Genomic DNA, 922,746 nt, shown 5'->3' on the forward strand with positions numbered 1-922,746 from the left:
CTCTAGGTCATGGCGTTTACCAACTTCGTAGTCATTCTGATCATGTGCAGGTGTAACTTTAACTACACCAGTTCCAAACTCCATATCAACATGAGAATCAGCGATGATAGCAACTTCTCTATCAAGTAATGGAAGTTTTATTTTTTTACCGATTAGGTGAGTGTAACGCGAGTCATCAGGATGAACCATAACTGCAGTATCACCAAAATACGTCTCAGGACGAGTAGTTGCAACTTCAACACTACCACTTCCATCAGCAAAAGGGTAAGTGATATGGTAGAACTTACCATCATGGTCTTCGTGTTCTACTTCGATGTCAGATAATGCACCATCGTGTGTACACCAGTTAACCATGTAGTTTCCACGAACGATTAGTCCTTGGTTATAAAGATGAACAAAAGACTCTTTTACAGATTTTTGGAGTCCCTCATCCATAGTAAAACGCTCTCTCTCCCAAGCTGGAGATACTCCCATCTTACGAAGTTGGTCTGTCATAATCCCAGCAGACTCTTCTTTCCAAGCCCAAGCACGTTCTAAAAATTTCTCACGACCTAACTCTTCTTTAGTCGTTCCCTCAGCTAAAAGTTGCTTCTCAACTACATTTTGAGTAGCGATACCCGCATGGTCCGTTCCTGGTTGCCATAGTGTTTTATATCCGTCCATACGCTTGTAACGAGTGATGATGTCTTGAAGTGTAAACGTAAGTGCATGACCGATGTGTAGACGACCTGTGACGTTTGGCGGTGGCATCATGATAGAGAATTTTTTATCTTCTCTTTGGATGGCTTTGTTTCCATCTACTTCAAAGTACTTTCTATCTTCCCAAATTTTATAATATTTGTTTTCTGTCTCTTGTGGATTGTAAGCTTCTGATGCCATATATAACTGCCTTAAATTATCTAATTAAAATTTCGCGATTATATCTTAAATGATGTGAGAATCAGCTTATGTAGAACTGCCAAATTATAGGTTCACTTAAGGATAAGATGCTTAAATTAATTTTTTTTCATAAAAAAAACTATTTTCCAAGAAAATTGTGATAGAATCTGAATAGTTACAACTTAAAAATAGAAGTATTATAATGAATAAAATAGACTTATATAACGAACTATTATTATCAGGTATCAAAATAAAAGCATATAGCCCTTTAGCTAGGAAACTGATACTTATAAATATGTTACTTTATATTAGTGCTGTATTGCTCTGTTTTTTTACTATCTATAATGTTTTTATCGCTTCTAATCTTTACTTAGGAGTAGTTGATGGAGTCGCATTAGTTGGGATAATATATGCTTATTTTGACATCAGGATTAGTAAAACACTCAAAAGAGCTTCAATAGTTGCAACTGTAAATATGTTTGTTTTTATGTCTATGTTAGTTTATATCTTCCAAGGTAAGGACTTTACGCTTATATGGACTGTGTTTTTACCACTCTTTGCTATTTTTATAAACGGCAGTCGTGCAGGTTTAATCATCTCTACTTTATTTTATATGATCATTTTTACTTTAGCATACACGGGCTTAGGTGAGTGGCAAGATGGAATGTGGAATAAAGAGAGTTTCTCGCGTTTAATAGCCGCGAGCATTGGTTTGACTCTTATAACTTACTTTTTTGAAAAAAGTCTTGAAAATGCTTATGAAGCACTCTCTGAAAATAGAAATATAGAACAACAGTATATGCATAAACTTGAAATTACTGCAGTTACTGACCCCTTAACGAAACTTTTTAATCGCCGCCACCTATTAGAACATTTCGATATAAAGTTTAATCATGCTAAAGAGAATCGTACATATTTTGTTATGTTTATTCTTGATTTGGACCATTTTAAAGAGTATAACGACACTTATGGGCATATTGCTGGGGATGAAGCACTCAAAGCAATTGCGCAAGTACTTCAAAATGGAATGAGGCGCGAAGCCGATAGCACTTTTAGACTTGGTGGTGAAGAGTTTTGTGGGCTGTTTATTACCAATGAGATGAGTAAGGTTAATACTACTATTGAAAATATAAGAGAATCTATTGAATTACTTAATATAGAGCATGAAGAAGCTAAAGAAAATACTTTAACTGCTTCATTTGGGGTCTGTGTTATTAACGAATACAAAACAAAAAGTTTTGACAAGATGTATAAGATAGCTGATGATGCACTCTACAAAGCAAAAGAGTGTGGACGTAATTGTGTTATTGGAGCAGATGTAATTAGCACACTTTAATAGTTAAAAGGTATAATCACACTCTTAAAAATAATGAGGAGTTGTTATGCCACTGTCGCGTTTAAATGAAGAACAGTATGCCGCTGCAACTTCTTCTTTTGCTGAAAACCTCATTATCGCTTCTGCTGGAACTGGTAAAACTTCTACTATAGTTGGTCGTATAGGTCACTTAGTCAACAACGGCGTTAAACCAAACGAGATCCTTTTGCTTACCTTTACAAACAAGGCGGCAGCTGAGATGGTGGCTCGCGTGGCAGAGTACTTTGGAAAAGATGTCGCATCAAAAATAGATGCGGGAACCTTTCACGCGGTGAGTTATAGATGGCTAAAAAAACATGATAAAAAAGTTGTTTTAAAACAGCAACGCGAACTCAAAACTCTCTTTAGATCTGTGTTTGAAAAACGCTCATTTGAACGCATAGACGCAGACGTAACGCCATATGGTGGAAATCATCTATATGATCTTTACTCTTTTTATCAAAATACGGAATTAAACAATAATTTTGAAGATTGGGTAAAAGAGAAGTATGAAGACCATGAAGGTTTCGCGCTCATTTATGCCGACGTGGTTGATGAGTTTGAGAGTCTCAAAAAAGAGTATGGTTTTGTAAATTTTAATGACCTTCTTTTGCACTTTCGTGAGATGTGCCAAACTAATGACTTAGGCTACAAAGAAGTTCTCGTAGATGAATACCAAGATACGAACGCTCTTCAAGGAACCCTTATAGACGCCATGAATCCGCCATCGCTCTTCTGCGTTGGCGATTATGACCAGAGCATCTACGCATTTAATGGTGCGGACATAAGCATCATAGGTTCATACACGAAGAAGTTTCCAAACGCCAAAGTTCATACCCTTACTAAGAACTATCGCTCATCAAGACCTATACTCTCACTTGCAACAAAGGTGATAGAGCATAATGAACGCATCTATCCTAAACAGTTGGAAGTAACTCGCGTTGATTCAGCTCAAGCTCCCAAACTTTTAACATATGATGAGCTTTTTGATCAGTACCACGCAATGGCGGCTCAGATAAGAGACTCTCAAACGCCAAGAGAAGAGATAGCCGTTATCTTTCGAAACAACTCTTCAGCAGATGGCATAGAAGTAGGGCTTAGGGAATTAGATATTCCTTGTAAACGCAAGGGTGGGACTAGCTTTTTTGACTCTAGGGAGATAAAAGCGATTTTAGACCTTTATACTCTGCTTGTAAACGAATCAGACATGATGGCGTTTATACATCTCTTTGAATTTGCGCGTGGGATAGGTTCAGCTATGGCTAAAGAACTTTACTTGGCGTTTAAGGCTCTAGGGCAGGGGAGTATGTTTTATGGTTTATACGCTCCAGACGAGTCTTTGAAAAATCCTTTTGAAAAACGTAAGTTAAACCATCAACTAGGTTTGTTTGATGACTTTATAGAACTAGGTGCTGTAGGAAAGTATGCAAAACTAGGTTTTGAAGATAAGTTTATGCGAAACCCTATTTTAAAGCATCCTAGACTTACAAAAGACTCTGCAACTTTTGTTCATAACTTCTACCTTCTCTTTCGTGATTTAAAGGGAGTCAAAAAGCCTCTTGACGTTGTTAAAAAGATTTCTAATTCTGAGTTATACAAATATATATCTGAAGTTTTAGCGACTAAAAGAGCGACACTTAAAGATGGCTCTATAGATGAGAAACAAAAGGCGGAGTCACTCACTCGCATAGAGAGAAAAAAACTTCTACTTCAAGAGTTGTGCAAACCATACTCAGAACATGAACGCTTTTTAAACGCCATGATACTTGGCTCTTCAGACTTAACTCAAGGCGAGGGCGTAAATCTGCTAAGCGTACACGCCTCTAAGGGTCTAGAGTACAAAGAGGTTTACGTAGTCGACCTAATGGATGGACGTTTTCCAAATCGTAAGTTGATGCAAAGAGGTGGAAGTCTTGATGAAGAGAGACGACTCTTTTACGTAGCCGTAACTCGGGCCAAGGATATTTTGTATTTGAGTTATGCAAAGTATGATAAGATAAAAAAACAGAACTTCTTACCATCGCAGTTTCTGTATGAAGCGGGACTCGTTCCAAAAGACGAGGCTTACGAAGCGATGGTTATGAAAGACGCAGATAAAGATGAAGATTAATTTTAAAGGAGTGAGACAATGGTAAATAGAAGAGTAATGGTTATATCGGTAACGGGAGTGGCTTTTGTACTCTCAGTATTGTTGGCATTTGCATATACAAACGCGACAAAAGCAGAAGAAAAAGTTGTAGTTAAAGAGTCGAAAATTCTAAAAAAAGCTATAAATATGCAGGGTATGACTTGTGATGGTTGTGAAGAACTTATAACAAGTGTAGGCTCAAAGATACCAGGCGTGACAAATATAAGCGCGTCTAGTCCAAAACAGCTTACTATAGTAGAGTATAATAACTCTATTACTGATATAGACACTATCATGACCGCAATAGCAAAAACGGGCTATAAAACTTTGAGTGCTGAGGATTTTAATGAGAATCATCTTCCTAAAGTAAAAGAAGAGATTAAAAAAGAGACTAAAGAGATACCATCTACTGTTGGTGAAATGAAATGTGGTGCTGGAAAATGTGGCTCTTCTATGGAGTAGTAGATACTCTTTGTATAAACAGATAAATGATTAAAAGAGAAAAATGCAAACATTAAAACAGTTACAATCAGGTGAGCTAAAAGGTATTAAAGAACTTAAAGTCTCAGAGGAGCTAACTACTTTTCCCCAAGAGATTTTTGACTTAGCTGATACTCTAGAGATACTTGATTTAAGTCATAACAAATTAAAGAGTATCCCAAAAAATATAAGCAGACTGAAAAAACTAAAAATTGCGTTTTTCTCATTTAACGACTTTACTCATGTTCCCGCAGAATTTAAAGAGTGTGAAAATCTTTATATGCTTGGACTTAAATCCAACAAGATAGAGAAGTTTGATGAGGATATCTTGCCAACAACAATAAGTTGGCTCATACTCACTGATAACAGATTGACGTCTCTTCCAAATTCTATAGGCAAACTCACAAAACTTCAAAAATTCCCTTTAGCCGGCAATAGACTTACGGCTTTACCAGAGAGTATGCAAGCGTGTACGAATTTAGAGCTTATGCGTTTATCTGCAAATAACTTTGGAGAACTTCCCTCTTGGTTATTTAAACTTCCTAAACTCTCATGGTTGGCATTTTCTGGTAATCCATGTTCAGTGAGCCATGAGTTGCAATCAAAAGAGATAGCACTCGAAGATATTCAAGTCAAAGAGCTACTAGGTGAGGGTGCTTCGGGAGAGATATATAAAGCTTACTCAAAAGAGTTAGGTAATGAAGTTGCATTGAAACTCTTTAAGGGTGCCGTGACAAGTGATGGATACGCAAAAGATGAGATGAATGCGTATCTACATGTAAAAGAGCATCCAAATCTCATAAAAGTACTAGCGAAGATAAAAGATGAAGAGAAGTTAGGCGTAGTTCTAGAGTATATCAGTTCTGATTATGTAAATCTTGGCAATCCTCCAAACTTTGATACCTGTTCGCGTGATACTTATGAAGATGGAACTCTCTTTGATATAGAGACTATTCGTTCAGTTGTAAGTTCCATAGCCTCAGTGGCTAAACATATGCATGAACATAACCTTATGCATGGAGACCTTTACGCTCATAATATTTTGCTAAATGCCAATAATAGTTGTTACTTAGGTGATTTTGGAGCCGCTAGTTTTTATGAGAATAAGAATAATATGCATGAAAAGTTAGAAGTAAGAGCCTTTGGCTGCCTTTTAGAAGAGCTGCTTTTAAGAAGTAGCTCTAAAGAGTGCAGCAGTTTTAAAATGCTTGATGATTTAAAAGATAAGTGCATGAGTGAAGACGTAGATAGTAGACCTCTTTTTAAAGAGATGCAGATTTATGAGGAGTATATATTATGAGTGAGTACAAAGATCAGTTTTTAAAGATAGGAGTAGGAATTATTTTTGGGTTGATTGCATATATGCTAGCCTCACTTATATTTAATACTACTCAAGCAATGCTATTAGGTCTTATTACTCTCTTAGTAGTGCTATGGACAAACGAAGCGCTCCCTTTAGGTGTTGTCTCACTACTTCCCATTGTACTCTTTCCAATGTTTGACATTATAGATACAAAAGCAACTGCTATAAATTATGCAAATCCCATTATCTATCTTTTCTTAGGTGGATTTATGCTTGCTATTGGCGTTGAAAAAACAAAGTTGCATATTTATATAGCGGACAAAATGTTAGACATCTTTCCTTCCACACCAAGAGGCATGATATTTTCATTTGCTCTAACTGCGGGACTACTCAGTTCAATCCTCTCAAATACCACAACAACTCTTCTTTTAATCTCCATAGCACTCTTTATAACGGAAGATGTAAAGTTAAAGATGCGATTTGCTTTAGCGGTAGCTTATGGAGCAAGCATAGGGGGAATTTTAACGCCCATAGGAACTGCTCCAAATATGATTCTTTTAGGAATTATGCAAGAGCATAACTTAGAGACTATCGCTTTTTTTCAGTGGATATGGATGACTCTTCCCCTTGTACTTATCATGCTTACTAGTGTGACATTTCTACTCTCTTTGGGGCTTGAGAAAAAACAGATACCAAGAGAGCAGAGTTCACATACTCTAGATAAAAAACAGAAGAAAGTTCTTTTTCTACTTGCATCATTAGGAATATTACTATTGATAAATGCACAGATAAAACCATATTGGAGCGGTCTTGGCCTAAATGAGAGTGGAATTCTTCTTAGTTTTGGACTGCTACTTTTTATGCCACCCTTTAATATTTTAGAGTGGAAGAGCGATAATATTAAAATTCCATATGAGATTATTTTTCTTTTTGGTGCCGGTTTTTCCATTGCAATAGCATTTGAAACTATAGGCTTGGCTGATGAGGTTGCGTCTTATCTTTTAAGTATTACTCATTTGCCACCTATTATTTTGCTCTTTAGCGTGGCATTTCTAATTACTTTTACAACAGAGATAACATCAAATACGGCATTAACATCCATAATGCTTCCTGTAATTTACTCAGTTGCGCAACAAGCGGGGATAAATATGACACTCTTTATGATGGTAGCGGCTATCTGTGCTAGTTACGCATTTATGTTGCCAATAGCCACGCCTCCAAACGCCATTGCTATGAGTAGTGGAGTTGTGCACGTAAAAGATATGATTCGTTATGGGGTTGTACTTAACCTTCTTGGTATCTTTTTTATTGTTATGATAGGAGAGTATTTTTGGAGAATTGTTTTATAGCAAAACTATTATCTTCATATTAGAAAAGTTTTGTTAAAATTTGTAAATTATACAAGGTTGAGAGATGATAGTTCATATAGTAATGTTTAAGTTTCAAAAAGAGGATATGGCGTTAAATATCGCAAAAGTAAAGCATAAGTTAGAAAAGCTTGAGCAGTTAATTCCTGAGTTGAAGTCTATAGAAGTGGGTGTGAATTTTGACGAATCAGATCGTGCGTTTGATCTCTCTTTATACTCAACGTTTGAAACTCAAGAAGATTTGGAAATCTATGCGGGACATGAAGAACACCTTAAAGTTGTAGAACTTATAAAGAGTGTAACATTAGAGTCTAAAGTCGTAGATTATGTTTTAGACTATGCTTCAGAGTAGGGTTATAAAACCCTTCTCATATTAAAACTTTACATTTTCGTATCTATCATAGAGCCACTCCGCTACAGCTTGTTTTTCATCTTCGTTTATTTTACCTTTGAGTGATGGCATTGTTCCAAATTTCTCAATCGCTCCACTGTTACACATGCTATTGTCAAGATTTGGATTGATTATATAATCTTTTACAAAAAGTATAAAAAGATAGCGATTTACATCCTCTTCTTCATCAGTTGTTTGTATGTTCTCTTTTAAGCGATTAGAGACTTCAACCATTGGTGGAGCCACAAGAGTGTTTATATGGGCTAGGGCATACTCAGAAGTCATCATCTCTGCATGACAAGATTGACATTTATTTTTAAAAACCTCATATCCATCAGTTGCAAAAAGTGTTGAACCAAGGAGTAGAGTAGTTAGTAGTATATTTTTCATAATATAGGCTTCCTTTTTTTATATATTAAAGTATACAGATCGTCTGTTAAGAGAGTGTTAATAGTCTCTTTGTGACGAAAAAATAAAATAAAAAAAAGACTTAATCAGAAATATTAGCTCTCAGATAATACAAATAGCTAAATTTTAAATGATATAATCTTATAACAATTATAAATAAGGATAATAAAATGAGTGAGCCTACCTTAGAATCAATGAGTGACTATAATGGACTAAAGGGTGAAAAAAGAAGAGTTGTATGGGCTGTAATAATAGCTGGAGTTATACTCTCTATTGTTTATACTGTTGTTGCTACTATCTATGGTGATGTTGATGATAGTATAAAAACAGAAAATATTACAAAAAACATACCATTTAAGTAATAAAAAAATGATAAGATTAGAACTAAATTTTAACTACTAAAGGTCAAGTCTATGTTGATGACAATTACAGGTATATATACCTTATATCTACTCATTACTTTATATACAAGTGTAATGCAGATTGGGTTTATAAATCACTCAAAAACAAAAGAGGCAGTTTTACTTACTCCAGCAGAGTTTTTAAAAGCTGGTAACTATGGTGTTGCTAAAGAGAAGCTCTCTATCGTAAACGCATTTGTGGACTACTTGATATTTATTGCATGGATAGGTTTTGGGATTAAAGCATTACAAAACAATATCTTATTTGAGAATGACGTAATTTATAATATAGCAATCGTTATGGGATTTGTAGTGATTAACTCTCTTGTATCTCTACCGTTTGCATACTATGAAAAGTTTGTTTTAGATACTCAGTTTGGCTTTAACAAGTCCACAATGGGCCAGTGGATAAAAGATACACTTATATCTTTTGTGATGACATTAGTTTTTGGCTCAGTGGTTGTTTGGGGTGTTTATGAAATTATCTCCAATTTCACACTCTGGTGGTTATGGAGTTTTGTTTTTATATTTGCAGTAGTTATTCTTATAAATATGTTATATCCAGCGTTTAGAGCAATGTTTTTTGACAAATTAACACCACTTCAAGATGAAACTCTTGATGATGAGATAAAGACTCTTATGGATAAAACTGGTTTTGTAAGTTCAGGAGTCTTTGTAAGTGATGCTTCTAAGCGCGATGCAAGACTCAATGCATATTTTGGTGGGTTTGGTAAGGCAAAACGTGTTGTTCTTTTTGATACTTTGATAGAAAAACTGACAACTAAAGAATTACTTGCTGTTTTAGGACATGAACTTGGACACTTTGCTCATGGAGATATATATAAAAATATAGCACTTGTTGGTAGTATGCTCTTAGCAATGTTTGCTATATTTGGCAATCTACCAGATACTCTTTATCTTGAGTTAGGTTTGAGTAGCGAGCCATATGTACTTATGATACTGCTTATGCTTTTTATACCGGTTTTAGGTTTTATAATGATGCCAATAATGGGAATAGTAAGTAGACATAATGAGTATGCCGCAGATAGAATGGGAAGTGAACTTGGAGGAGAAGCAGGTGCAATAGAACTTGCAAATGCTCTTAAAAAACTAGTGACTGAGAATAAAAGTTATCCTTTATCTCATCCAGTGTATATATTTTTTCACTATACACATCCACCAGTATTAGAGCGTTTAAGAGAGTTAGGTGTAGATATTTAACTAACTTTTATTCTGTTGGAGTGCTTTAAGTTGGCGCATTGACTCTAAAGTAGATCTACTTTTGTTTACAGAAGATCTTCTATTTTCAAGGTTTTGAGCATAAATAGTATTTTTTAGTTCAGCTATTTTTAGAGAAGCTGATATATATTCTCTATCAGTTGCATATGCTGAAGCTGAAAAAACAGTAAGAGTAAGTAATATTAATATATTTTTGTTCATTTTGATTCCTTATTGAGGGAATTATATATAAATATCTACTAATTATCTATTATTATTTAACAGGCATGATTTATTCTAAGGTTTTTTTAAGATATTGATGATTTGAAAGTATAGATAGCATATAGATATTTTGTTATAATTTTAAAAAAGTTGTATATATTGAAAAATCCGATAGTCAAAAATATATTAAAAGATATTACCCTCCAATTAACAGAATTTATTCCTAGAGCATCTCGTGAAGCACAACTTTTATTAATGTATTTTTTAGAAGTTGATGAGCTTTGGTTGATAACAAATCAAAATACTCAAGTAAAAAACATAGATAAACTGATAGGGTGGGTTAAACGCCGTACTGAAAATGAGCCTCTAGAGTATATTACAAATCGTGTGAGTTTTTATAGTGAAGAATTTTTTATAAAAGAGGGTGCTTTAATTCCTCGTCCTGAAACAGAGTTACTCCTAGAAGATGTTTTTAAAAATCTTCCAAATAAAGATGAAAAGATAAGCTTCGTTGAAGTCGGAGTTGGAAGCGGGATAATATCTATAATACTTGCAAAGCATTATAAAAATGCTTCTTTTATAGCAGTAGATATATCCCAAGGTGCCTTAGAGATTGCAGCAGTAAACATAAAAAAATTTGCTCTTGAAGATAGAATAGAGTTGCGTTTAGGTTCACTTCTTGATAATGTAGATGAGAAAATTGATTATCTGGTATCTAACCCTCCTTATATTGCCGATGATGAAGAGTTAGAGTCAAATCTCTCTTATGAACCTCAAAATGCTCTTTTTGGGGGAAAAATTGGTGATGAAATCATTCAAGAACTTCTTGATAGAGTCTTAAAACAAAAGATTAAGTTTTTTACTTGTGAGATGGGTTATGATCAAAAAGATAAAATACAACATTATTTAAGAGATAAAAATTATGAGAGTTTAGAGTTCTATAAAGATCTAAGTGATTTTGATAGAGGCTTTACACTAAAGGTATAGATTGAAAAAAAATATTTATGTAGATTTCAGTTATTTGATAATTTTAGCGGCTTCATTTGGTGGAGTTATAGTTCTCGGTGCTTTTGTCGCTCCTGTGGTTTTTAACACTGATAAAATACTTACAGAGATAGCATTAGATAATTATAATGCGGGAATTATTATGGGTGAAATATTTCGTAGATTTTCATATTGGAGCTACTTCTTAGGAGCTTTTGTGGCACTATATGAAGCATATCAATATAAGACTGGAGAGAGAGATGCTATTAGTTTTGGAGCAGCTGTGACAGTTTTGTTTGCATCTCTTATGTTTAGTGCCGTTTATTCACCAAATATACTCTCTATGCAAGCAATGGGTGTAGAAGCAACTCAGAGTGATACTTTTAAGAATATTCATACAGCGAGTGAAATAGACTTTAAAATTCTTGCGGTTGCTTTAATCATTCTTTTTGTAAGAAGACTCATGCTTCTTCGCACAACAAAATAAATAACTGACTAAGCTTTTATCTCTCTCCAAATTTATCATTCCACCATTCAGTTGGTGAGTATGTAGCCTTTTTAATACTCTCTTCATCAAATGGGTACTCATAAGCATTACAGTAAGCTAGTACAGTTTCATAAGCATCATTGATCTGCATACTCATCTGTGTGGCTTTATCTTGATTACCATCATGTTTATCAGGATGCCATTTCTTCATAAGTAGTTTGTACTTGTTTTTGATTTCTTTTAAAGAGGAAGTCTCTCGAAGACCAAGGAGTGATTTGGCCTTCATGAGTTTTTCGTAAGGAGTTGACAATTTTTAGTCTTGTTGTTGTCTCATATATGCTGGAATATCTAAGTAATCTGCATCTAAATCACCACCAACAACTAAACGTGGACGGATTTTAGCACGAGGTGGAGCTACTGGAGTCTCACTTACAAAATCTTCATTATTTGATAAATCTTTTTCAAAACCAGTTGCTACTATAGTTATTTTTACATAGTTTTCAGGGAGAGACTCATCAGTAGATGTTCCCCAGATAACTTCAGCCTCTTCATGAGCACTATCATGAACTACTTCCATCGCTTCTGCCATCTCTGTCATAGGAAATTCAGGATGCATGTTAAAGTGTACTAAAACACCCATAGCACCATTTATCGACATGTTGTCGAGTAGTGGAGACTCTATAGCTGCTTTAATAGCTTCATAGGCTGCATTGTCACCTTCGTGCTCACCAACACCCATAAGTGCCATACCTTTATGGCTCATTACTGTTTGTAAATCGGCGAAGTCAAGATTGATATCATTATCTCCACTTGAGAGAATAACACCAGATGTTCCACTTACAGCTTGAGCTAAAACGCTGTCTACTATTTTGAAACTCTCTTTCATTCCTAATTTTCTATCGATGATTGAAAGAAGTTTATCATTTGGAATGACAACTATAGAGTCACTCTCTTTTTTAAGTTCAGCAAGTCCAGCTTCTGCAAGTTTTAGGCGTTTACGACCTTCAAACATAAATGGTTTTGTTACTATTGAAATTGTAAGTGCACCAACTTCTTTAGCAATTTGTGCAACAACAGGAGCAGCACCAGTTCCTGTACCACCACCAAGACCAGCAGAGATAAATACGATATCAGCACCCTCTAGCGCGGTTCTGATATCGTCATAGTTCTCTAATGCAGAGTCTTTACCGATGTTTGGCTTCATACCAGCACCAAGACCCTTTGTGAGTTTTGCACCAATTTGTATTTTTGATGCTGCAGAGTTTTCATTCAAAACCTGTGCATCAGTATTTACTAGCATCATCTCAATACCAGTAACACCCTCTTTAATCATATGACCAATCATATTACCACCACCGCCACCAACACCGACAGCTATGATTCTTGCACCGCTTAAACTATTTGCTTCTTCAACTATAAATGGTTCCATTATTGCACTCCTTAAAATAACTGGGTAGCCCAGTTCCAAAACTTACTAAAGCCACCAGCTTCATCACTCTTTTTCTCTTTTGAACTATCTAGATTTACCATTTTTATCTCTTGTGCATCCTCTTCCGAAGGTGCAACAGGTATCTGAGCCGATGTAAGATCTATAGATTTATTATCAGTTGGCTTCTCATTTGTATGTCTTACTCTTTTGTTTGCATCTATCTCATATGGAGTATATGCAACTGCTGAGTACATAACAAGGCCAATAGCACTAGAGTATTCAGCCTCTCTTAGATTGTCAAAAAGACCATTCATCTCTACAGGTTTTGCTAAACGCACAGGCATAGAACCAAATGTCGCTATTGCTAAATCTCTGATGCCTTCCATTTTTGAAAAACCACCAGTTAAAACAATTCCAGCACCGATTTGCCCTTTAAGGCCACTGTTATCTATAAACTGAGCTAGTATCATAAGTGTCTCTTCTACTCTTGCGAAGATAACATTATGAACTACATCGAGTGAGACTTCATGTGTTGACTCTTCATCACCTATAACAGGAAGTTCTATCAGATCATTACTTGGCGTTAGTAGTGAACCATAAGTGAGTTTCACCTTGTCTGCTACATTTAATGGTGTGTGAAGTGCCATAGATAAGTCACTTGTTACATGGTTTGAGCCTACACCAAGAAACTCATTGTATCGTATAGAATTTCCTGAGTGAATTGCAATGTTACTTGTGTTTCCACCCATGTCTATCACAGCAACACCAAGCTCTTTTTCATCTTCATTAAGTGTTGCTATAGAAGAAGCATAAGAGTTAAGGACTATGTTTTCAACTTCAACGCCAGCGCCAAGAACTGCTTTTTTTAGATTATTTAGATTTGACTTTTGTGTTGTAATGATGTGTGTTTCAACTTCTAAACGCGAAGCGTTCATACCAAGTGGATCTTCTATGAAATCTTGATCATCTACTTTAAAGTTAAAAGGAAGGGCATGTAGAACTTCATATTCATTAGGTATATTAGCATTGTATAAAGAGGTGTGCATGACGCGCTCTATCTCTTTAAAGCTAATCTCTTTTGTCTGAATATTTACAATACCATTAGAGTTTAAACTTTTTGTATATGCTCCACTAATCGAAACGATAGCACTTTTTACATCACTACCTGCAACACGTTTTGCATCTTCAACAGCAGTCTCTATACTTCTTGAAGCTAGTTCGATATTTGTGATACTACCGCGTTTAAGGCCCTGTGCTTTTGTAGTACCAGCACCAGTGATAGATATACTACCATCATTTTCAATTTGAGCGATGATAGCACATATTTTTGTTGAGCCAATATCAATGGCTAAAACAGTTCTACTCAATTTAGAGTCCTTGGATAAATATCTCAGTCTTGTATCTATTTTTCAAACTTTTAATAAGCGCTTCATTGAAGATACCACTCTTGAGTGAAGCAATCGTATTATCTGTTTCGTTATTAGATTTATCAAGCATTTTTTGTTCCAATATATGGTAAAGAACAATTTTTCCGCTATTTAATTCTATGTAAGATCTTTTCTTATCACTTACAAATAAATTTTGTAAAAATTCACTTGCTTGTGCTACTTCTAAATTAGTTAATTTTGAAGAATCACTTGCTGTTATAAACTCTGTAGTAGTCCCTGAAAATGTCTCTAATGAGTTGTTTGCTAACTCTTGGAGTTTTGTTTTTTTAGTTTGAGATATATAGATTGCTAAAACTTCATTTTTTGCATCTTTAAAAGTCTTTGCTATTGATGGATTAGTTTTTATAAGTTCAAAAGTATAATAAGTTCCGTTTACTAAAATAGGCTTCATGTAAGGAGAACTTATTGACAGCTTAGATATTTTTTCTATAGTATCTTCATTGAAAGGATTGTTTGATTTTGAAATTGTAGCAGTGTTGAAAGCCACACCTGAGTCAAGTTCTCCTTTCTTATATGCTATATATGTTCTTAGTGCTTTATCCTTCGTCGCTTTTTCATTAAGCTCATCTATAATGCTTGATTTTGCTGATTCTAAAGGAAGTATTTTTCCATCCTCACCTTTAAAATGAGTTTTATTGTTAGTGTAATATTGTGAAATTGTAAGATCATCAAACTTCTCTGTAACTTTGTCTTGTTTGATATATTTTACATCATAACTTACTTCACTCATAAAGTTTTGAGATCTACTCTGCCAAAATGGTTTAAGTTTTTCATCTGAAGTGTCAATTGTAATATCTGCTGATGTAAGTACTTTATAATTAATTTTATCAGCTATATTTAAAATAGTAGAGAGTATTTTAGCTTCGTTTTTAGTTTCTTTTACTGGTAGCAGTGATAGAGTTTTTTGGATAAGAAGCTCTTTTGTTAAACTTTGCTCGTACTCTTTTGTACTTAGTCTATTTTGAGATAGAACTTGCTTATATGTCTCTTTATCAAATGAACCATCTTTGAAGAAGTACTCTTGAGTTTTTAGTGAAGCGATAAGATCTTTATCAGATATTTGTAAATCATAAGAGTGTGCTAGATTTACTAAGAGTGATTGTTGAATAAGTTGATCAAGTGCTTGTTTTTGAAGACCAAACTGTTTTGCTTTTTCTTCATCAAAATTACCTTGAAACATCTCATTGTATCTTGCATATAAACGTGAGTAGCTTTTTTGAAGTTCACCCATTGTGATTTCAACTTCTCCAACCTTGGCAACAGCTCCAGCTTTGTCACCATAACTATACTGTCCCCATCCAACAAATCCTGCACCAACAAACGCGATTGTTGAAACCCATATAGTTATTATAAGCCACTTTTTATGTCTTTGCATCCATGTAATCATATATAAAAAACCTTATCTTTGATATTTGTGTAATTCTATGTAAATTCGTATTAAAGCTTGATAAAAAAAAGTTTAATATCTGTGAAGTGGGTAAGAAAGGTACTTTTTACTCGTAATCGTAGTTACTTACCTGACTATCTAGCATAAGTAGTCGGCAGCTTTTTTCTAATACCGCAAGTTTTTTCGCCATCTCATGAATATCTCGGTTATAAGCATAAACGCCATAACCTCTGATAACCATAATATTTGTTTTTTGACTTTGAAAATAGTAGGCTATTTCACTGGCAGCTCTATCATACCAATCTTCAAACTGTTTTGGATCTACAATCTCTATAGAACCGATCTCTTTAAAACCAAAGTAATCTTTTGGCGTAATTACATTATGCTGGAGTGAATAGGCTGTTGTAAATTGAGGCATGCTAAAACAGATGAATTTTGCTTCACTAATTTGTGAGTATATACTATAGTGAATTCCTGCATCTATACTTGCTTGATTCCAACGATAATCTTTTTTATAATAGAGCTCAATCAATGAGTTTTCATGTAGGGCATCAAAGACAGCCTCATTTGTATTTATTAAAAAGCGATTCGTCTCAGTTTTAGCTGATAGTGAACCGTGATAAATACCAAAGAAATCCTTTCTAAACATAGATAGTGCTAAGCTAGAAAGAATCTCTTTGAGGTGTGGTTTATTCATGACTTATTTAAACCAACTCTTCATCTTTTCAATAGCTGAGTCAAGTACGCCTTCATGCGGTTTTGATTCTATGCCAAAAGAGTCTTGAAGCTTACTAAGAAGTTCAAATTGCTCATCATTGAGTGTCTTTGGATATTGTAGGTTAATAATTGCGATTAAATTTCCTTTACCATGACCATGTACATCATCTATACCCTCATCTCTAAAAGTAAAACGCTGTTTGTCTCTTGTTCCAACATTAAGTTTGAGCTCTAACTCACCTGTTAGTGATGGAATGGTTAGTGTTTCACCAGTGATAGCTTGAGTGAAAAATACAGGAATTTCAATATAAACATCATTGTCATCTCTAATAAAGTGCTTATCTTGTTCAACTTCAAAAGTAACATATAAATCGCCTCTTTGACCTTTTTTGCCAATATTTCCTTTTCCTGAGACACGAAGTCTATTTCCACTGTCGATACCTTTAGGTACTTTAATGCTAACGCTTTCTTTAACCTCTTCATAACCACTTCCACGACAGCTTTTACATGTATCTGTTGCCGCACTTCCTGTTCCTTGACAGACTGGACAAGTTTGAGAAAAAGTCATAAAACCTTGTTTCATATAAACTTGGCCTTGTCCTTTACACTGTTTACAAGTAGAAAGTTTTCCATCTTTGGCACCAGTTCCGCTACAATCTTTACAAGATTTTTTGTATGAATAATCGACTTCTTTTTCACATCCAAATATAGCTTCACTAAAACTAATTCTCATGTCAATATTCATATCTAGCGGGTACTTATCCATATCTGCTGGATTTTGACGACGGCGAGAACCTCCTCCGCCAAAGCCACTAAACATATCTTCAAACATAGAACCTAAATCATCAAAACCACCAGATGAACGGCCTCCGCCACCCATACCTTGTAGGCCCTCTTTACCGTAACGGTCATAGATACTTCTCTGTTTGTCATCGCTAAGACATTGATACGCTTCATTACAGAGTTTGAACTTATGTTCAGCTTCTTTATCATCAGGATTCTTGTCAGGATGGTACTTCTTAGCCATTGATCTATAGGCCTTTTTAATAGTTGTCTTATCTGCACTTTGTGTGACTTCTAATATTTCGTAGTAACTTAAATCTTCCATTTTCTTCCATCTAATTGTAATATTTTTGGAATTATACCGTTTTTGTAGTTTACTTCAAACCTCTATAAATAATTTAGATGGTATAATCACTCTTATGAAAATAGCTATCTATATTTTTTCCATTGTAATGCTCTTTTTAGGCTGTTCTAAAGAGCAAAATGAATTGATTAATAAATTTATCGATATTACTTTTTTTGAAAAATCTATAGACTCAAATACATCAATACCCATGGTGAGTACTTCAGAAATAAATGCCACTCTCAAACCGAAAATTTTATCAAAAAAGCTTCCTAAAACTTACCTTATTGAGAGTAGTTATGATGAGTTGCCAAATTTTCATAATGAAAATTATGAGGAGGCTCTGAAGCAGTTTAAAAATAATTGTAGAACTAAAAAAAGCAAAAAACTTTACGGAGAACTTTGCTTACTTGCTGAAAATGTAAATGATTCAAAAGAGTTCATAACTAATTCATTTAAACCCTATTTTATTACAACTAAAAATGCTAAAGAGGAGGGACTATTAACAGGGTATTATGAACCAGAACTTCGTGCATCTCTAAAGAAAAGTAAAAAATATAAGTACCCCATATATACAACACCAAATGATTTAATCACAGTTGATTTAAGCTCTATCTACCCTAAGTTAAAAAACTATAGACTTCGTGGAAAAGTAGAGGGAAATAAGCTTATTCCATATGATACTAGAGCTCAGAGTAAAACAAAGGGTATTGATGCTGAAGTACTCTGTTACTGTGACTCTAAAATAGATAGATTTTTTTTAGAGATACAAGGTTCAGGTCGTGTAAAACTTGAAGATAATAGAACTATGTATATAGGTTACGATAATCAAAATGGACATAGGTACAGAGCGATAGGAAGATACTTAGTACAAAAGAATGAGTTGCGTTTAAAAGATGTATCTCTTCAAAGCATAAAAGAGTGGTTAGTAGAAAATCCAAGTAGACTTGATGAAGTTTTAAATTATAATAAATCAATGGTTTATTTCAAACAAAGAGATCAAGCAGCCACTGGTTCTTTAGGTTTAGAGTTGACACCGGAGCGTTCAGTTGCAGTTGATAGAAGGTATATACCACTAGGGAGTATGCTCTACTTAAACGCCGACTTAAAAGAGAAAAAGATTTCTAAACTAGTTTTTGCTCAAGATACCGGTGGAGCTATTAAGGGTTCTATTAGAGCAGACCTCTTTTTAGGTGCAGGTGAAAAAGCATTAGAAGTAGCGGGAAGATTAAAAGCACCCCTAAAACTTTGGATATTACTTCCAAAAGATGAGAAAAAGAGTATATGAACAGTTCATTAGAAAAATTTAATCGCTTAGTCGATGCACTTCAAGAGTTACCAACAGTTGGGAAAAAGTCAGCAACAAGGCTTGCTTATCATATGATTATGAATGATACATTTGTAGGTATGCGTATATCACATGCTATTGAAGATGCTCTTGGTAGTCTAAAAAAGTGTAGTGAGTGTGGAGGGATGAGTGAAGATGAACTCTGCTATATCTGCTGTGATGAATCACGCGACTCAACACTTTTATGTATGGTTGAAAATGCTAAAGATATACTTCTACTTGAAGAGAATGGTCTTTTTGATGGAAAATATTTTGTTCTTGACTCGCTTGAGGAGTTAAGTATTGCTCACTTAGAAGAGCTTGTTAAACGCGGGGTTGATGAGATACTATTTGCTATCACACCATCTATATCAAATGACGCGGTAATTCTTTATATAGAAGATAAGTTAAGTGCATATAATGTCAATTTTTCTAAAATTGCTCAAGGTGTTCCTACTGGAGTGAGCTTAGAAAATATTGATCTATTATCTCTTACTCGTGCGTTGGAAGACAGAGTGAGGGTATAGATGAAGTTAATAATAGCCTTTTTTCTGACACTGTCACTTTATGCTGCAGAGATGCAAAATGATAAAAATTTAGATTTAGATGTTTTAAAACCTAAACACGATAGAGCAAAAGTTGCAATGAATAACTGGCTAGATGGTAATTTCGGCCTTAAGCCTTATAAAACAAACTATATTTTGCCATATGGGATTCAAGAAAATAAATATGATTCTTTTACAAGCGATGACTATATTAATGTTGAGGCAGAACTACAGGTAAGTTTTAAACTCCAAGTAGCAAAAGATTTTTTTAATTTAGATGAGAGATATTTTTTCTCATATACACATAGGGCATTTTGGCAAATATATACAGAATCATCACCTTTTCGTGAAACAAATTATTCTCCTGAAGTCTTTGTTGTGATTCCAATCAATGACGAGTCTATTTTTAAGTTAAGAAGCGTTCAGTTGGCTTATGCACATACTTCAAATGGTCAAGGTGAATCTCATGACAAAACGCTCTATACCTACCATTATCAAGATCCTTTAAATCAATCACGTAGTCTAAATATGCTTTACGCAAAGCTTACTTTTCAGCATGATACTCTTGTAACCGACCTTGAAGTTATTCATAGAATGAAAGAAAATATAGAGAATGATGACAATCCAAGTATATTGTATTATATAGGTTTTGCTGAACTAAAACTCAATTATTTTTTAGGCGATCACATGATGACACTAAAAGGACGATTAAGTCCATACTCTGAAAAAGGCTCTGTTGAATACACTCATTCTTATCCTGCAATTAATGACACTTACTTCTATCTTAAGGTTTTTTCTGGTTATGGAGAGAGCTTGATAGATTATGATAAACATATTTCTAAAGCTTCATTTGGATTTAGTTTCTCGAGATGATTTAAATTTACCTTTTTTATAGCTAGATATACTAGTAAAAAGTAATATAATAATATAAACTATTGAACATAGAGGTATTATTATGCAACATATCATGGGAAAAAGCTGGCACAGCTTAGAAGTTGATAAAATTGTAGAGCTACTAGAGAGTGATTTAAATGATGGTTTAGGGCCACTTAGCATAAAACATAGAGAAGAGCAGTTTGGAAAAAACCAATTAAAAGCTAAAAAAAGAGATTCAAAACTCAAAAAATTCTTTATGCAATTTCATAACGCGCTTATTTACATACTTCTATCCGCTTCACTAATTACAGCATTACTACATGAGTGGATAGATAGTGGAGTAATATTTGGCGTTGTTATCGTAAATGTAATCATTGGCTATGTTCAAGAGGTAAAAGCGGAAGAGGCAATTAACTCATTAAAAGAGATGATGAATACCCCAGCAGTTGTCTTAAGGGATGGGGTGAAAATTGCCGTCTCATCTGTTGACATAGTTCCAGGCGATATAGTGCTTTTAGAGTCTGGCTCAAAGGTTCCTGCAGATTTGAGGCTTATTGAATGTAATGACTTAAAAGTTGATGAGTCTATGCTTACGGGTGAGTCAATGAGCGTTATGAAAAACATAAGTTTACATAATCAGGACATCACGATAAACGATAGAAAAAATATGGCCTATTCTGGGACATATGTTACTTATGGTAGAGCAAAAGGAATTGTTGTCGCTACTTCAAGTCATACAGAGCTCGGTAAAATTGCTCATCTTATTGAGGAAACTACTTCTATGCAAACGCCACTGACTAAGAAAATATCTGCGTTTAGTAAAGTTTTACTCTATATAATTTTAGCACTAGCTACTTTTACTTTTTTTGTTGGAATGTGGCATGGAAACTCTGCGGTAGAGACATTTATGGCATCTGTAGCTTTAGCTGTTGGTGCTATACCTGAGGGCTTGCCGGCTGCTGTGACCATTACACTGGCTATTGGTGTGAGTCGTATGGCTACAAAAAATGCCATTATAAGAAAGTTGCCTGCAGTGGAGACTCTAGGGAGTGTTACTACAATATGTTCCGATAAGACAGGTACACTTACTCAAAATAAGATGAGTGTAACAAATCTATATGCATCGGGAGTATCTTATAGTGTAACAGGCAATGGTTATGAGCCAAGAGGAGAGTTTTTTAAAGATAACAAAAAGATTGATAGTTTAGATGATAGTTTAAAAGAGGTTTTAAGAGCAGGTTATCTCTGTAATGAATCTTATCTTGTTAAAAAAGATACTGAGTATAGTATACATGGAGATCCAACAGAGGGCTCTTTGGTAGTCTGTGCATTAAAAGCTGGCTTTGAGGAGCATCTTCTTAATACAAAGTTTCCTAGGGTTGATATACTCCCTTTTGAGTCAGACAGACAATATATGGTTACACTGAATAGAGATGTTGAAAATAGTGAAAATATTTTATATCTTAAAGGCTCAATAGAAAAAACTCTACAAATATGTGATTTTGAAGTGAAAGATTCAGAGATAGTGGAGATTAATAAAGAGCTTATTCTAAAGAGGGTGGATGAATATGCGTCAAAAGGTTTAAGGGTTTTAGCTATTGCTAAAAAAGTTGTCTCAGGCGATAAAATAGATAATAGATTACTTGATAATAAGTTTATATTTTTAGGCCTTCAAGCAATGATGGATCCTCCACGACAAGAAGCTATCGATGCAGTAAAAGAGTCTATAGGTGCCGGTATTAAAATTATTATGATCACTGGAGATCATGCACTTACCGCGTTTAGTATTGCAAAAATGATGTCTATCATACCTAAAGAAACACCTTTTGAGGGTTCCGTAATTACCGGTAAAGAACTTTTTAACTTAACAGATACGGAGTTAATAGAAAAAGTTGCTTATGTGAGAGTCTTTGCGAGAGTAGAGCCAGAACAAAAACTTCGTATAGTCGACGCGCTTCAAGAAAGAGGTGAAATAGTAGCAATGACTGGTGATGGTGTGAATGACGCACCAGCACTCAAACAAGCCGATATCGGCATAGCTATGGGTATGGGTGGAACTGAGGTTGCAAAAGAGGCCGCTGATATGATTTTAAGTGATGATAATTTTAGCTCAATAGCTCATGCCGTAAAAGAAGGAAGAAATGTATTTGATAACTTAGTGAAATTTATCACATGGACACTGCCTACAAATTTAGGGGAGGGGCTGGTGATACTTTTTGCCATTATGCTCGGAATAACACTCCCTATACTTCCAGTTCAGATTTTATGGATAAATATGTCTACAGCAATACTCTTGGGTCTTATGCTTGTTTTTGAGCCAAAAGAAGCAAATATTATGCAGAGAAAACCAAGAGATCCTAAAAAACCGATACTTACAAAAAGTATCATAATACAGATGTTGGTTGTAGGGTTTTATATGTTGATAGCATCTTATTTTATGTTTAACATAGCATTGAAAAATGGACACAGCGTTGAATATGCTAGAACTATCGCTGTAAATATATTTGTATTTGTTGAACTCTTTTATCTTTTTTCTTGTAAAGAACTAGAGAGATCCGTCTTTAAAACTAATATTTTTAATAATAAATTATTGCTTTTAGGCGTTGCAATGATGATATTTGTTCAAATACTATATACACATACCAACTTTATGAACATTACATTTAAGAGTGAGGCATTAGATATCCTAACATGGAGTCAGATTATAATTATATCTGTTGGTGTTTTATTTGTTGTAGAGATTAAAAGAACGATTGAAGCGAAACTACTAAATGCGTAAGAAAGGCATTATACTTTATAGTTGAAAACTATGAAGCATATGCTTTTTAATATCCTCTTTTTTTAGCACAGCATTTACAAAAAGCTCATTTGCTAAAATACCTTGACCTAAAAGCATATCTGCACCATCTTTATAAATAATATTTTTACTCTTTGCCATTTTTAAGAATGGCGTTAACTTACCATAAATGGCATCTGCTACATACCTTGTGTTGTTTAGCAGTATTTCTACTAGCTCTTTTGGTGCTGGGAGTTCTTCATCTTTTAATCCAGCACTAGTAGTGTTGACAATTAAGTCATATTTACTACTTTCATAATTACTCCAATGAAAACATTCACATCCAAGTTCTTTAAAGTAAGAGAGTCTTCCTTCACTTCTATTCATTATGCTAACTGAAAAGTTTTCTTGTAAAAATCTCGCCGCTAATGCCTTGGCCGTACCACCGGCTCCAAGAATAAGGATGTTTTTAATATTTTTAAACTCTTCAATAGAGTAGATAAAACCATCAGCATCTGTGTTATAGCCAATAAGCTTACCATTTTCATTTACAAGAGTGTTTACAACGCCCACTGTTTTTGCAAAGCCTCGTATCTCATCACAAGCTTCAAACGCAGCTTCTTTATGTGGGACAGTAACATTAGCACCACTAAGCCCCAGTGAGAAAAAAGTCTCTTTGAGTTTAGAACCATCAAGTAGATGGGTTCTAGTGTAACAAGCAGGATAGTTTAGATTTTTAAAAACAGTGTTATGCATAAGAGGAGAGCGAGAGTGTGACACGGGGTCACCAAATATAGAGAAGAGTTTTTGCATTAGTCTTTATCTAAATCTTCAAGAGAATGGATAAGCGCTCCGAGTTTATTCTCTACCTCTTGGTATTCTGACTCTTTTTGTGAATCAGCTACGATTCCTGCTCCAGCTTGAAGAATTACACAATCTTCTTTAACCATAGCTGTTCTTATTGTGATAGTACTATCCATATTACCATCAAAACCAAAGTAGCCTATGCTACCACTATAAAAACCGCGTTTAAGACCTTCATACTCAGCTATAAGCTCCATAGCGCGTATCTTTGGAGCACCCGTCATAGTTCCTGCTGTAAACGTAGCCATAAATAAATCAAACATATCTTTGTCATCATCAAGCTGGGCAACAACATCTGAAACTATGTGCATAACATGAGAGAAGCGTTCTATATGCATCATGTCTTCAACTTTTACAGTGCCCGTCTTTGCAACGCGGCTTACGTCATTTCTACCCAAGTCTATTAGCATAAGATGTTCAGATAACTCTTTAGGATCAGCTAATAGTTCAAGTTCTAGCTCTTTATCTAACTCTTTTGTTTTTCCGCGTTTGCGAGTTCCTGCAATTGGACGAAGAAGAAGTTCCCCATCTTGAAGGCGAACCATTACTTCAGGGGATGAGCCAACAATGCTAAAATCTTCATATTCCATCAAAAACATATAAGGAGAGGGGTTTTTACCTCGTAAAATTCTATAAAAGCTAAAAGGGTCAACTTTAATGTTTCGTGTAAATCTATTAGTCATGAGTATCTGAAATACATCACCACTTTTTATCATCTCTTTTGACTTGTCAATCATTTCAAAGAACTTTTCTTTTGAATGAGCAAAAGTTCCTTTGTCTTTACCAATATTATGAACTCTATGCTTATATGTATAGGTCCCTTTTAAGTCATCATGAATAGCTTCAAATTTTTCACTATACTCTTTTAACGTGCTTACAAGAGTTATTTTATGGTTTTTATGTGAGTAGACAAGTATCATCTTTGGTAGGATTAAATCAAGATCAGGAGTATTTAGATCATCTCTAAGATTATCCATACTTGAGGAGAGTTTTGGCTCAAAAACTTTAACCATATCGTAACCAATATAACCTATAAAGCCATCTACATAGCCAACTTTCAATTCTGCTATTGCATTTTTATAGGGAGTAGTATCTATAGATTTATAGTAATTTTTTAAAAAATCAAAAGGATTTTCTTCTTTTACTTCTTTAGTGCCATTACTCTTTGTATAGACTGTTTTATTATCTATATATTGAAGGCGTTCTCTTGCTCCAATACAGATGAAACTGTAGTTCCCATCACTCTGATCCGCACTCTCAAAGAGATAGGTAATCTCCTCTGAAAACATCTCTTTGAGTTTTGAGTAAACGGCAATAGGTGCAAATTGGTCTAGAGTAAATTGTTTAGAATATATCAATACTGAACCTTCTAAACTACATTTTTACTAAAAATGCACCTGGCTCAACTTTTGAGCGAAGAACTTTTCTAGCATCTTTTGCTTCTTTTGATGTATTAAATGGTCCTACAAGAACTTTGTTTAAAATACCAACTTTGTGATATTCATAATTAAAGCCTAAGTTACTTATAGAACTTAAGAATTTTTTGTTTGGTGCATATTTTGAGAATGATCCAACTTGAATGTAGTAAGTTTTATCGCTTGCACTGCTACTTTTAGCAATGGCTTTTGACGGCTGAACATGTTTTACACTTTTCTTAGCTATCTCTTTTTTTACTACAGCTTTTTTTACTACCACTGGTTCTACTATCTCTTGTGTCTCTTCAGCGATCAAATCTTCTTCTAAACTCTCTTGTTTAAGCTTTTTAGCAATCATATCTAAATCAGCATCTGAACTACTCTCTTGAACTACATCAACCTCTTCAAAAAGTGGTTCTTGTGTAGCTGTTGAGGGAAGTTGTTTTGTTGGCTCAGGAGGAAGTACAGCTTGAGGTAAGTTACTTGTTCCACTTGAGCTTAATGAGTTCATTAACATAACGACAATGATTAAGATAACACCAAGTGTAGCAACTGCTAAGATGATTTTCTTGTTAGAGTTGGCTGTTGTGCCTTTATTCAATATTATGTCGTTTAATTCATTTTTATCATTCATGGTCTTGCCTTAAGAATTTTATTTGATTTATAATAGCAAAAATAGTCTAAATAGTACATTTTTTTCTAAAAACTTATTGGAGTTCTTAGAAAAAATTTACTACATATGTTTAGACCAAGCTGCTCCGCGTTCTTTTGCATATACTTCATATGGGAGAGTGAGAATATTATACTCATCAGGCATGTCAGAATTTGGAAACATTCTCCACTGTTTTGGTTGCTTACTCGCTAGTTTCATACTTATCATCTTTCCAAGCTGTATAGCTTCAGCTAATGTAGTATGCCCTTTATGAATATAGACATGAAGATGCCCCTCTGTCTTTGTTTTGTATGCGGTGAAGTTAATATAACCCTCTTCGCGAAGAAGAAGTTGTGCTTTATGATAAAAACGTTCAGGGTCTCTACCATTATAGTCAATCACAATGTTTTCAACTTTACCGCGGGAGTTTACAATAGAGTGAGCTACTGTAATGTCACCCTTTATATGTTTGTTAATGACAGTTTGATTTAACGGAGCGCTTATTTTTTCAAACTTGTTGTAAAATGTACGTCCTTTAAAAGATATTTTATCCACTACGGACTCTTTTTTTTCCCAGTAGTGATCGCTTACCATTTTAATAAGTTTTAAATCCATTGCTGTCATTATTTATCCTTTAGTATGTTGCTTGGTTATAAATTACAAAGTTTTGTGCTAAAGCCTTTAACTCTTCTTTGATAGTTGCTTGAAGGTCTGTATTTGTAATGTCATCTAAAACATCAGCCATTTTATTAGCAATGATTTCAAACTCTTTTTCTTTCATACCACGAGATGTAAGTGCAGGTGAACCAACACGAATACCTGAAGTTACAAATGGACTTCTAGTCTCACCTGGAACAGTATTTTTATTAATAGTGATACCAGCATTGCCTAAGGCTGCATCAGCATCTTTTCCAGAGATCTCTTTACCTACAAAAGATACTAAGATAAGATGGTTGTCAGTTCCACCAGATACTACATCATAACCACGTTTCATCATAACTTCACCAAGTACTTTAGCATTTGCTTTTACTTGTTTAGCATACTCTTTCCATGCAGGAGAGAGATTATGTTTGAAGCCAACTGCTTTTGCAGCGATAACATGAACTAATGGTCCACCTTGGAGCGCAGGGAAGATTGCTGAGTTCATTTTCTTAGCTATATCTTCATCATTTGTCATAATCATACCACCACGAGGGCCAGCAAGCGTTTTATGGGTAGTTGTAGTTACAACGTCTGCATAAGGAAATGGTGAAGGATGCTCACCAGCAGCTACAAGACCTGCGATGTGTGCAATGTCTGCAAATAAAATTGCTCCAACATCATCAGCTATTTCACGGAATTTTTTAAAATCGATTTCACGAGCATATGCTGAAGCACCACAAACAATTATTTTTGGCTGAACAATTCTAGCAATATCTAAAACTCTTTCATAGTTAATACGACCATCAAGTTCAACACCATAAGTAAAACTAGAGTAGTTTTTACCTGAAAAACTAGGCTTTGAACCATGTGTTAAGTGACCACCATGACTTAAGTCCATTCCTAAAAGTTTATCACCAGCTTTTAGTAGTCCAGCATATACTGCACCATTTGCTTGGCTTCCTGAGTGTGGTTGCACATTTGCATAAGAACATCCAAATAGTTCACATGCTCTATCTATAGCTAATTGCTCAACGCCATCAGCATACTCACATCCACCATAGTAGCGTTTAGCTGGATAACCCTCAGCATACTTGTTTGTAAACACTGAACCCATTGCTTCCATAACTGCTGGAAGCGTGAAGTTTTCAGATGCAATCATCTCCAAGTGATCAGTTTGTCTCTCTAACTCTTGCTCACATAGATTAAATATCTCTTCATCAAATTCTTTTAAAAAACTCATTTATTATTTCTCCTCTTCTTGTGTGTTATGTTCTTCATGTATTGGTTTCATTGCTGGAAATAGTAGCACATCTCTGATTGAATGTTCATTAGTTAGAAGCATAACAAGTCTATCTATACCTATTCCTTGCCCAGCTGTTGGTGCCATACCGTAACTGAGTGCTTCAACAAAATCACTATCCATCTCATGTGCTTCATCATCACCACTATCTTTAGCCGCCATCTGCCCTTCAAAACGTGAAAGTTGATCTATTGGGTCATTTAGCTCGCTAAATGCATTTGCTATCTCACGACCAGCAATAAAGAGCTCAAAACGCTCTGTAATATCTGGGTTTTCATCACTTCTACGAGCAAGTGGAGATATTTCCACTGGATACTCAGTAATGAAAGTAGGGTCTATGAGTTTCTCTTCAACAAACTCATCAAACAGCTCACCTTGAAGTTGACCTAAATTCATGCCAGGTTTAACACTGATATTTTTAGATTTTAGATACTCTACAATTTTATTTTTATCGCCTGTTACTTCAGCTGGAACACCGCCAATAGTAGTTAAAGACTCAATAAGTGGAATCTCTACAAAGTTGTCAAAGTTTACTTCTATATCTCCATAAGGTAGACGAGTTGGTAGGTCTAAATGCTCAAATAAGTATTGGAAGTACTCTTTTGTAATCTCTATGAGGTCTTTATATGTCTTGTATGCCCAATAAAATTCTATAGAAGTAAATTCAGGGTTATGAGTAGCATCCATTCCTTCATTTCTAAAGTTACGATTTATTTCAAATACAGCTTCAAAACCACCAACAATTAAACGCTTAAGGTAAAGTTCTGGTGCGATTCTTAAAAATCTATCTATGCCCAGTGCATTGTGATGAGTAACAAACGGTTTTGCATTTGCCCCGCCAGCAATTGGATGCATCATTGGAGTTTCAACTTCTAAGAAACCCTTGTCTTCAAAAAATCTTCTTGTTAAAGATATAACTTTTGAGCGTGTTTGAAATGTTTTTCTTACATCAGCATTCATAATAAGGTCAAGATAGCGTTTACGGTACCTTATCTCTTTATCTGTGACACCATGGAATTTTTCAGGAAGTGGACTAATAGCCTTTGTAAGAATTTTCAACTCATTTACATGTAAAGAGAGTTCACCTTTTCCTGTTACAAAAGGGTAACCTGCTACTTCTATTATGTCACCAACTTCGATATTTTTTTTGAACATATCGTTATAAAAACCTTCTGGTAAGTTATCGCGGGTAACGTAAACCTGAAGCATTCCACTCTCATCTTCAATCTTTACAAAACTTGCTTTACCCATAACTCTTAAAAGTTTAATCCTACCACTCACTATATAGTGGCGTTTTTCATCGCGTTTATCTTCTTTATCTTCTATGTCAGAGTTTACATTTAAGTATTTTTCTATAGTTGTATTTCTTTTAGAATGATTAGAATATGGATTATAGCCCGCTTCTTTTAAAAGATTTGCTTTTTCAATTCTCTGTTGTATAAATTTATTTTCAAAAATCAATAATTTTCCTTCGTTTATTTTTATATTGTTTATATCTTTAAAGTGAAACTCAATAAGAGTTCTTTGTAGTTCTTATTGACAATCTTTACAAATACCATATATTTGCATTGAGTGGTCTACCATTTTAAAGCCGAGCTCTTTGGTAATCATATGTTGACGAGATTCAATCTCTTTATCAACAAACTCGGTAATATTTCCACACTCTGTACAAATGAGATGGTCATGATGCTCTTTAGCACCGAGTTCATATTTTTTCCCTTGTGCACCAAATGAAAGTGATGTCACAACACTAGACTCTTCAAGTAGGGCTAATGTTCGGTAGACTGTAGCTATGCCTGTTTTAAGTTCAGGCTGCTTTTCTTGTATGAGATGATGAAGTGCTTCTGGTGTTAAGTGTTCATCTGAGCTATAAAGAGTCTCAAGTATAACTTCTCTTTGAATAGTGAATTTTAAATTATTCTTTTTCAGAAGCTCTTTAAAATTATTCAGAAGTTGTTCATATTCAACTGTTCTATCTTGGAAGTTTGTTGTTACCTTACTCATATTAATTCTCTTTTAACTCTTGTTTTATTTCTTCAATTTTTTTAACTGCTTCTTCTTCTACAAGTTTTTTTGTTTTTTCTTCAATAGCTTGTGTGCTATTTGAAATACTCTTATTAATATCATCACTCATATTTACTGGGTCCATTTTCATGATAAATGAGCCTGTTTCAACCATAATAGGAAAGAGTATACTATTTTCAAGTGCACTATCAATACTAGACTTCACAGCTTGGACACTATATGCAGCATGAGCTATGACTGCTGCAATTAAAAAGAATTTACTCGCACCAAAGACAAAACCAAGGATTTTATCTACAGGACCAAGTCCACTCATAGCACTGAGTTTTTTAAATATAAAACCAATGAGGACCATTAGTAACCAAAATATAGCTAGTGTAGTCAAAAATCCCATAAAGCTAATAGCAGAGGTACTTTCAAAGTTAAAGATTAAGTTATTTAAATACTCTCCAACTTCATCACCAGCTCTAGAGGCAACAAAAATACCACCTATAATTCCTACAAGTCCGAAGACCTCTTTAAAAAATCCGTTTATAATTCCCTTTAATCCTAGTAAAAGGATTATAGAAGCTGCGACAATATCAAAGTAGTTTATATCCATATTATTTTAATTCCGTTGTGATTTGATTTTTACCATTTTTTTTTGATTTATAGAGTGCTTTGTCTGCTCTATTTAATATACTATCAGGCGTATCATCTTGATAGTATATTGTTTTACCAATGCTCATAGTTACATTAAGTGATTCACCCTTATATATAAACTTATTTGAACTTATAAGAGCAAGAATTCTATCTGTTACATCTACTGATGTTTTCATGTCTATTCGGTTAAGAATAATAACAAACTCTTCTCCACCAAATCTAAAGACTTTATCTCCATCACGTAAAGTTTTTCTTAATAAGTTTGCTATAAATATTAAAATCTTATCTCCTGCAATATGCCCATAGGTATCGTTTATCTGTTTAAAGTCATCTACATCTAATATAAGGAGATGTAAGTCATACTTATTTGTTTCTTTTAAACATAAATCATCTAAAAATGTCGAGAGAGCTCTTCTATTGAAAATCTTTGTTAAAGAGTCTAAGTTTGAATTTTGTTCAAGCTCTTTAATCTTATTCATAAGATTATTGATTACATCATTGGCTTGTTGAACTTCACTCATCATATGTTCTTGAATGTCCTTAAACTTTTCGCTTATCTTTGGAATATCAATCTGCAAATAAGAACTATTTTCTATGGTCTGTTTATGTAGTTGGGCTAACTCTTGAAATTTATTGTTTGTATTTTTATAACTTAAAAGACTCTCTTTAGCTATATCTTCATAAATACTTTTAAATTCAAGATCAGCATGAATTTCTGAAGTAGTACCTTTGCAGTCTGCATCAAGAATACTTTTAGATGAAGCACATAAATATGAGGAAATATCTCTAGCACTTGTACCATCTTGTGAGTCAATTTTATCAGTCAACTCATAGTACATTTTATTTATTAGAGATTTAAGTTCATCTTTTTGCATAGCTGTCCCAGATCAAAATATTTCATTATTATACACTTATAATCATAAATAGAGCTTTTATCAAATTATTTCAGCTTAAAAAATCGTATAACCAAGAATTTAGCTATTTTTAGATAAAATTGCCAAAAATTATTATATATAAGGTCTAATATGAGTACTTGGAGCCCATCTAGTTGGAGAGAAAAACCGATTTTACAACAGCCAACTTACCCAAATAAAGCAGAACTGGATAGAGTTTTAGAAGAACTTAAAAACTATCCACCATTAGTTTTTGCAGGTGAAGCTCGTTCACTTAAAAGCCAATTAGCTGGTGTAGCTAATGGAGAAGGATTTTTACTTCAAGGTGGCGATTGTGCTGAGAGTTTTTCAGAGTTCAAAGCACAAAATATCCGTGATAGCTTTAAAGCAATGTTACAGATGGCTGTTGTGATGACTTATGCGGGTGGATTACCAGTTGTAAAAGTTGGCCGTATTGCTGGTCAGTTTGCAAAACCACGTTCAAGTAATACAGAAACATTTGATGGTGTAACTCTTGACTCTTACCGTGGTGATATTATTAACGGTTCTGATTTTACACCTGAAGCTCGTACTCCAGATCCCCAGAGAATGATAAAAGCATATAATCAGTCTGCTGCTACACAAAACTTACTCCGTGCTTTTGCATCAGGTGGGTTAGCAGACTTACATCAAGTTCATAAGTGGACACTTGACTTTGCACATCAAGGTGGTGCAACTCAAAAGTATGAAGCACTTGCAGATGAGATTGGAAAATCTTTAAAGTTTATGGAAGCTTGTGGTATCACATCTAAAACATATAGAACACTTAGAGAGACTGACTTTTACACTTCTCATGAAGCACTTTTACTTCCTTATGAAGAGGCATTTACACGAAAAGATTCCACAACTGGTGACTGGTATGATACATCGGCACATATGTTATGGATAGGAGATAGAACACGTCAACTTGATGGTGCTCATGTTGAATACTTAAGTGGCGTTCACAACCCAATAGGACTTAAAGCTGGTCCATCAATGGATCCAGAAGATCTAGTAAAACTATGTGCAAAACTTAACCCTAATAATGAAGCGGGTCGTTTAAATGTTATCGTGAGAATGGGTGCTGGAAAAGTTGGGGATGGGCTTCCTGCACTTATCCGTGCTGTTGAGAGAGAAGGGCAAAAAGTAGTATGGTCATGTGATCCAATGCATGGAAATACTATAAAGTCTTCTAACAACTATAAAACACGTCCTGTTGATGCCGTACTTACTGAGATGAAAGAGTTTTTCCAGGTACATAAGTCCGAGGGTACTTTTGGTGGTGGCGTTCACTTAGAGATGACGGGTAAAAACGTTACTGAGTGTATCGGTGGTAGTTTTACTGTAACTGAAGAGGATTTAAGCTCTCGTTATCATACACATTGTGACCCGCGTTTAAACGCAGACCAATCTTTAGAGTTGGCGTTTTTGATTGCAGATAGTCTAAAAGATGCACAAAAGTAGAGTTTAAAAACTCTACTTATTTTAAGAGTTTATCTCTTCTTCTTTCTCTTGTATAGTTAAAAGCTCTTCAACTTTTAGCTCATAGAGCTCTTCAAGCTCAGCAAGCTCTTTTGCTATGCTAGTTATACCTTTTTCTTCATAACATTTTGGATCGGCTAGACACTCATTTGTATTTTCTATCTTCTCTTCTAGCTCTTCAATCTCAAGAGGTAGTTTTTCTAGGGCAATTTTCTCTTTAAACGTAAGCTTTAATTGTTTTACTTTCTCTTTGATTATCTCTTTTGGCTTTACTATCTCGTTTAAAGCACCCTCCATATCGTCAAGCTCTTTTAACTCTTTTTCTAACTCAAGGTACTGAGTATACTCTTGATGTGACTCTTCTATCGTTTTGTCAGCTTTAAATATAAATAGTTTTTTTGCAATCTTATCTACGAAGTATCTATCATGAGAAACTATGATGACTGCACCTGCAAAGTTTGTGAGTTGCTCTTCAAGAATGTTAATAGTAGGTATGTCTAAATCATTTGTGGGCTCATCAAGTATGAGTATGTCTACGTCTTTAGTAAAGAGTAGGGCAAGGGCAACGCGGTTTTTTTCACCACCACTAAGAACTCCTACTTTTTTATCTAAAAACTCTCTAGGAAATAAAAAGTTTTTAAGATACCCATAAACATGTAGGTCACTCCCTCTTACGCTGACTCTATCTCCACCATGAGGACAAAATGTCTCAATGAGGTTTTTATCATCATCAAGTAGTTCACGATGCTGGTCAAAATAACCTACTGTGAACTCTCCGCGTTTAATAGTCCCAGTAGTAGGTTCCAAGCGTCCTAGAAGAGCTTTAAGTAGCGTTGATTTTCCACTGCCATTAGGTCCTACGATAGCTATAACGTCTTTTTGAAGTACGCGAGTCGTAAAGTTTTTAAGTAGCTCTTTGTCACCAAGCGTAAGACCAAGGTTCTCTATTTCAAAGAGCATCTTTTGTTTGTTTATACTTTTATCACGATTAAAGTGTTTTGCCTCGCGTTGTAGCTCGACTGACATTTTACGAATTTTTGCAGGGTTTGTTTTTGCGTCCTCACGAAGATTCATCAATCGCTCTTTTCTTCCTTCGTTGCGTTTAAGACGAGCGCGAACGCCACGGGCAAACCATTCGTTCTCGCGTTTAAGAACTCCAAGTAGGTTGTCATGCTGTTTTTGTAGAGTCCGTATATACTCTGCTTTTTGCGTAAGATAGTTTGAATAGCCACCGCTGTACTCTTTTAAAACGCAATCATCCACTTCAACGCTCTTTGTCGCAATCCTATCTATGAAGTATCTATCATGAGAAATAAAAACGAGAGTGAATTTCTCTTTTAAAAGAAGCTCTTCTAAAAACTCCACCATATATACGTCAAGATGATTGGTAGGCTCATCCAGTAAAAGTATGTCTGGCTTTTGAAGTAAGAGTGAGGCGAGGGCGACACGGCGTTGCTCGCCTCCACTTAAAAGAGAGATAGGCTTGTCTTCGTAGCGTTTAAGGTCAAAATGCTGGATAATGCGTTCTATCTTATCATCCAAGTTCCATGCATTATGGTGTTCGATATAACGCGAGAGTTTTTCATGCTCATCAATCAGTAGTTTATTTTCAAAATCATCTGCGAGTTTTAAAGAGAGTTCATTGTACCTCTCTTTTGCCGCGTTTAACTCTTTAAGTCCATGCTCTACAGCTTGGCGAACGTTATGACCTTCGACAAAATTAGGACGTTGGTCGAGCATTTTTACTTCAAGATCATTCTTAGTGATTCGTCTCCCGCCATCTTGGGCGAGTGAACCATTGATAATTTTCATTAGAGTAGATTTTCCACTTCCATTTTTACCAATGATGACTATGCGTTCGCCCTCATCTACATGAAAGTTTACTTCAGTAAGAATTTTTTGAGCAGAGTAGTGTTTTGAAATGTTTTGTAGGTCTATTAATGCCATTAAATAATCTTCATATATTTTTTTGAATGATACCTAAAGAGCCCTTAATAATACTCAATTATAATTAGAGTATTAAAGATAGCCTTAATGGAGATAGTATGAAGTCAATTATGTTTGTATGTTTAGGAAATATTTGCCGCTCACCAATTGCAGAGGGGTGTGCCAAGAAAATTGTAAAAGAGAACTCCTTAGATATAAAAATAGACTCATCTGGGACTAGTAACTGGCATACAGGTGAAGCTCCTTGTGATAACTCTATAAAAGTGTGTCAAATGAATGGAGTAAACATTTCAGGTCAAAGAGCTTCTCAATTTAAAAAAAGTGATATAGAGAAGTATGACTTAATAGTAGCTCTTGATGATAAAAATGTTACGTCGCTAAAAGAGCTTGGGGCTTTAAATGTTGTAAAACTAGGTGCTTATGGGTATGAGTCAGAGGATGTTCCTGACCCTTACTTCTTTGATGGATTTGAGGGCTTTGATAAAGTTTATAAAATGATAAATGAGTGTGTCACAAACTTGTTAAAAGAAGAGATATAGCCTTGGCATTAAAAACAAAAGAAAAAATTATTATAATCGGCGCGGGAATAAGTGGCGTTTATCTTGCATACTTACTTCAAGAAAAATATGAGGTAATTATTTTAGAAGCAAGAGATAGGGTAGGGGGAAGAATTTTTAGTATTGATGGACATGATATGGGCCCCTCTTGGGTCTGGCCACATCAAAAAAATATTTTAAAATTAATGGATGAACTGGGTTTGGAGCTTTTTAGACAAAACTCTAAAGGTTATGCCATTTATGATACTGAGGCAAAGGTGGAAGTTTTTTCCGCTCCACAATCTACTCCATCTTTTAGAGTTAAAGGCTCCTTAACAAAGTTAATAGACGCATTAAAAGATCAACTTGAAAATGTGGAAATATATCTAAATAAAGAGGTTCTATCTGTTAAAATAAAAGAGGGATTTGTGAGTGTATTTACGACTAATAAAGAGTATATTGCTAATTATGTTATTTCTACGCTGCCTCCAAGAGTTACCAATAGGATCAACTTTGAGCCAAAACTACCAGATGAGTTAGAGAAGAAAATGTTAGCTACTCAAACATGGATGGGAAATAGTGCTAAATGTGTAGTGGAGTTTAAAAAGAATATTTGGCAAGAGAAAGGTTTAAGTGGTTTTATGTTTTCACATGTGGGACCATTAGGAGAGATTCATGACGCTTCTTGTGAAGGAAAACATGCTCTATTTGGTTTTGTAAATGCTAACGCAAATATGGAAGATTTTGATTTACAAGTAACAGAGCAGATGATAAGGGTTCTTCAGATAAAGAGTGATGATATTTTGAAAATATACTTAATAAATTGGAAAAGTGAGAAATTTTCGTCTACTAAAGAGGACTCAAAGCCATTAAAAGCTCACCCAATATATGGGATTGATACAAGTGCATATAGCCAAAGAGCACTCTTTAGCTCAACTGAGTTTTCTTATGAAGAGGGTGGTTATATAGAAGGTGCCATAATTAACGCTAAAAAAATATATAACAAACTAGTTAACTAAAGATAAAAACATAAAATTTTTGCCGTATACCAGTCTGCAATGCCTTGGTCGTTATATGGGTACTCTCTTTGTTCAAATGGAATTACGCTATTTCTAAGTTTAGAGCGTATAATCCCAACAACGATAAAAGAGAGTAAAAGTACACCAATCGCAATAAAGTAATCATACATAAACCACACCACTAAGCCTGTAAGATAGGGGGAGAACTGTAAAAAAATCCTTAAAGTAAAAGAGATAAGCTTACACTTCTTTGAAGTTAGTTTAGGAGTTGGTTCAATTTGGTTGATAAAATCTGTTTTCATAGAGTTATTGTAGCTAATATTTTATTATTTATACTAAAATCAGATATAGACTAAATAAACTTTAGTCACATAGACTAAATAAACTTGATTCAAACTACTGTTGTTAACTTTTTTTTGTTAGACTTGCGAAAATATAAATAAAAGGAATTAATTATGGCAAAACATCAGTTTCAAACAGAAGCAAATCAAATACTAAACTTAATGATCCACTCACTCTACTCAAATAAAGAGATATTCATTCGTGAGCTAGTTTCAAATGCGTCTGACGCATTAGATAAATTAAATATGTTAGTTTTAACAGATGATAAATATAAAGATGTAGCGTTTAATCCTCGTATTGACATTGTTGCAAATAAAGAAGCAAAAACTTTAACAATTAAAGATTCTGGTATCGGTATGAACGAGGAAGATTTAATGAATAACCTTGGTACTATCGCAAAATCTGGTACTAAAGCATTCTTAGAAAACCTTTCTGGTGATCAAAAAGAGGATTCTAATCTTATTGGTCAGTTCGGGGTTGGTTTTTACGCTTGTTTTATGGTTGCGCATAAAGTTGAAGTTACAACTAAAAAAGCTGGAGAGGATCAAGCATTTTTATGGACAAGTGAAGGTACGGGAGAATTTGAGTTAGAAAATACAACTCAAGATGGACATGGTACTACAATTGTAATGCATTTAAATGATGATGAAGATGAATTTTTAGAAACTTATAGAGTTGAATCAATTATTAAAAAATACTCTAACCATATTCCATTCCCAATTTTTATGGATAAAGAGAAGCATATCCCTGCGGTTATGGATGATGAAGGCAAAGAAGAGTTAGAACCATCAAGAACAGAGATGGAAAATGAACAGATTAACCGTGCAAACGCACTATGGACTATCGCTAAAAAAGACGTGACTGATGATGAGTATAAAGATTTTTACAGCTCAATAGCACACTCTTCTGAAGAGCCATTAACATGGATGCACAACAAAGCTGAGGGTGCAGTTGAATATACTACGCTTTTTTATATTCCAAGTAAAGCTCCTATGGATATGTATAGAGTTGATTATCAAACTGGTATCAAGCTTTATATCAATCGTGTTTTCATTACTGATGATGAAAAAGAACTTATGCCTACATACCTACGTTTCTTACGCGGAGTAATTGATTCTAAAGATTTACCACTTAATGTATCTCGTGAGATTTTACAATCAAACGCAGTAATGAATAAGATACAAAAATCTTCTGTAAAAAAAGTTCTCTCTGAGCTGGCTAAGATGTCTAAAAAAGATTCTGCTAAATATGATGAGTTTTATAAAGAGTTTGGAAATGTTTTAAAAGAGGGTCTATATAGCGATTTTGAAAACCGTGAGAAAATTTTAGAACTTATGAAGTTTAACACTATCAACTCTGATGAAACAGTAATGATAGAAGATTTTGTTAAAAACATAGATGAAGAGAAGAAAGAGATTTACTATATTACAGGTAAGACATCTTTAGCAATGCTTAAAAATTCACCTGCGTTAGAGCGTTTTAAAGCACGTAATATCGACGTACTGGTTCTTAACGAAGAAGTAGACACTATCATCTTCCCAATGGTTACAGACTACAAAGAGTATAAACTCGTTCCTGTTGCTGATGCAAAGTTTGAAGAGAGTGAAGAAGAGAAAAAAGCTGAAGAAGAAGTTGCTAAAACTTATGAAGGACTAGCAAAAGAGTTTAAAGAAGCTCTTGGTGATGCTGTTAAGTCTGTTGAGACTACATCTGAGCTAACTGATTCTCCAGTTGCTATTAAGATAGACAAAGAAGATCCAACTTATATGATGGCTCAAATGATGAAACAGATGGGACAGGGTGGTGACACACCTCCACCCGCTCCAATCTTTATGATTAATCCTAATCATGAGCTTATTAAAAAGTTAAATGATTCATCTGATACAAACCTTGTAAATGATGCAGCACATGTACTTTTAGACCAAGCAAAACTGTTTGATGGGCAGGAGTTAAGTGATACAGCAGACTTTATATCTAGACTTAATCGAATCATTACTAAAGCAATATAATAAAAATTAATGAGTGCTTTTGTAGCACTCATTATAAGTATTAATCCTTTTTCTTAAACAAATCCTTTAATTTATATAAATAATGTTATTTTATAAGCATGAATGAATCTACAATATCTGATAAAAAAAATAAGAGACAAAAGGGTATAGCATCACTAGTTGCTAGATCTAAAAAAGTTTGTAACTCTTTTTTAAAAAATGAATATACTTATTCTGATGCTGAAGCTGTAAGAGAGTTGGGTTTAGACTCAGAACTTATAGCTAGACTCATTGAAGATTATATACAACAGATAATGAGAGCGATAGTGAGTTTTGAAGAGCTTCTGTATGAGCTTCAAAGTGCTAAAGATGCAAAAAAAGAGCTAGATTACACTGAATTTCGTGACTTGGCTCATAAAAACTTAGGAGTGGCACGTAATCTTCGTATTAAAGATGCTGAGATGTTACTTGAAGAGTTAATGAAGAAAGATGACTTAGAGTATCTATTTAGCTGTACTGAGGCACTCTATGCATGCACAATTGTACTAAATCCTGAATGTGCATATGATGCTCTTGCACTCATAGAAGTAAAGAGTTCATTTTAACGATTTTGTAAAGATTGTGAGATAATCTCTAGTTTACCTTTTGCTTTTTTTATAACTACATGTTCTTTCTGTTGAATAGGAAGTGCAAAGGTAAGTAAAATAAAGATAAATGAAAAAACAATTCCACCAAGTATACTAAGTGTCATTTTTAATTTAAAGTCATTCATCTTCAAACCCTCATTTAATTAGAATTTCTTTCGTTGGTCATGTAAACCCAAAACTCTTTATGTGAGAGACCTTTATTTAAAAAGTATAACTGAAGAATTGTTACTCTATAGAGTGTAATTACCATTTTTGCATAGGGTATTAAAAAACTTATTCTAATCATCATAGACTGTTCTTTATCACCTTTTGTCTCTATCATCTCTTTTATACCAATGTTATTACTTAGATAAATACCAAATAACAGAGAAAATAAAAAGTTTAAGATAAGACCAAAAACTATATATGCTACTAAATCTTGTTCAAACATTCCGCCAATCATTATTTTATAATCCTTATATGTAAAAATATTATTATAGCAAACTTATTCATAACTTTTGATTCTATTTTTTGTAAAGAGAGTTCCAAAAGGGATAAGCGAAGCTATAAAAAAGATTATATTTTCTTTAAACGCCCATTTAGTTGTATACCATGCCTGCAGTAGTAATATGCAAAAAAGTACAAACAGTATTCCATGAATCATACCTGCTACTTTTACTGCTTCATTAATGCCAAGTAGATATTTCAAAGGCATGGCAACAAAAACTAGAATTAGATAAGAGTAACCCTCAATACTGTTAATAAGACCAAACTTTTTTACACTCTCTTTTATCATAACTACTCACTTTTTATGGTTTATTTTTAATTTTTGGAAGTATATAATCAAAAAGTAACAATTAGGCCAATTTATAAAAATTATAAATGAGTACAAAACTTTATTTAAACATCTTTATACTATACTAAGACAACAAATTATTGAAAAAGGTGATTTTATGGAAACAAACCTGATATTGGAGGGTTTTAAATTTATGGGGTTAGGAATGGGAACAGTGTTCGTATTTTTAATTATTATGATAATAAGTATGAACATTATGTCAACTATTATCCATAAATTTTTCCCAGAAGTACAACCAAAGCCGGTAGCACCTGCTACACAAAATAAAAATAAAAATGCTAAAGTTATTGCAGCTATCTCTGCAGCAATTTCTCATCATAGACAAGGGTAAGGATTATAATGGCTAAAAAGTTTATAGATGTAATGGATACAACTTTTAGAGATGGATTCCAGTCAGTTTTTGGTGGTCGTGTACTTATGGATGATTTTTTTCCAGCAGTAGAAGCAGCTAAAAAAGCAGGAATAAATCACTTTGAGTTTGGTGGTGGTGCTAGATTTCAATCTCTCTATTTTTACTTAAGAGAAGATGCTTTTGAAATGATGGATAAATTCCGTGCTATTGTTGGACCAGATGCAAACCTTCAAACACTTGCTCGTGGTGTAAATACGGTTATGCTAGATACTGGTTCAAAAGAACTAATAGATCTGCATGCAAAAATGTTTAAAAAACATGGTACAACTACTATTCGTAACTTCGATGCACTTAATGATGTAGAAAATTTAAAATACTCAGGTGAGAGAATCTCTCACCATGGACTAAAGCATGAAGTAGTTGTGACAATGATGGATTTACCACCGGGATGTCATGGAGCTCATGATGTTACTTTTTATGAAAAAACTCTACGTGAGATTTTAGATGCGGGTATTCCATATGATAGTATCTGTTTTAAAGATGCATCTGGTACTTCAAATCCTCAAAAAGTTTTTGAAACTATTAAAATGGCTAGAGGTTTAGTTCCTGAGGGAACACACTTACGTTTACACACTCATGAAACTGCAGGTGTTTCTGTTTCTGCATATATGGCGGCTCTTGAAGCGGGTATTGATGGTATTGATATGGCTGCTGCTCCTGTAAGTGGTGGAACATCACAGCCAGATATTTTAACTATGCTTCATGCAACTAAGGGCATGGATTTTGACCTTGGTGGTTTAGAGATTGGTAAAATATTGACTTATGAAAAAGAGTTACAGCACTGTCTAAGTGATTATTTCATGCCACCAGAAGCAACTATGGTTTCTCCAGTGATTCCATTTTCTCCAATGCCAGGTGGTGCACTTACTGCAAACACTCAAATGATGCGTGATAATGGTATATTAGATAGATTTCCAGAAGTTATTGCAGCTATGCAAGAAGTTGTTGAAAAGGGAGGTTATGGTACTTCTGTAACACCAGTTTCTCAGTTTTATTTCCAGCAGGCACTTAACAATGTAATGCAGGGTCCTTGGAATGCAATAGCACCTGGATATGGAAAAATGGTCCTCGGATATTTTGGTAAAACACCAGTTGCTCCGGATCCAGAAGTTGTAAAAATTGCTGCAGAAAAGTTAGGATTAGAACCTACAACTGAAAAAGCACTTGATTTAGCAGATGCTGATCCAGCTAAATCTCTTCAACATGCTATAGATGAGCTTAAAGCTGCAGATCTTGAAATAACAGAAGAAAATATCTTCATTGCAGCTGCATGTCAAGAAAAAGGTATCGCTTTCCTACAAGGGAAAGGTGAGTTAAATGTTCGTAAAATATCTCAAATGAAAAATGATTGTGAAGGAAGTTCAATGGGTAATGGTAATTATACAGTAGTAGTAAATGGTGAAAAGTTCAGTGTTCAAGTTGCAGAGGGTGATGCAGATATTCAGGTTACAGCGGTAAATGGTGAAATTGCTAAACCTTCTGTTCCAACTGAATCAGCAGCTGGTGACTTAGATGTTAAAGCTCTTCTTCCAGGTAGCGTTTGGAAAATTATTCTTAATCCAGGTGATCAAGTGAATGACGGTGATGTTATTATGATTCTTGAATCAATGAAAATGGAAATTGATGTTGTAGCAACTCAAGCTGGAACTCTTAGATCTATAAATGTGGCTACAAACGACAAGGTTGTAGAAGGCCAAGTAGTAGCAGTAATAGGATAATTATATGAAATTATTTGTATTAAAGTTACTTGCTCTTTTTATGCTTTTTTCTTTCACTAGTGCTTTTGCTAGTGGACATCCGGAAGTAAGCGATGCTACTTCGGCACATAAAGAAGAAAACTACCAAACTAAACCATTCTCAGAAATGATTACTGGTTTTTTAAAGTCGACTGGTGTTGTTGCTATCCTAAGCCCAGATCCAGATGAATTAAGTTCTGATGGTAAACCTATGAGCAACTTTCATAAGGGCTGGGGTCGTGTTTTAATGATTCTGGTTACATTCTTCCTATTTTGGCTAGCAATTAGAAAAGGTTTTGAGCCACTTCTACTTTTACCAATAGCATTTGGTGGGTTGTTAGCAAATATTCCAGTAGCTAATATTGCTGGTGCACATGGATTCCTTGGTGTTATTTATAATATGGGTCTATCAAATGAGATGTTTCCAATCCTTATCTTTATGGGTGTTGGTGCTATGACAGACTTTGGTCCACTTTTATCAAATCCTAAAACAGCACTACTTGGTGGAGCTGCTCAGTTTGGTATATTTGGAACACTTGTTGGTGCAGTTGCACTTTCTCAAGCTGGATTTGTTGATTTTACACTACAACAGGCATCAGCTATTTCAATTATTGGAGGAGCGGATGGTCCGACATCTATCTTTATCGCGACAAAACTTGCTCCTGAACTTTTAGGTGCTATTGCGGTTGCTTCATATAGTTATATGGCTATGGTTCCAATTATTCAACCTCCGATTATGAAAGCACTAACAAGTGATTCTGAGCGTCGTATAAAAATGACTACACTTCGTCATGTGTCGCGTTTAGAGAAGTTAATTTTTCCAGTAATGGTTTTAACTCTTGCTATTATGGTTTTACCAGAGTCAACACCACTTATCGGTGCATTTATGTTTGGTAACTTCTTAAAAGAGTCTAGTGTTGTTGAGCGTTTAAATGATACTCTTCAAAATGCGCTTATAAATACTGTTACTATTTTCTTAGGTCTTGGTGTTGGTTCTAAGCTTGCAGCTGATCAGTTCTTAGTTCCAGATACTATGTTTATCATGGCTCTTGGTATTGTTGCATTCTCAGTTGGTACTGCTTCAGGTGTTATTATGGCTAAGATTATGAACCTATTCCCAGGTAATAAGATTAATCCATTAATTGGTTCAGCAGGTGTATCTGCAGTTCCAATGGCAGCTCGTGTATCAAATAAAGTTGGTATGGAGTATGACCGTACAAATATGCTTCTAATGCATGCAATGGGTCCAAATGTTGCGGGTGTTATTGGTTCAGCCGTAGCAGCCGGTGTACTTATCTCTCTCTTCCAGTAGTTTGGATAGAGTTAGTTGCTAAAATTCAAATAGCGGCGCATCTTCTGCGGCGCTACACTCGTCATGCACATGTGTGCACTTCCTCGTTATGCTACTTGAATCTACACCACTCTTTAAATTTATTCGATTAATTAGTTGTATATAATTTTTTTGAACTGATATGTATATATAAATGAAGTGAGTAAAAGAAAAGAGGGTGTTAACTATTTCATAGTTGAAATAATTAACGGTATTACATTATGACTTTTTGTTTTATCAATAAAGGCATCTGCACCAAGAACTTCTGCTTCGCGTTTATTATTTGCACCTGTCATTGATGAGTTTACTATAATTGGAATATCTTTTGTATGTGGATTTGTTTTTAATCTTTTTATTACAGTAAAACCTGACATCTCAGGCATCTCTATATCTGTAATGATAGCTGGAATATTTTGTGTGTTTTCACCAAGCGCGTCTATATAGTCGATAAGCTTTTGACCATTATTAAATAGTTGCATATTTATATTTGCATTCTTGAAAATCTGAATTAAATGTCTTTGTGCAGTTTTTGAATCTTCTGCTATAAGGACTGTGCCAGTTTTGAGCTTGTCTGGAATATTTAACTCTAAGAGCTCAGTAGTATCTGCTGCTACATCAACCATAGCATGAGGGATAACTTCTGAGAGAAATTTTTCATAATCTAAGATAAGACACAATGATCCATCTTCGAGTCTGGTATCATTCATTACAACGCCATCTTCTTTTAATCTATAACTGTCAGGCGCGTGCATCTCATTCCAGTTTTTCTTGATAACCCTAAACGCAGACATTATTCTAAGACCTATAATTACACCGTTAAAATCACATATGAGAATATTTGATCTATGCACATCTTGTTTATTTAAAACTGTTCCTAGCCATAAGGGAAGGTTGAGTATAGGGATTTGAAGACCACGAAGAAGAATTGTTCCTTCTAGTAGTGGATTTGATGATGGAAGTTGTGTTAGATAGTGGTTCTTAGATTCAACGACTTCACGTGTTTTAAAAACGTTTATTGCATAATATGCAGAATCTTCTTTATCATTTATTCTAAAGACGAGGAGTTGTAGTTCATTGTTTTTTGCTAAGTTAGTAGCAGCATCGACATTATCTAGTACAGACATTACACACCCTTTAATTGTATATCTTGTGATAATACCTGAAATAGAATGAAATATTCTTGAATATTAATAATGTAATGTTAAAATAGTCATATCTATTTTAAAGGTAAAACCACTCTTATGAAATTATTTATACTTATCTTATTAACTACGTCAGCTCTTTTTAGTAATGTTTATTATTCAAAAGTTGAGCCTTATGAGATACGAAATATCTCTTCAAACGTTACGGGAGTGGTTAGATCAGTAAAAGAGCATTTACTTGGTAAAAAGCTCTCAAGTAGAACTTATATAGAGATTGATTCTGAATTAGATACAGAAGAATTAAATGCTATAAAAAATAAGATTGGCTACTTAAAGAGTACCTTAAACTCAAACGAAAGTATTTTGAAAAACTTAGATGAGTCTCTTGTAAGAAAACGAGACAATTATGCCAAAGTCAAAGAGTTGAAAATAAAGTCTAGCGTTGAAAAAGATAGAGAGTTTTATGATCTAATTAACAGTGAAAACTCTTATCTTTCTACGCTAAAAGAGATAAACTCTTTGAAGATTCAAATATCTGATCTTGAACTGCGAAGAGCTCAACTACAAAGAAGCATAAAAGATAAAAACTTAGTTGCACAGGGTTATACTCTCTACTCACTAAATGTAAAAGTTGGACAAGTTGTAACTCCTTCTACTCCACTAGCAACAGTTGTAGATACGTCAAAGGCCATACTTACAATATATCTTAATCAAGAAGATGTTTTAAGTGCGAGAAAAACTACTATTTACATTGATGGAGAAAAAACAGATTATAAAATTGATAGACTTTTGAGTATTGCAGATAGTAAAAACATATCCAAATATATGGCTCAAATAGTTGTTAAATCACCAAGGTTGTTCTCAAAGTTGGTAAAAGTAGAACTCAAGTCAAAGTAGATGCAAGATAATCTTACTGCTTGTCCACTAGATTGCTATGATGCTTGTGGTATTGAGTATGATAAGGGCAGATTAAAAGGAGTCCGTAGTGGCCTTACACATGGCTTTTTATGCCAACATTTAAATCATTACTCAAAATTTTCTAGAATTTTATCACCGCGTTATAGAGGTGAGAGTATCAGTATGGATGAGGCACTTTTTAAGTTAAAAGGGATGCTGCTAGATACTCCTAAAAAAGAGATACTTCACTATAGGAGTAGTGGAAATTTTGGTTTAATGCAAGAGGTGAGCGATCATTTTTTTGCTTCTTTAGGAGCTACTTTAACAAATGGTTCTCTATGTGATGGCGCAGGAGAAGCTGGTATAGTTAAAGGTCGTGGAAGTAATAAAAATATGCCAATAGATGAGATGAGTAAATCTGATGTAGTAATTGTCTGGGGAAGAAATCCACATGTTACATCTTCACATCTTTTACCTATAATAAAAAATAAAAAACTTATTGTCATTGATCCCATTAAAACAACTATAGCAACACAGGCTGATATATTTATACAGATAAAACCTCACTGTGATAGCTACTTGGCAATGATATTAACAAAGTTTTCATTTCTCAACAAGTTATTTGATGAAGAGTATTTAAACAAGTATGCTAGTAAATATAAAGAGTATTATCAGCAACTTGAAAATATAGATCTACTTAGTACACTTGATTATATTGGAGTTACTTTAGAGCAGATTGAGAATATTTACACTTTAATACAGAGTAAAAAAGTAGCTATTGTGACAGGTGTTGGTATTCAAAAGTATAAAGATGGTGCAGATACTACTCACTCTATTGATGCATTGGCGACAGTTCTTGGGCTTTTTGGTAGAGAAGGATGTGGCGTGAGTTATCTTGGCAACTCCAAAGAGGCTATAAACTCTCCATTTATGACTCAATCTCGAAGAGTCTCAAAGGTAAATACTCCTTTTAATGAGTTTAAAACAGTTTTTATTCAAGCTGCAAATCCCCTTTGTCAAATGCCAGATACTCATAGAGTAAAGAGCACACTTTCATCTACTCAAAACATTATCTATTTTGGACTTTATGAAAACGAGACAAGTGATGTAGCTGACCTAGTTATTCCCGCTAAAAACTTTCTAGAAAAAAGTGATATAAGAACTTCTTACTCTCATAATAATATGATGATGATGCAAAAACAATATGAAAGCGAAATAGGCATAAGTGAATATGACTTAGTAAGCTATCTATGTCATGCATTTAAGATAGATTTTAAGGACGAGGCAGAATATATAAAGCATTTTATGAATTTTAGCAAGATTAACGGGGATACTTTAAAGGTATCAAATAGAGAAGAGATACCATACACTAATGGATTTGATACCGATGATAGGGAGTTTAATTTTCCAGAAAAACTAGAGATAGCTAAAGAGTCTAAAGACGGTTTTTATCTTATATCTTGTAAAAGTCCAAAAAGTCTAAACTCACAGTTTAAACGCGAAGAGTTTGTCTATCTTCATAGCTCACATGATTTCCTTGAAAATGAGCAAGTGAAACTCTCCTCAAAACAAGGCAGCGTAACTCTTAAAGTCAAGCATAACGACAACTTAAGAAGAGACTCTATATTAGTCTATAGCGGGACGATGGGAGTGAATAATTTAACATGCTCTGAACATTCTTCTGAGGGTAAAAATGCAATTTATCAAGAAAACAGAGTTCAGATAAGTAAATGCTAGTATTAATGTTATAATTTAAAAAATAAAAGGTGTAATCATGAAAAAAATCGTTTTAATAGTCTCTATGTTTTTCGCTATAAGTTTGTCGGCTAATATGTTAAGTAGTTATACTCAACATGAGTGTCGCAAAGCAGTTAATGACTATTCTAAAGAGTGTATGGCTGGAAATATGGACGCATGTTACAACCTTGGATACATGCATAGTAAAGGAAGATGTGTAAACTTTGATTATGATTTAGCAAATAAATTATACACAGATGCTTGTAATAATAAACATGCACAATCATGTACAAACTTGGGAATTATGTATGAGTATTCTCAAGGTGCTCATAAAGATGACTATCACTCTGCTGTTTTGTATAACAGAGCATGTCAACTTGGAGATACTTCAGGTTGCTACAATCTCGCAGTTATGAATTATAATGGTCGGGGTATACGAAAAGATAGAGCTCAAGCCTCTCGTTTATATGACAAGGCGTGTAGAGCAAATAACTACCAGGCTTGTTATAATTTAGCTGAGATGTATAGAAAAGGTAGAGGTGTAGTTGAAGATAAGAAGTATGCTAAAACACTCTATGAAAGATCATGCAATATAGGATATAAAAGTGCTTGTAGCAAGGTTAGAAGACTTGTTGACGAAGGTATAAAATAGACCTAAAATATAATTTTAAAATAATGGAAAGAGAATGAATACGAAAGAGCTAGATAAAAAGTATGTTTTACAGACTTATGGTCGTGTGGACGTTGAGTTTGTTAGCGCTAAAAACGCAACTTTAAAAGATATAAATGATAAACAATATATCGATTTTACATCAGGTATAGGCGTTGTAAGTGTTGGCCATGCAAATGAGAGAGTAAATAGTGCAATCTCAAAGCAACTCTCAAACATAACACATATCTCAAATCTATACTACATAGAACCACAAGCTCGAGCAGCTCAAAAGGTGGTAGAGGCTAGTGGTTATGATATGGCGTGTTTTTTTGGAAACAGTGGTGCTGAAGCAAATGAGGGAGCTATTAAGATAGCAAGAAAACATGGTGAACGCGATGGAAAGATTAAACGCTATAAAATTATTACACTACAGCACTCATTTCATGGGCGTACTATCACAACTGTAAAAGCTACGGGACAAGAAGCTATGCATAACTATTTTGGGCCATTTCCCGATGGTTTTGTTTATGCAAATGGAATAGATGAGATAGAAGCTCTACTTGATGACCATACTGCTGGCGTTATGATAGAACTTATTCAAGGCGAAGGTGGCGTTGAGCCTCAAGATAAACAAAAAGTGCAAGCTCTAGCAAAACTTTTAAAAGAGAAACATATACCACTAATAGTAGATGAAGTTCAAACCGGAGCATATAGAACTGGAGAGTTTACGGCTTCTCAAGTTTATGAAATTGAACCCGAAATCATTACTTTGGCAAAAGGCGTTGGAGGGGGTATCCCAGTAGGCATCGTTATGACGAGTTTGAAAGAGGTTTTATGTCCTGGCGACCATGGTTCTACCTTTGGTGGAAACTATTTAAGTTCAACCGCGGTTTGTGAGGTTGTAGATATTTTAAATGAGAAAAAGGCGAGTGGAGAACTTGAGAAAACTTCACAATACTTTAATCAAGAGCTAGAGAAATTTTATGTTTCAAATAAAGCTATTTTCACTCAAAAAGTAGGCATAGGAATGATGTGTGGGCTTCGTGTTAAGGATGCTGATACTTTGAGTAAGGTTATAAATACAGCAAGAGAAAATGGAGTTATGCTTCTTAAAGCGGGAAGAAATACTCTACGTTTTTTACCACCACTTACAATTACAAAAGAGGAAATTGATGAAGGTTTTAAATCTCTCGTTAGCACTATGGCTTCTATCTAGTTCACTCCTACTCTCTAGAGAAAAAAGTAGTAATTTAGATGAATATATATCAGAATATAAAAAAGAGCAGTTTAAGTATGACTATCAAAAAAATGAAGCGGAGGCATCTAAACTTCATGATTCTTGGATAGCTCCACTTCAAGTGACTTATACTAACTCGAGAAGTAAACCGGGAGATAAAGAACTTTCTAATGAAAATGCGGCTATTAAAATGGATCAGCCTATTTTTCAAAGTGGTGGAATTTACTACGGAATAAAGTTTGCAAATGCAAGTAAACTATACTCTAATTACTCTATAGATGTTGCAAAGAAAAAGATGATTAAAGAGACCGTAGCGACTTTAATGCAAATCAAACAGAGTAAGCTAAGAGAAGAAGCACAAAAACTAAAAATTAAAAATTCGCAAATGAACTTAGAACAGAAAAAAGAGCAGTACTTAAGTGGACAACTTGATTCTGGATTTTTAGATGATGCTATCATTCAAAGAAACATTGTTGTACAAGCACTTTATGATATTCAGACAACAAAAGAGAAACTAATAAATAAGTTTAACTCTTTGAGTGATTTAGATTATAAAAATACTTCCATACCGCATCTTGAGCTTTTAGATAAAGAAAATTTTCTCAAATACAATATCGTTCTTAAACAAAATGAAGCAGAGATTGAAAAAACTAAGTATTACAAAGATGTAACTGTTGCAAAGTATCTACCAAGAGTTAATTTTACTGCAGGATATACTTGGTCAAACAATGAGCAATTTATATCAAATACTTTTGTTGTTAAAAATGAACTTTCATATTATAACTACGGAGTAAGAGCTTCTATGGCTTTAGATATTAATGCTTTTAGAGATGTAGAATCAGTTAAAGTCGATTATCTAAAAGCACAAGTGGTAAAAAAAGATAAACAACGCGAACTCAATGAACTTTTTAAACAAGTTATGCATAACATAGAAAATTTTGATAAAAAAATTGCCTTGAGTAATGATAATAAAAATCTCTACTCAAAACTTTTAGAAGATACTAATGAACTCTATAAGGCTGGATATAAAACAGAGTATGATGTAAAAACACTTGAAAACTCTTTAGATATGCAAGCCATAGATACTAAAATATATGAGATAGATAAGCAGTTAGAACTACTAACTCTTTATGAGATGTATGTTAATGAAATTTAGTAAATATATGACTGAGTGGTTGTATGGTAACGATGGTTACTATGCAAGTTATAAAAGCATAGGTAAAAGTGGTGATTTCTACACGGCTGTAAGTACAAGTAAATTCTTTGGTGGAACAATTGCAAAGCATATCATCTCCTTAGTTGATGAAGGTTTTTTACTTCCTAACGCAACTATCTGTGAGATAGGTGCGCATCATGGCTACTTTCTTGCGGATGTTTGTGAGTTTATCTATACCTTAAGACCAGTACTACTTTCAAGCTTTAATTTTGTAATCATTGAGCGTTTTGATGATCTGCAAAACCATCAAAAAGAGTACTTTAAAGACTCTTTTGGAGATGTTGTAAAGTTGACTCATTATAAATCACTAAGTGAACTACAGTGTGAGAATGCTTTTTTTATAGCAAATGAGATTTTTGATGCTTTTCCTTGTGAACTCTACTACAAAGGTAAATCGGCTAGAGTTGATGGACATAATGTAGAGTTTGATGTAGAAGATGAGTGGGTAGAAAGTAAGGCTAAGAAGTATCACAAAGATAGAGGTGAGATAGCCATAGGGTATGAAGAGTTCGCATTAGAGATGGCTGCTGCTGCTAAAAAGTTTGAGTTTATGAGTTTTGATTATGGTGAGATGCAGGCTCGTCCCGATTTTTCTCTGCGTGTATATACAAAACATAAAGTGATTCCCTTCTTTTTAGAAGAAGATAAAGAGGACTTTGTTAAACGCGAAGAGCTATTTGCTAAAAGTGATATTACCTATGATGTTACATTTGCACATGTAAAAGATGCCTATGCAGAAGCAGGAATAGAGTTCCTTGAGTTAAAGGCTCAGATGGTTGCCTTGGTCGATATGGGAATTTTAGAGCTCTTAGAGATTTTAAAAGAGAATGTCGATGAAAAAATTTATAAACAAGAACTCGAGAAGGCAAAGATGCTTATAATGCCTAACTTTTTGGGTGAGAGATTTAAAATGATTCGATTTAGAAAACTATAGTGTGTACAATAATAGTAATATATAAAGTTTAAACTATATCTTTTGCTTTATGAAGATATTTAATCTATAATGTATAAATAGATAAAAAAGGTAATTAATGAAGATACTTATACTTGATGCAAGTGAATTGTCTCGAGATAGAACAGAAAAGCTTTTATGTAGCATGGGTGTTTTATGTAGCGATATATACACATTTGATAATGGTGAAGATGCACTTGAATTTATTGATGACTATAGTGTAGATTTACTTTTTTCTTCATTGGAATTATCAAAAATGGACGGTGTCTCTTTTGCCGATATATTTCTTCATAAGTTTCCAAATATGGTTTCAAGGCTTTTTATTACTTCATCATCTCAAGGGGGTGAAAGCTTTCAAGAGGTAAAAGAGGTTGGTGCTAAAAGATTTATAAAAAAGCCAATTGATGAGAAGTATTTTCAACATTTTATTTCAAAAGAGATAGATAAAATAAGAATTAAAAATAAAGTGAAAGTTTAGAGTTACGAAAAACTTATAATACTAGATGCTCTAAAGGGCACCTAGCATTGAAATAAGTTCTTCTGGTCTATTTGAATTTTTAATAGCATTCTCTTTAGAAATAATATTTTTCTGAAGTAGATCTATAAGTATCTGTGTTTGAGTAGACATATGTGTTTCTGTTTGGTTAAGTTGCATTTGTGAGTAGAGCTGGTGAACTTTATCTTCTCTAATCTGATTTTGAATAGCTGGATTTGTGATGAGAATTTCCTGTGTTGCTACCTTTCCCCCACCAACTTTTGGTATAAGTGTTTGAGAAATTACAGCTATCAGTGAGGATGCAAGTTGTGCTCTAACTTGAGCTTGAGCATCTCCATCAAAAACATCGATAATACGGTTAATGGTTCCAGGAGCCGAGTTTGTATGCAGCGTACCAAAAACTAAGTGACCAGTCTCTGCAGCGGTTAGTGCAGCACCAATAGTCTCAGCATCCCTCATTTCTCCAATAAGTATGATATCAGGATCTTGTCTCAAAGAGTATTTAAGAGCCGCGGCAAATGACTTAGTGGTACTTCCAACGTCACGTTGTGAAAAAAGAGATTTTATGTTCTTATGAACAAATTCCACCGGATCTTCTACAGTGATAATATGACGGCGTTCTGTTAAGTTTATCTCGTGAAGCATAGATGCAAGTGTTGTTGATTTACCACTTCCTGTTGGTCCTGTAACAAGTATGAGACCTTTTTCTTTTTTAATAAGTTCTTTAAAAATAGGGGGATTTCCATACTCATCAAGTGTTGGAATATCTATTGGAATCATACGAAATGCACAAGCTATACCATGAATAGTTCGGTAGTAGTTTGCACGAAAACGTCCAATGTCTTTTAATTCAAATGAGAAGTCAAGTTCATTCTCTTCTTCAAATATCTTCTTCTGTTTATCTTCAATAAGAGAGTATGCCATAGTCTCAATATCATTTGCATCCATTACAGGAAGGTTAAGGGCACGAAGCTCTTTATCTATTCTGATTTGGGGTTCACTTCCAACAACGAGGTGCAGGTCAGATGAGTCAAACGCTAAAACACTCTTTAGTAGTTTTTGGATGTCTAAACGCTTCTTTGTCCCAGCTTCTGGTATCTCTTCACTCATAGAAAACTCCTTTGGTAAATATCATCTTTATAGCCTACTAATAGGCTTCCATTAAACTCGACTACTGGTCTTTTAATTAACAAGTTTTCTTTACAAAGCCAACCTTTTTGCTCATCTTCATTAAGATTCATCTCTTTAAGTTTTAAGTTTCTGTATGTAGTACTTCTAGAGTTAAAGAGTGTCTTCATATCTGTCTTCTCTAACCACTCAGAAATTTTTTCACAAGGAAGCGGTTCTGACTTAAAATCGAAAAGTTCATACTCTAAGTTATTTTTTTTGAAAAATGAGAGAGCTTTTTTTACACTATCACAATTTTTTATGCCGTAAACTTTTATCATATCTTTTGTTACTCTATTATTTTTGGAACTATAAAGAAGTGGTCTGCGCTATTTGGAGCATTATTTAAAATGTCGTCATTTATCTGTGTGCTTGAAGAGACTTTATCCGCGCGTAGTGGAGTTGCATTATCATTCATTGCAAACTTTTCATCTACTCCATCAGTATCTAACTCACTTAAGTTATCTACAAAGTTAACTATCTCAGTAAGTTCTGAAATAATCTCTTCGCGTTTATCTTCACTAACTTTTAAAAAAGATAATTTTTCTAATCTTGATAGTAGTGCATCATCAACTTGCATGTTAATATCCTATAGTAATTTGGTTTATTTTAATAAATTTTATCATATAAAACTTAGTATAAGAGAGGTATTTGATAAAACTTTAACAAAATATGCGATAATATTGTGAACTTTTTATAATATGACAAAACAAGGATAATTTTTGAGTTTAAAAAATGATATTGAGATGGTAAAAGAAGAACTGACTTCAGAAGAGAAGTTTTTTGAAAAAGCTGTAGTTACTGAAAAGTTTGTAAAAAAATATAAAAACTTAATGATAGGTTCCGTTGTTGTTATTGTCCTTCTTGTTGCTGGAAACATAACTTATACTATAAACAAACAAAATACTATAGATGCGGCTAATGAAACATTAGAAGAGCTACAAAAAGATACTACTAATCAGACTACGTTAGCAAGACTAAACTCTTTAAGTCCAGCGCTTCATGACGTATGGGTTTACTCTCAAGCAGTTGCTAGTGAAGATTTAAACACTTTAGATACTCTTAAAGATTCAAAAGCAGCTTTAGTTGCAGATTTGGCATCTTACACTCTTGCTCAAAGTTCAAACGATCTTTCAAAACTAGAAGCTTATTCTTTAAAAGAGAATGCGATATATAAAGATTTAGCTCGTGTTCAAGCGGCAGTTTTACTTTTAAATAGTGGAAAAATAGATGAAGCTCATAGTAAACTAAGTATGATTAGTATCGATTCTGCTCTTTCAAAAACTGCTACTGCTCTAATGCACTACGGAGTTAAGTAGTATTGAAATACTTATATTTTATCGCTCTTGTACCTGTAGTTTTTTTCTCTGCATGTAGCACTAAAGAGGTCTATGAACCTAAGCAAGTAGCATCAGAGTGGAAAAGTCATAACAGATATAAAAATCAGATAATAGACACATCGGCAAATGTGGCACTTTTAGAAGATATGAGTGTTTTAACTGCGAGTGGCAATTTAAAAGTAGATATTAATGCTTCACATAGATTGATATCTCAGAGTGATGGGTGGATTATAACAGCTTCTATAGATGGTGATTTGCTTCTTACTTCTAAGGATGATTCATCTAAAGTTAAGAGCTTTAACCTTAAAAAAACCGTTGCTGGTGCGAGTGTAAACGCAGATGATTTAGCAGTGATTTTTGCTGATAATGAAATTGCAATTTATGATATACCTACAAAAGAACTCCTCTTTAAAGAGCAAGGCGCAAAGTATTTAGCGGCTGATTCAAGAATTGTAAATCCCCATTTTATGAAAGAGTTAGTACTTTTTTCAACCCTTGATGGTAAGGTTATCATCGTAAACAATACCCTCAAAAAGAGACTAAGAACTGTCATAGTATCTTCAGAAGACAGCTTTAACAATGTTATTGCATTAGCAATAGTAGATAATAAAATCATAGCGAGTACTGGCTATAAGCTTCTTTCCATGAGTCAAAAAGAAATCCGTGCAAAGTACGAGATACGAAACGTCACTAATGATGAAAATAGCATTTTTATAGCAACAAAGCAGGGCGAAATTATCTCTTTAACTCCTGACTTACAAGTAAACTCAAAAGTAAAACTTCCATTTGCACATTTCTATGGAATCATATCAAGCGGAGATAAACTCTATGTACTTGAAAAAGAGGGTTATCTAATAGTTGTTGATAAAAAGAGTTTTGAGTACACTGTACATGAAGTAGATTTTGATGATGGTCTGGTCTTCACTGCAGATAGTGCTTTTTATGTAAATGATAAGAAGATTTCTATAGAGTAATGTCTAACGAGCTTGAGGCATTTTTAGAGTATATAAGTGTAACAAAGGCTCTTAGTAAAAAAAGTGTAGAGGCATATAAAAGTGACTTGAGCCAAATAGAAGAAACTTTAGCTAAGCCACTCATAACATTAGAATCACATACTCTCCTTTCAACTCTTTCTATCTACAAAAATAAACGCACACTCAACAGAAAACTCTCATCAGTAAATGCCTTTTTTGAATTTTGCTATAAACAACACTTCTCCTCACAAGTAACAAAACTAAAGTTTGCAAAGATACCTAAACTTCTTCCAAAGTTTCTCTCTTATAAAAAGATACAAGAGGGCTTATCTCTCATCGATAGGTCTACATGGATAGGACAACGCGACTATGCATTAATCCTTTTTTTGTATGCAAGTGGAGCGAGGATAACAGAGTGTTTAGAGTTGAGTCGTGGTGATATAGAGGGAGAGTGGTTACATATCAGACATGCTAAGGGTGATAAAGAACGCATCGTCCCCCTAGCAAAACTTGCAAAAAAAGAGATAGATATTTACTTAAATATGTCAGGATTTGATAAAGAATTTATCTGGTGCAATTACAAGGGTAGTAAACTAAGTCGTATTTCAGCATATAAGATAACACAGAAGTATTTGGGAGTATCTCCTCATATTCTTCGTCACTCTTATGCAACCTCACTCATTACAGGTGGGGCTGATTTAAGGGTTGTTCAAGAACTTTTAGGGCACTCTTCGCTTTTAACAACCCAGATATATACACACATACAAAAACAAGATTTAAAAGAGACTGTAGAGGTTTGTCACCCTATGGCCAAGGAGAGATTATGAATGAAGTAAAAAACAAAATATTTTCATACCCTTTTTTAAGTTCTCTTTTTTATATGCAAAATAAATGGCATCAGCATGGTGTACTTATACATACACTCCGCGTTACTTATTACACTCTCAAAGCTGGCGATTTTAAGTTTTTAGCAGCTGGCTTACTTCATGACGTTGGCAAGCCATTTACCGCGTTTAAAAAAGATAAAGAGGATCACGAGTTTCATGAGTGGAGTTTTACCGACCATGAAGAGAGAAGTTACCAAATAATAAAAAATTGGCCTTTTGTAAGTGAATATACTAAAGATATAGTGCGTTATCACTATCTTATAAGAGATATTAAAAAGTCTAAAAAAGAGAACCTCAAAAGATATGCACAAAAGCAAGAGATTTGGGATACGCTCGAAGAAGAGATAAAAAATGATTTAGCACAGTTTTTAGTTTATGATGACATGGGCAAAGGTAAAAAACGTAGAGAATAGTATGAACTTACTTACTTTTACAAATTATGAAGTTTATGAGTATATAATTACTACTAAGAATGGATTACTTAAATAGGTAATTTTTTAATAGAGTTACATTGTAGGAAGATTTATGAAAAGTTCAATGATAGATAGTATAAAGTCCCTCCCTCCACTTTCTAAAACAATTATGGATATCAATAGAGTATATGCAAATGAAGATGCGAGCATAAATGATTTAGTTAAAGTGCTAGAGCATGACCCAATGATAGTTGCCAATCTCTTAAAAACAGCAAACTCTCCTCTTTACTCGTTTGGAAAAGAGATTAAAAATGTGGCTCATGCAGTCTCTCTTTTTGGGATGAGCATGACTCGCTCTATAGCTCTTGGAAACTCTGTAAGAAAACTTTTAAATGTAGATATGCAACCTTATGGCATTACAAGTGACGACTTTGCTAACATAGCATCAAAACAGGCGGCACTTATCTTTAGCTGGTATAAGAAGGTTGATAAGTCTAAAGCTGATGAGCTCTACTTGGCAGCTTTTTTACAAGAGACTGGAAAGATCATCATCTCAAGTGATGTTATACAAGAGGATGAGGCTACAAGCTTTGAATCTGAAATAGAGTTTGCTAATAATATAGCAGATGTTGAACGCGCTTATGTTGAAGTGAGTAGTGCCGAAGTTACTGCTGAAGTTTTTCAACACTGGAACTTTTCAAATCATTTTGTTGAGATGATACGCTATGCAGATAAACCAGAAGATGCTCCCCAAGAGATTAGAGAGTACTCTATGGCACTCCATATTGTAAAGACTGCTGTCTCTATAAATAAGCCTCTTGATGAGCAATCAATCAACTTTGCACTTAGAAAGGCACGAGATGCTGGATACGACCATGAGCTACTTGAAGACTCTATAGATGAAATGTTAGATAATATACAAGGATAGTAATGAGTAAAACAGTTACCATAATAGACACCTTTGGCTTTTTCTTTAGAAGCTTTTATGCCCTTCCACAACACCTAAAAAATAAAGATGGTTTTCCAACAGGACTTTTAACTGGTTTTACAAACTTTATCTCGACTCTTCAAAAAGAGCATGACAGTGATTACATCATCTTTGCTATTGACACGAAGGGAAATACTTTTAGAAATGAGATAGACCCTAACTATAAGGCAAATAGAAGTGCACCGCCACCGGAGCTCTCTATGCAACTCCCTGTAGCTATAGAGTGGATAGATAAGATGGGTTATAAAACTCTTGGTATGAGTGGGTATGAAGCGGATGATATGATAGCAACTGTGACATACCTAGCAAAAGAGCAGGGACATAAAGTAAGAGTAGTATCTCACGATAAAGATCTTTATCAGCTCATAGATGATGATAGAGTGACTATAGTCGATGCCATTAAACGCAAAAGCGTAAATGAAGCAGCTTGTTATGAGAAGTATGGTGTTACGCCGAGCCAATTTATAGATTATCAGTCAATACTAGGGGATAGTGCGGATAACGTTCCTGGCGTTAAGGGAATAGGTAAGGTTGGAGCTGAAAAACTTTTAAAAGAGTTTGAAACGCTTGATAAGATTTATGAAAACCTTGAAAGCATAAAGGGTGCTAACCAGAAAAAACTCATAGAGTCTAAAGAGCAAGCTTATATGTCCAAAGAGCTCGTAACTCTTAAGCACGATGTATTTGACACTATAGACTTTGAAGAGTATAAAATGGATATTGAAAATCCATTTTTAAATATCTATGACGAGCTGGTTCAGTATGAGCAAAACGCGGTTCTTCGCGTTCTTCACGCTAAAAATATGGTGAGTGATGAAGATCAAAAAAGCGCCATTGCCAATGTGATGCCAGATGAGATGCAAATGCCACAGTTGGACTTTAAAGCTACACTAATTACCGATGTTACAATTTTAAATAAAATACTAGATAAACTCACACCAGATACAGTGGTGGCGTTTGATACAGAGACGACAGGTTTAGAGTATGACAAAGATAAGCTCGTTGGTTTTAGTTTTTGTACGGATGAGAAAGAGGCATTTTATGTTCCCTTTGCTCACTTTTATCTTGGAGTGCCTGAGCAAATTAGTGAAGAAGATATAAAAGTCGCTATTAGAAAAATCTTCAACTCAAAAGTAGTTGGGCATAACATCAAGTTTGATATGCACTTTGTAAGTAGGTTTTTAGAAGATGACACTCTTGAAGTTTATGCCGATAGTATGATTTTAGCTTGGCTGATAAACTCTGAGTCTGCACTCTCTCTTGATAAACTCAGCGATAAGCTCTTAGGCCATGAGATGGTGGCGTTTAAAGATACTGTCAAAAAGGGTGAAACATTTGCTGGAGTAGAACTTGAAGACGCTTGTAAGTATGCTGCTGAAGATGCTTTTATAACTGCAAAACTTTATAATCTTTTTCTACAGAAGTTAGAACTTCAAGACGCTATGCATCTTATTGAAGAAGCAAGGGATGTTGAGTTTCCTTTTATTAAAACACTCCTTACAATGGAGAAAGAGGGGATAGAAGTAGATAGTGCATTTTTAGAAGAGTTTTTGGTTGAGGTCAAGGCTACTCTATCATCTCTTACTAGCTCTATCTATGAGCTTGCAGGAACTGAGTTTAACATCAACTCGACAAAACAACTCGGCGTTATACTTTTTGAAACGCTAGAGTTACCTGTTGGAAAGAAAACAAAAACAGGTTACTCAACAGACGAGAAGGTTTTAAGTGGTCTTAAAGACGCTCATAAAATCATTCCTAAACTTTTAGAGTATCGCGAGGTTTATAAACTTTTCTCAACTTACATTGAGCCACTACTAAAGCTTAGTCGTGAGAGTAGTAGAAGTCGTATTCACACCTCTTTTGTTCAAACGGGAACTGCAACGGGGCGTTTAAGCTCTAAAAATCCAAATCTGCAAAACATTCCAACGCGAACACCACTTGGCGCAAAAATCCGTCAGGCGTTTGTAGCGGGTAAGGGCAAGAAACTTATAGGGATAGATTATTCTCAGATAGAGTTGCGTTTACTTGCACACTTCTCAGAAGATAGCGTTTTAGTGGATGCCTTTAAAAACGACAAAGACATTCACCTCCAAACCGCCATAGTGCTTTTTGGTGAAGAAGACGCTCCTAGCAAGCGCTCAGTGGCAAAAACTGTAAACTTTGGACTTCTGTATGGAATGGGACAAAAAAAGCTTTCAGACACTCTTAAAATCACTACTAAAGAGGCAAAAGAGATAATAGAGAAGTATTTCGAATCTTTTCCTACGGTAAAGACATATTTTCGCTCTATAGTTGACCGTTCTAAAGAGTATGGCTACATCGAGACGCTCCTTAAACGCCGTCGTTATTTTGACTATGAAAATGCAACACCAATGTTTAGAGCGGCATATGAGAGAGAGTCTGTAAACTCTGTTTTTCAAGGAAGTGCGTCTGACCTTATAAAGCTAAGCATGAACAAAATTCATCAAGTGATAGAAGAGGAAGAACTTAACGCGACTATGCTTTTACAAATTCATGATGAACTTATCTTTGAAGTAAATGCTGAGGAAGCTGATATGTTGGGAGATAAGTTCCGTGCTATCATGGAAGGCATTATGGAGTTAAACATTCCACTTAAAGCGAGTCTCAACATTGGCGATAACTGGAGTGAGTTGAAGTAGTTTTACTTCTTCGTCATGTTGTAGATAAAACTAAAAACTTCGGCAATAGCCTTATACATCTCAGCTGGGACTTCTCTATCTAAGTCAACTTTAGAGAGAAGTTCCACTAAATCTTCATCTTTTTTTATCGGTATGTCATTCTCTTTTGCAATTTTTATGATTGTCTGCGCAGTGTGACCTTCACCTTTAGCAGTTACTTTTGGAGCTGAGCTTACAGAGGCGTCATATTTTAACGCGACCGCTTTTTCTTTTATCTCTTTAACTTCAATATCTTTCACGCTTTTACCTCAAATCCAAGAGCTATGCTTGAGTGTGCGTCTTCATATGCAGGTGCTTCATCCTCAACAAAACGAATGGAAGAGGGGTTGATTCCTACATCAAGTAGTTGGCGTTTAAGTTGCGGCAAGTTTTCTTGCAATAGTTTTTTAAGAGCGCTATTTTGCGTGTTGATATTCATACTGAGTTGATTTGTCTCAAACATTCCTAAACGCAGTTTAATCTCTCCGTATTCTTTTAGTTTTAGCTCTATATCGCAGAAGAATTTATCCTCTTTAGCCGTTTTTATATTGATGCTTCCCTCTTCTAATGCATCCCAAGAGTATGGAAGATACAAAGATGAAGAGTCGTTTAAATGCGATAGGAGTTGATGATAGTCTATCTGCAGAGTTAGCTTATCTATCTGTTTTAAAAGTTCCTGTTTGTTTGGGTGCGTAGAGCTACTTAACTCCTCTTGTGTTTTAAGAAGTACCGCTTTTAAATCATGTGAGAGAAGCTCTTTTATTTGAACTCCTGAGAGTGTTTTATCTAGGTGTTTTATCTTAGACTCTAAGAAAACCCCAGAGTTTTCAATCTTTGACTTAAGACCTTTTTCATCTATATTTTTTATGTCGCTGAGCATTGTTTGGAGCAGTTTTTCTAGTGGCAGTGGATTTTTATCTTGCTTTAGTAGTGCGAGCAGCTCTTTTAAGTTATTTGCTCCATTGCCTATCTCTTTAAGAGTAGGGTTGTTTTTGACTAAGGAGAGCAGTAACTTATTTTGTGATTCATCATTTGCGCTATCTTTTAGTATGCTTGAGAGTAGTGATTTTAACTCTTTTCCCTCAGAGAGTTTTGCAAGTTCTTTTGGCGAAGCGTCTTTTATGACTTCACTCAGCGCCTTGTTTGTATTTGGCAAGAGGATGTTAAGCGTCTGCTTTGTATCTATACCTACCATAAAGCCCTCTTTGTAAATTTTAAATCACCTTCATTTTATAGCAAATATTCAAAAAATTTCCTTATAATGTTAGAAAAATTTAAAAGTAGAAGATATGCATAAAGAACTACAACTCAAACACTACTTTATTAGCTCTGACATTACAACTCTTAAAGAGAAAATGAGTAAGTACTACCCAGAGTATATACTCTACAGAGACAAAACAAATCCAGATTACGCTTTAAACGCAAAAAAGTTTATAGAGATTTGTAGTGACTTTAAAGAGAGTAATGCCTTTTTACATCAAGAGTATGAGCTGGCGTTTAAGTTAAATGCCACTGGCGTTCATCTCACTTCTACACAGTTTGAAGATATAAAAAAAGCAAAAGAGTTAGGACTAAAAGTCATAGTAAGTACGCATACTCATGAAGAGGTTTTAGAAGCTGAAGCTCTTGGAGCTGATTACGTTACATATAGTCCTATTTTCGCTTCTCCTGGAAAAGGTGAGCCAAAGGGGATAGAAGACTTGAAGTCATTACTAAAAAAATGCAATGTAAAAGTTTTTGCTCTTGGTGGAATTATAAATGAAGTGGAAGTAGAGCAGATAGCTAAAACCAAAAGTTATGGTTTTGCTTCTATAAGGTATTTCGATTAGAAAGTGTAAGTGTAGTTTATATGGTAGTTCCTTCCTTCTCTAAGTATCCCACCGTTTGTACGATAGTAATAACTTGGAAGTCTAACCTCTTCATCAAGTAGATTTTTCACACTGAGTCTGATTTTTGATGAGTCTGAGAATCTATAAGTGATAGTTTCATCTAAAATTTGATAATAATCTACTGTGGTACTCTTGGTTTCAAATGCATCATTTTGAAGTGTTTGTGAGTAGTACTGCCAAGTTGTACCAAAGGAGAGTTTACTAAAAGGAGTGTATACGTACATCGCTTTAAACATAAAGTTTGATATATCTGGCATATCTTGGTTAAATTCTGGAGTTATTACAATAACCTCTTGTCCATTTATTGTTTCTATATTGTCATCTATTGGATTAATATATTTTGCATCTATATATGAAGCATTAAGGTAGAGATTATGTGCTTTTTTTGTTCTAAAGAAGTACTCGAACTCAACTCCTTTGTTTGTTCGTGAATTCATATTTTGGTAACCCTCTGGAGTACTAAACGTAAGTTCATCAATATCGATAACATTGTAAAGCTCTGAATAGTATAGATTTAGAGAGAACTTATGGTTTAAGTTTGGAATGTAGGTCAAAGAAGCTTCATAGGTATTTGTCTCTTCTGGCTTTAAGTTTTCATCTCCAGCGCGGTAGCCTAAGTGACCATTTGTATAGGCCTCTGTGAAGGTCGGTGCTCTAAAAGCTGAGCCATAAAGTAGTTTTGCTATAAGTTTGTCGTTTGCTCTATAGACTAAACCTGCTCGTGAACTTAGTCTTGTATCTAAGTCTGAGTAGTCATCTACTCTAGCGCCAAGAACAAGATCAACACTGTCACTTAGAGCTATGAGGTCTTGAATATGAGCGTACAAAATAGTTCTCTGCGTTTTGCTAAAGATTTTTTTATTTGTAGGGTCTGTGCTTAGTGTTTGATAGTATGCAGGCTCCGGCCCTTTAAAATAGTTCAGTAAGGCATCAAAAGCATTGATACTTTTAAAGTAGTCTATGTTATCGATAATTTTATTTTCAATGCTACTAGAAAAGTCATTGGCAATTAAGTCAGTTTGTCTAGCACCGATACCAAAAGAGATACTGTTTGAAGCTACTTTAGGGAGTGTTAGTATCACATCCGCTTTAAGGTTTTGCTCCTCTTGGTAGTCAAAAACATAAAAAGCTTCGTTCATCGTTAATCCAAAACTGGCAAATTGTGCGGCAAAATTAGTAGGGTCAGGGTCTAGATAGCCTTTGATATCTGATACTCTATTTGAGTAACCAAATTTTGTCTCAAGTTTGTAATTTTGAATATTTGTCTTGTATGAGAGTTGTGAAAGAAGGTAGGTATCTTTATGTCCTCTGTCTTGATTAGGGTATATATCACCTTTTAGAGAGTAGAAGTTACCATAGTGACTACTTTTATATCTTGTTAAAAACTCAAAACCACCATTTTTTGCCTTAAAACCAAGGGAAAGGTTTTCCATAGTCTCATCAGTTGTGTCTCCATCGGGATCGCTCAGAGTTTTATCGTTTTGTGCATAGTAAGCATCACTCATTATGCTCCAATCTCCAACTTGAGTGTTGAGATTTCCACCTGTATTCATGTTTTTATAACTTCCGCCACCCCAATAGAACTTATTGGTATTGCTATTTTTACCTAGCTTTGTGATGATATTTACTGCACCATAAAATGCACCAGCACCATAAACAGTCGAAGCAGGTCCACGGAGTATCTCTATCTTCTCTACAAGATCAAGTGGAAAGTCCATGTAAAAGCCACTTGTTCCAGAGGCTTCGTTATTTATAGCTACTCCATCTATAAGTACTTTTATCTTGTCAGATATAAATGAGTTTGGATTTTTAAAACCACGGATATTTGTTATTGGTTTTCCCAGTTGAGCCATTTGCATCTGGATTCCAGGGAGCATGCCAAGAGCTTCGCCAATATTTAAAACACCACCATCTACAAAGGTCTGTGCATCTATAACCGTTACAACAGAAGGTAAATAGTCAACATTTAGTGATTTTTTCGTGGCAATATTACTTGCTTCATTTAACAAAGATTCAAAATCTTCCATCATTGCAGAATCTCCACTAGCAAAGAGTAGTGGGGAAGTCAGAATAGATGTTATAAATAGTTTTTTCATATATTAAGTCCGTGTTTAAATTTAGTTAGTATATATATGATACAATTTATAGGGTTATATTAACTTTAATCTTATAATTTTAACTTATGAAGAGATATTGAAATGCTGAGTTTTTTACGCTGTATATTACTTTTTTCATTGTTAATGGGTGCACCTGTAAGGGCCTCTTATTATGATGAAGATATATTAGATATATATGCAAAAATTTTACCCCGTTTTGTATTAATGACTAAGCAAGAAAATATAGAACAGAAAAAGATTACAATCTGTTTAGTACATGAAAAACTTGACCGAACAAATGCTAAAGCTTTTGTGAAAAAAGTTAACAATATCTATCCTGATGGAATAAAAAAATACCCAATAGAATTTAACTACACATTTTACTCTCATATTCAAGGTTGTGAAAATACAAACCTAATTTTTTTATTTTCTACTAGAGGTGAAAACCTTGAAGAGGTGGTAGAGTTCGCTAAAAAGAAAAAAATATTAACTGCATCATATGATGAAGAAATGATTAAATATGCTGCTGACTTTTCTCTATTTTTAGGAAGAAAAATAGTCCCTTATATAAATATGGACTCCATTATGGAAAAAGAGATTAAGCTCAACAATGTCTTACTCCAAATATCAAAAATATACTCAAAGAGGCATGACTAATGTTTAAGTTTGAGTATAAAATTATTATTAGTATTATTGTCTTTACACTATTTATAGTTGGGGCTCAGCGTTACCAGACTTCTCAAAGTATCATGAGTCAGTTTATGCAGGCAAAAAAAGAGAAAAATGAACTTTTAATTACTACTGTAGTGCCAATAGTCAGTTTAAATCTTTCCCTTGGTTTGGATGATGCCTATAAAGAGTATCTAAAGAAAATCACCACTCAAAATAGCTATATAGAATCTATTCGACTTGTAGATATGAATGAGAGGCTTATCTATCTCTACGAGAGAAATGCGGAGACTCTTTGGAATAAAGATGGTATGAGTTACGCTCATGCAAATGTGATTGATAATCTTACAGGCGATAAACTTGCAAAGATAGAATTTTTATTTTCTAGTAAAGATTATGAAGAGATAGTGGAGAAAAACACAAGTGTAAGTATTGAGATTTTACTAGCTACTCTAGTTCTCTTGGGTACTTTTATATTTTTAGTTAAACGCGAGTTTAGGCATCTCAAAAAGTTATTGAAAAATGTTTTAAAATACAGTCCTAAGGAAAATAACTTTCCACTGCAAAAATCTAATCATTCTGATGAGTTTGGATTAATACAAAATGCAATTATCTCCATGGTATTAAAAATAAATAGCTACTCTCAAGAGCTAGACATGTTAAACAGATCCTTAGAAGAGAAGGTGGAAACTAGAACTAAAGAGTTAGAAAAAGAGAAAGATAGAGTAGATGAATTACTCAAAATCAAATCAAAATTTATAGCAAATATCTCGCATGAGATTAGAACTCCGATAAACGCCATTATAGGCATGACGCATCTTGTAAGCGAGACTGATTTAGATAATAAACAGAGAAGTTTTGTAGACAAAATAGAATCAGCATCTAAGAGTCTCCTTAGCATTATCAATGATATATTAGACATCTCTAAGATTGAAGCTCAAAAGTTACATATAGAGAGTATTGATTTTGATATGAATGAACTTCTCTTAAGTGTGAGAGATATCATAGAGTACAAGGCTCAAGAAAAAGAGCTGGCGTTTGATATAGTTTATGAATCGCAAGAGTCTTACTATAGTGGAGATGCATTGAGAATCTCACAAGTCCTTTTAAATCTTTTAAATAACGCCATAAAATTTACACAGAGTGGCTCAGTGAGTTTAAGGGTTGAAGAGTTAGAAGACTCTATAGTAAGTTTTCGCATCAAAGATAGTGGCATAGGTTTAAATCAAGAAGATATAGAGACTCTGTTTAAGCCCTTTACTCAAGCAGATGATAGTACTACAAGAAAGTATGGTGGAACGGGACTTGGACTTAGTATATCAAAAGAGCTAGTAGAGTTGATGGGTGGTAAAATGGATGTTGTAAGTAAGGTAGATGAGGGAAGTGAGTTTAGCTTTGTCATAAAACTACAAAAAGTTAAAAAGCCTTCAGTGCAAAAGAGAAGAGTTGCAAAAAAAGAGCACTTAGAGTTGAGTGCTAAAGAGAAGTTGTCTTCAAGTAAAAGGGATGAACTTTTTACTCAGTTATACGAAGCCGCTAAGAGCATGTTTCCAAAAGCATGTGAACCACTCATAAATGAGATAGAAAAGTATAAACTCTCTGAGGATGATGAAGAGTTCTATAAAAAAATAAAGGGACTTTTTAGGAGATATAAACTTAAAGAGATAGTAGTACTAATGGAGGGATATCTATGAAGAAAAAGATACTGGTTGTAGATGACACGGCTGAGAATGTTGATATTTTAGTAGAATTGCTCTCTAAGAAATATGATGTGATGGCTACATTGGAGTCTACGATGGCTATAGAGATGGTAAAAGAGAATAAACCGGACCTTATACTACTAGATATTATGATGCCAGAAATAGATGGCTATGAGGTCTGTAGAAGATTAAAGCTTGATAAGAAAACAAAAAAAATACCTATTATATTTATTACGGCTAAAGCAGATGAAGAGAGTATTGAAAAAGCCTTTGATGCTGGTGGGTCTGACTATGTAACGAAACCATTTAAACCAAAAGAGTTACTTGCAAGAGTGAGCAAAGAGTTAAAGGCTCAAAAGCTTATCAACCAGTTAGAAGCTTCAAAAAAAGAGTTAGAGCTACTCTCATCGACTGACTATATGACAAAACTTTACAATAGAAGGTATTTTATTGAAACAGCAAATAGTTGCTTTGATTTGGCCAAGAGAAACAGTACGCCTTTATCTCTAGTTATGCTAGATATTGATAATTTTAAACAGATAAATGATACCTATGGACATAAAGTAGGGGATGATGTTATTATTACTTTAGCATCGATTATGATAGATGTAACACGAAAAAGTGACATCGTCTGTAGATGGGGTGGTGAAGAGTTCCTTATACTATTTCCCCAAACAAGTATAGAAGGCACACTAGAAATATCTAATAAGATTAGGCAAAGTGTAGAAGCTTTTGCACTAAGAGTTAGTAAGAGGAAAAAGATATACTTTACTATAAGTCTAGGTGTATGTGGTGTTGATTTTAATTGGGATAGGGATATTGAGTCTTGTATCTCAAAAGCAGATGATGCTCTTTATGCAGCAAAAAGAAATGGGAAAAATTGTGTTATTTCTTGTAAGGACTCTAACTTAACTTGCCAGCTAGATAACCACTAGCAAAGCTCCACTGGAGGTTATACCCACCACATGGCCCATCAAGGTTCATTACCTCTCCACAAAAGTAGAGACCATTTACTAGCTTACTCTGCATAGTCTTTGGGTTTATATCTTTAAGACTTACTCCACCTCGCGTTATCATTGCCATTTTAAAACCATCATGTCCTGTAACACTCAGTGGTGTCCATGCCAAAAGAGATATGAGTTTTGCTTTTTTTGCACCATCTATTTTTTTATACGTTAACTCCAAGTCAATATCGGCTAACTTACATATTTCACTTGAGAGCGCGGTTGGAAGAAGCGTAGAGACAAGTTCAACTATGCTTTGAGCTGGATTTTTTTGGTACTCGTTTTGTAGTTCGGTTTTTATCTGCTCCTCATTTCTTCCTTTAGTGAGGTTGAGTAGAAGTGGAACTTCCTCATACTTTTTAAGTAGTGGCGTTACCTCTCTAGCAAAATCAAGAACAACGGGCCCACGGATGCCGTTTTTTGTAAAGATAAGGTCGCCATTTGCTCTAAGTTTTTTATGCTTTTTAAGATTAACTCTGAGCTCAACCTTTGCAATAGTATCAGCTCTACAATTAGCAACCCAATCTTCTTTTGTTTGTAGGGGCATCATGGCGGGACTTAAGTCAGTTATCTTGTGACCGAGTTCACCCGCAAGGGTATAGCCATCACCCTCTGCTCCTAGAGTTGGATAACCAAGTCCTCCGGTTGCCACTATCACATTTTTTGCGTAAAATGTGTCCGTAGTTGTTTTTACACCACTTATATGCTCCCCATCGATGAGTAGTCTTGTAACTTTTTGCTCACATAAAATCTCAATGCCTAATCTTTTCATCTCATCATCAAATCCTGAAATGATAGTAGCGGAGGAGTGTGAAGTGGGAAAGACTCTAAAGCCATCTGGAGCATGCGTTTCAACGCCAATCTCTCCTAGAAACTTTATGAGTTCCTTGTGATCAAATGCCAAAAGTGCGTCTTGCATAAAACGACCATCTCTACCAAAACGAGCCATAAACTCTTCGTTACTAAGAGTATTGGTAAGGTTACATCTTCCTCCACCAGTCGCTTTTAACTTTGAGGCTATTTTAGGCAACTTTTCAAGGAGTAAAACTCGTTTAGAGTTTCTAGCGGCAACTATGGCAGCTATAATTCCCGCTCCACCAGATCCTATAACTATGAGGTCGTATTGGTTCTCTTTCATGATGATATTGTAGTATAATTCGCCTAAAAAAATATAGGTAAATGATGAGTCAAACATTTTATGGTGATAGAGAGAAGTGTTACAAGTGCTATAGGCCCAAAAGCTCATGTATGTGTAAGCACTTTGAAAACATAAAGACTCAGACAAAGTTTGTCGTGCTCATGCACCCTAAAGAGTTTAAAAAAGTCAAAAACAACACTGGGCACTTTACCCATCAAACGCTAGAAAATTCCGAACTATTTATAGGCATAGATTTTAGCGATAACGCAAGAATAAATGAGATAATTAAGAGTCATGATAGTTACATACTTTTTCCATCAGACAATGCGCTTAATCTAAGTGAGACAAATCCAAAAAAAAGTGATAAAGAGTTAGCTATCTTCATCATTGACTCAACTTGGGCATGTACTACGAAGATGTTTACCTTGAGTAAAAACTTACAAGCACTTAAGCATATGAGTTTTACAACTTCTAAAAGCTCTCAGTATAAGATAAAGGTGCAACCAGAAGATTATTGTCTCTCTACCATTGAGTCTACCTTAGTAGTGCTAGAAGAGTTGAACAGGTGGAGTGTAGAGTCTGTAAAAGAGTCTCAGATAGATGGTTTTTTAAAACCATTTGAGGAGATGATAGCATATCAGCAAAAGCTGATAGAAAACCCTCTCTCAAACGCAGTAAGGTTTAAAAGAGGTCGATAGTGTTTTGTCATTGACTACTTATTAAACATTATAGAGCCTAGTCTTACCATATTCGATCCACACTCGATTGCAAGTTCAAAGTCATTACTCATACCCATAGAACATATAGTGGCGCTTGGAAGTTGTTTGTAGATCTCATAGGTAGTTTCAAAACTTTTTTTGATGAGCTCTTTATCTTCTGAGTGCGCTCCGATGCTCATAACGCCTTTTAGTTTTATATTTGGACACTCTTTCGTTATCTTCTTATACATAGACAAAGCTTCTTCGGGCATAAAACCATGCTTAGAGTCCTCTTTAGCTGAGTTTATCTGCATGAGACAACTAAGAGTCATACCTTTTGCTAGAAGTTTTTTTTGAAGTTCCTCAGCTAACTCAAGAGAGTCAAGAGCTTGAAATAGAGTAGGGCGAATGTCTAAAAGGTTATTTATCTTATTTTTTTGAAGGTTACCTATGAAGTGCCACTCAAGAGGTAACTCCTCTAGTGCTTCACTCTTTGCTTTTAAGTCTTGAACCTTGTTCTCGCCATAAGCACGTTGACCTATCTCATAAAGAGTTTCTATCTCTTGAGCTGTTGAGTACTTACTTACCGCGATGATTTTTACTATGTGATGTCCACTTACTCTTAGTCTAGCAGTTTCAACTCTTCTTATTACACTATCTATATATATTTTATGTTCTATCTCTGTCATATTTATTACCCGATTTACCTATTTATATTGTATAAAAGATCTAAAATAATACCTAATGCTATAAGGATTATATAGATTAAAAAAAGAATTATATCGGATTGTTTTTAATATCAGTAATGAAGATGAGACATATTAATATAAAATTATATACTTAGAAGATAGTGTGAAAATTTCTCGGGGCATGAGTTGCCCTGAGAGTTTAAAATTAAGCTCTTTCTAAAAAGAGTCTATATCCATTTGTTTCGTGTGAAGGAACAACTTGCGTTAATCTCCACCCATCTTTATATAAAGATGTAAGAGTCGTTTTTGAATCTTGCATTTTAGCCACTACGTCTATGGCACCGTCATTTTTTGCTTGCTTTTTAATATCTGAGATTTGGATTAGTTCAGAGTCTTCATTGTATAGAACGGCGCAAAAGTATATTTTAATTTCCATTTTGTAAATCCTTAGTTTTTTTTAAACAATTTAGTACTGTTTAGTGGGATGATTATATCCAAGATTTTAAGATAATATCTTTAATAAATTATATTAAATTTAGCCCATCAAACGATTTACGTCATTAAAGAGTCCAAGGCCCATAAGCCCGAATAAAATCACCCATCCAGCTATAGTAAGTTTTATGATAATAGCTTCACTCGCTTCTCGTCTAAATATGAGTTCATAAACGTTAAACATAATATGCCCACCATCAAGCGCTGGAATGGGAAGCAGGTTTAAAACGCCAAGGTTTACAGATATGAGCGCTGCAAAAAACAAAACGCTCATCCATCCAGAGTCTGTAGCGTCTGAGGTAAGCTTGACTATGCTTATAACGCCACCTAACTCTTTAGCGGGAACTTCGCCAAATAGAAGTTTTTTAACACCCGTAAATATCATAGTCGAAGCAAATATAGTCTGCTCGGTCGCATAAGAGAATGTCTCGCTGACGCTTAACTCTAGTGGGTGTGTAACGCCAGCTGAGCCTATTCCTATCATTTTCTTATAAATAGTCTCACCAAACATATTTTTAGATTCACGTAGTTTTGGCGTTAGGAGTTTATACTCTATAAAACCATCTCTGATGATCTCAAGGTTAAGAGTTCCCTCAGATGAAGCAATCATATCTGCCATCTCTTTCCACTCGGTTATCTTAACGCCATCTATAGAGCTTATAGTGTCGTTTGTCTCTAGTCCCGCTATAAATGCGGGAGAGTCTTTAAGAACTTGCCCTATAACGGGTGAGAGAACGTTTGGCGAGCCAAGAGCTATGAAGAAGTAGAGTATAAACGCGAGAATGAAGTTAGCACCAGGACCAGCCAGAAGTATAAATATCTTCTGTAGTGGTGTTTTAGTGTTGTAGCTATCTTCATCATAACTTTTTTTCGTTGGATCGCTGTCATCTTGGCCTTTCATCCTAACATAACCACCAAGGGGAATGGCAGAGATACTCCACTCTGTATCAAACTTTCTAAATGAGAAGAGTTTTTTTCCAAACCCTATACTAAAGACCTCTACGTAAACACCCATATATCGAGCAGCAAGATAGTGGCCAAGTTCGTGAAAAAATATAAGTCCGCTTAGGACTAAAAGAGAGACAATCATTCCCATTAGTTTTTCTCCTTTAAAAGAGCGTTTTTAAAGCCCCAAAGATACTCAAATCCAGAGTAAAGCGTAAGAAATACTGCAAACCATAAAAGCTCAGTGCCTAAAGGCCAGTGCATAAGTAAAAAGCCTATGGCTATCATCTGTGCCACAGTTTTTACTTTTCCAGCCCATGAGGCTTTTACGCTTAAGCCTTCACTCACGGCAACTGTACGAATGCCAGTGATGAAAAGCTCACGAACAATGATGATGTAGATAGCCCAAGCCGAAGCTTCTCCTATCATCATAAGACCAAGAAATGCGGCTAGTGTAAGCATCTTGTCAGCTAATGGGTCTAAGATGGCTCCAAGCATTGTCATCTGGTTCCACTCTCTTGCGATATAGCCATCAAAAAAATCAGTAGCAGAAGCCAAAACAAAAAGCAGCGAAGCAAAGTAGTAGTTCCATGTTATGTGAAATCCATTATCTGTAAAAAGCTGCGGATTTAAGATAATCCAGAACATTAATGGAGCTAGTAAAATTCTAAGTGAAGCCAAAAAATTTGGTAAGTTTAGCAAAAAATATCCTTGCGTTTATAGTTAGGGAATTTTAGCTTTTTGGCTCTTAATATAGGCTTGGTCTATTAGAATAATAGTGTATAATTGTTCTATGAAAAAAAGGCTGGAAATTTTCTTTATCCTTGTTATTGTTGTCGCTTTAGCCATTTTAATAAATAACTTTTACAAGAGTTATAGTTTTAAAAATAGTGATATCCCACAAAGCTATAAAGAGAGAATAAAAGATAAAGAACAAGAAGTACTAAGGAATATGCAAAGTGCTTATGGTTTTACAGTACGGTTTCCTCTTGAAGTGACTGATAAGTTTAGGGGAAGACTCTATGGAGTTACCTCATATGATAAAGGGGATATAAAAATCTATCTTAACAAAAAGGTTATGCAAGAGAGTATGGACTATAGAGATACACCTGTAAGTTTTTTATTATTGTACTTCATAGATTCCTAGGATTATATATGGTTGTGTAGTTTAATATGGGTTTGTTTATCATTGATGAAAATGTAGCAGATTCTAGGTATAATATTTCATGTTTATAAAGAAATTAGAGTTTATATTTGCGAGTGTTATTCTTCTTGCAATGTCTGTTCTTGGATTGAATTACTATAAGAGTTATGCATTTAAAAATAATGATTTACCCGAAAGTTATAAAAAACATATAGAAATGAAAGAAAAAGAAGTCCTTTCCAATATGCAAAAGCATTACGGATTTACCTTAGATATTCCGTTGATTGTTACAGATAAGTTTCAAGGAAGACTTTACGGTCTTACTTCGTATAAAAATGGTCAGATAAAAATTTACCTTAATAAAAAAGTGATGAAAGAAAGTATGGAATATATTTTGGGGACTGTAATAGCACATGAATATGCTCATGCTATGATGTTTCAGCAAGGTTATATGCATACGAAAGACGATGGACACTCATCGCTTTGGCAAAAGACTTGTGTAAAACTAGGTGGTGAAGATTGTCAACAATATGTTGATCAACAAGAGATTATAATGTCCAAAATGCCGTTTTAAAATGGCACAGAAAAATTATAAAACAATCTTCTATTAAAGTCATAGGGTTTTAGGGTTTAAGTATGAACAAAATGGTTCAATTAATTTAATACACTTCATCGTGTGAACCTATTTCTATTGGAATAATTTCTTTTTCTGTGATAATGAGTTCAAGAGTGATGCGGTAGCTGATATTAATCGAGATCGAATGAAGATCTGAAAGTTTTCCAGTAAGTTTGTGCAACCTTAAGGATGGGTGGTGAGGATTTGCTTCGAGAAGTCTAATTGTCTTTTCATACTGAGAAAGTAGCTCAGGATGCTTCTTGATAAATTTTCGTATACGCTTTTCATATTGCTCTGTAAAGATTAACTTATAAGTCATCGTGAAGTGCCTTGATGTGCTCATCGGCAGTTAATATTTTTGCTTTTCCCTCTTTTATCTCTTTATGTGTCTCCATCAATGCAGCTTCAAGTTCACATTCTCTAAGATAATTATAGTGTTCTAAATTCATTACGACATATTTAGATTTCCCACGTACACTAATAATCGCTTCATCATCTTGCTTAAGTGCCTCATCTAGAAGTGTGACACCTCTTGTTTTAAGGTCATTTGCCATAATAGTCATAAAATAGTCCTTTTAATAGTATTGTTAAAAGTATTATAACACATATTGTTAATTCTTTACAATTCTTCATGTATATGTCATAAATAGTAACTCTAACAAAAAGGATTTATTATGTATGTAGGATATGCAAGAGTTTCAACTTCAAGCCAAAATCTTGAGAATCAAATTGATCAACTTAAAGATGCTGGCTGTGTAAAGATTTTCTCTGAAAAAAAATCTGGTAAAAATAAAGCTGATCGTCAAGAGTTTAATATAATGATGGATTTCGTTCGAGAAGGAGATATACTTTTTATCACAAAGCTTGATAGATTAGCAAGGTCTGTAATAGACCTTCAGAATATTGCAGAGTTTGAGAGAGATCTTATTAACGAGCGAGTTAGAGAAGGAATTGAAGCTGCAAAGAAAAAAGGAGTTCAATTTGGAAGAAAAGCTATTCTAGATAGCAAAGAGAAAAATGTCATATATAAAGAACATGAAAAAGGAAAGTCTGTAGCATGGCTATCAAAATTCTTCCATGTTGCTCGTAATACAATCTATAGAGCTATTAAAGATGTAGCTAAAAAGAAATAGTCAATTTGAATGCTTCATAATGTTCCAAAATTCAATGCTATTTGGAACAATACTCCCGTTACTGATAATTGTTCCAAATATAAGAGTTTTATTCTGTAGCTAAAATATAACTATAAAATCACAATTACATCATATTGATTTGATATACTTATACAAACTAAATAAACCACTAAGTTTGTCACAAGGATTATTCATGGGCTATGCAGAGTACTTTAAGTTGCAATCTCTAGTTGAGATTCAGACAATAACGAATGTCTACAAATAGTATTTATAATCCCAAGGGCATCGTAATCGAATCTGAATACATACTTTTACAAAAACAACTAGAACACGAGATTCAAAAACGCGAAGAGGCTCAAAAGCTTTTAGAAGAAAAGAATCTTGAGTTGCAAAGAGTAAACGAAGAGTTGTCAAGTTGCCGATATTCCGCCTCGCAAGAGTTTCTAGATAACCTTCAACTACTTAACGAATACAAAAAAGCGATAGATTACAGTACCCTAGTCTCAATAACGGATAAAAAAGGTATTATTACTTACGCTAACGATGCCTTCGTCAAGCTCTCAGGTTATTCTAAAGAGGAACTTCTGGGTAGTCCGCATAATATAATCCGTCATCCTTCTAGTCCTCCAGAACAATTCAAGTCCATGTGGGAGACTCTATTTCAGAAGCGAGCATGGCATGGCGTTCTTAAGAATCTTTCTAAAGATAAGGAAACATATTATGTCGACACCACGATAACCCCCATTCTCGATAAAACGGGAGAGATTGAAAAGTTCATGGCGATTCGTCAGGATGTCACAGAGCTAGTTGAAGCTACACAAATTATAGAAGATGAAAGAAATCGGACAACTGCCATTATGAATGAGCAGGAAGGAATCGTCCTTTTAAGTTCAAACGAAAAAGACGTCACTTTTATAAATCAGACTTTTTTTGACACTTTTCCTTTTGACGACCTTAATGATTTCAAAACAAAGCACTCTTCCATCAGCGAGCTCTTTTTGAAGGATAATGGATGCCTTTTTAATAGTGATATTCATGATGATTGGACTAATCCGATGTTTGACTTTCCAAATGGACTGCATATAGTATGTATGATGGACCGAAAGAATGAGAAAAAGTTTTTTTCAGTACAAGCCAAAAAAGTCCTCCTTGACAAAAGTCACTTCTTCCTCTTTAGTTTTACGGATATTACCAAGATAAAGTTGATGGAACAAGAGCTTGAAACTTTAAATTCATCGTTAAAAGAACGGGTGATTAAAGAGGTAGCTAAAAACAAAGAAAAGACTAATCACATGCTACAACAGTCTCGATTGGCCCAGATTGGAGAGATGCTCTCCATGATAGCCCATCAGTGGAGACAGCCGCTCGCTTCTATCTCTTCCATTACTGGAACTTTAAGCTTAGATATAATGATGGATAACTATAAAAAAGAGTTCTTTGAAGAGCGCCTCGAGTCCATTAATAGCCTCACCCAGCACCTTTCTTCAACTATTGATGATTTTCGTGACTTTTTTAAAGCCAAGAAGGAAACTGAAGAAACTACCTTAGATAACATTCTCAATTCTAGTCTTGCTATCATAAGTCCCGTATTTGAATCGAAGAATATAACTGTTGAGCATACATCATCACATCCTGAGATTATATTGAATACCTATGTGAACGAGCTCAGACAAATTATTTTAAATATTATGAAAAATGCCGAAGATGTGTTACTAGAACGGAAGGTTCCAAATGCGAAAATATGGATATACTGCTATAAGGATGACAATTATGCGACTTTTAGTATCGAAGATAATGCTGGAGGAATTCCCGAAGAACATATTCCAAAGATATTCGATCCCTATTTTAGTACTAAACACGAAAAAGATGGTACGGGCTTAGGGCTTTATATGTCTAAGACCATCATAGAAGAGCATTGTAAAGGTAAATTATCTGTTAGCAATACTGAAAATGGAGCGAAATTTATTATTCAGCTGCCAATCTAAGGTATTAATACACTTATCATATTGAATGAGTAATTTCAATCCAGCTAGGCGAATAACCAATCCAAAGACTTACTGGGGACCGTTCAAAAATCTGTGTCAATCGGGTAAAATAAAACTTACTCTATACCGAACCTGTATGTTTTGGAACTTTCTCTAAGTTTAAAACTCAATTGTTGAACTATGATATCCTTTTCATGACTATCTGTTGCTGACACAAAAATCTGAATGCAATCTAGTAACACCCTTTATAGTCTTTAAACGACTTCTTCCCAGCAGTTCTTTAGATTCTCTAAAAAAGCTTCTACCTCTTCATCACTTGATTGATACTTATCTATCTCATCTTTTGTAATTTTTACAGCTTCTATACAAGTTGCTATTATCTCTTCATACTCTTTTTGAGATAGGCCACAACTCTGTTTAGCAAAAGTTTTATATGTTTTTTCCTTCCACCAAAGTTTTCCACCACTGAGTTTCAAAGCAGGTATGTCATTTTTAATATATACGGTTGTAGTTATTACATCATATATAGGTGCTAGTCTTGCATCCTGATAATCATCTTCATACAATACACCGTAGTTCTTTAAGTGTCCGTCTCCATTTCTTAAAAGATGATTCATTATAAGTGCTGTAAAAAAGTCTTTTAATGCTTTTTTTCTTGTTTGTGGACTAACTACATCTTTTATAACTCTTACTACCTCTTCATAACTACCATTATATTTCTCATCAGTCCCTCTAGCAGTAAGTACACACATATCTTCAAAGCCTAAATATGATTCATCATCTTTTATGTCAAACCGTTTCATTATAAACATTGAAAGATCTTCACTTAGATAAAAATCTGGTGTATCAAGACCAGCATTTACAACCGCTCTCATACAAAAGTACTCGTTAAGTGCAAGTTGTGGATATGTTTTCTCCCATGACTTAACTATGTAATGCTCAAACTTCATTGTATTTTTGTTTTGGGCTGTGAGAAGTAGCTTTGGCTGAACACCTGATACTCCTGAGCGAATTGCATATTTTTGCATTAACTCTTCAAAGAGGTCTGTTTTAGTATTTTTTAATATATCATCTAACTTTAATCTCTCGCTTTCTTCACTTAAAAAGTTAAACTTTACACGACCAAGCATATAGGGACCGATTAACTTTAAAAAATTAATATCATCCATCTCTTGGATTTTTGCAAAGTGGTTTTTTATTGCCTCTTTTAAAGAACCCTCTGGCATATTCATCTCAAAAATTGGATGGAGTTTTTTTGAGTTCCAGCTTGATTTGCGTATAGGCATCGTTAAAGATACCACAGAGGTAGAATTATCTAGATAATTAAAAACATATTGCTCATCTTCATAAGCTAAGTTACCAGAGAGTTCTTTATTGATATAGACTTTTAAGCTGCTATCTTTCATCTTGCAACTCTTCTAATGTTTTTGGTCTACCTTTCATTCTTATATTAAGCTCATAGCCGAGAAGATCTAAAATAGTCTCAACTTTTTTGATACCAACTTCATCTACAAAACCATTTTCTATCTTGCTTATAGTCCTTTTAGTGATACCAGAGTAGTTCTCTAAATCATCTTGGGACCATTTTTTACTCTTTCTTAAAGATTTTATCTCTAAACCTAACTCATTAAGTGTCATAGTAAGTCCTAATTTCAGAAGTATATTTCTTATAGTATCAGTAAAATACTTAATAATGTATTATACTTCCTATATTGTTCACTGGAACTATCGAGTATAAATCAGAGATGCATCACTCACTATTAGCTACATAGTTTGTACAATTTAGGAGCTTTATATTAATGCACTATAAGCAATAATCGCCATCTAAGAATTAGAAAAATAAATTTAAAGGAATTGCATATCTCTGATGCTCCTAATCCCCAAAAGAAAGTATATCCTTACCCAAATAGAGTATAATTCCAACAACATTTAAGGATGACTTCTTTTGAAAATTAACAATATGTTAAAGGCATCTATTTTTATACTTTGTGAAGATTTAACTACTATAGCAAAAATCTTACTCCCTTTTTCAAGTATTAAATCTATCTCTTTTTTGTCATTTGTTCTGTAGTAATATATCTTAGTTTGAGTTGTACTCTAACTGATGTGCTTTAGCAGCTCACTATAGACAAATGTCTCTACTGCATCTCCTTTGTGAACTGAATTTATAAGTTCATCAGCACTGCTAATATCAAGTAGGTGAGAGAATACTCCACTATTTGTCATGAAAAGCTTTTGTGACTTTATAAATTGTGTTGAGATATTTGAGCTATACGGTTGAAAAAGCGATATCTGATAAATCATTTCCAATATCTCTTATGTCTCGTTCTACATATGTACTAATATAAGAGTTATACCATAATGATTTCCCTCTTATGGAGTCTATCTTTAAAATCTCAGGGTATTCCCCATTGATTATTGCAGTTAAAATTTCTTCATACGATATTGCTATACTCTTTAATCCATCCACCCCTTTGCTAAAGAAAATATCTATTAGCCTCTCTAAAAAACAGATTATTATAGAAGCAAACTTTTTTGAATTTGAAATAACATTTTAAATATTTTCCAGTTCAAATACAATATCAGGGTAGTCTTACAGTGTGAATAGTAGAGAAAAGTGCAATAAATTAGATAAATATAGATTCTATAAATAGGAAAAATTTATAAAAAAATATGAAAAATGAAATTATTATAAATAATATATATGGAAAATCAGTTTTCAACAGTATGGGTAATTTAGAACCTAAAAGTAGATCTATTTTTATTGTTCATATAATATTTTAGTATAAATAGTTGTGATAAAATGAGTTGTAAACTTTTTAAAACTATTTGAAAAATACCACTAATTGCTGCTCATCGTGGAGCTTTCTCTTTAGTATGGGTGTGAATAGTGATATCTACTAGGAGTATGAAATGTCAAGTTTAGCATGGCTTAGCAAAAAGTTAGAGAGTGAAAAAGTACTCTGTCAAGCCTGTTCTCACTCTTGTGTTCTAAAAGAGGGAGAGTATGGTATTTGTGGCGTTAGAAAAGTTGAAAATGGTGAACTACAACTCTTGGTCTATGGTTTAGCTGCAGCTATAAACGTAGATCCAGTTGAGAAGAAGCCGATGTTTCACTTTCTACCAAATACTAAGGCCTTTTCTTTAGGTACGGTTGGGTGTAATCTCTCATGTACTTTTTGTCAAAATTATTCGATTTCTCAGTATCCAAAAGAGAATGCTCATCAGATAGCGGGACGAGAACTCTCACCCCAACAAATAGTTGATTTAGCAATACAAAATGGGTGTGATTCTATAGCATACACCTATAATGAGCCAATAGTCTTTTTTGAATATACCTATGACACTGCAAAGCTAGCACATGCAAGAGGGCTTAAAAACATCTATGTTACTAGTGGCTACGAAACGAAAAAAGCGATTGATCTACTTGCTCCCTACATTGATGGGATGAACATAGATATAAAGTCCTTTTCAAATGAGTTTTATAAAGAGATTTGTGGAGCAAAACTCAAACCTGTTCTAGAGAGCGTAAAATATGCTAAAGAGAATGGGATATGGGTTGAGATAACGACTTTAATCATCCCTGATAAAAATGATTCTATGGAGGAGCTTCGCTCCATAGCAAACTTTATTGCTAGCGTTGATAACTCAATCCCTTGGCATATCTCAGCTTTTCATCCTATGTACAAGATGTTAGACGCTCCTAGAACGCCTTTTAGCACTCTTAAAAAAGCTTATGATATTGGCAAAGAAGAGGGTTTAAAATATATATACCTTGGAAATGTGGATGATGAAAAGCGTGAATCTACCTACTGTCCAAAGTGCAATAATGGCGTTATAAGAAGAAATGGAAGGATAGGGGAGCATGTTACTAACCATCTAGATGAGAATGGCGTTTGTCCCCACTGTTCTTATGAGTTAGAGGGAGTCTGGAAATAATAATCTTTAGAGTTCATTTTTCTCACCATATGAGACAATATGAGTATCTATATGTAATTTTTCTGTTATCATCTCTTTAAAAGTTTGTTGGGCTATCTTTTCTCCATGAATAATAAATACTTTTTTAAGATTTTTAATCTTTGAAATCCAGTGAATCATACCCTCTTGGTCAGCATGCGCTGAAAAGCCATTTATAGTATGTATGGAAGCTTTTACAATAATGTCTTCATTGTAAATATTTATCCACTCAGCACCCTCAATAATCTCTCTGCCTAAAGTTCCCATTGCTTGGTACCCAACAAAAACTATGGCGTTTTTACTCTCCCAGATTTTGTGTTTAAAGTGACGGGTGATTCTTCCACCATTGCACATACCGCTACCGGCTATTATGATTGCTCTTGAGTCTATGTCGTTGATGGCTTTTGACTCTTCTGGCTCTTCAGTGTAAGTAAGCCATTCAAAGTCAAATACAGAACCATTCTCTTTGATGTTTTCTTGGCAGTTTTCATTTAACTCTTCAGAGTACTTATGATAAACGTCTGTAGCTTTTGTAGCCATAGGACTATCTAGAAACACTTGGCACTTTGGCAGCTCTTTTTTCTGATGCATATCGCGTAAAATGTAGAGCAACTCTTGTGTTCTCTCAACCGCAAAAGAGGGGATTAAAACATTTCCACCTGCATTTATTGTTTTGATGATCACTTCTTTAAATTCGGCTATGGTTGATTCTATTGGTTGATGGTTTCTATCGCCATAAGTAGACTCAACATATAAAAAATCCGCTTTTTTACACTTTTGCAAATTTGGAAGCACAATGTTGTTGTCATTTCCAATATCGCCTGAGAAAACTACCGTATGAGAAACGCCATCTTGCATGTAAGAAATCTCTAAAAAAGCTGCACCGAGGATATGCCCAGCGTTACGGTAAGCAACACTAACTCCCTCGCAAATTTCATAATACTCATCGTACTCTGTCTCTACCCACTCTTTGTTGAATGTGCTTTGAACGTCGAGAGGGCCATAGAGTGGTTTTTGTAGTTTTTTCTCTGTGGCTTTTCGAGCCGCTTTTTTATACTTTGTTTCAAAGTCTTCATTCATGATTTTTGCGCTATCCATAAGAATGATATAGGCTAAGTCTTTGGTTGCGGGGGTGGCGTATATCTTGCCTTTAAAGCCCTCTTTTACAAGTTTTGGAATACGACCTATATGGTCAAGGTGAGCATGTGTGACTAAGAGGTAATCTATCTTTGAGGGATCAAAAGCAAAAGGTCTTTGATTTTGATCCTCTTCTTCGCCTTGAAACATACCACAATCTATCATGATGGAGATACCATCAACTTCTAAAATATGGCAAGATCCAGTGACCTCTTGTGTAGCTCCGTAGGATGTAACTGTTGGCATAATAGACTCCTATAGTAATGATTATTATCTATACTATAGCGTCTATTAAATAATTTTATAGTTTATTTGATATAAATATCTGTAAAATATTCTCTTAAACTTTTAAAGAGCTACTCCAGATACCGTGTAGGTTACATCCAGCTTTAGCACTAAGAGTTTTAACGCCATCTAGTTTAACACTAAATGATGCAGTTCCACGAGAGATTTCAGCTTCTAGTGTAGAAGTTCCTACTTTTTTCCCATCAGCGGATAAAGAGATAAAGTCAATCCAGTGCGCTGGAGTACTTGGGTGAATAATTCCACCTTGTCCAACTGTGATTTCTACTAAAGTATAACCCTTAGAATCTTTTGTGCCTAGAGTTATCTGTGGCGTATGTTTAAGTTCACCAGGCGCTAGTTTTTTTGGATCTTTTGGAGTCATTTCCATACGGTTCATATATGGAGCCTCTTTAGCACTAGCTGTTACTGCAACACCAAGTGCAGCGATTGTAGATAATTTTATAGCTTCTCTTCTGTTCATTTTTTATTCCTTATTATTTGGTTGGTTATCTGTAATTTTATCATCTTTATATTAACTCTTTATCACTTGGTAATTAAAACGAAAATTATTAAAGTTAAAATAAATGAGATACTTTTCCATAAGAGAAGAGGATTCCTCTCTAATAGTGGTGGACGGCTATTTTTTAAAAACTCAGAGTTAGGATGACGTAAATCATAAATAAATTCTGAGAGTTCATTATAACGATAATATGGATTGACTTGAAGCGCTTTTTTAAGAGTCTCTTCTATCCATATCGGTATGTTCTTCTCATCAGAGTAAAGATGAGTGTACTTTAGTTTTCGTTGCTCTTTTTTTGTTTTATATCTGGCTACTTCCACTCCATAGGGAAGTTTACCGCTTATCATCTGGTAAACTATAACGCCAAGTGAGAAGACATCGCTAGATGCAGTGCCACTCTCTCCTATAAAATACTCAGGAGCTGAGTACTGTGCTGTTCCTTGAAGGTTTTCTTGTTCTATAAAAGAGTTTATATCAGAGATCCCTTCAACTCTTGTTGAGCCAAAGTCTATGATTTTAACAGCACCATTTTTATCTATGAGAACATTTTCTGGACGTAAGTCTTGATGGATCATCTCGAGTCTATGAAAGGCTTGAATGCCTCTAGCGATTTGTTCAGCCATTAAACGCACACTCTCCATATCTGGATTCGGATTATCAATCATCCATTGCGTTAGCGTTTGTCCTTCTATATACTCTGTGACAATATAGATATAGTTACGCTGTCGAGAAGCGAGATATGATTTGGCCACATTTGTATTATTTATACGAATGGCGATCCACTCCTCCATCATAAATCTCTCTAGATAAGCCTTGTCATCTTGAAACTCTAAAGATGGTGTTTTTATAACGACTTGCTCGTTTGTATCATCATCAATGGCCAAGTAGACATGACTTCTGCTTGTACCACTAAGTTCACGTACAATTGTGTAACCATCAAAGGACTCTCTTTCACTCAGTATCGGAGCAAATGGTTTGTTGGTAAGCTCTTGCGTTATTTCATTTATCTCTCTATCGGGTAAAGAATCAACTCTAACAAGTTGTACCGTTATGTTGTCGTCACTCTTATTTGCATAGGCATGCTTACCTAGGATATCTGCTATTTTTTCAAAACTATCACTGTTGTCTATTACTGAACTTATTATAAATTTTTCTTCAAGAAACTCGTAAACGCCATCGGTCATAAAGAGATATACATCATTTTCTTGAACTTGAAAACTCTTATAATCAAGATAGATATGTGAATCAATTCCTAAAGCGCGAGAGAGATAACTTTTCTCACTTGAAACCCAAATGCGATGATCGTCCGTGAGTAGTTCAAGCTCCGCGTCTCTAAGACGATATATTCGTGAGTCCCCAATATGAAATATATGTGCTGTAGTCGAGCGAAGAACCATCGCACTTAAAGTACAGACATAACCTCTGTTCTTATCATAATGGTATTGGCCCTGCTTGCTTTGTGAGTACAGCCAAGAGTTTGTAGCGTTAATGACTCTTTGGGCTGATTTATTTACACTCCATGTCTCTGGTGTTGAGAAATAATCGCTCAAAAATGACGTAACGGCGGTTTTACTAGCGACTTGGCTCACAGCACTACTACTTATGCCATCAGCTAAGGCGATTGCAATGCCTTTACTTGTAAGTTGGGGTTCTTTTGGGATTAAAACATCATGAAAATCTTGATTTATCTCTTTTACTCCCTTGTCGGAGTACTCGCTAACTGATACTGCAAGTTTTTTTTTCATATTTTAAGACCCTTTGAGCTTTAGATAAAAAGAGTGTAAGAAAAACCATTATATTTTGGTTTCTCTTACATTTTTCAAGTAGATATTATAACTTCTACCAAGATTTATATGGTAAAAACTTTCCATTCATAGTAATAACAACTCTATCGCCTTTTGGATCTTCTTCTTTGTCGATGTCAAGTGAAAAGTCTATCGCGCTCATTATTCCATCTCCAAATTTCTCTTGAACGATCTCTTTCATAGTCTCACCATATACTCCGGTAATCTCATAAAAACGATATACAAAAGGATCTTGTGGAATACCAAAATCCCAAGTCTTCATTGGATACTCTTGAATTGTAGCTAAGACATCGCCGCTTAATCCCAAGACCTTACACAGCTTTGTAGCTGCTTTAGGTTTAAGAGAGTTCGTACCTAAACAAGCAGACGTTAAAAAGACTGGAGAAAGTCCAACCTTGCCTGCTATGTCTTCCCAGCTAAGACCTTTTGATTTCTTAGCTAAAATTATCTCTTCCGTCATTTCAATTTTTGTCATCTTAATTATCCTTTATTTTTTTGCTTAACGATTAACCTAAGTTTCTTTTTGGGCTCTCTTTAACATGTGTAAAGTAAAGAGTTAAACCAGTAAACAGTAGACCACCAACTAAGTTACCCATAGCAACTGGAACTTCATTCCATAAAAGGTAGTCAAGAATTGTAAAGTCACCACCCATGATTAAAGAGAATGGGAATAAAAACATGTTAACGATTGAGTGTTCAAAACCCATAAAGAAGAACAGCATAATTGGCATCCACATTGCAATCGCTTTACCACTTACTGTAGTAGAAACCATAGCACCAACAACACCCATAGCAACCATCCAGTTACATAACATACCACGAATAAATACCGTTATCCATCCTGTAACACCATGTGCTTGGTAACCTAAAGTACGAGCTTCACCAATACCAGCAACCTTTGTAGCTATTTTTCCACCAAAACCAGCTATATTTGGATCAAAAGTACCATAAGTGAAAATGAAAGCCATCAAAAATGCAACAGTAAGTGCACCACCTAAGTTACCTAAAGCAACAAGACCCCAGTTACGTAGTATTTGAGGGATAGTAACGCCTGGGCGTTTATCTAGCCAAGCTAATGGAACTAACATGAAAACACCAGTTAATAGATCAAACTTCATTAAGTAAAGCATTATAAACCCAACAGGGAATAATACTGAAGCTAATATAAATGAGCCTGATTTCATTGCTACAGTAATAGCAAAAACAGCTGCAAGCGCTAGAATCGCTCCTGCCATGAAAGCTCTTATTAGTGTGTCACTTGTGGACATATAAACCTTAGACTCACCGGAGTCAACCATTTTTGTAACGAATTCAGTTGGTACTATATACGACATTTTAATTCCTTAATTTTTTTACAATCTAATTGTATTAGTAAAAGTATACATTCTAGTGATATAAAAATGTGATATAGATTGTATGATTTTTATACAAGAAAAGCTTAATTTTACATTAATTAATAAATGGGATTTAATAATATTATATGTAAAATGATTGATATGTGAAAATATAGAAATGGAAAAAGTGAAGTATATAAAAATAGACTTTTTACTCAAAAAAACTAAATTGAGTGTGTGTAAAAAGTCTAATTTATCAGAGGGTTAAATATTCAATGATTATATTATGAAAGTACCTCATACATAGAAGTTCTTCCAAATTTTTGGGCTAGCATAGGAGCTGTAGCACCTCTTAAGTTTGCTATTGACTTGTCGGCACCTTTTTCTACAAGAAGCTTGCATAACTCTGGCATATCATCCATAATAGACTCCATTAGAGGAGTCCAGCCAACACCATCGAGTATGTTTATATCTGCACCTTTATCTAGTAAAAGTTGCACCATCTCTCTACGGTCTCTTCTAATGGTTATATGTAGCAGTGACCATCCATAATTATTTTGAATATTAAGATCTTCTAATTCATTAACAATAGATGTAAAAAGTCCAATGTCATTTTTATATACTACTTTTTCTATAGCTTCAAATATATCTTTGAAGTCCTCGCCATAAGAGTTGATCTTACCTTGTGTTTCTTGTGATAAAGAATTGATTGTTTGCATATTGTTTCCTTCTCATATTATTATACTAAAGTATAGCTCTTTAAGTTTAATAAACAGAAACTTCCTCTTAACATATAATTAACATTTAATTATATATAATATTCGTATACAATATAAAAGGACAGAAGAATGAAAAAAATACTAATAGTAGCAGCAGTTTTCTTAATGACACAATTGAGTGTTTCGGCAAATATGATGCAAAACATGCGTCATGCGAATCCTTTACCGAATTTAGTGAGTTTGAGTCTTAATAATGCCTCGACTTTAAAGTTGAGTGAAGCGCAGATAAAAGATTTGAAGACATGGTCAAGAGATAATAAGCCAAACATGATCAAGTTGATACAACTAGTGATAAGTGAAGAAAAAGCACTTATGATGGAAGCTCTCACTACTGACAAAGATGTAATCAAAAAAGCTGAAACTATGCTAGATGCACGTAGAGAGATAATAAAAATCAAAACTCTTTGTAGAGAAAATTTACGAAAAATCTTAACAAAAGATCAGTATGCTCAAGTAATCGCGATGTTTATTGAGAATAGAAAAGGCAATAAAGGTCAAAAGGGAATGAAAGGTATGCAAAAAGGTATGAGGTAGTTTATCTACCTCTACTGAAAAGATGTACCACCATCGATGACTATAGCTTGACCAGTTAACCAAGAAGCTGCGTCAGAACAAAGGAATGAACAAGCACCTGTTAAGTCAGTTGCATCACCCATACGGCTTAGTGGAGAGCGTTTAACAACTTCCGCTTTTACCTCTTCATAATTAGGGAAAGCTTTAAGTGCATCTGTATCTATTGGGCCACCGCTTACTGCGTTTACTCTAATGTTTTTCTCACCAAGCTCAGCCGCAGCATAACGAACCATAGTCTCAACTGCCGCCTTGTTTGTACCATGACCTGAATAGTTTGGAGTGTATACAAGGTTACCAGTAGAACTCATAGAGATGATAGAACCACCACCAACTTTCTCCATTCTCTTAGCTGCTTCTTGCGCACCAACAACAAATGCTTCAACAGTTGCAGTATAAATGTTCCCAAGACCTTTTGGCTTAAGTCTCATGAATGGAGCAAATCCACCAACAACAGCACGACCAGAGATAATAGCGTTTGATATGAAAAAATCTAATCTATCAAAATCTTCATCAAACTCTTTATAAACATCTTTATAAGTTAATGGCTCTAAAATATCTAGTTTATAAGCACGAGATTTAACACCATATTTAGCTTCGATATCAGCAATGATTTCATTTGCCGTATCTGCACTTGAAGCATAAGTAAACGCTACATCACACCCTTTTGATGCAAATTCGTAAACTATTGCTTTACCAATACCACGAGTTCCACCAGATATAAATAGTGTCTTTCCAGTCATAGTTTTTTCGCTCATTCTTATAATCCTTTTATCTCGTAATTTTTCATTACTTGTTCAATTTTTTTCATATTTTCTACACTTGGAGCAAGAAGAGGAAGTCTATACTCTAGAGTGTCTATAAGTCCAGCTATATACATTGCCGCTTTGATAGGAATAGGGTTGGCCTCACAAAACATTACAGAGTTTAGTGGATAGAGTTTGTCATTGATAGCTTTTGCCGCAGTAAAATTACCAGCAAGAGTTAGTCTTACTATCTCTGATTTTAAGTCAGGCATTAAGTTTGATGTTACGGAAGTGATTCCAGCTCCACCATTTGCAAGCATAGGAAAGTCAATAGCGTCATCCCCAGAAAATACTTTAAGGTCAGGTCTAGCAGATAGAAGTGCAATAGCACGCTCTAGTGAACCCGTAGCCTCTTTGATACCGTAAATATTTGGTATATCATCAAAAAGTCTGATAACTGTCTCGGCTTCTATGTCAACTACAGTACGTCCTGGAACATTGTAAAGCATAAAAGGAAGATCAGGAACTGACTCGGCAATAGCCTTATAGTGCTGATATAATCCTTCTTGTGAAGGTTTAACATAGTAAGGTGCAACTGAAAATATAGCATCGACTCCACACTCTTGCGCATTTTTTGCAGCAAGAATTGCTTCTGAAGTAGAGTTACTTCCAGCGCCTGCAAGTACTTTTGTAGTAGTGCCTTTACAAACTTCAACTGCAATTTCCATACATCTTCTGTCTTCATCAGATGATAAAGTTGCACTCTCACCAGTTGTTCCAACTGGGCATACAGCATCCATGCCATTGTTTATTTGGCGTTTAATCAAAGCGGCATATGACTGCTCATCTAGTTTTCCATTTTTAAAAGGAGTTATTAGAGCTGTTGAAGAACCTGTTACTATATTCATTATAATTTTCCTCTATATTAATAATGGGCAATTATAGCTAAATATATTTAAAGTTACTTATTTTGAGGTGAAAAAAACTCTCTTTTTAAGAGCCTTTTGAAGTTTTTACAGAGCTGGGGATACTCTGTAGAATGACTCTAAAATTGTCTTTTAAGTATATTTTTTTATATACTCAAAAGATGAAGACACTCTTTAGTTATTTCTTTAAAATAAGAGTAGTGGACTTTTTAAAGTCAAAGTATTTATTTGCTACTTTTTGTACTTTTTTAGCAGTAACTTTTTGAATATCATCTTCATAAGTCATAAGTGGCGTTATATCACCACGCACTAGATAACTTCCATAAAGATTTGCAACTGAAGTTGAACTCTCTAAAGAGTAGATAAAGTCTGATTTTGTATTGATTTTCACTTTTTCAAGTTCAGCTTTTGTAACCTCTGTGTTTTTCATAAGTTCTATTTGCTTAATCAGCTCTTTTTCAACCTCTTCAGCTTTAACGCCAGGGTTACACGTCGCCATAAATATAAAAAGAGCTGGATCTATATTTTCCATATTGTAAGCATAAACACTATTTACAAGATGTTTTTTATTTACAAGTTCTTTATATAAACGCGAGCTTTTTCCAGAGTAGAGGATTTCTGAGATTACACTCAATGTTACTTGGTCTTTGTGCTTAAAGTCAGGAATATGAAAAGTAATAGCGAGCATTTCAACTTCACTATCTTTATGAACTGTTACGCGTTTAGCACCATCTTGTTCTGGTTCAACAAATTTGAACTCAGGTATAGCAGCACTATTTTTTATCTTGCCAAAGGCTTTTTTAGCGCGTTTAAAGACGTCTCTAGGATCTACATCACCTGTTACCATTAAGATGGCATTACTTGGCTGGTAGTAAGTCTTATGGAAATCTTGAATATCTTTTAACTCCCAAGTTCTTATATCATTCATAAAACCAATAGGAGTCCAGTGGTATGGATGGTAAAGGTAAGCATTGTTAAAGAGTCTAAAGTAAAGGTAACCAAGTGGAGAGTTATCTGTTCTCCAACGTCTCTCTTCAGTTACAACATCGCGTTCAGGTTGAAACTCTTCATCTTTAAGGTTAAGGTTTTGCATAAGTTCAGCATATAAATCTATAGATTTGTTAAGATTTTTTGTACTTGATTTTATATAGTAGTGAGTATAGTCAAAGCTAGTTGATGCATTGTTAACTCCACCAACACTCTTTACCTCTTTGTCAAACTCTCCAGATTGAAGGTTCTTAGTTGATTTAAAATTCATATGTTCAAGCATATGTGCTATACCAGTTTTTCCCATTACTTCGTTACGACTTCCGACCTTATAAAAGATATCAGTAGAGATAACATTTGTATTGTTATGAAGTGGAATAACTACTATTTGTAGTCCATTTTTTAGAGTTTGAGTCTCGTATTTTGGTAGTGAAGATGCCATTAGTGTTCCTAAAGTTAGTATTAGTGTTAAAAATATTTTTGTTATTTTCATTATTTTCTATCGATTCCGATTGCCTCAGTGATATTTGTGTATCCGTCCGCTTTTAGTAGTTCAACTAAACCTTTGTTTATGTTCATAATCATATCAGGACCATGAAAAACAAGACCGCTATATATCTGAACAAGTGAAGCTCCCGCTTTTATTCGCTTGTACGCTTCTTCTGCAGAATCTATACCGCCAACAGAAATTAGTGTAGTTTTACCATAAAGCTCTTTTGCTATAGCTTCAAAGATTTTAAAACTTTGCTTCTTTAAGACTGCGCCGCTGAGTCCACCTATCTCTTTAGGCTCTTTTACAAGTGAGTAGTCTATAGTGGTGTTTGTTGCGATGATACCATCAGCGCCTTTTTCTACCGCCATTTTTGTAAGTGTAACAGCGTCTTCTATCTCCATGTCAGGAGCGATTTTTAAAAGAATTGGCATTTTTGTAAGCACTTTGGCTTGTTTGAAAAGTTCACCAATAAACTCTTCATTTTGCAAGTCGCGAAGACCTGGAGTGTTTGGAGAAGATATGTTGATAACAAAGTAGTCACCAAGACCATCAAACGCTTTTATAAGATGTGTATAGTCGTTTATGGCATCTTTCTCAGCTGTTACTTTGTTTTTTCCTATATTTACACCTATTGGCGTTGAAAATGGAAATCTCTTTTTGAGTCTTTTGATGACTTTTAGGGCACCTTCATTGTTAAAGCCCATAGCATTTTGAAGAGTCTCTTCTTCTATATGGCGAAACATTCTAGGTTTTGGGTTTCCATCTTGTGGCTTTGGCGTTACGGTGCCTATTTCAGTAAAACCAAATCCAAGAGTTTGAATCCCTCTAATCATCGTAGCATTTTTATCAAATCCTGCACCAAGTCCTACTGGATTTAAAAAAGTACGACCAAAAAGCTCTTGGTTTAAAATCTCATCATTTATAAAGTGAGACTCTAAAAAAGAATTAAATGGAATCTGGCATATATTTGGAAGTCTTAGCACAGATGCAGCTAAGTGGTGGGCATTTTCTGGTTCTAGTTTAAAAAGGAGTGGTTTTATAGATTGATAGTTTATCATTGTGTGATTATACCTACTAGTAAATTTGGAGAGATTGTACTAAAAATTTGCTAAGTAACTAATAAAACTAAGACTCTGTATACTCAGTTCTAATTTCAAGAAATTTATCTAAATTTTCAAAGAAAAGATCTACAAGTTGTGGGTCAAAATGTTTACCCCTCTCTTTTTTGAAGTACTCAAGTATATCATCTAATGGCCATGCCTTTTTGTAATATCTATCACTTCCAAGTGCGTCAAAAACATCTGCTATAGCTGTAATGCGACCATATATATGAATTTTATCCTCAGACAAGGCATCAGGATAACCTGTTCCATCCCACTGTTCATGATGCTCTTTTGCAACTATAGCGGCTGCCTTAAGAATAGGGCGTCTAGAATCTTTTAAAATACCATAACCTATATCCGCATGGGTCATCATTATTTTCCATTCATCTATCTCAAGTTTCCCTGGTTTTTTCAAAATAGAGTCTGGTATACCTACTTTTCCAATATCATGCATAGGTGAGGCTGAATAGAGAATCTCACACTCCTCTTCACTCAGTCCAACTAGACTAGCAAGAAGTTTAGAGTAGAGTGCTACACGTTTTACGTGGTAGCCGGTCTCTTCTGATCTACTCTCTCCTATCTCTCCCATTTTATAGATAACCTCTTTTTGGGTCTCTTCTATCTCTTGGTGAAACTCGACAATTTTTGTTACATCATGCCTAATGGCTAAGTACTCAAGAATATTTTCATTATCATCAAATATTGGAACAATTGTAGTGTCTAAATAGTAAATGTCTCCATTTTTGGATCTATTACGTAACTGACTATTCCAAATTTTACCTGATGTGATGGTACTCCATAACTCTTTGTACTTTTTAATAGGAGTAGATGGGTCTTTGACAACTCTATGGGTATTTCCTATGAGTTCAGACTCAGTATAGCCAGAGATTTCACAAAATGCTCTATTTACGTAAGTAATATTTCCATTTATATCAGTACGTGAGAGTATGTTACTTTCATCTATCGCTCTTTCGTACTCTTTAGCGTTTTTCATTGCTTGTGAAAAATTTTGATTTGAGATACTTAAATCAGTTGCAAGTGAATTTTTTTCATTTTCTATATTAGTGATATCAACCATTATAGACATATACTCGATTATATTGCCACTATAGTCTAGTATAGGGTTTATAACACTATCTAGGGCATAGGTATTGCCATCTTTACTTATGTTTTTTATGATTCCGTACCATGTTTTTTTGCTTTGTACAGTTTGCCATAGATCTTTAAAGAGAGTGTCAGGCATATCTTTATGTCTATAGATTGAGTGTTTTTGCCCGATAAGTTCAGCCTTTGTATAGCCAGATAAGCGGGTAAAGTTTTCATTTACATAAGTAATAACACCTTTTGTGTTAGTCCGAGTTATGATACAACTTTTCTCAAGTGCATTGTTATAGTGGTTTAACATATTTCTTTGCATAAGTATGTTTCTATTTTTTCTATCTGCTTCGATAGCGAGGTCTACTTTTAAGACTAACTCTTCAATATGAAAAGGTTTTTTTATGAAATCAAAAGATCCTGCTTTAAAACTATCTCTAACTAATTCTGGCGTTTGATATCCTGAGAGAATCATTATAGGAATATGAGAGAGCTTTTTATTTTTTTTGATTCGTCTAAGTAGGTCTAGTCCATGTATATCTGGTAGTTCCATATCTAGGATTATTATACTTGTCTGTGTTGAAGAGATTTTATCTAACCCATCTTTAGAAGTGAGAGCTGAGATAGTATTATAGTTTCTAATGCGGAGGACACTGTTTATATGGTCTTGTAAAAACTCAGAGTCATCTATAATCAAAATAGTCGATTGTTTATTTTTTTCTAGCTTTTGGATAGTTGTGTGTATCTCAGATACTGCATCATTAAAGTACTTATCTTTTACTATGTAATCAAGTATTCCATCTCTAAAAAGAGACTCTCGTTGCTCTATGTCAGTTTCTGATGTAAGTATGATGATTTTAGCATCTGTAAGAGAAGTTATTTTGTTTACAAGTTCATATCCTGAACCATCAGGGAGGTTTAAATCTAGGAGAACATAATCATAAGTCGATTCATTTAAAAAAGCTGATGCTTCATGAAGTGTATGTGCTTGATCGCAGTTATATTCAAATCTATCTAAAGTCTTTTTTATGGAGTTATTTATAAATTCACTATCTTCAACTATTAATATTTTATAATCTCGAATAGTTTCATTAGAACTGAATAGATTAGAATCTAACATCGATACCTCTTGTGAATAAAATTCATATTTATAAATGTTAACATAAATTTGTTGCATTAAGACTTTATTTTAAAGAACTTCTTTTAAATATGAGGTTTTTTAAACTTTTTTCTTCATCGTCACTTGCAAACTCTTCTAGATTTTCTAGTTTTTTTATAAACTTAAAACTTGGTGACCATTCACTTATTAAATCGATGATGAAACTACTCTCTAGGTTGGGTGAATTTAAACATGAAAGCAGTATACAATCTTCGCTTGCTATTTGTGGTAGTTTTTTTATAATCTTTTCATAATCTTTAGTTGCTTCAAAGCTTCCTCTTTGAAAGGTGGGAGGATCGATGATGATTAAATCAAATGGACCCTTGCGTTTAAGTGAAGAGAATGATTTTAAAATGTTATAAGGAAGGTAACTCACGCCACGAGGGTCTAACTCATTTAAGGAGTGGTTTGCCATTCCTGCTTTTAAAGCTCCCTTACTCATGTCAACATTAACTACTTCATATGCCCCGCCAAACTTTGCAGCTAAAGAAAATGCACAAGTGTAAGAGAAGAGATTGAGTACTTTTTTATCTTTAGTATTTTCACGAACAAACTCTCGACCATTTTTCATATCTGGAAAGTAGCCACTATTTTTATTTGAGAGGAGGTTGAGTTTTATTTTCATACCATTTTCAACTACATAGATATCATCCGAGAGTTCACCGACCAAAACTTCACTAGGAGAACCTGGAAGATAACGCAGCTGCACCACTAAGGTTTCATATCTTGACGCATTGGTAAACTCTACAAGCATATTTAAAAGTTCGCTTTCACTCTCTTCTTTAAAATAAAGTGCGACGCTTAAGATAGTGTCAATAGAATCAATAGTAAGGTGCTTCCAACCATCATATAAGCCACCACGACCATGAAAAAGTCTTTTAAACTCCTCATTAGTAGCTTGTGATTTTTCTACAAGGTGATTTTTTATATCTTCTACTCTCATTAGACCTTTTCCCAGAAGCTACCTTGTGGTGTATCCATTAAGTTAACGCCAAATGAGAGTATCTCATCACGTAGAGTGTCTGAGAGCTCAAAGTTTTTCTCTTTTTTTGCTTCGTCGCGTTTGGCAATAAGTGAAGTTAATTTCTCTTTTGTATCTTCATCCATACCAAATTGAAAATACTCAAATGGATTTTTAACACCAAATCCTAAAATAGTCTCTATATATTTTAGATTTGAAATAGTCTCTTTTTTTAGCAGTTTATGTTTTCCCGGAGTGTCAAGGGTTTCATTGGCATTAGATATCATCTCTTCAATGAGCGCTAAAGCAGTAGAGACATTCATGTCATCACTTAAAGCAGCTAAAATCTCCACTTGAAACTTACTGCTCTCCGTGTTGTCGGCAAGACCAAAGAGACGCTTTTTAAGTCGATAGATCTTATCTAGACGTTTTTTTGCTGTGCTCAGATCTTCTGAGTTAAAGTTAAAGTTACTTCTGTAGTGAGTACTAAGAAGATAAAAACGCAGAACCTCTCCGTCGTACTCTTTTAGAGCGTCTTTAAGAAAAAAACTATTTCCTAAAGACTTTGACATCTTCTCTCCATCTATATTTACAAAACCATTATGCATCCAGTAGTTTGCAAGTTTGTGGTTTGAACTACATCTTGTTTGAGCTGCTTCATTTTCATGGTGAGGAAAAAGTAGATCCGCTCCACCACCATGAATATCTACTGCCGCACTTGTACCTTCTTGAGCAAGATGTTTTTCTATCATAGCCGAGCACTCCAAATGCCATCCAGGACGGCCAGGACCAAAAGGAGAAGGGTAGGTTATAGTATCATCTTTTACAGATTTCCACATCGCAAAGTCGGCGCTATTGCGTTTGAGTCCGGAGCTTTCAACTCTCTCTTGCTTATCCTCTTCATCTTGAATGCGTTTTGAAAGAGTTAAATACTCACTATCACTTGCAGTATCAAAATAGACATCGCCCTCAGAAGTTACATAAGCATGGTTGTTATCTATAAGCTTTTGTATCATCTCTATCATTGCTTCTATATTTTGTGTCGCTTTAGGCTCTATGTCTGGTTTATTCACACCAATAGCTTCCATCTCTTTATGAAATGATGCTGTATAAAAATCTGTAATTTCTTCTATGCTTTTGTTTTGCTCTATCGCTTTTTTGATGATTTTATCGTCAATGTCCGTGATATTTCTTGCATAGGTAACGTCATAGTCATTAGCGCGAAGAACTCGCGTTAAAAGGTCAAAAACCAGTGCAGATTTTGCATGTCCTAGGTGAGCATCATCGTATACTGTTGGGCCACAAACATATAGAGATACTTTTCCCTCTTGTAGTGGATTAAACGCTAACTTTGTTTTTTGTACTGAATCATATATTTTCATTTAGGTTTTCTCTAATCTCTTTTATTAAATTTATATTTTCAACCCACTCCGTAGGGATTTTCATATCGTCTTTTGTTGCTAAAATCATTGCTACAACCATGCCCCTTGCTGAACTATCGCCACCCGCTTTTGCATTTTTTTGCATGATGTTTTTAAAACTATCATCTTGAGCTAAAAGGTGAATAACGCCAGCGAATCCACCATCTATGCCACAAGCAGGCCCAAAACTTCTAATGCTTTTTACGCTATCTACATCTTTACTAGCAAGCGCTTCTTCTATCCACTTTTTTAAACTTGGATAACTCTCTTTTAACTTTTGTATATTTTCAATGATGTTAGGATTTTGCATAGAGTCCCAGAGTAGTTGGGCAAAAAATCTTGTTGATGTTTTAGCGAGTTCACTATTATGCGTTATCTCTACAAACTCATTTACAGAGTTTAAAAACTCCTCTTTTGTTTTTGAACAAATAAGTAGGGGAGCTATACGACCACATATGCTTAAGTCACTTGATTCACCACCCATATTTTCAAGCGCATTACGAGTAGCACCATCTATATAACCATCATAATCTGACATTTTTTTCGACCAGTATGCATGAAAATCTTCTTTATTGAAAGAGCCATGCTTACTTACATACTCTAAAAGATAATGTGTTTGGTCACCGTAATGAGTAAAGTCACCTTTTACTTTACCTTTATGCCACATAGCTTGTGCATCGTTAAGCGTTTCCCAATCTATATTTAAAGCATTGAGTTGTGCTTCATCATATACCCAATGAGCACCCAGTGAGTAAGCATCAGCTGCAAGAGAAGCTAAAATAGAGTTTGTGATTTGTTTGTTCATGATAAGCCTTTAAATTATAAATTGATTTATGTACTTTTGAATGTAGAGTAGTACTATTGTAAATATAATAGCGCAAACTATAAGATAGATACTGTTTTTTGAGCGAAGTATATCAAAAAAGTTTTTCATTCCAAACACTCTCAGTGTAAAGAAAAAACTTACAAAACCACCTAAAGTACTAGCTAACGCCAAACCTGAGACTCCAAGAGGAGAAATAAATGCTAAGGCTAAAACTATATATGAGAGCAGTGAAATAGTAGCAATTTTAGCAGCTCTTCTTTGCATCTCTTTTGCATAGAGCCATAGAACAAATAGCTTCTGCAGTCCAAAAGGCAAAAGTCCTATCATATACATCTGTAAAACGGCAGTGGTGTTTTGTGTATCGTTAGAGCTAAAAGCACCTCTTTGAAAAAGCAACCATGTAATCTCATGTGAGAGAACAATTCCTCCTATAGTACTAGCAGTAAGTAAAAACATTAAAAACCAAAAAGCTTTTTTTAGATTTTCTTTTGCTTTTTCTTCATCACTGTTTTTTAGATAGCGAGCAATTCTAGGAAAGAGAGCTATAGAAGTGGCAATGGCAAAAAGAGCAAGAGGAAGCTGAAAAATTCTGTTTGCATAGTAGAGATAAGAGATAGAACCAGTTACTAAAAAAGAGGCTAAAAATGTGTCTAAAAATGCACTTACTTGTGCAGTTGAATTCCCCCACATTGCTGGAAAAAAGTTATTTCTAAATTTTTTAGTATCTTTTTTTATAAGAATAGACTTCACTTTAAGGTATTTAAAACCACCTAGAAGAAGTTTTGCTAGACCCATCTGCTGCACGGCAATGATATGTGCTATAAGTTGTAGCACTCCACCTACTACAACGCCATAACTAAGGTAGTAAACTATTTCACTCTGCGTTTTGTCTTCTGAGAGATATATCGCTACTATCAAGGAGAGGTTTAAGAGCGCCGTAGAAAATGCAGAGGTTGCAAAATGGTTTTTATACTGAAGCATCCCACTTAAAAATGTCATAGAAAATATAAGAGGTAAGTACCAAAAATTTATAGCTACATAAGGGGATGCTATCTCAATAGTCTGTGCATCAAAACCAACAGCAATGGCTTTTGTAAAGAGTTCGGGAATGATATTTACTAAAAGAGTTATCAGTAGGATGATAGAGAGAAAAACAAAAAAAATATTTACAGAAAAAACTGCTTTATGTCTTGATCTTGCAAAAGCAGGTATAAATACTTGGGTAAAAGCACCCTCAGCAAAGATTCTACGAAAAAGGTTAGGTAGTTTAAACGCGATAAAGAAGATATCACTGTAAATATTCGCACCAAGAGCCGAAGCTGTAAGTAAATCTCTGATAAATCCTAAAACTCTTGAGAACAAAATCCCAAAACTATTGGTAAAAATGGCTTTAAACATAGGCTTCTTTGTAGATATATATTATATTTACATCATATTAACAAATATTTCGTTAAAATTAACACTAAAATAAAACTAAATCAGGTTTGGTGGATAAAGTATGGCACTATTTGGCTCTAAAGATAAAGCTACAAAATCAAAAATCGTTCAGCCTACAGTTATAAGAACTCAAAATGTTGCCAGAGAGATAGTCTCTTTAGCCAAGAGTTATAATGTCAAACCAGAGAGTTTAGATTTTAATATCTTAGAAGTTCATACATATACTAGAGTAAATGATGCTACAAAAGAGTCAGAGTGGGAAAGTGTACAAGAGGGTAACCTGTATGAACTTGATGATGAGACAGCACTTTTAAATAAATTTTTCCAAATTAAACAGACTTATGAGATAGAGATATATTCTATAAATACAGAAGAAGAGAACCCATACAGTAATTTTAAAATTGCTGTTGGCGCTAACGCTAGTAAATGTAAAGTTTATCTCAGCATTGCTGCTGGTTCATCACTTACATATAGTAAAAGACTCGATCAAGAGTTAAGAATCCTTATAAATAAGAAAAAAATTAGAGCTGGAATACTTATAAATATTTTTGATGAGATGTTAGATGATTCTATTGCTAAAATTTCAGCTATAGTTAGAGTACAAGATAGTTTGGTTTTTAAAGAGTCAAAGACTATACTCATTGCAGAGGGTTTTGAGCCCACTGAAACTACAAATGATACACTTATTTTACATTATGAAGATAAAGAAGATATAGATGAAGATACGAAAGTTGACTATGCATCTCGAGGTTTTATTCAAAGTGTACGTGAGGGCGAGGTTCTAATAGAATATATAAAGCCAAAACTTGGACTTCCTGGTAGAAATTGTAGGGGTGAGTTTATGCAACCAAGTGAACCTACTATTTCAAATGAAGTTACTTTTAGTATTGGCGATAGTATAAAAGAAGTAGAAACTCAAAACTCCGTACAGTATATATCTAAGGAAAATGGCTATATAGCGTTTGATGATAATACATACTATATTAAAACAGATATGGATATTGGTGAAGTGAGTTTTAAAACAACTGGAAATATCATAAGCGGACTTGACTCTGATGTAAATTTAAGCGTAAAAGAGACGGATGCAGTAAAAGATGCCATAGGTGCTGGTATGGAAGTTGAGGTAACTGAGATTGACATTGATGGAAATGTTGGCTCAAACGCCAAGGTAACAGCAATGAAGGCTACCATTGGCGGTCAAACTCATGGCAGTTCTATTGTCAGGGCCGATAAGCTCGATATAAACGTACACAAAGGTACGGCTTTTGGAAAGAGTGTTAAAGTTACTAGGCTTGAGCATGGTGAAGTTAACGGTACAAAGGTTAATATCTCACAGGCAGTAGGTGGAAAAATACGTGCTAAAGAGATTTACATAGAGATATGTGCCTCACATGTAGATGCTATTGCGTCTCATCTTATAGAGATAAAAAAACTTCAGGGTAGTGAAAATACATTTACTATTGATCCTATGATTAAAAAGTCAAAGCAAGAGGGCCTTAATGAAAACAAAGGGATTATTGAAAAACTAGAAATAGAGATCAAAGAGATATCAAAGGAAGTAGAAAAATATACCCAACTGGTAAAAGATGGAGCGGCTGCGTTTAACGACATAAAAAAAAGACTTGTTAGTTATAAAAAGAGTGGAGTAAAAATGCCATCTTCATTTGTGAAAAAGTATAAGCAATTTACTGAAGTACAAGAGCAACTAAAAGAGAAGCAAACGACTTACGGTGTAAAAGTGGACCAACTGAAGCTTCAAAAAAGTAAAACTTCATCTTTTCAGGATGATATCTGTGAAGCAAGAATTATAAATAGGGATCACTGGGTAGGATACAATGAGATTGTATTTCAGCTTGTTAAACCACCTGTAAGACTTGTGCATAAACCAGCACAGGGTTCACCAGATAAGATTTTTGGAGTTGTTGAGATTGAACCGGGTCAGTATGAGATACAGGCTATGACTGAATGATAGTGGGCTTAAATGGTAGGGTAAAGTATAAAGAGCCAAGTTTTGTTCACATAGATGTACATGGTGTTATTTATGAAGTTTTCATATCTTTGCAATCATTTTCAGCACTTCCTAAAGATAATATAGAAATATTTATAACACATATAATTAGAGAAGATGCACAACTTCTTTTTGGTTTCTTGGACATAAGTGAAAAAAAGATGTTTGCAAGACTAATAAAAATAAATGGTGTTGGTCCTAAAGTAGCTATGGCGATATGCTCAACATACACACCCTCTCAATTTGCAACCGTTATCAATAACAAAGATATAAATGGCGTGAAAAAAGTTCCAGGCATAGGACCAAAGAGTGCAGGGCGAATTTTAGTGGAACTTAATGGTTTCGATGCTGAAATTCTCTCATCTGAGAATAGTAATCCATCCTCTTTAGCGTTTAGCGAGGCAAGCGAAGCACTTGAAGCACTTGGATTTAAAAAAGACAAAATAAGTAAAGCACTATCTGCATGTGAAGGTGATGATACTGCCTTACTTGTAAAAGGTGCACTAAAATTATTACAAACACTTTAAAAGGAAAAATATATTGAGATTAACGATTTTATTTGGTGGAGCGAGTTTTGAGCATGAGATAAGTGTGGTAAGTGCTATCACATTAAAAGAAAAATTATCTAGTTTTGAGTTAAGCTTTATCTTTTGTGATGAAAAACATAACTTCTATCTAATTAACCCACTTAAAATGAAAGCTACAACGTTTAGTCATGGCGATTATAAAAAAATGCCACAACTAGTACTAACAAGAGGTGGCTTTTTACAAAAGAGTTTGATGAGCAAAAAAAAGCATACAAACGTTGTTCTTAACCTTATTCATGGTGCAGATGGTGAAGATGGTACTATAGCTTCTGTTTTAGACTTCTTTTGCATTAAGTATATTGGGCCAAGAAATGATGCTTGTACATTCTCTTATGATAAAAGATATACGAAATACCTTTGTGAGTCAAAAGGTATAAAAACTGTTAACTATGAAGTACTAAGTTCGAATGAACATAAAAATATGACTTTAGATTATCCTCTTATAGTAAAACCAGCAACTCTAGGAAGCTCTATTGGCGTTAGTATAGTTAAAGAAGAGAGTCAGCTTGATTATGCACTTGATAGCGCTTTTGAGTATGATAATAATGTTTTAGTTGAGAATTTTATAGAAGGTGTTAAGGAGTATAACTTAGCTGGTTATATGTTTAATGATGAGATTTACTTCTCTATAGTTGAAGAGCCTCAAAAAGAAGAGTTTTTGGACTTTGAGAAAAAGTATATGGACTTCTCTAGAAGTGAAAGTGTTTTAAAAGCAGATATTAGTGATGAGCTTACTGTAAAGTTAAAAGCAACGTTTGAAAAAGTCTATAGAGAACTTTTTGAAGGGGCTTTGATACGATGCGACTTCTTTGTTGTAAATGGAGAAGTTTTACTCAATGAAATAAATCCGATTCCAGGCTCAATGGCAAACTATCTCTTTAAAGACTTTAGTAAATGTATAGAAAATATTTCTAGTGAGTTAAAAACACCAAAATCAATAAAAGTCTCATATGATTATATTCATTCAATTTCTAAGGCAAAAGGGAAGTAGATGGCTCTAAAATCTATCCAATATAATCAGCACACTTTTGATATAAGCTATGAGATTATCAACCCTGATGCAAAGGTAGATATTATCATCCTCCATGGTTGGGGAAGTAACAAAACTATAATGAAAAATGCTTTTTCACCTTACATGAGCGCTTTTCGTCATATATATATTGATTTGCCTGGTTTTGGAAAATCAACATGTAGCGTAGCTTTAAAGACGCCAGATGTTGCAAGAATAGTTGAGCTTTTGATGGTACATATAAACGCGTCAAAAAGTATTGTACTTGGTCACTCGTTTGGTGGAAAAGTGGCAACTCTACTTAATCCAAAAGTATTGATTTTAGTGGCTAGTGCAGGTATATATAGAACAAAATCACTTAAGGTGCAAACAAAAATCGCTCTGTTTAAAACGCTTAAAGTCTTCGGGTTTGCAAAACTACGGTCACTTTTTGTAGCTGATGATGCTAAAAGTTTGAGTGAACCAATGTATGAGACATTTAAGAACGTAGTGGATGAAGATTTTAGCCATGAATTTTCCTCTTATGATGGAAAAGCACTGTTATGTTGGGGCAAAGAAGACACAGCGACACCTCTCTCATCAGGTGAAAAAATTAATCAGCTCATTAAAGACTCAAAATTGGAAGTTTATGATGGCGATCACTTCTTTTTTGGTAAAAATTCTAAAGATATTTCAGAAAAAGTAGAAAAAACTTTTTTGCAAACACTGGAGCACTAGATGCAAGAGTATGAAATACTAATAGCATTTGCAACTAACGCTCTCTTTGTTACTCTTTTAGGCTGGTATCTTATAACAAACCTACAATGGTATAACTACAGCCTTTCTCGCGTTATATTAAAACATCATAAAGCTCATTGGCATATTATCTATTTTATTATCCCTTTTATAGCTTACTATACTACGGGTAAATTTTTTACTATCTTTTTTCTCTTTGCTGTTTTACCCTCTATGATTATTTGGCATAAAAGTTTAGACAAAAAACTAGTACTTACTTGGCGTGTAAAGCGTTTCTTGATTTTACTTATATCACTTACTCTATTTCAAGATGTACTATGTACTTTAAAAGACGCTTGTGAGACATATGGCGTATTTATGCCTTTAGCATTGGCTTACATAGGTAGTCATTTAATTGAAAAGTTTCTTTTTATGACCTATAAAAAAGAGGCTAAACGCAAGTTACAGTCTATGGAAAAACTTCAAACTATCTGCATAACTGGTAGTTATGGAAAAACAAGTATTAAAAACTTTGTAGCGCAGATGTTAAGCGTAAAGTATAGAGTTTACGCAACTCCAAGAAGTGTAAATACTCTGGGTGGCATTATGGGAGATATAAATAACTCTCTACCTGAAGATACACAAGTTTACGTATGTGAAGCTGGCGCGCGTGAGAGTGGCGACATATATGCTATAGCAACATTTATAGAGCCACAAACCGTTGTAGTTGGACGCGTAGGCGAAGCTCATATAGAGTACTTTAAATCTCTTAAAAACATTATAGCTACAAAGCTTGAGCTTATGAAGTCGCCGCGTTTAGAAAAAGCTTTTATCCATACTAGCGTTACGGATGAGCCACATGACAAAGTTACCTTTTTTGGAGACGAACTCTCTGATATAAACGCAAACCTAGATGGAATTGACTTTAAAATAGACCTTGATGATACAGTCCTAGAACTTCACACTGATATACTAGGCGAGTTTCAAACTATGAATATTGCCGTTGCCGTGAGAATAGCAAAGTACTTTGGTTTGAGTGATGAAGAGATAGTTAAGGGCGTTAAAAAACTAGAACCAGTTGAGCATAGACTCCAGATGATAAAAGCGGGTGGAAAACTCATCTTAGATGATGGCTATAATGGAAACATAGATGGGATGCTAGAAGGCGTAAGGTTATGCTCACTTCATAGTGGAGATAAAGTAATAGTAACACCAGGACTTGTTGAGAGTACTAAAGAATTAAATCTAAGACTCATAGAAGCTATAAATGAGGTTTTTGATACGGTCATAGTAACAGGTTCTTTAAACGCTGAACTATTTGATAAAAACTTAAAAGTTAAAAACAAAGTTATGCTGCCAGATAAGTCTAAACTAACAACTATACTTGCAAATCAGACAAAAGAGGGTGATATAATCCTTTTTGCAAATGATGCCCCTAATTTTATTTAATATATAGAAACTATTAAGCTTATATGGCCTAGAATAGTTTATCTTAAATTAAAGGCTTAGAATGAAAAAAATTATAGTAAGTATTGCAGCGGTTGTTGCTCTTAGTAGTGTTGCATTTGCAGGTGTTAATAATCAAACAGGTTGTGGACTTGGAGCAATTATTATTAAAGATGATTCTACTGCAATTATGTTAGCATTACAGGGAACAACAAATGCAATGGCCAGTCAGTCTATTGCCATTACACTAGGAACGATGGGTTGTAAGAAAACTAAATTTGTTATGAATGAAAGAGCATCTGAATTTGTTGCTTCAAACATGGATATTTTAGCAAAAGAGATTTCTGTAGGTCATGGTGAGAGTTTAGATACTTTAGCTGAACTTTTAGAAGTTGAAGACAAGGCTATGTTTAGCGCGTCTCTTCAAACAAACTATAACAAGATTTATAGTAGCAAGTCAGTTAAAATGGCTGATGTTTTAGATAATATTTCTACAACGGCTATATAGTCACTTTAACTAAAGCAGTTCCAATCTGCTTTAGTTTACTTCTTTAAACAGGGTTTTTCATCTTCACTACTAAAATTATATTTCTCACACTTTTTATTACAACTTTTTTATACTCATCAACTCTAGAAAGTTATCATAATAGAGCTATTAAACTTGAACTCTATAATCAACGATATTGGCATACACTTTTGCATATGGAAAATAATGAGAGTGAGATAGATGATGAAAACTTCTTTTTATCAATAAATGGAAAAGAGGACCCTAAAGCAGAACTTTTAGCTACGTTAAGCGCTTTTTTTAGTAATGAAAAAGCTGATGATAACTCAAGCATATGTAGATTTCCAGCAAGATATGTATGGTTGCAAGAGAAATTAAAGGCTAAAGATTTTCCAACTGCAGTATGTAGTGAGTATGAAAAAACTTATAAGAGAGTAGACCCTAAATCAGTAACACTCGTTTTTCCATCTGCACATATAAACTCTCCTGCTTCGATGTTTGGACATACGTTTTTACGAATAAATTCGTCTTACAACTCTAAACTTTTATCTTATGCTGTAAATTATGCTGCTAGTGTAAATAGTGAGACAGAAAACGGTGTATTCTTTGCCATTAAGGGACTCTTTGGAGGTTATTATGGACGCTATTCACTTTTACCATATTATGAAAAGCTCAAAGAGTATAGAGATAGTGAGCAAAGAGATATTTGGGAATATGATTTAAATCTTAACGAAGATGAAATAGAGAGAATGTTTATGCATATCTGGGAATTAAATGGAGTATATTCAGATTATTTTTTTCTTACAGAAAATTGTTCATACAATATGCTATGGTTACTTGAAGTAGCTAGAGAAGAGCTAAAGCTTCGAGATTCTTTTTTGTATCAAGTTATCCCCCTTGAGAGCGTCCAAATAGTAAAAGAGAATAATATACTTACAAAAAGTAGCTATAGACCATCCAAAAGAACTATACTCTTAAAATATGAAGAGTTGATAGATGAAAGATATTTAGCAATTCCTCTGAATTTAATCGGTTCTGAGTATAAGTTAGAAGAACTTATAGATAATAATGAAATAAATGTGACCCAAAAAAGTTATCTACTAGAAGCTACAGTTGAAAATTTAGAATATCTTTTTAGTAAGGGGAAGATAACTAAAGATGAGTATTTAGAGAAGTTTCATAAATTTACAAGAGCTCGAGCAAAATTAGGTCTAAGTAATAAAATAGATATTAAAACACCACCAAATCCAATTGATAGCCATAGAGCTGTAAGACTGCAAGCTGGTGTTGGAAGCGACAATGGCGAGATGAAATCATATCTTGGAATGAGACCAGCTTATCATGACTTAGAAGATAGCAACTATGGATTTTTAAGAGGCACTCAAATAGAATTTATGGATATACTACTCTCTAGCTCAAAAAACGGAGTTGAAGTTGAAAATGCGACCATACTCTCTATAGTGTCTTTAGCGCAAAGAAGCGAGTTTTTTAAAAGTCTCTCTTGGAGAACTAAGATAGGCTGGAATCGTGAATATCTTAAAGATGACGCAATATTTAATCTAAGCATTGGCACTGGTTATAGCTGGGGAAATGAACTTGCATTTGTTTATACATTAGTAGATCCAATCTTTTACTTAAAAGATGATTTTACTTCTGGTTTAGGAGTAAGCGTAGGTTTGAATTTTGATAAGTATAAATTAGTCAATACAAATATAGAACTTACAAAAAGAGTTTATGACAATGGGCGTAATCAGACGATCATTAAAGCGTCACAAGGTTTTAACTTAACGCAAAACTCTAAAATAGTGCTAAAATACGACTATATTGATAAATATGTAGATAAACTGAAAAAAACTGAGCATTCATTTCTTGGCATATTGCGGTATTATTATTAAATTATTTTTTAACTAGGGTGTTTTTATTGAAAATTATAGAGAATATAGTAAAGTCTACATCGTATGTAACGGCATTAGTATTAGTATTACTAGTAGTTTTAATCCTTTTTGACGCTCTAAGCCGTTATCTGTTTTCAATGGGTTCAACTTCACTTCAAGAGTTAGAGTGGCACTTTTTTGACGTTGTGATTCTACTTAGCATCGCATATACGTTGAAGTATAATGCTCATGTTCGCGTTGATATTTTTTACGCTAAATTTTCTCCAAAGTTACAGGCAATTATAAATATACTCACTACTCTTTTTTTTATTTTTCCTTTGTCGTTTCTTATTATTTACGTAGGCGTTGGGTTTGTAGAGATGAGTTTTGTACAAAATGAAGCTTCATCAGACCCAGGTGGTTTGAGTAATAGATGGATAGTGAAATCACTTATGCCGCTTTCATTTATTATATTATTACTTCAGTCACTCGAAGAGTTGATAAACAGCTATAAAGAGTGGAAAGTATTATGATAGCGTTTATAATGTTTCTTGTAGCTCTTGTTTTTTTACTTCTTGGCATTCCAGTCGCATTTGCATTTGGTGGGGTAGCGATGATGTTCGCGTTTGTTATGCCCGAACTTGGTTTTGAAGTCTTTAACATTTTGCCATTTAGAATTTATGGGATTATGAATAACACGACGCTTATGGCGGTTCCTCTGTTTATAATGATGGGACTCATCCTTGAAAAGTCAGGTATGGCAGAGCGATTGCTTCTTTCAATGAGTTCACTCTTTAAAAGCGTAAGAGGAGGGCTGGGAGTAAGCGTAGTACTCGTAGGTGCCATACTTGCTGCGTCTACTGGAATAGTATCGGCTTCTGTTGTGATGATGAGCGTCATAGCTCTTCCTCTAATGATAAACGCAGGATACAACAAATCTCTTGCAAGTGGCACTATCGCTTCGAGTGGTACTCTAGGTCAGATTATTCCACCTTCCATCATTCTTATCATTTTAGGCGACGTTATGAGCGTAAGCGTAGGTGATCTTTTTAAGGGCGCAGTACTTCCTGGGCTAGCCTTAGTAGGGCTTTACGTCGCTTACATACTTATAAGAGCTTTTGTAAACAAAGATGACGCGCCCGCGATAGTTACTCATGAGAAAATCTCCTTTTATGAAGTTTTTAAGTCTATAGTCCCACCGCTACTTCTAATGGTCTCTGTATTAGGTAGTATATTTGCGGGTATAGCGTCTCCAACAGAGTCTGCCGCGTTTGGCGTACTTGGTGGCGTTATATTATCAGCTATAAATAAAACGCTGAATGCTCAGATGTTAAAGTATGCCTTGTCAGAGACTATGAAGCTTAGTGGGATGATATTTATGATTCTTATTGGAGCCACTACATTTAGTTTAGTATTTAACGAGCTTGGTGGTAGTGACCTTATATTGGAGTTCTTTAGTGAAGACGTAGGGGATGTATGGGTATTTATTACCGTTGCGATGATAAGTATCTTTATTTTAGGTTTTTTTATAGACTTTATTGAGATAAGCTTTATAATTGTCCCTATTTTGGTACCTGTTATGGCAGCATTTGGAATTGATCCTATCTGGTTTGCGGTTTTAATAGCGATGAATCTACAAGCCTCTTTTTTAACGCCACCCTTTGGACTCTCTCTCTTCTTTTTAAAAGGAGCAGCTGGAGATAGCGTTTCAACTTTAGAAATATACAAAGGAATTATTCCTTTTATTCTCTTGCAGTTAATGGGCTTAGGCCTCGTTTTATTATTTCCAAATCTTGTTTTTGCTTTTTTATAAAATATAAATAATAGTAATACTAGTATCTTATTTTAATTTAAAATTAATAATTATTTGCCTACAATTGGATACATACATATTTAAAGTGCCAAACTTGTTGTGAAGCAAGGACGGAAAGCTATGGGTCTTTTGAGTAAAGATCGCCAGGTTACAAATATACTTCATTACTTTTGTCAAACCTACATTTTACTCGCAGATTATTTTAAACTTCATTAAGGATACATCATGAAAAGCTTACTCTTACATAGCTTGATCATTTCTACAATTATATTTACAGGTTGTAATACGCAATCAACAGACGATGACTCAGGGGGTGCTAATGCAAACACTCAAGTATCAAACGATACCCAGACAAATGATTCAGCAGCATGTACTCAAGACTATTTTGATTCTACCATATCTATCTCTTTAAATAGTTGCGTATCTTGTCACTCATCAGGTGGGGATGCAAAAAATACAGACTTAGTTCTACTGAGTCCCGTTGCAGATAATAAACTAGGAAACTACAATATTTTAAAAACATATATAGAGTCTCCTAACTCAGAGCTTGTTGAAAAAGGATCAGGTGAAGTCTCTCATGCTGGTGGAACTCAACTAGCCGGCACTGCAAAAGAGAATATGAAACAATTTGTCAACTATGTAAAAGGTAGTGAGACATGCGTCAGTCAATCACAGAGCGATAGTTTAATAAATGCAGCAGTAGCACTACTTTCTCCGGCAAAAACACTCAGAAGTGCATCATATAAGATACAAGGAAAATCTCCTAGTAGTGACGATGTAGATAGCGTAAGTAAAATAGAGGACATTGACGCAAAACTAGATGCTTATATGCAAACAGACGCGTTTTATGACTGGTTAAGACTTAGTTTTAACGATTTTTTGCTTACAGACTTTTACACACCAGGTAGAAATGCTGAAGACCTCTTAAGTAGCAATGATTTTCCTAGCAGAAGGTGGTATGATGATTTTGACGACGGTGAATACAGTAGACTACGATATTATACGAACTATGCAATATCCCGTGAGCCAATAGAGTTGATGCTTCATGTAATAAAAGAAGATCGACCCTTTAGTGAGATTTTGACAGCTGACTATGTGATGGTAAATCCATTCTCAGCAAGAACCTATAACATTGATATTGATGGCTTTACTTATGTGCATGAGTTAAATGTAACAAGAGAGTATATAGAAGAGAAGTATCCTCAAGATTGGCTCAAAGAAGCTAAAATTGATGGGATTCCACATGCTGGAATATTTACAACCATTACATTCTTAAATAGATTTCCCTCTACTGATACAAATTTAGATCGCCACAGATCATCTAAAACACAACTCTTCTTTTTAGATACAGACATTTTAGGTTTAGCTAACCGTCCTATTAACTCGAATGAAGTTCTGAGTGATACTGCAACATGGACAAACCCTAACTGTACAGTTTGTCATAATGTGATGGAGCCTATCTCAAGCGCTTTTAAAAACTGGGATAATCGTGGTAGATATATGCCAGGTTTTAGAGGTGATGCAACTCAAGCAGCAGGCATCAGTTTAGAAAAGAAAGCGCCTGCAGACGCGTCAAATAATTTACTTCAGTGGTTATCAGGTGAGATTGTTAAGGATGATCGTTTTGCAAAGTCAAGCGTAAAAATATTTTACAAGGCGATACTGGGTAGAGAGGCTATAAAAAAACCACTGGTTGATGATATGGAGTATGTTGAGAAACTTCAGGTGTACAACTATGAAAACGCTATTTTAGATGGGATAAAAGAGAAGTTTATAGCGAGTGGCATGAATGCTAAGGTTATAATTAAAGAGCTAATAAAATCACCTCTCTTTCGTGCAACCTCTACAACTAGCTCTAACACAGTTCTATCAGAGACTTTAGGACAAGCAAAGTTGATAACTCCTGAGAATTTAAATAGAAAAATTTATGATGTGATGGGCTACTACTGGAATAGATATATGGGACAACAAGATAGTGATAATAATAACACAGCAAATCATAGATTACTGAGAGATGATAATTATAAAATACTTTATGGAGGGATTAACTCTGGTTCTATATCAACGCGTATAGATGAGTTAAATGGCGTTATGGCTAATGTACAAATGAGAATGGCTCTACAGATGTCTTGTTATCCTGTAGCAAGAGATTTCTTTTTTCCTGCAGATAAACGCAAACTATTTCCTTATGTATCAACAACATTAGAACCAGAAAATGAATTCTTTATAGCTGCTATAAAGAAAAATATACAGTATTTGCATAAGCATATTTTAGGTGAAGAGTTAGCTGATAGTGATGAAGAACTTGAGAAAACATACCAACTTTTCTTAGATACCTATAATGATGGAAAACTTCGTATACTTAACTCTAGTGAATCTAAGCAATTAATGGATGAATGTGATGTACATTACGACCCAGTTACAAGAGAAGGACTATGGACGGATAGACCTGATGAGAGAGTATATAGAGATCCAAACTATATTATTCGCTCATGGCAAGTAGTTGTCGCTTATCTATTAAGCGATTTTAAATTTGTATATGAAAATAGTGCAGAGTAAGGAGTATATTATGTTACGTAGAGATTTTTTAAAATACACATCAGTTTTCGCAGCAATGGCTCTTTTTCCAAATACGCTCAAAGCAGCTACGTATACAGGCCCACTATGGGTTTTTGTTCAAGCTTCAGGTGGCTGGGACCCAACTTCATTGTGTGATCCTAAGGGTTATCTAGATGAAGATTTAGACTCAAACTTAAATCCAACATCAACTGCAATGAATAAAAGTTTTGCGAATGCAGATATAGCAGCTTCAACTTCTGCACCTGCAATTAAATATGCACCAATTCGTGGACGTGATGATAATAATGTCGACTATGATTTTGCAACTTTTTTTGATAAATATGGCTCAGAGCTTTTAGTTGTTAATGGAATAGACACTCAAACTAATGGACATGATGCAGGCCGTAGATATATGATGAGTGGAAAACTTTCAGAAGGCTATCCCGCTATATCTGCACTCATTGCAGGTATAAGTATGCCATCTTCGCCATTGGCGTTTATAACGGGTGGTGGTTATGATGAGACGTTTGGAGTAGTGGCTGGGACGAGACTAAGTAATATGAATGCAATTAATGAGTTAGCCTTTGTCAATAAACGCAACGAGACTACCACATATGTTAGTGAGAGTGATTTTGACAGACTTACTCAAGCAAGGGCATCACGAACAAAACGTACTATAGAAAAACAAAAATTAGAGTCCATTAAAAAATTGGCTCAGCAGTATGGCTTAGCTCATAGTGGCTCAAACGAACTAGAAAAACTAGTAGAGTTTTTACCTACAGACGTTACCACTCATCCAGATAGAAACAACACTGTCTTTTCACAAGGGCGTTTTGCTATGGCTGGATACAAAGCAGGACTTACATCAAGCGTAAATATACAAATAGGTGGGTTTGATACTCATGGTAATCACGATGCCTCACATATACCAAGACTAGCTAGACTCTTAAAAGGGGTAGACCTTTTAAAACAAGAAGCAGAGAATCAAGGAATATCTAATGACGTAATCTTTGTTATAGGCTCAGAATTTGGCCGTACACCAGGATATAACGGTGGAAATGGAAAAGATCACTGGAGTGTAAGCTCTATGATGTTTATGGGTAAAGGTATTCAAGGTGGTAGAGTGATAGGCTCTTCAACTCATAGACATGATGCAAATAAATTAAATGCGACTACTCTAGTCGAAGATGAAAACGGCATAAATATCACATATGCTCATATAAATAAAGCGATGAGAAAACTCGCTTCGATTGAAAATAATGAGTTAATAACGCAATACTATCCGCTTTCAGGAGCAATTGAGGACTTAAATTTATTTACATAAATACTATTTAATAAGCTCTTTAGTATGATTAGATACAATCCTTTTTATATAAATATATAAGGAATTAATTATGTTATCAGTATTAGTAGAGTTTAGTATGTTCCCAACGTCAGCTGATGGAAGAGATGGCGCGTCTGTATCAAAAAGCGTTTCAAAGATTATAGACGCTATAGACAAGTCAGGAGTTCCGTATCAACTTACGCCAATGGGAACCGTTATAGAAGCTAAAAGCATGAAAGAAGCTCTCTCTGTGATAGAACTAGCATATGAGCAGGTGAGTGATTTAGAGAGAGTTTACTCATCTCTAAAGTTTGATATTCGTAAAAATACTGAAAATAGATTAAAAACTAAAATTGCTTCAGTTGAAAAAGTTTTAAATAGAGAAATAAACCACTAGTTTTTGGAGTAGATGATGGAAGATATACTATATGCGCCATGGCGTGATGAATATATTGGAGGTCAGAAGATAGAGGGGTGTGTTTTTTGTCATATTAGCTCTCACGTGCAAGATGATGAGAACTTACATGTACTCTATAGAGATGAACGCTGTTTTATCGTGATGAACAAGTACCCATACACTCCTGGTCATTTTATGATTATTCCTCATTTTCATACTGATAAATTAGAGGAGTTAAGTTCTGATACTTGGCTTCATATGTCAGCTCTTGCACAAAAAGGAGTAAGACTGCTAAAAGAGGGTTTTGGCGCTCATGGGGTGAACATAGGCATGAACCTCGGAAAGGCTGGTGGAGCTGGTATTGCTGAGCATATTCATATGCATTTAGTGCCGCGTTTTAACAGAGATACGAACTTCATAACTTCTATTGGTCAGAGTCGCGTTTACTCAACCGATTTTGAAAAAATTTATCTAAAAATTAAAAGTTTAATTCCTGAGTATATAAGTGATAATTAGGTTTATACTTTTTTTTTCTTTTTCACTTTTATATTCACTTGAATACCCTTCATCTTATGCTCATTTAGGTACACCACTCTATAAATCACAAAAGATACTTCAAAATATAGAAACTTTTTCGAGTTTAGATTCTGTCAAAAACTTCTGTGTTGATATTAATACGACACGAGAAAATGGTTTCAAACTTGATACCTCAAAAGATAAAAGTGAGCTCAAAAGCTACTTAAAAAACCTTCGAAAACTTCGAAAAAAGTATGAATACATTGTTTATGAACTTCATAGAGAACTTGAGTCTGCCATAGAAAAAGATGATTATGAAAAGTTTTGTTTAATTGTAAATAGTGGGCTTGATGGAATACTACAAAGGCCGAGTCTACAAGAAAAGGCGTTTATTTACTATGCTAAAAATAAAACTTTAAAGAAAAGTCCATTCTTAGAAAAGAAGATAGAACGTAATGAGTTGTTGTTAAATACTCTAAAAGAGCAGGATGATGAAATTATAAACTCATCATATAATTCAACTAATATTAAAGATGAGGATATTGGCATAACTACAAAAAGAGTCCACAACAAGATAGAAGTCTCTTTTTACAATAAACATATATATGACATTACGTTAAAAGTAAAACCTTACTATGAAAGTATTCTTCATAGACAAACGCCAAAGAGTGAAATTATCATTCAAGCAAATTCTACATACCTCTATGAGACTTTAGAAATTACTGGAGATAACAACGCTTTCAATTATAATTTTATTTGGAGCATAGGTTCTAAAGACGCAAAGCATGATGATGAGTATGAGTATAGACTGCCTTATGAAACTACAACTAAACATAGAGTATCTCAAGGGTATAACACAAATCAGACTCATAAAGGAAGGTCAAAGTACTCTGTGGACTTTGCTATGCCTATTGGTACCAAAGTTCTTGCATCTAGAGAAGGTACTATCATCAGCGTTAAATCAAGTTCAGATAGAGGTGGCTACTCAAAAGAGTTTAGGGGTCAAGGAAACTATGTTAGAGTACTGCATTCTGATGGAACTATCGCTATATATTATCATCTTAAAAAAGATGGGGCAGTAGTAAACATAGGAGATAAAGTAAAAAAAGGAGAGCTTATAGGGTACTCTGGAAACACGGGTTACTCTAGCGGACCACATCTTCATATGGCTGTATATAAAGCAATAAGCGCAGTGCAAACCAAGACTATTAAAGTCAAATATATTTCAGCTGAAGGCTTAGTAAAAGAGATGAAAACTGCAGAGACATATCAGGCAATATAAAATGTTAATTCTTAACATTTAACTCTTATTTAAATATAAGTAGATATAATTACGAATATAATAAATAAATTTTATAAGGATAACTTATGCAAAGAAGAGACTTCTTAAAAACTTCAGTTGTCGCATCAGCAGCAATAGTAGGCACTAACCTTTCAGCAGGCGTCACGGGACAGCCACTTGATGGACAAACAGTATCTAAGATGGCATTTCCAGAAAAACGCCCACTTATTACATACTCTGATAGACCGCCGCTTTTAGAGTCGCCTAGAAGTACTTTTACTAAGGGAATCACTCCAAATGATGAGTTTTTTGTTAGATGGCATATGCCAGATATCCCAACTAAAATTGATTTAGATTCATATACTATTAAAATTGATGGACTTGTTAACAAAGAGTTAAACATTACTCTTAAAGAACTTAAAAATGATTTTGAACAAGTTGAAGTTACCGCTGTTCTTCAGTGTGGTGGAAATAGCCGTTCAGCATTTACTCCAATCGCTGGTGGTATTCAGTGGGGAAGTGGAGCTATGGGTTGTGCTAAATGGAAAGGTGTTAGACTAAGTGACCTTTTAAATAAAGCCGGACTTAAAAAAGATGCACACTGGATAGGTTTTAATGGTAAAGATAATGCAGCATACTATGCAACTCCAAACTTTGTAAGAGAGATGGAACTTGAAGAGTTAGATGATCACGTTATCGTTGCTTATGAGATGAATGGTGAAGATTTACCATATTTAAATGGTTTTCCTCTGCGTTTAGTTATTCCAGGTTACTACTCTGATAGTTGGGTTAAAATGCTAAGTAACATTACTGTTACAAATGAATATAAATCACTTTTCTTTATGGATGTGGCTTATAGAATTCCAGATAATGAAACAGAGAGTGAAACTCCAGAAAACAGATTTAAAGTTACGAAGCCAATTACACATATGAACGTAAAGTCGATTATAGGTTATCCTGAGAATGATATGAAGATTTATCATAACTCACATATAGTTGTACGTGGTGTGGCATTTGATGATGGTCATGGAATCAAAGATGTGCTAATCTCTACTGATGGTGGAAAAACTTGGGATGATGCACTGCTTAAACAAGAAGATGGACGTTATGCATATACTGAATTTAGATATTCGTATAAACCAACTAAATATGGAAAAGTAAGCATTATGGCTAAGGCCGTGAATCGTTTAGGTGATGAGCAACCTCTTGCAAAAGATGTACTCTGGAATCATGGTGGGTACAAGTTTAACGGTATCGACGAAGTTATTGTAGAAGTGGTTTAGGGAGTATGAAAATGAGTAAAATAGTATTATTAGTTATGTTGGCGTTTGGTTCACTTTTTGCACAAGTTGATAGTGAAATAGAAGTTCCATATATCTCTTATGAGATTAAAATGGGTGAAGGATTTGATACAGTTCAGGCACAATGCCTTATGTGTCACTCTTTTGGATATATAATAAACCAGGGTCCACAATCAAAAGACTTTTGGGCTAAGAAAACAAAGAAGATGATCACTCACTTTAAAATGCCTTTAGAAGAGGGAAGTGAAGATTTTAATACAATTGTGAAGTATTTATATAAGCACTATGGAAATGGAAAGTTAAAATAGTCTCATTAAAAAAGATTAAATAAAAAATTATTTAATCTTTTTTTGCTTTTAACACAAGAAAAAAAACTCCCGCAATAACCACAAAAATCAAAATTCTTATGCTTAATGTTGTTAAGTCTGTTGTATCATTCATATAATTTACCTTCATATATTTTAACTCTAAAATCATAACATAATAAAGGATACTTCAAAGATTTCTTGCCTATAATTACTCACTATACATAACAATATATGAAATAAGGTAAGTAGATGTTTCAGACAATCAAAGCAAAATTTATAATCAATTTAATTTTATCAATAGTATCTCTATTGGTTATTTTAGTAGTTTCTTACTTTATAGCTATTAGTAATATTAAAAGTATCATGATTAGTGATGTCTCAACAGTCGCTCAAACACTTTCAAATGGAATCAAATATGTATCTAAGTACAATAAAAATGCCTATAAAGAAAAAGAGTTTAAAGATACTATTAAAAATATGAAAGTCGGTAAAAGTGGTTATATCTATCTTATATCTAGTGATGGTACACTCCTAATTCATCCAAAGAAAGAGGGAAAAAACTTAAAAAATACCTCTTATGGAGAGTATATTACTTCGCATAAAGAGGGAGGCACATACTCCTACACATCAAAAACAACTGGACAAGATAAGTTTGCTGCATTTGAATATATTCCTGCATGGGATGCTTGGATAGTTCCAGGCGTAAATAAAGCAGACTATTTTGATGAAGTAAATAAGCACTTTATATTATATTTTTCTTACCTAATGATAGGCTGTATAGGCATTCTTACATTTTTTAATTATATGACTGCTAAGACAGTATTAAAAAATGCAAGTATTATTAAATCAGTGGCGATTGACTTAAGTCAAGGGGAAGGAGATCTGCAAAAAGAGTTACCGGTTCCCCAAACAAAAGATGAGTTTCGTGCCATTAGTATAGGTATCAATGGTTTTTTGATTAAGATGCACAATGCAATAGTAAATATAAAAACAAGTAGTCATTATCAAATAATATTAGCAAATGAGTTGATCTCATTAACGCAACAACTAAGAAGTAAGACAAATGAATCAGGTAGTACTGCTAAATCTACTGTGGAAGATTTAAATGAGATACGAGTACTTTTAGAAAAGAATGTAAATGGTTCAAAAGAGATACTAAGTGTAAATCAAAAGAGTTCTTTAGTTTTAGATGAGACTACCTCTAAGATTGACAGTATCATTGGGAGTATCTCTACAACACAAGAGAGTGCTGAAACAATAAGTGAAGAGTTTACAAAGCTTATACGTGATATTGAAGCTCTCAAAGAGATAACTACCGTTATTAGAGATATATCTGAACAGACAAATCTTTTAGCACTAAACGCTGCCATAGAAGCTGCGCGAGCGGGAGTACATGGAAGAGGCTTTGCCGTTGTTGCTGAAGAGGTAAGAAAACTATCCGAGAGGACAAATAAGGCTATTAATGAAGTTGATGTTTCTATTTCAGTTTTAGTGCAGTCTGTTGGAGACGCAACCGAGCAGATAGATAACAATAAAGACGTTGTAAATACTTTAGTAGCCTATGGAGAAGAAGTTAAAGTAGACTTTTTAAATATGGGAGAGAGTATAAATACCAGTCTAAACGTTGCAGATGAATCCCAATCAAATATGGATAAGATGCAGAGTCAAATTATCTCTATTATTAAAAAAATTCACTTTATGTCAGAACTCTCATTGGAAAATGGAGAGTTCGTGGATGAAGTGGACCATATAGCTAATGAAGTAAGGTCTGTAGATATGGAGATAGATGATAATCTTAGTTTTTTTAAGACTAAAAAGCCAGACAGAAGTAGAAAATATGAAAAAATACATACTCTTTGATAATGATGGCGTTTTAGTTGAAACGGAAAAGTACTATTATGAAGCGAATGTAAGGGCTTTAAACGAATTTGATTTAGAACTAAACTTTGATACCTATATGGAGATCATGGCTCGTGGTGGAAATGCTTGGGAAGTAGCTATAAAGGCTGGAGTTCCCAAAGAAGAGATAAATATAAAACGAGAGCGACGCGATATATATTATCAAGAGCTCATTAGAGAAAAAAACATAGAGATTGATGGTGTTGTAGAAACCTTAGAAAAACTTTCTCATAGTTATAAAATGGGCATAGTGACTACGTCGAGAAGAGTTGATTTTGACTTAGTGCATAATAATAGAGATATAGTGAAATATATGGACTTTACTCTCTGCGTTGAAGAGTACCCAAGGTCTAAGCCATATCCAGATCCATACTTAGCTGGCATGAAAAAGTTCAATGCGAGTAAAGCTGAATGTATTATCGTAGAAGATTCTCAAAGAGGCTTAACATCGGCTGTAAACGCAGGGATAGAGTGTGTAACGGTCTATAATGAGTTTACAAAAACTCATGACCTCTCCAAAGCCAGTTATAAAATCAACTCCATTAAAGAGCTAACAAGTCTCCTAAAAAATTTATAGAATCATTATCTCATTAAACTTTTATAATTAATCTAGTATTCTTTAACAAAGAACTATATGTTTTTAAGGAAATATTATGAAAATTGGCGTACCAAAAGAGATTAAAAAAGATGAATATCGCGTATCTATAACCCCTTCAGGGGTGCAAGAACTCTGTAGTCTATCTCATAGCGTTTATGTAGAGAGTAGCGCAGGTGATGGAAGTGGATTTAGTGATGCCGAGTATGAAAAAGCTGGGGCGACAATAGTCAAAAGCGCTAAAGAAGTTTTTGACATATCAGAGATGATTGTAAAAGTCAAAGAGCCAATAGCGGTTGAGTATAAACTCTTTAAAAAAAATCAAACGCTATTTACATACTTGCACTTAGCGGCAGATAAAACTCAAGCAGAGTTCCTACTTGAAAGGGGTATAAGAGCCTTTTCATACGAAACGCTGGAGGTAAACCACTCTTTGCCACTTTTAGAGCCAATGAGCGAGGTTGCTGGAAAGATGGCGGCACTTATGGGTAGTGTTCACCTAGGAAAGTTTAATGGTGGAAGTGGAATCTTAGCCGGTGGTGTAGTTGGGACTCAAAGAGCTAAAGTTATGGTTTTAGGTGGTGGTGTAGCCGGAAAAGCAGCGGCAGAAATAGCTGCTGGTTTAGGAGCCGATGTAACTATCTTAGATATAAATAGACAAAGATTGCACTACTTAAATGACGTAACTCCAGCTAACGTAGCTACTCTTTACTCTACGTCACAAACTATCCACTCGCTACTCCCTGAGTGTGACGTTGTAATTGGAACAGTTCTCATCCCTGGCGCAAAAGCGCCTAAGTTAGTGACAAAAGAGATGCTTAGTACTATGAAAAAAGGTAGCGTTTTAGTGGATGTCTCTATTGATCAAGGCGGATGTTTTGAGACCTCTTACGCAACGACTCACTCTGAGCCAACTTTTATAAAAGAGGGTATAGTTCACTATTGCGTTGCAAATATGCCTGGAGCATATCCTAGAACGTCAACTTACGCTCTTACAAATGCGACACTTTCATATGTAAAAGATTTGGCAAAGTATGGTGCAGAAGATATTTGTAAGGAGAAACCACATATGATAAGTTCACTTAACACATATGATGGTAAGTTATATAATAAAGCAGTAGCTGAAGCTTTAGATATTCCAAGTAGCATATTTGAAATTTAATATAAGTATGACTATTTGTCATGCTTATTTGTCTACATCTAATTTATCTCTATAATAATAAAAGAAATCTAATTATTGTAATGCAAGGTATATAAAAAAGTGAATAAAAAATCTTTAAGTCTCATCTTCTCCCTCAAAAAAATGCTTAAATTATGAAGATACATATAGATATAGATTGCTTCTTTGTAAGTGCAGCTAGAATAAAAGATCCATCGCTCGCAGATAAGCCTGTGGCAATAGGTGGAAGAAGCGATACGAAGATATTTAACAAAGAAGCAAAAAAACAGACTGTTAACTTTGAAAACAGTGGTTCGTTTGTTCCTACGTTTTATAAGGCGTATGAAGAGAGTGATGATGATTTGGATGCCTTTAAAGATAAAGATGGGCGAGTAAGAGGCATACTGACTACATCTTCTTATGAAGCGAGAGCTTATGGCATTAAAACGGCTATGAGTATCAAGCAAGCTTTAGAGTTATGTCCGCAGCTCATTATCAAAGCACCAAATATGTCACTCTATCAAGAACTCTCACACAGACTCCATGAATTTTTATCTCTTAGAATACCTCTTGTTGAGCAAGCTAGCATTGATGAGTTTTATGGAGATCTCAGCGGATGGGTGGAAGATGAAGAGATACCAGCATTTATAGAAGAGCTTAAAGAAGAGATAAAGAAGGTCTTAAAACTTCCAGTCTCCATTGGCGGGGCAGATACAAGATACATTGCTAAAATGGCTACGACTTATGCCAAACCTTTTGGCTGTAAGGTTATAAAAAAAGATGAGTTAGATAAGTTTATAAATCCTATAAAAGTAGAAAACTTTGCCGGTATCGGTAGGAGTATGAACGAAAAGCTAAAATCTGCACAGATTCATACACTTGGAGAGTTAAGAAGTAGACGCGGAACTCTTGAGTCATGGGGACCTTACGCCACTGAACTTTATAAACGAGTAAATGGTGAAACCGACTCTCCCATAGTGACTAAAAACAGAAGAAAGTCCATAGGTATATCCAGAACGTTTGATCCTCTGCATGATAGGGGAGAGTTAAAACGCAGAGTACACGTTTTGGCAAGACATTTAAGTTTCGCCATACTTAAACTTGATGTTATACCGACTATATTTCACCTAAGTATTGCCTATGAGATGAATCAAAAAGCACACAAAAATATCTCTGTGGCAGAAGTCTTTACAGAGAAAAAGTTTGACTCTATCTGTTTAGCACTTTTTGAAGACGCAGATACCCAAAAAAGGTTACAGGTTATAAGACTGAGCATTAACTGCTCAAGTTTTACAAGAGACTCAAAAAAAGAGTTGTCTCTCATAGGATTTGAGGATGAGCAGAGAATGAAAAGACTTACAAAGAGTACTCAAATACTAAGAGAAAAGTATGGAATAGACGTCTTTAAATGGGGTAGTGAATATTTTTAAGCTGATAAGTTTTATCCAAACCTACGAATAAAAACAACTTTGAGATAGTCACTCTCTTTACACTCATTTAAGACTTTGAAGTCCTTTGGCAAAGAGAAACTCTCCTCTACTTTATACTTTACTCTCAACTCTTTAAACGCCGTTTTAATAAAATCTCGAAACGTCATCATGCTAAAGTTTGCGGAGTTTGTTGAAGCTACTATGAGACCATTTTTAGATGTTATGGTAATCACCTCTTTTAGGAGTTTGACATAGTCTTTGTTAGCGCTAAATGTCCGTTTCTTACTTCTTGCAAAACTTGGTGGGTCCACTATGACGATATCAAAGCTTAACTTTTTTCGTACGGCGTACTTAAAGTAGTCGAACACGTCTTCGACAATGATACTTTGTTTGTCTAAGTCTATAGAGTTTATAGTGAACTGCTCTTGTGTTTTTGGACGACTGCGTTTGGCTAGGTCTACGCTTGTAGTTTGTGTCGCTCCACCAAGAGCGGCAAAAACAGAAAACACTCCCGTATATGAAAAGGTATTAAGTGCAGATTTTCCTTTTGCATATTTATCTCGTATAGTTTTTCTTACCTCGCGTTGGTCTAGAAAAACGCCAACCATAGCTCCATCATCTAGGTAGATTGCGAAGTTCGCACCATTCTCTTTGACGATAAGAGGCTCAGGAGCTTTTTGGCCATAAAGAAAGTCATCATTTTCATTGAGGTACATACCTTTACTGTCAAAGCGTTTCTTTTGGTAGATGCCTTTGTACTCTACCGTGAGTTTAAGAGCTTCTAAAATCTCTTCTCTAAACTCATAAATCCCAATGCTATACCAAGTGAGCAGGTAGTAACCATCAAAATAGTCGATAGTTAAGCCACCAACTCCATCGCCTTCACCATTAAAGACTCTAAACGCGGTCGTCTTATCATCTTGATAAAAATCTTCTCTATACTTTATCGCTGAAGAGATCTTGTTTTTAAAGAGCGTTATATCGATAATTTCATCTTCTTTCGTAGAAAGCACCCATCCATAGCCTTTGTTTTGAATGCCATGGTAGCCCTTGGCTATAAAGTTTTTTTTCTCGTCAAAAAGCTTGAGTATTGAACCTTCTGAAGGGACTCTACTCCAGTCGCTAATTGACTCTTTTGAGATTAGAGGATAACCATTTTTAAACTTCTCTGCGAAGTCTGTTTTTAGCGTTAGAACTATTTCATTAGACATTTTTTCTTCTCGAGTTTATCATATAAATTTAACATGTTATTATAGTCTTGATGGAGCGTTACATTTATGAAAGTCTCATCGCCATCTAAAATTTTAAGAGCTTTGAGAACTTTTTCTTTAGTGAAAACATGGTATAAGGCCTCTTCATACTCAGTAAAATCTAACTCCAACTCTTCAATGCGAGCTAACTCAACGATAAGACGGCCTAGTCTGTTCTCAGAGTACTCAAAAATCTCAAGAGCTTCGTCTATTTCTCCAAGTTCTAAGTAAATCTGCGCCTTAAACTCTAAAAGATTGAAGTTTTGCTCAAATATAACGCCAATGTATTTTTCCATATTGAGAGAATCTTCTAGCTGTTCTATCTCTATCATAATATCTTGGGGGTTATAATCCTTGAAGTTAAGCACCATATCACGTATGAGTTTTCCATTGTTTTTATTGTTATAAATCAAATCATCAATAGGATAGACTTCAGAGATACTAGGAACTATCATTTGACATGAGTAAAAGCCGAGGTACTCATACTCTCTAAGGTACGTCTCTTTATTCATATCTTTTAAAATACTAAGAAGATAGGTATGCTCATCTTTTGTACTACCTCCATTATATGCCCATGGAGCAAGTTCAAAGCTCTTTTTAGAACTTAAAAAACTAAAACCAAGTTTACCATTGGAATCTACAAAGTGTGACTCTAGGTTGAAACTATCCGAGACTATACTCATATCAAATGTTGGTGTTTCAAAGCTGTCGAGGTTTTCAAGCGAGCGACCTTGCATAAGTTCCGTCATTGTACGTTCTAAAGAGACTTCTAAGATGGGGTGCGCTCCAAAAGAGACAAATAAGGTAGATGCGTTAGGGTTAATAAAAGAGATGGCGGTTACTGGAAACTTACCGCCTAAAGAAGCGTCTAAAACTTCGACTATATAACCAAGCGCTCTCAGTGCTTCAACGTCTTTATGGACCCGGGGAAAGCTCTCAATGACTTCTTGTGTAAATGATGGAAGTGCATAACCATTTTTGATAATCTCTATCTTTACATAGCGTTCAAATATCTCACTAAGAGCTTGAACCTGCGCTTCAAGAGCAGAATTGCCCGTTGCTAAACCATTGCTTACATAGAGATTACTTAAAATATTTATAGGTATATATATTTTTTCTTGTGTAGAGTTTTTTATAAAAGGAAGAGAGACTATTTTATCCGAATAGTCACTGTTATAATCAACTAAGTCTTCATCAGTGAGTTCACCAGTTGGGTTGTAAATATCTTTGAGTTCAGCGTTTAAATAATCCCCGCCAAAGTCAAAGGCAACTTCATCTGGATAGTACTTTCTTTGGGGTAAGTGAAAATCTATAAAAAAGTTGTTAGTTTGGAGTCTCTCGATATACTCACCTAATGCACTAGCCATAGAAGCATCGTTAATTATCCCTTTGCCATTTGAGTAGATATGTCTAGGTGCTTCTTGTGAGCTAAGATTTACTGAAAAACAGTTCTCTAAGGGATGCTTGCTTTGTGAAAAATTTGTTTGGCAACCAACGTCAGCTAAGACATTTTTCATTTTACTAAGAGACTCTCCTAGAGTTGCGTCTTTAGATAAAAGTCTTATAGGTGTTTGAGTTTCTTCTGACATTTGATTTATTCCTTGAATATTTGAGGGAATTATACCTAAGTAAGAGAGTTAATAAAATTTAAAAGTAAATAATTTGAAGTGATAAAAAAAATTGTAAGGATAGAAAGTTTAAAAGAACAATTAAGAGCTAAGAGCTCTTAATTAGGAAGTTAGAAATTACTGAGCTACAGCTACTTCTACAGGAGTACCTTCCCAGATACCGTGTTTAGTACAGTAACCGTGAGCTACAAGGTTAAGTTTTTTACCAGTTGGAATAATAGTAAAAGTTGTAGTGTTGTGAGCTTTAGTATTACCTAGAGTTCCTGGAACATAAGAAGCTTTTGCTAACTGAGTGTCACCATTGAATAAAGTTACAGACTCGATGTAGTGATCAAAATCATCTGGGTGAGTATACTCGTTACCCATTTTAACAGTTACTTCAAATGGCTCTCCAGCTTTTGCAGTGTCTGCACAGTGAATGAACGGTGAGTGACGGTCAATTAAGTCTTTTTTAGCTTCTCTTTCTACAGTGTCTATATCAACATACTTGTTAATCTTTGGCATATTAAATTCCTTGTTTTGTTTTATTTATCGGTATTGTAGCTAGTAAAACTTTTAGCTAAACATAAATAAGAGTATATTTGTCTTATTTAAGTTTTTTTTTATATTACTTACTAAAAGTTGCTTCTTGAATGATTACAGGATAAAAGTATCCATAACCAAAATCTTTGTCTTTAATTACTTTTCCTTTGGCATAAATAATTTCCCCATTTGAAGGAAGTTCTTGTGTTGACGTAAAAACTAAATCATCCATATTTTCAAAGTTACTTCCATCTTGAAGGTGCAGCCAGTTTAGTTTCATAATGCCTTTTGAAGTTTTTGTAACTTTGCCTTTGAGTGTTACGATTTTGCCTACATATTTGTCACGGTTAGCAAAAAGTTCAGCGATTGAGATACTATTTTTATTTTGATATGAAGATTTCATTACAGATTTTTTTGGTATCTGCTCTCTTAGAGTTTTTTTCTTCTCTACATCTGCCGCAAAAAGAATCTTATCAAATGTACGGTTTAGAGTTTTAGAGTGAAAGTTTTGCATCCAGCCCTGTTCTGAATAAGATATAGAGTCTCCAACCTTTACAGCTCTTTGGGTCATAGCTATCCAGTAGCTTTTATCTTTATCTTGCACTTTCATATATGTATAGCCACCACTAGAGAGCGTCTCTTTTACAGTTGAAGTGTGTTGTACTGAAGCTAGTAAGCTTAGACTTAGTCCAATGAGGAGGAGCAGTTTTTTCATAAAAATCCTTTTAGTGTGTTGATAAGTTAAGTATAGCAAAGAAAAGTAACCCAGATTGAAAATGATATTAAGCTTGTTGTAGTACAATTTATATAAAAATTTAGGCTATGAAATGAAAATATATTTTGTGAGTTCTCTATTATTAATGTGTCTCTCTTTAACTGCATCAATAGTCCCGGTTACGCTTCCTACAGGTACGGCAGTCGTTCCAAATGATAAAGACTACTATACAGACACAACCAATAATGTTGAGATAATATACACAAAAGATAATATCCCTTTTGCAAAACATACCTCTAGCGTTGAGACGCCACTTAATGAGAGTTATAAAAAGTTTTTTAACTGGGAACTCGATGAGACTCTTTATGTTGGTCTAATCTCAGACTATAATCAAATAGCAAATGGCTTTTCAACGCAGTGGCCAAACAACAGACAGATAAACTATGTGGGTGGTTCACAAATGGTGGACTATTTTACTACCACATCATGGCTAGATACACTGCTTTACCATGAAACTGCACACAACTATCAGCTTAACATAAAAGGAAGTGTCGTCTCTCGCGTTATGCACTCTATTTTTGGTAATGGGACGGTTTTTATTCCTTTTCCTTTTGGCGTTCCAAATGTTTTAGAGAACTCTTTTATGTTAGAAGGAAATGCAGTGCTAAATGAGTCTTGGCATGGGAATGGCGGGCGACTTTATAGTGGAAGGTTTAAAGCTCAAACTCTACTCCAAGCAAAAGCCGGCAAGATAAAACCAGAGTACGTTTACAACTCCAAACTAGAATTTCCTTATGGAGAAAGGGCATACATTCAAGGGGGTTTTTTTAACCTCTACTTGGCGCAGAAGTATGGCATAGAGAGAGTAAATAGCTACTTCAAGTTCCACTCAGAAGATTGGTGGTTTCCGGCATGGACCGATGCGAGTATGAGAGACGCTATTGGAGTTAGTTTTACACAAGCACTTAGTGATTTTGAAAGTGCTTATGCGTCTGCCGCTGATTATATGCAGCTAGCTAATGGTAAAAAAATTGCATCATCGCAGTTTTTCTCTTCACTTGGAAATGATTCTGAAGAGATATTTTTTATAACAAACGAGAGTGGATATAGAGCTCCCGAGCTTGTAGTAGTAGATAAAAAAGAGCAGAGCGTTAAAAAGAGAAGAGACTCTTGGATGAATGGCAAAGTTGTCAAACAAAATGGTGAGTACTTCACTCAAGGAAGTCGTAATACTTCACCTACAAGGATTTATCAAGGGCTCTTTAACAGTAACGCATTTATAAAAGAGGGTAGCGAGTCTAAAATGGTGCAGGGTTATTTGAGTGATGGCAGAGAGGTTTATTTTGACGTTCCAACTTCTTACTCTGAGCCACAGCTTTATGTAGGAGCAGAGTTCTATGCAAAGGTGAACTCATCAGTCATCATTGACAAGTATGACAATCTCTACTACTTTAAACAAAACGGCAAAAAAAGAACTCTTTATAAAAATAAAAAAGCACTCTATACATATGAGGGATTTTATGGGATGGTGAGCGACGTTGATAGTCGTGGAATCATCTACTTTGTTGCAAACTCTAGGTTTGGCTCAAGTCTCTTTACTTACTATAAAGGAATGATAAGAAGAGCGACTGAGGCTGATAACGTAGTTGAAGCAAGACTCATAAATGATAATGAGGTTCTAATAGCGGCTATGAGTGATAAAGATTACTATTATGTCATCAATGATATAAATAGAATTAAAGAGACACCCTATGAGACAAAACTTTTTTTTGAAGAGAAAGAGTACTATGAAAGCGTAGCAAAGCAGAGTAATGAAAATACAAGAACTGATGCTATAGAACTCGCTTCAGACTCTTACTACTCAGTTCTTGAGATGAACTATAGCGGCGCAGACTTTGCCTTTGGATATGGAAGTGTAACCGGTCCCATAGGAAGCTTGGATATAAAGTTTGGCGATCCTCTTTCTCAAAGCTCCGCCACTGCGTTTGTAAGACGAGATGAGTTAAATGTCACTATAGCGGGAGTGGAGTTTTCTAGCTCCGAGTACCTTTTAAACTACAGGCTTTTAGCTTATAAGGTTTTAGATGAGGGAGTGCTTGCAAACGCAAGAGATGTTGGTTTTGTAGGTGGGCTAACTTTACCATTTTATAATGCAGGGTACTACAATGCAGATATCGGTGTGAGTTACTATCAAGATTATAGTGAGGGACTACGTGAGCCTTTGAGTCTTTCGCTGAGAGCAGGTAGAAGTGAAGGGTACGGTGTAAGCATGTATGCAAACTATGAAAATATGCTTCAGCTCTATGGCGTAAGTGAGCGAAAAAGTAAACTTTTAGGTGGGCAGTACCGTTTTTCTCATGATTTACCTTATCAGTTTTATCTTGGTCTTGGAGCAAAATACTCTCATACTCAAGAAGAGAGTGTTGAGCCAGGAAGTGGCGTTAAGATATCAAACCTATCATTTGCAGTTGATTTAGATCCCTCGACTATCAGTATGCCAAATTTAGATGGTAGTTTTTATGCCAAGAGTGTGGGCTATGGCGAAGTTAGTTTGAGTAAAGTTTTTAATTTTTCAGCTTACTTTTTTACTTTTCCAGTTTCGCTTCAAAGAGAGTCCTTCTATGCAAAGTATCGCTACTATGATGTGCAGTATTTACATGGTGGAGGAGATGATGTAAACGAGTATACGGCAGGGCTTATGCTAGGAACTGTTTTTCTCAACTCTTTTGTAGCACCACTTAGTTTTGAGTATGTTCATAATGATACGGTAGTTCAAAAAGATCTCTTTAGATTTCTATTAGGCGTTAGTTTTTAGATTCATTGAGTGGAAACTTGATGTTAAAACATGCACCATCATCTTTGTTAAGTGCCTCAATTTGACCTAGCATATTCTCTTCGATGATGAGTTTAGAGATATAAAGTCCTAGCCCAGTTCCTTGTGTTTTATGTTTTGTCGTAAAATAGGGTTCAAATATTTTATCCATAAGCTCTTCATCAATACCACCCGCATTATCACACACTTTTATCATGTAGTATTTATCATCATTAGTGATATAGATACTGATAGTAGGATTTGGAATGTTACGATTTATAAGTACGTCTTTTGCATTGTTAAGTAAAATGATGAGAACTTGTTGTAGCTCATCCTCAAGTCCATAGTATCTGTATTTTCCATTTATACTTATTTTTACATCTATATCATTTGTGGGAGTAGAACTATTACTTATAAGCAGGGCATTTTCAATAATATCTTTTAAATCAAAGTGTGTATGTTTCTTATTTGGATCAAAAAAGTTCCTAAAGCTATCTATAGTCGTTGATAGGTATGTTGTTAGGCTCTCTATGTCTGAGAGCTCTTTTTCTACAGTGGCGTTTTGGAGTGAGTGCTGATAGAGGTAGTCATCTATAAGGAGGACAGATGAGTTTATCTGAGAAAGCGGTTGTCTCCACTGATGGGCTATATTTTCTATCATCTCTCCCATACTTACCATCTTGTTTTGTTGAAAGAGTAGCTTATCTTTTTCTCTAGATGTTTGTATCTGTGAGATTAACTCTTGAGACTTCTCTAACTCACTTTTTTGCAAAAGTTTAATTCTGTATGAGAGTATAAATGCCAAAAGTATGGACTCTATAAGTACTCCAATGCTCGCGGCGTTAAACACAAAACTGCTGTACTCTAAAACTCCCATGTAAAAAAGGTCAGTTAGAAGAGCAAAAGATGAAAAGAAACTATTTGCTATTAAAAAAGTAAAAGCTAAGGGCTCGTTTTTTAAAAACATTGAAAGCGCAACTATAAAAAGAGATAAAAACATATATATTATAAAGAGCGTAGCTAAGTACATCGATAATATAACATCATATAAACCTATAAGAAATGAGAGTGAAAAGAGTAAAATTACAGAATTTAAAAGAGTATTTTCAATTTTGTAATTTTGTGGCATATTAAATATTTTCTTTGTAAATAGAGAGATGAAAATAGGAACAAACATAAGAAAAAGAAGATAGTACTCATGCTCTCTAGTATAATAAAATTCAAACTCAGTTGCTAATAATCCAGAAATCTGAGACATCCAAAGTACTGAACTACCTAGATAGAGCGTATAGTAAAGGTATTCCCTATATCTAGTAGAGAGATAGAGAATAAGGTGATAGATAGCAAGGGCTAAAAGCATACCAACGCTTAAAATTATATAGATATTTTTTTTACTAAGTCTTTGTTTGGAGTTATACTCATCATAGAGTGTGTAGTTCATCACTTGAACAGTTCTCATGTAGTTTTTTATATAGATTGTTTTAGTCTCATTTTTTTTAAGAGAGATCTTAAATAGAGCATCTGTAGCGTATACGAAGTTTGAGTCGTAGTCACTATTTATAAAGTCTATGATTTTTGTGTGTAAAAGCTTTTTATTTTTAAGCTCATAAAATTCGATTTTATTTGTGAGGTAAGCGAGCTCTGAATGTAAATAGATAGTTTTATTTTTTGCCGTTGTGTTTTTGAGTTTAAAACGCAGCCATGTTGAGTTTTCATGGTTTCCAAGTGAGAGACCGCTTACACCTTGTTTAAACTCTTGATTTGTAATCTCTTTGAGTGTTTGATTATTACTCTTATCTACGTAGTACTCTAAGGAAAAGTTTTTTAGCTTAAGCTCATCGCTATTTATTTGCACAAGTGGCGTGGCATTTAGAGATAAAAAAATGGATACAAGAAGTAAAAAAATCTGTTTAAACATGCCTAACCTATTAAGTAAAAAGTATATTTTAACCAAAAAATAGGTAAAATCGCGACAATTATAATACAAAGAGTCTACTTATGTTAAAACCACTATTAATCGAAATCGGCGTTGAAGAATTACCAGCAGTTCCCCTTTTAAAAGAACTTAAAAATATTGAAAAAAAATATGCTGATATTCTGGAGGGTCACTCTCTTTTAGGTGAGTTTGAATTTTACTATACGCCTAGGCGTTTAGTTATTTGGCATAGAGAGTTTAAAGTTGCGCAAGAAGATAGCGTAGAGGAGTTTTTTGGCGCTCCACTTTCAGTAGCGTACAAAGATGGCGTGGCAACTCCCGCGGCAAATGGTTTTGCAAAAAAGTGTGGCGTTACGCTTGAAGAACTTTCAACTGCAGATAAAGGTGGTAAGGAAGTTCTTTACTACAAAAAAGACGTTCCAGGACGTGCTTCGGTAGAGCTACTCCCTGAGATAATCGAGACTTGGATAAAATCTTTAGAGTTTGGAAAGACTATGAGATGGGGAAGTTTAAGTGAGAGTTTTATCCGTCCTATTAGATGGGTAAACGTGATGCTTAACGATGAACTCGTACCCTTTACTCTCTTTGGCGTAAACTCTTCTAAGGTGACATTTTTACACCGCATAGCTAAGTTTGGCGAGTTAGAAGTAAGTGGGGCTAAAGAGTACTTTGACGCATTAGAGAAGGGTGGCGTTACGCTTTTTCCTGAACTTCGCGCACAAAAGATCTCAGCTGACTTTAAAAAGATAGAAGAAGAGAATGACGTTACCATTGAGATAGACGAAGAGCTTTTTAAAGAAGTAGTTGCCATTACTGAAAATCCTACAGCGCTTTTGGGTTCGTTTGATGAGACTTTTTTAAGACTTCCTCCTGAAGTTATCGTTACTTCTATGAAAGAGCACCAACGCTACTTTCCAGTCTTTAAAGATGGGAAGCTTTTAAATAAGTTTGTCGTTGTTTCAAACGCACTTACAGACGACTTTTCTGAAGTGGTTGCTGGAAACGAGACAGTACTGCGTCCGCGTTTAGCAGATGGACTCTTTTTCTGGGACAATGATCTAAAAACTGGACTCACTACAAAAGGTCTTGAAAAAATTACATTTTTCAAAGGTCTTGGAAGCGTTGGCGATAAGATAACTAGAGAGGGTGAAATCGCATCAGCTCTTTTTGATAAGTATGCACCAGATGCTAACAAAGCAGATTTAACACGAGCCGTAGCACTTGCAAAAGCTGACCTTATGAGTGAAATGGTATATGAGTTTACAGAACTTCAAGGCCTTATGGGTGGATACTATGCATTAGAGCAGGGTGAGAGTAAGGCAGTAGCTACTGCAATAACCGAGCAGTACTTACCAGACGGTGAAGATAGTGAACTCCCATCAACGCCACTAAGCGCTATAGTTGCTATGAGTATAAAGCTAGATACTCTTTTAGCTCTTTTTAGCGTAAATCAGATACCAACGGGCTCACGAGATCCATTTGCTCTTCGTCGCGCGGTAAATGGTCTAGTTCGAATTGTTAACGAGTTTGAATTTGAGTTTGACATAGTTGAAACTATGAAAGAGTTGTCATCTAACTATGCACAGATGGATTTAGAAAAACTTGAGATATTTATACTAGAGCGCATTAAACGCTACTATGACGTTAACCCATCTATCATTGAAGCAGTTCTTGCTTCAGGTGAGAGAGAACTTTTAGCGCTTGGTCGCAAGATAGAAGCGCTCAATAGCCTTGTAAACTCTGAAGGTTTTGATGAAGTAAGCTCAACTTTTAAACGCGTTGCAAACATTACAAAAGATATGGACTTAAACGCTGAACTTACTTTAGACGTAGAGTTGCTTAGCGAAGAGGCTGAAAAAACGCTTATGGCAAAGTATAAAGCGGTAAGTGGCGTCACTTATGAGAGTTATGAGTCTGAACTTGACGCCCTTTTAGGACTCAAGCCAGAGCTTGATAGTTTCTTTACAAACGTAATGGTAAACGCGGAAGACGAGTCTATCAAAAACAATAGAAAATCTTTGGTAGCGTCAATCTACAAAAGCATACTTAAAATAGCGGACATTAAAGAGGTAAGTATTTAATTTTGTAATTTTATATTTTTTGTAGTACTATGGTAGAAGATAAAAATTCTACCAAGGATAAAAATATGAAACCCCTTCTCTTAACTTCTCTAGCAGCTTCATTTTTAACAACTTCTCTTTTAGCGGGAATCACTCAAACGAGTGAGGGTACGTTCATTGACATCTATTCTGACTCAAACCTTCAGTCTGAAATAACGGCGACAGTAGCAACAAATAAGGGTCACCTCATAAAAAAACGCTGCTCAAATAATCGTCAGTCACAGTCATGGTGTAAGGTAAAGTATGTCTACAAAGATATGACTCTTTATGGATACGTAGATCAAACGTCACTAGAGAGTACTTATAACAGAGTAAATACAAAACCGACGTTTGAGATGACTTATGGTGGAAGATACGATGATGTGGGAAATGACATTATAGCTGTAAGTGATGGTTTTGTAGCGGTAGGAAAAACCTCAAGTTTTGGAAGAGGACAAGATGACGTTTACTTCATTAAATTTGACAAGTTTGGTAACAAAGTATACTCTTTGGCGTTAGGTGGTAGCTCAATAGATGAAGCAAACTCCATAGTTGAGATGGATGACGCTTATATGATAGCAGGCTCTACTCGTAGCTTTGGAAATGGCGTTGAGAGTTTCTATATGGCTAAAGTATCAAAAGATGGTCAGCTTATCTGGCAAAATGGTTACTTCTCTGATGAGGATGATTACTATAGAGCTAAAGATATGATAAAAATTAGTGATGATAATCTACTGCTCATTGGGTATGAAAACCATGTGAAATTTTTTAACTCAGAGGTAAACATATATATAAACGCCATAAATAGCGATGGCGTAAGAAATGGAATCAAACGCTTTGGCGGCGATAAGGTAGAAGAGGGCAACTCTATCATAAGCGTAAACGATGGATATGTTTTTGCGGGTATGACTAAAACATGGGGTCATGGCGGTGAAGACGCATATGTGGTTAAAACGGATAAAGATGGAAATAGAATCTGGCACAACGCTTTTGGTTTTAACTATGATGAAGTGATAAATAAGATTATTCAGACACAAGATGGCGGCTACTTAGGAGTAGGTACGACAGATAGTGATATTAGAAATCAGCAAGACGTCTATGTAGTAAAGATAAATGCTAGAGGAGACAAAGAGTGGCAGGCTCACTATGGCTCAAAAGAAGATGAAGAGGGCTTTGGAGTGGTCGAAGCTGAAGATGGATATGTAATCGCGGGGTACACTAAAGATACTAAGAGTTATAACTCTGACGCTTATATACTTAAAATCAATAAACGCGGTCGCGTTATCTGGAACAGAAAGTATGGACTAGATAAAGATGATGAGGCAAAAGCTATAGTAAAAGTAGAAGATGGATATGTTATGACTGGGTTTATGACATCTGAAGAGAACTACTCAAAAGATTTATATATACTTAAAGTGGATAAAAATGGACAGATACAATAGATGAAGTATATACTAGCTCTTCTTCTATTGTCGGTTGGATTAAATGCAAGCGTTAAAGACTCCATAGTAAAGATATACACAGTCTCTAAAATCCCCAACTACTCAATCCCATGGAACTCAAGTATCAGACGCTCTAATGGCTCTGGTAGCATAGTAATGGGAGATAGAATACTTACAAACGCTCATGTGGTTGCCAATGAGACCTTTTTAGAGGTTAAACGCCATGGTGACACTAAACGCTATGAAGCTGAAGTAGAGTACATCTCTCATCAAGCCGACTTAGCCCTTCTTAAAGTAAAGGATAAAGAGTTTTTTGTAGATACTCAGAGTCTAGAGTTAGGAGAGCTTCCTAAGATACTTCAAGAGATTACGGTATATGGTTTTCCTATGGGTGGAAACTCTTTGAGCGTAAGTACGGGTATAGTATCACGAATAGAGCATAATAGATACGCACACTCAAGAGAGATATTTCTCTCTATTCAGGTTGATGCTGCAGTAAACCCTGGAAGTAGTGGCGGACCGGCCATTAGTGATGGTAAGATTGTAGGTGTTGTGATGCAGCAGATTTCAAAATCACAAAATATTGGTTATCTTGTGCCTTCTGAAGTAATAAAGCATTTTTTTGAAGATATAGAAGATGAGAAGTATGATGGTTATGCTCATCTAGGTATGTCTACACAGAAGATGGAAAATGAAGCGTTAAGAAGTATCTATAAGATGAAAAAAGGCACTACCGGCGTTATGGTAATGGATATAGCACAGACGTCTTCAGTTCATGGAATTCTCAAAGATGGAGATATACTCACTGCTGTTGAGGGGCATAAGATAGAGAATGATGGAACGGTAGAGTTTATGCCAGAACAGTTTACCTCATATATGTACTATGTAGATAAGAAGCAGTTAGGGGAGAGTGTAGAGTTTACATTGCTTCGTGATGGTAAAGAGGAGCTACTAAGTATAGAGTTAAAGCATATAGCAGATAATGACTTACTAGTAGATACGCTAGAGCATGATGTTATGCCTAGGTACTATATATATGGCGGGTATGTATTTACTCCACTAAGTAGAAACTTACTTGTAAGTAGTCGCTCTACACTTCTTGATCTAAGAGTCGCTTCTCGTGAATGGGCAACACAAGAGAGAGACGAGGTAGTCATACTACAAAAAGTACTAGCAGATAAAACAAACAGAGGAGACCATAACTTTGCTCTTTGGATGATAGACAAAGTAAACTCCAAAAAGTTTAAAAATTTCAGTGAATTTGTAAGCCTTATAAAAGAGTCAAAAGGCGAATTTATAGTGCTAGAGAATAGTGACGGCGTTAAGGTTGCCATAGATAAGATAAAAGCGGAGGCTATAGAAGAAGAGATTCTTAAACGCTACAGTATCAAAAGTTCAAGTAGTGAGTAGCAATGTATGACATAGCCATAGTAGGTGCGGGTATAAATGGGTGTAGTATGGCTTATGAACTTCATAAAGAGGGGAAAAAGGTAATCCTATTTGATATGGATGGCATAGCAAGTGGGGGAAGTGGTGCTGCTGGTGCATTTATATCTCCAAAGTTTTCCAAATCAGGAGAACTTAAAGAGATACTTGGCGAGGCTTTTACCTACTCAATGACCTTTTATGAAAAGAATTTTCCAGAGTGTTTTAAAAAATCTCCACTCCTTCATATAGCAAAAGATGAAGCCGAAGCTCAGACACTAAAAGAGTACAAAGAAAAAACCTCTCTAGAGTTGCTCTCTCTTAGTAGTGAGTTAAACGAAAGTGTGAGTATAAACGCAGGTATAGTAGATGCTAAATCTATGTGTGAAGCTATGGTCAAGGGTGTAAAGCTTGTAAAACAAAAAGTAGAGAGTCTCGTATATGATGATACTGTTTGGGTTATAAATGAATCCTATAGTGTAAAAGAGGTTGTTTTAGCTACTGGGGCATATGAGGGTGTTATAAAAGAGCCTTATTTAGAACTTCGTGGTGTTTGGGGACACCGTATCGACATTAAGACTACAACTAACAATCCTCACTCGATTCATCAGTTTGTCTCTATCTCTCCAAGTGAACATGGTGAGTTGGCAATAGGTGCTACGCATAACGTACACTACCATCCGCAAAAAAATGCAGATGCTTATGATATAAACTCGGGAAGAGAGGAGTTACTTGAGAAGGCTTCGCGGAGTATAGAGCTTGAAAATGTTGAGGTGATTAGGGATTATATGGGGCTTCGTTCTGGCTCATTTGATTATATGCCTCTTATTGGAAGAGTGGTACTCTCAAGTGAAACTCTTTTAAATAAAACTTTGAACTTTAAGGTGAAAAAAGCAGACTATAGCGAGTATGAGTACTATCCAAATCTCTACATGATAAATGGGAGTGGTGGATATGGATTTGTTCTTGCTCCATATTTGGCAAATATTTTAAAAAGTTATATTACTGGTAGTGACAAAATAAGCGATAGAGTAAGCCCTGCAAGGTTTTTTGCTAGATGGGCTAAAAAAAATGATAACATTCTGATATAATAACTGCTATGAAGATTAAAACAAATATATTTTACCTATTTTACATGGTTTTATCCCTCAGTGTTATTGTTTTCTTAATTTTACTGAATATGAAGTATAACTCTATTAAAGAGTCTTTGTATCTAGAAAAACAGAACGATACACAACGTATTGCAAATAACACTCATGTACAACTTCTACACTATGAATCTATACTAGCACTTCTTGGAGAACAACTCCTATACAAAAATACATACAAAAGATCTAAAATAAGTAAAAAAATATTTAAATCAGTACTGGATTTAAATACTGAAATAATGGGTTTTGCATTACTTGATATTAATGCTAACTATCTATCAGTCAGCGATAATTTAGATCTTAAAGATGTACCAAATATTCGCATAAAAGATGAAATAAGACTCTCCTTCTTAGAGACACTAGAATCAGAGCATATGGTTATTGGTCGAAGTTATTATCTTGAAAATGCAAAAAGCTGGGTGATCCCCATCCGTAAAGCTATCCGTAATGATAAGGGAAATGTAGTTGCTGTTATGGCAAGTGGTTTGAAAATACATGATGATAATACATTTTTAAGTAAGATAAATTTTTTAGACAATAGCTCTTTGCTTATAGCTAAAGACTTTGATAGTAATGATGATAGCTATAGTATATACGACAGTGCCATAAAAAATAAAGATCAAGATAAATACATTCGTTACAACACACCAATATCAAAAAGCATCTTTCAAAATATAGAGTATAAAAAACTAAAAGAAATTGAAAAAGATATATCGGCTCCCCATCTCTTAGAGTATGTTAATAATAAAAATCAAAGTATTTATGGGGCTATGTCGCATGATAAGAGATTTAAGATATTTATTATCACTCAAAACAATAGTGATATTATAAAAAATCAATTTATAAACTCTATATTAATCTATGCAGTACTTTTTGTTCTTAGTATACTTTTTTTATATACACTGACTAGATTTATTGAAAAATTAGATAAGAGTCAAAAGAGTGTATTAAAGTATCAAGCAACACATGATAATTTAACGACTCTACCTAATAGACAGCATATGTATAACAATTATAATACTTTTAAAAAAGAGGCTAAGGAGTTTGAACTTCTTTATGTAGATTTAGATAATTTTAAAAATATAAATGATCACTTTGGACATGATTTTGGTGATGAAATTTTAAAAGAGGTTGCCTCACGACTTAAAAAGAGTGTTTTTAAGGGAGATATGTTGATTCGTCATGGTGGTGACGAATTTATAATAATGAAAAAAACTCATATAAAAAATGACACTAATTATTATGAAAAAATTATTGAAGTTTTAGGAAAGACTTATACGGTCAACTCTATGGAGTTTATACTAGGTGCAAGTATAGGAGTCTCTAACTATCCAAAAGATTCTAAAAATTTGACTAAGCTTTTAAGTATGTCAGATATGGCTATGTACGAGGCTAAAAAGCAGAAAAATACTTTTTGTATCTACTCTGAAGATTTAAAAAACTCTCAAACTGAGTATCTAGAGATAGAGCATGAACTTCATAACGCATTAGCAAAAAATGAGATATATATGGTCTATCAACCACAGATAAATGCTGATGGAACACTTCATGGTGTTGAAGCACTTGTGAGATGGAATAATAAAAAGCTAGGCATGGTACATCCAGATAAATTTATACCTATTGCAGAAGAGAATGGCATGATAGTAGAACTTAGTCGTTTTATCATCTCTAAATCTGCAGAAGATATCTATGAAGTACAAAGACTTCTAGATATAGACTTTCAACTCTCTATAAATCTCTCTGTTAGACATCTTTTTAGTGAAAACTTTTTAGAAAATACATTAAAAGATATAAAAGTTTTTGATGGTGAGTATGGTCTGATTACTTTTGAGATTACTGAGAGGTTATTTATTAAAGATATAAACCATGTTTTACCCCTGCTAAATATCCTTAAAGAGAAGGGTTTTCAGATATCGCTTGATGATTTTGGAACAGGTTACTCATCTTTAGGAATTTTAAGAACCCTTCCAATCAATGAGATTAAAATAGATAAAAGTTTTGTTGATGAGATGATACACGAACACGATGCAAGAGTGCTCTCTAAGTCGATCATCAAAATTGGACAAGATTTATCTATGAAAATACTTGCTGAAGGTGTTGAAACTGCAGAACAGCTTGAACTTTTAAAGTTCCAAAACTGTGAAATATTTCAAGGCTACTATTTCTCTAAACCTTTGGATCATATGTCGCTTATAGCATTTCTACAAAAGGGAATCTCTAGTGCCATACCTTTTTATAGGTTTGGCTAAAAGAGAGGGTTAGATTATTTTCATAACCTTGTGAGGTGTAACACTAAATACCTCTTTAAAGCCATTTGCACGTTTTGCTTTTGCTTTACCTGTCGCTTCAGGTAGTAAAAAATAAGCCATATCTAGTGCTTCGTCCGCATCGTAGTTGTTGTCATGCATGAAGAGTATCTGTTTATCTAACTTTTGCACTTGAGCAGAGAGAGCTCTTGTATATGCGATGATTGCTTTATGGTGTCTATCATACTTATGACCCATCCCAAAAAAGACAAACTTTCCACTTAGGCGAATATTTGGAATATCTATATAGTTGAGTGTTTTGTCATAACGAGTTAGTTGTGTAGAGTTTAACTTGTCTAAGTCGGCGTCAAACTCTTCGATAATAGGAGTAGGAGCGATATCTGCTCTGTTATATGAAAATAGATAACGAATCTCTATTAGCTTACCTGGGTATACATTTTTAAGTCCTGCGTTTATTACGTAACTCATTGGATTTTCATTTAGTGTGACAAATTCGTCATACTGATCAAACCCCTCTTCTTGTAAAAATCTACTAAGCTTATATCCTACAGGACTAAGTTCAGGATTATATAAAAAAATAGTTCCAGCTACTGTTTTTCTCTTTTTCTTTAACATATTTTCTAAACTTTTAGTATCTATAATGTCATCTTCACCATCATTTAAATAGATATAGTGCTCACTAATATAGTCCATATCAAAGTTTGTAGAAAATTTTCCAAATATTTGCATTTTTATTCCTATGATTGAAAGCTCTAGAGCTTCAAATATTGATGGAAGTATACTATAATTCGCACTATGATATATATAGCATTCTTATTCTTCACTTTTATGATTTTACTTTTTGTCTTTTATCAGTGGCAGTTTTATGTAGTTTTTTCACCAACGCACCACCGTGAAAATGAGTTAGGCAATGGGTGCCAACTTTTAAGTATGAAAACAGATGATGGAGTAGAGCTAGAAGGTGCAATATACGAAGCGCAAGACGCTACAAATACACTTTTGGTTTTTGTGGGGCGTTCACATGATGGCGTTGGGCTCATAAACAAACTCGCACTGACTTATCCAAAAAGTAGAATCATAGTTTTTAACTATAGATCCTATGGAAAGAGTAAGGGTGTCTTAAATGAGAGAAATATCTTAAGCGATGGAGTTAAGATAGCCCAGCTTGTGGAGAAAAACTATGGTGAATATTATATCTTGGGTTTTTCCATAGGCTCAAGTGTAGCAGCTTATGTGGCTACAAAACTCAAGTGCAAGGGACTATTTTTAGTTGGAGCTTTTGATTCTATATCTGGCTTGGCAAAAGAGAAGTACCTCTCTCATAAAAGCTTTAAAAGAGTAGATATATCAAAACTTTTAAGATATAAGTTTCATACAAAAGAGTTTGTCAAAAGCATTGAAGTAGATACCTACCTTTTTGTGAGTAAGAGTGATGAGATTACATACTTAAACAACTCTAGAGAGCTCAAGCAACATGTTAAAAATCTGAAATACTATAGTGAACTTGAAAACTTAACACACAAAGAGTTGTTATGGGATAGTGGCGTTGTAGATATTATAAAAGAGGTGATTGAGTGATGGAGTTAGGATTTTTACTTAAGAAGTTCATATCTTTTTTTATTGAACCATTTGGGATTGTACTGTTAGCATTAATGATAGGCTTATTTTTTTTATACAAAAATAATACTAGGTTTTCAAAAATATTCTTTTCATTAGGTGTTATACTCTTAATACTTTTTTCTTATCAACCATTTTCAAATACCTTGTTAATAAGTCTAGAATCCAAGTATAAAAAATATTCTTATAATGAGAATATCAAATATATCCATGTCTTAGGCAATGGACACACTATTGATAGCGAACAACCAATCTCTTCACAGTTAAGTGATGGAAGTGTAAAAAGAGTCCTAGAAGGTGTGATAATGTATAAAAATATACCAGGTTCCAAATTAATATTTACCGGCTACAAAGGCGATACAAATACTTCAAACGCTCAAATGAATGCTAACTTAGCATATGCTCTTGGTGTCACAAAGAGTGATGTGATAATAGGAAACAATCCAGTGGATACTGAAGAAGAAGCCCTCTTTACTCAGAAGATAGTAGGTAATAAGCCTTTTGCTTTAGTTACGTCAGCAACTCATATGCCTCGGGCTATGACGCTTTTTAAGAGTTATGGGATGAATCCCATTGCGGCACCTACTAACTTTTATAAAGAAGAAGTAAATTGGCTAAGAGAGCCAGATATTCATTCATTCAAAAACTCAAAATTAGCATTGCATGAATTTTATGGAATACTTTTTATGAAAATTAAAAGTATATTTTCTTAGATGCAGCAGTTCTTTAAAGTAGCGCTATTTATATGTTTAATCGCCATTGAGTATTTAGCTACAACTACAGTTCATATAGAAGTAGTTGAGAATTTGTGGGATAAGGCAAATCACTTTATTGCTTTTTTTACTCTGTATATATTGCTTACATTAGCATATAAAAATTTATCATTAATAATAAAAGTCTTTTATCTTTTACTATTTGGCGTTCAGATAGAAATAGTTCAGTATTTTATACCTGAAAGGTATTTTTCATTTTTGGATGTAGTAGCGGACTCTATTGGTATCTTGATAGGAGTAATGGTGATGTTGTTTTATAAGAAAGTATTTTCTAAAATAAATGAATAATTACTTAGTGTTATCATACTGATATACAACCCCATCTTCATACTCTTTGACGATTACGTCAAAACATCCAGCTATCTCTTTCATTGTTTTTATATTTGGCTCGATATATATTCTATTTTTACTTTTAGTCATAGTTATTATGTTGGCGTCTTTGAGTTCTTTTAGATGACGTGAAATAGTAGGCAGGGCGAAGTCAAAATGCTCCGCTATGGTTGTAACGCAAGTAGCCTGAGCGATGATATCGTCTTTTGGTTGACTCTCATCAATCGAGCATGCGTATCCACCTGTGAAAATGTTTTTAAATATCTTAAATCTTGTTTCATTTCCAAGAGCTTTGAAAATTTTTATCTTATCTTCCATATCTAACATATATAACCTTCAGCTTGCATTTTTAGAATTATATCTAAAAACTTATTTAGCAATTTAAACAATTAACTTTACATTAAGTTTACTCCTAATATACTTCCCAAAGCAATTTAGCATATTAGCTAAATAGAAGGAATGTAATGAAATTGAAAATACTTAGAATCATAACCATATTAACATTGAGCGCAGTTAGTTATCTTAATGCAGGTTTTGCAAATACGGACAAACTTTTAGAAGAAGCTAAAAAGGAAGCTGGAGAAATCACACCTAGTGTATTAAAGTCGATGATAGATAAAGAAGTACCTGTAATTATTCTTGATATAAGAGAGAGTGAGCAAAGGTCTGAAGGGGAAATATACTCTGATGAAAGTTACAGTATTACTCGTGGAAACCTAGAGTTTGAAATAGGAAACAAAATAAAAAACAAAGATAGCGTCATAGTTACTTATTGTAGAGGTGGTAGTCGTGGAGCGCTTGCTGCACAAACACTGAGACGATTGGGATATAAAAACGCTACAAACCTTAAAGGCGGACTTAAAGCTTGGGCAAAAGCAGGGTATCCAGTAGAAACAGGCTTAGGCAGTGTGACTATAAAAAGTATTGAGGAGTAAAGTAGATGGAAAATAGGAATGTTTTATCAGTAATTGTAGCTACGTTAGCTGCCTCACTATGTTGTGTAACGCCAGTTTTAGCAGTTCTTGCAGGCTCATCCACTTTTGCATCAAGTTTTTCATGCTTAGAGCCTTATCATAACTATTTAGTGGCGTTTACAATACTAGTACTTATATATGCATGGTATGACAAACTAAAACCTTCTAAAGATATAGATTGTGCTTGTGATGAAAAAAGTGGGTTTTTCTCAAGTAAACTATTTTTAGCGATTGTTACTGTTTTTTCAGCTCTTATGCTTACGTTTCCTTTGTGGGGTTATGACTTAGCCAAAGGAAATAATACAGAGTTAAATCAAAAAATAGATGAAGTTGCTTGTGATACATGTACAGATACAGATGAGAATAAAACTGTTACAAAAGTGGACGTACCATCACTTCCAAATGCAGAGAATAAACCAGCATGCAATACGGGCTCGTGTCCTACACAAAGAGAAAACAAAACAGCTAATGCAACAGTAACATCAGATTTACCAGTACTTCACTATATGGATGATGAGAAAAACAATCCAACTGAGTGTGGACAAGTAGCTTGTAGTGGAACGGGATATAAAGAACTTGATGATTTAATGGCCCAAGCTCGTCGTGAAATAGAGGAGATGTCACCCGCGGTACTTAAAAAAATGATAGACGATGAAGTTGAATTCACGCTTTTAGATGTTCGACCTGCTATACAAAGGGCAGAAGGGGAGATTTATGCTGACTCTATGCTCGCTATTCCTCGCACTAACTTAGAATTTGAGGTATTAAATATACTCAAAGATAAAGGGGCAACTATTGTCGTATATAGTCGTATGGGAGCAAGAAGTTTATTTGCAGCTCAGTCACTGAAAAAACTTGGTTATACAAATGTTTATAATCTCTCAGCGGGTCTCAAAGGTTGGGTAAGAGCTGGGTATCCATATGATAATGGTCTTGGAACTGTTTTAAAAGTGGTGGATGCGCAGTAATGGCTGATAATAAGCAAATAATTGAACTCTATACTGACTTAGCTCAAAACCCAAACAAAGATTTTGGATGGGATAAAGGACTGAGCAACGCCAAAGCACATGGTTACAAGGATGAGTGGATAGAAAAGATTCCCGCTCAGGTTTGGGAGTTTTGCGCAGCGGTTGGAAACCCTTTTGAATCAGTTGAGATTAAAAAAGGCGATACTGTTTTAGATTTAGGGTGTGGAGCCGGAGTGGACATTTTAGTTGCGTCGATTTTAACTGGTGAGAGTGGAAAAGTCATTGGTGTAGACATTACTCCTAAGATGGTCGAAATAGCTCAAAAGCATGCCAGCTTAGCTGGCTGTAAAAATGTGACTGTTTTAGAGAGTAGTTTTGATAAAATCGATATAGAAGATGAGTCGGTCGACATCGTGATATCTAACGGTGCTATAAACCTGACTTCATGTAAAGAGTCCGTTTTTGCTGAAGTTTATCGCGTTTTAAAACCAAATGGAAAAATCTCTTTTGCGGATATGATAGATATAAGTGAACCAAGTAGCGAATGCTGTTCTATAGAACAGAATGCTTGTTGTGAAAGTGATGGCCAAGAAGATTGGGGGAACTGCGTTGCTGGAACTATGAGGGAGAGTGAACTCTTAGAGCTAATGCAAAAAGCTGGATTTAGAGACGTTGAGTGTCATGGACATACTCACTATACTACGGCAGAGACTACAAGAGGCGCTACGTTTACAGCGACGAAGATACCCTCAAGTGAACTCAGAGAGGCTCATTGGAATAATTTATTTCAAAATGTTGATTACACTCAGGTGTTTTGGCATCAAAACTCACCACGAAAATCTGTTGAGCTTATTAAAAAGTATGTAAAAGAGAATGCAAACATAGTTGACGTAGGTTGTGGTGCGTCCTATTTAGTAGATAGTTTACTAAGCGATGGATATGAAAAGATTACTTTAGTCGATACGGCAAAAAGTTCACTTGATATAGTAGACTCAAGAATAAAGAGTGATAAAGTAAAATATGTTTGTAGTGATATTTTAAACTTTAAAAGTGAACAAAAGTATGATCTTTGGCATGATAGAGCAGTATTTCATTTTTTACTTTCTAAAAAAGAGAGAGAACAATATTTTGAAGTATTAAAAAATTCACTTAACTCCAATGGCATAGCGATTATTAGCACCTTTAGAGTGGATGGTCCTATTCAGTGTGCAGGTCTTGACATAGTTCAATACGATGTAGAGAAAATGAACAAAGAGCTTCCTCGTGGACTAGAGATAGTTCAAAGTGAAGAGTTTACGCATATAACGCCAAAAGAGACGCAGCAAAAATATATCTATTTTGTCATTAAAAAGGTTTAGTATTTAATCTTTGCAAGATAGAGACCATTTGCGGGAGCTGGCTTTAGTTTATGATTTACTCTGCGCTCTAGCTTCTCTTTTATCTCTTCCATACTTAGGCTTAGTAGCGCTCCAACCATCATCCTGATTTGGCTTCTTAAAAACCCATTTGCTTCAAAATTTAGAATAATATAACCATTATGCTTATATGCAAAAGCTCTGTAGATAACTCGAGTGGTACTGCTAATGTCGCTTCCCGTTTTCATAAAGTAAGCAAAATCAAACTCTCCCACAAAGAGCTTAATATTTTTCTCCATCTCATTGAACTCCACACCCTTCAAAAACGTAACAAAGTCAGCTTCAAAGGGATTTGAATCTCCCTCTTTAATGATATATCTATAGACACGTTTTTTGGCACTATAACGTGCGTGAAATTCATCATCGACAAGCTTAGTAGCTCTAACGCGAATACTAGAGGGAAGCATCTCATTAAGTACTCTTTTAAGTCTTTTAATATCAGACCAAAAATCTGGAACGTCTATATGGCAGACTTGACCCGTTGCATGCACGCCTTTGTCCGTTCTTCCACTTGCCACGACTTTAAACTCTATGCCCATTTTTTTGAGCACTTTTTCAAGATTTCCAAGTATGGTATGGGGAGTTTCAGTCTGGGTTTGAGAGCCAAAAAAATGCGTACCGTTGTAGGCTAGAGTAAGTGCAACTCTCATTAGAACCTATTTACGATTGTTTTTCTATAGATGAAGTAGCTAAGAAGCGTCCATGAAATAGCGATAGTGGGAATTGTATAATAAACCAATATATCCTGAAGACCAAGGGTAAGTCCATAGTAAAGTATGATGGTTGCAAATATAAAAAGATAAACGCCAGATTTTTGATGTCTTGCATGCACTATGCCTATGGAAGCTACTAAAAAGAGGCTAATAATGGGAAAAAGGCTCAATAGAGTATCTGTAATAAACATATGGCGTTTACTATCCGCTCTATCATCTGAGAGCCAATAATCAAGAGGCGCTCTATAGGTTGTTAGACTTGTCTTCATGGTGTCATTTATAAGCATAGTGGTGAAGTTCATTTGAGTGAAACTCTCCGTAGAGTATCCATAGCCCTCGCCATCACTGAGTTTAAGTCTTAATATTCCTGAGTCATTTATAATCTCCGCCTTTTGAGCGGAAATCAAAATCTCCTCTTTTTTCTTTTTGTTAAAAAGAAATACTTGCGAGTAGGTGCCATCAAGATTTTTTTTACCTAGATATAAAAGCCAATCGCCAAAGCTATTTCCAAATTCACTAGCAGCAAGGTTGAACTTAGCTTCACTTTTTTTATAAGAGACAAAATTACTTGAGAGTACCGTAGCGTGAGGAAAAAGAATGAAAAAATCGATACTTAGTACAAGTGATAGTAAAATAGCCGGTCTTAAAAGAGTTTTTAGAATAAACGCAGGCTTAATTCCAAGTGAAAAGAGAACAACTATTTCATTGTCATTTGAGAGTTTAAAGAGTGTGAGCGTTGAGGCTATGAAAAAAGTAACGGGCAGAGTATAAAAAAGAATCTCTGGAAGAACAAAAAAGTAAAGTTTTGCCATCTCCCAGATACTTAGTTGAATGACTGCCGTATAAGTAGCAAGTTTTATCAAAAATATAACAGACGCTATGGTAAATAGCGGCATAAATATAGATAAAAATAGAGATGATAAATTTGATATTATATAGCTTCTAAGTCTATTCATCCTTAATAGTTTGCCTCGATATAGCTATATATTGGCGAATCAAAGATATAAACTATAAAAGTAGCAAGAGCTAAAAATGGCACGAAGGGAACGCGTTTATCTTCACTTGATCCTTTTTGAACCATTAGCATCACCGGAAGTGCTAAAAGGGCTGATAAAAAGATAGCGACAAGAGTGAGTTCGACTCCAAGAAGTGCTCCCATGGTTGCCGCCACCATTATGTCGCCTTCTCCCATAGCTTCGATAAGTGGCGTTCTATCAAAGTGTTTGTTCCATGGCGTTTTTGTTTTAAGACCCGCTCTATATACAGATGAAGTGAGGTAGTAAGACAGAGCAAAACGCAGGAGTGTAAAGCCACCAGCAAAAAGTAGAGCATTTTTGAAGTTTTCTACTACTCCGCCAAGACTCCAAGCTCCTAAAATTGCAAAGAAAATTGCAAGAAGATTAAGCGAATCAGGAACCATTTTATACTTAAAGTCTATCATTGAAAGAGCCAGTAGCGTTAAAAAACTAAACGCGACTAGTAAGCTAGGCAATGAGATGCCATACTTACTAGCTATGGTTAAAAATATTATGCCTGAGAGTAACTCTATAATAGGATATTGTATAGAAATAGGCGCGCTACAAAAAGAACACTTTCCTCTTAAAAATATCCAAGAAAATAGAGGGATATTGTGCCAAGGTTTTAAAGAACTTTTACATGAGTAGCAATGAGAAGGTACAAATACAACACTCTCTTCTTTTGGTATGCGAAGAATAACGACATTTAAAAATGAGCCAAACAAAAGACCAAATATAAGGGCAATAATTAGCTCCATTATTTTAATCCTCCAAATCTACGTTCCACTTTTGTAAATTTTTTTATGATTTTTTCAAGCTCTTTAATGTTAAAGTCTGGCCAAAGAGTGTCTGTAAAGAAAAGTTCAGCATAGGCTGATTGCCAAAGTAGATAGTTTGAGAGTCTGTGGTCGCCACCTGTTCGAATAAGTAGATCAACGCTCTCTTTGCAATCAAGCTGATTCGAGAGCATATCGTGAGTTATGTCACCATCACAGTTTTTAAGCGCGTTTACAGCACGGAGTATCTCATCTTGAGCGCCATAATTGAGCGCAAGCGACTGGACAAGTCCATCACAATGCGCAGTTTTTTCTTCTACCATTTTTATAGTCGCTTGAAGGCTCTTTGAAAATGCTCTCATATCGCCGATAGGCTCAAAGCGGACATTATTTTGCAGATAAACACTTAACTCGTTTTTGAGGTACGTGTTGAGTAGTTTCATTAGAAACTCAACTTCTAAACGTGGTCGTTTCCAGTTTTCCGTAGAAAAAGCGTAGAGCGTTAAACGCTCGATCTCAGGGGAGTTAGAACAGTAAGTAGTTATTCTCTTTACAACCTCGGCTCCCGCTTCATGACCTTTGACTCTCTTCTTGCCTTGAAGCTCGGCCCATCTTCCATTTCCATCCATAATTATGGCTATATGTTTTGCTTGATTCATGTCTGCTCTTGAAGTTTTTTTGCATTTTTAAGTATCTCAAACGCTATAGTGAGTTTGTCTGCTCTTGGTATTGAGGTAGTTTGACTAGCCGTTATAAAGTCAACGGCGTTAGAGTCAGTTCCAAAACTTGAAGAGTCTTTGAGAACGTTTAAACATACAGCATCAAGACGCTTTGTGTTTAGCATATTTGTCGCATTTTTCGTAGCGTTTAAAGCGTCCATCTCAGCCTTAAAACCAATAACGCTGATTCCTTCTTTATCAATACTATTTAAAATATCGATATTTTTCTTGAGAGGCAATTGCCATGCGTCTCCAAGTTTATCTTTTTTGAGTTTTCCACTCTCTACAGACTCGGGTACGTAGTCGCTTACTGCAGCCGCCATAAAAAGGTAGGGTTTCTTATGGATAGGTTTTACCGTGTCACTACAAGAAAGAGTCGCTTTAGAGATTATGATAGAGTCACTTAAGCACTCTAGCATCTCCTGCGTATCTTCAACGTCAAATGTATTTATCTCTAGTGGGAGGTTACTTTGAGGTTTAGTAGAGATAAGGCTTACTTCTGCGCCTTTTAAATAAAGCGCCGTTGCCATAGAAGCTGCCATCTTTCCACTTGAAAAGTTGGAGAGGTAACGCACGTCATCTATCTTTTCACGCGTACCTCCACCAGTAACCGTAACTCTTCGGCCAAGCCAAAAGCTATCTTTTAGAAGCTCACGCGCAGTAGCGTGAAATATACTCATATAATCTGCCATAGCGCCATTTCCTACTGTTTTACAAGCAAGTTCTTTTACTTGAGTATTTACAATAGTGTAGTTTGTATTTGTAAGTCTTTTAAGATTTTCTTGCGTTATAGGGTTTTCTAACATATTTGTATTTGCCGAGGGTGCGATAATCTTTATGCCACTAAACGCCAAGGTGGCTTGAAGAAGTATGTTGTCAGCAATGGCATTTGAAAGTTTTGCTATAGTATTTGCAGTGGCTGGAGCTATAACCAAAACATCAGCCCATTCAGATATTTTGATGTGATTGTGATCACTGACCCAAGACTCATTCGTATCATCTAAAACTCTGTTTGAAGTAAGCGTTTCAAACGTTAAAGGAGTTACAAATTTTTTCGCAGATTCACTCATTATAACACGGACATCGGCACCTGCTTTAACAAACTCACGTACAAGTTCAAGCGACTTATAGACTGCGATAGAGCCACTAAGCGCTAAAAGTATTTTTTTATTTTCTAATAAATTTGTCGGTATATTCATAATGTTTAATCTTTATATTTTTAGTAAGTATATTTTATCTAAAAATACTTAGATTAAAAGGTAATGACTTTCACATCATCACTTTGAAGCGCCTCGGTTAGCATTTCACCAGTGTGAATGAGTTCTATACCCATATTCTCAAGCTCTTTTGAAACCCTGTAATCATCGGTACAAACTACACAAGCGTTAAATTTTACACCCGTTGCTTGGACTACTTTTACTCTCTCTTGAAGATCAGAATTCTCAGCTAAAACCTGAGCAGAGGGACCCCATATCATTATAGTTGCCTCATCCCAGTATTTGCGCTGAAGCATAACAGATCCATAAAGTAAGATGAGTTTTTTTGCTACCTCTATCTCACCACTTGACCAGACTATTAAAAGTCTGTTTTTTTTCGAACTCATATGACTATTCCTTAATCAATTTGTAGATTATCCAATATATTTATAAATTATTTCTTCAATATCCGCTTCGGAGTAGGGCTTGCTGATATAGTCATCCATCCCTGCACTAATAAAACGCTGTCTGTCACCGCTAAGTGCATTCGCCGTAACTGCAACAATAATGGTAGGGTATAGCTCTTGACTTCTTTCTAAGGCTCTAATGGCTTTAGTTGCATCGACTCCATTCATATTTGGCATATTTTCATCCATTAAAATAAGGTCATAACTGTTTTTTTTGAACTGCTTTAGTGCCTCAAAACCATCTGCAGCTACGTCATATTTTAGGCCTATCTCATCGATATATAGACTAAGTAACATCTGGTTTGTTATATTGTCTTCTACTATTAAAATTTTTGCATTCTGTATAGAATTTTTATTCCTTTTAGAACTTGTGTCTTTTTTGTCACTATTTATAAAATCATTGCCACTCTTTGCTTTAATAAAAAATGAGAAGTGACTCCCTTCATTTAGTCTACTGCTAACGGTTAGTTTACCACCGAGCATCTCTGTAAGACTTGAGCATATGGCTAGGCCTAAACCAGTTCCACCATATTTTCTAGTTGTACTAGCATCTTCTTGCTCAAATGCTTTAAAGATTTTATTAATATTTTTAGAATCAATCCCAACCCCATTATCTATAACGCTACAAGAGAGAGTTTCGTTATCCGCGTTATATGAAATATTAAAAGATATCTCTCCATTTTTTGGAGTGAATTTTACCGCATTACTTAGTAGGTTAAACATTATTTGCTTTACTCTGACTATATCTGTCATTACCTTGGTTGGAAGATTATTTGCAATACTGTATTTGAACGTTATCTCCTTGTCGTGACAAATATTTTGATAAGTCTCTATAACGCTTTCAAAAAGCTCTTTTGAATCAACTGCCGAGAGTTCTATAAGGAGTTTTCCACTCTCAAGCTTGGAGAAGTCTAATATATCGTTAATAATGCTAAGTAAGAGTTGAGAAGAGCTTTGAATATGCTTGAAATAGTTTTGACGCTTTTCATCCATTTCTTCTTTTTCCAATACATCAATAAAGCCTAAAATTCCATTCATTGGAGTACGAATTTCATGTGACATATTTGCCAAAAATCTACTTTTTGCTTCATTTGCAAACTCGGCTTTCTCTTTTTCAGCTGTCAATCTTTTGTTTAGCTCTTCGAGCTTCTTGCGAGCAGCTTTATTCTCAGCTATATCGCGCCAAAAACCTAAAATATATGCATCGTCATCACTTTGTATATAACTTACATTAACTTCAACTTCCAAGAAGCTACCATCACCTTTAAGGTGCTGCCATTCAAATACTTGTGGCTTACCTTCTATCACACTTTGGATCAATAAGGCGGCTTTTTCATCGGAGTTTATACCGTCTGGCTGTATTTCTGGAGAGATGAAACTTGGAGATTTACCGATTAGCTCAGAGCGTTTCATACCAATCATCTCTAAAAGCTTTGGATTACACATACTGAAAACGCCATCTTTGATGATGAAAATCCCACTGTTCGCTTTTTCAAAAAGAGTCTGAAATTGTCTACTGTTTTTTTTAGCTTTTTCATTAGCTTGGGTAAGTTCGGTAATATCTTGTATTAATGACCAGATATATTGATTGCCACTAGAATCTGTAGTCACAATACCATTTAAAAGTACATTGATATAATGACCATCTTTATGAATATACTCTTTTTTATAAGGACCATATCTCCCTTTTGTCTTTATATGGTAGAGCTGCTTTTCTTCTTCTTCTAAGTAACTTATAGGGGTGATATCCCAATATGAAAGTTTTACAAACTCGTCATGAGAATAACCACACATATTATGAAGTGCAGAGTTTATTTGAACAAATTCACCACTTATTTTATTTAAAGATATTCCAACAGGGGAGATTTCAAAAAGATTTTTAAACCAGGCTTCTTTTTCTTCTAACAAGTTTTGCGTGTTAACATATTGAGTTATGTCGGTAAGGTAACCAACATAGTGTGTAATATTGCCATTTTCATCTCTGAGTATAGTAGTAGTATCGCTTACCCAACGGTATGTACCATCACTAGTCTGATAACGGTATGGTTTATGTGAAAAAGAGTTTTGAGTATCACTTGAGGCTATGGTTACTTCACTAAAGACTTGAGATAAGTCATCTGGATGAATTTGATTGGCAAAAGCAATCCTTCCAGAGACGTACTTTTCAGGCGCGTACCCGTAAAGGCGTTTAATATTTGGCGAAACTTCTACAACCGGCCAGCCGTCACTATTTTCCCAAATGAAAACAACTATGGGACCATCGGTAAATAGAGGAGAGTTAACCATTTCTATATAGGAGTTTACAGCATCCATCATAGTAAGTCCCCTTTATAGAAAAGTTAGATTTTATATGATATCAAAATTTTACTGTTTTTTGAAAAACTTATAATAAAAATCTTTTATTAAACGCATTTTAGTTCTACTAAGAACAAGGTTGCCACTCTCTATAACACCACTAGTTACCGTTGTTCCAGCAGCTATCATAACATCATCTTTTATAGTTACGGGGGCTACAAGTTGAGTGTCGCTTCCTATAAAAACATTTTTACCTATGATGGTTTTGTACTTCTTAATGCCATCATAGTTACATGTGATAGTGCCTGCTCCAATGTTTGTTCCCTCATCAACCTGAGCGTCTCCAATGTAGCTGAGATGTCCCGCTTTTACACCCTTTAGAGATGATTTTTTAACCTCTACAAAGTTTCCTATGTGCGTATCTTCAATGAATGTAGCGGGACGAAGGTGCGCTAATGGCCCAACGTCGGAGTTTTTGACAATAGAGTCTTCAACAACCGAGCTAGATTTTATATGAGAGTTGTGAATGAGCGTCTCACCGGTTATTCTACAGCCATTCTCAACGATACACTCACCCTCAAACGCAACCGATTCTTCGATGTAGATAGTAGAAGGAAGTTGCATAATGACACCCGCTTCCATCCACTTTGTTTTGATTCTATCTTGCATAATTATTTCAGAGTCACTCAAGTCTTTTTTAGAGTTTACACCCTTAAAATACTCTTCATCAACTAAAAGGGGAGCTATATGGAGATTATCAGCTTTTGCCATTGCCACAACGTCCGTTAGGTAGTACTCAGACTGTGCATTGTCGTTGCTAAGTTGTGGAATGTACTTCTCTATAACCGCTTTACTAAATGCATATATGCCTGCGTTTACAGTTGTTGTTTTTAATTCTGCTTCATTTGCATCTTTTTGCTCTACGATGTACTGAACTTCATCCTCTTGAATTATAACGCGACCATAACCACTAGGGTTTTCTAAGTCAAATATACTCATAATGACATCAGCATTTGTATCTAAAAAACCTTGAAGAGCGTTTGGTGTGATAAGAGGCATATCTCCATTTAAAACAAGAACTTTCTCATTTTTAGGATTTACTCCCATCATCGCTCCACCAGTTCCTGGAAAGTTCTCCGCATCTTGAACTACAAAGTTAATATCATCAAAAAAAGCACTCATCTGCTCTATAACGGCCTCTTTTTGATGTGCAACTACTACTGAAATATCGTTTGATAACTCTTTAGAAGCTTTGATAATATGATAAAGCATTGGTTTACCGCTGATACTATGGAGGACTTTTGCCTTAGGTGATTTCATACGGCTACCTTTTCCAGCAGCTAAAATTACTATACTTATATCTTCTTTTTTCATTAGTTCTCTTTTGTTATTTTAAATTCATCTGCAATTTTACCATCAATAGTTAAAAATTTAGATGTGAGCGTTGTTGGTGTTAGTTCTAAAATGAGTGAACCCATTACTCCAAAACTATATGGAAGTGCGGGGTGGTTATAAGTCGCACCATCAAGTTTTGAAGAGGAACCCGCTACTACATAGATAGTTCCGCTGTTTTTTTTATCTGTAAGCGACTTTGTATAGTCTGTTTTTTTATCTTGAAGGATGTTAGTTTTTGAAAACATCTCACTTTTACCAGTATGGTTGAGTATTAGTTTTGAACGCTCATAGCCATGTGAATGCCCATTTAAAACTAAATCAACTCCAAACTCATCAAAGATGGGAACAAAGTTCTCTCTCATCTCTTGCATATTTCCTAGACTGTCAAATAGACTATCAGACTTATGTCCACCATCCGTATAGGGAGGTGAATGAAAGGCTACTACAACCCAAGGTTTTGTATTTGCGGCCAAATCTTTTCGTAGCCAGTTAGCCATATCTGAATCTTTTGATAAACTAACTGTTTCGCTATCAAGCATAACAAGGTGAAGATTGCCGTTGTCAACTGAGTAAAACTCTTCATTCCCACTTGCCATGCCACCTGATTCTCCTCTTGTTGGAAAATCAAATATATCATAAAAAGCCCAGCGACGTGCGTCATGGTTTCCTATAACTGCCCAAGGAACATATCGTTTAACAAGTTCTATGTAGGGTTTAAAAAGTGTTTTATTAAACTGTTTTTGAGTTCCACTTGAGTAAGCGTTATCTCCTAAAAGAACCCACATATCTAGTTTTCTGAGGTCATAGTTGATGTATTCTAGCATAGAGTGATAGACTCGTTTTTGTCTTTTTCCCTTTTCTCCACTATCTCCGATTACCCACAGTCTCTGTTTCTCTTGAGTCTCGCAAAGAGTTTTAAAGCTTCTACCGAGGTTGTCAATTTTAAGAGATTTTGACGTAACACTATAAAAGTACTTAGTACACTCTTTGAGTCTTGGGATGGTAATAGTATGTTTATCAGAAGGAGTCTGCTCAAACAAGACATTTGTAAGTGAGTCTTTAGATAAGCCATAGGCGACGTTTCCAATTTCAACTTCTGGCGTTTGCCATTTAATCCTTACCGAATTTTTTGTCTGCATGTTGAGATAGGGTTGACGATCTACAAAGAGAAAACTTCCATAACTTACGTCAATAAGTCTACCAACACCATAAAGTGATACTAACGCGACAATAGTGATCGTTGTAATTTTGATTATTTTTTTAAAGTTCATAGTTTTATTTTTCTACCTTTGATTTCATTTTTGAGTAGATATAGAGAGTTGATAGTAGACCAACAATAGTGCCAGCTAAAAGATCACTAACAAAATGATCATTAGCAAGGAGTCTACTAACAATACCAAGTAGGGTGATAGGGAGCCAGATATAAACATATCTTGGAAAAAGAAGCATTAAAACCGTAAAAACGGTGATGCTTGTCGTTGTGTGGCCCGAAGGAAAAGAGCTATAGTGAGTTGAATTTTCTATGAGCATATCTATTTGATATTTTATATTTTGCATGAGTGTATAGTCGGGATTTTGAGATATAAGAAAACCAAAACCATCTCCACCATTTTCTAACTTCCAAGGACGAAGTCTTCCAAAAAACATCTTACTCACTAAACTAACTAGACCTGAGAAGATATTTGCATAGAGCAAGAAGAGAAATCTTTGAGTATAAAGACTATTTTTTTTAACGTAACCGAAGTAGAGTGCTCCTAATATTGCACTACCAATATACCAGTGAGACTCTCCAAGAGTGCTTACAGTTTTTCCAAAGACTTTGTAAGTGTCCGCATTTTCAATAAAATATAAAGAGACAGCTCTATCAAGTGTAAAGTATGACAAAACTATGAGCAGACTCATAATAAGCGTAAAAATTAATAGCTGTTTTTTAGAAAATATCATCGTAAACCTTGGTAGTTAGTACATCTATAGAGTGTAACAGCTGGCTCTTTTTCATTTTTTACTAGTTTAAACGCATCAAGCTTTTGTACACTATCACATTTCATATAGTTTTTAATCTCTTTATGCGCAAAAGGTGTATCTATGACGACCATATCCTTACCCAGGGGTGCTTCTTTTTGCCATATGTCAAACTGATCATGGCGTTTATCAAGTAGATAGACATCTGAAGGATATTTTGAGTTATAGACAATAGCCCGTGAGGCTAGAGTCCAGATGGTAACGCCAATAGCCTCTTTTTGTGGCTCTTTTATATGTTTGTTCGCCTCAGACATAATCTTCTCAAATCCATAAATATCTATATGCAAAGAGTTTTCATCTGGAAGAGGAATGAGTTTAGTCGCTACTTCTAAATATATAAGAGATGAGAGTAGTATGCCTAAGCCTATAGAGAACTTTATGTACTTCGTATACTTATCATAAAGAAAATAAACACCAATAGGGATAAAAAGCATATAAAAAAGAGCACTCCAATGTGGAAGGGCTGTTTTATATAAAGAGTTATAGGTAAAAAAGATAAAGAGCGTAATTCCAAATAAAGCTGATAAAAAGAGCAGGTCGTTTTTTGACTTTATGGAGCGATACAGACCATAAAAACTCAGAGGAACTAAAAAAGGATTATATGTAAAAAATTGAGCAGAGAGTGAGGCTAAAAATCCTTTGAAGTTTACAGTACTACTTCCTACCACATGATTGCTTTGATAGATGAAACTCTCCCAGCCTGTTAGCATATTCCAATATATAACAGGTGAAACTATGACCACCGCAGTAGAAGCTGAGAGTAGTATTTTAGGGTTTATAAAAATATCATATCTCTTTTTGAGAACAAAATACAGAACAATTGGAACTATAAATAAAATGGCTGTATACTTTGAAAGACCTGCAAGACCAAGTAAAAGACCAAGAAAAAGCCAGTTTTTTAGAGAGTCTTCATGTTCAAGTTTAACTACACTAAAGATAATGGGAATGATAAACAAAAAAAGTAGAGTATCCGGCATAAGCATCAAAAAGAGCGCATTAAATATAAACGCACCGTGAAGTGCTAAAACCCCTATAAAAGCTTTTTTAGGGCTATAGTCTATTTGATATATAAGTTTATAGAGAAATAGTGAGCTAAAAAAACCGATAGAAATAGCTGAAATACGTGAACCAAACTCATCCACACCAAAAATAGAAGTGAAAATATACTGTGTCCAACCAACTAAGGGAGGATGGTCATAATAGCTCCAGTCAAGATTTAAGGCATAAATGAGATAATGAGCTTCATCAGCTCCAAGACCAAGGTGAGGAGCTACTAGTAGCCTAAAAATGGCTACTAGTGTTATGAAGTAGAAAAAAGGGGTGTGTTCTTTACTTAGTAAGTTCATCAAGTTTGAATTTAAGAGTGTCAAATACCCACTCTGGAGTAATTATTTTAATACACTGGTTGTCGCTACATGGCGTTTTTCTATGGTTAGAAGCGCTTACGCATGGAGAACAACTCATTCCAGCATAGATAGGAGTAGTTGGGCCGAGTGAGCCATAAAGAGCTGGCGTTTCAGGTCCAAAGATAACAAATGTATGCATCTCAGTTATAGAAGCAAAATGTGCCGGTCCTGAGTCGTTTGTAAGCATAAACGCACAAACGCTATATAGAGCCGGAAGTTGTAAAAATTTCACAGCGCCTGCAAAGTTAATACAGCGTTTATCATCTACGTAATCAGCGAGGAGCTGCGCACCATCTTTTTCAGCTGGAGCACCTGTAAGTAAAACTATTGCATTTTCGTTATATGCGAGTATCTTTTTAATAACCTCACCATAATTTTCTCTGTCCCATCTACGCTGTGGAAGAAGGTCTGAAGCATTTGAGTTTACTAAAATAACAGGGTTTTTCTCTTTATCAAAACCTTCATACATATCAGAGATGACGGCTCTGATAGCATCTTGTTCTTCATCAGCTATAACTGCTTTTGCAATTTGAATCTCAGAGTCTGGAATAACGCGCTTTAGAAATGGAAGCTCTTGTTCTTCACTTAAAAGCGCGTCAACAAGCGCTATAAAGTTTTTAGCGATATGTTGGTGAGGATTATAGGACACTTTATGCGTTAAAAAATCTCCTCTATAAAGACCTTCATTATGAAATGAATGAAATCCAACGCGATTTACTGCTCCACTTGAAGCAGTAAGAAGGGCTGTGAAACGCGAAAATAGCTCTAAATCTATAACAGAGTCTATCTCCTTTTCTCTACACCATTTTAAAAAGTCAAGTGAACTTTTAGCGAGGTTCATTATACTACTCTCATCAATTGAGTATATATTTTCCTCTTTAACAGTCTCCAGTAGCTGAAGAGATACTTTGTTTTTTGAAAAAATTACAAAAAATAACTCACCTTCAATGTTAGCTTTGAGTTTTCTCATAGCAGGGTCAACAATAATAGCACTTCCCATCTCTGAGAGTTCTATAAGAAGAACGTTTTTAGGCTTTATTTTCTTCGGTGGAATAAAAAAGTCAGCTGTTTTTTTGATGATAGTTCCAGCACAAGCGAGAGGCACTCCAGCATAATGGTCAATATTTCTCATAGTATCTACGTTCATTTTTATAATTCCTTATTCGTTTCTTATTAATAGTTTACTGTCTTGTTTTTAATTATATCGTGAAGCTCAGACCAACGGGAGGATTTGTCTTCTAAGAGATAATTAAAAACAAGACTCTGACTATGTCGCCTTTTTACTTTTTATCCAAAAGTATGAGCCTGGCAGGGCACTTATAATCAAAAGTAGACCATAGAGTATACTCATGGCTAGTACTTTAGTCTGATCTGCTCCAACGAGCATAAATACACCTATCATAGCACCCTCACGAATTCCCCATCCAGCTAGAGAAAGAGGAACGATAGTAAGAAGAAATACCGGTGGAACAGCTATGAGAAGTGTTTGAAAAGATAAGTCCAATCCTAAACTCAAAGAGAGCCCGTACATTGTCAGTACTGAGAAAAGATGGACTATAACAGATATACTAATATGTTTGATTAGCAGCATTCTTGAAGCGTACAGTGTGTTTAAACGTTTTGCTAGTCTATTGAAAAGATTTAAAAATTTGTATTTTTCTAAAAACTTGAGTCTGTGAAAATGAAATAGTGAAGCAAAACCGATAATGCCTGAGAGCGCTATGAAAATAATAAGTTGAGAGAACTCTTGCTCAAATGTGCCATAAAATAGAATTGAAGCAATAAGGTTTAAAACTAAAAGCCCAACAAGTCCAACGACTCTATCTACAAAAACGCCATAAAAAGCATCTTTTTTATCATAATTTTCTCTTGTTAAGTCAATAATACGAACGGCGTCGCCACCAATGCTTGAAGGAAGGACTTGGTTAAAGAAAGTTCCTTTAAAATAGCTCTGAACGTAAAATGAGAGTTTCTCTTTAAAGACTAAAAGTTGAGAGATTTTAAACCATCTGTATGCCGCTAGGTAAGTTGAAGTGAGTTGCATAAGAAGCGCTACAAATATCCAACCGCCATGACTGTTTGAGAGTCTTTGCCAAAGAGTGTCAAAATCAATATGTTGAAACAGATAGTAAAAAATGGCAATTGTAATAATTAACTTGATTATATTTTTCATGAATGTCTATTTTATCTAAAATTTTATTAAAATCACAAAGATTAACTTAAACTTTTATGCTTTTATCGGCAATAGAGAGCATCTGTGTATCTCCACTACTATCTCCATACGCATATATCTCTTCATAATCATCTAAATTGAGATGTTTTTGTATACGATTTAACTTCTCTTGTCCATGGCAGTTAAGCGTAGAAAAACGCCCACTAAATTCTCCGTCTTTAAACTCTAGCTCTGTTGATAAAAGCTCAACGCTCTCTAGCTTTGTCCAAGGCTCCAACCAACACCTCATAGAAGCGGAAACAACTATAACTCTATCCCCATTAAGCTTGTGCTCTTGAAACTTTTTGTAAATATCTTCTCTTAAAATAGCGTTGAGAATTTCTGCTGAGAAAGAGCTTGCCAAAGCCTTAAAGTCGCTCTCTTTTATCTTATGAAAAAAGAGTCTAAAGAGAAGCTCTTTGGCATAGGAGTTGTGCATTATTTTTAGTTTATAAAGCAAAAAGATTGGAGAAAAAAAGATAAGCTTAAAATAGTAGTGGCGTTTACCAACCGCAAAAATAATGAACTCCTCTAGGGAGTCCTTTGTAGTAAGCGTTCCATCAAAATCAAAAAGAGCTAACTTCATTTACTCTTGCTCTTTAAAGTATCTGTCATTAAAGTAACACTTTCCAACTGGCAGCCACTCTGGAATCTCGTAAAATCTTTCTCTTTGTAGGTGAAGATGCTCTTTTTTATACTTTTCATAATCAAAGCCAATACATTTTGCTGTATAAAAAGGAGTGTTCTCTATGTTGAAACTCTCAACTGAGAATGCTTTACAAACATCGCCAACATTACGTTGTGTAATCTCTCTATTGTCAAAGAGATAGAGATCTTTTTGATTTAACTCTCTGAGATCTATAAGTTTGTCGTCAAACCTTCCAAATACAGAGTCGTTAAAGAGCATGTTAACGTCTTTTTTACAAAAGTATGAGAGGAGTGAGGCATTTGTGTAACCTAGTGCAAAGAGCTCTTTATCTTCATATTTATCAAGCTGCCTGCATACGCTCTCACTCTCAGCGGAGAGAATAACGTCAGGGTAGAAGTAACTCTTAGAGAGGTAAGAGTAAGGAGTGACTTTAAGAGCCATTAGAAGTCCTAAAATAAGGGCGATATGTACGTATGTAAAAATAGAATTGTATTTAAAAAGTTTTTGCAGGTACTTGTCATCTAAAAAACTAAAGAGTAAAAATATATAAGGTATAAAAAGAACAAACCAATGTATTCCCATAAGATTTTTTAATGAAACAAGAAAAAAGATACCAAACATAAGCCCTAATATAAGAACTAGGAGTTTAAAAAGTTCGTTGTTTACAAAGTTCTTTTTTGATTTGTATAAAAAATAAAGCGCCCACGGCGTTACAACATAGGTAAAGTTTAATAGAAAATTTGAAAATGTCTCAAAGTTATACTCACTCTCGGTTCTGGCAAAAAAGTTGAACATTATGTTGTTCCAACAGCAGTTGTAGTTAAAATAGAGATTTTGAGCAATGGCTAAAAAGATTATGGACGCTGTTATAAGTACGCTCTTGATGGCTCTTGTTCTGTAAACGCTAAATACAAACACTAAAAGAGATATAAGTAAGAAAGCTGAGAAGTACTTACTTAAAAACGCTCCTCCTAGAAACACTCCGGCTAAAATCGCATACTTTATAGTAGCTTCTTTATGGAGTGAGTAGAGTAAGAACTGAGTTCCAAGCGTTCCAAAAAGTACGAGTGGTATATCATTTGTAAAGAGCGACATCAAAATATCAACAGGCGAAGCTAAAAAGAGTAGACCTAAAAATATAGCTTTTTTCTTCTCTATATAAAGTTCGGCAATTTTGACTATGCTAAACGCTACGATAAGCGCGGAAAAAAATGAAAAAAGTCTAAAAAAGATATGGCTCTCATTTATAAAACTCATTAGGTATATCAGCCACCCAACCATAGGAGGGTGATCGTAATAACCACTGCTAAGGTGTGTCGCCCATTTTATAAAATAGGCTTCATCGCCAGTAAGTGGCACTAACGCGATGATTAGGAGTTTAAAAAAAAGTATGAAACCAACTATTTTGGTCTCTTTGGCGTACTCTTTTAAAATCTCCCTCATATACTCATCTTTTTAAACATAAACTCTGGAATATGTTTAATGATAAGCATCACGTAACGCCAGATCCATTTTGTGTAGAGTATGTCCTTGCCGGATTGTTGCGCTTTAAAGACGTCTTGCGCCACTTCACTTGGCTGTGCAGTAAGTTTTTCAGGTAAGTCTAGATTTTCAGTCATCTTTGTAGCTACAAAACCTGGTTTTACCGTTAAAACGCTAACGCCACTCTCAAAGAGTCTATTTCTAAGACCACTCAAATAAGTGCTAAACGCGGCTTTGGCGCTTCCATAAATATAGTTCGCTTTACGACCACGATCACCCGCAACTGAACTTACTCCAACGATAAAACCTCGTTTTTCCTGCTCAAAATCATTTGCGATTATGTTTAAAAGTGAAACGGCACCCGTATAGTTTACGTTTATGGTGTTGAGGCTTTCACTCCAATCCTTTTCTACAACATGTTGTTCATTCATGTATCCAGAGACTACTATAACGCCAAGTGGTCTCTCTTTAAGAGAGCTATAAATACTCTGGTGTGAATCAAACTGAGTAATATCAAGTTCAACTAGCTCTACATTCATATTTGATCGAACTTCAAGGTCGGTTTTAAACTCTTCAAGTTCATTTACGTCTCTTGCAGCCAAGTATAGGTCATAGCCATTTTTTGAATAAACGCGAGATAACTCTTTGGCAATGTCACTTTTTGCTCCAACTATTAAAACATAACTCATAAATTCAACCTTTTACTTTGTAGTGAATGAAATTTTTTACTCATCTGATTTTTCTCTCGAAACTCTCTAAATTTTTCTATTTTTGGGTAACCTTTCTCAAACGTCTCTTGAGAAACTCTTACGTCTTTTGTAAGATAGATTCGTCCACCATACTCAACAACTATCTCATCAAGCTCGTCTAAAAGCTCAAAAAGTCCTTTTTCTATCTTAAAATCAAGTGCAAGGGAGTAGCCTTCTATTGGGAAAGAGAGATAGTTTTCATTCTCTTTGCCATAAAGTTTAAGCACCGCTAAAAATGAGCCTTTTCCACTCTTGGATATTTTGGTTAAAATCTTTTCAAGACCCTCAAAACTACTCTCTTTTGGAAGAATGAACTGGTACTGAGTAAACCCATTTTTACCATAAATACGGTTCCAGTTTCTAATAGAGTCAAGTGGATAAAAAAACGAGTCAAAATGAACTCTCTGCTTTGAAACGCCATTTGGAGCTTTGTTATAATAGAGCCAGTTAAAAGCTTTTACACTCCAATTATTTAGAGCAAAAGATGGAAAGTTAAATGGAATGTTGAGTTTTGATTTTGCCTTGTATCTAAGATCGCCATCATCTGCAAAATCTCCAACCATTAGGAGACATTTTCCAATCTCTTCATTAGTAGCAAGGCAGTCTATCCAAGCTACAGAGTAGGGGAGATGTTTATACTCTTCAAAAGCGTCGAACGTCTCTTTGAGATTTTTAGTTTTGATGGTTGTTTGTCTAATAAATTGAGAGTTGATTCTCTTTAGAGATATTTTAGCGTCTAAAATAACTCCAGTGAGGCCCATTCCTCCACAGGTTGCCAAAAAGAGTTCATCTCCTTTTTTCGCTGTTTGTATTTCACCATTTGCTAGCATTATTCTAAACTCTACAACACATTCGCTAAAACACCCTTCAATGTGGTGATTTTTTCCATGTATGTCTGAGGCTATGGCTCCGCCTACAGTGATAAGTTTTGTTCCTGGCGTTACTTTTAAAAACCATCCGCGAGATACGTAAGCATCAAGTATGTCGCTAAGTAGCGCTCCGGCTTGAACGTGTAGAATTCCTTGATTTTCATCAAAAGCTAAAAAGTACTCATAAGGTTTTACATGGATAATATTTTCGTTTATTGCGCTATCGCCATAGCTTCTTCCATTTCCAAATGCGATGAACTCATTATCTGCGTTTAAAGTTTCTTTAAGAACAGCGGTAGTTGTTAGTTTATGAACTTCATTGTCAATTTTAGGGTACATTCCCCAGCTAATTAAACTCAAAACTAATCCTTAAAAACAAATTTTTTATCTAGATTGTATTTTACTATATAACCTATGCTTAGGCCTATAATGGCACCTAAGTATTTCGCGTTTTCATCTATAAAGAAGAGATCAAACACTATCTCAAAAGCCCAAAATATGAAAGTCGTAAAAACTCCCATAAGCGAGTAGAGCATAAACTTTTTTCCATCATCTTTTTTATTTTTGGGTGTGTGAAAAAAGATATACTTTTTATCTAAAACGTACTTGAGAACTAAACCTGCTAAAGTCCCCACAAACATTGCTAAATAGAGAGCCAAAAAGCCACTGTAAAGCTCAAAGCTCAGATATTGAAAAAGTAGGTTTACTATCGTTGAAATGATAGCAAAAAGAACATAACGAAAAGCTATCATAAAAACTTCGCAATAGCTATAAAACTAACAAGCCATAGAAGAAGCGTCACTTTGATAAAGGCATCTTTTATAACTATTTTGGTTGGGCTACCACTTGCTTGCTCTACAAATGTTATTTGCATATAACGTAGTATTGCAAGGACTACAAAAACAGTAGTGACGTAGAGATACTCACTTCCTATTCTTGCTATTACGTCTTGCGAGACCGTGTACTGAAGATAGCTTAGTATTACAACGCCACTCATTAAAACCATAGCCGCGTTTACAAACTCTAGATTGTATCCATCTATGTTTTTTCTAGTCTCTTTTCCTGAGAGTGAAAGTAGTACGTCGTCTCTGCGTTTAGCAAGCGCTAAAAAGATTGCGAGTAAAAACGTGATGATGATTATCCACATGGAAAGAGGCGTATTTGTCACTTGTGAACCTGCAAAAAGTCTCAAAACAAAACCCGTAGCGATTATGAAAATATCTACTATGGCAATATGTTTCAATTTAAGCGTATAAGCGATGTTTAAAGCGAAGTAAGTCAGAAGTACATAAAAGAGATTGGGTGAAAAGATAAACGCCATAACTAAAGTGAGTGTAGATAAAATAAAAAAGAGAGTAAGCGCGCTCTTTTTTGAAATAGCTCCACTAGCAAGAGGACGATTCATCTTTGTTGGATGTTTTTTATCCTCTTCTATGTCTATATAATCATTAATGACATAGACGCTACTAGCAATTAAAGAAAAAAGAGCAAACGCTACAAATGAGCTGTATATAGAATCTTCAGTAAAGTTAAACGCGAAAATAAGAGGCGCAAAAATAAATATGTTTTTGACGTACTGATGGGGTCTTAGTAGGGTTAAAATATCTTTCATTTAGTACTCTTCTTTATAGGCTCAGAGACTCTGTAAGTATAAAAGACGCGTTTATCTGGAATTACGACATACGTATCTATAAGCTCTACGTTTTTAAAGTTTTGCTTGAGTAGTTTATCTCGTTTGTTATTTCTACAAAGTACTAAACCATCTTGGAGATAATCATCTCCTCTAACCATGTCATAGTACGAATATCTTGATGGAATCCCTACATCGGTATCTGGATGATTTGGAAGATAAAACTTCAGATATGCCGCAGTTGTAAGGTGTGCGCCATAGATTTTATCTCCCTCTCTCATATGAGTGGAAAACTGCTTTACAACTTCTTGCGTTTTATACATAAAACGCTGGAGTTCATCAAGATGCGTTATCATCGCAATCCGTACTAAAATAGTAAAGAAGAGCGCAATGATAAGACCGACTTTAAAACTCTTTTTGAGTTCATACTTTGAAAATATTATCGCTAAAAGTACGGTTCCACCTATATAAGCGGGCGCACCATAGTTTGGAGCCATACTGACATAAAAACTTTTGTAAAGAAAAAACAGTAATATAACGCTAACGCTAAGAGCGACAAAATAGAGCTTCTCATCCCTGAAATAGAGTCTATCTTTAATGAGATAGAAAAATAGTATCCATGCAAAAACGGGAGTGTAAACGCCAAATTGCGCCGAGATAAACTCCAATATAAGCCATGGTTGAATATGAAAATCATCGCTAGAGCCATGGTCTATTTGAAAAAGAAAACTTATCCAATCGTTTTGATAGTTCCAATATAACATAGGCGTTATCATAACTAAGGAGATAGCTATTGAGAGATACATTTTTGGCTCTAAAAATAGTTCTCGTCTTTTTGTAAGCATAAAAATTACAATTGCGGCTACTAGCAAGATGGAAGAGTACTTACTTATCATCATAAGACCTAAGAACAGTCCCGTTAAAATATAGTCTTGAAGTTTTCCCTCAAATATTGCCTTGTAAGAGTAGTAGAGCGAAAGCGTCCAAAAAAGATTAAGTGGCGTGTCCGGCGTTGCAAATATATAACCAGCGTGTGTAAGCAAAACTGATGAGAAAATTATAACGGCGTTGAGCGCTGTTTTTTCATCACTCAGTAGTTTTGTTAGCTTAAATATGTAAAAAGACGTAATGCTCATTGAAAAGATATTTACAAGCCTAACACCCCATACGTCTTCTGATATGAAGTTAGTAAAGTAAATCATATAGGCTATCATAGGTGGATGATCATAGTAGCCAGTATGGAGGTCATGACTCCACATCCAGTAGTAAGCTTCATCACCATGAATTGATAGATATGCATTGTATATGGTAGATGTAAAGGCTAAAAAGAGAATAATCAGGTACGCACTTTTACTTGGGTTTTTATATAGAATATCTGTCATATTTGGTAAGCGTCCTGAAATTTTAGTTTTATATTATACACATATATGATTTAAAAATACATTTTATATTATAATGGCGTTTATAATATTAGGGGTTTTCGAGCTCTACTTTAGAGGTTTTACGTATGAGAAATAGTTTTAAAAATGAAATAACGGCTTCACTTTGGTTGTTACTGAAGCATTTTTTTGTTTTTTTGTTTTTTATAGAAGTTTTTAGAACTGTCTTTATAGTTTACTATTGGGATAAACTTCAAGTGGCGTCTGAACCATTGAGAGAGTCACTTCTCATTTACTATAATGCCATAAGTCTGGATATCGCTACAGCATCTATTTTAATAGTTATCCCTTGGTTATTTATAACACTCAACTCACTTTTTAAGTTTTCATTTTTACAGCCTCTTTTATATCTTTACACAACATTAGTTATAACGCTTTCAAGTTTTATTTATATCGCTGAGCTGGGGATTTATAATGAGTGGGAAGAGAAGCCTACTTTTAAAATCTTTACATACCTCAAGCATCCAGATGAGATAATAGCTTCAAATCCAATTATATATACTGTTATTTTAACACTCATACTTATGGTAGTTTTAGCATTCTTTTTTAAAATAATTAAAAAGATCTATGTTAAAGAGAGACCATACATAAGAAAAGGAAATTTTAAAGCCTTTTTAGTAATGTTTTTGTTTATGCCTTGGATTATTTTTCTAGGCGCTCGTGGAGGTTACAAAGAAATTCCAATCTCGCAAAGTAGCGTTTACTTCTCAACTCATAAAGTCTACAATGATGCTGCGATTAGTACGGTTTATAACTTTATTCATAGCATTACGGAAAATCAGTCCATTATTGATGGCATTAACAAATACAAATTTGAATATGACGAAGATACTAAGCAAAAAATATTAAAAGAACTAATGGCTATGAACTCTGAGTGCGTGAGTAAACGCATACTCAATACAAACAAGCCAAATGTAGTGTTAGTAATGTGGGAGAGTTTAGCAGGAGACTTTATAAGAGAAAAAGAGTACCAAAAAGTGGTGCCAAACTTGATGGAGATGTCAAAAGAAGGCATTTTATTTACCAATGCTTACTCGAGCGCAACCTTGTCTCATGAAGGGCTTCCCTCGGTACTTTCAGGGTGGCCAGCAATAGCAGGAACTTATGTGACAAATCTTCCTGCTAAATTTTATAAGTTTCCATTTTTAACCCAGAGTCTAAAAGCGAATGGCTATGAGACTATGTTTCTTTTTGGTGGACAGCTGCGTTATGGAAATTTAACCTCATATATGTATGGAAATGGTTTCGACATAATAGAGGAGAATAGTGATATAGAAATGTCTTCAGATAAAGAAGGAGTACTTGGTTACCATGATGGATATATGCTTGAGTACTTAAAAGAGAAGACTTCTAAATTAAAAGAGCCATTTTTTAGCTCAACTTTTACTCTAAGCTCGCATTCTCCCTATGATCAGCCTATGGAAGATGTCTTTGAATGGGGTGGCTCAGATAGAGGCTATATAAACTCGGTTCATTACACTGACAAGTCTGTTGGAGAGTTTATAAAGAGTGCTAAAAAAGAGTCGTGGTATAAAAATACTCTTTTTATATTTGTAGCAGACCATTCTCACCATACACCAAAAGCATGGAGCAGGTCGGACAGAAAGTGGCACAATGTCCCAATGTTCTTCTTTGGTGATGTTATTAAAGAAGAGTATAGAGGTAAAAATATCGATACCATAGTCTCTCAAAGAGATATAGCAGCCACGCTTTTATCTCAGCTAAATATCTCACATGAAAAGTTTGATTGGAGTAGAGATCTGTTTTGTGAGGAATACAAAGAGAGTGCGTATATAATGGTGAAAAATGGCTTTGGACTTGTCACAAAAGAGGGAAGCCTCTCATACGACCTGATGGATAATAGAGTTTTGTATGAAGAGGGTAACGTTACTGGTTTGAAGCTCAAAGGCCATATTTATATGGAAAAACTTCTCCAAACATATTTGGATTACTAATATACTAATAATTATTGTGGTATTATAAGCCAATTATAAATTTCTATAAGGTTTTTGAATGGATTTAGGTACGGTCATTGGTATAGTTTTAATCATGGTTCTCCTTCTTGGGGCTATGACGATGGGTGTTGGTGTCGGTGCTTATATTGATATTCCATCAGTTTTAATTGTTGTTGGTGGTAGTATCGGGGCATTGATGATCTCGTTTAAGCCTGTGCATATGAAGGCTTTTACTAAAGTTTTTATGAAGGCTATTAAACCTGGCGAAGAGGATATTGGCGAACTCATCAAAAAACTTGTAGAATTTGCCACAAAAGCTAGAAAAGATGGAATCTTAGCCTTAGAGGGTGATGTCAACGATGAAGAGAACGCTTTTTTAAAAAAAGGCCTCTCTATGGCAATAGATGGAAGTGAGCCAGATACTATTCGTGAGCTTCTTGAGATTGATATGGAGCAGACCAGTACACGTCATAAACTTCATGGCGCCATCTTTAATCAGTGGGCAGGACTAGCCGGTGCGATGGGTATGGTTGGTACGCTTATTGGTCTAGTTGCAATGCTTCTAAACATGGCCGATCCATCAGCGATTGGTCCATCAATGGCAGTTGCACTCCTTACTACAATGTATGGTGCAATGATTGGTAATATTTTTGGTACACCAATTTATAATATTTTATCAATTAGAAATGATGAAGAGACTATGGTTAAAGAGATGATTGTCTCAGGAATTATGTCAATTCAGTCAGGTGATGCTCCAAGGGTTTTAGAGGCAAAACTACTTGCTTATTTAGCTCCAAGTGAGCGTATTAGTCAGTTTGACTAGACGAGTAGATAATGGCAAAAAATAAATGTCCTGAGTGTGAAGAGTGTCTACCAGCTTGGCTAGCCGCGTTTGGAGACTTGATGTCTCTTCTTCTATGTTTCTTCGTTTTACTCCTTTCTATGAGTAGCATGGATGCAAAAAAAGTTTCTGAAGCTATAGGTTCTCTCTCAGGTGCGATGAGTGTTTTAGAGGGTGGAACAAAGACAGAGATTTCTAAACAACGTATTCAAGAGTCAACACCTATAGAGTCTCAAGAAGAGACAAGTGAAACTGTAAATAGAGTAGAACAAGCTGCTGCTGATGCAAATGAGATGATGGAAGAGTCTCAAGGACCTACAATTACAGTTGAAGAAGCACAAGAAGGTTTTGTTATAGAACTCCCGGCTGCACTCCTATTTAAGCCAGGCAGTGCAACGATTGAAAATCAAGATGCACTTCTGTTTTTAAAACGAATTGCGCTAATAATTGAAGAGTTGCCAAATGATATGGATGTAAGTGTTCAAGGTCATACAGATGATTCGGGACCAAGTAAGAGTAGTCCATTTAAAGATAACTGGGAACTCTCAACTGCACGCGCAATATCTGTTTTACATGAGCTACTTCTTGATGGCGTTGAACCAAAGCGTATAAGCGCTTCTGGATTTGCCGAGTTTAAACCTGTGGCAACAAATGCTACAGAGGGTGGACGAGAAAAAAATCGCCGTGTTGAGTTACACTTTTTTGGTAAGAAAAATGAGAAGCAGACCAAAGCTGACTCATCGGTTTTAGATAAGGCATTTAAGAAGTAATGCTGAAGATTGCACTCTTTTTTCTATCTTTCTCATCACTTCTAATAGGTGCTGAGAGTGTAACTATCCCAACCATGAACTTTGAGCTCTCAGCTCCAGATACTCCAGGCCAATTAGTATCTTCACTAAATGTATTAGTAGTGCTAACACTTCTTTTTTTAGCGCCTTCAATGGTTCTTGTAATGACTACTTTTACAAGGTTTGTAATTGTATTTGGTTTTTTACGCCAGGCTCTTGGAACCCAGCAAGTCCCTCCAACGCAGCTTCTTGTTATGCTCGCAATGATACTTACCTTTTTTGTTATGGAACCTGTTGGCGTGAAGGCATATGAAGCTGGTATTAAGCCCTATATAGCCGAAGAGATAGGCTATGAAGAGGCGTTTACAAAAACAACACTCCCTTTTAAAAGTTTTATGATTAGAAACACTAGAGAGAAAGATTTAGCACTCTTTTTTAGAATAAGAAAGATGCAAAACCCTCAAAGTGTAGCAGAAGTGCCTCTTTCTATTGTAATCCCAGCATTTGTTATAAGTGAGCTTAAAACAGCGTTTGAGATAGGTTTTTTAATATTTTTACCATTTCTTGTTATAGATATGGTTGTAGCTTCTATCTTAATGTCTATGGGTATGATGATGCTCCCTCCAGTTATGATATCTCTACCATTTAAGATATTAGTATTTGTTCTTATAGATGGGTGGAACCTTTTAATAGGCAACTTAATAGCTTCTATAAAATAAAAATTTAGGAAAAAAATTGGATTGTAAATATTTTGGTGAATGTGGAGCATGTCGCATCTACGATAGTAGTTATGAAATGCAACTAAAGGATAAGTTAGAACTCAACAAAGAAAGGTTTTCAAGCTTTTATAGTGGAGAGATAACTACATTTAAATCACCTGAGTCACACTACCGTTCACGTAGCGAATTCAAGCTTTGGCACAAAGATGATGATATATTTTATGGAATGAATCATATAGAGCAAAAGGGTGTTGTCCTAGTTGATGAGTGTCCTCAGGTAAATACTCACATATCAGCTTTAATGCCAAAATTATTAAAAAGTATAAAAGAGAGAGAAATAGGTTTTAAACTTTTTGGGGTAGACTTTTTAAGTTCTAGTGATGGAGAGATAGTAGTCTCGCTTTTGTATCACAGACGACTAGATGAAGAGTGGCAGATTATTGCTACAGAGATGGCAAAAGAGTTAAATATCTTTATTATAGGGCGTTCTCGCAAGCAAAAGGTTGTAATAGGACAGGATTATATAAGAGAGAAACTAGTTATTGGTGAGAAAGAGTACCTGTTTAACCATATAGAAAATAGCTTTACACAACCAAATCCACGAGTTAATGAACAGATGATAGCATGGGCACTAGATAAGTTTTCATCAGCTAGTGGTGATTTATTAGAGCTTTACTGCGGTGCGGGAAATTTCACTATTCCATTTAGTAAGAAATTTGATAAGGTTTTAGCTACAGAGATATCAAAATCATCTATAAACGCAGCTAAAGAGAATATGAAACTAAATGCAGTAGAAAATATAGAGTTTGTGAGAATGAGTGTTGAAGAGTTTGTAGGGGCACTTGATGGTGTTCGTGAGTTTAGACGTATGAAAGAGATAGATATAAATAGTTACAATATAAATAGTATATTTGTTGATCCACCAAGAAGTGGAATGGATGAGTATTCATGCCAGTTTGCATCGCGATATGAGCATATTCTTTATATATCGTGTAATCCGGAGACTTTAGTTCGAGATTTAGAGATATTAAATAAAACACACGATATAGTTGACATGGCGATTTTTGATCAGTTTCCATATACTCATCATGTCGAGATGGGTGTTAAATTACTTAAAAAGGTTTAGAATGAAATATATAGCAATATTATTAATAATGGCATTTAGTACTATAAACGCAGATGAGATACAGAGAATAGAATCAATTGTAAAAGATATTTCTAAACTAAGAAGTGATTATGTGAAGTGTCAAGATGAGCTAGACTTATGTAGTCTGAAACTAAAAGATGAAACACAAAAAAATATTATACTCCAAGATGAGCTTAAACTTTACAGTAATTTTTCTAAAAAAGAGAAAGAATTTAGAAATGAGATAGATAGTTTGAAAAAAAGGCTAAAAGAAGCCACAAAAGCATTAAAAACCAAAGAGATTGAAAATAAAAATCTACTTTTATCAATGAATGAAAATAATATTAGTAGTGAAAATAGTAATAATTGTTTTAAAATCCAAACAAATGAGGATGAAAATAAATTTCCAGATTTAGAGATGAAAGAGAAATATAAGCAAGAAAAACAAAAAAATGTAAAGATGCAAACAGCTCAAAAAAAAGATGCTAAAATAATTGTTTTTACTCCAAGTGCTTTTCGCTTAAATAAAGATGCTGATATCTATGATGCAATAGATGGAAATAAAATTGGTAAATGGGAAAAGAGAACATCTTTTACATCAAATCAAAAAACAGACTCTTGGGTAAAAGTAACAGGCTACTTTATAGATAAAGTTTGGGGACCATCTAAAAAAGAGATCTGGGTCAAGGCATCTGATGTGATGCAAAGAGATAAGTAGAAACTTTTTATGAAAAAAATATTAATTATAAGTGATGGAGCTATTGGTGATCATTTTATTAAAAGAGTAAATGAGACATATACTAGTGAAAATATATATTATGTAGTTCAAACAAAACAAAAAGAGCCTGAAAATATTAATCCTGCTCGTTTTAAATTTTATGAATTTGATCCCACTAGTCTTTATAAACTATCCAACCTTCTTAAGATGGAATTTATTCAAGTTTTTATCATTATGAACCATCAAATTGACGTTGAAAATACTATAAAAAATATTAGAACTATAAAAAAACAATTACGCTTAATAGTTTTAAACCAATGGAAAATGCAAAATGAAGATGCAAATATAGTGCTCATAAGTGCTAATGAGCTTTTAGCATCGCGTTTTTTAGATTATCTTCCTAATGTACCTGTTATCGCTCAAAATGTCGGCCTAGGCGAGGGTGAAATTATGGAAGTTTTAGTTCCATTTGGCAGCTCTTTCGTTTATCGTCATATAGGAGTTATTGAGCAAAAAAATTGGCGAATTGTGGCTATATATAGAAATAGAAAACTCATTATGCCCTCATATAGAAGAATGATACAGCCAAATGATTTGCTTGTGCTTATTGGCGCACCAGCAGTTTTAAAATCAGTATATCGCTCTATTAAACGCGAACTTGGACAGTTTCCAGAACCATTTGGAACAAACTTATTACTCTATATAGATATGAATATAGAGAAACACTCCAATGTTAAAGATTTAGTACGTAGTTCAGTGTATACTCATAAAATGTTTAAGCACGATTTAGTGATAAAAGTTGTTAATCCATCCAACATAGAGATTTTACAATTTATAAAAAGCTTTCGAAGTGTTAATGTTGTTGTAGATATAGACTATGCAAGTATAGATTTAAAAAATGGTTTTTTAAATGATGTTAAATCACACCATGTAGGTTTAGTTATTGTATCAAAGAATATGTTTAAAGATTTTTATGTAAGAAATGCTTTGTATGAGGCACATGTCCCCGTTTTGAAATTTGCTAATAAGAAGTTCTCAAGTGTCAAAGATTCAGCACTAATTTTATCAGATAATAGAGACCTAGAGAAGATATCAGCTACAATTTTTGATATCTCTGAGCAGATGACATTTAACATAGATATCTATAACTATATGGATGAACATCAAGGTGAAAAAGAACAGACTATAGAGCACTACAATAACCTTGCAAAAATTTTCTCAAAAAGCATTAAGGTAATAGAAGAGAGCGAGAACCCATTAAAAGTACTTAGGAAACGTGAAGATTTTGTACATATTCTTCCCTTTACTAGAAAAACAACCATGAGACAACTCTTCTCACTCTTTTCTACAGATAGTGAAAAACTTTACTATAAACTTGATGATTATCACCAAATATTTATACCGGTACAACTCTAATTTAGCGTTATTTTAGTAAAAACAAAGTATTATCTAATACATCATAATTTGGATAAATAATGCAGGTACACATCCCTTTAAAACAAGTAGTAGACAACTCATACAGTATCACAATCGACTCTTTGAAACCAGTTCATTTTGACACAAAGGTAGCCATAGTTACCAATCCTAAAGTGGCTGGCCTACATCTAGCATACTTACTCTCTAAGATAACAGCCAAAGAGCTTTATATTATTACTGTACCTGATGGAGAAGAGTATAAAAACCAAGATTCAATAAATATCATCCTAGAGTCCCTTTTTAATCATAAGTTTAATAGAAACTCCTTACTTATAGCATTTGGTGGTGGTGTAATCGGTGATATGACAGGCTATGCTTCTAGCATATACCAGCGCGGTATAGATTTTGTCCAAATTCCTACTACCCTTCTTTCTCAAACAGATGCAAGCGTTGGTGGTAAAACAGGGATGAATAATAGTTATGGGAAGAACCTTATAGGAGCTTTTCATCAGCCAAAATCTGTTTATATCGACTCACATTTTTTGAGTACACTTCCTGAGCGTGAATTTGGGGCTGGAGTTGCTGAAATTGTGAAGATGGCCGTGACTTTTAATAAAACTTTTTTTAATTTTTTACAAACTGCTGATTTGAAAGATCCAATAATTTTACAAGAAGCAATAAAACAAGCGGTACAAACAAAGGCTGACGTTGTTGCACAAGATGAAAAAGAAAAAGGTCTAAGGGCTGCGCTTAACTATGGCCACACTTTTGGTCATGTGATAGAAAATGAAACAAAATATAAAAAATACCTTCACGGAGAAGCTGTTGCCATAGGTATGGTTATGGCAAACAATACCTCAGTTAAAATGGGGCTTATGAGTGAAGATGAAGCAAAGAGCATAAAAGATTTATTACAAAAGTACTCACTCCCTGTATCTTATGAGATTGAAGATATAAATAGTTTTTATGAGACATTTTTTCTTGATAAAAAGAGTTCAGACTCTACGATTACATTTATTTTACCTCTTTCTATCGGTGGTGTGAAAATTACCGATGAGTGTGATAAAGAGCTAGTTCTATCTGTTCTTAAGGATTTTGGTATCGATTCATGAAAATAATACAACTATTTCTTTTTTTACTTTTAAGTACATCGCTTTTTGCACAAAATGATTTAAATGTAACACTAACTCCAGAACAATTAATAGAGCAAAATAGAGTAGCTGAAGAAGAGAGATTAAAAGAAGAAAAAGAGAAGCTAGCAGAGCAAAAAAGATTTGAAATAGCTGCCTATGAGAGTGAACTTCAAGCTTTAGAACAAGAGATACCTACTGAGAACGTATGGATTAAGAGTTATGCTTCGTACTTAACATCACTGGATGTGAAAAATAATCTAGAGAAAATAAAAGAGCGAATAAACTATCTTGTTAAAAATGCTAAAACAATAAGCGATGGAGAAGAGTTAAGTGTTTTAATAGAAAAAGAGACACTACTTAGCTCTCAAGTGGATAAACTAAAAGGAAGGAGCGCCGCGCCATTTTCAAACCTATTAGTTCCTCCTGTTATAGGAGAGGTAGAGAAGATTAGTAATCCTTTTGATATTTTTACAGGTTTGTCAGCTATAAAAACTATAAGAACTGATCTTGATGAGTATAAGTTGAAAAAAGAGAGTCTTGAAGGGCTTATAGTACTTCTGAGAAAAGAGAATAAGATATATGAGATACTCCAAAACCTTGATAGTAAAGAAAAATATGAGAAAATAAAACGCTATAAATCATTGCAATTAGAGAGATTTGAGACAGCGCTTGATACTATCGTGGTGACATTGGAAGTTTATCAAAAACGTTTAGAAATAGTTCAAGTGGATATAAATAAAGGGATAGAAAAGCAGATATATTCCCTTATGAAGATAGCCATGATTATTTTAGTCGTTTTTATTATATTTTTTCTTCTAAAGCTTGTAGTGAAGAGATATATCACAGATAACGAACGCTTTTATATGGCAAATAAAATGATAACTTTTGCTAACTTTAGTGTAATCATTTTAATTCTCTTTTTAAATTATATAGAAAATGTAAGCCACCTTGTAACTATACTAGGTTTTGCATCTGCGGGTATCGCAATTGCAATGAAAGATTGGTTTATGAGTATTTTAGGTTGGCTTGTAATTGTAATTGGTGGTAGTATAAGCGTTGGCGATAGAATACGGGTAATTATGGATGGAGCAGAGTATGTAGGGGATGTTATGGATGTCTCGCTACTTCGTATGACAGTTTTAGAAGAAATTACATTAACCTCAGTTACGAAAAATAGACGAGCTGGTAGAATTATTTTTGTGCCCAACAATTATGTATTTACTAGAATGATAGCCAACTATACGCACTCTTCACTTAAGACGGTATGGGATGGTGTCCATATTACAATCACATTTGATTCAAACCATAAAAAAGCAATGCATATAGCAAAAGAGGCTGCAAAGAAATTTTCTAAAGGATATACCGATATCACAAGAAAGCAGCTAAATAAATTGAGACAACATTACAGTCTTAAAAATACAAACGTTGAGCCTAGAATATATTCTTTTATAGAACCCAATGGGATTGTGATTGATGCATGGTATTTAACAAATGCATATGCAACCCTCACTCTTAGAAGCGTCATATCTTTAGAAATTGTTGAAGCTTTTAATGCTGCTGATGATATTACCATTGCGTATCCTACTCAAAATCTTCATATTCAGAACCACGAGAGGACTACTCCTCCTGAAGTAAATGACGGAGAAGTTATATAATGTCCTCTAAAATAGATACTCCTACAAATAAGAAAAAAGTTTTTTTTAAAACTTTTGGTTGTCGTACAAATATTTATGATTCTCAAGTGATGATGAGTTCGATGCAAGATTATGAAATAACACAAAATGAAGATGAAGCGGACGCCATAGTTATTAACTCTTGTACGGTTACTAATGGCGCGGATACGCATGTTCGTTCATATATCTCACAGATTGAAAAAAACTCTAATGATGCAAAACTTTTTCTTACTGGCTGTGGTGCGCACACTAAAGGCGAGTCGCTTCTTAAAGAGAAGAGAATCCATGGTGTCTTTGGACAGAGTGAAAAACAGAAAATCGATACGTTACTTTCACAAGAAAAGCCTTTTTACGAGCCCGGAGACTTAAACCATATCGATGATATGGTAGTTGATGAGTTTGTAGGAAAGAGTAGGGCGTTTATAAAGATACAAGAGGGGTGTGACTTTAGATGCTCATACTGTATCATACCTTTTGTGCGTGGCGACGCTAGAAGTATGAAAGAAGAACGTATATTAGAACAGATATCGCGTTTAGCTCTTAACGGTTTTGGAGAATTTATTTTAACGGGCACCAATGTTGGAAGCTACGGTAAGGACACTAAGACGTCACTTGCAAAACTGATGAAAAAAATATCTCAGATTCGTGGAGTTAGAAGAATTAGACTAGGAAGTGTTGAACCTATACAGATAACTGATGAGTTTAAAGAGATATTGGATGAGCCATGGCTTGAACGCCATATGCATATAGCCCTACAACATACGTCACCTGAAATGTTGAAACTAATGAACAGAAGAAACGTATATAAAAAAGATAGGGAACTTTTTGAATTTTTACAAGAGAAGGGTTTTGCCATTGGAACTGACTTCATAACAGGTCACCCAGGTGAGAGTCAAGAGTTATGGATGGAAGCTATGAGAAACGCGGAGCAGTTGCCACTGACTCATCTTCATGCGTTTACTTACTCTAAACGCGATGGAACTCCTTCAGCCACAATGAAGCCCGAAGTGAATGGAAAGGTTGCTAAAGAGAGACTTCATGAGATAGAAGAACTTATAAAGAGAAAAAACTTCGCATTTAGAAAGGCTGTAAAAGGTGAACTAGACGTTTTAATCGAGTCGCAAAAAGATGGTCTATATCATGGTTTAGATCAACATTTCAATAAAATAATTGTAGATTCAAAAGAGGACCTTCTTGGTAACTGGATAAGTATTAAAGATTATGATGTTAAAGAGGATGCAAACTATGCTAACGTCTAAAAATAATCGTCTTGCTCTTTATGTATCAGCGGGAGTTATTATTGTATTGATACTATTTGCTTTTCTTAGAGATAATTCAGAAGCTATCACTCTTAGTGAGGCAACAATGATACTTAAAGAAAAGAGTGTAAAAAAAGTTGTTGTATCTAAGGAGTACGTCTATCTTAAAACAGATGATGGTTACTTTAAAATAGCAAGCTCTCAAGTTACTCCAAAAATGTTTGTAGATTATAAAGTAGAAGTAGGGAACGATTCAAACATTCTTGTATATATTCTTTTTATTGTCGTTATTTTAGGCTTGGGATCATTGTTATTGCGTATATGGCAAAAAAAAGAGGGTATTACTTTAAGTACAAAAGGCATCTCAGGAGATATTCCACTGGGAAGTTCTCAAGAAGGAATATCTTCTATTAAAAGTACAAATAGCGATGTGAGTTTTGATGACATTGGCGGTATAAGCGACGTTAAAATTGAACTTGAAGAGATAATTGACTTTATGAAAAATCCAAAACGCTATAAAAGTTTTGGCGCGAGAATGCCTCGTGGCGTTTTACTCGTTGGTCCTCCGGGAGTTGGAAAAACCATGATTGCAAAAGCGGTTGCTCATGCCGCAGAAGTTCCATTTTATTATCAAAGTGGAGCTTCATTTGTTCAGATATACGTAGGAATGGGCGCAAAAAGAGTGCATGACCTTTTTTCTGCAGCAAAGAAAAATGCTCCAAGTATTATATTTATAGATGAAATAGACGCCGTTGGTAAAAAACGTGGTGGTGAGAGAAATGATGAAAGAGAGGCAACGCTAAATCAACTTCTTACAGAGATGGATGGATTTGAAGGTTCAAGTGGCGTTATAGTCGTAGCGGCTACAAATAAGATAGAGGTTTTAGACTCAGCGTTACTACGCGCTGGAAGATTTGATAGAAGAGTCTTTGTTGAACTTCCAACTAAACGCGAACGTGAATCGATTTTGATGAAGTACTTGGCTAAAATACCTCACGAACTAGATGTGAAAGTGGTGGCAAACATGACTGTTGGTTTTAATGGTGCGTCGCTTGCCGCTCTTGTAAACGAAGCCGCGCTTTTATCTTTAAGACAGAATGATTTTCACATGACTATAGAGCATTTTCACCAAGTAAGAGATAAAGTGATGTATGGAAAGAAAAAGTTAAAAATGCTCAATGATAAGCAAAAAGCTTATCGTATCACATATCAAGCGGCAAAGGTGAGCATCGCTACGTATTTTGACCTTCCTTTTGAAAAGTTAATGCTCTCAAATGAGAAGTTGACGCCTAGTAGTGATGAGCCTTTTATCAAAGAAGAGCTAGAGTTTCGTCTTAAAATGTTACTTGCAGGAATGGCAGCATGTGATATAAAGTATGGCGAGCATTCAAGTAGTGCAGTTAATGATTTGAGTGATGCAAAAGAGATAGTTTCTAAAATGTGTAGAGATTATGGAATGGGCTCATCTTTAATACCAAGCAGTGATGAAGAGCGAACTATTTTAGAAAGACAATATAATGAAGCTAAAGAGCTACTAGTAGCTATGTCTGGTGTTATTAAAGCAGTGGAAGAGATACTTCTTGAGAGAGAAAGCATCACAAAAGAGAGCGTTAAGAAGTTGATTGATGAAATTTTATAGTGGTTTTTCTCTTAAAAATGAAGAGTATCTTTTTAAAGAGTATATTCTAAAAAGTGAATATACGATAGTAGGTTTTAGCTATGGTGCCATTAAAGCTTTTAACAAGGCTCAAAAAGACTTGAGAGAGGGAATAAGGATTGACACCCTTCAACTATTTTCTCCCGCTTTTTTTCAAACTAAAGATGAAAAGTTTAAGCGTTTACAACTAATGTCCTACAAGAAAAATAAAAATGCATATCTCAACCAGTTTATAAATAGCTGTTTTGCTCCTCATAAAAATAAAATCATAGAGAATAGAGAAACGTCGATAGAAGAACTAAAAGATCTACTTGAGTATGAATGGCCTATTGAGCATTTAAGAGCCTTAGAAGATAGAGGTGTAAAGATAGAAGTTTATCTAGGCTCGGAAGATAAGATTATTGACGTTGAATCAGCAAGAGAGTTTTTTTTAGAACTTTCAACTGTGACTTACATTAAGGGTGCTAATCATTTTTTACAGTTAAGTTGAAGAGTGCCGTCTTTATAATTTGAGTATTTTGAGATCAGACCAAATGGAGGATTCGCTCTCAAATACTCAAATTATAAAGACTATTGTAAAAGAAAATAAGTAAGGAAAATAAATGAACGAAATAAAAATAGGTGTAATAACGGCAAGTGACAGAGCTAGTAAAGGTATATATGAAGATATCTCCGGAGTAGCTATTCAGGATACTATGAAAGATTATTTAACAAGTGAGTTTGAAATAGTTTATAGATGTATACCGGATGAGCAAGATATCCTTGAAAATACTATGAAAGAGCTTTGTGATGAAGAAGGGTGCTGTTTAGTTGTTACAACTGGTGGAACTGGCCCAGCTCTTCGTGACGTAACGCCAGAAGCAACTGAGAACGTATGTCAAAAGATGATGCCAGGTTTTGGTGAGCTTATGCGCCAAGTAAGTCTACAGTATGTTCCAACGGCTATACTTTCGCGTCAAACTGCAGGAATAAGAGGTAAATCACTTATCATAAATCTTCCTGGAAAGCCAAAGTCTATTCGTGAGTGTTTAGATGCCGTATTTCCAGCTGTTCCATATTGTATAGATTTAATAGAAGGGCCCTTTATTGAGACAAATGAAGAGGTAATTAAGGCTTTTCGTCCTAAGGCAAAATAAGCTATGCCTACAGTTGAACAAGTTCCTACAATAAGTCTTACTGAGACTTTGGGACTTATGGGTATTTCGTTGATTGTTGGGATTATTTTTGTAATTGGCTTTTTAAAGTTAATAAAAAAAGATTAGACTTAATCTCTATATTGAGAGTCTAATTCCAACAGGACAGTGATCTGAACCAGTAATATAATCCAAAATAAATGCATCTTCAAGGTTTTCACACAAGTCTTCACTTATAAAGAAGTAGTCTATTCTCCATCCAACATTATTAAGTCTAGCGTTTGAGCGATATGACCACCAGCTATATCTATCCTCTTCATCACCATTTACATATCTAAACGTATCAATATAGCCATGGTCTAATAGTTTATCTATCCATTCGCGTTCAATTGGTAAAAAACCCGATGTTTTAGAGTTGGCTTTTGGATTTTTCAGGTCTATCTCTTTATGAGCGGTATTTACATCTCCACATATAACGATACTTTTTCCATCTTCTCTTAATTGTTCGCAGTGTTCTAAGAGATCATCATAAAATTTCATTTTGTAGGCAAGTCTGTCATCATCTTTTTGTCCATTTGGAAAGTAGATGTTAAAAAGGACTATATCGTCATAGTGTGTTTCAACTATACGACCCTCATTCATAGTGTCGATGTGATTTGATGTTGAGTTGTAATCGCTTTTAAGTGTGCTAAAAGTCGCTGTACCACTGTAACCTTTTTTCTCAGCAGAGTTGATGTGTCTCTCTTCATACTCTTTTTCAAATAATCCTTCTGGTATCTGTTCAGGAAGAGCTTTTATCTCTTGAAGGCATAGAATGTCAGTTTGTCTCTCATCTATCCATTTAAGTGCTTCTTTTGTAGCAACAGCGCGGATTCCATTTACATTCCAAGATATTATTTCAATTGAGTCTGACATTATTAGCCTTTTAAGTTAGAAGTTTAATTTTTTAAAGAGATATTCTCGAGATAATCTCGAGAATGAAAGAGGGTGCTATAAAGTAAAATCTATACGAAGTCTACTTTTGTAAGGTGATGCTTAAGTCCAAGCTCTTCTGAAGTACAACCAAGAGCAAGTCCTATCATCTGTTGCATATGAAGAACGGGAAGCGCTACGTCACGTCCAATTGCCGTAGACGCATGAGCCGTTTGAGTATCAAGCTTTAAGTGACATAATGGACATGGTGTTACCATCCAGTCAGCGTTACCATCCATTGCACCGGCAATTGCATTACCAGTTAAAACAGCAGCAGTATGAGGTGCTTGTAGTTCAGCATGGAATCCACAACATTTGTTTTTTTCTTCATAATCAACATTTTGACCACCACATGCAATGATTAAATCATCTAATGAAGTTGGATTATATGGGTTTTCAGGAGTCTTGTGAGTCTCATTTTGAAGCTCAGAAGGACGAATGTTATGACAACCATAAAAAGGAGCAATATTGAACTGACTGAGTGGTGTAACAACCATTTCTTTGATCTTATCAAGACCAAAATCATCAATAATAGCATAGAGAAAATGAGTTACAAGAGAAGTCCCTTTATACTCAAGTCCAACTTCACCTAGTTTTTCATTTACTCTAGCCTTGAGGTCAGCATTGTTATCAAGTCTATGTTTAGTCATTGCAGTGTTTAATTGACAAGTATTACAGATAGTAACCATTGTAAGACCATGTTTTTCAGCATAAGCAATATTTCTAGCATTTAAAACTAAAGATAAAAAGTCATCATAATCCTGAAGGTGAGAAGCACCACAGCATGAAGCCTCCGTTAACTCAACTAATTCAATTCCAAGTTTATCTGCAACTGCCATTGTCGACAACATTTGCTCAGGAGTACTTTGTTTAGCTGTACATCCTGTAAATAGTGCGTATTTTAATTTTTCCATTTAGTTACTCCTAAAACTTCGCAGTAGACGAAGACGCTACAAGCTTTTTAATTTCATCAAGGTTATCAGACTTAGTGATACCCCATGGTGGAACAATTTTGCCCTTACTAAACATCTTCAGTGCTACTGGTACATGTTTTACTATTCCAGCCATTTCAGAGTAAAGAACTAAACCACCCTCATCAAGTACACCATTTCTAGCAATTGAGTGTTTAAACCCTACTGCATGACGAGTTGCTACATTTGAAGTAGCAACACCTTCTTTAAACAACATATTATGAAGTGAAGTGATTTTACTAATTGGATCTACATCTTTTGGACACACTTCAGCACATTCCATACACTTAACACAGTCCCAAAGACCCTGTTTTTCAGCATGTAATTCTTGAAGTCTTTCATCATGCGCATCATCACGTACGTCTGCTTCAAAGCGATAAGCTTTAGCAAATGCAGCTGGACCAAAGAAATCATCATTTATCTCAACAACTGGACATGCATAGTGGCAAGCTCCACACTGAATACATAAATCTGCTTCATTTAACTCTTCCGCTTCTGCAGGAGTTACTAAATGTTCATGTTCAGGATGCTCTTCTACATCTGAAATAAGATAAGGCTTAATAGCATCATGCTTCTCCCAGAAGTCACCTTTATCGATAATCATATCTTTAACGGCTCTTTTTTTACTTTGAGGCTCAATCGTAAGCTCATTTCCAAATAGTTCTACCATATCTGACATACTCTCTTTACAAGCAAGAGTTTGACGACCATTTACTTGTATAGCACATGCTCCACAGATACCATGACGGCATGATCTTCTATAAGAAAAGCTTCCGTCGTGGTCCCATTTAATTCTATTTAAAATATCTAAAACAACTTCTTCTGAAGTTACTTCCATTTCGTACTTTTCGTAGTATGGAAGATAATCAACGTCAGAATTAAAACGAAATACGTTGAAGTTTACTTTTTGTGTAGTAATTGCATTTGTACTCATAATTCATTCTTCCTTTAGTATGTTCTAGCTTTTAGTTCATGTTTGCCAAGAATAACATCCATGTAGTCAAGAGAAACGGCACCATTTTCATCCATATAAGCCATAGTGTGCTTTAAGAATTCTTCATCATTTCTAGTATCAAAATCTTCTCTAAAGTGAGCACCACGGCTCTCATTTCTAGCAATAGCACTCTCAACGATAAATGCAGAGTAGTCAAGCATATGACCGAACTCCATCGCTTCTTGAAGCTCTGTGTTAAAGATTTTTGATTTATCTTGGATACGTATATTTTGATATCTTTTACGGATAGATTTAATCGTATCTATAGCTATTTGAAGAGTCTCTTTACTTCTAAACGCACCTGCATTTGCTGTCATGCACTGTTGAAGCTCTTCACGAAGAGCAGGAACTCTTTCGTCTCCATTATTTCCAATTATGAAGTCAATCTCTGCTAATGCAGTAGATGCATCATCTTGTGTTGCTGGACGAAGTTCAATATTGTCTATCTCACTTACCATTGTCTTACCAACAAAACGACCAAATAGAAGTGCTTCAAGAACTGAGTTTGCTCCAAGGCGATTTGCTCCATGAACAGATACACATGAACACTCACCAGCAGCATAAAAACCTTCAACTAATTCGTCATTGTTTTTACGAACATTACCAGCAATATTAACTGGAATTCCACCCATAGAGTAGTGTGCAGTTGCAGAAATTAATATAGGCTCTTTAATCATATCTAGACCAAGGAATGTAATAGCTAGTTCACGAAGTTCTGGAAGCTTATTCATAATAAGCTCTTTACCTAAGTGCGTTACGTCTAAGTAAACAGCATCTTTTCTTGGTCCAACACCGCGACCTTCTCTGATCTCATTAAGTATAGCACGAGCTACAACGTCACGAGAAGCAAGTTCTAGCGCATTTGGAGCATATTTCTCCATAAATCTTTCACCCTCAGAGTTAAAAAGTCTTCCACCTTCACCACGCGCAGCTTCTGAAATTAAAACACCATTTCCAGATAACCCAGATGGGTGAAACTGTACAAACTCCATATCTTCAAGAGGAAGACCATGACGTGCAACTATTGAAAGTCCATCACCAGTATTTGCATGTGCGTTTGAGTTGATTTTATAAGCACGAGCATAACCACCCGTTGCAAACATTACTGATTTAGCATTAAAAATAACTGTTTGCATGTCACGAATATTGAATGCTACAACACCAGAAACTTTTCCATCTTTATAGATGATGTCTGCTGCATACCACTCATCCCAAAACTTAACACCTGCACGATGTGCTTGTTCATAAATAGTTTGTAAAAGAGTAAGACCCGTTCTATCTTTAGCAAAACATGCACGAGGGGAAGATTGGCCACCAAAAGGGCGTTGTGCAATTTTTCCATCTGGAGTTCTACTAAACGCAGCACCCATTCTTTCAGCCCAACGTATCGTTTGAGGAGCTTTTTGACACATAAATTCAACCGCATCTTGGTCTGCTAAATAGTCAGAACCTTTTACTGTGTCAAACTCATGTAGCTCAACACTATCTTCATCACTAAATGCAGCATTTATACCACCTTGTGCTGCTCCAGAATGACTTCTAAGAGGGTGTAGCTTAGTAATAACGGCAACTTTTTTTCCTGCGTTTTGTAACTCTCTAGCTGCTGCACAACCTGCAAGGCCTGCACCAACAACAATCGCATCGTAAGTATAAATAGGAATACTCATTAACTTTCCTTCAATTAAAGAACTAAAATAATGCTGATTATATCGTTCCTACCCTTAGTAAAGTCTAAATGTGGGCTTTGAAATTTATAACTTGTAGTTTGTTACTATTTGAGACATTTATGATTCTTTTTCTGAAATGTCCCTTTTTTGCATGATTTTATTAACACCTTTTGATTGAGCATATTGAAGAATTTTTTTGGCTTCTTTTATAGCTTCTTCCAGGTTTGTATTATTTGGTTTAATTACATAACCACCACTTACTGTGATGTTTTTTGAAACTTTATTTGGTATGTTAAACTTTAACTGCTCGATTCCCTGTCTAATTATATCTACATCTTTAAACGCTTGATCTCTTGATGCACGTGAAAGCACTAGAGTGAACTGGTTGTAGTCAGTTCTTGCAATTGTATCGATTGGTTGTTCATGTAATGAAATAGTATATGCAACTTTTTTAAGCATAGTCTGTGTGAGCTCTTGTGCAAATGCACGTTTAGATTTTGAAAAGTCATCTATCTCTAAAACCGTTACAGATGTAAAGTTACTGTCTTGCAAATCTTTTTTGTTTGAATATGAATGTATTAAACCTTTATAGTTGTTGATACTTGTTACTGGGTCTGTCATAGCTGGATTGTCAGTTAGAACTACTTTTCTATTCATTCTAAGTGCTATGGCATCTGCTTCTCTAGTGTAGATTTCATGGTTTAGTCTATTTTTATCCGTTTGGTATAAAAACTCAATATCTTTGTATATTGAAAAAAGTTTTCTTCTGTACCAAATTGTAGCCATCAAAACAGAGAAAAATACAAAGATTGATATGTATTTTATGTATTCAAATTTTTCTTGATTGTAGAGTTGATTTTGAAAAAGTATCTCATCTATCTGGCTTGTTAGTTTTAAAGATGCATTTTCTAAATCCATTTCAGCATCTAAGTTGGAATTTTTACCTGATGTGCTAGAGTAGAACTCTTGTGCCTTTGCATTAAACTCTTCTGTCAATTCTCGTAAGTTTTCAAGAGAAGTTAAATATTCATCAGAATGGTTAAAAATATATTTGTCGCTGATATTATAATTGTAAAGACTTACTAGTTTATCTATATTTTGAAGTAACTGTGTACTCTTGCCTGTAAACTGAATTAGTGCAATTTCAAATTCATCTCTTTCTATCGTTCTCAGATTGGAGATTATATTTTTTTGTTTATTTAAATTTTTAACTTTTTCAAATGATAGTTGCTGTTCTAGCGTTGTAACCATGACTAGAAAAGAGATGAAAAGTACATAAAATAGATATGTATTTAGGTTTAGAAATATTTTTTTTATAGAGTGTTTCATAGAGTGTTTTTCCTAAAAGATGGTATAATTGCCTATATTTTATATTCGTAGAAGTTAATTTACGCTTAAAGAAGTTTATTTGAATTTAGAAAATTATTTTATATCTCAACTTAAAAGTAATAAAATCGAAGACAATGGTGCTGTGGTCGGTGATTTGATCTATTTAAAAGATATTTTTTTGAGAATATTCACTATAAAAAGAATTGCTTAAGTTATTACAACGAGCTATACTTAATTAATGTCTCAGATACTATTGTTAGGAATATTGCTCCTAAGTATTCAACCCTAAATTTTAAGGAAAAGAAAAATGGATAGATTTTATTCGCTTGCACATGCAAGCATCGATTTTCACTTTAAACAATCTCCTCGTGATTTTGTTGTTGAGGAGTTGCCACTTTATGAGTTTTCAGGTGAGGGTGAGCACTTAATTCTTTTAGTGAGAAAAAAGAACCTCTCAACCAGTGAGATGGTGGGCCAAATTGCTAGATATTTAGGTATAAAAAATAAAGAGATAGGATATGCAGGTCTAAAAGATAAACATGCAATGACTAAACAGTATATCTCTATACATAAAAAACATGAAGAAGCTATGGATAAGTTTGATTTTGAGGGGATAAAGATCATCTCAAAAGCATATCATAATAATAAAATTAGAATAGGACACTTAAAAGGGAATCGTTTTTATATAAAAGTGAAAAAAGTGAATCCTACTTCCGCAACAAAAATCGATGAAGCTCTCAAAAATATATCTAAATTTGGTATACCAAACTACTTTGGTTATCAGCGTTTTGGAAATGATGGAGATAACCATGTCTTGGGTGAAAAACTTGCCAAAGGTGAAGCTAAAGAGAGAAACCCAAGAGTGAAAAAACTACTTATAAATGCATACCAGAGTCATCTATTTAACCTTTGGCTCTCTCGACGTTTAGAGATAAATACTCTTGTTAATAGTTTTGATGCAAAAGAGATAGAAACACTTCTTAATATGCCAAATGATGAAGTACAAAAGATGAAAGCTCAATCACATCCATTTAAATTAATTGATGGGGATATTATGGAACATTATCCCTATGGAAGACTTTTTGACTTTAATGGCGATGAAGAGGATATTAAAAGATTTAATGAAAGAAATGTAAGCGTAACGGGTATGCTATGTGGCAAAAAAGTGAAACATGCTACATCTTTGGCAGGTGAGATTGAAAAAGATTTTGATGATGAGATAAACGCTGACGGCGCAAGAAGATATGCATGGGTTTATCCAACAGAGGTAGAAGGGCGTTTTAACCCTGTAGAAGCACAGTATGAGATGAACTTTACACTGCCAAAAGGCTCATATGCTACAGTCTTAATAGAAGAGATTGCAAAAAGAAAAATTAGATAGTTAGGAATATAATAAATGAATAAAAGACATATCACATCGTTGATATCACAAAATTTTGGAAAATTTGCTTCAAAAGAGTTTCCATCTTGGTTTCAAAAAATAGTAAATAGTAGTTATGTAGGTTTAATGGGACTTGATATGAGTGAGTTTCATGATGCTAGCACATATAAAAGCTTAAATGCTCTTTTTACAAGGAGCTTTAAAGAAGAGAGAAAATTTTCTATAGATGGGAGTGACTTTATATCTCCTTGTGACTCATTAATATCTGATTGTGGGGATATAAAAGAAGATTATGCTCTGCAGATTAAAGGTATGCGTTATAAAGCTAGCGAACTTCTTGGAGAGAACTTTAGTGATGAAGAAAAAGTTTTAGTAAAAGATGGAAAGTTTATTAACTTTTATCTTTCTCCAAAAGATTATCATAGATATCATATTCCTACAAATCTTAAAGTTTTAAAAGCAGTGCATATACCTGGAAAGTTTTATCCTGTAAATATGCCATCACTGAAAAAACGTTTAAATCTTTTTATTGAAAATGAAAGAGTAGTAATTTTATGCGAGACGCCAGAAGGTAAGAAATTTTATATGGTGTTAGTTAGTGCTCTAAACGTTGGCGTTATGCAGGTGAGTTTTGAGCCAAAAATACAAACTAACGCTACGGCAACAACAGAACAAGTTTATGAGTTTACTGATCTATATCTCAATAAAGGTGATGATTTTGGATGTTTTGAAATGGGCTCAACGATAGTTATTTTGGCTGAGAAAGATATGTTGGAAATTGATGTGAGCGCAGCGGATAACGTGAAATATTCTCAGAATATCGCAAAAATTAAGTAGTTAGTTATTTCTTAAAATAACACAGACATAAAAGTCTGTGTTTAAATTTTTATACGTTAAATCTAAAGTGCATAACGTCACCATCTTGGACTATGTACTCTTTTCCTTCCAAACGCATCTTTCCAGCTTCTTTAGCTTTTGCTTCTCCACCACATTCAATATAATCATTATAGGCTATAACTTCTGCTCTAATGAAACCTTTTTCAAAGTCATTATGAATAGCGGCAGCGGCGCGTGGCGCCGTAGAATTTTTCTTGATTGTCCAAGCGCGAACCTCTTGAACGCCAGCAGTAAAGTAACTCATAAGACCAAGTTTATCAAAGCCTTTATGAATAATCTGCTCTAATCCTGATTCAGTAACGCCAAGGTCTGTTAAAAACTCTTGCGCTTCTTCATCATCAAGACCTATAAGTTCCTCTTCGACTTTTGCACAAAGTTTGACAAGCTCACAGTTGTTCTTAGCTGCATGCTCTTTTAATAATTTAACATACTCATTGTCTTCAAGAAGACCATCTTCATCTGTGTTGGCACCATACATTATCTCTTTATCAGTTAAAAATCTTACTTCTTGACTTAGTTGTCTGTACTCGTCAGAGTCAACTTTGTCATAATTTCTTGCTAAATTACCATCAGCTAAGAACTCTATAATTTCTTCTGCCATTTCTAAAGTGGCTTTTGCACTTTTATCCGCCTTAGCTTGTTTTTTCAATCTTTCTATTCTGTTTGAGAGTACTTCTATATCTGCAAGAATTAGTTCACCTTCAATAATTTCAACGTCACGAAGAGGATCGATGCTTCCTTCATTATGTACAATGTTTTCATCATCAAAACATCTTACGATTTGCAATATAACTTCTGTTTCACGAATAGTTGAGAGAAACTTATTACCAAGTCCTTCACCCTTGCTAGCACCTTTGACAAGCCCTGCAATGTCAACAAAATCCAAAGTAGAATATTGAATTTTCTGGGGGTTTACTATCTTTGCTAACTCCGCTAAACGCTTATCTGGAACAGGAACTATCGCTTTATTTGGCTCTATAGTACAAAATGGATAGTTTGCAGCCTCTGCGTTTTGTGCCTTAGTTAGTGCATTAAAAGTTGTTGATTTACCTACGTTTGGAAGTCCCACTAGACCGATTGATAGACCCATTTTTTCTCCGATATATTTTAATATTTTTGTTTTAAGCCTTTAGATTAAGGCCTCTATATTTATTTTTATAAATGAAATTATACTCAAGAAACCTTATAAGTCTGACAGTAAATAAGTGATAAATTTTAATGCTACCTACAAAGAGTTACTTTGAATGTCTTAATAGTATCACTTACTATCATAGGCATCGAGTATGAACCAATTTTTAGCATTGGTAGAAGTTTTTTCTTTTTTACTTCTTGCATCAATGAGTTTTTTTATCGCAGTAGCGTTTTTTATCATTTTATCTGCGGGTTTTATTTGAGAAAGATTGATATCTAAGTTTGGAGTTGGTTTTGGTGCTTCACTTTTGTGTGGTGACTTTATTTTGATCCACTTGTCATTTGCATTTAAGCTTATGGATATAAACGCGACTATCATTAGCACTATTTTCATTATGACACTATCTCGATGTTAGAATGATATTTTTTAAGATAATCTTTTAGTATATCACTATGATCAAACACAAGTTTATTAAATTCTAAATTCTCTAGTTTAACTATACTTGCTTCTTTTGCATCATCCGCGCCAAAAGGAGTTCCATAAGCCTTACACACATATACAACGGAAACGGTGTGAAATCTTTTATCGCGAAGAGGATCTGAGTAGACGCCAAGAAGCTCTTTAATCTCAATATCAAGAGAGATTTCTTCTTTCATCTCCCTTATCACTGCGTCTTCAACACTCTCACCTATATCTACAAAGCCTCCAGGAAGAGCCAATCCAAGAGGAGTATTTTTTCTTTGTATGAGAACGACTCCTAAGAGCTGCTCAGTAGCATCATATATCTCAACTATGCCATCAATTGTAAGATAGGGTGTTCTTGGTTTCCAACTCAATTATATATTTCTTAAAAATTGACTCATAAATCGCACGCCAGCGCCAGTACCACCATAAACGTTACAGTCCCATGGAGTTTCAGTATATGCAGAGCCCGCTATATCAAAATGCAACCACTTCTCTTTATTCTCTTCTTTAATGAAATTATCTAAAAAAAGGCCAGCTGTGATAGCTCCGCCAAAAGGTTTTGAAGATACGTTTGAGATGTCTGCTATACCACTTTTAAGGAGTTTCTTGAGATGCTTGTTAAATGGAAGAGAACCTACTAATTCACCTGAACTATTTGCAGCTTTATCAAAGTCATCTTTTAGCTTATTTGAGTGACCCATTACCCCGGTTGTGTATTGGCCAAGGGCTACCATACACGCTCCAGTAAGTGTTGCAAAGTCAAACATATAGTCTGCGTTTACTTTTTCTTGAGCATAATCAAGAACGTCACAAAGTACTAAGCGCCCCTCTGCATCGGTATTTCTTACTTCAACGGTTTTTCCACTGCGAGTTACAAGAACATCATCAGGTTTATAAGCGTCTCCACCTATCATGTTTTCAACTGCTCCAACAAATGCATGTATCTCTATGTCAAGTTTTAACTCACTTGCGGCTTTTATCATACCTAGAACGGCACAGCCACCAGCCTTGTCCATTTTCATAGTAACCATAGACGCAGCAGGTTTTAGACTTAATCCACCACTATCATAAGTAAGGCCTTTTCCAATAAGTGAGATTACTTTTTTTGGATTTTTTGGTTTATAAGTTAAGTGTATTAATTTACTATCGTGACGAGAAGCGCGGCCAACTGCTAGCATAGACTCCATTTTTTCTTTTCTAAGTTCTTTCTCTCCTAAAATTACGCACTCTAAAGAGTTCTCTTTAGCAAGTTTTTTTGCCAAGTCTGCAAAAGAGGGTGGATTTAAATCTTCAGGAGTTGTGTTGACAATATCTCGAGTGTAGCAAGTCGCTTCTGCAATAATAATAGCTTCTTCAAACTGCTTTTGTAGTTTTGATATATTTTTACACGTTAAATAGATATTTTTTAATTTGCTTTTTTCTGGCTTTGATTTATAGTCGTTAAACTCATAACCACCAAGTATAACTCCCTCTATTATAGCCTGAATATTCTCTGCGTTTACGTCAAAAGAGGCTGACTTATAGTTTGAAGATTTTAGAGACTTTATGGCGTTAGAACAAGAGCTTCTGATACTGTCGGGAGTAGCGTCTTCAATGCCACATGCAAGAATCTTTTTCTCATGTAAAAAGCAAAGAGTCTCTTGTTTAGCTTCAAAACCCGCTTTTTTTAATATTTTATATCTTTTATGCTCTTTTAATTCACTTTCTTGAATAAACTCTACTTTGACATCACTTTTTATTTCGCTTATTAAATCAATATTCATCTTAATTCCATTATTTTAAATTCTATTTAATAGTATCAAAAAGAGTATAAAAAATAGTTGATTTATGAGTTTAGTTATTAGAAGGAGGATAGTTTAAAGAAGAGCTCTAAAAAGTAGCTCCTCTTAGAGTTAGTCAAACTTTAGCAGATCTTTGGCTTGAATCATGTCTTTATCACCGCGACCAGAGAGGTTAACTATAATAAGTTTATCTTTTATATTTTTCATTTTCTTTAAGTGAGCTACTGCGTGAGAGCTTTCAAACGCAGGTATTATTCCCTCTTTTTGAGAGAGCCATACAAAGGCGTCAAGTGCTTCTTGATCAGTCGCATTATCATATGTTACGGAAGCATTGTCATTATGAAAAGAGTGCTCAGGCCCAATTCCAGGATAATCAAGTCCAGCAGATATAGAGTGAGCTTCTAAAATCTGTCCATCTTCATCTTGAAGCGTATAAGACATTTGACCATGCAGAACACCTGGACGACCTTTTTTCAAAGAACAGCCATGCTTATCCGTCTCTATTCCAAGTCCACCCGCTTCTATGCCTATGCACTCAACTTCTTCATCTTCAAGAAAGTGTTGAAACATTCCTATGGCGTTTGATCCACCGCCAATACACGCTATAACATGATCTGGTAGACGATCTTCTTTCTCTAGTATCTGTGCTCTTGCTTCATAACCTATAATGGCTTGAAAGTCCCTAACCATCATAGGGTAGGGATGAGGACCAGCCACTGTTCCTATGATGTAAAAAGTATCACGCGCGTTTGTCACCCAATGACGAATCGCGTCGTTCATGGCGTCTTTAAGAGTTCGGCTTCCACTCTCAACGGCGTTTACTTTAGCACCAAGGAGTTTCATTCGAAAAACGTTAAGTTCTTGGCGTTCAACGTCTTTGGCACCCATAAAAATCTCACACTCTAAGTCTAATAACGCACAGATGGTAGCAGTCGCTACGCCGTGTTGACCAGCGCCAGTTTCAGCTATGATTTTTTTATACCCTAAACGTTTAGCCATAAGGCCTTGAGCGATTACATTGTTAACTTTATGCGCTCCGGTATGGTTTAAATCTTCGCGTTTTAAGTAGATTTTTGCGCCAAGTTCTTTAGAGATGTTTGCCGCATAGTAAAGTGGGGAAGGGCGACCAACGTAGTCTTTTAAATAGTAGTGGACTTCAGCCCAGAAATCTTTGTCAAAACGTATGCTCTCATACTCTTCTTTTAGTTGAAGTAGCGCTGGCATAAGAGTTTCAGGGACATAACGTCCACCAAAAATTCCAAAGTGTCCATTCTCATCTGGATCGAATTTTGAAGCTGATGGGATATACATTAGTTAACCTCTATAAGTGAATATACTTTTGTTTTTTCTTCTAGTTTTTTAATACCGTCTAAAAACGCAAGACCAATAATAAAACAACACTCAACGCACTCCGCGCCAGTTTGTTTTACAAGCGTTGCCGCAGCGTTTGCAGTTCCGCCAGTAGCGATAAGGTCATCTATAACAAGAACCTTTGCTCCCTTTTTTTCTCCAAATGCGTCTATATGTACTTCTATCTCATCTACGCCATACTCTAAGACGTATTTCTCACTTATGGTAGTATAAGGAAGCTTACCTTTTTTACGAATAGGAACAAAGCCAAGACCAAGCATCTGTGCTAATGCAGCGCCAAAAATAAAACCACGTGCGTCAATACCAGCAATGTAGTCCAGGTTATAATCTTTATATCTATTATGAAGATGATTCATTAAAACGCCATAAGCTTCTTTGTTATTTAAAAGCGTAGTGATGTCTTTAAAGACTATTCCCTCTTTTGGAAAATCTTTTATATCTCTTATAGAGTTTTCTATTATTTCTCTTTCTTTTTGAGTTAGTGTCATGAAGTTATCCTTTATAAAAGTGCGTCAATACGACTCTCAAGAGCTTTTATTTTTCCATTGAGTCTATCTGTTTCTTGTCTATGTTTTGAGTTACGTTGTTTTAGTACTTTAAGTTCATTTCTGAGTTTTGTTAGCTCTTCACTTAGTATGTCTACATTTCCAAGAGCACGCTGGAGTTGAATTTGATACTTACGTATTAAAATTTCAGCCTCAGTAAGTGTAAGTTTCATTAAGTCGTTACTTCTTTGTTCTTTGTTTGTTATACTTTTAAAGTAAAACATTTTTACAAAGAGATAGACTGAAACAATAGAGAGTATTGTTAAAAGTGACCATTCCCAAAACATAGCTTATTTCCTTAAGTTTATTGTATTTCTATTTTCTCAATACGTCCACAGTGTCTACCACCATCAAAAGAACCAGCTATCCAAGCGTCAAGTATTGACTCTGCAACACCTTTTCCAACTATACGCTCACCAAAACATAAAATATTTGCATCATTATGACCACGTGCAACTGTCGCTGTATAAGCATCATGACAGAGGGCTGCACGAATTCCCGCATGACGATTTGCCGCCATGCTCATACCAATGCCTGAACCACAGATTAAGATACCTTGAGCAGATGACTCTTTTAAAACGTTGAGCGCTACTTCATGCGCGTAATCGGGGTAGTCGACTCTATCTTTAGAAAATGGACCTAAATCAACTACCTCGTGACCTTTCTCTTTTAAAAGTTCAACCGTATAATCTTTTAACTCAATTCCAGCATGGTCTGTCGCTATATAAAACTTCATTTCTCTTCCTTGTGTTTATAATAATAAGCCTAAAATCGTTCTAACAGGTAAAAAAAGTACATAATCTTTTATTGGAGTCATTAAGATAACTAAGACTATTATGATGCCATATCTCTCATTTTTGTAAAAGAACTCCGCTACGGCGTTTATCTTATACTTCAGTGCTAAGTGCATTAGAAAGTGCGCTCCATCAAATTGTGGCACAGGGAGTAAGTTGAAAACGCCAAGTACAACGTTTATGATTAAAAGTTGATAGATAAATATATATGCAAAAACATAAACCAAAGAGTCACTTGTAACAGGTGAATTCATAGCAACGATAGCTATAGAGGCAAAAACCGCTAAAGTGAAGTTGTAGACTATTCCCGCTAAGTCAACTTGCATCGCTGCGTTATAGCCTCCGCTACGTATAACAGTAGCCGTATTTATGGGAACGGGCTTTGCCCAACCGAAGAGGAGGCCACTCTCTGCACCAAACAGCATTGGTAAAAAGTACATACTTACAGGAACAAGAATAGTTCCAACCATATCAACATGTGATATAGGATTAATAGTAAGTCTTCCCGCATTTTTTGCAGTAGTATCACCATATATAAACGCGATCCACCCATGCATAATTTCATGACCGATTATTGCAATAGCCAGTGCAAGTACTGCAGCGGCTATTTTGAGTATATCAAGTGATTCCATGATAATCTTTATCTACTATTAGTCTCTCTTGTATAGCCTTGTCAAGATAAGGAGACTCCTCTAGGTCAGTTGGCGTTTTCCCAACTCTATCCCATCTAATTTCCCAGTTGTCATCTATGGAAAAGTAGATGAACCAAGGTGTTCCTTCTACGTTATCATATGGAACAGAACCCCAAAAACGGCTATCATTTGAATGGTCACGATTATCACCCATCATAAAGTAACTATCTTCTTCCACTTTTAAAGGGTTCAGATAAAAAAGAGGCATAGGATAGTTACCATTATTAATGATTTTTTCATCATGATGAATTCCTGGGTGTTCTTTCATATAAGGATTTTTAACCCATAGTTTATTCTCATATGATGCAATTTCAAAATCAGTGAAGTTTTCTTTTATCCACTCATCACCTTCATTATAATGAATAAAAAGGTCTTTATTTGCTACAAATAACTCATCTCCCGGAAGTGCAACACAGCGTTTTACAAAGTGCTGCTTTATATTTCCTGGATATCTGAAGATAACAATATCCCCACGTTCAGGTCTGTCACCATCTGCTAAACGCAGCTTATCACTCCATGGCATAATTGACATTTCAAGGAATGGAATATGTGGCATGGAAACGCCATAAGCAAATTTTTTAGCAAAAAGGTGGTCTCCGATAAGAAGAGAATCTTTCATACTTCCACTAGGTATTCTAAAGGCTTGAGCGATAAAAAAGATAACAAACAGAACTATTATAATAGTTCCTGGCCATGAGTTTGAAAATTTATATGCTTTATTAAAAACTTTTTTCATTTAGCTGTTCTTTTTTTGTGCATTTATTTTCGCTGCTTTAAGAGTATTTTGTAGAAGCATTGCTATGGTCATTGGACCAACTCCTCCAGGACTTGGTGTTATGTATGAGCTTTTTTTACTAACATTTTCAAAGTCAACGTCACCAACAAGTTTTCCCTCTTTAGTTCTACTAACGCCAATGTCAATAATCACAACGTCATCTTTAACCATGTCTTCAGTGATAAGATTTATAACGCCAACACCAACGAGAATAACGTCTGCGTTTAAAGTGTGACGTTTTAAATCATCTGTAAATATATGGCAGATTTCTACTGTAGCGTCAGCGTTTAAAAGGAGTGATGCCATAGGTTTTCCAACTATATTTGAAGCACCAATCACTACGCAGTTTTTACCCTTTACATCTATGTCATACTCTTTTAAAAGCTCCATAACACCAAGTGGCGTACAAGGAACAAAACCATCAAGGTTTGTAACAAGACGGCCAACATTGTAAGGGTGAAATCCATCTACATCTTTTTCTGGGGCAACAAGCTCTAAAAGTTTTGTAGTATCTATCTGGCTTGGAAGAGGAAGCTGAATTAAAATTCCATCAATGCTATCATTTTCATTCATACTAATTATAGTTCTCTCTATCGCTTCTTGAGAGATATTTTCAGGCATATCATGAGTTATAGAGTAAAAACCTACACGGTCACAAGCTTTCTTCTTCATATTTACATATGCTGCACTTGCTTGGTCTTGTCCGACAAGAACAACTGCTAAACCAGGGGTGCAACCACAAGTTTCCTTTAGCTTTTTTACATCTTGTGCAACTTGTGTTTCTATTTTTTTTGAAAGTGTTCTGCCATCTAATAACTGCATTTAAACCTCGTAAATAATATTTTTGTTATTATACCCTTTTAAAATTACATTAGGCTAATAATGAAATATATACTAATTTTACTTACACCACTTTTTTTATATGGAGCTGGTAGCTTTATATCACCCATAGAGTATGCTTCGCAACTGTATAAAAACCCACGCGGCATAGGATGTCAAAAGTGTCATGGTGAAAATGGTGAAGGTAAAGTAATAGCTACTTATAAACATAAAGGGGAACAAAAATCTTTTGATGGTCCTGCGATAAATAAGCTCGAATATAGATATTTTTATAAGGAACTCAATAAAAGAAAAAAGGGAATGCCTCGATACTTTTTAACAGATAAAGAGGTTCAAGCACTCTATCTCTACTTACATCATGATGAGAGAGCTAAAATGAAGGAGAAACCGATTGCTAAGTAAAATAATCCAAGCATATGAATCAAGAGATTTAGAATTACTTGACTCAATGGCAGTTCCCTGTTTTCGAGAGATAAACAGAACTAATGATTTCAGATCAGTCTTAATGCTCTCATGTAATAACATTAAGCATCTCTCTAAAATAGAAGAACTTGAAGCTGATTGTATTATGCTTAATCTTGAAGATGGAGTAAGTAAGCAAGAGAAACCTTTTGCTCTTGTTCTATGTGCTATTTTTCTAAGTAAAATGAAAAAAAGTTCTAAAAAAATAGTAGTGAGGGTTAACTCATTAGATGAGAGTGGATATGAAGAGATAGCTTACTTAAACCAGTTTATGCCAGACGCTATTAGGGTTCCTAAAATAAAAAATCAAAATGAAGTAAGAAGTGTTTTGGCACTACTTAACGAAGATATAGATTTGCATCTCTCTATAGAAACTGCTGAATCTTGGCATAATCTTTCTACTTTAGCGGTAAATAAAAGAGTTACAACTTTCTACTTAGGCATACTTGATCTCTTCGCAGATATGGGATTAGCTCAAAGTTTAATTGAGCTACAAAACCCAACCATAAAGTATATGCTTTCGCACTTTTTGATTACATCTAAGTCTATGAAAGTCAAGCCTGTATCTTTTGTGTTTCAGGAGTTTAAAGATTTAGATACATTTGGCAAATGGATAGAGTTGGAAAAAAGTATGGGATATGATTCAAAAGGCTGCATTTCGCCATCGCAAGTTTCTTTGGTAAATAAACTATTTGTAAATAAAGAAAAAGAGATTAATCGTGCCATGATAATAGTCAAACTTTTTGAAATGCATAGAGATGAAGGTATTTCCGGTTTTGTAGATGAAGAGTATGGTTTTATAGATGAACCCATCTATAAAGGGGCATTGTCCCTACTAGAAAATAAAATAAAACCTTAAAAAACACATATATTTGAAATTGAAATATTTTGACTCACATTAGAATATTTTATATATGTAGTTAGTTTGTTTTAAGCTTTTATATATAAAGTGATGATATAATCAAGCACATTTAGATAGATAGTTCAAGGAGAGAGTTAATGAATTTTAAGAGTATTAAATTTAGGCTTGTTGCATTAAGCACAGTTGGTTTGCTATTACTAGGTATAGCCATATCTATAGTTGCGATAGATAAGTCATCAGATGCCTTACTAAAAGCAAGGATGGATCAGCTAAACAGTATATCAGAGGCTAAGGCGGCTGGTCTTAAAGAGTTCACGGGATTTTTATCAGGTCTTATTCGTTCTACATCAAGTGATATTAATACAGTTGAGACTCTTTGGTACTTAAGTGATGGTTTTGACGCTCTTGAGGATGAGGCTGAAGTTGATATTGATTCCGCTGTAACGCATTTAACTGAGCATTATGAAAAGAAGTACCTGAATAAGATTAACTTTAACTATCCGGGAACTAAGCAAAGAAAAGCTACAGAAAAATACCTTCCAAAAAGTAACAATGGTAAAATAGCTCAAGAGTTATATATCATAGAGAATGAGTATAAAATTGGTGAGAAAAATAAACTCAAAATGAATATGTTGCATAAAGATGATTACTCAAAGCAACACTCTCTATATCATAGAAAATTTAAAGCATTATCTGATCAATTTGGCCTTTATGATGTATTTCTAGTAAATGTGGAAGGTAATGTTGTCTATAGTACATATAAAGAAAAAGATTTTGGAACAAATTTAATAGATGGCGTTTATAAAGATAGTGGATTGGCAAGTGTATTTAAAAAAGCGATGAAGGCAAAATTAGGTGAAGTTGTATTTGATGACTTTGCTCCGTATATGCCAAGTTATAACAAGGCAGCGTCATTTATAGCGTCGCCTCTTTATTTCCATGAGGATATTGAAGGTGTTATAATTTTTAAACTTCCAATTGCGACTTTCAATAATACAATGAACTTTCACGGTAAATTTAAAGAGGCCGGGCTTGGAGAAACTGGTGAGGCTTTTTTAATCGCTCAAGATAAAAAGATGAGAACCGATAGTCGTTTTGTAAATACAATTGAAGATAGTTTAGTTCAAGAGTTTAAGACAACAATTGGGTTATTTAGCGTTGATACAGAACCTGCAAGAAAAGTTTTAAATGGTGAATCTGGCGCTATGATGGCAAATGATTATCGAGGTAATGAAATTCTTAACTCATACACTCCTGTAAATTTCTTTGGAGATAAATGGGGTGTGATTGTTAAGATGGATAGAGATGAAGCTCTTGAGAGCGTGATTGAAACTAGAAATATGATTTTAATTATTGCTTTGATTATTATTGTTATATTGACTGCGGTTATTATTCTCTCTATTCAAAAACTTATAGTAATTAAGCTTACACTTCTTCAAAGTGCTGCGTATGATTTAGCCAAAGGGGAGGGTGATTTAACAAAAAATATTCACCTCTCAAAAGGTGATGAGATGCACGAGGTTGGAAATAACATTAATGGATTTATAGAGAAAGTTCGTATCACTGTTGATGAAGCAAAACAGATGAGTCAGAAAAATGCAGCTATTGCAGATAACTTATCTACTACATCACAAGAGATAGAGCAAAAAGCTCTTGAAGAAGCAGATATTGTAAGAGATGTAACAAGAGAGGGATCAGATCTTCAAGAGATTCTTCAAATTGCAATAAATGACGCTCAAACTGTTAAACAAGAGATATCAGACACGGGTGAGCAACTTCTTAATGCTAACAATAGTATTAAAGAGTTAGCAGCAGAGGTTTATAACCGTTCTCAAGTTGAGAGTGAAATGGCTGATAAACTACAACAACTTTCTCAAGATACACAACAAGTAAAAGATGTTTTAACTGTAATAGCTGATATCGCCGATCAAACAAACCTTCTTGCTTTAAACGCAGCTATTGAGGCTGCTCGTGCAGGTGAGCATGGACGTGGATTTGCTGTTGTTGCTGATGAAGTAAGAAAACTTGCAGAGCGTACGCAAAAATCACTCTCAGAAATAAATGCAACAATTAGTGTTATTGTTCAGTCTGTTCAAGATACAAGCGAGCAGATATCTGATAATGCACAAAAAATTGAAGAGTTGTCCACTAATGCACAAAGTGTTGAAGAGGAGATTGGTAGTAGTGTTGAGTCTATGGAAGCATCACTAATTAAAGTAGATAAAACAGTTGATGGATACATAGATAACTCTAAAACTATTGACCATATGATTCAGCAAGTTGAGCGTATTAACAAGCTCTCTTCTGAAAATGCAAAAAGTGTTGAGGGAATTGCATCTGCGTCTGATAATCTTTCAGAGATGACATCACAACTTAACGCACTTCTAAATGAGTATAAAACTTAATAGGTTTTATACTTCATTTCCTCTCTTATTTATCCCTCTTTTTTAATATCTTGCTAAGTTATAATAAACATTGTAACGCACTAATGTTTTTTCTGTAGGTCTTGGATACCTGCTATAAGCATATTCTATAGTCTCTTTTGTTGTGTCATCTAACACATAATGTCCACTTTTTGAGAGGAACTTAAAGTCTGTCATATCACCATTTGGATGAATATAAAACTCTACTACATTGCTACTGTTTACACTAAGATTATGAGCTATATTAACACGAGCTACACGAGTGAGAACCTCTTGAGTTATTCTTCGCATTATCTCTTGATTATCTATAATATACTCTTGTTGCCCTGGAGAGAGCTTTCCAAACTCATCACCGTAAAGTTCTTTTATATTTTGAGAGAGGTTTCCTCCCTTATGAGAGGCTACTGTTTTTGTTTTTTTCTCTTCTTTAGATTTATCTTCATACATCCAAGCCATTGGATCTTCTTCTACCTTTTGTTGCTTCGGCTTTTCATCTATAGGCTCCTCTTCACTAAAAGGTATTAATAATTCTGCGCTAGGTAAGTTCGTTAAAATCTCTTCTTTTGGCAAGGTTGGTTTAGGTTCGGGATCTACATTTAAGTGAGGCTCCTCTGGTTTTTTAGAAGGGTTATATTTGAGAGGTTCCTGCTTTATTATTTTTTCAAGTTGCTTACCCTTTGGCATAGGTGGAGCGATTTCTTTTGGTTTAGGAACTTTTTTATCTAAGCCACTCTCTTTATGCTTTTGAGGTAACTCTTTAAGGGATATTTTTATTTTCTTTTCTTGCTCATTTGGGACCTTCATGGAAATTGAATTATTTGCCACTATCCAAAAAAGCAGCATAAAGATTATATGGATTAAAAGTGCTACAAAAAGCGCAAATGTGGATCTGTTCAAATAAAGTCCCAAAAAATTAGTTGAGAGATTATAGCAAATCAATATTAATACAAGTTAGCTATAATTGTAAAAAATATTAAGGTTAAAATTTATGAGCACGCAGAAATCTCAAAAAGCATTTGAAGAAGCACAAAGTTTAATTCCAGGTGGAGTAAATTCCCCGGTTAGAGCATTTAAAAGTGTAGGAGGAACTCCGATATTTATAACTGAGGGCCAAGGTGCGTATTTAAGTGATGTTGATGGTAATAAGTATGTAGATTTTGTTCAAAGTTGGGGACCTCTGATTTTTGGTCATAGAGACGAAAGTATAGAAGCAGCGGTGATAGAAGCAGTAAAACATGGCCTAAGTTTTGGCGCGCCCACTGAAGCAGAAACTGAACTTGCAAAACTTGTGGTTTCATTTTTTGACTCAATTGACAAGGTTCGTTTCGTAAGTAGTGGTACAGAAGCTGTTATGAGTGCTATCCGTTTAGCCCGTGGATTTACTCATAGAGATGACATTGTGAAGTTTACAGGCTGTTATCATGGTCATAGTGATGCTCTTTTAGTTGAAGCAGGAAGTGGTGCGGCAACATTTGGTAACCCTTCAAGTCCTGGTGTCCCAGCTGATTTTACAAAGCACACACTACTTGCAGAATACAATAATATAGAAAGCGTAAAAAAATGTTTCGCTGATTCTAGCGATATAGCTTGTGTGATTATAGAACCAATTGCTGGAAATATGGGACTTGTTCCTGCTGATAAAGTTTTTTTAGCCGAGCTTAGAAAGCTTTGTGATGAAAATGGAGCACTACTTATTTTTGACGAAGTAATGAGTGGATTCCGTGCTTCCATTAATGGTGCAGAGTCTATCACTGGAACTTCACCTGATATTGTAACGCTAGGGAAGGTTATAGGTGGTGGAATGCCAGTTGGTGCGTTTGGTGCACGTGCAGAGATAATGGCCGAGCTTTCACCTGATGGACCAGTCTATCAAGCAGGTACACTTAGTGGTAATCCAGTTGCAATGGCAGCCGGTCTTGCAGCGCTTAGTAAACTTAAAAAAAGTGCAAGAGTTATGAAAGTACTTGAAGAAAGAGGACAAAGACTTGTTCAAGGGATGCAAAGTGGCGCTAAAGAGCTCGGTATTACTATGCAGGTTGATACGAGAGGAAGTATGTTCGGCTTTTTCTTTAATGACAAGCCTGTGAAAAATTTTGCTGATGCTTGCAACTCAGATGCCGAACTTTTTGCAAAGTTTCATGCAGGTATGCTAGAAGAGGGCTTTTATTTTGCTTGTTCACTTTATGAAACCGGCTTTATATCTACAGCAATTACTGATGAGATGATAGAAAATGCCATTAAAGCAAGTGTAAAAGTGCTAACAAGAATTAAAAATGGATAACAAAGAAAAAGCTCCTCGCATTAAGCCAATTATAGAAGCAGCCGATAGCTTATCTTTAGGGATATCTATGGTTGTTGCTATTTTAATGGGTGTTGGTATAGGATGGCAACTGCGTAGACTTACTGACATCGGCTGGTTATTTTGGGTTGGTGTAGCTATAGGTATCGCTGCTGCGATTTTAAATGTTTATAAGGCTTACTCCAAGCAGTACAAAGTATTTGAAGAGTTAGCTAAAGAACCAAGGTATGCTATTAAGAAGCAGTTGGATGATGATGACGATGAGGATTATGGTGAAAAAAATTATTAGTACTCTGCTTATAGCAGAACTATTAGTTTTAGCTGTATGCTTTTTTTCATCTGCTGCGTTTGCAAGTACTCAGGTCGCATTTTTGAGCTCATTACTCGTTATAATAGGCTCTTCCCTTGCTTATAAGAAGATGGTTGTCTCTAACATAGAGTCTGATTCATTTGAGGATAAGCGAGACTTGTTAGATGATATAGAAGACCCTCATGAACTTTACGATGGTGAAGAAATCAATTATCAACCAGTAGAAGAGTTAAATTTAAAAGAGATTGTAAAAGAGGAAAAAGCTAAGATAAAAACATTCAGTTTTAAAAGTATAAAGCATGGAGCTAGAGGAAGCGTTTCTTTATTTAGAATTCTTCCTTATATATTTTTAATTTTGGGTTTTATAGCATTAAAAAATAATGAATTACTTGAGCTTAGATTTTATCTTCCAGCACTGCTTTTAGGCATAGTAGTTGGTTCTATAGTCTCAAAAGAGGCTATAAAAAACTAGTCTGTTATCATAGGGATATTTAGCGTTAAACTTTGACCGACTTCTATGTGAAACTCATTTGCCTCTGCAAAGTTCTTTAGTTCAGAACTTTTTGTTTTATCAATATTGTTTGCATCTACTGAAATTGAGAATATACTATATTTTTTATCTTCAAACTTAATATGTTCACCAATTCTGTAAAATACTTTTGTATCTATAGTCTCATTTTCTTGTACGCAAGCATACATTTTATTTAAGACTTTAATGAACTTATTTGAGTTTATTATAATGTCTGGGATAGTAGGGTCGTAATTTTTTGTATATTTAACAGGAGAGCTGATTGAGTTTGTAGAGATACAAAGATCAGTAAGCGTAAATATATTTGTTAATTCACCCTCTGGTTTAACAGTGTTAAGTTTAAAAGATGGTGACTGATAAAGTTTGATACCAATCTGGTTTTCATCTTCATAGCCAACAGTAAGGGCAAAAAACTTGTACCTACCATACTCCAAATCAAGGAAACTTGTCTTAAAGCCAAAGCTTATGCTCGCATAGGCCTGCGCTAGCTCGAATAGTTCTGCTGGGTTAATAGAACCTAGTAGAAATTGAGCTTCAGAGTTTAAAGAGATTATTTTTCCATTTGAGTTGAAAACTACAAAAGGATTGTAGTCATACTCCAACCATTGCTGCTCAAAAGTCATAATTATCTTTACTCTTCTATATAGTTTTTAAGTCTACGTCCAACTTTTGGATGTTTAAGCTTTTTAATTGCACTAGATTCTATTTGACGTACACGTTCACGAGTTACGCTTAACTCTTTACCAATTTCCTCAAGAGTTCTATCACTCTCATCATCCATAATTCCAAAACGAAGTTTGATAACTGCTTTTTCTCTCTCATTAAGTTGATCAAGTACAGTTTCAATTTGAACTCTTAAATCATCTTTTAGTATTGCGTCAGATGGAGATAGTGATGTTTTATCTTCTATAAAGTCACCAAAACGTCCATCATCTTCACTACCAATTGGTGCTTCAAGAGATATTGGCTCTTTTGTAATTTTGATAACGTTTTTTACTTTTTCAACTGAAAGACCTACCTCTTCAGCGATTGTTTCAACATCCGGCTCTTTACCATTTTCTTGAAGGTGCTTACGCATGATTTTATTAATACGGTTAATAGTTTCAATCATATGAATAGGAATACGTATAGTTCTAGCTTGATCAGCAATAGCGCGAGAGATAGCTTGACGAATCCACCATGTAGCATAAGTTGAAAACTTGTAACCTTTTTGATACTCAAATTTGTCAACAGCTTTCATCAGACCGATATTTCCCTCTTGAATTAAGTCAAGGAATGGAAGACCACGGTTTGTATAGCGTTTAGCTATAGAGACCACTAGTCTAAGGTTTGATTTTGCCATTTTAGTTTTTGAAATTTCAGAGATGTTTTTACCACGTTTAATCTGCTCTAAAATATCAGCTAATTTTTCTGGTTCCATGTCAAAAGAGTTCTTAGACGCCTCTTTTGTTTGTACAAGTTTTTTGATTTCCATATATGTAGAGACCATTGTAGCTTCTGGAACCATATTTGCGATATCTTCTTTATTAAGCTCTTGAATCTTATTTACTAAAACTCTATGATTTGCTTTAAGTGTATCATTAAATAGTGGAAGCTTATACTCAAGACGTTTAAGCTCTTTATCATATCCTTCATCACTCTTTAGTGCAGTCTCCATAGCTTTTACAAGTTCGTTTATAAGTTTAGACGTTGGTCCTAAATCAAGAAGCTTTTCTTTAAGCACTGATTTTTTAAAACTAACTGCTAAAAAGTAGTAAACGATATCTTCTGTAATCTCTCCACTATCAATACCCTCAGGTAATTTTTCAGATAGTTTAGTCCACTCTTTTTTAGCTTTTTCAAGCGCTTTAAAGCTTGTAGAAACTTTTTCAACTCTTGTTTTATCTTTAGCAGTAAGATTTTTTTCTTCAGAAGCTCCATCTGTATCATCAGAAGAGTCATTATCATCATCTTCTTTTTCATCTTCGAAACTTTTAAAGAGCTCTTTAACGCGTCTCTCACGATTTATAAGTGGCTCTTTGTAGTCCAAGATAAACTCTATAAGATAAGGTACAGAACAGATAGCGTCAATAATAATACTCTCTCCACCCTCTATCTTTTTAGATATTTCTATCTCTTCTTCTTTTGTAAGAAGTGGAATTTGTCCCATTTCACGAAGATACATACGAACAGGAGAATCAGAACGTGACCACTCAAGAAGCTCATGCTCTTTTAGAATGTCAAATTTGTCTGATTCATTATCTTCAAGCATTTTTCTTTGAGCACTTCTTCTTGCTTCTGCTTCTTGGTCATTAAGTTTTTTTGCATGCTCACTTGACGTATAGATACATTTTTTGTGTTTCGTTAAAAGTTTTAAAATATTTTTAGCTTGTGAGGCTGAGGGTTGTTTTTCAAAAAGCTCGATAAGAGATTCGTAGGTTACACAATCTTTTGATTTATGCTCTTCGAAAAAGGTCTCTATGGCTTTGTTGAGTTCTTTTGCTGTCATATGGGAGGATACTCCGAAAGTTAAGGATTTTAAAAGGTGGATTATACCCAAATCAAATTAAGTAGTGCTGAAAATATTTTTGGAACACTCCTTGCTTTTTAACTTTTAATAATGCAACTCAAGGATGATAAATGCAAACAGGATACTATAGTTCTGCTGCTGGAATGGTTACGCAGTTTAACAGGCTAGACGCTATTTCTAATAATTTAGCAAATGTCAATACGGCAGGTTTCAAAGAGGATAATTTAATCGTTGGTGATTTCATGCGTATCTATAAAGAGGCTCGAGATAAACTACCAAATGAAAACAACACTCAAAGTGGAGCTGAATTCATCAATAGAACTATGACTAGAGCACCTCAAGTTTCAGATGAATATACAAATCACTCTGTAGGTCAACTACAAAAAACTTCAAATACTCTAGACTTCGCTCTTTCTCGTGAAGGACTCTTTTTTGCAGTAAAGACACCTCAGGGAGTAAGACTTACTCGAGATGGCTCTTTTAGTGTTAATGATGAAGGAAAACTTGTAACAAAGCAGGGTTATGAAGTTTTAGCTAGTGATTATGATAGTGGAGATGATGCTAGCATTGAATTTGCAACGCAAGATAGCACCATTGCTGTAGATAAAAATGGACAGATATCTACAAATGTTCCAGGAAGTGTACAGTTCACTCAAACTAAAAAGCTATTTATTGCACAACCTGAAGAGATGTCACTTTTAAAAAAAGAGGGCAACAACCTTTATGTAATGGAAGATATGAAGAGAATGACTCATATTGATACAAGTGGCGCAGTATCTCAAGGCTTTGTTGAAAAGAGTAATGTAAACGCAGTGAAGATGATGACACAAATGATAGAAACAAATCGTCTTGTTGGCATGTATCAAAAAGCTATGAGTACACAGATGGATGACATGAACAGAGACGCAATTGAAAAACTTGCAAAGAAAGCTTAACTAAAAGGATTTAAATTATGATGCAATCACTATATACTGCTTCAACGGGAATGTTGGGTATGCAGACGCAAATTGACACTACGGCAAATAATATTGCAAATGTTAATACTATAGGTTTTAAAAAGTCACGTGCAGAGTTTGCTGATCTTATGTATCAAGTAATGGAGTATGCAGGAACATCAACTAGTGATGTTACAAAAAGTCCTACAGGTATTGAAGTAGGACTAGGTGTTAGAGCCACTGCTATAAATAAAGTATTTTCAGAAGGCTCTTTAAAGCAGACTGATAATCAGCTTGATATTGCTGTAACAGGAAGAGGTTTTTTTAAACTAGAACTTCCAGATGGTACAGAAGTGTACTCAAGAAATGGTGCTTTTAAAGTAGATGAAAATGGTTCAATTGTTAATAGTGATGGCTACAAACTTGTTCCAGAAGTTGTAATTCCGCCTGACGCTACAAACCTTAACATTGGTACAGATGGAACGGTGACGGTAGTGCAGCCTGGTCAAACGCAAGCAACGCAAATAGGTCAAATAACTACAACAAACTTTATAAATCCGGCAGGTCTTCACTCTATGGGTGATAACCTTTATATAGAAACAGATAGTTCTGGCCAGCCAGTAGAAGGCACTCCTGGAGTAGATGGTTTAGGAGTTCTCAGACAAGGTTTTGTTGAGCTGAGTAATGTTGAACTTGTCGTAGAATTAACAGACCTTATTACAGGTCAACGCGCATATGACTCTAACTCAAAAGTTATCACAACAAGTGATGAAATGCTACAAACTACTAATAATCTTAAAAGATAGTAAGTCCCTAAAAACAGCTTGATACTTTTTAATATTAAGTCCTCTTTAGGGCTAATATTCTGCTTTAATATAACTCCAATTACATTTTAGATATAATCACGAAATTATTTAAACAAGGTAGCTTATTTTAGCACCTTAATATATAGGATTTATAATGGAAAACGCAAATATAAATGGTAAAGTATGGAAATTTGGTAAAGATGTTGATACAGATTTAATAATAGCGGCGCGCTATTTAAATACTTCGGTTCCATCAGAGCTTGCTAAGCATGTTATGGAAGATGCCGACCCTGAATTTGTAGGTAAAATGAGTGTTGGAGATATTATAGTTGCAGGTGATAATTTTGGTTGTGGAAGTTCTCGCGAACATGCACCAATAGCACTTAAAGCTGCTGGTATTGCCGCAATTATAGCGCCTACGTTTGCTAGAATATTTTACAGAAACTCATTTAATATGGGTCTTCCTATATTTGAACTTGAAGAGAGCACTGAAATAAATGAAGGTGATGAAGTAAGTGTTGATATGGACGCTGGAACAATTACAAACAAAACAACGAGTAAAACATATAACTTTGTTCCAATTCCTGCATTTATGCAAGAGTTAATTGATGCGGGTGGTTTAATGAACTTCGCAGCTAATGAAGTAAAAGGTAAATAATGAAAAACTATAAAATAACACTTATTAAAGGTGATGGAATTGGCCCAGAAATAATTGATGAAGCGGTAAAAGTTTTAGATGCAGTTTCATCTTGCTGTGGGTTTAATTTAACATACGATGAAGCTCTTATGGGTGGAATTGCTTACGATATAACTGGTGACCCACTTCCTCAAGAGACTATCACTAAATCACTTAACTCCGATGCAGTGCTTTTTGGAGCTATTGGTGGAGAAAAATGGGACGCGCTTCCTCGTGAGAAACGTCCGGAAAGTGGCCTTTTAAGATTTAGAAAAGAACTTGGCGTTTATGCTAACCTTCGTCCAGCTGTTGTATATGATGAATTAATTAATGCATCCTCTCTTAAACCAGAGATTATTAAAGGCGTAGATATCATGGTTGTTCGCGAATTGATTGGCGGTATTTATTTTGGTGAACCAAAAGGGCGTACTGCAGATAAGGGCTGGAACACTATGGTTTACACTCGCGAAGAGATAGTTCGCATTGCTCACCAGGCGTTTAGAATTGCTCAAAAAAGAGAAAAAAGAGTATGCTCGATTGATAAGGCAAACGTATTAGACGTATCTCAACTTTGGAGAGACGTAGTAACTGAAGTTTCTGCAGAGTATCCAGATGTTGAGTTAACGCATATGTATGTTGATAATGCGGCAATGCAACTTGTTTTAAACCCTAAACAATTTGACGTAATGCTTACTGGAAATATTTTTGGTGATATCCTAAGTGATGAAGCATCTATGTTATGTGGTTCTATCGGACTTTTACCATCTGCGTCAGTTGGTGAAAAAATCGGTGTTTATGAGCCTATTCATGGTAGTGCTCCAGATATTGCAGGTCAAGGTATTGCTAACCCTATTGCTACTATTGCATCTGCATCTATGATGCTAAGATATGCACTTGGAGAGATCGAAGCTGCTGATAAGATTGATTATGCAATTAAAAAAGTACTTAGTGAGGGTTACAGAACAGGTGATTTAGCTCAATTTGATGCTAAAGAAGTATGTTCAACTAGTGAAATAGGTTCGATTATCGCAAATTATATTCAAAGATAGGGCCAATACAGAGCATGCAGACTTTAACACTCGCAAATATATATGAACTTCAGGGGCTTAAAGAAGAGGCTCTGGAAATATATAAAGAGATTTTAAAAAAAGATCCTCATAATAGTGATGCTAAAATTGCTATTAGAAGATTGTCTGGAATGCGTAAAAAATTTTTAAAAGTAAATTCTCAGATGAAGGATTTCTTTTTGAAAATGGATACCGATGTAGAGTTTAACGAGTTTGAAAGGTGGTTATTAAAAGCATGGAACTAAAAGATGTAATACTCTCAACATTAGCTGAGATGGAAAATGACAGCTCAAGCATAGAAGAAACTCCAACTAAAGTTAAGCATGAACAAAGAACTTCTCAAATTGAGACTGAAGAGGTTATTCATGAAGAAGAGTCTTTAGAATTTAAAAAACATGATGTTGATAGTGAACTTATGTACCTTAACTCTATACGAGAGAGACTTCTTGTCCTTTTTGAAGGTTTTCAAGCACCAAACAATACAAACATTGAAGCTAAACTGGATATGACACTTAATTTTCTTGAATATACACTTGCAACTATAGACTTAAGGGTAGACAAGTTAGAAAAAGGGAGTATTTCATGAGTCAATTTAGAGTTTTAATAGACGCTAATGATGAAAAAGGCCTAGTTCATAAAGTTTCTACTGTTTTTTATAATCTTAATCTCAATATTTTGTCTAATAGTGAGTTTGTAGATAAAGAGAGCAACAAATTCTTTATGAGAAGCCTTGTTGATGGTGATGTAGATAAGAGGGCGTTGAGCAGTGCCATTAAAGAAGTCTTGCCTCTTGATACCACTGTAAAAGTTATAGAACCTAAAAAGAAAAATATAATTATTATGGCAACAAAAGAGTTACACGCCCTTGGTGATATTCTCATTAGACATGAAGCTGGCGAGCTTGAAGCGAATATATTGGCAGTTATATCAAACTATGATAAACTAGAATCACTTGTAAATAAGTTTGATATTCCCTATGTAACTGTATCTCATGAAGGAGTTGATCGCGAAACTCATGAGCAAAAAATTATTGATTCTATTAATAGCTATGGCGATTTTGACTATATAGTATTAGCTAAATATATGCGTATTTTAACACCGCAGTTTGTAGAGACTTATGAAGATAAAATTATTAATATTCATCACTCATTTTTACCTGCATTTATTGGTGCAAACCCTTATAAGCAAGCCTACGAGAGAGGTGTTAAAATAATTGGTGCAACTGCACACTTCGTAAATAATAATCTTGATGAAGGGCCAATTATCGCTCAAGAGGTTATTCATGTTGATCATGCATATAGCTGGAAGGACATGCAAAAATCTGGAAAAGATGTTGAAAAAGTTGTACTCTCTCGTGCATTAAAGCTAGCACTTGAAGATAGAATTTTTGTATATGAAAATAAAACAGTCATATTTTAATGAAATTAATTTTTAAGAGGTTTACAAATGGCGTTTAATTTAGTACTCGTACATCCACAAATACCAAATAATACAGGTGCCATAGGTAGACTATGCGTAAATGCGGGAGCGTCACTACATCTTATAAAACCAATTGGTTTTGATATTGATGAAAAAGCTGTACGTCGTGCAGGTTTAGATTATTGGGATAAACTTGATTTACATGTATGGGAAAATATTGATGAGTTTTTTGAAAAAAATGATATTACTGATAACGCCCATTTTGCAACTACAAAAACTGATAGACCATATTTTGAATCTAAATTTAAGGATAGTGATTTTATCTTTTTTGGAAGTGAAACAGCAGGAATACCTGAAGATGTACTTAATAAGTATAAATCACAAAATATTACTATACCTATGACAGCTAATGGTCGTAGTCTTAACTTGGCTATAAGTACTGGTATAATTCTTTATGATGCTATTAGGCAAACATACTCTTCATTTAACAAAGCATAAGAACTAAAAAATTGATTGATATTATCGTATTAGCTCTTTTTGTACTCTTTATGCTCTTTATCTTTGGCGGCTATCATAAAGACAAAGCTTTTAAAAGAGAACAAGACAGAGAAAAAGATAAGTGTAAAAATTAAAAAATTTTTTCAGCCCATGTCTCTAGGCGAGATTCAAACTTTTCAAATAAACTTTCAGCATTTTTTATAATTAGTGACATTTTTATTCCTTTTATTGCTTTTTGTATGGATATTATATGCAGTTTTATGACTAAATATAATTTATATGTCATAATGTCATTAATATTTTGACTTTTACTAAAAATAACTGTACAATTTGGCATATTTTAGAAAAAAGGGAGATAGAATGAATAGTTTTGTAAATATTGTTGAAGAGATAAAAAGCATAATCTCTAATGACTATAAACCAAAGAAAGTTTTTGATAAAGATGTGGCTGAAGTATTAGGTATTACTCAAATGAATTTTGCAACAATGAAAAAACGCAACAAGATACCCTTTAACGAACTTTTAGATTTTTGTGCAAAAAAAACAATCTCTATCAACTGGTTACTTTATGGACAGTCTCCAGAAAGTTTGATTGAAGCAACAAATAAATTTTACATGGTTAAGTATTTTAGTGATGTAAACGCAAGCGCAGGTGGTGGTGGCGACGCTGAATGTGAAGAGATCCAGGAACTTGAAATTCCTGAACAATTTGTATTTATGCTTGGTGGAGAGAGAGAACTCTCAAATATTGAAGCTATTAATGTCTCTGGTGATTCTATGGAGCCTACTTTTAGTTATAATGATATTGTATTTATAAACAGAAACAAGAGAGATTTAAATCGTGGTGGAATATTTACAATAAGAACAGAAGCAGGGCTTTTTATCAAGAGAGTACAGACTAGACTTGATGGCAATGTTGACGTTATCTCTGATAACTCTGTTTATTCAACTCAAACTCTTTCTCCAAATGAGATAGAAGTGATTGGTAGAGTTGTAAGTAGATTCGGTGATGTGGACTAATTAGGAGAACTATTGAGAAAACTATTTTTGATTTTTACTACTTTATTTACTCTTGTTGGTTGCTCATTAAAAGATGATGCAAAGCCAACAATTGCTGATTCTTTAGATATTATTGAAGTATCTCAAAATGTATCTCGATATACAAGTCTAATTGATGATAAAAATATATCAACATTAGAGCAATTTGAAAACAACTATTTTAGAGTTTGGAATATCAAAAAGATATCAACATCCCTAGAAGATGCGAGATGGGCATATACTATATATACTCCTTTGAATAGTTATGGAGAAAATCTTCAAACAATAAAGCAAGATTTTTTTGATATTATAGAAGATAACTCAAACTTTAGTGAGTATGCAACATATAATAAAAGAGCTGTGAGTTTAAAAGAACTAAACATAAGAACATTTCCAACAAATCGGCCACTTTTTTTAGATCCTGATATAGCAGGGGAGGGCTTTCCTTTTGACTACCTACAAAATAGTACTATCTCTGCAAATAAACCACTCTTTATTTCTCACTATTCTAAAGATAAAGAGTGGGCTTTTGTAGAGTGTAGTTTTACATTTGGATGGGTTGAAACACGAGATATAGCTCTTTTATCAAAAAAATATACAGATAGGTGGCAAAAAGCAAAACAAGTGTTTATAACAAAAGATGGGTATGCCATTAGGGATAAAAGAGACAATTTTCTTTTTAACTCTAAAATTGGCATGATGCTTCCTTTGATTAGTGAAGATGAAAATAGTTACAGTGTACTAGCTATATCCAACTATAAAGGGAGTGAAGCACTCTATAGAGAAGTAAATCTACCTAAATCAGTGGCACATGAAGATATCTTAGATTTTAATTCTCAAAATATCAATAATATAATTAGCCAACTATTAAAATCTAACTATGGATGGGGTGGGATGTATTCACAAAGAGATTGCTCTTCGACTATAAGAGATTTTTTTGCTCCCTTTGGTATTTGGTTACCTAGAAACTCTTCAAAGCAGGCTGAATTTGGAGAGATAATCTCTTTAGATGCAATGAATAATGAAGAAAAAATAAATATTATTAAAAAGCATGCCAAGCCATTTAGGACGCTACTTTATAAACAAGGGCATATAGTGCTTTATGTAGGTGAAGTCGATGGTGAAATTATTGTATTTCATAATACATGGGGCATAAAAACAAAAGAAAAACTTGAAGAGGGACGATTTATAATTGGTAGAACACTCTTTAGTACGCTCTTTTTAGGTAAAAAACATGCTAAACATGATCCTGACGCACTTATAATAGAGAAGCTAAAAAGTCTTTCTAAGCTTTAATATCTAAAAGAGTTCCCATCATCTGATCTTGTGTTTTAATCGCTGAAACATTAACTTCCGAACTGTTTTGTGAAACTATTTGATTTGTTATATTTTTACTCAAATTCATTGAGTTACCTGAAGCTTGTGCACTATCTTGCTTGGAAATACTACTATTCATATTAGCAGTGCTGTTAAGATTTGTATTTAAAAAAGATTGATTAGCCTGTAGGGAAGCTATATTGTTAGATATATTCATGAAGTTTCTCCTTCTTATTACTTTATTATATTCTTCAAAGAATAAAAAAGAGATTAGAACTTAGAAATAACTCTAAGTTCTAATGAGAAGTAGTTTAGTGTAAGTCCGCGTTTAGCTTTATTTCCCTAGTTGAACGAGAAGCAGTAATCTCTCCAGTCATTGAGTTTTGTCTAAAGTGTATCCCACTAAAGTTTGCCAACTGTCCAGCTTTGAATATTTCACCCTGCATTTTTGCATTTGTGTTAACTTCCATAATTTTTTTAAGTTCTTCTGGATATATACCAACTTTAGTACCCTCTAAGATAGCAAGGCCAGCATCAATAATACATGCATCACCTAGTGGTATACCACATGTTGAGTTAGCTCCAAGTAGAGTGTTTTTACCTATAGAGATAGGATTTCCATCTGTGCCACTAAGAACACCAAGAATAGAAGCTCCCCCACCAACATCACTACCTGCACCAACTATAGCAGATGACGAGATACGTCCCTCAACCATAACTGGACCAGTTGTTCCTGCATTAAAGTTGATATAAGAAGCGCCAGGCATTACAGTTGTCCCAGCAGCTAGTTGTGCACCAAAACGAACTTTTGACGTATCTAATATTCTTGTATTGTCAGCTGGGATTATATGCTGTAAAAATCTTGGAAATTTATCAACAAAATCAATATGAGGATATTCGCCAGATAGTTTTAATTCGATTTCAAACTCTCTAAGATAGTCTAATTCTATTGGCTGACCATTTGACCAAGCAACATTTGGAAGAGATCCAAATGCACCATTCAAATTAAGCTCTCTTAAGTGAACTTTAGCAGTTGAAAGAGCGTAAAGTTTAAGATAAGTTGCCTCAACGCTTTCACATGCTCCATCCTCAAATAGAAAAGTTACTTTAAACTCTCCATCAAAAGAACCATTATTGATAATTTGTGAGTATAAAGAGGATACAACTTGAATATTTTTGTGTGCGTCGCCATGAGCTTCATCTGAGTAAGGAGTAAAGGCGTTAAGACAGTTTCTTAAAAATTCTAGATTTATATCGCATACAACTTCATTTTTAGAAAAATCAACATTAATACCTTGTTCTGCAAGTGCTTTAATAAAAATAGCGGCACTACCAAAGTTCTCATCCCAGTTAATTATTGGATATGTTGCTTGGAGTGATTTATCTACATTTAATTGACCTAAGTCTACTCTACATATACCAAAGGCAAGAGGGTCTTTGTAATTAGGTGTTGAAGTTTTTATTTCGTCTATAAGTGCTTTAAAAGCATCAGTTGTTTCGATTATATTCATTGAATTCTCGCTTAATTTAATTTTATTAATGGAATTATACTGAAAAACAACTAATGAAAATTGATATATGCTATTAGTTCTAACTTTTAATAAGGTTATTAAAAAACTATAAAGTTAGTCGAAAAATTTACCTTGGTTTGAGTTGTCTAAAGGCTTGCGCTTTTCTTTTGCGAGCCACTCTTGAAGAAGAGACTCAATTACCTTACTTAGACTCATTTTATATCTATCTCTTGAGTATTTCATTGAGTCGTCCCATGTTTGTCTGTCTATAAGAAGGCTTCTTGTTACTTCATCTTTTGGCTTCAATTAAAATAACCTCTCATGATGCTTCAAGAAGATTTTTAAAACTTCTGTAACTATCAACAATTTTTTGATTTCTTACATTGAGTATATAAAATTCTATTGCTTTTTTACCAAGTCTAGGAATTTCATTTTTTACAGCCCAACTACTAACAGTTCCCTCTGGAACTTCAAGAATTTCAGCAAGGTTTTTTTGAGTAATATTTAATTCTTTACATACATCTTTTACAACATTACTTTTTTGTTTCTTTGGTTTCTTAACAGCTTTTTTTAGAGGCTCTAGTTTTTGCATTACTTGTTTTTCACAATTAGTATCAATCCATTTTAGTACCTCAGAGGCAGATAAAATCCAATCTCTGCTATTGAGATTTTTAACAATGTCTGCAGTGAACTTTTCTGCATATTTCTCTGCCAACTCTGGGTTTGAAACTTGAAAAAGAATCGAAAATGCAAGCTGAACTGAAGCTTTTCCACCATTTCCCCAGTCAAAGCCATGTTGCGACTTTGCAAATAGTTCGTACCTTGTCGGAAGTTCTAATTCACCATAGGTAACATATTTACTACCTAGGAGTGCTCGGTGTCCTTTAAAAACATGATTATTCATTGAAATTGCCATTTTTAATACTCTCTTATATTTTAAAAGTGTAATGATGCTTTTCGTGTATATCTAACTCACTCTTTGAATGATTAAGGTTTACTCTAAAAACAACATATATAAAACTAAAAAGCAATAAAAGTACCAATAACCAAACTAACATGAGTTTTTTCCTTGATTTATGATATTTTATAGATCGACAGATGTAAATATTAAATTAATTTATAGACAATCTTTTGATTTTCTAATAGTTCTATAAAAGTGTTAAAATATGCTTTTACTTCGCTCTCATTCTCTCCTTCTAAGGATAACTCTACATTAGGCTTAGAGTCTATAAAAATTGGCAATGAAGATAGACTAAGACTGCTTGGAACTTTTTGCATAAGTGGTATTAGCGTATTTTCACTTGTCTTTGCTAGAAGCGTATGTCGAAACTTTTTGACAGAGTCGGAAAAATACTTTTTAATTACATCTATGATCATGGGGTGAGCCATGGATGGAAATCCTGGAACAAAAAAATAACGACTACTTAAAGAGAAGCCTGACATATTGTTTATTGGATTAAACAGAAGATCAGCACTTGGTGGTAAGTCAGCCATATGTACTCTATAAGGATATGCTTCATCTTTAAATCTATCAAGTATGTCTTGAAGAAACTTTTCATGTGTTATTACATTGTTCCCTGTAAATACTTTTGAAGCTATTTCTCGGGTTAAATCGTCTGGTGTTGAACCAATACCTCCAAATGAGAACATAATGCCATCTTTATCATCTTTAACCATATTAAATATATTTGTTATAAGCTCTTCATTATCCTCTATAACAAATGATGCATACAATGTGTGGCCAAATTTTGTGAGTTCTTTTTTTAAGAACTCAAAATGTTTATCTTCTCGCCTACCGTTTAAAATCTCTGTTCCTATTATTACTGCATAAAAATTCATATAACCACTTTTTTTAAATATTATAGTATCATTTCAAAAATAAAACCATAAAGGTATAATAATGTCATATGCACAAGAGCTAGAAGAGTTAATCACAAAAACAGTAATTCCTGATATAGATGAGTCGTTAGACGCAATATTTGAAGAGATAGCTGATAATAAAGAAGCAACTGAAGACGCAAAAGAAGAGATTGAAGAACTTAGAGAGTTTAAAGCTGACCTTCAAGATGTTTTAGATGATATTCAAAGCGGTGATATAGACGAAGATGAGTGTAAAGAACTTATTGATGATATTAAAGAAGCACAAAAGAATGGAGAAGAAGCAGAAGAAGATTTTGGTTTTTCTGAAGAGGATTAAACCCTCTTCAGAGATAAACTAATAAGATTTTTATTTAATCTCTATAGTCTTTGATTTTGGCTTTTCTAGCTCTTTTTTATAAATCACTACGCTAAGGATTCCATTTTTATGTTTTGTGTCAACTCTGTTTTGATCTGCATTTTCTGGAAGTTGTAGGACTCTTTTAAACTTTCCATATGAAACCTCTTCTCGAATAAGTGAACCTGATTCCTCTTTTAGAGTAGAGTTTTTCTCACCCTCGAGCGTTAGTAAATTGTTTTGATCTATTGAAAGTTTAATCTCTTTTTTTTCAAATCCAGCAACATCAAACTCTAAAATATATTTATCATCTTTATCGTACATGTTGAGTTTAGGGCGTTGTGCGTTAAATCGAGGATTATTTTTGAAATGTGCATTTATCATGGAGTTTATATATTTATCTACTTTACTAAACTCATCATTAAAATCTTGGTTCATAGTCCAACTTGAAGCATTTAGACTAGCTCCTAGCATAGATATTAGTAAAATGGACTTGAGACTTTTATTCATACTTTTTTCCTTTGAATTAGTTCTTTATAAGAAAATTTTAGTGAACTTCAACAAATGGAGAGTAAATGCCTTTGAGCCTAAATATGTGAGTTTATAAAATTTTTCATCTCTAATACTATCTCTTCTATAGTACCTTCACCAGATATGACTTTTAAGATATTTTTTGCAGAATAAAAAGCCTGTATTTGGAGCAGGGGCTCAGTGTATACTCTCATACGATTATTAAAGACATCATTGTTATCATCAGCACCACGAGCACGACCTAAAACTCTATCTCTAGCAGTCTCTTCACTCACTTTAACTTCAATCACGCTAGTAAGTATTATATCTCTATCAGTTTTTAAAAAATCTTCTAAGGAGTCCATTTGCTCTATACTTCTTGGATATCCATCAAGTATAACTATATCAGTTGGAGCATTTTTAATGGCGTTAGTAATAGTTTCAATTGCTATTTTAATGGGGACGATAAGACCTTTTGAGATGTAGTTGTCTATCTCTTTTCCTAAATCGCTTCCTGAAGCCACTTCCGCTCGTAACATATCGCCTGTTGAGTAGTGAGATATACTCTCATTTTCTTGCGCAATTATCTCAGCATCAGTCGTTTTACCAGAGCCGGGAGCTCCAATAATTAAAAAAAGTTTTTTCAAGACTATTTACTCTTCTCGCGAAGACGGATATGAAGGTCGCGAAGTTGAGTATTATCTACTGGGCTAGGCGCTTTTGTGAGTACACAAGACGCTTTTTGTGTTTTAGGGAAAGCAATAACGTCACGGATACTTGCTTTTTTACTGATTAGCATCATAAGTCTGTCAAAACCAAGAGCAAACCCACCATGTGGAGGAGCACCAAATTTAAGAGCATCTAGTAAGAAGCCAAACTTCTCTTGCGCTTCTTCTTCTTCTATACCAAGAAGTTTAAATACCTCTTCTTGAACTTCTTCTTTGTGAATACGGATGGACCCTCCACCAAGCTCAGTACCATTAAGTACAATATCATAAGCGATAGACTCTATCTCTTCTACATCGTCTTTATCAGTATCTTTTGGCATAGTAAATGGATGGTGAAGTGCTTTAACACGACCATCTTCAACTTCAAACATAGGGAAGTCTACTACCCATACAAACTCAAAAGCATCTCTATCTAAGATATTCATTTTTTCATGTTCAGCTAAAAATATTCTTAGTCTACCCATATAGTCCCATACAGTTTTTTTGTCTCCAGCACCAAAGAACACAACATCGCCGACTTCCATTTCAAGTCTATCAACTAAAAGTGCAATGTCCTTTTCGCTAAAGAACTTGATAAGTGGACCTTTTAGTCCATCTTCTTTCATCTGGAAGTATCCAAGACCATGAGCACCAAACTTACGTACATAGTCTTCAAAAGTTTTCATTTCGCGTTTAGAAAAGATTAAATCTGCTCCAGGAACTTTAAGAGCTTTAATACGGTTTTTATGTGGTTGCTTTGCTATATTTGTAAAGATTTCATTATCACATCTCTCAAAAATATCAATAACGTCTACCATTTTAAGGTCATATCTTAGGTCTGGTTTATCCGAACCATACCATTCCATAGCATTGTTGTAAGTGATACGGTTAAATGGAGGTTTAACTTCAACTCCACAAGCGCTAAACATTGCCACAAGTAAGTCTTCCGCTACTTCAATAACGTCTTCTTGGTTACAAAAACTCATCTCGACGTCTATTTGAGTAAATTCTGGTTGACGATCAGCACGTAAATCTTCATCACGGAAACATTTCGCTATTTGGAAGTATCTATCAAATCCACCAACCATTAAAAGTTGTTTGAAAAGTTGTGGTGATTGAGGAAGTGCATAAAACTCGCCATCATGAACACGAGAGGGAACTAGATAATCTCTTGCTCCCTCTGGAGTTGATTTTGTAAGAATTGGCGTTTCAACTTCTAAGAAACCATTTGCATCAAGAATATTTCTCGCAGCAATAGCAGCTTTAGAACGTAGACGAAATACTTCATAAAGGTCAGGGTCGCGAAGTTCAAGGTAGCGATACTTAAGAGTTGTCTCTTCACCAACTTTTTTGTCACCTATTACAAATGGAAGTGCCGCTGATTTGTTTTCTATAATTAACTCAGTAACAACTATCTCAATTGAACCTGTTTTTAAACGCGGATTAGTAAGACCTTCACCACGTAAGCGAACAGTGCCTTTAGCTATAAGAACATACTCATCGCGTACGCTATTCGCAATCTTATGTGCTTCAGCACTATCTTCTGGGTCGCAAGTAAGCTGGATAAGACCAGTCTTGTCACGTAAATCTATGAATATAATTCCACCATGATCACGGTGATTATTTGCCCAACCTGTTAGAACAACATCTTGTCCTACATTCTCTTCGTTTAAATCTGTACAGTAATGAGTTCTCAAAATATAGAGTCCTAATATTAAATAATTTTCGCGATTATACCTAAATATAGTATAATTGACAAAACGATAAACTAAAAGAGTCCACTTGAAAGAAATAAATATTAGAAAAATCGGTGTTATTTTAAGACCCTCTACTCCCGAGCTTAAAGAGAGCTATTACAGGCTTGAGAAGGTATTTCAAAAGTATAATATAGAAGTTTTAATAGATAGTATTAGTGGTGGAATGATAGGAATTATGGGAATGGAGTTTGATATTTTATGTCAAAACTCTGATATTTTAGTGACCCTTGGTGGAGATGGAACACTTATCTCTACTGTAAGGCGTTCATTTAAATATGATATTCCAATCCTTGGTGTTTATGCTGGTAACTTAGGTTTTTTAGCAGATGTTCAACTTGATGAACTCGATGATTTTGTTGAGAAATTAAGTATAGGTAACTATAGAGTTGATGAGAGAGCCATACTTGAAGCTAGGTTTACTCAAAATGCTAATGAAATAAAGAGATACGCCTTTAATGACATAGTTATAACACGACACTCTGTTTCAAACATGATTCACGTTGAGACTCTTGTGGACTCAAAAGCTTTTAATACTTACCATGGCGATGGCGTTATAGTCTCAACACCAACTGGCTCAACGGCTTATAACCTCTCAGCGGGTGGACCAGTTCTTTTTCCTTTGACTAATGTTTTTGCACTTACTCCTATCTGTCCACACTCTCTAACGCAAAGGCCAGTTGTGCTACCAGGTGAGTTTTCTATAGAGATGAAAACGCCTATGGAAAAAGCTCTAGTCATCATAGATGGACAAGATAAACATGAGCTTGATGAGGGGCAGAGCATACATATAAAACTTGCAAGCTCTAAGGTAAGACTTATTCATAAAAATGAGTTTAACTATTTTGACGTACTTAAAGAGAAGTTAGGGTGGGGTGCATAAATAAATATACAAGGTAAATTCCTATATAATTCCATCAACAAAATACTTAGGACAAAATATGAGAATCATTCTTTTAGGAGCTCCTGGTGCTGGAAAAGGTACTCAGGCTCAATTTTTAACAAAAAAATTTAACATTCCTCAAATCTCTACAGGCGATATGCTAAGAGCGGCTATAAAAGCTGGGACAGAAATGGGAAAAATGGCAAAAGCCGCTATGGACGCAGGTCAGCTTGTAACTGATGAGATTATCATAGGTCTTGTAAAAGATAGAATTGCTGAAGACGATTGTAAAAATGGTTACCTATTAGATGGTTTCCCTCGTACTCTTCCTCAAGCTGACGCTGTTACAAATGCAGGTATACAAATTGATGCAGTAATAGAGATTGATGTTGCTGATGAAGTGATAGTGAAGCGTATGTCAGGTCGTCGTGCTCACCTTGCTAGTGGTAGAACTTATCATTTAGAGTATAACCCACCAAAAGTTGCGGGTAAAGATGATGAGACTGGCGAAGAGTTGGTACAACGTCCAGATGATAAAGAAGAGGTTGTTTTAGACCGTCTTAAAGTTTACCATGAACTTACTCAACCACTTATAGGTTATTATAAAGAACAAGCTTCTAAGGTATCTAGCTTGACTTACATTACAGTTGATGGCACTGCTGATATTAGCGATGTTGAAACTGCAATAACTTCTCAATTAGGATAAATCTACATAACGTAGATTTATTTTAATTCCTCTTTTTTAAACCCAACAAACTTATCTATATATACTGCAAAAGGTATCTGAATAATGTACGCAAACATTATTGGAAGTATCATTGAAACGCCAAACGTACCTGTAGAAAAGGTAGAGATAACTAGCGCTAGTGTAATATAGCGTGTAATAGTATGCCAAAAAGCAGCTTTTTCTTGTTTTGAATCAAGTTTGTAAACAAATTTCGCAACCAAGAAAATAGCAATATAAAAAACTACAATAGCAATGAAAGAAATATAAATAAGTTCACGTTCAAAGTCATAAAGTTCAAATAAAGCCTGAGAACTTTGAAGACCAAACAGATAAAATACGATCAAAAATATACTGATATTACTTATATAGCTACGCTTGTCTAGTATAAACTCTTTAAGAGGCTTTATAAATATAACAACTCTACTTACAACAAATGGGATAATAATTAATAATATGATTACCGCTCTAGCAAAATTACTTATATTTGGTCCATCGATATATGATTCATCAAAATAACTAGCTGTGTAAATACCAAATGTATGAAGCATAAGTAGAGACAATGAAATAAAAACTAGATTTATAAAGAGTATGATAAAACCCACAGAAGTATCTCCATCTGACTTGTTAATCCAGTGCATTACCATTCCACCTCCGCTAAGAACTGAGAGTAGGAAAATTCCTGCAGCAATACCAAAATTATCTGTTAATAGACCTATGGACAAGGCAATGGCAGGTATAATAGTATAGTTAACGATTATGCTTTTTAAAATAACACCTCTATGGGTATAGGCAAGCTTTATATCAGATAGTTGTACCTTGAATAGTGATGGCATAATAAGCGTAATACCTGCAAATAAGCATATTTTTTGACTAAATATAAAGCCGAAGTAATATTGCCCATACGTTAAGCCTAAAATTGCAGCCATTATAATGGAAAGTAGTTTCATTGGTTACCTTTTTTTATTTTTGTATAATCATTATACACACCAACTCTAAAGCAAGCGTAAATTAGAGTGGTCGATAAACTCTTACGTTTTTGCATTTATATTCATCTTGTAAATACTGAGCATGCAGTTGACTCATAATACCTTTTTCACAGTAGAGTAGATACTCTTTATCTTTTGGAAGTTTTGGAAACTCTGATTTGAGTCTATGAAAAGGTATCTTTAGTGTCTCGCAAGTGAGCTCTATGGACTCATCTTCCGCTCGAATATCTATGACTACATAATCTTTTTCACTTAAATCCTCTACAACTTCTACAGCGGCTAAGTTGGCTACGTCATCGACAATGTCATGTACATAGATACTCTTAGCATCTTCAACCGCTTTATCTAGTACGTCATAGTTAAACTTTTGCGCTATTTTTTCCATGCGTTTAAAAGAGCCGTGGGTTATGGGGTTTTGTGATATAACGCCACAGTACTCAGGCATAGCTTCTGCAAAAAGACGCGTGCCGATGTCGTTGGCGATAGACATAATCTCAGGCTTGTTCATAGTCGAGAGTGGGCGAAGTATAAGCATGTCGCTAGCTTTATCTATAAGTGCAAGGTTACGTAGTGTTTGACTGGAGACTTGCGCTACGCTCTCTCCTGTTAAAAGCGCGTCTATCTCCATCTCATTGGCAATCTTCTCAGACGCTTTGAGCATAAGTCGCTTAAGCGTTACTCCCATATAAGTAGGTGGCGTTGAGCGAAATATCTCTTCTAAAACATCATCAAAAGGAACGGATATAAATTTTACTTTATGAGAAGAACCAAATTTATTCCATAGATAAAGAGCGACTTGTTTTACACCTATTTCGTGGGCGTTTCCTCCAAGGTTGAAAAACACAAAGTGAGTCTTTATCCCGCGTTTCATTGTAAGATACGAAGCTACGGTTGAGTCAAATCCTCCAGACATTAAAGAGAGAATGTCTCCTTGTGTTCCTATGGGAAAACCACTTAGACCTTTGTAGTTTGTAGTGATGATGTTGAGTTGCTTCTCTAGAAGTTCTAAACGTACTGTAACTTCAGGGTTTCTAAGATCAACACTCTTGGCGTTTGAGTGTGCAAGAAGGTAGCCACCAACAGTCTGCTCTAACTCTATGGATCCAAACTCATGATTACCTGTGCGTTTAGCACGTACAACAAATGTTTTATCTCTCAAAGAGTCAATAACAAGTTCGCCAACCTTGACTTTTATCTTATCAAGAGTGTCCATATCATCAAACTGAAGAGCTTCAAGTATCTGCTCTATTCCTGACGTATCCAAAAGTCTCTGTCTTACTTCTGGAAGTACTTCTATTGGAGCTACGACTTCTATTTTGTCAGAAAACTTTTTTACTGTAATATTTGGATCAATTCGCTCTAAAATACCCATAAGGTTTGTGTAGAGTTGACCAACCATCTGCCGTTTAGCAGAGGAGCCTTTTATCATTATTTCTGGAAAAAGTTTTAGTATAAATTTTTGTGTTTTTGGGAGTATGTTTTGCACGCGCGTAGCCTTAGTCTTTTATAGGTGAAATTATAGCATAAGAGGTTCTTACTTTAAAGAATCCTCTACAGGTACGTATGGGTTGGGTTTTTGTTTCTTTTTTTTATGGCGAGGTTTCTTTTTCTTTTTCTGGATCTTTGGTAGAGCTGTATGAGTAAAGGCTTCTATCTCCTCTTTTGGCATCTCATACTTCATCATGAGCTCTATCGTCTCAAGCATTTTTTCATCATCTATGCTTACAAAAGAGATAGACTCTCCTGTCTCATCAACCGCTCTAAGTGTCTTGAAGTAACTCTCAGGTTCTAATGGGAGGTCATAGTTAATGATTCTTTTGATGTCTGAGAGCTCAAGAAACTCATAGATTTTACTTGTAGTAATTAAAAGACCTTCATTATCAGCACTAAACTTACCTTTAGCCTCTTCGATTTGAGACGCTCTATGGTTACCGTGAATTACTATGGCGTTTATAGCTTTTTCCTTAAGATAAAGACCTAACGCGTCAGCTGTTTTCTTACTTTTTACGATGAGAGCGGTTTTTGTAGTTGGATTTTCTTTTAGAAATAGCTCAAGGTGCACAGGTTTATCATGCTGTTCTACGAAGTAGGCTACTTGCTTTGTGCGGTTTCCCACACTTATATAATCATAATATTTTTTTTTCGGTTTTGCAGTCTCTTCGCTCATAAATCATCCATGTATTGTTTAATCGAATTATAGCAGAGTTTATTTCTATACATTGTTTTGAGTATCTTTTCCGTGAATCATGCTTGAGACTAAACCATTCTCTTGGGTTGCATCTGCAAAAAAGACACCGCCAAGATGCAGAGGAATAAAAATAGCAATGTAGTAATAAACAAGCTCATGAATCTCTTTTATATCATGTGCAAGATCTTTACTTACACCTAAGTCTTTATAGAAGTAGATAAAAAAACCAGTTGCAACCATAACAAAAAAGCTAGTATATAGAACATAATAAGAAGCATGGACAACTTTGTGGTGCATATCTAAATCTTTAAAGGCAACTTTTTTACTTGAGTCTTTAAAATAGAGATAGACTCTAAATATCACAAGAGCCAAAAAGGCATAACCTAGGATGATATGCCACTCCCATAATTCTACTCGAAGTGCCTTAGCTAAAAGTACACTCTGCTCAGAAGTTATAGATATGTCAAAGCTTAAAAGTTTTTTGGTTAATATATCAGCATTTACACTCTTAGAGAGAAACGTCCATCTAAGAAGTACTGTCGCAACAAGTCCTAGCACTACAATGGCATTTAGCCAGTGCCAGATTCTAAATTTAAGTGTGTATTTCATCTTTTATCCTTTCGTTTGTCTATGTAATGAGTTATTATACAAATAATAGCTTAGTTTTTTAAATACTCTTATCGTTCTATTATTATGCTAAAATCCGCCTAAATAGATATATAAAGAGGTTTTATGCATTTTAACCGTGTACATATAGAAGTAACGAACATATGCGGTTTAGCATGTAGCTTTTGCCCACCAAAACTACAACCCACTAAAACCATGTCATTAGAGTTCTTTGAAAAAGTACTCTTAGAGTTAAAGCCTTACACTAAGTCTCTCGCATTTCATATTATGGGTGACCCTCTGATACTTTCTAATCTTTTTGAGTACTTGGAGTTGGCGTTTAAGCATGGCTTTGAAGTAGAACTTACTACAAGCGGATACTATCTTAGTAAAACTCCCATAGCAGTAATGTTTCACCCAGCGGTGAGACAGCTCAACATATCCCTTAACAGCTATAATAAAAATAGTTTAAATCTTAGTTTTGAAGAGTATATGGATGGAGTATTTAGTACGTGCAAGAGTAAGCTTGAGAGTTATCCAAAACCATTTATCAATCTAAGAGTTTGGAACCTTGATGACATTCTATGTGAGACGGAGTTTAACGCCATGCTATTTGATTCTATAGAGAAGTTCTTTGACGTGAAACTAAATCTAGATGAAATATATACTAATGGCGTTAAGTCTCTGCGTATTGCTTCTAAGGTACTGTTAAACTTTGACAACTACTTTGAGTGGCCTTCGCTTAAAAGCATGCATGACACTCAAGGGACTTGTTATGGCATAAAGTCTCATATAGGCATACTTGCCGATGGTAGTGTAGTTCCATGTTGTTTAGATGGAGAGGGAGTGATAAACTTAGGCAACTTACATGAGACGCACCTAAGTGAAGTACTTGGCTCAAAAAGAACGCAAGATATGATACAAGGCTTCGCTCAAGGTAGGGCAGTAGAGGAGTTATGTAGAAAGTGTAGTTATAAAGACCGCTTTGAAGTGTCGTAAACCAACTCATAGTAGTGGTTATTATTATATTCAAACTCTTGTATTACTTCAAGTCCTAGTTTTCTTTTGTGTGCTTCGTATGACCTAGGGTTTATCTTATTGACAAACGTAACGAGTATCGGAAATCTTTTTGACATACGCTCTCTAGAAAAATCAAATATTTTCTCTAAAACGCCACTACCTCTAACGCTCTTGTCTATACAGATGGGACCATACTGGTATGAGTTCTCTACGTTTAGCGTTTGGTTTAAGTAAGTAAGATTCTTTAAGTCCTTTATCATATGCTCAAACATTGGCCATATAGACCAAAACCGCCACGATGCAGCCATTACATATGCTAAGACCTTCTCACCTTCTAGTGCGATAAAAAGACCTTGCTCTTTAGTGATGAGCTCTGTAAGTTGCTCTTTTGTAAAAGGGGTTGTTACAAAACCATCTTTTTTATCTTCCTCTGCTATAGAGTCGACTTGATACTTATAGTGAAGTTCTAGAACTTTGTCTATGTCTGAGAGCTCTGCTACTTTAAACGTCATACTATGGATTCCTTTACTCTTTAGATTACTACATGCTCAAACATGTTTAAAACTTTTTTGAGTTTATGCTCTTTATCATCACCTGATTCTGGACAAAAGTCTAGGTGAGCTTTAATGTTACGCTTTTTGCACTCATTTGCAAAAGAGACTATTTCATTATTTTTAGAATCCTCATCGCAGAGATAAAAAATAGGAAAAGAGTCTGTCGCGTTTAAGAAGTTGTTGAGGTTATGCTCTTTTGTGTCCGTATTTGAAAGTTTGATGAGTGGAGCATGAGCAAAGACGGCGTTTGCTTTAGATAAAAGAGCATGTAAAATAGCGCCATATCCACCCATGGAAGAGCCGTACATATAAATGTCATCCTCACACTCAAGTTCATCCGCTTTTTGCTCTATGAGCTCTTGTAGGAGCTCTTTTATGAAGTGATCATCATTCTCGCCTAACCAGCAAGTGTGTTTTTCATTATCTGAGTAAGTGTCTATGGGCGTGAGTACATTCCACATCTTATACTCAAAATGTAGCATGTCTTCTCTATCTTCGTTATGAAGTACAACGATGAGCGGAACAAAATTTGAAGCAAACGCAGCGGGAGTAAAATGGTAGTGGAGTCTTCGTCCTTTGTCATCTTCAATGTATAAAAGCTCTTGTGCGTCTGTCATGTTATTGTCGTTCTAGTTCTCTAGCGGTACGTATATTTGGTACATTTCCCACCACTGCGCGAGGTCTCGCGCTACGTCTGAGTCTTTGTTTACGATATTCTCAAACATATCACTGTCAAAGTTTTTAAGTATGTCGGCTAACTCTTTTGTGCACTCGACTGGGTACTCATATGAGTCCGCACACTCTTCTATGTGATATGGTACCTCTTCGCCTAATGACTCTAGTACGTAAGCATAAAGTTGGCATGTTTTACGTAGTTGTATTTCTCTGTTTGAGTTACTCATTATTCATTATCCTTTTAAAATTATTATTTAAGGAGGCCTTCGGCCCATAAGCTAAGCTGTACTTGAGACATTTGAGCACTAACTCGGCTAACTTCTTGTCCATTTTTAAACGCGATAAGCGTAGGAAGACCACCAACGCCATACTCTTTAGCAACTTTTTGATGTTTATCGGCATTAACCTTTAAAAATCGCACCTTCATTGGAAAGCCAAGAGCAGCGTCTTCATAGTCGTCATACATCGCCATGCATGGTCCACAGCCCGGTGAATAAAAATCAACTATTATAGGAATCTCATTTTCTTTTATATGAGTAGAGCACTGCTCATCAGATACGTCTAAAGGAAAAGGATCAGATAGATCTCCTTGACACTGTGAACAAGTGACTTGCGCATCTTTCATTGCGGTAGAGATAGCGTTAACGCTATGACACTCTGGGCATACGACTTTTTGAGTTTCCATGATTGACCTTTAAATAAAAATATTTTCGCAGTATACACTTTTGTTTAAAAATAAAGATTAGATAATTTAGTACTTTTCATCATTAAAGATTAATTGAAACTAGTTAAACAAAAAAGTCTAAATAGCTATTTATTTAAACTAGTATGCAAATCAAGCATAATGTTTTGGTTAACCTGAATAATGCCACGTTTTGGTCTGTCTAAGTCAATTATTATGAAAACTATTAGCGTAATGAGTACCGATACCAATACAATTGGAGCAAAAATACGCTTTCCACTTAAGCCAGCGGAATAGCCCATTATCCCTCCTGATGAGATAAAAACGACAAATAGCAACATCAACACCACTTCTGGGACTTGCATATGCAGTAACGCGTTTCTTTTACCTTGGCTGTCTATGACGTCGTTAAGTGACTTTACAAACGCGCCTACCGTTACTGGACTAGGGTCGACATGAGTTGCCGATACAGCTAATGACCATAGTTCATTTTGTATGTTGGATATTTTTTTATTGTAGGATTTTCGCTCTTTCATCATAGTTAGGTTTAACTGACCAATTTCTATACGTAGACTGATATACTCTTGAAAAAGAGTATTTGCTTGATCTCTAAAATTTTCTGGAAGTAATTCAACGCGAAGAATAGCCGTCCCAATAGCGTTTGCTTCATCTATCAAAGCCATGCTTCTGTTGTCGTATCGCTGCATAGACATACTAAACGTAAATCCAAGTAGTAAGGCAAGTAAACCTAGTATACTAGCCTGAATAGAGCCTGTAAGAGATTTTACTTCCATATTTGTACGCGCTTGTATAAATCGACCGATTCTAAAACCAAATTCATTAAATAAAATCATTGCTATAAAGAGCGCTACGACTATCGCAACGCTACTATAATTGTAGAGTATTTCTTGTTCGTTCATATTTATTCCTTGAGTGATAAAACAGTTGAGTACTTTTCATCTTTAAAGTTTTCTTGAAACCATAGAGGCATCGCTTGCATAACAAATGGATATGTTTTTAAGAGGTGGACTGTGACGTCATAAACTATACACGCATCCTCTGCGGCATATTTGATTTGACTTTGTGACAATGTTGGGGTTTCCCAGTTTGAAGTAGACATGCTTTTTGATTTTTGTAAATTTTGATTTAAAAATATTCTAGCCGCTTTTTTCGCGCCTATACTATTTCGTGACGTCAGCTTACTTAGAACGCGATCTATGTCAATCGTCCCTCTCATCTTGATGCCAAACTCACTGTAGAGAGCTTCTCTATCTCCGACTAAATTTATTCCAACTTTAACGATATTATCATTCTCTATTAGAGCTATTAATGAACTTATGTCCTTGATTTTTTTTATTTGAATGACATAGCATAGATTGGGAGTGGCAAGCTGGATTACAGCGACTCCATTTGGCGTTTCGCCTTTTTTAAACGTCGGTTTTTGCTCACTGTCAAAGCCAATAAGTCTGGTGTACTTAAGTGACTCTATGGCCAAGTCTAACTCCTCTTTGTTTTGAATAACGCTTATCTCTCGACCTTGAGTAGAATAAGCTGGCATAGTTGTAGTAATATCTGGTCTAGGAGAGTCCAGTAGAGCAAAAAACTCTGTTAATTGGCTAAGAGACTCCGACGCACTAGGGAGTGCTTCTAAAAGGGCTTTATCTAACTGTTGAAGCGCTTCTTCTCCAGCAAAGTCACGCATTAGTTTGAGTCTATGTTTATCTGATATTGTATGAATGATTTTGATTATATTTTCCTAGTTAATTTTAAAAGTATAAGTATAGCAAAGTACTTTTAATCCTAATAAGCGACTCGAATGAGATGCAGACCTCGCGACTTTGCTCGTGAACTTATCTTTTTTTCTTTGTGGTTTTTTAGTGCTTCGTTTATATCAGTTAAACTAAGTTGCTCTCTGCCAAGAGAAAATAGCGAGCCCGCAATATAGCGAACCATATATCTTAAAAAACCCTCGCCAACGATTTTAAGACAATAAAGCTCATTTGCAAATAGAGAGTGCTCAACTCTCACTATTTCGCAGCTAATAATGGTACGGATGGTGGAATCCATACTCGCGTCTCTTTTTGCAAAGCTATAAAAATCATGTTCACCAATGAAGAGTTTACAAGCCTCTTGCATAAGTTTTATGTTGAGTGGGTTTGTATTTGAAGAGGGGATATGCGCGGTTATATCATTAGTGAGTGGATTATACACGCCGTCTGTGCAAAAGTAGTAGTGGTATTCTTTGCTTTTGGCGTCCTTATTAGGATTAAACGCCGCTTGAGAATGCTCACACCTTAAGATACGGATATCATCAGGTAGTAGGGAGTTCATACCAAGCAAAAGTTTTTCTGACGCTATTTCTAGAGGTATGGAGATTTTTATAACTTGTCCTTGCGCGTGAACTCCAGCGTCTGTCCGACTTGCTACGGAGATATTACAGCTTTGATATTTACATATCTTTTGTAACGCATGATGAATTGTTGCCTGAACTGTTTGTTTTTCTTGATTTTCTCCGAGATCTTGCCAGCCATAGTAACTACTGCCTTTGTATGAAATTATAAGACGATGGTGATACTCTAGTGATGTTTGCTGACTTATTTTGATTTTAGTTTTCCTAGTTGATATTACTGTATGATTAAAAGTCTAAGTTTACCTTTCTTTTATAAAACAAAGAGAGATATATTCCAAAAGCGATTAGCATAGCGCCTAGCAGATGGTAGGTTTCTAGAGTTTCCCCTAAAAATATAGAAGCTAAAATAATCCCAAATATTGGCATAAGGTGCGTAAACTGCGCTGTTTTTGAAGCCCCAATCTTTTCTATTCCGTAGTGCCAGAAGTAATATGAAGCTATTGATGGAAAAATTGATACGTATAAGAAGATAGGGTAATTGTTCTTGAGTACTTCTAACTCTTTTTCAATGGAGTAACCTTGATATAAATAAAATGGCGACAATACTAAAAGTCCCATGGCAACGATGGTGGCAAAATACTCATAGTCATTTAAATCTTTTGGTTTGTACTTTATCAAAACAGAGTACAGAGCCCATGCGGTTGAAGAGATGATTATGAGGATGTCTCCTTGGTTAAACTTTAGGGAAAATATGTTCGAAACATCAGCTCTTAGGATTAAAAAAATCACACCTAAAGTAGATAGGATTATTCCTATGGTTTGGTATGAATTTATTTTCTGTTTTAAGATAAAAAAAGACATCAAAAGTACTAAAATTGGCACAGTAGAGTTTATTATCAGAGCGTTTGTGGAAGTAGTAGTCGTTAGCCCAAAGTATAAGAGGGTGTTAAATGCTGTAATTCCAAGAATAGATAGAATAGCTAAGATTTTAAAATTTTGTTTTAGAGAATTTAGTATGTTTTTACGTCTTTTGATTAAAATAGGAGATATTATCAAAAAAACAAACAACCATCTAAAAAAAGCTAATTCTAAAGGCGTGACATCATCTTTTATATATCTACCTATGATAAAGTTTACAGACCAAAATAGTACACATAGCGTTATCAAAAAATAAGTTTTTATCATAATGTCTCCTCAATCGTATAGCGATGCTTTTTGCTCTTGTTAAATATCCACCGTTTTGTACTGATGTTTTCTAAAAAAGCCTTGTCATGAGTAATGAATAGTAGCGCGCCTTCATACTCTCTCAAAGAGGCTTCAAGTAGTTGTATGGACTCTAAGTCCATATGATTGGTCGGTTCGTCAAGTATGATTAAAGAGGGCTGTTTTAACAGCCCTTGTGCGATTAGAAGCTTTCTCATCTCACCCGGACTTGGTATGGCACTGTTTAGTAGCGCTTTGGCATCTGAACCTAATCTCTGAACTAGGGTAAAAAGCTCGCCCTTAACTTCAGCGTCTAAACTGCTGACCTCTTCAAACAATAGCTCTGCTTGTTTATCGGTAATCTCTTGAGGAATGTAGAGAAAATCCTGTTCAAAGTTTATTTTTTCAATAAAGTAGCCAATAAAGGTGCTTTTTCCAGCACCATTTTCTCCACTCATGCCAACTTTGTCACCAACATCTACAGATAATCTAGGAAAACATAACTCTGTTGACTCAAAAAGTGTTATGCACTCTTTCTCAACTGCTATAGGAAAGTTATGTTTGGCAATTTCTCCTTCAAACTTTATTCCCGTTGCATACTCTTTTGAGAGTTTATCCATATTTTCACTTAAGTGGCGTTGTTTAGTGAGCGTTCTCTGGAGCACTTGTCCGTCATTTTTGTCTTTGCCAGTGAGTATGGCACCGTTTATCTTCTCTTTAAGTGAGCTATCGTGTCTGCCTACATTTTTCTTTGAAAAGCGTTTTTTTGCTAGAGAGACCTTTTCTCTTTGAACTTGAACGCTCTTGCTAAGTTTTTTTAGTTCATGCTCTTGTTCTTCAAGTACCTTTTTCTTGTGAGAGAGTGTCTCGTTATAAGCTTGTTCGGCTAAAGAAAACTTTGACTTGTACGTTAAAACTTCACCCGCTTTTATCATTAGAGTATGTTGTGAGAGCTCATCGAGTAGGGCTCTATCGTGACTCACTAGAATACCTACACCCTTATAACTACGAAGTGCCTCAACGACTATGGCTTGCGACTTGCTATCGAGATGATTTGTTGGTTCATCGACCATAAGCACGTCACTATCACTTGAGAGTGCTACTGCTAGTTGTAAGCGTTTGCGTTCACCATGGCTGAGCACTTTCCAAGAACCTAACCACTCATCTTTGACCTGCAAAAGGTCTCTGAGTTTATACGCTTCTTTTGTGTAGGTCATCATAAACTCCTCAAGCTCAAGAGGGGGCAATTCAGTGTTTTGAGCGCAGTAAACTACTAGCTCATTCCCGATAATCATCCCTTTTTCACTATACAGCTCTTTGAGTATCAGTTTCAAGAGCGTACTTTTACCAGAACCGTTTATCCCAGTTATAGCACTCCACCCCTTTTCAAAGTCCAAGTTTATGGCATTAAAAATGGGTTCTGCCGCACTTGGGTACTTGTAGTATAGGTCTCTAATCTTTAAGCTATTTATCACTCGCTATGTTCTTTGAGTAATTTTAAAAGGCCCTCTGCGGCTTGCTTGCCTTGAGCCATCACGCCAGTAAGTAGATAACCCCCAGTAGGCGCTTCCCAGTCTAGCATTTCGCCAACGCAAAATACTCTAGGAAAATCTTTGAGCATCAAATGTTCATCAAGGTTTTCAAATGCTAAACCACCAGCGGTACTGATAGCCTCTTGAAGAGGTCTATGAGAGTCTAGTGTTAGGGGAAACTTTTTGAGTCTCTTTGCAACTAACTCTGGCTCGCTTAACATCTCTTTAGTCAAAACTTCTCTTAGTAAAGAGGCCTTAACGCCATCTAAGCCAATGCGTTTCCAAAAAGCGCTCAAACTCTGCTTACCACGAGGGGCGCTTAGTTGCTCTTTGAGCTTACTTTCACTACGATGTGGAAATAGGTCCAGATAGACCGTTAGTGGAGATTTCCGCTCTATAAGCTCTCTTAAATATTTTGAATGTGTATAGATTAAACTTCCCTCAACGCCATACTCACTTACTAGAAGTTCGCCTAGTTTGGAGTGAAGATTTCCGTTTATGTCTCTGAAACTAAGTTCTACGTTTTTAAGAGGAGTTCCGGAAAATTTCTCTTTAAATATCTTTGTAAAAGTCATGTTAAAGCCCATATTTGCAGGCTTGAGTGGCGTTATACTCAAAGCTTTTTCTTGGAGTATTTTAGTCCAAGCACCAGTTGAGCCTAGTTGTGGCCATGAAGCGCCACCTAACGCCAGTATAACCGCGTCAAAGGAGTACTCTTTAAGACCATCTGGCGTTTGGAACCGCCAGATATCCTTAGACCAACTCACTAGCTGATGTTTCATCTTAAACTCTGTCTTATTTGCTTTTAGTTGATGTAGCCAAGCGCGAAGTAGGGGTGCTGCTTTTTTATCTAGGGGATAGACTTTACCTGAAGAGCCAACATACGTCTCAAAGCCAAAGCTCTCTGCCCATAAACGCATCTCATTAGCGTTAAATAGCTCTAACGCAGGTTTTAAATAATCTTCTGCTTCAAAGTAATGACTTGAAAAGGGGATAGAATCCTCAGCATGTGTAAGGTTTAAGCCTCCACGACCCGCTTGTAAAAACTTTCGTCCAACGGAGGGCTTTGCGTCAAATACCATAGGGGTGTAACCTGTGTTAGATAAAACTTCTGCCGCCATGAGACCAGCGGGACCAGCGCCGATTATTGCAATCTTGTACGGTAGCGAGTCTAGCGACATGTATGGAGTCCTTTGATAGTTTAAATATTGGGTTGTTTGCTAAAAATTTATTTTAAAAGTATAGCTAAGCTAAGCTTTTAGTATTTATAGATTTTTAGCAGTGGAAGCATCTTTTGCATCTCTTCAAAACTAGGAGACTCTAAAGGATTATCTGAAATATCAAGGTATACAAAAAGAGGAAAGTGACTCAAATCTGGGAGCGATGAGAGTTTGTTTGTGTGGATAACTAGCTTTTTTAGCCTCGCTTGACTCTTTAGCATGCTGATATCAGATATAAAATTGTTTGCTAAAAAAATGAATCGTAGTTTTGGCAACTGCTCTAGGACTGAAATATCATCTATTTTGTTCCCAGTCAGAGCTAGTTTATGCAGGTTACTCATATGTGATAAGAGACTAATGTCGCTGATGTTGTTTTGTGAAAGTGAAAGAGCCCCAATCCAAGAGACTTCAAGTATCTCTTTTGGAATCTCGTCAAGCTCTAAACCTTTAAGGTCTAGATAGTGCAGGTTCTCTTTTTTAGTCACTTCTATTCGTCTTAGCGCTTCTTCTAGCATTAACTATCCTTTTACTTTTTAGGTAAACAGTTATATGATGTTTTGACCCATGAGTCAAACTTGTTTTTCTTTTCATACTCCATAACGTCATACATTTCAGGATTTTGTTTTTTTAAGGCAATTTTGAAAGTAAGTAAACATAACTTATCCATCTCTTTGTCATTTTTTACCTTCAAAAACTCCTTTATAAAGTCCTCTAGCTTGTAGCCAATATTCTTTTTTCCTAGCGTTATGGGTTTGCCATTTTTTTGTATGCCAAGTGTTTTTGCAGCTTTAAACGCCAGTTCTTTAACTTTGTAGACCTTGTCGTGTAAAGCTAACCTTAGGATTACCTCTCGTGACTCTAGGCAGTCATACATTTTTAACTCGTTGAGCGCTTCGAGACGCGCTTTGTAGTCAGATTTTAAACCAGCTTGTTTTATCAGTTGCTCTATATTTCCAGGTGTTTCTTTTAGTAATGCCACGTAAATTTTCCTTGCGTTATTCGCTGTGTATTTTCTATACTAATTATACATTTAATGACGCAGTATAGCGTATACCTGGGATAACATAGTTAAGATAGGTGCTTATTTTGGGGTATAAACCCAGAGAATAGTAGTTGAATTTTTTTACTAGACATTGATTTTGAATGAGAATGATTAGATGTGTATTCATTTAATAACAAGAAGTAGTATAAAAAACTTATCGAATGTACAGCTATATCTGTTATAAATCCATATTAATTTACATTCTATCATGGAGAAAACAATGACAAACAATGAAACAGCGCCTCAAACAGAAGAAAAAGGGTATGAGGTTATATCTTTTGAGCAAGTGGTAGGATTTAACTATACATTGCCTGATGAAGACGAGCCAAGAACTATTGAGCGTGAAATAACTTTTGTTTGGGAAGAGAGCATTGAAAAGTTCAAAGAAGAGCATGGTAGCGATAAGCCTTACAAAGTAAATAGCTTTAAACGCGAGAGAGAACAAAAGGCGTTTATAGAAAGACTAGAAGATCTAACTGACGACGCCATAGAAGAAGTTCAAGAAGAGATAGCTAACAAAATGAAGTTCGGTTTTGAGTTTAGCGGACAACTACATAACGACGACTAAATAACCGAGAAATTAGTAAGTAAAACAATGGAATATGAATTTATAGAGTTTAAAGTAGGGCAGCGATGGAAAACTCGCATGGGCCGTACATTTATAATTAAAGAGATTCGCGAAGAAGAGTACGCTCTTGTATGCATTAGCATGGATACTGGCAGAAAACACTTTTTTGATGAAGATGGTTATGAAGTCCCAGGTTATCCTACTGATGGTGATTTAGTAGAACATATCTCTTAGTGGCTATTTAAAAACCTAAAAAAGTGTTCCTTGTCTGGGTTTTACCTCTAAGTCCTCTATAATACACTCTATAGAGTTGTTTTTGACGCTATTTACCAACTCACTCACAGGGAAGTACCTTATCTTATCACTTGGAAGTGCAATTAAGAGGCTATTTAGCTCGCTGTAGCTACTTCTAGGGTTAAGCCACAACTCCCACTGGTTAGACTCTAAGATGACAGGCATACGGTCATGAAGTTTCGCTATCTTTTCATTTGGCTCCGTTGTGAGTAGCGCGCATGTAAGTATGCTCTTTTGTAGTGCATTGTCATACCACGATTCATAAATACCCGCAAATGTAAAATAATCTCCACTAGTAGATACTATAAAGTGAGCTTTGCTTGTTTTACTCACTGCGTCTTTTTTCCACTCAAAGTAACCATTAAGAGGGATAAGACATCTTCTTTGCTTGTAGGCTTCTTTGAAACTACTCTTTTCAAATACTGTTTCACTTCGCGCGTTTATCTGCATACTCGAACGCTGAGAAGCCCAAGAAGGGATGAGTCCAAAGTGTGCATAAGCGTAAACTTTGGCGTTTGTATATATGGGTATGTTTAATGTGGGGGCTATGTTGTAGCGTTTGTTTAAGAGACCGACAGTGTCTCTAAAGGGCCCAAACTTCTTTGCAATATCTTGCTTAAAAGCAAGGTCGTCAAATATACTTAGTCGTCCAGGCATCTGTATTTTTTTAAAGAGTTAGTTTGTAAAGCTAGCTATTATGCTCTCTATCGTTTGTTTTTCAGCTTTTTCATCAGATGTAAATCCCTTATCTTCTAGTGATTTTACAAGCATTGCTACATATGCCTCAAATGTCTTAATAAGAGCGTCGCTTAAACCAATTTTTGGTTCAATAGTCTCTGGAATAATTGCAAGAAGACTAACTTTAGGTAGTGCATTTCCTTGGTGTTCGATTAAGTTTAGGCATCCAAGTACGCTTGTCTCGTTGTCATCTTCATCCGTACTAAAACCACGAAACGTATCCATAGGAAACTGATATATCGCTCCTGGAGAATCTTCCATCCCAATGACGTCAAGGACAATTATCTCCTCATACTCCATAAAAATATTGAGCAAGCTCATTCCTTCAACACCACCATGGATGATATCCACACTTGGGTGAAAACTGTAATTAGACTCTAGATATTTACTAGCATATAAAGCTATACCTTCATCTTTATGTAATATATTTCCGACGCTTAAAATAGCAATTTGTTTTTTATTCATGCCGCATTTTAACTAAAGTATCCAATAAAAAAATAAAGGGGGTAGGTGAGCTAACGAGGTTTAGATTTATCAAAGTTTTGTATAATGCTTACTCGTGGATGGAATAATTAATGCTACAAAACTGTAGATTTAGATATGCAAAGGTGCTCAAATGTACAAAATGTTATCGCTAAAGATGAAAGTGTTTATTCCTGTGGGAATAGCTTCTATTATAAGCATATTGCTAGTGGGTTATATAGTTAAAGAATCTACTAAGAACAATGTTCTAGAATTAGTAAAAGAGTATGAAAATATCGACAAAGATGCTGTTTTGGCAGCTTCTTCAAATGTAATGCAAGAGACGTTAATATGGATAATCTGTTTAGACTTTATAGTTTTTTTTATGTTGTTCTATGTACTAAATAAGTATATTATTAAAGAACTCAATGTCTTTTCAAATGGACTCAATGATTTTTTTAGTTTTTTATCAAAAAAGAAAAATGACATCACTCCTTTAGAAGTTAATAGTAGTGACGAGATAGGCAAGATGTGTATTTCTATCAACGAAAGTATACAAAACGCTAAAAAAAGCATTGAAGATGACAATGAACTCGTCGCGAACGTGACTGAAATCACTAAAGCTATAGACTTGGGTGATATCAGTAAAAGAATAAATATACACTCTAACAATCCCTCACTTATGAACTTAAAAGACGTCTTCAACGAAATGCTTGAAAATCTTCAAAGAAACGTCGGCGAAGATATGAATAGTATAGAAAAAAGTTTAACTGCCTACACAAATATGGACTTTACAGCAGGATGTCCTGATTGTGACTCAAAGTTAGACGACATGATTTACAACCTAGGTGAAGACATATCTAAAATGTTAGTGAAAAATTCAGATGACGCCCAAGAGTTGCAAGAGAGATCACAGCATCTAAACGAGTTTGTAGAGGAGCTTATTAAAGCCTCTCATGAGCAGTATGAACATACAAAAGAGTCCCAAGTCGCCACAGCTGAGATAACGTCGAGCATCACAGACATGGTGCACCAAGCCAGTGAAGTTGGTTCACAGTCTCAAGAGATAAAAAGTGTAATAAGTATCATCGGAGATATCGCAGAGCAGACAAATCTTTTGGCGTTAAATGCCGCTATAGAAGCAGCAAGGGCAGGTGAACATGGACGTGGTTTTGCCGTGGTCGCTGACGAGGTCAGACAACTCGCCGAAAGAACGAAAAAATCACTCTCTGAAATCAGCATAAGTATAAACACTTTAGTACAGTCCATCGCTACGATAGTGCAAAACCTAGAAGTTCAAGGCAAGAAGCTTGATAGTTTTAATGACATCATAGAGTCGATGAATGAAAACACTAATAACTCGTACACAATCGTGACAAAAACCAGCGAACTAGCAAAATCCTTGGATTTAAGCGCGGTAAAAATTCTAGAGGATATTAACTCAAAAAAGTTTAAGAGATAACTTTTTTGATTACATCCACTTCTTTCGTTTAAAAAACCATATCTGTCCAGTGGCTATTGCAATTAAAATGAAGCAGAAAATGACAAACGCCCATTTACTTTCTGTACCAGGGATACCACCCACATTAATACCAAGTAGACCTGTTAAAAGGCCAAGAGGAAGGAAAATACCTGCCACGATGGACAATACGTACATTGTCTTGTTCATTTGCTCAGCTAAACGGTTGTTGAGTTCTTCTTGCGTAACGGTTGCTCGATCTCGTACAGAATCAAGATCTTCAACATAGCGCATAGTACGGTCGGCAATTTCTCTTAAACGCATACGTTCCATCTCGCTTAGCCAATCAACTTTCTCGCTATGTAGCCTAACCATCACATCTCGCTGGGGAGCGAGATAGCGGCGTAAAGAGATTGCTGAGCGACGAATGTCTGCGATTTTTCGTCTAAGATCATAACTCTGTTCCATGAGCACTTCATCTTGGAGTTCATCAACGGAGTCATCAATATCGGAGATGATAGTGCCCATACGCATGATCAGACGGTCGGACAGGTCTTCTAGGAATGCACCTGGTCCTGAAGGAGCATCTCCTGATTTTACAGCTTGATAAAGATCGTCAATTGCCATAACTCGGCGATGTCGCAACGTCACAATGCGATTGGTGTCTATCCAAAGCCTGATTGACACCATATCTTCTGGGTCTGCACCCGGATTAAGATTGACGCCACGCAAAATCAATAGCATTCCCCCTTTGTGTACGAAAGATCTTGGACGGGTCTCCTCAGTCGTCAATGATTCGGCAATAACAGGGTCAATCAAACTGTCATTTTTAATCCACTCCTGAGCGTCGTCTTCAGTATAATCCAGATGAATCCAAAGTTTACCCTCGCTAGGATTCCATTTCTTTACACCATCAAAATCAATGCTCTTTCCACCACCTTTCCCATCTAATATGAAAGCAAATACAAGCCCGCTACTGTTGTCCATCTGATTGTCCTTATATATTTTAGTTTTTTTTGCTTATTAAATAATTTAATAAAAGTACTATTGGCAATATATCTATTTCTACTTTAAAATTAACAACTCTGATAATACTCATATAATATTTACTCCATGTTTATTCAATAAAATATTACAAAACTGAGTAAAGCCTATTAAGTCTATTATCGTATATGCGTAAATGTGGAGATATTAACTCAAGGGTTGTATTTTGGGTGTACTTTCAACTTAAAAAGCATTGCTTTAAGTTAATAAGTTATATAAGTTCATATATAATTTTCCAAATGAGGTGAAAAAATGTCTCCTAAATTTAATGTTTCAATTACAGAGTTTCAAAAAATCAATAAAATAGAAAACGCTTGGGGTGCTGATGACTATATCGCGCTTCTAGATAGTATGGATCTTGGCGATGATGAACTTAGTTCAATGAATGAGGCGGACCTTAAAGAGATGTGTAAAATGTCTTTAGCCGACTTTGAACCAGAAGAAGCAGCGAACTATGTTATTACGTATCTTATGCAAGATGAACTTACTGAAGGTAAACTTGAGCAGATATCCAACGAAATGATGGATGATAAGCTATGGGAACAATTTGCGGACCTTTCTTTCCACGAAAGATTTTTTAATTCTTACGAGCTGTTAAGAGAATCTTTTAATGGTAGATTTCCAAAGCCAACGGGTGTAAAAATGGCCATCAAGATATCTTCTAAAAACAAAGAGAGCTTTAACGTTTTTGCAAATTCACTTAAACCTGCAATTGTGAGATTACTGGCAGCAGGTGTGGATGAGCACGCTATATTTAACCGTCTTTATGATGAAAAAATCGCTAGTAATAATTTTAGTGAAGCACAAAGTATTTTATGGAAAATAAAAGAGATGTCAAAATCAGACCTTGAAGTCACCTATGAGATAATTAGTTCTGAATTTTGGCTTGGTGATTTAGAAAATAGAGAACCTTATGAAGCACAAACCCATGCTGATAAAATGGAAGATGAGGAATAAACGATACTAGAGTGCTTGAACAAACCAAATGAAAGATGCTTGAGAAGTCAGCACACCATTTATATCTTTGACTTCAACATCAATCTGAAGCGAGCCTCTACCTTTTTTCTCAAACTGCGCTTTGAACTTTTCAACGGCTTCTTCATTTGTGGATGAAATGGCAACTATCTTCTCATGAGCAGGTTTTTTGTACTTTATCTGAGCATCTCTTAAGAGAGGTAAAACTTTTCCTTCAAGGCTAGGAAAAAGCTTCTGAAGGTGAAGACCGCTTTGTGTCTCTGCTAGTGTGAACTGAGCACTTGCATGAATCGTTTTTATGTGGTTTAGTACATTATCCTTGTACTCTAATGAAAGCTCATCGTTTTCATCTTTAATACCAATGTGATTTACGAATGGGATATCTGTTGCTTTCATCTGAGTATTTTTTTCCATACTGTTTTTGCTGTAGCACAAGTTCTCTCTTCACCCTCAACATGGATGGCGTGCACAAAAGAGTTCTCATCCTCGCCTTTGTTTGTTAATGAAACGATGACATCGCCATACTCCGCTTCTTTTAGAAAACGCCCATCTATGGAGTGTAGATAGTAGTTGTCTGTGATTTCTTCAGGGACTGATTCGACTAGCCATTGTAAATATCGAATATTGTTAACGTGTTTGTTTGTGTCTGTGTCGTATATGTTCACTTTGAATTTTTTCATATAGTTTGCAGAGCTAATCGCATCTATCTTAGACGATATGTCATGCTCTATAGATACTTCTTCACAAAATGACCACTGTTCTTTAAAGTCATTTAGTATCTTTGTAGGTCTTCTCTTTTCTATGTCAAAAAAGAGCCATAAACCTTTTGCTCTGCCGATAACATTGTAATCTGCATCGTATATGACGTTTTCTCTAATGCCTCTAATGGATTGATACTTGGATAACCATGTCCTTATGACAATCTTTTCTTTGTACTTAGGGTATCTATCCATCTTCATAATGCCAGAGAGCAGTACCCAACCAAGGTTTTGAGACATAAGAGAAAAGAGGTCATGTCCTATACTCGCACAATGATCAGCCGCTGTTTCTTGGAGTAGCGTTAGCATGGTAATAGATGAAGCACAACCTGACTTATCCATTTCAAAATACCTTAGTTCAAACTCTTTGTCAAAGTAATTTTTCATTTAATGATTTCCTTTGTTTTTGCATAACGGTTAACTTTAGTGGTTACGAGGCTTTGTTGGCATTTAAATAACCCAAGTATGGTCGACTAAAAATCTTCCATTTTGATGAACTATTATCATTTGTGCTAAATATTCACCACTAACTTTTGTAAATTTTTGCTTCCATATAACCATTGCAGAGTTTGGTCTACGTAGTACGGTAATTAGATTTCTTTCAGCAAAGAATCCTTTTTCTTTTTGGTATTCTTCACAAACTTTAATTAAATACTCTTTTGTAACGATGTTTTTTAATCTGTCAGTAAAGTCTTTTACATGACGCTCATAATCTATGGATGTTGATGCATCCATTAAGTTATCCATCATTTCATTTGCCATGGAAGATAATTTACTTTCAGGTATTTCTTCAAAATTCATTTTAATTATCCTGTATACTATTGCACTCCTTATGCTCGTTAGGAGTGTTATTTTAACCAACGTCCTGCATCTAGTCTTATAGTGGTATTAACATCTTTCAGACCTAAGCTGTTTTGTTTCTCTAGAAAAGTTATTTTAGCTAAATATTCACCTTTTAGTAATGGAACACTTGCAATTGTTCGTGTACTAATATTTTGTTTAAATGAAGTTCTACACAATGATTCAACTATTTTTTCAAAAACAATAGAACCATCTTTTTCTTGAATAATTACTTTAAATTTTAAAGGCTGTCCAAGCCCTTTTCTATCATCATCAGGTATCTCATCATAGTTTATATCACCTTGGCAATATTGATTATATCTACTACCAATAAACTTGTCTTCTAGTCGAGCCTTAGTCGTTGGAAATATAAAGTTCATTTTTAAAAAATAGCTTTTTTCAACAGGTGCTTCAAAAGGAATGGAAATTGATGAGTTTTCTTTTTTAATTGAAAATGGTTCATCTTCAATAAGAGGTGGAAATGTACATAGAGATGTTATCCACATCATTAATCCAATTACCGGTTTTTGACATAAGGAATAAGTAACGGGTCCCATTAATCTTTGCCTCCTAACGGTTGACTTTATCCAATAAATGACTACTAGGGTATTTATTGGTTACAAAGTTTTGTTATATATTTTTATGTTTCTAGATCCCTAAAGTGGAGATGTATCCCCTAGAACATAATTTAAATTTCGTCATACTTACTTTGCTTAAATGCACCTATAACCTTACTTAAATAAAGTGATATTGTACTCCCATAATAAAATCCAATTATGATATATGCCATTTTGTCTATTTTAAAAGTTTCCATAATTTCTATTAATACTGAATAATCTTTTCCTAAAAATAAAAATATAACTAATGCAATAATTGTAAAAAAAAAGGGATTAGTATCGCATATGCTAATACTTTTCTCATTCCATCATCTGGGTCTACAAAATGTACTTTCTTAACTTTATTATTCATTGTTTTCCTTCATATAACAGTCAAGTAGAAAAATATGTTACTTACTTTCGTTCTTTTTAAAGTTTTTAAATAATAGCTAAATTTCTGAAGTTATGAAAGCTAAAAATCGGTAGAGGTAACATATTTTTCTTGCTATGTTTTGTTATGTGTCTTTTTCAGTTTTTATAAGGTCTTCTGCATGAAGAAATGTGAAGCCTTTATGCTCATATATTTGAATAAATAAGTTTTCAAAAGTCAAATTATATCGACCACCAGTAATTCGTATTTCTAAATTTTTATTAGTAAAATATCTAACTGCACTTCGAATGTCGCATCCAATCATTACAGTATTTTCTTTTCTGCTTACTAGTAAATTAATTGCATTATTTAAATCTGTTTTACATTTAAAGTAACTCCAGAGTAACCATAAAACTATTGCACCAATTATTCCAATAATATATTCCATTGCCACCCTTTTAAAACATAATTATTTAACAGTGAATATTATATACATAAAAACCTTGAATAACATAAATAATTATATACTGAAAGAATCTTGCGTTTAATTAAAAATAAAACCCATTACAACATATTGCATTTTGTCATATTAACACTCTGTTTGAAAAAATTACACTAATATACCGACAATGAAATAAAGTTCCACCTAAAGGCAAGAAGATGATAGAGAGATTTTACTTAAAAGATTACCTTAGTTTTAAAGAGAGTGAGTTAGAACTTAACTCTGGTCTCGTTGTGTTTACTGGGCCTAGTGGTAGTGGTAAGTCCATACTTATGAACTCCATACTTTCTTCTTTGGGTGGGGCTTCTTGCGAGGCCGCTCTATGTGAGTCTAGCGTTACTTGGAACATAAACGCGGATGACATAGGCATAGAAAACGAAGAGATTAACGTCTTCAAGCACATAAAAAAAGGAAACTCGCGTTACTTTGTAAACAACCAAAGCCTCTCTAAAAAGTCTATAGGCATAGTCGCGGCTGATTATCTTCGTCATTTGAGCCTTAAGGACTTTAGCGACTTTGAGAATGAAAACTTACTCTCTATACTTGATGATAGAGTAGGGGTGAAAAACAAAAAGGTGCTAAAACTCAAAGAGAGCTACCAGAAGAGCTTTTTAGAGTACCAAGACGTTAAACGCGAACTACAAGTAATAGAAGAAGAAGAGAAAAAGATAGTAGAGCTCAAAGAGTTCGCGGCGTTTGAGATAAAAAAGATAGATGACATAAACCCAACTACCGGAGAAGACGAAGAACTATCAGTGATAAAAAAAGAGCTTTCAAAAAAAGAGAAAGTGCTGGAGAGTTTAGAGTCCGCTATGGAGATTTTTAACCATGAGCACCTTGTTTCTAGCGCGTTAGATACTTTGGACGCTGAGAGTGCGTTCTTTGATGACGCTATGAATGAGCTTCGAGCGGTGTTTGATAGTGCGACTGAGAGATTTTCAGCTCTTGAGGACTTAGACATAGAAGAGATTTTAAACCGCATAGAAGAGATAAGCGGACTTAAACGCAGATATGGAAGCATAGAAGAGGCTCTGGAGTATAAAGAGCAGAAAAAACTAGAGTTAGAGAAATATGAGAACATAGAGATAGCTAGAAACGACTTAGAAGAGAGATACACTAAGTTGTCAAAAGAGATAGAAACGCTAGCAAATGAGCTAAGCGACCTGCGTTTAAAGGCACTACCAGATTTTGAGAGCTCTTTAAACTCTTATTTAAGTCATCTCTATCTAAGAGACGCGGACGTAACGCTACAAAAAAGAGAGTACAAGCTCCACGGACAAGATGAACTAAGCATAAAACTAAACTCGACTGAACTTGCAAAGATAAGTACGGGAGAGTTTAACCGTCTACGTTTAGCGATTCTCGCATTAAAGTCGGAGCTTATGAGTCAAAATGGTGGTGTTTTAATGCTTGATGAGATAGATGCTAACCTTAGTGGTGAAGAGTCTATGAGTGTCGCAAAAGTACTTCGTCAGCTCTCTAAGCACTTTCAGATATTTGTAATTTCTCATCAGCCACAACTTACTTCTATGGGAGATCAGCACTTTTTGGTCTATAAAGATGGTAATATTTCAAAAACAAAAGAGTTAAACTTCCAAGAGAGAGTTGATGAGATAGCCAGAATCATAAGTGGCGAAAATATCTCAAACGAAGCTAAAAAGTTTGCTCGTGAACTACTAGAGGCAAATAATGATAATTGATACGCATATACACTTAGATGACGAACGCTACGAAGAGGACCTAGATGAAGTACTTTCTCGTGCTAGAGAGGGTGGGGTAGAGAGATTTATAATTCCTGGTGCAGATAAGAACACTCTTCCTCGCGCCATAGAGATAGCTGAGAAGTATGATGATGTTTACTTTGCAGTTGGGATTCATCCATATGACATGGAGCAGTTTGACTTACTTGATTTTGATAAGTATGTCCACCATGAGAAGTGCGTAGCTGTGGGTGAGTGTGGGCTTGACTACTTTCGCCTAGAAGGGAGTGATGAGGAAAAATCGGCTGAAAAGAAAGAGCAAAAAAGAGTTTTTGCCGCGCAAATAGAGCTTGCAAAAAAGTATAAGAAACCTTTGATAGTGCATGTTCGTGACGCCTCTCGCGACTCAAAAGCTCTTATGTTAGAAAATGGTGCCGGAGAAGTCGGTGGAGTGCTTCACTGTTATAACGCGGATGAAGAGCTTTTAAGTCTTGCAAATGAAGGTTTTTACTTTGGCATAGGCGGAGTGTTGACGTTTAAAAACGCCAAGAAGCTCATAAATGTCCTACCAAAGATACCGCAAGAGAAACTAATCATAGAGACAGATGGACCATATCTAACGCCAATGCCGTATCGTGGAAAAAGAAACGAGCCGCTCTATACAACTTTTGTAGCTCAGAAAATGTCAGAACTTTTAGAAATAGATCTCGAAAACATAAAACAAACTACTACAAGCAATGCCCTAAAACTCTTTAATATTTTATAATATCAAAGAGTTTTTTTTCGCTTTATCTTCTTTAAACATTTTATTAATCATTTTTTAGATAAAATCATATAAATTTAAAATAAAAAGTTATATATGTTCAAATATTTTTTAATCATTTTCTTTCCACTTTTTCTCTTTGCAAACCTAACATATGAGTCAAACTACAACAAAGAACTCTCAGTTCTAGACTCTTTTAATATAGAGTCGGCATTTTTGTATGATCCTATTATGAATGATATGAGAACAAGAAACAGCTCTAAGGGGAGAAAAAAACTCTTCTTTAGAGCAATGAAAGATGCATATACTTTTATCCCTATGATAAAGAGTACACTCACAAAGTATGACGTTCCTCAAGAGTTCTTATACCTAGCGATGGCTGAGTCAAACTTTAGTACTAAAGCATACTCAAACAAAAGAGCAGCCGGACTTTGGCAGTTTATGCCTGCTACTGGTAGAAGATTTGATTTGAAAATTGATGAGTATGTTGATGAAAGAAGAGACTTAGTCAAGTCAACACATGCCGCTGCAAAATACCTCACAAGACTTCATAAAAGATTTGGAAAATGGTATCTAGCCGCTATCGCTTACAACTGTGGTGGTGGGCGTTTAAATCAGGCTATAAGAAAAGCAGGAAGTGATGAGCTATCTGTTTTACTTGATGAAGACAAAAAATACATTCCACGTGAGAGCCGTTACTATATCCGTAAAATAGTCGCGTTAGCACTTATTGGTACTGATGAAAAGCATCTTCTCTCTAGCGAGTACGAATACCTTTTAAATCGTGCAAATGCTTACTCTATCACTCCTATTAAACTCTCTAGCGGAGAATCTTTAGAGAGAGTCTCTAAGCTGATAGAAATGCCTCTTAAAGATTTGAAAAAGCTAAATAGACACTTGAAATATGACTTTGTGCCTCCTTATGCCGAAGATTACGAGGTTTATATCCCATATATCAAATTAGCAGAGTTTAAACAAAACTATTATGAGTCACCTATGAAAAATATTTATAAACTTCATGTTGTTTCTAGAGGCGATAACCTATCTTACATTGGAAAAAAATATGGAATTTCTTACAAGGTTATAAAAGATTTTAACAATCTAAAAAGTAATAGATTAAGATTGAAACAGAAGCTTGTCATTCCCATCTCAAAACATAACAAAAGTAATAAATTTGATTCAAAGCACTACTACATGGTCAAAAGTGGAGATTCATTAATCTCAATATCTAAGGCGACAAAAGTGAGCGTTCAAAATATAATGCTTCAAAATCATCTTAAAAATTCAAATATTAGAATTGGTGAAAGGTTAAAAATTTATGAATAAGTTTTATATATTTGCACTTGTTCTGATTGTTCTTTTTAGTAGTGGATGTAGCACTAGAGGTAAAAAAACATACAGAAACTATCAGCACTCTAAAACAAAAGTATATAGAGATAGTTCAGGCGCATACAGTAGCAGTATAGATAGAAAAAAATACTCTCACCCTACGATGAGACCATATACCATCCGAGGGATTAAGTACTATCCTACTGTAGTTAGCGTTGGAGATGAGTATACAGGAAACGCTAGCTGGTACGGACCCGATTTTCATGGAAAGCTTACCTCAAATGGTGAGACATATAATATGTACGATATGACAGCCGCACATAAAACACTGCCAATGAATACTATTGTTAAAGTAACCAATCTAAGAAATGGACTCAGTACCGTAGTGAGGATTAACGATAGAGGTCCTTTTGTTGAGACAAGAATCATTGACCTCTCTAACACCGCAGCCAAAAAAATAAAAATGGTAGGAGCAGGGACTGCACCGGTCAGACTAGAAATACTTGGGTTTGAGACTAAAGGCAAACGCACCATACCAACTAAAAAAGAGTTGAAAACGTCACCACAAGAGCAATCTACGGGAGAGTATGCACTTCAAATAGCATCTTTTTCAAGAATAGAGGGTGCAATAATAACTCAAGAGAAGTATGATAATACAGATGGGTATAGAACTGTTATCAAAGATGTTGAAGTTGAGAGTGGTAGAGTATTTAAAGTTGTGTTAAAAGGCTTTAAAAGTGAAGACGAAGCTAGAGACTACAAAGCATCTGGAATATTTAAAAATGCATTTATAATAAGAGAGGATTAAATGATTACAAAAACAAGAACAACAAAAGAGACAGATATAACTGTATCATTAGAGTTAAATGGAAGTGGGAAAAGTAAGGTATCTACTGGTGTTGGCTTTTTAGACCATATGCTTGAGAGCTTTTCAAAGCACTCGCTTATCGATCTAGAAGTATCTTGCAAGGGTGATACTCACATAGACGACCACCATAGCGTTGAAGATGTTGGAATCGTACTTGGTTCACTTCTAGCACAAGCTATATATCCAGTTAAAAATATGGAGCGCTTTGGTAGTGCAAATATAGTTATGGATGAGGCTTGTGTATCGTGTGATTTAGATCTAAGCAATAGACCATTTTTAGTTTATGAGCTTGAGGTAAGCGGTAAAGTTGGCAATTTTGATACGGAACTAGTAGAAGAGTTTTATAGAGCGTTTGTTTTAAACGCAAAGATAAGTACGCACATCATACAGCTTCGTGGTAAAAATAAACACCATATCATTGAAGCATCATTTAAGTCTCTTGCGGTTGCGATAAGAAGAGCCACTACAAGAAATGATAGAGTTGGCATTCCTAGTACAAAAGACGTTTTATGATAAAGCTGATTGTTTTAGACGTTGACGGCTGTCTGAGTGATGGCTCACTTATCTATTCAAACGATTCTATAGAGAGCAAAAGCTTTAATGTTAAAGATGGACTTGGAATCACTACCTGGATAAAAATGGGTAATGAAGTAGCAATCATAACTGGTCGAAAATCAGAAATAGTGAAAAAAAGAGCGACCGAACTTGGCATAAAGCATCTCTATCAAGGTGTACGGGACAAAGATAGAGTACTAAAAGAGCTTGTAGAGTCACTTGGTTTAAAGTTTTATGAACTTGGAGCAATTGGAGATGATTTAAATGACTACAATATGCTATCTCTTGTTGGTAGAAGCTTTACTCCTAAAAATGGCGTTAAAGAGATTCGAGAGTTAGTAGATACAGTCTTAAACTATAATGGTGGAGATGGCGCGGTGAGAGAGATGATAGATACTTTAGTTGATGAAAATGATCAAAGAGAAGAGTTTCTATCAGTTTGGATTTAAGAGGAGTCTGTTATCAATATAAACATTTTTTTTCTCTTTATACTAAGTAGTTTGATGATGATTTTTTATTTTTTCAAGCCACTTGATATAAAGCAGCAACTCTTTGTAGATATACCTCTTTTTGAAATCAGGGACTTCTCTCTTTACGAGCTCAACCAAGAGAAAATAAAAACTTTTATGTCTGGAGATGTTGCTACAAGATATGCTGATAGATATACTGTTAAAAGTATGGATTTTACAGATAACTCAAAAACTTACATCGCCAATATGAAGGCTGATAGTGGCTTGTACGAAGGTGATATTATCACTCTTATTGGAAAGGTATCATACTTTAGAGAAGATGGGCTAACGTTTGATTCGCAAGAAGTTGTTTACAATAAAAAAACTTCAGTCGCTAAAACACAGAGTGAGTATGTTGCATATATGGGTGATAATAAGATTACAGGAGTCTCTTTGGAGTATAATAGCTTACTAAATAAAATAGAGTCAAAACAGGTAGTCGCAAAATATATCTTAGATGAGGAACAATTATGAGAATAATTTTTATACTTTTTTTTACAACTTTACTTTTTTCTCAAGAACTGAAGATTAAAGCAAACTCATTTAAAGCAGATGAGAGTCAAGGTATATCCGTATTTGATGGAGACGTTAACATTGTCAAAGGTAATGATGAGATAAACGCATCTAACTTGACAATATATGTAGATAAAGAGAATAAGCCAACGAAGTTTGTCGCTATTGGCAATGTCTCTTTTAAGATACAGACAAAACAGAATGCAAAATATAGAGGAAGTTCAAATAAGATAATCTATTTGCCACTTAAAAAGGAGTATCACTTTTTTGAAAATGTTCATTTAGTACAAATAAATGAGAAAAAAGAGATACATGGCGATAAAGTGATTTTAAGTATAGTTGATGGAAAAGCATATGCTCAGGGCCTCAAAAAAGAGCCTGTGATAATGATTTTTGATATAGCTGAAGAGAAGGAATAGTTTTGGTTGATATAGATATAGTAGATGCAAAGTTTATGACATCGGCTCCAAATGTTGGAGCAGCACCAGAGTCGGATGAACAAAATGAAATAGTATTCATGGCAAGATCAAACGTAGGCAAGAGCTCACTTTTAAATGCTTTGACAAATCATAAAGGTCTTGCAAAAGTATCTTCAACACCAGGTAAAACCAGACTTATCAACTATTTTGATGTGACACTTTTAAACAGAGAAGAAGATAAAAAGGTTAATGCAAAGTTTGTTGACCTGCCAGGTTTTGGATATGCAAAGGTCTCTAAATCTATGAAGCATGATTGGGAGAAAAACTTAACTGACTACATATCAACTAGAGAACAGATTAAAGTTTTTATACATCTTGTTGATTGTAGACATCCTCATCTTGACATAGATACATCCGTGAGTCAATTTTTGTTTGACAACGTACGTGAAAATCAGTACATAATTCAAATCTTTACTAAGATAGATAAACTCAATCAAAAAGAGCAAAACGCTCTTAGACGTGAGTTTCCAAATGCGATGACTGTATCAAGCTCTAAAAAAAGAGGTACTAAGAAAATTATCAATGTTATTTACGATCTTTTAGAGGAAAAAGAAAAAAATGAAGATTGAGTATAAAAAAGCTAAACTCAGTGATATAGTGATGATGAGGGAGTTGATTCTTCCAGAAATAGAAAATGGAATCATTTTAGATAGAAGTGAAGATGAGATAGCAACAAATATTCGCTCTTACACACTTGTACTTGGAGATGAACAACTTTTAGGGTTCTGTGCTTTACATGTACATACATCAGAACTGGCTGAGATCAGATCGCTTGTTGTAAAAGATGGTTTTAGAGGCAATAAAATAGGTGAATCTATAATTAACGAGGTGCTCAAGGAAGCTACTTCTCTTGGTTTAAAAAGAGTCCTAAGTCTAACGTATAAGCAAGCTTTCTTTGAAAGACTAGGCTTTGTTGAGATTCCAAAAGAGTCATTACCAGAACATAAAATATGGGCCGACTGTATAAAATGTAAACATTTTCCAATATGCAACGAAGTATCCCTGATAAAAGACCTTTAGAACTATTTATATACATATTTTTATTTGTATTATATAGTGGGCTAAGCAGTATCTATCCATTTCTACCACCTTTATTTGCTGTATTATTTACATATTTTGTTAAATCTCTAGATGAGAAAAATCTTTTATACATAGTCGCGATTTCATTTATGCTTGTTATTTTTGAAGCTAATGCGGGCTATATGCTATTTACATCTATTATATATTTATATATAGTTTATAAGTTTATACTTCCAAAAATAATGCAGAGTTTTAACTGTCAAAAATGTATTAGAGCCTCTTATGTAGTGTTGGCTTATTTCGGATATTTTTTATTTTTAACGCTGTTGTCGAATATTTTTCTTTTAGAGCAGCCGGTAATTGATTACTATATAGTATACTATATAGTAATAGAGTTTTTTATAGTGAGTATATTATGAAAATTAAGATCATACTACTAGTATTTGCATCAATCTGGTTAGGGCTATTAGTTAGAGTCTTTATTTTAAGTGTTGAGTCAAATCATATCTATTCAAAACTCTCTTTAAAAAATACTATAAGGCTAGAACATATTGCTCCTGTTCGTGGGGAGATAGTAGACATAAAAAATAGAGCGGTTGCTATAAATAAACTAGGATTTAAGATACAGCTAGCCCCACACCTCACAAGTAGAAAATCATCTCATAATCTAGATGAAGAGATAGATAAACTTTGCGCACTTCTTCCTTCCTTAGACAAAAAGAAAATAAAAAAGAGATATGCGAAGAAAGAGTCTTACTATAATCATAACTTTATCGACGTTGTCCATTTTATTGCATATGAGGAGATAATGCCTGTCTACTCAACGCTAAACTTGAGAGAAAATGTTAAGATCATTCCTGCACCAAAACGCCACTATCCATATAAAAACATTGCTGCACACATGATAGGGTATGTATCGCGTGCGAATAAAAAAGATATTGATGGAGATGCTCTGCTGGAGCTGTTAGGTAACACTGGTAAAACAGGTATTGAGAAATACTATAATAAATACCTTCAAGGTACAGCTGGTAAACGCCAAATAAAAGTTAATGCTAATAACGAAGAGATTAAGCAGCTTATGTATGAAAGTGCTGATGAGGATAAGAAACTCACTCTTAGTTTGGATATGGAACTTCAAACATATATAGCTGAACTATTCGGAGATAGGGTAGGTGCAGTTATAGTTATGGATGTTAATGGATCTGTTTTATCTGCAGGTAGTTTTCCTAACTATGATTTAAATATCTTTGTTTCGGGTATGTCGCATGCTATGTATAATAAATTGTCATCAAGTTTGGATCACCCATTTACAAATAAGTTGATAAATGGTCTTTACCCTCCAGGCTCCACGATCAAACCAATGCTTGGACTGCTTTATATATCAACGGACTTAAGTAGTAAGTGGACAGTTGAGTGTAAGTCATCCCTTCCTTTAGGTGGAAGAATATTCAGATGTTGGAAAAAGCAGGGGCATGAGCATACCGATATCACAAAGGCTATAAGAGAGAGTTGCGATGATTATTTTTACAAGGGTAGCTTGATCTTAGGGAATCAAAAGATGAGTATGGGACTTAAACGTTACGGACTTTCTAAAAAAACGGGCATTGATTTACCTAATGAGTTTATTGGTGTTGTTCCTTCAAAAGAGTGGAAAAGAGAGAAATACAATAGATCATGGAATATTGGGGAAACGGTAAACATGTCTATAGGGCAGGGTGATTTTTTAGTAACGCCACTTCAAATAGCACAGCAGACTGCGCTTATGGCAACAGGTAAGCTTCCAACTCCTCATATTGCTAAAAAAATAGGTGATGAAGTTATCAAGCATGAGTTGCAAGATGTTTTAACAAAAGAAGAACTTAAAAATCTGCCTAAAATACAAAATGCTATGTACCATGTATGTAACAGAGCAAAAGGTACTGCAACTAACTACCTACACTCTAAAGTAAAGATCGCTGGAAAAACGGGAACGGCTCAGGTAATTGCCATTAAGCAAGATATAGAAAAAAGAAAATTAGAAAGAGAACTCTCCTACTACAATCGTTCGCATGCATGGTTTACAACATATGGACCATATAAAAATCCGCAGTACGTTGTCATGGCTATGATAGAACATGGTGGACATGGTGGGCATGCTGCTGGTTCGATTATATCGGATATATATAACAAGCTCTTAGAGCTTGGTTATATAAAAAAGTAATTTTTATGCGAAAGAGTTTTGAATAAAAAGAGCAAGAATTATTAGTAAAAATATACCGCCAGCTCTATTGTAGAGCTTGTTTGCTAGAATAAATAGCAGAGCTAATGATGCTGACACCATAATCAAAATATCAAACTTCGTACTAGCAAGATCTACTAAAAGTGGATTAATCAATGAAGACGCACCTAAAACCATTGAAAAGTTTGCTACGTTTGAGCCAATTATATTTCCAATACCCATCTCGGCGTTTCCCTTTTTTACTGCTACTAACGAAACTACAAGCTCTGGAAGTGAAGTTCCAAGTGAGATTAAAAACAGACCTATAACCCATTCACTCACTTCAAGGCTACGCGCGATGTTTGTTCCGCTCTCGACAACAAAATTTGCCCCACCTATAGTCAATATAAATCCAACACTAAGTAAAGCTACTGTTTTGAGCCAGTTGAATTGTTTTGCTAAAGAAGTATCTATCTCTCCTTCTAGGTCTTCACGAGAACTTTTAAATAAAAAGATAAGGTATGAAGTCATTAAGAGTAAAAATATCACACCATCTACTCGGCCAATAACTCCATCTTGAATCATAATGTAAAAAATTAATACGGGAACAATAACCCAAGCACTATCTTTTGAAAAGAGGTCTCTGTTTGGATTCATAGATTTAGCAAACATAAAAACTATACCAAGAACCATGGTTATGTTAAAAATAACGCTTCCAACTACATTCGCAACCGCCATATCGCTTTTACCATGTGATGAAGCCATCATTGAAGCTGCCATTTCAGGTAAAGAAGTACCAAAGGCAACTAAGGTGGCTCCAATGACAAAATGAGATATATTAAAATGTAACGCTATTCTTTCTGATTCTTTAATAATGAAATCAGCCCCATATATAAGTGCCGCCATTGCAACTAAAAATATTATATAATCCATCTATATTTACCCTTGTGTTCTAATAATTAAACTACTAGGAAGATTAAACTTCTCTATAAGTCTTCTCTCTTCTTCTCTCATCTCGCCATTGTCAACTTCATGATCGTACCCAAGCAGATGTAAAAGACCATGTATATAGAGTAATGTAAACTCGCTTATATTGTCGTGAGCGAAATTTTTGGCACTCTCTTCTACAAAGTCTTTTGATATTACTATGCTTCCAAGCGGACTCATAGGCATCTCTTCGTATGGAAAGCTTAATACATCGGTTGGTTTGTTGATATTTCTGTTGGTTAAGTTTATCTCTTGAATCTCTTCATTTGTCGTTACGATGAGTTCAATGTCTTTATCTGTTAAAGAGTCTGTAATTTGAGAAAGAAGTATTTCATTCAGCTCAAGATTAGTTCTGTTGTCTAGTTCAATCATGAGAGAAATTATATCGAATGAGGCTTATGATTTGTAAGGGTAGATAAAATCTACCCAGTAATATTAATACTGTTGCCGATTCCCGTCTTTTGAGCTGTAACTTGTTTAGATTGCGTATCCACGCTCTCTAGGACTTTAAGTACTTGTTGCGCTTGAACGTCTTGTGCTTTCTTTTGTACTTCTACTCCGATTGCTGAAGTGTTGGTTGATGATGAAACATCCATAATAAACTCCTCGTTTCTTATATAGGAATATTTTAGTCTTTATTTCTTTTAATGTAGATTAAAAAAATATGTTAAAATCATATTATGAAAAAAGAAAATATGAATAAAAAAGCGGTTTGTATAATGAGTGGCGGCATGGACTCAACTCTTAGCGCCTATATGATGCAAGAAGAAGGGTATGAAATAGTTGCCGTACACTTTAATTATAATCAAAGAACGCAACAAAAAGAGCTTAGCTGTTTTGAGGCTGTTTGTGAAAAGTTAAACGTGAAAGAGAAGTACGTTCTTGATATGAGCTTTTTTAAAGATCTCGGAGCCTCGGCGTTAACTGACTCTACTATTGACGTTCCAACAACTGGAGTGGAAGATGGCGTTCCCGTAACCTATGTACCTTTTCGAAATGGAATTTTTTTAAGTATGGCGGCCGCTATTGCTGAAAAAGAGTCGGCGTCAGTTATTAGCATAGGCGTAGTGGAAGAGGATAGCAGCGGTTATCCAGACTGTAGAGAATCATATATACTCTCTATGCAAAACGCGATAAACCTTGGAACAAAAGATGAGACTAATATAGAGATTACAATGCCATTAGTTCGTTTAAAAAAATCACAAATAGTTCAAAAGTCTTTAGAGTTGTCCGTTCCACTAGAGTTAACATGGAGTTGCTATAAAAATGAGGAAAAAGCTTGCGGTGTTTGTGATAGCTGTAGGCTTCGACTAAATGGCTTTAAACTTGCTGGAGTTATAGACCCCATATCATATGAGTAAAATAGAGTATAAAGAGTTTAATATTGAGTATGTTTACAATAAAAAACTCAAAAATAGTTATATAAGCGTTGAAGCAGATAAAAAAATAAGAGTAAAGAGTCCCATAAAGTCTCATCAATATGTATTAGAGCTTTTAAAAGAGAGAGAAGAGTGGATAAGAAAGCAGTTTCATAAGATTGAGCAACAGATATCTTTAAAGGTGAACTTAGAAGATGAAGTGGCTTTTTTTGGCGAGATATATAGCATTGACAGCGCAGAGACTAAATATTTAAGAGATAAACTAGAAAAAGTTAAACTTGATGATGAGAAAAAAACGCTCAAGTGTTATGATGATTTTTATAAGTATGTAGCTAAAGAGTACCTTAAAAGTAGGGCGGAGTATTTTAGTAAAGAGATGAACTTAGAGTATAGTGAACTTAAATATCGAAAGATGAAAAGTAGGTGGGGAAGCTGTAGCTCAAAAAAAGTCATTACGTTTAATAGTGAACTTATAAAAATTGATAAGCGCTTAATCGACTATGTTGTAGTGCATGAGCTAGCACACCTAAGACATATGAATCATTCTAAAGAGTTTCATAACTTGGTGGATTTACATCTTGAGGGCTCATCCCAGCTTCGTAAAAAATTAAAAAACATAAGACTATTTGTTTAGATACTTGACATGATATTTGCTAGATGGCGACCACATCATCCATCCATTAGCGTCGATATTATCAGATGCACGAATCTGCTCTTGAATCTCAAACTTTTCATAAGGTCTACGTTTTCTCTTATAGTCCTTAAAGTACTGTAACCAAGGTCTTACCCGTTTTGTATCAATTCTCTCTTTAATGTTGCTAATACTTCTGTATATAACTTCATAAGGGTGATCGGCTGGATATTTAAAGTAAAAAGAACCATTTGAAAACCCTGAAGGATAAAGCATAGGCGCTAAGTAGTCTGCATGATCAGATAGTGACTCTACCGTTTGACCAATGTTGTTGTCATCATCGCTCCAGCAGATATTTCCATAGGTGTTCACTGATATGAAAACACCATATTTTTTTAGTTTTAAAGATGCTGAGTCTAAAAAAGTCTCAAGTGCTTTAATACGATTTTCTTGCGTATTCTCTTTAGAATACTTTAAACCACTTTTTGCAGGAAAGCGGATATAGTCAAAGTTGATCTCATCAAAACCAACCTTTGCCGCTTCTTCAGCGATCCGAATAGTGTAGGCGTGTGAACGCTCGTCAAATGGGTCGACCCATGCCATATTGTCATGATTTCTCCATATACTATTATTGTCTTCGCGTTTAATTGCATAGTCGGGGTTGTTTGATGCTTGGATTTCATCTTTGAAAACTACCACCCTTGCTATTGTATAGATATTTCTTTCTTTCATTGTTTTTATAAACTTTTGGATATTTCTATTTGTTCTATTCTTTTGGGCACCATAGGAGTTGGCTTCTTCAAAACTTGTTAAAAAAAGAGTTGAACCATACTCGTTTTTGACATCAGCTACAACGGCATTGGCTTCTGTCTTTTTTATAGCCTTAAGAAGATTTTTTAGTGTCTGCGAATTATTGCTAGCTCCCCAAAAAGTTAAGTAAAGAGCTTTGACATTTATCGGCTCTAGAAAAATTTTAGTTTTATACGCAGCAGTAGAAATTTTGAGGGGTTTATAACCACACGCTTTTATATTTAAAAAAGGCTCGCTGGTGTCTATTTTAAAATAACCATCCTTATTACTCTTGGAGCTCTTTACTGAGTCGTTAATGGTAGCGCTTGGTATAGGAAGCGAGCTATTTTTATCTACTATGTAAGCATCATAAAAAGCGAAAGAGAGCGAGTGCACAAAAATAAAAAAGTATAAAAAATTATTCAAACAAAATCCATAATAGCAATATGCTATAAAGCAAGCAAAAAGTATACCTTACAACTAAAATTAGCGTTTATCTAGAAAGCTTCCTAAGCTAACATCGCTCCACTCTTTTGAGAGCTTTAGGTACTTTGATGCAGATTCGTAAACTTCTGCAAAATCTTTACTCTTCGCACTTTGCTCAAGGATAACGTCTTGAAGAGCCTTCTTGCCTGCAGTATAGATATCATCAGGAAACTTTTGTATAGTAACGCCAAGTTCTTTTAGCTGACTTAGGGCAAAAATATTTTCTTTATGAAACTCAGAAGTCATGTTGGCGTTTAGTTCGTTTGAGCATACTTCTATGATAGATTGATGCTCAAGTGCTAGTTTATTCCATGAGTGTTTATTAAAAGTAAGCTCTAAAACTGATCCAGGCTCATGCCATCCAGAGTAATAGTAAGGTGCAACTTTATAGAATCCCATTTTAATGTCAAGTGCAGGGCCTACCCATTCAGTTGCATCAATAACTCCGCGTTCAAGTGAAGTGTATATCTCACCTGCTGGTAGAAGGATAGGGTTTACTCCCATTTTAGAAAAAACTTCGCCACCAAGACCAGGGATTCTCATCTTAAGTCCTTGCATATCCTCAAGGGAGTTAATGGGCTTTCTAAACCATCCTCCCATCTGTATGTTTGTGTTTCCACCTAAGAAAGGATGGAGATTATACTTCGCATATTTCTCTCGCCATAACTCCATTCCTCCACCAAAACTCATCCATGAATTTATCTCTTCAGATGTGAGACCAAAAGGCATACCGCTAAAAAGAGAGAAGGAAGCATTCTTTCCTTTCCAGTAGTATGGTCCAGAGTGAAAAGCGTCAATCTGTCCGCTGCTTGTAGCATCAAAAACAGCTAGGGCAGGTACTAAAACATTTTTAGGGTAGATTTTAATTTCCAAAGTTCCACCACTGACATCCTTAACTCTTTGAGCGAACCTTTCAACACCTGTACCCATAATAGGGAAATGAGCAGGCCAGCTTGTTGCAAGAGTAATTATAGTTTTTTTATTTCTATTGATATTAATTCTTTTTGTGTCTGTGCTTTTGGTTGGATGTTTAGAGTAATCTATTGCTTGGCGATTACTTTCGTTACAGCTATTTAACACTAAAACTGCAGAAGTTGAAACTGTTGTTGTTAAAAATGTTCTTCTATTCATATTCTCTTCTTTAAAGTTTAGTCAGTAGCACTATAAATCAAATAGTGAAACTTCTGTTTGATTACTAATAGGTTTAGTAATCATTGCTTTGTCTACACCAAGGATTAAGGCAAAGTGAAAGTGACTACTCTTAAGTATTCTTAGTATGTCACTCTCGTTTTTATAGACTATTATAGTATTGATTTCATTTAGATTAACCCTCAAATTTGCATGTGAGTTAGGTATAAGGTAGATTATTTTGGCCCATGTCGCATTTCTTTGTAAAAAATTTATCTCTTGTTCAATGAAAGAGGTGTTTTTTTCAAAAATAAGAACTTTATCACTTGTTCCAAACTCTTTAACTTCAAGCTTTTTATTTGTAAAAACTGCTTCGAAATGATCTATTTGGGAGAATTTTTTTAAACGGTAATGTATAGCCTCTTTTTTAAAAAGATGCAGAAGTATCTCAAGATATGGCATAAAAAATGGAGATATTAGTTGTCTCTCATAAAATATATTGTTATAGATAAAAGATGTTTCAAAAAGTGTTTGTTCTATAATATCAACATGTTGATAAGGATTTTGGGAAAGTTCTATAGTTCTAGCAAAGATATTTTTATCTATTAAAGTTGGACAAAAAAGTATTATAGAATCTTGTTCTATATTCCATAAACTTTTTACAATAGTTTTAATATTTCCAATAAGAGCAATAAAATTTGATTCCGTAATCACTTGCTGTGCAAGTTTAATTACAATCTCATTGCTTTCATAAACGGTAACATTCTTGTCTATTAATCTAAAACGCAGAAGCCTTTTTAATGCTTTTTCTAAGTTGTCAACTTTAATCCAAGCGATTTCATTGTCACTAATCTGTGTTGGTTTGTCAAAAATAATTCCATAAGCACCATTAAGTATAGCATCTGAAATCTCTTCTTCGTTAAAAGCGACAAAAAGGTCACCTCTTTTTATGTTTTTAGAATCAAATACTATATTTTCAAAATTATTTACAAATGGATTGTTAACAAGTTTTCCAAGTGTAAGTGCAAGAATATTCTCAAGTCTCATCCAATAGGAGTACCCGCTTTTTTAGGCTTTTCTGGACGCACTAAACAAAGACCATCTTCATCTTTTGCAGCAAGAAGCATGCCTTCACTCATCATTCCCATTAGCTTTGCAGGTTTGAGGTTTGCAACTACACAAACTTGAGTATTAATTAAGTCTTCAGCAGAATAAAACTCTTTTATTCCTGCAACAACTTGTCTAACATCGCTTTCTCCAAGACTTACTTGTAGTTTTAAAAGTTTTTTACTTTTTGGAACTTCTTTAGCTTCAAGAACTATTCCTACTTTTAAAGATGTTTCAAAAAACTGTCCAATCTCTATAAGGTTATCAACTTCTTTTGTTGTTGTCTCTTTTGCTTGTTCTTTCTTCTGTTTAGGTGGGTTTGGTTCAGCTTTTGGAGCTTCCTCCATTAAAGGCTCTTCAACACGAGGGAAGAGGGGAGGAACACTTTTAATATTAAATAATTTCAATAGCTTATTCTCTACTATAAGGTCTTTGTAGCTTGCATTATTTATTTCAAAGTTAAGTGCGTCTGCTACGATATTAGTAGTTTTGGGCATAACAGGATGAAGCATTATGGACGCTTTTGCTAAAATATTTGCTACAAGCGCAACTGTTGCAAGCGCTTCATCTTTTTTATCTTCTTTCATTTTTGTCCAAGGAGCATACTCCTCAATAGCTTTGTTTCCAATAGAAAAAAGTTTCCATAACTCTTCAAGATATCTATGTGTTTGCAGATTTTCCATAAATGGATCAAGGTTTGCTATGACCTCTTGCATGCTTTGAAGCTCTTTTGAGTGATATTTCTCAACATCAACACTGTCAATTTCAAAGTCAGAGTATTTACCACTCATTCCAATAATACGGTTGAGTAAATTTCCAAGATCATTACTAAGCTCAGAGTTTATTCTATCTATGAAAGCTCTTTGAGAAAAGTCTCCATCTTGACCAAAAGGAACTTCTCTAAGCATGAAATATCTTAAATTTTCTTCTCCATAAGCATCAGCGACAACTTTTGGTGCAACAACATTGCCTTTAGACTTAGACATTTTCTCACCATCTCTCGTCCACCATCCATGAGCGCCTATATGTTGAGGAAGTGGTAGGTCTAAACTCATTAGGAATGCAGGCCAGTAAATAGCATGAAAACGTAGTATGTCTTTACCAACAAACTGTGTGGATGCTGGCCAGTAGTTCATGTTTTCTTCATCTTTTCCATAACCAAGTGCTGTTATATAGTTTAAAAGTGCGTCGAGCCAAACATACATAACATGATTATCATCATTAAATGATGCGGGCATTTTGACACCCCAGCTAAAAGATGTACGTGTAACAGATAGGTCTCTTAAGCCACCTTTTACAAAGTTTATTACCTCATTTGCACGTGAACGAGGCAGAATAAAGTCTGGGTTATCTTCGTAGTGCTTTAGAAGTTTATCTTCGTATTTAGATAACTTGAAAAAGTAACTCTCTTCTTTAATAATATTTGTACTTCTTCCGCAGTCTGGACAAAATTCACCATCTTCTAGCTGCGTTTCAGGGAAAAAAGTTTCACAACTTACACAGTAGTGACCCTCATAAAAGTCTTTATATATATCACCTTTTGCATACATCGTCTCAAAGGCTTTTTGTACTCCAATTTTATGGTCTTCATCAGTAGTACGTATAAACTTATCATAACTAATACCAAAGTCATCCCAAAGGTTTTTAAATGTTGCACTTATTTCATCTGCAAACTCTTGTGTTGGCTTATTGTTCTTTTGAGCTGACTCTTCTATCTTTTGTCCATGCTCATCTGTTCCAGTGAGAAAAAATGTATCTTCACCTTTTAATCTCTCATACCTAGCTACAGTATCAGCTATAAAAGTAGTGTATGCATGCCCAATATGAGCCTCTCCATTTACATAATATATAGGTGTTGTAATATATTTACTCAAATTATTTCCTTTAATCGTTTATGTTTAAAATTCAAATCCACCAGTATCGCCTTTTGACATGCTACCGTATACAGCTTTTACATACTCACTACGAAGTTCACATGTAAAATAGAGGTCACAGGCACTACAACTTTTGTGGTTTTTATCTTTCTGACAAGATTGTAGTTTAACTACCATTTGATCGAGATAGACTTCAAATCTATCTTTCTCTTTACTATCTATTTCTTGCATAAACTTCTTTTACTACAGATATTTCATATTTTGAACCAAAAAAACATGGAGATGTTCCGTGTATATGATCATGATCTAGAGACATGATATCTTCATTTATACCATCTATTGCGTCGCCACCAGCAATCTTAAAGATGAATGCAAAAGGGTAAACTTCAAAAAGTTTGCGAAGCTTTCCATCAGGTCTATCAGATGTAGCTGGATAGCTAAAAAGACCACCACCTTTAAGCAGTATTTGGTGTAAATCTGGAACCATTCCGCCTGAGTATCTTAGTCTATAACCTTCATTAAAAAAGCTATCAACCATCTCTTTATGGTATGGCGCCCAGTTTTGTTGTGTGCCACCTGGAGCGTTAAGGTTACCTTTTTCATTTAGACGAATCTCTTTAACAAACTCAAACTCATTATTTTGAAGTAGAAATAGTTTCGCTTTTGTCTGTGCAAAAATCATCTCAACGCGAGGTCCATAAACTACATAACATGAAGCGACCATGTTTTGAGCACCCCAGTCACCTTCATAAATACCAAAGATAGAACCAACGCTAAGATTAACGTCAACCAAAGACGATCCATCAAGTGGATCATACGCTACATAATACTTTCCACTTTCGTTAATGAGCATTTCATGTTCTTTTTCTTCACTCGCGATAGTATGAATGGAAGTTATTTTAGATAATTCCTCTTCAATAATCAAGTCACATTGAATATCTAACTGTAGTTGTGTCTCACCTGAACTGTTTTCTTGTTGTGAATAACCTATATCCTTTACGTCAATAGCATCTTTAATTCTTATTGCTATTGTTTGTATCGTCTCTAAAAATATATCTTTCATCTTTTATCCTTTTTTATTTTTTTTGCATTTTTAAATATCCATGATATAACACTGTCTGGAGAATTTAAATCCAAAATATCAACGTCTGCTAAATCATAAGCATCTTTATCTATACTACTATCAATCGCTAAAGCATTCATGTATGGAAAATAGTCCATATCAATACTGTTTCTAAAGACGCTTATTCTAGGAAGTGGTAAATTTTTCAATCCTTCCACGAGGAGTACGTCAAAATCATCAAATAGTCTAATCATATCTTCAAGTTCTGAATGTTTTTGGGAAAAATAAGTTGTGCGGTTAGGGGAGGTTACAATTACGTCTGCACCAGTATCACTAAACTTATAACTATCTTTGCCTTCAACATCAAAATTAGCCTTATCTTTAGGGTCATGTTTAATGATAGAAACTTTTAGTTTATGTTCATGGATTAGTTTTCTAGCAACCTTTAATATTAGGGTTGTTTTTCCACTATTAGATGGACCAGTAAACGCCACTGCTAATCTTTTGCTCAATTTTCAGACTTTAGTTTAAATTTTATAGATTATACAAAATAAGACTTTAATAAGATATAATTCCTTATAAATAAGAGGATAAAAATGAAAACTTTCTTAGTGATTTTGATTTTTTCGATCATATTTTCTGCCTGCTCAAAAAACAATGCTTTTTATCGTTTTAATATTACGAAAACCCAAGAGATTAGTGAAGATAATATATTAAGTGTAAAAATTAAAAAAAATGGCATTGGGGATGGTATAGCAACTGTTATATATCTAAACAAGGTATTTCCGCAAACTTATAATGATGATGAATATTTTTATATATCAATGTATACAAAAAGCAATAGAGACAATTTTGATTTTTTCATCAACGATAATAGAGCATATAAGATAGAAAGACTTGACTCTAAAAATGAGTTCTCTACTCTTGTCTCAGTTGATACCCAGTGGAGACAAAACTATCTCATTAGATTTACTACTCAAGAGAGAGTAATGAATTTTTATCTCAAGAGTAGTGAACACTCTTCAGATAAGTTGATCTTTGAAAAAGATGAGGACTAAATAGCGTTTAGCAGGGCCCTTAGTACAACTATTATAACTTGCAAAGCTATTATTATGACTAATGGAGCAAGATCTAAGCCATTGAAGTCAGTTCTAATGTATCTTCTTACTAACTTGTATGCAGGATTGGTAATTCTGTATAAAAGTTGAACGACTTGGTTGTTTGGATCTGGGTTTACAAAGCTCAGTAGTGCTGCAATGATGAAAACCCAAATATAAACTCCAATTAGAGCAATCGCAAGGGAACCTAATCCCTGAATAATCTCATATATTAAACTCATTTCACAATCTCCCCAATATAGTTTTTAAGATATTTGTATATTTCAGATATATCTGGACCATTTACTGCACCAGTTAAGAGTAAGCGCAATGGTACTGAAAAGTTTTCTTCTTTGAGTCCAGACTCTTTTAAAATGTAGTTTTTAAAATCCTGATACTTGTCAAAGTAGGGTGCACTCTTAATAGCTTCGGCCATTATATTGGCTTTACTAACAAACTCTTTTGGAATTTCTTTGTCGGCAAATATAGGCTCTATCTTACTTCTAAGCTCTTTTGTCGTTGCAGCTTCTTCTAAGTAAACACGAGCGAGCTCACCAATCTCTTCATCGGCAAAACCGACATAGCGAGAAAGTTCTTTAGCTTCGAGATTTTTCAAGTGCTCTTTATTTATTTTCTTTAAAGCTTCCATATCAAACTCAATAGGGCTGTTAGATATACTTTTTAAATCAAACCATTCAATTGAGTCTTTTATTTCAAATATTTTTTGAGGAACAATAGTTCCCATTGATATTAAATAATTTGATATAGCAGAAGGTAAGTATCCCTCAGTGAATAGTGATTTAACACTAATTGAATCACCATCAACAATTAGCGGTAGCTCTGCATACTCAACTTTTTTATCATACTTTAAAGAGGCTCTGATATGATCTTGTTTTAGAATATTATCCATATTTTCTTCGCAGTGTAGCACCAAGGATATATCACCAAGCATATCATCAATTGCACAGGCAAAGTTATAGGTAGGAATTTTTTGTTGGTCCATAATAACAAAGCTATCCAGAGTATCAGAAGGAAATTTTAGTTCACCTTTGATGTAATCTTTTATAACAAGATTTTCTTCAGGTTTAGTCACTCTAATAGTAAAGGGGCTCATGTTGTCTATAACTAGCTCTGCTGGAAGGTTTCTACAAGCGTCGTCATACTTATACGCTTTTTTAGCATCTTGCGCTTCTTGGCGTTTTTTCTCTAGCCATACTTGAGAGCAAAAGCACGAAAATGCTTTTTTTTCGTGCATCAACTGTAGTGCCATGGCAGAATGGAAACGTACATTTTCACTTTGGTAGACGACATGAGAGTACTCAACCCCAAAAAGAGCTAATGTGTCAAGAATCTCCTGATCTTTCCCCTCTATATTTTTCTCTTTATTGCTGTCTTCAATACGAACAAGGAGGCCTTCTTCTCTCTGTTTTGAGATGATATAGTTAAATATTGCTATACGAAGGTCGCTTATACTCATATCATCAGTTGGACTAGAGGCAAATCTTAGCATTAAAAATCCTATAAATAATTTACGGAATTTTAACAGATTAATGTTAATAGTTAGCTGTTAGTTTTAACTATTGTAATTCTCTATAAAAGAAATGACTAGCTTATTCTTTTAAGCTCTGCGCAACAAGTTTATTTACCACTTGAGGGTTTGCTTTGCCTCCTGTATTTTTTAGTACTTGACCTACAAAGAAGCCTAGTAGTTTTGTGTTGCCAGCTCTAAACTTCGCAACATTGTCTGGATTTTTAGCGATAATCTCATCAATGATAGGTGTGATTTTAGCAGGGTCACTTATCTGCAGAAGACCCTTGTCTTCAACTATCTTAGTTGGGTTGTCTCCAGATTTTGTCATCTCCTCAAACACTTGCTTGGCAATCTTATTTGAGATGGTCTCATCGTCTATCATTTTAACAAGTTCGGATATCTGTTCTGCGTTAAATTTTAGCTCATCTGAATGTTTCTCTTTTAGTTCTCTTGCTACTTCGTTTGTTACGATATTTGCGATGGCAACAGGAGAGTTAAGAGATAAAAGAGCTTCTTCGTAAAATGATGAGAGTTGCTCATCGCGCGCTAGAGTGTTTGCTACTTCAGCGTTTAACCCAAGTTGGCTTGTATATTTATCAAATAGTACTTGCTCTTTTTCGCTCATAGCCGCTACTTCGCCATCCACTTGCACTTGTTTAGCTTGTGGCTTAGGCACATTCTCTTTTGGTTTTGTCTTTTTACCCCAAGAGTCTTTGAGACCAACTATTTTGTTAAATACAGGAAGTTCATCTGTGTAATCGATTGGATCGGCATAAAAATACCCTTGTCTTTCAAACTGGAATCTCTCATCAGGTCTATTAGTTATAACAGCAGGTTCAATAAGAGCATTTTTTATAATGCGAAGAGAGTCCGGATTTACATCTTCTAGCCCTTCTGGAGCTTCGTCTTTAAAGAGCCTATCGTAAACTCTTACTTCAACTTTCTTAGCTTCTGCAGCACTCACCCACTGAATAGCACTTTTTACTTTGATACCACTAGTATCTTCTGCACCGCTTTTAGATTCAGGGTAATACTCTGCTTTTATCTCTATAATTTCACCATTACTGTCTTTGACAACTTCTTTACATGTGATGATGTATGCATGTCTAAGGCGTACTCCTTGATCAGGTGTTAAGCGGAAATAGCCTTTTAGAGGAGTCTCCATAAAGTCGTCGCGTTCAATGTAAATCTCTTTGGAAAAAGGTAACTTTCTCATACCATCTTTAGGTACGTCGTGAGGATAATAAGGAGCGTCAATCTCTTCACTGCCATCATAGTTCTCAATCGTTACTTTAAGTGGGTTAAGCACAGATAATACACGAGGTACTTTTGTGTTCAAATCATCTCGTATACAAAACTCAAGTTGTGCAACGTCAACCATTGAGTTCGCTTTTGCTATACCTACTGAATCACAGAAGTTTAAAATAGACTCAGGAGTGTATCCTCTTCTTTTGTATCCAGCGATAGTAGGTAAACGAGGGTCGTCCCAACCACTCACCAGTCCACCTTCCACCAACTCTAGAAGCTTTCTTTTACTCATGACGGTGTAGTTAATGCCAAGTCTTGCAAACTCATGTTGGTACGGTCGATTTACTTTTAGACCTAATGTGTCTAGTACCCAGTTATATACATCACGATTGTTTTCAAATTCTAGCGTACAGATAGAGTGAGAAACACCTTCGATGTAGTCAGAGAGACAATGAGCGAAGTCGTACATAGGGTAAATAGACCACTCGTTACCAGCTCTAAAATGGTGTGAATGTCTTATTCGATACAGAAGAGGATCTCGCATTTTCATATTTGCAGCGGACATGTCTATTTTCGCGCGAAGGACATGCTCACCATCTTTAAACTCACCATTTTTCATTCTCTTAAAAAGGTCTAGGTTTTCTTCAATACTACGCTGGGCATACTTACTGCGTTTTCCCGCTTGAGTAACAGTTCCTCTAAACTCTCTCATCTCTTCTTCGTTTATGCTGTCAATGTAAGCTTTGTCCATTTTTATAAGTTGTATCGCATAGTCGTATATTTTATGAAAGTAGTCAGAAGTAAAACGAACATTACCATTCCATTCAAAACCAAGCCACTCTACGGCACCCTTTAGCGCTTCAACATACTTTGTATCTTCTGTTGTCGGGTTAGTATCGTCCATTCTAAGGTTACAGTGACCATTATAGTCGCTTGCAATGCCAAAGTTTATAGCGATAGATTTAGCATGTCCAATGTGTGGAAAGCCATTTGGCTCGGGAGGGAATCTTGTAACAATCTCCTTGTACTTACCTGACTTTAAGTCCTTTTCAACTATTGTGCGTAAAAAATCTTTATGCTCACTCATTATTATTAAACCTTTTGATTTTGAAACTTTTATAAGAGTAGTATTTTATCAGATTTGAGCTTATAGCAGCTTACATGAAGTATTATTATCAGAGGGAATCTGTTTAGTTTATGATTATAGGTAAAAACAATATGTAGTTGTAAAAAAATAAAAGAGTAGGGGATGTTTAAATTAGTTTTGTAAGTGGTGACCCCGAGGAGAATTGAACTCCTGTAACATGGATGAAAACCATGGATCCTAACCGCTAGACGACGGGGCCACTCTAAATCTCAACTGTTTTGTTGAGCCGAAATTATATAGATTTTATTCTTAAGAAATAATAAAATCTATATGGAATATTGAATTAATCGTAAAAACTACGTAAAGCTCTAATAATTACAGCATTCTTGGAGATGCTTTCAGCTTTTGCATTTGCATTAACCGTGTCGTAAATATCCAATGGTAGAGAAATTGAAAAAGTTTTAGTCTCTATTTTCTTTTTCTTAGCTATCATTGATGTAACGCCAGAAAGTAGCTCTATTATCTTTTTAGTATCAATAGGTTTTTGAATAAAACTATTTACACCTACCTCGATTGATTCAGAGATTTTTTCAATATCATTACTTGCAGATATAACAATAATGATTTGAGTTGGATTAATTTCACGAATCTTACGTGCAAGTTCAATACCATCCATACCAGGCATGATGATATCTACAAATATAACATCAGGTTTAATCTCTTTATATTTTGCCAAAGCAGATTCGCCATCAAAGCAAGAATCAACACTATTGAAGAAATTTTTAAATGTAGAACTAAGTAACTCATTTGTTACTTTTTCATCTTCTACGACCATCGCTGAAAGCATTTTTGTTTGTTCTGTTAACTGAATTAAGTCTATATTACCCATTTTGAAATTCCTTATCTATTTTAATTATTTGTATTATACAGAAAATAAAGTAAATAAATATAACATTTTGCAACAGCACACTAAATTTGTCGAATTATTACATTTTTAATATAAATATGTTAATTATTATTTTTCGCTTTTAAACTGTTCAAGCCATTCAGTATCAGATTTTTTTGATTCTTCTTTTTGATCCAATAGGGAACCGATAATATTTTTAAGAGTCTCTTCGTCCATAAACTCCAATATTGCAGGATCGATAGATGTATTATTTACATTATCATATCCATTAAGCAGAGTCTGTATATCTGATATTAATTGTAGTTTCTTATCCATAGTCTATAAATCATCCTTACTGGTTAACATAATGTAAATTCTCTTGAAAATACTCTTTCGCTCTTCTGAGGTTAAGCTGTGCAAATTATATCAAATAATATTAATATTGAGAACTATTGAATTGATATTTATTAATATCATATTGTGGCTTGCTAAAGAAGAAGTTACTGAGTGTATTGATATTTGAATAGAAGTAATATGTAGAAGGTACAAGATAAGCCGAGTTTTGTTTTTATAGCATTAATCTACTGCACAATTTACATAGTGCATCCAGCGAAACAAAAGCATTGTAAGACGCTAACCATCTGTTTCTTGCTGCCATGTTGGGTTTACAAGCTCTCTATATTGCTATAGAAACTGGTGGTCTCTTACACGCACCTTTTCACCTTTACTACGAATAAACGCAGAAGTCTAATCTCTGTTGCACTTTCCCTCGCATTACTACGGCCATTCGTTAAATGGAACACTGTCTTACAGCAGCTCGGACTTTCCTCTTGAGCTAGTCAAGTAACTATCTCTTGTACCTGTGAAATAATACTCAAATATTTCTTTATTATACTTATTTTACTTCATGAACGATTGTTAACTTAGTGTACTATGTTAGTGAACACTTGTTCATTTTATATAAGCATAAATTAACAAGTGTTCATATATAATACATTTTATAAGAACACTTGTTCATAATCTAAAATTAGGGGCTATAATGTCTACTACATCGATATTTGTTAAGAATACAGGAACTAAAGAGAAAATACTAAAAGCATCAACTGCCCTCTTCTCTGAGCTGGGATATAAGGGCGCAAGTGTAAGAAAAATAGCAGCTCAAGTTGGGATAAGAGAGAGTGCTTTGTATAATCATTTTAAGAATAAAGAGGAAATATTTTTAGAGGTAGCAAAGGGTATTTTTTCATCACCCTTCTCTATTGATAGCTCTCAAATTAAAGAATTAGCTGAGCGTGGAAAACCATTTATACAGAAATTTACTATGCAGTACAAGATGCTTACCTTTGACAAAAATAACGAAAAAATGTTTAGGTTGCTCATGATTGAGCTTTTACAGAATAAAGAGCTTAGAGAGCAGTTTATGAGCGAGTTTCATGAGAAAAATATTAAGGTACTTTCTGAGGGCTTCTTTATCATGATGCAGAACTCTCTCATACGCTCACACGACCCGATGATGCTCTCTTATGAATTCCTATCCACCCTATTCTATATGAGACTTCAGGTTACTCTGCTGCGTTTTGATTCACTTTCTGCTGATTCTTTATCAACACAATTTGAAAAGCATGTAGATTTCTTTTGGGAAAGTATTAAGATGTAAACAGTATCATATTATATAATATGATACCTAAGTATAAAAAAAGACAACCCATTAAGGATTGCCTTTAAAAATTTATAATTAATTTTTATGCGTAATTAATCTTTGACATATCGGGCTCTATCACTTCATCTTCTATTAGAGGATATCCATGATCTCTCAAAACTTTTTTAAAAAGCTCTAATCTCTCATCGTTTTCTATCTCAGCACTTACAGTATGAGGAGTACTGAGAATATTTACTTTAACAGAAGTGAACCCTGCATTACCAAGTCCCGTTCTTATTGTGGATGCACAGGCGCCACAACTAAGATTGTGTACTTCTAAAGTTTGTATCATTACTTTTTAGCCATTGCCTTAGTAACGGCTTTTCCAATTTCAGCTGGAGAAACAACAACAGTAACACCTGCTGCTTCAAGGGCTGCCATTTTTTCAGCTGCAGTTCCAGCAGAACCAGATACGATAGCACCAGCATGACCCATAGTTTTACCTTTAGGTGCAGTTTGACCTGCGATAAATGCAACAACTGGTTTAGTGATTTGCTCTTTAATTAGTTTAGCAGCTTGAATCTCAAGATCTCCACCAATTTCACCGATCATAACGATACATTCAGTCTCTGGATCAGCCTCAAACATTGGTAAAAGCTGGTTGTATGAAAGACCAATAATTGGGTCCCCACCAATACCAACAGCAGTCGTAATACCATAACCAGCTTTAACAACTTGATTAGTACCTTCATAAGTTAATGTACCACTCTTAGAGATAAGACCAACATTACCTTTTTTGAAGATCATACCTGGCATGATTCCAATCTTACACTCTTCAGCAGTGATAATACCAGGACAGTTTGGCCCAAGTGTTTTCATGCCATGCTTAGTAGCATGAGCTTTAGCAGCTTGCATATCTTTAACCGGTGCACCCTCTGTAATAATTACAGCAAGTTCAATCCCAGCTTCAGCAGCTTCCATTACAGCATCACCAACAAATGCAGGTGGAACGAAAATCATAGAAACAGTAGCACCTGTTCCTTTTACAGCATCTGCAACAGTATTAAATACTGGTTGACCTAAATGCTCTTGACCACCCTTGTTTGGTGTAACACCACCAACAATCTTAGTTCCATATGCTAAACACTGTTCAGCATGGAAAGTACCCTCTTTACCTGTAAAACCTTGAACAATTACTTTTGTATCTTTATTTATTAAAATTGACATCTATATTACTCTCCTTTCGCTGCAGCAACTGCTTTTGCAGCACCGTCACCTAAGTCATCACCAACAATCAAGTTTGGAATATTTGCATTTTTTAGAATTTCTGATGCTTCAGGAGCATTTGTACCATCAAGACGAACAATAACTGGAACATTTACATCAGTTATCTTTGTAGCTTCGATAATACCATTCGCAATACGATCACAACGAACAATACCACCAAAAATATTTACGAAAATTGCTTTAACATTTGGGTTTTTAAGAATGATCTCAAAACCTTTTGCAACAGTCTCAGCGTTTGCACTACCACCAACATCAAGAAAGTTGGCTGGAGTTCCACCCATATGGTTAATTGTATCCATAGTACCCATCGCAAGACCAGCACCATTTACCATACAACCTATTTCACCATCAAGAGCAACATAAGAAAGACCATATTTAGCAGCTTCTACTTCATCAGCGTCTTCTTCACTTAAATCTCTCATTCTAGCTATATCAGGATTACGTTTAAGAGCAGAGTTATCAAATCCCATTTTTCCATCAAGTGCTAAAAAGTCGCCTGAACCAGTTCTTACAAGAGGATTGATCTCAATCATCTCTGCATCATTTTCCATATATAACTTGAAAAGCTTTTGTGCAAAATCTATAATATTTTTTTGTTCATTTTTATCTGTAATACCTAAACCAAAAGCAAGTTCTCTACCGTGAAATCCTTGAAAACCAATAGCAGGATCTACAGGAACAGTAATGATTTTTTCTGGAGTATTTTCAGCAACATCTTCAATATTCATTCCACCTTCAGTAGATGCCATAATTAAAGGCATTTCTAGTTTTCTGTCTAAAACAACAGAAAGGTAAAACTCATCTTTGATATCTGCACCATCTTCTATATAAAGTTTTTGAACTAACTTACCTTCAGGACCTGTCTGGTGAGTCACTAATGTCATTCCAAGAATCTCATTAGATAGTGCCTCTACTTCTTCAAGAGATTTAGCTAGCTTAACACCACCACCTAAACCACGACCACCTGCATGTATTTGAGCCTTAACTACCCATACTGGACCACCAAGTACTTCAGCCGCATCAACAGCAGCTTTAACACTTTCAGCCATAATTCCTTTTGGTGTTGGCACACCATATTTAGCAAAAATTTGTTTTGCTTGATATTCATGTATATTCATTTATTCTCCTTGATTTAAAATGTATTTATTGTGCTTCATTGACTCTTAAGCCTTTACAGAAAATGATTTAGTCATTTTCTGCACTAGCCTTTAGGCCTTGGGTGCAATCATATCTTCTGGTACTACATACTTGTCAAACTCTTCAGCCGTTAAAAGACCAAGCTCAATAGCTGTCTCTTTTAAAGTTGAGTTATTAGCATGTGCAGTTTTAGCTATTTTAGCTGCGTTGTCATAACCTACATATGGGTTAAGAGCAGTTACTAACATAAGTGAATCATGTAAAAAATGATCTATCTTATCTGCAACAGGCTCAATACCAACTGCACAGTGGTCATTAAATGATGTGATTGAATCAGCTAATAAACGCACAGATTGTAGGTAGTTTAGAGCGATAACCGGCTTAAACACATTAAGCTCAAAATTACCTTGAGACGCGCCCATAGATATAGAAACATCATTACCAAACACTTGACACGTAACCATAGTTACAGCCTCAGCTTGAGTAGGATTAACTTTACCTGGCATAATAGAAGAACCTGGCTCATTCGCAGGAATTTCCAACTCACCAAGACCACATCGAGGCCCAGATGCTAACCATCTAACGTCATTTGCTATCTTCATCATGTCAGCTGCAAGAGCTTTTAGAGCACCATGAGAATAAACTAAAGCATCATGTGAAGTTAAAGAGTGAAACTTGTTAGGTGCAGTGATAAAATCATGACCTGTTAGCTCTGAAAGCTTTTTAGCAACTCTCTCACCAAGTTCTGGGTGAGCATTAAGACCTGTTCCAACAGCTGTACCACCTAGAGCAAGTTCACGAACTGGCTCTAGAGAGTCTTTTGCCATTTTTTCACACTTGTTAAGCATTTCTACCCAACCACTAATCTCCTGACCTAAAGTCAATGGAGTAGCATCTTGAAGGTGTGTACGACCTATTTTTACAACAGATTCAAATTTAGCAGATTTATCAGCTAAAGTTGCTTTTAATTTTGCAATAGCCGGTAGAAGACGAGTCTCTACGGAAATAACAGCTGCAACATGAAGTGCAGTTGGATAAGTGTCATTTGAAGATTGAGATTTATTAACGTCATCATTTGGATGAACTAGCTTCTCAGTTCTAAAATCTCCACCAAGAATCTCAGTAGCTCGATTTGCAAGAACTTCATTATTGTTCATATTTGATTGCGTACCTGAGCCTGTTTGCCATACAACTAATGGGTAATTTCCATCAAGTTTACCTGCAAGCATATCATCAGCTGCTGCAGCAATAGCATCAGCTTTTTTAGCATCAAGTTTACCAAGGTCTTTGTTTACAAGTGCAACTGCTTTTTTAAGATATGAAAATCCCCTTGTGATTTCATATGGCATTGTCTCTTCGCCAATAGCAAAGTTTTGTATAGATCTTTGAGTTTGAGCAGCCCAGTATGCATCTACTGGAACTTCCATATCACCCATTGTGTCTTTTTCAATTCTTGTACTCATAAGATTACTCTCCTTCAAAAAAATTATTTGTATTTAATGTGTCAATAAGTTCCTGAACAGATGCACAAGAGTTTTTAAACATCTCTTTTTCTGTATCATTTAAAGTTACTTCAATGATTTTTTCTGCACCATTAGCACCTAGCATAACTGGAACACCTGAAACTACATCACTATAACCATACTCTCCATCCAGGCAAACTGCACATGGATGAATCTGTTTTGTGTCTTTGAGTATTGCATCTACCATGATAGCTGCAGATTTTGCTGGAGCATAGTAAGCTGAACCAGTTTTTAAATGACCAACAATTTCAGCACCACCATGACGAGTACGAGTAACAACCTCTTCTATTTGCTCATCACTTAATACATCTGTAAGTGGAACACCAGCTACAGTTGAGTAACGTGGAAGAGGTACCATGTCATCACCATGGCCTCCCATTACAGATGCACGAATTTGTCCACCACCATAACCGAGTTTCTCTTGGATAAACGCAGCCATACGAGAGCTGTCAAGTATTCCAGCCATTCCTATAACACGACTTCTATCAAAACCACTCTCTTTTAGTGCTACATAAGTCATTGCATCTAAAGGGTTTGATACCATGATAATGATTGCATTTGGAGAATATTTTGCAACACCTTGAATAACTTCTTTTGTAATCTTTGCGTTTATCATAAGTAGGTCATCACGACTCATACCTGGAAGCCTTGGGCTACCTGCTGTAATTACAACTACATCACAGTTAACTAAATCAGACATATCTTCAGCAACTTTTACAACCGTATGACTACGAACAGCAGATGCTGCTTGAGACATATCAAGTGCCTTTCCTCTTGCTACATCCATTTTATTATCGCGTAAAATTATTTCATGACATGCTCCAAGCATTGCCAGAGAATAAGCTACCGTTGCACCAACATTGCCGGCACCAACAATACCTACTCTTTTTCCTTGACTCATACATACTCCTTGATGTTAATTACTATGACATACATCAACAATATACTTAAAAAAGATGTGCTAACACATAAAACTTAAGTATAACCGCATGCCATATGAAAGATTTTCATCTTTTATATATGCCATATTACCATTATTTATATAAAAAATAAATATTATTTACATAGGATATAAGGTATTGTTACCAACTTACTTGTCATTAATTTTTGCATTTAGAGTAGTAGATGGAAATATAGCAGTGATGGTATATATAAAAAATGAATACTATACGCAGATAGCGTATAGTAATTTAACTACTTATATAGCGTCGATAATAGCGTTTAAAGTAGCAGATGGACGCATTGCTTTTTCAGCTTTAGCATCATCTGGACGGAAGTAACCACCGATATCTTGAGCTTTACCTTCAACAGCTAATAACTCTTCAATGATTTTTGCTTCATTTTCAGTAAGTGCTTTTGCTACAGGAGCAAACTTAGCTGCTAATTCTGCATCAGCACCTTCAGCAAGTGCTTTAGCCCAATACTGAGCTAAGAAAAAGTGAGAAGCTTTGTTGTCTGGTTGACCAACTTTACGACCTGGCTCTTTATTGTTATCTAGATAACCTTCATTTGCAGCATCAAGACCTAAAGTTAAAGCAGTAAGTTTTGCATCACCATGTTTTTGACCTAAGAAACGTAAAGACTCAGCAAGTGCTAAGAACTCACCAAGTGAATCCCAACGTAAGTGACCCTCTTTAACGAATTGCTCAACGTGTTTAGGAGCAGATCCACCAGCACCAGTCTCATATAGACCACCACCAGCAATTAAAGGAACGATAGAAAGCATTTTTGCAGATGTTCCAAGCTCTAAAATTGGGTACATGTCAGTTAAGTGGTCACGTAAAACGTTACCAGTTACAGCGATAGTAACTTTACCTTCACGAACACGAGCATTAGTAAAACGAGTAGCGTTTGTTACATTCATAAATTGAATATCTAGACCAGTAGTATCGTGATCTTTAAGATATGCATTAACTTTTTTGATAAGTTCAGCATCGTGGGCACGAGTTTCATCTAACCAGAATACAGCAGGAACATTTTCTAGGCGAGTTCTCTCTACAGTTAAACGAACCCAGTCACGAATTGGAATATCTTTAGTACGAGCAAGTCTCCAGATATCACCAGCTTCACACTCAAAAGACATAAGAACACCAGCAGCACCAGTTACAGTAACTGTACCAGCTTCAGCAAGTTCGAATGTTGTTGGGTGAGAACCATACTCTTCAGCTTTTTGTGCCATAAGACCGATATTTTGCATTGTACCCATTGTTGCTACATCGTACTGACCATTTTTAACACAATCAGCTACCATTTCAGCATGGAACATACCATAAGTAGAATCAGGAATAACAGCAACAGTCTCTAGTGCAGCACCAGTTCTGTCCCACTGCTTACCACCTTCACGTACAACAACTGGCATAGAAGCATCAATAATTACATCATTAGAAGCATTAAAGTTAGTTTGACCTTTATCAGAATCAACCATAGCAATTTTTGGAGAATCACCTTCAACTACTGCTAAGAAAGCCGCTTTAATTTCAGCTTCTTTCGCATGACCAGCGATTTTTTTCTCTAAATCTGACATACCTTGGTTAGGATTAACATTTAACTCTTTAAATGTATCAGCATATTTAGCAAATACTTCTTCGAAGAAGATTTCAAAACCGTGACCAAACATAATTGGATCAGAGATTTTCATCATTGTAGCTTTAAGGTGTAAAGACCAGATTAGGCCTTTTTCTCTAGCTTCAACTATTGTTTTCTTATAAAAAGCACGTAATGCAGAAACTGACATAAATGTACCATCAAGTACTTCAGAAGCAACACCATCAATAGTAGTCAACTCTTTACCGTTAAGTGCGATAGTTACTTTTTGATCTTTATCTATTGTTACAGATTTCTCATTTGAAAAGAAATCTCCATTTCCACCCATGTGCGCTACATATGCAGCTGAATTTTCAGCAAATGGACGTAGCTTGTGTGGATTATTTTGAGCAAACTTCTTAACAGCTACTGCAGCACGTCTGTCTGAGTTACCTTCACGAAGTACTGGATTAACAGCAGAACCTAAACAAGTAGCATACTTAGCCTGGATAGCTTCCTCTTCAGCATTCGCTGGATTTTCAGGATAATCAGGGATTTTATGACCTTGAGACTGAAGTTCAGCGATACAATCTTTAAGTTGACCAACAGATGCAGAAATATTTGGAAGTTTAATAATGTTTCCATCTGGTTGTTGAACAACTTCACCTAATTTAGAAAGTTCATCTTCTGCAAGACCCATTGCTGCAAGAACACGACCTGAAAGTGAAATATCACTTGTAACTACTTCAACGCCTGCTGCTTGAGTAAACGCGTTTACGATTGGTAATAGCGAGTAAGTCGCTAGAGCTGGTGCTTCGTCAATAACTGACCAAATGATTTTTGACATATGTTGTCCTTAGGTTAATATTTTTTTTCATGGCAGACTTGCTACAATGAATTTACACTTGAATAATAACATCTAGATAGAAAATATCTACAAGAAGAGTTAAAATATCTTCTTATTTTTATTATTTGTTTCGTTTCGTATCACTTATATTTTTAAGATGTGTAGAATAGTTACATGAGAATTCATGTGTATTGCTTTTTGATTTGACAAAATATAGATAATTACTCTTTGTGGGAAATATAGCAGCTCTAATAGCATCAAAGCTTACATTGCAAACTGGTATTTTCGGAATTCCTTTGTGTAAGTATGTATTATATTGGGATGTGTCTGTTTTGATTCTTTTAGCTGTTATCTTAACATGAGAATATTTGCCATAGTTAAGTGAACCATCCATCTGTAGCTTCATGCCTTTGTTTAATCTATTATGTATAACAGAGCTCACCAAAGGCATCTCTTCTATATTAGCAGACTCCTTTTGAATAATAGAAGCTAGAGCAACATAGTTAAACCATTTAACTTGATTGTATGTTCCGAATACTTTATTTGAAAACTCTTGCATTTTTTCATTTGATACTTTAAGTAACAATGTAATTAACTCTACCTCTGTGATTCCGATTGGAACACGGTATGTGTCAGGGACCAAAGCACCCTCCTCTATCGGAGAGAGAGTTTTGAAAACTTCTTGTAATTTTTTTACATTGAGATTTAATTTATCTGCAAGTTGATGCAAAAATACATATGTAGTCTCCCCTGGGATAAGTGTTACATTTTGTAGTGCAGCTTTAGCAGTTGTCAGTTTATATAAAAAGTCTGCTTTTGTGTTTATATTGTTTGTTAAATCTATCCAACCACTTTGTGGTAGTCCTATAGCTCTTAAAACAAATGTATCAAGTTTATTAACATCATATTTATTTTCTTTCATTTGCGTTATAATATTATTTATAGAGCCTTTGTGTATATATAGTACTTTTGGGGTTTCAATTGGCTTATTTAGGTAATATATGAATGATAAAATAATAATTAGTGCTATTTCAAATACATATTCTATTATTAGTAATTTCTTTATTTTCATTTTTTTACTATTCTCCATCGTGTTTATCACTCTATCAAATGGCATTCTTTTAGAAAACCTTTCTATTGATAATGTAAATATGCAGAAATTATACATAAAATGGAATAAGAGAATAGATATTTCCATTAAAACAATAACTGTTACTTCAAAGAACACTAAAGCAAATAAGCTTGAAGAAACTATTGATAATCTTGAAGTCATCTTAACAAACAATACTTTTATTGATTCTATCTCTATTGAGAACATATATATAGATGATTTTGAAGCTTCTCTTAACTATGCTAGAGAGCAAAAAAGTCAGCTGATTGTAAAAAGTAATGAACTTCATATTAACTCTCTTTTTTATTTAACAGAAAATTATTTAACAATAGAATTAGAAAGCTTGGTCAATGAAGCTAAGAAAATAGAAGCCAATGGTAGTTTTTATATAGATATTAATAAAAAAAATATTTATTCAAAACTAAACATTACTCTCAATAAAGATTCAAACTTTCATCTTTTATCTAAAGCGGATTTACAAAGATTTGATTACAAAATTAAAAATACAAAAATTTCTAATATTAATCCCTTACTTAATCTTGTAGATTTGCCACAAGAGGTTAAATACTGGGTTTATGATGCAATTTCTATGTCGAATCTATCCCTAAACTCAACAAGGGGACACTTCTTGTATAGTAATATGCAAGATGCATACAAAAATATCTATATAGATGCCACTGTAAATAAACTCCACTACAAGTATAATAGAGACCTTGATGCTATACATACTCAGAGCACAAAACTAAAGTTTGAGAATGGAATTTTTTACATCTACCCAATGGGAGCACACTCATACGGAATGGATCTAGCTAAAAGTTGGATAAAAATTGATTTTACAAAAAAAATAGAACTTCTTACACTTAAATTACTTTTTGATGGAAAAGTAAATAAAGACATTTTAAAAATACTTAGCACTTACAAAATAAAACTACCATTTATTCAAAAAAAAGGAACAGTTAAAACAGATCTTACACTAGAAGTTAAACTCAGAGGAGTAGAAGTAGATGTAAAAGGATCATTCTTTACAAAAAGAGCAAATTTTGATTATCTTGGATTAAATCTAGATATCGAAGATACTTTTGTAGAACTTGATAAGTATGATATCACTATAAACAAAATGAAAGCTTCGTATAAAGATATTGCAAAGGCAGATGTGAAAGTAAAATATAATGCGAAAAAAGAGAGTGGTAAGATTGACTTTTTACTAAAGAGTTTAAATGTTGATCATATTCAGATGGCTAACAAAACTCCGCTTTCGATTACATATAATATATCTCCCAAACAAGATAGTGTGTATGTTAATAAATCAATATGGAATGTTAAAGGTAAAAACTTAACAATTGACGCACTTCTAATGCCTTTTAATCTGAAAGATTTAAAACTAAGCATTCCTACCGTATATTTTGAATATCAAGACATTTTAAGTGGTTTTATGGCTGGAAAAGTAAATCTTGATACACGAGTGGTTACTCTTAATACTGATATTTTAGCATTGAACTATAATGGAATTACTCTTACTCAATCCAATACGCCTCTAAAAATAAAATACAATAAAGAAGTTGAAATATCTTCAAAAAATACAATTCACTTTAATGTAGGTAGTACTCAATATAGTGTAGATAATCTTCTTGTTGAATCAAAAGACGAGAGTTTCTACTTAAAACATGCAGATATTAAAATGGGTAATTATATAGAGACACAGATCTATGCCAACTATAATTTGAATACAAAAAAAGCACATTTAAGTCTTAATAAGTTTGTTACAAAAGACCCAAACACAAATAAGATTATTTACTCAAATAATAAAATACTCCTCTCAGCACATATAATGGATGATATGTTAAAAGTTCAATCTAAAGAGCTTAATTCTTTTTTCATCTTTCAAAATGGTGAATGGAGCCTAAGGCTTAATTCATTAGATAAGATTGCCAAACATTCTGAGCTGCTCAAAAAGTTTCACCTTATTGATGGGGATATACTTTTTTACAAAAACAAAGATGAGAAATCAACGCGATTTAAGGCACAAATAAATTATCCTTACAGGCTTTTTCTTACAGACAATAAACTACAGAAGAATTACAGCGTGATTGGGAAAATAAATAAAGAAAAGCTTTTTATAAATATTGATAAAAAAATAAATGTGAAAATAAAAGAGGATATGAAAGTTACTTTGAATGATGTTGCTATATATATGCCTGAACTCAAAAGACTACTTGGTGACGTAAATAACACAGGCTCTAAAAATAAGATCTTTAACATTTCAGTAAATGCTAAAAACACATCCCTTCAACTTAGTGAAAATAGAAAGATACTATCTGATTCGATTGATATGCAATATTACAAAAATAGGCTCAGTGCACAACTTGTACATGGCAAGGCAAACGCTGGGCTAAATTATAAAGATGGAGATTTTACTCTTTATGGACACAACTTTAATGATAAGTTTATGGAAAATTTATTTGGTATATCAAAGTTTAATTCAGGAAAATTTGACTTCTCAATAAATGGAAAGCTTGACAACTATAGCGGTGTCGCCTATATGAGTGGAGCAACAATTAAAGATTATAAGACTCTAAACAATATCTTAGCATTTGTAAACACTGTTCCATCCTTAATAACTTTTTCTATTCCTGGCTATAACAATAATGGTTTATTTGTCTCCCAGGCTTATACAAAATTTCACTCTAATAACAGTACCCTTAACCTTACAGATATATATCTAGACTCGAAGGAGATTGATATACTAGGAAATGGTGTTGTTGATTTAGAGAGTAAAAGTGTTGATATCGTTTTAAATCTTAAAACAGATCTTGGAAGTGATTTATCAAAAGTTCCAGTTGTTGGTTACATACTCTTGGGAGAGGATAGTATATCAACTACACTAGATATTAAAGGTCAACTTGCAAATCCAAAGGTAAAATCACTTCTAGCAAAAGAGATAATTGTAGCACCTTTAAATATTATAAAGAGAACCCTTACTCTTCCTTACAAATTAATAGAAGGTTTACTTCCAGATAACAATATCACAAGATAGGTACAAGTTTATTCATTTCTTAAAACAGTAAGTATATCTACTTCACTTGCTTTTTTTGCTGGGTAGTATGATGAAAGAAGAACAATGAAAAATGCACCACTTACAATAAAGATAAAATCAAGTAAACGCAGATCTAAAGGTAAAGTTGATGTTGGATAAACATCTTTAGGTAGAGAGATAATATCAAAAGATCCTAAAATCCATATTCCACTAAAACCTAATACAATGCCACTTGCAATTCCTCCAATTCCTATGATTACACCAAGATAAAGAAATATCTTTTTAATTTCAAGAGTAGTAGCACCGAGTGAGAGAAGCAGTGCTATTTCACCTCTTCTATTCATAACCGTCATTAAAAGAGAAGATATTATATTGATAGCAGCTATTAAGATAATGAGCATTAAGACTATAAAAAGTGATGTCTTTTCCATCTCTAGTGCAGCAAAAAAATTAAGATTATCTTCCCACCACCCTTTAATAGCAACACTTACTGGTAGTTCTTTTCTAAGTATCTCTATATCTTTTTTTGGATTTGTTGAATATATGTGTATACCATCATAGATATTACTTGGCATATGTAGCACTGATCTTAGAGCAGATAGTGATGTGTAGCTATATGCCTTGTCATAAGCAGAGAGACCAGAATCAAAGAAGGACTTTACAGTTAAACGCTTTAGCTTAGGAGTTATCGACAATCCTCCTGGCTCTACATTTGTAAAAATATATGTTAATTTATCGCCCTTAAACAAAGAGAACTCTTGCATGAGACTTTTACCCACTAAAGCATCAAATTTATTAAAACCTACATTCTCTATGGACTTTTTCAAAACGCTATTTACTTCCGCTTCTTTTTTAAAGTTTACACCAAAGAGGTAGCCACCTTCTAGTTTTGAACCACTTCTTACCATAACTGATGATTGAATATAGGGGCTAAAATTTAAATTTTCAAACTTTGTTTCTAAGTCTATGAGTAACTTTTCATCAACGGATCCATAAAATTTTGGCAAAATTGTTAAGGGATAGTTCATAATAGTGAGTTGCTTTTTGAATTCCTTGTCAAAGCCATTCATTAAAGCCATGGCGATAAGTAAAACCATGACTCCTAATGTAATTCCTAAAAATGCTAAAATTGCTGATAAGAAAATAAATGGTTGATCTCTATCAAAACGAAGAAATCTTTTGACTAGATATGATACTATTGACTTATTCAAGAAGCAAATGCACCTTTTTTAGGTCCACTTTTCCCACAACATTGTTTGTATTTTTTTCCACTACCACATGGACAAGGGTCATTTCTAGCAACTTTTTTTTCTATAGAAATATCGCTAGAAATATTAAAATTCATTCTAGCTTCTTGTTCTCTTTGTTGCTGAGCTAATTTTTCAGCTATAGCGGCAGCCTCTTCTTCAGCTGATTCTTGTCTGAATTGTATTATCTGCAGTGTTCTGATGGTGTTGAACTTGATGTCACCAATAAGATCTGTAAAGAGGTTAAAACTCTCTTTTTTATACTCTACTAATGGATCTTTTTGATTGTATGCGCGAAGTCTTATACCAGTCTTCATGCTATCCATTTCGTAAAGATGATCCCTCCATGCACTATCCAACTCTTTAAGATAGAACTCTTTTTCTATGTCGTGCTTAACTTTTTCATCAAGAACACTCATCTTCTCATCATATGCTACTTTTAAGCTATTTACTACATATTCAGATAACTCTTCATACTCTAAGCCCTCAAGATCATTCTCTTCAATTTTATGGTTCATTTTTTCTTGAATGAGTTCGCATAGTTTGTTGATATTAAAATCGTCCTTAATGCCACCCTCATATATATCACAAGTTTGAAGCAGATTTGCAACATACTCTTCTCTTATATCATTTACCTTAGTGGATATATCATACTCTTCATCTAAAAGTTGATTTCTAAATTTATAAATTATTTTTCTCTGCTCATTTGCAACATCATCATACTCAACAATCTGCTTTCTTCCTTCGTAATGAAGGTTTTCTACTTTTTTCTGAGCCTTTTCAACTGCGCGAGTAACCATTTTAGACTCAATGTATTCACCATCCTCTACACCAAGTTTTTCCATAATTGATTTAATCTTATCAGAACCAAAAATACGCAGTAAACTATCTTCTAGAGAGAGATAGAACTGAGTAGTTCCAGCATCACCTTGACGCCCACTACGTCCACGAAGTTGATTGTCAATTCTTCTGTTTTCATGCCTCTCTGTACCGATAATGTATAGGCCGCCAAGCGCTCTTACTTCATCATTAACTTTAATGTCGACACCACGACCAGCCATGTTTGTTGCAATCGTTACGGCACCTTTGGCTCCAGCAGACTTGATAATTTCACCCTCTTGAGCATGGTTTTTAGCGTTTAAAACAGTATGTGCGATTTTCTCTTTTTTTAATACACTATGAAGTAGCTCAGACTTCTCTATAGAAGCAGTACCAATAAGAACTGGTTGTCCTGTTTCACTTAATTTTTTAATTGTATCAATTACTGCGTCAAACTTTTCTGCTTCTGTTTTATATATAAGGTCGTTAAGATCTTTTCTTTTAATTGGAATATTGGTAGGAATTGAAACAACGTCAAGATTATATATTTGAGCAAACTCTGTTGCTTCAGTCTCTGCTGTACCTGTCATACCTGCGAGCTTATCATACATTCTAAAATAGTTTTGAAATGTGATATCTGCAAGAGTTTGCGTCTCTTCTTTTATATCAACGCCCTCTTTTGCTTCTAACGCCTGATGTAGTCCTTCTGAAAAACGTCTACCTTCACTAAGTCTTCCTGTAAACTCATCAACGATGACTACTTCATTATCGTTTACAACATAGTCTACATCTTTTTCAAACAGATAATTTGATTTAAGTGCTTGGTCTAAAATATGAGAAAGTGAAGAGTTTTCAGCGCTATAAAGGTTTTCTACACCAAAAAGTTCTTCAGCTTTTGTTATTCCCTCTTCGGTGATTAGCACAACTTTATCTTTTTCATCAACTGTAAAGTGTGTCTCTTTTTCGAGTTTTAACGCAACGCTATTTGCATTTTGATAATCCTGCATATTTCTATTGGTCGGACCAGAGATTATAAGTGGTGTTCTTGCTTCATCAATTAAAATTGAATCGACTTCATCAACAATTACAAAGTTGTGCTTTTTTTGAGCCATTTGATCTGCTGAATAGCTCATATTGTCACGTAAGTAGTCAAATCCAAATTCATTGTTTGTTCCATAAGTGATATCAGCGGCATATGCAGCAATTTTTTCAGCCGGGTCATGAGAGTCTTCTAGTATCGTTCCAACGCTATATCCAAGAAATTCATATAATGGAGCCATCTCTGCAGCATCACGAGAGGCTAAGTAATCATTTACCGTTACAAGGTGAACGCCATTGCCACTCATGGCATTGAGAGTAATTGCCAAAGTTGCAACAAGCGTCTTTCCTTCACCAGTTTTCATTTCAGCAATTCTACCTTCGTGTAGGGCCATTCCTCCAACAAGCTGCACATCAAAGTGTCTCATTCCTAAGACTCTTTTTCCAGCTTCTCTAGTAATAGCAAAAGAGTCTGGCAAAACTTCTTCTAAAGTTGCATTATCTTGTAAGACTCTTTTCTTTAATTCTTCAAACGCAGCTTGTAATGAACTGTCATCTAGAGACTCATATTTACTCTCTAGCTCGTTTATTTTTTTAACTCTTTTTAAATATTTTTTTAATTCGCGGTCATTTGAAGTTCCAAATACCTTACCCATGAATGCTTGTAGCATCTTCAACCTTATATAGACTACTATATAGTAAATTATATAGTAGTTTGAAATTGCTCTTATTTTATCACATTAATGCTAATAAAAAGTAGAAATGCAAATTTAGATATAATTCAATTTAAAATAATAAAAAGGATTTTTTTGAAATACATACTCCTGTTACAATTACTCTTTAGTGTCAACTATGCTAACATTAGCGATATAAACGATTTTGAAGCTGATTTTGAACAATCTATCAAAGATGAAAAAAACACAGAATTAAAATATAGAGGGCACATTCAGGCTTCGAAGCCTCAGTTTGCTTTTTGGAACTACACTAGCCCAATATCTAAAAAAATCTATATTACATCTAATGAAATTATTATTATTGAGCCAGAAATAGAGCAAGTAATTATTAAAAAAATAAATAGTGATTTTGATTTTTTTAGTATGATTAAAAATGCAAAACAAATTAGTGAGAACGAATATGTAACCCTCTATAAAGAATCTATTTTTAAAATTAGCACTAAAGAATCATTTATTGAGTCTATTTCGTATAAAGATGAATTTGACAATGATGTAAAAATTGTATTTTCCAAGCAGCTTCAAAATAAAAAGATAGATTTAAGCGTGTTTAATCCAGCCATACCGAGTGAATATGATGTTATTAGAGATCAAGAGATGGCTTACTAATAAAGAATCCCTGAGAGTACTCAACATCTAGGCTTTTAACTGAGTTTAGTACTTCTTGGCTCTCTATATGTCTTGCAATAGTTTTGATCCCATTTTGCTTTGCGAATGCAACTATTCCACTTACTGCGCTTTTGTAAGACTCGATATCAGATAATTTTTTTATAAAAAGACCCTCGATCTTTATATATTCAGCCTCATATATTAGGGCACTTTCATAAGAAGCTATGCTTGAGCCAAAATCATCTATAACGATATGAAAACCTTTGCTTTTTAGTTTTGCAACTTCTCTCTTGATCTGCTCACTATTCATATTATGTGCATCTTCTAAAATTTCTAAGTAGACTCTAGATGTGACGATATCACTTTTTTCACATTTGTAAATTAGTAGATCAATTAAGTACTCATCATATAAATCAGCCGCACCTATATTTATAGAAAAACAATGCTGAGTATCCTCAAAACGAGTAAATGCTTTATCAATTACAATTTTAGTTATTTCTACTCCAAGTCCACTATTTTTAGCACTTCTCATAAACTTTTTAGCATCCACTAGAGTATTACTATCATCAAGTAGTCTACAGAGAACTTCATAGTAAAGTGTAGATTCATCTCCATTGGATATAACAGGTTGATAATATGTAAAAATACGTTTTTTATCAAAAGCTTTTTTTACCACATCTCTCCAGTAGTACTCATCTTGCTTCTCTTTAATAAAATTTGAATCAGGGTTGTATATAACATTTTTATTCCCACCAAAGTATTTAGCTTCCAAGGATGCTGACTGTGCCTTTAGAAAAAGTACTTCCCCTCGCTCATGTGCTGTTCCCATAGAGAAATGGATATATTCTGAGTAATCTCTAATTTTAATCGGCATATCTTTAAAAAGTGAGTTTATCTTTTTGCTTAACAGCACAGTTTCATTAATTGAGTTTGCACTAGATAGTAAGCAAAAATCACTGTAATCAATATGATACAGACTGAAGTTGCTAGGAATATATTGCAATAACTTTTCAACTATCATTTTTATAAATTCAGCAGTAGTAGCAGCATCAAAATTTCTTCTAAAAAAATCAAAATTATCAATGCTAAGATAAAGCATCGAGTATGCCCTCTCGTCCAAGACATTGTCTAATGATAGCTTGTTTGACAAAGATGTTAATTGATTTAGAGTTAAGTCAATTGGTTTACTTTGCTGATTTTCGCTAAGTTTAGCCTTTAGACTCTTTTCGTTTAGCATAAATTTACCGATACGCTTTCTTTCATACAAAACATCTTGTTGTAGTTTCTCTATCTCTTTTGTGAGGTAATTTCGATTAAACTTTAATTTTAAAATTACATCTAGCACGCAGTCTAAAAAATCTATACTTTTGAATGGCTTTTTTATTATGCTTGAGAGCTGAAGAGTGGAGTATTCTAAAATTTCTTCGCTAGAACTATTTGTACAAGTGAGAATAATTTCTTGATATTTATTTATACTTCTAATGTTTTTTACTAAATTTTGCACACTCATTATGGATGAACTAGAGTCAATGATGATTAAATCGTAACTATTTACCTTTAAGTAGCCCGCTCCAAGAGTTGCATTATCCGCATCATCAACTCGAAGAAAAACTTTCTTCAGTGCATTTGTCATACCCATTAAATATTCTTGATTTTCATCTATATAAAGTAGCGTTAAATTTTTGGTAACAGGAAGTAAGTCTTTTAACTCTGCCATGATGTTTCCTAGAATATAGTCTGATTAAATTGTAGCAGTTTATAATTAATAAAATTTCAAAATGAAAAAGAGCTCTTAATTAATATTTATGTAAACTACCATAAAAAGGATAGACATGAATATGAACCCATACTTAGAGACAATAAATTTAGTTAAGTCGTTAAATGGTAGGTATAAGCAAGAAGATAAAGAGATGGTAGTAAAGATAATTGATGAGTACAAGAAAAAGCATAACTGTAGTTATAAATACGCATATGAGATGAATGTAGAAGGAAATCCCTCATACTCTGCATACAGTTCATGGAGACATAAATTAAAAACTAAATAGTATTAAAAAAATAACGAAGCTAATGCTTCGTTATTTAGGCTGTAAATGATTAAACTGGTTTAACAGTTACGCCATATTTATTTTCAGCAGTAGTACGTGGCTCAAGTGCATAGTTGTTGATTTCGTTGAAGTTCAAATATTTATATATTTTGTCTTCTTTACCAGCAATTTTTGCAGGAACGAAATCCATATACTCTTCAACTGTAGGAATTTTACCAAGTTTAGCACATAGTGCCGCAAGTTCTGCAGAACCAAGGAAAACTTGAGTACCTTTACCTAAACGGTTGTTAAAGTTACGAGTTGATGTTGAAAATACAGTTGAATTTTCACGAGCAGACGCTTGATTACCCATACATAAAGAACAACCTGGAACTTCTGTAGTTGCTTCGATTGCATTGTATACGTCGTAGTAACCTTCGTTGATTAGTTGTTGCTCATCCATTTTTGTTGGTGGAACAATCCAGAACTTCTCAACATTGTGCTTACCTTCACCACGCATAATCTCACCAGCTGCACGGTAATGACCAACATTAGTCATACAAGAACCTAAGAATACTTCATCAAGATGAGTTCCCGCAACCTCAGACAATAATTTAACATTATCTGGATCATTTGGACATGCAAGAATTGGTTCAGTAATTGTATTAAGGTCTATATCGATTACTGCTGCGTATTCCGCATCAGCATCTGGTTGCATAAGTGTAGGATTAGCTAACCAATCTTTCATTTTACCAATACGGCGATTAATAGTTGTTGCATCTTCATAACCATCCGCAACCATTGCTTCAAGTAAAGCAACATTTGATTTTAGGTATTCAATTACAGGAGCATTATCTAAAAGAACAGTACATGCAGCAGCAGAACGCTCAGCAGATGCATCAGAAAGTTCAAATGCTTGCTCAGCTTTAAGATTAGGTAATCCTTCAATCTCTAGAATTCTACCAGCGAATACATTGATTTTTCCTTCTTTAGGTACTGTTAAGTGACCTTGTTGAATTGCAACGTAAGGAATAGCGTTTACAAGGTCACGTAGAGTGATACCTGGTTGCATTTCACCTGAAAAACGTACTAGAACAGACTCTGGCATACTTAAAGGCATAGAACCAGTAACACCAGCAAACGCAACAGCACCAGATCCGGCAGGGAAAGAGATACCAATTGGGAAACGTGTATGTGAATCCGCACCAGTACCAACTGTATCTGGAAGAACCATTCTATTTAACCATGAGTGGATAATTCCATCACCTGGACGAAGTGCGATACCAGAACGGTTAGAGATAAACGCAGGTAAGTTAGCATGCATGTCAGCATCAGACGGCTTTGGATATGCAGCAGTATGACAGAATGTTTGAAGTACTAAGTCAGCATTGAAACCAAGTGCTGCAAGTTCTTTAATCTCATCACGTGTCATTGGACCAGTTGTATCTTGACTCCCAACAGTATTCATCTCTGGCTCACAATACATACCTGGACGAACACCAGCAAGACCAGAAGCTTTACCAACCATTTTCTGAGCTAAAGTATAACCTTTACCAGTATCAGCAGGTTGCTCAGCAGTTAAGAATGCTTCGCTAGCTCCAAGACCTAAAACACCACGAGCTTTAGAAGTAAGACCACGACCAACTATAAGTGGAACACGACCTCCAGCTTGTACTTCATCAGTAATAGTATTAGGGTTTAGTTTAAATGTAGCAACAACTTTACCGTTGATGATTGCTTCACCTTTGTATGGTAAAAGCGTTAAAACATCACCAGTTTCCATTTTAGAAACATCTAGTTCTATTGGAAGAGCACCTGAGTCTTCACAAGTTGCAAAGAAAATAGGAGCAATAGTGTTACCAAGAACAACACCACCTGTACGCTTGTTAGGAACACCTGGAATATCTACACCCATGTGCCATTGAACAGAGTTAACACCTGACTTTCTTGAAGAACCAGTACCAACAACATCACCAACATAAGCAACTGGATGACCTTTTTTCTTAAGTTCCGCAAGAGTTTCTAATGGTTTTTCCATTCTGCTTTGAAGAAGAGAGTTAGCATGTAAAGGAATGTCAGAACGAGTAAAAGCCTCAGACGCTGGAGATAAATCATCAGTATTTGTTTCACCTGGAACTTTATAAACAGTAACAGTAATCTCTTCAGCTATCGCTGGCTTTGCAGTAAACCACTCAGCATTTGCCCATGAAGTTAAAACTTTAGTTGCAGCTGCATTTCCTTCTTTATGAAGTTTTTCAACATCATTAAACGCATCATAAACTAAAAGAGTTTTACTTAGTGCTTCTACAGCAGCATTAACAACTTCTGTATTTGAAGAAGCAAGTGCATGAACCATAGGAAGAACATTGAATCCACCAAGCATCATACCAAGCATCTCAACAGCTCTAACTGGAGATATAGCATCAACTTTAATGTTTTCAGCTGCTATCTCATTTAAAAATGCAGCTTTTACTTGTGCTGCATCATCAACACCAGGTGCTACACGGTTTGTAAGTAAGTCAAGTAACTCATCTGTACAATTTGCTTTGATTAATTCTATTAAGTCAGCCGTTTGCTTAGCTGAAAGTGCTAATGCAGGTACACCAAGTGCTTCACGTTCAGCTACGTGAGCTTTATATTCTTCTAAAAATGCCATATTTATTCCTGTGTAGTTTAAATTTTAGAAATTATATCTAAAGATAAGTAGTCAACTGAGGATATGTTACGATTCTATACATTAATATTTTGTTTTATTTCAAATACGTGTGAAAATGTAGCACTTAAAGTTTTCTTTTTGTCAATTCTTTGTAGATATTCTCTTTGTCTTTACCCATATAGTTCGTTTTTAGCCATAAAAGGTATGAATCAGGAATGTCACTATAGTTCACACCTTTATATTTACCAAATTGCATCCTACCACTTGATTCTAAGACAAGAGGCTTATCTATACAGTTTGCAACAATAGAACTCTCTTTTAATAGCTTTTCAAACTCAAATAGATCTATCTTCTTTTGTATGGAAAAAATATAAGTATTAAAATCAAATATACCTTTTCTATTTTGAACAAATAACTCAATCTCTTGAATTTGAGCAACGCTCAAGCTTTCTAAGTTTGGAATAAAGACCCTAAAAGAATTGTGGTAAGAGGTACATTCAAAGATAGGGGTACTCATTAGAGTATCTCTCTAATGCCTTTAGAGTTTGGAGTAGATAAAACGCCTTCATTTTCAAGTTGTTCTATCACTCTAGCGGAGCGGTTATATCCTATTTGCAGTTTACGTTGAAGGTAAGATATGGAAGTCTTTCTATCAGATAAAACTACATTTCTTGCTTCATCATAAAGATCATCCAGTTCTTCATATGATTCGCTTGATGAACTAGTCGTGCTACTCTCCTCTAGTAAAAAGCTTTTATCATAGTTAGGAGCACGCTGTGACTTTATAAATTCTACTATGTTTTCAATTTCATCTTCGGTAGCCCAAGGAGCATGTAAACGCACAAGTCCGGTTGAGCCCGGGGGAGTAAATAACATATCGCCACGGCCAAGAAGCGACTCAGCACCCATTTGGTCCAAGATAATTTTACTATCTACTTTTTGCCCTACTCTGTATGATATACGTGAAGGAAGGTTTGCTTTAATAAGACCTGTTACTACGTCAACTGATGGACGCTGCGTTGCAACTATAAGGTGAATGCCACAAGCGCGCGATTTTTGAGCAAGCCTAGCGATAGAGACTTCAACGTCCTTACCGCTTGTCATCATTAAATCTGCTAACTCGTCAATAACAACGACAATATATGGAAAATGCTCACCACCCTCTTTTTTTATCTTTTCATTATAGTTTTCTATGTTTTTTGTTCTTGCGTCAGCCATTAATTCGTAACGGCGTTCCATCTCTGCTACCATATTGTTAAGAGCGGCTATAGCCTGTTTTGGTTTTGTTATGACAGGAGTCAAGAGATGCGGTATGTCATTATACGTAGAGAACTCAAGCATCTTAGGGTCTATCATAAGTAAACGCAGCTGATCTGGAGAATTTTTGTAAAGCAGTGATAGTATCATCGCGTTTATTCCAACGCTCTTACCACTTCCTGTTGTTCCAGCTATTAATAGATGAGGAAGCTTTTTCAAGTCAGTCACAAAGGGCTTACCAACTATATCTTTACCTAACGCTAGTGTTAATGGAGATGAAGAGTCTTTAAATAGCTTATCGTCTAAAATTTCACGTAAGTATATAGTGTCAACGCTCTCGTTTGGAATTTCTATACCAACCACGTCTTTACCTGGAATAGGAGCTTGAATACGAATAGTTTCAGCAGAGAGCGCCATTGCTAAGTCATCTTGTAGACGAAGTATCTTACTTACCTGTACATTTGGTGCTGGCTTAAACTCAAATGTAGAGACAACGGGGCCCGCATAAGTACGTACAACATCGCCATCGATTTTAAAGTGTGCTAGTTTTTCAATTAAGTGGCGTATTTTACCATCAAGCTCGCTCTCGTCTACACTTTTTGTGACTGTAGATTTTTTTTGTAAAAAGTCCACTGATGGAAGTTTGAAGTTTTTAGGTTTTTCTACTTTACCTTTATCTATTGTAGCAAGTAGTTTTGCATTCTCTTCTAGTTCATCGACAACAACTGCACTCTTATGCTCCTTAACCTCTTCGGCTAAATCTAAAATATTTTTAGGAGCTTCAGTTGATGCTTCATTCTTTAAATCAACTTTTGATTCACTCACGACTTTAACTTGTTCTTTTCTTCTCATATATGCAGGTTTATCAATCTCTTCTATCTCTTTTATATCTTCAGTTGCTACCGTCTCGGTTACTGAAGTACTTTTTACTTCCTCTACATCTATCTTATCTTCAAAAGAGTGTTGATTTGCAGAGGCTGTAGTTTTTTTGATGCTTTCTTTATTTGTAGGTAAATCTACTTTTTTCGGTGTAATCTCATTTTTTTTAAATGTAGGAACTGTAGGGAACGACTTTGCTAATAGTCCATATACGTAACCTAGAATTTCAGAAGCATTTTTATCTAATATAATAACAACTGAAACAAGAGTAATAATAAGCCAAAAAACCCATAAGCCAAAAACACCAATGAATGGAGATAAGAAATCAACAAAGTCAGCTCCAAACTTTCCTCGAAACTCATTTTCAACAAGTAAACTCTGAGCAATTAAAAAAGAAAATAAAATTAAAAAAGAAGCTAAGAGTAATTCGCTCTTTCTCATGTCAAATCTTAAGTCTTTATAGAGAAAATAGAGAGGAATTAAAGTTGCAAAAAGATATATAAAAGAGATATAACCAAAATAGAGTTGATTATAAAGAGCAAACGTAGCACCATAACTACCCATAAGAGTGCTACTTCCAAGAATTGTAGAAAATCCTAAATAGATTAAAACGCCAAACAGTATAATAAAAAAAGTATCTTTCAAATCAAAATATCCATAACAATTAATTTTAAAGGAAGTATAGCCAAAAATGTTCCATAAAGACTTTTTTTGACATTTTGAAAAGTTTAATAGAAAAGTTAAATATAGTTTATTAGACTTATCTGAGAAACTTTTCCTACAGTTGAGAGCATCGCTTGATAGTTTAGAGTTAACTGTTGAAGTGTTAATGCGGCTTCGGCTAAGTCTGTATCTAAAACTTCTGATCTTAGGGTTATGGTACTTACTTCCAGTAGCTCACTTCTCTCTAGAGAATTAGTAAGTCTATTTGATTGTGCACCAGCTATTGATTGAGTTCTAAACATATGATCTTGCAAGTCATCCATCATAGATATTGCTTCTTGCATTCCTACACTTCTTTTCTCACCCGTAGAACTGTCAGGATTTAGTTTATAATTTTCCACAGACTTAATAATATCATCCATGGTTTTAAAAAAATCTGTTTTAGGGTCTCTAACTGTTATGGCATTATTAGCATTAAAAGACATAACTGAAGCTGGTGTCGTAAAGTCTCCACTATTGCTATCATATAAAGAGAGTTCAACCTTAGTGGTAATGAAGTTCAAATCACCAAAAACAATTTTACCATCATGAGTAAGCGATGTGTACCCTTCAAATTTTGAGCTTTCAACAGCCTCATCATAATCTGTATCTATATTTGTTGTTGATGGAAGGTTGTCTGTTACAACCATATTTATAACATCCATAAGCTGCTGATAGGTCATTTCGTCAGCATCGACGGCTACTCGAGGCTCATCTGCATTAAAAATATCATAGGTTGATCCACCAATGGTAAAAGTTGTACCACTATTTGCAAAATCTATCTGTGCGTTAAAAGCTATGCCTGCAACATTTTTACCAGCTATATTGAATTGCTTGCCATCTAAGGTATCACCAGATGCTACATCAACTAGTTTTGTCGAAGGAGTTGCGAAAGAGTTGTCGCTGTTTTTAATCTGAGATATGTTTGAAAAAGCGCTATTTCCACTTACTGAAAACTGCGTTCTATCATAAAGAAGTCCGTCGTTACTCAAAGGTGTAGCACTTGCATCTGCATAATCGGACTTTATGAACTCTTTGATATAAAGACCTGGTCCTCCTGCAGCTGTTAAATAGTCGCTACTACCAGTATCTAAGCTGTCTAAATTGCTTACATCAGCTGGACCACCAATTCCACCTCCAGCATAATCTACGGCACCAACCATATGAAAATCTAGTTTACTCGAACCTTTAATCTTGTCCTCTATAACTATTTGACCACTTTGGTTCATCGAAACATTAACAACTTTTTTACTTGCTGTATTACCGTATGCATTTCCTATATGTGTTAAAAGATCATCTATTTTTTCATCATCTTTCATCTTGATTTGTTCATTAAATGTTGTTCCATCATGCTGCGTACCACTTACATAAAAAAAGTGTTTTTGAGATGAATCAGGCACATTATTAACATCACCCATCAGTTCACGAATAGTATTATTTACATTGATGGGCCCTGATGATGGAGTGTAGCCAGCTTGTTGAAGTGAAGGATTATCTCTAATTATATTACTTGGTATAACGTTAGTAGTAATCTCTCTCTTGACATTTATCTCCTCACCTAAGAAAAGATCTGCACCACTAATATTATAGGTTTGCTGATTTTTTGATCCTAAAAATGCCTGAAGCTCTGAGTCATTACCGTTATATAGCCCATCATCTGATATAGGTTTTGTGTCTACAGCTGAACCTGAAAAAAGATACTTTCCATTTATTGATGTATTAGCCAAAGATCTTAAGTTTTGCTCTATCCCTCTAAGTTCTGATGAAATAGCATCCATAGAATTTTCATCATTTACTCCATTTGAAGCCTGAAGGAGCAATGTGCGCATTCTATTCATATCATCCGTAAACTCATTTAAAACGACATCAGTTTGATTTGAAAATTTATACCCACTCTCTGTACTTTTTTTCACTTGAGCTATAGTTGTAAGCTCATTATCAAGCCTCATAGTCTCAGTAAAGACACCTATGTCGTCACTAGCATATTGAATTTTTAATCCTGAAGCGATCTGCTTGTTAACATCAAATAGTTCTTTATTTAACTTTAGATTGTTGTTGCCATATAGATTATTTGCATACATACTAGATGTAACTCGCATAACACACCTCCAAGAGATTTTTTATCATTTTAACTTTTTATTACTAATATTCTAGCAATAAAAGTTCCATGCTTTATAATCGGCTAAAAGTTATTTACTTTTAAGTTACATATTACTATCATTGCGACTTCAATACATATGTGCCAGAGTGATGGAATGGTATACATAGCGGATTCAAAATCCGCCGCCTTCGGGCTTAGGGGTTCAAATCCCCTCTCTGGTACCACCCACTGTATTGAAAATCTTAACTAGTTGGGTAAAATGCACTCACTATTTTTATTTCTTTTTTTTACTTTATCATTTAATCTTTTTGCAACAACAAATCTACAAAATAACTATTTTATTCAAAATGACTATATTTTACTCTCAGACATCGTAAAAGGCGTAAAAAATGACAAGAAGCTTTTTAGGCTAGAAAGTAACAAGCACATCAAACGAATCAAATCAAAAGAGCTATTCTCTCTCCTAGTAGAAAATGGTATTACGGATGTTAAATACAAAAACAGTTATGTACAGTTTACAAAACAGAGTCCAATAGATACTTCGTCTATAAAAAATGCCATTAGGGCTCTTTATGAAGAGAAGTACCCTAGTATAGTAATTGGAAAAATATCTGTTACACCAAGAAGATATTTAGATAGCTTACCTAGCGACTACACTGTAAACCTACCTAGAAACGCGCACCTCTCAAGCAGAGGCACTCTTTATATTAAAACGCTAGATAGAAAGAAAATATTTTTTGATTATTTTATATCTGCTAAAATAGATGCTTATGTTTCTAAAAAAATGATTGAACGCTCAGAGGAACTCTCTGTAATAAATACTCTAAAAAAAAGAGTTCGACTCGATAGATTCAGAGCAATGCCAATAGATGAGATAGCATCACTGCAGGCAAAAAATAGAATTAAAGAGTCTAAAATACTTACATCAAGAGATGTAACGGGACTTTTTTTAATTAAAAGAGGTGCTACTATAAGTGTGAGCATCAAAAACTCAAATATGGCTATCTCTTTTTTGGCTATAGCTGAGCGAAGCGCAAGACTTGGAGATGAGATATACGTTAAGAACAAAAAAGGCAACAAAATTAGAGTAGTTGCCACAGGGCACAATAGAGCGGAGGCAAGATAAGATGAAAATAATCATAGCGACAAGCGGGGCAAGCGGAGTAAATTTAGGTTTGAAAACCTTGAGTTTGCTACCTGAAAATATAGAGAAGCATTTCATCATGTCAAATAACTCTAAAGTTGTTCTTGATAAAGAGATGAGTAAACTTACCATTCATGATAATGATGATATATCAGCCAGTATAGCTTCTGGTTCTTTTGGGATAGATGCGATGCTCATTGCACCCTGTTCTATGAACACTCTTGCTAAAATAGCTTGTGGTATCTCCGATAATCTTGTTACAAGAAGTGCAGCAGTAATGTTAAAAGAGAGAAAACTTCTCATACTGGCTCCAAGAGAGATGCCATTTTCGGCTATTGCTTTAGAAAATATGCATAAACTAGCAACACTTGGCGTTATAATTGCACCACCAGTTATGGCTTACTACTCAGAACAACAAACACTAGATGATATGGAAAACTTTGTTATAGGTAAATGGTTTGATTTACTTAAGATAGAGCATAATCTTTATAAAAGATGGGAATAATTATGAATAAAAAAATAGCGCTTTATCCGGGAACCTTTGATCCGGTTACATATGGGCATTACGACATTATCGAGCGAGCTTTAAATCTTTTTGATGAAGTGATCGTAGCAGTGGCAATTTCTCAAGACAAAAAACCGATGTTTAGTCTCAAAGAACGTATAATGATGACTGAAGAGGCCGTAAAACACCTAAAAAATGTAAGAGTAGTCGGTTTTGATATTCTAACAATCGACCTTGCTCATCAATACGATGCCGCTGTTTTAATTCGTGGACTTCGCGCAGTAAGTGATTTTGAGTATGAACTCCAGCTAGGATACCTTAACAACTCACTTGATGACACTATAGAGACAGTTTATCTTATGCCAAAACTAAAACACGCGTTTATTAGCTCATCCATTGTACGTAATCTACTAAAATTTAATGGCAAGACTGAGCACCTACTACCAAAGCCTGTTCAGAAAATCATTGGGAGTATGACTTCATGTACATTGCCATAGAAGGTATAGATACAGCGGGAAAAAGTACGCAAATCAATGCAGTGTCCCAAAATTTCCCAAACGCCATAGTTACAAAAGAGCCAGGAGCTACAGATATAGGTAAAGAGATAAGAGAGATGGTACTCTCCGCACGTGCGCAAAGTAAAAAAGCTGAATTTTTACTTTTTTTAGCAGACCGCGCTGAACATATAAAAGAGGTAATTGAGCCAAATATTCAAAATAAAATGATTATTTCAGATAGAAGCGCCGTAAGTGGGGTGGCTTATGCCTTGATTCAAGGAGAGATTGATAAAAAAGATTTAATTGAACTTAATCATTTTGCAACAAACAGAGTTTATCCTCAAAAAGTTTTTCTCCTGCGTTTAACAAAAGAGGCGCTTGAGTTTAGGCTCTCAAAGAAAAAGCTTGATGGCATAGAACTTCGTGGTTCAGAGTATCTTTTAAAAATTCAAGACGCCATCGTAGAAGCGACTAAGCTCCTTGGCTTAGAGCTTATAGAGATTGACGCTACGCTTACAAGAGATGAAATAACAAGTAAAATATTAGATAATATCAACCGTGAGTCTACAAATTAATTTAGAATCACTAGAGTATGTTAATGAAAAAGAGAGAGAATTAGTAGACTCTTTTATTAACAACAATTCAATCAAAAAATATATACTTGGAATTAACAAACTTACAAAGAGTGTTTTGAAATTTGTAGAGGTAGATGGCATCATAGACGACTTTACAAGAGTTCAAAAGTCTCGTAAAAAAGAGATTCTCTCCATAGATGAAATTCAAAAAGAGTCTATCATACTTTGGGTCTCAACGGGAAGTCCTCTTGAAGTTAAAAATAGACTTGATGAGATGGGTTTTAAAAACATTAGTTATCTTGCGTTTTGTAGATACTCAAAGTTTGACTTAGAGCCCCACCCTTTCATAGAGGATTTTGCAGAAGACTTTAAGCATAACAGTGAAAGATATCAATTTACGTTTAACTTGCTCAATGACGCAAAATCAAAAGAGACCTTCCAAAAAGTACTGAATTTTAAAATCACCTCTAATTATGACTTTATGCAAGGTTTTACAAACAATCACACTGGGCAGTATTTTGATAAAGAGATAATCCCAAAGATACAAAAGATTCGCTTTGTTGATGGCGGTGGATACGTAGGCGACACTGCGACTGAAGTTATAAAAAACTACCCTGATTTTGAGAAAATATATCTCATAGAACCGATTCCTGAAAATATTCGCATAGCTAAACGCGAACTTGGAGAGTATGAAAACATAAAGTTTTTAACCTGTGGCGTTAGTGATAAAAAAGAGACGCTTTACTTTAATGAAGAGAAATCATTCTCTAGCATATATGGCAAGGGAACGCAGAGTGTTGAAGTTGACACTATCGATAATATCGTCAAAGAGAGAGTCGACTATATAAAGCTTGACATTGAAGGTGCTGAGCAAGATGCAATCGATGGTGCTTCCCAGACAATTAAACGCTACAAACCAATCCTTGCTATTTGTATTTACCACAAAGCTGAGGATTGGTATAAGATACCTCAAAAGGTTCTAGCAATAGAAAAAGATTACAATGTCTACCTTCGCCACTATATGGAAGGAATATTTGAGTCTGTAATGTATTTTATACCTAAACGCAAAAGTACTTAGGGCATATACTTTTTTAACCTTCAGGCATCTCTATAAAGAGAAAATGACTATTTTGTAAGGCTTTTATACCTAAGCTTGACTCCTGTGTGATTTCCATTGCGTCGCCATCATCTAAAATCACACCATTTACAGTTGAGCAACCTTGTATCTGTACAAAATAGACTTGCCTTTTAGCTCCAATGGAAAACTCTAAATTTTTCCCCTTTTGAAGTTCACTGACAAACATGTTTATGTCTTGATAAATTTTTACCGCTGCGTCGCCATCTATTGAAGATACTATATTTAAAAGTTTATTCTCTCTTTGCTTTTTTGTATACATATGAGAGCCGTATAGTACTTCAAGGTTTTTCTCTGGCGGGACTATCCAGATTTGCAGTAGTCGCAAGTCTTCGCTACTGCTTTCATTATGTTCTGCGTGAACTATGCCACTCCCCGCGCTCATATACTGCACTTCTCCGCGTTTAAGCGTTTCACTGTTTCCCATAGAGTCTTGATGAGTAATCTCTCCATCAACAATATAAGATATTATCTCCATATCATGATGAGGGTGCATGTTAAAACCACTACTGGGATGTATGATATCGTCATTAAGAACCCTTAAAACGCCAAAGTTCATGTTGTCATAGTTTCTGTAATCTGCAAAAGAGAAGTGAAAGCGACTCTCTAGCCAACCTAAATTTGAGCTACCCATGTTTTCTTTTGGTAATTTTTTAAGCATTCTTTTTCTCCTTTATATTTCGAATATATATAAATTATTAGCCATCATAGCCTAAAAACTCCTTTGTTTAGATATAAATAAAAAGAGTAATTACACTATAATTTTATTATAAGAAAAGAAGATATTTTAGAAGATATTTAAAACAAATGGAGAGATAAATGCAAGAACACAACAAAGCTAGTGCATGGTTTGATGATTTATATAAAAGACATGAAAACGACCACAACAACATTCCATGGGCAAGACAAGACGTAAACCCATTGCTACAAACATACTTGGATGAAGAAAAAGAGCATAAGGGAAAAGCACTCGTTATTGGCTGTGGATTGGGAGATGATGCTTACGCTCTTGACAAAGCGGGTTACGAAGTTGTCGCAATAGACGTCTCACAGACTGCGCTAAACTTAGCTAAAAAAAGGTTCAGTGATTCTAACATTCTTTTTGAAAAACAAGACATCTTTGACATGCCCGAGATGTACTATGAAAATTTCGATTTTGTATTTGAAGCTTTAACAATCCAGTCTTTGCCTGTGGCGTTTAGAGAAAAAATGATAAACGCAGTAGTGGATACGGTAGCTAAGGATGGTAATCTACTAATCGTAGCGCATCAGCATCGTGGTAATAATGACGGTCCGCCCTGGCCTCTTACTCATGATGACATATCCCTCTTTCTAACGCACGGTATGCAAGAATTAAGTTTTGAATTGATTAATGAAGCGTCGGGAATATCAAACACTAAATTTAGAGTTTTATATAAAAAAGTGTAAGTTACTTCTTAAGTAAAACTTTTTTGATGAGAGCGTCGCGTTTAATCACCATCTCGATACTCTCTTCATGCTCGTAAGTCTTAGCGTCTGAACTAAGCAACAAAAAGAGTTTACAGTACTCTTGCTCTGTATAATCATATAAATCTTTTCCGTTAATTGCAAGTACTCTGTCGCTTATCTTTAGGTTTAAATCTGAAGCAGGTGAATCTTCTGTAATGGCGGAGATGTAGAGCTTTTCATTCTGATTCCAGTAAAGAGAAAATCCAAAGCTTTTACGAAACTCTTGAGTAATGTTTTTTTCTTTGAGCTGCTTAAAATAGATATTTTTCTTTTGAAAATCTAAGATTATGTCAAAATTTCTTAAGAAACTATTGCCTGCTAGAAGCTCTTCACTATTATCTGTGTCAATAGGGTAAGAGTCTATAGAGATTTTTTTTGCTATCTTAAAATTCTTTGCTAGGAATGTCTCTTTCATAGAGTCTTCATTTGCACCATTGATGCTACTTGAGAAGAGTCCTACTATTTTTCTAGACTCTAAACCCTTCTCTTTAAATATATTGGCTAGCTTTTTCTCGCCAATTAGTATTCCTTCGTTTTTTCCACTATCTAGCGTTATCCATACGTTTTCAAATCCAAAGTCCATATTAAACTGTGGTCCTGAGTTACCCTCAAACTTCATCTCACTCTTGAGAAACTTTTTACGTTCCATCAGTTTATCACTCAATACAATTTTGCTGTTCACATAGTCAAGTTTAACAATAAGCTCTCTAAATAAGTTATACCCAAGCACCCCATCAAAGCATATGCAAGAAAGGGGAAAGTTTTGAGAGAAATCTTCCGCGATGAAATAATAATCACTAAATAAAATATCTCCTACTTCTAGAAAGGGAAGCTTATAAAGCTTAACCATGCTCTCTTTGCCATAAGAGTCGATAGTGATTATCGACTCCTCAAGTTTTTTTAGATTTAACTCATCAACTAACCTTGTAGGGATAATGCTAAAAGAACCCGTATCTAGCATAAATTTATAAGCTTTCTGGCCAATACAAATGTCTATGATTGGTATATCGCTAGAAAAGCTGATATCAACGCTAGCGCTAAAGTTTCTGTTTTGAACCCTACCCTGCTCTAGTGGGTTAAGTGTAGAATTTTTATGAGTCTGCTCTTTTGAAGATGTTAAAAATGACAAATTATTAAAAAAACTTCTGAGCGTCACTGGTCATTATTCCTATTTATCAGACCAAACTGCATACTCGTTATCACAAGGGTCACTAAAATGAAACCTTCTTCCACCAGGAAACGAATATATCTCTTTAAGCACTTTGCCATTAGAATTTTTAATTTTAGAAAAAGTCTCTTCTAGGTTGCTAGAATAGAACACTATCAAAACCGCACCATTGTGAGTTGATGAAGATTGCTCAGACTTGAAAAAACCACCGTCTATACCCTCATCGCTAAAGGCTGTGTACTCAGGTCCATAATCTGTAAACTTCCATCCAAAATTAGAGCTAAAAAAACCTTTCACCTTCTCCAAGTTATTAGCTGGCAATTCTAAGTAATTTATCTTTTCATGTTTATTCATCTTAATTTTCCTTTTTGAGTCTGGCTAGAATTAATATTAAACAATATCTCCCTATTATAGCCACTCTAATCTAAACAACTAAACAAGGTTTAAAAGTGCCTGCTTCTCTTTTTTAGTCAAATTATTAACTACCAAATCATAAGAGTCGTTTATCATCTCTATCAAGACTTCATCTTTCATCTCGCCATTTATGATGACAGTGTTCCAGTGCTTTTTATTCATATGATAACCAGGAATCACGCACTCATATATATCTCTATAACCAAGGGCGTCATCAGGTAAACATTTTAAATTTATATTTAGATAAGATTCTTTAGTGCCTACAAGAGCAAACATTTTATTCATCACTTTGTAAACTGCGGTTACTTCGTCAAATGGAAACTCTTTTATTGCCCCACTTTTTGATAAAAGCATTTTTTCTAAACTATCAGAAGTCATAATTAACTACAAAAGTCTGCTAAAACACCAGATTTTATCCCTTCATAGCTCTCTTGACCTTTTAATTTTTTAACTATAGCCAATGCGAAACAGATAGCAGTCGCAGGTCCGCGAGAGGTCATAATATTTTCATCTTCTACAACCATACTCAAATCACCCTGATAACCATCTCTTTTTATTTCATCTTCAACTGAAGGATAACATGTGTATTTAGATTTTAAAACGCCAGCTTTGTTAAGCGCGAAAGGAGCAGCGCAAATTGCCGCGATGTTTTGCCCTTTGCCATCCATCTCTTTTAAAAGGTTTTGTACATTTATGTCATCCGCTAAAGCGTAAGTGCCATCCCATCCACCAGGCAGCACGATCATATCTAGTTCTTTCGCGCTTACTTCTTTTATGTGAAGGTCTGTTTGAATCACTATGGAGTTGGCTCCTCTTACAAGGCTATTCTCATTCAAAGAAGCTACCAAAACTTCAATCTCCGCACGTCTTAGTATGTCTATGATGCTCACAGCCTCTATCTCTTCAAACCCTTGCGCTAACGGCACTAATACTTTCATCCCTTCTCCTTCAAGTTTTTTTATTCTCTATGCTTCTTTTTGTAAATTAATTTTATCATTAATTTACTAATCCATATTATATTCCACTCTTTATTTTTATATTATACAAACAATCAAATTAATGATATTATTCAACTCTTAAAATGTCTGTTGTATAAAGAACTCTGAGGTTAAGCGATGAAAAACATAAACATCAGTTACTATAATAAATGCGGAGTCAACTATCGCTTAGGCTCGTACGATGAGAAACTCTGTCTTCTTGAGTCTATCCATAGCAAGAACAGAGTTAAAACAAAAAACAGACTACAAAAAGGCTTAGACGCCGACTATGTCGAAAGTGAAGACGCTGTTTTAAAACAAACCGCAAAAGAGCTTAACGAGTACTTTGAGGGAAAACGAAAAAACTTTGACGTTCCATTAGTTATGGTGGGAAGCGAGTTTCAAAAGTCGGTATGGGAAGCTCTTTTAAAAATCCCCTACTCTGAGACTTCCACTTATAAAGACCAAGCTAAAAGCATAGGCAATGAAAAAGCGGTCCGAGCAGTGGCAAACGCTAACGGAGCAAATGCAATTAGTATCATTATACCTTGTCATCGCATCATAGGAAGCGATGGATCGCTTACTGGTTACGCTGGTGGGCTAGAACTAAAACAGAGGCTTCTTGAGATTGAAAAAAACTAAAATTTATGAGACTAAACTTGTTAGATAAAAATAAAAACCGCAATATTCTCCTCGCGGGGATTCTCTCCATAATCATAGGCGTTGGCGTTGCCCGCTTCGCATTCACCTCGCTTTTACCATCAATGCTCGATGATTTTTTAAGTATTAAAAATGCGGGACTTTTTGCCTCTTTTAACTTTATGGGATATTTAAGTGGGGCAATTTTTAGTATGTTCATAAAAGATATTAACGCTAAGGTTAAATTCTTTAGGGTTGGAATTGCTCTTAGTATTGTAACCACTCTGCTGCTTGCCACAACGACAAATGAATACATATGGTTTGCTTCTAGAGTAATCGCGGGTTTTGGAAGCGCTATGGTTCTTATAGTCGGAGGCGCTATCGTCATGCTCAAACTTAATCATGAAGACAAAACAAAGGCTATGGGCATACACTTTAGCGGAATAGGCTTTGCCATAGTGATAAGCGAGCTTATAAGCCAGTATACGCTCAAATATGGAACTTGGGAAGACGCTTGGATGGTTTTAAGCGTCTTAGCCTTTTTAATATCGTTTTATAGCGTTTACATTCTCTCATTTGATAAAGAACTCAGACGTGACGCGCCAAGACATAAGATTTCAAAATCAATGTTTACTCCCTATGTCATACTTCTTATACTGGCTTACTTTGCAGCTGGTGTTGGTTTTGTCGTGCAGGCGACATTTTTTCCAGACATTATCAATTCCCTTAATGGACTCGATGGTTATGGAAATATCGGCTGGTTAGTCGTCGGTTTGGCGGGAATTCCCTCAGCCATAATATGGATGAGGCTCGCGCAAAAGTACGGTAGCGTCAACATAATAATAATCGCGTTTATACTTCAAATAGTGGGCATACTAATACCAACCATGACAAATGCCATAAGTTTGAATCTCTTAAGCGGCGCGCTTTATGGAAGTACTTTTATAGGTCACGTAGCACTATTTATGCACTATGGAGGAAAGTTGGCTGGGAAAAACCCTGTCATCTTTATGGGTGCGATGACTGCAGCTTACGGCATAGGTCAAGTATCCGCTCCACTTTATAGCGTGGCTCTGCTTGAAAGATACGGGAACTATAACGCGACACTTTATGTCACGGCGTTTATAGTTTCTTTTGGAATTTTGTTTTTACTTAGAGCGAAGGGTTTAAAACCTATAAGTTAGACCAAACAAAGTCAGCCTACTTAGCCTTTATTCAAGTTTTTTTCTCGTAGTTTGTCTTTTTTACTTTTGCCCTTGCCTTTAACAGGCGCTGGGCCCTTTGTTTTAGGATGAGCTTTGCCTTCAAGCTCAAAGCCTTCAATTTTTTCTCTTACAAGTTTAATCTCACTCCGTTTTTCTATGAGTCTGAAATGATTCATATTTTCATAGTCTATAAAAGAGATAGCCTCTCCGGACTTTCCTTCTCTTGCCGTTCTTCCTATTCTATGTATGTAGTCGGCGGGAGAGCGTGGTAAGTCGTAGTTTATCACGCAATCAATATCTTTGATGTCTAAACCACGCGCAGCGATATCTGTTGCAAAAAGTATGTTTATCTTTTCTTCTTTAAACGCCTGAAGCGTTTCATTTCTTGAGTCTTGTTCTAGGTCGCCATTAAAAGAGGCGGCCTTAAAACCATACTTTCTAAATTTTTCGGCTATATTGTCAGTAGAGCGCTTGTTTGCCATAAATACCAAAACAAGATTCCATCTGTTTTCTTTAAGTAAGTAGCGCAGAAGCGGTCCTCGCTTTTCTCTCTCTACCTCAATAACTCTTTGGTTTATCTTCTTAACTACGGGAGCTTCATCTTTCATCTTCACTTCAACCGCGTTAGGAGTAATTTTAGAAGCTATCTTTTGCATTTTTGGAGGATACGTAGCGGAAAACATTAGATTTTGGCGTTTAGCGGGAATGGCTTCGAGTATGGCTTCAAGTTCTTCTTCAAAACCTAAATCAAGCATCTTATCCGCTTCGTCCAATATAAAAAACTCTAAATGAGAAAGATTCATCTGTTTTTTACTCAAAAGGTCTAAAAAACGTCCACTCGTTGCAACAAGAACGTCACAGCCCTGCTGTATCTCATAGAGTTGCTCACCAATCTTTTGGCCACCCACGACGCCAATTACCTGAGGCTTCGTCTCTAAATACTTGCCAAAATCATTAAACGCCGAAGCAATTTGTAGGGTTAACTCTCGCGTTGGGCTTAATACAATTACTTTAATCTTTCCCTTTTTCGCACTGTCTCTCATCCCTTGCCAGAGTTGTAAAACTGGCAAGATAAAAGACGCGCTTTTCCCACTTCCCGTTTGTGATTGAGCGATGACGTCCATTTGTTTTAAAACTAACGGAATAACTTCTTCTTGAATCTCAGTGGGTCTTATATATGATTGATCTCGTATAGAACGGCAGATGTTCTCGTTAAGTCCAAGAGCTGAAAATGGCATTAAATATCCTAATAATCTTGAAATATTTCTCTTAACGAATCTTATTATTTATTTGCTTTAAATGAGGTTTATATAAAATTATCGTAATATCTCTTTAAATAGCCCAACAAAGGAAGATGTCATGAAGCAGAATTTCGAAGTCTTAAACGTAAAGTGTGGCGGATGCGCCAACACTCTCAAAAGCTCCCTAAAAGAGAACTTTGGAGAGGTAGAGGTGAACTTAGAAGTTGAACCTAGGATTATAACGCTAGACGTGAGTGAGGATAAGATTCCAGAGCTTAGAGTGAGTTTGAAAAAACTTGGATATCCAATGAGCGATGAAGATTTAACAAAATTTGAAGATATAAGCACTACCGCCAAAAGCTTTGTATCATGCGCCATTGGTAAAATCAATCAAGAATAGAGTATTTTAAAAGTAAGAAAAAGCTAAAAAATGGTATCCTTACAGACTTATAAAAGCCACCCAATTTCACAATTTAAAAAGGATACAAATGATTCAGTCACTACGAGGTATGAACGATATTTTAAGTGAGGATTATAAACGTTTCACTTACTTCATAAATACAGCGACGGACGTAGCTCAAAAATATGGTTTTCATTTCATAGAGACGCCTCTTCTAGAAGAGACTGCACTGTTTAAACGCAGCGTTGGAGAATCAAGCGACATTGTTGGAAAAGAGATGTATCAGTTTATTGATAAGGGTGAAAATGACGTTTGCCTTCGTCCCGAGGGAACGGCAGGCGTTGTTCGCGCGTTTATTCAAAAAAAGCTTGATAAAGCGGGTGGAACGCAGCGTTATTTTTACCACGGATCTATGTTTCGTTATGAGAGACCGCAAAAGGGACGTCTAAGACAGTTTCACCAGTTTGGCGTTGAGAGCTTCGGCGTAGATAGCGTTTATGAAGACGCTACCATGATTATGATGGTAAGCGACATTCTCAAACGCTGTGGCATTGGCTACAGACTACAACTCAACTCCCTTGGCGATCAAAACTGTATGCCTCAGTACCGTGACTCTCTAGTCACTTTTATAGAGTCTTGTGAAGATGAGATATGCGAAGATTGTAAACGCCGTAAAGATACCAATCCTATTCGTGTACTTGATTGTAAAAACGCTAAATGTCAATCTCTTTATGAAAACGCGCCAAAACTTTTAAACTCTCTTTGTGAATCTTGTGAGAGTGACTTTAGTAAACTTAAAAAAATCCTTGATGACAATGCAATCAAATATGAAATAGACACAAATTTAGTTCGTGGGCTTGATTACTACTCCAAAACGGCATTTGAGTTTGTAAGTGACAACATAGGGAGTCAGAGTGCCATAGCGGGCGGTGGACGTTATGACAGACTTGTAGAGTTTCTTGATGGTCGTCCTACTCCTGCTGTTGGTTTTGCTATGGGCATAGAGCGTTTAATGGAGCTCATAGTAATGCCAGAGAGTAAACGCGAAGGTTACTACCTTGGTGCTATGGATGAGGAAGCTCTCGATATGATAGTAGGACTCACTCACAAAAAACGAAGCAGTCATAAAGCAACATGTGACTTTAAAGCAAAAAATTTAAAAAACCACCTAAAAGGCGCGGATAAAGTCAATGCAAAATTTTGTTGCGTTATTGGCACAAACGAAATAAAAGATGGTACCATATGGGTCAAAGATTTAGAAGCTAAATCAGAAAAGGTTATATTACTTAAGGACTTTTAATATGGAAATACTTCAACCTACATGGGAATTTTTTGTATACTCTTTTGAGTTTATCGTTCTAATTGCCATATTTGGACTCATCGTACTTTTTATATATGATAAATACGTACAACGAAAACAATCATTACTTATTAACTATCCAGTAATAGGAAGAATGCGATACCTTTTTGAAGCACTTCGTGAACCACTTAGACAATATTTTGCTGATGAAAATTTTTATGAATCAAAAGATAAGGTTGATTGGGTCTACAAGGCTGCTAAAAATCTTCCAAACTATCAATCATTTTCGGTAAATCAGCCATTTGATGGAGATAGATTTATTATTAAACACTCATCTAGTGTTTTAAATGAAGATCAAGTTGATGAGGATACTGAAGTTGTTTTTGGTAAAGATAGAAAATACCCTTTTGTTTCGAAAACTCCTATTATTCGCTCTGCTATGAGTGATGGATCATTAAGTCCAGAAGCAATTCGCGCCTTTAGTATAGCTGGGGCGAATTCTGATTTAACAGTAAATACTGGCGAGGGATCACTAACTTCAAATCATCTTTTTACACTAAAGCCAGATCAAAAAAATATAGAATACTTAGAGGTTGTAGAGAGTACTCCTTTTGCAGAGTTTGCTTTTGCAATTGGAGACACTATTTTCAATAGAAAAATTGCATTAAAATGGTATAGAAACATACTACTTAACAAAAAAACTCAAAACACTTACATATATGACTCAGAGTCACATGCTCTGTATCGTGTTAATTGGGATGCAAAAATTGAAGATTTTCCAGAAGAAGTACCTGATAGTATAGGAAATATAATATTTCAAATGAGTTCTGGTCTCTATGGCGTTAGAGATAAGAATGGTAAATTTGATGAACTTAAATATCAAAAAGTAATGAAGTTTTGTCGAATGACAGAGATAAAAATTGCTCAAGGTGCAAAACAAACAGGTGGAAAGTTAGCAGGTGCTAAAGTTACGGCAGATATTGCCTACTATAGAGGTGTTCCCGAAGGAGAAAATGTTTTTTCACCAAATCGTTTCCCTTATGCTGACACAACAGAAGATCTTCTTGATTTTGTTGAAAAATTACAAAAACTCTCAGATAAACCAGTTGGATTTAAAATAGTTATATCTGATGTAGTTGCTGTAGAAGAGTTGGCTGAAGCCATGGTTAAACGCAAGAAAGAAGGAAAAAGCATTCCAGATTTCATTAGTGTGGATAGTGGTGAAGGCGGAAGTGCTACAGCACCACTTGAACTTATGGAGTCTGTAGGTCTCAGTACAAATAACGCTTTATACATACTTGACACAGTATTAAAACAGTATGAAATTCGTCAGGATATAAAAATAATCGCAAGTGGAAAGATTTTAACGCCTGATGATGTAATAATTACTCTCTGTATGGGAGCAGATGCCGTTGGTATGGCACGTGGATTTATGATGAGTGGTGGTTGTATTCGCGCTCGTATGTGCTCTGGGTTTGGCTCTCATGTTTGTCCAGTTGGTTTTGCTACGCAAGACGAAAAAAAGCGCGCGTCGTACCTAGTTGTAAAACAGGGAGAAAAAATTGGAAACTATCACAACAACTTAATTAAGAGCATGAAGGTAGTTTTAGCTGTTATGGGTAAAAAAAGTATTAAAGACTTAGACAAAAGTTGTCTAACATTTAAAAATAGAAATGGCGAAGTATTTTTTGATATAGATTTATACTTCCGTCAAAAACTTCATTTATAGGATTACATTATTGAAAAAATATGGTATTGACATTTGGTCAAATAATAACTTTAAAATAAAAGGAGGAGAAGTTGTACTTAACTATAAGTCAGAGCCTTCTCTTTTAGAAATAACAGAATCAATCCGAGCAGAAGACATTCGAGGCCCTATTCTTCTCAGGTTTCCACACTTAATAAAAAAACAGATTAATAACTTATATACTTGCTTTGGAAATGCCATTAAAGACAATAACTATGAGGGTTCTTTTAATGCTGTTTTTCCACTTAAGGTAAATCAATTTCCATCAACTCTTGATGCAATAGTCTCAGAAGGTAAAGAGTTCAACTACGGTTTAGAGGCTGGTAGCAAGGCGGAACTTATCCTTGCAATGAGTAAAAGTAGCATTGGCTCAAACATTACAGTAAATGGTTTTAAAGATAAAGAGATGATTACATTAAGTTTCATATCTGCGCAAATTGGACATAACATCACAATTACCATTGAAGGATTAGGCGAATTAGAGACTATTATAGAAGTTGCCCAAGAGTCTAAGTTAAAAATTCCAAATATTGGAATTAGGGTAAGACTTCATAGCACTGGATCGGGTACATGGGCTAAAAGTGGCGGGATGGATGCTAAATTTGGTCTTACGTCTACAGAAATTCTTGAAGCAACGCGACTACTTAAAGAGGCGAATCTTTTAGAAAACTTCACTATGATTCACTTCCACATAGGCTCTCAGATAGGTGATATCGCGCCTCTAAAAAAAGCGCTACGAGAAGCTGGTAACATATATGCGGAACTAAAAGTACTTGGATCGTCCGCTCTTAAAAATATAAATATTGGCGGTGGCTTAGCGGTAAAGTATGACCAAGATTCCAGCTCAAAGATGCATAACTACTCAATAGAAGAGTTCTCAAACAGTGTGGTTTTCCTAATCAAAGAGGTCATGAATGCAAAGAGTGTTGAGCACCCAAATATTTATACAGAATCTGGAAGATATATAGTCGCATCCCATACCGTACTTATCACTCCCGTACTAGAACTATTTTCTCAAGACTATCAAGAAAAACTACTTAACTTTAAGCAGGTTAACCCTCCTCTAGTCCAAGAGTTAAGAGAATTGCATAGACTTATAAATCCAACAAACTGTGTTGAGTACCTTCATGATGCTCTTGATCATATTGAATCACTTTTAACGCTGTTTGGATTAGGATATATTGACCTTCAAGATAGATCAAACGCTGAAATACTTGTTCATAATATCATCAAAAAATCACTCTATATGAACTCGACTCTAAACATACATGAGTTTGAACAGCTTCAAGTTAATCTACAAGAGAGATATCTTATAAATGCTTCTATTTTTCAAAGTTTACCTGATTACTGGGGCTTAAAGCAGCACTTTCCAGTTATGCCTTTACATAACCTAGATAAGGAGGCCATCCGTGCAGCTTCTCTTTGGGACATTACTTGTGATAGTGATGGTGAGATAGGTTTTAATCCAGATAAACCACTCTATCTTCACGATATTGATCTTGATGAAGAGGATTACTTTTTAGGTTTTTTTAATGTAGGAGCATATCAAGAAGCATTAGGAATGGAACATAACCTATTTACAAGACCAAGTGAGTATACTATTGACATAAATGACAATGGCTATGAAATACTCAGATCTAAAGAGTCAAAAGATATCTTAGAGATTCTTAATGCTATTGGATATGATGAAAATGAAATTTTAAACAAACTTAAGCATGATCTCTCAAGCAGTGACTTTATCACAGAAAAAGAAAAAAGTGATACACTTCTAAAACTAGAAACTTTAATAAAACAAAATGGTTATCTAAGAACCACTAACTAAGGTTATTTATGGGTATATATTCAGAAATAAAAGAAGATTTTTCCAACGCATACAAAAATGATCCTGCCCTCAACTCTAAAATAGATTTTTTATTCAATTATCCTGGAGTCTGGGCTATTGCATGGTATAGATTAGCAAATAGACTCCATACTTCTAATTTTAAAAGACTTGCCAGAATGATAATGGGGCTAACTCAGATTTTTACTCACATTGATATTCACCCAGCAGCAACTATAGGTAGACGTGTTTTTATCGACCATGGAATAGGTGTAGTTATAGGTGAAACATCAATAATAGAAGATGATGTCGTTATCTACCAGGGTGTTACACTCGGTGGTGTATCACTTGACTCTGGTAAACGCCATCCAACGATTAAAAGAGGTGCTGTCATTGGTGCTGGAGCAAAAATACTTGGTAATATTATAATTGGTGAAAATGCAAAGATAGGTGCTAATTCTGTAGTTGTAAAAGCAGTACCTGACTGCTCTACTGCAATAGGTATTCCTGCTCATGTTATTGAAAAAGGAAGATGTCAAGATCCACTTATGCATAATATGCTTCCAGATATCAATAAAGAGATGTTCGAGTACCTTCTTAAACGTGTTGCTATTTTAGAACATGTTCTTGTTGAAGATAATAAAAATGTACTTGAAGAGGATCTCGAACTCGAAAATATCTACGAATCTTTCATAAAAGCAATGAAAAACTAGTAGATATTTCTAAACTTAACTTATATATATTATTATTTTAGTATAATAGTCTCCAAAATATTTATACATAACTACTAACTGCGTTTATCTTATGTTAAAGCAGTTTATTTAGTTTTATTAAGGAAAATACTTATGCTAACTGATCGTATTAATACACTCTCTGAGTCAATAACAATCGCTATAACAACGCTTGCTCAAGAGCTAAAGGCTGAGGGAAAAGATATTCTTAGCTTCTCAGCGGGTGAGCCCGATTTTGGTACTCCTAGAGTTATTAAAGATGCCGCAATTGACGCTATAAATAACGACTTCACAAAATATACAGCAGTTGATGGTATCCCTGCATTAAAAGAAGCAGTAGCAAATAAACTACTACGTGACAATGGTCTAACTTACGCTCCTAATCAAATCATCGTAAATAATGGTGCAAAACACTCTCTTTTTAATCTGTTCTCAGCGACTATTCAAAGCGGTGATGAAGTTATCATTCCTGCGCCATACTGGGTAACCTACCCTGAACTTGTAAAGTACTGCGGTGGAACTGTAGTAGAGATAGAGACTCACGATGCAAGTGCATTTAAAATAACGCCAGAACAGCTTAAAAATGCTCTAACGCCTAAAACTAAAATGCTTGTACTAACAACTCCATCAAATCCAACAGGCTCAGTTTACACAAAAGATGAGATTACAGCCTTAGGTAAAGTTTTAGAAGGTACTGACGTAATAGTTGCAAGTGACGAAATGTATGAGAAGCTTATATATGATGGAGAGTTTACATCTGCAGCCTCTGTTAGTGATGATATGTATCAAAGAACAGTAACTATAAATGGTTTAAGTAAGTCAGTGGCAATGACAGGTTGGCGTTTTGGATATATGGCAGCAGCAAATACTGAACTGATAAAAGCAACTAAAAAGCTTCAATCTCAAAGTACTTCAAATATCAACTCTATAACACAGATGGCAGCTATAGCTGGTCTAGATGGAAAAGCTGATGCAGATATAGAGATGATGAGAAAAGAGTTTATGATAAGACGTGATGAAGCGGTAGAGCTCTTTAATGCTATAGATGGATTAAGTGTTTTAAAGCCAGATGGTGCTTTTTATCTCTTTGTCAATATCAAAGAAGTTAGTAATGATTCTCTTAAATTTGCTAAAGATTTATTAGCACAACAAGAGGTAGCTGTAGTCCCAGGCATTGGTTTTGGAAGTGAAGGTTATTTTAGATTTAGCTTTGCAACTGATATCAAGAGTATAAGAACAGGTATTAAAAGAATAGAAGAGTTTGTTAAGAGTCTAAAGTCAGCATAGTAAAAAACTAAGTTTTTTACTATTGCTTAAAGATTAAAGAGATTGGAGTTCTTTAATTACTTCTTCTAGATTATCTAAAGGAATATGAACTTTCCACTCCGGACTCTCTGCGTTACCTGCTAAAGATATACCTATACTAGCAACCGTTGCGCTTCCCTCTCCATAGGGCTCTTCAATTTTACTAATTGAGATAACACCTTTTTTTGTTCCACTTAATGCGATTGTACTTGACATTTTAAATTCCTTATATAATTTTATTTGATTAGTCTAGCTAATTTAGCCTGAATTTTAAGCCATGCTTTATGATCCATAAAAGGAAATCCTGCAAAAACTTTTCCACTCTCTTTAATACTCTTTGTAACGCCTGATCTTGCTGCGAATGTGTTAAAAGGAGCAATTTCTAAGTGACCCGCTACTCCAGACTGTGCACCAAAAACACTACTTCTTCCTAGTTTTGATGAACCTGCAAGTCCTGTTTGACCAGCAAGAACGCTATATTCACCTACAACGCAGTTGTGCGCTATATGAATCAAATTATCTAATCTTGAACCTCTTGAAATAAGTGTTGTTCCAAATACGGCTCTATCTATAGAGGTATTTGAGCCTATTTCAACATCGTCTTCTATTACAACGTTTCCATTGTGATAGATTTTTTTATGCTCGCCAAGCTTATTTGAAGCAAAGCCGAAACCATCACTTCCTATAACCGTACCTGCATGAATAATACATTCATTCCCAATCTTACAGTCTCTATAGATAGTGACATTAGGATAAAGTATTGTATTATCACCAACAGTGACATTAGAGCCAACATAAACGCCAGCAAGGATTTGACAGTTCTTACCAATAGATGCACCGTTTGCTATTTCAGCTTTTAAAGAAACTCTGCTTCCTTCACCTATCGTTGCTTTAGGTGAGTCAATCTCTTCAAGCAAGGGAGCAAACTTAGCTGAAACTACAGCCATCTGCCAGTAGGGAGACTCTACAACTAAGGCACTGCATCCATCAGGAACAAACTCCTTGGTTTTTTCATCAACAATGATGGCTCCTGCATTAGAAGTAGAGATATCTTTTATATACTTAGCATTGGCTACAAATGATAACTCATCAGATGAGGCGTCAATAAGAGTATTCATACCCTTAACTTCAAAATCCTCACCACTAAAGTCAGCGCCAATAAGTGTAGCAATCTCACTGAGTTTCATTAAGTTCTATCTCTCCAGTGCTACAGCACCACTTCTTACTATCTCTTTTGGGTTATAACGTCTAATAGTCTCTAGGAAATGGTCAACGCGCTTAGGCTCGTCTGCAACCATAGTGATTATCATGTCGTTCCCCACATTGACTATCTTGCCATTGTAAGCATCGCAAAGAGCAGAGATATCACTTAAATTTTCAGTAATAGGAAATTTAACTAACGCCATCTCTTTTTCAACTAAATCTGCATGCTCATACACCTTAAGAACAGGTATAAGCTTGTGAAGTTGCTTTGTTATTTGTTCTATCACACGCACTGAACCAGATGTTACGATAGTTAAACGAGAGTACTTACTATCTGGGATCGGAGCAACCGTTAAAGATGTGATATTATAACCACGTCCAGAGAAAAGGTTTGTGATACGAGATAAAACACTCGCCTCATTAACAACGATAACTGAAACTACTCTTCTTTCACTACTTTCAGTCATTATTTTGTCTCCTTTTTCTCTAATAACATCATATTAAATAGACTACCACCAGATGGTACCATCGGCATAACATTTTCAAATCTCTCAACGATAACTTCTATGAAAGCAACAATATTCTTCTCAACTGCATCTTTAAGAGCAGCATCAAACTCTTCTTTAGTCTTAACTCTATAACCTATCCCGCCAAAAGCTTCAGAAAGCTTTACAAAATCTGGTTGAACACTCAAGTCTGTCTCTGAGTGGCGTTTATCATAAAACAGTGTTTGCCACTGACGAACCATACCAAGAAAGTTATTATTTAAAATAATATTAATAACAGGTATTTTTTTCTCAACTGCCGTCATCAACTCTTGAACATTCATAAGGATTGAACCATCACCAGTAAAGTTGATACTAACCTTGTCTGGGCAAGCTGCTTTCACACCAATAGCTGCTGGAAAACCAAAACCCATAGTACCAAGTCCACCAGAAGTTATCCATTGATTAGGGCGTGAAAATGGATAAAACTGAGCAGCCCACATCTGATGTTGACCTACATCTGTAGAGATATTTGCATCATCGCCAAGTAGTTGCCCTACTCTCTCAATTACCCACTGAGGTTTAATTCTCTCAGTGTCTTCATGATATGTTAAAGGATGCAATTCAGCAAAATTATTTATGGTCTCTCTCCAAGACTCATACTTTTGGCTATCAATTTTATCCACCTGCGCCAACATATCGTTTACAACATTTTTCAAGTCGCCAACAATAGGATAATCAGCATTTACTAGTTTAGAAATAGATGCGGGGTCAATATCAACATGAATTACGCCTGCATTTTTAGCAAACTCAGAAAGCTTACCAGTAACACGGTCGTCAAATCTAGCTCCAAGACCTATAACTAAATCCGTCTCACTCATAGCCATATTTGCAGAGTATGAACCATGCATACCAAGCATGCCAACAAGAAGCTCATCATCATGGCTTAAAACACCACGAGCCATCAAAGTTTCAACTGCTGGTATACCAGTTTTTTTGACAAATTCTCTAACTTCATAAGACGCGTTAGAGTTAATAACACCACCACCAAGATAAAAAATAGGACGCTTGGCATTAGCAATAGCTTCCATAGCTTTTTTAATCTGACGAGGACTTCCTTTTGTATGTGGCTTATAAGTCTCTAATTGAAGAGGAGTACTATAGTCAAATTCAGCAATCTGTGCTGTAACATCTTTAGGTATATCAACATGAACTGGACCAGGACGTCCAGAACGTGCAATATAAAATGCTTCTTTAAGAATACGAGGTAAATCAGCAGCATCAGTTACAAGGTAGTTGTGCTTTGTACAAGGACGAGAAATACCAATAGCATCTATCTCTTGAAAACCATCAGTACCTATGAGACTCATTGGAACTTGACCAGAGACAACTACTAAGGGAACAGAATCCATATAGGCATCAGCTAAACCAGTTACAGCATTTGTAAATCCTGGTCCTGATGTAATCATCGCGACACCAACTTTTCCACTAGCTTTAGCATAACCTTCAGCAGCATGTATTGAAGCCTGCTCATGACGGTTTAAAATGTGTTTAAATCCATCTTGTTTGTATATCTCATCGTATACATTCATTATCGCTCCACCAGGGTAGCCAAAAACTGTATCAACACCCTCTGCAATAAATGCTTCTATGACCATCTGTGCACCACTAATTTGCATGATAAGTCTCCTCTAATAATAGTTAAATTTAAAATTCGTTTATTATAAGTAAAAGTAGCTATATTAGAGGTTAAAGGGGAAGATAATTTCTATCTTAAATACTAATCTAAGATTGAGGGTGCAATCATAGATGGTCTCCACATAGAAAGAGAACCTTGCGTTAAAAGTTCAATACTAAGTTTTGATTCTGGATACTTTTCCTTAAAAACATCAAAAAATCCCTCTATATGTTCTTGAAATCCAAAGTTCAGCATGTAGTTTTTAATACCATTTTCAATCTCTTGTCTGGAGACTCCACTCTCCATTGCATTCTCTAGTTGTACAATATAACACCATGCAAATACAGTTGCTAATGCCATGTGTTTAGATGTCATATTCATATATTTTTTTAAACTCTCTTCGACACCTTTTTCATCACCCTGAACAGCATAAAAGTGTGCATTTTGCAAATCTTCATTCCACTGTTTTTGAAGTTTTTCTCCCTCAGGAGTATCCAGCAACTCTTCTGCTATAGCAAGCATATTGTAAGCTGTGACCATATCTTCAGCTTCTATAGCTTTTATAAATTTATTTTTAGACTCTATGATAAGCATGAGCTCTTTTACATCATCTTTAAAATCATTAAAATCAGAGAGTATTCTGAGTGTTTTTAATGCCCTGTTTATTTCACCTGCTGATATATACTGTTCGGATTTAATGTATAGAGAGTCTCCATACTGATTTAAGATATCATACTCTGGAAACTCTTTTAAGAAAGAGTGTTGCTTTAGAAGTTCAAAACAAAGTTTGAAATCTTTTTGCCCTATAGCTGTTCTAAATCTATTATAAACATCTGCTTGAGATAGTAATTCTTGAATAATTTTTGTTTTTGAACTTAAACCTCTATATGGAGCAAGTTTTTCACGAGCCATATCCATACCACCTCTTGGTTGAAGGGAAAGTTTTTGTGCTTCTATCAATGCTTTTTGCCATCTTTTTTCTAATGCTTTATAGATGCTTGATTCTTTATAGTCAGGAAAAGAGTTTGCCAGACTATATGCAAGAGCGAGTTTACCTTGTTTTGCAAAATTTGAGAACTTTTCAAACTCAGCATACTCTTTGATCGTTTTTTGAATTATGCTATTTTTTGAGGGTATGTTTTTAAAGTGATCAAAAAGAAGTAATGCAGTTTTTTTATCACCCTTTTGAAGAGATATTTTAGCTTTTTCAAGAGTCTTGCCCCATAAATCATTTACTAAATTATAGACCTTAGTGTATGCTAAGATAGGGTTTACTTCAGCAGCTTTTTGAATTGAGTCAAAATCCTTTGTAGCAAGTAGCTCTTTTAAGTTCTTTTCACCTTCATAGATATCATAGGTCATAATTACACCATCACCTGTACCAATCAAGAGATGATTTAGCTCTGAATCAAATTCTAGTGCCGTTATTGGTGAAGATATTTTGATATAACGCTCTGAAAGCTGTTCATAAGTATCTAAGTCATAAAGCAGTACATAACCCAATGTGGTACCTAAAAACAGAAATTTACCATCAGCACTAACGGTTACTTGAAGTACTTCATCGTGAATCCCTTGAAGCCTCTCAATAATTTTGCCACTGTATATATTCCAAATAATGACAGATGAGTTCTTGTCGACACTTAAGAGTCTGTTTTTAGTTAAAAATTTTAACTTCATTACAGCTGCTGCATGGGCCTTCAGTTTCTCTTTTGGAGCCATCGTCACAAGGTTAAAAAGTGAAATCTTCTTGTCATAACTGGCAGTTGCTACCCAATTAGCATTTGCACTAAACGCTATGTCGTTTACTGTGTCAACATGCACGGGAAGAGTAAAGACAAGTTTTCCACTTTTCATATCTAAAGCAAAAGTTTTTCCATCATCACCACACGAAAACATATAACGATTAAGTGGATCTATACCAACACAAGATGCTTCTCCATGGTGTCTATCTACTCTTGTAATTATTTTCTTAGTCTGTGTATTATAAAGTCTAGACTCTTTACAATCTGAGGTTAATGTAGAAAAATAAACTCCATCATTACTAAATTCAACAACAGAGTTTTTATATCTTTCATGTTTTATATTTACCTTAAAACCATCTAGCACTTTGAAATTATCTTTATTTAAAAATCGTATCGTTGTATCAGAATCTACAACAAGTAGTCTCTTATCTTCAAGAATTTTTAACAATACAATCGGCTTGCCTATACCCTTGTTTTTAAGTACTTCCATCTCTAATGCTCCCTTAAATAGCCCTCTTTTTTAAGTTCTCTCTTTATCTCTTCTTGATGAGCTTCACCTTTTGTTTCCATATGAACAGTAACATCAGCATCTCCATAATCTAGAGATACGGAAGTTCTATCAAAGGAGATATGTACAATATTTGCATTTAACTCCTGAAGTATTTTTGTAAAATTCATTAATGAACCAGGTTTGTCGATTAAAGTTACAGTTAGTTTCATTTTACGACCTGACTTAAGCAGACCTTTTTCTATAATTACAGAAAGTAGTGTAACATCCATATTTCCACCACTTAAAATGACAGCTATTTTTTTATTTTTTACATCTGCTATTTTTTTATGGAGTAGTGCTGCTACTCCAACTGCACCGGCCCCTTCAACTACAAGCTTTTGCTTTTCAAGTAGATATAATATACTACTTGCAATCTCTGCATCATCTACACTAATAATCTCATCAACATACTTAAGTGCATATTCGAGTGTAATCTCTGATGTGTCACGTACAGCTATCCCATCCGCTATGGTTCTAACGCTTACACTATCAACAGCGCGTTTAAGATCAAAAGACTGCTTAAATGCAGGTGCTCCAGCAGCGCTCACGCCAATAACTTTAATCTTAGGATTGATTGCTTTAATCGCTGTTGCAACGCCAGCAATAAGTCCACCGCCACCAACTGGAATAACTACGATGTCAAGGTCTTTACATTTGTTTAGGATTTCAAGACCTATTGTACCTTGTCCCGCAATAACCTCTTTATCTTCAAAAGGGTGAATAAAAGTAAGTGAATGCTTTTGAGAATATGATGTTGCATAAGCGTAAGCTTCATCATAATTACTACCATGAAGTATAACCTCTGCTCCATAATGCTTAACGCCATCGGTTTTAGTCAGAGGCGTAGACTCAGGCATAACGATGACAGCCTTTATGCCAAACTTTGAAGCAGAAAGTGCAACTCCTTGAGCATGGTTTCCAGCACTAGCGGCAATAACGCCACACTCTTTTTGTTCTGTAGACAATGACGCTATTTTATTATAAGCACCACGAATTTTAAAAGCGCCGGTAACTTGCAGGTTCTCTTTTTTTAGATAGATTTCACACTCTGCTATTTCGCTTAAATATGGAGCGTAAGCTAATGGTGTATCTACGACAACATGAGCTATTTGCTTTTTAGCTTTTTGAATTTCTTCTATACTTATCAACTGCTTTCACCTAGCCTATAAATGCTTATGTTCGACCATCGTACAATGGTTTTGTACAACAGTCATGCCAGCTGCTTTTGCTTTATCTGCCGCTTCATTGTTCACTATGCCTTCTTGGGCCCAAAACACCTTCACGTCGCCACGCTCAATTGCAGCTTGCGCTACGGCCATAAGAGCGTCAGGTTTTCTAAATATGTCAACCATGTCAACGTCACCAGGAATTTCCGCTAAAGAACGATATACCTTTTGTCCTAAGATGAGTTCTTCTTTTGGATAAACTGGAATTATTGTATATCCCTGTTCTTGTAAATATTTTGCTACTCTATGGCTTGGTTTTTGAGGATCTGGAGAGAGTCCCAATACTGCTATCGTTTTTACACTACTAAATATTTTTCTAATCTCTTCTTTATTTGAATTAACAGTTGGAAATTGACACTCCATAATGGTACCTTTAAAAATTAAATTTATTTATTATATCGAAGTATATGTTTTTTTTCTACAAGAGGGATAAATATCACTATCATTTGCATGTAAAGTAATAAATATTTACAAAACTCTTACTCCTAAAAAACTTTTTCTTGTCCTAATCGATAAAGAGCAAAATCATATTTTAGAGGATCGTCTTTATCGAAATTTTTAAGACTCTGCGTTAGTTCTATGGCAGCTTCTAAATCATAACTCTTTCTTTTTAAAAGTCCTAACTTTTTTGAAACGTGAAAAGTGTGTGTATCTAAGGGCATAATCAAGTCAGCTTTATTTACCCCATTCCATAGTCCCATATCAATATTGTCATCCCTAACCATCCAACGCAGATACATCATCCAGCGTTTAAGTGCACCAGCGCCTTTTGTTTTTGTAGTGACTTTTCCTACCAAAAAACCATACCCTTTAGATGAGTATGGGTTAAGAGAGTAAAGTTCATTTATGAGTTCATTGATACCATCTATTACGTTTTTTTTACTCTCATACCCTCTTTTGAAGACATTCTCCAAAGAGTTATGCTCGTTAAGTCTTTTTAGGGCTATAAAAAATGCAATGATATCTTCTGAAGTTTGAAATCTATAGTAGTGTTTAGACAGTCTTTGTTTTATTTTCTCATCACTCTCTTGAAGTAGAGAAAAATCAAGTGAATCTAAAAATTTAACAATTTGTTTTACATTCCCATAAGCAAAGAGAGCGCAAACAAGAGCTATTGACGCATCATTGTATCTATAGGCGACTATTATTGGGTCAAGTCTATCTAAGTTTATTTCATCTTTTGAGTTGCGTTTGTCTACCTCAAGATCAAGTCTAGCTTTTATGTCCAAATTAATGAGTGCCTAAGTGATAGAGTTTTTTACGCTCACTCGAACCCGCTATATTGAGCTGTTTTCTATATTTTGCGATAGTGCGACGAACCATCTTGACTTTAAACTTCTCTTGAATTAAATCAAGTAATTTCATGTCGCTCAATGGCTTAGAACGGTTCTCTTGTTTTACCAAGCCAATCAAGAACTCTTTAATGGCTGCATTTGAGACGTCTTCATCTATTGCAGTTGTAAAAAACTCTTTCATAGCGAGTACTCCTCTATCGCAGGCTATATATTTATTAGCGATTGCTCTTGATATTGTTGATGGATTATGTCCAAACTCATCGGCTAAAGTTTTAAGAGTAAGAGGCATAATCTGACCACCAGTAAAAAACTCGTATTGATATTCAACTATCATCAATCCAACTTTATACAATGTTGCCTTACGCATATCTAAAGCATCTACTAATGATTTTGCTTCTTTAATCTTTTGTGAAATAAATTCATGCTCAACAGCATAATTTGTATCTATATTTATGGTTGGATAATATGCATCATTAAGTTTAACTTCTATATTTTCATCATCATTAAAAAAAATCATTAAATCTGGAATGACTTGAGAAGACTCCTCTTGATACTCTATATTTGGTGGGTTTTTAAAAGAGGAAATCACATGCATAGCCTCACTGAAGTATGTCTCAGATGAGTAACTATGAATCTCTTGGAGATTATTAATAAGTATGCAAGCTAAAGAATAAGCTCCATCACTAATTTCCGTGCCTTCTAGTTGAAATAAAAAAGACTCAGATAAATCAACTGCACCAATCCCTATGGGTTCAATATGAGCAAAACGCGCTCTTACTTTTTCAAAAACATCAAGTGTAACACTATGCTCTTGACAAAATTTTTCACTATCCCCTTCATAGTATCCACTATCATCAAGGTTGGCAACAACATGCTCAGCTATCTCTTGAGATATTGGCGTTGGAAAAAGTGGTGCACCGAGTTGCTCATCTAAAACATCATAAAGTGATTTACTTTGAATTGTGAGGGCTTCTATCTGCTCAGTTCTTGAGTTACTAACTGCTCGAGATATTACTTTTCTAGGTATTTTAGATTCAAAATTCTCTTCATAGCCTGATTCGACTTCCACTACTGGATTTGATTCAACAAACGGGGACATCGCCTCGCCTAAATCTGAGAGACTCGAGTGTAAAATAGGCAGCCAATTTCGTAGTGTGTTAGATAGTTTATGCTTACTCTCAACACTCTGCGTTTGTCTTAATCCTGCCATTTTTTTCTTTTAACCCCTAAAGCTTAAAGTCTTCACCAAGATAGTGAGTACGGACATCTTCATTTTGTCCTATTTCATCACTTGTGCCACTTGCTAGAAGCTCACCTGACTTGATAACATAAGCTCTATCACATACCTCAAGTGTTTCACGCACATTATGGTCTGTAATCAAAACACCAATATCATAAGAGACTAGTTGCTTAATAACATTTTGAATATCCATCACAGCTATTGGATCAACCCCTGCAAATGGCTCATCCAAAAGTAAAAACTTTGGCTGATTTACAAGTGCACGCGCTATCTCAACGCGACGACGTTCTCCACCACTGAGACTAATTCCTTTACGGTAGCGAATTGGTTCGATGTTAAACATATCAAGTAGTTCTAAAATTCTCGCTTCTTGCATCTTTTTATCTTTAATACCAACTTGGGCCGCCACCATAAGATTATCTTCCACACTCAAGTCTTTAAATATAGAAGCTTCTTGTGGAAGATAACCTATGCCTTTAAGAGCGCGCTGATGCAGAGGCATAGTTGAGATATTTTCTCCATCAAAAAAAACCTCTCCTCCACTCGCTTCAACAAGTCCGCATATCATATAAAACGTAGTAGTTTTTCCTGCGCCATTTGGTCCAAGAAGACCAACAACTTCTCCGCTAGAGACGTCAAGGCTCATTCCCTTTACTATCTCTAAGCTTTTAATTTTTTTCTTTAAACTAACTGCTTTAAGCGTGTGCATAATCCACCCTATACTCTCTCTCATCATTAGATATTTTTTCTATATCAATAGTAACAGTTGGTATCTCTGCTAAGGTTAATATTTTAAGCAGTTCATCATCGCCCCACTCTACAAAATGCAAGCCTTCTTTATCTAGCTCTTCCATCATCCCTAGAGATAAAAAATGCTCTAAACCATGGTTATACATATCATAATGATATATGCGGCTGCCATAAACTTGCTGTAGAGAAAACGTTGGCGAAGTAACCATATCTTCAATTTCCATAGCTTTAACCACCTCTTTGACAAGCGTGGTTTTTCCAGCCGCTAAATCCCCTCGAAGAATCACAACGCCATCCGTTATCTCATTTTTAAATTTAGCCACTAAAGGAGATAAATCCTCTAATCCTAGTCTATAAATCATCATAATTTTTGAGAAACCTCAATGATTTGGCGAAGTTTTTTCTTAGCTCTAAGGTTTAAAATAGCCTCTCGCGCCATTTCCATTCCATCTTGCATATCACGGGCCAAACCATCAACCATAAGAGCCGCCGCTGCGTTTATAAGCACTATGTCTCTTTGTGCATCCGTAGCACTTGAGGCAAAAATCTTCATTAATATTTCTGCATTGTGCATAGCATCACCACCCATAATCGCCTTTAGGGGCATCTTTTTTATACCAAACTCCTCTGGGTCTATCTCAAACTCATGAATAATGCCATCTTTAAGCCGAGAGGCATAAGTCACATCACTGATGCTTATCTCATCCATCCCCTCTTTTGAACTAACAACCATTGCTGATGTTGCACCATTCATCTTAAGAGCTTCAAGCATTTTTGGAACAAAAGAGTTGTCAAAAACACCTAACATTGATTTTTTAACACCTGCTGGATTTGTTAGCGGTCCTAGAATATTAAATATTGTCTTATCAGGAATACTTTTTCTTATAGGCATTATAAATTTCATCGCCGGGTGATGATTTGCGGCAAACATAAATGTAAAACCTGTTGCTTGGAGCAGTTTTGCACTCTGTTCTATACTTAAGTCAAGTCTCACACCTAGTTTTTCAAACATATCTGCACTACCACTTTGTGAAGTAACAGAACGGCTTCCATGCTTTGCTACAGTCGCTCCACATGATGCCACTAAAAGAGCAACTGTGGAAGATATATTAAAAGAGCCTATTTTATCTCCACCCGTTCCAACTATATCAATGGCATTGGCTCTTAACTCCTCAGAGATTGGCAAAGGAGAGGCAAAACTTCTCATCACCTCTGCTGCTGCTGCAATAGAGTCTATGCTTGTATTTTCGTCAAGAGTTAAAGAAAGAAGAAACTCTCTCATTCGCTCGTCACTCATCTCATGCTTAAAAAGAGATGTAAATGCTACTTTTGCTTCATGGTGTGTCATTTAAAGTTCCTTTATATATTCATCTTGAAGTGATTTTGGTGTCGATTTTGTTGTTGGAATTTTTAATACTTTATATTTTTTAGTGCTCTCTAAGTAGTTAATAGAGATAACACTACCAACTTCAACATTCTTACTAGCCTTTACAATAACATCGTTTATAAGAACAACTTTGTTACTTATCATATCTTGGGCAACAGAACGCCGTTTTGTAATATTTACTGAATTTAAAAATTTATCTATTCTCATTCTTTGACTTTTCTAATTAATTTTTATTTATTGTAGAGTAATCAAACTGAAAGATATGTAAGAGGATGAAGAAAATAAAAAAGTTGGAACAATTTTTGCCTTACTTACGACAAAAATTCTCAAACTCCTCTTTTTTTATTGGTTTTGAGTAGAGATAACCTTGATATAAGTCACAATCTAGCTCTTGAAGATACTCTCTTTGATACTCCTCTTCAACACCTTCGGCAACTATAGTTAAGTTTAGATTTTTAGCAATATCTACAATTGTTTTTACAAGTGAAGCTTGCTGTACATCTGCTAGCTGAGATATAAAAGATTTATCTATCTTAAGCTCTTCAATAGGTAGCTCTCTTAAATAACTAAGAGATGAATACCCAGTTCCAAAATCATCCATAGAGAAAGTAATGCCATATCTTTTTAGAATATTCATTACTCTCACAAGGCTTCTATAGTCATCAGATGCGCTTGTCTCTGTTATTTCAAATATAATGTTGATTTCACAACCATATCTAAAATATTTTTTCATTGCTCTTTGAATAGTATTTAAAAAGTCTTGATGCATAAGTTGTCTCATACTTATATTGATTGAGACCTGTTTGATACCTAAGTCAGATGTGTCCCACTCTTTAATCGTTTGAAATGCCTCATAAAGTATATACTCGCCAAGTTCTATTATAAAGCCTGTGTTTTCAGCTATAGGTATAAAAATATCAGGAGGAACAAAGCCTAGTTTTTCATTGTGCCATCTTACTAAAACTTCACAACCTACTACTAAGTTTTTCTCATCTATTTGGGGCTGGTAAACTAGACTAATTTCATCTTTTTCCAATGCAAAATGCAGAAGTCTCTCTATGTCTAGTTTTCTCTGCACAAGTTCGCATAGCTCTTCATTGAAGACAATAATTCCATCTCTACCATTATGTTTTGCTTCATACATAGCCATATCGGCTTCTTTTAAGTACTCTGCTGCTGCAATGTTCGTTGTATTGACAACGCTAACCCCAATACTTGCACTGATGTAGAGATGGTTACCATTGAGGTTATAATTATTTTTTATCTCTTTAAGTAGCTCTGTAGAAAATGTTTTTGCGCCATCCAAACAAGACTCTTGAGTATTAAAATCAGAACTTAAAATACAAAACTCATCTCCACCCAATCTTGCAACTTTATTGTCATGCTTATCGGAGAGGTTTACCATTCTTTTAGCAACTTCTTTTAATAGTTCATCACCAACATCATGCCCAAGTGTGTCATTTATGGTTTTAAAGTAATCAAGGTCTATGAGAAGTAGATATGTGTACTTATCATTATTCTCCCTAACTGAACTCTCTAAAATTTCTAAAAAGTATCTTCTATTTCCAATATTTGTTAGATGGTCATGATATGCTTGATAATTACTTTTGAGTATATAGTCATTCGTGTTTTTTGCCGCATAGAGTAAAACTACTCCCAAAACAAATGTAAAAAAGGAGAGGATATAAGAGAAAGCTTCTCCAACAAATAAAAAGTAAAGAATAAGAGGCATCATTAAAAAAGAGACTGTAAACACAACAAGTTTTCTTTGTGAGGCAAGAAGTGTTGCTGCTACTACTGAAGTACCTAATTGAGTTGAAATAGCTATATAATGCATCTCTATATTTTCATTCATAACATAATAATAAAACATAATCGACCATGTTGAGGAGTAAGTAAACATAAAGTAGCGAACTTTATTTAACCATCTATCTTTGGCACCGAGTGTCATTTTTATATTAAATTCTTTATATAGATAATAGCCATATATTGCAACAACAAATGTCATCAGCATCCATAAGAATTCATAAAGCATAGATGTATAAATATAACCCATTAAAAGATAACCAGGAGCAGTTAATACATTTAAGACAATAATTACAAGTATCTGCTTATGCATAAATTTATAAAAGCTTAGATTTTCATTCATTCGCATAAATATCTCTATCCTCAGACTAAATTCTACTGAGTATATCATATTTCTTGTAATAACTGTACAATTTTATTATGAAAAGTTTTACAACACAAAAGATGATTGAAATCATGGATTTATTAAAAAAAGAGCTTATAAATTTAGAGGTAAAAAGTATTATAGAATTTAAAGTTTTAAATCCTGATTACTGCTCTTCGACTTATGCTGGCAATAGAGTTTATGTAAATAATCAAGCATTTATCTATAGAGAATATAAAGCCTGGTTGGATTTAGCACACATCCTAAACTGTAGGATGCTTACACCAAAGAGTGACTCAGGGTCTCAAGTGATAATAAGATATGAAAAACTAAACAGTGATGAGAGTTTTCATAAGAGTGAGATGGACAAAGAGAAAAAGTATGGAACTGAGTCTATATTTTCACAAATATATAAAAACGAAGAACCATCTTTCATCCACTACTACCTCCAAGCACTTAAAAATGTAAACTTTAACAAACGCACAAGAGTTTTAAACTTAGGTGTCAATAGTGCTGATGAATTTGTTGTTATAAAAGAAATCTCACAAGATTTTTCAACTCTAGAGTTAGTAGGCATTGACTTTTGTGACTCTGCTATTGAGTTAGCACGAAAGAAGTTTATAAATGATAAAAACATAACTTTTTACACACATCATATTAACGACCTGGCCTCTTTAAACCTTGGAGAATTTGATTTGATCATATCGATTGGTACACTTCAGAGCTCAAATTTAGAATTTAACAAACTTTTTATGTCAATAGTGCAAAACCAACTTAAACGCGATGGAGCTATGATTTTAGGATTTCCAAATTGTAGGTGGGTAGATGGTGAAATGGTCTATGGAGCTAAGGTCAAAAACTATCCCTTTTCAGAAATGGGTCTACTTTATAAAGATGTAGTTTTTTGTAAAAAGTACCTACAACAAAAAAAGTTTAGAGTTACAGTTACAGGAAAAGATTATATTTTTTTAACCGCAAGCTCCATTAGAAAATAATTTTTTGTTTTTCCTCTTCCCTTAAAGTAAAGTGCATTTTTAAAATTCTAAATATTATATTAAGAGTACTTATCCTAAAATATTGAACAATTACAGAAATAGAAGGAAATATATGAGTACAAATAACAAACTCATTGTGCTAGTTTTAGCTGGTTTTATGATACCGCCAATCGTGTGGATATTTATGGTTTATTATTCTGAAGTTTTTAATTTAGATGAGTTAGTTAGTGTTGTTTTTTCTGCCGCGATGATCTTGTATATAATAGCTGCTACTGCCATAGGAGTCTTTTTCTTTAAATCTCAACTAAACACCATTGAGTCAGCTGTTGAAAATAAAAAAAGTACTCAAGAGAGTGACAGAGTACTCTCAAGACTTCCAATACTATTTTTACTTGCACAGTTTTTTTATACTTCATTTGGTCCACTCATTGTTCTTACCAGCTTAGACTTTATTTCAACGACTCAGTTTTGGTTAGCACAACTCTTTAGTATTCCTCTGTTTTTACTCTTTATTATTCCTGTTTTTATACTCTTTGTTACAACTATAGAGAACTGGACGAAGGGACTGACAATGTCTCAAGAGTATCCATTCCTCTCTTTTAGTAAAAAAATTATTTTTGTTATTTTTAATACTCTACTTGGAAATGTTTTCCTTTTAGTCCTTTTTAACATAACACTTTATATAACACAACATAGTCTTACACTTAATGATATGATCTCTAAAAACACACTTGTTATTATCATCGCACTTACTATATCTATACTTAATATATATCTTCTAGTTAGACAGATAAAACTCTCTGTACTAGGTATAACTAAGGCTGTTGAATCTGAACATAACAATCTTAATAAAGTTATCTCCATAGATGCAAGAGATGAGACAGGAACTATGGCAAGATCTATAAATATCTTTATAGCTAATTTAAACTCAACCATATCAGATGCTAAAAACTCTTCTCATATTAACCAAAACCATGCTTCGAATATGAAAGAGATTACAACAAAAACTCAACTTAAAGTTCATCAAGAGTTTAAAATAGCACAAGAGACAATTACACAAGCGAACTCTATTCAAGAGCTAGTTGAAACTTCTAACCAAAATTTTCACGATACTAAGCTTAATATGAATAAAGCAAACACTCTACTTAATGATGCAAAAAATGAGATATTTAGACTCACAGAGAGTGTACATCATAGCGTTGAGCTTGAGCATGAAATGAATTCTAAACTTGAGCAACTCTCGGGGGAGACGCAGCAGATAAAGAGTGTTTTAGATGTTATTAGTGATATTGCAGAACAAACAAATCTTCTCGCACTTAACGCAGCCATAGAAGCAGCTCGTGCAGGTGAGCATGGCCGTGGATTTGCCGTAGTTGCTGATGAAGTTAGACAACTGGCTGAGAGAACACAAAAAAGTCTTACAGAGATAAATGCCACTATAAATATTATAATACAATCGGTCACAGATGCTAGTGAGCAGATGAAAAATAATGCTGATAATATTGAATCACTTTCAGATATTTCAAGAAATGTTGAAGAGAATATTAATACAACAGTTGAGACTATGGATAAAACTAATGAACTAACTCAAGAGAGTGCAAAAGGTTCACAAGAGATATCTACACATACGGCAGATATGCTTACTAAGATACAAAGTATCAGTACTATTTCACATGAAAATGATGAGAGTATGCAAGAACTTGCAGAGATAGCAGATAAGCTTTATAACTCTTCGGGAGAGCTCAATTCTAAGCTAGAGTATTTTGAGACTTAAAAAGTCTCTTAAGAAGCAAATCCACTAGCAAAATTATCTTTTGCAACAACTATCTGTTTCTGTTTTTCTTTGCGTTTAGTATCTTTTTCTACAAATATTTTTCTTCTTGTTTTAGGATCCATTTCAGTATAGTACATCACAGCAGAGTAAGTTCCTGGCGTTGGTGTAAAAACCTGAGCCTGCTCCGGATTCATCTGTAGTTCATCTCTTGTAAAGCGTTTTAACTCATGCATATCTTTTTCTTCACACCCTGGATGTGCCGCGATAAGATAGTAGGTTAAAAACTGATTCTTCCCCTCTTCCTTATTTAACTTATCATAGAGCTTTTTAAAATCTATGAGTGTTTGCTTTCCTGGTTTTCCCATTAGCTCTAGTACATGCTGCTGAGTATGTTCAGGAGCTACTTTCATCTGGCCAGATATATGATGTTTCACCATCTCTTTTAGATACTCATACCCATGCTTCTTATCTTCTGTTATAAGGTCATAACGTACACCACTTGCTACAAAAGCCTTTCTCACACCTGGCACTTCTCTTACTTGTCTAAGTAAATTAATATTTCGAGAATGGTCTGGCTTCATAGATTGACAAAGATGGTTTGCATCAACACAGCGTTGGTGGTCACAAGTACCAAGTTTCAACTTTTTATTGCACTCGTATCCGTACATATTGGCTGTTGGCCCACCAACATCAGAAATAATCCCTTTATAGTCTTTATACTTGTTAAAATCATTCGCTTCTTTTAAGATATTTTCTTCAGAGCGTGTCCTAATCGTACGCCCTTGATGCACGCCAATAGCACAGAAATTACACTCGCCCCAACATCCATGGTGCGTCATAATTGAGAATTTTATTGTCTCCAAACATTTCACTTTTCCATCTTTTGCATAATAAGGATGCAGTTCTCTAGTAAAAGGAAGGTTGGAGTGCGCATCCATTTCTTCTTCACTCAAGTGATCACATGGTGGATTTTGGATTAAAAAACGAGTGTCAACAGGCTGACAAAGTCCATTTGCTGCTATTGGGTCATTGTTATCATAAAACAGATCAAAGAGGTCTATATACTTCTCTTTATCATCTAAACACTCTTGATGAGATGGCATTTGATGATACTTTTCCACTGGTTCTTTAGATATGTAACAAACACCACGAATATCTCTATAGTCTTGTTTTTCATCTATTGCTTTTGTAAGTTGCTCCAGTGCTATTTCACCCATTCCATAAATAAGCACATCCGCTTTTGAATCAAACAAAATTGGTTTTTTAAGCTTATCTGACCAGTAGTCATAATGACTCACACGTCTTAAACTCGCTTCGATTCCACCTAAAACTAGAGGAACAGTGTTTTTAAAATGACGACGGATAAGGTTACAGTAGACACTTATGGCACGATCAGGGCGTTTGTTATTCTTGCCACCTGGAGTATAATCATCTGAGTTTCTAAACTTCTTTGTTGCAGTATAGTTACTCACCATACTATCAACACTTCCACCACTCACACCCCAATATAAACGCGGCTCACCTAAACGCATAATATCATCACCCGACTTAATATCAGGCTGACCTATCATTCCTACTCTGTAGCCTAACTTCTCAAGCATACGACCTACCATGGCTACACCAATAAAAGGTGAGTCTATATAGGCATCACCACTAACAAGAATTACATCACAGTAGTCCCACCCTCTAGCATCCATGTCTGCACGGGTTGTAGGTAAAAAATCTTGTTCTCTAAAGTTATGAGTATCTCTATTTTTATTATCGTGGGTGTTTTTGTTTCTTCTACTCAATGTTTAGCCTTATTTATAAGAAAAATATACTATTTCTAGCATTTATATGTATAATAATACTAAATAGATTCAAAAGAAGAGATTAGTTATGAATTACCCTTATGAAAACTTAGAAAACTTTACACTAGCAAGTCTTATCAACCGTTCAGCAGAGATATATGTGGATGAACCAGTTCTCTCAAAACTTGATCAAGAACCCACAACTTACGGTGAACTTCATCAATCCATATTAGCAATGTCGAAACTTCTGCTTGAAAATGGAATCAAAAAAGGTGACAAGGTAGCATTGCTTAGTGAAAATATGCCAAACTGGGCTGTGGCTTACTTTGCAACCACATACTTTGGTGCTGTTATAGTTCCAATACTTCCAGATTTTCATAAAGCTGATGTTCACCATATTATCAGACACTCTGATGCTAAAGCAATTTTTGTTTCACAAAAGCACATTGATACTGTAGAAGAGTTAGATGAAGAGGATTTAACTTTTGTCATAAAACTTGATGATTTAACTATAGTAGATGAGCTTACAAATCATAGATATTTGTCCAAAATTAAACAAAAAAATGTAAACATAAAAGAGTTAGCTAAGCCAGATGAAAATGATATGGCAGCAATACTCTACACGTCAGGGACAACGGGTAACTCAAAGGGAGTGATGCTCTCACACAAAAACCTTGTAACAAATGCTTTATCTACATATGAAAAAGTCACAATACTTCCGAGTGATGTTTTTCTATCTATCCTACCCCTGGCTCATACACTAGAGTGCACAGTTGGACTTTTAGTGCCAATATTACATGGGGCAAGTGTTGTTTACATAGATAAAGTTCCAACGCCAAGTGTTTTATTAAAAGCATTTAGCATAGTTAAACCTACCATGATGCTTAGTGTACCTTTGATTATCGAGAAGATATATAAAAATAAGGTTCTTCCTAAATTTACAAACTCGCTTGCTATGAAAACACTCTATTCAGTACCTCTATTTAGAAAACAACTTAACAAAATAGCAGGAAAGAAACTCATAGAGACATTTGGAGGCAGGTTGAGATTTTTTGGAATTGGCGGAGCTGGACTCTCTCCCTTTGTAGAAAAATTTTTAATAGAAGCCCAGTTTCCATATATAATTGGCTATGGATTGACAGAGACCGCACCACTTATAGCAGGTTCTATTCTTGGTGACACTATTAAAATCACGTCAACTGGAACGGCGTTTCCCGGGGTAGAAATTAAAATAATAAATGAAGATCCTAAAACAGGTAGTGGAGAGATTATCTCTAGATCACCAAGCGTTATGCTTGGTTATTATAAAGATGAAAAACAGACAGCAGAAGTCATTAAAGATGGTTGGTTTTATACAGGCGATCTTGGACATATCGATGAAGATGGATTTTTATTTATTAACGGTAGAAGTAAGAATGTAATTATTGGCTCAGGTGGAGAAAATATTTTTCCTGAACAGATTGAGGCCGTTATAAATCAAAATAGTGTTGTATTAGACTCTCTAGTCTTGATGCAGGATAATAGACTTATAGCAAAGGTCCACCTAGATTATGAGATGATAGATGAGATGTTTAAAGCAAACCATACTCCAGACTCTGAAGTAAAAGAGAAGATTACAAACCTTCTTGAAGAGATGAGAGTAGAAGTAAATACAAAAGTTTCAAACTACTGTAAAATGGTTAAATTTTCTGAGCAGATAGAACCATTTGTTAAGACACCAACTAAAAAAATAAAACGCTTTTTATATGTAGATTAAAGGCTCTCTTATAAAAAATATAAAAAAAGTTATTCATAAAGATGAGTCGGTTCTAGTTCAAGCTGAGATATCAAAAACATTTTATATTCCAATGATAAAGTTATATCTCTTGGGCTCTTTACTTCTATTTATTGGATTTGAGTATCATATAGGAGTAATTGGGATAGTATTAGTACTAAGAACACTTTACGTACATTATTATGAGATAAAAGAAAAATCCTCTTATCATTGCCTACTTACTAAAAAAAGATTGATTATATTAAAAGGTCATAAATCTAGAGAGGTTTTTCCGATCAACCTTGAAGAGATACGAACTATATATATAAAGCCAATTGGTGGAATATTTGAAAAAATAATTGATGTTGGAACACTTGAGGTACTAACTACAGATGGTGGACGCTATGTAATTAGTAATATAAAAGAGCCCTATTTATATCATAGAGCGATTATTGGAGATGTTGTGAGTGCTACTCACTACTCCAATAAGAAAAAAAGTGTTTAGAACTGAGGTTGAACAAAAGGTATAACTTGTTTTTTTCTACTTAAAACACCATCAAGCCATACTTTTGAGTTTTCTAGTTTTACGCCAAACGCAGCTTCTATCCTAGAGTCATCATCGCTTACTACTAGAAGTTTTGATCCCTCTTTCATTATGTCTGTTAAAAGAACTAAAATAGTATGGAGTCCCTCTTCTTCTTTCATAACTTTCATATCTGCCATTATCTCATCTTCGCGAGACTCTAGTACGGAGATATCAACCATCTCAAGCTGATTAACGCCAACCTTAACGCCATTCATGTCAAAAGCTTTGTAATCTCTTGTATTTAGATTTCTAGCTGTTGCACCATCTACAGCTGATTTTGCAATAAACATATCCATCGCTATAGATTTATAATCTTCAACACCTGCAATTTTTGCAAGTTCTTTTACTGCTTTTGTATCAACTTTTGTACATGTTGGTGACTTAAAGATAACAGTATCGCTTAAGATAGCAAGCATCATCATTCCAGCTATATCTTTTGGAATCTCTACATCATAGGCTCTATACATTTCATAAACAACTGTGTTAGAGCAGCCAATAGGTCTTATCCAGCACTCTAAAGGCGTAGATGTTGTTAAATCACCAAGTTTATGATGATCAACTATACCAAGAATAGTAGCTTCCATAATGTCTGCAGGAGCCTGTGCTTTATCTGAAAAATCTATAATGTAAACATTTTCTCCAGCTACTGAAGTTTTAAGTTCAGGCACCTTTGATTCATATCCAAACTGTTTTAAAATAAATTTTGTTTCGGCAGATATTTCTCCCTGGCGAGTCGGTATACAATCTTCACCAAGTTGATTTTTTAAGTATGAAAGAGAAATAGATCCTACTATAGAATCACTATCGGGACTTGTGTGTCCAAAAACATATGTTGACATTTGATGGCCTTTATAATTTTTTGAAATTATACTACAGTTTTATAAACTTTCTAACTTTTTTATCATACCACTATAACTCTCCATCATAGTGTTAATAGAATCGATGTCAAACCTCTCAGTATGCTCTAAAAGTTCTTTTGCAAAATCCGAGAAAATCTTGATTTTGTACTTAAACGCCAACTTTAAAAGGGTTTCGCTAAAAAGTTGTATAACACTTAAGTCATTAGTTGAACGAGCTTCTTGGTATATTGCTTCAAGCTCACTGTAGTGAACACTTAGAAACTCTTTTGACTTTTTAATATCAACACTCTCAAGATCACTCTGTTTTATATTAATATTTACAGGAGTAGACATAAGATGCATCAGATTTAAAGTTTTAATAGAAATCTTAAAGAGTTCCATCTTCGAAATTGGACGTTGTAAATGTCCTACAACATTAACTCCCGAATCTATAAACTCTACATTTTTCAAACTTCTAGACGTAATAGTAACAACGGGTGCCTTACTCATTTTTGCTATTACTTTAGAGACAGCACTATCATCTCCAACTAATACTTCAAGATCTATAAAGACTATATCAAACTTATTCTCTTTAAATGCTACTATAGCTTCACGAGGATGCTCATAGGCAAATACTTTTACAGCAGTTTGTATGAAACTCTGCTCAATTGTATTTCTGTCCTCAAGGGACTCATCAATGACCATTATCTTTCCACCCTCAGGCTTTATGAATGAAAAGTTAACATTTTCCTCATCAATCTTATCTTTTGCACTATAAAGGACTATCTCTACACCTTTTAGTAAAAGTTTAAATGTTGAACCTTTTGAGAGTTCACTTCTAAAAGTGATATCTCCATTCATAAGTTTTGCTATTTTTTTATTCAAACACAGACCTAGACCCGAAGTTCTGTTCTCTGCTACATGTGCATTCTCTTTTGCATCAAAAATTTCAAAAATTTTATTCTGATTTTCCCTTGCTATTCCAACACCAGAATCTTCAACACTCACAAGTATATCTACTTCATTTTTTCTTGTGTCAAGATTGTTAACCATTAATTTAACTTTGACATATCCCTCAGGTGTGAATTTTATTGCATTTTCTATCAAGTTGTTCAAAATATCTTTTACTTTTTGATCATCCATAATTAATGAATTTGGCATATTTTCATCAATCTCTAAAGAAAAATCAAGGTTTTTAGCATCAGCACTGGGTTGATGCTCTTCAATAAGCGTGTAAAACAGGTTTTGTATATCCACAACTCTGTTTTGAACCTCCACCGAACCCAACTCAAGTTTTGCTATCTCTATTGTGTTATCCATAAAAAGAAGGATTTTTTGAGATGATCTTGCTATACTTTTTAAGTAGTGTAGTAAATTCATCTCTTTTATATCGACAGATAAAAGATCTACAAAGGTCAATATTGGTTCAACATTGGATTTAACTTCTTCTCTTACGTCTGACATGAAATCATACTGTTTCATTTTTGCTTCTTGAGATTTAATCTTCTCTTCTTCAAGATAAGTTTTATATTTTTCTAACTCAGACGTTAGGTTCTCAATTTTACTAATTTGACTACTTGCATAACTTGTGTTTGATTTTAAACGAAGCTCTGAAATCTCTTTTTCATTAGATTGAATCTCACTGCTTAATCTTTGAACCTTTTCATCAAAGGCTTTAATCTCTATTTTTTGTTTTTTGTTTTTAATGCCTAGTAGAAGTACACCAAGTAAAAGAAAAACGATTAGAACTATTAAAAAAATAGATAAAGTATTTAAAATCATGTACTCTCTTCTTCTGTAATTTCTTTAAACATTTCAAGATGAGTACTAAAAATATCTACTAAACGCGGATCAAATTTTGTACCACTTGATTCTATAATATACTTTGAAGCCTCTTCAAAACTCCAAGCTTTCCTAAATGGACTCGCATGAGTTAAGGACTCTAAAACATCACAGATAGAAACAATTCTGGCAAAAATATGGATTTCATCTCCACTTAAAGCTTGTGGGTAGCCAGTACCATCATAGTTTTCATGATGCTGGTGAGCGATCACTCGCACAGCCTGTATAGACTCAATCTGTGATTTTCTTAAAATTCCATCAGCTAATGTTGTATGCCCCTTCATAATCTCAATCTCTTCATCACTTAATTTGTCATGTTTATTTAAGATTTTTTTATCAATAAGTATCTTGCCGATGTCATAAAGAGGTGCACAAATATATAAAATATCAATCTCTTGTTGTGTCAAATTACCTTCAAGTGATGCCAATTTTCTTGCCATAAGAGCAACACGATGGTTATGACTTGCATTATTTTCTGCATCTGACTGAATAAGTTCTGTTAAGATAGACATTATCTCTTTTTGAGCAAAAAGTAGATCTGAAGAGTATTTATCTTTTACTACTTTAATTTCACCTGCAAGATAATCGCTCTTTTTATTTAACTCTTTTTTATGCTTATAGAGCTCAATATGACTCTTTACTCGAGATTGAAGTTCTACGGGATGAAAAGGTTTTTTTATATAATCAACGGCTCCAACTTCGAAACCATGTTCAACTGACTCAATGTCAATCTTATCTGTAAAAAATATAACTGGAGTTTCTCTTATGGATGGGGAGTTTTTGATAATTTTACATAATGCAAAGCCATCAATATCAGGCATCACAACATCTAAGATTATTAAATCAAATCTTTTAGACTTAAGGATTTCTATAGCCTGCTTTGAACTAAGTGCATAAGAGAAGTTATAAGAACTGCTTTTTAGTATGTTGATAGCTATCTTAATATTTTCACTAACTTCATTGACTATTAAAATTTCGTTTTTACTCTTCATGCCCTGCTCTTGTCTGTATAAATAAGAATTATTATACTGTTTTTAGTTTTTTTTTACTAGCAATACTATTAAATTAGCACTATTATTAATAATTTATAGCAAGAGTGGTAATTTATTTAGTAGATTTTCACAGTATTCCCACTCATCAAGGCTCTCTTTCCATTCTTTTGGAATAGCATTCACACCCTTGTAAGCACCCAAAACCATTCCTATAGCGATAGCACGTGAAGCATTGTCTCCACCAACCATTGCATTTGCCTGAAGCGCTAACTTTAGCCCATCTTCTTGCTCAGCATACTTAAGTATAAAATAGACAGCCCCTGGAAGCGTACCTTCAGTCGGGCTTGCTTTTCCAACTTTTATGGGCTCACTGCGACCAACGTCCCAAAGTCGAGCCATACTTGTGATGGCTAAATCATCACTAAACTTTTCTTTATGAAGTGCTGAGTTTTCATCTGCTTCTTCTTGGTACTTTAGTATGGCTTGAGAAACCTTTTGAGCAAAAAAGCCACCCATCTGAACTCCAACCATCTCTATGGCGTCTGCTGGTTTTTCACCATTTATAACCCTGTGTGTAACGCGTGCAAAAAACTCTCCACCACCAAGTGCTTCTGCATTCTTATGAGTAAACATAACTTTACGAGCAACGTCAACAAGTTCTTCTTCAGTCTCATAATAAGCATGCGCTGCAATATGACGAATAGCCATGGCGTTTGATATTCCACCAAGACGCTCAACAGGTACACCCTGCTTTATCTGTGCATAAGTCTCTTTTGTCATTGTACATATCCAAGATCCCCAACCATTTTCTAGTCTATTCATCCAGTGAGGTATCATATTAGCCACGTTAAAAGGTATTGGTTTTTCTGAAATTGCCGCTAAATGCTCTAAAACTAAGATATTGTAATCACCATAGTCTGTAGTTCCACCAGCTTTTTTTCCAGGGTGATAGTTTCTTTGTCCCCATCCTATTCCATGAGTTTGGCCACCCATCATCTCACCCGGAGACATGAACCTCTCAATTGGCTTATTTCCATATGCCTCGTATATTTTTTTTGCGTCATACTCATAATGAGAGCCTAAGCAAAGTGCATCACCCACTATGGCACCAAAAAATGCACCCTTTATTGACTCTTTCTTAGATATTTCATTCATTTAAATATTCCTAGATTTTTCTCAGATTTTAACAAAATTCTATTTAGTTGAGCTATATTTATTTTAGTTTCATATTTATTTATCTTCCTTTCAGAATATAAACAAAATTTTTAATTTGTAGAGAAAATGTCCCAAGTAAGGTGTGAAAAAAGCTTAGGTATGAAGATTTTAACGAAAAATAAAATATAAATCGTTATAGAAAGAAAAAAAGTAATGCTATTGGGCATTACTTCTTATGTAGCGCCAACTCTTTTTTAAGATACTCACCTGTAAATGAGCCAGTTGTTTCGTATGTACTAGCCAGCTCTTCCGGTGTTCCTTCTGCAATGATAAGTCCACCACCGGAGCCACCTTCTGGCCCCATATCTAAAATATAATCAGCATTTTTAATCATATCTAAGTTATGTTCTATAATTAGCATAGAGTTTCCAAGTTCAACAAACTTATGAAGAACGCCAGTAAGTCTATCTACATCTGCAAAGTGAAGACCTGTAGTTGGCTCATCTAGTATATAGAGAGTCTGACCCGTATCTTTACGACTTAACTCTTTAGAGAGCTTTATACGTTGTGCTTCACCACCAGAGAGTGTAACGGCATTTTGTCCTAGCGTTATATATCCAAGACCAACGTCTACAAGGGTTTTCATCTTCAAGTTTATTTTTGGAATGGGAGCAAAAAACTCAAAAGCTTCATCAACACTCATATTTAAGACATCAGAAATAGTCTTGCCCTTGTAAAATACTTCCAAAGTTTGCGGATTGTATCTTGTTCCACTACAAGAGTCACATTTAACCATGATATCTGGTAAGAAATGCATCTCTATTTTATTTTGCCCTTCACCCTGACACTTCTCACATCTTCCACCTTTTACGTTAAAACTAAAACGCGAAGCTGTATATCCTCTAATTTGTGACTCTTTAGTTTGAGAAAAAAGATTTCTTATCTCATCCATAACGCCAGTATAGGTTGCAGGATTTGAGCGAGGCGTTCTACCTATTGGGCTTTGATCAAGGTAAATTACCTTATCGACATGTTCAAGACCAGTTATTTCAACGCCGGCTACTTTATTTACTTTTCTAGCATGGTTTAAAAGTTCACGCGCCGTTGGAAGAAGAGTTTGTAACATAAGTGAACTCTTACCACTTCCACTTACACCCGTAATACAAACAAAGTTATTTAAAGGGATTTTTGCCGATAAGTTATTTATATTGTTAAGAGTTACATTTTTAATCTCTATAAACTTATCTTGCTTGCGTCTATAAAAGTACTCTATTTTTTTTCTTCCATAAAGGTAGTCAGCAGTTAATGTTTTTGCTTTTTTAAGCTTGTCTAGAGTGCCACTAAAAACAACTTCACCACCAAACTTCCCTGCTCCACTTCCTATGTCAACAATAAAATCTGCATTTTCAATAGTCTCTTTATCATGTTCAACAACTATAACGCTATTACCTTTTTCTTGAAGGTTTCGAAGCGTTCTTATAAGCTTGAGAGTATCTCGTTCATGAAGACCTATGCTTGGCTCATCAAGTACATACATTACGCCAGTTAAGCCAGAACCAATTTGTGAGGCTATACGAATTCTCTGAGCCTCTCCACCACTAATAGTTCTAGCGTCACGCCCTAAAGTAATATAACTTAGGCCAACATCATATAGGAAGTATAAACGCTCTCGTATCTCATTTAGAATTGGTGCTGCTATCTGCTCAGACTGCTCATCAAAATTGGAGAAATTATCCTCTGCCGCAAACCACTCGTAAGTTTTTCCAATTGGCATATCAAGAAGTTCCGCTATACCTTTGTTTCCAACTCTAACAGCAAGAGACTCGCGTTTAAGTCTATGAGAATCACATATATTACATATCTTCTCACTCATATAATCACCTAGCTCTTTTTCATCCTTAAACATGTCATACGCTATGCGAATAATTCCAGGGAAAAGTCGTTTGACTTCATGGTTTTTCCATAAAAAACTTACCTCTTCTATATTTCCATGTAGAATTGCTTTTTTCTGATGCTCTTCTAGTTCCGAATATGGAACCGTTATATCAATATTATTATGGGCACAAAAGCCTTTTAAAAATGTAAAGTAGTAGCCCTTGTTAAAACCATAAACAATTTTAACGGCGCCCTTTTCTATACTTAAGTCTCTATCTATAATTTTCTCTTGATCAAGAGCATAACGCAAACCTAGACCATCACACTCACTACAAGCACCCTTAGGAGAATTAAATGAAAATGAGAGAGGTTCTAATGGGTCAAAACTTATTTTACAGTCAAAACAAGCATTATGTTCAGAATAGTGAATGCTTGACTCTTTTATACCTAACTCATCATGGTTAAGTATGTCTATTTCAAGTTCGCCATAACTCTCTTTAAGTGCTTTTTCAACATCAGCAGCTATTCTTTCTTTGTTTTCTTCTTTTACTACAACTCTATCAATAACCACTTTAATAGTATGTTTTTTAGTTTTAGAGAGCTCTATCTCTTCATCTAAACGCACCATAACTCCATCTATCATCGCACGAACATAACCCTTATGCACAAGGGATTCTAGCATGTCGGCATATGCGCCTTTTTTTTCACGTACAAGTGGAGCCAAAAGTACAAGTTTTGCGCCCTCAGGAAGTTTTGCAACCTCACCAATTATGTCCGAAGCTGACATTTGTGAGATAACTTTTTGACACTTATGACAGTGCTGCACGCCAACTCGAGCATACAAGAGTCTAAAGTAATCATATATTTCCGTAATTGTTCCAACAGTCGAACGTGGATTTTTTGAAGTAGTTTTTTGATCGATAGCTATGGCTGGAGTAAGACCTTCAATCTTATCAACGTCTGGTTTTCCAACCCTATCAAGAAACTGTCTTGCATAAGAGGAGAGTGACTCCATGTATCGGCGTTGTCCTTCTGCATAGAGAGTATCGAACGCGAGTGTAGATTTTCCACTTCCACTTAGACCTGTCATAACTATTAGTTCATTTTTAGGAATGGTTAAGTTGATATTTTTTAAATTGTTTTCTCTAGCACCAGTAATTACAATTTCATCTTTTTTCTTCATTTATACTCCAAAAATTCTATATATTAAATATGTGACTATCATTATGTAAAAAAGCATTAACAATCTTTTTTGTATATTAGGACTTACAATGTGTTTAAAATGTATCCCAATATAGACTCCCAATAAAGAAGCAAGACCTATACTCACACCAGTTTGATAATCAATATGATCATGCAAAGAGTGTGAAATCAATCCAGCTATTGAAGAAAATACCACAAAAAAGAGGCCCGCTGAAGTAGCCTTAGCAATAGGTACATGTAAAAACCCCACAAGTATTGGAACAAGTAGTAAGCTTCCACCAACTCCAATAGTCATACTTATAGTACCAATAAAAAAACCAATAACAAGCAGTAAAGGCTTATTATTTAAAGTTTTTTCTTCAAGACCTTCCTCTCTTTTTACAAAAAGTCTAATAAGAGCAAATATTGTAAAAGCTAAAAACAGTATCTCTAAAGTCTCACTAGAAAACATAAATGTAATCGATCCACTAAAGAGTGCTCCAATAAATCCACCTAAGCCAATAGTGGTGATCATAACTAGATCAAGCGTACCTTTTTTGTTGTTTAAATAACTTCCATAAAGTGAGCCAAATACCATCTGAACAACTGAGATTCCTATAGCAACTTTTGTATCAAATCCAAGGATAAGGAGCATAGGAACTAAAATAGTTCCTCCACCAATACCAAAAAAACCAGACATTGAACCAACAATAATTCCAAGTATAATTAATTCAAACATTGGGTTCCCTAAACATATATGGAATTATAACTCATTAAGTCTTTAGGATAGCTCTAAAAATTACTAATTATGCATAGAGTATTTAATTTTGCTTTGTGTTTTAATAAAGTATAATAATTCATAATAAGCTAAAAGGTATAAAATGTTCAAAACTATCGAGGATGCTTCCATAAACTTTTGTATACATCAACTTCGTGAGAACCATCTACTAAAAGATGGTATAAGTGATAAGAGAACACTTATTGCTTACATAGATATAAACATAGAAGATGATACAAAACATAGAGTCTATATAGCTTCCGATGAGAGCTTTATGCAAAAGGTCTCTAAAATATTTTTAGAAGAAGATGAAAGTGATGAAGAGACACTTATTGATATGAGTTTAGAGACTGCAAACTTAATTATCGGCAGTGCTAAAGTTCTAGCTGAAGATAGTGATACTTTGTCTTATGCAATAAGCACACCGCATTTTGAAAAGATTGGTGTTTTTGACTTTGCATATGATCATGCCAAAACAATTGTAGTAGAAGATTCAGAATTAACTATAGCCATTAAGGAATTAAATGTCTAATCAAGATAAGCATAATGCGACTCACAAAGAACACCCTTACAATAGAGAAGAAGAACTTGCATGGATGGACTACTCTGGAATATTAGACATGGAAGTAGAGTTTGTCTCAGATTTAGGTGAAACTGAGCTACCTGTAAGAGAAATTCTTAAACTTGAAAAAGGCTCTATTATAGATCTAAAAAAACCTGCTGGAGAGAGTGTTGAGTCCTATGTAAATGGGCGTATACTTGGTAAAGGTGAGGTTATGGTATATGAAAAAAATCTTGCCATTAGAATAAATGAAGTACTTGATTCAAGTGCGGTACTATACCACCTATCTAAAGAGAGACTATGATTAAATTCCTACTTTTTATTATCCTTCCTTTTTCACTTTATGCTTCAAAAATTTTAAGTTACAATATTTATGAGAGAACTGATAGAGCGGATGTAATGATCACATTTGACACTCCGTACAATGGAATTATTAAGCAGAGTAAAAGTCAATCACAACTAATAATTAAGTTAGAAAACGCATCTATAGAATCTGCAAGGAACAAGCGAGTATCTTCTGATTTTCTTCACTCTATAGCTATTACACCAATGAAAAACCTAACACAAATAGTTGCTTTAGTTACTCCTTCCACAAAATTAATAGTTTCTAAAACTGCCGATGCTTACGGCCTAAGACTTAGGTTTACGAACAAGGTTGTTAATGAAAAAAATCCCACAACTGAAGAGAAGCCTACTTCTTTATCAGGACTTCCAACAAAGCCAGAAACTGAAATCTCAACAAGCTACTACTTAGTGATTGGCTTATTGATCATAGGAATTATTTTTCTTTTAGTTATTAAGAAGAAGGTACAAAACGCAGGAAATGTAAAACCCCAAGATTCATGGTTATTTAAATCAACGCAAAACACTGCAGAGACTACAACTCCTCAAGATAGTTCAAATAGCAGTGAGCAAAATGTATCTATTAGATTTCAAAAAACTATTAATAGCACAAATAGTGTTGTAATGCTAGACTTTGGAATTGAGAGTTATTTGGTTCTTATGGGAAATAGTAATATTTTACTAGATAAATTTCATGATAATAAACCAACAAATCAAGAGGAGTTTGAGTCTATCTTGCAAAATAGACATCAGGAGTTAGAAGATTTTCTAGGTACAGGAGACTCTGACTCTTTTACAAATAATAAAAAAGAGCCTCTACAAGCATACAAAGAGAGAGCAGCCTCACTAATCTATAGCGAAGAAAACTAAAAGTTTATTTTCTTTAGCTATTAATCGGTAGAGTTTCTCTCGTATCTTTCTTTTAAAAGTTTTCCAATTGTCTCCAAATTAGCTAAACTAAGCTCATAAGAGTTATCCATCTGTTTATTTGTATGAAAGACTTCTGTCACTGTAATTCCATAAGGATCTTTCTTCTCTTTAGTAATTTTTTCATCATCAAAAGTATATAAAAATAGAACTTTTCTAGCAGTTTGAATATAGTATGTCAGTACAATTTCGTCAGAGTGCTTTTTCTCTAGTGCAACAACAACTCTTTGATCCTCTTTATAATCACCAGTTAAGTTAAGGAGTTTTTTTCCATTTTCAATATTTAAATATCCTATATAGAATTTATTATAAAGGTCTTGATATCTTTGAATTTTAAAACTCATTAAAAAATTCATATCTATAATAAATTTTTTATTTGCTCTAATAGTTTTTGTAATCCATGACATAGTGTTATAATATCTAAAAGGGTGAAGCTTTAAAGTATGTGCTTCTATCATATTTGGTGCTTTTATCTTCACCTTTGGAAGAAGTTCTCGTTTTTCTTTGGCTCTAATATATGCAAGTACATCAGCCGCTGAAAACTCATTTGTGAACCACACCTTACAATACGATGGAAATTGCTTAGCGCCCGTAGCACCATCATTTAAAATAATAAGTGCTTTTATCTCATAATTTGGAAAAATAATTTCCAGGAGTGCTTTTTTCTTTCTTAGTCGACGACGCAACTTTAAGACTGACTTAACAAGTGTCATCTCCACAAAATAGAGTTCATTCTTTGTAGTCACAAACATTGCGTCAAACTCACTAATTTCTCTACTTTTTGTTCTATAAACTATCTGCTCTTTTTCGCTTATGGAGAGAGTATTTGCATATGCTTTATGTTTATTTTGATGAAAACCTTTAAGAACAAACTTCTCTATATAGTCATTTTCTTTTGCATAACGCAGAAGTTTTTCATATACAAAATTTTCAAACACTTCACCTTCAAAGGAGCGGTAAGAACTAAGAAACGCTGGATCCTCTTCATCAATTCCTTTACGGATTAATGATAAAAGATGCTTTGTATTGTAGTCATAATGGAAAAGATTATCAGCTATATCAAAGTTATCAAGTTTTCTTATTGACTTAGACATTTCTAACATTATGTAGCCATTTCGTTGTTTTTGAAGAAACTATCTATAGTCTCTCTGTATTCGTTAATATCATTGATGTTGTTCACCTCATTTCTAAGTACAGAAGCACCTTTATAGCCCTTTGAGTACGTATGTGTATGTTTTCTAAACATCGGTACACCAAAGTCTCCATAAAACTCTATCATCTTATCGAAATGCTCCATTATTATTTCATGCTTTAATGCAGCATCAATATGTTCTTTACCCGTACGAAGTTGATGAAATATCCAAGGAGAACCAACTGCACCACGACCAATCATAACACCATCAGCACCAGTATGTTCAAGTACCCACTTAGCCTTTTCATATGAATCAATATCTCCATTGGCAATAACTGGTATAGAGACAGCTGCTTTAATCTCTCTAATAGCATCATAATCAACAGCTGCTTTAAACTTGCCAACACGAGTACGTCCATGAACTGCTAAAAAATCAGCCCCACTCCCTTCCACTACTTTTGCTATTTCAACATGATTTTTTTCTTCAAATCCAAGTCTAATTTTGACACTTGTTAGCTCTTTATTTGAAGTCTCTTTCATAGTTCTAATAATATCACTCATAAGAGGTAAGTTATTGAGTAAAGAACTCCCACTACCATGTCCAACAACCTTTGGTACAGGGCATCCACAGTTTAGATCTAAGATATCTATTCCATCATGTTCATTGAGTATCTCAACAGCCTGTCTTACTATATCTATATCTGAACCAGATATCTGAACTGAATAGGGATCCTCTAAGGAACTTTTTTCAAGCATATGCAATGTTTTTTTAGACCCATGAGCTAAAGCATTTGAGCTAAGCATTTCACTAACTGTTAAATCTGCACCAAATTTTTTCACAACACTTCTAAAAGGGAGATCTGTAAAGCCCGCAAGAGGGGCTAATACATAAATAGGATTATTAAAGGAGAGGTTTTTCAAACTTATATACTAAAGAAGAGTTCTATGTTAAAGTGATGTCCACACTCTTTAAGAGCCCTATATGCCTTAAAGTCTAGATATTCATCAGGTTGTGATATTTGTAGTAGAGAGTCAATGGCCTCCATCATCTCTAAATCAAAAAGTGTGTAAAGGTATGCATCCATAACTATCTCTTTTTTATCACTTAAACGCTCAAAAAGTTTAATTCTTTGATCTGGCAACATTCCACCATGTGATAGTGTTTCTGAGAGTTTAATATAATCTTCTCTTGTCAATTCTAGCTTTTCAAAAAGTGATAAAAGTTCATCTGTTGAGATAGCTAAAGTAAACTCATCTGCATTAACACGTGCTAAAAGAGGGTATAGAGACTCTTTAGTTAAAAGTGCTTTGTACTTTTCAACAGATGAGAGTGGAGCAGTTTTTACAAAATCCACAAAAACATCTTTTCTCAAGGTTTCACTATATTTTGATGAATGAGAAAGTATAGTATCTGCTGATACTTCACCAGCTTTATATCTATTTCTCTCATTTTGAATCACCATCTCGTTTTCAATCGATAAATTATACTCTTTAAGATCTACAACCTTAGAGTTTTTTATATCTTCTATCGCTTGTAACACAGTGTCTATTTTAGTGTTATTTGTTTTCCCTACTATATTGCTATTTGGAAATATAGTAGTATTTTCTAAAAGTGTTCCAAGAATCTTATATTTTTCTGTTTTAAAGTTATAACTTCTGCTTTTTTTACCAAGATAAGTATCTGAAATAGCATCAATTATTTTCTCATGGTCTTTCTCATACTTGCGAAGGTTTAGTGTTCCCATAATAGAGTAAAAGGTCATATGTAATACACTCGCAATATAGAGCACAAAAATAGGTAAAACAACCCATATCGCAATGGACAATGATGGCATTGGAATGCCAAAGAAATCAATACTAACTGTCTCTTGTGTAATATATGTATGTACGAATGCACCTACTAAAGTCATTAGCAATAAAGCAGCTATTGTATACCTTTTAATCTGCATGTTTAACCTTTTATTTAGTTTTTTCCACTATTTCTCTACAATCGATACAGTATATCGCATGTGGCTTAACTTTAAGTCTCTGAAACCCAATATCATCTTCACACATCTGACAAATTCCATAATCATTATGAGAGATTTTACTTAAAACTACTTCTATTTCTTGAAGTTCTTTCATCTGTTGTCGAACTATTGCACTCTCAATCATAGAGTTATTATTTACAGCAGCATAATCACCTTCATCATTTAACTCTAATGAATTAAGTTGATTTAACTCATCATTCACACCATTAATATTTTTATTAATTTGATCTTTACGACCTTCTAGTATCTCTTTAAAATAGTTTAACTCACTTGCTTGCACTTATGTTTCCCTTTTACTTATGATATGGATGATTACTCAGAATAGAGAAACCTCTATAGATCTGTTCGAGTAAAACAGCCTTTGCAATCTTATGACTCATAGTGATATTTCCTAAACTTATAACAGAATCACTTTTGTTTAAAAATTCATCCTCAAAGCCATAGGCTCCACCTATGAAAAATTTAATCGACATTTTATCATTTAATAGCTTACTAAACTCAAAACTATCGATTAATTTTCCATCAGGATGCAATGTGACACTATATCCACTATTAATATGTGACTCTAATGCCTTTGTATATGCCCTTTGTGAGGCATCTGGGGAAATAGTGTGTGCTTTTGTTACATCTTTAGAAAATATTTCAGTATCTGTCACTTTTGCAAAGCGAGAAATCATTTTTATAAGATCTTTATAGAGAGGGTCATAGATACTCTTCTCTTTTTTTGCAATAGAGACTATTTCTATATTCATTTTAAGAGACCACTTCCTATAACATTATAAGTGATATTTTCTAAATTATCATCTAAATTAACACCACCAATAGCTCCAACAAGGTGTTTTGAAAATGAAGCAATTTTTTCTATATCTGAACCTAATACACCACTGATATCTTTTTTTGTTGATGTGTTTCTATATGCGCCTAGACCTATATAATTTAAATCCATATCATTTGCCATAAGGACTTCTTCTTTGTTGTGAGTAGATATGCCAAGGATTTTTTCAGACTTTATAACGCTACGAAGAATTTTCACAGCCTTAAATATATCTTCATCTATTTTCAATAAATCTTCTTGACCAACATGAACGCCATCGCAAAATTCAATAAGTTCATATGCATCATTAATAATCAAAAATCCGTCATAAATTTTACGAATGTTAATAAGTTGCTGTTTTATATATGCAATGTCGGCATTTTTATTTCTATATTGTATTATCTCTGCATTATGTTCTTTAGCGATATTTACGAAATATTCTACAGAGAGACCTCTGCTATCAAGCATTTCTTGATCACATAAGGCATAAAGTTTCATTTTAAACTTTTAATAAAGTTAGTAAATCTGATAGAGTTTTTTTAAGCTCATTTCTATTTACAATCATATCTATAGAACCCTTTTCAAGTAAGAACTCCGCACGTTGAAATCCATCTGGTAATGCAGAGCCAATAGTCTGCTCTATAACACGCTGTCCTGCAAAACCAATAAGAGAGCCCGGCTCTGCTATGATTATGTCTCCAAGGGTAGCAAATGAAGCGCTAACACCTCCCATAGTAGGGTCCGTCAGTACAGATATATATGGAAGATTATGACTAGCAAGTTTTGCCAATGCTGCTGATGTTTTGCTCATTTGTAAAAGTGAAAACGTTGACTCTTGCATTCTAGCGCCGCCAGAAGCACTTAAGATTATTAATCCCTCACGGTTTTCAATTGCGCGAGATACTGCACGAACAATTTTTTCACCTTCAACTGAGCCTAAAGAGCCACCCATAAATGCAAAATCAAAAATAACTAATTGTGCTGAAACACCATTCATTTTACATGAACCACTTACTACTGATGATTTTCTACCAGTTTTAGCAAAAGCTTCTTCTACTCTTTTTGTATATGGTTTAGAATCAACAAACTTAAGTGGATCAACAGGTTCTAGCGATGCATCATACTCTACAAATGTATCTTCATCAGCTAAAAGTGCTAATCTCTCTTTAACGCCAATACGAATATGAAAACCACACTTAGGACAAACATAGTTCTGATTTTCAACCTCTTTGTAATACATAGTTGACTGACATGACTTACATGTAATCCATTGTGCAGATGCTTCTGCTTTAACAGGCTGTTTGTTATCAAAAGTTTTATGAAAAAGGTCAAGTAGGTTCAAAAAAAATCCTTAAATTATATAAATAACATTTATTATAGCTAATATATACTTGTTTTATAGAATTTTGATTTTATTTTTAAGAAGGAAGTAACCTCTATACTCACAATATATGAGTATAGATTTGTAGTTTATTTAAGTAGAGAGTTACTTAGTATAGCATGCTGTATTTGACCGATTAAGAACAGTAATTACAACTAAGTTGGTAGCTCTTAAACAGATACTGCTAGTATATACATTAGCAGTTAAAGTTTCATAAGTCTCTTCATTTATAATAATCCCACCCCATGCATTTGTCTTTATATCATTCTGTATAAAAGTGATATAAAAGAATCAAATCCAGGTAACATTATAACAATAGAGGTATTTACTATTCCCCTCTTTTACTAGCTTCTAAGGTAGGTCTAGCACCTCTTGGAATTATCATCCATATTTTTCTAACTTCACTTCTGAAGCTATGTAGAATATCTTGTGCTTTTTGACTTCCTGTTTTGGCAACAAAGTCTTTAAGAAGATTTTTAAGCTCAAACATATCTGCGTCAAACTCATCATTATCAATTCTAATTGCTTCTACAAGCTCTGTATTGATCTTTTCGTAGAATGTTCTATCTTCATCATAAACAAATGCTTTACCACCAGTCATACCAGCACCAAAATTATTACCAGTTTTACCGAGTATTACAACTGTTCCACCTGTCATGTATTCACATGGATGATCTCCAGTACCTTCAACTATAGTAGTAGCCCCAGAGTTTCTTACTGCAAACCTTTCACCGACTTGACCATTGATATAAAGAGAACCACCCGTTGCACCATAAAGACAAGTATTTCCACCAAGTGCAAACTCTTGACCACTATTTTCTGCTGTAATAACAATGTTTCCGCCGTTCATACCTTTACCAATATAGTCATTACCAGCACCATATATGTTGATGTTGATTCCCTTAGTCATAAACGCACCAAGTGATTGCCCTGCTACACCTTTCATGTTTAACGTAATAGTATTGTCAGGTAATCCATCATTTCCATATCTTGAAGCGATCTCACCTGAAATTCTTGTAGCAAAACTTCTATTTAAGTTAGAGATCTCTTTTTCTAATACTATTGGTTTTACTGGATTTTCAATTGTAGGAAGTAACTCTTGAATAATCTCTTTTTCATACTCATTCTGATCATAAGGCTCATTAAATGGAACCTGACAAGTGTTTACACCCTCAATTCTATAAATCAATGATTCAAAGTCGAATTTCTTAGCAAACTCATCATCAATAACTTTAAGAAGATGATCTTGACCCACAATCTCTTCTAAAGATTTATATCCAAGTGATGCGAGAATTTCTCTAATATCCTCAGCCAAAAGAGTAAAGTAGTTAATAACCTTCTCTACGTTACCTTTAAATTTTGCTCTTAGTTTTTCATCTTGAGTGGCAACACCAACAGCACATGTATTCATATGACAGACTCTAAGCATTATACATCCAACGATTACAAGCGCACCTGTACCAAATGCATACTGTTCAGCACCAAAAATAGCAGCTTTAACAACATCTAAACCGGTTTTTAAACCACCATCAGTTTCTAGTGTCACTTGTCCTCTTAAGTTATTTACCTTAAGAGAGTTATGTGCTTCAGAGAGACCAAGCTCCCATGGATTACCTGCAAACTTAGCAGATCCAATAGGTGCAGCACCTGTACCACCGTCTCCACCTGAGATAATGATCTTATCAGCATATGCCTTAGCAACGCCAGAAGCAATTGTCCCTACACCTGCGGAAGAAACAAGCTTAACCGCAACTTTTGCTCTAGGGTTAGCTTGCTTGAGATCATAAATCAGCTGAGCTAAATCTTCAATTGAGTAAATATCATGGTGTGGTGGAGGTGAAATTAATGTAACACCAGGTTTTGTAAATCTAAGTGTTGCAATAAGTGGAGATACCTTTGATCCAGGTAACTGTCCACCTTCACCAGGTTTTGCACCTTGAGCAACCTTGATTTGTAACTCCTCGGCAGATTGTAAATATTCTGGAGTAACTCCAAATCTACCAGAAGCGACTTGCTTAATTTTAGAGTTTCTATTGCTTTTAAGTCTCTCTTTTGCTTCACCACCCTCACCTGAGTTTGATTTTCCACCGATTGTGTTCATAGCTTCCGCTAAAGTTTGATGAGCTTCTTGTGAAATAGAACCCATAGACATAGCTGCAGTAGAAAATCTTTTAAAGATTTCAGATATCGGCTCAACTTCATCAACTGAAATCGCTTTTCTATCGCTTTTAAGTTCAAAGAAATCTCTAATAAACTTTTTATCTCTTCCATTAACTAGTTCTTTTAGTTTATTCCAATCTTCTTTCTTAGCTGATATCGCAGCATCTTGAATTGCAGCGATTGTTGCTTTAGAATAATCATGAAATTCTTCACCTTTTCTATATTTATAATACCCGCCTTTATACAAGCCTTTGGCTTTACCTTCAAATTCACCTGTAAATGCTCTTTTATGATTAGCGTTTAATCTCTCATCAATATCTTCATAACCTAGTCCTGCTAAGAGTGAGATGCTTCCATCAAAACAATCACCTACAACTTCATTGCTTAAGCCAATGACATCAAAAAGGCGAGAGTTTTTATATGATGAAAGAGTTGAAATTCCCATTTTAGACATAATCTTTGAAAGACCAGCACCCATAGCACGTCTGAATCTTCTTAGGTTAAAAGAAATATCATCTGCATACTCTGTACCTTGCGCTATTTGCTCAACTGTGTAGTAAAGCAAGTAAGGGAATATAGCTGAAGCTCCATATGCAATCATACAAGCAGCTGAATGTGGATCAAAAACTTCTCCAGTAGCTGCAACGATACTTACTAAGTGTCTCAGTTTCGCATCTAATAGTCTTTGGCTCATGCATCCAATTAACATTAACATAGGGATTACTTTATTCTCGGGACTTAAATCTCTATCGTCTAAAATAATAGTTCTAACACCATTGTCTCTTACATCCACTATAATTTTTTCGATTAAAGCGTCAAGAGAGCCTTTAAGGTCATTAGTGTATATTGTTGAATATTTACCAACCTTATATGCTGGATCATATTTTGAACAAGTTTCATCACCAAACTCTTGCAGAATCATAAACTTTTCTTTAGACATAATTGGAAGTACTGTTTTAAGTCTCTTTCCATGTTCTGCGTCATCTATAAGAATATTTCTTTTTTCTCCAAAGCCGGTATTTAAACTCATTACAGTTTTTTCACGAATAGAATCAATTGGTGGATTTGTAACTTGAGCAAATTTCTGCTTGAAAAAGTCTGTAAAATTTCTTTGCTCAGTTGAGAAGGCTGCAATTGGAGTATCGTCACCCATTGAACCTGTTGTCTCTTTACCCTCTTTTAGCATTGGCCCAATTACTTGTTTATTTAACTCTTGAGTATAGTTGAAATAGCGCTGTTTTGCTTCCATCTCACTCTCTTCAAACTCACAATCTTCAAAATCAGCTGTAATTGCATGCTCTTGAAGATAAGACATATTATCAGAGAGCCATTTGTCATAGTTATGCATACTTTTAAGGTGTTCGTTAATGTCTTCATTTTTAAGTACTTTTCCGTACTTAAGGTCGATTCCGATCATCTCTCCTGATTGAAGTCTTCCTCTCTCTGCAACATCCTCTTCTGGTAACTCTAGTACGCCATATTCAGATGAGATTAGCATTCTATTATCAGTTGTACGGATATATTTAGCCGGTCTTAAACCATTTCTATCGATAACACATCCGACATATCTTCCATTTGTCAAACTTACTGCAGCTGGCCCATCCCATGGCTCAAAACAAGCACTTGCATACTCATAAAAAGCTCTAAGCTTTGAATCCATAGCATGATCATTATGCCAAGGTGCAGGAATAAGAGAGCGAGCCGCTTTAAAAAAGTCTACTCCATTTACCTGTAAAAATTCCATAAAGTTATCTAAACTAGCGGAATCGCTCATACCGTCTTGAATAACATCCGTAAGTTTACTCATCTCTTCATCTGTAAATATTCCAGACTCAACGGCTGCCATCTTCATTTTTACATTAAATCTATTTGCCGTGACTGAGTTAATCTCACCATTATGTGCAATAGTTCTAAAGGGTTGCGCAAGTTTCCATTGTGGTAGAGTGTTTGTTGAGAATCTTTGGTGAAACAGACAAAAAGAGATTTTAAAATCTTCCGATGCCAAATCTGTGTAAAACTCCTTGATATGCGTTGGCATAACAAGACCTTTATATGATACTACTACCGTTGAGAATGATGGGATATAAAATGTTTTGTCATCTTGTAATTTTGCCTCAATCTCTTTTCTTGAAAGATATACGAGTGCGTCTAGTCTTTCAGTAGCAACTGGAGAGTCTGGTACAACAAAAAGCTGTTTGATAGTTGGTAGCATCTTTAATGCTTGAGCCCCTAGTGCATCAGTATTAATAGGTACTTCTCTTGTGTAGATAACTTTAAGATCGTTATTTTTACATACAGACTCTATAACGTCAAAATCACTTTCGTTGTTTGAAAACACCATTGCTACGGCATACTCTTCAGGAACGTTTATACCATTTTTTAAAAGTTCTTTTTCAAAAAATGATTTTGGCATAGAAAGCAATAAGCCAGACCCATCTCCTGTTTTACCATCTGCCGCTACCGCACCTCTGTGCATCATTCTTGATAATGAAGTTACTGCATCTTCTAAGTTTCTATGAGTAGGCGTGTTGTCTATTGAAGCTAATAGTCCAAATCCACAGTTGTCTTTAAAAGAAGTTAATAAATCTAAATTGCATCCCATTTGTATTCCTTCTTGATTATATGTAGGTAATTATTTTTATATTCTATAGTGATATTAAGATATAATAAGTAGAGAAGGATAACTTAAAAAGCATTAAAACAAGGTTAACTTGGTATACTATCTATATGCAAGGTTTTATAATTAATCTTAACAAAGTTAAAGATGAAGATCTAATAGTTACAGTTTTATCTAAGGGAAACTTAGAGACCCTTTATAGATTCTATGGAGCTCGTCATGGAACTATCAACATAGGTTTTAAAATAGATTATGAGATAGAACCCTCTTCAAAATCTACAATTGGAAGACTCAAAGATGTCATTCATATTGGTTTTAAGTGGATAAATGACTATAAACTCCTGCGTTTATGGCAAGACTTCATCTCTCTTTTTCACAAACATTTAAAAGATGCTGAGGACATTGGTTCATTTTACTTTGAACTTATAGATAACGCCTCAAATGAATGGAATAAACAAAACCCTAAACGTGTCGCAGTGGAAGCCTATGTTAAACTGCTTGAACATGAGGGTAGACTACATACAGAAGCATATTGCTTTTTATGCTCAAAAGAGATTACTGGAGACATATCTCTTATAAGAGCTTTTTTACCCACTCATCACAACTGTACACACACATTGGGAATGAATCAAAAAGCCCTTAAAGAGTTATACGAAAATAAATCTTCGCTATTTTTAAACGATAAAGAAGTTGATAGACTTTGGAGTGTTTTGATGGAAGGGCTTTAATGGCTGAGTTATTAAAGAATTTATACAATAAAGAGTATATGACACTTTTAGCAAATACCATAGAAACTGAATTTATTTCATTTGACTCAGATAATTTTCTGCAGAGTATTTTTTTTGATAATTGGCAAAACCTAGAACTGAAACAGAGGATGAGACACATTTCGACTACTTTGGGAGAGTATTTACCAAAGGACTATAGTAAAGCGATAAATATTCTTCAAAATGTATTTAAAAAAATGAACAATGCTTATGCACTTGAAAACATGATATTTCAAGATTTTGTTGAAGTCTATGGGTTAGAGAAGTTTGATATCTCCATAAACGCTCTTGGAGTTTTCACAGTTGGATCTTCGTCTGAATTTGCCATTCGTACTTTTATACTAAAGTATCCCCAAGAAGCCATGGAGAAAATGCTCCTTTATGCTAAGTCTGATAATGAACATCTACGTAGATTAGCAAGTGAGGGTTCCCGCCCTCGCCTACCTTGGGCAATATCACTTCCTTTATTTAAAAAAGAGCCTCAAAGAGTTTTAGAAATCCTTGAAATATTAAAGGATGATGAGAGTGCCTATGTCAGGAAGAGTATTGCAAATAACTTAAACGACATCTCTAAAGATAATCCAGAGCTTGTTAAAGAGATAGCGTCTTCATGGATTGGAGAGAGTAAAAATAGAGATATGCTTTTAAAACATGGGTGTAGAACACTTTTAAAACAGAGCGACAGAGAAACTCTAGAGCTTTTTGGATATTCTAAACCAGACTTTATAAATATTCTAAACTTTCAATATAGTACGGAAGTAGAAATGGGAGAGGCGTTAAACTTCTCATTTAATATCGTAAGTGAGAAGAAATTAGGAAAATTGAGAGTTGAATATGCTATATATTTTTTAAGAAAAAATCAACAACGCAATAAAAAAGTATTCAAAATTTCTGAATTTGACTCACAAGAAAAAGAGAAACGTTTTCTTAAAAGCTACTCTTTTAAACCTATAAGTACTCGCGTTTATTACAGAGGTTTACAAAAACTATCCATCATAATCAATGGAATAGTCTTTAAAGAGGTTGAGTTTACGCTTTTCTAGCCACAAGTGAGGCTACACGAGTCTTTTCACCTCTTAAGTTAACATCGTCATGCTCTTCATAGTAAATAATATCAAGACCTATAAAGGCATGAAGCAATTCATTTTTACGGAGTAAGTACTCTGGATTAGATGGCTGTTGAAAGTCACCGTGAGCAACTATAAAAGTTTCAAATATAAGTAGCCCTCCACTTTTTAACGTCTCTTTAATCTGTGGTAAAAGTCTTCTATTTAAGTAGTTAATATTAATGATTAAATCATATTTATTATACTCTAAATTATACTCATCTAAATCCGCTTCTATCTTAGTAATCGTAGCTAGATTTTTAATCTCACTCAAGGCATAATCACTAAAGTCCACAGCGTCTACTAAAAAGCCTTTTTCAGCCATAAAGTGAGTATTTCTACCTATGCCACAAGCGATATCAAGTGCATTGCCAACCGTCGCTCTATCTATATACTTCTCAACTATTGGCTCTATACTATGTCTCATAGGTTGTTCTACGTGGCGTTTATTCCAGCGTTCTTTATCTTCGTACATCTATTGTCCTTTTTTAACTAAGTCTATTTTTATACTCTTCATACCCGAACTCTTTTATAATATCTAAAGTTCCGTCTTTGCGTTTAATAGCCAAAGATGGTAGCTTTATACCATTAAAAGTTGTATTTTTTACAAACGTATAGTGAATTTGATCTTCAAAAATAATTTTATCGCCAATTTGCAATGGTTTATCAAAAGAGTACGAGCCCATTATGTCACCCGCTAAACAAGTATTTCCACCTAGTCTATAAGTATGTTTTTTCTCTTGCGCTTGACCACTCTCTCTTACGTCAGCACGGTATGGCATTGCTAAAGTATCTGGCATGTGAGCTTCTGCTGAAGTGTCAAGAATTGCAACTGCCATCTTATTCTCAAAAACATCAAGTACGGATGAAACAAGAAATCCTGTCTGCCATCCCACCGCTTCCCCAGGTTCTAAATAGACTTTTACGTTATATTTTGAAGAAAACTCTTTGATTAACCAAATAAGTTTCTCTATGTCATAGCCTTTTTTTGTTATGTGATGCCCACCACCAAAGTTAATATACTCTAGTTTATCAAAGTATTTTGAGAAATTACTTTCAAAAGCCAAAAGAACCTCTTCTAGCTCATCTGCACCCTGCTCACACAGGGCATGAAAGTTGAGTCCATCGATGTATTCTAATACGCTTTCATCAAAGTTGTCTATGGTCGTACCTAGTCGTGAGTAGAGTCCACATGGATTATAAATATCAACGGGAGATGAAGATACTTCTGGATTTATCCTAAGAGAGAGACTTATATTTTGATTTATACTTTTTACTCTATCTTTAAATCTCAAAAGTTGCGATGGCGTATTAAAAACTATATGATCAGATATTTTAGCTATCTCATCGATATCTTCATCTTTAAACGCAGGAGAATAAGTATGTACCTCTTTTTGAAACTTTTCTTTTGCAAGTAGCGCTTCATGAAGTCCACTAGCGGTACAGCCATGAAGATATTTACTTATAAGAGGAAATGTTGCGTGCATCGCAAAACCTTTGAGAGCTAAGATAATCTTAGCCCCACTCTTCTTTTGTACGTAATCAAGCAGCTGAAGGTTCTTTTCTAAAAGTTCCTCTTCACATACATAGCATGGTGTTTTAATATCTTCTAAATTCACCCTGTACTCTTATAGTTCTTTAATTTTCCAAGGAAGCCCTTGAACGTTCAACTCATCCATAAATACGTCAGGGTCAAACTCTTCCATATTGTAAACGCCAACCCCACTCCATTTACCCTCTAGCATGAGCTTAGCACCTATCATTGCCGGAACTCCCGTAGTATAAGAGACTGCTTGAGAGTTTACCTCTTTAAAGCACTCTTCATGATCACTTACTTGATAGATGTAAATTTTTTTACTCTTACCATCTTTGATACCCTCTGCCACTATTCCTATGTTTGTCTTGCCTTTTGTTCGAGGCCCAAGTGAAGCGGGATCTGGAAGTAGCGTTTTTAAGAACTCTATAGGAACTATCTTTTGTCCCTTATGCTCTACCTCTTTGATACCAAGCATTCCAACGTTTTCTAAGCACTTCATATGCGTAAGGTAACTCTCTCCGAACGTCATAAAAAATCTTATGCGCTTAAGCCCTTTAATATGCTTTACTAAAGACTCCATCTCTTCGTGGTAGAGAAGATAACTCTCTTTTACGCCAACTTCAGGATAATCCCATGGCATGTGTATCTGCATTGGGTCAGTCTCTATCCATTTGCCATTTTCCCAGTAACGTCCATTAGCAGAAACTTCACGAAGATTTATCTCAGGGTTAAAGTTTGTAGCAAATGGATATCCATGGTCTCCCGCGTTACAATCTAAAATATCTATAGTATGTATCTCATCAAAATAATGCTTTTGAGCGTATGCGCAAAACACGTTTGTAACGCCAGGGTCAAAACCACTCCCAAGGAGTCCCATAATCCCAGCTTCTTTAAACTTCTCATCTCTCTCCCACTGGAGTTTATACTCAAACTTTGCCTCATCTGGGTGTTCATAGTTAGCCGTATCTAAGTATGGTGTTTTAGTCGCTATACATGCATCCATAATAGTTAAGTCTTGATAAGGAAGAGCCACGTTTATAACTATGTCTGGATTTACCTCTTTAATAAGAGCGATAATTTCCTCAGTTTTATCCGCGTCTAAAGCTTTTGTAACTATATCCGCGTTTGGAAGTTCTCTTCTTATCTCTTCACATCTCTCTTGCGTTCTACTTGCTAAAACAATTTTTCCAAAAGTTTTTACATTCTGTACACACTTATGTACAACTACGCGACTAACCCCACCAGCACCTATTATCAACGTTGTTTTCATTATTTTTCTCTTGTAAGTTTCTCTAGGGTATTCCCCTATTAGTAATTATATTATATCAAATAATATCTACGTTTCTTAAAAGATTTTTAAATAATGATAATAATTATCATAACTATTCACATTTTAAAAAAATATTTGTAAAATTCGCTCAACAATTGATTTTGATAGTAAATATCATAATCATAAAATATAAAATTAGGAATTAAAAAATGAAAAACACTACACTTTCTTTACTCGCTTGTGCCCTTATGGCGTCATCTTCTCTTATGGCTTCAAATGAGACTGACATAAAAGCGTTAAAACAAGAGATTAATGATTTAAAAGAGATTACTCAGAGCCTTATTGATGAGACGAGCGATTTAAAAACTGGTTTTAACTACACTACAGTAGATCCAACAAAGTCTCATAGTGGTCTTGGAGCTGCCGCTTCTAAGGTTTACTACTCAAAGTCTCCACTTAGTATTGGTGGTTATGGAAAAATGGACTACTCATTCTCTTCAAATGAAGGCGCCGCTGATACGGATTTAATCGACGTGTATAGATTTATACCTTACATTGGTTATAAATTTACAGATAACATCATTATGAATACTGAAATTGAGTTTGAACATGGAGGAAGTAAAGATGGAGCCGCTGGTGATGGTTATGTAATCATCGAGTTTATGTATCTTGACTTTTTAAGAAATGCAAACTTTAACGTTAGACTTGGTAACCAATTAATGCCAATGGGTCTAATCAATGAAAAACATGAGCCAACTCTTTTTACAACTGTTCAAAGACCAAATACGTCTAAAAAACTCATCCCTTCAACATGGCATGAAAATGGAGTTATGGCATATGGACAAATAACTGATAACGTACTCTATAAAATAGGTGCTTTTTCCGCTCTTGATTTAACTATGGGTGCGGGTGAAGGAAATGACTGGTTAAGAGATAGTCGTATAGGCTCATTTAGAAATCAAAACAGACTTGGCTTGGCTATTGTTGGTCGCTTAGACTATACGGGCATTGACGGTTTATTTATTGGAGCGTCTGCATACAATGACACTGACGTAACTATGATAGATGCGCATTTTGATTATAATAATAATGACTTTAGAGCCTATGGCGTTATAACGCAGACAACTCGTGAAGATGCGCCTACGGGAGAGCCACAAAAGGCTAAAGGTGGTTTTGTAAACATAGGATATGATTTACGTTCACTCTTCGCCTCTAACAATAAAATGCCAGTTTTTGCTCAGTTAGAGAGTGTCTCAGCTCAAGATGAGTTAGCTGGTGGTGGCTCAGTTGAGTCAACTGATACCTTAACTATAGGTATAAATTACTTTCCTCATGAGCAAGTAGTCCTAAAAGCCGACTATGCGATGAATAAAGACAACTCTAAAGCGAGTAATATTGATGAAAAAGACATCTTTAGTCTCTCTATGGGATTCATATTCTAAGGATTTTTAATGAAAAATATATATGTTTTTTTACTTTTATCCTTAGCGCTTCCACTGAGCGCTAAGGTACTCATCTCTCCTTTAGACGCTATGAAAGATGTTTACGGGCAAGACTCAAAAGTAGTTAAAAAAAATATTATGCTCTCAAAAAGTAAGTTTGAGAGCATACAAAAGAGTGCCGAAGTAAAGCTCTCCACTAAAATATATAGAATATTCACTGCAACCAAAGATGACAAAGTCCTAGGTTATGGCGTTCTTGTAAATAATAAAGTACGTTCTAAAAATGCAGTTGTACTTTACTTTATATCTGAAGATATTTTAAAAAGTATAGAGGTTATCGCATTTAATGAGCCTCAAGAGTATATCCCTACAAAAACATGGAATGATCAGTTTAGAAATATAGATACTGACAATATGCTTCTTTTAAATCGTGACATACCTACTATTACTGGAGCAACTTTGAGCGCTAGAAGCATTACCGATAGCTCAAGGGTGGCATTTAGTATATATAATGAACTTCTAAAGGATAAGTAAGTGCGCTTTACTCTCATAAAAGATTTAAGAGAAGATAACACGATGAAGCCTGTCCTAGGTGGGCTTCTTTTTTTTATACTACTTTATCTTATTTTTGATATTTTTGTTAAAGAGAGTAGTATGGGCTTAACTTTTACTACTCTCATGAATACCTTAGTGGGAAATGAAGAGGAGTTTATTGACCCTATGAGTAAATCTTCATTTTTAGAGTACATTCACATGGAAGTATTTTTTTCTATGATGATACTTCTCACGCTGAGTAGCGCCTTTATACGCTTATCATCAAAAGGTAGACACACTCTTCTAGTTTTAAATATTGTAATGATATGTGCCCTCTTCTCTTTGCTAGCATTAGTTCTATCTTACTTCATAAGTAGTGATTTTATCTACCCTTATATAGTTAGCTTTTTGTCTTGGCATATACTTGGCGTCTATATGAGCTTGTACTCACTCTTTAGGTTATACTCTTGCAACTAATTTACAAATACGCCATTTTATATTTTTTACTTTTCTCCTTAGCGCTACTAGTAAGCGGTTTGGTAATCTTTGATGATAAGATAGGACTCTCCTATCAATCCGTACTCGATTATTACTTGGGGAACGAAGAGAAGTTTATAGTTGCTAAATCGCCACAAGGGCTACTCAAAATAATCCTACCGCATATATTTTCTTTTGGACTATTTGTAATGGTAATACTCCATTTTCTGGCGTTTACTAAGCATGCTAAAAATAAAAACGTATCGATACTGATTTATGCAACGTTTTTTGTATCTTTTTTAGAGTTAGCTAGTCCATTTTTAATTCTACAAGGAGTTGAGTTTTTTGCATATGTAAAAATTATCTCTTTTGTGACGTTCGAGTTTTTAATTCTCTATGCGCTTTGGCTTGTTTTTGATAGCATCATTAATGACTAAGTCTTTAACATACTCTTTTATATTTTCACTCACCACAAGCTTTCTATCTCTCTCAAGTATTATATACGCGATATTTAAGCCATCTAAGAACTTATAAGCTTGCTTCCTTGGCATAACGCTTACGGCGGTGGCATAAGCGTCTAAATCACTACTTTTTAGCTCAGAGATAAGAGTAATGGATATAAAGTTATCTTGAGACTCTTTTGTTTTAGGATTAATGAGATGGTTGTTTTTCATCTGCTTTACATAACGGTTATAGTTTCCACTCGTACTTACTCCCATCTCCTCTTTTAAAGTCTCAAACTCTGCAAATGGTTCATCTGAAAATGGGTTTTGTACATTTATAGTGCATGAGCCTAAACAACGAATGTCTCCACTTAGCGCGATAACCGCATAGCTAACTGATTTTTCTTTTAAATAGTCACTCACCTTATCTACTCCAAAACCTTTTCCCATGCCACCTAAGTCTATCTTAACCCTCGCATCTATATGAGCCTCTTTTTTATTAAACGCCAAACTATTTAAAGAAGTGTCACTCCTTCTTAACTCATCCCTTGATGGAACTCTCTCATCTTCTCCAAATCTATACAAATCCTTTGTAATAGAGCCTATTGCAACGTTAAAGTAACCATCTGTAATTTTTGCATACTCTAGACCCAAACAGAGCGCCTCATAAGAGTAACTGTCCAATGTGGCTCTTTTGTTTTTGTTTAGAAGTGAGATTTGTGAGGATTTTTTATATGAAGAGAGTGAGTTTTCTACTTCATTTAGTATTTCAAACGCAGGCTTAAAATGCCTTTTGTTATTTTCTTCAAGTGAGAGTGTGACTATAGTTCCCATAAGTACTTTTGACTTGCTCACTACGTCTGCGTTTACATCTAAAAAAAGAAAGAACGTAGCCAGAAAAAGAGCTTGAGTTTGACGTCTGTAACTCATAAAGTCTACTCTAAACTAGTTCAAACGCCACACATAAAACAGCCACCCAGATAAGTCCAGTGAGTATGAGACTTAAAAGTACCATAGTCGCTGAGACGTCCTTAGCCTGCTTGGCAAGTATATGGTAATCCATCGTCACTAAATCCACAACTCTCTCAATAGCGGAGTTTGCAGCCTCAGCGATAAGAAGAATAAAAAGTGATAGAAAAAGTATGCTAGAGTGCACAAAACTTATAGGAAGTTGCCAAGCGACTACTCCCATCACAACAAAAAGTAAAAGCTGAAGTTTAAATGAACTCTCATTTTTCACCATGTCCACAAAACCTTCAAGCGCATACATTCCATTTTTAAAAAGCGAATATTTTGGTTTATTTAGTTTCATATTTTTCCTTCATCTTATTAATAATTTCTCTCATCTCATCCGCTTTTGTCTCTTTACTGACTGACTTTCCAAAGTAAACATTAACTATGCGGCGTTTAAGAAAAACCTTTTTTAAATCTTGCTCTTTGTACTTTGAAAAGCTACTCCCAAACATTCCATCTATAAAGACGGGGACGATTACGCCATCATAGCTCTTATCTATAAGCTCATACCCAGAATAAAACTTCCCCAACTCAGCTGATTTGCTTATTTGTCCCTCAGGGAAGATACAAACAACTTTTTTATCTTGAAGTCTTTGGCTTGCCTCTTTAAACGCGTCTTTTGAAGCACGAGGAGAGAGAGGTATCACATCTCCTTTTTTAAAGAAATAGTTAAAGCCTCTCCATTCATATATATCTTTATCCATCATAAAGTTTATATGTCTAGCAATTGAGAGCTGTATGATAATCCAATCAAGCCAACTAACGTGATTACTTATGAGTAGAACTGCGCCCTTTGAGGGAATGTTTTCAAGCCCTATGTAGTTATATCTATGGCGAAGAATTGAGACAGATCTCATTACACTCCAAAAAGTATCTACAAAGTAGAGTATTACTAACTTATAACTCAAGTAAACGCCAACCATACCCATAAGATAAAAAAGAACCTCGGAGTTCATCCCGTAGTAGGCAAAGATAGTTGTAAGAATTAAAAATGAAACCATAAAAATATTTTGTATAAAATTATTACCGGCTAGCACCGTTCCTAAATGGATACGAGATGACAGTATCTGAATGCGAGCATTAAGTGGCACCATCAAAAAACCTGAAAAAACTCCAAACAGAGTAAACATAAAGGCCATGATAGGCATCGACTTTACAAAGGGAATGAAGAACACAAGGAGAGTTATACCGACTGAACCAACAGCAGTAAGGCCCATGTTTATACTCTCTTTTGATAACTTTGCCGCCAAAATTGAGCCTATGACTATACCTACGCCTGCAAGAGCCATAACGCCTTGGACAAATATAGTGTTTGTAATTCCAAGTTCGCTCTTAGCGTACTCTCCAAAAATAGCAAGTACCACTTGAGAGATAGACCAAAAAAGACTCAGAGCGATGATGGCTTCAAATACCTCGCTTTTTCGCGTTACAGCTTTGAGGTTTTTAAGTAAATACTCGCCTCGTAAGTATTTGTTTGCCTGAAATCTCTTAGCGCTTGGTTTAAGCATCTTGTTTGGAAGTTTAGAAGCGAGATACCACTCTATTATGGAGCTTATAACAAGTAACCATCCTATAGGTGCTATGGCTTTTAAGATCTCTGATTCATTTACAAGCTCCGGAGAATACATCCCCTCAAATAAAACAGTATAAAAAATGATTCCACCTAAAATAGCTACGGTTGTTGTCGCTTGAATTGCCGCGTTTCCACTGCTAATGTATTTTGTACCTACCAACTCTTTTATATATCCATATTTCGCAGGTCCATATATAGCGCTTTGAAGTGCCAGTAAAAAGGTCATACTAAATGCGAGTAAAAAGTAGCCATTATAGTAAGAGTACGTTATACCTAGCGTTATAAATACGGCAAATGCGGAAGAGTGTTTTAAGATACTGTTTTTAGCAAACTTATCCGCTAAAAAACCAGAGGGAGAAAATACTAATATAAAAGGGAGAAGCACAAGAGCGTTAACGATGGCCGTCAGTACTATCTGCATATCTCCATCGTAGACTTTAAAGATGGTGTTTTGGATGATGATTTTATGACCAAGATCAGTAAAAGCATTTAAAAAGATAACTACGATGTAGTTAATAACCCCTACTAGTTTAAACATCTTCTTCTTTTGCTAGAGTAGTGTTCCAGCCCTTCATGTTTACTTTAGGTCTTTTATTAACTATAATCCACATACTATCCATTAAATACCTTTTCTTTTTGACATTATACCAACAGAACCTCAAAAGTAGGATTACTAATTATCACAGTAATTTTTATTTTGCCATGCCTCGTAAATAGTCTAACAAATAAATTATAATTCTTTTTCGTGCAACAACAATTTCTGCATGAAGAGTTTGACCAATAATTAAAGGTTTATTCTTTATTTTTATATCATTTTTATCAAGCTTAACCGTTGTCTCATAAACAAACTCACCTAAAGAGTTTAACTTACTTGTTGCACTCACATAAGTTAGTTTTCCTTTCCATACGCCAAACTGCTTGTACGGATATGCATCTATCTTTAGCCTTACATCCTGCCCCAGGATTACATTCGTCATTTTTGATGTAGGAATCTCTACATTAGCTATCATATCCTCATTTTTAGGTACTATGACAAAAACGGGTAGATTATTTTTAATGCTCATATTTTCTCCCCAACTCTGAGCCAACGCCACAATTCCATCTACTGGCGAATATATTGCATCATTTTTATCCTGATGCATTCCTATATTCCCTCGTTTAGCATTTGAAAGTGTTATGTTATTTCTGCTCATTTTATTATCAGCTTCTATAGTTAAAATTTTAGATTTAATCTCATTTAATTTAATAAGATATTTATTCTTTACAATAACTAAATTTGCACTAGCACTCGCAAGTTCATCCTTAGCTTTTAAGTATTTAATTTTTGTAATAAAACCTTCGCTAAAAAGGTTTTCTGAGAGTTTTTTTTGTTCTTTAGCACGGATGAGTGTTTGCTCAGCTGAAAATATCTCAATTTCACTAGATTTTTCAATACTTCGATACTCACTTTGTAAGAGATTGTATAAGACTTTAGAGTTTTCTAAATTAGTGTTTATTTCTGCAATTTCGTTAGTACTTATGGTTGCTAATATTTGACCTTTTTTAACTTCCTCACCTTTTTTGATAAATATTTCAAGTAAAACTCCATTTGAATCAACATATATATCTTTTTGTCCATTGACCGTACTTATTACCCCTGTACCTTTAGCTACAATATTAATGGTTGTAAACCATGATAGACTTAAAGCAAATATCATTAAGAATAAAAACGAATAGAATGCTCCACGGGCTAATATATGGGGTCTATTTAATAAAAACTGTTGTGTTTGGCTCATTATATTTTACCTTTATGACAATTCGATCTGTTTTGCGCTTAAATAAAAATAATAGCCTCTATCCGCTATTAAGTCTAAATGTTTTCCACTCTCAACTACAGTTCCTTCATCCATAACTACAATTTTGTCTGCATCTCTAATTAAAGATGATTTGTGCGTTATGATAAACATAGTTCTACCAAAACCAATGGTTTTTAGATTATCTTTGAAGGTCTGCTCAGTCTCACTATCAAGATCATTTGTTGGCTCATCCATAATAAGTATTGGAGGGTTTGAAACTAAGGCTCTTGCAATTGCGATCAACCTCTTTTCACCACCTGATAGACCCATACCTTTTTCACCAACTTGACTGTCATATCCTTTTGGCATATTAATGATAAAATCATGCGCTCCAGCTAGTGTTGCAGCTTCAACAACCTGAGCAAGAGTCGCATTTTGCATTCCTATACTAATATTACTGCGAATTGTTCCCATAAATAAGTTTGTATCTTGAAAAACGACACCAATGTGCGACCTTAGAGAGGCTAACTTTACTTGTGATATATCTTTATTATCAAGAAAGATTGTTCCTTTATCTGGATTAAAACTTCTTGTTAGAAGATTAATTAGCGTCGACTTTCCACTTCCTATTCTTCCCAATATTGCTACATACTCACCATGTTCTACCTGCAAGTTAAAATTAGAAATAATTTTTTTACTATCTTTTTCATATGAAAAAGATACATTTTTAAATTCAACATCAGCCTTGCTTAGATATAGATCAGGTTTCTTTTTATCATTTAATCCTGATTCTGATTCGACGGAATAAATTTTATTTAAGCCTGATGAGAGATCATCTGCTGCATATATTTCGTTATAAATTTGTATGATGTTTCCCAGTGGCGTTAGTGCCAACATTGCTATCATATTAAACGCCAGTGCCTCACCTATACTAATCTCGTTAGAGAGAGCCAACATAGAAGCATAGCCTAGCACAACTGCAATTGTTAGTGTTTTCATAGCAGTAATTGCCGAGTTTGAAACTGAGTTTATTGTTATAGATTTGTTAAGGTTTCTCAGTTTATTGATAAACATCTCTTCCCAAATCTTTTTATTAAAATTTGCCGCATTAAATGTTTTAATAACTGAGATATTATTGATAGATTCAATAGTATGAGGGTCAGTGGAAGCATTCCTAGATAGTGTTTTTGGTAAATACTGCCTAGCATAATATGTGGCCGTAAATACCGCGCCACCAAATATCAAAACAAAACCACTAAATATAAGAAAGAGTTTAATATTTCCTATCGCAAGTGCAAAAGTAAATGCTAATGCCGTTATTCCATCTATGAGAACAATAAAAATAACCTGAGATAAGTGCCTCTCAACAACCCTACCATCTTCTAAACTTGACATTATTTGACCAGTATTTCTATTGTGAAAATAGGAGAGTGGTAAGGATATAAGATGAGAGTAGGCCCTTCCTAAAATCTCTACTTGTAGTTTACTTGAGAGAAAAAACTGAAGATAACTACGTAGTGCGTTCAATAGTCCTGTAAATATAGCCACAACAATTAAAGAGACCATAATAACTATGAGCATATTCTCATTATTTTGTACAAGTACGTCATCTATTAAAATTCTAATAAAAATTGGTGGTAAAAGACTTAATATAGATATAAATAAACTAATTGTTAAAATCTCAGCTAATATCTTTTTATATGGAAGTAGTGTCTCTAAAAATGAATGTAATGTAATCTTTTTATTCTCATTGCTATTTTTTGATGGTTTATCAACTAACATTACCTCCCCATCATAAAACTTTTTAAATACATTCTTATGAAGATTTAAAAAACCTTTTGAGGGGTCAATAACTTTATATATATTTTTTTCAAAACCATACACAATAATGGATATATCGTTTAGCTTGGTAATAAAAGGCTCTTTTATCTTTTTTAATGCAGAGTACTTTAAATTAATTGCCGTTGCATTCATAAACGCTACATCATTAAAAATATCTTCTAAAAGTGAATAATCAATTCGGTTTATATAGTCATGTACATAGTCTCTATCAACCTTAACGCCATAGTATGACATCAACATTAAGGCACATGCGCTCATTGATGATAGTGGAGTGTTTGCTGTTATTAAATTGAATCCATCAAGACCTTCATTAATCTCTTCTTCTTGGATATTTCCTACCCTGCTCTTTTCTAAGCTTTTTTGTAAAAAAGCGTCTTTGGGAACTCCTGAGGCCTTATACATTTCAATAATATTGTTAATTTTCGAGGATAGTGCGGGATTTGAATTAATCATGTGTTTAAAATGATCTTTATCAATTGAAACTAATTGCGTATCACCTAAACATTTAATTGTCGCTGCACGAGGAGTATCTGATATTAAAGCCATTTCCCCAAAAAATTTGCCGGCAACGAGTGTTGTCAACACAACGTCATTTCCATTGATATTTTTTGATACTTCTACAGCTCCAGCAGCTATTATATAAAACTTATCCCCTTCCTCACCTTCTGAAAATACAATCTCTCCATCACTACGGATATTTTCATAATTAAGTTCAAAAAGCCAGTTCGAAGTCTCTTTGGCAGTCAGTGATCCAAATGATCCAAAGTTTTTAAAAAATGCCTGTAGTGCTTGGTTGCCCGAATAGACTTGCAAAAAATTCTCAAACTCTTGATTTTGAATACACAAGGTTTTAAAATCATCATAACTTAGTTTTGCCAGAACTACATCGCCTATTGCAACAATATCATGAGTTTTAACCTCTTTTTCTAAGATGGCATTTTCACCAAAGTAATTACCACGTCGATAAGTAGCTATAGTCTTCGTTCGTGCTCCATCACGCATGACTACGTTTGCTTTACCACTATAGACTACATATAAATCTTTGTTTGTCTCTTCTTCATGTAAAATAGGTTCTCCATGTGAGAAAAATTCAAGACTAAACTTCTCAGAGAGTGATACCAGTATTTCTTCATCTAAGAAACCAAATATTTGACTATTTTTAAGAAGTTCTATCAATCCTGCATTATTCATCTAAGTTCACTTATATCAATATTTAAAAACTCTGGTGTACTTGCAACTGCATTATAGTAAGTAGCAAAGTAGCGCATCATACTTGCTTCATATTCCAATAGTTTAATTTGGCGTTTAGTTAACTCTTTCATATTATCTAAGTAGTTTTTCATCGTAGTCAAACCTAGCTCTAATTTTTTATCTTCATTTTTTATAATGCTCTTTTGGATATCCACACTCTGCTTCGCTACAAAAAGCAGTTCTTTTATATATTTGATATTAGCTATTGCTTTTGTAATTTCACTTTTTAAATAAAATTTAATTCTATTTTCATTCGCTTTATATTCTAATTCCGAAAGTCTACCTTTACCTAAATCTGATTTAATCACAGAGTTATCAATAGACATAGAAAACTGTAAGCCTACTCCAAATACATTGTGATTATCTTTATATGGGCTCAAAGAGTTATCACTTATGCTAGGATTATGTGTTTCAAAACCAACATCTAAACTCAAAGAGGGCAACATCTGATTTTCATAAAAACTGTTCATTTGCTTTAAGCTCTCCACATTGATATTATTGATCAATACCATCGGATGATTGTCAATATATCTCTCTTTATCTTCTGAATATTTAACATCATATTCAAAAGGCCTATCAGACAACTCAATATCAATATTTTGCAAACCAATTACTTCTAGGAACTCTAACTTTGCCACTTCTAGACTACGCTTACTATCCGCTACAAGCGTAAATGAATCAGCTCTAGAAGCCTTAATGTCAAGAAGCAATGCCTTAGCAAATCCACCTAATTCTACCATTCTCTCTTTTTGCTTTAGTAACTCCTCAATCAAAGAAAGAGAAAATAGTTCAAGAGTATACTTCTGCTGTGCTTCAAAGAGATTCCAATATGCAATTTGTACTTTATATAAAATAAGTAGTGTAGCCTCTAATAGCTTATACTTTTCACTTTGTAACATTTTTTTTGAAATACTGATGTGAGTATTATTTACAGTCGTACCAAAGTTTCTTAATAAGTTTTGCGAAAGAGACAGCCCAAGGGAAGAGTCAAACCTTGGAGTTGAAGAGCTAAGAGTAAAGGGAGGATTACTATCTATAATATCTTTTTGATACTGTATGCTTATGTCTGTTCCAAATGAGTTATACTTTGATAGTTCAATATTATAATTAGTGCTATCTGAAGTAAATTGTATTGCGGATTTGTCTTGAGTAAAGTTTACAGAAGATTCTAAAGATAGGTCAAACCGGCCCTCTTCTTTTAAAATATTAAATGAAGACTTTTTTGGACCATACGAAGAAACGATTAAATCTCTATTTTTACTTAAAGCGCTTTTTATAGCCTGTTCTAGTGAGAGAGTTTGTCCATAGCTGTATAAAAAAATAACCAAGAAAGAAATTAATCTCATTTATTTTATAATTTCCTTCTTAATTAATCTTATCAGCTAAAGTAGTACTCCAACCCTCATAATAACCTTGACACTCTTTTACTTTTTCAAACAGTGCTTCTACTACAACTTTAACGTCTTCGCTTCTAACGCCATGCTCTTTTACAAGTGCAACACCATTTTCAAACTCTTCACTACTAATGTCGTCTTTAAATGTAAAACCTTCTAAATCAAGAGTGTTAATAAATCTGTTTTTTTGAGTAGGCACGTCAAACGATACGTAATGCTCAACAATGCGAGGTACTTCAAGTTCATCACCCTCTTCTTCTAAAAGAAAGATAATCTTTTCACTTTGAATATGGCACTCTTCAAGTTCAGTTGGCGTTAGGTTTTTATGATGAAAGTCCCATCTACCATCTTTTACAACGCTACTCTCATAAACATAATTACTTGGCGTTAAAACGCTTGAGACTTGCGCGTCTAAAGATTTGGAGTCCTTTGCATAGAAGTAAAGTTCACTCCATCCATCAACAACTCTACTACCAACGTATTTGGCTTTTTCTTCATGCTCTAGAAGAATGATTAGACTCTCTTTTGTCTCTAAAAACTCTTCAAACTGAGGTGCGTTTTCATCGCTTGCGTCAAACTTTATAAAAACGCTAAAAAGCCAAGGGTAACTCTTGGAGTAGCCAAAAGCGTTCATATCAACTTCTATACTTACTAAACTACCATCTTCTAATCTTTGGAAAAATTCTCTCATATGCTCTCTATTATTTATATATCTATTACTTCATTAACTTCTAAACCAAAACCACTAAGTCCGACAAAGTCCGTATGCTTAAGCGAAGTAATCAGATTCATTTTTGATATACCAAATGATTTTATTATCTGCGCTCCAATTCCAAACTCTTTAGGCGCAGAGTTGTCTTGATGGTTTGTCTTATTTATAAAGACCAATATTCCACTGTTTATCTTTAAGTACTCTATGGATTTTACTAGATTATTATACTTGTCTTGATTTAAGAGAAGCTCTATATCTGGTATAACATTGTGTACTCTTACGTTTGCAAGTTCTCCAGCGGAGTAAAACTCTATAGCGGTATGTTCTATCTTGTCATGATCTTCAAACACGTGGCGTTTAACTTTTACTCCAAAAAACTCTATTTCCTCAACGCTCTTTTCATTTACAAGTCTCTCATTTGCTAAACGATACTCAACAATATCGGAGATAAAAACAGTTTTAAGATTATGCTCTTCACCAAAGATGTCTAAGTCGTCTCTGCGAGCCATTGTTCCGTCTTCTTTAATGATTTCACATATAACGCCAGCTTCGCTCAGACCCGCTAAACGACAAATATCTACAGAGCCTTCAGTATGTCCCGTTCGAACAAGTGTACCACCGTCTTTAGCTATAAGTGGGAAAATATGCCCAGGTTTTACAAGGTCGTCTGCGTGAGAGATGGGATTTGCAAGTATTTTTATCGTATCGTCTCTCTCGCCTGCCGAGATGCCAGTTAAAGCGTTTTTCGCATCTACTGAAACTGTAAACGCTGTCTCATATGAAGACGTATTTGAGCTAACCATTGGATTAAGCTCAAGTCTAGAAGATATGCTTTTTCCTATTGCTACACAGATAAGACCTCGCGCATGCATAGCCATAAAGTTAACATGAGCGGGAGAACTAAATGCCGCAGCATATACAAGGTCTCCCTCATTTTCTCTATCCTCATCATCTACCATGATGATCATATTGCCCTTTTTAATCTCTTCAATCGCTTCTAATACTCTTTGTATAGGTGTCATAACTACTCTTCTTAAATATTTTGTTTTTATTATATATAAATTATGATTAAAAAGAGGTCAAAGGATTTTTTTAAAATTTAGGACTGAAACTCTTGACAATAAAAAACATTTTGTCTATAATTTCGGCTCACAAACACACAGCGGTTTGTTTAAATAACGCGGAATAGAGCAGTTCGGTAGCTCGTCGGGCTCATAACCCGAAGGTCACAGGTTCAAATCCTGTTTCCGCAACCAATTTTCAAAACTTAATCTACAATAATGTTGGGGTATCGCCAAGCGGTAAGGCACCAGTTTTTGGTACTGGCATTCGGGGGTTCGAATCCCTCTACCCCATCCACCCAACAATCTCAAAAAATATTTAATTTTTACACAATTTAACAATTATGTCATAAAGAAACTACCCTACTTATTTCTCAAGCCTACTATTAACTACAGCTAAAATAGTTTTTTTTAATAACATTTAAGCAACTAGTATATAAAATAATATAATTTAAATTTATATTATAAAGGTCTGTTTTGAATTTAATAAAGCCAAAGCCGAATCAAAGATATGTTAATATCATGATTGTCACATATGGTGTAGCATTTTTTTCACTAATGTACATTTTTTCATATGCATTTATTTTTAATGATGTTAGCAATGGTTCAAGCCGTGCTATGAAAAAAAAATTTTGTCAAGAAAATCCTGATAAGTGCAGAGTAAAACCTAAAAGAAATGAGCTAAATATCCGTCCACTCAACCAATAAATACATTTTTCAACTTGCTATCTTTTTAAGGGGTTTTCAAGCCTTATATCTATAAACTCATCAGACTAAAAGTTAATTATGATTTACAGACATAAAAACGAGGGTAGAGATTGAGATTTATTGGTTTTATATTTTTTATATTTATAGCTTTTTATTTTCAAGGATGTAGTGCTAAAAACACTCTACACCCTAGTGAAATGTTTAACCAGCAAGAAGAACCATTAAGCTCAGATGAAATAGAAAGTAATCTTGAAGACGAAGAACTATTTGAAGAATTTGCAGATGAAACTGATATAGAAGAGATTTACGATCCATTTATGAGATACAACGAGGTAATGACTACTTTTAATGATGTCGTTTTCGAGAACTTTTTCAACCCTCTAGCAAAAGGTTATAAATATGTCATACACCAAGAGATAAGGGAAAGTGTAAATAACTTTTTTCATAATATACTTTTTCTACCAAGGTTTGCAAACAACATACTTCAGGCTAAATTTAAAAATGCTACTGAGGAAACTGGCAGATTTGTCATAAATTCTACAATCGGTGTTCTAGGATTATTTGACGTAGCAAAGAGTCAATTTAACCTAGAAAAGCATGAAGAGGACTTTGGTCAAACTCTTGGCTTCTATGGCGTGGGAAGTGGACCACACATAGTACTCCCGATTTTAGGACCATCTAATCTAAGGGATATGCTCAGTCTCTTTCCAGATGCACTACTAAGCCCTATCAACTATGATAAAAGTGTTTGTTATACTATAACAGATACTTGGCCAGAGTATATAGCGGTGAGTGCATATAATGAAATAAATAGTTTATCACTAAATCTTGGTGAGTATGAAAAATTAAAAAAAGACGCTATAACTTTATACCCTTTCTTAAGAGATGTGTATGAACAACATAGGGTTAAACAGATAGAGGAATAAAAATGTTAAAAAGACTTTTACTAATATGCACTGTTTTGTTATTTACACAGAACTTGGCAGCGAATGATCAAACTGATTTAAAAAATCATTTTTTAAAGATGATAGATGAAGTTACTCTTATTATTGGAGATAACTCTTTAAATAAGAGCATAAGAAACAAGAAAATCATTGACGTCTTAACACCGACATTTGACTTTGAGTTAATGGCTAAGCTTAGTTTGGGTAAATCTTGGAAAAAGTTAAACTCTCAAGATAAACAACAGTTTGTTGAACTATATGTAAAACGAATGGAGAAGTCATACTCTTCAAAAATCGATGTATATAGCGGTGAAAAAGTAGAAATAAAAAAGATAGAGCAGGCAAAAAGAAACAGAATAGCATTAGTAACAGACCTTATAAGTAACGATGAGAATCTGGAAATAGTATATAAGTTTCATAAACCAAAAGAAAAAATAAAAGGTAAAGATAAATGGCTTATCTACGATGTAGAGATTTTGGGCGTAAGCATACTTAAAACAGACAAGGCCCAATTTAGAGAGTATTTAAAAGAACATGGCATATCTGGACTATTGACTAAGTTAGAGCAAACCCTCTAAATCATATGCTAAAAAATCTATACCATAGATATCTACTAAAATATCCAATATTTTTTCTATCTATAGTTGGTATATTCTTCTTAGTAATGATTACGTTTGCACTCAAGCTCGAGATAGATGCTAGTGCAGAGACTTTACTACTTCAAGATGATAAAGATTTACAATACTCTAGAGAAGTTTCTAAGCGATTTGAAGCACCAGACTTTCTTGTTGTAACATACACTATTGAAGATGATCTGTTAAGCCAAGAAAACATTGCAAATATAAAAAGTTTGAGCCAAGAGATTCAAACACTTGAAATCGTAGAGTCTATAAACTCTATAATTAACGTACCACTACTACAAAGCCCGCCCAGACCAATTAAAGAGCTACTTAAAAACATACCAACGCTGCAATCGCAAAACATTGATAAACAATTAGCAAAACATGAGTTCTTAAACAGCACCATATATAAAGAGAATCTAGTTAGTCCAGACTTTAAAACAACCGCCCTATCCCTAAATCTAAAAAGAGATGATAAGTATTTTACTCTTATGCAAAATAGAGATAAGTTTATAGAACTACAAAAGCAAAAAATTTTAAGTGAAGAAGAAAAAGAGAGTTTTAAAGATGCTTCACTAAAGCTAAAAAAATATAGAGACTTCATAAGAGAAAAAAACCATAACTCAATAGTAAAAATCAGATCCATATTGGAGAATTTTCAACTTCAACATAATGAGGTCAAACTTCACTTAGGTGGAGTGGATATGATTGCTGATGACATGGTCAGCTTTGTAAAGTATGATTTAAGAACTTTTGGATTTGTAATTGTCCTATTGCTCGTAGTGGTTTTATATATACTTCTTAAAAAAATGCGATGGGTGGCGATAGCACTTTCTATATGTGTCGTTTCTCTTATCGTAACAAGTGGTTTTTTAGGTCTTTTTGGATGGGAAATTACTATCGTATCCTCTAACTTCATCTCACTGCAGTTAATAATGAACATGTCACTAGTAGTTCATCTCATTGTCAAATATAAAGAACTATATTTTAAACATCCTAGTGAGTCACAAAAAAATCTAATAATAAACTCAACTACCTCAATGCTTAAACCATCATTTTTTGTCGTGATTACTACTATGGCTGGTTTTAGTTCTTTAGTATTTAGCAATATATTACCAATTATAAACTTTGGATGGATGATGAGCGTCGGGATAGTTGTATCGCTAATCACGACTTTTATATTGTTTCCAATACTACTAATATTTTTCAAGAAACATGAAGTTGGAGACTCTACTAAGAATGACGCTCTATTTACCTCTAAAATAGCCCATATTGCTTACAACTATAAAAAGAGCATACTAGGAATGACTGTAGCTGTAGTTCTATTTTCACTAACGGGTGCATATCAACTAAAGGTTGAAAATAGTTTTATAGACTACTTCAAGCAAGATACGCAAATATATCAGGGCATGGCAGTTATAGATAGAAAACTTGGCGGTACAACACCACTTGATATTATATTAACTTTTAAAGAAGATAGTGAAACTCTAGAGCCTAAGGCAGATACAGAAGAGGAGTCATATGATGAACTAGATGAGTTTCTTGATGAATTTGAAGAGAGTGAAAGTGATAAAGAACGCTATTGGTTTACGCAGACGAAGATGCAAAAAATAAAAGAAGTTCATGAGTACTTAGATTCACTAGAGCCTATAGGAAAAGTGTTGTCTTTAGCTACCGTTAGTGAAACCTTAAAAACACTAAATGATGGTAAAGAAGCGGATGGTTTAACATTAGCGCTTTTATATAAAGAGTTGCCTCAGGAGTTTAAAAAGATAATACTATCGCCTTATGTAGATATTCAAAACAATCAGGTAAGAATAAGCACAAGATTAATTGATTCAATGCCAGATTTACAAAGAGATCAACTACTCAAAAAAATTGATAAAGATCTTCAAGAGATACTCAATCCAAAGTACGTAGAGTACAAGATGTCAAATATTTTAGTTATGTATAACAATATGCTTCAATCACTTTTTGATTCGCAAATAAAGACTATTGGCATCGTTCTCATACTACTCTTTGTAATGTTCCTAATCCTCTTTAGAAGCCTAAAAGTAGCCACTATCGCGATAATAGTAAACAGCATCCCAGTAAGCGTTATTTTTGGATTTATGGGATGGATTAATATCCCGCTAGATATGATGACTATTACAATTGCGGCTATTAGCATAGGGATTGCAGTTGATGACACCATACACTATATTCATAGATTTACTTTAGAGTATAAACAAAGCAATAATATTAAAACGTCTATTTTTAATTCGCATGCGAGTATAGGAACGGCGATGTTTTATACCTCGAGCATCATTATGATTGGATTTTCCATTCTTGTGCTATCGAACTTTATCCCAACTATCTATTTTGGCTTACTAACTATGCTAGCAATGTTTATGGCAATTGCGTCAGACCTTTTGCTTCTGCCTGTTTTACTTCTCTTATTCGGCATTTAACTCACCAAAAGATATCTCTTCAAAGTCCAGGCTTGAGCATATCAATTACATAAACACTCATATTGACTGTTAAGTACTTCCTTGCCATTGAAGGCTACAGAACAAGATTTATCGCTATCGGGTGCTAAGTTAAACCCCGCTCTGTTTCCTTCATAGTTCTCGTTTGAACGGCAGATAGATAAAGCGTTTCCATTTTTATGCACTCCCGATATCACTGGCGACTTATTGGCGTCTGAACAAGCTTTAGCACAACTTTTTCCATACGAAGAGACCCACTCTAACGCAGATGCCGAGCTTACTATAAACATAGATAGGACAATAGTAGATATGATTTTCATAAAACACTCCTCTGTATTTGTATTATTATTACTTATAAATCATACATATTTTATCTGAGTATAATTAAATTAAACCTTTTTAAGTGTTTTAAATATAAGTTTGCAATTTATCATAATCTTCTTGTGACAAATTTTCAACACTCTCTTTATCTATAATTTGAACACCTGTAATATCCTTGTTATCAGCATTTTCACGTAAGTACTTTACTGCAAGTTTTCCTTTAGCAAAAACTTCATGCTTTATAATTTGACCAAATGCGTTATAAGTTAGGTTTTCCCCATGTAACTTGCCATTATCGTACATCTTACTGCTTTTCACAGTCGCGTTAGCTTTTGATATGAAGTACTTTATCTCTTCACCTTGTCTCTTATCGTCTACAAAATGTTCTATCTTTGACATAACGCCTTGAGGTGTAGTATGCTTAACTTTTTTAATCCCATCTTTTAAATAAATAAGTTCTCTAACATAAGCGTCTTTTGCGTCATAAAAGTGCTTTGTAACAAATGTGTCACCATCATCATAAGTTTCAGTTTGTATGTTTCTGCTTGGGTATTTTGTAATCTTGTGGTTTTCTTTCATGCTCTTCCTTATATGAGAGAATTGTAGCGCAATGCAGGGACTAAGAGCTTAAAACAGAATAATATAAAGTATAATACCTCATATGAAAAATCTACCAATACATGAAGTCTTAGAAGATCTAAAAAGCTCCCTTAACACCAACAGTACTCTTATCTTACAGGCCCCTCCTGGAGCGGGAAAAAGTACTGCTGTACCCATATCTTTACTAAAAGAGGCTTGGCTTGGCGATAAAATAATCATCATGCTGGAACCAAGACGAGTGGCCGCTCGTATGGTTGCCACTCAAATGGCAAGACTTTTAGGAGAAGATGTTGGACAGAGCATAGGTTATCAAGTAAAGATGGATAGCTCTTACACCAAGCAGACTAAGATTTTAGTTGTTACAGAAGGCATCTTAGTCCGTAAACTCCAAAGTAATCAAACTCTAGATGATGTTGCCATGATTATCTTTGATGAGTTTCATGAGAGAAGCATTCATACTGATTTGTCTTTAGCTCTCTCCTTACAAGTTCAAGAACTTCTTCGTGATGATTTAAAAATCTTAATCATGTCTGCAACGCTAAACGCAGACGCAATTTCTTCTTTACTTGGAAGCGTTCCCATTATCACTTCAAAAGGAAAAATGTATGACATAGAGAATATCTACTTAGATATCAAGACTAAGCAGCCTGATTCTAGGTCTTTAAACAGTTTACTCTTAAACACGACACTTAAAGCCCTAAAAGAGAACGATGGAGATATTTTAGTTTTTCTAGCTGGCGTTAAAGAGATAAAAAACTTACAGGGTGCGCTTTTGAGCTCTTCGCTAGATAAAGATATATTAGTACTGCCCCTCTACTCTTCTCTTTCAAAGAGCGAGCAAGACAAGGCCATAAACAAATCCTCTAAACGCAAGATAATCCTTAGCACAAACATCGCTCAAACTTCCCTTACGATAGAAGGCGTAAAAGTTGTTATAGACTCTGGTTTAGAGAAACAATCACGATATAACTACTCAAGCGCGATGGATCATTTAGACTTGGCATTTATCTCAAAAGATGCGGCTACTCAAAGAGCTGGTCGAGCTGGTCGTTTATCAGAAGGAAGATGTTACAGACTTTGGCATGAAGCGAAAATACTCCAACAATCTACAAAACCTGAAATACTCAGAGCAGACTTAACTTCACTCATCTTGGATTTGGCATTATGGGGAGTGGATGATTTTTCAGAGTTAAAGTTCTTAGATATTCCAAATCACAATGTCATCCAAGAGTCTAAAGAAGTATTAAAAGAACTTGCCATGCTAAATGACTCCCTTAAAATAACGAGCTTTGGAAAAGACGCGCTAAGTCTTGGTCTACATCCTCGCTTTGCTTACATGATTTTAAAAGCTAATGATTTAGGCTTTGCATATGAAGCCTGCCTTTTAGCGTCTCTATTAGGTGAAAAAGACATTTTCAAAAACTCTCAAAAAGATAGCGACATATACTCAAGGTTTATACATCTTTTAGAAAAAGATTTTGATAGTGAGTATATAAACAGATTCAAGGCCAAAGAGGTTATAACTGGCGCGGAGTTTTTTTACAAGAAACTAAAGAGCGTTAAAAGCGTAGCGAAAAAGAGCAGCTCATTTAATGAAGATATACTGAGCGTTTTACTTCTTTTTGCATATCCAGATAGACTGGCTCGACAGCGCTTGAAAAACGACAACAAGTACATACTCAGTAATGGCAAAGGCGCGATACTTCACGTTGAAGATTCATTGTTTAATCAAGAGTTATTGGTTGTAGCAAACCTAAATGCGCACGATAGAGACTCTGTTATAAATCTAGCACTTAGTATATCAATGGCGGAGATAGAAAAGTATTTTTCTGATTTTCTTGTTAAAAAAGAGTCTATCAGTTATAACAAAGAAGCTAAAAAATTTGACGTTAGAGAGAGTACTTACTTTTTACAACTGCCACTTCATTCAAAACCAAGTCAGCCTTCAAAAAAACAAGACTTTAAAAAACTGCTTTTAGCACTTGTTAAAAAAGAGGGTTTAGAGATTTTGACTTGGAGTAAAAAGGCCACAAGCTTAAGAGATAGAGTAAACTTTTTAAATCATCATCAAGAGTTTGTAGACTTTAGCGATGAGAGACTACTTAAGAGACTCGATACTTGGCTAGAGCCTTATCTCTCAGGCATAACGACTATAAAAGCGTTAGAAGCCTTAGACACACACGCTATGCTGTTATCTCTTCTATCATGGGAAGAACAAAAGCTTTTAGAGACTATGGCTCCCTTAAGTATCAAAGTCCCTAGTGGCTCCAACATACACATAGATTATTCTGATTATGAAAAACCATCCATGAGCGTAAAAATACAAGAAGTTTTTGGACTTCATGAAACGCCAAAAGTACTTAACAACACTTTAGCATTACAAATTCATCTCTTAACGCCAGCTATGACGCCCATGCAGATAACATACGATTTAAAAAGCTTTTGGGAAAACTCATATGCCGAAGTTAGAAAAGAAGTAAGAGGGAAATATAAACGCCACTACTGGCCAGAGGACCCTTTTGAGGCGATAGCCACCAGTAAGACTAAAAAACATATGATGAGAGAGTTAAAAGAGTAAGCTTATCTAATTAGGTGTTTTAGTATATCAACAACTTGTGGTTCAGACTCTACAACTGCAGATGCGGCACCGTCAATCTCTTTAAGCGCGTGTATAAACTCTTGGGGATGAATAACGATTAACTTCTTATCTAGAGCAGCTGCATAACCAGCGTCAAACGCGGCATTCCACTGTTTGTACTTCTCACCAAACTTTACAACTACTATATCAGCATGTTTAATGTAAGTATGACTTCGCATAGAGTTTATTTTTGCGCTTACATGGTCATTGTAGAAGTTATTCTCTTGGTCTCCAACTACATTTTTACCTATGTCATCGCTACTTGCATGGTCATGTTCTGGCGTTAAAAACTCTATATCATAACCTTCACAACCTCTTATGATTGATTCTCTCCAGTTAGAATGAATTTCCCCTGCTAAATATACTGTATACACATTTTTTCCTTTTTATATTTTTGTTTATGAAATTATATAATCTAGCTCGCGTTTGGAGTTATTAATAGAAGGCTTATCTATATAAAAACCCTGAGAGTAGTCTATCCCCAACTCTTTGACTTTATCCATCACTACGCTTGAGTGGACAAACTCAGCAACAGTTTTAATACCGAGTTTTTTCGCAAAACTCACTATTGTCTCGACTACTAAAAGCGCTGATTTATCGACATCTATGTCTTTTATGAGTGAGCCATCTATTTTAATATACTGAGCTTTTATCTGAATGAGATACGAGAAGTTAGAGTACCCACTACCAAAGTCATCTATAGCCACCTTAGCGCCATAGCGTTTAAGTTCTGTGATAAAACGCTCAACTCTTTGAAAATCTTCAACCGACTCAGATTCAAGCAGTTCAAAGGTAACGCGAGATGCTGCTTTGAAGTTTTTTACTTTTTCAAGTATAAAGTTAAAAATTTCACTACTCATAATGTCTTCTATTGAGAGGTTAATGTTAAACTCCATATCACTATCTTTAAATGCTTCAAATGACTTGTCTATCATCTGTTTTGTTATTTCATTATAGATTTTTATTTTCTTAGCAATAGGGATAAAAAGAACGGGAGAGAGAACTTTCTCATCTTTATCGATGAGACGGGCTAAACACTCATACTTAACTATTTTAGATGTTTTGTTATCTATTATCGCTTGAAAATAGGGAACAATTCTAGACTCCTTTACTGCTTCTCTTACAATTTCTGAGAGTTCAATGTTTCGTTCGTAGTCATTTTCAAAGTTCATTCTATCTTCATATATCCAAAAAGGCACACCAATTTGTTTTGCATAGTTTAATGCCATTGAGACTTTTGAGAATATTTTTTCGTTATCTATGCTTGAAGAGGATGCCATAGTAAAATCAACAAATATCTTACTTTTTTGATGCATAACAAAAAAAGAGTTTATCTTCTTGTACAGTTCATTTAGGTAGAGTTTCAACTCATAAAAACTCATCTTTTTATCTAAGATAAATCCAAACTCAGCGCCAGAGAGTCTGTAAATTTTATACTCTGTTATAGTTTTACTTAGGTATTTTGAAATCTCTTCTATTACATAGTCACCTATAACAAAGCCATAGAAGTTGTTTATAGTTGCAAAATTATCTATCTTTATTAGGACAAGTCCATACTCATCATCTACTTGCATATCTTTTCTGAGTTGGTAAACGTTTGGAAGAGACGTTAGCTGATCTGTAAAGAACTTGCCAAAAAGTTGCGTTCTACACTTATTTGCTATCTCATCTTTATTTATATACTCAAGATACATCTCATTTAGAACAACATCTATGGTTGCAGTCTCATCACAAACACTGTTGCTAGAAAACATCGTTAAAGAGGTATTTACTTTGTCATCATGTTTCATTAGTGTGATATATATATCAGAAGGTAAACGCGAAAGTTCTTTTTTGAGGGTTTGCACTAAAACTGTATTATGAATATAGGAAGATATATGGATAACATTACTACTCTTTATCAATTTTTCAACTTCACGAACTACAGAAAATACCTCACTTGAAGATGAGAGTGAAAAGTTATTTATTTTAAATCCATCAATCTCTTCACTCATACTTTTCTCCATAAATTAAAATAGTATTTAAGTATAGTAGCATAATTCCAAATTGTAAAGTATAGTTTAACCACACTTTCAATATACTCTCATATATTTTTTATTGTGGTGGTAGAAGTTGAAATCTTTCCAAAATCTTATTCTTCTTCAAAACCTTTATAGGCTCAAGGCTATAGGTTTTGAGTATATAGACCATTTTAATATTAATGAAAAAAGAAACTATGAAACGCCACATAGCATTAGTGAGTTGGCATCAAATATTTCATCGTGTCATCTTTGTGATTTAAGTAAATCAAGAACGCAGAGCATGAGTGGTTTTGGAAATGAAAACGCGGACTTAATGATAATAGACTTTAGTGTTTCACAGTCGCAGGATTCTACAAATTCATATTATGCTGCAAGATCAGGAGAGACTTTAAAAAACATGATTGAGAATGTACTCAAACTTAGCATAGATGATGTTTTTTTAACACATGAGGTAAAATGCAAGCCATTAAATGCAAATGTACCCTCACCTTCTGAGTATAATTCTTGTAAGAACTATCTATTTTCACAGATTAAATTTATTCAACCAAAAGTCATTGTTACTCTTGGCGAAGACGCTTACTCAAACCTGACTGGTGATAACAGTAGTTTTGACAACGCAAGAGGACACGTGATAGATTTTGGGGAGTCAAAACTCATCCCAATATATCATCCTCAATATCTACTGAGAAACCCAGACTTAAAAAAAACGACCTTAAATGATCTAAAAACCATCAAGAGCTGCTTATGAAAAAACTATTATTTTTACTTCTCCCTGTTTTTATGTTTGCTCAGAGTTTTATGCTCTCAAACATTCCACTTCCAAAGACCTATATACAAAATCTAGACCCATACGAGTGTGATCAACTCTGTCTACAAGATTTTTTAGATAACGATATGATATTTTCTTTTCTCGCTCATGCTAAAGAGAAACTCCAAGACGAAAAGCAAAATGAGACGAGAGTTATGCTTGTCTCTATCTTAAACTTAGGCTCTTTTAGAACTGGAAAAACATTTAAAGTTGCTATCTTACTTCCTTATAAAAAGATAGGAAAGTATGCCTCTTCAACTACTAATGCAACCTTTGCTTACCTTATCACTAAAAGCCATCCTTTTATGTTAAAAAGCTACAAGATAGAGAGTGAAGAGAGTTTGGACATTCAAAAAGCCTTAGAGCAGATTCAAGCTGATGGATTTGAGTATATTATCGCCCCGCTAACGATGCAAGGAGCAGAGAATATAGCTGAAATAGATCCGCAAATAAATATTTACTTTCCAACCATCAATAAAAATGATATGAATACATCATCACCTTTTCTCTCATTTGGTGCTATTGATTATATGGCACAAAGCAAGGCTCTTTTAAAAGAGTCTGTTTCACCTCTTGTAATATTTTCTGACAAGTCGTCTGTTGGTAAAAAACTCTCTACCTATCAATATAAACAATTTTTTACAGAAGATGAAGTTGACTTGAATGATACAGATCAATCTCTATATATAGATGTAACTGAAGATGAAAATTTAGAAGAAGAGATAGAAAAAAAAGCTATACAATACTACATATCTAAACGCACAACAAATATAGAGTCCCATCTTAAAGAGAATGAAAAAATCGTAAACGGTTCATTTTTTATAAACACGCCTATCATCAAAACAGGGATGATAATGTCACAGCTGACACTTTATGATGTAAACGCGACAAATGTTCTCTCTACTCAGATAAACTACGACCCTCTACTACTATCTATGACCCAGTATAATGACCGTAAAAATATGATAGTGGCAAACTCCATTACAGAGCATAATAACGTTCTTATTGAGACAAACTCACTTCTTGGCAACAACATTGTTTATGACTGGATAAATTATAGCACTACTGTTGGAATTGATTACTTTTATAGTTTATCAACGAATGAGCAAAGAGCATATAGTATCAGAGTAGAAGACAATCAGATGCAGTATACGACTGAACTACTCAAGCCAAAAGCGTCAAAGTTTGTAAAGTACTCTCAATAGATAATTACATACCTATTTAAAAAGAGTTTGAATAAGGGTTTTAACTTCTGTATTCATCTTTTGAGCTTTTCCTTCAAAAGATATAAATGCCAAAAGAATACTTAGCTCAAAAATCTTCTCTTCACCTCTAAAGATACTCTGTTTAAGAGAAAATGAAGCAGCTCTCATCTCAACAAGTTCACTTTTAATCTCAAGTAAATCACCGAGCTGAGCGCTACTATAAAAGTCCCCCACAACTCTACGAGCGACAAAATGACCACTCTCTAAAAATGGCGTTATATTTTTAGTAAAAAACACTTCACTTCTAGCTCTCTCACAAAAGTTCAGATAGTTTGAGTGATATACAACTCCACCTGTATCTGTATCTTCGTAGTAAACCCGTATCTTCATGCTAAACCCCTATATATCCGTCACTATAGAGCTTTTTCAAATTCACCGGACACTAAACTGGCCCCTAAATTATCTTAAACTCAAAGCGATTCTTAAATTATATTTTCCGTATTGTACAGAAAAACAATACTATCTACTATTAGAATAATTCTAAGCATCTTCCATATACCCAGAAAAACCCTCCCTAACAAATCTATATGATAAAGAAACGCCAATTCAAATAGTAAGTGCAACACTTATTAAATCTGATTCTTCAGGAATCATAAGTATTGCCGTTCCTCTGTGATTTGTCACAGAAAACCTTTCCTTTTTTATAAGTTGATCTCCCCGAATATCACAATTAACCATGAAAACAGGATTTTTCTTTTGGGAAAATAGTTGTTTATAATCTTTTATATGTATTACTTCAACATCAGTTACTGTAACTAAAGTACCAAAAGTATCTATAATGGGTAAGAGTTTCTCTTTCATTTTTTCTAAATCATCTTTTGTTGGCAACTCAGGTTTGTCATAAATACTACTAAATTTTTTACCAACAACTTTTGCTGGCCACCAATCATCACATGTCAAATATAACTGCGCAGCATCTTTCCTTTTGATTGTTAACAATATGAATGGAGTGTAACTGCCCATAACCATATCCGCAATCTCAACTGGAAGTTTTTTTAAGCATTCTACTGAGTTATTTGTCCATCTTGAGTGTCCAAACCATAATGAACTTGGTGGAATCTCTAAAGGATTTTTTTTATGGTCATATTCAAAATCTTCACATAAATTTAATGGCCTAAATATCTTTGCTAAAGCCTCAACGACTGAAAACCTAAATTCTCTATCGGACAGATCTTTTTTGGTATTTAAAATAAAGCTCTTAACATCATCTGATTGAGGAGCTTCTATCTCTTTGATACATTTTTGCAAAAATTTTAGAGGCTTAGATTGTTTTTTCATAGAGACAACCCACACATTATCCAATTCGGAACTCTGAAACTTTTCTGTAAACTCTTTAATACTCTGAAATTCTGAGAGCAAAGAGTCACTAATATGTTTTTTTGCGAAAGAAGAATCAGTTATCTCATTCCTATAGAAAAGCTCACTTTTTTTATAAATTTCAAAAGCAAGAGCCTTGTTGTACCTAGTCCCACCATTGTAGGTGAATGAATAGTTATATTTTATTTTAATTCTATTTGGAAAATCGTTTTCATTTTCTTTTGCTTGAATCTCAACCGTTTTAAAAGATTCGTAGCCTTCACTGCCATAATCAGAACCTGAGTAATCTGCTTCCATCCATATATCTTCACTCGTAATAATTAAAACTGATGATTCTTTACTTGTTGTCGGTAATCCCATTTATTTTACTCCTCTTTTTACTTGTTCTTCATCAGCTGATTGACCAATTCTGAACTTGTTACGATAAAAAGAATTATATTTAATATGGATGACAAGATGTGTCACACCATAACCTATAGATTTTAGTATATTCTATTTTTAATGATATGCCCAAACTGTGCCTAAAAAATAAAATTGAATGAATTGAAGAAGAGTAGAGTTGTAAAGTTCGTGTTTATCTCTTTAATAGTTTTTGTTATGTAGTTTTAGAATTTCCGTATCCGAAAAATAAATCTTCGCTTAAGATAACAAATGAACTTTTATTTTCAAGATATTAAACAGTACTAGAACCGGTCACTAAACTATCTGAAACTGAAAGTGATTCTTCAATTATATTTTCCGTATTGTACAGAAAAACAACACTATTTATCATGATAAAAATATATGTATATTTTTGTGTCCGCAAAGACTCTCACCTAACAAATCTATATGATAAAGAGATATTGGCTCGTTTAACGTATTCTTTCATTTCAAATCAAATACAATAGAGGCCAATGTGAATCTACTACTAGAATTGGTGTAGAACAATCAAATAGTTTAACAACATATAATGATGTTTCAAAGTTCTTAGGGAAGGAAAGTTCGCAGAGGATAAGCACTACTATAAAAATGACATAGGGCATCCAATATTTATTCGATCAGAAATTATGACTTAACAGTAAATATGGGTGCTTGCTTTTCAACTTTGTTCTTTTATAGAACAAGATAATATTGTTTTATCAATTTAATTATTCATCTAATCAAGCAGACGAATAACTATTTATTTTAAGTTTTTTTAATAAGCTCTCTCATCGCCCACTGTGCAAATTCACTCCGAGGACAGCTATCAATTCGTCCGTAGTTTTTTCCTTCTGAACACCGATAAATAATTAAATCATTTTTGGGATTTGGATTGGATGCTTCATCTATTACTTGACGTACAGACCATTCATGACCGTGTTTTCCATTGGTATAAAAATGACCCAGTTGAATTTCACTAGCACTGAGCTTATCATTATCTGCATGTTCTAAAGTGAGTGTAAAGAGATTCTTCAGATCTTCTATGGTGATATCAATCACTAAATCCATATCTTTAACTGCTTGCTCGATATTCTTACTTTGGATAGAAGAATACGAGGTATCCTGAGGGTTTGTTTGTTTTTCCATAAAACGCATCATGCGAACAGGATAACGTCGCCAAGCGAAGAAACTATTAAAAATTATTGCAACAATAAAAATACTTAAGACATTAATAAAGACAGGAGTCAAGATGTACATAAATCCTAAATCATGTATAACAGGACCTCCTACTACAGCAACAAGAGCTGTAGCACCCCCAGGAGGATGGATACAATTTAACAGATGCATAGCTCCAATGGACAGACCAACTGCGAGCCCTGCTGCAATAAAGATGTTAGGAACGAGCATATAACAAGCGACACCTATAAAGGCGGAGATAATATTTCCCATAAAAAGTGCCCAAGGCTGCGATAAAGAACCATGAGGAATAGCGAAGAGTAAAACAGCAGCTGCCCCCATTGAGGGAACTAAGAAAAATGCAGCTTCAACTCCTATGATAAGATAGCTGATATAAAAGCTAATAGATATACCTAGGATACTTCCTATCGTAGCTACTATTTTTTCGCTGTTACTTGTTCTGGAATGTTCAATAAAAAAGAATTGTTTAAATATTAGAAGCATATTATTCATATTTAATCATAGCATATAAAAATTTATAATACACCAAAATATAAGGCCATAATATGAAATATTTATTTACATTCATAGTGATACTAACATTATTTTCAGTAATAGAAAGATTGACACCTAAAGATTGAGATCTCCCCTTATAAACCGGTCACTAAACTATCTGAAACTGAAAGCTATTTTTTAATTTTATAACTGTAATTGTACAGAAATCAAGCAGTGTATTTTTAGTACCCAGATAGGTCTGTTCCAAAACCTAAAGTCTTTTGCAGCACCTTGATTGGCTCCCAATATTATCACTACTTACCTTAGGTAATTTAAGCATAAAACAAGCACCATCATCACTATTTTTAACTTGTAAAGTACCTTTGAGGTGTTTAGTTGTCAACCGCGGAGTTAAAGCTCATAAACTAGAAAAGAAGCCACTACCAGCAACGCACAAAAAAGTGGGAAAATATGTATTTTTAGGTTTAACTATCACTGCAGATATAGGAGTAATCATTTATTATTTTACTTATTAACTTGAGTATTGTGGATAAGATGGTTTTTAAATGCTTATTGAGTAGTTCAAAAGACGATAATTGATTATATGCTCACTTAATATACAATATTTTTGTACTTTCAAAAATATTATTGAGTATAATTGGTTGTATGGAAACATTACTGTTAGCAATTTTTACAACTATTTTTATTGCCACACTACTAAATATTTTTTTTAAAAAATATAATATTTCACATATACTTGGATACATTTTTACTGGTACGATTATCAGTTATCTTTTTGATTTCAATACACTAAAAATTGACTCTCTAGATTTGGTTGGAGAGTTTGGTATCGTTTTTTTAATGTTTACTATCGGGTTAGAGCTAAGTTTTAAAAAAATGAAAAAGATGAAAGAGATTCTACTTTTAAATGGAGCTCTGCAACTTCTTCTAAGTGTACTAATATTTTTTCCTCTAGCTTTTTATATGTTTAAGTTGGATATTACAAGCTCGATCATCATCGCTTTGGCATTTTCCTTGTCATCAACTGCAATCGTTTTGCCATACTTGAAACAATCTAAAGATAGCTATACACCATATGGTAAGAGATCAATTGGTATTTTAATTTTTCAAGATATATCGGTAATCCCGATTTTATTACTAATAACTTTTTTATCTTATGGAGTGGCAGGTGCTAATGTATCACTTTTGGAAGTGATTGTAAAAACTGTGTTGGCACTTGTATTTATAGTATTGTTCATTCTTTTCATCGGGGATAAGGTTGTAGATTTCTTACTAGAATTTGCAGCAAAAACACAAATAGAAGAGATTTTTCTAGGTGCAATTTTTGCCATTGTTCTTGGTATGGCAGTGCTAATGCATACAATAGGGTTTACTTACTCTTTAGGTGCTTTTATAGCCGGAGTTTTAATTGCTGATACAAAATTTGCAATGAAAGTGGAATCTGACATCTTAAGCTATAAAGATCTACTTTTAAGTATCTTCTTTTTTAGTGTCGGTACAAAAATTGACATAGTTTATCTGTTTTCAAATCTTCATACAGTTTTATCTATTTTTATATTAGTTACTCTCGTTAAAATAGTTATTATTTACTTCATTATAAAAAGAAAGTCCGATACAAATACAGCAATGAAAACAGCATTAGCTTTAGCACAAGTCGGAGCCTTCTCTTTTGTAATTTTTGATCTAGCTGCATCGAATCAGCTGATTACTCATGATATTGCCAACTTTTTATTTTTAGTTACATTTGTATCAATGATTGTGACACCCTTTGTACTTAACAATATCTATAAACTTTCATCTTATTTTCAAAAAGAGTTTTTTGAATCAGATGTTATTACTCCAATTGACAATAAAAATCATGTGATTATAGTTGGGTTTGGTACGTTAGGAAAGGCTGTTGCTAAAGAACTGCATAAAAAAAAGATTGACTTTATCATTATTTCTGATAACTTACAACATGTTTTATTGGCGAGAAGGATTAACTTTCTCGCATATTTTGGACATCTTAATAAACGTCCAGTTATGGAGTCACTAAAAGTTGAAGAGTGTTCTAGTGTGATTATAACCACTCAAAATGAGTATAAGAAAAACATTATTGCTCAGTCTGTAAAGAATTACTATAAGAAGGTAAATATCATCATAAAGATTGATACGGATGAGGAGGGACAACATTTCAAAAATATGAAAAATATTGATTTTATCAACTCAAACCATGAGTTGTCGTCACGATTGGTTGAACTTTCATTAAAGTATCTAAAATAGATTAATATGTTAATTAAATAAAATCTTTTTATGCTAGAGGAGAGAGTATCCTACATTCATAATAAATCCTTTTATATGTAAGTTCTTTTTGTTTAAGTTGAAAAACTATTCAACTTTATAGCCTAATTTTTATACAATTGCTAGGCTTTATCCTTTACAATAATGCTAAACTTATAGTATGAATGAGATAAGCAACATAGACTTACTTTGGATAGTTGTTAGTGCTTTTTTAGTTTTTCTAATGCAACTTGGTTTTTCGATGGTAGAGACTGGAATAGTTAGAGCTAAAAACACCATTAATGTTGCAATGAAGAACCTTATAGATACTATCTTTGGAATTATATTTTTCTGGCTATTTGGCTATGGAATCATGTTTGGATATGACTTCAATAGTCTTATTGGGACAGATAGTTTTGCAATTGATGGAAAGAATTTTAGTGAAAATGGATTTTTCTTTTTTCAGGCAATGTTTGCAGCTACAGCAGTAACAATTATTTCTGGTGCTGTAGCTGAAAGAATGAAATTTAACGGTTATATTATTGTAGCCATTGTCGTCACTGCATTAATCTATCCTCTATTTGGTCACTGGGCGTGGTCTGACTATGGCTGGCTAAAACAACTTGGTTTTGTTGATTTTGCTGGTTCAACTGTGGTACATTCTATAGGTGCATGGATAGGATTAGCAGGAGCTATCGTCTTAGGACCACGTCTTGGAAAATTCAAAAATGGAAAAATTAAATACTTCTCTCCAAGTAATCACAACTTTGTAGTATTTGGTGTTTTTATTCTCTTCTTTGCCTGGTTTGGTTTTAATGCAGGTAGTCTTCTAAAATTTGATCCACTTGTCACTTCAATCCTCTTAAACACTACAATAGCTGCTTCATTTGGTGGTCTTGCTGGTTGGTTACTTACTTTTATTAATAAAGAAAAAGTCAGTGTAGAGGTTTTTGCTTTTGGAGTGATAGCAGGCCTTGTTGGTGTTACTGCCGGATGTGATCAGTTTGATGCACACACATCTGCATTTGTTGGTTTTGTTTCTACATTGATTATGCACTTTTTTGACACCCTTATACTTAAAAAGTTTAAAATAGATGATCCACTTAGTGTAGTTGGAGTTCATGGTTTTACCGGTGCCTGGGGAACTATCGCTGTTGGTATTTTTGCTGTACTACCAGAAAACACTACTCGTTTTGAATTTATATCTATACAAATGATTGGAGTGTTTACAGCCTTTGTTTTTGCATTTAGTTTAGGATTAATTCTCTTTTTTATTTTAGCAAAACTAAACCTTTTAAGAGTACGTAAACGTCATGAAGTAATTGGTCTCAATGTGAGTGAGCATAATGCTAAACTTCCTTGGGTAGAGACAATTGAAAGTATTATTAAAATCATGAAAACTGGAGATATAAAACATAAAATACATGAAGAAAGAGGTACAGAAGTTGGTCTTGTAGCAAAGTTTTTTAACTATCTTTTGGATGTATTAAGGCAAAAGCAGATTAATCTTCAAAATTCAAATATAAAACTCCGTTCAAAAGCGGATATTGATCCTCTAACTCAAATATTCAATAGACGGGCCTTATTAGAAAAACTCAAAGGTAAAAATCTTTATGGAGCAAACTACTCTATAATTATGATTGATATTGATAAATTTAAAATGGTTAATGATACTTATGGGCATAGTGTTGGCGATAGTGTTTTAAAAGAGTTATCCATTATTGTCAAGAATATAGTAAGAGATAAAGATATATTTGCAAGATGGGGTGGCGAAGAGTTTCTTATTTTAGCAAATTCTAAAAATTTACAAGAAGTTGAAATTATTGCAGAAAAAATACGACAAAAAGTAGAAGCTTATAATTTTACAACTGTTGGAAAAATTACAGCTTCTTTTGGACTTAGCAGCCCAAAAAATGAAGAACAAACATTTGAAAATATTTTAGAATATGCTGATAAAGCACTCTATCAAGCTAAAGAGTTAGGTCGTAATAGAGTTTGCAGTTGGTAAGGGTTTACCTAAAAAGAAGCCTTGAGATTCATCAACTCCTTAGATTTGAAACATAGGTTGTCATTACTACTTTTGCGTGTTCCACAAAGTGTTCAAAAAGTAAAAATTCATAGTACCAAAATGTTTGAAACAAAAAGCACATTTTTTTATTTATTGGGGTAATTCTACTATACGAAAGTCTTAGCTTTCTAATACTTTCGCATCTTTTATGATTCCGACTATACAAAGTACCCAGCCTATTATCATGATAGAACCTCCAATAGGCGTGATGGCTCCTAATAATTTGATATCCGTAAGTGCAAGAGTGTAAAGTGAGCAAGAAAATATAAGTGTACCTGTAAGTACAAAATAAAATCCTTTTACTATTTTTGATGAAGCAGGTACTAAGTGTGCCATTAACGCTATGCCAAATAGACCTAAAGAGTTATAGAACCAGTAGTCAACTCCCTTATTGTAGATAGTGTTTCCATACTCACTAAGGTAAGGCTGTAAGCCATGAGCACCAAAGGCTCCTATACTTATGCCTAAAGCCATCATAAAAGATGCAATTATCAAAAAAGATTTTGTGTTTGCTGTAATGTTCAAGTTAATATCCTTAATTATATTTTTTAAAGTTGACACCCTGCGTTGTTTGTTCCAAAATAATAACCTTTCTCATTCATACAACTCATTGCGACTTCATACTTCAATGTATGATCTGTATTACTATTAAATTCAAAAGTTTCAACAAAGCCTTTTATTGAATAGCCATCTTGCAATTTTACACTATTAATATCAGTTCCATGTTTTACTATAACCCACAGGGGTATGCCCGATTGTGCCAAAACATCATATTTATCTACTTTCATTTTTCACCTTTTTTATTTATAATAATCACTTAGGGGTCTAATCCTAAGTGATTATTATATCTTTGTTTCTATCATCTTTTCTTTCATACTCAAAAAAATGTTCTTTTAATTGTTTTGTCCTACTCTTTTGTCTCTCAAACACGGAGTTAAAATAGGCACTATCTACTCCTGTTATTAAGAAGTTTCCAAAACCTACAACTTATTAAACTTTTTATAAAACTAAGCTATCATATTCATCACATGACCCACTAAGTATATGTTAGGACATGTAGATGACTTTTAAAATATTTTAAACTTTATGTTTTGCTTAAAAAATGAGAAGTGATATAATCAGGACTTGAATACTATGCTTAAGAAATACTTTAACAATAAGAGTATATTAACACTTAACTATCATGATGCCCTAGAAGAAATTGCATATAGAGGGTATATAAACAATTTTAAATTTCAACAGATGCGATATACAGCATTAATGACAGCTTTTTTTTATGCAACCTTTGTCGTGTTTGACCCTTACCTAACTGATAATGTGGATTTTTCATTTACAGCACGGATATACAACTTCTCCATGGTCATAATATTTCTTTTAGCTTTTGGAGCTTCTTGGATCAAGAGGTATGACAAAGTGTTCTATACCTTATTGCTCTATGCACCGATTCACGCTGCTGCTGGAGATCTTTATTTAATATATCATGGTTATGATATATATATGGCCGCATACTATTTTTTTATGATATGGGCCTTTGTGGTTGCCGGTATCTATTTTTTTCAAGCACTGCTGATCAATCTCTTGCTAGTCCTTTTTTCTTTTTTCTTTTTTGCATTGATTCCGATACCTATAATTAGTTTACCTGAAATTATTGTGCATCAACTTTTGGTCTTATGCGCTATCTTGATGAGTGGCTTTGCAGCCTATTTGATTGAGTTTAACAGTCGCCAAAGTTATGAGATGAGACAAGAACTACTTGAAGCAAATATACTAGCGCAAAGTTCTCTTAAAGCAAAATCTGAGTTTTTAGCCAATATGAGTCATGAGATACGTACTCCTATGAATGTTATTCTTGGCTTTGTTGAACAGCTTTCAAAAGAGAAAAAAGATTCTAAACATGTTGAATTATTTAATATCATTAAAAAATCAGGTGCTACCTTATTAAGTATAATAAATGATATTTTGGATTTTTCTAAAATAGAAAGTGGAAAGTTAGAATTTGATAAACAGCCGTGTTCACCTAAGGTTTTTATCAATGAAACCTCAATGCTTATGAGTGATACTTTATTAGAAAAAGATATTACATTAGAGGTTGAAATAAAAAATCCTCTTCCTAAATGCATAGAAATTGATGAAGTGCGAACTAAACAAGTCTTAATTAATTTATTGGGTAATGCCAAAAAGTTTACAGACAATGGTGGAAGAGTGATAATTACTGTTGTATATAATAACGAAACGCTAATAATCGGCGTTAAAGATACTGGAATAGGTATAGCAGAAGATCGTTTAGATGCCATTTTTAAACCCTTTGAGCAAGAAGATAGCTCTGTAACTCGTCGGTTTGAGGGTACAGGATTGGGCCTTGCCATTAGTGCTAAACTGGTTAACATGATGGGTGGAAGCATTAAAGTAGATAGTCGAGTGGGCATTGGAAGTCATTTTACATTTAGTATTAAGGCTCCGGTATGTGAATCAACTGCGAAGGTGCTACAAGAGAGTTCTTATGAAGTTAATATACCTAAAACTTATTCTAATTGTCATGTATTAATCGTTGAAGACAATAAAACAAATCAGATGCTACTAAGTATGATTTTAGATCAATACAATGTAAGTTATGACATAGCCAATAATGGCCAAGAAGCGATAGAACAATTTCAAAAAAACAGTTATCAGATGATTTTTATGGATGAAAATATGCCAGTTATGAGTGGGATTGAAGCAACAAAGGAGATACGAGAATTAGAGAAAATTTCGAAAACTAAGATTCCTGTCATTGCACTAACAGCTAATGCATTAGTCTCAGATAAACAACGCTTTCTCAATGCTGGACTCACAGATTACATCAGCAAACCATATGAAGAGAAGCATATAGCAGAAGCTTTAAATAAATATGCTCAAAGCTAATCTATTGCTATAGATTTTTTATCTTTTTACTTAAGATTTATTAAATGAAAAACACTATTTTATAATATTTCCATTTAGGTAAATATTCGATACAATCTCTGTCTCATTTTTAAAGGCCTCTCCTGCAAAACACATTTGTAAAGATGTATTGAAAAAAGTTTTTAAATCTTCTTTTGAAGCCTTGCTATTAACCACAATTTTCGTAATAACTTTGTCGACAAAACCAGTTGTTTTGAGTGAAGCTATCTCTTCTTGTCTATAATTAATCTGTTGTTCTACGCGATAATCATCAATATCAAATTTTTCAAACCTACGGTTTATAAATCTGAAAAACTCCTGATTTATATCAAGTTGTGACATCAAACAAAGAGCCGTTCCTGCAGTTACATAATCTAGCGATGTAGGTGCTTTATCTAAACCTTCATATCCATAACTGTCATCGGCATAAAGAGTCCATGCGGCATAATTATCCTGAATAGCTCTGACTTTTATTTTCTGAAGATAAGGTCTTTGTGTATCTCTAGCCGATTGAGCTATCGCAACTACAGCAAACTCAATTTTATTACTAAACAGTATCCTAGGAGTAATACCCACATCCTCACCAACTTCAAAAGTTGTTGGTTTTGGCACAGAGGTTTTAGATGTTATCGTCATATTGTTATCTACTGAAATAGGATTGGGCACACTACCACCACTTGAAGCTATTCCATCCCAGTGCTCTGCGTTTACTACCAACTCAGTTTCTATATCAGTCTTATTAGCCAAACCTTCTCCTACACTCCAAGCTTTTAAAGCAACTTGCTTTAGTTGAGATATTTTCCCAGGAGATTCTTTACTTTGAATTAAAATATTAGCTATTACTTTGTCAGTATATCCAGCCCATGTATTTGACATAAGATCATTAAATCTAAAGAGCACTTTGGCTTCTATTTTTATATTCTCAAGCTCTAAGTTCATTATTTTTGCACTATGTTGTACCTGCGTTAGCAGACTTGAGTCGATACCCGTTGTTAGATAACTCAAAGGATTGGGTGATGACTGTTCATAATACATGCCACCTTCATCACAGAGTAGTTGCCATGTACTAAATCCATCATCTCCTACTGGCTTTACAAGCGCCTTTTTTAACATGAAAGAGTCTTTATTGAAGACTCTTTGTGTGACAACCACGACATTCTCGCTGAATGATCCTTCTGCATAGCGTGCTTTTTAAGGTAAAAACGAACTTGGATTTGGATTTTTGTCAATTCTGCTTTGTACCTTATACTCAATCAAAGGCAATTTCTGCTCATTTGTATTTGTACTACATCCTGTCGCCATAAAGCTTATTAGTGCAATCACAGCACCCTTATTAGCATTTATTTTTTTTCATACTTAACTCCTTGTTCATTTTCAACTCTCCATAGTACTTAATATTTTTTCTATCTGCTGTACTTTCTCTTTATCTATGGGTTTAGCCATTCCCACAGCATACAAAGTAATCATTAGAAATGTCATAACCATAGCAAAAAGCATCATTTTTCTTTTACTAAGATACTTTCTTATTGCACTAAAGTTATAGTAAAGATGATATGCTCCTGAAAGTGTGAGTAAAACACCAAATATTTTATGCACAGGATGCATCTGCAGTTGAAACTCAAAGCTACCTAAGACTATCATCAATATACCCGAGCTACTTAATGCTACTAGAGAAACGAGTAGTGTTAATGAAACAAATTGTCTAAACATTTTAAAGTCCTTCTTTTTTTATCTTATCTTATAAAAAGATAACTAGTCTAAAAACTAGGTAGAAAAGATAGTATTTATGGTAAATAATGGAAATCTATTGATATTTGATTGAATATTTAAACTCTAAAGGAGTCATCTGTTCAGGGCATTAAAAAGCCCTCTATCATAAAATGTCACAAAAATATCCCCTAAAATTTTGAAATTTAAAGTGATTAATTAATTTATATTTTTGCGTATTTTACAGAAGTTAATTCTATTTTATCTCATCCGCAGGATCAACATAGTTAATAGTTGGCAAAAAGTATGCTGTTACTAAAAGTACAGTGCTTAATACAAGTACTATTATAAGGTCGTAGCCTCCAAATAGGTCACTTAGTCTTATCTTTCCTAAATCTGGGCCTATTAGCTTCTCTATAAATGGGTAAGCTATAGTAAAAACTGCCCCGCCTACCATACCACCAAGAACACCTACTAAAGCATCTACTCTGCCTTCTGATACAGAGACAAAAAATGCAGATGGACATTTTCCAAGTATAACTAATCCTATGCCAAACAAAACACCACCGACAATTAGACCACCTAAAATAGTAGGCTTAACACTGTAACTTGCATAACCAGCATCAACTAAGAAGTAAAACCCAAGACTAGATAGTGCAACCGTTGTCATTGCCATTCTAGGTACTAGTGTGTCTTCAAAAATCATAAAACCAGCCATCTTTTCAAACTTATCTAAACGCGAATAGAGAATAATAGCTCCAAAACAAAAGCCTATGAAAAGCACAAGCCATACTGAACCATTGTTAGCATTTGAAACTGTTGTAAACATTTTTATAATACTTTCCATTATACTTTGCACCCTTTTTTCTTGTAGAAGAACCTACCAGTTATTACCCCTGTTCCTAATGCAACTACGGCAAATATAATGCCACTTACCGCAACCTGAGAACCACCGGACAAGATATGTCCTGCATTACAGCCACCAGCCAAACGTGCACCAAAAACAAGTAAAAAACCTGCTATAAAACTCCAAATCATACGAGATTTTATAGATTTGTTTTTTCTCTCTTTCCAGAGTGTAGGTATGTAGCTTATGTGAAATGATTTTGTTACAAAAAGAGACATAAAAAGCCCACCAAAGAAAACACCAATAAGCATCACACCTTCCCAAGCACCACTATTCTCGACCATTGCAGCATATTTATACTCCTCTGGTGAAAGCCCAAAGAGCATATTTGATAAGTAGCTCATTCCTGTAGATGCACCTATGGGACGGTCTGCTCCCCAAACTGAAAACGAAAGGTAAAAGAGTAAACTCATTCCTATTCCACCAACCCACCACGGTATACTTTTTGGCATAAAAACTCCTTTGCTAAAAACGTTAAGTACGACTTGTCGTTTTGAAAGTATAGAGGCTAAAGCTTATGTAGAGATTAACAAAAAAATGAATAGACTCGAATTTTATTCCTATAGCCCTTTAAATATGAACTTTTGAAAATTCGCCTAAGACAAATACTGTGTCAATATTTTTACGATATCATCTTCACTGTAAGGTTTAGAGATATAGCCATTCATACCTGCGTTTAAAAACTTCTCTTTATCTCCCATCAATGCATTTGCCGTTACAGCTATTATAGGGGTGCTTACATAATGCTCGAGTTTTCTAATAAGTTTCGTTGCTCCAATGCCATTTAAAACTGGCATATTTTCATCCATTAAAACCATATCGTATTTTTGACTCTTGCACTTAAGTACAGCTTCTTCTCCATCATTAGCAATATCATAAGAAATATCAAAATCGTCAAGTATCATTCCCATTAGCAGTTGATTTGTTTTATTATCTTCAACAACTAAAACATGCCCTTTAAAAGAGATATCTTCACCTATATCTTTTGTTGAATGATCTTCAATTTCACCAGAAGAAATTTCAATAGGAATTTCAAAATAAAACTTACTGCCATTATTTTGTTCACTTTCTAGCTTAAGTTCTCCACCCATAAGTTCTATTAGTCTAGAGGATATTGTCAAGCCTAAACCAGTACCACCAAATTTTCTAGTAGTAGAGACGTCTTCTTGAGAAAAGGCATCAAATACTTTTATTTGATTCTCTTTTGCTATACCAATACCAGTATCGAGAACAGATACATATAAAAGTCTATCTTTCTCATTAAAGGAAACTTCCAAGATCACGTTTCCTCCAGAACTTGTAAACTTAATAGCATTGCTAATTAAGTTAAAAAGAATTTGTTTGAGTCTATTTTTATCCCCTAAAATATACTCAGGTAAGTTTTTGCTAATGTTGTTTAATAAATTTATATTTTTCTCACTTGCTAACTCTTTAAAAATACTTGGTAAATCATTAAAAAAACTATAAAGCGATATAGGGGCTTTTTCAATTTCCATCTTTCCAGACTCTATCTTAGAAAAATCTAAAATGTCATTAATGAGATTAAGCAGGGTCTCTCCAGAATTTTGAACAATTTGAAACTGTTCTATTCTCTGAGTATCTTTTTCTTCTTTTTGCAACCTTTGAATAAAACCTAACAGACCAGTCATTGGCGTTCTAATTTCATGTGACATATTTGCTAAGAATCTAGATTTTGCCTCACTAGCCGACTCTGCTTCATCTTTTGCACGAGACAATTCTAAAGCTTTTTGCATCTCCACAGTTATATCTCTTACAGAGGCATAAACATACTCGTTACCCTCCATTTTTATCTTTACAACAACAATAGAAGCATCGTAGATAGAGCCATCTTTTCTTTTATGTTTAGTTTGGAACTTAAATGGTTTATAGGGTGTATTTTTCACATGTTCGAGTGATTCTTCTTTTGAATGAAGCACATCCCAATCATATATATGAAGCTCTTTCATCTCTTCAATGGAGTATCCTAACAGCTCAGAGGCAATATTACTGCACTCTATTATCTTACCGTTCATATCCAATATAAAAATGCCATCAGATGCATACTTCATTAAAGCTTTATAGCGTTGCTTCTCCTCACGAAGCGAAGTTTGATACTCTTTTAATTTAGTGATATCTGAAAAGATACCTAACACTCCATAAACTATTCCGTCTTCACTCCTTAGTGGAACTTTTGAAATGGAAACCCATCGTTTTTCACCATTTTTTAAAAGAATTGGCTTTTCTACTTCTATCGCAGAGACACCTGTTTTTAACATACGGATGTCGTTTTCCCTATATTTATCAGCTGAAGCACTCCATGGCATCTCATAATCACTTTTACCGACGATATCATTTTCATCTTCTAAATTTGCATAATTAGCAAAGAGTTTATTGCATCCTAAATAGTTTAAGTTTTTATCTTTCCAAAAAATTCTAACTGGAGCCGTGTTTATAATGTTTTGTATCGTAGCTGTTTGTTTGGCGACCTCTCTCTCAAGGTTTTCGTTGAGCCCGTTAAGTTCTTTTATACCTTTTAAAAGCTCTTTAGTCATAATCTCAAGGGCTTTTTGTAAGTCATCGTACTCCTGAATTGGAGATGAAAAAAACTCAACATTTTCACTTTCAAAAATACTTTTAGAAATTTTTTGACTCTTATGCGCGATTTCATGAATAGAACGAGACATCCATCTACTAACAAAAAATGAAAATATAATTCCAAAGAACATCATGATGTTCAATGAGATAAAAGGCTTCAATCTACCAGACTCAAGATCTTTTACCAACTCTTTAGAAGGGTATTCAAGCGTAAGAACATACTCTTTGTCATCAAGTATTGATACGGTAGAAATATAATAAATTCCACTTTTCCAAAGCTTCATTATCTGCAGGTCGCTATCTGGCAACCAAATATAAAGTCCCTCCACATCTGTCGACAAACTTTTTCCTGTTTTTACATCGCTTGCCATATTGCCATTCATATAGACTATATTTTCATCTTTTCTTTCTAGTTTAAAGTTTCTTTTCTTAAAATGAAAATAATCAAATTCAGGTTTTTTTTGAAGATTAGAATATTGTTCTAAATATTTAAAATACTCCATTGCTTCATTGTGTAGTAGTTTATATAATGCTTCTTCTTTTTCAGATTTCTGGCTGTACCCTTCATATATTATAGGCGCACCTGCAGTAACTGTTATAACTGAGAAAAACACATAAAAAAGTATATTTTTTATACTGACTTTTTTCTCTATTCTATTAATCAATAGTTTAGAATTTAGTTGGAGCAATAAGATTGTTATACCGGCTATTAAAGTATTAAAAACCCCATTGAGAGTTTGCTTTAATGCTATGAAACTAGCTGTGTCAAAATTCATACCTAATTGTTGAGTATAAAAAAACAGTACTAAAGGAGCACCAATGAAGAGCCAATACGCAAAATCAATTAAAACTAGGTTACTTGATACTTTTCGATACAAATAACCTACAAAAATAGCTTCAGCCGTAAAGACTATAAGGGCATATGAGTGCCCCCACAAAAAGGTAGTATACAGCCCACCGATAATTGCTACTATCACACCAGGAACAAAACCAAAAAAAGCAATGCTAAGCATTACAAAAATAGAACCAAATATAAAGTCTACTCCAAAAAAGAAAGGTAGACTAAAATAATTTCCAAAATAAGCGAGAAATGAAAATAAAATAATAAAAGAAATCCTAGGCAAGTATTTAGAATATGGAAACATTAATATCCTTTTTTATTTAGAAGATAATAATTTTGATTTATTATACTCTAAAAAATTAATTTGCTTCAAATATATTTAAACCTCAATATTAATCTTCCAACAACTCTTCTTTGATAATATGTATTTTATTTAGAATAAAATAAATCATGTTACAATAAATAAGTATTTATATTTTTAAGTTTTAAAGGTTTTTTGTATATGAAACACAATATTACCGTATCAATATACATTGCCATAGTAATTGGCCTAATGCTTTCTTTTACAACCTTTTACTTTATATCTAATGCTGAACAAGTAAAAATTCAAAACCAACTTGAGTTCAAAGCAAAAAATCGTTTAAATGCGCTTGCAATGAATGTAGAACGCCATATTGACACTCTTAACTCACTTGCTTCATTTTTTAATAGTTCTGAGTTTATATCTAGAGAAGAATTTAAAAACTTCACACAATTAACCTTAGAGCGAAATCCTTCAATCTCTGCACTTTCATGGAATCCTTTAGTTTTAGATTCTAAAAAGCAAAACTATATTGATAGGGCACTTAAAGATGATATTGATGATTTTAAAATAACTGGATTAAGCGAGTATGGAAAAAGAGTTTCAAGTCTTAAAAAAGATAGTTATACGCCTATATATTATATAGAACCACATACTCAGAACAAACTAGCGATGGGATTTGACATATCTTCGCATAAAGATCTAACAGAGGCAATCACTCTCGCGCGTGAAAGTAAAAAAACAGTACTTACTCACAAAGTAAAGCTTGATCAAAAAAAAGAAAATTCTTATTCTTACTTGATACTTAAGGCTGTTTATGAACAAGGCGCACCAACTCAAACCATCACACAAAGAAATAAGTACTATAAAGGCTTAGTTATAGGTGTCTTTGATTTTGATCTATTAATGAAAATGAGTATATCAAATATAGAACCTGCAGGAATACATGTTTTACTGTCAGAACTAAATTCTGATTCTGATAAGCAGCTTTTAGATTACCATATCTCTAGAACTGCTGATGCATCCAAGGAGTTCATTCCAAAAAATAGAGAAGGGATGCTCAAAGGCTTATTTTGGGAGAGAACGATAGATATACTTGAACATCAATGGACTATTACAGTTGTTCCATCTAATTTTTTTATACAAAAATACAAATCATTAGACTCAATTATATTTTTAATAATAGGTCTAGCCATGACTTTGTTATTTGTTTTATATCTCTTAAGTATCAAAAAAAATTACTCCATAATTGAAGATTATAATAGTAACCTTGAAGAAAAAGTGAGAGTAAGAACAGGTGAACTTGAAATTGCCTCTCGTGCAAAATCAGACTTTTTAGCAAATATGTCTCATGAGATACGCACGCCTTTAAACGCTATAGTTGGATTTATAGACATGCTATATAAAAGTGAAACAGATATTTCAAAACAAAAAAAATTCCAAACTATTAAAGAGTCTAGTAATACACTACTTGGAATCATTAACGACATACTCGACTTTTCAAAAATAGAGATCCATAAACTTGTGATTGAAAGTGTTTCATTCAATATTAAAAACATTCTCAATCAAACAGTAGAACTCTATTTTGATGTTGCTAAGAATAAAAACATTTCCATACATTTTGAACTCGATGAAAACTTACCGACTTATATATTGGGAGATGCGACACGTATAAAACAAGTTTTATCTAACCTTTTAAGCAATGCCATAAAATTTGCAAATGAAGATACTATTGTAATTGTTAATGTAAGCTATTTAGAGGCTTCTAAAGAACTTTATTGCGAAATTATTGATGAAGGCATAGGTATCGAAGAGGAGTTGCTAAAAAATATATTTAATTCATTTGAACAGGCTGATAGTAGCACAACAAGAAAATATGGTGGTACCGGATTGGGACTTTCAATAAGTAAAGCGTTGATAGAATTAATGGGCGGTAAAATTAATGTTGAAAGTAGGATTAATATTGGTAGTAAATTTTATTTTGCAATTCCACTGGTTGCCTCGGCTGAAATATGTAATGAAGTAGATGTAAGCACTCATGAGCCTCTTCAATTAAAGGGACGAATCCTCATCGCAGAAGATAATAAAACAAATCAATTGCTTTTATCAGTGATACTTGATGATTTAAACCTTCAATACGATATCGTAGAAGATGGCTTACAAGCTGTAGAAGCCATTAAACATCAAGTATATGATCTAATACTTATGGATGAAAATATGCCTGTACTCAATGGAACTGATGCTACTAAAATAATAAGAAACCAAGAAACTCAAAATGATATACCAATTATTGCCGTTACTGCAAATGCGCTAAAAGGTGATAAAGAGAAATTTTTATCTGTTGGCATGAATGCATATCTTTCAAAACCTATTGATATTACAAAACTAGAATTACTACTAAGAAAATATTTAAGTTAGTTTTTCTAAGTAATGCTCACTCCAAAAAATTTGAGATTTAAAGCAACTGACTTATTTGTAAATCTCAATTATATATCCTTCTTTAGTAAGTTATATAGGCATAGCTATATATCTAATACTTCAAAATTACTTCTAATATTAAATTAATCTTAAATATAGACTATTAATTATAATTCTTAAAGCAGAATAAAGATATCTAGAATGCTTTAAAGAATTCTAAGAGAAACTAGATTTATAACATTGTTATTCTGCTATACACTCCTAGTAGTAAGCTTGACATACTTTCAGAATTTGTATTTATTCATTTAAGCGGATTATACATTCATATTATTTACGTTTTAAACGTACTAAAAGGACAAATCAAGTGAAAACATTCAAACAATATTCAAGTTTAACGATTTTTTCTATGCTCTTTATTCTAAGTATCTTTGCAGTGGGGTGTAGTGAAGACACTACTGATACTGAAACTACTATAGACTCTGTACCTGCAACAGTAAGTTCCATATATCCAAGTGCTAATACAACCGATGTGCCGATTGATAGAAGTATTAGTGTTCTATTTAATGAAGCTCTTGAGCCTTTATCCGTGAGTGATGCTACATTTACATTGGCTACGACTGGTCCTACATCTGTTGCTGGTGTAGTAACTTATTCTGGTAAAAGTATAGTTTTTAGTCCAGATGCCAATCTTTCTCCAAATACTCAATATATTGTCACAATTACTACTGGTGTGAAGGACTTAGCTGGTAATGCTATGGCAAATGAATATGTATGGCGTTTTACAACAGGAGCGGGTTTAGCATCAGTTTTAGTACCAGTAAATCTCGGTACTTCAGTAAATTATGTGATTCTAGCTAAAACGGCGGTATCCACTACCGGCACTACAGCAATTACAGGGGATGTAGGAGTAAGTCCGGCTGCAAGGTCTTACATAACTGGATTTTCTGATACACTCTTTAGCGATGGAACATATGCAACATCACCTTTAGTTACAGGAAAGATTTATGCATCTAATATGACAGTACCCACTCCAACCAACCTCACAACAGCAATAAGCGATATGGAAACTGCATATACAGATGCAGCTGGACGTACGTTACCTGATTATACTGAGCTCCATGCTGGTAATATAAGTGGTAAAATTCTTTCTCCAGGCCTTTATAAATGGGGAACAGGTGTTTTAATAACAGATGTAGGCGTAACTATTTCAGGTAGCGCGACTGATGTCTGGATTTTTCAGATATCAGAGAATCTTACCGTGAACAATGGTGCCATCCTGACTCTCGCCGGTGGCGCATTGGCGAAAAATATTTTCTGGCAAGTTGCAGGAGGAGTAGGCGTTTCTCTTGGAACAACGGCAGATTTTAAAGGTATAGTGTTAGCACAAAAAGGCATAGTAGTAAAAACTGGAGCAAAAGTTAATGGTAGACTTTTAGCACAGACAGCAGTTACTCTTGATGCAAACACTCTCACACAGCCTTAATAAAGCTGCACACTCTATAAAAAAATTAAAGGAAAGTATATGAAAATTTCTAAACTTATTTTATCATTTATTTTAAGTATATCTCTATTTGCTGGTGTTTTATCAGCACAAATGGCTTCGACTGAAGCAGTTGTTGCAAACACCGTCTCTGTATCTTCAAAAGAGAAACTAGCGCAGATTATCTCTCGTGAGGATGTTACAAAAAGATTTGAGGAGTTAGGTGTAGATCCACAAATGATTGAAGCTAGAGTTGCTTCGATGACTAATGAAGAAGCGTCAAAAGTAGCATTTCAAATAGATACGTTACCAGCTGGTGCAGATGCAGGTATGTCTCTAGTAGGTGCCGTAGTTTTTATTTTTATAGTTTTACTGGTTACTGATATTCTTGGAGTAACAAAAGTTTTTAACTTTACTAAACCTATAACAAATAACTAAGTACTAAAGTGAGTATCAACAAGAAGCTCTCTTTATTTTTTACACTAGTCACCTTGATTTTTTCAAGTGGCTGTGTACCTAAGAATCCTCTACCTTTAGAGAGCAACTACACATCCTCAAATATCAATGTCCCCTATATTTCACCGCGATCAGAGCTTTGTGCTTCAACATCAATTGAAATGGTTTCTTCTTACTGGCAATCAATTATTTCTTATGAACCACATCTAACACTCAAAGAATTGGATAAGAGAACATTAATACCTAGTAAAGGTGGCACTTTACAAATAGAACTAATCTCTGCAGCAAGAGCTAATGGCTTCATTGTTTATCCTTTAGAGCCAACATTTGACGCGCTTCTCAGTGAACTTTTAGCATATCATCCTGTGATTGTATTGGTAAACCGTAGTTACTCATGGTATCCACTTTGGCATTATGCCCCAATTACGGGATATGATTCCAAGACAGAGACTATATTGACGCATTTTGCGGATAAACCAAATGAAGCAGTGAGTATTGGTACTTTTGCAGCCTTATGGCAAAGAAGTGAAAATTGGGGAGTTGTTCTTTTACCTCCAGGAGAACTACCTGCAACTGCTTCAGCAAAAAAGTTTCTGCATGCTACTTACGATCTTGAAAAAATGGGAATGATGGATGAAGCTATTATGTCTTATAAAAGTGCCCTTGTTCGTTGGCCAGAAGATACAGATATATTATTTGCACTGGGAAATGCTTATTATAGCTCTAATCAGATAAGTAATGCAGAAGAGATATATCGTAGAATTTTATCAATAGATTTTACATATTCTCTTGCCATTAATAATTTGGCAGACCTACTATGCCACACTGATAGACCTGCTGAGGCATTAAAATTAATCAACATGGCTGTGACAGATGACTTAGAAATAGATTCAATTATACAAAGCACTCGTAAAGAGATAAGCAGAGGCTGTATTTATACTAGACCCTAGCTCTCATATTAAAGTACTTTTTATTATTTTCTTCACACTTCTTGCCACTATCGACGTTTTCCCGAGAGCATAAATAGACTACCTAGAAAACTTCGTCTTGGCAGTAAATCGGGACCTTCATAAACACTCTTTAGATCAGATATAGAATAGACTGCACTCTTATCAAGCTCTTTAATCAACTCAATAAGAGCAGGAACGTTACGTCTCTTTTCAATAATAAGTAATAATTCCACAGGATGGGTCTCTCCCATATCACCATCAAAAGCAACAACTTTGAAATTGCGCTTTCGTAATTCGTCTGCAAGTACGTCACGGTTAAATGATATGCAACGAATAAGTTCATCACCAATAGCGAAACTACTTTCAATCAATATGCCCACATAATTACCCACGGCAAAACCACTAGCATACGCTAATGCGAGATACCACTGATCAAGATTAGTCAAAACTTGAGATGCCGCAAGCAACCAAATCATAATTTCAAAAAAACCAATAAACGAGGCTAAGATTTTTTGACCACGAAACACAACTATCGTTCGAAAGGTTCCTAGTGAAACGTCGGCAACTCTTGCAAGAAAGATAAGTGGCGCTAATAAATAGGGATATTCAATTAATAATTCTGACATTAAAATTCCTTGTATATAAAGAGTGTACCATAACTACTTAATATCTTACATTCAGGTAATTAAATCAACTTTAGCAATAAAACTTCACCATATATAGAATGTAAAAAACAATGCTATATTTAAAAATTTATCTATTATAAAGCTAGTTGAGATATAAGTTATTATATTTCTAAATAAGGCAGATATATGCAAGAAGTTAAACAAAATTCTCAGACAATAAACAGACTTGAAGATTTAGCAGAGTTAGCTGACTACTCCCTAATGGAGACCCTAAGCTCTGATCCAGAATCTACAGAAGATGGAGTTGATCATTCACCAAGGCAAGTATTTAGTGGGCACTATGTCCCAGTAAACCCAACACCGATTGAAGCTCCTATCTATATTGCACATAGTAAGACATTTTTTAAAGAGCTTGGTTTTTCTGATAGTTTGGCAACATCAGATGACTTTATACGAATGTTTTCTGGTGATTCCTCACAATTACCTAGTCCACTTCGTCGCAGTGGTTGGGCGACAGGATATGCACTCTCAATCTATGGAACAGAGTACTATGATCAATGTCCTTTTAAAACAGGAAATGGCTATGGTGACGGTCGTGCCGTATCTATCCTTGAGGCTTCTATAAATGGTAAACGCTGGGAGATGCAGTTAAAAGGTGGTGGAAGAACTCCATATTGTCGTGGAGCTGATGGCCGGGCAGTACTGCGTTCAAGTATAAGAGAGTTTTTAGCGCAGGAGCACATGCATGCTCTTGGAGTTCCAACATCACGTTCATTGAGTCTGTATGTATCTCAAACAGAAAAAGTTAGACGTCCATGGTTTCGAAATGGTTCATACTCTAGAGACCCTGAAGTGATGATAGAAGAGCCTGCTGCTATAACAACACGGGTTGCACCCTCATTTCTTCGCGTGGGTCAACTAGAACTCTTCGGTCGTCGTGCTCGTAAAAATGAACATCCAAAGGCAATGCAAGAGCTTGAGATGATAGTACTACACTTAATTGAACGCGAGTATAGTGACGAAATAGATTCAAATCTGACTATGCAAGAAAAAATAGTCTTATTAGCTCGTGAATTTCGTTCGCGTTTAACTTCACTCGTAGCAAACTGGATTCGCGTTGGCTACTGCCAAGGTAACTTTAACGGTGACAACTGTGCGGCAGGTGGTTTTACCCTAGACTATGGTCCATTTGGTTTTATGGATAACTTTGACCCTAAGTACCAGCCATGGACGGGTGGTGGCGTTCACTTCTCATTTTTGAACCAACCACAAGCGGCTGAACGTAACTTTAAAATGTTTTGTAAAGCACTCCAGCCCTTACTTGGAGATAATGAAAACAAACTAAAAGAACTTGCAGAGATAAAAGATGATTTTTCAAATGTAATGCAAGTTGAGATGATACAGATGTGGACGTCTAAACTAGGACTACAAAACTTTAACCCTACTCTGTTTAATCAACTCATAAAACTAATGATAGAAACTTCTGTTGATTACACTATCTTTTTTCGTGAGCTCTCAAATATACCTGATGATATTGGTTTGCTTGCAAAAAGCTTTTATGGTGACTCAGTATATGATAAGAAGATTATTAAAAGTTGGACTGAGTGGTTTGAAACATGGAAAACGCTTATAGATGCATCTACTCTTGAGTCTAAAGAGAAACTCTCTAAGAAGATGAAACGAGTAAACCCTAAATACACTCTACGAGAGTGGTTCCTTGTTCCTGCTTATAAAGAGGCTCAAAAAGGTGACTACACGCTCATACATGAGTTACAAGAAGTTATGATAAACCCATATGCAGAGCAATCTTCTGAGATGCAAGAGAAGTACTATAGGGAAAAACCTTCTGAGTTCTTTGAAATCGCTGGTATATCACATATTACCTGCTCATCATAAACAAAATACAAACTTATCTTTGTTTAAAACAAGAGATGAGTTTGTACTCCTTCGCTTAAAACTCCATTTGCACTTCTTTGGATTTTTGGATATAAAGCAGAACGTTTGTAACGCAAAATTGATCCATAACGTCCATGCCTTCGCTTTCATACTCCATTAAATACTCAAACCCGTCTAACTCAATTTCTTTAACTTTGTTTAAGTGAACAACGTATAACAATAAATCTGCTAAATCACTAACTGGAATTATTTTTCTAAAATCTTTATCAAATTCACGTATATATTTCCAACATACCATTTCATTCGACATAAGAAGTATCCAAAGAATTATGTTGTCTACTTTTTGAGGTGCTTTAACTTGCTTTAACAGAGCGTTATATATCTCCGTGTTTTGAGATATTTCATCAATCTGCTCATTTGCTTGCGTTATTAAAAAGTTGATTCTCTCTTCACTGATTCTATCATTTTTGTAGTTCTCTAGTACTGCGTTTGCGATTTGAAATGTATCCATTAATTCTCTCTTTATTTGATATGTAATTATGACAAAATATTCTGAAGTCTCTATTAGTGAAACTAAACATAGGAAGTTTACTCTATTATCTTTAAAGGTATATTTTTGGCTGTTTTTCTAAGTAAATCTTGAATCACTCAAGCATTTTCCATCAAATCCATATAGCTATTTGGAGATATATCTCTCAGATCAAAGTGTCTAAATTCACAATATAAATTATTAGATACTAATAGTTCATTGGAGTTAATTTTATCAATATCAATCTCTTTATGTTCACTCTTTAAAAGAACAAAATCATCACCAAATATACGAAAAACTTGACTGTCTGGAAATTCAGACCGAAGATAAGTGGCAAAAGATTTTAATAATAAATCTCCTTTCCCCCATCCATGTTCTTTATTGTAAGCGGTAAAATTTCTAAGATATATTACGTTCATACAGATAAGGTTTTTATCCTCTTTATTTTTATAAAAAATAAAATCAAGATAGTAATGGTTGTAGGCATCCGTTAATGAATCTTTATAAAAATAAGCAAAACGTTCGTCATCTACATGTGTACATGGATCCTGATTAATATTACTGTCAATATTTACAGATTTTAAAATATCTTCTGCAAATTTGATTACCGTTGGGTCATACCAAGAACCACTAAAATGCTTAAGTTCTTCAACTGCTTCGTTGACACTTTTCCTCGATTTATAAATTCGACTGGTTGTCATAGCATCAAATGCATCTGAAACGGCCATAATACGTCCAGCCATAGGAATCTCTTCGCCTTTAATAGCTCGAGGATAACCGCTTCCATCATAATGTTCATGGTGTGTATAGACGATATCTGCCAACTCATGATACATAGGAACTTCGCAGAGGATTTCATATCCACTGGTTACATGTTCTTTGATGAGGGCATACTCTTGATCTGTTAGTTTTCCGGGTTTGAGTAAAATAGCATCGGGAGTGATAAGCTTTCCAATATCATGCAATATTCCAGCTTCATAAATCAATGCACACTGCTCTTTCGTAAACCCCATTGCTTTAGCAATCTCTTTTGAGTAGTTTGCTACCCGTTCACTGTGTCCAGCAGTATAGGTGTCTCGTCCATCTATCATACTAATCATAGAATGAATCATATGCTGATAGTTGTCGATAGATTGATTTTGAAGGGCTAATATTTTTTCAGTTCGCTCCTCCACCATCTCTTCAAGTTTGCTTTTATACATTGCATTTTCACGAAAAGCCGACAGTTTAAGAGTAGATCGTTTAATAACTTTTAAAGCTTGTATGATGTCTACAGGTTTAATCATGTATCCTGTGACACCTAGTTCAATGGAGTCAAGTAGGTATGAAGCATCAGTATAAGCTGAGAGTATAATAATCTCTTGATTATCGTTAATCTCTCGAAGTTTTCCTATCAACTCTAGACCATCCATTTTTGGCATCTGGATATCAGTTATTACTATGTCGTGCAGATTATTGAGATATAACTGAAGTCCCTCTTCTCCATTTGAAGCACTATCTACATGATCAAAAATCTTTTTTAAAAAAGTTACAAATTTTTCGCGTAACCCATCTTCATCCTCTATGTAAAGAATTGAGAATGTTTTTGCTTTTTCTTTAAGGAAAGCTATTTCACTTTTTAATTCATTGCTCATTGACCTAGCTCCTTATAAGAATATCTATTCACTAAATATATCATAATTTACTTATTTTTCAACAACCTTACTCTAAAACAGGCACCTTCTTCTTTATTGTGAGCATCGATCATACCTTCAAGATGATCCTCAATAATCATCTTACTCATATACAAACCTAAACCTGTTCCGTTCTTTTCATCCTTGGTTGTAAAATAGGGATCAAATATTTTTGATAAAATCTTCATATCAATGCCATTACCATTATCACAAATGTCAATATTGACATAGGTTTCATCATCATAAATTTTTACTTCTATATAGCCATCTTTGATATTATTTTCGACTAAAGCATCTTTGGCATTGTTGATAATATTAACAAAAACCTGCATTAACTCTCTTGGATAGACATTAACTTCGGATGTAGATTCAGAAATTATTTTAAACTCTATGTTGTTATTTTTTAGGCTCTCTTTGACGATTCTAAATGTTTCACTCATAACCTCTTGTATACTCACGTCTGAGGTTACTTTATCAGGTTTAAAAAAGTTTCTAAAGTCATCTATTGTTTTTGAGAGATGCTGACTTAGTTCAAGAATATCATTTGCGTATTTTTCCGCATCATCGTTCTTAAAGTTATCTAGAGCAATATCCACCAGTATATTGTTTGCATCCATAGAAATACCTGCAATGGGTTGGCGCCACTGATGGGCAATCATGCCTATCATCTCTCCCATCGCTGCAAAACGCGACTGAGACATTAGCATCTTGTCTTTGTTCTTTAACTCCGTTATATCCATTGCCGATGAGATAACTGTACGTTTATCATCCATAACTCCTAATGGTGCGGAGCTAAATTGCCAAATGATAGAATTGCCATCTTTTGTAAAAATAGAGTACTCACCCTCATCCACCCTATGTTTTATAGAGTAGAGATTGTCAATATATTTTTTGATATCTGACATTTTTTCACGATAAGCTTTTTGTGTCCATTTCTCAATTGTATTAATCTCGCTATGAGAATAGCCTGTAAGGTTTTCCCAGACTTTGTTAACCATAAGTACTTCACCTGCTTCATTATGTAGCATAATAGGGTTTGGTGCTTCTTGAATAATAGTGTATAACTCTTGTGATTTCTTCTCTAATGCAGCATGTGAATTTTGAAGACTCTGCTTTATATCTATCTCCTCAGTAATATCTCTGCTTTGAGGGATAAGGTACTGTGACTTTCCATTTTCATCAAGAACGGGTTTAAGTGAAAAATCAAAATAATGTAGCCTTCGAGTTTTAGAGTAGTGCGTTACCTCTTTTTTAATAATTTCACCTTGAGCTGCTTTAGAGATGCTTTCTTGTAGCCATATTTGTAACTCTTGGCTATGCTGCCACCATGGTGTTTCCCAAAACAGCTTTCCAATAACATCAATCTCTTTAACACCGATAAACTCAAGTGATGTTGGGTTTACAGAGAGTACTCTACCTTCAAGAGTAAGAACACCCGCAAATTGAAATGTCTGGTTAAAGATGCTTCGAAATAACACCTCACTTTCTCTTAACATCTTTTGTGCTTCTCTTTGGTGTGTAACATCTTGAATAAACCCTATAACTCTTTGAGCAGTACCCTCGGTATTGAACTCTACTTCAGCTATGGATGTGATTATTTTTGAGGAGCTACCATCTGCAGGGTTTATCCTAAACTCTAGTTTATACTCGCTCCCTTTTTCTATAAGGTCAATTAATGCTTGATGGACATATTCCCTCTCTGGAATACATGCTTCTACACTCTGCTCACTAAAAAGTATAGAATCAGATTTAAGCCCATACATTCGATGTGACTCAGCTGAACCCCAAAACTCTTTTGTATCTATTTTATACTCCCAGCTTCCTACTTTACCAATCATCTCTGCTACTTCATAACGCTTTTTACTCAGTACTAAAGCATCTTCAGTGCTTTTTTGCTCGGTTATATCAACCGAATTTCCCACAAGACCTATCAAGGTTCCATCTGAGCTCAGTAGAGGAGACTTTACTGTAAGTAGGTAGACCTTTTTGCCATCAGGATAGCTAACCCACTCGAAGTTTGTTTTTGATTCTCTTAAATTAATCATTATCTCATCATGCTGTCTAAATTGGTCTGCAAGCTCTTTTGAAAAAAGATCGTAATCATTTTTTCCAACTATCTCTTCCTTAGGTCTTCCCACGAACTTTTCAAAAGCTTCATTACAAGCTATGTAGATGAACTCGGTGTCTTTAACAAAGATAAGGTTTTCTACACTATTTATAGTGTTATCATAGAGCTCTTTTAAGTGGTCTATATTATCAATGTATTTTGAGATTCTTTTAATAATGTAGTAAGTAATTAAGATGTAAAAAATTAGTAGAAAAATAGATAAGAGTGTGTTTGCGGTTTCTAACTTTTCAAACCATTGATGAGACTCTTTTTTAATGCTCTGCGATGCTTCTTGAGTGTAATTGTAGAGATTCGACGCGTTACCTTTCAACATTGACATATGCTTTAGAACTTGAGATTCTATAAGAAAAGTTGCTTCAGACAACTCTCCCTTTTGCACAAGCGATATTATATTACGATGCATCTCCACAAGCTGATTAAAAAGAGTTTTAGTTTCTTCTTGTAACGCCAAGCCCTCTTTTTCAAAGAGATTTTCTTTAATGATTCTCAGGTTATTATATATCTGTTTCTCGTCTATATAAATCTCTTCAATAAGTCTCTTTTGCTCTATTTTAGATTCTGAGGAGATAATCATTTTCATATCTTTATCAATTTTATAAAGCCCTAGTTTCAATCTCAGAGCGGTGCGAGATACTTTCAAGGGGTGCTTGTGTATATTCATAGTTAAGGTATGCATAACATCGACATGGTATGAGGAGAAAAGTTTAGAGGCTGTGGCTAATAGTGCAAGAGTTATTAACGCTAAAATTAGAAGACGAATCTCCTTTTTTCTTTGTAGGGTGTTTTTCATAAAACATACTCCTTTACAAATAGTAAGGTCAGTCTATAGTAGAAAATATAATTAACAGCTGAAATATATAGCAACAAAATATAATTTTTTATTTTATAGGAGAGTATTCCAGTTTAAACTTAATAATTAACTTTTTAATGAATCGACTTATTTAATTGAAAGTGTGTAGGATTTGAAAAAAATATAAAGGGTCTCTCTGTATGGAACAATTTAATGTCGCTCAAGCTATAGAAGAGTTCATGCATCCAACCGTATATACAGGTGTTAAACCCATTTTTATTGTTGCTGAAGCATTACCAACAGAACTAAGTGTTGGTCAAGTTGTTGAAGCAGTTTGGATTAGTGTCAACTCCAACAAAGAGTTTAGCTATATATCCAAGTTCGCAGTTTCGGGAAAAATAACTTTGGGAAAGTACTATAAACAGGATGAAATGGAGCCATTTCATGGAAGAGTCGCACTTATAAATAATGAGAACTTAGAAAATGTAGCGTTACATCGAAATAGTATAAAACAGATAGAAGAGTTAGAGAATAAAAGATTTAAATTACTCGGTGAAATAAACAAAGAGTTTGATAATCTCTTAAACCTGCATTTACAAAACGAAGAGTTATATCTCTTTGAAAAAAAAGATGCGAAATGGTTAGACTTAGATTTACAAGACAAAGAGCTTAACCTCTTTGAGAGTAAGAATGTAAAATGGGATGAGGAACTCTTTAGCGATTTAGATATTAACACTCCCTACAGAGTTATAAGTGTTCAAAAAATCTCTACAGAGCTTCATCTATCTCTTGAAAATTTAAAAACAGGAAAAATAAAAGAGTACTCAAACCCAGATAAATTTTACGGATACTTTATTGGGTCTCAAGCCGACATAGCAGGTCTTAAACTAAAGAGTCAAAGTTATTTAGCCAGTATCGTATCCTTACAAAACGATGCCAGAGCTCTTATGAAAAAAATACAGTGGTTGGACTTAGATGATTTGCAGGTAAAAGAGATTACTCAAAATCTACCTAAATATCCATTTGAGGATTATTTTCTTTATGTCAAAAAAGAGAATGTTCGAAAATTAGATGTATCGGATGAGCTAGTTAAAACTCTTAAAGAAATCATACTAAAACATATGCCCGAAAATGACACACCTTTAGGCATGGTTTACATTCCTATAGATAAACTTATTTATCTATTTCATATGATAATTTCTAGAGATGAGGCACTCTCAGCTTTAGAGATGTGTGATATAGTTTATGAGCCTCCCGGAGTATTACTAGGATATAGTGGTGAACGTAAAACGCCACCTAAGTATTTAGTGCCTATTGCTCATGTGGCGTATGCATATAAAAGTCTTCCTAGCTTTATGAGTGTATGTAGGAGTTTTAAAGATGAAAACAAATAATACAAAAACAGAAGTTCAAAATAAAAAGTTAAAAAACTATCAAGAGTTTGTAGAGACTATCAAAAGAACTCCAGAAGATGAGAGACAACTGGGCATAAAGGCAGCTGCTAAATATATAGAGTATATAAAACTGCATGATAAAGAAGCATACAAAAACTATTTGAGCTATTCTACATATCTAAAGACATGCATTTAAAACAAGGACATTGATGATCGAAACATATTTTTTAGGCCTTATAGCGCAGTTGATTCTCGCTATATCTATACTTCCATATACTATAAGTATTTTTCGTGGCACTGTAAAACCAAACCGAATCTCTTGGTTTATCTGGAGTATTATCGGTTTTGCTTTTTGGTTGATTACTCCCTCAACAGCAGACGAAGTCACAAAAATGCTAACGGTGATTTTCATGGTAAACCCAAGTATAATTTTTATATTGACAATTTTTAAAGGAGAAAATATAAAGCCAGATAATCTGGAAAAATTCTCCTTAATCATAGGTATAACGGCAATCTTAATTTGGTATATTTTTAAGGATGATTCAGGATTACTTCCAATCATCATTGCAATAATTGCCGACTTTTGCGCGCTTATACCTACATTGCGTTTTGTATTTAACTCTCCTCATGAAGAGAGACCACTTGCATGGATACTCTTTTTTCTAGGTTCTTTAATCGCTCTTTTTGCGATAGAGGCTCATACTCTTGAGAGTATGATGTTACCTGCATATATGACAGTCGGTTCATTTTTCGTTGTATTTCCATTAGTACTTTACAGGGTGAAAATGAAGATTCCTCTTAAAAACTGGATTATTTGAGCTAAGTCAATAGATTTATAACAAATCTACAATATAATGTCTGCACATTTAAATATACTTTTTATAAAGGATTACTATGGGTATGATTTATGCCGAACAAGTTGAATATATGAGTGTTGAGACTATGCAGCAGACACACGAAAGTGAGATTAAAATTCTTAATGACATCGATAAGTTGGCTATAGGTCTAGATAGAGGAACTGTCGAGCTAAGCGAATTAGAAGCGAAAATCGATGAATACATTGAACATGTAACTGAGCATTTTGCAAGTGAAGAGCGATTGATGCTAGAGTATAACTTTCCATCTTATGACATGCATAAAACGGCACATGATATGTTTTTAGCTGACCTACAGTATGCTACGGTACAGTGGAAAGAGTATGGACAGATTAAAAAAATCATCAACTTCGTACGTAAAACTCCAGAATGGATAGTCATGCACGTCAACTCAGTCGACGCACCAACTGCAGACTATATTGCGAGAAAACTGCAGCAGAGTGAAGCTTAGGTACTACTCTTTAGATTATACTTTTTAACAGCGCTTATAACTTTAATAGCTGCAGGAAGTAAAGACTCGCTCAACGCGGGATGTATATAAATCATATCTTTTAGATGGCGAATGTCATTATCTATATGCATCACGGCAAGAACTTGATGCATCATCGTAGCAGACTCTGGTCCTATCATATGACATCCCAATATCTCATATGTGTCGGGATTGATTAAAAACTTTGTTCTTGGATACTTAAGTCTTGTCGACTGTGCTTTTGCACTAGCTAACCAATCTGTCGTATTGGCTACATACTTTATATTTGCTTCTTGAAGTTTTTTCTCACTCATACCCACACTGGCAATTTCTGGATCGGTAAATACTCCGTGAGGCATATACTTAAAACGAACCTTACTCTTTTCTCCTTCTAAAAGCACCTTAGAGAGATGATTTACCTCATATGCCGCAGCATGCTGTAGCATATATTTTCCGTTAGCATCTCCAACCACATAAACGCCATCTACCGTTGTTTGTAGGTCTTCATCACTTACTATGTAGCCTCTCTCGTTTACTTTTATATCTGTATTTTCAAGTTTTAAACTTCCCGCATTAGACTCTCTTCCCGTAGCGTAGAGTAGTCTGTGCGTTAGATGCTCTTGTTTTTGCCCATTTGAATTTAGCAAAGTGAGTTTAAAGCTATCCTCTTGATAGTCTATATCTTCTATTGTCGTGTTAAATGCCACATCAACATTTTTTGTAAACTCTTCTTTAAATATATTAGAGATATCTTCATCTTCGTTACCCAGAAGCGTTTCATTTCTCACTAACATTTTCGTCTCTATGTCTATAGCATCAAAAAAGTTTGCCAACTCACAGGCGATAAAGCCTGAACCTACTATAGTTATAGACTTAGGGATATCTCCAAGTAAAGGAAAAACATTGTCACTAGTCCATGCTTTTTCATGTGCAGGTGCAATTGGTTTTGTACCAGTTGCTATGACTATTTTATCTGCTTGGAGTTTTCTACCGTTTACTTCAACTACATAGTTTGAGAGAAAACTTCCCTCTCCATATATCACTTCTACATTTTCATTGAGCCTTCGTGCATATGCCCCATCTATAGAGTCTATATATCTGTTTGTTTTTTCAAATATCTTTTTTTTATCTATATTTTCTATTTTTGAGTCTATAAAGTGTCTAGCAGACTCTTTAATCCCTCGAGCGACATTGGCATAACCAATGAGTAGTTTTGAAGGAACACAGCCTCTACTTGGACAAGTTCCACCTAATGTAGACTTCTCTATCAATGCAACTTTTCTACCTGCCTTACCAGCATTTACAGCGAGTCCACTCGCTCTACCTGCCCCAATAATTATTAAATCAAATTTTTCCATTTTATTTCCTATCTTGTAGTGAATACTATTTTTATTATAACACTTTTACTTACTTTGCATCAAAAAATATAAAAAAGATACTTAAGCACTATTTTGATTATTAAATAAACAACTATTTTATTTAAATAAGCTAATATATAGCTATAATAGTATTGAAAGAAATATATTAGATTGGAGTCATTAAATGTTAGAAAAGTCAACTGAGCTTCACACAGAGTTTTGGAAAATTTTCGATGAGCAAGATAGAGGAAAAATAAATGAATTCAAAGAGTATATGGATAAGTTTGCAGTAAATTACAATCTTTACAAAGATGGTAATTTTATAGAGCAATCTCTACCTTTTGATATCGTACCTCGCATTATTTCCAAGAAAGAGTTTGCAAAAATAGAAAAAGGGCTTATTCAAAGAGTTACAGCACTTAACCTTTTTTTAGAAGATTTATACACAGATTCCAGGATAGTAAAAGATGGTGTAATTCCTCAAGCCTTTATAGATAGCGCTAGTGGTTACTTAAAAGAGTTTGTTGGTTTTTCACCATCTAAAAAGTTAAGAACGCATATCAGTGGAATAGATCTTGTAAAAGATTCAAAAAGTGATGAATGGATAATTCTAGAAGATAACTTGAGAGTGCCTAGTGGTTCTAGTTACCCTCTTTCCATTAGAAACACTTACAGAAAGATTTACCCAGACTTTTTTGAAAAACTAAAAATTCAACCAATTAAAGACTTTCCTAAAATTATTGGAAGTGCAATGGACTACTCAAACACTGGTGGCATAAATGTTTTACTAACGCCAGGTAGATTTAATTCTGCTTACTATGAGCACAGTTATCTTGCAGAAAAAAGTGGTGCGTTACTTGCACGTCCACATGAACTTGTAGTGATTGATAAAAAAGTATATTTTAAAAACTATAACGGTAAAAAGATATTGGTTGGCGCAATATACAGAAGACTTGATGACGATTTTTTAGATCCTAAGTTTTTCAATCCTGAGAGTCTCATAGGTGTTCCTGGTCTTATTGATGCATACTTAGCTGGAAATGTTGCACTTATGAATGCAATAGGAAATGGTGTTGCCGATGATAAAGGAATCTATTATTTTGTACCTAAAATGATAAAGTACTATTTAAATGAAGAGCCTATATTACAAAACGCACCAACATACCTTCCATACTTCAAAGAAGATATGGATTATGTCATGAACAATATGAATAAACTAGTTATCAAAGATGTAGCTGAAGCTGGAGGTTACGGCGTTTTATTTGGACACTCTATGACAGAACTTCAAATAGAAGATCTAAAGGTTACTATAAAAAACAACCCTAGAAGATTTATAGCGCAAGAACTTGTAGAATTTTATGATGAGAAATGCTTTATCAACAATGAACTAGTAGATAGAAAAGCGGACTTTAGAGCTTACGTGGTCATGGGTGAGGATGTAAAAGTTTGGCAATGTGGACTTACTAGATATGCACTTGAAGAAGGAAACTATCTTGTTAACTCTTCTCAAGGTGGCGGTTTTAAAGATACTTGGGTAATGGAGTTATAATATGAATCACTTAATAACGGCAAACGTAGCTACAAACTTATACTGGTTAGGCAGATACTTAGAGAGAATGGTTGTAACGCTAGATGAAATTTTAGTTGCATATGACAAAATTATAGATGTTGATAAAAATGCGGGAAAAGAGCTTTATAAGAAATTTGATATTGAGCTTGAATATACAGACGCAATCGACTTCTTACAAAAAGCAATATTTGGAGAGCATAGTGCGAACTTACTCTCTGCAGTTCAAAATGCGAGAGAGAGTGCTATCATCAGTCGTAATCATCTTCATAACAATGCTTTTGGCGAGACAATAGAACTCCATGCACTATTTCAAAGTGCATCTAATTCTCCCGTACTTGTCGATTATAAACTACTCGATACCGCACACTCGCTTATTCGCGAGATTTGGGGTAGTGTATCAAAAAGAGAGTATAGATCAGGACGTCTTCTGTTTTTTAGATTAGGTAAACTCGTTGAAGAGGCAGATTATCGCATAAGATTTAATTTACCAGATGACATGACGGTTAGTGTAATCAAAGATATTGATCATATTCTTAAAAGTTTAAATGAAGATTATATACCTGAAGAAATTGACACTACGGATATGGTTAAACTTTTAAATCAAGTTAATGAAAGAATAGACAAAGTAATTGTCGATTAAAAATAGTAGTACAGCTATGTACTATTACTATACTTCTAAGTAGAGGCCTGTGTTATAGTCTCTACTTTTCTAACATCTACCATAACTGAAAGCTTACTGTTACCACTACTAAATACAACGCCCTTTAGAGGTGAAATATCATTATAGTCTCTACCTGAACCAAGAACAATATGTTGCTCTTTTGGAATAATATTGTTTGTTGGATCAAACTCAGCCCACCCTGCATTTGGAATATAAAGTGCAAACCATGCATGTGAAGCGTCCGCTCCAAAAAGTTTTTCTTCTCCCTCTTTAGGAAGTGTCTCTATATACCCACTCATATATTTAGCAGGTAGGCCTATGCTTCTAAGTGCAGAAATTGCAAATTGTGCAAAATCTTGACATACACCTTTTTTTGCTTCAAAAATTGTTTCTACATTTGTAGTTATATTACTAAAGCCAGAGACAAACTTAAAATCATTAAAAATTCTCTGCATAAACTCATTTGCAGCCTCAAACATATCTCTATCTTTTCTAAAAGACTCAAGTACATAATCTTTGATTGCTTGTGAGGCATATGGAATTAGGTCAGATTCAAATAAATACTGCTTAGCCAATACATCGTCAACATGAAATTTAGAGAGCCTCTTAAGTGCTTCTTCATAAGTGATACTATGTATCTTTAAACTTGCTAGATGCTCTTCTACTAAAGATGTAGATATCTCTACTGTTGATTTTCCAATAACACTAAATGATTTATGAGGTTTACGTATGAGCATATGAATATTTGTATTCTCATACATATCTATAAACTCTGAAGATTCATATGCGGGGGGAGAAACTTCCATCTCAAAAGATAAAAGTTTTTGAGCATAAGTATCTTTTGGTTTGAGTCTTGTTAAATTATGACTAAAGGTTACATCATTTTGGTATGAAAATTCTGTTTTATGGTAAATGTTATATATCATAGTTACTCATCATTGTGTGAAAAATAGGTATTTGAAAACTCATCGGAGCACTTAAGTGTAAGGTCGGACAGTTCAGATAAAATATCATCCAATTCCGTATATACACCATCTTCTTCTTTTATATTAATCAGGGCTTGTAGGTTTATCGTATTGAGTATTTTTTGTACTTTAATGATAGTATTTTCGTATGAAGTTAAACTCTCTTTTGCTTTTGGCAATAGCTTAAAGTCATCTAAGAGTGCTTGCATAATGTATGAGAGTGATTTTGGAAACTGTGGATTTAAAATTAAAAAATCTAAAACATTTTCTAGAGTTAAAGAGCTTTTATAGTGTGCTCTATATGCATTAAACCCTTCTACGGAGTTAAGCATTCCTGTAAGTACATCACTGCTTATTGATTTGTCAACTTTTATACAGAGTATTGATTTAGCTTTGGAGATAAGTAGAAGTGCATCTTCTATTTTAAAACCTATTTCAAATAAGATAAGACCTTGTTCTTTAAAAATACTCTCATATACAAGCTGTTTGTAGGCCATTTGATAGATAAGAAACTTATCTAATTCTCCAGCAATAACTAAGGTAGAATCATTTTTTCTGTTGGCAAAGGCATACCACTCTTTATTTGCTTTGTCAAATAATTTCCAAGACTCTAATGTTAAAAGATCCTTGAGATTTATATTTGCATTTGAGAGCATTGATATCGTCATAGACAAAGAACCTGAACGATTTATATCTTTAATTACAGAGCTTATCTCTACCATAGGAAAAATCTCTAAGTTCTCTTTGTTTTCTAAATCAAAAAAGCCTGGATATGTCATTGTCATATGTGTAAGTGCATTTTGTAAAATCACTTGTGACTCCTTAGATGTCACAATTTCATATCTATAAAAGTTTGTAATTTTTTTGATTACATGAAGTATTAGCCTAGTCGTAGCTATAGATCTTGAGAGATATCGTCCAAGCCAGAAGAGATTTTCCGCTTTTTGCGTAGAGATATTTTCAATGGATGTTTCAACAAAAGGCACATATTTGATTGGTGCCATTGGAATATTTTCTTCTTCCTCTTCACCTAGTATCCATAAATCTTTACTTATACCACTATTTTTTGATGAAACTAAGAGACTATCTTTATGTGCAGCAATTCGGACCAGTCCACCATTCATTACAGTGTAGTCATCACCTTTTTTTATTGAGAATGCTCTAATTACGGCGTTTCTAGGTTCGATTTTATTTTTATTAAAATATGGAACGGTAGAGAAGCCAATCTCTTCTTGTGCAACATATTGATGAGGATTTTGAATTAACTTAGAGATAAGTTGCTCTTTTTGTTCCACTGAGAGGTTTTTACCAAAGTAAATCTGTATCTCTTCTGTCCTATCAATTTTTTTAACGATAAGAGTATCTAAGTTTTTTATAACGAAATCAAGCTCTTTTTTTTGCCCACACCACCATGTAGCAATTTGAGGAAGAATCAAATCCTCTTTTAGAAAAAATTGAGATATTTTTTTCATAAAAGGGTTTAGTCCAATGTTCTCTAATATCGCACTACCTATTGGATTAATCATATTTAGATTATTATTTCGCATTGCGTCTAAAAGTCCAGCAACACCTAGCTGAGATTCACTTTTAAGCTCAAGAGGATCACAAAACCTGTCATCTACTCGTCGCAGTAATGTATTGATTTTTTTAAGGCCACCAAGACTTTTTGCCCAAATAAACCCATCTTTAGCGAGTAAATCAGCTCCTTGTACCATATTTATCTCTAGATAAGAGCTAAGATATGCTTGTTCAAAGTAAGTCTCATTATAAGCACCTGGAGTAAGTAAAGCGGCTGTTGATGTATCTCCACCAGTCAATTCTCTAAGAAGTGCTTTGTAGTCTTGAATAAATGAGTAGAGTTTTTTGGTTGAGATATTAGGATAAAGCTCGTTTGCAACAGAGTTCATTGTAAGTCTATTCTCTATAGCATATCCAAGACCGGAAGGTGCCTGAGCCTTATCGCTAACAACCCACATTTTTCCATCTGGACCACGTGCTATATCTGTCGCATAAAAGTAGAGATTAAAATCTTCCTTCTTACCAAAGTTGAAAACTTCTGTAAGAAAACCTTTATGAGCAAAGATAACTTCAGCGGGAACGATATTCTCTTTTATAAGCTTTTGCTCTGAATACAAATCTTTGAGGATGAGATTAAATAATTTTGCTCTTTGTTTGAGACCTTTTTTTATCTCGCTCCACTCCTCTTCTTTAACAACAAAAGGGATAGGATCAAGACTCCAAGATCTACTTGTAGGTTTTTCGTTACTATCAAAAACATTATATGCTACGCCATTATCTTCAAGGTGCCAATCTATTTCGTCTTGCTTCTCTTTTAAAAGTTCTAGTCCTGACTCTTCTATCCCTTTTACTACTTCACTCCAAGACTCTTTAACGTTTCCCTCACTATCAAATACTTCATCTAGTGAAGACTCTCTAGAATAACCCTCAAATATACTCATTTACTGTTTGGCCCACTTTCTTCTTAAGTCTAATGTATGAGGGTACTCTATACTCTGAGTAACCTCTTGGAAAAGAAATACTTCACTATCTGGTTTATCTTTTAGAAGTACGGCTCTTTTTGTGCCACTCAAATCAGTCATGTTTTGTTTGACTACTGTTGAACTTACATATTCAACAGGACCTTGGGTATGGTTAAACTCAAAAAATCTATTACCTCTGCGAGATTCGGCTTCATTTGAATTTACAGGAAATGTCTCATACGTTCTACCACCAGGATGAGAAACGTGATAAGTCATCCCTCCAATAGATCTTTGGTTCCATTTGTCCACAATATCAAAAGTTAATGGAGTATCGACTCCAATAGTAGGATGAAGTGCAGACCATGGTTGCCATGCTTTATACTTAATGCCAGCCACAAATTCACCTTCAATGCCACTAGGACTCAGTGGAATAACGACTGAATTACAAGTCAGCACATAGCGTTCAGGTATAAAGTTATTTACTTTTACTTGCACTCTCTCAAGTGAAGAATCAACATATCTTGATGTACCTTGAGAGCTACTCTCTTCGCCTAAAACATTCCATGGCTCAATTGCTCCACGAAGTTCCATATGGACATTTTCAACTGTCGCCATTCCATAAAGAGGAAATCTAAACTCAAAGAATGGATCAAACCAGTCTAGTTTAAAATCATAACCTTCATTATTTAAATACTCAACAATGTCTTTCATATCTTCTTTAACATAATGCTCAAGTAAAAACTGATCGTGTAGTTGAGTACCCCAACGAACAAGTTTATGCTTGTATGGTTTTCTCCAAAAGAGTGATACTAAAGTTCTAATCAAAAGATTTTGCAAGAGTGCCATTCTAGGATGTGGTGGCATATCAAAACCACGAAGTTCTAAAATACCAAGTCGACCAGAACTAGAGTCGGGCGAGTAAAGTTTGTCTATACAAAACTCTGAACGGTGAGTGTTTCCAGTTATATCTGTTAGCATATGACGGAAGAGTCTATCTGTCAACCAAAATGGAACTTCTTCATCTTGTGGAATCTGAGAAAATGCAATCTCAAGTTCATACAAGTTATCAAGTCTTCCCTCATCCACACGAGGTGCCTGAGAAGTTGGACCAATAAAAGCACCTGAAAATAGATACGAAAGACCTGGATGGTGTTGCCAAAAAGTTATAAAACTTCTAAGAACTTCAGGACGACGAAGAAGTGGACTGTCTTCTGGTTTCATACCACCAATAGTGACATGGTTACCTCCACCCGTTCCGGTGTGTTTTCCATCAAGCATGAACTTTTCAGTTCCTAAACGCGACTCTTTAGCGTCTTTATAAAGCGTAAATAGATTATCGCTTAGATCTTTCCAAGAAGTAGTCGGATGAATATTCACCTCAATAACGCCAGGATCCGGGGTTACTTTAATAGTCTCTAGTCTTAAGTCGTGAGCTGGTTCATACCCTTCTATTACTACTTTGATATTAAGTGATTTTGCAACCGCTTCAATAGAAGCGATAAGTTCTAAGAAGGCTTCAGTATGATTTAATGGTGGTAAAAATATATAGAGTTTTCCCTTACGGATTTCAATATTTAGTGCCGTTCTTACAAAAACTGCATCTGGGTCATTTTCTATAGTAATAGTGTCAGCTTTTTTACATCTTTTTTTTGCATCTTTTCTAAACTTATCTAACTTACCGACTTCTGCAAATAGATCAGGCTCTGGATGTGTTGCTAATTCATTTTCTGGGTTTTCTATAAGGGAAGACATAGGTAGTCTTAAACCTAAAGGAGAATCTCCTGGAATTAAAAACAGGTGAGCTCTTCTAAAGGCCCATCCAGAACTCATCCACTCTTTCTCACCATAATTTAAAGGCAGAACAAACCCTACTGGTTTACTCAGTCCCTGTGAGAGAACTCTCGCTATGTTTTTTCTCTCTATAGAATCATCTATGTCACATTTTAAAGGGTCTACGTCTAAAGGAAATTCAGCCTCTTTCATTATATAGTGCATTGGGTCTTCATAAGCGCTAATTACGTTTTCTTTACTTACTTTAAGAGTGAGTGCTAATTTTTCTATGAAATTTTGAGCATCTTCATTTGTATACTCATAACTCTCATTCATATTTGCAAAAAGAGATGGGTCTTTCCATATTTTTTTCTTATCTTTTCTCCAGATTATGGAAGTTTGCCATCTTGGAATAGGCTCACCAGGATACCACTTTCCTTGAGCATAATGAAGCATTCCTCCCTTACCAAACGAATCTAAAAGTTTTCTAGAGAGTGTGTCGGCAAGTGCTCTTTTTTCTGGGCCATCAGCTCCAGTATTCCACTGTTCTGACTCCATATCATCAATAGAAACAAACGTAGGCTCTCCACCCATAGACAATCTAACGTCATTTTCTTCGAGTTCTTTGTCTACGTCAAATCCAAGTTGATAAATTGCGTCCCATTGATCATCTCTATAAGGTTTTGTAACGCGAGGCGACTCAAAGATTCTAGTTACTGTGTTTGAAAATTCAAACTCTGTTTCACATTTGTCACTTAAGCCTTCTATGGCATGAGCAGCATCATAGTGTGCAGTACAAGCTAGAGGAATATGACCCTCCCCAGCAAAAAGTCCACTTGTTGAATCAAGTCCAACCCAACCAGCACCTGGAAGATAAACTTCCGTCCAAGCGTGAAGGTCGGTAAAGTCTTCTTCAGGACCACTAGGACCATCAAGAGATTTCTCATCCGCTTTAAGTTGCACTAGATATCCTGAAACAAAACGTGCTGCAAGACCTAAAGAACGTAGTACTTGAACAAATAACCATGCATAGTCTCTACAGCTACCTAGTTTTTTATCAAGCGTGACTTCACAAGCTTGAACGCCAGCTTCAAGACGTACAGTATATTTTAAAAATTTATAAATTTCTATGTTCAAGTAAACCAACATATCATTTATTTTTCTTTTTTTAAGATCAAGTTTTTTGAGAAACTTTTTAAGTAATTTTCCTTTTTCTGTTATCTCGAAATAAGGCTCTAACTCTTTTTTGAGCTCTTTTTTATAAGTAAAAGGAAACTCTTCAGCATACTCTTCAACAAAAAAATCAAAAGGATTGATAGAGACTAAATCAGCGATTACCTCTACATCTATGCCAAACTCTTTTACTTTTTCTGGAAAAACTATTCTCGCGAGATAGTTACCATAAGGATCTTGCTGCCAGTTTATAAAGTGATTTTCTGGAGTAATTTTTAAAGAATAAGCGTCAATTGGCGTTCTACTGTGTGGTGCAGGACGTAATCTTATTGTATGAGGAGAAAGTGATATGTACTTATCATACTTGTAGTGTGTTTTATGAGAGAGGACAACTTTTAATGACATGATATTTCCTTTGATATTTCAGATATTGTATCATTTAACATTTTGCATAATTATCATAAACTGCTTAAAAATTAAGAAATCCGTTTAATCATGAAATAATACTATATAAAGCTTATAAAATGCCACTAAACAATACTCTTTTTTAACACTTAGTTACCCAGACTCCTACGTCAAGAGTAGATTTGGCCACACCTGAGAATGAACCCGATATTGGGGGAACAGACTCGGCTAGTCTAGCTACCGCAACAGGAATATGGTCTTTACCAACGATATCCCCTATAGTAGGGTCAAATCCTTTCCATCCTCCGCCGGGTATATAGACTTCAGCCCAAGCATGAGTTGATCCTATCTGGTCTAACATTAGCGGTGCATGAAGATATCCACTTACAAAACGCGATGCTAAACCTAAACACTTAACGCACTCCATAAAAAAGAGCGCAAAATCACGGCATGAACCTGAACCAAGAGAGAGAGTATCCTTAACAGTTTGAACGCCGGGTTCTTCTCTGACCGTATAAGACATAGTATTATAGATATTAGCCGCTATTCTTTGTAATAATGAATAGGTCTCAATATTTTCGCCATATTTATATAGACTAAAAATCCAGTTGTTTAGGAGTGTTCTATCTTCTATGTCTGGAAGAGTCATATAGGGTGAGAGTAAAAACTGCTCATCAGCTTTGTACTCAAAAGGATAATTAATGGCATAATCCGCGACAATAAAATTTAGAGGTGATTCATTATACTGCTGAATAATCACCTCACTCTCGATTATGCACTGTTGAGTAGACTCTTTAAAGTTAGCTATAGCTACGGAATTATCTTCAACATCTCTATGCCACAATATTTCTGCTTTGGGTACGCAGTTCAAACTAAATGACTCTATACGAAGCTCGTGACCTTCTCTTGGACGTAAGAGTAAATTATGCAAGCCAAGAGTTACGTTAGCAGAGTAGTTGTAGTAAGTACGGTGAATAATTTTATAACGCTGCATATTTTATCCTCTATGCTTTAATTTCTTCTACGTGAACATGTTGCGTTGCAGGATGTAAGCTAGGCCCAAACTGATTATAAATAGCTACATCCGCTGCGTCGCGACCATATCCTATAGCTACATATCCACCTTTCATTTGTGCTTGAGTGGCATCAAATGTGTACCAACGATTTCCTACATATGCTTCAAACCAAGCATGTAAATCCATGGGTTCTAATCCATGCAGGTATCCAACTACCATACGAGTGGGTATACTAAGGCTACGACACATGGCAATTGCGAGATGAGAAAAATCTCTACATACTCCATATTTTCTCTCTTTAACTTCTATTGCTGAAACAAGAGTATCACTAATATTAGGCTCAAAACTAATTGTATTTCTCATCCAATTTACTATTGCTAAGACTTGATTGTATCCCAAAAGTTCACCACTTGTAATTTCTGCAGCCATTTGAGAAAATCTATCAGATTCGCAGTATCTACTTGGCAGTAAATATATTAGTACCTCTTCTGGTAGATTTTGTATAGCAACAAATTCAGCGCCTGGATACTCATCTACATAATCAGACGTAATAACTTTTGTAGAGGTATAAATTGCAAATTTACCTGGCGGGGCGACAAGTCTCTGACATAAGTTTCCATAAATATCAGTAAATTCAGTTACTGAAGTAGTTGGAAAGATCTCATAAGTTTGAGAAGATATCCATTGATTTGCGCCACTTTGTGGGCGTAACATTAATACAAAGGGAGTAGGTTCTGTGATATCAAATGTAAAATCACAACTTGTTTGTAATAGCATCTCTTTAATCCTTGAAAGATTGAGTCAAATTACTTTATCGATAGGAGTATATTTTATACCTATTAAGCTTAATATGTACTATGATATTACTCATTGTACTTTAATTAATAAGTTTAGTTAATATATAACTCCTAAAAAATGCTATAATCACATTAATATAAAAGTGAGGTTCCCATCATGCAAAAGCTTACATCAGAAGGTCAAAATTTAGTAAACGATCTCTCCAATAGATATAATTTAAGTCCAAACGCCATCATCTATATGATAGGTGCTGTAAATAATGGCGGTGGGACTATGGCTCAGTTTAGTTCCCCTGAACTTGGTGGTTCGGGTCAGTGGATGAAAGGTGGTATGACTATGGTTGGCGATATGTTCAACAATGGCCTTAAAAACACTGTAGATAACTTGTGTACTGAAATCTCAAATGCTCTGCTTAATATGCAAATTTTTCCACAAGCACCTGCAGGAACAAGAGAGAGTAATCAATGGTGGCCGACTAATCTAGGCCTAGGCTCTCCATTTAGTAGTGGTGGCCAAAATAACATACGCTATGCAGTATTTCCAAATAGACTCGCCGTTGAAGTAAATGGGAATGTTAGCGTTTATGATACACTAGATAATAATATAGGTGGAGTTTCACAACAACAAGGTGGAGACACATCCCTAACTTTCAGTAGTCAATATGGAACTATATCAGTTTCCACACTGCCTATTATCTATGGTCAGGGTAATATTCCTCCAGTAGCTCAGAATAATTTTGCATCGCCTACTGAGAATAACTTTTCACAAACTCCTCAAAACAATGCTACAAATCAAACGCCAATTACTACAAAACAGCCTGAGGCTAATATAAAACCAAATGTATCATCAGACACAATAATAGAACTAATAGAAAAATTATCTAGTCTGTATGATGCTGGTGCACTTACAAGTGATGAATTTAACACTAAAAAAACTGAACTTCTTAGTCGTCTTTAAATTATCATTATGCGTTTAGGATTAATTTTCTAGAAATCTATCCATCGCAAAATGAGCCGCACCTAGAAGTGCGGTTTCTTGATTTAAAGAGATTTTAATAGCCATGCTTCGTAACATCTCTTCAAAACGCCCTTTACTAACAAAAGCATTTAAAAAACTCTCATGTTTAAGTATAGGTAATATCTTGGGTGCGATACCCCCACCAATATAGACACCTCCAAGAGACATACTTTTTAAAGCAAGGTTTCCAGCTTCAGCTCCATATATCTCACTAAAAAGAAGTAGTGTTTCTACACATAATGGATCATTATCTTCTAATGCACATTCACTTATCATCGCACTTTTATCTCTACCCTCTTCTATATTTAGCATTTTAGCTGGCTGCGGTGCATATCCACTCTCTAGTAAGAACTCATAAAGAGCAAAAATACCAGCTCCTGAGAGTATTCGCTCATAGCTCACATGTTTTGGATAATGATTTCTCAGCCATTTTAAAAGCTCATCTTGTTGCTCTGTTAAGGGAGCAAAGTCAGTATGTCCACCTTCAGATCCAATAGGGTGGTATTTATTACCATTAAAATAGAGTATCGCTTCTCCTAGTCCCGTTCCTGCTGCTATAACGCAACGATTAGCATTTACTACGCTACCCTCAGGGTTTAAATCAACAAACTCATCATCTTTAAGATACAACATACCATATGCTGTCGCTTCTACATCATTAAGTAAGTTTACATTTTGCGTTTTAAGATGATTTTGAAGCTCTAAAGTTTTTATATCCCAGGGTAAATTAGTAGTTTTACAACGACCGTCTATTACTGGACCAGCGACGCCAAAACAAGCTGATTTAATAAGAGGCATTGAATTTTCTTTCATAAAAACGCTAATTATTTCAATAAATGTCGAATAATCTTTGCTAGAGTATTGAGATTGAGCCTGTAATTCTAAAACGCCATCAATAACTTTATATATTCCCAGGTTAGTTTTTGTACCACCGATATCACCTGCTATTATCATATTTTGCCTTCTATATATTTTTATTGTATATGCTCATTTTCAAGCTTATCAGGTGTGAGTAGATGCATAAAAGCGTCGATAAACGCTTTATCTGTCTCTTGTGGAGAGTACATATACATTGCTTCCCAAGCTTGTCCTCTTTGTTCATCATAATTATCCGAGGTATTATATTTTTTCCAAGATATTCTCACAGCATGACCAATTAATACATCCAATACTAAGTCATCTTCTACAAATAGTTGTGGACTTTGACTAAAAAGTCTTGCAAGACTCTCTATTGCTTCTATATTTAATTGACGATAGTCTGGAGCAGGAATACTTTGAAGTAGTCCATCTATTCTTAATTCAAAACTACGTTCACCAATAGTTGATTCAAGAGTCAACTCTGAGCCTATGCGATTTTGAATACTATACTTATCACCAATTACTAATCCATTACATTTTTGAAGTAGGCTCCAGACATCTTCATAAAAGCTTGAGGGCAAACCACCTATAATGCCTTTATTTTGTCTCCAGTGTGCCCAATCTTTTGTCGTAGAGTTCTCTTCAATAGAGGATGGTAGTTTAGTGGACTCTAAAGTTGATATTCCTGAGACATGTAAATTTTCAAGCTCATGCAACTCATTTATTTCTCGGCTAAATGATTGAATAATGGTACGAAGATTATCATAAATATCATGTGGAGCTAAACCTAGTAAATATTCGTAAGCATCACCAAATGAGAGACTCTTTAAACGGCTAATTTGTCCAACTAAAAGTTGTACAAATGACCAAGTACGAAGTGTTATCATATTTTCAAAGAGTTTTGGCTCTGTACGTATTAAATGCCCTAGATGTAAAATAATTTCTTGTGTTAAAACACTCTCAGCAGGATTGTTACCACAGAACTCTTTAATTATTTTCAGGATTGCTAGACTCTCATGTGGTTTGCTAAAAGTCGCTTTTTCACTATAAGCGCGTCCAACGGCAAGGCGTTTATGTCGTATGATAATATCAAGTAGTACATCTTCAAGTCTATCATCATATATTTGTGTTATTTCTGCTATTCGCCTTACAACTGCCCAATTGTGATGTAGAGTAGCAGATTCGTATAACTCTTGCGCTACGACTGATAATTGTCTCTCTTGGTTATCAAATATAAATTTAAAATCTTTTCCATGTCTTTTATTTAAAATAGAAAGTGCATATACTTGTATACGACAATCCTCTTTATCAAGCAAAGATATTATTAAAGAGGAGTCATCTTCACTATTAAGTTTTTTAAACACTTCCATAATGGATGAATCGTAAGTTTTACTTAGGGGTGATAGCATCTCATTTGATTGGCTATTTGCTACAAGTTCAAGAGTATTTAATTTAAAATCATGAATATAATCAATTCTTTCAATAGCTGCTTTATCTAATAATTCTCTTAATGGTTTTATTTCTACTTCTCCTACTCTACATCTATTATTTCGAATATTATCCAAGAGTTCAAATAGAACTTTTTTTCCACTACCAAGAAGCATATCTTCTCGAACTAAAAATGGAATGATAGGTTTTTTTGTCTGATCCCATTGATCAAGAAGAAACTTTAATGATGATCTAAAGTGCTCAACAAGTAGTTTATTGTCATAACTAAAATAAAATCCCTTTGGATTAAAATAGTAAGGTAAAAAGAGAACTTGCTCTCCTCCAAGTAGGTGTATTTGAGATGTTGTAATCGTTCGCGTTACTAGATTTGGTCTCCCGCTTAATCCTAGTTTTTTATTTTTACCTAAAAATGTATGTACCTCAGAGAGTTCAGAGGCATAAAGCACCTTTACTGGTTGAATCTCTTGAAGTGTTTCAGATTTAAAGCCCTCTTCTTCTAGTTGCTTTTTGATAATCTCATTTTCTGCAAGTATAAATACCAATGGCTCTGCACCTAGTTCATGTCCTATGCGTTTACGACGGTTTAAAGGATCAATATCTTCAGGCGATAAAACGCCATCCATTATCATTTCACTAAGCATATAGAGACTTTGCGCCCAGACTAAGGGTAGGTTCTCATTCGGAACGCGCAGTTGACTTTTTGGCTCTTGCTTCTCAGCCTCAATACTCTCTTTTGGCACAATATATAGCTCAGGGAGCAGCATTTGCCCCTCTTCTTCGACAAAAAGTGGTTCTAGTTTTTGTTGCCATTTTTGAATCTCATCACTATCATTATGCATTAAAGCATCAAGAAGAAGGTAGGTAAAAAATAGTGGCCATTCAGACTCTATATCTTCAAACTCACGTAGTTCTGAGGGCTCATAATGTAGTCTTGAAGCATCCTCTATACTACTTTGATGCCCATCAAGTAAGAAACGCTTACACCCATAATTACCAGCTAGTTTTGTGATAATCTTTTCACGGGTGAGTTCCACTAACTCTTTATCTTCTATCGCATATCCAGGATAACCGATAATACTAAGCAGAGCGGCATCAGTCTCTTTTGAATTTGACTCGCGTGGTAAGAGTCCATAAAGAGTAGAACGCGACCGTGCGATATCACTTGCTATTACATGTATAACCGCTTCATTGCTATTAACATCACCAAATAGATTAAATCCATTTATCGCTTCTAATGCCGCTTTTGCCATACCTACTGAGCTTCCATTTATCTCAGTAGTTCCATGGTTAATCTTGTTTCCTCTTTCCCAAATACCATAATCTGGCGTACAGTATGTACGACTAATATAATGCACCATATTTTGTATAAAATTCACTTCATCAATAGTATAGATAATCTGAAGTCCTGAAGCTGTCATCTGGGAGAGCATAAGTAAGTATAAAGAGCTCGCATCAAGTTGTAAGTGTCCCCACTCATCATCTCCTACTACAGCTAAACCTGTAGTAGTTCCATACTTTGCATGTAGAGCATCTGTAGGATTAAGGGTATGTTTAAACTTTTCAATACGATCAGATTGTCGCATCATGGCACTAAGGAGTCCTCTCATTAACTTAACCACACTTTGGCTTAGAGTGTAACTCCTCTCATGCTTAGCGTCATATTTTTTATAAGAAAGAGCAAGTCCCCATACACTCAAAATACTATAAACATTATCTCTCACCCATGCATCAGTATAATCTCCATGTGCGTTAACCGCTGTACTAGCAGGAAGAAGTCCGGTAATGGGATCTTGACGTAACAGTATTATCTTCTCTATAGAGCAGAAATGTTTATCAAGGATAGAAAGTTGTTTATCTGAGTTCATATTTCAACACTTTACTCTAGCGTCTCTGGAGACATTCAAATCCAGGTAAAATCTTACCTTCTAAGAGTTCTAAGCTTGCTCCTCCACCAGTAGATATAAAGCTAAAGTTATCTTTTTCACCTGCCTTTTCTACAGCATCAGCAGTGTCTCCACCCCCAACAATAGTATAAGCATAGCAGTCACCTATGGCGCTTGCAAGCTTATAAGTTCCTTTTGAAAATCTTTCTATTTCATAAATTCCCATTGGGCCGTTCCATATTATTGTGTTAGAAAGCTCTATAGCTTCAGAAAAAAGCTTCAGTGTAGCAGGTCCAATATCAACTGCATGAAAACCCTCTAAAACATCTTGAGATGGCACAACTCTTACATCCACAGGATGCTCAATTGAGTCTGTTATTACAGCATCAACAGGGAGGTAGACCTTAACGCCATTTACTTTTGCATCTTCTAGCACTTTTTTTGCAGTTTTAACAAACTCCTCTTCAAAGAGTGAAGCTTGCATATCATAACCTTGTGCACTAAGAAAAGTATTACTCATAGCGCCACCTATGATTAACTTATCTATTTTTGGCATTACAGAGCTTAAAAGGGTAATCTTCGATGATATCTTCGCACCTCCAACAACTAAAGCGATGGGTCGTATAGGTTTTTCAAGTGCCTTATTAAAAGCGGCTATCTCTTTCATCATTAAAAAACCTGCAACGCTATTCTCAACATATTTAGCTATTCCATATGTAGATGCATGCTTTCTATGCGACGTTCCAAAAGCATCATTTACATAAACGTCACATATATCAGCAAGTTTTTTTGAGAGTTCAGCATCATTCTTCTTCTCTCCATCGTGAAAACGTATATTTTCAAGTAAAAAGACGCGTTCAAGCGAACAAGTAGATATCTCTGCTTTAGAAGCTTCAAAGTCATCAATAAACTCTACTTTTTTTTCTAATAAACGCTCGAGTCTTTTTTGAATGTGTCTTAGTGTAAAAGAGTCTTCGTATCCATTTTTTGGATTACCAAGGTGTGATACAAGAGTAATAGAGCATGCGTTATGGTCTATACAATAATTAATCGTTGGTAAGGCTTCTTTAATACGACGATCATCTGAAATATTAAAATGATTATCCATAGGAACATTAAAATCCACACGAATCAATACCCTTTTACCTGTAACATCTATCTCTTTAAGACTTTTAACGCCACTCATATATGCAATATTACTTGTCATTTTATATCCTATTTAGATGTCATACATTTTGACATAATACTCATGAGCCATACGCCCTGAGTCAAAGGCAGGAATAACGTCTTCCATAGCTTTTTTCATCATCTGCGTCCACTGCTCGGGTCTTTGATAATATCTAGGAATTATCTCATTTTCAAGCATATCCATTAAATTCTTATTATCTTCATAGTCTTGCTCTTCGGGTGGTTTGTTGTGATCAATCGGCGGAATGGTAAAAGAGTTACAACCATCTTTAGAAAACTCAGGGTGCCAACCATCATTTGTAGAGAGATGAATAGAGCCATTCATACTTGCTGTCATTCCACTTGTACCGCTTGCTTCTCTAGATACGCGAGGAGTATTTAACCATAAATCACTCCCTTTTTTCAAAACGCCAGAGAGCTCAAGCTCATAACCAATCAAAACAGCCATATTTTTCATATCTTTACTGATATGAATCAACTCGTTAAAAGTATTAACTGCATTTGTATCAAAAGGGTAAGGTTTACCTGCCCAAATAATCTGAACAGGATATTTTTCACTCTCTAACATCGCTTTAAAACGCAGTAAATCTTGCTTGATAAGCCCTGGTCGTTTATACTCTGCAAAACGTCTTGCCCAGACTATAGTAAGTATGTCTGGATTAAACATTTTTCCAGTCTGATCAGCTACCTCATCAAATAAGATGCGTTTGAGATGTTTTTTACGTGATATGAGAGCATAGTCTTCATGTTCATCCAAGGCTCCAAGCATTCCCTTATCTGTCCAAAAACGTCTATTTTGTGCATTTGTTATATAAGTGATTTCTGAACGCCCCTCACACTCTTTCCACATACGGTTAGCCACTTCTCCATGAAACTTAGAAACGGCATTTGTCATTTTAACCGCTCTTAAAGCACCTACAGTAAGATTAAAAGTGTCTGTCTTTTTCATCAAACTTATTTCACGAACTTTTTCAAGACTCAGACCATTAAAAAAACCAAACTTATGTAGTAAGTTAATGTTATGCTCTTCATTTCCAGCCGCTTCAGGAGTGTGTGTTGTAAAGACAACCTTTTTTTTAACTTCTTGCATATCTTTTAGCTCAGAGTATAACTCATATACTAAAGGTACAGCATGCCCTTCATTCATATGATATATATCCACTTGGTGTTGTAAGGATTTTAAAACTTTTACTCCACCAATCCCTAAAACAATCTCTTGTGATATACGTGTCTCTGTATTCATGTCATAAAGTTTATGGGTAATGGTTCTTGCAAGAAAGTCATTTTCAGGTATATCCGTAGTAAGCAGTATCAAAGGTGCAGAATTAAAAACGCCAGCAGCTAAATAGAAGGCCTTTACATGTACGTCTTGGGAGTGAATGTTAACAGTAGCCTGTATACCAAGATCTTCAAGAAAATAGTAATGTTTTCTTATAAAGTCAGCTTGTAGGCTACCATTCTCATTACGTCCTTGATCATAGTATCCATAACTCCATAAGATACCAATTCCTACTACATTTTGTTTAAGGTCATAAGCACTACGCATATGTGAGCCTGAGAGAAACCCAAGTCCACCTGAATATATTTTCAGTGCTTGATGTATAGCAAATTCCATGGAGAAGTAAGCAACACTTGTCTTATACTTTGAATCGAATTGATAATCATGTAATACCATTAGTAACCTTTAATTGGTTTATTTTCCAAATTTTTTATATAAAATATCTTTACCTAACTCAACTCCAGGTTGATCGTACGTATTTACATGTAACATAGCTCCAACCAAAGAAGTTAGTAGTTCATAATATATTATCATTGTACCAATATTACCCTCACATATTCTTTGAAAAACGATACTATCTACGGATACACCACTTTGAATGAGACTTTCGCGCGTTGCGTCACACTGTGCATTTATAAGAGTATTAAAACTATTACTATTTACAAAATTAGTTTTTTCTATATGTTTTAGTGTCACATCGGGTATGCTCAAGTCATTTTCAAAATCTTCTATACTTACAAAAGTAACTGTCTTATCTTTTGGACCTTCTATTAAGAGTTGTAAAAATGAGTGTTGATCTATGGAGCCAATTAATCCAATTGGCGTCAATCCAACATTTTTCTCCTGTGTATTTATCTTACCTAAGGATTCTCCCCATAGCTGTACATACCACTTACAGAGATTTTCAAGGTCATTTGCATAAGCAAAGAGTACGTTTATACTCTGCATAGGACTATGTTCATAAAAGTGACAAGCCTTCTCTAAAATATGATCCTCTTCATGATTAAAAAAGCGGGTTAAAAAGCCTTCAGCACTATCTAAAAGTGTTTTTGTATCATAACCTGCTAGAGTTAAGGGAACTATACCTACAGCACTTAAAACTGAAAAGCGTCCACCTACGTTATCAGAGATATTAAACTGTTTTACTCCATAGTGCTTAGCAAACAGTGATAAGGATGAACCCTTATCCGTTATGACGATAACTCTTTGAGAATCAACAGATTCAAGTTCCAAGTCAAAGTAAGAGATTATGGTCTTAAAGATAGATGTAGTCTCTATGGTTGAGCCGGACTTGGATATAACTATAAATAGCGTATTTTCCTTTCTAAGCTTTGCCATAGTTCTTGAGATATCAATAGGGTCTGAATTTTCAAAAAAATGTAATCTACGCGTATTTAGATTTTTTGATAGCATAAGAGAGTTAACTGCTTTAATACCTAGTGATGAACCACCAATACCAATGACAGCAATATCTTTTATCTGCCCTGAATTTAACAGTATGTTTCCCTGTATTAACTCTTGTACCTCATCTAAAAGAGCATGTGAGTCATGAGGAAGGTTATAGTAACCAACCTCCCCACTCTTATACTCCTCTGATATACTTGCAAAAGCATCATCCATCATATTTTGATGTGCAGCAGTGTTCTCAAAACTAAAGTCACGACTGAAATGTAGCATTACTTGTTACCTATAAAAGCACACATATCAACTAAACGCGAGCTATATCCCCATTCATTATCATACCAAGCTAAAACCTTAACTGTTTTACCATCTACGACGCTAGTCATATCTGGAATGTAAGTTGAACTGTAAGTTGAGCCTATGAAGTCACTCGATACGCGTTTATCGGTATCAACTTCTATTAGACCTTTAAACTCACCCTCTGAAGCCTCGACAAATGCAGCGTTAATCTCTTCAACACTAACGTTTTTTTTCAGGTTAACAGTCAAATCAACTACAGAGACATCTGGTGTGGGAACACGCATAGCATATCCGTTTAGTTTTCCTTTTAAAGAGGGCATAACAAGGGCAATAGCTTTTGCCGCACCTGTGGTTGTAGGTATCATATTTACTGCTGCCGCACGAGCACGGCGTTTATCAGAGCTATGTTTAACGTCTAGTATATTTTGATCATTTGTATAGGAGTGAATAGTAGTCATCAGACCATTTTCAATTCCAAAACTATCATCGAGAACCTTACAAATTGGAGCAAGACAATTTGTAGTACAGCTTGCATTAGAGATTATTGCTTCGCCTTTATACTCATCTGTATTAATGTTTAACACATAAGTCGGCGTATCGTCTTTTGCCGGAGCCGACATTACAACTTTTTTAACGCCATTTTTCAAGTATGCTTGTGCTTTTTCCGTTGTTAAAAAAACACCTGTACACTCAATAACTAACTCTGCACCAGCTGAACCAAAGTCAAGTTCATTGAGATCACGAGTGCTAAACATCTTTACTGTTTTTCCACCGAGTAAAATAGTGCTATCATCTATAACCTTAGCATCTATTCCACGATGTATGCTATCATATTTGAATAGATACTCGAGCATATCAGGCTTAGCGGTTGTATTAATCGCCACTAACTCTACATCATCGCGTTGCATAATAATCTTTGCGACTATCATTCCTATTCTACCAGTTCCGTTTATTGCTACTTTTAGAGACATATGAATCCTTTAACACTATTATATTAGAAAATGAAAATAAAATAATCAATTTTATGTTTATTTTTTAATCACTCGTTTGAGGTATATTACACCTAAAGGAGGAAGTGTTAAACTTAAAGAGTACTCCCTTCCATGCATTTGCTCTTTTTTTGCAGTTATAGGGCCCGTGTTACCTATATTCCAACCCTCATAATAAGTTGACTGTGAGTTAAATATCTCTTCATACTCACCCTCAAATGGCACGCCAACCTTATAAGAGTCTCGCGTTTCATCTGCAAGGTTGCATAAGATATAGACTGTTTCATCTGCATCATCAGACTTGCGCATAAAACTGATACAGTTATGCTGGTAGTCCCCATCATCTATCCATTCAAAACCAATCTTTTTTTCATCATACAGATATAAGGCTCTCTCTCTACGATATATCATATTCAAATCACTTACCATCTTTTGTAGTTTAGAGTGTAGAGGATTTTCAAGCAAATGCCAATCAAGACTCTTCTCAAAGTTCCACTCTGAAAACTGAGCAATATCTCCACCCATAAAAAGTAGTTTTTTACCAGGGTGTGCCATCATATAAGCATACATTGCGCGTAAGTTTGCAAATTTTTGATTATTGTCTCCGGGCATTTTATTTATGAGTGAGCCTTTCATGTGCACAACCTCATCATGACTCAGAGGTAGCATAAAGTGCTCATCAAACGCATACCAAAGACTAAAGGTGAGTTGATGATGGTGGTGTTGTCTATGAATCGGATCATAACTCATATATTTTAATGAATCATGCATCCATCCCATATTCCATTTAAAGCCAAAACCTAAACCGCCTATGCTTGTCGGCCTTGTTACCATTGGCCAAGCAGTAGACTCTTCTGCAATCATCATGATGTCTGAGAACTCTGAATATACGCTCTCATTTAACTTTCTCAAAAACGACACTGCTTCTAAGTTTTCATTTCCACCATGCTCATTTGGAATCCACTCCCCCTCTTCTCTAGCATAGTTAAGATAGAGCATAGAGGCAACTGCATCTACACGAATGCCATCAATATGATACTTATCAAGCCAAAACATCGCTGATGAGATAAGAAAAGATTTGACTTCGTTACGGCCATAGTTAAATATAATACTACCCCATTCAGGATGATATCCTTGTCTTGGGTCCTCATGCTCATATAGAGCCGTTCCATCAAAGTTAATCAGTCCATGCATATCAACGGCAAAGTGAGAAGGTACCCAATCCATAATTACTCCAATACCATTGTTATGGAGTGTATCGATTAAATACATAAGATCTTCAGGCTCTCCAAAGCGTGCAGTTGCAGAAAAGTAACCAACAACCTGATAGCCCCATGAACCAAAGTAAGGGTATTCAGTTAAAGGCATAAACTCAACATGAGTATAGTTCATCTGCTTCAAGTACTTCAATAGCTCCACACTAAGTTCTCTATAACTTAGATAACGATTTTCCTCTTCTACTTTACGCATCCATGAACCAAGGTGCATCTCATAGACTGATACTGGTGCGTCATGAGCATTATGCTTAAAACGCTCCTTCATCCAAGCCTTATCATTCCACTCATAACTCTCAAGGCTCCATACGCGAGAAGCTGATTTTGAAGGTTTTTCACTGTAAAAAGCAAATGGATCACTCTTCTCATGTACGATATTATGAAATTTTGAAACAATGTGGTACTTGTATGTTAAGCCCTCTTCAACACCTTCTATAAAGCCTTCCCAAATACCAGAGTCATCTTCACGAAGTTTAAGAGGGTGAGTATCTTCTACATAGTCATTAAAATCACCTCGAACACTAACATTTTGTGCATTTGGTGCCCATACACTAAAGTGTACACCACTTTTGCCATTATGCGTCATCATATGAGAGCCAAATTTCTCATAAAGTTTTGTATGGCTACCCTGTTTAAAAAGATAAATATCTAACTCAGTTAAAGTAGATAAGTCATAGTGGATAGAGTGTTTCATTATTTTTCCTATTGGGCAGCGCTATTGAGGCGGCCCTTTATTATATGAGAGTAAAGTTCTTCATAACCTTTAGCCGCTTCACTCCAGTCAAAACGTTTCTTCATAGCGTTACGTCTTAACTGATCAAAGCCTATCTCATCATTGTACCAGACATCTACCGCCCATTTCACTGTGCCATTTAAAGCCTCGGGTGTTGCATCATAAAACTTAAAACCCGTACCGCTCTTACTTTTGCTTTCATAGTTTTCAATAGTGTCATCTAACCCACCTGTTGCGCGTACTATTGGTAGGGTTCCATAACGCAGACTATATATCTGGTTGAGGCCACATGGCTCAAACAGTGAAGGCATTAAAAAGAGATCACTTCCAGCTTCTATTTTGTGTGCCAAATCATTTTGATACCCTATATAGCAAGCAAATTTCTGAGGATATTTCAAAGCAACATCAGCAAAGAAATGCTCAGCCCACTTCTCACCGGCACCTAAAAGTACTATTTGAATATCAAGCTCCATCAAGTTTGAAATTGCTCCAGCGAGTAGATCTATACCTTTTTGTTCTGCCAAACGTCCAACTAAACCGATTACTGGGACATCACTTCGAACAGGAAGCTTAAACTCTTTTTGCAAAGTTTTTTTACATTTAGCCTTGCCGGAAAGATCATCGATATCAAAGTTTGCTGGTATGAGTTTATCTACCGCCGGGCTCCACTCTTCATAATCAACACCATTTAAAATGCCATAAAGCTTATACGCTTTGTCATTTATCAAACCTTCTAGTCCCCATCCAAACTCAGATGTACGAATCTCCTCCGCATATTTTTTACTTACCGCGTTTATAGCGTCTGCATGAACTATTCCACCTTTAAGGAGGTTAATGCCATCATACTCTTCAAGCTCATTGGCGTTAAAATGCTCCCATCCTACCCCTAAGACATCCATTGCGCCTTTGTAAAACTTACCTTGATGCTGAAGGTTGTGAATGCTCAGTAGCGTCCCCGTATGTTCAAAGTCTGAATCATTTGAATAAGTTGTATTAAGCAAAATGGGAATAGCCGCAGTATGCCAATCATTTGCATGGATGACGTCAGGTTTAAAGCGGAGTTTTTTTGCTAGTTGCATCACTGCTTTTGAGAAGAAAATAAAACGATTATCATTATCTCCATACCCTTGTCCATCTTCATCATATAAACCTTTACGACCAAAGAACTCTTCATGCTCAATAAAATAGATAGGAATATCACTTCCTGGAAGAACTCCTTCAAAAACACCAGCCCAAACTTCACCCATACTTCCCATCGGCACGCCTAATGAGCCATCAAGTGTCTTAAGATTATATTTCTCTTTATCGACAATGTAATAACGCGGCATTACAATGCGTACGTCGTGTCCTAATTTACGAAGAGCTTTAGGTAGAGCACCAACAACGTCAGCTAGGCCACCACTCTTAGCAAAGGGAACAACTTCAGAAGCTGCAATTAATATATTTAGTTTATTCATAAGTTCTCTTTTTTAGATATTTTTTCATACAAGTTAAGATATGACATAGCACTCTCTTGCCAAGAAAAATCACAAGCCATATTATGCTTTGCTATTTTATTATAGATACTTTTATTTTCATATAGTTTCATAGCTTCATCGATGGCTTTAAGAAATGCGTCTACGCTAGGTTTATCAAAAGTTATACCAAATCCCTTGGCTTTTTTTGCATCAAAATCATTATAATCCTTAACGGTATCAGACAAACCACCAACACGATGTACTATAGGTACTTCGCCATATGCCATAGCAATAATTTGACTTAATCCACACGGTTCAAAGAGTGAAGGCATAAGTAAAAAGTCTGCACTAGCATACATACGGTGAGAGAGAGACTCATCATAAGCAAAACTCAAGTGTACATTAGAGTTCTCCTTTGCTATCTCTCTAAGAGCCATATGATACTTCTCTTCTCCATCACCTAAAATTGCGATATTACACTCATATGAAGCGATTATAGGGAGAGCTTCAATGAGTAAGTCCATTCCTTTTTGCCAAGCAAAACGGCCAATAAAAACAAATAGGGGTTTTCTTACGCCTTTAAGCTTCGTCGCCTTAATATAAGCACTCTTATTTGTCGCTTTGGCTTTTAAATCACTATATGGTTTTTCAAGTCTTTTATCTTTTGAGGGAGAAAAATGTTCTGTATCTATGCCATTAATAATACCGACAAGTTTTTCTTGATGATGGCTCAAAAAACCCTCTAATCCGCACCCAAACTCTGGAGTAAGTATCTCTTTTGCATAGGATGGACTCACAGTAGTAACCATATCTGCATCTGCAATTGCCGCTTTGATGAAGTTTACTCGTCCATAAAACTCTAAGCACTCCATAGTGAAGTATTTTGAATCAATGCCTAGAGTTTGTAAAACTTCATAATCAAACACGCCTTGGTAAGAGAGGTTATGAATGGTAAAAAGCGTCTTTGTATTTATACTCTTATCTTCTTTTATCAGCAAAGGCACTAATCCACACTGCCAATCATTCAAATGGACAACATCATAGGAGTTTTCTTTTAATACTCTAATTATTACACGACTAAAAAGCGCAAAACGCAGAGCATTGTCTTCATAACCACTATCAGGAGGACCGTATAAAAAATCTCTATCGCACAAAAGCGATGAGTATATAAACCGATAGCTCATACCTTCAAAGAGGCACTTGTATAACTCTACAGGGTAGACTATGCCATTCATTGATATATTAAAACTTTCATTAGCAGGTACAATATTGTATGTTTTTCTATTAACAAAGCTATACAGAGGCATAATAACTTCAATATTACAATCTTTACTTAAAGCTCTAGGAAGGCTATGCGCTATATCTGCCAAACCACCGCTTTTTGCAAAAGGGTAGACCTCACTTGAGACAAAAAGTACAGAAGGCTTAAGCATCTTTTTCCTCTCTTAATAGTTTTGCGGCTAGTTCTGGCGTTACGGGATTTATAACTACTCCCGTACTCTGCTCAAAGCCGCCATATTTATATATCCGAGGCATGATACGAATGGAGAATCTGCAAGCCTCGTCCACAGATGAGAGTAACTCATGTTCTATGCTTCCTTCTTGTAAAGGTGGAGTTGATATGCAAAGGTTAAAATCAAAGGAGTCTAACTGAATCTTCATCTTTTTAAGTACCCCTAAGAGTAAAGGTGCCAACTCTTTGATACTCTCATCACTAATAGTATCTATCTGACCCAGAGCAGCTTTAGAACTAATCATTACCTCAAAAGGATAAGTACTAGCGTAAGGACAGTAAGCTGTAAAATCGCTAGAGTTAGCAATGATGCGCCGAGAATCCTCTTCTTCATGCATCAAGACCGACTCTACTAAAGAGTGCTCATTACTTTTATAGTACTCATAACTTCTAGCATAAGCCTCTTTTTGTATCTTAGGAATGATGGGTAATCCAATAACTTGAGTGTGCGAATGAGCTTGTGTTGATCCAGCTTGTGTTCCCTCATTTTTAAACAGAGATATGTACGCTATACGATGATCACGACGTAGGTCAGAAACGCGTTGACGCAAAGTTTGTAACCACTCCTCAACATTTTCTTGGCTCCACTGTACCATCGAAGTGTGATGCTTAGGGGTGTCGATGACAATTTCATGAGCACCAAAACCCTCCAAGTATTCAAACGGACCATAGTGGTGTTTGTATGGCATTTCAATCTGTACAGCCTTAAAAAGGTTAGGTACAACGCGAGTATGCCACCCCTCTTCATTGGCAAAAGTACCTTTGCCACGTATTGCAAATATTTCTGGCGGAGTCAACTTTTCATTTCCTTCGCAAAAAGGACAGTTTTTGTGTTCAATATTCACTTCATCACGCTTAACGCTATAGTCAGTTCTATGTAAGCGTTCTGGTGCAATAATGACATGAGTATCATGCAGTCTGTCGTATCTAATCTCAGACATCAAAAACCTCCAAAGAGCCCTTTAGGTCTAAAGAGTCACTAAATGGAATCACCATCGCAAAGCTAATACCCTGCACGCTTAAGTCAAAACCATGTTCACTCTGTGAAAGTGTCTTCAATTGAAAATAGTAAATATCGCAAATCTGCTCAAGCTTAATATAAATAGTTTGTTGAAGCAGAGCGTCATATATCTTAAGTTCATTTACGCCAGAAAGCTTTCCTTCATCTTCTAAAGCGACGTCGTTTATCATTATCGTTTCATAGCCTGCAAAGTGAAGATTATGCTCAAGTACGTACTTGAAACTCCCTTTAGCTTCAGTGGAGAGTTTTATCTCAAAGTCAAAGCCATTCTTTTTAGGAGTATATGTTTTTTCTAACGACGTCTTGTAGCTCTCGGGAAAGAACATTCCTCCGTCTCTAAAAAACTTGGCGCTTGTTTTTGTATATGAAACTTCAAAGGGCTGATTTGAGAAGTCTCCAAACTCACGAAAGTCGCAATAACGAAAGTTGTCGCCATTGAAGTTAGCATCACTTATATGGTCCACAAAAGAGTTTTTAAGATACCAGTCGTAAATTATTGCGTCTTTGAGTGTATCATTCACTTCCACATTGGCATGATGAATGGTATCGATTCCATCTTGAACTATAGGAGTCTCTTCATTTTGATTAGGTTCAAATATTTTCTGATGATACGCCTCTTTTCTACGAGTCAGAGTATTTTGCCAATTAAAACAGCCCTTACGCATATCAAACTCTACCAACTGGCCACCATGAGCCCCATCAAAACGGAAGATATAACTTGGAGTAACCATCTTTATCTTATCATGTCCATCAAGCTCATTTTGATCACATGCTAAAAGAGTTTTTTTACCATAACGCACATTTTCAGCTTCGATTATATAACGGTAGGCGTTATCTCTTAGATTTGGTAGATAGAGTCCGCCAAATACGCCATGCCAAAGTGAGTCGTTTGTCTGGGCCTTATATAACGCCATATCAAAAGAGGATTTTTTAACGCTCTTTCTAGCCTTTGAGAGTTCAAGAGTGCGTTTATGTATTCTGTTACTCTCTTCATACTTTACAAGAAAGTTTTTCCAGATGCCACCTTTTAAAAACTTAACACCCTCTCTCTCATAGCGCTTGCTACCCATCTCTTTTTTAAACGTCTCAAGTTTAAGAGTATCGTCGGCGCGAAGACTCCACTCTCCCATCTCATAATATGAAACATTAGGAAGATAAGCGATTCCTCGCGTTTTCTCCTGCTCGTAGTACTCGCTATAGAGCATAGTTTCTATACTATCATCCGCTATAACAGCTTTTACAAAACTCTCTAGCCAACCTTTTTCATATACCCATTCATGAGTTCCAGGCCACATACCGAACTTCTCCGCGTCGTCAAAAATAATAGCGGCAGAATTCTCTTCTCTTTTATAGGACTTTATAGCTTTAATCGCAGAATCAACACTTAAAAAAGGAATGGCGTAACGCAGCTTTTTACTGATTGGAAAAAGAGCTATCTCCTCTCCTCCCTCTTCACTCATATAGTAACCATCGAGTATCTCTTCATCAAATCCCGCACACTGAAAATGGTAATCATCCATCACCGTATACTTTATCCCCGCTTTTTTCAAATCGGGAATCAAAGAGGATTCCCAAACACGTTCTGTCAGCCAAAGTCCTTGTGGAGTCTGTTTAAACTCCGATTTTATACTTTTGTTGAGCATCTCTATCTGTGTTACACGATCTTTTGAAGGAATAACACTGAGTATTGGCTCATAATAACCCGCACTAAAAAACTCTATACTTCCTCTTTTAGCTAACGTCATAATCTGTTTATAGAGTTTTGGGTGTAACTCTTTTATCTGCTCCATTAGCCAGCCACTACAATGCACTGAAAAACGAAACTCTGGATACTTACTCATCACTTCAAAAAATGGACCGTAGCAAACTTCAACGCCATGCTTTATAACCCAGTCAAAATTATCAACTGGCTGATGCATATGAATTCCAAAAAGCAATTTTGTGTTATTAGACATATAAATTTCCTCTAAATATTTCTATAGATAATTTTTTAAATACTCTTCTCATCTAAACAAACCAATTCTCAGCATAAGACTCATCCAAGTCGATAAAAAGTGCTCCATAACCGGGCATAGTCTGTATGATATTATTTTCATTTAAAATCTCAAAACGCAGATGCACACTGCTCTGGTTTTTAAAGTGTTTTCGTGAAATTGCTAACTCTATACGTTCATCTATCGCCAACTTCACTTCCTTATCTTCATATACCCTATCCATATTAAAAAGAAGATGCTCACTCGTCTCTTCAAAAATAATCTCTAGCTGTAAGTGTGACATCTCTAGAGAAGACATATCACCTTCAAAAGCTAAGAATAGTGTCTCTTCATTATGTCCATAGTGTATCTTCTCTATTGGTCCGCGTACCCTATCCATAGTTGAGTAGAGTTTACTCTCGTTAACACATCCACTTCCAAGCCATTCAAAAAAAGAGCTATATTTCCCATCAATGAGAGGAGAGATAGACTTCTGTGGTTTTAGTAAAAAAGACTCACTGCTCTTATGCGATATAATTGGCTCAAAAAGATCCCTAGGAGCTTCTATTTTAAGTAAGCTGTAAATACTAATAAGATGGTTTCTAAAAAGGGTATCAAACTCTAGAGCAAACTCTGTAACATGGTCATCTCCATACCACCAGAACCAATCACTACACTCTGAAGCTAAGAAGTGAAACTGAATCTTTTGCGCAACTTCTGAAGATATATCTTTAGTATAATTATTTACGTCCCTTCGAGTCTGATAGATTAATTCCCAGGCACGATTTTTTTCACTATGTCCCGACCAAGTGTCAAAGTTACCGTGTATCCAACTTCCTGGAGAAAGTTTTTCAAGAGTAGCTTGATTTTTAAGTTTTGAGACTTCATCCATAGTAACCGTATTACACCATGGTGTAATTGAAAAACGATGGTAGAGTTCATTAAAAAAATCATATGCATTATTTTCAAAGAACTCCCAAGCATTTTCTCCATCTAAAATTACAAATAGTGTAGCGTTATCATTCTCTTTGGCAATTGGTTCAACCACTTGCATAAAATGCTCACTCGCATCATCTCCTGATTTAAAACGGTAGTTGAAACCTATAAGGTCACTAAGACCATGGTCTCTAAAACCTATTGTAACGCCATTGTAACTGTATGGTTTATAGAGACTCTTTCTATTTTCATCCTCTAAGGAACGAAATAGTATCGCCTCATCCGTAGCAATCCAACTAATTCCTCTCTCTTTGTATATCGCTACACTCTCTTCATCTACAGCACCCTCAGCAGGCCAAAAACCTGTTGGTTTTTTTCCAAAAGTCTCTTTATATAAAGCGATTGAACGTTCCACTTGCTCAATTGCATCTACTCTCATTGACATAGGGTTGTCTGGAAGAGTAGTATGCTCATTTGCCCTCTTTGCATTGTTCATATCAAGTAAAAGAGGCAAAATGGGGTGGTTATAAGGTGTAGTTGAGAGTGATATAACACCCTCCTCTTGTAGCTGTGCATAAAAGGGAAGGATAGTCTGCACAAAAGAAGATAAAATTTTTAGTAGATTAGTTTTATCTTCTTGTGTAAACCCTTTTTCTTTTGCAAAAAGCTCTTTAACTAGGGTATTTTCCTGACGCAGGTAGTTACCACACCATGCTAACATAAAAACCACTTCAAAATCGATAAGTTCCGCATCACTAAGTATCTCTTGATGATAAAGCATACTAAAGTGAGCAATGGGCCTGACCATAGTCTCATACTGAGTAGATTTACATGTCTTTATGAGCCAAGTTCTAGCGTTATCGTCAAGCTCTGATGGGTGCATATGCCACAGAGATAAAAAATAATCATTTTTCAAAGGCTCTTTGTAAAGATTTAACTGCTCAATAAGTGGAGCTGTTATGTTAAACGTTGCTTTTAATCCCTTGTGCCTACTAAGTAGCCAGGGCATCTCATAATAGTCTTTTATGGCATGTAGAAAAACCCAAGGCATACTCATCACTCCATCACTACCCCTATAGTCAGGCTGATGCATGTGCCAAAAAAAGCAGAGGTTAAGTGATGATTGTGACATAATTACTTAGACCATTGCTCTATTTTAGCCATGTACGTCGCTAAAATCTCTTGCCCTTTTGTATCGTTCTTAGCTTGAATGTACAGGTTAAGATAATTATTATACTGATCAGGAATCATTAAGATCCAGTCATGTTTATCTAACCATATTTTCACTCCATCAAGAGTTGAAGACTCTTTTCCTTTAGCATCTTCTAAGAACATACGCATCATTTTCCCTTTAAGAGCTTGAGAGCATTCTGCCTTAGATATGTTGTAATAAAAACTTGGTAAAGTAGCTATCAAATCAGAAAGTTTTACTTCTAGGGTTAACATCATCTCAAGAATCTTTAAAGATGCATACATAGAGTCTCTATGCGTTGCAAACTCTGTAAACGCGAAGTTACCCTCACCTGTCGCTACAAGGTCGTATTTTTTCATCTGTGCTATTGTAAAGTTTGAATATTGACCGCGTTCAATTTCTAAGTGCTCAAAATAGACTATATCTGCTGCCCATGTTGGTAAAAATACACGTTTTTTGACACCTTCAGCTTTAGCTTGCATATTTAACAATAAAAGCACTACATAAAGTGTTGTCTGCTTAGTGAGTTTTGTCCCCTCATCACAAATAATATCAAGTCGCTGTCCATAAGGATATATTACAAAACCAACATCAAGTTTAAGCGCTTTAATAACAGCACTCATATCTGCAGTTGATTGTTTTTTCAAGGCATTGATGTTGGCTAAACGGTGCTCGTCTGGATGGGCGTTAAACATGATATTTTCTACACCCAAATCATTTAAAATATCAGGAAAAACCTCCGCAGCCATACCATGCATCATATCTACAGCAATACGACAATCTACACACTTAAACATATGAGACTTCAAGAGAGTCTTTATTCCATCTTTGTAGACTTCATACTCTTTTTCATGGTCTGACTCATGAATTTCACCGATTTTAGAGTAATCAACGCGGCGGAAAGTCTCTTTAAAAAATGCTTTTTCTACCTTTTTTGATACATCATTGTTAAGACGTAGTGCTTCATGATTGTAAAAAGTAATAACGGTAGATGTTGGATCGTCTATTTTTTGGCGAAAATGCACACCTGCAGTGTACTCTTCATGAGATGAGAGATTACATCTCAAAACTGCCGAAGGTATACCACTGTAATCAATTACATTGATACCAGCTGAGAGCATTCCCCCAAGAAAGGCACGTTTTAGCATACGAGAGTTTTTATGATAATCACGTGAGACAAGAATAGTTGAACCAACTGGGAGTTGCGCACCAAAGGCTTCAGCTAACTTAGTTGCCATCTCACATGAGAGCTCAACATTTGACTGACCAACAACCATACCATGCTCAAAAATAGAGTTTTTATACTTACTTCCAAGAATAAGACTATGACTGATAATAGAAGCATCTTCAATTACCTTATCAGACCAGATTGTTACATCTTGCTCTACACTAACTAGTTGGCCTATTTCACACCCTTCTGCTAGTATCATCCCTGCTTTTGCTGTAACATTTTTACCTATTTCGTTGTTGTTACAGATAACACAGCCATCAAGCATTGCCTTTGCACCTATGTTTACATCATTCCAAATAACAGTGTTGCGTATTTTACTATCTCTACCTATATTAACGTTATCACCTATAACGACATTGTTGAGCTTTACACCCTTTGCAAGTGTTACATTCTTACCTAAAACAACCTTACCAATAAACTCTATGCTTTTATCAAAAACATACTCTTCATCACTATATAGCACTCCATCGGGAAAGCTTGTTTGTTGCCCACTAATTTTAAGCTTCACTTTATCTGTCAAAATATCATCATACACATCACGATAACTCTCAGGGTTACCTACATCGCGCCAATAACCTTCAGCATAACCCGCCATAAGTTCTATTCCCTCTCTCATTAAACGCGGAAAAAGGTCCTTCGCAAAATCAAAATTCTCACCTCTAGGAATATACTCTAAAATCTCTGGTTCAATAATATAAATACCAGTGTTTATAGTATCACTAAAGACCTCACCCCAGCTTGGCTTTTCAAGGAACTTTTCTATTTTTCCTTCATCATTTGCAATCACTACGCCAAACTCAAGAGGGTTGTCAACTGAAGTTAAAGTAATAGTTAGTTTTGAATCTTTTTGTGCATGGTAATCAAATATCTTCTTAAAATCAAAGTCAGTTACTAAGTCACCGCTGATAATAATAAAGTTATCATTCCCAATATACTCCTGTGCTAATTTAACAGCACCTGCAGTACCATAGTCATCATCAGGAACTACATAAGTAATTTTAATACCAAAATCACTTCCATCTTTAAAGTAATTTTTAATAATCTCAGGTTTGAAATAAAGTAAGACTATAAATTCTGTAATCCCTAAATCTTTTAGGGTCATCATAGTGTGTTCCATCATTGGCTTGTTTACAATTGGCAACATTGGTTTAGGGCGAGAGTTAGTAAGTGGTTGGATTCGAGTTCCAAAACCACCTGCCATTACAACTGCTTTCATTCATTCTCCTCTGGATTATAATATGTATAAATAGTTATAAACAGTTCTATACTGTCTAAGGATACTCTTTTTTTCATAAAAAACTATAGTTTGAGTAAAGAGTTTTGACTCAAAAAAGGCGAATCTATACTATCGCACTCTTCATCAATTATCCAGTTATTACCATTGACTTTATAACCAAATTGAAAAGATTCGCCAGACCTAAGAACTTTAGTGACATAAAAATCACCACTCTTTTTACGTTTCATCGGCTCATCCTTCCATCCGTTCCATTCACCAGAAATAACAACATCATTTATATCCTCTATTGAAGAGAGTGTAAATGTAACCCAAGCCTTTTGTCCATTTTTTTTAATCTTAAGCATGTTTTATCCTTATATGAAAAATTATACAATGTAATAGAAATATTATTTACAATAAATTGATTGTTAATTAATCAATTTATAATATTTACTCATAAAAATAGAATATTTTATCTTCTTAGCGTTGCTACTAATCTTTTTGTATGTAAGAGTAAGTTAAGAGCCTCACTAATAGACTTACAACTAAGGTCTGAGTTTATTAGTGCATCTTTAGCACATCCCTCATCACCTAAGATAGAGATACCAATAGCAGCTTCTAAAAGCATCTCTTTATCGTTATTACCATTACCTAATGCAACACAGCTATCTGCGTTTAGACTCTTTATGTATTGTGCTTTTTCTTTTGTGTGATTATCGCTTGAGAGTACTTTAATCTCTGTATTATACTTTTGCAGTTGAGAGTGAACACTGCCAAAGGTATCTGCAGTGATTACATGTAGTGTGTAAACTTTTGACAACTCTTCAAAAAGCTTTTTTATCTCAGGTAAGACTACCCCATCCTTGGCAATAGTCCCGTTATAATCACAGACAATATGAGTAATGTGAAGCGTTTTAAAATTTGGTATCTCTATCATTAACTACCTTAGTGCTATAATTGATTCAAAGTATAACCAAACAAGGTATAAAATGAAATCAATTAAATTAACCGAATATAGTCACGGGGCGGGATGTGGATGTAAAATTTCTCCTATGCTGCTAGACGAGATTTTACAAACTTCCATGGAAATATCTCATTTTCCCAACCTCTTAGTTGGAAATTCAGACAAAGACGATGCCGCTGCGTTTGATCTTGGTAATGGAACTTCAGTTCTCTCAACTACAGACTTTTTTATGCCTATAGTAGATGATGCGTTTATCTTTGGACAAATTGCAGCTACAAATGCATTAAGTGATATATATGCCATGGGTGGAAAACCTTTAATGGCTATCTCTATTTTTGGATGGCCAATTGAGAAGCTCTCAGCAGATGTAGCAAGAGAAGTTATTGATGGAGGACGATCAATTTGTGAAGAAGCGGGTATTCCACTTGCAGGTGGTCACTCTATTGACTCGCCTGAGCCTATATTTGGCCTTGCTGTTACTGGACTTGTAGAGAATGCACATCTTATGCAAAACTCAAACGCCAAAGAGGGTTGTCATATATTTTTAACAAAACCTCTTGGAATCGGGATTCTCTCAACTGCACAAAAACAGAAAAAAATTAAAGACGGAGATATCGACCCTGCCATTGATGCTATGACGACACTTAACAAAATCGGCACGGACTTAGCAAAACTCGATGGCATTTTATCTATGACAGATGTAACAGGTTTTGGTCTTTTGGGACACCTAGTAGAGATCTGTGAAGCGAGTGATATAAGTGCAGAAATTCACTTTGATAAAGTACCCCTACTACCTAAAGTGGAAAAATACAGACAGCTAGGTTGCGTTCCTGGCGGAGCTAAAAAGAACTTTATAAGTTATGGCTCACAAATCAGCCAAATGACACAGCAGCAGAGGGAAATTCTTTGTGATGCACAAACTTCAGGTGGCCTACTCGTTATAGTGGAACCAAGTGGATTAGAGAGTTTTATGGAACTAACTAAGCAAAATGACTTAGATCTAAATCCCATAGGTAAAACAACTATAAAAGGCAAAAATGTAGTTGAGATATTATAAATGCAAGAGCTTCCTCAAAGTGATGATTTTAAATCCATAGTTTTAAATAATACACCGCTTATAGATGTGAGAGCACCTATTGAGTTTAATAAAGGTGCATTTAAAAACTGTGTTAATTTACCACTTATGAATGATGAAGAACGCCATCTTGTAGGTATAAAGTATAAAGAACACGGAAATGTTGAAGCTATAAAACTAGGTCACAAGCTAGTAAAAGATGAAATAAAAGAGAGTCGTGTAAAAGCCTGGTGTGATTATAAAATGCAACATCCTAATGCTCTACTTTACTGTTTTAGAGGTGGTCAGCGTTCTAAAATATCACAAGAGTGGATGAGAGAGTCTAAAATAGATATCACTCGATTAAGAGGTGGTTACAAAGCATTTAGAAGCTACTTGATGAGAGAGATAGAAGAGTCTCCAAAACATTTTAAACCTATCATTATAGGTGGTCGTACGGGCTCTGGAAAAACTATACTCTTAAAAGATATAAAAAACTCTATAGATTTAGAGGGTTTAGCAAACCATAGAGGTTCCTCTTTTGGTAGAAAAATCACGCCCCAACCAACACAGATTAATTTTGAAAACGCTCTTGCATATGATTTAATTCAAAAGCTTGATTATGGTTTTAAAGAACTCTATTTTGAAGATGAGGGAAAATACGTCGGTGGTGTTTGTATTCCCAAAGAGTTTGCCGAGTACCTCTCATCAGCTCCTCTCATCATACTTGAAACACCAGAGAGTCAACGCATAGAGATCACCTTTGATGAGTATGTCGTTCAAGCACAAACGAGCTATAAGTCACACTTTGAAAAAAACGCTTTACAAGAGTGGGCTAAAGATATTGGGGAGGCTATGAAACGCATAAATAGAAGACTCGGACTTGAGAGATATAAGGTAGTTTGTGAACTGTTTGAAGATGCCCTCAATGAACAGATGAAAAACAACTCTCTAAATCTATATAAAACATGGGTTAAGTACCTTCTCAACGAATATTACGACCCAATGTACGATTATCAGATAGAAAAAAATGCTTCTAGAATAGTTTTTCGAGGAAATAGTGAAGAGATTCTTTCTTATGTGAAAGAGAAAAGTAGTGGTATATAAAATTATGTTCTTCAAACAATCCTAAGCAAAGCTTAGGATTATAAGGGACTAAGGAGTTAAGGTGCGATAGCAGCGTCAATTTTAGTTTTAGCAGCACCTTCGATAGCAGTCTTTTGAGTACCCATCCATGTGTCAACGCCAGCAACTAAACCAACACCAACAACAACCAATAATAATGCTATAAGAACACCACTCATACCCTTTGTAGATTTAACGCGTTTAAGAAAATTTTTCAATTCTTCTCCCTTTATAAATATTTGATTTATTATACCTTTTTATATACATCAAATCAAATAAGATTTACTATGTACAATTATATAAAAAACTTATAACTCTTCCGTATACTTTTTAGAGATCCACAACTCTTCTTTAGCATCTCTACAGCCATCTTTACAATCTTGTTTAACCTTAACCCAAGTAAGACCATCTTGAGTCACTTCTTGCTCTACAGTAAAGGGATGTCCCTGAGCCCAAACCTCTGCTGTATAGCCATCTGTAGGCTTTGATCGAACATAGATATTTTGGGCTGTGACCTTATACTGTTTGTCTATCTTTGGAGTAGTTTTCTTCTGAGTATTTACTTCTTCATTGATGATTAACTCTTCTTCATTAGATATAAATTCAGGAGCTAAAGCGGTCTCTATTTTTTCAACTTTTTTTGCTCTCTCAACAGTTGGAAATATAGTTTTTTTAGCTTCAACTTCTGCTGTGTTTAACACTAACTCTTCTTCTAAGTTTTCTTCTTCAACGAGAGTGCTTATTGCTTGTGGCGTTATATTTTGAGTAAGAGGTTTTTCTTGAACTTTCTTTTGTACTATTTTTTCTTTAGGACTAGGTGTATCTTCTACTTCAGCTAACTCTTTTTTGATAAGAACAAGTGAGTCTGCTCTACCCTCATTTGAACTATTCATATCCATAAGTATATTATTAAATGTTTCACTTTCAAGTTTTAGGTCACGATAGTAGTTACTATCATTTATATCTTCATTCGCGTCTATAATCTCAGGCACTATAAAAAAGAGTAAATCATTGTTTTTATTACTTGTAACAGTATGTTTAAACAGCTCACCAATCAAAGGGATATCGCCTAAAAATGGAATCTTCTCTTCTGCTTCAACCTCTTCAGAGTGAAGACGACCACCAAGAGCGATAACATTCTTAGATTTTGCCACTACATCTGTGCTTATCTCTTTACTCACAAAAGAGGGAATAACAATGGGTTCAGAACCAAATCCACCGGTACCTAGTTGAATATTATGCTCTTCATTTGGATCAAACTGACTGTCCACTATATGCACATCTACATGCATAAAATTTTCTTTTTCTAAAAAGTCAGTATTTAAAGTTAAACGCAGACCATACTCTTTTTCTTCGAGCTGTATAGTTGGAAAACCACCACCAGTTTGTGTAACGCCAACTGGTATGTAAACCTTGCCACCAACGTGAAAACTTGCGTTTCTATCTTCTGTTGTTATTAAAACCGTGTCATCAAGAATCTTTGCAATCCCTTTTGATTCTAAAAAATTCAGTGAGCCAACAAGGCTACTTTTTCCAGAGCTAAAAAAAGCACCAGTATTGTCAAGTAACCATCCACTAAATGTAGCACTATTCATTGCACTTGGATTAAGTGACACATTAGTGTATTCATCAAAATATCCAAGACCAGTAACGCCACCAAGGTCCTTTGCCTTATTGTTATTTATTTCAACAAGATAAAGTTTTGTACGAATCATTTTATTTATTTTATCTGTCTGCGTTATATCCATAAGTGTAGTAAGGTCGATTCCTGCACTCTCTAAGAGTTCATATATGCGCTTTTTCTCATGAGGATCTTTAAACTTACCAGAGATTACCGTTGAACCATCCCCTACTTTACTTAGTTGAAGCTCAGGTTCAATAGTATTAATCATTTTTTGAATAAAACCGAGATTTTGATTTACATATACATGATAGTTTTCAATACTATTATCACTATAGGTAATCAATATAGAAGTGTTACCACTCTTTTTACCAAATAGTTTTAGGTTAGTTCCAAATCTAGAAGCCGAACCTAAAATCGATATATTCATAATCATCTTATTTCCAACAACTAGGCTTTTCACTTTTTTCTCTAGTTGAAGTACTTTATACTCATTTTCAAAGACTACAATGTCTTCTCCAAATAAAGCGATACAAAAAGCCAGTAGCAGTATTATTTTTTTCATTCTTATTCCTTAGTTATCAGGGCAAACAATCGTAATTGTTGCGTTTTGTTCATGATATGAGTATGTTGTCATTTGAGAACTCAGTTTTTTATTACTCAGATAGCTTCCATCATAAGTATATTTGGCTATTACTTCTATCTGTCCGCTTGCGGGACCATCAACTCTTGAGTATGTTGGAATTGATCCCTGCGGACAATATGAAGCAAGTTTTGTTTTAAGCTCGCTCACACCATCTGCACTATCAATCACACTCCATACAGAGAGGTCGGTAACGCCGTTTAACTTGCTAGTTGCTAAATGTGTCATCAATTTTAAATTATTATCAATTCGCATTACTGCCCAATACTCCATTAAAAACATCATGATAAACGCCATTGTAGGAAGGAGTAAAAGCAAAAATGCCATAATCTCCGCAATGGCTAAACCACTACGCATTCTAGTCTTCATAAGAGATGCTTACCTTATCAAGATTTTTAACACGTTTAAGGGTTCGTTTGTGTTTAACTTTTGGAGCAGCAGTGTTTAGTAACATCTTAGACTTCTCTTTTTGAACTATCTCATTAATCTCAGTTGCTGCTTTTACCATCCATAAGTGACCACGATTCTCTTTTGAGCCATATACGCGTTTAGAGTTCAAATCTTGCGTTTTATAGTACATAGGTAAAAGGTTTTTAATATTATTTGGAGTTATTTTTAAGACTACGCTATCGGCTATAGATATTTTATTTTGATCTTCATACTTTATATCGCTTAGAGCGTCAAGAACTACTGACTTGTGGATAAAAGAGTCTATGGGTACATGTAAAGCTATATATTTTGTACTAAATTTATACTCTTGATTTTTACTTTTGCTAGGGTAAACTGAGACAATATCAATAAAGTCGCCTTTTTTCAAAGAGTTATCAACATTTTGAAAAATACTTAAAGGAATTGTTATCGTATCACTCTGTAAATCTTGAGTTACTTCTTCAACAACTTCTAGAGTTTCTACAACAATACTCTCATCATCTTCAGGCTTTAGCAGACTTAATTTTTCAGGACGAAGAGGTTCACTTGCTAAGATTTTAACCTTTGCATAACGCCCAACAATCTCAGCTTTTGTGAGCGGAGTATAGTTTATATAACTCTTAGGTAAACGACTCATTTGAATGTCAGCAGCTGTTATCACATCACCCTTTTCAAGTCCTCTACTTGCGATAACAACTTCAATGTGAGCTTCAATATATCTGTTTAACTCACTATGCTTAGAATACATAAGTAGTGCAATCGAGGATGCAAATATTACCAGAGCGAGTAGTGCTCCAACTAATATTTTTGTCTTTTTTTCTCTCATTTATATCCTTTTTTAAGTTTTGTTTTTTATTAGAATTTAGGCATTAAAGCATCAGCTGCCATTGGAAAAGCAATCATTGCAATAACAGCAGGCAAGATAAAGATAAACATCGTAAACGTGAGACTTATATTCATAGTAGCTGCACGTTTTTCGACATTTAACATATCCATATCTTTAATCTCTTGTGCTTGGTTTTCAAAAATACTTTTAACACCAATTCCGGTCTCTTCAGACAACTTCATAAAGCCCACTATTGTTTTCACAGCGGGAGAGCCTGTTCTTTGAGAAAGGTTTTCATATGCTATTTCACTCGAGTATGTAATAAACTCATACTTAAAACGTTCTGACTCCGCTAATAGATCATTTCCAATTACGGACTTACCCTCAACTGTAACAACATCGATGGCGTTATTAAGACCACCCCCACCTTCTAAGATGATAATTAAAAGGTCAAGAAATATTGCTAAGTCATTTTCTATTCGTTTAATACGAGCCTTGCGTTGTTCATCTAAATATAAAAAAGGAGTTAAAGTAGCTATAGCCAAACTAATAAAAATAATCATAAAATTTATCATAGGTTTTAAGTCTAATATCAGAGTTAAAGAAGCTAATGCAAAACCTGCTACTACACCTGCTAATACTACTTCATTAAAATTACTGCGTTTTAATCCAGCTTGTAGTAACTTTAATTTGAATTCTGCTTTTTTTGTACTTTCAGATTGTTCAAGTAGGGCTGCGTCATTCATATAAAAGACTTTATTTAGCCAACTTTTATGCTTATAGCCTATAAAAAAATACCACCCTAATAGTCCAGACATTACTAAAAAAGAGAGAATCATAAGTAGTGTTGCAAAAGTTATCATTATCTATGTATCTTTGTAATCATTTTATTAACCATTAGTCCTAGTACAACCCATAGCGCAATACCTAAAATCTGAAAACGGCCATACTCGGATGTCATAAAGTATTCATGCAATCTACCATCGAAGTTACTATTTAGGGAAAAATACAAAAACACAGCGATACCAGCAACTACATAAGAACCTATCGAGCCCTCTCTTGTTACTACGTCTACTTTCTCTTGCATCTTTTTTCTATAACGCACAGTTGATTCAATCTTCTCTAGAGTCGCTGAAAAACGCCCTCCACTTGCACGTCCAATTTTAACAGCAAGAGCAAAGATACGAAGCTCTTTTGAATCAACATACTGATTAAGATTAGCAAAGGCTTCCTCTTCGCCAATAGTATTTTTCTCCTGGAAAAAATTTGCAAATATTTTTTTAAACATCTTTGATCCAGAGACATTGATTGACTTACTCATTGCTTGCTCAAAACCAATACCATTTTGCATCATTTTCACCAAAACAGCGATAGCAATAGCTAAGGCAGTGTTAAACTCGTTCTTACGTTTTTCAATTATTGCTTTAAGTATAGTGTGGAATATGAAGGCTCCTAGTGGTAAGCCAATAACAAATCCACTCCAGTGTTGTAAAAACCATGTAAACAAAACTCCAATACTCGCAGAAAAAGTCAAAAATAGCATTAAAAAAAGATAGCTAGAAAACTCAAAACCTGCCAAAAGCATACCTACGCTTACTCTTGACAAGAAAGATTGTGATTGTAACTTTCTTTTGGCTTCTACTAACGCAATTGAACTCTCTTCATTATGAGAAATCATTTTTTTAATATATTTTAAATGCTTTGAACGTTTATACTCCATATAAAGCATATAAAATAGTATGGTTACACTCACACTAAGTAGTAGTAATAATAGTATCTGTATCTGTAAATCTGTCATTATTGTAAGTTTGGCCATCGCTCTACGATATTTTTTCCATCTGAATATGAAGACTGAATAATCTCAGTCATATAATGCTCTTGCCATCCACACATACGACTTGGATGGAAGTTTCTCAACTCCTCCATTAACATATCTCGCGTTACAACAAACTCATCATCAAAAATGCGTTTATCCATCTTAATACCATTTTGCATCATCTTCGCAGTAGCACGAGAAGACGCTGAAATAGCACGGAAAGTTCCACTTGAATCCATTGGATTATCAACATCTTGTGATCGTTTAAATTCAAAGAGATCAAGCATGGAGACAACTCCACCCTCTTCGACACGTTTTTCTGGCTCAGACATCTTTACCAATCGACGGCTACCATCTGGAAAACGTACTAACTGTACTATTAAGTCAACTGCAGAGATAATTTGAGAACGTACAAAGGTCATATTTGCAGTTGGACGTGCTTCTAAAAACATGTTCTCAATACGCACTATTGCTTCTTTGGTATCATCAGCATGTATTGTAGTCATTGAGCCTGGATGCCCTGTATTCATAGCATTAAGCATTGTAACTATCTCAGGACCACGACACTCACCTACTATGATTCGTCTTGGACTTGAACGCAGAGCAGTTCGAAGTAGACTCTCTATAGTAATCTCACCTGCACCCTCTTCATTTGGTGGACGTGCTTCAAATGAGCGTATACTATGACATGGAAGTTGTGGCTTCATCTCTTTAGTATCTTCAATAGTAAGGAGTTGATCCCCCTCATCAATAAAACGAGTTATAGAGTTTAAAAAGGTTGTTTTTCCACTAGACGTACCGCCTGAAACAACGATATTCAGCTTTCCTCTAATGGCACAGACTAAAAAGTACGCCATTTTCATGTCAATCATTTGAGAGTCAACTAAAGACTCAAAAAGTAGAGGGATTTCTCTAAACTTACGAATCGTGATGTATGAACCTGGTTTGCCATCTCTATCAAGGTTTGCTGCGATTGGCGGGATCTGTACTTCAACACGAGAGCCATCACGAAGTTTTGAAGATGCTATAGGCTTTGACTCATCCACTTTTCTATTTGATTCTGCAAGCATTCTGTTGATAATTCTACGTAACTCCTCTTCACTTCTAAAGCGAAATGGCGTTGCTACAGTCTGTCCTGCATAGATAACATCAATATAATCTTTTGTATTGATGAGCACATCATTTAAATCAATCCCTGCTAAACGCATAAGCGTTGAAATAGGTCCAAAATAAAGAAGATTATCTATAATAAAATCAGTTATTTCAATTTTTAGTTGATTTTTTGGAAGTGAGTACTCTGAGATATGTTTTGTAACAACATCACGAACCATGCGCTCTGTGAGTTCACTTTTAATATTCAATTTTTCAACAAAATCATCATAAATTTTATATGCAAGATTAAAGTACTCATTGCTACGGTACAAGATTGGAAAACATAGTTCACTACATGAACCCTCTTGTGTATTTAACTCTTTAGTTTCGACTTTAGAGACTTCTTCTGGGGCTCTTTGTGAGCCTTTCATTTTATCTTTTAAAGCCATTTTTTGATTTTTTCCATAATAGAGTTTGATTTAGTAATCTTATGTATGTTATTAACATGGAGCGCACTATCGTGAATGAAAAATTTTGTTATCATATCTTCAATTCCCAACATAAATGGCGAAGTAGGATAGACGTCATGAACAAGTTTTGCTTCATTCCAACACTCTCTTAGATGCATGGCATCATTTGGTAGGGAGTAGTGCACTTCAAACTGGTGCTTAAGCCCTTTTGAGAGAATCTTTTTAGCTTCTTCTTCTGTTACCGTTCCAAAGGAGTCTGAACGATTTGCAATGATATGCGTCTTAGAGTACCAACCACTTTTATCTATGATGTCAATGTATGTTTTAAGAATAGACATTGATGGGATACTAAACTCTGTAACCACATAGATACTATCAGCTAACTCTTGAATATCAATCTCAAGTTCAACATCTTCAAACATTCCTACATCTATAAGAATAAAGTCAAATTTATCTTTTATAAAGTTAATAAAATTTAAAAATCTTTGAATATTTTCTGGTTTTTCCAAATCTTCTCTATCCGTATGCTTTTGAATACCCGGAACAAAGTAGAAGTTATTGCTATAACGCTCTAGTCCATTATCGAAAAGGTCTTCCATCTCAAGGTTTTGAAGCATAGCGATATCTATGATTGTTTTATTTGGCTGAACATGTTCAAAGAAGAGATTTGAAACTGATTTTGTGTATGCAAAATCTAAAAAGAGAACATTTTTATCTGGGTAATTCTCTGCTATGTTTTTTGCTATATTCATCGTGATGGTAGTCGTACCAACGCCACCGCTTATACCTGTAAATACAGAAATATTACTCTTACCACGGCGCTTTTTGATGATAGACTGTGACTTAAAGATAAGCTCTTTTACACTGTTTGGATTTGATTGCTCTTCATTTAGGTATGCGTCAACTCCTATCTTGCCAGCTAGTAGAGAGTACTCTATATCATCCTTACCAACTACTATCATATAGATATTATTAGAAAAATGAAGATCAGCTAACTGCTCTATATCTGAGAGTTGTTCAACTCGGTATATTAAAACAATATCACGGTTTTTACTTCGTGCGTAAAAGTTTATAAAATCATCAATTGAGTTTAAACTATGGACTGCCTCAAATTCGTCTTTCAACTCAGTATAACACTCTTGATCTCTGTTTGAAACATATGCTATTATCATCTATTTAATCCCTTTAATCATTCGTTGTACTCATGAGTTTGTAACGTTTTTTCACTGCTTTATCATGTGGAGTAAGTTGAATGCGTTTTAAGTCCAATATTAGACCGCGTCCTGAAGCGTTTGTATAACTTAATATTTCGTAGCCATCCTCTTTTATATCAACGGGAACTTCCTTACATGCTCTAAATGGCCAAATTCCTGTGCATGACGTCGTTACATCGTCTTTATATTTATCAACCATATAATCACACCATGTTAACCACTCATCAGATGTCAACTTATCGTCATCATCGCTGTCTATTCCTAGATTGCTCTGCACCGTCTCTGACATCTTTTTTGCCGTTTCAGTAACGAGAACGGTTGTTGTCGTCGTAGTTGTTTCGCCAAAGCACATTCCAAATACTAAAGTACCATCACAAGTAGTAGTTGTGACCTCTCCTGTTTCATTTCCTACAAAGGTATGAGGGTCACTACTCCAATGATCAGAAATAGTTTTTTCTTCAACCTGACACATATGATCATTTCCAGACAATGAGTGAATACCTCTGAGACTAAAAGTCTCAAAACCATCAATCGCGCTCCCATCATTTGTTACAGCCATAGTTAAATTTACAGCCGTATTATCATCATAAGCATAGTAACTATCCATTGGCTCTTTGACGTCATTTACCTTAGCACATCCAAAAAACATACATTTCATCATCTTCATCATGCCTCTGATTAAACCTGTAGAGTTTGTCTGTTTTTCATACACAATGCCATCTTGATAATCAGTAATATCTTTTTTGCTATAAGCACTTGCAAATGTAATCAAGGAGTTTTCAGTATCTGCTTGGATTGTATCTACAGTATAGTTACTCGCAGGTCTTGTACTACTAAACATAGAGATAAAAGGCATTCCTCCCATAAAGTTACAAAAAGTACTATTTTCTGGGAACTTAAAAAAGAACAGGTTACAAGATCCAGAAGAGGAGATATTTTCTGTATAGTCAATCAAAGAGACTGGATTATTTAACTCATCTGTTTTTAATGATGAAGAAGTTTTCATCATATGGTCTTGATCAACACCTGAAACAATATTTGCAATATAACGCTCACGTATATCTTCAACAGGATTATCATCTTTATCTACTACGTTATGAGTAAAAAAACTACTAAAAAATCCACCATCTCCAAAAAATGTATTAAACATTGTTGTAAAAAAACCAAAAAAAGACTTTGAATTATCTACTTGACTTTTATAATACTTTTGAGCTCTATTGATATCTAAAGGGTAAAAAACTGTAGGATTTGTATTATCATAAAGAATAGTTGAGTTGGAGTAGTTATAATCTTTTTGAAAAAGCAAGGTAATTGTATCGCCAACTCCAGTTCCACTAAGCGCTTCATTATTGATCAAAAATGGTTTTTGTCCTGAACATCCAGCTTCATCTAGTTCTGAATAAAGAGTGCAGATAGAAGTTGACTCTACACTAATTTTAACTTTACCAGTTTTAGAAACATTAGTGTATGAGCTACTATCTTGAGATTCTCCCTTATTGGAAAAATTTCCCCAAAAGCTATCTACCTTAAAGTTCTTTGTCTCTATTTTTACTTCTCTTTGATATACAGCATTACCAAATTCATCATTGGGCATAAGCACTTCTGGAGTGAAGGTAGTATCCGTTGTTGTTGTAGAAGCAAATAACACTGCACCCAATATTGTAAATAATAGTAGTTGTTTAATCATTCCAAATTCTCTCTTATTCTTGTATTTTGTTTAAAACCATCACCTGGTCTATGTAGTCATCAACTAGTCTATCAAGCTCTGCATCTGTTAAACTTGGATCAGCCTCAGCTAATGCATAGCGGCGTTTGACTGCAGCAACTAAAAGATTCTCTTGCAAGTGTTGTAAATTTTCATGCTCACTAATACTTTGAAGCTGTTCACTCTCTCCACCTAAAAACCAGATGAACCAGAACATAACTAGTATTGATAACATTATTGGAACAATTGCAATAGAACCTTTACGCATAACTTTTTTCATATATTTCCTATAAGGTAAGCACCAAGTGCGGCTAGACTCATCGCCGGTGCAAAACCAAAGCTCTTTTTCTTTAGTAGCGTTAAAAGTAGTAGATGCAAAGCACCAGCTAACATTACAAACCACCCTATCTGTTCTAGTCCTACAAAAAGTGCACAAAAGGCACCAAATCTAAGGTCACCACCACCAAATGCCATATTTAGGGCAATAGGAACTAAAAAAATAATCAGAATTATTATTATTGCAATAAATTCATTCCATCCTAAGCTATTTTCAAACTGCTTCATTATTAAAAGTAGAACTATTGCCGGGAGCATAATTCGATCTGGAATAATCTCTGTTTTCCAATCTATTACTGAGATAACAACTGCAATAGTTATAAAAAAAACTAATATAATGATTATGATTACCTTATAAGAAATTCTGATAGAACTATCGTATTTGAATATCTCTTGTTTATAACTAAAAAGTATATTATTCACAATTTCTTCACATTGGAGTGTGTAAATAATACACAGTCTGAGTAAAATAGATTTAGATCCACTTATAACAAAATATAATTATTTAATCTCACATACTTTTGCTAATGTAAAATTATTAATTTAATTACTAATATATATTTAAAATAAAGTTACTTTAAGTGATTTAGGGATAGCATTGGTAATAGCTATCATATTGATATCACAAATTGTAATCTTTCGGTGATACTTTTATGGTAAATAATCAAGATTAGGAGAGTCGTTATGGATGGTTTTAATGCAATGTTTGAAAAGGCTAAAGAGCGTATCGAGATTCTATCTTCTTTAGAGTCAACTAAAGAAGAGTCAATTGAGAGTATGCTTGATAAAAAAGGTTACGATAGACGTGACTTTATGAAATGGGCAGCCAGCATAACGGCTATGCTATCTCTTCCCTCACAATTTACTCCACTTTTTGCCGAAGCTGCAAAACTAGCCGATAGGCTACCTCTAATATGGCTTCATATGGCAGAATGTACAGGATGTAGTGAAGCATTTATACGCTCAGATGCACCTACTGTTGACTCTCTTATTTTTGATCATATATCACTTGAATATCATGAAACGCTTATGGCAGCTTCAGGATGGCAGGCTGAAGAAAACCTAGAGCATGCTATGAAAAAGTATGAGGGTAAATATATTCTTTTAGTTGAAGGTGGCGTTCCAACTGCAATGAATGGAATGTACCTTACTTTAGGAGCCCAAGCAAAAACGGGACTAAGTCTTGTTCAAGAAGCAGCAGATAAAGCAGCTGCTATATTCTCTATAGGTACATGTGCTAGTTTTGGAGGAATCCAGGCTGCTGCACCGAATCCTACGGGAGCAAAAGGTGTTGACAAAGTTGTTAATAAGCCTGTTATAAATGTACCTGGTTGTCCTCCAAGCGCGGCAAATATAGTGGGAACATTGATGCACTTTTTGCTTTTTGGAACACTTCCGGCACTTGATAGATACAGTCGTCCAAAATGGGCATATGGAAATCGTATTCACGACCTTTGTGAACGCCGAGGACATTTTGATGCGGGAGAGTTTGTTGAGAGTTTTGGTGATGATGGAGCAAAAGATGGTTGGTGTTTATATAAACAAGGCTGTAAAGGTCCATATACGTTTAACAACTGCTCGACTGAGCGTTTTAATCAACATGTAAACTGGCCAATTGGAGCAGGACATGGATGTATGGGATGTAGTGAACCAAACTTTTGGGATACTATGGGTCCGCTTGAGAAGCCTTTAGAGTCTCACTTAGTCGGTGGCCTAAATAAAACTGTTGACAACATAGGAACAACACTACTTAGTGCTACGGTTCTTGGTATTGGTGCACATGCAGTTGCAAGTATGTTTGTAAAAAACAGTGATGAGCAGGAGGGAGAATAAGATGGCAAATAAAAGAGTAGTAATAGATCCTATAACAAGAATAGAAGGTCACCTACGTATAGAAGTAGAAGTAGATGAAAACAATGTAGTTCAAAAGGCATACTCATCATCAACTCTCTGGAGAGGAATAGAGTTAATCTTAAAAAACAGAGACCCTAGAGATGCTGGTCTAATGGCACAGCGTATTTGTGGCGTTTGTACGTACTCTCACTATAAAGCGGGCGTTGAGTCTGTTGAGAATGCCTTAGGAGTTGTTCCTCCATACAATGCACAGCTAGTGCGTAGTATCTTAAATGAATCACTATATATGCATGATCACGTAGTTCACTTCTATCATTTACATGGTCTTGACTGGGTTGATGTAGTATCAGCACTAAGTGCAGATCCAAAAAAAGCTTCAGAGTTGGCGTTTAAATACTCTGACTCTCCTATTGCAACGGGAACGGATGAGCTTACTGCAGTTCAAAAAAAAGTAGCAGGCTTTGTAGAAAAAGGTCAACTTGGGCCCTTTGCCAATGCATACTGGGGAAATAAGAGTTATAAACTATCTCCAGAACAGAACCTCATAGCACTTTCTCACTACTTAAAAGCGCTTGAAGTACAACGTACTGCAGCTCAAATGTTTGCAATCTTTGGGGCAAAGCAACCTCATGGACAGACTCTAGTAGTTGGTGGCGTTACAAGCGTAAGAGACATATTAAGTCCTGCAAGACTTGCAGAGTGGAAATCTAAGTATGAGATAGTTAAAGATTTTATTGACCGTGCTTACTATGCAGATGTTGTTATGGCTGCGGAAGCCTACTCAACTGAGCCAAGTGTTCTAGGTGGACTTGGCGTTAAAAACTTTATGGCAGCCGATGGCATGATGTTAAACCGTACTGAGAACCTTTTTGAGAGTGGTTTTATAAAAGATGGCGACCTTAGTAAGGTTTATGACATTGATGAGATGAAGATAAAAGAGGATGTTACCCATGCTTGGTATGAGGGAGACGAACCTCTACAGCCTTATGATGGAGAGACGCTTCAGAAGTATACAGGCTTCATAGATGGTGATACAGTAAATGGTGCTGCAAAAGTTATTGATCCAAATGACAAATACAGTTGGGTAAAAGCGCCTAGATATGATGGCCAAGCCGTCGAGGTAGGTCCCCTTTCTTGTTTACTAGTAAATTATGCTCGTGGCAATGAAAAAGTTAAAAAAGAAGTTGGTGATTTTCTTGCCAAAACCGGTCTGCCAGTAGGAGCACTTTTTACAACGCTAGGTCGAACTGCGGCTAGAATGCTTCAAACAAAGCTAATTTCAGATAATGCGATCACTACGTTTAACTCTCTTATAGAGAACCTTAAAACTGATGACAGCACATATACAAAATTTGAGATTGATCCAACTAAAGAGTACATGGGTCGCTTCATTGGCGAAGTGCCTCGTGGAGTGCTTAGTCACTGGGTTAGAATCAAAAATGGTCTCATAGATAACTATCAAGCGGTAGTTCCAACGACGTGGAACGCAGGCCCAATGGATAAAAATGGTCAAATAGGACCCTATGAAGCATCTTTAGTAGGCTTGAAACTCGAAGATCCTAAAAAACCACTTGAAGTGATTAGAGTTATTCACTCCTTTGATCCATGTATGGCATGTTCTGTACATGTTATGGATATTAAAGGACAAGAGCTCAGTCAATATAAAGTTAATCCGCTTGGTAGCGGAGCAGCTTGTTAGAGAGGAGAAAAAATGAATAATGAAGAAATAGAAGCAGTCGAACATGTCTCCTTTGTATATACAAGTCTAAATAGGTTACTTCACTGGATAAGGGCATCAGTTATTACAGGCTTAGCAATTACCGGTTTTTACATTGCTAGTCCTTTTCTCTCTCCTGGAGAATCGAGTGATCAACTCGTATATGCTGAGTGGGTATTCTGGCATGTACTACTTGGGTTTATTTTACTCTCTTCGGGATTATTAAGAATATTTCTATTTTTCTTTGGTAAAGATTCTAAAAGTGAGTTACGTTCATTTAAAGATATCTCGAGTGTTAAATCATGGATTATTCAATTAAAATCTTACTTTTTCATTGGGGAGTTAAAGAAAAAAGGGATGTATGGTCCCCTACAATTTTTCTCGTACATGATGGTAATGCTTATGATTGTTTTAGCATCTCTTACTGGACTTATTCTTTATGTGCATGTATACCATTCAGGATTTGCTGGAATGATATATGAGCCTATGAGATTTTTTGAAGAGATGATGGGCGGACTTGCTACAGTGCGTTTAATACATCACATAACTATGTGGGGATTTTTAATTTTTATTCCTATTCATGTGTATATGGTTGTTTGGTCTGCCATTAGATTCAAGCATGGTGGAGTGGACGTAATGTTTACAGGGTATGACTATCACCTTATTAAAAACAAGAAGAAAGACGATAATAAATGAAAATACTTCTTCTTGGCATAGGAAATCTTCTCTTTGGAGATGAAGGCGTTGGCGTTCACTTCGTAAACTATATGAAGCAAAAATATAGTTTTCAAGGAGAGCATCAACTTGACTTTGTTGATGGGGGGACTTTAGCACAGAGACTCATCCCAATTATGGTTGAGTACGACCGCGTTATTATCATAGATACTATAAACGCTCCAGGTGTTAAAGCTGGGGAGCTCTATTTTTTTAATTTTAATGCCGTTCCAGATGCTGTAAATTGGCAAGGAAGTGCTCATGAAGTTGAAATGCTTCAAACATTGACTATGATGGATTTAGCAGGAGATCGTCCTGATACCATGATTATGGGAATTGTTCCTACAATCATAGAGATAACTGACTTTTCACTCTCTGAGTCTGTCTCTGCTAGCATCCCTTTAATGGAAGAGACTTTGTTAAAACATCTAGAGTCTTTAGGATTAACGTCAAGTAAAAAAAGTGATGTGCCAATCTCCTCTATCATTTCAACTTCATATAAATTAGAACAATGCAGATAGCTTTTAAATTTAAATATATTCATAATAATGGACTATTTACTCGTCTATTAGAGTCTATCTGTAACTCATCTTCTGTTTGTCACAACCACTATGTAGATAAAGATATCTTTATTTTAGAAGCGTCAGGGAATCAACAAGAGTTAGAAGAACTTGCCGAGAAAGTATCTGCGACTATACCACAGTCGCTCTTTTTACTTAGCTCTTCTCTTGAGGAGATAAATGAGTTCTCAAGTATTTCTAAAAATGAACTAAACTCATCATACTATGAAGTCCCCTTTTGCCTAAAGTGTCAAGAAAAAGTTCTCACAACACTCAACCCATTTGAGGAGTGCTCTGTATGTGGGTTTAGTGATACTAAACTAAATTATGAAGAGGCAATTCCTTTAAGGTTTCAAAATGAGAGTAAGAATTTAGAAGAATCATTTATGAATATGGCTGAGGAGTTACTTGAAAATGGGGAGTTAGAACTACTCACATTCAATGGAAAAAGACATTTTTCACTTCTCTCAAGTGATGAAAAGAAAAACTCTTCAATATTAATATGCGACCCTTCTAATATCTCTAAATATTTCTCAATTACTCAGGGCGAACTTAATGCTCTGATGTTAGTTGAAAAACCATCTGTGCGATTAAAGCCTAAGGTGATGTTTTACCATGAAAACAGCCTACAAAAACCTATGTACCCAGTTTTTTTCTCAGATGACAAGATAACCTTGGCTCTTAGCACTGCGCTTTCAAAAAAAGGAGTCTTCGCACTCTACTGTGACAATACTTCTTCACTAAGAGTTTCATCTTCTTTAGAGGAGAACTTTATCATCTCTAGTGGACGAGATATGCTCCCTTGGCAACATGAAATTACTAGCCAACACAAGATATGTTCTACTCTTAACAACGTAACGGCTTGTTTAGATAAAGATGGATTGATTCTTGGTAAAAACAAAGATGTTAAGAATCTAAATTCAGTAGAGTTTACCTTAAAAAACACTCCAAATAAAAATAGTAATGCAATTACTTTTAAAGCTTCCCATGGTGTTCTACGTTCAATAGTTCTTGAAAATGACTTAGATGAAAAATCTATATGTAACATATATCTAAGTAAAGAGCATGACTCCGATATCTGTAGTTACTCTTCTAAAATTGGCTATATCTCAATGGCAGAGTTTGTTGATGAGCATTTGAGTTCTCCAAAAGAGATGATAGAAGCGATACGAAGTATGGATGAAGAGGGAGCAAGACTAATGAAGAATTTTGAAAATGCTCATCCAGAACTTTATGCAACTCTTCTAACTATTACTCCACAAGAGAGTAACGCCAACTCCTCTATATCTAAACTTTGGGCAATGGCGGCATACTTTATCGGCCTTACAACTACTAAAGAGACAGCTATCGCATGTGAACACTTAGAAGCGGCGGCACTGGAATTTCAAGGAAAATCAGGTCCTAGAATTGATTATAAAATTATGAAACAAAATAGTGATGGTTATAGAGTAGACCCAAGACTCGCGATTCGCTCATGTATTAGTTTTAAACTCGCTGGAGTGGATGAGTACCTACTTAGTTTTGGTTTTATCGACTCTTTAGCAGACTTTATAGCTGAACAAGCGGAATTTGCCGATGGGAATATTGCAATAGAAGGAGTTTTACTAAGTGGTTCTCTTTTTGAAAACCATCAACTTCTTATGCGAACATACAACTCTATTACTCCAAACTACAAGATTTATAGAAATAAAAGATTGAGCCTTGATGGCGATAATATTGCAGCAGGTGCGGTGACACTTGGGAGTGAATAGAGAACTATCCATAAAAGGTATTGTTCAAGGGGTTGGTTTTCGCCCATTTATATATACCTTAGCCTTAGAGCATGAACTTCATGGTTATGTACTAAATAATTGTAATGGCGTTTATGTTGAAGTAGAAGGCAGACCCTTAGATATAGATAACTTCACTCAAAAGATAAAAACAAAACTTCCTATCCTAGCCCGTATTGACTCTCTTAAAATTAAAAATGGAACATTTAAAGAGTATAAAGACTTTAAGATACTTCAGAGTAACCACTCAGATACAAAAAGAGCCATAGTCTCGCCTGACATAGCCATCTGTGACAAGTGCCTAAATGAGATGAATTCAAAAGAGAATCGGCGTTACAAATATCCTCTTATAAACTGTACGGAGTGTGGACCGCGTTACACTATTATAAACACCCTACCCTATGATAGAAAAAACACCTCTATGTATAAGTTTATTATGTGTAAAAACTGTCAAGCTGAATATGATAATCCATTAGACAGAAGATACCATGCACAGCCTATTAGCTGTTATGATTGTGGACCATCCATTAGACTTTATGACAATAAAGAGACTCTTCTTTGTGAAAAAAACGAGGCTATAGAAGAAATATCTAGATTTTTAAAACAAGGTAAAATTGTCGCTATCAAAGGGATTGGTGGATTTCATATAGTCTGTGACGCAACAAATGATGAAGCTGTAAAAGACTTACGAATGCGAAAAAAACGCAGTAAAAAACCTTTTGCCGTAATGTTCTCAGATCTTAATAGTGTAAAAGAGCATACTATCTGTAATGAAAAAGAGAGAGAACTTATAAACTCAAAAGAGAGACCAATAGTTATAGTTGAAAAAAATAGTTCAACTTCTCTCTCAAATGAGATCGCACCAGATATAAAAAGATTAGGAGTCATGATTGCCTATACTCCACTGCATCACCTGTTATTTGAACATATCAACTTCCCAATAGTAGCCACGAGCGCTAACAGAAGTAATGAGCCAATATATCGCACATTCGAGCAGATAAGAGATAATCTTGGGAGTGTAGTTGACGCTATTTTAGATTTTGATAGAGAGATTATAAACGCAGTCGATGATTCGGTTGTTCAAGTTGTAGAAGGCGAAATGCAGACTCTGCGTTTAGGGCGTGGTTACGCTCCACTGAGTATCCCTCTACAGAACTCCAACTCTCAAAAAATTCTCGCTGTCGGAGCGCAACAAAAAAGCGCGATTGCACTATCAAATAGCGATGCCGCAATACTTTCTCCTCATATTGGTGACTTAGAGTCAATTGAATCATTTGAATACTTTGAGAGGACTATAGAAACATTCAAACATTTTTATGATTTTGAGAGTGAAAAAATTATTTGCGATAAACATCCCGACTATATGAGCTCTAAATGGGCTAAATCTAAAAATGTAATACATTCAGAAGTACAGCATCACTATGCGCATATCTTAGCCTGTATGATGGAGCATGATTTAAAGGAAAAAGTCTTGGCGTTTAGTTTTGATGGAACTGGATATGGAGAGGACAAGATGAATGGCGAAGCCAAAGAGGGTGCCCTGGGGTACAAGAGTCTCTGGGGTTCAGAGATAATGATATGTGATAGAAACACTACCAAGAGAGTTGGACATATGATGCCCTTACCTCTTTTAGGTTCAAGTTTGTCCATTAAAGAGCCTCGTCGTATGGCGCTCTCTATGCTGTTTGAGTGTTATGGCTCAGATATAGAAGATAAACTAAACTTAGAACTATTTTCAGATTTTAGCTCAAACGAGATAAAGACACTCCATAAAGTTTGGGAGAAAAGACTCAATAGCCCTTTAACTTCATCTATGGGAAGACTCTTTGACATTGTAGCTTCGCTTACTGGACTTTTACAAATCACTGATTATGAGGGACAGAGTGGTCTCTTACTAGAATCTTTATGTTTTGATGAAAAAGCTCTGCCATTTAACTATGCCATCTCTAATGGTCTGATTGATATCAAGCCTATGATAAAGGAAATTATCACACTCAGTTTAAATGCGACTAAACAAGATATTCCAGATCGTTTTATAAATACTTTAGTAGCTATTATTAGTGATTTCTCAGACCTTTATCCTAATCTTCCGGTTTTGTTTAGCGGTGGAGTATTTCAAAACAGGACCTTGTTCCAAAGAGTACTCAAACAACTAAAGAAGAGATCTCGGGTTTGTTATATGCAAGAAAAGAGCCCAATTAACGATGGTGGGATTGCATTAGGACAGCTTTGTTATGCGCTTTACAACTAATATTGATTAATCAGAGATTATTTAGCTTAGTTTTAAAAAAAGAATCTATAATAGTAATAGATTAATAATTTAAGAAATCAGGAAAATATTTTATGGAATTAGGTTTAATGATTATATTTTGGTACGGAGTCTTACATGCGTTTGCTCCTGATCACCTTAGTGTTATTGCCGATTTTTCTATTGGTAAAAGTATGAGAAAAACCTTTTTAATTACTATCGCATTTGCCATAGGCCATGGATTGATGCTTTTTCTATTTGCTAAACTATTTAGCATTATAGAAATTCCCGCTCAACTTACAGAGTATGGAGACATTATCTCTTCTATGGTTATCATCAGTATTGGTTTATACCTAATCTATATGGCCCTCTCTAACCGCATTCACCTCAAAATACATGAGCATAATGGCGAAAAACATACGCATATTTGGTTTGGATCAGAACACTCTCATGATAAAAAAGAGACCCTCTCCGTATTAAGCATTGGAGCGCTTATGGGTATTGGTGGAGTGCGTGGCATGCTTGTTACTTTAGGGATGATAGAATCAAGTAGTATCGACTTGAGCGTGATAGGGGTTTTTGTTTTAGGAGTTTCTTCTATCTTTTTACTCTTTGGAATGGTAATTTTATATGTCAATAAGAGATTTTTAACTTCAATAAAAAACGTAAGACGAGTTTTCGCCACAGCTGGTCTTATTTCACTCGCTGCTGGTAGCAGTATGATTTTAGGATAAAGGAAAAACTATGTGTAAAGATTGCGGATGTAGCATAACGGAGCATACACACGCTCACGAACATAACCACTCACACAAACACCATGAGGCTCATGAAATGCTTCATCATAACCCTCAGTTAAATGATAAAAAAACTATAGAGGTCATCACAAAGATACTAGATAAAAATGACCATGAAGCGGGACATAATCGTGCCCACTTTGATTCACATGGAGTCCTTGCCATAAACCTGATGAGTTCACCTGGTAGTGGGAAAACGACTCTACTAGAGAAGATGCATGACATAGCAGGTTTTAAATATGGCGTTATAGAGGGTGACTTAGAGACGTCGCGAGATGCAGATAGACTAAAAGCAAAGGGGATAGACGCTTACCAGATTCAAACGGGAAGCGCATGTCATCTTGATGCGTTTATGGTTCACAAAGGCCTTCACGCGATGGACCTAGAGAAGATAGACGTATGTTTCATTGAGAACGTTGGAAACCTTGTGTGTCCCGCAAGTTATGACGTTGGGAGTCACTTAAACATAGTGCTTGTCTCAATTCCTGAGGGAGAAGACAAAATAGCAAAGTACCCGGTAATGTTTAGACAAGCGGATTTGATTCTCTTTACAAAAACGGACCTTCTTCCTCATTTTGAGTATGATATACAAAGAGAAAAAGAAGAAGCTAGAAAAATAAAACCTAACGTAGACATACTAGAGGTCAATATAAAAGACGAAGCTTCAATTAAAAAAGTTGCTGATTGGATTAAATTTAAAGTGGAGATGCGTTAATGTGCTTGTCAATTCCCTCTAAAATCATTGAAATAGATGAAGACAATAACGCCACAGTCGACACTATGGGAGTTAAACGCCAAGTAAGTTTAGACCTGATGGGTGATGATGTCGGTGTTGGAGATTACATCTTAATTCACGTAGGTTTTGCTATGAATAAGATTGATGAAAAAGACGCCCTTGATAGTCTCGAACTCTATGCTGAGATAGTTGAAAAAATGGAAGAAGAAGAGAAGAGACAGCTTATTGAAGATGAGAAGGTAAATGGCGAAGCCAGAGAGGCTCCCCTGGGGGATGACAACTGTTCAAATCGAGGGCAATCTTGAACCTTAAACTCAAAGACCTTTATAGTGCTTTTAGAGATCCAAAAACTATAAGAGCTTTAGCGGGTGAGATCAATAAAGAGGCACTCAAGTTAAAAGAGCCTTTATATATCATGGAAGTTTGTGGCGGTCACACTCATACCATTATGAAGTATGGTCTTAAACAGCTTTTACCTCGTAGTATAGAGTTTATCCATGGACCGGGTTGTCCCGTTTGTATCATGCCAAAAGAGAGGATTGATCATGCCATAGCGTTGGCTAACGTAGAAAACGCAATACTCCTTACATTGGGAGATATGATCAGAGTCCCGGGCTCAAAAACTTCTCTAGCAGAGGAGCGCTCACATGGCTGTGATATAAGAGCACTCTACTCTCCCGTTGACGCGATTAAAGTTGCAGAGGAGAATCCTGATAAAAAAGTTATATTTTTTGCCATAGGATTTGAGACTACTACACCAATGACGGCCGCTCTACTCCAAATGGTAGAAAAGAAAAAATTAACAAACCTCTACTTTCACATAAATCACGTACTTGTTCCACCAGCTATTGAAGCGATTATGCAAGATGGTCAAGCAAAAATAAACGCATTCATAGGTCCATCTCACGTTAGCGTGATTAGTGGAGCAAAAATATACCTTCCTCTGCCAGAAAAATACAATACTCCCGTGAGCGTAAGCGGTTTTGAACCTGTTGATGTAATGCAAGCAATTTTGATGATTGTAAAACAAAAAAATGAGAATCGTGCCGAAGTAGAGATTCAATACTCTCGTGCTGTAAGCTTAGAGGGAAATACTAAAGCTCAAAAGCTCATAGAACACTATATGCAGCCAAGAGGTCACTTTAGATGGCGAGGCATTGGCGATATAGCTGATAGCGCCTTAGAGCTAAGAGAGCAGTACTCTAAGTATGATGCAGAAAAAGTGTTTGCAGACATACTCCCAACTGAGCCTATAGACGACCATAAACTATGCATCTGTGGAACCATTTTAAAAGGTCTTGCTAAACCTAACGACTGTAAAGTATTTGGAACCGCTTGTACGCCTAAAACACCACTTGGAAGCTGCATGGTTAGTAGTGAAGGCGCATGTAACGCTTATTATAGATTTGGAGAGATTTAAATGAAAACTATTCAACTATCTCATGGTGGCGGTGGAGAAGAGACAAATGATCTCATAAGTGACCTATTCTACAAGCACTTTAGTAATGAGATACTTCTAAAGGCTGAAGATGCGGCTATTTTACATATAAATGAGACTATCGCGTTTACAACGGATAGCTTTACGGTGAGTCCCATATTCTTTAAAGGTGGCGACATCGGTAAACTTGCAATTGCGGGAACTGTAAACGACCTCGCCATGATGGGAGCAAAACCACTCTACCTTAGCTCTTCGTTTATTATCGAAGAGGGTTTTTCATTTAAAGAGCTTGAGAGAATCGTTATAACAATGAAAAATGAACTTGCTAAGAGTGGAGCTAAAATAGTCTGTGGTGATACAAAAGTTGTTCCAAAAGGCTCACTCGATAAAATCTTCATAAATACCGCAGGCATAGGAGCACTTAAAACAGATGGCATCTCCGCTCACAATATACAAGAGGGAGACGCCATCATCGTCTCTAGAGATTTTGGAAGACATGGAGCTACGATATTAGCGGCACGTGAAGGAATAGAGTTAGATAGTGATTTAGAGAGTGACTGTGAGACTCTATGGCCTGCCGTTGAAGCTCTTATAAACTCTGGCATTAAAGTAAACGCTCTAAGAGACGCAACCCGCGGTGGTTTAGCAGCTGTTTTAAATGAGTGGGCTCTTAGTTCAAACGTCTGTATAGAAGTAGAGGAAGAAAAACTTCCCGTATGTGATGAAGTTCAGGGAATATGCGAAATGCTTGGTTTTGAAGCGTATGACTTTGCAAATGAGGGAACTTTTATTTTATCTGTAAGTAAAGATGACGTAGAGAAGGTCTTAGATGTTTTAAAAGAGTTTGACTTTAGTTCAAACGCGACATATATAGGTAGCGTTACCAATGAAAAACCAAAAAAAGTCATACTCCATTCAGCATGGGGAAGTCGTCGTTACCTAGAGTTACCAAAAGGCGAACTACTCCCGAGGATTTGTTAAATGCATGAGTACTCTATAGTTCAAGCTCTCATAGAACAGTGTGAGGATCATGTTAGAGAAAATGATGCTATCAAAGTCACTAAGGTTGTCATTAAAATTGGAAAAATGAGCGGAGTTGAGCCCCATCTTTTAGAGACGGCGTTTGAGACCTTTAAAGAAAATGGCGTTTGTGATGGCGCTGCGTTTATTATGAATATACAGCCACTAACAATAGAATGTAATAAGTGCAGTCTTACAACAGAACTTACAGATATTTACTACCGTTGTCCAGAGTGTGAGAGTCTCGATGTAAAAGTTATAGATGGCGAAGATATGTATTTAATGCAATTAGAGTTAGAATAAAAAAGTAGGAGAATACTAGCAGATGGAAGTTCATGATTTTTTCTTAACACTTTTTTTAATTTTAATAGTAGCAAGATTTTTAGGTGAGTTATTTGCGAGGATTGGTATACCTTCAGTTCTTGGAGAGCTCTTTGCAGGAATACTATTAGGCTCATCAATTTTAGGCATAGTACAACCTACTGAAGTTTTAAAAATATTAGCTGAAATAGGTATCATTCTGCTTCTCTTTGAAGTAGGTATAGAAACAGACTATACTAGGCTCAAAAATGCCGGTAAAAAATCTTTTGTTGTAGCTATTCTTGGTGTTATTCTGCCTTTTGTATTTGGATTTTTAACTTCTTATTATATTTTTGAATTATCCTTTGACATATCTTTATTTATAAGTGGTACCTTAACGGCCACTAGTATTGGAATCACCGTTAGAGTACTCAAAGACATTAAAATGGAAAATACAAATATAGCCCATATTGTCATTGGTGCAGCAGTTATAGATGATATTATAGGAATTATACTATTAGTATTTATTTATGATTTTTCCATCTCACATGAAACTAGCTACCAACATACCCTCTCAGTAACGTTTATGGTTCTTGCCTTTTTAGTACTAGCTCCGATTTTAGCAAGAATATTATCTTATATTATCGAAAGATTTCATGGAAAAGATTTAGTGCCAGGCTATATTCCAACTATCATCATATCTCTTATATTACTCTTTTCATACTTTTCACATTTAGTGGGAGCCCCTGCTATCTTAGGTTCATTTGCAGCTGGAATAGCGCTTTCACGTAGATTTTTCTTACCTTTTGGTGCTTTTTTAAGTACTAGCGACGGATTACTGAGCGAAGTCAAAAAAAGTATGACACCAATCATTCAAATATTTACACCTATATTTTTCGTTATGGTTGGATTGTCCGTTGATTTGAGCACCATAGATTTCACATCATCCTATTTTTGGACTATGGCTATTTCTTTCATTTTTATAGCTTTTATAAGTAAGTTCCTCGGAGCTTTTTTTATTTTTCAAAAGTCTATAAGAAATAATACTATCATTGGTATATCAATGATACCAAGAGGTGAAGTTGGCCTCATCTTTGCTGAGATGGGAAGAGTAAATGGGATATTAGCAAATGACATTTATGCAATTCTTATTTTTGTAATTATAGTTACCACTGTAATACCTCCATTTTTATTAAAAAAATACTTCAAAGTTGAATGTGTTTAATAAAATTCTTTAGAGGGTGTTTACCCTATGAGAGCTAAGTTCTACTCCGTTTGTATCTATAACATGTACAGCACAGGCCAGACAAGGGTCAAAAGAGTGGATTACTCTTAGTACCTCTAAGGGTGCCTCTCTATCTTGGAGTTTCAAACCAACTAACGCCTCTTCATAAGCGCCTCTAACGCCATCAAAGTTCTTTGGAGTAGCATTCCACGTTGTAGGGGCGATGACAGAGAAGTTTTCTATTTTAGCCTCTTTTATATTTACAAAATGAGAGAGTATCCCACGTGGGACTTCAAAAAAAGCTCTCCCTTTTACATTTTTTTCTAAAGTGTCAAAATCAAACTTCACCCAAGTATCAGTATCGTAATACTTAATGTTTTGTATAAGGTTTGAGACTAATTTAAAAATGTATTCGCATATATAACTACTCTCTATCGCTCTTGCCGCGTTTCTTCCTATGGCTGTCGAGAGGTCCATTAACTCCAGGTCACTATCTTTTAAAAACTCATCCACAAAGGGTTTTATCAGTCCATTTTCTTTTTTATAACTAATGAGCACTCTTGCTAAAGGGCCGGTTTCCATAACCTTACCATCATACCTAGGCGCTTTTATCCAGGAGTATTTATCATCATTTTTTGCAGTTTTTAAAGAGCCGTCTTCATTTAAATCCGTATAGCAAATCTCATTATCAAGTGGATTGTCTTTGTACCATGCACGGTCTATCTCTTCTGTGATTTTACTCTCGTCAAAATCTTCAATGTTTTGAAAATCGTGATTGTATATAACGCCATCGCTAAATAGTTTTCTATCTTCAAACGCATAACCACCAACAGAGATAAAGTTACCATTGGCTCGACCAAGGCCGGCTTTTATATCATCGCGATATGCGATAGCCAGTAACTTCATGTCTGGAAGATAAGCTCTATCTATAAACTCTTTAGCCTCTTTAATGATAAATATATAATCATTAAGCCTTTGAGGATTTAGCATATCCGCTACGCTTGTAACGCCACCAACTACAATGCTTTGAGGGTGTGGCGTTTTACCGCCAAAGATAGCTACGGCCTTGCTAATGTTTGTTTGGAACTTCAGAGCTTCAAGATAGTGAGAAAGGAGTATAAGATTTTGCTCAGAGCTAAGTTTATACTCGCTGTGTCCCCAGTAACCATTTGCAAACGGTCCTAACTTTCCTGATTTAACAAAGTTTGCAAGTTTTTCTAAAACAGATTCATAGTGAGAGTGGGAGTTTCTATATGGCTGTTTATGATACTTATGAGCTTCTTTAGATGTGAGTTTTGCATCAGCGTTTAACGCGCTTACAACGTCTACAAAGTCTAAAGAGTGAAGATGATAAAAATGCACTACATGATCTTGAATAAAAAGTGCCATGGCCATCAAGTCTCTTATAATCTCAGCATTTTTAGGAAGTGTTAGACTGTATGCGTCTTCAACGGACGTAACCGCTGCTCGAAAATGAGAGTTGGTACAAACGCCACAGATTCTTCCAGCTAAAAGTCCCGCATCTCTTGGGTCTCTATCTTTAAGAATAATCTCTATTCCTCGAAAAAGCTGTCCACTTACAAAGGCGTCTTGAATTACATTATCTTCATCTACTTCTACTTCAACTCTAAGGTGCCCCTCTATTCTTGTAATGGGATCAATAACAATTTTTTTAGTGGTCATTACTTCTTCTCCTCATCTTCATACTTGCGTTCATTTGCAAACTTATCCACAAATCCAAGTTCGGTACAGCCCATGCATCCATGTCCAGCTTGAACAGGCCAACTAGTGCCACCATTAAATTTCATAGTAGGACAATTTACGTTAGCATATGGACCCTTACAACCCATCTCAAAAAGACAGTATCCCTTTTTAGCGCCATCGTCTCCCCACTCTTGTACAAACTCTCCTAGCTCATAGTGACCACGTCTCTCACAGTTATCATGAACCCTACCCTCATAAGCCCATAAAGGACGATTAAACTTATCTAGAGCTGGTAACTCTTCAAACATGACATATGATAGAAGCGTACCAACTATATTTGTAGGATTAGTCGGACAGCCTGGAAGATTAATAATATCATCTCTATTTAGAGCTTCACTTACGCCTACCGCTCCTGTTGGATTTGGCTCAGCCGCTACTATCCCTCCATCTAAAGCACATGAACCAACCGCTATAACAAGAGCTGCGTCTTTAGCACACTTTTGAAGTAGAGCTATACCAGTTTCGCCTTTTGGACCAATGCGAAGAAACTTTCCATCCATTGCCATAGGGATAGCACCTTCAACTATTAAAATATACTCACCCTTTTGAGTATTTATAATATCTTCTAAAATAGTCTCACTTCTATCACCACTCGCACTCATCAAGAGTTCATGGTAATCAAGTGATATATAGTCAAATATGAGATCTTCTATAGCGGGATTTGTAGATTTTATAAAGGCTTCAGAGTTTCCACTACAGTCAGCCAACTCCAACCAAATGATAGGTACTTTATTGAGATTACAAAGAGCGCCTTCAACGACTTGCTCAAAACTTGGATGGAGTTGCATATTTGCAGTTACCATCGATATCCAACTATTGACCTCTGACTTAGCAATGTCTAATGAGTCCATTGCGGCATCAAGGTTTTCTACACTTAATTCATTTCTAGGATTGATGGAATTAAACTTCTCTATTCTACGACGGACTGTTTCTATCTCTTTTTCTCTTTTTATATCGTCTGGAGTTTTTCGAACTATGCTTTTATCTATAAGGCCTTGAGAATCTTTTATGATATCTTGAACCATAACCTTACATCTACCACACACTCTTCCCGCTTGTGAGAAGCCTGAGAGTTCACTAAATGAGCTTACACCACTCTGGGCGACTATATCAACTATATCTTGTTGGTAAGTATGTTCACAACTACAAACCAATCTACCTCTTTCGCCTATGAGTCTATTTTGATATAGATAATTTATATCTACCTCTTCTTGCGTCTCCATAAGTTTTTGTATATATCCAACGTCAACATTAGAGTTAATCCCTATAAATCGCGTTAGTTTGTCATTGTTTAAAAAGTACTCATCTATTCGATTGTCTTTCTTTGAAGCAATAACTATTTTCTCAAAACCTTGTGCAAAGTTTGGCGAGTTAACGTCAACTAAATCAAACTCTCCAACTTTCAACATGTCAATACTAACCTCTCGTTTAAACTCTTGTAGTTTACTACCCAAAATATGAGAAATGGCGCAATCAGCTTGGAGCGTACAATCTTTAACATGACCAGCTACAAAATTATTCGATTGAACTTCTGCACACTCTCCAACTGCATATACACTTTCATCATCTGTTTGCATATAGTCATTCGTTAATATCCCCTTATTACATTTAAATGTATCTTTAAAGGACTCTATATTTGGCTTTATCCCAGTCCCAAATAATAAAAAAGGATTTTTAAAACTTAGTTTTTTAGTTTTAAGTAGTGTTATTTTTTCATTCTCAATAGTCGTGTCTACTATTTCATCGTTATAAGATATCTCAATTTTTCCACCACTTGTATAACACTTTTCTATAGTTTTTATTGAATCACTTGATAGGTTTTTATCATAAAGATGCTCACCACGGACTATAAGAGTGATCTTCTTTACATTTTCAACGCTGTTTAGAGTTTCAAGGAGCTCAAGACTAATAGGACCACTACCTATCATTACAAAGTTGCTAGTTGAATCTGCTTGTTTGATTATTTGACAATCATCAGCACTTCTAAATACTGCTGCATTTGTAATATTGTCGATATTAAAGAGGGATATTGGAAGGGAACCGGTCGCGATAATTAATTTATCGTAACTAAACATTGAAGTGCTTGAAAAAACTCTTTTAGCTTTTTTATCAACTCTATCAATTTTTTGATTAAGTTCAAGATTAACGGTAGGGTCAAGATAAAGAGCAATCTCATCATTTAAATTGTCATCATCAACCAAACGACATAGATGAATTCTATCATAAGGAGGGAACTTTTCATCACTCAGAATCATTACCTCTAAAGAGGAGTCTTTCTTTTTAAGAGTGTTAGCTAAATATACAGCGGCAATACCACCACCTACGATTACTACTCTCATAAATAACCTTTTTATCTAAATATTTCTCTTGCTATATATATTATATAACTTTAAAATAAAAAATCAATATAATCTATACTAGAGTAAACTATTTAGTATCTAATTCAGTATAACCCTTTTGTAGCTGTGCCTTTTTTGCAAGGACTTGTACGCTTTTTGTAATATCATCACCTGTTATACGATAATGCTCATGAAGTTTTGCCAATGATTCATCTATCTTACTTGAGAGAGAGTCACTTAAGTCATCTATTCTCCCCTTCATTGCTATAATCTGTTCTTCTTTAGAGATTGCTAACTCGTGTGAGATACTTGTAAGCTGTGCTTGAGACTTAACATAGTCAGATCGGATATGTTCAACGTCTTTTACGATATCCTGAAGCATTGTATATACATCATGTAGCCCACTATTTTTCTTCTCTAACTCATCCATATTTTTAGATGAAAGAAGCATCTGCTTCATTATGAGTTCACTTTGCTTTCTAATGCCATCGAGTGTATTATCAGTTTCAGAGAGTGATGTCTTTATACCTTCAGTATGAGACTTTAAAGAGGTAAGTTGACCTTCAAAGGCTTTTGTAACACCAGATAGCTTTGATGTAGTCTGCTCAATTATTGAGCGAGAAATATCATTGGATAATCTTTTCATCTCACTTAGAGTAGCTTTAAGATCATCTATATCTTCAGAGATATCTCCTCTACTCTTCACTGCAGTTTGTAAAAAGTTTGTCAGTTTATTGTAGTGGTCTTGTTCTGCTACTCTTAAAATATCTATATGCTTATGGACTACATCATCAAGCTCTGGCATCTGAACTTCTCTAAAGTGTGTAAATCCTTTGCTTACCTCTTTATGCCATGACTCCATATCATCAAAACGCTCAAAGAAGTCAGTTTGGTTGGATTGTATACTTCCTAAAACTTTAATGTCATCTTGAATTTTTGTACGAATATCTTCTTGAACGAGTAGATCTTCTTTATGTGAGTCCGACATCCTCTCTTCAAGCTCTGCTATAAAGGTTTTGAGTAGTGATATCTCATTTACTAAAACCTTTGTAAACTCATCCTGCGTTCGTGAGTTTTCCGACTGTTGCGTTTGATGTAAAATATTCATAACGATATAGAGTAAAAGAGCTACAAGAAGAGGAAAGAGTGATTCACGAAGGAGTAAAACGACATTGCTAATATCTGGGTGGATAATGAAATGCACAACACTGCTTATTGCGCCAATACCAAGCATAATTGGAGCATAGTTTATCTTGTTTGGTTGCTTTAGTATTGAAACTTGTCTTAAAAAAAGGACTGCCATAAATGCAAAGGTTAAGAGCAAATCATTATCTAACATCTATATCTCCACTATTAATATAATTTATTTTATCATAATTATTTATAAAACAATGCTCAATATCTCATGTGGTGTTTGTACAATTTTTTCATGCTCAGTCTCTGGAGAAAATCCCCATGTAGCAAAGAGTGCATCTATGTTTGCATTTTGAGCACTCTGGATATCCTTGGAGTTATCGCCAACCATCCAAGCTAAGTCTCTAGACTTATCGTATCTATAATGATTTAAAATCTCATGTATCATCTCTGGACTTGGCTTAGAAGCACTCACCTTATCTGCTCCGATGATTACATCAAAAAGATGGTCAACCTCTAAATGAGAAAGCATAGTCTGAGCAAAAATAGTAGGTGCATTTGTGGCTACAGAGAGCTTAACATCTGCTTCTTTTAACTTGTGCAAAGTCTCATGAACACCATCGTAAAGGTATGGATTTTTTGTGCATTGCTCTTTATAATGAACTTCAAAAACAGCGCGATCAGACTCTTCATAAACTTCTGTCTCATAAAAAAGCTTTGGAAGGTTTCGTACACCCTGATTGATTGCCTCCACTACAAAAGACTCTTCAAGAGGAGGTAGATTATAATGAAGATTTCGTATATGGTTTATAGAGAGTGTTATATCTTTTTTAGAATCTATTAGGGTACCATCCATGTCAAATATAACTATTTTCATTTTAATACTCCTATTTTATTTTATTGTAAATTTCACTAAGAGCTTCAACAAAAAGATCACTATCATTTGGACATTTACAGACTCGGTAGTCTTCAAAGCCCAACTCTTCTGCTATCTCTCTATACTCAACTTCAAGCTCATAATCTGTCTCGGAGTTATCTATAGTAAACGCAATAGGAAAAATAACCACTCCCCTATTTCTAACGGTTTTTAGTTTTTCATCTAGTGATGGCTTAAGCCATGCTAAAGGACCTACTTTTGACTGGTATGCAAGATGTGTATTATAAAAGTTCATATTCTCTTTTATCATCATATCTTTTAAAATTTCCACATGGCGTTTCACATGTTTTTCATATACATCTCCAGCGTCAACTATCTTTTGTGGAAGCCCATGAGCTGAAAATATTATGTCAAAATCTCTATAGTTATCACTTCCAACACTCTCTTTAATTCGCTCTATAATCGATCTATTATAGCTCTCATTTTCAAAATAGTGTTTTATCTCTACTAAAAGAGCATTTCCATCTGTTTTATGATAGTACTCTTCAAAATCTTCTAATGAGGACTTAGTAGTGGTTGTAGAGTATTGTGGATACATAGGGATAAGGTATATTTTCTCAATATCCTCTTTATTTAGCCTGTCAATTACTTCATTTGCAAATGGAGGAGTGTAACGCATAGCAAAATCCACTATAACATTCTCACCAAGTTTCTCTTGAAGTTTAGTAACAAGGTTTTTTGTATGTCCAACTATAGGTGACTTACCACCTAACTCTCTATATATCTCTTGAGAACTTTCAGCACGATTAAAAACTATCAAGCCACCTATGAACTTTCGAAGTAAATCACTCTTCATTGTTAAAATATTTTTATCAGCAAACATATTTTTTAAAAAAACTTCTACTTCGTTTAGGTTATTTGGTCCACCCATATTGAGTAGTACTACTGCTTCTTTGCTCACTTTTAGTCCTCTTTTATTCTTAAACTTACTTCATACATTATCTCTTGTAGTGGAAGCATATCTTCATATATCTTATAAAGAGTATCGATTAACTTATCACCATTGGTAATTAAGTTGGGATCCAACCTCTTAAAAGTTGCCATGCCTTTATATAGACTCAAATCAGCACTTGGCATATCTGCGTTAAAACCTCTAGGATAGCGTTTATACCCTTTTTCTAGATATGTATACTCTCTATCTTTAGCAACAATACTTTTAAGTGTCTTATCAAGACGCACACGTCTATCTTCATCACTAATATATTCGCGAAAAGCGTCAAGCATAGGCTTTTCAAACCATCTTACACCTACTGCAACCATAAGTTCATCTGGAGAAAAGTGCATATAAAAAGATGAACTCTGCATACGTTTAGTATTGCCTTGCCAAAATATAACGCCAATTCTATGCTTTATAGGCTCTTTATTTGCACCCATTCTTCTTGTGTCTCTGTAGATTCTATAGAGGGATTTGTTGATTTTTGGCTCTGCGTTTATAGTGGGTACAAGCGCTTGAAGGTGTTCTCCCATCTCTACAACAAAGGTACGAGATGGATTTAAGATAAGTTCTTCATACTCACTGCGGTGAGCTTCGAACCACTCTTTATTGTTATTTTTTTTGATGGAGCTTAAAAAAGCCAGTGTATTTTTGGAAAAGCCTTTAAACTCCATAACTCTTTTACCTAAACTATCTTTCTATTTCTAAACGCCAGCGCTATAACGATAAATACTATCGCATATGTCACTGGAACGAAATCTGGAATAGGAACAGGGTCGCCTTTTGCATAAGAGTGCATTCCCGCAAGGTAGTAGTTTACTCCAAAGTAAGTCATAAGCACCGTTGTAAATGACAACAGAGACACAACTGCAAAGTTAAACTCACTATAAAGTGTTTTAATAAATCTCAAGTGAATCACAACTGCGTATACTAAAATAGTTACAAGCGCCCATGTCTCTTTTGGATCCCATCCCCAGTAGCGTCCCCATGACTCATTTGCCCAAACGCCACCTAAGAAGTTTCCAACAGTAAGAAGTACAAGACCAATGATAATACTCATCTCATTAATAGCATTTAACTCTTTTATAGAAAGACTAATCTGATTTTCATTTTTCTTTGTTTTTACTATGAAAAGAATGATTACTATAAAACCTAGAAGTGCTCCAAGCGCTAAGAAACCATAACTCGCGGTAATCATAGAAACATGTATACTTAACCAGTATGAGTTAAGAACGGGAACAAGGTTTGTAATCTGTGGATTCATCCAGCTAAGGTGTGCTACAAATAGAATAAGACCTGCTAAGATAGATGTTGAAGCAAGAGTTATAGGTGAATGTCTAGAGAAGATAAAACCTGCTAAAACAGTCGCCCAAGCGATATAAGTCATAGACTCAAATCCATTACTCCACGGAGCGTGACCTGAGATATACCATCTAAGAGCAAGACCCATTGTATGCGCTACAAAAAAGAGGATTAATAATCCTAGTGACGCTTTTGTTACAGTAGACATTCCCATCTTAGGATAAAGAATTTTTGTAAAACTCAAAATAAGAAGAATAAAACCCACTATAAAGTAAAGTGGCCAGAGAGCTTCAAAAACATTAGTTTTGTTGTAAAAAACTTCTGCGTTTATTTTATTTTCACTTGGGTACACAGCTGCACCAACATCTTTTTGATAAGCTATTATCTCCTCTGCCGCTTTATCGCTTTCACTCCAGTTCCCACTGCTTAGCGCAGTGTCCACTGCGTTAAAATAAGCAACTGCGATATTTCTAACTTTCATACCTTCTTCAGCTTGAAATGTTTGAAGTGCTTCTATAGTTGCAAACCATTTGTTGTTAGCATCATCCGTTTTTGGCCAAATCTTTAAAAGGGAACCTGTGAATACCATGTATGCAACATTGAGTTTTTCATCAACTTTTAGAGCTGCTTTATCAAGCTTGTTTCTATGTTTTGGCTCTTTTCTAGAAGCTGCTTCAACTATCTCTGCAAGCTTATAACCTCTCATATTTTCAGCGTCCATAAAAAACTGTGAAAAAGAGACGTACTTAGCGTCTAGTTTTGCGCCAAGAGCTCTGTTTATCTCCTCATCTTTAGTTTTAATAAGTTTCACATCTCTATAGATATCAGGACGAATCATCATTCCTAAAACTACTTGAGTAGGTATGAGTTTAACACCCGCTACTTTAAGAGATGAGCTACTATATACTTTTGCTAAAATCTCTGTAGCAAGAGTATCCATAGGCTTCATACGCCCTTTTGTATCTTGAACTATAAGTTGTCCAAACTTCTTAGAGTGTTCTTTATCAAACGCCAAGATAGTTTTGATAGATGGATCTAATTCAGCCGCCTCAGTAGGTGTTACACCTACAACTAATCCTAAAGCTAAAAGAGCTGGAACTACCTTAGATGCAGCAGCTTTTTTAGCCTTATTAGATAATTTTGAAAACCTTCCACTACCAGTAAAAAGCGTCCAAAACATTCCAAGTGCTAAAAGTGTATAACCTATGTAAGTTGGAAGTGTTCCTGGGTCATTATTTACTGAGAGGACAGTGCCTTTTTCATCTTGATCATATGAAGCTTGAAAAAATCTAAAGTTTTGATAATCTAAAATATGATTCATATAAATTCTAAAAGGCATACGTACTCCTTCTGCAGTGTCAATAAGCTCAACTTCACTCGCATAAGATGCAGGACTCATAGAACCTGGGTAACGGTCAAGTTGAAAATCAAGTAGTTTAATTTTAAATGGTATAGGAATCTCTTTGGCACCATAAGCTATATGAACATCAACGCCATTCACTATAAGGTGTTGCTCTTGTCCTATAGCTTTTGCACGTCCGTAAACTAAACTCTCATCGCTCTTACCATCTACAGTAACTTTAAAACGTAGAGCGTCAACACCCATAGAGTTCATTTTAGAATCTGGATTGCTTACAATAGTTTTAGAAGCCTTGGGCATAAAATCACGAAGTACAAAACTACCTAAATCAGTACTATACAAAACTCTTGTATGAAATGCCTCTTTTACATTTGCTACTAAATCACCCTGTGCACGGTCAGCCATTCTGAAGAATGAGAGTTTCATATCATGCTTCATAAAAAGCTCATCGCCCTCCATATACATAGAGATTACTGGCTTATCAAAACTCTCACCTGAGTTAAAGTCTAGTATAAAGTTCCCTGCATCATAGTACATACCTATGTCTAAAGCAACAGGTTTTCCTTTGCCAGAGTTCGTAATCATAAGTTTTGCTATAGGGTGACCATTTGCATCCTCTTCAAGAGACTCCATAGCATCAGGAATATACTCTAACAACTCTATATCAACATTTTTTCCATCAACTTCTAGAGATGTAGAAACATCATTTTTTCTTCTTTTTGAGAGATAAAGTGCTTCCTCGTAGTGAGCTTTTTTACCATTTACACTTGCATTTACTAAGTAGAATGTTTCTGCACTTGTAATCGTAGAAGAGGTTGAGCCCTCACGGATATGCATATTTCCCTCATAGCCTGCGTACCTTGTAATGGCAGCACCAATAAGTATCACTAAAAAAGCAAGGTGAAATATGAAAATAGGAGCTTTTTTTAGAGTGTACATTTTAAAATGTACTATATTTAGAGAAAGATTCACTGCTAGTAAACCCAAAAGTATTTCAAACCATCTTGCATTATATATTTCAGCTTTTGCAGTCATAGTACCAAAGTCATTTTCAACTATAGTTGCATAGCCAACAGATATTGCAAAAATTAGCATTAAAATTGCCATGGTTTTCATGGACCTAAAGAGGGATATAAGTTGTTTCATACTATTCCTTTATATTAAAAAGTTATTGTAGTGGGATTAGGATAATGAAGAGTATATAATTACTTATTATATACCCTTATTCTACCTTCTGAGGGGAAAAATCTATGCTCTTAATTAACACATTTGGCTCATCTTTTTTTGATTGAACTTTTTTCATAATATCTACAGGTCTATCATTTTTGTAAAGTGTTGTTTTTATAACTTTTCCATTAGAATCAAACCACTTTTGTGTTCCCTCTTTATAGTTGTTTTTATAATTTACTTCACTATAGAGCTTACCATCAACTGTGTACTCTTTTTGAAGTCCAGTTTTTTTATTCTTCTCATACTTTACAACAAGTGCTAGTTGTCCATTTTCAAAAAACTCTTTTTGTAAGCCCTCTTTATTATCATCTATATACTCAACACTATGCTTTATTAATCCATTTAAAAAGTATGACTGCTCGACTCCATGGATTTTCCCATTTTTATAGTAAGTATCAGAGAGCTTATTGCCTTGCTTATCAAACCAAGTTAGTTTTCCTTCTCTTTTTCCCTTTACATACATTACACTATAAGCCATCTGACCCATTTCATAGTAGACTTTTTCAAGACCATGTTTTATGCCCTCTTGAATATCACTGTTAGTTCCATCAAGATAATTTGTTTCAGCCTTTAACTCGCCATGTTCAAAATATGTTTTATAGAGTTCTGCTGATGCCGGTATACTAAGCATGGATATAGTTAAAAGAGATTTTAGATAGATGTTCATAAAAATTCCTTGGTTATTTTGTATTGCTGAGGCTTATTTTAGTACAAATTCATCAATATGCACTTGTATTAAAATAATACTCCTCAAAAGAGGAGTAAAAAGGAGGAAGTTTACTTCCAACCTTTAGTTACGATATTTGCAGATTTAGAGTATGGATACTTTTCAACTAGTCCTTTAACACCTAGTTTTTGATCTCCACCTCTCATAAAGTGTGCTAATGTTACTGAAGCCCAGTAATCATTTTCATACTCAGTACCTTTAAGTTGTAAAGGAACACCTTTGTCATTTACAGTGTGACAAGCAGAACATGTAACTGGACCAGCATATTCACCATCTGGAGAGTACTGAAGTGCTTGTTCATGTGATGTTACATCAACTGAACGCTCTTTACCATCATATCGTGTAGAGTATAATCCATGAGTAGACTCGTGACATGATTGACAAGCGATATCTCCGTGTGCTTTTGAGTATCTATATAAAGAGTACTTGTTTGGTAAATCTATTGGGAAGTATTTACCACCAGTTTCACTCTCAACAAATGGAGCTAAGTGACAATCCGCACAGTGAGGCTCAGCAGCAGATAACCACCAGTCATTACCACCAGATGCAGCTGCATAAGGAACATCTCCACCAGTTGGGTGATTCCATGGTTTAAGATCAAGTGCTCCATCTTTACCATCATTTTTAACTAAAGTAGCTGACTTGTGGTCTGCATAAAAGCTAAGTACTTCATTGTTGCCCGTTGTTTTAGGGTCAGCAATTGCTGCAAATGCTGCAGCATCTCCACCAGAAATCTCTTTAATCATCTCTTTAAGAGTTTTGTTTCTTAAAGTTTTACCCTCTTGAGTACTATCATGTTTGATATCATCAAAATTTTGCATAGCTTGAGCTACTTTAGTGTGACAGTTAGTACAATAAAGTCCTCTCATCTCACCAGCATCTTTTCCATGCTCGTCTTTCATAGAAACTTCATTAAGTTGCCATTTACCATAATCATTTAAGAAAAATGGTGGTTTAGCATCTGGGTTAGAGTGAGCATCACGTCTTACATAACATCCACCACCAGATTTTCTGATGTCCCCTTTAGTAAATCTTCCTTCACCATATCTATCTGTTACACGGAATGGATTTGAATCATCATTCATGTTAGGATTTTGAAAGTGTGTTGGGTGACAAGATTGACAAGCTTGTGAACGTCCTGCACCATCAGGCATTGGAACCATTGCAAGGTGAAAATTATGTATAGCTTCACTTAAAGGCTTAGACTTTACAGCTTTATAACCTGAAGCAGTAGGACGTGGAGTCTCTAAGTTTCCAGAAACATTATCACCATGACAATCTGAACAGTTAACCATACCAGTTTTACCTAGTCTGTTTCCAGATGCATTATCTCTATAGTCACTTAAAAAAGTAGTTCCATGGTGCTTATCGTGAAGACCAAGAATGTTAATAGAAGACTCTGAAAGTCTTGCCATATACTCACTCTCATCTGGATAAGTTTTCCAGTAGTTATACTCTCTATCACTCTCTGTGATACCCTCATCTCTTGCCATCTGTGCAGCTTTACCATTTCTAGAGTGACAAGCGTAACAGTTAGGAATATCTACTGGATTTGTACCAAAGTAAGAAACAGTATTTCCATTTTTCTCTTTTACAGCTTGACCTGTACGAGAGTGCATCTCAACTGTAGAGTATTGAAAAGGTTGAAAATCTTTTTCAGTAACTGAACGGATTGTCCCTTTTCTAGTAGAATCATTAAATGCAGTTAATGGAAGACCAAGTGCATCCCAAAGATGTGAAGCTGTTAAAACAAGCTTAACGTTCTTAACTGGAGGAACAAGAGTATCTGTCATAACAATGTTACCACCATCTTTTCCAACATAATCAAGATATCCACCAGCCATAGGTTTACCAGAAGGACCACTATCGATTTTTACAGGAACTTCACGACCAATACGTAGACGATCTTTATCTGTAGCCCCATTAGGTATAGTACCTTCTAAGTCAGCATAAATAAAGAGGTGATTCCATACATAGTTCGCAGCATTATCACCCGGAGAGTCAAAGTGACCATCACCATCTGTATCTTTTGGAACACCCCAGTATTTCATCTTATTACCTTCACTATAAGCATTATCTTTAGTGTAGTAGTAAAGTTTAATATCATCATTTGGAGTTAAAAGTTTTGGAAGCTTTCCACTTTTACCACCAGAGACTGCTTGCGCTTGAATAGAGTTATATGGAGGAATTACACAACAGTAACTCATTTCAAAACCAACACAGTGCATACCAAGTTCATAATTTATGAACACATTGTAGTCTGATTTTGGCTCGTAACCATTTGTTTTTTTACCATTAGCATCAATCTCAGTATACTTTTTGAGTTTGTTGAGCTTGAATGGTGGGTTCTTATCATAAGCCATTGCAGTAGTAGCACTCATAGACATAAATGCGACAGATGCAGCCAGAGAAACTAAAAGATTTTTCTTTTTCATAGTCTCTTTCTCCCTTTATTTTAAAATTCGATTTTAGTATTACATTTAGAATTTTAATTAAAGGTTAAATGAATAGTAAACAGAGAATAGAATGTGATATTCTCACTCAAGTTGATAAAAATGTGATAATTATGAGTTAGAGTAGATAAACTTTTTCTTTTTATTATTCCAAATAAAATGTGGTGAGACTTTCAAAAATGCCTTAATAATAATGCTTTCATGATCTTCGTCTGAATAGATAGTAATTGGTCTATTATGATAACTCTCATAAGATTTAAAAGGGTGTAAAAGCATCTCTAACCAGCTTAATTCCACTCTTGCTCTACATGGCTCAAAAGGAACGATAGAGACTATGCTCTTATTTGAATGTTCACATTTAAAGTGGCATGTAACATTAAATCTATCTATATCTACATACTCTAAAAGGGAGACTACGTTTTTATGATTGACTTGCATCTCATTAAGTCCTTAAACATATATTTAAACTAAAAATAGCAAATTACATACCAATTAAAAAAGTTTTACGAGATTATTTAGATAATTTAATCTCAAAACATTTTTTATCACCATCGAGGAGTCTTACATCTCCTCCATGAGCCTCTGCTATCTGTCTTGAGAGGACAAGTCCAAGTCCATTACCCTTAACTTTTGTACTCTTAAACGCTTCAAAGAGATCTTTTTTATCTTCAATATCTACACCCGTATCGTAAACATAAAATATATGATACTTTTTATTTTCATCATAGGTAATCTCAATTGTACCTTCATCACTCTCATCAAGTTCAATTGCGTCTATGGCGTTTACTATAAAGTTAGAAAAAAGCATATCAAGTAGGTCTTTATCCGCGTTTAGCGTAAAGTTTTTTGATGGATATATAAACTCGATATCTTTTGAGTATGCGTAATATTCAACGGACATATCAATAGATTCTCTGAGTTCATTCCAAGTAAACTTTTTTTTGTTCGCTTCTACACCTTTTGAAAACATAAGAGTGGCTTTAATGATACGTTCTATTCTGCATACTGACTTTTGTATCTCATCGACTATAGGAATATTTTCAGGAATCACGCGTTTTTTAAGAGTTGAGCTAAGTAGCGCTATGGAACCTATTGGATTTCTAATTTCATGAGAGAGATGCGCCGCCATTTGTCCCATAGTAGCAAGGTTCTCTTTGCGTTTTTGCTCTGTAATGTCTGTAGCGCTAAGCATAATTTTGTCTTTGTAAGATGAGCTTCGAATAAGATAAGAATTAGTGTTAAACTTTATCTCATAGTTATCACTTCTAAACTCTAAAAGTTTTAAAAGTTCCCATAACTCTCTTGCTTTTGAATTTTGTAAAAAAACCGTATCATCGCTGTTAACTATCCAGACGGCATTTGGTAGAAACTCAACTACTTTTTCTACAGTGTCTTGAAGGTGCGCATAAGATGACTTGAGCTCATTAAACTCCTTTTCAACCTTATAGGTCTGCTCTATAAGAAGGTTTAACTCTTCATGCGTAAGAGATGACATTAGTTTTTAAACGCCACGAGTATCTTATAAAGTGAGTGTGCGTCATCTCTTCCACACAACTCACGAATAGAGTGCATTCCAAGTGTAGGAAGACCAACGTCTATAGTTTCTATTCCTAATCTTGTCGCAGTAATCGGTCCAATTGTAGATCCACAACCCATATCGCTTCTTGTTACAAAGTTTTGAAGTTTTTCATCTAAAAGTGATGCAGAGTTCATAAAGCGTGATATCGTTGTAGAGTTTGAAGCATATCTTTGGTTTGCGTTTATTTTAATAACGACGCCTGCGTTTATCTTTGGAGCATGTTCTTTATCATGCTTGCTTGGATAGTTTGGATGGATTGCGTGAGCGTTATCCGCACTGATTAAAATAGATGTACGAATCATGTTCATATACTCGTCATAATCACTGAACATGCGTTTGAGAGTGTTTTCTAAAAAGCTTCCACCTGCGCCACTGCTTGAATCGCTTCCTACTTCTTCATGATCGCTTGCTATAAAAAGCATTGGCTTATCTGCTTCTACGCTACATATACTAAGCATCCCAACATAACAACTAAGAAGATTGTCAAGTCTAGCGCTTGCTATAAAGTCATCATGTAGACCAACAAACGAAGCATCTTGCGTGTCATAAAAACTAAGTTCAGAGGCATAGAGAGCTTTTACGTCCAAGATGTCAAGCTTACTTAACTGCCATTTTATAAACTCATCAAACTCAAAGTCGTCATCAGTTGTCAATACTGGTGATATATCTGTCTGCTTATTTACCGTTCTCTCTTTATTTGCCATTTCATCAAGGTGAATAGCCAAAGAAGGAATGGTGGCTATAGATTTTTTTACGTCTATAAGAGTCTCTTGAATTTCATCATTTGCATCTAAGTAGGAAACTTTTCCAGCAAGAGAGAGATCTCTATCAAACCATGGATTTAAAAGAAGTCCGCCATAAGGCTCAACTCCAAACTTTACAACTCCATGCTCTTTAATGATTGGATTTGGCTTTAGTTTAAGATTAGGCGAATCAGTATGAGCGCCAACCATCACGTAGTTTTTCTCTTTTTTAGGATAAGTAAACGCGATAACCGAAGAGTCATTTCGAGTCACATAGTACTTTTGACCCTCTTGCAACTCCCATTTTTCTTTCTCTATCAGTCTTTTAAAACCAGCGTTTTCAAACATCATACTCATATTTTTTGTTGCGTGAAATGGCGTTGGCGAGGCATTTAAAAAGCCTATTAGTCCTTCGTTGAAATCTTCTTTATTCATATTTACATTCCTATAATATCTACAGACTCATTTCCATCAAGCGCTGCAATAATTTTACTATCTACTCTAATGGCAGAATCAAGCACTACGTTATGTAGTTTTGAGATAATGGTAATGCTAAGAGGTCGATTACCTGGATTTTGTCTGATAAGAGCATAGAGTTTTTCTAAAACTTCTATATCAGAGTCTAAACGCACAGAGAGACTAATTGGTTCAGGTGGTTTTTCTTGTACCTCTTTTTTAACTTTTTTTGTCTCTTTTTTCGCCTCTTTAAGCGTCATAATCTTACTCACGTTAATTCTTGGACCAAAGTCCGTATGAGTTATCCTACCTTTAAACGCGATAGGTTCCTCTTTATCCATCTGTGATAGTTTTTCTAGTTTATCTGAGAAAAGCATAATTTCCATATTTCCATGGAAGTCCATCAAGTCTATTATTCCAAACTGATGTCCTTTTTTAGAGATTTTAGTAACGACACCTTCAACTTTTCCTATAAAAATAGCTTGAGAGCCATCTTTAACGCTCTCTAACTCTGAACTCATTGTGTAGTTCAACTCATCCATTTCTGAGCGAAAATTATCCATAGGGTGACCTGAAACGTAAAAACCTAAGGTATCTTTTTCAAATTCCAAAATCTCTTTAAGTTCATACTCATCCGAGTTTTTAAGAACTAGTTTAACGTTTGTAATCTCTTCATCGTCTCCAAATAAAGATCCAACAGCGTTTTTTCTTGCGTCAGATGCTTTTTTAGCAGTCTCTACTATAAGGTCAATCTGATCAAGCAAGGCTTTTCTAGAGTAGCCAAATCTATCAAATCCACCTGACTTTATACTTGACTCTACGAAGCGTTTATTTACTTTTGAAGGGTCTATTCTATTTACAAAGTTCTCTATCGATGTAAACTCACCATCCTCTTCTCGCGTTTCTATAATAGAAATAACAGCTGATTTTCCAACGCCTTTAATAGCACCCAAACCAAATAGAATGATGTCTCTATCTTCTTTAGTAGTTGCTGAGAACTCTAGGTATGAGTCGTTAACGTCAGGTGGTGAGAGCTCTATTCCCATTCTTTTAACTTCATCTATGTAACGCACGACTTTTTCGGTGTTGTCTTTATCTGACGTTAAAAGCGCCGCCATAAACTCATTTGGATAGTAAGTCTTGAGCCATGCCGTTTGAAACGTAACCATTGCGTAAGCCGCTGAGTGAGATTTATTAAAACCATACCCTGCAAACTTTTCAATCAAGTCAAATAATTTACTTGCCTCTTGATAAGGATGTCCCTGCTTCGCTGCACCCTCACTAAACTCCGCATTATAAGTTGCCATATCTTTTTTCTTACCCATGGCACGACGAATAATGTCTGAGTAACCAAGAGAGAAACCGCCAACGTGCTGAACAATCTGCATAACTTGCTCTTGGTAAACGATGACTCCATAGGTATTTTCAAGGATTGGCTTCATTACGTCAAACGTGTATTCAATAGCTTCACGACCATGCTTACGTTCGATGAAACTATCAAGCATTCCAGACTCCATCGGTCCTGGTCTATAGAGTGCCAAGACCGCAATCAAGTCCTCAAAATTATCTGGTTTAAGACGACGATTTAGATCTTGCATACCCGAGGACTCTATCTGAAACATTCCAACAGTCTCACCGGTACGTATAACCTCATAAACGCGAGGGTCGTTCTCATCTATCTCATGCCATACCACGTCTTTGTCGTAACGGCGTTTGATAAGCTTTATGGCGTTATCGATTACGTCAAGAGTCTTCAGCCCTAGGAAGTCAAACTTGATAAGATCAACATCTTCGAGATAGTTTAGGGAGTACTGCGTTACAAAAGTCGTCTCACCCGATGGTTTATAGATTGGCGTTTTATACCATAGCTCTTCATTGGATATTACAACGCCAGCGGCATGAATACCAGAGTTGCGTTTAAGACCTTCTAGTTTTTTTGCAAACTCCCAAACCCTTTTAGCGTTTGCGTCTTCACTTATTAACTCTTGTATCTTTGGCTCTTTTTGAAAAGCTCCATCAATAAACTCACCTTTTTTCTCTTTGCCATTTAAAGTGATTCCCAGTTCATCAGGAATAAGCTTTGCCATCTTATCTGCTTGAGAGAGCGGCATGTCTAAAACGCGAGCAACATCACGGATAACTCCCTTAGCTAGGAGTGATCCAAAGGTTATGATTTGAGCAACTTGATTACGGCCATATTTTTCAACAACATAGTCTATAACTTCCCCACGACGAGCTTGCATAAAGTCCATATCGATATCGGGCATACTTACACGTTCAGGATTTAAAAAACGCTCAAAGAGCAGATCATACTTCATCGGGTCAATATCGGTGATATCGAGTGAAAAAGCAACAAGACTACCAGCTGCGGAGCCACGTCCCGGCCCAACAGCTATGCCCATCTCTTTTGCGACCTTAACAAAATCCCAAACGATAAGCATATAGCCAGGGAACTTCATAGAGTTGATGATATCCATCTCAAACTCTAAACGCTCACGATACTCCTGATGGCGCTCTTGGGGAACTATTTTAAGACGGTTTTCAAGTCCGCGTTTACAGCAAAACGTAAAGTACTCCGCATCATTTTTATCTATAGCGGAAAACCATGTTTTTTTATCTTTTTCAGTTGCGTCCGCTGGCAGAGGAGCGTCATCGGCATGGTCTATTATTAAACCATCTTTTGCGGCATATTCTGGAGTAAATTTAAAGTTAGGCGGAATTGGCTCTTTTACCGTAAGGGCAAAATCTTCTACTTTATTTACAATCTCTTGAGTATGTTCTATCGCCTCAGGAATATCAGCGAAGATTCTAGCCATCTGCTCTGGAGACTTGAGATAAAACTCATGTACGGAGTGACGCATGCGATTTGGATCGTCATAGAGTTTATTCATCCCAATACACATAAACGCCTCATGATACTGCGCGTCGTTTGGAAAGGTATAGTGAGTGTCATTTGTTGCGACAACTTTTATGCCAGTCTCGCGTGATATTTTCAAAATCTGATCATCTATAAAAAGTTGATCCCCTATTCCATGACGCATCAGTTCAAGATAAAAATCATCTCCAAATATATCTTGATACTCTCGCGCCACTGCAAGCGCTCCATCATAACCCAAGGCGCCATTTTTGACGTTTCGCTCATTTTGAAGATTTAAGTGCCAGTTCACTTCCCCTTGAAGACAAGCAGAGGTACAGATAAGTCCTTCACTATGTTCTCGAAGCTCTTTTTTATTGATACGTGGGAAGTAGTAAAATCCCTCGATAAACGCTTTAGAAGAGAGATACATAAGGTTCTCGTAGCCCTTCTTATTTTTAGCATACAAACAGATATGAAAACGCTGTTTTGTGCTCTTATCGCCTAAGGTGTCACCATTATGAATATATCCTTCCATCCCTATAATAGGCTTAATTCCAGCAGCACTCATCTGCTGATAAAAGTCTATGGCGCCGAACATATTTCCATGGTCAGTCATAGCGACAGAAGTCATTCCAAGCTCTTTAACTCTTGTAACAAGGTTAGTTAGTTTGTTGGCTCCATCGAGGAGTGAATATTCGGTATGAAGATGTAAATGGGTGAAGGGTTGTGCACTCAAAATAATGACCTTATATATATAATATTATAAAAGTGATTATAGTGGATTTGTCTTAAAAAAAAGTATACTCACTTTGGGTTTCATGAGATATTCATAAAGAGTTCAAAGGGAGTAACTAAAAAGTCGCTCCCTTTATCATTGTTCTATTTCTATAAAAAAATTAAAAATCTACTTATTTAACTTTTCCTAAAAACTCACAATCTGCGGTATTTACTTTTATGAGATCACCCTCTAAAACATGGTAAGGTACTTGTACAACAGCACCAGTCTCAAGCGTAGCTGGTTTTTTACTTCCACTTGAAGTATCACCTTTAAAGTTTGGTGGTGTTTCAGTAATGATAAGTTCCATAGTCTCTGGCGGTTGTACTGAGATAGCTTGATCTCTAAAGAAGATCATCTCTACGTTTGTTCCGTCTTTTAACCATTTAGCCGCATCATCGCATGCATCATACTCAAGACCTAACTGGTCGTATGTTTCATTATCCATGAATTGGTACATTTCACCATCATCGTAAAGATACTGCATAGTTTTAAAGTCAATTATAGGCACTTCAAACTTATCTCCAGCATGAACAGTTTTTTCAACCACTTTACCGTTTAAAAAACTCTTCATTTTCATACGTACAAATGCTGCACCTTTACCTGGTTTTACATGTTGAAATTCTACGATTTTGTATGGTACTTCGCCTACGATTAAACGTACACCTTTTTTGATATCACTCATTCCGATAGTTGCCATTAGGTCACCTTGATAAAATATTTACCCCGATTTTACTATAAAGGTACTTAGAATGATATAATTGCGTACTATTTACAAACTAGGATATTAACAATTATGCAATTCACTCTAGAAGCTAGATCAAAAAATGCTCGTGCAGCAACTATTAAAACAGCACACTCAACTATAAAAACGCCAGTCTTTATGCCTGTTGGCACTATTGGTAGCGTTAAGTCACTTGACGCTGAAGACGTGTTAAATCTTTTAGGGGCGGAGATAATATTAGCAAACACTTATCATATGTATCTTCGTCCTGGCGATAAAGTAGTTGCTAAGATGGGCAAACTTCATAACTTCACAAAGTACCCAAAAAGTTTTTTAACAGATAGTGGTGGTTTTCAAGCATTTTCTCTCTCTGACATATCTAAGCCGATGGAAAATGGTATAGAGTTTCGCTCGCACATTGATGGAAGTAAACACTTTTTTACGCCAAAAAAAGTTATAGATATTCAGACAAATCTAGGTTCCGACATCATGATGATTTTGGATGACTTAGTAGCACTTCCTGCAACACAAGAACGCATTAAAGTATCTATTGAACGTACAACTGCTTGGGCGCAAGAGTCTATTGATTATTTTCGTTCTCAACAAGCAAAAGGTATATGTGTAGATCAAAATATATTTGCCATCATTCAAGGTGGAACTGACAAGGCCTTTCGTAAAAAAAGTGCTACAGAGTTATGTGCTATGGATTATGATGGTTTTGCCATTGGTGGACTATCAGTTGGAGAGTTAAACAAGGAAATGTACGACACAGTTGAGCATACCGTACAGTACATGCCAGAAGATAAACCGCGTTATTTAATGGGCGTAGGAACGCCTGAAGATTTGATAGAAAATATTGAACGCGGAGTAGATATGTTTGACTGCGTTATGCCAACTAGAAACGCAAGAAATGGGACTCTGTTTACTTCATTTGGTCGTATCAACATTAAAGGTGCTAAATTTAAAGAAGACACTTCACCAATTGATGAGGAGTGTCAATGTCTTACATGTAAAACATACTCACGTGCATACATAAGCCATCTCTTTCGCTCAAAAGAGTTGACATACTTCAGACTTGCAACTATTCATAATTTACACTATTACTTAAATCTCATGAGAGAAGTTAGAGCTGCTATTTTAGAAGATAAGTTTGCTGAGTTTAAAGAGGAATTTTATAGAAAAAGAAGCTAGTTTTGAGACTCTTTTTCTGCGGCTTTACGTTTTAATATTTCCGGTTTCATGAAGTGTTCAAAGTGTTCCGCGTTTATTGGTTTTTTTAAAAACCTGTGAATACCTATCTCTTTCATTTTCATATAGCTTTCTTTATTTTCATCACCACTAATGGCAAACATCGCATTTTTTAATCTTGGAAAACGAATATAGAGCATCTGTGCAAATTCATAACCATTTAAGCCTGGCATATTAATGTCAGTAAAGACTATATCAGCACCATTCATGTAGATAAATTCTAAAGCTTTGAAGCCATTTTCAAATGAAAATATCTCATTTTCATTAACACCTAAATCTTCAAGGTGTGCCTCGATTATCATTCTAATAGTAGCGGAATCATCTAGTATTATTATCTTCATTTCATAAGTATAATTAAGTCTGCCTAAAATATAACTTCATCTTATTTCATAATTTTTTATATAGTTACATTAACTCTAGAGACAAGACCACTTAACTCTTGATTGTTATAGAGTGAACCTATATCTTTTAGGACTTCACTTACTTTTGTATCAAAAAGAATTAAATCAGCTTTTTGGCCCACTTCAATACTTCCCGCAAGAAGTTTTATGCTCTGAGCAGGATTTCTAGAAGTCATCTGAAGTAATTCACTCATACTAATTAGTCCCGATTTTACAAGTTTCGTATAATAGAGTGGAAGAGCATAAGCTAAGCCGGTACAACCATATGCCGCATCATAAAACGCCACTTCTTTATTTACTGGAGAAGATGGTTGATGCAGTGTTGTCAAAATATCTATATCTCCATTTTTAAGAGCTTCTTGAAGTTTTAGCATATCTTCATGACAAGCAAGTGGTGGGTCAAGTTTTGCCATTGTGTTAAATCCCTCACAAGCCTCATCAGAGTTTATAATATGATGAATAGAGACTTCACAGCTTACTTTTACACCCTCTTTTTTAGCCTTTGCGATTAGCTCAACTGAACGCGGAGACGCTATAGCTTTAAAGAGTATCTTAATATCAAAATATTTAGCTATCTCTATCATACGAGAGACATGAAGTACTTCGCTAAGCTCAGGTATGCCTGCTAGCCCTAGCTTTGAGCTAACGTCTCCATCGAGCATAACTCCTGCGTTTATTAAAGAGTTGTCTTCAGCCTTACAAAAAATAGTCACATCGTACATCTTTGCATACTCCGCAATTTTAATGGCGATGTTATTTTTTGCAATGGTGCTCATAAAAGGAGCGACTACACCTTTTTTAAGAAGTATCGCGATGTTAGAGAGCGTCATATCCTCTTTTAAGGCATTTAGCATGAGGTCTATTTTCACGCCGTCTACACCACTAATACCATGTTGCGCAAACTCTAAAACTACTTCATTATCAATAGCGGGAGTTGAATCTGCGTTTAATATGATATGCCCTACTCCACCATGCTTAGCTTCCTCAGATATTGCTAGTATATTTTTGGCGTTTAATTGAGAGTCGAGAACTCTTACATTTGTATCTACAAGTGATGGAAGAAGATAAGCACCCTTAGCGTCTAAAATCTCATCCGATTCTAAATTGTGACCTATCTTTGTTATAAGACCATTTTCTATGAGAACGTCAACTTCTTTTTCCCCGTTAACATCACATACAACTGCATTTGATATAACCATTTTAAGACCACCTTCGATATAATGTTGTAATTATAGCATAGGATTTTCATGAAGATTTTAGTATCTGCACTTGAGCACTCGGCAAACGTTCACCTTAAATCTTTAAAACAAGAACTCAGTAGTGATGTCGAGTTTATCGGTATATTTGACTCTGAACTTGGCGACTCCATCATTGACTTAAGAGCTTTAGCCATAATGGGTTTTGTAGATGCAATGAAAAAGCTTCGTTTCTTTTTTAAACTCAATACTCAGATGCTAGAACTTGCAAAAGACGTAGATAAGATTTTGCTCATAGACTCATCTGGTTTCAACCTTCCACTTGCAAAAAAAATAAAAAAGAAATACCCACATAAAGAGATAATCTACTACATTCTACCTCAAGCTTGGGCATGGAAGAAAAAACGCATACCTATACTTGAGAGGACTATAGACCATTTAGCTTCCATCTTACCTTTTGAGTCTGACTACTACTCTAAAGATGCTCATATAGAGTATGTAGGGCATCCTCTACTTGACCAAATAAAAGAGTTTAAACAATCAATCAATAAAGATGTAAAAGAAGTCGCGTTTATGCCAGGGAGTAGAAAGGGCGAGATAAAAAAACTGATGCCAATCTTTTTAGAACTTATAGATATTCTTGACATAAACGCCACTATCATCATTCCAAAGCATTTCAGCAGCCAAGATATAAAAGAGTTATATGGAGATATTGATGGGATTAAAATCTCCAATGAGCCACATAAAACACTTCTAGAGTCTGACTTTGCTTTTATATGCAGTGGTACAGCTACTCTTGAAGCAGCGCTTATTGGAGTGCCTTTTATTTTAAGCTATGTTGCTAAACCGCTAGATTATTTTATAGCTTCGCGTTTAGTAAAGATAGAGTACATAGGCCTAAGTAACATTATGTTTAATCAGTTTAAAAACAGTACCCTTCATCCTGAGTTTATACAAGAAGATGTAACTGTAAATAATTTGATTCAATCTTTTAATGAGTATGATCGAGAAGAGTTTTTTGAAAAGTCTAAGGAGCTTAGAGCCTATCTAAAACATGGTAGTTCTAAAAGAGTAGCTCAGATTATAGAGGATTAAGAGTCTGAAGGTTCAGAACTCTCTTCTTTTGGTTTTCTCGCTTTAATACTTATCTTTTTACCTACTTTTGTTGGAGCGGTGTATCTCTCTTTAGGTTTACCATCATAGCCATGATTTCTCTCTCCACTTTTTCCAGAAAATATCGCTTTTCCATTTTCATCTTTACCTAAAAACTTATTTGGATCTTTTTTCTTCTTCGCCCATTTATCGTCACCCTCACGTTTAGGTTTGTCAGATTTTGGTTTTTTCTCAACAGTCGCATCTTCATGGCGTTTTTTAGCTATCTCTGTTATCTCTTCTTTAGAGAGTTTTTTAACATGTGGTCTTTCAACTTTTTCTACAACAGGATACTCATAACCCTCAACAACCTCTTGCTTAATCGCACGTCCAAGAAGCATCTCTATCTGATGGAGGTCTCTTTGCTCACTTTGGTCAAGTAAGATATTTGCTTGCTGTGTAGCCTTAGAAATACGAGCCATATAGACAATGGCTTTTATAGGTAAATCATAGCTGATAAGATACTGACAACTGAGCTCTTTATCTTTTACTAAATCCTTATCCTCCATAACTTTTATCTCTTTGTTATCTAGTTTATCGATAATATCTTGAGCATTTCCAGAGGTTACAACTAAAATGTCAAGTTTTTTATCTTGAGCAATAATGTCATTTAAAAGATCCATCTTTTTGTCATTTGGACATTGATATACACGATGGTTGTTAGGTTTGATAGCGATTTGATTTGATGACATTAAAGTTCCTCTAAAATATTTGTAAAATTATATCCATAATAAGCATAAATTATGCTATTATGAAGACAAATATAAATCAGACTTCCAAAGAGAAGTTTATAATTAAAATTAGGAATAATATGACATTCAAAGATTTGGGGCTAAGTGCTCCTTTACTAAAAGCAATAAGTGAGCAAGGGTATGAAACTCCTACACCTATTCAAGAACAAGCAATACCGGTAATACTCGCTAAAAAAGATATTTTAGCTGGAGCACAAACGGGAACTGGAAAAACTGCTGGTTTTACTCTTCCAATACTAGAACTACTTACAAGATCAAAGCATCAAGATAAAAAACATCAGATAAAAGTACTTATACTTACTCCAACACGCGAACTTGCAGCTCAAGTGGGAGAGAGCGTAGAACTTTACTCAAAGCATCTTCCATATAAGTCTACCATCATTTTTGGTGGTGTTAAGATAAACCCACAACTTGTAGCACTTAGAAAAGGCGTTGATATCGTTATAGCAACGCCAGGGCGTCTGCTTGATCATATCTCTCAAAAGAGTATAGACCTAAGCCATGTTGATTATCTTATCCTAGATGAAGCGGATAGAATGCTTGATATGGGTTTTATTAACGACATAAAAAAAGTTATAGCAGTTATACCTCCACAAAGACAAACGCTACTATTTTCAGCAACGTATTCTGAAGAGATCAAGAAGCTTTCTAACAAACTTTTAAAGGCTCCTACTCTTATTGAGGTAGCTCGTGCAAACACTTCAAGTGAAATAGTAAAGCAAGCTGTTTACCCAGTAGATAAAACTCGTAAACGCGAACTACTTACTCACCTTATCAATGAAGGACAGTGGAAACAAGTTCTAGTTTTCACACGTACTAAACATGGTGCAAATCGTCTAAGTGGTCAACTTGAAACAGATGGCATAACATCAGCGGCTATTCATGGAAACAAGAGTCAAAACGCAAGAACAAAAGCACTTGCTGACTTTAAAGCTGGAAAAGTAAGAGTTCTTGTTGCAACAGATATAGCTGCACGTGGAATAGACATCGATCATCTACCTCATGTTGTAAATTATGAGCTTCCAAATGTAAGTGAGGATTATGTTCACCGTATAGGTAGAACAGGTCGTGCTGGTAATGAGGGTGAAGCTATCTCCCTTGTATGTGTTGATGAAGATGAGTTTTTAGCGGGCATTGAAAAACTTATTAAAAAAGATATACAAAAAGTGTGGCTTAAAGGTTTTAAACCAGATCCAAGTATAAAAGCGGAACCTATAAATATGGGTGGAAATCGTGGAGCGAGAAATAAGCCTCGTGGTGGAAATGGTGGAAACCGCAACGGTGGTGGTTCTCAAAGAGGTAGAAGATAAACTCTTCTACTACCGATTAGTAATCTCTTACTGGAAGGTAAGCAAAACCTTCATTTTGTCTTTCAATTAGAGCCATAGTAGAGTTTGGAACTATCTTCACAAAACTCATAATATTTTTTGGATCTAGTTTATGCTTTTTTACTCCAACTCCACACATATAAAACTTCACTCCGTATGTGTCAGCCATAGAAGCAATTCTCTTTTTTAACTCAGAATGAACTTTAACTAATTCAGTATCATCTTTGTACTTAGTACTTTGAAGATCATTTACAAAAAACCTATAAGAGCCACCATGAATAACCACAGCAACTTCAAAATCTTTAAATTGACTCTCAAAATTAGCTTTATTAACTGCTACACCTTTTAAAATATGTTTTTCAAATGTTTCAACTTTTGCAGTTGTCAAATCGAAAACCACCTTAGCAGACTCATCATCTCCAAACAAAAAACTAATCAATGCGAACAGAACTAGTAAAGCTTTCATATCTTACTCCGTTATATCTTTTAAAATAGATTCAAAGTCTTTTTGTGCTTTCATGAGTACATCATGAGCATTTTTATCTTCGATTCTTGCACTACTTAACCAGTTGTAAACAGCTGGAAAACCTACTACTATCTTATCTTCATCTTTCTTCTTATACACCATTGTCGTACATGGTGCGAAAGCTGATGCTTCTGGTCTTGTCTTAGCAACATTATATATTACTTTTAATTTACAAATAGAGTAAGTATCATAAAAGTCATATGGACTATCTACACTACCCTCTTGAGTAAGCTCTTCATTGTAGTCCATAAAACTCGGCATTACAAATCCAAAAGGCTCAAAACCAGCTTCAAGATTCATCTCAAACTCTTCTCTCATATCAGCCCAATCTTCACCATCTAAATCCATTTCATATTGTGTCACTAAGTTACGTGACTCTTTTAAACTATCTTTACTAATATTATGCTTTGCATTAGGTAGTAAATTATTCACTACTTTAAGTGCCGCTTTTTCTATTTTTTTAAGTATTACTGTATCACTTCCAAGTATTTTTGCCTGTGTTTCAGCAGTTAGCATGGATATGTGAAGTGTATCTTCATTTGCACCTTGATATATACCAACACCCATTGGAATAAAAACACCTGCTTGTGGATATTTATTTACTAAATCTTTTGAGAACTCTGTATGATATACAGTTAAAAGTGTGAAGACCTTAAAGTCTGTCTGTTGAAACTGCTTTGTAAAAGGGCCATTCATCTCAGAGTTTATCCCTAAAGAGAAACCATTTTTAGTAAACGCCTCTTCTATTATTAGGGGTGTTATCTTCCCTGACTTATTATTAACTTCAAAAAGGTGTAGATCACCTTGTGCTTGTAAAGACACTACACTCATAAGTGCAACTACAAATAAAACTATTTTTTTCATATATTTTTCCTTATATTTTTATATTGGTTAAGGAATTATATTCACCCAACCATCTTGTATTCTCTCTACCATTTCAGCCACACCAGCTGTAACGATATCACTCCCATCAATAAGCTCATCCTCTGTTATTTTTTTTGTTTTCATTGTATTGCCACAGGCAACAAACTCAACATCAAGAAGCATTAAAGCTTCTACTCTTAGAGCTATATCTTTATATTTTTTCTCTAAAGCTTTTATGCCATGATAGTATGCGATGATTTTCATCTCTACATTTTCAGGTCCATAAAACTTCAAAACATTGTTTGCAGTACTAAGTACATGATGAATCGCTTCATCATCTGCACTTTTGATGCTAAACATAATCTGTCTAGGATTATCTATTGCAGGCTTAGGCTCTGCAAACTCTGTTTCTGCAGATACCATAATACACAAGCTGAGTAAAATCAACGTAAACTTTTGAATCATTTTATTCCTTTTGTTAAATCTTTAAAGTCCTCTATAGACCATGAACCAGGAACCTTTTTTAAAACTTTTTGATTCTTATCTAAAAAGAAAAAAGTAGGTGTAAAATAGACTTTAAGTTCTAATGGTATCTCATCATGATCAAGATTAATCTCTACAGGTATAAATCTCTGGTTTATCCACTCAAGCATCTCTTTATCTTGAAAAACATTCTTCTTCATATCTTCACAGTAGTGACAACCATCTCTAACTACATCAAGCATAATAACTTTGTTACTCTTTTTTTGTATTTCTAATGCTTCTTCATAAGTATAAAAATCTTTTGCAAAAATAGAGACACAAGCTAATGCTAATAATATAACAACAAGTCTCAAATTCCCCACTCCAACATTCTGTATGCTGTCTCAACATTATTTCTATGCATAGAGTCATAAAGGTTAATATTTTTATACTCTTTCATCTCTAATGCATTTACTACATCAGCTATCTCTTCACCATCTTCTAACATTTGCGTAACGCCATCTCGTAAATCTTTTATATAGTTATATGTCATCTCAATAGAGTCATTTCTAATCATCTTACCGTGGCCACCAATAATATACTTGGTATCTAAAGACTTAATCTCATCTAAAGCATCAAGCCAACCATTCAATTCTCCATCCCTTATAGAGGGAATTCTATCATTAAAAACTAAGTCTCCTACGAAAACTATTTTCATCTGTGGAATGTAAACGTAAAGATCACTATTAGTATGCGCTTTTTGATTTACACTTTTAATTTTTACTTCTTTTTTATTTATTCTTAAAGTTATTTGATTCTCAACAAATATAGTTGGTTTAATTTGTTTAGTCTGAGTGTATGACTCTGCCGTAACTCTTTTTTGCATTCTAGTTATATCTTCAATTGCTAACTCTTCAAACGCTAATGAACCGATAATTTTAGCACCTACTGTTACATAATAACTATTACCAAGCCAATGGTCATCGTGAACATGTGTATTTGCAACATAAGAGATTGGAAGATTTTTTATTTTTTTGATTTCTTCATACGCCTGTGAGGCATATGAAAATGTAGAACCACTATCTATCACAAGATAGCTAGCTCCCATATTAACAAAGCAGGAATTAGAAATATTCCCATTGTTATGCTCGTCCATCACTTCTGAGTGTCCAAAAAAGCAGTGAGTATACTCACCAACTTTTTGGGGGTGAAGTTTGTAGTCAAAGGAGAGGAGAGAATTGACAAATAATAAACTCAGTAATAGTGACTTCAAAGCATAACTCCTTTTGTAAATATGTAAAACTATTAAACTACTCTCTAGAAGAGGTAGTTTATCTCAAAACGATATTCGTTGTATGATTGAGTATCTACATCATTATCTCTCATACCAAGACGGAATTTTGCATACAGATCAGGTGTGAATTTTTCAATTACATCGATGTGTAACATATTACTATCAGACTGAAGGTTTGTTTTCACTTCATCAAAGTCTTGTATTGCGTAACGAACCATTGCACTTAAACCTGAAACTATTTTCGCTTTTCCAAAGTCATAGTGTACTTCAGCAGCAGTTGTTTTTGTGTTTGCGTACCAGTTATACTGTGCCATAGCACGAGTATAGCCACCGGTTGGGAATCCACGCCATGGAGCTACGATATCTGCTTCATCAGCAACTGTAGAGTAAGCAATCTGAGCTTTTAGAGGACCCTGTTTTAAAACTAAACGTGCCATTGTTAAAGATGAATCAAGCGAGTTGGCACTTTTATATCCGTTATTTGTATAAGTAGCTGTATTACCTGTCCAAGTAACATTTTTTCCATCTAGACTTGAACCACCAACTTCACCACCACCATTGTCAAATTGTTGCATATGACGTACACCTGGAGTTAAAGAAAAACCACTAGGAAGAGCAATTTTGTAGTTTAATTCACCTGTAAGTGATGAAACAACACCTGGTACTGAACCGAATGTCACATCAACTTTTAAGTTCTCAATGGATTTATTTTGTAGGTCAGCAACAATTAACTTATTCTCGGTATCTTTCCCTGCTGCTTTAAAATTCGCCCAAGTTAATCCACCATGTTTTGCAGAATCATCATTACCTGCATATTTATCCCAAGAGTCTGTGGCATTTTCACTCGTACCAACAGTGATTACATCATGAGATGTAGTATGACTACGAAGTTTTTGTGTTGTAAAGTATGCACCACGAACTCTTGTTTGTGGGAGGTCTTTGTTCTCAACCACTAAACCAGTAAAAGTATTTGGCATCATTTTTGTGTCATTTGATTTAGTTAAAAATGATTCAAAAATTTGATCACCAAGCTTAACTGTTGTTTTCCCTGCACTATATTGTAAATAGGCTTGACCAAGTACAGCCATAGTCCAGTCATCTGTTGTTAGGACATTATAACGACTGAATAGATCATTTCCCATTTTAGCACTAGGAGCTTCACTTCGCTCTAAAGTTGTATATGGTACAGTTGAAAAGTATCCAGCAGCAGTTGCACTGAAACCTTTGAACGATGCAGTTTTGTAAATCATAGAACCACCGAGACCAAGTACTTTGTGATCTAGAGCAGCCGGATTTGCAGAATCATACATAAATGAGTTCATACGTAAACGACCGTAAAAAGTACCATCTGTAAAAGCCTCAGTAATACTATTGGCTTTTCCTGGAAGTGTATTATACACCTCCATCATATTTCCTTTAAGCTCGCGTTTTGGTTTCTCATCTGCATTAACTGATGTAGCTAGTAAACATACGGCAGCAGTAACTGCACTGATTTTTAATAATTTCATATATATTCCCTTTTTTATTTAATAAATAATGTATTTATATGATGGCCATAATTACCATCATATATTAAACTAACAACTAGTGGAGCCCTTAACTGGACAACCACAATCGTAATCTAGTAAAGTAACATTCCCTTCATTACTTACATCAACTACTTTTTCTCTTTTAATATAATCTCTTGTTACATCATACACAGGTCTAATCTTCTCTTTTTGAAGATTAGTTCCTGCATTTTGTAAGTTTCCGCCCCAAGATGATACCACATATGTTTTTGTCAAATCAATTGGTTTACCACCAATTTTCAGATCAGAAATACGTTCTCCAGCTTTATTTGCAACGGCGATACTATAAGTAACGCCACCAAGGCGACTCATATCTCCACCTTGTTGATAAAGTGGGTTTGCATTAAAAACATTATCTGCTATATCTTCTAAAAGAGTAGCAATCTGTTTTCCACTTAAATCAAATGTATAAACATTAGGGTAAGTGATACCACACATCTCATATACATTGTCCATTAAGATGTCTTCACCAGCTAGAACTGTTGTTCCCCATCTATATCCTGGAGTAAACGCCATATCACACTTCATCTCATCCATGATAGCATCATTTATGAGCTGATCAAAAGTCGAGAAAAATGTATCGCGTTTATAGAGTATATTTTTAGTTTTACCTAAAACCTCATTCATCTCAGCATCATAAGGAGCATATAACTCATTTACAAGTTTTACACCCTCAGGGTCTGCTGGAATAATGTTTGAAGCAATTGGCACTAGTTTATAACTATAATCTAAAACTTTTCCATCTTTAGCATCTATATCTAAACGCCCTACATATTTACCATGACTACCTGCGATTACAATCACAGTTCCATCAATAGTAATAGGTTGAGGAGAAGGATCATGTGTATGTCCACTAAGTATAAAGTCAATACCGTGAACCTTACGAGCAACCTCTTGATCAACACTAAATCCATCATGAGAAAGAACAACCACACAATCAACTTTATGCTCATCTCTTAACTCATTTACATACTCTTGAAGAGTTTCAAGTCTAAGACCAAAACTCCAACCCTCTGTAAACTCTTTAGGGTTTGCAGTTGAAGTAAATGGAAAAGATTGACCAATAATACCGATCTTCGCTCCACCCTTCTCTTGAATTGTATATGGTTCAAAAATAAGTTCTTCATACTCATCTGCAAATGGATCATTTCCAATTACGTTTTGAGTAACAAACTTAGCATCTAACATCTCAATCAGTTCAAGAACTCTCTCTTTACCATAAGTGTATTCCCAGTGACCAACCATCACATCAACACCAAGATAATTTTGAGCTTTAACTATAGCTTCACCACGAGTCTTAAGAGCTACACCAGTTCCTTGCCAAGTATCACCAGAATCTAAAAATAGTACATTATCTGCACCACGTTCCATTCTTACATGATCAAGGTAAGTTTTCATATGAGCTATACCACCCATTTTTCCAAACTTCTTCGCTAACTCTTCAAAATCAATATGTGTATCAAAATAAGCATCTAATGAACTAGGTTCTAATCCATAATGCTTAGCAAATGCTTCACCACATAAAAATCCAGGTGTTCCCACAAGGTTAGGAGCAGAGATCAAAGTAGATGGCTCTCTCCAATAGAGTGGCTTTATATGCGCATGAATATCACACATATGTAAAAGTGTAAAGTTACCAGTTGCTTTAAAGTCATATATATCTTTTAGAGATATTTGAGCAGGTACTTTTGGAGAGATACAGCCAGCTGTGGCTGCACCAAGTCCAAAGATTGCTGCGATATGCATAAAGTCACGTCTTGAAATATCCATCTAAACCACCCTATCTTTTAAGGCCGGGAATAGCAATTTCCGCACCCTTAGCTTGATGTGTTAAGTATACTTCTAGTGCTACCATTTCAGGTGATCCAAGAGGAATAACCGCTAATAGTGCATTATTCATACAGCCTTGAAAACGACGAGGCAGTGTACGTAGAGATGACTTTGTCATTCTATATCCTGGCCATGTTGCAGCTACTGCAACACCTTTTGCACTTAAGTCAGGTAGTGGCTGTGTTCTTAAAACTGTTCCAATAACATCAGAAGAGTGACAAGAGTTACAAGATAGTCCACGTCCACCACGAGGTGTCATATAAGTTTTTTCACCAAGAGCATAAGCCTCTTTCATATGCTTGTTAGCATTAATGTCGATGTTACTTTTTTCACCATTTGCAAGAGTTTTTACATATGCACTCATATCAAACATATCTGAACTTTTAAGTTTAAATGGTTTATGTCCATTTTTACTCATTAGTCCTTGAAGTACTTGATCAACTCCAACAACTTGCTTGAACTCTTTAATGTAACGAGGAAAACCTGCTATATACTTTGGTAAGTCATCTTCACTTACACCTAAAAACTTTGCAAGTCCAGCATCGCCACCACAATACTCACCTAAGAGTTCTTCACCATTTGCTACCATCATGTCAGCAGGGTTATTCTCTAACATCTCCGCATACATTGCACGGTCAGCATCACTCATTGCAAACTGTTCACCACCAAAAGATAGTGATGAAAGAAGAGCAATAGAAAGAGCTATTTTAATTCCTGTTTTCATTGATTATCCTTTTGGTTTAATCTTCTTAGATGTTTCATGTACTTCACCAGTGCTATCAGTGAAAGTAACTTTTAACTCACCTTTTCCATCAACTTTCATGTATGTAGTAAAAACTGGATTAGTTGAAAGTGATTCCCAAACAGTCATGTTTGTAATCTCTTTACCTTTATAGTTAAACTTTACACTATTGATATATTTTGCAGGTATAAGCTCTTTAGTTTTTTTATCTTTTTGAGTACCTGTATCCATTGGGTGCATAACCATAAAACTTACTTTTACAATTTCACCATCTTTAAATTTTTTTGGTTTGATTTTTATCAGTGATTTTCTTTTAGCCATTTTAATTTCCTATATTTTTATTTTCTATCTTAAATATCTAGCTCTTAGAGCTTTTACTCATTCTTTTCAAAAATGGTTAGAATCAACCACAACCACCGATAGTAACTTTTACATTTTGTGAAGCCATTAAGAACTCACCACTACTTAACTCTACTAAAGCGATAACATCTTGAGTTCCACCAAGTTTAATACGAGTTGAAAACATTGCTTTACCGTTTGCAGGTGTAAGATTAACATCTATAGAGCGTGCATTGAAATTTTTTGAAGCTAAAATATGAATAGCTTTTACATAGTTGTCTGAAGTCATTGGAGAATCAACATTTACAGTTACTGGAACAACTGCACCATTTTCAGCAATCTCTGGAGTTTTAAGCTTAACTTTTGAAGAAACTTTAGCAGTTTTTCCACCTGTTATTGCATCTAGTGCTGTTTTATATGTCATTGCGTTTTTACTTTTTGCTCCACTTGCGAAACTTATCGTTGGAGTAAGTGCAGTAGCAGCTGCAACAACACCTAATTTTTTAAAAAAATCTCTTCTTTGCATAATTTAATTTCCTTTTATTTTTTTGATACTATATATGATGTTAAGTCACATATCTCTTTTTCATTAAACAACTTAGTAGCTAAGTTAACTGTCATGTGAGTATTTGGGTTTTCAACACGAGGATCGGCAATTTTTTGATAAACAAACTGATTGTCTCTAGCTCCACTTTCTATGAACATTGACTTGTATCCTGTTAAATCAGGACCAATGTTTCCAGCACCAATAGCACCCTCAATGTTATGACAAGCCACACAGTTTCCATACTGCTTGTTCTTCCCATTCTGTTTACGAGAAAGTCCTTTTGGAGGATTTTTCTTAGCTTTTTTTCCATTTAAATTATGGAACATAAAAGCACCCCTAGCTATAGAGTCTTTATCGTCCGTAACACAGTTAGCTGGCATTTTATATGTCGTTGCACCTGGAAACAGATCTTTTTCTATCATCTTACTTGCATTTGGTTTCTCAATTACACTACTATAATCAGCAGCGAATAGTGAAGCAGTTACAAGTAGTGATATCATTACAGTTTTTTTCACTTATTCTTCCTCCATTTGTTATTTCAGAGGCAGTATAACTTTGAAGTGTAAAATAAGTGTAAAATTAAATTTATTTGCAGTTATTGTGAATAAGTTGTGGGAAATATGTATAAAAATCGACTTCCATGATCTAGAGTAGAGTCAATTTTGACTTCAATCTTTTCTTGTTTTATAATAGAGTTTACGATATTTAATCCAATACCAAACCCACCCTTACTTGTATCTTCTCTGTAGTATCTATTGAAAATCTCATCTGTATTTTCAATTCCAACACCATAATCTTTAAAGCTTAGATGACATTGTGAGTCTTTCATATAGAGTTTAATCTCTATTTTTGAGTTTTCATGAGAATATTTAATGGCGTTTGATAAATTGTTATCAATTAAACGCTGGAGTTGCTTCTCATTCATATTTACAAAGCCACACTCATCAATAGTAGATTCAATCACTATCTCTTTCATCTGTGCAACTTCTTCAAAGTATTCTACTCTTTCTTTTAGGAATGTACCGAGATTGATATCGATTTTTTCATGTTTTAGTCTCTCATTTTTAATCAAATAATCCATATCATTATATATATTTGAGAGTACTTTTACAGCAGCTTTCATTCTCTGCATATATTTATTCTGCTCATGCTTACGATTGTATAGATCTATATTTACACTTATAATGGACAGGGGTGTATTTATCTCATGCATAGAATCTTTAATAAAAGTATCGAGTTGATTATTTATCTTTTTAAATGGCTTAGCAAAACTTTGCAGGAAAAAAACACTCAGTATAAAAATCAGAACGACTATACTAAAAAGTATGAGTAAAACTCTTTCATATACTGGTGCAAATGAGAGTACATTATGCACTATTAGATAACTTGAGCTAAAATATTTTTCTTTTGGTAGTTTTACAATGAGGTAAGCATCATTATCATCTAAATGATAACCATTTTTAAAATATTTTATTTTTGACTTAATCAAAGAGAAGATTGGTTTAAAACTTTCATCATATAATCCTGAATCAAATGTTTTAAATCTCGGGTATTCAAAATACTCTTCATTTTGATTGTACTCCTGCATCGCTTTTACTATAAGAAGTGATTTCTCCTTTAGTAGAAGCTCATTTTGCAAAGAGTGTATACTTTTCATATATATTAAATAATAAAAAAGTGGTGCCAAAAGTATAATAGATACTAAACTAGTATATATTAGTGCATATTTGGCAGAGTATTGACTATCTTTCAATTATATAACCTAATCCTCGTCTATTTTGGATTATAGACTCTGGTAGTTTTTTACGAAGATTATTAAGCTGTACTCTAATAGTTGCAGGTTCTACATACTCACCCCATACTTCATCTTGAAACATCTGCGTTGAGACTAAAGAGTTTTTATTTTTAATGAGTACCTCTAGGAGCTCTTTTTCTGTTTTACGTAGTACAATTTCATCTTCTCCCATAGTGAGTTTAGACTTCTTTAAATCATAAAATACATTATCCGCAAGTGTAACAATACTTCCATCATTTTTAAGTGTACTTGCAAGTGCCTGATCGATTCTAAGTTCTAACTCCGCTAAATCAAAAGGCTTTCTTATATAGTCACAGCATCCGCGTTTATACCCCTCTTTTAAATCATCTACATCTGTCATAGATGTTAAAAATATTGCAGGTGTTTTAATTCCATCTTCTCTAAGTTTTTTAAGAAGTTCAAAACCAGTTAATGAAGGTACATTTACATCAAGCAGAAGCAGGTCATATGATTTATCATATACTCCATCGTATGCCTTAAGCCCATCAGTAAAACCATCTACATTGTAGCCTAGGTCACTCAAAAATTCTTCTATACTTATACGTAGCGAATATTCATCTTCTAAAAGTAAGATTCTCATTTAATTTTCCCATCTATTTTTTTAACTACCTGTCTATCTAGCATCATCTGAATTAGTTCATCTTTTGTATAACTATCTAGTTTATTATACACTTCATCAAAAAACATCTCTCTATCCTCTTTATCAATTACATCTTGAAGATAAACAAAAGAGTTGGCATCATATGAAGTATATATATTTTCATTATATTTCTCATCTTTGACTATCTCATAAAGATCACTTCTCGTGATATTTACTAAAAAGGATATATCATCATTAGGGTTTCTAAAGTACTCTAAATAAACTTCAGGTAGAACAAAAACAAACCCACCAATATTTTGCATATTTCCATCATACATATTTTCATAAAATATATACTTACTATCCTTGTATATTACTCTATTTAGTTTTAACTCTTTAAAATCAATCTTTTTAAGTGTCTGAATATGATTGTAGTTATAGTTTCTATTTGCCACAACATAATCATCAACAGTTAGGTTTTGCATCATAAGTACGGCACTCTCAAGATGATCAACATCTAGGAGTACATAAAGTTCAACACCCATACTCGCAAAGAACTCTGTTATAGATTTAAAAAAAGATATAACCTCGATGTAACCTAAGAAAATACCATCTTTATAGATAGGGACTGTCGACTTGTTACCTAAACGCCTACCAATCTCTACAGATGCTCGTGGCGTTTTGTTTGTTTTAAAATAATCTAAATCTTTTCTAAAGTCACCAATTGGCATTCCTGCATATATATCATCCCAACTTCTAGCAAAAATGTTAAGTTCATTAGTAATCACCTGTGCTCTAATATGCATTTTTGTATTTTCTTCTATAGACTTTGTCATATCTGAAAGTATTTCATAGCCGAGGTCTTCATCATCATTTTCTAGTGCATCTATAAGAGCTCTGTTTTTTGAAAGAAGCAGAGCAACTTTTAAGTCATCCATCTGATGCTTTTTTAGTTCTCTATTTATGTTTAAAGAGAGTTGATCTAAAATATTATCAATTTTTTCCTCTTTAAGCTCTTGCTTCATGATAATTGTGAAAAAAGAGATTAAGACGATAAGAGCGAAAAAGAGTATATATATTTTTTTCACGGAGTAGCTTTTAGATACTATTTAAATGTTTTAAAAAAGTATCTGCGTCTACAAAACCAATAACGGTTTTCGAGCTTATTAGCTTTGAATCTTTATCAAAAAAGAGGATAGCTGGAGGTCCAAAAACACCATATTTTTTACTAAGTGCTTTTTCTTCATCTGTATTTTTTGTAACATCTGCACGGATTAGGACAAACTCATTCATCTTATTTTTTACTTTTTCATCTCCAAATGTAAGATGATCAAGCTCTTTACATGAGGTACACCAATCAGCTGCGAAATCTAGTAAGATTTTTTTACCTCTGTTTTTTTCTAAGAGCGTATCAAGCTCGCCAACAGATCGCACTATTTCAAATGCAAGCTCTTCTTTTTTACTACCTACGGATGTAATAACCTCTTTTTGTTTTAAAAATCCTAATGGCTCTGTCATACTAGAGTAGCCCGCTAAAAATCCTACAAAAAGCGATACAGAGTAAATAAATATAACCATAGCAACACTATGTCTAAAGAAGTGGCCCTTATTATCAAATACACCTAAAAAGAAAGAAAAACCTATACCTAAAAGGCTATAGAGTATCATTGTAATAGAAGGTGCTACAACTTTTTCTAGCATCCAGATAGCCACTGCAAGCATCATCACACCAAAGATAGCTGTAACCATAGTCATCCAAGCACCAGGTTTTGGCATAAACTTACCAGCACTTACTCCAACTACGATTAATGGTATACCCATTCCTATACTCATAAAAAAGAGTGCCAATCCACCAAGAAGTGCGTCACCAGTTTGGCCTATGTATACAAGTGCACCTGCAAGTGGCGCGGCAACGCATGGTCCAACAATAAGTGCAGATAAAAATCCCATAATGGCTACGCCCACAAAACCAGATCTTTTACCTGGTGAGCTTACTTTTGCCACTAAAGAATCCGGAAGCTTAAGCTCATAAAAACCAAACATGCTAAACGCCAAGGCTACAAAAACAAAAGAAAAAGAGTAAACTACCCATGGCGTTTGAAGCGCCGCTTGAAGGTTTGCGCCAAATAGACCCGCTAATACGCCAGCTATGGTATACGCAACGGCCATAGCTAAAACATATGTCACTGAAAGTGCAAATGCTTTTTTAGTAGTAATCCCTTCACCCTGAGAGATAATCAATCCAGAAATAATGGGAATCATAGGAAATACACAAGGTGTCATTGCCAAAAGTAATCCAAAACCAAAAAACGTTAAGAGAATAGCAAGAACACTTCCTGATTTTATAGTATCTGCAATTTGGTCCATTTGAGATTTTTCTTGCGTTGCACTGTTTGTAGACTTTAAAGGTTCTACTATTTTCTCTTGTAGTCCATCAAGTGCAGCAGTATCTATACTGAGTTTATACTCTATTTTAGCTGGCTCGTAACACAAACCAAGTTCTGAGCATCCTTGATATGAAAGTACAAAAGTAATATCTTGCAGACCTGTAACTCCAGCATCATTTTTAAGTTTAATCGTAAACTCTGGAGAAGTTAAATAAACCTCTTCATCATGATGATTTGTTGTTTTAGGAGCATCTATTTTTGAAATAGAGACTCCACTGGAATCTTTTAGCTCAAGCTTCAGTGCATGCTCATAAAGATATATATCATCTCCAAGTTCTACACCTGCTACTATATTCATTTGCGAATTTACTTTAGCATAAGGCTTGAAGGCTTCTTCTGGCATTAAAAAATCACCACCATGTAGTGAAGTAAAACTAAATAACATAACTAAAACTAAATACAAACTTTTAAATAATCTCATGTAGACCCTTTTTAACTTATGCGAAAGTATAACATTCACATGTGTACTTTTTGTGTAGCGATAGTTTACTATTATATTTTAAACAAAGGGACTTAGTTCAAACTCTTTTATTCTTAATTAAACAAGATTTGATACACTTTCAAAAATTATGTTTTACAACTAAAAAATAAGGAAACACCTTGGATATAAAAACTGAAATCTGTGCATGTAACTCACTAACGATAGAAGATATCGCAACATGCATAAAAGAGAATAACTTCACTACTATGGAAGAACTATTAGAGAACCAAATTTGTCCTATGGGTGATAAGTGTGAATCTTGTCGAGATGAGGGAATAAATAACGATGGTCTAAATATCCCTATGGTACTCGCAATGGTTAAACGCGGAGTACTTTAAGTACATCCTCAAAATCACCAGACACTACCTGCTCAACTGAGCAAGCTATCATAAGATTTATAGGGTGATCAAAATCCTCTATAAATCTTCCTTCATTATCAAAGAAGAACTCTCCCTCTTGAACTTTTTCATTCTCACTAAACTGATCTACATAAGAGCAACTCTCTTTCATATACCCATAAACTCTCTTACCTAGTCCATATGCATACCCACACTCCCAAATAGTACCACTATCTGCTTCTTTGCCTCGAAAACTATTGAGGTTTGCTATGACTATATCTGCCTCATTTATCATCTTTACATTTGCTATAAATATATCCGAAGCAATTTTATGTTTTTCTTGGTCAAAATCTGCTTCATTATCAAGAGGATAAAGGCCTATATACCCATACTTCTTACAGAGGGCTACAAGTTTTTTTCCTATTTCTTTAGAATTTTTTTCAAAAACATCTGGTCCAGCAATATATATTTTTTTCATATTTTCTCTATTTTTAATATGATGATAACATATAATTTTGCTTTTAACTTCTATGATGATATAATCTACAGATGTATAAGGCTGTATAGATGGATGATTTAAAAAAACTCAAACAACAAGCACAGGGCTTCAAACTTCTTTATGTAGAAGATAATGACTCACTTAGAGAAAATGCTTCAAAATTACTTCGAAAGCTTTTCGATGGTGTTGAAGTAGCAGAAGATGGTGCTGTAGCATTTGAACTCTTTAAAAAACATCACTTTGACATTGTTATTACTGATATTAAAATGCCAAATATGAATGGTATAAGCCTCGCCCAACATATAAAAAAAATAAAACCAAACACACTTATAATAATAATGTCAGCATTTGATGACAAAGAGTACCTCTTAGACTCTATTGAGGTTGGTATTTTTCGCTTTATTAAAAAACCAGTCAAAATATCCGAGTTATCTGATGTTTTAGAAGAAGCACTTCATCACCTCAGACAAGAGATAAACTCTAAACTTTTCACCAAACATCTAGAAAATATTTTTAATTATCAGAGTTCTATGGTTATGATGATTAATGACACAAAACCTATTATTGCAAATGATATGTTTTTAGATTTTTTTGATTGTGAAACAATTAATGAGTTTAAAAAAAAGCATGATAACTTTGGAAGTGAATTTTTACCTCATGATGGCTTTTTATATAATCATGATGAAATTGAGTGGCTAGATAAGCTAAAAACAAATGAAAGAAAACTTTTCCATATTAAAATTAGAAACTTAGAAAATAAACTAAGACACTTTATACTCAAGTATCAAAGTGTTCCTGAAAAAAATGGCTATGGTGTTTTATCATTTGAGGATGTAACAGAGCTAAACCTTCTCAAACTCTTTGATCAAAAACAGACAAGTAGTGATGACTTGAAATTAAATACAGAGGCTATGATTGACCTTCTTGAAGTTATTCAAAGAAATAGTGCAAAAATAAGTATGCATAACTATTATAAAGGTCTAAGTATTACAAATAGTGCAATTATCTCTGAGATGAGTAATGAAGAGATAACTATTAAAACAACTTACCTTCAACAAAAAGCCATACAAAATGAGCAAAGAACACTTATAGTTTCAGAAGCACTACCTAGTGCTATACAGTGTACTGATATTGGTGATATTAGTTTTGAAAATCAGAGTGTGGTATTGAAATCACTCAGTTTTGCCCACACTTCACCTATTCAAAGAAAAACTATACGGGTCGGGATAGAGGGAAAACAAAATGTTTCTCTTTTTTTAGCTGAGGGGAAATTTCATGGTGATATCGAGATAGAAGATATATCTTTAGATGCTGTAAAACTGAGATTAAAAGCTCTTCCTGCAGGTTTAGAAAAGGGAAGTGTAGTACGACTAGATATTGTACTAGAACTCGACAAACATCCACTTATCATAAACACTGAAGCAACACTTCTTAGAAAAAGTGAATCTAGACTTAATTATAGTGTTGTTTTTATATTTAAAGAGACAAAAAAAAGTGAGCTTGTAAAATATATTACTAAACGCCAAATGGCAATAATTAGAGAATTTAAAGGATTACAAAATGGCTGAGAAAGAAAAAATACTTTATGATGATGGTAAACATAAGTGTGTAATGTTTAGTTTTGATGATGAATCCCACGAAGACTCTTTTTTATCAGTAAACCAATACCTCATAGTTCAAAATGGCTCTGGAGTTTTAGTAGACCCTGGAAGTGAGGTCATCTTCGAAGAGCTTTATGATGCAGTCTCTAAACATGTAGAGATAGAGAACATCAAGTTTATTTTTTTCTCTCATCAAGATCCTGATGTATCAGGCTCAATTTCTCAATGGGCTATCAGCACAAAGGCAAAATTTGTCATGTCAGCTTTATGGGTACGCTTTATGAGTCACTATGGTTTTATGGAGATGGATAGAGTACTTTCACTTGCTGATCATGGTGCAAAGATAAACTTTGGAGATGACTATCTAAAGTTTATTCCAGCACACTTTTTACACTCTCCTGGCAACTTCTCACTCTATGATTCTAGGTCAAAGATTGTTTTTTCTGGAGATATTGGTGCAGCTATACTCGATGCTCCTGAGACTTACAAATGTGTAGATGAGTTTGAAAAACACCTGGAGTATTTACTCCCTTTTCATAAACGCTATATGGGCTCAAACAAGCTTACTCGCGCATGGGTTAAAAGCATACAAACAAACGATGTGAAGATGATAGCACCGCAACACGGTTTTATCTTCGAAGATGAAAATGTAGGAAAATTTCTTGAGTGGTTTGAGGAGCTTCAGTGTGGGAGTGACTTTATAGATGAGCTTTATTAAAATATAGATTTATAAAATTTTTACTACCACTAGAAATAGTGGCAGTAAGTGAAAAATTCTGAGGAGGAATTTTTATTTTATTCTAGTTACCGTAGTATGCAAGTATATTCGCATTTCCAGATGTTCCAACTTGGTTTGCATAGTCAGCTTCTGAACATGAGCGAGAGTTTAAACCATCAATAATAGTATAAACCTTTACATTTGCAGTAACTGTTGGATTAGTAAAACCAAAATCTGTACAACTTGCTGTTGTATTTTCCGATTTAAACCCACTGTTATTTGAGAATCCTGAGAGTAAACTATCTGCTATTGGTTGGCTAATATTTTTATAGATAATAATACTGCTATATCCACTTAAGTTTACAGAAGTGTTCGTGCTAGCATCCGGAGTTACAACTGTAGGAGTAGTTAGAGCTATTGTTGTAGAGCCGTAATCTTGCATGGTATCACCATAGTACCCAACATGAGTGACACTACTACCATTTGTAGGTGTTTGAGAATCAAAAGTAAATACTTCTTTGTCACCATCCATCATCTCTACAGTCAAAACATTTCCTACAACACTCCAATTATATACATTTGGAGTTCCTCCAGGTTGAAAAATCACATCAACAGTATAATCATCTTTAAAAACTGAATTATCAAATATATTATCTATACCAGTAATATTGTTTTGAAGAATAGCTGTTTCTAGTGTAGAAACAAGACCTAATATATCTTTATTAAAAAGAGCTATTTCGCTATTATTAACTGCAAATACATTCTTATTTGTAACTAAATCACCAATTACTTTTACTTCAAAATCTTTAGCTGTTGCATCTGCACCCAAAGAGGAGTCAATAGTTCCAAACTGAGTAAGAACAGCATTCTCATCCGGTAGGGCATTTGAATTTTCTTTCATATCTTTATATATAGCATTCGCCACAACAAAAACATCTCTTGGTGCTTTTGAAGGAACTTTGAGTAAATCTTCTGCTGTTACACTTCCAGCCTCTCCAACACCATTAGCATTTAGTCTCGCAACTAAATCATTTAACTTACTATCTCTTATAGTCTCATTTGCATCTGCAATAAAAGTAGTAACAGGTGTAACCGTAGTTGTATATGATCTCATCTCTATGTCTAGCTTCACATCATTTAGATCCATAACACCATCATCATTAACATCAATCCATCCACCATTTACTAGAACAGGGTATACAGGTTCATTAGTAAATGTATAAACATTTTGTCTTGACTTTTGTGTTGCTACTTGAGCAGGAGATGATGAATCAGTTACATTTGCACCAAAAACTTTCCCACGCTCTACCACTACATCTGTTCCTGGAGCTGAATCATTAGAATCACTAGTACAACCAGTTACTCCTAAAGAGAGTACAGTTACTAGTGCTAAACTCATGCCTATCTTCATGTTTTTTTCTATTTTCATTTTTGTCCTTTATTTTTTGTACATTTTAACTATGCTTACTACTTCTTGTTACACCTCTATTGAGGTATAACAAGCACAATTATTTTTGTTTTGCTTCCCATCTTATGATGTCTTCTTCACCAAACATAACTGTACGAATTTTTGTAACTTCTGCACCTGGTTTATCTATAACTTTCTGGTTTCTAGCATTGGCATATTTTTTCATACACTCTTCTTCTGTTTTAACATAGAAAGTCTCTTGATCCCATGTTTTGTATTGCTTATCTAAAGGCATTCCAATACGAAATTTTTTGTTTTTCCCATTTCCAACTTCACGCTCACAAGTAAACTCAAGTGTTTTATATGTGGCGTCAATTACTAACTTTGTACCTTTTTGTCCCATAACTTCTATAGACTCATCACTTTTAATATCAAAGCTTACAAGCTCTAATTTATCTGTTTTTAGTGTATCTTTTAAAAACTCTTCGTTATAAGAAGAACACCCACTAAGCGCTATCATTGACACAAGACCTAAGCCTACTACTACTTTTTTTATCATTTCTGATCCTTTGTTTTTTTGCACATTTAAATTATGCTTTACTTTAGTGACAGCATGTGTCACAATCTATTTTACAAACCAATTTTTTGACCACAAGGTCTTATAATCGATCTCTTATAATCCCTTTTATGCAGCATCTTTATCTTTTTGTGTTGGATTTCTAAATAATGCTATATCTTTAAAGGCATGTTTAAATTAGTCGTGACAAGCTGGACACTTGTATGTTCCAAATACACTCATATCTTTAAACATTTCACCGCACTTACTACATTTAACCCAATCACCTCTTGCTGACACTTTGAATGATAAGATTTTTGTATTAATCATTTTATTTCCTAAATTTTAATTTACCAATTCACTTTCATAAATAGGTATATTCAAGTTTCCAAACGATGTGGCTTTTTGAATATCCCTACTACTTCTTGTTACACCTCTAGTGAGGTATAACAAGCACAATTATTTTTGTTTTGCTTCCCATCTTATGATGTCTTCTTCACCAAACATAACTGTACGAATTTTTGTAACTTCCGCACCTGGTTTATCTATAACTTTCTGGTTTCTAGCATTGGCATATTTTTTCATACACTCTTCTTCTGTTTTAACATAGAAAGTCTCTTGATCCCATGTTTTGTATTGCTTATCTAAAGGCATTCCAATACGAAATTTTTTGTTTTTCCCATTTCCAACTTCACGCTCACAAGTAAACTCAAGTGTTTTATATGTGGCGTCAATTACTAACTTTGTACCTTTTTGTCCCATAACTTCTATAGACTCATCACTTTTAATATCAAAGCTTACAAGCTCTAATTTATCTGTTTTTAGTGTATCTTTTAAAAACTCTTCGTTATAAGAAGAACACCCACTAAACGCTATCATTGACACAAGACCTAAGCCTACTACTACTTTTTTTATCATTTCTGATTCCTTTTTGTTTATTTCAACATTATTTCTAAATATAATGACAAGATATGTCATAAATTTAGTGATGTTGTAAATTATTTTAAAATAGTACTATTGAAATGGGTACTAATTGTGAATTTATGCTATTATTCCGACAAAAATTCACTGATAGAGAGGTTTGCTATTGAGTAATGCAAGATTATTCAGTTTACTAATGTTAGCTTTTCTATTTATAGTATCTACAAATTTAGTCGCAGATACTATAAATATAAACAGTAATACAGAAAGTATCAATATATTTAAAAAATCTAAAATATATTTTGATAAGGACAGTCAAAAGAGCGTTGCTGATCTTAGAGATATAGAAAAAGAGTTTATTTCTGTATTAAATGATTTTGTCAATTATGGCTACATGTTTAAAGATACACTTTGGGTAAAATTTAGAGTTAAAAATAGTTCAGATAAGGATATATTGAAATATCTTGTTCTTGACTCTCCAAACATAGATATCATAAACCTTTATTTTTATAAAGACAATAAAGAGTATCAATATGAAGATGGTATTTTTAATAGACAATCATTTGAAAGTGAACTCTCTTTTAAATTTCCATTAGCTTTACAAGCCCATGAAACTATTACTTACTATTTGGAACTAAAACCAATTACTCATTCACTACATTTTAGTTTAAAAATTAAAGATTATAAAACCTTCAAAAATGATGACTTACATCATCAGCTTATCCTAACTATTTTCTTTAGTATATTATTTATAATAATTATGTCTAATGTTGTCATCTATATGAATACCAAAGATACAATTTATATATATTATTCTTTTTTCATATTTAGTATTTTTATCCACCATCTTTATATTAGAGGTATGATTGCTTACTTTTTACCTTCAAATCCTGAAATAATCACAATGCAGGCTTATATGCCAGTCTATAATCTATCACTTGCTGTCATTGCTATATTTATGTTTGCAAGAAAGTTCTTAAACCTTTATAGATATAAAAAAATATACTTTGTACTAAAATTATTCATTTTAGCTGTTTTTTACATATGTATTTTTCACTCAAAAGAGAACTATATTTTAAACTATCTAACACCTGTCGCTCTCCTCTTCGCTATTTACATAGGCTTAATAGGCTTATACTTATTTGTTGAAAAAAAAGAAAAGAATGCCAAATATTTTTTCTTTATTTGGAGTCTTTCACTTATAGGGATGATTGGTACGATCTTGTACTATATAGGTGTTATACCTAGTGCAATTCCTTACCTTTTTGAAATAACGATAATAATTGAAGTTCTTCTTTTTTCACTTGTTTTATCAAGCCAGATTAAAGATTTACAAAAAGAAAAGATAGAAAAAAATAAAATTATGCTTGAACAATCAAAATTAGCATCTATGGGTGAGATGCTACAAAACATCTCTCATCAATGGAGACAGCCACTCTCTGAGATAAACGCCGTTGCCATGAAGTTAGATGCCGATTTTTACAAAAAAAGGTTAACGCAAACAACTCTTGAAGCAGATATAGAGCGAATCGAAAATATCACCTCCCATATGTCAGACACTATAGAGAGCTTTAACTCCTACTTTAAAAAGAGTAAACAAATCGATGAAACTTCACTAGAAATAGTAATCAATAAAGCACTTAATCTTGTTCATAGTAAACTGCAAGGTGTTGAGATAAACCTATCTTATCAAGAGAATTCAAAGATAAGTATCAATACAAGCGAACTAATTCAAGTTCTTCTAATAATACTAAATAATGCATTTGACGCACTTAGCTTAAACAATATACAAAACAAAACTATTACAATCACAACAAGTAAGTTAGAGAATAAACATATAATTCAAATAGAAGATAACGCAGGTGGAATAAAAAAAGAGAATTTGAGTAAAATTTTTGAACCATACTTTAGTACAAAGTTTCAATCAAATGGTATAGGTATAGGTCTTTATATGGCAAATATGTTAGCAGAAGAGAGCCTAATGGGGTCACTCAGTGTATCAAACACCCAAAATGGAGCGAGGTTCAAAATCGTATTATGAAGAGATTAAAATTACTATATGCAGAAGATGAAAAAAAAACACGTCGTGATCAAGTTATATATATTGAGAGTCGATATGATTTTGATATTTATGAAGCTGATGATGGTGTTCAAGCACTAGCACTTTACAAAAAGTATAAACCAGACATTGTTCTCACTGATATCACAATGCCAAATATGAGTGGACTAGAATTAGCCAAAGAGATACGAAAAATCTCTCAGCAAACTAAAATCATTATAGCAACAGCGCATTCAGAGCAAAAAAAACTTTTAGAAGCATTTAGTTCGGATGTGATAAATTACCTTTTAAAACCTATCAATAGAGAAAAACTAAGAAGCAGTATAGATACGGCAATAGAGACTTTACCAAAAAATCCTAATTTAAATACAAATGAAATAGTGTTAAATGAATCTTCGAAATTTAATTTGATTAGCCATGAGTACTTTATTGATAGTGAAATTATAAAACTCTCTAAGTCAGAGAGCAAATTACTACAACTACTGTGTGAATACAAAAACCAGGATATAACTGCTTATGATATATTTGTTCATGTATGGGATGATCTTGATAAAGAGTTTAGTACAGATTCTGTTAGAACATTAGTTAAAAAACTTAGGAAAAAACTACCTGAGGGGATTTTGAAAAATATCTATGGTGGTTTTTATAAGTTAAGTGTCAAATAAGAGTTAGGACTGTAAATCTTATACAGCCCTAAAAGCCAAGAGAAAATGTTTTATTTTCCTGCATCCGATTTACATTTTGCTGAGCAATATGAACCATGTTGATGACCAAATGGATTTGCGAATGTTCTACCACACCATTTACACACTTTTGACGCTGAAAACTCTCCAAGAGTTTTTACTATGTTGTTATTTTTCATTTTCTTTCCTTTATTTTTTTGTTAAATTTACAAAGTAGATTACTTTTAGATTATAACTATAAAAAATAGATATAATTTTTTTAACATAAAAATGATACTTGACAAATGTGTACCAATTGTGAAGAATTTTCAATTCAATTATCTTAATTAAATAAAAGTGACAGATTCTGTCTCAAGAAATGTATATCATTATGTAGAAAAGGATTTAAAATGAAAGTATCAGAAATGGAAGGATTAATGCCGATGATGCCAAGCGAATTAGCAATGAGGAAAGATTTTTTTATATATTTTGAGGGTGTATCGGAAGAGACCTTACGGTTAGATTTTATAGAAAAAGATTTTTTATCTTATTACTTTTTAATAGGAATAAAATATTCAACTAGATATTGGTTTCCTGTATGTGACAAAACGAGCCCTTTTATGGAAAAACTTTTCATAAAACTTTATGGTAGTGAAGAAAAACTTTTACTTAAAAGAGCACCCTTGTTAGAAAAAACTCGAATGGCACTTAATTCTATTAATGATATAAGGGAATATCAAAATCGAGGCATAGATACTGAGAAAGATGTTATGGAGCTAATTACTACTCAAAAACAATACCTACTTGCTATTTATGAGATGCTTGAATTTGAGTTTGGATTAGGCACATTTTCTCCAAAAATTGATTATTTAGGAGAATTCGAAGAATGGAAAAAGGATGTGAAATTAAATGGTTTAAAGTAGTTCTTTACTGAAGAAATTTTAACTCTTATGATATTTTTGTTCAAGTATAGGATGATTTTGACAAAGAGTTTAGTTCGGATTCTGTTATGACATTAGTTAAAAAGCTTAGAAAGAAACTACCTGATGGAGTTCTACAAAACATTTATGGTGGTTTTTATAAGCTTTGTCTAGCATAAAGCAGTAAACTTTTTTGATATAATTGTTTTATCTAATGTAGAAACCATAACTATAAAAAGGATTTTACAATGAACAAAACACTTCTTTCACTTCTATTCTCCTTTACTCTTCTTTTTTCTAACGAAGCACTAGAGATCATGAAAAAAGTAGATAACAATATGCGTGGAGAAAACGTCTATATGAAGTTGAACCTCAGCATAACCTCCATGGGTCACACTAGAGTTATGAAGATGGAGAGTTGGTCTCAGGGAAGTGATAAGAGTTTTGTAAAAACGCTCTACCCTCCAAAAGATAGAGGCATAACCTTTTTAAGTTTAGATAATCAGATGTGGCAGTACATTCCTAAGATAGAGCGAGTTATAAAAATCCCACCCTCTATGATGTTACAAAACTGGATGGGTACCGACATTACAAATGATGACATAGTCAAGCAGAGTTCACTCATAGAAGATTACACCGCAAAACTACTTAAACGCGAATCTAACATTGCAACCATAGAGTTAGTCCCACGAGAAGATGCCGCAGTTGTATGGGGTAAGATAGTCTCTAAAATAGATACAGATACATACACTAGCACACAAGATACTTTTTATGATGAAGATGGTTTAGAAGTACGAGTTTTTACGTATAAAGACGTAAAAAAGATAGGCAAATACTTTATACCAACTATCTGGAGGATTACACCTCTTGATAAACAAGGTAACTTCACAGAGATTAAGATAGAAGACGTAGCGTTTGACACAGAGATATCCGATACCTACTTTAACAAGTCGGCTCTTAAGAGGTTCTCACGTTAATGTTCTCTCTAGCGATTAAGAACATCCTCTTTTATAGAAGTCGCTCGATCACTACGATTATACTAACCTTTATCTCTGCCCTACTCTTTATAGTCTATGTCTCTATGATGGATGGCTCACACGACTCTATGCTTAAAAACGCTCTTAAAGTCTATACTGGCCCTATAGAGATATATAAAAAGGGTTACCGCGACATAGGAGGAAATGAGTATCTTATTCGTGACGTCAACGCCATTACTCAAAAGCTCTCTCGCATAGAGGGTATAAAGTCCTACACTTCGCGTTATGAGACCTATGCTCTGCTCTCGTCCAAAGAGTATTCAACAGCTTCTATGATAGCGGGCGTAACGCCAGAAGATGAAAAATCTATGAGTCAGTTAGAAGTCGCTCTCACAGAGGGTAAGTTTTTAACGGAAGATGATGCTAACTGCATATATGCTGGAGAGGGAGTGGTAAAAAAGCTTCATATTAAACTAGGAGATGAAGTAAGCTTTATAGGCTCTGCAAGTGACAACTCTTTTGCCGCGGATATTTTCAGACTCTGTGGCATTTTTAAAACAGGCTCCTTTGAGTTTGACGCTTCAAGCGCCTTTGTAAGTAGAAGCTACTTTGACACCCTTACTTACTCGATGAATACCGCTTCATATATAAACATACATGTTGAGAACTTAGAAAATGTAGACCTCATCAAAGAGGAAATATCCAAACTTCTTGATGACGACTTAGAGATACTTACATGGAAAGAGTTGATGAAGCCTATGGTTGAGGCCATGAAGGTAGATAGCATCTTTGGCTATATCTCCATCAGTCTCTTTTTTGTGGTTATCTTTTTCGTTATCATGATATTTTCATTTATAAACGTCAGTTCGCGAGTTAAGGAGTTTGGAGTGCTTCGCTCCATAGGACTAAGCAAGTCAAACGTCACACGACTACTCACTTATGAGATGTTTATACTCTCCACTCTAGCCATTCTTATCGCCACTCCCATTGGAGCGTATATAGCTTACTACTTTAGTCTCTACCCTATTATTATAGAGGGAATGAGTGAGACATATAAGGAGTATGGCGTTATTTCAGACGAACTACCATTTAACTTTGACGTTTTTACCATAACTTGGAATGTTTTACTTATATACTCTCTTAACTTCCTTAGTATTCTCTACCCAATACTCTATATAAACGCGTTTAACCCAATTGAGGCTACAAAACATGTATAGTCTTATATTTAAACTAGCGTTTAGCAATGCCTTTTTGCGTTTAAACAGAACCATCTTGCTTATTCTTATGATTAGTGTGAGTATGAGTATGATGATAAGCATTCAGGGTTTATATGACGGGATGACTCTCTCACTCATAGATAAGAGCAAACGAAGCGACTCTGGGGAAATAAGCGTCTATGGCAATGGTTATAGACTCGATAAAAGTCTAAGTAATAATATCCATGGGTATCAGCAGTTAAAAAACGAACTTCAAGATATGGAAGACATAAAACGTCTTGCGTTTAGACTCAAAGCGGATGGACTTATATCTACTGCTAGAAAATCCTCTTTTGCCACTATGATAGGCATAGACTTAAAAGAAGAGGAGAAGTTTGGCAAGTTTAGTGAGTTTTTAGTTGAGGGGGAACTCTCACTTGGTAAACGCGACATATTGCTTTCAAAAGAAGTAGCTAAAAACCTCAAAGTAAAAGTCGGCTCAAAGATAATATTTTCCACACAAGACAGCAGTGGTGAGATTAACGCCATGGCTCTTAAAGTCAAAGCTCTCATTACTACAAACAACATTGCACTAGATAGTTCAGCCATATACATAAATAGAGAGAGGCTGAGAAAGTTTCTCTCTCTTAGTAATGACATCATAACACAAGTAGCAATTCGAAGTGATTCAGAGACTCTAAAAGAACTCCTTACTCAAAAATACAACAAACTTGACGTAAAAAGCTTTTTAGAGCTCTATCCTATGATACAACAGATGCAAGATATGATGCTTATCTTTAACTCTATCACATTTGTTATAGTTATGAGTGTAGTTTTCATAGGCATCATGGGAGTCATGTATGTCTCCATACTTGATAGAATACGAGAGTTTGGCATCATGAGAAGTATAGGTCTCTCATACAGACTCATTCGTCTGCAAATATTTTCAGAAGCCATTTTCTTAGGTTTGGCGGGTTATCTCTTTGGAGCGCTGTTTGGATTTGGAGCTCTTTATTACCTTCATAGTTTTGGTCTTGATTTGAGTGAGTTCTCTGATGGAATGGAGAGCTTTGGAATGAGTAGCGTTATATACGCTCAGATTAAAATAGACTATTTCAGTTCTACATTTATTGCGATACTTTTAGCATCACTCATAAGTGTTCTTCCAGCACGTAAAAAGATAAAAACTATGAATAGCATCGAAGTTACAAAGGTTGAGACATGATAAGAGTGGAAAATTTAAACAAATACTTTTTCAAAGGCGAAGAGCGTGAACTACATGCCCTTAAAGATATAAACCTCACAATCGCCAAAGGAGAGTACTCTCTCTTTACAGGACCTTCAGGGTGTGGAAAGACAACTCTTTTAAACGCCATTGGGGGCCTTGATAGCATTGACTCGGGAAAAGTTTATTTGAACGACATTGAGATAAGTCAGCTAAGCGAAGATGAGAGAACTAAAATACGACTTGAAAAGATTGGCTTTGTTTTTCAAGCCTACAACCTCATTCCTGTTTTAAGCGTAGAAGAAAATATAGGGTTTATCATGAAACTTAGAGGCTTTAGTAACAAAGAGATAAACGCGAGGGTAAAAGAAGTAGCCTCTCTTTTAGAGATTGATACCAAACTTAAGTCCCTTCCAAACACTCTAAGTGGTGGACAACAACAGCGCGTGGCAGTCGCTCGTGCAGTCGCAGCTAAGCCCGAACTCATTTTGGCAGATGAGCCAACAGCAAACCTAGACTCTAAAAACTCCGAGTCTTTGATGAATATGATGCGTTCACTCAATGAAAAAGAGGGTGTTAGCATTATATTTGCCTCACATGATGAGTACGTACTTAGTAGCGTTGATAGAGTTATAAAACTAAACGATGGTGAAATTATTGAAAGTTAAACTATTTATATCGCTTCTTTTACTTCTTCTTGGGACTTCTTTTTTAAACGCAGATACTCAAACAAGATTTGAAAACTCTAACTTCACTCTAAGCGACACTCAAGAACACTATAACTACAATAGATCGCGTTTGAGAGTAGACTATCAACAAGAGAACTATTTTGCCACGCTCATTGGCGACGTACTAAACTACTACGGTATTGATAGCCCACTCATAGCTGTAGCAGATACTCCTCTTGCTATAAAGAGTAGACAAAAAGAGTATGAAAATGGCTCTTTATATGCCAAAGTTCACCGTCTTTATGGTGGTTATGAAGATGAAGACAACCGTATAGTTTTAGGTCTACAAAACATTACTATGGGAGTAGGCAGACTCTGGAATCCTACAAATATATTTAACCCAAGATACACTTACGCTCTTGAGCCAGATGAAACTCTTCCCGTATTAGCCCTAAGCTATACAAGACACCTCTCTTCTACATCTGACATAAGCCTAATTGCGAGTCAAAAAAATGATTTAACATACAAATATGCACTGCGTTATAAATCTTTTACCGAGTATGGAGACATAGCGTTTAACACCATTCTATCCGAACAGACTACAATGCTAGGCTACGAGCTAGAGTCAAACTTAGCAGACACCGGCATAGAGGTTAGAAGTGAAGGCGCTTACGTAAACGCGAAAATCAAACAGATTAGTTCTTCAGAAGAAAGAGAGCTCTATCAAGCCATACTTGGAGCTGACTATGGCTTTGTTAATGGTCTTAACCTTACCCTAGAAGCACTCTACTCATCTAATGCATTTAACCAAAGAGAGATACTTCTAAACAGTGACTCAGAGATTTTTAGCAACTTAAGCGACTCGCAGTTATATGTTGGTGGTGTGCTCTCTTATCCGCTAAATATCTTTTTAAATCTCTCTGTGAGTTATATAGAGAGTTTTATAACGCATAAGTCTCACTTCGTCTCACCTAACGTCACTTATACACTCAACGACTTCAACTCTTTTTCTCTTGGAGCGCTAATTCAAGATGGAGATGCTAAAAATATTTTATACTTTAACTACACTCTCTCATTTTAAGATATAAGTTTAAGTTAGTTAGTTAGTTTTTAGTTTTGTGCAAAATCCTCAAGATTTCTTAAAATCTTACTTAACTCTAGTATACTTGAAGCATGATCCTCTCCATTGTCATTATGCACTCTCTCTTGAATATCTGTTGCAATCTTTGTTATCTCATCAAAACACATCGAACTACTAGCACCCTTTAATTTATGAGCTAAAAGGAGTAGTGTTGTATTATTATTCTCACTCTGTGCTTTAAACATATCTTTTATAACTTGAGCCATGGTACTTAAAAACTTCTCAAACAGCTTCATTATAATGTCATCAGATAACTCTAAGACCACACTAGCTTTATCAAGACATTTTTGTATCTCATCATGTTCATTATACTTCGCATCTCTCTCTATAGTGTTTTGTATATCTTCTACATCTACATTAAACAGTTCATTAAGTAGAGTAAGAATATCTCTCGCATGAAATGGCTTTCCAATATGTGAGTGCATGCCTATCTCTTTGTAGATAGCTATGTCATTTTCAAGTACGTTTGAAGTCATTGCAACAATAGGCGTACTGATATTTAATGAATCTTCTAAGATTTTTTTTGTAGCTTTTATTCCATCCATCTCAGGCATATTAATATCCATAAAGATAAGATCATATTTTCTCACTTTAGCCTCATTAAATACTTTCTCTCCATTATCTACAATAGTAGTTTGGATATCTACTTTATTTAATATTTCATAGAGTAACATTTGATTGACTTCATTATCCTCAGCTATTAAAACATTAATACCTGTAAATCTCATCAGCTCGTTTGATAGACTTTCTTCTACTTTAATGTGTTCAAAAATAATATTATAAAGAGTACTAGGACACTCTTGAAATGAGTTTATATACTTTAAATTTGAGTAATTAGATAGATTTTCATAGTAAGCATCAATACATATAATAAAATAACTCTCATCATTTAATGATTTATAGAGTGCGTTAGCTTCTTGAGCATTAAAAAGTATAATAATTCGAGACTCTTTATTCAAGTCGTTCTTATCTTTTAGTGTATGTGTATGAACATTAAACTTACTTAAGTATGTAGTAACCATATCACTATATTCACTATCATAAATTACTTGAATGAAACTATCTTGTAAGCTCGTTTGTAATGTGGGTTGTTTTCCTATAGACTTATTTGCCCTAAGAACAAATGAAAACTCGCTTCCAAGATATTTTTCACTCTTAAGCTCTATCTTAGCACCCATAAGTTTTACAAGTGAAGCGCTAATGCTCAGACCTAAACCTGTACCACCAAACTTACGTGTTGTGGAGTTATCTTCTTGAGAAAATGCTTCAAATATCTTCTCTTGGCGCTCTTTAGAGATACCAACTCCATTATCTTTTACTGAAAACCGGATTGTCTGAACTCTATTACTTGATTTCATCAAGCTAGCTTTTATTGTTATTTTACCGCCCTCTTGAGTAAACTTTATGGCGTTATTGACAAGGTTTGATATTACCTGTTTTAGGTGATATCCATCCATAACTAAGTACTCATATATCTCTAAATCTATATCTAATATAAATGAGATATTTTTCTTTTTAGTCACTGGAGTAAAGTTCATATAAAGATGTTGCATCTCTTGAAATAGATTTACATCCGTAAGTTCTATCTCTAACTTTTTATTTTCAATTTTTGAGAAATCTAATATTTTATTAACAACGTCCAAAAGCATCTCAGCAGATTTTTTGATAATATCTACATAACCATGCTGCTTAGAGTTAAGTTTACACCCTTCAAGTAACTCAGTAAAGCCTATTATCCCATTCATTGGTGTTCTAATTTCATGCGACATATTTGCTATAAAATTTGACTTAGCTACTATCGCCTCTTCAGCAACTATTCTCGCCTTTTCAAAATTTGTAATATCTGTTAGTGTTGAAATATATAGACCTTGAGTGCTATCTACAGACATCTTTTTTGTGTTTACATTAAAGGTTAAAACTTCACTCTTTTTATCTAGCATATATACTTGCTGTGTAAGATTCTCACTCCCTACAAAAAAATCATCTAAGTGACACTCATCATCACAGCCTATACTTTTTCCACTACTATCTACATACATATCACATATGCAATCATACTTAGATAAGAACTCTTCCATATCTCTAAAATCAAAAGTCTCAAAGAATTTTTTATTTAGATATTCTACCTGTCCATTTTTTTGGATTAAAGCAACGATGCTCTCTAAATTATCAAGTATATTGTACAAATACTCAGCCATAGCTGTTGGGTCTTTTGTATCTATTTGTATATGAGCATTATTCTTTTCATCTGCATTATATGTATCAGTTACATTTTTCATGCTAAAGATTACTCCGTAATATTATTTTTTAACAAATTTCATACTTTATTGTCTATAATATTATCCTTGTTAATATAAAATGATGCTTTGATGAGTAGTAATACTTTTATAAAGATTAGTTATATATGCTTGAATCTATTGCAGGAAAGGTAGAGAGGGGGATAAAGATGTAGAGAGCTTTAATGACATATGTGATTATTATGAGATATTATCCTCACTCATCTCATTTTTATTCTCTCCACAGCAGACTACTCTATTACGACCTTCGTTTTTAGCTATGTAGAGTGCATTGTCCGCACACTTTATAACCTCATGAGCTTCTTTAAAATCACTTGAACACTCAGCAACCCCGATACTCACAGTAATATGCAAGTCAGAAACATTGCTATGCTTTTGAGAGTCTACAATATTCATTTTCTCTATAAATTGACGTAAACGCTCTGCTAAGTTAGTAGAAGCCTCTTCGCTAGTTGATGGACAGACAACAACAAGTTCCTCTCCACCATAACGTGCAACACAGTCACCATCTCTTACATAGTTCTTTATACCTTGACCTAACGTTCTTAAAACCTCATCACCAATGTCGTGACCATAATTATCATTTATCTTTTTAAAGTGGTCCACATCAATCATAAGTACAGAAAATGGTACTCCAAAGTGTTCAAACTTTGCAAACTCCTCTTTTACTCTCTCGTCCAAATGGCGACGATTTCGGATATTCATCAGTGAATCTGTACTATTTTCATACTCAAGTACATCTATGCGTCTTATGTCTCTTGTTGTCTCAAGAGAGAGCATTGATATCATCAGAACAAAGATAGCTCCACCAAGCAGTAAGGTTGAAACAACTGTCTCACTAGCAAAGCCATCACCAAATCTATGTTGATATATTACATGAAGATAACCACCAATAAACAAGATGATAACTAGGCTTAAAATCTTCCACTTTCTTAAAACTTGACCCTCAGGTAGTTCTAAAATAATTTTTCTCACAGATATAAGAGCTGTCATAATAAGGAGTAGTCCTATAATGTCAAAGTTTTGCACTAGCATCTGGAGTGTTTCTTGCATATCTATTCCAATAATTTATTTAGTATAGATATTATAGCCCTTCCCTCTCTAAATGTAAATAGGGGATTTTTAAGGGGATTTTCACTAAAATCACTACTAAAGTTTAAATACTAGGCTTAAAAAAAAGTCTATTATATGGAAAAAAATGCTCAAAAAAATACTTATTTTATCTCTACTCTTACCTGTTTATCTTTTGAGTTCTACTATCAATATAGCCGTTGCTACAAACGTTAGCTATGCTATGGATGAGTTAAAAAAAGAGTTTCATAACTTATACCCAGATATCAATGTTAGAGTAACGCTAGGAAGCAGTGGAAAACTAACGCCACAGATAAAAAATGGAGCTCCTTATGATGTTTTTATGTCCGCAAATATGTCATATCCTAAATCACTTTACAAAGATAAGATTGCTATCACAAAACCTCGTATCTATGCTCAAGGTAGTCTCTCTTACCTAAGTGCAAAAAAACAAGACTTCTTTAAAGGAGTGCAACTCTTAAAAGATAAAAAAATAAAAAAAATAGCAATAGCAAATCCAAAAACAGCCCCTTATGGAAAAGCGGCACTAGAAGCGTTAAAAAAGAGTGGCGTTTACAATCAGATAAAAAACAAACTCGTTTATGCCGAATCGGCTTCGCAGAGTCTTGCATACTCTATAAGTGCGGCAGATATTGGTTTTGTAGCTTCATCAGCACTCTATAGCCCCAAAATGAAAAAGTATAAAGAGGGTATTCACTGGAGTGATGTAAACGCTACTCTCTACACACCTATAAACCAAGGCATAGTTTTACTCAAACATGCTAAAAGCAACAGAGAAGCTAAAATATTTTATGATTTTATTTTAAGCCCTACTGCAAAAAAGATCCTACTTAAATTTGGATATAAAGTTTTATGAACCAGCTTATAGCTAGAGTCTCAGAGATACTTCACTGTGATACTCTGCATATAGTAAAGTTTAGCTACAACTCACAAACGCTTACAATGATGAGTCTAGAGTTAAACGCCAAAGTAAAAGTGGGCACAAAGGTAAAACTAGCCCTTAAACCTTTTAATATCGCACTAGCTAAAGAGTTGAGTGGGGATTTGAGTTTTTCAAACCAGTTAAACGCCACTATAAAGCAGTGTGAAAATGGAGTACTCCTTTGTAGCGTTATGTTAGACTTTTTTGGTTCTACACTAGAAGCCATCACTACGCTTTCAGCTTCAAAGAGTATGAATCTTCAAGTGGGTGACACTTTAAAGGTGCTTATTCATGCTAGTGATCTCTCTATAAGTGAGATTTTAGATGATTGATACGCTTTTAGCATTGGAGTTTGAGCCTTTTTTACTCTCTTTTAAATTAGCAGCACTTACAACACTCATACTTTTTACTATAAGTTTACCCCTAGCTTGGTACCTCTCGCAGACTACTTCAAAAGTTAAACCCATACTAGAGGCACTTACCGCACTGCCAATAGTCTTACCTCCATCAGTATTAGGTTTTTATATACTTGTAGCACTTTCGCAAAACTCTCCTCTTGGTGCTTTTTTTGAAGAAGTTTTTGGCGTTAGACTTGTTTTTAACTTTACAGGTCTAGTCATTGCGAGTTGTTTTTATAGTCTGCCTTTTATGGTCCAACCGCTTCAGAGTGGATTTGAGTCTATAAACAAGAATATCTTAGAGGCGAGTTATATCGCTAAAAAAAGCCAACTTCAAACTATTTTTAGAGTAGCCCTGCCAAATATTAAACCTTCGATAATGACTGCGTTTATAATTACATTTGCTCATACCGTTGGAGAGTTTGGCGTAGTTCTCATGGTAGGTGGAAGCATTCCAGGAGAGACAAAGGTTGCTTCAGTTGCCATCTATGAGATGGTCGAGATGATGGACTACAGTAGTGCCCATATATATAGTGCACTTATGGTGCTCATGAGCTTTTTAGTACTACTAAGTGTATATATATTTAATGCTAAACAAAAAAAGAACTTTTTATAATGATAAATATAGACATAACTAAACAACTCCATGGCTCAGATGGTTTTATGGATCTTGACATCAAACTAAACATCAACGAGGGTGACTTTATAGCACTTGGAGGTGAGAGTGGAAGTGGCAAAACAACACTTTTAAGAGTGCTTGCAGGTCTTGAAGATGCAAAGGGAAGCATAACCGTAGGTGATAAAACTTGGTTAAACGCTAAAGAGTCTCTATCAGTGCAAGAGAGAGATATAGGCTTTGTTTTTCAAGACTATGCCCTCTTTCCAAACATGAGTGTAAAGCAAAATCTTCTTTTTGTGAGTAAGGACAAAGAGTTAGCTGAGCATCTTTTAGAAGTAACGCAGCTGAGTTCACTCAAAGATAGAATGCCAAATAGACTCAGTGGTGGACAGAAACAAAGAGTAAGCCTCTGTCGTGCTCTTATGGCAAAACCAAAACTCCTACTTATGGATGAGCCTCTCTCAGCACTCGACCCCGCTATGAGAAGTAAACTCCAGCAGGAGATACTCTCATTACATAAAGAGTTTGGTACCACTACTATCATGGTTAGTCATGATCCAAGTGAGATGTACAGACTGAGTGAGCGGGTTATAGTTCTGGACAAAGGCAAAATTATAAATGATGGAAATGCCAAAGACGTTCTACTTAAAACGCAGGGCTCAGCAAAATTCTCTTTTGAAGGAGAGCTTCTAGACATCATCAAAGTTGATGTTATCTTCATTGCTATCATCTCTATTGGGAAACAGATTGTTGAAGTAGTTATTACAAAAGAAGAAGCACAAAACTTCACTATAGGACAAATTATAAACGTCAGTACAAAAGCCTTTTCTCCAAATGTCACTTAAATTAGTATAAAAACCGTCAAATATCATTTTTTACAAATAAGTTTAAGCTTATTTATCCTATAGTAGTTCAATAATTTTTCTTAGGTTGCTAACTATGTCTTCGCTAAATATTCTAGATGTTTTAATGAACTCAACAAGTATCAATGTTGTTATATATAAGGCTATTGAAGATAATAGCGACTTTGAATTTGTAGCGTTTAATAAAGGTGCTGAGATAACAGAGGGCATTAGTAGTAAAGCTCTCATTGGGAAGAGACTCACAGAGGCATTTCCAGGAGTTGAAGAGTTTGGTTTACTAAAAGTTCTTCAAAGAGTACATGAGAGTGGAGTAAAAGAGATTTATGATGATGGACTATATAGCGATGATAGAGTCTCTACTTGGAGATTTAATGAGGTCCAAAAACTAGAAGATGGTAACTTACTCGTCATATATCATGACAAAACAGAGAAAATAACTAATCAAGAGTCCCAAAAACTACTTAGAAGTTTCATTGAGCATAGTGCTGATGAAATCTATATGTTTGAACAAGATAGCCTACTCTTTACATATGCAAACCCTGTTGCTTTGAAAAATATCAGATATTCGCTCAAAGAGCTACAAAAAATGACTCCTCTTGATATAAAACCATATTTTGATGAAGAAAAATTTAGAGATCAAATCAAACCTCTTCTGAAAAATCAGCTAAACAGGATTGTATTTAACACAGCACACCAACGCAAAGACAGTTCAATATATGAGATAGAGGTTGCTCTACAATCTATAATTTATAATGGAGTCAAACAGATAGTCGTTATAGCGCTAGACCTGACTGAGCGTAAATTAAAAGAGAGTTTAGCGAAGCTTCAAAGAGCGGAAGAGATAGCCAACTTAGGTTTATGGGAATGGAATATTGAAACAGGTCAGACATATTGGTCAGATCAAATATATAGCATATTTGGCGAATCGCCACAAAATTTTGAAGTAACAAGAGAGACATTTTTTCACTATATTCCTAAAGAGGATAGGCGAATACTTATGGATGCATTAGAAAATGCCATTCAAACAGGTCAGGTTTACAATGTTGAGCATAAGATTAGACTAAGAGATGGAAGAATAAAGTACGTTAAGGGCTGTGGTGAAGTGATATATGACTCTTTAGGAGTTGCCAAAAAAGTAATGGGTTCAGTACTAGATGTAACAGAAAAAGAGACTCTTCTTGAAGAGTTAAGAGACCTTACACATAATCTCCAAGAAAAAGTTGAAATGGAAGTTAAAAAAAATAATCAGCAAACTATGCATATATTTCAACAATCCAGACTTGCTCAAATGGGAGAGATGATAAGCATGATAGCGCATCAGTGGAGACAACCTCTCTCTTCACTCTCAGCAATATCTTCTACACTTACCCTTGATATACTTACAGAAAATTACAACAGAGAATTTTTCACTCAAAGACTTGAAGATATATCAAACTTAGCACAACACCTCTCCTCTACTATAGATGATTTTAGAGGCTTCTTTAAAGAAGATAAAGAGAAAAACTCCACATCTTTTGAGCAAATGTGCTCTGAGTGTCTAAGTATTTTAGGCCCTGTTTTACAAAACGAAAATATTAAAATAACTAAAGAGTTTAGTGACAAATCATTGCTTTTCACTTACCACAATGAAGTGAAACAGGTAATTTTAAACATCATTAAAAATGCACAAGATGCCATCAAGGGGAACAACATAAAAAATGGAGAGATTCATATAAAAATAATTAAAGAAGATGATTACTCCATCATCCATGTAGAGGATAATGCCGGAGGTATTGCTGAAGATATTTTAAAAGAGATATTTAACCCCTACTTCAGTACAAAAAAAGAAAAAGATGGAACGGGACTAGGTCTTTATATGTCAAAAGTCATTATAGAGGAGCATTGTGAGGGAGAGATAAGAGCCCAAAATATAAACAGTGGTGCAAGATTTAGCATAAAGCTACCGATTCATTAAACGACTTATCCATACACTATAATATATTCAAATAACTCACCCTTGTTATTATGTATAAGTGTAATGTTTAGGTTAATATTTTCAGTATTGCCATCTTTCTTTTTGATGTTCATATTGATTTTTTTCTTTTTATCTCTACTACTCTGAAGTTTATTTAAAAAAGTGCTAAAAGTCTCTGCATCATTATGTAAAACATCACAAGACTCTCCTATAAGCTCATGTTTATTATAAGCAAAAAAGTCACAAAAGTTTTTATTTGCTTCTTTGATTACTCCATACTTATCTATCTTCATTACCATGTTTCTATCATTGAGTATACTTTTATACTGAGTTAAAAGTTGTTCTAAGCAGTGTACCTCATTTTTTTTGTTTGAGAGTTGTGTCCATAAGTTTATTTTTAGAGTAAACTCTTCAATATTAAATGGCTTATGTACAAAGTCAGATGCTCCACCTTTTAAAACACTACTTATAAGATCAGGATCATTAGTTCCTGATAAAATCATTACAGGTAAGGCACAGTGTTCAGGGTTATTTTTTATTCTCTGGAGTACTTTTAAGCCAGGTATATCTGGTAGTTCTAAATCGAGTATGACTAAGTCTATCTCACTATTTTCCAACATATCTAAGCCATCTTGAGCAGTTTGAGCTAAATAAAGCTGATAGTTTCTCACTTTTAAAATCATCTCTATCTGTTTTCTCACAAGAGAAGAGTCATCGATAACAAGTATGCTAAACTCCTTGTTAGCTTCAATACTGTTAATCATATCATCAATTTTATGTATAGATTTAATAAAGTTTTTATCTTTTAAGACATAATCTAATGCTCCAAATTTAAAAAGGGAGTTACGTATATCTACATCTTGTTCTGAGGTCAAGATTATTACTTTGGCGTCACTATGTGTTGTAACAGCCAAAAAAAGCTTTTCACCATATGCATCTGGTAGATGTAAGTCAAGGACTATAAACTCATATACGTTCTCTTTAAGTAGTTGCATAGCCTCTTCTAAACTCAGTGCTTGCATACAATCATATCCAAGTCCATCGAGCTCTTTTTTTATAGCGTTGTTTACAAATTCAGAGTCTTCAACTAAAAGAACATTTGATTTTTTTGTACTTTTAGAATTATATTTATTGTTACAATTCACAGATGTATTTGAAGACATAATATACCTTTAAAGAATTTTTAATATTCTATACCTTTACTCCTAAATAATTCATTAAGTTAATTTTATCTTATAAGTGTGCTATAATAATTTCATGAAAGAAATGATAGAAAACATCAAAGAATTGACCACTGGCATGACACTCTTGTATGTTGAAGATAATGCTGGTCTTCGTGAAAATATGTCTAAACTACTCACAAAGATATTTGCAAACGTTATTTTAGCCCAAGATGGCGAAGAGGGTTATAAAAGCTTTTTCAAACATAGACCAAACATCATTATAACCGATATCAACATGCCCAATATGAATGGTTTTAAGATGATTCGTAAGATTCGAGAGGCTGAGCCTGAAGCCAAAGTTATTATCCTCTCCGCTCATGATGAGAAAAAGCATCTGCATATTGCCATAGAGCTTGGAGTATTTCGCTACTTACATAAGCCAGCTAAACTCCCTGAGCTAGTTAAAACTATTCATAGAGCAGTGACTTCCATACATAAAGAGGAGCAGAGACGCATTTTTTTAAGTCAAATGCAGAGTATATTTAACTATCAGAACAATATAGTTGTCATGATGAATAAAGAGAAATTTACACTCACAAATCAACGATTTTTAGAATTTTTTGACGTAGATGATTTAGAAGATTTTAATAAAAAATATAAAGATATGGACTCTTTGCTTCTAAAACATGATGAATTTTTATATACAAATGAAAAGCTAAACTGGCAGCAGTCTGCTATGAGTAACCCTGGAACACTATTTCATACAAAAATAAAAAACTCCAAAAATGAGATGCGTCATCTAATCTTAAAGTCTAGAGAAGTGCCTAACAAAACTGGTTTTTATGTTCTCTCTTTTGACGACGTTACTGAGTTAAACCTTATGGGACTTTTTGATAAGAACTCTACTATGGATGACAAGGCGCTCCAAGATAAGAACTCTATTTTATCCTTTATGAAGTTAGTTAAAGACAACTCTTCAGAGGTAAAGATACACAACTTCTATAAGGGCTTAACTATTATTAATCCTGCAGTTATATCTAAACTAACAGAGGATGAGATAAGCTTTAAAACAGCGTATTCTCAACTAAAGATTGTTCAGTTAACAAAGTTTATGACTATAAGTTCTGAAGCATTTCCTAAGAGCATCATCTGTAAATCTATAAAGAGTGTAGATGCGGATAAACAGACAATAGTTATAAATGATTTTCAATTTACACACCGAAGCTCAGCAGATAGAGAGCACATTAGACTCGAAGCAGGTAAAAAAGAGCGATGTACTCTCTTTTATAAAGATATAAAATTTATTGGTGATGTGAAAATTGTTGATTTATCTGAGGTTTCTGCAAAAATATCTGTTGATGCACTTGTTCCAGGCTTAGGTCTGGAGAGTAAGCTTAAATTATCTATGAATTTGCCAGTATCAAGATCACAAATCTCTATAACAACCGATACAACTGTTTACAGAATAGATGAGAATGTTCGTACATTTTATCTCGTTCTCCTGTTTGATTTAAACACAAAAGAGAAAGATAATATGAAAGCTTATATAGCAAACCGTCAAATGGAGCTCATTCGAGAGTTTAAACAGCTTAATATTTTATAGATACCGTAGGGGAAGATATAATGAAACTCAAGTCGCTGCCAATATCCTTTAAACTTGCTCTTGGTTTTACGCTAATCACTTTTATGACAATTGGAATTGCCATATATAGCATTGTTGCGTTAAAAAATCAAAGAGAGTTTTTGGGGAAAATGTTTCATCACCCCTATACCGTTAGCAATACACTCAAAGGTCTGCAGATTGATATACAAGAGATGTCCCTAACTGCTCACAATATGTTAAATATTCAAGACAAAGCTAAACTCAAGATGATACAAGAGAAAGTTTATTCCTATGATGATGGCATATATAAAAAATTCGAAATTATTAAAGATAAATATCTCGGTCCCAAAGAAGAGATAAATCAACTAATCTATCAATACCAACAGCTTAAAATTATACGAGCCGAATTCATCAGACTCATAAATGATGACAAACCTATAGAAGCACGAACATTTATGTTAGAAGTAGGCGTAGTATATAAAGCACAATTAAATAAGGCAGTTAAAGTTCTCAGTAATTTTGCTGACAATAAAGCTAATGAATTTTTTCATAACGCAGAAGATACTGAGAAGTCTACAATATTCTACTTGAGTGTCTCACTTGTTATAGCGACTATTTTAAGTCTAGTTATTGGCGTTTACACTATTAGAAGAGTAGTCTCCCCTATCACAGAGCTTGTTGATACCACAAATAAAATTATTGATGGTGAGATAGCTTTTGAAACTAGTGCAAGAGTCAAGCACCTATTAAGAAGAGATGATGAGATAGGTAAACTCTTCAACTCTTTTGACAAACTCATGAAGTACCTACTACTCCCTTATCAAAATATTATCAGTAACAAAAGACCTTTAGTAGAAAAAACTCTTGAAGTGCAAAGACTACTAAACTCTTTTGACAAGTACATTATCGCTTCTAAAACCGATGTACGCGGTAATATCATCTATGTAAGTAGAGCTTTTATAAAAAACTCTGGTTACTCTAAAGAGGAGTTAATTACTCATAGTCATAACGTAACCAGGCACCCTGACATGTCTAAAGAGTTCTATAGAGAACTATGGAAAACCATCAAAAAAGGAAAAGTTTGGACAGGAGAGATAAAAAACAAAAAAAAAGATGGAACATTTTTTTGGACACGCACTGTTATATCTCCTGATTATGATACAAACCGAGTTATCATCGGCTATAACGCCATAAGTGAAAACTTAACTATTTCAAAGGCCTATGAAGAGCTCTCCCTAACTTTAGAGGAGCGAGTCAAAAGTGAAATAGAAAAAAATGAGAAAAAAACTGCCTTTATCATCCAGCAATCTCGACTTGCTCAAATGGGTGAGATGATAAGTATGATAGCACATCAATGGAGACAACCTTTAGCCTCTATATCAGCTATATCTAGTACTTTAATGCTCGACGTAATTATGCAAAACTATAAAGAAGAGTTTTTTCAAGAACGCCTAGAAGCTATTGGTGAACTATCCCAACACCTCTCAAGTACCATTGATGACTTTAGAAACTTCTTTAAAGAAGACAAGCAAAAAGAGAATATCTTACTTGATACTATCATCAACTCATGCATTCATGTAATTGATACAAGTTTAAAAAATAAAGGCATAAAATTAATACTAGAGACAGACGAAAGTATCGTTCTTAGTACATTTTCAAATGAGCTTAAACAGGTAATTTTAAATATTTTAAAAAATGCAGAGGATGCTTTGGTAGAAAAAAACATAAGTGATGGTATAATTATAATTAAAACAATCAAAGAAGCTTCAAACGCCATAATCACTATAGAAGATAATGCAGGTGGATTACCTGATGAAATAGTAGATAAGGTGTTTGATCCTTACTTTAGTACAAAAACACAAAAAGATGGAACGGGGTTAGGTTTATATATGTCTAAAACAATTATAGAAGATCATTGCGAGGGTGAAATAAGCTTACAAAACAGTACTATTGGTGCCTCTTTTGTCATAAAATTACCATTGAGCGATACAAAGGAGTTATCATGAGTACTCCAATGCAAGAACTTCTAGAGTATACTAAATCTACAAGATTGTTATATGTAGAAGATAACGAAGAGGCTCGTCGTTTTACACTTGAGCTCTTAAGTCGTTTTTTTGATGATATTATTATCGCACAAAATGGCCAAGAGGGTTTGGATTTATTTAAAAATGAAAAATTTAATTTAGTTATTACAGATATAAATATGCCTATAGTCGATGGTCTTACTATGTCTGCTATCATTAAAGAGATAGACAATCAAATGCCTATTATAGCTCTCTCTGCACATAATGAGAAAAACTTCATCGCCTCAGCTGATGAAATAGATATTGATGAATATTTAACAAAACCGCTAGAACTTTCTAAACTCATAACAACTCTTACTCTCGTCTCAAAAAAGCATAAAGATAAAACACAATGATAGAGATATCTAAGAGTGCCCTACTTGTTGAAGATAGTAAAACTATCCAAGTTTACTTAGCTCAACTATTTTCTACATTAGACTACAAACTTAAAAGCTCTTCAACACTTCTAGAGGTTAAAAAGGTTATACAATCTACAGAGGGTATTGATATCGCATTAGTGGCGTTAGATTTGAGTTCTAAAGAGTCTGAAGCTATTGTACAATTTCTTATTAAGCAAGATATCTCTGTTATTTTGTTAAGTGGTTTAGAGGATGAGTCTCTAAAACAAAAACTTCTTAAACAGGATATTGTTGACTATATAGAAAAGGAGTCCCTCTCTAACCTAGCTATGCTTAAAGAGTTACTGGTACGATTAGAGATTAACAAAAAAGAGACTATTCTCGTAGTTGATGACTCCTCTTTGTATAGAGCTTTGATCTCCAAACTCCTTAAACGCCACAATTTTAAAACTCTTGAGGCTGAGGATGGAGATGAAGCTCTACTTGTTTTAAAACAAAACCCAGATATTAACTTAGTGGTTACGGATTATGAGATGCCTAACCTAAATGGCTTAGGACTTATAAAAGAGATTAGAAAAGAGCATAGTATCAACGTACTCCCTATTATAGTTATCTCTTCACTTGATACAGCTACAACTATAGTAGATTGTCTTAAGAATGGTGCGAATGATTATCTACATAAACCTTTTAGTAATCAAGAGTTTTACTCTAGACTATACCTTACACTCTCATATAAAGAGAATCTACAAAATGCTAAAGAGCAAAAAGATATATATGAAACTCTTTTTCATGAATCTTCAAATGGCATACTTTTAATGAAAGGGGAGAAGTTTATTGACTGTAATGAGGCTGTACTTAAAATCTTAAAACTTGATACAAAAGAGCAACTCATAGGCCATACTACCTATGACTTTTCACCAGAGTTTCAACCAGATGGAGAAACGTCAAAGTATAAGTGTGAGCAGATATATAAAACAGAGCTTGAGCGTTTTGAGTGGCAATACTTACAATCTGATGGAACTCCAATATGGATAGATGTAATACGTACAACGCTAATCATAAAAGGTGAAAATATCGTACATGTTGTTTGGCATGAAATATCTCACATGAAAAAGTTAGAAAATGAGCTTGCACTTTTGAATAAATCACTAGAAAAACGGGTACAAGAGGAGATACAGAAAAACTCTTTACAAGCATCACATATGATTGAGCAGTCTCGTCTAGCTCAGATGGGAGAGATGATTAGTATGATAGCACACCAGTGGAGACAGCCTCTATCATCTATATCTGCCATTTCAAGCACATTAAATCTAGATATCATAATGGATAACTACAATAGTAACTTTTTTCAAGAGAGACTAGAGTCCATAAATGATTTATCCCAACACCTCTCCTCTACGATTGATGATTTTAGAGGTTTTTTTAAAGAGAACAAGGAGATGGAGGAGTCTACTCTTAGTACAATAGTCGAGAGTACTCTTCAAATCATAGGTTCTACGTTAACAACCTACTCTATAGAACTTACACAAGATAAAATAAGTAATCAAAAAGTTACTACATATGTTAATGAGCTAAAACAAGTAATCTTAAACATTATAAAAAATGCTGAAGATGCTCTAATGGAGAGTGACACTACAGATAAACGTATATCTATAAATAGCTATACACAAGAGTCATATGCTTACATAGAGATAGAGGATAACGCTGGTGGAATTGCTGAAGATATTATTAAAAATATTTTTGATCCTTACTTTAGTACTAAAACAGAAAAAGATGGCACAGGCTTAGGACTATATATGTCTAAAACTATCGTAGAAGAGCACTGTCAAGGTAAGCTCTCAGTACTTAATACTCAAGATGGTGCAAAATTTTGCATCAAAATACCAATAAAACCAACAATATGAGGATACCACAATGAATCAATCAATACAAGAGTGTATTTTGTACTCTAAAGACCTCAGGTTACTCTATGTTGAGGATAACAAAGATGCAAGGACCTTTACTCTTGAGTTACTCAATCGTTTTTTTACTGATATAGCTATTGCCATAGATGGAGAAGATGGGCTAAAGCAGTTTAAAGCTTCAGAATTTGATCTTGTAATTACTGATTTAAACATGCCAAATATGGATGGCATTGAGATGTCAAAAGAGATGAAACGCATAAACGAATCAATATCAATCATCATCTTATCTGCACATAATGAAACAGACTTCTTTATTTCAAGTATACAGTTAGGGGTCGATGGGTTTTTACTCAAACCATTAGAGTTGTCTCAATTTGCACAAACTATGAGCAAGGTTGTAGAAAAGATTCACTTAAAAAAAGAGGTAAAGCTCTATCAGACTGAGCTAGAAGACTCAAATAAAAACCTTGAACAAAAAGTGCAAGAGAGAACTAATGAGTTAGAGTATAAAGTTTATCATGATGATTTAACAGGCTTGAAAAATCATACTGCTATGATGAAAAAAATAAATAACTTTACCTTTGAAACACTTGTTTTAGTAGACATAGCTGGTTTTCAAAAGTTTAATGACCTCTATGGGCTCAGTGCTGGTAATACTATTTTAATAAAATTTGCAGACTCTCTCAATGAGTTCAATGCTCAAAAAACATATACTCTATTTCGCGTATATAGTGATGTTTTTGCAATCTTATATGCATCTCAAGAGATAGAAAACGATCATAGCGACATAGATATACAGAGACTCATCGACTCTTTTAAAAAGTTTAAAGTTTACATAGAGGAGATTGAGGCTGAAGTTGATATTGAGACCACTATTGGAATCGCTATAAATCAAGATAACCTTTTTGTAAAAGCTGACATGGCCCTAAAACATGCGAAAAAACTCAAAAAGCAAGCAATCATATACTCAGAAGAGATTGACACATCTAAGCAACTACTAAAAGATATGCACTGGAAAAATGAGATTCAAAACGCAATATCAACTGATAATATCATTCCAGTATTTCAAGGCATTGTCGACATAGATGGTAATGTAATAAAATATGAAACATTAATGAGACTCACACAGTTTAGTAATAATGAAGAGAAGCTAATCTCTCCATATTTCTTTTTAGAAGCCTCTGTAAAAACTAGACAGTATGACAAACTAACGCGGATAATCGTTGAAAAAAGCTTTGAGTTTATGAGTGGAAAAGGTATTGATTTTTCCATTAACCTCTCATTTGAAGACCTATCAGATCCGCTTCGTGTTCAATTTTTACATGACCAAATAGCAAAATACGAGATTGGAAACAATCTAATAATGGAAGTTCTAGAGAGTGAGGTAGTTAGTGATTATAAGATGGTAGCAGATATATTAAACAGTTTTAGAGAGAGTGGCGTTAGAATTGCCATTGATGACTTTGGTTCAGGTTACTCAAATTTTGAGCATATACTCAGACTAAATCCAGACTATCTAAAAATAGACGCATCCCTCATCAAAGAGGTGGTAACTGATGAAAAATCTTTTACTCTTGTAAAAGCAATCGCAGAGTTTTCAAAAGAACTTGGCATAAAAGTTATAGCGGAGTATGTAAGTTCTAAAGAGATATTTGACATACTCAAAGAGTTGTCGATAGACGAATACCAAGGTTTTTACTTCTCAATGCCTTCAAAAGGATTGGAACTCATAAGAGATGTATAACATAGACGACATCAAGCATTTTAAAAAAATGTGTAGCGATATATCCATACTAATGCTAGATGATGAAGTCATTATAACTGATGCTTACAGCGATGTTGCAAGTCGTTTTTTCAACTCCATAGATATTTCTAACAATCCTGCAGAAGTATTGAAAGCTTATACATCTACTAAATATGACATTATATATACAGATATCAATATGCCAGGGATAAATGGCGTTGAACTCATAAAAGAGATAAAAAAGATAAACCCAAAACAGAAATTTATAGTTATCTCTGCAAGTGATGAGTCGGATAAACTTCTTGATCTCTTAGCTCTAAATGTATCAGGCTTTATTGTCAAACCATTTAATCTACAAAAGTTTATAGACATAAGTATGGACCAGGTCTCCATTATATTACAAAGTCGTATAATGAAAAAAGAACTACTCACAGTTACTAAAGAGAAAGAAGAGCAGCAAAAAATGCTTATCCAGCAATCTAAACTAGCCCAAACAGGTGAGATGATTTCTATGATTTCTCATCAATGGCGTCAACCACTTTCATCGATAACTACGGTTATTGCAGGACTAAAAACCAGACTTCAGTTAGGTCTATATGAGCAAAAAGAGAATCCTCTAGAAGCGATGACAAACGACTTCACAAAAGCTTTTGACAAAATAGAAACTTCGGCCAAATTTTTGTCTAAAACGATTAATGATTTTAGAAACTTTTATCGTCCCAATAAAGAGAAAAGTTTTTTTAATGTTTGTAGTGCGATAGAAAATGTATTTGAGATGATTCAAGTTACTAGCCATGACATCACAACTAATATAGAGTGTATAGATATTGATGGAGCGAGCATTACTAGCTATGAAGGAGAATTGAAGCAAGTCTTTATGAGTATCATTAATAATGCTATTGATGCATTAAAAGAAAAAAGTATTAAAAATAAAAAAATATCCATCTTTATAGTAGTTAAAGAGAATAATATTGATGTTTCTATTATTGATAATGCTGGTGGAATTCCCAATGAAATTATGGAAAATATATTTTTACCATACTTCTCAACAAAAAATGAAAAAAATGGAACGGGACTTGGCCTACACATGGCTAAGACCATAATTGAACAACACCTACAGGGCTCTTTAAGTGCAAGGAATTCTCAAGAGTTTCAAGGTGCCGAATTTTTAATAACTATACCAAAGAACTTAACTCAAGGATAGACTATGCCAAATATCAAAGATTTACTAAAATATACATCTCACTTATCAATACTCTATGTTGAAGATGACGACACTCTACGAGAAGAGACTGTTTTTTTGTTTGAGCCATTTTTCAAATCCATTGATACTGCAGTTGATGGAGTTGATGGGTTAAAAAAGTACAATGACAACTATTACGACCTTGTGCTCACTGACATTAATATGCCAAACATGAATGGTATAGATATGATAAATAACATCAAAGAGATAAACCCTGAACAAAAAATCATGGCTATCTCCGCACACAACGAATCTGAGATACTTATTGAGCTTATTAAGGCTGGAACAAATAGTTTTATCTTAAAACCAATCATTCAAAATGAGGTTATCAATGCTCTTTACCCAGTATGTAGAGATGCTTATACTCAGGTTTTAAACTTGGAGCTTATAGATGAGATTACAGATAAAAATAGTGAACTTGAAAAGCAGATCAAATTACTAAACTCTAGAAATAGTATCATTGATGTCAAACATAAACAGGTTGAAAGTCTTCTAAAAACAAGTACTCAACCAAAAGATATAGAAGTTAAACAAGAGAGTGCTTCACTCTCAGCATATTTTGCACAAGACGAATGTGAAGGTGAAGAGAACGTACTCTTTTTACAAGATCATGTTCATGATATTCTAGAGTACTTTGAAGAGATAGAACAGATACTATCTACCATTGTGATGTTTTCCGACGAAACCGATGTTTTAAAAATCAGTGAAAAACTATTTAAAATTTCTACTATTCTCTTACATTACTCTCCATACCTAAACTCACTCTCTACCGCTTTTAGTGAGTTGGCCACTGCTATGCAAGAGCATAAAGATGACTTTTTAAATCTTTTAAGAACTGATGGCGATAGTCTTTTAGTCTTATTTGATGCAGTATATTTAGATATGGATAGATATACAAAACGCTTTAGTGTAGAGAGCCTAGCTATGAGAAACTCACACCATATACATGAACCTACAGTCTTAAGTATAAAGCAGATAGTTTCACTCTTTGTCATAGATCATTTTGAAGATGGTGAAATAGAGTTTTTCTAGTTTATTTTAAAATAGGACCATAAATGTTTTCATTAAATAAAATTCGCCTTTTAATAGCTCTATTTTTTGCTACTGCATATTTTCTTATCTACTTTGCTACTAGTTACAAAGAAAAAGAAGAGATTAACCTTATACTTGAGCAGCAGGTAAAAGACCTTAAAAACAGTTACTACATGACCCAACGTGTTTTTGGGGACTTAAGTGACTGTTTATATAGCATAGTATTAAACGAAGAAGAGATTACTGAACTTTTATATAAGGCAAAACACTCCAAGACAGAAGATGAACGTGCTAAAGTACGTAAAGCCTTATACAATAAAATGCAACCCTACTTCAAACATTTTTCTAATTCTGGTTTAAAAATCATGGTCTTCTCTTTTGAAGACAATATAGCATTTTTGAGGGTACATAAACCAGAAAAATATGATGATAGTCTTTCGCCTGTGCGTTATAGCTTTGAATATGCCAACAAAAACAAAAAACAAGTTCGTGGGTTTGAGCAGGGAAAAATTTCTCATGCTTTTAGAAATCTGTTTCCAATCTACCGTGGCGATGAGTACTTAGGGAGTGTAGATTTTGGTTTTTCATCTGAAATAATGCAAGAGAATATGACATCAGTTCATAAAATAGACACTCACTTCATTTTAAATAAGGCACTTTTCGAAGCCAATGTCTGGAAAGACAAAAACCAAGTCAACTATATCCAAAGCATTGAACATAAAGATTTTCTTTTTGCTCTAACACCATCTCAAAAAAACAGTAAATTTAAAAAAGAGAAGATAGAACTTAACAAATACCTAAAAGATCAAATAGCTAAAAATATAGACCATCAAGGTCCATTTTCACTCTATCACGATTTTAATGATAAGGTTATGATTATCTCCTTTATACCGATTAAAAATATAAAAGAGAAAAAAACAGTGGCCTATATGGTCTCATACACTACTGATGCATATCTAAAAAACCTAATTGATGGAAACTATTATATAAAAATTATATTTTTTGTTGCTCTTTTTATAGTCTCATATTTAATTTTACATATATCTTTAGAACGTTTCAACTTGCAAGTACGTGTCAATAAAGAGGTTGAGAAAAATAAAAAACAGCAAGACAAACTACTTATAAAGTCTCGTATGGCCCAACTTGGAGAGATGATAAGTATGATAGCACATCAATGGAGGCAACCCTTATCATCTATTTCTGCAATCTCATCTACACTAAGTCTCGATTCTATGATGGATAACTATAAAAAAGATTTTTTTATTAAAAGATTAGATGATATTAGTGAGCTTGCTCAACATCTCTCTTCTACAATAGATGACTTTAGAAACTTTTATGAACCAGATAAAAAATCTGTTGATGTCTCTTTAAATAGTGTGATTGAAAAGGCTCTAAACATTATAAAAGATTCATTAGCTGCTGATAAAATAGAAATAATAAGAGTGACTGATGGTGATATAACAATAAGAGTTTATGAAAATGAACTTATACAAGTAGTCTTAAATATTTTAAAAAATGCACAGGACAACTTTAGAGAAAAAGGTACTACTAATCCTAAAATAACAATAACTATAAAAGGTAATACTATAGATATTTGCGATAACGGTGGAGGCATCCCTGAAGATATTATCCCAAATATATTTGATCCCTACTTTTCAACAAAATCTGAACTCAATGGTACCGGTTTAGGTCTTTATATGTCAAAAATAATTGTTGAGGAACATCATGAAGGTAATCTCTTTGTAAAAAATCAAGATACTGGTGTATGCTTTATAATTAAACTAAATCTAGTAAATTAATTTTAAAACAATTATTTATTAAAGAAAAATATGTTAGAGTCCTTGCATATATGCTAAATAATTATATTCTGCAAAGGAATCTCAGTTATGATAAATAGACTCTCCTTATCAATAATAACTACTATGCTACTTTCAATAGGAGCTGGTGCTACCGACATAGATGAGTTGTTAGACTTAGATCTTGAAGAGTTGTCAAATATAGAAATAACTACAGTATTTGGTCCATCTAAGACCACGCAAAAGATAACTGATGCTCCAGCAAATATAACTGTAATTACAAGCCAAGAGATTAAAACTCGCAATTATCGCTCATTAGCTGAAGCACTCTCTACTCAGAGTGGTTTTTATACCTCCTATGATAGGGACTATACATACCTTGGCGTTAGAGGATTTAGCTCGCCAGGAGACTACAATAGTAAGATACTTACGCTCATTGATGGTCAACGTGTAAATGAAAATATCTATTCATCTTCAATGGTTGGTCCTGTAACGCATATTGATATGGACTTGATTGACTATATAGAAGTTATTCGTGGACCTGGTTCAGCCATTTATGGTTCTAGTGCTCTTTTTGCAGTTATAAATATAGTAACTAAAAGTGCTCAAAAGTTTCAAAATGGTGAAGCTTCTCTCATGGTTGGTAACTATGGTACTGATCAAGAGAGAGTGACTCTCTCGCATCTATTTGATAGTGGCAATGGCCTTTTACTCTCTGCTACTCGTTTTCATTCAGATGGTGATAACGACCTTTACTTCAAAGAGTTTGATGACCCTACTACAAACGGTGGACATGCAAAAAATATTGATAGTACTGATGGATATACACTCTTTTTAAAGTCAAATATTAGTGATTTTAAAATTGAAGCTCTTATGTACTCCCGTGAAAAAACTGTTCCAACTGCAGCATGGGAATCAATCTTCAATGAAGCCATAATAAGTAAAGATAGACATGGCTATGTAAACTTAGCATATAAGCACTCTTTCTCAGATGAATTGAAAATTAGCACATCCTTAGCTTATAACTATTATGACTTTATAGGAGATTACATCTATGAAGATGGTGGTCTAACACTTTCAAGAGATGAAGCGCGAGCACAATGGATAGATGGTAATGTTGATGTAAACTATAAACAGAGTGATAGTTTAGATTGGCTACTCGGTCTCTATCTTATGGAATCTTTAGAAGAAAAACAAGTCTATCTCTATGATAATGTAACAGATATAGATACAGATAACCCTATTAATTATTATGCATTTTATCTACAAAACATTTATAAACCAACCGAAGATCTATCTTTTACTCTTGGTCTTAGATATGACAACTATGAAACAATAGGTTCTCAGATCTCTCCAAAAGCATCTCTTATATACTCATTTTCACCAGTTTCTTCACTCAAACTAATTTATGGAGAAGCCTTTAGAGCACCAAACTCTTATGAGCTCTACTACAACGATGGTGATTTTACAAGTAAGGCAAACCCAAATTTAAAAGAAGAAAATATAAAAAATTATGAAATAGTTCTTGAGCACTACTTCTCCACAAATCACTCATTTATAGTAAATGGTTTTTATTATGAAATGCAAAATTTAATCCAACAAACTACTGACGCTTCTGGTATTTTATTTTTTGATAACCTTGATAAGACAGAGTCTAAGGGTTTAGAGTTAAGTCATAAGTTTATGTTTACAAATGGCATAAAGAGTTCACTTAACTATACATACCAAGAGACTACAAATAAAGAAACAGGTGTTGTCCTAGTAAACTCTCCAAAAGATCTTGCAAATGCAGTTGTAACGATTCCGTTTCTAAGTAACTACTCTACATTTTTTGCACTCCAATATGTCGGTGAAAAGAAAAATCCAAATGGTGATATACTTGATGATTACACTCTTATGAACTTGGGTTTAAATGCATATGATGTAGTAAAAGGACTAGACTTCTCAGGAACTCTCTATAACCTTTTTGATACAAGCTACTCAAGTAGTGGTGGAGAAGAACATGCCCAAAAAGAGATTATTCAAGATGGCATCACTTTTCGAGTAAAAGCAACATATAAATTTTAGGTATAAACAACAAAATGATAACAAAAATATTTTTACTTTTTATCACTAGCAGCTTATTTTTAACACCATTAAGTATGGCTGATGGAGCAAATGTAAAAGATATTAAAGTTGCCTATATTTATAATTTTATTAGATATATTAACTGGCCAGATTCACATTATCATGATGATTTATTTCATATATGTGTACATGAAAAATCAGACTTAATAACAAACCTTGAAGTCCTTGAAAAAAAGTCTGTAAAAAGTAAACCAATTAAACTGATCTTAATTTCAAATAAAACAGAGAAACTCGCTAGATGTGAAGTCCTAGTTTTACCAAAACTCAATCAGCAAGAGTTAAAAATGTACACAGACTATGCAGCCCCATCAAATATACTTACCATTTCAGATACACAAGGGTATGCAAAATTAAATGTTATGATAAACTTAATTGTTTTAAATAATAAAATTAAATTTGAGGTTAACCTTCATGAGGTTGATACAACACAACTTACTATTAGCTCAAGTCTTTTAAAACTTGCTAAAATAGTTAAAAACGAAGAGTAAAGTAATGATATGTTAGATAATCTATTTCACTATTACAGTAACCTCTCTATAGCAAAAAAGTTAAGATTTACTGGAATTATCACAGCTTTTTTTGCTGGTTCTTTTTCTATTGTTCTAATCTTTTTTTATCAGTATAGCAATCAAAAAGAGTTCTTAAAAATAGAGACTGAGGTCCTAGGTAAAATTGTAGCTCAAAATATTTCATCGGCAGTTCTATTTAATGACCAGGAGTTCATGTCAACTTCCTTAAAATCTTTGATATATCAAAAGAGAGTGAAACATGCTTATGTCACTGATAGTAAATTTAATACTATGACTTCTTACCACCATTCTAAAGAAGCCGTAAAAGAAGAACTGCTTCAACGTCTTAGTAAATCTAACAACTCTTTATGGGACTCTCAAAATCTATATATAAAAATACCTATCAGTGTTGATGAAAATATAATTGGCTTTTTGATTCTTGTCTCTTCTTTAAATGAGTTTATAGAGTCTATGATTCAAGAGATGCTTGTAATTATTTTCATTGTAATTCTTGCTATGATAGTATCTTTTAAGTTAAGAGTGAGACTGATTGACTCAATACTAATACCTATAGCAAGGTTAAATGAAAGTACCCATAAAATAATTCAAACAAAAAACTTAACAACTAATGTTGAAATCTATAATAACGATGAGATTGGAGAGCTAGCAACTAACTTTAACCATATGATTAACACTATACAAATCTCCAACGAAAAGCTAATTGCTAATAATGAAGAGTTAGAATCTAGAGTTAATGAGAGGACATCTGAACTACAAGAGTTAAACCTAGAACTAGACCAAAGAGTAAAAAATGAACTACATAAACGCCTAGAACAAGAGCAGATACTCATTCAGCAGTCTCGCTTTGCTGCAATGGGTGAGATGATTGGAAATATTGCTCATCAATGGAGACAGCCTCTGAATGCTCTAGGACTACTTCTACAAAACTTAGAAAACGCATATGAGATGGAGATGCTTGATAAAGAGTATATAGACCGTACTATTGAAAAGGGAAATCGCCTTACAGGGACTATGTCTCAAACTATTGACGACTTTAGAAACTTTTTTAAACCAAACAAGGACTCTGTGACATTTACTATCTCTTCAAGTTTAAAAAGTACTTTAGAGATGCTTCGTTCAAGTTTTGACAATAGTATAATTAGTGTTCATCAAGATATTGATGAGTCTGTAAATATCATGGGTGTTCCAAGTGAGTTTTCACAAGTTATTCTAAATATTTTAAATAATGCCAAAGATGCTTTAGTCGAAAATAGGCTTGATGATAGGCAACTATATATAAGAGTATTTGATGATGAAAATAGTGCCTATCTAGAGATTGAGGATAATGCTGGTGGCATACCATCAGAGTTACTTGAGAAAATATTTGACCCTTACTTTACAACAAAAGATGAAGGTAAGGGAACGGGAATCGGCTTATATATGTCTAAGACAATTATAGAAAACAATATGCATGGTACACTAAAAGTTAAGAATAATAAAAATGGTGCTATTTTTAGCATACAGATAAAAAAGAGTATTTAATGAGTATAGATAATTTAAAAGATTTCACTATTTTATATGTTGAGGATAATAGAGACATATCTGAAGAAGTAGCATATATGCTACAAAGGTATGTTAAAAAACTCTATGTAGCATACGATGGTAAAGAGGGGTTAGAAGCCTTTTTAAAAAATAAACCAGATATTATCATAACAGATATACAAATGCCAATAATGAATGGCTTAGATATGATAGAGATCATTAGAAAAACTAACACTGAAGTCCCCATTATAGTCACAACCGCATTTAATGAATCTGATTATCTTTTAAAAGCTATTGAACTACATGTTGATGCTTACCAGGTTAAGCCTATTAAAATGAAAATGTTAATAAAAAGTTTAAATAAAGTAATTGAGCCTATAGTTCTTCGTGAGCAGGTCAAGCAAAAAAATGAGCAAATATCTGAAAATAACCACTATTTAGAACAGTTTAAAAATATAGTTTATGAGGCATCGATTTTCTCCTCTTCAGATAAAAATGGAATAATTACAGACATTAACAAGAATTATGAACTCATTTCAGGTTATACACGCGAAGAGATGATAGGTAATCCTCATACTATACATATGGACGATAGTGTAGAAGCAGAAATATATCAAGATTTACGTGACACTATACAAAGTGGTAAGATTTGGAGTGGAATGATAAAAAACAAGAGTAAATCTGGTAAACCTTACTATGTAATTACTGAGATTGGTCCTATCTATAACAGAGATGGCTCTTTTAAAGAGTACATAGGTATCAGAAATGACGTAAGTGAACTAGAAGAGTATAAACTTCTTCTAAAAAATGAACTTGCTAAAACAAGTAACAATCTTGAAGAGACCATAAACTATACAAATCAATATGAAAACGCCATTAATACAAAAACAGCTATTCTCAAAACAGATACTATGAATATTATCACATATGCAAATGATAGTTTTTGTGAACTAAGTGGCTATAAAAGAGAAGAGATATTGGGACATAACTGTCTAGAGATGCGTCATAAAAAGCATCAAGAAACTCTAAATTGCGAGCTAAGAAGAGAGCAACTCTCTAAAAAGAAACTAGTAGAAGAAATTTTAACCAATATCAAGAAAAATGGGGATGAATATATTGTCGACAACCTCTTTTATCCTATTGTTAACTTAGAGGGAGAAGTTGTAGAGCACCTACAAATCATGTATGATATAACAGAGTTAATGCAACTCAATCAAGAGATAATTGACACACAAAAAGAGGTAGTACTCACAATGGGTGCTATTGGCGAAACAAGAAGTAAAGAGACAGGTCTACATGTTAAGAGAGTAGCAGAGTACTCCTACTTACTTGCAAGACTTAGTGGACTGAGTGAAAAAGAGGCATCCTTACTAAAACAAGCTTCTCCAATGCATGATATAGGAAAAGTTGGAATTCCCGATAATATTTTAAATAAGCCCGGCAAACTCACTGATGAAGAGTTTGAAATTATGAAGACACATGCTGAGATAGGTTATGAAATGCTAAAGTACTCTAAGAGAGCTATTTTAAAAGCTTCAGCAACTGTAGCCTATACACATCATGAAAAGTATAATGGAACAGGCTATCCAAATAAAACCATAGGCAAAGATATCCATATATATGGTCGTATTACAGCTATAGCAGATGTATTTGATGCTTTAGGACATGATAGAGTTTATAAAAAAGCATGGCCACTTGAGGATATCTTAGAGTTGTTTACCAAAGAGAGAGGCAAGCATTTTGACCCTGATTTAATAGATCTATTTTTTGAAAATTTAGAGAAGTTTCTTTCCATCAAAGAGAGGATGAATGAAAATATATCACTTGCCACTATTGATTAGAAAATTGGTGTTAAGTAAAATGGATAAATGATTAAAAATAATAAGCTAAAATCAAAATCCTACTTTATTCTTTAAGCAAAACATCATCAATATTCCCCTACCCTACAGAAATTGAAAAAAATAATATTAAAGAACTTAAAATGTCAAATAGATTAGAAAAAGAAGATAGCCCTTACCTCCAACAACATAAAGAAAGTCTCGTTGATTGGTGGCCTTGGTGCGATGAAGCGTTTGAAAAAGCGGAAGCTGAGAATAAAGCGGTTTTTATATCAATAGGTTATAGTTCATCTCAACTGTGTCATGTAATGAAAGAAAAAGTTTTTAATAACCAAGAGTGTGCAGATATTTTAAATGAAAACTTTATCTGCGTTAAGGTTGACCGCGAAGAGAGACCCGACATAGACAAGTACTATCAAGAGGTACATCAACTTCTAAACAGGCGTCCAGGTGGTTGGCCAACTTCTATCTTTTGTACACCAGAAAATAAACCATTTTTTGCAGGTACTTACATTCCAGCTGAGTCTAGTGAAACTAGTATTGAGGGAATGGGCTTTAAAGCACTCTCTTCACTCATAGCTACTAAAATAGCCCAAAATGATAAAGAACTTTTTGAAAACGCTGATGAAATAGAAGACTTTATAAATAAAGTAAATCATCCAACAGAGGCGACCAAACTTAAAGAGGAGTTCTATAAGAACTTCATGCTTCAAGCAAAAAATAATTATGAGCCAAAAAATGGCGGTTTTTCTCTTTCTCCGAAATTTCCACACGCCTCAACTCTCAATACTTTAATGACAATAGATAGACTCTACAATGATAAAAGTGCAGCTTCAATGGTAAAGCATACACTTGATTCAATGATGAAGGGTGGAATATATGACAGGGTTGATGGTGGTTTTTGTCGCTATAGCACGGATGAGAAATGGCTTGTACCTCACTTTGAAAAAATGCTCTATGATAATGCCCTACTTTGTGGCGTTTACACAGATGCCTATCTTACATACAATGATGAGAGGTACCTACAAATTTCAAAAGAGTGTGCAGACTTTTGGCATAACTATATGAGTGAAGATGATCTTTTTTACTCAGCAAGCGATGCGGATATCAAAGCAAAAAAGGGATCTTACTTTGTCTATACGTATGATGAAGTTCATTCACTTCTAACTAATAACAACTATGATGATATAGAGAGTAAGCTAGAGACTATGGGCGTTACTAAAGAGGGAAACTTTGAAGGAAAAAATATAATCCGTTTTGAAACAGATAACACTCCCGTATGGTATGTAGACGTAAAAGCCGACTTACAAAGAGTCCGTGCAAAACGCGACTACCCTTTTATAGATAAAAAAATTCAAACTTCTTGGTCCTCTATGATGATTAACTCTCTCTTTAAACTAGGTAGCATAGACTCAAGTTATATGCAAAGAGCTGTAAAAAGTCTAGACAAACTACTTGAGACTATGTATATAGATGGCGCTTTATACCATACAACGCTTATTCATAAACAGCCAAAAGTAGAGGCTTTTTTAGAGGACTACGCTTATCTTGCGCAAGCACTTATAACCGCGTTTAAACATACCGGTGATGAGCTTTATCTCATAAACGCCCAAAGATTTGCAAATAAAGCACTAGAAGAGTTTTACGACAAAGGAACTTGGAACTTTAGTAGAGGTGATTTCATAACTAAGGCTGAGACGTCCGATAACACTTACATAAGTTCAATAAGTATCATTATAGATGTTCTTATATCTTTAGGAACACTTCTTGATGATGAGAAATATACTCATTTTGCATTTAAAACTATGGAGTATAACTCTTATGAGTTAGGGCGTAAACCTATCTATTTTCCATATATGCTCACTCAAGTTATCAGGTACCTAAAGGGTGATAGAATTATTAAATCTAATCAGGACAACTTAAAGAACAATACTTACGAGTTAGCAAAGCTCAGATACCCTTTTGTACATTATCGCGCTTCTGAGGATAAAGACTTTATGATATGTGGTGATAAAAGCTGTTTTTCATTTACGCAAGATATAAATGAGATTAACAGACTCATTACAAACTCTTTTTAATAATTCATGCTTTATAATAGTTACAGATAATTACAGGGAGTCACAATGGGTTCAAAAAGAAATATGATTGATGATGAGTTAAGTGAAGATTCTAAACTTGAAGAGATTGTTCATGAAGATAGAAGAAAAGATAAAGATGCCAATAAAAAAGAGTCTGAAAAACGTAACAAAAAAGGTACTAAGAAACGGGTAGCTGTCTGGGTAAAAGATGAAGTTTTACAGTATGAAAGTGAACTTAAAAAACTTCAAATTGAACTACTAAAGATGCAAAACCATATCAAAGAGACGGGACAGAAAGTTTTAATGATATTTGAAGGACGTGACGCTGCTGGAAAAGGTGGTACTATAAAACGTATAACTGAGCATCTTAATCCTCGTGGAGCAAGAGTAGTAGCCCTTGACAAGCCTAGTGATGTTGAAAAAACACAGTGGTACTTTCAGCGTTATTCTCACTATCTACCATCTGCAGGAGAGATAGTCCTTTTTGATAGAAGTTGGTATAACCGTGGTGGTGTTGAACCTGTTATGGAATTTTGTACGCAAGAAGAGCATAAAGAGTTTTTACATGAAGTTCCAGAGTTTGAAAAGATGCTTATAAACTCAGATATTATTATATTTAAGTTTTATTTTTCTGTTTCAAAAAGTGAACAGAAAAAACGTTTTGACAAAAGACGAACAGATCCACTCAAACAGTATAAACTTTCACCTGTAGATGAAAAATCTCAAGGTCTTTGGGACAAATACACTATAGCAAAGTACTCTATGCTTCTTGCATCACATACTGATCATGCGCCTTGGACAATAATCCGTTCAGACAATAAGAAAAAAGCTCGTATAAACTGTATAAAACATATACTTGACAATATTGAGTACCCTACAAAACTCAAGAAAAATGAGTTTATAGCGGATGATGAGATTAGAATTTATGGTAATGATGAGATAAAAATTATGGAGACTGAAATGTCTTTAAAAAAAAACTAAAGGAGTAAAATATGAAATCAATAATATTCTTAACACTCCTAGTATTAGGTGCTATCACGGCATTTACTGCATGTGAACGTAATGATTACCAGCACCCTATGCATAGAAGTAAATAATTTATAAATAGCATGAATATAAAAATTACTATATTTTAGTTATAATCTTTGTTTTAAAATTAGAAGGTAACATATGCTAAAAAATATTGGTAAATTTATATTTATGATTGAACTCGGACTTAGATATGTCTCAATCTTCAAAAAGACATTTTTCCACCCATTTATAACACTAAAGCCAGCGTATCAAAACCTCTCAAAAGAGAGACAGAACTACTCACTTAAAGTATTAGAGTACTTAAATATCGGAGTAAATGTATCGGGTAAACTTCTAAAAGAAGATAAGGTCCTATATGCAATCAACCACCGATCTCTACTTGACATCATCGTTATTGAAAGTATTCTAGCATCATCATCAAAAAATGGTGCATGGATAGCTAAACAGGAACTTTTTGATTCTGTTATTTATGGAAAATTTTTCGAATATAGTGGCTGCATAAGCGTTGACTTGGAGAGTAAAAAGGGACTTCTTAGTTTCTTTAAAAAAATCAAAAAGACATTTGCTAAAGTTGATAATATGAACCTTTACATGTTTCCAGAAGGTGAGCGTTTTAAAGGTGAAGGTATTCATAAGTTTCAAAGTGGTGCAGCAAAGATAGCAAAAGCAAATAATCTTAAAATAGTCCCTATTTACATAGATGGAAAGATGGAAGAAGTTTTTGAAGCTGCCCCATATAAAGAAAAAGTAAACGTGAATGTATACATAGGAGATGTTATCTCGCATGAAACGCTAGAAGCGGACTACTTAAAATTTTATGATAGCGTAAAAGGTTAGAGATAGATGTCAAAGATGAGACTAGGCGTAAATATAGACCACGTAGCCGTACTGCGTGAAGCGAGGCAAGTAAACGATCCTGACATTATTCAAGCTCTTTATGTCGCTTGTGCGAGTGGAGCTGATCAGATAACCATTCACCTTCGTGAAGATAGACGCCATATACAAGATGCAGATGTAAAGTCTATCATGGCATTATCAAAGCTTCCGGTCAACCTTGAGTGTTCTATAAACCGTGATATTTTAAATATAGTAAGTAGGGTTAAACCTCACCGTGCGACGCTTGTTCCTGAAAAACGCCAGGAGGTAACAACTGAGGGTGGACTTGACGTCTTTACTTATGAAGACGATGTTGCTTATGCTATAGAACAACTTCACGATAGTATCATTCCGGTTTCACTTTTTGTTGATCCAACCATAGAAGCTATGGATAAGTCAAAAGAGTTAGGCGCAGAGATGGTTGAACTTCATACTGGACTTTTTGCAAATCTATTTGCAATGCTTAATACGTCCCTACCACATTCAAATCACTCAGTAAAAGAGCTAGAACATCCAAGATATATGCTTTCTAGTATGTTAGAAAACTCAATAGAGCAGATAAAACTCTCAGCAATTCATGCAGATAAGATAGGTCTAGAAGTAGCGGCAGGTCATGGACTTAACTATCATAATGTTCATGAGATGATGAAAATAAAAGAGATAATAGAGTTAAACATAGGTCAAAGCATCATCGCTAGAAGTGTTTTTAGTGGTCTGAGCGATGCTATAAAAGAGATGAAAAGGCTCACAACAAGAATATGAAACCAAAAATAGCAATAAGCATAGGCGACTTAAGTGGAGTTGGGATAGAAATAGCTCTAAAGTCACATGAAGAGATCTCTAAACTTTGTGATCCACTCTACTGCATAAATGAAGAGCTACTTGCTCAAGCCTCAAAACTTTTGAATAAAAATATCCCTAAAGACTTTAAACTCCATAGCGTTCCTGGCTCGTTTGAGATAGAAGTTGCAACAGTAAATGCCAATAGTGGAAAATACTCATATGACTCATTTATAGAAGCTATAAAGTTATGTGAGACCAAAGAAGCGGATGCAGTTGTTACTATGCCAATCCATAAAGAGGCTTGGATGATGGCTGGAGTTGAGTACAAAGGGCATACTGACCTTCTTCGGGACTACTTTGATAAAGACGCCATTATGATGCTTGGTTGTCCCGAGATGTATGTAGCCCTTTTTACAGAGCATATCCCTCTCAAAGAGGTTGCTTCATCTATAAAATATAAAAGATTAAAACAATTTCTTGTGGACTTGCATAGAGATGTTAAAGATAAAAAAGTAGCAGTACTCGGACTTAATCCTCATGCTGGAGATAATGGTGTTCTTGGGCAAGAAGAACTTATAATCATGAAAGCAGTGAAGAGTGCTAACAAAAAAATAGGTGCTGAACAGTTTGTTGGTCCAGTGGTTCCAGACATCGCGTTTACTCCTCACTTTCGTGAGAACTTCAACTACTTCGTAGCAATGTATCACGACCAAGGGCTAGCACCACTTAAAGCTCTTCATTTTGATGAGAGTGTAAATATCTCTTTAAACCTTCCAATAGTAAGAACTTCAGTAGATCATGGAACTGCATTTGACATCGCTTATAAAGGTCAGGCAAAAAACCTTAGTTATATAAACGCTATCAAGAGTGCAATAAGTTTTTTATAACACTTTAAAATATTATTTTTCATTTAAGTCTTTTTGGGTTATAATGTGAGGAAATAAAGATTATAAATCTTTAACTAAAATCACTAAGGACATTTAATGAAAAAATTTATATCACTTACACTTGCTTGTACATCACTTATCATGGCTTCTTCACTTACTAAAGAAGCAGTAAATGCCGGTTTAGCTCCTATTCCAGCAACTAAGTCTGCTCTTATGAAGTTAATCGATCCTCAAAATATCATCACTGATGCTAAGGTTGAACTTGGTAAAAAACTTTACTTTGATCCTAGACTTTCTAAAAGTGGTTTTATCAGCTGTAACTCATGTCATAACCTAAGTGAAGGTGGAGATGATGGGATAGAGGCTGCTGTTGGTCATAAATGGACGGTTAATCCACACCATTTAAACTCTCCAACTGTATTTAACGCAGTATTTAATGACAAGCAGTTTTGGGATGGTAGAAGTCCACACTTAGAAGACCAAGCACAAGGGCCTATTCAAGCAGGACCTGAAATGGCAGCTACAAAAGAGCACGTATCTTCTACTGTAACTTCTATACCAGCTTATGTAGATGAGTTTAAAAATGCTTATGGTAAAAATGTAAATATTACATTTGAAAAAATCACAGATACTATTGGCCTTTTTGAGAGAACTCTTGTAACGCCATCTGCATTTGATGACTATATGAATGGTAATAACCAAGCACTTAGTACAAAGCAAAAAGATGGCTTAAAGACTTTCATCCAAGTTGGTTGTGCATCATGTCATAATGGTGTTGGTATTGGTGGGTCTATGAATGTTATAAATCTTTTTGGCACATACAAGTATATGGATGTAGGTGACTTTAAAGGTGATGCAAATGGTATGGTAAAAGTTCCTACTCTGAGAAACATTACTCAGACTGCTCCATACTTTCATAATGGTAAAGTAGCTACTCTTAAAGAGGCTATTGTTGAGATGGGACGTATTCAACTTGGTAAGAATATAACAGATACTCAGGCTGATTCAATCGAAGAGTTCTTAAAAGCTTTAGAGGGTAAAAAATCAAACATGGTGCTACCATTACTACCAGCATCAACTGAAAATACTCCAAAACCAGACTTAAATTAAGACTATAAGATGTATAATTTGTAAATCCACATATAAGGTTTACAAATGAAACTACATCTTATAGCAGCAACATTACTTTTATTTTCTACTCTAAATGCAAGAGATGTAGTATTAGATACTAGCACATCTCTTCTTTGGCAAGACGCCCCTGACAATGCGGACCTCTCAATAACATACTATGAAGCAGAGGAATACTGTGCAAAACTTAAAATAGATCAATATCAAAATTTCAGAATCCCAACACTAAATGAACTGCAAAGTTTAGTTGATTATACAAAATACAAACCTGCAATAATTTCAGGTTTTAACTATACTGAAGATGGAACATACTGGACTACAACGCCATTTGCAGATGACAGCTCTGAGACATGGACTATTAGCTTTTCAAAGGGTGAACGTAATGTAAAGGGAAAACACTACAGTAGATATGTCAGATGCGTTCAAAAAGTAAAATAAGATTTTTATTTTTACTCTTGGTGCTTATGATGAATAATTTACATGCTAACAGAGAACCTGCAGTATCGGGTTCATTTTATCCCTCTAATCCTACTGAACTTTTATCTCAAATAAACCTTGCGTTTAAAGAAACAAAAAAGTTTGAGCAAAAAGAGATAAATGCCATTATAGTTCCACATGCTGGCTATGTATTTTCTGGAAGCATTGCAGCTACTGCTTACAATACACTCACTAAAAAATATAAAAACATCTTTTTAATTGGCTCAAGTCACCACATAAATATAGATGGCGTTTCAATCTATAATAGAGGAAACTACCAAACGCCACTTGGTGAAGTTCAAGTAAATAAAACCATAGTAAATGAGCTTATGAAAAACAACTCTTTTATAAGCTATGAAGAAGATGCCCATAAAAAAGAGCATACACTTGAAGTACAACTCCCATTTTTACAAGCTATATATAAAAGTGATATGCAGATAGTTCCTATTATTATGGCAACGTCTGAAATCGATACAATAATGAAAATGTCAAAAGCGCTAGAGCCCTACTTTAACGATGAAAACCTTTTTGTTATAAGTACAGACCTCTCTCACTATCCAAACTATGAAGACGCTCAAAAAGTAGATATGAATATACTAAATGCACTAACGAAAAACTCTCCCTTTAAGCTTATTGATGCCATAGTAGAAAATGAATCATCAAAAAAAGAGAACTTACAAACCTCTGCCTGTGGTTGGAGTTCACTTTTAACTCTTTTATACTTAACGCAAGAAAAAGATTATAAGTATGAAATTCTTGAGTATAAAAACTCTGGAGATACTAAGTATGGTGAAAAAGATAGAGTAGTAGGATATGGAGCTATGAGAGTTTTTAAAAACAGTGAAGAGTTTTTTTTAGAACAAAACGAAAAAGATCAGCTTAAAGAAATAGCAAAACTCTCTTTATACGAAGCAGTTATAAACAATAAAAAAGTAGCCGTTGATACAGAAAAACTCTCTAATAAATCAAAACTCCCACTCGGTGCTTTTGTAACTCTATATAAAGATAAAAAGCTCAAAGGTTGTATAGGTCGTTTTGAGCCAAAAGAGCCTCTCTATGATGTCATAACTGATATGGCTATATCAGCATCAAGACATGATACAAGATTTACTCCTGTGCAAAAAGATGAGCTTAAAGATATAGAGATTGAAATCTCTGTTCTAACACCAAGAAGAAAAGTAAACTCTATAGATGAAGTCATTATAGGTAAACATGGTATATATGTAAGCTATGGTGCGAAAAATGGAACCTACTTACCAAAAGTAGCAACAGATATGAACTGGAGTGCAGAGGAGTTTGTAAAAAGTTGCTGCGAACAAAAAGCGGGTATAGCAAAAGAAGATTGTAAAAATGCAGAGCTTTATGTTTATGAAGCGATAGTTTTTTAATAGTTATTTTAATAAAAGGAAAAAAAATGATAAAAACAGCTCTAATAATAACACTCAGTGCCTCACTAGCATCCGCTTGGTTTGTGCCAACATTTAGTTGGGGTGGAGATAATGATGATTTTACAAATGTAGATAAAAACTTTGTTCGTGATAATAATAGAAGTGTTGTAATCAACGAAAAAACTTCTAAAATGTACTATGATGGCCCCTCTTCGAACAATATGCACTTTTTTGCAGCTTGGGACTATTGTCAAAAGATGGACTTTGCAGGCTATAGTGACTGGCGTGTAATTAGTAAAAATGAAGCAAGGGACCTGCTAGAAAACTCTAGAAGAACAATTACTGTTAAACATGCTTTTAAAAATGTACAAGAGGCTATTTACTGGACTTCTACTGAGGACAATTTTGAACAGGCTTGGTATATTGATTTTGATTTGGGTAGATATAGTACAAAAAAACAGACTTACAAGTACAAAGCTATTTGTGTAAGAGATATGAAGTAATTAAGAACGCCTAGATAAGCTTATAACTTATCTGGTGACATACCTACCTCTTCTAAAAAGTGACGAAGTTTTACTACAGCGTCTTTAGAGAGCTCATTTCTATGTGAAAGAGCTATGGAGTGTTCCTTCTCATTTATATGTATAATTGCACGATGTTGCTTATTCATATCAACAACTGCACCATAATGTTCAAGTGCATGAATAAGTTTAGTTGTATCTATATTTCCTGAAATAGGATGTTCAAATATTTTCTCAATTTTTACTTTATGTTTACTCATCTTCAACTCCTTAAAGTCTACAACTTCATTATCGTCTTTTAAAGATTAAAAGTGTCTTATCTTCTGTATCATAAAGTGAAAAAGTCTGTTTCTCGATAAGCTTTAAACTGCTGAGTTTTTGAAATCTGTTTATCTTGTGAAAGTATTGCACTATAGTGTCTTGATACTTTGTATAAGTGTCATCCTCATTTTTTTCAAAAAGTGTAAACTTAGTATGAAGTTCATCATTTGCAAACTCGGCGTCTACGGATAAAAATTCATCATCCCTGTCACTACTCATTGTTCCCTCTGCCACATCACTAAAACCATAACGAGTGTTTATGTCAGCTATAAAAACTCCATTATCATTTAACTTATCAGCCACTGCATCTAAAAAAGAGACTAATGCTTCTTTATCTAAAAAGTTAAGCACGTCAAAGATACTAACAACTGCATCATACTTCCCAGCCACCTCTGCTACGTCTATGCACTCAGCATCAAGACCAACATTGACACACTCTTTCACCATTAAAGAGCTTAAATCTACTCCCTTACACTCTACTCCATCACTTATCATGCGTTGCATAAAGCCACCACGACCACAACCAACGTCTAAAAGCGTTTTTACCTTATACTCATCAAGTTCAGAGCGATAAAGGTCATAAAGTGCTTCAGTTGCATCCTCTATGCCTAATAGATGCTCTGCTTTTGCATAAAGGTCGAGATTTGTCATTATTTCTTTTGCTCTGCTTTGATTACTTCATTTATTTTTTCATAAATATCAAGTACTTCATCTTTTTTAGCGATGTAACTATTTTTGTTTGCTATGAGATACGTAGAACTTGTCATCATATCCTGAACGACTTCAAGACCATTTTGCTTCATTGTAGCACCAGTCTCTACGATATCTACTATCATATCAGCAAGACCAATAAGAGGAGCAAGTTCTATTGAACCATAAAGCTTGATGATTTCAACACTTACGGCTCTCTCTTCAAAGTAGCGTTTAGTAATGTTTACCATTTTAGTTGCTACTTTTAACTCAGGCTTACTAAGGTCAAGCTTTTCACCTTTTCTCATACCTATAGCTACCTTACATACACCACGTCTTAAATCAAGTAAACGCACTACATCAAGACCCTGCTCATCTAGTGTGTCAAGTCCGACAACACCAATGTCAGCTGCTTGGTGATAAACATAAGTTGCAACATCTTGGTTACGAACAAGTAAAAAACGAAACTTTGGAGTCTCTAAAATTAGTTTTCTATCATCAAATTTAAAAGTGTCTCCAAATATTGTCTCAAATATCTCTAGTGTCTCTTTAGCAATACGACCTTTTGGAAGTGCAACTGTTAGCATATATTAGCCTTTTTCATTATCTTTTTCATTCCGCGAAAAATCAACTCTTCATCGATTTTAGCATCTTTAAATATCTTCTTTAACTCTTGTGAATCCCCACCTGTTAACACTATAGGCATATCATGTGAAATAACTTCGCTATAAAGAGTTTTCAAAAAACCATAACTTATGGCATCTTGAGAATTTTTCGGCATTATATCTAACTCACACTCAAAGTTAAATGAATATGACAGAGCGGGAGATATATTTGCATAAGTTTTCTCCATGGCGTTTACTCCAGGATATATAAATCCACCTCGAAAAACTCCTTCTTTAACAACATCTACAGTTATTGCACTTCCTGCGTCAACAATGACGGCGTCACTAAGTGCTTCGACTGCAAATATCCTATCAATACCCATAGTTTCATAGTAGTTTTTCATATCTATGAATTCTGAGAGGTCTATCCAATTTGTCAATCCATCTAATATTGTTTTTACTTTAGCATTAACAGATATATAATAAACTTTTTCATCCACAGTACTGGGATCAAAAGAGTTTACACTCTCTTTATAGCTTTTAAAATCATCCAGAAAATGATAAGATGTGTTGCCAATGTCACAAAGAAGCATTACTGAATCTTCCAGCCTGCTTCTTTAAATGCCTTTTGTGCTTTAGAGCAAAGTGGTGCATCTATAAAGATAATCTTATGCTTGAAATTATGATCAAAATAGAGCGTTAATTTATTATATATCTCTTCAAATTTATGGACATCTTTCATAAGAAGTCTACTTTTTTGACTCACAGCAAATATAGCCCAAAAATAACCACTTACATCTGTCGCTTTGTATATTTTTATTTTATTTCTTATTCCCAACTCTTTTGGAGATACTTCTAACATTTTTTTATATATTTTTCCCTTTTGTCTGAGGGAGTCAACTACCATTTGCATATCTATGACTTAGCCTTTAAATAAATTTCACACTCATGTTCAGGAATTGGTCTTGAAAAATAATATCCCTGAAGAACATTACAGCCAGATTTTTTCAAAAACTCTGCCTGCTCTTTTGTCTCAACACCCTCTGCTATCACCTTTAAATGAAGACTTCTTGCTAAAGCAATAATAGTTTGCACTAAAGACATGTCATCCTTGTTTTTTGGTATATCTCGTACAAAACTGCGGTCTATTTTCAAGTTATCAATTGGAAGCTTTTTAAGATAAGTAAGCGATGAGTAACCTGTTCCAAAATCATCTATTGACATAGTTGTACCTAGTCCCTTTAAGGATCTCAAAATCTCAGCAACTCTATTTTTATTTTCAATATTTTGCCCCTCTAATATCTCTATATCTAAGTCTTTAGCATCAAATCCTGTATTTTTTAGACACTCTTCTACATCTTCTACATAACTATAATCACCTAACTGTTCACTTGATACATTTACAGAGAGCATTCCACATTTAAGACCCTTTGCTTTGAATCTTTTAAAAATTATCATACTCTCTTGCATCATGAATTTATTAATATCCACAATAATCCCTATCTCCTCTGCAAAAGGTATAAAATCATCTGGTGGAATAATCCCTTTTGTCGGATGAATCCATCTAATAAGAGCTTCAAATCCTACAACGCTCTTATCTTGGGCATCAACTTTCACTTGGAAGTATGGTTTAAATTGTTTGAGTTTCAGGGCATCACTTATAGATTTTTCAAGTTCTATTCTAGCAAAAGCTAATTCTGTCATTTGTGAGTTATAAAACTGGTAACCATTTTTTCCAGCTTCTTTAGCCTTATACATAGCAGTATCAGCATTTCGTATAAGAAGCTCAGAGGTTATTCCATCTTTTGGAAACACACTTATACCAATACTAAATGTTGTACTTAACTCTATGCCATCAATTACAAATTTTTCTTGCATTTTTCTTTGAATCTTATTTGCAACTTTAATCATATCTTCATTGTCTGTATTATGCAAAATAATAGTAAACTCATCTCCACCTAGTCTTGAGATTGTATCTTCATCTCTTACTGAGTCTATCAATCTAACAGCCACATGTTTTAAAAGAGCATCACCCATATTATGGCCGTAAGTATCATTTACCTCTTTAAAACGGTCTAAATCTAAAAAGAGTATGCTTACGCTCTCCTCATCTCTAGTTGCATGCTTTAAATGCTGCTTTAGCCTGTCTAAAAATAGTAATCTATTTGGTAGACCTGTTAAAGCATCATAGTTTGCTAAACGCTGTAGCTCTTTAGTTTTTACATTTACACTCTCTTCAAGTTTTTCATTTTGCTTTTGAATAAATTTCTTGTAATTTCTTGTATAAAAGTAGTAAACTAGAAGTACCAATATTACAAATACAATAGCTAAGACTGTAATTATTTTTTCTACTGAGAGTTCTATCTGTCTCATGTCTATATTTGAGAGTTTTTTTGACATTAATAAATGAGCCATAACTTCATTGTTCATATCTTTTAACTCATAAACAGTTAATATAATATTTTTCTCTTTATCAACTATAAGGCCCTCTATATTTATATAATCTTTCACTCTAGCACTTTTAAGCATACCTAGTAACTCTTTATTTGGTTCTTGATTGGCTATATAATAGTTCTCAACAAATCGCTTTTTTTCAACTTCTGTCAACTGGTCCTTATACTTATCATTTACTATGATCAATGTCTCGACATCTCTCTTTTTCATCTTTGTAGCTACAGAGTCAAACTTTGCTATAGTCTCAATCACACCCAAAAAGTTATTATTATCATATATTGGCACCATAGACTTAAAAGTTATATCAAACTTCCCAGCACTTATACCTGATATAACATGTGGATTTTTAATCATCTGTGCTACGTCAATGCGAGCGTCAAGAAGAGAGTCTCCAGTTTTATCTGTCCAACTTCTATAAAAACTATTTCCTTTTGCATCAAGAATCTGAAACCATATACTTTTTAAAGAGGTTTCTTGCTTTAATTTTAGAGACAAACTACTATAATCAAAATTATTTTCATGCTTCTTTAGTAGTACATGTTGTATATTTTCACTTGTTGCAAGGGCAAGACTCACTAAAGTAATAGCCTCTTGTTTTTCATGAATAAGTGTTTCCACATTAGTTTTCATCTCATGTGATATTTCTTTAAATTTTTGATTTGTTAAACTGCTATAGAGTTGATGAACATAAATATAAGAAGTAGCTAGATAAAGAAATGCCAGTATTACACTGCTATACACTAATTTAAAATTCATAGATTAAAGTCCTTTATTAAAAAACCATTGTAAGCTGAATACTAAATAAATTGCCAACAGACGATTTAAGAAGATCATCTGCAGCAGAATTATCTACTGCTTTAATGCTATTAATTGCATAATTAAAATCTATTCTATCATAATTTTTAAAACGATACGAAAATCCACTTGTGAATGATTCAAATTTTCTATACTCTGAGTCACTATTAATCATCCTATTATATACATCATATCTTGCAACTGCTTCAAAGGGCTCAAAAATAGCATAGGTAGATGCAATATGATATCCATCTGCCCTATTTTCAAATTCGGGATTCATTGCATAAACCCAAAACTCATTTACTGCACTACTGTCAATATCTTTTGCACCATTAAAAATCATTCCCCTACCAGCAACATATTCTGATTCAATATGTAATCCATGATTAAAATATGTTAGTCCTACTCCATAACGTAGCCTATCATAAAGTTCATCCTTGTTGTTTATGTTTAATTTGCGTTTTCCATCTTGTAACCAAGTATAAAATTTTAGACTCTCTTGTCTATAAGCTTTACCCTTACCTAAAATATTTTCATAGGCTATATAGCCATAGTGTGTAAAGTTATTAGCATTTATATTATAGTTTTGCATACCAGAACCATTTCCAATCATATAAGATAGAGACAAAGTCGAATGCTCAGTTATCTCTAAAGTTTTAAAAAGTTGAATTCCACTATCTCTATATGCTCCTACACCTTGTGTAGGGGCTGAGAGTCTGTTATCTACAAAACGCTCAAGCAGTAACTGGTCGCTTGACGTAGTGAAGTTGATAAAAGGCGACACAAAGCGGGCCATAAAGCCCTCTTCACTTCCAGCATATTTAAATTTTCCAACTCTTATAAAAATAGGAAGATGTTTAAAAGTAATTGATGCATCGGTGAGGTAAGTATCTCTATGATGCCCCAGAGGATTATTTACACCATTTTCGGCAAACTCTGTAAGTATAAAGTAGTTTATTTTGTTCTCTTCATCAAGTGAGCCCCGAAGTCCAACTCTAGCACGGGCTATTTGAACTTCAGTTTGCTGCTCGAGGTTTGGTTTTATGAAAGAAAATGGTGTTTTATTTATCCCATTTTTAATTACTTCTTTTCCCGTATTATGCTCACCCCGAATCTGCACAAAACCCCATGGAGTATGCCCAAGTCTCTTTTGTGTACCTTGTAGCATCAGCCAGTCTGCTGCATTTACATAGCATGTAAGTAAAATAGCAATAAAAAAAGTTCTATTCATCATATAAATATTATACAATGATAATTAAAAAATTAAACCTTTACTCAAGTACATATAGCTGATCATCGCTCAAAATTGCTCTTGTATCAAAAATACAATTTAGATGTACCATGGTTGCTGCTGCTCTTAAAGAGGCTAGTTTACTTACTCTATCTTTTAGTGATGCGGGTGTTGCACCATCATTACTCGCTTTGACTATTTCTGCTTCTAGTGCGTTTACCTCTTTACCCAAGGCTTGAGCATTTTTTAGAGTATTTTTTCTTACTACCATTAGCTTCTCTTTTTGAGCGACACTCAATGCTAAATCCTCATCATCCCACATTATTTTCACCATACCAGTTAAATGTGGCAACTGCCCCTGAATTAGAAATGGTTTTGGTTTAGCTGCTGATTGAGCTATTAGTGAGGTAGTTGCAAAGCTACTTAGAATTGCTAAGGCTGTAAGTATTGAAGTTAGTTTTGTTTTCATAAGTTTATCCTTTTATATTTATATTCAAATAGTAGTATTTCTGTATTAACACAACATTAAAACATCACTCAATATTTTCATATCTCTTGTTAATAGCGTCAATCACATTCTCAAGTCTCTTATCTACTACAAAGCACTCTCTCATACTACAGGCTAAATACTCATCATACTCATGTACCTTACTTAGCATATATGGATATTTTATCTCTTTTATTTGTTTGGCATTTAACTCTAAGTTTGGCTTTGAGCTTTTGAGTGTTACTATATTTAACTCTCTCATTAAGTATGCCTGTGCGAGGGCGGGAGCATTTGATTGTTTTTTTACCAAGTCCGATTTTAAAGACTTAAGCGTTTCATCTAAAATAGTTTCATATTTAAAAGAAGATTTTAGAGATGCCATTTTTGCTAAATTTTGAGTCATTTTTGCTAAAGCGGAAGTATAATATTTATCTTTTATATCGGCTTCTATTTTTAAGCCATCGTCAGAGAGGTACCAAACGCCACTCTTGTAAAACTTATATATAGCCTGAGCAAGAAGATACTCCGCAAAGTCTAGTTTTTCTTTTTTATAGTCAACTTCATAGCCAGCTATAAGCGCTGATATGAAAAAACTATAATCTTCTAGCAAAGCTTTTTGCGTAGGAGTTACTCCTAAAACGCTCTGATGATAGAGTTCGCTGCGTTTAAACATAAACTCTTTTAAGGCGTTGAGAGTTCTTTGTGCTTTTTTAGCGTACTTTTTATCTATAAAGCTAGCTGTGCATAAAGCTTCTATCATCATAGCGTTCCATGCAGTATTTATCTTTTTATCTATAAATGGATACTCTTTTTTAGCTCTTACTTTTAGTAATTCATTTTTAATTTTCATAAAGTCATCGGGACGTTTGTTTTCATAAAAATTTATATGTACTCTGTCTTCAAAGTTTTCATAATACTCAAACTTTAAGTTTTTTAAATCCTCAGTAGTAAATGTGAAGTAAACTCCCTCTTCATGATTTGTATCTGCGTCGCTTGCGCTATAGTAGAGATTATCTTTTAAAAATCTACTCTCTAACATCCCAATAGTTTCCTCTACGATTTCTTTATAAACCTCTTTTTTACTCTTTTTGTATGCTCTCACATAAAGAGGTATCAATTCTGCTTGATTATAAAGCATCTTCTCAAAGTGAGGAATCTCCCATGCAGCGTCTACGCTATAACGAAAGAAGCCACCTTCAATGTGATCATACAAACCTCTAAACGCCATCGCGTCTAGCATCTCATATAGATAAGTTTGGAGTTCACTATCTTGGGTAATCTCTGCAATATCCATCATTAAAGAGAGTTTTGCGGCCTCTGGGAACTTTCTACCCTGTCCAAAACCTGCATAGATATCATCATAACTCTCTTTAAGTGAATTTGACAGAGTTGTGATAGATAAGCTTCTCTTTGTTTGAGTCTTACTCTTCTTACCCACTTCTTGTAGTAAGTTAAAGTCACCTTTTTTGTATGAGGAACCTACTTTTTCAAGCAAGCTGTCTAAACCTTCAGAATAGGATTTTCTAGTTGCTGGGATGTAAGTATTTATATCTATTATCTCTTTATCTGCTGTCATAAAAATAGATAGAGGCCATCCTCCAGAGTGATTTTTGAGCCTAATGTGTTCGCGTTGATAAAATGAGTCAATATGCGGCATCTCTTCACGGTCAATCTTGATAGAGATAAAGTATTTGTTAAAAAGCTTAGCTATTTGCTTATCACTAAACGACTCCTCTTCCATTACATGACACCAGTGACAGGTTGAATAACCTATGGAAAGAAATATTGCTCTATTCTCTTTTTTTGCTTTTGCAAATGCTTTATTTCCCCAAGGATACCACTCTACAGGGTTATTGGCATGCTGTAATAGATAAGGAGAGGTTTCATGCCTTAGCTCATTAGAAGATGCTTTATCATTTAATAAAATAAAAATAAATAACATAATTAAAAGAAAATTTTTCATATACTATTATACATTATTATAAGACTTTGCATCAATATAGATAAAAATAATAAAAGATTGATAAGCATATGAAATATATGTTATAATACAAACTTAAAATTATAATAGGAAAAACAAATATGAAAAGATTACTTCTCTTAGTTTCATTTTCACTTTTACTCAATGCTTCAGAGAATCTCTCACTACATCAAGCACTAGAAATCTTAAAAACTCAAAACCTAGAAATCGAATCTGCTAAAATAGATGAAAGTATTGCTAAAGAGGATGAAAAAAGCGTCTCTGGCATAGAGTATGGTACGCTTAACTTTATTCAAGACTTTGCGCACTCTAACGATGCTGGAAATGTTTTTGGATTTACACTTAGCTCTCGTGAAGCTAGTTTTGGAAACTTTGGATTTTCAGAGTTTGATGGTACAAATCCAAATATTTTAAACGTTCAACCTAAGGACTTAAACTACCCAGATGATAGAAGCTATTTCCAAAGTAAATTAAAATATGAAGTCCCTCTTTTTACAGGCTTTGCGCTTAGCAACTACAAAGACATTATGAGTTCTATGCGTAGAATAAAAGGCTTAGAAAAAGAGCAAGTCATAAATGCAAAAAGCTATGAGCTTAGAAAAAGCTACTATGATATGGCGCTTTTAGATGATTCAATTTATAACTTAAACACTATCATTGAAAATATAAACACATTAGAAGATATGACAAAGAGTATGATTGAAGTTGGATATGCAAAACATATAGACCTCTTGGAAGTAAAAGCTAAAAAGGGTAACGTCAAAAGACTTCTTTTACAAATGAACGCAAATAAAAAACTTCTATATCACTATGTCAGTTTTCTACTCAATCAAAAAGTAACAGCTATAGTCACTCCAAGCTCAGAGATTGAAATGCCTATATTAAGTGATGAAGAGATACTAAAAAACAATCTTGATATGCAAAAAGCGTCAATAGCGCTGGAAATACGAAAAGATATGCTTGAGCTTTCAAACGCAGCTTACTACCCTACCCTTGGAGCATTTGGGGAGCTCTCTACTGCTGATGATAGCTTTTTAGGCGACGCGGATGATCATAAAGCATATACTGTTGGTGCAAGACTCACATGGAATATCTTTAATGGTGGCGTAGATAGCGCAAAGATAGAGAAGTCAAAACTAGAACATATAAAAATGAAATCGCAACTTGAACTTGCTCGTAAAGGTATCGCTTTAAAGCTTGCAAAAATAAGAACAGAGATTATAAGTGCTGATGAAGAGATAGACTCACTTAAAAAAGAGCTTGAGTTTGCAGAGGCAATATATAAAAATTATGAGGGAAGATATAAAGAGAAACTCTCCTCAATGAGTGACGTTATCATTAAACAATCGGCTCAAATAGAAAAAGTGCTACAACTTCAAATAGCAAAAAATAGACGTAACGCAAAGATATTTCAACTAGAAAAACTAGCAAATGGAGAAAAATAATATGATAAAAAAAATAATAACAATCACAGCCTTAACCGTTTCACTTGTAGCGGAAACGCTAACTCTCTCAGGAAGCGTAATCTCAGATAACCAAAAGATGATAACAAGCCGTTTTATGGGCTTTGTTACTTCTGTAAACGTAAGTGAAGGTGAAAAAGTCCAAAAAGACCAGATTTTATATAGCATAGACTCTCGTGAAATTGACTCTGCTAAAAGTCAGGCTGAACTAAGCCTTGAGATGTATCAAAATCAGTACTCTAACGTTCAGATAAATCTTCAACGCCACCGTCGACTTTTAGAAAAAGATATGGTTTCAAAGTATGAGGTTGAAAATCTAGAACTCGCCGCAAGAAACCTTGAAAATATGACTTCAATAGCAAAGGCAAGACTTAAAGAGGTACAAAATCAGTATAGGTATTTAAATATTAAAGCTCCAAACAGTGGTGTTGTCGTAGCTAAAAATATTAAAGTTGGAGAGATGGCGATGCCTGGGATGCCTGCAATTATTCTCTCAGACCTTAGCAACCTTAAAATATCAGCAGAAATTGCCGAGAGTAACTTAAAGCTTGTATCTCATGGAAAAAAAGTTATGGTAGAGATTCCATCCCTAAAGATTAAAACTATTGGCAAGGTTACGGCAATCATTCCAAACTCAAATCCAATGACGCATACCTTTAAGATCAAAGTATCATTTAAAACTCTTAGCAAATCGGTTTATCCTGGTATGTATGCGACTGTAGCAATCAACTAAAGGAATTCTCTATGAAACATCACAAACCTTATGTACCTAAAGACTATGCAGGAAAATTAGCAGCGGCTTTCATCCGTAGTCCTCTTACTATTGTACTTGGTATTTTTTTACTCTCTATAGGTTACCTTTCACTTATGATAATGCCAAGAGAAGAGAATCCCCAAATGGTAGTAAGTGGATCTACCGTTATAGTTGCCCTTCCTGGTGCGAGTGCTAAAGAGGTTGAAAAGATGATAGTCCAACCACTAGAGCGTAAACTCAAAGAGGTAAAAGGAGTAGAACATATCTATGGTATGGCTATGGACAATGTAGGCATAGTAAACGCCGCGTTTTTTATAGGTGAAGAGAAAGAGGGATCAAACTTAAAGATTTACGACAAGATTATGCAAAACGCAAATATGTTTCCCGCTGGCGCTATGGATCCTATTATTAAACCTCTTGATATTGACGTTGACATTCCTATTGTCTCCGTAGCGTTTTATTCCGATGCCAAAAGTATGGATAAAACAGAACTCTATGACAAAGTCAAGGAGTTACAGCACCATATAAATGGCCTTGAAAACGTTGCCGTCACAGAGTTAAAAGGAGGTTCTCGCCATCAGTTTAACGTTAGCGTAGACCTAAACAAACTCTCTGGATACAACCTCTCTATGGGACAGATTAGTAGTGCCATAGAGTCATTAGCTTATAATGTTCCCGCAACAAAAAATACTACTAAAGACAATGAAATAGTTCTTCTTGGTGTTAAAAACGCCATTGAGAGTGCAAAAGACATTGGAAACATTATCATAGCGCAATACATGGGCTCACCAATCTATCTTCATCAAGTGGCAGATGTCGAAAACTCCTATGATATACAGAACTTTAAATCGGCAACTATTGCTAAACGCAAAAGCGATGGAGAGTTTTCAAAGTTTCAAGACCAGGTAACGCTTACTGTTTCCAAACTACAAGGCACAAATGCCGTTATAATCGCTGATGAAGTGAAAAAAGAGTTAGAAAAGTATAAAGAGTATCTTAAAAAAGATGGCATTAATTATGTCATTACTAGAAATGATGGCGAACGTGCAGATGAAGCTGTAAACGAGCTTGTTTATCACCTTGTGCTCTCTATTGTTATTATTGCTATTTTACTTATCTTTGTTCTAGGTTGGAGAGAATCTCTTATAGTTACTTTTACTGTTCCTGCTATTTTAGCTATTACTCTTTTTGTAGCGTACTTAACAGGCCAGACTATAAACCGTATTACGCTGTTTGCATTTTTACTCTCGCTTGGTCTACTTGTTGACGCTGCTATTATCGTTATTGAAAATATACATAGACACTATCACTCCGTTGAGTCTGCTCATGAAACGCCAGATGAGTTGATGATAAAAGCAACCGATGAGATTGGTCCTCCTACAAATATAGCAACGCTTGCAATCATTATGACAATGGTTCCAATGGCGTTTGTCGGTCAAATGATGGGTCAGTTTATGAAACCCATTCCAGCAAACGTTCCAGTATCTCTAATTGCGTCTTTATTTGTTGCATATATTTTCACCCCTTACCTCGCAGTTAGAATGCTAAAACGTCCCGATCATTCAAAAGGAGAGCATTAATGTTTAATAAATTTGAAAAATTTATACTCAGCAGTATAAAGAGCGTAACTTCAAGACGAATTATCTTAACGCTCACTCTCATAGCGTTTATACTTTCAGTGCTTATGATTGCGCCGAGTAAATTAGTTCTAGCAAAGATGCTACCGGGAAAAGATAATGACACCTTTAATATCTATGTATCTCTTGCTAGTGGAAGCTCAATAGAACAAACAAATAGAGTCACACAGTGCGTAAGCTCTTATGTGGTCAAAGAGAAAAATGTTCTTGATACCGAAGTCTTCTTAGGTATGGGATCACCGCTAGATTTTGCAGGACTTATTAAAGGCTCTCATTTTAAAAACTCCGAAAATGTCGCTGAGATTGTACTTAATCTGACAAAAAAACATCACAGGGATGAGCCTTCATATATGATGGTGCAACGCATTAGGCCACTCATTCAGTCAAACTGCGAAAAACTTTATCCTAACACAAAGATATCTTTTGTAGAGCCACCGGCAGGACCTCCCACTATGGCAGCTATAGTTGCTGAAGTATATGGAAACAACCCTGATGGCATAAGAAAAATAACAAAAGACATAGAGAGTATATTTCATAAAACTGATGGATTAGTTGATATAGACATCATGCAAGATGAAGTTTATGAGACATTTGAGATAATTGTAAACAGTACAAAAATAGCAAAATCCGGCGTAGATATAAAACAGCTCAATAACATTATATACCTTGCATTTGAAGGTATGCAAATAGCCGTAAAAAATTCTGAAATATATAATGACCAGATTCCCATCTTCCTATCACTTTCAAGAGAGTCAAAAAGATTTACTTCAAAAGATTTAAATGCCATAGAGATGAAACTTAGCTCACTCAAACTTATGAATGCAATGGGAATGATGATTCCTCTTACGGAGTTGGTTACTATAACTCCTAAGAGATCTAATCCAATGATAATGACAAAAGATTTACATCAAATGAGTAACGTTGTCGCTGAAACAGATATGGTATCGCAAGTATATCCATTGATTGATGCAAGAGATCAGATGATAGAACTACTTTCAAATGAGTATGAAGTCACAAAAATTGGTCTTTTTAACCTTGAACTTAAAGATAAAAAAACAAGTGAACTATATAAAATAATCTGGGATGGAGAGATGGAAGTCACCCTTGATACCTTCGTTGAACTTGGTGCTGCGTTTATTGCGGCTCTTATACTCATATTTTTACTAATGGTGATTTATTATAAGAGTTATACTCTGAGCGCGATTATTCTATTAGGATCATTTCTATCAATTATAGGCGTAATTGTTGGTCACTATATTATGGATCTCTTCACAGCTGATACTTTCTTTTTAACAGCAACCTCTCTCATTGGATTTATCGCTTTAATAGGTATTAGTTCAAGAAACTCTCTACTACTCATTGATTTCACAAAATCTCTAATGCTAGATAAGGGAATGCATCAAGCTGAAGCCATAGCGTATGCTAGTGCAACTAGATCAAAACCAATATTTTTAACTGCGGTCGCTATCATTTTAGCATCGACTCTTCTAGCTCGTGACGCCGTATTTGGTGGACTTGGAGTATCTCTTATATTTGGTACGGTAGCAGCCGTTATAGCTTCGCTTGTTGTTGTTCCAGTACTATTAAATATGTCAAATTTAGAAGCGCATTTTGGATTTAGAGAGAAAAAAGCGGTATCAATAAACGATCCACTCTAAAAAAGAATTTTTGATTTCCCATCTAAAAGATGGGAAAGAAAGAGAAGTAATTAAAAAAATTATATACGTGCGTAGTTAACACCTAGGCAAGGTTTTAGGCTTGATAACTCAAGAAGCGTCTCTTCATTTACAATATCATCTACTAAAATAACCGCTAATGCTTGAGACTGATCATTTCTAGCTAAAGAGAAATCAGATATATTGATATTATGATTTGCTAAAACAGTACCCACACTTCCAATAACACCTGGAACGTCTGTATTTTTAAACATAACCATATCGCCACGAAGTGCTACTTCAATATCAAAACCATCAATAGCAACAATACGTTGAACGTTATCATCAAAAATAGTAGCAGAGATAGTTGTAGTACCTTCACTTGTTGTAAGCTTAATAGTAATAAGGTTTTTAAATACCTTTGAATCACCACAAGACTCAGATTCAATTTCGATACCCTTCTCTTTTGCAACAAAGTCAGCGTTTACATAGTTTATAGTGTCACCTGAGTTTTGACTCATTGCGCCAACTGCTACAAATGTAGAAAGAGAATCAACATACTCAGAAATTTCTCCATATCCAGAAACTTTGATAGATATGATTTGGCTCTTATTCATTTGAGATTCTAAGAATCCAATTTTTTGTCCCATTTCTAAGAATGGTTTAACAAATGCAGGTATTTTACTCTCATCAATTGGTAAATTCATAGCATTTGGATATGCAATTCCCTTAGCAGCCTCTATAGCGTTTTTAGCAGCTTGTGTACCAATATTATACTGAGACTCAAAAGTATTTGCACCTAAGTGAGGTGAAACAGTTACATTATCTAGGTCAAGAAGTGGATGATCAGTTGCAGGTTCTTTATTAAATACGTCTATACCAGCAAAACGAACCTTACCTGATTTGAGATTATTAAACAGTGCCTCTTCATTGTAAAGACCGCCACGAGCACAGTTAATAACTACAACTCCGTCTTTCATCTTAGCAAATTCAGCTTCATCAATCATTCCAATAGTCTCTTGATTTTTGGGTGTATGAATTGTAATAATGTCACATGCTAAAATATCTTCAAAATTTTTCGTATATGTCATATCTAAATCTGTAACTTTAGACGGGTGAATATATGGATCATATGCAACAATATCCATCTCAAACGCGGCAGCACGTTTTGCAACGCGAGAACCAATGTTACCAAAACCAATTACACCAAGTTTTTTCCCTTTCATCTCATGACCATACCACTTTTCACGCTTCCAAACTCTATCGATTTTTAAGTGATTATGTGAGTATGGAAACATTCTCATACATGAAAGCATATGTGCCATAGTAAGTTCAACCGCGGCAATAGTGTTTGCAGTTGGTACATTCATAACAATGATACCCTCTTTTGAACAGCCAGGGATATCAACATTATCAACACCAACGCCAGCACGAACAATTGCCTTCATATTTGTAGCATTTTTAATAAAAAATTCATCTACATCTGTAGAACTTCTAGTTATTGCTACATCAGCCGTTGGAATAATAGTCTCTATAAGTTCTTTCTTATCAACATCTGCAGCCATTATAAAGTTGATGTTTTCATCACTTTCAAGCATTTTAAGACCGGCTTCATGAATATGGTCGCATACTACTACTGTATATTTTTTCATTTAATAATCCTCTTTATACGGCTTAATATTTGCCGAAATTTCATAGTTCTTTAGTTCTTTTACTAAGTTTTGTAATTTATCAACATTTTGTGAATAAATAAATAAATCTACATTTATCTTATCTTTTTTAAGATAATATTTAAGTTTATGTCTTTTTAGTTCCTCTTTCAAACAAAAAAGCTGATAAGGATCCAATATTTTTGCAGACAACTGGTATGTAATAGTTTTAGTTATTTTTTCTTTTAAATCAACTTTTACATAAACTTCATTTACAGGATAAAAGTAGCCAAGTCTTTGAGACTTTGAAAATTTATCTAACCAATTTTTTTCTGGTATTTTTTCATCTGTTTTATGTTCAAGTACTAATGGTTCACTCTCTAAAAAAACATCTTGTGAGTTTATAGATATAAGAAAGAAGATTATAAAAACAGCAACTCCTAAAGCGATAATAGGAGTAAGCCATTTTAAAATCTTTTGCATTCAGGAATGCTTATTGAAATTTATCTTTTATTAAATCACCTAAAGAGTGTGATTCATTATCATTAATTTCTTCAAGCATTTCTTGATTTTTAATGTAATCTAATTTTTTAACAGATAGACGGATACGATCACGTTGTGTATCTATGTTAGCGATTGCTGCTTCAATTTCTTGACCAGCTTCTAGCTCTTCTTTTACAAGTGGAGCTAAATCTTCATCACGAATAAGCGCGTCAACGCCATCTTCTAAAGATACAAAAACACCGAAGTCTTTGATATCACGGATAGTACCAGTTACAACAGTGTTAACTTTGTTATTTGTTGCAAACTTATCTATTGGTGACTCTAAAAGAGTTTTACGATTTAAAGATATTTTTTGATCTTCAGAGTTGATTTTAGCAATTTTAACTTCAACTTCATCACCTGATTTTAAAACATCTTTTGCTTTTGTATTTTTATCCCATGAGATATCTTGGTTATGTAAAAGACCTTCAACACCATCAATACGAACAAATGCACCAAAGTCAGTAAGTGAAGTTACAGTACCAGTAACTATGTCACCTTCATTGTAGTTCTTTAAGAACTCATCAAATGGTTTTGGTAATAATCTCTTAAGTGAAACACGAAGCTTATGTGTTTTAGAGTTAATTTCAATAACTTCAACATCAATTTCTTCACCTACAGTTAAATAATCATTTGGATTTTTAACATTTTTGTTCCAAGTAATCTCTGATATATGTAAGAAACCTTCAATATCATTTCCAAGATCAACAAATACACCGTATGCTTCTATATTTGAAACAGTTACAGTAATAGTATCGCCTTCATCTAATTCAGACTCAACTTCAGCCCATGGATCTGGTTGAACTGCTTTGATTGAAAGTGAAAGATGGCGCTTATCTTTATCGTAAGATATTGCCTTAACAGTTACTATATCACCCTCTTTGTAAAGTTTAGATGGATTAACTGGACCTTTATAGCTTATTTCATTATAGTGAACAAGACCATCAACACCACCAACATCTACAAACATACCGTAGCTAGTGATTTTTTTAATAGCACCTTCAACAACAACATCATCTGCCATAAGTTGATCGATGATCTCTTTTTTCTTTTTACGCTCTTCATTGAAAAGTTTTCTACGAGAAACTATTATAGAGTTTTCAGCTGGATCAATCTTCACAACTTGTGCTTTGATTTTACGACCAACAACTTCATCAGTATCTTTAAATGCTGCTAGAGAACGTGGCATAAAGAAAGAAACTGTATCAGCTTCGACTACATAACCACCACGGTTCTTTTTAGTAATAATACCTTCAATAATTAACTCTTCAAAATCATCTTTATTAGCATCAATAAACTCAATAGTTTTTTCTTGCTCTAAAACTTTTTTGTAAGATATTTTAGGACGCTCATTATAGTATCCCATAACCATTACTTTAATCTTATCACCATTAGCAAATATTAATTCACCATCTTCACCACGGATCTCATCAAGACTTAAAATACCTTCAAGCTTATCACCAACACCTACTAAAGCTCTGTTGTCTTCCATCTGGATTTCAACTATCTCGCCTTCTACAATACGACTTGTTTCTTGTTGCTTTTCACTAGCAGCAAACATCTCCGCAAAATTTTCTTCTTCTTCAAATGATTCGTTATCGAACGCCATTACCTATCCTCTGTTACATAAAAATTGTCGTGATTATATCTAAATAATGATTATATAACTATTAAAAAAAGATTAAAACTTATATATAAGATAAGAGGTATAAAAAGAAGTGTTATATATTAACACTTCTTTTTATAGAATTTATAACATTTTGTATAATCCAATCAGGTGTAGAGGCACCTGCCGTTATACCGCAGTACTCTTTATTATTAAACCATGAAGCTTCAATTTCGTTCTCATCTTCAATATGATAACTATCACTACAGTTATCATGCGAGATACTAAAGAGTTGTTTTGTATTTGATGAGTTTTTACCGCCTATAATTATCATAACATCCGCTTTTTTAGAGATATCGTCGACCGCTTCTTGATTTTCAAACGTAGCGTTACAAATAGTATTAAAGACTCTTACTTCTTTATGGCGAGGAATAAGGTAGTTAGCTATACTCATATACTCTTCGACTTTTCTAGTTGTTTGAGCTACAAGAGCAATTCTATCATTGAATTTTAGATCTTTCACTTCATCCAAAGATGTTACAACCTGAGCCCCATGAGTAGCATAAGACTTTACGCCTTTAATCTCAGGATGCGATTCATCTCCAAAGATCAAAACATCATAGCCAGCTTCACTCATCTCTTGACAAATTTGTTGTGGTTTTGTCACATATGGGCAAGTCGCGTCAACTACGTCCACACCATTTTCGTGAAGTGCTTCAAGTTCTTTTTTGGGTATACCATGAGTTCTAACAATAGCTTTATCACCACTCTTAAACTCACGAAAATCTTCAATAAGTCCAACTTTAAAGTCTTTATCTAGTCGTGCTATCTCTTTTGAATTGTGTATTAAAGGACCATATGTAGATGAGTCGCGATTTTCTTCTGCTATTTTAATTGCTCGTTTTACACCAAAGCAAAAACCATAATTTTCAGCTAGTTCAATTTTCATAATGTCTATATCCTTCGAGAAAACTAGGTCTTTAACCTAGATTTTTTACTATTTATCTTTGTAAGTCAACTTTTGTTATTTTTTGTAATAGTTCAAAAAAGTTTGGAAAAGACGTATTAATACAATCTAAATCAGTAACTTCCATCCCGCATTTAAGACCTGCAATAATAAAACTCATAGCAATTCTATGATCACCATCACTATCTACTAAAGACTTTTGCAGTTCACCGCCAACAATTTTATATCCATCTTTATATTCATGTACTTCTATAGAACAAGAGCGAAGGCCTTCAACAACTGTTGAAATTCTATCTGACTCTTTTACTCTTAACTCTTCAGCATTTTTAACAATACTTTCACCCTCTGCACATGCCATGGCAATAGATAGAACTGGTAGTTCGTCTATAAGCCAAGAGATATTATCTTCTACAGTTATAGCTTTTAAAGGAGCATATTTAATCTGTATATTACCTATTGGTTCATATTTATTATCTGTAATTTCATAATTAATGTTAGCACCCATTTTTTCTAAAGCTTTAAAGGCTTCAATACGAGTAGGATTGAGAGTCACTCCTTCAAGAGTAATATCTGAGTTTGGCGTAATAGCAGCCGCTACGGCAAAGAAAAAAGCGCTTGATGGGTCAGCGGGCACTCTAATGTTAAGTGGTGAGAGTAGTTTTTTCATTGGCGTTATAGTACTTTTCAGACCATCTACCGCTATATCTGCACCCATGCCTTTTAACATCCGTTCTGTATGATCACGGGAAAGTTCAGGCTCAATATATGTACATACGCCATCAGCTCTTAGCGCCGCTAAAATCATACATGACTTCACTTGAGCCGATGCAATTTTACTCTCATAATTGAATGCTTTAAGTGACGCTCCACGAATACTAATAGGTGCTAAATCGCCATCAGCTCTTCCATCAAGCTTTGCACCAATATTTTTAAGAGGGAGAGTTACTCTCTTCATAGGACGGGATCTAAGATATTTATCGCCTGTTAGGACAAAGTGACCATCAGCAGAACTTAAAAGTCCACAAAACAGTCTCATTCCAGTTCCTGAATTTCCGCAGTCGAGAACTTCAGAACTCTCTTTGATACCCTCAGATGATATTTTTATTATCTTACCATCATCAACTACAGTCGCCCCTAGGTTTTTCACAATCGCTAAAGAGTTAAGTGTATCTTCTGCTCTTAAAAAGTTTTCAATTACACTCGTTCCATCTGCAAGCATCGCAAACATTACACTACGATGAGATATTGACTTATCAGGTGCTATTTCACTAATTTTTAAAGAAAAAGAGTTTGATGAAGATACAACTACTCTACTCATCTTAATCCTATCCCAAGCTCACTATTAAGTGCTTCCAATATAGTGTCCATTGATAAGCTTATATCTTCTTCTTCTAATGTTTTTTCATCTGACTGAAGTACAAAACGCAGAGATAGACTCATGTTCTCTCCTAAACTCTCATCACTGTATTTATCTACAGGGTAAAAACGAACAAGCTCTTTTGTAGCATTTTTTTCTATGACGGATTTTACTTTATCATAACTCATACTTTTTGGCATAATAACGCTCAGGTCTCTAAACGATGCCTGATATTTAGAAGTTTTCACTGCCGACTTAAGTCCATTATCAAGTTTAGAAAAGTCTATTTCACACATAAAGGTAGTATCTAAATCATACTCTTTTTCAACATTTGGATGAACTCTAAATAGCTCACCAACAACTTCTTCTTCGATTAGAATCTGTGCTGACTGATATGGATGAGAAAGGGAGTGTGAAGTTTCATATTGAACTAATGTAATATTGCCAATAATATCAGAAATTTTTTGTGTAAAATATGCAAAATCAACCTTACTTGGTTTACCAGCATTTGATAAAGATTCATCTTCTCTATCTCCGCAAAATAACATTGACAACTTTAAAGACTCATCTCTAGAAGGTGTAAATACAGAACCTAATTCAAAAAGCCTTACAGATGAATATCCATTTTTAACATTTGTAGATGCAGCTTTTAAAAGTCCTGTAAGTAATGTTGGTCTTAAAGTATCTAATGTTTGAACTATAGGGTTAAGTAGCTCAAGTTCATCTACCGTAGTCTCAAATCCAAAAGAGTTGAGAACTTTTTTCTCATCAAATACAAAGTGAATTGATTCAAAAAAACCACTTTGAGCGGCACGGTGTCTATAAGTAGAACGTTTTTTATATTCAAAATAATTATCTTCTAATCTATTCTCTTCAGTAAATACAAATGGCTTTGATGGAATATTGTCAATCCCAACCATTCTCACTATCTCTTCAACAATATCCTGTTTGTTTACAATATCATGACGGAATTGAGGAACTGAAATCACAAAATTATCAGTTGACGATTTAGATGTATTAAATCCTAAATTTTTAAGAATTTTTGAAACTACAACCTTATCAATTTTAGCACCAATAATCTCATCTATCTCCTGTTTAGTAACTATAACCACCTTCTCTTTATAAGAGTTTATAAGTTCAATGTTACCACTAAACGTAGTTGAAGAGGAGTACTTTTCGATCATATCTATACAGTATGCTAAACCACGGTCAAGTTCTGGTTCACTTCCTCTTGAAGTTTTATAAAACATTGGTCCAGAGTCTATTTTTGTTTCAGACATTTTTTTAGAGATGATATCTGGTGGGATGTAACTTGCTTCTAAAATCACAGTACCCTCAGGTTCTATAACTTTTGACTCATCATTTTGTCTAATTCCTACAACAGAAGCCACCCCGCCCATACCATTAATATTGGCATAGCCTTTATCATCTACACTCAGAGCTATTTTTGCACTTTTTTCATCTTTTTCAACAAAATAGCTATGGTTGTATGCTCTTAATATAACACCTGTACTCTGCGTTATATAAAGCAGAAGTGTTTCTACATCACAATTTCTTACTTCTTCAATCTGAGCTAGTCTTATATTTACTAATAATGGTACTTTAAAGTCTATTAAATCAATCGCTTTATAGTGTAAATTAACATCTAAGTCATTTTCATGTGACAAAGAGATAATTCTACCAATACCCCTACGTTCATCATTATCGGTTGGAGTATAGTCTTGAAGCGGTCGATCAAATGCCGCGCTTAAATCACGTGAAACACCTCTGATACTTAAACAATCACCTCTGTTTGCTGTCAGTTCTATCTCAATGAGGTCGTCATTAAAAATAGCGTTTTCATTGAGTTCCTGTCCAAGTTTATACTCACCAATACTACTATCTATTTCAAGTATACCCTTGCCTAAATCAGGAAAGCCAATTTCACTTGCAGAGCATATCATACCCTCAGAGTCTACACCACGAAGTTGAACAGGCTTTATGACCAATCCACTTGGCATTTGAGCACCTATTACAGCAACCACAACATCAAGTCCAGCTCTTACATTTGACGCGCCACATACAATTTGGCGAATACTTGAACCTATATCTACTTGACAAATATTAAGTTTATCAGCGTCAGGATGTTTTTCACACTCTAAAACTTTACCAAAAACAATTTTACTTGGAACTCTATACTCATGAATTCTATCAACTTCTAAACCGATTGAGTTTAAAGTTTTTGCAATATCATCAGTTGATAATCCACTAAGGTCTATCCATTCGCTTAACCAAGACTTTGTAACTATCATTGAAACTGCTCCAGTAACTTCATATCACCCTCAAAAAGAGAACGTAAATCTCCAATTTGGTGTATTAACATTGCAAAGCGTTCCACACCCAAACCAAATGCGTATCCACTTACATTCTCATACTTTACAGCCTCAAATACATTTGGATCAACTATTCCACAACCTAGCACTTCTAACCAGCCAGTATGCGAACATACTCGACATCCATTGCCTTTACAAAAAACGCATGAGATATCTGCTTCAGCCGAAGGCTCAGTAAAAGGGAAAAAAGAGGGGCGAAAACGAACCTTTACGTCACCAAACATATATCTTAAAAAATCTTCTAATATATATTTTAAATTTGCAAAAGAAACACTTCCTTCTTTGTCAACTAGAAGACCTTCAACTTGATGAAACATTGGCGTGTGAGTAATATCATAATCTCTACGAAAAACAGCACCAGGAGCAATCATTCTAATTGGTGGCTTATGAGACATCATAGTTCTAATTTGTACAGGTGATGTATGCGTACGAAGCATCATCTCATCTTTAAAGTAGAATGTATCTTGCATATCGCGAGCAGGATGGTACTTAGGGAGATTAAGTGCTTCAAAGTTGTTAAAATCATCTTCAACCATTTGACCAGTTTTAACTGAGAAATTCATTGATGAAAAATACTCAACTATTCTATCCATAGTTTCCATAACAGGGTGAAGTGCTCCAGCTTGACTTGAAGTACTAAACATTGAAACATCTATCGCTTCGGCTTTCATTGCTTCTTGCAGTGCTTGAGTTTGAAGAGTAATTTTTTTAGCAGTAAACTCATTCATTAGTGCTGATTTATGTGTATTTAAATCTTTTGCAATTTGAGATTTTTGCTCATTCGGAGCAGATTTCATTTTTACAAATTCGGCAGCTAAAATGCCTTTTTTTCCAAATACAGCTATGCGAATCTCTTCTAAAGTTTCTACATCTACTGCTTGATTAATTTTATCGTACCACTCTTTCAAATAGAGTCTCCATAATTGTATAAATTTGAAATATATTATAGTCAAAATTAATTTATATATAGCTTCATTAAGCTTGTACTATGATATAATTAACTAAAAATAAGGAAAACAGTATGTGTCTATTTTGTAAAATCGTAAATAAAGAAATCCCATCAAATGTAATTCTCGAAAATGACAACTTTCTAGCTTTTCATGATATTAATCCAAAAGCTCCTGTTCATATTTTAGCTATTCCTAAAATACATGTTGACAGTTTTAATGAACTAAACCCTGAGTTAATGTCTAGTATGACAGAGTTTATACAAGATATTGCTAAAGAGGTAAAAATAGATAAAAGTGGTTATAGAGTTATCACTAATGTTGGTGATAATGGTGGTCAAGAAGTTAAACACCTACACTTTCATGTTCTGGGTGGGGCTAGACTAAAATGGGGACATTTTAGTGATGCAGACCCTAAAAACAACCTCTAAACTTGAAGTAAAAAAATCGAATTTGAATGGTTAGAAAAAACTCTTTGAGTTTTCGCCCCATTCTCTTCTTTTTAAAATATTAGAGAGTTCATATGCGATAAGCATTAAAACTCCACTTGAAGATAAAACAATTGCCATTTCATACATCTACAATCCTTTATGATTATTTGAGGTATTGTAGACTCTTTTTTAGATTGCTTTAAAAAGAATGACATTTTGTCATGAAATATTATTAACTTGGACAAGCCTCAATTTCACCCATGTCAATCTTACTTCCACCACCACTTATCATTTTTTCATTTTCACGAATAAGTTTGCCATTATGTGTTATTGAGTAAGATATTGCAGTTGTATCACGGATAGTGTTTATAGTTGAGCAGTATGTCTCAAGAGATGCCATAACCCATCTTGCGGCTGTTGTATCATCTCCATCAGAATTAAAATTGTAAGTTAGATGTAAAGTATCAAATTTAGCAGGATGTGGTTCTGCACGATTCACTTCTCCATCCACAACTAAATCTGTTACAGTTTTGCCTTGATTTTTAGGTATTAAGATTATATCTGTCGCACTACATGTAATTATTCCAGATAAAAAATACTCAATAGGCGATATAGTTGGACAATCAATTATAAAACTACTCTTTGAAGTTGTAGCTTCAAACTTCATAGCCTCTTTATGTGATACTGATATTTTCATTACTTTGCTCCTTGTAAATATTTTTTAAAGTACTCTAGCTGCTCTTTTGTTCTAATTGATGCTGTTCCACCCTCTGAAGTTCTAGCATTCATTGAGTGACGGAGTCCTAAAAACTCCATTACATCTTCATTAATTCTCTCATCAATCTCTTTAAGGTATTTATATTCCATTTTAGAGAGGTCAACATTTAACTCTTCACCTTTAGCTACTGCACGCCCTGTAATAAAGTGAGCTTCACGAAATGGAATAGCACACTTCTCAACTAAATAATCAGCTAAGTCAGTAGCACTTAAGTGTCCTATAGCACATGCAGATTCCATATTTTTAGCTTTAACTTCCATAGTTTTTATAGCTTCTTTTAAGATCTCTAAAGATATTTCAGCAGTCTCAACTGCATCAAATACACCCTCTTTATCTTCTTGAGTATCTTTGTTATATGCGAGAGGCAAGCCTTTCATAACAGTTAGTAATCCCATAAGTGATCCATAAACACGACCAGTCTTTCCACGAAGAAGTTCTGGAACATCTGGATTTTTCTTTTGAGGCATGATAGAACTACCCGTAGAGTACTCATCACTTAACTCAACAAATCCAAATTCATATGATGACCACATTACTAGCTCTTCACTTAAACGCGAGATATGCATCATCATAGTTGAAATATTAAATAAAATCTCAAGTGCAAAATCTCTATCACTTACCGTATCTAAACAGTTCACACTTACACTATCAAAGCCTAAAATATCAGCTGTCATCTCTCTATCTACGTTATGTGGAGTTCCTGCAAGTGCAGCACATCCAAGTGGAGATATATTGTTTCGTTTGTATGAATCTTCAAAACGTGCAATATCGCGTTTAAACATTGAGAGGTAAGCACCTAGATGAAAAGCAAAGTTGATAGGTTGTGCATGTTGTAAGTGAGTCATTCCTGGTATAAGTGTTTCAGTATGTAAATCTGCTACTACTACTACTTCATTCATTAAGAGTTTAAGTGCATCAACTATCTCTAAATTTTTACGAAGAACATAACGTCTAAAATCCACTGCTACTTGATCATTTCTACTTCTAGCAGTATGAAGTTTCTTACCAGTATCACCGATAATAGCAGTTAAACGCTTTTCGATACCCATATGAAGATCTTCATCAGATATTTTCCACTCGAATTCACCAGATTCTATCTCATTTCTAACTTGATTTAATCCATCTACAATCTCTCGAAGTTCTTCAGTTGTTAATATGCCTTGCTTAGCAAGCATAGAAGCATGTGCTAAAGATCCTTCAATATCTTCACGATATAGTTTTCTATCATACATTATTGAAGCATTAAATTGATCTAACAAGTTTGATGCACCCGCACTAAAGCGACCTGACCACATTTTATCCATAAGGAATCTCCGATTTTAAAAAGTTTTGTATTTTAGCGAAAATAGATGATTTAACAAAGGGGTGTAGCAAATAAAGCATAATATGTAATGCTTTATTTAATAATTTAGAAAGTGATAGAGTTAGTTACAAGCAGGAACATTCCCACTATCTTTAGCATATTCAATAAGAAATTGCTTTAGATGTTTTGTCTTTTTAAAATATTTTTTACTTTTGAAATACTTATGTGACTTTTTAGCTTTTGGATTTTTTAGGTGAAGCTGAGAAAGTGGCTTGCCTTTCTTTTTCATAAGCTTTTTCCATTTTCTCATCTTATACTTGGCAACAAAATTTTGTCCAGCATCATGACACTTGATACACTGCTTTACAAAAACCCTTTGGCCCTTATATATCGCAGCATTAGAAGATGTTAAAGTAAAAACTGTTAGAGCTAAAAAAATCAATACAAGTTTTCTCATATCTATCCTTTAAAATTGATATTCTATATTACATTAGAAATTATTATAAATTCCTTATACAAGTTAAATTTAATTTGAAAATAGAAAAATAGCTATAATTGAAACTTATTATTAAGTCTTTCTTCTAAATCCCAAAGTTTTTTTGACTTTAATACTTCTACTATATGTTCTGTACAATCAACATCATCGGGCCATTCGCGCTTATATCCATCAAAAGAGTTTTTATTTGTTCCATCTATGCCAACCATTAAACCTGACACATATATATCACGTAGGGCGTCTATATTATTTGTTACACGCCATATAAGCATATAAGAGTTTAATACATCATTTTTCTTTACATCTACAAAAACTACAATTCTTAGATTTGGACTCAATGTAATTAAAGCATCAAAACATTCACGAATATTTCTTGTTTTGTTTACTGTGATAACTGTGATAGGATTTTTTGTTCTTCTCATATACTGATGAAGAGCAACAGCTTCTGGTATCAACTCTTTTATCTTTAAAAGTAACTCTGCATCTCCGAGTAAATTTGGAGCTTCAACTACATTTGCAGCAGTTGCATCTATACCTAATTTTCCCCCAACTAATGTTTCAGGTGATGAGTGGTCAAGTGCATCCAAAATTCCCTCTGTTATAAACATAGATTTTGGGGCAAACCTATTTAAAACATAAGTAGCAAATGACTCATAGTTATCAAGTTTAGGTGCATTTTCATCCACAAATATTGCATGTTTTACAAAACTCATCTGCCCTGCACCCCAAAAAGCATGCATAAACTGTTTTGCATGACCCTTATATAGAGGCTGCATTTTTGCAAGTATAAGATTATGAAAACCCGCATTTTCTGGCATATGATAGTCTAGCAAATCAGGTGTAGTAGTTTTTAAAAGAGGAAAAAATATCTTTCCAGTAGCCCAACCCATATACTTATCTTCAAGCGGTGGCTTACCTACAACTGTTGCTAGAAAAGTTCTATCTTTTTTCATACTAATTGCACTTACATTCATTACAGGGTACTGTTCTTCTAGAGTATAGTAACCTGTATGATCTCCAAATGGACCTTCCACTCTTAACTGTTCAGTATCCACCCAACCTTCAATTACATAATCAACATCATTAGGAATATAGAGGGGTGTAGTTAAGGACTTAACAAGCTTTGCAGGTGTTTTTGTAATAAGGCCATACATTAGTAACTCATTAACACCATAAGGTAGAGGAGCAGTTGCACACCAAGTATATAGTGGATTACCTCCAATAGCAACACTCACCGGCATTTTTTTTCCAGCTTTTTGGTATTGGTCAAAAAAATGTGAACTATCTTTATGAATCTGCCAGTGCATTCCAAGATGATTCTTATCATAGACTTGAAGTCTATACATACCAAGATTTACCATTTCACCATCAAGACTTTGAGTATATACTTGACCCATGGTAATAAAGGGACCACCATCTTGCTCCCAAGTTGTGAGGACAGGTATTTTTGTTAGATCTACTTCGTCATCTAGGTATTTAATCTCTTGACAAGCACCTTCTCCTTTAAGCTTTTTAGGGAAAATATTTTTTAAAGAGAAAAGTTCACCCGCCATTGATATCTTATTCATAAAACCTGAAGGTGGTTTCATATGAAGTAATTTAGTAATCTCATCAGCAACTGATTCTATAGAACGACCAAAAAGCAACTCGCAGCGTTTATAAGATCCAAAGATATTCATTAAAACAGGTTCTTCAAACTTTTTATCATTTTTTTTATCTACTACATTTGTAAAAAGAAGTGCTTTACCTCCATCTTTTTTCTTTACTTCTGCATAAGCTAGGTGAGGAATTTCTAGATATATATCTAATTCATCTTCTATTATTCTTATTTCATCATTTTCTTTTAAAAGGTTTATAGTTTTTTTCATGCATCCAACTCAATAATTTTCGCGATTGTAGCATATAATGACTAAGTCTATAAAAAATCTAACTTTATTTTTTGTTCATAAAGTACATCAATAAAAGAATCAAGAGCATAATTACAAATCCAAATAGAGATGACAACATTATAGTATTTTTGTCATTCTCAATAAGTTCATTAACTTTTTTACTCGGTATAGCTAATAAATGCATTCCTACAATATTATTATTAACATCAATAATATCTTTATATACAAACATATACATGTTGCTAAAATAGAATTTGTTACTTCTAAGTATATTAAAATCTATTTTCCTTGACTCTTCTAAAAAGTCCTTATTAAAATATTTTGATGAAACTTTATAATTTTCCATATCTGGTGACGTAGTAAGATACTTTGCAATATTAAGATATGACTTATCCATCAATAACAAGTATTGATTTCCATGCTTTTCAAACTGTGCAGGCACCTGATTAAATTGTTGAATAAACTCTATTGATCCAAGATATACACCATCATCTTCAATCGGGAGTAATGTTCTCAAAGTAAGCCCAATACGTCCAATTTCAAATGCAAAAACAGATTCTTTTGTATCATGTACTTTTACAACTGTTTTCCTAAAGCCACTTAAATCATCTCCATACTTATTAAGTTTCCAGTGTCTAATAAAAGATTTCATATCAGCAGTGTGAATATGGATCTTTAAGTTTTTTATGTTAGTTTTAGCTTTATATTCAGCTACTATTTTATTCAACTCTTTTATGGCGATGCTTCTATCATGCTTTTTTAATGAGTTTATGATTTTAGGATTTTCAGAGATAGTGGTTAAAACTACAAAACCTATATCTTGTGCATACCTCTCTTCAATTTGAAGATCATTTAATAAGTTAGATGAAAACTTTGATATAGCATTGTCATAAGCACTAGTAATACTCTTTTGTGCAAAAAAAACTATGACGATACTTAAGAGTATAAAGGTGATGAGTATGAGGATATTTCTCAGTAGCATGGGATTCCAAATATTAAATTTTGAGAATCTTAGCTTAAGAGTGTAAAGAAAGTATAAATTATAATCTTTGTGGCATTTCTTCTTTAAAGGCAGTTTTTTCTGCATTTATCAGTAGTTCTAAAGCTCCATTATCTATCATTTTTTTTGCAAGTTCATTACCTAAATCTTGACTCTCATCTATAGCTCTAATGACTTTTTCTTGCATAATATTTGTACCATTAGGAAAACCTAACATGGTTCTAAAAACTATATTATTACCATCAATTACTGCGTTACATGCAACAGGAGCAGAACATCCAGCTCCTATCTTAGAGATAAAGTCGCGTTCAATTTGTGTGCATATAAATGTATTTTCATCTTTTAAACTATTCGCAATCTCACGAATCTTTTCATTACCAGTTACTATTTCTATTCCAAGAGCTGCTTGTCCCATAGGAGGGATCATCATATCTAGGGAGAGCTTATCTGTGTATGGAATATCTTTTAAAAGGTCAAGGCGATTAAGACCTATCCAAGCTAAAATAATTGCATCATATTGGCCTTCACTCAACTTTCGAAGTCTCGTATTTACATTACCTCTTAAATCTTTAACCTTTAAATCAGGTCTTTTTTTTAGAAGTTGCATACGACGTCTTAGACTTGTTGTTCCAACTACTGCATCCTGTGGCAACTCATCTAAAGATGCATATTTATGAGATAAAAAGACATCGCTTTGATCTTGTCTTTTTGTTACTGCAACAAGTTCTAACCCTTCAGGTATATATGTAGGAACATCTTTTAAACTATGTACTGCAATATCAGCGTTTCCAGCTAACATCTCATCTTCAAGTTCTTTAGTAAAGTGACCTTTACCACCAATTAATGCCAGTGGTTTATCTAAAACTTTATCACCATTACTTACTATCTTATTTAACTCGACACTAACCTCAGGATAACTCGTTTCTATTCTATCTTTTATATGATAAGCTTGCCAAAGTGCTAGTTGTGATGTTCTTGTTGCTATTGTTAATTTTGTCATTAATTATATTCTTTATTTTACAGTTTGGTATTTTTTCTTTGTTTTATCTACTTTGTCATCAAAGTAAACTGTTGGCGTTCCAGCAACCATTACACTATTAGCAACATCTAAATCAAACTTTACCTGTTCTTCTATCTCTTTAGGAAGTAAATCTTCAGGTTTAATATTACTTCCAACTGCTTTGTTAAAAGCTGCTAAAACTTTTTTAATGTCTTTTTCGTTGGAATCAATCTTGATGTTGTACATCTTAAGTACTACATCTTTAAAACCTTTATGTTCAGCTGCTACTGCTGCTCTAACTATAGGCACTGCTGCTGGGTGTAAACGCGGGAGAGGAAAGTGATAGTAGTATATAGCAAACTTTTCAGGTCTTTTTTTCATCTCTTCTATCGCTTTTGGAACAAAACTTCTGCAAAATGGGCATAAAGGGTCTGAAAAAATTGCAACTCTATGCTCAGCATCTACATTTCCATAGATAAGATTTTCTTTTGAATAGTATGCTGGCTTAAAATTTGGTTTTACAAGGTCAGCTAAATTTTCACCTGAGTTCATACTTGTAAGTTCTTTTGTGATGATATCACCATTTGAAAACCAGATCATTTTTTGCTTTATGAGGTTCTTTGGATCTTTTTTTATAACTGCTTCAACATCAACTATATAAGCATTCCATCCTTTTAAATTCTCAAGTGCTTTTACTTCATCAACTGCAACTTTAACAGATTTTAGATTTGGATTATCTCCAAATTCATCACTTAAGTAATCTTCAACTTTTTTACTTGTTGTAGTCGCGTTTGCAAAACTACTTAATAGAAGGGTTATCGCTAATAATTTCAACATCAATGACATCTGAATCCTTTTTTATATTATATTGTTCTTTATAAGAACTGTTACACTTTCCTGATTTTACATTATATCGGTTAACAATTAGACTTGTAAAAGTACTCAACTGCATTAAAAGACCTAAAATATCCGTTAAAAAACCAGGTACGATTAAAAGTATAGCTCCAAATAGAGTAAAGAGGTTTAACCTTTGAAATTGCTCAAGATCAATACAGTTATAAGAGACTGCCGTCATATTTTCAACTAATGTTTTTCTAAAATTGATAAGTATGGAGATACCAATAAATGCACTCAGAAGTATCTCAGCAAATGTCAGTACTCCACCTAGATAGGAGGAAATTTCTACAGATATGACTACTTCTAAGAAAAAATATACTAAAAAGTATATCATCTATATCATCTCCATCACTTTAGCAAAAACTTCATCTATGTTTGCAGCAGTTTTTTCAGTTGTTTTTCTATCGTAAATTTGAACTTGTCCATTTGCCAACTCTTTTCCAACGATAACAGTGTATGGAAAACCTATAAGCTCAGCATCTTTCATCTTAAATCCAAATCTATCTTTTCTATCATCTATCATCACTTCAACACCAGACTCTTGTAGTTTAGAGTACAGCTCTTCTCCTACTCTCATCTGCTCTTCATCTTTTATATTTGAAACCATGACGTTAACCATATATGGAGCTGTCGCTTTACTCCAGATACAACCATTCTCATCATGATGTTGCTCTACAACGGAAGCCACTAAACGCGAGACTCCCATTCCATAAGTTCCCATGATAAAAGGCTGTGCTTTTCCATTTTCATCTAAGTACTCCGCTTTTAAAGCCTTAGAGTAAGTAGTCCCGAGTTTAAAGATATGTCCAACTTCAATTCCCTTAGTAAAAGAGAGTTTTCCATCACAACAAGGACATCCGTCACCCTCATTCACTTCAGCGATATCAAAATAGTACGCAACTTCATCAATAACGCTTAAATCAACTCCAACAAAGTGATAATCAAGCTCATTAGCTCCACATATCATATTTTTTGCAGCTTTTAAGTCACTATCAATCACATGCTTTGCTTTTAGCTGATCAAGTGGACCAATAAAACCTGGAGTTAAACCTATAGATTTTAGCTCCTCTTCACTTGCATCTGTTATATCAAGAGCTTCAGTTGCGTTAAGAGCCTTAACCTCTTGGAGATTATCACATCCACGTAAGAAAAAAAGTACTATCTCCTCTGAGTCTTCATATATAAGTTTTTTAGCAACACATTTTATAGTGTAATAAGAGTCTATTTTAAAAAACTCACTAAGTTCGTCTATACTTTTAATATTTGGCGTTTGAAATTTGTTAAATTCCGCCTCAGGAGCTTCAGGAATATTAGTTCTTGATGAACGACTTGCCGCTTCTATATTTGCACCATATTCACACTCTGAACAAATTGCGATTGTATCTTCGCCACTATCAGCTATAACCATTAACTCTTTACTGCCACTTCCACCAATAGCTCCACTATCCGCTTCAACTACTCTATAATCAAGTCCTAAACGTGTAAGTATCTTTTTATAAGCCGCCTCAATAGTCTCAAATTCTCTATTTAAGTCTTCGTCTGAAGAGTGAAAAGAGTAGCCATCTTTCATAGTAAATTCACGTCCACGCATAAGACCAAAACGCGGTCTTGCTTCATCACGGAACTTTGTTTTAATCTGATAAAGATTAAGTGGTAAGTTTTTATACGAAGTAACGCGATTGCGTACCATGTCTACCATCATCTCTTCATGCGTTGGTCCAAGTAAAAAAAGATTCTCTTTTCTATCTTTAAAACGCAGAAGTTCTTTACCAAACTTCTCTATACGTCCTGACTCTTCCCAAAGTGCTGCAGGCGTAACAAAACTAAGTTCAACTTCTTGTGCCCCTACTTTATGCATCTCTTCATGTATAATGTTTTCTATTTTTTTCATAACTCGCTTAGCTAAAGGCATGTAGTTATAAAGCCCGCTTGCGTTTTGTGATATAAAGCCACCACGAGATAAAAATATATGACTAGCTAGTTGTGCATCAGATGGTGCTTCTTTAGATGTTGGTATAAATGCCTTACTTCTTCTCATTATAGTCCTTAATTATTTTCTTTTATTATTGCTGACATCGCACCGCTTAAGAGCTCAGTTTGTGCATCTTGGGATGAGTTTCTCATACTTGCTGTCATATTGTGTAAAAATCTTTTTAATGTCTGTTCACATAGTTTAAGTGCTTCTTCTTCATACTCTTTTGGAATATATCCATTTTTTATAGCCCGAGTACTCTCTTCTTTAGCTGCAATATTTGCACGTTGGTATATCTCTTTTATTATTTGCTCTGTGTCTTGAGTATTTAACCACTCAAAAAACTCTACAATTCCTCGACCAATAATTCCATGAGCCACTCTAGAAGCATGCTCCCGTGAACTCATATTTTCATCAACAATTATTTTTAAATCATCAATAACATAAAGATGAATTCTCTCACCTTTATTATAGTTAATATCACGAGGTAGTGCTAAATCAAACCAGTATCTATCAAAGTCTCTTGCATTTATAATCGAATCAGTGATAATGGGTTCACTAGAAGACGTTGCTGTAAAAAGTATTTCAAAATCATTTACCGCACTTGCTAATTCTTCAAAATTTATAACCTTACATTTACACTCTAACGCGAGAGCTTCTGCCTTATGTTTTGTTCTATTCATTATGTAAACATCTGCACCAGCATTTACTAAATGTTTTGCTGTAATTTCAGACATTTCGCCTGTCCCAATTACAAGAGCTTTTTTACCACTTATATCATCAACTAATGACTTCAACTTTGCAACAGCTACACTCGCCATTGAAACAGGTTTGGAAGATATGTCTGTAGAGTTTCTGACCTTTGCAGCACATTTAAACGCTGATTTCATTGCACGAGCAAGTTTTTTAGAACAAAACTGATTATCATAAGAGAGTCTAAAAGCATCTTTTAGCTGTCCAACTATCTGTGTTTCACCTATAACCATAGAATCAAGTGACGCAGCCACGCTAAAAAGATGGTGAATTGCGCTACTATCATCAAAAACATCTGCACGCCCTTCTAGCTCTTCTATACTTATGCCCGATCGATTACTTAGCATGTTAAATATATGTTCGGTAGCTCCTGGAATATCACTACAATTACATAACACTTCCATTCTATTACAAGTTGAGATTAGTATTGCTTCACTGATATGAGTAGATGATAAAAGACGCTCAAGGCACTTTTTTTTATCATCATCATCTTTGTGTGAGAGTTTTTCTCTTATCTGCATAGTTGAGTTTTTATGTGTGAAACTTATATTTAGATAGTGCATTAATAACTTCTCTTAATCATAGTTTCTAAAATACCTACTAACTCTTTATCATCACTTACTGCAACTTGTGCTTCATTCGATAATTGTTGTGCTAATTCAAAAGATTTTTCTATCGTTTTATTCTCTTGCATCTTTGTTTTTATCCACTCCATTTCTGAAGCAGATATATTTTTTGCATGTGACGATTTAAGTCTTTGTGACTCCTCACGATTTAGCACCTTGTCTAAGTAGATATATGGCAGAGTACATTTACCTTCTACAAAGTCATTCATTGCAGGTTTTCCTAAAGTTTTCTCATCTGAAGTGATATCTAAGATATCATCTATTATCTGAAAAGATAGACCTAGATTTTTTCCATAAAGTGCATGTTTTTGGACGTCTTTATCTACAAGTATTGCACTTGCTTTTGCCGCCGCTTCGATTAGCGTTGCAGTTTTTAAATAGAGCATATTGAGATATTTTTCTTCGTCAGTGTTAAATGACTCTGCCATCTTCACATCCATCATTTCACCTTTTGAAAGTGCGGTAACTGAAGATGATATAACTCTAGCGATCTCTTTATCAAACGCCACAAGTTCGGTAAATGCTTTTGAGTAAAGAACATCCCCAAGCATAATAGACATTTTACTTCCTTCAGTCGCGTTTACTGAGGCTACACCACGTCTTGTCATTGCATCATCTATAACATCGTCATGTAAAAGCGACGCACCATGAATCAACTCAACTATAGCTGCTAAAAGTGGCGCGTCTTTATGTTCACCCGCAATTTTTAAAATTAATTTTGCACGTAAGCGTTTGCCACCACTAAGCATACTAAAGAGTTTAGTAACCTCATCGTAATCTATCTCTTTTATTAACCTTGTTAACTCTTCTTCTACTCTTTGCATTGTCTCACTTTAATTATTTTTCAAATCTTGTAAATTTATCTGAGACTCTCTATCAGATAAAAAAAGCTCAAAAGTTGCACTATCTTTTTGTATATCAAACTCTTTAAACTTTACCAGCAGGTATGGAGTCTCATAAGAGTGTGCTCCTTTTGCTTTGAGGTAAACTTTAAAACTTTGATTTGTATTATTTAAATAAAGGATATTTTGTGCAACTCTTTTATTATAAGAGCGAAGCACTACTAGGCCTTCATTAGTGTAGAGCGTCCATCGGAATTTAAACTCTTTTGTATAATTGGCATATTTTACAAGAATTTTCTTTTGCTCATCCTTTTGCAAGGATATTTCTCGCCTCTCTTGGTAGTCATTTGAGAGTAAAGGAGTAAAACAGACAAACAAAAGAGTTAAAAATTGTAAAATATATTTCAAGAATTATATCACTTATTACTTAACGATTTGCGTTCCAACACCCTCGGACGTGAAAAGTTCGAGAAGCATTGAGTGTTCTAGCCTTCCATCAATGATATGTGCTTTTTGAACCCCACCGTCGATAGCTTCAAGACAAGCGTCCACTTTTGGAACCATACCACCATGGATTGTTCCATCAGCTTTTAGTGCCTCTACCTCACCTTTAGTAAGCGTTGAGTAAAGTACTTTGTCTTTATTTAAAACGCCCTCTGTATCCGTTAAGAAGATTATCTTGTTTGCCCCTATGGCTTTTGCAACATATGAAGCACACAAGTCTGCGTTTATATTAAACCCTGGATGGCCCATCTCCTCACCCGCTGCAATTGGTGCAATAACGGGGATAAAACTCTCATGAATAAGATTATTTACCACATCTGCTTTAACATTTGTAATATTTCCAGTAAGACCCCATCTTGAGAAATCTTTTGCCTCTGCCGTAATAAAATGAGCGTCTTTGCCACTTATACCTATAGCCTTCGCTCCATGAGAGTTAAGCAGTGAGACTATCTCTTTATTTATCTCTCCACTTAAAATCATCTCAGCTATTCTCATAACCTCTTTGGTTGTTACGCGCTGACCATCTATAAACTTTGTATCTATCTTTAAAGCGTCAAGCATATCTGTAATTTTTTGACCACCACCATGAATGATAACTGGTTTAATGCCCACAAGGTACATCAGCAAAATATCTTCAGCGAACTTCTCTTTTAACTCAGGAGAAGTTTGTGCTGAACCACCATACTTTATAACTACTATCTCTTTTCTAAACTCTTTTATAAATGGAAGAGCGTCAAGAAGTGTCTTTACCGTTTCAATTTTAGCTTTCAATATACGTTCCTATAATTTCAAATACTTTTTTATCTACTTCCATATGCATATCTAGTAGCGATAGAGGAAGTCCAAATGATTCAACTTTTACAAAATCTTTATAAGTTACCAAAAGAGAGTCTGAATTATCTCTTTGTAGTATCTCTTCTAATTCATTTTTTTTAAATGAGTGATGATCTTCAAAGTAGTTTTTACTCACAACATTAGGTAGATAGCTATCCAAACGCCGTGGTCTTGCTATAGCTGTTAAAAGCGACATTTTATCACATCTATCTTTAAGCTCGACTACCCTTTTAAAATCAACGCCATCTTTGAGGATTATCGCTCTTTTTTCTTTCCATAACCTCTCTCTATAAGGACCTGAGGGTAGGCATCTTCTATTTTTAGACTCTACTTCTATTAGGAAGTCTAATTTATTTATATCATGCTTAGAGTATGCATCATCTAAAAAGAGAATCTTTGCACCCATCTCTTTAGCTTTTTGTATGGCAATCTTTCTATCTTCACTCACTATAACAATAGCATTTGATACTTTTTTAGCGTATATCATCGCTTCATCGCCACTTACATTTACATCACACAAAATGTTTGAGCCATCACTTACGATATGTAGACCTTTTGAGTCTCGTCCATACCCACGAAGTACAATTGCACTCTTTTCGTATCTTTGGGCCAATGCACTCACTAGCGGTGTTTTTCCACTACCACCTACATTTAAGTTCCCTACACTAATAACCTTGAGACCAAAATCTTCAGCATTTTTACTCTTAAAACGCAAGTACATTAAAAAACAGTAGAGATAACTCAGTGGTAAAAAAAGAAGGGAGAGAAGTTTTTGCAAAAAGCTTGGGCTGTAGAAATACTCTTCAACCCAAAAAACAAAAGATTTTTTCAATATCTTATTAGACTCTTGTTTTAGCTATTTTTTTAATTTTATCAATAACACTTTTTACTTCAGCATCACTCATCGTTGGATAGATTGGAAGTGAGAGTATCTGCTGATATGAGCGAAGCGCTACTGGAAAGTCATTTACACGCAGTGAATACTTTGTCTTGTAGTAAGAGAGTAAATGTAGTGGTATATAATGAAGACCAGTTCCAACGCCAGCATCACGTAAGCCAACTGCAAAAGAGTCACGATTTTTGTCTATCTTGATGATATACAGAGAAAATGGGTTCTCTTCATTATCCATATCTGGAGTAGTTACATGATCAACGTTTTCTAGACCTTTAGTATAGGCCTTAGCTATCTCTTGGTGTCTTTTTATAGTCTCATCTTGCTCGACTATTAATGCACGGATATACGCTGCGTTTAATTCACTTAAAGAGTAATCATTTCCAATATCTACAACGTCGTAAATATACTCTAAAGCATCATCATCTCTTACGATTGCATGATTAGATAAAAGCTTAGCTCTCTCTATGATTACGTCATCATTTGTAACAAGCATACCCCCATTACAGATATTTTTCTTCAGATGTGGAGAGAAGTTAAAACATACTATATCAGCACCTGTAGAGCCTATGCGTTTACCTTTATATGTAGCACCAAGTGCATCACTTGCATCTTCAACTATTCTTACATTATAGATACTAGCCATAGAGTAAACACGATCTAGGTCTACTGTTACACCACCTAAATGGGTAATGATTACCGCTTTTAGTTTTTTTGTTTTATTATCTTCAAGATAGCTTTCTAACTTATCTAAGTTTATGTTGTAGCTTCCCTCTTGAATATCTATAAAAACAGGTTCTGCATCAAAATGACGTACTACTTCAGGAACGCTAGGGTGAGAGTTTACACAACAAACCACTTTGTCCCCGCGTTTCAGATCAAGTGCGATCATTGCAAGATGAAGTGCTGATGTACCATGAGAGGTTGCAAGTGTATAGTCAGCACCAACATACTCTGCAAACTCACGCTCTAACTCTTCAACTTGACTTATCTCTTCTCCATCTAGTGAATCACTCACATTTGAGTGCGCATCACGAGAACTTTCATATCTATTAAATGGTATATTCATAATAATTCCTTATAAAGTTATATCCCTAGGATAATTAAAATCATGGTTTAGGGTTCTAGATGTTAGTTTCGCTATTACTGGCATTTTTCTTTTAAAATGGTTGCGAAATATTCTACTTATAATCATATCTAACATTTTTGCTTCTACACCCTTTGCTACTATCTCATCACGAGACAACCTATCTTCAACGTAGAGCTTCATTGCGCTATCAAGCTGTGCATATGTATACCCTAAATCTGCTTCATCACTTTGACCATCCCATAAATCAGCAGATGGTGGCTTTTTAATAATACTCTTACTCACTCCAAGGTAGCGTGCGAGTTCAAAAACTTCACTTTTATAAAGATCACCTATAGGGTTGAGTGCACTAGAGAGATCCCCATAAAGAGTTCCGTATCCAAGCATAAGTTCACTTTTGTTACTTGTACCCAAAACTAAAGCATTCTCACGAGCGGAGATGTCAAACAGAGTAGACATTCTCATACGAGATGAAAAATTCCCTTTTCTAAGGTTATCTAAGTCTGGATTCATCTCTTCATAAACTTTTAACATTGGCTCAATAGAAGCTGTCTCAGATTTCATCTTAAAATCTCTACACAACTCATCCGCATCATCAATTGAACTCTGTGAAGAGTAATGAGATGGCATTTTTACACATAAAAGGTCATCACCAAAAACTCTATGAGCTAACACAGCAACAACAGCAGAATCAAGTCCACCACTAAGTCCAACTACAACTTTTTTAATACCAGTCTTTTTGACTTCATTGTCTAAAAAATACTCTAAGTAGCTAGAAATTTGCGAATATTTACTCATAAAAAACTTGAACCTTTAAAATTTATTAACAAAAATGATTATATCTAAATTTGGCAACAAATAAGACTTTAAGTAAATTAGGACAATAATTTAATTATTACTTTATAATAGATAATTTCAGGAAACCATTATGTCTTTACATCATTTAACTTTTTTAATTATTTTACTTTTTATCACACTAAACTTATCTGCTAATTCTCCTGAGGCCAAAGAGCTATTTAACAAGGCTGAATGTATGTCTTGCCATGAGAGTATAGACTTTTCGCATAAAAAAGATAAGGTAAATAGTTTTAAAAAACTTCACACAAGTGTAGAAGCTTGTGTTATTAACAACGAAGTAGAGTGGTTTGATGATGAGACACTTGATGTTACAGAGTATCTAAATAAAAAGTATTACTTTTTTAAAAGTAAAGAGTAATACTCTTACTTTAACAGACCTCTTTTTTAGCCATAAAATTTAGCTCTTTACAACTAAATCCCGCTTCTTTTCTTGCTTGCATATTTAAATTTTTTGCTCTTAGAAATCCTTGTGGGTAGTACTTGTCAATAATCTCAAAATAGACATCACTCTGTACACCCTCTTGTTGGCAAGCATAGTTAAACCAATCATCCCCTTTTTTTACATGATCAACCTCTTCATCTAAAATCGTGTTTAAAACTCTCATCATTTTTTCTATCATCTCACTTTTAGGAAGCTTCTTTAACTTTGTCAGTATCATGGGTGTTGCATCTAAGCCATTGGCTTCAAGGTAACGCGGAACTACTGCCATACGTTCCAAAAGTGTCTGTGTTCTTTGACTCGCTTCAAAAAGAGCATCATGTACTTCTATATCACCATAGCTACTATCTAACTCATGCAGAAGCTCTTCTAACATCAAAAAGTGCCTTATCTCATCTGCAGCAACTTTTAACCAGTCATCATAGTACTTTTTAGGAAGTCCAAAAAATCTATATGCCCCATCGATTGCCAAATCTATTGCAGAGTACTCAATATGTGCTATAGCATGAATGAGAACTACTTGACCTTCTCTAACAGTAAGATTACTTCGTTTAGGTACGTCTTGAGGAGGAACGACTCTACAAATGCCACTATATGATGGTGTGCTAAACTCTTTAGCAGTGAAGCTGCTTTCAAACGCAACACTACCCTCATTATAAGCTGTGTAAAAATTATCAAACATTTCTATTTTTTTATTTGGGCTTTTTTCTTCCAATATTAATTCTAATTCTTTATAAAAATTCATAAGCTAATAATGCTATAATCGCACTAAAAAAGAGATTATATGCAGATAAAAGTTCAACCTATGGGGATTTATCAAACTAACTGTTACATTGCTACCATTGATGGTAAAGATTTTATCATTGATCCTGGTGTAGATGCCACAGAGTGGGTAAAACAAAATGTTACAAATCCAGTAGCTATTTTAAATACACATGGTCACTTTGATCATGTATGGTCAAATGATGAACTTCAAAATCAACTTGGCATAAAACTATACACTCCAAAAGGGGATGTGCCCTTACTTGTTGATAGCTCTTGGATGCCAGACCTTCCACCATCTGTTCCAGATGTGATTGTAGTTGGTGATGAAGAGTTAGATTTTGATGGTGTAAAGGTCAAGTACCGTCATTTTCCAGGACATTGCCCAGGATGTTCTACTATAGAGATAGGTGATGCGATGTTTAGTGGAGATTTTATATTTGAGCGAAGCATAGGTAGAACTGACTTTCCACTGTCATCTCCACAAGACATGAAAAAATCTCTTGAGAAGTTTAAACTGCTTGATTTTGACAAGACAATTTACCCTGGTCATGGAAACACTACAACTATAAAGCAAGAACAAAAACATGCAGATTATTGGATTAATAGTCTATAAAGAAGGAAATTTATGAAAGATCATTTTGAAGAAAAATCAAAGACTTGGGATAAAGGCGACGTTCAAGTAAATGGTGCAAAAAAAATTGCAAACGCCATTAGAGAGAACATTAATCTCACAACTGAAATGGATATTTTAGATTTTGGCGTTGGAACGGGTCTACTTGGATTTGAAATAGCAAAATCTGTCAAGAAAGTTTACGGTGTAGATATGTCTCTTAGTATGCTAAAAAAACTAGAAGAGAAAAATACTCCAGAGCTTAGCATTGAAGCTGTATGTCAAGACATAGTAAAAGAGCCTCTAGATCAGACTTTTCATGGAATAGTTAGCTCTATGACTCTTCATCATGTAGAAAACCTTGAAGGATTTTTTAAATCTATCTATAATAATATAGAAGAGAATGGCTTTATTGCCATCGCTGATTTAGAAAAAGAGGATGGAACTTTTCACTCAGATAATACAGGAGTATTTCACTTTGGTTTTCATGAAAAAGAACTTTGTCAAGCCGTAGAAACTGCTGGCTTTAAAAATATAGCCTTTAAAAATATAAACACTATCAACAAACCTCACAGAGATTTTGGAGTTTTTTTAATAACAGCACAGAAGTAAAAAGAGATAAATACTCTCTACTTCTTCTCGCCCTCTTCATCTAAAAGTTTTAACCTTAGCACGTGCCTCTCTGTGACAACAGTTTTAAACTCTCCCTCAAACACTTTAATATCTAAAACAAAAGCTTCTACGTGAACGTTTCGTTTTTTTCCCTCTTTATGACGAACGCGAGCAATAAACTTCACTTCATCATGAAGCTTTACAGGAGAGAGAAACTGACACTCACTTCCGACTAAAACAACATTTCTCTCATTTACAGCAAGCATAGCAGCATAATCTGCACCAGAAAAGATAAAACCTCCATGAATAAGCCCTACATCATCAGCAACCATCTCATAAGTAGTACTCAGTCTTGTCTCTACATACCCTTTTTCCATAAGCAGTACTTCACCACTGAGATTCTGTTCTATCTTCTCATGTGTTCGTATACTAACTTCATTTTCATTCTCTTCACTCTCAAAATCTAATGCATCATTTTCGTTTTGTTCTTCTTCTATCAACTTTTATCCTTTATTAATCTTACATATACTCTCGCAGGAGCTGGGTAGCCCTCTACAGTTTTACTACTATCATTTGGATCTAAAAAATCCTCTAAGGACTGTCCTTCTATCCAAGAAGTCTTTCTTTGCTCATTTGCTTGTGTAACTGAAGTCTCAAGTACTTCAAACTCACAAAATCCAGCACGTAGACACCAGTTTTTCAGAGCTTTTATAGTTGGAACAAAGTAGATGTTTGGTATTTTAGAGTAACTTGACTCTGGACACAGACACATCTCATCATCACCTTCAATATAAAAAGTATCAAGTATTACTTCACCTTTTTTATCAAGACCCTTAAACAACTGTTTAAGCATTGCAACAGGGTCACTTCTGTGATACAAAACACCAAGACAGAAGATAGTATCAAACTTCTCTTCATAAAACTCAAGATGTTCAACACCAAGAAGCTCATAAACTATATTGCTTTTTACAAAATGATTTATAAAATCAAACTGTGTTTTATATAAAGGAGATGGATCAAAGCCCACTAAGGACTTTGGAGAATCCTCTTGCATACGAAACATATAGTAACCATTGTTACATCCTATATCGGCCACTCGTTTATCTTTTAAATTAAAGTGTGGTCTAAGAAGATTATATTTTATATTACTCTGCCACTCTGTATCAATGAAGGTCTCACCAATTAGAAACGGCCCTTTTCTCCAAGGCATAAGAAGTTTTGCACTCTCATATATAGCATTATCATCAAAATTTGCACTTATTTTTACAATATCTGAGAGTTCAACTTTACACTCTAACTCAGGTAAAGCATCTACTACCTCGCGCAGTGGAGCGATGTTTTTCCATCTCATCCATTTTTCTCTATCTTTTCTTAGTTCGTCTAGGTTCATTTTAATCACTATGATATATTTATTTTAATATAATTGTATCCAAATAGACAGAGGATAAATAAATGCGATTAGAGAAAAAAGCGACTGCTGTTTCGACAAGTGTAGCTGGCTTACTTGTTTTGATGAAAATGACAGTTGGAATTTTAAGTGGTTCTATCGCTGTTTTTGCATCTGCAATAGATAGTTTCTTAGACTTAACTGTCTCTATGTTTAACTACTTTGCCCTTCATAATGCTGAAAAAGACCCAGATGATAAGTTTCACTTTGGACGCAGTAAAATAGAACCTTTAGCAGCAGTTATAGAGGGTACTGTTATCAGTATGTCAGCCATTTTTATACTCTATGAAGCACTCTCAAAAATTATCCATCCTAAAGAGATGACACATATGAGTGAGAGTATCGCTGTTATGATTATCTCTTTTATCATTACGGCTCTACTTGTTGCATTTTTAACATATGTAGCTAAGAAAACGAATAACATGGTTATAAAAGCGGATGCTCTTCACTATAAAACTGACCTCTTCTCAAATGGTGCTGTTTTATTTGCTCTTGGTGCTATTCACTATACCGGTGAATATTTAATCGACCCTATCTTGGGTATTGCCATAGCAATCTACATGATTTACTCCGCATTTCCTATCATAAAAGAGGGTATTTTGATGCTGCTTGATGCAGCTCTTAAAGAGGATGACATCAAAGCTATTGAGGAGATTTTAGACTCACAAGAAGGCATTAAAACTTATCATTACCTTCAAACAAGGGAATCAGGTTCTCATATTTTTATTTCTGTTCATACTGTGTTTAATGTAAGCATAACTCTTTATGATGCACACTTAATCTCTGACTCCCTTGAAGCGAAGATGAAAGCACTTTTTAAAGATAAAAAAACACATGTCTTAATTCATATGGACCCGTATGATGATTCAGACATTAATGATGAAGAGGAAGATTGGTAGAGAGTAGAGCTTTTTAAAAAGCTCTACTTTTTAGGTTTTTTAACCTTTTTGGCCTTAAACTCTTTACTTGCTATATTTTCTAAAAATACAGTTGCATAAGAGCCTTTTGGAAGAGTAAACGCTATGTTCATCTTATCAAAATCATTTGTATACTTCATCTCTATGTCTTTTGGAAAGATTATCGCTTCGCGACGAAGCCCCTTATCATAAAGAAACCCATCATCATACTTTGCTTCTATCTCTGCTGCAGCACCAGTTGAGCGGTAAACTCCACGACCACATAAGAGTCCAGTTGGAACTACTTTTTTAGCCTCAAAATCTTTTTGTTGTGGTTGTTTTGGAGTAAAAAGCTTCCCCTTGGAGTCAATATACAGGTCACCCTCAAGAAGTAAAAATTTACCACCATTTTGCTCACGGCTCATCTTAACACGCTCAGCTAGCCACTCATTAAAATAAACACTTTGGTAAATAGATATCAGAAACTTTTTTAGCTTTGCGTCTTCAATGTGTAGGTCACCAGCTATCATTTTCTTTGCTTGTTCTATAGAGTCTCCATCACGACCAAAGCGCTGGTAACCAAAGTAGTTTGGAAGTCCAAGCTTTTCACTTTTTCTGGCCAATTTTTCTATCTGTCCAGCTTGAATTTGATTTACTTCAAAGAGGTTAATTGTGAAGCGATTCCCAACTAGATCACCCATTCTTATAGCATGTGAGTGTCTTTTTGAGCTTAGTATCTTTATCTGAGGATGCTTAAATCTCTTCAACTCTTTTTCATATCTAGCTTCTATAGAGATATACTGAGTTGTAGTTGCATGCTTATCTTTTAAACCTGCATAACCTATTTTCTCCGCATTTAAATTTAAATATTTTGCAAACTCGGCTATCATATCCCAAGTAGTCATCTCTACTTTTTTTATATGCAAGATTGTATAGTTTCCACTACCCTTCCAGTCCAGTCCTATCTCATCAACTATAAAGTCATCTTCATTTTGCTCAAACTTAAAGTGTATTGGCTCTTTTTCTTCTAAGTATATTCGTTGCAATTGTGCATCCTTGTTTCTTATCTGTTATTCTTGTTTTATAAGCATAGAAGCGTATTTTATAGGCTCAGACCAAAGGGAGGATTTGTCCTATAAAATACTCTTCTATGCGATTAGCTTATAACTGTAAAAACTTCAACTCTTTTGAGGCTTTTGCTATATCTTTTTGTATCATTTTTTTCAACTCTTCTAGTGAATCAAACTTTTCGTTGCCTCTTATGTATGCAACAAAACTTATCTCAACTCTCTCTTTACATGTCACTTCGCCATCTAAAATGTGCGTCTCTATGGCAAAACTGCCATCGGTTGTAACACGATGACCTACAAATGAGACAGATGGGTGAAAATGCTCTTCATCGTTTATACGAGTGAGAGTAGCATAAACACCCTCTTTTGGCATTAAGAACTCTGTTGCTTGAACATTTATAGTTGCTACAAGCTCTTTTGCTCCTATGCCCTGCCCTCTAATATGCTTGCCAATTATAGTATAGTTATGACCTAAAAACTCATTGGCACTTTTAATATCGCCTATTTGAAGTTTCGCTCTAATCTTATGAGAGTGAACAGAGTCATTTTTGTGTGTCACTTCATCTACGACAACAACTTCACCATCAAATAGCTCAGTTAAGTCCACATAAGAGTATCTTCTATCTTTTCCAAAATGAAAGTCATATCCAACTACTATTTTTTCTAAATCTACAAACTTCTCATTTAAAAGCTTCATAAATCCCACTCCATCTAAATGACGAATAGACTCAAGCTCTAAATATATGATGTTTTTATTAGTAAATTTTTCTCTACACCTCTTTGGCGTTAGGTTAGCATAGCCAGTCTCTATGACTACTATCGTACCATTTTCTCCTAACTCATTAAAAAGTGCTTGATGCCCTATGTGCATACCATCAAAACCACCTATGGCTATGGTAGTACTATTTTTTATAGTAGTAACAGTATTCAAGATTACCATCCTTTCCAGTTAGTTGTGATGGAGACTTCTTCACTAAATCCCACTTTAAAAGCAGACATGCGTCTTCAAATCTCTGCATAGCATTTGCTATGGCTCTTTTATCTACTACAACACCATTTTTGTCGCGTTTAGCTTCTCGTCCCACTTCAAACTGTGGTTTAAATAGTAAGATGATATTTTCTTGTGAAAGTCTATGAACGTCATCAAGTATATAGAAAAGCGATATAAACGCCACATCACTCACAACTATCTCAAATAGTTTATCAGACTCAAAAGCTCTTATGTCACAACTCTCATATGAGTGCACACGGCTATCATCTTTAAGTGATTTGTGAAGCTGGTCGGTTCCAACATCTACAGCAGTTACTTCGCTAGCTCCATACTCTAAAAGAACCTGCGTAAAGCCACCTGTAGATGAGCCTATATCTAACGCGACACTATTTTGGATATCTAAATCGATTTCTTTTAAAAACTCATCGAGTTTATGAGCTGAACGCGAGACATACTGTTTATGTTCTTTGATAGTTACTCTATCATTCTCTGGCTCTACCTTAAAAGAGCTCTTAGTGATAAGTTCACCATTTACACTCACAAATGAGTTTTTTATCATCATTTGTGCTTTAGTTCTACTATCTGCTAATTTTTCATCAACTAAATAGTTGTCTAGTCTCACCAAAATAAGGCCCTTAAATATAAAGATTTATCTTATTTTACAATAATCTTGTTAAAAACTAGCCTTTTACCTTTACTAAGAACTTTGTCCCACGAATCCCGACAACACCCTCTGGAGTTTTTAATTGAAAGTTTTCTGGTGCCACTTCACCTATCTTTCCAGACTCAAAAGATACAGAACCCTTCGTTAATGATAAATCAAATGCATACTCTTTTTCTATTGGTTTAAATATATACTTGTCTATGCTAAAAATACTATTAGAACCCAAAACCAGGCTTGAGTTATCATTAAAAATCACTACGACTTTTGAATCATTTTCCGTCATAATCACATCTTTACTAGAGAGTTTAGCCCCTTTTGTTAAAGAGACTACTTTTGCATTACTTTTAAGCGTAGCAACTCCCTCAACACTTTTTACTATTGCGACTTCTTCTGCATTAAGAGCTAATGCTAAAAACAGAACCATTAAAAATAACTTCATCTAAACTCCTCTTATTTTATGAGTACATATTGTCTTTATAATTCTCAGCAATACTTTTAAACTCATCTTGAATCTCTAAAAATGCTTCAACCATTACAGGGTCGAAGTGCTTGCCCTTGCCATCAACTATGATGTCTATAGTTCTCTCGTAACTAAATGGCTCTTTGTAGACTCTTTTACTTACAAGTGCATCATAAACATCTGAGAGTGCCATAAAACGAGCTTCTAACGGTATGTCATGACCTGAAAGTCCCTCAGGATAACCGCTTCCATCCCACTTTTCATGATGATAGTGTGCGATATTTCTTGCCATCACAAAAAAGTCATTTGCCTTATAACTAGAGATGGCGTTATTAATTATATGCTTGCCCAAATCAGCATGCGTTTTCATTACCTCATATTCTAGGGCAGTTAGTCTACCATTCTTCTTTAAAATGGCATCTTCAATCCCAACCTTACCCAAATCATGCAGTGGTGCTGTCCTATACATCATCTCTATAGTCTCATAAGAGAGTTCATCTTTATACATGCCTTTTTCATACATATATGTAGCAAGGTGTTTAATATACTTTTTTGTTCTAATGATATGCGCGCCTGTTTCGATGTCATGTACTTCAGCGACATGAACCATACTATCAAGAAGCGCTACGTGAGAGCGGTTAAGCTCTTCACTAAAAGCCTTTCGCTCATAAGTATCTATGACAATATATGCCAAACCTATGATGAAGAAGTGTATATGATATGGAAATAAAAAATAACCTATAGAGATATTAACGCCATTAATCAACTGATACATATACAGTGTCATTGAGGAGATGAGAGCACCTACGAAGAGTACTAATATCATCTTATTATATTTTTTAACAAGTAAAAAGAAAAACAGGAGACTTAAAAAGAGTGAAATTAAAACATTTACATAAGCATAAGAGTCTGGCTGATAGAGTAAAGAGCCACCAAGTAGGTTGTCAATAAGAGTAGCATGGATACTAACACCCACTACCCTCTTCCCACCAGATATAGTCACCTGATCATGTAGACCAACTGCAGAAGAGCCTATAAGGACTATTTTACCCATAAGCATATCTTGTGGGATATTTCCACTTATAACATCGATGAGAGAAACTTTTTTATACCACTCATCAGAGTAGTAGTTAAGAAGTACATCTGCATGTTTATCAGTTTTAACTTTATGCCCTAAAATTTCAAAACTCTTCTCTTTTGTCAACTCTAAATCAGGGTCTATACTTAGCAGAGTAGCTAGTGAAAATGTTGGAATATACTGAGTGTTGTAAGATCGAAAGAGAGGCATACGACGTAAAATCCCATCCTCATCTATTGTCGCGTTTAAAAAACCAAAATTATCGGTTGCATTTCTAATGACTTCTGTATTAAGAGTCATATATTTTGACTCTCGTATATCAAACTTCGCTAGGTCAATATCTATACTTTTAAAAATATTACTATTGTTGTTTGATATATGCTCACTGCTCAGATATATGCCAAGTGTACTCTGCGTCTCTTTTAGGGATGATGCAAAGATCTTGTCATTATCTTGAAGGTTTAGATTTATACCAGTTATACTACTTACTATGTTGAAAAAGTCTTTATAAAAAGAGATGATTTGCGAAGGAGAAGTACGATCTTTTTCTGGAAATATCAAGTCAAGTCCAATAGCACTTGGTGAATAAGAGTCTATCTTATCTACTGCTTCTGCTAAAACTATTCTTGGCCAAGGCCATTGTCCTAAAGCATTGATACTCTTCTCATCAATGTCAACTATAACAACATGGGACTCACCCTTTTCTTCTTCAAAACTACCGATAATTTGCTGTGCAATATCATAAATCTTATAATCTACTATCTTGGTAGTACCACTCACATAAAGGATATAGTGAGTTAAAACAGTAAACGCGACAATGACAAGATATGTAATAGTTACTTTTATTTTTAACGAATTAATATTTCAACCCTTCTGTTAAGTTCTTCGTACACACCAGGATCAGTTTGAACTGCTAAATTTGCATCTCCGTACCATTCAACACTCAAGTTTTCATAGACCAATCCAGCCTTAATTAAAAGCTTGGAAATATTTTCTGCTCTTTGCCTTGATATACTTTCTTTATACTCCAAACTACCTTTAGTATCCGAATGTCCAATTATCTTTATGTATAAATCTTTTTTGTTTTTAGAATACTCTACTATTTCATTTATCTTTTCATTTGACTCTAAAGTTGAAGAGTTTATTTTAAAATATATAAGATACTTGAGGGATTTTGCATATATGTGTTTAGAGAGTTGTGTAAATATTTTTTCAAACTCTTCTTTTGAGATATCTCTTGGTTGTGTAGGTGCTTTTTTTGCAGAGAGTATGTTGACGACTTGATTTGCTTTGTCCACAACAACCGAGCTCATACTGTTTTTAACTGTAATAGAGCTATCTTTCTTTTCGCCCTCCGCTAAGACTATTATAGTTTTTGGTGATTCCCTTTTTACCACGTCAGTATAAGGATAGTACTCATCATCAAGATTATACTTAAAGTCAGCAGATAAGCTCAATCCAAAAAACAATATAAAATAGTAAAAAAATATTTTCATTATTATTCCTTCATTATATTCTAGCTTATTTGGCTTAATTATATCCTTAGTGTGTAAATTAAAAGAACCTCTGAGGCTTTGAGGTTCTTTTCTTAGCTATATGATATTGTCATTTATATCTGTGTCGATTTTTACTGTCACTGAAGCATCACCACTATTAGTATAGGTATCATATGTGTTTGCACCTTCAGTTACTGGTCCTCCTTTAGTCCAAGTGTTTCCACCTTCATCTAAAACATTTACAGTATCTCCTGAGTCACCATCTATTTTTAGTTCATTATTGACATCTGTCAGACCAACAACATCAGCTAATGAGAGATTAGTTAATGTATGTGCATCATTTCCACTATCTGCATCACTATTTAAGTCAATAACTTCAAAGTTTTTAACTTTATCGTTTGCAATTGTTGAGAAGTCAATTCCTTCATTTAAAGTTGCTCCGCTAAATACTAAAGTGTCATCAGTAGCAGTTATACCTGTTTGCTCGTCTCCCGCATCAATTGAAGTTTTAGTAGAGTCATATACAACCACTTCATCTCCATCAAGACTAATAGTCACAGAACCAATGTCACTATCGCCATCTGCATCAGTAATCGCATAAGCTAAAGTCATATCAAAGTCAGTGTTATAATCTATTGCACTGATACCCTGAATACCTAGCTTAAACGAACTCTCATTTCCAGCTAAGAACTCAACACTAGTAATAGCATGACTGTTAGCACTTTTAACTGTGTACTCTAACTCTGTTGTATAATCAGAATCTTGTGTTAAAAGAATAGTTTCAGTTGTAGTTGCTGTTTTAACAGTTATATAAAGCTCATCGCCAGATTTTTCAGACCCAAAGTTAAAGAGTTTAATATCCATTGATGAGACTTCATTTGCTGTTGAAGAATTACCAGAGCCATCAGATCCAACTGTTGCAAAATCAAATATAAGTTGCTGTCCTGCATTCATATTATTACTATCAACACCTATATAAAAATTATTTGTATTTACTGTATGCTCAGGAGTTGGACTTGATATCTCAGCTGCTGTATCTTCTATCAGATCATGTGCAACTACAATTGCATTTACACCGGAATCACTTCCATCGGTATTATTGAAACCTAAGATAATCGTATCGTTATTTCCACCACCTGGGAGTACTATACCACCATCTATTTTCACTTCAACCCCTAGTAGTGCACTTGGCTGATTGTACGTTACTGTTGAACCACCGGTTGCAATATCATTATCCCCATCAGCTGGAGCTATTGTAACAGTATATACAGTTCCACTGGTAGTTGTTGAACCTGTAACAGTTCCTGCAACACTATTGTAAGTATTTACCACAAGTTCACCACCTACATATAGGTCAGGGATATTTGATTTAGCTGTATCCCATGTAAATGTGTTTCCACCATCAGTAGAGAAGTAAGTATCTATACTCTCTGATATAGTTCCACTAAAACCTACTTCGTTTGCCATAATTAGAGTGTTGTCACCTATGATAGGTGTATCATTACTACTAATAATATCCAGAGTTACCGTTGCGCTTGCCGTATCACTATTACTCAGCTCTTGTGATGTTGCAGTAGACACAAGTTTAAATCCATTTGAAGCGAGTGTATTAGTAACTGTAATAGTCAGTCCAACTAGCTGAGTTTGTATAAATGTCCATGTATCAGTAGTAGTATTGTAACTACCTTGATTAAAGAAGTCAGTCGAATCAATTTTTGTACCTGTATTATCCTGAACAACTAAAGTAACATCTTGTAACTCTTCGTTTTGAGCACTTTGAGTATCTGTATCTGCTAAATAATTAGTGATATTTACATCGTACATTGTATTTGTAGCACCAACTGTCTCCTGAGCTGCAAAAGAGGTAATATTTGCTGCACTACTATTAACATTTGAAACTAATATTGTATCAAATCCTGTCATGTCAACTGACTCAGCAACTCCTGAAGTAAGTTGTCCTACCGATATCTGACTAATACTTACAATATCTGTTCCAGAGAGTGTCCCTCCGTATATCGTCAAGCCCCCATTTGTATAGCTTATATCAATATCAAAGAACCCACTTAGCACTGTATCAAAAGACTGATAAACAAAATCCCCTTTTCCAATATCAAAAGATATACTTGTATCAACAAGTACACCAGCTGATACATCTTCTGTAGTACCAACACTCCCATTCGTATCTATTAAGTTCCATGCATTTGAATCAATAATATTTTCAATAATAGCTTCATTAAAACTAATCGTAATATCCGGTGTGTCGGCAACCGCTGTCACAGTTACGTTTGCAGTCGCGCCTGTTCTCTCTCCAGTAACTTTATCAACTTTAACATACGAGAAAGTATCTGTTCCAGAAAAGTCTGTATTTGCAGTATATGTAAGAGTGCCATCTCCATTATCTGTTACACTTCCATTAGCTCCCTCTCCCGATTTTATATAGTTGTAATTTGCATCAGCTGCTGTTGTCACTGTAGTTGTATTTGCTATTGCAACACCATCTTTTTCTTCACTTATACTCAATGTCAATGCATCTACTATAACTGTGTCACCACTAACACTATTACCAGCTGGAGAAATTGCTGCATCTGTTGTTGTAGCAGTTAAAACTAGAGATTCATTTCCTTCAGTTAGTGCATCTGTAGAAGTAGTGACCCTTACTAAAAATGAAGGGATAATAGTCGCCGATGCAGCCATTGTAACAGCTCCAGATACATTTACCCAAGTAGCTCCCTCATCTAAAGAGTACTCATATGTTGCAAGATAATCTGTTCCAGATATAGCCTCTCCACTGAGAGCTAAAGTAACATCCGTAGTCGTAGCCTTTGTATTTGTTAATGCAACTTCAAAGATTGCACTACTTCCTTCGGTTACCGAATTTGGAGCACTCACAGTTAATGATGGAAACTCAGTAATCGTTGTTCCAGCAGATGCAACTGTATTTGCCAAACTAGTAAGTGTTCCTGAACCAGCAGCATCTATAGTTGCAGTTAAAGTAAGACTCTCCCCGTCATCTGAAGTTGGACTATCATCTATGGTTTTCACTTTAATATCTGCACGAGTTTCACCATTTGGTATAACAACATACTCTCCACTACCATCACTCAGTACGTTTGTCCAAACACCAGGTGAACTTTCATACATAAGTTGCGTTTCGTAGTCGCTTCCACTTGTTGCTACTCCACCTGTAGTTAAGTATATTTTTGCACCTGAACCATCGATAGTTGTTTTAAGTTCAACTATAAATATAGCAGATTTGCCCTCTTCCACTACTTCTGGAGCTCTTACACTTAATGCATTCGTAGCTACATCTATAGTTGTAGTTGCCGTATTTGAGTTATCCGTTCCATCATTTACAACAACTGTTACAGTTCTAGCAGTTGTATCTGCCCCTGTATTTGAGTTATAAAACTTTATAGCTTCTATAGCCGTTTCATACTCTGCAAGTGTCGCCGAACCACTTAATGTCATAATACCCGTAGTTGCATTGTATGCACTTGCTGTTATTCCTGTAGGTAGATTCCCATCAAATAAAATATCACCAACTTGTTTGTTTGTAAGAGTAATAGTCGCACTTTCAATGTTTGTATCATCAACATCACTAATAGCCACATCAACATCACCAATACTCACACCAACTTCACCTAGAGCATACGAAGTTGTAAAATCTTTACTATTTGCTGCTGTTGTTGAGTCGTTACTATCTAAGTCTAAAATAGCTGCATCATTTACTGGATTTACTGTGATATCTAAAGTACTATTTGAGCCAGTATTTGTTGTGTAAGTAGCTGTAGGAACAGCTCCATTATAATCAGCTACTGGAGTAAATACATAACCACCATCAGTATTTATCTGCAGTGTACCTTTTCCAACTATAGTAGCTATTTGTCCCGCAGTGAAACTCTCTTGCGTTGCATTTCCATCAGTATCTACCGTAAATGAAGCTACGGTTAATGTATCATCAACATCGCTATCATTACTTAGAACACCACCAGCTGCATTTACCGTTAAAGTCGTATCTTCATCAGTGCTATCTGTATCTACATTTACAACTGTTGGACTATTTGTTGCACTTACACTTATAGTCGTAGCTGCAACATTAGAATCTACATCTCCATCATTAACTTTAACTGTTATAACTCTATCTGTAGTATCAGGATTTGCATTTGTATTGTTAAATGTAATAGCTTCTATAGCCGTTTGATAGTTTGCCAGGGTATCTGAACCAGTAAGCGTAACTGTAATAACACCCGATACAAAAGTATCTATATTTGTTGTAAGTCCTACAACTGCAGCTACACTAAGAGCATCATCAGTTTTTGCATTTGTAAGAACTATTGTTGCACTCTCTATGTTTGTATCATCTATGTCTGCGATTAAACTATCCACATCAGATATACTTATTGCACCCGCTCCCTCTGTAAATGTTGTTTGAAAGTTTACAGTGCTACCAGTGTCATTGTCATCATTTGCATCAAGGTCTAAGGTAGGTGCATCGTTTACTCCAGCTACACTAATAGTCGATGTTGCTAAAGCTGAGTCATTTGAGCCATCATTTACTTTAACTGTAATGATTCTATCCGTTGTATTTGGATTATCTGATGAGTTACTAAATGTTATCGCTTCTATAGCAGTCTCATAATTTGCTAAAGTATCTGAGCCGGTAAGAATAACTGTAATAACGCCAGGTGTCGCAGTGTCAACTGCAGTAGTCAATCCAGCAACACTAGATACGTCAAGAGTATCTCCAGTTTCTGCGTTGGTAAGGACTATAGTTGCACTTGCCATATTAATGCTATCTGCATCTGTAACAGAACTATCAGTGTCAGCGATACTTACAGCACTTCCACCTTCGGTAAATGTAGTCTGGAAATTCACTGTATTACCAGTGTCATTATCATTACTTAAATCAAGGTCTATAACTGGTAATCCCGAAGATGTATTTACATCAAATGTTAATGTCTTGGTAATAGGATCCCCATCATTATCAACAACTACAATACTTAAAACTTCACTATAAGCTGCATTACCAAGAGTAGAGTTGATAGTATATGAGTATGAACCATCAGAAAAATCAACTTTTATTGAAGAACCAATTGGATCTGTTCCATTTGTCAACGTCGTAGCTACATCCATTACAGAGCCTGCAATAACAGTTGCATCCACATTATTTGTAATTGAATTTCCACTATAAGTATATGTTTTACTGCCTATTACTATAGACTGAACATATGCACCATCAGCACCTTCATCAATTAATATAGTTGCACCGTTAGAAATGATATTTCCAACTTCAACTACAGTTGTAGAGTCAACTAGTTTAGCTTGCATTTCTGCTTCACTAGTTACCGTATATACTGAACCTTCTTTAGTAAAATTAGCATCACCTACCCCAGCAACATCATTGAGTGTTGCTGTTGCAACACTGGCAGTAATCCCAACAACATCAAGAGCATCAACACCATTTATAAATGTAGCCCAATCTGCTAACTCATCGGTAGGTTCATGAGTAGGTGTAGGTTCACCATCTGAGAGAAAATAAACATAAGTATAGTCCGCTGTAGGAACATCACCATTTGCTAAATCAGTAATATATGCATTATAGGTTGTCGATAAAGCTGTATCATACCATGTCCCAGCATCAGGACTTAAAGCACTAATTTCTGTTTTGGCTGTAGAAGCACTTAACCAATTACTTCCAGCACTTTGAATAACTAGTGCATAATCTGTAAATTTAGTAACCATCACATTTACTTCACCAAGTTCATTATAAGCATCAATCATCGCATTTGCAGAGTTTATAGCAGCATTCATACGTTCATCACCTGATGTATTACCTCCGCCATCGGGATAAGTAAAATCCCATGCCATACTTCCAGAAATATCCATAATAATTACAACATTAAAAGTTGATGGCCCAATATTTAAAGTATCCACAGCATTATTTAAAAGTGGAATATCATCAGTAATAGATACACTAAAAGTACTAGTCGCATTATCGGTATTATTATCTTCTTGAACTTTAAAACCAAAGTCTATAGTTTCTACATTCTCACCATTTGCTGTTACATGATCAATTGCATCCGTAAGTTCAAATGTATATCCAGCTGTTGCAGCATCCGTAGTATTTGTAAGTCCAACTGTAAAGATTGTATTACCAGTAGCTATTCCGCCTGCAGTTGTAGATGTAGAAGCCGTTAGGTTTTGAGATGAAGTATCTAAATAGTAATAAACTATGGCACTATTAGATGTAAGCCCACTATTCTGACCATCAGTGATACCGTTAAATACAGTATCAAATGTATCTGTTCCAGCAGTGATGTCTAAATCGCCACTTTTTATAAGTGTCTCTTTAGTATCGTCATTTCCATCAGCTAAATCATCTTCATCAACAGCTACATCAGTAGGTGTACCAATAGAAGCACTTGTGTAGTTATCTAAAATAGTAGCTGTACCACTTGCACTTACATTTGTAGTTGTACCGGCTGTAACAGTAGCTACTAAATCAAAGGTTTCACTTCCTTCGTTTAATACATCTGCATTAGTAGGCACTCTAACCAAAATAGAAGTAGAACCAGCTGCTATAGTTGCTGAAGTAGCAGAGTTCCAAATAGTTCCACCATCAGTAGAAACTTCAAATGAATTTGTATAATCTGGTTGAGCTACTAAAGCTGTTCCATCTGAAGTTGAAAGATCAAATACAACATCTTCTACAGAGAGATTACTTATACTAACACTAAATTCAGCCTTAGAAGCTTCATTTACATTCACACTATTTATACTCAGTGTTGGTCTATCATTATCTGCGTTTGGTCCTGGGTTAAATGGTCCATCACCTGTTCCATCATCTTTAATGGTACCAGTTGCTACTCCATCTGTTATAGTTGAGCCTACTGAGTTATTGCTAAGAGTTGCTGTAAATGTTTCACTTCCCTCATATGGTACGTCTTGAGTAGTTTGTACTGTAAATGTTTGGCTTGTAACGCCAGTTGCAAACGTAAGAGTTCCAGAGTTTCCTGTAAAGTCTATTGCTTCTGCATTATCACCTGCTTCTATGCTTGTAGCGAAGTCTATAGTTTGAGAAGCTTCTGCATCACCAACTCTAGTAACTGTGAAAGTCATAAGACCACCCTCAGATATAGAGACATCTCCTATACTAAATGATGTTGTGTCATTATCTGCGTTTGGTCCTGGGTTAAATGGTCCATCACCTGTTCCATCATCTTTAATAGTACCAGTTGCTACTCCATCTGTTATAGTTGAGCCTACTGAGTTATTGCTAAGTGTTGCTGTAAATGTTTCACTTCCCTCATATGGTACGTCTTGAGTAGTTTGTACTGTAAATGTTTGGCTTGTAACGCCAGTTGCAAACGTAAGAGTTCCAGAGTTTCCTGTAAAGTCTATTGCTTCTGCATTATCACCTGCTTCTATGCTTGTAGCGAAGTCTATAGTTTGAGAAGCTTCTGCATCACCAACTCTAGTAACTGTGAAAGTCATAAGACCACCCTCAGATATAGAGACATCTCCTATACTAAATGATGTTGTGTCATTATCTGCGTTTGGTCCTGGGTTAAATGGTCCATCACCTGTTCCATCATCTTTAATAGTACCAGTTGCTACTCCATCTGTTATAGTTGAGCCTACTGAGTTATTGCTAAGTGTTGCTGTAAATGTTTCACTTCCCTCATATGGTACATCTTGAGTAGTTTGAACTGTAAATGTTTGGCTTGTAACGCCAGTTGCAAACGTAAGAGTTCCAGTATTAGCTGTAAAGTCTATTGCTTCTGCATTATCACCTGCTTCTATGCTTGTAGCGAAGTCTATAGTTTGATCAGCTTCTGCGTCTCCAACTCTAGTAACTGTGAAAGTCATAAGACCACCCTCAGATATAGAGACATCTCCTATACTAAATGATGTTGTGTCATTATCTGCGTTTGGTCCTGGGTTAAATGGTCCATCACCTGTTCCATCATCTTTAATGGTACCAGTTGCTACTCCATCTGTTATAGTTGAGCCTACTGAGTTATTGCTAAGTGTTGCTGTAAATGTTTCACTTCCCTCATATGGTACATCTTGAGTAGTTTGCACTGTAAATGTTTGGCTTGTAACGCCGCTAGCAAATGTAAGAGTTCCAGTATTAGCTGTAAAGTCTATTGCTTCTGCATTATCACCTGCTTCTATGCTTGTAGCGAAGTCTATAGTTTGAGAAGCTTCTGCATCTCCAACTCTAGTAACTGTGAAAGTCATAAGACCACCCTCAGATATAGAAACATCTCCTATACTAAATGATGTTGTGTCATTATCTGCGTTTGGTCCTGGGTTAAATGGTCCATCACCTGTTCCATCATCTTTAATAGTACCAGTTGCTACTGCATCTGTTATAGTTGAGCCTGTTGAGTTATTGCTAAGTGTTGCTGTAAATGTTTCACTTCCCTCATATGGTACGTCTTGAGTAGTTTGTACTGTAAATGTTTGGCTTGTAACGCCAGTTGCAAACGTAAGAGTTCCAGAGTTTCCTGTAAAGTCTATTGCTTCTGCATTATCACCTGCTTCTATGCTTGTAGCGAAGTCTATAGTTTGAGAAGCTTCTGCATCACCAACTCTAGTAACTGTGAAAGTCATAAGACCACCCTCAGATATAGAGACATCTCCTATACTAAATGATGTTGTGTCATTATCTGCGTTTGGTCCTGGGTTAAATGGTCCATCACCTGTTCCATCATCTTTAATAGTACCAGTTGCTACTCCATCTGTTATAGTTGAGCCTACTGAGTTATTGCTAAGTGTTGCTGTAAATGTTTCACTTCCCTCATATGGTACGTCTTGAGTAGTTTGTACTGTAAATGTTTGGCTTGTAACGCCAGTTGCAAACGTAAGAGTTCCAGAGTTTCCTGTAAAGTCTATTGCTTCTGCATTATCACCTGCTTCTATGCTTGTAGCGAAGTCTATAGTTTGAGAAGCTTCTGCATCACCAACTCTAGTAACTGTGAAAGTCATAAGACCACCCTCAGATATAGAGACATCTCCTATACTAAATGATGTTGTGTCATTATCTGCGTTTGGTCCTGGGTTAAATGGTCCATCACCTGTTCCATCATCTTTAATAGTACCAGTTGCTACTCCATCTGTTATAGTTGAGCCTACTGAGTTATTGCTAAGTGTTGCTGTAAATGTTTCACTTCCCTCATATGGTACGTCTTGAGTAGTTTGTACTGTAAATGTTTGGCTTGTAACGCCAGTTGCAAACGTAAGAGTTCCAGAGTTTCCTGTAAAGTCTATTGCTTCTGCATTATCACCTGCTTCTATGCTTGTAGCGAAGTCTATAGTTTGAGAAGCTTCTGCATCACCAACTCTAGTAACTGTGAAAGTCATAAGACCACCCTCAGATATAGAGACATCTCCTATACTAAATGATGTTGTGTCATTATCTGCGTTTGGTCCTGGGTTAAATGGTCCATCACCTGTTCCATCATCTTTAATAGTACCAGTTGCTACTGCATCTGTTATAGTTGAGCCTGTTGAGTTATTGCTAAGTGTTGCTGTAAATGTTTCACTTCCCTCATATGGTACATCTTGAGTAGTTTGTACTGTAAATGTTTGGCTTGTAACGCCGCTAGCAAATGTAAGAGTTCCAGAGTTTCCTGTAAAGTCTATTGATTCTGCATTATCACCTGCTTCTATGCTTGTAGCGAAGTCTATAGTTTGAGAAGCTTCTGCATCTCCAACTCTGGTTACTGTGAATGTCATAAGACCACCCTCAGATATAGAAACATCTCCTATACTAAATGATGTTGTGTCATTATCTGCGTTTGGTCCTGGGTTAAATGGTCCATCACCTGTTCCATCATCTTTAATAGTACCAGTTGCTACTGCATCTGTTATAGTTGAGCCTGTTGAGTTATTGCTAAGTGTTGCAGTAAATGTTTCACTTCCCTCATATGGTACATCTTGAGTAGTTTGTACTGTAAATGTTTGGCTTGTAACGCCGCTAGCAAATGTAAGAGTTCCAGAGTTTCCTGTAAAGTCTATTGCTTCTGCATTATCACCTGCTTCAATGCTTGTAGCGAAGTCTATAGTTTGAGAAGCTTCTGCATCTCCAACTCTGGTTACTGTGAATGTCATAAGACCACCCTCAGATATAGAAACATCTCCTATACTAAATGATGTTGTGTCATTATCTGCGTTTGGTCCTGGGTTAAATGGTCCATCACCTGTTCCATCATCTTTAATAGTACCAGTTGCTACTGCATCTGTTATAGTTGAGCCTGTTGAGTTATTGCTAAGTGTTGCAGTAAATGTTTCACTTCCCTCATATGGTACATCTTGAGTAGTTTGTACTGTAAATGTTTGGCTAGTTACACCTGTTGCGAAAGTAAGAGTTCCAGAGTTTCCTGTAAAGTCTATTGCTTCTGCATTATCACCTGCTTCTATGCTTGTAGCGAAGTCTATAGTTTGAGAAGCTTCTGCATCTCCAACTCTAGTAACTGTGAATGTCATAAGACCACCCTCAGATATAGAAACATCTCCTATACTAAATGATGTTGTGTCATTATCTGCGTTTGGTCCTGGGTTAAATGGTCCATCACCTGTTCCATCATCTTTAATAGTACCAGTTGCTACTCCATCTGTTATAGTTGAGCCTACTGAGTTATTGCTAAGTGTTGCTGTAAATGTTTCACTTCCCTCATATGGTACGTCTTGAGTAGTTTGTACTGTAAATGTTTGGCTTGTAACGCCAGTTGCAAACGTAAGAGTTCCAGAGTTTCCTGTAAAGTCTATTGCTTCTGCATTATCACCTGCTTCTATGCTTGTAGCGAAGTCTATAGTTTGAGAAGCTTCTGCATCACCAACTCTAGTAACTGTGAAAGTCATAAGACCACCCTCAGATATAGAGACATCTCCTATACTAAATGATGTTGTGTCATTATCTGCGTTTGGTCCTGGGTTAAATGGTCCATCACCTGTTCCATCATCTTTAATAGTACCAGTTGCTACTGCATCTGTTATAGTTGAGCCTGTTGAGTTATTGCTAAGTGTTGCTGTAAATGTTTCACTTCCCTCATATGGTACATCTTGAGTAGTTTGTACTGTAAATGTTTGGCTTGTAACGCCGCTAGCAAATGTAAGAGTTCCAGAGTTTCCTGTAAAGTCTATTGATTCTGCATTATCACCTGCTTCTATGCTTGTAGCGAAGTCTATAGTTTGAGAAGCTTCTGCATCTCCAACTCTGGTTACTGTGAATGTCATAAGACCACCCTCAGATATAGAAACATCTCCTATACTAAATGATGTTGTGTCATTATCTGCGTTTGGTCCTGGGTTAAATGGTCCATCACCTGTTCCATCATCTTTAATAGTACCAGTTGCTACTGCATCTGTTATAGTTGAGCCTGTTGAGTTATTGCTAAGTGTTGCAGTAAATGTTTCACTTCCCTCATATGGTACATCTTGAGTAGTTTGTACTGTAAATGTTTGGCTTGTAACGCCGCTAGCAAATGTAAGAGTTCCAGAGTTTCCTGTAAAGTCTATTGCTTCTGCATTATCACCTGCTTCAATGCTTGTAGCGAAGTCTATAGTTTGAGAAGCTTCTGCATCTCCAACTCTGGTTACTGTGAATGTCATAAGACCACCCTCAGATATAGAAACATCTCCTATACTAAATGATGTTGTGTCATTATCTGCGTTTGGTCCTGGGTTAAATGGTCCATCACCTGTTCCATCATCTTTAATAGTACCAGTTGCTACTGCATCTGTTATAGTTGAGCCTGTTGAGTTATTGCTAAGTGTTGCTGTAAATGTTTCACTTCCCTCATATGGTACATCTTGAGTAGTTTGTACTGTAAATGTTTGGCTTGTAACGCCAGTTGCAAACGTAAGAGTTCCAGAGTTTCCTGTAAAGTCTATTGCTTCTGCATTATCACCTGCTTCTATGCTTGTAGCGAAGTCTATAGTTTGATCAGCTTCTGCGTCTCCAACTCTAGTAACTGTGAAAGTCATAAGACCACCCTCAGATATAGAGACATCTCCTATACTAAATGATGTTGTGTCATTATCTGCGTTTGGTCCTGGGTTAAATGGTCCATCACCTGTTCCATCATCTTTAATAGTACCAGTTGCTACTCCATCTGTTATAGTTGAGCCTACTGAGTTATTGCTAAGAGTTGCTGTAAATGTTTCACTTCCCTCATATGGTACGTCTTGAGTAGTTTGTACTGTAAATGTTTGGCTAGTTACACCTGTTGCGAAAGTAAGAGTTCCAGAGTTTCCTGTAAAGTCTATTGCTTCTGCATTATCACCTGCTTCTATGCTTGTAGCGAAGTCTATAGTTTGAGAAGCTTCTGCATCTCCAACTCTAGTAACTGTGAATGTCATAAGACCACCCTCAGATATAGAAACATCTCCTATACTAAATGATGTTGTGTCATTATCTGCGTTTGGTCCTGGGTTAAATGGTCCATCACCTGTTCCATCATCTTTAATAGTACCAGTTGCTACTGCATCTGTTATAGTTGAGCCTGTTGAGTTATTGCTAAGTGTTGCAGTAAATGTTTCACTTCCCTCATATGGTACATCTTGAGTAGTTTGTACTGTAAATGTTTGGCTTGTAACGCCGCTAGCAAATGTAAGAGTTCCAGTATTAGCTGTAAAGTCTATTGCTTCTGCATTATCACCTGCTTCTATGCTTGTAGCGAAGTCTATAGTTTGATCAGCTTCTGCATCTCCAACTCTAGTAACTGTGAAAGTCATAAGACCACCCTCAGATATAGAGACATCTCCTATACTAAATGATGTTGTGTCATTATCTGCGTTTGGTCCTGGGTTAAATGGTCCATCACCTGTTCCATCATCTTTAATGGTACCAGTTGCTACTCCATCTGTTATAGTTGAGCCTACTGAGTTATTGCTAAGTGTTGCTGTAAATGTTTCACTTCCCTCATATGGTACATCTTGAGTAGTTTGAACTGTAAATGTTTGGCTTGTAACGCCAGTTGCAAACGTAAGAGTTCCAGTATTAGCTGTAAAGTCTATTGCTTCTGCATTATCACCTGCTTCTATGCTTGTAGCGAAGTCTATAGTTTGATCAGCTTCTGCGTCTCCAACTCTAGTAACTGTGAAAGTCATAAGACCACCCTCAGATATAGAGACATCTCCTATACTAAATGATGTTGTGTCATTATCTGCGTTTGGTCCTGGGTTAAATGGTCCATCACCTGTTCCATCATCTTTAATGGTACCAGTTGCTACTCCATCTGTTATAGTTGAGCCTACTGAGTTATTGCTAAGTGTTGCTGTAAATGTTTCACTTCCCTCATATGGTACATCTTGAGTAGTTTGCACTGTAAATGTTTGGCTTGTAACGCCGCTAGCAAATGTAAGAGTTCCAGTATTAGCTGTAAAGTCTATTGCTTCTGCATTATCACCTGCTTCTATGCTTGTAGCGAAGTCTATAGTTTGAGAAGCTTCTGCATCACCAACTCTAGTAACTGTGAAAGTCATAAGACCACCCTCAGATATAGAGACATCTCCTATACTAAATGATGTTGTGTCATTATCTGCGTTTGGTCCTGGGTTAAATGGTCCATCACCTGTTCCATCATCTTTAATAGTACCAGTTGCTACTCCATCTGTTATAGTTGAGCCTACTGAGTTATTGCTAAGTGTTGCTGTAAATGTTTCACTTCCCTCATATGGTACGTCTTGAGTAGTTTGTACTGTAAATGTTTGGCTTGTAACGCCGCTAGCAAATGTAAGAGTTCCAGAGTTTCCTGTAAAGTCTATTGATTCTGCATTATCACCTGCTTCTATGCTTGTAGCGAAGTCTATAGTTTGAGAAGCTTCTGCATCTCCAACTCTGGTTACTGTGAATGTCATAAGACCACCCTCAGATATAGAGACATCTCCTATACTAAATGATGTTGTGTCATTATCTGCGTTTGGTCCTGGGTTAAATGGTCCATCACCTGTTCCATCATCTTTAATAGTACCAGTTGCTACTCCATCTGTTATAGTTGAGCCTACTGAGTTATTGCTAAGTGTTGCTGTAAATGTTTCACTTCCCTCATATGGTACGTCTTGAGTAGTTTGTACTGTAAATGTTTGGCTTGTAACGCCAGTTGCAAACGTAAGAGTTCCAGAGTTTCCTGTAAAGTCTATTGCTTCTGCATTATCACCTGCTTCTATGCTTGTAGCGAAGTCTATAGTTTGAGAAGCTTCTGCATCACCAACTCTAGTAACTGTGAAAGTCATAAGACCACCCTCAGATATAGAGACATCTCCTATACTAAATGATGTTGTGTCATTATCTGCGTTTGGTCCTGGGTTAAATGGTCCATCACCTGTTCCATCATCTTTAATAGTACCAGTTGCTACTGCATCTGTTATAGTTGAGCCTGTTGAGTTATTGCTAAGTGTTGCTGTAAATGTTTCACTTCCCTCATATGGTACATCTTGAGTAGTTTGTACTGTAAATGTTTGGCTTGTAACGCCGCTAGCAAATGTAAGAGTTCCAGAGTTTCCTGTAAAGTCTATTGATTCTGCATTATCACCTGCTTCTATGCTTGTAGCGAAGTCTATAGTTTGAGAAGCTTCTGCATCTCCAACTCTGGTTACTGTGAATGTCATAAGACCACCCTCAGATATAGAAACATCTCCTATACTAAATGATGTTGTGTCATTATCTGCGTTTGGTCCTGGGTTAAATGGTCCATCACCTGTTCCATCATCTTTAATAGTACCAGTTGCTACTGCATCTGTTATAGTTGAGCCTGTTGAGTTATTGCTAAGTGTTGCAGTAAATGTTTCACTTCCCTCATATGGTACATCTTGAGTAGTTTGTACTGTAAATGTTTGGCTTGTAACGCCGCTAGCAAATGTAAGAGTTCCAGAGTTTCCTGTAAAGTCTATTGCTTCTGCATTATCACCTGCTTCAATGCTTGTAGCGAAGTCTATAGTTTGAGAAGCTTCTGCATCTCCAACTCTGGTTACTGTGAATGTCATAAGACCACCCTCAGATATAGAAACATCTCCTATACTAAATGATGTTGTGTCATTATCTGCGTTTGGTCCTGGGTTAAATGGTCCATCACCTGTTCCATCATCTTTAATAGTACCAGTTGCTACTGCATCTGTTATAGTTGAGCCTGTTGAGTTATTGCTAAGTGTTGCTGTAAATGTTTCACTTCCCTCATATGGTACATCTTGAGTAGTTTGTACTGTAAATGTTTGGCTTGTAACGCCGCTAGCAAATGTAAGAGTTCCAGAGTTTCCTGTAAAGTCTATTGATTCTGCATTATCACCTGCTTCTATGCTTGTAGCGAAGTCTATAGTTTGAGAAGCTTCTGCATCTCCAACTCTGGTTACTGTGAATGTCATAAGACCACCCTCAGATATAGAAACATCTCCTATACTAAATGATGTTGTGTCATTATCTGCGTTTGGTCCTGGGTTAAATGGTCCATCACCTGTTCCATCATCTTTAATAGTACCAGTTGCTACTCCATCTGTTATAGTTGAGCCTGTTGAGCTGTTGCTAAGTGTTGCTGTAAATGTTTCACTTCCCTCATATGGTACATCTTGAGTAGTTTGTACTGTAAATGTTTGGCTTGTAACGCCGCTAGCAAATGTAAGAGTTCCAGAGTTTCCTGTAAAGTCTATTGCTTCTGCATTATCACCTGCTTCTATGCTTGTAGCGAAGTCTATAGTTTGAGAAGCTTCTGCATCTCCAACTCTGGTTACTGTGAATGTCATAAGACCACCCTCAGATATAGAAACATCTCCTATACTAAATGATGTTGTGTCATTATCTGCGTTTGGTCCTGGGTTAAATGGTCCATCACCTGTTCCATCATCTTTAATAGTACCAGTTGCTACTGCATCTGTTATAGTTGAGCCTGTTGAGTTATTGCTAAGTGTTGCAGTAAATGTTTCACTTCCCTCATATGGTACATCTTGAGTAGTTTGTACTGTAAATGTTTGGCTAGTTACACCTGTTGCGAAAGTAAGAGTTCCAGAGTTTCCTGTAAAGTCTATTGCTTCTGCATTATCACCTGCTTCTATGCTTGTAGCGAAGTCTATAGTTTGAGAAGCTTCTGCATCTCCAACTCTAGTAACTGTGAATGTCATAAGACCACCCTCAGATATAGAAACATCTCCTATACTAAATGATGTTGTGTCATTATCTGCGTTTGGTCCTGGGTTAAATGGTCCATCACCTGTTCCATCATCTTTAATAGTACCAGTTGCTACTCCATCTGTTATAGTTGAGCCTACTGAGTTATTGCTAAGTGTTGCTGTAAATGTTTCACTTCCCTCATATGGTACGTCTTGAGTAGTTTGTACTGTAAATGTTTGGCTTGTAACGCCAGTTGCAAACGTAAGAGTTCCAGAGTTTCCTGTAAAGTCTATTGCTTCTGCATTATCACCTGCTTCTATGCTTGTAGCGAAGTCTATAGTTTGAGAAGCTTCTGCATCTCCAACTCTGGTTACTGTGAATGTCATAAGACCACCCTCAGATATAGAAACATCTCCTATACTAAATGATGTTGTGTCATTATCTGGAGTTCCTGGATCAAACACTGGTCCTACATCATTCTCATCTCCGCCATCTGGTCCAGTTCCATTATCTGTAATAGTTCCTGTTCCTGATGTATCAGATGTCATAAACTCTGTTTTACCATTTAGCTCAAATGTCTCAGAACCTTCATAGATATTATCATCTGTTGTTGGTACTTCTACATTAAATGATGTTGTTCCTGCTGTTACAGTATAACTATAAACACCAGCTACTGCATTTACAGTTGTGCCATTTATAATTATTGGTGTTGTTATATCTGTAGCTTCTGCGGTGCCATTTGTAGTTGTATTAAAAGTAACAGTATAGTTATCTTCTGCTTCACCAACTGTTACTGCAAATACTGCATTTGAACCCTCTTCGATTGTTACATCTGAGATTACCATTTGAGGTTTATCGTTATCTACACTTGGAGGTGTATTTGGATCTTCTGGATCATCTCCATCATCACCTGTTCCATTATCTGTGATTGTTCCGACTGCTGTAGTCTCGCTTGGCATAAACTCCGTTTTACCACCAAGTACAAATGTCTCTTCATTTTCATAAACGCCATCAGTTGTTGTTGGTACTTCTACTGTTAGCTTTGTTTCACCCGCTGGTACTGTATAGCTTCCATCTGTATTTTGAGGAATAACATTTCCATTTGAGTCTTTAACAACTATCACTGGATTTATATCTGTTGATTCCGCTGAACCTGTTGCAGTTGTTGGTGTAAACGTAACGTTATATGGATCTTCCGCTTGTCCAACTGTTACTGCGAAAGTTGCAGTTGAACCCTCTTCCACCGTTACTGGAGTGATTACCATTTGAGGTTTATCGTTATCTACACTTGGAGGAGTATTTGGATCTTCTGGATCATCTCCATCATCACCTGTTCCATTATCTGTGATTGTTCCTTCACCACTTACTGTAACATCTGGAGTTAATTCTGAAGTAGCAAAAAGAGAGAATGTCTCATCACCTTCATAAATATTGTCCGCGGTAGTAGGAACAGATATTTTCAGTGATGTTGCTCCAACAGGAACTGCATATGTTCCATCAGAGTTTTGAGAAATAACTTTTCCTGTTGAAGTAGTTACTATCATATCCGAAGAGATATCTATAGGTTCGGCAGTTCCATTATCTGTAGTTAATTGTAACTTAACATTAAACACACTATTTGGCTTCTCTGAAAATGCAAGCACAAAGTTAGCAGATGAACCCTCTTCAACTACAACATTATTTATACTTAAGTCAGGAGAAACTATTGTAGGTACGAATGGTATAACATCTGGTACATCCTCTACAGGAGGTGTAATAACTGGAGGCAATACACTTACAATATCCAAAGGTATATTACCTGCTGTTTCTGTTTCAATATCTTCTGGTGCTTTTTCTTTATAGTCAGGAACATCACTATAAGATTGGGACTTTACAAGTACAGGTGAATCTACTGGTTCTAGATCATCATCAAACTTTATTTCATCTTGCTTAAACTTTGCATTACCTAAAGCTGTATTTGCATCAGTCTCTTTACCATCACGTGCTTTAAAGTCTAGGTTTAGCTCACCTTCAGGTGTAGTACTACTCTCCTCACCAGATGCAGTCTCTACTTCATCCATCTGATCTATATCACCCATAAGATCATCAAAGTACTCATCATCTTCAAACGCTACTTCTTCATCTAAAAATGCTGCTTCAAAAAGAGAAGTGTCAAAAAGTAATGGTTCGTTTCCAGCTAAAACAATCTCACCCGAATTTTCTTCTAGAGCTACGACAATAGAGCTATTAACATTACCATCACCAACAACTTTTTCACCTTCAAAAATCGCATCGCCGATAAGAAGTACTCTCTCTACTCCATCAGCATTGATAGCTTTAAACTCACCCTCTATTTTTGTAACATATCCAATAATTTTTGACATAAGAACTCCTGAGACTTTTTTAATTGTCTCATATTACAACTATTTTAGGAACATAACAATAATACTTTGGTATTATATTTGACTAAATATTGAAGGTAAATAGGTAAAACAGAGTGCAAATACATAAGTTATTTTTATTTATTATTTTTATACTTATGCTTAAGCAAAACCTTTTTGCAGAGCTTATAACTCCAGAGCTTATCACTGATGCTGAGAAAAAATACAATAAATTTGCTAAAAACCGATTTATCTCCATAGACGAAAAACTCCTTAAAAAATTAAAAGATGAAGATGACATCAAAAAGCTAAACTTTGTTAACACTTGGGTCAATTACATAAAGTACAAAAGTGATAAAAAGCTTTATGGGGTTAATGACTACTGGGCTACTCTTTATGAATTCGTTGGAAAAAATGAAGGTGATTGTGAAGATTATACTATTGCAAAATATTACATACTTAAAGAGTTAGGGGTCAATCCAAAAAGGATGAAGTTCACCTATGTTATATATAAAGACAGAAAAGGCAAAAAAATATCTCACATGGTTTTATCCTATCTCAAAAAACCAAAACCAAAATCTAAAAAAGATATTTTAATTTTAGATAACAATAATAAAATGGTTTTACCAGCTTCAAAAAGACCCGACTTAGTAAAGGTTGTCAAAATGATGAATGGTGACACTGGAGCAAAATCTAAAAAATGGAAAAAACTCGAACTTGACATGAAAAGGAAAAAACTATGACACTCTATAAACAGATAGCGCTTATCACCTCGATGATTATTATTATATTGCTCTCTTCGGTAATGGTGATAAATTATCAATCAGCAAAGGATGATATGCTACAAAGCTTGTATGAGACAACTGTAAATAATATATCAACACTCACAAGTAAACTAGCAGAAGCTAGTGATGAGAGAGCACTTCTAGTGACAACAATAGACTCCGAGTTTGATAGTGGATACTATAAAATGATTCACTTTGAGTCCAATGATGGGAAAAGTGATTATAAACAGATAGACAATCATCCAATCGAGGGAGTTCCTTTATGGTTTATCAATTTTGCAAATATTGAACTTCAAACAGTTTCAGCAGATGTCTCCTCAGGATGGAGTATGATAGGTAGAGTACATGTTCAAGGCGATGTAGCTATTGTATATAAAGCACTTTATGAAACATTTACAAAACTATTTTATCTCTTTATAGTCTTCTTATCTGTGACATTAACTATACTAAGCTTTCTTCTGCGTTTAGTTCTAAAACCACTATATAGAATACAAAAACAGGCAGAAGCTATACTGAAAAATGAGTTTATCATTCAAGAAGAGATGCCATATACTACAGAGTTTAAAGATGTCGTTATGGGCATGAATGCTATGGTAAGAAAAGTTGAAGATATTTTTCACAAAGGAAATCAGGCGGCTCAAAGAAACAAAGAACTACTCTATAACGATCCAACTACAAAACTTTTCAATAGACGATACCTAATGCTCAAGCTTCCAGACTTAATCAAAGAAGAAAATAAGACCTATGGTGGAACCATCATCTTTATTGCTCTTAGTGGTGCTGAAGTTATCAACCAAGTTTTAGGTCGTCAAAAAGCGGATGAGATGTTTTTAGAGATAGCAAAAGACTTTAACGAAGTATATAAAATGTTTGACAGTAGAGTCGTAGCTCGTGTAAATGGCACTGAATTTACCCTTATGTTACCTGACTGTGAAGCGGACGAAGCATCTCAAAATGCTCAAAGAATCAATGAACACTTTAATAAGTTAATTGAGATAAATGCACTTGATCCTAAGAGTGTATATATTAACATAGGTCTCTATAGATACAAACCAACAGTTAATATAGGAGACTTACTTACAAGAGCAGATAACGCACTCTCTCGTGCTAAAGCATTTGAGGAGGACAATATCTGCCTTTATGAGGAAAAAGATGAAACAAATGCACTCGGAAAAGAGCAATGGAGAAGCATTATAGAAGAGTCAATCGAGAAAAATCACTTTAGTCTAAAATTTTGGCCAACACTCAATGCCAAAACTAAAAAAATCGACCATAAAGTAATGACTTTCACTATAGATGGAGGTGAAAATAAAAAGTACTTTTATGGTGACTTTATAGCGCCTGCGATTAATCTTGGACTTGTTTCTAAAATGTATATAGTAGCACTTCGTGATCTCATTACAACCAAACATGAAGAGATAGATGACTGTTTATGCTCAATTCGTCTCTCAAAAGAGTTTATCAATGATCCTAGCTCATATAATGAGTTGTCATCACTTTTTTCTCAGTATGCAAGAACTCTTAACTTTAAACTCTCATTTGAAGTCACAGATACATTTGCGATCAAAAATACAGAAGCCGTTGAAGCATTTGTAAGGCTTTTTGCTAAGTATGGTTTTGGTTTTGGAATAAACTCTTTTACTGGAGAGTCTAATGATTTTACATATCTAAAACAGCTCAACCCTGCATTTTTAAAAGCAGATACAGCTTTTTTACTTGACCAGTCACATGATTCTATGAGTGCGATTCAAATTATGACAGACTCCTTGGGTATAGAAATCATAGCGACGTTTGTTAGAACAAACGAGGAGTTAGAAGCTCTTCAAAAAATGCATATAAATAGTGTTCAAGGACCAGTTACAGATATGCTTCTGTAACTATTCTCTACCAATCATCTAAGACGAAACCTTTTGGTTCTTCGTCTGCTTCTTGGACATCAACATTTTCATTTATCTCTGGCTCTATCACTTTTTTCTCTTTAGGCTTACTCATCTGTTCTTCAAACTGAAGCTCTAGCCCTTTAGAAGTCATGATAAAACCATCAACTCTTATCTTTCCATCATGTATTAAGTGGTGATGCTCTTTACATAAAGGAACTAAATTATGCTTATTATCTTGATGGAAATGTCCAATAAAGCCAGCACCATCGGCAAGTGAACGCTGAGAGATATGGTGAACATCTTCTGCAATAGCACCACAGATAATACATTTTGTAACATAGAGGTCTTTGTTATACTTACTTGTCTTTTTCTTCACAAGCAGTTCTAACTCATCAAAATCATTTGATAAACGCTTACGGATTTTATTTGCCTCTTCTAAGAACTCATCATCCATATGAAGCGACTTTGCAAACTCTAAACCATATATGCTACTTCCACTGCCTTGTTGGAGCTTACGGTTAAAAATAAGTGCGTCTTTTTCTTCATCATACTCTACGCTTAGGTGCAGGTCCACTACGTTTTTAAGAGTCGTTATCTCTTTCATAGTTGAGAGTTGGTGCAGGTGCGTTGCAAAAAGAAAAAGACACCTAGTTTTTGCCAACTTTTTAATAGCGCTTGCGACTATCGCCACGCCTGATAGTGTTTCCGTTCCATGACTTATCTCATCTCCCAAGACTAAAGAGCGAACGGTTGAACGGTTAAAAATATTTTTAAGTTCAAGCATCTCAACAGCAAAGGTTGAAAGACCTTTAGCAAGGTTGTCTTTAGAGACAATACGAGTAAAGAGTGAATCAAAGATACTAAACTTCATAACAGCAGCGGAGACAAAAAATCCACTCTGAGCCATAAGTGTAGCTATCCCTATACTTTTCATAAGTGAAGATTTACCACTAGAGTTTATGCCATAGAGTAAAACACCATTTATCTCATGTCCATCATGAACGCTCACTTCAAGCATTACAGTATCTGGATGAGGCAGGTCCATATAGTCACGATTACCCATAACTATGTCATTGGGAACGTAAAGGCCACCTCTCTCTTGTATCTCAATGAGAGGATGACGAAGTTGCATTATCTGTATAAAGTTTTCATCACCTTTTGGCTCTACTATCATTGGACGGGAGTGTTTATAGAGTTGAGCCACCTTAGATGAGCTAACGCCAACGTCAAGGTCTGAGACATATGAGATAACTCTATCAAAAAGAAGTGCGTAACGGCGTTCATAAACACCCTGAAGCTGTATAAACCTATCTTTAACTAGCGTTACTATCTTTCTTCTGTTTTTCATTATCTTATCAGAGAGATCATCTGTAAAAGTAGAAGTTATTTTGACAGAGTTGGTAAGCTTTTTTACATTGTACTTTGAGAACTCTTCATCACTTTTAAATTCAGCTTCTATAAGTGAGTATCTATTTTTACTCAAAGAGATATAATAACCCTCTTTTTCCAAAAGTCCAAGAGTAACCAAACGACTAGAACTTCCCGCGTTTTGTGAGAGTAAAATACTTTCTATGCGTTTGATGATGTCCTCAAATGCTATGAGCATTACCGCGTTCTCTTTAACAAGAGTATCTATGGACTCATCAACGCCATTCATTAAGAAGTTCTCATCTACGGTCGCATTGGTAAAACGTCGTGATACGTCTAGATCTATGCTTTTGTTAATATCTCTTAAAAACTCTTCAACCTCACTCTCATGAAAAGGAGTCTTTTGAATCTTATGTTTTTTGACATACATCATCAATTCTTTAACGCTACTCATAGAGTCGTAAATGTGATTCATTTCAAATGGATGCAGGCGACCAAGATTCAACCTACGAGATAAACGCTCTAAATCATAAACGCCACGCATCATCTCATCTAAGTATCTCGTGTGCGAAGAGACTCTCTCTATGAGGTTATATCGGCGTTCAAGTTCCGCTTTTTCCATGATGGGATTAAGTAGACGCTCTTTTAGTAAACGCCGACCAATTGCAGTTGCACTTCTATCCATCATCTTTAGAAGCGTAAACTCTTGCCTATCTTTAGAGATGATACCCATCTGCTCTAACGCATTGTTTCCAAGATACATAAAACGGCGATTATCTATTAAACGCGGCATAGACATCTTTTGAACTATGTGATAATCATGCTCTATTACAAAATGAATTAAGATTGCAAGAGACTCTGTAATCATAGGGGAGCGTTCAAGGTCTAAATGCTCTATTGGCGAGAGAAGAGATTGTATCTGATAGACCTCTTTAAATAGCTCATTTTGAAAATCTATGCGAGGTCTTTGGTTATTGACAGAGTAGTGATAATGCTCAGGAATTTCGAGGTACTGCATCACATGGCGTTGCTCTTCTACCCCATCTAAAAACGTAATAACTATCTCACTTGTTTTATATACGTTTAAAAGGTTAAAAACTTCATCAAGTGCATATGATGGGTCTTCGCTTGTAGAGTGTGTCTCATAGAGCCAAGTCTTTCCAGTCGTTACGTCTATTGCCGAGTAGCCAACACTATAAACATCTCTATATTTATCTACAAGAATTGAGACTATGTAGTTATCATCATTATCTACTATATGGTCAAAATTTGTTCCTGGTGAGACTATTTGAGCGATATATCTACTTATCTTTGGTGGATTGCCTTTTTGTTTTACAACTATGATAGTATATTTTTGCTCTGAAATAAGGCGGCTTAAATAACGTTCAAATGAAACTGCAGGTACGCCCGCAAGAAGTGGATTTTTATCTGAGTTTTCAATGATGTTTTTATTTTTTTTAGTGAGTTGGATATTAAGTAGTTCAGCCATCTCTTTGGCTTTACCAATCTGCTCTTCATCGTTATTTACTTCATATACTTCAAAAAATGTGCCTATTTCCATAAACACTACAGTATCATTTCCGTATTTTTCTTCGAAATGTCTTTGTAAATCAAAATAAGTTTGCGTGAGAAGTTTGTCTTTGTTGTTTAAAATTTCACTTACGTCTGATGAGAGCATAGATATCCACTTATATTAATATATCGCGATTATAACATAACTAGATGTTTGTATATACTTTAGGACTAAGACCTAGCTGCTTTTATAGCACTATATGCTTCGTTGAGGCTTTTTGTTTTCTCTTCTGCTAGCTTAATCATGTGCTCAGGTAAATCTTTACTTGCTATAGAGTCATAATGATATGCTTTCATAAGTCGTCTGTAATTCTTTTTGATTACATCCATGCCATCTGTTTTACTTGACTCTAGGATTTCATAATATTTATCAAAATTATTTACACTTTGAGTGTATCCTCTGTTTGAGTGAGAACTTCCACCTTGTGAGTAACTTCCATATTTAAAACTTCTAGTACCACTAAAAGCCTGTTTCCCCATAACACTAAGACCAACAACTAAAAAGAAATTAAATGGGAAGAAGAGTATTCTAGGTGCAAAAACAAGAAGAAGTATACCTATGATGATACTTCCAAAACAAAATCCCAGCCACATCACTTCAAGAAAAATACCTAAAGCTATCAGCAAAAAGCCTACAAATTTTTTCATATACCCTCGTACTCTTTATTTTTACTAGTATAGCAAAAGATATTAACTACAAAGAATACGAGTTTAAAAATCTACTTTTTATGTCTTAAAACTTTTTCTTCACTAAGCATCGAATTGAGAGTTTGTACAACTTGTTTTGAAGCATCTTCTGCCGCATCAAAGTAAGTCATAACATTTTGAGACTCTTGAGTACATGTCCCATTATTTACACAATCTATCGCTTTTTTGATGTTATCATGTACAGCTTTATGTGGTAAAGCCATCTTAGCATAGCTAGCACACTTACTAAATGCATCTTTTCCATTACCTTCAAAGTACCACTTACCGAGTCTGCACTCATTATCTGTTACGAATTCATCAGTTGATTTTCCTGAGAAAACAGTTTTGTACCCATTTGCTTTAAATAAAAGATGATCTAGCTTAACTAAAACCATAAACACTGCATTTGTAACATCCTTAGTCTCTTGAGAAATCATTATAGAGTTTTGAGAAAGAATCACCATTTTTTCTTCAAATATATCCATTTGTTCATTGGAACTTTGAGAGAGTCTCTCCATAGCTTGAGAGTGTTCATGTACCTCTTGAGTGTTTTGCTTTAATGAAGAGACTGATATTTCAACTTCACTAGTTGCTTTTTGTGTTCTCTCAGCAAGCTTTCTTACTTCATCAGCAACAACAGCAAATCCACGTCCATGCTCACCTGCACGTGCCGCTTCTATAGCTGCATTTAATGCTAGTAAATTTGTCTGGTCAGATATATCTTTAATAAGCATAATAACATCAGAAATACTATCTACATTTGTATTTAAAGTATTAACCTGCTCATAAGTACTTGATATATGTTCAAGTAGCAAGCTCATAGTTTCAGAAAGTTCACTTATACCTGATGAAAAGTCATGAGTATGTTCATCATTTTCATGATTTCTATCTTCTATTTCATTTAAAGAGTTTAAGTTACTTTCTAAATCATCTTTAATGATATTAAGGTCCCTACCACAACCAGTTGTTAAGCCTTTGGTAAGTGAACGAATAAGATTATTCATAACTTCGCTATTCTCTTTAGTAAGAAGTTCTTCTTGAAGTTGCATATTTTTTTCTTTTAGTGCATCTATTTCAAGCCTTAGAATTGCATTGTCTTTTGTAACTAGATTTAACTCATCTTCAATTTTTTTACTTTTAGAAAAAAACATCTTATTTATCCTTATATATCAATGTGATAATAATATAATAACATAATTCAATATATAGACAGCAATATAACATATAAAATTTAATAGGTATTTTGTGATAAAATTTACTCATTAAAGGAGTTGCAATGGCAAAAGTAATCATATTTTCAGGTGCTGGTATAAGTGCTGAGAGTGGAATATCTACATTTAGAGATAGTGATGGGCTCTGGGAGAACTACAAGATAGAAGATATTTGTAGTGCAGGATGTTTAGATTTCAACTATCAGGAGACCATAGACTTTTATGATAAACGCAGAGAAGATATTTCAGATAAAAAACCAAATAGAGCTCATTTAGAGATAAAAAAACTGTATGATAAGTACCCTACTAAGATAAAACTAATCACACAAAATGTTGATGACATGTTTGAGAAAGCTGGATGTAAAAATGTACTTCATCTCCATGGGTTTGTTAGAGAAGTATGGTGTGAAAAGTGTGGGTTTCTCGATGACATAGGCTATGATAAACTTAAGGATACTTATGACTCATGCCCCGAGTGCCATAACAAACTCCGTCCTAATGTCGTATTTTTTGGAGAAGCAGCTCCAAAATATCAAGATCTCTATGATGAGTTAAATGATTGTGAAGCATTTATAGTTATAGGAACAAGTGGTAATGTCATTAACACAGATATGTTTCTATCTAATGCTATAAAGCTATCAATACTAAACAACCTTGAAGAGAGTGCCGCAATAAATGACAATCTCTATTCAAAAGTACTCTATAAAAAAGCTACTGAGGCTATTGATGAGATAGTTATTGATATTGAGAATTTTTTGAATTAAAAATCTTATTTCACAGAAGCTTGAAGAAATCTATTGGACGAGATTTTTCATCTTCTGAGTTGTCTTCATTTTTCTTCAAGATGGGAATATTTCTTGAGCAATGTATATATGCTTCTTCCACAAAGACAAGCGTCCAAAATGATACTTTTTGTTTTAAGGTAGGTAACTTTACATTTGATTTTATTTTATCTATAAAAGACAAAACTTCTTCTTCATTTAGCTGCTTTGCTTTTCCATTAACATGCAAACCTACTTTATTTTCAAAAAAATCTATAAACAGCATACCTATATGTGGGTTTTCCGATATATTTCCTAAAGAGGCCAAGACACCATTGCCTTTGAAGTCTGGATAGATAATATGTTTTTCATCAAGGACAATAACAAAGCCAGCTTCGCCAGAGCGAAAAGAGCTATCACACTCACCATTTTTGTCTGAAGTGGCAAGAAAAACCATCTCTTGTTTAGAAATAAACTCTTTCATGTGGGGTGCGATATAGTCTAGCATTTGTCTATTGTAAAAATCTTCTGCTTTATCTTGTGTATTAAATTTTTCTTGCATCATATGTTCGCCAGCCGAACCAGGTAGTTTATTCTTATCCATTCTATTCCTTACTCTAATATATAAATTGGAAGAGAATAGTAATATGTTTATCTTAATATACTAGAAAATTAATCTTTTAGATAGTTTAATTAACTTGAAAGTAAATCTCTTAAAGACTCTTGAGGATTTTTACCTTCAAGCATTGCATAAACTTCTTTTGCTATAGGAAGGTACAAATCTTTATTTTGAGCTATTCTATGAAGGGCATAAGAGGTTCCAATACCTTCTGCTACTTCTCCTAACTCTTTCATTATTTCATCTTGCGTTTTACCTTTAGCAAGCCCAAGTCCAACACGGAAGTTTCTACTCATAGTGGAAGATGCTGTTAAAAATAAATCTCCCGCACCGCTAAGACCTACAAAACTATCATCTTTAGCCCCATATACTTTACCAAAACGCTGCATCTCTACAAGACCGCGAGATATTAACGCAGCTGCTGCATTTTTACCAAGTCCTAAACCTTCACATATCCCAGCAGCAATCGCAATAACATTTTTATATGCACCTGAGACCTCTGCACCAATAACGTCTTTTGAAGTATAAGCTTTTATAAAAGGAGGAAAAAGTGCTGCAAATTCTGAACTTAAAGTCTCATTTAAAGAGTTAACAACAAGTGCTGTTGGAAGAGACTGAATCACTTCAGCTGCAAATGATGGACCTGAGAGAAAGGCTATATTTTCATCTGGAATATGCTTTTTATATATATCATTTAAAAATCTACCACTTGATGCCTCTATACCTTTTGAAGCAACTAAAACTTTTTGTCCACTAAAGATAAAGTTCTCTTCTAACCACCGTGCAACTTCCTGTGCAGGAACGGTAATAATGAGATACTCACACTTTAAAATCTCTTCTAAAGGTAAAAAATTATCCACATCTCTTGGTGTTCTAGATGTAATGTATACTTCATTATTAATCCCAAATGCATAAGCTAGAGCACTTCCCCATTTCCCAGCTCCTATAACGCCTACTTTCATTCTCTATTCCTTATGTACTTTCTAAATTCTTGAATATCATTTTTATAGCCAACTACAACAAGAGTGTCACCACTTGTTAATATATGGTTTTTAGCCTTGGAAGAATAAATAAACTCGCTCTTCATATCCTCATGCATTAGAGATAAGACTATTATCCCCTTATATCTACTCCAGTCAATACTTAAAATCTCTTCATCTTTTATATTACAATGCTCATCAATTTTAATCTGTGCTATTTTTAAATCATTCTCCTCAAAGAGGATACTATGTAAAACTTTATTTGAAATAGGTAATTGTAAAATATTGGTAATAATATCAGCTGTAGTCTCAACAACTGGAATAACTTTATTAGCACCCGCTAGACTTAATTTAGTTGCATTTTCTTTATTTGATGCAATAGCGATGATGCTCAATTTTGGAAAATACTCTCTCAAAGAGATTGTTAAAAAAATATTTTCTGCACTATCCGCTAAAACACAAAAGACTACCGAACTTTCCGTGTCTATACTATTTTCAATGCTCGACCAATCGTCACTTAAGTCAAAATACTCCGCGTCATATGTTTCATCTTCCAAATCATTTTTATTATTTGAATAAAGAAATACTTCTTGATATGTATCTTTTACATTTTGAACTATCTCAAATGCATACTTGTTAAATCCAAAAATAAGTGCTGATTTTTTATCCATTTTTGGCCTTTGTATCAAGATGATTTTCAAACTCTTTGATAAAAACATCGTAACCAATAGCTATAATATAATCACCAACTTCTAAAAATGTGCTATCTATTGGGTTGAATAAAAACCTATCACTAGTGTGTTTATATACTCCTAGAATAATAACTCTAAAGTTTTTATTGCCAAACTCTCCAACAATAGGATAATTCTCTACAATTCTTTCTGTAACTGCTATTTCAGCTATATTTACATTGTTACTTTCACTTCTAAGTTCATGAATCACTTCAAATGCAACAGGTTTACCTATAAACTCCTTAGTCATTAGACCTACAAGTTCTTGAGGATATACTAAGTTGTTTATTCCTGCAAAGAGTAGCTTTTTACGATTTACATCATTTATAAGCAGCGAGAGTATAAAGATATCTTTATCTAAAGAGCGTACAGTTAATGCCGTATAAACATTTTGAACATCATCTTCTCGTAAACATAAAATCGCTTTTACTTGCTTCTTAATATCTATGTTTAACTTTTTATAACTTTCAATACTTCCTGGGTCATAAGGTAGAACCGTTAAACCATCATTTCTTGCATTTTCAATCCTTAGAGGATCTATATCTAGGACTATAATATCACTATCTTGTAGCAATAGCTTACGTGTCACTTCTTTAGCAACGCTCTCATACCCACATACAAGATAAAATCTTTTTAATTTATTAATATCCTCTATTGTTTTCACTTCTTTAATTTCATCAAGCTTTTCCGTAAATGCCGAAACAACTAAAGAGGTCGTAAATGCCAATACTGCTATACCTGCAGTAATTACAAGCATAGCTACTACTCTACCCTCAGTCGTTACAGGAGTAACATCTCCATACCCAACAGTAGATATAGTAACGATAGACCAATAGACAGCTTCAAATAGTGTATTTATTGCCGAAGACGTATTGTTGGCTTCCATAACATAGATTAAAATAGAAGAGACAAATATAACAATGGAAGCAAAAACCCCTAATGTAATAAATTCAAATTTTTTACTCTGCAATACACCAATAAGCATTTGAAAACTTCTAGCATAACGAAAGAGTTTAAAAATACGAAAAAGTATAAAAACGCGAAGTAGTCTTAACTCATGGAAAAATGGAAGGACAGCAAGTAAATCAATAATGGCTCTAATAGAAAAAATATATTTTAATTTTACATATAAGATTTTTTTTAAGACTTTAAAAAGGCTTAAATCTTGAGATAGAAAAGAGTTATGATCAGCTTGTTGTACTATTATACTTGTTACACTACTGTTAATCCAAAGTCTCAAGATATACTCAATAAAAAATATAATCGAAACGACATAACTACTAAAAAATCTAAGGTAATCAGGCACTTCATGCTTCACTTCTCTTATTAGCACAGCTACGCTAATAAAAATAAGTGTAACCATAAATATGTCTACATATTTTTTATATTTATATTGATTGTTTTCAAGAAGATTATAGAAAAAAACTTTCTTTGCCTGATAAGCTTTAGATGTTTGTAAGTAGTATGCTCCATCTATAATCAGGCGTTTTATCATAAGTGTTTAACCTAGTTTTGCTTTTAAAAGCTCATTTACTGCTTGAGGATTTGCACTTCCCTGACTTGCTTTCATTACTTGTCCAACAAAAAAGCCAAAGAGTTTATCTTTACCACCCTTATATTGCTCAACTTTTTCAGGATTCGCCGCGATTATTTCATCACAGATAGCTTCAATAGCACCCGTGTCAGTCACTTGCTTTAATCCTAAAGTATCGATAGCACTATCTACATCTATATCATGTTCCATTAAGTAGTCAAGTACTTCTTTTGCCGCTTTACCACTCACTGTTTGATCTTCTATGCGAGAGACTAAAGTCCCTAGTTTCTCCGCATCTACAGGAGAGTTACTAATAGTCAACTCTCCCTTTAAGCGTGCAAGTAGCTCAACTGTTAGCCATGTAGTAGCATTTTTACCACTAATACCTTTAGCCATCATAGTTTCAAAAAAGTGTGCCATTTCAACAGAAGACGTAATTACCCCTGCGTTATACTCGTTAAGTCCAAACTCTTCTACAAATCTATCACGTTTTGCATCTGGAAGTTCAGGAATTTGTGAATACTTTTCAAACATTTCATCTGTCACGACAGCTTTTAGAAGATCTGGCTCTGGAAAATATCTATAATCAGCAGCTTCTTCTTTACCACGCATTGAACGAGTCTCATTTTTTTCTTGGTCATATAGACGAGTCTCTTGAGAGATCTCTTCATCATAAACGCCATCTTCCCAAGCTTCGCTCTGACGAGCCACTTCAACTGCAATAGCTTTTTCAATGAACTTAAATGAGTTAATGTTTTTAACTTCAACACGAGTATAAAGCTTCTCATCTCCCTTAGGACGGATAGAAACATTTACATCTACACGAAAAGAACCCTCTTGCATATTAGCATCACCAATATCCAAATAGCGAATAATTGAGTGAAGTTTTTTAAGATATAAAACAGCTTCTTCGGCACTTCTCATATCTGGTTGAGTTACTATCTCAAGAAGAGGCGTTCCTGCACGGTTCAAATCAACTTTAGAGATATCTCCCTCGTGAATATTTTTTCCAGCATCAGCTTCTATATGAGCAAACCCAACGCGAATAGTTTTTTTTGAACCATCTTCAAAGTTTATATCTAAAGTACCATTTTGTATTACTGGAGTATAAAACTGTGTGATTTGATATGCAGTAGGACTATCTGGATAAAAGTATGATTTACGATCAAAGTAAGAGGTACGATTTACAGTAGCGCCTAGAGCGGTACCAAGCATAACAGCTTTTTGTAAAACCTCTTGATTTAAAACTGGAAGTGCTCCCGGCAGAGCTAAACAAGTTGGACATGTATTTGTATTTTGCTTATGATTAAAACTCGTAGCACACGAGCAAAAAAGTTTAGTTTTTGTATTTAATTGAACATGGACTTCAAGACCGATAACTACTTCAAACATAGATTTCCTTATAATTAAAAAATATTAATTATCTATTTTATCTAAAGAAAGCTTTAAAATCTGTTATTTAGTATGCTTAGAGTAAATCTTTTGAAGAAGTTCTGTCTGTTTTTTTGACTCTGCTAATCTTTGTTTGTTTACAGAAAAAGCATCAAGTGCGAGAATAAGAAAGAGTGAGATGATAATAAAAAATATAGTAAAGAAAATCGCACTAGAGAGACCAAATAAAATAGAAACTTGAAATGTGAGAAGAGCACCAAAAAGGACAATAGCCCACGATGCTCCTTGCAAAAAGCTTATGATTCTATCATAAATATCTTTTCGCAAAACTACTAAGCCTAGTGGTCGTCAACAGCTACTGCACCACCAAGGTAAACATATGTAAGCATCATGAAAATGAAAGCTTGCAGGAATGCCATGAATGTTAAAAGTGCAAATGGAATCATTGGTAATAACCAAGGAGCTAGCATAAGAATTACCATTAAGAACATATCATCACCCTTTACATTTCCAAATAAACGGAAAGATAAAGATACTAAACGTGAGAAGTGAGAAACGATTTCAATTGGAAACATTAACCAGTATAACCACCAAACTGGACCTAAAAAGTGCTTGAAGTACTTAACTACACCTTGACGACGGATACCTTCAAAATTATAGTAAACAAATACAACAAGAGCAAGAGTTAAAGGCATCTCTAAAAATGCAGTTGGAGCTTCAAAACCCGGAACAACACCAATTAAGTTAGCGATTCCTACAAATAGACCAATAGTTGCTACAAGGGGAAGGTAACGGCTAGCAGCCTCTTTTCCCATAACATCTGTTCCCATTTGTAAAACACCACCAATATATGCTTCCATTACATTTTGTGTTCCCTTAGGAACAATCTGTAGGTTAGACATAGCCATTCTTACTATAAGTAACGCGATACCTGCTGATAGCAACATGTGAGTGATGTAGATAAAAGTCTTGTCATGTGTAACAAGTCCGAAAAATGTAAACAATTCTGGCATAGAATAGCTCCCTGTCTGAAAATAAATTACGAGATTATAGTCAAAGTTGCATTAAATTATTCTAAGTTTTGTATAATTGCAAATGAAGATTTATAAATTAGACTTTTAAAACAACTCAAAATAGGAACGAAAATGAAAATTATAAAATATATCACATCTATAAGCTTAACAGCAAGTATACTTTTAGCAGCACCAGTAAACAAACAAGAAGAAGAGATGAAGAGTGTAATTGAACTGGGAGATAAAGGTTCAATGATGCTTGCAAGCACTCTAATGAAAAAAATGAAAAAGAAGATAAAAGGCGATAAAGTGATGCAAGCTTTTGAGTTTTGCTCAAACGAAGCATATACTCTTACAGAAAGTGTAAATAAAAAACTTCCAAATGGAGTGAAAGTAAAAAGAGTTAGCAGTAAGTTTAGAAGTCCCGCAAACGCTCCCTTAGAAAATGAGCAAAAGATACTCGATGCAATAGAGAATTTAAAAGAAGCTAATCTTATTTTACCAGAGTACTTTATAGAAAAGATAGATAATCATACTTACAACTACTATAAACCTTTACTTATCAATAATAAAGCCTGTTTAAAATGTCATGGAACACTTAAGGACATAGAGGTCAAGCGTGCTATTAGTCAGAGATACCCTATTGATAATGCTGTAGGCTATGAGATGGGTGACTTAAGAGGGGCAATAATAGTTACTATAGATAAATCTGTAAAATAAAAAAGTATAGAGTTGCTATTTAGCAAACTCTATAGCTCTACTCTCACGGATTACATTAACTTTTATTTCGCCAGGGTACTGAACTTTTTCTTCTATCTCTTTAGCTATCTCTTTAGCCATTAAAACAGATTCATCATCATTTACAAGAGTTGCGTTTACGATAACTCTTACTTCACGCCCTGCGTTTATCGCATAAGATTGTTTAACGCCACTGTGAGAAGACGCTATATCTTCTATCTCAGTAACACGCTTTAAAAAACTCTCTAGTACTTCGCGTCTTGCACCTGGACGAGCTGCAGAGAGAGCATCTGCCGCACATACAGCACCACACTCTATTGAGTTTATCTCTTGTTGCCCGTGGTGTGCATATATTGCGTTAATAACTACTTCATCCTCATTATATCGATTACATATATCTGCACCTAAATCAACATGATTTCCATCATGGTCATGAGTGAGTGCTTTACCGATATCGTGTAGTAATCCTGCACGTTTTGCCAACTTTGCATTTCCACCCATTTCAGATGCCATAATACCAGCTAAATGAGCTACTTCTAAGGTATGTGCAAGTGCATTTTGACCATAACTAGCACGATAACGTAGTCTACCAATAAGTCTCATCAGGTCAGGATGCATCGAGCCAACTTCCATCTGAGCTACTAGTTCTTCACCTTCTGAGAGTATCTTTGACTCAAACTCGGTAGAAACTTTGTTATATATCTCTTCTATGCGAGCAGGTTGAATCCTTCCATCTTCGATTAGTAGTTGTAAAGTTTTAGTTGCGATTGCTCGTCTATAGAGGTTAAAACTACTCACCAAAATTGCATTTGGCGTATCATCAATAATGATATCAACACCCATTAAAACTTCTAAGGCTTTGATATTTCGTCCCTCTTTTCCAATGATTCTGCCTTTAAGCTCATCATTATCCAAGTGTACTAAATTTGTTAAACGCTCAGATGCAAACTCACCAGCAAAACGACTTGTAGCCTGAGCTAAAATATAGTTTGCCTTTTTTTCTGCTTCTTCTTTTGCTTGACTCTCACACTTTCTAACTATGTGGGCAATATCACCGCGGGCTTTCTCTTCTACCTTCTCTAAAAGTAGAGTTTTTCCCTCTTCTTGTGTCATACCTGCAACATGTTCTATTACATGAAGTGCTTCATCTATCTTTTTTTCATATCTCTCTTTAAGTTGGGAGAGGGATTTTTCATTTCTCTTTAAATTAATCTCTTTTGCATTTATCACATTTTGCGCGGCTTGAATCTTTTCATCTTCACTCTGCTTATACCGGCTGAAACTCTGCTCTTTTTTTATAAGCTCATCTTCTCTTTGACTCAGATCAGCTTTAGCTCTCTCTTTGGCACTATCAAACTCTTTTTGTGCTTCAAGCTCAATTCCACGTGATTTTAAGTGAGCACGTTCAAGTAGAGTCTGTGACTCATTGTCTATAGCTTTTGCTTTAGCCTTTGCCTGTTCTAGATAGATATCAAAATTTGCACTAGTGATTTTTTTAGAGATGAAAAAACCGATAACCCCACTCACTGTAGCTATTGAGCCACCAAGTAGTATTTCGTTAAACATCTTTTATTTCCTATTTTTTTCTCTTATAACTTTAGTAATAGTTTTACTTGGCGTTAGAAGTAAATCACAAGCAACATCATAGTCGTCGCAAATATGTTCTTTTGTGTAACAAAATTCTAGTTGTGTAAAAATTATATATGGTCTCTTTTTCAATTTATCAAAGAAACGGTCATACATCCCTTTTCCAAAACCAACTCTTTGTAAATTACCATCAACACCAACCGTTGGAACTATAGCTATATCAATTTTATTTATATTTCTATTTGTATTACCAGCTTCAAAAATGTTAAATTTCTTTTTTTTAAGTGGTAATCTAAATGGTACCATCTTAAAACTTTCGCCTTCCATAAACGGAATATAAATCTCATTTCTTTTTCTTAGGTAGTTTAAAATCTTCAAAATATTGACCTCAAATGCCAGTGGATAATAAAAAAGAATCTTCCTGTTTCTCTTTGTTTTAAGAGCTTTTAATAATTTTTTATTCATTAAAGAGGTTTTATATAGTTTATTATGTTTAGAAGAATTTCTAATTTTTTTTAAAGATATTTCTCTAAATTTACTCTTGGTCATACTCATGTTAAATCTTTATGGATATAATTTCAGCGATATTTACAAACTATCTGTTTTTTGTTTGACGTACACTGACTTTTCTCATTTTACACAAATAAAATAAAATAATTAACACAAAGGTCTCAACTTATGTCAAAAATTTCAATTTTATCCGCTCTCATATCTCTCTCATTACTCTTTAGTTCATGTACAAAAGAAAAAGAAGTTGTTGAAGAAGAAGCAAATACGATACTATCAACTAATGAGTATGTACTTACAGGTCTTGATAACAAGCAGTACGTTGTCAAAAAAGAAGCAAATGGTTATGTAGTTGATGGAGCAAAAGGTAAGGTTATCATCTTAGATATATTTGCAACATGGTGTCCACCGTGTAAAGCAGAAGCGTCTCATCTTACTTCATTACAAAATAAATATAAAGATAATCTTTTAATATTAGGCCTAACCATAGAAGATGGCATTCCAAATGAAAAATTGCAAGAGTTTAGAAAGAATTATGATGCTAATTATGTACTTGTAAACTCCTCTGAGAACCGTCGTCTAATTGAAAGTGTAGCAACAGAGTTGAAAGTTGGTAGAAGTTTTGGAATCCCTCTTATGGCTATGTATAAAGATGCAAAACTCGTAAACTATTATCAAGGAGCTACAGAAGAGGAGTTCATTGAGAGTGATATTAAAAAAGCTCTGGGAAAATAGATGTTTGGTTTTATAAAGAAATCCCTTAATAAAACCGTTGAAGCTATCAAAACGGTAGCTCCAAAGAAAAAAGTCACATTTACAAAAGATGAATTAGAAAATATTTTACTAGAAGCTGATGTAGAGTACGATTTAGTTGAAATTATCATCAATGAAATATATCAAGATAAAGTAACAAGAGAAATACTACGTTCTAAACTTCTTGCGACACTTGCCTACACTACTTACAAAGAGCCAGAATTTACAGCCCCTTTTGTTGAACTGATAGTAGGAGTTAACGGTGCAGGAAAAACGACTACCATTTCAAAACTTGCAAACAAGTACAAAAGTGAAGGTAAGTCCGTTGTTTTGGGAGCCGGAGACACTTTTCGCGCTGCAGCGATTGAGCAACTTACCCTTTGGGCAAAAATACTTGACATCCCCATCATAGCTTCTAAACAAGGTCATGATAGTTCAGCCGTTGCATATGACACGATAGACTCTGCAAAAAGCAAAGGGTATGATAATGTAATCATTGATACTGCTGGAAGACTTCACACACAAACAAACCTTGCAAACGAACTCATTAAAATCAATCGCATCTGTGATAAAGCACATCCTGGCTCACCTCATAGAACTGTATTAATTATAGACGGGACACAAGGTAACTCCGCTATTGCTCAAGCAAAAGCCTTTAATGAGATGATAGGTATAGATGGCATAATCATTACAAAACTTGATGGAACTGCAAAAGGTGGAAGTATTTTTAGTATCGCGTATGCACTTGAACTCCCCATCATATATGTAGGAACGGGAGAGCAACCAGAAGACTTAACGCCATTTGACAAGTATGAGTTTGTTGATGGCTTACTTGACGCAATCTTTGTAGAAGAAGAATCAGACTAATATCTTTCAAATATGACGCTTTGTCATATTTAAACTCCTCAAACTCTTTTTACACTAAAATACTCTAGAATTTAAATAAGGCAATATTTATGGCTAAGAAAAAAATACTATTTGAGTGTCAGCATTGTGGACTTACAACACCAAAATGGATGGGGAAATGTACAAACTGTGGTGCTTGGGACTCATTTGTTGAACTGAGTGAGCATCAACAAGAGGTAGTAAAACAGACTAAATCCTCTGCATCAGCTGGTTCAAAAGCCTTAAGTATAAATGAGATTCATGAAGAAGAGGTTTATAGGTTTACATCACTAGACCCTGAACTTGATAGCGTTTTAGGTGGTGGAGTAGTTCCAGGCTCACTTACTCTCATAGGTGGAAGTCCCGGCGTAGGAAAGTCTACCCTACTCTTAAAGGTTGGCTCAAACATAGCCTCTTTAGGCAAAAATGTGCTCTATGTCACAGGGGAAGAGTCAGCTGGGCAGATAAAACTTCGCGCTAACAGACTAAAATCAAATGAAGATAAACTATACCTCTTAAGTGAGATTCGTCTTGAGCAAATTCTCGTTGAACTTGAACATAGAGAGTATGAATTCATTATCATTGACTCTATTCAAACAATCTACTCAGAAAACATAGCCTCAGCCCCTGGATCGGTAACGCAGGTCAGACAGATAACTTTTGAACTTATGCGCATAGCTAAAGAGAAAGATATCGCTATATTTATCATTGGTCATATCACTAAAGAGGGCTCTATTGCTGGGCCTAGAGTACTTGAACACATGGTTGACACTGTGCTCTATTTTGAAGGTGATTCATCTCAAGAGTTAAGAATACTAAGAGGGTTTAAAAATCGCTTTGGGACGACAAGCGAAATAGGTGTTTTTGAGATGAGAGCTGAAGGCTTAGTCTCTGCCACAGACATCGCATCGCGCTTCTTTAACCGTGACTCGCAACAGAGTGGCTCAGCTCTTACTGTAGTCATGGAAGGTTCTCGTCCTATCATCCTTGAAGTCCAAGCACTTGTCTCAGAATCGCATACGAGTAACTCTAAACGCCAAGCTACGGGATTTGACAACAATAGACTAAATATGCTCTTAGCTCTACTAGAGCGTAAACTCGAGATACCTCTTTCTGGTTATGACGTATTTATAAACATAACAGGTGGAATAAAAATCACTGAAACAGCTGCAGACCTAGCAATACTTGCAGCTATCATTAGTAGTTTTAGAGATAGAGCAATCTCCAAAGAGACGATATTTATAGGTGAAGTTTCACTTGTCGGTGATGTAAGAGAGGTTTATGCACTTGATACAAGATTAAAAGAAGCCTCTATGCAAAATATAACTAAAGCTTTAGTCGCAAAAAAACCATTAGAAAAAAGTACAATAAAGACTTTTGTTGTGGATGAAGTAACAAAACTTTTAGAATGGTATTAATTTTACGACTTAAAGAGTTAACAAACTAAATTACAATTTATTATTTTCATAAATTTTGATATACTAACAAAAATACAACTTCAAGGAAGTACAAAAATGGCTGAAGAAGAGACAACAGAAGAGAGTGCTGCACCAGCAGAGAAAAAATCAAACATGCTGATGATAATAATCATCGTTGTTTTATTTCTAATAATTATTATTGGTGCAGTAGTTGGATTCTTACTCATGGGTGATGATGCAGAGCCTGTAGATAACACTCCCCAAAAGAAAGAGAGAAGTGCTCCTAAAAAAAGAGTTATGAACAGTTCAACTGATTCTTATGATGATATGAGACAACTCAGTGACATAGGAATTCTTTATCCACTAGATACTTTTACTGTAAACCTTAAAAGTGATGCGGGTAGAAGATACCTAAAAGTCACTCTTTCACTTGAGCTTGAAGGTGAAGAGTTAAGTCTTGAGTTAGACGCAAAATCACCAGTTCTTAGAGACAGAATTATTAGAATATTAACTTCAAAAACTCTTGAAGAGATATCATCTAAAAAAGGAAAACAAAAAGTTTCTCAACAAATCATGGACACACTTAACGCTATGATTAAAGATGGAACTATACAAGGTATCTATTTTACTGAGTTTGTTATTCAGTAAATATGATAGGCATTGACCTCATAAAAACTTCTCGTATGAATCGCTTAATGGAGCGATTTGGTGAGAAGGGACTTCTTAAATTTTTATCTTCCGATGAAATCTCACTTGTAAAAAACTATAAAACTGCTGCTGGATTTTGGGCTATAAAAGAGGCTCTTTCAAAAGCTATTGGGACTGGAATCGGGAGAGATTGCTCATTTCATGACATTCGTATCTATAAAACGGACTTGGGAGCGCCTAAACTTGCTCTATCATCAAAAGTAATTGAGAAGTTTGGCATTGTAGACGTAAGCATATCAATCACTCACGATGGAGAGTATGCCATAGGTGTGGTAGCTCTAGAGACTATAAAATCATCCGCCACCAACAAAATCAAGCAGTTCTAACTTATCACCATCATTAAGCTCATGCTTAGACCAAGTATCTTGCTTAACAATATCCATATTTACAGCTGCAGCCATCACCTTTCCCTCTAATGACAATGCTTGAAGTAGTTGAAGGATTGTAGTTCCTAGTGGAAAATCTTTATCTTGACCATTTACTATTATATTCATATTCTCTCTTTTAGTATTACATTTATTCTTCTAATTGTATCTTGATAAGTTAAAAAATATATCAAATCTTCAGATTGATATATAAAATCAAAGAAAAGTATAAACTACTTTAACTCTGAAATATACTTAGATATTGCTTCTACTTCTTCTTCATTTAAAGCTGATGCATATGATTTCATGACACCTTTCATAGCTCCGCCATAACTTCCGTCTTTATAGCCATTAATAGCTAATTTTAACTTTTCACTACTCCAACCTTGAATAACTTGAGATTTTCCTAGTGCTTTTTTCTGTGCATTTAAGCCATGACATGAAGTACATTTTGAAAATAGTTTTGAGCCATCGACAGTGCTCTTATTTACTATTCTTATCTCTTCTTTGACTACTTCTACTTGAACTTTTTCAACTTCAACTGCAGGTTTTTTAAGTTTTTCAGGAGCCTTTTCTATTACTTTTAGAGTTGTTTCCTTAGTTACTTCATCTAGATTTTCCTTCACTTTTTCACTTATATTTTCTACTACGTCTTTAGTAACTTCTTTTGTTTGTTCTATCAGTTCTTTTGGCTTTTCATTCAGAACTTTAGATATTTGAGTACTCGTATTAACTACTTCTTTTTCTAGTGAAGTCGATTTTTCTTCACTACATCCAAGTATAAAAATTGATATCACTACCGACAATACTAATTTCATTTTAAATCCTAATATTATAATTTGGATAATTATACTGTAGTTTTAAAATTTCTCACATTAAATATAAGACTAGTAAATACTAAAATAAGTATTTTTAGGTATAATTCCATTAATTTAACTTAACGGTAAAACTCATGAACTTTGAACCATATCCATTTGAAAAACTAAACAATTTACTTAAAAATATCACACCAAATAAAAATTATGAACCATCAGTTTTAACTATTGGTGAGCCTCAATTTGAAACGCCAGAATTCATTCAAAATTCTTTAGCCAAAAATGCATCCCTTCTTAAAAAGTACCCAAAAACAACTGGGGAAGAGTACTTAAGAGAAGCTATTCTTTCTTTCATTGCTAAAAGATTTAATACTAACTTGAGTGATGAGCAGATTATCCCTACATTTGGAACAAGAGAAGTACTGTTTAACTTTCCTCAATTTTTACTTTTTGACAAAAAAAATCCAGTAATGGCATATCCAAATCCTTTTTATCAAATCTACGAAGGTGCTGCTATTGCAACTCGTTCAAAAGTTATACATCTAAACCTTACTCAAGAGAACAATTTTAAACCTCTAATAGATGAAGATGAATTAAGCAGTTGTGATTTAGTAATATTAAATTCTCCAAATAATCCAACGTCATCAACACTCTCTATTGAGGAGCTTGGAGAATGGGTGAAACTTGCACTTAAGTATGACTTTGTACTTTTAAATGATGAGTGCTACAGTGAAATCTATACAAATGAGCCTATTCCTTCACTCTTAGAAGCTGCTACTTATGTTGGCAACACTACTTTTAAAAATACTATAGTTATAAACTCTATCTCTAAGCGTTCTTCCGCTCCAGGTCTACGTTCAGGATTTATTGCAGGGGATGAAGAGATACTTGCTGAGTATATGAAATATAGGACCTATGTTGGTTGTGCATCTCCTCTGCCGCTCCAAAGTGCAGCAGCTGAAGCTTGGAGTGATGAAGCTCACGTTGCAGCTTCAAGAGAGGTCTATAAAAGAAACTTCCAACTTGCTAAAGAGATATTAGGCACAGAGATACCAAATGCTACTTTTTATCTTTGGTTAAAAGTGAATGATGCGTTAGAGTTTACAAAAAAACTCTATGAACTTTACAATGTTAAAGTACTTCCTGGTGAGTTTTTAGCACGCCAAAGTGCATCTCAAGAAAATCCGGGTGTAGGATTTGTAAGAATTGCTTTAGTCGAAAGTGAACTCAAAACAAAAGATGCGTTAACAAGAATCAAGGAGTGTTTAAATGGCTAGAAGTGAAGAAGAGCTAAAAACAGCAGTACTAGAGGCTCAGACAGCTTCAGACATAGCATCCCTATATGTTTTAGAACAAGAAGTGTATGAAGTATTTGATGAAGATACACTTAATGGTTTTTATGCATATATCTTAGATTTAGCACTTGAAAAATTAACTGATACTCTGGAGTCACACCGTAAAATGGATATGAAAGAGGTTCAAGACTTTGCAACAACTAGAGCACTATATGAGTATGCGATGGAGCACTACAGTGCTGGTGATGACAAAGACGCAGCTGCACTTTTTGAAGTCCTCAGTGGTCTAACAAATGATGCCAAGTTCTCTTCATCACTTAAATTACATTGGGCGGCAGCTACAGAAAATCTTAGTCTAGACAACTTTCTCTCTAAAATAGCAGACCTAGATGAGACAGAAAAAATGGGCACTTTTTATATTTCAGAATTTCAAAAAGAGGCACAGGAATTGCTAGATAATTCCCAAACAAAGGGAGAATAGCTTAATGAAAATACACTTTATTGGAATTGGTGGGATTGGGATTTCTGGTCTTGCACAATATATGCATTTTAAAGGTCATGAAGTAAGTGGATCGGATATTAAAGATACCATTATCACACAAAAGCTTCGTCTATTAGGTATTAAAGTCACTGTTCCTCACTCAAGTGATGCTATTACTAACCATGACCTAGTAGTCCATTCTGCTATTATCTCTCCTACAAATCCAGAAATCGTAGCGGCAAAAGCAAAAGGAATTGAAGTTCTTGCTCGTCGTGAAGCACTACTAAAAATTCTAGACGATAAAAAAGTTTACTCAGTTGCAGGTGCTCATGGTAAAAGTACTACCACGGCTATTTTAACTTCTATAATGAATGGCTCAGCAATCATAGGAGCTGAATCAAAAGCATTCGGTTCAAACGTCCGCTATGATGAAACTACGGATGTTATGCTTTTTGAAGCAGATGAGAGTGATGGAAGCTTTGTTAACTCAAACCCTTACTGTGCTCTTGTTATAAATGCGGAACCTGAGCATATGGAGTACTATGATTATAATCATGAGAGATTTTATGACTCATACAAAACATTTATAAAATCAGCAAAGTTAAAAGTTTTAAACGCGGAAGATCCATTTTTAGCAACCCTTAAAGATGAAGTAAATGCCGAGTGGCTTTACCCTTCAGTAGATATAACTGAGCTAGAGTACGTACTTATCAATAATGAACCACACACAAGATTTAGATTTCGCGAGTATGGCACATTTGCTGTTTGGGGTTTTGGTAAACATATCGCTCTTGACGCGGCTCTAGCTATACTTGCTGCAAAAGAGTCTATGGATATTGAAGATATAAGAGAGAATCTATTATCATTTAAAGGCATCAAAAAGCGCTTTGACATTGTAGGCTTTGAAAAAGATAGTGTTATTATCGATGATTATGGACATCATCCTACAGAGATAAAAGCAACATTTGAATCTGTCAAAGAGTATGCAATGCTTAAAGGTTTTGATAAAATCACAGCAATTTGGCAACCGCATAAGTACTCTCGTACCATTGATAACCTTGATGCGTTTATACAGTGCTTCGAAGGTGCTGGCGAACTTATCATACTTCCTGTATGGGCTGCAGGCGAAGCTGTGCGTGACATTAACTTTGAAGACAAGTTTAAACAATACAATCTTACTATGGCGGATAAAATTACAAGAGCCAATAATACCATCACTGTAGTAAAAGATGAAAAAAATCTTGAAACACTTGACCGTGGCCTTATCATAGGCTTTGGTGCAGGTGACATTACATATCAAATAAGAGGTACCGCTTAATGACTTATATCGCAGGTCTTGTAGTTATAGCACTTTTCTTTTTAGCGCTACACTATTTTACAGAACTTAATCATATGGAAAAGATAAATGTAACTATAATTGTTCTCTCTATATTAGCTATTATAGTCATGTATAATGAGTATAGTCAAAGTCAAAATGAAAAAATGATGGATGCTACACTTAGATTTGATCAAAACAAAACTATACAATGTGATGGCGTTGACATAAATAAAACAAACTATACACTCAGTGTAGGTACATACACATTTATCGGTAAAGAAAACACTCCAAATTACAATAAAATGATCAGCGCTTCAACTTGCGAGTAGATACAAACAGATCAAAAATCGAGTTACTAATAAATCAACTCGATCTAAACGAACACATAGAACAGTTTCAAAGTTTCTTCTCTCGTGAACACTCTCTCTATATAGAGGGTGATCAAGAGCTTCACTTCAAGTATATTAAATCATTAGACAAACTAGAGTTTAAAGCCCCTCCTAAAGTATCGGACTTTACAAATATTAAAAATCATCTCAAGAAGCATGGTGTTTTGAATTTTGAGCAGATTTTTGAAATAGTTAAAGTTGTAAGATATTTTAGGTACTTTAAAAATCGTGAATTAGATGGCATTATTGGTGAATGGATGAGTAAGTTTATCATTGATGTTAAATTTACTGAAGTTGAGAAGTATTTTACCAATGATGGAAAATTTGAAGAGAATCTAGATGAAACTCTCTTTGGTTTGAGTGCAAGAATCCAAGAACATAGAAATAATATGTCTGGTGCACTTAAACGCATGATGAGTAGTTCAAAACTTGCTGGCTACCTTGTAGATACACAAGTGCATTTCATAAATAATGAAGATTGTCTTTTAGTTCGTGGTGGCTTTAACCATGTTCTAAAAGGTGCGGTAGTTGGGCGTTCTACTGGTGGTTTTTTCTATGTTTCACCCGATAGTATTTTAAAATCAAAAGAGCAGATTCGCTTTATAGAACAAGAGAGAGAGGCCATCTTTTATGAGTATGCCAAAGAGTTCTCAGCGAAACTCGCCGAACTTCAACCTTTTATAAACTTCATAGACAAAGAGTTTACAAAGTTTGATAATTATCAAGCGAGGGTTCTCTTTGCTAAAAGCAAAAACATGCAGCTTGTTAAGAGTAAAAATGACTCAAGAATAGTTTTGAGTGGATTTGTGCACCCTGCCCTGCATAATGCCAAACCCATAACAGTAGATTTTACTAAAAACATCTTAATGATTACGGGTGTAAACGCCGGTGGTAAAACCATGTTACTGAAGTCTATACTCGCTTCTGCATTTATGGCAAAGTATATCATACCGATGAAACTTGACGAGCATAAATCTCATATTGGCTCTTTTAAAAGTGTTCTTGCTATCATAGACGACCCACAAAATGTTAAAAATGACATCTCAACCTTTGCTGGACGTATGCAGGAGTTTTCTCGTATATTTTCAGAAAGTAAAGCTCTTGTAGGTGTTGATGAGATAGAACTAGGAACCGACAGTGATGAGGCAGCAGCTCTATTTAAAGTTATACTTGATGATTTAATTAAACGCGGGCAAAAAGTAGTTGTTACCACACACCATAAACGCCTAGCCGCATTAATGGCAGATCGTGACGACGTTGAGCTTATGGCTGCCATCTATGATGAAGAACAACGTAAGCCTACTTATGAGTTTATGCAAGGCATCATTGGTAAGAGTTATGCATTTGAGACTGCTAGTCGTTATGGCATAAACAACGCCATCGTTAAAGAGGCTAAAGCGGTTTATGGAGACAACTCGGAAAAGCTCTCTCTACTGATAGAGCGCGGTTCTCAGCTTGAACGTGAGCTCAAGCAAAAACATAAAAAAGTGGATGACAAGTTAGAAGAGCTAAGACTCAAAGAGCTTCATATAAAAGAGACAAGAGAAAAGAATCTTAAAGAGCTTGAAGAGCAAAAAGCGGCACTTAAACGCAGCTACGATGTAGCTATTAGTGAAGCCAAATCTGCTGCAAAAGCTGGTGACACCAAAGCTATTCATCGCGCTATGGACAAGGCAAATAAAAAACTTCCTCCTCAAAAAGAAGAGCTTATTAAACGCCATGAAAAGTTTAAAGTTGGAGACAGTGTCAAGTACCACTCGCAAAGCGGTCTTATCATCTCGATGAAGGGCGAAAAAGACGCGACTATAGAAGTCGACGGTATGCGTGTACGCGTAAAGACTAAACATCTCAAACATACTCAGATTCAAAAGATAAAACCAAAAACAGACGTAAAAGTTCAGGTAGAGAAAAAAGCTGGTCTCAAGTGTGATTTACACGGTATGAGAGCGGATGAGGCTTGTGATGAGCTTGATAAGTTCATCAGTAACGCACTTATAAATGGATGGGATGAGATTATCATCTATCATGGTATAGGAACAGGAAAGCTCTCTTTTGCAGTTAAAAACTTCCTCATTGCTCATCCAAGCGTGAAAAAGTTTGAAGATGCACCACAGCACTTAGGTGGTTTTGGAGCGAAGATAGTCACTTTATGAAAAACATAGCTATCATCGGTGCTGGAGCATCTGGTCTTCTTTGTGCAATTCTCTGTGCAAAAGCATCTTGCAAAGTTACAATATATGAGCAAAACTCAAAACCTGCAAAAAAAATTCTTGTCTCAGGGAATGGCCGCTGTAATATTACAAATAGAAACTTAGGCATAAACGACTACTTTAGCGATAATCCATCTTTTGTAGAGTATGCGTTAAAAGAGTTTGGATTTAAAGAATTTTCTAAACTGATGAGCGAACTTGGACTCTTACTAGACGTAAAAGAAGATGGTAGAGCCTATCCACTTAGTAACGAAGCAAAATCAGTGGCTAAACTCTTAGAAGATTATGCAAAAACTCTAGGAGTCACTATTTTACTTGACACTAAAGTAGATGATATTAATAAACTACTAAACAAATATGATTCTGTTGTTGTTGCAACTGGTTCACGAGCGGCTTCTCACCTTGGTGGTAACAATGATGGAGAAGAGTTTGCCAAAGAGTTTGGGCATAACGTTATTAAAGCATACCCATCGCTTGTTCAACTTCACATAGACTCTAACTGTGCTCATAAAATGAGTGGAGCAAAGATAAACGCAGAAGTAACCCTACTTATAAATCATAAAAAAGATATCAGCTCTACGGGCGACCTTCTCTTTACCAACTATGGTGTTTCAGGATTTTCCATACTTGACATATCTCAGCGCGCAAGTCAATCTCTATTAAATTATGAAGTGGTAGATATATCAGTCAACCTGCTTCCATCTTTTAATATGCAAAAACTCTCTACTCACATACTTAACGTAGCCTCTTTAATGCCCGAGTTTACCATTTTAGACATTTTAGTGGGACTTATTCCCATAAAAATAGCAAATGGCTTACTAGAAGAGCTAAAAATATCTAACGCCACTAAAGCAGATACTATCCATACAAAGATGGCTAAAAGAGTAGCAAACGCCATGCTAAACTGGCGCTTTACTATCAGTGATACACATGGATTTCGTCATGCAGAAGTAAGTGGAGGAGGAGTTGACACACTAGAGGTCAATCCAAAAACAATGGAATCGCAAAAGAGAAAAAACCTCTACTTTTGTGGAGAAGTTTTAGATGTAGTTGGTCGGCGTGGAGGCTTTAACTTTGCCTTTGCATGGGCAAGTGCATATGTTGCTGCAAATGCCATAAGTGCAAAAAATCACTCTAAATAAAACTTAAACCTTTAAATGTAAGTTTTGTATATGGAGTCTCTTTGTCAGCCATAACTGACACATCCCCTAAGACAGAGCCATTAATAAGTGTAACTGAACTAGAAAATGATTCTGCTAAATGAACAAAAGCCAAAGAGTACGGCATACAGATCTCTGATATCTGCTTTTTCATAATTATCTCTACACTAATATTTACTAGCTCTTCATAAATTATCTTATTTGTCGCCCTTTGAAGTCTATACTTTTTCATATAGCTTATGTTTTTTTCAAGTACGTCTTTTTCAATATCATTTAGATGTTGCTGATCATCTACATCATCAAGTTCATCTTCTATTTTCTTTTTGTAAGCATCAATTTTTTTGTCATAAACTTTTTCAAAATCTGGTCGAAGTCTTTTAAGTAAAGCAAATGTCTCCTGCTCATCAAGCTCTTTATTTGTAGTAATGGTAGCACTCGTATCTGACTCTATTTTTTCTAAAAAAGCCAAAATATGTGTTGCGGCTTGAATATATACATATTTATCTTCCTTGCCTATACTAAAGTCAACTCCTCTCACACTTATAACTGGTTTGTTTCCAACATATTCTAAATGCAAAATAATTCCTTTTTATTTATTATAACTGTTTTATTACTTAAGTAGTGAAAAAAACTGCTTAATAAACTACTATTAAAAAATAAAAAGATAAACTATCTAAGATTGAAAAAAGGACAAGATATGTCAACACCACTCATTATACTCATCGTATTAGCTATTATATTGGTACTTATGTACAACTCGCTTGTAGCCAAGAAAAACCAAGTCGATAACATTTTTGCTAGTGTAGATACACAGCTTAAAAAACGCTATGACCTTATACCAAACCTTGTTGCTTCAGTAAGTAAGTATATGGAACATGAAAAATCTATTTTACAAGAGGTTACAAAACTTCGCGCAGATGCAAATAAACCAAATATTAGTGATAAACAAAAAATTGCTCTTGATGCACAGGTCACTTCAGCTCTTGGCTCCATTATGATTGCAGTTGAAAACTACCCTGAACTCAAAGCAAATGAAAATGTCATGCATCTTCAAAGCTCTTTAAATGAAGTAGAAGAGCAGATCTCTGCAGCAAGAAGAGCTTACAATCAGGCAGTAACGGATTACAATAACGCTATTGAGATGATACCTACAAACTTTATGGCGAACATTATGAACTACAGAGAAAAAGAGGTCTTTGTAATTAGTGAAGGTGAGAGAACAAATGTAGATGTAAAAGAGCTCTTTAACTAGCTTATGAAAACAACAAGTGAGCTTACTGATTTTTACTATAAAACACTTTTTCCTACACTTGAGACACTAGAAGAAGATAGAAAAAAACTTCGTCAAAAAATCATTAAAGTTGGAGTTTTTTATACCTTCATTGTAGTTCTTCTTAGTTTAGTATTTCTAAGCTCTCACATCAACTTTGACATCATTGTCTTTTTACTTTTTGCCTACATCGGTATTGGTCTGTTTATATATAAAATGCTGATAAAAGATTATACAAAAGATTTTAAACATAGTGTAATCGAACCTCTTATAAAAGAGATAGATAGGAACCTCTCTTATACACCAGAACTTTGCGTAAGAGAACATACCTTCACTCGATCAAAACTCTATAAAAAGCATATTGATAGGTTTAGGGGAAATGATTATGTTCGAGGGACTATAGATGGTATAGACATAGAGTTTTCTGACATTCATGCTGAATACAGAAGTAAAAACTCTAAAAATAAGAGCTGGCATACCATCTTTCAAGGTCTTTTTATTGTGAGTGATTTTCATAAGCATTTTAAAGGTGAGACAATTGTCCTTCCAGATAATGCACAGAGTACTTTTGGAGACCTTATCGGTAACTGGTTACAGTCAAATAATTTTGCAAGAGACGAGCTCGTGAAAATGGATAACCCCGAGTTTGAAAAAGAGTTTGTTGTTTACTCTAACGATCAAGTAGAAGCAAGATATGTATTAACCCACACTCTTATGCAGAGACTTCTTATATTTAAAAAACGCTCTGGTCATCCACTTGGAGTATCTTTCATAGGTGGAAACATCTACATAGCTATAGAGTATAACAAAGATCTATTTGAGCCGTCTATATTTCATTCACTATTAAAGTATAAAATAGCGATGGAGTATGTCTCAACTTTACACCTTGCCATAGGCATCATCGAAGAGTTAAAACTCAACCAAAAAATATGGAGCAAACAATGAAACTAAACAAAGTACTTACAGGACTTCTACTAGGGAGTCTCATCTCACTCAATCTAAATGCCGTCACCATAGGTCAAACGCCAAAGTTAGTATCGATATCTGATGATAACGGTGGTCTTGTAGAAGATGGTAGTGTATGGTCATCAAGCATCATTACTGATAAAGTATATGTTATGTTTTATGTTGATCCAGATGAAAAAGACGTAAATGAGCACTTTTCACAAGCACTTAAAGCAAAAGAGTATGACAAGAGTCGTTTTGGGAGTATGGCAATTATAAATCTTGCCGCAACGTGGAAACCAAACTTTGTTATAGAAAAAATTCTAAAAGGAAAACAAGAGGAGTTTCCAAGAACGATTTATGTAAAAGACAAGAGTAGCGTTTTAGTAAAAGAGTGGGAACTGGCTGATGACGCGTCAAACATACTTCTTTTTGCTAGTGATGGAAAGCTTCTTTTTTACAAATCTGGAAAGATGCAAGAAGACGACATGAATAAAGTATTTAAACTAATAGAAGACAATATATAGATGAATAGCGAAAACAGTACACTCGCTCTTAGTTTAAGAGACCTCTTTACAGGTAAGATGATAAAGTACTCTCTCATGCCATTTATCTTAAGCATGCTTGTTATGTATCTGCTCTTTTTTGTAGTTGCTGGAGTTGGTCTTGACCAACTTGGTTCTATGGATGTTCAAAGTTCTCAAACTACCATAGAAAATGGCATACCTCATACTGATAGTTTTACAGCGTCGCTTGAGGGAACTGCACTTATAAAGTTTTTGATGAGTAATGCCATCACTTCTTGGATAGCAACCTTTTTAGTCTATACGATAGGGAGTTTTTTAACTCTTTATCTTTCTATCTTTGTAGCACTTATTATCATAGGATTCTTAACGCCAATAATCCTTAAAGAGTTGCACTTTAGACACTACCAAGACGTAGAGATGATTGGTCACTCAAACGTAATAGAGTCTATCTTTTTGATAATTCGCTGGGTAGCTGTAATGCTCATAATGTTTATAGTTTTTATTCCTCTATACTTCATTCCATTAGTCAACGTTATCGCGTTTAACTTTCCTCTTTATTACCTTTTTCATAAAGTAATGACTTATGATGTCTCATCAACTATCTGTACAAAAGAGGAAGCTATGCAGATTAAGTTTTTTCATGCTACTACATTGAGGCTTAAAACACTAGGTCTTTATCTTATATCTCTCATCCCTTTTGTAGTCTTTTTTGCTACTGTTTTTTATGTCATCTATTTAGGGCATAGCTACTTTTTAGAAACAAGAAAAATAAGATCAGAAGCTTAAACAGCTAATTTTAACTGTATAACTTTTGGCAAAGCATAAAGATAAATAGATGCAAGAACAGATATATAAAATAACTCCTGAGGTGATTGATGATGACATCTCTTTTATTCATCTCATTGCAAGCCTACCCGATCACTCATACTATTGGAGTGATGAGTGGTCTGCTGATTTTTATATATCTTTAGCAAAACGAGGCTTTATTTGTGTCTCGCATGATTATGAGGGTTCTCTTGTTCTGTTGCCTTAGTTACAATTAGAGTATGGTGTACTTGAGTTTGAAAACCTTCATATTTCCAAAAAAGTTAAAACTCTTATAAATAAACAACACTACTCCCTTAGAATCAACACAAGATTTAATGATGTACTAGATCAATTATCCTTGCATCATGAACATAATTGGCTAAGAGGTAGCTATATTACTCTGCTCAAGAGTTTAGACAGAGATAGAACAAGTAGAGATGACTTTATCATTAACTCCATAGAGTTGATTGATAATGAAACAAATCAACTAGTCGCTGGTGAGGTTGGATACTCCATAGGGAGTGTCTACACTAGTTTAAGTGGCTTTAGTTCTAAAGAGAAAAAACACAATAATTCGGGAACACTGCAGATGGTTCTTTTAGCCCAATATTTAGATGAAAAAGGTTTCTCTTTTTGGAATATGGGACATCCATATATGGAGTATAAAAAGAAGTTAGGCTCTATAACTTACGATAGAGAAGCATTTCTACAAAAATACTTAATAGCCATAAGTAAAAGTACGATTCATCTTAAAGAGACTTAAATGGAATATGAATTTGAAGAAGATGCAGAACCTACTTGGCTAGTTAAACAGCGAGAAGATGCTTTACTTGCTGAGAATGCTTATGCAATAAATGAGAAGATTATCTATAAAAAAGGTGATCAAGTTGGAAACTTCTTATTTGTGCAATACAATAAGGCAAAAAACAGGGCTACATTCGAGTGTCAAGAGTGTGGCAGAAAGTTTACTTATAATATTTATGCCATAAAAAATAAAAAGAGATGTAAGTGGTATAAATTTCATGATAAAAAATTTTCTCAAAAAACTTAAAAAATTATTCTACCAATATATAGAGCTAAATTGTTAATAATTAAATGGTTAAAATTACTTTGAAATAATATTTACAAAAATTTTAAGGAATAAAGATGCCACTCTCAAAAGAAGAAAAAAACAAAGAAGAGATTAACAAGTTTTTAAAGCATAACGACATAGATCCTACTGACCCGATGAGTTATAAAAATCTATATGGAACAGCATACTATGTGGGTGAGAGTAGAAAGTTTGCAGAACCTACAAGAATCAACTTCAATATTCTTAGCAGTAGTGATATCAATGTTTCTCTATATGAGATAAACGATATTGAATTTGTAAATGCCTTTAAAAGTAAAGAGCAAACATTTATATTTGACGAAGAGCATGAGACTCTTACCATTACCGGAAATGATACTCAAAAACATAATGAAGATTATAAGGTAGTTATAAACAGTCTCTTTCCAGATCTTTAAAATTTAAATAACTAAACTATTTAAAAGAGACACAGTTTTTACCTTTTGATTTTGCATCATACATCGCTAAATCCGCTCTCTTTATCAATGATTCTACAGAGTCATTGATGCTATCAAACTCACTTACACCAAAACTACAGCTTAGTTTTATGCCATGCTTACAATTAATAGATTCAACAGTAGCTCTTAACTTCTCAGCAGTTAAAGCGCACTCTTTTATATCTGTCATTGGAGTTACTATGAGAAACTCTTCTCCACCCCATCTTGCTATGCTATCTGTATCGCGTAGTTGATCTTTTACTGTCTGTGACAATTTTTTAAGGACATTATCTCCACTCTCGTGTCCTAACCAGTCATTTATCTTTTTAAAATCATCAATATCAAATAAAATTAATGAGAGTTTTGTTTTGTATCTCTTAGCTTTGTAGATCTCTTTATCAAGGATCTCATTTATTTTTCGTCGATTATATAACTTCGTAAGTGGATCTATATTTGATAAAACCTCTAATTTTTTATTTGAATTTTCAAGTGCAATTTCAAGAGTTGCGATCATGATAAACAGTACAATAGATGATATTGCCAATCTCCAAAATGAGACACTACTCCATTCACCATGTTCCCATATACCTATACCCTTATATGCAAGAGTAAACATTAAAACGAAATAAAGAGTACTCACTATAGCACCCCTCTTAACGCCAAGTAAAATTATACTTACAACAGGAAAGAAGTGAGCCCAGACAAGCCCAAACTGCTCATTTTTGTTTAAGTAAATAAAAGAGAGAAAAAATATAAAAAGAATGAGAACTAGTATGTTAACACTTCTATGTATAGCTCTATTTAATCGTAAATCAAGAAGAAGAAAAAACATTAAAACTGCAGTTATTATATTTAGCAGAGAAACATTAAACTTCTCAAGGATAAAATAGTTAAAACTAGAAAAAAATGCAAATATAACTGAACCGAAAATTAGAAAAACATTCACAATGATGTAAATTCTATTGAGACGATTATCATCTGACTTAAAGTCAGGCATAAACAAATTATTTATCAATTCAAACCTTTTATTAGTGTTTCTATCATATTACTTTATTATAATAACAGGAGTCTTAGATTCTGCTTTTAGCCAAGTAATTATTTTAAAGGAAGCAGTATAGAAAATCTAGTACCAGTATCTCCATCAAGTGAGACATTTATTTCGCCCTTTAAGCGAGTAATGATTTTTTTAACTATATAAAGACCAATCCCTGTTCCATTTGCACCTTTAGAAGAGACATTATTCTCAAAAATCTTCTCGATTGGAAACATTTTTATTCCTCCTGCATTATCAATAATATCAATATTGATAAATGAGTCCTTCACCTTTAGTTCTATATCTATTTTTCTCTTGATAGATTTATTTTGCATAAGAAATGCATCTCTAGCATTTGAGAGTATATTAAGTATAACTTGCTTAAACTCATTTTCACTGCCATTTACTTCTAAGCTATCTTCTACAGATGAAAACTCAACAGAGATGCTCTTACCCATTAACTCATCTTGCATTAAGATTAAGGTCTCTTCTATAGACTTGTTGATATCAAATGAATTATAAATATCAATGGGACGAAGAAAGTTTTGAAATGAACTAATTGTCTCATTCATAAAAGTAGTCTGTTCTACTATTGTCTCAAGAGTAGTTTGTAAATCTTCTACCCTAAAATCTTTATCAATTTTTCTTAGTAACCTATGAGAAAGTGCATGAATAACACTAAGTGGCTGCTTCCACTGATGAGCCATAGCATTCATAAGCTCACCTACGGTAGCAAGTTTACTCTGCTGTAAAAGTAGTTCTTCATTTTTTTGAGTAAGTTTTACTTTAGAAGTTATGTCTGTTTGAAAAGAGATAAAATAATTTAGCTCACCCTTGTCATCAAAAATAGGAGAGATATTCCACTCAACATAATATTCAGAGCCATCTTTTTTATAGTTAACCGTAGTTCCTTCAAAAAAAGTTCTCTCTTGAAGTGCTTTTTTAAGTCTATCTATTACTGCCCTATCAGTATTTTCACCCTGAAGCATTTTAGGGTTTCTTCCTATTACTTCTTCATATGAGTAGCCAGTCTGCTTTATAAATGCAGGGTTTACATATATAACAAGAGGATTGTCTACATCTGCACTTGTTATTACAACTGAACTATAACTCTGCTCAAACGCCATGAGAGAAATATTTTTTAATGAATCTTCTAAAATATTTTTAAAGTTGTTTTGCATCTGTAAATCCTTATATCTTAAACTGTTCTCGGAATGCTTTAGCCCCATCTTTACTTGACTCGATAGTTTCAGAGCAGTTTGCAAAACTAAAGCGGAGTTTACTCTGCTCTATTGTCTCTATCTCTTTTATCTCATCTATATTTATAAGATAAGAACGGTGAATTCTTACAAAGTTATATGCCTCAAGTTTTTTTTGCAAGTCTGAAATTTTTTGGGCATAGTAAGAAAAACCCTTAGCACTTCGTATCATTACTTCTGAAAGGTCTGCTTTTACATAAAAGATCTCTTGAGGTTTGAGAAAAAGATAACTCTCACCAGTTTTACTTAAGATACGTAACTCCTCTTTTTCTTGAGACTTTACACTACTTTTAACCCTGCTTACACTCTCTTTAACCTGCTCTAGACTATAAGGCTTAACCAAATACCCAACAGCACCAATATCAAAAGCTTTAAGGGCATGTTCTTCATATGCTGTTTGAAAGATTATAGATATATTTTCATCCAAGTACTTCAACTCATAGGCAAGTTCTAGTCCACTCACTTGTGGCATGTTTATATCTAAAAAAACAAGGTCATACGAGCTATCTTTAAATGCGCTTATCGCTTCATCTGCACTACTTGCTTCTTCAACCTCATTAAACTCTAAAGTATTGAGCATACGCTTAAGCCTTGCTCTTGCTAACTCTTCATCATCAACTATTAGTATTTTCACAGCACTCTCCCAAATCTATATAAAACAAAGACCTCTCTAAACTCTCAACACTTAAAGAGCCTTTACATAAAAGTTCTAAACGCTGGTTAAGATTACTTAACCCTACTCCAAAACTCTTTTTTTGCATAGCTAAGCCATCATTTTCTATCTTGATAATTTTATGTCTCATATCAAAAGAGAGTTTTATGTTTAAACTCTCTTTATTACTTACAAAGCTGTGCTTAATGGCATTTTCCACTATGAGTTGCAGAGAAAACTTAGGAACACTCCAGCGAGGGATCTCTCCTGTTATCTCTAAATGAATCTTATCTGAAAAACGTATATTTTCAAGTTCTATATACTCACCAACATTTTTAATCTCATCTTTTAAAGTTAAAAGGGCCTGCTCATTCATCGTATTTCTCAAAAAAGAGGAAACTTTTAAAATAGCCATCTCCGCCTTATCTTTGTCATGATGGATAAGCTCGGCAATAGAGTTAAGTGCATTAAACAAAAAGTGAGGATTGAGTTGCGTTTCAAGTGAACGCAAACGACTCTGAATATATTCATTATCAATAACATCTTTTTGATTTCTCATCTTGACAAACCTATAAAGAAGTGCTCCAACAATATAAGTCAAAATACCGATAAGTATAGAGATAATTACAATTTGCTCACGAAATGCTGGTATGAGTTCTATGCTAATGAACTCAGCAATGTAAATACCAACCATTGTTCCCAAAAAACCAGAGAGAAAAGAGAAAACTATAGATAGAGGTAGCCAGTAAACTTCTTTGAGTCTTGGTAGGATATTTTTGTTCATATAAGAGATAAAAACAAGAGAAAAAGTAGTGATACTAAAACCCAAAATCACTCCAAAAAAAGCCCCATCTAACCAAGGATACTCTAAAAGTATATAACCTAAAGAGGACATAAACATTCCAAAAAATACGCCTATGATGAGTATGTAGATCCAATCACGGGACTTTATGTGTAGCGCTATGTTATACATTTAAAAGACTCTTTAAGTTTTTTACGCCAAGCATAACTCCTGGCCAACCCTGTGCCGCATAAACACTATCACCTACATTATAAACGCCTTTAATAGGAGAGTCATTTGATGGTAAAAATGGAAGAAAGTTTTTCATAGTGATAGCATTTCCTCCGAGTTGAGTTCTGTTTATGTAGCGTTTAAACGTTAAAGGAGTAGCACAAAAACTATGGACTATCTCATCTTCTTCAATATCTAAACTCGTTAAAACTGTCTGCATAAGTATATCTTGAAGTACTTTTTTTTGAGCTTTATAGCTCTCTTTATTTTGCCAAAACCTTACATCCGTATGCAAAGATATAGTTAGGCTATAGTACCCCTCAGCTACAATGCTATTGTCACTTGCATCAGAAAAAGAGACAAAGAGAGCTTTTGAAAGGGAGTGTGGAAATAGCTCCTCTTTTATAATCTGGTAATGATGTTCAAACTTTTTTTTACTTTTTATAGTCATATAGAGCATAAAAGAGCTCTGATGATTATTGAGTTTTTCATACTTTTTATAGTAGTCTTTTATATCACTATCTTCAAATAATTTCGCACTATCATAAACGGTTGAGTTGAGTATAATCTTTTTTGCTTCATAAATCTTACTCTTAGTATGAAGTTCAAAATGAGTTTCTAATCTTTTTATCTCTTTTATTTCACAATTTTTATACAGATGTTCTATATCTTTTGTCAAACCATCAAAAATGGCACCAAGTCCACCTACTGCATAATGGTTATCATTAAACGTATATCCAAGTGAGAGCGCGCCTGTAAAAAAGTTTATCTCTTTAGTTGGAGCTTGCGCGACTATAAGGATTTGGGACTCTAAAAACTGTAAATACTCTGCGTCTATACCATCAAAAATCTTATCTATAAAGTCATAAGCATTGATGCGTAGATACTTTTGAAACTTAAGAAAAAGTGGTATAAAACTTAGCAGGGATTTTGCTTTTTTAAAAATATTTGAGTTTGAGTAGTAGTGCCCACTCATTTTATAAAACTCACTATTTATCTCATACACAAGTTCCCAAAACTCTCTATTTTGAGAGTTTGGATAGTTAGTGTTTAGTGTATGAAAAAACTGCTCAAAGTTACTATAACGCGGGGTAACCTTATCATTTTGAATGATGACTATAGAGGGGTCTGTTGTTATAAGATTTGGCTTAAAACCTATCTCGTCAAATATCTCTTTGACGATAAAACCCTCTTCGTATCCAGCGAGGGTAGTCGCTCCAGTGTTGTAAGAGTAGCCCTTATTAGAAAACGTAGAACTACACCCTCCAAGATAAGGCTCCTTCTCAAACAGCGCTACGCTATGACCTTTGGCGTTTAAAAGCGCAGCTATGGAGCTACCGCCAACGCCAGAACCAACTACGCCATATTCAAACATTAACTTGCCTTCATATCTTCATAGATATTTGTTAAACACTTTACAAACTCAGGATGATCATTTGGAGCTTTTGCAACTCTATACTCTTCTAAACCCAACTCTTCGGCTATCTCTCTATACTCTATTTCAAGCTCAAACTCCGTCTCTGAGTTATCTACGGTAAACGCGATAGGAAACAGAATAACTTTTTTCTTCTTTAGGGACTTTAGTTTGTCGTCTAAGTATGGTGTTATCCACTCAAGTGGACCCAAACGCGACTGATAAGCTAAGTGAGTATTATAAAAATCCACCCCTGCATTCATAAGCGCTTTTCTTGCATGATAGACATTATAGCGAATTTGTTTTTGATACACATCCCCTTTTTCTATAACCTTTTTAGGAAGTCCATGTGCTGAAAATATCAACTCATACTCCTCTGGGTCTTCTCCACTGAGTGCCTCTTTTATTCTCTCAACTATAGAGTTATTGTAGTACTTGTCATTGTAGTAGTCATATATTGTTTGCACTCTTGCTTTAATTTTGAGTTTATCAAAACTCTCATAAAGATCTTCATAGCTTGAGAGGGTCGTCGTAGATGAGTAGTGAGGATAAAGAGGAATGGCATAAAACTCATCTACATCACGAAGGTTTTCTAAAACGTCCTCAGCAAATGGAGGGGTATAACGCATCACCATATGAATACTCGCGTCTTTAATATTTTCTTCAAGCTTTTTAATTAACTCTTGTGTGTATCCAATAATAGGAGATTTTCCACCTATGAGAGCGTAATTATTTTGAGCGAATTCCGTACGAGAAAAAGTTATAAATTTTGCTATCATCGCTCGTATAGGTTTTGGCGCGCCAATGATGTTTTTATCATTAAACATATTTGTTAAAAAAACTTCTACTTCATTTAAATTATTTGGCCCACCCATATTCATTAGTAAGATTGCTCTTTTCATAAATACTCCTCAATTTTTATTTTATTTTATAAGATAAATGAGGTTTTTAGTAGGAGTAATTTGTCTGTTAATAATTTTTATTAAAAATGATGTGCCTTACATCTGTTTGTATATCTACTTCTTGATGCTGAGCCAAAAATTGTTATTTGTGTTCTTGTTTGTGCAGCTCTTCTAAAGATTGTTTTTTTGTCTCGCATATCAAACGCCACAAGCATTTCATACTCCTCTCCGCTACAAGCAAGAGATTTTTTTATCTTCGCGTTAAACTTTACGCCTATCTTATTTGCTTGTGTAATTTTGCTCAAGTCGCTAAAAAGGCCATCTGAGATATCCATTCCGGCTTTTAAAAATCTTTGAGATTTATATACAAAATCACTTCGAAGTTTAATATCTATAAACTTCGATTTTTTATGAATAGTGCCTAAATTAAAAAGTTTTTTTAACTCTTTTTGAGACTTTCCAAGCTCCCCCGTATATGCAAGAGCATATCCACTACGGACTTTAGTTCTAAGGAGTGGTTTATCAGTTTTAGATATCACCGTTATAGTAATATCAAGTTTTGTATTACTAATAGTATCACCACCTATAATCTCTAAATTATACTTTTTCGCCATATCTTTAAAGCCATTTGCCAAATCTCTCATATCCTCTTTAGACATTGTTTTTGGCATCGCTATACTTAGAAGAACATATTTTGGTATGGCATTCATAGCGATTGCGTCAGAGATATTTACTAGCATCGCTCTTTGTGCTACTTGGTAGTAACTCAGCCACTTTTTTTTGTAATGTACGTCCTCAAAAAAAGCATCTTTTGAGTAAACAAAGCCATCAATAACAGCCCCGTCATCTCCAATATGTCTGTTATCAAACTGTGATATAAAATAATTTTCTAAATTCAACTCTACCTCTTTAAATATATATGATGTGATTTTACAAAAAAACTAACTGTTTTAGTATAAATTATTTGTCTCTTTATAACTTTAGCCCAAAAGGTGTGATAATGAGGAGTCTATCTCTTCATACTTAAATTTAAATCCACTCTCGAGAAGTCGTTTTGGATAAACCTCTTTTGAAGCTGTTAAAACAGTAGAACCCTCACCAAAGAGAAGTTTTAACACAAACTCAGGAAGAGGCAGTATAGTCACTCTCTTAAGTTGTTTGCCTAAGGCTTTTGTAAAAGCATAGTTTGTCACTGGCTTTGGTGCCGTTGCGTTTATAATGCCAGTAATCTTTGACTCTAAGATATACTCATAAATTCTTACGAGATCCTCTATATCTATCCAAGAGGTCATCATTTTACCATTACCTATGACACCGCCAAGGCCCAGCTTAAAAGGAGTAAGCATTTGAGCTAGTGCTCCTCCTTCACTTCCTAGTATAACTCCAAAACGCACAATCGTAGTGGGCTTAGAGCATTTTCTAGCTTCACTTTCCCACTGAGATGTTAAAGAACCTAAAAAGTCATCCGCATAAGCTTCATAACTCTCATCAAACGCAGAGTCATTAGGGTAAGCACCTATAGCGGACGTAGAGATAAAGTGTTTTACTTCACTCCTGTTTATGGCGTTTACTATTTTTCTTGTTGTATCTACACGACTACTAAGTAAAAGTTCTTTATAAGAGTCGCTCCAGCGTTTAATGATTGGAGCACCTGCAAGGTTAAATACAGCATCAACACCTTCTAGTTTTCTAAGTATCTCATCTTCATCATCATCTCTCTCTATAATGACGTAATCTCTAAAGCTTTTTTTTAAGTAAGAGGCAACAAAACCATTGGCTCCACTGAGTGCTACTTTCATATCAAACCTCCATTATTTAAGAAGTATAGCTATTTATTTATACTTTTTGTAGTAATTGAGCATCACTTCATCATGGCATGGAGTTTATAGCTTTAGAAGAACCATCTCTATAGTGCGAAAAGCATAAGTGCTAAAATTTTCATGAATCTATTTTATGAAATATGTAAGTTTGTTAGTAGAAGATATATGTCAGTTCATCTATTTTTTATACGAACTTGAGTAAAGTTCGTGCAACGGATGTTAACTTAAGGCTAAATAGTGAATAAAATAGTATTAATTTTACTTATCTTCATATCATCACTGTTTGGAGAGAGTAACTTAGATATAAAAACAAGTTACTATCTAACAAAAGATGATCTAACGCTAGCTCAAATCAAACAAGTAAAAAACTTCATCCCTTCAAAAGGCGACAACTTTGGTCTTTTGAAGCAAAACTGTTGGCTAAAACTAGAACTCAAAAACCATTTAGATGAGATACAAACAAGAGTCTTCAAGTTTCGGTTTGCCTATATGGATGACATAACCCTCTATGAGGACGGTAAAACACCTCAAAAATATGGACGAACTAACAATTACAACAAGCAGATAAACTCCATTGACAACAACATCTTTAAAATCACCCTCACTCCTTTTGAGAAAAAAGTGGTATTTATAAAAATATCCTCTTCATACACCATAAAGACTTTTTTACAAGACTCTAGCCAAGAGGAGCACTTAAGCACTATATTTTTTCATAAAATGCTATTTTCTTTTTCTTATGGGATTCTTTTTGCACTTATTCTTTATAACTTTTTTGTTTGGTATAGTATAAAAATAAAGGTCTACTTATACTATGTACTTTTTCATTTTGTATTTTTACTTGGTATCATCTCTTGGACAGGTTTTGGATTTGAGTTTATCTGGCCAAATTATCCTCTTTTTAACTACTATAGCTATGGAATATTGGGAAATCTACTCTATGGCTTTCATATTTTATTTATAATCACCTATCTAAACGCCGAAGCCTATCTGCCTAAAACCACGTCTTTTTTAAAATCAATCGCATATCTATTTTTCTTTTTTAGTCTCACTTCTCTTTTGTACCAAGGAACTCTTTTATATGAACTTTTATCTATATTCTCAATGGTATTAACTCTAGTACTTATACTCTATATCTTTTTTATCAAAAAAGTACAGTTGGCGCTTTATATACTCATCTCAAACATTATTATCATAATTGGCAGTATTTTTATGGTTCTCTCCGATATGGGTCTAACAAATGGCTCGTTAATTATGGATTACTTTTTCGTGTGGGGTGCTTGTGTTGAAGTCATACTCATGTCCTTTGCATTGGCTTACAAATACAAAGACTTAGAAGATGAAAAAGAGAGTGAGAAACTCATACGAATACAAACACAAGAGATGCTTATAAGTAAACATAAGCTCTCAACTCTTGGCCAGATGATGAATAACTTAGTCCATCAATGGAGACAACCCCTATCTCAAATAAACTCTATCGTACTTAACATCGAAGATGACTTTTTCAATAAAAAGTTAGATGAGGTAAGACTCAATGATAAGTTAAACGACATCGAGGCAACCACAACATATCTATCACAAACTCTTAACGATTTTAGGAACTTCTCCATAAATGAAAAAAACCAAAGTAAGTTTTTGATTAAACCACTCATAGAAGAGGTACTCTCAATTATAAACTTTACAATAAATATAAATGATATAGAGATAGATGTAAGCTACTCTAGCTCAGATATTTACATAGTATCAAATAAAAATGAGCTTTTACAAATCCTTATGGTCATTCTCTCTAATGCTAAAGACGCACTCATAGAAAATAAAACTAAAAACCCAAAAATAAAGATAGAGGTAATACAAGAGCAAGAGAGCATCACCATTGAAATATCAAACAACGCCGGAGCAATTCCTGATGAGATAATAAACGAAATATTTGAGCCATACTTCTCTACAAAAAAGTTCGAAGATGGAACTGGTTTAGGTCTACATATCGCTACATTAATTGCCGACAAATTAGACATCTCTATCAGCGTTAAAACCTTAAAAGAGTGGACTCTCTTTAGTATAAAAATTTAAGCTTAAAACTTCTAACTTGCCCTTAGGCATTTATCTTTCTTTTTATAAAACATATTATAAAACCAAGAACTGGGGTTTTCTCATATATGTTTGAGCCTACATCTCAAGAGTCTATATGCTCTTTTGCTCTAAAAGCTCCATTGCTTGCACCATGTCTTTATCTCCGCGACCTGAGAGACTCACTATAACCGTTTTACCCTCAATCTGCTCTTTTGACATCTTTTTGAGATAAGCGATTGCGTGAGCGCTTTCAAACGCAGGGACTATTCCCTCCGCCTTAGAGAGCCATACAAATGCGTCCATCGCTTCTTTATCCGTTATGGAGTCATATTTCACTTTACCCTGCTCCATCAAGTAGGAGTGTTCAGGCCCTATTCCAGGGTAGTCAAGTCCTGCACTTATAGAGTGTGCTTCGTTTATCTGTCCATCATCAGTTTGCAGAAGATAACTCAACTGTCCATGGAGTATTCCCGGTTTTCCAAGAGCTAGACTCGCGCCGTGTTCTCCACTCTCTAATCCATGACCACCAGCTTCAATACCTATACACTGAGTATCTTCTTCGTTGATAAAGTGAGCAAACATTCAAAGAGCGTTACTCCCACCACCGATGCAAGCTATGACGTAATCAGGAAGTCTAGAAGTTTTCTCTAAAATCTGCTTTTTAGCCTCATCGCTAATGACCGCTTGGAAATCTCTCACCATAAGGGGATAGGGATGTGGACCCGCGGCGGTTCCTATGATATAAAAAGTATCTCTAGCGTTTGTAACCCAGTGACGAATGGCGTCGTTCATAGCATCTTTAAGCGTTCTACTTCCAGATGTAACGGGATTTATCTTAGCTCCTAAAAGTTTCATACGAAAAACGTTTAACTCTTGGCGTTCAACGTCTTTTTCGCCCATAAACACTTCACACTCCAGTCCCATCAGAGCGGCTATGGTTGCAGTGGCAACGCCATGCTGCCCCGCCCCTGTTTCTGCTATAACCTTTGTTTTGCCCATGCGTTTGGCAAGTAAACCTTGAACGATGGTATTGTTAACTTTATGAGCTCCCGTATGGTTTAGGTCCTCGCGTTTAAGATAGATTTCGGCGTTTAACTCTTTTGAGAGTGAGTCCGCTCTATATAAAGGCGAGGGACGACCTACGTACTCTCTAAAGTAGTGATTTACCTCTGCCCAGAACTCTTTGTCAAAACGCACTTTTTTGTACTCTTGCTCTAGTTCAAGAAGCGATGGCATTAGCGTCTCGGGAACGTACCTCCCGCCAAATATGCCAAAGTGCCCTCTCTCGTCAGGGTCAAAGTCAAACGCCGTTGGAATATAATCAGCCATCTTCTCTTCTTGGTACTCTTTGTGGATTTTGTGACGTAGTTTCATAGTAGCCCTCGCCTGTAAAAAGGATTGGTTTTACGTCTTTTACGTCTTTGTTATGAATCATAGTAACTTCAGATATAAAAACGTCATGATCCCCATAGTTTAAAATGTCTATAACCCTACACTCATATATCATATAAGCCTCTTCAATGAGTGTCGCGTTTATAGTTTGCGCTTTTTTAGGCGTCAATCCCGTAGACTTGAACTTATCTCCACCATGCTCACTCCCACTCTTCTCAAAAGCTTCTATATATGAAAAGTCTAAAAAGTTTAAAGCAAACTGCTCATTTATATGCAGTAAGTCATATGACTTGTTCTCATCACGAACGCAAATGGCATAACATAGTGGAGATTTTGAGACAGGCATATGCCATGATAGTGGCATGATATTATTTGCAACACTTAGAAGTGCTGTTGGTCTTGGTTGTTTGTGACATGAAGAATCAAGTTTTGTTGTTGTGCTAAACATAAAAATATCCTTTAAATTAATAAAAGTATTTTACTAAGTATCAAAGTTTTTTCGTACGACTAATATGTCATTTCATACTTATTTTTTTAAAATTTCTCCTAATAAGTATATCTGCTACCTAGGGGGCAGAAGAGTTTTTATTTTTTATTTATACTTGAAGAGTAAAAAAATTTAGATGCCTCTAAAGGTGTTAAAAGGAGTTTATTATGAAAAAGAGTATGCTTTATATGTGTACTGCAGGTCTATTATTAGGTACGTCGCTCGAAGCGTTTTCTCTCTTTAGTATTGATACTACTCAAAGAGTTGAAAACAATAATCATATGATTAAAAAGTATGAAAAAGCCATTGAAAAGCTCAAGGCTGAAAACAAATACATACTAGAAGAAAAAAAGAAAAATCCTCAGCTTTACGAAAAGAAAAAGCTTTTTGAGGACTTAGACGACAGATATGTCTACAGAGTCAAACTAAATGGCTCCAAAGCGGAGGCCCTAAACTTTATGGTTAAAGATAGTGTCGTTTCTCTTAGTATGAATATGAAGCGTGAGGAGAAAAATGATAATGGCTACTTCTATAGCTCACAAAACTTTTCAAGCTCTTATAAGATTCCCTCGGACGTAGTCCAAGAGAAGATTGAACATAAAGTCGAAGGGGACTATTTTACAATTGTAATGCCTAAGAAAAAGATGTAAATTTGCAGTTTATAAAAAAAGATAAGGAGAATATGAGTTTATAAAAATAGTGTACAATTATATATGGACACAATCGAAACTAAAAATCAATCTCTAGTTCTTCATGAACTACAACAACTTCCTCAAAAGTTAAAAAACCAAAAAAACGTTTTTTTTAAAAAAGGGGAAGACCCGCTTAATAGTGTCGATACGTCAAAATATTTTTACTTTGTTTTAAGTGGAAAGATTAAAATTTTTCAAATTGATTTTAAAAGTTCAAAAGAGCAGATACTATATCTGCTCTCACGTGGAGATATGTTTGACGTTGTAAGCTTGCTTGATGGAACACATAGAGAGCAGATCTCCGAAGTCTTAGAAGACACGGAGTTAATTCAGATACCGCTTGAAGATGTCAAAGATATGATTCTTCTAGATAATAACTTTAGACAACTCTTTTACTCTTACCTTGCTATGCAGTTGAAGTCTATGGAAAACCTCGCAATAAGTCTCTCATTTTACGATGTTTATCAAAGGGTGCTACAACTCTTTACAAGATTTACCTATATGAAAGACGATAAAGCCGAGTTAAAAATAATTGACAACTTAAAACATGAAGATATAGCTTCAATGGTTGGAACCGTGCGAAAAGTAGTCAACAGAAGTCTACAGAAGCTAAAACAAGATGGAATAATTGAACTCTCTAGAAAAAAGATTCATATTAAAAAGTTTCAAGAGATTTTAGATCGTTTAAATACCTAGGCGAGCTTTTCAAATTCAACTACGCGATTTTTTCCCGTTCTCTTGGCCTCATAAAGCGCTTTGTCCGCCCTACTAATAAACTCATCCGTATTTTTGATATCTGAAGAAGAGTGGCATACTCCGATGCTAACAGTTACGGAAAAACCAGAGAACTCAATCTTAGATATTTTTTCTCTTATTCTCTGCGCAAAGAGCAGTGTTTCTTTTGGCAGTGACTGAGGAACTATTATGGAGAGTTCTTCTCCGCCATAACGTGCGGCAATGTCCATACTTCGAATATTTTCATTTATCAACGCGCCTATGGTGCTCAGTACTTCATCCCCCACTATATGCCCATAGTTGTCATTTACTAGTTTAAAATCGTCAATGTCAATCATAAGCAAAGAGAGCTTTTCATCCCCTCGAAAACTCTTTTGCAACTCTTTTTCCAATGCAAAATCAAAGACGCTTCTTAGGTACAGTTGCGTTAAACCATCTCGCGTGGTTGTTTCAGATATGAAGTCGCTTTTGTCCTCTTGAATCAGAATGGCGGATGATAACGAGTTGTGAAAATTTGAAAGGTAATCAAGCGTTGCAACAGCGATACCAGGGTTTCTTCCGAGTCGCTTCGTTAAATTATCAAGATGTGAAATAATTTTACTCCACAACTCTTTAGCTTTCGCAGGTTCATACCTTTCATGCGTTAATGCAAGCAGTATTTCCGAGTAGAGTTTTTCACCATATTTCTTTTCAAAACTCTTACGAACATTTTGATCACGAATGATAGATTCTATATCTTCCAATGCTAAAGTCGACTCTTCGGTTTCAATTAAATCTTCATACTGTTTTTGATCATCATTCAAATAATGTCCTTTTTATAACGCCAGATTATTAAAATGATTATAACACATCTGTAACTATTATAATATATAAGTTCTAATTGACAAATAACCACTATCAATCTATATAAATTTAAAGTAGAATACGATAAATATAATTAGGAAATATAAGAGATGACAAAAACAATTCAGCAACATTTTTACTCATCTATAGGAATTGGTCTCTTTTCAGTTGCTATGGGTTTTTCTCTAAAGATATATCTAGCGACAATAATTGCAAAGAACGACTTAGCTCTATACTACACCGCTATAGACATTTTCTCCTTTTCTCTTCTCGTGCTTATTGGCTTTCGCTCCTCTATGGTTGTAACGTACAACAAGCTTAAAGAAGACAAGGCGATTCTAAAAATATTTCGTTACTTTATCTTGGGCGCCATGCTTATCTCATGGGCTTTTGTACTTCCCTATGTTAAACACAACTTTAACCTTGAGATAGACTACTGGTACTTAGTCGCTACCATTTTTTCTATGAGCCTCTATCTTTACTTGAGTAATCAGTTAGCCATGTATAGACTCTATGGCGTTATGAATAAGACGAGCTTTCTTGAACCAATCTTTTCACTTTTCTGGTTTGCTTTGGCCTTTTACGTATCTGGCGTTCATGGCCTTCAAGCCCTCTTTATCATGAGTTCCATGAGTTCGCTCTCACTCTCTTTATATATCTATGTCTACAAAAGAAACAGAGCTAATGAGCCCATTATAAAAAGAGTCATACAAAATCAAGAGATGAAGGAGTTTATAAAAAAGTCTCTCATATCAACCTTGGAGTTTAGTTCGGGAATGATACTTATCTATCTCTCTATTTTCTTTTTTAACCACTACTACTCTCTTGATGAAGTGGGTGATTTTCAAGTGGTAACAAAGCCTATACTTATGTATATGATTACGCTTTTTGTTTTTCCAGTCTTTAGGTTTTTGCTTCCTGAGCTGAGTAAGCTCTACTTTGGAAAAGAAAAAGAGGGCATTTTAAAAATCAAAAAGTGGTTTTATTCTTTTACGTTTTTGGTAAGCGCTAGCTTTGTAGCCGCTATCTACTTTTTTGGCGAGAGTATTATCTCTATTTTATTTTTGCCCCAGTACGAAGGTGCTTATCTCTACCTCTCTCATCTAAGTTTCTTTTTTATCTTCATCATGTTAAACGCGTATCAGATAGCGTTTATAAAAGCTAGCGGCGCTTTTAACTTAGCTCTTTACATACGTTTGAGCGGCTTAGCATTTTTTGTTCTCTCTTTTTATCTTACAAAGCTATACTCTGAGAGTTCCATCGCCGTTGTTTTTGGTCTTGACATCGCATACCTTGGTATGTTTTTGTTTTCATGGATAGTTGAGAGACATATATATAAGAAAGATTTGGAGCTCTAGATGAAACTAGAAAATATTAATAACACCTTTGTAATCGGCGATGTTCATGGTGCCTACCACTCACTCTTAAAACTTATAAAACAGCTTCCTCAAGATGCCAAAATCATCTTTGTAGGAGATCTGTGTGATAAAGGAAAATACTCTAAAGACGTTATAGAGTATGTCATAAATAATAACTATCCATGCGTCAAAGGAAATCATGAACATCTTTTTGAGAAGTACATTTTAGACGCAGTCGAGAGAGACGTACACAGTCCATGGAGCAGTGATAAACGCTATGGCGGACTTGCTTGCATAGAGAGTTATAACAAGGACATTCCTCTTATAAAAAAACATCTGGAGTGGATAAAAAAGCTACCAGTTTACATAGAAATCGAACGCTATTTCATAACGCATGGTTTCGCCCTTGAGTACTATGAACATAGAGATAACGAAGAGTACTACAACGAGTTTCTACTCAACAGATATTACCATGGAGACGAGGTGCCAGAGAGTGAGGTTATAAACGTCTTTGGTCACTGTACTTTTGACGAGGTAGTTTCAGGTGAAAACTTCTTTTGTATAGATACGAGTTGCGCTTATGGGAAAAAGCTCACAGCGTTTGAGTTGGGAACGCATAAACTCTATGAAGTGCCAATGGATCCAAGAGACTCAGACTTTAAAGCAGACGCCATAACGATGAATGAATATAACGTATATGAAGAGAATTTTGAGTCCATCGCTTCTCTTGTGATAGATGGCGACTCAAAATATGGAGAGTATGACATAGTGGCAAATGAAGTCCTCATCGCCATAGTAGATAAGTATGGAGAACTAGGAAAAAAGGAGCTCCTTCGTATGCATGAGAGAGCTCAAATCTTTCCAAAACAGATCAAAAAAGTTTTGGGCGATGAGTATGTTAAACATATTAAGTTTTAAAACCTATTATAGTTTTTTTGCCTTTTTCATGATAGAGCGAATCATGTCTTTAAATACAAAGTAGTGAATTGGTATAAGCAGATACCAGTAGAGTCTTCCAAGTAATCCTCTAGGGTAGAAGTAAGCCGTTTGTATAAACTCATCCCCTTTAATTCTAAACTCAAGCCAAGCCTTTCCCGGTACTTTCATTTGTGCTCGAAGCAGGAGTCTCTCATTCTCTTTTAAATCCTCAACTCTCCAAAAGTCTACGCTCTCGCCAACTCTAAGTTTATAAGTATCTCTTCGACCACGGTTTAGCCCCGCTCCGCCTATCATCTTATCCATAACGCCACGAATCTCCCAGAGCCAGTTATATCCAAACCACCCCTCGTCTCCTCCTATGGAGCAAAATGCGCCATAGAGAGCCTCTTTTGAAACACCATCAAGTGGGAGTGTTTGACGGTCTAAAAAAAGAGCTGCGGAGGTATCGTTTTTAAACTCTTTTTCCCAAACGTCTTTGCCTCCCCCCGCATCACTCCAGCGACTAAAGACTTGATTCTCTTCCATCTCTTGTATAGCTTGTTTTACAGCATGCTCAAAGCTCACCGGTCTTATATGTGGAAAATACTTCGTAGCGTTTTCATTTTGAATGATTACCTCACTTGAGAGTCCCTCAATAAGTGAGCGAGCGACATTGTAAGGAACTGGCGTAAAAAAGTTTAGCCAGTAAGATGAGAGCTTTATAGTAAGGATTGGTAGGGGAAATATCCACCGTTTAAGTCCCAGCGCATGCGCACAACCAAGCATCATCTCTTTATATGTCATCATTTTACTGCCAATATCAACAGTCACATTCCCCTCTAGAGGCACGTCTTTAGATGCTTCAAGATAAGAGACAACATCATCAACCCCGATAGGCTGTGCTAGAGTTTTTACCCATTTTGGCGTTACCATTACCGGTAGTTTCTCGGTTAAGTGCCTAATTATCTCAAAACTTGCACTCCCCGAGCCGATGATTACACCTGCACGTATCCATAGAGTCTCTATCTCGGTAGGCCTACTTGAGAGTATTTCACCCGTTTCTATGCGACTTAAAAGGTGTGTGCTTGCATGCTCTTTTACCCCAAGACCACCGAGATACACTATGCGTTTAACACCTTGCTTTATAGCTGCGTTTAAAAAGTTGTGAGCGCTGAGTTTATCTAACTCTCTATAGTTTTCTTCTTGAAGTGAGTGTATAAGATAGTAAGCAACATCAATGCCCTCTAAGGCTCTCTCAAGCGAATCCACGTCAAACGAGTCCCCTTGGACAACTTCAACCTTAACGTCTGGAGTCATACTCTTTGGATTTCGAGCTAGTAAACGTAAGCTTACGTCTTCTCCTAAAAGCTTCTCTTTAAGTCTTCTTCCTATGTAACCATTTGCGCCCGTTAGTAGAACTTTCATCTTTGTTTTCCTTTTACCAGGGTCCTTGGAAACGGTCTGGTTTGTGGTAGAGTTTTGAGGTATGTTTAGTTGCTCTTCCTTGGACTCTTTTTCTCCAGCGTTTATACGCCTTATGTGAGATAAGAGAACGCATTTTCTTCTTTAGTTGGTTTTCACTCAGACCATACTGTTTTTGTATAATCTCAAAAGGAACTCTATCTTGCCATGCCATCTCGATAAGACGATTGAGATCACTCTCATGCATTGCCACTTTATCAAGTGGCTCTCTATATATTACTGGAAGTTTATTATTTGTTAGCAGGGAGCGATAAAACTCCTGCTCTTTATAGGGAATAAAAATCATACATAAATTATATGACTTTAGAAGAGTTATTCGTAGGAGATTTTTGTCTGTTTATTCTTCTTCTACTTTATTTGCAGTAACTGTCTTTTGAAAATAAGCCAGACCAACAAACATGATAGTCGTTCCTATAAGTAAGTAAAATGCTGAGAGCATATTTGTGTAGTCATCTAGAACTATTTTGAAAACAACCATCAGTGTCTCTATAGAGAGTGCGATAATAATAGAGACTAGAAATTTTCCTAAAATCTTAAACTCTCTGTTTTTCTCTTTATGAAAAGTCTTAAAAAGTACCTCTTGCTCTATAATCTGACGAGAGAGATCAAACATAGCAAGACCAATGGTCACAGCAACTATAGACTTAAAAACATCATGTAAGAAGTCACTTTCAGCTAAAGAGAACATTAAGGCAGCTAAAACATAAGCACCATAGCCAATAAGGGAGAGTGATATAAACCCTAAAATACTCGCTCCAAATATATAAACAAACTTAATTGTTTTTTCATGAATGCTATTGTATTCAATAAGCTTAAGCTCTTCAAAAAGAAGTATCATATTTATATCGATTACATAATAAATATCTCCCATTCTCTGAACAACTGAAATACTTGGGTTTCCCGATGTGTGATGCACATAAGGACTTGAGATAAATACATCGTTATCTTTTAAATCAATATTGCTAAAATATTGACTTTTATCGCTGTTCATAGCTTCTGAGATGCTCTTATTTTTATATACCGATGGACTGTTTTGTTTAAAATTACCATCTACTGAGTACATTAGCTCTATATACTTATACTTTTTAAAAATACTTTTAGAGTTTTCTAAAAGCTCTTTAGGCAAAGAGCTCATGATTCCTCTTATATGACTAACTATATATGTATGATCTTTTTTGTAAATTTGTATGATTTTTTTCATCTTATACTTCCTGCTTTGTACTTGGTATAAATATTGTTGTGTATCATAACATTATTGCAGTAAACTTTAAGGTAGAGCTCTTAAACTCTTTTACTTATTTGTAAAGCACTCGAGCAATGCCAAAAACAAAAACTCCTAAAGCAAACTCTTTTAACTCTCTATCATAGAGTAGTATAAAAATTCCACTTAAGAGAAATACAGAGGAAAGTGCATAGGACTTCACCTCTTTTTTAAGGTCCTTTTTCATCCACTCTAACTGATCGTTGGAGAGTTCAACCTCTAGTTCATTAGAAGCTACTTTTTTAATAGCCAACTTCAAATCTTTAGCCATAAAAGGGATATCTTGCAACTCGTCTATCAATGTTTCTAAAACACTCTCTTTTGCGCCCAAGGCTTTTGGTATGTTTTTTTGTAAGATTGGCAAGATATCTTTAACGCCATTAAAGTTTTCTATATAAGTAGTCCCAAGTCCTTCTATGATGGCACTAACACGTAAGATATAGATAGCATCACTAGGAAGTTTAAAGGGTAAGTTTCGTGTTGATTCAAGTACGTCAAACGCCAACTGCTGCATAGATTCACTATCAAGATTGTCGTTTGAGAAAATCTCAAACATTTTAGAAGTAAACTCTGCAAGTTCGGCAACTGGAGCTTCATAAGCAATGGTGCCAAGTTTTTTATTCGCTGCAATGTAACGTTCATAATCTTGCTCATTTGCCGCTTTTATAAGCTCTATGATGGCTACTCTTGAGTTATTTGGCACTGACTTCACCATGCCAAAATCAAGTAAAATCAACTCTCCCTCTTTAGAGACTAAAAGATTTCCCGGATGCGGATCCGCATGAAAGTACCCATTTATAAGCATCTGTGTTGTGTAAAAATCTACAAGAGTGGCTATGATGGCTCTAAAGTCGATGTTGTTCTTAAAGATAGACTCTTTATCATCAAACCTAAAGCCCTCTTCATAACTCATAACAAGAGCATCGTCACAAGAAAGAGAAGCAAAGGCGCGAGGAAACCTCACTCCCGCGTCTTTGTATACAGAAGAAAATTTTGTGAGGTTGTTTAACTCCTGAGTAAGACTCACCTCCTCTTTTATCATCTTAGAAAACTCAACGACTACCGCTTCTATGGAGTTTTTTGTGTAGTGTGAAAAGAGTGGACGGAAGATGGCGTTAAAGAAGTTGATTATTTTAATATCTGCCATTACTTGTGCATAGATACCCTTACGACGAAGCTTTACTGCGACCTTTTCATTTTCATGCGTATAGGCTACGTGTACTTGACCGATGGAAGCCGAAGCTATTGGCGTTTGCTCAAAAATTTTAAAACTTTCTTCGCTAAATGCTTTGTTATATATCTCTTTAAAATCTTTGTCGCTCATAGGGGGAAGCGAGTCGTGAAGCTCTTTAAGCTCCTCTAAGTACTCTTTGTCAAAAAAGTCCGAGCGCGTAGCGAGTACTTGAGCGAGTTTTATGAAACTAGCACCTAAAAAAATGATACTATTTTTGAGCTCTATTGGTGCTAATGGTTTTAAGCCTAAAAAGCTTTCTTTCTTTTTTATGACTAAATAGATAGTCATTAGAAAAGTAAAAACTTTATATACTCTCAAAGGTGAGTAGTACTTGAGGCTATTTAAAAAAGTGTCTATTTTAGATTCTCTTTTAGTTTTTCAATGTCCTCTTTAGTAGCGAGTCCAAGTTCATCTATGACCTCTTTTAAAGCTGACTTAATCTGCTCTTTTATCTTGAGCTCTTCGTCTTTGCCTTTTTGTTCGATGGACTCTAAAAAGCTTTTAGCATCATCAGTCTTTAACTTACCCTCTTTTTCAAGTTTTTTAACTTCTAACTCAACCTTTTCTTTTAAAACTGCCGCTACTCCGACACCTGTATAGAGTAAATCTTTTAACATCATTTCTCCTCTAATATTTGTTTAGTTATTAAATGTCGAAACTCAAACATCGACCTTAGTTCATATTGTACAAAAAAATTAAATAAAGAGCCTACAAATCCAAACGGAAGTGTGTATTCGACTAAATCTTTAAGCTCGCAAAGATTTTCATCTATTTGAGTAAAGATATGCGAATGCTTCCAGGATTTAAAGGGTGACTTCATAGCGACATCTACAAGTAAGTTTGGTGCATCCATCTTTTCAATACGAACTTCCCAAATGATGGGAATAAAGTTCTTAATTGTTTTAAGACGGAGTATAGCACCCTCTTTTGGCACAAAGCCTTCATTCAAAAGAGTTACTTTTATTCCCTTAGGGCTTATCGCTTTTAGATTCTCCATCTCAAGATGAAAATTATACAATGCTTCAAGCGAACACTCCACAAGGGAAGTTTTCTCATAGATACTCATCCTTAAGCTCCTTATTCTATTGAGTATTTTATAGCAATTATAAATCTTTTAGTATGGCTTTTATGTCACTTCATTCTTTTACTCTAAAAAATATTGAGCCTAAATTCTCTAGTAGCATTGTTTAGACTTATGTCACAGTAATCGCCTGCATTGCCACTAAGAGTAAAACTAATGGTGTTTGAGTCATAAAATGTATACTCCATACTTGTTGGTGTTGTCGTAGATGATGCACAGCTATATGAAAACTGAGTAATTGTATCGCTATTAGAGAGTGGCTCAAAGTAAATATTATATGTTGTATCTGAAGATATTGTCATGTTATTATCGGCATATTTTATCAAGTTGTCTAAACTCTTTGTTGTAAAATTCCACTTTATCTCTTGCGTACTACTGTTATAGTCATATGCAAAAGTTACATCATAGCTACTATTGTAATCGAGTCTTTTCTCTGGAAATATCGCAAACTGATACTCTGAAAACACACTATTTGGATCATTTGTTTTTGACATAATAGTTGATGAATCAGAGTGACTAGCTAAATCAACATTAGTTCCATTACTACTAGCAAGTGTAAACTGGTTTAATGTAAACAGGCTCATATTAAAATCATTTGCATTAAACTCTATACTTATCGGGTAACCGCTCACACTATGGGATGGAAGAGGGTCTGGAGACTCTTCATAAAACACTGGTGTTACATCTACTTGATTGGTGTATGGATATATTACGTAAGATGGATTGGCGTTATTTACAACTGTTAAAGTATTTTCATAAACGCTTTTTTCCACTCTAAATGATTCATCTGCACATACTCCTGGGTAATACTCACCATTGCCTGTAAAATTATTATCATTGCACATACTATTTAAGTTACTATTTCCCATGTTATAGACATAAGATTGTTCTTCTATCCCAAATCCTATCTCATTAATATTAAAATGTAAAAAAGTAAACCTATGATATATCGCACTCATTAATCCATCTAAAGAGCTATTTATATCTATTTGTCCAGTAGATACGTTTTCCGATACAGCACGACTATCATACCCTTGATATATTGTCCTATCTAATGGAGCAAATCCTGTAAAAAACATTGCATTACTATTAGCTTCATCATGAGTAGAAACATTATTTTCCACTAAGTATTTTGCATGAGTGAGTGCCGATGCGTTTAACTCACTATTTGTCACTAAGGAGTTTAGACCACTATTTACTCTAAAGAGATTTATAGATGCTAGTATAGATGCTTCTGTAGACTCATTACTATCTTGTGTAGAACCTGTCTCCTTCGTATCGACTGCTACTTCTACTTCAGGACTCGAACTCTCAGAGCCACCACCACAGCCCATTAAAAACATAAATGATAGTAAAATAATATAATCTTTGATTTTGTACTCCTTATAAAAATAGTTTATTTAAAACTCTTAATTATATCTTTTTTAAAACTACTTTTATGAACTATGATTTAATAGAAATATGAATAAAGGCTCTAAATACCCATAAAAGGCTCAGAAAATATTTGTACAAACCCTATTTCTTCCACTATTTTTTGCCATATACAAAAGAGCATCTGCCTCTTTGTAAATCATATATTCATTTTCAACATCATTTACATTCTTACAGACTAAACCCATTGAAGCACTTATATATTTGCTTGCACTATTATTTGCATGAACTATTTTAAGGGATTCTATAGCATCTTTTATTTTAGTACTAAATGCAAATGCATCCTTATTAGTTTCAGTTTTAAATATAATGCCAAACTCCTCGCCGCCAAGTCTAAAACAGTAATCGTCTGCCCTTTTCAATAGCGATTTAACGGCTTGGGCAACTCTCTTTAAAGCAAGGTCTCCCATATGGTGCCCATAGGTATCGTTATACTGTTTGAAGTAATCTATATCCATAATTATAAATGAGACTAATTCATTTTTTCTTTTAGCACTTGAAATTATTTTTGGAAACACTTCATTAAAATGTCTACGATTATATATGTTTGTCAATGCATCCGTTATCGCTATCTCTTCTAAAATTTTCAAACTTGTAATGTCAAGTCTAACAGCTGTATAGCCCATTTTTTCACCCAAGTCGTTATATGTCGGATAGATAGTTACTTTTACCCAAAAGTGACTTCCATCTTTTTTAAGGTTTTTAAGTTCTCCACTCCATACTTTACCTTCAGTGATAGTTTCCCAAAGTATCTTAAATACCTCGTCATCTGCTTCTGGATCTTTTATGACTCTATGATTCATACCGATAAGCTCTTCTTTAGAATAACCTGATATCTTACAAAAGGCTTCTGAAACGCCTACTATATTTCCATCTAAATCAGTACTTGACGTAATGATATTGTCCTCGATAATTTCAACATAATTTTCTATGCTTTTTTGTGCGATAACGGTATCTGTACTATCATAAATACTTCCAAGCGAACGCATGTGTTTTCCATTTGCATTGTAGTAGTGGGTTGCTCTTTCTTGTAGGTACCTGAGTTCGTTCTTATTTACTTGAATTCTATGGACTATATAGTACTCGCGCCTCTCTTTTATAGAGTCTCTAAATTCACGAGTGAGACTCTCTCTATCATCTTTATGAACATAAGATAAAAGTAGTTCATAACTAGGTTCAACTACGTTTTTATCTAGGCGTAAAATATCATAAACCCCTTCGCTCCAAAAGAGTTGATGCGTTTTAACATTAAACTCCCAAAAACCCATTTTAGTAACTCGCTGTGCTTCATTTAGTGAGTTGCTTAGTTCTTTAAGTTTGTCATTTACGTGTGATGATTCGTCTAAATCGCCTCTTCTTCTAGTGAAATATTTTGATGCGATGATGTAAAGTAATAGTAAAATTATTATGATGCAAGATGTAAAAGACGACTCTTTGCCCTCTTTTGAAAAAATTCCACTTTCATATAGTAAAAAAGTGGCAATCAAAAATAAGAAAATTATAATATTTATTTTATATTTTTTCAACTTGAGACAACCCCATTTTTCTTTTTTGAAATTGTATAGGTTAAGTGTAAAGTAAATGAAAAGATTTAAGTGAGACGATTATTATCGTCTCACTGATGTTGAAGGAATTATATCAATAGTAGTTATTTATTAACCTGGCTTTTACTCTCTTCTTCCTCGTCATAAATGGTAAAAACTGGTGCAAATCCCATCAGTTGGAGTTTTTTATCGACTGCTTTAGCGTCAAATCCGCTTCTTTTTATAGACGACAATAGTTTTATCTGCTGCTCTCTACTAAGTCCCGCTAGTTCTAATTCAAATTCTATCTCTGCTAAATCCACGATATGCTTCTCCTATTAATTCCAGATTTTACTATACTGCTCATCGCTCAACTTCACTATGTCCAACTCTTCTAAAAAGTTAGCTAGCTCTTTCCATCTCATGTTGTCGCTTTTTATATTAGTGTCAAATCTTGGAATAGTGTCTAAAATGATAGTATCCATCAATGCAGATCTCTCTTCTTTTGCATAATCATAGTAGATGCTCTGAGCTTCTAACTCATTTGATTGTATGTAGGCAACCATATCGTTTGTCACTTCAATAAACTTCTTTATAGCTTCGCCCTTTTCATCCATAGTGCTCTGCGTAGTCATAAACTCTAACGCTGAGAAGTTTGGATAAGGTGATTCAAACTGGTCTATGAAAAGATTCTCAAAACCTTCTAACTCAGCTTCGATACCCTCAAAGTTATAAAAACATAACCATGCGCCATCAAAGCTTTCATCGTTTTTCATATTATTGATATGCCAGAAGTCAGTCTCTATAAACTCTACATTTTCTCTATCTATTTTGAATCCATGTTTTTGGGCATAGCGTTTGATGATTTCAAAACCGATTTTATTTGTTACTGGATTTGAAGCGGGAGTTGTTATTTTTATTTTACCATTTGCTTTTAACTTTTCAACTCTATCGGCTCTTATCATAACGCCGCCACGAGTCTCAAAGAAACAACCAAGAGACTTTAGTCCGTCAAAATAGTGCTCATACAGGTGTAGAGGCTCATTACAGTGAATGTCAATTTTACCTGTTTTTAAGTCTTCAAAACCATCATAATGCTCAGTAGGCTGAATTATCTCAACATCAAGTCCAGCTTCTTTATACTTGCCACTAACCACTCCAGCCACCATTGGTAAATGATCTGGATTTAAAAACCACTCTAATGCTATTTTAATATTCATTGTAAATCTCCATAAGTTTTATTGTAGGGAGATTTTAACCTGAATCTGAATCCATTCGTAGAGTTTATTTGTCAGTTTATATTTTTTTATAAACTTATAACTCTCCGTTTTGTTCTGTCCAAAGAAGTTTATCTTGCGTATAGCCAAATTCAGGGAGTTTACTTAATATGCTGCTCTTTAACTCTTGGCTTATTTTATTTTCACGAGAGAGTATCCATAGGTATTCGCGAGATGGATCGCCAATGAGAGCGTACTCATACTCATCTCCAAGCATCAAAATCCAATAGTTTCCATAAAAAGGTCTAAAAAAACTTACCTTTAGTTTTGAGTTGCTCTCATCAGTGGCATATGCAACGCCATTGGCTTGAGAGAGTTTTCCCTCTTTTATACACTCGTTAAGTACGTTTATATCGCCATCATCTTTAAGCGAATAAGTCGCCCTTGCGTTAGTGCATCCTTTTTCAAAAAAGTGCTCATACCTAGCTATCTCATACCAAGTTCCAAGATAGGAGTCGATATTTACCTTTTCAACTGTTTGAAGAGGCGCATAATGAGTAGAACACCCAAAGAAAAATAGTGGTAGCAATAGTAAAGTCAATAAACGCATAAGAGAATCCTTTTGTTTTAAAATCTATAGGTTAAGTCAAACCATGGCAGTAGAGGCAACTGCTTAGTAGAACCAGTAACATTATAGTTATCATCATAGATGATATCAGAGATATTGTCGTTATTTGTAATGTTCATAATCTCAAATGACCACTCAAAAGAACGTCCTTGTGCTAGTTTCATCTCTTGAGCTATTTTCACATTTAAAGAGAAGTAGTCAGGTAGCCTTGAGCTGTAAGGGTTTTCATAAATAGGTTTAACTCGAGTGCCGTCCGTGTAAGTTCCTATTACTTTTGTATATGGCGTTCCACTATGATAATTCATTCTTGTTGAGAGCGCCCAGTTATCCCAAAACTTCTTCCCCGCTATAAGTTGTAGAGTATGAGGAACTTCCCCATAAAATCTATGTAACTCTTGTACGTTTGCGTTTAGCTCACGTTCGGTTTTCATGTAAGTATAGGCAGCAAATGCATAGTAGTTACCCCGTCTTACTTTCAAGTTGGTATCTATACCATAAGCATACCCCTCCCCCACACTCTCATAGTTTGTTACATTATGATCTATAGCTAAATCATGATAGTTCTTATAAAACCCATCTATGTTAAACGTAATGCCATCAAAACCAGAGTTGTCATAATGAAGTATGTAGTGATCGGCTCTTTCATATTTTAAGTTCTGGTTTCCTATATCTTTTATCGTTCTTATAGTTTGTGGAAGTTGCGTATATATTCCTGTTGAAAAAGATATATTGTTAGCATCGTCAACTCTATAAAGTAGTGATGCTCTAGGGTCAAGATAAGCACCAAATGAGTTGTAGTCTGTATAACTATATCTAAGTCCATATCGTAAAAGCCAAGAGTCACTATATGAGTATATATCTTCTACAAAGAGTGTTCCTAAAGAAGTACTTATGTTATCCTTGATTGCATACTTATTTGCATCTGTAAAGTCAAAGTCTACATCATCAGCAGTTGGAATTTTTGAGGTATTAAAATCAATAGGAGATATAATGTTTTCTAACTCTACACCAGCCACTAACTTGTGGGAGTTATAACGGTAAGTACTCTGATGAAAGAGTCCAAAATCATGTGAATCGGAATTAGCGAAATAACCATCAAACAGAGCAGCTCTTTGATGCTGATATTTGTAGTAAAGCAGACTGTTTGACTCATAGTTTAGATAGTTACTCTGATGTCTAGCACCAATAGTAGTAAAGCCGTACTTCGCTTTTATAGTACCAACTGCTTCTGGGTCTTTGACCTCATTTTTAAAACTTGATATTTCAAGTGAATCCTCAGCAGAGATAAGCTCTAGGGAGAAAATATTGTGAGTATTTGGAGTGTACTGACCTAAAAATGTGATGTCATAATAGTTTGGAAACTCTGTATAAGTAGTATTCGTATCTTCATCAAGTGTTCCCGTTGCCTTTCCAACAGCAGATAAAAGAAGGTCAAAGTAACTTCTTCTAACACCAAGATAAAAGCTCACATCTTTACTAACCGGTACATTTATCCCAGCAGATGAGTCATATAGACCCATATGTCCATAACCGGAGAGTTCATCATCAGGGTATGAGGGTGTAACATTTATAACACCACCCATGGCATTTCCATATGTAACATCAAATCCAGCGAGATAAGCATCTATCTGCTCGATAGCATCTGGTGCTATGACAGAGTGTAAGCCACCCATGTGAAAAAGGTAACCGATAGGCAAATGATTTACAGTAGTGATAGACTCTTCAGGTTTTGAGCCGTAGATAAAAAGTTCCCCATTGTTATCGCCTACAGATGTTACACCGCTGAGGCTCTGTACTGCTTTTATAGGGTCACCTTGGATTCCGGGTATGAACATAGCTTCATCTTTAGTGATTCGTTTTTGTGAGGGCATAGCCTCAACAAACTCAGAGTAATCTTGGTACTCAGGCTCTTCAAAAACTCCTTCAAAGGCACTTTGCTCTATGAACCGACTCTCCTCTTTGGCGTTTACGTCTATGCTTCCTAAATCTACTGCGTAAGCCCAAGTACTTAGCATTACTAAAAAAATAAGACTCTTATACATTTTTATCTCCTCTGTTTTGTAAGTATGGCTATGTTTTGGATGTTGTTCTCTTTAAAAACGTCTAGTACGTCGACAAAACATCTGTGTGGTGTCTCGGCGTCTGCTGCTATCTGAAATATAGACTCTTTGTCCGCTCTGTTTTTTTCTACAATGAGCTTACTTAGAGTCTCACTCGTCACGCTCTCTTTGTCAAAGAAAGTTTTACAGTCCTCTTTTATGCTCACTACAAAAGTAAGGTTTTTCTTATACTTTACGTCTGTGCTATCTGATAGGGGAAGATTAAGTTCTATAACCTTTAACTGTAAAAAAGTCGTAGTAGTGATGAAAAAGATAAGCAGCACCAAAAGTAAATCTATAAGATTTACGGGAGCTATATCTAAATGAAACTGCTGTTTTTTACGATTTCTTCGCATCTTTTTCTCTTATAAGTCTATAGATTTTCTCTTCAAACGCCGAAACATTTTTCGTACTTACATACTCAAAACCTTTATAAAAAATCATACTGATAACCGCGACTATAAGTCCGCTCATAGTATCTATTAGCACCTCTTTAATTCCCTTTGCTATCACAGAAGGATCACTCAGACTAATGTCGCTTATACCCTCAAAAACATGCCAAACGCCAATAAACGTACCAATAAGTCCAAGCATGGGGGAGAGAACCGCAATGAGTCCTATAGTTGTAATGTACTTCATTGCGTACTGCTCATACATATCTATCTTGACGTTTACAAAGGAGTGAAAAAGCGTCTCAGAGTTTGAGTCAAAATCTCTTATCTCTTGGAGCGTCTTTCTTACATGAGCGTCTTTGATTGAGTCTATCTCATCGAGACTCTTTATCTCATCTAACTTTTTAAGCGTTTTATAAAGAGAGAAGTAACTATATAGTTTCTCAAAAACCATTACCATAACGATGCCTAAAGCTATAATGAGGATTTTTACAACCCAATCATTTTCCATCCATATCTGTGCTATATTCATCTTTTTTACCTCTGTAGTTTAAAGTTAATATCTATGTTAATCTCTAATGGCACTTTCGCTCCACTAGGTGGTTTTTCAAACTGTTTCATCTTTTTAAACATCTTTTTTACCGCCTTATTGAGTTCTTTATACTTTGAACTCTTAAGAATTTTAAACCCTGATACGTAACCATCTTTATCTATGATAAAAGAGACCGGTATGACGTCTTCTTGACCAAATCTTCGAGACTTTTTAGGGTAGTATTTATTTTTGTTTATCGTATCATATACCTCAGAGTAGTAATCTTCAACTTCTGAAGTAGTGGAAGTTGATGCCACCTCTTGTATGACTGGCTCCTCTTCAACAACCCCAACTTCTTCAATTATTTTTTCTTTAATCGCCTTCTCTTCAACTATAGGTTCTACTTTTTTTACTATAGGCTCTTTTTTAGGTAGAGGCTTTGGTAAAATCTTTTTCTTTTTCTTCTTCTTTGGTTTTTTGATAATTTTCTTTTTTATTACTTTCTTCTTGATTACTTTTTTCTTAATAACTTTCTTTGGTTCAACAACCTTTGCGACTTTCACCTCTTGAACTGGAGGCTTTGGTTGCACTATCTTTATCATTATGCTTTTAGTAGCTTTTTTATAACTCTTTATTTGACTCTGCTGATTAAAATTAAATGGGATAAAAACAATAGCCGTAAGTATAATTATATATAACAGACTTCGTATCACTCATGCTCCCTAATTTAAGTATCTATTTATTTATACTTATTATAACGAAGTAAAGTATCCATTCATAGTGTTGAAATGTCGATTAATCTCACTTAAGGCTTAAACGCCTCTATGGCTTTTTTAGCGGCCTCTTTATGATTTAGCATCGGTTTTGGATAGTTTAAAATATCATGTTCTAACAAGTACTCTTCTTTGTGAAGGTTTTTTACTTCCACATCCTTGAGCTCTTTCACGTACTTTTTTATATAAACGCCATCTTTATCAAACTTTTTACTCTGCAAGTAGGGATTAAAAACGCGAAAATAAGGTTGCGGATCAACTCCCGTTCCCGCACTCCACTGCCAAGACAAAACATTACTCGCTTTGTCATAATCCAGAAGACGTTGCGCAAAAAAAGCTTCTCCCCACTGCCAAGGCAGGAGCAAGTCTTTTGTAAAAAATGAAGCAACCACCATGCGAACTCGGTTATGCATACTTCCAGTTTGAATCAACTCTCTAACCCCTGCATCGACTATAGGAAATCCAGTTTTACCCTCACAAAAAGTTCTATACTTCTCTTCATTTTCAATACCATTAAAAGAGTACTTATAGTTTTCATTCTCAATTTGAGGAAAATGAAATAGCAGATAAGCGTAAAAGTCTCTAAAGATAAGCTGTCTTATAAAGGGCTCAATGTCTAAGTGAGAATTCTCAAATAAAAATCGTAAGACTTCTCTTACGCCGATAGTCCCAAAACGAAAATCAACGCTAAGTCTCGAACCAATGTCACTCTCTAAAAAGTCTCTTTTTTCTTTATAACTACTGATATTTTTCATAAAGATTTGAAGTTTCTCGTAAGGCTCAACTATATCTAGCGCCACCTCTTTAAAACCCATGCTTTGAAGCTCTAAAGAACTACTAAGAAGTTCTTCATTTTCATTTATGATTGTTAGATTTATATACTCTTCTTCTACTAAAGCATGCTCTTTTAAAGGGTATTCGTCTATGTTTTTAGAGTCTAAAATCTTTCTAGCTTTTTTATAAAAAGGAGTGAAAACGAGATAAGGAGAGCCGTCATCTTTAAGGACTTCATTGTGTCTGAATATATAGGTATCTTGGATATAACGAAAATGTATCTTATGAGATATCTCTAAATCTCTTTGTTTAGCGTAAGCGTCATAATCTCCAGACGCCACAACCTCATCAAAACCTTTTTTTAAGAAATATTCAAAGACGTCAGTTGGTTTAGCATAGAAAACTTTTAAATCCAAACCTATCTCTTTAAGTTGTTTTTTTAGTTTTTCTACATAAAAAAATATAAACGCGACTCTTTTATCATCTCTAGGGAGTGAAGATAAAATATTTTCATCAAAGATAAATATGGGAAGAACTTCGCCACCTAAAGATAAAAGAGGATTGTCTTTGACCCTTAAGTCTCTTCTAAACCAGAGTATTCGTCTCATTTTACGCTTTTTATATCTGAACGCAGTGCCAACTCTTTTGGATAGGGATGGATAAACTTCTGCCCTAGCAGATACTCTACGTCATATTTTTTCGCATAGATATAGAGCGTACTTAGAGGAACTATAACCGGAAGAATCTTACCTGCATAGTCATCAATCTGCTCATGGAGTATTTTCTTCTCATCCGAGTCTAAAAAGTTCTTTAAAAAACCCGCCATATGCTCTAAAACGTTTCTTGTTTTTCCCACGCTACTTTTTTTGGAGATTGCTATTTTAAAAAGCTTCTCATACTCTTTAAAAGTTGACTCGAAATCTTTTCCATCGTGACTGCCGACAATTTTGCCAAGCTCTCTATAAGATTTCTCATCCTTAGACTGGAGCAAGAACTTATATGACTGATGAAACAGTACTAAACTCTTCATCTGAGCGCCCTCTTTAAAGTTTTCAAACGCGTCATAAGCAAAGAGTTGCATCACAAAGTTTTCTCTAAGCCACGGGTCACACAGACGCCCCTCTTCTTCCATTGGAAGATAAGGAAACGCTTCTTTACACAGACCTGCAAAAACGCCATCGTCTTTTCCCTCGGCAAAACCATTTGGAAGATATACTTTTGAACTACTCATTCCACATGTTGGAGATTTTGACTTAAAGATGATGGCTCGAAGATCTTTTGTATTTATCTTCTCCAGCTCCTGATTAGACTTCTCTAGAAGTTCATCTGTAAGATTGTCACCAGTTTTGTTTGAGATGATATTTAACTTCTCATCCTCTTTTACCATTCTAATAGATGGTCGTGGAGAGCCAAAAGCAAGATTCTCGGGACAAAACGAGATATACTCCGCATAAGCGCTCAGCTCATCCATAACAAAGTCATCGCGTTTATGACCCTTATCAAATCGAATTTTTTCTCCTAAGAGACATCCCGAGACTGCTATTTTCATTATTTTACCTTTTCTCCAGCTGCTTTATGGTTTATAGGTCCAGGCCCATTTCCAATGTTTGGAGCAGACTCTATTGCTAGGTTGATAAACTCTTTTGCTCTTTTTATGGAAACTTCAAGAGAATGACCCAACGCTATGTTTGCAGTGATGGCGCTTGAGTAGGAGCATCCAGTTCCATGAAGATTTGTAGTCTCTAAATATGGCGTTTGAATGGCTACTTTCTTTTTACCCATAAAAAGCTGATCTAGACTTACCTTTCCCTCTGGAGTATCTACGACGTGGTTTTTAACTAAAACAGCCGTAGGAGCGTTTGTTATGCTCTCTAAAGAGCTATCGTTTCCATACTCATATCCAAAGAGGGCCTCGGCTTCATATCTGTTTGGCGTTAGAACCCTTGCATACTCAAACAACTCTTTCATAGCCTCAACGGCGTCCTCTTTTAAAAGAGGCGAACTTGCTTTTGAGATAAATACGGGGTCTAATACTATTGGTGTTTTTAAATCTTTGATAGACTCTTTTACAACCTCTATAATCTCTTTTGAGTAAAGCATTCCTATCTTTATGGCAGCCACGTCAAAATCTTTAAGCACTGCGTTAATCTGCTCTTTAACAAATGATGGACTTACCTCTTGGATGTCCGTTACACCCGTAGTGTTTTGAGCGGTCAGAACCGTTAACGCCGAAGTTCCAAAAAGTCCAAACGCCTCAAACGTTTTCAAATCAGCTTGTATGCCCGCTCCGCCACTAGAGTCTGAACCCGCTATTGTTAGTACTACTTTCATTTCTATTCCTCGTAAAATTTAGTATAAAATTTTGACTTCTCTTTTATATCTTCACACTTCCAAATGTCACTTACTAATGATATCATATCTGGTTTATGTTCCATAACTTCATCTATGTTATCTTTAGAAATTCCACCGATAGCACATACTGGAATATTAAGTTCAGCTCTTGCTTTGCTTAAAATATTTAAATCCACAATGTTCGCGTTAGGTTTGGTAGGCGAAGTATAAAATGAACCAAACGCCACATAGTCAACTCCAACTTCTTGCATACTTTTAGCAAGAGAAATGTCTCCATAACAAGAAACACCCAAGTAACCAGAAAAGTTTTTTCTAATCTCTTTGACTCTATGATGATCGCTCTTGCCAATGTGAAGAGCGCTAAGACCTAGCTCTATAGCTAGTTCTACCTTGTCGTTTAAAACAAATATTGCGTCGTACTCTTGACATAAACTCTCTAGCTCTATAGCTTTTTGTTTTATTTCATCTAACGAGCTTACTTTATCACGAAGTTGTACGATTTTAGCTCCACCCTTTAGTGACTCCGTTACTTGCTCCAATAGTGTTGCATTGGGAGTTAAAAGATCGTCTGTAATAACATACAATCCTCTTAATTTATCTAAGTTCATCATAAATCCTCATATATTTTGTTTATGTGAATTTTATCTTAGCTTAGCAAGCGTTTGTATGCTAATTATGTCGTTTGATTATAGAATTGTTTGTGTATAATGCGAATACAAATAAATCAAAGTGACTATGTTTGCTTATATTTAGGATTAACGTGAAGAAAATATTTTTTATACTATTGTTTATGCTTTGTACAGTCTCTAGCGCGACTACGCCAACAAAATACGATGCTATGATAGAGTCTCAGTGTCACTACATTGTCAATGGCACCGGAGTGGATAATGACTTCACTCATGTTTATATGGCGGGTTTGGTTACTAAACGAGTCTATACGACAGATTTTAAGTACTTAACAAAAATAGCCAAAACGTCTACAAGACAAAACACTATAAAGATTGCATGTGAAGAAGCACTTTTAAATACTAGTAATTTAAAGTTTGACGTAAAGTTTAAAAATGGATTGTCAATAACGCTAGATACTAGATATGCAAAACACTCAAAAAGAAAATAATTTATCTATGGCGTTAAAGAAACTATTTCATACTAAACTATTAGCCCTAGAAGATGGAAGCTATGATGTTTTTTACTATAAAAAACGCTACTTATTGTCCAAACAAACTGAGCTTAATGGAAAGCTTATAAAGCTATACGCAGAGGAGCTTGGAGATACTGATTTTATCAGTTTAAACTACTACCCACTCATTGGTGATGGACTATTAAGACCCTGTGAGATGCCAGAAAAAAAAGTTATTGACTTTGTTTTAAGTCTTAAAAAGAGTTAATTATTAAAAGAAGCGACAGCTATTCTCAACCGTTACTAAAGTTTATAGGTTCTTTTCTTCTAAATAGTCAAAAAGTCTAAAATGCAGTATATCATTTATGCCCTATACTCTTAGAGGCAAAGTTCCCCTCTTTATCCATCTTGTAAGCTGCACCAAATCCTAAGACTAAACTTTTTTCCTGTGGCACTAATCTAATTACTCTGAAGTCTTTCATATCTCTCAAAAAAGAGAGTTTGTCACCATATCTTTCATCAAATAGTTTAAATATTTTTTCACTATCACTCTCCGGACTACACTCTGCACTAAAATAGAGTCTATTTCTTGCATAGATATGATTTGCAGTTGCCTCATCTTCTATGATTAGAATATGCGCTTTTTTTGTTTCAATCATATTTGTATAATGAGGTAAGTTTGAACTCACGCAAATATAGTAATCACCCTCTAGTTTCACAAAAGGAGAGTAGTTTGTTAGGGGGTTTGCATCTTTATCTGCGCTTGAGACTATAAGACTGTACTTATCTTTATCAAAGCTATCAAATTGTTCTATTATCTCTGCATCGCTTAATTCATTCATTAAAATTTATCCTATTATTTTTTTATTTTTTACTATAGCCAATATTGTTTAAGACGGCTCTTATAACTTACTTTTATTAAAAGCAATGTTATACTTTTTAAAAGTAGGAGGTGTACTATGTCATCAGTTGCGTTTATATATGACCCCATATTCTTAGAGCATGATACAGGATTGTCCCATCCTGAAAACGCCAATAGACTTCGCTCAATCTTAAGAGCGATAGAACCACTTCGTGAGAAGTTACTCTTTCTAGAGCCTAAACCTGTGCCTTTAGATCTTGTTATGCAGGTCCATCCTAGTTATCATGTCGAATTTATTGAAGAGAAAAGTTTAAGCGGAGAAGCTATAGATAGTGATACACAAGTCTCAAGTGAATCTTACGAAGCGGCTTTGATGGCGGTTGGTGCTGGTAAAGAAGCTATAGATAAAATAGTTTCCCAAGAGATAAGAAGTGCATTTTGCGCCGTGAGACCTCCAGGACACCATGCAACCACTACTCAAGCTATGGGTTTTTGTTTGTTTAACAACATCGCGATTACAGCTCGCTATGCTCAGTCCATGGGGTATGAGAAAGTGATGATAATTGATTTTGACGTACATCATGGTAATGGAACTCAAGAGATATTTTATGACGATTCTAGCGTGTTTTACTTTAGCACTCATGAGTATCCAGCCTACCCTGGCACTGGTTCAATAGATGAGTGTGGGAGTGGTGAAGGAGAAGGATTTACTCATAATTTTCCAATGCGCTCATATAGTACAGATGATGACATCCTCCCTATTTATGAAGAGGATCTTTTAGACGATGTTGAGAGTTTTCAACCTGATATCATTCTAGTCTCTGCTGGCTATGATCTACATGCTGCAGATCCTTTAGCTCAACTACAAGTGAGTACGGAGGGCATCAAAAAGATTGTCGAGTCAATTATGCACTGCAGCAACGTTCCAAAAGTTTTTATGCTTGAGGGTGGTTACAATCTTAATGCGCTTGGAGAGAGTGTTTTTGAGACTATTGATGCGATGATATCTTCGTAGCTAGATCTATTTTTAAAGACGCTCCACCCTACTTCTTAGGCTCATCTGGTTTCTTTTGAAATGAGCTTGGTCTAAACTTGTGAGATATTTTTAGTAAAAAAGCGCTTGCCACTCCGCCTGCCGGAAGTATCCATAGACATGCTATAAATATCATTTTGCCTATGTCACCCATCTGCTCTGCAGCTTCTCTATACTCTCTGTTTTTTAACTGTTTGGGGATTTGTTTGGTTTCATGAAACTCTTGTTTCATTCCTTTAGATAACTTTTTGCTAAAGTGCTTTATCTTTTTTCTCATACTAAGTATCCATTACCCTATTGGCCATAAATGGTTATTATAAGGTTTCTTCCACTTGCACAATCTCTATGTTCGCCTAAATATATTCCCTGCCAAGTTCCAAGGTTTAATTTTCCATTTGTTATAGGTATTGTGAGAGATTGTCCTAGAAGTGAACTTTTAATATGTGCAGGCATATCATCATCACCCTCATAGGTATGAATATAATATGGTTTGTCATCTACGCTATCGCTAAAAAAGTTTTCCATATCATCTCTAACGCTTGGATCTACATTTTCATTTATGGCAAGTGAGGCACTGGTATGCTGTATAAATATATTTATCATGCCGGTGGATATATTGTAATTAGAGAGTAGTATGTTAATTTGATTTGTAATAATATGAAACCCGCGTTTGTAAGGCTTAAGAAGTAGTTCAGTTTGATATATTTTCATTTCTTATGGATTATCTCCCATTAAACGTATTTGTTTACATAGGGATTGTCCCCTATATAGTCTATTAATATAAAATCTTTAAATGATATATGTCATTGTTCCATAATTTTATATTACAAATGCAAACAGCTTTGTAGGATTGTATTATAAATAGTATGAATTTAAGTTATCACTCAGTGTAAAAGATATTTATATGACACAACCTGTCCCAAACTAGTTCTATAATTTTTATACTTAAAATATGGAGGTTCCAAATGGAATTTGTAAAAGCTAAACCAAATGAGTATCTAGTAGTAGCTAAAGCTGGGAATATTCAAAGTCTTGGAGTTGCTGGAAGTAAGTTTATATGGCCAGGTCAATCTTCTATTATGATACCAAGCACACAAATAGAAGCAGAGTTTGCTATGACGCAAGAGTCAAAAGACGGGATAGCTCTACGCTTTAAAGGTATAGTGGTTTATCATATTGACAAACCTGAAGTAGCAGCACAAAGGTTTGATTTTTCAAATGATGGACGGGCTGAAATAAATCATCTTCTAGCCAATGTTTCTCTTGGCGAATTACGAGATAAAGTATCTCATATGAATATGCAAGACTGTATAAACGAGAGAAAAACAACACTTAAAGACGCAATAGTTCAGGAGCTTGAAACAATCACAGATACTTGTGGCATAGCGATAAATGTTGTTCAAGTAGCACAGGTCTTTATCGTAGAAGAAGATGTAAGACAACAGCTTGAAGCAGAGGTTAGAAATAAACTTCGTGCAAATAGTGAACTATCAAACATTAAAACTTTAGAAGCTATAGAGCAAGAAGATGCCGCTTCTAAGCTTAGATTAAAACGTGATGAGTTTGAACATCAAAAAGAACGTATGAAAATTGACGGAGAAAGACAAGAACTTGCATTAAAAAATAAAAGAAAAGAGATGGAGGATACTCTTCCTTTTAAACTTTTTGAATCAGAACAGAAAATGACGCTGATGCAAAAAAAGTTGGAAGTTTATGAGTTTAAAGAAAAACTCAACCTAGTTAAAGCCAAAGCAAACCTTGTTGAAGAAATCGAAAGAAATAAAGTGAGAAAAGACATTTTACCGCTAGAACAGATTCCTGAAATTGCAGGAGCGGTTTCAAAAATGTTTAATGGAGCAAATTTGAGTTTTTATAATGATCAATCACAACTAATGTCTACAATTTCACCCATAATAGATAGGGTTTCAGAAGCTTTAAATAAAAATAAATAAATTTTATGTTTAACTGTGTCACTAAGTTTAAAGGGATATAAAAGTGAAAAATAAAATCTTACTTGTAGAAGATAATAGTGAGTTGTTACAACAACATATAGACCAAGTCTCTGTTCTTGGATATGAGTCAATTGGAGTGAGTAATTTTAAAGAGTTAAAAAATATATTAGATCTTGAAAAAGAAAATATTTTTATAGTATTACACGATCATATACTTGCTAATGATCTTGAGTCAAATGCTCTTGATCTGTTGATGCAAAATGATATACCTACAATAGTTTTTTCAGAAGTTTATAATGAAAACATAGCTGAAGAAACTGTCTTTAACGGTGCTTTAGATTATGTTGTAAATAATGAAGGCATTGATTATACATATATATTGCAGATGATTGAAAGAACATATAAAAACCAAGTTGTAAAAGCAATAGTAGCCGATGGAAATAAAACTGCTAGAGCGACACAGGTCAATCTTCTTAAAAAATTTAATATTGATTCATTTGAAGCAAAAAACACTCTAGAAATAGAGAGATTACTTCAAAAGAATAAAGATATTGGTTTAGTGATTGTAGATCAGTCTCTTGATGGTGAAACAGGTACGGACGTTATTTTAAAATTGAGAAAAATACACTCAAAAGACAACTTAGCAATTATTGGGGTAACGGAACATGGGCACTCTAGTCGTCTAGCGATAGAGTTTTTAAAAAAAGGTGCCAATGACTTTATAACAAAGCCCTTTATAAGTGAAGAGTTTAACTTACGCGTAATGCAATCATTAGATACTTTGGAGTTTATACATGTAAATAAACAAAGTGCTATGACAGACCACCTTACTCAAATGTATAACAAAAGAGCTTTTGAGTCACTTGGCGGTGAAATTTGTATTTTAGCTAAAAAAGAAGACTCAAATGTTGCATGTGCAATGTTAGACATAGACTTTTTTAAAAAAATAAATGATACATATGGGCATCATATAGGTGATAAAGTTTTAGTAAGTGTTTCTGAAATATTTAAAGAACACTTTAGAAAAAGCGACCTTGTAGCAAGAGTCGGTGGTGAAGAGTTTACTGTACTCTTAAGTAATATCAAAACTGAAAAAGTAGTTGAAATATTTGAAGAGTTCAGAAAAAAGATTGAAAGTAAGGTTATATCTACTGATAATGGAGATATAACTGTCACTATCTCCATTGGACTTTATTTAAGCAAAGAATACATACTCCATAACATTGTAGAAAAAGCTGATGGATTACTTTATGATGCAAAGAACAGCGGAAGAAATAAAATAAAGTTTTTAGAAAAGTAGTTATTTCATATATATATTAGGAAAGTAGAATGGTTGATAATAAGAGCGGGCATATAAAGATTCAAGAAATCAGTCATGGCACAGCCAAAATCGCAATAGCAAAATTGTTTTATTTTTGTGATTATGATGCACTAGGTTTTGAGTTCAAACTTAATCATAAAATTTTATATGATCATATAGAAAAATCTCTTGACCCAAGGTTTATAAAATTACTGCACAAATCTTTTCAAGAATATACAGAACAAAAACAACTGTTTATAGAATATTTAGAGTATAGAGTAATTAATCTAGAATATGATGAAAACAGTAAAAAAGATTTTGAAAATGCAGTTTATTATTTTAGAAATATATATTTTCCAAGGATTGAGAATAACATTTAAATGTATTTTAAAATTCCAATTTTCACCAAGAAAACAGTAAAACAATTTTTTATAGGCTACTGCAACACCTTGAACAGCACAGAAACGAATAGCTAATCGTGACTATGCGCTTAACTGACGAGGTGTGTAAGCCTCCGGCCGATAATAATCATAGTACGAAACAAAGTACTCGACATGATTGTTTGGGAAGAGTTGACTAAACTCAGAATATAATTGAGCTGCTAGAGTTTTGTTATGAGTCATAACTATAGTAGGCATTTTTACATTCTCTATAACTCTTGCCATAGTGTGTGTTTTACCGCTACCTGTTACACCTTCGAGTGTTTGGTAACGATTACCTTTTAGTATAGACTCACTTAGTACTTTTATAGCTTCAGTCTAGTCACCCGCTGGTTTTGAAGTATTTTTAGATGTGTGGCTGTTATATTGCTGCCGAGAAATTGTTACATATAAATCAATAAATAAGACATACCCTGTCTTATTAAAGATATAAGATTATCACTTAAGTAGTAAATGATAAAATATTTTGTTCAATATATTGATTGAACATCTTTAATAAAAGGGTATATAAATGAAAGTATTTTTCTCATATGGACAAATAAAACAAAAAATATACCAAAAAAAAATTTGAGAGGCAATTAATGATAAAAAAAACTATATTTATATCTTACGGACGTGATGTGAAAAACCCTCAGCACGTAGAACTTGTTAAGAAAGTAAAGTCAACCCTAGAGAAGGAAGGCTTTAATGTTTTAATGGACATTGAACAACTCCAAACTGGAGTAGATTGGGAGCTTCAACTAGAAAAAAATATTTCCCAGTCAGATTGGATACTTTTTTTTATAACACCTTATTCAGCAAGAAGACCTGATGGATACTGTTTAAATGAATTGTCTTTTGGACTTAGTTTGCGAAAGCCTATAGCTCCTATTATGGTTGATTTTGAAGTTGCCCCTCTTTCTATTTCTCGTATTCAGTATCTTGACCTTCAGCATGTTATTGATTATGATACGAAAATTAAAGAGATTCTTTCCGTGCTTAATGAGAGAAAAAAGCTTGGATTTGAAGGGGGTCATACAGCATTATTGAGTGTTCTTGATCCACTTAAATCAGATACAATTATAGCTAAGCATATTCATGGGTTTGTAGGACGTGAATGGATTTATATTGAAGTTGATCGTTGGCTCAAAGAAGAGAAAAATTCAAGAGTTTTATGGATTACCGCTGAAGCTGGCTATGGTAAGAGTGCCTTGTCAACTTTTTTAAGCGAGAAGCATCCTTCTTCTACAAGTGTTCACTTCTGTCAGCATGACTATAGAGAATCAAGAGACCCTATTCATATGCTTAAAGTACTTATTTATGAACTTAGTACACAGATTCCAGAGTATTATGAAATGCTATTAGGTATAAATTTTAAAGAAAAAATACAAGGCAGTGCAGAAAATATTTTTAAACAGATTTTACTGGAACCATTAGATAAAATTAAGAGACCAGAAAAAGATAGATTTTTTATTATCGATGCCTTGGATGAAGCAAAGGACGGCGACGAAAAAAACCCTATTATGGAACTTATCTCTAACCACTTTTCTGCTTTACCAGAGTGGCTAAATATAATTGTTACAAGTAGGCCTGAACCGGAATTAATGCGTAAATTAAAAAAGTTTAATCCAATTGAACTTAAAGCCAATAATCGAGAGAATTTTGATGACCTTGAAAAGTTTATCTTTCAAACTCTTCCAGAACTAGAAGCTTCTAAAGTGCAAGCATTGTTGAACAAAAGTGAAGGAAATATACTTTTTCTTAAAAAGATGCTAGAGCTGGAAAATATAAAAGATGATGATTTTAGGATTGAAGATATTGAAAAATTACCTATAGGTATGGAAGGCTTTTATCAGCAGTTCTTTGAGCGGAAATTTGATGATATTGAGCTGTATGAAGAGGTCTTTCTTGACTTAGTGAGCATAATTGTTTCTTCCCAAGAAGGACTACCTTCATTTTTAATCACTTATATTTTAGAGATGGGTGAGCGTGAGTATAATAAAAAAAGAGCAAGCTTTGGTTCTTTATTAGAAGAGCATAACTCACTTATCACTTTTTATCATAAATCTTTATTTGATTGGCTGAGTGATTATAGTATTAGTGGTGACTACTCCGCTGACATTAATAAGGGAAATCAGCTTCTTGCTAATAAGCTTTGGCAACTATACCAAGAAGATCAAAAAAAATTTCTAACTCATTATGAACATTACCTGTTACAGGCACTTTACGAAATAAAAGCATATGATAAACTTGAGATAATATTGCAAGATATTTGTTTTATAAAAGAAATGTTTTCCAATAATAAAGAGCTTGTGTATAAAGATATTTTGGATTTTTTAATGAAATCCAACTCGATCAAGATGGATTCAAAATATCAAAATATTAGTTTTATCGAATCGTGGCCAAATGGGAGTATTCTTTCTTCAGATAGAAGAAATATATTTATATGGAGCAAGAAAGGGGAGTTACAAAGTATTATCGAAGGACATACGGGCTTGATTAATGGTATTCAAATCTTGGATGACGGTAGAATTCTTTCATATTCAAATGATGCGACCATGCGCATATATAGCCCAGATGGAATACTTTTGGTTATTATGCAAGGTCATACCGATAGGGTCAATGGGATAGAAATATTAAATGATAATAGAATTCTTTCATATTCATGGGATACTACATTACGACTATGGAGTCCTGATGGAATGGCTGTAGCTATTATGTGCGGCCATAGTGATTGTGTCAATGGTGTAGAGATATTAAACGATGGAAGAATCCTTTCATATTCATATGATAATACATTACGACTATGGTCGTCAAGCGGAAAGCCTTTAGTTGTTATGGAGGGCCATACTAGCCCAATTAATATCGTTGAGATATTGGCTGATGGTAGGATTATTTCATCGTCAGTAGATAATATATCATTTATTTGGAGTTCAAAAGGTGAATTACTTGAAAAGCACTAAAACTATAGTGAATTTTATGCATTGGTAAAATCATTCTTATAGGCTAGAGTTCAACTAGTGAAATAATCTCAATAAATTTCCTCTACTACAGAGATCTTTTTCACCTTGATCAGCTTCATGTAGCGAAGTGCTTAATGAAGGCTATATAACTCAAAATAAAGCTCAGTACAGCTCTTTAACTACAGTTTCCTCACTCTTTTGTCTAGGTAAGAGTTAAAACTGCTGTAACGATAAGTATTCAAAATATAGCTTGTACTACTTCCTGTCGAGCATCTGGAGAGATTTTTGAATATCTCATGAGTTGTTTTAAATATTTATGGCCTGAAAGTTTAGCTGTGAGTACAGCTAGAAGGCTTAAGCGAATCTCATCTTCCCATCTTTACTCTTTCGCTGATTTTTTTATCATAGAGTCACTTACAGATTCCCATAAAAGCTTATTGGAATGTTCCCTATAAACTAGACAAAGTAAAAGCTTTGCAGGCTACTATATTTTAATAATTTTATTAAATTTACTTGCCATTATATGATCTATTACCATTTTACTAGAAAGTATGTCTTCTTTACTGGTTATCTCTATCTCTCCAAGATCATGCTTCATATGTGAGATAAGGCCGCCAATCCCAACAAATTTTTCACAGGATTCACCATCTTTGCTTATTAAACATGTTTCACCATATTGTTCTTTATACCATGCAACAAAATCTTTTTTTTCATCGATTGTAAACTGTTTAAATGAAACTTTACGAAAAATATGGGACTGTAAAAAGAATTTGTCAATTGTGTCAGAAACTTCTTTCCCACAAATTAATGAAACTTTCATTACCCATTCTCTAAAGAGCTTTTCTTCATTGTCATCTAATTTTCCATCATCTATAAATTTAATAGTTAAAAATTCTATAAACCCTTCGTAGTATTTCAATTTTGCATTAAAGACGGCAACATTCTTTTCCTTTAAAATTTCATTTGATGACTGCTGTCTTAAGAGCATAGCTGTAATCACTACAGTAATTATTGCACCCATGAAGCCTGCTATAATTTCTTGTGCATATGTAGTTGATACTTGATTGTAAAAAAACAAGCTAAAAGTTATGAAGCCTATCGTAACCAAGACTACTATACTTAGTAAATTAACTAGGTGATTTTTCATATAAATAATCCTTTTTTTACTGTATCATTTTGTAAGATGATATCATAATTATTCTATCTAATTATAATAAGTTATTCTCTTTAAAAATATTAAAAATAATTTTATCATCAATATTTTCTAATTCACTTTTTGCGTACATACTCATAAGATATAAGTTGTTGTCTTCATCTATGTAGTAATAAATAACTCTAAATCCACCACTTTTACCTGTAGGATTTGAACTATTGGCTAGTCTTATTTTATAGCATTCATGGCCAAGTTCTATTCCAGATTTAGGATTTTCTAATAGTTCTTTATTTAATACTTTTAAATCACTTGGTAGCTGTTTGTATTTTTTATAAAGCCTCTTAACATCTTTTTGAAAACAACTAAGAGTTTTAATGTTCAAGTTCATTAGTTAACTCATCAAGTGACTTCTTTAATTCCTTCGATGCTGCATCAAAATAACTATAAAACATAATTGGCTTTTTGCTCACTAATATACGATGTAATTGCTTCGGTAATTACATCTGATCTGTTGATAGAAAATTGATTTGTATAAGCATCGATTTCTTCTACAACAATCTTGAATAGGATTCTTAAACACTCTAAACACCTCAGAAACAAACAGTTCTAAGTAATATTAAGCAGCTAACTCTTTTGCATGTAAGCCTCCGGCAGATAATAATCATAATTTAAGTAAATTACTTAATTGAATTTAATCTAGGTTATAGGGAATATTCCTATCTTAACCATCTTATAAATTGTAAACCTTATTATGCAGGTATCCCCTAGCAATCACATTGAATTTATTTAAGAGAAAAGTTTATATCAAGAGACGATAGATAGTAAATCCTATGAAGTAGCTTTGATAGTAGTTGGATTAATAGAAGATAGAACAAGCACTTTTTGACCTAAAAGTCCTGATTAAAGAGATATAATTAGAAATAATCTATTAATTTGAACTTTCACCTAACAGCTATAACTAAATCAACTAACCATTTTTTGAGTCATTATTTTATCTAGTTGCTCTTCATGAATAACCTCTTGACTCAGTAGAACATTCGCAACCCTTGTAATGCTTTTCCAATTCTGATCAATCAAGGCTTGTGTTACACCTTTTAACCTCTCTAAAAGTAGTACAACCTTTGAATCTATAACACTTTTTTGAATGTCAGAAAGTGTAACTGACTGTAAACTGATGAAACCTAACTCTTTATCCATTCCATAGTAAGCAATCATTTTATATGCAAGTTTAGTTGCCATATCGAGGTCTGAAATCGCTCCTGTATCACATGCATCATCTCCATACTTCTTCATCTGAGCCATTCTCCCAGCAAAAGCTATGCATATTTGAGATTCCATATCTTTTTTTGACATGTTTGCATTTGCATTTTCCAGATTAAAAGAGACAAAGCCCAAAGCATTTTCTCTTGGAGTTATAGTCACCTGTTCAATCTTAAGTTTAGACATCAATGCATTAGAGATTACAGCATGCCCCGCTTCATGAAAAGCTGTTGAAGAAAGACTATTTTTTTGACTTTCACTTAAAACTTTTTTACCATATTTTTCTATGTTTATCTGTTCGATAACTATCTCTTGAGTTAATTGCTTCAGATTATTTCGTATGGCATATAAAGAACTTTCATTAACAGCTTTTTCAAGTTCTGCACCTGTCATTCCAGATGTATACATAACAAGTTTTTCAATGTCTATGTCATTTGAAGTTGGTCTTTTTAATATTTTTTTCATAAAAGCTTTGCGCCCTACTTTGTCTAAAACAGGAACCTCTACTTGAAGTTCAATTCGACCAGCACGTAAAATTGCTTCGTCTATCTTCTCTTTGTAGTTTGTTGCAGCTATTATGAACACATTATCTTCAGTTTCATCCGAGAATCCATTGATCTGTGTTAATAATTCATTAATTGCAGCTGGTGACTTCGTATCATTTCGATTTCCAAAAGTATCTATTTCATCTATAAATATAATAGAAGGCGCATAATCCTTAGCTCTTTGAAATACTTTTTTCATCATTGAGTAATCATTGTTTGCAAAGTCCATTAAATCATTTGCCGTAGTTTCTATAAAGGGCAAGTCTGCATAATTCGCAAAAGCTTTCGCCATCATTGTTTTTCCTGTTCCGGGTTTCCCATAAAGTAACATTCCTTTTGGAATTTTTGCATCAAAAAGTTTAAGTTGATCTGGGTTTTTCAAAAGGTTTGCTATCTCTTTTAATCTCTCTATCTGTTCAATATGACCATCTATGTCTCCAAACGAAGTCTTCGGGACTTCAAAAGATATGGAACCATCACCAACTGTATCAACAACTTTTTCGACTTTTTTAAACTCAATATTGTCGATAAAATATATTAAACTATCTCCCTTTTTTTCTACATGATCGGTAAGTTTCAGAGTCATATTTTTTCTAAAGAGGTACTTCAAAAGAGAGCCATCGTGCATCCCAGAAGCTATGTTCTTTTTAGAGTAATCCATTACATTTTTACTGACTATAATTTCAATCTTGCTTACATCTTTCCATGACAAGTTGTATTTTAAAAGATAATTTGTCAACTTATCTGCAAACTGTTCATAAATTTTGGCTTTTACTCTTCTAGCATCTATCTCTGGAGCGAAACATAGAAGTTGAGATTGAATAAAAGGTATACTTTTGGAGTTGTATGTGAATTTTAAATCGTATTTTGACGTCAGTTCTCTCAACTGTTTTGTAAATGCATCGGCCGCTATTTCTCTTAAGGATTTCATACTATGTTTGTTAAACAACACTATTTTCCCTTGTGACAAACGCGAAAGCATCTCTGGCACTATTGCCGGTATTTCTACATTTGCTTCTCTTTTCTTCTCGTGAGCTAACTCTTGAAGAATCATGGATTCTGCTTGATACTTGTCAGTGTCTATTGAGTTTAAAAAATCTTGATTGTTGTAAAGAGACGAGCCAAGATTAGAAGTAAATACTACTATAGTTTGTGTAAAATCAACTTTTGTTATTCGCTCAGTGACCCTTCTCTTATGATCCTCATCATTTGAATTGAATATGTCAAATTCGTCTTCGTCAAGTGATGCGGGAATCCATCCAAGAGCATCTATCAAGTATCCAGCGCTCAACATAGGTAAAAATTTTCTCTGAACTATTGTATGTGCCTTTTCAAACTCGTCTATTAAAATCACGGTTTTTGGATTCTCACGAACGAACCCTGTTAAATCTCCGATGCTTTCGGTACCATAACCTTTATCGGTTCCAAATAGGTTCTGTCCGTCGTTGTGAGTTTGATAGTCACTCATACTCGTTTCATAAAAGCTATAGCCTTCGAAATTTTGAGCCATTACCTGTGACATATAAGTTTTACCAGTTGCTGGAGGTCCAAGAAAAAAATAAATATGCTTTGGAGTCTCTTTTGGATCGACTATTCTGTTTTTTACACTATCGACCACTGCATCAATCGCAAGATTCTGTCCATATATTTGGCACTGTAATGCTTTTTTTAATTTTACTGCTTCTTCTAGTGGATCTAACTTCATAGTTTCAACCTTTAAGTTTTGTTATGATGTAGTTTATTCAAACAATATGACAAGTAGTGTCACACAATAGGATTTGATGTATTTATTCGCACTTATATAGAGTATTTTAGATGGTTCCAGATGAAAGGAGAAGATAATAAATAATTCAACTCGTTAAAGAGCTGAATCCCTTACTTTAAAATTTCAATGAAAAGAGATACTTCTCTTTTGAGTCAACTGAATATTCACCTTTTAGCTGCGATGTGGATAAATTTTGAATTAGTAGACTCCCTAGAGATTTATTGTGTTTGTCATACCCAACACCATTGTCTGCATATATGAATGAATAGGTATTTTCTTTTTTTAGAGTAATGGAGACTTTTGGATCTTCAATGTTTAAAAAAGCATGTTTTATAGAGTTTGTTATTAGTTCGTTGATTATAAGAGCCAATGGAGTAAGTTTTTCAACACTTAAAAACAGATCTTCTTTGCAACTCAGTGTAAATGTTATCTCTTTGTTTAACACCTTGTATGGTTCAAGCATGGCATCTAGATACTCGCTCATGTTTACTGCCCCAACATGTTTCGAATTTTGAAGGTTTTCATGCATAAGGGAGATGCTACGAATTCTGCTTATTGTGTCTTGTAGATACTCTTTAACATCAATCTCTTTAACTCTACTTTGTTGTAGTGTGAGGATACTTATGATAGACTGTAGATTATTTTGAACTCTATGAGACAGCTCTTTAAACAGAAGTTCGTTCTGTCTTAGTTTTAATATCCCATCTTTGTGTTTGTAAGAAATTGCAAATGAGAATATAATCGATTCTAAAAGAAGAGAAAATTCAATAATATAAGTCATTTTTGGACTTAAGTCGAGAACATCGAAGTAACTTAAAAAAGCGATGATAACCGAGATAAGTAGACCCATTAAACCAACAAGATAAAAATAAGCATAAACTTCTTTTTTCGCTAAACTAAGATAAGATGAAATTCCCACAAGTAAAAAAGCGAGTAAGATGATATATACAATAGCGATGTTCACGATTATGCTGATGGTATTTGTTATAGGAAAAACAGAGAGTGCAAACAAGACTAAAAGAGGGTATTGTAAATATATAATATACTTATCTGCATTAGAGTTAATTTTTTGCAAATTTAAAAAGTTTCTACTAAATGATAAGAGTGCCAAAACCGCTAACAAAAAGAACCCGACGGGAACACCCTTCATGCTAAACTCAAGTAGTCCATCGTCAAACACACCGGTATAAAAAAGCATAATGACAAATACTAACACATGAAATAAAAAATAATCTGCATAAGCTTTGTCTTTTATTACAAGATAATAGGCTAGATTGTAAAGCACAATCATGCCAAATGCACCTAAGAACAATAAGTTTAACTGCTCATACAGCTCAAAAGAAGCTGCATTTGCATAAACGGATAGCAGGAGTAAACCTGAAAATATTTTTAACATTACTTTGCCTTTTTGGAGCTACAATTGTAGCTAAAGTGTTCCTAATTTGAATTTTACAAGTGTAAAATAAAATTGTGACAAAATTTGTTACGTTTATTTATATAAATTGAGTAAGATGCAGTATGAAAATTTTGATAGTAGAAGACGACTTCTTGATAGTCGCACAGATACAAGAGTGCTTAGAGAGACTTGGACATGAAGTTTTGGCTACATTTGACGATGCCAGTTTAGCCTTGACTTTTGTAAAAAACAATAAACCAGACTTTGTATTTATGGACATCGAGTTAAATGGTCCACTAGATGGTATACAGTGTGCAAATGCTCTAAAGAATAGATACTCCATTCCATCTATATTTGTAACTTCACACCACGAAACCGATATTTTAAAAGAGTCTATGGCTGCTACTCCTTTAAACTTTCTGCCAAAACCATTTGAAGATAGTAATATCGAAGCCGTTGTTGCACTTGCAGAGATAACTCTTAAACTAAACCCAGTTAATAGCACTCCAAGTATTATTCAACTACAAGATTATGAATTTAATTTTGAGTACAAGCTATTAAAGAAAAATGATCAGGTTGTTAAGCTTACAGATAAAGAACTGCTCTTAGTATCGATTTTATTCAAAAATATTGGAAATATAGTAAGTAAAGAAGAGATAGGTAAATATGTTTACGAAGGTAATCTAACTACGGATAGTTCTCTAAGAAGACTTGTAAGTAGAACAAGAGATAAGCTTCCTGGACTCAATATTCAATCTGAATCAAAACAAGGTTATTTTTTAACTGAAGAAAAAACAAACAATTTAAACCGTTAACATAAAAGAAGTTTAAAATTATCCATTAGTCTTGTCTGCTAGGGGATACAGTTCCAAGGGATGAGACAGAGAAAGAGAAAGATCTCTTACATTAAATCTAGTGCATATACTTCGTTAAACCATTTAATTTCACATCCTTTTTCCATTCTTCGAATTCTGCTAAATAGTCAATTTCTAGAAGATACCCGCCTGTCCCAAATTCAAATTCAAGCATTTTATACATAGCAAGTATGTATTGTTTTTTAAGACTAATTAGTTTCATATCATTCTTATCTGTCTCAAACCCTCGATTCTGAAGCTTTTTTATGTCAAGACTAGAGGTAACTGCAGCTTGAATTTTTTCTAACAATGATTTTCTTTTAATTAAAAGTTTTTCTTCACTACCATAAATTTTCTGAATTAAATGGTTCTGCCTATCGTATTTCTTAGATGAATATTTTATCCATATTAAAAAGTAATATGATATAAAATCTAATCCTATAAAATCTAACCGCAAGGTCTCTTCTGATACACCCTCAGAATATATAAATAATTTTTTCCTTATTGCTAATTCTCTTCGCTGCATTTCAAATAATTCCATGTTAAATCCTTCTACAAAATGATATACATTTTTTGAGACGGGATTTGTCACTTTTATCTAATTAAGTTGATAACACCTTTGAGTCTATAAACTCTTTCATATTATCTATATAGCCATTGAGTGAGTGTATTTCACCATCATTGGATGGAAGTTCGATACTGTTTCCTAGATGCACTAACTTAAATTTATTTGACCACTGAAGTAATCTGTACGAGGGAGGAACTATATCTAAGGTATTAACGAAACGAAATATATTTAGTAATTTTTCGTATTTTAAGTTAAACTCTGGTGAGCTAAATGCTGGGATAAATTTAAAATATTTTAATATAAAAAAGGTTAAAGTCTAATATCAATAGATCTTAAGAAATAAAAATCATATTTTTAATTTCAAAATTTCCCTTTTCCATATCTCATTAAGCGGCTCATCTGGAAGTTTTAGTGCTATTTCACATTCTTTGTGAAATTCATCCATTCTGTTAAGCTCTTTAAGAGCTTTTAAGTAGTCGAAGTACTCTTTTGCCATAAATTCTATATTTACTCTATCAGAGTCGCTCATATAGTCGTATATGTAGCGTTTAAACATATCTACTGCTTCTTCGTAGTTTCCTTCGAGTATGTTTATTCTCGCTTCGTATGGTGTAAAACCGGTACACCCAGAGCTCTCATAAACTGACTTATCTTGTGGTATGTAGCATATGCTTTTGTACACCGATGTTTCATCATTTTTAAACTTCTCTAAGTAGAGTTTAGCTTTTTCTACATCTTCCATAGCATAGTAAAGGTCAAAGTATAGAGCGTATAAGTTCTTCACAAACCTTCTGGCACTTAAGTTCTCTAGCCTACTCTTCCAAAAGACTTCAAACGCAGTACCTAGTGTAGTTTCAAACAGCTCATAGTCTCTATAGTAAACAAACCTTACTTGTCCATACTTTATGAGACTCATCTGTCTACTTACTTCACCATCACCAGCTGCGTTTATACTCTCTTGTAAAAACTTTAATGCTTTTTCAGGCTCTCCTCTTAGGTAAGCTATGGTTCCTACATCGTAAAGTATAGTCGACTGCTCTAGATTGTGCAGTTTTTTTATGCCGTCGTTAGCGATTATCTCTTCATAGAGTTCATTTGCTTCTTTGAGCTTCGCCTCGCGTCTAAGCACGTTTCCTTTTCTCGCTTTAAATGCCACCATATATGAGTCTATAACATTCGAGTTATACTCACTTTGAGTCTCCTTCGCGGCTACCAACACCTCTAGTATCTTCAAGTACAACTTCGCGTTGTTTTTAAAAACATAAGTGGCATGAAGGTCTTCAACACTTATGAGCTGACTCGTCGGATCTTTTACTTTCTCTATGAAAAAAGAGAACAATGTATGCACTACTTTTTCGATGAGTTCGTCTTTATACTCTACATTTAGTTCTTCGTTGTTTAAAAGACTCTCTACAAATTCGTAGAGCTCGTGAAGCATATTCTCCTTTTGTCCGGCGTTCACCTTTTTACTCATAAAGTCGACTTGGTACAACTCTATGAACTTCGAGTATGAGTTGCTTTTTAGACAGTGAAAAGGAAGTTCCGACAATTTTCTAAAGTTTAGCACGCTACTTTTTTCATGAACGAGCGGTTGGTTCCAAAAGTACTCCAACAAGTTCGTGTGGTAAAACTCTTTACTCGTTCTATAGTAGTAGTCTCTACTGCACTCTTTAATCTTTCTATGGTAAAAGCTTATGAGCGAAACACCGTCAAACTCGACAAATGTGAAGTACTTGAGTAGGTCATAGTATAGTCTTGACCATACTGCAGCCGGTAGTTTGTCTACTCCCGAAGTGGAGATGAGTTTGTGGTAAGGGTTGGAGATGTCGTCCATAACTATGTAGTCAGACGAGAGTATACTAACAAGTTCATGCTCGCTCAGACCATTTTTAGAAGCACTTAGATAACCAAGAGTATGTTCAACTAACATCTTTGAGTGGTGGTGTTTCACTTCCAACTCTTTAAAGTACGTTCGTATGGCCTCTACTAGGGTTTCGTCGTTTAGCGTTTTATAGTCGTTGTCATACGACTTCCAACTCAAAGCTTGGTCAAATATGATCTTCAAGTATAGCGGCAGCGCGTTCTTTTCAAAGAGAGCTAGTAAATGCTCCATCTGCTTCTGAGTCAATTTTTTCTTGTTTATCTTCAGCCATTCGTCCACTATAGCTCTAGTCTCAACGACATTTAGTTTTTCAACTTTGTAGATGTTCTTTTTTGAGACTTTAGTCTTAAGTATCCCGTAGTAGTCTCCATACTCAGACGGGAGTGTCGAGAGTATGATCTTTATGTTTTTAGGTAGTTGCGACTCTATCCACTCCAAGCTACTTTTCGTCTCAAACTGATCTAGAGCGTCTATAACGATTACGAGTTTTTCCGATGAGAGCTCCGAAAACCTATTTAGCGTTCTGATGAAAAGGTTAATGCTCTGGGAGTAGTCTTTCGGCGTTACACTTTTTTCATCTCCCATATAAGACTCTATTGTATATATCATGTTATCTATCAACTGTTTTGGCTGAGAAGAGAGTTCGCTGATGCCTACAAACCTATAGAGAACTCTTGTGCTACCTAGTGTCTCTTCCATAGTCGCTATGATCTTCGCCATAAGAGCAGACTTCCCTACTCCCGATTCTCCGTATATTGTAAAGGGACTTTGCTCTTCACTCTCTACATAGTTCTGTATCTTCTCGAGGATATCTTCTCTACCTATGAAAACTTTTGCTCTTTCAGACTTGAACTTTTCATGTATCTTATCTTCTAACATTTCTGTTTGCGAAGACACTTGTCCTATCTCATTGTCGATTTTCTCTTTTAAAAATCTTTTAACGGCGATTGCATAGTCTTCTAAGTACTCTTTGTCAGGCTTGAACTGCTCTTCTTTTTTTACAAGCTTGGCGTTTAACTCGCAGTACTCTACCTTTGGTTCTTGGCATACTTGCAGTCTACTTTTCAAGTCGTTAAGTTTCTCTCTGTTGTCTTCTAAAAAAACAGCATCGTCTACCTCACCTATGTTACTGATGTTTCGTACCATACATAAAACGCTGTCGTCGCTAGTTTGTATGATATGAGCGGAGTTTAAAACTCCCTTGATTATCTCTTGCTCGGTTGCGGACTTACCTATGTGAAGATGCGAAGGAAATATATGTTTATGTTCTAAGATACTTGAGACTATCTTTTTCTCTACTTCGCTCCAGGTACTCACATAGTCTTGAGTCTCGTCCAGTACACTGTTTATGGCTTGTAGGACATACTCTTGGGGAATGCTGTTCTCATCTTTTATATACCACTTGGAGAGCAGTTCTTTTTCGTGAGCTTCTACAACCTCTAATAATTTCTCAAAGTAAAGTGCTTCGATGTTCGTAGGAGCTGGAATCCAGCCGTATCTGCTTCCGAGCATTATCAAAAAGTTTGGTTTTGGATAGTTTACGAGCTTTTCAACTTCGTTTATACATATCTGCATAGCTTTATGGTCAAGCCCAGCCTCACTGCTAACACCCCAACGCAAATCTATAGGCTCAAAACTGTATCCGTAAGACTGACAGTAAGCTTTTATCTCAGGGAAGACTTCACCTTGGAGTATGTTTCTCTCTTCTTGTAAGTCGTTAAATGTCGAGCTTATAAAGAGTCTAAATGTTTTTGAACTTGTCACTTTTTGCCTTTATTGAACAAATATATGGATATGAACTACTATTAACTTCATTAGTATTTGGACTAATCCAGATAATTCTTTTTCTTTTTGATATAGCATATTCTATAATTTTAGCTGTGCCACCTTCTCCTTTAGCTTTTTTACCGTCCCATATAGCAAATATAATATCAGACTTATTTACTACTTCTTGTCGAGATTTTTTATACTGATTAGTATCAAATTTATTTTGAGCATTAGATAATAGTCCTATTTCTACCTTATTAAGTAACACTTCATTATTCCAAAACAGTTTTCCAATAGCTCTAAGTATCTTCTCGCAAAGTCCAGTTTTATAAATGCTTTTTTGCTTTCTCTCACTTCCATTAGTAAGTGAATAGTCATTGCAAATATCATTTCTCAAATGGTGATTAAAATCAATTTTAGATGACATTTGTAAAAAATCTTGCATATAATCTTCTTTTTCAAATGGCATTGGTACTATTAATTGCTTAATTTTTTGTGTATCAACTTGGAATGCTACATTGACAAACAAACGATCTGCACCTTCAGCAAGTGGAGATATTAGCTTTATATTTCCATAACTATTGATTACTTTTTTCAGCTCTTTAGTTAAGGTTTGTTGTAACTCTACATCTTGCATATTTATATTTTTATCCCCAGTTATACCGATTGAAATCTCCTCTATTGGAACGATTCTATAACCAGTACTTGCTAAATAATTTGGAAGGTACAAAATAGAATATAAATCATATATAACAGTTTGTTGAATACCAATATCTGCAAACTCTTTCATAGGTAATAAACAATTATGCTCTTTGATTTGACTTTTTCCACTACCATTCTCATCATATGTCCAACCATTCAAATAATGAAATGCATTCCATCGTTCATGTTCAGATATTGCTAATTTTGAGTAGTTACTACTACTTTTTATTATATATTCAAAAAAAACTTTTAAATCTAGTTGGTCTTCACTATATAGTTTAGAAGACAAACACTTAATTTCCTTATTTATGTCAAAGTATATTTTTATATAGTTATACTCAACTGGTTTGGATTTTTTCCACTGTACTATTTTGAATATTCTCCACCTTTGAGCAAAGTCATCTTTATGTATTCTGAGAATTTTTTGATTATGATTTATTAGTTCTTCAGCAGATTCTGTAGAAGTTACTTTTTTCAATCCCAAAGACATCAGTTTTGTATTAATATGAAGTGCTTGCGAACGATTAGACTCACGTTTATTTAGAGTTGTACTGTCATGCCACTTTTCACTAATCTGCTCCTTTTTATCTTTGTCGTTTACACGAAGAAGCATATCTTTTTTATATTCTTCTGCATAACCAAAATGAATTAGCTTAGCAATTTCCTCATATTTTTCATCTATTAAGAAATCTCTACTTGTTATCTTTTTAGCATCACCAAAGGTGTAATATTCGCTAAATTCCTCATTATTATCATTGATTGCTTGGCCTAGTTCTAAATTATTATACATTGCGAAGAGTATTTTTGTTCTCATTGTTTTTTGAATAGATTCTTTCAAATAAATTTTATCATGTAAATTAACAACACATTCTAGGTTTAGATTTTCATCATCATCACATATTATTACATTTGCTAAATTATCTTTCTTCCATATAGGGTTTTCATAAAACTCCATTTTAGCCATTGATGTTTTATGAGCTATAAATGAAATTGTTTCTATTTTTGGTAGCTGCATGAAAATTGAATGTAGTTTTTGAATAAACTTTTCAGAATTTTCTCCAATACAGTGTATGGAAAGATGATTGTCATTTGGTAAACTTGACAATAGACATAAGTGATACACTATCCTTTCGGCTAAATTCCCATCTCCCACAAGCACTATGTGATAAGGAGTACTCTCACTGGCTAAATTATGGTAGTTGCCTAAAATAGTATGTGTTTCAAATAAATCTCTAACCGCATTCTCATAAAATGAGTAGACCTTAAACTCTAATGGAAGGTTTCTATTAACACTTAATATCTTTTGTTGAAAAAGTGCTTTATATTGTTGATTATTTAAGTGGATATGAACCACTGTCGTATTTCCAAACTTTTCTTTAGACATATCTTTTGGAATTTTATGTATTATTGTTCCAGCTATTTCAATATTCATTCTATCGTTACCTGTTGATACCACAATATGCTCTAATGTTACATAGTTTATTTTATACATATCTAAAGTACCAATAAATACAACAAAGCCTTTGTCTTTATAATCATGAATGTATATGTTATTTTTATCAGGTTCGATGATAATTATTCTATTTTCATTGCCACACTTAAGTTCACTATCTAAATATTTACGATTATTTTCTCCCAAACCTATTACAATGCTATGCTTTGTATCTGCAATAATTTTAATTCGTAGAGAGTGTAGAACATTTTTAAACAATTTAAATAAAATAGCTGATACAACTACACCATAAGCAATAAAGTTTGCATGAATAGAATATTGATTAACAAGTTCACCAGGTAAAGCGACAAAAAGGTTTTCAAAAGCTAACACCCCTATAAAACCATAATCATCTACATCAATCTCGGTCAATGGGCATATAGACTTCTGCCAAACTCCATAATAACTTAAAAAATATGCAAATAGTAAAATCGCGAATACAGCTTTGTTGCTAGAAGACAAATAATGTATTCCTTTAAATAGATAATATAGTAATACATAAAAATAAGTCATCAATATTTACCTTCAACTATCTCATACCCAGCATTAGCCAAATAGTTAGGGATATATAAGATTGCATACATGTCATATAAAATAGTTAGTTGAAGTTCTTTCTTTTTAAACTCTTTTAGTGGCAGGAGACAGTCATGTTCTTTTTTTGGTTTTGATTTCACTTCTTTATACTTCCATCCGTTTAAGTAATGAAATGCATTCCAACGGTTGTGTTCAGCTCGTATGAGTTTTTCAAACATTGTTTTATACTCTTGTGGAAAGTACATTATATCAATGCTATTTTTATCCTCCTCACTTCCCCATAACTTAGGTAATTGATGAGAGTAGTTTTGAAGTCGCTCATTATCCAAGTTTAGACTATTTCTATCTTGCTTCAATGTAGCATCGAGAATAGCTCTATTTATCATAAGCAATTCATTCTGACTCTTTTGGGATTTAACTTGTTGTAGCCCCAAAGCTTTTAACTTCATAGGTATGTGTTTACTTTGTGCTTTACTAGAGAGTTTGTCGCTTAATTTTGAGGAGTCATACCATTTGTCATGAATCTTTTTTAGAACTTCTATATCGTTTAGGTCATGAATATCCATAGGCTTGTAATTATCCGCATATGCATTATGAACTAGCTTTGAGAGTAAGTCATTTTTCTCATCTAACAAGTTTTCTCTAGTACATATCTCTTTAACATTCCCAAATGTGAAAAACTGCTTGAAAGCCTCTTTGTTAACATTAATTTTATTACTCATCTTATATGCGTTAAATATTGCAAAGCTAACGCGAGTTTTCATATCATGAGCATCTGCTATATATGTTTTGTTAAAAAGATCTATAGCTATCTGAATATTTTTCTCTTCATCGTCATAACAGACTACGGCATGAGTCAAGTTGTTCGTAAACCACAGATCTTCGTTATCGTAGAACTCTATCGTCTCACTACTTTTAGCAACTACTTCAAGTGCTAACACGTGCTCGATACCGCTGTATCTTTTAATGACTTTCTTTCTAAATACATCCGCATTTTTATCCACGAGGTGTATAGTCAATTTGTTTTCATTAGGTAAGTGAGCCAGTTTCGCTATTTGATAAATCATGTTTAGCGCTAACTCACCATCACCGACTATTGCAATATTATAACCTTCACTACTTTCTATGATTTCATTTGTTTGTCCATCTACATAATTTTCACTAAAAAATGTATCAGCAGCTGCTTCATAAAATGAAAATGTTTGTATGTCTATTTGACTCTCTTTATTTGAAGTGGCAACTATATTTTGATGAAACACTGCGTTTAAGTCTTGGTTAATAATATGCACGACAAGCTTTATAGGGCTTTTTATTTCTTTAGTCGCATAATAATCCATAATCAAGGTAGCTAACTCTACATTAAGCCTGTCATTGCCTAACGCAATGACTGCATAGTCCATAGTATCAAAGTTTAGTTTTGAGAGCTGCTCTTCATCAAATACATCGCCTTCTACAACACCCATGCCAGACTTTCTGAAATGTTCAATTTTTTCATTTTGCATATTCTTTTCAAAAATGATGTATTTATTCTCTTGTGAATGCATATCATTTTCTAAAAGAGCAGTGCTAAACTCCCCTAGCCCAAATACTACAGTATGTTTCGTTACAGATATACTCGTTATAAGCTGCTTATTTATAAAATCTTTAAAGTAGATAAGAATAGCAATAAATGATGCAGATATTATCGATGCAAACTCTAAGGCAGAAGAAAGCGAGTCCAAAAGGTCTTTAGTCTGAAAAGAAAGAAAAAACCTTAATGTAAATGCTAACAGTGCAATAATTCCAATAGCTATAGGTTTATTTTCAAGTAAAAAATACACAACACTTGGTGAAGCTTTATACTCATTTACAATTTGTTTTAGTTTATTCATTTGTTCCCTTCGTATTTTAGTCTCTATTTTAATCCCATCTATCTATCATATGCGAATACTCTATATTTAGAAGGGTATTTCGTCTTCATCAAACTCAACTTTATTTCCTAAGTGTTCCTCTAGCTGATTAAATGACTTTTGCAATATTTTATTCTCAAATAAGAAACTATCAGGTAACTTGGTTTTTAAGTGTTCGAGGCCTGCAATTGCCTGAGCATAGTCATTTTCATTAATATGAGCAATAATAGAATTACAAAAATTCATAAAAAAGTTATGAAGAATCTTTTTTTGTTTATAGTCATATTTAGAAGCAGTTTCTATTTGATCAGAACTATATGCAAGCAACTTCTGAAAAATATCTCTAAATTCATAAGATTCCATCGCAGTATATTCAAATTGTTCATTCATTTCTGTTTCAATAACATTTTCTCTTATAAATAACATTAGTCTGTCTTCGCTTAATACAAACTCATTATTGATAATAGAGTTTGTATGATAAGTAGAATTACTAATTACTGTTGCTAAATTAGAAAAATGATTTTTAATTTGATTAATCCGATGTAAATCTTTATTAGATTTAAGACCATTACTTATCGTGTTTACAATATCAATCGCTTTCTTTGCAAATATTCTAGACTCTTTATATTGATTTGAATCTAAGAAATATGAAAAATTAATAAAAAAAGTAATATAAGAATCCCACCAAAGGTCTCTATTATTTGGGTATATCTCTGATACCAGTAAATAATATTTCACATAATTTTGTATAGAACTATTTTCCAGCTTCTGATACTCAAGAATTTTTTCAATCTTAGTATTATAAGTTATCAGCTCTCTAAGATAGCCAGCCATCTGTGTATACATCTCTTCATTTTCTATAAACTTATTAGGTAGTAATCTTATTACATATAAGCTTGCTTGAATAGATTCAGTTATCTGATTATCTAATATAAGTTCTCTAATCTCTTTTTGTACTGTACTAAACTCTTCATCTATAATTTTACGGTTATAAGGAATATTAACCAACTTAAATATTTCGTCTGATGTCATATCCTCAAGTATATTAAATACACCTATTTTAGGTAAGAAGATTTCATCTGTTCCATAACTTAACAATAATACTTCAACCTCAGGTTCAAATGTATAATCACTTGCTAACATACCTGCATCTGAATAAATTGTTTTATCCGCACCATTTTCAAGTAGATATTTAACTTTTGAATAGTTTGATTGCCCCTGCATAATTAGTTTATGATCAAGTTTTGCCGCCATAATTAAGGCTGTCATACCACCTTTACTTCTCATGTTTATATTTTTAACTTTTGGTAACAAGAGTTCAAGAAACTTTAGCTCATTTTTTGCAGCAGCATATACAAAAGGAGTCGTTCCTGAGGCGACAGGTAAATCTGGGTTTGCTTCATGTTCTACCAAGAGAGTACATACATCATATAAATCTTTACTTAATGCCCAAAAGAGTGCTGTATATCCATTTTGTCCTTGAATATTAGGATTGGCCCCTAAGTTTAATGCCTTTGATATAACTTTATAAGCAGCAGCTTCTTGTGTAGCGTTTAACCCGGGATTACTTGTGATATGTGTTAATATTGTCTGGCTAGCTTTATCTTGATCATTAACATCTAATCCTACTTCAGTAATTAAAAAATCAAGACATCTTACTGCTTTGTGATCTATAGCTACAAATAGTAAATTTCTACCTTGTATATTTCGTTCATTTAATACAACTTCTTCTGCATGTAACCTATGGAAATAAGCTAAGTTGTCGTAAGCTAACGCTATATCTAAATATTTATCTTTTTCATTTATATTTATAGACAGAGGAATATCCCCTCTATCAAATAGATAATTTATAATCTTTTCATTATTGTTTCTAAAATAATAAAAAATTGTATCTTTATCATTCTTATCTATCTCAAAGAGGTCAGCCCCTTTATCAAGTAACATTTTCAAGATCTTTACATTATCATTGTTACACAAATATTTTAAAGGTGTATCTCCTAGTTTATTTTGATGATTTACATCTGCCCCATATTCTAATAAAATCTTAACAAGTTCTACATTCTCAAACAGTACGGCATAAGACAAAGAAGAACTATGCATACTTTCAATATTTGCCAAATCATAGTCTGAATCATCTTCTTCAATCAAGATTGATTTAATTAATGAAAACTCGTCTATATCATTGATTGCTAATTTTTTTGATTCTATCTCTTCAACACTATCATGATCTTTTTCTACTGCATTTACATCTGCCCCATTTTCAAGTAAAATCTTACATGTCTCATAAGCAGCACTTTTATTCTGATTTTGGGCTGCTTTGAGTAAAGGAGTGTACCCATTGTTGATAATATTAACATCTATTCCTTCTTCAAGAAACCTTTTGACTAATATTGTATTTCCATTTTCTGCTGCAAGTATCAAAGGTGACCAATTCTTTGGATTATTCATATTAACTTTAGCACCCGCATCAATAAGGTATTCAACAACAGATGTTTGGTTTAAGTGTGTTGCATGCACTATTGGATAAGTATTTGCCATATTAGTAACATTAAATGTCTCAATCGACTCTCCAATATACTGTATAACTTTCATTGATGCACAAACAACAGCATGAGTTAAGATGTCTGCATTAAACCAGTGCACTTTTGTTAAACTTTCACTTGATTCTGAAAAATATTTAATATAATTAACAGCATCTAATCGAGCAGCGACTATGAGTGAAAATGACATAAAACTCACTTTATTAATCTTTTCTAATTCACTTTTCAACTCTCCATATTTTTTATTATATTTAGAGAACAAGCCTTCACTATTTAAAGATTCAAAAATTGACACATATACCTCCATCATTTCAAATTGATCAATACTTTTTAATATATTATCTGTGAAAAATAAAAAAAGCTTCTCATATTGTTTTGACCCAAGCAACGCATACAGATATACTAGATATCCTCTCTGTGTTTTAGAGGATGAAAAAAGATTTGCAATATCACCGTTCAAGCTAACAGCATCTAATCTATAGTAGTCAAAAATATATCTCTTAAACTGTTCATCTTTAATGAAATATATAATTAACCCATTATTCTCTGTCTTTGATACAAAAGGAGATACTGCATTCAATAGCATTGTCCATACAGATGACGGTATTTGTTCATCTGCGAGTTCATGGAATTCATTTTTAATAGATAAATACACCTCTTTATTTTTTCGTAAAAGAGTGTTTAATTCCAATTCACTAAGACCATTATTACTGCTGCTTATATATCCTATAAAATTAGCAATGAGCTCTTGAGAGAAGTATTTCAGATAATGTTCATCATAATAGCTATGAACCTCTTCAAGTGTAGTAAAAAATCTATCTGTTTGAAGTACATGATCAAAAGGGGTAGTTCTATGTAAAAAAATCAAAGAGTTAAAGATAGTTAAGTTTTGGAAATCAACTTGAGAGACAAGAGCATCAGCCTGTTCTCTTTGAAGCACTCTATTTTCACTAGAGAGTGTCAGATTAATATATTGGACTGGATCAAACTGTTCCTCTAATGAAATATTATCAACAAATATATCTGCCCACGGTTTAATCGTAATTAACTGCTTATATTGCACAAATGAATTTGTTGAAATAATAAACCTTATATTATTATATTTTGTATTTATATTATCTACCAGTAAAAAAACTTCTTGAAAACCATCTACATAATTTAATCCATCAATAATAACTGTTTTATTATCATTTTCATTTAGGCAATCAAGTTCATACATAACAAATTTTTCAAGGTAAGAAAGATTAGCTAATAGAGGGCTACTCTCAATACTTGCAATTATTATATTTTGGGTATTGCTATAAAAATTGTAAAGGATTGAAGATTTACCAACTCCTTTTTTTCCATATAAAATAAATGGTGTACTATTTTTTTCTGTATGAGAGTGAATTTTTTCAAGAAAATCTAATTCATGTTTTCTTGCCATAAAGAATTTATATCTATTTTGAAAATAGTAATTTTGCTCATGCTTAATACGTTCAAATTCTGGCATCTCTGCTTGTCCAATCTGTTCTTTAATTGCATTTAGAAAATGTTCTGTTATGTCTTTTGAGAAAGTAGCTAAATAGTTTTGATCAAGTGTATCGTTTTTACAATATGTTGTCTTAAGTTCTATAATATTTTCATCATCAATACTCCTGCGTAAAGCATCTTTGAAAGTATCGCTATTCAAATGATTTTCATCTACATAGCTTTTACTTGAATCATCAAAGTTTGAAATAGTACGTATAAAAGCATATACATGTTTTTTATCGACAATTTGTTGATTCTGACATAATTCTGAAACTAAACGCTCCCCTTCTTTATAACTACATATCCCTTCTCTAACCTCATGTTCTGTTGCTGAAAGAAAATACTTCTCATCTTTATTTAGAATTTTAAGTGTTGTCACAGCCTTTTGTAATATTTCTCGTAAGGCTATCTCTTCAGCTTCCCAATTCTCATAAATAGTATACTCACCTACCCTTTTTGTAAGTATATAAGCACCGATAGAAGATTCTTTTTTACTATCAACTATCTGATTTGCATCAAATGAATACCATTGTGTAAGAAGTTGAAGCTCTGATATTTTACGACTTTCTTTTTGCTCTTCATGAAATGATGTAGGTGTACTCACATCAGCATAAACTTTATAGCTTCTATAATTTAATTCCACAGAGTCTTGATTAGATTCAATATATGTTATTATACTTTCATACTCTTCTTTTGCTATAGCATATGGTAAAGGAATCCAACCATATCTATCTCCTTGCATAATTAAAAAATTTGGATGAGGAAAAGCTTTACATTCTTTGACTTCATGAAGACATATATCTAAAGCTTTTTGATCAAGTTGGGCTTCGTTATTTACCCCCCAACGTAAATCAATAGGCTGAAACTGATAGCCATTGTCTAAACAATGTTTGTTTAAAACTGGGAATACAGTTTCATGTAGAATATGTCGTTCTTCTTGAAAGTCGCTAAATGTTGATGATATAAATAATCTAAATGTTTTTGATTTGTTCACAGTATGTAATCCTTTTATTCTTGTTTCTCATATTCTTATTCAAGATAGTTCTTGATATCCGTATTGTTTCTTTCTACCTCAAAGCTTCTGGAACATTTTCTTCATAGTATGCATCGATAATCTCTAACCTATCCTGTGCATTTGCAGTTTGAAACCATATTTCTGTAAGTGTGTCATTTCCATTTAAATCTGGATTTATTTGCACTAGTTTGCTTATAGACTCAAAGATGTCTAATGTTTCTTTAAACAATGGTTTAGACCTTATGATGTTCATTCTCTCTGCTAAAAACATTATAGGAGGTTCAAAACTAAATGAATCTATCTTTAAGGCATGAGAATATGCTTCATATTGTGTTTGCAATGCAAAAACCATTTTAGCCATACTTGCAAGATGACTTAATATTTCATCTTCCGTACTTTCAGCAGTCAAATTATCTATCTCTTTTAATATAGCTGCAGGTTCCGTATGTAACATGTCATAATCAAATTCCGTTGGCTGTGATTTAGCTAGTTCAGATTCAACATGTTCTACCCAATCCGGAGCCATATCATTTAATTTTTTCAACATCTCTTCTTCGAGAGTTCCAGCTTTATATTTATGGTAAAACTCTTCTAAGAATCCAAATAGTTCTTGTTCCATCATTTTTTCTTCCTTGTGTTTAGTTGCTTAGTATGCTGTGTAAGATTTATTATTTATAACAATATTTCAAAAGCCTAATGAGTCCTTCTCCACATTATAGTCATACTTTAATTCCAGTGTGTCTAGGGAAACTTGGACTTGTTCTAATGTTATTGCCATTTTTATTTTATAAATCTTAATTTACACACTTAAGTTATTGATGTTAATTAAATAATGTAAAATAACATAATTTGTATTTAATTTGTTACTAAATGTCTCTTATTGAATAGCATTTCTGATATTAAAGAAAATTATTATATATTAGATTTATGACAGGGTATGTCATTTTTAGTCTTTAAAGTACTTTACACAAAAGATATTATATTTTTTACTAGGATGTTTCTGATATTGATTTAATTCACCATAATCATTTTGATATGTCCAAAATAGCCCTGGCCTATAATAAGCTTCATAGTTAGTCCAGTATCGCTTTTTTGAAGATGGTATTCGCTGAGCTTTAACAAGTATTTCGGCTGTTGAAAAGTCTGGGAGCTTCATACCGATGCTTTTACATTTTTTAGTAGCATCAGTTAAGATGTACTTCCCATCGATTTGTTTTAGTTTAATTTTTTTTGCAGCTTCTCGTATATCTTTATATTTTTCTTCAACTAAAACTTTATCTATCAATATATCTTTGTCTTGCATACTTATCCAAAACTTTTCGCTTAAATAGCCTTTTTTAGATAACTCTATTTGATACATTCCTGGATAAAGTAATATTCCATCATGATATTTTGGTTTTATATTCATTATTTTAATTTTTGCGTTATCTTGTTTTACATTGATTTTCAAAGCATGGCTTTTTTTATCTAAGTATATTGGATCATCTGGCAAAAATTCGCTCCTAAGTACCCATTTCTCACCATGATAATTAACTGTATACTTTGAACCTGTATTTTGCCAAAAATATTTGCGATTAAACATATACTCCGGATGATATTGTGGTAGTGACTTGGCTAGTGGCAAGTGCGACCATTTATTTTTTTGAGTAGCCTCTAAAATATACTCTTTATTTTTTTCATATAAGACAACCCATGCATGCCCATCCTCTTTTTTACCTACTGGCGTTATCGTTCCAATAACAACTCGAGCATTATAACCCTGCCCTATAAGCCAATCTGCCAATAATATGGCATGATCTTCACAGTCTCCCCTTAAATTTCTACTAGCCTCTCGAGATGTTTGCCACACTTCCCTTTTACCATTATATGCATCTGTATCAAGTTGATACTTTATTCGAGTTCGCAAAAGTGACAGTGGTTCCCATACAGATTTTATATTTTTTGGATTATAGCCCACTAAATAGGCATTTGAATAATACAACCTTGCTGTACTTGATGGTGCAGCAATATTAAAATATTCTTCTCTAAAAGGTAGTATTTGTTCTATGTAAGTATTTTGTTGTTCTTGTTTTACGGAGAGTAATTTACCAATATTTAAAAGACTTCTGCTTTTTAGAACTTTTGTTTTACCACTCTTGGCTTTTTCATTATAGTTTCTATCTACGGACTCTTTATCTTTTGAAGATTTACCTTTAAACATAGGTTTCAAATTTTCTTTGTTTATTTCTTCATATTTGGTTTTTTCAAGAAGACTTTTATTAGATTCTTTTTTATTTTCATTCGCATCTTCTGCAGAGTTGCCATCATACCTATAGACTATAAAAATATACATAATGCTAAATATAATCAAGTTTAGAAATAAAATCCATGTACTCATTGCTTTGCCAGCATACTTATAGATACTTATAAGCAATAATAAACTTGCTATAAACATAACTGGAATCAGTTTAGCTAGTACTGGGTATTGATTATATAACTCAACAACTACATTATAAAGCATTAATATTTATCGTATTCCCATTCCAACAATTATGGCAATAAAAATCATAATGCTAGAAGCAAATATTGCAGCGGCGATATTACCTTTTTGAATCTCTGATTGTAAATCTATATTTTTCAATAAAACCTTATCAATTACTAGTAAAAAAATAACACTCGCGACCAATGTAACAAATGTTACACCTAAATTCATCCCTATAGCAAAGTATGTAGCCTCTATAAAATCTGTTTCCATTTTCTTCTCCTAATTTTTATGCTATCCATGAGTTATCATTAAGCACTAAACCTTTTTCAAGGCACTTTTCTTCCAGAGTTTGCATTGTACCCTTTTGAGGAATTCCTATAAACCATACATTGCCGTTAGACACTGCAACCTGAATTTTTTTACTATTTTGATTCTGATATAAAGCATCTTCGTCATAACGCTTAAGCCCTAACTTGCTTAAACATACAATATTTTGATTTGTTGAACCTTTAAGGTATGCTGTTTCTAAGTTTTGATTATAAGGTTCACAGACTACCGCATCTAATAGCTTCAATATAGAAGGAAATTCTTTTTGTAAGTAATCGTAAGAAAAGCCAGAATACACTAATATGTCAAAATCTTTTTCAAGAGTTTCTCTCCACTTAATTATCTTTTTGAGAAAGTCTTCAAGTGCTTTTGGTTGTTCAAAAGGTTCTCCACCAGATATGGTAATGCCATCTAAGTTTTCATTTTCAAACTTCTTACACCAACTTAGTAACTCTTTTATTGGCATTAGTGAATCCAACTTATCTTCCCAGGTGTCTTTAGATATACATCCACTACATCCTATGGAACAACCCTGTGTCCAGATGCCAAGTCTAGTTCCATATCCTAAAACCGTTACTGGAAAGTGAGCTTTATTTATGGCTATCATGAAACACTTATTTTAATACTATAAACATTATCACTCATGGTAATAGCATCAACTATTATTGTTTGGTCTTTAAAAGACTCTAACTCAAATAGTTTCCTTGCCAGAGGATTTACCAATGAACTTTCTAATTTACTTCCGATACCTCTACCACCATTTTTTAAATCACTAGTTGAGATAGCTATTAAAGTATTTCGAGCTCCTTCAGACAACTCTAGTTTAGCTCTATGCTCATCTTTTACTCTTCTTTTAATATTGTTAACCATTATCTCGAAGATTTCAATTGCAACATCTTTTTGAATAAAATTAAAAACTACAATATTATCACCCAATCGGTTAAGAATCTCAGGACGGCGTAGTTCATTCGTGAAATGCTCTTCAATTCCCTTAAGTACATTTTCTCTCACTTCTTCATATGTGTTCTGTGGATGAACCAACTGCTCAGTCGTGCCATCTCTATGACGTTTTGATATCCCCAAGTTAGAGGTAAAAACTATAATACTTTCAGAGAAAAACACAGTATCTCCAAGCCCATCTGTAATCCTTCCATCTTCTAAAATTTGAAGGAACTTATCTAAAATCTTGGGATGTGCTTTTTCAATCTCATCAAATAATATAAGACTAAAAGGCTTAGAACGAACAGCTTTAGTTAGTTCACCTCCACTCTCATAACCAACATAACCAGGAGGTGCGCCTATTAGTCTTGCCTCTGAGTGCTCAGATGCAAATTCACTCATATCAAAACGAATGTATGCATCCTGCGAACCAAATATACTTTGTGTAAGAGATTTTGCTAACTCAGTTTTACCTACTCCAGTTGGCCCAGCAAGGAATAAAACACCCCTTGGGCGTGATCCAGATGAAGATGTTTGCGCTCCAGTTAGACCCATTATAGATCTTTTTAATATATCTAATGAAAGTTCAATAGCGGCGGGCTGTCCTTTAACTCTAGATGAGATTCTTTCTTTGGCGTTATCGACTCTTTCTTTTAAGCCATTAGCTCTCCATGGACTATTTACATCTTGATTCCCAGTTTTATATCCACGAGCAGCATCATCTAAATCATCCATCCCTATTTTTTGATCCCTAACAAGAGTCATGATATCAATCATGTCCTGGAGTTTAAGGCCCTCACTTAGGCCTGCAAATATATTTACATACTGCGAGTGATTATCTTTATAATTTTCATAATTATGTATATGTTTGATATATAAGTCTGCAACAATACTTCTAGATTCATGGGATGGCTTTTCTACTTCCTGAAAAACTATACGATTATTTCCTGCACCATACCATACAGGTATATCAAATCTATTTTGAACACACCAAATAACTGGGTTGTAAAGTTTGTTAGCGAGCTCCTCATTTTTTATTCTTCGAGCATCTCTAGCTAGTTGATCACAGCTACGAAAAAAGTTATACTCTTCTTCACTTAGTGAGTCTACACTTCTTGAGATTCTTGAAGCATATTCAATTAAAATAGCAACTCTATGTTTTGTATATGTACCATACCCATCGTCTTCTTGCAATACGATTTGTTTTATATAACTTGCAAACTCTTGTAAAGAGGGTTTACTACCTGATGTTAGCTCAAGTCCATCTGCAACTTCTAACTTCTCGTCTTTTTTTAAATATTTACCATCGATTAAAATTGATATGCCATTAACTGGGTTATACTTAACTATGCACTCGTACTTTTCATTTTCCAACATATTCCATAGGATAGCATCCATGTGTAGTACTTTTGCTACATTATCTTCTTCATATATATGTTGATCGTCTACATTTCCACTCAAAATAAACTGTTGACGAATTGGTAAAAGTCTTTTTATTTCTTTAGCATACTTTACAGTCCTACTCATCATCAATCCTTTTTTCTTTTCTCTTTTTTCTTTCTATCGTTGTCTCAGCATCAGATTTTTGAGTTCTTTCTATTATTACTCTGTCTTTTGTGACTGTGTGCACCGGTATCTCACCTGCTCTAAGATGATTAGTTACTTCTATCGATATTCCTTTAGAGCCTAAACTATGCTGTAGATGTGTAAAATCTCCGCACCAATCATCTTCAGTCTTTTGATCATCAGAACGACTGTGCATAGTATCACCAGTGTAGACCATATGAAAGTTCATGCTTTCATCTTTAGGCTCTATACGCATCTCGACATAATAGTTATCAGCCCATGTTGAATCTCTAAAATGTGTCACCCCACCCTCTACAAATAGTGTTTCAGAAATAGTTCCAACTTCATAATCCATCTCTTTTAATGATTCGGTTATTATACTTGCAACTTTTGCTTCATCAACTTTTTTTCTTTGTATTTCTTCTTGTTTTATCTGCTCTTTTATTTCTTTAGCCTCTTGAGCTATTCTAGAGTGAACTTGAGTAGCAATTTCCTCCATACTATCGAGAGAAAATGCCTGATTAAACTCATTTAACAGGGATTCCATGGATTCACTTATAGTTCCATGTTCATTTATATGTTGAGTTATATCACTTAGAAGTTTTTCACGATATTCCCGTAACTCCTGAAAATTATCGCTAATAGCTAAATCACTCTCTGACTTATCCTCTTCTAAGTATTCTTCAGGAATTTTTTCAATCTCTCCTTTTACAAAACCTTGTTCCATCTTTGTTTTTCTATCAGTAGCTTTTTGTTCTCTCTCTTTTAATTTCTTAGCTCTTTGTTCTAGATATAAATCTTCTTGTTTTTTTAATTCTAATAAGTACTGTTGCTCATTCCCTTTTAAAGTTTCTATCTGCTCTTCAACCTGCTTATCTCTTTTCCTGTCTTCCACTAAAGCTTCAACAGCAATATAGTAGTTTGCACTTTTTGGTCCACTCATAATTCAACACCCTTTAAACTAATTTCTATTACTAAATCTTTTGCTAGTTTTAATGTGCTCTCTTGAGTTAATTCTACTTTTTGATTTGGTATTATTCTTTGGGAATTCACAAAAGTTCCGTTTGTGGACTCTAAATCTACTATGTATAACTTACCATCGTCCACACTGATTTGTGCATGATTTCTAGATATGTTTTTAAAGTTTTTTTCCAACTCTTTTGTCATATCTTGTGGAGCAGGTTTAATTCTTCCTATCCATAGATAATCGGCTATTTTATACTCCCCCCAAGGAAATTGTAAACTCCACTCCCCAGTTGAAATCTCATTTATCTTAACATACTCTCTACAGTCTAAACAGTAGTTACCATGAAGATTACTGTGTGCACACTCCTCTTGAATAACGTCCACTGGCTCTTGTGGTTGCTCTTGAGTTACTTCCACTTCACTTTCTTCTATTGGGTCAACCCCGACTAGATCTGTGCCACACTCGTCACATTCTGCATAGCTCTCAGGATTAATATGTAAACAGGTAGGGCATTCCTTTACCATTTTCATATTTATGCCTTCTTCTCGTAGATTTTGTTATGAGAATCTTCAAGAATGTCTTCAAAAATATCTGTAATCTCAGTCCTACTTAATTCTATCCTTAGTCTTTCTAAATCTTCGATTGAATTATTTCCTTCTGCCATCTCTATCTCTTTTTGAATAATATCATTTGCTTTATTGCTAATTCCAACTATTTTATTAATATTTAATTTTCTTCTTGCATCTAGGTAAGCATTATATTCTGAATATGGAAGAAACATTTTTGTAACAACGGGAAAAACTTCAAACATTATAAAAAATAGCATTAAAAACATTCCAAAGGTAGCAGCCTCTTCATGCTCTTTTTTGATCTCTTCAAGAGCTATAAACTGTGTGAGTAAATCATTTGATTTTTTATTAGTTGCTATCTCTTTTGCTAAAGTCTCAAGTCTACCTAGTTCTGTTTTCATCTCTTCTCTAATACTCTTTTCTATGCCAACTTTTTTAGCTTCAAGTTCTTTAACTTTCATTTCTATCTTTTCATCTAAGGCAATTCTTTTAAGCTCAATTTTAATTGCTTTAGGACCACACTCTCCACGACCACACTCTTTTATATACTCTTGTTGATAGCCTTTAGATGTTTTTCTATCTGCTTCAATATCTATTAATAACAAATTTATTGCATTATTTCTTTTAGTGTCAAGTTTTTTTTCTGTTTCTCTGATCTCTCTGATTTTATGCGCGTTTTCTTGTTCACTCATTTTACTAATTCTTGATTTTATCTGATCTTCTTGAACTTTCAATTCTAAAGGAAAAGCTATAATGATACCGATGATGACTGAAAACACCAACCTAGGAATATATGGTCCTTTACTCTTTATTTTCTCCCACACTTTTCCTAATGCTGTAGTCGCCTTACTTGTACTTGGTGCGACTACAACAGAAACAACTTCACGGTCAAAGACCACAATTGCAAAAGCGTAAAAAAAGCTCAAAGCACCTGCTATAAATAGTTCTTGAGTAGTTGCGTTTTCAAAAAATACGCTCTGTAGTGCAAAAAACATTGATATCATCGCCATAATACCTGTGATCAATACAATAACGCCAATACTCGATTGCACTGACCTTGTTTCAGCAGTACAAAATTGAAGAGCATGTGTGTCAGTTTTTGACAAAAAGTAGAAAAACCTACTTACTAAATTACCGTTTTTATTTTTTTCATTCATTTTTATTTCCTTTTTTTATTTTTATTTTTTAGCTTATTACTACTAATCACCATGTCATACACTTTTCTCCCAAGTAATTTTTTTAAAATCATCTCAAAAAAATCCGCTTTAGGAATAGAATCTATAGTTAAAGATTTAATAGTGTCTTTCCTATTTCCGAAACTATCTAGTTTCTTAATAGTTGAGTTGCTCTTTTTAAATGGCTCTAAGTCACCTATGGAACTATCGCACTCTTTAAACATATCAATACCATCGTTTATAGAAGATAATGAAAAAAGATTCTTAACGCCATCTTTTTTCATATTAAACTTAATTGTCGGGTCAAGTGTAAATTCTGGTGCTTGGACAAAAACTTCACATCTTTGATAATTTCCTCTTGCATCAAAACTATACAGGGTATATACCTTTGATGCTGATATAGTCAGCTCATATTCTCCTGAGTTGTCTACAAAACCTACTTCTGTTATATAGTTCATAACGCTGTTCTTTATATTCCACGAAAGCTTGACTCGATTAGCGATATAAAGTTCTTTATTACAAAGTTTGTATTTAACAGGTATTTCTGAGACACGTAAGACAGCCGTAGATATTACTCTCATATCTGGTGTAATTAAATTTCTTCGAGCCCTTCTAAATCTTCGAATATTATGGATAACTCTCCATATACTTAGGATTATAGATTGACCTGTATCTTGTTGTGTTCTAATCTCTGAAACATCAGTAAATGTATGAAGATTATCTTCGAGTAAAGATGCATAATGGTTTGTAATTAGTGAAGCTACAAGTCCATAACCATTTCCCTTGTCTGCTTTAGCAACAAGATAGTTAACCCATATATAACATAAACTTTCAGACTTACTCCACCTAAGTTCGTAGTCAAATTTAGCTTCTCTATTTATATAGAGTTCAGCATAGTCTCTTGCCCTGTTAAATAGACTATCCTCGCCTTTTTTTGATTTAACAAAAACTGTCGCTTCTACATAGTCATCTATTTGCTTTATCCATTTTTCAGATATTATATTTAATTCATTTATACCAGTCAGTTCATATAACTCACCAATTATATTGTTGTCGTATATCTCTTTTATCGAAATTTTAGTATTAAGATCCCCCTCAATAACTTTTTGTGCAATTTGCAATAAATTGTTTTCATTGATCTTATACTCTTTATACTGAGGTGGAAAATTTGGATCGAGGACATAAATTAATTTTAAAAGATATATATCGTTATTTTCAGATTTTGATTTTTTTATTATTTCATCTGAAAGGTTTAGTTCGATTAACCTCTCTCTAATCCAATCCTCAAAAATACCCTGAGACATTTTTGAAGTCATCTCTCGCCATGTAATTGCTAACTTATGAGCTAGTTGTTTAGCATTTTTAAAGTTTCCTGTACTTGTTTCTTTTTTATTTTCGTGAGAATCTATCCATAGTTGAATATCTTTTTCATTCCATCTTTTTTCAATGCTCTCTTCTAGTAATCCGACAAAAAGTTCTTTCCATCTCATTTTAGCTTCATCAAAACCAGACCATGACTTCCAATCACTAAGATCTTCTAATGATGTTAATGCCACTAGTATACTTACGCCTAAAGAATAAAAATCTGACTTAAGAACAATAGACCCAGCTTCAACCTCTGGAGCACTAAAGAATGGTGTTCGGCCTTGTCTAGGTAAGTGAGGGTCAATGCCAACTTTGGCAGATAAGCCATAGTCACATAATCTCCAAACTTTTTTCTCTCCATCATATATGATGTTTTCTGGTTTAACATCCGCATGAATAATCGACTCGCTGTGTAAACGACTCAAGCCTTCAGATACATCTTTAAGTATCTTTTTTAAACTTAGCTCTCTTGAGTAACCCAAATCTATTGACTCTTGAAAAGTCCAACCATCTACTCCATCTAAAATCTCATAAGATCTATTGTTGCAAACTCCCCACTCTCTCAAAGGAACTAAGCTATCATGTTTAATGCTTACGAGTGAATCTAGGACATCCGTATTGGAATTTATTGCCTCTCTATAAATCTTTAAAACTAAAAACTCGCTATTTTCTTCTACCTTCCATAAGCAACCTTCTGAACCACTGCCTAAAGGTTCTATATTATGAAATCTAGTACGAAATTCGCTGGGAAGAAATATTAATGGAGTAGTATCAGGATGACAATCTCTGAGTGTTTTAAAATATAGACCACCAACAGAGTTGGTAAGTCCATCTCTAAGAGTTACTAAGGCAGCATCTCTTTCATCAACATCTATTAATGTATTTGTCTCTAGAGAACATGGAGTATGTATCCCAGAGTATAGATCATCACGCATAGTCAATGTATTCACAGCCGATTGATCCTTAACTCTTTTTCTCTTTAATTATATTTTAGGATAACATAATTTTAATTATAAAAAACTATTTTTGTTTAGAATTTATTCTATGATTCTTAAATGTAATAAATATACACATTTACTATTACTAATGCCAAATCAAATTAGCGTACTTATATAGATCAGTAACGCTTTTGTCATCCAACCAAAAGAAATCCGTGTTTTTTTGTATATTTGGCGGGCTCTTTACTTTGCCCTTACTCACTTCGCCGACGTTAAGTATGTATACTTCGGTTCTCTTCTCATCTCTAAAATGGGCAAACAAAAAGAGATAGACTTCATCCCAGTTTACATGATACTTCTTAGCGTGTTTATAGAGATCTTGGTTTTTAGTGAGACTTTCGTTAAACTCCTCTTCAGACGAAAAGTTTCTGTACTTCACGTCAAAAAAGAATGAGTTTATCATCTGGTTTTGCTCATTAAGTTTTAGTATAAGCAGATCAGGCGAACTCATAAACCTACTCATAACCTTTTTAGACTCTTGGTTTTCTACATCATTTGTTTTCTCGATAAAATTAAGAGCGTTTCCTACTATATGCTCAACTCCAAAACTTTGAACCACAAGGTTGTTTTTGTTGAAAAAAACTTCCGCTAACGTCTCTGCTAGACGCCCGTTGTAATGGTTATACTGCTGTGCACTTGAAACTATCTTTTGAAACTTCTCCGTATACAGCAGTTCTTTATATGCATCTGTAAAGCCTTTATAGTAGTTTCCTCTAATATCTTCAAGCCTATCTTTTGTGGCACCCCACCAATTTGGAAACATCGAAAAGTTTAAAAAAAGATTTGGGAGTTTCTCCCCATCTTTATACTCCCCTGTAAATGGGAGAGCATATTTTGCTTCTTTGTATTTTGGTGGGTGTTTTACATACTGATAAAAGAGAATAGGCAGCAATGACTTTTTTATCAACTCCTTGTACTCTAGTTGTCTAAAGCTATCAACGATAAGCGACCTTTTTTTAAAGTCGATGTTGTCATCTTTCATGTCTAGATGGAATTTCTCTTGCGTCGACTCTAAAAATGAACTACTATATATAACTTCCCTCGCATCGTAAAAGTAACTTGCCTCTATCGCTTTATAGTAAGTGGTAGTCGCCTTTTGCAAATACTTTGGAATGATGATCAACGACTTTTTCTCTTTATAAGCGTATATGGCATTATGCTCTTCAAGGTAGTTAAGTATCTGTGATTCTTTTTTTGGCTCTTTTTTTATAGCGCTTTTAACGGAGCCAACACTCTTCCAGTTCTCTCTGTTGTAAAGGGCGAGCTTGTAGCCCATAAGTTTAAAGTGTTGCACGCAAAACTCATCTATGTTATCCTCGTCGATGTATTTTCTGTTATCGTAAACGAGTCCGAGCTGTTTTAACGTGTTTGTTACAAAGGTCTCTACTTTTTCTTCACTATCATCAAACGCATTAAACCACTGCACGGTAGATAAAAAGTACTCCATTCCCTCCTCTGGCTCACAATCTTCTATACGTACAGGGAAAATCTTTTTTTGATACTTCGTAGCCAAGTCCAACTCTCTTGGAATATGCTGTGAGCCGTTTGCGTTTTGTGAAAAAACCAAAACAATGCAAGAGGCTTCTTTTATGGCGGAAGTTATCGCCGCTGAGTAGTTCTCGCTCGTCTTTATGTTCTCATCAGCAAACCAAGTCTTTGTGTTTTGACTCAAAAATCCATCATTGATCTTCTGAGCTACCCTTAAGTCTTTAGTCGAGTACGATATAAATATCATCTATTATCTTCTAAAAATATTTTCACAAAAATACCGTACTTCTCTCTGTCAAAATTCTCCTCAGAATCCTTCAAAGAACTATAAGCATCATGCAGTTCATCTATAACACTTGAGTATTCTATCCCAAGTTTCTCCCTATAAAGCTCTATCAGCTTTATGGCAAGCAGATTTAATTTATCTAACTTTTCCTGATTCTTCAAGTAAATTTCACACTGATACCATTTCACAAAGTCATATATAAACCAAGTGATATCGTCTTGACTTTTAAAATCTAAAACTTCAAAATATATTTCAAAAAGTTCACTAGCTGCTAGAAACTCTTTATTTTTAGATTTTGAGCTTGCGAAACCACTTAAAGAAATGGTGTAATCCTCCGCCCACCTCTGAGGATTCTCTTCATAAAGCTTCTCTAGTATCTCAAGAGACTGCTCTAGTAACGTTATCGCTTTGTTTAGGCAGTTTTGATTTTTATACGAAAATGCGAGATGTTTTAAAGATGTTGTGTAAAACTCCGCCCATCTCTGGGGGTTCTCTTCATAAAGCTTCTCTCGTATCTTAAGAGACTGCTCCTCTAACACTATCGCTTCGTTTATGCGGTGTTGCTTTTTATATAAAGATCCTAGGTTGTTTAAAGATGCGGTGTAATACTCCGCCCATCTCTGGGGGTTCTCTTCATAAAGCTTCTCTAGTATCTTTAGAGATTTCTCTTGTAACACTATCGCTTCATTTAGACGGTTTTGATTAGAGTATGAAGTTGCAAGGCTAGTTAAAGATGTTGTGTAAAACTCCGCCCATCTCTGAGGATTCTCTTCATAAAGCTTCTCTAGTATCTTTAGAGACTGCTCCTCTAACACTATCGCTTCGCTTATGCGGTTTTGCTTTTTATATGAAGATCCTAGGTTGTTTAAAGATGCGGTGTAATACTCCGCCCATCTCTGGGGGTTCTCTTCATAAAGCTTCTCTCGTATCTTAAGAGACTGCTCCCCTAATGCTATCGCTTCGCTTATGCGGTTTTGCTTTTTATATAAAGATTCTAGGTTGTTTAAAGATGCGGTGTAACTCTTCACCCATCTCTGGGGATTCTTCCTGTAGAAACCCTCTGCCACATGATAATAACTCTCTTGATAAGCTATTGCCTTATACATTCTGTTATGCTCACCATGTGCAAACCCAACACTATTAAATTTAGAGAGATATTTTCGAATCCACTTTTCATTTTTTAGGCTTACTACAAACCTAGCGAACTCTATCTGTTTTTGCTTATCTTTATATCTTAACTCATACTCAGTAATGAGTGTGGCATAGAGTCTTCCCCATCTGTTTTCATCAAAGGGTTTGCCTTGATTTTCTTTTATGAGCTTTTGAGTAGCGATTATAACAGCTTCATGCTCTTCTCTTTGAGTTGACAGCTCTTTTATGGCATCTTCAAACTCTCTATGGAAGAAGTACATGAGCTCTTTAGCATCTTGAGTTTTTGAGCTAAGGAATGGTTTGAGTTGGGTATGGAGCCTGCTCCAGTGAACCATTGGAAGCTCTTTTGTAGGGTTTTCATGCCAAGTCTCTGGTGCCATCATCTCCACAAAGATTTCATCACTAGAGATAAGTGCTAAAAGTTCAGCTTCGCTCAAACCATCTCTTGAGGCATATATGTATCCAAGTACTTTGTGTACAAACTTTTCATTGTGATGGTAAGTTTGACTTAGGTTAGATATAAACTCTTGAATGATTCCTGTCTGACCTAGTTTCAAGTCTTGTTCCACTCCATCTTCTTTAGGAGTGTCTCCTTGCATAAAGTCACTGCTCTTCCAGTTCTTTATCTCTTGAGAGGCTATGCTTACATAAAGGGGTGAAGGAGATGACTTAAACTGTTGTAGAAAATACTCTTCTTGATCTTCTTGGAGAGTTCTATCATCTTCTTTGAGTAAGGCTTTTAGAAGCTCGCTTGGTTGATTAAACTCTGGTATCAGATGGAGTAAACTTATTCTACTTCTAAGAGCTTTTAGGTACTTGGAATCTTGCTTATAGTTGTCATCCTCCAAGGCCGATAAAACTATTTTTACATTTTTGGGTAAGTTGTTTGGTAACCATAGAAACTGATCGTCATTTTGCAGTTGGTCTAGTGCATCTATGAAGATCACCACCTCTTCTTTTATATTTCTAATCTCCGAGTATATTCTCTGGCTGAAGTCCTCGAAAGACTCTGTATCTTCATTACTTCCTAAAGAAAGAGTCTCTTCTTCTTCAGTCTGCTTTTCTTTTTCACTTCTGACATCTATGCTGAGTTCTTCAAATATACTAGTTAGTATCTCTTTAGATGAAGAGGAGTTCGGAGTGGCGCTTACGAACCTATAAAGTACTTTTGATTTTGCTAAAGTTTGAGCCTCTTCTATAGCCTTGGACATAAGAGCTGATTTTCCTCTTCCTGATTTTCCATAAATTACCAAAGCTTGTTCTTCATCGCTTTGAAGATAAGAAGCTATGCTTTTTCTCATTTGTTCTTGCGAGAGGAAGTTTTTGCGTTTATTTATCGCGAAGTAGTTTTGGGCTTGAAGCTCTATCTCCAACGGTGTAAGTTTTAACTCTTTTTCTCTTTGTGTCTGAGAGTCTACTTGTGACTCTAAAAACTCTATCATCCTTACTTCAAATTTTTCTAGGTATGTCTCATCTAGTCTATCTTTATCTATTTGTTTAGTATGAGCTTTTAGTATGTTTTCACTTTGGAGAACTTCTTTTACTTCTTTTTTAAACGCTTGAGCTTTATCATATGCTGGACCTATAAACTTCTCTTCTACCTGTGTATCTTTATCTACGTATCTTTGAAATGAAAAAACATGCTGAGAGTCTACTTCATTCAAAGCTGTGTTTTGATTTAGAAGTTGACTTTGGTATCTCGCATGAGACTTATAAGGAAGAATCCCCTCTTCTACTTCTGCTTCGGTTGCAGAAAGAAAATACTTTCTTTTTTTATCTTCATTTAGGTTTGAGCTATCTACTGTCGCTTGAAGGATATCTCTTAGTCTAGTTTCTATACTCGACCATCTCTCAAAGTCTTCATACTCATCTTTTCTTTCTTTGAGTATGTAAGAAACTGGCAATTGGTTTAGGTCAAGTTTATACCACTCTTTTAGTAAGTTTAACTCTGTACTATCTCTTACTAATGAGAGTAAGTCTTCAAACTCTTTTGTTTCTATCGCATAAGGTAAGGGAATCCATCCATATCTATCACCTATCATGATAAGGAAGTTTGGATGCATATGGGTTTTACATGCTCTTACTTCGCTTAGACATAACTCTAGAGTCTTTTGGTCAAGTTGGGCTTCGTTACTTACTCCCCACCTCAGGTCTATGGGTTGAAAGGTATAGCCTTGTTTAGAAGCATACTCTTTTATATGAGGAAAGACTTTTGTTTGTAAGACCTCGCGTTCTCTTCTGAAGTCGTTGAATGTTGAACTTATGAAGAGTCTAAAAGTTTTATTGTTTGTCAAATTTTTTACCTTAATATTGTTATTTTATTATTTGAGATTGAGTTTGAAAAAATGAAAACTATCAGTAGCACTCTAAAACAAGAGTGGCGGAGGCTTCTGATGAGCTTTCAACAACAAGTCTATACTCATCCCATTCATTGATGATAAACTCCCAGTATGCAGAGCCAAAGTAATTATTATCTTCAATGATTTCTCTTTTATCATCAACAATACGATCAAGTTCTACAGACTGAGTATATACAGTGTCATAGACTCTTAGAGAACATGCATCGTCTATATAATCATCCCAGTAAGTTAGACCATCTCTCAAGAATACTTCTCTTGAACCTTCACTATATGTATAAGGACACTCATAACTGCCATCTCGAGAGTCACATTCTGAGTACTCATCAGATCCACATCCTGATAAAAACATAACTATAGATAATAGTGTCGCATTTATGAGATGTCTCATTATATTTTTACTTTAATATTTTCACTCAGCCAAGAACCATCAAGCATCTCGGACTCTTCTAACTTAGTAGCAAGTTTTACAATGTTTTCCCAGTTGTTATCAATAGTTACTCTACACAACTCTTTAATCTCTTCTTGCCATCTTAAAACCGTCTCATCTATCTTTTGTTTTGTAGACTCACTTAGATCACCCTCATAGTTTATGAGTCCAAGTTTTTCATCCATACCAAGCTCAAGTACCGCTCTTCTGATAGTTTTAGTTGCTTGTTCTATGTCTCCACTTGCACCAGCGGAGATACCATGTTCTATATCTTGATCATTTTTTACAAAGTATGCCTCTTCCGCTACCCGACCTGCATAAGCACTTGCTATCCTACCTATAAAGAACTTCTTGTCATATCTATGTACATCTTCAGGGTTATAAGAGACAAAACCACCAAAGTCCGCTCTGGAGATTATAGTCACTTGATTAATAGTTAGGGATGGATTTAGTGCAAGCGAAACTATCGCATGACCCGCTTCATGATAAGCCGTTAACATATTTTCGAACTTGGCGTCAGCTCTAGTCTCGTTTACCGCACCGTATCTCACTTCATTTACAACCTCTATGAGCATTTCTAAGTCAATTAGTATGCTACTATCTTCTTTTTCTTCTCTTATGATCTCTATGTTGTATCTCGCTTTTTTAAAGACCTGCTCTAGGTCTGCCCCGCTCATTCCAAGTGTATACTTCAAAAACTTTTCTACATCTATATCTTTTGAAAAGCTATCATCGTTTTCAAACATGTAAGCTATAAACGCAGCACGAGCATCTTTATCTAGAGGGCCTATCTCTATGTGTTCTTCTATTCTTCCACCCCTGATGATTGCCGGGTCTATAGTGTCTTTTCTATTTGTAGCGGCAATGATAAAGACAGGCTTATACTCATCTTTACTAAAGCCATCTAGCTCTTCAAGAAGAGTGTTTATATTTTTGTTATTCTCTTGTGCGTTTTCTGAGTTACTGCGTGTACCAATGGCATCTATCTCATCTATAAACAGGACAGATGGAGCAAAGTCTCTTGCCTTTTGAAAGATCTCTTTTATCTTCTTTATCCCTGTTCCTACATACTGATCTGTAGTCATATCCTTTCCCGAAGCAACGATGATAGGACACTCTACTTGGGCCGCAAACGCTCTTGCTATTTTTGTCTTACCTGTACCTGGAGGTCCATAAAGCAGTATTCCTTTTGGAATGTTTTTAAGCACTTCGCTAGCTTCTGGATTGTTTTGACGTCTAAGGTCTTGAAACTTTTGGATTTTGCTAGATATACGAACAAGCATTTTTTTAGCATTGTCATGGCCAAATATATTGGCGTTTGGTTCGCCTTCTATTTTTCCAGAAGGTATATCAAGCTCTACTTTTACGTCTCCATCAAAGTCTTGTATATTTTTTACTTTTTGAATATCTGGTTTCGTTAGTATATACTTTATTGTATCTCCAACTATTTCAAAACTTGGAACTATAAAGAGAGTCTCTTTTTTATCTATAAGCTCTTGAAATCTTGCATCGTTAAACTCTAGTTTATTTATGTCTTCTATAAAGTTCTGATCAAGCAGCTCTTGTAATTCTGAACTTACTTCAATGCTTATCTTATTATATTTTGAGATATCGATGCTATTGTGTTGTATATAGTCACGAAGAGAATCAAAAAGGTCATCACCAATTTTACCTTTAATCCTTCTTGGATCAAAAAATGGTAGGTAGGTTAAAAGAGAGGCTATTATCGCTTCATTTTTACACTCTAAAGAGATACCAAACTTGTTTTTTATAACGCCAAAGTATCTCTCTATCTCTTGTTTAGACATATTAAAATACGCTTTCATTCCCACTTTGTTAAAAAGGACTATTTTAGAAGCGCTCAACCTTGAAGTAAGTGGTGGTGTTATAGCCAAGATATCTTTGTTGTACTCACTTTTTTCTTTTGCTATAGATTCTAAGAGTAGTGTTTCTGTCTCTTTTTGATTTCGTATCATACTTGTGTAATCGCTTCTGTCATATATATTTTTACCAAGGTTAGACGTAAAAATCAAAATACAATCATTTGCTTTTACGATGGAGTTGTCATACTTATCCTCTATGTAACCACGATCTAACAATCTAAAAAGGTTTCTTTGCTGTTTTTGGTGACACTTTTCTATCTCATCAAAGATTATTAATGACTTTGGATTCTCTTCTATGTACTTTGTCAAATCACCTTTACCTGCACCCTGCCAAGATTGAGCTAAGCCAGTAAGGTTTGAGGAGTCATCAGAATACATAGTCATGTTAAAGACTTTAGTTTTATATCCGAACTCTTCAAGTATTTTTCCCGTCTCTTCGCTTAAAAATGTTTTACCAGTGGCTGGTGGTCCGACAAAAAAGAGTATAGCTTTTACAGCATCTTCTCTCTCTTCAAATATAGCACGTGAGACTGTATCTTTAACTGCTTCTATAGCGATCTCTTGGTCAAATATGATTGAGTTTAATTTCTCTTTTATAGATCCTAAAGATATAAGTTGTTTAGCATGATGATCATAAAGTTCTTCCGTTGTTTCAATAATAACCGGAACGCCCTCCCTACTATCTCTAGTCTCTATTTTAGTCTCTTTAGTAGAGTAACCTTTTTCTTTCATTGAAGTTATAAACTTCTTTAAAGAGTCTGAAAATTTCATTTTTCCATGACTCGAAGCTTCTTCAATATATTTTGTATCTATGTAACTTTGAGTGTTTGTTCCGCCCTTAGTAGCTAAAAGTTCTTCTATAGTCTTTCTCATATCTTGATCGTCAACATGTGAATCAACAAATGCTTGTTTTAAATGCTCTTCAGTAATAGTTTCTTTTTTTTCTTGGATTGCAAAATACTTTGCATAAAGTAGTAAGTTTTTCATGTAGTTTCCATTTTATTATTTATGATTGAGGATAATCATTAAGAGTAGTATTAAAGTATTTGTAATACCACTCTTAAAGAGTATAAACTAAGAGAAAAATCTCTTAGATTACATCGTCACTATCATCTGATGAGCCATCTTTAAGTGTTGCAAGCATAGCTTCAAGCTTAGCAATCATCGCTGCAGCATCTGGTTCTTCAGTTTTAGGAATTTCTCCATTATTTAAAATATGTAAAATCTCTGTTGCTCCATTGTGTGCATCTCTTCTCATATACCCATAAATTCTTTTAAATTGTTTTTGTGTCATAAGAGCGTCTTCTAAAGGTATTTCTACGCATAATCGCATGTCTCCATCACTTGGATCAAACTCCCATGTACCAAATTTTGTAGTATAATTTAGATAAAGCATATGTGAAATTACTTTACCTGCATATTTATGCTCTTTGATATCAATCATATCTGAGTTATCGTCAAGTAGCTGTACAGTCCACTTAAACATTTCTCCATTTTCTGGTGCTCTAAGGATGTGAGCGAGTTTACTGTCTTCATCGCTACTCATTGATACAATTCTTTCATCTGATAAATCATGCTTAAACTCTTCAAGATCCATCCACTTACTAATTTGTTCTAACGTTACTGCCATTATTATTCCTTTTTATTTTTATAAATATTAATTTACATAGTTAATTCATTGATTTTGATTAAATAATGTAAAATAACATAATTTGTGATTAACTTGTTACTAAATGTGCCGTATAAAATATTACTCCTTTATATTAATTAAAAATTATTATATATAGTATTAATGACAGGGAGTGTCACCTTAATACTATTTCTGCATAAATTTCTTAGATTAAAAACTTACCGCTATATCCAGTTCATCTTCGTCATACTCATCTGTGTTTATAAAATCTTTATAATCTTGTTCAGCCTGATTTATCTCTTGAATACTCTCTTCAATCAACTTTTCTACTTTCCATCCAGTAGATACAATTGATCTTAAACTTGAGGAGTTCACTACTTGTTCTTTTAGTGTATTTGTATTTATAAGAATGAGTTTTTTATCTCTATAGAGTCTAGGTACGTATTCTAAAACGCAAGGTTTTTTGTCATACTCATAAGCAAACTTTTTTACTATCTCATGCTTTTTTTGATACTTCAGCTCTGCTTTTATTTTCTCTTTTAACTCTATAAAGAGTGGTGTTGAGGAGGATATAGACTCGTATTTATTCGTACTGCTCAGATGCTCAAAGCTTTCAAGCTCATCCAAAAGGTATGTGCTATTTAACTCTTCATCAACAGATGACTGAAAATAATACTTATGTACTAGGTTACCCATTAACGCTTCAAACTTTTCAGATTCAAGTTTATTTTTTAGGAGTGCACTATTTTGAGTAGAGAGAAATATATCTACTTTCGCTTCTCTTAATACATCTATTGGCAAGTCGGTCGACTCACTAAGTATCCTTTGTGCTTCATCCATAAATACGGATATGGGTTGAAGTTTTAAACTTCTTGTTCTCTGCGTTAGTTCATTTAATATACTGTTATTTAAACTCTCTAAAACAGAATCAGAAAGTGCTTGGGTGTTAACAACTACTATCTGACCTCTATTTAACGCCGATACAATGTCAAAAGAGTTTGCGTTAAAAAAACTATTTTGAGAAAGACTAATGAGAGGAGAGACTAATGAACCTATAATGTTTTGAGTAAGATTCTCATTTGAGTTTTCACCAAAACTACTTAATGAGTCATAACTTTCATCTATTATCTCACAAAGATTTTCTCGAGTTCGGACTAACTCTGTGATCAAAAGTTTTATCTCTGTCAACTCTTCATCATGGGCACTTGCAACCAACTCTTTTACATTCTCTTTTATCATCACTTGAGTCCTACTCCTAAGATCGCTTAATCCTTTAATAAAACTACTTAATGTCTCAAACGTACTGCATACTGCGACAAGAGAAGTGAGTGTTCTTTTTGTTGGGTACTTGTACGAATATTTTGATGAACTCCTTCCAATTTGTATATAGGACTCTCCTTGCTCAAAATCTTTATCGACCTTGCTCATCACAAGAGAAAAAGACTCTATAGCCTTTAAAATCTTTAACACAGCCTGTCCTAAAGACTTCGCGCTATTTTCCCAGTACTTACCATCTTTACCATGACTTAATATATTTGAGAAGAACTTGTCTAGCTCCTCTTCGTCCATGTTTTGAATAAGGTTGATGTTTTCTCCCCATGGTTTACCTATCTCAACAACATCATTAAGTCTGCCTGTACTTTGAGCTAAGTACTTTACGCTTAGATGTTCTTTACCCTTGTAGTCATATAGTAAAACCCCATGACCAAGTTCAAGTCTTTTTTTCAAGTTTGGATAGATAAAGCTAGTAGTTTTTCCACAACCCGTTTGACCAAACGCGATAGAGTGAGTAAATGTTTCAGGAACGATGATAGATGAAGTAGGTACTTCGCAAGTTGTTGATTGTATAAAACCCATAGTTGCCATAGACAGTCCTTCTTTAGTTAGATAAAAGAAGTATATTTTATTAGTGTGACAGCTTGTGTCATTTTTAGATATAAAAACAAAAAACATCTCTTTATGTTTATAAATAAGTCTTAAATAATTTACTGTATACTTTCGAATAAAATATTATAAGGGTAGCAATGTCTATATTTATATCTTATTCTTCAAAAGATGTCATTTATGCACAGAAAATAGTCGATCTTCTTAGAGCCAATGGAGAGGATGTCTGGTTTGCAGTTGACTCAATTGGCATAGGAGAGAACTATGCTGAATCAATTGTCAAAGCTATGGAAAAGTCAGATAAAATGATAATGCTTTTGTCTAAACATTCAATAGAATCAAAACATGTAAAAATCGAGCTAAACTTAGCGTTAGACAATAATGTCACTATTTACCCTATTCGACTAGAAGATATACTTCCAGATTCTAATATGAAATACTATTTTATAACCTCTCAATGGTCCGACTTGTTTTACGATGACTTTCATCGCTTAGTTGATGGCTTTGTTGAAAAGATATTCCCAAATAAAAATACCGAAATTAAAACTAAAAAAGCGCTCCATTCAGTCAAGGTAGAGTCTGATGAAGCAAAAATGGACATAGTTTCTACGTTTACTGTAGAGGATTTTATACCTGAAGAGTATGGAGAAAAATCATTTTTTGAGACAGATGAGGAATTTATAAAAAGAAACCTTGACTATAACTATGTTGCAGTTTCGAAATTTGATTTAATAGGTAACAACTATGATATTCAAGAAAATGTATTTACTTTACACTTGGATGATGCGATACCTTTTGATAGTATAAACATTAAACCCGAAGAAGCCAAAGCACTTTTTAAAGATACGAACAATAGACAAGTTTATCAGAAGTTTTTTCTTGAAAACAATGTCTTAGTAAAAAAATACTATGTTATTTTGGGTGAAAGCACTTATGAACTTACAGTTTCTAAAGAGGCTCAAAGAAAGATAGACTTTCAAGTACTTTTTGAATGGGCAAATAAATTTGATATTTCTGAGTCGGTATTTCCTCGAAACATAGCTGATTTAACCAATATCACACATCTAGACTTATTTGGCAACAAGATAACAGAAGTGCCATCTGAACTGGCACTATTAACTAACTTAACAACGCTAAACTTAGGCAATAATCACATAGAGAAAATGCCAAAAGAACTTACTACTCTAAAAGAGCTAACAATTATAGATCAACGTATTATAGAAAAAAAAGATGAATCAGCAAAATTTTTCGATGAAATAACATTAGATGAACTAACTGATAGAGTTAGTAAAAAAATGAATTTTACTGTAATTATAGAAGAGACAAGAGGCAGTGTTTTTGATATAGTTGAAGACCCTAAATTAATAATTGGACATCTAGTTAAAAGAATAAGTACTTTTGATCTCGTAGAAGGGGATATAGTCTCTTTTATAAATACTAATAAACTGAGTGCTAAGATAGAGTTGGGTTTAGTAACAAAAGATAAACCTCAAATTATGTATTGGGAAGATGGAAAACCTAAATTTTCTTTTTATGTAGATGATGCTTTAGAGATATTCAAATAAGATTTTATATTACTTTATCAATGTAAAAAGTTCTCTACATAAGTCGATAACATTCTTCTCACAAACAACATAATCAAATGATTTATTCATCTTAGTTTTATATAGAGTATTACCTATATACATTCCATGTGTCCTTATATTGTGAACATGAAAGAACTCCTTTTTTAGTGGCTTATCATCTATCATACCATCTGTTAATATCCAAGTATAGTCACTAGAAGAGAGGAGCTGTATATTTGCTTTCATTGTGCTCGCTAGTCCTTCTCCGCCATAAGATGGGACAAGTCTTTCAATCACGTCCTTTTCTAAAGGCATGTTCAAGATTTCATAAATCGAGCCACTACCACTAGCAGCGGTTAAGATTAATGTAGCATCTATAATGTTTTTTTGAACCATCTTATCCATTACGTCTATTATGAGTCTCATATTTTCTATCGTCGCACCCATAGACCCAGACATATCTAAGATGATGGTTATCTTTTTTTTAACCTGCTTTGGTTGCTCTTTTTTCTTAAACAACTTTTTACTTCCTGATGCAAGTCTTTTTAGATTCAGCCTCTTAGCTGGTAATTCCGATGAATAAAACTTATCTGGAGCTAAAAATAGTTTTTCCATCTCATGAAGTAGTAAATCCCTCTCTCTTGTTGGATAGGCAATGCTTACAGGTTGTCTACTGAGTAAACAGCTTTGAATTGAGTTTCCATCTTTCAACTTCTCAGAGGAGTGTTTAATCTCTTCAGGGGGGACTGGTGATAATACATTTAACGCATCTTTAATTAGCTCATCAAACTTTTCATCATCAATCAAGTATTTTGATTCTTCACAAAACAGATAGCCAATATACTCTATACGTTCTATATATTCATAAGTCTCAGGAAACTCTTTACACCACTCCTCTACAATTTTCACGACATCTAAACTAGAAGTACATGCCACTACTCTTTTGTAGTAATCAAAGGCTCTTGTAAGAGCTGGCATTAGTTCTTCTCCTAAGTCTAGTTTCATAACCCGCATATCTTTTTTATTGTGTTCTGACTGGAGTATATAAAAAAATATGTCTAACACATTTTGAGGTGTTATCATCTCTTCATACTCAAACCATTTAAACGCTTTTTTTGTATAGTTTCTCATACTCTCTTCTATGCGTGCATCCTCAAACAGGTTAAATAACTGAAATGGAATCTTTTTTTCTCTGAGCATAGTAGATATGTATATTAAATTTTTATCAGTCCATATACTATGTGCTAACTCATGCTTTAAATACGAATCTAAATATTTATGTTTATGCTCAACATTGAATATATCTATCATATTAACAAATATATCCGTACCTATAACAATTTGATGTTTTCCATTATAAAAACGCCATGAAGCAGTATTAAAATATTTTTTTATATATATTTCATATTCCTCTTGTGGTAACATACCGCTGATCTGCATTAGTACATAGTTTTTTTTTGCAACTCTAGCCATTTCTCTAGCAGTCATAAACCTGTCCTATAACAGCCTCAACAGCACTAAGTTGTTCTACGTTTGGATACCCATTATAGTCACGTTCAACCCATATCAGTTTAGAGTCAATGATAATTTCTCTAATCTCTTTAGGATTTTTAGCTAGCTCTATAGCTTCACTTAAATGACGGATGTTTACTATTTTACTAATAACTTTACTAGTTTCTAATCGTTTCATTTTTGAGTAAAAATCCATAAGTTTACTTACATGTTCACTAGGAAAGTTTCTCTTTGTTGCTTTAAGCATAAGTATCTTTTGTAACTCCATTTGAGTAGTATCTTTACGAATTGGCTTAAACCTATCTATAAGTGCTTCATCCATAGCTTCAACGGCATAGTTTGCACCAATGTTCGTTGTTCCTATCACCCAAAGATTTTCCACTGGCGTTTTAATAACTTCTTCCATAGCAATGTCGTTTTTAGAGTCTAGTGCCCTGCCCGTTCTAAGTACATACTTTTCATCTATAGGTGAGAGAGCTGAAATAAGAATATTTAACTCGCGTTTAGGAATTCTCAGTATCTCATCGATTATAAGTAGTACTTTTTCTCCGCGTTTAGATTTTCTAAAAGCTTCACTGAGAGGACCATCTTTCCAAGCTAAGTCACCACTTTTTTTCTGTATATAGTGGCCTAAAAAGTCTATAGACTCAAACTGTTCATGCCCACCTATAAAAAGTTCTGTGACTTTTTTATCTTTTCCCCAAGAAGTTGCCGCATATGTTTTTCCACTTCCTTTGTCTCCCTCAAGCAAAATATGTTTTTTAAATGCATATCTATCGAATTTTACTTGCAGGTCATAAGACAATCCATTTGTAGATTCTCCATGTAAGGTTTCTGTATATTTTGTATATAGATTATCAAGTACTTCATTTGGCAAGTCACTTAAAAAGTTTGATATATGCTCACACAAATCATTAGACTGTTCATAATTTTTTTGATTAAAACTGCATGAAGAGCTTCTAGGAGTAGTTTTAAAACTAGCTCGCAGGATAGAAGGCAGTTTTTTATTTTTACTCTCTGCTTTTTCTAGAGTTTGATTTACTAAGTTCTCCACAGTCTCATCAGTTAACATACCTGCTAAATAAGGATCACCGCATTTAAGTATATACTTCTTATCATAATAAGAAAGTACTGTCACAAAATGGACATCAGGGTTTGCCACTAATGAGTACATAGCATAATAGGAACTGTTAAACTCATGTTTTTTTACAGGAGCAAACTGTGAGATAAATGGACTATGCACATATCCGCTCTTTACAAATGTCAACTTGTTTAATTTACTTTTAGACACTTTAATATGCCATGAAATTTCTTCTCTAGTCATTATAATTCTCCTATATATTTGAAAAAATTGTAACAACTACTTGTGACAGCTTGTGTCATAAACATAAATGACGCAAGCTGTCATTTTATCTGAGTATACTTTTTATAGTTCAAATAAAGGGAGAAGAAATGAATATATTATTTACCATATATATTGTTTCATATGTTCTAGTTGAAATGGATTCTGTTAAACGCCATAAAATGTTTTATTTTCATAGAGCTTGGAAAAGGTATGATCATAGTAGTTTAATTTTTTATTTTCGTATGCTTATATTAATATTACTTTTCCCATTATTTGCATTATTGGTTATTTTCGACATATAAAAAATGTTTAAAGATTTAGCATCTTAGATATGACATAAGCTGTCACTTTTATCTACTATAATTCATATATAAATACTAAAGGAGAAGGAATGCTTGATATCAGAGCAATAGTATATTTTGATAAACAGATGAATCCTAATGGAGGCTGGGGTAATGAAGACAATTGCTTATATTTAAATTTGAAATCCTTTGGAAGAGATTGGGGAGAGTTTAACAATTCATATGATTTTATAGAACATAGTCCATGTATGCTTGACAATCGATGTGATATACCTGTAGATGAGTTTTTATCCATGGTTGGCTCTACACATGAAGAGGCTTATCAAAAACTTTTACAGATTATGCCGCATCTAAAAAGCAGACAACCTCTCCAGCAGAGTGTTGTTCTAAAGTTTTACGAAGAGTTAAAAATAAATACTATTAAAAAAGTAACCTTACAATTATGGGAAACTTAGTCATAAAAATTCGATTATACACAAGGAGAAGTTATGGGACATGGTTGTTGCAATGAGATACTAACGCATAGTGATAGAGTTTATGCTCTCAAAGAAGCGAACGAACTCGCTATTAGGATTGCTGATGAGATGACACAAGAGAATTATCATATATTTGTAACACGGGACTACTATAACAGAAAAGTGCATTGGAGGATGGCCGAAGGTGCTAACTTGGATAATAACTGGATAACTTACATAGCCATTAAAAAGAACTATGGTCTTGATGTTTTCATACATAGTAGCGATGAAAAGATTAGAGCTGCAGTTGGAGCACAAGGTTACCAATCTTCTGTACTTATTAATGATAAAAGTGCCTTAGTTCGTGCTGGAGTGGCACAGTCTGGATATGATCTAAAAAAACTTATAAATGATGAAGAACCGGTAGTGCGTTGTGCAGTGGCGAAACAAGGTTACGGTCTTGATATATTGATAAGCGATGAAAACGATAGAGTACGTCGTACGGTGGCCGAACAAGGATATAAAACTGAGATTTTAGTAAATGATAAAAGTCCAAGTGTCCGAACTGGTTTGGCAAAATCAGGATACGAGCTCAAAACCCTCATGCTAGATGGTGATTCTAATGTTAGTCGTGCAGCAAGAGAGGAGTCTCTTAAAAAGATAGTCCATTGTGAGAACGATGAGGAAGCACTAAAAGCACTTACATATATTGTGAATTTACCGCCTATCTCAGATGTTAACATTCCAGGACTTTGGCTAAACAATATGGTTATAGATGAAGATATAGCCATTGACATTATAAATAAAGGGTACTGTTTGTCGTACTTTATCAATAGTAATAGCTCAAAAATAAGAGCTACTGTTGCCAAACAAGGGTATTGTTTAGATGTATTGATAAATGATAAAGATCCAAAAGTACGTAGCGAGGTCGCTAAGCAAGGGTATGGACTTGATATACTTATTCATGATGAAGATTATTGGGTGCGTGTTGATGTTGTAAAACAAGGCTATGGTCTAGACATTTTAGTAAAAGACACATCCTCTCAAGTTCGTGAGTGTATCGCCGATCAAGGTTATGGACTAGACATTCTACTCTACGACAAAGACTATGATGTTCGTAAAGCAGTCGCACGACAAGGATATGGGCTTGATACATTGGTATACGACGAAAATGAATATGTACGTGATGAAGTAGCTAGACAAGGATATCGCCTTGATATACTAGTAAAAGATAAAGATAGCTATGTAAAAAAAGCTGTGATTTCTCAAGGATATTGCTTGGAGAATCTTCTTTACGACAAGGGATATGGTGTTTCCAGTGATGCTTTAGAAGTAATTGCAGAGCAAGCCTCTAATATGAACGAAGTAGTAAAAATAGTTGACTCCGTTATGCAGACCATTCCTGATTTTATTGAAAAACTTCATGAAACAACTTGCATAAATCTGATGAATATGGGATTTCCCTTGAGCTATTTCATGAAACACAAACATCGATATGTCATTAATGCACTTGTTGATAGAGGATATGAACTAAAGACCTTTATACACGATGATAATTATCAAACTAAACAGTTTGCAATTCGTAAATTATTAGACAGTTGTAAAGATGCAGATGAAGTTACAGTAATTGTTAAAGAAGCTTTAAAAGTTGATTCTAATTATATGAATAAAATTGGCCTGGATGATTGCACCAAATTCATAGACAAAGGATGTCCTTTGAAGTACTTTTCAAACAGCCGCTATATAACTATTCAAGATCTAATAAGAGCTCAACTGTGACACAACCCGTCACTTTTCTCCATTATAATTTACATATAAACACTTAAGGATTACAGACCAGTAAGCTCAAATGAGCCCACAACAAATAACTTAGAAAAAATGTGTCGCTAAGTTATATAACTTCAAGGACAATGATATGACATTACAAGAACAGATAATAAACACGCTACTACAATCAAAAAGGGATTTTTATATTCATGAGGCATATATAGGTTATGGTAACTTTGGACAGACGGGTAAACTTTACCATGTAGATTGCAATAAACAAAAAAATTACAATGGAAACCAACTGCTAGCTGAGCCAAATGAAGATTATAGACCATCAATGAGCCTTGTTGCTAATGATGACATTTATGGTCATCTGTTTGGGAAAACAAGTTTTTCATCAGAAGAGGAAAAAAATTCTGAAATAAAGCGGATATTGGAAGCGAGTGGATTTAAAAACCGAATGAATAATAGAGTCAAGATGGAGGAAGAGATAGGAGACTACCTTGATAAACTAGAGAGTAAAAAACAAGCAGAGATAATTTTAAAAGCCAATGGAGGATTAGTAGAGATTCCTTTAGAAAAAATATATCATATTGGTATAAGTATAGAAAATGAACTACACACTATATGGCATCAAAGGGATGACGAAGATCGTTTGTCCATAGAAAGATTTAAACTTACATGTTCTGATGATGATTTCATACAAAGATATAGCCTTGATAATCCAGCTACATTGGAGGAACATATAAAAAACACTATTGCAGCTGTAGGAAAAGATGTTTTTCTAAATAATATTATCGATGATAATGACTATAGAGTATCTCTTATTGAAAAGTTTTTAGAAGATGAAGACATATACAGCTTACTACAAAGTATCTATACTCATGTCAACTCTCAATTAGTAAAGGGACTAGAAAGAGACTTATTAGGTGAACATAGAACTATTTCTTTTTTAAACCAGTTTAGCGTTCCATACGACAAGATTAAAAATATACATGCTAGAGCTCGAAGTGGCTATCCATGCATAAAGGCTCAAACTCGTAAACATCCAAATGGAATAATTAACGTTAATAGTTGGGCTGCTGCAATGATGAACACTGGTTTAAAAGTTCATGTAAATGCTCAAAGTGTATATAGAAAATCTAAAGAAGAGGTATTGGAAATAGTTAAACCAATGGCCATAGAGCATTTTAATAAACGTAAAATCTTGACGGATGGGATTATCTCTTATAGGTTCTATGATTTGTTTGAGCACTACTTTGAAATATCACTAGACGAGTTGGGCTTAGAAGTGCTAGCTACGACTAAGGAAAACTCAGATGACTAGGCTAGGCAACATAATGAAAGCGCAACAAGAATTAAAAATGATACTTGAAGATTTGTCTCCAGATAACATAGGTGAGACTACAGCCAATAATCTCAATGAATTGTTTAGTGTGTTTAACGATGCTTACATTTTAAGAAGTAAAAATGGAAAATATGAACTTAAAGAGATAGAAGAGATATATGAAAAATGTTTTGTAATTCTCAAGAGAGAGTACAGTCGAAAGTTTATCTCTTGTATGGCTACTACGATGATGTTCCAAGAGAAAGAAGAATAGTTTATACTATTTTCGGTAGTATTTCACTACAAGAATCAATTATAAAAAACAAATAATAAGAAAATATCAATGAATGAAGTGGCTATAAAGCTTAATGAGGAATCCAGTGAACAATACAAAAACATTTAGACTATTTATATCATCAACTTTCAGTGACTTCCAACTTGAACGTCGAGTCTTACATGAGAAGGTCTTTCCAGAGATAGACAAGCATTGTACGGAACAAGGATATCAGTTCCAACCCGTTGACCTGCGCTGGGGTGTTAACAATGAAGCACAACTTGATCAAAAAACTCTAGAGTTATGTCTCAACGAAGTTCGTGCTTGTAAGCACTTCCCTCATCCAAACTTTCTTATAATGCTCGGAAACCGTTATGGATGGGTATCTCTTCCTTATGCTATTAAAAAGAGTGAGTTTGAGAGTATCCTAGACTTTTATACAAATAACTCTAGTGCTCTTCAACTATTAAATGAATGGTACATCGAAGATAGCAATCATCTCATAGAAGATTTACATGCCTATGTACTAAAGCCGAGAGAACCTAAAGGAGCATATGCAGACTGGCAAGATTGGGAAAAGCTAGAGAATGAACTTCGTGCACTTCTTCAAGATGCCGCCAATGCACTTTTCAAAGGAACACCACAATATACCAAATACTTTCTCTCAGCCACAGAAGCAGAAGTCCAAGAGGGGATATTCAAGTATCTTCAACCTACCAAGTTTCAACTAGAAATGCAAGAAGAATATACTGAAATCTCTGAAATCGATCAGGACTATGTCTATGGATTTGTCCGTAGCATCAACGATCATGAAACAGCAGACCTTTCAAACGAACCTGCAAAGTCATTCATCGACAAAGACCAAACAAATGTCACTAACTTTAAAAAAGAACTTATTGAAAATACCCTAAATAAATCTAACCTTCTTCCAGCAGATGTTACCCTCAGTGGGGATATAAATAACCCATTCACAGATAAGAGCTATCTTTTAGAGTTTGAGACCTTTATGATAGATAAGCTCAAGCTTGCAGTAAATAAACAGATAGCAGAAGCACAAGAAATCTCACAGCTTACTCAAGAGAGAAGTGAGCAGCAAAGATTTCAGAGTTTAAAGACAAAGGTCTTCTTTGGAAGAGAAGAAGAATTAGAAGTAATTCAAAAGTATATAGATAGTGACAATACTCAACCTTTCATTGTCCATGGTGTCTCAGGCATAGGTAAGTCATCATTTATGGCTAAAGTAATTGAGCAGACAGAAGAGGCACTAATATATACAATTGCTGATCGCTTTATTGGTGTTACTTCATCCTCATCAAACACGAGAGCATTACTAGAGTCTCTAATCAATGACCTTGCGGCACAAAAAGTTCTAGTACTACCAGAGACTTTAAAACAAGATAATAATCAATTCAACCAACAAGTAAAAGAACTTCTACTAACAATAGAAAAGCCTACAGTGATAATACTAGATGCTCTAGATCAACTTCAAAACAAAGACTACTTACAGTGGCTACCACTTGAGTTACCCTCAAACCTAAAGATCATTCTCTCTATGTTAGATCAAAAAGGGTATGAACATTACTATGACCTTTTAAAGAATAAACTTGATAAAAAAAACCAACTAAATATCGAAGCACTAAATGATGCTGCTGCAACACAGACACTCAAAAGCTTACTTAAAAAAGAAAAGCATTCACTAACACCACAGCAGTTTGAGTATACACTTGAGAAATTTAGAGAAAGTAAGAGTTCTCCACTTTACCTCAAGATAGCATTTGAAGAGGTAAAGACATGGAAGAGTACGGATACAAATGAAGAACTTAGAGTTGGTATACAAGAGGTTATAAAAGAGTTTATTGACAACCTCACTGAAAAATACCACCATTCCCCAAAAATAGTACATAAACTTTTAGGACTTATATACGCATCCAAAAATGGTCTGAGTGAAAAGGAAATACTTGACCTTCTAAGCCGTGATGAATCAATACTTACTGATCTTGAGGAGTTTAATAAACTTGACCTCACTATAGATGGTGAGACAGTACGACGATTTCCCATCTCAATATGGGCAAGACTGCATGAACAGTTAAAACCTTTTATCAATGAGAGAACAATTGATAATCAAAATCTCATATCATTTTTCCACAGACAAATAGATGAAGCAGTACATAACTGTATATATAAAGAGAATTCTCAGCTGTTACATAAAGAACTAGCCGATTACTTCTTGACACTGCAAGATAAAGATAAACTTTGGGATAAACGCTATTACAATCTTCACATGTTGGAAGAGACTCCATACCAACTCTTTCATGCAAAAGATGGCAAAAGACTAAAAGAGATTCTGATTGATCTTGAATTTTCTGGAAGTGTTTATAATAACCATAAGGAAGAGACCTTTACAGAGGTACTCGAAAAAGCTGTAGAAATTGATGGTATTACTGATGATGAGATTGACTCATGGAAAAAGTTTTTTCTTGAAAAAGCACACCTTATTACTGGGGTGGATGGAATTAACTGGAGGGCTAGTCAATCTTTGTTTCAGTTAGCTTATGAAGATGGAGACAACTCTCCTCTAAGCCATAATGCAGAACAGCTACTTGAGAAAGATAGAGTAGATTTTTTATGGTTAAAAAAGAGGAATAGACCTAAAAAGTTTAAAAGAACTGGATTGTTAAAGGTTTTAGAGGGGCATTCTGATACTATATTTGGTACAGAAATATTCAAAGATGGAAGGATACTCTCTTATTCAGTAGATAATACCTTAAGACTATGGGATTCTGAAGGTGAGCCTTTAAGAATTTTAGAAGGGCATACCAGTGCTGTAAAGGGTGCAAAGATTCTAGAAGACGGAAAGATACTCTCTTATTCACGAAATGAGACTCTGAGACTATGGAGTTCTGAAGGTGAGGCTTTGAGAATTTTAGAAGGGCATACTTATATTGTAAGCGGAGTAGAGATTCTAGAAGATGGAAGAATACTCTCTTATTCTGCTGATAATACTTTAAGACTCTGGAGTTCTGAAGGTGAGGCTTTGAGAATTTTAGAGGGGCATACCAGTGCTGTAAAGGGTGCAAAGATTCTAGAAGACGGAAAGATACTCTCTTATTCAGAGGATAATACTTTAAGACTATGGAGTTCTGAAGGTGAGCCTTTAAGAATTTTAGAGGGGCATACTGATTATGTAAGTGGTGTAAAGATTCTAGAAGACGGAAGAATACTCTCTTATTCTGCTGATAATACTTTAAGACTCTGGAGTTCTGAAGGTGAGCCTTTGAGAATTTTAGAGGGGCATACTGGTTTTGTAAATGGTGTAGCGGTTCTAGAAGATGGAAGAATACTTTCTTATTCAGGTGTAGCGGTTCTAGAAGATGGAAGAATACCCTCTTATTCAAAGGATAAAACTTTAAGACTATGGAGTTCTGAAGGTGAGCCTTTAAGAATTTTAGAAGGGCATACCAGCACTGTAAAGGGTGCAAAGATTCTAGAAGATGGAAGAATACTCTCTTATTCTGCTGATAATACTTTAAGACTATGGAGTAATGAGGGAAAAGCTTTAGCTGTTTTAGAGGGGCATACTAGTTATGTAAATGGCATAGAGATTCTAGAAGATGGAAGAATACTCTCTTATTCTGCTGATAATACCTTAAGACTCTGGAGTTCTGAAGGTGAGCCTTTGAGAATTTTAGAGGGGCATACTGGTTTTGTAAATGGTGTAGCGGTTCTAGAAGATCGAAGAATACTTTCTTATTCTGCTGATAATACTTTAAGACTCTGGAGTAATGAAGAAAAAGCTTTAGCTGTTTTAGAGGGACATACTGATCATGTAAGTGGTGCAGAGATCTTAGAAGATGAAAAGATACTTTCTTACTCATGGGATAAAACTTTAAGACTCTGGAGTTCTGAAGGTGAGCCTTTAAGAATTTTAGAAGGGCATACTAGTTTTGTAAATGGTGCAAAGGTTCTAGAAGATGGAAGAATACTCTCTTATTCAGAGGATAATACTTTAAGACTATGGAGTTCTGAAGGTGAGCCTTTAAGAATTTTAGAAGGGCATACCAGTGCTGTAAAGGGTGCAAAGATTCTAGAAGACGGAAAGATACTCTCTTATTCAAAGGATAAAACTTTAAGACTATGGAGTAATGAAGGAAAAGCTTTAGCTATTTTAGAGGGGCATACTAGTTATATAAGTGGTGCAAAGATTCTAGAAGATGGAAGAATACTCTCTTATTCTGTTGATAAGACTTTAAGACTATGGAGTTCTGAAGGTGAGCCTTTGAGAATTTTAGAGGGACATACTGATAATGTAAGTGGTGCAAAGATTCTAGAAGATGGAAGGATACTCTCTTACTCATGGGATGATACTTTAAGACTATGGAGTTCTGAAGGTGAGCCTTTAAGAATTTTAGAAGGGCATACCCGTGCTGTAATTGGTGCAAAAATTCTAGTTGACGGAAGAATACTCTCTTACTCAAGTGATGTGACTTTAAGACTATGGAGTAATCAAGGAAAAGCTTTAGCTGTTTTAGAGGGGCATACTGGTTTTATAGATGGTGCAAAGATTCTAGAAAATGGAAGGATACTCTCTTGTTCATATGATAAGACTCTAAGACTCTGGAGCAATGAAGGTGAAAAACTGTGTCTATGGAATATTGCAGTTGAAAGTATATCCTTTAATAAGGTTACTGAAAAATCATTTCTAGCCCTCTCAGATAAATATTTACTTATCTATGATTTTTATGATGGTAATGAAGCAATATCTATAAATGTACTTGCCAAAGAACTTGAAAACTCTTTATATGAAGATGGGATATAGTTATTTAAATAAATGTAATCACTTTAGGAAAAATAAATAGAAAACCTAGTCAGCACTCCATGCATACTTTGATATGGAAGCACCCATTGCTTCAATTGCGGCTGCCATTTACATTTTAGCTTTTTGAGATAAGATGGGTGGAACAACCGAAGAGGATAAAGAGCTTTGGAGTGAGTCCACTCAAAACTGCTGAAGATAGAGATTTATTAGAAATAGTTGAAGATAGAATTTCAAGGAAACACCGATTCGCAACACAAAAAAATGCTAAAGAGGCAATGAAATAGTAAAAAGCATTCTTCCACTCTCTCTCAATTATGCTACAATTTAAAAGCTTTTTATAAAAATATAATTAGTCAAGTATATTTTTATTAGGATTAGAGAATGAAAGATATTATAGAAATCAATTTGAAGAAATATGAAGATGCATTTAATGAATTTGAATATTTTAAGACCAGTGAAGTACGAAGATTAAATCCAGATTTAATTGAATATATAGATGATATACTAAGTGAAAATGGACTAAATAATAAATTAAAGATCATAGTATATATAGATGAAAAATACGACAAGTCACAAGTTGAAAAAATCAAATCTTCCCTAAGTAGAATTTATAATAAAAAAGAAGCTGAACTTAAAAAAGAGAGAGATGAGAACTTAAAAAAAGGAATTATCTATTTAATAATTGGATCTACGATGTTAATCGCATCAAACTTAATCAATAAAGAAACAGAATTACTAAAAGAAATATTTTTAATTGGAGGTTGGGTATTTGTTTGGGAAAGTTTTTATTCAGTTATATTCGAATCAATGAAGATATCAAATATAATTAAGAAATATAAAAAAAGAGATGATATCTTAGATAATAATATTGATATAAAAACTGAAATGTCTAAAGATATAAATTAATAATTAGCATTTCAAATGGCCATTGTTAAGAGCTTTTATTATTTTAAGTATAGTCGGTAGTGTTCAATAATCTGTGTCAGTATCGAGTAATTCCTAAAATTGTATCATAAATTAAGAGCTTTATCTAATCTCCCCTCAAAGTGAATTGAGAGTTGAGAGATAGTTAAGCTCCAGTTTCTAACTGGCATAGTCCATTTTTTTGAGGCATTCTGGATGCCCATATAGAGTAATTTTAATAAGCTATTATCATTAGGGAAAGCACCTTTAGTCTTAGTCAGTGTTCTGAACTGTCGATGCACAGACTCAATGATATTGGTGGTATAGATTACTTTTCTAATATCAGCTGGATATTTAAAATATACAGACAGATTATCCCATTTATTTCTCCAAGAAGTAAAAACGATTGGATATTTTTTACCCCATTTTTCTTCAAGCTTATCGAGTTCAATTTCAGCTTCTTCTTTCGTAAAGGCTTGATAGACTTTCTTCAACTCTTTTGCGAACTGCTTTTGATTAGCGGAACCTACATATTTAAGTGAATTTCGGATTTGATGAACAATACAGAGTTGTACTTCTGTGTCAGGATAGACTGAGTTTATGGCTTCAGGAAAGCCTTTTAAACCATCAACGGAAGCGATGAGTATATCTTTAACACCACGATGAGATAAATCAGTAAGTACCTGTAGCCAGAACTTAGCACCTTCACTCTCATTGAGATAGAGACCAAGTATCTCTTTCTTCCCATCAATGCCGACACCGAGAACGGTATAAAATGCTTTTGAGATATATCTTCCATCCTCTTTTACTTTATAGTGAATCGCATCTAAAAATATAAAAGGATATACTTCTTCAAGAGGACGAACTTTCCACTCTTGAAGCATAGGTATTATTTTATCTGTTACTGTACTGATTGCACCCTTAGAAAAGCCTACACCGTAAATATCTTCGATAAGCTTTGCTATTTGAGAGTAGCTGTTACCATGAGAGTAAAGAGCAAGTATTTTATCTTCTATCTCACCTGACATAGTTCGTTGATTTTTCTTTACAATCTCAGGCTCAAAACTACCACTACGGTCTCTTGGAACATCAAGTTCAAATTCACCATGTTCACTTTTCATAGTTTTAGTGGCATAGCCATTTTTACGGTTCTTTGAGATATCTTGTGTTAAATGGGAATCTATTTCTGCGGAGAGAGCAGCTTCTGTAAGTTGCTTTATTAAAGAGCTTAATGCTCCATCTTTACCACTGATACTCTTACCAGCCTTTATATCACGAGCAAATTGCTCTGCATCTATTTCTATCTTCATCTGTGTGTCCTTGAGTAATTGTTATTTTACCCGATTGACACAGATTTTTAAACGGTCCCGTATAGTCTTATAGAAAATGACAGAACATGTCATCTATCTAATTTATACTTTATGTATTAAAAATAAAAGGTATATATACTATGAAAAAACTTTTTTTACTTTTTTTACTATCATTAAATATTTTCGCTCTAGAAAAGCTAAATATTAATGACTCAAGCTTATCAGATGACTCCCAAGCTCTGTTAGAATCTATATCTAACTATGCCATTAAAGTTGGCAATGGATCTTTTTGTAAAACTTATATCTTTATAGATCCAATGTGCCCATATTCTCAAAAATATATCCAGCAAATCACTAAAAACAAAAAGGCTCAAGAAGTAAACAGCTATTATATATTTTTATATAAACTACCGAAGTTTAATTCAAATAAGTTATTGCAACATATCTACCAATCATCTAATCCAGTTGAAACGCTTAAAAAGGTAATGATTAAGCATCAAGATGTCAACTTAGATGAAGTAGTAATAGATGCTGATATACAAACTAAGATTAATAGCATCGCCAGTGTCGCTTCTAGTCTCAAGATCACTGTACGTCCATATGTCATGGCGTTTCAAAAGGGATCAAAATACTGCACAGTCTCCTCTGGCCCTGCTCCTTGCTTAGAAGAGAATGACTTCTAATAATAAAGCGGAATAATATTTTAAATTTAAAAGGTTGAGAGTAAGATTCATAATATTGCTCTTCTATCAAATAAAATAAAAGTGTTTCTTTTGGAAAACACATCGGTCGAGAAAGAAATGAAGTTTTATGAAAGTTGAAAAATTACTTCTCTAATAAAATTAATATCCTTCTTATTTAACTTCTTTGTATCTATAGTTAAAACTCCATGTGCTAAAAAGCCTCCATACTCTTCTTCATAAGTTCTATAGCCATTAACTTCTAGTTTTACTTGTGGGATTTTCTGTCTTAGAATTGGGTAGACACTATCAACTAATTCACCAACTTCCCATGGCTCCATATCCATATTGATGTGCAAAATAGTATCTCCCACATCGTAATTAAGCTCTTCTAAAAAAGACTCTATACTTATGATTAAACTAGCCATGTTCTTGTCTTTTCTTTCATATCTAATCCTTTACATTATTTGTTTTAACTCAAAGAGCAACTTCTAATTTAGAGTATAAAATATAGAGATGACAGGTTATGTCACTTTACAAATTTGCAATGAACTATATAAGTCTATATAGTTCTCAAAATGACACAAGCTGTCACAACATCTAAATATACTCTTTTCATGAACCAACAAAAAGGATAAACAATGGCTAACATGGGTTTTATACAAACAAGAGAACCAGAGACTTGTTTAGAAGATCTAATAATGGTTCCAGAAACATTTACTCACTCTATCGCGTTTGGACAAACAGGTTGTGGAAAAACATCTAGCTTTATCTACCCAAATCTTAAAAATAGACTTGAGCTTGGACATGGGATTTTAGTTTATGACTACAAAGGAAAAGAGCACTTTAGTGTTAAAGTTTTAGCAGAGTCTCTTGGTAGACTTGATGATGTAGTTGAGATAGGAAAACCATGGGGTAAAAGTATAAATATAATTCAAAATATGGATGAGGACGAACTAGACAAATTCTTTTCAAATATATTAAGTCATGGTAAGGATGGTAAGTACTGGGAAAACAGTGCTAAATCACTTGGACAAAGTGTACTAAAGGTTTTAAAGTCTGTAGAGGACTTTTGTATAGAGTACGAATCAATTGAAACTGATGAAAAAGAAAGATCTGCACTGAAGTCAAAAATATCGGTTCCAACAAAAAAAACTATTGCTTCTTTAGTAGAAATTTGTTCTACTTTTGAAAATCTATGTGACTTTATAAATAAACTCGAAAAAACTCAGCGACATATGGAAAACCTGATAGAGGAGAGCTTACAAAAGAATTTAAAAGAGACCCAAGATATTAAGTTGTTAAAACAAAAATACACAAGACTAATACGAGAAAAAGAGAAGTTTAAAACTGTACTAGAGGATACTCAAGTTTCCTTAGATAGCTTTGGTAAGGACTCAAATGAAAATCTCACTCAAAATATCATGGGTTCGTTAATCTCTCCATTAGTGAGTCTTTCACAAAATATTATGTTTAATACTAATTCATTCGACATTGCATCAGCTTTAAACCAAGGTAAGATCATCGTTGTAAATGTAGAGTCTATGTCTGATGTTGTAGTGGAAAGTTTAAACAACACCATACTTTATGAACTAAGCAAACGCACAAATAAGATGAACCTGCATCCCATCTCTATATTTATAGACGAGATTCAAAGAGTAGTAAGTAAAAACTCTGACTTGCCTATAGATGTTTTTAGAGAGGCAAAAGTCGACTTAATACTTGCTACTCAAAACTCTGCTCTACTTAAAGATAAACTTGAAGATGAAAAGTTTGAAGCTCTAATGGGAAATCTAACCCAAAAATATTACTTTAAAAGTTCTAGTGATGAAGAGATAAACTCTATAAACGAATTAAGAGTCCTAGAAGGTTTCGAGTATCTTTGCTCAAGTGATGACTATTCTAAAGTTCAGTGCTCTACTCCAATATTTATAACAGAATCTGAAAAACTGAAAATAGAGTATAAATATCAAAAAGAACTTAAAGTACTATTTCATTTTTTATATGTGCAACAAGATAAACCTTATGTACTAAATTATGACGCGAGACTTTTTAAAAGTAAGAAAGTGATTGCAATAAACATCAAAACATTCAAAGAAAGTATAGAGGATTCAATGTCCCACTATGATTATTCAGATCTCTCTTGTGAAGTCGATTTTTTATTTAAGAAAACAATGAAACTTATGGATAAATATCCTTCTGTTGAGATTGATAAGAGCAGTTTACTTTTAGACTCTATGGATTTTGAAGAGGAACTTCGCATAGTATAAATATTTTCAAGTATTTAGAAGTAAAATTTAACTATCCTACTATTAAAAAAATGGAGATGAGATGGAAGGAAGTGACCACGATAAATATTTATCAAGAATAAGCTTAATGATGGACTATTTAGCTATAAATGGACCTACTCATATGAAGGTTTTAGCCGAAGAGTATGGAACTTCTGAACGTACAATTAGAAGAGACATTGATGAAAGGCTTCACTTTTTTCCAATAGAGATAAAAAGAGGGATTGTTACTCTAGAAGAAGGCTTTAACTTAGATGACAAATCCCTTAGAGAAAATGAGCTTCTTATTACAGAATTAGCGTTAAATAGTATAAAGGGCATTGACGAGGTAGTGGACAAAACTCTTCACACTGTTAGAGCAAAGCTTTCATACCCACTTTTTTTTAGCCCGTATAATCTTAAAGCCGAACTCTATGAACCTATAAATATGAACTCCGAACTATTAAACAAAATAGAAGACGCTATCACTAATCGTAATGTCTCTAGTATCAAAAGTAATGATTTAACATCATCTATAGACCCTTATAAGGTAGTTGCCTTTGATGGTATCTGGTACCTATTTGCAAAAGATAGAAATGACATGAAAATAAAAACCTATTTAATTTCAAATATACAAGAATTTCGAGCGTCAACAAAAGTATACTCAACTACACATGTTAATACAGATGAACTTTTAGAAAACGTACATACAGCTTGGTTTGAAGATGGCAATAGTTTTGATGTAACTGTTAAAGTTAAAAAAGAGATTGCTCACTACTTTGAACTAAAAAAACACCTTTCATCTCAGGAAATTATAAAAAAGAATGTTGATAGTTCCATCATCGTTAAGTTTAGTGTTAGCTGTGATGAAGATGTGGACAACCTCATTAAAGCATGGCTACCACACATAGAAGTAATCAAGCCTGAAAGATTTAGAAAAAAACTTATCAGTGAACTTGAATTATATGTAAAAGAGTTAAAAAACTATACTCTTTAATCTAATAGCTGAAGTTTTATCTGGGACCGTTTAAAAATCTGTGTCAATCGGGTAAAATAACAATTACTCAAGGACACACAGATGAAGATAGAAATAGATGCAGAGCAATTTGCTCGTGATATAAAGGCTGGTAAGAGTATCAGTGGTAAAGATGGAGCATTAAGCTCTTTAATAAAGCAACTTACAGAAGCTGCTCTCTCCGCAGAAATAGATTCCCATTTAACACAAGATATCTCAAAGAACCGTAAAAATGGCTATGCCACTAAAACTATGAAAAGTGAACATGGTGAATTTGAACTTGATGTTCCAAGAGACCGTAGTGGTAGTTTTGAGCCTGAGATTGTAAAGAAAAATCAACGAACTATGTCAGGTGAGATAGAAGATAAAATACTTGCTCTTTACTCTCATGGTAACAGCTACTCTCAAATAGCAAAGCTTATCGAAGATATTTACGGTGTAGGCTTTTCTAAGGGTGCAATCAGTACAGTAACAGATAAAATAATACCTATGCTTCAAGAGTGGAAAGTTCGTCCTCTTGAAGAAGTATATCCTTTTATATTTTTAGATGCGATTCACTATAAAGTAAAAGAGGATGGAAGATATATCTCAAAAGCATTTTATACCGTTCTCGGTGTCGGCATTGATGGGAAGAAAGAGATACTTGGTCTCTATCTCAATGAGAGTGAAGGTGCTAAGTTCTGGCTACAGGTACTTACTGATTTATCTCATCGTGGTGTTAAAGATATACTCATCGCTTCCGTTGATGGTTTAAAAGGCTTTCCTGAAGCCATAAACTCAGTCTATCCTGACACAGAAGTACAACTCTGTATTGTTCATCAAATCCGAAATTCACTTAAATATGTAGGTTCCGCTAATCAAAAGCAGTTCGCAAAAGAGTTGAAGAAAGTCTATCAAGCCTTTACGAAAGAAGAAGCTGAAATTGAACTCGATAAGCTTGAAGAAAAATGGGGTAAAAAATATCCAATCGTTTTTACTTCTTGGAGAAATAAATGGGATAATCTGTCTGTATATTTTAAATATCCAGCTGATATTAGAAAAGTAATCTATACCACCAATATCATTGAGTCTGTGCATCGACAGTTCAGAACACTGACTAAGACTAAAGGTGCTTTCCCTAATGATAATAGCTTATTAAAATTACTCTATATGGGCATCCAGAATGCCTCAAAAAAATGGACTATGCCAGTTAGAAACTGGAGCTTAACTATCTCTCAACTCTCAATTCACTTTGAGGGGAGATTAGATAAAGCTCTTAATTTATGATACAATTTTAGGAATTACTCGATACTGACACAGATTATTGAACACTACCTTTTATCTCTTCAAATATGGCATATTCTTTATCGACTATGCCGTCGCAAACAATAACACTATTTATATAATGAAGTATTTTACTTTTAACTTCATGATCTTGTTCAAATATACTATCTAGTTTTTGTAATTCTAAATCAAACTCTCTATTGTCATTTTTTACTTCTATAAATAATTTAACGACTTCATCTACACTCATCTGAAAATTCTGTTGATAAAATTCTAAAAGCTTTTTCTCTTCTTCAATACTCTTTTTTTCGTCAGCTAGAATCACTTTTATTAGTAATACAGCCAGCATATTTTTAATTGCATCTATATTTTTATAGTCATCAAACACATCTACTGTACTTAAATAAGGCAACATAATTATCCTTTATATTTATCTGTTTGTAATATTAGCAAAAATATATAAACTCACACTTTTATGAACGAATTTCATTGCTATTATTTGACATATGCTGTCACAAACTAAAAGTAATATCTTATATATAAAACAAAGGTATTACATGATTTTACATATTCCACACTCCTCTACAGATACATTAGATTATAAGTTTTTACATAAAGAGCGAGAACTGCTTCGCATGACAGATCACTATACTGATGATCTATATGGATGTGCTGATGCTAAACGAGTTGTCTTTGAGTTAAGTCGTCTTGTATGTGATGTTGAGCGATTTCAGGATGATGAACAAGAGCCAATGAGCCGTTTTGGTATGGGTGTTTGCTATACCAAAAACAGTGAGGGGAATAAACTGCGTGTCGTCACTGATGCAAATAAAGAGTACATAATTTCAAACTACTATATTCCCCATCATCATGAGTTAAGTAGTGCAGTAGACGATGAGTTAGCTCATAGCACAAAAGCCTTGATAATCGATTGTCATAGCTTTCCAGACAAGGCATATCGTTTCAATAATGACTTTAATCAAAAAAGACCAGACATATGCATAGGAACAGATAGCTACCACACGCCTAAAGGACTACTAGAGGAGACAAAAAAATATTTTCTCTCAAAAGGATATGTAGTCCAAGTCAACAAGCCCTACTCCGGTTCAATCGTTCCAATGAAGCATTATAAAAAAGACAAAAGAGTTTTATCTATTATGATTGAGATTAACCGTAAACTTTATATGGATGAGCATGGATTTAAAACTGAACATTATGAAGACTTAAAAGAAGAAATACATGAGCTTCTAATCCATTTAAATCATTTATATTAAAGAGTTAAATATATGTTGATAGAGTTCAAGATTAGGATAATTAACACCTACAATCTAGCTAATACCAACTTCAGTCACGATAACTCAAATATTAGTACTTACAGAATGAAAAATTAAACGATAAATTGATTTTTAAAATTGTTTGGAAGTTCGGTATTTATGAGGTTTACAAGTGGTGGGTCCTATGTGACTCGAACACATGACCACTCCGTTATGAGCGGAGGGCTCTAACCAACTGAGCTAAAGACCCACTATGTAGTACAAGCAAATGCTTTGTAGGCCGAAATTATACAAGTGGGTAGCTTAGTTTTTGCTTACTATTGGAAGTTTATTGAGTATTTACCATCCAAATAGAAAAGATGTTTATATATCCCCAAAATGACTCAAGTGATTTCTCTGTAACACCCTGCTCTTTTAGATCTAAAATGATTTCTCTATATAGTTCTAACCAAGTCTCTCTAGCTTTTGCATCTATACGAAATGGAGCATGACGACCTACCATCTGTGGTGCACCTCTGTTTTGGTTAAAGTATGCAGGTCCTCCACATATCTGTATCATAAAGTCAGCTGAGTGCTGTTTTGCTTCTTCAAACTCTTTCTCATCTAATGGAAAGAGATGTTTTATGTCACTTACTTTTAAAGCGTCATAGTGTTTTGAGACCATATCTCTCATACCTTGTTCTGTCATCTCTATTAAAAACTCTGGGATTGGTTTAGTTACCCCTGGTCTTACTCCAAATTGTGCATGCGATATTTCTAAGTTCATTCATTTTCCTTGTTTTGTTTTAAAGTTATAACTGGTGGTTTTATTTTATAAGCCACTGCAAACAGAAGTGGTACATATATCAGGTTTAAAACTGTTGCCCATGCTATACCAAAGCCTAAAGATACTGCCATTGGCTGAAGTATGACAGCTTGTCCTGAAGCAAAAAATATCAATGTAAGTAGCCCTAAAACCGTAGTGAGTGATGTAAGCAATATAGGTCTAAGTCTTGTTTTAGCTCTACTCATCAACTCTTCAGTGTCTTTTGATTTTTTAATAAAATCAACCATAATTAGTCCATCATTCACTACAACGCCAGCAAGTCCCACCACACCGATCAAACCAGGCATAGTTAAGTTAAGGTTCATAATCCAGTGACCAACATAAACGCCAAGTAATACAAGAGGAATCGTACTAATGACTATTAGAGATTTCTTTATAGAGTCAAATAACCATACAAGCGTTATGAATATCAAAAATATTGCCATGATAGCAGACTGCATCATCTCTTTTTTATTTTTATTATTCTCTTTTTCTTCACCTTTGATATCTACTTTATAGCCACTGTTTTTTAACTCTTCAAGAGTTGCTTCTAATTTTTGGATAACCTCGGAAGATGTCATTTTAGTTTTATCTAATGATGCAAAAACACTTCTTATTCGCGTGCCATCCTCTTTTTTTAGTGTCACAAAACTCTGTATATATACAAACTCGCATATATCCTTTAGTGAAACGAATTGCTCTTGTTGAGGGATCTGTAGCTCTATCTGATTTATTGAGTCTATCTCTTTTGTCATGTCGCTTTGGAGTTTGATTCTTACGAGTCCATTTGAGTTAAAAAGTTTTCCATACTCGCCTTTTAGATAGTAAGCTCTTAGTGCGCTTGAAACTACCTCTTCATTAAATCCCAACTCCTGTCCATATCTATTTACTCGAAGTTTTAGTTCCTTCTCTCCAATATCTGCATCATCTGCTATGTTAAATACACCCTCTATTTTAGAGAGTTCATCTTGAAGCTTTTTGAGTCCTTGTAAGATATTTCCACTATCATCGCTACTAAGACTTATCTCAATATCATTTGCCACAACGCCAGCGCCAGGAACTTTTACAACAAGCTCCTCATAAATGCCATCAGTATCATTTTGTAACTTTATCTCATCTTTTAGAAGCTCTTTTATAACTTCTGCTATCTCTTGAGCATCACGGACTCTCTTCTTTACCTCAGCGTTATATTCTAAAGAGAGATAAGGGCTTATATACTTATCAAAAATATTTACTGGAGCTCTCTCATGCAAGTCAACAAAAATATGAAACATATTCTCACCAATTTCTGGTCTATTTTTAGCATCCATTTTAAAGCCGACTACAGAAGTCACCGATGCGACATTTTCCTTATCAAGATTCTTTAGTAATATTTTCTCAAGTTTTGTAACAATCACTTCCGTATCTGTAAGTTCATTATTTATATCTACTTTTCCATACACATATACCTGCGTGTTATCAAAATCTGGAAAGAGCTGAAACTTAGAGTTTTTCATCATTACGTATGTCAGTGAGAGTATACTCAGCACAATAATAAAAAGCGAAATAAACTTTCTTCTAAAGAAAAAGTGCAATAGTCTGCTATAACTACTATACATCTTCTCCCAAAACCTTTTAGTAAAACTTCCCTCGTTGGAGACTCTTAAAAACTGATGTGCATGCAGAGGAAGAAAGTAAAATGCCTCAAATAGCGAAGAGAGTAGGAGCACTGTAATCATAATGGGAATAATCTTTATAAACATCCCCATTTCCCCTGTCATAAGAAGCATCGGTAAAAATGCGAAAACTGTAGTAAGAGTGGCTGTTAATACTGCTGGAAACATCTCAGTAGCTCCAACTATAACAGCCTCCTTTCTCTCCATTCCCTCTTCTAAATGTCTATAGATGTTTTCAGCTACAACAATTGCCTCATCCACAAGCATACCTAACGCTATAAGAGCTCCTAGTAGTGAGAGCATATTTAGACTATTTCCAAGTATTTCAGTTGCAATTAGTCCAATCATAAAACTTACCGGTATTCCTAACGCCACTACAAACGCGATACCTCGGTTAATAAAAATCAGCATTGCTATAAACACAAGCATAAGTCCAAATGCAATATTTGAAAAAACTACATTTAGACGATTTTTAATCCACACTGAGGTATCTGTGTAGATACTATAAGTGATTTTAGGATTTTTTAATGTTTGCTTTTTAAGAAGTTCTCGTATATCTTTTACAAGTGCTATGGAGTTTCCATCTTTACTCTTGGTAACGTTTATAGAAATATTTCTAGCGCCATTGTAGTGAGAAAGCTCGATGGCATCAGCTAACTTAAATGAAACATCGGCAATATCCCCTATACGAAGTTTTACATTACCAATACCGATAATAGTATCTTCAATATCTTTAACTTTTTTCTCTCCGTTATAGGTAGAGATGTAAAGATGCTGTGCTTTTTGTTTTATAGTCCCTACGGGGAATATGGAGCTTATGTTTGATATAGCTGAAACGACTAATGTGGGTTTTAATCCATATGCTTTTATCTTCTCACTATTGAGTTTTATTTCTAACTCTTCATCAGCATCACCACGAATAGCTATCTCGCTTAAGTCTTTAAACTTAGTTAGTTCGCTCTTTAACTCATCTGCATACTCTAAAAGTTCAGAGGTAGAAAAATCTCCCGCTATTGCAATAAGTACAAGAGGAAAAGCATGTGCTTTAATCTTTGCAATTGGCTCGCTCATATCTGATGGTAAGTCTTTTTTTACAGCAGCTACAACATCCTTTACTTCATTTAAAACGCTAACATTATCTGAGCCAGTTTTTATATCCGCGTTTATACTAAATGAACCATTTTTTATAGTTGTAAGTATCTCTTCAAGTTCATCTATGTTCTGTAAATCGTCTTCTATGGTTTGAACAACCATTTTGTCGAGTATGTCAGCAGACGTACCGGCATATCCGCCAGATATGTTTATCTTGTCCATATTCATAGGAGGGAAAATCTCTTTTGGAATATTTAGATATGCAAAGGCTGAGAGCATAAATATAAAGATAAGGAGTATATGATTTAAAAGTGGTTTTTCTATGGAAAACTCTATAAATTTGCGAATCATTTGTCTTCCTAAAAAAGTGTATCTAAGATTTGGTTTTTAAATTTAATAGACTCTACGGAAGCGCTTATTATTCTATTTTCTTCTTTTAACGTTTCATAAGCAATCTTCTGTTTTGCTATATCTCTACTTTGAAAATAAATCTGCTGAGAGATATAAACTTTAGGAAATGCGAACATAGCAATAAACGTAAGGGTAAGAAGAATGTAAACATAGTAACCAACGTCAAGATTTCTCTTTGCTAAAAGAACTACGTCTATCTCGTCTAAGAGCTCTTCTTTATCACTCATCTCAAGTCCATTTTAAAAATTCTCATTTTTGCGCTTCTGCTTCTTACATTCTCTTTAAGCTCGTCATCTGCCGCCATTAAAGGTTTTTTTGTTACTACCTTTCCTAGTTCATGGTTATTGCCACATGTACATCGAAAAGCTTCACTAGGGCAGATACATGACTTACTCCAGGCAGAAAAGGCCTGCTTTACTATTCTATCTTCTAAAGAATGAAATGATATTATAGCTATTTTCGCTTCACTTAGTTTTGCTTCTTCAATACTCTTTAAAAGTGATTTTAACTCACCAAGTTCGTCATTTACCTCTATGCGAATAGCCTGCATTAAAAGTGTAGCTGGATGTATCTTTTTTCCTCTAGGCATATCATTTTTCAAAGTGTCGCTTAACTCTTTTGCAGAAGAAAATGGTCGGTTTCTCACTATCTCAGAGGCTAGTTTTTTATAGTTGCGAAGTTCGCCATACTCTAATAGTATTTTTTCTAACTCACTAGATGAGTACTCATTTATAACTGTAGCAGCACTTAGTGGAGCATTAACATCCATACGCATGTCAAGGTTTTCGCTCTCATAAGAAAAACCTCTATCCTTTTGGTCTAACTGTAAAGATGAAACGCCAATATCCGCTAAAACACCCTTGATATCTTCCGCGTTATACTCTTTAAGTATCTCTTTTATTACAGCGGAGAAACGCCCTTTTCTTATAGATACTCTATCACCAAATTTACTGAGTCTTTTGGTTGAAAAATCTATGGCTGTTTGGTCTTGGTCTATTGCTATCAGTTTGATATTTTGGTTTGACTCTAAAATCATTGAAGAGTGCCCACCATATCCCATAGTGCAGTCAATAATAATACCCTCTTGAATATCTTCAAAAGTTGCTATTACTTCACGATAAAGTACTGGAATATGGGGAATATTTTGCACAAAAGACCTTAAATTATGAATTTATCGAATTATACACTCTTTTGTATAACAAAACTAATATAAATAATTTAGCTTTAAATCTTTATACAGTATGATAAATAAAAAAATAGGTTGCTCAATGTTCCTTGAATACCAATACGAGATAATAACTGTAATTGTCCTTGTTACTGGATTAATAATCTATTTCTTAACAAAAAAAAAGAGCTCTCCTACTAAAGCATCTCAAAAAGATTTAGAAGAAATAATAATTGATCCCACTGATGAGCCTATCAAAAATGAAGTAACAAACAGTTCAACTTCAGAGCAAGAAGTAGAAGAGCAAAAGAGTGCTCCAGAAAATGAAATTCAAGAAGATTTAAATGGAAGTGAAGAGGGAGATTTTGATCTACAAAAGACTCCAAATAAAGAAGAAAATAAAGAGATAATTCAACAAAAAACTATTCATAAACGTAAAATAATTCCACATGGCAAAATCACAAAACACAGTTTTAAAGAGTTTGCAGGTAAGAGAATACTCGTTGCAGAAGATAATCTCATTAACCAAAAAGTTATTACTGGTCTTCTTGCAGGTAGTGATATAGAAATTATAATTGCCAATGATGGTCAAGAGGCTCTAGACATATTAGAAAATGATTCTGATTTTTCAATGATCTTAATGGATGCGCATATGCCAAGAATGAATGGTTTTGATGCAACAAGAGCAATCCGAGCAAATCCAAACTATGATCACATAGTCGTTGTAGCCCTAAGTGGCGATATAGCTTTAGATGACATTAGAAAAATGCAAGAAGCTGGTATGCAGGAGCAACTACAAAAACCTTTAAGAATGGAATCACTCTATGAGATATTTTATGCTTACTGCACTAAAGAGAAGCACCAATACGGTGACTATGTAGAGGTCATTATGACTAAAGAGCTCAACGGTGACAAAGGTTTAGAGGTGTGTGGTGGAGATGAAGATTTTTATAGAGAAATTTTAAAAGAGTTTATAGACACATATGATAACTCAACGCAAGAGTTAGGAGAACTTCTCCAAAGTGAGAATCTAAAAGCCGCTGATAAACTACTCTTAGATATTATTGGTCTGACTGCAAACATAGGTGCGGAAAATCTACATAAAATTGCAAACTATATTAAAAGCGCTCTTAGCGATACTGAGGAGAAGAGTTATCTAACTCTTGTAGACCAATATAAAATAAGCTTAGACAACCTTATAAAAGATATTAAAGAGTACCTTTAAGTACTCTCTGTTTTATCTCGTCTGTCCACTTCCATAAATCTTAAACTTGTAAGTAGTTAAACCTTCTATTCCCATCGGTCCACGAGCATGAAGCTTGTTTGTACTAATACCAACTTCTGCACCAAAACCAAAAGCACCACCATCCGTAAAACGTGTACTCGCGTTAACGTATACAGCTGCTGCATCTATGGCGTTTAAAAAAGTCTCAGCCGTAGTTATATCTTCAGTTATTATAGCCTCAGAGTGTCCTGATGTAAATCTTACTATATGTTCTATCGCGCCCTCGACTCCATCAACTACTTTAATATTTAGTATGTTAGCTAGATACTCAGTGTCATAATCTTCATCAGTAGCGTTTGCTACTTCGATGATACTTTGAGTGTTTAGACACCCTTTTAGCTCTGTATGAGCTTTATCAAACTCAGCCTTTAGGAGTGGGAGTGCTTTTTTTGCTATAGCACTATCTACAAGTAGTGTCTCCATTGCGTTACAAACGCCAGGGCGCTGTACTTTAGCGTTTATCGCTATGGCAATGGCATTATCTAGCTTTGCATCTCTGTCAATATATGTATGACACTGCCCCTTGTCATGTTTTACCACGCTTACGGTTGCATTGTCACATACATGTTTTATAAGCCCCGCCCCACCACGAGGAATAATCAGATCTACATATTTATCCATTTTAATAAGTTTGTTTACTCCCTCTCTTGATGAGTCGGGAATAAGTGAAACTAACTCTTTTGGCAAAGAGTTTCTCTCTAGTACGGCCTGTAAGACTTTAGCAATAGCTTTGTTAGAGTTTTCTGCCTCTTTTCCACCTTTTAGTACACATACGTTTGAGCTTTTAAAACATAATGCCGCTGTATCGCTTGTAACGTTTGGGCGAGACTCATAGATGATTCCTATAACACCAATAGGGATACTTGTCTTTTCAATTTTAAGTCCATCTTCTGTTATCCAGCCCTCGAGTACTCTTCCAACAGGTTCTTTAAGGCCAGCAATCTCTTCTACTGCTACAGCCATTCCTTCTACTCTACTCTCATCTAGAAAAAGTCTATCCATAAGTGCAGATGTTAAGCTATTTTTTTTACCATCAGCCATATCTAAAGCATTTGCTTCTAAAAGATCCATAGTGTTTGCTCGAAGAGCCTCTGCCATCTCTTTTAATATTCTATTTTTAGCACTACCGCTTAGGGTATTAAAAACCCTACTTGCAGTTTTTGCTTTACTTAAAAATTCTTCCATTTTATTCCCTTGTACTCTAATGATGATATACTATCATAAAAAAATTAAGGCACTTTAATGAAAACTATCACTTTTATCGGAAATGGCAACATGGCACTAAGTATTGCACAAGGTTTAAAAAAGAATTACAAAATAGAAGTAGTTGGAAGAAGCTTAGAAAAACTCAAAAAATTTGAAGAAAAATTAGGGGTAGAAATAGAAAAGCATATAATGGATGGATTTCATATGCAGGATAAAACAGTCCTACTCTGCGTTAAGCCTGCAAACGTTCAAGAGGTATCTAAACTCCTTCAAGGCCAAGCAAGAGTAATCTTTTCAGTACTTGCCGGAACTTCTCTAGAAAAGCTCCGTACAAACTTTAACACTCAAGCAGTTGTACGAACTATGCCAAACCTTGCAGCAAGCGTTAACAGGTCAATGACTACGCTCACTGGCGATATAAACTTTCAAGAAGAAGCAAAGGAGCTATTAGGTGCGATAGGAAGTACAAGATGGTTATCTTCAGAAAAAGAGATAGACATAGCAACGGGACTTGCTGGGAGTGGTCCTGCTTATTTAGCTCTTATTGCTGAAGCGCTTACAGATGGAGCGGTAAAACAAGGTCTTAAACGCGATGACGCCATGGCTATTATGAGAGGTCTTTTTGGTGGCTTTGGTGAGCTAATACAAGATATTCACCCTGCGCTACTAAAAGATGGCGTTATGAGTCCAGGAGGAACAACTGCGGCTGGTTATGGCGCGTTAGAAGATGGAAATGTAAGAAGTGCATGTATGGATGCTATCGAGCAAGCATACAAAAGAGCAAAAGAACTTTAAACCTTCCTACTCCAAAGCTTGCATTTAACGCAAGCTTTACTCTTATAAAAACTTCAATATCTCTTTTTCAATATCTTCTTTTTCTATAATCGTATCTTGTGCTATCTCTTTTGTGAAGAGACCTTTTACCATAGCTGGTATTTCAAGATTAGCGGTTTTAGAGATAGACTCTAACGCGTCTATGTCGTGAGCGTCAACTTCACCCGTCAGTGCGTTTGCTATAACAGGTGAAAACTTCGTCCACTCAGCAGTAGAGTAAGCAATAGTTTTAATATCTGGATTTGAGCAAGTCTCATATGATTTTAAACATGTAGCAGTATGAGGATCCATTAAGTAGCCATCATTTTCAAATGTCTCTTTAATATATTTTTTACCCTCGTCTCCATTACAAAAATCAGCGTCAAAACATTCACGAAGAGTTGAGAGTTCATCTTTGGTAAGCTCATAAGCGTTTTTAGACTCTAAGTCATTCATCAACTCTCTTGTTCTCTTATAACCAAAAAGATCAAAAAGAATTCTCTCTACATTTGATGATTTTAAGATATCCATTGCCGGAGATGTTGTACCAACGACTTCACAATTTCTTAAGTCATATTTTCCATCTTTAATAAGAGTCGTTAAAACATTATTCTCATTTGAAGAGATTATAATTTTTTCAACTGGAAGACCCATTTTCCAAGCATAGTAACCACCAAGCGCGTTTCCGAAGTTTCCACTTGGAACATTTAAGTAAACTTTTTCACCCATAGCAGTCGCGCCTTGACGAACAAGCTCAAGGTAACTGTGAATATGATAGATTATTTGAAATATAATACGACCGAAGTTTACAGAGTTAGCAGCTGAGAGAGAAACATCTTTTTCTTTGAGTGCTGCTTTAAAACTATCTGATGCAAGCAGATGTTTAAGTGCATTTTGAGCATCATCAAAAACACCGTTAATACCTATAACTTTTAAGTTTTTCGCATCCTCTGTTACCATTTGTAAACGCTGAACATCACTTGTTCCACCATCAGGATAAAGGCAAGCAACTTGGACATTAGCACGGTTTTTAAATGTTTCTAACGCAGCGGGACCAGTATCTCCACTAGTAGCTGCCAATATAAGATAATTTTCGTTGCGTTTTTGAGCGATAGAAGAGAGAACAATCCCAAAAGGCTGAAGCGCCATATCTTTAAACGCACGAGTTGGACCGTGATAAAGTTCACTTATATAAAGGTTCTCTTTCACTTTAACAACTGGAACAGGATTACTCTTATCGTCAAACTCATCATAAAGGCTTAATGCTTCATCTATAACATCTGTATCAATATCTATCTCAAAACGAGAGAGCATATCTTTTGCAAGTTCTTTATAAGATGAGTTTAAATGTTTAGTTAAAAACTCTTCACCTAACTCGGGAAGAGTCTCTGGGACATAAAGACCACCAAAAGAAGCTATAGGTGCTAAGATAGCTTGAGAAAAAGTTACACTTTGAGGTCTGTTTTCGTCTATACCGCGAGTCTGAATGAAGTTCATAATTATCTCTATTTTTTATTTTTGAAATTATATCGCTTAAAAATAAATATTCTACTTAAAAAGCCGTATAGGATTTATGTGGTAAGACTTCTGCGTTACTTCAAAAACAAGCTCATCCGCCACTCTTCCTATTGTAAAACCTTTTTTTATCTTAATTCCATTTTTTATATTTGGAGAGATTTGAGAGAGATTTGCATAGATAGTATGAAGACCATTGTTATGTTCGACAATAACTATATTGTTGAGTACTGCAGTTTTATCTGCATATATCACCTTACCATTAAAGACTGTTTTTACTTTTGCATCAGATATCTTTGGTTTCAGGGATATTGACTCATTAAATATTTTGATACCATAAATTGGATCTGTATAAGTGCCATATCCTTTGGTTATCGTATACTCATCCAATGGTGCTATAGTTTTTACACCTCTGTATTTTTTAGTTTTAACGGCTTGATAGCTATTACCATGTTTTTTAACTTTTGGAAGTATTTCCTCTGGGACTTCTTCTATCTTTTTAGCCTCAAATGCTTTTTTTCTTTCTGCTTCTTCTTTGGCTTTATTAATCTCATCTATTTTAACAATATTGAGTTTTGCCAGCGTACTCTTAAGAGTATTTTGTCTACTAAGTAGTACTTTTAACTCTTTTTTATAAGACTCTTTATCTTTTTCAAGCTTTTTTAACGCCTTTTTATTTTCACTCTGTGTCTTAAGTAATTTCTTTCTTTTAGCGTCTATATTTGCTATTGCAACTTCTAAATAGCTAGTTTTTTCATTAAGCGAATCTATATTTTTAGAATTACTAAAAAATGTATCACTTAATTTTTCAGCCTTATTTTTTGACTCTTCAAGCATATTTTTAAGTATTTCAACCTCAATCAAAGAGTTTTCGTTTTCAGTATAATTCTCTTCCAATATAATAGAAAGTGAAACACTTTTTGCAATTACAAATACAAGATCTTCTTCTATCTTCGCTTGCTGTGTTTTTAATTTTGACTGAGATTTTTTCATATCAGAGAGCTGTGAAGTATTAGTTTTATAAGTTTTCTCTTTTAGTGCTAGTTCTTCTTTTAACTTTTTTAAATACTTATTTTGTTTTTTTAGTTGACGTTTTTGTTTTAAAATTGCCTTAGCAGTCTTTGACATTTTCTTGTTTATACGAGAGTAGTTTTTACTATAAGAGCTAAGCTTAGATGCAGTTTTTTTTATTTTTTTATCTGTATCTTCTTTGGCAGCTGAAAAAGTAAAAAGTAAAAAAAGTATAACAACTAAATGCATCATACCTCTTCTTTATGACTCAAAACAATAAAACTCGCTAATATAGTTGATAAAATCATAGCAATACCTAACATAATAATTAAATCCGTCACTGGATCAAATACAATAATTTCTATACCAATATTAGTAAACTGCTCTTTGACCCAATCGTTAGTTGAAATGTATGTGAAAAGAGCAAATGAAAAAGCAGTAGCTATAAAAGCATCAACTATTGCCAGTCTAAAGAGTACAGCTGAACGCAGCCAAGTAGGAGCACCAAATAGGGCCATAATACTCATGCGTTCATTATGTTTGAACTGCCAAATTTTTAGCTCTTTAGAGATAAGTAAAACTGTTACAACTCCAACTAAAAATGCAAATACTGTAATTACTGTTTTGAAAAGCAGTAGTAATTTGTATGTAGTGTCATGACTTCTAGAAAATGTCTCAACTTTAATGATGGATTTATTACGTTGGAGCTCTTTAGTGAGACTATTTATCTCATCAGGGCTTGGATAGTATGAAAGTTTCAACTTGTAAAACTTAGGAAGTGAGAGTTTTAAAAGTTCTATATTTTTTTCTGCTATTCCTGTGTTTAACTTTTTTATAACACTATCGGGACTCAACATTGTAAGGTCGGATATTAGACTGTTTTGGGCAGTTAAGGTAGCTTTATCTAAATTTTTTTGACTTACAACTACTAGGGAGTAGTTATTCGCAAGATTTTCTTTATACGCAGTTATAGACCTATCTACTATTATAAAAGTTTGTAAAGAAAACAGTATACTCAACAGTGCTATAACTAGGGAGAGATGGTTCTTAAGTGACTTCATTTATTCTCCCATACTCTATATGAAAATGCTGATAATCAACTTTCATAGTCTCTGGTATATGGTGGGTTACAACGATAACAGTAGACTTTAGTTGCTCATTTGCACCTTCAAGAAGATTCCAAATAAGTTGTGAAGAGTAATCATCTAGATTTCCGGTAGGCTCATCTGCAAGTATGAGAACTGGATTATGAGAAAGTGCTCTAGCCATTGCTACGCGTTGCTGCTCTCCACCACTTAACTCTTTTGGGTACTTACCTGCTTGATGCTTTAGTCTTACATGCTTTAAGAGTGAGTCTACTTGATTTTGTGTGACACTTTTATCATACCCGCTGATAATGAGAGGAAGCATTATGTTTTTCTCAATTGTCCACTCTTTTACAAGTTTATAATCTTGAAAAACTATTCCCGTATGTTTACGCAAAAGATTGAGTTTAGACTTAGTAACGCCTTTTAGTTCAACACCAGCAACGACTAAACTTCCCTCTACGGGTTTTAGTGCTCCATAAAGAGATTTTAAAAGAGTAGACTTCCCACTACCACTAGCACCTGTAATAAAAACAAAACTTCCAGAGTTAATAGAGAAACTTACTTTGTTGATAATGGTCTCCTCTTTTGAGTAAGAGAGTGATAAATTATCAGCAATAATTACTTTATCCATTTAAAATTCCATCTAAAATTTTATGTGCTTCAAGATTACTTTTTGACTTTAAAGGTAATTCAGGATAGTAAGATACACTGTTTTCTTTAATAATCAAATAAAGATGTTCAGGTCTATCATAGCTACCCATAGATAAACGCAGCATAATACCATCATCCATTTTAAAAGCTCTCTCAAAATGTATAAAACCACCTTCAAATCTATTTGTAGTTTTATGAAGTTTTAATATCTCTTCGAACGAAGATTTTCCTTTAGAAAACTCAAAATTTCCTTCAATATAAAGTGCCTCTGAATCTTCTTCATTTATCATAGTCACATCATAAATATTTTTTTCCATTTTACGCCATCTATCTTCATACTTTGAGACTATGGCAATATCTTTGTTTTTATTAATATGTAAAACCGTTTTGTTAAATGCTATAAAAGTCTCATAGGAGTAAGCATAATAGTTTTCACTGTCTGTACGAAGTTCTAACTGTCCATCTACTTTTAAAGCACGTCTGCACTCTTCTATAAAAGAAGTCGATATCACTCTTCTATGTGGCTTTTTATCCCAAGGAACTGGAAAGTGCACATAAACTTTTCCTACAAGATTAGAAGGTACTAGTTCCATAAAAAGCCTAGCATCATAATCTAAAACTAGGAGATTATCTAAGTTCTGAATACTAACTTGCTTTAAAACTTGCTCAATAGAAGGACGATGAATCTCAATCCCAATAAAAAGTATATCTTTATTATTAGCAGCTTGATGCAGTAGATGACGACCGGAACCAAATCCAACTTCTATACGAACTTCTCTACCAGTAGGAAAATCATTTGCAAAATACTCTATTTTTTTTAGAGCGGTCACCTCTTCTAAATGTATGTTTTTTTGGCCACTTAAAACATTCGAAGCTAAAACATTTAACTCAGCTAAGTTTGCATAAGCGCTAAGTGCACGATGAACATTATGTATTGAGGCTGGACGAGTCAATTTATCTGTCTTGAGTAGGTTTCTATTCTCCTCCTCTTTAACTAAAAGAAAAAAATCTTCCTCTTCAAAACTTACAGCTATTAGTTTCTCTTTATCATTATTTACATTTGTTGCAATAAAGTTAAAAGAGACCCCATTATGCTCGGATGGAAAACTAATCTCATTAAATTTTTCAATGTGTAAATGAGGCATTAAAGTCCACTCAAGTCTAATTCTTCAGGAACAGATATAATATCTTTTGCTTCTTCTTTACTAGCTGCAACTGGCTCAGGGATATACTCAGAAACAACTTCATCTTTTACTTTTTTGATTGGAGCTTTTTGAATCTCAGTAGATTCAGGAGTCACAATTTTAACCTCAACGCTAGCCTCTGATTTTATTTTATTTTCATCTAAGCTATAGACCATATATCGGTACGTACTATCTGGAAGAATGTTTGTATCGATAAAAGTGTTCCCAACTATACCTTCAAACTCTTCTTGCGTTTCATCAAACCAGCCTTTTTTATGCTTTTTTCTAATCACAAACGTTTTTGAACGCGAATCCGTCTTACTCCATTTTAGTTCGATTTTCGAACCTAGAAGTTGAGCTTCTACAATTGCTGGTGCCAAAGGTTTTGGAAGTGTCATACCTGCAATAGAGTTTTTCTCATGCTCACTCTCTAAGTCGTCTTTATCTACAGCACTTACTCTGTAAAAATAACTCCTTCCATCCTCTTCAATTTTATCTATAAAAATATTATTATGGAGTGTAGCAATTAATTCATAACTTCCATCTACTGATTCGCTTCTGTAAAGATAATAAAGTTTAAAATCTTTTGTAGTAGATTCATCCCAATTTATCTGAATTCTCTTTGGAAGGTTAATAGTAGTTTTAATATTTTCTATACTTTTTGGGAGTGCCTTAGTTATCACTTTTACAATTTGACTTGGAGTTGAAATGATTCCATCAAATGTTACAGCACGAAGGCGATACATATAGACATAATTATCGTTAAGTTCATCATCAATAAACTCGGCGTTAAGTCTACCTTTTACAACTGACAACTTACTCCAGGTCTCTTCTTCAAGAGTTTTTCTCTCAACAATATACTCTTTTACTTTTTCATTGATATGTGGTCGCCATATCAGCTTTGCTGTTCTTGGCATACCTGTAATACTGTGAATCCAAGCCACAGATTGCAGAACCGGTAGGGAATTAACAGAGACAATTTGACTCTGCTCACTTTGAGAGTCTTGTGTAAATGTTTTAAACATATAGCTATATTTTGTATCTGGCTCTACATTAGAGTCTACATAATGAGTTTTAAATCTACCCTCAATAGTGTCAGTATGAACTAAACTACTTTGGCCTTCATAAGAAGGTGATTTTTTATAGACATATATACCATTTACTCTAGGGTCTTGAATATTTTTCCATTCAAAAGCTATTGCATTCATATCAGTAATAATACCATTCTGCGTTAACTCTACTATTGGAAGAGTAGTATCTATAACTACTATATCTTCTGGTTTAGGTGAAGTGCCACATCCACTAAGGATCAGCAGTGAAGCTGTCAATAATGTACTTGGTATCCATAACTTCATTTAAACTCTCCATATTAAATTTTTTCTCTAATGCACTCTGCATAATATCATCAAATCCAGCTTGAAAAAACATCTTCTCTTTTGTCGTTGGATGTATGAAGTAAATCATATAAGCATGTAGCAAAATTCGTTCCGACTTATCTACTTTAGGGCTTAACCCATAAATATGATCACCAAGTATATGACGATTAATCGTCTCTAAATGTACACGAATTTGATGAGTACGCCCAGTAAATAGTTTACATGCAATTAGTTGATTTTTTTCATCCTTGCTTAGTGCAAGATTTTTAAACATTGTTTTAGCACTTTTAGAGTGTTCTAATCCACATGACATCTTCAAGCGATTATTTGCACTTCGTCCAATATTACCTTCAATAACGGTAATATCATCTTTAAGTGGAGGAGTCACTACTGCAATGTAATATCTTCCCATACTTTTATCCTGAAGCTGTGCAGATAAAAACTCATGTGCTTCGTTATTTTTGGCCACAACCATAGTTCCACTAGTACCTTTATCAAGTCTGTGAACTATACCGTGGCGTTCTTCTCCACTAATCGTTGAGAGTCGAATACCTTTATGCTTTAGCCAATCAACCAATGTTGCATCTTTTACACTTGGTGCTGGGTGAACTGTCACTCCACTTGGCTTGTTTATAACTAAAATATCCTCATCTTCATAAAGTACTTCCACATCAAAATCGACATCAAGAGCTTTTTGCTGTTTAGCTTCTGGAAACTCTACTCTTACATTTTGATTTGTTTTTAACTTCACGCCTGGACGAGAGACTTTTTTATTATCTACCCAAACACATTCGTGTTTTATTAAAGCTGCTACTTGTGAACGAGTTTGCCCAATTTGAGCAGCAAGAAAAACATCTAAACGCTCTGCATTTTCACAAATATACTCTTTTACATCTCTCATTTATCTACCTTTATGTTACAATCATACAATTTTATTTTGGAGTTACAAACTTGTGGAGATTTGATAAGGGTATTTTATCACAATTTGACTTCTTTTCTATCATTCTTATAATTCCCCTAATTATTACTTCAAACTGGCTAATTGGTGAAGTTGTGCCTGCTCTTGCACAAAAGCAAGTTGCCTATGTTGGTATCGCGTTTATTGCATTTTTGGTCGTCTTTTTTTTGCCCATTAGAAGGATGAGTTGGCTTATACCTTTGATATATTGGGGAAATATTGGACTACTCTTAGCTGTAGAATTTTTCGGTCATGCTCGCCTTGGTGCACAAAGGTGGATAAATATCCCTTTTATAAACGCCACTATACAGCCCTCAGAATTCGTAAAACCAGCACTTATTTTAATGCTTGCTTATCTTATCCATAAGAACCCTCCACCACTCCAAGGCTATAGGATTAAAGAGTTTGCAAAAATAAGTTTTTATATATTACTTCCCTTTATCCTTATAGCAAAAGAACCCGATTTAGGTACTGCTCTTGTTTTACTACTTATCGGCTATGGAACTCTCTTTTTTATAGGAGTACATTGGAAGATAGTCGCGAGTATTGCTACCATAGCTATTCTTTTAATTCCAATATCATACAAGTTTATACTTCATGATTATCAAAAGGTTAGAATACAAGACTTTTTAAGTGAAAAGCCCTCTTATCATGTACAACAATCAATCATTGCAATAGGTTCAGGCGGATGGAGTGGAAAAGACAAAGAGAATGCAACGCAGACTCAAATGCGTTTTTTGCCTATTGCAACAAGTGATTTTATCTTTGCCTTTGTAGTTGAGAGGACTGGTTTTTTAGGAGCTCTTGCACTAATATCTCTTTATGCGGTGCTCATTCTACATCTTTTAAGTTTAGCGATCTTTAACAAAGATTATTACATCAAGGTAGTAAGTGTCTCCATCTCATTTATGATTTTTATATATATGGGAGTAAATATATCAATGACTATTGGGTATGCACCAGTAGTGGGTGTCCCTTTACCAATGTTTAGCTATGGAGGAAGTAGTTTTTTTAACTTTATGATACTCTTTGCCATCATGCAAAACCTTATTACCTTTCGATATAAAGATATGTATGACAATCGAGGAACAAAAAGTTTTATGTAGCCTGTGACTCTATAAGTGACTGAACATTTTGTGCAACAAGTCTAGGGGATGCTCCCCCTGGTATTAATTTACTTATTGAGACTATGTTTAATGCAGGTTTATTACCTATGAGTATAATGTTAGGAATAGATAAAATATTTTTTTGATAGATATTTAAAAACTTTTCAACTCTTACTTTTTGAAGGACCTCTTCTACTACTAAAATTTTAACACTATTAGTCATAGCCCATTTAATTGCGGCTTTTTCATCTATAAACGATTTTATGTCAAGAGATTTATCCATTGTCTTAATAGCACTTTCATACTCCATCGCTTCTTGAGCAGATGCGGTAACTACCATTATATAATCTTTATGCACTGAGACTAAGTAGTCATAAAGTTCAAAGAGTTTTTGAGTATCTCCTGTTGCCTTATACTCATCTTGTGTACTCAAAAAATATTTGAGATAAGTTTTCGTATTGAGCTCACCATGAATTGAAGAGTCTCTAAAGTGTGCTTTAACAGCTTTAGATGTTTTTGCTTGCATCCACTGCTGTGCATCAAAGAAATAAGCTTGAGCGTTTAAGATATCCACTAAATCATCTTGGTGTTTTTGGGCTTCAACAGAGAAAAGAGCATAAAAGTCTTCCCTATATTCTGCTTCAAAATCTTTTAACAGTATTAAGTCTTGTTTATACCTCTCATCAAGCTCTGCCATCATATGTACAACATCAACATAGGCACCATTTAGTGATTTGAGTTCCTCTTTTAAAAGTGTAAATTGTTCAGTTTTTATAACTTTTTCAAGCTCTTGCTTTTTAACATTACGAACGCCACCAATAACTTTCTCACTATTTTTCAACTGCTTTAACTTAGTTATCAGTGCTTCTGCACCATCTTTTATCTTTTGATACTCTGCTTGAGATGATAAAAAAACCTCTTCATATGCTAAATGAGGGTATTTAACTTTTCTTTTAAAACCATCATATACTTTACCCATAGTTTTTAAATCATCACTCAACATTCTAATTTTAGGTGTAATAATATTAATGTCTATATCTATCAAATTGTTATATGTTGTCCAAAGAAATCTTCTTGCAATAACATAATCAAGTCGTCCACTCACTTTTTTATAATTTTTTCTTATATCTATATTATGTTGTATTGTGTCAAAATAGTTTTTTACAGCTGTATTAATATTTAAAGTATTGGTAATACTTTCTGGTCTCTCTTTTTCTAACTCTTCGTTTATTTCATCAATAATCTCCACAGAGGGTTCTAATTCAAAGTGCTCTTCTTTATTTTCCTCTTCGTTTGTGAGTTTATCCTCATCAGGTAGAGTTTCACTCCTATCATCATCCGCTTCTTCTAAAAACTCTTCTTCGTATTCATCTTCTTCTGATTCAGTTGAAAGAGCTTCTTGATTTTCACTTGTATGTTCACCATCATGATTAAGAGCATTGGTCGTTTCTATTGTCTGAGTTGTATGATTTTCGTCTATTTCACTTTTATCTTCTGTCTCTTGTTGATCAACTTCTACTTGGTCTGAACTATCAGACTCTGCTTGTTCTTGCAATATTTCGGCACTCTCTTTAGAGATAATGTTGAAAGCTTCACCCTCAATATAATCAAAAACAACTTCTAAACCCGTAGTAGGCATTACATCAAAATCATCCCAGTTTTGGACACTAAATACTATTTTTTTTCTTTCTTGTGTGATGATAATTCCATTGCCATCAGATGTGTTAAAAAAGAGAGTTTTACCATTCATATTCATGCACTGAGTATATCTAAAATAATTTATATTAGTGATAAAAAGAGGCTATTGTTACAGTTAAAATAAAAAAATATAATAAAATTAATGATAAAAGAAGTTATAATATCTTTATAAAAGAGGAATAATCATGAATGCAAATATTCGCAATAGACTAAATATAGAGATTAAAAAAGCCTACTATGTTTTTACAAGATATAAATCACCATGTACTTTTGCTATTTTATATCATGAAGAGGAGTTGCATGTAGCAAAGCTTGGAGAATTTGTAAGAATTTCAGATCATTTACTAAAAGTAGATGATAATCATTATTTTATAAACTTTGCATTTACTGAACAAAATGGTGCATTTAAAGCATCTCAAAATTTAATTTTATACCTTGATAAACATTTCAACAATAGAACATCTTGTATTGCTGTAGACACATTCGATTCAACACACTCATCAACAATTGTAATAAATAGACTTATGCAAATTCTTCAGGAGATTAAAAAAGATCCTTATTCAAGAATAGAAGATGAAAATATTTTAAATGGACTTGTATAATTAAATTGGGTGGAGCGGGTGAAGGGATTCGAACCCTCGACAGCCTGCTTGGAAGGCAGGAACTCTAGCCACTGAGTTACACCCGCATGTTTTTTTAATGGTGCTGACACGAGGATTCGAACCCCGGGCCTGTTGATTACAAATCAACTGCTCTAGCCAACTGAGCTATGTCAGCAAAAATGACTCATTTAATTGTAACTTTGAATATATTTATAGATATCTTATTTTTGAATTTGTTGTGCTTAAAAATAAGGCGAAGCATAGTGCACTATATGAGTCTAATTTTTAAGTGCAAATAATTAAAAAGAAGTGGCGCGGTGGACGAGACTCGAACTCGCGACCCCCTGCGTGACAGGCAGGTATTCTAACCAACTGAACTACCACCGCGCATATAATAAAAAGTACTTTAAAATGGTGGGCATTACTGGACTCGAACCAGTGACATCTACCTTGTAAGGGTAGCGCTCTACCAACTGAGCTAAACGCCCATTTTAAAATCTGTAACACCAAATTTTGGCGACCCCTAAAGGATTTGAACCTCTGTTCCTACCATGAAGTGATAGTGTCCTTGGCCACTAGACGAAAGGGTCACTGTACTTTCACAAACGAAAGGTTTGTTAACAATGGTGGGCATTACTGGACTCGAACCAGTGACATCTACCTTGTAAGGGTAGCGCTCTACCAACTGAGCTAAACGCCCAAAGATAAACTAAAACATATGGCGCGGTGGACGAGACTCGAACTCGCGACCCCCTGCGTGACAGGCAGGTATTCTAACCAACTGAACTACCACCGCATATATAGTGTTTTAATTTAAAAATGGTGTCCTGTGATGGATTCGAACCATCGGCCACATCATTAAAAGTGACGTGCTCTACCAGCTGAGCTAACAAGACATTTTGTCTCTTAATCTTAAGAGGTCGAAATTATAGACAAATAGGTCTTAGATGTCAAGATAATTAATGCTAAATTTAGAAAAAAGTCTCTTTGTCTATGAGAAGAAGCATTTTTACAGCATATAGAACTGTTTGACTCTGCACATAATTTCTATCTCCATGAAAATGGAGATGTTCTTCTTCATGTACTTCTTTACTTCTAACACCTATATATACAGTGCCTACAGGTTTTTCAGTAGTACCTCCGGTATCTCCAGCAATTCCACTTACAGAAAGTGCATAGTCAGCCCCACTTACACTTATGCAGCCTTCACTCATTTCTCTAACAACTTCCTTACTTACCGCTCCATTTTCTTCTATTACACTATGTGAAACTGCAAGCCAATTCTCTTTTAAAGAGTTTGAGTAAGTAACTAAAGAGCCATCAAGAATTTTTGAAGCACCATTTTCTTTTGTAAAATAATAACTAAGTAAGCCTCCCGTACAACTTTCAGAAAAAGTAATTTTTTTTGAGGATGCTGAGAGTTTTTCAATGATATACAAGACGATATTTGAAGATGGAATTAACTTTTTAGGAAGTAACTTTTTTGCACCATGAATGAACTTAGAGATATCTCCATATTTTTTGCTAAATATGTCCACCCTAAGCCAACCTTCCACTTGAAGCGTTACGTCAAATTGCACTTCATATGTTTGCGCTATTGGATTAAGTATAGTTATAAGATCTTCTTCTGCTTCTTCAAATACGTGTATAGTCGCTTTAGTGCTAGTCGCTTGAAGTAACAGTTGAGGAAGACTTTCACCTTCATCTATTTGCAGTACGTTTACTATTGAATTGTTATATTCGAGCAAGTAACTTCTATCTTCAAACAGAGAGGCTTTTTGAGGTATGAGCATTCCCTCTCTTAGTATTTGACTATCACTTGTAGCTGTACATATAAGTTTGCCTACTGTAGAGAAGTTTTTCTTTGTTGATATTATAATTATTTGATCACTTGAATTAAGCTCTTCTTCTAGATATAAAAAAAGTGAACTATCACTTGCTTTAAAATACGTTATTGAGTTTATAAATTCACTCTCATTCTCAATTTTACGGAGTATATACTCTCGCAGTGATCTGTTATAAATAAACTTATTCCCGATAAATATTAGATGTAACTTCATAGTTATTTTCAGCCTTGTACATAGTCTTTTCTTGGCTTATTATATCACTTTTATAAGCTTTTAAACACATAAGAGATATAATCCAAAAATTTTATACACTTTTGAGGCACAGATGGATTACAAAGATACACTACTTTTACCTACTACTAGTTTTGAGATGAGAGGCAATCTTCCAAACAAAGAACCTTTGAAATATGCTTCTTGGGATGAAAAGAAAATTTACGAAAAAATGAAAAAAAATCGTAAAGACGCGCCTAGTTTCACCCTTCATGATGGACCTCCATATGCAAATGGACATATTCATATTGGTCATGCACTCAACAAAGTACTTAAAGACATTATCATTAAGCATAACTATTTTAATGGTAAATCAGTTCGTTTTACTCCAGGTTGGGATTGTCATGGTCTACCAATAGAGCAACAAGTTGAAAAAAAACTTGGTGGTAAGCAAAAAAAAGAGCAACTTGAAACTGCTCAAATTAGAAAACTATGTCGTGAGCATGCTGCAAAATTTGTAGATATCCAAAGAGACGAGTTTAAACAACTGGGAATAATCGCTGATTGGAAAAACCCTTATGTAACGATGGACTTCAAATTTGAAGCAAATATCTATAGAACTCTTTGTGGAGTAGCAAAAAAGGGACTTTTGATAGAGCGTTCAAAACCTGTTTTTTGGTCTTGGGCTGAAAGAACCGCTCTTGCTGAAGCTGAAGTAGAGTATGAAGACAAAGAGTCTCACTCAATCTACATCGCGTTTGAACTGAGTGATGAAGCTAAAGCTAAACTAGGAATAGAGGGAAAAGCCGCTCCTATTATCTGGACAACAACGCCATGGACTATCCCTGCCAATACTGGTATCTCGCTAAACCCAGATGAAGAGTATATTCTTACAACTGACGGATTTATAGTTGCTAAAGAGCTTTTTGAAGCTTCAAAAGAAGAGGGATTATTTACAGGTAGTATCTCTAAAACGTTTAAAGCGACAGAGTTTGAAAACCTAGAAGCGATCAATCCACTCAATGGTAGAACTTCACGTATAATTCTTGGTGAACATGTTTTAGTAGACAATGGTACAGGCTGTGTTCATACTGCACCTGGTCATGGTGAAGATGATTACCGTATTGGCCTTGTGTATGATTTAGAAGTTGTTATGCCAGTTGATGAAACAGGATGTTATGACAACACTATCGTTCGTGAAAAACTCATTCCAAACGCCGAAGATTTTGTGGGCCGTCATATCTTTAAATCGAATGATGATTTAATCGAACTAATGGGAGACGCAGTAGTAAAAGTTGGCAAATTTACTCACTCATACCCACACTGTTGGCGTTCACATACTCCACTTATCTTTAGAGCTACAAAACAGTGGTTTATATCCGTTGATGAAAAACCTGCAGAGCAAGACAATACGCTAAGAGACATCGCGTTAAGCGAGATAGAAAAAACTCTTTTCGTTCCCGAGACTGGAAGAAATAGACTCAAATCTATGGTAGAAAACCGTCCTGACTGGTGTATATCTCGTCAACGTGATTGGGGTGTGCCAATAGCGTTCTTTAGAGTTAAAGCTACTGACGAAGTTATACTTGATGAGAAAGTTTTAAACTACGTCGCTATGATATTTGAGATGCAAGGAAGTGACGCCTGGTACTCAATGCCTACAGAAATGCTTCTCTATCCTGGAGCTGGTTACAAAGCTGATGAAGTTGAAAAAGTAACAGACATCTTAGACGTATGGTTTGACTCTGGTTCAACTTGGAATAGCGTTTTAAAATCTCGTAACTATGATGCTGGTAAATACCAAGCCGACTTATACGTAGAGGGAAGTGATCAACATCGTGGTTGGTTCCAATCTTCACTCTTTCTATCTGCCGCAGTTGAGCATAAAGCGCCATATAAAGGCGTTTTAACTCACGGTTTTACTGTTGATGACAAGGGCGAGAAAATGTCCAAGTCAAAAGGCAATGTTATAGCGCCTGATAAAGTACTCAAAGAGTACGGAAGTGAAATCCTGCGTTTATGGGTTGCTTCATCTGATTATCAAGGTGATTTAAAAATCTCTCAAGGAATTTTAAAACAGATATCTGAGAACTATAGAAAACTTAGAAATACTTTTAGAATTATGCTTGCAAATATAAATGACCTTGAAACACTTACTCCCTACGAAGAGATGGGTGAACTTGATAAGTGGATTTTAAATGTTTCTAAAAATACGTTTAATGAAGCTCATAAATCATTTTCAGAGTATAACTTTGTTCATGGAATGAGTACACTTAACAACTTTATAGCAAATGAGCTGAGTGGTATGTATATAGATATGACAAAAGATTCTCTTTACTGTAATGAGAAAAATGGCTCACGTCGTAAAGCAAGTCAAAGTGCAATGGCAATCATCACAAAATCTTTACTTCTTTTAATGGCTCCTATTTTAACTTATACGGCTGATGAGATAGTTGAAAATGCTCCAGCTATCATTAAAGGTGATGCTGAAGATATCTTTGACATGGTTTATTCAGAGATTGAAGTGGGTGAGACAGACTTCGACGCTGAGTATATGGTCAAAGCTCGTGAAGGCTTTGGCTCAGTCGTAGATGGACTTAAAAAAGAAAAAGTCATCAAAAGCACTCTTGAATTAGTTATATATACTGAATCTAAAGTAACCCTATCGCTTGACCCGGCCGATGCTGAAGATTGGTTTGTGGTATCTGGCATCATTGAGGATAAATCTGACATAGAAGCTCTTGGAAGTTTTAAAGTCGATGACGAAACATTTATAGTAGCTAAAGCTAGTGATTTTAAATGTCCAAGATGTTGGAAGTTCCAGGCTAAAAAGGAAGAGTGTACATGTGCAAGATGTGAAGAGGTTGTGAGTGCCTAACGTCTCAGAACCTGTAACGATAGAATTTATTGGAGCTTCGATAGCTCTAATATTTATTATGGTTGGCGTGGGAATATTCTTAGTTAAAAAATTTAAAAACTAACAACCTCCTTTGCATAAAAAATTATTATACAAACAAAGGTTTTAAAATGCAAACTATTATTCAAGATCTTAAAAATGCTCTTAAATCTAATCAACCACTTGAAGAGTACTTAAACAAAAATTCCAAATACACTTGGCAGAAAAACTATCCTATAGCGATAGTACATGAATATACTCGAGTAAAAGAACCTGACACCTTAGCAAAAATGAATGAGTTGTACTTTTTTGGCGATGATGGTTTTTCTCAGGATATGTACACACCAAAAATGATTGAATTTTTAAATATGCAAGCTCCACAATACATAAAAAATGCTTCTTTACTTTGTTATGATGGACCATTAGAACATGCTTGTACTTTTAAAGAAAAATTTCCACATGATAAATGGAAAAAAGTCCTTAATAATCATAACTTCAAAGCTACAGTTGAGATTTCAAACTTTGATTCTAATGCATCTATTATGGAGATAGAGACTGAGCTACGTGATTTTATGCGCAGCAGAAAAGAGATTCCGTCTTTGAAAAAAATCGCTTTTGTATGGATAGTTACTCTGCCAAATACAACTGATATTACACAAATTATGGAACATTACTTTTTAGATAATTATGCGAGTATTACAGATGAAAATACTACAACTTATATTGGCTGGAATGAAATTTTGAACAATATAAACTTACGTTATTTTGTCGTAACGCCAAAATAATGTAAGTTAAGATGTAAAAGGCAAAATATATGAAAAAAATCATATCTGACATACATAATGCTGAGCAGAACAGTAGAAAAACAATTGAATTTTTAATTCAAAACAGTTCATGGAGTTGGATTGGAGAGTATCCTATTTCAATTGTAAATGAAATCAGTAGAATTACAAATGAAGAAGATCTAAAAAATTTAGAAAAAATAAACTTTTTTGATGCGGAGGGATTTTCTAAAAATAGTTATTCACCAAAAGAGATAGAGTACCTAATTCAGGATGTTCCCTCTGCAATCAAAACGGCTTACTGCCTTTGCTTAAAAAAGAAACCTGCTGGTAATTACATCTTTAAAGAAAAATCACAAAACGATCATTGGAAAAAAGTCACCGATGAGCAAAACTTTGAAGCTTTAGTTGAGTCTACAAAATTTAAAGACTCAGATAGCGTTAAGGTTATTGAGAACGCATTGCGAGACATCATGCAAGGCGCAAAAGATATACCTTCACTAAAGAACATAGGTTTTGCATGGATTGTCACAGTTCCTAAAACTACAAATGTAGAAGCTATATTAAATCATTATTTTTTAGATAATCATATATTTATAGAAAAGGGAAGAAAAATTACCTATATTGGATGGGCTGATAAACTCGTAGATATTAATATGAGAACCTTCGCTAATAATCCTTAAATTTAAAATAAAAGTCCTATAAAGAAATATCAAATATATAAATGATACAATATTTCATACATACTATTTAGGTTGCATTATGAAACAACAAGAGCTCGTGTTTGATTTTATTAATACTCTATCTTACCCTGTTGTACTAGTTACTCAAGAACAAGAAGATGCAGAGTATATAGTTTCATATTCTAATCAAAAAATGAAAAATATTTTAAATCATAAAGAGTCTTTAGAACCTCAACTTCCGAGTAGTTTTCTTGAGATTTTAGACTCTCATAAAGAAGAAATTGATGCAAATGGTATCATGGTCAATAATATTGAGTTCTCAGATAAATTTTACAATATTAATATTATTAAAAATTTAAATCATATTTTAATAACTTTTATAGAAATTGAAATGGAGAACCTATTTGAGAGCATTACTTTTAAAGATATAGGAAGTGCATGTAGTGCAATGATTGTTGTTCTTAATGATAAAGGAGAACTTGTAGATGCAAATGAATGCTTTTTAGCTTTTGTTGGAATAAAAAAAGAGGAAGTACTCTTTAAGAATTTTTTTCAATCTTTCATTCCAGGTAGTGTTGAGCAGTTAAATCAGCATTTTTCAAAACTATTGGAAAATGATACTAACAATAACCATTTTGTTACACCTCTTAAAGATATAAATGGAGATGGATATAGAATTAATTGGCAAGTATCTAAAATGGTAAGACAAAATCAAAACTTTATCATAGCAGTTGGAAGTGATATTAGCTCACTCATAGAACAGAGTAATAATTTTAAAGAGAAGCTAGATAGTATAAAAGTTGGTTTTGAGTACTTTCCTTTTGCTGTAGGGTATATGAACTCAACTGGTACATTTACTACAATAAATAAAAAATTCATGAAAATGTTTCATATAAAAGATGAAAATGCTCATATAGATTTTAATCAGATACCTTTTTTCAAAAAAAATATCGACTTTGATCAAATGAGTGAAAATATTAAACTTATAAAAGAACTTAGTTATAAAGTAAAATATCCAACTAAAAATAAAGTTCTAAATATTAGTGTTGACATAAGGATGTTAAGTGGCAAAAAAGAGTCATCAAAGCTCTATATTGTAGTAGCTCATAAAATTAAGTCTTAAGTAAAAAGACATACATTTGGATATAATATATTTATAATTTTAAAAGATAGGAAATTTAGTGATTACATTAAAAGAAGCACTACAACTAAGTAAAGAAGAGTTAAACAAATTTAAAGATGAACTAAAAGCTAAAATAGAAGCTAATCCCGACCTTAATGCATATATTGATGTAAATAATGTAGGTGATGGTATTCCAATCGCTATAAAAGATAATATACAAGTTAAAGATTGGTCAATTACGTCTGGATCAAATATACTCCAAGGCTATATCGCTCCATATAATGCAACTGTAATTGAAAAAATGATTCAAGCAGGCCTAAGCCCTTTTGGTAGAACAAATATGGATGAGTTCGCTATGGGCTCAACTACTGAGACTAGTTTTTATGGTAAAACACTAAACCCTATAAATAAAGAGCATGTACCTGGTGGAAGTTCTGGAGGAAGTGCGGCTGCAGTTGGTGCTGGACTTGCCATTGCTGCACTTGGAAGCGATACGGGAGGATCTATCCGTCAGCCTGCTGCTTATTGTGGAATAGTTGGGATGAAACCAACTTATGGAAGAGTATCGCGTTACGGACTTGGTGCCTATGCATCATCACTAGATCAGATTGGCCCAATGACTCAAAATGTTGAAGATGCTGCAATTTTATATGACATCATTAGCGGTAGTGATGAAAAAGACTCTACAAATGCAATGAAAGACGATAAGGTTTGTGAAAATCTAAATGCACAGAGGAAACTTACTATCGCCGTACTTCCAAAGTATCTCGAAAAAGCTTCCGATGATGTTAAAGAGGCATATGCTAAAGCAATAGAAGCTCTCAAATCTCAGGGTCATACCATAATAGAACGCGAGATGATGGATGCTAAGTTTGATATCTCAGCTTACTATATCACTGCGACGGCTGAAGCTACAACTAACCTTGCTCGTTATGATGGTATCCGCTATGGTAACCGTGTTGAAGGAAAAAATCTTGAAGATACTTTCATACAAACACGAAGTAATGGTTTTGGGGATGAAGTTAAACGCCGTATTTTATTAGGTAACTTTGTATTAAGTAGTGGTTACTACGAAGCTTACTATGTAAAAGCACAAAAAACAAGACACATCATCAAAGATGCTTATGCGAAAATATTTGAAGATGTAGACTTAATTCTCTCACCTATTGCACCAGGTGTTGCACCAAAATTTGGCGAACTAGCGACACCAATGGATATGTATTTAAGTGACATTTATTCAATTTCAGTGAATCTTGCCGGTCTCCCTGCCCTTTCACTTCCAATAAGTAAAAATGCAGATGGAATGCCTGTTGGATTGCAACTCATCGCTGCACCATATAATGAACAAACGCTTTTTGATGGCTCACTCAGTTTAGAAAAAGCAATCAACTCTTAAATACTTTACTCTCAAAGCTATTTGGGAGTTATTAAAAAGGATTTCAAATTCTTTATACTTTCATTCATACTATTCATATCTTTTCAGTTTTTATTTACGGTGGCTTTTTATTTGTAGATATTCTATTTTTATCTAAAATGAATCAAACGCTTGATGCAGATGAGCATAAAAAAGCTCGTGAGTCAATTATGATTCATGTAAGAAAAGTTGTTCCCTATGCTTTAATGGTTGCTGTTGCAAGTGGTATGTATCTATTTTTTCAAGTCTTTGGAGAGATAGTAGACAATCAACTTAGCAGTTTTCAAATCATGCTAGGTATTAAAGCATTTTTAGGATTATGGCTTGGCTTTCGTGGTATAAATCAAAAGCTATTTGGTATAAACCCTTGGATCTTTAAAAGTCATCTATTTCCATTCTCACTAGTTGTACTTATAATTCTTTTATCACAGTTTATGTACCTCTAGCCCATAGGGTACATAATCTCTTCTTGAATCGTTTTTATCTCTGCCATAACCTCTTCACTAAGCTTAATGTCAAACGCAGCAAAAGAGTTGTCTAGTTGCTCTGGCGTTCTTGCTCCAATTATAGTTGATGCAACAAAGTCAAATTGTTTAGAGTACGCTACAGCTAAAGTAACAGGTGAAATATTTAATTGTGAGGCAATTTCCATGTATTTTGATGTACTTTTAAGGGACTTATCATTGACAAACCGTGTTCCTTGAGCTCTTATTCGTGGATTAGAATTTTTTAGATATTCTGAAAATCTTGCATTCTCAGGATAAAACTTAGCGTTGTACTTCCCACTCAGCACACCTCCACCAATAGGCGAATATGGCAAAAGTGAAATCTTTTCTTGTTTGCAAACATGAGCTAACTCATCAAGAAAACGCGGGTTATTTAAAGAGAAGTTATTTTGTATAGATTCAAATCTACTGATACCTAGATTTTTAGAAGTCTCATTTGCTTTTGTGAGTCCATAAGCGCTATCATTTGAAGTTCCAAGATACCTGACCTTTCCCTCTTTTACTAACTCATCAAACGCCAATAAAGACTCTTCTATAGGTATAACGGTGTCTGGCCAATGCATTTGATAAAGGTCAATATAATCAGTTCCTAATCTCTTTAAACTCCCTTCTATCGCTCTTTTAATATGGAACTTATCTATTGCTGTCATTCCATTTCTTATCGGTGGGACAAACCATCCATTTGCCGCTCCTGCAACTTTTGAAGCGATGATGAGGTTTTCTCTATTTTTTCCTTTTAACCATCGTCCTATTATACTCTCAGTTTCTCCAGAGTATTCAGATTTAGGAGGAACTGGATAGAGTTCGGCTGTGTCAAAAAAGTTTACTCCTCTATCGACTGCTTTATCCATTATACGAAAAGATTCATTCTCATCACTCCATGATCCAAAACTCATAGTTCCCAAACATATAGGCGTAACTCGAAGTCCTGTTTTTCCAATATATCGATATTCCATAAAAAGCCTTTAGTAGTAAAAAAAATTTATATATTATTATAGCTAACTACTTATTTTACCTCCTTTTAACAACAAAAAAGATATAATCCAAAAATTTTAAAGCAGTAAGCATAATTACTTTTAGCACAAAAGGATAACCATGAGAATTCGTAAAAGAGCACTAACGTTTGAAGACGTACTATTAGTCCCACAGTATTCTGAAGTATTACCAAAAGAGGTATCTTTAGAGAGTAAATTAACTCGTAACATTACTCTTAAAATTCCAATGGTTTCTGCAGCAATGGATACTGTTACAGAGTACCGTGCTGCAATAGCGATGGCAAGACTTGGTGGTATTGGTATTATCCATAAAAACATGGATATTAAAGCACAATGTAAACAAATTACAAAAGTGAAAAAAAGTGAAAGTGGCATTATTATTGATCCTATTTTTGTTCACCCTGATGCTACACTAGCAGAAGCAGATGCACTTATGGGTGAGTACAAGATATCAGGTGTACCAGTTATTGATGAACACAATAAACTTCTTGGTATTCTTACAAATCGTGATATGCGTTTTGAAAAAGATATGAAGAAGCTTGCATCTGAAACTATGACAAAAATGCCTCTTGTAACTGCAACAAAAGGAATATCTCTGGATGATGCTGCAGATATTATGCATCAACATAAGATAGAAAAACTTCCTATCATTGATGAAGATGGTTATTTAAAAGGTTTAGTGACTATTAAAGATATTAAAAAACGCATAGAATATCCAAACTCAAATAAAGATGCATTTGGTCGTCTTGTCGTTGGTGCTGCTATTGGTGTTGGTCAATTTGACCGTGCAAAAGCTCTTGTGGATGCTGGTGTAGATGTTTTAGTTCTTGACTCTGCACATGGACATTCCAAAGGTATTCTTGATACTGTAAGAAAAATAAAAGAGACTATGGAAGTAGATGTTATCGCTGGTAATATTGCCACAGCTGAAGCTGTTGAGGCACTTATCGAAGCTGGGGCAGACGCTGTAAAAGTTGGTATAGGACCTGGTAGTATATGTACTACTCGTATCGTAGCAGGTGTTGGTGTACCACAAATCTCTGCAATCGATGAGTGTGCACAGGCTGCTCGTAAACATGGCGTTCCCGTTATTGCTGATGGTGGTATAAAATACTCAGGAGACATCTCTAAAGCTCTAGCTGTTGGTGCTTCTTGTATTATGGCTGGTTCACTTCTTGCAGGTACTGAAGAGTCTCCAGGCGAAACAATTATGTTTCAAGGGCGCCAATATAAATCATACCGTGGTATGGGATCTATTGGAGCAATGCAAAAAGGTTCAAATGATAGATACTTTCAAGAGGGGACGGCTGCTGATAAGTTAGTTCCTGAAGGAATTGAAGGTCGTGTTCCATTTCGTGGGAGCATCGCTGGAATCGTTCATCAAATGATGGGTGGACTACGTGCGTCTATGGGTTACTGTGGAAGTGAAACTATTGAGATGTTTTGGGACAAAGCAGAATTTGTTGAGATTACATCTGCTGGACTTAAAGAGTCTCATGTTCATGACGTTATCATTACTCAAGAAGCTCCTAACTATCATGTATAAACTCTTTATAGCTCTTTAAGAGTTATAAAAACCTCCAAATATACAAAGTGTAAAAATATTACACTTTGTATAACTTATATTTATCTCTAAAAATTAATCCACTTTAAACTATAATTATATATAATGAGTACATAAAATCAGTTTATTAGGAATATTAATGAATAGTATGGATAAGGTAGATGTTGATGCACAAAAATTAAAACTTCTATATATTAATACTTCCTCTGCACAATTACAAGATTCACCCCTACCCTTAAATGACATTTTTCAAACTGTAACAATACTCTCATCTATAGATCAAACATTTGAACTATATAAAAAGAATTTTAATACCCCAGAACATTTTGACATTATTATAATGGATATTGATACATTAGATAGTGACACCATAATGATTTGTAAAAATCTAAAAGAGTTTAAACAGAACCAAATTATAGTTATAATAAGTCAAGATAAAGACTCAGACTACTTAGTAGAAGCATTAAATATAGGTGTGAACAAGTATATTGCAAAACCTTTCGATAGAGACTCTGTGGTCTCTTTGCTAACTGAGCTCTCTACTATTACCACAATAAATACTCAACAAGAAGATAAAGAGTTTTTACTTAGACAACAGAACAAAATAATTGATGAAAATGTCTACATTACTACTTCTGACTTAAATGGGAAAATTTTAGAGATATCTCAAGCTTATTTAGATTTTACAGGATATGCAAAAGAAGATATTATAGGACAAAATCATCGCATATTTAGAAATCATGATATTGATACAAATGTTATTAAACATCTTTGGGAAACTATTTCTAATGGTAAAGAGTGGAAAGGTGAGCTAAAAAATAACAAACTAAGTGGTGAAGAGTACTGGATAAGTACAACAATTAGACCACTCTATGATAAAAACAATGTCATGACAGGTTACACCGCTGTTAAAAGAGATATAACTAATCAGAAACGATTAGAGGAACTTTCGATCCAAGACCCTCTTACTTTAATACATAATCGTAGATATTTTGACACATACTTTAAACGTGAACTTAAACGTTCAGCATGGAAAAAAGAGAGATTTTCGCTTTTACTTTTAGGTGTAGACTACTATGAAGATTACAGGGATAAAGTAGGAAGGCTGAAATCTGACAAAGTAATTTTACAAATATCAGATGGAATATCCGAATGCTTAAGCTCCAAAATTTATGAAATATTTAAAGTGACTGAAACAGAGTTTGCCATAATTTTACTAAATTATGATGACGAACATGTCAAAGATTTTTCCACTCAAATAATATCTTGTGTAGAATCTCTAAAAATAGAAAATCCACATAGTAAAGTCTCACAATATTTTACACTCTCCATTGGTGTAGCAAATATTCAAACAGATAAGCATACTCTATACTGTAACGATATATACAATATAGCCGATGCTAACCTTACTAAAGCAAAAGAGTTAGGTAGAAATAGATTTGTGATGGAAGTTGATGAGAGTTATCTACAAGAGTTAAAAGATATAGATGTGATTACTAAACTTCCAAATAGAGGAGTTTTAGTACACGATATCTCTTTACTACAAGAAGATGCAATGCTAATGATACTTCACATAAAACAGATTAACTCACTTAAAAATCTTTATGGGTTTGATTTTACAAGTGAGGTTGTAGGTAAAAAAGCTCAGCAACTTAAGGATATATTGCGAGATGAAGAGACGTCTCTATATAGCCTAAATTTACAAGAGTTTGCTATTTTGGTTACAAATAAAAACTTATTTGACAAATATTTTTTACTTTTGAAGCACTCAATACTACTTAATAATGACTTTTATATAAATAACTTAGATCAATATATTACTGCTGATTTTACTGTTGGTATTGCTTATGGTATAGGCGGCATATTTAACCATGCTGACTTAGTACTCCAAGAAGCCATACTGTCTAAAATAAGTTACAAAGTATATAAAAGCAATCAAACAGCAAGACAACTAGAAGAGGACACTCTTAAACGTCTGCGTGTATACAAACAAGCACTCCATGAAGGAAATATTATCCCTTATTTTCAACCTATTGTCGATACATATACAGGTAAACTTATAAAATATGAAGCTCTGGCACGTTTACAAACAGAAGATGGGAGTATAGTAAGTCCATACTTCTTTTTAGATTCTGCAAAAGAGGATAAATCATTTGAATACTTTACAAGACAGATGATGCAAAAAGTTTTTATCATATACTCTAAAAATAGTGCTGACATCTCCATCAATCTAAGTTATGAAAATATCAACTCTGAGAGTATGATTCAGTACATAAAAAATAGACTAAATAAATATGGTGGAGAAGGTATAACATTTGAAATTGTAGAGTCAGAGGATATTAGAGATTATAAAGTACTTGAAGAGTTTATAGGGATGGTTAAAAACTATGGATGTAAAATTTCTGTTGATGATTTTGGCTCAGGTTATTCAAACTTTAAACATGTAACACAATTAGATATAGACTTTATAAAACTTGATGGATCTTTAATAGAGAACCTTAATAAAGATGAAAATATCAAACATATGATTAAAGGACTTTTAGTCTATGCTAAAAATGCCAATATTAAAACTATCGCAGAGTTTGTGAGTTCTAAAGAGCTTGCAGACACAGTAAAAGAGCTCGGGATAGACTATATTCAAGGCTATTACCATGGTGAACCTAAGAGCCCTGAAGAGTATGGTCTAAAAAACTAGTTATATGCCGCGCTATAAGCTGGCATTCTTTTTCGAACTCGCTTTAGATAGTGCTTAGGCTCATCAAAACGCAGGTTTGCCTGTAAATGATTATAGACCTCTTCTGGTGTCATGGCATTTATCTTCCCTACTGCTTTATTTACATTATACTTTCTTGTAAATGCCCATGCGATATTTCCCGCACCCGTGTTATATGCCGCAATACTACAGTATAGTCTACTTTGTGGATTTTTTATTTTTTTAAGATATCTGTAGTACAAAATATGCAAGTAAGTACTACCCATCTCTATATTATTTTTTCCAGAGTACAGATATGTTGCACTTGGCATCCCTTTTTTCTTATAAAGGAACTTGTATATGTCACGACCTGCAGATGTCGGAACAACTTGCATAAGCCCAAATGCTGGAATATGAGATTTTGCAAAAGGGTTAAAATCGCTCTCTGTTTGAATAATTGCAAAGATAAGAGGAACGGGAATTTCAAACCTTTTAGCATTTTTTCTTACATCTGCTTCATAAGCTTTTGATTTTTTCAAAGTACTGTTCTTAGGGAGGGCTACTCTTATTCTATAAACTTTTTCGTCTTTCAACTTGGATTTTTTTACTTCAATTTTAGACTTTTCAAGAGTTTTAGAGACATACTTTTTCACATCTTTTTTTGTTGGTTTTTTATCAAAAACTATATTTGATAGTATTGGTTTATCATCTTTCTTTGTTTTAAACTTATCTATTTTTTTAGATATCTCAGCTACTTTTTTTTGCAGTGGATCTGTTTTTATAACTTCCTCTGTGCTTTTACTAACAGCATAGTTAAGTCTCTTCTGAAGTTGTTTCTGTGCTATTTCTTTACTAGGTGCGATAGTCTCTATAACTATCTCATTCTTTTCAAAGTCAACTTCAGAGCGACTCTTTTTATCTTCAGAGTAACTTACCCACTCTTTTTTTGAAGATAATTTAGGGTCCTTCCAAAATTTTCCCAATTCACCTTTATAAGCCTTATACTCTTCATCTAGCTCTTTTTTATATTTATCAAATTCATTTTCTTGAGTCATCTTGTACGAGCTAAATTCAGCCTGCATCTGAGCCATTTCTTCTTCCATAGTAAGTGCTTGAGTTGATATAACTAATAGAGTAGATAAAAAAAGAGTCTTAAGTATTTTCATTTATTTTCCTAATATAATTTAATAAATATACTACCTATATTTTAATTAAAAAGTAATAATGATACACAGATTAAATTAGCTAAATTTTCAAATAATATTTTATATAAAACAGTGATATAATCAAGACATGAAAAATATAAATATAAAATATGCAGGTTTCTGGATACGATTTATGGCCTCGCTTGCAGATACAATCTTTTTAGCCTTACCTTTGGGTATAGTTATTTACTTTTTGAGTGATGGAACGTGGTTTGATTTTTCACAATATCAGCAGAATATGCAGATGGCAATGAGTGGAAATACTCATGCACTAGACAAGCAACCAAACACATCATTAAAGTGGGAACTTCTATTTGAAGTTTCAGTTTTGATAACTACTATGTTATTTTGGAGAAGATGGAGAGGCGCTACGCCAGGAAAGAAATTTGTTCATATCAAAGTTGTAGACGCTCTCACCTTTGAAGATATAGATAATAAACAAGCTATAACTCGCTCACTGGGTTATATCGTTTCAACATTTGTTTTTTTACTAGGTTTTATAATGGTAGCATTTAGAAAAGATAAACGCTCACTGCATGATTTACTTGCAGGAACTAGCGTTATATATGAAGGTGAAAATGAAGATGAAAATATCGATTAGTGCACAAAATATTGAGAATATAGAACTATTAAAAGAGTTACTAAAAACAGATGAAAGTTCTATAATTAATCAAGCTCTTGAAGAGTTTTTCGCAAATGAGCAAAAAAAACTTTTAGAAAAAGATATAGATGATGAAAATAGACTTACAAACCTAGATTATGATGAGTTTTGGGATGGAGTTGATATATAGCTTTGTTTAATCTTCAGTTATAAAAAAGCTATCTACAGATATATTTTTAAATGCTGCGTTTAGCGAAGTGAAGAGGTCTGGAAACTCTTTTTCCATCTTTGCCAACATTACCTTCATTTTTGCTCTTGCATGGGGCATTTTGACATCAAAACGCATAGCAGGACAAGCTTCATCGCCTATAGCTTCTATTTCATTATCTTGAACAAAAGCAAGAAGTTGGCGTTCACGCATCTGAATAAGTGGACGAATGACTATAAGGCCATTTTCCGCAGTATACTTTGGAGCTAAAGAGCGCATCTGACCGTTATAAATAAAGTTCATGAAAAAGCTCTCAGCAGCATCATCCATGTGGTGACCAAGAGCTACTTTATTACAACCTAGCTCTTGTGCAACGCTATAGAGGTAACCTCTTCTCATACGAGAGAAAAAACTACAAAAAGAGGAGTTCTTACGAATCTTTTCTTTTGCGAGTTCATATGTTTGAGTATCCCTAATGACATGTTCTATGCCATTGGCTTTACAATGAGCTGATAATTTATCAAAATTTTCACCCATGCCATACCCAACTGTTACAGCAACAAATTCAAACTTAAAAGGAGCACGACGTTGTTGTTCTCTCATAGCGTGTATCATAGTAAGCGAATCTTTTCCACCACTTAAACCAACAAGGATTTTATCACCCTCTTCTATTAGTTTAAACTCAGCGTTAGTTTTGCCAAGTTTTGACATAACCTTCTTCGAAGGAACTATACCTCTCACTTTAAGCCTCCCATTGAGGGAAACATAGCGTTAGCATAGTTAAATGGACTTTGTTCATTTTGCGTCATATGATGGACTAACTATTTTATCTACCATTTTCATAACGAATTCTGCAGAGATGATTGCACTTGATTCCATAAACTCGTCAAATGAAAAAGACGCATCCGTATCAGCAGTGTCACTAATTGCACGCAGTATAAAAAAAGGCACGTTTAAGGCATTGCATACAACACCAACGCTTCCACCTTCCATTTCAAGAGCATCTGCATTAAAGTTATCTACTATTTTCTTTTTTATAGCCTCATCATGTACAAACTGATCACCAGTGGCAATAATCCCTTCTTGAACTGTTTTCCCTAACTCTACTGCCACGTCTTTAGCTATTTTTATGAGTTCTTTATCTGTCTCAACAAATACAGACCCACCAGGAACAAAGCCTATAGGGTGTCCAAAAGCAGTAATATCTAAATCATGCTGAGAAAGTTTTGTAGCTACTATTAAATCTCCGATTTTCAGACTAGGATTTATTCCACCTGCAACACCAGAAAATAGAAGTATAGAACATCCAAAGTGCTCAATCATAGTAGTTGCAGTCAAGGTTGAAAATACTTTTCCAATTTTAGAGTAAGCAATAACTAACTCACTACCCTTATATGTAGCCTCGTAATAAGTATTGTCTGCATACTCGGTAGTTTTGTAATCACCCACTATCTTTAGTATTGGAGCTATCTCCTCAGGCATTGCACCCATAATTGCTATCTTCATAATGTAAAATTCCTATATTTCAAATGTTTTAATAACTACTTCATAATGAGGTAATTTATGCTCAATTTCAGCGTTTGCATTGACTATACAACTTCCACCCCAAAACCCAAGGCCATCTTCAAATCCAACACGGTTTACAAAGATAAGCATAGCACTACACTCTTTTGCCACTGTTTGAATGATTTCATACCATTTACTTTGTATATCTAAACCATTATTGCTGAAACCACGTGCGGGTGAAGCGACTAACGCTATTATTAAATCTGGATTTTGTTCTATTAAATCATGGTGAACGTTTTTATGCCAAAGATCTTCACAAACAACCATGGAGACTCTTTTTTCTTCAACTAAGAAACTTTCAAATAGATCTCCAGCACTAAAGTATCGTGCTTCTTCAAACATACCATAGTTTGGCAGGTGAACTTTATTGTGTCTGCTTAAAAGTTCACCCTGACTAAAATATAGAGCTGTGTTTCTAAAGCTGTTTTTTTCTCTTAACGCCACACCAACAACAATATCTATATCTTTACTCAACTCTCTAAGTTCATTTAATTCATCTAAGCGCCAAGCATCTTCTGTAAGTTTGTCTTGGAGCATATACCCACTTAGTGAAAGTTCAGGAAAAACGATGATATCACTCTGATTTTTAACACTGTTTATAGTTTTAATGATTTCACCTAAGTTAGAACGATTTAACTTAGGTGATGTTTGGGCAAGAGTTATTCTCATACTTAAGAGCAGATTTCTTCTTTAACAGCTTCAAGTGAAGCCATATCTGAGATATTTAACGTTTTTAAATCTTTAGCGATTCTACGGTTAAGGCCTTTAAGAGTGATACCATTACCAAACTCTATAGCCATATCTAAATCATTAGCTACTGCTAAAATTGATTGTTTATATTTAACTGGCTTAACAAGTTGATCCTTAAGTAGAGCAACTGCATCAGCTTTTGTACTGTATGGCGCTGTAGTTACATTAGATATAACAGGTGCACTAAAGTTATTACTAATCATCTTCTCCATCAATTCAGCTAGTGGTGCTTGTGCTGGCTCTAAGATAGCACAGTGAGACGCAACTGACATATCTAAAAGCAGTGCACGTTTTGCACCTGCATCTTTAAATGTTTGCTCTAAAGAAATTAAATCTGACTTCATACCAGCAACTACAAGTTGACCATCTTGATTGTAATTTGCAGGCCATACTTTCTTACCTTCAGCCTGTGCATCAGCACAAACTTTTTCAACAGAAGCATCATCAAGACCAACAAGAACCATCATTCCAGCTTCAACGCTGTCACATGCAGACTGCATAAATGCACCACGGTTATGCACCAACTCAATAGCATCTACATAGTCAATAGCACCTGAAGCGCAGAGTGCAGAAAATTCACCAAGGGAGTGTCCTAAGAAAAGTTCTGCTTTTACATCTGGGCAAGCGTCACTAAAAAGTTTGTAAGCTATCATCTGCACTAATAAAATTGCAGGTTGAGTATAAGCAGTTTGACCTAACTTCTCATTTTCTTCAAAAATGAGTGCTTTAAAGTCAACTCCAATTCGCTCACCAGCTTTTGCAAACATCTCACGTGCCACTTCGCTATTATCGTAAAAGTCTTTTCCCATTCCAACCGCTTGACTACCTTGTCCAGCAAATATCATCGCAATTCTACTCATCTATTCTCCTTGTAAATACTCTTTGTTATCTGATATTTTTTTTCTTAATGTATTTCTATTAAGCCCTAGCTTATCTGCTAATTGTAGTTGTGACTTAAACTTACTTAACCCTGCTTTAATTAAAGGTACCTCATACAGGTATAGGTAATTTCTATAGTCACTATTGGAACCCATTTTTTCAAAAAGATAATTTTGCATTATTTCCATCAACTCATTATCTTTAATATCTTGTAATAAATAATTTACCATAACTTGTCGCTTCAATGATTTTGCATTGTTACTTAAGTCAGCTTTAAAATTTGTAATATTAAAATCTTCGCTGCCACCGAATAACTTCGATGCTTCTTTAGTAAACTGTTTTACTAAAATCGAAACATCTTCAGCTCTCTCTTTTAAGGGTGGAATATCAAACTTAACACTAAAAATATCTTCAATAAATTCATTTGTAAAAGATTGCTTTGATGTCGCTATAACACGAATATTATTTTCATTTATAGAATCAACTAAGCGTTTAAGATTTGGAGAGGTTTCTATATTTGTAATGATGATTTCTCTACTACTCTCGAGTGTAACAAGTAGCTCATCAAAATTCGATGCATCTACAATAGATGCATCTGGAAGTATAAAAGAAGCTAAAGTCTTTTTTCCAACACCAACCTCACCCATAATTAGGGCATTCACAGTTAGTGTTTTTAAAAGTGTAGCAGTTTTAAAAGCTTCAGTTGAAGCTTCAGATGCAGTTATAAAACTAGTGACATCCACAGCCTGTACCACAACTTTCACCTTCAGCTGGTTTATTCTCAGCAGGTATACCTGTCATAGCTTCTTCAGCAGATGCATCTCTAACGCTGTTTAATGCAACACTAAACATTAATTCTTTACCTGCAAGAGGATGATTAAAATCGATCACTACCGTATCAGCACCAATCTCTTTTACAATAACTTGTACAGTACCGCCATCTTCACCTTGACCATAAAGAGTCATACCAATATCTAAATCAATACCAGCAAATTGGTCAGCAGGAACTTCTTGAGTTGCATCAGCGTTATACTCTCCATAAGCATCTTGAGGCTTAACAAGAAGATCAGCTTTTTCACCAACTTCCATATTTACTATTCCGCTTTCTAAACCAGGAATAATTTGACCTTTACCAAACATAAATACAAGTGGAGCTCCACCGATGTTACTATCTACTACTTTGTCGCCATCACGTACTTCGTACTCTATTGATACAATTTGATTTGCTTCTATTGCCATATTATCTACCTTTAATTTATTTTTGCGATTTTATCATAATAATCTATATTATGGCTGAAGATATTCATTTGCTTCTTTAGCTTCAATAGAATTAGGATATTTTGCAACTATTGCTTTAAAAAAGTTTTTAGCATTGTCTTTATCACCAGTTTTCCTCATAGATATAGCTGTATGCAGCATTAATTTAGGCATATATGATGCTTTAGAATACAAAGAAGAACTCTTTTTAAAATAAGAAATTGCATTTGCATAATTTTTTCTTTTATAGTTCATTTCACCAATCATATAGTGTGAAAATGCAGGCTTATAATTCTTCTTAATTAAATGCTCATAATTCTCAATTGCATTGGTATAATATCTTTTCTTATAATATGCTTGTGCTTCTTTATATACATCAGAACTACTCATTGAATCAAGTTTTGATTTAGAAGAGCTTTTTGTATTACTTTTCAACTCTTTTACTATAAGCTCTTTAAACTCATTTACATTTGTAACGAGAGTATTAAACTCGTCTTTTGAAACATAGTGAGTGTTTATTGTATCAAGAAGTAAAGACATTTCTGTAATTACAATTTTTTGCTGCTCTATGCTTGTTGTATTAGATTGAACGACTTCGCTAAGTCTCTTCTCATACAGATCTACACTTTCTCTATTTGCTAAGTTCTTCTCATTCTGCTTTTGTATATTTATTTTGTTATTATGTGCTTTTCTACTTAAACTCTCAATAATACTTTGCAAACCATCAATTCTTTCTCTTAGTGAGTCTAATTCATTTGCTTGATTATTACTTTTAACAGAAACTTTATTGAGTTTTTTCTTAGTGTCTAAAATAACTTTTTCATTGGAAGTAAGTCCATAAGGGTTTGGACTGTCGAGATTACCAGCACCAAACGCAGATGGTTCAGCACTGATAAGAAGTATAGGATATACAGCAGAGAGTAAGAAAACTAACTTACTTATCTTCATCTATATAATTATGGTAATAGTTTAAAATCTACACGACGGTTTTTAGACCAACATGACTGAGTTTTATCAGAACATACTGGGTTACTTTCGCCATAACTTACCATAGAGATACGAGATCCATCAATCCCTTCTGCTACGAATGCTTTTTTGACTGCATCAGCACGCTTTAGACCAAGTGCGAAGTTATACTCATCGCTTCCCCACTCGTCACAATTACCTTCAAGTTTAACTTTATAATCCATTGCACCAGTTTTACCCAGTTCTGCAGCAGAAGTAATTCTCTCTTGCATATCTGGAGTGATATCAAATTTATCAAATGCAAAATATATAGTTGGTAGCTGAGATTCAATATCAGACATACTTAAAGTAGTAGAATCATTTGATGATGAGTCAACCATACTATCTTCATTAGACACTACTTCAGTCTCAACTTCTTTAACTTTTTCCACTACTACAGGCTTAACAACTTCTTCTTTTGTATCTACTGCAGGCTCTTTTGTACTACATCCACTAAGAACTAATAGTGCTGTAACAACGCTAGAAAGTACTATACTCTTCATATTAAATATCCTCTATTTTAAAAATTGAGATATTATACCAAAAAAAATAGATAATAAAATAAATATATTGATTATTTTATATATTTATTTATATAATCTTTTTTCTACCAATCCATAGATTGAACTCTTCCATATTTTAATGGAAAAAGATAGTTTTTATTGTGATTTAGTCTTATAATTCCTATAGAACTCTGCTCTTTATAGTTTTTAATAAAAAGTATCGCATCCCCATCTTTTGAAAATCTTGGGAACTCATTAATACCTGTAGCAGTAAGCCTTCTAATAAAATCTGTCTTCATTGAAATAAGATGAAGATTGAAAGTATTTTTTGAAAAGGCATTTGAACTTTCTCTAGCTTTATAAACTATATACTCACCATTAGAGCTACATGCAGAGTTACTCTTACCATAAAAAACCAATTGCTCTACTGCATTTGTTTTTAGATCTTTTGAGAAGACATTTGGATAACCTAATCTTGATGAAATAAATATAATTTTGTTTTTATCCATAAACTGTGCATTAACATCTATCCCCCCATAACTAGTCTCGCGTTTGTATTTCTTTGTTGTCAAATTATATGTATACACATCGGGCTGTCCATTCTTGGCCATCGTTAACAATAAAGTATTACTATCTGCACTTACATCTGAACAAACCATCATTCCATCAGAGGAGATGATCTTTTTAACTTTCACAGTTTTAAGATCAAGATGCTTAAGAGTAGGTACATTAGAATCTAAAGATGTGTAATAAAAAGCATTTTGTGCATTATTAGCCCATTTTGGAAAGACATTAAAACCACCACTTACAACAACTTGCTGATATGATAGAGAATAATCTGAAATAACGATTTCACTCTCTTTAGGTCCAACTATTCGTGAGAAAATCACTTTTCTTTTCATCCACTCAACTGATGGCTCACCCATAAATTTATTAATATCGTAAGCTATAGCATGTGCTATAAACATATATATATTACGTCTACTAACTTTATAGTTTTTAGAAAATACGTCTTTGCCTTCCACTAACATTTTCATTTCAACGTTTAACGCGCCATTGTCATCTTCAAACATTTTATATCGCAATACGTATGCCATATCTATATTTTCAACTAAAACATCTGTAGCATTATAGTGTGTCACTCTATGAAATCTTTCAACATTAAAAATAGAAATTACATTTAAATCTGCAATAAGGGCTTTAAAAAACTGTAGCTTGAAGGTATCATCATAACTAATAGAAGCATCTTCAACCGCCAAAGATGGTAAAGAGTCTGCCTTTTTAATCACTTCAATCGTTGCATCATTAGCATGAGATAATCCAAACAACATTAATAATATAAGTATAATTTTCAACTTTACTCCTTAGATGTAAGTATTACAACTGTTTTTGTAGGGATATTTTGTGGATGAATAGGAAATATGACATCCATAATTCTAGCTTTAATATTGTCTACTTCTTCATTTAAAGCAGGATTATTTGAATAACTAAGTATCCTAAAGTCTATGACTTTTCCAAGTGCATTTAACTCAATAACACTCTTTACACTGTTGCCCTGTGTATTAGCAGGAACTCTAAAATACCTATAAACAATTGCTTGAATTTTAGCTAAATATTCGTTAACTTGCTCAGCAGTAGAGCTTTCTTCACTCTCATTGTGTGTATCAATTTCATTAAGATTATTAACAACTTCAGAAATTGAATTTACACTATTTTTTTCTTTTTTTTGAATTTTTTTCTGAATATCGAGCAATCGTTTTGTATCTTCTTTTTTAATTACTTTTTTCTTAGGCGTGATTTTTTTTGTCCAAACATCGCTAAATAGATTGTTTACATCTATGTTATCTCCTGTATCTTCAACAACACTAGATACGGGCGAACTTTTTTTAATTTTTTTTGGCTTAGTAGTTGCAATTTTTGGAACATCTAATGAAATAGAAATATAATTATTTTTAGTAAGTGCATAGGATTTTATATCAACTGAACGGAACATCATTAATGAAAAAAATATAAATATTAGAAAAAAAAGTGAGAAAGAGATAAATCCACTTAAATAAAAAAATTTATTAGAGTTATCCATTTGTTGCGAGTGAAACTTCAGTAAAACCAGCTTGCTTAACAGCTGCTAACACAGACATCACAACTCCATAATCTAAACTTTTATCTGCACTAATTAATACAGTTGCTTTTTTATCTAATTTATTTGCATATAGAAAAAAATTATCCATAAAAGCATTTAGTAAATAGTTATCTTTGTTTATCTTTACATTTTTATTTTTATCAATCGAAATATGAACTGGAGGGATTTTAGAAAGTTGCTTTGTTGTAGAACCTTGAGGTAGTTTTATCTCTTCTTCATATATAATATTAGGTGCAATCACCATTAAAATAGCTAATAAAACTAACATTACATCGACAAGCGGAGTAATATTTAGCTCAGGTTTATCATCCCAATCATATATCATATATTACTTCTTACGAGCTAAGATAGCGTCACTTTGCATTTGAAGAAAACTAATAAGTTCAAATGACTTTCGTTTTAATATCTGATGGTATGTATAAGCGAAGATTGCAACAAAGATACCTGCAGCTGTAGCTATTAGTGCATCTGACACACCGCTAGATATAATGTTCATACTCCCTGATGTTTTACCAATATGAGTAAATGTATCAAGGATTGAGACCACAGTACCAAAAAGACCAATAAAAGGTGTAGTAGATGCAAAGATAGAGAGGATAGAGAGACCTTTAGTTGCCTCTTTAGTTGCAGCAAGCATACCGAGTGCTAAAACTTCTTTTGAAATAACATTACTTGTTCTAATAAAGTTATTTAAAAAAGAGTTTTCATTAACAGTAGAAGCACCCATGAGTAGTGCTTCTAAAGAAGTACTTTCACGAGAGACCCAACTATTAATAGAAAAATAGCGATAGAAAAAAACCCAATTTAATATAATAAAGTAGATTGATAATAGAGCCAAAACACCAATAGTCACAGGATGACTTTTAAGATAAAAATCGACTAAATTATTAATCATAAATTATATTAATCTTTGAGCTGCTGATTCTATTCTAGCAGATACTGTAGCAATAGCAGCACTAGAGTCTGCAATATCACTAATTAGTTTCTTAGCTTCATCAAGAGCTTTTGCAATTTCAGTTTCATCAGCACCACGAATTGGCGCAGCACCTTCAACTAAAACAACAACTTTTCCTTCATCAACATGAACGACACCCCAGTTAATAACTATAGCTTCAACTGATTTGTCTGTTTTTTCAACATCAATAACTCCACCAGTAAGAAGAGTAGTTAATGATGAGTGACCAGCAAGCACACCAAACTCTCCTTCTTCACCAGGAAGAACTACACTAACAGCTTCACCATTAAAGATTTCACCATTAGGTGTTAGGATTTCAAGGTTAAAATTATCCATTATAGTCCTTTAATAGACATAGAGTCTATTTATTTTTCTCGTGTTTAGCGATAGCTTCGTCCATACCACCAACCATATAGAATGAATTCTCAGACATATGATCGTAATCGCCATTGATAATACCTTTGAAACCAGCGATAGTATCTTCAAGCTTAACATATTTACCAGGAGAACCTGTAAACACTTCAGCAACAAAGAATGGCTGAGAAAGGAACTTCTCAATTTTACGAGCACGTTCAACAACATTTTTGTCATCTTCAGAAAGCTCATCCATACCAAGAATCGCGATGATATCTTGAAGATCTTTATACTTTTGAAGAGTTTGCTGAACACCACGAGCAACACCATAATGCTCCTCACCTAAAATTTGTGGATCAAGTAATCTTGAAGTTGAATCTAGTGGATCAACTGCAGGATAGATACCTTTTTCAGCAATTTTACGGTTAAGAACTGTAGTCGCATCTAAGTGAGCAAATACAGAAGCTGGAGCCGGGTCAGTTAAATCATCTGCCGGTACATATACCGCTTGAACTGAAGTAATTGAACCATCTTTAGTAGATGTAATTCTATCTTGAAGAGCACCCATTTCACGAGCTAAAGTTGGTTGGTAACCAACAGCTGAAGGGATACGTCCAAGAAGTGCAGACATCTCTGAACCTGATTGTGCAAAACGGAAAATATTATCAACAAACATTAGTACATCAAGTTTTTTCTCATCACGGAAATACTCAGCCATTGTAAGACCAGTAAGAGCGATACGGTTACGTGCTCCTGGAGGCTCTGACATTTGACCGTAGCACAGTGCAACTTTGTCAAGTACATTTGAATCTTTCATCTCATAGTAAAGGTCATTTCCTTCACGAGTTCTTTCACCAACACCAGCAAATACTGATAAACCATCATGACCATGAGCAACATTATGAATAAGTTCCATGATAATAACAGTTTTACCAACACCAGCACCACCAAATAGTCCAACTTTACCACCCTTAGCATATGGAGCAAGTAAATCAACAACTTTGATACCTGTTTCAAACATTTCAGTAGTAGTAGACTGATCTACTAGTGGTGGTGGAGTACGGTGAATTGACCAAGTTTCAGAGTCAGTAATCTGCTCTCCACCATCAATTGTTTCACCAATAACATTAAAAATACGTCCAAGTACTTTTTCACCAACAGGAACTTTAATTGGAGCACCTGTAGCAGTTGCATCCATACCACGTACTAAACCTTCGCTCATATCCATTGCAATCGTTCTAACACGACCATCACCTAAGTGAGCAGCAACTTCAAGTACTAAACGGTGTTCATTACCTTCTAAACTTACTTTAACTTCAATTGCTTCGTTAATTACTGGAAGGTAACCATCGAAATCAACATCAACAACCGGGCCCATTACCTGGCTAATTTTTCCAATCATATTATTCTCCATTATTTCATAGACTCCACACCACTTATTATCTCAATAAGCTCTGTAGTAATAGCAGCTTGACGTGCTTTATTAAATTTCACATTTAGTGATTTAACCATATCTTTAGCGTTATTAGTAGCAGTATCCATAGCTTGCATACGAGCAGAATGCTCAGCTGCAACTGAATCAATCAGTGCATAATACATGTTATATTCAACATATTTACTAACTAAAGCATCAAGCATATCTTCTTCTTTTTCTGCCTCAACTTCTAACATCGAACTCTGTTCAATCTTGTCACAATTAAAACTATTAGTATCAACAGGCAGTACAGTATTGACATGTAACTCTTGAGTTATCATGTTTTTATAGCCGTTGTAAACTAAGTGAAGACCATCAATCTTTCCATCTTTATAATCTTCTATAGAAGTTTTAATAAACTCATCAGATCTTGTTTTGTCAGGTTTAGAACTCAATGCAACAACTGTATCAAATAGTTCAATTTCATTATATTTAAAAAATTCTATACCTTTTTTACCGATTCCACGTAAACGTACTTTGACATTTTTTTCTTTATACTCTTTTAAAAGTTTTTTAACGGCTTTAATAGTTTGAATATTAAAACCACCACATAAACCTTTGTCAGCAGTAACAAAAATAATATCTACAACTTGTGGATTTTCAATCTTGTTAAAACAACGATTTTCAATTCCACCTATCTTACTACACTCAATACGTCCAGCTATTTCGGCAATTACCTGATTCATTTTTTGAGCATAAAGACGAGAGCGTTTAGCAAGCTCTTCTGCACGACGAAGTTTTGCAGTAGATACAAGCTTCATTGCACGTGTCGTCTTTTGAGTATTAGAAACACTCTTTATCTGTCTTTGAATATCTTTCAAGTTTGCCATTAAGTAATCCTTATGATTCTACAACAAAGCTAGCTTTAAACTCTTCAAGTGCTTTCATCAATAGTGCTTTAGTATCATCATCAACTTTAGAAGTACTTCTGATGTTTTCAAAAATCTGAGGATAAGAAGCTTCTAAGAATGGATACATTTCAGCTTCAAAACGAACTACATTTGATGGATCGAAATCATCTAAGAAACCTTCATTACCAGCAAAAATAATTACAACTTGCTTTTCAGCAGAAAGTGGTGAGAATGGTCCTTGTTTAAGAACTTCTACCATTCTTTGCCCACGCTCAAGTTGATTACGAGAAACTTCATCAAGATCAGATGCAAATTGAGCAAATGCTTGAAGTTCACGGTATTGAGCAAGATCAAGTCTTAATGTACCAGCAACTTGCTTAGTAGCTTTAATCTGAGCAGCACCACCAACACGAGAAACTGAAAGACCAACATTAATCGCTGGACGAACACCAGAATTAAATAGATCTGTTTCAAGGAAAATTTGTCCATCAGTAATTGAAATAACATTTGTTGGAATGTATGCAGCAACATCACCCGCTTGAGTTTCAATAATTGGAAGGGCTGTAAGTGAACCAGCTCCATTTTCATCTGACATTTTAGCAGCACGCTCAAGTAAACGAGAGTGTACATAGAAAACATCACCTGGATATGCTTCACGACCCGGAGGACGACGAAGGATTAGTGACATTTCACGGTATGCAACTGCATGCTTAGATAAATCATCATATACAATAAGACCATGTCTAGCATTATCACGGAAGTACTCACCCATAGTAACACCAGTATATGGAGCTAAAAATTGAAGTGCAGCAGCTTCAGCAGCAGTAGCAGATACAATAATAGTATATTCAAGAGCACCATGTTCTTCTAAACGACGAACAATTTGTGCTATCGTTGATTCTTTTTGACCGATAGCAACATAAATACAAACAACACCATTACCTTTTTGGTTAATGATAGCATCTAATGCAACCGTTGTTTTACCAGTCTGTCTGTCACCAATAATAAGCTCACGTTGACCACGGCCGATTGGAACTAGAGCATCAATTGCTTTAATACCAGTAGCTAAAGGCTCATGCACTGATTTACGGTCCATGATTCCAGGAGCTTTTTCTTCTACGAAACGAGTTTCAGTAGTCTCAATTGGACCTTTACCATCTATTGGTTCACCAAGTGCATTTACAACACGACCAAGTAGTGCATCGCCAACTGGAACACGTAAAAGTCTTCCAAGACGCTTAACACTCATACCTTCACGAAGTTCAGTACCAGCACCAAGTATAACAACACCTACTTTGCTCTCTTCAAGGTTCATTACAAGACCTTGAGTACCATCTTCGAACTCTACCATTTCACCAGCCATAACATTGCTAAGTCCGTAAACTTGTGCAACACCATCAGCATATGAAACAATTTTACCTGTTTCATTTATATCAACACTTAGTTCAAAGTTGTCAATACGTTCTTTAATTATTGAACTGATTTCATCAGCTTGTATTTTTGCTACCACTATTGTTCTCCTCTTATGAAGTTAAATTGCTTTAATTATATGATCTATAATTTGACTATCTATTCTATCTTTAGAAAAATTAATTTCAATTCCAAGACCTTCTACTTCTACTTTTATACCATTAAAGTCATTTTTCTTAAATGCTAAAGATATAGTAGAATCGAATTTCTTGCTTAAACCACTACTAAGTTCATCCAAAACTTTCGTTTCAATGTCACTATCACTATAGATAATACCACTGTAAACTTTCGTTGAGTTAGCTATATCTTTTTGTAATTCTTTTGCTATTGCAGGAATTATATTAATACGCTTATTTTCTACAAGTAGTTTAATAAAATTATTCACTTTATCAGATTGTGCAGATTTAACCGCTTCTAATAATATTTCAGATTTATCTTTACGACTAACATGTGGGTTAACAATAACGCTAACAAACTTGTCATTAGAAAATGAATCTGATAAACAGGAAAATATATCTGATATGTTTTGCATTGATGCTAAGTCAGAATCATTTTTTAAAGCTTTTATATATCTTTTTGCTATTAATTCTTCCATACTATGCCACCTTCTTCAAAATAACATTTGCCATAGATTCTCTATCAAAACTCTCAGAACTCTGGTCTAATGTTTCTTGAAGAATACCTTCTACAACACTACGAACCATTTTTCTTTGTTCAAACTCTTTTGATGATGAACTCTGCTTAATCAATATTTCTAAATCAAGACTACATTGAGTCATTATTTTATCATTTATGATTTTATTCTCTTTTTTAGAAGTTACAGCTAACTCTTCAGCAAACTTTTCTGCATCAGAAATTTTAGCTAGTGCTTCTTTTTTTAGAGCAACAGACTCATCAAGCTTATCTTGAACTTTTTTCAACTCATCAGCGATACTCTCACTTCTTGAAGAAAAATAGCTCTTGATTGGCTCTCCTACTAGATACCAAACAAGCCCAGCAAAAAGTAAAAAGTTCACAGTTCTTTGAACTATATCTGTTTCTCCATGCTCAGCTGTAGATGCTAATGCATAAGTTGATATCATTAGTATTAGTACTAAAATTCTACTCACATTACATCCTTAAATTTGATTAAATTTAGCTTTTACAGCTTCTTTAAATACTGGAACTTGTGACATTAAGTCATTAGTCAACTCATTTTTAGCATCTGAAAGAGATTTTTCAAACTCTAAATATTCATGTGCAAGCTCAGCACGTTTTGCTTCTAACTTACTTTCTGCTAATTCCTTAGCATCCATGATAACTTTTTCTCTTAGGGCCGCAGCTTCTAGTTTAGCATTCATAACAATTGATTCAGCTTTTGCATTAAGCGTGTTGATTTCTTCATCATTCGAGCCCAGTTTTTCTAGGTCTCTTTTAATGTCACCATCACGTTTATTCATAAAGTTAAATAAAGGATTATAAAGCCAACTATTTAGAACGGCTATAAGCGAAACAAATACAACAAATGTAGCCAAGAGTAGTATTGGATTTATATCTAACATAGCACCTCCTAAAAGTTGCGAGATTATACTATGATAAAATTGAAAGGATAGTTAAATGCGGAATAAAATTTAAAATTTATAAATCTAATCTCTAATTCGTGAAATAAATTCCATTATTTCGTCTTGAGAATTAAACTCTAGTGTGATGCTTTTCTTAGAAGTTTTAATATTTATACCTAAATCATCAAATTTTTTATTTAATGACGTAAAGTCAAAGAGTGGTTCTTGCGTTGATTTTTTGATTGGAGTAGATTCACTTTTAATTTTTTTGATCATCCCCTCAACTTCTCTAACACTGAGTTTTTGACCTACAATAGAGTTAACCATTAATTGCTGTTCTTTTTCATCAAGTCCAACTAACACTTTAGCATGTCCTGCACTGATTTTTTTCTCTAAGAGAGCTTTTTGAGTTTTAACTGAGAGTTGCAAGAGTCTTAATGTGTTTGTTATGTGCGTTCTACTTTTATGAATCATGTGAGCTAACTCATCATGTGTCATATCATGTAACTTAAGAAGCTCGCCATATGCTTCTGCTAACTCTACAGAATTCAACTCTTCTCGTTGAATATTTTCAATAAGTGCAAATTGACGCATCTTCTGTTCATCAGAGTTTAATACTATTGCACGAATTACTTTTAATTTAGCAAGTTTTGAAGCACGAAATCTTCTCTCTCCAGCGATTAAAACATATCCATCTATATCTTCAGTTACTACTATAGGTTGAATTAGTCCATCATTTTTAATAGATTCTGAGAGTTCATGTAAAGACTCTTCGTTAAAAGTTTTTCTTGGCTGAAATGGATTTGGTCTAATATCTTTAATAGATATTTCTAAAATCTCATCACGAGAGGAGCCCTCATTTTCATAAGCTTCATCCATTTCACCTAAAAGAGCGTCTAACCCTCTACCTAACTTTTGACTTTTCACAAATAACTCTCCCTTAGAACTATAAGAAATCTATAATTTTAATTAATAATAGCATGCGCTAAACTTTGATATGAAATGGCACCACTTGATTTTACATCATAAAGAATTACAGGCTTACCAAATGATGGAGACTCTGCAAGTTTCACATTTCTAGGAACAACAATGTACTTTCCCTTTTCATCTTTAAAAAGTTTAGCGTGAAAATGTTGACGAAGATCAGCGAATACTTGTTTAGAAAGATTATTTTGTGAACTAAACATGGTTGGTAAAAAACCTTTAATAGCCAACTTAGGATTAATAGACTTTCTCACAAGTTTTACTGTATTTAAAAGTTGTGCTAAACCTTCTAGTGCAAAAAATTCACACTGAATAGGAATAATAACAGAGTTTGAAGCTGAAAGAGCGTTAATAGTCATAGGACCTAATGCTGGTGGCGAGTCTATTATAATATAGTCATAATCTTTTTTAACATTAGCAATTGCTTTTTTAAGAACTAATTCTCTACCCTTCGCTTTGTCTGCGTCATAATACTCTTTCTCAATTCCTACGAGACCAATATTAGATGGAGCGAGGTGAAGAGTTGGTAAATCTGACTTTAAAATTATATCTTTTAACTTTTTAGTTCCAATTAGTACATGGTAGATATTAAACTCATAGTCATTTCTATGGAAGCCAAGAGATGTTGTTGCGTTAGCCTGTGGATCAGAATCTATTAAGAGTACCTTTTTTTCTGCTACGGCTAAGGATGCAGCAAGATTTACAGCAGTAGTTGTCTTACCTACTCCACCCTTTTGATTTGCAATTACTATTACTTCACTCATCTTAAACTATATACCTTTTCGCCATTTATGTTCAGACTTCCGTCGTCTTGTAAACTTGCTTCACTTAATGATATTCTCAAACCATTTACATGTGTAAAATACTTTCTATTTCTGTAAAATTGTAGCTCATACTTACTAAAAACTTGCTTCCATAATTGTTTTTTTTCTAAATTCTGAAAATACTCTTCAAGCAATTTATTTTTATCAATTTCTATATCAAGTTTTGAGAAGCCATCTGGTTTATTTATTATATTTAAACCAACGCCACAGATGATTATGTCATTTACTACATTAGTAATCATTCCGCCAATTTTCTTATCATCAATATAAAAATCATTAGGCCACTTTAACCAAACATTAGATCCAAACTTTTCTAACGTCTCTTTTAAAATATAAGAAAAATATATAGAAGCCGATTCAAGTTTTAAATCTTTTGCTAGCTCATCTATGCTAATAGCAAAAGATAAAAACAGATTACCCTCTTGAGAAGACCAGCTATTATCTCTGCTTCCTATACCAGCTGTTTGCATCTCTGCGACTACAGCAATTGGCAATGAACTATTTCTCTCTTTGAGTAACTCTTTGAGATATGTTTGAGTTGAAGGAAGGGTCTTAAAGAAAAGTGTCTTCAAGAGCTAGTCTTTTCCCATTGATATATGAATGAATATCCATCTCTTTTTTTGACTGAGGTTGGACTGTATATATCTTTATACTTCCTTTCTCGCAGGCCACTACAATATTGTCCTTATTAATCTCTAATATTGTACCAGCTTTATGAATTGCACACTTATCTTCGAGTTGTATTTTTTTTAACTTAAGTCCATTCTTTAAATATATACCGGGCCAAGGAGTAAATGCGCGGTATTTGTTATAAATTTCATGTGCGTCGCTAAACGTAACTTCACCATCTTGTTTAGTGATTTTTTTACAGTGCGTTGACTCATCATCATTCTGTTTTACTGGAGTGTACTTTGTAAAGTTTTCAAGTACGTCTATAGTTAAATTTACTGCTACTTCCGTTAATCTATCAAAAAGTGTCTCAACCATCATATCTTTTGGTACGTCTACTCTATCTATTTTTAAGATATCACCTGTATCTAATCCCTCTTCCATAAGCATTGCAGTCACGCCAGTACTTTTATCATCGTTAAGTAGCGTCTGCTGTATAGGACTGGCACCTCGGTATTGAGGAAGTATGGATGCATGAAGATTTATACAAGGGGCATGATCTAAAATTTCCCGAGGGAGTATTTGCCCATAAGCTGCTACAACTATATAGTCACACTCTATTCTTAGAAGTTGCGCCACTGTATCTTCATCACGAAGTCTCGTTGGCTGATAAACTTTAATAGAGTTTTGTTCTGCTAAAACTTTAACGGTAGGTGGCGTCATAACTTTTTTACGACCTACTGGTTTATCAGGTTGAGTATAAACGCCAACTATATTTATATTTGACTCATCTATTAGTCTTTTTAAAATTTTTTCTGCATAATCAGGCGTACCCATAAAAATTACATTCATTTCTTTAAGCCTTTGTAAAAAGTGTTCCACCATTATGAGTGGCATTGAGCGCAAATGATCTTACGTCACCCAAATCAAAACCACTTGCTAAAAACATTTGTTTATCGTGTGCAAGAAGATAATTTGCTGCTTTTAGCTTTGTAACAATTCCCCCTGTTGCAAAAACGTCATTTGGAGTGGCATCCTTACTTAACTCTTCATCTGAAATTTTATTAACAATCTTTAATGCTTTTGCTGATTCATTTGTACGCGGGTCATGATCATAATAAGCGTCAATATCTGAAAGAATAATCAGTAAGTCAGAATCTGTTTGCTGCGTTACAAATGCAGATAGCTGATCATTATCCCCAACTTCCAACTCTTCAGTTGAAGTTGCGTCATTCTCATTTACTATGGGAACAACGCCATTTACAAGTAAAGTATCAATTGTGTTTTTTATACGTGCGGTATCATCTGATTTATTTAAATTAGCGGCAGTTACTAAAACTTGAGAGCATAATATATTATACTTTGAAAACTTATGGGTATATTTACTCATCAGAACAGGTTGTCCTAATGAAGCTAAGGCTTGCTTATTCTGGAGGACTGACCTATCAAGGTTCAAGAGCGTATAACCAGCGGAAACTGCTCCCGAAGAGACAAGTATTACATCATTCTCTTTTTTCAAGTCAGCCAAAAAGTCTACTAAAGCTTGCATTCGCTCAAGTGCAATAGCGCCATTTTGAGTTAAAACCGCACTTCCAACTTTAACTACTATTCTCATTTTATTATCTGTCTGTTTGAACTAGGTTAAAAAGTGCATGCTTAAGAGCGTCTATATTTTTATGAGTAGCAGAAGATATAGGAGCGATTAAATATGGTTTTGTTCTATCAAAACCTAATTCATCCGATGCGCTCTCTTGAATATAAAAAGGTATATTTGAATCAAAGTTAAATTCATTATCATATGTAACTTTCAAACCAAGCATTTCAATAAAATCATTTACAAGCGTGTTAAGTTCTTCAGGAGCAATAACGTCAGAGCGAGTAAGTGCTATGGCAAACTTAGACTCGCCAAGTATTTCAGAAAATGAAGCAATCTCATCTTTAAGAACTTCTATCTGCTCTTTAAGATCTCTATAGTTTCCTAAATCAACCATATAAAGAAGAATCTTTGTACGCTCAATATGACGTAAAAACTGAATTCCTAAACCTTTACCCTCATGTGCCCCACCAATAATACCAGGAATATCAGCCATAACAAATGATTCATAATCACCTATATTAACTTGACCAAGCTTTGGTGTTAGAGTAGTAAATTCATAGTTAGCTATCTCAGGCCTTGCATTAGATACAGTAGAGATAAGCGTTGATTTTCCAACATTTGGAAATCCAACAAGTCCGATATCAGCAATTAGTTTTAGGTCAAGTTTTATAGCTCGAGTTTCACCTTTTTCACCAGGTTGTGCATAAGTAGGTCTTTGATTTGTTGGTGATTTGAAGTGAGTATTTCCAAGCCCACCTTTTCCACCTTCTAGGAATTTCTCTATTTGTCCATCTGTGGTCATATCAAAAAGTATGTCACCTGTTTCTTGATCTATAATTTGTGTTCCAGGAGGAACAATTATAACTTTTTTTGAACCTGACTTTCCACTACAGTTAGAACCCTCGCCAGGTTTTCCACCATCTGCTTTAATATGCATTTTTCTTTGAAAATGAGAAAGTGTGTGAGTGTTGTTATCACATTTAAAATAGATATCACCACCTTTTCCCCCATCACCACCATTTGGTCCACCATTGAGAACAAACTTTTCACGACGGAATGCTACACAGCCTTGTCCACCTTTACCCGAGCTTACTGTTAATTCGACACTGTCTGTGAACATTTTATTTCCTTGATGTTAAATACTTAAAAAGTAACTGTTATCTATAAAGAGTAAATTATTAAATATTTTTGTTAATTTGGAATTTGACAATTCCGAGTGAAAGAATAAATAAATGAGCACAAAGGCTCAAATATTTGTAGAATTATGCAGCAGGTATTACTGAAACTTGTTGACGTTTTTTGTCTTTTCTTTCGAAAGTAACAACGCCTTCAATTAGAGCAAATAAAGTATGATCTTTTCCCATTCCTACATTATTACCTGGGTGAACTTTAGTTCCACGTTGACGGATGATGATATTACCAGGAATAACAACCTCTCCACCATATTTCTTTACACCAAGTCTTCTACCAGCTGAGTCACGATTATTCTGCGTACTACCTTGACCTTTCTTATGTGCCATAATATTCTCCTTGAGTTAGTTTAGCTTATGCAGCTATTTTCGTGATTTTAACACGAGTGAAGTCTCTTCTGAAACCACGTTTAACTTTACTGTCTTTACGACGACGTTTCTTAAAAGTAATAACTTTTCTGTCACGCCCTTCTCTCATAACTTCAGCAGTTACAATAGCACCTTCAACAAAAGGAGCTCCAAACTTAAGTTCACCAGCGTTAACTGCTAAAACTTCTTTGATTTCTATAGTAGTACCAGCTTCAAGAGACATTTTATCAAGTGATAATTCATCACCCTCTGTCACTTTATACTGCTTACCACCATTTTTAATTATTGCGTACATCTACGGTCCTTAAATATGTATGTATTTCTACAAAAAGTTCGGAATTATACCTAAATAAGCTTTAAGTTTTATTTAATTACTTCACTAAAGCGATAGCGTCTATTTCTACTAGCGCATTCTTTGGCAATGTTTTTACGGCAACTGTTGCACGAGCTGGTTTATGAGTACCAAATGCTTCTTCATAAATCCCATTAACAACACTAAAGTCATCCATGCTAGCTAAAAATATTGTAGTTTTCACTACACTATCTAGTGAGCTACCTGCTTCAACAAGTACAGCCTCTAGGTTTTTCATAACAAGTGTTGTCTGTTCCACTACACCTTGAGAGAGTACTGCATCACTGCCTTCTGGCGTTAAAGCAATTTGACCTGACGTATATACCATTCCATTAGCCACTACTGCTTGTGAGTATGGTCCTATAGCCGACGGTGCCTTATCTGTTTGTACAAATTTCATTTTTTGTCTCCTTCTTTATTTAATTCATTCTTTTCTATAGCGTTATCCATAAAACCATCAAAACATGGTATTCCTCGGTGGCCTAAAGAGCTATAGAGTATCTCTCCATCAGAGTCAGTGAAATAGTGGCGAGGCACCGGTGCTGTCTCAAACTGTTTTGGAACTGGATCCCACTCACGAGAAATATGTATTGAGATAAACTCTTTAGCAAGTCTCTCTTTTATATACTCATCTTGAAGTGTTGTATCTTCAAACTTTCTACACCATCCACAAGAGTCAGACGTTATAAAAATATAAACTAGTTTATTTTGTTTTTTAGCCTCTTTCAAAGCTACTTTATAGTCACTTGGCCAGTCTATATTTGCTCCAAAAAGTGATATACTCAAAACAGCTATTGCGATAAAATATTTCATTTATTTCACTCACTTATTAATTTTTTTAAATGTATTTATAAAGCTGTACCTCAAAGCACATTCTACTTTTACTTTAAAGTAGCTTCTGTAATAAAGAAAAGCCTTTTACTTATTATTACGAGATTAATACTGTTAAACATATTTCAAATTTATATTAACTCATATAGATATATAAAAATAGATTTTAAAATATTAATACCAATATATTCTAGCAAATTATATATTAAAATCTTTATATGCTATAGCCAATATCGCTGCTGAGAAAGAGTACACATCACTAGAATCCTCAAATCTTTCCTTTTGCTCAATCATAATATTATTAATCTTTTCAGCAGTTTTTATATCTCCCGGTAGTTTTGTTTCTGAAGCAAGTTTATCAATTTCTTGATTTCTATATCCATAGTAATGACTAAAATAGTGCTCTCTACCATCCCCTGTTAGATTTGATGTATCATCAATAAAATATTTCAGATCTATTTTACTAGGTTTATCTTCAAATCTTTTCATAAATGTGTATAGTTTTCTACCGTGTTTTCTATCAGAACTACCTTTAATTTTATCTGTTGTAGTTAATAAATAATTTAAATTATCATTTTCTGGAAAATTAACTTTTAACCCATCATCAGGACTACGAACAAACATTACTCCATTACCAGATAATTTCTTCCATAAATTATTCATTACTACATCACTAAGTTTAAGATGATGCATAACATACACTGAAAATATTAAATCATAATCCGTATCCAATAAACTTTCTGCTTCAATTATATTTAATTCTTGAAATGTAAAATTTGTTTTATCTTTATTATTTTCAATAGCTCTTGAAATTTGTTTTGAGGATATATCTATTCCTAAGACATTGATATTTTCATAGCCTTCGAACCTTGATACAGTAACTGTACCATCAGCACATCCAACATCAAGTATCTTAATCGGTTGATCACCTTTTTTTTCTCTTAAATATTTCATAACACTATCAAGATGTTCTTTATCAAACTTTAGTGTAGCTTGAGATTGTAATCGTAACCGTTCCTTATCTTTTGTTGGATCATAACTGGAGCTTTCTGTATATGTTTCTTGTATTTTTCTTTTAGAATATATTTCCTCTGCTGTCGCTCCTCCTTCAAGCATTGGTCTAAATTTTGTAAGTTCTTGTCTAATAATTTCAGATAAATCTTGCTGTGAACTAAACTCACCTGTTAAAAACCCATTCCAAGCATTGTTTTCCTTCCATTTTTGTAATTCGATATATTCTTGAGTATCGTTAGAACTTTCATTACTAAATAAAATACACACAGGCTTTCCTGCTTTTTGGAATCTATCTATTTCCTCCAATGTTGCTGACATAAATCCACCAGTAGGTGTACCTAACCTATTTTTAAATATAGCTATCATAAGGTCTGACTTATCAACTAACTCTTCGTTAATTATATCTTGTCCTCTGCCCACATTACGTTTTGCATGTGACTCCCATAATATAGCTTCGTATCTGAAATCTGTTTCATAATGCTCAGCATTCCAATTATTAACTACTGATTTTACTAATTCTCTTTCATTTTTTGCATCAGATGGTGAGGCAATAAATACTCCAAATATTTTTACTTCTTTTGGCATATTAATCCTTATTAAAAGTCTTCAATTAAGTTTGAAAAGACTTTAGTTAAATTTTCAACTTCATTTATAGATGTTCGTTCATTAATACTATGTATTTTGTCATTTATAACACCAAATTCAATTGTATCACTACCATATCGACTAAAAAACCTAGCATCACTAGTCCCCCCTGCAGTACTATATTGTGGTCGAATATTAACAGTCTTATAGATTGAATCATTTATTTTTTTTACCATTTTCGAACTTGCACTTGTTATGAATGGGTACGAACTTTGTGTCATCCTAAATGTGTAATCAATATTCTTAAATTCAGAGTCAATAAAGTCCTTAATAGATTCTTGGTTCGTCTTTGTAGAATTACGTACATTAAACATCAAGTTTAATTTATCCGGAGTTAAATTTGTAACTTGCAAACCTGCTCTAATATCTGTAATAGTTAAAACTGACGGGGAAAAAGACTCATCACCATTATCAAAACGGTGAGATGCTATATTAGGTAAAATAGTAGATATCAAATGAATAGGGTTAACTGCTCTTTCAGGATATGCTGCATGTCCCTGTATACCCTGAAGCGTTAAATAACCATTTATACTACCTCTTCTGCCAATTTTAATTGAATCCCCAAAAACTTTTTCACAAGTCGGTTCTGCAATAACTGCATAATCTGGTAAAAAATTTCTTTTCTTCAAATCTTCTAATGCTATTACAGTACCATGAATGCCATCACCTTCTTCATCAGATGTCAACAAGATAGATAAGGTTCCATCAAAATATTCAGTATGTTTGCATGCATATAAAAAAGCAGCTACTCCACTTTTCATATCCTGAGCACCTCTGGCAAAAATTTGCCCATCTTTTTCTAGAGGTTCAAAAGGATCAGTATCCCAATTACTGCCTGCCGGAACAACATCAATATGCCCTCCAAAACATAAATGTTGGTTCTTATTATTAAACTTTTTATAATAAAACCTATTTTTCACATCTTCGTAATCTGATACTATACATTCCCACTCATTACCTAAGTACTCATCTATAAATTCAAATGTACCTGCATCATCTGGAGTAATTGATTTAAATTGTAATAATTTTTTAAAAAGTTCTATTATTGTCATTGCTTATCCTTTTTGTTAAAAGCTACTTTCCTGGGCTATCATAAAATATATATGATGTTGAATAGTTACTTATTTCAAAGTATATTTTTTTCTCACCAGCGTCTACTTTATAGTTTTGATTTGCGTCTAAGTATCCGTATCCATATCTATAGTTTCGCGCAGTCGCTCCGTCTGTTGAGAGTGCTGTTGAGAGTTTATCTATTTTGATATAACGCTGTACCAGCTTCTCTCCCATGTAAATATCTAAAATACCATTAGTTCCCGTCCAGTTTTGTATAGAACGTCCTATCTTATTTTGCGTCTCTTGAGTACAAGCTGTAAAAAGTAAAGTAAACGCTACCGTAGCTATTAATAGTAATTTTTTCATTATAGAGCTCCATTTTTCAATATTCTTAATGCCTCTTCTTCGTTGTCTGTTCTCATAAGAGATTCACCAACTAAGAATGCGTCAACGCCAGCTTTACTTAAGTCTTCAAGCTGTCCATGCTCATATATACCACTCTCCGCAACAATAATTTTTCCATTTGGTATAAGAGGTATAAGTTCATAACAGAGATTCATATTCATCTCAAACGTTTGTAAATTCCTATGGTTGATACCGATAATGTCACTACCCGCATAGATAGCTTTTACTAAGTCTTGCTTGTCATGAACTTCAACGAGTGCTTCCATCCCTAAGTGTCTTGTGTATGCAAGTAGATCTTTTAACTCTTTTTTACTCAAAGCGGCTGCTATTAAAAGAATAAAGTCAGCCCCATGGACCATTGCTTCTAAAATTTGGTACTGAGACACTATAAAGTCTTTTCTTAAAAGTGGAATCCCTACATAACGACGGATACCACCTAAGTAATCAAGAGAACCTTGAAAAAAGTGAGGTTCCGTAAGTACAGATATAGCGCTTGCTCCTCCTCTCTCATATGCTTGAGCAATGGCTATGGGATCAAAGTCCTCACGAATCACTCCCTTGGATGGAGAGGCTTTTTTAACCTCAGAGATAATTCTATATGGGTCTTCCTCTGTTGCTTTTAAGTAAGGAATAACATCACGAGGAGCTCTAGCGTTAAATGCGAGTGAACGCCCTAACCAATCTAATGTGAACTCTTTTTCACGTTTAGCTAAATCTTCTTTTGTTTTTTTTATTATGTCATCTAAAATCATTGTTACTTTTTACCCTTTTTATTTTTTAAACACTTATTTATACTTTTAATATGTGAAAGAACTTCAGGGTCGTCTCCACCCTCAAGTTTTACCACTCTATCCATAATACTTTTAGCTTTAGAACACTCACCAAGCTTGTAATAGCCCCAAGCTTTTGAATCAAGATAAAATGATGAATTAGGCTGAATCAAAAGCACTTCGTCAATATACGTCATACCTTTTTTTATATCTATTTCATGATCAATGAGTATATATCCTAAATAGTTCATATAAAGAGGTCTCTTATCCTCTTTTGTTACTTTTTCAAGCTTTCTAACTACACTGTTTAGTAACTCTTTAGAGTTTTTATCTTCTGCTTGTTCATACTCATATATAGCATTTTGACCCAAATAGTCTATCTCTGATGTTCTTTCATAAAGTTCATATGACAATGGACTTGCTTTTTTATAGTTTTTTGAAGATGCATAAAGCTGTAAAAGGACTTCATCATCACTTTTAGATTTTTCTAAAAAACTCATCAGACTTAGATAATCCTGCTTATAAGAGTAAATCTGAATTATTTTTTTTGCAATCTCTTCATCTTTATCTAATTCAAAAAGTCTCAAGTATGTAGAGAGTAGTCCCTCAAGGTTATTATCATTACTATAAAATGCAGCTAATCTCGCACATATCATTTTAGAACAAGAGTGCATTCTCATATGTGTTTCTAAATGTGCTATTGCCTCTTTTTTTCTATTGAGGTTTACATAAAGTATAATAGACATCTTATCAAGTATCTTTTCATTATACTCTTTAGTATATGCACCCTCAAGATAACGCACGGCCAAATCAAACTCTTGGCGTTTAATCAACACATCACTTGTAAGTAGGTAATCTCTTGCCTCTTGAGTTCTTGCAGATAACTTTATAGCTAACTTACTTGCCTCATCTAGTCTATTTAACTCAAAGAGAGCTACAATTTTTATACGTATAAGGTTAATATCTTGGGGGATTTCTAAAAGTAACTTATCCACTCTTGTCAATAACTTCTTTGGATGTTTTGAAAGTAAGTCATTCTCTAAAGATCTATAAAGATACTCACTGCGATTAGAATTTTTATAAAGATATTCAAAAAGTTCCGAAGCTGAAGGATAATCTTTAATCTGCTCAGCACGTAGGGCAAAAAGGATGTACGCATCTTCTTTCTCAAAAGTTTTTTGATTGCTCTTAATGACACTAGGTTGCGTTTGTGAACAAGAGATAAGCAGCAGTGACAGCGACACAAGTAACAAATATTTAAACATCTACTATCCCTGGGCATTCTTCTTTTAACTCATCCACTCGTGTTTTATAATAATCCCAAAATGGAAACGTTATACACTGAGATGGACGTGATTCATATATCTTACACCCGTTTGTGTTTCTATCATAAAAAACACATTCGTGTGAACCTTCATGTTGTACTTCTTTTATGGAGTACTTATAATCTTTTTTAAAGAGATATTTTACTCCAAAATCATTAACGCTAAGATTTAAAAGTTTGGCTATAGAAATAATTTCATTTTTACTTACATAGATATAGCCACTCTCTCCTGTACAGCATCTTCCAGCACAAGTACTACAAGCTGAAGGTTTAAATCCATAAGGATAGCCCTCTTTTTTAGTTATATCTGACATTTTATACTCTGTGTTTTTGCTTTATCATAAATCTCTTGCGCCTCTTTTGAATACTCATTTTCATCCATATGAATGAGAGGAGGATGTACTTTCATCATTGATTTTGAGCCATTTCTTGCATGAACAAGTACTAATGAAGCGGTCCTGTCAACTTTTGAATGGACAAACCGTACATCGCAAATACGCATCTTTACACTCTGTAACTCAGTGCAAACATCAAAAAATTGAGTTGCGTCATAACAAAATATAAAATGTGAGTTTGGCTTTAGTAAACGCGAGACCTTTTTAAAGAAGTCCGCCATAGGGAGATTATCATTGTACCTTGCGTTTAGTAACATTTCATCTTCACTTTTTTTTGCTCCCATTGGATAAAAAGGAGGGTTAGAGATTATATAATCATACTTATACTCACTATTTAGCTCTAGGAACTCTTGTTCATGAAGAGTGTACTCTATCTTGTTAACTCTTGCATTTATCTTTGTATATTCCATGAAAGCTTTTTGCTTTTCTACTCCCTCTAGAGAGACTCTAGGATTATCACGAGCGACCAAGAGACCCACTATTCCACAACCACTTCCAACATCAAGCATTTTCCCTTTAGGCTTAAACGTATTAATAAAGTTGTAAAGAAAAATTGAGTCGCTGTTATAGCAATAACCTGACTCAGGCTGGTAAAGAAGCATATGTGGCCTTAACTTATTTCATAATTTGTTTAGATATAATTTTGTAATTATATCAAAGAGGCATTAAATGATTATTATCCCAGCTCGATTAGCGTCAACTAGATTTCCACAAAAGGTAATAGCCGATATTGGTGGCTTACCAATGGTCGTAAGAACGGCGCAAAGAGTCGCTCATATTGATAGAGTGGTAGTAGCAGCCGATGATGAAGCGATTATTAAGATTTGCAAAGAGTATGGAGTAGAAGCGATGCTCACTTCTACTACACATAAGAGTGGAACAGATAGAATCCATGAGTGTGCAACTCTTTTAAACGTAGATGAAGATGAAATCATCATCAATGTTCAAGCAGATGAGCCATTTATCGAGCCTGACGTTGTTGAATCACTTATGAGTAAGCTCAAAACTCTTCAAGATGAAAAAGCGGATTTTATTATGGGAAGTTGTTATAACGCTATAAACGCAGAAGCTGCACAAGATCCTAACCTTGTAAAAGTCGTATTAGACGAGAAAGAAAACGCCATATACTTTTCACGTTCTGCAATTCCTTACAACCAAGGTGGCGGTGCTAAATATTTTGGGCATATTGGAATATATGGCTTTTCAAAAAAAAGTTTAAAAGAGTTTTGTTCTTTAAATGATGCACCTATAGAAGACATTGAAAAACTAGAGCAACTCCGTGCTATTTATCATCAAAAGAAAATCGCTATGGTAAAAGTGGCTTCTACAGGATTCGGGATAGATACGAAAGAGGATTTAGCTAGAGCCATTGAGATATTTCTCTAACCTTCAGCCCTACTCATAGAGTTATAAAGCTTGTTTGTTCACTTTTCAGACTTACAGCCAAAAGAGCAAAAGGTACAGTTCTAAATAAATTCTTTTCTTAAATTAGACTCTGAGTATATATGTAACACCTAGCAATAGATACCTCAGCATGCGACATGACTTATATTAAATTTTTGAGGGCTACCTCTAAAACCTACCCTCAAACCCTATCAGCCATGCATTATTATCTAAACTTGTAGTTGTACTACTTCCTACATCTAAACTTGACATGCTCTGTATACGGTAACCTATACTTGGGCTTAGTTCTGATGAGAAAGAGTCTATGTTAAATGATAACTTTATATCATTTGTAGTTGTAGTCTCTTGCACTTCTATAGTATCAGTTGTAAAGTCATCTAGTGTACTGTTTAGTACCGCTAAGTCATACTTCATTGGAAGGTATGAGTAGTTACTGTTAAAGTGTAAAGTCATCAAAGATGATACTTTATACTTTAATGCAAGGTTTAGCTCGTATGAGAGGTCTTGAGATGTACTTGAGCTACTTGTACCATTTGTAGTTACAAGCGGTTGAAATACTGTAGTCTGTTTTACAGAAAGATTACTATATGGTGATACTAAAGCACCTAGTCTTACAAGTAAGTCTTTAGTTTGGTAAGAGATGTCAGCTTTGATATTTGGTTTTATAACGTCTATCTCTATAGAGTTATCAGCCGCTACTATGTCAGCTGCTTGCTCAAAGTAACCAAACTCTTGTTTGTTGATAGTGATACTCTCCACTTCACCACCTAAGGCATAAGTCATCGAGTTAAACTTAAGCTCATAAGTTAAGAGATTTAGCTTCATAGTTCTTTGATCTACTGTAGTACCAATTCTACTATTCGCTATAGAAGATAGAGGTGCTACTTCGTAAAAGTTAGAGCTAGAGTAACCAAGTGCTGAGAACAGAGAATCACCCCAGTATATAGGAATGAAAAGATCTGGATTAGTGTTTCCATTATCATCCGTGCTTAGGTTTATCTGTGTACGGTCTGTGCTATCAGCTAGTAGTAGTGTGCTAAGTAGTGCAGTTGTTAGTAGTAATTTTTTCATTTTTATTTTCCTTTATTTGTACATTTGTATATTGATTATTTGTAAGCCAGAACCTTCATCTGCAACATAAGCAAAGTTACCTGAGATGTCAACTTTACTTGCAGAGCCAGGTGTATCCACGGTGGCAGTGAGAGTTGGAGAACTAGGAATTGATATATCTATTATTTGTAATCCTGAACTACCATCAGCAACATAAGCATAATTTCCTGAAATAGTTACTCCCTCTGCACTACCTGAAGTATCTACTGTTGCCGTCAGAGTTGGAGAGCTTGGATTTGATATATCGATGATTTGTAATCCTGAAGTGTAATCAGCAACATAAGCATAATTTCCTGAAATAGTAATTCCATATGCATACCCTGAAGTATCTAGAGTAGCAGTTAGAGTTGGAGAACTTGGATCTGATATATCTATAATATGTAATCCAGAATCTCCGTCAGCTACATAAGCATAATTCCCTGAAATAGTTACTCCCAATGCAGTACCTGATGTATCTAAAGTAGCAGTTAGAGTTGGAGAATTTGGATTTGATATATCGATGATTTGTAATCCAGAATTTCCATCTGCAACATAAGCATAACCTCCTGAAATAGCTACTCCATATGCACTACCTGAAGTATCTAGAGTAGCAGTCAATGTTGGAGATTTTGGATTTGAAATATCTATTATCTTCAATCCTGCAGCGGTATCAGCAGCATAAGCATAACTTCCTGAAATAGCTATACTTCTTGCATGACCAATATCTATGTTAGCAGTTAGAGTTGGAGAACTTGGATCTGATATATTTATAATTTGTAAACCATAATATCCGTTATCAGCAGCATAAGCATAACTTCCTGAAATAGCTACACATTTTAGTGTAGCACTATAGTTACTAATAACCTGTGCAGTATTTGGATAATCTAAAATATTAATATCCCAACTTACATCTGAATCAAGCTTATATCCCGTAGCACTTTCTACATCCTTACTAAGAGTAATAGTATGAGTTCCAGCACTAAGGTTTGCATCTGGATCAAATATAATTGTCTTAGTAGTTCCATCATAAGACACACTTCCAGATACTGAAGATGAACCATTAGTTAAAGTAACAGTACTATTTGTAATGGTTGAGGCATTCATCTCTGTAGTCATAGGTATAGAGATATTAAAGTCTACATAAGCGTTAGCGACCATATTGGCTACTGCTGGTTTATCAACTATCTTATAAAAATCTATATCCTTCTGGGCTAGATAAGCGACTGATTCACCTCCATATAGAGCTAACTTCGTTGCGTTACCTTCATTATTGTCAGGTTCATTCGCTGTAACATTAGTAAACCCATTCATTTTAGTCGTATCCGGTACCACTCCACTAGATATCATATATACATCTTCATCAGTGATATTTGGTGTAGAGATTACTACATCATACTCATCAGTTTGAACTAAAGGCACTCTTACAAAGTTGTTGTAGCTTGAATTACTAAATGAGACATTGATAAGGTTTCTACCTGGTGTCACTAAAAAGCCATTAAGTGTTTTAGTATTTGAGTTAAAGTAGAGATTGTGATGAGGATACTTACTGACTTTTATTGAAGCATAGTCATTCCAAGTTAAAGCATTGAAGTTATCATTTATAGTGATATTTATCTTGAAGTCTTTATCCTCTGTAGGACGAGTAAATGAGAAACTTGCATCGTATGATTTACACTCGCCTGATGCGAAGGGAACTGCCGAGTTGTCATAGTTAGTGCTAAATGTTCTATTGATGTCAGTGGAATTAGAGTCAAGTGCTATGTTAAAAGAGACACCTGAGATATCAGCTGTACCAATATTACAGATTTTTAATGTTTTAATATAAGAGATACTTGTTTCACCATCGTTATAGCCGAAGTATCTCCAGTCATTTCCACTTTCCATGTATGACTTAAAGTTGTATGCTTTATCGGTTACGGTTAGGATTCCCATATCTGTCTCTTCACCTATAACACTTACATTAAATGTGGCATTGTTGTCATTTTGAATTAAGGTTACTTCCGTATCGCCCGTAGGCATGGTAAGGTTACTCTCTCTAGGAATGACTAATCTACCATTTGTATTAGTTGGATCTTTAACATAAAGCGTCTCATTTGTTGTAGTAGTAGCAGGTGTTATTGTACCGACAAGATTATCATCAGTCGTTGGAACCACACTTACTTTTCTCTCTTCATTTTGTAAATGGTTCCTTAAAATCATCTCGAGACTCCCTATGCCAGTAAATGACGATGCTAAACGCGATGGAGCAGCACTTGTAGCTGTTGTAAGAGTAGCTATCTCACCATTTAGTTTTACATCTGGTACTCCTGCACGGATAAGGTGGCGAGTAACATCATTTGAATTTACTACTTTGATGTGATTTGTATCAATAATCTCTATAGATTTAAAAAATGTTGCCTTATTTATAACTACTGTAGACGCATCGTCTACATACGCCCACAGTCCATGTAAATTAGGGTTATTGGCAAAGTACCCACCTCTGATACATCTAGGAGCCAAGTTACCAAATAAATTAGTTGAATTTATATATATAGAGTTTGTCCAGTATTCTTGATAATAGAATAGTGAATCATCAGGTTTAGAACTAGTAATATCAGTATTTGGAAGGTACCAATCATTTTTTTCATCATATAGTAAATTTTCACAGTATTCATTTGCTTTGTCTATTGTTGGTGCTAGTTCTTTATCTACATTGTCATAGCTATCTTGCCATTCGATGCTATATATATCATCCACAACTACTCTATCTTTTTGAGTACCTCTTACACATAGATATGAATTATATTGAGTTTTTTCTCTATTCTCAACATAAAATGTAATCTCTGTTGGACTATTCCAATTTATAGTAAAAGTAGATTGGTGAGTATCATCATATTGAGTACTAGACCAGAATATCTTGTGATAGTCATCAAGTGTATCTTTAGGATATATATCGTAAAACTTTCTTTGTAAAGTATAAGCCTCACCGATAGATGGAAGTCTCCAATCATCTTGAGTATTTTTAACTAAACCGTTACATGTTTCTACTGCATCATCTAGTTGAACACTATTATCAAATGTTGGTAACATCATCCATTCAAGGCCTGATTCAGTGTCACTGAATGATTCAGCTGTTTTATTAGCTCCAGCATATGTTCCACGAACACAATAGGTAGACTGTTTTTCAGTTTTTAAAAAGCTTCCATCTTTTGCTGATTCACCTGTTCCACCCCAAAGAGCTCTTACTGAAGAACTACTGATTTCGAATGAAGACCAATAGATACCAGATCTAAATGGATCAAAGTTCTCATAGTCTGCATAGAGGCTCTCTAGGGAAGGGAGTCTCCAGTCTGTTTTACCAGCCCATGATAAATCTTCACAGTAGTCAACTGACTCTTGCCAAGTTCCACTGTATGCAGAAGAAGCATGTTGCCACTCAAGTGTAGTTGTTGGTGATAGATAAGTCTTATCACTACCTCCATCTGTAGTAGTAGAAGTACCACTATCACCCCCTCCACCACCACAGCCAGTAAAAGCTAGGGTGGTTGTTAGTATCAAAGTAAATACTTTTAATATTAAATATTTCATTGTTTATTCCTTGTTATAAATTTAACTAAATAAAACTATTTTATATAAAATTATATAATAATATTTATAAAGAAATTATTAATACTACTGATCTTCCAACCTTTTAACATCAGAATTTACATAGTTAAATTGCAAGTCCAGGCGATGTGCATAATGGCATTTGGTGCGAGTAGAGGTCAAAGAAGATAACAGTAGCCATTCTTCTCTCTGAAACCTGCATTCCTACCTATACTTAAAAAGTCAATTGTCTTCGTGCATCACTTTTGCTAGATTATCACTGTTTACTACTCTGTTTCATTGTGTATTACCTTTCAAAAAGCTACAGTATAGGCACAGCTGCAATAAAAAACAAGGTCTATCTTAGCAATTCTTAAGCAAAAAGCACTGACTGAAATCTCTGTAATTTTATAAGTTTTTATAATGTAAATATTAGAAATGCATTCTGCTAATCACATGTATTTTAATTATAAAAGATGAAATTAAAAGTGCTTATTACAGGGGTTTAAAAGAGTTTTGTTCTTTAAATGATGCACCTATAGAAGACATTGAAAAACTAGAGCAACTTCGTGCTATTTATCATCAAAAAAGAATCGCTATGGTAAAAGTGGCTTCTACAGGATTCGGGATAGATACAAAAGAGGATTTAGCTAGAGCCATTGAGATATTTCTCTAACCTTACTATTCTTACTCTTATCTTCTTGGTTTAATATATATATTAAAATCTCCAAACTGTTCACTCATGGAGAAGTCGTGTTTTTGACAAAAATTCGACTTCATAGTTTGCATAAGTTTGTTAGCCTCTTCCTTAGCTTCTTCTTTAGTAGTGAATTCTTGAGACTCTACAAATCCATTTCTAATAAAGCAACTACATGGATTCGAAACATTTACTTTATACATTGCCTACTCCTTTTAAATAAGAACTATAATCTCTCAATGAGCTCTTTAACGCACTGCTTATAATCTTTCATTCCTTTTGAGCGCTTAGGGTCTAATATAATTGGCGAACCAAGTTCAAACTGCTGGGCAAGTTTTATATCAACTCCAATTGGAGAGAGAAGTTTCTCTTTTCCAAATGACGTTTTGACCTTTTCTAGCGACTCTTTATGCTCATTTATATGAGGATTAAACATAACAGGTAGTATAGACACGTCCGCCATATCTCTTTCCAATGTTTTTGAGCTTTGATAAATTGCTCGCAACATCTGTCCAACAGCCACTACACCCAAGTGATGTGGTACAAAGGGTATAACGACGCTATCTGCAACTTCTAATGAATTTTTTAAAAGGGCGTCAAAAGTGGGTGGAGTATCTATAACGCAATAATCAAAAAACTCCGCTATCTTCTCGCGTTTAAAACGGCTTTTGAGGACTCCTCTTAAATCAGAGTACTCATACACGTCAAAAAATGCCAATGCGGGAGAGAGTGTCAAATTTTCATGAACCGTAGGAATAAACGTTTCACTCAGAGTGGAGCCACTAAAAATAGAGTGCACTCCTATCTTTTCATCAGGCTCACACCCAACACCAATAGAGGCATGTCCCTGTGTATCGAGATCTAAAAGTAATACCGAGCCGTATTTTGCAAGACCACTTGCTATATTGACTGCAGTTGTTGTTTTAGCCGATCCACCTTTTCTGTTACTAATTACAATGGTTTTCACTAGTGTCAAACCCTTTTAATACTATTTCAAAAATTTTTTTTGTATCACTAAATTCATATATACAGCTATAGTTTTTTTTATAAGCCATAATTAACTGCAGTATTGCGAGATGAATATCATCACACTCTTTAAAGTCAAAAGTCAACTCTTGTGAAGCCTTTTCTTGTAAAAAGTCTCTAAGTTGAATTACTTCATCTTCATATATTACAGAGTTAAAAGTAGCACTATTATTTTCATATGTAATTGCCATTTTTCTATCCTTTAGCTTGGTATTTTTACTGTTTTAATCACATTTATTAAAACACCTTTTAAATCTAAAACACTATCTAATTCTAAAAAGTCGTGTTTATCACTATCATTAGTATCTATAAACTCACTCTCCTCTACATGCGCAATATCTTCTATAGTATCTACTTTAATAGCAAATGTAGCTCCATTATTATCATAAATGATAAATTTTTGTAGAGAATCAGAAACTAAATCTAGCTCTTGCGTAAATGTATCAAGTGAGCCCATTGTTACTTTAAAAATATTTAATACGTTTTTATTAAATATTTTTAATGCTTCTTCCTTATCTTTTTCATAAGTTTCAAGTGCAACTGAACCCATCAAATGTAGTTCCTTATGAGATTCAGTCAACTCATTTAAAATTTCAACTACTTGCTCATCATATGCAGTAAATGAATCTAACCACTTTCCAAGACCACAAGCATGAGGGTCTAATGCCTGAGTAAAAGCAATCCCACTTTGAAGGGACTCCCTTAATGATTCAACCCACTCCTTATGTCCTCTTTTAAGAGTAATAAAAAGCTCTTTTAAATCACTCTCATAAGTATCTAATGATATCAGCTTACGAAAATTCAAAACTTTTATAACGCTTTTTTCATAAGACATCATGCCATCAATATAAGGATGTGAATTTGGTATTGGTGTTAGCCTAGTTGCTTGAACTATGCGTTGAACATTTGCTATATTCATCGCATATCTATTGTTGCTTACATTAAATACTATCAAATCAACCATGATTATTTGCTCCTATGCAACTTGGATATCTTCTTTTAATTTTTGAGATATTCCTAAAAGCCCTAATGGATCTATAGCCATGATAATCTGTCCATTTCCAAGAAGAGCGGTACCACTAAAGAGAGGGTGCCCTTCCATAATGCCAACAAGTGGTTTTTGTACAACGTCAAGTTGACCTAAGAACTCATTTACTACAACTGCGAGTAAGTTATTTTTAATGTTTAAGACAACAATAGAGAGTGGCTTATCTTCCATTTCATCTTCATTTAACATAGATTTTATAAAAAGAAGAGGAATAACATCACCCCTAATATAAACAAATGGCTCATTATGCAAGTACTCTATCTCTGAACGCTCTAGCTTAACAGTTTCAGATACGCTGTCCATTGGAATGCCATAGTGAATGCTATTCATCTCAATATGTAATAAAGAGGTAACAGCCAAAGACATAGGAATAGCAAGAGTTATTACTGTGCCTTCATTTGCTTTTGTTGTAATACCAATGCTACCTCCAAATCCTTCTATAGATTTTTTAACTACATCCATACCAACACCACGACCACTAAACTCAGTGATAGAATCAGATGTTGAAAGTCCTGGTAAAAGGACTAACTCTGACATCTCTTTTTCACTTAGTGCATCAATTTGTTCTGATGTCATTAAACCTTTTTCTAAGACTTTAAATGCTACTTTTTCTACATTTATACCTGCACCATCATCAATTATTTCAATAATAATTCTATCTGATTGAGCATAAGCGTTTAAGCTAACAGAGCCCACAGGGTCCTTACCTTTTTGCTCACGAACATCTGGCATCTCAACCCCATGGTCTAAAGAGTTCCTCATAATGTGGATTAATGGATCAGCAAGCATCTCTATCATGTTTTTATCTAACTTTGTCTCACCACCATTCATCTCTAACTTGACTTTTTTACCAAGTGTTTTTGCTATGTCGCGGACAAGTTTTGGATATCTATCAAACACATAAGAGATTGGGAGCATTCTCATACCCATAATCAGGTCTTGAAGTTGTTCTGATAAGCGGTTAATAAAGATGTACTTATCCATAATCTCGCGTTTAATTACCTCGTGAGTCATTGCAGCGACATTATCGGCTAAATATGGGAGTGAATTTTTGGCAACAAGTAATTCTCCAACTACATTCATAAGACTATCTATAGACTCTTGGTCAATCTTAACAGTTTTACCAACGACAGACTTCTGCTTTTCTACTAACTCATCTTCTATTTTGAGGCTTTTAGATTTAACAATCTCTGGAGTATTCACAACTTCTACTATTGGTTCTTTCTCTATGACTCCAGTCTCTTCTAAAGGGTCAATTTCTGGCTCAATCTCAACTTCATCTATTTCTTCTTTGAAGACTTCTTTTAGCTCTTGAACTTCTGGTGCTTCATCTGTTAAACCTAAAGAGAGTTGTAAAAATGAAACTATTTCATCTTGAGTTTCTAAATGCGGCATCTCTGGAATGAATTTTCTCAGTCTCTCTAAAGTAGTCGATACTCTCAATAGATCTTCTTGGGATTCAATATGCTCAACTGCTTTATATTGTTGTTCTAAAATAGTCTGCACCGTTGTACGGATTTCATCGTTCATGATTATAGAAGGGGATTCATCTACAGGCTCAGTAATAGTAACTTCACTTTCTGACTCTATCTCTTTTTCTTCTTCTATCTCCACTGTCGCATCAAATGACACTTCATCTTCTGTAGAAATATCTTGGCTATATGCTTGACCCATATAGAGTGTTTGAAAAAATGTTTTTAGTTTTGGAGTATCTGATTCATCCATTAAGCCAACAATATCTAAAAATCTTTCAAGCTTAGCGTACTGAATTGTATCTACTCCAACAAGCTCCATAGAGTTTTTTACTTCATTTGCAATTGTTAAGAGATCAGAATTCTCAGTAACACTTGATAACTCTTTAAGAGAATCAATCTGAAGTCCAGTATCACCTTCTTGCGTAGCTAGTAGTGTACTAATGTCTAATGGTAAAAACTCTAGTTCATCTATAAAGTTAAACAATGAGTCTTCAATATCTTCATAAGAAGCATATATAAATGCAATTATTGATGTCTTTAGAAGTAAGCCCTCTTCATCTTCTGTTCCACTTAGGACTGATTTTGCGTTTTCGTCGCTCATGCAAGAGAAAACTCCAAAAACTTTATCTCCAAGTAAACTCAGAGTATAGATAGGATCATTTCCATAAACCATACATGAGTCATCTACATCAAATAGTACTGCATAAAAATTACTATTTGAGCAGAACTCTTCATTGAGCTCAGAATTTTTAAATGGAACTTTAATAGAGTTAACTCCACGAAGTGTTTTCATTGGAACATTAAGTATAGACTCTAAATTTGAGACTAACTTAAATGGTAACTCCCAATTAGTTGCTGATTTTATCTCTTTACCCATTTGTGCACTCAAAGAACTAACTATTCTTTGAATTATTTCTTCATTAGCATCTACTATTTCACTTGTCTCTTCAGCCGCTTCAACAAGGTTTACAACTTCATCAAAAGCATCATATAGTGCTTCTACCATAGACTCTTTAAACTCTATCTTACCTCCTCTAAGCATATCTAAAAGATCTTCAGCATGATGTGTAATGTTTTTTATAGACTCAAAACCAACTATCCCACTTCCACCTTTTAATGTATGTGCCGCACGAAACACGGAGTTAAGAAGTTCTGGATCATCACCACCAATCTCACCAATATTTTGATCTATAAAGGCTAAATTCTCTCTAGCTTCACTTAAAAACTGTTCTAATAATGGATCCATAATTTCTCCTTAACTCTTAATTAAAATATCAACATATGCTTGAAGCTGGTCTGGTTTAATAGGCTTAGTTTCAAAAAGGTTAGCACCAACTTTATAAGCATTAATTTTATCTTCTTCTTTTGCTTGCGTTGTAACCATAATTATCGGTACAGTTTTGTTACTTTCTTGCTTTCTTAAATCTTTTATAAAAGAATACCCATCCATAATTGGCATATTGACATCAACAAGGTATAGATCTATTTTAGTGCCTAAACTCTTCTCTAAAGCTTCCATACCATTTTCAGCTTCTACTATCTCTAGACCCATGGCTTTTAATATTGAACCGTGGTAATTTCTTACCGTTTTTGAATCATCTACGACCATGACTGTTGCCATTGTATTCTCCTAAAAAAATTCTATTTCATCATCTGAACTGTCTTGTGAAAACTTTCCAGAGAATCTGTTATTTTTATCTTTTGCTTTTTCCAAGGTATCTGTTAATTTTTCCTGTAACTTTACCATGCTCTGCTCAGTTAAACTTTCATCACTCTCATAAGAAGTAGTAAACCTATTCATACTACTTTTCATACTATCAATAGCTTCTATTGTAGCACTAAGTTGTTGGGTAATAATATCTTGATATTGAAATGCACTAGATAGCTTATCATCAATCTCAAGACTATTTTCTTCCATAAATGTGCTCATATTCATTAAAGAATCATTGGATAACTTTATAACATTCTCTTCTACACTTTTTATATGTGTTAAAAGTTCATCTACACACTTAAGAATTACCATCTCCATTCTCTTAAGCCGGTAATCTTAAAACTCTAGTTATTGCTTGTTTTAACTGTGCAGGATTAAATGGCTTAACGATCCAACCTGTAAGACCTAATGCTTTACCTTGCTGCTTAAGCTCAGGCTTTGTTTCAGTCGTGAGCATAAGAGTAGGCGTTCTTTTTGTTGAGGGTACGCCTCGCAGTCCTTCTAAAAATTCAAAACCATTCATACCCGGCATATTTAGATCTGTAATAATTAAATCAGGTATCATTCCCGCTTTTATTTCCGCTAATGCAACCTCTGCCTGTGTGTACTGCTTCACTTCTATTGGCATAGAATTTGTAACCATTCTAGTTGAAGCTAGAGCTGTTTCACTATCATCTACAAATATTACTAATGGCATTCTTATTCTCCTATTTTTGATAAATTAAAGTATTTTCTATTTTTTTTGCATTAAAAACTGATACTATGCGACTCATATATTCAGCATGTCCTAAAAGGACATAACCATCAGGGTTCAACATATCATAAAAGGTCATCGCGACCTCTTTTCTTGAAGCATCATCAAAATATATCAACATATTTCTTGAAAAAATAACATCAAATTTTCCAAGTTTTCTCATCTGTACCTTATCAAATACATTTGCTACTTGAAAATCTACTGAATCTAAAAGATCATCCCTTAAACTATAGTCTAAACCTTTTTTAACAAACCACTTTCCTAATATATTCTTTGGTATAGCATGGATAGCACGCTCGCTATATTTAGCATCTTTTGCTTTTTTGATAACAGTAGAATCAATATCTATACCTACTACCTCAATATCACGCTTTTGGACTATATTTCTCTCTTCTAAAATATGTAAAACTATAGAGTAAGGCTCTTCCCCAGTTGAACAGGGAGCTGATAAAATCCTTATGGGTCTATCTGATTTGATACTAGCATGAAGTTCAGCCAAGATATTATTTGCAAGTACTTCAAACTGATCTTTCTCTCTAAAGAAATATGTTTCATTTACTGTAACTGCATTCATAAGCTCTTGAAACTCTAAACCACTCTTATCATCAAAACGCAGCTTAAAAAAATATTTTCTAAATGTATCAAATTCAAGTTTACTTGAACGCTGCTCTACATATTTGGCAAGTTTTTCATAGTGCTTATCTTCTTCAAGATGAATTCCACTTTTTCTATATATAAACTCTCCAATTTTTACAAAATTTTCTGTTGATAATAGATAGCCCATATCTTATCCCTTAATCATCTTCACAGCACCATCTACTGCAAATTGAACATAAAACTCACCAGCGAAACGCTCTTTTAAAGACTCTAAAAGAGGAATATCTTCTTCCTCTCCAATTTCAGCCATATAATCAACTGCTGTCATAGCTACGTTAATCTCTTGTTCGGTCTCTAAAAGTTCCACAAGCATATCACGAGATTCAGAAAAATTCACATCACCGAGAACATTAATGGCAAAAATTCTTAAGTCTTTATCATCACCAATAAGAAACTTAATAATATAGTACCTTATAGAGTCACCAAAATCTCTTAACATTGAAATTCCAAGATTTCGTACATATGCATTCTCTAAACGCAAAAGATCCATAATTTTCTCTATTGGTGCCTCATTGGAGTCCATATTCGAAATTACTGATGCAACCTTTGTAGAGAGCTTTTTATCTGCATCTTCATTGTTTATATACTCGATTAAATATTCTCCTCCACCATGAAACTTTATAATTTCTTCTATAACATACACTTTTTCATCAAAGTCAGTGCTCGTTTCAAAAAAATATTTTGCATCTTCAATGTTTGTAAAAGTTGGTAACTCTTTTATCTCTTGTTCAACATGTTTTTTAATTAAAGCCATTCTCTTTCCCCTACCTTAGAGTCACAATTTTTTTTAAAATAGCAAGAAAATCAAGTTGCTCAAGTACCCCGCCCCTCTCATATGCTTCTTTTGGCATACCATAGATAGTTGCACTATTTTCACTTTCACCTATTGTGTATGCTCCAGCTTTTTTAAGTTCTACCATCGCATCTGCACCATCATCACCAATACCTGTTAATATAACGCCAACGATCTTCTTTGCATCAAATATTTTTAACGAACTATGCATCATCGCATTTACACTAGGTTGAAAAAAGCTACTACCCTTGTTTTTATCTTCATAAATTACTATTTTTCCTGATACTTTTTTTCTAAAGGTTAAATGAACACCTCCACGAGCTACATAAATATTTCCAGGTACTACTTCCATACCATTTTGAGTCTCATAAACAGGCAGAGGGCTTGCTCTATCTAAACGCTCTGCAAATGCTTTTGAGAAGTGTTCTGGCATATGTTGCACTATGCAGATTGGATATTTATAACTTGATGGAACATGTGTACATATCTGCTCAATCAGACCCGGTCCTCCAGTAGAAGAACCAATTAAAACGATTTTTTCAATCTCTTTTGTTGAAGAAACTGGGGCTTCTTTTCTTAATTCTGATTCTTTTCTAGTAACAAGTCTTCTTCTTTCTCGAGTTGCTGGTCTAAGTAAGTTTCTTTTTAATCTTCTAATCGAAATTTTACTTAACAGCTGAACTTTTTCAAGTATCTCTTCACGATTTTCATTTTTTCCAACATTCATTGTACCTGGTTTAGCAATATAATCAATGGCACCAAGCTCTAATGCTTCCATGGTAGTTGGGGCATCCTCTTTTGTTAGAGAACTTACCATTAATATAGGAGTAGCTTGTTTCTGCATAATCTGACGAGTTGCTTCTAATCCATCCATTATGGGCATATTTATGTCCATGGTTATGATATCGTATTGAAAAGATGTTGCCTTCTCAACTGCTTCGTGGCCATTTTTAGCAAAATCAATATTAAAATCTAAAGTTGATATAATCTCTTTGAGTTGTTTTCTTACAAGTGCAGAGTCGTCAACTATTAATATGTTTTTACTCATTAATACTTTCCTTGAAGAATTTTTTCTACATCCATAGAGAGGACTAATCTCTTTCCATTATCTAGGTGGAGTATATTGTCAAAATAGTTATCGGCTTCTTCTTTAATCTCATCCTCTTTTACACTCAAGATATCACTTACACTATCGACAACAAATCCTATTCTAGTATCATCTATATTACATATAATAATTTTAGAGTCCTCAGTAACTGATCTCGTAATATGCAACTTATCAAAAAGAGAGACTATAGTAACTATTTGACCTCTGATATTTATTATTCCATCAATAAATTTATCCGTAAAAGCTATCTTAGTTGAAGGAATCATATCGATAATTTCATCTACATATTCAATATTAAAAGCATACTCTTTAGAAGCAAGTCTAAATACGATAACCTCCATCGCATAGACTTGAGAATTCTCTTGAAGAGTACTCTTATCTTTAGATTCAATATATGCATCATTCTCTTTAAGTATCTGCTGTATAACTTCATGATTAAAAAATGAAATCAATGACTCATTCTCATGAATAACACCTGCTATCTTGCGGATTTGCGACTTCTCATTATGAAAGTACTCTATATCCTTTTTATTATAATTTTTAATATCTATAATAGAATCAATATAGAGTGCAATTTTTTTATCGCCGCAAGAGACCACTAAAATTCTATTTGTGTCACTATGCTTTGCTTCAAATCCATAATAGACTCTCAAATCTATAACCATTAAGAGTTCGTCTCTTAATGTTATAAGACCAAGTACCTCACTAGACGTTCCAGCAATTTGAGTGTAGTCACACTCAGCAAGAATAATCTCTTGGAGATAATCAATATCTAGAGCATATTTCTCTCTTGACATAGAAAATATCAAAAATCTTTGAGAATCCTCTTCTTTAGCAATCTTATTTTTAATTTTTCCTGAGTGAATCTCTTTTGATCTTATATCAATCTTGTTTATCTTACTAAAAAGTCTACTTAAGGATAAAACTTGAACAAGAGTGTTTTTATATTTGTATATCCCAACTACAGGGTCATCTTTGTCATCTAAGTATTCAATCCTATCTTGTTGAACTTCTACAGTATTATATACAGTACTCACCAGAAGAGCATTAGAAGAGTACTCTTCATTCAAGCTAATAATTCTGCTTGAATTTGCTTCAATATCGACTTCACTTAAACCTAATAGTAAATTCATATCCACCATAGAAACAACGCTTCCACTCACTGAGCACAAACCTCTTACTCCAGATGGACGTAGGGGAAGAGGCATTAATGATGGGACTCTAGAAATCTGGTTTACCTCATCAATGGGTATACCATAACTCTCATGAGCATTCTTTACTATTAAAATCTCTTCAATTAGCATAGTTTACACCTACTTTTTTAACCTTGCTGAAGTTCATCAGCCATAACGGCCAACTCTTCTACGCCTTCTCCAATATGAGTAACAGTATCTATAATTAATTCACTTGCCTTACGTGATTCCATAGCATTTCTAGCACTAAGCTCAACAGCTTTTTGAATCTCGTTAATTCCAATCATCACCTGATTCATACCTTCTAGATTTTGATCATTTGCAGCCTTAAGGCCCGTATATTTATCTAGTAAATCAACTAGCATATCAGTAATCGTAACAATGTCCTCAACCAAAGAGTTAATATTTGTCTCTTCTAAACCTTGCGAATGTAAAAGATCACTCCAGTCACCCTTAACAGTATCAATCTCAGAGTTCATAGATTCAACGATATCATTAATTTTTTCAGTATTTGATTCTGAGTCTTTAGCAAGATTTCTAATGTCAGCACTTACAACAGCAAAACCTTTGCCAAAATCACCTGCACGAGCAGCTTCGATTGAACCACTAATGGCAAGCATATTAAGCTGAACAATCGAGTTTGATATATTTCCAACTGTTTTATCAACACTTTTTGTCTCTTTAACAATCACATTTAACTCAGAAGCAGCACTATTTCCTTGTGCTATGGAGTCTGCAAATGAAGTTTTAATTCCAATAACTGATGATTTAAGTTCATTAAAAGATATTTTTAAAAGATCGAAATTTCTTCTTGCTATCTCTATAAGTTTATCTATATCTTTAGCTGTAAGAAGCCCTGATTGAATTAACTCTTTATTATTTAACGCACTCTGGTTTGTACTTTGCGAAGCCTCTTCCATTTGATTTAATGAAGCAGTAACATCTTCAAGTGCATTTTGAATGTCATCCATAGAACCACTAATAGTATCAGCACTTAATGCTATATCTTCAGCGGACTTCATAGTGTCTGTAGAGTATTTTAACTCTTCAGCTAGATTAGACAACTCTTTGATGTCATCTTCTGTTTGAGAGAGTGCATCTGACTGTATCTCTATAGAGTTGAGTGTAGTTTCAACTGAAAGGGCAATTTGAGATGATGCCACAGCAATCTCTTGCGAACCGGCATTAATCTTATCTATAGAGTTTCCAAGTTGACTTGTATATGAGCCTATACTTCTAGATGCTTCAACAGAATAGACTGCTATTTTAGTCAACTCTTCCATCTTAAGACTTAACTCATTTCCTTTACTACCATTATCAGCGATAATATTTGTCGTAGAGCCTATGCTTCTGATGATACTATCTATGCTACTTTGAATTTTATTTACAAGTTCAGAAATAAACTCAGCATTTTTTTCACTCTCTCCAGCTAACGAACGAGTCTCATCTGCAACAACGGCAAAACCTTTACCATGCTCTTTTGCACGCGATGCTTCAATAGCTGCGTTTAATGCTAGTAAGTTAGTTTGGTCTGCAATCTTTGCAATAAATCCAACTGCATTACCAATATTTTGAGAAGACTCTTTGAGCTCTTCACTCTTTGTTGAAGACTCTTTTGCCACATTTACAGCGGTCGCCATTCTATCAACGGAGGTATTGATTTTATTTACTGCGGCCATGATATTATCACCTGCAGCTAGAGTAGAGTTTGTTACACTCTCTATAGTTGAAGCCATTCGTCCAATGTTAGTGTTTATGCCTTTGACGTTTGAGAGAGCTTGCTCACTCGCGCCACTATTCTCTTCAGCTGCTGTTGCAATTTGCTCCATTGAAGATTTCAACTCTTCTATTGCACTTACACTCTCTTGAGCATTTTCTAAAATACTCATCGAAACACCAGCAATGCTCTCACTAATTTGTTGTTGTTTAGCTAATGTTCTCTGTTTTCGTTTATCAGTTCCCGAACTAGGAGCTATTACTGCTGAAGATGTGCCCGAACCACTTTTTTTCATTAATGCCATTATAAAATCCTTTTATCTTAATCTAGTGTTGCGTAAAGTTCTTGGGCTTTTTGAACATCTTCACGTGATGGTTTAGTGCGTATTGATACATATTTTGTGTTTCCATTTTTATCTATAGAGCGTAGGATTGTTGCAAGTACCCAATAATATCCTCCACCTTTACGTGCATTTTTAACAAAACCTGTCCAGAAGCCTTTTGCTTGAATATCTCCCCAAAGAGACTTAAATGCAGCTCTTGGCATATCGGGGTGTCTAACGACATTATGTGGTTGGCCGATTAGTTCGTCTTCTCTCATATTCGCAATTTTTAAAAAGGAGTCACTTGCATATTTAACTATCCCCTTTTCATCTGTTTCTGAGAGTAGATAAAGATCATTATATAAAACTTCTCCATCTTCTAAAAATGTGAGACCTTCGGTACTAATATCATTATTATTTTTTGACACACTAAACCTCCAATAAAATCAAATTATAATAATCATACTCTTTAAGAACTGAAAGTAAATTAAAAAATTAATATTTATGAGTAAAGATTGTAATACTAGAAGGCAGTGTGATAAAATATACTATTTTAGGGGGTTTTAAAGAAAAAGAAAGAGCTTAAAACATAAAGAAAAGTTTTAAGCTGTATAAGAAAAGTCTATAACTAGATATTGTCACGAATCTGAAGAGATTCTACAAGGTTAAGGTATGCTTCTTTATTAACACGCTTGAAATATCTCATAAGACGACGACGTTTACCAACTAACTTAAGTAGTCCTAAGCGTGATGCATGATCTTTTTTAAATATTTTTAAGTGCTCTGTTAACTCTGCAATTCTAAGTGTTAAAAGTGCAATTTGAACTTCACTTGAACCAGTATCGCTCTCATTGCGACCATATTTTGTAACTATTTCTTGTTTTTTAGCCGAATCTAAAGCCATGATAGCCTCCTGATGGGTATATTAATCTAACTTAAATGCAAATTGCAGATAAAGCTGAACCGGGATTATAGCTAAAATTTTCTTTATCTTTATTTATTTATAACTTTCATCTATATTTTAGCTATAATAAGAGTTCTAAATAATTATGTAAAGTGCAGATATATGTTAATCACACGTGCTAGCGAATATGCCATACTATCTTTAATCCTTCTCTCATCTGCTAAAGAGCCAATGGATAGTGAAACCCTCTCAAGAGAACTCTCCATATCTAAAAGCTTTCTAGCTAAAATTTTGCAATCATTAGCAAAAGTAGGAATTTTACAATCATTCAAAGGTGTTAATGGTGGATTTGCATTAAGTAAAGAACCTAAAGATATCTCTATGCTTGAGGTAATGTCTAGTGTTGAGGGTAAAGCACCTGCGGTTTTTGAGTGTGCTCCATCTGAAGAAAATTGTCCATCTGATAGAGCTAACATATGCTCAATTTGGCCATTTTTAAATAAACTACAGGGTAAAATAGACTCTTTTCTAGCAGACCTTACACTTGCTGACCTTATAGACGAGTAGTAAATGGCAAGAAAACTCACTCTTAAACAACAAGTAGGTACAACTTTAAACTTCTTACTTGGTCAACGTGATTTAAGTGTTGTAGTTTTTGTAATGGCTATTTTAGCTATTATCATTGTCCCTTTACCCTCAGCTATTTTAGATCTACTCCTAACTGTTTCTATGTCTCTTGCTGTGCTAATCTTACTTATCTCTTTATATGTTCCTAAGCCTACTGACTTAACAACATTTCCAACCCTTATACTCATACTAACTCTCTTTAGACTCTCTTTAAATATCGCTACTACAAGAATGATTTTAAGTCATGGGCATGAGGGTCAAGGTGGTGTCAGTGAGATAATAACTAGTTTTGGAGACTTTGTTGTAGGAGGAAACTTTGTTATAGGTATCATAGTTTTTTCTATCCTTGTTTTGATAAACTTCATGGTTATTACAAAAGGTTCAACAAGAGTTGCTGAAGTTGCAGCTCGTTTCGTACTTGACTCTATGCCTGGTAAACAGATGGCGGTTGATGCGGACTTAAACGCAGGGCTCATTGATGATGCGGAGGCCAAACAACGCCGTGCAGAGATTCTTCAAGATGCAAACTTCTATGGAGCAATGGATGGTTCGAGTAAGTTTGTAAAAGGTGACGCCGTTGCGGGAATAATCATTACTCTTATAAACATCATAGGTGGATTTTTAATTGGCGTGTTCCAGCATGATATGAGTGTAAGTGATAGTGCTTCAGTCTTTACTCTACTAACTATTGGTGATGGACTTGTTGGTCAGATTCCAGCACTCATTATCTCAACAGCTACTGGTATTATGATTACTCGCTCATCGAGCGATGGTGATAATTTTGCCGAGGGTACTATAAACCAGATGGCAGGAAATGCAAAAATCATGATGATAGTTGGTTTTATCATGATTCTGTTTGCTCTTGTTCCAGGTCTACCTACAGCTTCAATGGGGCTAGTTGGTATACTTTTTTCCGTACTTGGCTGGGCAATATATAAATTTGACAAGGGTGAACTTAGCATACTTGACGTTGATAATTTACTCAGTAAAAAGTCTCAAGAGACTCTAGACAAAGAGAGACAAAAAGTCAAACCTCAAAAGAGTAATGAAGAGATAGCAAAAGAAGAAGAGAACGCTTTAGAAGATATACTCAAAGTCGAAATGCTTGAACTTACACTTGGATATCAGCTTATCAAATTAGCCGACAACTCTCAAGGTGGTGATTTACTTGAACGGATTCGTTCTATGCGACGAAAAATTGCTAGTGATTTTGGTTTTTTAATGCCTCAAGTTCGTATAAGGGATAATCTTCACCTCCAACCAACTCAATACCAGATACTCCTAAAGGGAATAAGTATTGGTGAGGGCGAGATCATGCCTGACAAATTTTTAGCAATGGATAGTGGAATGGCTACTGGAGACATCAAAGGCGACCCTACAAAAGAGCCTGCTTTTGGTCTAGATGCACTTTGGATATTTCCAGATGATAAAGAGGACGCCATCATCAATGGATATACTGTAGTTGATCCTGCAACGGTTGTCTCAACTCATATGAGTGAGCTTATTAAACGCAATGCTGAAGAGTTACTTACTCGCCAAGAGGTACAAACACTTATAGACAAGATTAAAGACTCTTTTCCTGTCATCATCGATGATGTACTTAAAGTTGCAAGCATTGGTCTTATTCAAAGAGTTTTAAAAGCTCTTTTACATGAAAAAATTCCACTCAAAGATATGCTAACAATTCTTGAGACGATTGCAGATATTGCAGAGTTTACAAAAAATGTAGACCTCATAACAGAGCAAGTACGTGCAAAACTCTCAAGGATTATAACGCAGATGTATTCAAGTGAAGATGGCGTTATAAGACTCTTAACATTTGATACAAATGCAGAACAACTACTTTTACAAAAATCTCAAGAGCAAGATGGAACAAGAAACCTTTTGCTTAATGTTGGTGAGATAAATGCACTTATCCAGGCAACAAGTACAAAAGCAGCGGAACTCCTTCAAAAAGGAATTTCTCCTGTTATCATAATAGTAGATCCACAACTTCGTCGTGGAGTAGCGGAGATATTTGAGCGCTTCTCTCTTGATGTTGTAACGCTCTCTCATGCAGAGATAGATTCAAATGCTACTTTTGAAGTACTCGGCTCAATCGCATTAAATACAGAAACATAAAACTATAAACTAAAAAAGGTCAAATCATGAAAAATAGAACTATCCACCATCTCTCCCACATAGACTTAGATGGCTATAGCTGTCAGCTTATTATGAAATCTACTCCATATCAAAAATATAACTATAACGCCAACTATGGTCCAGAAGTAAAAGCTAAATTAGACATCATTATAAAAAATATCATCGATAAAAAAGATAAGGCATTAATACTTATCACGGATTTAAATCTTACTGCTGATGAATCAAGATGGCTAACTCATGAAGTTCAAAAACTAAACAAAAATAAGATTGATGTTAATCTAACTCTTTTAGATCACCACGGGAGTGGTCAAGAGAGTGCGAAGAAACATGACTGGTACTATCTAGATGAGTCCCGCTGCGCCACTAAAATCACGTATGATTATGCCAAAGAGCACTTTGAACTTGATGAGCCAGGGTGGATGTCAAAATATGTAGACGTAGTAAACGCTGTTGACTTATGGAAAAAAGAGGAGCATGATAACTTTGAGTATGGTAAAGTTTGTATGAGACTTGTTACAGAAACAAGAGAGCTTAATCGTGTTATGTTTGCGGATGAAGACTCTGAGTACAAGTTGTCACTTCTCATGGAAGCAGTTAAATACATACATGAAGAGGATGCTCCTATAGTTTTAGATGAAAAAATTCATTTAATAAAAAAAGAGTTCTTTAAAGAGGGTAATAATGACACATTAGATAATCTAGCTACAAAATATATAGTAAAACTTCTCGGGTCTCAAAGAGCAACTAACACCATATACTATAAAGGGTATAAAGGTTACCTCTCATACGCGGTTGGAAATACTTCTATAATTGGAAATGGTTTTCTAGTAGCTTATCCTGAGTATGACTTTATTGTTGATGTAAGCTTTAAGGGTGCGATGAGTCTTCGTGCAGATAATAATGTAAGTGTAGCTCAAATCTCTAAAGAGTGGGCAAATGGTGGTGGACATCCAAATGCAGCAGGCGGTAGAATAATGGGCTTTAAAGAGCAATATAGATACTCCAAAGTTAAACAACAGATTGAGCAACTTATCAATGATAAAGAGTCAGTAGCAGGACAACTAGATTACAAGAAAGAGGATTAATTAATCCTCAGAACATAAAATTAGTTATTTTTAAAGTATCTCTCGATTCCATTTGCAAGACCCAGTGCCAATTTCTTTTGGTACTTATGTTTTACTAACCTTTTAGCCTCTGTTGGGTGAGATATAAATCCAACTTCGACTAAAACAGCAGGCATTTGTGCACCAACGAGAACCCAAAATGGTCCCTCTCTAACACCAGCATCTTTTACTTTTTTATAGCTTTTATTCAGTGAGGCTAATGCACCGCGTTGTAAATCTATTGCTAGCTTATTAGCTGCAACTATATTATGAGAGTTAATGGTATTTAAAAAACTCTCTTTGCCATAAAAGTCCATCTCACTCATATCTGCCATATTCTCTTTTTCAGCAACTTTTTTTGCTCTTGTAGAACGTGACTTAGATAAGAAATATGACTCTATTCCTTGTGCTTTATTTGCATGCTTTTTACCTACAGCGTTAGCATGAATACTAATAAATATATCGGCATTTTTATTATTAGCAAATTTTGTTCTTTGGCTAAGTTTTACAAACTTATCTCTATCTCTTGTCATATAGACTTTAAATCCACGTGATTTTAAAATATCTTTTAATTCCTGAGCGATCTGAAGTACAACAACTTTTTCTCTATATTTTTTATATCCAACTGCACCAGGGTCTTTACCCCCATGTCCAGCATCTATTACAATTACCTTATTTCTATCAAGACGTACAGGAGTTTTAACTGTACTCTTCTTTATTTTTTGAACACCTATGGTACTTATATTAATAGTTAATTGATTGTTTTGAGGATTAAAACGAACTTTTAATTTTTCTCTATTTTCTATAACTAAACGCAGGGTTGAAGGATTAAATTGTGCTAGCTTAATTTTATCAACACCATCTTTTCGTAAGTTTTGAGATCTCACAAGCATAGATGCATGAATATCAAAAACATACTTGTATCTCTTAGTTTTTGAATCAAAGAGGGTGAAATAATTTATCTGATTATTTCGCAGTTTTTTGTCAAACTCCATAACAAGCTTTCCACTTTTCCACCGTATTGATTTTAAACTATGTGAAGATTTTACTTTTATATTTTTTTTACTTTGAGTGTTTTTCTTAGAAGTTTTATAAGAAGATTTTGGTTTTGTAGTTTCAAGTTCATCTGAGTATTGAGATACATCTATATGAAGATTGCCACCACTCTTAACTATACCCTCTAAAGAGTTAAGTCGTAACTTATCATTTTGCCCCATTAAGGCTCTTAAATATAAGTTTTTAAAGTCGTTGTATGCGCGAAACTGATCACTTTTACTTTTTGATTTTAAAAAGCCATTTGCCCGCTTTAAAATCTTACTATCGCTAAGGGCGTGAAGAGAAATTGCAAATAATAGTAGTGCAATTAGAAGGCGAAACATTTAAGTCTTATTCGCCCTCTGTAAGTTTTGTAATAAGTTCTTTTACTGAGATAATTTCAGTAAGTCTGTAGCCATTAGTTCCAGAGAAAAAGAGTCCAGTTTCTAGGTTACCTTCATAAGCATCACTCAATCTATCAGCAATACAAAATCCAACTATTTTAGCCTCTTCCCCACGGTTACATGGTGCAACACAATTTGAGATACACTTAACAGCTGGTCCCTCGCGTTTTTCAACAAGTTTAGTCAAGTTAGTAACAACACCTTGTGCTGGGTATCCAACTGGTGAAGACATAAGTTGGATGTCCTCTTCTTTAGCAGCTAAAAGTACCTTCTTCATATTTTCATGTGCATCACACTCATGTGTACCTATGAAACGTGTTCCCATTTGAACACCTTTAGCACCAAGTTTCATCATCTCTTCAATATCATTTTTATCCCAAACACCACCTGCAGCTATAACAGGAATATCACCCCATAGAGCTGCTTCTTCTACAACTGGTGCTACGATATTTTCTAATTGATGCTCTTCCATTTTACACTGCTCATAAGTAAACCCTTGATGTCCACCACTCTTAGGTCCCTCAACAACAACAGCATCAGGAATACGGTCATAACGTTTCTTCCAGCGTTTACATATAATTTTAAGTGCTTTTGCAGATGAAACAATAGGCACAAGTGCTACATCAGGATACCCTTCAGTAAACTCAGGCATATTTGTTGGAAGTCCCGCTCCAGTAATAATGATATTTATTCCAGATTCACATGCATCACGAACAACACGACCATAGTCATTTATCGCATATAAAATATTTGCAGCAAGTGGTTTGTCACCACATATTGTTCTAGCACTTTTAATGATGGCATCAAAACCATCTTTAGAGTAGAAGTTAGCTTCACTTAAAGGACGATCTGAAACTAATTTTTTAGAATATTCTTTGTTCTTGTAGTAACCAGTTCCAACTGCACTAATAACGCCAAGACCACCCTCTTTTGAAACATTTCCAGCTAGTTGATCCCAACTTATTCCAACACCCATTCCACCTTGAATAATTGGTTTAGGAATAACATATTTTCCAATTTTTAAAGAGTTAAAGCTCATTAATTTACCTTTAGTTTTGCGAATTTTCTTTTACCAACTTGTAGTAGGTACTCACCTGCTGATAGTTGTAACTGTTCATCCGATACTTTTTCTTGATTTATTTTAACGCCACCTTGCTTAATATCTCTTCTAGCTTGCGAAGTTGAGGGCTCAATGTTACAATCTACCAATGCTTTTGCTATCCAAACCTCTCCATCACAACTAAATTCAGCGATATCTGTTGGAATTTGACTTTTGGCATGTACTTTATCAAACTCTGACTTTGCATTTTGAGCAGCTTCTAGGGAGTGAAAACGAGCAGTAATTTCCACTGCAAGTTCTTCTTTGACCTTCTTAGGATGAAGTGAGCCCTCTTCAACAGAACTCTTCATAGTTGCTATCTCTTCTAAAGATTTTGTACTTAAAAGTTCAAAGTAACGCCACATTAATTCATCTGATATGCTTAAAACTTTTCCAAACATATCATTTGCTTCATCTGAAACGCCGATATAGTTCCCAAGTGACTTACTCATCTTCTGCACACCATCAAGACCTTCAAGTATTGGCATCATAAGTACAGCTTGTTGTTTTTTCACATTGTAAGACTTTTGAAGTTGGCGTCCCATTAGAAGGTTAAATTTCTGATCCGTTCCACCAATCTCAACATCCGATTTTAGATAAACGCTATCATAACCCTGCAGTAGTGGATACATAAATTCACTCGTTGCGATAGGAGTGTTTGACTTAAATCTTTTTGAGAAGTCATCTCGCTCCAACATACGGGCTACTGTAAGATTTGAAGCCAGAGATATCATATCTGCAGCACTCATCTTTCCTAACCAATCGTCATTATAGACAATATCGGTTTTTTCAGCGTCAAGTATCTTAAAAGCTTGAGTAGTATAACTCTCTATATTTTTTATAATATCTTCTTTTGAGAGCACTTTTCTAGTTACATTTTTTCCAGTTGGATCGCCAATAGTTGCCGTAAAACTTCCAATAAGAAACTGAACTCTTGCACCATATTTTTGAAAAGTTGCTAATTTTTGTAATAGAACTGTATGACCTAGATGAAGGTCTGGTGCAGTTGGATCAAACCCAGCTTTAACACTATAAGTCTTTCCTTCATCAAAGTACGCTCGAACTAATTTTTCTATGCGTTCGTTGTCAATAATCTCTGCACAACCTCTGTTTATTTCACGTAAAGCTTCTTCTATCATTCATCTTCTCTTTTTCTAGTTAGTTTTTATATGCATCATCTGATCTTACAAAATGTATTACTTTTATTTTTGTTTCTATTTTAGCACGTAGTGTGTTAATATCAGCTTCTTTAGACTCAAAACCAAGCTCACAGTACTTTGTATAGTCTGGGCTCTCTTTACCTAATTCTATTGAATTTATATCAATATTTAGCTTTACTAAAAATGTTAAAAATTCCGCTAAAGCACCTTTTTCATTATGCAGAGATGCTATTAAACTATATCTATATATTTTTCTTTGAGCCCATTTTACAAAAACCATAGGATGATTTGAGCCAAACTCTTTAGCAGCTTGCTTACAAAGTTTATGATGAACGTTCACTTTAGACTTTTCTAAAAAGCCAACTATTTCATCGCCAGCTTTAGGATGACAACAATAATTAAATACAACATCACTGATTGTAGATGTAGAGTAAATTTCAAGGCCTGCTAATTTTGTATGTTTTAGCTTAAATCGATGACGTGATAAGAAGCCTTTAAATCTGTTATTTTTTGAAATTTCTAGTACATATTTAGATATTACATGCTTGAAGTGTTCGACATCATTTGGAATGCTTGAGATACTATCACAGTTATTTTTATCAAACCACTCTTCAACTCTACTATAGTTTAAACTCATTGCAGCTGCCACTATACTTATAGCCACAGTATGATTAATCTCTCGTACTTTTGCATTACAGTTTAGTTTCATATTTGATTGGGCTTTTGACGTTTTTACAGCATCTATCCAACTACATCTCGTAATAAGTTTATCTTTAGTAACTATTTTAACAATATCGCCATTATTTAACTCAGTCAAAAGAGATGCTTTTGTTTTATTTACAAGTGCTGAGAAGGCTTTATTTCCCACTTCTGTATGAACACTATAGGCAAAGTCTAAAACAATTGCTCCACGCGGAAGAGTAAATGCGTCTCCCGTAGGAGAAAATACTGAAATATCTTCAGAGTAGAGATCATTCTTTATAAGTGCATAAAAATCTTCAACGGATTCATCTTGATACTGAAGATTATCTAACCAATCTAGCTTAATATTGCTAGCGCTACTTTTATATTTCCAGTGTGCTGCGACACCAAGCTCTGCTGTTTCATGCATCTCGTATGTTCGAATTTGAACTTCAAATATAGCAGTATTATAAAAAACACTTGTGTGAATAGTCTGGTATCCATTATCTTTAGCAATGGCAATATAGTCTTTAAAACGAGAAGCTAAGGGACGAAAATGTAGATGAATTAAACCTAAAACATTGTAACATTTTACAGGATCTTTAACTAAAATTCTCAAAGCTAAAAGGTCAAGCACTTCATCTATTGAAGCACCTTTTCTCTGCATTTTAAGATAGATAGAGTATCTATGTTTTACACGTGAGAGTATCTCAAAATCATCATCACAAAATCCATTTTGAATAAGTAGTCTTGAGAGAGCCTCTTTGAACTCATTTAACTTCATTTCTATTGAGTGGTAGTTTGTGTCTAGGTAGTTGTCAATATGATGTTTTTCTTCTTTAAAAAGATAAGAAAAGCTTAAATCTTCAAGAATGTTTTTTAGAAAACTAATTCCTAAGCGGTGTGCGATAGGTGCATAAACAACAAGAGTCTCTTCTGCGATTCTAAGCTGTTTATACTCTGCTAAAGCATCAAGTGTAAGCATATTATGCAGTCTATCACATAGTTTAATAACCAACACTCTTACATCTTGTATACTTGCCAAAAGCATTTTTCTAAATGAAAGAGCCGAAGCAACTAGCTTCTCATTTGAGTTTGATGGAACAAGTTCACTATCACGAATCACGTCAATCTTTGTAAGCCCTCCAACAAGATGGGCTACGTCTCGTCCAAACATCTCCTCAATTTCTAAAATCGTAGTATCTGTATCTTCAACTACATCATGTAAAAGTGCTGCAATTGCCATAGATTCATCATTTGTAATTGATGAGACGATGGACGCTACCAATATTGGATGTACAATATAGGGCTCACCACTTTTTCTAAACTGTTCTTGATGTGCGTTTATTGAGTATTGGAGTGCTTTTTTTAGAACCTCAGTTGGCTCTATACGGGAGAATAAATATGTAGTCGCTGAGTCAACATCATGGAGATGTTTAACTTTTTCTATCTCAGTTTGACTCAGAGGCAAGAGGTTTACTTTTCTATATTAGTGAAGCCTTTAAATACTACAAGGCCCTCTGCAATTTCCATTAGGGCTAAATCTGCAGACTTAATGCTGTTAGAACTTACACTTAACTTACTCACTGCACCATTTTCTAATTCATCACATCTTTTTGCTACTGCAAGTGCTAATTGATAGTTATCCATGCTTGGGTTAGCATCTAAAATCTTCGCTGTTAATTCTTCTGTTTTCATATATAATTTCCTTTGGTTTATCTATCTTACTATTGAACAGTTGTTCATATTACCATTTAAAATATCTAAAAGGTTCCCTTTTATTGACATATCACAAACTATAATTGGGAGCTTGTTATCTTTAGCAAGCGCTATTGATGTGTCATCCATAACTTTAATATGATCTTGAAGAGCTTGATCATATGTGAGTTCATTTAGTTTTACTGCATCGTTATATTTAGCTGGATCTTTGTCATAAACACCATCTACTTTTGTAGCTTTAATAATAACTTCTGCACCGATTTCAACAGCTCTAAGTGTAGCTGCAGTATCTGTTGTAAAAAATGGATTTCCAGTTCCCGCAGCAAATATTACCACGCGTCCTTTTTCAAGGTGACGAGTTGCTTTACGGTTGATATATGGTTCAGCAATCTGTTCCATTTTAATAGCAGTCTGCATGCGAACTTGAAGCCCAGTATGCTCACATGCCTCTTGCATAGCAACGCCATTGATGACAGTTGCTAACATTCCCATATAGTCACCAGATGTACGTTTAATTATTCCATCTTCTGCAGCTGTTACACCACGGATGATATTACCACCACCAATTACGATACCAACTTCAATACCTGCATTTACAAGAGACTTAATCTCTTCAGCAATGTACTTTAAAATCTGTGTATCAATTCCATGACCCGCTTCACCAGCGAGAGCTTCACCTGAAAACTTTACCAAAACACGTTTGTTAGCCATGAGTACACCTTATTTATAAAAATCCGTGAATTATACTAAAGAATCTCTTTATAAATGCTTTGGTCTAAAAAGTCAAATTAATTTATGTATAATATGAGATGAAAAATTTAGAATTAAACAATATATTTATCGAATCAAAAATACCCTCAAAGAAGCTAATGATTATTTTACATGGTCGAGGAGACTCTTCTGAGGGCTTTGTTGGGCTTCCACCTTTTTTAGGCTTAGATGATATGAACTATCTTCTACTTGACGCTCCATTTGAGTACTACACAGGCTACTCTTGGTATCCTCTTCCTCCAAATCAACTTCCAGGAATTGAGCACTCAAGCATAGTTCTTACAAAGGTACTTGATTCACTTTTTGAAGAAGAGTTTAACGCAGAGGAGAGTTTTTTACTTGGCTTTTCTCAAGGCTCGCTGTTAACCTTTGAATTTGGTGCGAGATATCATAAAGTCTTAGCGGGATATATCGCCATTAGTGGATACATTTATGATGCTAAAAAACTTTTAGAAGAGATGAACCCAGAAGTAAATAATTCTCATTGGTTATGTACACATGGAACGTATGATGGTGTTTTGCCATTTGACGAGTCAAAAAAACAAGTGGAGTTTCTTCAAAATGGTGGTTTTAACATAGCGTTCAAATCATACGATAAAGATCACAGCATAGCAAAAGATGAGCTAGATATGATATCTGAGTGGATAAGGAGTATTAAACCTTAGCACTCTGCTGTAATACGTTTTCTTGAATTTTCACGCCTTCATAAGTGCTTTTTATATGTTCTATCTCGCCACTCACTTCTTGTTCTTTAAAAACGAGCCCATCAGGAACCTCAGCAGAGTGTAGTTGAATGGCAGTCTGTTTAAAGTTTGGCTCCCCAGATTTTGGACAGAAGCTATCATTTGTTAGAGTATTTACCAGCTCAGTATTAAAATGGAAGGGAATAAAAATATTTCCAGCTCTTACGCTCTGCGTTACACGCACAACTACGTCTTCAACTCTTCCTCGAGCACTTGATACTGCCATTCTATCGCCACTTTTTACTTTTAAGACATCTGCATCCTCAGGATTTATATCTACCCATGCTTCAGGCGCTAAATCATTGAGTATATCTATACTTCGCGTTTTAGTTCTTGTATGCCACTGCTCAACCGTTCTACCTGTATTTAAAAGTGCTGGAAATGCAGGAGATATTGGCTCCGCCATAGGAAACCAATCTGCACAAATAAGATTTGCTTTTGCATCTTTTGTTGTAAACGCGATATCAGCAGAGTAGAGTCTCTTTGTTCCAAGAGGTCGCTCCTCATTACATGGCCACTGAATTCCGCCCTCTTGCTCTAAAAGCTCATAAGTTATACCTGAGTAATCACAGAGCTGACCTTTACTCACCTTTTTCCATTCATTAAAAGCGTCTATTGGTTTCTCCCACCCATTAAATAGCATCTCGTTGACACCATCAAACTGTTTTGAAAACTCTAAGATTATGTCAAAGTCGCTCTTAGAATCACCTAATGGTTCAACTGCTTTATTTGCTCTGTTACATCTGCGTTCAGAGTTTGTATAGACACCCTCTTTTTCTCCCCATGTAGCAGCTGAGAACACAATATCAGCAATCTCAGCAGTGTCGCTCATAAAAGCGTCTTGCACTACGAGCAGGTCAAGCTTAGCCAAAGTCGAGCGAAGTTTTTCTTGGTTTACAAAACTTACAAGTGGATTTGTAGCGACTATCCAAAGCGCTTTTATCTCTCCTCTATCTATGGCATCTATAATCTCTGCGTATTTATAACCGCGTTCTCTTGGAATAATCTCCTCTGGTACATTTACAAGAGCCGCATACTCTTGTAAAGCAGCCTCGTCTCCAAAATTTCTATACCCTGGCAGTGATGAAGTAAATCCAGTCTCACGTGTGCCCATGGCGTTACACTGACCAGTGATAGAAAAAGGACCTGCTCCCTCACGGCCAATTTGACCCGTTAAAAGGTGTAGATTAATGATGGCACTAACCGTGTCCGTTCCCATAAAAGATTGGTTCACTCCCATAGTCCAAGCTGAGAGAACCGCGTCTTGAGCGCTAAACTCACGTGCGAGTTCATAAAGCGTTTTGACATCTATGCCTGTGATGTTTGAGACCTCTTGAGGTGGATAATTTTGAAGATGCTTTTTAAGTTCTTTGTAGCCATTCGTATTTGCTTTTACATAACCCTCATCTTCCCAACCCTGCTCCATAATAATATAAGCAAGTCCATTATAAAGTGCCAAGTCTGTACGAGGTTTTATGGGCACAAAGAGGTCTGCCATTTGTGAAGTTTTAGAAGCTCTAGGATCTATGACTATCACTTTTTTATTTGGTTTTTTGTTTTTGTTTAGATGAAGAGTAAGTATTGGGTGGTTATCCGCTATATTTGCGCCTATTAAGAATATGGTGTCGGCATGAGTAAAGTCTTCATAAGAGCCAACGGGGCCATCACTTCCTAGGGATTGTTTATATCCCATAACAGCCGAAGCCATACATAGAGTTGTGTTTCCATCATAGTTATTAGTCCCAAGTCCTAACTGAACAAACTTTCCAAGCGTATAAAACTCTTCAGTTAAAAGCTGTCCCGTACCTATAACGCCAATAGCCTTAGCTCCATGCTCTTTACTTATGCGTTTAAATTCATCCGCTACTTTGGTATAAGTCTCATCCCATGAAGAAGCACTCAAAACACCCTCTTTTTTTATAAGTGGTGAAGTTATTCTATCAGGCGAGTTTAACATATCATGCTCACTCAAACCTTTCGGACAGAGTGTTCCCATGTTTACGTTATGTTTTGGATTTCCTTTTGTATGTATCGCTTTTCCATCTTTAACTCCGATGTAAAGCCCACATCCAACGCCACAGTACCCACAAGTTGAAAAGACCCACTTGTCTGGCTTTTTTTCATCACTTATCATTCCAAATTGTGGATCGTGCGAGAGTTTATACTTCTGTGCTTTTATATCAAAACCTAAAAAATCTTTTATCTTTTCTATCATCATTAACCCCTCTGCTTACCAACAAAAAATCCACCTGCCATTCCTAGTGGAACAACTGTGGAGTAGAACAAAAATCTATCGCTTATTTCACTCATAAACGCGACCAATAGAGCTATTCCTAAAACCCAAGTAGTAGCATTCACATATGCACCGCTTAAAAGCACAAGTGCAAGAAGTGGAAAAATAAGGCCACCTGCAAGTAGCGTCACTAGTCGCGTTACTTTTATGTTTTTAAAGTTCTCATTTAAGAGTCTTTTTGTTCTTTGGAGTTGGTACTCATTTTCCTTAGCATCTAAAGTTTTTATATCTTCATAATTAAAGAAAAACTGTGAAATCGCTCCTATAATACTGAGTGTGACTAAAGGTCCTACAACTTCATGCAATGAAGTGAGACTGCTTATAAACGCTAGTAACGTTATACCCAAATAAGCTACTCCAAAAAACTTCATATTTGTTGTTACTCTATCCCATGATGGACGGGCTTTTATACGGTAAATCATTGACTGAGCATAGATACCATATATTCCAGTCGCTAAGATAATGGCTTCTACAACTAAACGCAAGCTTTGCGAAAACTCAAAAAAGTAGAGAACTACATTGACACTCATAAGTCCTGTAAATACTCCAAGTGCTAAGGCTTCCCTAGAGAGCCATGATGTTTTGATATTTTTCATCGCAGTCAGCGCTAAAAATGGACGACCTAAATGAAGTGCTGAAAGTGGTAATCCTATAGCGGATGGTAGCATTACTAAAAGTGCCATTATCCAAGTAGTACTTGAAAATCCAAAAAGGCTCATCACATCACCTAAAAAGAGTGCGAAGAACCCACCCAGAGAGATTTGAGTGAGTACCGTCATAAAAACTAATGGTACTTCAGGGTGTGCAGGGTTTAATATATGCTCATCCATCTCTTTCATTATCTCTGGCATATTATCAGGGAGAGTATATCTTGTAGTAGAGTTTGTGATTCTAGCGTCTGGTAAAAACGGCATATTTCCTTGCTCGTCTATGTCGCGTTCAAGCCACTCTTTTATATTTACCGCTTCTATCTCAATAGCACCTGATGGGCACGACTGAACACAAGCAGGAGACTCACCAATGTCTAAACGCTCATGACACATATGACACTTTGTGACAATATTTCTCTCTTCATGATAAGTAGGAACGCCATAAGGGCAGTTCCAAGTACAGTACTGACACCCTATACAAGTGTCATCATCATGTATAACTATTCCAGTTTCAGCGATTTTAATGTAAGACTCAGTGGGACAACCGATAAGACACTCAGGGTCCTCGCAGTGGTTACAACTCATAGAGTTTAAAAGTTGAGTAAACGCAGGAAATACACCACCCTCTATCTCACCAACTCGTCTCCATTTGATATCTGCTGGATTATTATTTTGCTCATTACACGCTACTTCACAACATCTACAACCTACACAGGCCACAGCGTCAAAATGAAATCTATACTGTTCACCCTCTTCTAGTTTAGGTATATCTATAGAGTAGTTTCCACACTGCATTCCCGTATCGGCTTTGTATTTTATAAAGTTCTCTAAAGGTGTAGCTGAATCTTCTTGCATCAAGTATAGTCCATATTTAAAAATTGGGTAATTATAACTATACCCGTATGTGAAATATCATTTTATCTGTATAAAAAACAGTCACTATCAATTTTATTATTTTTTATACACAAGTAAATAGAATATTAAACTCTAGAAGAGTAAAATAAATCCATGATAAAAAATATCAATATTGAAATTAAAATTATTATTAGTATCATACTATTTACAACAGTTATATTAGGCTTTGAGCGTTACTATATGTCAGATGTAGTAATAAAGCAGTTTAAAGAATCAAAAAAAATTAAAAACAATATACTTATTAATACAATTCTTCCCCTAGTAAGCCTCAACCTTTCGTTTGGCCTGCATGATTCAACAAATGAGTACCTCGACTTGATTGCTAAACAAAATAGTGATGTTGAATATCTTGAACTAAGAGATAATAATGCCAACTTGTTATATATGCATAATAAAGAGGATGAAAGTAGTTTAAGTTTTGTGCATTCTGAATCAGATATAGTATCTAGAAATATAGTAGACACAGTTACAAAAAAGCAACTCGGCACAATTGAAATACACTTCTATGATGATGACTACAGACATATTATTAAAAGTAACAACAAGGTAACACTCACCATTCTTTTTGTAACGCTTGTGCTTCTTAGTATCTTTATACTTTACATCAAACAAGAGTTTAAACTTTTAAAGGAGCTAAGCGATAAAGTTTTAGCATATAACCCAAATAAAAATAACTTAACTATTGAGAAACTAGATAGAGAAGATGAAGTAGGAATTATTAATAATGCTATATTTACTATGGTTGAAAAGATAAAAGATTATGCATATAAACTCGACAAAGCTAATATCTCCTTAGAAAAAAAAGTGATTAGAAAAAGTGATCAAATTGCTGAACAAGAGGAGATGATTCTAGCTCAATCCAAACTTGCTACAATGGGTGAGATGATGAGTATGATTGCCCACCAATGGAGACAACCACTCTCAACAACAACCCTTTTAATTACTAACGAAAAACTCAAAAACATGCTAGCCGGTAAAGAGGAGAGTGAATATGACAAGATCTTAGATAAAATTTCTAGTACCCTTATGTACCTCTCTGAGACTATTGATGATTTTCAAACCTACTTTAAACCAGGAAAAGCTAAAGAAGAGATATCCGTCAACTCGATAATAGAGCGTGTAAAGGGTTTTATTGGGGCAAGACTTACTATGTCCAAAGTAGAACTAAATGTAGATATTGAAGATGATATACTTGTAAAAACTTATGCAAATGAACTCGTACAAGTAATCATGAATATCCTTAACAACGCTACTGACGCACTCATAGAAGCAAGAGAGCAAGAGAGAAAAATTTGGATTAAAATGCAAGTTGATAAAAATATTAATATATCTATTGAAGATAATGCTGGTGGAATAGATAGCAGTATCTTGCATAAAGTTTTTGAGCCATACTTTAGTACAAAGTCTAAAAATGGTACTGGACTTGGTCTTTATATGGCAAAAATGATTATAGAGAATCATATGTCAGGAGAGCTAAGCGTGAGTAATTCTCAAAATGGTGCACTCTTTAAAATAACCCTTCCCCTAAATAGTAAATCATAAAAATCCTCATGTAAATTTAAGATTAGACTGTATAAAAAATATACAGATAATGAGTTATTAAATAAATAACTACTGTTATACTTCCCCCATAAAATATTTCACAATGAAATTTTAAGTAAAGAAGGAAAAGTAATGGCAGGATTTAGTGCACTTAAGGGACAAGGGGACGCGAAAACGCTTTTTGCAGCGTTTTTATATTTTGATTTTAGTTTTATGGTTTGGACAATGCTCGGGCCATTATCAACAGAGATAGCTGAAGCATTAGCAGTCGGTGGGTTTATCATGAGTGCGGGTCAAAAAGCAACACTGCTTTCTATCCCTATTTTAGCGGGAGCGCTTCTTAGAATTTTACTAGGATTTGGCGTTGATAAGTTTGGCGCTAAAAAGACGGCTCTTATGAGTCAAGCAGTTGTTATCTCAGTTTTATTTTACGCATTTTTCAGAGGTGCTAGTATATCTTACGATGAGCTTTTATTTGTAGCGTTTGGTCTTGGTTTTGCTGGAGCGTCATTCGCCGTTGCTCTTCCACAAGCGGGTCAGTGGTATCCACCAAAACTTCAAGGTATCGTTCTGGGTATTGCAGGAGCTGGAAATATCGGTGTTGTTATCGACTTCTTGTTTGCTCCAAAAATCGCTGAGATTTGGGGTTGGGAGTCTGTATTTTTAGTTGGAGCAGTACTTTCATCTATCATCTTTGTTGCATACATCTTTTTAGCTAAAGACGCGCCTGCTGAAGTATATACGCCTCGTCCTAAGAAATTAAAAGACTATGCAAAACTACTTAAAGATAAAGACACATGGTGGTTTAACCTTTTTTACGCTGTAAGTTTTGGTGGATTTGTTGGGTTTGCTGGATATATGAAAGTATACCTTATGAATACATACCAAGCAGATATGTCAGCATTTGGTATAGATGTATTTGACGAAAGCAATGTAAAAGTTGTTGCTGGTTACTTTGGAGCTTTATGTATCTTTGCAGGTGCAGTTTTACGACCAGTTGGTGGAGCGGTTGCAGATAAGTTAGGTGGTATCAAGTCACTTTATATCTTCTTTGGTTTAGTAGCTCTTTTAGCTGTACTAAACGCGACTATGACTCTTCCTTTTTGGATAGCAATACTAGTACTGTTTTTAATCATGGCTAACCTAGGTATGGCAAACGGTGCAGTGTTTCAACTCGTACCTCAGCGTTTTGGTAAAGACATAGGAATCATGACAGGTATCATCGGTGCTGCTGGTGGACTTGGTGGAACGGCACTTATTAAAACACTTGGTTGGTCTAAGGGTGCGTTTGATGGTTACTCGGCTGGATTTATGATCTTTGCTGGTGTAGTTCTAATCGCTCTTATGGGAATCTCTTTAGTTAAAACTAGATGGAGAACAACTTGGGGTGTTCAAGCTGGTGGAAGAATTTAAGCTAGCAGAGCTTATTAAGGAAATCATGATGAAATACAAAACACTACCAATAATACTTAAAGATATGAAAATCCTCCTTATTGGAGGGGGTAAAGTTGCTCTACAAAAAGCTGAAGTTATGCAGAGAAACCGTGTAGACTTTGAGTGTATCTCAGCTGAATATATAGATGAATTTAAAACTATAACTTCTAAACAGACTTTAAAAAGCTTTGAGATAACAGACCTCAACTCGTATGGCGTTATCATAGACGCGACAGGTTCAACAGACGTAATGGATGAGCTACTTGAGCATAAACGCGAACGTAACTTTTTATACAACTGCGTTGACGTTCCAGAAGTTTGCGACTTTTTCTTTGCAGCCCTTATAGAGTACGGAACTCTTAAGATTGCCGTATCTTCTTCAGGTGCTAGCCCTACACTCGCTCAAGCTGTTAGAAACAAGATAAAAAGAGTATTACCTCACACTTTAGAGACTCTCAATCATGAACTTCAGATTAAACGCAGCACTGGAATCATAGATATAAAACAAGCAAGAGAAGAAGCAAGCAAGATGCTAGGGAGAGTCACTCTTGTAGGTTGCGGAACTGGCGATGTAGACCTACTTACCATCAAAGCGTATAAAACGATACAGAGCGCTGACGTTGTTTTCATAGACCACCTTATAAGCGATGAAATCATAGAAATCATTCCAAAAGGCACAATGCAAATATCTGTTGGAAAACAAAAAGGTGCTCATAGCGTTAAACAAGAGAAGATTAATGAGATGCTTATAGAGTATGCTAGTAAAGGTTTGGAGGTAGCTCGTCTTAAAGCTGGAGATCCGTATATATTCGGTCGTGGAGCAGAAGAGGCACAAGCACTTATGCAAGAAAACATTAGAGTCGACGTGATTCCTGGCATATCATCGGCAATAGCGGGACCACTAAGCGCAGGTATAGCGCCAACGGCTCGTGGATATGCTACTAACCTCTCTATAGTCTCAGCTCACTTAGCGGGAAACTCTATAAACACACAGTGGATAGACCTACTTAAGATGAAAAACCATACAACCATAGTACTCATGGGGCTCTCTCGCGCCGATGAGATAGTTAAAGCCGCGCTTGAAGCTGGAGCTGATGCAAATATGCCTACAGCCATCATATCAAATGCGTCACGTCCAAATCAGACGAGCGTTATCACAACACTAAAAGAGTTACCACTAGCTGCAAAAGATGCGCCAAGACCTGGAATCATAGTTTTTGGTGACGTTGTAAACCTGCATGAAGTACTTCCACAATACGAAACTCAAGAGGAGATATCAGATGAAAAAATTGCATGATGCCAGTGTCGCTAGAAGTAAAAAAGTAAATAAGATAGAGGGTATTAAAGAGTTAAAAGACCCAATAGAAGCTTTTAATATGATAGAGACATATGCAAAAGAAGGCTATCAATCCATTCCCGATGAAGATAAAAAGTACTTTTTAAAATGTTTTGGCATCTTTGATAAGCACACTCTCACTCCCGAACAGTTTATGATGCGTGTAAGAGTTCCCGGTGGGCATCTAAGCGCAGATCAAGCAAACGCCATTGGTCAAATAGCCAAGCTATATGGTCAAGACTATATAGATATCACTACACGTGCTCAAGTTGAACTGAGATACTTAAGTATAGAGGATATGCCAAATATCATACAAGCACTAAAAAAAGTTGGATTAGACTCTTATCAAACAGGAGTGGATAACTTTAGAAACATTGTCACCGATCCATTAGACGAGTTGGGTTTTGACACTATTCTTCCATCGTATAAAGTGCTTGAAAAGATTCAGAGTCAGTTTTTACACAACCCTGAGTGGATATCTACGCTTCCAAGAAAATTTAACACTGGTATCACAGGTTCACTCTCAAACAGATGTAACATCTTTGGACAAGATTGCTGTTTTGCTCTTACACAAAAAGATGGTGTTTATGGTTACAACATGTATCTAGGTGGTCGCGTTGGCATCATCGCTAAAAATGCAAATATTTTCTTAAAAAATGAAGAAGAGGTTTTAAAAGCTTTTGACTCTATCACAAATATTTTTAAAGAGTTTGGTTTTAGAGACAATAGAAATAAAAATAGACTACACTTCCTTATAGAAGCGGTTGGAATGGAGGAGATATCAAACGCCATTCGCCAAACTGCAGGAGTTGACTTTGCTAGTGCTGGAATCACTATGACGAGCATGAACTCAAACGACTCTGAGTCGGGTCGCGTTCAGCTTCGTGATGGTAGCTTTGGTATCCAAGTCGTTGTTCCATCGGGTATATTTAACGGAACGGATCTCATCAAAGTTGCTAGCCTGAGCGTGGAACATGGTAACTCTCAAGTAAGATTTAACGTTGAGCAAAACATTCTTATTCTTGGAGTAAATGACGTTGATACGCTTCTAGCAGATGAGTTTTTTACAAAGTTTAAAAACGTAAACACTCCTTACTTTAACAACCTCATTGCCTGTGCGGGAACGCAACACTGTACTTTTGGCGTTATAGAAAACAAACAAGACGCAGTTGACTTGTCACAATATCTTAGTGAAAAAGTTCCAATGGAGTCAGGTCGCATACGTATGTACTGGTCAGCCTGTGTTAAAGGTTGTGGAACTCATGAAATCGCCGACATTGGCTTTGAAGGGTGTAAGGCAAAAGTAAATGGCGTTACAGAAGATGGCGTTCACATAACCCTCGGTGGAAAAGTAGTTAGCGATGGTAAAAATGGCTATACCGTTATGAAAGCAGCTCCACTTAGACTTGCAAAGTACTATATAGAAACATTAGCCCTAGAGTATAAGAAGTTAAGACTCCAAAATGAGTCTTTTGAGAGTTTTAACGATAGAGTTTTAGTGAACTATACACCCGCTTACATAGGTTTTATGATGAAACTCCAAGCCTATTTAAGAGCGAAAGATATAGAGATTGATTTAAATATCAACAGTGTTTTAAAAACTGGTAAAAATGAGGAGTTTGAAGTTTTTGAACTTGGTCGTAAAATCCACTACTTACTCTCTAAAGAGGAGGCTTACTCTTCGTATGCAAGGTTTACAAATGTAAACAAAAGAGAGAAGCTAACAGCTCTTAAAAAACTTGTACCAAATATCGATGAGGCACTCTCAGAGGTGGTCTTTAAAATGCTCGATGAAGAAGAAAAAAGAGCTGTTGTTTTTTCAGAACTCACTCCACTTATTGAACTTTAAGTTCAATAAGTTTCTCTTAGTCCCTTATTTACACATACATACTTATAAAGCCCCTACTCCTTCTTAAAGACAATTCTGTTTAAATTTATTTATAATAAAAAATGATATACTCGTCTTATATCATTTATGGATTTAATATGAAAAAAGCCCTTTTATTATCTTCTTTACTCTATTCACTCTATGCAGAGAATACAGATAGTCTCATCGAATCACTCCAGGGTGATTTAACAAAATACATGCAAATAGCTACACAGACAAAAGAGAATGTAGACTATATGCCTTATGTCATTTCAGTACTTAAAAATGCGGATTTAGAAAAGCTTGGGATTTTAACGCTAAGAGAAGCGATTACACTCTTACCTGGTGTTGATATATCTATAGGAATGGCTGGCGTTCAAAATCCAATCTTTCGTGGTTCAAACCCACTTGCGATGGGACAGTCAAAACTCATAATAGATGGTGTAGTAGTAAATGATAATATGTTTGGTGCATACTATCAATACCTTGATATGCCTATAGATATCATTGAGCGCATAGAGGTTGTTCGTGGTCCAGGTTCACTACAGAGCAATGTAAATGCATATGCAGGCTCTATTCATGTCATCACAAAAGCAAATAAAAATGACGGTGAGGAGAATGAGAACTCTATCTTTGCTGCCATAGGTTCAAATGATTATAAAATGGGTGGCTTTGTTGGTGCATATAAAGAAGAGTCGTTTAAACTAAGTGGGGATCTTTTTTATCAGGAGCATGATAAAACTTTACCTATTGGTCCAGATAGGATGCCTGATCCGGCGACCTCTCCTGATCCAACTAGCTTGCCATTATGGCTCAAAAACTATTCACTAGGACTAAATTTCGAATATAAAGATTTTTATATCAAAGGGCGTTTGGCAAAAAATGAGAGTGGTGTTAGTTCTGGACAAGCCTTTAGCCTCACAAGAAATGATACTGACTTTCTAAATGTTGATAATAATTTTTTAGAAGCTGGATATAGTACAAATATAACAAATGACATCAAAGTAAAATTATCACTGAATTACTTCGATGAGACACGTTCACTTCAAAATAATGTAATGCCAAATGGGACACACTTTTTGGTTGACTATTCAGAAAAAACACTCAAACAAAACCTTGAGTTCACTATATCTTCATTTGAAAATCAAACCATCACTAGTGGAATTGTTTTATCTCAAGCAAGTATATTAAATAATAATGCGGAACTATCACCAGACATATTGTTAGATAACTCAACTCCACTTCTCTCAAACTCTAAAAGAGATTCACAATCTTTCTACATTGATGATCTTATAAATTTCAATGAAAAGACATCGCTACAGTTAAGTTTGAAGTACGATATGTATAGTGATGTTGACGATCAAATAAGCCCACGTGTGGCAATTGTTCATCGACATAATGATGAGAATATATTTAAGCTTATGTATACGCATTCTTACAGGGAACCTTCATGGAGAGAACAATATCTAGCTGTTAATGGCTATTTTGGAGCTACTTTAGATATGAAACCAGAAGTTGTTGATGCTTATGAAGCAGCCTATATTAGAAAATTTTCTGAGAGTTCAAACTTCAAGTTAAACCTATTTTATCTAAGTAATTTAGATCAAATTAATGCACAAAACACAATGCGAACATTTATGAATAGTGGAGATAATGAGCTTTACGGTCTAGAAACAGAGTTTAGAGCAAGTATACTAGAAGATGACTCCATATATCTAAACTACTCTTATGTAGATGGACATAATACACATGATAGCCTAGCTAACAGTGCACATCATATGGCAAAAGCTTACTACATATATACTATTTCAGATAATCTCTCTGCTTCAACTATAGTAAAATATATCGGTGAAAAAGATAGAATTACTGTAGATAATCGAGACAAACTTGATGAGTATTTCATAGCTGACTTAAGTGCTACATATAAGTACAAACCAAGTGATATACTCTTCTCTGTAAGTGTTAAAAATCTTTTTAATGAAAAGTACTATTTACCAGCACCGGAGAATACTTACCAAGGTGATTTTCAACAAGCAGGCAGAAGCTTTTTAGTTCGTGCTAGTAAAAGGTTTTAATATGAAAACTTTACTTTTACTTCTCACACTAAGCTTACAAGTTTTTGCACTAGAGTACAACTCTCTAACTCTAAGAGCGCAGGCGGATATTTTTCCTAAAATAATCCTCTTAGACAAAGCAATACAAGAAAAGGCCTCAAACGACAATATATTAACCCTAGCTATCATTCATTCAACAGATGAAAAAGATGATGCACTTAACTTTAAAAATATGATAGAAAAAAAGTTTAACGCTAAACTAGGTTCATATATTTTTCAGATAGTCTTACATAACTCTGATGAGTCACAACTAAGAGATGCCTCTTCATACTACTTTTTAAGTCTAAAAGGTAGTAATAAACAAGAGATACTAAAAAAGGCAATGAGTACAAATAAGATATGCTTTAGTTATGATTCAAAAGATTTTACTAATCAGTCGCTTATTAGCTTGATTCTTAAAGAAAAAACATATATCTATCTAAATAAGTCGGCATTAACCCATTATGGTATAAAATTTGTTCCTATATTTTATAAGATAGTTAAGGCAAAATAGTGCAAAAAATCTCTCTAACTCTGAAGATAACGCTATCATTTATTACCGTGATAGTCCCTTCAATTTTCTTCTTGTATTTTGTTTTCTACAATCTATTTTATGAAAAAATGCTAGATTCTGAAAAACAAAAAGCAACTCTAATAGCGCAAACAATAGAGCCAATGATAGGAATGAATTACTACCTCGGGCTTAATGATGAGATTATAAACCTTAGAGAGCAGACAACAAAGCACCCCTTAGTCCATGACATATGTATAACATTAGAGTCCGATAAAATATGTGAAGAACCAAAGCTCTCAGACAATATATTAAATGTTTCTTACCCTGTAAAGCACCCTGTAACTAGCAAAAAGATAGGCTATATCAATATAGAGTATAAACTTGATGAATTTAATCAAGCGTTCAGAGATATTCAATCAACTATTATCAACTCTCTAGCACTTCTTGGTATAGTCTTTTTAATTTTTGGTCTACTCATACAAAAACTACTTGCACCCCTTGGCGAAATTGCTAAAAGAGTAAAGGGCTATAAACCAGGTGAAAATATAGACTTCTCCCATGTTAGAACAGAACCAGAAACAAAAGAAATAATTACAGCCTTTGGAAGAATGCTCAACAACATTAAAGAGCATAATATGCTCCTAGAGCGATATAAATATGCTGTTGATGAGAGTGCGCTTGTTAGTAAAACCGATTTAGATGGAAATATTACTTATGTAAATGATGAGTTTGTAAAAAGCTCTGGCTTTACAAGGTCAGAACTACTCGGAAAGAATCACAATATCACTCGTCATCCTGACATGAAAGATGAGACATTCAAACAGATGTGGTCTCTACTTAAAAATAAAAAAGCTTGGAAAGGCATCATAAAAAATAGAAATAAAGATGGCTCAGAGTATTATGTAAAATCAATAATCCTGCCACTTTTTGATGAAAATATGAACTCCGTAGAGTACATGAGTATTCGTACTGATATTACAACCATCATCAAACAACAAGAGCAGATAGCTAGACAAACTACAGACCTCATTACAGGACTTCCAAACAGAGTAAAACTTGAAGAGGATATTAAAAACCTAAAGCACCCAAAACTTGCACTCATTGCCCTTGATAACTTTAATGTTATTGAGGACTATTACGGTTATGACATTGGGAACAAAACACTTAAAGACACAGCATCTATGCTTACATCATACATACAAAATAGTGATATAAATATCTATAAACTCTCATCTGGACAGTTTGGCGTTTTAGTTGGAGAGAGTACGGAAGTAGATATATTTAGCGCATTTTGTAAAAACATCCTACAAAAGATTGATGACTATATAGTTCATGTAGAAGATGAATCATTTAACATTCATGCAACTGCTGGCATGACATATATAAAAGAGAATGCCTTTGCAAATGCTTCTTTAGCACTTCTTCATGCCCAAAGCACCAAAAAAGACTCTGTGATTTATGAGGATGCCAACCATATTATAGAATCTTATGAAAACAACCTTCAGTGGACAAAAAATATTAAGCATGCTCTCAAAGAGGATAGAATTGCAGTATTTGTACAACCTATCTTTAAAGTAGGTGCAAAAGAGGCGAATAAATATGAGTGTTTAGTAAGAATGGTAGGTGAAGATGGCAAGATTATATCTCCATTTTTCTTCCTTGACATTGCTAAAAAGTCTAAACTCTATCTTGAGATTACAAAAAAAGTTATCGAGAAATCATTTGCTGTCTTTTCTCAACTTGAAGGTAAAACTTTCTCTATCAACCTCTCTGTAGAAGATTTACTAAATAAAGAGAGCATGGAGTTTTTAATAGAGTATATCAATAAATTCAAGCTAGCAGATCAGCTTATTCTTGAGATAGTAGAATCTGAGGGAATAGATAACTTTGAAGAGGTTATTTCTGTTATAGCTGAGCTAAAGGCACTGGGTTGTCGAATCTCAATTGATGATTTTGGTACAGGTTATTCAAACTTTGCATATTTGATGCAGCTTAATGTTGATTATATCAAAATAGACGGTTCTCTTATAAAAGATATAGACCATGATAAAAATAGTCAAATCATCTCTAAAACTATTGTAGATTTTGCACAACAACTAGAGATGAAGACGGTTGCTGAATTTATTCATAACAAAGAAGTAATGGAGTACGTTCAAGAGATGGGTGTTGACTATCTCCAAGGTTTCCACCTTGGTGAACCAGAGCCTATAGAGAATCTTTTGGGGTAAGGGACTCCCCTCTCTCCTCTTCTATCTTTGCTTTTGTCTGGGCCATTTTAATTCTAATCTCATCGATTATTATGGGTGAGACATTATCATCTTTAAGCCATTTAACTTCATCAACATTCCCACCATAGTCTTGTGAGAGTTCTAACATCTTTACTTCAAACACATCTAAATCTTCACATAACTCCACTCTACCATCAACTGTATCTTTAAGCTCAATAAACCAGCTATTAGTGTTGTCTACTTTTATAGTTGCTTCAAAGATTACACTCATACTCTATTCTTTGTGTCGTCAAAAGTTTTAGCAAATCCCTCTAAGTTTTTCTTCTTCAAGTCACCATTATAGATAATATCTTCAGGCTTAAGGTCATCATCATAAAGCATTTTAGGCACTACATCTGCATTTTTGAGTACTTCCATATGCTCATCTAGTTCATCTTCGCTATAAGCCATCTGCATGTCAGCAGCGATTACATGAGGGATAGCTTCTATAACATGCAGTTTTTCTAACTCTTCAGAGACACCTTCTCCCTCAATAGTAATAATAATACGACCTTTTTCATCATGAAGATGATAATCACATGCTTCACATGCTTTTAAACTAGCGACAACTTCTTCTACAAACTTTGGTAATGTTTGAACTACTATACTTGATATATTCATATTAATCCTTATAACTCATCTATTATATTATTTTACTTTAAATAGGTTTATCACTCTAGCATCACTCGCAACTAAAAATTCACTCTCATTTAAAAAGAGGATTTTATTTAATGTCATTGTATTACCAGTAAATATACCTATCTCTTTTTTACTCACAGTATCAAAGAGTGTTACATTATTATTTTCATCACTTGCATATGCAACTGTAACTCCACTAGGAGAGAGCCCCACACTATAAATTAAAAAAGAAGAAGTTTTATAGTACTCTATAAAATTTTCTACATCATATATTACAACTCGTCTATCTTGTCCAGCTGTTGCTATGATACCATTTTTATAATCAACTTGAAAAACATTATCAAGGTTTTGTCCACTTAATCGCTCTATTAAAACACCAGTGTTAGTGTTTAATATTTTCAATTCTCCACTCTCATCAGCTACAACAACTCTATCTCTACTCTCATTTAAAACAAAGTCTGAAAACTTTGACTGAGAAACCTGCACTCTCCAGTTAACGCTCTTTTTTTCTATATTAAAAGATATTATCTCATTACTTAAAAGTCCTAAAATAAGGTTTTTCTCATCTAAAAACTTCACTTCAGAGATATACATCTCATCATTTTTAGATATTAAAAGCTTTAGTTTTTCATCTTTAACTATATGAACTCTACGAAAACCTTTATCTGATTGAGATAAGAGTACTACACTCCCATTTAAAACATCTAAAGAGTAAACTTTTGAGTCGCTCTTTTGGCCCATAAAATTTACTATTTTTGGAACTTCAATCTTGTTAATTTTTTGTGCAGTTTTTAAATCAAAAATATCTACACAACTTAATTTAGTAGCTGCATATAACTTCTCTTTCGTAATATGTATATCAACAACAGGTCCACTCGCTTCAAACTTTAAAACTGGCTCGTTTTGTAAAGAGAAAAGATAGCATGACAATGAGAGTAAGATTAAAAATATTTTCATGCTAGTGCCACGATTTCTATTGAAGATGCTGGACATCTACTTATACAGAATCCACATGATGTGCATTTTGAATCATCTATCACAGGTTTAAAAAGCCCCTGAAACACTATGGCATTTTCTAAACAGGGGTCCTTACATGAAAAGCACATTACATTCTCCCATGAGAGACATGATGATACAGATATATTTATACCTACATCAACATTTTTTTTATTTTCCACTTCTAAAACACCAAACTCACAGGCTATAGCACACTCATCACAAAAAGTACAACCACTTGATTCAAAACTTAGATATGGCGTTTGATCATCAGCTATTTTTATAATCTCTTCTTCACAAACACTTACACATTTAGCATCACAGTTTTGACACTCTGATGTAAATAGCATTTCATCATTGTTGTATGGTGGCCTAATGATAATTTCTGACTCTGCTGTTGTGCTACTTGGTAGACCAGAAGTCAGAGAACCAAAAAGTTCTCTTCTATTCATACTTTAGTGACCAGAACCTTTTAAATGTCCAGCTGCAGAATCAGAGTTATCAAGGTCATCTTCAGTTAAACGTGAATCTTCTCCAACAGTATTTAGATCATCTAAAACAACTTCGTCCCAACTAGACTTAAACTCTCCACCATCCTTAGTAAAGTTTGCTTCAAAAAGATTCTCTACACTTGGATTACCTTGTGATTGAGGAGCATGACACTGAGAACAGTTAAAACGTGCTTGAGATAAGTGGGTTAACTTCTTAACATCTGTTTCATTTTTAGTGTTATCTATAGACTTTTTAAACTTAACGCCATCACAAATATGACGTGGACGCATATCTAAATAGTGAGAAGGTGGAATCGGTGTTGCACCCATAGCAGGAGCAATATCTGGTGCATGACAACCTACACAAGCATTGTAATCAGCTGTGATAGGTAAAAAGTCACTTACATCATGAGGAATCATCGGTGGAGCATCTTGATATGCTCTTTTGATTTTTGTACTTGTTCCAGGCTGAGCACTTCTATATGAAGTTTTAGATGCTAGTGTGTCATCTTCAGCATATATATCTGTCTTTCTTAATCCAAGTGATTCTTCAGAAACAGATGCAACAGCTTTTGCCTCAGTTACAACCTCAGCTGGAGTAGCACTTCCACCACAACCTACAAGTATAAGTGTAGCAGTTACTAAACCCAATGTTATTTTGTTTATTAATTTCATCTCTAACTCCTATTTTTGTTAATATAACTTCGTATAGAAAAGTTTAGTGCATCATCGTTACACACTTCTATACATCGTGCACAGTTTGTACATGCACCCATTTCAACTGTCTCGGATGACTTTCCAACCATAAACAGAACCTCTTTTTCAGGACAAACGACCTTGCACTCCATACACTCTGTACACTTCTGAGTGTTATGAGCCACTCTGATTAAAGAATACTTACCTATGAGTGAGTAAAATCCACCGAGTGGACAGACATAACCACACCATCCATTTTCATGAACTAACAGATCAAAGAAAAAGATAATAAGTACTACACTAAGTCCAAATCCCATACCAAAGATTAAACCTCTGTGGAGTATAGAGATAGGACTAATGAGCTCAAATGCCGTTAGTCCCATCAAAAATGATAAGAGTAAACTAAGTCCAAGTACCCAATATCTTATATTTCTACTCATATATACACGTTTTTGAATAGCCGAAATACCTAACTTTCGTCTGAGTAAATTTGCAGCATCCGTAACTATATTTATAGGACAGACCCATGAGCAAAACATACGCCCACCAATAAGAGCATAAAATATAGTGATAATCAATGCCCCAATAAATATATCCATAGTAATTATAGAACCTGCAACAAACATCTGAAGAACGGCAAATGGGTCACTTAAAGGAACTGTGCCTAAAAGTAAAGACGAGCTCAAGTTCCCTTCTAGAATCTTAACTCCCCAAATATTTGCCGCCATATACAAAAGTATTATTGATACTTGCGTGATTCTTCTACTTATTAAATATCTCATTCGAAAAGTCCTGAGCTATCATTCAAACTATCAACAGCACTTCTTTTACTAATCTCAGTCTGCGTTATACCACCCCGAGCATTTTTAACTCTCTCTTGGTCTTTTTTATCCCAACCTTTAACATAGTGATCACCAGCTCTACCCATAACGACTTCTCTTGGAAGAACCGTTATAGAAGCTTTTTCAGTTATACAAGCGTTCTCACACATTCCACAACCAGTACATATATCTGGGACAACAACAGGTTTCAGATAAGCATGTTTTCCAGTACGTTCATTTCTTGCATACTCTAAAACTATAGCCTGATCTAAAAGTGGACAAGCACGATAGCAAGCATCACACTGAATTCCCCAAAAAGCTATACAAGCATAAGGATCAACAACTGCAACACCCATCTGAGCAAGATTTATATCTAATACACCATCTGTAGTAACACTAGCAACATCCAGTGCTCCACTTGGACATACAGGAACACAAGGAATATCAGGACACATATAACAAGGTGTCTCTCTAGCCTCAAAAAATGGAGTCCCCATAGGTTTTTTATCTCCCGGAGCTGCAAGTTTTAGCGTTTCATATGGACAAGCAGATACACACAGACCACACTTTATACATGTCTTTAAAAAGTCTATCTCATCTAGGGCACCAGGCGGACGCAAAAGTAAAGATGCATGCACAGACTCTTCTAGGACAGAACTCCATACAAGAGCCCCAATACCAGCAAGACCCGCAGCTCTTGCCATTCCTAAAATAAATTTGCGTCTATCGCTCATCATACTTTTTTGCATCTTTTACTTCTTCAATTATGCGCTATAAACTTTTACAGCACATTTTTTAAAGTCGGTCTGTTTTGACATTGGACATGTCGCATCTAGACACACTTTGTTGATAAATACATTTTCATCAAACCATGGAACAAACACTAGTCCACGAGCTGGTCTGTTACGCCCACGTGTTTCAACGCGAGCTTTTACTTTACCACGACGTGATTCAACCCAACAAAGTTCACCCTGTTTGAGGCCTTTTTCTTTAGCATACTGAGGGTGAATATAACAGAGCGCTTCTGGAACTGCACGATAGAGCTCAGGTACACGCATAGTCATAGTTCCAGAGTGCCAGTGCTCAAGTACACGACCTGTACTTAACCAAGTGTCATACTCTTTATCTGGAATTTCAGGTGCATCCATATATGGACGAGCAAATATTTTTGCTTTGTTTGTTAATGGCATTTTCTTAGAATCGTTGTCTTTACCTTCAAGTGTTCCTGATTGTAATGCTTTTGCTATTGTTCCGTAGAATGCAAATGGATTTCCACTTTTCATAGTCTGTGCAGCTGCATACGGATCGTATTTAGCATTAAAACGCCACTGTGTCTCTTTACCATCAACAACCGGCCATTTAAGCCCACGAACTTTATGGTAAACGTCAAATGGCGCCAAATCATGCCCATGACCACGACCAAACGCAGCGTACTCTTCAAATAGATACTTGTGAACATGGAAACCATATCCTTTAAACACTTTACCATCTGAGCCTACAACGTTACGAGCATCACCATACCCCTCTGAGTTATCATAACCTCTTTGAATAGGATCATCTTGGTCAAGTTTATATGAACGTGCGTCTTTGTTGTTAAAGAGAATGTCAAACATAGTTGTATCTCCGCTATAACCCATATCTCTAGCTTCCGCTCTTACATCGGCTAGCATAGTTTTTCTTGGTCCAGATGGTGCATACGCTCCCCATAAATCATCAACACTAAAGCGTTTTGCAAACTCCATCCACTGCCAAGTATCACTCATAGCATCCCCAACAGGTATGACTTGTTGTCTCCAGTGTTGCGTGCGGCGTTCTGCGTTTCCATACGCTCCCCACTTCTCATATATCATTGCCGATGGTAAGATAAGGTCTGAGACTTTTGCCGAGATACCAGGGTAACCATCTGATGTTACGATGAAGTTATCCATCTCTCGCGCTGCTTTAATCCAGTGAGTTGCACTTGCTGAATCTTGATAAGGATTACATACATTTACCCATGCAAACTTCACAAGTCCATCTTCAATATCACGGTGAATCTGCATTATATCCTGCGTGCCAACACCATTAAGAGTTCCTGCTGGTACTTTCCATTTTTCTTCAACTATCGCTCTATGCTTAGAATTATTAACCATCATATCGGCAGGAAGACGGTGTGTAAACGTACCAACTTCACGAGCCGTACCACAAGCTGAAGGTTGGCCAGTTAGTGAAAACGCGCCTGAACCTGGTTTTGCTTGCTTGTTAAGTAAAAAGTGAACATTATATGCAAGTGTATTATCCCATGTACCACGAGTATGTTGGTTCATACCCATAGTCCAAAAAGATACTACTTTACGACCTTTTTCTATATAAAGTTTTGCTAAAGCACGCAGTTTTTTCTTGAAGTCTTTCATAGGCTCATCTGGATCACCCTTACACAATTTAGCTGTATAGCTTAGTGTATATGGCTCAAGTGAACGTTTATACTCCTCAAATGAGATTTCCCAGTGACCGAGTGTTCCACCATTGTTTACCATAGTGTCGCCCTCTTTATAACCAAATGGCTCTAATGCTGGACCCTCTTCTGCTGAGACAACTTTTGACATCTCTTTAGAGATAGTTTGCATCTCGAGGTCTGTATACTTACCCTCTTTTATAGACTTGTCATTTGAGTTTCTCAAACCATAACCAAGATTTACAGGACCTGCTGCAAATATAATATGCTTACGGATAAACTCCCACTCAATTGCTTCAGGATTTTCATAGACAATCTCTCTAGCTATATAGTTCCAAAGTGCAGTATCTGTATTTGGAGTAAAAATAATCTCTATATCTGCTAAATCCGAAGTACGATGTGTATATGTCTGAATAGATACAACTTTAACACGGTCAGGATCTGAAAGTTTTCTATCAGTTACACGAGACCAAAGTATAGGGTGCATCTCTGCCATGTTTGAGCCCCAAGACACAACAGTATCTGTAAGTTCAATATCATCATAACAACCAGATGGCTCATCAATACCAAATGTTTGATAAAAACCAACAACAGCAGAAGCCATACAGTGACGAGCATTTGGATCTATCGCATTAGAACGAAACCCACCCTTCATCATCTTCTGAGCAGCATAACCTTCCATCACTGTGTACTGACCAGATGCAAATACTGCAACTGACTCAGGTCCGCCATGTTTTAGTGCTTTTTTAGCATGTACTTCCATCTCATCAAAGGCTCTTTTCCAAGAGACTGGAGCAAATTTACCATGCTTATTAAATTTACCATCTTTATCAACACGAAGGAGTGGTTGCTTTAATCTATCTGCACCATACATAATCTTTGCGTTAAAATAACCTTTGATACAGTTAAGTCCACGATTAACTGGTGCAGCAGGGTCTCCCTTAACTGCAACAATCTTTCTATCAACTCCTTCACCACTTGTAGCCATCATGATTCCACAACCAGTACCACAAAAACGACAGGCTGCCTTATCCCACCTCCAATTACTTTCAGCTTTTAAAGCTGAAGCTTCTAATTCTGCAGGAACATTCATACCAATCGCAGCAGCTGCAGATGCAGCAGCTGAACTTTTAAGAAACTCTCTTCTTGATAGTGACATATTAACTCCTCTTATCTTTGTTATGAGATATTGTATCACTTTTTTATAATTTTTTATTATTTTTCTTAAAAAAATAGATAATTTATATTTTAAGGAAAAACTAAGTATTTAAGCTAGATAATAGCTCAGTCATATGTTTAACAAAAGGAACAAAATGAAAAAAATAATCATCTCAACAGTTGCTCTAAGTGCAATTATAGGTTCATTTAGCACTATCAGTGCAAATGAAGGTCTAAACATATTTAGTGATACAAAGTTTAGCGGTGAAATACGTCCGCGTTATGAATTTGCAGATAAAGAGGGTGGAACTGAGGCGGCAAATGCTTTTACAGCACGTACTCGCTTAAGAGTTCAATCTAAGTTATTAGACATGGATGGACTTTCAGCTACAGTAGCAGTTTCTACTGTAAATAACTTTGGCTCAACTGACTATTCGCCAGCAAGTCCAAAGTACGATCTTATATTAGATCCTCAAAAAGCTATGCTCTCTGAAGCTATGATTAACTATAAAATCGGAGCTACTACAATAGCAGCAGGTAGATCACACTTAAATCTTGACGACCAGCGTTTTATAGGTACGGTTGGGTGGAGACAACTTGAGCGTTCTTATGATACTATCAATGTTATAAGTAAGCCCGTAGATGGGCTCACTCTAATTGGTGCCTATGTGTATGGTTATGAAGGTGTAGATGCAAATCCTACTACAGAGACAAACTCGGCAGTACTTAATGCAAAGTATATTGTTAATGACAATTTAACGGTTACAGGTTTTGGATATTTACTAGCAGATATTCATGACACTTATGGTCTTAGAGCTACGGGTAAAGTTAATGTAGATAATATAAAACTAGATTATGCGGCTTCTTATGCTATGCAAAGTAAGGCATCTCTTAACGCAACTGATACAGTAAATGTGGATATAGATGCATCATACATAGACTTAGCTCTTGGTGCGAATATGAGTGGCTTACTTTTAGGTGTAGAGTATGAATCTCTTGGTCAAGCAAATGGCTCGAGTGCAAAAGGTTTTACAACTCCTCTAGCTACTCTGCATAAATTTCAAGGTTTTGCAGATGAGTTTCTAGGTCAAACACGTGATTCAAACACTGCGGGTATCATAGATATAAGTCTAAAAGCTGGTTATACTGCAAAAGGTTTTGGAAAAGCTTTAGTTTTCTATCATAACTTTTCTTCAGATGATGGTTCACTTGATTTAGGTTCAGAGATAGATGCTCTTTATGTAAATGCTCTTCCTGGCGTTAAAGGCGTAAGTGCTCTTCTTAAAGCTGCTTACTATACAGCAGGTGAAGCTACTTCAGGTCATACAGCTAACAATACAAAATTTTGGGCTCAACTAGATTATAAATTTTAGTCCTAAATAATTTTTAATAAAATAAGTAAAGAGAATTTTCTCTTTACTTATCACAACTTTTTAGTTTAGTATATCAAAACATACTATATAATTATTTCCATTACTTAACACTTTTGACGAGTAAGTTCTGCACATATTTCCACTTGCTTTTGAGATATACTTTGCGCTTAAAAAATCACCCCTACTAGACTCTTTAGCTATATAGTAGTACTCCCTTAAACTATGGTCATGTCCATCTTTTGAAGGTGTATAAAGATACTTCTCCTCTGCATGTATTACAGTCTCTCCAACCTGCACACCACTATATAAGTCAATAATATATACAGCTTCGAGTTTATCATTTTTAGCAAATACTTTGTGTACTTTAGAGAGGTCGTAATCTTTCTTTTCATTTAAAACGCTGAGTACTTCTTTTGTGAGAAGTTTTGTATTTTCAAGGAGTTGCTGTTTCTTTTTTATATGCTCTTTTACGCCATTTTTATACTTATCGCCTATATACTCTACCGATTTACATATATCCTCCGCCATGGAGATATCTATATCTTTAGTTGGTCTTGCAAACCAGTACCCTTGAAAAACGTCAATATGTTTTCTCATACATGTCAAAACCTCATCGCCATTTTCCACGCCTTCAGCCAAAGTCATTGCGCCTATTTTATTACACATGTTTGAGATGGCCGTAAGTATTTCAGAGTTGATAAAATTATTGTGTATATTATATATGAGCGAGCGATCAATCTTAACTATATCGGGTTGAATATACTCTAGCCTATCAAAACTCGAGTAGCCGGCACCAAAATCATCCAAAGCTATAATGAAGCCATTTTTTTTATAATGATTTACAAATGATTTAAGAGCATGTGTATTTTTTATCTTCTCCTCTTTTACTTCTATGACTATGTTTGAGGGAGAAATATTGTACTTGTATGCCATAGGCACAAAATCGTTACTCATCTCATTTTCTATAATATTAGATTCGAAATTTAAAAACAGAAGAACGCTCTTATCATCTCGATAGTAGGATTGAAATTTCGCTAACGCCAACTCTCTAACATAATCATCCAACTCGCAGGAGAGATTCTCTTTTTTAGCCTGTTCAAACAGATAATGAGGAGAGATACTCTCTCCATATCTATCATTTGCTCGCGTTAGCGCCTCATAACCAAATATTTTTTTATCTTTTATGGATATTATTGGTTGTAAGTATATCTCTATATTTTTTTCATTTATTAAGTCATTTATCATACTCTAATTATCCCATATCGTTAATTATTTTTCACCATAAATATGTTCAATTTTTATACAACTCATACACTTTGTCTATATATACTGCACTATGGTTATAATCGGGCTGTAGGGACTCTCTATCAAGAAGATCGTTTGTAAGGTAGTTTATCTCTCTATTACTTATTGGGATAAATATCATTTTCTCACGGATGTCGCTTGTAATTTGTAGCTTTGTTTTAAGAGAGCCCCTTTTTGAACTCACAACCACATCATCACCACTTTTAAGCCCAAGAGCCTGTGCGTCTAGAGGATTCATCTCACAAAAATTCAACTCCTTATGTTTTAAAAGCGTTGTAGGTAGATTTGTTTTAGTTCCACTATGCCATTGATCTCTAGTTCTACCTGTAAGAAGTATAAATGGATATTTAAGAGAAGTTTTTTCACTTAGTAATCTATTTTCTACAAAATGAAGATTTCCTTTTTTATCTGGCGTTAAAAAATTATCTATCTTCTCTCCCCAAACATAGGGTATCATAGATAACTCATCATAGTTTGCTTCAGCGATATCCATGTAAGAGTTTAGTTTGGTCATCTCTTGGTACTCAGTGAAAATTTCTTTAGAGTTTTTAAAATTAAAGAACTCTTTAAAGCCTAATTTTTGAGCTATTAGCTGGAAAATCTCCCAGTCATGTTTTGCGTCTATCGAGTGTCGTGTTAGCTTCACTTGCTTTGTGATGGTTCTATCTAGATTTGTTTGCGTTCCCTCTTTTTCTCCCCAAGGTGTTGCCGGTAATTTCATATGAGCAAACTTTGACGTTTCTGAGTTCTCATATGCGTTTATCTCTACTACAAACGGTATCTCGCTTATAAGTCTCTCCACTCTATTTCTATTTGGCAGATGATAAACTGGATCGGTATGACATATTATTAAAACATCGAGTTTTGCGTCTAGCATCTGGGTTGCACTCACTCCCTCTTTTTTGGAGATTTTATTTGTCTTCCAAAAAGAAGATACAGCTTTAATGCTTCTCTCATCAAATCCTAGCCCAACGCCAAGCATATTGCTAAAGCTTCCAACTTCTCTTCCTCCCATGGCGTTTGGCTGACCTGTGAGACTAAAGGGACCATTTCCCTCTTTAAAGATTCTTCCCGTCAATAGGTGAGTATTTATGATCGCTAAGTTTTTATCCACTCCTTGAACGGATTGATTGACTCCCATAGTCCATGCCGTAATGATATTTTTACTTCTTTTATAAAGATCAAAAAACTCTTCGAACTCGGTGCTACTTAAACCTGTACGTTTAAGCATTTTAGTAAGGGCTGCGCGTTTAAACTTATTTTTTAAAAGCTCGAAGTTATTTATATGGTTTTTTACAAACTCCTTATCATACAACTCTTCGTCAATCAATCTCTTAGATATTAAATTAAACAAGTCTATGTCACTCCCCGCTTTTATGGGGAGATAAACGTCAGCGGATTTTGCAGTATCGGTATAACGCGGGTCTATTACCACCACTTTTAATCCCTCTTTTTTAGCCTTTTTTATCTGATTATGAAAGACTACGTGGGCTTCATCTGTATTTGCTCCTACTAAAATTAACAAGTCTGACTTGAAGATATCATTCATTCTCACAGGTACATAATCTGCACCAAGTGATTTTTTATAAGCCACAACGCTGCTTGACATACAGGTTCTGCTATTTGTATCTACGTTGTTTGTTCCTATAAAACCTTTTGCAAGTTTGTTCGCTACATAATAATCCTCTGTTAATAGTTGTCCAGAGAGATAAAATCCAACCTTTTTCTTTGGAGCTTCATTTATCTTTTGAGCGATAATCTCTATAGACTTCTCCCAACTCTCTATCCTATACTCCTCTTTTATGCTTTTTCTATAATGAGGACGCAGTAATCTTGTACTCGTTTGTATACTGATGAGTTCCGAAGCGCCCTTAGAACATACGCTCCCCTCATTAGTCGGATAAGTTATATTTCCTATAAGCGACTCTGCACTGTACTCCAAACCACATCCAACGCCACAATACCCACATACAGACCGAATCATTTCCCACACTCCAAAATTTATTTATGCCGTATTATAATATTCATTTAATGTAAAATTAAGATTTAACTGTATAAATTTTAAACATTAGTGAGTATATATACTATACAGTTAATTGATACAATTCCCCTCAGATATATTTAAAAATGTAAAATTAAGGATTACAGATGATAAAAAGATTTATAGGTATCGGTTTAGGTTTATCACTAGTTGCTACGTCATTGATGGCTGAGATAGAAAAGAAAGATTTAACGATTGGTTTTATTGCGCTTACTGACTGTGCACCTATCGTTATAGCTAAAGAGAAAGGTTTTTTTAAAAAGAATGGTCTTAACGTTCACGTAGTAAAAGAGGGAGGTGGATGGCCAGGGATTCAACAAAAAGTTATCTCTGGTGAGTATGACTTCTCTCATGCGTTAGCGGGTATGCCAATAGCGGCAACTCTAGGTATAAATGGAAATGCGAACTTACAAGCTGTTTTATCACTTGACTTTAATGGTAATGGAATCACGTTTGGAAATAAAATCATTAAAAAGATGAAAGCCTATGGTATGGACGAGACAAAGCGCCCTTTAACGTCAGAAGCTCTTAAAAAATATATAGACGCAAAGCATAAAAAAGAGGGAACTAACTACCAGCCACTCTCATTTGGTATGGTTCACCCAGTTTCAACTCACAACTACGAGCTGCGTTATTGGATGGCTTCTTCTGGAATCGTTCCTGATCGTGACACGACTATCAAACCATTCCCACCACCGACTATGCCATCTAACCTCATCGCAGGAAATATCGAGGGTTACTGTGTTGGAGAGCCATGGAATGAGCGTATAGTTTTAAAGAAAAAAGGCTCAACTCTAGTAACAAACTACGATATCTGGAACAATAACCCAGAAAAAGTACTTCAAACAAGAGCTGACTTTATAGAGAAAAATCCTGAAACTACTAAGGCGGTTATGAAGTCAATTCTTCAAGCGCAAATCTGGCTTGATACGTCATGGGAAAACCGTAAAGAAGCGGCAAAAATCATGAGTAAACCAAACTATGTTAAAGCGCCAGTTAGCGTTTTAGAAAAATCTATGACAGGAACTTTTCAGTACCTAAAAGGTCAAGATTCAGAGCCAAACCCAATGTTTAACGTATTTGCTAACTACTATGCGGCTTATCCTTACTACTCACACGGTATGTGGTTTATAACGCAGATGTACAGATGGGGACAGATCGATAAAGCTGTTGATATGAAAAAAGTTATTGAGTCTGTATACAGACCTGACCTATTTGCTGAAGTAGCTGCAGAAGTTGGTTACACACTTCCTCCAAGTGCTTGGAAAAAAGATGGCGTAGATAAATACAACATGTTTATGGATGGAAAAGTTTGGGATCCAAACAAAGCGGTTGAGTATATCTTCTCTACAGGTATTGATGAGTCAAAAGTATCTAAAGAAGATCTTCTTAAAGCAAACAAATGGACAGTTAAAACTGAACAGCCCAACTATGTATGTCCTTATGGACCTGCTGGTTGTGCAGATCCAAAGTATGTAACAAAATAATTTTTCGACAAATAGATAGAGGCTTTTGCCTTTGTCTACTTAACTTATAGATATAAGTACCTAGTAGCCATTTAAAAGATCTTCCTTCTTTAATATGACTCCTCAATGCTAGGTACTTCTATGTGTAAGTTATAGACTTATATCAGAAGGAAGGAAGTTAAAAATGAATAAAGAGTTAATAAAAAAAATACTATTGCCACTTATAGTTTTAGTGGTGATAATTCAAGTCTGGTCTGGAATCTCTACAATAGTAGAAGACTTTCCAACACCAAGTGATACATATGTAGCTGCGTTTGGTGGAGTGAATGCAGATGGAGATGAGATAGTTGGCGTTTTAACGGATCCGTTTTACATTGAAAATCAGGATGATAAAGGTCTATTTTGGCAGATTATCGAGTCTTTAAAAAGAGTGTTTGCTGGATTTACTCTTGCTATTTTAGTTGGCGTTCCTCTGGGTTTGCTTATTGGTATGAGTAAAAGCGCTCAGTATGCGTTTGATCCATTCATTCAAATATTTAAACCGGTCTCACCTTTAGCATGGTTACCTCTGTTACTATTTATATTTCAAGATATAAATGTGACGGCAATTTCGACTATATTTATCACATCTATATGGCCTATTATCATCAATACTACTCTTGGTGTTAAGAGTGTAAGCGATGACTATATGAATGTTGCAAAAGTTCTAAGATTTACTCCAATGGAGAAAATCTTTCAGATTATACTGCCAGTTTCAGTTCCATATATCTTTACAGGGATGAGACTCTCGCTTGGTATTGCTTGGCTTGTAATCGTGGCAGCTGAGATGTTAACAGGTGGTATTGGTATTGGGTTTTGGATTTGGGATGAGTATAACAATCTTAACTACCATAACATTATCATAGGTATCATAGTTGTAGGTCTCATAGGATACCTACTTGACCTTGTGATGGGAAAAATTGCAAACTATTTTGATTACACAAAGAAAGGACGTTCATAATGAGTAAGTTTTTAAGTTTAGAAAATATTGAGAAGAGATTTCCAATCCCAGGAAAAGAGGACTATGTAGCGGTTACAAATGTCGACCTAGAGATAAAAGAGAATGAGATCATTGCAATTATCGGTCATAGTGGCTGTGGAAAAAGTACGTTACTTAATATGATAGCTGGTCTTGACGCACAAAGTGAGGGAGCGATACTACTAGAGAATCAACATGTAAAAGGACCAGGGCCGGAACGTGCGGTTGTTTTTCAAAATCACTCACTTCTACCTTGGTTAACGGTCTATCAAAACATAGAAATGGCTGTAAAAAAAGTAATGCCGGAGTTGAGCGCTTCTGAGCTTAGAGAGAGAGTAGAGATGTTTGTAAGCATGGTAAATCTTGACCATGCAAAAGACAAACTCCCAGATGAGATAAGTGGAGGGATGAAACAGCGTGTGGGAATTGCAAGAGCGCTCTCCATAAGTCCAAAAGTGCTACTTATGGATGAGCCTTTTGGAGCACTTGATAGTCTAACACGAGCAAACCTGCAAGAGCATTTGATGAGAATCCAGCAAAAAGTCAAAAACACGGTAATAATCATTACACATGATATTGACGAAGCGGTTCTGCTTAGCGATAGAGTCATCATGATGACCAATGGCCCTGAGGCTGAGATAGGCGAGATACTAGAAGTAAACCTTGAACATCCAAGAGATAGAGTCTCTCTGCAGCATGATCCTGAGTATATTAGATGTCGTGAAGCGATACTTAGTTTCTTATATGAAAAATTTGCAAAAGATGATGAATAATTCATCATCTTTTGCCCTAATGTTTCTATACAGCGTAATATAATTACGTTATCTAGAGATATGAAATCTCATACTAATCAAAGGAATTAAGAAGATGAAAAAATTGTTATTATCAATGGCTACAGTGCCATTACTTGTGGGTGGATTAAGTGTAAGCGCTAGTGCTGATGGAATAAATATATTTAGTGATGCGAAACTAAAGGGTGAAATCCGTCCGCGTTTTGAAACGGCAGACGTAATAGACAATGGTAAAGATGCTGCGACATCATTTACAGCTCGTACACATTTATCTGTGAGCGCTGGTCTTTTAGAAGTTGAAGGTTTAAGTGCAACTGTTGGTATACAAAGTGTAAATAGTTTTGGTTATGAAAGTTATAATAGTACTCTTAACGGTGAGACTACATACGATGTTATCAAAGACCCACAATTTGCAATGATTTCTGAAGCATCTCTTAATTATAAAACTGGCAAGACTGATATACATGCAGGTCGTTCACAATTAAATCTTGATAACCAAAGATTTATAGGCACTGTAGGTTGGAGACAGCTTGAGCGCTCTTATGACACAGTTTCTGTAACAAATACAGATGTAAAAAACTTAAAAGTTTACATCGCTTACCTTTATGGAATGCAAGGAGTTGGAGCTGCTCCTACGAAGGAGACTAATTCTATTTTGTTTAATGCAAAATATAAAGTTATGGATGAGTTAACTGTAACTGCTTATGACTACATGATGGGTTCAGAAACTGACACGATGGGTATCGCACTAACAGGTAATATAGATGCTGGAGCAAAACTTAACTATCGTGCTGAGTATGCAATGCAGAGCGATCCGACTATGGAATACCGTGTAAAGAATATTAAAGCGGATGCGACATATATCAACCTAGACCTAGGAGCTAATATATCTGGTGTTTTAGCTGGTGCAAATTATGAAGTTCTTAGTGGTACCAATAGTGCAGACAAAACCGCTTTTAAACCTTCATATGGAACAAACCACAAATTTAATGGTTGGGCAGATGTGTTTTATGTAGCGGCTTCACCAACAAGCGGTCTCAAAGATGCAAACCTGCGTTTAGGTTATGCTGCTAAAGGTTTTGGTAAAGTACTCGCTGTTTATCATAGTTATACGGCAGAAACTACAACTGGTACAAATTCTGATGACCTAGGCTCTGAAATTGATGTTCTGTATGTTAACAAGATTCCAGGTGTAAATGGTCTCTCAGGACTTCTTAAATATGCATCATTTTCTAAAGGTGCCGCAACAAATGGTTTTGCAGCATCTCAAAGTGATAAACAAGTAGCATGGGCTCAATTAGACTATAAATTCTAATCCATTTCTCACTTAAAGCGAGAGTATAATGCTCTTTGCTTTATAGCCCCTCATTTATACGCATATTTTCTATACAATTTTATGTGAGCATCTTCTTATAAATAATATATACTTTTATATTATTTATCATATAAGGAAATAATATGCAAGAATTCATGCAAACATATAAAGACAATGTAGATGATATAGAAAACTTTTTAATTGAAACAATTAAAAATACAGGTAACTTACATAACCACCAAAAAGATAATTTTATAACTCAGTTTAAAGCATTTCCTTCATTAGAGTTAGTATATATTTGCAATAAAGACGACTTTACTCAAAACTCGCCAAATATATATAGACATGAAATCAGTATGCTACAAGTAGGCAGCGATAGAAAGTACCTACTATCAAAAATCAAATTAAGTGATAAAAGCATATCTGTGTCGGCACCCTATATCAGTAGCGCTACAGGACAAACTTGTATAACAGTGGCAAAAGAGGAAGCTGGTCAAATATTTTTACTTGATTTTGACTTAGTCATTTTACTCCAACGCCTTGGTCTTGTAAACGTACATAAACAATTCAACTTTATTAGTAAGTCATTTTATATGATAACTGCAAATGTAATGATGCTTCTCGCACTCTTTACTGTCGGTTATGCACTCTTTGACTTTTTTCACTCTATTTTCATTAAAGAGTATATTTCCATTGAATCTATTTTTAAACCTGTTATCGCACTTACGCTAGGTCTTGCAATATTTGATTTGGCAAAAACTATTTTAGAACAAGAGGTAATTTTTAAATCTTATTCTAAGAATGGAAAAGCAGAATATAAGGTGTTGATAAAATTTTCCATTACTATCATTATTGCACTACTTATAGAATCTCTTATGGTTGTTTTTAAAATTGCCATTGCTGATTATCATCAAATGATACATGCATTTTATCTTGTAGGTGGTGTTTCAACTTTAATTATCTCTTTAGGTTTATTTATATATTTCACTAAACAATCTTTGATTAATAAACACTTATGAAGATTATATTTCTACATAAAACTTAAGCTACAATACAAAATATAATTTAAAGGCATATAATGACATCAAATACTATTAAAAGTTCCAGCTTCTCTCTTGCCAAACGCAATGAGCTCAAGGGTGACGACTTTTATGATGTAAAGACCATAGGCAACTTAACTGTAGCCATAGTCTGTGATGGAGTTGGAAGTGCCTCAGAGGGTGCCGAGGCAGCTAAAAGAGTAACGACTTATCTTATGAACAACTTCAAGATTCGCCCAAAATCTTGGAGTATTGAAAAATCTATCATCTCATTTACAAAATCCATCAACTCCATACTCTATCAAGAGTCTCAAGTCAATTATGACAGATCAGAGCTTGTAACAACTCTCACTATAGTTGTTATAGAGGGAAACCAGCTGTATGGCGCGAATGTAGGAGACAGTCGCGTTTACCTCTTTCGTAACAATAGTTTAAATCAACTCTCCGATGATCATTCCATGGATGAAGCGGGATATGAAAACGTCCTAACGCAAGCCATAGGAATAAGCGATGACGTAACGCCATACTATTTCGAGAATATCCTAATGCAAGATGATAAAATACTCCTCTGTAGTGATGGACTCTATAATATAATGAGTGAAAACAGACTTGAAAAAGGAATAAATCTAGGGGCACATGCCTTAGTGAAAAAAGCATCAAAACTAATGGAAGACAATCTTCCAGATGATACAACCGCAGTAGTTCTAGATATACTCAAAGCGGATGAACTTGAAATCCTAAAAAAGCAGCATCTTATCATTCCAGAGAAGTTAAGAAAGGGAGAAGTAGTTGATGGCTACACTCTTGAAAAATCTCTCATTCAAAATGATAGAACATGGTTATGTTCAAAAAAAACAAAAAAATACGTTCTTAAGTTTGCCCCAAAAGAGTCCATAGACAATGAGTCTATTCTTGACTTGTTTGTTAAAGAAGCTTGGAATGCAAAACGACTTAAAGCAGACTTCTTTCCCAAGGCCGTCATTCCAAAAAATAGAACCATGCGCTACTATGTAATGCAACTCTTTGAGGGTGAAGATCTTAGTGATTATCTTGATTCTAAAAACTTAAGTATTGATGATTCAGTTGAGTTAGCCTCTACTCTACTAAAGATGTCTCAGTATCTTCTAAAATTTGACCTTGTTCATGGTGACATAAAGCCTCATAACATTATGGTTTGGAAAAACTCTGAAGAAGAGATAGCATTTAAAATCATAGACTTTGGAAGCATTACAGAGATATTTTCAACGCAAACAAAAGCGGGAACTCCAAGTTTTTTGGCGCCTGAGAGATTTCAAAACGAAGCGATTAGTGAAACAACCGAACTTTTCGCCATTGGGGTGACTCTGTACTTTGCTTTAACTGGAAAATATCCTTATGGAGAGATAGAGCCTTTTCAGAACCCAAGCTTTAAAGAACCAAAACCAGTAAGTTTTTACAATAAAAACATACCCAGCTGGCTCGACAGTGTCATTCTTCGCTCAATTGCCATAGATAAAGAGCAAAGATACGCTCATTTTACTGAAATGAGTTATGAACTTAACAATCCAACCAAAGTCAAACCCTACTTTACAAAAAACGCGCCACTTATAGAGAAGTCTCCATTACTCTTTTATAAGAGTGCTTTCACTATAATGACGTTTGTAAATTTTATACTAATATACTTGCTACTAAAATAGAATAATATACAAAAGATTTAACATAAAGTGAGTCCATGAACTGGCTAGATTTTTTCCAAGAAAAACAACCTTGTCCCTTTAAATTTGGTAGGGATATAAACGCTAACATAGCAAAAGATGAAGAAGAACTTTATAACAAAGCCTATGAAGCTTTTGATGCAAAAGAGATACTCGATGCATATGAGTACTTTTTACGCTCTCTTATTAACTACAGCGATACTATCTCCAATGAAAATATCATACTTGATAAAAATGAAACCGAGCTAAAGTTTGAGATGATCCAAGGAAGTGCAAAAATCAATGGGCTTGTTACAAAAGAGCATCTCTATGCCGAAGTAAGTATTGTAAAGAGTAAAGACGCATCAGTCGCACTTAAACGCTACATACTTGAACGCAACTATCAACTTACCTATGTGAACTACTTTAGTGATGGCCAATACATTAAGTTAAAACTCTATCTAGACAACATTACGCTAAGTCCTCAAAAAGTTTTTTTTCCACTTCGAGAGCTGGCGTTAAACGCCGACTTTGACAAAGAGTATATTTTAAGTGAGTTTACCGATGTAATTCTCGAAGACTCTGCACATATTCAAAACCTTAAAGAAGATGAAATCCAAGTAAAATACAAACATTTGAAAAAGTGGATAGAAGAGCTCAATGCAAAAGTTTTGACGCTACCTTCAAATGATAATGCGGGAATGCAGTCATTTTTATATCTTAATATCCTTTTTAAAATAGACTACTTACTCATGCCTAGACGCAAGATGTATCATAAACTATCAAAAAAGATTCAGTTATACTTTAGTGATGAGCATACCACCATGGAATCTAAAAATGATGAATTAAACAAGTATGTGCTTAAACTTCATGAAATGAGTTATGAAGATTTTGCAACTAACTTTTATAGTTCAAAACAGACTTTTAACCAAACCGAAAAATCATCCTACGAAGATGTGGTAAACTTCATAAACGAATCACTTATAAAAGTAAGATGGTATAAGAATAATCGTTACGCTCAAATAATTCCTACAATATATAAATATATCGCGTTTAACTGTCTCTATAATTACGGTCTTAATCCTGTAGTAAAACAACTTTTTCATACTTTAGTTGAAATACAAAACTCTGAGTTTTTTAGAGACCTTGGATGTGATGCACTTTATGACATAGGCAAACAGGAGTTTTCAAAAAAAGCTATTATTTCTAAGATTGAAAAAATCCACAATGAAAACAAACATAAATTTAAAGCACTAAAAATTCAAACGGATGAGTTAAACTTTAACTCTATGAATGAGTTTAGCAACAGCTTTTATATAATGCTTAAAACGCTTGACTTTGAGGAAATTTCAATATGAATACACAAAATATTCTCGAGAAATATATTGAAAACATTATGCAGATAATGACGCCTTATGGAAGTGGAACTGGATTTATCATAGATGACTTAATCATTACAAATTCACATGTTGTCGGGGGTCTTAAAGAGGTTGTTATAAGTGCGAAAAAAGTTAAACGCACAATAGCAAAAGTTATTTATGACGACCCCTATTATGACCTCGCGTTTATAAAATATGAGTTTGATAAACCAAAAAATCCCCTCATTCTTGCCACTACAAATGTTGAAGATGGAGACACAACTATAGCCATAGGACATCCATATGGCCTTAACTATACGGCAACAGAAGGTATAGTATCTCGTGCCGCACGACTTCAAGGGGATCTAGAGTACATTCAGATAGACGCCGCGATAAATCCTGGAAATAGCGGTGGGCCTCTTTTAAACATAAATGGCGAAGTTACGGGCGTAAACACTTTTATCATTCAGAACGCCAACAACCTTGGCTTTTCTCTTCCATTTTTTTATCTCCAAGATGCTCTTAGCGCGTTTAAGGCACAAGAGAATCAATCTATAATTAAATGTCCCTCGTGCAAGAACCTAATAGAAGAAGAGAGTATAGAGCATGATTATTGCGGTGAGTGTGGTGTTAAGCTTGAGACTGCTAGACTTAGAAGAAAAGGTTACAATCCCACAGGTCCAACTAAGTTATTAGAAGAGATATTAGACTCTTTAAATATAAACGTTACTCTTGCTAGGCGTTCGCAATCTTCTTGGCGAATAGATGAAGGAAGCGCTAGAATAGACATCAACTACTATGAAAATGGTATCATTATAGGAGATACTAAACTATGCGCCATTCCAAGAGAAAATATAAACAGGGTTTACGATTATCTACTCAAAGAGAATGATAAACTCTCCTATCTTCAATTTTCCATCAATGAAAACAGCATCTATCTCTCCTATCTTATTGTCGACTCTTCACTCTCATTTAAAGAGGGAAGAATTGCGATAGAAAGACTGCTAAAATACTCAAACAGATATGATGATATACTCATAAACGAATATGGCGCCATAGAGCAAAAACGCGATGAAGAAGATTAAAACCAACAATTTAAGGAAACAAATATATGTCAAAATTTTTACAATTTCAATGTGATCTAGATACTTTTATAGATGAGCTCTCTTTAAGAGTAAAACAAAATAACGCCAGAGTAGAAGAGTTACTTAAGACAGAGAAGAAGACTTATGCAAACTTTGTAAAGGCTATGCAGAGTATGGAAGAGGAGCTAGAACTTTTTTTCACGCCTCTTTCACATCTAAACTCCGTTAACAATTCTGATAAAACACAAGAGGTATATACTCAAAGTCTTCCCATCATTACAGAGTATGGAACAAAACTCTCTCAAAATATAGATATATACAAGAGCTATAAGGCAATTCTTGAGAATGAAAAAGAGACGTTAAACTATGAACAAAAAAAAGTACTAGAGTTAAATATACAGCATTTTGAACTCTCTGGTGCGCATCTAGACGATAAAACCAAAGCTAGACTCGAAGAGATAAACATCAAAAAGAGTGAACTATCAAATAACTTCTCTCAAAACCTACTTGACGCTACAAATGCCTATGAGTACATCATCACAGACGAAAAAGACGTAGAAGGAATCCCTGTGAGTGATAAGGAGAGTGCAAGGTTCGAAGATGATGGCGAAACAAAATATAAATTTACGCTTCAAATGCCCTCTTATATAGCTTACATGACCTATGGAAAAAATAGAAAAATCAGAGAAGCACTCTATAAAGCCTATGTTAGCCGCGCGCCTGAAAATGGAAAAATAATTGAAGAGATACTTTCACTCAAAGATGAAATGAGTAGACTTCTTGGTTTTAAAAACTACTCTGAGTACTCACTTGCTTCAAAAATGGCAAAAGATGAAGAGAGCGTGTTAAGCTTTTTATACAATCTTTTAAATAACGCCAAAGAGCAAGCGAAAAATGAACTCAAAGAGTTACAAGCTATCGCGCCACAAAACTTAGAAAGTTTTGATACGGCCTTTTATGCTGAGCTGCTAAAAAAAGAGCAGTATGATATAGATGAAGAAGAATACCGCCCTTACTTTGAACAAAAGAGCGTCGTAAACGGTATGTTTGAATTTTTAAACAGACTCTTTGGCATCAGTTTTAAAAAAGTGCAAGAGAAGCTTTGGCATGAAAAAGCTCTCTCTTATGACGTAGTGTTAGATGGAGAAGTAAGAGCCAGAATATATCTAGACCTTGAAGCAAGAGAGTCTAAACGCGGAGGAGCATGGATGCATAATTGGCAAGCTCACTCCATAGATGAAAAAGGAGATGAGAGTTTAGCGTCTGCGTTTGTAGTCTGTAACTTTCCACCATCCAGTGATACAAATCCATCATTACTTAGACATGACGATGTTGTAACTCTTTTTCATGAGATGGGACACACAATTCATCATGTACTTTCATCCGTAAATGAAAATGAAGTGAGTGGAGTTAATGGTGTTGAGTGGGATGCAGTAGAGTTTCCTTCACAGTTTTTGGAAAACTTTGCATATGAGCCACAAGTCTTAAAAATGTTTGCATTGCATCATGAAACAAAAGAGATACTTCCTGATGCAATGATAGAAAAACTTGTCAAAAGTAAGAACTTCCTCTCAGCTATAGGAATGCTACGCCAATTAGAATTTTCAATCTTTGATTTTAAGCTCCATGCAAAAGTTCATACTGAAGATGAAGTGCAATCTCTACTTAATGAGATAAGAAAAGAGACAGCGCTTATAACAACACCAGAGTATAACAAATTTCAAAATGGATTTGCCCATATATTTGGTGGTGGATATGCCGCAGGTTACTATAGTTATAAATGGGCGGAAGTATTAAGTGCAGATGCATTTTATAGTGTTGTAGATGAGGGAATATTTAACTCCCAGACTGCTAAAAAGTACTTAGATATAGTCCTAAATGGTGGTGGTGCAAAAAGCATGGGGATTCTATTTAAAGAGCTTATGGGAAGAGATGCAAACACCGACCAACTCTTGCGTTTAAATGGCATAAAATAGTGAGAACACTTGCTATTTTATTACTATTTATCTCATTGCTACAAGGAGAAAGTGTTTTGAAAATAGCAACGTATAACATAGAGAACCTTTTTGATTTAAGTAGAAGTGGTTATGAGTATGAAGAATATGTACCAAATACTAAGGCCCAATGGAATTTAAAAAATTATAGAATAAAGTTAAAAAACATAGCCAAAGTAATTAAAGATATAGATGCCGATATTATTGCCCTTCAAGAGATAGAGTCACTGGTAGCACTCAAAGATTTAAGACTTACTCTTAAGCAACAAGGTCTTTACTATCAGTACTATAAAATTGCGGATAATAAAAACACAACCATAAAAGTTGCGATATTAAGTAAAATTCCTTTTATATATACAAAAGAAATAAGTGTGACAAAATCATATAAATATAGAAATATTTTAGAAGCAAAATTTAAAATAAAGAACCAAGATTTATTCCTATTAGTTAATCATTGGAAGTCTAAAGCTGGACCAGAGAGTATGAGAATTATCTCGGCAAAAACAATTAAAAAAAGAGTTCAAGAGTTAGGCAAAAATAAAAACATCATACTGCTAGGGGACTTTAACTCGCACTATGAAGAGAATAAAATATTTGTTAGAAAACGTAAGCATAATGATACAGATGGGATAACAGGTATAAATGATATTTTGGCAACAAAAAAGTACAAAGATAGAGTAGAGAATATATCTCTAAAAAATTATGCTTTTTATAATCTGTGGTATGACACAGAAGTTAAGGATCGATTCTCATATATATTTAGAGGTAAAAAAGAGACACTAGATAATATACTTATATCCCAAGAACTTATAAATTCAAGTGGCATCCAGTACATAAGTCACAGTATTGAATCATATAAAGCCCCATATCTCTTTAAAGGTAAAAATATATATAGATGGCAGGTAAGAAGAAAAAGACCCCATATACACAAAGGAAAAGGCTATTCTGACCATTTAGCCGTTATAGCAAAGTTTGCTGTGAACTAAGACACCAATCTATTTCTGTAATTCCGTGAGATTGTAAATATTTATTTGTTTGAGAAAAAGGCTTTGAACCGAAAAAACCTCTATAGGCAGATAATGGTGATGGGTGGGGAGACTTAAGCACTAAATGCTTTGTAGTGTCAATAAGCAGCTCTTTTTTTTGAGATGGTCCACCCCATAAAATAAATACAATATTTTCAAATTTATCTGACAATCTTTCAATAACTGTGTCTGTAAATATCTCCCAACCAATTCCTCTATGTGAATTAGCTTCTCCAGCAACAACGCTAAGTACGCTGTTTATCAGTAATACTCCCTCATTGGACCATTTTGTCAAGTCTCCATCATTAGGTACTGAACATCCAATATCATCAATAAGTTCTTTATAAATATTTTTAAGAGAAGGAGGAATTTTAGATTTAGAAGAGACAGAAAAAGCCAAACCGTTAGCTTGATTTATTCCATGATATGGATCTTGTCCTATAATTACAACTTTTACTTTTAAAGGAGAGAGTAAATTAAAAGCTCTAAATATATTTTCATACTTAGGATAAATGGTTTTATCTTTATACTCTTTATCAATAAAAGAGCACATATCAACAAAGTAATCTTTTTTTAACTCATTATCAAGAAAAGAAATCCAATCATTATTTAAAAACATTATAATCCATTTATTTTTTTAAATTATATACTAAAATAATGATTATAAAATAAAAGACCATAATAAAATAGATTAGAAAAAAGATAGCAAGCGAATATGTAAAAGTAATTTAATAAAAAAGGTTAAAGCCAATAAATAAAGTAATGATTAGAAGTAAAAAAGAAGAAATAACGATTAACTAGGCAGCGACCTACGTTTCCAATCCTGAAAGGATAAGTATTATCAGCGATGAGGGGCTTAGCTTCTGGGTTCGGAATGGAGCCAGGCGTTTCCCCCTCTCTATAGCCACCTAGACAATCAAAGCTAAAGACATCATCTGCACTCCACTTACGCTTTAGCGACGGGAGTATCGGCATTTAGTGCCAGATGTTCTTAACTTTGACTGTAAAAGTCAGTTAAAAGGGTAAATTGTAATTGTTAAAGTCAACAGAGCTAAATGCTCTAACTAAATAACTAATTCAGATATTCTATATTTAAGTATCACATAAAAAAATTTAGTTTTTTTATTGCGTTCGCCCGTTAGGCGTCATACACTAAATAAGGTAGTGAACGAATTGTGTTCATTTAAGAACTTAATAAAAAAGACGAACGTACTATTAGTACTGGTCAGCTAAACATCTTGCGATGCGTACACACCCAGCCTATCAAGCTTGTAGTCTTCAAGCGTACTTCAGGGATTGTTCATCTTGGAGTTGGCTTCCCGCTTAGATGCTTTCAGCGGTTATCTCATCCGTGCGTAGCTACCCAGCGATGCTCTTGGCAGAACAACTGGTGCACCAGTGGCACGTTCAACCCGGTCCTCTCGTACTAGGGTCAACTCTCCTCAACAATCCTACGCCCACGGAAGATAGGGACCGAACTGTCTCACGACGTTCTGAACCCAGCTCGCGTACCGCTTTAAATGGCGAACAGCCATACCCTTGGGACCTGCTCCAGCCCCAGGATGCGATGAGCCGACATCGAGGTGCCAAACCTCCCCGTCGATGTGAGCTCTTGGGGGAGATCAGCCTGTTATCCCCGGCGTACCTTTTATCCTTTGAGCGATGGCCCTTCCACACAGAACCACCGGATCACTATGACCGTCTTTCGACTCTGCTCGACTTGTATGTCTCACAGTCAGTCCGGCTTATGCCATTATACTCTACGGTGGATTTCCAACCCACCTGAGCCGAACTTTGTAAGCCTCCGTTACTTTTTAGGAGGCGACCGCCCCAGTCAAACTACCCACCAGACATTGTCCTCGCACAAGATAATTGTACGGAGTTAGCTATCAGAATATTCAAGGGTGGTATCTCAAGGATGCCTCATCATAAACTGGCGTCTATGAATCAAAGGCTCCCACCTATCCTGCACATGAATATCCCAATAGCAGTGTCAAGCTATAGTAAAGGTGCACGGGGTCTTTCCGTCTTTCCGCGGGTAGGAGGAATTTTCACCTCCACTACAATTTCACTGGATCCATTGTTGAGACAGCTCCCATCTCGTTACGCCATTCATGCAGGTCGGTATTTAACCGACAAGGAATTTCGCTACCTTAGGACCGTTATAGTTACGGCCGCCGTTTACTCGGGCTTCAATTCACCGCTTCGCAAAGCTAACGGATCCTTTTAACCTTCGAGCACCGGGCAGGCGTCACACCCTATACATCCTCTTACGAGTTAGCAGAGTGCTGTGTTTTTGGTAAACAGTCGGGAGGGACACTTTGCTGCCACCCATCAATGCTTTTGAGAGTAAATCTCATAACAAATAGGGCACACCTTATACCGAAGATACGGTGCTAGTTTGCAGAGTTCCTTAACAATGGTTCATCCACGCGCCTTAGAATACTCATCTCACCCACCTGTGTTGGTTTACGGTACGGGCAACATTATATCTCGTTTAGAGGCTTTTCTCGGCACGACAGTATCGACGATTCAAACCGCTCTCCGAAGAGATTGGTCTGCCTGTAAGATCTCGGTCTCATGTGAAGCGGATTTGCCTACTTCACGACCTACGTCCTTCGAGCCACTATTCCATCAGTGACCTCGTCTAACTCTATGCGTCCCCCCATCACTCAAACGATATAATGTCGGTATCGGAATATTAACCGATTTGCCATCGTCTACCCCTTTCGGACTCGACTTAGGTCCCGACTAACCCTACGATGACGAGCATCGCGTAGGAAACCTTGGGTTTACGGCGAAGAAGATTCTCACTTCTTTTCTCGCTACTCATGCCTGCATGCTCACTTCCATCCGCTCCAGTACTCCTTGCCGGTATACCTTCAGCGCTGAATGGAACGCTCTCCTACCACTTGGTATAAATACCAAATCTAAAGCTTCGGTGCTTGTCTTAGCCCCGTTATATTTTCGGCGCAGAATCGCTAGACCAGTGAGCTGTTACGCTTTCTTTAAAGGATGGCTGCTTCTAAGCCAACCTCCTGGTTGTCACAGCAACTCCACATCCTTTTCCACTTAGACAAGACTTTGGGACCTTAGCTGTTAGTCTGGGTTGTTCCCCTCTCGACATAGGATTTTATCACCCTACGCCTGACTCCCGAGGTTACACATGAAGTATTCGGAGTTTGATAGGGTTTGGTACCGCGGTAAGCAGCCCTAGCCCTGTCAGTGCTCTACCCCTTCATGCTAATGCTCGAGGCTATACCTAAATATATTTCGGAGAGAACCAGCTATCACTAAGTTTGATTGGCCTTTCACCCCTATCCACATGTCATCCCAACAGTTTTCAACCTATACGGGTTCGGTCCTCCACTGGCTCTTACACCAGCTTCAACCTGCACATGGATAGATCACTTAGTTTCGGGTCTGCAGCATCTGACTAATTCGCCCTATTAAGACTCGCTTTCGCTACGGCTTCTCGTTCGATTAACCTTGCCAGATACCACAACTCGCAGGCTCATTATGCAAAAGGCAGTCCGTCACACATTAAAATAGTGCTCCGAATGATTGTAAGCCATAGGTTTCAGGTTCTATTTCACTCCGCTCACCGCGGTCCTTTTCACCTTTCCCT

836 protein-coding genes, 13 tRNA genes, 2 rRNA genes, 1 other RNA gene, 7 pseudogenes and 1 riboswitch (2 of these 860 cut by a window edge) are annotated in these 922,746 nt (G+C 34.6%); of the genes and pseudogenes, 337 read left to right on the forward strand and 522 right to left on the reverse strand.

The annotated features are described in order from the left end of the window. Positions 1–879, reverse strand: the beginning of a protein-coding gene (locus GJV85_RS05265) for a valine--tRNA ligase (protein WP_207562819.1). 1,752 nt of this gene lie to the left of the window's left edge; 879 of the gene's 2,631 nt are visible here — the first part of the coding sequence; it begins with the start codon at positions 877–879; the stop codon falls past the left edge of the window. Positions 880–1,081: 202 nt separating this feature from the next. On the opposite strand from GJV85_RS05265, the gene GJV85_RS05270 reads away from it, so the two are divergent. The 6 genes from GJV85_RS05270 (at position 1,082) to GJV85_RS05295 (ending at position 7,863) form a co-directional block, all read left to right on the forward strand. Continuing rightward, positions 1,082–2,215 carry a GGDEF domain-containing protein gene (locus GJV85_RS05270; protein ID WP_207562820.1) on the forward strand — a complete coding sequence of 378 codons (1,134 nt, stop codon included), beginning with the start codon at positions 1,082–1,084 and terminating at the stop codon, positions 2,213–2,215. 46 nt (positions 2,216–2,261) lie between these two features. Further along, a complete protein-coding gene (locus tag GJV85_RS05275) occupies positions 2,262–4,343 on the forward strand; it encodes an ATP-dependent helicase (protein ID WP_207562821.1) in 2,082 nt (693 codons plus the stop codon). An 18-nt stretch (positions 4,344–4,361) separates the two neighbouring features. Further along, complete coding sequence (locus tag GJV85_RS05280) at positions 4,362–4,823, forward strand: cation transporter (RefSeq protein WP_207562822.1); 462 nt, start codon at positions 4,362–4,364, stop codon at positions 4,821–4,823. 43 nt (positions 4,824–4,866) lie between these two features. Next, complete coding sequence (locus GJV85_RS05285; protein WP_207562823.1) at positions 4,867–6,141, forward strand: protein kinase; 1,275 nt, start codon at positions 4,867–4,869, stop codon at positions 6,139–6,141. Beyond that, a complete protein-coding gene (locus GJV85_RS05290) occupies positions 6,138–7,493 on the forward strand; it encodes an SLC13 family permease (RefSeq protein WP_207562824.1) in 1,356 nt (451 codons plus the stop codon). The genes GJV85_RS05285 and GJV85_RS05290 overlap by 4 nt, the downstream gene beginning before the upstream one ends. Before the next feature lie 64 nt (positions 7,494–7,557). Continuing rightward, positions 7,558–7,863 carry a Dabb family protein gene (locus GJV85_RS05295; RefSeq protein ID WP_207562825.1) on the forward strand — a complete coding sequence of 102 codons (306 nt, stop codon included), beginning with the start codon at positions 7,558–7,560 and terminating at the stop codon, positions 7,861–7,863. A 21-nt stretch (positions 7,864–7,884) separates the two neighbouring features. On the opposite strand, the gene GJV85_RS05300 is transcribed toward GJV85_RS05295, so the two are convergent. Beyond that, positions 7,885–8,292, reverse strand: a complete 408-nt coding sequence (locus GJV85_RS05300; protein ID WP_207562826.1) for a c-type cytochrome — start codon at positions 8,290–8,292, stop codon at positions 7,885–7,887. 188 nt (positions 8,293–8,480) lie between these two features. Between GJV85_RS05300 and GJV85_RS05305 the strand changes: the two genes are divergently transcribed. Then, positions 8,481–8,672, forward strand: a complete 192-nt coding sequence (locus GJV85_RS05305) for a hypothetical protein (RefSeq protein WP_207562827.1) — start codon at positions 8,481–8,483, stop codon at positions 8,670–8,672. Between the two features lie 51 nt (positions 8,673–8,723). Continuing rightward, entirely contained in the window at positions 8,724–9,932 is a 1,209-nt protein-coding gene (locus tag GJV85_RS05310; RefSeq protein WP_207562828.1) for a M48 family metallopeptidase, read from the forward strand. Here the strand turns inward: GJV85_RS05310 and GJV85_RS05315 are convergent, their stop codons facing one another. Beyond that, positions 9,933–10,151 (reverse strand): hypothetical protein, encoded by a 219-nt coding sequence (locus GJV85_RS05315; protein WP_207562829.1) that lies wholly within the window; start codon positions 10,149–10,151, stop codon positions 9,933–9,935. It lies immediately after the preceding gene. Between the two features lie 159 nt (positions 10,152–10,310). On the opposite strand from GJV85_RS05315, the gene prmC reads away from it, so the two are divergent. Both prmC and GJV85_RS05325 read left to right on the forward strand, forming a co-directional pair. Continuing rightward, positions 10,311–11,138 carry a peptide chain release factor N(5)-glutamine methyltransferase gene (gene prmC, locus GJV85_RS05320; RefSeq protein ID WP_242689844.1) on the forward strand — a complete coding sequence of 276 codons (828 nt, stop codon included), beginning with the start codon at positions 10,311–10,313 and terminating at the stop codon, positions 11,136–11,138. Position 11,139: 1 nt separating this feature from the next. Further along, positions 11,140–11,622, forward strand: coding sequence for a DUF4149 domain-containing protein (locus tag GJV85_RS05325; protein WP_207562830.1), 483 nt, complete (start codon positions 11,140–11,142; stop codon positions 11,620–11,622). A 16-nt stretch (positions 11,623–11,638) separates the two neighbouring features. On the opposite strand, the gene GJV85_RS05330 is transcribed toward GJV85_RS05325, so the two are convergent. From GJV85_RS05330 to dnaJ, 6 genes are all read right to left on the reverse strand, one after another. Continuing rightward, complete coding sequence (locus GJV85_RS05330; protein WP_207562831.1) at positions 11,639–11,908, reverse strand: J domain-containing protein; 270 nt, start codon at positions 11,906–11,908, stop codon at positions 11,639–11,641. Positions 11,909–11,935: 27 nt separating this feature from the next. Beyond that, positions 11,936–13,051: a cell division protein FtsZ gene (gene ftsZ, locus GJV85_RS05335; protein WP_207562832.1), complete on the reverse strand. Its 1,116-nt coding sequence runs from the start codon at positions 13,049–13,051 to the stop codon at positions 11,936–11,938. An 11-nt stretch (positions 13,052–13,062) separates the two neighbouring features. Beyond that, positions 13,063–14,418 (reverse strand): cell division protein FtsA, encoded by a 1,356-nt coding sequence (ftsA, locus tag GJV85_RS05340; protein ID WP_207562833.1) that lies wholly within the window; start codon positions 14,416–14,418, stop codon positions 13,063–13,065. A gap of 1 nt (position 14,419) precedes the next feature. Next, entirely contained in the window at positions 14,420–15,886 is a 1,467-nt protein-coding gene (locus tag GJV85_RS05345; protein WP_207562834.1) for a peptidylprolyl isomerase, read from the reverse strand. Between the two features lie 106 nt (positions 15,887–15,992). Further along, positions 15,993–16,583 (reverse strand): class II aldolase and adducin N-terminal domain-containing protein, encoded by a 591-nt coding sequence (locus GJV85_RS05350; protein WP_207562835.1) that lies wholly within the window; start codon positions 16,581–16,583, stop codon positions 15,993–15,995. A gap of 3 nt (positions 16,584–16,586) precedes the next feature. Continuing rightward, on the reverse strand, positions 16,587–17,711 hold the full coding sequence (gene dnaJ / locus GJV85_RS05355) for a molecular chaperone DnaJ (protein WP_207562836.1): 1,125 nt from the start codon (positions 17,709–17,711) through the stop codon (positions 16,587–16,589). A gap of 94 nt (positions 17,712–17,805) precedes the next feature. Between dnaJ and mltA the strand changes: the two genes are divergently transcribed. The 4 genes from mltA (at position 17,806) to GJV85_RS05375 (ending at position 23,256) form a co-directional block, all read left to right on the forward strand. Continuing rightward, the gene (gene mltA / locus GJV85_RS05360) at positions 17,806–19,017 is read left to right on the forward strand and encodes a murein transglycosylase A (protein ID WP_242689845.1); all 1,212 of its coding nucleotides are present in this window, start codon (positions 17,806–17,808) and stop codon (positions 19,015–19,017) included. Beyond that, complete coding sequence (recR, locus tag GJV85_RS05365) at positions 19,014–19,583, forward strand: recombination mediator RecR (RefSeq protein ID WP_207562837.1); 570 nt, start codon at positions 19,014–19,016, stop codon at positions 19,581–19,583. The genes mltA and recR overlap by 4 nt, the downstream gene beginning before the upstream one ends. After that, a complete protein-coding gene (locus GJV85_RS05370) occupies positions 19,584–20,474 on the forward strand; it encodes a phospholipase A (RefSeq protein WP_207562838.1) in 891 nt (296 codons plus the stop codon). 82 nt (positions 20,475–20,556) lie between these two features. Next, the gene (locus tag GJV85_RS05375; protein ID WP_207562839.1) at positions 20,557–23,256 is read left to right on the forward strand and encodes a cation-transporting P-type ATPase; all 2,700 of its coding nucleotides are present in this window, start codon (positions 20,557–20,559) and stop codon (positions 23,254–23,256) included. A gap of 15 nt (positions 23,257–23,271) precedes the next feature. Here the strand turns inward: GJV85_RS05375 and GJV85_RS05380 are convergent, their stop codons facing one another. From GJV85_RS05380 to GJV85_RS05420, 9 genes are all read right to left on the reverse strand, one after another. Next, on the reverse strand, positions 23,272–24,066 hold the full coding sequence (locus tag GJV85_RS05380; RefSeq protein WP_207562840.1) for a shikimate dehydrogenase: 795 nt from the start codon (positions 24,064–24,066) through the stop codon (positions 23,272–23,274). After that, positions 24,066–25,475, reverse strand: coding sequence for an anthranilate synthase component I family protein (locus GJV85_RS05385; RefSeq protein ID WP_207562841.1), 1,410 nt, complete (start codon positions 25,473–25,475; stop codon positions 24,066–24,068). Before GJV85_RS05385 ends, GJV85_RS05380 begins: the two co-directional genes overlap by 1 nt. Before the next feature lie 16 nt (positions 25,476–25,491). Continuing rightward, complete coding sequence (locus GJV85_RS05390) at positions 25,492–26,166, reverse strand: SPOR domain-containing protein (protein ID WP_207562842.1); 675 nt, start codon at positions 26,164–26,166, stop codon at positions 25,492–25,494. Positions 26,167–26,265: 99 nt separating this feature from the next. Continuing rightward, complete coding sequence (locus GJV85_RS05395; RefSeq protein WP_207562843.1) at positions 26,266–26,808, reverse strand: DUF1882 domain-containing protein; 543 nt, start codon at positions 26,806–26,808, stop codon at positions 26,266–26,268. A gap of 10 nt (positions 26,809–26,818) precedes the next feature. Then, positions 26,819–28,066, reverse strand: coding sequence for a serine hydroxymethyltransferase (locus GJV85_RS05400; protein ID WP_207562844.1), 1,248 nt, complete (start codon positions 28,064–28,066; stop codon positions 26,819–26,821). 3 nt (positions 28,067–28,069) lie between these two features. Beyond that, the gene (gene lysS / locus GJV85_RS05405) at positions 28,070–29,587 is read right to left on the reverse strand and encodes a lysine--tRNA ligase (RefSeq protein ID WP_207562845.1); all 1,518 of its coding nucleotides are present in this window, start codon (positions 29,585–29,587) and stop codon (positions 28,070–28,072) included. Positions 29,588–29,659: 72 nt separating this feature from the next. Beyond that, on the reverse strand, positions 29,660–30,130 hold the full coding sequence (locus GJV85_RS05410; protein WP_207562846.1) for a Fur family transcriptional regulator: 471 nt from the start codon (positions 30,128–30,130) through the stop codon (positions 29,660–29,662). Position 30,131: 1 nt separating this feature from the next. Then, on the reverse strand, positions 30,132–30,749 hold the full coding sequence (locus GJV85_RS05415; RefSeq protein WP_207562847.1) for a CvpA family protein: 618 nt from the start codon (positions 30,747–30,749) through the stop codon (positions 30,132–30,134). Position 30,750: 1 nt separating this feature from the next. After that, complete coding sequence (locus tag GJV85_RS05420; protein ID WP_207562848.1) at positions 30,751–31,665, reverse strand: GGDEF domain-containing protein; 915 nt, start codon at positions 31,663–31,665, stop codon at positions 30,751–30,753. 150 nt (positions 31,666–31,815) lie between these two features. Between GJV85_RS05420 and GJV85_RS05425 the strand changes: the two genes are divergently transcribed. Continuing rightward, positions 31,816–33,165, forward strand: coding sequence for a class II 3-deoxy-7-phosphoheptulonate synthase (locus GJV85_RS05425; RefSeq protein ID WP_207562849.1), 1,350 nt, complete (start codon positions 31,816–31,818; stop codon positions 33,163–33,165). A gap of 21 nt (positions 33,166–33,186) precedes the next feature. On the opposite strand, the gene abc-f is transcribed toward GJV85_RS05425, so the two are convergent. Continuing rightward, positions 33,187–35,130, reverse strand: a complete 1,944-nt coding sequence (gene abc-f, locus GJV85_RS05430) for a ribosomal protection-like ABC-F family protein (protein WP_207562850.1) — start codon at positions 35,128–35,130, stop codon at positions 33,187–33,189. A gap of 98 nt (positions 35,131–35,228) precedes the next feature. Here abc-f and GJV85_RS05435 point away from each other — a divergent pair, with 98 nt between their 5' ends. Both GJV85_RS05435 and GJV85_RS05440 read left to right on the forward strand, forming a co-directional pair. After that, a complete protein-coding gene (locus tag GJV85_RS05435; RefSeq protein WP_207562851.1) occupies positions 35,229–35,669 on the forward strand; it encodes a low molecular weight protein-tyrosine-phosphatase in 441 nt (146 codons plus the stop codon). Positions 35,670–35,671: 2 nt separating this feature from the next. Continuing rightward, on the forward strand, positions 35,672–36,685 hold the full coding sequence (locus GJV85_RS05440; RefSeq protein WP_207562852.1) for a flavin monoamine oxidase family protein: 1,014 nt from the start codon (positions 35,672–35,674) through the stop codon (positions 36,683–36,685). Here the strand turns inward: GJV85_RS05440 and GJV85_RS05445 are convergent. Continuing rightward, positions 36,682–36,987, reverse strand: a complete 306-nt coding sequence (locus GJV85_RS05445) for a hypothetical protein (RefSeq protein ID WP_207562853.1) — start codon at positions 36,985–36,987, stop codon at positions 36,682–36,684. The genes GJV85_RS05440 and GJV85_RS05445 overlap by 4 nt on opposite strands. 153 nt (positions 36,988–37,140) lie before the next feature. On the opposite strand from GJV85_RS05445, the gene htpG reads away from it, so the two are divergent. Then, on the forward strand, positions 37,141–39,036 hold the full coding sequence (gene htpG, locus GJV85_RS05450) for a molecular chaperone HtpG (RefSeq protein ID WP_207562854.1): 1,896 nt from the start codon (positions 37,141–37,143) through the stop codon (positions 39,034–39,036). A gap of 98 nt (positions 39,037–39,134) precedes the next feature. Next, a complete protein-coding gene (locus tag GJV85_RS05455; protein ID WP_207562855.1) occupies positions 39,135–39,620 on the forward strand; it encodes a hypothetical protein in 486 nt (161 codons plus the stop codon). Here the strand turns inward: GJV85_RS05455 and GJV85_RS05460 are convergent. From GJV85_RS05460 to GJV85_RS05470, 3 genes are read right to left on the reverse strand one after another with little or no spacing between them, the layout of a single operon-like run. Beyond that, the gene (locus GJV85_RS05460; protein ID WP_207562856.1) at positions 39,617–39,787 is read right to left on the reverse strand and encodes a hypothetical protein; all 171 of its coding nucleotides are present in this window, start codon (positions 39,785–39,787) and stop codon (positions 39,617–39,619) included. The two genes, GJV85_RS05455 and GJV85_RS05460, sit on opposite strands and share 4 nt — an antisense overlap. Before the next feature lie 14 nt (positions 39,788–39,801). Further along, on the reverse strand, positions 39,802–40,104 hold the full coding sequence (locus tag GJV85_RS05465; protein WP_207562857.1) for a hypothetical protein: 303 nt from the start codon (positions 40,102–40,104) through the stop codon (positions 39,802–39,804). Between the two features lie 42 nt (positions 40,105–40,146). Then, positions 40,147–40,437, reverse strand: a complete 291-nt coding sequence (locus tag GJV85_RS05470; RefSeq protein WP_207562858.1) for a DUF3817 domain-containing protein — start codon at positions 40,435–40,437, stop codon at positions 40,147–40,149. A gap of 157 nt (positions 40,438–40,594) precedes the next feature. On the opposite strand from GJV85_RS05470, the gene GJV85_RS05475 reads away from it, so the two are divergent. From GJV85_RS05475 to GJV85_RS05485, 3 genes are read left to right on the forward strand one after another with little or no spacing between them, the layout of a single operon-like run. Continuing rightward, positions 40,595–40,828 carry an OadG family protein gene (locus GJV85_RS05475; RefSeq protein ID WP_207562859.1) on the forward strand — a complete coding sequence of 78 codons (234 nt, stop codon included), beginning with the start codon at positions 40,595–40,597 and terminating at the stop codon, positions 40,826–40,828. 8 nt (positions 40,829–40,836) lie between these two features. Further along, positions 40,837–42,627, forward strand: a complete 1,791-nt coding sequence (locus GJV85_RS05480) for a biotin/lipoyl-containing protein (protein ID WP_207562860.1) — start codon at positions 40,837–40,839, stop codon at positions 42,625–42,627. Between the two features lie 4 nt (positions 42,628–42,631). Further along, positions 42,632–43,957, forward strand: coding sequence for a sodium ion-translocating decarboxylase subunit beta (locus tag GJV85_RS05485; RefSeq protein ID WP_207562861.1), 1,326 nt, complete (start codon positions 42,632–42,634; stop codon positions 43,955–43,957). Between the two features lie 203 nt (positions 43,958–44,160). On the opposite strand, the gene GJV85_RS05490 is transcribed toward GJV85_RS05485, so the two are convergent. Then, a complete protein-coding gene (locus tag GJV85_RS05490; protein WP_207562862.1) occupies positions 44,161–45,099 on the reverse strand; it encodes a chemotaxis protein in 939 nt (312 codons plus the stop codon). Between the two features lie 117 nt (positions 45,100–45,216). On the opposite strand from GJV85_RS05490, the gene GJV85_RS05495 reads away from it, so the two are divergent. The 7 genes from GJV85_RS05495 (at position 45,217) to GJV85_RS05525 (ending at position 52,286) form a co-directional block, all read left to right on the forward strand. Continuing rightward, positions 45,217–46,014, forward strand: a complete 798-nt coding sequence (locus tag GJV85_RS05495) for an HlyD family secretion protein (protein ID WP_207562863.1) — start codon at positions 45,217–45,219, stop codon at positions 46,012–46,014. Continuing rightward, positions 46,015–47,751: a molybdopterin-dependent oxidoreductase gene (locus tag GJV85_RS05500; RefSeq protein WP_207562864.1), complete on the forward strand. Its 1,737-nt coding sequence runs from the start codon at positions 46,015–46,017 to the stop codon at positions 47,749–47,751. A 37-nt stretch (positions 47,752–47,788) separates the two neighbouring features. Next, positions 47,789–48,403: a tetratricopeptide repeat protein gene (locus GJV85_RS05505; protein WP_207562865.1), complete on the forward strand. Its 615-nt coding sequence runs from the start codon at positions 47,789–47,791 to the stop codon at positions 48,401–48,403. 34 nt (positions 48,404–48,437) lie between these two features. Then, complete coding sequence (locus GJV85_RS05510; protein ID WP_207562866.1) at positions 48,438–49,619, forward strand: aminotransferase class III-fold pyridoxal phosphate-dependent enzyme; 1,182 nt, start codon at positions 48,438–48,440, stop codon at positions 49,617–49,619. Next, on the forward strand, positions 49,576–50,796 hold the full coding sequence (locus GJV85_RS05515; RefSeq protein ID WP_207562867.1) for a TolC family protein: 1,221 nt from the start codon (positions 49,576–49,578) through the stop codon (positions 50,794–50,796). Before GJV85_RS05510 ends, GJV85_RS05515 begins: the two co-directional genes overlap by 44 nt. After that, on the forward strand, positions 50,786–51,790 hold the full coding sequence (locus GJV85_RS05520) for an SAM-dependent methyltransferase (protein ID WP_207562868.1): 1,005 nt from the start codon (positions 50,786–50,788) through the stop codon (positions 51,788–51,790). Before GJV85_RS05515 ends, GJV85_RS05520 begins: the two co-directional genes overlap by 11 nt. A 97-nt stretch (positions 51,791–51,887) precedes the next feature. Beyond that, positions 51,888–52,286, forward strand: a complete 399-nt coding sequence (locus tag GJV85_RS05525) for a response regulator (RefSeq protein ID WP_207562869.1) — start codon at positions 51,888–51,890, stop codon at positions 52,284–52,286. 30 nt (positions 52,287–52,316) lie between these two features. On the opposite strand, the gene GJV85_RS05530 is transcribed toward GJV85_RS05525, so the two are convergent. From GJV85_RS05530 to gatC, 3 genes are read right to left on the reverse strand one after another with little or no spacing between them, the layout of a single operon-like run. Beyond that, positions 52,317–53,414, reverse strand: a complete 1,098-nt coding sequence (locus tag GJV85_RS05530) for a type IV pilus twitching motility protein PilT (protein WP_207562870.1) — start codon at positions 53,412–53,414, stop codon at positions 52,317–52,319. Further along, positions 53,411–53,752, reverse strand: a complete 342-nt coding sequence (locus tag GJV85_RS05535) for an arsenate reductase family protein (protein WP_207562871.1) — start codon at positions 53,750–53,752, stop codon at positions 53,411–53,413. Before GJV85_RS05535 ends, GJV85_RS05530 begins: the two co-directional genes overlap by 4 nt. 8 nt (positions 53,753–53,760) lie before the next feature. Continuing rightward, the gene (gene gatC, locus GJV85_RS05540) at positions 53,761–54,051 is read right to left on the reverse strand and encodes an Asp-tRNA(Asn)/Glu-tRNA(Gln) amidotransferase subunit GatC (protein WP_207562872.1); all 291 of its coding nucleotides are present in this window, start codon (positions 54,049–54,051) and stop codon (positions 53,761–53,763) included. Between the two features lie 142 nt (positions 54,052–54,193). Here gatC and GJV85_RS05545 point away from each other — a divergent pair, with 142 nt between their 5' ends. The 6 genes from GJV85_RS05545 (at position 54,194) to polA (ending at position 60,733) form a co-directional block, all read left to right on the forward strand. Continuing rightward, positions 54,194–54,790, forward strand: coding sequence for a hypothetical protein (locus GJV85_RS05545; protein ID WP_207562873.1), 597 nt, complete (start codon positions 54,194–54,196; stop codon positions 54,788–54,790). 2 nt (positions 54,791–54,792) lie between these two features. Beyond that, positions 54,793–55,785, forward strand: a complete 993-nt coding sequence (locus GJV85_RS05550) for a hypothetical protein (RefSeq protein WP_207562874.1) — start codon at positions 54,793–54,795, stop codon at positions 55,783–55,785. After that, positions 55,785–56,612, forward strand: coding sequence for a tyrosine-type recombinase/integrase (locus GJV85_RS05555; RefSeq protein WP_207562875.1), 828 nt, complete (start codon positions 55,785–55,787; stop codon positions 56,610–56,612). Before GJV85_RS05550 ends, GJV85_RS05555 begins: the two co-directional genes overlap by 1 nt. Continuing rightward, the gene (locus GJV85_RS05560) at positions 56,609–57,085 is read left to right on the forward strand and encodes an HD domain-containing protein (protein WP_207562876.1); all 477 of its coding nucleotides are present in this window, start codon (positions 56,609–56,611) and stop codon (positions 57,083–57,085) included. The genes GJV85_RS05555 and GJV85_RS05560 overlap by 4 nt, the downstream gene beginning before the upstream one ends. A gap of 112 nt (positions 57,086–57,197) precedes the next feature. Continuing rightward, positions 57,198–58,013 (forward strand): HDOD domain-containing protein, encoded by an 816-nt coding sequence (locus tag GJV85_RS05565; RefSeq protein WP_207562877.1) that lies wholly within the window; start codon positions 57,198–57,200, stop codon positions 58,011–58,013. A 2-nt stretch (positions 58,014–58,015) separates the two neighbouring features. After that, positions 58,016–60,733, forward strand: coding sequence for a DNA polymerase I (gene polA, locus GJV85_RS05570; protein ID WP_207562878.1), 2,718 nt, complete (start codon positions 58,016–58,018; stop codon positions 60,731–60,733). 2 nt (positions 60,734–60,735) lie between these two features. Here polA and GJV85_RS05575 read toward each other — a convergent pair whose 3' ends face one another. Then, a complete protein-coding gene (locus GJV85_RS05575; protein ID WP_242689865.1) occupies positions 60,736–61,002 on the reverse strand; it encodes an EscU/YscU/HrcU family type III secretion system export apparatus switch protein in 267 nt (88 codons plus the stop codon). 5 nt (positions 61,003–61,007) lie between these two features. After that, positions 61,008–61,946: a flagellar hook-length control protein FliK gene (fliK, locus tag GJV85_RS05580; protein ID WP_207562879.1), complete on the reverse strand. Its 939-nt coding sequence runs from the start codon at positions 61,944–61,946 to the stop codon at positions 61,008–61,010. 94 nt (positions 61,947–62,040) lie between these two features. Here fliK and GJV85_RS05585 point away from each other — a divergent pair, with 94 nt between their 5' ends. Beyond that, positions 62,041–62,580: a thiamine phosphate synthase gene (locus GJV85_RS05585; RefSeq protein ID WP_207562880.1), complete on the forward strand. Its 540-nt coding sequence runs from the start codon at positions 62,041–62,043 to the stop codon at positions 62,578–62,580. Here the strand turns inward: GJV85_RS05585 and GJV85_RS05590 are convergent. Beyond that, positions 62,577–64,736 carry a TonB-dependent receptor plug domain-containing protein gene (locus GJV85_RS05590; RefSeq protein ID WP_207562881.1) on the reverse strand — a complete coding sequence of 720 codons (2,160 nt, stop codon included), beginning with the start codon at positions 64,734–64,736 and terminating at the stop codon, positions 62,577–62,579. The genes GJV85_RS05585 and GJV85_RS05590 overlap by 4 nt on opposite strands. A gap of 102 nt (positions 64,737–64,838) precedes the next feature. Between GJV85_RS05590 and GJV85_RS05595 the strand changes: the two genes are divergently transcribed. From GJV85_RS05595 to GJV85_RS05605, 3 genes are read left to right on the forward strand one after another with little or no spacing between them, the layout of a single operon-like run. Beyond that, complete coding sequence (locus GJV85_RS05595; RefSeq protein ID WP_207562882.1) at positions 64,839–65,393, forward strand: YfiR/HmsC family protein; 555 nt, start codon at positions 64,839–64,841, stop codon at positions 65,391–65,393. Then, the gene (locus GJV85_RS05600) at positions 65,393–67,099 is read left to right on the forward strand and encodes a sensor histidine kinase (RefSeq protein WP_207562883.1); all 1,707 of its coding nucleotides are present in this window, start codon (positions 65,393–65,395) and stop codon (positions 67,097–67,099) included. The genes GJV85_RS05595 and GJV85_RS05600 overlap by 1 nt, the downstream gene beginning before the upstream one ends. Next, positions 67,096–68,040, forward strand: a complete 945-nt coding sequence (locus tag GJV85_RS05605) for a GGDEF domain-containing response regulator (protein ID WP_207562884.1) — start codon at positions 67,096–67,098, stop codon at positions 68,038–68,040. The genes GJV85_RS05600 and GJV85_RS05605 overlap by 4 nt, the downstream gene beginning before the upstream one ends. On the opposite strand, the gene GJV85_RS05610 is transcribed toward GJV85_RS05605, so the two are convergent. After that, the gene (locus tag GJV85_RS05610; RefSeq protein ID WP_207563144.1) at positions 68,009–69,247 is read right to left on the reverse strand and encodes a BaiN/RdsA family NAD(P)/FAD-dependent oxidoreductase; all 1,239 of its coding nucleotides are present in this window, start codon (positions 69,245–69,247) and stop codon (positions 68,009–68,011) included. The genes GJV85_RS05605 and GJV85_RS05610 overlap by 32 nt on opposite strands. Positions 69,248–69,291: 44 nt before the next feature. Between GJV85_RS05610 and GJV85_RS05615 the strand changes: the two genes are divergently transcribed. Then, entirely contained in the window at positions 69,292–69,945 is a 654-nt protein-coding gene (locus GJV85_RS05615) for a tRNA-uridine aminocarboxypropyltransferase (RefSeq protein WP_207562885.1), read from the forward strand. Between the two features lie 14 nt (positions 69,946–69,959). On the opposite strand, the gene GJV85_RS05620 is transcribed toward GJV85_RS05615, so the two are convergent. The 4 genes from GJV85_RS05620 to pgsA form a co-directional block, all read right to left on the reverse strand. Continuing rightward, complete coding sequence (locus GJV85_RS05620; protein ID WP_207562886.1) at positions 69,960–70,634, reverse strand: YggS family pyridoxal phosphate-dependent enzyme; 675 nt, start codon at positions 70,632–70,634, stop codon at positions 69,960–69,962. 205 nt (positions 70,635–70,839) lie between these two features. Beyond that, a complete protein-coding gene (locus tag GJV85_RS05625; RefSeq protein WP_207562887.1) occupies positions 70,840–71,070 on the reverse strand; it encodes a hypothetical protein in 231 nt (76 codons plus the stop codon). 99 nt (positions 71,071–71,169) lie between these two features. Further along, complete coding sequence (gene rseP, locus GJV85_RS05630; protein ID WP_207562888.1) at positions 71,170–72,222, reverse strand: RIP metalloprotease RseP; 1,053 nt, start codon at positions 72,220–72,222, stop codon at positions 71,170–71,172. Continuing rightward, on the reverse strand, positions 72,222–72,773 hold the full coding sequence (gene pgsA, locus GJV85_RS05635) for a CDP-diacylglycerol--glycerol-3-phosphate 3-phosphatidyltransferase (protein WP_207562889.1): 552 nt from the start codon (positions 72,771–72,773) through the stop codon (positions 72,222–72,224). The genes rseP and pgsA overlap by 1 nt, the downstream gene beginning before the upstream one ends. A gap of 91 nt (positions 72,774–72,864) precedes the next feature. Here pgsA and GJV85_RS05640 point away from each other — a divergent pair, with 91 nt between their 5' ends. Then, positions 72,865–73,218: a hypothetical protein gene (locus tag GJV85_RS05640; protein WP_207562890.1), complete on the forward strand. Its 354-nt coding sequence runs from the start codon at positions 72,865–72,867 to the stop codon at positions 73,216–73,218. A 79-nt stretch (positions 73,219–73,297) separates the two neighbouring features. Then, positions 73,298–73,789 (forward strand): SprT-like domain-containing protein, encoded by a 492-nt coding sequence (locus tag GJV85_RS05645; protein WP_207562891.1) that lies wholly within the window; start codon positions 73,298–73,300, stop codon positions 73,787–73,789. 85 nt (positions 73,790–73,874) lie between these two features. On the opposite strand, the gene GJV85_RS05650 is transcribed toward GJV85_RS05645, so the two are convergent. Both GJV85_RS05650 and GJV85_RS05655 read right to left on the reverse strand, forming a co-directional pair. Further along, positions 73,875–74,150, reverse strand: coding sequence for a type II toxin-antitoxin system RelE/ParE family toxin (locus GJV85_RS05650; RefSeq protein ID WP_207562892.1), 276 nt, complete (start codon positions 74,148–74,150; stop codon positions 73,875–73,877). Continuing rightward, positions 74,140–74,394 carry a prevent-host-death protein gene (locus GJV85_RS05655; protein WP_207562893.1) on the reverse strand — a complete coding sequence of 85 codons (255 nt, stop codon included), beginning with the start codon at positions 74,392–74,394 and terminating at the stop codon, positions 74,140–74,142. The genes GJV85_RS05650 and GJV85_RS05655 overlap by 11 nt, the downstream gene beginning before the upstream one ends. A gap of 111 nt (positions 74,395–74,505) precedes the next feature. On the opposite strand from GJV85_RS05655, the gene GJV85_RS05660 reads away from it, so the two are divergent. Together GJV85_RS05660 and GJV85_RS05665 are read left to right on the forward strand one after the other, a co-directional pair. Then, positions 74,506–74,964 (forward strand): recombinase family protein, encoded by a 459-nt coding sequence (locus GJV85_RS05660; RefSeq protein WP_207562894.1) that lies wholly within the window; start codon positions 74,506–74,508, stop codon positions 74,962–74,964. Positions 74,965–75,215: 251 nt separating this feature from the next. After that, positions 75,216–76,949: a PAS domain-containing sensor histidine kinase gene (locus GJV85_RS05665; RefSeq protein WP_242689846.1), complete on the forward strand. Its 1,734-nt coding sequence runs from the start codon at positions 75,216–75,218 to the stop codon at positions 76,947–76,949. 254 nt (positions 76,950–77,203) lie between these two features. Here GJV85_RS05665 and GJV85_RS05670 read toward each other — a convergent pair whose 3' ends face one another. The 4 genes and pseudogenes from GJV85_RS05670 to GJV85_RS13880 form a co-directional block, all read right to left on the reverse strand. After that, entirely contained in the window at positions 77,204–78,355 is a 1,152-nt protein-coding gene (locus GJV85_RS05670) for a type II toxin-antitoxin system HipA family toxin (protein WP_207562895.1), read from the reverse strand. Next, complete coding sequence (locus tag GJV85_RS05675) at positions 78,345–78,587, reverse strand: helix-turn-helix domain-containing protein (protein WP_207562896.1); 243 nt, start codon at positions 78,585–78,587, stop codon at positions 78,345–78,347. The genes GJV85_RS05670 and GJV85_RS05675 overlap by 11 nt, the downstream gene beginning before the upstream one ends. Positions 78,588–78,878: 291 nt before the next feature. Further along, complete coding sequence (locus GJV85_RS13875; protein ID WP_207563146.1) at positions 78,879–79,028, reverse strand: DUF4143 domain-containing protein; 150 nt, start codon at positions 79,026–79,028, stop codon at positions 78,879–78,881. Positions 79,029–79,046: 18 nt separating this feature from the next. Then, positions 79,047–79,419, reverse strand: a pseudogene (locus GJV85_RS13880) (hypothetical protein). 443 nt (positions 79,420–79,862) lie between these two features. Here GJV85_RS13880 and amrS point away from each other — a divergent pair. Then, on the forward strand, positions 79,863–80,888 hold the full coding sequence (gene amrS / locus GJV85_RS05690; protein ID WP_207562898.1) for an AmmeMemoRadiSam system radical SAM enzyme: 1,026 nt from the start codon (positions 79,863–79,865) through the stop codon (positions 80,886–80,888). Positions 80,889–80,894: 6 nt separating this feature from the next. Here the strand turns inward: amrS and GJV85_RS05695 are convergent, their stop codons facing one another. The 6 genes from GJV85_RS05695 to GJV85_RS05720 form a co-directional block, all read right to left on the reverse strand. Then, complete coding sequence (locus GJV85_RS05695; RefSeq protein WP_207562899.1) at positions 80,895–82,289, reverse strand: MBL fold metallo-hydrolase RNA specificity domain-containing protein; 1,395 nt, start codon at positions 82,287–82,289, stop codon at positions 80,895–80,897. 94 nt (positions 82,290–82,383) lie between these two features. After that, the gene (locus tag GJV85_RS05700) at positions 82,384–82,809 is read right to left on the reverse strand and encodes a desulfoferrodoxin family protein (protein WP_207562900.1); all 426 of its coding nucleotides are present in this window, start codon (positions 82,807–82,809) and stop codon (positions 82,384–82,386) included. A gap of 62 nt (positions 82,810–82,871) precedes the next feature. Continuing rightward, positions 82,872–84,593 (reverse strand): bifunctional protein-serine/threonine kinase/phosphatase, encoded by a 1,722-nt coding sequence (locus tag GJV85_RS05705; RefSeq protein ID WP_207562901.1) that lies wholly within the window; start codon positions 84,591–84,593, stop codon positions 82,872–82,874. Positions 84,594–84,687: 94 nt separating this feature from the next. Then, a complete protein-coding gene (cynS, locus tag GJV85_RS05710) occupies positions 84,688–85,128 on the reverse strand; it encodes a cyanase (protein WP_207562902.1) in 441 nt (146 codons plus the stop codon). Positions 85,129–85,159: 31 nt separating this feature from the next. Beyond that, on the reverse strand, positions 85,160–85,987 hold the full coding sequence (locus tag GJV85_RS05715) for a formate/nitrite transporter family protein (RefSeq protein WP_207562903.1): 828 nt from the start codon (positions 85,985–85,987) through the stop codon (positions 85,160–85,162). Between the two features lie 284 nt (positions 85,988–86,271). Next, positions 86,272–86,706, reverse strand: a complete 435-nt coding sequence (locus tag GJV85_RS05720) for an ankyrin repeat domain-containing protein (protein WP_207562904.1) — start codon at positions 86,704–86,706, stop codon at positions 86,272–86,274. 129 nt (positions 86,707–86,835) lie between these two features. Between GJV85_RS05720 and GJV85_RS05725 the strand changes: the two genes are divergently transcribed. After that, entirely contained in the window at positions 86,836–87,300 is a 465-nt protein-coding gene (locus GJV85_RS05725; RefSeq protein ID WP_207562905.1) for a hypothetical protein, read from the forward strand. Positions 87,301–87,311: 11 nt separating this feature from the next. Here the strand turns inward: GJV85_RS05725 and GJV85_RS05730 are convergent, their stop codons facing one another. The 9 genes from GJV85_RS05730 to murJ all read right to left on the reverse strand — a co-directional run bounded on the left by GJV85_RS05730 (position 87,312) and on the right by murJ (position 98,451). Continuing rightward, on the reverse strand, positions 87,312–88,094 hold the full coding sequence (locus GJV85_RS05730; protein WP_207562906.1) for an enoyl-ACP reductase: 783 nt from the start codon (positions 88,092–88,094) through the stop codon (positions 87,312–87,314). 2 nt (positions 88,095–88,096) lie between these two features. Beyond that, positions 88,097–88,996, reverse strand: a complete 900-nt coding sequence (gene dapA / locus GJV85_RS05735) for a 4-hydroxy-tetrahydrodipicolinate synthase (protein WP_242689866.1) — start codon at positions 88,994–88,996, stop codon at positions 88,097–88,099. A 190-nt stretch (positions 88,997–89,186) separates the two neighbouring features. Further along, positions 89,187–90,437 (reverse strand): M16 family metallopeptidase, encoded by a 1,251-nt coding sequence (locus tag GJV85_RS05740; RefSeq protein WP_207562908.1) that lies wholly within the window; start codon positions 90,435–90,437, stop codon positions 89,187–89,189. 50 nt (positions 90,438–90,487) lie between these two features. After that, positions 90,488–91,546, reverse strand: coding sequence for a quinone-dependent dihydroorotate dehydrogenase (locus tag GJV85_RS05745; RefSeq protein WP_207562909.1), 1,059 nt, complete (start codon positions 91,544–91,546; stop codon positions 90,488–90,490). 67 nt (positions 91,547–91,613) lie between these two features. Then, entirely contained in the window at positions 91,614–93,806 is a 2,193-nt protein-coding gene (locus tag GJV85_RS05750; RefSeq protein WP_207562910.1) for a response regulator, read from the reverse strand. Positions 93,807–93,870: 64 nt separating this feature from the next. Continuing rightward, entirely contained in the window at positions 93,871–94,788 is a 918-nt protein-coding gene (locus tag GJV85_RS05755) for a class I SAM-dependent methyltransferase (RefSeq protein WP_207562911.1), read from the reverse strand. Next, a complete protein-coding gene (cysS, locus tag GJV85_RS05760; RefSeq protein WP_207562912.1) occupies positions 94,788–96,188 on the reverse strand; it encodes a cysteine--tRNA ligase in 1,401 nt (466 codons plus the stop codon). Before cysS ends, GJV85_RS05755 begins: the two co-directional genes overlap by 1 nt. Then, positions 96,175–97,032, reverse strand: coding sequence for an ADP-ribosylglycohydrolase family protein (locus tag GJV85_RS05765; RefSeq protein WP_207562913.1), 858 nt, complete (start codon positions 97,030–97,032; stop codon positions 96,175–96,177). Before GJV85_RS05765 ends, cysS begins: the two co-directional genes overlap by 14 nt. A 9-nt stretch (positions 97,033–97,041) precedes the next feature. Then, positions 97,042–98,451: a murein biosynthesis integral membrane protein MurJ gene (gene murJ / locus GJV85_RS05770; RefSeq protein ID WP_207562914.1), complete on the reverse strand. Its 1,410-nt coding sequence runs from the start codon at positions 98,449–98,451 to the stop codon at positions 97,042–97,044. 100 nt (positions 98,452–98,551) lie between these two features. Here murJ and GJV85_RS05775 point away from each other — a divergent pair, with 100 nt between their 5' ends. The 20 genes from GJV85_RS05775 to GJV85_RS05870 all read left to right on the forward strand — a co-directional run bounded on the left by GJV85_RS05775 (position 98,552) and on the right by GJV85_RS05870 (position 121,216). Next, the gene (locus GJV85_RS05775) at positions 98,552–100,459 is read left to right on the forward strand and encodes a flagellar assembly protein A (RefSeq protein WP_207562915.1); all 1,908 of its coding nucleotides are present in this window, start codon (positions 98,552–98,554) and stop codon (positions 100,457–100,459) included. Further along, positions 100,456–101,025, forward strand: coding sequence for a Holliday junction branch migration protein RuvA (gene ruvA / locus GJV85_RS05780; protein WP_207562916.1), 570 nt, complete (start codon positions 100,456–100,458; stop codon positions 101,023–101,025). Before GJV85_RS05775 ends, ruvA begins: the two co-directional genes overlap by 4 nt. 13 nt (positions 101,026–101,038) lie before the next feature. After that, complete coding sequence (locus tag GJV85_RS05785) at positions 101,039–102,076, forward strand: D-alanine--D-alanine ligase (protein WP_207562917.1); 1,038 nt, start codon at positions 101,039–101,041, stop codon at positions 102,074–102,076. After that, the gene (locus tag GJV85_RS05790; RefSeq protein ID WP_207562918.1) at positions 102,077–102,811 is read left to right on the forward strand and encodes an EstV family lipase; all 735 of its coding nucleotides are present in this window, start codon (positions 102,077–102,079) and stop codon (positions 102,809–102,811) included. It abuts the gene before it with no gap. Continuing rightward, a complete protein-coding gene (locus GJV85_RS05795; RefSeq protein ID WP_207562919.1) occupies positions 102,812–104,257 on the forward strand; it encodes a Mur ligase family protein in 1,446 nt (481 codons plus the stop codon). A gap of 61 nt (positions 104,258–104,318) precedes the next feature. Continuing rightward, positions 104,319–104,762 carry a DUF3015 family protein gene (locus tag GJV85_RS05800; protein WP_207562920.1) on the forward strand — a complete coding sequence of 148 codons (444 nt, stop codon included), beginning with the start codon at positions 104,319–104,321 and terminating at the stop codon, positions 104,760–104,762. Positions 104,763–104,908: 146 nt separating this feature from the next. After that, a complete protein-coding gene (locus tag GJV85_RS05805) occupies positions 104,909–106,654 on the forward strand; it encodes an Lnb N-terminal periplasmic domain-containing protein (protein WP_488356352.1) in 1,746 nt (581 codons plus the stop codon). 26 nt (positions 106,655–106,680) lie between these two features. Then, positions 106,681–107,166, forward strand: coding sequence for a TRAP transporter small permease subunit (locus GJV85_RS05810; RefSeq protein ID WP_430739167.1), 486 nt, complete (start codon positions 106,681–106,683; stop codon positions 107,164–107,166). After that, positions 107,163–108,446 carry a TRAP transporter large permease gene (locus tag GJV85_RS05815; RefSeq protein ID WP_207562922.1) on the forward strand — a complete coding sequence of 428 codons (1,284 nt, stop codon included), beginning with the start codon at positions 107,163–107,165 and terminating at the stop codon, positions 108,444–108,446. The genes GJV85_RS05810 and GJV85_RS05815 overlap by 4 nt, the downstream gene beginning before the upstream one ends. Before the next feature lie 77 nt (positions 108,447–108,523). Then, positions 108,524–108,602, forward strand: a riboswitch (cyclic di-GMP riboswitch). 69 nt (positions 108,603–108,671) lie between these two features. Further along, complete coding sequence (locus GJV85_RS05820) at positions 108,672–111,005, forward strand: hypothetical protein (RefSeq protein WP_207562923.1); 2,334 nt, start codon at positions 108,672–108,674, stop codon at positions 111,003–111,005. Positions 111,006–111,015: 10 nt separating this feature from the next. Then, positions 111,016–112,329 carry a DUF1501 domain-containing protein gene (locus tag GJV85_RS05825; RefSeq protein WP_207562924.1) on the forward strand — a complete coding sequence of 438 codons (1,314 nt, stop codon included), beginning with the start codon at positions 111,016–111,018 and terminating at the stop codon, positions 112,327–112,329. Positions 112,330–112,399: 70 nt separating this feature from the next. Next, on the forward strand, positions 112,400–112,726 hold the full coding sequence (locus GJV85_RS05830; RefSeq protein WP_207562925.1) for an MTH1187 family thiamine-binding protein: 327 nt from the start codon (positions 112,400–112,402) through the stop codon (positions 112,724–112,726). A gap of 15 nt (positions 112,727–112,741) precedes the next feature. Continuing rightward, entirely contained in the window at positions 112,742–113,242 is a 501-nt protein-coding gene (locus GJV85_RS05835; protein WP_207562926.1) for an HIT family protein, read from the forward strand. Next, positions 113,232–114,524, forward strand: a complete 1,293-nt coding sequence (locus GJV85_RS05840) for a M23 family metallopeptidase (RefSeq protein WP_207562927.1) — start codon at positions 113,232–113,234, stop codon at positions 114,522–114,524. Before GJV85_RS05835 ends, GJV85_RS05840 begins: the two co-directional genes overlap by 11 nt. Positions 114,525–114,610: 86 nt before the next feature. Then, entirely contained in the window at positions 114,611–115,807 is a 1,197-nt protein-coding gene (locus GJV85_RS05845) for a molybdopterin-dependent oxidoreductase (RefSeq protein ID WP_207562928.1), read from the forward strand. An 11-nt stretch (positions 115,808–115,818) separates the two neighbouring features. Beyond that, on the forward strand, positions 115,819–116,133 hold the full coding sequence (locus tag GJV85_RS05850) for a sulfite:cytochrome C oxidoreductase subunit B (RefSeq protein ID WP_207562929.1): 315 nt from the start codon (positions 115,819–115,821) through the stop codon (positions 116,131–116,133). Between the two features lie 249 nt (positions 116,134–116,382). Next, positions 116,383–117,993 carry a methyl-accepting chemotaxis protein gene (locus GJV85_RS05855; protein ID WP_207562930.1) on the forward strand — a complete coding sequence of 537 codons (1,611 nt, stop codon included), beginning with the start codon at positions 116,383–116,385 and terminating at the stop codon, positions 117,991–117,993. Beyond that, positions 117,971–118,609 carry an HAD family hydrolase gene (locus tag GJV85_RS05860; RefSeq protein ID WP_207562931.1) on the forward strand — a complete coding sequence of 213 codons (639 nt, stop codon included), beginning with the start codon at positions 117,971–117,973 and terminating at the stop codon, positions 118,607–118,609. Before GJV85_RS05855 ends, GJV85_RS05860 begins: the two co-directional genes overlap by 23 nt. Positions 118,610–118,685: 76 nt before the next feature. After that, positions 118,686–119,789, forward strand: coding sequence for an alanine dehydrogenase (gene ald / locus GJV85_RS05865; RefSeq protein ID WP_207562932.1), 1,104 nt, complete (start codon positions 118,686–118,688; stop codon positions 119,787–119,789). A 152-nt stretch (positions 119,790–119,941) separates the two neighbouring features. Continuing rightward, a complete protein-coding gene (locus GJV85_RS05870; RefSeq protein ID WP_207562933.1) occupies positions 119,942–121,216 on the forward strand; it encodes a Y-family DNA polymerase in 1,275 nt (424 codons plus the stop codon). Between the two features lie 11 nt (positions 121,217–121,227). Here the strand turns inward: GJV85_RS05870 and GJV85_RS05875 are convergent, their stop codons facing one another. The 4 genes from GJV85_RS05875 to GJV85_RS05890 form a co-directional block, all read right to left on the reverse strand. Then, complete coding sequence (locus tag GJV85_RS05875; RefSeq protein WP_207562934.1) at positions 121,228–122,427, reverse strand: class I SAM-dependent rRNA methyltransferase; 1,200 nt, start codon at positions 122,425–122,427, stop codon at positions 121,228–121,230. After that, positions 122,412–124,031, reverse strand: coding sequence for a YcaO-like family protein (locus GJV85_RS05880; RefSeq protein WP_207563148.1), 1,620 nt, complete (start codon positions 124,029–124,031; stop codon positions 122,412–122,414). The genes GJV85_RS05875 and GJV85_RS05880 overlap by 16 nt, the downstream gene beginning before the upstream one ends. 180 nt (positions 124,032–124,211) lie before the next feature. Beyond that, a complete protein-coding gene (locus GJV85_RS05885) occupies positions 124,212–124,598 on the reverse strand; it encodes a class II SORL domain-containing protein (RefSeq protein ID WP_207562935.1) in 387 nt (128 codons plus the stop codon). 103 nt (positions 124,599–124,701) lie between these two features. Beyond that, positions 124,702–125,331, reverse strand: coding sequence for a GW dipeptide domain-containing protein (locus tag GJV85_RS05890; RefSeq protein WP_207562936.1), 630 nt, complete (start codon positions 125,329–125,331; stop codon positions 124,702–124,704). 112 nt (positions 125,332–125,443) lie between these two features. On the opposite strand from GJV85_RS05890, the gene GJV85_RS05895 reads away from it, so the two are divergent. Beyond that, on the forward strand, positions 125,444–128,146 hold the full coding sequence (locus GJV85_RS05895) for a hypothetical protein (protein WP_207562937.1): 2,703 nt from the start codon (positions 125,444–125,446) through the stop codon (positions 128,144–128,146). Here GJV85_RS05895 and GJV85_RS05900 read toward each other — a convergent pair. Next, positions 128,136–130,061, reverse strand: a complete 1,926-nt coding sequence (locus GJV85_RS05900; protein ID WP_207562938.1) for a sensor histidine kinase — start codon at positions 130,059–130,061, stop codon at positions 128,136–128,138. The two genes, GJV85_RS05895 and GJV85_RS05900, sit on opposite strands and share 11 nt — an antisense overlap. An 80-nt stretch (positions 130,062–130,141) precedes the next feature. Between GJV85_RS05900 and glyS the strand changes: the two genes are divergently transcribed. From glyS to GJV85_RS05925, 5 genes are all read left to right on the forward strand, one after another. After that, on the forward strand, positions 130,142–132,160 hold the full coding sequence (gene glyS, locus GJV85_RS05905; RefSeq protein WP_207562939.1) for a glycine--tRNA ligase subunit beta: 2,019 nt from the start codon (positions 130,142–130,144) through the stop codon (positions 132,158–132,160). Between the two features lie 65 nt (positions 132,161–132,225). Beyond that, the gene (locus GJV85_RS05910; protein WP_207562940.1) at positions 132,226–133,620 is read left to right on the forward strand and encodes a hypothetical protein; all 1,395 of its coding nucleotides are present in this window, start codon (positions 132,226–132,228) and stop codon (positions 133,618–133,620) included. Beyond that, positions 133,621–135,030, forward strand: coding sequence for a S1C family serine protease (locus GJV85_RS05915; RefSeq protein WP_207562941.1), 1,410 nt, complete (start codon positions 133,621–133,623; stop codon positions 135,028–135,030). Between the two features lie 2 nt (positions 135,031–135,032). Continuing rightward, a complete protein-coding gene (locus GJV85_RS05920; RefSeq protein ID WP_207562942.1) occupies positions 135,033–136,136 on the forward strand; it encodes an NAD(P)/FAD-dependent oxidoreductase in 1,104 nt (367 codons plus the stop codon). 8 nt (positions 136,137–136,144) lie between these two features. After that, the gene (locus GJV85_RS05925) at positions 136,145–138,442 is read left to right on the forward strand and encodes a bifunctional diguanylate cyclase/phosphodiesterase (RefSeq protein WP_207562943.1); all 2,298 of its coding nucleotides are present in this window, start codon (positions 136,145–136,147) and stop codon (positions 138,440–138,442) included. A 9-nt stretch (positions 138,443–138,451) separates the two neighbouring features. On the opposite strand, the gene GJV85_RS05930 is transcribed toward GJV85_RS05925, so the two are convergent. After that, positions 138,452–139,189, reverse strand: coding sequence for a hypothetical protein (locus GJV85_RS05930; protein WP_207562944.1), 738 nt, complete (start codon positions 139,187–139,189; stop codon positions 138,452–138,454). A gap of 99 nt (positions 139,190–139,288) precedes the next feature. Between GJV85_RS05930 and GJV85_RS05935 the strand changes: the two genes are divergently transcribed. The 3 genes from GJV85_RS05935 to GJV85_RS05945 all read left to right on the forward strand — a co-directional run bounded on the left by GJV85_RS05935 (position 139,289) and on the right by GJV85_RS05945 (position 141,138). Then, positions 139,289–140,038: an alpha/beta fold hydrolase gene (locus GJV85_RS05935; RefSeq protein ID WP_242689848.1), complete on the forward strand. Its 750-nt coding sequence runs from the start codon at positions 139,289–139,291 to the stop codon at positions 140,036–140,038. A gap of 74 nt (positions 140,039–140,112) precedes the next feature. After that, the gene (locus GJV85_RS05940; protein ID WP_242689867.1) at positions 140,113–140,790 is read left to right on the forward strand and encodes an ElyC/SanA/YdcF family protein; all 678 of its coding nucleotides are present in this window, start codon (positions 140,113–140,115) and stop codon (positions 140,788–140,790) included. Beyond that, positions 140,791–141,138, forward strand: coding sequence for a VanZ family protein (locus GJV85_RS05945; RefSeq protein WP_207562946.1), 348 nt, complete (start codon positions 140,791–140,793; stop codon positions 141,136–141,138). Here GJV85_RS05945 and GJV85_RS05950 read toward each other — a convergent pair whose 3' ends face one another. Next, complete coding sequence (locus GJV85_RS05950) at positions 141,139–141,507, reverse strand: ArsR/SmtB family transcription factor (protein ID WP_207562947.1); 369 nt, start codon at positions 141,505–141,507, stop codon at positions 141,139–141,141. Between the two features lie 137 nt (positions 141,508–141,644). On the opposite strand from GJV85_RS05950, the gene GJV85_RS05955 reads away from it, so the two are divergent. From GJV85_RS05955 to GJV85_RS05965, 3 genes are read left to right on the forward strand one after another with little or no spacing between them, the layout of a single operon-like run. Further along, the gene (locus tag GJV85_RS05955; RefSeq protein WP_207562948.1) at positions 141,645–142,115 is read left to right on the forward strand and encodes a rhodanese-like domain-containing protein; all 471 of its coding nucleotides are present in this window, start codon (positions 141,645–141,647) and stop codon (positions 142,113–142,115) included. Between the two features lie 5 nt (positions 142,116–142,120). Then, a complete protein-coding gene (locus tag GJV85_RS05960; RefSeq protein ID WP_207562949.1) occupies positions 142,121–143,122 on the forward strand; it encodes a mercuric transporter MerT family protein in 1,002 nt (333 codons plus the stop codon). Further along, a complete protein-coding gene (locus GJV85_RS05965) occupies positions 143,122–144,480 on the forward strand; it encodes a methyltransferase domain-containing protein (protein ID WP_207562950.1) in 1,359 nt (452 codons plus the stop codon). The genes GJV85_RS05960 and GJV85_RS05965 overlap by 1 nt, the downstream gene beginning before the upstream one ends. Here the strand turns inward: GJV85_RS05965 and truA (GJV85_RS05970) are convergent. From truA (GJV85_RS05970) to GJV85_RS06065, 20 genes are all read right to left on the reverse strand, one after another. Further along, entirely contained in the window at positions 144,477–145,187 is a 711-nt protein-coding gene (gene truA, locus GJV85_RS05970) for a tRNA pseudouridine(38-40) synthase TruA (protein ID WP_207562951.1), read from the reverse strand. The two genes, GJV85_RS05965 and truA (GJV85_RS05970), sit on opposite strands and share 4 nt — an antisense overlap. Next, positions 145,187–146,206: an LptF/LptG family permease gene (locus GJV85_RS05975; RefSeq protein WP_207562952.1), complete on the reverse strand. Its 1,020-nt coding sequence runs from the start codon at positions 146,204–146,206 to the stop codon at positions 145,187–145,189. The genes truA (GJV85_RS05970) and GJV85_RS05975 overlap by 1 nt, the downstream gene beginning before the upstream one ends. Positions 146,207–146,208: 2 nt before the next feature. Continuing rightward, positions 146,209–147,024 carry a prepilin peptidase gene (locus GJV85_RS05980; protein ID WP_207562953.1) on the reverse strand — a complete coding sequence of 272 codons (816 nt, stop codon included), beginning with the start codon at positions 147,022–147,024 and terminating at the stop codon, positions 146,209–146,211. Beyond that, entirely contained in the window at positions 147,024–147,701 is a 678-nt protein-coding gene (locus tag GJV85_RS05985) for a di-trans,poly-cis-decaprenylcistransferase (protein WP_207562954.1), read from the reverse strand. Before GJV85_RS05985 ends, GJV85_RS05980 begins: the two co-directional genes overlap by 1 nt. Next, on the reverse strand, positions 147,698–148,960 hold the full coding sequence (coaBC, locus tag GJV85_RS05990) for a bifunctional phosphopantothenoylcysteine decarboxylase/phosphopantothenate--cysteine ligase CoaBC (RefSeq protein ID WP_207562955.1): 1,263 nt from the start codon (positions 148,958–148,960) through the stop codon (positions 147,698–147,700). Before coaBC ends, GJV85_RS05985 begins: the two co-directional genes overlap by 4 nt. Positions 148,961–149,013: 53 nt before the next feature. Then, positions 149,014–149,364 (reverse strand): DsrE family protein, encoded by a 351-nt coding sequence (locus tag GJV85_RS05995; protein ID WP_207562956.1) that lies wholly within the window; start codon positions 149,362–149,364, stop codon positions 149,014–149,016. Positions 149,365–149,391: 27 nt separating this feature from the next. Further along, positions 149,392–151,740 carry a PAS domain-containing hybrid sensor histidine kinase/response regulator gene (locus GJV85_RS06000; protein ID WP_207562957.1) on the reverse strand — a complete coding sequence of 783 codons (2,349 nt, stop codon included), beginning with the start codon at positions 151,738–151,740 and terminating at the stop codon, positions 149,392–149,394. 48 nt (positions 151,741–151,788) lie between these two features. Continuing rightward, positions 151,789–153,093, reverse strand: a complete 1,305-nt coding sequence (glmU, locus tag GJV85_RS06005; protein ID WP_207562958.1) for a bifunctional UDP-N-acetylglucosamine diphosphorylase/glucosamine-1-phosphate N-acetyltransferase GlmU — start codon at positions 153,091–153,093, stop codon at positions 151,789–151,791. Beyond that, on the reverse strand, positions 153,093–154,385 hold the full coding sequence (locus GJV85_RS06010; RefSeq protein ID WP_207562959.1) for a purple acid phosphatase family protein: 1,293 nt from the start codon (positions 154,383–154,385) through the stop codon (positions 153,093–153,095). Before GJV85_RS06010 ends, glmU begins: the two co-directional genes overlap by 1 nt. Before the next feature lie 4 nt (positions 154,386–154,389). Then, positions 154,390–155,058 carry a phosphatase PAP2 family protein gene (locus GJV85_RS06015; protein WP_207562960.1) on the reverse strand — a complete coding sequence of 223 codons (669 nt, stop codon included), beginning with the start codon at positions 155,056–155,058 and terminating at the stop codon, positions 154,390–154,392. Beyond that, the gene (locus GJV85_RS06020) at positions 155,055–156,506 is read right to left on the reverse strand and encodes a glycosyltransferase family 39 protein (protein WP_242689849.1); all 1,452 of its coding nucleotides are present in this window, start codon (positions 156,504–156,506) and stop codon (positions 155,055–155,057) included. The genes GJV85_RS06015 and GJV85_RS06020 overlap by 4 nt, the downstream gene beginning before the upstream one ends. Further along, positions 156,466–157,689 (reverse strand): glycosyltransferase family 9 protein, encoded by a 1,224-nt coding sequence (locus GJV85_RS06025; RefSeq protein WP_207562961.1) that lies wholly within the window; start codon positions 157,687–157,689, stop codon positions 156,466–156,468. The genes GJV85_RS06020 and GJV85_RS06025 overlap by 41 nt, the downstream gene beginning before the upstream one ends. A gap of 120 nt (positions 157,690–157,809) precedes the next feature. After that, a complete protein-coding gene (locus GJV85_RS06030; RefSeq protein ID WP_207562962.1) occupies positions 157,810–158,715 on the reverse strand; it encodes a lysylphosphatidylglycerol synthase transmembrane domain-containing protein in 906 nt (301 codons plus the stop codon). A 46-nt stretch (positions 158,716–158,761) separates the two neighbouring features. Beyond that, positions 158,762–159,340: an HAD family hydrolase gene (locus GJV85_RS06035; RefSeq protein WP_207562963.1), complete on the reverse strand. Its 579-nt coding sequence runs from the start codon at positions 159,338–159,340 to the stop codon at positions 158,762–158,764. Next, a complete protein-coding gene (locus tag GJV85_RS06040) occupies positions 159,341–160,846 on the reverse strand; it encodes an ArnT family glycosyltransferase (protein ID WP_207562964.1) in 1,506 nt (501 codons plus the stop codon). Then, complete coding sequence (locus GJV85_RS06045) at positions 160,843–161,574, reverse strand: SDR family oxidoreductase (protein ID WP_207562965.1); 732 nt, start codon at positions 161,572–161,574, stop codon at positions 160,843–160,845. Before GJV85_RS06045 ends, GJV85_RS06040 begins: the two co-directional genes overlap by 4 nt. Then, positions 161,571–162,863 (reverse strand): FAD-binding oxidoreductase, encoded by a 1,293-nt coding sequence (locus GJV85_RS06050; RefSeq protein ID WP_242689850.1) that lies wholly within the window; start codon positions 162,861–162,863, stop codon positions 161,571–161,573. The genes GJV85_RS06045 and GJV85_RS06050 overlap by 4 nt, the downstream gene beginning before the upstream one ends. Before the next feature lie 2 nt (positions 162,864–162,865). Further along, entirely contained in the window at positions 162,866–163,255 is a 390-nt protein-coding gene (locus GJV85_RS06055; protein ID WP_207562966.1) for a GtrA family protein, read from the reverse strand. Next, positions 163,252–164,115, reverse strand: a complete 864-nt coding sequence (locus tag GJV85_RS06060) for a UbiA prenyltransferase family protein (protein WP_207562967.1) — start codon at positions 164,113–164,115, stop codon at positions 163,252–163,254. Before GJV85_RS06060 ends, GJV85_RS06055 begins: the two co-directional genes overlap by 4 nt. After that, entirely contained in the window at positions 164,112–165,515 is a 1,404-nt protein-coding gene (locus tag GJV85_RS06065) for an ArnT family glycosyltransferase (protein ID WP_207562968.1), read from the reverse strand. The genes GJV85_RS06060 and GJV85_RS06065 overlap by 4 nt, the downstream gene beginning before the upstream one ends. Before the next feature lie 125 nt (positions 165,516–165,640). Here GJV85_RS06065 and GJV85_RS06070 point away from each other — a divergent pair, with 125 nt between their 5' ends. From GJV85_RS06070 to mog, 13 genes are all read left to right on the forward strand, one after another. After that, positions 165,641–167,527, forward strand: a complete 1,887-nt coding sequence (locus GJV85_RS06070; RefSeq protein ID WP_207562969.1) for an LTA synthase family protein — start codon at positions 165,641–165,643, stop codon at positions 167,525–167,527. Between the two features lie 58 nt (positions 167,528–167,585). Beyond that, entirely contained in the window at positions 167,586–168,350 is a 765-nt protein-coding gene (locus GJV85_RS06075; protein ID WP_207562970.1) for a motility protein A, read from the forward strand. A gap of 11 nt (positions 168,351–168,361) precedes the next feature. After that, positions 168,362–169,138 (forward strand): OmpA/MotB family protein, encoded by a 777-nt coding sequence (locus tag GJV85_RS06080; protein WP_207562971.1) that lies wholly within the window; start codon positions 168,362–168,364, stop codon positions 169,136–169,138. Then, positions 169,138–169,875 carry a flagellar type III secretion system pore protein FliP gene (fliP, locus tag GJV85_RS06085; protein WP_207562972.1) on the forward strand — a complete coding sequence of 246 codons (738 nt, stop codon included), beginning with the start codon at positions 169,138–169,140 and terminating at the stop codon, positions 169,873–169,875. The genes GJV85_RS06080 and fliP overlap by 1 nt, the downstream gene beginning before the upstream one ends. 16 nt (positions 169,876–169,891) lie before the next feature. Next, complete coding sequence (trmA, locus tag GJV85_RS06090; RefSeq protein WP_207562973.1) at positions 169,892–171,001, forward strand: tRNA (uridine(54)-C5)-methyltransferase TrmA; 1,110 nt, start codon at positions 169,892–169,894, stop codon at positions 170,999–171,001. 1 nt (position 171,002) lies between these two features. Continuing rightward, positions 171,003–171,719, forward strand: a complete 717-nt coding sequence (locus GJV85_RS06095) for a hypothetical protein (protein ID WP_207562974.1) — start codon at positions 171,003–171,005, stop codon at positions 171,717–171,719. 9 nt (positions 171,720–171,728) lie between these two features. Next, complete coding sequence (locus GJV85_RS06100; RefSeq protein ID WP_207562975.1) at positions 171,729–173,135, forward strand: COG3400 family protein; 1,407 nt, start codon at positions 171,729–171,731, stop codon at positions 173,133–173,135. 59 nt (positions 173,136–173,194) lie between these two features. Further along, a complete protein-coding gene (gene aroB, locus GJV85_RS06105) occupies positions 173,195–174,247 on the forward strand; it encodes a 3-dehydroquinate synthase (RefSeq protein WP_207562976.1) in 1,053 nt (350 codons plus the stop codon). Further along, positions 174,244–175,923 carry a mechanosensitive ion channel family protein gene (locus GJV85_RS06110; protein WP_207562977.1) on the forward strand — a complete coding sequence of 560 codons (1,680 nt, stop codon included), beginning with the start codon at positions 174,244–174,246 and terminating at the stop codon, positions 175,921–175,923. Before aroB ends, GJV85_RS06110 begins: the two co-directional genes overlap by 4 nt. Then, entirely contained in the window at positions 175,923–177,200 is a 1,278-nt protein-coding gene (gene mtaB / locus GJV85_RS06115) for a tRNA (N(6)-L-threonylcarbamoyladenosine(37)-C(2))-methylthiotransferase MtaB (RefSeq protein ID WP_207562978.1), read from the forward strand. Before GJV85_RS06110 ends, mtaB begins: the two co-directional genes overlap by 1 nt. After that, a complete protein-coding gene (locus tag GJV85_RS06120) occupies positions 177,187–178,839 on the forward strand; it encodes an AAA family ATPase (protein WP_207562979.1) in 1,653 nt (550 codons plus the stop codon). Before mtaB ends, GJV85_RS06120 begins: the two co-directional genes overlap by 14 nt. Beyond that, positions 178,826–179,347 carry a pimelyl-ACP methyl ester esterase BioV gene (gene bioV / locus GJV85_RS06125; RefSeq protein WP_207562980.1) on the forward strand — a complete coding sequence of 174 codons (522 nt, stop codon included), beginning with the start codon at positions 178,826–178,828 and terminating at the stop codon, positions 179,345–179,347. Before GJV85_RS06120 ends, bioV begins: the two co-directional genes overlap by 14 nt. A gap of 112 nt (positions 179,348–179,459) precedes the next feature. After that, positions 179,460–179,993, forward strand: a complete 534-nt coding sequence (gene mog / locus GJV85_RS06130; protein WP_207562981.1) for a molybdopterin adenylyltransferase — start codon at positions 179,460–179,462, stop codon at positions 179,991–179,993. Positions 179,994–180,128: 135 nt separating this feature from the next. Here the strand turns inward: mog and GJV85_RS06135 are convergent, their stop codons facing one another. From GJV85_RS06135 to GJV85_RS06155, 5 genes are all read right to left on the reverse strand, one after another. Beyond that, positions 180,129–180,905, reverse strand: coding sequence for an exodeoxyribonuclease III (locus tag GJV85_RS06135; protein ID WP_207562982.1), 777 nt, complete (start codon positions 180,903–180,905; stop codon positions 180,129–180,131). Between the two features lie 89 nt (positions 180,906–180,994). Next, positions 180,995–181,876: a CoB--CoM heterodisulfide reductase iron-sulfur subunit B family protein gene (locus tag GJV85_RS06140; protein ID WP_207562983.1), complete on the reverse strand. Its 882-nt coding sequence runs from the start codon at positions 181,874–181,876 to the stop codon at positions 180,995–180,997. A gap of 10 nt (positions 181,877–181,886) precedes the next feature. Next, entirely contained in the window at positions 181,887–182,867 is a 981-nt protein-coding gene (locus GJV85_RS06145) for a succinate dehydrogenase/fumarate reductase iron-sulfur subunit (RefSeq protein WP_207562984.1), read from the reverse strand. A 14-nt stretch (positions 182,868–182,881) separates the two neighbouring features. Further along, positions 182,882–184,594, reverse strand: a complete 1,713-nt coding sequence (gene sdhA, locus GJV85_RS06150; protein ID WP_207562985.1) for a succinate dehydrogenase flavoprotein subunit — start codon at positions 184,592–184,594, stop codon at positions 182,882–182,884. Between the two features lie 117 nt (positions 184,595–184,711). Further along, positions 184,712–185,923 carry a GGDEF domain-containing protein gene (locus tag GJV85_RS06155; RefSeq protein WP_207562986.1) on the reverse strand — a complete coding sequence of 404 codons (1,212 nt, stop codon included), beginning with the start codon at positions 185,921–185,923 and terminating at the stop codon, positions 184,712–184,714. Between the two features lie 307 nt (positions 185,924–186,230). Here GJV85_RS06155 and truD point away from each other — a divergent pair, with 307 nt between their 5' ends. Together truD and GJV85_RS06165 are read left to right on the forward strand one after the other, a co-directional pair. Then, the gene (gene truD / locus GJV85_RS06160) at positions 186,231–187,304 is read left to right on the forward strand and encodes a tRNA pseudouridine(13) synthase TruD (RefSeq protein WP_207562987.1); all 1,074 of its coding nucleotides are present in this window, start codon (positions 186,231–186,233) and stop codon (positions 187,302–187,304) included. Between the two features lie 15 nt (positions 187,305–187,319). Then, entirely contained in the window at positions 187,320–188,141 is an 822-nt protein-coding gene (locus tag GJV85_RS06165; protein ID WP_207562988.1) for a phosphatidylserine decarboxylase, read from the forward strand. A 49-nt stretch (positions 188,142–188,190) separates the two neighbouring features. On the opposite strand, the gene ychF is transcribed toward GJV85_RS06165, so the two are convergent. From ychF to folD, 11 genes are all read right to left on the reverse strand, one after another. Further along, positions 188,191–189,291 carry a redox-regulated ATPase YchF gene (gene ychF / locus GJV85_RS06170; protein ID WP_207562989.1) on the reverse strand — a complete coding sequence of 367 codons (1,101 nt, stop codon included), beginning with the start codon at positions 189,289–189,291 and terminating at the stop codon, positions 188,191–188,193. A 168-nt stretch (positions 189,292–189,459) separates the two neighbouring features. After that, positions 189,460–189,726, reverse strand: a complete 267-nt coding sequence (locus GJV85_RS06175) for a hypothetical protein (RefSeq protein ID WP_207562990.1) — start codon at positions 189,724–189,726, stop codon at positions 189,460–189,462. Then, positions 189,726–190,169, reverse strand: coding sequence for an NUDIX domain-containing protein (locus GJV85_RS06180; RefSeq protein WP_207562991.1), 444 nt, complete (start codon positions 190,167–190,169; stop codon positions 189,726–189,728). Before GJV85_RS06180 ends, GJV85_RS06175 begins: the two co-directional genes overlap by 1 nt. After that, positions 190,170–191,561 carry a leucyl aminopeptidase gene (locus GJV85_RS06185; RefSeq protein WP_207562992.1) on the reverse strand — a complete coding sequence of 464 codons (1,392 nt, stop codon included), beginning with the start codon at positions 191,559–191,561 and terminating at the stop codon, positions 190,170–190,172. It abuts the gene before it with no gap. Between the two features lie 129 nt (positions 191,562–191,690). After that, the gene (trpB, locus tag GJV85_RS06190; protein WP_207562993.1) at positions 191,691–192,890 is read right to left on the reverse strand and encodes a tryptophan synthase subunit beta; all 1,200 of its coding nucleotides are present in this window, start codon (positions 192,888–192,890) and stop codon (positions 191,691–191,693) included. After that, positions 192,890–193,438, reverse strand: a complete 549-nt coding sequence (locus GJV85_RS06195) for an adenine phosphoribosyltransferase (RefSeq protein ID WP_207562994.1) — start codon at positions 193,436–193,438, stop codon at positions 192,890–192,892. The genes trpB (GJV85_RS06190) and GJV85_RS06195 overlap by 1 nt, the downstream gene beginning before the upstream one ends. An 11-nt stretch (positions 193,439–193,449) precedes the next feature. Continuing rightward, positions 193,450–193,782 (reverse strand): hypothetical protein, encoded by a 333-nt coding sequence (locus tag GJV85_RS06200; protein WP_207562995.1) that lies wholly within the window; start codon positions 193,780–193,782, stop codon positions 193,450–193,452. A 17-nt stretch (positions 193,783–193,799) separates the two neighbouring features. After that, the gene (rpiB, locus tag GJV85_RS06205) at positions 193,800–194,231 is read right to left on the reverse strand and encodes a ribose 5-phosphate isomerase B (protein WP_207562996.1); all 432 of its coding nucleotides are present in this window, start codon (positions 194,229–194,231) and stop codon (positions 193,800–193,802) included. A 15-nt stretch (positions 194,232–194,246) separates the two neighbouring features. Further along, a complete protein-coding gene (locus GJV85_RS06210; protein WP_207562997.1) occupies positions 194,247–194,921 on the reverse strand; it encodes a site-2 protease family protein in 675 nt (224 codons plus the stop codon). Then, the gene (gene lepB / locus GJV85_RS06215) at positions 194,908–195,717 is read right to left on the reverse strand and encodes a signal peptidase I (RefSeq protein ID WP_207562998.1); all 810 of its coding nucleotides are present in this window, start codon (positions 195,715–195,717) and stop codon (positions 194,908–194,910) included. The genes GJV85_RS06210 and lepB overlap by 14 nt, the downstream gene beginning before the upstream one ends. Further along, the gene (folD, locus tag GJV85_RS06220) at positions 195,718–196,578 is read right to left on the reverse strand and encodes a bifunctional methylenetetrahydrofolate dehydrogenase/methenyltetrahydrofolate cyclohydrolase FolD (RefSeq protein ID WP_207562999.1); all 861 of its coding nucleotides are present in this window, start codon (positions 196,576–196,578) and stop codon (positions 195,718–195,720) included. Positions 196,579–196,638: 60 nt separating this feature from the next. Between folD and GJV85_RS06225 the strand changes: the two genes are divergently transcribed. From GJV85_RS06225 to GJV85_RS06235, 3 genes are all read left to right on the forward strand, one after another. Next, positions 196,639–196,998 (forward strand): c-type cytochrome, encoded by a 360-nt coding sequence (locus tag GJV85_RS06225; RefSeq protein WP_207563000.1) that lies wholly within the window; start codon positions 196,639–196,641, stop codon positions 196,996–196,998. Next, positions 196,988–197,917 (forward strand): HpcH/HpaI aldolase/citrate lyase family protein, encoded by a 930-nt coding sequence (locus GJV85_RS06230; protein ID WP_207563001.1) that lies wholly within the window; start codon positions 196,988–196,990, stop codon positions 197,915–197,917. The genes GJV85_RS06225 and GJV85_RS06230 overlap by 11 nt, the downstream gene beginning before the upstream one ends. Before the next feature lie 140 nt (positions 197,918–198,057). Next, positions 198,058–200,325 (forward strand): methyl-accepting chemotaxis protein, encoded by a 2,268-nt coding sequence (locus GJV85_RS06235; protein ID WP_207563002.1) that lies wholly within the window; start codon positions 198,058–198,060, stop codon positions 200,323–200,325. 42 nt (positions 200,326–200,367) lie between these two features. Here GJV85_RS06235 and GJV85_RS06240 read toward each other — a convergent pair whose 3' ends face one another. Next, entirely contained in the window at positions 200,368–201,240 is an 873-nt protein-coding gene (locus tag GJV85_RS06240; protein ID WP_242689851.1) for an energy transducer TonB family protein, read from the reverse strand. A 91-nt stretch (positions 201,241–201,331) separates the two neighbouring features. On the opposite strand from GJV85_RS06240, the gene hemL reads away from it, so the two are divergent. The 3 genes from hemL to GJV85_RS06255 are packed head-to-tail and all read left to right on the forward strand — an operon-like array spanning position 201,332 to position 203,424. Next, positions 201,332–202,624 (forward strand): glutamate-1-semialdehyde 2,1-aminomutase, encoded by a 1,293-nt coding sequence (gene hemL, locus GJV85_RS06245; RefSeq protein ID WP_207563003.1) that lies wholly within the window; start codon positions 201,332–201,334, stop codon positions 202,622–202,624. Next, on the forward strand, positions 202,617–202,931 hold the full coding sequence (locus GJV85_RS06250) for an AtpZ/AtpI family protein (protein ID WP_207563004.1): 315 nt from the start codon (positions 202,617–202,619) through the stop codon (positions 202,929–202,931). The genes hemL and GJV85_RS06250 overlap by 8 nt, the downstream gene beginning before the upstream one ends. Continuing rightward, on the forward strand, positions 202,915–203,424 hold the full coding sequence (locus GJV85_RS06255; protein ID WP_242689852.1) for a hypothetical protein: 510 nt from the start codon (positions 202,915–202,917) through the stop codon (positions 203,422–203,424). The genes GJV85_RS06250 and GJV85_RS06255 overlap by 17 nt, the downstream gene beginning before the upstream one ends. On the opposite strand, the gene GJV85_RS06260 is transcribed toward GJV85_RS06255, so the two are convergent. Continuing rightward, a complete protein-coding gene (locus GJV85_RS06260) occupies positions 203,421–204,104 on the reverse strand; it encodes a hypothetical protein (RefSeq protein WP_207563005.1) in 684 nt (227 codons plus the stop codon). The genes GJV85_RS06255 and GJV85_RS06260 overlap by 4 nt on opposite strands. A gap of 8 nt (positions 204,105–204,112) precedes the next feature. Then, complete coding sequence (rpoD, locus tag GJV85_RS06265) at positions 204,113–205,969, reverse strand: RNA polymerase sigma factor RpoD (protein WP_207563006.1); 1,857 nt, start codon at positions 205,967–205,969, stop codon at positions 204,113–204,115. Positions 205,970–206,100: 131 nt separating this feature from the next. Here rpoD and GJV85_RS06270 point away from each other — a divergent pair, with 131 nt between their 5' ends. From GJV85_RS06270 to GJV85_RS06315, 10 genes are all read left to right on the forward strand, one after another. After that, positions 206,101–206,925, forward strand: a complete 825-nt coding sequence (locus GJV85_RS06270) for a flagellar hook-basal body protein (protein WP_207563007.1) — start codon at positions 206,101–206,103, stop codon at positions 206,923–206,925. Between the two features lie 17 nt (positions 206,926–206,942). Then, positions 206,943–207,731, forward strand: a complete 789-nt coding sequence (gene flgG / locus GJV85_RS06275) for a flagellar basal-body rod protein FlgG (RefSeq protein WP_207563008.1) — start codon at positions 206,943–206,945, stop codon at positions 207,729–207,731. A 154-nt stretch (positions 207,732–207,885) separates the two neighbouring features. Beyond that, the gene (locus GJV85_RS06280; RefSeq protein WP_207563009.1) at positions 207,886–208,389 is read left to right on the forward strand and encodes a 3-isopropylmalate dehydratase small subunit; all 504 of its coding nucleotides are present in this window, start codon (positions 207,886–207,888) and stop codon (positions 208,387–208,389) included. Further along, positions 208,389–209,456: a 3-isopropylmalate dehydrogenase gene (gene leuB, locus GJV85_RS06285; RefSeq protein ID WP_207563010.1), complete on the forward strand. Its 1,068-nt coding sequence runs from the start codon at positions 208,389–208,391 to the stop codon at positions 209,454–209,456. The genes GJV85_RS06280 and leuB overlap by 1 nt, the downstream gene beginning before the upstream one ends. A gap of 14 nt (positions 209,457–209,470) precedes the next feature. Beyond that, entirely contained in the window at positions 209,471–209,719 is a 249-nt protein-coding gene (locus GJV85_RS06290; RefSeq protein WP_207563011.1) for a tetratricopeptide repeat protein, read from the forward strand. Beyond that, on the forward strand, positions 209,710–210,060 hold the full coding sequence (locus GJV85_RS06295) for a CiaD-like domain-containing protein (protein WP_207563012.1): 351 nt from the start codon (positions 209,710–209,712) through the stop codon (positions 210,058–210,060). The genes GJV85_RS06290 and GJV85_RS06295 overlap by 10 nt, the downstream gene beginning before the upstream one ends. Next, a complete protein-coding gene (gene purU / locus GJV85_RS06300; RefSeq protein WP_207563013.1) occupies positions 210,057–210,893 on the forward strand; it encodes a formyltetrahydrofolate deformylase in 837 nt (278 codons plus the stop codon). Before GJV85_RS06295 ends, purU begins: the two co-directional genes overlap by 4 nt. A 27-nt stretch (positions 210,894–210,920) precedes the next feature. Beyond that, positions 210,921–211,391 (forward strand): tRNA (cytidine(34)-2'-O)-methyltransferase, encoded by a 471-nt coding sequence (locus tag GJV85_RS06305; protein WP_207563014.1) that lies wholly within the window; start codon positions 210,921–210,923, stop codon positions 211,389–211,391. 360 nt (positions 211,392–211,751) lie between these two features. After that, positions 211,752–212,411, forward strand: a complete 660-nt coding sequence (locus tag GJV85_RS06310; protein ID WP_207563015.1) for a LexA family transcriptional regulator — start codon at positions 211,752–211,754, stop codon at positions 212,409–212,411. A gap of 12 nt (positions 212,412–212,423) precedes the next feature. After that, positions 212,424–213,725, forward strand: coding sequence for an SH3 domain-containing C40 family peptidase (locus GJV85_RS06315; RefSeq protein ID WP_207563016.1), 1,302 nt, complete (start codon positions 212,424–212,426; stop codon positions 213,723–213,725). Here GJV85_RS06315 and GJV85_RS06320 read toward each other — a convergent pair. The 5 genes from GJV85_RS06320 to GJV85_RS06340 form a co-directional block, all read right to left on the reverse strand. Then, positions 213,715–213,963, reverse strand: coding sequence for a hypothetical protein (locus GJV85_RS06320; protein ID WP_207563017.1), 249 nt, complete (start codon positions 213,961–213,963; stop codon positions 213,715–213,717). The two genes, GJV85_RS06315 and GJV85_RS06320, sit on opposite strands and share 11 nt — an antisense overlap. Positions 213,964–214,057: 94 nt before the next feature. Beyond that, entirely contained in the window at positions 214,058–215,257 is a 1,200-nt protein-coding gene (locus GJV85_RS06325; RefSeq protein ID WP_207563018.1) for a tetrahydrodipicolinate N-succinyltransferase N-terminal domain-containing protein, read from the reverse strand. Between the two features lie 114 nt (positions 215,258–215,371). Next, positions 215,372–215,563 (reverse strand): hypothetical protein, encoded by a 192-nt coding sequence (locus GJV85_RS06330; RefSeq protein ID WP_207563019.1) that lies wholly within the window; start codon positions 215,561–215,563, stop codon positions 215,372–215,374. Between the two features lie 13 nt (positions 215,564–215,576). After that, complete coding sequence (locus tag GJV85_RS06335) at positions 215,577–216,161, reverse strand: DUF6166 domain-containing protein (protein WP_242689853.1); 585 nt, start codon at positions 216,159–216,161, stop codon at positions 215,577–215,579. 203 nt (positions 216,162–216,364) lie between these two features. After that, positions 216,365–217,096, reverse strand: a complete 732-nt coding sequence (locus tag GJV85_RS06340; protein WP_207563021.1) for a competence/damage-inducible protein A — start codon at positions 217,094–217,096, stop codon at positions 216,365–216,367. Between the two features lie 61 nt (positions 217,097–217,157). On the opposite strand from GJV85_RS06340, the gene GJV85_RS06345 reads away from it, so the two are divergent. Next, the gene (locus tag GJV85_RS06345; protein WP_207563022.1) at positions 217,158–217,454 is read left to right on the forward strand and encodes a hypothetical protein; all 297 of its coding nucleotides are present in this window, start codon (positions 217,158–217,160) and stop codon (positions 217,452–217,454) included. Positions 217,455–217,484: 30 nt separating this feature from the next. On the opposite strand, the gene GJV85_RS06350 is transcribed toward GJV85_RS06345, so the two are convergent. The 3 genes from GJV85_RS06350 to aspS all read right to left on the reverse strand — a co-directional run bounded on the left by GJV85_RS06350 (position 217,485) and on the right by aspS (position 220,386). Then, positions 217,485–217,982: an Hsp20/alpha crystallin family protein gene (locus GJV85_RS06350; RefSeq protein ID WP_207563023.1), complete on the reverse strand. Its 498-nt coding sequence runs from the start codon at positions 217,980–217,982 to the stop codon at positions 217,485–217,487. Positions 217,983–218,059: 77 nt separating this feature from the next. After that, the gene (locus GJV85_RS06355; RefSeq protein ID WP_207563024.1) at positions 218,060–218,629 is read right to left on the reverse strand and encodes an adenylate kinase; all 570 of its coding nucleotides are present in this window, start codon (positions 218,627–218,629) and stop codon (positions 218,060–218,062) included. Positions 218,630–218,631: 2 nt separating this feature from the next. Continuing rightward, the gene (gene aspS / locus GJV85_RS06360; protein WP_207563025.1) at positions 218,632–220,386 is read right to left on the reverse strand and encodes an aspartate--tRNA ligase; all 1,755 of its coding nucleotides are present in this window, start codon (positions 220,384–220,386) and stop codon (positions 218,632–218,634) included. A gap of 85 nt (positions 220,387–220,471) precedes the next feature. Here aspS and GJV85_RS06365 point away from each other — a divergent pair, with 85 nt between their 5' ends. Continuing rightward, positions 220,472–221,326: an NAD(+)/NADH kinase gene (locus GJV85_RS06365; RefSeq protein WP_207563026.1), complete on the forward strand. Its 855-nt coding sequence runs from the start codon at positions 220,472–220,474 to the stop codon at positions 221,324–221,326. 58 nt (positions 221,327–221,384) lie between these two features. Beyond that, positions 221,385–222,032: an adenylate kinase gene (adk, locus tag GJV85_RS06370; RefSeq protein WP_207563027.1), complete on the forward strand. Its 648-nt coding sequence runs from the start codon at positions 221,385–221,387 to the stop codon at positions 222,030–222,032. 17 nt (positions 222,033–222,049) lie between these two features. On the opposite strand, the gene GJV85_RS06375 is transcribed toward adk, so the two are convergent. From GJV85_RS06375 to GJV85_RS06390, 4 genes are all read right to left on the reverse strand, one after another. Then, a complete protein-coding gene (locus GJV85_RS06375; RefSeq protein ID WP_207563028.1) occupies positions 222,050–223,000 on the reverse strand; it encodes a hypothetical protein in 951 nt (316 codons plus the stop codon). Positions 223,001–223,061: 61 nt separating this feature from the next. Then, the gene (gene thiI, locus GJV85_RS06380) at positions 223,062–224,525 is read right to left on the reverse strand and encodes a tRNA uracil 4-sulfurtransferase ThiI (RefSeq protein ID WP_207563029.1); all 1,464 of its coding nucleotides are present in this window, start codon (positions 224,523–224,525) and stop codon (positions 223,062–223,064) included. A 48-nt stretch (positions 224,526–224,573) separates the two neighbouring features. Beyond that, a complete protein-coding gene (locus tag GJV85_RS06385; protein WP_207563030.1) occupies positions 224,574–225,206 on the reverse strand; it encodes a helicase-related protein in 633 nt (210 codons plus the stop codon). A gap of 45 nt (positions 225,207–225,251) precedes the next feature. Continuing rightward, positions 225,252–225,836, reverse strand: a complete 585-nt coding sequence (locus GJV85_RS06390) for a cytochrome b/b6 domain-containing protein (protein ID WP_207563031.1) — start codon at positions 225,834–225,836, stop codon at positions 225,252–225,254. A 123-nt stretch (positions 225,837–225,959) separates the two neighbouring features. Here GJV85_RS06390 and GJV85_RS06395 point away from each other — a divergent pair, with 123 nt between their 5' ends. Further along, positions 225,960–226,832, forward strand: coding sequence for a radical SAM/SPASM domain-containing protein (locus GJV85_RS06395; protein ID WP_207563032.1), 873 nt, complete (start codon positions 225,960–225,962; stop codon positions 226,830–226,832). Here the strand turns inward: GJV85_RS06395 and GJV85_RS06400 are convergent. The 12 genes from GJV85_RS06400 to GJV85_RS06455 all read right to left on the reverse strand — a co-directional run bounded on the left by GJV85_RS06400 (position 226,805) and on the right by GJV85_RS06455 (position 236,048). Beyond that, entirely contained in the window at positions 226,805–227,365 is a 561-nt protein-coding gene (locus GJV85_RS06400) for a GNAT family N-acetyltransferase (RefSeq protein WP_207563033.1), read from the reverse strand. The two genes, GJV85_RS06395 and GJV85_RS06400, sit on opposite strands and share 28 nt — an antisense overlap. A 20-nt stretch (positions 227,366–227,385) precedes the next feature. Beyond that, on the reverse strand, positions 227,386–228,024 hold the full coding sequence (locus tag GJV85_RS06405) for an alpha/beta hydrolase-fold protein (protein ID WP_207563034.1): 639 nt from the start codon (positions 228,022–228,024) through the stop codon (positions 227,386–227,388). A 12-nt stretch (positions 228,025–228,036) separates the two neighbouring features. Continuing rightward, positions 228,037–228,309 carry a hypothetical protein gene (locus GJV85_RS06410; protein WP_207563035.1) on the reverse strand — a complete coding sequence of 91 codons (273 nt, stop codon included), beginning with the start codon at positions 228,307–228,309 and terminating at the stop codon, positions 228,037–228,039. Between the two features lie 23 nt (positions 228,310–228,332). After that, a complete protein-coding gene (locus GJV85_RS06415; RefSeq protein WP_207563036.1) occupies positions 228,333–228,767 on the reverse strand; it encodes a thioredoxin family protein in 435 nt (144 codons plus the stop codon). A 125-nt stretch (positions 228,768–228,892) separates the two neighbouring features. Then, on the reverse strand, positions 228,893–229,684 hold the full coding sequence (locus tag GJV85_RS06420) for a bestrophin-like domain (RefSeq protein ID WP_207563037.1): 792 nt from the start codon (positions 229,682–229,684) through the stop codon (positions 228,893–228,895). Positions 229,685–229,686: 2 nt separating this feature from the next. Further along, the gene (locus tag GJV85_RS06425; RefSeq protein ID WP_207563038.1) at positions 229,687–230,466 is read right to left on the reverse strand and encodes a 3'-5' exonuclease; all 780 of its coding nucleotides are present in this window, start codon (positions 230,464–230,466) and stop codon (positions 229,687–229,689) included. 98 nt (positions 230,467–230,564) lie between these two features. Beyond that, positions 230,565–231,389 (reverse strand): tRNA pseudouridine(38-40) synthase TruA, encoded by an 825-nt coding sequence (truA, locus tag GJV85_RS06430; RefSeq protein WP_207563154.1) that lies wholly within the window; start codon positions 231,387–231,389, stop codon positions 230,565–230,567. 10 nt (positions 231,390–231,399) lie between these two features. Next, entirely contained in the window at positions 231,400–232,299 is a 900-nt protein-coding gene (locus GJV85_RS13845) for a DMT family transporter (RefSeq protein WP_207563039.1), read from the reverse strand. Further along, positions 232,296–233,792, reverse strand: coding sequence for an ATP-binding cassette domain-containing protein (locus GJV85_RS06440; RefSeq protein ID WP_242689856.1), 1,497 nt, complete (start codon positions 233,790–233,792; stop codon positions 232,296–232,298). Before GJV85_RS06440 ends, GJV85_RS13845 begins: the two co-directional genes overlap by 4 nt. After that, positions 233,789–235,030, reverse strand: coding sequence for a TIGR03862 family flavoprotein (locus tag GJV85_RS06445; protein WP_207563041.1), 1,242 nt, complete (start codon positions 235,028–235,030; stop codon positions 233,789–233,791). The genes GJV85_RS06440 and GJV85_RS06445 overlap by 4 nt, the downstream gene beginning before the upstream one ends. A 77-nt stretch (positions 235,031–235,107) precedes the next feature. Continuing rightward, complete coding sequence (locus GJV85_RS06450) at positions 235,108–235,584, reverse strand: leucine-rich repeat domain-containing protein (protein ID WP_207563042.1); 477 nt, start codon at positions 235,582–235,584, stop codon at positions 235,108–235,110. A gap of 11 nt (positions 235,585–235,595) precedes the next feature. Next, positions 235,596–236,048: a HEAT repeat domain-containing protein gene (locus GJV85_RS06455; RefSeq protein ID WP_207563044.1), complete on the reverse strand. Its 453-nt coding sequence runs from the start codon at positions 236,046–236,048 to the stop codon at positions 235,596–235,598. Between the two features lie 283 nt (positions 236,049–236,331). Here GJV85_RS06455 and GJV85_RS06460 point away from each other — a divergent pair, with 283 nt between their 5' ends. Together GJV85_RS06460 and GJV85_RS06465 are read left to right on the forward strand one after the other, a co-directional pair. Continuing rightward, positions 236,332–236,679 carry a hypothetical protein gene (locus GJV85_RS06460; RefSeq protein ID WP_207563046.1) on the forward strand — a complete coding sequence of 116 codons (348 nt, stop codon included), beginning with the start codon at positions 236,332–236,334 and terminating at the stop codon, positions 236,677–236,679. 27 nt (positions 236,680–236,706) lie between these two features. Further along, positions 236,707–236,913: a hypothetical protein gene (locus GJV85_RS06465; RefSeq protein WP_207563047.1), complete on the forward strand. Its 207-nt coding sequence runs from the start codon at positions 236,707–236,709 to the stop codon at positions 236,911–236,913. A gap of 15 nt (positions 236,914–236,928) precedes the next feature. On the opposite strand, the gene GJV85_RS06470 is transcribed toward GJV85_RS06465, so the two are convergent. Further along, a complete protein-coding gene (locus GJV85_RS06470; RefSeq protein ID WP_207563048.1) occupies positions 236,929–237,630 on the reverse strand; it encodes an SOS response-associated peptidase in 702 nt (233 codons plus the stop codon). Between the two features lie 18 nt (positions 237,631–237,648). Next, entirely contained in the window at positions 237,649–238,176 is a 528-nt protein-coding gene (locus tag GJV85_RS06475; RefSeq protein ID WP_207563049.1) for a hydrogenase maturation protease, read from the reverse strand. Between the two features lie 151 nt (positions 238,177–238,327). On the opposite strand from GJV85_RS06475, the pseudogene GJV85_RS13815 reads away from it, so the two are divergent. Then, positions 238,328–239,518: pseudogene (locus tag GJV85_RS13815) on the forward strand (methyl-accepting chemotaxis protein); the annotation flags it as partial. A gap of 126 nt (positions 239,519–239,644) precedes the next feature. Here GJV85_RS13815 and zntB read toward each other — a convergent pair. Further along, the gene (gene zntB / locus GJV85_RS06485) at positions 239,645–240,619 is read right to left on the reverse strand and encodes a zinc transporter ZntB (protein WP_207563050.1); all 975 of its coding nucleotides are present in this window, start codon (positions 240,617–240,619) and stop codon (positions 239,645–239,647) included. A gap of 309 nt (positions 240,620–240,928) precedes the next feature. On the opposite strand from zntB, the gene GJV85_RS06490 reads away from it, so the two are divergent. Continuing rightward, positions 240,929–241,633 (forward strand): hypothetical protein, encoded by a 705-nt coding sequence (locus tag GJV85_RS06490; RefSeq protein ID WP_207563051.1) that lies wholly within the window; start codon positions 240,929–240,931, stop codon positions 241,631–241,633. A 6-nt stretch (positions 241,634–241,639) separates the two neighbouring features. Here the strand turns inward: GJV85_RS06490 and GJV85_RS06495 are convergent, their stop codons facing one another. The 5 genes from GJV85_RS06495 to GJV85_RS06515 form a co-directional block, all read right to left on the reverse strand. Next, positions 241,640–242,065: a YiiD C-terminal domain-containing protein gene (locus GJV85_RS06495; protein WP_207563053.1), complete on the reverse strand. Its 426-nt coding sequence runs from the start codon at positions 242,063–242,065 to the stop codon at positions 241,640–241,642. Then, positions 242,044–242,796 carry an acyl-[acyl-carrier-protein] thioesterase gene (locus GJV85_RS06500; protein ID WP_207563054.1) on the reverse strand — a complete coding sequence of 251 codons (753 nt, stop codon included), beginning with the start codon at positions 242,794–242,796 and terminating at the stop codon, positions 242,044–242,046. Before GJV85_RS06500 ends, GJV85_RS06495 begins: the two co-directional genes overlap by 22 nt. A gap of 63 nt (positions 242,797–242,859) precedes the next feature. Continuing rightward, positions 242,860–243,210: a hypothetical protein gene (locus tag GJV85_RS06505; RefSeq protein ID WP_207563055.1), complete on the reverse strand. Its 351-nt coding sequence runs from the start codon at positions 243,208–243,210 to the stop codon at positions 242,860–242,862. 47 nt (positions 243,211–243,257) lie between these two features. After that, positions 243,258–243,755 carry a DUF5625 family protein gene (locus GJV85_RS06510; RefSeq protein WP_207563056.1) on the reverse strand — a complete coding sequence of 166 codons (498 nt, stop codon included), beginning with the start codon at positions 243,753–243,755 and terminating at the stop codon, positions 243,258–243,260. A gap of 605 nt (positions 243,756–244,360) precedes the next feature. Next, positions 244,361–244,663, reverse strand: a complete 303-nt coding sequence (locus GJV85_RS06515) for a hypothetical protein (RefSeq protein ID WP_207563058.1) — start codon at positions 244,661–244,663, stop codon at positions 244,361–244,363. A gap of 212 nt (positions 244,664–244,875) precedes the next feature. On the opposite strand from GJV85_RS06515, the gene GJV85_RS06520 reads away from it, so the two are divergent. From GJV85_RS06520 to mrdA, 11 genes are all read left to right on the forward strand, one after another. Beyond that, complete coding sequence (locus GJV85_RS06520; RefSeq protein ID WP_207563059.1) at positions 244,876–246,417, forward strand: AAA family ATPase; 1,542 nt, start codon at positions 244,876–244,878, stop codon at positions 246,415–246,417. Further along, on the forward strand, positions 246,407–247,183 hold the full coding sequence (locus GJV85_RS06525; protein ID WP_207563060.1) for a TatD family hydrolase: 777 nt from the start codon (positions 246,407–246,409) through the stop codon (positions 247,181–247,183). The genes GJV85_RS06520 and GJV85_RS06525 overlap by 11 nt, the downstream gene beginning before the upstream one ends. 93 nt (positions 247,184–247,276) lie before the next feature. Next, positions 247,277–248,506, forward strand: a complete 1,230-nt coding sequence (locus GJV85_RS06530; protein ID WP_207563061.1) for a lytic transglycosylase domain-containing protein — start codon at positions 247,277–247,279, stop codon at positions 248,504–248,506. Further along, positions 248,499–249,317 (forward strand): septal ring lytic transglycosylase RlpA family protein, encoded by an 819-nt coding sequence (locus GJV85_RS06535; protein ID WP_207563062.1) that lies wholly within the window; start codon positions 248,499–248,501, stop codon positions 249,315–249,317. Before GJV85_RS06530 ends, GJV85_RS06535 begins: the two co-directional genes overlap by 8 nt. Beyond that, entirely contained in the window at positions 249,318–249,890 is a 573-nt protein-coding gene (hisB, locus tag GJV85_RS06540; RefSeq protein WP_207563063.1) for an imidazoleglycerol-phosphate dehydratase HisB, read from the forward strand. Then, entirely contained in the window at positions 249,887–250,381 is a 495-nt protein-coding gene (locus GJV85_RS06545; RefSeq protein WP_207563064.1) for a KdsC family phosphatase, read from the forward strand. The genes hisB and GJV85_RS06545 overlap by 4 nt, the downstream gene beginning before the upstream one ends. Positions 250,382–250,405: 24 nt before the next feature. After that, positions 250,406–250,915, forward strand: a complete 510-nt coding sequence (lptC, locus tag GJV85_RS06550) for an LPS export ABC transporter periplasmic protein LptC (RefSeq protein WP_255550654.1) — start codon at positions 250,406–250,408, stop codon at positions 250,913–250,915. Further along, positions 250,912–251,373: a lipopolysaccharide transport periplasmic protein LptA gene (gene lptA / locus GJV85_RS06555; protein WP_207563065.1), complete on the forward strand. Its 462-nt coding sequence runs from the start codon at positions 250,912–250,914 to the stop codon at positions 251,371–251,373. The genes lptC and lptA overlap by 4 nt, the downstream gene beginning before the upstream one ends. A 35-nt stretch (positions 251,374–251,408) precedes the next feature. After that, positions 251,409–252,002: a ribosome biogenesis GTP-binding protein YihA/YsxC gene (gene yihA / locus GJV85_RS06560; RefSeq protein WP_242689871.1), complete on the forward strand. Its 594-nt coding sequence runs from the start codon at positions 251,409–251,411 to the stop codon at positions 252,000–252,002. Then, on the forward strand, positions 251,992–252,453 hold the full coding sequence (locus GJV85_RS06565; protein WP_207563066.1) for an N-acetyltransferase: 462 nt from the start codon (positions 251,992–251,994) through the stop codon (positions 252,451–252,453). Before yihA ends, GJV85_RS06565 begins: the two co-directional genes overlap by 11 nt. Before the next feature lie 415 nt (positions 252,454–252,868). Continuing rightward, positions 252,869–254,653, forward strand: coding sequence for a penicillin-binding protein 2 (gene mrdA / locus GJV85_RS06570; protein ID WP_207563067.1), 1,785 nt, complete (start codon positions 252,869–252,871; stop codon positions 254,651–254,653). 3 nt (positions 254,654–254,656) lie between these two features. On the opposite strand, the gene GJV85_RS06575 is transcribed toward mrdA, so the two are convergent. The 3 genes from GJV85_RS06575 to GJV85_RS06585 are packed head-to-tail and all read right to left on the reverse strand — an operon-like array spanning position 254,657 to position 256,233. Further along, positions 254,657–255,583: a calcium/sodium antiporter gene (locus GJV85_RS06575; protein ID WP_207563068.1), complete on the reverse strand. Its 927-nt coding sequence runs from the start codon at positions 255,581–255,583 to the stop codon at positions 254,657–254,659. A gap of 6 nt (positions 255,584–255,589) precedes the next feature. Next, a complete protein-coding gene (ybeY, locus tag GJV85_RS06580) occupies positions 255,590–256,009 on the reverse strand; it encodes an rRNA maturation RNase YbeY (protein WP_207563069.1) in 420 nt (139 codons plus the stop codon). Between the two features lie 50 nt (positions 256,010–256,059). Beyond that, positions 256,060–256,233: a hypothetical protein gene (locus GJV85_RS06585; protein WP_207563070.1), complete on the reverse strand. Its 174-nt coding sequence runs from the start codon at positions 256,231–256,233 to the stop codon at positions 256,060–256,062. A gap of 84 nt (positions 256,234–256,317) precedes the next feature. Between GJV85_RS06585 and queC the strand changes: the two genes are divergently transcribed. Continuing rightward, entirely contained in the window at positions 256,318–256,998 is a 681-nt protein-coding gene (gene queC, locus GJV85_RS06590) for a 7-cyano-7-deazaguanine synthase QueC (RefSeq protein ID WP_242689858.1), read from the forward strand. Then, a complete protein-coding gene (locus GJV85_RS06595) occupies positions 256,991–257,650 on the forward strand; it encodes a M48 family metallopeptidase (RefSeq protein ID WP_207563071.1) in 660 nt (219 codons plus the stop codon). Before queC ends, GJV85_RS06595 begins: the two co-directional genes overlap by 8 nt. Here GJV85_RS06595 and GJV85_RS06600 read toward each other — a convergent pair. The 7 genes from GJV85_RS06600 to mobB are packed head-to-tail and all read right to left on the reverse strand — an operon-like array spanning position 257,639 to position 264,606. Then, positions 257,639–258,862 (reverse strand): putative glycoside hydrolase, encoded by a 1,224-nt coding sequence (locus tag GJV85_RS06600; protein WP_207563072.1) that lies wholly within the window; start codon positions 258,860–258,862, stop codon positions 257,639–257,641. The genes GJV85_RS06595 and GJV85_RS06600 overlap by 12 nt on opposite strands. A 60-nt stretch (positions 258,863–258,922) precedes the next feature. Then, complete coding sequence (locus GJV85_RS06605) at positions 258,923–260,053, reverse strand: TRAP transporter substrate-binding protein (RefSeq protein WP_207563073.1); 1,131 nt, start codon at positions 260,051–260,053, stop codon at positions 258,923–258,925. A gap of 30 nt (positions 260,054–260,083) precedes the next feature. Beyond that, positions 260,084–261,097, reverse strand: a complete 1,014-nt coding sequence (locus GJV85_RS06610) for a hypothetical protein (RefSeq protein WP_207563074.1) — start codon at positions 261,095–261,097, stop codon at positions 260,084–260,086. Then, positions 261,094–263,031, reverse strand: a complete 1,938-nt coding sequence (gene metG, locus GJV85_RS06615) for a methionine--tRNA ligase (RefSeq protein ID WP_207563075.1) — start codon at positions 263,029–263,031, stop codon at positions 261,094–261,096. The genes GJV85_RS06610 and metG overlap by 4 nt, the downstream gene beginning before the upstream one ends. A gap of 24 nt (positions 263,032–263,055) precedes the next feature. After that, on the reverse strand, positions 263,056–263,262 hold the full coding sequence (locus GJV85_RS06620) for a hypothetical protein (protein ID WP_207563076.1): 207 nt from the start codon (positions 263,260–263,262) through the stop codon (positions 263,056–263,058). Further along, the gene (locus GJV85_RS06625; RefSeq protein WP_207563077.1) at positions 263,246–264,094 is read right to left on the reverse strand and encodes a class 1 fructose-bisphosphatase; all 849 of its coding nucleotides are present in this window, start codon (positions 264,092–264,094) and stop codon (positions 263,246–263,248) included. The genes GJV85_RS06620 and GJV85_RS06625 overlap by 17 nt, the downstream gene beginning before the upstream one ends. Next, a complete protein-coding gene (mobB, locus tag GJV85_RS06630) occupies positions 264,091–264,606 on the reverse strand; it encodes a molybdopterin-guanine dinucleotide biosynthesis protein B (RefSeq protein ID WP_207563078.1) in 516 nt (171 codons plus the stop codon). The genes GJV85_RS06625 and mobB overlap by 4 nt, the downstream gene beginning before the upstream one ends. A gap of 84 nt (positions 264,607–264,690) precedes the next feature. Here mobB and GJV85_RS06635 point away from each other — a divergent pair, with 84 nt between their 5' ends. Beyond that, complete coding sequence (locus GJV85_RS06635; protein WP_207563079.1) at positions 264,691–265,152, forward strand: hypothetical protein; 462 nt, start codon at positions 264,691–264,693, stop codon at positions 265,150–265,152. Here GJV85_RS06635 and GJV85_RS06640 read toward each other — a convergent pair. The 7 genes from GJV85_RS06640 to rnpB form a co-directional block, all read right to left on the reverse strand. Next, positions 265,149–265,433, reverse strand: coding sequence for a YggT family protein (locus GJV85_RS06640; RefSeq protein ID WP_207563080.1), 285 nt, complete (start codon positions 265,431–265,433; stop codon positions 265,149–265,151). The genes GJV85_RS06635 and GJV85_RS06640 overlap by 4 nt on opposite strands. After that, a complete protein-coding gene (locus GJV85_RS06645; RefSeq protein ID WP_207563081.1) occupies positions 265,430–266,701 on the reverse strand; it encodes a glutamate--tRNA ligase family protein in 1,272 nt (423 codons plus the stop codon). The genes GJV85_RS06640 and GJV85_RS06645 overlap by 4 nt, the downstream gene beginning before the upstream one ends. Before the next feature lie 100 nt (positions 266,702–266,801). Further along, a complete protein-coding gene (locus tag GJV85_RS06650; protein ID WP_207563082.1) occupies positions 266,802–269,057 on the reverse strand; it encodes a glutamine--tRNA ligase/YqeY domain fusion protein in 2,256 nt (751 codons plus the stop codon). A gap of 184 nt (positions 269,058–269,241) precedes the next feature. After that, positions 269,242–269,316, reverse strand: a tRNA-Glu gene (locus tag GJV85_RS06655). Between the two features lie 84 nt (positions 269,317–269,400). After that, positions 269,401–269,946: a response regulator transcription factor gene (locus GJV85_RS06660; protein ID WP_207563083.1), complete on the reverse strand. Its 546-nt coding sequence runs from the start codon at positions 269,944–269,946 to the stop codon at positions 269,401–269,403. A 126-nt stretch (positions 269,947–270,072) separates the two neighbouring features. Then, positions 270,073–270,279: a hypothetical protein gene (locus tag GJV85_RS06665; protein ID WP_207563084.1), complete on the reverse strand. Its 207-nt coding sequence runs from the start codon at positions 270,277–270,279 to the stop codon at positions 270,073–270,075. Positions 270,280–270,479: 200 nt separating this feature from the next. Continuing rightward, an RNA gene (gene rnpB / locus GJV85_RS06670) (RNase P RNA component class A) lies at positions 270,480–270,806 on the reverse strand. Between the two features lie 176 nt (positions 270,807–270,982). On the opposite strand from rnpB, the gene GJV85_RS06675 reads away from it, so the two are divergent. After that, positions 270,983–271,600, forward strand: a complete 618-nt coding sequence (locus GJV85_RS06675) for a TetR/AcrR family transcriptional regulator (protein ID WP_207563085.1) — start codon at positions 270,983–270,985, stop codon at positions 271,598–271,600. Between the two features lie 85 nt (positions 271,601–271,685). Here the strand turns inward: GJV85_RS06675 and GJV85_RS06680 are convergent, their stop codons facing one another. The 7 genes from GJV85_RS06680 to mltG all read right to left on the reverse strand — a co-directional run bounded on the left by GJV85_RS06680 (position 271,686) and on the right by mltG (position 280,016). Continuing rightward, positions 271,686–271,934, reverse strand: a complete 249-nt coding sequence (locus GJV85_RS06680; protein ID WP_207563086.1) for a heavy-metal-associated domain-containing protein — start codon at positions 271,932–271,934, stop codon at positions 271,686–271,688. Next, positions 271,934–272,809 carry a succinate--CoA ligase subunit alpha gene (sucD, locus tag GJV85_RS06685; RefSeq protein WP_207563087.1) on the reverse strand — a complete coding sequence of 292 codons (876 nt, stop codon included), beginning with the start codon at positions 272,807–272,809 and terminating at the stop codon, positions 271,934–271,936. Before sucD ends, GJV85_RS06680 begins: the two co-directional genes overlap by 1 nt. A 5-nt stretch (positions 272,810–272,814) precedes the next feature. Further along, positions 272,815–273,987 carry an ADP-forming succinate--CoA ligase subunit beta gene (sucC, locus tag GJV85_RS06690; RefSeq protein ID WP_207563088.1) on the reverse strand — a complete coding sequence of 391 codons (1,173 nt, stop codon included), beginning with the start codon at positions 273,985–273,987 and terminating at the stop codon, positions 272,815–272,817. Positions 273,988–274,077: 90 nt separating this feature from the next. Further along, positions 274,078–275,469, reverse strand: coding sequence for a class II fumarate hydratase (fumC, locus tag GJV85_RS06695; RefSeq protein ID WP_207563089.1), 1,392 nt, complete (start codon positions 275,467–275,469; stop codon positions 274,078–274,080). Positions 275,470–275,473: 4 nt separating this feature from the next. After that, on the reverse strand, positions 275,474–276,430 hold the full coding sequence (gene mdh, locus GJV85_RS06700) for a malate dehydrogenase (protein ID WP_207563090.1): 957 nt from the start codon (positions 276,428–276,430) through the stop codon (positions 275,474–275,476). A 297-nt stretch (positions 276,431–276,727) separates the two neighbouring features. Further along, on the reverse strand, positions 276,728–278,899 hold the full coding sequence (locus tag GJV85_RS06705) for an NADP-dependent isocitrate dehydrogenase (protein ID WP_207563091.1): 2,172 nt from the start codon (positions 278,897–278,899) through the stop codon (positions 276,728–276,730). 121 nt (positions 278,900–279,020) lie between these two features. Further along, positions 279,021–280,016: an endolytic transglycosylase MltG gene (gene mltG, locus GJV85_RS06710; protein ID WP_347402370.1), complete on the reverse strand. Its 996-nt coding sequence runs from the start codon at positions 280,014–280,016 to the stop codon at positions 279,021–279,023. On the opposite strand from mltG, the gene GJV85_RS06715 reads away from it, so the two are divergent. Continuing rightward, positions 279,901–283,044: a YhdP family protein gene (locus GJV85_RS06715; RefSeq protein WP_242689860.1), complete on the forward strand. Its 3,144-nt coding sequence runs from the start codon at positions 279,901–279,903 to the stop codon at positions 283,042–283,044. The genes mltG and GJV85_RS06715 overlap by 116 nt on opposite strands. A gap of 8 nt (positions 283,045–283,052) precedes the next feature. On the opposite strand, the gene GJV85_RS06720 is transcribed toward GJV85_RS06715, so the two are convergent. Beyond that, entirely contained in the window at positions 283,053–284,255 is a 1,203-nt protein-coding gene (locus GJV85_RS06720; protein ID WP_207563093.1) for an ABC transporter permease, read from the reverse strand. Next, positions 284,252–286,819 (reverse strand): preprotein translocase subunit SecA, encoded by a 2,568-nt coding sequence (gene secA, locus GJV85_RS06725; RefSeq protein ID WP_207563094.1) that lies wholly within the window; start codon positions 286,817–286,819, stop codon positions 284,252–284,254. Before secA ends, GJV85_RS06720 begins: the two co-directional genes overlap by 4 nt. Before the next feature lie 138 nt (positions 286,820–286,957). Between secA and lolA the strand changes: the two genes are divergently transcribed. Then, complete coding sequence (gene lolA, locus GJV85_RS06730; protein ID WP_207563095.1) at positions 286,958–287,488, forward strand: LolA-like outer membrane lipoprotein chaperone; 531 nt, start codon at positions 286,958–286,960, stop codon at positions 287,486–287,488. Here lolA and GJV85_RS06735 read toward each other — a convergent pair. Then, positions 287,463–289,205: an EAL domain-containing protein gene (locus GJV85_RS06735; protein WP_207563096.1), complete on the reverse strand. Its 1,743-nt coding sequence runs from the start codon at positions 289,203–289,205 to the stop codon at positions 287,463–287,465. The genes lolA and GJV85_RS06735 overlap by 26 nt on opposite strands. Before the next feature lie 115 nt (positions 289,206–289,320). Here GJV85_RS06735 and GJV85_RS06740 point away from each other — a divergent pair, with 115 nt between their 5' ends. After that, entirely contained in the window at positions 289,321–289,533 is a 213-nt protein-coding gene (locus GJV85_RS06740) for a hypothetical protein (RefSeq protein WP_207560633.1), read from the forward strand. Between the two features lie 49 nt (positions 289,534–289,582). On the opposite strand, the gene acnB is transcribed toward GJV85_RS06740, so the two are convergent. The 4 genes from acnB to GJV85_RS06760 all read right to left on the reverse strand — a co-directional run bounded on the left by acnB (position 289,583) and on the right by GJV85_RS06760 (position 297,105). Then, complete coding sequence (acnB, locus tag GJV85_RS06745; RefSeq protein ID WP_207560634.1) at positions 289,583–292,168, reverse strand: bifunctional aconitate hydratase 2/2-methylisocitrate dehydratase; 2,586 nt, start codon at positions 292,166–292,168, stop codon at positions 289,583–289,585. Between the two features lie 124 nt (positions 292,169–292,292). Next, on the reverse strand, positions 292,293–292,685 hold the full coding sequence (locus tag GJV85_RS06750) for a putative quorum-sensing-regulated virulence factor (protein WP_207560635.1): 393 nt from the start codon (positions 292,683–292,685) through the stop codon (positions 292,293–292,295). Continuing rightward, complete coding sequence (locus GJV85_RS06755; protein ID WP_242689756.1) at positions 292,685–294,949, reverse strand: DNA translocase FtsK; 2,265 nt, start codon at positions 294,947–294,949, stop codon at positions 292,685–292,687. The genes GJV85_RS06750 and GJV85_RS06755 overlap by 1 nt, the downstream gene beginning before the upstream one ends. A 95-nt stretch (positions 294,950–295,044) precedes the next feature. Beyond that, positions 295,045–297,105, reverse strand: coding sequence for a flagellin N-terminal helical domain-containing protein (locus GJV85_RS06760; protein ID WP_207560636.1), 2,061 nt, complete (start codon positions 297,103–297,105; stop codon positions 295,045–295,047). A gap of 142 nt (positions 297,106–297,247) precedes the next feature. On the opposite strand from GJV85_RS06760, the gene GJV85_RS06765 reads away from it, so the two are divergent. The 6 genes from GJV85_RS06765 to GJV85_RS06790 all read left to right on the forward strand — a co-directional run bounded on the left by GJV85_RS06765 (position 297,248) and on the right by GJV85_RS06790 (position 300,906). Next, positions 297,248–297,331 (forward strand) — tRNA-Leu (locus GJV85_RS06765). 35 nt (positions 297,332–297,366) lie between these two features. Next, positions 297,367–298,233 (forward strand): flagellar basal body P-ring formation chaperone FlgA, encoded by an 867-nt coding sequence (flgA, locus tag GJV85_RS06770; protein ID WP_207560637.1) that lies wholly within the window; start codon positions 297,367–297,369, stop codon positions 298,231–298,233. A gap of 1 nt (position 298,234) precedes the next feature. Next, positions 298,235–298,756 (forward strand): UbiX family flavin prenyltransferase, encoded by a 522-nt coding sequence (locus tag GJV85_RS06775; RefSeq protein WP_207560638.1) that lies wholly within the window; start codon positions 298,235–298,237, stop codon positions 298,754–298,756. A 2-nt stretch (positions 298,757–298,758) separates the two neighbouring features. Beyond that, entirely contained in the window at positions 298,759–299,253 is a 495-nt protein-coding gene (coaD, locus tag GJV85_RS06780; protein ID WP_242689757.1) for a pantetheine-phosphate adenylyltransferase, read from the forward strand. After that, positions 299,238–299,828: a dTMP kinase gene (tmk, locus tag GJV85_RS06785; protein WP_207560640.1), complete on the forward strand. Its 591-nt coding sequence runs from the start codon at positions 299,238–299,240 to the stop codon at positions 299,826–299,828. The genes coaD and tmk overlap by 16 nt, the downstream gene beginning before the upstream one ends. After that, on the forward strand, positions 299,812–300,906 hold the full coding sequence (locus tag GJV85_RS06790; protein WP_242689758.1) for an FkbM family methyltransferase: 1,095 nt from the start codon (positions 299,812–299,814) through the stop codon (positions 300,904–300,906). Before tmk ends, GJV85_RS06790 begins: the two co-directional genes overlap by 17 nt. 13 nt (positions 300,907–300,919) lie before the next feature. On the opposite strand, the gene GJV85_RS06795 is transcribed toward GJV85_RS06790, so the two are convergent. Continuing rightward, complete coding sequence (locus tag GJV85_RS06795; protein WP_207560641.1) at positions 300,920–301,624, reverse strand: pirin family protein; 705 nt, start codon at positions 301,622–301,624, stop codon at positions 300,920–300,922. A 158-nt stretch (positions 301,625–301,782) separates the two neighbouring features. Here GJV85_RS06795 and GJV85_RS06800 point away from each other — a divergent pair, with 158 nt between their 5' ends. After that, complete coding sequence (locus GJV85_RS06800; RefSeq protein WP_207560642.1) at positions 301,783–302,391, forward strand: class I SAM-dependent methyltransferase; 609 nt, start codon at positions 301,783–301,785, stop codon at positions 302,389–302,391. Position 302,392: 1 nt separating this feature from the next. Here GJV85_RS06800 and GJV85_RS06805 read toward each other — a convergent pair whose 3' ends face one another. From GJV85_RS06805 to GJV85_RS06820, 4 genes are all read right to left on the reverse strand, one after another. After that, complete coding sequence (locus GJV85_RS06805; RefSeq protein ID WP_207560643.1) at positions 302,393–303,580, reverse strand: aspartyl protease family protein; 1,188 nt, start codon at positions 303,578–303,580, stop codon at positions 302,393–302,395. A gap of 39 nt (positions 303,581–303,619) precedes the next feature. Further along, a complete protein-coding gene (locus GJV85_RS06810; protein ID WP_207560644.1) occupies positions 303,620–303,973 on the reverse strand; it encodes a VOC family protein in 354 nt (117 codons plus the stop codon). 78 nt (positions 303,974–304,051) lie between these two features. Further along, positions 304,052–304,411, reverse strand: a complete 360-nt coding sequence (locus GJV85_RS06815) for an MmcQ/YjbR family DNA-binding protein (RefSeq protein WP_207560645.1) — start codon at positions 304,409–304,411, stop codon at positions 304,052–304,054. Positions 304,412–304,413: 2 nt separating this feature from the next. Beyond that, positions 304,414–304,971, reverse strand: coding sequence for a DJ-1 family glyoxalase III (locus GJV85_RS06820; protein ID WP_207560646.1), 558 nt, complete (start codon positions 304,969–304,971; stop codon positions 304,414–304,416). Between the two features lie 177 nt (positions 304,972–305,148). Here GJV85_RS06820 and GJV85_RS06825 point away from each other — a divergent pair, with 177 nt between their 5' ends. After that, the gene (locus tag GJV85_RS06825; RefSeq protein ID WP_207560647.1) at positions 305,149–305,652 is read left to right on the forward strand and encodes a methylated-DNA--[protein]-cysteine S-methyltransferase; all 504 of its coding nucleotides are present in this window, start codon (positions 305,149–305,151) and stop codon (positions 305,650–305,652) included. Between the two features lie 5 nt (positions 305,653–305,657). Further along, a complete protein-coding gene (locus GJV85_RS06830) occupies positions 305,658–306,833 on the forward strand; it encodes a YbfB/YjiJ family MFS transporter (protein WP_207560648.1) in 1,176 nt (391 codons plus the stop codon). A gap of 20 nt (positions 306,834–306,853) precedes the next feature. Here GJV85_RS06830 and GJV85_RS06835 read toward each other — a convergent pair whose 3' ends face one another. After that, a complete protein-coding gene (locus tag GJV85_RS06835) occupies positions 306,854–308,092 on the reverse strand; it encodes a DEAD/DEAH box helicase (protein WP_207560649.1) in 1,239 nt (412 codons plus the stop codon). A gap of 121 nt (positions 308,093–308,213) precedes the next feature. Here GJV85_RS06835 and GJV85_RS06840 point away from each other — a divergent pair, with 121 nt between their 5' ends. The 6 genes from GJV85_RS06840 (at position 308,214) to GJV85_RS06865 (ending at position 315,379) form a co-directional block, all read left to right on the forward strand. Beyond that, positions 308,214–308,495, forward strand: a complete 282-nt coding sequence (locus GJV85_RS06840; RefSeq protein WP_207560650.1) for a heavy-metal-associated domain-containing protein — start codon at positions 308,214–308,216, stop codon at positions 308,493–308,495. Between the two features lie 88 nt (positions 308,496–308,583). Beyond that, a complete protein-coding gene (gene hisS / locus GJV85_RS06845; RefSeq protein ID WP_207560651.1) occupies positions 308,584–309,795 on the forward strand; it encodes a histidine--tRNA ligase in 1,212 nt (403 codons plus the stop codon). A gap of 1 nt (position 309,796) precedes the next feature. Beyond that, positions 309,797–311,524 (forward strand): FMN-binding glutamate synthase family protein, encoded by a 1,728-nt coding sequence (locus GJV85_RS06850; RefSeq protein ID WP_207560652.1) that lies wholly within the window; start codon positions 309,797–309,799, stop codon positions 311,522–311,524. A gap of 10 nt (positions 311,525–311,534) precedes the next feature. Then, the gene (gene speA, locus GJV85_RS06855) at positions 311,535–313,364 is read left to right on the forward strand and encodes a biosynthetic arginine decarboxylase (RefSeq protein WP_207560653.1); all 1,830 of its coding nucleotides are present in this window, start codon (positions 311,535–311,537) and stop codon (positions 313,362–313,364) included. Positions 313,365–313,372: 8 nt separating this feature from the next. Continuing rightward, entirely contained in the window at positions 313,373–314,074 is a 702-nt protein-coding gene (gene cysE / locus GJV85_RS06860; protein ID WP_207560654.1) for a serine O-acetyltransferase, read from the forward strand. 132 nt (positions 314,075–314,206) lie between these two features. Continuing rightward, positions 314,207–315,379, forward strand: coding sequence for a pyridoxal phosphate-dependent aminotransferase (locus GJV85_RS06865; protein WP_207560655.1), 1,173 nt, complete (start codon positions 314,207–314,209; stop codon positions 315,377–315,379). A gap of 33 nt (positions 315,380–315,412) precedes the next feature. On the opposite strand, the gene GJV85_RS06870 is transcribed toward GJV85_RS06865, so the two are convergent. The 14 genes from GJV85_RS06870 to GJV85_RS06935 all read right to left on the reverse strand — a co-directional run bounded on the left by GJV85_RS06870 (position 315,413) and on the right by GJV85_RS06935 (position 329,102). Next, a complete protein-coding gene (locus GJV85_RS06870; RefSeq protein ID WP_207560656.1) occupies positions 315,413–315,613 on the reverse strand; it encodes a hypothetical protein in 201 nt (66 codons plus the stop codon). 20 nt (positions 315,614–315,633) lie between these two features. After that, positions 315,634–316,584 (reverse strand): UDP-3-O-(3-hydroxymyristoyl)glucosamine N-acyltransferase, encoded by a 951-nt coding sequence (gene lpxD / locus GJV85_RS06875; protein ID WP_207560657.1) that lies wholly within the window; start codon positions 316,582–316,584, stop codon positions 315,634–315,636. A 6-nt stretch (positions 316,585–316,590) separates the two neighbouring features. Continuing rightward, positions 316,591–317,067, reverse strand: a complete 477-nt coding sequence (gene ilvN / locus GJV85_RS06880) for an acetolactate synthase small subunit (protein WP_207560658.1) — start codon at positions 317,065–317,067, stop codon at positions 316,591–316,593. Further along, the gene (locus GJV85_RS06885) at positions 317,067–318,764 is read right to left on the reverse strand and encodes an acetolactate synthase large subunit (RefSeq protein ID WP_207560659.1); all 1,698 of its coding nucleotides are present in this window, start codon (positions 318,762–318,764) and stop codon (positions 317,067–317,069) included. The genes ilvN and GJV85_RS06885 overlap by 1 nt, the downstream gene beginning before the upstream one ends. A gap of 101 nt (positions 318,765–318,865) precedes the next feature. Beyond that, a complete protein-coding gene (locus tag GJV85_RS06890) occupies positions 318,866–320,995 on the reverse strand; it encodes a WD40 repeat domain-containing protein (protein ID WP_207560660.1) in 2,130 nt (709 codons plus the stop codon). Positions 320,996–320,997: 2 nt separating this feature from the next. Then, on the reverse strand, positions 320,998–322,203 hold the full coding sequence (ilvA, locus tag GJV85_RS06895) for a threonine ammonia-lyase (protein WP_207560661.1): 1,206 nt from the start codon (positions 322,201–322,203) through the stop codon (positions 320,998–321,000). Positions 322,204–322,218: 15 nt separating this feature from the next. After that, positions 322,219–322,644, reverse strand: coding sequence for a CoA-binding protein (locus GJV85_RS06900; protein ID WP_207560662.1), 426 nt, complete (start codon positions 322,642–322,644; stop codon positions 322,219–322,221). 122 nt (positions 322,645–322,766) lie between these two features. After that, the gene (locus GJV85_RS06905) at positions 322,767–323,510 is read right to left on the reverse strand and encodes a TIGR02757 family protein (protein ID WP_207560663.1); all 744 of its coding nucleotides are present in this window, start codon (positions 323,508–323,510) and stop codon (positions 322,767–322,769) included. A 1-nt stretch (position 323,511) separates the two neighbouring features. Next, positions 323,512–324,786, reverse strand: a complete 1,275-nt coding sequence (locus tag GJV85_RS06910; protein WP_207560664.1) for an RNA polymerase factor sigma-54 — start codon at positions 324,784–324,786, stop codon at positions 323,512–323,514. Between the two features lie 16 nt (positions 324,787–324,802). Further along, positions 324,803–325,525: an LPS export ABC transporter ATP-binding protein gene (gene lptB / locus GJV85_RS06915; RefSeq protein ID WP_207560665.1), complete on the reverse strand. Its 723-nt coding sequence runs from the start codon at positions 325,523–325,525 to the stop codon at positions 324,803–324,805. Continuing rightward, positions 325,512–325,931: a tRNA (adenosine(37)-N6)-threonylcarbamoyltransferase complex ATPase subunit type 1 TsaE gene (gene tsaE, locus GJV85_RS06920; protein ID WP_207560666.1), complete on the reverse strand. Its 420-nt coding sequence runs from the start codon at positions 325,929–325,931 to the stop codon at positions 325,512–325,514. The genes lptB and tsaE overlap by 14 nt, the downstream gene beginning before the upstream one ends. After that, positions 325,928–326,914, reverse strand: coding sequence for an anthranilate phosphoribosyltransferase (trpD, locus tag GJV85_RS06925; RefSeq protein WP_207560667.1), 987 nt, complete (start codon positions 326,912–326,914; stop codon positions 325,928–325,930). Before trpD ends, tsaE begins: the two co-directional genes overlap by 4 nt. Then, positions 326,915–327,160 (reverse strand): RNA-binding S4 domain-containing protein, encoded by a 246-nt coding sequence (locus tag GJV85_RS06930; RefSeq protein ID WP_207560668.1) that lies wholly within the window; start codon positions 327,158–327,160, stop codon positions 326,915–326,917. Between the two features lie 100 nt (positions 327,161–327,260). After that, entirely contained in the window at positions 327,261–329,102 is a 1,842-nt protein-coding gene (locus GJV85_RS06935) for a putative bifunctional diguanylate cyclase/phosphodiesterase (protein ID WP_207560669.1), read from the reverse strand. A 113-nt stretch (positions 329,103–329,215) separates the two neighbouring features. Here GJV85_RS06935 and GJV85_RS06940 point away from each other — a divergent pair, with 113 nt between their 5' ends. Continuing rightward, the gene (locus GJV85_RS06940; RefSeq protein ID WP_242689759.1) at positions 329,216–330,118 is read left to right on the forward strand and encodes a class I SAM-dependent methyltransferase; all 903 of its coding nucleotides are present in this window, start codon (positions 329,216–329,218) and stop codon (positions 330,116–330,118) included. A 112-nt stretch (positions 330,119–330,230) separates the two neighbouring features. Continuing rightward, entirely contained in the window at positions 330,231–331,892 is a 1,662-nt protein-coding gene (locus GJV85_RS13885) for a methyl-accepting chemotaxis protein (protein WP_207560671.1), read from the forward strand. An 8-nt stretch (positions 331,893–331,900) separates the two neighbouring features. On the opposite strand, the gene GJV85_RS06950 is transcribed toward GJV85_RS13885, so the two are convergent. Beyond that, entirely contained in the window at positions 331,901–333,682 is a 1,782-nt protein-coding gene (locus GJV85_RS06950; protein ID WP_255550539.1) for a YgiQ family radical SAM protein, read from the reverse strand. A gap of 88 nt (positions 333,683–333,770) precedes the next feature. On the opposite strand from GJV85_RS06950, the gene GJV85_RS06955 reads away from it, so the two are divergent. Both GJV85_RS06955 and GJV85_RS06960 read left to right on the forward strand, forming a co-directional pair. Beyond that, positions 333,771–335,438 carry an AMP-binding protein gene (locus GJV85_RS06955; protein ID WP_207560672.1) on the forward strand — a complete coding sequence of 556 codons (1,668 nt, stop codon included), beginning with the start codon at positions 333,771–333,773 and terminating at the stop codon, positions 335,436–335,438. Positions 335,439–335,529: 91 nt separating this feature from the next. Further along, positions 335,530–335,940 (forward strand): hypothetical protein, encoded by a 411-nt coding sequence (locus tag GJV85_RS06960; protein ID WP_242689760.1) that lies wholly within the window; start codon positions 335,530–335,532, stop codon positions 335,938–335,940. On the opposite strand, the gene GJV85_RS06965 is transcribed toward GJV85_RS06960, so the two are convergent. The 6 genes from GJV85_RS06965 to GJV85_RS06990 form a co-directional block, all read right to left on the reverse strand. After that, positions 335,937–336,860: a manganese-dependent inorganic pyrophosphatase gene (locus GJV85_RS06965; RefSeq protein ID WP_207560673.1), complete on the reverse strand. Its 924-nt coding sequence runs from the start codon at positions 336,858–336,860 to the stop codon at positions 335,937–335,939. The two genes, GJV85_RS06960 and GJV85_RS06965, sit on opposite strands and share 4 nt — an antisense overlap. 39 nt (positions 336,861–336,899) lie before the next feature. Beyond that, entirely contained in the window at positions 336,900–338,642 is a 1,743-nt protein-coding gene (locus GJV85_RS06970; RefSeq protein WP_207560674.1) for an ATP-binding response regulator, read from the reverse strand. Beyond that, positions 338,639–339,694, reverse strand: a complete 1,056-nt coding sequence (locus GJV85_RS06975; RefSeq protein WP_207560675.1) for a response regulator — start codon at positions 339,692–339,694, stop codon at positions 338,639–338,641. Before GJV85_RS06975 ends, GJV85_RS06970 begins: the two co-directional genes overlap by 4 nt. A gap of 93 nt (positions 339,695–339,787) precedes the next feature. Then, positions 339,788–340,849 carry an ADP-ribosylglycohydrolase family protein gene (locus GJV85_RS06980; RefSeq protein WP_207560676.1) on the reverse strand — a complete coding sequence of 354 codons (1,062 nt, stop codon included), beginning with the start codon at positions 340,847–340,849 and terminating at the stop codon, positions 339,788–339,790. A gap of 226 nt (positions 340,850–341,075) precedes the next feature. After that, positions 341,076–343,907: an excinuclease ABC subunit UvrA gene (uvrA, locus tag GJV85_RS06985; RefSeq protein WP_207560677.1), complete on the reverse strand. Its 2,832-nt coding sequence runs from the start codon at positions 343,905–343,907 to the stop codon at positions 341,076–341,078. Then, entirely contained in the window at positions 343,908–344,645 is a 738-nt protein-coding gene (locus GJV85_RS06990; protein ID WP_207560678.1) for a sulfite exporter TauE/SafE family protein, read from the reverse strand. 142 nt (positions 344,646–344,787) lie between these two features. Here GJV85_RS06990 and GJV85_RS06995 point away from each other — a divergent pair, with 142 nt between their 5' ends. From GJV85_RS06995 to GJV85_RS07005, 3 genes are read left to right on the forward strand one after another with little or no spacing between them, the layout of a single operon-like run. Beyond that, a complete protein-coding gene (locus GJV85_RS06995) occupies positions 344,788–345,216 on the forward strand; it encodes a chemotaxis protein CheX (protein WP_207560679.1) in 429 nt (142 codons plus the stop codon). After that, positions 345,209–345,550 carry a flagellar motor switch protein FliN gene (fliN, locus tag GJV85_RS07000; RefSeq protein ID WP_207560680.1) on the forward strand — a complete coding sequence of 114 codons (342 nt, stop codon included), beginning with the start codon at positions 345,209–345,211 and terminating at the stop codon, positions 345,548–345,550. The genes GJV85_RS06995 and fliN overlap by 8 nt, the downstream gene beginning before the upstream one ends. After that, on the forward strand, positions 345,547–346,458 hold the full coding sequence (locus tag GJV85_RS07005; RefSeq protein ID WP_207560681.1) for an LPXTG cell wall anchor domain-containing protein: 912 nt from the start codon (positions 345,547–345,549) through the stop codon (positions 346,456–346,458). Before fliN ends, GJV85_RS07005 begins: the two co-directional genes overlap by 4 nt. Before the next feature lie 20 nt (positions 346,459–346,478). Here GJV85_RS07005 and GJV85_RS07010 read toward each other — a convergent pair whose 3' ends face one another. From GJV85_RS07010 to gltB, 8 genes are all read right to left on the reverse strand, one after another. Beyond that, entirely contained in the window at positions 346,479–347,618 is a 1,140-nt protein-coding gene (locus tag GJV85_RS07010) for a hypothetical protein (RefSeq protein ID WP_207560682.1), read from the reverse strand. Next, entirely contained in the window at positions 347,618–348,568 is a 951-nt protein-coding gene (gene dusB / locus GJV85_RS07015; protein ID WP_242689761.1) for a tRNA dihydrouridine synthase DusB, read from the reverse strand. The genes GJV85_RS07010 and dusB overlap by 1 nt, the downstream gene beginning before the upstream one ends. Before the next feature lie 2 nt (positions 348,569–348,570). Beyond that, entirely contained in the window at positions 348,571–349,596 is a 1,026-nt protein-coding gene (locus GJV85_RS07020; protein WP_207560683.1) for a hypothetical protein, read from the reverse strand. A 10-nt stretch (positions 349,597–349,606) separates the two neighbouring features. Beyond that, the gene (gene dksA / locus GJV85_RS07025; protein ID WP_207560684.1) at positions 349,607–349,957 is read right to left on the reverse strand and encodes an RNA polymerase-binding protein DksA; all 351 of its coding nucleotides are present in this window, start codon (positions 349,955–349,957) and stop codon (positions 349,607–349,609) included. A gap of 13 nt (positions 349,958–349,970) precedes the next feature. Beyond that, positions 349,971–350,429: a 23S rRNA (pseudouridine(1915)-N(3))-methyltransferase RlmH gene (locus GJV85_RS07030; protein ID WP_207560685.1), complete on the reverse strand. Its 459-nt coding sequence runs from the start codon at positions 350,427–350,429 to the stop codon at positions 349,971–349,973. Then, positions 350,426–350,989, reverse strand: coding sequence for a thiamine phosphate synthase (locus GJV85_RS07035; protein ID WP_207560686.1), 564 nt, complete (start codon positions 350,987–350,989; stop codon positions 350,426–350,428). The genes GJV85_RS07030 and GJV85_RS07035 overlap by 4 nt, the downstream gene beginning before the upstream one ends. A gap of 1 nt (position 350,990) precedes the next feature. Next, entirely contained in the window at positions 350,991–351,833 is an 843-nt protein-coding gene (gene accD, locus GJV85_RS07040) for an acetyl-CoA carboxylase, carboxyltransferase subunit beta (RefSeq protein ID WP_207560687.1), read from the reverse strand. A 367-nt stretch (positions 351,834–352,200) separates the two neighbouring features. Continuing rightward, positions 352,201–356,634 carry a glutamate synthase large subunit gene (gltB, locus tag GJV85_RS07045; RefSeq protein ID WP_207560688.1) on the reverse strand — a complete coding sequence of 1,478 codons (4,434 nt, stop codon included), beginning with the start codon at positions 356,632–356,634 and terminating at the stop codon, positions 352,201–352,203. A gap of 125 nt (positions 356,635–356,759) precedes the next feature. On the opposite strand from gltB, the gene recO reads away from it, so the two are divergent. After that, positions 356,760–357,377, forward strand: coding sequence for a recombination protein RecO (recO, locus tag GJV85_RS07050; protein ID WP_207560689.1), 618 nt, complete (start codon positions 356,760–356,762; stop codon positions 357,375–357,377). After that, positions 357,377–358,459, forward strand: coding sequence for a DNA alkylation repair protein (locus tag GJV85_RS07055; RefSeq protein WP_207560690.1), 1,083 nt, complete (start codon positions 357,377–357,379; stop codon positions 358,457–358,459). Before recO ends, GJV85_RS07055 begins: the two co-directional genes overlap by 1 nt. Here the strand turns inward: GJV85_RS07055 and GJV85_RS07060 are convergent. From GJV85_RS07060 to GJV85_RS07070, 3 genes are read right to left on the reverse strand one after another with little or no spacing between them, the layout of a single operon-like run. Then, the gene (locus GJV85_RS07060) at positions 358,446–358,997 is read right to left on the reverse strand and encodes a class I SAM-dependent methyltransferase (RefSeq protein WP_207560691.1); all 552 of its coding nucleotides are present in this window, start codon (positions 358,995–358,997) and stop codon (positions 358,446–358,448) included. The two genes, GJV85_RS07055 and GJV85_RS07060, sit on opposite strands and share 14 nt — an antisense overlap. 13 nt (positions 358,998–359,010) lie before the next feature. Then, the gene (nspC, locus tag GJV85_RS07065) at positions 359,011–360,141 is read right to left on the reverse strand and encodes a carboxynorspermidine decarboxylase (protein ID WP_207560692.1); all 1,131 of its coding nucleotides are present in this window, start codon (positions 360,139–360,141) and stop codon (positions 359,011–359,013) included. A 9-nt stretch (positions 360,142–360,150) separates the two neighbouring features. Then, positions 360,151–361,329, reverse strand: coding sequence for a saccharopine dehydrogenase family protein (locus GJV85_RS07070; RefSeq protein WP_207560693.1), 1,179 nt, complete (start codon positions 361,327–361,329; stop codon positions 360,151–360,153). A 209-nt stretch (positions 361,330–361,538) separates the two neighbouring features. Between GJV85_RS07070 and GJV85_RS07075 the strand changes: the two genes are divergently transcribed. Genes GJV85_RS07075 through GJV85_RS07090 form a run of 4 tightly spaced genes read left to right on the forward strand, consistent with a single transcriptional unit; the run spans position 361,539 to position 364,219 of the window. Beyond that, positions 361,539–362,771 carry a porin gene (locus GJV85_RS07075; protein ID WP_207560694.1) on the forward strand — a complete coding sequence of 411 codons (1,233 nt, stop codon included), beginning with the start codon at positions 361,539–361,541 and terminating at the stop codon, positions 362,769–362,771. A 9-nt stretch (positions 362,772–362,780) separates the two neighbouring features. Continuing rightward, positions 362,781–363,305: an FMN-binding protein gene (locus GJV85_RS07080; RefSeq protein ID WP_207560695.1), complete on the forward strand. Its 525-nt coding sequence runs from the start codon at positions 362,781–362,783 to the stop codon at positions 363,303–363,305. Next, complete coding sequence (locus GJV85_RS07085; protein WP_207560696.1) at positions 363,306–363,782, forward strand: hypothetical protein; 477 nt, start codon at positions 363,306–363,308, stop codon at positions 363,780–363,782. It begins immediately after the preceding gene. Further along, positions 363,773–364,219 carry a hypothetical protein gene (locus GJV85_RS07090; protein WP_207560697.1) on the forward strand — a complete coding sequence of 149 codons (447 nt, stop codon included), beginning with the start codon at positions 363,773–363,775 and terminating at the stop codon, positions 364,217–364,219. Before GJV85_RS07085 ends, GJV85_RS07090 begins: the two co-directional genes overlap by 10 nt. Here the strand turns inward: GJV85_RS07090 and GJV85_RS07095 are convergent. From GJV85_RS07095 to GJV85_RS07130, 8 genes are all read right to left on the reverse strand, one after another. Continuing rightward, positions 364,169–365,155: an FAD:protein FMN transferase gene (locus GJV85_RS07095; RefSeq protein ID WP_242689762.1), complete on the reverse strand. Its 987-nt coding sequence runs from the start codon at positions 365,153–365,155 to the stop codon at positions 364,169–364,171. The two genes, GJV85_RS07090 and GJV85_RS07095, sit on opposite strands and share 51 nt — an antisense overlap. A 10-nt stretch (positions 365,156–365,165) precedes the next feature. After that, positions 365,166–365,537 (reverse strand): diacylglycerol kinase, encoded by a 372-nt coding sequence (locus GJV85_RS07100; protein ID WP_207560698.1) that lies wholly within the window; start codon positions 365,535–365,537, stop codon positions 365,166–365,168. After that, positions 365,524–367,350 carry an MFS transporter gene (locus GJV85_RS07105; RefSeq protein ID WP_207560699.1) on the reverse strand — a complete coding sequence of 609 codons (1,827 nt, stop codon included), beginning with the start codon at positions 367,348–367,350 and terminating at the stop codon, positions 365,524–365,526. Before GJV85_RS07105 ends, GJV85_RS07100 begins: the two co-directional genes overlap by 14 nt. Before the next feature lie 154 nt (positions 367,351–367,504). Next, on the reverse strand, positions 367,505–368,587 hold the full coding sequence (locus tag GJV85_RS07110; RefSeq protein ID WP_207560700.1) for an HlyD family secretion protein: 1,083 nt from the start codon (positions 368,585–368,587) through the stop codon (positions 367,505–367,507). A 12-nt stretch (positions 368,588–368,599) separates the two neighbouring features. Next, a complete protein-coding gene (locus GJV85_RS07115; protein ID WP_207560701.1) occupies positions 368,600–371,620 on the reverse strand; it encodes a peptidase domain-containing ABC transporter in 3,021 nt (1,006 codons plus the stop codon). Next, complete coding sequence (locus GJV85_RS07120; RefSeq protein WP_207560702.1) at positions 371,617–373,026, reverse strand: TolC family protein; 1,410 nt, start codon at positions 373,024–373,026, stop codon at positions 371,617–371,619. The genes GJV85_RS07115 and GJV85_RS07120 overlap by 4 nt, the downstream gene beginning before the upstream one ends. Positions 373,027–373,045: 19 nt before the next feature. Continuing rightward, entirely contained in the window at positions 373,046–373,765 is a 720-nt protein-coding gene (locus tag GJV85_RS07125) for a DUF695 domain-containing protein (protein ID WP_207560703.1), read from the reverse strand. Between the two features lie 14 nt (positions 373,766–373,779). Continuing rightward, positions 373,780–374,808, reverse strand: a complete 1,029-nt coding sequence (locus GJV85_RS07130; protein ID WP_207560704.1) for a bifunctional 3,4-dihydroxy-2-butanone 4-phosphate synthase/GTP cyclohydrolase II — start codon at positions 374,806–374,808, stop codon at positions 373,780–373,782. A 157-nt stretch (positions 374,809–374,965) separates the two neighbouring features. Between GJV85_RS07130 and GJV85_RS07135 the strand changes: the two genes are divergently transcribed. From GJV85_RS07135 to GJV85_RS07160, 6 genes are all read left to right on the forward strand, one after another. After that, a tRNA-Met gene (locus tag GJV85_RS07135) sits at positions 374,966–375,042 on the forward strand. A gap of 28 nt (positions 375,043–375,070) precedes the next feature. After that, positions 375,071–375,145 (forward strand) — tRNA-Gln (locus GJV85_RS07140). Between the two features lie 179 nt (positions 375,146–375,324). Beyond that, positions 375,325–375,555 (forward strand): hypothetical protein, encoded by a 231-nt coding sequence (locus GJV85_RS07145; RefSeq protein WP_207560705.1) that lies wholly within the window; start codon positions 375,325–375,327, stop codon positions 375,553–375,555. A gap of 110 nt (positions 375,556–375,665) precedes the next feature. Then, positions 375,666–376,481, forward strand: a complete 816-nt coding sequence (locus GJV85_RS07150) for an MlaA family lipoprotein (RefSeq protein ID WP_242689763.1) — start codon at positions 375,666–375,668, stop codon at positions 376,479–376,481. Positions 376,482–376,483: 2 nt separating this feature from the next. Then, positions 376,484–377,077 (forward strand): Tgt2/MlaC family protein, encoded by a 594-nt coding sequence (locus tag GJV85_RS07155; RefSeq protein WP_207560706.1) that lies wholly within the window; start codon positions 376,484–376,486, stop codon positions 377,075–377,077. A gap of 5 nt (positions 377,078–377,082) precedes the next feature. Further along, the gene (locus GJV85_RS07160) at positions 377,083–379,569 is read left to right on the forward strand and encodes an efflux RND transporter permease subunit (protein ID WP_207560707.1); all 2,487 of its coding nucleotides are present in this window, start codon (positions 377,083–377,085) and stop codon (positions 379,567–379,569) included. A gap of 41 nt (positions 379,570–379,610) precedes the next feature. On the opposite strand, the gene GJV85_RS07165 is transcribed toward GJV85_RS07160, so the two are convergent. Together GJV85_RS07165 and GJV85_RS07170 are read right to left on the reverse strand one after the other, a co-directional pair. Then, positions 379,611–379,907, reverse strand: coding sequence for a hypothetical protein (locus GJV85_RS07165; protein ID WP_207560708.1), 297 nt, complete (start codon positions 379,905–379,907; stop codon positions 379,611–379,613). Between the two features lie 88 nt (positions 379,908–379,995). Beyond that, positions 379,996–380,487 (reverse strand): toxin-antitoxin system YwqK family antitoxin, encoded by a 492-nt coding sequence (locus tag GJV85_RS07170; RefSeq protein ID WP_207560709.1) that lies wholly within the window; start codon positions 380,485–380,487, stop codon positions 379,996–379,998. A gap of 82 nt (positions 380,488–380,569) precedes the next feature. Between GJV85_RS07170 and hrpB the strand changes: the two genes are divergently transcribed. Continuing rightward, positions 380,570–383,086 (forward strand): ATP-dependent helicase HrpB, encoded by a 2,517-nt coding sequence (gene hrpB / locus GJV85_RS07175; protein ID WP_207560710.1) that lies wholly within the window; start codon positions 380,570–380,572, stop codon positions 383,084–383,086. Between the two features lie 2 nt (positions 383,087–383,088). Here the strand turns inward: hrpB and GJV85_RS07180 are convergent, their stop codons facing one another. Both GJV85_RS07180 and GJV85_RS07185 read right to left on the reverse strand, forming a co-directional pair. Beyond that, positions 383,089–383,520: a YtoQ family protein gene (locus tag GJV85_RS07180; RefSeq protein ID WP_207560711.1), complete on the reverse strand. Its 432-nt coding sequence runs from the start codon at positions 383,518–383,520 to the stop codon at positions 383,089–383,091. Positions 383,521–383,544: 24 nt separating this feature from the next. Then, positions 383,545–385,140, reverse strand: coding sequence for a GGDEF domain-containing phosphodiesterase (locus GJV85_RS07185; RefSeq protein ID WP_207560712.1), 1,596 nt, complete (start codon positions 385,138–385,140; stop codon positions 383,545–383,547). 118 nt (positions 385,141–385,258) lie between these two features. Between GJV85_RS07185 and GJV85_RS07190 the strand changes: the two genes are divergently transcribed. Continuing rightward, positions 385,259–385,915, forward strand: coding sequence for a uracil-DNA glycosylase (locus GJV85_RS07190; protein ID WP_207560713.1), 657 nt, complete (start codon positions 385,259–385,261; stop codon positions 385,913–385,915). Continuing rightward, a complete protein-coding gene (locus tag GJV85_RS07195) occupies positions 385,912–387,180 on the forward strand; it encodes a type 1 periplasmic-binding domain-containing protein (RefSeq protein ID WP_207560714.1) in 1,269 nt (422 codons plus the stop codon). Before GJV85_RS07190 ends, GJV85_RS07195 begins: the two co-directional genes overlap by 4 nt. A 12-nt stretch (positions 387,181–387,192) precedes the next feature. On the opposite strand, the gene GJV85_RS07200 is transcribed toward GJV85_RS07195, so the two are convergent. The 3 genes from GJV85_RS07200 to GJV85_RS07210 all read right to left on the reverse strand — a co-directional run bounded on the left by GJV85_RS07200 (position 387,193) and on the right by GJV85_RS07210 (position 390,645). Continuing rightward, positions 387,193–387,570 carry a YbgC/FadM family acyl-CoA thioesterase gene (locus GJV85_RS07200; protein ID WP_207560715.1) on the reverse strand — a complete coding sequence of 126 codons (378 nt, stop codon included), beginning with the start codon at positions 387,568–387,570 and terminating at the stop codon, positions 387,193–387,195. A 216-nt stretch (positions 387,571–387,786) separates the two neighbouring features. Then, the gene (locus GJV85_RS07205) at positions 387,787–388,917 is read right to left on the reverse strand and encodes a hypothetical protein (RefSeq protein WP_207560716.1); all 1,131 of its coding nucleotides are present in this window, start codon (positions 388,915–388,917) and stop codon (positions 387,787–387,789) included. Positions 388,918–389,721: 804 nt separating this feature from the next. Next, the gene (locus GJV85_RS07210) at positions 389,722–390,645 is read right to left on the reverse strand and encodes an HPP family protein (protein WP_207560717.1); all 924 of its coding nucleotides are present in this window, start codon (positions 390,643–390,645) and stop codon (positions 389,722–389,724) included. A 648-nt stretch (positions 390,646–391,293) separates the two neighbouring features. On the opposite strand from GJV85_RS07210, the gene GJV85_RS07215 reads away from it, so the two are divergent. Further along, entirely contained in the window at positions 391,294–392,910 is a 1,617-nt protein-coding gene (locus GJV85_RS07215; RefSeq protein WP_207560718.1) for a cation:proton antiporter domain-containing protein, read from the forward strand. Between the two features lie 178 nt (positions 392,911–393,088). Beyond that, positions 393,089–394,915, forward strand: a complete 1,827-nt coding sequence (gene amt, locus GJV85_RS07220) for an ammonium transporter (RefSeq protein WP_242689764.1) — start codon at positions 393,089–393,091, stop codon at positions 394,913–394,915. 180 nt (positions 394,916–395,095) lie between these two features. On the opposite strand, the gene GJV85_RS07225 is transcribed toward amt, so the two are convergent. Both GJV85_RS07225 and GJV85_RS07230 read right to left on the reverse strand, forming a co-directional pair. Next, positions 395,096–395,500 (reverse strand): DUF423 domain-containing protein, encoded by a 405-nt coding sequence (locus GJV85_RS07225; RefSeq protein ID WP_207560719.1) that lies wholly within the window; start codon positions 395,498–395,500, stop codon positions 395,096–395,098. A 23-nt stretch (positions 395,501–395,523) separates the two neighbouring features. After that, complete coding sequence (locus GJV85_RS07230) at positions 395,524–395,763, reverse strand: hypothetical protein (RefSeq protein WP_207560720.1); 240 nt, start codon at positions 395,761–395,763, stop codon at positions 395,524–395,526. A gap of 346 nt (positions 395,764–396,109) precedes the next feature. Between GJV85_RS07230 and GJV85_RS07235 the strand changes: the two genes are divergently transcribed. Then, a complete protein-coding gene (locus GJV85_RS07235) occupies positions 396,110–397,876 on the forward strand; it encodes a response regulator (RefSeq protein WP_207560721.1) in 1,767 nt (588 codons plus the stop codon). Positions 397,877–397,930: 54 nt separating this feature from the next. On the opposite strand, the gene GJV85_RS07240 is transcribed toward GJV85_RS07235, so the two are convergent. The 5 genes from GJV85_RS07240 to GJV85_RS07260 all read right to left on the reverse strand — a co-directional run bounded on the left by GJV85_RS07240 (position 397,931) and on the right by GJV85_RS07260 (position 404,248). Beyond that, positions 397,931–399,007, reverse strand: a complete 1,077-nt coding sequence (locus tag GJV85_RS07240) for an OsmC family protein (RefSeq protein ID WP_207560722.1) — start codon at positions 399,005–399,007, stop codon at positions 397,931–397,933. A gap of 261 nt (positions 399,008–399,268) precedes the next feature. Continuing rightward, entirely contained in the window at positions 399,269–399,604 is a 336-nt protein-coding gene (locus GJV85_RS07245) for a DUF4405 domain-containing protein (RefSeq protein ID WP_207560723.1), read from the reverse strand. A gap of 253 nt (positions 399,605–399,857) precedes the next feature. Then, on the reverse strand, positions 399,858–400,448 hold the full coding sequence (locus GJV85_RS07250; RefSeq protein WP_207560724.1) for a YeeE/YedE thiosulfate transporter family protein: 591 nt from the start codon (positions 400,446–400,448) through the stop codon (positions 399,858–399,860). Further along, a complete protein-coding gene (locus GJV85_RS07255; protein WP_207560725.1) occupies positions 400,448–400,960 on the reverse strand; it encodes a YeeE/YedE thiosulfate transporter family protein in 513 nt (170 codons plus the stop codon). Before GJV85_RS07255 ends, GJV85_RS07250 begins: the two co-directional genes overlap by 1 nt. Before the next feature lie 144 nt (positions 400,961–401,104). Further along, positions 401,105–404,248, reverse strand: a complete 3,144-nt coding sequence (locus GJV85_RS07260) for an ATP-binding protein (RefSeq protein WP_207560726.1) — start codon at positions 404,246–404,248, stop codon at positions 401,105–401,107. A gap of 198 nt (positions 404,249–404,446) precedes the next feature. Here GJV85_RS07260 and GJV85_RS07265 point away from each other — a divergent pair, with 198 nt between their 5' ends. The 4 genes from GJV85_RS07265 to GJV85_RS07280 all read left to right on the forward strand — a co-directional run bounded on the left by GJV85_RS07265 (position 404,447) and on the right by GJV85_RS07280 (position 409,549). Further along, positions 404,447–406,663 carry a CHASE domain-containing protein gene (locus GJV85_RS07265; protein ID WP_207560727.1) on the forward strand — a complete coding sequence of 739 codons (2,217 nt, stop codon included), beginning with the start codon at positions 404,447–404,449 and terminating at the stop codon, positions 406,661–406,663. Positions 406,664–407,027: 364 nt separating this feature from the next. Continuing rightward, positions 407,028–408,146, forward strand: a complete 1,119-nt coding sequence (locus tag GJV85_RS07270; protein ID WP_207560728.1) for an ice-binding family protein — start codon at positions 407,028–407,030, stop codon at positions 408,144–408,146. Between the two features lie 39 nt (positions 408,147–408,185). Next, positions 408,186–408,581 (forward strand): PA2779 family protein, encoded by a 396-nt coding sequence (locus GJV85_RS07275; protein WP_207560729.1) that lies wholly within the window; start codon positions 408,186–408,188, stop codon positions 408,579–408,581. Between the two features lie 8 nt (positions 408,582–408,589). Continuing rightward, positions 408,590–409,549: a PA2778 family cysteine peptidase gene (locus GJV85_RS07280; protein ID WP_207560730.1), complete on the forward strand. Its 960-nt coding sequence runs from the start codon at positions 408,590–408,592 to the stop codon at positions 409,547–409,549. A 47-nt stretch (positions 409,550–409,596) separates the two neighbouring features. On the opposite strand, the gene GJV85_RS07285 is transcribed toward GJV85_RS07280, so the two are convergent. Further along, positions 409,597–410,175 carry a DUF2179 domain-containing protein gene (locus GJV85_RS07285; RefSeq protein ID WP_207560731.1) on the reverse strand — a complete coding sequence of 193 codons (579 nt, stop codon included), beginning with the start codon at positions 410,173–410,175 and terminating at the stop codon, positions 409,597–409,599. 186 nt (positions 410,176–410,361) lie between these two features. Here GJV85_RS07285 and GJV85_RS07290 point away from each other — a divergent pair, with 186 nt between their 5' ends. Further along, entirely contained in the window at positions 410,362–412,071 is a 1,710-nt protein-coding gene (locus GJV85_RS07290; RefSeq protein ID WP_207560732.1) for a protein adenylyltransferase SelO, read from the forward strand. A gap of 55 nt (positions 412,072–412,126) precedes the next feature. On the opposite strand, the gene GJV85_RS07295 is transcribed toward GJV85_RS07290, so the two are convergent. The 3 genes from GJV85_RS07295 to GJV85_RS07305 form a co-directional block, all read right to left on the reverse strand. After that, entirely contained in the window at positions 412,127–412,582 is a 456-nt protein-coding gene (locus GJV85_RS07295) for a hypothetical protein (protein ID WP_207560733.1), read from the reverse strand. Between the two features lie 137 nt (positions 412,583–412,719). Continuing rightward, the gene (locus GJV85_RS07300; RefSeq protein WP_207560734.1) at positions 412,720–414,234 is read right to left on the reverse strand and encodes a GGDEF/HDGYP domain-containing response regulator; all 1,515 of its coding nucleotides are present in this window, start codon (positions 414,232–414,234) and stop codon (positions 412,720–412,722) included. Positions 414,235–414,281: 47 nt separating this feature from the next. After that, the gene (locus GJV85_RS07305; RefSeq protein ID WP_207560735.1) at positions 414,282–417,191 is read right to left on the reverse strand and encodes a PAS domain S-box protein; all 2,910 of its coding nucleotides are present in this window, start codon (positions 417,189–417,191) and stop codon (positions 414,282–414,284) included. Positions 417,192–417,391: 200 nt separating this feature from the next. On the opposite strand from GJV85_RS07305, the gene GJV85_RS07310 reads away from it, so the two are divergent. The 4 genes from GJV85_RS07310 (at position 417,392) to GJV85_RS07325 (ending at position 419,911) form a co-directional block, all read left to right on the forward strand. Then, entirely contained in the window at positions 417,392–418,585 is a 1,194-nt protein-coding gene (locus GJV85_RS07310; protein ID WP_207560736.1) for a hypothetical protein, read from the forward strand. Continuing rightward, complete coding sequence (locus GJV85_RS07315) at positions 418,572–418,781, forward strand: hypothetical protein (RefSeq protein ID WP_207560737.1); 210 nt, start codon at positions 418,572–418,574, stop codon at positions 418,779–418,781. The genes GJV85_RS07310 and GJV85_RS07315 overlap by 14 nt, the downstream gene beginning before the upstream one ends. A 13-nt stretch (positions 418,782–418,794) precedes the next feature. Continuing rightward, positions 418,795–419,403, forward strand: a complete 609-nt coding sequence (locus tag GJV85_RS07320) for a hypothetical protein (RefSeq protein WP_207560738.1) — start codon at positions 418,795–418,797, stop codon at positions 419,401–419,403. Between the two features lie 76 nt (positions 419,404–419,479). Beyond that, complete coding sequence (locus GJV85_RS07325) at positions 419,480–419,911, forward strand: bacteriohemerythrin (RefSeq protein WP_207560739.1); 432 nt, start codon at positions 419,480–419,482, stop codon at positions 419,909–419,911. Here GJV85_RS07325 and GJV85_RS07330 read toward each other — a convergent pair. Then, positions 419,908–421,287 (reverse strand): dihydrolipoyl dehydrogenase family protein, encoded by a 1,380-nt coding sequence (locus tag GJV85_RS07330; RefSeq protein WP_207560740.1) that lies wholly within the window; start codon positions 421,285–421,287, stop codon positions 419,908–419,910. The two genes, GJV85_RS07325 and GJV85_RS07330, sit on opposite strands and share 4 nt — an antisense overlap. 184 nt (positions 421,288–421,471) lie before the next feature. Between GJV85_RS07330 and GJV85_RS07335 the strand changes: the two genes are divergently transcribed. Together GJV85_RS07335 and GJV85_RS07340 are read left to right on the forward strand one after the other, a co-directional pair. Beyond that, positions 421,472–422,836, forward strand: a complete 1,365-nt coding sequence (locus GJV85_RS07335; RefSeq protein WP_207560741.1) for a circularly permuted type 2 ATP-grasp protein — start codon at positions 421,472–421,474, stop codon at positions 422,834–422,836. A gap of 1 nt (position 422,837) precedes the next feature. Then, a complete protein-coding gene (locus tag GJV85_RS07340; RefSeq protein ID WP_207560742.1) occupies positions 422,838–423,497 on the forward strand; it encodes an alpha-E domain-containing protein in 660 nt (219 codons plus the stop codon). Positions 423,498–423,532: 35 nt separating this feature from the next. Here the strand turns inward: GJV85_RS07340 and GJV85_RS07345 are convergent, their stop codons facing one another. The 5 genes from GJV85_RS07345 to GJV85_RS07365 form a co-directional block, all read right to left on the reverse strand. Continuing rightward, complete coding sequence (locus GJV85_RS07345) at positions 423,533–424,444, reverse strand: transglutaminase family protein (protein WP_207560743.1); 912 nt, start codon at positions 424,442–424,444, stop codon at positions 423,533–423,535. A 2-nt stretch (positions 424,445–424,446) separates the two neighbouring features. Beyond that, positions 424,447–426,942, reverse strand: coding sequence for a circularly permuted type 2 ATP-grasp protein (locus tag GJV85_RS07350; protein WP_207560744.1), 2,496 nt, complete (start codon positions 426,940–426,942; stop codon positions 424,447–424,449). Continuing rightward, positions 426,943–430,311: a transglutaminase family protein gene (locus tag GJV85_RS07355; protein WP_207560745.1), complete on the reverse strand. Its 3,369-nt coding sequence runs from the start codon at positions 430,309–430,311 to the stop codon at positions 426,943–426,945. It abuts the gene before it with no gap. 142 nt (positions 430,312–430,453) lie between these two features. Beyond that, positions 430,454–431,305: a transglutaminase family protein gene (locus GJV85_RS07360; protein WP_207560746.1), complete on the reverse strand. Its 852-nt coding sequence runs from the start codon at positions 431,303–431,305 to the stop codon at positions 430,454–430,456. 10 nt (positions 431,306–431,315) lie between these two features. Next, the gene (locus tag GJV85_RS07365) at positions 431,316–432,104 is read right to left on the reverse strand and encodes a transglutaminase-like domain-containing protein (RefSeq protein ID WP_207560747.1); all 789 of its coding nucleotides are present in this window, start codon (positions 432,102–432,104) and stop codon (positions 431,316–431,318) included. Between the two features lie 177 nt (positions 432,105–432,281). Between GJV85_RS07365 and GJV85_RS07370 the strand changes: the two genes are divergently transcribed. After that, positions 432,282–433,082 (forward strand): SHOCT domain-containing protein, encoded by an 801-nt coding sequence (locus GJV85_RS07370; RefSeq protein WP_207560748.1) that lies wholly within the window; start codon positions 432,282–432,284, stop codon positions 433,080–433,082. Positions 433,083–433,103: 21 nt separating this feature from the next. On the opposite strand, the gene glk is transcribed toward GJV85_RS07370, so the two are convergent. The 15 genes from glk to GJV85_RS07445 form a co-directional block, all read right to left on the reverse strand. Beyond that, entirely contained in the window at positions 433,104–434,096 is a 993-nt protein-coding gene (glk, locus tag GJV85_RS07375) for a glucokinase (protein WP_207560749.1), read from the reverse strand. A gap of 20 nt (positions 434,097–434,116) precedes the next feature. Then, positions 434,117–437,314 carry a phosphorylase b kinase regulatory subunit alpha/beta gene (locus GJV85_RS07380; protein WP_207560750.1) on the reverse strand — a complete coding sequence of 1,066 codons (3,198 nt, stop codon included), beginning with the start codon at positions 437,312–437,314 and terminating at the stop codon, positions 434,117–434,119. Positions 437,315–437,330: 16 nt separating this feature from the next. Beyond that, positions 437,331–438,539, reverse strand: coding sequence for a phosphoglycerate kinase (locus GJV85_RS07385; protein WP_207560751.1), 1,209 nt, complete (start codon positions 438,537–438,539; stop codon positions 437,331–437,333). A 12-nt stretch (positions 438,540–438,551) separates the two neighbouring features. Next, on the reverse strand, positions 438,552–440,195 hold the full coding sequence (gene glgP / locus GJV85_RS07390; protein ID WP_207560752.1) for an alpha-glucan family phosphorylase: 1,644 nt from the start codon (positions 440,193–440,195) through the stop codon (positions 438,552–438,554). A gap of 18 nt (positions 440,196–440,213) precedes the next feature. Next, positions 440,214–441,476 carry a glucose-6-phosphate isomerase gene (locus GJV85_RS07395; protein WP_207560753.1) on the reverse strand — a complete coding sequence of 421 codons (1,263 nt, stop codon included), beginning with the start codon at positions 441,474–441,476 and terminating at the stop codon, positions 440,214–440,216. Further along, positions 441,476–442,471 carry a type I glyceraldehyde-3-phosphate dehydrogenase gene (gene gap, locus GJV85_RS07400; RefSeq protein ID WP_207560754.1) on the reverse strand — a complete coding sequence of 332 codons (996 nt, stop codon included), beginning with the start codon at positions 442,469–442,471 and terminating at the stop codon, positions 441,476–441,478. Before gap ends, GJV85_RS07395 begins: the two co-directional genes overlap by 1 nt. 57 nt (positions 442,472–442,528) lie before the next feature. Next, on the reverse strand, positions 442,529–444,457 hold the full coding sequence (gene glgB, locus GJV85_RS07405; RefSeq protein WP_207560755.1) for a 1,4-alpha-glucan branching protein GlgB: 1,929 nt from the start codon (positions 444,455–444,457) through the stop codon (positions 442,529–442,531). Between the two features lie 8 nt (positions 444,458–444,465). Next, on the reverse strand, positions 444,466–445,953 hold the full coding sequence (glgA, locus tag GJV85_RS07410; RefSeq protein WP_207560756.1) for a glycogen synthase GlgA: 1,488 nt from the start codon (positions 445,951–445,953) through the stop codon (positions 444,466–444,468). Next, complete coding sequence (locus GJV85_RS07415) at positions 445,950–447,386, reverse strand: glycogen synthase (RefSeq protein WP_207560757.1); 1,437 nt, start codon at positions 447,384–447,386, stop codon at positions 445,950–445,952. Before GJV85_RS07415 ends, glgA begins: the two co-directional genes overlap by 4 nt. Then, positions 447,379–448,407: a galactose-1-phosphate uridylyltransferase gene (locus GJV85_RS07420; protein WP_207560758.1), complete on the reverse strand. Its 1,029-nt coding sequence runs from the start codon at positions 448,405–448,407 to the stop codon at positions 447,379–447,381. The genes GJV85_RS07415 and GJV85_RS07420 overlap by 8 nt, the downstream gene beginning before the upstream one ends. Continuing rightward, positions 448,400–450,442, reverse strand: coding sequence for an alpha-amylase/4-alpha-glucanotransferase domain-containing protein (locus tag GJV85_RS07425; RefSeq protein WP_207560759.1), 2,043 nt, complete (start codon positions 450,440–450,442; stop codon positions 448,400–448,402). The genes GJV85_RS07420 and GJV85_RS07425 overlap by 8 nt, the downstream gene beginning before the upstream one ends. A 52-nt stretch (positions 450,443–450,494) precedes the next feature. After that, a complete protein-coding gene (locus tag GJV85_RS07430) occupies positions 450,495–452,528 on the reverse strand; it encodes a glycoside hydrolase family 57 protein (protein ID WP_207560760.1) in 2,034 nt (677 codons plus the stop codon). 2 nt (positions 452,529–452,530) lie between these two features. After that, the gene (locus tag GJV85_RS07435; protein ID WP_207560761.1) at positions 452,531–455,035 is read right to left on the reverse strand and encodes a sugar phosphate nucleotidyltransferase; all 2,505 of its coding nucleotides are present in this window, start codon (positions 455,033–455,035) and stop codon (positions 452,531–452,533) included. 83 nt (positions 455,036–455,118) lie between these two features. Next, positions 455,119–455,400, reverse strand: coding sequence for an early set domain-containing protein (locus tag GJV85_RS07440; RefSeq protein WP_207560762.1), 282 nt, complete (start codon positions 455,398–455,400; stop codon positions 455,119–455,121). A gap of 107 nt (positions 455,401–455,507) precedes the next feature. Continuing rightward, positions 455,508–455,972 (reverse strand): HAD family hydrolase, encoded by a 465-nt coding sequence (locus GJV85_RS07445; RefSeq protein ID WP_207560763.1) that lies wholly within the window; start codon positions 455,970–455,972, stop codon positions 455,508–455,510. Between the two features lie 52 nt (positions 455,973–456,024). Here GJV85_RS07445 and selD point away from each other — a divergent pair, with 52 nt between their 5' ends. Further along, positions 456,025–457,056 carry a selenide, water dikinase SelD gene (selD, locus tag GJV85_RS07450; protein WP_207560764.1) on the forward strand — a complete coding sequence of 344 codons (1,032 nt, stop codon included), beginning with the start codon at positions 456,025–456,027 and terminating at the stop codon, positions 457,054–457,056. Further along, complete coding sequence (gene mnmH, locus GJV85_RS07455) at positions 457,057–458,160, forward strand: tRNA 2-selenouridine(34) synthase MnmH (RefSeq protein WP_207560765.1); 1,104 nt, start codon at positions 457,057–457,059, stop codon at positions 458,158–458,160. It abuts the gene before it with no gap. A 56-nt stretch (positions 458,161–458,216) separates the two neighbouring features. On the opposite strand, the gene GJV85_RS07460 is transcribed toward mnmH, so the two are convergent. From GJV85_RS07460 to GJV85_RS07510, 11 genes are all read right to left on the reverse strand, one after another. Next, complete coding sequence (locus GJV85_RS07460) at positions 458,217–458,396, reverse strand: hypothetical protein (protein WP_207560766.1); 180 nt, start codon at positions 458,394–458,396, stop codon at positions 458,217–458,219. A gap of 90 nt (positions 458,397–458,486) precedes the next feature. Continuing rightward, positions 458,487–460,364 (reverse strand): pilus assembly protein N-terminal domain-containing protein, encoded by a 1,878-nt coding sequence (locus tag GJV85_RS07465; protein WP_207560767.1) that lies wholly within the window; start codon positions 460,362–460,364, stop codon positions 458,487–458,489. Between the two features lie 9 nt (positions 460,365–460,373). Continuing rightward, on the reverse strand, positions 460,374–460,811 hold the full coding sequence (locus tag GJV85_RS07470; protein WP_207560768.1) for a hypothetical protein: 438 nt from the start codon (positions 460,809–460,811) through the stop codon (positions 460,374–460,376). After that, positions 460,801–461,697, reverse strand: coding sequence for an SAF domain-containing protein (locus GJV85_RS07475; RefSeq protein ID WP_207560769.1), 897 nt, complete (start codon positions 461,695–461,697; stop codon positions 460,801–460,803). Before GJV85_RS07475 ends, GJV85_RS07470 begins: the two co-directional genes overlap by 11 nt. A gap of 29 nt (positions 461,698–461,726) precedes the next feature. Continuing rightward, positions 461,727–462,560 carry a type II secretion system F family protein gene (locus GJV85_RS07480; protein WP_207560770.1) on the reverse strand — a complete coding sequence of 278 codons (834 nt, stop codon included), beginning with the start codon at positions 462,558–462,560 and terminating at the stop codon, positions 461,727–461,729. Further along, the gene (locus tag GJV85_RS07485) at positions 462,560–463,513 is read right to left on the reverse strand and encodes a type II secretion system F family protein (RefSeq protein ID WP_207560771.1); all 954 of its coding nucleotides are present in this window, start codon (positions 463,511–463,513) and stop codon (positions 462,560–462,562) included. Before GJV85_RS07485 ends, GJV85_RS07480 begins: the two co-directional genes overlap by 1 nt. Next, positions 463,495–465,054: a TadA family conjugal transfer-associated ATPase gene (locus GJV85_RS07490; protein ID WP_207560772.1), complete on the reverse strand. Its 1,560-nt coding sequence runs from the start codon at positions 465,052–465,054 to the stop codon at positions 463,495–463,497. Before GJV85_RS07490 ends, GJV85_RS07485 begins: the two co-directional genes overlap by 19 nt. Next, entirely contained in the window at positions 465,045–466,247 is a 1,203-nt protein-coding gene (locus GJV85_RS07495) for a CpaE/TadZ family protein (RefSeq protein ID WP_207560773.1), read from the reverse strand. The genes GJV85_RS07490 and GJV85_RS07495 overlap by 10 nt, the downstream gene beginning before the upstream one ends. Positions 466,248–466,260: 13 nt before the next feature. Next, positions 466,261–467,976 (reverse strand): hypothetical protein, encoded by a 1,716-nt coding sequence (locus tag GJV85_RS07500; RefSeq protein ID WP_207560774.1) that lies wholly within the window; start codon positions 467,974–467,976, stop codon positions 466,261–466,263. A 13-nt stretch (positions 467,977–467,989) separates the two neighbouring features. Further along, positions 467,990–468,274, reverse strand: coding sequence for a hypothetical protein (locus tag GJV85_RS07505; protein WP_207560775.1), 285 nt, complete (start codon positions 468,272–468,274; stop codon positions 467,990–467,992). Beyond that, positions 468,271–468,753: a prepilin peptidase gene (locus GJV85_RS07510; RefSeq protein ID WP_207560776.1), complete on the reverse strand. Its 483-nt coding sequence runs from the start codon at positions 468,751–468,753 to the stop codon at positions 468,271–468,273. Before GJV85_RS07510 ends, GJV85_RS07505 begins: the two co-directional genes overlap by 4 nt. A 261-nt stretch (positions 468,754–469,014) precedes the next feature. Between GJV85_RS07510 and GJV85_RS07515 the strand changes: the two genes are divergently transcribed. The 13 genes from GJV85_RS07515 (at position 469,015) to GJV85_RS07575 (ending at position 482,705) form a co-directional block, all read left to right on the forward strand. Beyond that, the gene (locus GJV85_RS07515) at positions 469,015–470,163 is read left to right on the forward strand and encodes a hydrogenase small subunit (protein WP_207560777.1); all 1,149 of its coding nucleotides are present in this window, start codon (positions 469,015–469,017) and stop codon (positions 470,161–470,163) included. A 1-nt stretch (position 470,164) separates the two neighbouring features. Continuing rightward, positions 470,165–471,883 carry a nickel-dependent hydrogenase large subunit gene (locus GJV85_RS07520; protein ID WP_207560778.1) on the forward strand — a complete coding sequence of 573 codons (1,719 nt, stop codon included), beginning with the start codon at positions 470,165–470,167 and terminating at the stop codon, positions 471,881–471,883. Positions 471,884–471,895: 12 nt separating this feature from the next. After that, complete coding sequence (cybH, locus tag GJV85_RS07525) at positions 471,896–472,597, forward strand: Ni/Fe-hydrogenase, b-type cytochrome subunit (protein WP_207560779.1); 702 nt, start codon at positions 471,896–471,898, stop codon at positions 472,595–472,597. Beyond that, a complete protein-coding gene (locus GJV85_RS07530) occupies positions 472,594–473,136 on the forward strand; it encodes a HyaD/HybD family hydrogenase maturation endopeptidase (protein ID WP_207560780.1) in 543 nt (180 codons plus the stop codon). The genes cybH and GJV85_RS07530 overlap by 4 nt, the downstream gene beginning before the upstream one ends. Beyond that, positions 473,127–474,926, forward strand: a complete 1,800-nt coding sequence (locus tag GJV85_RS07535) for a Kae1-like domain-containing protein (RefSeq protein ID WP_207560781.1) — start codon at positions 473,127–473,129, stop codon at positions 474,924–474,926. Before GJV85_RS07530 ends, GJV85_RS07535 begins: the two co-directional genes overlap by 10 nt. Beyond that, positions 474,919–477,195, forward strand: coding sequence for a carbamoyltransferase HypF (hypF, locus tag GJV85_RS07540; protein WP_242689765.1), 2,277 nt, complete (start codon positions 474,919–474,921; stop codon positions 477,193–477,195). The genes GJV85_RS07535 and hypF overlap by 8 nt, the downstream gene beginning before the upstream one ends. A gap of 92 nt (positions 477,196–477,287) precedes the next feature. Next, entirely contained in the window at positions 477,288–477,926 is a 639-nt protein-coding gene (locus tag GJV85_RS07545; RefSeq protein WP_207560783.1) for a hypothetical protein, read from the forward strand. Between the two features lie 10 nt (positions 477,927–477,936). Next, a complete protein-coding gene (gene hypB, locus GJV85_RS07550) occupies positions 477,937–478,701 on the forward strand; it encodes a hydrogenase nickel incorporation protein HypB (RefSeq protein ID WP_207560784.1) in 765 nt (254 codons plus the stop codon). Beyond that, positions 478,701–479,027: a HypC/HybG/HupF family hydrogenase formation chaperone gene (locus GJV85_RS07555; protein ID WP_207560785.1), complete on the forward strand. Its 327-nt coding sequence runs from the start codon at positions 478,701–478,703 to the stop codon at positions 479,025–479,027. Before hypB ends, GJV85_RS07555 begins: the two co-directional genes overlap by 1 nt. Beyond that, the gene (gene hypD / locus GJV85_RS07560) at positions 479,021–480,142 is read left to right on the forward strand and encodes a hydrogenase formation protein HypD (RefSeq protein ID WP_207563169.1); all 1,122 of its coding nucleotides are present in this window, start codon (positions 479,021–479,023) and stop codon (positions 480,140–480,142) included. Before GJV85_RS07555 ends, hypD begins: the two co-directional genes overlap by 7 nt. Continuing rightward, entirely contained in the window at positions 480,143–481,141 is a 999-nt protein-coding gene (hypE, locus tag GJV85_RS07565) for a hydrogenase expression/formation protein HypE (protein ID WP_207560786.1), read from the forward strand. Beyond that, positions 481,142–481,483 (forward strand): hydrogenase maturation nickel metallochaperone HypA, encoded by a 342-nt coding sequence (gene hypA / locus GJV85_RS07570; protein WP_207560787.1) that lies wholly within the window; start codon positions 481,142–481,144, stop codon positions 481,481–481,483. Between the two features lie 22 nt (positions 481,484–481,505). Then, complete coding sequence (locus GJV85_RS07575) at positions 481,506–482,705, forward strand: cation:proton antiporter (protein WP_207560788.1); 1,200 nt, start codon at positions 481,506–481,508, stop codon at positions 482,703–482,705. A gap of 9 nt (positions 482,706–482,714) precedes the next feature. On the opposite strand, the gene GJV85_RS07580 is transcribed toward GJV85_RS07575, so the two are convergent. The 14 genes from GJV85_RS07580 to efp all read right to left on the reverse strand — a co-directional run bounded on the left by GJV85_RS07580 (position 482,715) and on the right by efp (position 503,995). Beyond that, the gene (locus GJV85_RS07580) at positions 482,715–484,388 is read right to left on the reverse strand and encodes a nickel-dependent hydrogenase large subunit (RefSeq protein ID WP_207560789.1); all 1,674 of its coding nucleotides are present in this window, start codon (positions 484,386–484,388) and stop codon (positions 482,715–482,717) included. Beyond that, complete coding sequence (locus GJV85_RS07585; protein ID WP_207560790.1) at positions 484,388–486,808, reverse strand: hydrogenase small subunit; 2,421 nt, start codon at positions 486,806–486,808, stop codon at positions 484,388–484,390. The genes GJV85_RS07580 and GJV85_RS07585 overlap by 1 nt, the downstream gene beginning before the upstream one ends. 88 nt (positions 486,809–486,896) lie before the next feature. Then, positions 486,897–488,147 carry a hypothetical protein gene (locus GJV85_RS07590; RefSeq protein ID WP_207560791.1) on the reverse strand — a complete coding sequence of 417 codons (1,251 nt, stop codon included), beginning with the start codon at positions 488,145–488,147 and terminating at the stop codon, positions 486,897–486,899. A 42-nt stretch (positions 488,148–488,189) separates the two neighbouring features. Beyond that, complete coding sequence (locus GJV85_RS07595; RefSeq protein ID WP_207560792.1) at positions 488,190–488,819, reverse strand: HAD family hydrolase; 630 nt, start codon at positions 488,817–488,819, stop codon at positions 488,190–488,192. Between the two features lie 10 nt (positions 488,820–488,829). Then, complete coding sequence (gene hemH / locus GJV85_RS07600) at positions 488,830–489,780, reverse strand: ferrochelatase (RefSeq protein ID WP_207560793.1); 951 nt, start codon at positions 489,778–489,780, stop codon at positions 488,830–488,832. Between the two features lie 2 nt (positions 489,781–489,782). Further along, positions 489,783–490,487 carry a DUF2461 domain-containing protein gene (locus GJV85_RS07605; RefSeq protein ID WP_207560794.1) on the reverse strand — a complete coding sequence of 235 codons (705 nt, stop codon included), beginning with the start codon at positions 490,485–490,487 and terminating at the stop codon, positions 489,783–489,785. Between the two features lie 11 nt (positions 490,488–490,498). Further along, positions 490,499–493,621: a cytochrome c biogenesis protein CcsA gene (locus GJV85_RS07610; RefSeq protein ID WP_207560795.1), complete on the reverse strand. Its 3,123-nt coding sequence runs from the start codon at positions 493,619–493,621 to the stop codon at positions 490,499–490,501. A 76-nt stretch (positions 493,622–493,697) separates the two neighbouring features. Beyond that, a complete protein-coding gene (locus GJV85_RS07615; RefSeq protein ID WP_207560796.1) occupies positions 493,698–494,372 on the reverse strand; it encodes a toxin-antitoxin system YwqK family antitoxin in 675 nt (224 codons plus the stop codon). A 110-nt stretch (positions 494,373–494,482) separates the two neighbouring features. Continuing rightward, positions 494,483–496,867, reverse strand: a complete 2,385-nt coding sequence (locus GJV85_RS07620; RefSeq protein WP_242689766.1) for a hypothetical protein — start codon at positions 496,865–496,867, stop codon at positions 494,483–494,485. 129 nt (positions 496,868–496,996) lie between these two features. After that, complete coding sequence (locus tag GJV85_RS07625) at positions 496,997–497,323, reverse strand: hypothetical protein (protein WP_207560797.1); 327 nt, start codon at positions 497,321–497,323, stop codon at positions 496,997–496,999. A 73-nt stretch (positions 497,324–497,396) separates the two neighbouring features. Next, positions 497,397–498,380, reverse strand: a complete 984-nt coding sequence (locus GJV85_RS07630) for a sensor histidine kinase (protein WP_207560798.1) — start codon at positions 498,378–498,380, stop codon at positions 497,397–497,399. Beyond that, complete coding sequence (locus tag GJV85_RS07635) at positions 498,380–499,642, reverse strand: M18 family aminopeptidase (protein ID WP_207560799.1); 1,263 nt, start codon at positions 499,640–499,642, stop codon at positions 498,380–498,382. The genes GJV85_RS07630 and GJV85_RS07635 overlap by 1 nt, the downstream gene beginning before the upstream one ends. A gap of 2 nt (positions 499,643–499,644) precedes the next feature. Next, positions 499,645–503,256 (reverse strand): DNA polymerase III subunit alpha, encoded by a 3,612-nt coding sequence (gene dnaE / locus GJV85_RS07640; RefSeq protein ID WP_207560800.1) that lies wholly within the window; start codon positions 503,254–503,256, stop codon positions 499,645–499,647. A gap of 172 nt (positions 503,257–503,428) precedes the next feature. Next, entirely contained in the window at positions 503,429–503,995 is a 567-nt protein-coding gene (efp, locus tag GJV85_RS07645; RefSeq protein ID WP_207560801.1) for an elongation factor P, read from the reverse strand. A gap of 96 nt (positions 503,996–504,091) precedes the next feature. Between efp and tgt the strand changes: the two genes are divergently transcribed. Next, a complete protein-coding gene (tgt, locus tag GJV85_RS07650; protein WP_207560802.1) occupies positions 504,092–505,210 on the forward strand; it encodes a tRNA guanosine(34) transglycosylase Tgt in 1,119 nt (372 codons plus the stop codon). Here tgt and GJV85_RS07655 read toward each other — a convergent pair. Together GJV85_RS07655 and GJV85_RS07660 are read right to left on the reverse strand one after the other, a co-directional pair. After that, positions 505,207–505,608: a response regulator gene (locus GJV85_RS07655; RefSeq protein WP_207560803.1), complete on the reverse strand. Its 402-nt coding sequence runs from the start codon at positions 505,606–505,608 to the stop codon at positions 505,207–505,209. The genes tgt and GJV85_RS07655 overlap by 4 nt on opposite strands. Positions 505,609–505,664: 56 nt before the next feature. Next, complete coding sequence (locus GJV85_RS07660; RefSeq protein ID WP_207560804.1) at positions 505,665–506,867, reverse strand: amidohydrolase family protein; 1,203 nt, start codon at positions 506,865–506,867, stop codon at positions 505,665–505,667. 48 nt (positions 506,868–506,915) lie between these two features. Between GJV85_RS07660 and lpxB the strand changes: the two genes are divergently transcribed. Next, on the forward strand, positions 506,916–507,959 hold the full coding sequence (gene lpxB, locus GJV85_RS07665; protein ID WP_207560805.1) for a lipid-A-disaccharide synthase: 1,044 nt from the start codon (positions 506,916–506,918) through the stop codon (positions 507,957–507,959). Here the strand turns inward: lpxB and GJV85_RS07670 are convergent. Beyond that, positions 507,956–508,708, reverse strand: coding sequence for a DEAD/DEAH box helicase domain-containing protein (locus tag GJV85_RS07670; protein WP_207560806.1), 753 nt, complete (start codon positions 508,706–508,708; stop codon positions 507,956–507,958). The genes lpxB and GJV85_RS07670 overlap by 4 nt on opposite strands. A 119-nt stretch (positions 508,709–508,827) precedes the next feature. Between GJV85_RS07670 and GJV85_RS07675 the strand changes: the two genes are divergently transcribed. After that, on the forward strand, positions 508,828–510,078 hold the full coding sequence (locus GJV85_RS07675; protein ID WP_207560807.1) for a DEAD/DEAH box helicase: 1,251 nt from the start codon (positions 508,828–508,830) through the stop codon (positions 510,076–510,078). Between the two features lie 16 nt (positions 510,079–510,094). Here the strand turns inward: GJV85_RS07675 and GJV85_RS07680 are convergent, their stop codons facing one another. The 15 genes from GJV85_RS07680 to dsbD form a co-directional block, all read right to left on the reverse strand. Continuing rightward, positions 510,095–510,562 carry a DsrE family protein gene (locus GJV85_RS07680; RefSeq protein WP_207560808.1) on the reverse strand — a complete coding sequence of 156 codons (468 nt, stop codon included), beginning with the start codon at positions 510,560–510,562 and terminating at the stop codon, positions 510,095–510,097. A gap of 3 nt (positions 510,563–510,565) precedes the next feature. Continuing rightward, complete coding sequence (locus GJV85_RS07685) at positions 510,566–511,486, reverse strand: DUF302 domain-containing protein (RefSeq protein ID WP_207560809.1); 921 nt, start codon at positions 511,484–511,486, stop codon at positions 510,566–510,568. A gap of 27 nt (positions 511,487–511,513) precedes the next feature. Next, positions 511,514–511,951, reverse strand: coding sequence for a DsrE family protein (locus GJV85_RS07690; RefSeq protein ID WP_347402364.1), 438 nt, complete (start codon positions 511,949–511,951; stop codon positions 511,514–511,516). Further along, positions 511,948–512,331, reverse strand: a complete 384-nt coding sequence (locus GJV85_RS07695) for a thioredoxin family protein (RefSeq protein ID WP_430739164.1) — start codon at positions 512,329–512,331, stop codon at positions 511,948–511,950. Before GJV85_RS07695 ends, GJV85_RS07690 begins: the two co-directional genes overlap by 4 nt. Further along, complete coding sequence (locus GJV85_RS07700) at positions 512,319–513,221, reverse strand: MBL fold metallo-hydrolase (RefSeq protein WP_207560811.1); 903 nt, start codon at positions 513,219–513,221, stop codon at positions 512,319–512,321. Before GJV85_RS07700 ends, GJV85_RS07695 begins: the two co-directional genes overlap by 13 nt. A gap of 44 nt (positions 513,222–513,265) precedes the next feature. Beyond that, positions 513,266–514,750 (reverse strand): OprD family outer membrane porin, encoded by a 1,485-nt coding sequence (locus GJV85_RS07705; RefSeq protein WP_207560812.1) that lies wholly within the window; start codon positions 514,748–514,750, stop codon positions 513,266–513,268. 69 nt (positions 514,751–514,819) lie between these two features. After that, positions 514,820–516,580, reverse strand: coding sequence for a thiosulfohydrolase SoxB (gene soxB / locus GJV85_RS07710; protein WP_207560813.1), 1,761 nt, complete (start codon positions 516,578–516,580; stop codon positions 514,820–514,822). A 10-nt stretch (positions 516,581–516,590) separates the two neighbouring features. Then, positions 516,591–517,364 carry a sulfur oxidation c-type cytochrome SoxA gene (gene soxA, locus GJV85_RS07715; protein WP_207560814.1) on the reverse strand — a complete coding sequence of 258 codons (774 nt, stop codon included), beginning with the start codon at positions 517,362–517,364 and terminating at the stop codon, positions 516,591–516,593. 3 nt (positions 517,365–517,367) lie between these two features. Continuing rightward, entirely contained in the window at positions 517,368–517,703 is a 336-nt protein-coding gene (soxZ, locus tag GJV85_RS07720) for a thiosulfate oxidation carrier complex protein SoxZ (protein WP_207560815.1), read from the reverse strand. Between the two features lie 82 nt (positions 517,704–517,785). Continuing rightward, positions 517,786–518,247 carry a thiosulfate oxidation carrier protein SoxY gene (soxY, locus tag GJV85_RS07725; RefSeq protein ID WP_207560816.1) on the reverse strand — a complete coding sequence of 154 codons (462 nt, stop codon included), beginning with the start codon at positions 518,245–518,247 and terminating at the stop codon, positions 517,786–517,788. A gap of 14 nt (positions 518,248–518,261) precedes the next feature. Further along, entirely contained in the window at positions 518,262–518,783 is a 522-nt protein-coding gene (soxX, locus tag GJV85_RS07730) for a sulfur oxidation c-type cytochrome SoxX (RefSeq protein ID WP_207560817.1), read from the reverse strand. A gap of 80 nt (positions 518,784–518,863) precedes the next feature. Further along, positions 518,864–520,021: a sensor histidine kinase gene (locus GJV85_RS07735; protein ID WP_207560818.1), complete on the reverse strand. Its 1,158-nt coding sequence runs from the start codon at positions 520,019–520,021 to the stop codon at positions 518,864–518,866. Further along, entirely contained in the window at positions 520,011–520,664 is a 654-nt protein-coding gene (locus GJV85_RS07740) for a response regulator transcription factor (protein ID WP_207560819.1), read from the reverse strand. The genes GJV85_RS07735 and GJV85_RS07740 overlap by 11 nt, the downstream gene beginning before the upstream one ends. Further along, the gene (locus tag GJV85_RS07745; RefSeq protein WP_207560820.1) at positions 520,661–521,752 is read right to left on the reverse strand and encodes a cache domain-containing protein; all 1,092 of its coding nucleotides are present in this window, start codon (positions 521,750–521,752) and stop codon (positions 520,661–520,663) included. The genes GJV85_RS07740 and GJV85_RS07745 overlap by 4 nt, the downstream gene beginning before the upstream one ends. 10 nt (positions 521,753–521,762) lie before the next feature. Continuing rightward, entirely contained in the window at positions 521,763–523,532 is a 1,770-nt protein-coding gene (dsbD, locus tag GJV85_RS07750) for a protein-disulfide reductase DsbD (protein WP_242689767.1), read from the reverse strand. 179 nt (positions 523,533–523,711) lie between these two features. Here dsbD and GJV85_RS07755 point away from each other — a divergent pair, with 179 nt between their 5' ends. Further along, entirely contained in the window at positions 523,712–523,930 is a 219-nt protein-coding gene (locus tag GJV85_RS07755) for a (2Fe-2S)-binding protein (RefSeq protein ID WP_207560821.1), read from the forward strand. Here GJV85_RS07755 and GJV85_RS07760 read toward each other — a convergent pair. Beyond that, positions 523,911–524,408, reverse strand: coding sequence for a nucleoside 2-deoxyribosyltransferase (locus GJV85_RS07760; RefSeq protein ID WP_207560822.1), 498 nt, complete (start codon positions 524,406–524,408; stop codon positions 523,911–523,913). The genes GJV85_RS07755 and GJV85_RS07760 overlap by 20 nt on opposite strands. Before the next feature lie 89 nt (positions 524,409–524,497). On the opposite strand from GJV85_RS07760, the gene GJV85_RS07765 reads away from it, so the two are divergent. Together GJV85_RS07765 and GJV85_RS07770 are read left to right on the forward strand one after the other, a co-directional pair. Further along, a complete protein-coding gene (locus GJV85_RS07765) occupies positions 524,498–525,997 on the forward strand; it encodes a response regulator (RefSeq protein ID WP_207560823.1) in 1,500 nt (499 codons plus the stop codon). Beyond that, positions 525,990–526,748: an oxygen-binding di-iron domain-containing protein gene (locus tag GJV85_RS07770; protein WP_207560824.1), complete on the forward strand. Its 759-nt coding sequence runs from the start codon at positions 525,990–525,992 to the stop codon at positions 526,746–526,748. Before GJV85_RS07765 ends, GJV85_RS07770 begins: the two co-directional genes overlap by 8 nt. A gap of 82 nt (positions 526,749–526,830) precedes the next feature. Here GJV85_RS07770 and GJV85_RS07775 read toward each other — a convergent pair whose 3' ends face one another. The 4 genes from GJV85_RS07775 to GJV85_RS07785 all read right to left on the reverse strand — a co-directional run bounded on the left by GJV85_RS07775 (position 526,831) and on the right by GJV85_RS07785 (position 529,630). Continuing rightward, complete coding sequence (locus GJV85_RS07775; protein ID WP_207560825.1) at positions 526,831–528,177, reverse strand: hypothetical protein; 1,347 nt, start codon at positions 528,175–528,177, stop codon at positions 526,831–526,833. 79 nt (positions 528,178–528,256) lie between these two features. Then, positions 528,257–528,715: a hypothetical protein gene (locus GJV85_RS07780; protein ID WP_207560826.1), complete on the reverse strand. Its 459-nt coding sequence runs from the start codon at positions 528,713–528,715 to the stop codon at positions 528,257–528,259. A gap of 195 nt (positions 528,716–528,910) precedes the next feature. Continuing rightward, on the reverse strand, positions 528,911–529,042 hold the full coding sequence (locus GJV85_RS13770) for a hypothetical protein (protein WP_255550540.1): 132 nt from the start codon (positions 529,040–529,042) through the stop codon (positions 528,911–528,913). A 129-nt stretch (positions 529,043–529,171) separates the two neighbouring features. After that, the gene (locus GJV85_RS07785; protein WP_207560827.1) at positions 529,172–529,630 is read right to left on the reverse strand and encodes a hypothetical protein; all 459 of its coding nucleotides are present in this window, start codon (positions 529,628–529,630) and stop codon (positions 529,172–529,174) included. Between the two features lie 169 nt (positions 529,631–529,799). Here GJV85_RS07785 and GJV85_RS07790 point away from each other — a divergent pair, with 169 nt between their 5' ends. Both GJV85_RS07790 and GJV85_RS07795 read left to right on the forward strand, forming a co-directional pair. Continuing rightward, a complete protein-coding gene (locus GJV85_RS07790; protein WP_207560828.1) occupies positions 529,800–531,674 on the forward strand; it encodes a sensor histidine kinase in 1,875 nt (624 codons plus the stop codon). After that, on the forward strand, positions 531,671–532,357 hold the full coding sequence (locus GJV85_RS07795; RefSeq protein ID WP_207560829.1) for a response regulator transcription factor: 687 nt from the start codon (positions 531,671–531,673) through the stop codon (positions 532,355–532,357). The genes GJV85_RS07790 and GJV85_RS07795 overlap by 4 nt, the downstream gene beginning before the upstream one ends. A gap of 50 nt (positions 532,358–532,407) precedes the next feature. Here GJV85_RS07795 and GJV85_RS07800 read toward each other — a convergent pair whose 3' ends face one another. Further along, positions 532,408–532,554 (reverse strand): hypothetical protein, encoded by a 147-nt coding sequence (locus GJV85_RS07800; RefSeq protein ID WP_207560830.1) that lies wholly within the window; start codon positions 532,552–532,554, stop codon positions 532,408–532,410. A gap of 210 nt (positions 532,555–532,764) precedes the next feature. On the opposite strand from GJV85_RS07800, the gene GJV85_RS07805 reads away from it, so the two are divergent. The 6 genes from GJV85_RS07805 to GJV85_RS07830 all read left to right on the forward strand — a co-directional run bounded on the left by GJV85_RS07805 (position 532,765) and on the right by GJV85_RS07830 (position 538,421). After that, on the forward strand, positions 532,765–533,277 hold the full coding sequence (locus GJV85_RS07805; protein WP_207560831.1) for a hypothetical protein: 513 nt from the start codon (positions 532,765–532,767) through the stop codon (positions 533,275–533,277). Positions 533,278–533,522: 245 nt separating this feature from the next. Then, the gene (locus tag GJV85_RS07810; RefSeq protein ID WP_207560832.1) at positions 533,523–534,251 is read left to right on the forward strand and encodes an outer membrane lipoprotein-sorting protein; all 729 of its coding nucleotides are present in this window, start codon (positions 533,523–533,525) and stop codon (positions 534,249–534,251) included. Continuing rightward, positions 534,251–535,468: an ABC transporter permease gene (locus GJV85_RS07815; protein WP_207560833.1), complete on the forward strand. Its 1,218-nt coding sequence runs from the start codon at positions 534,251–534,253 to the stop codon at positions 535,466–535,468. Before GJV85_RS07810 ends, GJV85_RS07815 begins: the two co-directional genes overlap by 1 nt. Next, positions 535,461–536,672: an ABC transporter permease gene (locus GJV85_RS07820; RefSeq protein ID WP_207560834.1), complete on the forward strand. Its 1,212-nt coding sequence runs from the start codon at positions 535,461–535,463 to the stop codon at positions 536,670–536,672. The genes GJV85_RS07815 and GJV85_RS07820 overlap by 8 nt, the downstream gene beginning before the upstream one ends. Next, on the forward strand, positions 536,669–537,340 hold the full coding sequence (locus GJV85_RS07825) for an ABC transporter ATP-binding protein (protein WP_207560835.1): 672 nt from the start codon (positions 536,669–536,671) through the stop codon (positions 537,338–537,340). Before GJV85_RS07820 ends, GJV85_RS07825 begins: the two co-directional genes overlap by 4 nt. Continuing rightward, a complete protein-coding gene (locus tag GJV85_RS07830) occupies positions 537,330–538,421 on the forward strand; it encodes a hypothetical protein (RefSeq protein ID WP_242689768.1) in 1,092 nt (363 codons plus the stop codon). Before GJV85_RS07825 ends, GJV85_RS07830 begins: the two co-directional genes overlap by 11 nt. A 29-nt stretch (positions 538,422–538,450) precedes the next feature. Here the strand turns inward: GJV85_RS07830 and GJV85_RS07835 are convergent, their stop codons facing one another. Both GJV85_RS07835 and GJV85_RS07840 read right to left on the reverse strand, forming a co-directional pair. Beyond that, a complete protein-coding gene (locus tag GJV85_RS07835) occupies positions 538,451–540,760 on the reverse strand; it encodes a hybrid sensor histidine kinase/response regulator (RefSeq protein ID WP_207560837.1) in 2,310 nt (769 codons plus the stop codon). Positions 540,761–540,958: 198 nt separating this feature from the next. Beyond that, entirely contained in the window at positions 540,959–541,831 is an 873-nt protein-coding gene (locus GJV85_RS07840) for a GGDEF domain-containing protein (RefSeq protein ID WP_207560838.1), read from the reverse strand. Positions 541,832–541,976: 145 nt separating this feature from the next. Between GJV85_RS07840 and modA the strand changes: the two genes are divergently transcribed. The 5 genes from modA to GJV85_RS07865 all read left to right on the forward strand — a co-directional run bounded on the left by modA (position 541,977) and on the right by GJV85_RS07865 (position 546,626). Next, positions 541,977–542,726, forward strand: a complete 750-nt coding sequence (gene modA, locus GJV85_RS07845) for a molybdate ABC transporter substrate-binding protein (protein ID WP_207560839.1) — start codon at positions 541,977–541,979, stop codon at positions 542,724–542,726. Continuing rightward, complete coding sequence (locus GJV85_RS07850; protein ID WP_207560840.1) at positions 542,723–543,124, forward strand: TOBE domain-containing protein; 402 nt, start codon at positions 542,723–542,725, stop codon at positions 543,122–543,124. Before modA ends, GJV85_RS07850 begins: the two co-directional genes overlap by 4 nt. Next, on the forward strand, positions 543,117–543,806 hold the full coding sequence (gene modB, locus GJV85_RS07855; protein ID WP_207560841.1) for a molybdate ABC transporter permease subunit: 690 nt from the start codon (positions 543,117–543,119) through the stop codon (positions 543,804–543,806). Before GJV85_RS07850 ends, modB begins: the two co-directional genes overlap by 8 nt. Beyond that, complete coding sequence (locus tag GJV85_RS07860) at positions 543,806–544,654, forward strand: ABC transporter ATP-binding protein (RefSeq protein ID WP_207560842.1); 849 nt, start codon at positions 543,806–543,808, stop codon at positions 544,652–544,654. The genes modB and GJV85_RS07860 overlap by 1 nt, the downstream gene beginning before the upstream one ends. Before the next feature lie 94 nt (positions 544,655–544,748). Next, positions 544,749–546,626, forward strand: coding sequence for a PAS domain-containing sensor histidine kinase (locus GJV85_RS07865; protein WP_207560843.1), 1,878 nt, complete (start codon positions 544,749–544,751; stop codon positions 546,624–546,626). A 5-nt stretch (positions 546,627–546,631) separates the two neighbouring features. On the opposite strand, the gene GJV85_RS07870 is transcribed toward GJV85_RS07865, so the two are convergent. Beyond that, the gene (locus tag GJV85_RS07870) at positions 546,632–547,789 is read right to left on the reverse strand and encodes a response regulator (protein WP_207560844.1); all 1,158 of its coding nucleotides are present in this window, start codon (positions 547,787–547,789) and stop codon (positions 546,632–546,634) included. 94 nt (positions 547,790–547,883) lie between these two features. Between GJV85_RS07870 and GJV85_RS07875 the strand changes: the two genes are divergently transcribed. The 21 genes from GJV85_RS07875 (at position 547,884) to GJV85_RS07975 (ending at position 574,701) form a co-directional block, all read left to right on the forward strand. Continuing rightward, a complete protein-coding gene (locus GJV85_RS07875) occupies positions 547,884–549,392 on the forward strand; it encodes a response regulator (RefSeq protein WP_207560845.1) in 1,509 nt (502 codons plus the stop codon). A gap of 20 nt (positions 549,393–549,412) precedes the next feature. Further along, positions 549,413–551,398 carry a sensor histidine kinase gene (locus tag GJV85_RS07880; RefSeq protein WP_207560846.1) on the forward strand — a complete coding sequence of 662 codons (1,986 nt, stop codon included), beginning with the start codon at positions 549,413–549,415 and terminating at the stop codon, positions 551,396–551,398. After that, positions 551,395–551,811, forward strand: coding sequence for a response regulator (locus GJV85_RS07885; RefSeq protein ID WP_207560847.1), 417 nt, complete (start codon positions 551,395–551,397; stop codon positions 551,809–551,811). The genes GJV85_RS07880 and GJV85_RS07885 overlap by 4 nt, the downstream gene beginning before the upstream one ends. Beyond that, positions 551,808–553,718 carry a response regulator gene (locus GJV85_RS07890; RefSeq protein ID WP_242689769.1) on the forward strand — a complete coding sequence of 637 codons (1,911 nt, stop codon included), beginning with the start codon at positions 551,808–551,810 and terminating at the stop codon, positions 553,716–553,718. The genes GJV85_RS07885 and GJV85_RS07890 overlap by 4 nt, the downstream gene beginning before the upstream one ends. Positions 553,719–553,728: 10 nt before the next feature. Further along, positions 553,729–555,462 carry an EAL domain-containing response regulator gene (locus GJV85_RS07895; RefSeq protein WP_207560848.1) on the forward strand — a complete coding sequence of 578 codons (1,734 nt, stop codon included), beginning with the start codon at positions 553,729–553,731 and terminating at the stop codon, positions 555,460–555,462. Further along, the gene (locus GJV85_RS07900) at positions 555,455–556,666 is read left to right on the forward strand and encodes an ATP-binding response regulator (RefSeq protein WP_207560849.1); all 1,212 of its coding nucleotides are present in this window, start codon (positions 555,455–555,457) and stop codon (positions 556,664–556,666) included. The genes GJV85_RS07895 and GJV85_RS07900 overlap by 8 nt, the downstream gene beginning before the upstream one ends. 3 nt (positions 556,667–556,669) lie before the next feature. Continuing rightward, positions 556,670–557,737, forward strand: a complete 1,068-nt coding sequence (locus GJV85_RS07905) for a response regulator (protein ID WP_207560850.1) — start codon at positions 556,670–556,672, stop codon at positions 557,735–557,737. Positions 557,738–557,760: 23 nt separating this feature from the next. Continuing rightward, the gene (locus GJV85_RS07910; protein ID WP_207560851.1) at positions 557,761–559,536 is read left to right on the forward strand and encodes a sensor histidine kinase; all 1,776 of its coding nucleotides are present in this window, start codon (positions 557,761–557,763) and stop codon (positions 559,534–559,536) included. Positions 559,537–559,623: 87 nt separating this feature from the next. Further along, positions 559,624–561,600 carry a TonB-dependent receptor plug domain-containing protein gene (locus tag GJV85_RS07915; protein ID WP_207560852.1) on the forward strand — a complete coding sequence of 659 codons (1,977 nt, stop codon included), beginning with the start codon at positions 559,624–559,626 and terminating at the stop codon, positions 561,598–561,600. 14 nt (positions 561,601–561,614) lie between these two features. Next, on the forward strand, positions 561,615–562,148 hold the full coding sequence (locus GJV85_RS07920; RefSeq protein ID WP_207560853.1) for a YfiR family protein: 534 nt from the start codon (positions 561,615–561,617) through the stop codon (positions 562,146–562,148). A gap of 9 nt (positions 562,149–562,157) precedes the next feature. Next, positions 562,158–563,711, forward strand: a complete 1,554-nt coding sequence (locus GJV85_RS07925; RefSeq protein WP_207560854.1) for a sensor histidine kinase — start codon at positions 562,158–562,160, stop codon at positions 563,709–563,711. After that, positions 563,711–565,552: an HD domain-containing phosphohydrolase gene (locus tag GJV85_RS07930; RefSeq protein ID WP_207560855.1), complete on the forward strand. Its 1,842-nt coding sequence runs from the start codon at positions 563,711–563,713 to the stop codon at positions 565,550–565,552. The genes GJV85_RS07925 and GJV85_RS07930 overlap by 1 nt, the downstream gene beginning before the upstream one ends. A 140-nt stretch (positions 565,553–565,692) precedes the next feature. After that, positions 565,693–567,627: a thioredoxin domain-containing protein gene (locus tag GJV85_RS07935; RefSeq protein WP_207560856.1), complete on the forward strand. Its 1,935-nt coding sequence runs from the start codon at positions 565,693–565,695 to the stop codon at positions 567,625–567,627. A gap of 45 nt (positions 567,628–567,672) precedes the next feature. Continuing rightward, the gene (ppk2, locus tag GJV85_RS07940; RefSeq protein WP_207560857.1) at positions 567,673–568,608 is read left to right on the forward strand and encodes a polyphosphate kinase 2; all 936 of its coding nucleotides are present in this window, start codon (positions 567,673–567,675) and stop codon (positions 568,606–568,608) included. Positions 568,609–568,797: 189 nt separating this feature from the next. Beyond that, positions 568,798–569,496 carry a lysophospholipid acyltransferase family protein gene (locus tag GJV85_RS07945; RefSeq protein WP_207560858.1) on the forward strand — a complete coding sequence of 233 codons (699 nt, stop codon included), beginning with the start codon at positions 568,798–568,800 and terminating at the stop codon, positions 569,494–569,496. A gap of 15 nt (positions 569,497–569,511) precedes the next feature. Further along, on the forward strand, positions 569,512–570,297 hold the full coding sequence (locus tag GJV85_RS07950) for a pyridoxine 5'-phosphate synthase (RefSeq protein ID WP_207563174.1): 786 nt from the start codon (positions 569,512–569,514) through the stop codon (positions 570,295–570,297). Next, positions 570,294–571,205, forward strand: coding sequence for a 4-hydroxythreonine-4-phosphate dehydrogenase (gene pdxA, locus GJV85_RS07955; protein ID WP_207560859.1), 912 nt, complete (start codon positions 570,294–570,296; stop codon positions 571,203–571,205). The genes GJV85_RS07950 and pdxA overlap by 4 nt, the downstream gene beginning before the upstream one ends. A gap of 96 nt (positions 571,206–571,301) precedes the next feature. Beyond that, on the forward strand, positions 571,302–572,315 hold the full coding sequence (locus tag GJV85_RS07960; RefSeq protein ID WP_207560860.1) for a cytochrome-c peroxidase: 1,014 nt from the start codon (positions 571,302–571,304) through the stop codon (positions 572,313–572,315). A gap of 45 nt (positions 572,316–572,360) precedes the next feature. After that, positions 572,361–572,771 (forward strand): Lcl C-terminal domain-containing protein, encoded by a 411-nt coding sequence (locus tag GJV85_RS07965; RefSeq protein WP_207560861.1) that lies wholly within the window; start codon positions 572,361–572,363, stop codon positions 572,769–572,771. 29 nt (positions 572,772–572,800) lie between these two features. After that, entirely contained in the window at positions 572,801–574,198 is a 1,398-nt protein-coding gene (gene amrB / locus GJV85_RS07970) for an AmmeMemoRadiSam system protein B (RefSeq protein ID WP_242689770.1), read from the forward strand. A gap of 26 nt (positions 574,199–574,224) precedes the next feature. Beyond that, positions 574,225–574,701, forward strand: coding sequence for an Lcl C-terminal domain-containing protein (locus GJV85_RS07975; RefSeq protein ID WP_207560863.1), 477 nt, complete (start codon positions 574,225–574,227; stop codon positions 574,699–574,701). 20 nt (positions 574,702–574,721) lie between these two features. On the opposite strand, the gene GJV85_RS07980 is transcribed toward GJV85_RS07975, so the two are convergent. The 9 genes from GJV85_RS07980 to GJV85_RS08020 form a co-directional block, all read right to left on the reverse strand. Then, the gene (locus GJV85_RS07980) at positions 574,722–574,979 is read right to left on the reverse strand and encodes a hypothetical protein (RefSeq protein WP_207560864.1); all 258 of its coding nucleotides are present in this window, start codon (positions 574,977–574,979) and stop codon (positions 574,722–574,724) included. Between the two features lie 28 nt (positions 574,980–575,007). Further along, complete coding sequence (locus GJV85_RS07985) at positions 575,008–575,691, reverse strand: class I SAM-dependent DNA methyltransferase (RefSeq protein ID WP_207560865.1); 684 nt, start codon at positions 575,689–575,691, stop codon at positions 575,008–575,010. After that, on the reverse strand, positions 575,691–576,317 hold the full coding sequence (hisG, locus tag GJV85_RS07990) for an ATP phosphoribosyltransferase (RefSeq protein ID WP_207560866.1): 627 nt from the start codon (positions 576,315–576,317) through the stop codon (positions 575,691–575,693). Before hisG ends, GJV85_RS07985 begins: the two co-directional genes overlap by 1 nt. After that, positions 576,311–576,928 carry a type III pantothenate kinase gene (locus GJV85_RS07995; protein WP_207560867.1) on the reverse strand — a complete coding sequence of 206 codons (618 nt, stop codon included), beginning with the start codon at positions 576,926–576,928 and terminating at the stop codon, positions 576,311–576,313. The genes hisG and GJV85_RS07995 overlap by 7 nt, the downstream gene beginning before the upstream one ends. Further along, entirely contained in the window at positions 576,928–577,248 is a 321-nt protein-coding gene (locus GJV85_RS08000; RefSeq protein ID WP_207560868.1) for a hypothetical protein, read from the reverse strand. The genes GJV85_RS07995 and GJV85_RS08000 overlap by 1 nt, the downstream gene beginning before the upstream one ends. A 2-nt stretch (positions 577,249–577,250) precedes the next feature. Next, a complete protein-coding gene (locus tag GJV85_RS08005) occupies positions 577,251–579,545 on the reverse strand; it encodes a bifunctional diguanylate cyclase/phosphodiesterase (RefSeq protein WP_207560869.1) in 2,295 nt (764 codons plus the stop codon). A gap of 16 nt (positions 579,546–579,561) precedes the next feature. After that, positions 579,562–580,815 (reverse strand): hypothetical protein, encoded by a 1,254-nt coding sequence (locus GJV85_RS08010; protein WP_207560870.1) that lies wholly within the window; start codon positions 580,813–580,815, stop codon positions 579,562–579,564. A 40-nt stretch (positions 580,816–580,855) separates the two neighbouring features. Beyond that, complete coding sequence (locus GJV85_RS08015) at positions 580,856–581,284, reverse strand: hypothetical protein (RefSeq protein WP_207560871.1); 429 nt, start codon at positions 581,282–581,284, stop codon at positions 580,856–580,858. Positions 581,285–581,348: 64 nt separating this feature from the next. Beyond that, positions 581,349–583,265 (reverse strand): thioredoxin domain-containing protein, encoded by a 1,917-nt coding sequence (locus GJV85_RS08020; RefSeq protein WP_207560872.1) that lies wholly within the window; start codon positions 583,263–583,265, stop codon positions 581,349–581,351. A 119-nt stretch (positions 583,266–583,384) separates the two neighbouring features. On the opposite strand from GJV85_RS08020, the gene GJV85_RS08025 reads away from it, so the two are divergent. Genes GJV85_RS08025 through GJV85_RS13780 form a run of 4 tightly spaced genes read left to right on the forward strand, consistent with a single transcriptional unit; the run spans position 583,385 to position 588,795 of the window. After that, on the forward strand, positions 583,385–584,728 hold the full coding sequence (locus GJV85_RS08025; protein WP_207560873.1) for a TolC family protein: 1,344 nt from the start codon (positions 583,385–583,387) through the stop codon (positions 584,726–584,728). Between the two features lie 4 nt (positions 584,729–584,732). Continuing rightward, complete coding sequence (locus GJV85_RS08030; RefSeq protein ID WP_207563175.1) at positions 584,733–585,479, forward strand: efflux RND transporter periplasmic adaptor subunit; 747 nt, start codon at positions 584,733–584,735, stop codon at positions 585,477–585,479. An 11-nt stretch (positions 585,480–585,490) separates the two neighbouring features. Continuing rightward, complete coding sequence (locus GJV85_RS13775; protein WP_207560874.1) at positions 585,491–587,080, forward strand: efflux RND transporter permease subunit; 1,590 nt, start codon at positions 585,491–585,493, stop codon at positions 587,078–587,080. Beyond that, positions 587,080–588,795, forward strand: a complete 1,716-nt coding sequence (locus GJV85_RS13780; protein WP_207560875.1) for an efflux RND transporter permease subunit — start codon at positions 587,080–587,082, stop codon at positions 588,793–588,795. Before GJV85_RS13775 ends, GJV85_RS13780 begins: the two co-directional genes overlap by 1 nt. Positions 588,796–588,854: 59 nt before the next feature. Here the strand turns inward: GJV85_RS13780 and serA are convergent, their stop codons facing one another. From serA to pheS, 7 genes are all read right to left on the reverse strand, one after another. Then, entirely contained in the window at positions 588,855–590,444 is a 1,590-nt protein-coding gene (serA, locus tag GJV85_RS08045) for a phosphoglycerate dehydrogenase (RefSeq protein ID WP_207560876.1), read from the reverse strand. After that, on the reverse strand, positions 590,445–590,924 hold the full coding sequence (locus GJV85_RS08050) for a hypothetical protein (RefSeq protein WP_207560877.1): 480 nt from the start codon (positions 590,922–590,924) through the stop codon (positions 590,445–590,447). It abuts the gene before it with no gap. Between the two features lie 10 nt (positions 590,925–590,934). Next, positions 590,935–592,593, reverse strand: a complete 1,659-nt coding sequence (locus GJV85_RS08055; protein ID WP_207560878.1) for a 30S ribosomal protein S1 — start codon at positions 592,591–592,593, stop codon at positions 590,935–590,937. A gap of 112 nt (positions 592,594–592,705) precedes the next feature. Next, positions 592,706–593,539, reverse strand: coding sequence for a 4-hydroxy-3-methylbut-2-enyl diphosphate reductase (locus GJV85_RS08060; protein WP_207560879.1), 834 nt, complete (start codon positions 593,537–593,539; stop codon positions 592,706–592,708). A gap of 52 nt (positions 593,540–593,591) precedes the next feature. Beyond that, positions 593,592–594,875, reverse strand: a complete 1,284-nt coding sequence (gene aroA / locus GJV85_RS08065) for a 3-phosphoshikimate 1-carboxyvinyltransferase (protein ID WP_207560880.1) — start codon at positions 594,873–594,875, stop codon at positions 593,592–593,594. After that, positions 594,872–597,205, reverse strand: coding sequence for a phenylalanine--tRNA ligase subunit beta (pheT, locus tag GJV85_RS08070; protein ID WP_207560881.1), 2,334 nt, complete (start codon positions 597,203–597,205; stop codon positions 594,872–594,874). The genes aroA and pheT overlap by 4 nt, the downstream gene beginning before the upstream one ends. Further along, positions 597,202–598,194 carry a phenylalanine--tRNA ligase subunit alpha gene (pheS, locus tag GJV85_RS08075; RefSeq protein WP_207560882.1) on the reverse strand — a complete coding sequence of 331 codons (993 nt, stop codon included), beginning with the start codon at positions 598,192–598,194 and terminating at the stop codon, positions 597,202–597,204. The genes pheT and pheS overlap by 4 nt, the downstream gene beginning before the upstream one ends. Before the next feature lie 113 nt (positions 598,195–598,307). Between pheS and GJV85_RS08080 the strand changes: the two genes are divergently transcribed. Continuing rightward, positions 598,308–598,664: a histidine triad nucleotide-binding protein gene (locus GJV85_RS08080; RefSeq protein ID WP_207560883.1), complete on the forward strand. Its 357-nt coding sequence runs from the start codon at positions 598,308–598,310 to the stop codon at positions 598,662–598,664. Between the two features lie 232 nt (positions 598,665–598,896). On the opposite strand, the gene GJV85_RS08085 is transcribed toward GJV85_RS08080, so the two are convergent. From GJV85_RS08085 to GJV85_RS08160, 16 genes are all read right to left on the reverse strand, one after another. Further along, positions 598,897–599,361 (reverse strand): OsmC family protein, encoded by a 465-nt coding sequence (locus tag GJV85_RS08085; protein ID WP_207560884.1) that lies wholly within the window; start codon positions 599,359–599,361, stop codon positions 598,897–598,899. Next, a complete protein-coding gene (gene argH / locus GJV85_RS08090) occupies positions 599,361–600,746 on the reverse strand; it encodes an argininosuccinate lyase (protein ID WP_207560885.1) in 1,386 nt (461 codons plus the stop codon). Before argH ends, GJV85_RS08085 begins: the two co-directional genes overlap by 1 nt. A gap of 120 nt (positions 600,747–600,866) precedes the next feature. After that, entirely contained in the window at positions 600,867–601,202 is a 336-nt protein-coding gene (locus GJV85_RS08095; protein WP_207560886.1) for a cytochrome C, read from the reverse strand. Positions 601,203–601,294: 92 nt separating this feature from the next. Next, positions 601,295–603,109 (reverse strand): menaquinone biosynthesis decarboxylase, encoded by a 1,815-nt coding sequence (locus GJV85_RS08100; protein WP_207560887.1) that lies wholly within the window; start codon positions 603,107–603,109, stop codon positions 601,295–601,297. Positions 603,110–603,173: 64 nt separating this feature from the next. Further along, positions 603,174–604,112: a cache domain-containing protein gene (locus GJV85_RS08105; protein ID WP_207560888.1), complete on the reverse strand. Its 939-nt coding sequence runs from the start codon at positions 604,110–604,112 to the stop codon at positions 603,174–603,176. A gap of 58 nt (positions 604,113–604,170) precedes the next feature. Next, a complete protein-coding gene (gene hemC, locus GJV85_RS08110) occupies positions 604,171–605,130 on the reverse strand; it encodes a hydroxymethylbilane synthase (RefSeq protein WP_207560889.1) in 960 nt (319 codons plus the stop codon). Positions 605,131–605,142: 12 nt separating this feature from the next. Next, a complete protein-coding gene (locus GJV85_RS08115) occupies positions 605,143–605,976 on the reverse strand; it encodes a DsbA family protein (protein WP_207560890.1) in 834 nt (277 codons plus the stop codon). Further along, a complete protein-coding gene (locus GJV85_RS08120) occupies positions 605,930–606,361 on the reverse strand; it encodes an FxsA family protein (protein ID WP_207560891.1) in 432 nt (143 codons plus the stop codon). The genes GJV85_RS08115 and GJV85_RS08120 overlap by 47 nt, the downstream gene beginning before the upstream one ends. Next, positions 606,362–608,065, reverse strand: a complete 1,704-nt coding sequence (locus GJV85_RS08125; protein WP_207560892.1) for a proline--tRNA ligase — start codon at positions 608,063–608,065, stop codon at positions 606,362–606,364. 8 nt (positions 608,066–608,073) lie between these two features. Continuing rightward, a complete protein-coding gene (gene hemA, locus GJV85_RS08130; RefSeq protein WP_207560893.1) occupies positions 608,074–609,315 on the reverse strand; it encodes a glutamyl-tRNA reductase in 1,242 nt (413 codons plus the stop codon). Next, entirely contained in the window at positions 609,315–610,202 is an 888-nt protein-coding gene (locus tag GJV85_RS08135) for a polyprenyl synthetase family protein (RefSeq protein ID WP_207560894.1), read from the reverse strand. The genes hemA and GJV85_RS08135 overlap by 1 nt, the downstream gene beginning before the upstream one ends. Positions 610,203–610,211: 9 nt before the next feature. After that, a complete protein-coding gene (locus GJV85_RS08140) occupies positions 610,212–610,628 on the reverse strand; it encodes a hypothetical protein (protein ID WP_242689771.1) in 417 nt (138 codons plus the stop codon). Positions 610,629–610,643: 15 nt separating this feature from the next. Then, positions 610,644–611,495 (reverse strand): acetylglutamate kinase, encoded by an 852-nt coding sequence (argB, locus tag GJV85_RS08145; protein ID WP_207560895.1) that lies wholly within the window; start codon positions 611,493–611,495, stop codon positions 610,644–610,646. Further along, positions 611,485–612,390: a tetraacyldisaccharide 4'-kinase gene (locus GJV85_RS08150; RefSeq protein WP_207560896.1), complete on the reverse strand. Its 906-nt coding sequence runs from the start codon at positions 612,388–612,390 to the stop codon at positions 611,485–611,487. Before GJV85_RS08150 ends, argB begins: the two co-directional genes overlap by 11 nt. A 7-nt stretch (positions 612,391–612,397) precedes the next feature. Then, positions 612,398–613,519, reverse strand: coding sequence for a DegT/DnrJ/EryC1/StrS family aminotransferase (locus tag GJV85_RS08155; RefSeq protein WP_207560897.1), 1,122 nt, complete (start codon positions 613,517–613,519; stop codon positions 612,398–612,400). Positions 613,520–613,528: 9 nt separating this feature from the next. Further along, the gene (locus GJV85_RS08160; protein WP_207560898.1) at positions 613,529–614,335 is read right to left on the reverse strand and encodes an NAD+ synthase; all 807 of its coding nucleotides are present in this window, start codon (positions 614,333–614,335) and stop codon (positions 613,529–613,531) included. 130 nt (positions 614,336–614,465) lie between these two features. Here GJV85_RS08160 and GJV85_RS08165 point away from each other — a divergent pair, with 130 nt between their 5' ends. Further along, complete coding sequence (locus GJV85_RS08165) at positions 614,466–614,753, forward strand: hypothetical protein (RefSeq protein ID WP_207560899.1); 288 nt, start codon at positions 614,466–614,468, stop codon at positions 614,751–614,753. A gap of 10 nt (positions 614,754–614,763) precedes the next feature. Here the strand turns inward: GJV85_RS08165 and GJV85_RS08170 are convergent, their stop codons facing one another. Further along, positions 614,764–615,549, reverse strand: coding sequence for a ferritin-like domain-containing protein (locus GJV85_RS08170; RefSeq protein ID WP_242689772.1), 786 nt, complete (start codon positions 615,547–615,549; stop codon positions 614,764–614,766). Positions 615,550–615,618: 69 nt separating this feature from the next. Here GJV85_RS08170 and GJV85_RS08175 point away from each other — a divergent pair, with 69 nt between their 5' ends. Further along, positions 615,619–616,212 (forward strand): MBL fold metallo-hydrolase, encoded by a 594-nt coding sequence (locus tag GJV85_RS08175; RefSeq protein ID WP_207560901.1) that lies wholly within the window; start codon positions 615,619–615,621, stop codon positions 616,210–616,212. 12 nt (positions 616,213–616,224) lie between these two features. Beyond that, the gene (locus GJV85_RS08180; RefSeq protein WP_207560902.1) at positions 616,225–616,821 is read left to right on the forward strand and encodes a class I SAM-dependent DNA methyltransferase; all 597 of its coding nucleotides are present in this window, start codon (positions 616,225–616,227) and stop codon (positions 616,819–616,821) included. Between the two features lie 17 nt (positions 616,822–616,838). Here the strand turns inward: GJV85_RS08180 and GJV85_RS08185 are convergent, their stop codons facing one another. Together GJV85_RS08185 and cmoB are read right to left on the reverse strand one after the other, a co-directional pair. Next, positions 616,839–617,321, reverse strand: a complete 483-nt coding sequence (locus tag GJV85_RS08185) for a PaaI family thioesterase (protein WP_242689773.1) — start codon at positions 617,319–617,321, stop codon at positions 616,839–616,841. Next, positions 617,318–618,211 carry a tRNA 5-methoxyuridine(34)/uridine 5-oxyacetic acid(34) synthase CmoB gene (cmoB, locus tag GJV85_RS08190; protein ID WP_207560903.1) on the reverse strand — a complete coding sequence of 298 codons (894 nt, stop codon included), beginning with the start codon at positions 618,209–618,211 and terminating at the stop codon, positions 617,318–617,320. Before cmoB ends, GJV85_RS08185 begins: the two co-directional genes overlap by 4 nt. Before the next feature lie 62 nt (positions 618,212–618,273). Between cmoB and GJV85_RS08195 the strand changes: the two genes are divergently transcribed. Then, entirely contained in the window at positions 618,274–619,167 is an 894-nt protein-coding gene (locus GJV85_RS08195) for a cation diffusion facilitator family transporter (RefSeq protein ID WP_207560904.1), read from the forward strand. A gap of 23 nt (positions 619,168–619,190) precedes the next feature. Here GJV85_RS08195 and GJV85_RS08200 read toward each other — a convergent pair whose 3' ends face one another. From GJV85_RS08200 to GJV85_RS08230, 7 genes are all read right to left on the reverse strand, one after another. Continuing rightward, positions 619,191–620,210 carry a tRNA pseudouridine(13) synthase TruD gene (locus GJV85_RS08200; protein WP_207560905.1) on the reverse strand — a complete coding sequence of 340 codons (1,020 nt, stop codon included), beginning with the start codon at positions 620,208–620,210 and terminating at the stop codon, positions 619,191–619,193. Positions 620,211–620,325: 115 nt separating this feature from the next. Continuing rightward, positions 620,326–621,174 (reverse strand): bifunctional riboflavin kinase/FAD synthetase, encoded by an 849-nt coding sequence (locus GJV85_RS08205; protein WP_207560906.1) that lies wholly within the window; start codon positions 621,172–621,174, stop codon positions 620,326–620,328. Further along, positions 621,137–621,847: a 23S rRNA (cytidine-2'-O)-methyltransferase TlyA gene (gene tlyA / locus GJV85_RS08210; protein ID WP_207560907.1), complete on the reverse strand. Its 711-nt coding sequence runs from the start codon at positions 621,845–621,847 to the stop codon at positions 621,137–621,139. Before tlyA ends, GJV85_RS08205 begins: the two co-directional genes overlap by 38 nt. A 58-nt stretch (positions 621,848–621,905) precedes the next feature. Continuing rightward, positions 621,906–622,328 (reverse strand): FecR family protein, encoded by a 423-nt coding sequence (locus GJV85_RS08215; RefSeq protein WP_207560908.1) that lies wholly within the window; start codon positions 622,326–622,328, stop codon positions 621,906–621,908. 16 nt (positions 622,329–622,344) lie between these two features. Beyond that, complete coding sequence (locus GJV85_RS08220) at positions 622,345–624,288, reverse strand: CHASE2 domain-containing protein (RefSeq protein WP_347402372.1); 1,944 nt, start codon at positions 624,286–624,288, stop codon at positions 622,345–622,347. Continuing rightward, the gene (locus GJV85_RS08225) at positions 624,276–624,923 is read right to left on the reverse strand and encodes an OmpA family protein (RefSeq protein ID WP_207560910.1); all 648 of its coding nucleotides are present in this window, start codon (positions 624,921–624,923) and stop codon (positions 624,276–624,278) included. Before GJV85_RS08225 ends, GJV85_RS08220 begins: the two co-directional genes overlap by 13 nt. A 96-nt stretch (positions 624,924–625,019) precedes the next feature. Then, positions 625,020–643,394, reverse strand: a complete 18,375-nt coding sequence (locus GJV85_RS08230) for a Calx-beta domain-containing protein (RefSeq protein WP_207560911.1) — start codon at positions 643,392–643,394, stop codon at positions 625,020–625,022. A gap of 113 nt (positions 643,395–643,507) precedes the next feature. Between GJV85_RS08230 and GJV85_RS08235 the strand changes: the two genes are divergently transcribed. Next, positions 643,508–644,134, forward strand: a complete 627-nt coding sequence (locus tag GJV85_RS08235; protein WP_207560912.1) for a transglutaminase-like cysteine peptidase — start codon at positions 643,508–643,510, stop codon at positions 644,132–644,134. Then, on the forward strand, positions 644,131–646,053 hold the full coding sequence (locus GJV85_RS08240; RefSeq protein ID WP_207560913.1) for a bifunctional diguanylate cyclase/phosphodiesterase: 1,923 nt from the start codon (positions 644,131–644,133) through the stop codon (positions 646,051–646,053). The genes GJV85_RS08235 and GJV85_RS08240 overlap by 4 nt, the downstream gene beginning before the upstream one ends. Positions 646,054–646,060: 7 nt before the next feature. Here GJV85_RS08240 and GJV85_RS08245 read toward each other — a convergent pair whose 3' ends face one another. From GJV85_RS08245 to GJV85_RS13820, 4 genes and pseudogenes are all read right to left on the reverse strand, one after another. Next, positions 646,061–649,102 (reverse strand): MutS-related protein, encoded by a 3,042-nt coding sequence (locus GJV85_RS08245; RefSeq protein ID WP_207560914.1) that lies wholly within the window; start codon positions 649,100–649,102, stop codon positions 646,061–646,063. A 65-nt stretch (positions 649,103–649,167) separates the two neighbouring features. Continuing rightward, on the reverse strand, positions 649,168–649,644 hold the full coding sequence (locus tag GJV85_RS08250; RefSeq protein ID WP_207560915.1) for a DnaJ domain-containing protein: 477 nt from the start codon (positions 649,642–649,644) through the stop codon (positions 649,168–649,170). A 71-nt stretch (positions 649,645–649,715) separates the two neighbouring features. Beyond that, on the reverse strand, positions 649,716–650,168 hold the full coding sequence (locus GJV85_RS13685; protein ID WP_430739172.1) for a CZB domain-containing protein: 453 nt from the start codon (positions 650,166–650,168) through the stop codon (positions 649,716–649,718). Continuing rightward, positions 650,145–650,834 (reverse strand): annotated as a pseudogene (locus tag GJV85_RS13820) (methyl-accepting chemotaxis protein); the annotation flags it as partial. The pseudogene GJV85_RS13820 and the gene GJV85_RS13685, both read right to left, overlap by 24 nt. Positions 650,835–650,959: 125 nt before the next feature. Between GJV85_RS13820 and GJV85_RS08260 the strand changes: the two are divergent. After that, positions 650,960–651,658, forward strand: a complete 699-nt coding sequence (locus GJV85_RS08260) for an SIR2 family NAD-dependent protein deacylase (RefSeq protein ID WP_207560917.1) — start codon at positions 650,960–650,962, stop codon at positions 651,656–651,658. A gap of 10 nt (positions 651,659–651,668) precedes the next feature. On the opposite strand, the gene GJV85_RS08265 is transcribed toward GJV85_RS08260, so the two are convergent. The 7 genes from GJV85_RS08265 to GJV85_RS08295 form a co-directional block, all read right to left on the reverse strand. After that, entirely contained in the window at positions 651,669–652,259 is a 591-nt protein-coding gene (locus GJV85_RS08265; RefSeq protein WP_207560918.1) for a pyridoxamine 5'-phosphate oxidase family protein, read from the reverse strand. An 89-nt stretch (positions 652,260–652,348) separates the two neighbouring features. Further along, entirely contained in the window at positions 652,349–653,236 is an 888-nt protein-coding gene (locus GJV85_RS08270; protein ID WP_207560919.1) for an NAD(P)H-dependent glycerol-3-phosphate dehydrogenase, read from the reverse strand. Next, positions 653,233–653,925, reverse strand: a complete 693-nt coding sequence (locus GJV85_RS08275) for an NAD-binding protein (protein ID WP_207560920.1) — start codon at positions 653,923–653,925, stop codon at positions 653,233–653,235. Before GJV85_RS08275 ends, GJV85_RS08270 begins: the two co-directional genes overlap by 4 nt. Continuing rightward, complete coding sequence (locus GJV85_RS08280; RefSeq protein WP_207560921.1) at positions 653,918–655,480, reverse strand: ion transporter; 1,563 nt, start codon at positions 655,478–655,480, stop codon at positions 653,918–653,920. Before GJV85_RS08280 ends, GJV85_RS08275 begins: the two co-directional genes overlap by 8 nt. Positions 655,481–655,486: 6 nt before the next feature. After that, a complete protein-coding gene (gatB, locus tag GJV85_RS08285) occupies positions 655,487–656,911 on the reverse strand; it encodes an Asp-tRNA(Asn)/Glu-tRNA(Gln) amidotransferase subunit GatB (protein ID WP_207560922.1) in 1,425 nt (474 codons plus the stop codon). 63 nt (positions 656,912–656,974) lie between these two features. Beyond that, on the reverse strand, positions 656,975–657,238 hold the full coding sequence (locus tag GJV85_RS08290) for a hypothetical protein (protein WP_207560923.1): 264 nt from the start codon (positions 657,236–657,238) through the stop codon (positions 656,975–656,977). An 11-nt stretch (positions 657,239–657,249) separates the two neighbouring features. Continuing rightward, positions 657,250–657,924 (reverse strand): F0F1 ATP synthase subunit A, encoded by a 675-nt coding sequence (locus GJV85_RS08295; protein WP_207560924.1) that lies wholly within the window; start codon positions 657,922–657,924, stop codon positions 657,250–657,252. 132 nt (positions 657,925–658,056) lie between these two features. On the opposite strand from GJV85_RS08295, the gene GJV85_RS08300 reads away from it, so the two are divergent. Further along, positions 658,057–658,644, forward strand: coding sequence for a Tll0287-like domain-containing protein (locus GJV85_RS08300; protein WP_207560925.1), 588 nt, complete (start codon positions 658,057–658,059; stop codon positions 658,642–658,644). A 15-nt stretch (positions 658,645–658,659) separates the two neighbouring features. Here the strand turns inward: GJV85_RS08300 and rny are convergent, their stop codons facing one another. Both rny and GJV85_RS08310 read right to left on the reverse strand, forming a co-directional pair. Next, a complete protein-coding gene (gene rny, locus GJV85_RS08305) occupies positions 658,660–660,228 on the reverse strand; it encodes a ribonuclease Y (protein ID WP_207560926.1) in 1,569 nt (522 codons plus the stop codon). A gap of 3 nt (positions 660,229–660,231) precedes the next feature. Next, complete coding sequence (locus tag GJV85_RS08310) at positions 660,232–660,804, reverse strand: 5-formyltetrahydrofolate cyclo-ligase (protein ID WP_207560927.1); 573 nt, start codon at positions 660,802–660,804, stop codon at positions 660,232–660,234. Between the two features lie 123 nt (positions 660,805–660,927). Between GJV85_RS08310 and GJV85_RS08315 the strand changes: the two genes are divergently transcribed. The 5 genes from GJV85_RS08315 to acpS all read left to right on the forward strand — a co-directional run bounded on the left by GJV85_RS08315 (position 660,928) and on the right by acpS (position 664,846). Further along, on the forward strand, positions 660,928–661,491 hold the full coding sequence (locus tag GJV85_RS08315; RefSeq protein ID WP_207560928.1) for a TlpA family protein disulfide reductase: 564 nt from the start codon (positions 660,928–660,930) through the stop codon (positions 661,489–661,491). Next, the gene (gene ftsY / locus GJV85_RS08320; protein WP_207560929.1) at positions 661,492–662,376 is read left to right on the forward strand and encodes a signal recognition particle-docking protein FtsY; all 885 of its coding nucleotides are present in this window, start codon (positions 661,492–661,494) and stop codon (positions 662,374–662,376) included. An 89-nt stretch (positions 662,377–662,465) separates the two neighbouring features. Then, on the forward strand, positions 662,466–663,812 hold the full coding sequence (gene radA / locus GJV85_RS08325) for a DNA repair protein RadA (protein WP_207560930.1): 1,347 nt from the start codon (positions 662,466–662,468) through the stop codon (positions 663,810–663,812). Between the two features lie 96 nt (positions 663,813–663,908). Continuing rightward, positions 663,909–664,460, forward strand: a complete 552-nt coding sequence (gene fliL / locus GJV85_RS08330) for a flagellar basal body-associated protein FliL (RefSeq protein ID WP_207560931.1) — start codon at positions 663,909–663,911, stop codon at positions 664,458–664,460. 2 nt (positions 664,461–664,462) lie between these two features. Beyond that, complete coding sequence (gene acpS / locus GJV85_RS08335; protein ID WP_207560932.1) at positions 664,463–664,846, forward strand: holo-ACP synthase; 384 nt, start codon at positions 664,463–664,465, stop codon at positions 664,844–664,846. Here the strand turns inward: acpS and thiS are convergent. Further along, on the reverse strand, positions 664,814–665,014 hold the full coding sequence (gene thiS / locus GJV85_RS08340; protein WP_207560933.1) for a sulfur carrier protein ThiS: 201 nt from the start codon (positions 665,012–665,014) through the stop codon (positions 664,814–664,816). The genes acpS and thiS overlap by 33 nt on opposite strands. 104 nt (positions 665,015–665,118) lie before the next feature. Beyond that, complete coding sequence (locus GJV85_RS08345) at positions 665,119–665,703, reverse strand: c-type cytochrome (protein ID WP_207560934.1); 585 nt, start codon at positions 665,701–665,703, stop codon at positions 665,119–665,121. 134 nt (positions 665,704–665,837) lie between these two features. Between GJV85_RS08345 and GJV85_RS08350 the strand changes: the two genes are divergently transcribed. The 6 genes from GJV85_RS08350 to GJV85_RS08375 are packed head-to-tail and all read left to right on the forward strand — an operon-like array spanning position 665,838 to position 672,535. Next, positions 665,838–666,977 (forward strand): succinyldiaminopimelate transaminase, encoded by a 1,140-nt coding sequence (locus GJV85_RS08350; RefSeq protein ID WP_207560935.1) that lies wholly within the window; start codon positions 665,838–665,840, stop codon positions 666,975–666,977. Beyond that, entirely contained in the window at positions 666,970–667,476 is a 507-nt protein-coding gene (locus GJV85_RS08355; RefSeq protein WP_207560936.1) for a hypothetical protein, read from the forward strand. Before GJV85_RS08350 ends, GJV85_RS08355 begins: the two co-directional genes overlap by 8 nt. A gap of 4 nt (positions 667,477–667,480) precedes the next feature. After that, the gene (murC, locus tag GJV85_RS08360; protein WP_207560937.1) at positions 667,481–668,794 is read left to right on the forward strand and encodes a UDP-N-acetylmuramate--L-alanine ligase; all 1,314 of its coding nucleotides are present in this window, start codon (positions 667,481–667,483) and stop codon (positions 668,792–668,794) included. After that, positions 668,794–669,123 (forward strand): hypothetical protein, encoded by a 330-nt coding sequence (locus tag GJV85_RS08365; RefSeq protein WP_207560938.1) that lies wholly within the window; start codon positions 668,794–668,796, stop codon positions 669,121–669,123. Before murC ends, GJV85_RS08365 begins: the two co-directional genes overlap by 1 nt. A gap of 17 nt (positions 669,124–669,140) precedes the next feature. Continuing rightward, positions 669,141–671,336, forward strand: coding sequence for an endonuclease MutS2 (locus GJV85_RS08370; protein WP_207563178.1), 2,196 nt, complete (start codon positions 669,141–669,143; stop codon positions 671,334–671,336). Then, positions 671,333–672,535: a BaiN/RdsA family NAD(P)/FAD-dependent oxidoreductase gene (locus GJV85_RS08375; RefSeq protein WP_207560939.1), complete on the forward strand. Its 1,203-nt coding sequence runs from the start codon at positions 671,333–671,335 to the stop codon at positions 672,533–672,535. The genes GJV85_RS08370 and GJV85_RS08375 overlap by 4 nt, the downstream gene beginning before the upstream one ends. Here GJV85_RS08375 and GJV85_RS08380 read toward each other — a convergent pair. Then, entirely contained in the window at positions 672,528–673,130 is a 603-nt protein-coding gene (locus tag GJV85_RS08380) for a hypothetical protein (RefSeq protein ID WP_207560940.1), read from the reverse strand. The two genes, GJV85_RS08375 and GJV85_RS08380, sit on opposite strands and share 8 nt — an antisense overlap. A gap of 120 nt (positions 673,131–673,250) precedes the next feature. Between GJV85_RS08380 and GJV85_RS08385 the strand changes: the two genes are divergently transcribed. From GJV85_RS08385 to GJV85_RS08415, 8 genes and pseudogenes are all read left to right on the forward strand, one after another. Then, positions 673,251–673,805, forward strand: coding sequence for a LemA family protein (locus GJV85_RS08385; RefSeq protein WP_207560941.1), 555 nt, complete (start codon positions 673,251–673,253; stop codon positions 673,803–673,805). 3 nt (positions 673,806–673,808) lie between these two features. Beyond that, positions 673,809–674,768, forward strand: a complete 960-nt coding sequence (locus GJV85_RS08390; RefSeq protein WP_207560942.1) for a DUF3137 domain-containing protein — start codon at positions 673,809–673,811, stop codon at positions 674,766–674,768. Then, complete coding sequence (locus GJV85_RS08395) at positions 674,765–675,295, forward strand: YtfJ family protein (RefSeq protein ID WP_207560943.1); 531 nt, start codon at positions 674,765–674,767, stop codon at positions 675,293–675,295. Before GJV85_RS08390 ends, GJV85_RS08395 begins: the two co-directional genes overlap by 4 nt. Then, positions 675,296–676,081 (forward strand): EI24 domain-containing protein, encoded by a 786-nt coding sequence (locus GJV85_RS08400; protein ID WP_207560944.1) that lies wholly within the window; start codon positions 675,296–675,298, stop codon positions 676,079–676,081. A gap of 49 nt (positions 676,082–676,130) precedes the next feature. Beyond that, entirely contained in the window at positions 676,131–676,328 is a 198-nt protein-coding gene (locus GJV85_RS13695) for a hypothetical protein (RefSeq protein WP_242689775.1), read from the forward strand. Positions 676,329–676,358: 30 nt separating this feature from the next. After that, positions 676,359–676,865, forward strand: a pseudogene (locus tag GJV85_RS13700) (hypothetical protein); the annotation flags it as partial. Then, positions 676,866–677,153, forward strand: a complete 288-nt coding sequence (locus tag GJV85_RS08410) for a hypothetical protein (RefSeq protein ID WP_207560945.1) — start codon at positions 676,866–676,868, stop codon at positions 677,151–677,153. 95 nt (positions 677,154–677,248) lie between these two features. Continuing rightward, positions 677,249–677,608, forward strand: coding sequence for a hypothetical protein (locus tag GJV85_RS08415; RefSeq protein ID WP_207560946.1), 360 nt, complete (start codon positions 677,249–677,251; stop codon positions 677,606–677,608). Between the two features lie 16 nt (positions 677,609–677,624). Here the strand turns inward: GJV85_RS08415 and GJV85_RS08420 are convergent, their stop codons facing one another. The 8 genes from GJV85_RS08420 to GJV85_RS08455 all read right to left on the reverse strand — a co-directional run bounded on the left by GJV85_RS08420 (position 677,625) and on the right by GJV85_RS08455 (position 685,718). Then, the gene (locus GJV85_RS08420; protein WP_207560947.1) at positions 677,625–678,662 is read right to left on the reverse strand and encodes a GGDEF domain-containing protein; all 1,038 of its coding nucleotides are present in this window, start codon (positions 678,660–678,662) and stop codon (positions 677,625–677,627) included. A gap of 80 nt (positions 678,663–678,742) precedes the next feature. Then, positions 678,743–679,861, reverse strand: a complete 1,119-nt coding sequence (locus GJV85_RS08425; RefSeq protein ID WP_207560948.1) for a sensor histidine kinase — start codon at positions 679,859–679,861, stop codon at positions 678,743–678,745. Between the two features lie 10 nt (positions 679,862–679,871). Continuing rightward, on the reverse strand, positions 679,872–680,573 hold the full coding sequence (locus GJV85_RS08430; RefSeq protein WP_207560949.1) for a LytR/AlgR family response regulator transcription factor: 702 nt from the start codon (positions 680,571–680,573) through the stop codon (positions 679,872–679,874). Further along, positions 680,554–681,564, reverse strand: a complete 1,011-nt coding sequence (locus tag GJV85_RS08435; protein ID WP_207560950.1) for a sensor histidine kinase — start codon at positions 681,562–681,564, stop codon at positions 680,554–680,556. Before GJV85_RS08435 ends, GJV85_RS08430 begins: the two co-directional genes overlap by 20 nt. Beyond that, complete coding sequence (locus tag GJV85_RS08440) at positions 681,557–682,978, reverse strand: phytoene desaturase family protein (RefSeq protein WP_207560951.1); 1,422 nt, start codon at positions 682,976–682,978, stop codon at positions 681,557–681,559. Before GJV85_RS08440 ends, GJV85_RS08435 begins: the two co-directional genes overlap by 8 nt. Then, complete coding sequence (gene hemH / locus GJV85_RS08445) at positions 682,978–683,919, reverse strand: ferrochelatase (RefSeq protein ID WP_207560952.1); 942 nt, start codon at positions 683,917–683,919, stop codon at positions 682,978–682,980. Before hemH (GJV85_RS08445) ends, GJV85_RS08440 begins: the two co-directional genes overlap by 1 nt. 80 nt (positions 683,920–683,999) lie before the next feature. Beyond that, positions 684,000–684,818: a thiamine-phosphate kinase gene (locus GJV85_RS08450; protein ID WP_207560953.1), complete on the reverse strand. Its 819-nt coding sequence runs from the start codon at positions 684,816–684,818 to the stop codon at positions 684,000–684,002. Between the two features lie 81 nt (positions 684,819–684,899). After that, entirely contained in the window at positions 684,900–685,718 is an 819-nt protein-coding gene (locus GJV85_RS08455; protein WP_207560954.1) for a TIGR01777 family oxidoreductase, read from the reverse strand. Positions 685,719–685,976: 258 nt separating this feature from the next. On the opposite strand from GJV85_RS08455, the gene GJV85_RS08460 reads away from it, so the two are divergent. Beyond that, positions 685,977–687,806 carry a sensor histidine kinase gene (locus GJV85_RS08460; RefSeq protein WP_207560955.1) on the forward strand — a complete coding sequence of 610 codons (1,830 nt, stop codon included), beginning with the start codon at positions 685,977–685,979 and terminating at the stop codon, positions 687,804–687,806. Positions 687,807–687,917: 111 nt separating this feature from the next. On the opposite strand, the pseudogene trpB (GJV85_RS08465) reads toward GJV85_RS08460, so the two are convergent. Together trpB (GJV85_RS08465) and GJV85_RS08470 are read right to left on the reverse strand one after the other, a co-directional pair. After that, positions 687,918–689,135: pseudogene (gene trpB / locus GJV85_RS08465) on the reverse strand (tryptophan synthase subunit beta). After that, a complete protein-coding gene (locus tag GJV85_RS08470; protein ID WP_207560956.1) occupies positions 689,128–689,646 on the reverse strand; it encodes a flavin reductase family protein in 519 nt (172 codons plus the stop codon). The pseudogene trpB (GJV85_RS08465) and the gene GJV85_RS08470 overlap by 8 nt, the downstream one beginning before the upstream one ends. 206 nt (positions 689,647–689,852) lie before the next feature. On the opposite strand from GJV85_RS08470, the gene GJV85_RS08475 reads away from it, so the two are divergent. Together GJV85_RS08475 and GJV85_RS08480 are read left to right on the forward strand one after the other, a co-directional pair. After that, positions 689,853–690,335 (forward strand): Hsp20/alpha crystallin family protein, encoded by a 483-nt coding sequence (locus GJV85_RS08475; protein WP_207560957.1) that lies wholly within the window; start codon positions 689,853–689,855, stop codon positions 690,333–690,335. Between the two features lie 63 nt (positions 690,336–690,398). Then, entirely contained in the window at positions 690,399–691,073 is a 675-nt protein-coding gene (locus GJV85_RS08480) for a Crp/Fnr family transcriptional regulator (RefSeq protein WP_207560958.1), read from the forward strand. Here GJV85_RS08480 and GJV85_RS08485 read toward each other — a convergent pair. Continuing rightward, positions 691,070–691,915 carry a GGDEF domain-containing protein gene (locus GJV85_RS08485; RefSeq protein WP_207560959.1) on the reverse strand — a complete coding sequence of 282 codons (846 nt, stop codon included), beginning with the start codon at positions 691,913–691,915 and terminating at the stop codon, positions 691,070–691,072. The genes GJV85_RS08480 and GJV85_RS08485 overlap by 4 nt on opposite strands. Before the next feature lie 150 nt (positions 691,916–692,065). Between GJV85_RS08485 and GJV85_RS08490 the strand changes: the two genes are divergently transcribed. Together GJV85_RS08490 and GJV85_RS08495 are read left to right on the forward strand one after the other, a co-directional pair. Further along, positions 692,066–693,313, forward strand: coding sequence for an MATE family efflux transporter (locus tag GJV85_RS08490; protein WP_207560960.1), 1,248 nt, complete (start codon positions 692,066–692,068; stop codon positions 693,311–693,313). Next, positions 693,314–694,231, forward strand: coding sequence for a metallophosphoesterase (locus GJV85_RS08495; protein WP_207560961.1), 918 nt, complete (start codon positions 693,314–693,316; stop codon positions 694,229–694,231). Positions 694,232–694,237: 6 nt separating this feature from the next. Here the strand turns inward: GJV85_RS08495 and GJV85_RS08500 are convergent, their stop codons facing one another. The 19 genes from GJV85_RS08500 to thiE form a co-directional block, all read right to left on the reverse strand. Further along, positions 694,238–695,656, reverse strand: a complete 1,419-nt coding sequence (locus tag GJV85_RS08500; protein WP_207560962.1) for an SDR family oxidoreductase — start codon at positions 695,654–695,656, stop codon at positions 694,238–694,240. Between the two features lie 13 nt (positions 695,657–695,669). Continuing rightward, positions 695,670–695,999 carry a TIGR03643 family protein gene (locus GJV85_RS08505; RefSeq protein ID WP_207560963.1) on the reverse strand — a complete coding sequence of 110 codons (330 nt, stop codon included), beginning with the start codon at positions 695,997–695,999 and terminating at the stop codon, positions 695,670–695,672. 51 nt (positions 696,000–696,050) lie between these two features. Next, positions 696,051–696,914 carry a hypothetical protein gene (locus tag GJV85_RS08510; RefSeq protein WP_207560964.1) on the reverse strand — a complete coding sequence of 288 codons (864 nt, stop codon included), beginning with the start codon at positions 696,912–696,914 and terminating at the stop codon, positions 696,051–696,053. 94 nt (positions 696,915–697,008) lie between these two features. After that, positions 697,009–698,496 (reverse strand): ABC1 kinase family protein, encoded by a 1,488-nt coding sequence (locus GJV85_RS08515; RefSeq protein ID WP_207560965.1) that lies wholly within the window; start codon positions 698,494–698,496, stop codon positions 697,009–697,011. Positions 698,497–698,561: 65 nt separating this feature from the next. Beyond that, positions 698,562–698,825: a hypothetical protein gene (locus GJV85_RS08520; RefSeq protein ID WP_207560966.1), complete on the reverse strand. Its 264-nt coding sequence runs from the start codon at positions 698,823–698,825 to the stop codon at positions 698,562–698,564. Then, a complete protein-coding gene (locus tag GJV85_RS08525) occupies positions 698,825–699,274 on the reverse strand; it encodes an SRPBCC family protein (RefSeq protein WP_207560967.1) in 450 nt (149 codons plus the stop codon). The genes GJV85_RS08520 and GJV85_RS08525 overlap by 1 nt, the downstream gene beginning before the upstream one ends. 83 nt (positions 699,275–699,357) lie before the next feature. Next, a complete protein-coding gene (locus tag GJV85_RS08530; RefSeq protein ID WP_207560968.1) occupies positions 699,358–700,632 on the reverse strand; it encodes a CAP domain-containing protein in 1,275 nt (424 codons plus the stop codon). 150 nt (positions 700,633–700,782) lie between these two features. Next, a complete protein-coding gene (locus tag GJV85_RS08535; RefSeq protein WP_207560969.1) occupies positions 700,783–702,246 on the reverse strand; it encodes a GGDEF domain-containing protein in 1,464 nt (487 codons plus the stop codon). A 122-nt stretch (positions 702,247–702,368) separates the two neighbouring features. Beyond that, positions 702,369–702,566 (reverse strand): hypothetical protein, encoded by a 198-nt coding sequence (locus GJV85_RS08540; protein WP_207560970.1) that lies wholly within the window; start codon positions 702,564–702,566, stop codon positions 702,369–702,371. A gap of 15 nt (positions 702,567–702,581) precedes the next feature. Beyond that, positions 702,582–703,463, reverse strand: a complete 882-nt coding sequence (locus GJV85_RS08545; protein WP_207560971.1) for an ABC transporter substrate-binding protein — start codon at positions 703,461–703,463, stop codon at positions 702,582–702,584. A 94-nt stretch (positions 703,464–703,557) separates the two neighbouring features. Then, positions 703,558–704,070, reverse strand: a complete 513-nt coding sequence (locus GJV85_RS08550; RefSeq protein WP_207560972.1) for a lipocalin family protein — start codon at positions 704,068–704,070, stop codon at positions 703,558–703,560. Positions 704,071–704,087: 17 nt separating this feature from the next. Beyond that, the gene (locus tag GJV85_RS08555) at positions 704,088–706,130 is read right to left on the reverse strand and encodes a TonB-dependent receptor plug domain-containing protein (RefSeq protein WP_207560973.1); all 2,043 of its coding nucleotides are present in this window, start codon (positions 706,128–706,130) and stop codon (positions 704,088–704,090) included. Between the two features lie 2 nt (positions 706,131–706,132). Further along, entirely contained in the window at positions 706,133–706,543 is a 411-nt protein-coding gene (locus GJV85_RS08560) for an ExbD/TolR family protein (protein ID WP_207560974.1), read from the reverse strand. Next, entirely contained in the window at positions 706,527–707,111 is a 585-nt protein-coding gene (locus GJV85_RS08565) for a MotA/TolQ/ExbB proton channel family protein (protein WP_207560975.1), read from the reverse strand. Before GJV85_RS08565 ends, GJV85_RS08560 begins: the two co-directional genes overlap by 17 nt. A gap of 5 nt (positions 707,112–707,116) precedes the next feature. Then, a complete protein-coding gene (locus tag GJV85_RS08570; RefSeq protein WP_207560976.1) occupies positions 707,117–707,824 on the reverse strand; it encodes a TonB family protein in 708 nt (235 codons plus the stop codon). 92 nt (positions 707,825–707,916) lie between these two features. Then, the gene (locus GJV85_RS08575) at positions 707,917–709,266 is read right to left on the reverse strand and encodes a cryptochrome/photolyase family protein (protein ID WP_207560977.1); all 1,350 of its coding nucleotides are present in this window, start codon (positions 709,264–709,266) and stop codon (positions 707,917–707,919) included. Further along, on the reverse strand, positions 709,263–710,207 hold the full coding sequence (locus GJV85_RS08580) for a YbgA family protein (RefSeq protein WP_207560978.1): 945 nt from the start codon (positions 710,205–710,207) through the stop codon (positions 709,263–709,265). The genes GJV85_RS08575 and GJV85_RS08580 overlap by 4 nt, the downstream gene beginning before the upstream one ends. Next, positions 710,207–710,989 carry a bifunctional hydroxymethylpyrimidine kinase/phosphomethylpyrimidine kinase gene (gene thiD, locus GJV85_RS08585; protein WP_207560979.1) on the reverse strand — a complete coding sequence of 261 codons (783 nt, stop codon included), beginning with the start codon at positions 710,987–710,989 and terminating at the stop codon, positions 710,207–710,209. Before thiD ends, GJV85_RS08580 begins: the two co-directional genes overlap by 1 nt. A 2-nt stretch (positions 710,990–710,991) precedes the next feature. Then, complete coding sequence (gene thiE / locus GJV85_RS08590; protein WP_207560980.1) at positions 710,992–711,618, reverse strand: thiamine phosphate synthase; 627 nt, start codon at positions 711,616–711,618, stop codon at positions 710,992–710,994. Positions 711,619–711,770: 152 nt separating this feature from the next. Between thiE and GJV85_RS08595 the strand changes: the two genes are divergently transcribed. Then, positions 711,771–712,127 carry a hypothetical protein gene (locus GJV85_RS08595; protein WP_207560981.1) on the forward strand — a complete coding sequence of 119 codons (357 nt, stop codon included), beginning with the start codon at positions 711,771–711,773 and terminating at the stop codon, positions 712,125–712,127. Next, positions 712,102–712,398, forward strand: a complete 297-nt coding sequence (locus tag GJV85_RS08600) for a hypothetical protein (RefSeq protein ID WP_207560982.1) — start codon at positions 712,102–712,104, stop codon at positions 712,396–712,398. The genes GJV85_RS08595 and GJV85_RS08600 overlap by 26 nt, the downstream gene beginning before the upstream one ends. A gap of 91 nt (positions 712,399–712,489) precedes the next feature. Here the strand turns inward: GJV85_RS08600 and GJV85_RS08605 are convergent, their stop codons facing one another. After that, entirely contained in the window at positions 712,490–712,972 is a 483-nt protein-coding gene (locus GJV85_RS08605; RefSeq protein ID WP_207560983.1) for a pyridoxamine 5'-phosphate oxidase family protein, read from the reverse strand. Positions 712,973–713,089: 117 nt separating this feature from the next. Here GJV85_RS08605 and GJV85_RS08610 point away from each other — a divergent pair, with 117 nt between their 5' ends. Then, positions 713,090–714,007 (forward strand): histone deacetylase family protein, encoded by a 918-nt coding sequence (locus tag GJV85_RS08610; RefSeq protein WP_207560984.1) that lies wholly within the window; start codon positions 713,090–713,092, stop codon positions 714,005–714,007. Positions 714,008–714,035: 28 nt separating this feature from the next. Here the strand turns inward: GJV85_RS08610 and GJV85_RS08615 are convergent, their stop codons facing one another. Together GJV85_RS08615 and GJV85_RS08620 are read right to left on the reverse strand one after the other, a co-directional pair. Next, positions 714,036–714,302, reverse strand: coding sequence for a hypothetical protein (locus tag GJV85_RS08615; protein WP_207560985.1), 267 nt, complete (start codon positions 714,300–714,302; stop codon positions 714,036–714,038). Positions 714,303–714,319: 17 nt separating this feature from the next. Further along, positions 714,320–714,736 carry a secondary thiamine-phosphate synthase enzyme YjbQ gene (locus GJV85_RS08620; protein ID WP_207560986.1) on the reverse strand — a complete coding sequence of 139 codons (417 nt, stop codon included), beginning with the start codon at positions 714,734–714,736 and terminating at the stop codon, positions 714,320–714,322. Positions 714,737–714,990: 254 nt separating this feature from the next. Here GJV85_RS08620 and GJV85_RS08625 point away from each other — a divergent pair, with 254 nt between their 5' ends. From GJV85_RS08625 to GJV85_RS08635, 3 genes are read left to right on the forward strand one after another with little or no spacing between them, the layout of a single operon-like run. Then, positions 714,991–715,977, forward strand: a complete 987-nt coding sequence (locus tag GJV85_RS08625) for an SPFH domain-containing protein (RefSeq protein WP_207560987.1) — start codon at positions 714,991–714,993, stop codon at positions 715,975–715,977. Positions 715,978–716,020: 43 nt separating this feature from the next. Further along, a complete protein-coding gene (locus GJV85_RS08630) occupies positions 716,021–717,277 on the forward strand; it encodes a GGDEF domain-containing response regulator (RefSeq protein ID WP_207560988.1) in 1,257 nt (418 codons plus the stop codon). Between the two features lie 29 nt (positions 717,278–717,306). Then, on the forward strand, positions 717,307–717,657 hold the full coding sequence (locus GJV85_RS08635; protein WP_207560989.1) for a hypothetical protein: 351 nt from the start codon (positions 717,307–717,309) through the stop codon (positions 717,655–717,657). A 114-nt stretch (positions 717,658–717,771) separates the two neighbouring features. On the opposite strand, the pseudogene GJV85_RS08640 reads toward GJV85_RS08635, so the two are convergent. After that, positions 717,772–718,026: pseudogene (locus GJV85_RS08640) on the reverse strand (DEAD/DEAH box helicase family protein); the annotation flags it as partial. A gap of 272 nt (positions 718,027–718,298) precedes the next feature. Between GJV85_RS08640 and GJV85_RS08645 the strand changes: the two are divergent. Continuing rightward, complete coding sequence (locus GJV85_RS08645; protein ID WP_207560990.1) at positions 718,299–720,659, forward strand: P-loop domain-containing protein; 2,361 nt, start codon at positions 718,299–718,301, stop codon at positions 720,657–720,659. A gap of 484 nt (positions 720,660–721,143) precedes the next feature. Here GJV85_RS08645 and GJV85_RS08650 read toward each other — a convergent pair whose 3' ends face one another. From GJV85_RS08650 to GJV85_RS08665, 4 genes are all read right to left on the reverse strand, one after another. After that, on the reverse strand, positions 721,144–721,806 hold the full coding sequence (locus GJV85_RS08650) for a hypothetical protein (protein ID WP_207560991.1): 663 nt from the start codon (positions 721,804–721,806) through the stop codon (positions 721,144–721,146). Positions 721,807–721,867: 61 nt separating this feature from the next. After that, positions 721,868–722,200 (reverse strand): type II toxin-antitoxin system RelE/ParE family toxin, encoded by a 333-nt coding sequence (locus GJV85_RS08655; protein WP_207560992.1) that lies wholly within the window; start codon positions 722,198–722,200, stop codon positions 721,868–721,870. Positions 722,201–722,775: 575 nt separating this feature from the next. After that, complete coding sequence (locus GJV85_RS08660; protein ID WP_207560993.1) at positions 722,776–725,322, reverse strand: AAA family ATPase; 2,547 nt, start codon at positions 725,320–725,322, stop codon at positions 722,776–722,778. A 175-nt stretch (positions 725,323–725,497) separates the two neighbouring features. Continuing rightward, on the reverse strand, positions 725,498–726,778 hold the full coding sequence (locus GJV85_RS08665) for a sensor histidine kinase (RefSeq protein WP_207560994.1): 1,281 nt from the start codon (positions 726,776–726,778) through the stop codon (positions 725,498–725,500). 122 nt (positions 726,779–726,900) lie between these two features. Between GJV85_RS08665 and GJV85_RS08670 the strand changes: the two genes are divergently transcribed. After that, positions 726,901–727,593, forward strand: a complete 693-nt coding sequence (locus GJV85_RS08670) for a response regulator (RefSeq protein WP_207560995.1) — start codon at positions 726,901–726,903, stop codon at positions 727,591–727,593. A 97-nt stretch (positions 727,594–727,690) separates the two neighbouring features. On the opposite strand, the gene GJV85_RS08675 is transcribed toward GJV85_RS08670, so the two are convergent. The 20 genes from GJV85_RS08675 to GJV85_RS08770 form a co-directional block, all read right to left on the reverse strand. Continuing rightward, positions 727,691–728,173, reverse strand: a complete 483-nt coding sequence (locus GJV85_RS08675; RefSeq protein ID WP_207560996.1) for a hypothetical protein — start codon at positions 728,171–728,173, stop codon at positions 727,691–727,693. 373 nt (positions 728,174–728,546) lie between these two features. After that, positions 728,547–731,846, reverse strand: a complete 3,300-nt coding sequence (locus GJV85_RS08680) for a P-loop domain-containing protein (RefSeq protein ID WP_207560997.1) — start codon at positions 731,844–731,846, stop codon at positions 728,547–728,549. Further along, positions 731,824–734,505: a hypothetical protein gene (locus GJV85_RS08685; protein ID WP_207560998.1), complete on the reverse strand. Its 2,682-nt coding sequence runs from the start codon at positions 734,503–734,505 to the stop codon at positions 731,824–731,826. The genes GJV85_RS08680 and GJV85_RS08685 overlap by 23 nt, the downstream gene beginning before the upstream one ends. A gap of 50 nt (positions 734,506–734,555) precedes the next feature. Further along, positions 734,556–736,448: an NAD-binding protein gene (locus tag GJV85_RS08690; RefSeq protein ID WP_207560999.1), complete on the reverse strand. Its 1,893-nt coding sequence runs from the start codon at positions 736,446–736,448 to the stop codon at positions 734,556–734,558. A gap of 66 nt (positions 736,449–736,514) precedes the next feature. Then, entirely contained in the window at positions 736,515–741,512 is a 4,998-nt protein-coding gene (locus tag GJV85_RS08695) for an ankyrin repeat domain-containing protein (RefSeq protein WP_207561000.1), read from the reverse strand. A 73-nt stretch (positions 741,513–741,585) separates the two neighbouring features. After that, positions 741,586–742,155: a hypothetical protein gene (locus GJV85_RS08700; protein WP_207561001.1), complete on the reverse strand. Its 570-nt coding sequence runs from the start codon at positions 742,153–742,155 to the stop codon at positions 741,586–741,588. A 324-nt stretch (positions 742,156–742,479) separates the two neighbouring features. Next, positions 742,480–744,033: a transglutaminase-like domain-containing protein gene (locus GJV85_RS08705; RefSeq protein ID WP_207561002.1), complete on the reverse strand. Its 1,554-nt coding sequence runs from the start codon at positions 744,031–744,033 to the stop codon at positions 742,480–742,482. Positions 744,034–744,039: 6 nt separating this feature from the next. Continuing rightward, a complete protein-coding gene (locus GJV85_RS08710; RefSeq protein ID WP_207561003.1) occupies positions 744,040–744,267 on the reverse strand; it encodes a DUF350 domain-containing protein in 228 nt (75 codons plus the stop codon). Positions 744,268–744,283: 16 nt separating this feature from the next. Further along, positions 744,284–744,931, reverse strand: coding sequence for a 4Fe-4S single cluster domain-containing protein (locus GJV85_RS08715; RefSeq protein ID WP_207561004.1), 648 nt, complete (start codon positions 744,929–744,931; stop codon positions 744,284–744,286). Continuing rightward, positions 744,928–746,790: an AAA family ATPase gene (locus GJV85_RS08720; protein WP_207561005.1), complete on the reverse strand. Its 1,863-nt coding sequence runs from the start codon at positions 746,788–746,790 to the stop codon at positions 744,928–744,930. Before GJV85_RS08720 ends, GJV85_RS08715 begins: the two co-directional genes overlap by 4 nt. Further along, positions 746,783–747,772, reverse strand: a complete 990-nt coding sequence (locus GJV85_RS08725) for a hypothetical protein (RefSeq protein ID WP_207561006.1) — start codon at positions 747,770–747,772, stop codon at positions 746,783–746,785. Before GJV85_RS08725 ends, GJV85_RS08720 begins: the two co-directional genes overlap by 8 nt. Next, on the reverse strand, positions 747,769–748,326 hold the full coding sequence (locus GJV85_RS08730) for a double zinc ribbon and FHA domain-containing protein (RefSeq protein WP_207561007.1): 558 nt from the start codon (positions 748,324–748,326) through the stop codon (positions 747,769–747,771). The genes GJV85_RS08725 and GJV85_RS08730 overlap by 4 nt, the downstream gene beginning before the upstream one ends. A gap of 2 nt (positions 748,327–748,328) precedes the next feature. Beyond that, positions 748,329–749,522, reverse strand: coding sequence for a DUF4407 domain-containing protein (locus tag GJV85_RS08735; RefSeq protein ID WP_207561008.1), 1,194 nt, complete (start codon positions 749,520–749,522; stop codon positions 748,329–748,331). 2 nt (positions 749,523–749,524) lie between these two features. After that, positions 749,525–751,855: a protein kinase domain-containing protein gene (locus tag GJV85_RS08740; protein WP_207561009.1), complete on the reverse strand. Its 2,331-nt coding sequence runs from the start codon at positions 751,853–751,855 to the stop codon at positions 749,525–749,527. Between the two features lie 133 nt (positions 751,856–751,988). After that, on the reverse strand, positions 751,989–753,638 hold the full coding sequence (locus tag GJV85_RS08745; protein WP_207561010.1) for a toll/interleukin-1 receptor domain-containing protein: 1,650 nt from the start codon (positions 753,636–753,638) through the stop codon (positions 751,989–751,991). Further along, entirely contained in the window at positions 753,635–757,123 is a 3,489-nt protein-coding gene (locus tag GJV85_RS08750) for a tetratricopeptide repeat protein (protein WP_207561011.1), read from the reverse strand. The genes GJV85_RS08745 and GJV85_RS08750 overlap by 4 nt, the downstream gene beginning before the upstream one ends. 61 nt (positions 757,124–757,184) lie before the next feature. Continuing rightward, positions 757,185–757,577 carry a hypothetical protein gene (locus GJV85_RS08755; protein ID WP_207561012.1) on the reverse strand — a complete coding sequence of 131 codons (393 nt, stop codon included), beginning with the start codon at positions 757,575–757,577 and terminating at the stop codon, positions 757,185–757,187. Continuing rightward, positions 757,577–760,486, reverse strand: coding sequence for an AAA family ATPase (locus tag GJV85_RS08760; RefSeq protein ID WP_207561013.1), 2,910 nt, complete (start codon positions 760,484–760,486; stop codon positions 757,577–757,579). Before GJV85_RS08760 ends, GJV85_RS08755 begins: the two co-directional genes overlap by 1 nt. Positions 760,487–760,589: 103 nt before the next feature. After that, positions 760,590–761,129 (reverse strand): hypothetical protein, encoded by a 540-nt coding sequence (locus GJV85_RS08765; protein WP_207561014.1) that lies wholly within the window; start codon positions 761,127–761,129, stop codon positions 760,590–760,592. Between the two features lie 210 nt (positions 761,130–761,339). After that, positions 761,340–762,995 carry a type IV secretory system conjugative DNA transfer family protein gene (locus GJV85_RS08770; protein ID WP_207561015.1) on the reverse strand — a complete coding sequence of 552 codons (1,656 nt, stop codon included), beginning with the start codon at positions 762,993–762,995 and terminating at the stop codon, positions 761,340–761,342. Between the two features lie 158 nt (positions 762,996–763,153). On the opposite strand from GJV85_RS08770, the gene GJV85_RS08775 reads away from it, so the two are divergent. Further along, positions 763,154–764,578: a toll/interleukin-1 receptor domain-containing protein gene (locus tag GJV85_RS08775; RefSeq protein ID WP_207561016.1), complete on the forward strand. Its 1,425-nt coding sequence runs from the start codon at positions 763,154–763,156 to the stop codon at positions 764,576–764,578. A 9-nt stretch (positions 764,579–764,587) separates the two neighbouring features. On the opposite strand, the gene GJV85_RS08780 is transcribed toward GJV85_RS08775, so the two are convergent. Both GJV85_RS08780 and GJV85_RS08785 read right to left on the reverse strand, forming a co-directional pair. Beyond that, entirely contained in the window at positions 764,588–766,066 is a 1,479-nt protein-coding gene (locus GJV85_RS08780; protein WP_207561017.1) for a hypothetical protein, read from the reverse strand. Continuing rightward, positions 766,056–767,414, reverse strand: coding sequence for an AAA family ATPase (locus tag GJV85_RS08785; RefSeq protein WP_207561018.1), 1,359 nt, complete (start codon positions 767,412–767,414; stop codon positions 766,056–766,058). The genes GJV85_RS08780 and GJV85_RS08785 overlap by 11 nt, the downstream gene beginning before the upstream one ends. 412 nt (positions 767,415–767,826) lie before the next feature. On the opposite strand from GJV85_RS08785, the gene GJV85_RS08790 reads away from it, so the two are divergent. The 6 genes from GJV85_RS08790 to GJV85_RS08815 all read left to right on the forward strand — a co-directional run bounded on the left by GJV85_RS08790 (position 767,827) and on the right by GJV85_RS08815 (position 777,282). Then, a complete protein-coding gene (locus tag GJV85_RS08790; RefSeq protein ID WP_207561019.1) occupies positions 767,827–768,192 on the forward strand; it encodes a hypothetical protein in 366 nt (121 codons plus the stop codon). A 33-nt stretch (positions 768,193–768,225) separates the two neighbouring features. Next, positions 768,226–769,971, forward strand: coding sequence for a HEAT repeat domain-containing protein (locus GJV85_RS08795; RefSeq protein WP_207561020.1), 1,746 nt, complete (start codon positions 768,226–768,228; stop codon positions 769,969–769,971). A 136-nt stretch (positions 769,972–770,107) separates the two neighbouring features. Then, positions 770,108–771,286 carry a hypothetical protein gene (locus GJV85_RS08800; protein ID WP_207561021.1) on the forward strand — a complete coding sequence of 393 codons (1,179 nt, stop codon included), beginning with the start codon at positions 770,108–770,110 and terminating at the stop codon, positions 771,284–771,286. A gap of 13 nt (positions 771,287–771,299) precedes the next feature. Next, entirely contained in the window at positions 771,300–771,560 is a 261-nt protein-coding gene (locus GJV85_RS08805) for a hypothetical protein (RefSeq protein ID WP_207561022.1), read from the forward strand. Positions 771,561–771,666: 106 nt separating this feature from the next. Beyond that, the gene (locus tag GJV85_RS08810; RefSeq protein WP_207561023.1) at positions 771,667–776,376 is read left to right on the forward strand and encodes an AAA family ATPase; all 4,710 of its coding nucleotides are present in this window, start codon (positions 771,667–771,669) and stop codon (positions 776,374–776,376) included. A 381-nt stretch (positions 776,377–776,757) separates the two neighbouring features. Next, a complete protein-coding gene (locus tag GJV85_RS08815; protein WP_207561024.1) occupies positions 776,758–777,282 on the forward strand; it encodes a hypothetical protein in 525 nt (174 codons plus the stop codon). A gap of 104 nt (positions 777,283–777,386) precedes the next feature. Here the strand turns inward: GJV85_RS08815 and GJV85_RS08820 are convergent, their stop codons facing one another. Then, positions 777,387–778,589, reverse strand: coding sequence for an IS256 family transposase (locus GJV85_RS08820; RefSeq protein WP_207561025.1), 1,203 nt, complete (start codon positions 778,587–778,589; stop codon positions 777,387–777,389). 140 nt (positions 778,590–778,729) lie between these two features. On the opposite strand from GJV85_RS08820, the gene GJV85_RS08825 reads away from it, so the two are divergent. Beyond that, positions 778,730–779,272, forward strand: coding sequence for a thioredoxin domain-containing protein (locus GJV85_RS08825; protein WP_207561026.1), 543 nt, complete (start codon positions 778,730–778,732; stop codon positions 779,270–779,272). 125 nt (positions 779,273–779,397) lie between these two features. On the opposite strand, the gene GJV85_RS08830 is transcribed toward GJV85_RS08825, so the two are convergent. Further along, the gene (locus GJV85_RS08830; RefSeq protein ID WP_207561027.1) at positions 779,398–779,697 is read right to left on the reverse strand and encodes a hypothetical protein; all 300 of its coding nucleotides are present in this window, start codon (positions 779,695–779,697) and stop codon (positions 779,398–779,400) included. Between the two features lie 213 nt (positions 779,698–779,910). Here GJV85_RS08830 and GJV85_RS08835 point away from each other — a divergent pair, with 213 nt between their 5' ends. The 3 genes from GJV85_RS08835 to GJV85_RS08845 all read left to right on the forward strand — a co-directional run bounded on the left by GJV85_RS08835 (position 779,911) and on the right by GJV85_RS08845 (position 783,817). Then, entirely contained in the window at positions 779,911–781,539 is a 1,629-nt protein-coding gene (locus GJV85_RS08835) for a TraM recognition domain-containing protein (protein WP_207561028.1), read from the forward strand. 61 nt (positions 781,540–781,600) lie between these two features. Further along, positions 781,601–782,533, forward strand: coding sequence for a helix-turn-helix transcriptional regulator (locus tag GJV85_RS08840; RefSeq protein ID WP_207561029.1), 933 nt, complete (start codon positions 781,601–781,603; stop codon positions 782,531–782,533). Between the two features lie 81 nt (positions 782,534–782,614). Then, positions 782,615–783,817: an IS256 family transposase gene (locus GJV85_RS08845; RefSeq protein ID WP_207561025.1), complete on the forward strand. Its 1,203-nt coding sequence runs from the start codon at positions 782,615–782,617 to the stop codon at positions 783,815–783,817. A 34-nt stretch (positions 783,818–783,851) separates the two neighbouring features. On the opposite strand, the gene GJV85_RS08850 is transcribed toward GJV85_RS08845, so the two are convergent. Continuing rightward, complete coding sequence (locus GJV85_RS08850; protein WP_207561030.1) at positions 783,852–784,229, reverse strand: TerB family tellurite resistance protein; 378 nt, start codon at positions 784,227–784,229, stop codon at positions 783,852–783,854. Between the two features lie 142 nt (positions 784,230–784,371). Between GJV85_RS08850 and GJV85_RS08855 the strand changes: the two genes are divergently transcribed. Then, a complete protein-coding gene (locus GJV85_RS08855; RefSeq protein ID WP_207561031.1) occupies positions 784,372–785,088 on the forward strand; it encodes an N-formylglutamate amidohydrolase in 717 nt (238 codons plus the stop codon). 173 nt (positions 785,089–785,261) lie between these two features. Here the strand turns inward: GJV85_RS08855 and GJV85_RS08860 are convergent. From GJV85_RS08860 to rsmH, 5 genes are all read right to left on the reverse strand, one after another. Then, positions 785,262–785,338, reverse strand: a tRNA-Ile gene (locus GJV85_RS08860). 78 nt (positions 785,339–785,416) lie between these two features. Beyond that, a complete protein-coding gene (locus GJV85_RS08865; protein ID WP_207561032.1) occupies positions 785,417–785,854 on the reverse strand; it encodes a globin domain-containing protein in 438 nt (145 codons plus the stop codon). Next, positions 785,851–788,991, reverse strand: a complete 3,141-nt coding sequence (locus tag GJV85_RS08870; RefSeq protein WP_207561033.1) for an efflux RND transporter permease subunit — start codon at positions 788,989–788,991, stop codon at positions 785,851–785,853. Before GJV85_RS08870 ends, GJV85_RS08865 begins: the two co-directional genes overlap by 4 nt. Before the next feature lie 8 nt (positions 788,992–788,999). Then, complete coding sequence (locus tag GJV85_RS08875; protein WP_207561034.1) at positions 789,000–789,278, reverse strand: hypothetical protein; 279 nt, start codon at positions 789,276–789,278, stop codon at positions 789,000–789,002. Continuing rightward, positions 789,275–790,201: a 16S rRNA (cytosine(1402)-N(4))-methyltransferase RsmH gene (rsmH, locus tag GJV85_RS08880; protein ID WP_207561035.1), complete on the reverse strand. Its 927-nt coding sequence runs from the start codon at positions 790,199–790,201 to the stop codon at positions 789,275–789,277. The genes GJV85_RS08875 and rsmH overlap by 4 nt, the downstream gene beginning before the upstream one ends. A gap of 118 nt (positions 790,202–790,319) precedes the next feature. Between rsmH and GJV85_RS08885 the strand changes: the two genes are divergently transcribed. After that, positions 790,320–791,441: a response regulator gene (locus tag GJV85_RS08885; RefSeq protein WP_207561036.1), complete on the forward strand. Its 1,122-nt coding sequence runs from the start codon at positions 790,320–790,322 to the stop codon at positions 791,439–791,441. A gap of 12 nt (positions 791,442–791,453) precedes the next feature. Here GJV85_RS08885 and GJV85_RS08890 read toward each other — a convergent pair whose 3' ends face one another. Continuing rightward, positions 791,454–792,686 carry a glutamate-5-semialdehyde dehydrogenase gene (locus GJV85_RS08890; protein WP_207561037.1) on the reverse strand — a complete coding sequence of 411 codons (1,233 nt, stop codon included), beginning with the start codon at positions 792,684–792,686 and terminating at the stop codon, positions 791,454–791,456. 57 nt (positions 792,687–792,743) lie between these two features. Between GJV85_RS08890 and GJV85_RS08895 the strand changes: the two genes are divergently transcribed. Further along, a complete protein-coding gene (locus GJV85_RS08895; RefSeq protein WP_207561038.1) occupies positions 792,744–793,502 on the forward strand; it encodes a pyrroline-5-carboxylate reductase in 759 nt (252 codons plus the stop codon). 42 nt (positions 793,503–793,544) lie between these two features. Here GJV85_RS08895 and thrC read toward each other — a convergent pair whose 3' ends face one another. The 7 genes from thrC to GJV85_RS08930 are packed head-to-tail and all read right to left on the reverse strand — an operon-like array spanning position 793,545 to position 801,246. Continuing rightward, positions 793,545–795,017: a threonine synthase gene (gene thrC / locus GJV85_RS08900; RefSeq protein WP_207561039.1), complete on the reverse strand. Its 1,473-nt coding sequence runs from the start codon at positions 795,015–795,017 to the stop codon at positions 793,545–793,547. 51 nt (positions 795,018–795,068) lie between these two features. Then, positions 795,069–796,298, reverse strand: a complete 1,230-nt coding sequence (locus GJV85_RS08905; protein WP_207561040.1) for a murein hydrolase activator EnvC family protein — start codon at positions 796,296–796,298, stop codon at positions 795,069–795,071. Continuing rightward, positions 796,295–797,107, reverse strand: coding sequence for a cell division protein FtsX (locus tag GJV85_RS08910; protein ID WP_207561041.1), 813 nt, complete (start codon positions 797,105–797,107; stop codon positions 796,295–796,297). The genes GJV85_RS08905 and GJV85_RS08910 overlap by 4 nt, the downstream gene beginning before the upstream one ends. Then, positions 797,094–797,765 (reverse strand): cell division ATP-binding protein FtsE, encoded by a 672-nt coding sequence (locus GJV85_RS08915; protein WP_207561042.1) that lies wholly within the window; start codon positions 797,763–797,765, stop codon positions 797,094–797,096. Before GJV85_RS08915 ends, GJV85_RS08910 begins: the two co-directional genes overlap by 14 nt. Continuing rightward, positions 797,758–798,930: a tRNA (guanosine(46)-N7)-methyltransferase TrmB gene (gene trmB, locus GJV85_RS08920; RefSeq protein ID WP_207561043.1), complete on the reverse strand. Its 1,173-nt coding sequence runs from the start codon at positions 798,928–798,930 to the stop codon at positions 797,758–797,760. Before trmB ends, GJV85_RS08915 begins: the two co-directional genes overlap by 8 nt. After that, a complete protein-coding gene (locus tag GJV85_RS08925; RefSeq protein WP_207561044.1) occupies positions 798,930–800,324 on the reverse strand; it encodes a fibronectin type III domain-containing protein in 1,395 nt (464 codons plus the stop codon). Before GJV85_RS08925 ends, trmB begins: the two co-directional genes overlap by 1 nt. Further along, positions 800,272–801,246: an RluA family pseudouridine synthase gene (locus tag GJV85_RS08930; RefSeq protein WP_207561045.1), complete on the reverse strand. Its 975-nt coding sequence runs from the start codon at positions 801,244–801,246 to the stop codon at positions 800,272–800,274. The genes GJV85_RS08925 and GJV85_RS08930 overlap by 53 nt, the downstream gene beginning before the upstream one ends. A gap of 50 nt (positions 801,247–801,296) precedes the next feature. Here GJV85_RS08930 and GJV85_RS08935 point away from each other — a divergent pair, with 50 nt between their 5' ends. Then, entirely contained in the window at positions 801,297–802,409 is a 1,113-nt protein-coding gene (locus tag GJV85_RS08935) for an FtsW/RodA/SpoVE family cell cycle protein (RefSeq protein ID WP_207561046.1), read from the forward strand. Here GJV85_RS08935 and GJV85_RS08940 read toward each other — a convergent pair. Continuing rightward, positions 802,402–804,159 (reverse strand): hypothetical protein, encoded by a 1,758-nt coding sequence (locus tag GJV85_RS08940; protein ID WP_207561047.1) that lies wholly within the window; start codon positions 804,157–804,159, stop codon positions 802,402–802,404. The genes GJV85_RS08935 and GJV85_RS08940 overlap by 8 nt on opposite strands. A 133-nt stretch (positions 804,160–804,292) precedes the next feature. Here GJV85_RS08940 and GJV85_RS08945 point away from each other — a divergent pair, with 133 nt between their 5' ends. Next, positions 804,293–804,709: a hypothetical protein gene (locus tag GJV85_RS08945; RefSeq protein ID WP_207561048.1), complete on the forward strand. Its 417-nt coding sequence runs from the start codon at positions 804,293–804,295 to the stop codon at positions 804,707–804,709. 10 nt (positions 804,710–804,719) lie between these two features. On the opposite strand, the gene GJV85_RS08950 is transcribed toward GJV85_RS08945, so the two are convergent. The 9 genes from GJV85_RS08950 to GJV85_RS08990 all read right to left on the reverse strand — a co-directional run bounded on the left by GJV85_RS08950 (position 804,720) and on the right by GJV85_RS08990 (position 806,769). Further along, positions 804,720–804,795 (reverse strand) — tRNA-Gly (locus GJV85_RS08950). A gap of 12 nt (positions 804,796–804,807) precedes the next feature. Next, positions 804,808–804,884, reverse strand: a tRNA-Thr gene (locus GJV85_RS08955). Between the two features lie 135 nt (positions 804,885–805,019). Further along, positions 805,020–805,096, reverse strand: a tRNA-Asp gene (locus tag GJV85_RS08960). A 25-nt stretch (positions 805,097–805,121) separates the two neighbouring features. Beyond that, a tRNA-Val gene (locus GJV85_RS08965) sits at positions 805,122–805,197 on the reverse strand. 26 nt (positions 805,198–805,223) lie between these two features. Continuing rightward, positions 805,224–805,299: transfer RNA gene (locus GJV85_RS08970), tRNA-Glu, on the reverse strand. 34 nt (positions 805,300–805,333) lie between these two features. After that, positions 805,334–805,409 (reverse strand) — tRNA-Val (locus tag GJV85_RS08975). 19 nt (positions 805,410–805,428) lie between these two features. Continuing rightward, positions 805,429–805,505, reverse strand: a tRNA-Asp gene (locus GJV85_RS08980). Between the two features lie 24 nt (positions 805,506–805,529). Beyond that, positions 805,530–805,605: transfer RNA gene (locus GJV85_RS08985), tRNA-Lys, on the reverse strand. Between the two features lie 75 nt (positions 805,606–805,680). Then, positions 805,681–806,769: a CinA family protein gene (locus tag GJV85_RS08990; protein WP_207561049.1), complete on the reverse strand. Its 1,089-nt coding sequence runs from the start codon at positions 806,767–806,769 to the stop codon at positions 805,681–805,683. Between the two features lie 112 nt (positions 806,770–806,881). Between GJV85_RS08990 and ileS the strand changes: the two genes are divergently transcribed. The 6 genes from ileS to GJV85_RS09020 all read left to right on the forward strand — a co-directional run bounded on the left by ileS (position 806,882) and on the right by GJV85_RS09020 (position 814,110). After that, positions 806,882–809,644 carry an isoleucine--tRNA ligase gene (ileS, locus tag GJV85_RS08995; protein WP_207561050.1) on the forward strand — a complete coding sequence of 921 codons (2,763 nt, stop codon included), beginning with the start codon at positions 806,882–806,884 and terminating at the stop codon, positions 809,642–809,644. 149 nt (positions 809,645–809,793) lie between these two features. Then, complete coding sequence (locus GJV85_RS09000) at positions 809,794–810,447, forward strand: hypothetical protein (protein ID WP_207561051.1); 654 nt, start codon at positions 809,794–809,796, stop codon at positions 810,445–810,447. Between the two features lie 29 nt (positions 810,448–810,476). After that, positions 810,477–811,127 (forward strand): hypothetical protein, encoded by a 651-nt coding sequence (locus tag GJV85_RS09005; RefSeq protein ID WP_207561052.1) that lies wholly within the window; start codon positions 810,477–810,479, stop codon positions 811,125–811,127. A gap of 79 nt (positions 811,128–811,206) precedes the next feature. Further along, positions 811,207–812,250 (forward strand): PAS domain-containing protein, encoded by a 1,044-nt coding sequence (locus GJV85_RS09010; RefSeq protein WP_207561053.1) that lies wholly within the window; start codon positions 811,207–811,209, stop codon positions 812,248–812,250. Between the two features lie 58 nt (positions 812,251–812,308). Then, complete coding sequence (gene gatA, locus GJV85_RS09015) at positions 812,309–813,646, forward strand: Asp-tRNA(Asn)/Glu-tRNA(Gln) amidotransferase subunit GatA (RefSeq protein WP_207561054.1); 1,338 nt, start codon at positions 812,309–812,311, stop codon at positions 813,644–813,646. 137 nt (positions 813,647–813,783) lie between these two features. Beyond that, positions 813,784–814,110 (forward strand): hypothetical protein, encoded by a 327-nt coding sequence (locus tag GJV85_RS09020; protein ID WP_207561055.1) that lies wholly within the window; start codon positions 813,784–813,786, stop codon positions 814,108–814,110. On the opposite strand, the gene GJV85_RS09025 is transcribed toward GJV85_RS09020, so the two are convergent. Then, positions 814,107–815,126 (reverse strand): aldo/keto reductase, encoded by a 1,020-nt coding sequence (locus GJV85_RS09025; protein WP_207561056.1) that lies wholly within the window; start codon positions 815,124–815,126, stop codon positions 814,107–814,109. The genes GJV85_RS09020 and GJV85_RS09025 overlap by 4 nt on opposite strands. 139 nt (positions 815,127–815,265) lie before the next feature. On the opposite strand from GJV85_RS09025, the gene guaB reads away from it, so the two are divergent. Both guaB and GJV85_RS09035 read left to right on the forward strand, forming a co-directional pair. Then, positions 815,266–816,711: an IMP dehydrogenase gene (gene guaB, locus GJV85_RS09030; RefSeq protein WP_207561057.1), complete on the forward strand. Its 1,446-nt coding sequence runs from the start codon at positions 815,266–815,268 to the stop codon at positions 816,709–816,711. A 157-nt stretch (positions 816,712–816,868) separates the two neighbouring features. Then, on the forward strand, positions 816,869–819,424 hold the full coding sequence (locus GJV85_RS09035) for an EAL domain-containing protein (RefSeq protein WP_207561058.1): 2,556 nt from the start codon (positions 816,869–816,871) through the stop codon (positions 819,422–819,424). On the opposite strand, the gene GJV85_RS09040 is transcribed toward GJV85_RS09035, so the two are convergent. Then, the gene (locus GJV85_RS09040; protein WP_207561059.1) at positions 819,421–820,587 is read right to left on the reverse strand and encodes a murein transglycosylase domain-containing protein; all 1,167 of its coding nucleotides are present in this window, start codon (positions 820,585–820,587) and stop codon (positions 819,421–819,423) included. The two genes, GJV85_RS09035 and GJV85_RS09040, sit on opposite strands and share 4 nt — an antisense overlap. Positions 820,588–820,714: 127 nt before the next feature. Between GJV85_RS09040 and GJV85_RS09045 the strand changes: the two genes are divergently transcribed. Together GJV85_RS09045 and GJV85_RS09050 are read left to right on the forward strand one after the other, a co-directional pair. Continuing rightward, positions 820,715–821,227 carry an RDD family protein gene (locus GJV85_RS09045; RefSeq protein ID WP_242689776.1) on the forward strand — a complete coding sequence of 171 codons (513 nt, stop codon included), beginning with the start codon at positions 820,715–820,717 and terminating at the stop codon, positions 821,225–821,227. Beyond that, positions 821,211–821,417 carry a hypothetical protein gene (locus GJV85_RS09050; RefSeq protein WP_207561060.1) on the forward strand — a complete coding sequence of 69 codons (207 nt, stop codon included), beginning with the start codon at positions 821,211–821,213 and terminating at the stop codon, positions 821,415–821,417. Before GJV85_RS09045 ends, GJV85_RS09050 begins: the two co-directional genes overlap by 17 nt. Positions 821,418–821,423: 6 nt before the next feature. On the opposite strand, the gene GJV85_RS09055 is transcribed toward GJV85_RS09050, so the two are convergent. The 36 genes from GJV85_RS09055 to GJV85_RS09230 all read right to left on the reverse strand — a co-directional run bounded on the left by GJV85_RS09055 (position 821,424) and on the right by GJV85_RS09230 (position 849,144). Beyond that, a complete protein-coding gene (locus GJV85_RS09055; protein WP_207561061.1) occupies positions 821,424–822,146 on the reverse strand; it encodes a tRNA 2-thiocytidine biosynthesis TtcA family protein in 723 nt (240 codons plus the stop codon). 84 nt (positions 822,147–822,230) lie between these two features. After that, positions 822,231–822,941 (reverse strand): 5'-methylthioadenosine/adenosylhomocysteine nucleosidase, encoded by a 711-nt coding sequence (locus tag GJV85_RS09060; RefSeq protein ID WP_283949412.1) that lies wholly within the window; start codon positions 822,939–822,941, stop codon positions 822,231–822,233. Positions 822,942–822,953: 12 nt separating this feature from the next. After that, complete coding sequence (locus tag GJV85_RS09065; protein WP_207561062.1) at positions 822,954–823,670, reverse strand: nitrilase-related carbon-nitrogen hydrolase; 717 nt, start codon at positions 823,668–823,670, stop codon at positions 822,954–822,956. A 2-nt stretch (positions 823,671–823,672) separates the two neighbouring features. Beyond that, on the reverse strand, positions 823,673–824,611 hold the full coding sequence (fabD, locus tag GJV85_RS09070; RefSeq protein ID WP_207561063.1) for an ACP S-malonyltransferase: 939 nt from the start codon (positions 824,609–824,611) through the stop codon (positions 823,673–823,675). Beyond that, positions 824,612–825,385, reverse strand: a complete 774-nt coding sequence (locus GJV85_RS09075; protein ID WP_242689777.1) for a DNA-binding transcriptional response regulator — start codon at positions 825,383–825,385, stop codon at positions 824,612–824,614. Further along, complete coding sequence (locus tag GJV85_RS09080) at positions 825,360–825,869, reverse strand: FKBP-type peptidyl-prolyl cis-trans isomerase (RefSeq protein ID WP_207561064.1); 510 nt, start codon at positions 825,867–825,869, stop codon at positions 825,360–825,362. The genes GJV85_RS09075 and GJV85_RS09080 overlap by 26 nt, the downstream gene beginning before the upstream one ends. Before the next feature lie 48 nt (positions 825,870–825,917). Beyond that, positions 825,918–826,835: a tetratricopeptide repeat protein gene (locus tag GJV85_RS09085; RefSeq protein ID WP_207561065.1), complete on the reverse strand. Its 918-nt coding sequence runs from the start codon at positions 826,833–826,835 to the stop codon at positions 825,918–825,920. Positions 826,836–826,843: 8 nt separating this feature from the next. Then, complete coding sequence (locus tag GJV85_RS09090) at positions 826,844–827,395, reverse strand: OmpA family protein (protein ID WP_207561066.1); 552 nt, start codon at positions 827,393–827,395, stop codon at positions 826,844–826,846. 104 nt (positions 827,396–827,499) lie between these two features. Beyond that, positions 827,500–828,750, reverse strand: coding sequence for a Tol-Pal system protein TolB (gene tolB, locus GJV85_RS09095; protein WP_207561067.1), 1,251 nt, complete (start codon positions 828,748–828,750; stop codon positions 827,500–827,502). A gap of 2 nt (positions 828,751–828,752) precedes the next feature. Beyond that, positions 828,753–829,388: a TonB C-terminal domain-containing protein gene (locus tag GJV85_RS09100; protein ID WP_207561068.1), complete on the reverse strand. Its 636-nt coding sequence runs from the start codon at positions 829,386–829,388 to the stop codon at positions 828,753–828,755. A gap of 79 nt (positions 829,389–829,467) precedes the next feature. Continuing rightward, positions 829,468–829,860 (reverse strand): ExbD/TolR family protein, encoded by a 393-nt coding sequence (locus tag GJV85_RS09105; protein ID WP_207561069.1) that lies wholly within the window; start codon positions 829,858–829,860, stop codon positions 829,468–829,470. A gap of 3 nt (positions 829,861–829,863) precedes the next feature. After that, positions 829,864–830,430, reverse strand: coding sequence for a MotA/TolQ/ExbB proton channel family protein (locus GJV85_RS09110; protein WP_207561070.1), 567 nt, complete (start codon positions 830,428–830,430; stop codon positions 829,864–829,866). Positions 830,431–830,433: 3 nt separating this feature from the next. Beyond that, positions 830,434–830,826, reverse strand: a complete 393-nt coding sequence (atpC, locus tag GJV85_RS09115) for an ATP synthase F1 subunit epsilon (protein ID WP_207561071.1) — start codon at positions 830,824–830,826, stop codon at positions 830,434–830,436. 25 nt (positions 830,827–830,851) lie between these two features. Continuing rightward, the gene (atpD, locus tag GJV85_RS09120; protein WP_207561072.1) at positions 830,852–832,246 is read right to left on the reverse strand and encodes a F0F1 ATP synthase subunit beta; all 1,395 of its coding nucleotides are present in this window, start codon (positions 832,244–832,246) and stop codon (positions 830,852–830,854) included. 11 nt (positions 832,247–832,257) lie between these two features. After that, the gene (gene atpG, locus GJV85_RS09125; RefSeq protein WP_207561073.1) at positions 832,258–833,148 is read right to left on the reverse strand and encodes an ATP synthase F1 subunit gamma; all 891 of its coding nucleotides are present in this window, start codon (positions 833,146–833,148) and stop codon (positions 832,258–832,260) included. 10 nt (positions 833,149–833,158) lie between these two features. After that, positions 833,159–834,679 carry a F0F1 ATP synthase subunit alpha gene (atpA, locus tag GJV85_RS09130; RefSeq protein WP_207561074.1) on the reverse strand — a complete coding sequence of 507 codons (1,521 nt, stop codon included), beginning with the start codon at positions 834,677–834,679 and terminating at the stop codon, positions 833,159–833,161. Between the two features lie 21 nt (positions 834,680–834,700). Further along, positions 834,701–835,234 (reverse strand): F0F1 ATP synthase subunit delta, encoded by a 534-nt coding sequence (locus GJV85_RS09135; protein WP_207561075.1) that lies wholly within the window; start codon positions 835,232–835,234, stop codon positions 834,701–834,703. 1 nt (position 835,235) lies between these two features. After that, positions 835,236–835,748 carry a F0F1 ATP synthase subunit B gene (locus tag GJV85_RS09140; RefSeq protein WP_207561076.1) on the reverse strand — a complete coding sequence of 171 codons (513 nt, stop codon included), beginning with the start codon at positions 835,746–835,748 and terminating at the stop codon, positions 835,236–835,238. Positions 835,749–835,757: 9 nt separating this feature from the next. Then, positions 835,758–836,180, reverse strand: a complete 423-nt coding sequence (locus GJV85_RS09145) for a FoF1 ATP synthase subunit B' (protein WP_207561077.1) — start codon at positions 836,178–836,180, stop codon at positions 835,758–835,760. A gap of 84 nt (positions 836,181–836,264) precedes the next feature. After that, on the reverse strand, positions 836,265–837,107 hold the full coding sequence (locus GJV85_RS09150) for a ParB/RepB/Spo0J family partition protein (RefSeq protein WP_207561078.1): 843 nt from the start codon (positions 837,105–837,107) through the stop codon (positions 836,265–836,267). A 38-nt stretch (positions 837,108–837,145) separates the two neighbouring features. After that, the gene (locus GJV85_RS09155; RefSeq protein ID WP_207561079.1) at positions 837,146–837,928 is read right to left on the reverse strand and encodes a ParA family protein; all 783 of its coding nucleotides are present in this window, start codon (positions 837,926–837,928) and stop codon (positions 837,146–837,148) included. Beyond that, the gene (locus GJV85_RS09160; protein ID WP_207561080.1) at positions 837,925–838,560 is read right to left on the reverse strand and encodes a biotin--[acetyl-CoA-carboxylase] ligase; all 636 of its coding nucleotides are present in this window, start codon (positions 838,558–838,560) and stop codon (positions 837,925–837,927) included. Before GJV85_RS09160 ends, GJV85_RS09155 begins: the two co-directional genes overlap by 4 nt. Further along, positions 838,541–839,449, reverse strand: a complete 909-nt coding sequence (gene fmt / locus GJV85_RS09165) for a methionyl-tRNA formyltransferase (RefSeq protein ID WP_207561081.1) — start codon at positions 839,447–839,449, stop codon at positions 838,541–838,543. The genes GJV85_RS09160 and fmt overlap by 20 nt, the downstream gene beginning before the upstream one ends. Positions 839,450–839,453: 4 nt before the next feature. Then, positions 839,454–840,212 (reverse strand): glutamate 5-kinase, encoded by a 759-nt coding sequence (proB, locus tag GJV85_RS09170; RefSeq protein WP_207561082.1) that lies wholly within the window; start codon positions 840,210–840,212, stop codon positions 839,454–839,456. Between the two features lie 4 nt (positions 840,213–840,216). Continuing rightward, positions 840,217–841,314: a GTPase ObgE gene (obgE, locus tag GJV85_RS09175; RefSeq protein WP_207561083.1), complete on the reverse strand. Its 1,098-nt coding sequence runs from the start codon at positions 841,312–841,314 to the stop codon at positions 840,217–840,219. Positions 841,315–841,456: 142 nt separating this feature from the next. Next, entirely contained in the window at positions 841,457–841,714 is a 258-nt protein-coding gene (gene rpmA, locus GJV85_RS09180; protein ID WP_207561084.1) for a 50S ribosomal protein L27, read from the reverse strand. A 25-nt stretch (positions 841,715–841,739) separates the two neighbouring features. Further along, positions 841,740–842,048 carry a 50S ribosomal protein L21 gene (gene rplU, locus GJV85_RS09185; RefSeq protein WP_207561085.1) on the reverse strand — a complete coding sequence of 103 codons (309 nt, stop codon included), beginning with the start codon at positions 842,046–842,048 and terminating at the stop codon, positions 841,740–841,742. Positions 842,049–842,124: 76 nt separating this feature from the next. Then, a complete protein-coding gene (locus GJV85_RS09190) occupies positions 842,125–842,505 on the reverse strand; it encodes a RidA family protein (RefSeq protein ID WP_207561086.1) in 381 nt (126 codons plus the stop codon). Then, the gene (locus GJV85_RS09195) at positions 842,502–842,918 is read right to left on the reverse strand and encodes a thioredoxin family protein (protein ID WP_207561087.1); all 417 of its coding nucleotides are present in this window, start codon (positions 842,916–842,918) and stop codon (positions 842,502–842,504) included. The genes GJV85_RS09190 and GJV85_RS09195 overlap by 4 nt, the downstream gene beginning before the upstream one ends. A 216-nt stretch (positions 842,919–843,134) precedes the next feature. Next, entirely contained in the window at positions 843,135–844,535 is a 1,401-nt protein-coding gene (locus GJV85_RS09200) for a methyltransferase domain-containing protein (protein WP_207561088.1), read from the reverse strand. A gap of 11 nt (positions 844,536–844,546) precedes the next feature. Then, a complete protein-coding gene (gene dapE / locus GJV85_RS09205; RefSeq protein ID WP_207561089.1) occupies positions 844,547–845,647 on the reverse strand; it encodes a succinyl-diaminopimelate desuccinylase in 1,101 nt (366 codons plus the stop codon). A 22-nt stretch (positions 845,648–845,669) separates the two neighbouring features. Continuing rightward, a complete protein-coding gene (locus tag GJV85_RS09210; protein ID WP_207561090.1) occupies positions 845,670–846,014 on the reverse strand; it encodes a hypothetical protein in 345 nt (114 codons plus the stop codon). Continuing rightward, entirely contained in the window at positions 846,014–846,805 is a 792-nt protein-coding gene (trpC, locus tag GJV85_RS09215) for an indole-3-glycerol phosphate synthase TrpC (RefSeq protein ID WP_207561091.1), read from the reverse strand. The genes GJV85_RS09210 and trpC overlap by 1 nt, the downstream gene beginning before the upstream one ends. A gap of 2 nt (positions 846,806–846,807) precedes the next feature. After that, on the reverse strand, positions 846,808–848,088 hold the full coding sequence (locus GJV85_RS09220; RefSeq protein ID WP_207561092.1) for a tetratricopeptide repeat protein: 1,281 nt from the start codon (positions 848,086–848,088) through the stop codon (positions 846,808–846,810). Next, positions 848,081–848,461 (reverse strand): YkgJ family cysteine cluster protein, encoded by a 381-nt coding sequence (locus GJV85_RS09225; protein ID WP_207561093.1) that lies wholly within the window; start codon positions 848,459–848,461, stop codon positions 848,081–848,083. The genes GJV85_RS09220 and GJV85_RS09225 overlap by 8 nt, the downstream gene beginning before the upstream one ends. Next, positions 848,449–849,144 (reverse strand): tRNA1(Val) (adenine(37)-N6)-methyltransferase, encoded by a 696-nt coding sequence (locus GJV85_RS09230; protein WP_207561094.1) that lies wholly within the window; start codon positions 849,142–849,144, stop codon positions 848,449–848,451. The genes GJV85_RS09225 and GJV85_RS09230 overlap by 13 nt, the downstream gene beginning before the upstream one ends. A 67-nt stretch (positions 849,145–849,211) precedes the next feature. Here GJV85_RS09230 and kdsB point away from each other — a divergent pair, with 67 nt between their 5' ends. Further along, positions 849,212–849,928 carry a 3-deoxy-manno-octulosonate cytidylyltransferase gene (gene kdsB, locus GJV85_RS09235; protein WP_207561095.1) on the forward strand — a complete coding sequence of 239 codons (717 nt, stop codon included), beginning with the start codon at positions 849,212–849,214 and terminating at the stop codon, positions 849,926–849,928. Positions 849,929–850,114: 186 nt separating this feature from the next. On the opposite strand, the gene GJV85_RS09240 is transcribed toward kdsB, so the two are convergent. Together GJV85_RS09240 and GJV85_RS09245 are read right to left on the reverse strand one after the other, a co-directional pair. Further along, positions 850,115–851,017, reverse strand: coding sequence for a hypothetical protein (locus GJV85_RS09240; RefSeq protein WP_207561096.1), 903 nt, complete (start codon positions 851,015–851,017; stop codon positions 850,115–850,117). 12 nt (positions 851,018–851,029) lie between these two features. After that, the gene (locus tag GJV85_RS09245) at positions 851,030–854,602 is read right to left on the reverse strand and encodes an Lcl domain-containing protein (RefSeq protein WP_207561097.1); all 3,573 of its coding nucleotides are present in this window, start codon (positions 854,600–854,602) and stop codon (positions 851,030–851,032) included. A 496-nt stretch (positions 854,603–855,098) separates the two neighbouring features. On the opposite strand from GJV85_RS09245, the pseudogene GJV85_RS13705 reads away from it, so the two are divergent. Then, positions 855,099–855,275, forward strand: a pseudogene (locus GJV85_RS13705) (3-deoxy-manno-octulosonate cytidylyltransferase); the annotation flags it as partial. 17 nt (positions 855,276–855,292) lie between these two features. Here GJV85_RS13705 and GJV85_RS09250 read toward each other — a convergent pair. The 15 genes from GJV85_RS09250 to rpsO form a co-directional block, all read right to left on the reverse strand. Beyond that, a complete protein-coding gene (locus GJV85_RS09250; protein WP_207561098.1) occupies positions 855,293–855,499 on the reverse strand; it encodes a hypothetical protein in 207 nt (68 codons plus the stop codon). A gap of 23 nt (positions 855,500–855,522) precedes the next feature. Beyond that, a complete protein-coding gene (locus GJV85_RS09255; RefSeq protein ID WP_207561099.1) occupies positions 855,523–856,263 on the reverse strand; it encodes a ParA family protein in 741 nt (246 codons plus the stop codon). Continuing rightward, positions 856,244–856,513 carry a hypothetical protein gene (locus GJV85_RS09260; RefSeq protein WP_207561100.1) on the reverse strand — a complete coding sequence of 90 codons (270 nt, stop codon included), beginning with the start codon at positions 856,511–856,513 and terminating at the stop codon, positions 856,244–856,246. The genes GJV85_RS09255 and GJV85_RS09260 overlap by 20 nt, the downstream gene beginning before the upstream one ends. A gap of 11 nt (positions 856,514–856,524) precedes the next feature. After that, complete coding sequence (locus GJV85_RS09265; protein ID WP_207561101.1) at positions 856,525–857,286, reverse strand: chemotaxis protein CheW; 762 nt, start codon at positions 857,284–857,286, stop codon at positions 856,525–856,527. Positions 857,287–857,298: 12 nt separating this feature from the next. After that, a complete protein-coding gene (locus GJV85_RS09270) occupies positions 857,299–860,091 on the reverse strand; it encodes a chemotaxis protein CheA (protein WP_207561102.1) in 2,793 nt (930 codons plus the stop codon). 9 nt (positions 860,092–860,100) lie between these two features. After that, positions 860,101–860,466, reverse strand: coding sequence for a response regulator (locus tag GJV85_RS09275; RefSeq protein ID WP_207561103.1), 366 nt, complete (start codon positions 860,464–860,466; stop codon positions 860,101–860,103). 9 nt (positions 860,467–860,475) lie between these two features. Beyond that, on the reverse strand, positions 860,476–860,868 hold the full coding sequence (locus GJV85_RS09280; RefSeq protein ID WP_207561104.1) for a hypothetical protein: 393 nt from the start codon (positions 860,866–860,868) through the stop codon (positions 860,476–860,478). A gap of 10 nt (positions 860,869–860,878) precedes the next feature. Continuing rightward, positions 860,879–861,253, reverse strand: a complete 375-nt coding sequence (locus GJV85_RS09285) for a response regulator (protein WP_207561105.1) — start codon at positions 861,251–861,253, stop codon at positions 860,879–860,881. A gap of 10 nt (positions 861,254–861,263) precedes the next feature. Continuing rightward, the gene (locus tag GJV85_RS09290; protein WP_207561106.1) at positions 861,264–862,094 is read right to left on the reverse strand and encodes a CheR family methyltransferase; all 831 of its coding nucleotides are present in this window, start codon (positions 862,092–862,094) and stop codon (positions 861,264–861,266) included. Positions 862,095–862,097: 3 nt separating this feature from the next. Continuing rightward, positions 862,098–862,721, reverse strand: coding sequence for a HEAT repeat domain-containing protein (locus GJV85_RS09295; RefSeq protein WP_207561107.1), 624 nt, complete (start codon positions 862,719–862,721; stop codon positions 862,098–862,100). A gap of 10 nt (positions 862,722–862,731) precedes the next feature. Then, on the reverse strand, positions 862,732–863,808 hold the full coding sequence (gene cheB / locus GJV85_RS09300) for a chemotaxis-specific protein-glutamate methyltransferase CheB (RefSeq protein WP_207561108.1): 1,077 nt from the start codon (positions 863,806–863,808) through the stop codon (positions 862,732–862,734). Continuing rightward, entirely contained in the window at positions 863,808–865,172 is a 1,365-nt protein-coding gene (locus tag GJV85_RS09305; protein WP_207561109.1) for a chemotaxis protein CheW, read from the reverse strand. The genes cheB and GJV85_RS09305 overlap by 1 nt, the downstream gene beginning before the upstream one ends. Before the next feature lie 17 nt (positions 865,173–865,189). Continuing rightward, complete coding sequence (locus GJV85_RS09310) at positions 865,190–867,082, reverse strand: methyl-accepting chemotaxis protein (protein ID WP_207561110.1); 1,893 nt, start codon at positions 867,080–867,082, stop codon at positions 865,190–865,192. A 17-nt stretch (positions 867,083–867,099) separates the two neighbouring features. Further along, positions 867,100–867,528 carry a PAS domain-containing protein gene (locus GJV85_RS09315; protein WP_207561111.1) on the reverse strand — a complete coding sequence of 143 codons (429 nt, stop codon included), beginning with the start codon at positions 867,526–867,528 and terminating at the stop codon, positions 867,100–867,102. A 200-nt stretch (positions 867,529–867,728) separates the two neighbouring features. Beyond that, complete coding sequence (rpsO, locus tag GJV85_RS09320) at positions 867,729–868,004, reverse strand: 30S ribosomal protein S15 (RefSeq protein ID WP_207561112.1); 276 nt, start codon at positions 868,002–868,004, stop codon at positions 867,729–867,731. Between the two features lie 162 nt (positions 868,005–868,166). On the opposite strand from rpsO, the gene GJV85_RS09325 reads away from it, so the two are divergent. The 3 genes from GJV85_RS09325 to GJV85_RS09335 are packed head-to-tail and all read left to right on the forward strand — an operon-like array spanning position 868,167 to position 871,858. After that, positions 868,167–868,571 carry an RrF2 family transcriptional regulator gene (locus GJV85_RS09325; RefSeq protein ID WP_207561113.1) on the forward strand — a complete coding sequence of 135 codons (405 nt, stop codon included), beginning with the start codon at positions 868,167–868,169 and terminating at the stop codon, positions 868,569–868,571. Positions 868,572–868,574: 3 nt separating this feature from the next. Next, entirely contained in the window at positions 868,575–870,752 is a 2,178-nt protein-coding gene (gene flhA / locus GJV85_RS09330) for a flagellar biosynthesis protein FlhA (protein WP_207561114.1), read from the forward strand. Between the two features lie 26 nt (positions 870,753–870,778). Continuing rightward, complete coding sequence (locus GJV85_RS09335; RefSeq protein ID WP_207561115.1) at positions 870,779–871,858, forward strand: DHH family phosphoesterase; 1,080 nt, start codon at positions 870,779–870,781, stop codon at positions 871,856–871,858. A 20-nt stretch (positions 871,859–871,878) separates the two neighbouring features. Here GJV85_RS09335 and GJV85_RS09340 read toward each other — a convergent pair whose 3' ends face one another. Genes GJV85_RS09340 through pyrH form a run of 6 tightly spaced genes read right to left on the reverse strand, consistent with a single transcriptional unit; the run spans position 871,879 to position 878,685 of the window. Further along, a complete protein-coding gene (locus GJV85_RS09340; RefSeq protein ID WP_207561116.1) occupies positions 871,879–873,255 on the reverse strand; it encodes an N-acetylmuramoyl-L-alanine amidase family protein in 1,377 nt (458 codons plus the stop codon). A gap of 7 nt (positions 873,256–873,262) precedes the next feature. Then, positions 873,263–874,354 carry a nitronate monooxygenase gene (locus tag GJV85_RS09345; protein ID WP_207561117.1) on the reverse strand — a complete coding sequence of 364 codons (1,092 nt, stop codon included), beginning with the start codon at positions 874,352–874,354 and terminating at the stop codon, positions 873,263–873,265. Beyond that, entirely contained in the window at positions 874,354–875,553 is a 1,200-nt protein-coding gene (gene tyrS, locus GJV85_RS09350) for a tyrosine--tRNA ligase (RefSeq protein ID WP_207561118.1), read from the reverse strand. Before tyrS ends, GJV85_RS09345 begins: the two co-directional genes overlap by 1 nt. A 19-nt stretch (positions 875,554–875,572) precedes the next feature. Then, positions 875,573–877,726, reverse strand: a complete 2,154-nt coding sequence (locus tag GJV85_RS09355) for a RelA/SpoT family protein (protein ID WP_207561119.1) — start codon at positions 877,724–877,726, stop codon at positions 875,573–875,575. A 5-nt stretch (positions 877,727–877,731) separates the two neighbouring features. Beyond that, positions 877,732–877,953, reverse strand: a complete 222-nt coding sequence (locus tag GJV85_RS09360; RefSeq protein ID WP_207561120.1) for a DNA-directed RNA polymerase subunit omega — start codon at positions 877,951–877,953, stop codon at positions 877,732–877,734. Between the two features lie 21 nt (positions 877,954–877,974). Then, complete coding sequence (pyrH, locus tag GJV85_RS09365) at positions 877,975–878,685, reverse strand: UMP kinase (RefSeq protein WP_207561121.1); 711 nt, start codon at positions 878,683–878,685, stop codon at positions 877,975–877,977. 98 nt (positions 878,686–878,783) lie between these two features. Here pyrH and GJV85_RS09370 point away from each other — a divergent pair, with 98 nt between their 5' ends. After that, positions 878,784–879,410: an alpha/beta hydrolase gene (locus GJV85_RS09370; protein ID WP_207561122.1), complete on the forward strand. Its 627-nt coding sequence runs from the start codon at positions 878,784–878,786 to the stop codon at positions 879,408–879,410. Here GJV85_RS09370 and GJV85_RS09375 read toward each other — a convergent pair. Beyond that, positions 879,400–881,703, reverse strand: a complete 2,304-nt coding sequence (locus GJV85_RS09375; protein WP_207561123.1) for a molybdopterin oxidoreductase family protein — start codon at positions 881,701–881,703, stop codon at positions 879,400–879,402. The two genes, GJV85_RS09370 and GJV85_RS09375, sit on opposite strands and share 11 nt — an antisense overlap. Before the next feature lie 2 nt (positions 881,704–881,705). After that, positions 881,706–883,286 (reverse strand): DmsC/YnfH family molybdoenzyme membrane anchor subunit, encoded by a 1,581-nt coding sequence (locus tag GJV85_RS09380; protein ID WP_207561124.1) that lies wholly within the window; start codon positions 883,284–883,286, stop codon positions 881,706–881,708. 153 nt (positions 883,287–883,439) lie between these two features. Here GJV85_RS09380 and GJV85_RS09385 point away from each other — a divergent pair, with 153 nt between their 5' ends. The 7 genes from GJV85_RS09385 to GJV85_RS09415 all read left to right on the forward strand — a co-directional run bounded on the left by GJV85_RS09385 (position 883,440) and on the right by GJV85_RS09415 (position 894,360). Beyond that, complete coding sequence (locus GJV85_RS09385; protein ID WP_207561125.1) at positions 883,440–884,888, forward strand: sensor histidine kinase; 1,449 nt, start codon at positions 883,440–883,442, stop codon at positions 884,886–884,888. 132 nt (positions 884,889–885,020) lie between these two features. Beyond that, entirely contained in the window at positions 885,021–886,301 is a 1,281-nt protein-coding gene (locus GJV85_RS09390) for an MFS transporter (RefSeq protein WP_207561126.1), read from the forward strand. Positions 886,302–886,329: 28 nt separating this feature from the next. Then, the gene (cobA, locus tag GJV85_RS09395; RefSeq protein WP_207561127.1) at positions 886,330–887,619 is read left to right on the forward strand and encodes a uroporphyrinogen-III C-methyltransferase; all 1,290 of its coding nucleotides are present in this window, start codon (positions 886,330–886,332) and stop codon (positions 887,617–887,619) included. Next, positions 887,603–889,507 carry a ferredoxin--nitrite reductase gene (locus GJV85_RS09400; protein ID WP_207561128.1) on the forward strand — a complete coding sequence of 635 codons (1,905 nt, stop codon included), beginning with the start codon at positions 887,603–887,605 and terminating at the stop codon, positions 889,505–889,507. The genes cobA and GJV85_RS09400 overlap by 17 nt, the downstream gene beginning before the upstream one ends. A 137-nt stretch (positions 889,508–889,644) precedes the next feature. Beyond that, positions 889,645–891,600, forward strand: coding sequence for a TonB-dependent receptor plug domain-containing protein (locus tag GJV85_RS09405; protein ID WP_207561129.1), 1,956 nt, complete (start codon positions 889,645–889,647; stop codon positions 891,598–891,600). Between the two features lies 1 nt (position 891,601). Beyond that, complete coding sequence (locus GJV85_RS09410; protein ID WP_207561130.1) at positions 891,602–892,132, forward strand: hypothetical protein; 531 nt, start codon at positions 891,602–891,604, stop codon at positions 892,130–892,132. Further along, positions 892,132–894,360, forward strand: a complete 2,229-nt coding sequence (locus GJV85_RS09415) for a bifunctional diguanylate cyclase/phosphodiesterase (protein ID WP_207561131.1) — start codon at positions 892,132–892,134, stop codon at positions 894,358–894,360. Before GJV85_RS09410 ends, GJV85_RS09415 begins: the two co-directional genes overlap by 1 nt. Here GJV85_RS09415 and GJV85_RS09420 read toward each other — a convergent pair. From GJV85_RS09420 to napA, 8 genes are read right to left on the reverse strand one after another with little or no spacing between them, the layout of a single operon-like run. Beyond that, positions 894,338–894,631, reverse strand: coding sequence for a hypothetical protein (locus GJV85_RS09420; RefSeq protein WP_207561132.1), 294 nt, complete (start codon positions 894,629–894,631; stop codon positions 894,338–894,340). The two genes, GJV85_RS09415 and GJV85_RS09420, sit on opposite strands and share 23 nt — an antisense overlap. Further along, positions 894,628–895,020 (reverse strand): chaperone NapD, encoded by a 393-nt coding sequence (locus tag GJV85_RS09425; protein WP_207561133.1) that lies wholly within the window; start codon positions 895,018–895,020, stop codon positions 894,628–894,630. Before GJV85_RS09425 ends, GJV85_RS09420 begins: the two co-directional genes overlap by 4 nt. A 27-nt stretch (positions 895,021–895,047) precedes the next feature. After that, on the reverse strand, positions 895,048–895,995 hold the full coding sequence (locus tag GJV85_RS09430; protein ID WP_207561134.1) for a WD40 repeat domain-containing protein: 948 nt from the start codon (positions 895,993–895,995) through the stop codon (positions 895,048–895,050). Beyond that, the gene (locus GJV85_RS09435) at positions 895,992–896,486 is read right to left on the reverse strand and encodes a ferredoxin-type protein NapF (RefSeq protein ID WP_207561135.1); all 495 of its coding nucleotides are present in this window, start codon (positions 896,484–896,486) and stop codon (positions 895,992–895,994) included. Before GJV85_RS09435 ends, GJV85_RS09430 begins: the two co-directional genes overlap by 4 nt. A gap of 3 nt (positions 896,487–896,489) precedes the next feature. Continuing rightward, complete coding sequence (locus tag GJV85_RS09440) at positions 896,490–897,200, reverse strand: nitrate reductase cytochrome c-type subunit (RefSeq protein WP_207561136.1); 711 nt, start codon at positions 897,198–897,200, stop codon at positions 896,490–896,492. Between the two features lie 2 nt (positions 897,201–897,202). After that, positions 897,203–898,003 (reverse strand): quinol dehydrogenase ferredoxin subunit NapH, encoded by an 801-nt coding sequence (napH, locus tag GJV85_RS09445; protein ID WP_207561137.1) that lies wholly within the window; start codon positions 898,001–898,003, stop codon positions 897,203–897,205. Continuing rightward, a complete protein-coding gene (napG, locus tag GJV85_RS09450) occupies positions 898,000–898,791 on the reverse strand; it encodes a ferredoxin-type protein NapG (protein ID WP_207561138.1) in 792 nt (263 codons plus the stop codon). Before napG ends, napH begins: the two co-directional genes overlap by 4 nt. Positions 898,792–898,806: 15 nt before the next feature. Beyond that, on the reverse strand, positions 898,807–901,635 hold the full coding sequence (gene napA, locus GJV85_RS09455) for a nitrate reductase catalytic subunit NapA (protein WP_207561139.1): 2,829 nt from the start codon (positions 901,633–901,635) through the stop codon (positions 898,807–898,809). 154 nt (positions 901,636–901,789) lie between these two features. On the opposite strand from napA, the gene GJV85_RS09460 reads away from it, so the two are divergent. Continuing rightward, a complete protein-coding gene (locus tag GJV85_RS09460) occupies positions 901,790–903,007 on the forward strand; it encodes a hypothetical protein (protein ID WP_207561140.1) in 1,218 nt (405 codons plus the stop codon). A gap of 60 nt (positions 903,008–903,067) precedes the next feature. Here GJV85_RS09460 and GJV85_RS09465 read toward each other — a convergent pair whose 3' ends face one another. Together GJV85_RS09465 and GJV85_RS09470 are read right to left on the reverse strand one after the other, a co-directional pair. After that, on the reverse strand, positions 903,068–904,252 hold the full coding sequence (locus GJV85_RS09465) for an EAL domain-containing protein (RefSeq protein WP_207561141.1): 1,185 nt from the start codon (positions 904,250–904,252) through the stop codon (positions 903,068–903,070). 46 nt (positions 904,253–904,298) lie between these two features. After that, a complete protein-coding gene (locus tag GJV85_RS09470) occupies positions 904,299–906,296 on the reverse strand; it encodes a molybdopterin oxidoreductase family protein (protein ID WP_207561142.1) in 1,998 nt (665 codons plus the stop codon). A 164-nt stretch (positions 906,297–906,460) separates the two neighbouring features. Here GJV85_RS09470 and GJV85_RS09475 point away from each other — a divergent pair, with 164 nt between their 5' ends. The 10 genes from GJV85_RS09475 (at position 906,461) to GJV85_RS09520 (ending at position 919,079) form a co-directional block, all read left to right on the forward strand. Beyond that, positions 906,461–907,840: a CmpA/NrtA family ABC transporter substrate-binding protein gene (locus GJV85_RS09475; protein WP_207561143.1), complete on the forward strand. Its 1,380-nt coding sequence runs from the start codon at positions 906,461–906,463 to the stop codon at positions 907,838–907,840. Positions 907,841–908,003: 163 nt separating this feature from the next. Beyond that, positions 908,004–908,819: a nitrate ABC transporter permease gene (gene ntrB / locus GJV85_RS09480; protein WP_207561144.1), complete on the forward strand. Its 816-nt coding sequence runs from the start codon at positions 908,004–908,006 to the stop codon at positions 908,817–908,819. After that, the gene (locus tag GJV85_RS09485) at positions 908,819–909,610 is read left to right on the forward strand and encodes an ABC transporter ATP-binding protein (protein WP_207561145.1); all 792 of its coding nucleotides are present in this window, start codon (positions 908,819–908,821) and stop codon (positions 909,608–909,610) included. The genes ntrB and GJV85_RS09485 overlap by 1 nt, the downstream gene beginning before the upstream one ends. 94 nt (positions 909,611–909,704) lie before the next feature. Then, positions 909,705–910,943, forward strand: a complete 1,239-nt coding sequence (locus GJV85_RS09490) for a hypothetical protein (protein ID WP_207561146.1) — start codon at positions 909,705–909,707, stop codon at positions 910,941–910,943. A 143-nt stretch (positions 910,944–911,086) separates the two neighbouring features. Next, positions 911,087–911,962 (forward strand): hypothetical protein, encoded by an 876-nt coding sequence (locus GJV85_RS09495; RefSeq protein ID WP_207561147.1) that lies wholly within the window; start codon positions 911,087–911,089, stop codon positions 911,960–911,962. 59 nt (positions 911,963–912,021) lie between these two features. Next, entirely contained in the window at positions 912,022–913,659 is a 1,638-nt protein-coding gene (locus GJV85_RS09500; RefSeq protein WP_207561148.1) for a bifunctional protein-serine/threonine kinase/phosphatase, read from the forward strand. A 35-nt stretch (positions 913,660–913,694) separates the two neighbouring features. After that, positions 913,695–915,014 carry a hypothetical protein gene (locus tag GJV85_RS09505; RefSeq protein ID WP_207561149.1) on the forward strand — a complete coding sequence of 440 codons (1,320 nt, stop codon included), beginning with the start codon at positions 913,695–913,697 and terminating at the stop codon, positions 915,012–915,014. Further along, on the forward strand, positions 915,011–916,099 hold the full coding sequence (locus GJV85_RS09510) for a trypsin-like peptidase domain-containing protein (protein WP_207561150.1): 1,089 nt from the start codon (positions 915,011–915,013) through the stop codon (positions 916,097–916,099). Before GJV85_RS09505 ends, GJV85_RS09510 begins: the two co-directional genes overlap by 4 nt. 26 nt (positions 916,100–916,125) lie before the next feature. Continuing rightward, entirely contained in the window at positions 916,126–918,075 is a 1,950-nt protein-coding gene (locus GJV85_RS09515) for a M3 family metallopeptidase (RefSeq protein ID WP_207561151.1), read from the forward strand. Positions 918,076–918,131: 56 nt separating this feature from the next. Next, positions 918,132–919,079: an endonuclease/exonuclease/phosphatase family protein gene (locus GJV85_RS09520; RefSeq protein WP_242689778.1), complete on the forward strand. Its 948-nt coding sequence runs from the start codon at positions 918,132–918,134 to the stop codon at positions 919,077–919,079. Here the strand turns inward: GJV85_RS09520 and GJV85_RS09525 are convergent. The 3 genes from GJV85_RS09525 to GJV85_RS09535 all read right to left on the reverse strand — a co-directional run. Further along, positions 919,054–919,737: a uracil-DNA glycosylase gene (locus GJV85_RS09525; RefSeq protein ID WP_207561153.1), complete on the reverse strand. Its 684-nt coding sequence runs from the start codon at positions 919,735–919,737 to the stop codon at positions 919,054–919,056. The two genes, GJV85_RS09520 and GJV85_RS09525, sit on opposite strands and share 26 nt — an antisense overlap. 177 nt (positions 919,738–919,914) lie before the next feature. After that, positions 919,915–920,030, reverse strand: a 5S ribosomal RNA gene (gene rrf / locus GJV85_RS09530). A 282-nt stretch (positions 920,031–920,312) separates the two neighbouring features. Next, positions 920,313–922,746: ribosomal RNA gene (locus tag GJV85_RS09535) — 23S ribosomal RNA — on the reverse strand (it continues 453 nt past the right edge of the window).

Source organism: Sulfurimonas aquatica, from assembly GCF_017357825.1.
Classification (GTDB): domain Bacteria; phylum Campylobacterota; class Campylobacteria; order Campylobacterales; family Sulfurimonadaceae; genus Sulfurimonas; species Sulfurimonas aquatica.

Coding starts and splice junctions, on each gene's coding strand:
- GJV85_RS05270 (WP_207562820.1), top strand. CDS start 1,082: ATGAATAAAATAGACTTATATAACGAACTATTATTATCAGGTATCAAA.
- GJV85_RS05275 (WP_207562821.1), top strand. CDS start 2,262: ATGCCACTGTCGCGTTTAAATGAAGAACAGTATGCCGCTGCAACTTCT.
- GJV85_RS05280 (WP_207562822.1), top strand. CDS start 4,362: ATGGTAAATAGAAGAGTAATGGTTATATCGGTAACGGGAGTGGCTTTT.
- GJV85_RS05285 (WP_207562823.1), top strand. CDS start 4,867: ATGCAAACATTAAAACAGTTACAATCAGGTGAGCTAAAAGGTATTAAA.
- GJV85_RS05290 (WP_207562824.1), top strand. CDS start 6,138: ATGAGTGAGTACAAAGATCAGTTTTTAAAGATAGGAGTAGGAATTATT.
- GJV85_RS05295 (WP_207562825.1), top strand. CDS start 7,558: ATGATAGTTCATATAGTAATGTTTAAGTTTCAAAAAGAGGATATGGCG.
- GJV85_RS05300 (WP_207562826.1), bottom strand. CDS start 8,292: ATGAAAAATATACTACTAACTACTCTACTCCTTGGTTCAACACTTTTT.
- GJV85_RS05305 (WP_207562827.1), top strand. CDS start 8,481: ATGAGTGAGCCTACCTTAGAATCAATGAGTGACTATAATGGACTAAAG.
- GJV85_RS05310 (WP_207562828.1), top strand. CDS start 8,724: ATGTTGATGACAATTACAGGTATATATACCTTATATCTACTCATTACT.
- GJV85_RS05315 (WP_207562829.1), bottom strand. CDS start 10,151: ATGAACAAAAATATATTAATATTACTTACTCTTACTGTTTTTTCAGCT.
- GJV85_RS05330 (WP_207562831.1), bottom strand. CDS start 11,908: ATGAAGGCCAAATCACTCCTTGGTCTTCGAGAGACTTCCTCTTTAAAA.
- ftsZ (WP_207562832.1), bottom strand. CDS start 13,051: ATGGAACCATTTATAGTTGAAGAAGCAAATAGTTTAAGCGGTGCAAGA.
- GJV85_RS05345 (WP_207562834.1), bottom strand. CDS start 15,886: ATGATTACATGGATGCAAAGACATAAAAAGTGGCTTATAATAACTATA.
- GJV85_RS05350 (WP_207562835.1), bottom strand. CDS start 16,583: ATGAATAAACCACACCTCAAAGAGATTCTTTCTAGCTTAGCACTATCT.
- dnaJ (WP_207562836.1), bottom strand. CDS start 17,711: ATGGAAGATTTAAGTTACTACGAAATATTAGAAGTCACACAAAGTGCA.
- mltA (WP_242689845.1), top strand. CDS start 17,806: ATGAAAATAGCTATCTATATTTTTTCCATTGTAATGCTCTTTTTAGGC.
- recR (WP_207562837.1), top strand. CDS start 19,014: ATGAACAGTTCATTAGAAAAATTTAATCGCTTAGTCGATGCACTTCAA.
- GJV85_RS05370 (WP_207562838.1), top strand. CDS start 19,584: ATGAAGTTAATAATAGCCTTTTTTCTGACACTGTCACTTTATGCTGCA.
- GJV85_RS05375 (WP_207562839.1), top strand. CDS start 20,557: ATGCAACATATCATGGGAAAAAGCTGGCACAGCTTAGAAGTTGATAAA.
- GJV85_RS05380 (WP_207562840.1), bottom strand. CDS start 24,066: ATGCAAAAACTCTTCTCTATATTTGGTGACCCCGTGTCACACTCTCGC.
- GJV85_RS05390 (WP_207562842.1), bottom strand. CDS start 26,166: ATGAATGATAAAAATGAATTAAACGACATAATATTGAATAAAGGCACA.
- GJV85_RS05395 (WP_207562843.1), bottom strand. CDS start 26,808: ATGACAGCAATGGATTTAAAACTTATTAAAATGGTAAGCGATCACTAC.
- GJV85_RS05400 (WP_207562844.1), bottom strand. CDS start 28,066: ATGAGTTTTTTAAAAGAATTTGATGAAGAGATATTTAATCTATGTGAG.
- GJV85_RS05410 (WP_207562846.1), bottom strand. CDS start 30,130: ATGAGTAAGGTAACAACAAACTTCCAAGATAGAACAGTTGAATATGAA.
- GJV85_RS05415 (WP_207562847.1), bottom strand. CDS start 30,749: ATGGATATAAACTACTTTGATATTGTCGCAGCTTCTATAATCCTTTTA.
- GJV85_RS05420 (WP_207562848.1), bottom strand. CDS start 31,665: ATGCAAAAAGATGAACTTAAATCTCTAATAAATAAAATGTACTATGAG.
- GJV85_RS05425 (WP_207562849.1), top strand. CDS start 31,816: ATGAGTACTTGGAGCCCATCTAGTTGGAGAGAAAAACCGATTTTACAA.
- abc-f (WP_207562850.1), bottom strand. CDS start 35,130: ATGGCATTAATAGACCTACAAAACATTTCAAAACACTACTCTGCTCAA.
- GJV85_RS05435 (WP_207562851.1), top strand. CDS start 35,229: ATGAAGTCAATTATGTTTGTATGTTTAGGAAATATTTGCCGCTCACCA.
- GJV85_RS05445 (WP_207562853.1), bottom strand. CDS start 36,987: ATGAAAACAGATTTTATCAACCAAATTGAACCAACTCCTAAACTAACT.
- htpG (WP_207562854.1), top strand. CDS start 37,141: ATGGCAAAACATCAGTTTCAAACAGAAGCAAATCAAATACTAAACTTA.
- GJV85_RS05455 (WP_207562855.1), top strand. CDS start 39,135: ATGAATGAATCTACAATATCTGATAAAAAAAATAAGAGACAAAAGGGT.
- GJV85_RS05460 (WP_207562856.1), bottom strand. CDS start 39,787: ATGAATGACTTTAAATTAAAAATGACACTTAGTATACTTGGTGGAATT.
- GJV85_RS05465 (WP_207562857.1), bottom strand. CDS start 40,104: ATGATTGGCGGAATGTTTGAACAAGATTTAGTAGCATATATAGTTTTT.
- GJV85_RS05470 (WP_207562858.1), bottom strand. CDS start 40,437: ATGATAAAAGAGAGTGTAAAAAAGTTTGGTCTTATTAACAGTATTGAG.
- GJV85_RS05475 (WP_207562859.1), top strand. CDS start 40,595: ATGGAAACAAACCTGATATTGGAGGGTTTTAAATTTATGGGGTTAGGA.
- GJV85_RS05480 (WP_207562860.1), top strand. CDS start 40,837: ATGGCTAAAAAGTTTATAGATGTAATGGATACAACTTTTAGAGATGGA.
- GJV85_RS05485 (WP_207562861.1), top strand. CDS start 42,632: ATGAAATTATTTGTATTAAAGTTACTTGCTCTTTTTATGCTTTTTTCT.
- GJV85_RS05490 (WP_207562862.1), bottom strand. CDS start 45,099: ATGTCTGTACTAGATAATGTCGATGCTGCTACTAACTTAGCAAAAAAC.
- GJV85_RS05495 (WP_207562863.1), top strand. CDS start 45,217: ATGAAATTATTTATACTTATCTTATTAACTACGTCAGCTCTTTTTAGT.
- GJV85_RS05500 (WP_207562864.1), top strand. CDS start 46,015: ATGCAAGATAATCTTACTGCTTGTCCACTAGATTGCTATGATGCTTGT.
- GJV85_RS05505 (WP_207562865.1), top strand. CDS start 47,789: ATGAAAAAAATCGTTTTAATAGTCTCTATGTTTTTCGCTATAAGTTTG.
- GJV85_RS05510 (WP_207562866.1), top strand. CDS start 48,438: ATGAATACGAAAGAGCTAGATAAAAAGTATGTTTTACAGACTTATGGT.
- GJV85_RS05515 (WP_207562867.1), top strand. CDS start 49,576: ATGAAGGTTTTAAATCTCTCGTTAGCACTATGGCTTCTATCTAGTTCA.
- GJV85_RS05520 (WP_207562868.1), top strand. CDS start 50,786: ATGAAATTTAGTAAATATATGACTGAGTGGTTGTATGGTAACGATGGT.
- GJV85_RS05525 (WP_207562869.1), top strand. CDS start 51,888: ATGAAGATACTTATACTTGATGCAAGTGAATTGTCTCGAGATAGAACA.
- GJV85_RS05530 (WP_207562870.1), bottom strand. CDS start 53,414: ATGAGTGAAGAGATACCAGAAGCTGGGACAAAGAAGCGTTTAGACATC.
- GJV85_RS05535 (WP_207562871.1), bottom strand. CDS start 53,752: ATGATAAAAGTTTACGGCATAAAAAATTGTGATAGTGTAAAAAAAGCT.
- gatC (WP_207562872.1), bottom strand. CDS start 54,051: ATGCAAGTTGATGATGCACTACTATCAAGATTAGAAAAATTATCTTTT.
- GJV85_RS05555 (WP_207562875.1), top strand. CDS start 55,785: ATGTCTAACGAGCTTGAGGCATTTTTAGAGTATATAAGTGTAACAAAG.
- GJV85_RS05560 (WP_207562876.1), top strand. CDS start 56,609: ATGAATGAAGTAAAAAACAAAATATTTTCATACCCTTTTTTAAGTTCT.
- GJV85_RS05565 (WP_207562877.1), top strand. CDS start 57,198: ATGAAAAGTTCAATGATAGATAGTATAAAGTCCCTCCCTCCACTTTCT.
- polA (WP_207562878.1), top strand. CDS start 58,016: ATGAGTAAAACAGTTACCATAATAGACACCTTTGGCTTTTTCTTTAGA.
- fliK (WP_207562879.1), bottom strand. CDS start 61,946: ATGGTAGGTATAGATACAAAGCAGACGCTTAACATCCTCTTGCCAAAT.
- GJV85_RS05585 (WP_207562880.1), top strand. CDS start 62,041: ATGCATAAAGAACTACAACTCAAACACTACTTTATTAGCTCTGACATT.
- GJV85_RS05590 (WP_207562881.1), bottom strand. CDS start 64,736: ATGAAAAAACTATTTATAACATCTATTCTGACTTCCCCACTACTCTTT.
- GJV85_RS05595 (WP_207562882.1), top strand. CDS start 64,839: ATGCTGAGTTTTTTACGCTGTATATTACTTTTTTCATTGTTAATGGGT.
- GJV85_RS05600 (WP_207562883.1), top strand. CDS start 65,393: ATGTTTAAGTTTGAGTATAAAATTATTATTAGTATTATTGTCTTTACA.
- GJV85_RS05605 (WP_207562884.1), top strand. CDS start 67,096: ATGAAGAAAAAGATACTGGTTGTAGATGACACGGCTGAGAATGTTGAT.
- GJV85_RS05610 (WP_207563144.1), bottom strand. CDS start 69,247: ATGAAAGAGAACCAATACGACCTCATAGTTATAGGATCTGGTGGAGCG.
- GJV85_RS05615 (WP_207562885.1), top strand. CDS start 69,292: ATGAGTCAAACATTTTATGGTGATAGAGAGAAGTGTTACAAGTGCTAT.
- GJV85_RS05620 (WP_207562886.1), bottom strand. CDS start 70,634: ATGACAGAGATAGAACATAAAATATATATAGATAGTGTAATAAGAAGA.
- GJV85_RS05625 (WP_207562887.1), bottom strand. CDS start 71,070: ATGGAAATTAAAATATACTTTTGCGCCGTTCTATACAATGAAGACTCT.
- rseP (WP_207562888.1), bottom strand. CDS start 72,222: ATGGGAATGATTGTCTCTCTTTTAGTCCTAAGCGGACTTATATTTTTT.
- GJV85_RS05640 (WP_207562890.1), top strand. CDS start 72,865: ATGAAAAAAAGGCTGGAAATTTTCTTTATCCTTGTTATTGTTGTCGCT.
- GJV85_RS05645 (WP_207562891.1), top strand. CDS start 73,298: ATGTTTATAAAGAAATTAGAGTTTATATTTGCGAGTGTTATTCTTCTT.
- GJV85_RS05650 (WP_207562892.1), bottom strand. CDS start 74,150: ATGACTTATAAGTTAATCTTTACAGAGCAATATGAAAAGCGTATACGA.
- GJV85_RS05655 (WP_207562893.1), bottom strand. CDS start 74,394: ATGACTATTATGGCAAATGACCTTAAAACAAGAGGTGTCACACTTCTA.
- GJV85_RS05660 (WP_207562894.1), top strand. CDS start 74,506: ATGTATGTAGGATATGCAAGAGTTTCAACTTCAAGCCAAAATCTTGAG.
- GJV85_RS05665 (WP_242689846.1), top strand. CDS start 75,216: ATGTCTACAAATAGTATTTATAATCCCAAGGGCATCGTAATCGAATCT.
- GJV85_RS05670 (WP_207562895.1), bottom strand. CDS start 78,355: ATGAAAGATAGCAGCTTAAAAGTCTATATCAATAAAGAACTCTCTGGT.
- GJV85_RS05675 (WP_207562896.1), bottom strand. CDS start 78,587: ATGACACTTAATGAGTTAGGTTTAGAGATAAAATCTTTAAGAAAGAGT.
- amrS (WP_207562898.1), top strand. CDS start 79,863: ATGTCAAGTTTAGCATGGCTTAGCAAAAAGTTAGAGAGTGAAAAAGTA.
- GJV85_RS05695 (WP_207562899.1), bottom strand. CDS start 82,289: ATGCCAACAGTTACATCCTACGGAGCTACACAAGAGGTCACTGGATCT.
- GJV85_RS05700 (WP_207562900.1), bottom strand. CDS start 82,809: ATGAACAGAAGAGAAGCTATAAAATTATCTACAATCGCTGCACTTGGT.
- GJV85_RS05705 (WP_207562901.1), bottom strand. CDS start 84,593: ATGAAAAAAAAACTTGCAGTATCAGTTAGCGAGTACTCCGACAAGGGA.
- cynS (WP_207562902.1), bottom strand. CDS start 85,128: ATGACAAAAATTGAAATGACGGAAGAGATAATTTTAGCTAAGAAATCA.
- GJV85_RS05715 (WP_207562903.1), bottom strand. CDS start 85,987: ATGTCGTATATAGTACCAACTGAATTCGTTACAAAAATGGTTGACTCC.
- GJV85_RS05720 (WP_207562904.1), bottom strand. CDS start 86,706: ATGCAAACAATCAATTCTTTATCACAAGAAACACAAGGTAAGATCAAC.
- GJV85_RS05725 (WP_207562905.1), top strand. CDS start 86,836: ATGAAAAAAATACTAATAGTAGCAGCAGTTTTCTTAATGACACAATTG.
- GJV85_RS05730 (WP_207562906.1), bottom strand. CDS start 88,094: ATGAGCGAAAAAACTATGACTGGAAAGACACTATTTATATCTGGTGGA.
- GJV85_RS05740 (WP_207562908.1), bottom strand. CDS start 90,437: ATGGCATCTTCACTACCAAAATACGAGACTCAAACTCTAAAAAATGGA.
- GJV85_RS05745 (WP_207562909.1), bottom strand. CDS start 91,546: ATGATAAACTATCAATCTATAAAACCACTCCTTTTTAAACTAGAACCA.
- GJV85_RS05750 (WP_207562910.1), bottom strand. CDS start 93,806: ATGTTAGATTCTAATCTATTCAGTTCTAATGAAACTATTCGAGATTAT.
- GJV85_RS05755 (WP_207562911.1), bottom strand. CDS start 94,788: ATGAGAGTAGAAGATATAAAAAATCACCTTGTAGAAAAATCACAAGCT.
- cysS (WP_207562912.1), bottom strand. CDS start 96,188: ATGAAAATATATGATTCAGTACAAAAAACAAAGTTAGCGTTTAATCCA.
- GJV85_RS05765 (WP_207562913.1), bottom strand. CDS start 97,032: ATGAACAAACAAATCACAAACTCTATTTTAGCTTCTCTTGCAGCTGAT.
- murJ (WP_207562914.1), bottom strand. CDS start 98,451: ATGTTTAAAGCCATTTTTACCAATAGTTTTGGGATTTTGTTCTCAAGA.
- GJV85_RS05775 (WP_207562915.1), top strand. CDS start 98,552: ATGGCACTATTTGGCTCTAAAGATAAAGCTACAAAATCAAAAATCGTT.
- ruvA (WP_207562916.1), top strand. CDS start 100,456: ATGATAGTGGGCTTAAATGGTAGGGTAAAGTATAAAGAGCCAAGTTTT.
- GJV85_RS05790 (WP_207562918.1), top strand. CDS start 102,077: ATGGCTCTAAAATCTATCCAATATAATCAGCACACTTTTGATATAAGC.
- GJV85_RS05795 (WP_207562919.1), top strand. CDS start 102,812: ATGCAAGAGTATGAAATACTAATAGCATTTGCAACTAACGCTCTCTTT.
- GJV85_RS05800 (WP_207562920.1), top strand. CDS start 104,319: ATGAAAAAAATTATAGTAAGTATTGCAGCGGTTGTTGCTCTTAGTAGT.
- GJV85_RS05815 (WP_207562922.1), top strand. CDS start 107,163: ATGATAGCGTTTATAATGTTTCTTGTAGCTCTTGTTTTTTTACTTCTT.
- GJV85_RS05820 (WP_207562923.1), top strand. CDS start 108,672: ATGAAAAGCTTACTCTTACATAGCTTGATCATTTCTACAATTATATTT.
- GJV85_RS05825 (WP_207562924.1), top strand. CDS start 111,016: ATGTTACGTAGAGATTTTTTAAAATACACATCAGTTTTCGCAGCAATG.
- GJV85_RS05830 (WP_207562925.1), top strand. CDS start 112,400: ATGTTATCAGTATTAGTAGAGTTTAGTATGTTCCCAACGTCAGCTGAT.
- GJV85_RS05835 (WP_207562926.1), top strand. CDS start 112,742: ATGGAAGATATACTATATGCGCCATGGCGTGATGAATATATTGGAGGT.
- GJV85_RS05845 (WP_207562928.1), top strand. CDS start 114,611: ATGCAAAGAAGAGACTTCTTAAAAACTTCAGTTGTCGCATCAGCAGCA.
- GJV85_RS05850 (WP_207562929.1), top strand. CDS start 115,819: ATGAGTAAAATAGTATTATTAGTTATGTTGGCGTTTGGTTCACTTTTT.
- GJV85_RS05855 (WP_207562930.1), top strand. CDS start 116,383: ATGTTTCAGACAATCAAAGCAAAATTTATAATCAATTTAATTTTATCA.
- GJV85_RS05860 (WP_207562931.1), top strand. CDS start 117,971: ATGAAAAAATACATACTCTTTGATAATGATGGCGTTTTAGTTGAAACG.
- ald (WP_207562932.1), top strand. CDS start 118,686: ATGAAAATTGGCGTACCAAAAGAGATTAAAAAAGATGAATATCGCGTA.
- GJV85_RS05870 (WP_207562933.1), top strand. CDS start 119,942: ATGAAGATACATATAGATATAGATTGCTTCTTTGTAAGTGCAGCTAGA.
- GJV85_RS05875 (WP_207562934.1), bottom strand. CDS start 122,427: ATGTCTAATGAAATAGTTCTAACGCTAAAAACAGACTTCGCAGAGAAG.
- GJV85_RS05885 (WP_207562935.1), bottom strand. CDS start 124,598: ATGCCAAAGATTAACAAGTATGTTGATATAGACACTGTAGAAAGAGAA.
- GJV85_RS05890 (WP_207562936.1), bottom strand. CDS start 125,331: ATGAAAAAACTGCTCCTCCTCATTGGACTAAGTCTAAGCTTACTAGCT.
- GJV85_RS05895 (WP_207562937.1), top strand. CDS start 125,444: ATGAAAATATATTTTGTGAGTTCTCTATTATTAATGTGTCTCTCTTTA.
- GJV85_RS05900 (WP_207562938.1), bottom strand. CDS start 130,061: ATGTTTAAACAGATTTTTTTACTTCTTGTATCCATTTTTTTATCTCTA.
- glyS (WP_207562939.1), top strand. CDS start 130,142: ATGTTAAAACCACTATTAATCGAAATCGGCGTTGAAGAATTACCAGCA.
- GJV85_RS05910 (WP_207562940.1), top strand. CDS start 132,226: ATGAAACCCCTTCTCTTAACTTCTCTAGCAGCTTCATTTTTAACAACT.
- GJV85_RS05915 (WP_207562941.1), top strand. CDS start 133,621: ATGAAGTATATACTAGCTCTTCTTCTATTGTCGGTTGGATTAAATGCA.
- GJV85_RS05920 (WP_207562942.1), top strand. CDS start 135,033: ATGTATGACATAGCCATAGTAGGTGCGGGTATAAATGGGTGTAGTATG.
- GJV85_RS05925 (WP_207562943.1), top strand. CDS start 136,145: ATGAAGATTAAAACAAATATATTTTACCTATTTTACATGGTTTTATCC.
- GJV85_RS05930 (WP_207562944.1), bottom strand. CDS start 139,189: ATGCAAATATTTGGAAAATTTTCTACAAACTTTGATATGGACTATATT.
- GJV85_RS05935 (WP_242689848.1), top strand. CDS start 139,289: ATGATTTTACTTTTTGTCTTTTATCAGTGGCAGTTTTATGTAGTTTTT.
- GJV85_RS05940 (WP_242689867.1), top strand. CDS start 140,113: ATGATAGGCTTATTTTTTTTATACAAAAATAATACTAGGTTTTCAAAA.
- GJV85_RS05945 (WP_207562946.1), top strand. CDS start 140,791: ATGCAGCAGTTCTTTAAAGTAGCGCTATTTATATGTTTAATCGCCATT.
- GJV85_RS05950 (WP_207562947.1), bottom strand. CDS start 141,507: ATGTTAGATATGGAAGATAAGATAAAAATTTTCAAAGCTCTTGGAAAT.
- GJV85_RS05955 (WP_207562948.1), top strand. CDS start 141,645: ATGAAATTGAAAATACTTAGAATCATAACCATATTAACATTGAGCGCA.
- GJV85_RS05960 (WP_207562949.1), top strand. CDS start 142,121: ATGGAAAATAGGAATGTTTTATCAGTAATTGTAGCTACGTTAGCTGCC.
- GJV85_RS05965 (WP_207562950.1), top strand. CDS start 143,122: ATGGCTGATAATAAGCAAATAATTGAACTCTATACTGACTTAGCTCAA.
- truA (WP_207562951.1), bottom strand. CDS start 145,187: ATGAGAGTTGCACTTACTCTAGCCTACAACGGTACGCATTTTTTTGGC.
- GJV85_RS05975 (WP_207562952.1), bottom strand. CDS start 146,206: ATGAATAGACTTAGAAGCTATATAATATCAAATTTATCATCTCTATTT.
- GJV85_RS05980 (WP_207562953.1), bottom strand. CDS start 147,024: ATGGAGCTAATTATTGCCCTTATATTTGGTCTTTTGTTTGGCTCATTT.
- GJV85_RS05985 (WP_207562954.1), bottom strand. CDS start 147,701: ATGAATCAAGCAAAACATATAGCCATAATTATGGATGGAAATGGAAGA.
- coaBC (WP_207562955.1), bottom strand. CDS start 148,960: ATGAATATACCGACAAATTTATTAGAAAATAAAAAAATACTTTTAGCG.
- GJV85_RS05995 (WP_207562956.1), bottom strand. CDS start 149,364: ATGAGTTCGAAAAAAAACAGACTTTTAATAGTCTGGTCAAGTGGTGAG.
- GJV85_RS06000 (WP_207562957.1), bottom strand. CDS start 151,740: ATGATGGATGCTGTAAACTCCTATATAGAAATGGTTAACTCTCCTCTA.
- glmU (WP_207562958.1), bottom strand. CDS start 153,093: ATGAAAAAAGAAGATATAAGTATAGTAATTTTAGCTGCTGGAAAAGGT.
- GJV85_RS06010 (WP_207562959.1), bottom strand. CDS start 154,385: ATGAACTTTAAAAAAATAATCAAAATTACAACGATCACTATTGTCGCG.
- GJV85_RS06015 (WP_207562960.1), bottom strand. CDS start 155,058: ATGATATTTTCTAAAAAACAGCTATTAATTTTTACGCTTATTATGAGT.
- GJV85_RS06025 (WP_207562961.1), bottom strand. CDS start 157,689: ATGAACGTAGATACTATGAGAAATATTGACCATTATGCTGGAGTGCCT.
- GJV85_RS06030 (WP_207562962.1), bottom strand. CDS start 158,715: ATGAAAAATATAATCAAGTTAATTATTACAATTGCCATTTTTTACTAT.
- GJV85_RS06035 (WP_207562963.1), bottom strand. CDS start 159,340: ATGAAGTTAGCTCTTTTTGATTTTGATGGAACGCTTACTACAAAGGAC.
- GJV85_RS06040 (WP_207562964.1), bottom strand. CDS start 160,846: ATGAGGGAGATTTTAAAAGAGTACGCCAAAGAGACCAAAATAGTTGGT.
- GJV85_RS06045 (WP_207562965.1), bottom strand. CDS start 161,574: ATGAGTTATGTTTTAATAGTTGGAGCAAAAAGTGACATTGCCAAAGAG.
- GJV85_RS06055 (WP_207562966.1), bottom strand. CDS start 163,255: ATGATAGCTTTTCGTTATGTTCTTTTTGCTATCATTTCAACGATAGTA.
- GJV85_RS06060 (WP_207562967.1), bottom strand. CDS start 164,115: ATGAAAGATATTTTAACCCTACTAAGACCCCATCAGTACGTCAAAAAC.
- GJV85_RS06065 (WP_207562968.1), bottom strand. CDS start 165,515: ATGACAGATATTCTATATAAAAACCCAAGTAAAAGTGCGTACCTGATT.
- GJV85_RS06070 (WP_207562969.1), top strand. CDS start 165,641: ATGAGAAATAGTTTTAAAAATGAAATAACGGCTTCACTTTGGTTGTTA.
- GJV85_RS06075 (WP_207562970.1), top strand. CDS start 167,586: ATGGATTTAGGTACGGTCATTGGTATAGTTTTAATCATGGTTCTCCTT.
- GJV85_RS06080 (WP_207562971.1), top strand. CDS start 168,362: ATGGCAAAAAATAAATGTCCTGAGTGTGAAGAGTGTCTACCAGCTTGG.
- fliP (WP_207562972.1), top strand. CDS start 169,138: ATGCTGAAGATTGCACTCTTTTTTCTATCTTTCTCATCACTTCTAATA.
- GJV85_RS06095 (WP_207562974.1), top strand. CDS start 171,003: ATGAAATATATAGCAATATTATTAATAATGGCATTTAGTACTATAAAC.
- GJV85_RS06100 (WP_207562975.1), top strand. CDS start 171,729: ATGAAAAAAATATTAATTATAAGTGATGGAGCTATTGGTGATCATTTT.
- aroB (WP_207562976.1), top strand. CDS start 173,195: ATGCAGGTACACATCCCTTTAAAACAAGTAGTAGACAACTCATACAGT.
- GJV85_RS06110 (WP_207562977.1), top strand. CDS start 174,244: ATGAAAATAATACAACTATTTCTTTTTTTACTTTTAAGTACATCGCTT.
- mtaB (WP_207562978.1), top strand. CDS start 175,923: ATGTCCTCTAAAATAGATACTCCTACAAATAAGAAAAAAGTTTTTTTT.
- GJV85_RS06120 (WP_207562979.1), top strand. CDS start 177,187: ATGCTAACGTCTAAAAATAATCGTCTTGCTCTTTATGTATCAGCGGGA.
- bioV (WP_207562980.1), top strand. CDS start 178,826: ATGAAATTTTATAGTGGTTTTTCTCTTAAAAATGAAGAGTATCTTTTT.
- mog (WP_207562981.1), top strand. CDS start 179,460: ATGAACGAAATAAAAATAGGTGTAATAACGGCAAGTGACAGAGCTAGT.
- GJV85_RS06135 (WP_207562982.1), bottom strand. CDS start 180,905: ATGTCAGACTCAATTGAAATAATATCTTGGAATGTAAATGGAATCCGC.
- GJV85_RS06140 (WP_207562983.1), bottom strand. CDS start 181,876: ATGGAAAAATTAAAATACGCACTATTTACAGGATGTACAGCTAAACAA.
- GJV85_RS06145 (WP_207562984.1), bottom strand. CDS start 182,867: ATGAGTACAAATGCAATTACTACACAAAAAGTAAACTTCAACGTATTT.
- sdhA (WP_207562985.1), bottom strand. CDS start 184,594: ATGAGTATTCCTATTTATACTTACGATGCGATTGTTGTTGGTGCAGGC.
- GJV85_RS06155 (WP_207562986.1), bottom strand. CDS start 185,923: ATGAAACACTCTATAAAAAAAATATTTCTAAACCTAAATACATATCTA.
- truD (WP_207562987.1), top strand. CDS start 186,231: ATGGATAGATTTTATTCGCTTGCACATGCAAGCATCGATTTTCACTTT.
- GJV85_RS06165 (WP_207562988.1), top strand. CDS start 187,320: ATGAATAAAAGACATATCACATCGTTGATATCACAAAATTTTGGAAAA.
- ychF (WP_207562989.1), bottom strand. CDS start 189,291: ATGGGTCTATCAATCGGTCTAGTGGGACTTCCAAACGTAGGTAAATCA.
- GJV85_RS06175 (WP_207562990.1), bottom strand. CDS start 189,726: ATGAAAATAGTGCTAATGATAGTCGCGTTTATATCCATAAGCTTAAAT.
- GJV85_RS06185 (WP_207562992.1), bottom strand. CDS start 191,561: ATGAATATTGATTTAATAAGCGAAATAAAAAGTGATGTCAAAGTAGAG.
- trpB (WP_207562993.1), bottom strand. CDS start 192,890: ATGTATATCCCATCAGCTTCAAAATTCGATCCAGATGAGAATGGACAC.
- GJV85_RS06195 (WP_207562994.1), bottom strand. CDS start 193,438: ATGACACTAACTCAAAAAGAAAGAGAAATAATAGAAAACTCTATAAGA.
- GJV85_RS06200 (WP_207562995.1), bottom strand. CDS start 193,782: ATGTTTTGGGAATGGTCACTTTTAACAATACTCTCTATTGTTTCAGTC.
- rpiB (WP_207562996.1), bottom strand. CDS start 194,231: ATGAAGTTTTATATAGCGACAGACCATGCTGGAATTGAGTTAAAAGAT.
- GJV85_RS06210 (WP_207562997.1), bottom strand. CDS start 194,921: ATGGAATCACTTGATATACTCAAAATAGCCGCTGCAGTACTTGCACTG.
- lepB (WP_207562998.1), bottom strand. CDS start 195,717: ATGAAAAAAGTTTTTAATAAAGCATATAAATTTTCAAACTCATGGCCA.
- folD (WP_207562999.1), bottom strand. CDS start 196,578: ATGCAGTTATTAGATGGCAGAACACTTTCAAAAAAAATAGAAACACAA.
- GJV85_RS06225 (WP_207563000.1), top strand. CDS start 196,639: ATGAAATATATACTAATTTTACTTACACCACTTTTTTTATATGGAGCT.
- GJV85_RS06235 (WP_207563002.1), top strand. CDS start 198,058: ATGAATTTTAAGAGTATTAAATTTAGGCTTGTTGCATTAAGCACAGTT.
- hemL (WP_207563003.1), top strand. CDS start 201,332: ATGAGCACGCAGAAATCTCAAAAAGCATTTGAAGAAGCACAAAGTTTA.
- GJV85_RS06250 (WP_207563004.1), top strand. CDS start 202,617: ATGGATAACAAAGAAAAAGCTCCTCGCATTAAGCCAATTATAGAAGCA.
- GJV85_RS06260 (WP_207563005.1), bottom strand. CDS start 204,104: ATGACTTTTGAGCAGCAATGGTTGGAGTATGACTACAATCCTTTTGTA.
- rpoD (WP_207563006.1), bottom strand. CDS start 205,969: ATGACAGCAAAAGAACTCAACAAAGCCATAGAGACCTTTTTCGAAGAG.
- GJV85_RS06270 (WP_207563007.1), top strand. CDS start 206,101: ATGCAAACAGGATACTATAGTTCTGCTGCTGGAATGGTTACGCAGTTT.
- flgG (WP_207563008.1), top strand. CDS start 206,943: ATGATGCAATCACTATATACTGCTTCAACGGGAATGTTGGGTATGCAG.
- GJV85_RS06280 (WP_207563009.1), top strand. CDS start 207,886: ATGGAAAACGCAAATATAAATGGTAAAGTATGGAAATTTGGTAAAGAT.
- leuB (WP_207563010.1), top strand. CDS start 208,389: ATGAAAAACTATAAAATAACACTTATTAAAGGTGATGGAATTGGCCCA.
- GJV85_RS06290 (WP_207563011.1), top strand. CDS start 209,471: ATGCAGACTTTAACACTCGCAAATATATATGAACTTCAGGGGCTTAAA.
- GJV85_RS06295 (WP_207563012.1), top strand. CDS start 209,710: ATGGAACTAAAAGATGTAATACTCTCAACATTAGCTGAGATGGAAAAT.
- purU (WP_207563013.1), top strand. CDS start 210,057: ATGAGTCAATTTAGAGTTTTAATAGACGCTAATGATGAAAAAGGCCTA.
- GJV85_RS06305 (WP_207563014.1), top strand. CDS start 210,921: ATGGCGTTTAATTTAGTACTCGTACATCCACAAATACCAAATAATACA.
- GJV85_RS06310 (WP_207563015.1), top strand. CDS start 211,752: ATGAATAGTTTTGTAAATATTGTTGAAGAGATAAAAAGCATAATCTCT.
- GJV85_RS06320 (WP_207563017.1), bottom strand. CDS start 213,963: ATGAATATATCTAACAATATAGCTTCCCTACAGGCTAATCAATCTTTT.
- GJV85_RS06325 (WP_207563018.1), bottom strand. CDS start 215,257: ATGAATATAATCGAAACAACTGATGCTTTTAAAGCACTTATAGACGAA.
- GJV85_RS06335 (WP_242689853.1), bottom strand. CDS start 216,161: ATGAATAATCATGTTTTTAAAGGACACCGAGCACTCCTAGGTAGTAAA.
- GJV85_RS06340 (WP_207563021.1), bottom strand. CDS start 217,096: ATGAATTTTTATGCAGTAATAATAGGAACAGAGATTTTAAACGGTAGG.
- GJV85_RS06345 (WP_207563022.1), top strand. CDS start 217,158: ATGTCATATGCACAAGAGCTAGAAGAGTTAATCACAAAAACAGTAATT.
- GJV85_RS06350 (WP_207563023.1), bottom strand. CDS start 217,982: ATGAATAAAAGTCTCAAGTCCATTTTACTAATATCTATGCTAGGAGCT.
- adk (WP_207563027.1), top strand. CDS start 221,385: ATGAGAATCATTCTTTTAGGAGCTCCTGGTGCTGGAAAAGGTACTCAG.
- GJV85_RS06375 (WP_207563028.1), bottom strand. CDS start 223,000: ATGAAACTACTTTCCATTATAATGGCTGCAATTTTAGGCTTAACGTAT.
- GJV85_RS06385 (WP_207563030.1), bottom strand. CDS start 225,206: ATGAGCGAAGAGACTGCAAAACCGAAAAAAAAATATTATGATTATATA.
- GJV85_RS06390 (WP_207563031.1), bottom strand. CDS start 225,836: ATGAAATACACACTTAAATTTAGAATCTGGCACTGGCTAAATGCCATT.
- GJV85_RS06395 (WP_207563032.1), top strand. CDS start 225,960: ATGCATTTTAACCGTGTACATATAGAAGTAACGAACATATGCGGTTTA.
- GJV85_RS06400 (WP_207563033.1), bottom strand. CDS start 227,365: ATGACGTTTAAAGTAGCAGAGCTCTCAGACATAGACAAAGTTCTAGAA.
- GJV85_RS06405 (WP_207563034.1), bottom strand. CDS start 228,024: ATGACAGACGCACAAGAGCTTTTATACATTGAAGATGACAAAGGACGA.
- GJV85_RS06410 (WP_207563035.1), bottom strand. CDS start 228,309: ATGAGTAACTCAAACAGAGAAATACAACTACGTAAAACATGCCAACTT.
- GJV85_RS06415 (WP_207563036.1), bottom strand. CDS start 228,767: ATGGAAACTCAAAAAGTCGTATGCCCAGAGTGTCATAGCGTTAACGCT.
- GJV85_RS06420 (WP_207563037.1), bottom strand. CDS start 229,684: ATGAACGAACAAGAAATACTCTACAATTATAGTAGCGTTGCGATAGTC.
- GJV85_RS06425 (WP_207563038.1), bottom strand. CDS start 230,466: ATGCGTGACTTTGCTGGAGAAGAAGCGCTTCAACAGTTAGATAAAGCC.
- GJV85_RS13845 (WP_207563039.1), bottom strand. CDS start 232,299: ATGATAAAAACTTATTTTTTGATAACGCTATGTGTACTATTTTGGTCT.
- GJV85_RS06445 (WP_207563041.1), bottom strand. CDS start 235,030: ATGTCGCTAGACTCGCTACCGTACAAGATTGCAATAATCGGCGCTGGT.
- GJV85_RS06450 (WP_207563042.1), bottom strand. CDS start 235,584: ATGCTAGAAGAAGCGCTAAGACGAATAGAAGTGACTAAAAAAGAGAAC.
- GJV85_RS06460 (WP_207563046.1), top strand. CDS start 236,332: ATGACAAACAATGAAACAGCGCCTCAAACAGAAGAAAAAGGGTATGAG.
- GJV85_RS06465 (WP_207563047.1), top strand. CDS start 236,707: ATGGAATATGAATTTATAGAGTTTAAAGTAGGGCAGCGATGGAAAACT.
- GJV85_RS06470 (WP_207563048.1), bottom strand. CDS start 237,630: ATGCCTGGACGACTAAGTATATTTGACGACCTTGCTTTTAAGCAAGAT.
- GJV85_RS06475 (WP_207563049.1), bottom strand. CDS start 238,176: ATGAATAAAAAACAAATTGCTATTTTAAGCGTCGGAAATATATTACAT.
- zntB (WP_207563050.1), bottom strand. CDS start 240,619: ATGGACAACAGTAGCGGGCTTGTATTTGCTTTCATATTAGATGGGAAA.
- GJV85_RS06490 (WP_207563051.1), top strand. CDS start 240,929: ATGTCTCCTAAATTTAATGTTTCAATTACAGAGTTTCAAAAAATCAAT.
- GJV85_RS06495 (WP_207563053.1), bottom strand. CDS start 242,065: ATGGAAAAAAATACTCAGATGAAAGCAACAGATATCCCATTCGTAAAT.
- GJV85_RS06500 (WP_207563054.1), bottom strand. CDS start 242,796: ATGAAAAATTACTTTGACAAAGAGTTTGAACTAAGGTATTTTGAAATG.
- GJV85_RS06505 (WP_207563055.1), bottom strand. CDS start 243,210: ATGAATTTTGAAGAAATACCTGAAAGTAAATTATCTTCCATGGCAAAT.
- GJV85_RS06510 (WP_207563056.1), bottom strand. CDS start 243,755: ATGTGGATAACATCTCTATGTACATTTCCACCTCTTATTGAAGATGAA.
- GJV85_RS06515 (WP_207563058.1), bottom strand. CDS start 244,663: ATGGAATATATTATTGGAATAATTGGTGCAATAGTTTTATGGTTACTC.
- GJV85_RS06520 (WP_207563059.1), top strand. CDS start 244,876: ATGATAGAGAGATTTTACTTAAAAGATTACCTTAGTTTTAAAGAGAGT.
- GJV85_RS06525 (WP_207563060.1), top strand. CDS start 246,407: ATGATAATTGATACGCATATACACTTAGATGACGAACGCTACGAAGAG.
- GJV85_RS06530 (WP_207563061.1), top strand. CDS start 247,277: ATGTTCAAATATTTTTTAATCATTTTCTTTCCACTTTTTCTCTTTGCA.
- GJV85_RS06535 (WP_207563062.1), top strand. CDS start 248,499: ATGAATAAGTTTTATATATTTGCACTTGTTCTGATTGTTCTTTTTAGT.
- hisB (WP_207563063.1), top strand. CDS start 249,318: ATGATTACAAAAACAAGAACAACAAAAGAGACAGATATAACTGTATCA.
- GJV85_RS06545 (WP_207563064.1), top strand. CDS start 249,887: ATGATAAAGCTGATTGTTTTAGACGTTGACGGCTGTCTGAGTGATGGC.
- lptA (WP_207563065.1), top strand. CDS start 250,912: ATGAGAATAATTTTTATACTTTTTTTTACAACTTTACTTTTTTCTCAA.
- yihA (WP_242689871.1), top strand. CDS start 251,409: ATGACATCGGCTCCAAATGTTGGAGCAGCACCAGAGTCGGATGAACAA.
- GJV85_RS06565 (WP_207563066.1), top strand. CDS start 251,992: ATGAAGATTGAGTATAAAAAAGCTAAACTCAGTGATATAGTGATGATG.
- mrdA (WP_207563067.1), top strand. CDS start 252,869: ATGAAAATTAAGATCATACTACTAGTATTTGCATCAATCTGGTTAGGG.
- GJV85_RS06575 (WP_207563068.1), bottom strand. CDS start 255,583: ATGGATTATATAATATTTTTAGTTGCAATGGCGGCACTTATATATGGG.
- ybeY (WP_207563069.1), bottom strand. CDS start 256,009: ATGATTGAACTAGACAACAGAACTAATCTTGAGCTGAATGAAATACTT.
- GJV85_RS06585 (WP_207563070.1), bottom strand. CDS start 256,233: ATGGATGTTTCATCATCAACCAACACTTCAGCAATCGGAGTAGAAGTA.
- queC (WP_242689858.1), top strand. CDS start 256,318: ATGAAAAAAGAAAATATGAATAAAAAAGCGGTTTGTATAATGAGTGGC.
- GJV85_RS06595 (WP_207563071.1), top strand. CDS start 256,991: ATGAGTAAAATAGAGTATAAAGAGTTTAATATTGAGTATGTTTACAAT.
- GJV85_RS06605 (WP_207563073.1), bottom strand. CDS start 260,053: ATGAATAGAAGAACATTTTTAACAACAACAGTTTCAACTTCTGCAGTT.
- GJV85_RS06610 (WP_207563074.1), bottom strand. CDS start 261,097: ATGAGACTTGAGAATATTCTTGCACTTACACTTGGAAAACTTGTTAAC.
- GJV85_RS06620 (WP_207563076.1), bottom strand. CDS start 263,262: ATGCAAGAAATAGATAGTAAAGAGAAAGATAGATTTGAAGTCTATCTC.
- GJV85_RS06625 (WP_207563077.1), bottom strand. CDS start 264,094: ATGAAAGATATATTTTTAGAGACGATACAAACAATAGCAATAAGAATT.
- GJV85_RS06635 (WP_207563079.1), top strand. CDS start 264,691: ATGAAAACTTTCTTAGTGATTTTGATTTTTTCGATCATATTTTCTGCC.
- GJV85_RS06640 (WP_207563080.1), bottom strand. CDS start 265,433: ATGAGTTTAATATATGAGATTATTCAGGGATTAGGTTCCCTTGCGATT.
- GJV85_RS06645 (WP_207563081.1), bottom strand. CDS start 266,701: ATGCTAAGATTTGCCTCTAGTCCAACTGATGATATGAGTATAAGCGAC.
- GJV85_RS06650 (WP_207563082.1), bottom strand. CDS start 269,057: ATGAGTGAGCATAAAGATTTTTTACGCACAATAGTTGAAAAGGACTTA.
- GJV85_RS06660 (WP_207563083.1), bottom strand. CDS start 269,946: ATGGGTAATATAGACTTAATTCAGTTAACAGAACAAACAAAAATGCTT.
- GJV85_RS06665 (WP_207563084.1), bottom strand. CDS start 270,279: ATGGATAAGAAACTACAATTAATATCAGATATACAGACTCTGCTTAAT.
- GJV85_RS06675 (WP_207563085.1), top strand. CDS start 270,983: ATGTCTACTACATCGATATTTGTTAAGAATACAGGAACTAAAGAGAAA.
- GJV85_RS06680 (WP_207563086.1), bottom strand. CDS start 271,934: ATGATACAAACTTTAGAAGTACACAATCTTAGTTGTGGCGCCTGTGCA.
- sucD (WP_207563087.1), bottom strand. CDS start 272,809: ATGTCAATTTTAATAAATAAAGATACAAAAGTAATTGTTCAAGGTTTT.
- sucC (WP_207563088.1), bottom strand. CDS start 273,987: ATGAATATACATGAATATCAAGCAAAACAAATTTTTGCTAAATATGGT.
- fumC (WP_207563089.1), bottom strand. CDS start 275,469: ATGAGTACAAGAATTGAAAAAGACACAATGGGTGATATGGAAGTTCCA.
- mdh (WP_207563090.1), bottom strand. CDS start 276,430: ATGAGTCAAGGAAAAAGAGTAGGTATTGTTGGTGCCGGCAATGTTGGT.
- GJV85_RS06705 (WP_207563091.1), bottom strand. CDS start 278,899: ATGTCAAAAATCATTTGGTCAGTTATTGACGAAGCACCAGCTCTAGCG.
- GJV85_RS06715 (WP_242689860.1), top strand. CDS start 279,901: ATGAATGATAAAATAATAATTAGTGCTATTTCAAATACATATTCTATT.
- mltG (WP_347402370.1), bottom strand. CDS start 280,016: ATGCCATTTGATAGAGTGATAAACACGATGGAGAATAGTAAAAAAATG.
- secA (WP_207563094.1), bottom strand. CDS start 286,819: ATGCTACAAGCATTCATGGGTAAGGTATTTGGAACTTCAAATGACCGC.
- GJV85_RS06735 (WP_207563096.1), bottom strand. CDS start 289,205: ATGGCAGAGTTAAAAGACTTACTTCCTGTTACCAAAAATTTAACGCTA.
- GJV85_RS06740 (WP_207560633.1), top strand. CDS start 289,321: ATGAATATGAACCCATACTTAGAGACAATAAATTTAGTTAAGTCGTTA.
- acnB (WP_207560634.1), bottom strand. CDS start 292,168: ATGGCATTTTTAGAAGAATATAAAGCTCACGTAGCTGAACGTGAAGCA.
- GJV85_RS06750 (WP_207560635.1), bottom strand. CDS start 292,685: ATGAGTACCCCTATCTTTGAATGTACCTCTTACCACAATTCTTTTAGG.
- GJV85_RS06760 (WP_207560636.1), bottom strand. CDS start 297,105: ATGCGAGTTACATCTAGTATGTATGCAAATAATCTATATGGCAACAAC.
- flgA (WP_207560637.1), top strand. CDS start 297,367: ATGCACTCACTATTTTTATTTCTTTTTTTTACTTTATCATTTAATCTT.
- GJV85_RS06775 (WP_207560638.1), top strand. CDS start 298,235: ATGAAAATAATCATAGCGACAAGCGGGGCAAGCGGAGTAAATTTAGGT.
- coaD (WP_242689757.1), top strand. CDS start 298,759: ATGAATAAAAAAATAGCGCTTTATCCGGGAACCTTTGATCCGGTTACA.
- tmk (WP_207560640.1), top strand. CDS start 299,238: ATGTACATTGCCATAGAAGGTATAGATACAGCGGGAAAAAGTACGCAA.
- GJV85_RS06795 (WP_207560641.1), bottom strand. CDS start 301,624: ATGCTTAAAAAATTACCAAAAGAAAACATGGGTAGCTCAAATTTAGGT.
- GJV85_RS06800 (WP_207560642.1), top strand. CDS start 301,783: ATGCAAGAACACAACAAAGCTAGTGCATGGTTTGATGATTTATATAAA.
- GJV85_RS06810 (WP_207560644.1), bottom strand. CDS start 303,973: ATGAATAAACATGAAAAGATAAATTACTTAGAATTGCCAGCTAATAAC.
- GJV85_RS06815 (WP_207560645.1), bottom strand. CDS start 304,411: ATGACTTCTGATAGTTTAGAAAAAATGCTTTTATCAAAAAGTGGGGCA.
- GJV85_RS06820 (WP_207560646.1), bottom strand. CDS start 304,971: ATGAAAGTATTAGTGCCGTTAGCGCAAGGGTTTGAAGAGATAGAGGCT.
- GJV85_RS06825 (WP_207560647.1), top strand. CDS start 305,149: ATGAAAAACATAAACATCAGTTACTATAATAAATGCGGAGTCAACTAT.
- GJV85_RS06830 (WP_207560648.1), top strand. CDS start 305,658: ATGAGACTAAACTTGTTAGATAAAAATAAAAACCGCAATATTCTCCTC.
- GJV85_RS06835 (WP_207560649.1), bottom strand. CDS start 308,092: ATGCCATTTTCAGCTCTTGGACTTAACGAGAACATCTGCCGTTCTATA.
- GJV85_RS06840 (WP_207560650.1), top strand. CDS start 308,214: ATGAAGCAGAATTTCGAAGTCTTAAACGTAAAGTGTGGCGGATGCGCC.
- hisS (WP_207560651.1), top strand. CDS start 308,584: ATGATTCAGTCACTACGAGGTATGAACGATATTTTAAGTGAGGATTAT.
- GJV85_RS06850 (WP_207560652.1), top strand. CDS start 309,797: ATGGAAATACTTCAACCTACATGGGAATTTTTTGTATACTCTTTTGAG.
- cysE (WP_207560654.1), top strand. CDS start 313,373: ATGGGTATATATTCAGAAATAAAAGAAGATTTTTCCAACGCATACAAA.
- GJV85_RS06865 (WP_207560655.1), top strand. CDS start 314,207: ATGCTAACTGATCGTATTAATACACTCTCTGAGTCAATAACAATCGCT.
- GJV85_RS06870 (WP_207560656.1), bottom strand. CDS start 315,613: ATGTCAAGTACAATCGCATTAAGTGGAACAAAAAAAGGTGTTATCTCA.
- lpxD (WP_207560657.1), bottom strand. CDS start 316,584: ATGAAACTCAGTGAGATTGCTACACTTATTGGCGCTGACTTTAGTGGT.
- ilvN (WP_207560658.1), bottom strand. CDS start 317,067: ATGACTGAAAGTAGTGAAAGAAGAGTAGTTTCAGTTATCGTTGTTAAT.
- GJV85_RS06885 (WP_207560659.1), bottom strand. CDS start 318,764: ATGCAAATTAGTGGTGCACAGATGGTCATAGAAGCATTTATTGCAGAG.
- GJV85_RS06890 (WP_207560660.1), bottom strand. CDS start 320,995: ATGGAAGTACTTAAAAACAAGGGTATAGGCAAGCCGATTGTATTGTTA.
- GJV85_RS06900 (WP_207560662.1), bottom strand. CDS start 322,644: ATGGAGTGTCAATTTCCAACTGTTAATTCAAATAAAGAAGAGATTAGA.
- GJV85_RS06910 (WP_207560664.1), bottom strand. CDS start 324,786: ATGGCAGGATTAAGACAAACGCAGAGTGTTGAGAGTAAGCATAAACTA.
- lptB (WP_207560665.1), bottom strand. CDS start 325,525: ATGCACACGCTTAAAGCAGTTAGTTTAAAGAAAAAAATTAAAAGCTTA.
- tsaE (WP_207560666.1), bottom strand. CDS start 325,931: ATGATGATTTATAGACTAGGATTAGAGGATTTATCTCCTTTAGTGGCT.
- trpD (WP_207560667.1), bottom strand. CDS start 326,914: ATGACACACCATGAAGCAAAAGTAGCATTTACATCTCTTTTTAAGCAT.
- GJV85_RS06930 (WP_207560668.1), bottom strand. CDS start 327,160: ATGAGAATAGATAAATTTTTAAATTCAGTAAATATTACAAAACGGCGT.
- GJV85_RS06935 (WP_207560669.1), bottom strand. CDS start 329,102: ATGAATGAAAATCTAAGCTTTTATAAATTTATGCATAAGCAGATACTT.
- GJV85_RS06940 (WP_242689759.1), top strand. CDS start 329,216: ATGGATTTATTAAAAAAAGAGCTTATAAATTTAGAGGTAAAAAGTATT.
- GJV85_RS13885 (WP_207560671.1), top strand. CDS start 330,231: ATGAGTACAAATAACAAACTCATTGTGCTAGTTTTAGCTGGTTTTATG.
- GJV85_RS06955 (WP_207560672.1), top strand. CDS start 333,771: ATGAATTACCCTTATGAAAACTTAGAAAACTTTACACTAGCAAGTCTT.
- GJV85_RS06960 (WP_242689760.1), top strand. CDS start 335,530: ATGATAAAGTTATATCTCTTGGGCTCTTTACTTCTATTTATTGGATTT.
- GJV85_RS06965 (WP_207560673.1), bottom strand. CDS start 336,860: ATGTCAACATATGTTTTTGGACACACAAGTCCCGATAGTGATTCTATA.
- GJV85_RS06970 (WP_207560674.1), bottom strand. CDS start 338,642: ATGATTTTAAATACTTTATCTATTTTTTTAATAGTTCTAATCGTTTTT.
- GJV85_RS06975 (WP_207560675.1), bottom strand. CDS start 339,694: ATGAAGAGTAAAAACGAAATTTTAATAGTCAATGAAGTTAGTGAAAAT.
- GJV85_RS06980 (WP_207560676.1), bottom strand. CDS start 340,849: ATGAATGAAATATCTAAGAAAGAGTCAATAAAGGGTGCATTTTTTGGT.
- uvrA (WP_207560677.1), bottom strand. CDS start 343,907: ATGAAGAAAAAAGATGAAATTGTAATTACTGGTGCTAGAGAAAACAAT.
- GJV85_RS06990 (WP_207560678.1), bottom strand. CDS start 344,645: ATGTTTGAATTAATTATACTTGGAATTATTGTTGGTTCAATGTCTGGT.
- GJV85_RS06995 (WP_207560679.1), top strand. CDS start 344,788: ATGTTCAAAACTATCGAGGATGCTTCCATAAACTTTTGTATACATCAA.
- fliN (WP_207560680.1), top strand. CDS start 345,209: ATGTCTAATCAAGATAAGCATAATGCGACTCACAAAGAACACCCTTAC.
- GJV85_RS07005 (WP_207560681.1), top strand. CDS start 345,547: ATGATTAAATTCCTACTTTTTATTATCCTTCCTTTTTCACTTTATGCT.
- GJV85_RS07010 (WP_207560682.1), bottom strand. CDS start 347,618: ATGTTAGAAATGTCTAAGTCAATAAGAAAACTTGATAACTTTGATATA.
- GJV85_RS07020 (WP_207560683.1), bottom strand. CDS start 349,596: ATGCAGATTAAAAGGTATACAATAGCTGCTTTATTGCTAATGACTTTA.
- GJV85_RS07030 (WP_207560685.1), bottom strand. CDS start 350,429: ATGAATATAGAAATAGTCTCTATTGCAAAAAAAGAGAAGAGTATCTAT.
- GJV85_RS07035 (WP_207560686.1), bottom strand. CDS start 350,989: ATGAAACTTTATGCCTTATGTGATCAAGAAATGCTTGATAGCAGAGGT.
- gltB (WP_207560688.1), bottom strand. CDS start 356,634: ATGGGATGCAATTTAGATTTATTAACTTCTTTTAAAGACAACTGTGGA.
- recO (WP_207560689.1), top strand. CDS start 356,760: ATGCAAGGTTTTATAATTAATCTTAACAAAGTTAAAGATGAAGATCTA.
- GJV85_RS07055 (WP_207560690.1), top strand. CDS start 357,377: ATGGCTGAGTTATTAAAGAATTTATACAATAAAGAGTATATGACACTT.
- GJV85_RS07060 (WP_207560691.1), bottom strand. CDS start 358,997: ATGTACGAAGATAAAGAACGCTGGAATAAACGCCACGTAGAACAACCT.
- GJV85_RS07070 (WP_207560693.1), bottom strand. CDS start 361,329: ATGAAAACAACGTTGATAATAGGTGCTGGTGGGGTTAGTCGCGTAGTT.
- GJV85_RS07075 (WP_207560694.1), top strand. CDS start 361,539: ATGAAAAACACTACACTTTCTTTACTCGCTTGTGCCCTTATGGCGTCA.
- GJV85_RS07080 (WP_207560695.1), top strand. CDS start 362,781: ATGAAAAATATATATGTTTTTTTACTTTTATCCTTAGCGCTTCCACTG.
- GJV85_RS07095 (WP_242689762.1), bottom strand. CDS start 365,155: ATGAGTTACAGACGTCAAACTCAAGCTCTTTTTCTGGCTACGTTCTTT.
- GJV85_RS07100 (WP_207560698.1), bottom strand. CDS start 365,537: ATGAAACTAAATAAACCAAAATATTCGCTTTTTAAAAATGGAATGTAT.
- GJV85_RS07105 (WP_207560699.1), bottom strand. CDS start 367,350: ATGTTTAAACTAGTAGGGGTTATTAACTACATCGTAGTTATCTTTTTA.
- GJV85_RS07110 (WP_207560700.1), bottom strand. CDS start 368,587: ATGAGCCAAACACAACAGTTTTTATTAAATAGACCCCATATATTAGCC.
- GJV85_RS07115 (WP_207560701.1), bottom strand. CDS start 371,620: ATGAATAATGCAGGATTGATAGAACTTCTTAAAAATAGTCAAATATTT.
- GJV85_RS07120 (WP_207560702.1), bottom strand. CDS start 373,026: ATGAGATTAATTTCTTTCTTGGTTATTTTTTTATACAGCTATGGACAA.
- GJV85_RS07125 (WP_207560703.1), bottom strand. CDS start 373,765: ATGAGAGAATTTTTCCAAAGATTAGAAGATGGTAGTTTAGTAAGTATA.
- GJV85_RS07130 (WP_207560704.1), bottom strand. CDS start 374,808: ATGACACCTATACAAAGAGTATTAGAAGCGATTGAAGAGATTAAAAAG.
- GJV85_RS07155 (WP_207560706.1), top strand. CDS start 376,484: ATGTTAAAAAGACTTTTACTAATATGCACTGTTTTGTTATTTACACAG.
- GJV85_RS07160 (WP_207560707.1), top strand. CDS start 377,083: ATGCTAAAAAATCTATACCATAGATATCTACTAAAATATCCAATATTT.
- GJV85_RS07165 (WP_207560708.1), bottom strand. CDS start 379,907: ATGAAAATCATATCTACTATTGTCCTATCTATGTTTATAGTAAGCTCG.
- GJV85_RS07170 (WP_207560709.1), bottom strand. CDS start 380,487: ATGAAAGAAAACCACAAGATTACAAAATACCCAAGCAGAAACATACAA.
- hrpB (WP_207560710.1), top strand. CDS start 380,570: ATGAAAAATCTACCAATACATGAAGTCTTAGAAGATCTAAAAAGCTCC.
- GJV85_RS07185 (WP_207560712.1), bottom strand. CDS start 385,140: ATGAGTGAAGAGATTGATGGATTTAAAATAAATAACTTTTCACTCTCA.
- GJV85_RS07195 (WP_207560714.1), top strand. CDS start 385,912: ATGAAAAAACTATTATTTTTACTTCTCCCTGTTTTTATGTTTGCTCAG.
- GJV85_RS07200 (WP_207560715.1), bottom strand. CDS start 387,570: ATGAAGATACGGGTTTACTACGAAGATACAGATACAGGTGGAGTTGTA.
- GJV85_RS07205 (WP_207560716.1), bottom strand. CDS start 388,917: ATGGGATTACCGACAACAAGTAAAGAATCATCAGTTTTAATTATTACG.
- GJV85_RS07210 (WP_207560717.1), bottom strand. CDS start 390,645: ATGAATAATATGCTTCTAATATTTAAACAATTCTTTTTTATTGAACAT.
- GJV85_RS07215 (WP_207560718.1), top strand. CDS start 391,294: ATGGAAACATTACTGTTAGCAATTTTTACAACTATTTTTATTGCCACA.
- amt (WP_242689764.1), top strand. CDS start 393,089: ATGAATGAGATAAGCAACATAGACTTACTTTGGATAGTTGTTAGTGCT.
- GJV85_RS07230 (WP_207560720.1), bottom strand. CDS start 395,763: ATGAAAGTAGATAAATATGATGTTTTGGCACAATCGGGCATACCCCTG.
- GJV85_RS07235 (WP_207560721.1), top strand. CDS start 396,110: ATGCTTAAGAAATACTTTAACAATAAGAGTATATTAACACTTAACTAT.
- GJV85_RS07240 (WP_207560722.1), bottom strand. CDS start 399,007: ATGTTAAAAAAGGCGCTTGTAAAGCCAGTAGGAGATGATGGATTTAGT.
- GJV85_RS07245 (WP_207560723.1), bottom strand. CDS start 399,604: ATGTTTAGACAATTTGTTTCATTAACACTACTCGTTTCTCTAGTAGCA.
- GJV85_RS07250 (WP_207560724.1), bottom strand. CDS start 400,448: ATGGAAAGTATTATAAAAATGTTTACAACAGTTTCAAATGCTAACAAT.
- GJV85_RS07255 (WP_207560725.1), bottom strand. CDS start 400,960: ATGCCAAAAAGTATACCGTGGTGGGTTGGTGGAATAGGAATGAGTTTA.
- GJV85_RS07260 (WP_207560726.1), bottom strand. CDS start 404,248: ATGTTTCCATATTCTAAATACTTGCCTAGGATTTCTTTTATTATTTTA.
- GJV85_RS07265 (WP_207560727.1), top strand. CDS start 404,447: ATGAAACACAATATTACCGTATCAATATACATTGCCATAGTAATTGGC.
- GJV85_RS07275 (WP_207560729.1), top strand. CDS start 408,186: ATGAAAATTTCTAAACTTATTTTATCATTTATTTTAAGTATATCTCTA.
- GJV85_RS07285 (WP_207560731.1), bottom strand. CDS start 410,175: ATGTCAGAATTATTAATTGAATATCCCTATTTATTAGCGCCACTTATC.
- GJV85_RS07290 (WP_207560732.1), top strand. CDS start 410,362: ATGCAAGAAGTTAAACAAAATTCTCAGACAATAAACAGACTTGAAGAT.
- GJV85_RS07295 (WP_207560733.1), bottom strand. CDS start 412,582: ATGGATACATTTCAAATCGCAAACGCAGTACTAGAGAACTACAAAAAT.
- GJV85_RS07300 (WP_207560734.1), bottom strand. CDS start 414,234: ATGAGCAATGAATTAAAAAGTGAAATAGCTTTCCTTAAAGAAAAAGCA.
- GJV85_RS07305 (WP_207560735.1), bottom strand. CDS start 417,191: ATGAAAAACACCCTACAAAGAAAAAAGGAGATTCGTCTTCTAATTTTA.
- GJV85_RS07310 (WP_207560736.1), top strand. CDS start 417,392: ATGGAACAATTTAATGTCGCTCAAGCTATAGAAGAGTTCATGCATCCA.
- GJV85_RS07315 (WP_207560737.1), top strand. CDS start 418,572: ATGAAAACAAATAATACAAAAACAGAAGTTCAAAATAAAAAGTTAAAA.
- GJV85_RS07320 (WP_207560738.1), top strand. CDS start 418,795: ATGATCGAAACATATTTTTTAGGCCTTATAGCGCAGTTGATTCTCGCT.
- GJV85_RS07325 (WP_207560739.1), top strand. CDS start 419,480: ATGGGTATGATTTATGCCGAACAAGTTGAATATATGAGTGTTGAGACT.
- GJV85_RS07330 (WP_207560740.1), bottom strand. CDS start 421,287: ATGGAAAAATTTGATTTAATAATTATTGGGGCAGGTAGAGCGAGTGGA.
- GJV85_RS07335 (WP_207560741.1), top strand. CDS start 421,472: ATGTTAGAAAAGTCAACTGAGCTTCACACAGAGTTTTGGAAAATTTTC.
- GJV85_RS07340 (WP_207560742.1), top strand. CDS start 422,838: ATGAATCACTTAATAACGGCAAACGTAGCTACAAACTTATACTGGTTA.
- GJV85_RS07345 (WP_207560743.1), bottom strand. CDS start 424,444: ATGATATATAACATTTACCATAAAACAGAATTTTCATACCAAAATGAT.
- GJV85_RS07350 (WP_207560744.1), bottom strand. CDS start 426,942: ATGAGTATATTTGAGGGTTATTCTAGAGAGTCTTCACTAGATGAAGTA.
- GJV85_RS07355 (WP_207560745.1), bottom strand. CDS start 430,311: ATGTCATTAAAAGTTGTCCTCTCTCATAAAACACACTACAAGTATGAT.
- GJV85_RS07360 (WP_207560746.1), bottom strand. CDS start 431,305: ATGCAGCGTTATAAAATTATTCACCGTACTTACTACAACTACTCTGCT.
- GJV85_RS07365 (WP_207560747.1), bottom strand. CDS start 432,104: ATGCTATTACAAACAAGTTGTGATTTTACATTTGATATCACAGAACCT.
- GJV85_RS07370 (WP_207560748.1), top strand. CDS start 432,282: ATGCAAAAGCTTACATCAGAAGGTCAAAATTTAGTAAACGATCTCTCC.
- glk (WP_207560749.1), bottom strand. CDS start 434,096: ATGATAATAGCAGGTGATATCGGTGGTACAAAAACTAACCTGGGAATA.
- GJV85_RS07380 (WP_207560750.1), bottom strand. CDS start 437,314: ATGAACTCAGATAAACAACTTTCTATCCTTGATAAACATTTCTGCTCT.
- GJV85_RS07385 (WP_207560751.1), bottom strand. CDS start 438,539: ATGACAAGTAATATTGCATATATGAGTGGCGTTAAAAGTCTTAAAGAG.
- glgP (WP_207560752.1), bottom strand. CDS start 440,195: ATGGTATTACATGATTATCAATTCGATTCAAAGTATAAGACAAGTGTT.
- GJV85_RS07395 (WP_207560753.1), bottom strand. CDS start 441,476: ATGCTACATTTCAGTCGTGACTTTAGTTTTGAGAACACTGCTGCACAT.
- gap (WP_207560754.1), bottom strand. CDS start 442,471: ATGTCTCTAAAAGTAGCAATAAACGGAACTGGTAGAATAGGAATGATA.
- glgB (WP_207560755.1), bottom strand. CDS start 444,457: ATGAAACACTCTATCCACTATGACTTATCTACTTTAACTGAGTTAGAT.
- glgA (WP_207560756.1), bottom strand. CDS start 445,953: ATGAATAAACTAAATATATTAATTGCAGCTTCTGAAGTTGTTCCCTTT.
- GJV85_RS07415 (WP_207560757.1), bottom strand. CDS start 447,386: ATGCTTAAGCCTTCTGTACTTTTTGTCTCAAGTGAGGTCTACCCTTTT.
- GJV85_RS07420 (WP_207560758.1), bottom strand. CDS start 448,407: ATGTCTGAGATTAGATACGACAGACTGCATGATACTCATGTCATTATT.
- GJV85_RS07425 (WP_207560759.1), bottom strand. CDS start 450,442: ATGTCTAATAACACAAAATTGCTTTTTGGAATTCATATGCATCAGCCA.
- GJV85_RS07430 (WP_207560760.1), bottom strand. CDS start 452,528: ATGTCACAATCATCACTTAACCTCTGCTTTTTTTGGCACATGCATCAG.
- GJV85_RS07435 (WP_207560761.1), bottom strand. CDS start 455,035: ATGAAAGCAGTTGTAATGGCAGGTGGTTTTGGAACTCGAATCCAACCA.
- GJV85_RS07440 (WP_207560762.1), bottom strand. CDS start 455,400: ATGCTTAAGATTAAAAAAAATGGACAAAAGGCTTGGGTTACATTTACA.
- GJV85_RS07445 (WP_207560763.1), bottom strand. CDS start 455,972: ATGATAGAGATACCAAATTTTAAAACGCTTCACATTACTCATATTGTC.
- selD (WP_207560764.1), top strand. CDS start 456,025: ATGAAATCAATTAAATTAACCGAATATAGTCACGGGGCGGGATGTGGA.
- mnmH (WP_207560765.1), top strand. CDS start 457,057: ATGCAAGAGCTTCCTCAAAGTGATGATTTTAAATCCATAGTTTTAAAT.
- GJV85_RS07465 (WP_207560767.1), bottom strand. CDS start 460,364: ATGAAAAAAATAATACTGCTACTGGCTTTTTGTATCGCTTTATTTGGA.
- GJV85_RS07470 (WP_207560768.1), bottom strand. CDS start 460,811: ATGAAGACTAGAATGCGTAGTGGTTTAGCCATTGCGGAGATTATGGCA.
- GJV85_RS07475 (WP_207560769.1), bottom strand. CDS start 461,697: ATGAGAGAAAAAAAGACAAAAATATTAGTTGGAGCACTACTCGCTCTG.
- GJV85_RS07480 (WP_207560770.1), bottom strand. CDS start 462,560: ATGATAACTTTTGCAACACTACTTATGATTCTCTCTTTTTTAGTAATG.
- GJV85_RS07485 (WP_207560771.1), bottom strand. CDS start 463,513: ATGGCCAAACTTACAATAATGACAGATTTACAGATACAGATACTATTA.
- GJV85_RS07490 (WP_207560772.1), bottom strand. CDS start 465,054: ATGGCTTTAAAAGATAAAATGAAAGGCTCACAAAGAGCCCCAGAAGAA.
- GJV85_RS07495 (WP_207560773.1), bottom strand. CDS start 466,247: ATGATAATAGCATATGTTTCAAACAGAGATCAAGAGTGTTATACTGAG.
- GJV85_RS07500 (WP_207560774.1), bottom strand. CDS start 467,976: ATGATTAAACAACTACTATTATTTACAATATTGGGTGCAGTGTTATTT.
- GJV85_RS07505 (WP_207560775.1), bottom strand. CDS start 468,274: ATGAAAAAAGTTATGCGTAAAGGTTCTATTGCAATTGTTCCAATAATG.
- GJV85_RS07515 (WP_207560777.1), top strand. CDS start 469,015: ATGGATGGTTTTAATGCAATGTTTGAAAAGGCTAAAGAGCGTATCGAG.
- GJV85_RS07520 (WP_207560778.1), top strand. CDS start 470,165: ATGGCAAATAAAAGAGTAGTAATAGATCCTATAACAAGAATAGAAGGT.
- cybH (WP_207560779.1), top strand. CDS start 471,896: ATGAATAATGAAGAAATAGAAGCAGTCGAACATGTCTCCTTTGTATAT.
- GJV85_RS07530 (WP_207560780.1), top strand. CDS start 472,594: ATGAAAATACTTCTTCTTGGCATAGGAAATCTTCTCTTTGGAGATGAA.
- GJV85_RS07535 (WP_207560781.1), top strand. CDS start 473,127: ATGCAGATAGCTTTTAAATTTAAATATATTCATAATAATGGACTATTT.
- GJV85_RS07545 (WP_207560783.1), top strand. CDS start 477,288: ATGGAATTAGGTTTAATGATTATATTTTGGTACGGAGTCTTACATGCG.
- hypB (WP_207560784.1), top strand. CDS start 477,937: ATGTGTAAAGATTGCGGATGTAGCATAACGGAGCATACACACGCTCAC.
- GJV85_RS07555 (WP_207560785.1), top strand. CDS start 478,701: ATGTGCTTGTCAATTCCCTCTAAAATCATTGAAATAGATGAAGACAAT.
- hypE (WP_207560786.1), top strand. CDS start 480,143: ATGAAAACTATTCAACTATCTCATGGTGGCGGTGGAGAAGAGACAAAT.
- hypA (WP_207560787.1), top strand. CDS start 481,142: ATGCATGAGTACTCTATAGTTCAAGCTCTCATAGAACAGTGTGAGGAT.
- GJV85_RS07575 (WP_207560788.1), top strand. CDS start 481,506: ATGGAAGTTCATGATTTTTTCTTAACACTTTTTTTAATTTTAATAGTA.
- GJV85_RS07580 (WP_207560789.1), bottom strand. CDS start 484,388: ATGACCACTAAAAAAATTGTTATTGATCCCATTACAAGAATAGAGGGG.
- GJV85_RS07585 (WP_207560790.1), bottom strand. CDS start 486,808: ATGAGAGTAGTAATCGTAGGTGGTGGTATTGCCGCTGTATATTTAGCT.
- GJV85_RS07590 (WP_207560791.1), bottom strand. CDS start 488,147: ATGTTAGATAATGATTTGCTCTTAACCTTTGCATTTATGGCAGTCCTT.
- GJV85_RS07595 (WP_207560792.1), bottom strand. CDS start 488,819: ATGAAAATAGTTATATTTGACATGGATGGTACCCTAATAGATTCTAAA.
- GJV85_RS07605 (WP_207560794.1), bottom strand. CDS start 490,487: ATGGAGTTTAAAGGCTTTTCCAAAAATACACTGGCTTTTTTAAGCTCC.
- GJV85_RS07610 (WP_207560795.1), bottom strand. CDS start 493,621: ATGAAACAACTTATATCCCTCTTTAGGTCCATGAAAACCATGGCAATT.
- GJV85_RS07615 (WP_207560796.1), bottom strand. CDS start 494,372: ATGAACATCTATCTAAAATCTCTTTTAACTATATCCATGCTTAGTATA.
- GJV85_RS07620 (WP_242689766.1), bottom strand. CDS start 496,867: ATGAAAAAGAAAAATCTTTTAGTTTCTCTGGCTGCATCTGTCGCATTT.
- GJV85_RS07625 (WP_207560797.1), bottom strand. CDS start 497,323: ATGCAAGTCAATCATAAAAACGTAGTCTCCCTTTTAGAGTATGTAGAT.
- GJV85_RS07630 (WP_207560798.1), bottom strand. CDS start 498,380: ATGTCATCTCTTACGCATGAAGAGTTAAACCTTCTTATAGAGCAGACC.
- GJV85_RS07635 (WP_207560799.1), bottom strand. CDS start 499,642: ATGAATAAAGAAGATTTCAACGAAGGACTAATAGGCTTTTTAAATGCC.
- efp (WP_207560801.1), bottom strand. CDS start 503,995: ATGGCAACTATCGGAATGAGTGATATCAAAAAAGGTGTACGTTTAATC.
- tgt (WP_207560802.1), top strand. CDS start 504,092: ATGCAATTCACTCTAGAAGCTAGATCAAAAAATGCTCGTGCAGCAACT.
- GJV85_RS07655 (WP_207560803.1), bottom strand. CDS start 505,608: ATGAAGATAATAATACTAGATGATTCCGCTACTATTAGAATGATAATC.
- GJV85_RS07660 (WP_207560804.1), bottom strand. CDS start 506,867: ATGGTTATATCAAATGCAGTTGTATGTGATGTTAACGGGGAAAAAGAA.
- lpxB (WP_207560805.1), top strand. CDS start 506,916: ATGAAGATTTTAGTATCTGCACTTGAGCACTCGGCAAACGTTCACCTT.
- GJV85_RS07670 (WP_207560806.1), bottom strand. CDS start 508,708: ATGTCATCAAATCAAATCGCTATCAAACCTAACAACCATCGTGTATAT.
- GJV85_RS07675 (WP_207560807.1), top strand. CDS start 508,828: ATGACATTCAAAGATTTGGGGCTAAGTGCTCCTTTACTAAAAGCAATA.
- GJV85_RS07680 (WP_207560808.1), bottom strand. CDS start 510,562: ATGAAAGCTTTACTAGTTCTGTTCGCATTGATTAGTTTTTTGTTTGGA.
- GJV85_RS07685 (WP_207560809.1), bottom strand. CDS start 511,486: ATGAAAAAAATAGTTTTATTTGTAGTTGCACTTATGAGTGTAGTGTCT.
- GJV85_RS07690 (WP_347402364.1), bottom strand. CDS start 511,951: ATGATTCAAAAGTTTACGTTGATTTTACTCAGCTTGTGTATTATGGTA.
- GJV85_RS07705 (WP_207560812.1), bottom strand. CDS start 514,750: ATGAAATTATTAAAAATCAGTGCAGTTACTGCTGCCGTATGTTTACTA.
- soxB (WP_207560813.1), bottom strand. CDS start 516,580: ATGGATATTTCAAGACGTGACTTTATGCATATCGCAGCAATCTTTGGA.
- soxA (WP_207560814.1), bottom strand. CDS start 517,364: ATGAAAACAGGAATTAAAATAGCTCTTTCTATTGCTCTTCTTTCATCA.
- soxZ (WP_207560815.1), bottom strand. CDS start 517,703: ATGGCTAAAAGAAAATCACTGATAAAAATCAAACCAAAAAAATTTAAA.
- soxY (WP_207560816.1), bottom strand. CDS start 518,247: ATGCAAAGAAGAGATTTTTTTAAAAAATTAGGTGTTGTTGCAGCTGCT.
- GJV85_RS07740 (WP_207560819.1), bottom strand. CDS start 520,664: ATGAGAATCTTACTTTTAGAAGATGAATATTCGCTACGTATAAGTATA.
- dsbD (WP_242689767.1), bottom strand. CDS start 523,532: ATGAGATTATTTAAAAGTTTGTATTTAGTTTTAGTTATGTTATTTAGT.
- GJV85_RS07760 (WP_207560822.1), bottom strand. CDS start 524,408: ATGAAAAAAATATATATTGCTGGACCAGATGTTTTTGAAAAAAATTCT.
- GJV85_RS07765 (WP_207560823.1), top strand. CDS start 524,498: ATGGATGATTTAAAAAAACTCAAACAACAAGCACAGGGCTTCAAACTT.
- GJV85_RS07770 (WP_207560824.1), top strand. CDS start 525,990: ATGGCTGAGAAAGAAAAAATACTTTATGATGATGGTAAACATAAGTGT.
- GJV85_RS07775 (WP_207560825.1), bottom strand. CDS start 528,177: ATGAAAATAGAAAAAAACATGAAGATAGGCATGAGTTTAGCACTAGTA.
- GJV85_RS07780 (WP_207560826.1), bottom strand. CDS start 528,715: ATGATAAAAAAAGTAGTAGTAGGCTTAGGTCTTGTGTCAATGATAGCG.
- GJV85_RS13770 (WP_255550540.1), bottom strand. CDS start 529,042: ATGATTAATACAAAAATCTTATCATTCAAAGTGTCAGCAAGAGGTGAT.
- GJV85_RS07785 (WP_207560827.1), bottom strand. CDS start 529,630: ATGATAAAAAAAGTAGTAGTAGGCTTAGGTCTTGTGTCAATGATAGCG.
- GJV85_RS07795 (WP_207560829.1), top strand. CDS start 531,671: ATGAAGAGATTAAAATTACTATATGCAGAAGATGAAAAAAAAACACGT.
- GJV85_RS07800 (WP_207560830.1), bottom strand. CDS start 532,554: ATGAAAAATAACAACATAGTAAAAACTCTTGGAGAGTTTTCAGCGTCA.
- GJV85_RS07805 (WP_207560831.1), top strand. CDS start 532,765: ATGAAAGTATCAGAAATGGAAGGATTAATGCCGATGATGCCAAGCGAA.
- GJV85_RS07810 (WP_207560832.1), top strand. CDS start 533,523: ATGAACAAAACACTTCTTTCACTTCTATTCTCCTTTACTCTTCTTTTT.
- GJV85_RS07815 (WP_207560833.1), top strand. CDS start 534,251: ATGTTCTCTCTAGCGATTAAGAACATCCTCTTTTATAGAAGTCGCTCG.
- GJV85_RS07820 (WP_207560834.1), top strand. CDS start 535,461: ATGTATAGTCTTATATTTAAACTAGCGTTTAGCAATGCCTTTTTGCGT.
- GJV85_RS07825 (WP_207560835.1), top strand. CDS start 536,669: ATGATAAGAGTGGAAAATTTAAACAAATACTTTTTCAAAGGCGAAGAG.
- GJV85_RS07835 (WP_207560837.1), bottom strand. CDS start 540,760: ATGAAAAATGTAACTGATACATATAATGCAGATGAAAAGAATAATGCT.
- GJV85_RS07840 (WP_207560838.1), bottom strand. CDS start 541,831: ATGCAAGAAACACTCCAGATGCTAGTGCAAAACTTTGACATTATAGGA.
- modA (WP_207560839.1), top strand. CDS start 541,977: ATGCTCAAAAAAATACTTATTTTATCTCTACTCTTACCTGTTTATCTT.
- GJV85_RS07850 (WP_207560840.1), top strand. CDS start 542,723: ATGAACCAGCTTATAGCTAGAGTCTCAGAGATACTTCACTGTGATACT.
- modB (WP_207560841.1), top strand. CDS start 543,117: ATGATTGATACGCTTTTAGCATTGGAGTTTGAGCCTTTTTTACTCTCT.
- GJV85_RS07860 (WP_207560842.1), top strand. CDS start 543,806: ATGATAAATATAGACATAACTAAACAACTCCATGGCTCAGATGGTTTT.
- GJV85_RS07865 (WP_207560843.1), top strand. CDS start 544,749: ATGTCTTCGCTAAATATTCTAGATGTTTTAATGAACTCAACAAGTATC.
- GJV85_RS07870 (WP_207560844.1), bottom strand. CDS start 547,789: ATGTCTTCAAATACATCTGTGAATTGTAACAATAAATATAATTCTAAA.
- GJV85_RS07875 (WP_207560845.1), top strand. CDS start 547,884: ATGAAAGAAATGATAGAAAACATCAAAGAATTGACCACTGGCATGACA.
- GJV85_RS07880 (WP_207560846.1), top strand. CDS start 549,413: ATGAAACTCAAGTCGCTGCCAATATCCTTTAAACTTGCTCTTGGTTTT.
- GJV85_RS07885 (WP_207560847.1), top strand. CDS start 551,395: ATGAGTACTCCAATGCAAGAACTTCTAGAGTATACTAAATCTACAAGA.
- GJV85_RS07890 (WP_242689769.1), top strand. CDS start 551,808: ATGATAGAGATATCTAAGAGTGCCCTACTTGTTGAAGATAGTAAAACT.
- GJV85_RS07895 (WP_207560848.1), top strand. CDS start 553,729: ATGAATCAATCAATACAAGAGTGTATTTTGTACTCTAAAGACCTCAGG.
- GJV85_RS07900 (WP_207560849.1), top strand. CDS start 555,455: ATGTATAACATAGACGACATCAAGCATTTTAAAAAAATGTGTAGCGAT.
- GJV85_RS07905 (WP_207560850.1), top strand. CDS start 556,670: ATGCCAAATATCAAAGATTTACTAAAATATACATCTCACTTATCAATA.
- GJV85_RS07910 (WP_207560851.1), top strand. CDS start 557,761: ATGTTTTCATTAAATAAAATTCGCCTTTTAATAGCTCTATTTTTTGCT.
- GJV85_RS07915 (WP_207560852.1), top strand. CDS start 559,624: ATGATAAATAGACTCTCCTTATCAATAATAACTACTATGCTACTTTCA.
- GJV85_RS07920 (WP_207560853.1), top strand. CDS start 561,615: ATGATAACAAAAATATTTTTACTTTTTATCACTAGCAGCTTATTTTTA.
- GJV85_RS07925 (WP_207560854.1), top strand. CDS start 562,158: ATGTTAGATAATCTATTTCACTATTACAGTAACCTCTCTATAGCAAAA.
- GJV85_RS07930 (WP_207560855.1), top strand. CDS start 563,711: ATGAGTATAGATAATTTAAAAGATTTCACTATTTTATATGTTGAGGAT.
- GJV85_RS07935 (WP_207560856.1), top strand. CDS start 565,693: ATGTCAAATAGATTAGAAAAAGAAGATAGCCCTTACCTCCAACAACAT.
- ppk2 (WP_207560857.1), top strand. CDS start 567,673: ATGGGTTCAAAAAGAAATATGATTGATGATGAGTTAAGTGAAGATTCT.
- GJV85_RS07945 (WP_207560858.1), top strand. CDS start 568,798: ATGCTAAAAAATATTGGTAAATTTATATTTATGATTGAACTCGGACTT.
- GJV85_RS07950 (WP_207563174.1), top strand. CDS start 569,512: ATGAGACTAGGCGTAAATATAGACCACGTAGCCGTACTGCGTGAAGCG.
- pdxA (WP_207560859.1), top strand. CDS start 570,294: ATGAAACCAAAAATAGCAATAAGCATAGGCGACTTAAGTGGAGTTGGG.
- GJV85_RS07960 (WP_207560860.1), top strand. CDS start 571,302: ATGAAAAAATTTATATCACTTACACTTGCTTGTACATCACTTATCATG.
- GJV85_RS07965 (WP_207560861.1), top strand. CDS start 572,361: ATGAAACTACATCTTATAGCAGCAACATTACTTTTATTTTCTACTCTA.
- amrB (WP_242689770.1), top strand. CDS start 572,801: ATGAATAATTTACATGCTAACAGAGAACCTGCAGTATCGGGTTCATTT.
- GJV85_RS07975 (WP_207560863.1), top strand. CDS start 574,225: ATGATAAAAACAGCTCTAATAATAACACTCAGTGCCTCACTAGCATCC.
- GJV85_RS07980 (WP_207560864.1), bottom strand. CDS start 574,979: ATGAGTAAACATAAAGTAAAAATTGAGAAAATATTTGAACATCCTATT.
- GJV85_RS07985 (WP_207560865.1), bottom strand. CDS start 575,691: ATGACAAATCTCGACCTTTATGCAAAAGCAGAGCATCTATTAGGCATA.
- hisG (WP_207560866.1), bottom strand. CDS start 576,317: ATGCTAACAGTTGCACTTCCAAAAGGTCGTATTGCTAAAGAGACACTA.
- GJV85_RS07995 (WP_207560867.1), bottom strand. CDS start 576,928: ATGCTTCTTTGTGACATTGGCAACACATCTTATCATTTTCTGGATGAT.
- GJV85_RS08000 (WP_207560868.1), bottom strand. CDS start 577,248: ATGCAAATGGTAGTTGACTCCCTCAGACAAAAGGGAAAAATATATAAA.
- GJV85_RS08005 (WP_207560869.1), bottom strand. CDS start 579,545: ATGAATTTTAAATTAGTGTATAGCAGTGTAATACTGGCATTTCTTTAT.
- GJV85_RS08010 (WP_207560870.1), bottom strand. CDS start 580,815: ATGAATAGAACTTTTTTTATTGCTATTTTACTTACATGCTATGTAAAT.
- GJV85_RS08015 (WP_207560871.1), bottom strand. CDS start 581,284: ATGAAAACAAAACTAACTTCAATACTTACAGCCTTAGCAATTCTAAGT.
- GJV85_RS08020 (WP_207560872.1), bottom strand. CDS start 583,265: ATGAAAAATTTTCTTTTAATTATGTTATTTATTTTTATTTTATTAAAT.
- GJV85_RS08025 (WP_207560873.1), top strand. CDS start 583,385: ATGAAAAGATTACTTCTCTTAGTTTCATTTTCACTTTTACTCAATGCT.
- GJV85_RS13775 (WP_207560874.1), top strand. CDS start 585,491: ATGAAACATCACAAACCTTATGTACCTAAAGACTATGCAGGAAAATTA.
- GJV85_RS13780 (WP_207560875.1), top strand. CDS start 587,080: ATGTTTAATAAATTTGAAAAATTTATACTCAGCAGTATAAAGAGCGTA.
- serA (WP_207560876.1), bottom strand. CDS start 590,444: ATGAAAAAATATACAGTAGTAGTATGCGACCATATTCATGAAGCCGGT.
- GJV85_RS08050 (WP_207560877.1), bottom strand. CDS start 590,924: ATGCAAAAGATTTTAAAATGGCTTACTCCTATTATCGCTTTAGGAGTT.
- GJV85_RS08055 (WP_207560878.1), bottom strand. CDS start 592,593: ATGGCGTTCGATAACGAATCATTTGAAGAAGAAGAAAATTTTGCGGAG.
- GJV85_RS08060 (WP_207560879.1), bottom strand. CDS start 593,539: ATGAAAATTGAACTAGCTGAAAATTATGGTTTTTGCTTTGGTGTAAAA.
- aroA (WP_207560880.1), bottom strand. CDS start 594,875: ATGAGTAGAGTAGTTGTATCTTCATCAAACTCTTTTTCTTTAAAAATT.
- pheT (WP_207560881.1), bottom strand. CDS start 597,205: ATGATAGTTACAAAGTCTTGGTTAAGCGAATGGATAGACCTTAGTGGA.
- GJV85_RS08080 (WP_207560883.1), top strand. CDS start 598,308: ATGTGTCTATTTTGTAAAATCGTAAATAAAGAAATCCCATCAAATGTA.
- GJV85_RS08085 (WP_207560884.1), bottom strand. CDS start 599,361: ATGAAAATATCAGTATCACATAAAGAGGCTATGAAGTTTGAAGCTACA.
- argH (WP_207560885.1), bottom strand. CDS start 600,746: ATGGATAAAATGTGGTCAGGTCGCTTTAGTGCGGGTGCATCAAACTTG.
- GJV85_RS08095 (WP_207560886.1), bottom strand. CDS start 601,202: ATGAGAAAACTTGTATTGATTTTTTTAGCTCTAACAGTTTTTACTTTA.
- GJV85_RS08100 (WP_207560887.1), bottom strand. CDS start 603,109: ATGAAAAAAACTATAAACCTTTTAAAAGAAAATGATGAAATAAGAATA.
- GJV85_RS08105 (WP_207560888.1), bottom strand. CDS start 604,112: ATGCTACTGAGAAATATCCTCATACTCATCACCTTTATACTCTTAAGT.
- hemC (WP_207560889.1), bottom strand. CDS start 605,130: ATGACAAAATTAACAATAGCAACAAGAACATCACAACTAGCACTTTGG.
- GJV85_RS08115 (WP_207560890.1), bottom strand. CDS start 605,976: ATGTCATTGATGTTGAAATTATTAGCGATAACCCTTCTATTAAGTAGT.
- GJV85_RS08120 (WP_207560891.1), bottom strand. CDS start 606,361: ATGATATACTTTTTAGTATATTTTTTCTTAGAAGTAGTCATATCTGTA.
- GJV85_RS08125 (WP_207560892.1), bottom strand. CDS start 608,065: ATGAGAAGAAGTAAGGCATTTATACCAACATCTAAAGAAGCACCATCT.
- hemA (WP_207560893.1), bottom strand. CDS start 609,315: ATGCACTATCTAAATATAAGTTTCACACATAAAAACTCAACTATGCAG.
- GJV85_RS08135 (WP_207560894.1), bottom strand. CDS start 610,202: ATGCAAAGAGTAGAAGAAGAGTTAACAAGGTTAATAAAAGAGATAGAT.
- GJV85_RS08155 (WP_207560897.1), bottom strand. CDS start 613,519: ATGAATATACCATTTAATAGATATGAAAGTTCTCGTGATGCGCACTCA.
- GJV85_RS08160 (WP_207560898.1), bottom strand. CDS start 614,335: ATGAGTAAATATTCGCAAATTTCTAGCTACTTAGAGTATTTTTTAGAC.
- GJV85_RS08165 (WP_207560899.1), top strand. CDS start 614,466: ATGTCTTTACATCATTTAACTTTTTTAATTATTTTACTTTTTATCACA.
- GJV85_RS08175 (WP_207560901.1), top strand. CDS start 615,619: ATGCAGATAAAAGTTCAACCTATGGGGATTTATCAAACTAACTGTTAC.
- GJV85_RS08180 (WP_207560902.1), top strand. CDS start 616,225: ATGAAAGATCATTTTGAAGAAAAATCAAAGACTTGGGATAAAGGCGAC.
- cmoB (WP_207560903.1), bottom strand. CDS start 618,211: ATGAACCTAGACGAACTAAGAAAAGATAGAGAAAAATGGATGAGATGG.
- GJV85_RS08195 (WP_207560904.1), top strand. CDS start 618,274: ATGCGATTAGAGAAAAAAGCGACTGCTGTTTCGACAAGTGTAGCTGGC.
- GJV85_RS08205 (WP_207560906.1), bottom strand. CDS start 621,174: ATGGTAATCTTGAATACTGTTACTACTATAAAAAATAGTACTACCATA.
- GJV85_RS08215 (WP_207560908.1), bottom strand. CDS start 622,328: ATGAAGTTATTTTTAATGGTTCTGTTTTTAGCATTAGCTCTTAATGCA.
- GJV85_RS08225 (WP_207560910.1), bottom strand. CDS start 624,923: ATGAAAATATTTTTTTACTATTTTATATTGTTTTTTGGATTGAGCTTA.
- GJV85_RS08230 (WP_207560911.1), bottom strand. CDS start 643,394: ATGTCAAAAATTATTGGATATGTTACAAAAATAGAGGGTGAGTTTAAA.
- GJV85_RS08240 (WP_207560913.1), top strand. CDS start 644,131: ATGACACTCTATAAACAGATAGCGCTTATCACCTCGATGATTATTATT.
- GJV85_RS08245 (WP_207560914.1), bottom strand. CDS start 649,102: ATGCTCTCATCAGACGTAAGTGAAATTTTAAACAACAAAGACAAACTT.
- GJV85_RS08250 (WP_207560915.1), bottom strand. CDS start 649,644: ATGAAAAAATTTGTAGGCTTTTTGCTGATAGCTTTAGGTATTTTTCTT.
- GJV85_RS13685 (WP_430739172.1), bottom strand. CDS start 650,168: ATGGATATATTTGAAGAAAAAATGGTGATTCTTTCTCAAAACTCTATA.
- GJV85_RS08260 (WP_207560917.1), top strand. CDS start 650,960: ATGGCAAAAGTAATCATATTTTCAGGTGCTGGTATAAGTGCTGAGAGT.
- GJV85_RS08265 (WP_207560918.1), bottom strand. CDS start 652,259: ATGGATAAGAATAAACTACCTGGTTCGGCTGGCGAACATATGATGCAA.
- GJV85_RS08270 (WP_207560919.1), bottom strand. CDS start 653,236: ATGAAAGTAGGCGTTATAGGAGCTGGGAAATGGGGAAGTGCTCTAGCT.
- GJV85_RS08275 (WP_207560920.1), bottom strand. CDS start 653,925: ATGGATAAAAAATCAGCACTTATTTTTGGATTTAACAAGTATGCATTT.
- GJV85_RS08280 (WP_207560921.1), bottom strand. CDS start 655,480: ATGATAAAACGCCTGATTATAGATGGAGCATACTACTTACAAACATCT.
- gatB (WP_207560922.1), bottom strand. CDS start 656,911: ATGTTTGAAGTAGTTATCGGTCTTGAAGTCCATGTTCAATTAAATACA.
- GJV85_RS08295 (WP_207560924.1), bottom strand. CDS start 657,924: ATGCCAGAATTGTTTACATTTTTCGGACTTGTTACACATGACAAGACT.
- GJV85_RS08300 (WP_207560925.1), top strand. CDS start 658,057: ATGAAAATTATAAAATATATCACATCTATAAGCTTAACAGCAAGTATA.
- rny (WP_207560926.1), bottom strand. CDS start 660,228: ATGTTTAACGAAATACTACTTGGTGGCTCAATAGCTACAGTGAGTGGG.
- GJV85_RS08310 (WP_207560927.1), bottom strand. CDS start 660,804: ATGAGTATGACCAAGAGTAAATTTAGAGAAATATCTTTAAAAAAAATT.
- GJV85_RS08315 (WP_207560928.1), top strand. CDS start 660,928: ATGTCAAAAATTTCAATTTTATCCGCTCTCATATCTCTCTCATTACTC.
- ftsY (WP_207560929.1), top strand. CDS start 661,492: ATGTTTGGTTTTATAAAGAAATCCCTTAATAAAACCGTTGAAGCTATC.
- radA (WP_207560930.1), top strand. CDS start 662,466: ATGGCTAAGAAAAAAATACTATTTGAGTGTCAGCATTGTGGACTTACA.
- fliL (WP_207560931.1), top strand. CDS start 663,909: ATGGCTGAAGAAGAGACAACAGAAGAGAGTGCTGCACCAGCAGAGAAA.
- acpS (WP_207560932.1), top strand. CDS start 664,463: ATGATAGGCATTGACCTCATAAAAACTTCTCGTATGAATCGCTTAATG.
- thiS (WP_207560933.1), bottom strand. CDS start 665,014: ATGAATATAATAGTAAATGGTCAAGATAAAGATTTTCCACTAGGAACT.
- GJV85_RS08345 (WP_207560934.1), bottom strand. CDS start 665,703: ATGAAATTAGTATTGTCGGTAGTGATATCAATTTTTATACTTGGATGT.
- GJV85_RS08350 (WP_207560935.1), top strand. CDS start 665,838: ATGAACTTTGAACCATATCCATTTGAAAAACTAAACAATTTACTTAAA.
- GJV85_RS08355 (WP_207560936.1), top strand. CDS start 666,970: ATGGCTAGAAGTGAAGAAGAGCTAAAAACAGCAGTACTAGAGGCTCAG.
- murC (WP_207560937.1), top strand. CDS start 667,481: ATGAAAATACACTTTATTGGAATTGGTGGGATTGGGATTTCTGGTCTT.
- GJV85_RS08365 (WP_207560938.1), top strand. CDS start 668,794: ATGACTTATATCGCAGGTCTTGTAGTTATAGCACTTTTCTTTTTAGCG.
- GJV85_RS08375 (WP_207560939.1), top strand. CDS start 671,333: ATGAAAAACATAGCTATCATCGGTGCTGGAGCATCTGGTCTTCTTTGT.
- GJV85_RS08385 (WP_207560941.1), top strand. CDS start 673,251: ATGTCAACACCACTCATTATACTCATCGTATTAGCTATTATATTGGTA.
- GJV85_RS08390 (WP_207560942.1), top strand. CDS start 673,809: ATGAAAACAACAAGTGAGCTTACTGATTTTTACTATAAAACACTTTTT.
- GJV85_RS08395 (WP_207560943.1), top strand. CDS start 674,765: ATGAAACTAAACAAAGTACTTACAGGACTTCTACTAGGGAGTCTCATC.
- GJV85_RS08400 (WP_207560944.1), top strand. CDS start 675,296: ATGAATAGCGAAAACAGTACACTCGCTCTTAGTTTAAGAGACCTCTTT.
- GJV85_RS13695 (WP_242689775.1), top strand. CDS start 676,131: ATGCAAGAACAGATATATAAAATAACTCCTGAGGTGATTGATGATGAC.
- GJV85_RS08410 (WP_207560945.1), top strand. CDS start 676,866: ATGGAATATGAATTTGAAGAAGATGCAGAACCTACTTGGCTAGTTAAA.
- GJV85_RS08415 (WP_207560946.1), top strand. CDS start 677,249: ATGCCACTCTCAAAAGAAGAAAAAAACAAAGAAGAGATTAACAAGTTT.
- GJV85_RS08425 (WP_207560948.1), bottom strand. CDS start 679,861: ATGCAAAACAACTTTAAAAATATTTTAGAAGATTCATTAAAAAATATT.
- GJV85_RS08435 (WP_207560950.1), bottom strand. CDS start 681,564: ATGTATAACATAGCGCTACACATAAAGTCCCGTGATTGGATCTACATA.
- GJV85_RS08440 (WP_207560951.1), bottom strand. CDS start 682,978: ATGTTTGAATATGGCGTAGTTGGTTCTGGCGTTGGCGGTAGCTCCATA.
- hemH (WP_207560952.1), bottom strand. CDS start 683,919: ATGAAAAGAGCAATCTTACTAATGAATATGGGTGGGCCAAATAATTTA.
- GJV85_RS08455 (WP_207560954.1), bottom strand. CDS start 685,718: ATGAAAGTAGCACTCAGTGGAGCCAATGGTTTTGTTGCCTCTTACTTA.
- GJV85_RS08470 (WP_207560956.1), bottom strand. CDS start 689,646: ATGTTTAGCACAACAACAAAACTTGATTCTTCATGTCACAAACAACCA.
- GJV85_RS08475 (WP_207560957.1), top strand. CDS start 689,853: ATGAAAAAGAGTATGCTTTATATGTGTACTGCAGGTCTATTATTAGGT.
- GJV85_RS08480 (WP_207560958.1), top strand. CDS start 690,399: ATGGACACAATCGAAACTAAAAATCAATCTCTAGTTCTTCATGAACTA.
- GJV85_RS08490 (WP_207560960.1), top strand. CDS start 692,066: ATGACAAAAACAATTCAGCAACATTTTTACTCATCTATAGGAATTGGT.
- GJV85_RS08495 (WP_207560961.1), top strand. CDS start 693,314: ATGAAACTAGAAAATATTAATAACACCTTTGTAATCGGCGATGTTCAT.
- GJV85_RS08500 (WP_207560962.1), bottom strand. CDS start 695,656: ATGAAAGTTCTACTAACGGGCGCAAATGGTTACATAGGAAGAAGACTT.
- GJV85_RS08505 (WP_207560963.1), bottom strand. CDS start 695,999: ATGATTTTTATTCCCTATAAAGAGCAGGAGTTTTATCGCTCCCTGCTA.
- GJV85_RS08510 (WP_207560964.1), bottom strand. CDS start 696,914: ATGAAAAAAATCATACAAATTTACAAAAAAGATCATACATATATAGTT.
- GJV85_RS08515 (WP_207560965.1), bottom strand. CDS start 698,496: ATGACTATCTATTTAGTCATAAAAAAGAAAGAAAGCTTTTTAGGCTTA.
- GJV85_RS08520 (WP_207560966.1), bottom strand. CDS start 698,825: ATGTTAAAAGATTTACTCTATACAGGTGTCGGAGTAGCGGCAGTTTTA.
- GJV85_RS08525 (WP_207560967.1), bottom strand. CDS start 699,274: ATGAGTATCTATGAGAAAACTTCCCTTGTGGAGTGTTCGCTTGAAGCA.
- GJV85_RS08530 (WP_207560968.1), bottom strand. CDS start 700,632: ATGTTTTTAATGGGCTGTGGTGGTGGCTCTGAGAGTTCGAGTCCTGAA.
- GJV85_RS08545 (WP_207560971.1), bottom strand. CDS start 703,463: ATGAATATTAAAATAGCATTAGAGTGGTTTTTAAATCCAGATCATTTA.
- GJV85_RS08550 (WP_207560972.1), bottom strand. CDS start 704,070: ATGCGTTTATTGACTTTACTATTGCTACCACTATTTTTCTTTGGGTGT.
- GJV85_RS08555 (WP_207560973.1), bottom strand. CDS start 706,130: ATGTATAAGAGTCTTATTTTTTTAGTAATGCTAAGTACTTGGGCTTAC.
- GJV85_RS08560 (WP_207560974.1), bottom strand. CDS start 706,543: ATGCGAAGAAATCGTAAAAAACAGCAGTTTCATTTAGATATAGCTCCC.
- GJV85_RS08565 (WP_207560975.1), bottom strand. CDS start 707,111: ATGAATATAGCACAGATATGGATGGAAAATGATTGGGTTGTAAAAATC.
- GJV85_RS08575 (WP_207560977.1), bottom strand. CDS start 709,266: ATGAGACGAATACTCTGGTTTAGAAGAGACTTAAGGGTCAAAGACAAT.
- GJV85_RS08580 (WP_207560978.1), bottom strand. CDS start 710,207: ATGAAAATAGCAGTCTCGGGATGTCTCTTAGGAGAAAAAATTCGATTT.
- thiD (WP_207560979.1), bottom strand. CDS start 710,989: ATGAAAGTAGTACTAACAATAGCGGGTTCAGACTCTAGTGGCGGAGCG.
- thiE (WP_207560980.1), bottom strand. CDS start 711,618: ATGAACTTAGATAAATTAAGAGGATTGTATGTTATTACAGACGATCTT.
- GJV85_RS08600 (WP_207560982.1), top strand. CDS start 712,102: ATGCAAAACACTCAAAAAGAAAATAATTTATCTATGGCGTTAAAGAAA.
- GJV85_RS08605 (WP_207560983.1), bottom strand. CDS start 712,972: ATGAATGAATTAAGCGATGCAGAGATAATAGAACAATTTGATAGCTTT.
- GJV85_RS08610 (WP_207560984.1), top strand. CDS start 713,090: ATGTCATCAGTTGCGTTTATATATGACCCCATATTCTTAGAGCATGAT.
- GJV85_RS08615 (WP_207560985.1), bottom strand. CDS start 714,302: ATGAGAAAAAAGATAAAGCACTTTAGCAAAAAGTTATCTAAAGGAATG.
- GJV85_RS08620 (WP_207560986.1), bottom strand. CDS start 714,736: ATGAAAATATATCAAACTGAACTACTTCTTAAGCCTTACAAACGCGGG.
- GJV85_RS08625 (WP_207560987.1), top strand. CDS start 714,991: ATGGAATTTGTAAAAGCTAAACCAAATGAGTATCTAGTAGTAGCTAAA.
- GJV85_RS08635 (WP_207560989.1), top strand. CDS start 717,307: ATGGTTGATAATAAGAGCGGGCATATAAAGATTCAAGAAATCAGTCAT.
- GJV85_RS08645 (WP_207560990.1), top strand. CDS start 718,299: ATGATAAAAAAAACTATATTTATATCTTACGGACGTGATGTGAAAAAC.
- GJV85_RS08650 (WP_207560991.1), bottom strand. CDS start 721,806: ATGAAAAATCACCTAGTTAATTTACTAAGTATAGTAGTCTTGGTTACG.
- GJV85_RS08655 (WP_207560992.1), bottom strand. CDS start 722,200: ATGAACTTGAACATTAAAACTCTTAGTTGTTTTCAAAAAGATGTTAAG.
- GJV85_RS08660 (WP_207560993.1), bottom strand. CDS start 725,322: ATGAAGTTAGATCCACTAGAAGAAGCAGTAAAATTAAAAAAAGCATTA.
- GJV85_RS08665 (WP_207560994.1), bottom strand. CDS start 726,778: ATGTTAAAAATATTTTCAGGTTTACTCCTGCTATCCGTTTATGCAAAT.
- GJV85_RS08670 (WP_207560995.1), top strand. CDS start 726,901: ATGAAAATTTTGATAGTAGAAGACGACTTCTTGATAGTCGCACAGATA.
- GJV85_RS08675 (WP_207560996.1), bottom strand. CDS start 728,173: ATGGAATTATTTGAAATGCAGCGAAGAGAATTAGCAATAAGGAAAAAA.
- GJV85_RS08690 (WP_207560999.1), bottom strand. CDS start 736,448: ATGAATAAACTAAAACAAATTGTAAATGAGTATAAAGCTTCACCAAGT.
- GJV85_RS08700 (WP_207561001.1), bottom strand. CDS start 742,155: ATGATGGAACAAGAACTATTTGGATTCTTAGAAGAGTTTTACCATAAA.
- GJV85_RS08705 (WP_207561002.1), bottom strand. CDS start 744,033: ATGCTTTATAATGTAGTTGTTGAGTTATATAATCAATACCCAGTACTA.
- GJV85_RS08710 (WP_207561003.1), bottom strand. CDS start 744,267: ATGGAAACAGATTTTATAGAGGCTACATACTTTGCTATAGGGATGAAT.
- GJV85_RS08715 (WP_207561004.1), bottom strand. CDS start 744,931: ATGATAGCCATAAATAAAGCTCACTTTCCAGTAACGGTTTTAGGATAT.
- GJV85_RS08720 (WP_207561005.1), bottom strand. CDS start 746,790: ATGAGTAGGACTGTAAAGTATGCTAAAGAAATAAAAAGACTTTTACCA.
- GJV85_RS08725 (WP_207561006.1), bottom strand. CDS start 747,772: ATGAGTGGACCAAAAAGTGCAAACTACTATATTGCTGTTGAAGCTTTA.
- GJV85_RS08730 (WP_207561007.1), bottom strand. CDS start 748,326: ATGAAAATGGTAAAGGAATGCCCTACCTGTTTACATATTAATCCTGAG.
- GJV85_RS08735 (WP_207561008.1), bottom strand. CDS start 749,522: ATGAATGAAAAAAATAAAAACGGTAATTTAGTAAGTAGGTTTTTCTAC.
- GJV85_RS08745 (WP_207561010.1), bottom strand. CDS start 753,638: ATGATATTTATATCGTACTCGACTAAAGACTTAAGGGTAGCTCAGAAG.
- GJV85_RS08755 (WP_207561012.1), bottom strand. CDS start 757,577: ATGAGACATCTCATAAATGCGACACTATTATCTATAGTTATGTTTTTA.
- GJV85_RS08760 (WP_207561013.1), bottom strand. CDS start 760,486: ATGAAAAACTTACTACTTTATGCAAAGTATTTTGCAATCCAAGAAAAA.
- GJV85_RS08765 (WP_207561014.1), bottom strand. CDS start 761,129: ATGGCAGTAACGTTAGAACAAATTAGTAAGTGGATGGATCTTGAAGAG.
- GJV85_RS08770 (WP_207561015.1), bottom strand. CDS start 762,995: ATGGCAACTATGGGTTTTATACAATCAACAACTTGCGAAGTACCTACT.
- GJV85_RS08775 (WP_207561016.1), top strand. CDS start 763,154: ATGTCTATATTTATATCTTATTCTTCAAAAGATGTCATTTATGCACAG.
- GJV85_RS08780 (WP_207561017.1), bottom strand. CDS start 766,066: ATGACTGCTAGAGAAATGGCTAGAGTTGCAAAAAAAAACTATGTACTA.
- GJV85_RS08785 (WP_207561018.1), bottom strand. CDS start 767,414: ATGACTAGAGAAGAAATTTCATGGCATATTAAAGTGTCTAAAAGTAAA.
- GJV85_RS08790 (WP_207561019.1), top strand. CDS start 767,827: ATGCTTGATATCAGAGCAATAGTATATTTTGATAAACAGATGAATCCT.
- GJV85_RS08795 (WP_207561020.1), top strand. CDS start 768,226: ATGGGACATGGTTGTTGCAATGAGATACTAACGCATAGTGATAGAGTT.
- GJV85_RS08800 (WP_207561021.1), top strand. CDS start 770,108: ATGACATTACAAGAACAGATAATAAACACGCTACTACAATCAAAAAGG.
- GJV85_RS08805 (WP_207561022.1), top strand. CDS start 771,300: ATGAAAGCGCAACAAGAATTAAAAATGATACTTGAAGATTTGTCTCCA.
- GJV85_RS08815 (WP_207561024.1), top strand. CDS start 776,758: ATGAAAGATATTATAGAAATCAATTTGAAGAAATATGAAGATGCATTT.
- GJV85_RS08820 (WP_207561025.1), bottom strand. CDS start 778,589: ATGAAGATAGAAATAGATGCAGAGCAATTTGCTCGTGATATAAAGGCT.
- GJV85_RS08825 (WP_207561026.1), top strand. CDS start 778,730: ATGAAAAAACTTTTTTTACTTTTTTTACTATCATTAAATATTTTCGCT.
- GJV85_RS08830 (WP_207561027.1), bottom strand. CDS start 779,697: ATGGCTAGTTTAATCATAAGTATAGAGTCTTTTTTAGAAGAGCTTAAT.
- GJV85_RS08835 (WP_207561028.1), top strand. CDS start 779,911: ATGGCTAACATGGGTTTTATACAAACAAGAGAACCAGAGACTTGTTTA.
- GJV85_RS08840 (WP_207561029.1), top strand. CDS start 781,601: ATGGAAGGAAGTGACCACGATAAATATTTATCAAGAATAAGCTTAATG.
- GJV85_RS08845 (WP_207561025.1), top strand. CDS start 782,615: ATGAAGATAGAAATAGATGCAGAGCAATTTGCTCGTGATATAAAGGCT.
- GJV85_RS08850 (WP_207561030.1), bottom strand. CDS start 784,229: ATGTTGCCTTATTTAAGTACAGTAGATGTGTTTGATGACTATAAAAAT.
- GJV85_RS08855 (WP_207561031.1), top strand. CDS start 784,372: ATGATTTTACATATTCCACACTCCTCTACAGATACATTAGATTATAAG.
- GJV85_RS08865 (WP_207561032.1), bottom strand. CDS start 785,854: ATGAACTTAGAAATATCGCATGCACAATTTGGAGTAAGACCAGGGGTA.
- GJV85_RS08870 (WP_207561033.1), bottom strand. CDS start 788,991: ATGATTCGCAAATTTATAGAGTTTTCCATAGAAAAACCACTTTTAAAT.
- GJV85_RS08875 (WP_207561034.1), bottom strand. CDS start 789,278: ATGAGTGATAAAGAAGAGCTCTTAGACGAGATAGACGTAGTTCTTTTA.
- GJV85_RS08885 (WP_207561036.1), top strand. CDS start 790,320: ATGTTCCTTGAATACCAATACGAGATAATAACTGTAATTGTCCTTGTT.
- GJV85_RS08890 (WP_207561037.1), bottom strand. CDS start 792,686: ATGGAAGAATTTTTAAGTAAAGCAAAAACTGCAAGTAGGGTTTTTAAT.
- GJV85_RS08895 (WP_207561038.1), top strand. CDS start 792,744: ATGAAAACTATCACTTTTATCGGAAATGGCAACATGGCACTAAGTATT.
- thrC (WP_207561039.1), bottom strand. CDS start 795,017: ATGAACTTCATTCAGACTCGCGGTATAGACGAAAACAGACCTCAAAGT.
- GJV85_RS08905 (WP_207561040.1), bottom strand. CDS start 796,298: ATGATGCATTTAGTTGTTATACTTTTTTTACTTTTTACTTTTTCAGCT.
- GJV85_RS08910 (WP_207561041.1), bottom strand. CDS start 797,107: ATGAAGTCACTTAAGAACCATCTCTCCCTAGTTATAGCACTGTTGAGT.
- GJV85_RS08915 (WP_207561042.1), bottom strand. CDS start 797,765: ATGGATAAAGTAATTATTGCTGATAATTTATCACTCTCTTACTCAAAA.
- trmB (WP_207561043.1), bottom strand. CDS start 798,930: ATGCCTCATTTACACATTGAAAAATTTAATGAGATTAGTTTTCCATCC.
- GJV85_RS08925 (WP_207561044.1), bottom strand. CDS start 800,324: ATGAAGTTATGGATACCAAGTACATTATTGACAGCTTCACTGCTGATC.
- GJV85_RS08930 (WP_207561045.1), bottom strand. CDS start 801,246: ATGAGAGATGTAAAAGAGTATATTTGTGAAAATGCAGAGCGTTTAGAT.
- GJV85_RS08940 (WP_207561047.1), bottom strand. CDS start 804,159: ATGAATGGTAAAACTCTCTTTTTTAACACATCTGATGGCAATGGAATT.
- GJV85_RS08945 (WP_207561048.1), top strand. CDS start 804,293: ATGAATGCAAATATTCGCAATAGACTAAATATAGAGATTAAAAAAGCC.
- GJV85_RS08990 (WP_207561049.1), bottom strand. CDS start 806,769: ATGAAGTTACATCTAATATTTATCGGGAATAAGTTTATTTATAACAGA.
- ileS (WP_207561050.1), top strand. CDS start 806,882: ATGGATTACAAAGATACACTACTTTTACCTACTACTAGTTTTGAGATG.
- GJV85_RS09000 (WP_207561051.1), top strand. CDS start 809,794: ATGCAAACTATTATTCAAGATCTTAAAAATGCTCTTAAATCTAATCAA.
- GJV85_RS09005 (WP_207561052.1), top strand. CDS start 810,477: ATGAAAAAAATCATATCTGACATACATAATGCTGAGCAGAACAGTAGA.
- GJV85_RS09010 (WP_207561053.1), top strand. CDS start 811,207: ATGAAACAACAAGAGCTCGTGTTTGATTTTATTAATACTCTATCTTAC.
- GJV85_RS09020 (WP_207561055.1), top strand. CDS start 813,784: ATGAATCAAACGCTTGATGCAGATGAGCATAAAAAAGCTCGTGAGTCA.
- GJV85_RS09025 (WP_207561056.1), bottom strand. CDS start 815,126: ATGGAATATCGATATATTGGAAAAACAGGACTTCGAGTTACGCCTATA.
- guaB (WP_207561057.1), top strand. CDS start 815,266: ATGAGAATTCGTAAAAGAGCACTAACGTTTGAAGACGTACTATTAGTC.
- GJV85_RS09035 (WP_207561058.1), top strand. CDS start 816,869: ATGAATAGTATGGATAAGGTAGATGTTGATGCACAAAAATTAAAACTT.
- GJV85_RS09040 (WP_207561059.1), bottom strand. CDS start 820,587: ATGAAAATACTTAAGACTCTTTTTTTATCTACTCTATTAGTTATATCA.
- GJV85_RS09045 (WP_242689776.1), top strand. CDS start 820,715: ATGAAAAATATAAATATAAAATATGCAGGTTTCTGGATACGATTTATG.
- GJV85_RS09050 (WP_207561060.1), top strand. CDS start 821,211: ATGAAAATATCGATTAGTGCACAAAATATTGAGAATATAGAACTATTA.
- GJV85_RS09055 (WP_207561061.1), bottom strand. CDS start 822,146: ATGTCAAAACTTGGCAAAACTAACGCTGAGTTTAAACTAATAGAAGAG.
- GJV85_RS09060 (WP_283949412.1), bottom strand. CDS start 822,941: ATGAAGATAGCAATTATGGGTGCAATGCCTGAGGAGATAGCTCCAATA.
- GJV85_RS09065 (WP_207561062.1), bottom strand. CDS start 823,670: ATGAGAATAACTCTTGCCCAAACATCACCTAAGTTAAATCGTTCTAAC.
- fabD (WP_207561063.1), bottom strand. CDS start 824,611: ATGAGTAGAATTGCGATGATATTTGCTGGACAAGGTAGTCAAGCGGTT.
- GJV85_RS09080 (WP_207561064.1), bottom strand. CDS start 825,869: ATGGCAATAGAAGCAAATCAAATTGTATCAATAGAGTACGAAGTACGT.
- GJV85_RS09085 (WP_207561065.1), bottom strand. CDS start 826,835: ATGAAGATAAGTAAGTTAGTTTTCTTACTCTCTGCTGTATATCCTATA.
- GJV85_RS09090 (WP_207561066.1), bottom strand. CDS start 827,395: ATGAAGAGTATAGTACTTTCTAGCGTTGTTACAGCACTATTAGTTCTT.
- GJV85_RS09100 (WP_207561068.1), bottom strand. CDS start 829,388: ATGTTCCGTTCAGTTGATATAAAATCCTATGCACTTACTAAAAATAAT.
- GJV85_RS09105 (WP_207561069.1), bottom strand. CDS start 829,860: ATGATATATGATTGGGATGATAAACCTGAGCTAAATATTACTCCGCTT.
- GJV85_RS09110 (WP_207561070.1), bottom strand. CDS start 830,430: ATGATTAATAATTTAGTCGATTTTTATCTTAAAAGTCATCCTGTGACT.
- atpC (WP_207561071.1), bottom strand. CDS start 830,826: ATGGATAATTTTAACCTTGAAATCCTAACACCTAATGGTGAAATCTTT.
- atpD (WP_207561072.1), bottom strand. CDS start 832,246: ATGATTGGAAAAATTAGCCAGGTAATGGGCCCGGTTGTTGATGTTGAT.
- atpG (WP_207561073.1), bottom strand. CDS start 833,148: ATGGCAAACTTGAAAGATATTCAAAGACAGATAAAGAGTGTTTCTAAT.
- GJV85_RS09135 (WP_207561075.1), bottom strand. CDS start 835,234: ATGGAAGAATTAATAGCAAAAAGATATATAAAAGCTTTAAAAAATGAT.
- GJV85_RS09145 (WP_207561077.1), bottom strand. CDS start 836,180: ATGTTAGATATAAATCCAATACTACTCTTGGCTACATTTGTTGTATTT.
- GJV85_RS09155 (WP_207561079.1), bottom strand. CDS start 837,928: ATGAGTGAAGTAATAGTAATTGCAAATCAAAAGGGTGGAGTAGGTAAG.
- fmt (WP_207561081.1), bottom strand. CDS start 839,449: ATGAATGTAATTTTTATGGGTACGCCTGATTATGCAGAAAAAATTTTA.
- proB (WP_207561082.1), bottom strand. CDS start 840,212: ATGAGAATAGTAGTTAAAGTTGGAAGTGCGGTTTTAACTCAAAATGGC.
- obgE (WP_207561083.1), bottom strand. CDS start 841,314: ATGTTCACAGACAGTGTCGAATTAACAGTAAGCTCGGGTAAAGGTGGA.
- rpmA (WP_207561084.1), bottom strand. CDS start 841,714: ATGGCACATAAGAAAGGTCAAGGTAGTACGCAGAATAATCGTGACTCA.
- rplU (WP_207561085.1), bottom strand. CDS start 842,048: ATGTACGCAATAATTAAAAATGGTGGTAAGCAGTATAAAGTGACAGAG.
- GJV85_RS09190 (WP_207561086.1), bottom strand. CDS start 842,505: ATGAAATTTGTACAAACAGATAAGGCACCGTCGGCTATAGGACCATAC.
- GJV85_RS09195 (WP_207561087.1), bottom strand. CDS start 842,918: ATGAAATATTTTATCGCAATAGCTGTTTTGAGTATATCACTTTTTGGA.
- GJV85_RS09200 (WP_207561088.1), bottom strand. CDS start 844,535: ATGCCAAAAGAAGTAAAAATATTTGGAGTATTTATTGCCTCACCATCT.
- dapE (WP_207561089.1), bottom strand. CDS start 845,647: ATGACAATAATAGAACTTTTTAAAAAATTATTACAATTTAAATCAATT.
- GJV85_RS09210 (WP_207561090.1), bottom strand. CDS start 846,014: ATGAAAAAATTACTATTAATAGCTACGGTAGCGTTTACTTTACTTTTT.
- trpC (WP_207561091.1), bottom strand. CDS start 846,805: ATGATTTTAGATGACATAATAAAAAAAACAAAAGAAGATTTAGCTAAA.
- GJV85_RS09220 (WP_207561092.1), bottom strand. CDS start 848,088: ATGTTTAAATATTTGTTACTTGTGTCGCTGTCACTGCTGCTTATCTCT.
- GJV85_RS09225 (WP_207561093.1), bottom strand. CDS start 848,461: ATGTCAGATATAACTAAAAAAGAGGGCTATCCTTATGGATTTAAACCT.
- GJV85_RS09230 (WP_207561094.1), bottom strand. CDS start 849,144: ATGCTTCTTTACCAGCCTGAGTCAGGTTATTGCTATAACAGCGACTCA.
- kdsB (WP_207561095.1), top strand. CDS start 849,212: ATGATTATTATCCCAGCTCGATTAGCGTCAACTAGATTTCCACAAAAG.
- GJV85_RS09240 (WP_207561096.1), bottom strand. CDS start 851,017: ATGAAAAAATTACTACTAACAACTGCACTACTTAGCACACTACTACTA.
- GJV85_RS09245 (WP_207561097.1), bottom strand. CDS start 854,602: ATGAAATATTTAATATTAAAAGTATTTACTTTGATACTAACAACCACC.
- GJV85_RS09250 (WP_207561098.1), bottom strand. CDS start 855,499: ATGTATAAAGTAAATGTTTCGAATCCATGTAGTTGCTTTATTAGAAAT.
- GJV85_RS09260 (WP_207561100.1), bottom strand. CDS start 856,513: ATGGCAATTACATATGAAAATAATAGTGCTACTTTTAACTCTGTAATA.
- GJV85_RS09265 (WP_207561101.1), bottom strand. CDS start 857,286: ATGGTTGATTTGATAGTATTTAATGTAAGCAACAATAGATATGCGATG.
- GJV85_RS09270 (WP_207561102.1), bottom strand. CDS start 860,091: ATGGATCCATTATTAGAACAGTTTTTAAGTGAAGCTAGAGAGAATTTA.
- GJV85_RS09275 (WP_207561103.1), bottom strand. CDS start 860,466: ATGGCAACAGTCATGGTCGTAGATGATTCAAAAACGGTAAGAAATTAC.
- GJV85_RS09280 (WP_207561104.1), bottom strand. CDS start 860,868: ATGGTAATTCTTAAGTGTGTAGATGAACTTTTAACACATATAAAAAGT.
- GJV85_RS09285 (WP_207561105.1), bottom strand. CDS start 861,253: ATGCCATTAGTAATATTTGTAGATGATAGTGAAACAGCTCTAGCTTCA.
- GJV85_RS09290 (WP_207561106.1), bottom strand. CDS start 862,094: ATGGGCTATCTATTATCAACAGAAAATTTTGTAAAAATTGGAGAGTTT.
- GJV85_RS09295 (WP_207561107.1), bottom strand. CDS start 862,721: ATGGCTTTAATTAAAAAACATGTTGAACAAGAGATAAAAGAGTTACCA.
- cheB (WP_207561108.1), bottom strand. CDS start 863,808: ATGAGTAAAAACATATTAATAGTTGACGACTCTGCACTTGTAAGAAAA.
- GJV85_RS09305 (WP_207561109.1), bottom strand. CDS start 865,172: ATGCTAATTGAAGAGATTTTAATAGTAAAGAATGCTCATGAGAGTTAT.
- GJV85_RS09310 (WP_207561110.1), bottom strand. CDS start 867,082: ATGGCATTAATGAAAAAAAGTGGTTCGGGCACATCTTCAGCAGTAATA.
- rpsO (WP_207561112.1), bottom strand. CDS start 868,004: ATGGCTTTAGATTCGGCTAAAAAACAAGAAATAGTTACAAAATATGGT.
- GJV85_RS09325 (WP_207561113.1), top strand. CDS start 868,167: ATGTTAATCACACGTGCTAGCGAATATGCCATACTATCTTTAATCCTT.
- flhA (WP_207561114.1), top strand. CDS start 868,575: ATGGCAAGAAAACTCACTCTTAAACAACAAGTAGGTACAACTTTAAAC.
- GJV85_RS09335 (WP_207561115.1), top strand. CDS start 870,779: ATGAAAAATAGAACTATCCACCATCTCTCCCACATAGACTTAGATGGC.
- GJV85_RS09340 (WP_207561116.1), bottom strand. CDS start 873,255: ATGTTTCGCCTTCTAATTGCACTACTATTATTTGCAATTTCTCTTCAC.
- GJV85_RS09345 (WP_207561117.1), bottom strand. CDS start 874,354: ATGAGCTTTAACTCTTTAAAAATTGGAAAATATGTTATTCCTAAACCA.
- tyrS (WP_207561118.1), bottom strand. CDS start 875,553: ATGATAGAAGAAGCTTTACGTGAAATAAACAGAGGTTGTGCAGAGATT.
- GJV85_RS09360 (WP_207561120.1), bottom strand. CDS start 877,953: ATGAAAACAGAAGAATTAACAGCGAAGATTTTAGATGCTAACCCAAGC.
- pyrH (WP_207561121.1), bottom strand. CDS start 878,685: ATGGCTAACAAACGTGTTTTGGTAAAGTTTTCAGGTGAAGCTCTCGCT.
- GJV85_RS09370 (WP_207561122.1), top strand. CDS start 878,784: ATGAAAAATTTAGAATTAAACAATATATTTATCGAATCAAAAATACCC.
- GJV85_RS09375 (WP_207561123.1), bottom strand. CDS start 881,703: ATGATAGAAAAGATAAAAGATTTTTTAGGTTTTGATATAAAAGCACAG.
- GJV85_RS09380 (WP_207561124.1), bottom strand. CDS start 883,286: ATGCAAGAAGATTCAGCTACACCTTTAGAGAACTTTATAAAATACAAA.
- GJV85_RS09385 (WP_207561125.1), top strand. CDS start 883,440: ATGATAAAAAATATCAATATTGAAATTAAAATTATTATTAGTATCATA.
- GJV85_RS09390 (WP_207561126.1), top strand. CDS start 885,021: ATGGCAGGATTTAGTGCACTTAAGGGACAAGGGGACGCGAAAACGCTT.
- cobA (WP_207561127.1), top strand. CDS start 886,330: ATGAAATACAAAACACTACCAATAATACTTAAAGATATGAAAATCCTC.
- GJV85_RS09400 (WP_207561128.1), top strand. CDS start 887,603: ATGAAAAAATTGCATGATGCCAGTGTCGCTAGAAGTAAAAAAGTAAAT.
- GJV85_RS09405 (WP_207561129.1), top strand. CDS start 889,645: ATGAAAAAAGCCCTTTTATTATCTTCTTTACTCTATTCACTCTATGCA.
- GJV85_RS09410 (WP_207561130.1), top strand. CDS start 891,602: ATGAAAACTTTACTTTTACTTCTCACACTAAGCTTACAAGTTTTTGCA.
- GJV85_RS09420 (WP_207561132.1), bottom strand. CDS start 894,631: ATGAGTGTAATCTTTGAAGCAACTATAAAAGTAGACAACACTAATAGC.
- GJV85_RS09425 (WP_207561133.1), bottom strand. CDS start 895,020: ATGAATATATCAAGTATAGTAGTTCAAACATTACCAAAGTTTGTAGAA.
- GJV85_RS09430 (WP_207561134.1), bottom strand. CDS start 895,995: ATGAAAATATTTTTAATCTTACTCTCATTGTCATGCTATCTTTTCTCT.
- GJV85_RS09435 (WP_207561135.1), bottom strand. CDS start 896,486: ATGAATAGAAGAGAACTTTTTGGTTCTCTGACTTCTGGTCTACCAAGT.
- GJV85_RS09440 (WP_207561136.1), bottom strand. CDS start 897,200: ATGAAATTAATAAACAAAATAACATTGGGTTTAGTAACTGCTACACTT.
- napH (WP_207561137.1), bottom strand. CDS start 898,003: ATGAGATATTTAATAAGTAGAAGAATCACGCAAGTATCAATAATACTT.
- napG (WP_207561138.1), bottom strand. CDS start 898,791: ATGCAAAAAAGTATGATGAGCGATAGACGCAAATTTATTTTAGGAATG.
- napA (WP_207561139.1), bottom strand. CDS start 901,635: ATGTCACTATCAAGAAGAGAGTTTCTTAAAAGTTCAGCTGCTGCATCT.
- GJV85_RS09460 (WP_207561140.1), top strand. CDS start 901,790: ATGAAAAAAATAATCATCTCAACAGTTGCTCTAAGTGCAATTATAGGT.
- GJV85_RS09465 (WP_207561141.1), bottom strand. CDS start 904,252: ATGATAAATGACTTAATAAATGAAAAAAATATAGAGATATACTTACAA.
- GJV85_RS09470 (WP_207561142.1), bottom strand. CDS start 906,296: ATGATTCGGTCTGTATGTGGGTATTGTGGCGTTGGATGTGGTTTGGAG.
- GJV85_RS09475 (WP_207561143.1), top strand. CDS start 906,461: ATGATAAAAAGATTTATAGGTATCGGTTTAGGTTTATCACTAGTTGCT.
- ntrB (WP_207561144.1), top strand. CDS start 908,004: ATGAATAAAGAGTTAATAAAAAAAATACTATTGCCACTTATAGTTTTA.
- GJV85_RS09485 (WP_207561145.1), top strand. CDS start 908,819: ATGAGTAAGTTTTTAAGTTTAGAAAATATTGAGAAGAGATTTCCAATC.
- GJV85_RS09490 (WP_207561146.1), top strand. CDS start 909,705: ATGAAAAAATTGTTATTATCAATGGCTACAGTGCCATTACTTGTGGGT.
- GJV85_RS09495 (WP_207561147.1), top strand. CDS start 911,087: ATGCAAGAATTCATGCAAACATATAAAGACAATGTAGATGATATAGAA.
- GJV85_RS09500 (WP_207561148.1), top strand. CDS start 912,022: ATGACATCAAATACTATTAAAAGTTCCAGCTTCTCTCTTGCCAAACGC.
- GJV85_RS09505 (WP_207561149.1), top strand. CDS start 913,695: ATGAACTGGCTAGATTTTTTCCAAGAAAAACAACCTTGTCCCTTTAAA.
- GJV85_RS09510 (WP_207561150.1), top strand. CDS start 915,011: ATGAATACACAAAATATTCTCGAGAAATATATTGAAAACATTATGCAG.
- GJV85_RS09515 (WP_207561151.1), top strand. CDS start 916,126: ATGTCAAAATTTTTACAATTTCAATGTGATCTAGATACTTTTATAGAT.
- GJV85_RS09525 (WP_207561153.1), bottom strand. CDS start 919,737: ATGTTTTTAAATAATGATTGGATTTCTTTTCTTGATAATGAGTTAAAA.